At 66.9% G+C, this 653,479-nt stretch carries 574 protein-coding genes, 5 tRNA genes, 2 rRNA genes, 2 pseudogenes and 2 riboswitches (2 of these 585 only partly in view); of the genes and pseudogenes, 239 read left to right on the forward strand and 344 right to left on the reverse strand.

Going from position 1 to position 653,479, the window contains the following annotated elements:
• Positions 1-1,438, reverse strand: partial view of a M1 family metallopeptidase gene (locus tag SriyCCGPB3_RS18365; protein ID WP_350259605.1) — the 5' portion only. 491 nt of this gene lie to the left of the window's left edge; only the first 1,438 of its 1,929 coding nucleotides appear in the window; its start codon is at positions 1,436-1,438; its stop codon lies off the left edge, out of view.
• A 255-nt stretch (positions 1,439-1,693) separates the two neighbouring features.
• A complete protein-coding gene (gene ubiE, locus SriyCCGPB3_RS18370) occupies positions 1,694-2,455 on the reverse strand; it encodes a bifunctional demethylmenaquinone methyltransferase/2-methoxy-6-polyprenyl-1,4-benzoquinol methylase UbiE (protein ID WP_005411082.1) in 762 nt (253 codons plus the stop codon).
• A gap of 81 nt (positions 2,456-2,536) precedes the next feature.
• Between ubiE and SriyCCGPB3_RS18375 the strand changes: the two genes are divergently transcribed.
• The 4 genes from SriyCCGPB3_RS18375 (at position 2,537) to SriyCCGPB3_RS18390 (ending at position 4,334) form a co-directional block, all read left to right on the forward strand.
• On the forward strand, positions 2,537-2,989 hold the full coding sequence (locus tag SriyCCGPB3_RS18375; protein ID WP_049399252.1) for a nucleoside deaminase: 453 nt from the start codon (positions 2,537-2,539) through the stop codon (positions 2,987-2,989).
• A gap of 199 nt (positions 2,990-3,188) precedes the next feature.
• Entirely contained in the window at positions 3,189-3,449 is a 261-nt protein-coding gene (locus SriyCCGPB3_RS18380) for a hypothetical protein (RefSeq protein ID WP_049399251.1), read from the forward strand.
• A 74-nt stretch (positions 3,450-3,523) separates the two neighbouring features.
• On the forward strand, positions 3,524-3,850 hold the full coding sequence (locus SriyCCGPB3_RS18385; RefSeq protein ID WP_110713742.1) for a hypothetical protein: 327 nt from the start codon (positions 3,524-3,526) through the stop codon (positions 3,848-3,850).
• Positions 3,851-3,911: 61 nt separating this feature from the next.
• Positions 3,912-4,334: a low affinity iron permease family protein gene (locus SriyCCGPB3_RS18390; protein ID WP_164161506.1), complete on the forward strand. Its 423-nt coding sequence runs from the start codon at positions 3,912-3,914 to the stop codon at positions 4,332-4,334.
• A gap of 83 nt (positions 4,335-4,417) precedes the next feature.
• Here the strand turns inward: SriyCCGPB3_RS18390 and smeF are convergent, their stop codons facing one another.
• From smeF to smeD, 3 genes are read right to left on the reverse strand one after another with little or no spacing between them, the layout of a single operon-like run.
• A complete protein-coding gene (smeF, locus tag SriyCCGPB3_RS18395) occupies positions 4,418-5,818 on the reverse strand; it encodes a multidrug efflux RND transporter outer membrane subunit SmeF (protein WP_164161505.1) in 1,401 nt (466 codons plus the stop codon).
• A 57-nt stretch (positions 5,819-5,875) separates the two neighbouring features.
• Positions 5,876-8,998 carry a multidrug efflux RND transporter permease subunit SmeE gene (gene smeE, locus SriyCCGPB3_RS18400; RefSeq protein WP_153854549.1) on the reverse strand — a complete coding sequence of 1,041 codons (3,123 nt, stop codon included), beginning with the start codon at positions 8,996-8,998 and terminating at the stop codon, positions 5,876-5,878.
• Between the two features lie 12 nt (positions 8,999-9,010).
• Positions 9,011-10,195, reverse strand: a complete 1,185-nt coding sequence (gene smeD, locus SriyCCGPB3_RS18405) for a multidrug efflux RND transporter periplasmic adaptor subunit SmeD (RefSeq protein WP_032129008.1) — start codon at positions 10,193-10,195, stop codon at positions 9,011-9,013.
• Between the two features lie 226 nt (positions 10,196-10,421).
• On the opposite strand from smeD, the gene smeT reads away from it, so the two are divergent.
• Genes smeT through SriyCCGPB3_RS18420 form a run of 3 tightly spaced genes read left to right on the forward strand, consistent with a single transcriptional unit; the run spans position 10,422 to position 12,615 of the window.
• A complete protein-coding gene (gene smeT, locus SriyCCGPB3_RS18410; RefSeq protein ID WP_032129009.1) occupies positions 10,422-11,081 on the forward strand; it encodes an efflux transporter SmeDEF transcriptional repressor SmeT in 660 nt (219 codons plus the stop codon).
• Positions 11,078-11,587, forward strand: coding sequence for a MepB family protein (locus SriyCCGPB3_RS18415; protein WP_350259606.1), 510 nt, complete (start codon positions 11,078-11,080; stop codon positions 11,585-11,587). Before smeT ends, SriyCCGPB3_RS18415 begins: the two co-directional genes overlap by 4 nt.
• Positions 11,588-11,622: 35 nt before the next feature.
• Positions 11,623-12,615 (forward strand): Gfo/Idh/MocA family protein, encoded by a 993-nt coding sequence (locus SriyCCGPB3_RS18420; protein WP_110713754.1) that lies wholly within the window; start codon positions 11,623-11,625, stop codon positions 12,613-12,615.
• A 53-nt stretch (positions 12,616-12,668) separates the two neighbouring features.
• On the opposite strand, the gene hslU is transcribed toward SriyCCGPB3_RS18420, so the two are convergent.
• The 9 genes from hslU to SriyCCGPB3_RS18465 form a co-directional block, all read right to left on the reverse strand.
• Positions 12,669-14,042 carry an ATP-dependent protease ATPase subunit HslU gene (gene hslU, locus SriyCCGPB3_RS18425; RefSeq protein ID WP_014038532.1) on the reverse strand — a complete coding sequence of 458 codons (1,374 nt, stop codon included), beginning with the start codon at positions 14,040-14,042 and terminating at the stop codon, positions 12,669-12,671.
• Between the two features lie 103 nt (positions 14,043-14,145).
• Positions 14,146-14,697, reverse strand: a complete 552-nt coding sequence (gene hslV / locus SriyCCGPB3_RS18430; protein WP_005411093.1) for an ATP-dependent protease subunit HslV — start codon at positions 14,695-14,697, stop codon at positions 14,146-14,148.
• 172 nt (positions 14,698-14,869) lie between these two features.
• Complete coding sequence (locus SriyCCGPB3_RS18435) at positions 14,870-15,070, reverse strand: DUF3079 domain-containing protein (protein ID WP_049421394.1); 201 nt, start codon at positions 15,068-15,070, stop codon at positions 14,870-14,872.
• A gap of 77 nt (positions 15,071-15,147) precedes the next feature.
• A complete protein-coding gene (gene xerC, locus SriyCCGPB3_RS18440) occupies positions 15,148-16,038 on the reverse strand; it encodes a tyrosine recombinase XerC (protein WP_164161501.1) in 891 nt (296 codons plus the stop codon).
• 16 nt (positions 16,039-16,054) lie between these two features.
• A complete protein-coding gene (locus SriyCCGPB3_RS18445) occupies positions 16,055-16,729 on the reverse strand; it encodes a DUF484 family protein (protein WP_197612340.1) in 675 nt (224 codons plus the stop codon).
• Positions 16,726-17,577 carry a diaminopimelate epimerase gene (gene dapF / locus SriyCCGPB3_RS18450; protein ID WP_153854553.1) on the reverse strand — a complete coding sequence of 284 codons (852 nt, stop codon included), beginning with the start codon at positions 17,575-17,577 and terminating at the stop codon, positions 16,726-16,728. The genes SriyCCGPB3_RS18445 and dapF overlap by 4 nt, the downstream gene beginning before the upstream one ends.
• Positions 17,570-17,842 carry an LPS translocon maturation chaperone LptM gene (gene lptM, locus SriyCCGPB3_RS18455; protein ID WP_164161500.1) on the reverse strand — a complete coding sequence of 91 codons (273 nt, stop codon included), beginning with the start codon at positions 17,840-17,842 and terminating at the stop codon, positions 17,570-17,572. The genes dapF and lptM overlap by 8 nt, the downstream gene beginning before the upstream one ends.
• An 82-nt stretch (positions 17,843-17,924) precedes the next feature.
• Positions 17,925-18,350 (reverse strand): YbaN family protein, encoded by a 426-nt coding sequence (locus SriyCCGPB3_RS18460; protein WP_153854555.1) that lies wholly within the window; start codon positions 18,348-18,350, stop codon positions 17,925-17,927.
• A gap of 54 nt (positions 18,351-18,404) precedes the next feature.
• Complete coding sequence (locus SriyCCGPB3_RS18465; RefSeq protein ID WP_350259607.1) at positions 18,405-20,516, reverse strand: S9 family peptidase; 2,112 nt, start codon at positions 20,514-20,516, stop codon at positions 18,405-18,407.
• Positions 20,517-20,713: 197 nt separating this feature from the next.
• Between SriyCCGPB3_RS18465 and SriyCCGPB3_RS18470 the strand changes: the two genes are divergently transcribed.
• A complete protein-coding gene (locus SriyCCGPB3_RS18470) occupies positions 20,714-21,907 on the forward strand; it encodes a pyridoxal phosphate-dependent aminotransferase (protein WP_350259608.1) in 1,194 nt (397 codons plus the stop codon).
• 118 nt (positions 21,908-22,025) lie between these two features.
• On the opposite strand, the gene SriyCCGPB3_RS18475 is transcribed toward SriyCCGPB3_RS18470, so the two are convergent.
• Both SriyCCGPB3_RS18475 and SriyCCGPB3_RS18480 read right to left on the reverse strand, forming a co-directional pair.
• The gene (locus SriyCCGPB3_RS18475) at positions 22,026-24,122 is read right to left on the reverse strand and encodes a prolyl oligopeptidase family serine peptidase (protein WP_153854558.1); all 2,097 of its coding nucleotides are present in this window, start codon (positions 24,120-24,122) and stop codon (positions 22,026-22,028) included.
• 69 nt (positions 24,123-24,191) lie between these two features.
• A complete protein-coding gene (locus tag SriyCCGPB3_RS18480) occupies positions 24,192-24,518 on the reverse strand; it encodes a hypothetical protein (protein WP_350259609.1) in 327 nt (108 codons plus the stop codon).
• A gap of 127 nt (positions 24,519-24,645) precedes the next feature.
• Between SriyCCGPB3_RS18480 and SriyCCGPB3_RS18485 the strand changes: the two genes are divergently transcribed.
• Entirely contained in the window at positions 24,646-25,248 is a 603-nt protein-coding gene (locus SriyCCGPB3_RS18485; protein WP_350259610.1) for a lipocalin family protein, read from the forward strand.
• Between the two features lie 121 nt (positions 25,249-25,369).
• Here SriyCCGPB3_RS18485 and SriyCCGPB3_RS18490 read toward each other — a convergent pair whose 3' ends face one another.
• The 3 genes from SriyCCGPB3_RS18490 to SriyCCGPB3_RS18500 all read right to left on the reverse strand — a co-directional run bounded on the left by SriyCCGPB3_RS18490 (position 25,370) and on the right by SriyCCGPB3_RS18500 (position 28,170).
• On the reverse strand, positions 25,370-26,059 hold the full coding sequence (locus tag SriyCCGPB3_RS18490) for a methionine ABC transporter permease (RefSeq protein WP_014038544.1): 690 nt from the start codon (positions 26,057-26,059) through the stop codon (positions 25,370-25,372).
• Complete coding sequence (locus SriyCCGPB3_RS18495; RefSeq protein WP_006471119.1) at positions 26,056-27,063, reverse strand: methionine ABC transporter ATP-binding protein; 1,008 nt, start codon at positions 27,061-27,063, stop codon at positions 26,056-26,058. Before SriyCCGPB3_RS18495 ends, SriyCCGPB3_RS18490 begins: the two co-directional genes overlap by 4 nt.
• A gap of 210 nt (positions 27,064-27,273) precedes the next feature.
• On the reverse strand, positions 27,274-28,170 hold the full coding sequence (locus tag SriyCCGPB3_RS18500; protein WP_248858305.1) for a DMT family transporter: 897 nt from the start codon (positions 28,168-28,170) through the stop codon (positions 27,274-27,276).
• A 185-nt stretch (positions 28,171-28,355) separates the two neighbouring features.
• Between SriyCCGPB3_RS18500 and SriyCCGPB3_RS18505 the strand changes: the two genes are divergently transcribed.
• Positions 28,356-28,838, forward strand: a complete 483-nt coding sequence (locus SriyCCGPB3_RS18505) for a YajQ family cyclic di-GMP-binding protein (protein WP_006471121.1) — start codon at positions 28,356-28,358, stop codon at positions 28,836-28,838.
• Between the two features lie 35 nt (positions 28,839-28,873).
• Here SriyCCGPB3_RS18505 and SriyCCGPB3_RS18510 read toward each other — a convergent pair whose 3' ends face one another.
• The 3 genes from SriyCCGPB3_RS18510 to SriyCCGPB3_RS18520 form a co-directional block, all read right to left on the reverse strand.
• Positions 28,874-29,968 (reverse strand): helix-turn-helix domain-containing protein, encoded by a 1,095-nt coding sequence (locus tag SriyCCGPB3_RS18510; RefSeq protein WP_350259611.1) that lies wholly within the window; start codon positions 29,966-29,968, stop codon positions 28,874-28,876.
• A gap of 161 nt (positions 29,969-30,129) precedes the next feature.
• On the reverse strand, positions 30,130-31,257 hold the full coding sequence (locus SriyCCGPB3_RS18515) for an NAD(P)-dependent alcohol dehydrogenase (RefSeq protein ID WP_153854561.1): 1,128 nt from the start codon (positions 31,255-31,257) through the stop codon (positions 30,130-30,132).
• A 17-nt stretch (positions 31,258-31,274) separates the two neighbouring features.
• Positions 31,275-32,741 carry a benzaldehyde dehydrogenase gene (locus tag SriyCCGPB3_RS18520; protein ID WP_350259612.1) on the reverse strand — a complete coding sequence of 489 codons (1,467 nt, stop codon included), beginning with the start codon at positions 32,739-32,741 and terminating at the stop codon, positions 31,275-31,277.
• Between the two features lie 193 nt (positions 32,742-32,934).
• On the opposite strand from SriyCCGPB3_RS18520, the gene SriyCCGPB3_RS18525 reads away from it, so the two are divergent.
• The gene (locus SriyCCGPB3_RS18525) at positions 32,935-33,501 is read left to right on the forward strand and encodes a DUF1415 domain-containing protein (RefSeq protein WP_180847819.1); all 567 of its coding nucleotides are present in this window, start codon (positions 32,935-32,937) and stop codon (positions 33,499-33,501) included.
• Positions 33,498-34,301 carry an SDR family oxidoreductase gene (locus SriyCCGPB3_RS18530; protein WP_180847820.1) on the forward strand — a complete coding sequence of 268 codons (804 nt, stop codon included), beginning with the start codon at positions 33,498-33,500 and terminating at the stop codon, positions 34,299-34,301. The genes SriyCCGPB3_RS18525 and SriyCCGPB3_RS18530 overlap by 4 nt, the downstream gene beginning before the upstream one ends.
• A gap of 169 nt (positions 34,302-34,470) precedes the next feature.
• Here SriyCCGPB3_RS18530 and SriyCCGPB3_RS18535 read toward each other — a convergent pair whose 3' ends face one another.
• Positions 34,471-36,501, reverse strand: coding sequence for a M3 family metallopeptidase (locus SriyCCGPB3_RS18535; RefSeq protein WP_350259613.1), 2,031 nt, complete (start codon positions 36,499-36,501; stop codon positions 34,471-34,473).
• 165 nt (positions 36,502-36,666) lie between these two features.
• On the opposite strand from SriyCCGPB3_RS18535, the gene SriyCCGPB3_RS18540 reads away from it, so the two are divergent.
• On the forward strand, positions 36,667-37,071 hold the full coding sequence (locus tag SriyCCGPB3_RS18540) for a hypothetical protein (protein ID WP_110713776.1): 405 nt from the start codon (positions 36,667-36,669) through the stop codon (positions 37,069-37,071).
• 71 nt (positions 37,072-37,142) lie between these two features.
• Here SriyCCGPB3_RS18540 and SriyCCGPB3_RS18545 read toward each other — a convergent pair whose 3' ends face one another.
• Positions 37,143-38,255 (reverse strand): PLP-dependent cysteine synthase family protein, encoded by a 1,113-nt coding sequence (locus SriyCCGPB3_RS18545; protein WP_350259614.1) that lies wholly within the window; start codon positions 38,253-38,255, stop codon positions 37,143-37,145.
• Between the two features lie 122 nt (positions 38,256-38,377).
• Here SriyCCGPB3_RS18545 and gloA point away from each other — a divergent pair, with 122 nt between their 5' ends.
• Together gloA and SriyCCGPB3_RS18555 are read left to right on the forward strand one after the other, a co-directional pair.
• The gene (gloA, locus tag SriyCCGPB3_RS18550) at positions 38,378-38,896 is read left to right on the forward strand and encodes a lactoylglutathione lyase (protein WP_350259615.1); all 519 of its coding nucleotides are present in this window, start codon (positions 38,378-38,380) and stop codon (positions 38,894-38,896) included.
• A gap of 92 nt (positions 38,897-38,988) precedes the next feature.
• Positions 38,989-39,417, forward strand: coding sequence for a VOC family protein (locus SriyCCGPB3_RS18555; RefSeq protein WP_110713782.1), 429 nt, complete (start codon positions 38,989-38,991; stop codon positions 39,415-39,417).
• 67 nt (positions 39,418-39,484) lie between these two features.
• Here SriyCCGPB3_RS18555 and SriyCCGPB3_RS18560 read toward each other — a convergent pair whose 3' ends face one another.
• Positions 39,485-39,916, reverse strand: coding sequence for a CBS domain-containing protein (locus tag SriyCCGPB3_RS18560; RefSeq protein WP_099551136.1), 432 nt, complete (start codon positions 39,914-39,916; stop codon positions 39,485-39,487).
• A 446-nt stretch (positions 39,917-40,362) separates the two neighbouring features.
• On the reverse strand, positions 40,363-42,201 hold the full coding sequence (gene glmS, locus SriyCCGPB3_RS18565) for a glutamine--fructose-6-phosphate transaminase (isomerizing) (RefSeq protein WP_350259616.1): 1,839 nt from the start codon (positions 42,199-42,201) through the stop codon (positions 40,363-40,365).
• A 203-nt stretch (positions 42,202-42,404) separates the two neighbouring features.
• Here glmS and SriyCCGPB3_RS18570 point away from each other — a divergent pair, with 203 nt between their 5' ends.
• The 7 genes from SriyCCGPB3_RS18570 to SriyCCGPB3_RS18600 all read left to right on the forward strand — a co-directional run bounded on the left by SriyCCGPB3_RS18570 (position 42,405) and on the right by SriyCCGPB3_RS18600 (position 50,199).
• On the forward strand, positions 42,405-43,682 hold the full coding sequence (locus SriyCCGPB3_RS18570) for an efflux RND transporter periplasmic adaptor subunit (protein WP_110713786.1): 1,278 nt from the start codon (positions 42,405-42,407) through the stop codon (positions 43,680-43,682).
• A 35-nt stretch (positions 43,683-43,717) separates the two neighbouring features.
• Positions 43,718-44,443 (forward strand): ABC transporter ATP-binding protein, encoded by a 726-nt coding sequence (locus SriyCCGPB3_RS18575; RefSeq protein ID WP_014038558.1) that lies wholly within the window; start codon positions 43,718-43,720, stop codon positions 44,441-44,443.
• 10 nt (positions 44,444-44,453) lie between these two features.
• Complete coding sequence (locus SriyCCGPB3_RS18580) at positions 44,454-45,755, forward strand: ABC transporter permease (RefSeq protein WP_153854567.1); 1,302 nt, start codon at positions 44,454-44,456, stop codon at positions 45,753-45,755.
• A 20-nt stretch (positions 45,756-45,775) separates the two neighbouring features.
• A complete protein-coding gene (locus tag SriyCCGPB3_RS18585) occupies positions 45,776-46,993 on the forward strand; it encodes an ABC transporter permease (RefSeq protein WP_110713789.1) in 1,218 nt (405 codons plus the stop codon).
• A gap of 16 nt (positions 46,994-47,009) precedes the next feature.
• Positions 47,010-47,381, forward strand: a complete 372-nt coding sequence (locus SriyCCGPB3_RS18590; protein ID WP_425604094.1) for a PDZ domain-containing protein — start codon at positions 47,010-47,012, stop codon at positions 47,379-47,381.
• 122 nt (positions 47,382-47,503) lie between these two features.
• A complete protein-coding gene (locus SriyCCGPB3_RS18595; protein WP_110714381.1) occupies positions 47,504-48,850 on the forward strand; it encodes a sigma-54-dependent transcriptional regulator in 1,347 nt (448 codons plus the stop codon).
• Positions 48,847-50,199 carry a sensor histidine kinase gene (locus tag SriyCCGPB3_RS18600; RefSeq protein ID WP_153854570.1) on the forward strand — a complete coding sequence of 451 codons (1,353 nt, stop codon included), beginning with the start codon at positions 48,847-48,849 and terminating at the stop codon, positions 50,197-50,199. Before SriyCCGPB3_RS18595 ends, SriyCCGPB3_RS18600 begins: the two co-directional genes overlap by 4 nt.
• A gap of 56 nt (positions 50,200-50,255) precedes the next feature.
• Here the strand turns inward: SriyCCGPB3_RS18600 and SriyCCGPB3_RS18605 are convergent, their stop codons facing one another.
• Together SriyCCGPB3_RS18605 and glmU are read right to left on the reverse strand one after the other, a co-directional pair.
• On the reverse strand, positions 50,256-50,789 hold the full coding sequence (locus tag SriyCCGPB3_RS18605) for a GNAT family N-acetyltransferase (RefSeq protein ID WP_153854571.1): 534 nt from the start codon (positions 50,787-50,789) through the stop codon (positions 50,256-50,258).
• On the reverse strand, positions 50,758-52,125 hold the full coding sequence (gene glmU / locus SriyCCGPB3_RS18610) for a bifunctional UDP-N-acetylglucosamine diphosphorylase/glucosamine-1-phosphate N-acetyltransferase GlmU (RefSeq protein ID WP_110713797.1): 1,368 nt from the start codon (positions 52,123-52,125) through the stop codon (positions 50,758-50,760). Before glmU ends, SriyCCGPB3_RS18605 begins: the two co-directional genes overlap by 32 nt.
• Positions 52,126-52,208: 83 nt before the next feature.
• Here glmU and SriyCCGPB3_RS18615 point away from each other — a divergent pair, with 83 nt between their 5' ends.
• Positions 52,209-52,592 (forward strand): GtrA family protein, encoded by a 384-nt coding sequence (locus SriyCCGPB3_RS18615; protein ID WP_110713798.1) that lies wholly within the window; start codon positions 52,209-52,211, stop codon positions 52,590-52,592.
• Positions 52,593-52,597: 5 nt separating this feature from the next.
• Here SriyCCGPB3_RS18615 and SriyCCGPB3_RS18620 read toward each other — a convergent pair whose 3' ends face one another.
• From SriyCCGPB3_RS18620 to SriyCCGPB3_RS18665, 10 genes are all read right to left on the reverse strand, one after another.
• Positions 52,598-54,826 (reverse strand): hypothetical protein, encoded by a 2,229-nt coding sequence (locus tag SriyCCGPB3_RS18620; RefSeq protein WP_228756288.1) that lies wholly within the window; start codon positions 54,824-54,826, stop codon positions 52,598-52,600.
• A gap of 90 nt (positions 54,827-54,916) precedes the next feature.
• Complete coding sequence (locus SriyCCGPB3_RS18625; protein ID WP_005411127.1) at positions 54,917-55,339, reverse strand: F0F1 ATP synthase subunit epsilon; 423 nt, start codon at positions 55,337-55,339, stop codon at positions 54,917-54,919.
• Positions 55,340-55,452: 113 nt separating this feature from the next.
• Complete coding sequence (gene atpD, locus SriyCCGPB3_RS18630; RefSeq protein WP_010481327.1) at positions 55,453-56,859, reverse strand: F0F1 ATP synthase subunit beta; 1,407 nt, start codon at positions 56,857-56,859, stop codon at positions 55,453-55,455.
• Between the two features lie 38 nt (positions 56,860-56,897).
• On the reverse strand, positions 56,898-57,761 hold the full coding sequence (gene atpG, locus SriyCCGPB3_RS18635; RefSeq protein WP_006471334.1) for a F0F1 ATP synthase subunit gamma: 864 nt from the start codon (positions 57,759-57,761) through the stop codon (positions 56,898-56,900).
• 97 nt (positions 57,762-57,858) lie between these two features.
• On the reverse strand, positions 57,859-59,406 hold the full coding sequence (gene atpA / locus SriyCCGPB3_RS18640) for a F0F1 ATP synthase subunit alpha (RefSeq protein WP_008266965.1): 1,548 nt from the start codon (positions 59,404-59,406) through the stop codon (positions 57,859-57,861).
• Positions 59,407-59,450: 44 nt separating this feature from the next.
• Entirely contained in the window at positions 59,451-59,978 is a 528-nt protein-coding gene (locus tag SriyCCGPB3_RS18645) for a F0F1 ATP synthase subunit delta (RefSeq protein WP_110713802.1), read from the reverse strand.
• A 2-nt stretch (positions 59,979-59,980) separates the two neighbouring features.
• On the reverse strand, positions 59,981-60,451 hold the full coding sequence (locus SriyCCGPB3_RS18650; protein WP_005419512.1) for a F0F1 ATP synthase subunit B: 471 nt from the start codon (positions 60,449-60,451) through the stop codon (positions 59,981-59,983).
• A 106-nt stretch (positions 60,452-60,557) separates the two neighbouring features.
• Positions 60,558-60,863, reverse strand: a complete 306-nt coding sequence (atpE, locus tag SriyCCGPB3_RS18655; protein ID WP_005411133.1) for a F0F1 ATP synthase subunit C — start codon at positions 60,861-60,863, stop codon at positions 60,558-60,560.
• A 73-nt stretch (positions 60,864-60,936) separates the two neighbouring features.
• Complete coding sequence (gene atpB, locus SriyCCGPB3_RS18660) at positions 60,937-61,737, reverse strand: F0F1 ATP synthase subunit A (protein WP_049466592.1); 801 nt, start codon at positions 61,735-61,737, stop codon at positions 60,937-60,939.
• 31 nt (positions 61,738-61,768) lie between these two features.
• On the reverse strand, positions 61,769-62,134 hold the full coding sequence (locus SriyCCGPB3_RS18665; protein ID WP_006394654.1) for a hypothetical protein: 366 nt from the start codon (positions 62,132-62,134) through the stop codon (positions 61,769-61,771).
• A 459-nt stretch (positions 62,135-62,593) separates the two neighbouring features.
• On the opposite strand from SriyCCGPB3_RS18665, the gene SriyCCGPB3_RS18670 reads away from it, so the two are divergent.
• Positions 62,594-63,412: a hypothetical protein gene (locus tag SriyCCGPB3_RS18670; RefSeq protein WP_110713804.1), complete on the forward strand. Its 819-nt coding sequence runs from the start codon at positions 62,594-62,596 to the stop codon at positions 63,410-63,412.
• Between the two features lie 448 nt (positions 63,413-63,860).
• On the opposite strand, the gene lpdA is transcribed toward SriyCCGPB3_RS18670, so the two are convergent.
• The 3 genes from lpdA to SriyCCGPB3_RS18685 form a co-directional block, all read right to left on the reverse strand.
• Positions 63,861-65,663, reverse strand: a complete 1,803-nt coding sequence (lpdA, locus tag SriyCCGPB3_RS18675; protein WP_153854574.1) for a dihydrolipoyl dehydrogenase — start codon at positions 65,661-65,663, stop codon at positions 63,861-63,863.
• A 107-nt stretch (positions 65,664-65,770) separates the two neighbouring features.
• Positions 65,771-67,474: a dihydrolipoyllysine-residue acetyltransferase gene (gene aceF / locus SriyCCGPB3_RS18680; RefSeq protein WP_350259617.1), complete on the reverse strand. Its 1,704-nt coding sequence runs from the start codon at positions 67,472-67,474 to the stop codon at positions 65,771-65,773.
• A gap of 113 nt (positions 67,475-67,587) precedes the next feature.
• On the reverse strand, positions 67,588-68,157 hold the full coding sequence (locus tag SriyCCGPB3_RS18685; protein WP_110714382.1) for a DNA-deoxyinosine glycosylase: 570 nt from the start codon (positions 68,155-68,157) through the stop codon (positions 67,588-67,590).
• A 186-nt stretch (positions 68,158-68,343) separates the two neighbouring features.
• On the opposite strand from SriyCCGPB3_RS18685, the gene SriyCCGPB3_RS18690 reads away from it, so the two are divergent.
• From SriyCCGPB3_RS18690 to glpK, 3 genes are all read left to right on the forward strand, one after another.
• Complete coding sequence (locus SriyCCGPB3_RS18690; protein WP_153854577.1) at positions 68,344-68,979, forward strand: OmpW/AlkL family protein; 636 nt, start codon at positions 68,344-68,346, stop codon at positions 68,977-68,979.
• Positions 68,980-69,167: 188 nt separating this feature from the next.
• On the forward strand, positions 69,168-70,670 hold the full coding sequence (glpD, locus tag SriyCCGPB3_RS18695; protein ID WP_350259618.1) for a glycerol-3-phosphate dehydrogenase: 1,503 nt from the start codon (positions 69,168-69,170) through the stop codon (positions 70,668-70,670).
• 105 nt (positions 70,671-70,775) lie between these two features.
• Positions 70,776-72,275, forward strand: a complete 1,500-nt coding sequence (gene glpK, locus SriyCCGPB3_RS18700; RefSeq protein ID WP_110713814.1) for a glycerol kinase GlpK — start codon at positions 70,776-70,778, stop codon at positions 72,273-72,275.
• A 95-nt stretch (positions 72,276-72,370) separates the two neighbouring features.
• Here the strand turns inward: glpK and SriyCCGPB3_RS18705 are convergent, their stop codons facing one another.
• Together SriyCCGPB3_RS18705 and SriyCCGPB3_RS18710 are read right to left on the reverse strand one after the other, a co-directional pair.
• Positions 72,371-73,165, reverse strand: a complete 795-nt coding sequence (locus SriyCCGPB3_RS18705; RefSeq protein WP_032129055.1) for a MetQ/NlpA family ABC transporter substrate-binding protein — start codon at positions 73,163-73,165, stop codon at positions 72,371-72,373.
• A 26-nt stretch (positions 73,166-73,191) separates the two neighbouring features.
• Positions 73,192-74,163: a helix-turn-helix transcriptional regulator gene (locus SriyCCGPB3_RS18710; RefSeq protein WP_110713816.1), complete on the reverse strand. Its 972-nt coding sequence runs from the start codon at positions 74,161-74,163 to the stop codon at positions 73,192-73,194.
• An 81-nt stretch (positions 74,164-74,244) separates the two neighbouring features.
• On the opposite strand from SriyCCGPB3_RS18710, the gene SriyCCGPB3_RS18715 reads away from it, so the two are divergent.
• Both SriyCCGPB3_RS18715 and SriyCCGPB3_RS18720 read left to right on the forward strand, forming a co-directional pair.
• A complete protein-coding gene (locus SriyCCGPB3_RS18715; protein ID WP_110713818.1) occupies positions 74,245-74,847 on the forward strand; it encodes a hypothetical protein in 603 nt (200 codons plus the stop codon).
• Between the two features lie 106 nt (positions 74,848-74,953).
• Positions 74,954-75,730 (forward strand): DUF481 domain-containing protein, encoded by a 777-nt coding sequence (locus SriyCCGPB3_RS18720; protein ID WP_049448000.1) that lies wholly within the window; start codon positions 74,954-74,956, stop codon positions 75,728-75,730.
• Positions 75,731-75,845: 115 nt separating this feature from the next.
• On the opposite strand, the gene hemC is transcribed toward SriyCCGPB3_RS18720, so the two are convergent.
• The 5 genes from hemC to mdoH all read right to left on the reverse strand — a co-directional run bounded on the left by hemC (position 75,846) and on the right by mdoH (position 81,745).
• On the reverse strand, positions 75,846-76,757 hold the full coding sequence (hemC, locus tag SriyCCGPB3_RS18725) for a hydroxymethylbilane synthase (RefSeq protein ID WP_153854580.1): 912 nt from the start codon (positions 76,755-76,757) through the stop codon (positions 75,846-75,848).
• 563 nt (positions 76,758-77,320) lie between these two features.
• On the reverse strand, positions 77,321-78,052 hold the full coding sequence (locus tag SriyCCGPB3_RS18730) for a LytR/AlgR family response regulator transcription factor (protein WP_005419545.1): 732 nt from the start codon (positions 78,050-78,052) through the stop codon (positions 77,321-77,323).
• Positions 78,053-78,062: 10 nt separating this feature from the next.
• The gene (locus SriyCCGPB3_RS18735) at positions 78,063-79,106 is read right to left on the reverse strand and encodes a sensor histidine kinase (RefSeq protein WP_194936598.1); all 1,044 of its coding nucleotides are present in this window, start codon (positions 79,104-79,106) and stop codon (positions 78,063-78,065) included.
• A gap of 3 nt (positions 79,107-79,109) precedes the next feature.
• Positions 79,110-79,769: an alpha/beta hydrolase gene (locus SriyCCGPB3_RS18740; RefSeq protein WP_153854582.1), complete on the reverse strand. Its 660-nt coding sequence runs from the start codon at positions 79,767-79,769 to the stop codon at positions 79,110-79,112.
• Positions 79,770-79,819: 50 nt separating this feature from the next.
• Positions 79,820-81,745 (reverse strand): glucans biosynthesis glucosyltransferase MdoH, encoded by a 1,926-nt coding sequence (mdoH, locus tag SriyCCGPB3_RS18745; RefSeq protein ID WP_110713822.1) that lies wholly within the window; start codon positions 81,743-81,745, stop codon positions 79,820-79,822.
• Positions 81,746-82,237: 492 nt separating this feature from the next.
• On the opposite strand from mdoH, the gene SriyCCGPB3_RS18750 reads away from it, so the two are divergent.
• Positions 82,238-84,283, forward strand: a complete 2,046-nt coding sequence (locus SriyCCGPB3_RS18750; protein WP_164162153.1) for a TonB-dependent receptor domain-containing protein — start codon at positions 82,238-82,240, stop codon at positions 84,281-84,283.
• 60 nt (positions 84,284-84,343) lie between these two features.
• Here SriyCCGPB3_RS18750 and SriyCCGPB3_RS18755 read toward each other — a convergent pair whose 3' ends face one another.
• Complete coding sequence (locus tag SriyCCGPB3_RS18755; RefSeq protein WP_180847132.1) at positions 84,344-84,514, reverse strand: hypothetical protein; 171 nt, start codon at positions 84,512-84,514, stop codon at positions 84,344-84,346.
• 215 nt (positions 84,515-84,729) lie between these two features.
• On the opposite strand from SriyCCGPB3_RS18755, the gene SriyCCGPB3_RS18760 reads away from it, so the two are divergent.
• Entirely contained in the window at positions 84,730-85,116 is a 387-nt protein-coding gene (locus SriyCCGPB3_RS18760) for a DUF2628 domain-containing protein (RefSeq protein WP_110713826.1), read from the forward strand.
• Positions 85,117-85,212: 96 nt separating this feature from the next.
• On the opposite strand, the gene SriyCCGPB3_RS18765 is transcribed toward SriyCCGPB3_RS18760, so the two are convergent.
• From SriyCCGPB3_RS18765 to SriyCCGPB3_RS18775, 3 genes are all read right to left on the reverse strand, one after another.
• On the reverse strand, positions 85,213-87,744 hold the full coding sequence (locus tag SriyCCGPB3_RS18765) for a methyl-accepting chemotaxis protein (protein WP_110713827.1): 2,532 nt from the start codon (positions 87,742-87,744) through the stop codon (positions 85,213-85,215).
• A 210-nt stretch (positions 87,745-87,954) separates the two neighbouring features.
• On the reverse strand, positions 87,955-88,848 hold the full coding sequence (locus SriyCCGPB3_RS18770; RefSeq protein ID WP_110713829.1) for an NAD-dependent epimerase/dehydratase family protein: 894 nt from the start codon (positions 88,846-88,848) through the stop codon (positions 87,955-87,957).
• Between the two features lie 98 nt (positions 88,849-88,946).
• Complete coding sequence (locus SriyCCGPB3_RS18775; RefSeq protein WP_153854583.1) at positions 88,947-89,858, reverse strand: S41 family peptidase; 912 nt, start codon at positions 89,856-89,858, stop codon at positions 88,947-88,949.
• 50 nt (positions 89,859-89,908) lie between these two features.
• Between SriyCCGPB3_RS18775 and SriyCCGPB3_RS18780 the strand changes: the two genes are divergently transcribed.
• A complete protein-coding gene (locus tag SriyCCGPB3_RS18780; protein ID WP_153854584.1) occupies positions 89,909-90,373 on the forward strand; it encodes a MarR family winged helix-turn-helix transcriptional regulator in 465 nt (154 codons plus the stop codon).
• A gap of 5 nt (positions 90,374-90,378) precedes the next feature.
• Here SriyCCGPB3_RS18780 and SriyCCGPB3_RS18785 read toward each other — a convergent pair whose 3' ends face one another.
• Positions 90,379-91,863 (reverse strand): DUF4434 domain-containing protein, encoded by a 1,485-nt coding sequence (locus SriyCCGPB3_RS18785; protein WP_153854585.1) that lies wholly within the window; start codon positions 91,861-91,863, stop codon positions 90,379-90,381.
• 323 nt (positions 91,864-92,186) lie between these two features.
• Here SriyCCGPB3_RS18785 and SriyCCGPB3_RS18790 point away from each other — a divergent pair, with 323 nt between their 5' ends.
• Entirely contained in the window at positions 92,187-92,492 is a 306-nt protein-coding gene (locus tag SriyCCGPB3_RS18790; RefSeq protein WP_110713835.1) for a KGG domain-containing protein, read from the forward strand.
• A gap of 10 nt (positions 92,493-92,502) precedes the next feature.
• On the opposite strand, the gene SriyCCGPB3_RS18795 is transcribed toward SriyCCGPB3_RS18790, so the two are convergent.
• Entirely contained in the window at positions 92,503-93,975 is a 1,473-nt protein-coding gene (locus SriyCCGPB3_RS18795) for an MFS transporter (RefSeq protein ID WP_153854586.1), read from the reverse strand.
• Positions 93,976-94,102: 127 nt separating this feature from the next.
• On the opposite strand from SriyCCGPB3_RS18795, the gene SriyCCGPB3_RS18800 reads away from it, so the two are divergent.
• Positions 94,103-94,732 carry a TetR/AcrR family transcriptional regulator gene (locus SriyCCGPB3_RS18800; RefSeq protein ID WP_153854587.1) on the forward strand — a complete coding sequence of 210 codons (630 nt, stop codon included), beginning with the start codon at positions 94,103-94,105 and terminating at the stop codon, positions 94,730-94,732.
• Positions 94,733-94,747: 15 nt separating this feature from the next.
• Here SriyCCGPB3_RS18800 and SriyCCGPB3_RS18805 read toward each other — a convergent pair whose 3' ends face one another.
• The gene (locus SriyCCGPB3_RS18805; protein WP_094001326.1) at positions 94,748-95,098 is read right to left on the reverse strand and encodes a VOC family protein; all 351 of its coding nucleotides are present in this window, start codon (positions 95,096-95,098) and stop codon (positions 94,748-94,750) included.
• A gap of 122 nt (positions 95,099-95,220) precedes the next feature.
• The gene (locus SriyCCGPB3_RS18810) at positions 95,221-95,421 is read right to left on the reverse strand and encodes a hypothetical protein (RefSeq protein ID WP_049449083.1); all 201 of its coding nucleotides are present in this window, start codon (positions 95,419-95,421) and stop codon (positions 95,221-95,223) included.
• Positions 95,422-95,609: 188 nt separating this feature from the next.
• Between SriyCCGPB3_RS18810 and SriyCCGPB3_RS18815 the strand changes: the two genes are divergently transcribed.
• On the forward strand, positions 95,610-98,960 hold the full coding sequence (locus SriyCCGPB3_RS18815; protein ID WP_350259619.1) for an autotransporter domain-containing protein: 3,351 nt from the start codon (positions 95,610-95,612) through the stop codon (positions 98,958-98,960).
• Positions 98,961-99,032: 72 nt separating this feature from the next.
• Here SriyCCGPB3_RS18815 and cml read toward each other — a convergent pair whose 3' ends face one another.
• Both cml and SriyCCGPB3_RS18825 read right to left on the reverse strand, forming a co-directional pair.
• A complete protein-coding gene (cml, locus tag SriyCCGPB3_RS18820; protein ID WP_350259620.1) occupies positions 99,033-100,220 on the reverse strand; it encodes a CmlA/FloR family chloramphenicol efflux MFS transporter in 1,188 nt (395 codons plus the stop codon).
• Positions 100,221-100,418: 198 nt separating this feature from the next.
• Positions 100,419-101,324: a LysR family transcriptional regulator gene (locus tag SriyCCGPB3_RS18825; RefSeq protein ID WP_164162158.1), complete on the reverse strand. Its 906-nt coding sequence runs from the start codon at positions 101,322-101,324 to the stop codon at positions 100,419-100,421.
• Positions 101,325-101,431: 107 nt separating this feature from the next.
• Between SriyCCGPB3_RS18825 and SriyCCGPB3_RS18830 the strand changes: the two genes are divergently transcribed.
• The 3 genes from SriyCCGPB3_RS18830 to SriyCCGPB3_RS18840 are packed head-to-tail and all read left to right on the forward strand — an operon-like array spanning position 101,432 to position 105,107.
• Positions 101,432-102,967 carry an MFS transporter gene (locus SriyCCGPB3_RS18830; RefSeq protein WP_350259621.1) on the forward strand — a complete coding sequence of 512 codons (1,536 nt, stop codon included), beginning with the start codon at positions 101,432-101,434 and terminating at the stop codon, positions 102,965-102,967.
• Positions 102,958-103,386, forward strand: coding sequence for a hypothetical protein (locus tag SriyCCGPB3_RS18835; protein ID WP_350259622.1), 429 nt, complete (start codon positions 102,958-102,960; stop codon positions 103,384-103,386). The genes SriyCCGPB3_RS18830 and SriyCCGPB3_RS18835 overlap by 10 nt, the downstream gene beginning before the upstream one ends.
• A 23-nt stretch (positions 103,387-103,409) precedes the next feature.
• Positions 103,410-105,107: a peptidoglycan D,D-transpeptidase FtsI family protein gene (locus SriyCCGPB3_RS18840; protein ID WP_350259623.1), complete on the forward strand. Its 1,698-nt coding sequence runs from the start codon at positions 103,410-103,412 to the stop codon at positions 105,105-105,107.
• Positions 105,108-105,191: 84 nt separating this feature from the next.
• Here the strand turns inward: SriyCCGPB3_RS18840 and SriyCCGPB3_RS18845 are convergent, their stop codons facing one another.
• Positions 105,192-105,644, reverse strand: coding sequence for a PA2169 family four-helix-bundle protein (locus tag SriyCCGPB3_RS18845; RefSeq protein WP_350259624.1), 453 nt, complete (start codon positions 105,642-105,644; stop codon positions 105,192-105,194).
• A gap of 554 nt (positions 105,645-106,198) precedes the next feature.
• Here SriyCCGPB3_RS18845 and SriyCCGPB3_RS18850 point away from each other — a divergent pair.
• Both SriyCCGPB3_RS18850 and SriyCCGPB3_RS18855 read left to right on the forward strand, forming a co-directional pair.
• Positions 106,199-109,033: a TonB-dependent receptor gene (locus SriyCCGPB3_RS18850; RefSeq protein WP_110713847.1), complete on the forward strand. Its 2,835-nt coding sequence runs from the start codon at positions 106,199-106,201 to the stop codon at positions 109,031-109,033.
• A 257-nt stretch (positions 109,034-109,290) separates the two neighbouring features.
• Entirely contained in the window at positions 109,291-110,319 is a 1,029-nt protein-coding gene (locus SriyCCGPB3_RS18855) for a hypothetical protein (RefSeq protein ID WP_110713849.1), read from the forward strand.
• 8 nt (positions 110,320-110,327) lie between these two features.
• Here the strand turns inward: SriyCCGPB3_RS18855 and SriyCCGPB3_RS18860 are convergent, their stop codons facing one another.
• Positions 110,328-111,221, reverse strand: coding sequence for a DMT family transporter (locus SriyCCGPB3_RS18860; RefSeq protein ID WP_110713850.1), 894 nt, complete (start codon positions 111,219-111,221; stop codon positions 110,328-110,330).
• A 65-nt stretch (positions 111,222-111,286) separates the two neighbouring features.
• On the opposite strand from SriyCCGPB3_RS18860, the gene SriyCCGPB3_RS18865 reads away from it, so the two are divergent.
• Positions 111,287-112,090 carry an AraC family transcriptional regulator gene (locus SriyCCGPB3_RS18865; RefSeq protein ID WP_153854593.1) on the forward strand — a complete coding sequence of 268 codons (804 nt, stop codon included), beginning with the start codon at positions 111,287-111,289 and terminating at the stop codon, positions 112,088-112,090.
• Positions 112,091-112,097: 7 nt separating this feature from the next.
• Here the strand turns inward: SriyCCGPB3_RS18865 and SriyCCGPB3_RS18870 are convergent, their stop codons facing one another.
• Positions 112,098-112,514: a hypothetical protein gene (locus tag SriyCCGPB3_RS18870; protein WP_049461991.1), complete on the reverse strand. Its 417-nt coding sequence runs from the start codon at positions 112,512-112,514 to the stop codon at positions 112,098-112,100.
• 127 nt (positions 112,515-112,641) lie between these two features.
• Here SriyCCGPB3_RS18870 and SriyCCGPB3_RS18875 point away from each other — a divergent pair, with 127 nt between their 5' ends.
• The gene (locus SriyCCGPB3_RS18875; RefSeq protein WP_110713852.1) at positions 112,642-113,283 is read left to right on the forward strand and encodes a glutathione S-transferase family protein; all 642 of its coding nucleotides are present in this window, start codon (positions 112,642-112,644) and stop codon (positions 113,281-113,283) included.
• Positions 113,284-113,304: 21 nt separating this feature from the next.
• Here the strand turns inward: SriyCCGPB3_RS18875 and SriyCCGPB3_RS18880 are convergent, their stop codons facing one another.
• Both SriyCCGPB3_RS18880 and SriyCCGPB3_RS18885 read right to left on the reverse strand, forming a co-directional pair.
• Positions 113,305-113,712 carry a hypothetical protein gene (locus tag SriyCCGPB3_RS18880; protein ID WP_110713854.1) on the reverse strand — a complete coding sequence of 136 codons (408 nt, stop codon included), beginning with the start codon at positions 113,710-113,712 and terminating at the stop codon, positions 113,305-113,307.
• Positions 113,713-113,761: 49 nt separating this feature from the next.
• Positions 113,762-114,181, reverse strand: a complete 420-nt coding sequence (locus SriyCCGPB3_RS18885) for an H-NS family nucleoid-associated regulatory protein (RefSeq protein WP_111113055.1) — start codon at positions 114,179-114,181, stop codon at positions 113,762-113,764.
• Positions 114,182-114,299: 118 nt separating this feature from the next.
• On the opposite strand from SriyCCGPB3_RS18885, the gene SriyCCGPB3_RS18890 reads away from it, so the two are divergent.
• Positions 114,300-114,692, forward strand: a complete 393-nt coding sequence (locus tag SriyCCGPB3_RS18890; RefSeq protein WP_032128569.1) for a DoxX family protein — start codon at positions 114,300-114,302, stop codon at positions 114,690-114,692.
• A gap of 3 nt (positions 114,693-114,695) precedes the next feature.
• On the opposite strand, the gene SriyCCGPB3_RS18895 is transcribed toward SriyCCGPB3_RS18890, so the two are convergent.
• Positions 114,696-115,694, reverse strand: coding sequence for a GlxA family transcriptional regulator (locus SriyCCGPB3_RS18895; protein WP_350259625.1), 999 nt, complete (start codon positions 115,692-115,694; stop codon positions 114,696-114,698).
• 200 nt (positions 115,695-115,894) lie between these two features.
• Here SriyCCGPB3_RS18895 and SriyCCGPB3_RS18900 point away from each other — a divergent pair, with 200 nt between their 5' ends.
• Positions 115,895-116,725, forward strand: a complete 831-nt coding sequence (locus SriyCCGPB3_RS18900; protein WP_153854595.1) for an alpha/beta fold hydrolase — start codon at positions 115,895-115,897, stop codon at positions 116,723-116,725.
• A gap of 23 nt (positions 116,726-116,748) precedes the next feature.
• On the opposite strand, the gene SriyCCGPB3_RS18905 is transcribed toward SriyCCGPB3_RS18900, so the two are convergent.
• Positions 116,749-117,396 (reverse strand): hypothetical protein, encoded by a 648-nt coding sequence (locus SriyCCGPB3_RS18905; protein ID WP_153854849.1) that lies wholly within the window; start codon positions 117,394-117,396, stop codon positions 116,749-116,751.
• Positions 117,397-117,584: 188 nt separating this feature from the next.
• Here SriyCCGPB3_RS18905 and SriyCCGPB3_RS18910 point away from each other — a divergent pair, with 188 nt between their 5' ends.
• Positions 117,585-118,406: a hypothetical protein gene (locus SriyCCGPB3_RS18910; RefSeq protein ID WP_153854596.1), complete on the forward strand. Its 822-nt coding sequence runs from the start codon at positions 117,585-117,587 to the stop codon at positions 118,404-118,406.
• A complete protein-coding gene (locus SriyCCGPB3_RS18915; protein ID WP_153854597.1) occupies positions 118,403-118,918 on the forward strand; it encodes a hypothetical protein in 516 nt (171 codons plus the stop codon). The genes SriyCCGPB3_RS18910 and SriyCCGPB3_RS18915 overlap by 4 nt, the downstream gene beginning before the upstream one ends.
• A gap of 296 nt (positions 118,919-119,214) precedes the next feature.
• On the opposite strand, the gene SriyCCGPB3_RS18920 is transcribed toward SriyCCGPB3_RS18915, so the two are convergent.
• Positions 119,215-119,982 (reverse strand): PIG-L family deacetylase, encoded by a 768-nt coding sequence (locus tag SriyCCGPB3_RS18920; protein WP_162622098.1) that lies wholly within the window; start codon positions 119,980-119,982, stop codon positions 119,215-119,217.
• 507 nt (positions 119,983-120,489) lie between these two features.
• Here SriyCCGPB3_RS18920 and SriyCCGPB3_RS18925 point away from each other — a divergent pair.
• From SriyCCGPB3_RS18925 to SriyCCGPB3_RS18940, 4 genes are all read left to right on the forward strand, one after another.
• The gene (locus SriyCCGPB3_RS18925) at positions 120,490-120,984 is read left to right on the forward strand and encodes an excisionase family DNA-binding protein (protein ID WP_204353083.1); all 495 of its coding nucleotides are present in this window, start codon (positions 120,490-120,492) and stop codon (positions 120,982-120,984) included.
• A gap of 210 nt (positions 120,985-121,194) precedes the next feature.
• Positions 121,195-121,416 (forward strand): hypothetical protein, encoded by a 222-nt coding sequence (locus SriyCCGPB3_RS18930; RefSeq protein WP_153854598.1) that lies wholly within the window; start codon positions 121,195-121,197, stop codon positions 121,414-121,416.
• Positions 121,417-121,481: 65 nt separating this feature from the next.
• Entirely contained in the window at positions 121,482-121,727 is a 246-nt protein-coding gene (locus SriyCCGPB3_RS18935) for a hypothetical protein (RefSeq protein ID WP_153854599.1), read from the forward strand.
• A 70-nt stretch (positions 121,728-121,797) separates the two neighbouring features.
• Positions 121,798-122,997, forward strand: coding sequence for a S1 family peptidase (locus tag SriyCCGPB3_RS18940; protein ID WP_110713864.1), 1,200 nt, complete (start codon positions 121,798-121,800; stop codon positions 122,995-122,997).
• 379 nt (positions 122,998-123,376) lie between these two features.
• On the opposite strand, the gene SriyCCGPB3_RS18945 is transcribed toward SriyCCGPB3_RS18940, so the two are convergent.
• The 4 genes from SriyCCGPB3_RS18945 to dtd form a co-directional block, all read right to left on the reverse strand.
• Positions 123,377-123,452 (reverse strand) — tRNA-Ile (locus SriyCCGPB3_RS18945).
• Between the two features lie 40 nt (positions 123,453-123,492).
• The gene (locus tag SriyCCGPB3_RS18950) at positions 123,493-123,822 is read right to left on the reverse strand and encodes a hypothetical protein (protein ID WP_110713865.1); all 330 of its coding nucleotides are present in this window, start codon (positions 123,820-123,822) and stop codon (positions 123,493-123,495) included.
• 592 nt (positions 123,823-124,414) lie between these two features.
• Positions 124,415-126,268 (reverse strand): RNA polymerase sigma factor RpoD, encoded by a 1,854-nt coding sequence (gene rpoD / locus SriyCCGPB3_RS18955; protein ID WP_014038623.1) that lies wholly within the window; start codon positions 126,266-126,268, stop codon positions 124,415-124,417.
• A 90-nt stretch (positions 126,269-126,358) separates the two neighbouring features.
• Positions 126,359-126,799 (reverse strand): D-aminoacyl-tRNA deacylase, encoded by a 441-nt coding sequence (dtd, locus tag SriyCCGPB3_RS18960; protein WP_110713866.1) that lies wholly within the window; start codon positions 126,797-126,799, stop codon positions 126,359-126,361.
• Positions 126,800-126,860: 61 nt separating this feature from the next.
• On the opposite strand from dtd, the gene SriyCCGPB3_RS18965 reads away from it, so the two are divergent.
• The 4 genes from SriyCCGPB3_RS18965 (at position 126,861) to SriyCCGPB3_RS18980 (ending at position 131,116) form a co-directional block, all read left to right on the forward strand.
• On the forward strand, positions 126,861-127,781 hold the full coding sequence (locus tag SriyCCGPB3_RS18965) for a lauroyl acyltransferase (RefSeq protein WP_153854614.1): 921 nt from the start codon (positions 126,861-126,863) through the stop codon (positions 127,779-127,781).
• 87 nt (positions 127,782-127,868) lie between these two features.
• Positions 127,869-129,005 (forward strand): GTP cyclohydrolase II RibA, encoded by a 1,137-nt coding sequence (ribA, locus tag SriyCCGPB3_RS18970; protein ID WP_153854615.1) that lies wholly within the window; start codon positions 127,869-127,871, stop codon positions 129,003-129,005.
• Between the two features lie 75 nt (positions 129,006-129,080).
• Positions 129,081-129,581 (forward strand): PH domain-containing protein, encoded by a 501-nt coding sequence (locus SriyCCGPB3_RS18975; RefSeq protein WP_248858349.1) that lies wholly within the window; start codon positions 129,081-129,083, stop codon positions 129,579-129,581.
• Positions 129,578-131,116, forward strand: a complete 1,539-nt coding sequence (locus SriyCCGPB3_RS18980; protein ID WP_324187243.1) for a PH domain-containing protein — start codon at positions 129,578-129,580, stop codon at positions 131,114-131,116. The genes SriyCCGPB3_RS18975 and SriyCCGPB3_RS18980 overlap by 4 nt, the downstream gene beginning before the upstream one ends.
• A 119-nt stretch (positions 131,117-131,235) precedes the next feature.
• Here SriyCCGPB3_RS18980 and SriyCCGPB3_RS18985 read toward each other — a convergent pair whose 3' ends face one another.
• Positions 131,236-132,294 (reverse strand): CDP-glycerol glycerophosphotransferase family protein, encoded by a 1,059-nt coding sequence (locus SriyCCGPB3_RS18985; RefSeq protein ID WP_153854616.1) that lies wholly within the window; start codon positions 132,292-132,294, stop codon positions 131,236-131,238.
• Here SriyCCGPB3_RS18985 and SriyCCGPB3_RS18990 point away from each other — a divergent pair.
• The gene (locus SriyCCGPB3_RS18990) at positions 132,293-133,111 is read left to right on the forward strand and encodes a glycosyltransferase family 2 protein (RefSeq protein ID WP_153854617.1); all 819 of its coding nucleotides are present in this window, start codon (positions 132,293-132,295) and stop codon (positions 133,109-133,111) included. The genes SriyCCGPB3_RS18985 and SriyCCGPB3_RS18990 overlap by 2 nt on opposite strands.
• A gap of 43 nt (positions 133,112-133,154) precedes the next feature.
• Positions 133,155-134,276 carry a glycosyltransferase family 4 protein gene (locus SriyCCGPB3_RS18995; protein ID WP_153854618.1) on the forward strand — a complete coding sequence of 374 codons (1,122 nt, stop codon included), beginning with the start codon at positions 133,155-133,157 and terminating at the stop codon, positions 134,274-134,276.
• Between the two features lie 18 nt (positions 134,277-134,294).
• On the opposite strand, the gene SriyCCGPB3_RS19000 is transcribed toward SriyCCGPB3_RS18995, so the two are convergent.
• The 4 genes from SriyCCGPB3_RS19000 to def form a co-directional block, all read right to left on the reverse strand.
• Entirely contained in the window at positions 134,295-136,016 is a 1,722-nt protein-coding gene (locus SriyCCGPB3_RS19000) for an ArnT family glycosyltransferase (RefSeq protein WP_110713873.1), read from the reverse strand.
• A gap of 23 nt (positions 136,017-136,039) precedes the next feature.
• Positions 136,040-137,371 carry a 16S rRNA (cytosine(967)-C(5))-methyltransferase RsmB gene (rsmB, locus tag SriyCCGPB3_RS19005; protein WP_164160820.1) on the reverse strand — a complete coding sequence of 444 codons (1,332 nt, stop codon included), beginning with the start codon at positions 137,369-137,371 and terminating at the stop codon, positions 136,040-136,042.
• Between the two features lie 3 nt (positions 137,372-137,374).
• Positions 137,375-138,298, reverse strand: a complete 924-nt coding sequence (gene fmt, locus SriyCCGPB3_RS19010) for a methionyl-tRNA formyltransferase (protein WP_350259626.1) — start codon at positions 138,296-138,298, stop codon at positions 137,375-137,377.
• A gap of 120 nt (positions 138,299-138,418) precedes the next feature.
• A complete protein-coding gene (gene def / locus SriyCCGPB3_RS19015; protein WP_110713876.1) occupies positions 138,419-138,931 on the reverse strand; it encodes a peptide deformylase in 513 nt (170 codons plus the stop codon).
• Between the two features lie 126 nt (positions 138,932-139,057).
• Between def and SriyCCGPB3_RS19020 the strand changes: the two genes are divergently transcribed.
• From SriyCCGPB3_RS19020 to SriyCCGPB3_RS19060, 9 genes are all read left to right on the forward strand, one after another.
• Positions 139,058-140,191, forward strand: a complete 1,134-nt coding sequence (locus SriyCCGPB3_RS19020; protein ID WP_110713877.1) for a LysM peptidoglycan-binding domain-containing protein — start codon at positions 139,058-139,060, stop codon at positions 140,189-140,191.
• A 130-nt stretch (positions 140,192-140,321) separates the two neighbouring features.
• Positions 140,322-141,449, forward strand: coding sequence for a DNA-processing protein DprA (gene dprA / locus SriyCCGPB3_RS19025; RefSeq protein ID WP_153854621.1), 1,128 nt, complete (start codon positions 140,322-140,324; stop codon positions 141,447-141,449).
• A gap of 43 nt (positions 141,450-141,492) precedes the next feature.
• Complete coding sequence (locus SriyCCGPB3_RS19030; protein WP_005411195.1) at positions 141,493-141,966, forward strand: DUF494 family protein; 474 nt, start codon at positions 141,493-141,495, stop codon at positions 141,964-141,966.
• A gap of 39 nt (positions 141,967-142,005) precedes the next feature.
• Positions 142,006-142,770 carry a pilin gene (locus SriyCCGPB3_RS19035; protein WP_324187244.1) on the forward strand — a complete coding sequence of 255 codons (765 nt, stop codon included), beginning with the start codon at positions 142,006-142,008 and terminating at the stop codon, positions 142,768-142,770.
• A gap of 49 nt (positions 142,771-142,819) precedes the next feature.
• On the forward strand, positions 142,820-143,752 hold the full coding sequence (locus tag SriyCCGPB3_RS19040) for an RDD family protein (protein ID WP_110713881.1): 933 nt from the start codon (positions 142,820-142,822) through the stop codon (positions 143,750-143,752).
• A 193-nt stretch (positions 143,753-143,945) separates the two neighbouring features.
• A complete protein-coding gene (locus tag SriyCCGPB3_RS19045) occupies positions 143,946-146,384 on the forward strand; it encodes a DNA topoisomerase I (RefSeq protein ID WP_350259627.1) in 2,439 nt (812 codons plus the stop codon).
• Positions 146,385-146,515: 131 nt separating this feature from the next.
• Positions 146,516-147,106 (forward strand): Sua5/YciO/YrdC/YwlC family protein, encoded by a 591-nt coding sequence (locus SriyCCGPB3_RS19050; protein WP_019338925.1) that lies wholly within the window; start codon positions 146,516-146,518, stop codon positions 147,104-147,106.
• 43 nt (positions 147,107-147,149) lie between these two features.
• Positions 147,150-147,845, forward strand: coding sequence for a DUF4124 domain-containing protein (locus SriyCCGPB3_RS19055; protein ID WP_153854622.1), 696 nt, complete (start codon positions 147,150-147,152; stop codon positions 147,843-147,845).
• 35 nt (positions 147,846-147,880) lie between these two features.
• Positions 147,881-148,618, forward strand: a complete 738-nt coding sequence (locus tag SriyCCGPB3_RS19060) for a hypothetical protein (RefSeq protein ID WP_153854623.1) — start codon at positions 147,881-147,883, stop codon at positions 148,616-148,618.
• A gap of 94 nt (positions 148,619-148,712) precedes the next feature.
• Here SriyCCGPB3_RS19060 and SriyCCGPB3_RS19065 read toward each other — a convergent pair whose 3' ends face one another.
• Complete coding sequence (locus SriyCCGPB3_RS19065) at positions 148,713-149,489, reverse strand: SDR family oxidoreductase (protein ID WP_350259628.1); 777 nt, start codon at positions 149,487-149,489, stop codon at positions 148,713-148,715.
• A gap of 111 nt (positions 149,490-149,600) precedes the next feature.
• On the opposite strand from SriyCCGPB3_RS19065, the gene SriyCCGPB3_RS19070 reads away from it, so the two are divergent.
• Positions 149,601-149,813: a hypothetical protein gene (locus tag SriyCCGPB3_RS19070; protein WP_153854624.1), complete on the forward strand. Its 213-nt coding sequence runs from the start codon at positions 149,601-149,603 to the stop codon at positions 149,811-149,813.
• Positions 149,814-149,911: 98 nt separating this feature from the next.
• Here SriyCCGPB3_RS19070 and sppA read toward each other — a convergent pair whose 3' ends face one another.
• The 4 genes from sppA to SriyCCGPB3_RS19090 all read right to left on the reverse strand — a co-directional run bounded on the left by sppA (position 149,912) and on the right by SriyCCGPB3_RS19090 (position 155,137).
• Positions 149,912-151,834: a signal peptide peptidase SppA gene (gene sppA / locus SriyCCGPB3_RS19075; RefSeq protein ID WP_153854625.1), complete on the reverse strand. Its 1,923-nt coding sequence runs from the start codon at positions 151,832-151,834 to the stop codon at positions 149,912-149,914.
• 114 nt (positions 151,835-151,948) lie between these two features.
• Positions 151,949-153,313 carry an MATE family efflux transporter gene (locus SriyCCGPB3_RS19080; RefSeq protein ID WP_110713888.1) on the reverse strand — a complete coding sequence of 455 codons (1,365 nt, stop codon included), beginning with the start codon at positions 153,311-153,313 and terminating at the stop codon, positions 151,949-151,951.
• 236 nt (positions 153,314-153,549) lie between these two features.
• Positions 153,550-154,140, reverse strand: a complete 591-nt coding sequence (locus SriyCCGPB3_RS19085) for a DUF3106 domain-containing protein (protein WP_153854626.1) — start codon at positions 154,138-154,140, stop codon at positions 153,550-153,552.
• Positions 154,133-155,137: a hypothetical protein gene (locus tag SriyCCGPB3_RS19090; protein WP_153854627.1), complete on the reverse strand. Its 1,005-nt coding sequence runs from the start codon at positions 155,135-155,137 to the stop codon at positions 154,133-154,135. The genes SriyCCGPB3_RS19085 and SriyCCGPB3_RS19090 overlap by 8 nt, the downstream gene beginning before the upstream one ends.
• Positions 155,138-155,549: 412 nt before the next feature.
• Here SriyCCGPB3_RS19090 and SriyCCGPB3_RS19095 point away from each other — a divergent pair, with 412 nt between their 5' ends.
• Positions 155,550-157,727: a primosomal protein N' gene (locus SriyCCGPB3_RS19095; protein WP_153854855.1), complete on the forward strand. Its 2,178-nt coding sequence runs from the start codon at positions 155,550-155,552 to the stop codon at positions 157,725-157,727.
• 51 nt (positions 157,728-157,778) lie between these two features.
• On the opposite strand, the gene SriyCCGPB3_RS19100 is transcribed toward SriyCCGPB3_RS19095, so the two are convergent.
• Entirely contained in the window at positions 157,779-158,399 is a 621-nt protein-coding gene (locus SriyCCGPB3_RS19100) for a glutathione S-transferase family protein (RefSeq protein WP_032129683.1), read from the reverse strand.
• 143 nt (positions 158,400-158,542) lie between these two features.
• Complete coding sequence (locus SriyCCGPB3_RS19105; protein WP_005411210.1) at positions 158,543-159,322, reverse strand: NYN domain-containing protein; 780 nt, start codon at positions 159,320-159,322, stop codon at positions 158,543-158,545.
• A gap of 123 nt (positions 159,323-159,445) precedes the next feature.
• Between SriyCCGPB3_RS19105 and SriyCCGPB3_RS19110 the strand changes: the two genes are divergently transcribed.
• Entirely contained in the window at positions 159,446-160,726 is a 1,281-nt protein-coding gene (locus SriyCCGPB3_RS19110) for an NAD(P)/FAD-dependent oxidoreductase (protein ID WP_164160837.1), read from the forward strand.
• Between the two features lie 217 nt (positions 160,727-160,943).
• Here SriyCCGPB3_RS19110 and SriyCCGPB3_RS19115 read toward each other — a convergent pair whose 3' ends face one another.
• Together SriyCCGPB3_RS19115 and SriyCCGPB3_RS19120 are read right to left on the reverse strand one after the other, a co-directional pair.
• Positions 160,944-161,375, reverse strand: a complete 432-nt coding sequence (locus SriyCCGPB3_RS19115) for a nuclear transport factor 2 family protein (RefSeq protein WP_180854000.1) — start codon at positions 161,373-161,375, stop codon at positions 160,944-160,946.
• Positions 161,376-161,446: 71 nt separating this feature from the next.
• Positions 161,447-161,713, reverse strand: a complete 267-nt coding sequence (locus SriyCCGPB3_RS19120; RefSeq protein ID WP_049452937.1) for a GIY-YIG nuclease family protein — start codon at positions 161,711-161,713, stop codon at positions 161,447-161,449.
• A gap of 40 nt (positions 161,714-161,753) precedes the next feature.
• Positions 161,754-161,843, forward strand: a riboswitch (glycine riboswitch).
• Between the two features lie 13 nt (positions 161,844-161,856).
• A riboswitch (glycine riboswitch) is annotated at positions 161,857-161,960 on the forward strand.
• Positions 161,961-162,044: 84 nt separating this feature from the next.
• Here SriyCCGPB3_RS19120 and SriyCCGPB3_RS19125 point away from each other — a divergent pair.
• The 4 genes from SriyCCGPB3_RS19125 to SriyCCGPB3_RS19140 all read left to right on the forward strand — a co-directional run bounded on the left by SriyCCGPB3_RS19125 (position 162,045) and on the right by SriyCCGPB3_RS19140 (position 170,244).
• The gene (locus SriyCCGPB3_RS19125; RefSeq protein WP_005411215.1) at positions 162,045-162,662 is read left to right on the forward strand and encodes a trimeric intracellular cation channel family protein; all 618 of its coding nucleotides are present in this window, start codon (positions 162,045-162,047) and stop codon (positions 162,660-162,662) included.
• 285 nt (positions 162,663-162,947) lie between these two features.
• Positions 162,948-164,114 (forward strand): MdtA/MuxA family multidrug efflux RND transporter periplasmic adaptor subunit, encoded by a 1,167-nt coding sequence (locus SriyCCGPB3_RS19130; RefSeq protein ID WP_012512239.1) that lies wholly within the window; start codon positions 162,948-162,950, stop codon positions 164,112-164,114.
• Complete coding sequence (locus tag SriyCCGPB3_RS19135) at positions 164,111-167,188, forward strand: multidrug efflux RND transporter permease subunit (RefSeq protein WP_153854632.1); 3,078 nt, start codon at positions 164,111-164,113, stop codon at positions 167,186-167,188. Before SriyCCGPB3_RS19130 ends, SriyCCGPB3_RS19135 begins: the two co-directional genes overlap by 4 nt.
• A complete protein-coding gene (locus SriyCCGPB3_RS19140) occupies positions 167,185-170,244 on the forward strand; it encodes an efflux RND transporter permease subunit (protein ID WP_324187245.1) in 3,060 nt (1,019 codons plus the stop codon). The genes SriyCCGPB3_RS19135 and SriyCCGPB3_RS19140 overlap by 4 nt, the downstream gene beginning before the upstream one ends.
• Positions 170,245-170,287: 43 nt before the next feature.
• Here SriyCCGPB3_RS19140 and SriyCCGPB3_RS19145 read toward each other — a convergent pair whose 3' ends face one another.
• The 8 genes from SriyCCGPB3_RS19145 to SriyCCGPB3_RS19180 form a co-directional block, all read right to left on the reverse strand.
• Positions 170,288-170,599, reverse strand: a complete 312-nt coding sequence (locus SriyCCGPB3_RS19145; protein WP_080356512.1) for a DUF5076 domain-containing protein — start codon at positions 170,597-170,599, stop codon at positions 170,288-170,290.
• A gap of 452 nt (positions 170,600-171,051) precedes the next feature.
• Positions 171,052-172,125 (reverse strand): 3-deoxy-7-phosphoheptulonate synthase, encoded by a 1,074-nt coding sequence (locus SriyCCGPB3_RS19150; protein ID WP_153854633.1) that lies wholly within the window; start codon positions 172,123-172,125, stop codon positions 171,052-171,054.
• Between the two features lie 295 nt (positions 172,126-172,420).
• Positions 172,421-172,678, reverse strand: coding sequence for a hypothetical protein (locus SriyCCGPB3_RS19155; RefSeq protein WP_005414620.1), 258 nt, complete (start codon positions 172,676-172,678; stop codon positions 172,421-172,423).
• 112 nt (positions 172,679-172,790) lie between these two features.
• Entirely contained in the window at positions 172,791-173,129 is a 339-nt protein-coding gene (locus SriyCCGPB3_RS19160; RefSeq protein ID WP_153854634.1) for a DUF6616 family protein, read from the reverse strand.
• A 54-nt stretch (positions 173,130-173,183) separates the two neighbouring features.
• Positions 173,184-173,924, reverse strand: a complete 741-nt coding sequence (locus tag SriyCCGPB3_RS19165; RefSeq protein ID WP_153854635.1) for a DNA alkylation repair protein — start codon at positions 173,922-173,924, stop codon at positions 173,184-173,186.
• Positions 173,921-174,421 carry a MarR family winged helix-turn-helix transcriptional regulator gene (locus tag SriyCCGPB3_RS19170; protein WP_153854636.1) on the reverse strand — a complete coding sequence of 167 codons (501 nt, stop codon included), beginning with the start codon at positions 174,419-174,421 and terminating at the stop codon, positions 173,921-173,923. The genes SriyCCGPB3_RS19165 and SriyCCGPB3_RS19170 overlap by 4 nt, the downstream gene beginning before the upstream one ends.
• Before the next feature lie 72 nt (positions 174,422-174,493).
• Positions 174,494-175,792, reverse strand: a complete 1,299-nt coding sequence (locus tag SriyCCGPB3_RS19175) for a sensor histidine kinase (RefSeq protein ID WP_180854027.1) — start codon at positions 175,790-175,792, stop codon at positions 174,494-174,496.
• A gap of 32 nt (positions 175,793-175,824) precedes the next feature.
• On the reverse strand, positions 175,825-176,532 hold the full coding sequence (locus SriyCCGPB3_RS19180; RefSeq protein ID WP_097048632.1) for a response regulator transcription factor: 708 nt from the start codon (positions 176,530-176,532) through the stop codon (positions 175,825-175,827).
• Positions 176,533-176,638: 106 nt separating this feature from the next.
• On the opposite strand from SriyCCGPB3_RS19180, the gene SriyCCGPB3_RS19185 reads away from it, so the two are divergent.
• Positions 176,639-177,565: an aspartyl protease family protein gene (locus tag SriyCCGPB3_RS19185; RefSeq protein ID WP_153854637.1), complete on the forward strand. Its 927-nt coding sequence runs from the start codon at positions 176,639-176,641 to the stop codon at positions 177,563-177,565.
• Positions 177,566-177,590: 25 nt separating this feature from the next.
• Here SriyCCGPB3_RS19185 and SriyCCGPB3_RS19190 read toward each other — a convergent pair whose 3' ends face one another.
• Both SriyCCGPB3_RS19190 and SriyCCGPB3_RS19195 read right to left on the reverse strand, forming a co-directional pair.
• On the reverse strand, positions 177,591-178,619 hold the full coding sequence (locus SriyCCGPB3_RS19190; RefSeq protein ID WP_153854638.1) for an LLM class oxidoreductase: 1,029 nt from the start codon (positions 178,617-178,619) through the stop codon (positions 177,591-177,593).
• 13 nt (positions 178,620-178,632) lie between these two features.
• Positions 178,633-179,268 (reverse strand): glutathione S-transferase family protein, encoded by a 636-nt coding sequence (locus tag SriyCCGPB3_RS19195; RefSeq protein WP_350259629.1) that lies wholly within the window; start codon positions 179,266-179,268, stop codon positions 178,633-178,635.
• A 246-nt stretch (positions 179,269-179,514) separates the two neighbouring features.
• Here SriyCCGPB3_RS19195 and SriyCCGPB3_RS19200 point away from each other — a divergent pair, with 246 nt between their 5' ends.
• A complete protein-coding gene (locus SriyCCGPB3_RS19200; protein WP_153854640.1) occupies positions 179,515-180,438 on the forward strand; it encodes a LysR substrate-binding domain-containing protein in 924 nt (307 codons plus the stop codon).
• An 88-nt stretch (positions 180,439-180,526) separates the two neighbouring features.
• Here SriyCCGPB3_RS19200 and groL read toward each other — a convergent pair whose 3' ends face one another.
• A complete protein-coding gene (groL, locus tag SriyCCGPB3_RS19205) occupies positions 180,527-182,176 on the reverse strand; it encodes a chaperonin GroEL (protein WP_110713905.1) in 1,650 nt (549 codons plus the stop codon).
• An 81-nt stretch (positions 182,177-182,257) separates the two neighbouring features.
• Positions 182,258-182,545: a co-chaperone GroES gene (locus SriyCCGPB3_RS19210; RefSeq protein WP_006396661.1), complete on the reverse strand. Its 288-nt coding sequence runs from the start codon at positions 182,543-182,545 to the stop codon at positions 182,258-182,260.
• A 357-nt stretch (positions 182,546-182,902) separates the two neighbouring features.
• Here SriyCCGPB3_RS19210 and SriyCCGPB3_RS19215 point away from each other — a divergent pair, with 357 nt between their 5' ends.
• The 5 genes from SriyCCGPB3_RS19215 (at position 182,903) to SriyCCGPB3_RS19235 (ending at position 191,195) form a co-directional block, all read left to right on the forward strand.
• A complete protein-coding gene (locus SriyCCGPB3_RS19215; protein ID WP_153854642.1) occupies positions 182,903-184,693 on the forward strand; it encodes an endonuclease in 1,791 nt (596 codons plus the stop codon).
• Between the two features lie 68 nt (positions 184,694-184,761).
• A complete protein-coding gene (gene cutA, locus SriyCCGPB3_RS19220; protein ID WP_010481118.1) occupies positions 184,762-185,100 on the forward strand; it encodes a divalent-cation tolerance protein CutA in 339 nt (112 codons plus the stop codon).
• The gene (locus SriyCCGPB3_RS19225; protein WP_350259630.1) at positions 185,097-187,481 is read left to right on the forward strand and encodes a protein-disulfide reductase DsbD domain-containing protein; all 2,385 of its coding nucleotides are present in this window, start codon (positions 185,097-185,099) and stop codon (positions 187,479-187,481) included. The genes cutA and SriyCCGPB3_RS19225 overlap by 4 nt, the downstream gene beginning before the upstream one ends.
• Positions 187,478-188,041 (forward strand): TlpA family protein disulfide reductase, encoded by a 564-nt coding sequence (locus SriyCCGPB3_RS19230; protein ID WP_180854012.1) that lies wholly within the window; start codon positions 187,478-187,480, stop codon positions 188,039-188,041. Before SriyCCGPB3_RS19225 ends, SriyCCGPB3_RS19230 begins: the two co-directional genes overlap by 4 nt.
• Positions 188,042-188,672: 631 nt before the next feature.
• Positions 188,673-191,195, forward strand: coding sequence for a sulfite reductase flavoprotein subunit alpha (locus SriyCCGPB3_RS19235; RefSeq protein ID WP_350259631.1), 2,523 nt, complete (start codon positions 188,673-188,675; stop codon positions 191,193-191,195).
• Positions 191,196-191,273: 78 nt separating this feature from the next.
• Here SriyCCGPB3_RS19235 and SriyCCGPB3_RS19240 read toward each other — a convergent pair whose 3' ends face one another.
• Positions 191,274-193,811, reverse strand: coding sequence for a methyl-accepting chemotaxis protein (locus tag SriyCCGPB3_RS19240; protein WP_350259632.1), 2,538 nt, complete (start codon positions 193,809-193,811; stop codon positions 191,274-191,276).
• Positions 193,812-194,015: 204 nt separating this feature from the next.
• Between SriyCCGPB3_RS19240 and SriyCCGPB3_RS19245 the strand changes: the two genes are divergently transcribed.
• Entirely contained in the window at positions 194,016-194,855 is an 840-nt protein-coding gene (locus tag SriyCCGPB3_RS19245) for an arylamine N-acetyltransferase family protein (RefSeq protein WP_110713912.1), read from the forward strand.
• A gap of 65 nt (positions 194,856-194,920) precedes the next feature.
• Here the strand turns inward: SriyCCGPB3_RS19245 and SriyCCGPB3_RS19250 are convergent, their stop codons facing one another.
• Genes SriyCCGPB3_RS19250 through SriyCCGPB3_RS19260 form a run of 3 tightly spaced genes read right to left on the reverse strand, consistent with a single transcriptional unit; the run spans position 194,921 to position 197,050 of the window.
• On the reverse strand, positions 194,921-195,292 hold the full coding sequence (locus tag SriyCCGPB3_RS19250; RefSeq protein ID WP_324187246.1) for a VOC family protein: 372 nt from the start codon (positions 195,290-195,292) through the stop codon (positions 194,921-194,923).
• 22 nt (positions 195,293-195,314) lie between these two features.
• Complete coding sequence (locus SriyCCGPB3_RS19255) at positions 195,315-195,953, reverse strand: response regulator transcription factor (protein ID WP_032129575.1); 639 nt, start codon at positions 195,951-195,953, stop codon at positions 195,315-195,317.
• A complete protein-coding gene (locus SriyCCGPB3_RS19260) occupies positions 195,950-197,050 on the reverse strand; it encodes a sensor histidine kinase (RefSeq protein ID WP_110713915.1) in 1,101 nt (366 codons plus the stop codon). The genes SriyCCGPB3_RS19255 and SriyCCGPB3_RS19260 overlap by 4 nt, the downstream gene beginning before the upstream one ends.
• 156 nt (positions 197,051-197,206) lie before the next feature.
• On the opposite strand from SriyCCGPB3_RS19260, the gene SriyCCGPB3_RS19265 reads away from it, so the two are divergent.
• From SriyCCGPB3_RS19265 to SriyCCGPB3_RS19275, 3 genes are all read left to right on the forward strand, one after another.
• On the forward strand, positions 197,207-197,629 hold the full coding sequence (locus SriyCCGPB3_RS19265) for a DUF2141 domain-containing protein (RefSeq protein ID WP_110713916.1): 423 nt from the start codon (positions 197,207-197,209) through the stop codon (positions 197,627-197,629).
• Positions 197,630-197,655: 26 nt separating this feature from the next.
• Positions 197,656-199,179, forward strand: coding sequence for a carotenoid oxygenase family protein (locus tag SriyCCGPB3_RS19270; RefSeq protein WP_350259633.1), 1,524 nt, complete (start codon positions 197,656-197,658; stop codon positions 199,177-199,179).
• Positions 199,180-199,241: 62 nt separating this feature from the next.
• Complete coding sequence (locus tag SriyCCGPB3_RS19275; RefSeq protein ID WP_153854649.1) at positions 199,242-199,958, forward strand: ABC transporter substrate-binding protein; 717 nt, start codon at positions 199,242-199,244, stop codon at positions 199,956-199,958.
• A 77-nt stretch (positions 199,959-200,035) separates the two neighbouring features.
• On the opposite strand, the gene SriyCCGPB3_RS19280 is transcribed toward SriyCCGPB3_RS19275, so the two are convergent.
• Positions 200,036-200,935: a LysR substrate-binding domain-containing protein gene (locus SriyCCGPB3_RS19280; RefSeq protein ID WP_153854650.1), complete on the reverse strand. Its 900-nt coding sequence runs from the start codon at positions 200,933-200,935 to the stop codon at positions 200,036-200,038.
• Positions 200,936-201,033: 98 nt separating this feature from the next.
• Between SriyCCGPB3_RS19280 and SriyCCGPB3_RS19285 the strand changes: the two genes are divergently transcribed.
• Positions 201,034-201,213, forward strand: a complete 180-nt coding sequence (locus SriyCCGPB3_RS19285; protein WP_110713920.1) for a hypothetical protein — start codon at positions 201,034-201,036, stop codon at positions 201,211-201,213.
• On the opposite strand, the gene SriyCCGPB3_RS19290 is transcribed toward SriyCCGPB3_RS19285, so the two are convergent.
• The gene (locus SriyCCGPB3_RS19290; RefSeq protein ID WP_350259634.1) at positions 201,210-202,757 is read right to left on the reverse strand and encodes an alkaline phosphatase; all 1,548 of its coding nucleotides are present in this window, start codon (positions 202,755-202,757) and stop codon (positions 201,210-201,212) included. The two genes, SriyCCGPB3_RS19285 and SriyCCGPB3_RS19290, sit on opposite strands and share 4 nt — an antisense overlap.
• 118 nt (positions 202,758-202,875) lie before the next feature.
• On the opposite strand from SriyCCGPB3_RS19290, the gene SriyCCGPB3_RS19295 reads away from it, so the two are divergent.
• Complete coding sequence (locus tag SriyCCGPB3_RS19295; RefSeq protein ID WP_110713922.1) at positions 202,876-203,670, forward strand: D-alanyl-D-alanine carboxypeptidase family protein; 795 nt, start codon at positions 202,876-202,878, stop codon at positions 203,668-203,670.
• Positions 203,671-203,675: 5 nt separating this feature from the next.
• Here the strand turns inward: SriyCCGPB3_RS19295 and SriyCCGPB3_RS19300 are convergent, their stop codons facing one another.
• Together SriyCCGPB3_RS19300 and SriyCCGPB3_RS19305 are read right to left on the reverse strand one after the other, a co-directional pair.
• Positions 203,676-204,269 carry a TetR/AcrR family transcriptional regulator gene (locus SriyCCGPB3_RS19300; protein WP_110713923.1) on the reverse strand — a complete coding sequence of 198 codons (594 nt, stop codon included), beginning with the start codon at positions 204,267-204,269 and terminating at the stop codon, positions 203,676-203,678.
• A 16-nt stretch (positions 204,270-204,285) separates the two neighbouring features.
• The gene (locus SriyCCGPB3_RS19305) at positions 204,286-204,882 is read right to left on the reverse strand and encodes an NAD(P)H-dependent oxidoreductase (protein WP_350259635.1); all 597 of its coding nucleotides are present in this window, start codon (positions 204,880-204,882) and stop codon (positions 204,286-204,288) included.
• A 126-nt stretch (positions 204,883-205,008) separates the two neighbouring features.
• On the opposite strand from SriyCCGPB3_RS19305, the gene SriyCCGPB3_RS19310 reads away from it, so the two are divergent.
• Positions 205,009-205,542 carry a hypothetical protein gene (locus tag SriyCCGPB3_RS19310; protein ID WP_110713925.1) on the forward strand — a complete coding sequence of 178 codons (534 nt, stop codon included), beginning with the start codon at positions 205,009-205,011 and terminating at the stop codon, positions 205,540-205,542.
• Positions 205,543-205,615: 73 nt separating this feature from the next.
• Here SriyCCGPB3_RS19310 and SriyCCGPB3_RS19315 read toward each other — a convergent pair whose 3' ends face one another.
• Positions 205,616-206,443, reverse strand: a complete 828-nt coding sequence (locus SriyCCGPB3_RS19315) for an isocitrate lyase/PEP mutase family protein (RefSeq protein ID WP_180847461.1) — start codon at positions 206,441-206,443, stop codon at positions 205,616-205,618.
• Between the two features lie 166 nt (positions 206,444-206,609).
• Here SriyCCGPB3_RS19315 and SriyCCGPB3_RS19320 point away from each other — a divergent pair, with 166 nt between their 5' ends.
• From SriyCCGPB3_RS19320 to accC, 4 genes are all read left to right on the forward strand, one after another.
• Positions 206,610-207,338, forward strand: coding sequence for a DOPA 4,5-dioxygenase family protein (locus SriyCCGPB3_RS19320; RefSeq protein ID WP_180860324.1), 729 nt, complete (start codon positions 206,610-206,612; stop codon positions 207,336-207,338).
• A gap of 319 nt (positions 207,339-207,657) precedes the next feature.
• On the forward strand, positions 207,658-208,101 hold the full coding sequence (aroQ, locus tag SriyCCGPB3_RS19325; RefSeq protein WP_110713928.1) for a type II 3-dehydroquinate dehydratase: 444 nt from the start codon (positions 207,658-207,660) through the stop codon (positions 208,099-208,101).
• A 59-nt stretch (positions 208,102-208,160) separates the two neighbouring features.
• Positions 208,161-208,640, forward strand: coding sequence for an acetyl-CoA carboxylase biotin carboxyl carrier protein (accB, locus tag SriyCCGPB3_RS19330; protein WP_049443248.1), 480 nt, complete (start codon positions 208,161-208,163; stop codon positions 208,638-208,640).
• Between the two features lie 10 nt (positions 208,641-208,650).
• Positions 208,651-210,018 carry an acetyl-CoA carboxylase biotin carboxylase subunit gene (gene accC / locus SriyCCGPB3_RS19335; RefSeq protein WP_049446715.1) on the forward strand — a complete coding sequence of 456 codons (1,368 nt, stop codon included), beginning with the start codon at positions 208,651-208,653 and terminating at the stop codon, positions 210,016-210,018.
• A 96-nt stretch (positions 210,019-210,114) separates the two neighbouring features.
• Here accC and SriyCCGPB3_RS19340 read toward each other — a convergent pair whose 3' ends face one another.
• Both SriyCCGPB3_RS19340 and SriyCCGPB3_RS19345 read right to left on the reverse strand, forming a co-directional pair.
• Positions 210,115-210,489: a hypothetical protein gene (locus SriyCCGPB3_RS19340; protein ID WP_010481078.1), complete on the reverse strand. Its 375-nt coding sequence runs from the start codon at positions 210,487-210,489 to the stop codon at positions 210,115-210,117.
• Positions 210,486-211,451 carry a hypothetical protein gene (locus SriyCCGPB3_RS19345; RefSeq protein ID WP_110714389.1) on the reverse strand — a complete coding sequence of 322 codons (966 nt, stop codon included), beginning with the start codon at positions 211,449-211,451 and terminating at the stop codon, positions 210,486-210,488. The genes SriyCCGPB3_RS19340 and SriyCCGPB3_RS19345 overlap by 4 nt, the downstream gene beginning before the upstream one ends.
• Positions 211,452-211,615: 164 nt before the next feature.
• Here SriyCCGPB3_RS19345 and prmA point away from each other — a divergent pair, with 164 nt between their 5' ends.
• From prmA to fis, 3 genes are all read left to right on the forward strand, one after another.
• Positions 211,616-212,536, forward strand: a complete 921-nt coding sequence (prmA, locus tag SriyCCGPB3_RS19350) for a 50S ribosomal protein L11 methyltransferase (RefSeq protein ID WP_110713929.1) — start codon at positions 211,616-211,618, stop codon at positions 212,534-212,536.
• Positions 212,537-212,578: 42 nt separating this feature from the next.
• Positions 212,579-213,349 carry a DUF3426 domain-containing protein gene (locus SriyCCGPB3_RS19355; RefSeq protein ID WP_350259636.1) on the forward strand — a complete coding sequence of 257 codons (771 nt, stop codon included), beginning with the start codon at positions 212,579-212,581 and terminating at the stop codon, positions 213,347-213,349.
• Positions 213,350-213,463: 114 nt separating this feature from the next.
• Complete coding sequence (gene fis, locus SriyCCGPB3_RS19360) at positions 213,464-213,739, forward strand: DNA-binding transcriptional regulator Fis (RefSeq protein ID WP_005419706.1); 276 nt, start codon at positions 213,464-213,466, stop codon at positions 213,737-213,739.
• A 128-nt stretch (positions 213,740-213,867) separates the two neighbouring features.
• Here the strand turns inward: fis and SriyCCGPB3_RS19365 are convergent, their stop codons facing one another.
• From SriyCCGPB3_RS19365 to SriyCCGPB3_RS19395, 7 genes are read right to left on the reverse strand one after another with little or no spacing between them, the layout of a single operon-like run.
• Positions 213,868-214,863, reverse strand: coding sequence for a phosphatidate cytidylyltransferase (locus tag SriyCCGPB3_RS19365; protein ID WP_110713931.1), 996 nt, complete (start codon positions 214,861-214,863; stop codon positions 213,868-213,870).
• Positions 214,860-215,489 (reverse strand): lysophospholipid acyltransferase family protein, encoded by a 630-nt coding sequence (locus SriyCCGPB3_RS19370; RefSeq protein ID WP_014038692.1) that lies wholly within the window; start codon positions 215,487-215,489, stop codon positions 214,860-214,862. Before SriyCCGPB3_RS19370 ends, SriyCCGPB3_RS19365 begins: the two co-directional genes overlap by 4 nt.
• A 13-nt stretch (positions 215,490-215,502) precedes the next feature.
• Positions 215,503-215,940, reverse strand: coding sequence for a hypothetical protein (locus SriyCCGPB3_RS19375; protein WP_110713932.1), 438 nt, complete (start codon positions 215,938-215,940; stop codon positions 215,503-215,505).
• On the reverse strand, positions 215,937-217,241 hold the full coding sequence (locus SriyCCGPB3_RS19380; protein WP_180854028.1) for a phosphatase PAP2/dual specificity phosphatase family protein: 1,305 nt from the start codon (positions 217,239-217,241) through the stop codon (positions 215,937-215,939). Before SriyCCGPB3_RS19380 ends, SriyCCGPB3_RS19375 begins: the two co-directional genes overlap by 4 nt.
• A 23-nt stretch (positions 217,242-217,264) precedes the next feature.
• A complete protein-coding gene (locus SriyCCGPB3_RS19385) occupies positions 217,265-219,016 on the reverse strand; it encodes a bifunctional alpha/beta hydrolase/class I SAM-dependent methyltransferase (protein ID WP_248858372.1) in 1,752 nt (583 codons plus the stop codon).
• A gap of 34 nt (positions 219,017-219,050) precedes the next feature.
• Entirely contained in the window at positions 219,051-219,668 is a 618-nt protein-coding gene (locus SriyCCGPB3_RS19390; RefSeq protein ID WP_350259637.1) for a CDP-alcohol phosphatidyltransferase family protein, read from the reverse strand.
• A 46-nt stretch (positions 219,669-219,714) separates the two neighbouring features.
• Positions 219,715-220,338: a hypothetical protein gene (locus SriyCCGPB3_RS19395; RefSeq protein ID WP_110713935.1), complete on the reverse strand. Its 624-nt coding sequence runs from the start codon at positions 220,336-220,338 to the stop codon at positions 219,715-219,717.
• Positions 220,339-220,523: 185 nt separating this feature from the next.
• On the opposite strand from SriyCCGPB3_RS19395, the gene purH reads away from it, so the two are divergent.
• Genes purH through purD form a run of 3 tightly spaced genes read left to right on the forward strand, consistent with a single transcriptional unit; the run spans position 220,524 to position 224,335 of the window.
• Positions 220,524-222,107 carry a bifunctional phosphoribosylaminoimidazolecarboxamide formyltransferase/IMP cyclohydrolase gene (gene purH, locus SriyCCGPB3_RS19400; protein ID WP_032129548.1) on the forward strand — a complete coding sequence of 528 codons (1,584 nt, stop codon included), beginning with the start codon at positions 220,524-220,526 and terminating at the stop codon, positions 222,105-222,107.
• Between the two features lie 16 nt (positions 222,108-222,123).
• Positions 222,124-222,993, forward strand: a complete 870-nt coding sequence (locus tag SriyCCGPB3_RS19405) for a hypothetical protein (protein WP_153854664.1) — start codon at positions 222,124-222,126, stop codon at positions 222,991-222,993.
• 58 nt (positions 222,994-223,051) lie between these two features.
• Positions 223,052-224,335 carry a phosphoribosylamine--glycine ligase gene (purD, locus tag SriyCCGPB3_RS19410; protein WP_153854665.1) on the forward strand — a complete coding sequence of 428 codons (1,284 nt, stop codon included), beginning with the start codon at positions 223,052-223,054 and terminating at the stop codon, positions 224,333-224,335.
• A gap of 123 nt (positions 224,336-224,458) precedes the next feature.
• Here purD and SriyCCGPB3_RS19415 read toward each other — a convergent pair whose 3' ends face one another.
• The 3 genes from SriyCCGPB3_RS19415 to rpoH form a co-directional block, all read right to left on the reverse strand.
• The gene (locus SriyCCGPB3_RS19415; RefSeq protein WP_014038700.1) at positions 224,459-224,791 is read right to left on the reverse strand and encodes a helix-turn-helix domain-containing protein; all 333 of its coding nucleotides are present in this window, start codon (positions 224,789-224,791) and stop codon (positions 224,459-224,461) included.
• Positions 224,775-225,119 carry a type II toxin-antitoxin system RelE/ParE family toxin gene (locus SriyCCGPB3_RS19420; RefSeq protein WP_239496504.1) on the reverse strand — a complete coding sequence of 115 codons (345 nt, stop codon included), beginning with the start codon at positions 225,117-225,119 and terminating at the stop codon, positions 224,775-224,777. Before SriyCCGPB3_RS19420 ends, SriyCCGPB3_RS19415 begins: the two co-directional genes overlap by 17 nt.
• Before the next feature lie 215 nt (positions 225,120-225,334).
• The gene (gene rpoH, locus SriyCCGPB3_RS19425; RefSeq protein ID WP_006473441.1) at positions 225,335-226,210 is read right to left on the reverse strand and encodes an RNA polymerase sigma factor RpoH; all 876 of its coding nucleotides are present in this window, start codon (positions 226,208-226,210) and stop codon (positions 225,335-225,337) included.
• 357 nt (positions 226,211-226,567) lie between these two features.
• On the opposite strand from rpoH, the gene SriyCCGPB3_RS19430 reads away from it, so the two are divergent.
• The 3 genes from SriyCCGPB3_RS19430 to SriyCCGPB3_RS19440 all read left to right on the forward strand — a co-directional run bounded on the left by SriyCCGPB3_RS19430 (position 226,568) and on the right by SriyCCGPB3_RS19440 (position 230,149).
• Positions 226,568-226,960 carry a BlaI/MecI/CopY family transcriptional regulator gene (locus tag SriyCCGPB3_RS19430; protein WP_032129544.1) on the forward strand — a complete coding sequence of 131 codons (393 nt, stop codon included), beginning with the start codon at positions 226,568-226,570 and terminating at the stop codon, positions 226,958-226,960.
• Complete coding sequence (locus SriyCCGPB3_RS19435) at positions 226,957-228,483, forward strand: M56 family metallopeptidase (protein WP_164160921.1); 1,527 nt, start codon at positions 226,957-226,959, stop codon at positions 228,481-228,483. Before SriyCCGPB3_RS19430 ends, SriyCCGPB3_RS19435 begins: the two co-directional genes overlap by 4 nt.
• A gap of 130 nt (positions 228,484-228,613) precedes the next feature.
• The gene (locus SriyCCGPB3_RS19440; protein WP_350259638.1) at positions 228,614-230,149 is read left to right on the forward strand and encodes a serine hydrolase domain-containing protein; all 1,536 of its coding nucleotides are present in this window, start codon (positions 228,614-228,616) and stop codon (positions 230,147-230,149) included.
• Between the two features lie 37 nt (positions 230,150-230,186).
• Here the strand turns inward: SriyCCGPB3_RS19440 and ung are convergent, their stop codons facing one another.
• The 6 genes from ung to rhlB form a co-directional block, all read right to left on the reverse strand.
• Positions 230,187-230,900, reverse strand: coding sequence for a uracil-DNA glycosylase (ung, locus tag SriyCCGPB3_RS19445; RefSeq protein WP_350259639.1), 714 nt, complete (start codon positions 230,898-230,900; stop codon positions 230,187-230,189).
• Between the two features lie 9 nt (positions 230,901-230,909).
• A complete protein-coding gene (locus SriyCCGPB3_RS19450; RefSeq protein ID WP_005411271.1) occupies positions 230,910-231,752 on the reverse strand; it encodes a response regulator in 843 nt (280 codons plus the stop codon).
• Positions 231,753-231,759: 7 nt separating this feature from the next.
• A complete protein-coding gene (gene ftsX, locus SriyCCGPB3_RS19455) occupies positions 231,760-232,707 on the reverse strand; it encodes a permease-like cell division protein FtsX (RefSeq protein ID WP_110713941.1) in 948 nt (315 codons plus the stop codon).
• 3 nt (positions 232,708-232,710) lie between these two features.
• A complete protein-coding gene (gene ftsE, locus SriyCCGPB3_RS19460) occupies positions 232,711-233,397 on the reverse strand; it encodes a cell division ATP-binding protein FtsE (RefSeq protein WP_049424090.1) in 687 nt (228 codons plus the stop codon).
• A 99-nt stretch (positions 233,398-233,496) separates the two neighbouring features.
• Entirely contained in the window at positions 233,497-234,240 is a 744-nt protein-coding gene (locus tag SriyCCGPB3_RS19465; RefSeq protein ID WP_110713942.1) for a class I SAM-dependent methyltransferase, read from the reverse strand.
• A gap of 208 nt (positions 234,241-234,448) precedes the next feature.
• Positions 234,449-236,170 (reverse strand): ATP-dependent RNA helicase RhlB, encoded by a 1,722-nt coding sequence (rhlB, locus tag SriyCCGPB3_RS19470; protein WP_110713943.1) that lies wholly within the window; start codon positions 236,168-236,170, stop codon positions 234,449-234,451.
• Between the two features lie 511 nt (positions 236,171-236,681).
• Here rhlB and trxA point away from each other — a divergent pair.
• The 3 genes from trxA (at position 236,682) to SriyCCGPB3_RS19485 (ending at position 240,777) form a co-directional block, all read left to right on the forward strand.
• Complete coding sequence (trxA, locus tag SriyCCGPB3_RS19475) at positions 236,682-237,011, forward strand: thioredoxin TrxA (protein WP_088027548.1); 330 nt, start codon at positions 236,682-236,684, stop codon at positions 237,009-237,011.
• 229 nt (positions 237,012-237,240) lie between these two features.
• Positions 237,241-238,992 (forward strand): transcription termination factor Rho, encoded by a 1,752-nt coding sequence (rho, locus tag SriyCCGPB3_RS19480; protein WP_094001169.1) that lies wholly within the window; start codon positions 237,241-237,243, stop codon positions 238,990-238,992.
• A 210-nt stretch (positions 238,993-239,202) separates the two neighbouring features.
• Positions 239,203-240,777, forward strand: a complete 1,575-nt coding sequence (locus tag SriyCCGPB3_RS19485) for a sensor domain-containing diguanylate cyclase (RefSeq protein WP_350259640.1) — start codon at positions 239,203-239,205, stop codon at positions 240,775-240,777.
• 34 nt (positions 240,778-240,811) lie between these two features.
• Here the strand turns inward: SriyCCGPB3_RS19485 and SriyCCGPB3_RS19490 are convergent, their stop codons facing one another.
• The 12 genes from SriyCCGPB3_RS19490 to SriyCCGPB3_RS19545 all read right to left on the reverse strand — a co-directional run bounded on the left by SriyCCGPB3_RS19490 (position 240,812) and on the right by SriyCCGPB3_RS19545 (position 253,297).
• The gene (locus SriyCCGPB3_RS19490; RefSeq protein ID WP_153854670.1) at positions 240,812-241,702 is read right to left on the reverse strand and encodes an energy transducer TonB; all 891 of its coding nucleotides are present in this window, start codon (positions 241,700-241,702) and stop codon (positions 240,812-240,814) included.
• A gap of 61 nt (positions 241,703-241,763) precedes the next feature.
• Positions 241,764-243,494, reverse strand: a complete 1,731-nt coding sequence (gene aceK, locus SriyCCGPB3_RS19495; RefSeq protein WP_350259641.1) for a bifunctional isocitrate dehydrogenase kinase/phosphatase — start codon at positions 243,492-243,494, stop codon at positions 241,764-241,766.
• A 146-nt stretch (positions 243,495-243,640) separates the two neighbouring features.
• Entirely contained in the window at positions 243,641-244,000 is a 360-nt protein-coding gene (locus SriyCCGPB3_RS19500) for a hypothetical protein (RefSeq protein WP_110713947.1), read from the reverse strand.
• A 53-nt stretch (positions 244,001-244,053) separates the two neighbouring features.
• Positions 244,054-244,470, reverse strand: a complete 417-nt coding sequence (locus SriyCCGPB3_RS19505) for a roadblock/LC7 domain-containing protein (RefSeq protein WP_164160929.1) — start codon at positions 244,468-244,470, stop codon at positions 244,054-244,056.
• Positions 244,463-245,011: a GTP-binding protein gene (locus tag SriyCCGPB3_RS19510; protein ID WP_110713949.1), complete on the reverse strand. Its 549-nt coding sequence runs from the start codon at positions 245,009-245,011 to the stop codon at positions 244,463-244,465. Before SriyCCGPB3_RS19510 ends, SriyCCGPB3_RS19505 begins: the two co-directional genes overlap by 8 nt.
• On the reverse strand, positions 245,004-245,975 hold the full coding sequence (locus SriyCCGPB3_RS19515) for a hypothetical protein (protein WP_153854673.1): 972 nt from the start codon (positions 245,973-245,975) through the stop codon (positions 245,004-245,006). The genes SriyCCGPB3_RS19510 and SriyCCGPB3_RS19515 overlap by 8 nt, the downstream gene beginning before the upstream one ends.
• Positions 245,976-246,283: 308 nt before the next feature.
• Positions 246,284-248,506: an NADP-dependent isocitrate dehydrogenase gene (locus tag SriyCCGPB3_RS19520; RefSeq protein WP_153854674.1), complete on the reverse strand. Its 2,223-nt coding sequence runs from the start codon at positions 248,504-248,506 to the stop codon at positions 246,284-246,286.
• Positions 248,507-249,312: 806 nt separating this feature from the next.
• Positions 249,313-249,543 carry a hypothetical protein gene (locus SriyCCGPB3_RS19525; RefSeq protein ID WP_134951482.1) on the reverse strand — a complete coding sequence of 77 codons (231 nt, stop codon included), beginning with the start codon at positions 249,541-249,543 and terminating at the stop codon, positions 249,313-249,315.
• Positions 249,544-249,705: 162 nt separating this feature from the next.
• Positions 249,706-250,218 carry a hypothetical protein gene (locus tag SriyCCGPB3_RS19530; protein WP_032130280.1) on the reverse strand — a complete coding sequence of 171 codons (513 nt, stop codon included), beginning with the start codon at positions 250,216-250,218 and terminating at the stop codon, positions 249,706-249,708.
• Positions 250,219-250,263: 45 nt separating this feature from the next.
• Complete coding sequence (locus SriyCCGPB3_RS19535) at positions 250,264-250,557, reverse strand: LysM peptidoglycan-binding domain-containing protein (RefSeq protein WP_005419771.1); 294 nt, start codon at positions 250,555-250,557, stop codon at positions 250,264-250,266.
• A gap of 219 nt (positions 250,558-250,776) precedes the next feature.
• On the reverse strand, positions 250,777-251,595 hold the full coding sequence (gene queF, locus SriyCCGPB3_RS19540; protein WP_153854675.1) for an NADPH-dependent 7-cyano-7-deazaguanine reductase QueF: 819 nt from the start codon (positions 251,593-251,595) through the stop codon (positions 250,777-250,779).
• A gap of 382 nt (positions 251,596-251,977) precedes the next feature.
• On the reverse strand, positions 251,978-253,297 hold the full coding sequence (locus tag SriyCCGPB3_RS19545) for a M20 family metallopeptidase (RefSeq protein WP_071229371.1): 1,320 nt from the start codon (positions 253,295-253,297) through the stop codon (positions 251,978-251,980).
• A gap of 186 nt (positions 253,298-253,483) precedes the next feature.
• Here SriyCCGPB3_RS19545 and SriyCCGPB3_RS19550 point away from each other — a divergent pair, with 186 nt between their 5' ends.
• From SriyCCGPB3_RS19550 to SriyCCGPB3_RS19595, 10 genes are all read left to right on the forward strand, one after another.
• Positions 253,484-254,728, forward strand: coding sequence for an efflux RND transporter periplasmic adaptor subunit (locus SriyCCGPB3_RS19550; RefSeq protein WP_350259642.1), 1,245 nt, complete (start codon positions 253,484-253,486; stop codon positions 254,726-254,728).
• Positions 254,729-254,802: 74 nt separating this feature from the next.
• The gene (locus SriyCCGPB3_RS19555) at positions 254,803-258,036 is read left to right on the forward strand and encodes an efflux RND transporter permease subunit (protein ID WP_350259643.1); all 3,234 of its coding nucleotides are present in this window, start codon (positions 254,803-254,805) and stop codon (positions 258,034-258,036) included.
• A gap of 31 nt (positions 258,037-258,067) precedes the next feature.
• Positions 258,068-261,190, forward strand: a complete 3,123-nt coding sequence (locus SriyCCGPB3_RS19560) for an efflux RND transporter permease subunit (protein WP_350259644.1) — start codon at positions 258,068-258,070, stop codon at positions 261,188-261,190.
• A 428-nt stretch (positions 261,191-261,618) separates the two neighbouring features.
• Complete coding sequence (locus SriyCCGPB3_RS19565) at positions 261,619-263,676, forward strand: TonB-dependent siderophore receptor (protein WP_350259645.1); 2,058 nt, start codon at positions 261,619-261,621, stop codon at positions 263,674-263,676.
• A 162-nt stretch (positions 263,677-263,838) separates the two neighbouring features.
• Entirely contained in the window at positions 263,839-266,016 is a 2,178-nt protein-coding gene (yccS, locus tag SriyCCGPB3_RS19570; protein ID WP_350259646.1) for a YccS family putative transporter, read from the forward strand.
• 121 nt (positions 266,017-266,137) lie between these two features.
• Positions 266,138-266,932 (forward strand): SDR family NAD(P)-dependent oxidoreductase, encoded by a 795-nt coding sequence (locus SriyCCGPB3_RS19575; RefSeq protein ID WP_350259647.1) that lies wholly within the window; start codon positions 266,138-266,140, stop codon positions 266,930-266,932.
• Positions 266,933-267,015: 83 nt separating this feature from the next.
• Positions 267,016-268,905 carry an MFS transporter gene (locus tag SriyCCGPB3_RS19580; RefSeq protein ID WP_350259648.1) on the forward strand — a complete coding sequence of 630 codons (1,890 nt, stop codon included), beginning with the start codon at positions 267,016-267,018 and terminating at the stop codon, positions 268,903-268,905.
• A gap of 182 nt (positions 268,906-269,087) precedes the next feature.
• A complete protein-coding gene (locus SriyCCGPB3_RS19585) occupies positions 269,088-269,375 on the forward strand; it encodes a CD225/dispanin family protein (RefSeq protein ID WP_110713959.1) in 288 nt (95 codons plus the stop codon).
• A gap of 34 nt (positions 269,376-269,409) precedes the next feature.
• A complete protein-coding gene (locus tag SriyCCGPB3_RS19590; protein ID WP_110713960.1) occupies positions 269,410-269,688 on the forward strand; it encodes a CD225/dispanin family protein in 279 nt (92 codons plus the stop codon).
• Positions 269,689-269,732: 44 nt separating this feature from the next.
• Positions 269,733-270,158, forward strand: coding sequence for a DUF2752 domain-containing protein (locus SriyCCGPB3_RS19595; RefSeq protein ID WP_088027581.1), 426 nt, complete (start codon positions 269,733-269,735; stop codon positions 270,156-270,158).
• Between the two features lie 656 nt (positions 270,159-270,814).
• Here the strand turns inward: SriyCCGPB3_RS19595 and ampE are convergent.
• The 5 genes from ampE to SriyCCGPB3_RS19620 form a co-directional block, all read right to left on the reverse strand.
• The gene (ampE, locus tag SriyCCGPB3_RS19600; protein ID WP_110713961.1) at positions 270,815-271,702 is read right to left on the reverse strand and encodes a regulatory signaling modulator protein AmpE; all 888 of its coding nucleotides are present in this window, start codon (positions 271,700-271,702) and stop codon (positions 270,815-270,817) included.
• Positions 271,703-271,836: 134 nt separating this feature from the next.
• On the reverse strand, positions 271,837-272,742 hold the full coding sequence (gene nudC, locus SriyCCGPB3_RS19605) for an NAD(+) diphosphatase (RefSeq protein WP_180854040.1): 906 nt from the start codon (positions 272,740-272,742) through the stop codon (positions 271,837-271,839).
• A 148-nt stretch (positions 272,743-272,890) separates the two neighbouring features.
• Entirely contained in the window at positions 272,891-273,283 is a 393-nt protein-coding gene (gene erpA / locus SriyCCGPB3_RS19610) for an iron-sulfur cluster insertion protein ErpA (RefSeq protein WP_005419789.1), read from the reverse strand.
• A gap of 31 nt (positions 273,284-273,314) precedes the next feature.
• On the reverse strand, positions 273,315-273,779 hold the full coding sequence (locus SriyCCGPB3_RS19615; protein ID WP_099554096.1) for a bactofilin family protein: 465 nt from the start codon (positions 273,777-273,779) through the stop codon (positions 273,315-273,317).
• A gap of 4 nt (positions 273,780-273,783) precedes the next feature.
• On the reverse strand, positions 273,784-274,527 hold the full coding sequence (locus tag SriyCCGPB3_RS19620) for a DUF6776 family protein (protein WP_350259649.1): 744 nt from the start codon (positions 274,525-274,527) through the stop codon (positions 273,784-273,786).
• A 179-nt stretch (positions 274,528-274,706) separates the two neighbouring features.
• Between SriyCCGPB3_RS19620 and SriyCCGPB3_RS19625 the strand changes: the two genes are divergently transcribed.
• The 3 genes from SriyCCGPB3_RS19625 to SriyCCGPB3_RS19635 are packed head-to-tail and all read left to right on the forward strand — an operon-like array spanning position 274,707 to position 279,488.
• Complete coding sequence (locus SriyCCGPB3_RS19625; protein WP_110713963.1) at positions 274,707-275,324, forward strand: DUF4126 domain-containing protein; 618 nt, start codon at positions 274,707-274,709, stop codon at positions 275,322-275,324.
• A 44-nt stretch (positions 275,325-275,368) separates the two neighbouring features.
• Positions 275,369-277,255 carry an EAL domain-containing protein gene (locus SriyCCGPB3_RS19630; RefSeq protein ID WP_110713964.1) on the forward strand — a complete coding sequence of 629 codons (1,887 nt, stop codon included), beginning with the start codon at positions 275,369-275,371 and terminating at the stop codon, positions 277,253-277,255.
• Position 277,256: 1 nt separating this feature from the next.
• Complete coding sequence (locus tag SriyCCGPB3_RS19635; protein ID WP_350259650.1) at positions 277,257-279,488, forward strand: hybrid sensor histidine kinase/response regulator; 2,232 nt, start codon at positions 277,257-277,259, stop codon at positions 279,486-279,488.
• A gap of 1 nt (position 279,489) precedes the next feature.
• On the opposite strand, the gene bfr is transcribed toward SriyCCGPB3_RS19635, so the two are convergent.
• The 3 genes from bfr to SriyCCGPB3_RS19650 form a co-directional block, all read right to left on the reverse strand.
• A complete protein-coding gene (bfr, locus tag SriyCCGPB3_RS19640) occupies positions 279,490-279,960 on the reverse strand; it encodes a bacterioferritin (RefSeq protein WP_005419804.1) in 471 nt (156 codons plus the stop codon).
• 143 nt (positions 279,961-280,103) lie between these two features.
• A complete protein-coding gene (locus SriyCCGPB3_RS19645) occupies positions 280,104-280,313 on the reverse strand; it encodes a (2Fe-2S)-binding protein (RefSeq protein ID WP_005411309.1) in 210 nt (69 codons plus the stop codon).
• Positions 280,314-280,421: 108 nt separating this feature from the next.
• Entirely contained in the window at positions 280,422-281,042 is a 621-nt protein-coding gene (locus SriyCCGPB3_RS19650; protein WP_032127170.1) for an RNA pyrophosphohydrolase, read from the reverse strand.
• 120 nt (positions 281,043-281,162) lie between these two features.
• On the opposite strand from SriyCCGPB3_RS19650, the gene SriyCCGPB3_RS19655 reads away from it, so the two are divergent.
• Positions 281,163-281,239, forward strand: a tRNA-Met gene (locus SriyCCGPB3_RS19655).
• A gap of 55 nt (positions 281,240-281,294) precedes the next feature.
• Positions 281,295-281,369: transfer RNA gene (locus tag SriyCCGPB3_RS19660), tRNA-Gln, on the forward strand.
• A 298-nt stretch (positions 281,370-281,667) separates the two neighbouring features.
• Here SriyCCGPB3_RS19660 and rpsI read toward each other — a convergent pair.
• Positions 281,668-282,060 carry a 30S ribosomal protein S9 gene (gene rpsI, locus SriyCCGPB3_RS19665; RefSeq protein ID WP_005411311.1) on the reverse strand — a complete coding sequence of 131 codons (393 nt, stop codon included), beginning with the start codon at positions 282,058-282,060 and terminating at the stop codon, positions 281,668-281,670.
• 2 nt (positions 282,061-282,062) lie between these two features.
• Positions 282,063-282,491: a 50S ribosomal protein L13 gene (gene rplM, locus SriyCCGPB3_RS19670; RefSeq protein WP_005414692.1), complete on the reverse strand. Its 429-nt coding sequence runs from the start codon at positions 282,489-282,491 to the stop codon at positions 282,063-282,065.
• Between the two features lie 197 nt (positions 282,492-282,688).
• Here rplM and coq7 point away from each other — a divergent pair, with 197 nt between their 5' ends.
• Positions 282,689-283,333: a 2-polyprenyl-3-methyl-6-methoxy-1,4-benzoquinone monooxygenase gene (gene coq7 / locus SriyCCGPB3_RS19675; RefSeq protein ID WP_154264641.1), complete on the forward strand. Its 645-nt coding sequence runs from the start codon at positions 282,689-282,691 to the stop codon at positions 283,331-283,333.
• Positions 283,334-283,420: 87 nt separating this feature from the next.
• On the opposite strand, the gene SriyCCGPB3_RS19680 is transcribed toward coq7, so the two are convergent.
• Both SriyCCGPB3_RS19680 and speD read right to left on the reverse strand, forming a co-directional pair.
• On the reverse strand, positions 283,421-283,741 hold the full coding sequence (locus SriyCCGPB3_RS19680; RefSeq protein WP_005419816.1) for a DMT family transporter: 321 nt from the start codon (positions 283,739-283,741) through the stop codon (positions 283,421-283,423).
• Between the two features lie 168 nt (positions 283,742-283,909).
• The gene (speD, locus tag SriyCCGPB3_RS19685) at positions 283,910-284,704 is read right to left on the reverse strand and encodes an adenosylmethionine decarboxylase (RefSeq protein ID WP_006473908.1); all 795 of its coding nucleotides are present in this window, start codon (positions 284,702-284,704) and stop codon (positions 283,910-283,912) included.
• A gap of 149 nt (positions 284,705-284,853) precedes the next feature.
• Between speD and crp the strand changes: the two genes are divergently transcribed.
• Both crp and SriyCCGPB3_RS19695 read left to right on the forward strand, forming a co-directional pair.
• Entirely contained in the window at positions 284,854-285,543 is a 690-nt protein-coding gene (gene crp / locus SriyCCGPB3_RS19690) for a cAMP-activated global transcriptional regulator CRP (protein ID WP_010482649.1), read from the forward strand.
• A 65-nt stretch (positions 285,544-285,608) separates the two neighbouring features.
• Positions 285,609-286,370: a sulfite exporter TauE/SafE family protein gene (locus SriyCCGPB3_RS19695; protein WP_014038735.1), complete on the forward strand. Its 762-nt coding sequence runs from the start codon at positions 285,609-285,611 to the stop codon at positions 286,368-286,370.
• A gap of 88 nt (positions 286,371-286,458) precedes the next feature.
• Here SriyCCGPB3_RS19695 and SriyCCGPB3_RS19700 read toward each other — a convergent pair whose 3' ends face one another.
• The 10 genes from SriyCCGPB3_RS19700 to SriyCCGPB3_RS19745 form a co-directional block, all read right to left on the reverse strand.
• Entirely contained in the window at positions 286,459-287,175 is a 717-nt protein-coding gene (locus SriyCCGPB3_RS19700; RefSeq protein WP_153854687.1) for a haloacid dehalogenase-like hydrolase, read from the reverse strand.
• Complete coding sequence (gene trpC, locus SriyCCGPB3_RS19705; protein ID WP_106550927.1) at positions 287,172-287,966, reverse strand: indole-3-glycerol phosphate synthase TrpC; 795 nt, start codon at positions 287,964-287,966, stop codon at positions 287,172-287,174. Before trpC ends, SriyCCGPB3_RS19700 begins: the two co-directional genes overlap by 4 nt.
• Positions 287,967-288,040: 74 nt before the next feature.
• Positions 288,041-289,072: an anthranilate phosphoribosyltransferase gene (gene trpD / locus SriyCCGPB3_RS19710; RefSeq protein WP_110713969.1), complete on the reverse strand. Its 1,032-nt coding sequence runs from the start codon at positions 289,070-289,072 to the stop codon at positions 288,041-288,043.
• A gap of 16 nt (positions 289,073-289,088) precedes the next feature.
• The gene (locus SriyCCGPB3_RS19715; RefSeq protein WP_014648668.1) at positions 289,089-289,676 is read right to left on the reverse strand and encodes an anthranilate synthase component II; all 588 of its coding nucleotides are present in this window, start codon (positions 289,674-289,676) and stop codon (positions 289,089-289,091) included.
• A 2-nt stretch (positions 289,677-289,678) separates the two neighbouring features.
• Positions 289,679-290,467: an SIMPL domain-containing protein gene (locus SriyCCGPB3_RS19720; RefSeq protein ID WP_110713970.1), complete on the reverse strand. Its 789-nt coding sequence runs from the start codon at positions 290,465-290,467 to the stop codon at positions 289,679-289,681.
• A gap of 67 nt (positions 290,468-290,534) precedes the next feature.
• Positions 290,535-292,010 (reverse strand): anthranilate synthase component I, encoded by a 1,476-nt coding sequence (gene trpE / locus SriyCCGPB3_RS19725; protein WP_110713971.1) that lies wholly within the window; start codon positions 292,008-292,010, stop codon positions 290,535-290,537.
• A 198-nt stretch (positions 292,011-292,208) separates the two neighbouring features.
• Positions 292,209-293,162, reverse strand: coding sequence for a lipid kinase YegS (gene yegS, locus SriyCCGPB3_RS19730; protein ID WP_350259651.1), 954 nt, complete (start codon positions 293,160-293,162; stop codon positions 292,209-292,211).
• Between the two features lie 283 nt (positions 293,163-293,445).
• Entirely contained in the window at positions 293,446-293,928 is a 483-nt protein-coding gene (locus SriyCCGPB3_RS19735) for a GNAT family N-acetyltransferase (protein ID WP_350259652.1), read from the reverse strand.
• Positions 293,929-293,987: 59 nt separating this feature from the next.
• Positions 293,988-294,662 (reverse strand): ribulose-phosphate 3-epimerase, encoded by a 675-nt coding sequence (gene rpe / locus SriyCCGPB3_RS19740; protein ID WP_032127160.1) that lies wholly within the window; start codon positions 294,660-294,662, stop codon positions 293,988-293,990.
• 30 nt (positions 294,663-294,692) lie between these two features.
• Positions 294,693-295,022 carry a J domain-containing protein gene (locus SriyCCGPB3_RS19745; RefSeq protein ID WP_014038745.1) on the reverse strand — a complete coding sequence of 110 codons (330 nt, stop codon included), beginning with the start codon at positions 295,020-295,022 and terminating at the stop codon, positions 294,693-294,695.
• 144 nt (positions 295,023-295,166) lie between these two features.
• Between SriyCCGPB3_RS19745 and SriyCCGPB3_RS19750 the strand changes: the two genes are divergently transcribed.
• The 8 genes from SriyCCGPB3_RS19750 (at position 295,167) to SriyCCGPB3_RS19785 (ending at position 303,057) form a co-directional block, all read left to right on the forward strand.
• The gene (locus tag SriyCCGPB3_RS19750) at positions 295,167-296,093 is read left to right on the forward strand and encodes a phosphoribosylaminoimidazolesuccinocarboxamide synthase (protein ID WP_162622101.1); all 927 of its coding nucleotides are present in this window, start codon (positions 295,167-295,169) and stop codon (positions 296,091-296,093) included.
• A gap of 219 nt (positions 296,094-296,312) precedes the next feature.
• Positions 296,313-296,798, forward strand: coding sequence for a DUF962 domain-containing protein (locus SriyCCGPB3_RS19755; protein WP_153854691.1), 486 nt, complete (start codon positions 296,313-296,315; stop codon positions 296,796-296,798).
• Positions 296,799-297,131: 333 nt separating this feature from the next.
• Positions 297,132-299,963, forward strand: coding sequence for a monovalent cation/H+ antiporter subunit A (locus tag SriyCCGPB3_RS19760; protein ID WP_164161314.1), 2,832 nt, complete (start codon positions 297,132-297,134; stop codon positions 299,961-299,963).
• A complete protein-coding gene (locus SriyCCGPB3_RS19765) occupies positions 299,963-300,355 on the forward strand; it encodes a Na+/H+ antiporter subunit C (RefSeq protein WP_248858392.1) in 393 nt (130 codons plus the stop codon). Before SriyCCGPB3_RS19760 ends, SriyCCGPB3_RS19765 begins: the two co-directional genes overlap by 1 nt.
• Positions 300,352-301,887, forward strand: coding sequence for a monovalent cation/H+ antiporter subunit D (locus SriyCCGPB3_RS19770; protein ID WP_350259653.1), 1,536 nt, complete (start codon positions 300,352-300,354; stop codon positions 301,885-301,887). The genes SriyCCGPB3_RS19765 and SriyCCGPB3_RS19770 overlap by 4 nt, the downstream gene beginning before the upstream one ends.
• A complete protein-coding gene (locus tag SriyCCGPB3_RS19775; protein ID WP_110713978.1) occupies positions 301,884-302,390 on the forward strand; it encodes a Na+/H+ antiporter subunit E in 507 nt (168 codons plus the stop codon). The genes SriyCCGPB3_RS19770 and SriyCCGPB3_RS19775 overlap by 4 nt, the downstream gene beginning before the upstream one ends.
• On the forward strand, positions 302,387-302,671 hold the full coding sequence (locus SriyCCGPB3_RS19780; RefSeq protein WP_006399171.1) for a K+/H+ antiporter subunit F: 285 nt from the start codon (positions 302,387-302,389) through the stop codon (positions 302,669-302,671). Before SriyCCGPB3_RS19775 ends, SriyCCGPB3_RS19780 begins: the two co-directional genes overlap by 4 nt.
• On the forward strand, positions 302,668-303,057 hold the full coding sequence (locus tag SriyCCGPB3_RS19785) for a Na+/H+ antiporter subunit G (RefSeq protein ID WP_049401677.1): 390 nt from the start codon (positions 302,668-302,670) through the stop codon (positions 303,055-303,057). Before SriyCCGPB3_RS19780 ends, SriyCCGPB3_RS19785 begins: the two co-directional genes overlap by 4 nt.
• Before the next feature lie 134 nt (positions 303,058-303,191).
• On the opposite strand, the gene SriyCCGPB3_RS19790 is transcribed toward SriyCCGPB3_RS19785, so the two are convergent.
• Together SriyCCGPB3_RS19790 and SriyCCGPB3_RS19795 are read right to left on the reverse strand one after the other, a co-directional pair.
• Entirely contained in the window at positions 303,192-304,157 is a 966-nt protein-coding gene (locus SriyCCGPB3_RS19790; protein WP_350259654.1) for a sodium:calcium antiporter, read from the reverse strand.
• Positions 304,158-304,230: 73 nt separating this feature from the next.
• Positions 304,231-304,923, reverse strand: coding sequence for a hypothetical protein (locus tag SriyCCGPB3_RS19795; protein ID WP_433963278.1), 693 nt, complete (start codon positions 304,921-304,923; stop codon positions 304,231-304,233).
• A 56-nt stretch (positions 304,924-304,979) separates the two neighbouring features.
• Between SriyCCGPB3_RS19795 and SriyCCGPB3_RS19800 the strand changes: the two genes are divergently transcribed.
• On the forward strand, positions 304,980-305,525 hold the full coding sequence (locus SriyCCGPB3_RS19800; protein ID WP_248858395.1) for a hypothetical protein: 546 nt from the start codon (positions 304,980-304,982) through the stop codon (positions 305,523-305,525).
• 84 nt (positions 305,526-305,609) lie between these two features.
• Here the strand turns inward: SriyCCGPB3_RS19800 and hmgA are convergent, their stop codons facing one another.
• Positions 305,610-306,908 carry a homogentisate 1,2-dioxygenase gene (gene hmgA / locus SriyCCGPB3_RS19805; RefSeq protein ID WP_049401681.1) on the reverse strand — a complete coding sequence of 433 codons (1,299 nt, stop codon included), beginning with the start codon at positions 306,906-306,908 and terminating at the stop codon, positions 305,610-305,612.
• An 85-nt stretch (positions 306,909-306,993) separates the two neighbouring features.
• On the reverse strand, positions 306,994-308,106 hold the full coding sequence (gene hppD, locus SriyCCGPB3_RS19810; RefSeq protein WP_176433087.1) for a 4-hydroxyphenylpyruvate dioxygenase: 1,113 nt from the start codon (positions 308,104-308,106) through the stop codon (positions 306,994-306,996).
• Positions 308,107-308,235: 129 nt separating this feature from the next.
• Between hppD and SriyCCGPB3_RS19815 the strand changes: the two genes are divergently transcribed.
• Together SriyCCGPB3_RS19815 and SriyCCGPB3_RS19820 are read left to right on the forward strand one after the other, a co-directional pair.
• Positions 308,236-308,727 (forward strand): MarR family winged helix-turn-helix transcriptional regulator, encoded by a 492-nt coding sequence (locus tag SriyCCGPB3_RS19815; RefSeq protein WP_057501376.1) that lies wholly within the window; start codon positions 308,236-308,238, stop codon positions 308,725-308,727.
• Positions 308,728-309,106: 379 nt separating this feature from the next.
• Positions 309,107-310,162, forward strand: a complete 1,056-nt coding sequence (locus tag SriyCCGPB3_RS19820) for a PDDEXK nuclease domain-containing protein (RefSeq protein WP_110713982.1) — start codon at positions 309,107-309,109, stop codon at positions 310,160-310,162.
• Positions 310,163-310,193: 31 nt separating this feature from the next.
• On the opposite strand, the gene SriyCCGPB3_RS19825 is transcribed toward SriyCCGPB3_RS19820, so the two are convergent.
• From SriyCCGPB3_RS19825 to SriyCCGPB3_RS19840, 4 genes are all read right to left on the reverse strand, one after another.
• Positions 310,194-311,333: a hypothetical protein gene (locus SriyCCGPB3_RS19825; protein ID WP_164161318.1), complete on the reverse strand. Its 1,140-nt coding sequence runs from the start codon at positions 311,331-311,333 to the stop codon at positions 310,194-310,196.
• A 208-nt stretch (positions 311,334-311,541) separates the two neighbouring features.
• Positions 311,542-312,141 carry a thioredoxin family protein gene (locus SriyCCGPB3_RS19830; protein WP_110713984.1) on the reverse strand — a complete coding sequence of 200 codons (600 nt, stop codon included), beginning with the start codon at positions 312,139-312,141 and terminating at the stop codon, positions 311,542-311,544.
• 19 nt (positions 312,142-312,160) lie between these two features.
• Positions 312,161-313,660 carry a peptide MFS transporter gene (locus SriyCCGPB3_RS19835; protein WP_014038761.1) on the reverse strand — a complete coding sequence of 500 codons (1,500 nt, stop codon included), beginning with the start codon at positions 313,658-313,660 and terminating at the stop codon, positions 312,161-312,163.
• A 181-nt stretch (positions 313,661-313,841) separates the two neighbouring features.
• Entirely contained in the window at positions 313,842-314,717 is an 876-nt protein-coding gene (locus SriyCCGPB3_RS19840) for a tryptophan 2,3-dioxygenase (RefSeq protein WP_121504224.1), read from the reverse strand.
• Positions 314,718-315,052: 335 nt separating this feature from the next.
• On the opposite strand from SriyCCGPB3_RS19840, the gene pdhA reads away from it, so the two are divergent.
• From pdhA to SriyCCGPB3_RS19860, 4 genes are read left to right on the forward strand one after another with little or no spacing between them, the layout of a single operon-like run.
• Positions 315,053-316,135 (forward strand): pyruvate dehydrogenase (acetyl-transferring) E1 component subunit alpha, encoded by a 1,083-nt coding sequence (gene pdhA, locus SriyCCGPB3_RS19845; protein WP_149908968.1) that lies wholly within the window; start codon positions 315,053-315,055, stop codon positions 316,133-316,135.
• A complete protein-coding gene (locus SriyCCGPB3_RS19850) occupies positions 316,128-317,195 on the forward strand; it encodes an alpha-ketoacid dehydrogenase subunit beta (protein WP_019338598.1) in 1,068 nt (355 codons plus the stop codon). Before pdhA ends, SriyCCGPB3_RS19850 begins: the two co-directional genes overlap by 8 nt.
• 1 nt (position 317,196) lies before the next feature.
• Entirely contained in the window at positions 317,197-317,550 is a 354-nt protein-coding gene (locus tag SriyCCGPB3_RS19855) for an SH3 domain-containing protein (protein WP_005411349.1), read from the forward strand.
• Positions 317,547-318,932: a dihydrolipoamide acetyltransferase family protein gene (locus SriyCCGPB3_RS19860; RefSeq protein WP_180846925.1), complete on the forward strand. Its 1,386-nt coding sequence runs from the start codon at positions 317,547-317,549 to the stop codon at positions 318,930-318,932. Before SriyCCGPB3_RS19855 ends, SriyCCGPB3_RS19860 begins: the two co-directional genes overlap by 4 nt.
• A gap of 124 nt (positions 318,933-319,056) precedes the next feature.
• On the opposite strand, the gene SriyCCGPB3_RS19865 is transcribed toward SriyCCGPB3_RS19860, so the two are convergent.
• From SriyCCGPB3_RS19865 to SriyCCGPB3_RS19875, 3 genes are all read right to left on the reverse strand, one after another.
• Positions 319,057-319,443 (reverse strand): VOC family protein, encoded by a 387-nt coding sequence (locus SriyCCGPB3_RS19865; protein WP_153854704.1) that lies wholly within the window; start codon positions 319,441-319,443, stop codon positions 319,057-319,059.
• Positions 319,444-319,685: 242 nt separating this feature from the next.
• Positions 319,686-320,393, reverse strand: a complete 708-nt coding sequence (locus SriyCCGPB3_RS19870; protein ID WP_058978908.1) for a helix-turn-helix transcriptional regulator — start codon at positions 320,391-320,393, stop codon at positions 319,686-319,688.
• Positions 320,393-321,028 (reverse strand): NAD-dependent dehydratase, encoded by a 636-nt coding sequence (locus SriyCCGPB3_RS19875; protein WP_350259656.1) that lies wholly within the window; start codon positions 321,026-321,028, stop codon positions 320,393-320,395. Before SriyCCGPB3_RS19875 ends, SriyCCGPB3_RS19870 begins: the two co-directional genes overlap by 1 nt.
• 105 nt (positions 321,029-321,133) lie before the next feature.
• Here SriyCCGPB3_RS19875 and SriyCCGPB3_RS19880 point away from each other — a divergent pair, with 105 nt between their 5' ends.
• Complete coding sequence (locus SriyCCGPB3_RS19880) at positions 321,134-322,672, forward strand: GGDEF domain-containing protein (RefSeq protein ID WP_248858401.1); 1,539 nt, start codon at positions 321,134-321,136, stop codon at positions 322,670-322,672.
• A gap of 521 nt (positions 322,673-323,193) precedes the next feature.
• Here the strand turns inward: SriyCCGPB3_RS19880 and SriyCCGPB3_RS19885 are convergent.
• The gene (locus SriyCCGPB3_RS19885) at positions 323,194-324,120 is read right to left on the reverse strand and encodes a DUF808 domain-containing protein (protein WP_153854708.1); all 927 of its coding nucleotides are present in this window, start codon (positions 324,118-324,120) and stop codon (positions 323,194-323,196) included.
• Between the two features lie 208 nt (positions 324,121-324,328).
• On the opposite strand from SriyCCGPB3_RS19885, the pseudogene SriyCCGPB3_RS19890 reads away from it, so the two are divergent.
• Positions 324,329-325,975 (forward strand): annotated as a pseudogene (locus SriyCCGPB3_RS19890) (ABC1 kinase family protein); the annotation flags it as partial.
• A gap of 244 nt (positions 325,976-326,219) precedes the next feature.
• Positions 326,220-328,325 (forward strand): phosphoglycerol transferase I, encoded by a 2,106-nt coding sequence (locus SriyCCGPB3_RS19895; protein ID WP_350259657.1) that lies wholly within the window; start codon positions 326,220-326,222, stop codon positions 328,323-328,325.
• Positions 328,326-328,924: 599 nt separating this feature from the next.
• Here the strand turns inward: SriyCCGPB3_RS19895 and SriyCCGPB3_RS19900 are convergent.
• Entirely contained in the window at positions 328,925-331,345 is a 2,421-nt protein-coding gene (locus tag SriyCCGPB3_RS19900) for a DUF3772 domain-containing protein (protein ID WP_350259658.1), read from the reverse strand.
• 95 nt (positions 331,346-331,440) lie between these two features.
• Complete coding sequence (locus SriyCCGPB3_RS19905) at positions 331,441-331,689, reverse strand: hypothetical protein (RefSeq protein WP_049422925.1); 249 nt, start codon at positions 331,687-331,689, stop codon at positions 331,441-331,443.
• Between the two features lie 182 nt (positions 331,690-331,871).
• On the opposite strand from SriyCCGPB3_RS19905, the gene SriyCCGPB3_RS19910 reads away from it, so the two are divergent.
• The 3 genes from SriyCCGPB3_RS19910 (at position 331,872) to SriyCCGPB3_RS19920 (ending at position 334,196) form a co-directional block, all read left to right on the forward strand.
• Positions 331,872-332,366: a lipocalin family protein gene (locus SriyCCGPB3_RS19910; RefSeq protein WP_350259659.1), complete on the forward strand. Its 495-nt coding sequence runs from the start codon at positions 331,872-331,874 to the stop codon at positions 332,364-332,366.
• A gap of 12 nt (positions 332,367-332,378) precedes the next feature.
• The gene (locus SriyCCGPB3_RS19915; RefSeq protein ID WP_350259660.1) at positions 332,379-333,587 is read left to right on the forward strand and encodes an NAD(P)/FAD-dependent oxidoreductase; all 1,209 of its coding nucleotides are present in this window, start codon (positions 332,379-332,381) and stop codon (positions 333,585-333,587) included.
• Positions 333,588-333,713: 126 nt separating this feature from the next.
• Complete coding sequence (locus SriyCCGPB3_RS19920) at positions 333,714-334,196, forward strand: hypothetical protein (RefSeq protein ID WP_153854712.1); 483 nt, start codon at positions 333,714-333,716, stop codon at positions 334,194-334,196.
• A gap of 151 nt (positions 334,197-334,347) precedes the next feature.
• Here SriyCCGPB3_RS19920 and SriyCCGPB3_RS19925 read toward each other — a convergent pair whose 3' ends face one another.
• A complete protein-coding gene (locus SriyCCGPB3_RS19925) occupies positions 334,348-334,782 on the reverse strand; it encodes a PepSY domain-containing protein (protein WP_197612476.1) in 435 nt (144 codons plus the stop codon).
• Between the two features lie 142 nt (positions 334,783-334,924).
• On the opposite strand from SriyCCGPB3_RS19925, the gene SriyCCGPB3_RS19930 reads away from it, so the two are divergent.
• From SriyCCGPB3_RS19930 to SriyCCGPB3_RS19940, 3 genes are read left to right on the forward strand one after another with little or no spacing between them, the layout of a single operon-like run.
• Positions 334,925-335,212 carry a PepSY domain-containing protein gene (locus SriyCCGPB3_RS19930; RefSeq protein WP_153854714.1) on the forward strand — a complete coding sequence of 96 codons (288 nt, stop codon included), beginning with the start codon at positions 334,925-334,927 and terminating at the stop codon, positions 335,210-335,212.
• Positions 335,212-335,871 (forward strand): response regulator transcription factor, encoded by a 660-nt coding sequence (locus SriyCCGPB3_RS19935; RefSeq protein WP_153854715.1) that lies wholly within the window; start codon positions 335,212-335,214, stop codon positions 335,869-335,871. The genes SriyCCGPB3_RS19930 and SriyCCGPB3_RS19935 overlap by 1 nt, the downstream gene beginning before the upstream one ends.
• Entirely contained in the window at positions 335,868-337,196 is a 1,329-nt protein-coding gene (locus tag SriyCCGPB3_RS19940) for an ATP-binding protein (protein WP_350259661.1), read from the forward strand. The genes SriyCCGPB3_RS19935 and SriyCCGPB3_RS19940 overlap by 4 nt, the downstream gene beginning before the upstream one ends.
• A 110-nt stretch (positions 337,197-337,306) precedes the next feature.
• Here the strand turns inward: SriyCCGPB3_RS19940 and SriyCCGPB3_RS19945 are convergent, their stop codons facing one another.
• Both SriyCCGPB3_RS19945 and speA read right to left on the reverse strand, forming a co-directional pair.
• Positions 337,307-337,627: a DUF6122 family protein gene (locus SriyCCGPB3_RS19945; RefSeq protein ID WP_005411369.1), complete on the reverse strand. Its 321-nt coding sequence runs from the start codon at positions 337,625-337,627 to the stop codon at positions 337,307-337,309.
• Between the two features lie 43 nt (positions 337,628-337,670).
• Positions 337,671-339,560: an arginine decarboxylase gene (gene speA, locus SriyCCGPB3_RS19950; protein ID WP_012512349.1), complete on the reverse strand. Its 1,890-nt coding sequence runs from the start codon at positions 339,558-339,560 to the stop codon at positions 337,671-337,673.
• Positions 339,561-339,751: 191 nt separating this feature from the next.
• Between speA and speE the strand changes: the two genes are divergently transcribed.
• Complete coding sequence (speE, locus tag SriyCCGPB3_RS19955; RefSeq protein ID WP_008268330.1) at positions 339,752-340,606, forward strand: polyamine aminopropyltransferase; 855 nt, start codon at positions 339,752-339,754, stop codon at positions 340,604-340,606.
• 160 nt (positions 340,607-340,766) lie between these two features.
• Here speE and SriyCCGPB3_RS19960 read toward each other — a convergent pair whose 3' ends face one another.
• On the reverse strand, positions 340,767-341,672 hold the full coding sequence (locus SriyCCGPB3_RS19960; RefSeq protein ID WP_024957655.1) for an aspartyl/asparaginyl beta-hydroxylase domain-containing protein: 906 nt from the start codon (positions 341,670-341,672) through the stop codon (positions 340,767-340,769).
• Between the two features lie 435 nt (positions 341,673-342,107).
• On the opposite strand from SriyCCGPB3_RS19960, the gene SriyCCGPB3_RS19965 reads away from it, so the two are divergent.
• The gene (locus SriyCCGPB3_RS19965; protein ID WP_197612474.1) at positions 342,108-342,767 is read left to right on the forward strand and encodes an RIO1 family regulatory kinase/ATPase domain-containing protein; all 660 of its coding nucleotides are present in this window, start codon (positions 342,108-342,110) and stop codon (positions 342,765-342,767) included.
• Positions 342,768-342,909: 142 nt separating this feature from the next.
• Here the strand turns inward: SriyCCGPB3_RS19965 and SriyCCGPB3_RS19970 are convergent, their stop codons facing one another.
• Entirely contained in the window at positions 342,910-343,248 is a 339-nt protein-coding gene (locus SriyCCGPB3_RS19970; RefSeq protein WP_005411374.1) for a P-II family nitrogen regulator, read from the reverse strand.
• Between the two features lie 155 nt (positions 343,249-343,403).
• Here SriyCCGPB3_RS19970 and ubiK point away from each other — a divergent pair, with 155 nt between their 5' ends.
• Positions 343,404-343,655, forward strand: coding sequence for a ubiquinone biosynthesis accessory factor UbiK (ubiK, locus tag SriyCCGPB3_RS19975; RefSeq protein ID WP_005411375.1), 252 nt, complete (start codon positions 343,404-343,406; stop codon positions 343,653-343,655).
• 125 nt (positions 343,656-343,780) lie between these two features.
• The gene (gene arr, locus SriyCCGPB3_RS19980; protein ID WP_350259662.1) at positions 343,781-344,215 is read left to right on the forward strand and encodes an NAD(+)--rifampin ADP-ribosyltransferase; all 435 of its coding nucleotides are present in this window, start codon (positions 343,781-343,783) and stop codon (positions 344,213-344,215) included.
• Here arr and SriyCCGPB3_RS19985 read toward each other — a convergent pair.
• The 5 genes from SriyCCGPB3_RS19985 to SriyCCGPB3_RS20005 form a co-directional block, all read right to left on the reverse strand.
• Positions 344,208-344,654: a DUF4279 domain-containing protein gene (locus SriyCCGPB3_RS19985; protein WP_350259663.1), complete on the reverse strand. Its 447-nt coding sequence runs from the start codon at positions 344,652-344,654 to the stop codon at positions 344,208-344,210. The genes arr and SriyCCGPB3_RS19985 overlap by 8 nt on opposite strands.
• Before the next feature lie 53 nt (positions 344,655-344,707).
• Positions 344,708-345,052 carry a hypothetical protein gene (locus SriyCCGPB3_RS19990; RefSeq protein WP_350259664.1) on the reverse strand — a complete coding sequence of 115 codons (345 nt, stop codon included), beginning with the start codon at positions 345,050-345,052 and terminating at the stop codon, positions 344,708-344,710.
• A gap of 57 nt (positions 345,053-345,109) precedes the next feature.
• Complete coding sequence (locus SriyCCGPB3_RS19995) at positions 345,110-345,793, reverse strand: hypothetical protein (protein ID WP_350259665.1); 684 nt, start codon at positions 345,791-345,793, stop codon at positions 345,110-345,112.
• A 239-nt stretch (positions 345,794-346,032) separates the two neighbouring features.
• Positions 346,033-346,398 (reverse strand): hypothetical protein, encoded by a 366-nt coding sequence (locus SriyCCGPB3_RS20000; protein WP_350259666.1) that lies wholly within the window; start codon positions 346,396-346,398, stop codon positions 346,033-346,035.
• A gap of 55 nt (positions 346,399-346,453) precedes the next feature.
• On the reverse strand, positions 346,454-347,056 hold the full coding sequence (locus SriyCCGPB3_RS20005; protein ID WP_350259667.1) for a DUF998 domain-containing protein: 603 nt from the start codon (positions 347,054-347,056) through the stop codon (positions 346,454-346,456).
• 666 nt (positions 347,057-347,722) lie between these two features.
• On the opposite strand from SriyCCGPB3_RS20005, the gene SriyCCGPB3_RS20010 reads away from it, so the two are divergent.
• Both SriyCCGPB3_RS20010 and SriyCCGPB3_RS20015 read left to right on the forward strand, forming a co-directional pair.
• Positions 347,723-348,079 carry a hypothetical protein gene (locus SriyCCGPB3_RS20010; protein WP_350259668.1) on the forward strand — a complete coding sequence of 119 codons (357 nt, stop codon included), beginning with the start codon at positions 347,723-347,725 and terminating at the stop codon, positions 348,077-348,079.
• Positions 348,080-348,127: 48 nt separating this feature from the next.
• Positions 348,128-348,673: a cold-shock protein gene (locus SriyCCGPB3_RS20015; RefSeq protein WP_350259669.1), complete on the forward strand. Its 546-nt coding sequence runs from the start codon at positions 348,128-348,130 to the stop codon at positions 348,671-348,673.
• Positions 348,674-349,054: 381 nt separating this feature from the next.
• Here SriyCCGPB3_RS20015 and SriyCCGPB3_RS20020 read toward each other — a convergent pair whose 3' ends face one another.
• Complete coding sequence (locus tag SriyCCGPB3_RS20020; protein ID WP_164162564.1) at positions 349,055-349,828, reverse strand: carbon-nitrogen hydrolase family protein; 774 nt, start codon at positions 349,826-349,828, stop codon at positions 349,055-349,057.
• A 262-nt stretch (positions 349,829-350,090) separates the two neighbouring features.
• On the opposite strand from SriyCCGPB3_RS20020, the pseudogene SriyCCGPB3_RS20025 reads away from it, so the two are divergent.
• Positions 350,091-350,665: pseudogene (locus SriyCCGPB3_RS20025) on the forward strand (magnesium chelatase domain-containing protein); the annotation flags it as partial.
• A gap of 201 nt (positions 350,666-350,866) precedes the next feature.
• On the opposite strand, the gene SriyCCGPB3_RS20030 reads toward SriyCCGPB3_RS20025, so the two are convergent.
• From SriyCCGPB3_RS20030 to SriyCCGPB3_RS20050, 5 genes are all read right to left on the reverse strand, one after another.
• Complete coding sequence (locus SriyCCGPB3_RS20030; protein ID WP_164162563.1) at positions 350,867-351,913, reverse strand: radical SAM protein; 1,047 nt, start codon at positions 351,911-351,913, stop codon at positions 350,867-350,869.
• A complete protein-coding gene (locus SriyCCGPB3_RS20035) occupies positions 351,914-354,004 on the reverse strand; it encodes a peptidase domain-containing ABC transporter (RefSeq protein ID WP_350259670.1) in 2,091 nt (696 codons plus the stop codon).
• A 24-nt stretch (positions 354,005-354,028) separates the two neighbouring features.
• Entirely contained in the window at positions 354,029-355,264 is a 1,236-nt protein-coding gene (locus SriyCCGPB3_RS20040; RefSeq protein ID WP_164162561.1) for an ABC transporter permease, read from the reverse strand.
• Positions 355,261-356,553, reverse strand: coding sequence for an ABC transporter permease (locus SriyCCGPB3_RS20045; RefSeq protein WP_164162560.1), 1,293 nt, complete (start codon positions 356,551-356,553; stop codon positions 355,261-355,263). The genes SriyCCGPB3_RS20040 and SriyCCGPB3_RS20045 overlap by 4 nt, the downstream gene beginning before the upstream one ends.
• 66 nt (positions 356,554-356,619) lie before the next feature.
• The gene (locus SriyCCGPB3_RS20050; protein ID WP_164162559.1) at positions 356,620-356,805 is read right to left on the reverse strand and encodes a hypothetical protein; all 186 of its coding nucleotides are present in this window, start codon (positions 356,803-356,805) and stop codon (positions 356,620-356,622) included.
• Positions 356,806-357,363: 558 nt separating this feature from the next.
• On the opposite strand from SriyCCGPB3_RS20050, the gene SriyCCGPB3_RS20055 reads away from it, so the two are divergent.
• The gene (locus SriyCCGPB3_RS20055; RefSeq protein WP_350259671.1) at positions 357,364-358,869 is read left to right on the forward strand and encodes a YifB family Mg chelatase-like AAA ATPase; all 1,506 of its coding nucleotides are present in this window, start codon (positions 357,364-357,366) and stop codon (positions 358,867-358,869) included.
• A gap of 7 nt (positions 358,870-358,876) precedes the next feature.
• Here SriyCCGPB3_RS20055 and SriyCCGPB3_RS20060 read toward each other — a convergent pair whose 3' ends face one another.
• From SriyCCGPB3_RS20060 to yidA, 4 genes are all read right to left on the reverse strand, one after another.
• Positions 358,877-359,173, reverse strand: a complete 297-nt coding sequence (locus SriyCCGPB3_RS20060; RefSeq protein WP_164161961.1) for a hypothetical protein — start codon at positions 359,171-359,173, stop codon at positions 358,877-358,879.
• 24 nt (positions 359,174-359,197) lie between these two features.
• On the reverse strand, positions 359,198-359,587 hold the full coding sequence (locus tag SriyCCGPB3_RS20065; RefSeq protein ID WP_350259672.1) for a hypothetical protein: 390 nt from the start codon (positions 359,585-359,587) through the stop codon (positions 359,198-359,200).
• A 175-nt stretch (positions 359,588-359,762) separates the two neighbouring features.
• Positions 359,763-362,081: a TonB-dependent receptor gene (locus tag SriyCCGPB3_RS20070; protein ID WP_153854728.1), complete on the reverse strand. Its 2,319-nt coding sequence runs from the start codon at positions 362,079-362,081 to the stop codon at positions 359,763-359,765.
• A 491-nt stretch (positions 362,082-362,572) separates the two neighbouring features.
• Complete coding sequence (yidA, locus tag SriyCCGPB3_RS20075) at positions 362,573-363,406, reverse strand: sugar-phosphatase (RefSeq protein ID WP_049421122.1); 834 nt, start codon at positions 363,404-363,406, stop codon at positions 362,573-362,575.
• A 149-nt stretch (positions 363,407-363,555) separates the two neighbouring features.
• On the opposite strand from yidA, the gene SriyCCGPB3_RS20080 reads away from it, so the two are divergent.
• Positions 363,556-364,218: an exopolysaccharide biosynthesis protein gene (locus tag SriyCCGPB3_RS20080; protein ID WP_153854729.1), complete on the forward strand. Its 663-nt coding sequence runs from the start codon at positions 363,556-363,558 to the stop codon at positions 364,216-364,218.
• 140 nt (positions 364,219-364,358) lie between these two features.
• Here SriyCCGPB3_RS20080 and SriyCCGPB3_RS20085 read toward each other — a convergent pair whose 3' ends face one another.
• Positions 364,359-365,669, reverse strand: coding sequence for a PQQ-dependent sugar dehydrogenase (locus SriyCCGPB3_RS20085; RefSeq protein WP_153854730.1), 1,311 nt, complete (start codon positions 365,667-365,669; stop codon positions 364,359-364,361).
• Complete coding sequence (locus SriyCCGPB3_RS20090; RefSeq protein WP_153854868.1) at positions 365,662-366,102, reverse strand: DUF2231 domain-containing protein; 441 nt, start codon at positions 366,100-366,102, stop codon at positions 365,662-365,664. The genes SriyCCGPB3_RS20085 and SriyCCGPB3_RS20090 overlap by 8 nt, the downstream gene beginning before the upstream one ends.
• Positions 366,103-366,411: 309 nt before the next feature.
• Here SriyCCGPB3_RS20090 and SriyCCGPB3_RS20095 point away from each other — a divergent pair, with 309 nt between their 5' ends.
• Positions 366,412-368,178 carry a S8 family serine peptidase gene (locus SriyCCGPB3_RS20095; RefSeq protein WP_110714014.1) on the forward strand — a complete coding sequence of 589 codons (1,767 nt, stop codon included), beginning with the start codon at positions 366,412-366,414 and terminating at the stop codon, positions 368,176-368,178.
• A complete protein-coding gene (locus SriyCCGPB3_RS20100; RefSeq protein WP_153854732.1) occupies positions 368,178-368,771 on the forward strand; it encodes a DNA breaking-rejoining protein in 594 nt (197 codons plus the stop codon). Before SriyCCGPB3_RS20095 ends, SriyCCGPB3_RS20100 begins: the two co-directional genes overlap by 1 nt.
• A 181-nt stretch (positions 368,772-368,952) precedes the next feature.
• On the opposite strand, the gene SriyCCGPB3_RS20105 is transcribed toward SriyCCGPB3_RS20100, so the two are convergent.
• The 5 genes from SriyCCGPB3_RS20105 to cyoA all read right to left on the reverse strand — a co-directional run bounded on the left by SriyCCGPB3_RS20105 (position 368,953) and on the right by cyoA (position 373,622).
• The gene (locus tag SriyCCGPB3_RS20105; RefSeq protein ID WP_110714015.1) at positions 368,953-369,624 is read right to left on the reverse strand and encodes an SCO family protein; all 672 of its coding nucleotides are present in this window, start codon (positions 369,622-369,624) and stop codon (positions 368,953-368,955) included.
• Positions 369,625-369,768: 144 nt separating this feature from the next.
• On the reverse strand, positions 369,769-370,101 hold the full coding sequence (cyoD, locus tag SriyCCGPB3_RS20110; protein WP_006399830.1) for a cytochrome o ubiquinol oxidase subunit IV: 333 nt from the start codon (positions 370,099-370,101) through the stop codon (positions 369,769-369,771).
• A 1-nt stretch (position 370,102) separates the two neighbouring features.
• Positions 370,103-370,738: a cytochrome o ubiquinol oxidase subunit III gene (gene cyoC / locus SriyCCGPB3_RS20115; protein WP_153854733.1), complete on the reverse strand. Its 636-nt coding sequence runs from the start codon at positions 370,736-370,738 to the stop codon at positions 370,103-370,105.
• A complete protein-coding gene (gene cyoB / locus SriyCCGPB3_RS20120; RefSeq protein ID WP_006474876.1) occupies positions 370,735-372,711 on the reverse strand; it encodes a cytochrome o ubiquinol oxidase subunit I in 1,977 nt (658 codons plus the stop codon). The genes cyoC and cyoB overlap by 4 nt, the downstream gene beginning before the upstream one ends.
• A 5-nt stretch (positions 372,712-372,716) precedes the next feature.
• Entirely contained in the window at positions 372,717-373,622 is a 906-nt protein-coding gene (gene cyoA / locus SriyCCGPB3_RS20125) for a ubiquinol oxidase subunit II (RefSeq protein ID WP_153854734.1), read from the reverse strand.
• A gap of 182 nt (positions 373,623-373,804) precedes the next feature.
• Between cyoA and SriyCCGPB3_RS20130 the strand changes: the two genes are divergently transcribed.
• Genes SriyCCGPB3_RS20130 through SriyCCGPB3_RS20145 form a run of 4 tightly spaced genes read left to right on the forward strand, consistent with a single transcriptional unit; the run spans position 373,805 to position 377,677 of the window.
• Positions 373,805-375,220, forward strand: a complete 1,416-nt coding sequence (locus tag SriyCCGPB3_RS20130) for a PLP-dependent aminotransferase family protein (protein WP_153854735.1) — start codon at positions 373,805-373,807, stop codon at positions 375,218-375,220.
• 55 nt (positions 375,221-375,275) lie between these two features.
• Complete coding sequence (locus tag SriyCCGPB3_RS20135; protein ID WP_005414763.1) at positions 375,276-375,554, forward strand: hypothetical protein; 279 nt, start codon at positions 375,276-375,278, stop codon at positions 375,552-375,554.
• On the forward strand, positions 375,554-376,153 hold the full coding sequence (locus tag SriyCCGPB3_RS20140; RefSeq protein WP_153854736.1) for a DUF6436 domain-containing protein: 600 nt from the start codon (positions 375,554-375,556) through the stop codon (positions 376,151-376,153). The genes SriyCCGPB3_RS20135 and SriyCCGPB3_RS20140 overlap by 1 nt, the downstream gene beginning before the upstream one ends.
• A gap of 9 nt (positions 376,154-376,162) precedes the next feature.
• Positions 376,163-377,677, forward strand: a complete 1,515-nt coding sequence (locus tag SriyCCGPB3_RS20145; RefSeq protein ID WP_153854737.1) for a PLP-dependent aminotransferase family protein — start codon at positions 376,163-376,165, stop codon at positions 377,675-377,677.
• 70 nt (positions 377,678-377,747) lie between these two features.
• Here SriyCCGPB3_RS20145 and SriyCCGPB3_RS20150 read toward each other — a convergent pair whose 3' ends face one another.
• Positions 377,748-379,049, reverse strand: coding sequence for an aminotransferase class V-fold PLP-dependent enzyme (locus SriyCCGPB3_RS20150; protein ID WP_153854738.1), 1,302 nt, complete (start codon positions 379,047-379,049; stop codon positions 377,748-377,750).
• Complete coding sequence (locus tag SriyCCGPB3_RS20155) at positions 379,049-381,451, reverse strand: TonB-dependent receptor domain-containing protein (protein WP_180854525.1); 2,403 nt, start codon at positions 381,449-381,451, stop codon at positions 379,049-379,051. The genes SriyCCGPB3_RS20150 and SriyCCGPB3_RS20155 overlap by 1 nt, the downstream gene beginning before the upstream one ends.
• Before the next feature lie 200 nt (positions 381,452-381,651).
• Between SriyCCGPB3_RS20155 and SriyCCGPB3_RS20160 the strand changes: the two genes are divergently transcribed.
• Genes SriyCCGPB3_RS20160 through SriyCCGPB3_RS20170 form a run of 3 tightly spaced genes read left to right on the forward strand, consistent with a single transcriptional unit; the run spans position 381,652 to position 384,302 of the window.
• Positions 381,652-382,506: an AraC family transcriptional regulator gene (locus tag SriyCCGPB3_RS20160; RefSeq protein WP_153854740.1), complete on the forward strand. Its 855-nt coding sequence runs from the start codon at positions 381,652-381,654 to the stop codon at positions 382,504-382,506.
• Positions 382,497-383,576 (forward strand): alpha/beta hydrolase family protein, encoded by a 1,080-nt coding sequence (locus SriyCCGPB3_RS20165; protein ID WP_153854741.1) that lies wholly within the window; start codon positions 382,497-382,499, stop codon positions 383,574-383,576. The genes SriyCCGPB3_RS20160 and SriyCCGPB3_RS20165 overlap by 10 nt, the downstream gene beginning before the upstream one ends.
• A 54-nt stretch (positions 383,577-383,630) precedes the next feature.
• Positions 383,631-384,302: a VOC family protein gene (locus SriyCCGPB3_RS20170; protein WP_153854742.1), complete on the forward strand. Its 672-nt coding sequence runs from the start codon at positions 383,631-383,633 to the stop codon at positions 384,300-384,302.
• A gap of 3 nt (positions 384,303-384,305) precedes the next feature.
• Here SriyCCGPB3_RS20170 and SriyCCGPB3_RS20175 read toward each other — a convergent pair whose 3' ends face one another.
• From SriyCCGPB3_RS20175 to SriyCCGPB3_RS20185, 3 genes are all read right to left on the reverse strand, one after another.
• The gene (locus SriyCCGPB3_RS20175; protein WP_153854743.1) at positions 384,306-385,700 is read right to left on the reverse strand and encodes a TPM domain-containing protein; all 1,395 of its coding nucleotides are present in this window, start codon (positions 385,698-385,700) and stop codon (positions 384,306-384,308) included.
• A gap of 14 nt (positions 385,701-385,714) precedes the next feature.
• On the reverse strand, positions 385,715-387,553 hold the full coding sequence (locus SriyCCGPB3_RS20180; protein WP_153854744.1) for a M3 family metallopeptidase: 1,839 nt from the start codon (positions 387,551-387,553) through the stop codon (positions 385,715-385,717).
• A 73-nt stretch (positions 387,554-387,626) separates the two neighbouring features.
• On the reverse strand, positions 387,627-388,139 hold the full coding sequence (locus tag SriyCCGPB3_RS20185) for a hypothetical protein (RefSeq protein ID WP_350259673.1): 513 nt from the start codon (positions 388,137-388,139) through the stop codon (positions 387,627-387,629).
• Between the two features lie 82 nt (positions 388,140-388,221).
• On the opposite strand from SriyCCGPB3_RS20185, the gene SriyCCGPB3_RS20190 reads away from it, so the two are divergent.
• A complete protein-coding gene (locus tag SriyCCGPB3_RS20190) occupies positions 388,222-388,848 on the forward strand; it encodes a YiiX/YebB-like N1pC/P60 family cysteine hydrolase (protein WP_110714029.1) in 627 nt (208 codons plus the stop codon).
• Between the two features lie 54 nt (positions 388,849-388,902).
• Here SriyCCGPB3_RS20190 and SriyCCGPB3_RS20195 read toward each other — a convergent pair whose 3' ends face one another.
• The 3 genes from SriyCCGPB3_RS20195 to ubiA all read right to left on the reverse strand — a co-directional run bounded on the left by SriyCCGPB3_RS20195 (position 388,903) and on the right by ubiA (position 391,854).
• A complete protein-coding gene (locus SriyCCGPB3_RS20195; RefSeq protein ID WP_194936600.1) occupies positions 388,903-389,076 on the reverse strand; it encodes a hypothetical protein in 174 nt (57 codons plus the stop codon).
• Between the two features lie 273 nt (positions 389,077-389,349).
• Entirely contained in the window at positions 389,350-390,774 is a 1,425-nt protein-coding gene (locus SriyCCGPB3_RS20200) for a short-chain fatty acid transporter (protein ID WP_180854520.1), read from the reverse strand.
• 186 nt (positions 390,775-390,960) lie between these two features.
• Positions 390,961-391,854 carry a 4-hydroxybenzoate octaprenyltransferase gene (gene ubiA / locus SriyCCGPB3_RS20205; RefSeq protein WP_005411493.1) on the reverse strand — a complete coding sequence of 298 codons (894 nt, stop codon included), beginning with the start codon at positions 391,852-391,854 and terminating at the stop codon, positions 390,961-390,963.
• 149 nt (positions 391,855-392,003) lie between these two features.
• Here ubiA and SriyCCGPB3_RS20210 point away from each other — a divergent pair.
• The 3 genes from SriyCCGPB3_RS20210 to SriyCCGPB3_RS20220 all read left to right on the forward strand — a co-directional run bounded on the left by SriyCCGPB3_RS20210 (position 392,004) and on the right by SriyCCGPB3_RS20220 (position 395,243).
• A tRNA-Arg gene (locus tag SriyCCGPB3_RS20210) sits at positions 392,004-392,080 on the forward strand.
• Between the two features lie 72 nt (positions 392,081-392,152).
• Complete coding sequence (locus SriyCCGPB3_RS20215; protein WP_153854745.1) at positions 392,153-393,283, forward strand: helix-turn-helix transcriptional regulator; 1,131 nt, start codon at positions 392,153-392,155, stop codon at positions 393,281-393,283.
• Positions 393,284-393,365: 82 nt separating this feature from the next.
• Positions 393,366-395,243 carry an aspartyl protease family protein gene (locus SriyCCGPB3_RS20220; RefSeq protein WP_153854746.1) on the forward strand — a complete coding sequence of 626 codons (1,878 nt, stop codon included), beginning with the start codon at positions 393,366-393,368 and terminating at the stop codon, positions 395,241-395,243.
• A gap of 43 nt (positions 395,244-395,286) precedes the next feature.
• Here SriyCCGPB3_RS20220 and SriyCCGPB3_RS20225 read toward each other — a convergent pair whose 3' ends face one another.
• From SriyCCGPB3_RS20225 to SriyCCGPB3_RS20240, 4 genes are all read right to left on the reverse strand, one after another.
• Entirely contained in the window at positions 395,287-395,694 is a 408-nt protein-coding gene (locus SriyCCGPB3_RS20225) for a hypothetical protein (protein ID WP_153854747.1), read from the reverse strand.
• Between the two features lie 156 nt (positions 395,695-395,850).
• Positions 395,851-397,206, reverse strand: coding sequence for a Gfo/Idh/MocA family protein (locus SriyCCGPB3_RS20230; protein WP_153854748.1), 1,356 nt, complete (start codon positions 397,204-397,206; stop codon positions 395,851-395,853).
• 65 nt (positions 397,207-397,271) lie between these two features.
• Entirely contained in the window at positions 397,272-400,247 is a 2,976-nt protein-coding gene (locus tag SriyCCGPB3_RS20235; RefSeq protein WP_153854749.1) for a TonB-dependent receptor, read from the reverse strand.
• A 133-nt stretch (positions 400,248-400,380) separates the two neighbouring features.
• On the reverse strand, positions 400,381-403,740 hold the full coding sequence (locus SriyCCGPB3_RS20240) for a TIM-barrel domain-containing protein (protein WP_324187250.1): 3,360 nt from the start codon (positions 403,738-403,740) through the stop codon (positions 400,381-400,383).
• A gap of 322 nt (positions 403,741-404,062) precedes the next feature.
• Here SriyCCGPB3_RS20240 and SriyCCGPB3_RS20245 point away from each other — a divergent pair, with 322 nt between their 5' ends.
• The 6 genes from SriyCCGPB3_RS20245 to SriyCCGPB3_RS20270 all read left to right on the forward strand — a co-directional run bounded on the left by SriyCCGPB3_RS20245 (position 404,063) and on the right by SriyCCGPB3_RS20270 (position 411,380).
• Complete coding sequence (locus SriyCCGPB3_RS20245; RefSeq protein ID WP_110714035.1) at positions 404,063-405,217, forward strand: SIS domain-containing protein; 1,155 nt, start codon at positions 404,063-404,065, stop codon at positions 405,215-405,217.
• Positions 405,210-406,148, forward strand: coding sequence for an ROK family protein (locus SriyCCGPB3_RS20250; RefSeq protein ID WP_153854750.1), 939 nt, complete (start codon positions 405,210-405,212; stop codon positions 406,146-406,148). Before SriyCCGPB3_RS20245 ends, SriyCCGPB3_RS20250 begins: the two co-directional genes overlap by 8 nt.
• A 16-nt stretch (positions 406,149-406,164) precedes the next feature.
• Entirely contained in the window at positions 406,165-407,499 is a 1,335-nt protein-coding gene (locus SriyCCGPB3_RS20255) for a D-tagatose-bisphosphate aldolase, class II, non-catalytic subunit (protein WP_153854751.1), read from the forward strand.
• Between the two features lie 33 nt (positions 407,500-407,532).
• A complete protein-coding gene (locus SriyCCGPB3_RS20260) occupies positions 407,533-408,309 on the forward strand; it encodes a DeoR family transcriptional regulator (RefSeq protein WP_014038836.1) in 777 nt (258 codons plus the stop codon).
• Complete coding sequence (gene nagA, locus SriyCCGPB3_RS20265) at positions 408,306-409,433, forward strand: N-acetylglucosamine-6-phosphate deacetylase (RefSeq protein WP_153854752.1); 1,128 nt, start codon at positions 408,306-408,308, stop codon at positions 409,431-409,433. Before SriyCCGPB3_RS20260 ends, nagA begins: the two co-directional genes overlap by 4 nt.
• Positions 409,434-409,601: 168 nt before the next feature.
• On the forward strand, positions 409,602-411,380 hold the full coding sequence (locus SriyCCGPB3_RS20270; protein WP_153854753.1) for an MFS transporter: 1,779 nt from the start codon (positions 409,602-409,604) through the stop codon (positions 411,378-411,380).
• 51 nt (positions 411,381-411,431) lie between these two features.
• On the opposite strand, the gene SriyCCGPB3_RS20275 is transcribed toward SriyCCGPB3_RS20270, so the two are convergent.
• The 6 genes from SriyCCGPB3_RS20275 to SriyCCGPB3_RS20300 all read right to left on the reverse strand — a co-directional run bounded on the left by SriyCCGPB3_RS20275 (position 411,432) and on the right by SriyCCGPB3_RS20300 (position 415,887).
• Positions 411,432-411,902, reverse strand: a complete 471-nt coding sequence (locus SriyCCGPB3_RS20275) for a SecDF P1 head subdomain-containing protein (RefSeq protein ID WP_164161935.1) — start codon at positions 411,900-411,902, stop codon at positions 411,432-411,434.
• The gene (locus tag SriyCCGPB3_RS20280; protein WP_006399985.1) at positions 411,899-412,450 is read right to left on the reverse strand and encodes an HdeD family acid-resistance protein; all 552 of its coding nucleotides are present in this window, start codon (positions 412,448-412,450) and stop codon (positions 411,899-411,901) included. Before SriyCCGPB3_RS20280 ends, SriyCCGPB3_RS20275 begins: the two co-directional genes overlap by 4 nt.
• A 58-nt stretch (positions 412,451-412,508) precedes the next feature.
• Positions 412,509-413,204 carry a ComF family protein gene (locus SriyCCGPB3_RS20285; protein ID WP_153854755.1) on the reverse strand — a complete coding sequence of 232 codons (696 nt, stop codon included), beginning with the start codon at positions 413,202-413,204 and terminating at the stop codon, positions 412,509-412,511.
• A gap of 84 nt (positions 413,205-413,288) precedes the next feature.
• Entirely contained in the window at positions 413,289-414,629 is a 1,341-nt protein-coding gene (locus SriyCCGPB3_RS20290; protein WP_153854756.1) for a chloride channel protein, read from the reverse strand.
• 119 nt (positions 414,630-414,748) lie between these two features.
• Positions 414,749-415,312 carry an NIF family HAD-type phosphatase gene (locus tag SriyCCGPB3_RS20295; protein ID WP_228756300.1) on the reverse strand — a complete coding sequence of 188 codons (564 nt, stop codon included), beginning with the start codon at positions 415,310-415,312 and terminating at the stop codon, positions 414,749-414,751.
• Between the two features lie 2 nt (positions 415,313-415,314).
• Positions 415,315-415,887: a hypothetical protein gene (locus SriyCCGPB3_RS20300; RefSeq protein ID WP_110714043.1), complete on the reverse strand. Its 573-nt coding sequence runs from the start codon at positions 415,885-415,887 to the stop codon at positions 415,315-415,317.
• A gap of 131 nt (positions 415,888-416,018) precedes the next feature.
• Between SriyCCGPB3_RS20300 and bioB the strand changes: the two genes are divergently transcribed.
• The 5 genes from bioB to bioC all read left to right on the forward strand — a co-directional run bounded on the left by bioB (position 416,019) and on the right by bioC (position 420,856).
• On the forward strand, positions 416,019-417,062 hold the full coding sequence (gene bioB, locus SriyCCGPB3_RS20305; protein ID WP_032127076.1) for a biotin synthase BioB: 1,044 nt from the start codon (positions 416,019-416,021) through the stop codon (positions 417,060-417,062).
• Positions 417,063-417,129: 67 nt separating this feature from the next.
• Positions 417,130-418,353, forward strand: a complete 1,224-nt coding sequence (gene bioF, locus SriyCCGPB3_RS20310) for an 8-amino-7-oxononanoate synthase (RefSeq protein ID WP_153854757.1) — start codon at positions 417,130-417,132, stop codon at positions 418,351-418,353.
• 17 nt (positions 418,354-418,370) lie between these two features.
• Positions 418,371-419,150 (forward strand): pimeloyl-ACP methyl ester esterase BioH, encoded by a 780-nt coding sequence (gene bioH, locus SriyCCGPB3_RS20315; protein ID WP_110714045.1) that lies wholly within the window; start codon positions 418,371-418,373, stop codon positions 419,148-419,150.
• Between the two features lie 29 nt (positions 419,151-419,179).
• Positions 419,180-419,959 carry an SDR family oxidoreductase gene (locus SriyCCGPB3_RS20320; RefSeq protein WP_153854758.1) on the forward strand — a complete coding sequence of 260 codons (780 nt, stop codon included), beginning with the start codon at positions 419,180-419,182 and terminating at the stop codon, positions 419,957-419,959.
• A gap of 12 nt (positions 419,960-419,971) precedes the next feature.
• Positions 419,972-420,856 carry a malonyl-ACP O-methyltransferase BioC gene (gene bioC / locus SriyCCGPB3_RS20325; protein ID WP_153854759.1) on the forward strand — a complete coding sequence of 295 codons (885 nt, stop codon included), beginning with the start codon at positions 419,972-419,974 and terminating at the stop codon, positions 420,854-420,856.
• A 235-nt stretch (positions 420,857-421,091) separates the two neighbouring features.
• Here the strand turns inward: bioC and SriyCCGPB3_RS20330 are convergent, their stop codons facing one another.
• Together SriyCCGPB3_RS20330 and SriyCCGPB3_RS20335 are read right to left on the reverse strand one after the other, a co-directional pair.
• The gene (locus tag SriyCCGPB3_RS20330) at positions 421,092-421,736 is read right to left on the reverse strand and encodes a YdcF family protein (protein WP_180848222.1); all 645 of its coding nucleotides are present in this window, start codon (positions 421,734-421,736) and stop codon (positions 421,092-421,094) included.
• Entirely contained in the window at positions 421,721-422,683 is a 963-nt protein-coding gene (locus SriyCCGPB3_RS20335) for a pyridoxal-phosphate dependent enzyme (protein ID WP_153854760.1), read from the reverse strand. Before SriyCCGPB3_RS20335 ends, SriyCCGPB3_RS20330 begins: the two co-directional genes overlap by 16 nt.
• Before the next feature lie 159 nt (positions 422,684-422,842).
• Between SriyCCGPB3_RS20335 and SriyCCGPB3_RS20340 the strand changes: the two genes are divergently transcribed.
• Complete coding sequence (locus tag SriyCCGPB3_RS20340) at positions 422,843-423,325, forward strand: hypothetical protein (protein ID WP_153854761.1); 483 nt, start codon at positions 422,843-422,845, stop codon at positions 423,323-423,325.
• Between the two features lie 551 nt (positions 423,326-423,876).
• Positions 423,877-425,766 (forward strand): tRNA uridine-5-carboxymethylaminomethyl(34) synthesis enzyme MnmG, encoded by a 1,890-nt coding sequence (gene mnmG, locus SriyCCGPB3_RS20345; RefSeq protein ID WP_075675914.1) that lies wholly within the window; start codon positions 423,877-423,879, stop codon positions 425,764-425,766.
• A 125-nt stretch (positions 425,767-425,891) separates the two neighbouring features.
• Here mnmG and smeC read toward each other — a convergent pair whose 3' ends face one another.
• The 3 genes from smeC to smeA are packed head-to-tail and all read right to left on the reverse strand — an operon-like array spanning position 425,892 to position 431,662.
• Positions 425,892-427,307, reverse strand: coding sequence for a multidrug efflux transporter outer membrane subunit SmeC (gene smeC, locus SriyCCGPB3_RS20350; protein ID WP_153854762.1), 1,416 nt, complete (start codon positions 427,305-427,307; stop codon positions 425,892-425,894).
• On the reverse strand, positions 427,304-430,453 hold the full coding sequence (gene smeB / locus SriyCCGPB3_RS20355; protein WP_153854763.1) for a multidrug efflux RND transporter permease subunit SmeB: 3,150 nt from the start codon (positions 430,451-430,453) through the stop codon (positions 427,304-427,306). Before smeB ends, smeC begins: the two co-directional genes overlap by 4 nt.
• A 12-nt stretch (positions 430,454-430,465) precedes the next feature.
• Entirely contained in the window at positions 430,466-431,662 is a 1,197-nt protein-coding gene (gene smeA, locus SriyCCGPB3_RS20360) for a multidrug efflux RND transporter periplasmic adaptor subunit SmeA (RefSeq protein ID WP_110714053.1), read from the reverse strand.
• A 117-nt stretch (positions 431,663-431,779) separates the two neighbouring features.
• Between smeA and baeS the strand changes: the two genes are divergently transcribed.
• The 10 genes from baeS to SriyCCGPB3_RS20410 all read left to right on the forward strand — a co-directional run bounded on the left by baeS (position 431,780) and on the right by SriyCCGPB3_RS20410 (position 442,395).
• Positions 431,780-433,183, forward strand: a complete 1,404-nt coding sequence (gene baeS, locus SriyCCGPB3_RS20365; RefSeq protein WP_153854764.1) for a sensor histidine kinase efflux regulator BaeS — start codon at positions 431,780-431,782, stop codon at positions 433,181-433,183.
• Positions 433,180-433,869, forward strand: coding sequence for a response regulator (locus SriyCCGPB3_RS20370; RefSeq protein WP_110714055.1), 690 nt, complete (start codon positions 433,180-433,182; stop codon positions 433,867-433,869). Before baeS ends, SriyCCGPB3_RS20370 begins: the two co-directional genes overlap by 4 nt.
• Positions 433,870-434,001: 132 nt before the next feature.
• Positions 434,002-434,823, forward strand: coding sequence for a nucleotidyltransferase domain-containing protein (locus SriyCCGPB3_RS20375; RefSeq protein ID WP_110714056.1), 822 nt, complete (start codon positions 434,002-434,004; stop codon positions 434,821-434,823).
• Positions 434,824-434,991: 168 nt separating this feature from the next.
• Entirely contained in the window at positions 434,992-435,522 is a 531-nt protein-coding gene (locus SriyCCGPB3_RS20380) for a gamma carbonic anhydrase family protein (protein WP_153854765.1), read from the forward strand.
• A gap of 123 nt (positions 435,523-435,645) precedes the next feature.
• Positions 435,646-436,335, forward strand: a complete 690-nt coding sequence (locus tag SriyCCGPB3_RS20385; protein WP_110714058.1) for an RDD family protein — start codon at positions 435,646-435,648, stop codon at positions 436,333-436,335.
• Positions 436,332-437,324: a stage II sporulation protein M gene (locus SriyCCGPB3_RS20390; protein WP_153854766.1), complete on the forward strand. Its 993-nt coding sequence runs from the start codon at positions 436,332-436,334 to the stop codon at positions 437,322-437,324. The genes SriyCCGPB3_RS20385 and SriyCCGPB3_RS20390 overlap by 4 nt, the downstream gene beginning before the upstream one ends.
• On the forward strand, positions 437,314-438,936 hold the full coding sequence (locus tag SriyCCGPB3_RS20395; RefSeq protein ID WP_153854767.1) for a DUF4129 domain-containing protein: 1,623 nt from the start codon (positions 437,314-437,316) through the stop codon (positions 438,934-438,936). The genes SriyCCGPB3_RS20390 and SriyCCGPB3_RS20395 overlap by 11 nt, the downstream gene beginning before the upstream one ends.
• Positions 438,933-440,117, forward strand: coding sequence for a DUF4350 domain-containing protein (locus SriyCCGPB3_RS20400; RefSeq protein WP_153854768.1), 1,185 nt, complete (start codon positions 438,933-438,935; stop codon positions 440,115-440,117). The genes SriyCCGPB3_RS20395 and SriyCCGPB3_RS20400 overlap by 4 nt, the downstream gene beginning before the upstream one ends.
• A complete protein-coding gene (locus tag SriyCCGPB3_RS20405; RefSeq protein WP_005411535.1) occupies positions 440,114-441,100 on the forward strand; it encodes an AAA family ATPase in 987 nt (328 codons plus the stop codon). Before SriyCCGPB3_RS20400 ends, SriyCCGPB3_RS20405 begins: the two co-directional genes overlap by 4 nt.
• Complete coding sequence (locus tag SriyCCGPB3_RS20410; RefSeq protein WP_153854769.1) at positions 441,097-442,395, forward strand: DUF58 domain-containing protein; 1,299 nt, start codon at positions 441,097-441,099, stop codon at positions 442,393-442,395. The genes SriyCCGPB3_RS20405 and SriyCCGPB3_RS20410 overlap by 4 nt, the downstream gene beginning before the upstream one ends.
• 493 nt (positions 442,396-442,888) lie before the next feature.
• On the opposite strand, the gene SriyCCGPB3_RS20415 is transcribed toward SriyCCGPB3_RS20410, so the two are convergent.
• The gene (locus SriyCCGPB3_RS20415; protein ID WP_153854770.1) at positions 442,889-444,067 is read right to left on the reverse strand and encodes a glutathionylspermidine synthase family protein; all 1,179 of its coding nucleotides are present in this window, start codon (positions 444,065-444,067) and stop codon (positions 442,889-442,891) included.
• Positions 444,068-444,074: 7 nt separating this feature from the next.
• The gene (locus SriyCCGPB3_RS20420) at positions 444,075-444,647 is read right to left on the reverse strand and encodes a DUF1190 domain-containing protein (RefSeq protein ID WP_071228542.1); all 573 of its coding nucleotides are present in this window, start codon (positions 444,645-444,647) and stop codon (positions 444,075-444,077) included.
• A gap of 410 nt (positions 444,648-445,057) precedes the next feature.
• Here SriyCCGPB3_RS20420 and ilvD point away from each other — a divergent pair, with 410 nt between their 5' ends.
• Both ilvD and SriyCCGPB3_RS20430 read left to right on the forward strand, forming a co-directional pair.
• Positions 445,058-446,896: a dihydroxy-acid dehydratase gene (gene ilvD / locus SriyCCGPB3_RS20425; protein ID WP_153854771.1), complete on the forward strand. Its 1,839-nt coding sequence runs from the start codon at positions 445,058-445,060 to the stop codon at positions 446,894-446,896.
• A gap of 226 nt (positions 446,897-447,122) precedes the next feature.
• Positions 447,123-448,295, forward strand: a complete 1,173-nt coding sequence (locus SriyCCGPB3_RS20430) for a DUF418 domain-containing protein (RefSeq protein ID WP_350259674.1) — start codon at positions 447,123-447,125, stop codon at positions 448,293-448,295.
• A gap of 92 nt (positions 448,296-448,387) precedes the next feature.
• Here SriyCCGPB3_RS20430 and dinG read toward each other — a convergent pair whose 3' ends face one another.
• From dinG to aroE, 3 genes are all read right to left on the reverse strand, one after another.
• The gene (dinG, locus tag SriyCCGPB3_RS20435; protein WP_094001302.1) at positions 448,388-450,490 is read right to left on the reverse strand and encodes an ATP-dependent DNA helicase DinG; all 2,103 of its coding nucleotides are present in this window, start codon (positions 450,488-450,490) and stop codon (positions 448,388-448,390) included.
• Between the two features lie 155 nt (positions 450,491-450,645).
• Positions 450,646-450,999 (reverse strand): hypothetical protein, encoded by a 354-nt coding sequence (locus tag SriyCCGPB3_RS20440; protein WP_110714067.1) that lies wholly within the window; start codon positions 450,997-450,999, stop codon positions 450,646-450,648.
• Between the two features lie 3 nt (positions 451,000-451,002).
• Positions 451,003-451,848 (reverse strand): shikimate dehydrogenase, encoded by an 846-nt coding sequence (gene aroE / locus SriyCCGPB3_RS20445; RefSeq protein WP_110714068.1) that lies wholly within the window; start codon positions 451,846-451,848, stop codon positions 451,003-451,005.
• A 48-nt stretch (positions 451,849-451,896) separates the two neighbouring features.
• Here aroE and SriyCCGPB3_RS20450 point away from each other — a divergent pair, with 48 nt between their 5' ends.
• Positions 451,897-452,769 carry a TolB family protein gene (locus SriyCCGPB3_RS20450; protein ID WP_153854774.1) on the forward strand — a complete coding sequence of 291 codons (873 nt, stop codon included), beginning with the start codon at positions 451,897-451,899 and terminating at the stop codon, positions 452,767-452,769.
• A 123-nt stretch (positions 452,770-452,892) separates the two neighbouring features.
• Here SriyCCGPB3_RS20450 and SriyCCGPB3_RS20455 read toward each other — a convergent pair whose 3' ends face one another.
• The 4 genes from SriyCCGPB3_RS20455 to SriyCCGPB3_RS20470 form a co-directional block, all read right to left on the reverse strand.
• Complete coding sequence (locus SriyCCGPB3_RS20455; protein WP_049424121.1) at positions 452,893-453,162, reverse strand: SHOCT domain-containing protein; 270 nt, start codon at positions 453,160-453,162, stop codon at positions 452,893-452,895.
• A 32-nt stretch (positions 453,163-453,194) separates the two neighbouring features.
• Positions 453,195-454,184: a porphobilinogen synthase gene (hemB, locus tag SriyCCGPB3_RS20460; protein WP_153854775.1), complete on the reverse strand. Its 990-nt coding sequence runs from the start codon at positions 454,182-454,184 to the stop codon at positions 453,195-453,197.
• A gap of 19 nt (positions 454,185-454,203) precedes the next feature.
• The gene (locus SriyCCGPB3_RS20465; protein WP_153854776.1) at positions 454,204-455,121 is read right to left on the reverse strand and encodes a bestrophin family protein; all 918 of its coding nucleotides are present in this window, start codon (positions 455,119-455,121) and stop codon (positions 454,204-454,206) included.
• 122 nt (positions 455,122-455,243) lie between these two features.
• Positions 455,244-455,492 carry a hypothetical protein gene (locus tag SriyCCGPB3_RS20470; RefSeq protein ID WP_006475755.1) on the reverse strand — a complete coding sequence of 83 codons (249 nt, stop codon included), beginning with the start codon at positions 455,490-455,492 and terminating at the stop codon, positions 455,244-455,246.
• A gap of 184 nt (positions 455,493-455,676) precedes the next feature.
• On the opposite strand from SriyCCGPB3_RS20470, the gene SriyCCGPB3_RS20475 reads away from it, so the two are divergent.
• Complete coding sequence (locus SriyCCGPB3_RS20475) at positions 455,677-456,141, forward strand: hypothetical protein (protein WP_014038879.1); 465 nt, start codon at positions 455,677-455,679, stop codon at positions 456,139-456,141.
• Positions 456,142-456,233: 92 nt separating this feature from the next.
• Here SriyCCGPB3_RS20475 and SriyCCGPB3_RS20480 read toward each other — a convergent pair whose 3' ends face one another.
• The 4 genes from SriyCCGPB3_RS20480 to SriyCCGPB3_RS20495 form a co-directional block, all read right to left on the reverse strand.
• Complete coding sequence (locus SriyCCGPB3_RS20480; RefSeq protein ID WP_153854777.1) at positions 456,234-458,033, reverse strand: DUF885 domain-containing protein; 1,800 nt, start codon at positions 458,031-458,033, stop codon at positions 456,234-456,236.
• 67 nt (positions 458,034-458,100) lie between these two features.
• Positions 458,101-458,616 (reverse strand): cytochrome c oxidase assembly factor Coa1 family protein, encoded by a 516-nt coding sequence (locus SriyCCGPB3_RS20485; RefSeq protein ID WP_153854778.1) that lies wholly within the window; start codon positions 458,614-458,616, stop codon positions 458,101-458,103.
• 25 nt (positions 458,617-458,641) lie between these two features.
• Positions 458,642-460,867, reverse strand: coding sequence for a S9 family peptidase (locus SriyCCGPB3_RS20490; RefSeq protein WP_153854779.1), 2,226 nt, complete (start codon positions 460,865-460,867; stop codon positions 458,642-458,644).
• A 163-nt stretch (positions 460,868-461,030) separates the two neighbouring features.
• Entirely contained in the window at positions 461,031-461,720 is a 690-nt protein-coding gene (locus SriyCCGPB3_RS20495; RefSeq protein ID WP_153854780.1) for a glutathione binding-like protein, read from the reverse strand.
• A 112-nt stretch (positions 461,721-461,832) separates the two neighbouring features.
• Here SriyCCGPB3_RS20495 and SriyCCGPB3_RS20500 point away from each other — a divergent pair, with 112 nt between their 5' ends.
• Together SriyCCGPB3_RS20500 and SriyCCGPB3_RS20505 are read left to right on the forward strand one after the other, a co-directional pair.
• The gene (locus SriyCCGPB3_RS20500; RefSeq protein ID WP_110714074.1) at positions 461,833-462,453 is read left to right on the forward strand and encodes a TIGR00645 family protein; all 621 of its coding nucleotides are present in this window, start codon (positions 461,833-461,835) and stop codon (positions 462,451-462,453) included.
• A 201-nt stretch (positions 462,454-462,654) separates the two neighbouring features.
• Positions 462,655-463,656 carry an energy transducer TonB gene (locus SriyCCGPB3_RS20505; RefSeq protein WP_153854781.1) on the forward strand — a complete coding sequence of 334 codons (1,002 nt, stop codon included), beginning with the start codon at positions 462,655-462,657 and terminating at the stop codon, positions 463,654-463,656.
• An 83-nt stretch (positions 463,657-463,739) separates the two neighbouring features.
• Here the strand turns inward: SriyCCGPB3_RS20505 and SriyCCGPB3_RS20510 are convergent, their stop codons facing one another.
• On the reverse strand, positions 463,740-463,994 hold the full coding sequence (locus tag SriyCCGPB3_RS20510; RefSeq protein WP_153854782.1) for a hypothetical protein: 255 nt from the start codon (positions 463,992-463,994) through the stop codon (positions 463,740-463,742).
• A gap of 77 nt (positions 463,995-464,071) precedes the next feature.
• Here SriyCCGPB3_RS20510 and SriyCCGPB3_RS20515 point away from each other — a divergent pair, with 77 nt between their 5' ends.
• Positions 464,072-464,857, forward strand: a complete 786-nt coding sequence (locus tag SriyCCGPB3_RS20515) for an AraC family transcriptional regulator (RefSeq protein ID WP_153854783.1) — start codon at positions 464,072-464,074, stop codon at positions 464,855-464,857.
• 67 nt (positions 464,858-464,924) lie between these two features.
• Positions 464,925-465,353: a hypothetical protein gene (locus tag SriyCCGPB3_RS20520; protein WP_032129133.1), complete on the forward strand. Its 429-nt coding sequence runs from the start codon at positions 464,925-464,927 to the stop codon at positions 465,351-465,353.
• Between the two features lie 72 nt (positions 465,354-465,425).
• On the opposite strand, the gene SriyCCGPB3_RS20525 is transcribed toward SriyCCGPB3_RS20520, so the two are convergent.
• The 4 genes from SriyCCGPB3_RS20525 to SriyCCGPB3_RS20540 form a co-directional block, all read right to left on the reverse strand.
• Entirely contained in the window at positions 465,426-466,610 is a 1,185-nt protein-coding gene (locus SriyCCGPB3_RS20525; RefSeq protein WP_153854784.1) for an ABC transporter permease, read from the reverse strand.
• A complete protein-coding gene (locus SriyCCGPB3_RS20530; RefSeq protein WP_153854785.1) occupies positions 466,607-467,353 on the reverse strand; it encodes an ABC transporter ATP-binding protein in 747 nt (248 codons plus the stop codon). The genes SriyCCGPB3_RS20525 and SriyCCGPB3_RS20530 overlap by 4 nt, the downstream gene beginning before the upstream one ends.
• Positions 467,350-468,876: an alpha/beta fold hydrolase gene (locus tag SriyCCGPB3_RS20535; protein ID WP_153854786.1), complete on the reverse strand. Its 1,527-nt coding sequence runs from the start codon at positions 468,874-468,876 to the stop codon at positions 467,350-467,352. Before SriyCCGPB3_RS20535 ends, SriyCCGPB3_RS20530 begins: the two co-directional genes overlap by 4 nt.
• A 68-nt stretch (positions 468,877-468,944) precedes the next feature.
• Positions 468,945-470,147, reverse strand: coding sequence for a GGDEF domain-containing protein (locus SriyCCGPB3_RS20540; protein WP_153854787.1), 1,203 nt, complete (start codon positions 470,145-470,147; stop codon positions 468,945-468,947).
• Positions 470,148-470,300: 153 nt separating this feature from the next.
• Here SriyCCGPB3_RS20540 and SriyCCGPB3_RS20545 point away from each other — a divergent pair, with 153 nt between their 5' ends.
• From SriyCCGPB3_RS20545 to SriyCCGPB3_RS20555, 3 genes are all read left to right on the forward strand, one after another.
• A complete protein-coding gene (locus tag SriyCCGPB3_RS20545; protein ID WP_153854788.1) occupies positions 470,301-470,786 on the forward strand; it encodes a DUF1203 domain-containing protein in 486 nt (161 codons plus the stop codon).
• A gap of 233 nt (positions 470,787-471,019) precedes the next feature.
• A complete protein-coding gene (locus SriyCCGPB3_RS20550; RefSeq protein ID WP_153854789.1) occupies positions 471,020-472,192 on the forward strand; it encodes a lytic polysaccharide monooxygenase in 1,173 nt (390 codons plus the stop codon).
• Between the two features lie 178 nt (positions 472,193-472,370).
• Positions 472,371-473,546: a lytic polysaccharide monooxygenase gene (locus SriyCCGPB3_RS20555; RefSeq protein WP_153854790.1), complete on the forward strand. Its 1,176-nt coding sequence runs from the start codon at positions 472,371-472,373 to the stop codon at positions 473,544-473,546.
• A gap of 113 nt (positions 473,547-473,659) precedes the next feature.
• On the opposite strand, the gene SriyCCGPB3_RS20560 is transcribed toward SriyCCGPB3_RS20555, so the two are convergent.
• Positions 473,660-474,409 carry a ferredoxin--NADP reductase gene (locus tag SriyCCGPB3_RS20560; RefSeq protein WP_029379813.1) on the reverse strand — a complete coding sequence of 250 codons (750 nt, stop codon included), beginning with the start codon at positions 474,407-474,409 and terminating at the stop codon, positions 473,660-473,662.
• 84 nt (positions 474,410-474,493) lie between these two features.
• Here SriyCCGPB3_RS20560 and SriyCCGPB3_RS20565 point away from each other — a divergent pair, with 84 nt between their 5' ends.
• From SriyCCGPB3_RS20565 to SriyCCGPB3_RS20580, 4 genes are all read left to right on the forward strand, one after another.
• Positions 474,494-475,462, forward strand: a complete 969-nt coding sequence (locus tag SriyCCGPB3_RS20565; RefSeq protein WP_049400895.1) for an ABC transporter ATP-binding protein — start codon at positions 474,494-474,496, stop codon at positions 475,460-475,462.
• Complete coding sequence (locus tag SriyCCGPB3_RS20570; protein WP_088027914.1) at positions 475,459-476,250, forward strand: ABC transporter permease; 792 nt, start codon at positions 475,459-475,461, stop codon at positions 476,248-476,250. The genes SriyCCGPB3_RS20565 and SriyCCGPB3_RS20570 overlap by 4 nt, the downstream gene beginning before the upstream one ends.
• Positions 476,251-476,630: 380 nt before the next feature.
• Positions 476,631-477,569 carry a 2-dehydropantoate 2-reductase gene (gene panE, locus SriyCCGPB3_RS20575; protein ID WP_153854791.1) on the forward strand — a complete coding sequence of 313 codons (939 nt, stop codon included), beginning with the start codon at positions 476,631-476,633 and terminating at the stop codon, positions 477,567-477,569.
• Between the two features lie 50 nt (positions 477,570-477,619).
• Positions 477,620-478,450 (forward strand): epimerase, encoded by an 831-nt coding sequence (locus tag SriyCCGPB3_RS20580; RefSeq protein ID WP_153854872.1) that lies wholly within the window; start codon positions 477,620-477,622, stop codon positions 478,448-478,450.
• A 76-nt stretch (positions 478,451-478,526) separates the two neighbouring features.
• Here SriyCCGPB3_RS20580 and SriyCCGPB3_RS20585 read toward each other — a convergent pair whose 3' ends face one another.
• Positions 478,527-479,324, reverse strand: coding sequence for a TatD family hydrolase (locus tag SriyCCGPB3_RS20585; RefSeq protein WP_153854792.1), 798 nt, complete (start codon positions 479,322-479,324; stop codon positions 478,527-478,529).
• A 67-nt stretch (positions 479,325-479,391) separates the two neighbouring features.
• Here SriyCCGPB3_RS20585 and hrpB point away from each other — a divergent pair, with 67 nt between their 5' ends.
• Both hrpB and SriyCCGPB3_RS20595 read left to right on the forward strand, forming a co-directional pair.
• On the forward strand, positions 479,392-481,896 hold the full coding sequence (hrpB, locus tag SriyCCGPB3_RS20590) for an ATP-dependent helicase HrpB (protein WP_164162317.1): 2,505 nt from the start codon (positions 479,392-479,394) through the stop codon (positions 481,894-481,896).
• 213 nt (positions 481,897-482,109) lie between these two features.
• Positions 482,110-482,484 carry a hypothetical protein gene (locus SriyCCGPB3_RS20595; protein ID WP_153854794.1) on the forward strand — a complete coding sequence of 125 codons (375 nt, stop codon included), beginning with the start codon at positions 482,110-482,112 and terminating at the stop codon, positions 482,482-482,484.
• Between the two features lie 136 nt (positions 482,485-482,620).
• Here the strand turns inward: SriyCCGPB3_RS20595 and SriyCCGPB3_RS20600 are convergent, their stop codons facing one another.
• Complete coding sequence (locus SriyCCGPB3_RS20600) at positions 482,621-483,160, reverse strand: pseudouridine synthase (protein WP_153854795.1); 540 nt, start codon at positions 483,158-483,160, stop codon at positions 482,621-482,623.
• A 173-nt stretch (positions 483,161-483,333) separates the two neighbouring features.
• Positions 483,334-484,191 (reverse strand): class I SAM-dependent methyltransferase, encoded by an 858-nt coding sequence (locus SriyCCGPB3_RS20605; protein ID WP_153854796.1) that lies wholly within the window; start codon positions 484,189-484,191, stop codon positions 483,334-483,336.
• Between the two features lie 169 nt (positions 484,192-484,360).
• On the opposite strand from SriyCCGPB3_RS20605, the gene SriyCCGPB3_RS20610 reads away from it, so the two are divergent.
• From SriyCCGPB3_RS20610 to SriyCCGPB3_RS20625, 4 genes are all read left to right on the forward strand, one after another.
• On the forward strand, positions 484,361-485,317 hold the full coding sequence (locus SriyCCGPB3_RS20610) for an aldo/keto reductase (protein WP_049447040.1): 957 nt from the start codon (positions 484,361-484,363) through the stop codon (positions 485,315-485,317).
• Between the two features lie 645 nt (positions 485,318-485,962).
• Positions 485,963-486,034 (forward strand) — tRNA-Gln (locus SriyCCGPB3_RS20615).
• Positions 486,035-486,391: 357 nt separating this feature from the next.
• Positions 486,392-487,516 carry a slipin family protein gene (locus tag SriyCCGPB3_RS20620; protein ID WP_110714094.1) on the forward strand — a complete coding sequence of 375 codons (1,125 nt, stop codon included), beginning with the start codon at positions 486,392-486,394 and terminating at the stop codon, positions 487,514-487,516.
• Between the two features lie 56 nt (positions 487,517-487,572).
• On the forward strand, positions 487,573-488,793 hold the full coding sequence (locus SriyCCGPB3_RS20625; RefSeq protein ID WP_110714095.1) for an RtcB family protein: 1,221 nt from the start codon (positions 487,573-487,575) through the stop codon (positions 488,791-488,793).
• A gap of 95 nt (positions 488,794-488,888) precedes the next feature.
• On the opposite strand, the gene SriyCCGPB3_RS20630 is transcribed toward SriyCCGPB3_RS20625, so the two are convergent.
• Together SriyCCGPB3_RS20630 and SriyCCGPB3_RS20635 are read right to left on the reverse strand one after the other, a co-directional pair.
• The gene (locus SriyCCGPB3_RS20630) at positions 488,889-489,794 is read right to left on the reverse strand and encodes an NAD(P)/FAD-dependent oxidoreductase (protein ID WP_153854797.1); all 906 of its coding nucleotides are present in this window, start codon (positions 489,792-489,794) and stop codon (positions 488,889-488,891) included.
• Complete coding sequence (locus tag SriyCCGPB3_RS20635; protein WP_153854798.1) at positions 489,784-490,239, reverse strand: Rrf2 family transcriptional regulator; 456 nt, start codon at positions 490,237-490,239, stop codon at positions 489,784-489,786. The genes SriyCCGPB3_RS20630 and SriyCCGPB3_RS20635 overlap by 11 nt, the downstream gene beginning before the upstream one ends.
• 183 nt (positions 490,240-490,422) lie before the next feature.
• On the opposite strand from SriyCCGPB3_RS20635, the gene SriyCCGPB3_RS20640 reads away from it, so the two are divergent.
• A complete protein-coding gene (locus SriyCCGPB3_RS20640; RefSeq protein ID WP_153854799.1) occupies positions 490,423-492,543 on the forward strand; it encodes a methyl-accepting chemotaxis protein in 2,121 nt (706 codons plus the stop codon).
• Positions 492,544-492,616: 73 nt separating this feature from the next.
• Here the strand turns inward: SriyCCGPB3_RS20640 and SriyCCGPB3_RS20645 are convergent, their stop codons facing one another.
• Complete coding sequence (locus SriyCCGPB3_RS20645; protein ID WP_153854800.1) at positions 492,617-493,519, reverse strand: LysR family transcriptional regulator; 903 nt, start codon at positions 493,517-493,519, stop codon at positions 492,617-492,619.
• 107 nt (positions 493,520-493,626) lie between these two features.
• On the opposite strand from SriyCCGPB3_RS20645, the gene SriyCCGPB3_RS20650 reads away from it, so the two are divergent.
• Positions 493,627-494,841, forward strand: a complete 1,215-nt coding sequence (locus SriyCCGPB3_RS20650; protein ID WP_153854801.1) for an MFS transporter — start codon at positions 493,627-493,629, stop codon at positions 494,839-494,841.
• Positions 494,842-494,928: 87 nt separating this feature from the next.
• Positions 494,929-495,738 (forward strand): 2,5-didehydrogluconate reductase DkgB, encoded by an 810-nt coding sequence (gene dkgB, locus SriyCCGPB3_RS20655; RefSeq protein WP_153854802.1) that lies wholly within the window; start codon positions 494,929-494,931, stop codon positions 495,736-495,738.
• 157 nt (positions 495,739-495,895) lie between these two features.
• Here the strand turns inward: dkgB and SriyCCGPB3_RS20660 are convergent, their stop codons facing one another.
• Entirely contained in the window at positions 495,896-496,603 is a 708-nt protein-coding gene (locus tag SriyCCGPB3_RS20660) for an alpha/beta fold hydrolase (protein WP_153854803.1), read from the reverse strand.
• Between the two features lie 139 nt (positions 496,604-496,742).
• Here SriyCCGPB3_RS20660 and SriyCCGPB3_RS20665 point away from each other — a divergent pair, with 139 nt between their 5' ends.
• Entirely contained in the window at positions 496,743-497,123 is a 381-nt protein-coding gene (locus tag SriyCCGPB3_RS20665) for a YbjQ family protein (protein WP_153854804.1), read from the forward strand.
• A gap of 38 nt (positions 497,124-497,161) precedes the next feature.
• Here SriyCCGPB3_RS20665 and SriyCCGPB3_RS20670 read toward each other — a convergent pair whose 3' ends face one another.
• Both SriyCCGPB3_RS20670 and mgtE read right to left on the reverse strand, forming a co-directional pair.
• Entirely contained in the window at positions 497,162-499,888 is a 2,727-nt protein-coding gene (locus SriyCCGPB3_RS20670) for a bifunctional acetate--CoA ligase family protein/GNAT family N-acetyltransferase (protein ID WP_110714104.1), read from the reverse strand.
• Positions 499,889-500,035: 147 nt separating this feature from the next.
• A complete protein-coding gene (mgtE, locus tag SriyCCGPB3_RS20675) occupies positions 500,036-501,406 on the reverse strand; it encodes a magnesium transporter (RefSeq protein WP_350259675.1) in 1,371 nt (456 codons plus the stop codon).
• 341 nt (positions 501,407-501,747) lie between these two features.
• Between mgtE and SriyCCGPB3_RS20680 the strand changes: the two genes are divergently transcribed.
• The gene (locus SriyCCGPB3_RS20680) at positions 501,748-503,535 is read left to right on the forward strand and encodes a monovalent cation:proton antiporter-2 (CPA2) family protein (protein ID WP_153854806.1); all 1,788 of its coding nucleotides are present in this window, start codon (positions 501,748-501,750) and stop codon (positions 503,533-503,535) included.
• A gap of 112 nt (positions 503,536-503,647) precedes the next feature.
• Here SriyCCGPB3_RS20680 and SriyCCGPB3_RS20685 read toward each other — a convergent pair whose 3' ends face one another.
• The 30 genes from SriyCCGPB3_RS20685 to SriyCCGPB3_RS20830 all read right to left on the reverse strand — a co-directional run bounded on the left by SriyCCGPB3_RS20685 (position 503,648) and on the right by SriyCCGPB3_RS20830 (position 534,953).
• A complete protein-coding gene (locus SriyCCGPB3_RS20685; RefSeq protein WP_153854807.1) occupies positions 503,648-506,986 on the reverse strand; it encodes an ankyrin repeat domain-containing protein in 3,339 nt (1,112 codons plus the stop codon).
• Positions 506,979-507,239, reverse strand: a complete 261-nt coding sequence (locus SriyCCGPB3_RS20690) for a YcgL domain-containing protein (RefSeq protein WP_049431711.1) — start codon at positions 507,237-507,239, stop codon at positions 506,979-506,981. The genes SriyCCGPB3_RS20685 and SriyCCGPB3_RS20690 overlap by 8 nt, the downstream gene beginning before the upstream one ends.
• Positions 507,240-507,399: 160 nt before the next feature.
• On the reverse strand, positions 507,400-507,840 hold the full coding sequence (locus SriyCCGPB3_RS20695) for a hypothetical protein (RefSeq protein ID WP_014038922.1): 441 nt from the start codon (positions 507,838-507,840) through the stop codon (positions 507,400-507,402).
• A gap of 61 nt (positions 507,841-507,901) precedes the next feature.
• The gene (locus tag SriyCCGPB3_RS20700) at positions 507,902-509,140 is read right to left on the reverse strand and encodes a beta-ketoacyl-ACP synthase (protein WP_110714107.1); all 1,239 of its coding nucleotides are present in this window, start codon (positions 509,138-509,140) and stop codon (positions 507,902-507,904) included.
• Positions 509,140-509,871, reverse strand: a complete 732-nt coding sequence (locus SriyCCGPB3_RS20705; protein WP_153854808.1) for a 3-ketoacyl-ACP reductase FabG2 — start codon at positions 509,869-509,871, stop codon at positions 509,140-509,142. The genes SriyCCGPB3_RS20700 and SriyCCGPB3_RS20705 overlap by 1 nt, the downstream gene beginning before the upstream one ends.
• On the reverse strand, positions 509,868-510,323 hold the full coding sequence (locus tag SriyCCGPB3_RS20710) for an ApeP family dehydratase (RefSeq protein WP_110714109.1): 456 nt from the start codon (positions 510,321-510,323) through the stop codon (positions 509,868-509,870). The genes SriyCCGPB3_RS20705 and SriyCCGPB3_RS20710 overlap by 4 nt, the downstream gene beginning before the upstream one ends.
• Positions 510,320-511,504, reverse strand: coding sequence for a beta-ketoacyl-ACP synthase (locus SriyCCGPB3_RS20715; protein WP_153854809.1), 1,185 nt, complete (start codon positions 511,502-511,504; stop codon positions 510,320-510,322). The genes SriyCCGPB3_RS20710 and SriyCCGPB3_RS20715 overlap by 4 nt, the downstream gene beginning before the upstream one ends.
• Positions 511,501-512,058 carry a DUF3261 domain-containing protein gene (locus SriyCCGPB3_RS20720; RefSeq protein WP_110714111.1) on the reverse strand — a complete coding sequence of 186 codons (558 nt, stop codon included), beginning with the start codon at positions 512,056-512,058 and terminating at the stop codon, positions 511,501-511,503. The genes SriyCCGPB3_RS20715 and SriyCCGPB3_RS20720 overlap by 4 nt, the downstream gene beginning before the upstream one ends.
• Positions 512,046-513,296 carry an NAD(P)/FAD-dependent oxidoreductase gene (locus tag SriyCCGPB3_RS20725; RefSeq protein ID WP_153854810.1) on the reverse strand — a complete coding sequence of 417 codons (1,251 nt, stop codon included), beginning with the start codon at positions 513,294-513,296 and terminating at the stop codon, positions 512,046-512,048. The genes SriyCCGPB3_RS20720 and SriyCCGPB3_RS20725 overlap by 13 nt, the downstream gene beginning before the upstream one ends.
• A gap of 53 nt (positions 513,297-513,349) precedes the next feature.
• Positions 513,350-515,725: an MMPL family transporter gene (locus tag SriyCCGPB3_RS20730; protein WP_153854811.1), complete on the reverse strand. Its 2,376-nt coding sequence runs from the start codon at positions 515,723-515,725 to the stop codon at positions 513,350-513,352.
• A complete protein-coding gene (locus SriyCCGPB3_RS20735) occupies positions 515,697-516,326 on the reverse strand; it encodes an outer membrane lipoprotein carrier protein LolA (protein ID WP_153854812.1) in 630 nt (209 codons plus the stop codon). Before SriyCCGPB3_RS20735 ends, SriyCCGPB3_RS20730 begins: the two co-directional genes overlap by 29 nt.
• Positions 516,323-516,754 (reverse strand): acyl-CoA thioesterase, encoded by a 432-nt coding sequence (locus SriyCCGPB3_RS20740; RefSeq protein WP_153854813.1) that lies wholly within the window; start codon positions 516,752-516,754, stop codon positions 516,323-516,325. The genes SriyCCGPB3_RS20735 and SriyCCGPB3_RS20740 overlap by 4 nt, the downstream gene beginning before the upstream one ends.
• A complete protein-coding gene (locus tag SriyCCGPB3_RS20745; protein WP_153854814.1) occupies positions 516,741-518,291 on the reverse strand; it encodes an HAL/PAL/TAL family ammonia-lyase in 1,551 nt (516 codons plus the stop codon). Before SriyCCGPB3_RS20745 ends, SriyCCGPB3_RS20740 begins: the two co-directional genes overlap by 14 nt.
• A complete protein-coding gene (locus SriyCCGPB3_RS20750; RefSeq protein WP_110714117.1) occupies positions 518,281-519,222 on the reverse strand; it encodes an acyltransferase in 942 nt (313 codons plus the stop codon). Before SriyCCGPB3_RS20750 ends, SriyCCGPB3_RS20745 begins: the two co-directional genes overlap by 11 nt.
• A 1-nt stretch (position 519,223) precedes the next feature.
• Positions 519,224-519,994, reverse strand: coding sequence for a glycosyltransferase family 2 protein (locus SriyCCGPB3_RS20755; RefSeq protein ID WP_350259676.1), 771 nt, complete (start codon positions 519,992-519,994; stop codon positions 519,224-519,226).
• Positions 519,984-521,669, reverse strand: a complete 1,686-nt coding sequence (locus tag SriyCCGPB3_RS20760; RefSeq protein WP_153854816.1) for an AMP-binding protein — start codon at positions 521,667-521,669, stop codon at positions 519,984-519,986. Before SriyCCGPB3_RS20760 ends, SriyCCGPB3_RS20755 begins: the two co-directional genes overlap by 11 nt.
• On the reverse strand, positions 521,662-522,213 hold the full coding sequence (locus tag SriyCCGPB3_RS20765; protein WP_132811025.1) for a hypothetical protein: 552 nt from the start codon (positions 522,211-522,213) through the stop codon (positions 521,662-521,664). The genes SriyCCGPB3_RS20760 and SriyCCGPB3_RS20765 overlap by 8 nt, the downstream gene beginning before the upstream one ends.
• Before the next feature lie 22 nt (positions 522,214-522,235).
• On the reverse strand, positions 522,236-522,493 hold the full coding sequence (locus SriyCCGPB3_RS20770) for an acyl carrier protein (RefSeq protein ID WP_005411609.1): 258 nt from the start codon (positions 522,491-522,493) through the stop codon (positions 522,236-522,238).
• Positions 522,494-522,510: 17 nt separating this feature from the next.
• Positions 522,511-522,768, reverse strand: coding sequence for a phosphopantetheine-binding protein (locus tag SriyCCGPB3_RS20775; protein WP_005411610.1), 258 nt, complete (start codon positions 522,766-522,768; stop codon positions 522,511-522,513).
• Positions 522,755-523,552, reverse strand: a complete 798-nt coding sequence (locus SriyCCGPB3_RS20780; protein WP_110714395.1) for a lysophospholipid acyltransferase family protein — start codon at positions 523,550-523,552, stop codon at positions 522,755-522,757. The genes SriyCCGPB3_RS20775 and SriyCCGPB3_RS20780 overlap by 14 nt, the downstream gene beginning before the upstream one ends.
• On the reverse strand, positions 523,545-524,288 hold the full coding sequence (locus tag SriyCCGPB3_RS20785) for a beta-ketoacyl synthase chain length factor (protein WP_164162180.1): 744 nt from the start codon (positions 524,286-524,288) through the stop codon (positions 523,545-523,547). The genes SriyCCGPB3_RS20780 and SriyCCGPB3_RS20785 overlap by 8 nt, the downstream gene beginning before the upstream one ends.
• A 217-nt stretch (positions 524,289-524,505) precedes the next feature.
• A complete protein-coding gene (cydB, locus tag SriyCCGPB3_RS20790) occupies positions 524,506-525,519 on the reverse strand; it encodes a cytochrome d ubiquinol oxidase subunit II (RefSeq protein WP_005414876.1) in 1,014 nt (337 codons plus the stop codon).
• Between the two features lies 1 nt (position 525,520).
• On the reverse strand, positions 525,521-526,918 hold the full coding sequence (locus SriyCCGPB3_RS20795) for a cytochrome ubiquinol oxidase subunit I (protein ID WP_350259677.1): 1,398 nt from the start codon (positions 526,916-526,918) through the stop codon (positions 525,521-525,523).
• Positions 526,919-527,084: 166 nt separating this feature from the next.
• Positions 527,085-527,480, reverse strand: coding sequence for a hypothetical protein (locus SriyCCGPB3_RS20800; protein WP_164162183.1), 396 nt, complete (start codon positions 527,478-527,480; stop codon positions 527,085-527,087).
• A 7-nt stretch (positions 527,481-527,487) separates the two neighbouring features.
• Positions 527,488-529,734 carry an RHS repeat-associated core domain-containing protein gene (locus tag SriyCCGPB3_RS20805; RefSeq protein WP_158229702.1) on the reverse strand — a complete coding sequence of 749 codons (2,247 nt, stop codon included), beginning with the start codon at positions 529,732-529,734 and terminating at the stop codon, positions 527,488-527,490.
• Positions 529,734-533,090, reverse strand: a complete 3,357-nt coding sequence (locus SriyCCGPB3_RS20810) for a DUF6531 domain-containing protein (protein ID WP_350259678.1) — start codon at positions 533,088-533,090, stop codon at positions 529,734-529,736. Before SriyCCGPB3_RS20810 ends, SriyCCGPB3_RS20805 begins: the two co-directional genes overlap by 1 nt.
• A 117-nt stretch (positions 533,091-533,207) precedes the next feature.
• On the reverse strand, positions 533,208-533,423 hold the full coding sequence (locus SriyCCGPB3_RS20815) for a hypothetical protein (RefSeq protein ID WP_099485149.1): 216 nt from the start codon (positions 533,421-533,423) through the stop codon (positions 533,208-533,210).
• Positions 533,420-534,064: an RNA polymerase sigma factor gene (locus SriyCCGPB3_RS20820; RefSeq protein ID WP_099485150.1), complete on the reverse strand. Its 645-nt coding sequence runs from the start codon at positions 534,062-534,064 to the stop codon at positions 533,420-533,422. Before SriyCCGPB3_RS20820 ends, SriyCCGPB3_RS20815 begins: the two co-directional genes overlap by 4 nt.
• Positions 534,065-534,100: 36 nt before the next feature.
• Positions 534,101-534,430 carry a hypothetical protein gene (locus tag SriyCCGPB3_RS20825; protein WP_350259679.1) on the reverse strand — a complete coding sequence of 110 codons (330 nt, stop codon included), beginning with the start codon at positions 534,428-534,430 and terminating at the stop codon, positions 534,101-534,103.
• 70 nt (positions 534,431-534,500) lie between these two features.
• Entirely contained in the window at positions 534,501-534,953 is a 453-nt protein-coding gene (locus SriyCCGPB3_RS20830; protein WP_350259680.1) for a hypothetical protein, read from the reverse strand.
• 161 nt (positions 534,954-535,114) lie between these two features.
• Here SriyCCGPB3_RS20830 and SriyCCGPB3_RS20835 point away from each other — a divergent pair, with 161 nt between their 5' ends.
• From SriyCCGPB3_RS20835 to SriyCCGPB3_RS20865, 7 genes are all read left to right on the forward strand, one after another.
• The gene (locus tag SriyCCGPB3_RS20835) at positions 535,115-537,484 is read left to right on the forward strand and encodes a S9 family peptidase (RefSeq protein WP_350259681.1); all 2,370 of its coding nucleotides are present in this window, start codon (positions 535,115-535,117) and stop codon (positions 537,482-537,484) included.
• Positions 537,481-537,900, forward strand: a complete 420-nt coding sequence (locus tag SriyCCGPB3_RS20840) for an NUDIX hydrolase (RefSeq protein WP_032129187.1) — start codon at positions 537,481-537,483, stop codon at positions 537,898-537,900. The genes SriyCCGPB3_RS20835 and SriyCCGPB3_RS20840 overlap by 4 nt, the downstream gene beginning before the upstream one ends.
• A 30-nt stretch (positions 537,901-537,930) precedes the next feature.
• Entirely contained in the window at positions 537,931-538,488 is a 558-nt protein-coding gene (locus SriyCCGPB3_RS20845) for a hypothetical protein (RefSeq protein WP_110714133.1), read from the forward strand.
• A 35-nt stretch (positions 538,489-538,523) separates the two neighbouring features.
• A complete protein-coding gene (locus SriyCCGPB3_RS20850) occupies positions 538,524-539,645 on the forward strand; it encodes a hypothetical protein (protein ID WP_350259682.1) in 1,122 nt (373 codons plus the stop codon).
• A 37-nt stretch (positions 539,646-539,682) separates the two neighbouring features.
• Entirely contained in the window at positions 539,683-541,299 is a 1,617-nt protein-coding gene (locus tag SriyCCGPB3_RS20855; protein WP_350259683.1) for a hypothetical protein, read from the forward strand.
• Between the two features lie 54 nt (positions 541,300-541,353).
• A complete protein-coding gene (gene hemF, locus SriyCCGPB3_RS20860; protein ID WP_248858458.1) occupies positions 541,354-542,250 on the forward strand; it encodes an oxygen-dependent coproporphyrinogen oxidase in 897 nt (298 codons plus the stop codon).
• 93 nt (positions 542,251-542,343) lie between these two features.
• A complete protein-coding gene (locus tag SriyCCGPB3_RS20865) occupies positions 542,344-543,507 on the forward strand; it encodes a hypothetical protein (protein WP_350259684.1) in 1,164 nt (387 codons plus the stop codon).
• Between the two features lie 72 nt (positions 543,508-543,579).
• Here the strand turns inward: SriyCCGPB3_RS20865 and SriyCCGPB3_RS20870 are convergent, their stop codons facing one another.
• Both SriyCCGPB3_RS20870 and polA read right to left on the reverse strand, forming a co-directional pair.
• Entirely contained in the window at positions 543,580-544,059 is a 480-nt protein-coding gene (locus SriyCCGPB3_RS20870; protein ID WP_164162192.1) for a DUF421 domain-containing protein, read from the reverse strand.
• A 368-nt stretch (positions 544,060-544,427) separates the two neighbouring features.
• Positions 544,428-547,202: a DNA polymerase I gene (gene polA, locus SriyCCGPB3_RS20875; protein WP_180859396.1), complete on the reverse strand. Its 2,775-nt coding sequence runs from the start codon at positions 547,200-547,202 to the stop codon at positions 544,428-544,430.
• 99 nt (positions 547,203-547,301) lie between these two features.
• Between polA and SriyCCGPB3_RS20880 the strand changes: the two genes are divergently transcribed.
• The gene (locus SriyCCGPB3_RS20880; protein WP_110714140.1) at positions 547,302-547,586 is read left to right on the forward strand and encodes a DUF2782 domain-containing protein; all 285 of its coding nucleotides are present in this window, start codon (positions 547,302-547,304) and stop codon (positions 547,584-547,586) included.
• A 77-nt stretch (positions 547,587-547,663) separates the two neighbouring features.
• Here SriyCCGPB3_RS20880 and tssA read toward each other — a convergent pair whose 3' ends face one another.
• The 27 genes from tssA to tssB all read right to left on the reverse strand — a co-directional run bounded on the left by tssA (position 547,664) and on the right by tssB (position 589,008).
• The gene (gene tssA, locus SriyCCGPB3_RS20885) at positions 547,664-548,698 is read right to left on the reverse strand and encodes a type VI secretion system protein TssA (RefSeq protein ID WP_180854157.1); all 1,035 of its coding nucleotides are present in this window, start codon (positions 548,696-548,698) and stop codon (positions 547,664-547,666) included.
• Positions 548,699-548,735: 37 nt separating this feature from the next.
• Entirely contained in the window at positions 548,736-556,274 is a 7,539-nt protein-coding gene (locus SriyCCGPB3_RS20890; RefSeq protein ID WP_350259685.1) for a filamentous hemagglutinin N-terminal domain-containing protein, read from the reverse strand.
• 9 nt (positions 556,275-556,283) lie between these two features.
• Positions 556,284-557,948: a ShlB/FhaC/HecB family hemolysin secretion/activation protein gene (locus SriyCCGPB3_RS20895; protein ID WP_433963279.1), complete on the reverse strand. Its 1,665-nt coding sequence runs from the start codon at positions 557,946-557,948 to the stop codon at positions 556,284-556,286.
• A gap of 122 nt (positions 557,949-558,070) precedes the next feature.
• On the reverse strand, positions 558,071-558,355 hold the full coding sequence (locus SriyCCGPB3_RS20900) for a hypothetical protein (protein ID WP_153856961.1): 285 nt from the start codon (positions 558,353-558,355) through the stop codon (positions 558,071-558,073).
• Positions 558,352-561,852, reverse strand: coding sequence for a protein kinase domain-containing protein (locus SriyCCGPB3_RS20905; protein ID WP_433963298.1), 3,501 nt, complete (start codon positions 561,850-561,852; stop codon positions 558,352-558,354). Before SriyCCGPB3_RS20905 ends, SriyCCGPB3_RS20900 begins: the two co-directional genes overlap by 4 nt.
• Before the next feature lie 62 nt (positions 561,853-561,914).
• The gene (locus SriyCCGPB3_RS20910; protein ID WP_110714143.1) at positions 561,915-562,628 is read right to left on the reverse strand and encodes a PP2C family protein-serine/threonine phosphatase; all 714 of its coding nucleotides are present in this window, start codon (positions 562,626-562,628) and stop codon (positions 561,915-561,917) included.
• A 5-nt stretch (positions 562,629-562,633) separates the two neighbouring features.
• Positions 562,634-563,233, reverse strand: coding sequence for a type VI secretion system-associated protein TagF (gene tagF, locus SriyCCGPB3_RS20915; protein WP_350259687.1), 600 nt, complete (start codon positions 563,231-563,233; stop codon positions 562,634-562,636).
• On the reverse strand, positions 563,223-566,708 hold the full coding sequence (tssM, locus tag SriyCCGPB3_RS20920; protein ID WP_350259688.1) for a type VI secretion system membrane subunit TssM: 3,486 nt from the start codon (positions 566,706-566,708) through the stop codon (positions 563,223-563,225). The genes tagF and tssM overlap by 11 nt, the downstream gene beginning before the upstream one ends.
• Positions 566,709-566,711: 3 nt before the next feature.
• Complete coding sequence (gene icmH, locus SriyCCGPB3_RS20925; protein WP_433963280.1) at positions 566,712-567,950, reverse strand: type IVB secretion system protein IcmH/DotU; 1,239 nt, start codon at positions 567,948-567,950, stop codon at positions 566,712-566,714.
• 18 nt (positions 567,951-567,968) lie between these two features.
• A complete protein-coding gene (gene tssK, locus SriyCCGPB3_RS20930; protein ID WP_350259689.1) occupies positions 567,969-569,306 on the reverse strand; it encodes a type VI secretion system baseplate subunit TssK in 1,338 nt (445 codons plus the stop codon).
• Between the two features lie 127 nt (positions 569,307-569,433).
• On the reverse strand, positions 569,434-570,723 hold the full coding sequence (gene tagH / locus SriyCCGPB3_RS20935; RefSeq protein WP_433963281.1) for a type VI secretion system-associated FHA domain protein TagH: 1,290 nt from the start codon (positions 570,721-570,723) through the stop codon (positions 569,434-569,436).
• A gap of 55 nt (positions 570,724-570,778) precedes the next feature.
• A complete protein-coding gene (locus SriyCCGPB3_RS20940) occupies positions 570,779-571,321 on the reverse strand; it encodes a DUF6931 family protein (protein WP_350259690.1) in 543 nt (180 codons plus the stop codon).
• Entirely contained in the window at positions 571,318-573,342 is a 2,025-nt protein-coding gene (locus tag SriyCCGPB3_RS20945; RefSeq protein ID WP_350259691.1) for a type VI secretion system Vgr family protein, read from the reverse strand. Before SriyCCGPB3_RS20945 ends, SriyCCGPB3_RS20940 begins: the two co-directional genes overlap by 4 nt.
• A gap of 102 nt (positions 573,343-573,444) precedes the next feature.
• Complete coding sequence (locus SriyCCGPB3_RS20950) at positions 573,445-576,324, reverse strand: protein kinase domain-containing protein (RefSeq protein ID WP_153856966.1); 2,880 nt, start codon at positions 576,322-576,324, stop codon at positions 573,445-573,447.
• The gene (locus SriyCCGPB3_RS20955; RefSeq protein ID WP_110714151.1) at positions 576,318-576,881 is read right to left on the reverse strand and encodes an ECF-type sigma factor; all 564 of its coding nucleotides are present in this window, start codon (positions 576,879-576,881) and stop codon (positions 576,318-576,320) included. Before SriyCCGPB3_RS20955 ends, SriyCCGPB3_RS20950 begins: the two co-directional genes overlap by 7 nt.
• 445 nt (positions 576,882-577,326) lie before the next feature.
• The gene (locus SriyCCGPB3_RS20960) at positions 577,327-577,614 is read right to left on the reverse strand and encodes a PAAR domain-containing protein (RefSeq protein ID WP_197591620.1); all 288 of its coding nucleotides are present in this window, start codon (positions 577,612-577,614) and stop codon (positions 577,327-577,329) included.
• 66 nt (positions 577,615-577,680) lie between these two features.
• On the reverse strand, positions 577,681-578,388 hold the full coding sequence (locus SriyCCGPB3_RS20965; RefSeq protein WP_110714153.1) for a hypothetical protein: 708 nt from the start codon (positions 578,386-578,388) through the stop codon (positions 577,681-577,683).
• A 3-nt stretch (positions 578,389-578,391) separates the two neighbouring features.
• Positions 578,392-578,934, reverse strand: a complete 543-nt coding sequence (locus tag SriyCCGPB3_RS20970; protein WP_110714154.1) for a hypothetical protein — start codon at positions 578,932-578,934, stop codon at positions 578,392-578,394.
• Between the two features lie 36 nt (positions 578,935-578,970).
• Positions 578,971-579,408 carry a hypothetical protein gene (locus SriyCCGPB3_RS20975; RefSeq protein WP_110714155.1) on the reverse strand — a complete coding sequence of 146 codons (438 nt, stop codon included), beginning with the start codon at positions 579,406-579,408 and terminating at the stop codon, positions 578,971-578,973.
• 51 nt (positions 579,409-579,459) lie between these two features.
• Positions 579,460-582,198, reverse strand: coding sequence for a type VI secretion system ATPase TssH (tssH, locus tag SriyCCGPB3_RS20980; RefSeq protein ID WP_350259692.1), 2,739 nt, complete (start codon positions 582,196-582,198; stop codon positions 579,460-579,462).
• Positions 582,195-583,262: a type VI secretion system baseplate subunit TssG gene (gene tssG / locus SriyCCGPB3_RS20985; RefSeq protein WP_110714157.1), complete on the reverse strand. Its 1,068-nt coding sequence runs from the start codon at positions 583,260-583,262 to the stop codon at positions 582,195-582,197. The genes tssH and tssG overlap by 4 nt, the downstream gene beginning before the upstream one ends.
• A complete protein-coding gene (gene tssF, locus SriyCCGPB3_RS20990) occupies positions 583,226-585,097 on the reverse strand; it encodes a type VI secretion system baseplate subunit TssF (protein ID WP_180854147.1) in 1,872 nt (623 codons plus the stop codon). Before tssF ends, tssG begins: the two co-directional genes overlap by 37 nt.
• A complete protein-coding gene (tssE, locus tag SriyCCGPB3_RS20995) occupies positions 585,097-585,600 on the reverse strand; it encodes a type VI secretion system baseplate subunit TssE (RefSeq protein ID WP_110714159.1) in 504 nt (167 codons plus the stop codon). The genes tssF and tssE overlap by 1 nt, the downstream gene beginning before the upstream one ends.
• A 9-nt stretch (positions 585,601-585,609) precedes the next feature.
• A complete protein-coding gene (locus SriyCCGPB3_RS21000) occupies positions 585,610-586,419 on the reverse strand; it encodes a type VI secretion system accessory protein TagJ (RefSeq protein WP_350259693.1) in 810 nt (269 codons plus the stop codon).
• Positions 586,420-586,422: 3 nt separating this feature from the next.
• A complete protein-coding gene (locus tag SriyCCGPB3_RS21005; RefSeq protein WP_110714161.1) occupies positions 586,423-586,923 on the reverse strand; it encodes an Hcp family type VI secretion system effector in 501 nt (166 codons plus the stop codon).
• Between the two features lie 77 nt (positions 586,924-587,000).
• Positions 587,001-588,497 carry a type VI secretion system contractile sheath large subunit gene (gene tssC, locus SriyCCGPB3_RS21010; RefSeq protein ID WP_110714162.1) on the reverse strand — a complete coding sequence of 499 codons (1,497 nt, stop codon included), beginning with the start codon at positions 588,495-588,497 and terminating at the stop codon, positions 587,001-587,003.
• Between the two features lie 4 nt (positions 588,498-588,501).
• On the reverse strand, positions 588,502-589,008 hold the full coding sequence (gene tssB / locus SriyCCGPB3_RS21015) for a type VI secretion system contractile sheath small subunit (protein ID WP_110714163.1): 507 nt from the start codon (positions 589,006-589,008) through the stop codon (positions 588,502-588,504).
• A 208-nt stretch (positions 589,009-589,216) separates the two neighbouring features.
• On the opposite strand from tssB, the gene SriyCCGPB3_RS21020 reads away from it, so the two are divergent.
• Positions 589,217-589,657, forward strand: coding sequence for a helix-turn-helix domain-containing protein (locus SriyCCGPB3_RS21020; protein ID WP_425604104.1), 441 nt, complete (start codon positions 589,217-589,219; stop codon positions 589,655-589,657).
• A 128-nt stretch (positions 589,658-589,785) separates the two neighbouring features.
• On the opposite strand, the gene SriyCCGPB3_RS21025 is transcribed toward SriyCCGPB3_RS21020, so the two are convergent.
• From SriyCCGPB3_RS21025 to SriyCCGPB3_RS21070, 10 genes are all read right to left on the reverse strand, one after another.
• Complete coding sequence (locus SriyCCGPB3_RS21025; RefSeq protein WP_005411629.1) at positions 589,786-590,232, reverse strand: universal stress protein; 447 nt, start codon at positions 590,230-590,232, stop codon at positions 589,786-589,788.
• Positions 590,233-590,453: 221 nt separating this feature from the next.
• On the reverse strand, positions 590,454-591,008 hold the full coding sequence (locus SriyCCGPB3_RS21030) for a hypothetical protein (RefSeq protein WP_153856973.1): 555 nt from the start codon (positions 591,006-591,008) through the stop codon (positions 590,454-590,456).
• A gap of 178 nt (positions 591,009-591,186) precedes the next feature.
• A complete protein-coding gene (locus tag SriyCCGPB3_RS21035; protein WP_110714166.1) occupies positions 591,187-591,513 on the reverse strand; it encodes a low molecular weight protein tyrosine phosphatase family protein in 327 nt (108 codons plus the stop codon).
• Between the two features lie 123 nt (positions 591,514-591,636).
• Positions 591,637-593,829: a DNA helicase II gene (gene uvrD / locus SriyCCGPB3_RS21040; RefSeq protein ID WP_049398649.1), complete on the reverse strand. Its 2,193-nt coding sequence runs from the start codon at positions 593,827-593,829 to the stop codon at positions 591,637-591,639.
• Positions 593,830-593,838: 9 nt separating this feature from the next.
• Complete coding sequence (locus SriyCCGPB3_RS21045) at positions 593,839-595,260, reverse strand: FAD/NAD(P)-binding protein (RefSeq protein WP_153856974.1); 1,422 nt, start codon at positions 595,258-595,260, stop codon at positions 593,839-593,841.
• A 45-nt stretch (positions 595,261-595,305) separates the two neighbouring features.
• Positions 595,306-596,724 carry a cardiolipin synthase gene (gene cls, locus SriyCCGPB3_RS21050; RefSeq protein ID WP_153856988.1) on the reverse strand — a complete coding sequence of 473 codons (1,419 nt, stop codon included), beginning with the start codon at positions 596,722-596,724 and terminating at the stop codon, positions 595,306-595,308.
• A gap of 261 nt (positions 596,725-596,985) precedes the next feature.
• On the reverse strand, positions 596,986-597,153 hold the full coding sequence (gene rpmG / locus SriyCCGPB3_RS21055) for a 50S ribosomal protein L33 (protein WP_169411268.1): 168 nt from the start codon (positions 597,151-597,153) through the stop codon (positions 596,986-596,988).
• A gap of 10 nt (positions 597,154-597,163) precedes the next feature.
• Entirely contained in the window at positions 597,164-597,400 is a 237-nt protein-coding gene (rpmB, locus tag SriyCCGPB3_RS21060; protein ID WP_005411638.1) for a 50S ribosomal protein L28, read from the reverse strand.
• A gap of 283 nt (positions 597,401-597,683) precedes the next feature.
• The gene (gene dnaQ, locus SriyCCGPB3_RS21065; RefSeq protein WP_006402525.1) at positions 597,684-598,193 is read right to left on the reverse strand and encodes a DNA polymerase III subunit epsilon; all 510 of its coding nucleotides are present in this window, start codon (positions 598,191-598,193) and stop codon (positions 597,684-597,686) included.
• Between the two features lie 55 nt (positions 598,194-598,248).
• Complete coding sequence (locus SriyCCGPB3_RS21070; RefSeq protein WP_350259694.1) at positions 598,249-599,142, reverse strand: LysR family transcriptional regulator; 894 nt, start codon at positions 599,140-599,142, stop codon at positions 598,249-598,251.
• A gap of 108 nt (positions 599,143-599,250) precedes the next feature.
• Between SriyCCGPB3_RS21070 and SriyCCGPB3_RS21075 the strand changes: the two genes are divergently transcribed.
• Positions 599,251-599,649, forward strand: coding sequence for a RidA family protein (locus SriyCCGPB3_RS21075; protein ID WP_350259695.1), 399 nt, complete (start codon positions 599,251-599,253; stop codon positions 599,647-599,649).
• 103 nt (positions 599,650-599,752) lie between these two features.
• Here the strand turns inward: SriyCCGPB3_RS21075 and SriyCCGPB3_RS21080 are convergent, their stop codons facing one another.
• Entirely contained in the window at positions 599,753-600,439 is a 687-nt protein-coding gene (locus tag SriyCCGPB3_RS21080) for a hypothetical protein (protein WP_228756494.1), read from the reverse strand.
• 177 nt (positions 600,440-600,616) lie between these two features.
• Here SriyCCGPB3_RS21080 and SriyCCGPB3_RS21085 point away from each other — a divergent pair, with 177 nt between their 5' ends.
• The 4 genes from SriyCCGPB3_RS21085 to SriyCCGPB3_RS21100 are packed head-to-tail and all read left to right on the forward strand — an operon-like array spanning position 600,617 to position 606,687.
• On the forward strand, positions 600,617-600,955 hold the full coding sequence (locus SriyCCGPB3_RS21085) for a hypothetical protein (protein ID WP_164161675.1): 339 nt from the start codon (positions 600,617-600,619) through the stop codon (positions 600,953-600,955).
• 56 nt (positions 600,956-601,011) lie between these two features.
• The gene (locus SriyCCGPB3_RS21090) at positions 601,012-602,265 is read left to right on the forward strand and encodes a TolC family protein (protein ID WP_180847338.1); all 1,254 of its coding nucleotides are present in this window, start codon (positions 601,012-601,014) and stop codon (positions 602,263-602,265) included.
• Positions 602,262-603,467, forward strand: coding sequence for an efflux RND transporter periplasmic adaptor subunit (locus SriyCCGPB3_RS21095; protein ID WP_350259696.1), 1,206 nt, complete (start codon positions 602,262-602,264; stop codon positions 603,465-603,467). Before SriyCCGPB3_RS21090 ends, SriyCCGPB3_RS21095 begins: the two co-directional genes overlap by 4 nt.
• 10 nt (positions 603,468-603,477) lie before the next feature.
• Positions 603,478-606,687 (forward strand): efflux RND transporter permease subunit, encoded by a 3,210-nt coding sequence (locus SriyCCGPB3_RS21100; RefSeq protein WP_350259697.1) that lies wholly within the window; start codon positions 603,478-603,480, stop codon positions 606,685-606,687.
• Positions 606,688-606,779: 92 nt separating this feature from the next.
• Here SriyCCGPB3_RS21100 and SriyCCGPB3_RS21105 read toward each other — a convergent pair whose 3' ends face one another.
• The 9 genes from SriyCCGPB3_RS21105 to SriyCCGPB3_RS21145 form a co-directional block, all read right to left on the reverse strand.
• Positions 606,780-608,552, reverse strand: coding sequence for a DUF885 domain-containing protein (locus tag SriyCCGPB3_RS21105; RefSeq protein ID WP_350259698.1), 1,773 nt, complete (start codon positions 608,550-608,552; stop codon positions 606,780-606,782).
• Between the two features lie 257 nt (positions 608,553-608,809).
• Positions 608,810-609,157, reverse strand: a complete 348-nt coding sequence (locus SriyCCGPB3_RS21110) for a lipid-A-disaccharide synthase N-terminal domain-containing protein (RefSeq protein WP_043399630.1) — start codon at positions 609,155-609,157, stop codon at positions 608,810-608,812.
• Positions 609,157-609,879 (reverse strand): glycosyltransferase family 2 protein, encoded by a 723-nt coding sequence (locus SriyCCGPB3_RS21115; protein ID WP_110714176.1) that lies wholly within the window; start codon positions 609,877-609,879, stop codon positions 609,157-609,159. The genes SriyCCGPB3_RS21110 and SriyCCGPB3_RS21115 overlap by 1 nt, the downstream gene beginning before the upstream one ends.
• Before the next feature lie 89 nt (positions 609,880-609,968).
• Positions 609,969-610,934: an NAD-dependent epimerase/dehydratase family protein gene (locus SriyCCGPB3_RS21120; RefSeq protein ID WP_180847336.1), complete on the reverse strand. Its 966-nt coding sequence runs from the start codon at positions 610,932-610,934 to the stop codon at positions 609,969-609,971.
• A gap of 51 nt (positions 610,935-610,985) precedes the next feature.
• Positions 610,986-611,717: a suppressor of fused domain protein gene (locus SriyCCGPB3_RS21125; RefSeq protein ID WP_180854140.1), complete on the reverse strand. Its 732-nt coding sequence runs from the start codon at positions 611,715-611,717 to the stop codon at positions 610,986-610,988.
• Positions 611,718-611,843: 126 nt separating this feature from the next.
• Positions 611,844-612,767, reverse strand: coding sequence for a ParB/RepB/Spo0J family partition protein (locus SriyCCGPB3_RS21130; protein WP_008267278.1), 924 nt, complete (start codon positions 612,765-612,767; stop codon positions 611,844-611,846).
• Positions 612,767-613,564: a ParA family protein gene (locus tag SriyCCGPB3_RS21135; protein WP_005411653.1), complete on the reverse strand. Its 798-nt coding sequence runs from the start codon at positions 613,562-613,564 to the stop codon at positions 612,767-612,769. The genes SriyCCGPB3_RS21130 and SriyCCGPB3_RS21135 overlap by 1 nt, the downstream gene beginning before the upstream one ends.
• Positions 613,565-613,676: 112 nt before the next feature.
• Entirely contained in the window at positions 613,677-614,315 is a 639-nt protein-coding gene (gene rsmG / locus SriyCCGPB3_RS21140; protein ID WP_350259699.1) for a 16S rRNA (guanine(527)-N(7))-methyltransferase RsmG, read from the reverse strand.
• Positions 614,316-614,354: 39 nt separating this feature from the next.
• Positions 614,355-614,954: a 4'-phosphopantetheinyl transferase family protein gene (locus SriyCCGPB3_RS21145; protein WP_350260386.1), complete on the reverse strand. Its 600-nt coding sequence runs from the start codon at positions 614,952-614,954 to the stop codon at positions 614,355-614,357.
• An 84-nt stretch (positions 614,955-615,038) separates the two neighbouring features.
• Between SriyCCGPB3_RS21145 and SriyCCGPB3_RS21150 the strand changes: the two genes are divergently transcribed.
• Positions 615,039-615,290 carry a GlsB/YeaQ/YmgE family stress response membrane protein gene (locus tag SriyCCGPB3_RS21150; protein ID WP_005411656.1) on the forward strand — a complete coding sequence of 84 codons (252 nt, stop codon included), beginning with the start codon at positions 615,039-615,041 and terminating at the stop codon, positions 615,288-615,290.
• 72 nt (positions 615,291-615,362) lie between these two features.
• On the opposite strand, the gene xth is transcribed toward SriyCCGPB3_RS21150, so the two are convergent.
• From xth to SriyCCGPB3_RS21170, 4 genes are all read right to left on the reverse strand, one after another.
• Positions 615,363-616,130: an exodeoxyribonuclease III gene (gene xth, locus SriyCCGPB3_RS21155; RefSeq protein WP_350259700.1), complete on the reverse strand. Its 768-nt coding sequence runs from the start codon at positions 616,128-616,130 to the stop codon at positions 615,363-615,365.
• 193 nt (positions 616,131-616,323) lie between these two features.
• On the reverse strand, positions 616,324-617,733 hold the full coding sequence (locus SriyCCGPB3_RS21160) for a coniferyl aldehyde dehydrogenase (protein WP_350259701.1): 1,410 nt from the start codon (positions 617,731-617,733) through the stop codon (positions 616,324-616,326).
• Positions 617,734-617,918: 185 nt separating this feature from the next.
• Positions 617,919-619,583, reverse strand: coding sequence for an MFS transporter (locus tag SriyCCGPB3_RS21165; RefSeq protein ID WP_350259702.1), 1,665 nt, complete (start codon positions 619,581-619,583; stop codon positions 617,919-617,921).
• Between the two features lie 111 nt (positions 619,584-619,694).
• On the reverse strand, positions 619,695-621,122 hold the full coding sequence (locus SriyCCGPB3_RS21170) for a DcaP family trimeric outer membrane transporter (protein ID WP_153856984.1): 1,428 nt from the start codon (positions 621,120-621,122) through the stop codon (positions 619,695-619,697).
• A gap of 245 nt (positions 621,123-621,367) precedes the next feature.
• Here SriyCCGPB3_RS21170 and acs point away from each other — a divergent pair, with 245 nt between their 5' ends.
• The 3 genes from acs (at position 621,368) to SriyCCGPB3_RS21185 (ending at position 625,044) form a co-directional block, all read left to right on the forward strand.
• Positions 621,368-623,311, forward strand: coding sequence for an acetate--CoA ligase (acs, locus tag SriyCCGPB3_RS21175; protein ID WP_110714184.1), 1,944 nt, complete (start codon positions 621,368-621,370; stop codon positions 623,309-623,311).
• An 80-nt stretch (positions 623,312-623,391) separates the two neighbouring features.
• Positions 623,392-624,057, forward strand: coding sequence for a response regulator transcription factor (locus SriyCCGPB3_RS21180; RefSeq protein ID WP_005411662.1), 666 nt, complete (start codon positions 623,392-623,394; stop codon positions 624,055-624,057).
• A gap of 411 nt (positions 624,058-624,468) precedes the next feature.
• Positions 624,469-625,044 carry a manganese efflux pump MntP gene (locus tag SriyCCGPB3_RS21185; protein WP_010482394.1) on the forward strand — a complete coding sequence of 192 codons (576 nt, stop codon included), beginning with the start codon at positions 624,469-624,471 and terminating at the stop codon, positions 625,042-625,044.
• A 39-nt stretch (positions 625,045-625,083) separates the two neighbouring features.
• Here the strand turns inward: SriyCCGPB3_RS21185 and SriyCCGPB3_RS21190 are convergent, their stop codons facing one another.
• The 6 genes from SriyCCGPB3_RS21190 to glyQ all read right to left on the reverse strand — a co-directional run bounded on the left by SriyCCGPB3_RS21190 (position 625,084) and on the right by glyQ (position 639,954).
• Positions 625,084-628,530 carry a hybrid sensor histidine kinase/response regulator gene (locus tag SriyCCGPB3_RS21190; protein ID WP_121504100.1) on the reverse strand — a complete coding sequence of 1,149 codons (3,447 nt, stop codon included), beginning with the start codon at positions 628,528-628,530 and terminating at the stop codon, positions 625,084-625,086.
• Between the two features lie 134 nt (positions 628,531-628,664).
• Complete coding sequence (locus SriyCCGPB3_RS21195) at positions 628,665-630,812, reverse strand: S46 family peptidase (RefSeq protein WP_180848193.1); 2,148 nt, start codon at positions 630,810-630,812, stop codon at positions 628,665-628,667.
• 170 nt (positions 630,813-630,982) lie between these two features.
• Positions 630,983-634,846: a translocation/assembly module TamB domain-containing protein gene (locus tag SriyCCGPB3_RS21200; protein ID WP_180854136.1), complete on the reverse strand. Its 3,864-nt coding sequence runs from the start codon at positions 634,844-634,846 to the stop codon at positions 630,983-630,985.
• Positions 634,843-636,639 (reverse strand): autotransporter assembly complex protein TamA, encoded by a 1,797-nt coding sequence (locus SriyCCGPB3_RS21205; protein WP_110714188.1) that lies wholly within the window; start codon positions 636,637-636,639, stop codon positions 634,843-634,845. The genes SriyCCGPB3_RS21200 and SriyCCGPB3_RS21205 overlap by 4 nt, the downstream gene beginning before the upstream one ends.
• Positions 636,640-636,895: 256 nt before the next feature.
• A complete protein-coding gene (gene glyS, locus SriyCCGPB3_RS21210; RefSeq protein ID WP_350259703.1) occupies positions 636,896-638,971 on the reverse strand; it encodes a glycine--tRNA ligase subunit beta in 2,076 nt (691 codons plus the stop codon).
• A gap of 71 nt (positions 638,972-639,042) precedes the next feature.
• Complete coding sequence (gene glyQ / locus SriyCCGPB3_RS21215) at positions 639,043-639,954, reverse strand: glycine--tRNA ligase subunit alpha (RefSeq protein ID WP_006403404.1); 912 nt, start codon at positions 639,952-639,954, stop codon at positions 639,043-639,045.
• Positions 639,955-640,038: 84 nt separating this feature from the next.
• Between glyQ and SriyCCGPB3_RS21220 the strand changes: the two genes are divergently transcribed.
• The 3 genes from SriyCCGPB3_RS21220 to SriyCCGPB3_RS21230 are packed head-to-tail and all read left to right on the forward strand — an operon-like array spanning position 640,039 to position 643,554.
• Positions 640,039-641,874, forward strand: coding sequence for a GspE/PulE family protein (locus SriyCCGPB3_RS21220; RefSeq protein ID WP_350259704.1), 1,836 nt, complete (start codon positions 640,039-640,041; stop codon positions 641,872-641,874).
• Positions 641,846-642,592, forward strand: a complete 747-nt coding sequence (locus SriyCCGPB3_RS21225) for a glutamine amidotransferase (RefSeq protein ID WP_094002232.1) — start codon at positions 641,846-641,848, stop codon at positions 642,590-642,592. The genes SriyCCGPB3_RS21220 and SriyCCGPB3_RS21225 overlap by 29 nt, the downstream gene beginning before the upstream one ends.
• A 50-nt stretch (positions 642,593-642,642) precedes the next feature.
• Positions 642,643-643,554: a BPSS1780 family membrane protein gene (locus SriyCCGPB3_RS21230; RefSeq protein WP_110714191.1), complete on the forward strand. Its 912-nt coding sequence runs from the start codon at positions 642,643-642,645 to the stop codon at positions 643,552-643,554.
• Between the two features lie 85 nt (positions 643,555-643,639).
• Here the strand turns inward: SriyCCGPB3_RS21230 and tatC are convergent, their stop codons facing one another.
• From tatC to SriyCCGPB3_RS21250, 4 genes are all read right to left on the reverse strand, one after another.
• The gene (gene tatC / locus SriyCCGPB3_RS21235) at positions 643,640-644,389 is read right to left on the reverse strand and encodes a twin-arginine translocase subunit TatC (RefSeq protein WP_110714192.1); all 750 of its coding nucleotides are present in this window, start codon (positions 644,387-644,389) and stop codon (positions 643,640-643,642) included.
• Complete coding sequence (gene tatB, locus SriyCCGPB3_RS21240) at positions 644,386-644,844, reverse strand: Sec-independent protein translocase protein TatB (RefSeq protein WP_350259705.1); 459 nt, start codon at positions 644,842-644,844, stop codon at positions 644,386-644,388. The genes tatC and tatB overlap by 4 nt, the downstream gene beginning before the upstream one ends.
• A 15-nt stretch (positions 644,845-644,859) precedes the next feature.
• A complete protein-coding gene (tatA, locus tag SriyCCGPB3_RS21245) occupies positions 644,860-645,087 on the reverse strand; it encodes a Sec-independent protein translocase subunit TatA (RefSeq protein WP_164162418.1) in 228 nt (75 codons plus the stop codon).
• A gap of 75 nt (positions 645,088-645,162) precedes the next feature.
• Entirely contained in the window at positions 645,163-646,056 is an 894-nt protein-coding gene (locus tag SriyCCGPB3_RS21250; RefSeq protein ID WP_110714194.1) for a lipid-binding SYLF domain-containing protein, read from the reverse strand.
• Positions 646,057-646,221: 165 nt separating this feature from the next.
• Here SriyCCGPB3_RS21250 and hemH point away from each other — a divergent pair, with 165 nt between their 5' ends.
• The 3 genes from hemH (at position 646,222) to SriyCCGPB3_RS21265 (ending at position 650,431) form a co-directional block, all read left to right on the forward strand.
• On the forward strand, positions 646,222-647,184 hold the full coding sequence (gene hemH, locus SriyCCGPB3_RS21255) for a ferrochelatase (RefSeq protein WP_110714195.1): 963 nt from the start codon (positions 646,222-646,224) through the stop codon (positions 647,182-647,184).
• Entirely contained in the window at positions 647,181-648,035 is an 855-nt protein-coding gene (locus tag SriyCCGPB3_RS21260; RefSeq protein WP_153857053.1) for an alpha/beta fold hydrolase, read from the forward strand. Before hemH ends, SriyCCGPB3_RS21260 begins: the two co-directional genes overlap by 4 nt.
• Before the next feature lie 290 nt (positions 648,036-648,325).
• Positions 648,326-650,431: a methyl-accepting chemotaxis protein gene (locus SriyCCGPB3_RS21265; protein WP_164162421.1), complete on the forward strand. Its 2,106-nt coding sequence runs from the start codon at positions 648,326-648,328 to the stop codon at positions 650,429-650,431.
• Between the two features lie 470 nt (positions 650,432-650,901).
• Here SriyCCGPB3_RS21265 and rrf read toward each other — a convergent pair.
• Together rrf and SriyCCGPB3_RS21275 are read right to left on the reverse strand one after the other, a co-directional pair.
• Positions 650,902-651,016: ribosomal RNA gene (gene rrf, locus SriyCCGPB3_RS21270) — 5S ribosomal RNA — on the reverse strand.
• Between the two features lie 125 nt (positions 651,017-651,141).
• A 23S ribosomal RNA gene (locus tag SriyCCGPB3_RS21275) occupies positions 651,142-653,479 on the reverse strand; it runs 542 nt beyond the window's last position.

Consider the following 653,479-nt stretch of genomic DNA (forward strand, 5'->3'; position numbering starts at 1 on the left):
TCAGTTCGGCTTCCGTCACTGCCGACGGGTTCTTCGGCAGCAGCTTTTCCTTCATGTAGGCAACGAACTGATCGGTGTTCGCGCTCTGGAAGGCGTGGTCATCGAACCAGCCACGCAGGAACGGATCGAAGGTTTCGCGGCCGAAGCGCTGTTCCAGGAATTCCAGGAACCACGCACCCTTGACGTAGGCCACCTGGCTGAGGGCTTCATCGGGATCGCGCTCGTTCAGCGGCGGCAGCGCCAGCGCCTGGTCGGCCGGGCTCATGTCCTTCACTTCGGCCAGCAGGTCGGTCTGGTCGATCTGCTTCTCCATCTCGGCCATCTCCTTGCCGTACAGGGCTTCGGTGATGCGGCCCTGGACGTAGGTGGTGAAGCCTTCATTGAGCCAGATGTCCTTCCAGCTGGCGTTGGTCACCAGGTTGCCCGACCAGCTGTGCGCCAGTTCGTGGGCCACCAGCGAGACCAGCGACTTGTCGCCGACGATCACGGTCGGGGTAGCGAAGGTCAGGCGCGGATTCTCCATGCCGCCGAACGGGAACGACGGCGGCAGCACCAGCATGTCGTAGCGGCCCCAGCGGTATTCGCCGTACAGCTTCTCGGCGGCACCGATCATCTTCTCGGTGTCTTCGAATTCCTTGGCGGCCTTGTTGACCATGGTCGGCTCGGCCCAGACGCCGGAGCGGCCGGAGATCGGCTCGAACACCAGGTCGCCGGCGGCGATGGCCAGCAGGTACGACGGAATCGGCTGCGGCATCTTGAAGGTGTAGTCACCGTCACGCGCCGCCTTCGGATCGTTGTCGGCGCTCATCAGCACCATCACGTCCGGGCGCGAGACCACGTGCGCGCTGTAGGTGAAGCGCACGCTCGGGGTGTCCTGCAGCGGCACCCAGGAACGGGCGTGGATGGCCTGCGACTGGCTGAACATGAAAGGCAGCTTCTTGCCTTCGGTCATCGACGGCGCCAGCCACTGCAGCCCCGAAGCGGTCGGTGCGGTGTGGTAGGTCACTTCCACCTTGGCCGGCTGTTCCGGGGTCTCGATGGTCAGCTTGCTGCCGAACACTTTGTCGGCCGGGGCCAGCGCGAACTGCAGCGGGCTGCGCGCGCCATCGGCGGCAACGGCCTCGACCTTGGACACGGTCAGCTCGCGGGTGTCGAGCACCAGCTGCCTGGCGTCCTTCTGCTTCCATTCCAGGGAGTAGGTGGCGGTGCCGCCGATCTGCTTCTGGTCGAAGTCCAGCTTCAGATCCAGCGCGATGTCCTTGATGACGACCTTGTCCGGCTCGGCGTACGAGCTTTCGTCGTGGCTGCGGTTCTCGGCGTTCACGGGGGCGGCGGGGGCCTTGGCGGCAGTCGGGGCGGCGGCGGGCGCGGCCGCCTCCTGGGAGCAGCCGGCGGCCAGGGCCACGGCCAGCGGAAGGAGCATCAGCGGATTACGCATGAATCGGGACCGTTACGGGGATCAGACCCCCAATGGTACCTCCCTCCGGCCCCGCAGGCGTTGCGCGGTGCGGGGTAATGGCGGGCGGGGCCGATCCTGCGCCTGCGGCGCATGCCAACCAAGGTTGGCATCCACAGGTAGGTGCCAACCTTGGTTGGCACGGATGTGTCAGCGCCCGGTGCAAGCGTGTGCCAACCAAGGTTGGCACCTACCAGAACAGGTAGCGCCGGGCCATGCCCGGCGGCCCCACACGCTTTACAGCTTGTAACCGGAGTGGATCGAAACGATGCCGCCGGTCAGGTTCTTGTAGTGGCAGCGCTCGAAGCCGGCCTGCCCCATCATCGCCTTCAGCTCATCCTGCGGCGGGTGCTTGCGGATGCTCTCGGCCAGGTACTGGTAGCTGTCCGAATCGTTGGCGAACAGCTTGCCCAGCTTGGGCAGGATCTTGAACGAATGGAAGTCGTAGATCGGCTTGAACCAGTCGGCGGTGACTTCGGAGAATTCCAGCACGCGGGCCTGGCCGCCGACCTTCAGCACGCGGTACATCTCGCGCAGGCCGGCGTCCTTGTCGGTCACGTTGCGCAGGCCGAAGGCGATGGTGACCAGATCGAAGCTGTTGTCCGGGAACGGCAGGGCTTCGGCGTTGCACTGCACGTAGTCCAGGCCGAGCACCAGGCCGCGATTGGTCAGGCGGTCACGGCCGACCGACAGCATGCCGGCGTTGATGTCGCCCAGCACCACCGAGCCCTCGGCGCCGACGCGCTCCTTCAGCAGGGCGGCGATATCGCCGGTGCCGCCGGCCAGGTCGAGCACGCGGTCGCCCGGCTTCACCTGCGCGGTGGCCACGTAGTAGCGCTTCCACGCCCGGTGCACACCCAGGCTCATCAGGTCGTTCATCAGGTCGTAGTTGCGCGCGACCGAGGTGAACACCTGGCCGACCAGCTTCTGCTTGTCCTTGGCGGCGACGTCGCGGAACCCGAAATGGGTGGTACCGGCTTTGTAGGGGGATTCGCTCATGGCCCCGATTATCGCACCGCCGGCGGCCAGCGGCACCCCCTGCCCGTATCATGGCGGGCCACGACTTACCGGAGCCCCCGCATGATCACCACGCCCGACTACCAGGCCCTGCTGCAGACCGCCATCGCCGAAGCCCGCCAGGGCCTGGCCGAGGGCGGCGTGCCGATCGGCGCGGCGCTGTACCACAACGATGGCCGCCTGCTCGGCTGCGGCCACAACCGCCGGGTGCAGGAAGGCGACCCCTCCGTGCACGGCGAAACCGACGCCTTCCGCAAGGCCGGCCGCCAGCGCCGCTACCAGGACACCATCATGGTCACCACGCTGGCGCCTTGCTGGTACTGCTCGGGCCTGGTGCGCCAGTTCAACATCGGCACCGTGGTGGTGGGCGAATCGCGCACATTCCAGGGCGGCATCGACTGGTTGCGCGAAAACGGCGTCAACGTGATCGACCTCGACAACCAGGAATGCGTCGATCTGCTCGGCGGCTTCATTGCGCAGCATCCCGAGATCTGGAACGAAGACATCGGTGAATGAGCACCACGCAGTGTGCTGTTGAACCCGCTTAATGAACGCTTCAGTGCCGGCACGCCCTAGTGCCGGCAGCGTTTGCGGCGCCAGCCGTGAACCCGTGCACAGTCAGCCGTGCCCCGTGCACACGCTGCGGTAACACCCCGCCCCAGCGTCGCGCCTAGGGTGGGGCTACCGGGACCTTCCTTCCCCGGCGGAGCCAGCCATGTGCGCGCACGCCGTACGCCCCACGCCCGACCCGATCCTTGACGCCATCCGCAAGCGCCTGCAGCAGCAGTTCGCGCTGCATCAGCGTGGCGCCCGGTTCTGGACCGCTTACCAGGGCCTGCAGCTGGAACTGGTGCGCGGCCATCCGCTCGAACACGAACGCCTCTGCAATGCCATGGCCGACATGGCCGAAGAGATGGGCGCGGTCGAGCATGCGCAACTGATAGGCAATCGCAACGCCGGCTGCACATCTCCCTGACGCGGTATCCACCGGGGTCCGGGCCACACTGCGATGAACCCCCACTCCCATCCACTTCAACCGATTGGATCGACATGCACGCCGAAGTCCCCACCATTCCCCCGGTCATCAATGTTGACGCTGAGCTTGACCACTGGCGCCGCCAGCATGCCGACGGTGCATTGGCGCACAACTCGTTCGGCTCGTACGTACCGTGGATCAAGTTCGCCTGCGATTCGCTGATCACCCAGCCGCGCGCCAGCAATGCGCAGCGCGACGAGATGTTCCAGACTCAGTACGCGCTGCAGATCATGCCGCGCCTGAGCGAAGCCCAGGCCCGCGAATTCGTCGACCGCTGCTGGCAGCACGTCTACCAGACCAGTCCGATACGGCTGCAGGACGCCCCGCGCCTGCGCGCCTGAGCTGCACGGCGCCTGCACGAGCGCTGCCGATCATCCTCGTCACCTGAGTGGGACGACGACGATGAAAGCACGCAACCTGTTCAATACGATCGCCAAGAAGGCCGCGGCCGCCACCGGATCGCCGTGGACCTTCCTGGCCGCAGTGGCGATCGTGGTGATCTGGGGCATCAGCGGCCCGGTGTTCGGCTTCAACGATACCTGGCAGCTGGTGATCAATACCGGCACCACGATCATCACCTTCCTGATGGTGTTCCTGATCCAGCACACGCAGAACGCGGATACCGCCGCGATGCAGATCAAGCTGGACGAGCTGATCCGCGCGACGGCCGAAGCCAACAACGAACTGTTGGATCTGGAAGAACTGGACGAGGAGCGGCTGGAGGAGATCCGCCGCGAGTACGAGCAGATGGCGCGCGAAGCCGGCGACGCGCTGGCGCGGGTACGCGCCTGCCACGTCCCGCACCGTGACGACGAAGCGGTGTAGCAGGCCCCGGAATGACAATGCCGGCCCGCGGCCGGCATTACCATCGATCATCAAGGTAGAGCCGGCCGCTGGCCGGCTGTCCTTCAGCTGCGCTCGTGCCAGCCGCCGCCCAGCACCTTGTAAAGGGTGATGCGGTTGGCCTGCTGGGCCAGCTGCGCCTGCAGCTGGGTCTGCTGCGCGTTGTAGGCGGTACGGCGCGCATCAAGCAGGGTGACGAAGCTGTCCAGGCCTGCGTCGTAGCGTGCCTGCGACAGGCGGTTGGCCTGTTCGGCCGCTTCCACCAACCGCTGCTGTGAACTCACCTGCTCATCCAGGCTGACATTCAACGCCAGCGCATCGGCGGTTTCGCGGAAGCCCACCTGGATCGACTTCTCGTACTGTGCCAGCGCGATGTCACGGTCCGCGTTGGCGATGGCCAGGTTGGCGCGCAGCTTGCCGCCCTGGAAGATCGGCAGCGTGATCTTCGGCAGGAAGCTCCACACGCGGGTGCCGCTGTCGAACAGGTTGGACAGTTCGCTCGAACCACTACCGATGCTGCCGGTCAGCGAGATGCTCGGGAAGAACGCCGCGCGTGCCGCACCGATGTTGGCGTTGGCCGCCAGCAGCTGGTGTTCGGCGGCCATGATGTCCGGGCGCTGCAGCAGCACGTCGCTGGGCAGGCCCGCCGGCGGCGGTGCCAGCGCCAGCAACTGCGGTTCGATGCTGTCCGGCAGCAGCGCCGGATCCAGCTGGCCGCCGGCCAGCAGGGCCAGAGCGTTGCGGTCCTGGGCCAACTGCCCACGCAGGCGCGCGGCATCGGTGCGCGCGGTCTCGACCAGGGTACGGGTCTGGGTCAGCTCCAGCGCCGAACTGCCACCACGCTCGTGGCGGGCCTCGGCCAGGCGCAGCGAATCCTCGTAGGTCTTCAGCGTGGCATCGGCGATCTTCAGCCGCTGCGCATCAGCCCCATAGGTCAACCACGCGGTGGCGGTCTCGGCCACCAGGCTCAGCTGCGCGTTGCGGCGGTTGGCGGCCACGGCGAAGTACTGCTGCAGCGCCGCTTCACTGAGATTGCGCACGCGGCCGAACAGGTCCAGCTCGAACTCGGCTACGCCGACACCGGCGGTGAACTGCTCGGTGACACCGGCGTCGGTACCACGGCGGTCCATCTGGCCGGTGACGGCCACGCCGGGCACACGGTCGGCGCGCTGTACGCGGTACTGGCCGCGCGCGCGTTCAACGTTGAGTACGGCCACGCGCAGGTCGCGGTTGTTCTGCAGCGACTGGTCAATCACCTGCTGCAGGCGCGCATCGGTGAAGAAGTCGCGCCAGCCGACGGCAGCAACATCGGCCACCTGGCCCTGCGTGGCCTCGGCCGGCCACTGCGCCGGAATGGCCGGAGCAACGGCGGTGTTCTTCGGCACCAGGGTGGAGCAGCCGGCCAGCGCGAGCGCGGCGGCAATGGAAAGGAACAGGGATGCACTTTTCATGGGAATGACTTCCATCGGTACTGCCAGATGGCAGGAGGCAATGCCGGCCAACGGCCGGCATTACCGTTTCGCTTACGTGGAGGATTTGCGCTTGAACACGCGCTGCACCACCACGAAGAACAGCGGCACGAAGAACACGCCGAGCACGGTGCCGACGATCATGCCGCCGAGCACGCCGGTGCCGATCGCCTGCTTGGCACCGGAGCCGGCACCGGTGGAGATCGCCAGCGGCACCACGCCCATGCCGAAGGCCAGCGAAGTCATCACGATCGGGCGCAAACGGTCGCGCACGGCGTGCATGATCGATTCGATCAGGCTGGCCCCCTTCTCCAGGTTTTCCTTGGCGAACTCGACGATCAGGATCGCGTTCTTGCTGGTCAGGCCCACCGTGGTCAGCATCGCCACCTGGAAGTAGATGTCGCGTTCCAGGCCCTTGAAGGTATTGGCCAGCACCGCGCCGAGGATACCCAGCGGGGCCGCCAGCAGCACCGCGGTCGGCACGCTCCAGCTTTCATACATCGCGGCCAGGCACAGGAACACGATCATCAGCGACAGCGTGTACAGCAGCGGCGTCTGCGAGCCGGCCTGGCGTTCCTGGTAGGACATCGCCGTCCACTCGATGCCGAAGCCCGCCGGCAGCTGCTTGGCCAGCTGTTCGATCTCGGCCATGGCGTCACCGGACGCGACACCCGGTGCCGGTTCGCCCTGGATTTCCATCGCCGACACACCGTTGTAGCGTTCCAGGCGCGGCGAACCGTAATCCCAGTGCTTGGTGGCGAAGGCACTGAACGGCACCATCTCACCCTTGTCGTTCTTCACGGACCAGAGATCGAAGTCCTCCGGCACCATGCGGAACGGCTGGTCGGCCTGCACGAACACGCGCTTGACGCGGCCACGATCGACGAAGTCGTCGATGTACGAGCTACCCCATGCGGCGGCCAAGGTACCGTTGATCTGGTCGATCGACAGCCCCAGCGAGGTCGCCTTGGCCGCATCGATGTCGATGCGGAACTGCGGCGTGTCTTCCTGGCCGTTCGGGCGCACGTTGGCCAGCTTCTTGCTGCCGGCGGCGAGGCCCAGCAGCTGGTTGCGCGCGGCCACCAGTGCCTCGTGGCCCTGGCCGCTGTTGTCCTTCAGGAAGAAGGTGTAGCCCGAGGCGGTACCCAGTTCCGGAATGGCCGGCGGCGGGAAGGCGAAGATGAAGGCATCCTTGATCTGGCCCAGCGCTGCCATGGCGCGACCGGTGATCGGCATCACGCCATTGTTGGCGTCACGCTCGCTCCAGTCCTTCAGCTTGACGAATGCCATGCCCGCGTTCTGGCCCATGCCGGCGAAGCTGAAGCCCTGCACCGAGAACACCGAGTCCACCGCATCCTTCTCGTTCTGCAGGAAGTGGTTTTCCAGTGCCGCGATCGATTCCAGCGTACGTTCCTGGGTGGCACCGACCGGCGCCTGCACCAGCGCCATCAGCACGCCCTGGTCTTCGTTGGGCAGGAACGAGCTGGGCAGGCGCACGAACAGCACGCCCATCAGCACGAACAGTGCCGCCACGATGCCCATGAAGCGCCACGGACGGTGGATGATGCCGCGCACGCCGCGCTGGTAGCTTTCGCTGGTGCGGTCGAAGCCGCGGTTGAAACCGTTGAAGAAGCGACCGGACCAGCCCTTGTGTGCGACGTGGTGCTCACCCTTCTTCAGCGGCTTGAGCATGGTCGCGCACAGCGCCGGGGTCAGCACGATCGCGACCAGCACCGACAGCGCCATCGCCGAAACGATCGTGGCCGAGAACTGGCGGTAGATCACGCCGGTGGAACCGCTCATGAAGGCCATCGGCACGAACACGGCCGACAGCACCAGGCCGATACCCACCAGCGCGCCGGTGATCTGGCCCATCGACTTGCGGGTGGCCTCGAGCGGCGACAGTCCTTCCTCGGACATGATGCGCTCGACGTTCTCCACCACCACGATGGCATCGTCCACCAGCAGGCCGATCGCCAGCACCATCGCGAACATGGTCAGCATGTTCACCGAGAAGCCCAGCATCGCCAGCACGCCGAAGGTACCCAGCAGCACCACCGGCACGGCGATGGTCGGGATCAGGGTGGCGCGGAAGTTCTGCAGGAACAGGTACATCACCACGAACACCAGCACGATCGCTTCGATCAGGGTCTGCACCACGCCCTTGATCGACACGCGCACGAACGGGGTGGTGTCGTACGGGATCTCGGCCTTCAGGCCGGCCGGGAAGAAGCTCTTCATGTCCTGCAGCGCGGCATCCACGCCGGCCGCAGTATCCAGCGCGTTGGCGCCGGTGGCCAGGGTGACCGCCAGGCCGCTGGCCGGCTGGCCGTTGTAGCGGGTGACGAAGTCGTAGGACTCTGCACCCAGTTCGACACGGGCGACATCGCCCAGGCGCAGCTCGGCACCGTCCTGCGCACCGCGCACGATGATGTTGCGGAACTGTTCCGGGGTCTGCAGGCGCGACTGCGCATTGATGGTGGCGTTGAGCTGCTGGCCCTTGATCGACGGCGCGCCGCCGAGCTGGCCGATGGCCACCTGGGCGTTCTGTGCCTTGATCGCTGCGGTCACTTCCGCAACGGACAGGCCGTAGGTGTGCAGCTTGTTCGGGTCCAGCCAGATACGCATGGCGTACTTGCCACCGAACACCTGGATGTTGCCCACGCCCGGCACGCGGCTCAGACGGTCGACGACATTGGAACCGACGTAGTCGGCGATGTCGTTGGCGTCCATGCTGCCGTTCTCGGACACGAACGCGATGACGTTCAGGAAGCCCGAGCTGGACTTGGCCACGTTGATGCCCTGCCGCTGTACTTCCTGCGGCAGCAGCGGCATGGCCAGCTGCAGCTTGTTCTGCACCTGCACCTGGGCGATGTCCGGGTTGGTGCCGCTCTCGAAGGTCAGGGTGATGGTGGCCTGGCCATTGGACGAGCTGTTGGAGGAGAAATAGATCAGGCCATCAAGGCCCTTCATGTTCTGCTCGATGATCTGCGTCACCGAGTCCTCGACCACCTTGGCCGATGCACCCGGGTAGGTGGCGCTGATTTCCACCGCCGGCGGTGCGACGTTGGGGTACATCGAGACCGGCAGCTTGAACAGGGCCAGGCCGCCGGCGAGCATGATGATGATGGCGATCACCCACGCGAAGATGGGTCGATCGATGAAAAAGCGTGCCATGGGGTTCTCCGCTTACTTCGCGTCGCCGGCCGGAGCGGCAGGCTGGGCGGCCGCTGCCGGCTTGGCCGGAGCAGCGCCCTTCTCGGTGGCCTTGACCGGCATGCCGGGGCCGATCTTCTGCAGGCCTTCGACGATGACCTTGTCGCCGGCCTTCAGACCGTCCTCGACCAGCCACTTGTCGCCGACCGTGCGGCTGACCTTGACCGGGCGCACTTCGACCTTGTTGTCCTTGTCGACCACCATCGCCGAGGTGTCACCCTTCGGATCGCGGGCGATGCCGGCCATCGGCACCAGCACCGCATCGCTGCGCACGCCGCCGCCGATCACCGCGCGCACGTACGTGCCCGGCATCAGCAGGCCGTCCGGATTGTCCACCTTCACGCGCAGGCCGAAGCTGCCAGTGGCCGGGTCGACGCTGACTTCGGAGAATTCCAGCGTACCCTTGTGCTCGAAGGTGCTGCCGTCTTCCATCAGGATGCTGACCGGCAGCGTCTGGTTGTCCTGCAGGCGGCCAGCGGCCAGTTCGCGGCGCAGCTGCAGCAGCTCGGCCGAGGACTGGGTCAGGTCGACATAGATCGGGTCCAGCTGCTGCACGGTGGCCAGTGCATTGGCCTGGCCGGCGCTGACCAGCGCACCCTGGGTGACGCTGGACTTGCCGATGCGGCCGCTGATCGGGGCGGTGATGCGGGCGTAGCCCAGAGTGACGTTGGCCGCATCCAGCGAGGCCTTGGCGGCGCCGACGTCAGCCTCGGCCTGCTTCTGCGCGGCCACCGCGTTTTCCAGGTCCTGCTGGCTGACCGCATCAACCTTGGCCAGCTCGGTGATGCGCTTGGCGCTCAGGCGCGCGGCGTTGGCGGTGGCCTCGGCACGCGCCAGCTGGGCACGGGCACTGTTGGCCTGCGCGCGGTAGCTCGCGTCCTCGATCTGGTACAGCGGCTCGCCGGCCTTGACCATGCCGCCCTCGGTGAACAGGCGCTTGGCGACGATGCCGTTGACCTGCGGACGCACTTCGGCGACCAGGAAGGCGTTGGTACGGCCCGGCAGCTCGCGGGTCAGGCCCACGGTCTCGGACTTCAGCGTGACCACGGTGACGTCACCCGGGCCCTGTTCGGGGGCCTGGGGTTGGCCGCCGCAGGCAGCCACGGTCGCGGCGATTGCCAGCGACAGTGCAAAGGGTCGGATTCGGCTCAGCAACATGACGGAAAGGCTCTTGGAGGAAAGGGTCTCAGCCAGCGCTGATACGGCGGACCCTCCACCAGCAAAGGTGAAGACCGTGCGAACAGCGCCCACCCGGGTGGAGTGGGAGCCGGACGGGCCTGCCACGCACACGACGGGAATGATGGGTGCGAAATATACATACATGCTTGTTTGTTTGTAAACCGGTACAATTCAGCCACGTTTCACCCGCACTCGTACCCTACCCATGGCCCGCAAGACCAAAGAGGACACCCAGGCAACCCGGGAAGGCATCCTTGACGCCGCCGAAGCCTGCTTCCATGAACACGGCGTGGCCCGTACCACGCTGGAGATGATCGGCGCCCGCGCCGGCTATACCCGTGGCGCGGTGTACTGGCACTTCAAGAACAAGAGCGAGGTGCTCGCCGCGATCGTCGAGCGCGTGCACCTGCCCTTCATGCAGGAACTGGAGCGTACCTCCACCGACCAGCGCGACACCCCGGTGCACGACCTGCGCGCGGTGATGATCCACTCGTTCATCGAGCTGTCCGAGGACGAGCGCCTGCGCAAGACCATGGAGATCATGCTGCGCAGCGACGCCTCGGCCGATACCAAGGTGCTGACCGAAATGCAGCAGGCCGGCTTCCGCGATGCGCTGGACCGGATGGAGCGCGCCCTGCGCCGTGCCCAGGACCTGGGCCAGCTGCGCGAAGGCGCCGACCCCAAGATCGCCGCGCGCATGCTGCACGCCACTGTGCTGGGCGTGCTGCACGGCGCGATGGTCGAACCGGAACTGATGGACCTCAAGCGCGATGGCATGCTCGCGCTGGACATGACCCTGGCCGCCTACGTGAAAGAAGGCGTGTTCGTGCCCGGAACGGTGCCCGAGCCGCTGCCGGAAGCATGAGCGGCATTGCTGCCGCCACTGCGGCACTGCACGATCTCTACCTGCCCGCAGGGCTGCAGTTGACCGGACCGATCGTGGCGGAAGCGGAAAGCGCAGAGTACGGTGCCTGCCGCTTTGCCCTTGAGGGTCACAGCATCGTGTTCCGCGTCGCGAAGATCACCCCCACCAAGACCGGCCAGTTCGTAACCCTGTGGAAGCGCCCCGCCCCCGGTTCTGATATCGCTCCATTGGATGCAGCCGATGCTGTGCACTTCGTGGTGATCGCGGTCTTCGACGGAACACAGCGCGGGCAGTTCATCTTCAGTCGTGACCTGCTGATCGAGCGCGGCGTGATGTCGCGCGATGGCGAGGGCGGAAAGCGCGCCCTCCGTGTCTATCCGCCGTGGAGCACGCCGACCGCAAAGGACGCGATCCGGACCCGGCAGTGGCAGCTTCGTTGCTTCCTGCCCACCGGTCCCGATGTCTCCGCCTCCGCCGGTGATCGATTACGCTCACTGTTGGGTTGAACCCGGCGGACCTTCCCTTTTCTGGACGCATCGTGATGATCCTGGACAACGTGGTGTGGGGCTTCATCGGCTGTGGCAGCGTCACCGAGAAGAAGAGCGGGCCGGCCCTGGCCAACACGCCGGGCTCACGGGTGGCCGCGGTCATGCGCCGCAATGCGGCGTTGGCCGAGGATTATGCGCGGCGCCATGCGATTCCCCGCTGGTACGCGGACGCCGATGCACTCATCGCCGACCCGGAAGTGAACGCGATCTACGTTGCGACGCCGCCCTCCACGCACATGCACTACGCATTGCAGGCGATTGCCGCGGGCAAGCCGGTCTACATCGAAAAACCGATGGCCATGGACCACGGCGAGTGCCAGCGCATCATTGAAGCCAGCGCCCGCAGCGGCGTGCCGGTGTTCGTGGCCTACTACCGCCGCGCCCTGCCCCGCTTCGCGCAGGTGAAGCAGCTGCTGGACAGCGGCGCGATCGGCACACCGCGCAGCGTGCGCGCCACCCTGCACCGGCCGCATTCGGCGAACGCTGCATCGCCGGACTTCTGGCGGACCAACCCGGCGATCGCTGGCGGCGGGCTGTTCGTCGATCTGGGCTCGCACACCCTGGACCTGCTGGATCATCTGCTGGGGCCGCTGAGCGATGTGCGTGGCCTGGCCAGCTCGTTGACCGGCGCCTACGCCGCCGAGGACAGCGTCTCGATGTGCTTCCGCACCGGGACGGGGGTGCACGGCATCGCGCAATGGAGCTTCTGCGCGTTCCGCCGCCAGGATGAGATCGAGATCACCGGCGATCGCGGACAACTGCGCTTTGCCACCTTCGAGGATGTTCCAGTGGTACTGGAAACCGAAGCCGGTATGCAGACGTTCGATATCCCGAACCCGCCGTCGATCCAGCAGCCGTTGATCGCTACCATGGTCGATGAGTTGCGTGGCTGGGGTCACTCGCCGTCGAACGGCATCAGCGCCGCCCGCACCAGTGCGGTGATCGACCAGGTGCTGCAGGCCTACCGCGTCAGACATCCGCACTGACCACCAACAAAAAGGCCGCCTTTCGGCGGCCTCATGCTTTGCAGCGTCAGGCATTACAGGATGTAGCGGCTCAGGTCCGGATCCTGCACCAGCTCACCCAGATGCGCATCGACATAAGCACTGTCGATGGCCAGGGTCTCGCCGTCGCGGTCCGGTGCCTCGTAGCTGAGCGAATCCAACAGGCGCTCCAGTACGGTGTGCAGGCGACGGGCACCGATGTTCTCCTGGCGCTCGTTCACCTGGAAGGCGATCTCGGCCAGGCGGTCGATGGCGTCGGCAGTGAAGCTGACCTTGACGCCCTCGGTGGCCAGCAGTGCTTCGTACTGCTTGGTCAGCGCGGCCTTCGGCTCGGTCAGGATGCGAACGAAATCACCCTTGCTCAGCGCACCCAGTTCAACGCGGATCGGGAAGCGGCCCTGCAGCTCCGGAATCAGATCGCTCGGCTTGGCCAGGTGGAACGCACCCGAAGCAATGAACAGGATGTGGTCGGTCTTGATCGTGCCGTACTTGGTCGACACGTTGGAGCCCTCCACCAGCGGCAGCAGGTCGCGCTGCACGCCTTCGCGCGAGACGTCGCCACCACCCACGTTGTCACCACGCTTGGCAACCTTGTCGATCTCGTCGATGAAGACGATGCCGTGCTGCTCGCAGGCCTCGATCGCCGCGGTGCGGATGTCGTCCTCGTTGACCAGCTTGCCTGCCTCTTCCTCGATCAGCAGCGGACGCGCGGCCTTGATGGTCAGCGTGCGCTTGTGCGCCTTGGCGCCACCGCCGAGGTTGGCGAACATCGACTTCAGCTGCTGGCCCATTTCCTCCATGCCCGGCGGGGTCATGATGTCCATGCTGACGTTGGCAGCCAGGTCGAGCTCGATCTCGCGCTCGTCCAGCTCACCGTTGCGCAGCATCTTGCGGAACTTGATGCGGGTCTCGTTGTCCTGCGCCGACGGTTCGTTGCGGGCGACTTCCGGATCGAAGCCGATACCACCGCTGCGGCGCGGCAGCAGCGCATCGAGGATGCGGTCTTCGGCGCGTTCTTCGGCCTGGGTACGCACGCGCACCTTGGCCTGCTCGCGATAGAGCTTCACAGCGGTATCGGCCAGGTCGCGGATGATCTGCTCGACGTCCTTGCCGACGTAGCCGACTTCGGTGAAGCGGGTGGCTTCAACCTTCACGAACGGTGCGTTGGCCAGGGTGGCCAGGCGACGCGCGATCTCGGTCTTGCCGACGCCGGTCGGGCCGATCATCAGGATGTTCTTCGGCATCACTTCATTGCGCAGCTCGGGCACCAGCTGCATGCGGCGCCAGCGGTTGCGCAGGGCAATGGCCACGGCGCGCTTGGCGTCGTGCTGGCCCACGATATGCCGGTCCAGTTCCTGCACGATCTCGCGCGGGGTCATGGTGGCGGAGGAAACTTCGATCTTCGACATGGATGTGCTCACGGATTCAGTGTCGGTAGTGCCGGCCGCTGGCCTGCAACCAGGCACGCGTGGGGGGGATCATGAGGTTGCCGGCCAGCGGCCGGCACGACCCTCACAGCTCCTCGACCACCACGTTGCGGTTGGTGTAGATGCAGATGTCGCCGGCAATGCCGATCGCTTCGCTGGCAATGGTGCGCGCATCCAGTTCGGTGTGCGCCATCAGTGCGCGCGCGGCCGACAGTGCATAGGAACCACCGGAACCGATGGCGATGATGCCGTCCTCCGGCTCGATCACATCGCCGGTGCCGCTGATGATCAGCGAGGTTTCCTTGTCGGCCACCGCCAGCAGGGCTTCGAGCTTGCCGAGGCGGCGCTCGGTGCGCCAATCCTTGGCCAGCTCGACCGCAGCGCGCTGCAGCTGGCCGTGCTTTTCCAGCTTGGCCTCGAACAGCTCGAACAGGGTGAAGGCATCGGCGGCGGCACCGGCGAAGCCGGCCAGCACCTGGCCGTCACGACCGAGGCGGCGCACCTTGCGCGCATTGCCCTTCATCACGGTGTGGCCCAGCGTGACCTGGCCGTCGCCGGCAATGGCCACGTGCTCGCCGCGACGGACGCAGACGATGGTGGTGGCGTGGAAAACGTTGGGATTCTGACTGGGGTCCATGCGGCCTCCGATAGCTGTTCCCGGGACATGGGGACAGCGCCGGGTACGATCAAGCCTGTGCGGATGGCTGCCGTTCAGCGCTTGGTGGCGCCCCATGGGAAGAGGGCGCCCTTTTAACGAGCGCATCGCAATGCGCGCGGACCCCGCCGCCCGAACGTGGAACGCCTGCCGTTCAGCGCTTGGCCTGCGAAGGCCGATCCGGATTCGGCTCGATGCCCCAGGCGAGGTACCAGTCTTCGCCCTGCGTCTCGATCGGGTGCTGGGTGCGGCCGGAACCATTGCCGCAGGCCAGCGCGTCGGCCGCGCAATAGCGGTCGCAGCCCCAGCAGATGCGCTCGGGATGCCTGGGGTGCAGCGGAATGGGCTTCGCCATGGTGGCAGTGTCCTCGTGGCCTGCGGCCACGATGCGCCGGTAGCGCCCGCCCTGCCCTGATCCAGATCAAGGGCGGGCTATTCAGCCTTGTCGTCCCTGCTGCGGCGCTTCGCACGTGGATGCGCGGCGTCGTAGACCTTGGCCAGATGCTGGAAATCAAGGTGGGTGTAGATCTGGGTGGTTGCGATGTCGGCATGGCCAAGCAGTTCCTGCACACCGCGCAGGTCGCCGGACGATTCCAGGATATGGCTGGCAAAACTGTGCCGCAGCATGTGCGGGTGCACGTGCTTGAACAGGCCCTGGCGCTGCGCCAGCTGGCGGATGCGGATCTGCACCGCACGCTGGCTGATCGGCCCGTTGCGGCCGGGAAACACCGGCGAGGCCGGGCCGCCGCCACTTTCCGCACGCCACGCCTGCAGCGCTTCGCGCGCCGGCCGGCCGAACGGCACGCGGCGCTGGCGGTTGCCCTTGCCCAGCACGTTGACCAGGCCGCTGTCGAAATCCAGGTCGCGCCAGGTCAGCGCGCAGACTTCACTCAGGCGCAGGCCGGAGGAATAGAACAGTTCCAGCAGCGCGCGATCACGGCGGCCGAGTTCACCTTCCGGCTCCAGCTCGACCAGCTGCACGGCTTCGTCGGCATCGAGCACCTGCGGCAACCGGCGCGGTGCGCGTGGCGCCTTCAGCGTCGCCGCCGGGCTGACCTCGATGCGTCCATGCTTCAACAGCCAGGCGTAGAAGCTGCGGCACGCCGACAAGCGGCGCTGCAGGCTCTTGGCCGACAGGCCACGCCGGTGCTCATCGGCGACGAACTGACGCAGCGCCTCGGCATCGAGTGCCTCCACCGCAACACCGCGTGGCTCGGCCCAGGCCGACAGCGCGTCCAGGTCGCGGCGGTAGGCGTCGAGCGTATGCGCCGACATCCGCCGCTCCACCTGCAGGTGCTGCAGGAAGGCCTGTACCGCGCTCATCGTCGTCGTGCCCTGCTCAGTCCTGGAATCGCTTCAAGCCGGTAACCAGGGCGTCACCCATCATGCGCAGGAACAGCGTCCCCATGCCCGGATAGAAGCGGTTCGGGTCGTGGCTGCCCACGGCAATCAGGCCCACGCCCGGCAGCGGCAGCAGTGCGGTGGTCTGCACTTCCTCGCTGCGCACGCCATACAGCACGGCATTCTTTTCCGGCTGCAGGCGGCCGCAGATCGGCTCGCCGTCGTTCAGGCAATCGCGGAACGGGCCCAGCTGCGGATCGTCCGCGGCGATCACCTGCAGCCAGTCGGCCTGTTCCAGCCCGGCCACCGGTGTGTGCACCACCAATCGCACCAGGTCGCCAGCGAAATCCTCCTGCAGCGATGCCGCCATTGCACGCAGGGTATCGGCAGCGTTGCCCTGCTTCATCAGCGCCAGGGTCAGCTGGTGCGTGCGCACCGCCAGGCGCTCGTTGACCTGGGCGGTGGCGCCCAGATCGGCCAACCGTCGCGCCAGCTCGCGGTTCTTCTCGCGCAGCACTTCCAGCTGGTAGCTGGCCAGCGATGCGGTCGGGCCGTCATCGCGCGGCACCACCAGGGTCAGGGCCAGGTCCGGGAACTGCTTGAGGAAGCCGGGATGGCGCCGCAACCAAGCAGCGACTTCATGGGCCCCGAGCTTGTCGACGGTTTCGGTCATGCGATCCACTCCCCTTCGAAGACGAATGCAGTCGGGCCGGCCATCACCACCGGCTGGCCATCGCCCGGCCACTGGATGCGCAGGTCGCCACCGGGCAGGCTGATGCGCGCATCGCGCTGCAGGCGGCCACGCTGCATCAGGGTCACCGCGGCGGCACAGGCACCGCTGCCGCAGGCCAGGGTTTCACCGACGCCGCGCTCGAACACCCGCAGGCGTGCATGCGCGGGGCTCATCACCTGGGCGAAGCCCACGTTCACCGAGCGCGGGAACGACGCATGCTGCTGCAGCAGCGAACCGACGCGCTCGACCGGGGCCGCATCGATCAGGCCCACTTCGATCACCGCATGCGGGTTGCCCATCGACACCGCAGCGAAACGTACGCTCTCGCCCTGCAACGGCAGCAGGTATTCCTCGCGTGCGTGGGCAAAGCCCATCAGCGGCACGTTGGTCGGCTCGAACGCGGGCACGCCCATGGTTACCGCGAACTGCCCCTCGCCCAGCACCTTCACTTCGTGGCTGGCCAACGGGCTGTCGATGACGAATGCATCGCCCTGCGCACTGCCTTCGCGCACCAGCCAGGCCGCGATGCAGCGCGCGCCATTGCCGCACTGTTCGGAGTTGGAACCGTCGGCATTCCAGATGCGGTACGAAGCCACCGAGCCTTCCGCACGCGGCGCTTCGATGGTCAGGATCTGGTCGCAGCCGACGCCGGTGTGGCGGTCGGCCAGGCGCGCGGCCAGTTCAGGCGTGGGCGGCGACGTACCGTCACGCAGGTCGATCACTACGAAATCATTGCCCGCGCCGTGCATCTTGCTGAAGCGCAGGGCCTTGGAACCGGCCTTACTCATTCCCGCCGCCCACCTTCTTTGCCGGCGCAGGCGCCGGCTGGGTGGTCGGTGCGGCCGGCTCCACGGTCGTGGCCGGGGTGCCGCTGCCCTGGGTCTCCGCCGGGGTCGCCTCGGTGGCGGGCTCGGCAGCGGGCTCGACGGTTTCTTCCACCGGCACCGGCTTCTGCGGCAGTACCAGCGGGCCCTTGTTGCCGCAGGCGGCGAGGAGCAGCAGCGAGGCCGCTGCCAGCGGAATCAGGATGGCGTTTCGATGGGGGATCTTCATGCCCCGAGTATAGCCATTGGCGGCTGAGCGGTTGGTGCAGGGGCTCGGGTTGCCGGCCAGCGGCCGGCACTACCGCAGGCGCTCAATCCGCGGGCGGTGGCAGCGGCCGCGTCCACAGCCAGATCGCCACCACGGTCATGCTGCCGATCGAGAACCACTTCACCCAGGCGATCGGCACGCACCACAGCATGATGCCGGCGCACACCGCCATGGTGATCGTCGCCATCCACTTGCCGTAGCGGCTGACCGCACCGTGCGCCTGCCAGTTGGCGATGGCCGGGCCGAAGCGCGGATGCTGCAGCAGCCAGGTATGCAGACGCTCGGAACCCCGCGACGCAGCCCACGCGGAGATCAGGATGAATACGGTGGTCGGCAGGCCCGGAACGAAGATGCCAACGATGCCGGTACCGAGGCTGACATACGCCAGCAGCCACCACGCCCAGCGGAAACGCACCACGCGCGGTGGCGTGGCAGCATCGCGGGGTGCGGGGGGTTCAGGCGGGTTCATGGCCGCAAGGATACCGGTTCGGGGTGCCAGGCAACGCCCGGCACCCCTGTGCCCTTACGGTTGGGCGATGCCCAGCTGCTGCAGCACGAACGCATACGACTCGGACAGCTCGCGGTAGCGCTGGAAGCGACCCGACTTGCCACCGTGGCCGGCTTCCATGTTGGTGCGGAACAGGATCGGGTAGTGGCCGGTGTTGTCGTCACGCAGCTTGGCCACCCACTTGGCCGGCTCCCAGTACTGCACCTGCGAATCCCACAGGCCAGTACCCACGAACAGCGCCGGATAGGCCTGCTTCCTGACGTTGTCGTAGGGCGAGTAGGACAGCATGTAGTCGTAGTACGGCTTCTGCTCCGGGTTGCCCCACTCGTCGTACTCGTTGGTGGTCAGCGGAATGGTCGGGTCGAGCATGGTGGTGACCACGTCGACGAACGGTACCTGCGCCACCATCACCCGGTAATCCTGCGGCGCCTGGTTGGCCACCGCGCCCATCAGCAGGCCACCGGCGCTGCCACCCGAGGCGGCAACGCGATCCTTCGCCGCCCAGCCCTGCGCCACCAGGCTACGGGTGACGTCGATGAAGTCGTTGAAAGTGTTCTGCTTGTGCAGCAGCTTGCCGTTCTCGTACCAGTCGCGGCCCATCTCCTGGCCGCCGCGGATGTGGGCGATGGCATAGACCACGCCACGGTCGAGCAGGCTCACTGCGGTCTGGTTGAAGTACGGATCCATCGACATGCCGTAGCTGCCGTAGGCGTACTGGAACAACGCACCCTTGCCATCCTTCTGGTAGCCCTTGCGGTAGACCAGCGACACCGGCACCTTCACGCCATCGCGTGCGGTGATCCAGACGCGGTCGGTCTCGTACTTCGACGCGTCATAGCCGATCACCGGCTGCACCTTCAGCTGGCGGCGCTCACCGGTGGCGGTGTTCAGCTCGAACACGGTGGTGGGGGTGGTCATCGAGGTGTAGACGTAGCGCAGCCACGGCGTATCGGCCTCGGTGTTGTCGCCCAGGCCCATCGAATACGCCGGCTCATCGGCCTTCACGTAGTCGCTGCGGCCATCCTTGAACAGCAGGCGGATGCGCTCCAGGCCCTCGGAACGTTCGGCGATGGCGGTGTACGCATCGAACAGCTCGAAGCCTTCGATGAACACCGCATCGTCGTGCGCGATCCAGTCCTTCCACTGTGCGCGCGAGGTCGCATCGGTCGGTGCGGTGACCAGCTTGAAGTTCTTCGCACCGTCGTTGGTGCGGATCACCCAGCGACCATCGTAGTGGTCAGCGTCGTACTCCACATCGCGCTGGCGCGGCGCCAGTACGGTGAACGTGGTCGGGTCGCTGGCCGGCGCGTAGCGCTCTTCCGAGGACACGGTGCTGTGCACGCCGATGGTGATGAAGCGATCATCGCGGGTACGGCCGATACCCATGTAGAAGCTGTCGTCCTTCTCTTCGTAGACGACGGTGTCGGCGCTGGCCGGGGTGCCCAGCACGTGCTTCTTCACGCGCACGGTCAACAGCGTTTCCGGATCGTTCTCGACGTACAGCACGGTGCGGTTGTCGTCGGCCCAGACCAGGTCACCGGAGCTGCCGGTGATCACATCGGGCAGCACCTTGCCGGTGGCCAGGTCCTTGAAGCGGATGGTGTACTGGCGCCGGCCGACATCATCATCGGCCCAGGCCAGCAGCTGGTTGTCCTGGCTGACTTCCATCGAGCCAACGCTGAAGTAGCCCTTGCCGGCGGCCATCGTGTTGACGTCCAGCAGGATTTCCTCGGCGGCATCCATGCCGCCCTTGCGGCGTGCGTGGATCGGGTAGTCCTGGCCGGTCTCGAAGCGGCTGTAGTACCAGTAGCCGCGCTCGCGCGCCGGCACACTGGAATCGTCCTGCTTGATGCGGCCGACGATTTCCTTGTACAGGGTGTCTTCCAGCGGCTTCAGCGGCGCCAGCAGCTGGTCGGCGTAGGCATTCTCGGCCTGCAGGTAGGCCAGCATGTCCTTGTTCTCGCGCTTGTCGTCGCGCAGCCAGTAATAGTCGTCGTTGCGGGTCGCGCCGAACGGCGCCTTGACCACATGCGGATGCTTGGCGGCATCCGGCGGAACGGGCGGCGTGGCGGCGGTGGCAGTGGTGGTCATCAGGCTGGCAAGCAACAGGCAGAGGGTGGATTTCATGAGATAAGGCTCCTTGAGCGGCAATGCAATGGCGTCCTTGTGCCCGAGTCTGGGTCGCGGAAGGACTGCCGGCAACCCTGCCGGTAGTGCCGGCCGCTGGCCGGCAACCTCATGAGCTCCGGAATGGGTCGGAATGCCGGCCAGCGGCCGGCACTACCCGAACGCATGCTCCCCGCGCGCGGCGTACCATGGGCTCCATGAGTACCCTGCCCCACACGCCGGGCTACAGCCGGCGCAGCCATGAAATCGCTCCGTTCCACGTGATGTCCCTGCTGGCCCGCGCGCAGGCGCTGGAACAGGCGGGCCACGATGTGATCCACCTGGAAATCGGCGAACCGGACTTCACCACGGCCGAACCGGTCGTGCGGGCCGGCCAGGCCGCATTGGCCGCCGGCCATACCCGCTACACCGCCGCACGTGGCCTGCCGGCCCTGCGCCAGGCGATCAGCGGCTTCTATCGCAGCCACTACGGGCTGGACATCGACCCCGAACGCATCCTGATCACTCCCGGCGGCTCCGGTGCGCTGCTGCTGGCCAGCAGCCTGCTGGTCGATCCGGGCCGCCACTGGCTGCTGGCCGACCCCGGCTACCCCTGCAACCGCCATTTCCTGCGTCTCGTTGAAGGTGGCGCGCAACTGGTGCCGGTCGGCCCGGACACCGCCTACCAGCTCACACCGTCGCTGGTGGAACAGCACTGGAATGCCGACAGCGTCGGCGCACTGGTCGCCTCCCCCGCCAATCCGACCGGCACCGTGCTGTCCGCCGACGAACTGGCTGCACTGTCGCAGGCCCTGCACGCGCGCGGCGGCCACCTGGTGGTGGACGAGATCTACCACGGCCTGACCTACGGCCTGGATGCACCCAGCGTGCTGCAGGTGGATGACAGCGCGTTCGTGCTGAACAGCTTCTCCAAGTATTTCGGCATGACCGGCTGGCGGCTGGGCTGGCTGGTGGCCCCACCGGCCGCGGTACCGGACCTGGAGAAGCTGGCGCAGAACCTGTACATCAGCGCCTCAAGCATCGCCCAGCACGCCGCACTGGCCTGCTTCAGCGAGGAATCGATGGCGATCTTCGAACAGCGCCGTGATGCGTTCCGCCAGCGCCGTGATTTCCTGCTGCCGGCACTGCGTGAACTGGGCTTCCGTATCGAAGTCGAGCCGCAGGGTGCGTTCTACCTGTACGCCGACGTCAGCGCGTTCACCGACGACGCACAGGCCTTCTGTGCCCATTTCCTGGAAACCGAGCACGTGGCGTTCACCCCGGGGCTGGATTTCGGCTTCCATCGCGCCAACCAGCATGTGCGCCTGGCCTACACCCAGGAAGTGCCGCGATTGCAGGAGGCGGTGGCGCGGATCGCGCGCGGGTTGAAGCGTTGGCAAGGATCACGTTGACGGTCGTGCCGGCCGCTGGCCGGCAACCCGGGAATGCGTGAATGATGCAGTTGCCGGCCAGCGGCCGGCACTACCGGTAATGAAAAACGCCGCCCTGGGGCGGCGTTTTCCGTTCTGCTTACTTACCGCCCAACCGCTCCCACAGGAAGCTGTAGGCCAGCGCCGACATGTGCGCGGCCTGCGCATTGTTGGCTGCGCCGCCGTGGCCACCTTCGATGTTCTCGTAGTAGGTCACGTCCTTGCCGGCGTCGATCATCTTCGCCGCCATCTTGCGGGCATGGCCCGGGTGCACGCGGTCATCGCGGGTGGAGGTGGTGAACAGCACCGGCGGGTACTTCTTCTTCGCGTCGAACAGGTGGTACGGCGAGAAGGTCTTGATGAACTCCCAGTCGCTGGTGTCCGGGTTGCCGTATTCGGCCATCCACGACGCGCCGGCCAGCAGGTGGCTGTAGCGCTTCATGTCCAGCAGAGGCACCTGCACGACCACTGCACCGAACAGTTCCGGGTACTGGGTCAACATGTTGCCGGTCAGCAGGCCACCGTTGCTGCCGCCCTGCACGCCCAGGTGCTTGGCGGTGGTGATCTTGCGCTTGACCAGATCCCGCGCCACGGCGGCCATGTCTTCGTAGGCCTTGTGGCGGTTCTGCTTCAGCGCTGCCTGGTGCCAACGCGGGCCGTACTCGCCGCCGCCACGGATGTTGGCAACCACGTACACGCCGCCCTTCTCCAGCCAGGCGCGGCCCATGCCACCGGAATAGCTCGGGGTCAGCGAGATCTCGAAGCCACCATAGCCGTACAGCAGGGTCGGGTTGGAGCCGTCCAGCTTCATCGCCTTGTCATGCACCACGAAGTACGGCACGCGGGTGCCGTCCTTGCTGGTGGCGAAGTGCTGCTCGATCACCTTGCCCTTGGCATCGAAGAAGGCCGGCATGGTCTTCAGCGTTTCCGGCGCCTGCCCGATCTCGGCCAGGGCCAGGGTGGTCGGGGTGAGGTAGTCGGTGGCGGTCAGCCACACCGCGTCGCTGTCGTTGCTGTCGACCGCGGCCACGCCCAGCGTGCCGAAGGCCGGCGCGCCGACGAAGCGGCTGGTCTGCCAGCCATTGGCGCCCGGGGTCAGCACCGACAGGCGGTTCTTGACGTCATCCAGCACGTTCAGCACCAGGTGGCTCTTGGTCCAGGTGGCGCTGGCCAGCGAGGTGGTCGCGGTCGGGGTGAACAGCACCTCGAAGTCGCGCTTGCCGGCCAGGAAGTCGTCCAGCTTCGTCGCCAGCAGCGAACCGGACGCGTAGGTCTTGCCGCCCACGGTCCACGGATCGCGCAGTTCCAGGGTCAGCCACTGCTTGTGCAGGCCCTTCTCGGCCGAGTTCGGCGCGTCGATCTTGGTCAGCGTGCCGTCGTCGCCACGCAGGTAGATCTCGTTGTTGTAGAACGCCAGCGTGCGGCTGACCAGGTTGCGCTCGAAGCCCGGGGTGTCATCGTGCATCGCCGCGATGTACATGTCTTCCGGCTTGCCTTCATACACCACGGTGGCCGAGGCCATCGGCGTGCCGCGCTTCCACAGTTTGGCCACACGCGGATAGCCCGACGTGGTCATCGTGCCGGCACCGAAGTCGGTGTAGACGAACACCGTGTCGCGGTCGACCCAGTTGAGGCCGCCCTTGGACTCGGGGCGGAAGAAGCCGTCCTTGATCCAGGTCTTGTTGGCCAGGTCGAATTCGCGGGTGACGTCGGCGTCGGCGCCGCCGCGCGACAGCGCGATCAGGCAGCGGCTGTAGTCCGGGCGCAGGCAGTCGGCACCGTGCCAGACCCAGTTCTCACCCTCGGCCTTGTTCAGCGCATCCAGGTCGAGCACGGTCTCCCACTGCGGCGAGGCCTTGCGGTATTCGGCCAAGGTGGTGCGCCGCCACAGGCCGCGCTCGTGCTGCTGGTCCTTCCAGAAGTTGTAGTAGTAGTCGCCGATCTTCTGCACGCCGGGGATCTTGGCATCGGAGTCGAGCACCTCGCGGATGCTGGTCTCCATCTGCTTGAAGGCCGGGGTCTGCGCCAGGCGCGCCTCGGACTTGGCGTTCTGTTCCTTGACCCAGGTCAGCGGCTTGTCGCCGGTGACGTCTTCGAGCCAGGCGTAGCGATCGGTGTCTTCAGCGGCCACGGCGGTCCCCACCGAGGCAGCGGTCATCATGCCGGCCAGCAGGCAGGCGGAAGCAAGTCGAGACATTGCAGCTCCAGGCAGTCATAAGCCGTGGAACGCTAGCATGGATCGCCGCGGCCGCCCCCGTGTCGAAGGTCAGGCCGCGGCGGTCGAGCCGCGACGGCCTCGCACCGCCCCGCCGCTACGGCGACGCGCCTGTCCACCGGTACGACGCGCCAGCCGCAGCCACGACAGGCGCGGCAACGGGAAGCGCAGCAACGCCCACCAGGCCACCAGCGGCATGCCCACCAGCCACATCGGCAGCCAACCCAGCCAGGCACTGCTGCCGCGCGCGGCCGGCCAGACCAGTACCAGTGCCACGCCGGCCAGGGCCAGCTGCTGCACGCTGCGCAGCAGGCGGGGGTCGGCACGCTCGAGAATGACGCGTTCAGCTGCAGGGCGGCGGACGGAACGTGCGTTCATGGGGCTTCTCCGATGGACAATGCAACACAGCATGGGCAAGGCCCTTCTCACAGGTTGCGACACCATTGACGGATCGCGTGCACACAGTCGACCATGCGCGTGCAAGCCCACTGGAGCCCGCTCCCGCATGACTTCGATCCGCCCGCTCTGCGCCGTGCTGCTGGCCCTGTCCCTGGCGGGCCCCGCCGTGGCCGCCAGTGAGCCGCCGTCGCCCCGCGCCAGCGCCCCCGACGCGGCCGACCCGGGGGCGCCGATCGACCTGAAGCGCTTCATGGGCACCTGGTATGTGATCGGCCGCGTGCCGAACTTCATCGAACGCGGGCATGTCGCCAGCGTCAACGAGTATGAGCTCCGCGACGCGCACAAGGTCGGCATCACCTACCGCTACCGCGATGGCTTCGGCGAACCGCTGCAGGAAGTCCGCGCGCGTGCCAGCGTCGACCCGGACAGCGGCAACCACGGCTGGCGCACCTGGTTCTACCGCGTGGTGCCCACCCATTCGCGGGTACTGGAAGTGGCCCCGGACTATTCGTGGGCGCTGATCGGCTATCCCGGCCGTGAAATGGCCTGGATCTTCTCTCGTACGCCGGACATGGACAAAGCCCTGTACAAGGAGCTCGCAGAGCGACTGCGCGACGAGTACGGCGTGAACACCGACAAGCTCAAGCGCGTGCCGCAGCACCCGGAGCAGGTCGGCAAGCTGGGCTACGAAGTACCGAACGTGCGTTGATTGCAGGTGGGATTGCCGGCCAGCGGCCGGCACTACCATTTCCAGGCAATGGGGTAGAGCCGGCCGCTGGCCGGCTGCCGCGATGCACCGGGCGACGCCGGGGCAGCGCCCCGGCGCCTCGTCATTTGCGGCTGTAATGCGCGACCAGGCGGTCGCCGAGCATCTGCAGCAGCTGCACCAGGACCAACAGCAGGACCACGGTAACCAGGGCCACGTCGGTGTGCGAACGCTGGTAGCCATCGCGGAACGCCAGGTCACCAAGGCCGCCGGAACCAATCGCGCCGCCCATCGCGGTGAAGCCGATCAGGGCCACGGTGGTGACCGTCGCACCGGCGATCAGGCCAGGACGCGCTTCCGGCAGCAGCACGCGGGTGACCAGCTGCCAGGTGGTGGCGCCCATCGCCTGGGTGGCCTCGATCACGCCACGGTCCACTTCGCGCAGCGCGGTCTCGACCAGGCGCGCGTAGAACGGCGCTGCGCCGATCACCAGTGGCACGATCGCACCACGCACGCCCAGCGACGTCCCCATCAGGAACAGGGTGACCGGAATCAGCACGATCATCAGGATGATGAAAGGCACCGAGCGCAGCAGGTTCACCACCAGCGCCAGCACGCCATAGGCGAACGGACGGCGCTTCATCTGCGGTGCGCCGAACAGGTACAGCAGCACGCCCAGCGGCAGGCCGATGGCCAGGGTCAGCGGCAGCGAACCGAGCAGCATCAGCAGGGTGTCGATGGTGGCCTGGCCGATGTCGGCCCACTTGCCCGCATCCAGGTGGCGGAAGAAACCGCCGGCAGTGGCGATGATCATCGACGCAGTTCCTCAACGTGCACGCCGGCGGCCACGAACGCGGCCTGCGCGGCGGACTGGTCACCGCCCACCAGGGCGACAACCAGCTGGCCATACGGGGTGTCCTTGATCCGGTCGATACGGCCGGACAGGATGTTGTAATCGACACCGGTCTCCCGCGCGACGCTGCCGAGCAGGGGTTCGTAGGTGTCTCCGCCGAGGAAGGTCAGGCGCACGATGCGGCCACCGACGGCATCGAAATCACGGTGCAGCGCGCCTTCATCCACGTGCTCCGATTCGCTGACGAAACGGCGCGTGGTCGGGTGCTGCGGGTGCAGGAACACCCGGGTGACCGGCCCGGTCTCGACCATCTGGCCGGCATCGAGGACGGCGACGCGGTCGCAGACGCGGCGGATCACGTCCATCTCGTGGGTGATCAGCACGATCGTCAGGCCGAGCTCGCGATTGATCTTCGACAGCAGCGACAACACCGAGGCGGTGGTCTGCGGGTCCAGCGCACTGGTGGCCTCGTCGCACAGCAGGATCTGCGGGCGTGTCGCCAGCGCACGGGCGATGCCGACGCGCTGCTTCTGGCCACCGGAAAGCTGTGCGGGGTACTTCTGCGCATGCGCCTCCAGGCCCACGGTCTGCAGCAATTCGGCCACGCGCGCGTCGATCTCCGCCTTCGGCGTGCCGGCCAGCTCCAGCGGGAAGGCGACATTGCCGGCCACCGTGCGCGACGACAGCAGGTTGAAGTGCTGGAAGATCATGCCGATTCGCCGGCGCAACGCGCGCAGGCCATCCGCGTCCAGTGCGGTGACATCCTCGCCACCGATCAGCAGCCGGCCACCGCTGGGTTCTTCCAGACGGTTGATCATGCGGATCAGGGTCGACTTGCCGGCGCCGGAGTGGCCGATGATGCCGAATACCTCACCGGCCTCGATGGTCAGGTCCAGCGGCTGCAGCGCGCTGACTTCGCGGCCGGCAACGGCATAGGATTTGTGCAGGCGCTGGAACTCGATCACGGGCGTGGCTCACCGGCTGGGTGACGGAAGGGGGCGTGCAGCCTACCAGCGCAGGCGGTCGCGCGCCCGCGCCATGGGCCAGAATGTTATTCCTTTTGGTTCTAAGGCGCCCGCACCGACGCGTTGGCTGGGGTCAGAGCCCCTGCGGGGATCCGACCCCGGGGTCGGATCCCCGCAGGGGCTCTGACCCCATTCCCCGGCCAAACCGACTCAGGGATGGTCCAGCGGCTTCGGCGGCTCCTGCCGGTTCACCCGCTCACGGTGCAGCAGGTACAGCCCCGAGGCGACGATGATCGCCGCACCCACCCAGGTATAGCTGTCTGGCAGCTGGCCCCAGAAGGCCAGATCCCAGCCGATCACCCAGACCAGGCCGCTGTACTCCAGCGGCGCGATCATCGAGGCCTCGCCCAGCTGGAACGCCTTGGTCAGGGCGATCTGGCCGAGCGCGCCGGCCAGGCCCATGCCGGCGATCAGCGGCGCATGCGCCAGCTGCAGCGGCACCCAGCCGGGAAGGGCCAGCAGGCCGGCGCCGATGGCCATGATCACAAGGAACCAGACCACCATCGACTGCGAGGTATCGGTGCGGGTGAGCAGGCTGACCGTGATCGCCGCCACGGCATAGGCGGTGGCGGCGGCCAGCACCATCAGGCCGGGCACCGAGATGAAACCGTCCACACCCGGCCGCAGCACCACCAGCACGCCGACCAGGCCGATGCCGATGGCCACCCAGCGCCGTGGCCCGACCCGCTCGCCCAGCAGCGGCACCGACAATGCGGCGATCAGCAGCGGGGCGACGAAATAGATGGTGTAGGCGGTGGACAGCGGCAGGTCGCGCAGGGCGAACACGAAGCAGCCGATCATCGCCATGCCCAGCGCGCCACGCAGCAGGTGCAGCCCCCAGCGACGCGGCACCAGCGAGCGCGGGCCGGCGCTGGCCAGCACCCAGACCAGCACGAACGGCAACGAGGCCGCGCCGCGCAGGAAGGTCACTTCCAGGGTCGGATAGCTGGCCGACAGCTGCTTCATGCCAGCGTCCATCAGCGAGAAACAGGCGACCGCAGCGACCATCCAGGCCACCGCACGCGAAGGGGAGCGTTGCACGTTCATGGCCCATTATCGCCGACCGCACCGGATTGTAGAGTCGAGCTTGCTCGACTGCCGCCCTTCTGTAGAGTCGAGCCATGCTCGACTGCCTTGTGAAGAGCAGTCGAGCATGGCTCGACTCTACAGAAAGCGGGCATGCGGGCCCTCGCGATAGAATGGCCACCACTGAATCCTGCGGAGCATCGCCCATGCCTTCCTTCGACGTCGTGTCCGAAGTCGACACCCACGAGCTGACCAACGCCATCGACCAGGCCAACCGCGAACTGGCCACCCGCTTCGACTTCAAGGGCGTGGACGCCAAGTTCGAGCGCGATGGCGATGTGATCAACCAGACGGCGCCGACCGAGTTCCAGCTCAAGCAGATGAACGACATCCTGCGCGCCCGCCTGGCCGCACGCGGCATCGACGTGCTCAGCCTGGAGTTCGGCGACATCGAGACCAACCTGGCCCAGGCCCGGCAGAAGATCACCGTCAAGCAGGGCATCGAGCAGAAGATCGCCAAGAAGATCGCGGCGGCACTGAAGGACGCCAAGCTGAAGGTGGAAAGCCAGATCAACGGCGACAAGCTGCGCGTGCAGGGCAAGAAGCGCGATGACCTGCAGGACGCCATCGCCGTGCTCAAGGCTGGCAAGTTCGAACTGCCGCTGCAGTTCAACAACTTCCGCGACTGATGCCCCCGCCGGGCCCTGCCCGGTGGACTACACGGTCAATCGCGCAGCAGCTTGTACAGCGTGGTGCGCGAGATTCCCAACTGGCGTGCGGCCAGGCTGAGGTTGCCGTCAGCGGCCTGGGCCGCGCGGCGCGCGGCCTCACGCTGCTGGTCACGCAGCAGCGGCGCGCCTGGATCTGCTGGGGTGCTCCGCACAGTAGACCGGTGCGCCGCGCCTCGCGGCCCCTGCAGACGCTGCAGGTAGACCGCACTGCCCTCGCCCAGCCGGACCCGATGCGCTGCGCCCGGCTGCAGCAGCCGACGCCGTTGCGCCGCACTGGCACCGGCAAACAGCGCTTCCAGACTCAGCAGCGGCAACGGCCCGCGCCGTGGCAGGCCCAGCAGGCGCCGTGCAACGCGGTTGGCTGCACGCAGCTGGCCATCCTCCTGCACCGCCAGCAGCCCCTGCAGCGGTGACGCCAGCCAGCGCGGATCATGTTGCACGGCCAGCAGGTGCACGTCGGTAAGGCTGTGGAACAAGCGATTTTCGCTGGCCAGCGCAGCCTGCCGGAAATAGCCCTGCAGCAGGGCGGGATCGCGCTCGCCAAGACCGGTGATGTCGATCACTCCGCAGACCCGACCGTCGAGATCGTGCAGTGGCTCGCTCAGGCAGAACACCGGCGCGAACCGCTGCAGGTAGTGTTCGTTGCCGCGCACCAGTGCCGGCACATCGTCGGCCAGGCTGACCGCTGGCGCGGTGGTGCCGATCTCGGTCTCGCCCAGCTGTCGCCCGACCTGGATCGGCCGCAGCAAGGGAGCATCTTCCAGCCCGTGGGCCTGCTGCGCGATCACCATGCCATCGCGGTTTGCGCAGAACATCGTCCAGCCACGCCCACCGAAGGCCGCCCAGAGCTGTTCCAGCTCCGGCTGCACGCAACGCGCCAGGCGCCGGTCATCGGGATGGGACAGATGGCGGCCATCGCCCAGCAGCGGCCGATAGTCCGGCTCCTGCCCCGGCTGCAGGCCCGCCGCGCGCGAACGCAGCCATGACTGCTGCAGCGGCAGCGGCAACACGCCCAATGAGCGCGCATCGCCGTCGGCGAAAGCGGCACGTGCCGCCACCAGTTGTTGCTGCCCGACTGTCGTGGCCATCATGGACGCAGCGTACACCCGCCAGCGGCAACGCCATGTTACGTCTCGGCAACGGAGCGTTTCCGTTTCAAGACGCGTTCAAACAAAGGGGCAGAGCCGTTATCTTCTGGAAACGGATCTGCCCCATGCCGGCCAGCGGCCGGCACTACCAACAGGGGAAACTACGCCGCGATGCGCAGCACCGGCTTCAGGGTAATGCCACGGGTACTGTCTTCTGCGGCCTGGTTGATCTGTTCCAGCGGATAGAACTTCACCAGCTTGTCGAACGGGAAGCGTCCCTGCTGGAACAGGGTCACCAACTGCGGAATGAACACCTGCGGCACACTGTCGCCCTCGACGATGCCGCGGATGCTGCGACCGCCGAGCAGCAGGTTGTTCACATCGAAGCTGGCCGTCGTGCCCAGTTTCGGCGCGCCCACCACGCCCATCATGCCCAGCCCACCCAGCGCCTCGACGCCAGCGGACAGCACGTCCGGACGACCGGTCGATTCCAGCGCGAAGTCAGCACCCCCACCCGTGATCGCACGCACCGCCTCGACCACATCGGTCTCCCGGCTGTTGACCACGTGGGTGGCCCCCAGCTCCAGAGCAAGCTCCAGGCGCGAAGGCACCACGTCGATGGCAATGATGGTGGTGGCCCCGGCCACCTTGGCCGCCATCACCGCGCTCAGGCCCACCGCACCGGCACCATAGCTTGCAAAGCTGCTGCCCGACCGCACCTGCAGCGAGTTGAGCACCGCACCGGCACCGGTCTGGATGCCGCACCCCAGCGGGCCCAGCAGTTCCAGTGGTGCGTCATCAGGCACCTTGATCGCATTGATCTCGCGGGCCAGCGCGTAGGTGGCAAACGAGGACTGGGCGAAGAAATGATCGTGCAGCGGCTGGCCCTGCGCATCGGTGATCGCGGTACGTCCGTGGCCATCATCGCCACCGAAGTTCAGGGCGAAGAAATCCCTGCAGTAGGCACCGTGTCCACCCCGGCAGGGATTGCAGTGACCACAGGCGCCGTAGGTCAGCACCACGTGATCCCCCGCCTTGAGGTCGCGCACGTTCGGGCCAACCGATTCGACGATGCCCGCCCCCTCATGGCCCAGCACCGCCGGCAGCGGCACCGGATAGTACTGATCGCGCACGATCAGGTCGGTATGGCACAGGCCGGTGGCCACCACCTTCACCAGCACCTCGTCGTCCTGCGGACCGCGCAGCGTCGCCTGCTCGATGACGAAGGGCTGCTCCTTGCCGCGTACCACGGCGGCGGTGATCTCACGTGTTGCGTTGTTGTCGTTCATCGTGATGGCTCCTTCGATCAGATCGGGTATGCGGGCGCTTCGCCCTTGACGGTCAACCACTGCCACTGGGTGAACTCCTCGCCATTGGCCGGGCCACCGATGCTGGTGCCGTTGCCGGACGCGCCGACGCCGCCGAAGGGGTTGATCACCTCGTCATTCACGGTCTGGTCGTTGATGTGCAGCAGACCGGTACGCAGGCGCTCGCCGATCTTCAGCGCGCGGCCGACGTTGCTGGACACGATCGCCATCGACAGCCCGTACTCGCTGTCGTTGGCCAGGCGCACGGCTTCGTCGTCATCGTCGAACGGCACCACCACCGCCACCGGCGCGAAGATCTCCTCGCTGAAGGCCGGATTGTCGGCCGCAACGTTGCCGAGCACGGTGGGTGCGAAGAACAGCTCCCGGTGCGTGCCGCCCGCTTCCAGCGTGGCACCGGCCTGCACCGCCTGCTCGACCACGCGTGCGGCATGGTCGCGCTGGCCGGCATTGATCAGCGGGCCGATCGCCACGTCCTCACGTGCCGGGTCGCCTACCTTCAGCGCGTTGGCCTTGGCCACCAGTTTCTGCAGGAACGTGTCGTGGATCTTCCGGTGCACCAGCACGCGCCCGGTCGCCATGCAGATCTGGCCCTGGTGCAGGTAGACGCCCCACGCGGTGTTGGCCACCGCCAGGTCCAGGTCCGCATCGTCCAGGATGATCAACGAATTCTTGCCACCCAGCTCCAGCGAAACCTTTTTCAGGTGCTTGCCCGCCGCTTCGCCGACCTTGCGCCCGGCGGCGGTGGAACCGGTGAACTGGATCATCGCCACGTGCGGGTCACTGGTCAGTGTAGCCCCGGCCGCGCCATCGCCGGGCAGCATGTGCAGCACGCCTGCCGGAAGGCCCGCCTGCTCGAACAGGCGTGCGATCACCGCGCCACCACACACTGCCGTACGCGGGTCCGGCTTGAGGACCACAGCGTTGCCCAGCGCGATCGCCGGGGCCACCGCGCGCATCGCCAGGTAGAGCGGGAAGTTGAACGGCGAGATGACCCCGACCACGCCCAGCGGCCTGCGCCGTGCCAGGTTCAGCCGGCCCGGTTCGGAGGGCAGGATCTCGCCCACGCTGCGCGACGGCAGTGCGGCGGCTTCATGCAGCGCCTTGATCGTCACCTTGGCCTCGAAGCCGGCCTTGAGGCGGGTCGAGCCGCTTTCGCGCACCAGCCACTCGACCAGGGTGTCGATGTTCTCTTCGGCCAGACGCGCGGCCTTGCGCAGCACGTCGGCACGCTGTTCGTAGGGCGCCGCCGCCCACGCCTGCTGCGCCTGTGCCGCGGCAGCCGCCGAACGCGCGATCTGCGCCGGATCGGCCAGGCCGATCTCGCCCAGCTCCCGGCCAGTGGCCGGTTCAATCACCAGGTGCCGTTGCGGGGCAGCCTGCCAGTGGCCATCAAAGAAGGCGCCGGCCCAGAGGGCGTCCGGCAGCCACGGGGAAGATGCAGTCATGGGTGTCCTCCTGTGTCGTGCATCCATTCCACGCCCGTCGCCCCGGGCTGGCAATCGGCCATCCATCGGTAGCGCGCAACAGTTTGAATCTTCGGGGATTTCCAGCTTCGCCTCTGTCCAGTTCCTGCACAGTGGACAGCGCAGCACCGGCACACTGCCTACAATGGCGGCACCGCCAGCCGACGTGCCCGCCATGACCGATTCCCACCTGCCCACCGATGACCCGATCGCCGCCACCCGCCTGTGGCTGGAGCGCATCGTCATCGGCCTGAACCTGTGCCCGTTCGCCAAAGCGGTGTACGTGAAGGACCAGGTCCGCATCGTGCTCAGCGATGCGACCACGCCGGAAGCCCTGGTTGAACAGCTGGCCGAGGAACTGGTGCTGCTGCGTGACACACCCGCCGAGCAGGTCGACACCACCCTGATCGTGCACCCACAGGTGCTGACCGACTTCCTCGACTACAACGATTTCCTCGATAACGCCGACGCCGCGATCGAAGCGCTGGACCTGCAGGGCATCCTGCAGGTGGCCAGCTTCCACCCGGACTATCAGTTCGACGGCGTGGCCGCGGACGACGCCAGCAACTACACCAACCGCGCGCCCTTCCCCACCCTGCACCTGCTGCGCGAAGACAGCGTGGCGCGCGCGGTGGATGTCTATCCGGACCCGGACGTGATCGTCGAGCGCAACATCCAGACGCTGGACCGCATCGGTGTGGACGGCTGGCATCGCCGCCTGCGTGGCGAAGACCTGACGTGAGCACGGTGCCGCCGATTGCCACATGGCCGGCCGCGCCGCTGTCGGGCAAGGCGGTGCTGGTCACCGGCGGCGCCAACGGCATCGGTCGCGGCATCGCCCAGGCCGTGCTCGGTGCCGGCGGACGCGTGCTGATCGGCGACCTGGATGAGGAGGCCGGCGAGGCGTGTCTGGCGGAATGGCAGCGTGGCGAGGATGCCGCGTTCCAGCGCCTGGACATCACCGACGAAGCCAGCGTGCGCGACTTCATCGCCGTGGCCCAGCAGCGTTTCGGCCGCATCGACGGGCTGGTCAACAACGCGGGGATCGCCGGCCCGCACGGCACGCTGCTGCAGGACATGGACTGGGACGAGTGGCAGCGCCGGCTGTCTTCGCTGCACGGCGCCTTCCTGTGCAGCAAGCACGCGTTGCCCGCGCTGACTACCAGCGCCTCCGGTGCGATCATCAACATCGCCTCCACCCGCGCCTGGCAATCCGAAGCACACAGTGAAGCCTATGCCGCGGCCAAGGGTGGGCTGGTGGCCTTCACCCATGCACTGGCGATCAGCGCCGGCCCGGCGGTGCGGGTGAACAGCATCAGTCCCGGCTGGATCGGCACCACTGCGTGGCAGGCACCCTCACGGCGCCTTGAGCCGGAGTACTCGGCCATCGACCAGGCGCAACACCCGGTCGGCCGGGTCGGTCACCCCGAAGACATCGGTGCACTGGCGGTGTACCTGCTATCGTCACTGTCCGGTTTCACCACCGGCCAGGACTTCATCGTCGACGGCGGCATGACCCGGAAGATGATCTACGCTGAATGACCCCAAGGCGCGACGCCTGGTAGAGGCCAACCTTGGTTGGCCTGGGCTTTTCACCAACCAAGGTTGGCGCCTACCAAGGCGTTACGCCATGTCCGAACATTCCGGTAGATCCACGCCATGCGTGGATAGCGGTAACGTGCCAACCAAGGTTGGCACCCACCACAACGGCTTACGCCATGCCCGAGTGGCGCAGCAGCGCGTCAATCTGCGGCGCGCGGCCGCGGAAGGCCTTGAAGTTCTCCGCCGCCGGGCGGCTGCCACCACGCGACAGGATCTCATCGCGGAAGCGTGCACCGGTTTCAGCCAGTGCCTGCGGCGCTTCCTCGAATGCGGCGTAGGCATCGGCGCTGAGCACCTCGGCCCACTTGTAGCTGTAGTAACCCGCGGCGTAACCGCCGGCGAAGATATGGCTGAACTGGTGCGGGAAGCGGTTCCAGACCGGCGGGTGGTTCACTGCCACTTCCGCACGCACGCGGTCGAGCAGTGCCAGCACGCTGTCCTGCGCCGGTTCGAACTGGCTGTGCAGCAGCATGTCGAACAGGCCGAACTCCAGCTGGCGCACCGTGGCCATGCCGCTGTGGAAATTGCGCGCGGCCAGCATGCGCTCGTACAGCGCGCGCGGCAGTGGCTCACCCGTTTCAACATGCGCGGTCATGCCCTGCAGGTGGTCCCATTCCCAGCAGAAGTTCTCCATGAACTGGCTGGGCAGCTCCACCGCGTCCCATTCCACGCCGTTGATGCCGGCCACACCCAGTTCGCCGATGCGGGTCAGCAGCTGGTGCAGGCCGTGGCCCATCTCATGGAACAACGTGGTTACTTCGTTGTGGCTGAAGGTCGCCGGCTTGCCGTTGGCACCACGGCCGAAGTTGCACACCAGGTAGACCAGCGGCGTCTGCACGCTGCCATCCCCACGCACGCGACGGTTGCGGCAATCGTCCATCCACGCGCCACCGCGCTTGCCTTCGCGCGCGTACAAGTCCAGGTAGAACTGGCCAACCAGCGCGCCCTGCGCATCGACCAGGCGGAAGAAGCGCACATCTTCGTGCCACACCGGCGCGCTGTCCTCCTGCACGCGCAGGCCGTACAGCTGCTCGATCACCGAGAACAGGCCGCCCAGCACCTTCGGTTCGGTGAAGTACTGCTTCACCTCCTGCTCGGAGTAGCTGTAGCGCGCCTGCTTCAGACGGTCGGCGGCGAACGCCAGGTCCCAGGCCTGCAGGCTGTCGATGCCGAGCTGTTCGCGTGCAAACTGCTCCAGCTCAGCGCGGTCCTTGGCCGCAAACGGCTTGGCGCGCGTGGCCAGGTCGCGCAGGAAACCGAGCACCTCGGCCGGGTCCTGCGCCATCTTGGTGGCCACCGAATAGTCACCATACGAACCGAAGCCGAGCAGTGCGGCCAGCTCCGCGCGCAAGGCAAGGATGCGGTCGATGTTGCCGCTGTTGTCCAGCGCGTCGTCGCCGAATTCGGACGCACGCTGCGCGCTGGCACGGTACAGGATCTCGCGCAGGTCGCGATCTTCGGCCCAGGTCTGCACCGGCAGGTAGCACGGCATCTGCAGGGTCAGTTTCCAGCCGGTCTTGCCGTCCTTTTCCGCCGCAGCGTGCGCAGCGGCCTTCACGTCCTTCGGCAGCCCCTTCAGTCGCGCTTCGTCCTCGATGATCAGCGACCACGCATCGGTAGCATCGAGCACGTTCTGCGAGAACTTCGCCGACAGCGCCGACAGTTCCTCCTTGATCGCCGCGAAGCGCTGCTGTGCCTCGGGCGCCAGCTCGGCACCGCCAAGGCGGAAGTCACGCAGCGTGTTGTCCAGCACCTTGCGCTGGGCCTCGTCGAAGCCCGCGGCCTCCGCGCTGGCGGCCAGTGCCTGGTACTGGCGGTACAGCGCCAGGTTCTGGCCCAGCGCACTGGCGAAGCGGGTCACCCGCGGCAGGTTGCTGTTGTAGGCCTCACGCAGTTCCGGGGTGTTGACCACGCCCTGCAGGTGGCCGACCAGGCCCCAGGCGCGCCACAGGCGCTCGGTGGCGTCATCCAGCGGGGCCACGAAGGTCTCCCAGCGCACCGGCTGCACCTGCTCGGCCGCGCTGACGGCGGCTTCGGCCTCGGCCAGCAGCACGTCCAACGCCGGTGCCACGTGCTCGGGGCGGATGGCCTCGAAGCGCGGCAGGCCGGAAAAATCGAGCAAGGGGTTGGCAACGGTCACGGCAGATCTCCAGGGAACGGGCCCGGCGGGCGGGCAGCTTGGTAGATATGGCGCTGGCAGGCGTGGCTGACAAGGGGGCGCGGCATTCACATCGGCCTTACGGTCACGCATCGAAGCTCTGGCTGCGGGGGAGTCCGCAGCGGTAGGTACTGAACGAGGCCCCACATGGAAGGTCTGGCTGCAGTTGCATCCGCCCCACCGGCGCGGTCGTTGGCGTTGTCCGCCAGCCCGGCCGAACTGACCTGGATCGCCGCGCTGTGCGATGCCGGCGATGACGCCCCGCGCCATCTGCAGCAACTGCAGGCGGTGCTACAGCAGGGCGGCACCTTCAACGACGCCCAGGAGTGGTACCCGTTCGAGGTGATCGAGCGCGGCGCCAGCCAACTGCGGCTGGGCCATGAGCGCGAGTTCGTGATCTGCGTGCTGCTGTGGCTGCAGGCGCTGGCCCAGGGCCGTGCCAGCAGCCTGGACCCGAGCCTGCATCTGGATGACCGCGCGATGGACATCGAGGCATTGCCCGATGCACTGCGCGATGCGGTGCTGGATGCGTTCACTGCGGCGGGGTATTGAATCTGTAGCGTCGAGCCATGCTCGACGGCTCTTTCCCGGAGTGTCGAGCACGGCTCGGCTCTACGAGGACGCTACAGCGCTTCCAGGCTGCACCACGGCAGTTCGGGCAACCCCTGCCCGGCCACCGCCGCTGCCAGCTGCGCATCGGCACCGTCGACATCGATGCCCTGGCGCACGTACCACGCCGGGTCGTAATAACTCTGCGCATAACGCTCGCCGCTGTCGCACAGGATGCTGACAATGCTGCCCTGGTGGCCCGCGTCTCGCATCCACTGCGCCGCCTGCAGCACTCCGATGAAGTTGGTGCCGGTGGAGCCACCGACACGGCGGCCAAGCTGGCGGCTGACATGGCGCATCGCGGCCAGGCTCAGTGCATCGGGCACCTTCACCATTGCATCCACACTGGTCGGGATGAAGCTCGGCTCCACCCGCGGCCGGCCGATGCCTTCCACGCGCGAACCACCGCTGCAGGTCAGGCCCCGCCAGTCCTGCTCGCCGGCCACGGCAGCCTGGTAGCCATCGAAGAACACCGACACTTCCGGGTCCGCGCACAGGATGCGGGTGTCATGCCGGCGGTAGCTGACATAGCGGCCCAGCGTCGCTGCGGTACCGCCGGTACCGGGGCTGCACACGATCCACTCAGGAACCGGGCTGGGCTCCTCGGCCATCTGCTTGAAGATGGATTCGGCAATGTTGTTGTTGGCGCGCCAGTCGGTAGCGCGCTCGGCATAGGTGAACTGGTCCATGAAGTGGCCGCCGGTTTCGCGGGCCAGCTTCTCCGATTCACCGTTGAGGTCACAGGCACGTTCGACCAGGTGGCAGCGGCCCCCGTGGAACTCGATCGCCGCGATCTTTTCCGGCGAGGTGGTTGCCGGGATCACCGCAATGAACGGCAGGCCCAGCAGGCGCGCGAAATAGGCTTCGGAGACGGCGGTCGAGCCGCTGGAGGCCTCGATCACCGGCCGGCCTTCGCGCAACCAGCCGTTGGTCAACGCATACAGGAACAGCGAGCGCGCCAGCCGGTGCTTGAGACTGCCGGTGGGATGGCTCGACTCGTCCTTCAGGTACACATCGATGCCCTCGAACCCGGGCAGCGCCAGCGGGATCAGGTGGGTATCGGCGGAACGGTTGAAATCGGCTTCGATCTTGCGGATGGCGGCGGCCACCCATTCACGCTGCGACATGGCGGGCAATGCTCAGAACGGAACGGTGCGATCCGGCCATTGTACGTCGCGGTGCCGTCAGGTGACGGCCGGTAGAATGGGCCCATCCGGCCGGCAACGGCCCTGTCTGAAGGACCTCCCCCATGACCATTCCCGCCCTGCGCGATGTCCCCGGCGTCGCCACCCAGGCCCCGGCCGAAACCAGCGGCTTCGTGTTCAACCACACAATGCTGCGGGTGAAGGACATCACCGCCTCGCTGGACTTCTACACCCGCGTGCTCGGCTACCAGCTGATCGACAAGCGCGACTTCCCGGAAGCCCAGTTCAGCCTGTACTTCCTGGCCTACGTGCAGGCCGGCGCGGTGGTGCCGGAAGACGACAGCCAGCGCCGCGTGTGGATGGCCGGCCTGCCGGGCGTGCTGGAACTGACCCACAACCACGGCACCGAGACCCAGGACGGCGCGGTCTACCACGATGGCAACAGCGACCCGCGCGGCTTCGGCCACATCTGCGTGTCGGTGCCGGACATCGAGACCGCCTGCCAGCGATTTGAAGACCTGGGCGTGACCTTCCAGAAGCGCCTGACCGACGGCCGCATGAAGAACCTGGCCTTCATCAAGGACCCGGACGGCTACTGGGTCGAGATCATCTCCAACGTCTGACCCAAAAAGGGGACGGAGGGGATTAAGTCGTTTCTGGCACTATTGGCTGGAAGCGACTTAATCCCCTCCGTCCCCTTTTTTGCGAGGTTCGTATGGAAACGATGGAACTCCACCGCGGCCGCTTGATCGACCATCTGCAGTTGGTGGTGCGTGACCTGGCCGCCAGCCGCCGCTTCTACCAGGCGGTGTTCGACACCATCGGCGTGCCGCTGGGCGGCGAAGGGCCGGACTTCTTCTGGGCCGATGAGCTGTTCATTTCCAGCGCCAGCAGCGAGGCCGCCGCCGGCCAGCTGACCGGGCGCCACCATTTGGCCTTCCAGGCCCGCGACAGCGCCACCGTCGATGCCTTCCATACCGCCGCGATCGCCGCCGGCGGCACCGATAACGGCGCGCCGGGCGAACGCCCTTACCACCCGGGCTACTACGGCGCCTTCGTGCTCGACCCGGACGGCAACAACATCGAAGTGGTCTACCACGGCCCGGCGAACTACAGCGCCGATTCGGTGAAGGTCACTTTCTGATTTCATCGGTGCCGTGAACGAAGAAGCCGGGCAATGCCCGGCTTCTCTGCTTCCAGCGCTGCAGCCCTCAGTGGGCGGCCATGTAGATGTCCTGCAACACGGCCTTTTCCAGCTCCAGCTCGCCCAGCAGGTTCTTCACGATGTCGCCCAGGCTGAGGATGCCGACCAGGCGGGTGCCGTCGGTGACCATCAGATGACGGCGCCGCGAATACGTCATCAACGACATGGCCTGCTTCAGGGTGGCTTCCGGCGCGATGCCTTCCAGACCGGTGGACGGCAGGCTGGAGATCACCCGGCGGCCAGCCTGCGGGCCGTCGTCGGCCAGGGTACGCACGATGTCCTTCTCGGAAATGATGCCGACCGGGGCATCGTCCTTCATCACCACCAGCGCAGCGATCTTGTTCGCGCTCATCTTGTGGGCGGCGGCACCGATGGTGTCTTCGGCGTCGATGGTGATGACAGCTTCTTTCTTGGATTGCAGGAGTTCGCGGACGTTCATTCTTGTTTCCTGGTGCAGGTCACTGAAGTCAAAAAAGTGTGCTCTTCCGATACGCCCCCTCCCCGGGAACAGACCTTTCAGCGCACGTCTGGCGCACCCGGCTGCCGGTGGAAATGGATCGGCAGACGTCGTGCTGCAACGCGAACGAGGTGGGCTCAACCGCTCAACCCGGACCTCGGTCAAATCGATTCTACGACTGCGACCATCAGTCACTACCGGCATCGATAGGACAGTTCGTCGTGGGAACCAACTGACGATCCAGAGAATGGCACCGCGGCTGAAACCGCCGCTGAATACAGGCCATGCCGCGCATTAAAGATTGGTTGCCTGCTGCCGACGGCGGACAGAACACCCGGCGGCCGTCCCACTTGGCATTGCCAGCGACGCAAACGAAAGGGGCCCTCGTGGGGCCCCTTCGCATGCAGCATCCAATGGATCCGGCGGGGTTACTCCACCGTCACGCTCTTGGCCAGGTTGCGCGGCTTGTCCACGTCGGTGCCACGCGCCAGTGCGGTGTGATACGCCAGCAACTGCACCGGGATGGTGTGCACGATCGGGCTGAGCACGCCGGCATGGCGCGGCGTGCGGATCACGTGCACGCCTTCGGACTCGTTGAAGTTGCTGTCCTGGTCAGCGAACACGAACAGCTCGCCGCCACGCGCGCGCACTTCCTGCATGTTCGACTTCACCTTCTCCAGCAGGCTGTCGTTGGGCGCGATCACCACCACCGGCATGTCCTCGTCCACCAGCGCCAACGGGCCGTGCTTCAGTTCGCCCGCCGGATAGGCCTCAGCGTGGATGTAGGAGATTTCCTTGAGCTTGAGCGAGCCTTCCAGCGCGATCGGGTAATGCAGGCCACGGCCGAGGAACAGTGCGCTGCTCTTGCGCGCGAAACGTTCCGCCCAGGCGGCGATCTGCGGCTCCATGTTCAGTGCATGCTGCACGCTGCCCGGCAGGAAGCGCAGCTGCTCCAGGTAGTCCGCTTCCTGCGCCGCGTCGATGCGGCCATGCAGCTTGCCCAGCACCACGGTCAGCTGGAACAGTGCGGCCAGCTGGGTGGTGAAGGCCTTGGTCGAGGCCACGCCGATCTCGGCACCGGCGCGGGTGTAGCAGACCAGTTCGCTGGCGCGCGGAATCGCACTTTCCGGCACGTTGCAGATTGACAGCGTGTGCGTGTGGCCGAGCGACTTGGCGTACTTCAGCGCTTCCATCGTATCCAGCGTTTCGCCGGACTGGGAGATGGTGACGATCAGGTGCTTCGGGTTCGCATAGGCGGCGCGGTAGCGGTACTCGCTGGCGATCTCCACGCTGCACGGCAGGCCGGCGATGGCTTCGATCCAGTAGCGTGCGGTCAGGCCGGAGTAATAGCTGGTACCACAGGCGATGATCTGCACGCCTTCGATGCCCGACAGCACCGCTTCGGCGTTCTTGCCGAACAGCTCGGCCGGGAAGCCACCGGCGTCGATCGCCGCCTCGATGGTATCGCCCAGCGCGCGCGGCTGTTCGTGGATTTCCTTCTGCATGAAGTGGCGGTACGGGCCCAGCTCCAGCGATGCCAGCGATACATCGGACAGGTGCACGTCGCGCTCGATCGGCTGGTCGTGCTCATCGAAGATGCGCACGCCATCGCGGCGGATCTCGGCGGTGTCGCCCTCTTCCAGGAAGATCACCTTGCGGGTGGCCGAGATCACCGCCGAGACGTCGGAGGCGACGAAGTTTTCGCCCTCGCCCAGGCCGATCAGCAGCGGGCAGCCCATGCGCGCGCAAACGAAGCGCTCCGGCTCGGCGCGGCTGACCACGGCCAGCGCATAGGCACCGGTCAGCTCCTTCACCGTGTGCTGCAACGCCACCAGCAGGTCGTCGCCGCCCTTCAGGTGATGGTGGATCAGGTGCGCGATGACTTCGGTATCGGTCTGCGACTCGAACGTGTAACCCATCGCGCGCAGCTTCTCGCGCTGCTCTTCGTGGTTCTCGATGATGCCGTTGTGCACCAGCGCCACGCCCTGGCTGATGTGCGGATGCGCGTTGGCCTCGGTGACACCCCCATGGGTGGCCCAGCGGGTGTGGCCGATGCCCAGCACTGCATTGAAGCCTTCGGCTTCGGCTGCCGTGGCCATTTCCGACACGCGGCCGGTACGACGGACGCGACGTACTTCGGGGCGCTCGGCATGGTCGATCACCGCAATACCCGAGGAGTCGTAACCACGGTACTCAAGCCGCTTCAGGCCCTCGATCAGCACCGGCACTACGTCGCGATCGGCGATTGCACCCACGATTCCACACATGTCACGCGTTTCCTTGAAGACGATCGGCGCATTCTAGCCCGCATGTCCGGCTTCCCCCTCCTGTCCGCTTAATGAAAGTGTCCGGAAAGGTGTCCGCGGACACCCGGACACTTCAGGGCGCCTCCCAACCCATTGACCCACAATGAAATAAAGTTGGCACGCTACGTGCTTGGTATTGGCTACCACCGTCAGGCACACACCCGATGATCCGCGACACTTCCGCACAGGACCAGATCGTTTCCTCCGCCCCGGCCAGCACCACCCGCGCCAGCTGGCAGCGCTACCGCTGGCCGGCGTTGGGCGCCATCGCGCTGCTCGCCGGCATCGGCTGGGCCGTGCACGCCTGGTCCAATGCCAGTCGCTCCTACGACAGCAGCCGCGTGCGAATTGCCGAAGTGAAGCGCGGCGACCTGGTCCGTGACATCGCCGCCGACGGCCGGGTGATCGCCGCCAACAGCCCGATCCTGTACGCCATCTCGGCCGGTACCGTGGACCTGAAGGTGGTTGCCGGTGACGTGGTCAAGAAGGGCCAGGAACTGGCGGTCATCGACAGCCCGGAACTGCGCAGCAAGCTGGCCCAGGAGCAGGCCACCCTGGCCGGCCTGGAAGCCGAGGCCAGCCGCGCCGCGCTGGACGCCACCCTGGCCCGCGCCAAGTCGCGCAAGGAAACCGACCAGGCCACCATCGAGCGGCAGGCGGCCGACCGCGACCTGCAGCGCTACCAGCGTGGCTACGACGGCGGCGCAGTCCCGCAGATCGATCTTGCCAAGGCCAAGGACTCGCTGAAGAAGGCCGACATCACCCTGGCCAACGCCACCACCGATGCCCGCCTGCAGAGCCAGGGCGCGGACCTGGACGCCCGCAACAAGCGCCTGCTGGCCGACCGCCAGAAGGCCGTGGTGGCCGAGGTGCAGCGCCAGGTCGATGCACTGACCCTGCGTGCACCGTTCGACGGCCAGGTCGGCCAGGTGCAGGCCATCCAGTCCACCAACCTGGCGGCCAACGCACCGGTACTGGGCGTGGTCGACCTGTCCAAGTTCGAGGTCGAGATCAAGGTGCCGGAAAGCTTCGCCCGCGACCTGGCGATCGGCATGCCGGCACAGTTGACCGGCGGCAACGGCAAACCGTTCCCGGGCGAGATCAGCGCGGTGTCGCCGGAAGTGGTCAACGGCGAAGTCAACGCCCGCGTGCGCTTTGCCAGCGCGCAACCGGAAGGTCTGCGCCAGAGCCAGCGGATGTCGGTGCGCGTGCTGCTCGATACCCGCAAAGACGTACTCAAGGTCGAGCGCGGCCCGTTCGTCGAACAGGGCAACGGCATCGCCTACGTAATGGACGGCCGCACCGCGGTGCGGCGTCCGGTGGAACTGGGCGTCAGCAGCCTGGGCGAAGTGGAAATCAAGTCGGGTGTGCAGCCAGGCGACCGCATCGTGGTCTCCGGCAGCGACCTGTTCAAGGACGCCGAACGCGTCTCCGTCAACTGATACCTGATACCTGAATCTTGGAGAGAGGACACCCCATGTACATGCTCGAAATGCGTTCGGTCGCCAAGGTCTTCCGCACCGAACAGGTGGAAACCCACGCACTGCGCTCGCTGGAACTGCAGGTCAAGGAAGGCGAGTTCGTCGCCGTCACCGGCCCGTCCGGCTCCGGCAAGACCACCTTCCTCAACATCGCCGGCCTGCTGGAAACCTTCACCAGCGGCACCTACATGCTTGACGGCCAGGACGTGAGCACGCTGGGCGATGACGCCCGCAGCCGCCTGCGCAACCAGAAGATCGGTTTCATCTTCCAGGGCTTCAATCTGATTCCCGACCTGAACCTGTTCGACAACGTCGACGTGCCGCTGCGCTACCGGAAGATGAGCGCCAACGAGCGCCGCGAACGCATCGAAAAGGCGCTGACCCAGGTCGGCCTGGGCTCGCGCATGAAGCACTATCCAAATGAACTTTCCGGTGGCCAGCAGCAGCGTGCGGCGATCGCGCGTGCCCTGGCCGGCAGCCCGCGCCTGCTGCTGGCCGACGAACCGACCGGCAACCTGGACACGCAGATGGCCCGCGGCGTGATGGAACTGCTGGAGGAGATCAATGCCGCCGGCACCACCATCGTGATGGTTACCCACGATCCGGAGCTGGCCGCGCGCGCACAGCGCAACGTGCACATCGTCGATGGCCAGGTGACCGACCTGGTCCGCGAGCCGGTGCTGGCCACCCCGCCGCGCCACATCGTCGCCGTCAACGAGTGAGGGCCCGACCATGTTCGCCTACTACGCCCGATTGGCGGCGCGCAGCTTCCGCCGCAACAAGGTACTGACCGCGCTGATGGTGGTCGCCATCGCACTCGGCATCGGTGCCTCGATGACCACGCTGACCGTGTTCCACGTGCTCTCCGGCGATCCGATTCCCGGCAAGAGCGACCGTCTGTTCTACGTCCAGCTCGACCCCGGCGGACGCGGTGGCTATGTGCCGGGCGAAGAGCCGGAGACCCAGCTGACGCGGTTCGACGGTGAAGCGCTGCTGCGCGAAGCCAAGGGCGAGCGCCAGGCGCTGATGAGCGGCGGCGGCGGCACCATCGAACCGACCAGCGCCACGCTCAAGCCGTTCACCATCGATACCCGATGGACCTCGGCTGACTTCTTCCCGATGTTCGAAGTGCCGATGCAGTACGGGCGTCCGTGGACGCGTGAGGACGACACCGCCCGCGCCCGGGTCGTGGTCATCTCCAAGGCGCTCAACGACAAGCTGTTCCAGGGCGCCAACAGCGTGGGCCGTGACATCCGCATGGAAGGCCAGTCCTACCGCATCGTCGGTGTGATGAAGGAGTGGAGCCCGGAACCGCACTTCTACGACCTGACCACTGGCAGCTACGGCAAGGATGAAGACCTGCTGCTGCCGATCACCACTTCGTTCGACCTGAAGCTCGGCAACAACGGCAACATGAACTGCTTCGGCGAGAACCCGGACGACAACAGCCATTCACTCAATGCGCCGTGCGCGTGGCTGCAGTACTGGGTAGAGATGGATCCGGCCAAGGCCGGCGACTATCGCCGCTACCTGGAGAATTACTCCAACCAGCAGCGCGAAGCCGGTCGCTTCCAGCGTCCGCCGAACGTGCGCCTGCGCAACGTGATGGAGTGGCTCGACTTCAACGGCGCAGTACCCAGCGATGTGCGCCTGCAGCTGTGGCTGGCACTGGGCTTCCTCGGCGTCTGCCTGGTCAACACGGTCGGCCTGCTGCTGGCCAAGTTCCTGCGCCGCAGCGGCGAAATCGGCGTGCGCCGCGCACTGGGTGCCAGCCGTGGGCAGATCTTCCTGCAATGCCTGGTGGAAGCCGGTGCGGTCGGCGTGGTCGGTGGCGTGCTCGGTATCGGCCTGGCCCTGCTTGGCCTGTATGCGGTGCGCCAGCAACCTGTCGACTACGCGAAGCTGGCCCACCTGGACGGCAGCATGCTGCTGCTCGCACTGGGCCTGACCCTGCTCGCCAGTCTTGCCGCGGGTTTCCTGCCCGCCTGGCGCGCCATGCAGGTAACTCCGGCCATCCAGCTCAAGTCGCAGTAAGCACGAGAACGAGGACTCCCATGGACATCCGCCCCATCCTCAGCACCCTGCGCCGGCACAAGACCGCCGCCGCCCTGATCGTGCTGGAAGTCGCACTGACCTGTGCCATCGTCTGCAACGCGTTGTTCCTGGTCAGCCAGCGCATCGAGAAGATCAGCATGCCCAGCGGCATCGCCGAGAACGAACTGGTGATGCTGCGTGTCAGCGGCATCGGCGAGCAGACCAACGCCATGGCCCGTACCCGCGAAGACCTGGCCTCGCTGCGCGCCATTCCCGGCGTCACCAGCGCCACCATCATCAACCAGGTTCCATTCCGCAATGGCTCCTCCAGCAGCAGCATCTCGCGCGTGCTCGACCAGGAGCGCCCGACCACGAATGCCTCGATGTACACCCTGTCCGAGGGTGGCTTGGGCACCATGGGCATCAACCTGATCGCCGGCCGTGATTTCCTGCCCAGCGAATACAAGGACATCAAGGAAGCCACCAAGGGCGGCGCCAAGGAACAGGCGATCCCGGTGATCCTCACCCAGAGTACCGCTGCCAAGATGGAACCCAACGGCAGCGCCTTGAACAAGACCTACTACATGGGCAAGCAGCCCCTGAACGTGGTCGGCATCGTCGACACGCTCAGCACGCCCAACGGCTGGAGTGACAACTGGACCAACTCGATGCTGCTGCCGTTGCGGCGCACCTTCGATGACGGTGGCACCTACGTGCTGCGCACCGATCCGGCGCGCCGCGAGGAAGTGCTCAATGCCGCCGCTGCCGCCTTGGAGCGCAACGATCCCAACCGGCTGATGCGCGACAAACTGAGCTACGAAGACCAGCGCAAGGATTTCTTCAAGAACGACCGCGCAATGGTCGGCCTGCTGATCACGGTCAGCGTCTCGTTGCTGGTGGTCACCGCCCTGGGCATCATCGGCCTGGCCAGCTTCTGGGTGCAGCAGCGCAGCAAGCAGATCGGCATCCGCCGCGCGCTCGGCGCGACGCGTGGGCAGATCCTGCGCTACTTCCAGACCGAGAACTTCCTGCTGGCAACGCTGGGCATCGTGCTCGGCATGCTCGCGGCCTATGCAATCAACCTCGCACTGATGAACATGTACGAGCTGCCGCGCATGCCCTTGTTCTACCTGCCACTGGGTGCGCTGCTGCTGTGGGTGCTGGGCCAGATCGCGGTGTTCGGGCCGGCCCGGCGCGCTGCAGCGGTACCGCCCGCGGTCGCCACGCGGGGCGCATGAGATGCGTGCGCGCTGGTTGCTGTTGATGATGCTCCTGCCACTGCCGGCTTTGGCCGGCGGTGGCAGCTCGCAGACACTGGAATGGCGCCAGAACGATGCACGGCTGGCGCTGCGCTCGACCGAGGGCCAGGTGCGCGTGGACGCGGCCAGTCCGGAAGCCCGCTTCGGCGTGCGCAGCGGCGATCGCATCCTGCGGGTGGACGACACCGCCGTACGGCGGATCGAGCACTTGGCCGACGCCCTGCGTCACTCCAACGCTTCGACTGCGTATCTTCTGCTGCGCCGCGACAGACGCGAGTTCACGGTCTCGGTGGATGCTGCCGCCTGGCGACTGGCGCTGGTCGCTCCACCGCCACCGACACCACCGCCTCTCCCACCGCGGCGCTGAGACCGGCCCGCCCCCTGCGGCCACAGGTTTGGCTATGCTTGATGGGTGGCGCCGGGCTCTCCCGGTGCGTGGACACGAACGGCTCCATCGGCGCCGCCCATCCCTTTCCGCAGAACTGCTTGATGCCTTCGATCCTGATCATCGACGACAACGCCAGTGTGGGCACCGCACTGGACGTGCTGTTCTCCCTGCACGACATCGATACCCTGCAGGCGCAGAGCCCGGCCGAAGGGCTGGCCCTGCTCGAATCGCAGCCGGTCGACCTGGTGATCCAGGACATGAATTTCAGCGAGGACACGACTTCCGGCGAAGAAGGCGAAGACCTGTTCGCACAGATCCGCGCACGCCACCCGGACCTGCCGGTGATCCTGCTCACCGCATGGACCCACCTGAGCAGCGCGGTGGACCTGGTCAAGGCCGGTGCCGCCGACTACCTGGCCAAGCCCTGGGACGACCGCAAACTGATGACCACGGTCAACAACCTGCTGGAACTGTCCGAGGCGCGCCGCGAACTGGATCGGCGCCGCAGCCGTGAATTGCGTCAGCGCAACGCGCTGGAAGAGAAGTACGACCTGTGCGGCGCGGTCTTCGCCGATCCGGCCAGCGAGCGCGTCATCGCCCTGGCCTGCCAGGTCGCGCGCTCGGAACTGCCGGTACTGATCACCGGCCCCAATGGTGCCGGCAAGGAAAAGATCGCGCAGATCATCCAGGCCAATTCGCTGGTGGCCAAGGGCCCGTTCATCACGGTCAACTGCGGTGCACTGCCGTCGGAGCTGATCGAGGCCGAACTGTTCGGTGCCGAGGCCGGCGCCTACACCGGTGCCAACAAGGCACGCGAAGGCAAGTTCGAAGCCGCCGACGGAGGCACCCTGTTCCTGGATGAGATCGGCAACCTGTCGCTGGGCGGGCAGATGAAGCTGCTGCGTGTGCTGGAAACCGGCCGCTTCGAGCGCCTGGGCTCCAACCGGGAGCGCCAGGTCAAGGTGCGCGTGGTCAGCGCCACCAACGCCGACCTGCCGGCCATGATCCGCGACGGCACCTTCCGCGAAGACCTCTATTACCGCCTCAATACGGTGGAACTGGTGCTGCCCCCGTTGGCCGAGCGCGCGGGCGACATCGTGCCACTGGCCGAGCGCTTCCTGGCGGCCGGCAAGCCATTGTCCAGTGCTGCCAGCGCCGCCCTGCAACGGCACCCGTGGCCGGGCAACGTCCGCGAACTGCGCAACGTGATCCAGCGTGCCGAACTGCTGGCGACCGGCAACCGCATCGAAGTGGCCGATCTCAATCTGCCACGCGCCGCCCCGGCGCCGCGCCCGGCACCGAGTGCCGGCCATGATCCCGACCGCGCGCGCATCGAGGACGTACTGGCACGCAACCACGGTGTCATCGCCCAGGCCGCCGCCGAACTCGGCCTGAGCCGCCAGGCGCTGTACCGGCGCATGGACAGGCACGGCATCCCACGCGAATGAAACGGCGTTCGTTCACCTTCCGCCTGTTCCTGCGCCTGCTGCCCGTGCTGGCGCTGGCCGCGGCATTGCCGTGGCTGCTGGCGTACTGGATGAACCATGGCTGGGTGGTGACCACGGTGTCGACCATGATCCTGCTGGCGCTGATGTGGTGGACCCTGCGCCGTGCCACCGCACCCGTGCGCTCGCTGATGCGTGCACTGTCCGGCACCACCAGCAGCTACCGCGACGGCGAGTACAACTTCGGTGTGTACTGGCCAGGCAACGACGAACTGGGCGATCTGGTGCAGGCGCACCGCGAGTTGGGGGACGTGCTGCGCGAGCAGCGGCAGGGCCTGGTGCAGCGCGAACTGCTGCTGGACACCATGGTGCAGAACACACCGGTGGCGATGCTGCTGATTGCCTCCGGCGGCGACGGCATCGCGCGCGTGGTGTTCTCCAACCTGGCCGCGCGCAAGCTGCTGCATGGTGGCTGGAAGCTGGAGGGCCAGCGCCTGGAAGAGGTGCTGGAACAGGTGCCCGTGGAGCTGCGCGATGCCATCGCCCGTGGCGGCGACAGCCTGTTCGCCGTGCATGCGGAAGGCGAAGACGGTGATGAGGATGACGAGCAGGTCTACCACCTGTCGCGCCGCGCGTTCCAGCTCAACGGCCGTCCGCACGATCTGCTGCTGGTGCGCCTGCTGACCGCCGAGCTGCGCCGCCAGGAAGTACAGACCTGGAAGAAAGTAATCCGGGTGATCAGTCACGAGCTGAACAACTCGTTGGCACCGATTGCCTCGCTGGCCCATTCCGGCGGTGTGCTGGTGCAGCGCGAGCGCTTCGATCGGCTGCCCGAGATCTTCACCACCATCGAGGACCGCGCACGCCATCTGGAAGGCTTCATCCGTGGCTATGCTCGCTTCGCCAAGCTGCCGCAGCCACAGTTGCAGACCGTGCACTGGGCGCCGTTCCTGTCCAGCCTGCGCCAGCAGATCCCGTTCACCATGGAACGCGAGCCGGACGAGGAACTGAACAGCCGCATCGACATCGCGCAGTTCGGGCAGGCACTGTTGAATCTTCTGAAGAACGCGCATGAAGCCTGCGCCGAAGCTGATCCGCCCAACGATGATGTACAGGTGCAACTCACGCGGCTGCCGCAGTGGCTGCGCCTGGACGTACTGGACCGCGGCAAGGGCATGAACGAGCAGGTGCTGCAGAACGCACTGATGCCCTTCTATTCGACCAAGCGCAATGGCACCGGGCTGGGGCTGGCGCTGACCCGCGAGATCGTGGAAGCGCACGGTGGACGGGTGTCGCTGCAGAACCGCGGTGATGGAGGGTTGTGCGTGTCGATCCTGTTGCCGGTGGGTTGAGTGGGCCGATCAGGTAGATCCATGCCATGCATGGATGTGCCGACCAAGATCCGCACCTACCAGACCCGCCGCATCGCCACCCGCAGGTGCATCGGGAATCCGAGCGCAGCCTCTTCGGCCATGACTGCGCGCAGGCCGTCGTTCCACTCAGCCTCAGGCACCACGTCGAAGCCTTCGCTGGCATAGAAGGCTGCATTCCACGGCACATCGCTCAACGTGGTCAGCACCGCTGCAGCGAAGCCGGCGGCCCTGGCCTGCGCCAAGGCATGCCGCAGCAACGCTCGGCCATGGCCGCGACGCGCATGTGCCGGGTCCACGTCCATCTGCAGGACATGGAACTCACCGCACAGCTCGCCCGCCAGCAGGTAACCCGCAATACCGCCCTCGGCGGCATCGACTACCCACAGCTGCTCACGCAGGAGGCCGTCCTGCAATGCCGGCAGGTCCAGGCCGTGCCCGGCAAACACCGGATACGCCTCGTGGCCCTTCAACAGCTCGCCGGCACGCTGCTCGATCGCCGGCAGCACGCCGAGTTCGTCGGCGTGCGGGATGCGGGGCTCAGGACTTCTTGACCGGGCGCTTCCAGCCATCGATGGTTTCCTGTCGTGCACGTGCCAGTGTCAGCTTGCCGTCCGGGGCGGTGCGGGTGATGACCGAGCCGGCGGCGATGGTCGCGCCCTCGCCGATCGTCAGCGGCGCCACCAGCGAACTATTGGAACCGATGAACGCGTTGTCGCCGATGGTGGTGGTCGACTTGTTCACGCCGTCGTAATTGCAGGTGATGGTGCCGGCACCGATGTTCACCCTGCTGCCGATCACCGCATCACCCAGGTAGGTGAGGTGGTTGGCCTTGCTGCCAACGCCGAGGGTCACCTTCTTGGTCTCGACGAAGTTGCCCACGTGCACGCCATCGGCCAGCACGGTACCCGGCCGCAGGCGCGCGAACGGACCGACCAGTGCTGCGCCTTCGGTGACCACGCCTTCCAGATCACAGTGCGCACGTACTTCGGTGCCCGGACCGAGAGCAACGTCCTTCAGGCGGTTGAATGGACCGATGGTCACGCCATCGCCCAGCACGATATTGCCTTCGAGAACGACATCGACATCGATCAGCACGTCACTGCCCACGGTGACAGTGCCACGGATATCGAGACGTGCCGGATCGCGTACGCGCGCGCCCTGCGCGCACAGCGCTCGCACCGCGCGGCGCTGCCAGGCACGCTCCAGCTGCGAAAGCTGCCAGGGATCGTTTGCCCCCTCCGCTTCCTGCGCGTCGGCCACCAGCGCCATCTCGGCCGGGGTGTACTCGTGCGCGGCAAAGGCGAACACGTCGGTCAGGTAGTACTCGCCCTGTGCATTGCTGTTGGACAGCTGCGACAACCAGCGCCGCAACGCGGTCGACTCGGCGGCAATGATGCCGGTGTTGATCGTGCGCACGCGCAGCTGATCGTCATTGGCATCCTTCTGCTCGACGATCGAACCCACCTTGCCTTCGGCATCGCGCAGCACGCGGCCGTAACCGGTCGGATCGTCAACATCGGCGACCAGAACGGCCAGCCGCCCCGGCTGCGCCAGCAGGTCGCGCAGGGTCTGCGCGCGGATCAGCGGCACGTCGCCGTACAGCACCAGCACCTGCGCGGCATCCGGCACCTGCGGCATCGCCTGCGCCACTGCGTGGCCAGTACCCAGCTGCTGCGCCTGTTCGGCCCATTGCAGATCGGGCTGGTCGGCGAAGTACTGCCGCACCGCTTCACCACCATGGCCATGGACCACGTGGATGGCCGCCGGCTGCAGCTCGCGGGCCGCGTCGATCACGTGCGCCAGCATCGGTTGACCGGCGATCGGCTGCAGCACCTTCGGCAGCACCGACTTCATGCGCTTGCCCGCGCCGGCGGCGAGGATGATGACGTGCAGGGCTTGGGTCATGGGAACGGCAGTCCGTGGTTCGTTGCCGGTGATTCTAGAGCGTGGGCCGTTAACATGGGCACCCTTCCTCCTTCACCATGCCGATGGGCCTCGTCCGCCAGGGAAGCACCTATCTCATCATCGGACTCGTGCAGCTGCTGCTCGACTGGCTGGTGTTCGTCGCCGCCACCGCGCTGGGCATGCCGGTGGCGCCGGCCAACGTCGCCGGACGCCTGGCCGGGATGCTGCTGGGCTTCTGGCTCAACGGCCGATACACCTTCGCCCATGCGGATGGTGCACGCCTCGGCTGGCGTCGATTCACACGTTTCTTCGGGGTGTGGGCTGCACTTACCGCTGCCAGCACGGTGCTGGTGGCTTTGACCAGCCGCCATCTTGGATTGGATTGGGCCTGGCTGGCCAAGCCGCTGATCGAAGGTGGGATCGCCCTGATCTCCTTCCTGCTGCTGCGACATGTGGTATTCCGCTGAGCCGCTCAGTGGACCGCATCCGCCGCGAAGCGCTGCCACAGGCCGTCCCGCCACAGCTGCAGCGGGCTGTACCCGAGCTCCACGCTGTGCCGCCCCGCAGGTACACACACCGCATGGAACAGCCCATTGGCTCGCAGCAGCGGCAGAGACACGCCGCCATTCAGCCGGGCCTGCCAGCCGCGAGCGGTCACCTCATTGATCACCAGCCATGCCGGCTGCTCAGCCTCCACCTCAAGCACGATACTGCCCGGCTTGTAGGCCTGCGACAGCAACCGCAGTCGGCCTGCTTCGTGCTCTGGGCACTCCGCGTGCTGCCCGCCAGGCAGCCAGACCACCTGGCTGAAGTCGGTCTGGTTGAACTCAGCGGCCGGTGGCAGGCGTTCACTGTGCCGCCGCACCCGTTGCGGGTTGAGCGTACGCGGCAGCACACTTCCGCGTAGCGCCAGCTGCACGTCGCTGCCTTGGTCATCGGACCCTGCAAACGGCTCCGGTGACAGCAACCAGCGGACCCCCAGCAGGTCGTACACGGGTGCGTCCATGTCCGCAGCCCAAGGGGTCGTCGCCTTCTGCTGGAAGGCAGCCACGGGCTCCGTCGGCATGCCCACCATCTGCTGGTAGTCACTGGACAACAGTGGGTTGTATCCATTGGCTAGCGGAATCGCATGCACCGCTGCGCCATTGGTCAGTACGCCGATGCCGAAGATGATGGCGCGTTCCGGGAGGCCAGCCCCCCGCTCGGCGGCAAGCAGGGCATACGCGCGCTGCGTGGCGCCATTGCGGTCCGCGGTCATTACCGGCGGACGGGCGCCGGACGTGTTGAAGCGCGCTCCCACGTTGAACAGCAGCATGTCGAACATGACCAGTGCGATCAGCCAGCGCACCGGAGCCGGATGCCGGCGCAGCAGCTGCACCGCGGCGATACCGATGCCGCCGCTGGCCACCAGCCACGCAAAGGCTTCCAGGTGCCCGTGGCTCATGGCCAACCATGAGGCAACGAACATCAGGACGACGGCCAGCCCCAAGGACACCCGATGCGGGCACAGGGTGCGATCCTGCAGCGCGGACTGCAGCGACTGCGCGCCCAGCCAGGCAGCTGCCGGCACGCCAAGGAACAGTGCATCGGAGGGCCGTCTGAACAGGTCAAGGCCCGGCAACCAGCTGAAGAGCCAGGCGAACAGGGGGGTAGCTCCTCCCAGTGCGACCAGCGTGGTGAAAAGCAGTACTGCCAGCGCCAGCCGGGTTGCGCCCGGTTGCCTGCGCATCACGCCCCCCCCCCACGCCAGCCACAGCGCCAGTGGCACCGAGCCGAAGTAGAGGTAATCGGTGCTGATATCGCCGAAGGACCAGCTGACCCCACGTCCCTGCGAGAACAGGTTTCCAGAGAGCAGTGTCGCCAGCCCCTGCCAGTGCATCGCGCCGCGCAGTGCCGTCTCCAGGGTCATGCCGTCGCGATTGGTGTCCCCCAGCCATGCCAGCGTGGAAAGCCATTGGGGGGCACACGCCACGGCGGCGATCAATGCCACCGCTGCCAGCTGTGATGCAAGGCGGAGGCGGTTGCCGGGCGCCAACAGTACGGCGCCCATTGCGTACAACGCAGAGGCCAGGATGATGAAGTAGGTCACCTGGGTCAGCTGCAGCGCACACAGGCCACCTGCCGTTCCCGCCAGCAGCACGTCGCGCGCGCGGCCTTGGCGCCGGACCCTCGACAAGCCCAGCCACAGCCAGGGAAGCAGGCTGTAGCTGACAATCATCGGGGTGTGCTGCAGGCGGGAGGCGGCCACTCCACCGAACATCAGCACCATTGCGAAGAGCCATTGTGCAGGAGCTGAAAGACCGAACGAACGCGCCAGGCGCAACGCGCCGAGGCCGCCGATCAGCACATGCAGCAACACCACCACGGTGAACAGATGCAGCGAGGCAGGTGCCAGCATCATTGGCAGGACCATGGTCGGCTGCAGGGTCATCATCTGCGGGTCGGCGACCTGCGGATAGCCGCCGAACAGATAAGGGTTCCACCAGGGCGCCTGCAGGTGCCGAAGCTGCTCGGCACTGAAACTGACCGCCGGGAAGAACTGCTGCACGGCGTCGTAGGGGATGACCTTGGTACCGATCAGCCACGGCAGGCACAGCAACAACCAGCTTGCCAGCCACAGGGTCTCAGGCCGAGTCCAGGGCGAACGGGTTGAATCCACCGCGTGGATGCTCGTCGTCGATGCGTACTGCATTCCGTGCATGCCTCCCTTCTCCTGAACGAAAATCGCCGGCACTGAGCCGGCGATCTTCCATCACTACCGGCATTGCTGCCGATGGCCTCCGAGCACGTTTCAGTGCTTGAGGGTCTTGCGCAGGCGCTCCAGCGCCTGCAGCTGGACGACGGCTTCAGCCAGCTTCTGCTGGGCTTCGGCCACTTCCATCGCTTCGCCGCGGTTGGCCAGGATGCGCTCGGCTTCTTCCTTGGCCTTGCGGACCGAGGCTTCGTCGATGTCCTGCGCGCGGATCGCGGTGTCGGCCAGCACGGTCACCACCTGCGGCTGCACTTCCAGGATGCCGCCGGAAATGGCGAAATCCAGCTGCTCGCCGTTCGGCGTGGTCACCACCACCTTGCCCGGCTTCAGGCGGGTGATCAGCGGCGCGTGCTTGGGCGCGATGCCCAGTTCGCCCAGCTCACCGGTGGCCACGACCAGGGTCGCTTCGCCACGGAAGATTTCCTGCTCGGCGCTGACGATGTCGCAACGGATCGTGCTCATGCAAATCTCTTCGCTGTTCGCGGCGGCGCAATGCCACCGTGGGAGTCCACCGGCGCGGGCGGTTGCCCGGCGCCGGCGTCAGGTCGGGCAGGATCGCTCCCGCCCGTCCCGGATCAGGCCTTCTCGGCCATCTTCTTGGCCTTCTCGACCGCTTCTTCGATGCCGCCGACCATGTAGAACGCCTGCTCCGGCAGGTGGTCGTACTCGCCATCGACGATGGCCTTGAAGCCACGGATGGTGTCCTTCAGCGGCACGTACTTGCCCGGCGAACCGGTGAACACTTCGGCCACGTGGAACGGCTGGCTGAAGAAGCGCTCGATCTTACGGGCGCGCGACACGGCCTGCTTGTCCTCTTCGGACAGCTCGTCCATGCCCAGGATCGCGATGATGTCCTTCAGTTCCTTGTACTTCTGCAGGGTCTGCTGGACGCGCTGGGCGGTGTCGTAGTGCTCGTGGCCGATGACCAGCGGATCCATCTGGCGGCTGGTGGAGTCCAGCGGATCGACGGCCGGGTAGATACCCAGCGAGGCGATCGAACGCGACAGGGTAACGGTCGAGTCCAGGTGGGCGAAGGTGGTCGCCGGCGACGGGTCGGTCAGGTCGTCCGCGGGAACGTAGACGGCCTGGATCGAGGTGATCGAACCGTTCTTGGTCGAGGTGATGCGTTCCTGCAGGACGCCCATTTCCTCGGCCAGGGTCGGCTGGTAACCCACGGCGGACGGCATACGGCCCAGCAGTGCCGACACTTCGGTACCGGCCAGGGTGTAGCGGTAGATGTTGTCAACGAACAGCAGGACGTCCTTGCCCTTGCCGTTTTCGTCCTTCTCGTCGCGGAAGTACTCGGCCATGGTCAGGCCGGTCAGGGCGACGCGCAGACGGTTGCCCGGCGGCTCGTTCATCTGGCCGTACACCATCGCCACCTTGTCGAGGACGTTGGAGTCCTTCATTTCGTGGTAGAAGTCGTTGCCCTCACGGGTACGCTCACCCACGCCGGCGAACACGGACAGACCGCTGTGCGCCTTGGCGATGTTGTTGATCAGTTCCATCATGTTGACGGTCTTGCCGACGCCGGCGCCGCCGAACAGGCCGACCTTGCCGCCCTTGGCGAACGGGCACATCAGGTCGATGACCTTGATGCCGGTTTCCAGCAGCTCGGTGGCCGGGGACTGGTCTTCGTACGACGGGGCCGCACGGTGGATTTCCCAGCTGTCGCTGGCGGCCACCGGGCCGGCTTCGTCGATCGGACGGCCGAGCACGTCCATGATGCGGCCCAGGGTGCCAGCACCGACCGGCACGGAGATGCCGCGGTTGGTGTTGGTGGCGACCAGGTTGCGCTTCAGGCCGTCGGTGGAACCGAGGGCGATGGTACGCACCACGCCGTCGCCCAGCTGCTGCTGGACTTCGAGGGTGATTTCGGTGTTGTCGACCTTCAGTGCGTCGTACACCTTCGGCACCGACTCACGCGGGAATTCGACGTCGACGACCGCGCCGATGATCTGAACGATCTTGCCCTGACTCATTGCTGCATCCTCTAAATGTGTGCTTTGAACGAACGCGGTCAGACTGCTGCCGCGCCGCCGACGATTTCGGAGATTTCCTGGGTGATCGCTGCCTGGCGCGCCTTGTTGTAGACGAGCTGCAGGGTGCCGATCAGCTTGTTGGCGTTGTCGCTCGCCGCCTTCATCGCAACCATGCGTGCCGCATGCTCGGAGGCGACGTTTTCCAGCAGGGCCTGGTACACCAGCGACTCGATATAACGCGTCATCACGTGCTCGAGCACGGTCGCGGCATCGGGTTCGTACAGGTAGTCCCAGTCGTGGTGAGCGACCTGCTTCTCAGCCGGCGGCAGCGGCAGCAGCTGATCGAAGCTGGCCTTCTGCGTCATGGTGTTCACGAAGCGGTTGTAGACCAGGTACACGCGGTCGACCTTGCCTTCGGTGAAGGCGTCGAGCATGACCTTGATCACACCGATCAGCGACTCCAGCTTCGGCACGTCGCCGATGTGGGTCACGCTGCCGACCATGTTGACCTTCACGCGGCGGAAGAAGGTCGATGCCTTCTGGCCGATGGTCACCAGGTCCACTTCCGCACCCTTGTCCTGCCATGCCTTGGCTTCGCCCAGCATCTTGCGGAACAGGTTGTTGTTCAGGCCGCCGGCCAGGCCGCGATCAGAGGAGATCACGATGAAGCCGACCCGCTTGACCTGCTCGCGCTCGACCAGGAACGGATGCTGGTAGTCGGTGCTGGCCTGGGCCAGATGACCGATCACCTGCTTCATCGCCTGCGCGTACGGACGCGAGGTCTTCATCCGATCCTGCGCCTTGCGGATCTTGGAGGCCGAGACCATCTCCAGGGCGCGCGTCACCTTGCGGGTGTTCTGCACGCTCTTGATCTTGGTTTTGATTTCGCGTCCGCTTGCCATCTCTTGTTTCCCGTGGCGCGGGGCTGTTGCCCCGCGTTGTTCAACCGTTTGTCATCTGGTCCAGCGGAGCCAGCGGCTCCGCTCTACAGGACCGCGATTACCAGCTGCCGGTGGTCTTGAACTCGGCGATGCCCTTCTTGAAGGCACCTTCGATGTCGTTGTCCCAACCGCCGGTGGCGTTGACCTTGCTGACCAGTTCGCCCTGGGTGTTGGCGAAGTGGGCGTGCAGGCCTTCTTCGAACGCCAGCAGCTTGTTGACCGGCACGTCGTCGAGGTAACCCTCGTTGACGGCGTAGATCGACAGCGCCTGGTTGGCGATCGACATCGGCGCGTACTGCTTCTGCTTCATCAGCTCGGTGACGCGCTGGCCGCGCTCCAGCTGCTTGCGGGTCGCTTCGTCCAGGTCCGAGGCGAACTGCGCGAACGCAGCCAGCTCACGGTACTGGGCCAGCGAGATACGGATGCCGCCCGACAGCTTCTTGATGATCTTGGTCTGGGCCGAGCCACCGACGCGCGACACCGAGATACCGGCGTTCACGGCCGGGCGGATGCCGGCGTTGAACAGGTCGGTTTCCAGGAAGATCTGGCCGTCGGTGATCGAGATCACGTTGGTCGGAACGAAGGCGGACACGTCGCCGGCCTGGGTTTCGATGATCGGCAGCGCGGTCAGCGAACCGGTCTTGCCGGTGACCTTGCCTTCGGTGAACTTCTCGACGTATTCCTCGGACACGCGGGCAGCGCGTTCCAGCAGGCGCGAGTGCAGGTAGAACACGTCACCCGGGTAGGCTTCACGGCCCGGCGGGCGCTTCAGCAGCAGCGAGATCTGGCGGTAGGCAACGGCCTGCTTGGACAGATCGTCGTACACGATCAGCGCGTCTTCGCCGCGGTCCATGAAGTACTCACCCATGGTGCAGCCCGAGTAGGCGCTGATGTACTGCATGGCAGCCGATTCGGAAGCGGTCGCGGCCACCACGATGGTGTGGGCCAGCGCGCCGTTCTCTTCCAGCTTGCGCACGATGTTGGCGATGGTCGAAGCCTTCTGGCCGATCGCAACGTACACGCACTTGATGCCGGTGCCCTTCTGGTTGATCACCGCGTCGATCGCCATCGCGGTCTTGCCGGTCTGGCGGTCACCGATGATCAGCTCGCGCTGGCCACGGCCGATCGGGATCATGGCGTCGACCGACTTGTAACCGGTCTGCACCGGCTGGTCGACCGACTTGCGCCAGATCACGCCCGGAGCAACGCGCTCCACCGGAGCGGTCAGGTCGGTGCCCAGCGGGCCCTTGCCGTCGATCGGCTCGCCCAGCGCGTTCACGACGCGGCCCAGCAGTTCCGGACCGACCGGCACTTCCAGGATGCGGCCGGTGGTCTTGGCGACGTCGCCTTCGCGCAGGTGCTCGTAGTCACCCAGGACCACGGCGCCGACCGAGTCGCGCTCCAGGTTCAGGGCCAGGGCGAAGGTGTTGTTCGGCAGTTCGATCATTTCGCCCTGCATCACGTCGGCCAGACCGAAGATGCGCACGATGCCGTCGGACACGCTGGTCACGGTGCCTTCGTTGCGCGATTCCGCGGCCAGCTTGACCTTCTCGATGCGGTTCTTGATCAGTTCGCTGATTTCGGAGGGGTTGAGCGTGGTTGCCATCGTCAAGTCCTAGTGCCGGCAGCGGGGCCGGACGTTAAATGAATTCAGTTAGCGAGCGCGGTCTGCAGACGGGCCAGCTTGCCCTTCAGCGAACCATCGATGACCACGTCGCCGGCGTCGATCACGGCGCCGCCGATCAGCGAGGCATCCACCGCGGTGGTCACGTCGACCTCGCGGTTGAAGCGCTTGCGCAGCGCGACCTTGATCGCATCCAGCTCGCCGGCCGACAGTTCGGCCGCCGAGGTCACCGTGGCCTTGACCACGTGCTCGGCTTCGGCGCGCAGGGCGTCGAACATGCCGGAGATTTCCGGCAGCAGCGGCAGACGATGCGAGTCGGCCAGGATGGCCAGGAAGCGCGAGTAGGTCTCGCCGTGGGACACCGGCGCCAGCAGGGCGACGGCGTCGTCACGACCCAGCTCCGGGTTGGCGAGCAGGGCCGCCACGCGCGGGTCGGCGGCGACGTGGGCGGAGAACGCCAGGGCGTCCGACCACGGCGCGAACGCGCCTTCGTCGCGCGCGGTCGCGAACGCGGCGCGGGCGTACGGGCGGGCAAGCGTGAGGGCCTGGCTCATCCTTAGATCTCCGAGGCCAGCTCGTCGAGCAGCGCCTTGTGGGCGTTGGCGTCGATTTCGCGCTTGAGCAGCTTTTCGGCACCGGTCACGGCCAGCGCGGACACCTGCTTGCGCAGATCTTCACGGGCACGGTTGGCGGCGGCGTCGATTTCAGCCTGGGCCAGTTCCTTCTGACGGGTGGCTTCGGTGATCGCTTCGTTACGGGCAGCATCAACGATCTGGTTGGCACGCGCGTGGGCCTGATCGATGATCTCGTTGGCCTTGGTGCGGGCTTCCTTCAGCGCTTCGTTGACCTTCTCCTGCGCCTGGGCCAGATCTTTCTGGCTGCGGTCGGCAGCAGCGAGGCCTTCAGCAATCTTCTGCTGGCGCTCTTCGATCGCGTTCATCAGCGGCGGCCAGATCTTGGTCGCGATGATCCAGATCAGACCAGCGAAGGCCAGCGCCTGCGCAAGAAGGGTGAAATTGATATTCATGGTTAGCTCGATCGCTGGTTTCGGGGTGGACGCGCCGCCGTAGCGGCGCATCCGGCCTTCATCCGAAACCGGGTGCATCAGCACCCGGTCGTCTCAAACCGCTGTATCAGCCGGCCAGAGCCTTGGTGACGGCGCCAGCAAAGGCAGCCGACAGCGGGTTGGCGAAGGCCAGCAGCAGGCCAACGGCGACCGAGATGATGAACGCGGCGTCGATCAGGCCGGCGGTGATGAACATGCGGACCTGCAGGACCGGGATCAGTTCCGGCTGGCGGGCGGCCGACTCCAGGAACTTACCAGCCATGATGGCCAGACCCAGACCGGCGCCCAGCGCGGCCAGGCCGATCATGATGCCGACGGCAAGGGCGGTGGAGCTCTGAATCTGCGCGAAGTTGGTCAGGACGGCGAAGTACATGGTTATCTCCAGGAACTTAAGTTGCTAAGGGTGATGAAACGGATGAAGGTTGAAACGCGTTGAAGCTTGAAACTCAGTGAGCGTCTTCCGACAGGCTCAGGTACACGATCGACAGCATCATGAAGATGAAGGCCTGCAGCGGGATCACCAGCAGGTGGAACAGCATCCAGCCGAGGCCGAACGCACCACCGGCAATGGCACCGAAGAAACCGGCACCACCCAGCACCCAGATCAGCAGGAACACGATTTCGCCGCCGAACATGTTGCCGAACAGTCGCATCGCCAGCGAGATCGGCTTGCTCAGCCACTCGACGATGTTGAGGATCAGGTTGAACGGCATCATCCACTTGCCGAACGGCGCCGTCAGGAATTCCTTGATGAAGCCAAGCAGGCCCTTGGACTTCAGCGCGAAGAACAGCATCAGGAAGAACACGCTGATGGCCATGCCCAGGGTGGCGTTGACGTCGGCGGTCGGCACCGGCTTCCAGTAGTGGATGCCCGCCCATTCCAGCGGCTTGGCGATGAAATCGGCCGGGATCATCTTGATCAGGTTCATCATCAGGATCCAGAAGAAGATCGTGATGGCGATCGGCGTGACCAGCTTGCTCTTGCCGTGGTAGGTATCCTTGGCCTGGCGGTCGACGAACTCCAGGCAGATCTCGACGAAGGCCTGCCACTTGCCCGGCACGCCGGCGGTGGCCTTGCGGGTCCCCAGCCAGAACGCGACCACGATCACCAGGCCCATCAGGACCGCGGTGAGGAAGGTATCGACGTGGATATGCCAGAACATACCCTCACCCTTGCCGACCGGCGCGGTCAGGTTGTGCAGGTGATGCTGGATGTAGCTGGTAGGGGTTAGAGCCTCGCCCGCCATGTGTCCGGAACCTTCAGTTAATTGAATTCTGTCAACGCCTGGCCATGGCCAGGACCTGGAACATCAAGCCGACGGCGATACCGGCCAACAGCGCCAATGCAGGCAGCTTGAAGACCAGGAACCCCACCAGCAGGACGCCGAAAACCACCACCCACTTGGCCACGATCGCAATGATCAGGCGAGCCATCGCCGATCCTGCGGCCAGTGCCCCACCGCCCAGTGCCATCCGTGCCGCCACCCAGCCACCGGCCGAAATGGCCACACCGGACGCCAGCGCGCCGAGGGCATATTTCGGACCTACCAGCAGGAAGGCCAGGGCCAGGACAGCCACTGCGGCCAGCGGGTAGACCGCGGCGCGCAGCATCAGTCGCCGACCCGCATCAACGGAGTTCAGCACAGGACGTCCCGCGTGGTTGCAAGTGGAGGGCTGAGGCGGCTAAAGCAGGGGGGCCTCATCGAGCCGCCAAATTATAGCAATGGGACAATTTGCGAGACAACCGCTCCCTGTTCATCCCGGGAGGCCGCAAGTTGCGGTAACGGTTACATTTTTGCGTGCCACCCTGGGGACAATGACGTCCGTATGATGTTGCAGCGCAGCATTGAACTTTGGTCGCAGGCTGCGGAACTTTCGCCGAATGCGCCGGTCCGATCTTTCGACCTGCCTGCAGCAACCTCGTCGACGCTCCGCCCCGCAGGTCCCACGATGGCCCCGAAGCCCGGCTCCGGGGCCATCTTTTTGCATCGTCGCGACAGCGCTGAACCGTGCACACCTCGTGGACCATACGTTCACGGATGGTGGACGGGCCTGTCCGGCACAGTGGTTTTCATTCTGATGAACCACTGCAAGGACTCTTCGATGCGCTCCGTACCCACCCTGCTCGCCCTCTCCCTGCTCGCCGCCGGTGCTTCGTTCGCCACTGCCGCCCATGCCGCCGAAGGCGATGACCGCTTCGCCATCCGCCTGGGTGCGATGAACATCGACTCGGACAACACGATCCGCGGCAAGACCAACGTGGCTGGCCAGGATGTCTCCCTGAACCAGGACTTCAAGCTGGGGGGCAAGGAATGGGAACCGCGCATCGATGGCATGTTCCGCATCAGCAATCGCCAGCGCCTGCTGTTCAACTACTTCAAGTACGACAAGGACCGCCGCGAGACCCTCGACCAGGGCATTTCCTTCGGCGGTGAGAACGTGCCGGCCGGTAGCTTCGTGAAGGGTGAACTGAAGTACCAGGTGGCCAGCCTGGTCTACGACTACTCGGTCGTCGATACCGACACCTTCGACCTCGGCCTGCAGATCGGTGGCGAGTACGCCAAGGTCAGCACCAAGGGCTACGCCGACCTGGGCACCGTGTACGACGGCCAGTTCCTCAACGAGAAGGCTGACGGCATCGCGCCGGTGGTGGGTGCGCGCATGACCTTCACGCCGTCCGAGCGCTGGATGATCACGCTGCAGGGCCAGTATCTCAACACGCGCTGGGGCAGCTTCGATGACTACAAGGGCGACCTGAGCCGCGCCAACGCCATCGTCGATTACCGCTTCACGAAGAACTTCGGTGTGTTCGCCGGCTACGACTGGTTCAAGCTGGACGTGGACAAGAAGGGCAGCGACGGCACTGTCGGCCTGAAGCAGGAATTCAAGGGTCCGGTGGCCGGCGTCAGCTTCGTGTTCTGATCCCCCGCCCCTTCCACGGCACTCGCTCTCCTGGCGCGGCCTCCGGAACATCGGGGCCGCGCTTTTTTGTGGGTTCCTGTCAGAAAAGCAGAAGCGGATTGGTCGAGCGCTTGAGGGAGCGGGGGCTGGGTGCGAATGTCCCCCGGCGCCGGCCTGCGGCCGTCACCTCCTCCTTTACTTCGCACCCAGCCCCCGCTCCCTCCGCGTGTCAGGCGTCCAGACGGCCTGGGCAGTGGCCCTCGACTGTCCGCAAGCCGAGCCGCTGCGCGGGTGGCAGGCGTTTGGACAAAGTAAAGGAGGAGGCGACCGCCGCAGGCGGGCGACGGGGGACATTTGTCCAAACGCCTGCCACCCGCGCAGTGGCCCCACCGCTCGCAAAAATCCGGAGCGGAGAAACAAAAAACCCCGGCAGAGGCCGGGGCTTTTCGTTCGGAACGGCGCGGACGCCTTACTTCTTCTTCGGCATGTACAGATCGGTGATCGTGCCGTCGTAGATTTCCGAGGCCATCGCCACCGACTCGCTCAGCGTCGGGTGGGCATGGATGGTGTGGCCGATGTCTTCCGCCTCCGCACCCATCTCGATGGCCAGGCCGATCTCGGCCAGCAGGTCACCGGCGTGCACGCCGACGATCGCACCACCGATGATGCGGTGGGTCTCTTCGTCGAAGATCAGCTTGGTGAAGCCCTCGGTGCGGCCGATGCCGATCGCACGGCCACTGGCGGCCCACGGGAACTTGGCCACGCCGACCTTCAGGCCCTTGGCCTTGGCTTCGGTCTCGGTCACACCGACCCAGGCGATTTCCGGGTTGGTATAGGCCACCGACGGAATCACGCGGGCCACCCACTCCTTCTTGTGGCCAGCAGCCACTTCGGCGGCAAGCTTGCCCTCATGCGTGGCCTTGTGGGCCAGCATCGGGTTACCGACGATGTCGCCGATGGCAAAGATGTGCGGCACGTTGGTGCGCATCTGGCGATCGACCGGGATGAAGCCACGGTCGGTGACCTGCACGCCGGCCTTCTCGGCATCGATCTTCTTGCCGTTCGGCGAACGACCCACGGCCACCAGCACGCGGTCGAAGGTGCCCTGCGCCAGCGCAGGCGCCTGGCCTTCCTCGGCGGCGTCGAAGGTCACGGTGATGCCCTTGGCATCGGCGGTGACGCCCGAAGCCTTGGTCTTCAGGTGGACTTCGATGCCCTGCTTCTTCAGGCGGTCGGCCAGCGGCTTGACCAGGTCCTTGTCGGCGCCCGGCATCAGCTGGTCCATGAACTCGACAACGGTGACCTTGCTGCCCAGCGCGCTGTACACGGTGGCCATTTCCAGGCCGATGATGCCGCCGCCGACGACCAGCAGCGAGCCCGGCACTTCGGCCAGCTCCAGCGCGTCGGTGGAGTCCATCACGCGCTTGTCGTCCCACGGGAAGTTCGGCAGCTTCACCGCCTGCGAACCGGCGGCGATGATGCACTTCTGGAAGCGCAGCAGCTGGGTGCTGCCATCAGCGGCGGTGATTTCCAGCTCGTTGGCCGAAACGAATTTGCCGACGCCCTGCACGCTGCGGACCTTGCGCTGCTTGGCCATGCCGGCCAGGCCCTTGGTCAGCTGGTTGACGACCTTTTCCTTGTACTCGCGCAGCTTGTCCAGGGTGATGGTCGGCTTGCCGAACTCGACGCCGAAATCACCGGCATGGGCCACTTCGTCGATCACCGCTGCGGCGTGCAGCAGCGCCTTGGACGGAATGCAGCCCACGTTGAGGCAGACGCCACCGAGGCTGGCGTAACGCTCGACCAGCACCGTATCCAGGCCGACGTCGGCGGCGCGGAAGGCGGCGGTATAGCCGCCCGGGCCCGAGCCCAGCACGACCATTTCGCATTCGATGTCGGCCGGCTTGCCGCTGGACAGCGCCGGCTTCGGCGCAGCCGGTTCGGCCGGGGCGCGGTGCGACGGGGTCACCGGCGGCTTGCTGGCCGGGGCGGCCGGAGCCGGCGCGGCGGCCTTGGCCGGGGCTTCGGCGGCGCCTTCGGCGTCCAGCACCACGACCACAGCGCCTTCGGACAGGGTGTCGCCCAGCTTGACCTTGATTTCCTTGACCACACCGGCGGCCGAGGACGGCACTTCCAGGGTGGCCTTGTCCGACTCCAGGGTCACCAGACCCTGATCCTTCTTCACCGTGTCGCCGACGGCGACCAACACTTCGATCACCGGCACATCGCTGTAATCGCCGATGTCGGGAACCTTGACTTCAATCGTGGCCATGGTGGGTTTTCCTCGTGCCCGCGCGGCGGTGCCGGCGGGCTGTCACTGCATCTGTTCACGCGGCCGCGCCAGGGGCGGCGGCCGCACGGTGGGGGCGAAGCGGTGCCTTACAGCAGCACGCGGCGCATGTCGGCCAGTACCTGCGACAGGTACGTGGTGAAGCGTGCGGCCAGGGCGCCATCGATGACACGGTGGTCGTAGCTCAGCGACAGCGGCAGCATCAGCTTCGGTGCGAACTCCTTGCCGTTCCAGACCGGCTGGATGGACGACTTGGAGACGCCGAGGATGGCCACTTCCGGTGCATTGACGATCGGGGTGAACGCGGTGCCGCCGATGCCGCCCAGCGAGCTGATCGAGAAGCAGCCGCCACTCATGTCGGCCGGGCCCAGCTTGCCGTCGCGCGCCTTCTTGGCCAGTTCGCCGGTTTCCTGCGCGATCTGCACCACGCCCTTCTTGTCCACGTCGCGGATGACCGGCACGACCAGGCCGTTCGGCGTGTCGGCGGCAAAGCCAATGTGGAAGTACTTCTTCAGGGTCAGGTTTTCACCGCTGGCATCGAGCGAGGCGTTGAATTCCGGGAACTTCTTCAGCGCCGCGGCGCTGGCCTTGATCAGGAAGGCGAGCATGGTCAGCTTGATGCCGGCCTTCTCGTTTTCCTTGTTCAGCGCCACGCGCAGGCCTTCCAGGTCGGTGATGTCGGCCTGTTCGAACTGGGTGACGTGCGGGATCATGGCCCAGTTGCGGGCCAGGTTCGCACCCGAGATCTTCTTGATGCGCGACAGCGGCTGGACTTCAGTCTCGCCGAACTTGCTGAAATCGACCTTCGGCCACGGCAGCAGGTTCAGGCCACCACCGCCAGCCACGGCGCCGCCGGCAGCCGCCGGCACGCCGCCGCTGAGTGCGGCCTTGACGAACTTCTGCACGTCACCCTTGGTGATGCGGCCGCCCTTCTCGGTGCCGCTGATCTGCAGCAGGTCCACGCCCAGCTCGCGGGCGAACACGCGCACCGCCGGGGTGGCGTACGGCACCTTGGCCGGCAGCACGCCATCGGCATTGAACTGCACCGGCGGGCTGGAGGGAGCGCCGGCCGACGGTGCGGCGGCTGCCGGAGCAGGTGCCGCAACCGGTGCGGCAACCTGAGGAGCCGACGGCGCAGCCGCCGGAGCCGGAGCAGCGGCCTTGGCTGGTGCCGGTGCAGCAGCGCCCTCGGCCTCGATGATGGCGACCACGTTGCCCTGCGACAGAGTGTCGCCGACCTTGACCTTGATCTCCTTGACCACACCGGCCACTGAAGACGGCACTTCCATGGTGGCCTTGTCGCTTTCCAGCGTGACCAGGCCCTGGTCCTTCTTGACCGTGTCGCCGACGGCGACCAGCACTTCGATGACCGGAATGCCGGAATAGTCGCCGATATCCGGCACCAGCGCTTCAACCGCACCACCGCTGGCAGCCGGAGCGGCCGGCGCAGCTGCGGCCGGGGCCGGCGCGCTCTGGGTGGCGGCAGCCGGGGCAGCGGCCTTGGCCGGTGCCGGGGCGGCAGCCGCCGGCTTGGCGGCTTCGGCTTCACCTTCGGCCACTTCGATCAGGGCCACGACCTTGCCTTCGGACAGGCTGTCGCCAACCTTGACCTTCAGTTCCTTGACCACGCCCGCCACCGAGGACGGCACTTCCATGGTCGCCTTGTCGCTTTCCAGCGTCACCAGGCCCTGGTCCTTCTTGACCGTGTCGCCGACGGCGACAAGCACCTCGATTACCGGGATATCGCTGTAGTCACCGATATCGGGGACAAGTGCTTCCTTGATTTCGGCCATGGGGATAACTCCGGCAATCTGGTGTAGGGAAACGTCTATTGTGCGGCCAGCGGGGTCCAGCGCCAACCGTTACAGGTGTTTTCAGTACGCACGCAGCCGGGACACGCTGTTGCTCATGGGTTGCGGCCGTGACCAGTCGGTAGCGTATTGTCCGGACGATGTCCGCTTGATGTCGCCAGTGCGTCGGCCACCGGCTGCCAGGCCTGGCGCAGGCGCGGCAGCGACCACGCCGCATTGGCCGGGCTGGTGGACGGCAGTGCCAGCAGCCTGGGCGGGGCCTCCAGCCGTGGCAGCACCCAGCGCTGGAACGCCTGCAGTGACGCAGCACCATTGCAGCCGATCAGCTCCAGCTCAGGGAGGGTGGCGATCAGTTCGGGCAGCGCATTGGTCACTTCCGTGCCACGCACGATGTCCGCATCCAGGCTGCCACGCCGCTCGCACTGACCGATCACATCCCACAGACCGATACCTGCGGCGTTCAACGCCTGCAGCCGCTGTGCATAGGCCAGATCCGCATCGAAACCGCAGATATCCGCCATCAGCGGCCAGAAGCGGTTGCGCGGATGGGCGTAGTAGCGCTGCTCCTGCAGCGACGCCACGCCCGGCATCGAGCCCAGCAGCAGCACCCTGCAATCCACGTTCACCTGCGCTTGCAGGCCGATGCACATCGTCGCCGCGCTCACATCTTCTCCAACTGAATGAATGCCACTGATGGCCGAAAACCCCATGAATACAGGCTTTTCGAGCTGATCGCTGAACAAGGAAAACTATTTTTTAACGTGCGTCGGATTCGATTCATGTTGGGGCGACTACGGTGTGCTCGCCCCGCAACCGGGGGCCCAAAACAAGAAACATTAGGAGATACCCCCATGCGCTCCATCCGTATCCTGAGTCTCGCCCTGCTGACCTCCGCCGCCTTCGCACCGGCCGCTTTCGCCCAGGACAGCAGCAGCACCGACACCGCTTCGGGCAAGCATTTTGCCGTTGTTGGCGGCATCTCGCTGCTGCAGCCGAAGAACGACCCGATCACCGGCGTGAAGAAGACCGATGGCGGCCCGGCGCCGACCGTCAGCTTCAGCTACTACATCAACGACAACTGGGCCGTTGAACTGTGGGGCGCCGCCGACAAGTTCGACAACAAGTTCAAGGGCCCGAACAACGCCCGCCTGGGCTCGGTCGAGCAGCAGCCGGTCGCGCTGAGCGGCCAGTACCACTTCGGCCAGGCTGACAACGTGTTCCGTCCGTTCGTGGGCGTGGGCTACTACCAGTCGAGCTTCAGCAACGAGAAGCTGGGCAACGGCGCTGACACCGACATCCGCTTCAAGGATGCCAAGGGCGTGATCGGCACCGTCGGCGTCGACATGAACATCAACTCCACCTGGTTCGCCCGTGCTGACGCCCGCTACATGCGCGCCCGCCCGGACATCAAGGTTGGCGGCGAGAAGATCGGCGAAGCCAAGATGGACCCGTGGACCGTCGGCTTCGGCATCGGCGCCCGCTTCTGATCCAGGCTGCACCTGCTTCACTGATGCAACGCGACGGGCCCTTCGGGGCCCGTCGTCGTTTCCGTCACCTGCTGTCTGTAGAGTCGACTGTCAGTCGACTGCTCTTGTAGAGCCGAGCCCATGCTCGGCTATCGAAAAAGCAGTCGACTGACAGTCGACTCTACACACACACAGGAGGCGGAGGCACGATGGACGACGTCGACCTGCTGGTGATCGGTGGCGGCATCAATGGCACCGGCATCGCCCGTGACGCCAGCGGCCGCGGCCTGCGCGTGCTGCTGTGCGAACAGCACGACCTGGCCGCGCACACCTCCAGTGCCAGCAGCAAACTGATCCATGGCGGCCTGCGCTACCTGGAACAGGGCGAGTTCGGCCTGGTACGCAAGGCCTTGGGCGAACGCGAGGTGGTACGCCGGCAGGCGCCCTATCTGGTCCGCCCGCTGCGTTTCGTGCTGCCGTGGGAACCCCACCTGCGCCCACGCTGGATGCTGCGCGTGGGACTGTGGTTGTACGACCACCTCGGCCGGCGCAGCCCTGCTTTTCCAGCATCTCGCGCGCTGGATCTGCAGCGGGATCCGCTTGGCCTCTGGCTCTCCCCGGATCTGCGGCAGGCCTTCAGCTACGCCGATGCGCAGATCGATGATGCGCGCCTGGTAGTGCTCAACGCATTGGACGCCACGCAGCGCGGCGCGCAGGTCCACGTGCGCAGCCGCTGCATCGAACTGCGCCCTGTGCAGGGCCGTTGGCAGGCCGTGCTGGAATCCTCCGATGGCCAGCGGCATGTGACCGCGCGCGCCATCGCCAATGCGGCGGGCCCATGGGCCGGCGGTCTGCTGGAGCAGATGGAGGCACGCAGCGGCGGCCCCACGCTGCGGCTGGTGCAGGGCAGCCACATCGTGCTGCGCCGTTCCTGGCCCGATGACAGTGCCTGCCTGCTGCAGCAGCCCGATGGCCGCGTGGTGTTCCTGCTCCCGTTCGCCCACGATCACCTGCTGGTCGGCACCACCGACACCGACTACCGCGGTGACCCGGCACGCTGCAGCGTACTGCCTTCCGAGGTGAGCTACCTGTGCGCATCCGCCAACCGCTATCTGCGCGAACCGATCACTCCGCAGGACGTGGTCTGGCAGTTCGCCGGTGTACGTCCCCTACTGGCCGACCCGGACCCACGTGCGGCGAAGCTGAGCCGCGACTACCGCCTGCAGCTGCAGTCCGATCCGGCGCCGGCGCTGCATGTGCTGGGCGGCAAGCTGACCACCTACCGCGTGCTGGCCGAGGAAGCGCTGGACCTGCTGCGCCCTGCCCTGCCACAGATGGGGCCGGCCTGGACCGCAGGCGGAGACCCGCTGCCGGGCAGCGACTGGGGCAACGCCGCGCAGGCGCGCTCCCGTCTGCAGGCACTGGCACCGTGGTTGCCCGTGGAGATCGCACGGCGTTGGGCCGAAGCCTACGGCAGCCGCAGCGCCGCCCTTCTGCAGGGTGTGCGGGGCATGGACGATCTTGGAGAGGACTTCGGCGGCGGCCTGCATGCGCGTGAAGTGGCTTTCCTGCGCGACCACGAATGGGCCTGGGACGCCGAGGACGTGATGTGGCGGCGGAGCAAGCTGGGGTTGCGGCTGGATGCTGCGCAGGTGGCGCGGCTGCAGGCGTGGATGCGGGGGCGGATCCCTTTCCCGCGGAAAGGGCTCTGACCCCGGTGTTTCCACGTGTGCCAACCAAGGTTGGCAGCTACCAGGGCGGCCGCGCGCGACGCGACCGATGCATTAGGATTTCCCCATCGCTACCGGAGACGCTGCATGACGCCCCGCTACGTGCTGGCCATCGACCAGGGCACCACCAGTTCGCGCGCGATCCTGTTTGACCGTGCCGGCGACATCGTCGGCAGCGCGCAGCGCGAATTCGCGCAGATCTTCCCGCACCCCGGCTGGGTCGAGCATGACCCGCGCGAAATTCTCACCAGCGTCTATGCCACGCTGACCGAACTGCTCAGCCGCGGGCAGATCGACCCGCGCCATATTGCGGCACTGGGCATCACCAACCAGCGTGAAACCACCGTGGTCTGGGACCGTGCCACCGGCCAGCCGATCCACAACGCCATCGTCTGGCAGTCGCGGCAGAGCCACGCCATCTGCGAGCGGCTGAAGTCCGAAGGGCATGAGGCGCTGATCCGCGAGCGCACCGGCCTGCTGATCGACGCCTATTTCTCCGCCACCAAGGTGCGCTGGATCCTCGACCACGTGGAGGGCGCGCAGCAGCGCGCCGAACGTGGCGAGCTGCTGTTCGGCACCATCGACAGCTGGCTGGTCTGGAACCTCAGCGGCGGCCAGGCGCACGTGACCGACTACAGCAACGCGGCGCGCACGCTGCTGTTCAACATCCACACGCTGGACTGGGATGACGACCTGCTGGCGCTGCTGGACATCCCGCGCGCGATGCTGCCGCAGGTGCGCGATTCCAGCGCGGTGTACGCGCATACCCGGCCGCAGTTCTTCTTCGATCACCCGATTCCGATCGCCGGCATCGCCGGTGACCAGCAGGCGGCGCTGTTCGGCCAGGCCTGCTTCCAGCCGGGCATGGTCAAGAACACCTATGGCACCGGCTGTTTCATGCTGATGCACACCGGTGCGCAGGCGGTGCGTTCGCGCAATGGCCTGCTGACCACCATCGCCTGGGGCCTGGACGGGCGCGTGGAATATGCGCTGGAAGGCTCGATCTTCATCGCCGGCTCGGTGGTGCAGTGGCTGCGCGACGGTCTGCGCATGATCGAACGCGCCAGCGACAGCCAGGCGCTGGCCGCGCAGGTGCCCGACAGTGGCGGTGCTTACCTGGTACCAGCATTTGTCGGCCTCGGTGCGCCCTATTGGCGCAGTGATGTGCGCGGCGCGATGTTCGGCCTGACCCGTGGCACCCGCAAGGCGCACTTCGTGCGTGCCGCGCTGGAGGCGATGGCCTACCAGACCCGCGACGTGCTTGATGCGATGCAGTCCGATGCGGGTATCGCGCTGACCGAGCTGCGCGCCGATGGCGGTGCGATCGGCAACGACTTCCTGGCCGGTTTCCAGGCCGACATCCTCGGCGTGCCGCTGCTGCGGCCGCGACTGACCGAGACCACCGCACTGGGTGCGGCCTACCTGGCCGGCCTGGCGGTGGGGTTCTGGACCAGCCGCGAACAGATCGCCGCGCAATGGGGCCTGGACCGGCGCTTCGAGCCACAGATGGAGGTGGCGCGGCGCGAGAAGCTGTATGCGGGATGGCAACAGGCCGTGGCGGCCACCCTCGCCTTCCACGTCGACTGACGGTAGTGCCGGCCGCTGGCCGGCAACCCTATGATGTTTGGGGGCGCCTGGAGATTGCCGGCCAGCGGCCGGCACTACCACATGGCCAGCGGCCGTCAGAACGCCGGCAGCACCGCGCCCTTGTACTTGGTCTCGATGAAGGCCTTCACCTGCGGGCTGGTCAGGGCCTTGGCCAGCTTCTGCACGCGGGCGTCGTCCTTGTTGTCCGGGCGCGCGACCAGGAAGTTCACGTACGGCGAATCCTTGCTTTCGATCGCCAGTGCGTCCTTGGTCGGGTTGAGGCCAGCGTCCAGCGCATAGTTGGTGTTGATCAGGGCCAGGTCGACCTGGTCCAGCACGCGCGGCAGCATCGCCGAGTCCAGCTCGCGGAACTTCAGGTTCTTCGGGTTGGCAGTGATGTCGCGCTGGGTCGACAGCGCGTTGGTCGGATCCTTCAGCTCGATCACACCGGCCTTGTGCAGCAGGATCAGCGCGCGGCTGTTGTTGCTCGGGTCGTTCGGGATCACCACGTCGGCGCCTTCGCGCAGTTCGGCCAGCGACTTGATCTTGCGCGAGTACGCACCGAACGGCTCGATGTGCACGCCGATCACCTTCACCAGGTCGGTCTTGCGGTCGCGGTTGTAGGCATCCAGGTACGGCTCGGTCTGGAAGTAGTTGGCGTCCACCTGCTTCTGCACCAGCTGGTCGTTGGGCTGCACATAGTCGTTGAACACGCGCACGTCCAGGTCCACGCCTTCCTGCTTGAGGATCGGCTTGACCACCTCGAGGATCTCGGCATGCGGCACGGCCGTGGCGGCCACCACCAGCTTCTGCGAGGGCTCGCCGGACTTGCCGCAGGCGGTCAGGGCCAGCGCAGCGGCGAGCAGGGGCAGCAACAGGGTCTTTTTCATGGGCGGAAGGGTTCTCGGGGGGAGTGTCAGGAGTTGTCGTAGTTGCTCAGGGCGAGCTCGAGCAGCGCCTTGGCCTGCTCACGCAGCATCACCGGCTCGATGATCTCGGCATCCGAGCCGTAGTGCAGCACGTCCATCAGCAGCTCGCGCGAGACGCTGTACGGCACCTTCAGTTCATAGCGGCCATCGGCCAGGAAGCGGCCCTGCTGCTTGGAATGCCAGTGCTCGTCGGCCACCCAGCGCGCGGCCTTGGCGCTGAACAGGATGGTCGCCCAGCCCTTCGGCGCACCGGAGAAGATGCCGTAGCTGGCGCCCAGCTGCTCGTCCAGCTCGCTGTCGGCCACGTCACGGGCGGTACTGTCGATCACCCGCGCCTTGTGGATGCGATCCACGGCAAAGCTGCGCAGGGCCTCGCGGTCATGGTCCCAGGCATCCAGGTACCAGTTGTCGCGGTAGTGGGTCAGGCGCTGCGGCGAGACCGTGCGCCGGGTCGGCTCATCGGTGGAACGCGCACGGTACTCGAACGCCAGCTGGCGGCGCTCAAGCACGGCGGAGGCGACGCTGCGGAAGCTGCCTTCGTCGAACTTGCGGCCACGGTGCGGAATCACCCGCACGCGGTCGACCGGCCAGCTGGAGACGCCGGCCTGGGCCGCCAGCAGGCTCTCGATGCGCTGCTGCAGCGGTGCCAGCACCGACGACAGCACGCCGCCGCCGGTCCGCGCCAGCAGGTGCTGCGAGGCCAGCAGGGCATGCAGTTCCTCCGAACTCAGCCACAGGCCGGGCAGCTCGAAGCGGTCGCTCTCGTCAGCCTGGTAGCGGAAGCCCGCCTCGCCGTCGCCCTCGATCGGTGCCATCAGCGCATCGCGCAGGAAGGCCAGGTCGCGGTAGACGGTGGCGCGGGAACAACCGAGCTTGTCCTGCAGGGTCGCCACCGTCACCGGATAGCGCGCGGACTTGAGCAGACGATGCAGGGCGGTGATGCGTTCGTATCGGTCCATACCCCCGATTATGTCCGAGTCGCGGGTCTTGTGTGGGACGTTTGGGCTATCGTGTTCGCCCCCACCCCTCTGGAACACCCGATGCGCCGGTTGCCTGCCCTGTCCCTGCTGGCCTGCCTGCTGCTGGCCGCCTGCGATCGCACACCGGCACCGGCCAGTACCGAAGCCCCGGTACCGGCCGCGGACCCGGCGCAGGCGGTCCTGGGCGCCAGCCAGCGCTTCGCAGCCCTGCGCAGCTTCCACGCCGAGCTGGAGGTGCTGGGCGCGCCACAGCCGGTGCGCAGCGCCATGGACTTCGTCGCCCCCGATCGTTTCCGGGTGCAGACACCGGCCGGGCCGCAGACCATCATCGGTGACACCATGTTCCTGCAGGCCGACGGTGCGGTCCGCCAGGTGCCAACCCCGCCGGGCCTGCTCGAGCAGTGGCGCAACCCGTTGCCGGCCGACGCCCTGCCCGCCGACCTGCAGGCCGAGGATCTGGGCAGCCAGTCGCTGGATGGAGTCGAAACCCGTCACTATCGGCTGCGCGGCGCCCAGCCCGGCGAACGCCTGGAATACTGGGTGGATGCGCAGGGCCTGCCGCGCCAGATCGTGCGCAGCGGCAGCAGCAATGGCCGCAGTTTCCAGCTGCGCCTGCGCTATTCGCGCTTCAACGACCCGGCATTGCGCGTCGATCTGCCCTGAATAGGCAATCGTGGCAACGTTCGCTGAAGCGCGCATTGGATCGATTCGGACCGCCATCACGCTTCCAGTATCATCACCGGCTGTCAATCGCTTCGGAGAAGCCCCGATGTCCCTGCGCGTGTCCCTGCTGATCCCCCTGCTGCTGTGCGCGCCTCTCGCGTATGCGCAGGATGCCTCCGAGCTGGCGGCGATGTCCTCGCCGTGGAGCGGCAGTGGCGGCGAGCTCGGTTTCGCCTCGGCACGTGGCAACAGCAGCACCGAGAGCTTCAACGGCCGCCTCCGCCTGCGTTACACCGACGGCGACTGGGTGCACAGCATGGACCTGTTCGGCCTGCGCTCCAGCTCCAAGGTGACCGAGACCAACGACGACGGCACCACCACCCGCCGCAACAACACCACCGCCAACCGCTACACCGGCAGTGCCGGCAGCGCGCTGCAGCTGGGCGAGCACCGCCAGCTGACCGCGACGGTACGTACCGAACGCGATGACTTCGCCACCTACGACCGCCAGAGTTCGTTCGGTCTGGGTTACGGCACCCGCCTGTGGAACACCGAGCGCTTCTCGTTCGACGCGCAGATCGGCCCCGGTGTGCGTCGTACCCACAGCACCGAGGACGACCGCACCCGTACCGGCATGATCGGCCGCGGCCTGTTCGACATGAAGTACTCGCTGACCGACAACACCGACCTGGTCAACACGCTGCTGGTCGAATCCGGTTCGTACAACACCTTCGGCCAGAACGACTTCGGCGTTTCGGTGAGCATGAACGAACACCTGGCGCTGAAGGCCGGCTGGCAGGCGCGCTACAACAGTGACGTGGCCGAGGACAAGCGCAAGACCGATACGCTGACCACGATGAACGTGGTCTACAAGTTCAAGTAAGAAACGGGCGCCAAAGGCGCCCGTTCTTCTTTCGGTAGTGCCGGCCGCTGGCCGGCAACTGCATTCAACCGGGGGCGCGAGGTTGCCGGCCAGCGGCCGGCACTACCTGCAATGCTCAGACGTTCAGCAGTTCGCCGGCACCGGCATCCAGCAGCATCGTCGCCACGCGCTGGCCCAGTGCTTCCGGGTCGCTGGCCGGCCCTACGGCCTCGGCACGCACCGCACGACCATCACTGGCACTACCGACCAGGCCCTGCAGGTGCAGGTCGGTGCCCTGCCACTGCGCGATCGCCGCCACCGGCACGTGGCAGCTGCCATGCAACGCACGGTTCATCGCCCGCTCGGCTTCCACGCAGGCACGGGTTTCCGCGTCATCCAGGCCGGCGAACAGCGCCATCAAGCGCGCGTTGCCACCATCGCACTCCACCGCCACCGCGCCCTGCGCCGGAGCCGGCAGCCACTGCGGTGGTTGCAGGCGCGCGACGATGCGCTCGCCCAGGCCCAGACGCTCCAGGCCGGCCACGGCCAGCACGATGGCGTCGTAGCCACCGTTGTCGAGTTTGGCCAAGCGGGTGTTGACGTTGCCGCGCAGGTCCAGCAGTTCCAGGTCCGGGCGCAGCGCGCGCAGCTGGGCCTGGCGGCGCAGCGACGAGGTACCGACCCGCGCACCGATCGGCAGCGCGTCCAGCGAGGCGTACAGGTTGGAGACGAAACCATCGGCCGGATCGTGGCGGGTCAGCATTGCCGGCAACGCGAACGGTGCGTCCAGCTCCATCGGCACATCCTTCAGCGAGTGCACGGCGCAGTCGGCCTCGCCACGCAGCATGGCCAACTCCAGCTCCTTCAGGAACAGGCCCTTGCCACCGATGGCGGCCAGCGAGCGGTCCAGCACCTCGTCGCCGCGGGTGCTCATCGGCACCAGTTCCACATGCAGGCCGGGATGGGCCTGGCGCAGGCGGTCGGCGACGTGTTCGCTCTGCCAGAGGGCGAGCGGGCTCTTGCGGGTGGCGATGCGGACGGTTTCCATCCGGTCATTATCGCGCCTTCGGCGCGGATACGGCCAACGGCGGAGCCCCTCGTGGCTGCTGCATCGGCTGAATCTATGGCGCTTGGCCGGGGCGGTGGGGTCATGCGGGGGCGCCGTAAACCCGTCCTTGGGGGCTTGGCCGCGGCATCCATGCCGCGGACACCCCGCCTGCCCCCACCGCCCCGGCCTCTGACAGTTTCCGTGCGCGTCAGCCACGGAAGATCAAAAGAAAAAAAAAGCAGAAGCAAAAGCAACAGCCGACGGCTTCCGGGGTCAGATCCCTTTTCCGCAGGAAAAGGGATCTGACCCCTCTTTCCCAGCCGATAACACCAATGCTCTTGCCGTCCGTCACCGGGAAGTTCGTGAGGGTGAGGCGGGATGGGCGGGCGGGACCGTTGGCGCCATGGATGGCGCCATCGAGCCCCCATGGATGGGTTTACGGCGTGTCCCGCCCGCCCATCCCGCCTCACCCAACACGCAACAACACAGAGCCGACAATTTGCTGTTGCTGTTGCTTCGGACGTTGCTCGTAAGCAGTCGCGGCCGCAGGCCGCGCGGAACACTCACAGATGCCGCAGTTCCTGCTTCAGCGTCGCCACGCAGCGGCGGCTGACTTCCAGCGGCTGCTTGCCATGCCGCAGCACCGCCTGCACCTGCCCGCCCGAGCCGCGGCGCAGTTCCACCAGCTCGTGACGCGCCACCAGGCAGTTGCGATGGATGCGGATGAAACGGCTGGCGAACTCTTCCTCCAGCGACTTCAATGATTCCTCGATCAGGTCCTCGCCGCGTGCGTGGTGCACCACCACGTACTTTTCCTCGGCCTGCAGGTAGTGGATATCGTCCAGCGGAATCAACCGCAGGCTGCCGCGCAGGCGTGCGCACAGCACGCTGCGTGCCTGCTGCCCGCTGTGTTCCTGCGGCTGGCCGTCGCGGCCGGCCAGGAACGTGCGCGCGCGTGCGATCGCCGCCGCCAGCCGCTCTGCGCGTACCGGCTTCATCAGGTAATCGATCGCTGCGGCCTCGAACGCCGACAGCGCATGCGCATCGTAGGCGGTGCAGAACACCACGGCCGGCCGCGGCTCGAAGCTGGCCAGATGGCGGGCGGCTTCCAGGCCGTCCAGCCCGGGCATCGCGATATCCAACAGGACCAGGTCCGGTTGCAGCTCCGCGCACGCGTGCAGGGCCTGCTCGCCGTTGCCGGCCTCGGCCACCACATCCACGCCGTCCTGCGCGGCCAGCAGGCTGCGCAGGCGCTCACGTGCCAGCGGTTCGTCATCAGCGATGACTACCCTCACGATCATCCCCTCACTGGATCGGCACTGTCACCTGGCAGGCATAGTAGCCCTCGCTCCAGCCAGCCGTCATCCGCGCGGCGCTGCCGAAGCGCCAGGCCAGCCGATGGCCGATGCTGTGCTGGGCATGGCCGGCACCACGTGCCAGCGCCAATCCCGGGGCCTGTGGATCGGGCGCGGGATTGCGCACGCGGATCTGCAGCTCGTTGCCCGCACGCAGCACCTGCAGCTCGATGGTGCCGCCTTCGGGCAAGCGCGAGATGCCGTGCAGCACCGCGTTTTCCACCAGTGGCTGCAGTACCAGCCTCGGCAATGGCAGGTCCCACGGCAGCGGTTCATCGCGTTGCCAGCGCACCTGCAGGCGTTCTCCAAGGCGCAGGGATTCGATCGACAGATAGCGCTCGGCCAGCTCGCATTCGTCACGCAGGGTGGAATCACCCTCGCCTGCCCCAAGGGCTGCACGGAACAGATCGGACAGATCGAGCACCGCACGTTCGGCCACCGCCGGGTCGCGATGCAGCAGGCTGGCGATCAGGTTCATGCTGTTGAACAGGAAATGCGGGCGGATCCGCGCCTGCAGGGCGTCTGCCTGCGCCCGGGCATTGGCCTGCACCTGTGCGGCCCAGCGGTCACTCACGTAGAAATAGCGCAGGGCCAGCGCGGTGATCAGCGCAGTGGTGGCCGCGCTGCCCAGGGTAAAGCGCCAGAAGCTGATTCCCCGGGCAAAGTTGTCCCCCAGCACCGCGTACAGCGCATGCACGATGCCGGCGCAGATCACCGCGATCAGGGTCGCCAGCGTGATCGCCGCGACGGCCCCCAGCAGCTGCGGCAGCCTCGACAGCACCTGCCGCAGCAGGCACAGGCTGGCGGTCACCGCCAGCGCCAGCCACAACGCGAAGCCACTGGCCGACAGCAGTTCGCCGAAGGTCCAGTGACGGCTACCGTCGGGCGCAAGCGCCAGCACCACCACCACCAGCTCGGCCAGGCCGAGCATCGCCGCCAGCCGCGGCAGGCGGCACAGTTCCGGCATCCACGGCGGTGTGCTGGCCGGGGCCATGGCTCAGGCAGCGCCCAGCCGTTCCTGCAACCAGTCACCCAGCGCCTGGATCTCTTCGGCGCAAACCTGGTGGGCCATCGGGTAGCTGTGCCATTCCACTTCCAGGCCCAGCGCCTGCAGAGCCTGTGCGCTGTGTACGGCCACCGCCTGCGGAATCACCGGATCGCTGCTGCCATGGGCCATGAACACCGGCACCTGCACGGCCCCCTCAATGCGCTTGGCGCTTTCAGCTTCGGGCAGGTAGGTGGACAGCGCGATCAGGCCGGCCAGCGGCGCGGTGCGCGACAGCGCGGCGGTAAGAATGATCGCGCCCCCCTGCGAAAAGCCTGCCAGGAAGATCTTCCCGGGCGCGATGCCGCGCTCGATCTCGCGCGCGATCAGCGCGTCCAGCTGCACCACCGATTCCTGCACGCCCACCATGTCGGCGCGCGAACGGAAATCCATGCCGACGATGTCGTACCAGCCGCGCATCGGCACACCGTTGTTGATCGTGATCGGCCGCACCGGCGCATGCGGGAACACGAAGCGCAGGGCCGGCCAGTGCGGGCGCACCAGTTCCGGCACGATCGGCGCGAAGTCATGGCCATCGGCCCCGAGGCCGTGCAGCCAGATCACCGACCATTGCGGCGAGGCGCCGGTTTCCTGTTCCACCGTTTGCAGCATGATGCGGCTCCTTCAAGTTCGAGCCGCATTATGCCGCTGGCGCAGGGGGATCAGTACAGCGGCGGCTGCTCGGCCGCTTCCCGGCGCAGTTGTGCCGCACGCACAAGCACCGGTGGCGGAATGTTCTCTTCGGGAATATCGAGCAGGCCAAGGCGATGCAGGAAGGCACCCGGGCCGCGTGAAGAGGTCAGCGCCACCACCGGCACCGCCAGCACCATGCCGATCACCACCGGTGCCATCCACGCGGCCAGCGACGGCGAAACCGCCCAGGCCAGCACGCCCATGAAGGCACCGAAGACACCCAGGCCGCCATAGCCGCGGATCAGCGCCAGCCACGAGATGCCGCCATCGTCACGCTGCTGCGCGTCCCAGCCCGAGTCGCGCCCGGACAGCACCTCGGCGACGCCGCGCGACTGCACGTACATCACCACCGGCGCCATCAGTGCGGCCAGCACCGTTTCCACCAGCATCGACACGAAGGCGCGGATCGCACCGCCACAGCCACGGCGGTCGACCGGGTCCAGCAGCATCGCCAGGTAGCCCAGCACCTTGGGCAACAGCAGCACCGCCATGGTGGCCGCGAACAGGCGCACCACCTGCTCTTCGTCCTGGGCGCGCCAGTACACGCTGGGCGACAGGTGCAGCAGGGCGTTGAAATCGATGCCCTCCTGGAACAGCGGGATGGCGATGCCGATCAGCATCAGCATCGCCCACATCGGCGCGGTGAAATAGTGGCCGATGCCGATCAGCATGTGCGTGCGGCTGATCCAGTGCAGCCCGCGGCTGCCGACCACCTTGCCGTGCTGCAGGTTGCCCTGGCACCAGCGGCGGTCGCGCACCAGCAGGTCGGTAAGGGTCGGCGGGCCTTCCTCGTAGCTGCCGCCCAGGTACGGCACCATGTGCGCAGCCCAGCCACCACGGCGCATCAGCGCTGCCTCAACGAAATCATGGCTGAGCACGTGGCCGCCGAAGGGCTTGCGTCCCGGCAGCGCCGGCAGGCCGGCGTGGTCGGCGAAAGCGCGGGTGCGGATGATCGCGTTGTGGCCCCAGTAATTGCTCTCGGCACCATGCCACCAGGCCACGCCGCGCGCGATCACCGGGCCGTACACGCGGCCACCGAACTGCTGCATGCGGGCGAACAGGGTGCGGCCGCCGATCACCGACGGCAGGGTCTGGATCAGACCGACATCGGCGTTGTGCTCCATGCCAGCCACCAGGCGTACGATGCTGTCGCCGGTCATCAGGCTGTCGGCATCGAGGATCAGCATCTGCGGGTAGGCACCGCCGAAGCGGCGGACCCAGTCGGCGATGTTGCCTGCCTTGCGTCCGCTGTTGTCGCCGCGGCGACGGTAGAACAGGCGCGTTCGGCCATCCGGCACACGCTCGCGCAGCTCGGCGAACACCTGTTCCTCGGCGCGTGCGATGTCCTCGCGGCGGGTGTCGCTGAGCACGAAGAAGTCGAAGCGCTCCAGCTGGCCGGTGGCGGCCACTGATTCGTAGATGGCCTGCAGGCCCGCCAGCAGGCGCCGCGGGTCTTCGTTGTAGGTCGGCATCAGCAGCGCGGTGCGGCTGTGCACGGTCGGCAGCGGTTTGTCCGGATCGATGCCGAGGCGGTAGCCACGATCGAACACGGCGGTCAGGAAGCCGGCCAGGGCACTGGCGAAGGACAGTGCGATCCAGGCGAACAGGCCGACGAACAGCACCAGCAGGCACGCTTCGAGCACGCTGATGCCATTGGCCGACAGCACTCGCCACATCATGCGGGTGGCGATGGCGGTCATGCCCAGGGTGCCACCGAAGATATACAGCCGGCGCAGGCCGATCAGGCGCGGCGAGGTGCGGTGGCGGCGGACCTTGAGCTCGCCTTCGCGCAGGGTCTGCTCGGGCATCTGCAGCGGCGACTCGGCCGGCAGCAGCGCCCAGCCGGCGTCGAGCCGGGGTGCATCCGCTTCCGCGTGGATGGTTTGACCCCCCATCACCGCTTACTCCCCACGGTCGGCATGGCCGGCCGTCCCGGCCGGGCTGCATGCACGAAGGTTCCCGGCGCGCCTTCCCGGCGCCCGCACTTGTCCTGGCTGTGCCGGCGCTTGGCCGCACAGTCGATGTCTGTCACTACCGGAACCCACACGATCTCCAACGGGGCGGAATCGAAAATGCGGCTCAGTCTAGGGCGCCGGATGTAAGCCGCGTGCGAAGGTCTACGCCCGCATTTATCCCCATTCAGCAAACAGCAGGCGTGCCGTGACGGTGCGGCAGGTTGTCGCTTTGTCACCGGGGGTACTGGATCGCAACAAACGCGAACGGTTATCATTTCATTAACCAGGCAGGTTGCCGTCTTCCGCACGGCTGAGACCCACCCAGCTGCGCCGGTCCACACCGCGCGCCGACGACCCATGGAAGGGGCTGCCTGCGGTCCGCCTGCGCCTGCCGTTTCCACCGGGTCCCTACTCTCTCCGATGGAAGCCGTCATGTCCCTGCCGTCCCGTTCCCGTTCCCCGCGCCTGCCGCGCACCCACCTGGCCACCGCCCTGGCCACCGCCTGCCTGCTGGCCCTGCCCGGCCTGGCCGCCGCCGAAGCCAGCGCAGATGCCTCCACCAAGGACCTGGATACCGTGGTGGTCACCGCCTCGGGCAACCAGCAATGGATCAAGGATGCCCCGGCCAGCATCAGCGTGATCAGCCGCGAGGACATCGAGCGCCAGCCGGTGCACGACCTGGCCACCCTGCTCAGCCGCGTGCCGGGCGTAACCGGCGGCCTCAGCGCGGCGGGCGAGCAGTCCAAGATCAAGCTGCGCGGCATGCCCTCCAACTACACGCTGGTGCTGGTGGACGGCAAGCGCATGGGCAGCTCGGCCTCGACCAATTACCGCCCCGACCTCGGCCGCCAGGATCTGAACTGGATCTCGCCCGACCAGATCGAACGCATCGAGGTGGTACGCGGACCGATGTCGTCGCTGTACGGCTCCGACGCCATGGGCGGCGTGATCAACATCATCACCAAGCGCATCGGCGATGACTGGAATGGCAGCGCCACCCACAGCTATACCCGCCCGGGCGATGGCAAGCGCGGCGATACCCAGCAGATCGGCGCGACGTTCTCCGGCCCGCTTGGTGAACGCTTCGGCCTGCGTATCGGCGCCAACAGCATGCGCCGCGACTCGGACCGGTCCAACGGCGGCGTCTATGGCAATGCCTACGCCGGCGAGAAGGACCGCAATGTTGACGCCCTGCTGCAATGGAAGCTCAGCGACGCCCAGGATCTGTCGCTGGAAGCTGGTCATGGCGTGCAGCAGGCCTTCATCGATGCCTCGTTGGAAAAACAGGACGAAGGCGCCTGGGGCGCCAGTGAACTCAAGCGCAGCTCGCTGGCCCTCAATCACGATGGCAAGTGGAGCTTCGGCAACTCGAAGCTCAGCGCCTACTGGACCGAGTACAAGAACGACATCGGTGCCACCGGCCGCTCCGAGGCCACCGATACGATCATCGAAGGCAGCCTGACCACGCCGTTCACCCTGGGGGTTGAACACCAGTTTGCCGTGGGCGGCCAGTGGAAGCGCCAGGAACTGACCAACACCGATACCATCGGCCGTGCGCCGATCGACTATGCCGGCAATGCCGTCAGCGGCTCCAACCTGGAAGTGGACACCTGGGCGCTGTTCGTCGAGGACGAACTGAAGCTGCACCGCACCCTGGCGCTGACCCTGGGCGCACGCCTGGACCACCATGAGAAGTTCGGCAGCCACGTCAGCCCGCGTGCCTACCTGGTCTGGCATCCGGCCGAGCAGTGGACGATCCGAGGCGGCGTTTCCAAAGGCTTCCGCGCGCCCAGCCTGACCGAGAATTCGGCCACCGCCGCCACCCAGTCCGGTGGTCGTGGCTGCACCTCGCTGATTCCGCTGGGCTATACCCGTGGCGGCTGCTACATGGCCGGCAACCCGGACCTGGATCCGGAAACCAGCACCAACCGTGAGATCGGCATCAGCTTCGACAACGATCTGGTGGATGCCGGCCTGACCTACTTCCATACCGACTTCAGGAACAAGATCGAGTACGCCCCACTGGGCCAGTTCAACGGCATCTGGTGGACGCGCATGAGCAACGTGCAGCGGGCGCGCACCAGCGGCATGGAAGGCAACCTCAACTTCCGCTTCGGTGAGCACTGGCGCTGGCGTACCTCGGCCACCTGGATGAAGGAGGCCAAGAACCTGACCACCGGCAGGAACCTGATCGATACACCGGAATTCTCCGGCTACTCGTCGCTGGACTGGACGCCCGGTACGGTGTTCTCCAGCAGCCTGTCGGCGCAGTACACCGGCAAGCAGACCGGCACGGCGACGACCTTCCTCAAGGCCTACACCCTGTATGACCTGACCGCAGCGTGGAACGTCAACGAGGTGCTGACCCTGCGCGGCGGCGTCAGCAACCTGGCCGACAAGAAGCTGTATGCCGAAGGCTCCACCGACTACTTCGTGGCCGGACGCAGCTATTTCCTGAGCATGACCGCGCGGTTCTGACCGGCGGCGCGCGCCGCGATCGCGCTGGCGACAGGCCAGCGCGATCGGCGGTGTTGCGGATCACTCGCTTTCCAGGGCGGCCTGGGCCGCATCCTGCGTGGCAGCCGTGCGCGCACGGTCCATTGCCACCGCCAGTTGCTGGCGTGCGAGCAGTTGTTGTGCCTGCACCACTTCAGGTGTCGGCAGGAGCACCGGTCCCGGTGCGTTTTCCGGTGTAGCAGGTGTGGTCATGCAACCTCCATGGACATCCCGCCGCCGCACGGATTCAGCTGGGGCGGCAGCGGAACTGCGCACCCTATCCTAAAAACAAGGCGGATGGGTGACGGTGCGGCGCACAGCCGCAGCTTCACACGGCAAAGAACGTCACATTTTTGACGCCGGAGGGTAGTTTCCTGAATTCGCGACATCTATCATGGAACCGTTTTCCTACAAGGACGTATACGTCAATGAACACAGTCGACCTCTCCCGCTTCAGCCCGAAGTGGCAGTTCCGCTTCAACTTCTTCCAGCAGCACGGCGCGCCCAAGGAGCCGGGTTTCAAGCAGGCCTGGAAGGCGTTGTCCTTCGGCGACCGGCTGAAGGTCAACATCAATTTCTTCGCCTTCTTCTTCGGCTTCATCTACCTGCTCATCCTGGGCATGTGGCGCAAGGCGCTGGTCGTGCTCGGCATCAACATCGTGCTGACCCTCGTCGCCCTGTTCCTGCCGGACATCGTCGCCCGTGCGCTGTTCATCGCCATGAACTTCCTGGTCGCCTCCAGCACCAACTACAGCTACTACCTGGAACAGGTGAAGGGCAGGGCCAGCTGGAACCCCTTCGAAGGGATGTTCTGAGCCATTGCAGCTGCCGGACCTGATTCCGGCACACCGGCGAGCAGAAACGACGACGCCCGGCTTTGGCCGGGCGTCTTCTTTTGCGCATGCCGGGACTCAGGCCGCGTGGCGTGCCACGGCGACCGGCTCGGCCTGCAGGCGGAAACGCGAGACCGCCACCGCCAGCTGCTCGGCCTGTTCTTCCATCGCCCGCGCGGCGGCGCTGGCTTCTTCCACCAGCGCGGCGTTCTGCTGGGTGGTCTCGTCCATCTGCACCACGGTCTGGTTGACCTGCTCGATGCCCGCCGACTGCTCGCGCGAGGCCGCCGAGATCTCGGCCATGATCTCGTTGACCCGGCCGACCTGGCCGACGATTTCCTGCATGGTACGGCCCGCGCCGTGCACCAGCTGCGCACCGGCACCGACCTGCGCCACCGAGGCGTCGATCAGCTCCTTGATCTCCTTGGCCGCACCCGCCGATCGCTGTGCCAGCGCACGCACTTCGCTGGCGACCACGGCGAAGCCACGGCCCTGCTCGCCGGCACGCGCCGCTTCCACCGCCGCATTCAGCGCCAGGATGTTGGTCTGGAAGGCGATCCCATCGATCACCGAAATGATCTCGGCAATGCGCTGCGAGGAGGCTTCGATCTGCTCCATCGTCTGCACCACCTGGCTGACCACCTGCCCGCCTTCGCTGGCAACGCCGGCCGCGGAACCGGCCAGGGTATTGGCCTGCAGCGCGTGGTCGGCGTTCTGGCGCACGGTGGAGGTCAATTCCTCCATCGAGGCCGCCGTTTCTTCCAGGTTGGCGGCCTGCTGCTCGGTACGCCGCGACAGGTCGCTGTTGCCCGCGGCAATTTCACCCGCGGCCAGGCGGATGCTGGCCGCCGACTGCTGGATCTGGCCGACGATCCGGGTCAGCTGCTGCACGGTGCTGTTGGCATCGTCGCGCATCACCGCGAACACGCCGTGGAAGTCGCCCTGCATGCGCGCGCTGAGGTCGCCTGCGGCGATCGCGCGCAGCAGTGTCGACAGCTCGGCCAGGTTGTGGTCGCTCACCTGCATCATGGTATTGAGGGTTTCCACCATGCGGCGGAAGTCGTGGTCGAAGCACAGGGCATCGCCACGCACCGCGAAGTCACCGGCAGCGGCCGCAGCAGCCAGCTGCTGGATCTGTTCATTGATCGCGGCCAGGTTCCGCTTGGTGGTGGCCATCGCGGCGGTGAACACCGCCTTCTCGCCCGGCAGCGCTTCCATGTCCTGACTGAGGTCGCCAACGGCGTAGCGCTGCATCACTTCAACCAGGCGCTGGGTGACCGCGTTGCTGGAGGCCACCAGCTGGTTGCTATCGGCCACCATGCGGCCGTACTCGCCCGGGAACGCCGCGGCGTCCATGCGGTAACTGAGCTCGCCGGCATCGTGGCGGCGCGCCATTTCCGCCTGCGCCGCCATCACCGCCTGCAGCTGGCCGCGCATGCCCTGCATCGCGTCCAGCAGGCGCCCCACTTCGTCATTGCTGCGTGCCGGCAGGGTGCTGTCCAGCTTGCCAGCGGCGACATCACCGGCCACGCGCACAGCTTCGGCCAACGGACGGATTGCCAACCGGCGCAGCAGAACATAGACACCCGCACTGAGGGTCAATGCTGCCACCACACCGACCAGCAGGGTCAGCCACAGCAACTGACGTGCCTCTGCGACGATCACCGAATGCGGCATCACCACGCCCAGCGCGAAGCGCTGCGGGGCGTCGCCCACGCGCAGCGGCACGTACACGCGCACGTTGCCGGCCGCATCGGGGCTGAAAGCCTCGAACGGACGGTCGGCAGCGATGTCGGCCAGCATGCTGCGGGTCAGCGCGTCGCTGCGTGGCTTGCCGATCTCAGCGGCATTGGCCGAGGCCAGCACCACGCCCTTCGGCGACAGCAGTTCGACGCTGCCAGCCCCCATCGGCTTCAACGTCGCCAGGTGCTTCTGCAGCGCCGCCAGCGAGAAATCGACGGTGAACACGCCGAGGAACCTGCCATTCTCGACAATGGGCGTGCTCAGCGTGCTCATCAGCACCTGCTGGCCGGCGATGTCATAGGCATAGGGCTCGCTGACCTTGGGCAGCTGGTCGCGGCTGGGCACCATGTACCAGTCACCGGAACCGCTGGCGGTCTCGGTGTAGTCGGTCATCTGCGACTGCTGCGGCTTGCCGTCGTGCCAGGCCCAGTAGCTCATGTAGCGACCGGTGGCGTCGTGCGCTTCAGTGTTGACGAACTCGGCATCCTTGCCGTCGAAGGCATCGGCCTCCCACATGGTGCTCTTGCCCAGCCACTCCGGGTGGGTACGCAGCTGTTCGCCGAGTACTGCCGCCAGGCTGGCGCGATCGGGCACGTCACCGCGCGCACGCTGGGCGAGCACGGTTTCGACCATGGCATCGTTGCTGGCGAAAGCGGTGCCCAGGTCAGCCGAGACCTGGCGCGCTTCGGCGGTGGCTTCGCTGGACAGGGTCTGGCGCGAGGCGTTGATCAGGCTGGCGCTGGCCTGGCGGTAGATCAGGAACGCGGTCAGGCCGAAGCACAGCAGTGCGATCACAGCGGTGCCCAGCATCAGCTTGTGGGCAATGCTGCCCGGGCGGCGGGCAGCGGCGGAGCGGGAAGGAGGCATGGAAAGGTCCGCAAGGCAGTTCAGGACGACCGGCGCCGCGAGGGCACCGCGCAGGCGCGCGATCCATCGCGCAGGCCACCGGCCGCCGGGGCATGCCCGGCACTGGAAGCGCACCGGGTTAGCGGCCGCCTGCCAACGAGGTTGAGGCGGCCGGCCTGCACATTCCTGAACCTGCTCAGGGTCGGGTCAGGAACCCGCCCCGCGGCCGCCCTATTCGGCCACGCGGTCCTTGATCCATTCCGCCCGCGGCAGCACTTCGATGCTGCCAGCGGCGTACTGCTGGAGCACATCGTCCGGACCGAAGCGCGGCTGCCAGCCGAGTTCGCTGCGCATGAGCGCACTGTCGTAGACGCGGTCGATGCTCAGCGGCAGCGGCCAGCCACGGCGCTCGAACTCGGCCAGCAACTGCGGGGCGCGGCGGGCCAGCACCCCGCGTGGTTGGGTCGCCAGTTCCAGGCAATCCTCGCGCCGGAACGGCGTCGGTGCGCAGGCAATGTAGCGGGCGAAGGCAGCGCCCTCATCGTGCAGCAGCGCGGCATGTGCGCTGGCCACGTCGCGCGCGTCGATGCCACGGTGCAGGCGGAACATCGCCATGCGCTCGGGCGGTTCCGGGAAGCAGCGGCCCATGCGCAGCACGCGCACACTGAAACCGGGCGCGGTTGCGGCTTCGGCCAGAGCCTCGGCCTGCAGCTTGGTGCGATGGTAGATGGTGCGCGGCAGAGGCTCGGTGTCCTCGTCGATCCAGCGGCAGCCGCCGGCCACCACCGCGTGACCGTAGAGGGCGGTGGTGCTGGTCAGCACGAAGCGCCGTGCACCGGCCTCGCGTGCCGCCTGCAGCAGGTGCGCGGTGGCGTCCACATTGATCTGCTGGAACACCGCATCCGGCACCAGCCCGACGTGCGGGGCATGCAACGCTGCGGTATGGATGACCGCGTCGACACCCTGCACCGCCCGCGTGACCGCCTGACGATCAGTGACATCGGCAATGATTCGCGTCGTGGCGAACGGGCTGCGATCCAGCCCCACCACTTCATGGGCCGCCGCCAACGCGCCGAAGATCGCCCGCCCGATCCGCCCGGAACTGCCGGTCAACAGAATCTTCATTGAGTCCATTCACTCGAAGCGCCCGGGAACTACCGGGATGCTTCGATTCTAGGCATGCAGCCGCGCATCCGCGATAGGACGGCGTTGCAGATATGCGTTCATCCTGACGACTTCATCGGGGCCAGCAGCTGCCGTGCGATGAACAACGGATCATCACCTCCTGGCGTATCAGGCATGACGCCGCGCTTCTCCCAGTTGCCGCCGGTGCGCAGATTGATCGGCTGCCGGTCCGGAATGCTGATCTGATAGCCATCCGGCAGCAGCACAGGATCATCGAACATATGCGCGGCGCCGCCGCTGCGACTGCCGACGATCTGCGCTCGTCCCAGCGCCTGCAGCGAGTACGCCACGAACTCGGCGGCCGAACCGGTACGGCGGTCGATCAGCACCACTAGCGGCTTCAGGTACAAAGGCAGGCTCGCTGGCGGCAGCAGTACGGGGGTACGCCTGCCACGCTGCTCAAGCGCCTGCACTGCGGTGACGCCTGGCTCCAGCAGCGTGCGCACCAGCAGGTCCGCGCTGCCATCATCACCGCCCCCGTTCTGGCGCAGGTCCAGCACCAGGCCATCGGTGTCGGCCAGCAGGCTGAACGCCGCCGCCAGCTTGGGCCGGGCCAGATCCAGCGGGTAGAAGCTGCTCAGGCGCAGGTAACCGATGTTGCCCTCCAGCACCCGCACTTCGCGCACGCCCGCAGCATTGCCACGCGCATCCGCGCGCCAGGCCATCAGCCAATCGTCCTGCCCGGCGCGGGCATCCACCCGTTCCACATGGAAGTGGCCGTCGAACACGTCCAGGTCCTGGTTCAGGCGCGCACTGAAGACCTTCGGGTCCGCGCAGCTGTCCACATAGCGCTGCTGGCTGGACCAGCCGCGCACGGCCCCGGCAATGCGCGCGCCCTCGGCCACGTCCAGGTAGTGCGCCTGTATCGCCGTGGCCGCCGCCTGCAGCACCGCGTCCTGGGCCGGGCAGGACGCCGCCAGCACCGCGCCCAGCATCCACGAAACCGCCATGACCGCACCCCACGTTGATGATATGTAAGTGCTTATATATCATCGCGCCCATGGATCTCCAACACGCCACCCTGGGCACCCTGCTGCGCGCCCTGCTTGATCAGCTCGATCCGGCGGTCGAACAGGCCTATCGCGACCTGCAGCTGGACTACCGGCCGCGCTACACCCCGGTGCTGCGCACGTTGATGGCGCAGGGCCCCTGCCGCATCAAGGACCTGGCACTGGCCTGCGGGCTCAGCCATTCGGCGCTCAGCCAGACGGTTTCAGCGATGGTGCACGACGGCTGGCTGCATACCGCCATCGGCGAGGACAGCCGCGAGCGCATCCTGCAGCTCAGCCCGCAGGCGCTGCAGGTCCTGCCGGCGCTGCAGGCACAGTGGCAGGCTACGGCGCGCGCGGCGCGCAGCCTGGATACCGATCTCGGGCAGTCACTGGAGCAGGTGCTGCGCGACGCACTGCAGGCGCTTGAACAGCAGCCGTTCGCACAGCGGCTGCACGACGCACGCCAACGCTGACATCGCTACTGCTCGGCCGCGATCTCGATCTCGCTGAGGAAGGTCCAGTTGCCATTGGCCAGCCGCAGCTCCAGTGTACGGCACTGCGCAGCCAGGGGCGCCGCGTTGCCCAGCACGTATTCCTCCTCGGTCGATCCACTGAGTCCGGCCTGGGTGAACGGCGCCGACAACATGCCGATGCTGGTTGCTGCAGTACCCGGCTCAGTGCACATCACCTCCACCGACGTCGGCGTGACGATGCCCCATCCGGGGCGAGTCATCGTGTGCAGGCCGATCCAGTCCACCCGCCGACGCTGGCCGAGGTCGATGGTGATGCTGACGTTGCCGTGCACGCCCACCCAGCCGGCATCCATCGGATTGCGCGGGTCCCCCACCCGACGATCGAACAGCTCGTGGCCACTGCTGTCCGGATAGTTCGCATCCGGTGCCACGCTGTAGCTGTACGCGGTCTGCACCGGATCGACGAGGTAGGACGCGCCGAGCCCATACAGCCCGCGATAGGTGTTCATCATCCGCGGCGATTCGGCATAGCCCTGGCCGGGACCGACCACCTCGGACATGTGGTACTGGTTGAGCCAGGCAACGCGCTTGCCGGCCGAACGCGCACTCCACAACTGCTGGTTGATGCGCTGCACCGAAGCGGAGCGGTAGGCGCCGGACAACCCGTTGCCGGCCTCCAGGAACAACGGACTGCCATGGTTGAACAGTTCGATATCGGCCCACAGGCCGCTGGCACCCAACGCCGCCGACAGCGCCTCGTAATACGCCTCGGTGGAATGACCCGGGCGATCCCACTGGAACAAGCGCGCATGCGAGGCGGCGCCGATGCCGTCCTGCCAGATCTGCACATCCACCCCGGTAGCCGTGCGGAACTGCGCCGCCGCACGCGCGACACTTGCCGGATCCACGCTGGATGACGCCAGGTAGGGGGCGACCATCACCGGCCTGGACGGGGTACTGCCCTTCAGCGCGGTCACGATCGCACGATAGAAGGGCGCACGGTCAGCCGGTACCTGTGCCGGCTCGTCGGTGATGTACCAGCCGGCGAAGGCCGGATGCGATCCGTACTGCTGGCCAAGCTGGGCCAGCGACTGCGCGGCGTCCTGCGCCACAGCCGTTGCGTTCTGGCCTTGCCAGAAGGTGCCGCACTGTCCCGAACTGTAGGTGGTACCGACCACGACCTTCATGCCGCGCGCGGCCGCCGCATCGAGGACGGTGCCCAGCTTGCCGGGGAAACCGGCGATCCATTCGAAATCCTGCACACCGCTGGCGCACCCCACACCCGCACGCGTGGCACGCACCTGACCGAGGATGAGGGTGTCGTTGCCCAGGTCCTGCAGTTCATCCAGGAACAGCGGCAACTGCGTGGCCGGTAGTTGTTCGTCGGTAGCCGAATAGCCGACGTGGACAAAGCTGCCGGACAACAGGGGACTGGCCGCATGGACGGGGGCGGTACAGGCCAGCAATGCGATCAATCCAATCCTGTTCATGTTCTACGTCCCTGTCGTGGCCAGGCGAGTGGCGTTGTTGCGCATCCTATCAACAGGGGCGGTGGCCCCATCATGATCATCGGTGGATGCGCGTGTGCTTCTACGCAACACTCCATCCTCACTGTGTTCCTGCGGCCCTGCTGTCGCAGTTGAGCGAGATCGCGGCAGCGAAGGCGGCGCCCGCCTGAATGGCTGCGTCTTCAGCCCCGTGCGCAGGGCGCGTGAAAGCCATGGCGAAGATGGCGACCTGGACTTAGCGTGCGATGGCCAAGCATGGGTGCCGTCGTCTACGAAGGCGGCGCCCACACCGCAGGAGATTTCACATGACTGAGCAGAACCCGCGCAGCTCCAACCGGGGTTTCGCATCAATGGACCAGGAAAAGCAGCGCGCCATCGCTGCCAAGGGCGGGCGTGCCGCACATGCCTCTGGCAACGCGCATGAATTCAGTCCAGCCGAAGCACGTGTCGCTGGCCGCAAGGGCGGCGAGGCGATCAGCCGCAACCGCCAGCACATGGCCGCGATCGGTCGTGAAGGTGGACACGCTCGCCACGCCAATGCGCGCCAGCAGCAACAACAGCCTCAGGAGATCGAACGCACCGCAGAGGGCCGGCAACGCCAGCAGGGCTGAATGCTGCGCGTCAGGCCGGTGCGCGCTGCCGATGCAGGCCGAAGGCTGCAAGCAGGGTCAGCGCGCCGGCCACGGCCATGGCCCAGCCGAAGCCGCTGGCCATCGCACTGCGATACCACGCCAGCAGTGGTGGTGCCGCCTGCAGCGGGGTAGGCTGCAGGATCAGTTCGCGCGCGTGTGCGGCCAACCCCGGCTGCCCTGCGGCCTGCGCGGATGCAGCGAAATGCCACACGGCACGCAGGCTCATCAGGCTGCCCAGCAGCGCGATGCCCAGGCTCATGCCGGCCTGGCGCAATGCGTTCATGGTGGCTGAAGCGATACCTGCGCGCTCGGCCGGCACGCTGGCCATGACCGCCATGCCGGTCGCGGGAACCGCCAGCCCCATTCCAATGCCGAGCAGCATCAGCAAGCCGCTGGCATATCCGCGCGAGGTCAGCGGCTCGAACGCGGCCATCGCACAGAGCGCCACGCCGGCCAACGCATAGCCCGAGACCAGCGCAGCCTGCAGCCCCACGCGCACGACCAAGCGCCCGAACAGCAACGAGACCACACCCATCAACAGGAACTGCGGTGCCAACTGTGCGCCTGCCAGTGCTGCGCTGTGCCCCTGCGCCTGCTGGAAGAACAGTGACAGGAAGAACAGGCTCGCGTAGGCGGTGAAGCCCAGCACGAACGATGCCAGATTGAGCATGCCGAAACGGCGATCGGCAAACAGGTCCAACGGCAGCAGTGGGCGTGCCACCCGGCGTTCGACGATGCCGAACAGGATCAGGCCAGCGCCCGCGATGCTCATGGCCGACAGGGTCAGTGGCGCCAGCAGGCCGTGCTCGCCGATCGCGATCAGGCCGTAACTCAGCGCACCCAGCGCGACCATGCTGAGCAGCTGCCCGGCAGGATCCAGCGCGGCATGCTCTGGATGCCGCCGCTCGGGAATCCCCCAGGCACCGAGCATGAGCGCCAGCAGGCCCAGTGGCAGGTTGATCAGGAAGATGCTCGGCCACCCAGCGCGCTGTACCAGCACCCCGCCCAGCAACGGCCCAAGCACCAGGGCCAACGCACTGAACGCCGACCAGCCACCGATCGCCCGCGCGCGCTGGCGCGGATCAGGGAATGCATGACTGAGAATCGGCATCGCGCTGGGAATCAGCAGCGCGCCCGCGATGCCCTGCACCGCGCGTCCAGCCACCAGCGTCGCAAGATTGCCGGCACAGGCACAGAGCAACGAGCCAAGAGTGAAGGTGGCGACGCTGAGCAACCACATCCGCCGATGGCCGTAACGGTCCCCGAGCGGCCCCGCCGACAGCATCAGCGCCGACAACGCGATCGCATACGCATTGATCACCCACTGCAGGCCGGCCATGTCGGTATTCAACGCCTGCTGCAGGGTCGGCAGTGCGACGTTGACGATGCTGATGTCCAGCGAGGCGAGGAACGTGCCGAGGTAGGCGGCCAGCACCAGGGCCGGACGTTGGAAGCGCTGCATGTGCGGATCCCGGGGGGAGGATGTGCGCGCATCGTAGCCATTGACTGACCGTCGGTCAATGACTGGCGGTCAGTCAATGCCGAAGGGCAGCTAGAATGGCGGCCGTCGCACCCGGACCTTGCCCACCATGCAGACCCCAGCTGTTGCCAGGCCTCGCACCAAGCCCGCGGAAACCCGCCAGGAAGAACTGATGGATGCCGCGCAGGCGCTGTTCCTGTCGCAGGGCGTGGACGCCACCACCATCAGCGACATCGTTGCTGCGGCCGACGTGGCCAAGGGCACCTTCTATACCTATTTCGCCTCACGCACCGAGATCCTGCAGGCACTGGCGCAGCGCTATACCCAGCGTTTCATGCAAGACGTCGACCGCGCCGTGCAGCAGTACCCTGCCAGCGATGGCGTGGCGCGCCTGCGTGCCTGGATCCGCGCCAACATCGAGCTCTACGTGCGCACCCATGCGCTGCACGATGTGGTGTACGCCAACCATCACCACCACCAGCGTGGCAACGCCGAACGCAACGCAATCCAGCAGCAACTGTTGGCCATCCTCGACGCCGGCATCACCGATGGCCTCTGGCAGCTGCCCGCGCCGCAGGTCACCGCCTCACTGATCTATGCCGGCGTGCACGGCGCCACCGACGACCTGATCGCCGCACCAGCGCAGGATGCCGATGCCTTCATCGGCGCGGTGGTGGACGATTGCCTGCGCATGGTCGGCGTGTCGCCAGCCCCGAAGCGAGGCGGCACGCGCCGCTGAAGTCCTCGCCGCTGCTCAGGAATGGGCGAGGATGTTCAACAACCGGCCGAACGGATCGCGGACGAAGAAGCGGCGCACGCCCCAGGGTTCGTCGACCGGGCCGTACTCCAGCGCAACGCCTGCCGCGCGCAGGCGGTCCAGCACCTCCTGCAGATTGTCCACTTCGATCGACAGGTCCGGCACTGCGGTGCCCGAACCCCCTTCGCTGGCGAAGCTGACCTGCGCCAGCGCGCTGCCCTGCCCGCCATGAGTGACGATCCAGCCGTGGTCCATCACCACCGGCATGCCGAGCAGCTCGCCGTAGAAGGCAGCAGCCCGTTGCGGCTCCGCCGTGGCAATGTTGGCGACAACACGTTTGACGGCCATGGCACTCCTCTGCCCATGAAGACATGCCGAGACTACCGTATCGCTGACGGCATCCTCGATTGAAACAGAAGAGCCCCGTCGATGACGGGGCTCCACGGAACGCAACGCTCAAACGGCGCGACTCACACGCCCATGCACAGATCGACCACGCAGGTGTTGTACGCCTGCTGGCATTCACCGGCATCGGCACCACTGGCCAGGCACATCTGGTAAGCCCGCCAGCACGGCTTGTCGCAGGGCTCGACCGGCCCTGCCACCGCCACCGAACCGGTACATGCCAGCGCGAACACAGCGCCTGCGATCACTTTCCTGAAAACGCGCATTGCATCACTCCCTGATACGCCTGGTGAGCCCAGGCTGGGTCACGGTAGCGGGACCGCCGGGAGACGAAGTGAATGCCCATGTCACGAAACCTTAACTCGTTCATTAAATTTTCTTCACACCACTGGGGGTGATCGGCGCGCTGCGGGGTTAACGGCCTTTGATGTCCGTCAATCAAGGAAGTTGTCCGATGAATCACCCGCTGTACGGCCGTTCGTCCCGCTCCCTGTCGCACCGCCCGCTGGCGCTTGCCGTCGCCAGCTCGCTGTTGCTGGTCACCGCACTCCCGACCATGGCCAGCGAATCACTCGATGCCTGGCAGCAGCAGCGCCAGCTACAGGCTGCGTGGGCGCAGCCCGCTTCCAGCACGGCGCCTGCAGCCACGGCCACTGCACCTGCCGCCAGTAGCACCGCCGTTCTCGGCAACCCAGGCGATCCGGCCAGCTGGCGCAGCGATGAATTCAACGCCGATTGGGGCCTGGGTGCGATGGGCGCCGACTACGCCTATGCACGCGGTCTGACCGGCAAGGGTGTACGCCTTGCGCTGTTCGACTCGGGCTCCGCGCTGGCGCATCCGGAGTTTGCAGGACGCAATACCTCCAGCATCACCATCGGTGCCGACTGCGCGACGCCGGGTGTCGTCGCAGGTACCGGTGCCTGCGGGCAGACCCGCGGCGAACAGCCCGGCTACAACTACTACGGACTCGGCGCCGGCGTTCCGGCCTCACTGGCGGCACGCCTGATCGCCGCCGGCCAGCCCTATGGCTTCAGCTATGCCGATCACGGAACACATGTGCTTGGCACCATCGGCGCCAACCGCAATGGCACCGGCATGCATGGCGTGGCCTTTGGTGCGGATCTCACCGCCGCCCGCGTGTTCGGTGACACCTACTACGAGTGGCGCCTGGACCCCGACAATTTCTATCGGCCGCGCGCGGTGTACCGCACCGATCCGGATGATGCCGCCACGCTGGACATGTATGCGCAGATCCAGGCGCAGGGTGTCCGCGCCATCAACCACAGCTGGGGCATTTCCACCCGCAACATGACCGCCGCCGCGCTGGACCAGCAGTACGCCAGCATCGGTGCCGACTACGGCGTGTACGGCAGCATCTACGCCAGCAACGGCGATACACCCAGCTCCACCCTCATCCAGGTGTGGTCGGCCGGCAACGGCAGCGGCGCGGTTGCCGGCATCACCGCCTCGATGCCGCGCTGGAAGCCCGAACTGGAACCGTACTGGCTGGCGGTCGCCAATGTCCGCCGGCCCAACGCCGCCGCAGGTGAAACCGACTACGTGATCGATGGCAGTTCCAGCATCTGCGGCGTTGCCGCCAACTGGTGCATCTCGGCCCCCGGCACCGACATCCTCAGCACCATCGTCTCCGGTGATATCCAGGGCCGCATCGAGAACACCTCCGCCTACGTGCGGCTGATCATCGATAGCGAGAACACCAATTACGTCTATGGCACCAAGACCGGCACGTCGATGGCCGCGCCGCACATCACGGGCGCTCTTGGCCTGCTGATGGAGCGCTTCCCGTATCTGGACAACGCACAGGTCCGCGACGTGCTGCTGACCACCGCCCGCGACCTGGGCGATCCGGGCATTGATGAGATCTACGGCTGGGGCATGGTCGACCTGCGCAAGGCCATCGAAGGCTACGGTTCGCTGCGTGTGGACACCAACGTGGTGATGAACCAGAAGGCCGGTGGCCTGAAGGTGTGGGAAGGCGACGCCTGGGATGACTGGACCAACGACATCGGCGGCCCCGGCAAGCTGACCAAGTCCGGCATCGGCTGGCTGCGCCTGAGCGGCAACAACACCTTCAACGGCGCAGTGCTGCAGGACGGCACGCTGGAATTGAACGGTGCCAACACGCTCACGTCCGCGATCGACGTCCAGGGTGGCCAGTTCCTGCTCAACGGCAGTCTGGTCTCCACCGCGCTGAACACCACCGGTGGCGTAAGCACGGTCAACGCCAGCGGCCTGCTGAAGGACAGCAACCTGACCGTCAACGGTGGCGTGGTGTCCTTCAACGGCACACAGACCGGCGGCAGCACCACGGTCGGCGCCAACGGCCTGTTGAAGGGCATCGGCACGCTGGGCAACACCCGTGTGGACGGCATCATCGCGCCCGGAAACTCGATCGGCACGCTGACCATCAACGGCGACTACGTGCAGGGCGCAACCGGTATCTATGCGGCCGAACTCGCGCCGGGCGGGCGCAGTGATCAGCTGCACGTAACCGGCACCGCCACCCTCGGCGGCACCCTGGTCGCACTGCCGGAGCCGGGCACCTACTACCTCGGTGAACAGTTCAACTTCATCCGCGCCGATGGCGGCGTCAGCGGCCAGTTTGCCAAGACCGACTTCAGTGCGTTCTCGCCCTTCCTGCAGTTCAGCCTGGCCTATGGGGCCAATGGCACCCGCATCGACGTCGCCCGTGGCGCCTCGCTGGCCAGTGCCGCCACCACACCGAATCAACGCGCGGTGGCCGGCGCCGCTGACGTGCTGGCGATCAACCAGGGCCTGCCCAAGCCGCTGACGCAACTGTTCCCGCAGCAGGTGGGCGGCGTGCTCGACGGCCTCAGCGGCGAGCTGCATCCGGCCACGGCATTGGCCCTGGTCGAGGGCAGCCGCTACGTGCGCGATGCTGCACTGTCACGTCGTGCCGGTGCAGTCGCCCCGGGTGCCGATGCGGGCGACGCCACCGGTGCATGGGTGCAGGCCCTTGGTGGCAACAGCAAGCTGGATGGCAACAGCAATACCGCCCGCACCGAAGCCAACAGCAATGGCCTGTTGGTCGGCATCGACCGCGAGTTCTCCGGCTGGCAGGTCGGCGTGCTGGCCGGCACCGGCCGTACCGACGTGAAGCAGCAGGAGCGTCGAGCCAAGTCGAAGATCGACAACACCCATTTCGGTGCCTATGCGGGCCACAACTGGGGTGGTTTCGGCCTGCGCGGTGGCGTGGCCTGGAGCAAGCACAAGGTGAAGAGCACGCGTGATGTCGACTTCGCTGGCTTCAGCGACAGCCTGAGCGCTCGCTACAACGCGCATACCCGCCAGGCCTTCATCGAAGCCGGCTATCGCTTTGGTGGTCCAGAGGCCGGACTGGAGCCGTACCTGCAGGTCGCACGCGTGGAGGTCGACCTGAAGCAGATCAACGAACGCGGCGGTGCGGCTGCCCTGCACGGCAAGGTGGACGACACCGGCACCACGATCGCCACGGCGGGCGTGCGCTTCGACAAGGGCCTGAAGGCATCGTTCCAGCAGGACAGCTGGCTGCACCTGCGTGGCGGAGTCGGCTATCGCCGTGCCTCCGGCGACCGCAGCCAGGTCGGCAACCTCGCCTTCGCCAACAGCAGCACCACCTTCGTGGTCGAGGGCGCTCCGATTGCAGACAACGCCATAGTGGCCGAGCTGGGCCTGGCGGCGTGGCTGACGCCGCGCCAGCAGCTGGAGCTGGGCTACAGCGGCCAGTACGGCAGCGAGAGCCGCGATCACAGTGCGAACGTGCGCTGGTCGGTGCGCTTCTAGTTCCAGGCACGTGTTCTCTTGACGGGTTGGGGCGGCCTCAGGGCCGCCCCCTTTTTCATCCACCGCCCAAGGCTATGCGCGGCACGGCCACGCCGCGACAGCGATCAGGCTGGCCAGTGGCAGCAGCAGGCCATAGGCCACCAACGGCCACACCGTATCCCCCGGCAGCAGCACGGTAGCCAATGTCCCGAAGCCGGCTACGATCACGCTCTGTACGGCGTAATACAGCGCCACCGCCATGCCGGACACATCGGCGAAGTCTCGCAGCGCGCCGTTGGCGGCCACCGAGACCACCATCACCAGCCCTACGGCAATGCCCCACATGGGCAGCACGACAGTGGCGAATGAGAACGGCAACGCCGTACCGAGTGCCATCAGCAGCACCCCTGCCACCATCACGCACAGGCCACGCACGAAGGTTCCGCGCGTATTCCAGCGTGCGATGAAGACGTTCGCCATTCGCGAGGTGATGATCATCATCAGCGCCACCGTTGCGAATGCCAGGCTGAACGCGATCGACGAGTACTGCATGCGCCCGACCAGCACGCGCGGTGCGATCGAGAAGAACACAAAGAACGTCCCCATCGCGGCACTGAACCCCAGCGTGTATGTCCAGAAGGCGCCACTGCCAAGCATCCTCCGCAGTGCCGGACGCGCCTCTCTGCTGCCTGCTGGCCGGGTTTCCTGCCACTGGCGCTGCGCGCGCAGCCAGGCGATCAGGCCAAGCACACCCAGCAACACGAAGATCGCACGCCAGCCCGCTGCCGTGGCCACCAGCGCACCCAGCATCGGCCCCAGCGCCGGCACGAAGGCCAGCATCGAGGCGAACAGCCCATACAGCGACGCGCCTTCGGGTGTATCGGCATACACATCACGCACCGTGGCAAAGGTCGCCACCAATGCCGCCGACGCTCCCACCGCCTGCACGGTTCGCCAGGCCAGGAATGCTGCGCCGCTGCTGGACATGGCCAACGCAAGCGACGCAAGCGCGAACAGCAACGCCCCCAGCAACAGGACCGGCCGCCGCCCGATGCGGTCGGACAACGGACCGAACAGCAACTGGCCCAGGCCGAGCACCAGCAGGTAGATGCTCAGCGTGAGCTGCACCACCGCTGGTGATGTCTGCAATGCCTGCGGCATCACCGGTACCACGGGAAGATAGATATCCATGGCCAGCGAGGCCAGGAGGTCGAACGGCGCCATCAGCGCAATGGCCGATGGCAGGGTATGGGCCCAACGCGGGGTCTGACGATTGAACATGGGGAATCTCCGCCCAGAGTGAATCCGGCGGTGATCCATCCACCTCGCGTGCATCGCAGGGGTGATCACCGCAACAACGTATGCATCGTTGTTGCGGCTCAGCGAACTGTCTGCGGACCGTTCCCGTTGTTCATGGTGTCCATCGAATGCGAATGCAGGTGGCGCAAGTGTAGCAATCGTCCAGCTGCCGGGCGGAGCTCAGGCCAGGGGCAACATGTCGATGCGCCTGCACGGCGTTTCCTTCACCTGCTCGATCAGCCGTCGCACCACGGGCGAGGTCTCCCCACGCCGGTACTGCACAGCGATGGTCGAGACGATGGTGGGACCGGCCAGTGGCAGGTAGATCATCCCGGGCAGCACCAGCGTGCGTTGCAGCACCGATGGCACGATCGCCACCGAACCGACGCCGACCGATACCTCGGCCAACACCGCCGCCAGATGCCCGGGTTGGGAACGGATACGAGGAATGAAACCGCCGCGACGCCCGACTTCCATTGCACCCACCGGCTGCTCCGGCATGACGAAGCCCTCCCGGGCCAAAGATGCCGGCTGTACCGGCGCCCTGGCCCGCGCCAGCGGATGGGTTTCCGGCAGCGCCACGCAGAACTGGTCTTCGACCAGGGTGTGTTCGCCGAAACTGTCGGGTACATCCATCGGAGGCCGGCAGAACACCACATCCACCCGTCCTTCCTGCAGCAGCTGCGGGAGCTCGCCCATCGGCCATTCGCTCACCTGCAGTTCCACGCCCGGGTAGCGGCTGCGGAACCGGCTGAGCTGATCCTGCAACGCGCCGGCATACAGCGCCGAGCCGACGTAGCCAATCTCGATCTTGCCGATCTCCCCCCGCCCGGCGCGCCGGCCCAGGGTTTCGGCCTGTTCGAACCGGCGCAGCACATCACGGGCTTCCACCAGGAACACCTCGCCTGCGGAGGTCAGCAGCACCTCCCGCCGGCCGCGGTCGAACAGGCGCGTGCCGAGCCGACGCTCGATGTCCTGGATCTGCACGCTCAGCGTGGGAGTGGCAATTCCCAGGCGCAGGGCCGCACGACCGAAGTGCAGCTCCTCGGCCAGGGTGACGAAGTACTCCAGGTGACGGCGTTCCATGGGCGGTTTTTCGTTAGGTTCAATCTAACGTAACCAGAAAACACCGAGAATGAAACAAACACCGATCATTGATGGAATGGCCGTCCTCCCCTTCCTGCGAGTGACCGGTGCCGCCCTCTCCTCCCCCTTCGCCTGCACGGCACACGCTGCCTGACGCCGTCCTGCTGGTGGCCTCGCTGGGCTGTACGATGACCGTGCTGGAGACCAATGCCGTCGCGGTCGCATTGCCCAGCATCGCGCGTGACCTGCACGCCGGATTCGCCGATATCGAGTGGGTGATCAGTGCCTACATCCTGTCCTTCACCTCACTGCTGCTGCCCGCCGGCGCTGTCGCCGACCGCTACGGCCGCCGCCGGGTGCTGCTGATCGGCATCAGCCTGTTCGCCCTCACCTCTCTGCTCTGTGCACTGGCGCCCGGTGCCACCCTGCTCTACCTGGCGCGGGCACTGCAGGGCATTGGTGCTGCCTTTCTGCTGGCACCCTCGCTGTCGATCATCGGCCACACGTACCACGAGGGGGCTGCCAAAGACACCGCATGGGCGTTCTGGGGCACCGCCATGGGCGTGATGATGGTGCTCTCACCGCTGATCGGCGGCCTGTTGTCCGCGCTCTGGGGCTGGCGCGCGGTGTTCATCGCGATCCTGCCGTTCCTGGCCCTGCTCGGCTACGGCACGCTGCGCTGGATACCCGAGTCGTCCGACAGCGTGGTCCGCCCGCTCGATCCGCCCGGCATCATCACGTTCAGCGTTGCCATCTTCTGCATCGTGTTCTTCCTGGTGGAAGGACTGGCAGAAGGATGGACATCAGCCCCAGCGCTGATCGGGCTGGGCCTGGCCATCATCATGGCTGTTGCCTTCGTCATCGTTGAACGGGCACGGTCACATCCCATGGTCGATCTCGGGCTGCTGGCCAGTCCGCGTTTCGTCGGCGCACTCATTGCCATGGTCGGCTATTCGGTCAGCGCACAGGTGATGGCCTCGATGCTGCCGCAGTACCTGCAGAACGGCATCGGCCTGAGCGTACTGGCTGCCGGTGCTGGCATGCTTCCGTTCGCTGCGGCGATGCTGCTGTTTCCCAGCGTGGGCCGGCGGCTCGGTCGTCATCTGACCAGTTCGGCCGTGCTGGCGATCGGGCTGTCGGTCACCGCCGCAGGCAATGCCGTGGCCGGACTGGCCGCGTGGCAGCACCGGCCGTGGCTGGCACTCGTGGCAATGGTGGTGATCGGTGCCGGCGGCGGCATCCTCAATGGCGAGACATCCAAGGCCATCATCGGCGCGGCACCGCGCGAGCGGGCCGGCATGGCCTCCGGCATCAGCGCGACCACGCGCTTTGTCGGCATCCTGCTCGGTTTCACCGTACTGTCCAGTGCCTTGAGCCTGGGCATCCGCAGCGCACTGGCCGCGGCGGTTCCTGCGCGCGATGTACTGCAGATGGCCGATGCGATCGCTACCGGTACCTTCGCCGATGCGCGCACCGCCGCCTTCGCACAGGCGATCTACAGCCATGGATTCGCCAGTGCACTGTGGACGTCGGCCATCGCCGCGCTGCTGGCCTGCCTTGCGGTGTTGCTGCTGGGCCGTGGCCGGTCTGCGGCAGAAGCACCATCCCTCCTGCAACGCACGGAACCGCGCGCATGCGACTGAACCTCCCGCTGATCCTGTTTCTGTTCGCCATGCCGGTAGCCACCACAGGAGCGGCATCGTCCAGTTCTCCCATCGAACCACCTCGTGCAGCGCTGCTCAGCCAGATCGACCAGGGCATGGCGAACGCCGTGGCATGGGAGTACGCGTTCAACGCCATCGCCTCCTGTGATGTCGCACGGATCGACTACACCCTGCGCAACCAGCACGACAGCCATCCCGTGCAGGTCCAGCCGCTGCTGGATGCCGGCTACACCGCAACCTATCGCACGGCCGAACCCTATCCGGTCCTGCAGGACCGGCTGGCCACGCTGCGCGATGCGGAGATCGCCTGCATGGCTGTTGCCGATGGCCGCAGCCACGCCAATGTCATCGACCGTGCTTCCGCACTGCTGGCCTACATCGCCGGGCAACCGCTGTAACCATTGTCTCGATGCCCCATCGCATGCGCACCCCCACCATGGCACCACGCCGCGCGCGTGCCCATGACTTCCGACGCCGCTACCGCCTGACCTGTGCCGCACTGGCCGTGCTGGCGGGCCTGCTGCTGGCGCGGGCCGCTGACGTCCAGATCGTCCATCACCACTTCTACCGGCACCAGGCCGAAGCACGGATGCTCCGCCACCATCCGCTGCGCGCGCATCGCGGTACGCTGTACGACCGCCACGGCATCGTCATTGCCGGATCGGCTCCCGTGGCATCGCTGTGGATCGATCCGCGCACCTTCTTCGACGCATCAGGTTCAGTCGAGCAGCTGGCCTCGGTACTGGATGCCGATGCGGCGGTGCTGACCAGACTGCTGGCCCGCAACCGGCAACGACGCTTTGTCTATCTGCCTGGCTTCCGTCGCGGCGATCCAGCCCGCCTTGAAGCACTGCAGGCCAGGGCACCCATAGGCGTCCACCTGCAGCAGGAGTTCAAACGCTTCTATCCACAGTCGGAGCTGTTCGCGCAGACCGTCGGCGTCACCGATATCGAAGGCCGTGGCCTTGAAGGCCTTGAGCGCCTGTTCGACGCGCGCCTGAGCGGACAGGCCGGCTACCGTGACGTCATCATCGATCGCAAGGGCCGCCCGGTCGAACTGCGCGACCGTGGCCGTCCGGCGCGTCCCGGCGAGGACATCGTGCTGTCGCTGGACAGCCGTATGCAGCACATCCTGCAGGCAGGACTCGGACCGGCAGTACAGCGCCACGGCGCGGCTGCCGCCAGCATCGTGGTGCTGGAAGTCGGCACCGGCCAGATCCTGGCGATGGCCAACTGGCCCACCTACAACAGCAACGCGCCCGGCACCGGCGCCGCCGATGCACGCCGCAACCGTGCGGTGACCGATGTGTTCGAGCCCGGCAGCACGGTGAAACCCTTCACCGTGGCTGCAGCGCTCGAGGCCGGCGTGATCACGTCTGCCAGCACGTTCGACACCCACCCAGGCTGGATCCGCAATGGGCGCTTCACCACCCGTGACTATCGGGATCTGGGCGTACTGGATACCAGCGACGTCCTGAAAAAAAGCTCAAACGTGGGCATATCGTTGATTTCGCACCGCCTGAGCCGCGAGCAGCTGCACGCGATGTTTGCCGCACTGGGCGCAGGGCATGTCTCGGGCAGCGGATTTCCCGGCGAGCGCAACGGTGTACTGGCCGCTCCTGCTGCATGGAGCGGCACCAGCAAGCAGACCCTGGCTTATGGGTACGGGCTGTCGATGACCACGCTGCAGCTGGCCAATGCCTACGCAACACTGGCCAACCATGGCCTGCGCGTGCAACCGACCTTCGAGCATGGTCGCGCAACAGCGGTGAGCCGTGCCATGCCCGCAAACGTGGCCGACCAGGTGATGGACATGATTGCCACCACCACCGAGCCCGGCGGCACCGCGACGCGGGCCCGCATCAGCGGCTACGCCATCGCCGGAAAGACCGGAACCGCGCGCAAAGCGGCTGCCGGTGGATACGCGCGCCACTACATGTCCCTGTTTGCGGGGGTCATACCAGCGCGACATCCACGCTATGCGGTCGCCGTGGTAGTGGACGATCCCGATGCACGCCGCGGAGGCTACGGTGGTGGAGCAGTCGCCGCCCCCATCTTCAGCGAGTTGATGGGGCGTGTTCTGCACCTGCAGGACATCGCGCCCGATGCGCCCCGCTGAGTCCTGCACGCCACCTCCAGGTTGGCCGGGGCAGCCACGCTGCCCCGACCGTGGCGGCCCCGGGGAGAAGGCCGCCGATGATCGTCAGGCCGCCTTCATGGCGTGCTTGCGCGCACGCATCACGTTGTGGCACTCCTGCACTTCAGGCAGCAACTGGGTGACTTCCTGGCGCACGGCCGGCGGCAGTTCGTTGTCCTTCAGCACGTCCTTGAACGCGCCAAGCAGCCGGTCTTCGGACTCTTCCAGCTCGGCCACGTAACCATAGTTGGTGTCGCCGAATGCGGCGCGGACCTTGCCATAGAACTGCTGCATCGAACCGACCACGGTGCCGTGCTCGGCCGGCTTGCCACCGCTGGCAGCAACCGAGCCGCTCAGTGCGGAGACGATGCGGCCCTTGACGCCGGCAATGCGGGTGAACAGGGCCGACAGCTCGGCGTCCTTTACCTTGGTCGCCGCTTCTTCATAGAACGACTTGCCATCACGGGCAATCTCGATCAGGTCGTTGAGGCGGTGTTCGATGGTGGACTGGGTGCTCATGGAATCGCTCCTGTGTGCTCGATGGTCTATGGAGAATGACAGCGCGAGTGCGTTGCCTTCGGGACCACTGTGGAGGTTTGAATGTGCCGATTGGGTGAGTACGAATTGATGCATGCATCACCACCCTCAACGCGCCCTGACTCCTTCATCCCGTCGCATTTCCGCGTTCACGGCACCTGAGCAGAACGCCGACGATTCACCATGGCGCGATGACGATGATCAGCGTCACCAGCAGTGCGATGGCAAGCACCAGCAACAGCACATGCCACTGCTTCCACGTGGGTTCTGGTTTGCCGGGGATATTCATCGGATGTCTCCTGGAGTCTGTCATCAGCATGCAGCCAGACTGAAGCAGAGCGCCCTTGGTGCGCGTCGCGGTTTCGTGCATGGCCTGTGCATGAACGTTGTATCCGGCGCGCGACGATAACGCGTCCATAACGTAATCGAGTTGTAAACGGAGTGTTAGGTTCCTTCCGATTCCGCACAGCGGGATTTCAGATCGGTTTCCACGCAGCGATGCGGAAACCCATTCAACTGGATTTGGAGAGAGCCAAATGCACCACAAGTACACCCTGCTTTCCCTGGCGGTGGGCACAGCCCTGGCCGCCGCCTGGTCGCCGGCTGCGCATGCGCAGAATGACGGCGACAAGACACCGAAGAACCTGGATCGGATCCAGGTGACCGGCTCGGCCATCCGCAGCGTGGATATCGAAACGCAGCAGCCGATCGTCGCCATCACCCGCGCGATGATCGAACAGCAGGGCTTCACCACCATCGCCGACCTGCTGCAGAACCTGACCTCCACCGGCGCGCCGACCATCTCGCGTGCGCGCGCGTTGGCGTCCGGCGAGAACGTTGGCGGCTACTACGTCAACATCCGCAATCTGGGTGCCACGCGCACCCTGGTGCTGGTCAACGGCAAGCGGCTCGGCGCCACCACCAGCGGCCTGCAGGATCTCAGCCAGATTCCGATGAGCGCGGTGGAACGCATCGACGTGCTGAAGGACGGCGCCTCCTCGCTGTACGGCTCGGATGCAATCGCTGGCGTGGTCAACATCATCACCCGCAAGAACTACGAAGGCCTGGAAGTGTCCATGCAGCACGGACAGTTCAGCCAGGGCGATGGCAAGGACAGCACGTTCTCGCTGGTCACCGGCGCCCGTGGGGAGCGTGGCGGATACACCCTCGCACTGGAATACCAGAAGTCAGACCCGGTGTTTGCCCGCGACCGCGAGTTCTCCCGGTACGGCGGCGCCGGCCCCAACTATCCGGGCGCGGACTGGAGCAACATCAGCCAGAACGGTTCGTGGTGCGACCCGGCGCTCTACAAGTGCAATACCGGTGATGCGGTGTTCAAGACCCTCAATCGTGGTGGCGATCCAAAGAACCCGAACGACTACCACCCGATAACGCCGGCCGAGTTCGCCAACGGCAACGAGCAGATGCACCTGCAGACCGGCATCGAGCGCCGCTCGCTGTTCCTCAGCACCGACTACGCGCTGACCGACCAGATCAAGTTCACTGCCGACATCGGTTACAACGAGCGCACCACCGACCAGCAGATCGCGGGCTACCCGTACCAGTCGACCAAGTTCGGCACGCCGCTGGATGCGGCCAGCGTGTTCAACCCGGTCGACCACAGCATTGCGTTCAATCGCCGCCTGTGGGAGGTGCCACGCACCACCGAGAGCAAGCTGAAGTCGCTGCGGGTTGCACCCAGTCTGTCCGGCTACTTCGAGCTGGGCACCAAGACATACGACTGGGAAGTCGGCGCGTTGTTCAACCGCAATGAAGTTACAAAAACAGGCCGTGGCGACATGAGCCTGATCGCTTCCCGGCAGGCATTGGGGCCCTCCTACCTCGATGCCAACGGTGTGGCCCGGTGTGGCACGGCGGCATCGCCGGTCTCGGGTTGCCTGGCCTGGAATCCTTTGCTGCCGTTCGGAGTCGCGGGGGCTGGCTCTCTCTCCGATCCCGAACTGCAGCGCTTCTTGTTCCCGACGTTCAACGATACCGGCATCACCAAGACCCGCAGTTACTTCGCCAACATCTCCGGCCCGGTGATCGAACTGCCCGCCGGTGACCTGTCCGTCGCGCTAGGCTACCAGTACCGCAAGGAAGAAGGCCGCTTCGTGCCTGATGCCTTCGCCCAGTCGCGCCAGAGCACTGCACTGGGCGCCTCCACCACCGCCGGTGACTACAGCCTCAACGAGTTCTTCGCTGAAGTGAACGTGCCGATCCTGCGCGACCTGCCGTTCGCCAAGGAACTGACCGTGAACCTGGCTACGCGCTACTCCGACTACAGCAACTTCGGCAGCACCACCAATTCCAAGGCGAGCTTCGCCTGGCGTCCGATCGAAGAGCTCATGATCCGCGGCACCTTCGCCGAAGGCTTCCGCGCACCGAGCATCTCCGATCTGTATGGCGGCCTGGGCACCAGCTTCGAAACCTATGTCGACCCGTGCGGCATCGGCGCCACCAACAGCGTCAACGGCAACGCTGCCTGCAACGCTGCCGGCGTCCCGCTGGGCTACCAGCAGCTGAACCAGAGCCTGAAGCCCTGCGCCAGCTATCCGTGCGCCACGCCTGACGAGTTCACCACCGGCTCCGATCCGAAGCTGCGCCCGGAAGAGTCCAAGAGCAAGACCGTGGGCGTGGTCTGGAGCCCGCGCTGGGTCGACGGGCTGGACATCAACCTCGACTGGTACAGCTACAAGATCACCAACATGATCATCCAGGACAGCGTCGACCGTATCCTGCGTGACTGCTACGTGCTCGGCAACGCGTCGCGCTGCGGCAGCGTCAAGCGCGCTGGCGATGGCCACATCACCAGCATGTTCTACGGCCTGGCCAATCTGGGCTCGATGGAAACCGAAGGCTGGGACCTGGGCATCCGCTACCGCCTGCCCGAGTTCTCGTTCGGCCGCTTCACCATTGACCTGCAGAACAGCTATGTCTCCAAGTACGACGAGCAGAACCAGAATTCGGCCGGCGATACGATCATGATGGGCCGGATCGGCCAGCCGGGTATTTCCCGCCTGCGCTCGAACCTGGGCGTGAACTGGCAGCTCGGCAACTTCAGCACGCAGTACACCGTGCGCTACTACTCCGGCATGGTGGAAAACTGCGTACCGAACCGTCCTTGCACCCTGCCCGACCGCTACGCCTACGGTGAACCGGATGCCCTGCGCAAGGTCGGTTCGAATGCCTTCCACGACATCCAGGTCAGCTACAAGCTGCCGTGGGATGGCACCGTGGCGCTGGGTTCGAACAACGTGTTCAACCACCAGGGCCCGATCATGTTCTCCAAGCCGTCCAGCTCCTTCCCCTACTACGGTGGCTTCGATATCGGCCGCACCGTGTACGTGAAGTACTCGCAGCGCTTCTGACGGGCATGTCCGTGCTCGTGGCCGGCGGAAGGGGAGTCCGCCGGCCACGATGCACACCGCCTCCACCCAATCTCCATTGTTCTTCGACGGAATCTCCAAGGTTCCCGGCAACACTGATGTCATGACGGCTGAGGAGCAGGACCGCATGGATTGCCACGCGCCCCGACACTGCACGTCCGTCTCCAGGTTCACCACTGAATGTGACGGTGTGGCCGGGTTCCGATCTTCCGGACATGCCGCCGCAAGGGAAGTACGAGATGACGACGGCAGTTCGCACCGGCCTGACCGACCTGGTCGCTGACGCGCAGCGGTACCTGCGCAGGATTCTCCCGGGGCTTGCCTCGGCGGTGCATCCACTTGCTTCATCGCATGCCATTCCACACGCCATGGCATCGCGTTACCACCTCGCCGGGCTGATGCTGTACGGGGAAACCCCCGCCATGCTCGCCGTGGCCCGCGAACCAGGCGAATCCAGCACCCGCGTGATCCAGGATGTGCGCTGCCTGCGCTCTGCAGCGAATGCACTGGTGCTGTACGTCTCGCCCTATCTCACGCCGACCCAGCGCCGCTTCCTGGTCGAGAACCACATCGACTTCGTGGTCCCGCACACTCAGTTGTTCGCGCCCAGCCTGGCCATTGAGTTCCGCGACGACCCCGATCATGAGAAGAAGGCCATCTCGCTGCTGCCTTCGGCGCAGGCCGTGCTGATCCATGTGCTGCTGAGCGGCCAGTCGCGCTGGTGGTCACCGCGCGAGATCAGTGCCGTCGCCGGCTACACCTCGATGACGGCGTCGCGCCTGTCTGCCGAACTGGTCGGTCGCGGCCTGGTCGAGCGCTCCACCGGTGGCCGCGAGCGCTTCCTGAAGCTGGCCGGCAACCGCGACGAGGTCTGGGCCAGGGCACAGCCGTTCCTGCGTTCCCCCATCCTGAAGGAAGTGGATGTCTGCTGGGGCCCGACCGCCGAGGCACTCCGCGATGCGGGGCATCCGGCGCCGACGGCAGGCCTCGACGCGCTTGCTGAAACGTCACCGCCCCCGATCGGTGGCACCCGCGCACTGCACATCGATGCGTGGCGCCTGCTGGGCGCACTTCCCCTGCCCGGTCCGGACTGCCTCCAGAGCGCACGGCTGCAGATCTGGGCCTATCCGCCGGCATTCACCAGTATTGGCGATGTGGTGGACCCTCTTTCGCTGTATCTCAGCCTGCAGGGCAAACGCGGCCATGATGCAGACGCGCTGCAACAGCGGGTGGAACAGGCGCTGAGCGGAGACACGTATCCCGCATGACCGAAGCCCTATGCGGGCTGCTCGCTCGGCACTGCAGCAGCGCGCCTGGCGCTGTACTCGGCGAACACCACGCCGGACACCGCCAGCAGGCCACCGCCCAGTACCCAGCCACTGAGCGATTCTCCCAGCAGCAGTACAGCCAGTGCGGCGGTCACGATCGGCACCAGGTTGAAGAAGCCAGAGACGCGCGCAGCGCCCAGGCGTGACAGTCCGGTCATCCAGGTCAGCGGCGCCAGGATCGAAGCGCACACGGCGGCGAAGCCGATGCAGCCGACCGCCGTGAGGTTGTTCACCCCGGTGCCGACCAGCAGCTGTACCGGCAACAGGATCAGCGATGCAGCGGTGGCCTGCAGGAACAGCGACTCCAGCACCGACAGCGGAATCTTCCAGCGCTGCATCAGCACGTTGTAGGCGGCGAACGCCAATGCACCGATCAGCATGATCGCGTCGCCGCGGTTCAGGCCCTGCGCTGCCAACCGCGCCAGGTCGCCCTGCGAGACCACCGCCACCACACCGGCAGTGGAGATCACCGCGCCAAGAATGGAAGTGCCTCGCACCGGATGGCCCATGAACACGCGCGACAGCGCCAGCGCGATCAACGGAATCAGCGCCTGGATCACCCCCATGTTGGTGGCCGAGGTGAAGTGCGCCGCATAGTAGGCCAGGCACTGGTACATCACCCCACCCAGGCAGCCCAGCACCAGGAAGCGCCCGAGATTGGCGCGCACGGTCGGCAGGTTTTCGCGCAGACGTGGCAGCGCGAACGGCAGCAGGACCACCGCCGCGACCAGCCAGCGGAAGAAGCCGATGTCGATGGGGCCGACCGAGCCCGAGGCGAGCTTGGTGACGATGGTGTTCGCGCCCCACAGCAGGCAGGCGAGGATCGGGAAAAGATAGTTCACGGAACGCGGGTGTACGTGGGGGATTGCCCAGCGTACGCTTGGCGCATATCGAGGACATCCCGAAAATGCGCCACACCGACCCCGGCTTGCGGCAACCGATGGAGCCAATCCCCACCTTCCGCCAGCTGCCCGGTCCGATCTACTTCCGGCAGGGTGCGATGGAGCCCACGGACTGGGGGACGCACAGCCATCCGTGGGGCCAGTTCAACTTCGTCGCGCAGGGTGTGATGGAGATGAAGATCGACGGCGAATGGATGGTGTCCCCGCCGCACTACGCGATCTGGATTCCACCGGGAATGGCCCACTACTCGCGCAACCGCTCGCAGCTGGCCTACCGCTCGGCCTATCTGTCGCCGGCCTTGTCACGCCGCTTGCCTGATCGCTGCCGTGCACTGGAAGTCAGCCCGCTGCTGCGCGAGCTGCTGCACGAACTGGCACGGCAGGGCGTGACCGATCCGCGGACCCCGGCCCAGCGGCGCATGGCCGCCGTGGTGATCGACCAGATCGTCAATGCGGCCGTACTGCCCAGCTTCCTGCCGATCGCCAGCAGCGATGCACTGAAGCAGGTGATGGCGTACATGGAGAAACACCTGTCGATGGCCGAATCGGTTGCCGAAATCGCGCAGCGCCACCACATGAGCGTGCGCAAGCTGGAGCGCATGGCACGTAGCGAGCTGGGCATGTCGCTCGGCGACTGGCGTGGACGGGTGAAGTTCGTGCGCGCCACCGAGGCGCTGTGCACCCGCCGGCCGATCAGCCGGATCGCCGAGGAGCTGGGCTATTCCGGCGTCAGCGCCTTCGCCGAGATGTTCAAGCGGCACGCGCAGTGCACGCCGGATCAGTACCGGAAGCTGCATCGGGCGGGGTGAGGGCGGCCTAGAGAGCGATCAGCAGGTCCGCAAGCAGCCTCGGCAGGAACAAGGCGGCCAGAACGCAGGCGAACAGGATGAGAATGACCTTTGCCGTCAATGGGCGACGGCGGGGATTGCTGAAATAGAGGTGCAGATCGCGCAGTTCATCTTCCAGTCCCCTCCGCACGCCTGCGTTCTGTGTACCGGGTTCGAGCAGCTGGCGCTCAAGCGCCTTCAGGCGCTTCATCAGTTCACGCGGTGGTGTAGCCCGCAGGATCAGCTGATTGAGCTCCTGAAGCCGGCGCGACTGCGGCATCAGCGCTGCCACGAGATCATCCGGCGGAAGCTGTGAGACCCATCGCTGGGCGTCCGCATCCATCTCAGCCTGCAGCACATCGCGTTGCTGCTGCAGTTCGGCCAGGGAAGTGCGGCGCTGCCACATGAGGAGGCACAGGAGTGGTGGGTGGGGGGCAGTGTATCGCCCGCCGTCCCGGGAAGGGTGTCGATTTCCCGCCCCGTCGTTCGTCGGAACAGGAAAGGCAGGCCCTTCGACCTGCAGGAGTGCCACGATGTGCCCGATCCTCACCGCCTTCGCTACTTCCCCGGACCGCGGCCAGGGCCTGGCCCGTGACATGCGCGTGCGCTGGGCGCTGGAGGAGCTGGGCGTGCCCTACAACGTGCAGCTGCTCGGCTTTGCCGAGCTGAAGCAGCCCGCGCACCTGGCCCGCAACCCCTTCGGGCAGATCCCCACCTGGCAGGACGGCGGCCAGGTCCTGTTCGAATCCGGCGCGATCGTGCTGTACCTGGCCGAGCAGCATGCCGGCCTGCTTCCTGCTGATCCAGATGCACGCATGCGCGCGATCATGTGGGTGTTCGCTGCATTGAATACGGTGGAGCCGCCCATCGTCGAGCGCTCGATGGCCTGGGTGCTGGAGCGCGAACAGCCCTGGTATGCGCAGCGCCTGCCGATGCTCGATGAGCGTGTGCGTATGCGGCTGGCGCAGCTGTCCGCCTGGTTGGGATCGGCGTTGTGGCTGGAGGGCGAGTTCAGCGCCGGCGACCTGATGATGGTTTCGGTGCTGCTGCGCCTGAAGAGCAGCGGCCTCCTCGATGAGTACCCGCAGGTGGTGGCCTATGTGGGCCGTGCAACGCAGCGCCCCGCCTACCAGCGTGCGTTTGCTGCGCAGCTGGCGGTGTTCCAGAACGCCTGACGCTACGCCCGTGGGCAGGCCTCAGTGCAGACTGCGCCGACATGCGGCCTGCACCAGCATCAGCTGCGCCACCAGGATCAGCATCGCGCAACCTGACAGCAGCCACGGGTCGATGTACCACTGCGCGTTGAAGCTGAAATCTCCGGCGGAAATGCGCTTCCAGCCGTTGAAGTGCTGCATCGCCGCGACCATGAACGCGAAGCCACCCGCGGTGTACGACAACCACGGCACGATGAGGCCGCCCGGTCGCGCGAACAGCGTCAGCACACCCAGCACGCCGATGACCGTGCGCTGCACGCGGCAGTATGGGCAGACATAGGCCATCCCGCTCCATTCCACCGCCCAGGCCAGCAGGCTGACCAGCACGGCCGCGCCTGCGGCTGTGTACAGGACTTTCGGCGTGATCGTCATGCCACCCTCGTGTGCCATCCCGTGCTCCTTGGTTGAAAGACCCGGGCAGCGTAGCAGTGCCGCAGCCTCATCCCTTCTTGATGACGGTCCGCTTGCCGATGGTGCTGGTCTTGCCGGCGGTCGGCTTGGCCAGGCCAGGAATCAGGAAATCGGTGGCCTTGTGACCCATCGACACCTTGGACGCCAACCAGCGCGGCATGCGTCCGCGACCGGTCCAGGTCAGGCGCTTGTATTCCGGGTCGCGATACTTGGGCGCGACTTTGCCGGATTTCCGGCGGGCGGGCTTGCGGGCGGGCGCAGGTGTTTCCGAGGCTTCGCCACCGAAGAGTTCTTCGAGGGTGTAACCGGCCTCCGCCGCGGCGGCCTTCAACATCCGCCGCACCGCGCTGGCCGGGCGGCGGCTGGAAATGAGCTGTTTCCGCTGTTCAGCGGCAACCACCAAGGCGCCCAGCTCCCGAAGGCTGAGCGATTCAATATCAATCGTCATGGGAGAAAGGTCTCCTGCGGACGGCCAGCTGTCAAGGCGTCTTGCCCTTGGCGTAGACACGGGCTTCACTGCCGGTGGGCTCCGATCGCCTTCGCCGGCCACCTCCGAGGACACCGACGTGAGCCACTCATCCCATTCGCTCGCTTACCTGCTTGCACGCATCCTGCTGATGGCGCTGTTCCTCATCTCCGGCCTGGGCAAGCTCGGTGATCTCAGCGGCACCCAGGGCTACATGGAAGCGATGGGCGTGCCCGGCATCCTGCTCTGGCCGACCATCGCCTTCGAGATCGGCAGCGGACTGTGCATCCTGTTCGGCTTCCAGACCCGGCTGGTGTCGATCGTGCTGGTGGGTTTCAGCCTGGTCACCGCTTTCATCTTCCATCACAACTTCGCCGACCAGACCCAGCAGATCATGTTCCTGAAGAACCTGGGGCTGGCCGGTGGCTTCCTGCTGCTGGCCTGCACTGGGGCTGGGCGGTACAGCATTGATGGCAGGGGGCGGCGCGGGTGAAATTCATCGCTGTGCGCGCCGCCTGATCCGGAAATGATTCCGGTAGGCCGAAGGGGACATGCCAACGATGCTCTGGAATGCCTTGCGAAATGCGCTCACATCGTCGTATCCCAATGTCGAGGCCAGTTGCGCAACAGGGATATCGCCGAGCTGCAGCGCATCCCTGGCCTTGGCCATCCTGACCTGCCGGATGTAGTCAGCCGGATTGAGTCCCGTGGCCTTCTGGAATCGCCGGATGAATGTTCTTTCGGTCAGGTGGGCACGCTCAGCCAGGGTACTGACCGTGTGGCGCAATCCGGGTTCGGCAAGGATGGATCGCTGGACAGCCAGCAGCGCTGCGTCATCGTGATCCAGCTTTGGCAGGAATCCCTGCAGTGGCCGCTGGTCCTGCCGGATTCCGTCACTGAGCATGAAGCGTGCCGTTGCCAACATCACGCTGGAGCCCATCGTGCGATCGACGATCAACAGGCCCAGATCATTCCACGCAAGGATCGCGCCTGACGTAATGACGTCGCCATCATCGATGACGACGTTCTCGGTGGTCACCTGGACGTCGGTGTAGGTGCCGGCAAGCAGGCCCGCGAACGCCCAGTGCGTCGTGACCCGTCGCCGTGCAAGCAGGCCGGTCTGGGCAAGCACGAAAGCACCCGCGCAGACGGAGCACATGATCGTGCCGCCTGAATGGAGCGTTTTTAGCCACTGCGCCTCGTTTGGCATCGCGGACATGCGCTCAGGCATCGCCACGCTCGGCGGCGAGATCAAGAAGCCAGGGGCGTTCACATCGCCGGGATCGCTGTCCCAGCAACATTCCATGCGGCCCGATTGCGGGTTCCATTGCCAATGCGTCACCCGGATGAAGCACCGCCGGTCATCCTCGTGAGGATACGCAGCCCATTCATTCGCGATCCGAAACAGATCGGTCAGGCCATGGATGGCCGCCATCTGGCAATCCGGGTAGATCAGCAGAGCGACTTCGATCCGCTTGTCAGTTTCGATACGCATGAATGTCACCTCCGCCAATTTCAATTGATAGAGCGCTACCTAGAATGGATTCGGGCGGAGTGATGGCTGCCTCAGCATAGAAGGAATCGCATGCCTGGGGCCACTCCCGCGAGATTCACCGTCAGCGTCCCTGCTCCTGCACCGATGCAGGCCGCCGCGACGCAGGACGTTCTCCAAACCCAACAGCGAGGAACCCCGAAATGGCTACGGTTACCACCAAAGACGGCGTCGAGATCTTCTACAAGGACTGGGGTCCGCGCGACGCCAAGGTCATCCATTTCCATCATGGCTGGCCGCTCACCGCCGACGATTGGGACGCGCAGATGCTGTTCTTCGTCAACAAGGGCTATCGCGTGGTCGCGCACGATCGCCGCGGACACGGCCGCTCCAGCCAGGTATGGGACGGGCATGACATGGACCACTATGCCGACGATGTTGCTGCAGTGGTCGAAAAGCTGGGCACCCAGGGTGCCATGCATGTGGGCCATTCCACCGGCGGCGGCCAGGTGGTGCGCTACATCGCGCGCCATGGCGAGAAGAACGTGTCCAAGGCGGTATTGATCAGCTCGGTGCCGCCGTTGATGGTCAAGACCGCAGCCAACCCACAGGGCACGCCCAAGGAGGTCTTCGACGATTTCCAGGCACAGCTGGCCGCCAATCGTGCGCAGTTCTACCATGACGTACCGGCCGGACCGTTCTACGGCTACAACCGCCCCGGCGCGAAGCCGTCGGACGCGGTGATCTGGAACTGGTGGCGGCAGGGCATGCAAGGCTCGGCCAAGGCGCACTACGACGGCATCGTTGCCTTCTCGCAGACCGATTTCACCGAAGATCTGAAGGGCATTTCCATTCCGGTGCTGGTGATCCACGGCGATGACGACCAGGTGGTGCCGTATTCCGACTCCGGCGTCCTTTCCGCGAAGCTGGTAAAGAACGGCACGCTGATCACCTACGAGGGTGCACCGCACGGCATTCCGACCACGCACGCCGACCGGATCAACGCCGACCTGCTGGCGTTCCTGGAGAGCTGATCGTGAAGGATCCGGGAAGTGCTTCAGGCACTTCCCGGACCATCCGGCAGGCGGATTCCATTCGCGGCAACGAAAGCGCGCGACGCATGCCAATAGGCCTGTGGTGGCGTGTGCAGCTCCGGCTGCGACCAGTAGTCATCGAGGTGCAGCGCACCCATCACGCCGCCCCATGCAGCACGCGCATCGTGGACGCGCATCCGCCAACGATGATGCGGCGGAAAGTAGGCGTAGTGTTCGAGCGCCTGCTGCTGCGCCTGCTCTTCGGCAATGCCTGCCTGATGGATCAGCGTCCACGCATGCATATGGCGGGCATGGGCAAGCGCACCGAGATACTCGTCCTCATCCAGCAAGGGAACCGACTCACCGCGAGCCAGGCACAACGCATCCGACTCGGTGTCGTACGCCAGCGACGGCTGCGCCAGTTCCGGGTTCTGGTGCCAGTACCCTTCACCCAACACGTGCAGCATCGCCCAGTGCCAGGGCTCGTCGTGGAAGATCAGTGCGTGCTCGTACTCGCAGCCAGGGGCCTGGTCGGGATAGCGTTGGCGTGCGTGTTCGATTGCCAGCGCTTCGGGAATCTGGCCGTAGCGCACCAGGCACCAGGCGAACAGATGCCGGCTGTCTTCGATTTCAGTGGTGAAGTCTTCCACGGACGTATCGGTGTTGGGCATGGTCGATCCCTGCATGCGAGCCACCCACCATCGGGCCCGACAAGTGTGCCGGAATGCACCAGCGAGCAGATCATCTTCGAAGTCAGCTGACGGACCAGACCACAGCAACGTAAACGAAAACTGAATCCGGACCACGGGTGACTGGGGGAGGGTGCACCACTTCTCCGTTGTATGCAGGCGATCCAGATATGCGCAATACGAATTCAACGCAAGGAACCTGTCCCGGCATCATGGAAAACCGAAGTTCATCGCAGAAATTCGCTGCAGCACTCATCATTGCCGTACTCGCCACGGGAGCAGTAGCGGCCTTTCTCCTCCTTCGCCCCACGCCACAGCCCTCGCAAACAGCACCGAGTGTTGAACAGGCGGGCGGGCAGCGCAGCGATCCAGCCACCTCACCATCCCTAGTGGCATCGACCGCGTCACGGCCTGCAAGCAGCACGAGCATGCTGTTTCCTGGTGTTCCGCAGAATCGCGATGCCATGGAGCCCAAGGACGATGATCCATTTGATGGGCGTAGCCGCGAAGAGCAACGCTGGCTGGACGAACACGGCTATCCGAATACCGCACAGTGGGCTTCCTATTCCAGCGCGCCCGATGCGTTGCTGGAACAGGCCGCCAGTAACGGCGACAAGCTTGCCCGCACGATGCTGGACTCGCGAAGGCTCCCCGATCGAGCGGCCCTGGACCAGATGATGTCGTCCGCAGTGGACGGCAACTACTTTGCGCTGCAGTTGCTTGCGACACATTTCGCATCCACCGGTCGAGCGGGAAACATCAACGCATACGCGGTTTCGCGTGTCCTGGAGATGCGCGCAGACCCTTCCGCCGCGCTTGGCAGGGAAATCATGTTCTCTGCGCCACTCACTATCGAGGAGCGGATGCAGGGGGAGGCCGAAGCACTTCGTCTGAACGCTACTTTCAACCAGCTTTACCAGGGAAGAACCGGCAACGCGTTCGTTCCCGATTACCGCCCGTTCCCCGTTGACAACTCGCAAGGATGGCAATGAAACCTGTAAGTAAATTCGTCCTGGCCACCGCAGCTTTCACCGTTACCGGTGTTGCTCTGGCCTGCACCGTTCTTCCAATGCTCCCGTTCTCGATATCGGTCGACCTGAAAGATATCGCGGCAGCCAAGCAAGCCGGCGCCTCCTCTGCAGAGGCACCCAACAAGGCATTCCTCAAGAAACTGGATGAGACCGCTGAAAGGACCTTCGGTGCGGATGCATGGCGCAACACGTCTTTCGTCGGCAACGTCATGTACAAGACAAAAATCATGATGATGACCGGCTCAAGCATGATCACCGTCAGCAAGCCGTGCGGGAAGTCGGCAGAAGAGTCAGGCGGCACTGAAGACAGCTTCGCCTCGACACCCCCGTCTGGCGGCGGCGGAGGTGGTGGCAGCACTGGCGGTGGTGGCGGGATCGGCGGCTGGTTCCCCGGTGGTGGTGGGTGCTTCGGCAACTGTCAGCCGCCCCCGCCCGGTCGCGTGGGTCCGATCGAGAATCTTCCGCGATCCTGAGGGCACTTCAATGGAAGGGCATCGCCGCAAGGTGCTGCCCTTGGTGCCCCCCCTGATGCATCAGCCAGAAGCCATCGGGGCGTCGTCACTGGACTTCGTCGGACGTTGATGTGGTGTCCACCAGCACCCACAAAATCCTCGAAAATGATTGATTTTATTAAAAATCAGTCTAATTCAATCTACTTTTGAATCACTAATCGACTCACACATCGCTCTACTGCTCGCGGCATCCGTTCTGCCGTGAACAGACCTGGGGACGTATAGGACCCCAGATCCATTCAGCCGAATAGCCATCCTCAGCCACCAGAATCAGAGCGGGAGTAGCTTCGCTTTATCCAAGCCTCGTAGATGCTGCCGGCCTCTGCCCAATCGTCATAGGGTGAACCCGCGTCGGTTGTCTCCTTGAGAATTCGGCCTGTGTACGCTTGCTGCAGCTCCCTTTTTCGCCCGGCCGCCAGCGAGTCGATATTCTCTGGCCGTTCTCCAATGTCATAGCCCACCCACCAAGCACGGTTGTATCCGTTCGGCGTGGCAGCCAGTACCGCGAAGCCGGTGGCGGTGTGATCCGTGTTGGGTTCGGGATTCAATGCAACGTCATAGTCCGGAGCGTTCACGTACGGCCTCGCATTCGTTGATGCCGCCTTATGCTCGTCCAAGATAGCTTTGAGTGTTTGGCAGACATCCTCCCAGCCAAGGTAGCTGGTCGAGCCATCAATAGCGCTGATTGGTGCGCTGTTGATTCTCAGCCCATCCAGCGAGCCATCTGGTAGCCGCAAGAAGTAGCTTGTCGTATTCCCACAGTCGCATCCGGTAATGGGGCGGCCATTGAACCAGTTCACCCCCCAAATCAGCGGATTTGGTCCAGTAGCCAAGCGACAAGACTCCAATGCTCCCTGCTCTCGTGCACTCCACCATCCAGGAACCGGTCCGCCCCCTGCATCGCCAGCCGTGAGGTAAATAAAGACCACTCTGGCGCCCGATTGAATATCGAGATATGCCTGCTCCCCACGGAACAGCTGCCAGTCATCCTGATGCGGCCCAACGTAGAAGGTCACATTCGTCATCTGAGACTCCCAAGCTTCACCCCTAATGGGCTCTGCCAGCTTAGGTCGCGCGACGCTCATAGACTGAGACGCGGCGCTCCCAACTTCCAACATCTACTAGGCATGCTCATGGCTGACATTGATATCAGCTGGGTCCAACCAGCTCTCCAGAATCTGTCCACAGAAATTGAGGGTCTGAGATCTCAGCTATCGATCATGCGCGTCGATCTCTCAGGCAAGGACTGGCGTACTGCAGACGAGGCCGCCCACTACCCCGGCGTGTCGTCCCGTCAGTTTCGAAGGAACGCCCCTGATCTGGGCCTTGTGCCCAGAAGCTTCATGGGCAAGCAGCTCTATGCGAAGAACGAGCTGTACAGAGCAACCGAAAACTCCCGCAACTGGAAATCTCGAGGGAACACCTGGCGCCTCCCTGGTTCCTACCTCGCCCCAGATGGAGGAAGCGCTGGCTCGGCTGCGGCACCATGACGAGCGCAAGGGGAAACCCTAGTGGCTCCTTCCGACAAGCTAATGACCGTTGCAGAAGCGGCAGAACAAAGCACGTGCTCTGCCAAGACGATACGCAGAGCTATTGATAGCGGGCGACTGACCGCTGTAAGACTCAGGCAGAGAGCCAAGTCGGATCGTATCCATCGAGAAGACTTGGAGGCTTGGTGGAGGCAGTGCCGCCTGCGACCCGCAGCAGTCCCAATAGACCCATACGTGACATCACCCCATCGCTCGATACGGCGAAGGCAAGGGGTCGAGAGAAGGCCAGGAATCAGTGCCAAGGGCAACACGCGCTGCCAGCGCTCTTGCCTTGGACAAGGCTGGCCGCCCATTCGTCCTTGGTCTGCCACATCTTCTGGACACCGATGTGCACACGCCCCCCGCGTTCCTTGGCTGGGGAAACTTGGGCGATCTGCCGACCGCTCCACCTCAGCACCCAGTTGTCACTCAGCTGGCCCCAGCCAGAGGGGACGGGAGCGGTGCGGAAACCCTGGTAGCCGTGCATGGGAAGCATGACCAGAAGGATATTGCCGAGCGTCTCAGCCGCTGCGATTCGCTCAACCGCAAGTTTTAACCGCTCAGGAAGCCCTGCCCCCCCCCTACCACTGCTGCCTCGTAGGCGTTTCCCTATATGTCGGCGAGTGATTTTCCTATTGCGAATATCCAAGTCCGTTGAGACCTTCCAGCTGCCCATCGGGCATTCATCAACTTGACAGTGGAGTGATCATGAAGATCCAAAATGTCTTGCTTGGTTTGATCGTTGCTGCCGCTGCAGCGGCCGGGACCGTAGGCGTTGTGCCCACCGCCAATGCCGCTTCCTTCCACACTTCGTGCGTCCCCGCCGGCGGCGGCATGGCTCGCTGCACCCAAACCTTCTGTCATGAAGGAGCGTGCGTAGTCACTGATACCTGGACGCAACCGATGCGCGAGGTCATCGAGTTCCAGTGACACCCAGGCGCAGCGGTATATGCCGCTGCGCTATTCAACGGAGTGCGGCATCCAGTATGCGGCCCATGTCAGAGAGCCCCAAGATCTTTCACCACCGACTGCCCCTGCTGAAGGAACCCGATCAGCAGACGGCCGCCGGCGACTTGCCGACCCATCTGCTCATTGAGGTAATTGGCCTGGAGCCGTCCCGCCGTCATCAGGTCGGCGTGCACATGCTGGGCATCACGGCCTTGAGTGGATCACCTGGTGACGCGAACTGGCCGCCGATGGGCAGCACTGACGTAGCCTGCCGGCTGTCGATCTTGGCGTAAACCGTGGCCATCGTCCTGCCGCCTCTGATGGTACTAATTTGAAAATCGCTACATCCAAAAGGAAATTGAAATGAAGCGTCTTCGTATTGCCGGAATTGCTGCAGCTGCGCTGTTTTCGTTCTACTCCAGCCATGCGCTGTGTTCTTCAGAGTTTGAGACCGAGGACAACAGCACCCCAATAGCTACATACTCAAGGATGTTCGGGGTATCCAAGATTGAAGCTCAGGCGCGATTCCTCGTCATGGCGGAATCGACCAAAGTACAAGAGATCCTTCGAACCAAGTATCCAACGACATTCGGCGGACTGTATGTGGAGCACCAGCCCCAATTCCGTGTTGTTGTACGTTTCACAGAGTCCCCGGTAGAAAGTCTGCGTTCAGTGACCGCGGACCCCGCCTTCGTTGCTCTGCCAGCATCCCATTCGTTGGTTGAACTTGGTGCGGCTCAACAAGCCGTTGGTGAGGAGCTCCATCGAAATGGGATCAATTTCCTCTCACGCCTGGACTTGGAGCATTCAACCGTTGAATTTTCTGTTGAAGATCCGCAGCTGGTGGAACAGCCCATGCGTTCCCTACGCTCGGAAATTCCGTTCATTCGATTTAAGAGAACCACTGGCTTCTTGCAGCCCACGCTACTGGAAATATCGCTGAGCTCTGCCCAGAAGCTCAAGGAGCCACCGGGATCCTACTGCACCAGCGGGTTTGGCGTTAAGAGCGGCACGACTCGCGGCATCACTACAGCGGGGCACTGCGATAACACGTTGACGCATAGTGGAAATCCCTTGACCTTTCAGGCCGAAAAAAAATCCGGCTCAGAGGACATTCAATGGCATACCTATCCAGACACGAGCCGGTATCACTACGTTCCCTCCCACCGCGTCGAGGCAGGATCTCAGAGCCGTCTTATGGTCGCCGTAAGGCCGCGCTCAGAGATGAAGGTGGGGGACATTGTCTGTAAGTACGGAAAATCAACGTATGAGACGTGCGGCCTCATCACCGATCTTAAATTTCAAGCAACCTTTGAAAACGCTATCGGCGAATTCGTTCGGGTGGTTAGCCCGGAAGGCCGCACCATGACGGATTTTGGCGATAGCGGTGGCCCTGTCTATGGGACGCAGAAGCCTGATGGGCGCTTCTACGACACCGCGTATGGCATGGTTCATGGGCGGGGCAATTCAGGGACAGAGTTCTATAAAGATCTCTTCTTCATGCCTACCGACTATTTCGCCAGCTTGGGCCTGCAGATCCTTACCACTGCGGATGATCCGTAACTCACAGAGGAACCCCCGGCTCGCCGGGGGTTCATTTCCCGCACTCCGCCGATGCAGTCGTCTATTGGCCAAGAGCACCTAGGTCCACGTCACCGTCCCGCTAAAACGGCATTTTCCAATTAGCCGGTCGCCACGATTGTCGGTCAAATCCACCTAGAACCAAGTCAATCCATCGCCTGTTGCTGAAAATGTCCAGCTGGAGATCACCAGAGGTCGTCCTCTGGATCACATCGTCATTGACAACCGGCGGGTTACGACTCGAGCCCAAGTCTAAGGGGAAAGATTTTCAGGCAATTGATGAATGCACATCAGCATGAGTTGGCCATCCCGGCCAACTTATGCCTACGCCCACAACTCTGGACTTCGCTGGACGTTGATGTGGTGGGCCCATCAGGATTCGAACCTGAAACCAAGGGATTATGAGTCCCCTGCTCTAACCGTTGAGCTATAGGCCCTGCGCAGCGTCACAGTGTAGTGGAGGCCGCGCACGATCGGCTACCCGGCAGCAGCAAGAACCTCAGCAACGTGCCCCAACCGCTTCTCCGCCGCTTCCGCGAACCACGCCTGCCGCCGCAGGTGGGCGTGGAACAGCGCCACCGTCCTCCTGGCCTCTTCCAGCCCAATCTGGTTGCCGCCGCCGAAGCCAGCAAGCAATCCGGCACCCGACTGTGTCAGCAATGCCAACGTCGCTCGTCGGGCGAACCCCAGTGGATCCTCGCGCTCATCACGCAGCACATCGTCCCAGTCCAACAACGGGGGGAAGTCGCAGCCACGCGTATCCGAGCCACCCCAGCCGCACCCACCGTCAATCTCCGTCAGCCCCATATTCACTCTCCTACGATTCGTCGAACCTCTTCCGCCTCCTGTTGAGAGAGGCGACCGGGTGCTTCAACACGGTCGTAGGGCCGCCCGCAGCTTTCCCCTTGCAGGGTCTTGTATGGCTGCGCGCCACCCGGCCAGAAACCCTTGGGCTCACCGGAATGGCGAGAGTTGCGGTTTGGCCTTGGATTGCCTGCTGTTGCGGCAGACAGTCCGCCTACGACGGTGTGTTGAGCACCTGCGGAGGACTGTGTGGAAGGAAGGCTAGAGGCTTCAATTGGTGAATGCGACATTGCGTGCGCTTGTCACTCCCATCCGACTACACATTTCATTGAGGCACTTGGGGTTTCGGCTGAATGACCACTTCCCCCGGCAGCGAATCGCGGCGAAGGCCTCAACAATTCTCAAGCCAGTTGCGTCACAAGGCTCAGCAATGAGGCCTGTGTGCGTTCACGTGCGTAGCCGGATACGTCACCGCGAACAGCAGCCGAGCATGGCTCGGCTCTACAGGAGAGAGCAGGCAAAGCACACGCCATCCCAAAAAGAAAAACCCCGCACCAGGCGGGGTTTTTCTCAACGCTTCAACAGCCGCCGGATATCAATCGATATCCAGGAAGCTGCGCAGCTGTTCCGAACGGCTCGGGTGACGCAGCTTGCGCAAGGCCTTCGCTTCGATCTGGCGGATGCGCTCGCGGGTCACGTCGAACTGCTTGCCGACCTCTTCCAGCGTGTGGTCGGTGTTCATGTCGATGCCGAAGCGCATGCGCAGCACCTTGGCTTCCCTCGGGGTGAGGCCGGCCAGCACGTCGCGCACGGTTTCAGACAGGTTGATGTTGGTGGTGTTCTCGATCGGGGACTCCACGTTGGTGTCCTCGATGAAGTCGCCCAGATGGGAATCCTCGTCGTCGCCGATCGGGGTTTCCATCGAGATCGGCTCCTTGGCGATCTTCATCACCTTGCGGATCTTGTCTTCCGGCATGTCCATTTCCTTGGCCAGCTCCTCCGGCGTAGCCTCGCGGCCGTACTGCTGGAGCATCTGGCGGGAAATGCGGTTCAACTTGTTGATCGTCTCGATCATGTGCACCGGAATACGGATGGTGCGCGCCTGGTCGGCGATCGAGCGGGTGATCGCCTGGCGGATCCACCAGGTGGCGTAGGTCGAGAACTTGTAACCGCGGCGGTACTCGAACTTGTCCACGGCCTTCATCAGGCCGATGTTGCCTTCCTGGATCAGGTCGAGGAACTGCAGGCCGCGGTTGGTGTACTTCTTGGCGATCGAGATCACCAGGCGCAGGTTGGCCTCGACCATTTCCTTCTTGGCCTTGCGCGCCTTGGCTTCACCGTAGGCCATGGCACGGCTGATTTCCTTCAGCTCTTCCAGGTCCAGCTGGGTCAGCTTCTCGATGTCGATCGTCGCCTGCTGTTCGGCGATGATCTGGTCCTTCACTTCACGCAGGGCCGAAGACCACTTCTGCTTGCGCTTCAGTGCGTCTTCCACCCACTCCAGGTTGGTCTGGTTGCCTTCCCAGGAGCGGATGAAGTCCTTGCGCGGCATGCGGGCGGTGACAGTGGCCAGGTTCAGCACGCGGCGCTCGTGGGCCTTGATCGACGCCATGGTGTCGCGCAGCTGCTTGGTCAGCACGTCGGTCAGCGGCAGCGGCAGCTTCAGGGTGACGAACACCGCCGACATCTCTTCGCGCAGGCGCGGCAGGTTCTTCTTGTCGCCCTTGGTCGCCGCCTTCTTGAAGGCGTTGAAGGCATCGCTCAGCGCCTGCATGCGCGCAGCGACTTCCTCCGGATCCGGACCGGTCGGTGCGGCTTCTTCCTCGCCACCCTCGACATCATCGTCCTCGTCCTCGTCGCCTTCGGCGTCGGCATCGCTGCTGTCATCGGCAGCAGCCGCCGGCGGCGCCGGCTCTTCGTCGGCCAGGTCGTTGAAGCCAACGATCACTTCGGCCAGGCGCTTCTTGCCTTCCTTGTGGGCTTCGTAGTCGGTCAGCAGCGACTCGACCGAGACCGGGAACTGGCCCAGGGCGGCCTGGACCTGCGAAAGGCCTTCCTCGATGCGCTTGGCGATGGCGATTTCGCCTTCGCGGGTCAGCAGCTCGACCGTGCCCATTTCGCGCATGTACATGCGCACCGGGTCGGTGGTACGGCCACCTTCGGTGTCGAGCGCGCTCAGCGCGGCGGCGGCTTCTTCGGCCGCGGTGTCATCGACTTCGCGGTTACCGGTGTTGCCATCGTTGAGAAGCAGGGTTTCCACATCCGGCGCAACTTCATGGACATCAATGCCCATGCCGTTGATCATGCCGATGATGTCTTCGATCTGTTCCGGGTCGACCATGTCGTCCGGCAGATGGTCATTGACTTCGGCGTAGGTCAGGTAGCCCTGTTCCAGGCCCTTGCTGATCAGTTGCTTGATTTCGGATTGGGCAGGACGTTCGTTGGCCATGTAGTGCTCGCGCCACCGGCTAGGGAGAAATAGGGAACGTAGCATTATACCAGCCCGGGGCCCCACCTGCCGGGCGGTGGTCCCGCAGGCTCAGGGCCTGAGAAGGAAGGTCACGGGACCGTCATTGACCAGGCTGACGACCATATGGGCACCAAATCGGCCCGTTTCCACCCCTGGCGCGTGATTTTCACGACAGATCTCGACAAATCGATTGAACCCGCGTTCAGCCTCGTCCGGCGCTGCAGCGCTGGTGAAGCTGGGCCGCATGCCCGAACGGGTATCGGCCGCCAGGGTGAACTGGCTGACCAGCAGCAGGCCGCCGCCGGTGTCGCGCAGCGACCGGTTCATCTTCCCGGCCTCGTCGGCGAACACCCGGTAGCCCAGCAGGCGCTCGGCCATGCGCCGCAGCTGGGCCTCGGTATCGCCCGGCTCCATGCCGACCAGGGCCAGCAGGCCCGGGCCAATCTGCCCCACCGCTTCGTCATCGACATGGACGGCGGCCTGGCTGACACGTTGGATCAGGACGAGCATCGTGGGCTTCCAATGAACGGGGCCGGCCACGATAGCAGCGGCCTTGGCTAAACTGGCACCGATGAATCCGCAACGCAAAGCCCGGCTGGTCTACCGCGCCACCACCCTGTTCGCCCGCCTGCCCTGGCCAGTACTGCGGGGATTCGCGCGCGCGCTGGCGTGGGCCTGGATCAATCTCAACGCCCGTGAGAGCCGTGTCACCCGGCGCAACCTGGAACTGGCCTACCCGGAGCTGGACGGCGCCGCACGCGATCGCCTGCACCGCGATCTGCTGCGCTCCACCGCGCTGCAGGCCATCGAGACCCTGCGCCTGTGGAGCCAGGCGCCGGCCGACAACCTGCGCCTGCACCTGAAGCAGCGCCACGGCGAGGCCCTGTACGACGTGGCCCTGGCCAGCGGCAAGGGCGTGATCGTGGCCGCACCTCACTTCGGCAACTGGGAGCTGCTGAACCAGTGGCTGGCCTCGCGCGGGCAGATCGCCATTGTCTACAAGCCGCCGGAGGACGAAGCCAGCGATGCCTTCCTGCAGCTGGTGCGGGGCGGCCAGAACGTACAGCAGGTGCGCGCCGAAGGCCCGGCCGTGCGCCAGCTGTTCAAGGTGCTCAAGGACGGCGGTGCCACCGGCATCCTGCCCGACCAGCAGCCCAAGGCCGGCGACGGCGTGTTCGTGCCGTTCTTCGGCGTGCAGGCGCTGACCATGACCCTGGTCAACCGGCTGGCCGAGCGCACCGGCGCCACCGTGCTGTACGGCTGGTGCGAGCGCATCGGGCCGGACATGGAATTCGCCCTGCACATCGAGCCGACCGACCCGGCCGTGGCCGACCCGGACCCGCAGGTGGCCGCCACCGCGCTCAATGCCGGCATCGAGCGCATTGCGCGCCGCGATCCGGCGCAGTACCAGTGGACCTACAAGCGCTATACGCTGCGGCCACCAGGCAGCGGCGAGGAAGACCCGTACGCGACCGAAGAGCATCCGCACTGACGGCTGCCGCACTCAGGCCCACATGGCACCTGCGACCGGCGGCCGCACCACGTTGAATACGACGCCGGCGCCCCCATAGAGACTGCGATGTCCGCCTCCCCCGGTCCTGCCATGCCTGCTGCCCCTTCCCTGTTCGGCGATCCCGCCGCGATCCGCTGCGAACGCGCGGTGGCCGAACTGCGCGCCGGTCGCCCGGTGCTACTCCACGATGGTCAGGGCCAGCGCCTGGCGGTGATCGCACTGGACAGCGCCACCGCCAGCAGCTTCGCCACGTTCGCCAGCGCCGCGTGCGAGCGCCACTACCTGTTCCTGACCGCCACCCGCGCCCGCGTGCTCGGCGTGGAGGCCCCGGAAGGAGCACGCCTGCCGCTGGCGGGTGTTGCCTTCGATGCGCTGCCCTCGCTGGGCTACCTGCGCGAGCCGGGCCCGATGCCGGACGGCTGGAGCGCGGGTGACGCCTTCGATGCCGGCGCGGTGGAACTGGCCCGCCTCGGCCTGCTGCTGCCGGCAATGGTGGCGGTGCGCCTGGACGCCGAAGACCGCACCTTTGACGGTGCTGCCGAAGTGGCCCTGTGCGACCTGGCCGAAGGCGCTGCCCATGCGGCCCACGATTACGAACTGGTGGCACGTTCGCCGGTACCGCTGCGCGACGTCGGCATGACCACCTTCGCGGTGTTCCGCGGCGGCGTGGCCCAGCGCGACCAGGTCGCGATCATCGTCGGCGAACCGGACCTGTCGGCAGTGGTGCCTGTGCGCGTGCACTCCTCGTGCCTGACCGGCGACCTGTTCGGTTCGCTGAAGTGCGACTGCGGCGACCAGCTGCGGCGTGGCCTGCGCAAGCTGAAGGAACTGGGCGGCGGTGTGCTGCTGTACCTGGACCAGGAAGGACGCGGCACCGGCATTGCCGCCAAGATGCGCGCCTACGGCTACCAGCACGACGGCCTGGACACCATCGATGCCGATGCACAGCTGGGCTTCGGTGCCGACGAGCGCCGCTACGGCAGTGCGGTGGCGATGCTGCGTGGCCTGGGCATTTCGCGCGTGGCCCTGCTCAGCAACAACCCGACCAAGGCACAGCGCCTGCGCAACGCTGGCATCGAGGTGCTGGACTGCATTCCGGTCACCGGCGAGATCACCGCCGAGAACGAGCATTACCTGCGCACCAAGGCTGATCGCGCAGGCCACATGCTGGATGTGGACGCGCTGATCCAGGCTGCCCAGTAACGCAGCCGACCTGCTACCGTCTGCGCGGTGCGGCCACGGCCGCCACCGCCCGCCCTGCCACCTGACGGAGCCCGCGTGACCGACGTTCCCCCGCCCTCCTCGCCCACCGATGCCTGGCAGTCGCTGCCGCAACGCGCTGCCCGCCTCGCTGCACTGGAAGGCGCCTTCGGCGGCCTGTTCGTGCCGGGCCTGCCGCTGGCCGCAGCCGCGTGGTTCTTCGACCTGCCCGGCGGCCTGTGGACGGCCGCCCTTGGGCTGCTGATCGGCATCGTCTTCGGCGCCTGGCTCGGCCGCCGGCGCTTGACCCGCACCCGCTGGCGGCTGGATGCCCAAGGGCTGGGCCTGCGCCGCGACCTGATGTGGCAGCTGGAAACGCGCGTCCCCATTTCGCGCGTACAGCACCTGGACCTGCGCCGGGGCCCGCTGGAACGCCGTGCCAGGCTGGCCACGCTGATCGTGCACACCGCCGGTACCCGCATGAGCGCGGTGACCGTCAGCGGCCTGGACGAGGCCGATGCCGAGCGCCTGCGTGACACCCTGTCGCACCAGCTCGACCAGGACGCCGACGCCCTGTGAGCCTGCCGCCGCCCCTGCCCGCATCGCTGCCTGCCGGTGGCGAGGACCATCGCCTGCATCCGTGGTCGTGGCTGTTCGTGCTGCTGATGCAGCTGCGCCACTACTTCCTGCCGCTGGTGGCGTTGCTGGTATTCGGCCAGCGCGGCGACCGCGATCCAATGTGGGCGCAGCTGATTCCACTGGCAGCGATCGTCGCGCTGGTGCTGGTGTCGGTGCTGCAGTACCTCAGCTACCGCTACCGCATCGGCAGCGATGCGATCACCGTGCGCAGCGGCCTGCTGGCGCGCAACCGCCGCGAGATCCCGTTCGCGCGCATCCACAACGTGGAAGTACGGCAGAACCCGCTGCATCGCCTGTTCGGCGTGGCCGAACTGCGCCTGGAGTCGGCCGGTGGCGTGCGTCCGGAAGCCGAGATGCGGGTGCTGAAGCTGGACCAGGCGCTGGCGCTGGAGCGATTGGTACGCCAGCGTGGACAGGCGCCACAGGCCGTTGACGCCGTTGATGCGCCGCCCATTGCCGAGGTCGACAGCGAGCACGTGCTGCTGCGCCTGTCGAGCTGGGACGTGGTGCGCATGGGCCTGCTCTCCAACCGTGGCTGGGCACTGGCGCTGGCCGCGTTCGGCGTGCTGTTCCAGACCGTGCCGCGGCCAGTGATGGACGATGCCATCCAGCGTGGTGGCCGCGAGGCCTTCGGCTATGCCAGCCACCTGCATCCCGGCGTAACCGGCGCGTTCCTGCTCTTGGCCGCCGCGCTGCTGGTGGGCTGGCTGGGGCTGCGCCTGCTGTCGGTGGTGCTGACCCTGCTGCGCTACCACGGCTTTACGCTCAGCGAGCAGGATCGCCGCTTGACCGTTTCGGCCGGCCTGCTCAGCCGCACCCGCAGCAGCGTGGCGCGTCGTCGCATCCAGGCCTGGACGCTGCGCGAAGGCACTCTGCCGCGCTGGTTCGGGCTGCGCCAGCTGCGTATCGACAGCGCCGCCGGTGGCCCCTCGCGCGAAGAGGACCGCGCCCTGCGCGAACTCGCGCCACTGGCGTCGAGCGAGCGCTGCACGGAGCTGGTGCAGCATCTGCTGCCACAGCTGCAATGGCCACCGGCGCAGTGGCAGTCCGTTCCGCAGCGCGGCTGGTGGCGGCTGTGCCTGGGTGCGCTGGTGCTGGTGCCGCTGCTGGCGGCGGCCGCGTACTGGCGCTGGGGCCCATGGGGCCTGCTGGTGCTGGCGTGGCTGCCGGTGGCGCTGCTGGTCGCGCACCGGCAGATGGCACGCATGGGCTGGTATCTGGATGACCACTACGTGGCGGTGCGGGGCGGCTGGTGGAAGCGCTGGTGGCGCTGGGCCGAACTGGACAAGGTGCAGGGACTGCGCCTGCAACGCTCGCCGCTGGACAAGCTGCTCGGCACCAGCAGCCTGCAGCTGGATACCGCCGGCGCGCACGGCGATGTGGCGCTGACCCTGCACCATCTGCCGCAGGCACAGGCCCAGCAGGTGATGGAGCAGCTGGCCGCGGCACTGGCTCGGCGCAAGCTGCGCTGGTGATGGGGCACCGCGCACCCCGGCCTTGAAACAGGTAGTGCCGGCCGCTGGCCGGCATCCGCCGACATTACCGAGATTGCCGGCCAGCGGCCGGCACTACCGCGAGCGGGGTCAGCGAGGCTTCAGCGCTGCGACGGGCCCCAATACCCCAGGTCCTTGCGGATCTGCAGATCGCGCACCCAGCTGCCGAACGGCTTGCGCCGCAACGCACCCATTTCACCGGACAGGAAATCCTCGGTGGCCGCGATCACCCGTTCGCTGGAGCGGCCATCGCGGTAAGGGTGGATGGCGTCGGCGTAGCGCACGATCTCCGCCTGCAGCACGGCGTCCGGGTGCAGCGCGCGCTGCAGCATCGCCGGCAGCTGCGCAGGATCATCGAAGTCGATCATGTGCGGCTTGGGCACGCGGTTGCGGAAGGTCACCACCGGCTTGTGCTGGACGATGAACTCCGAAACGATCGACGAGGTATCCGAGACCAGCACGTCGGCGGCACGCTGCGCGGCCATCACCTGTTCCGGCTCGATGAAGCGGGCATTGGCACCGGCCAGCGCGCGGTAGCGTTCGAACAGTTCCGGCGGGCACTTCGGGTGCAGGGTCAGCAGCCAGTAGTGGTCGCCGGCGGCGATATCAGCGGCGATCTGCGCATGCAGGTGTGGGGCCGCACTCAACCGTTCAGTGAAGGTCGAGCCGAACAGGATCACCGGGCGGTCTCCGGCCGGTGCGCGCAGCGCGGAACTCTCGCCACCGTCATCGCGGAACAGCGGGTCCAGCTTCGGCCAGCCGGTCTCGGCCACCGCGAAGTGGCCCTGCAGGCTGGCCATCTCCCGGAACGGCGCGGTGGTGGCCGGGCCCTGCGTGCAGTACAGGTCGAACATGCCGCGCACCCGGAAGTGGCCGCGCGCGCTGTCCCGCTTCTCCACGTTGAAGCCATGGAACAGCTGCACCTTGGCCCCGGACAGGAATGTCGGCACCCAGTTGGCCGCGCTGAACACCGCCCGCGGACGCATCGCCAGGGCCTGCTTGAGGCCGATGTTGGGCACCCCCGGCAGGCTGCTGCCAGCCGCGCCGCCTTCGAACCAGGCCGCCACCTCCTGCCCGGAGGCGTGCAAGGCCTGCGCCAACGGGGCGAGAATAGGCAGCGCATAACGCTCCGTCGCAAACAACAGGTACCCGGCCATCATGTCCTCCACGACCGCTCCCATCGAACGGCCTCGCATCTCGGCGTGCATTATCGCGTTCAACGAAGCCGGGCGCATCGGCGACTGCCTGGCCTCGCTGGCCTTCTGCGATGAGATCGTGGTGGTGGACTCGTATTCCACCGATGCCACCGTAGCCATCGCCGAGGCCGCCGGTGCCCGCGTGCTGCAGCGCCCGTTCGACGGCTTCCGCAGCCAGAAGGCGTTCTGCGTCGAGCAGGCCCGCCACGACTGGGTGCTGTGCCTGGATGCCGACGAACGGATCAGCCCGGCGCTGCGCACGGCCATCGAACAGGTCCGTGACGGCGGCTTCGCCGGCCATGCCGGCTATCGCTTCGCACGCCTGTCGGAGTACTTCGGCAAGTTCCTGCGCCATGGCAATGCCTATCCGGACCGGGTGATGCGCCTGTTCGACCGCCGCCGCGGGGGCTGGCGCGGCAAGCGCGAGATCCACGAGGCCGCCAGCGTCGACGGCAGCGTGGGCACCCTGCCCGGCGACCTGATCCACTACCCGTACCGGTCTTTGCAGCAGCAGTTGGCCAAGACCGAGAAGTACGCGCGGATGATGGCCGAGCACGAGTTCGCGCGCGGCAAGCGGGCCACACTGGGCAAGCTGGTGCTGGCCCCGGCCTGGCGGTTCTGGCGCGGATTCCTGTTCCGCGGCGGCTTCCGCGATGGCTGGCACGGTCTGGTCTACGCCTATGTACGGGCCAACTACGTGCGGCAGAAGACCATCATGTTGTGGATGCTGGGCAATGGACAGGCGGTGGCCGACCCGGCGCCTTCCGCGGACCGGCCTTGACCACGCTGTGTCACACTGCGCGGGCGTTGCCTGAAGACCCCCCATGAAAATCCTGTACACCAACTTCCACTACGGCGACGGTGGCGGTCACACCACGTACATCGTCTCGCTGGCGCGGGCCCTGCATGGCCAGCACACGCTCCATGTCGCCGCACCGGCCGACAGCCGCCTGCTGCGGACCATGGCCGATGAAGGCATCGCCCGCACACTGCCGATTGCGTTCGGCAGCGGCCTGCCAACGCTGCCCCGGCAGCTGGCCGAACAGCGCGCGCTGCGCAGGCTGGTGCGCGAAGAAGGCATCGACCTGATCCACGTCAACGGTGCACGTGACCACCGCTTCGTGATGCAGGGCCTGCTCGGCATGCGCCGCCCGCCGATCATCCTCACCAAGCACAACAGCAAGCCGACCAACACCCTGGGCAACGCCTTCCGTGCCCGCCTGGCCACCGACCGCGTGATCGCAGTATCGGCCGACACCAAGCGCCTGCTGGAACAGGGCCCGTACCGTCGCTGCCCGATCGACGTCGTCCGCAACGGCGTGGACCTCGAGCGTTACTCGCCACAGCCGGCCGGCACCGGTTGCGCGTTGCGCCAGCAATGGACGCAGGATCCACAGGCGCTGGTGCTGGTCAGCAACGCCGGCACCGACGATTACAAAGGCTGGATCGACCTGGCCAAGGCCATCGCGCGGCTACCCGATGCGGTGCGTCCGCACGTGCACATGGCCGTGGCCGGCCACCTGCCCAGCGCGCAGCAGCGCGAACAGGTGCAGGCGCTGGGCGAGGTCGCCGCACAGGTGCACTTCACAGGCCTGCTGGCCGATACCCGCGTGCTGATCGCTGCCGGCGACGCTGGCTTCGTACTGTCCCATGACGTCGAGACGATCTCCTTCGCCTGCCGCGAAATGATGGCCAGCGGCAAGCCGATGCTGGTCAGCGACTATGCGGGCCTGCCGGAGAACATCGAACCAGGTGTCGATGGCTGGGTGGTTGCCACCCGCGACATCGACGCCATCGCCGCACAGGTTCAGACGCTGTACGCACAGCGCGATGCGCTGCCGGAACACGGACGTGCAGCACGCCGCCATGCACAGCGGGAGTTCGGCCTGCAGACATTCGCCGACGCCACGCTGGCCAGCTACCACGCCGCCCTGGCCAGCACCTGAGCCGCGTTGCCCGAACGCTCAATCGGCGATCCCGGGTCCCTGCAGGCGGCGCTCGTGCTCGAGTTCCGCCGCCGACGGCCGGCAGGTGCCTGCAACCGCGTCGGCAGGCACCAGCCACCAGCGGCGACGATTGGAAATGCCCGCCATCTCGGCCCGCGCACGATCAATGCAGGCCTGCATCGCATCCTCGTTCACCAGCAGCCAGCGCTGCTGCGGAACCAGCCGCTGCCAGCGCACGGCCGCCTGCAGCTGTTCATGCCAACGCGCTTCGAATCCAAAGGTGGCCGCCGGGCGATCGGCCATCAGCAGGTTCTGCTCTTTCCATGCCACCAGTCCCAGCTCGGCCTGCGGGCCGATGCGTGCGCTGACTTCACGCATCAGGCCACGGGCCGAGCTGGAATCGTTCAACACCGGATAACCGACCAGGCTGTACAGCACCCAGACCCCGGCCAGGCTGGAAACCAGGGCCACGTGCCGACGCCGGCGCCCGCACACCCCTAGGCTCAGGGCCGCCCAGATCGCCATCGCCAGCGCCGCCCAGGCCAGCGCATCGGTGGCGCCGGGAAGCAGCCCGCGGCCATGGGTGAGGCGCACTTCGAAACCGGGATCACCCAGCAGCGCCAGCGCACCGACCAGGCCCAGCGCCAATGCCAGCACCATGGTGAAAGCGCCCAGCACGCGCTGCACGTCGCGCCGCCTCAGCAGCCCGGGCAGCAACGGCGCCAACGCCAGGCAGAACATCGGCAATGCCGGCAGGATGTAGACGTCGCGCTTGCCGTGCGGAATGGAGAAGAACAGCACGACCAGCAGCCACCAGGCCAACGGCAGCAGGTAGCGCGCATCGCGCCGACGCAGCCGCCGGAACCAGGCCGGAACTGCCCACGGCAGCAGCAGGAACGCGGGAATCCACATCGACGGCATGATCGCCAGGAAATACCACCACGGCTGGTGATGGTCCCAGGACTGCGTATAGCGCCGCGCAGTCTGCCGGAACAGGATGTCGTCCATGTAGGCGCGGTACGGCTCCGAGCCGGTGGCCAGGCCGGCCAGCAGCATCGGCGCCAGCCACAACGACACCGCCAGCAGGAAGACGAGCGGTGCCAGCCAGAAACGCAGGTCGCGCACATGCAGGCGCACCCGCGGCCAATGCAGCATGGATGCGATTGCGGCCGGCGCGATCATCATCAGCGCCAGCACGCCTACGCCCTTGGTGATCACCCCGATGCCGGCGAAGAACCAGCCGAGCCACCACCAGCGCCAGGCCGGACCCAGCAGCAGATGGCGCAGCAGGCCGTAGTTGGCCAGGGTGATGAACAGCACCACCAGCGGATCGATCTGCGCCTTCTTCGCCTGGAAGGTGAAGTGCAGCGCGAACAGCAGTGCCCAGCCCGCGTACAGCCCCACCTGCCGCGTCCACAGGCGGCGGCCGAGGTCGACCACGCACCACAGCGTGCCCAGCGCAGCCAGCAAGGAGGGCAGCAGGAACGCCACCCGCCAGTGGCCGACCAGGCTGTACAGCGTGGCCTGCCACCACATCAGCATCGGCGGCTTGTCCGAATACAGTTCGGGGCCGCGATGCGGGAACAACCAGTAACCGCTGTCGACCATCTGCTTGGCCACCAGCGCGAAACGTGGCTCATCCGAGGGCCACGGATCACGGAGGCCCAGACCGGCCCCCAGCACCAGCAGGGCCATCAGCACGAACAACCACGTCTGGCGCGACGCGTGGGTTTTCAGCATGGGACTCGAAACGGCAGCGGGGGTCAGGCTGCTTTTATCAGACGCGCGTAGAAGAAACCGTCAGCATCGTTGTCACCCGGCAGTCGCTGGCGTGCCACGCCTTCGCAATCCACGCCGAACTCGTCACCCAACGGCTGCGCCACGGCGTCCGGATGCCACTTCAGGAACGCGCGCACCTGATCGATGTTCTCGGCACGCAGGATCGAACAGGTGGCATACAGCAGCACGCCACCCGGCCGCAGCATCGACCAGCAGGCTTCCAGCAGGCGCGCCTGCACGCCGACCAGCGCGTCGATGTCTTCCGCACGGCGATGGAACATCACGTCCGGCTGGCGACGGATCACACCGGTGGCTGAACACGGTGCATCCAGCAGGATCGCGTCGAACGGCACGCCGTCCCACCACGAACCGGGATCACTGGCATCGGCAACCAGCGTCTGTGCATGCTCGCCCACCCCGGTGCGGGTGTAGGTGTCGCGTGCACGGGCCAGCCGGCGCGCGTCGATATCCAGCGCCAGCAGGCGCAGGCTGGGGTCACGCTCCAGCAGGTGCGCCGACTTGCCGCCCGGTGCCGCACAGGCATCCAGCACGCGCGCACCGGCCACCGGCGCCAGCGCATCGGCCGCGCATTGCGCCGACAGGTCCTGCACCGACAGCGCACCGTCTGCGAAGCCAGGCAACTGGTTCACGGCAACGGGGGCCGCCAGGCGCAATGCGTCGGTGCAGAGCGCACTGGCTTCGGCGCCGATGCCGGCGTCGGACAGCGTGGCCAGCACCTTGTCGCGACCACCATGCTGGCGGTTGGCGCGCAGCCACAGCGGTGCCGGCTGCAGGCTGGCGTTGAAGATCGCCTCGGCCTGCGCCGGCCAATCGCGCTCGATCGCATCGGCCAGCCAGTCCGGGAAGGCGTCGCGTGCAGGCTGCTCCGGGAAACCCTCGCGCTGCGCGCGGCGCAGGATCGCATTGACCAGGCCCGCCTGGCGCTCGCGACCCAGCGCGCGTGCCGCATCGACGGTGGCCGACAGCGCCGCGTGTGCCGGCAGCTCCAGCACGTCCAGCTGGGCGAAGCCGACCATCAGCAGCGTGCGCAGATCGGCGTCACGCGCCGACAGCGGCTTCTGCATCCATGCCTGCAAGGCAGCGTCATAGGTACTGCGGCGACGCAGGACAGCGAAACACAGTGCTTCCAGCAGCGCGCGGTCGCGGCTGTCGGCCAGCTTCGGCAATGCCCAGGCCAGCTCTGCCTTCAACGAACGGCCACGGGTGAACACCTGGGCCAGCACGCGTGCGGCCAGCATGCGCGTCGCCGCGCCCGGCGCCGCCTTGGCGATGGAAAAATCGTTCTGCTTCGACACCGCTTACGCTCCCACGCGCAGGTCGCGGCGAGCGTTGAGGTAGTCGGCGGCGGTGATCGCCTTGCCGCCTTCACGCTGCAGCACGCGCAGGCGCAGAGCGCCCTGGCCACAGGCGATGTCGATGCCATCGCGGCCGGCGGCCAGCACCGTACCCGGTGCCTGGCCGTGGTCCGCCTCCAGCGCCACCGCGCCATGGATGCGCACGCGTTCGCCGGCCAGCGTCGCCTCGGCGATCGGCCACGGATTGAACGCGCGCACGGTGCGCGCCAGCGCGCCTGCATCCTGCGCCCAGTCCAGCTTCGCTTCGGCCTTGTCCAGCTTGTGTGCGTAGGTCACGCCCTGTTCCGGCTGCGGTCGCGCGATCGGCTTGATGCCGGCGCGCAGCAGGCCCAGGCCGTCGGAGAGCACCTGTGCGCCCAGCTCGGCCAGCTTGTCGTGCAGCTGGCCACCGGTATCGGTGGCGGCGATCGGCAGCTCCTGGTGCAGCAGCACCGGGCCGGTATCCAGGCCGGCCTCCATCTGCATCAGGCACACACCGGTCTTTGCGTCACCGGCCTGGATCGCACGCTGGATCGGCGCGGCACCGCGCCAGCGCGGCAGCAGTGAGGCATGCACGTTCCAGCAGCCATGGGTCGGAATGGCCAACACCGCCTTGGGCAGGATCAGGCCGTAGGCCACCACCACCATCAGGTCCGGCTGCAGGTCGCGCAGTTGCTGCTGGGCGGCTTCACCCTTCAGCAACTCCGGCTGGTAGACCGGAATGCCGCGGGCCACGGCTTCGAGCTTGACCGGCGACGGCGCCAGGCCACGGCCGCGCCCGGCCGGGCGATCAGGCTGGGTGTAGACGGCCACGACCTCGTGATGGCGCGCAGCCGCGCGCAGCGATGACACCGCGAATTCCGGCGTACCGGCAAAGACAATCCTCATGGCTACCCCACTTGCAGGATGGATTCGTGCAGGAAAGAAAACGGCGCCGTCGGCCGGCGCCGTACAGCCCGCGCGCGTCGCGCAGGCACGGGCCACCCGAAGGGCGGCCCGGATTGGCGATCACGCCACGTGCTTGCGCTGCTTGGCCAGCTTCTTGCGCACCATCTCGCGCTTGAGCGGCGACAGATAGTCGATGAACAGCTTGCCGTCCAGGTGATCCATCTCGTGCTGGATGCAGGTGGCCAGCACTTCGCCGGCTTCCAGCTCCTGCTGCTGGCCATTGCGGTCCAGGTACTTCACGGTGATGGTGTCGGCGCGGGTCACGTCGGCGAAGATGCCCGGGACCGACAGGCAGCCCTCTTGGTACACCCGGCCTCCGTCCTTGGCGACGATTTCCGGGTTGATGAACACATGCGGTTCATTCTTTTCTTCGCTGACATCGATGACCATGAAGCGCTTGTGCACGTCCACCTGGGTGGCGGCCAGGCCAATGCCCGGGGCGTCGTACATGGTCTGGAACATGTTGTCGATCAGTTCCTGGAAGGCCGGCGTGGTGACTTCGGCGGCTTCGATCAACGCGGCCTTGGTGCGCAGGCGCGGATCGGGGAACTCGAGAATGGGGAGAAGGGCCATGGCTGTTTCCGGATAGGGGGCCGGCACGCCGGCATACGTCGCAGATTCTAGCTCCAACGCTTGCCTTGCGCCCCGGTTTCTGGACTATAGTGCGCGGACCTGTTGGGGAATCAGGGCTTCACACCTATGTTGCTTCGTTTTCGTACGGTCGTCGCCGCGGCGATGCTGACCGTGGCTGCCTATGCTACCGCCGTGGAAGTGAATGGCGGGCACCCGGACACCTATGTGGTCCGAAAAGGGGACACGTTGTGGGATATCGCCGCACGTTTCCTGCAGAAGCCGTGGCTGTGGCCGGAGATCTGGCAGGCCAATCCGCAGATCGCCAATCCGCACCTGATCTATCCCGGTGACGTACTCAGCCTGGCCTATCTGGACCGGGTGACCGTGGCGGCCCGGCCCGGCCCGCGCCAGGAGGCCCCGATCGACGCCATTCCGCTGGCCCAGGTCGAGCCGTTCCTGAAGCAGCTGAGCGTGGTCGACAGCGTCAAGCAGCTGCCCTACGTGGTCGGCCTGGAGGACAGCCGCCTGCGCGTGTCCGGTGGCGACACCGTCTACGTGCGCCTGGCCGATGCCCAGGTGGGCCAGCGCTGGGCCGTGGTACGCCCGACCGTGCGCTACGCCCAGCCCAAGCCGACCGAGGACCTGACCGCCAATGGCGACGTCACCCCCGGCAGCGGCAACCTGTGGAAGGCCTACAACGCCCCCAACGCACGGCGTGGCGTGCTCGGCTACGAGCTGGCCCAGGTCGCCACCGGCACCATCACCCAGATCGCCGGCGGCAAGGTCGAGGCCTCCACGCTGGTGCTGGACAAGAACGTCGGTGGCCGCGAAGTGCGCGCCGGCGACCGCCTGGTGCCGGTCGAAGCCAAGCCGTACGACCTGCAGTTCGTGCCCCACGTGCCCGCCGCGGGTGTCGAGGGCGTGGACGTGCGCGTACTGGCGGTGACCGACATGTTCACCGCCGGTGGCCCGCGCGACGTGATCGCGATTTCCGCAGGTCGCGCCCAGGGTGTGGACAACGGCACCGTGTTCTCGCTGTGGCGCCCCGGCCGCCACGTGGCGCACCGCATGAAGTACCCGACCTCGTCGCGCATGGACGACTCGCTCAGCACCGGCGCGGGCCGGGTCTCGCTGCCGGACGAATATGCCGCGCACGCGATGGTGTTCCGCACCTTCGACAATGTCAGCTACGCGCTGGTGATGCAGGGCGTGAAGCCGGTGCGGGTGGGCTACAACGCGCTGCACCCGGACGCGAAGTAGCGGTTGCCGGGCTGCCCCGGCCACCGCAGGGAGTGCCAGCCACCGGCCGGCAGGCACCTCCGGCAAAACCTGACAGTCACATGCGAAGGCGCCCTAGGGCGCCTTTGTTGTGTGCGGCCGATAGTGGGGGATGACCACGCATGCATATGAGGCGCTGCTGCGCCTGCTGATGGCGGGAGGCGCACTGGCGCCCCGACGGGCCCTGCTGCAGGCCGCAGGCGGTGCGGAAGCCGCCATCGCGCAAGGCACTGCGACCTGGCGCGCACACGGTTGCACGCCGGAGCAGTGCGCCGCGCTGGAACACCCCGATATCCGGGCATGGACAGCCGCACGGCGCTGGCTGGATGACGACAACCACCACCTGTTGGCCTTCACCGATCCGGGATTCCCTCCCCCCCTGCTGGATGTGCCCAACCCGCCTCTGGCGCTGTTCATCGCCGGCGACCCCAGCCTTGCCTGGCGCCCCTCGGTGGCGCTGGTCGGCAGCCGCTCGCCGACGCCAGGCGGACGCGCGCTGGCCGCCCGGTTTGCTGGCTGCTTCGTCGAAGCGGGCCTGGCGGTGACCAGCGGACTGGCGGCAGGCATCGACGCGGCCGCTCACCAGGCCACGCTGGACGCCGGTGGCTGCACCGTGGCGGTGATCGGCACCGGCCCGGACCGGACCTATCCGGACAACCATGCCCGGCTGCAGGCCCGCATCGCCGCCGAAGGCGCGGTGCTCAGCGAGTACCTGCCGGGCACACCGGCACGCCCCGGTCACTTTCCAGCCCGCAACCGCCTGGTGGCCGGGCTGGCGCTGGCGACGGTGGTGGTCGAGGCCGCCCAGCGCTCCGGCGCATTGATCACCGCGCGCCTGGCCGCCGAGGCCGGCCGCGAGGTCTGCGCCCTGCCCGGTTCGGTACTCAACCCACGCGCGGCGGGCTGCCACCGGTTGATCCGCGAGGGTGCGGCACTGGTCGAGCGCCCGGAGGAGGTCCTTGAACTGCTGGCCCCCGCCCTTCGCCAGCAGTTGCCGGGCTTGCAATCACGGCTCGCCACCCCCACTGAACAGGCACCGCCGGCGCTCCTGCCGGCGCGCTGGGCCGACGACCCTGACTACCAGTGCTTGTGGCGGGCCCTGGACCACAACCCAAGCGGTATGGATTCACTGATCACGCGCTGTGGATTGACGGCGCCCCAGGTGTCCTCCATGCTGCTGGCCATGGAACTGGCGGGAATCGTGGTGTGCGTACACGGCCGCTACTGTCGAACTCCCTAGTTTCTTCACCTCCACAGCGTCGCGCGACGCAGGCCGAGGGGCAATGAAAGAGAGCATCCTGGACGTACTGCTGTACCTGTTTGAACACTATTTCAGCGAAGATGCGGACCTGATCCGTGACCGCGATTCGCTTCAGAACGGCCTGATCCAGGCCGGTTTCAGCCCAACCGAGATCAACAAGGCGTTCGACTGGCTCGATGCCCTGGCCGCGCAGCGGCCGAGCGTGGCCCAGGCGCGGGTCGATGGCCCCGTGCGCGTCTACCACGGCCCCGAGCTGGACAAGCTGGACGTGGAATGCCGTGGTTTCCTGTTGTACCTGGAACAGCACGGCATCCTCGACGCCGACCAGCGCGAGCTGGTGCTGGACCGGGCCATGGCCCTGGACCAGGACGAACTGGACCTGGACGACCTGAAGTGGGTCGTGCTGATGGTGCTGTTCAACCAGCCCGGCTCCGAAGCGGCGTACGCCTGGATGGAGACGCAGATGTTCATGGACGAGCCAGAACCCCTGCACTGACCGTACACTTGGGGGCATAGCGCATTCAGGAGCGTCCCCGTGAGCGAGTGGTTCCATGCAGAAGGCAACCGGCAGCAGGGTCCGCTGCCGGCGGAACAGTTGGTCGAGTTGTTCCGCAACAACCAGATCTCCCTGGACACCCTGGTCTGGCGCGACGGCCTGCCGCAATGGCAGCCGTTGCGCACCGTGGTGGACGAACTCGGCCTGATCGTGCCGGCACTCGACGCTTCCGCACCAACCATCGAGCCGGAACCGGAACCGGAACAGGCACCGGCGGCACCGCCTCCGCCGCAGCCGCCGGTGCTGCCGCCGTCCACGCCGTATGCCGCCACCCCGCCGGCCGGCGTGTTGCCGCCACCGAAGAAGAAGCTGTCCGGCTGCGCCCTCACTGCGATCATCGGCGGCGGCCTGCTGCTGGTGCTGGTACCAATCCTGGCCATCCTGGCCGCCATCGCCCTGCCCGCCTACAAGGACTACACCGTGCGCGCCAAGGTTGCCGGCGCAGTGGCCGCGCTGCAGCCGTTGAAGGACCAGGTGCAGCATTTCGCCGATGACGAAGGCCGTTGCCCCGGTGCCAACGACGCTGGCTTCCCGGCCCCTGGCGACTTCACCCAGGTCGGTCTCTCGGCGGTGAACATCGGCCGCTTCAACAACGGCCACTGCGGCATCGAAGCCACCCTGGCGCTGCCCGGCAAGAGCCTCGATGGCGATCTGCTGTGGCTGGAATACGATCGCGACAGTGGCCGCTGGGAATGCAGCGGCGAAAGCGACGACAAGTACCTGCCGCCGTCGTGCCGCGGCTGAACCGCGCACACACCGGCACCTCCAAGGACGATCCAACAGGGAACATGCAATGACTGAGTGGTATTACGCAGAAGGACAGCAACGCCAGGGGCCCTTGCCGGTCGAGGAGATCCGCCAGCGCTTCCAGCGCGGCCAACTGAACCTGGACACCCTGGTCTGGCGCGAAGGCATGGCGCAGTGGGCTGCGCTGCGCCAGGTGGTCGACGAACTCGGACTGCAGACACTGGCTGACGCCAGCACGGCCACCGCCAGCGGCGGCTTCGACCTGCGTGGCGACTATGCCGCCATCGACAACGGTACGGCGCCACTGCCGGGCACCGGCGCCCTCAGCAGTTCGCCCTACAGCGCCCCTGCGGCGCTCGGCGGCGGCGGCCATGCCCAGCCGGTGATGGGGGGCGAGGTGGTCTATGCCGGCTTCTGGAAGCGCGTAGCGGCCTACATGATCGACTACTTCGTGCTGGTCATCCCGGGCAGCATCATCGGCGCCATCCTCGGCGTGGTGCTCGGCGCCAGCATGGGCGCGGTGGGCAGCGGCGAATCGGCCATCGAAGTGGTCGCCCAGCTGTCCAGCGCACTGATCAACTTCGCCATCGGCATGGCGTACTACACCTGGTTCCATGCCTCGAAGGGTGGCGCCACGCTGGGCAAGATGGCGGTCGGCATCAAGGTCGTGCGCAGCAATGGCGAACGCCTGACCAAGGGCCGCGCATTTGGTCGCTACTGGGCCATGCTGCTGAGCAGCTTCACCCTCGGCATCGGCTTCCTGATGGCGGCGTTCACCGAGCGCAAGCAGGGCCTGCACGACATGATCTGCGACACCCTGGTGGTCGACCGCTGGGCCTACACCGACCAGCCGCAGCTGCAGCGCCGGGAGCTGGGAACGGTCACCGTGCTGGTACTGGTGCTGACCGGCCTGCTGTCGCTGGTGGGCCTGGCCCTGCTGGTATTCGCGGTCGGCTTCATCGCCAAGATGGCCTCCTGAACGGCCATCCTCACGACTGGCTGCTTGACAGGGGCTGGCCGGGCGTGATTCCTCTAACAAGGTGAAACCTGAACGCCCGGCACATTACCGGGCGTTCAGTTTATGGATTTGCCCGTGGCCGCTTCACTAATGCGGCCGTTTGCTCCACCCTAGCGGCCCCTTCCCCACGGTTCGCCCCACAGACCCTGCTGCCATGCCCAAGCACCTGCTCATCGTCGAATCGCCGGCCAAGGCCAAGACGATCAACAAATACCTCGGCAAGGACTACACGGTCCTGGCCTCGTATGGGCATGTGCGTGACCTGATTCCGAAGGAAGGCGCAGTCGACCCGGACAACGGGTTCGCCATGCACTACGACGTCATCGACAAGAACGAGAAGCACGTCGATGCAATCGCCAAAGCCGCCAAGGGCGCCGACGACATCCTGCTGGCGACCGACCCGGATCGCGAGGGTGAAGCGATCAGCTGGCACATCGCCGAGATCCTGAAGGAACGCGGGCTGGTCAAGGACAAGCCGATGCAGCGCGTGGTGTTCACCGAGATCACCCCGCGCGCCATCAAGGAAGCCATCAGCCAGCCACGCGCGATCGCCAGCGACCTGGTCGACGCCCAGCAGGCGCGCCGCGCGCTGGACTACCTGGTCGGTTTCAACCTGTCGCCGGTGCTGTGGCGCAAGGTCCAGCGCGGCCTGTCCGCCGGCCGCGTGCAGAGCCCGGCGCTGCGCATGATCGTCGAGCGCGAGGAAGAGATCGAAGCCTTCATCGCCCGCGAGTACTGGTCGATCGCCGCCGAGTGCGCGCACCCGTCGCAGCACTTCAACGCCAAGCTGATCAAGCTGGACGGGCAGAAGTTCGAACAGTTCACCATCACCGACGGCGACACCGCCGAGGCCGCCCGCCTGCGCATCCAGCAGGCCGCGCAGGGCTCGCTGCATGTCACCGACGTGGCCAGCAAGGAGCGCAAGCGCCGCCCGGCACCGCCGTTCACCACCTCCACCCTGCAGCAGGAAGCCTCGCGCAAGCTCGGCTTCACCACCCGCAAGACCATGCAGGTGGCGCAGAAGCTGTATGAAGGCGTGGCCATCGGCGACGAGGGCACCGTCGGCCTGATCTCGTACATGCGTACCGACTCGGTGAACCTGTCGCAGGACGCACTGGCCGAGATCCGCGACGTGATCGCCCGCGACTACGGCATCGCCTCGCTGCCGGACCAGCCGAACACCTACCAGACCAAGTCGAAGAACGCCCAGGAAGCGCACGAAGCGGTGCGCCCGACCTCGGCCCTGCGTACCCCGGCCCAGGTGGCACGCTTCCTCACCGACGACGAGCGCCGCCTGTATGAGCTGATCTGGAAGCGTGCAGTGGCCTGCCAGATGATTCCGGCCACCCTCAACACCGTCAGCGTCGATCTGTCCGCCGGCAGCGAACACGTGTTCCGCGCCAGCGGCACGACCGTGGTGGTGCCCGGCTTCCTGGCCGTGTACGAGGAAGGCAAGGACAGCAAGAGCGCCGAGGACGAGGACGAAGGCCGCAAGCTGCCGGCGATGAAGCCCGGTGACCGCATCCCGCTGGAACGCATCCAGGCCGAACAGCATTTCACCCAGCCGCCGCCGCGCTACACCGAAGCGGCGCTGGTGAAGGCGCTGGAAGAGTACGGCATCGGCCGTCCCTCGACCTACGCCTCGATCATCCAGACCCTGCTGTTCCGCAAGTACGTGGAAATGGAAGGCCGCAGCTTCCGCCCGTCCGACGTCGGCCGTGCGGTGTCCAAGTTCCTGTCCAGCCATTTCACCCGGTACGTGGACTACGACTTCACCGCCAAACTCGAAGACGAGCTCGACGCCGTCTCGCGTGGCGAAGAAGAGTGGATCCCGCTGATGGCCCGCTTCTGGGAGCCGTTCAAGGAACTGGTCGAGGACAAGAAGGAATCGGTTGATCGCGCTGAAGCCAGTGGCGCGCGCGAGCTCGGCACCGACCCGAAGACCGGCAAGCCGGTCAGCGTACGCCTCGGCCGCTTCGGGCCCTACGCAGCCATCGGCAGCACCGCCGAGGACGCCGAGGAGAAGCCGAAGTTCGCCTCGCTGCGCCCCGGCCAGTCGATGCACACCATCTCGCTGGAAGACGCGCTGGAACTGTTCCTGATGCCGCGCGCGCTGGGTGAGGACAAGGGCGAGCCGGTCAGCGTCGGCATCGGCCGCTTCGGTCCGTTCGCCAAGCGTGGCAGCACCTATGCCTCGCTGAAGAAGGAAGACGACCCGTACACCATCGACCTGGCCCGCGCCGTGTTCCTGATCGAAGAGAAGGAAGAGATCGCGCGCAACCGGATCATCAAGGAGTTCGAGGGCAGCGACATCCAGGTGCTGAACGGCCGTTTCGGCCCGTACATCAGCGACGGCAAGATGAACGGCAAGATCCCCAAGGATCGCGAGCCGGCATCGCTGACCCTGGCCGAAGTGCAGCAGCTGATGGAAGAAACCGGCAAGCCGGTGCGCAAGGGCTTCGGCGCCAAGAAGGCCGCCGCGAAGAAGGCCCCGGCAAAGAAGGCGGCGGTGAAGAAGGAAGCGGCGCCGAAAAAGGCCGCTGCCAAGAAGGCCCCGGCCAAGAAGGCCGTCAAGAAGGCCGCCAAGAAGTAGGTCCACGCCATGCGTGGATGAGGGGGTAGTGCCGGCCGCTGGCCGGCACCCTCCATAAGCATCAGATGCCGGCCAGCGACCGGCACTACCGGGTGCCAGGGTCCACCCCATCTGCACGCAGCGGGGGGATAATGAAGGCCCACGCCGGGCCGGTCGCCGCCATGAAAGAACTCACCCTCGACTCTGCTGTCGCCACGCTCCGCGCGGGCGGCGTGATCGCCTACCCCACCGAAGCGGTCTGGGGCCTGGGCTGCGATCCTTCGCACGAAGCCGCCGTGCACATGGTGCTGCGGCTGAAGCAACGCCCGATCGAGAAGGGCATGATCCTAGTCGCCGCCGAGTTGGCGCAGCTGGAAGGCTGGGTGCGCCTGCAGGCGCTGCCCGACGCCCGCCAGCGCGCGGTGCTGGCCAGCTGGCCCGGTGCCAACACCTGGATCCTGCCTGCCGGCCCGCGCGCGCAACCCTGGGTCACCGGCGAACACAGCGGTATCGCGGTGCGCATCAGCGCGCACCCGCTGGTGGCCGAACTCTGCCGCGCCTGGGGCGGCCCGCTGGTCTCCACCAGCGCCAACCTGGCCGGCGAGCCACCAGCCCGCAGCCGCGAAGAGCTGGATCCGCGCCTGCTGCGCCTGCTCGATGGCATCCTCGATGGACAGACCGGCGGCCTGGCCCAGCCCACCCCGATCCGCGACGCGCTCAGCGGCAACGTGCTGCGCTCCTGAGCCGGCGATTGCGCTGCCGCGGACAATCACGCACCCTGCCGCCATGACCCTGCTGCGCGCCACCCTCAGCCTGTGCCTGCTGCTGCCGTGGACGGCACCCGCCGCCGAGGCCGAGGACGTGCGTGTCTACCGCTGCGTTGCCAGCAACGGTGCCGTCGCCCTGCAGGACAGGCCGTGCAACAGTGGCCACCAGGAAGTACGCGACCTGCAGCGCCCGCGCGCTCCCGCCCCGCGCGTGGTGCGCAGTGATGCCACGCCCCCGCCGCCCAGCGAAACGCCGGTCATCCGCGAGCGCGAAGTCCGCCACGTCTACATCCAGCCGCCGCAGCCGATGTACGAATGCGTGAGCGAGGACGGCCGGCGCTATACCAGCGACAACAACGAAGGCAATCCACGCTGGGTACCGCTGTGGACCAGTGTCTGGCTGCCACACGGCCATCGTGGTCCAGCCTACCCCGGACCACGCCCGGCCATCGGCACGCCGGCCGGTACCCCCATCGGCGAAGGTGCGGGCTATCGCCCGCCGTCGGTGGGCGTGGGTGTGCAGGTTCCAGCCGGCAGCGTGCTGGTCCGCGACAGCTGCCATGCATTGCCGCCGCAGGAAGTCTGTGCACGCCTGCGCGACCGCCGCTGGGAACTGGACCGGCGCTACAACAGCGCACTGCAGAGCGAACGCACGGCCATCAGCAACGAACAGCGCGGCATCGACGCACGCCTGTCGCGCGACTGCGAGCGCTGAGCGCAGTACTCCGTCGCAGGCTGTACGCTGTGCGCATGAACAGAGTGATCTGGCTGCTCCTGGTGCTGCTGCCCGGAAGCGCATTGGCCGAAGAGGGTGTGATCTACCGCTGTACCTCCAGCAGTAGTGACGTCCCTACCCTGCAGCGCACGCCGTGCCCGTCCGGCAGCAAGCAACAGGTGCTGCGCGTGCCCGCCCCGTCCAGTCCGCAACCTGCCGCGGTCGAGCCCTCATCAGCGCCGGCTCCTGTTTCCCCTCGGGTTCCGGCAGTGACCGAACCCGCGCCCGGCACGGCGGCCACATCGGCGCCACGGCGCGCGGACCAAGGGCGCACGATCATGGAAGCAGGCATGGTTGAACGCGAGGGCGAGAATCAGATCCTCGACAGCGCGACGCTGCGGCGCGATGCCGACGCCCGCGCCGCCGCCGGCGACGGACCACCGAAGCCGCCACTGCCGCCGATCTTCCAGTGCACCGACAGCCAGGGCAGTGGCTACCTGCACGAATACGAGCCTGCACCCGGCCGCTGCGAACTGATGACGGTGCAGGGTCTGGGCGGCGTCACGCCGGTGAATGCGGCCAGCTGCGAGGTGGTACGCGACCGCTGCGAGGAACTGCCCGAAACGCAGCGCTGCGGCAGCTGGCAGCAGCGCTTCCGCGATGCACGCGGCCGTGAGCGCTTCGCCGCCCCGGAGAACCGCGATGCCGCACGCAGTGAACGCGAGCGGCTGCAGGGCGTGCTGGAGGCCAGCAACTGCCCGGTGCCGGGGTGACGGCCACCCGGTAGTGCCGGCCGCTGGCCGGCAACCACAGGATCTTCAGATGAGTGCAGTTGCCGGCCAGCGGCCGGCACTACCTGCTGAAAGATCAGAACCCGTAGCGCAGGAAACCACCATCCACCGCGATGCACTCGCCGGTCACATAGCCGGCCGCCGGCAGGCACAGGAAGCCCACGGCTGCGGCCACTTCCTCCGGCTCGCCGATGCGGCGCATCGGCGTGCGGTTGATCACTTCCTCGTAGTAATCCGGGTCCGACAGCGGACCGGACGTGCGCCGCGTCCGGATGTACCAGGGCGCCACCGCGTTGACCCGGATGCCATCCTCGGCCCACTCGACGGCCAGGTTGCGGGTCATCTGGTGCATCGCGGCCTTGGTCATGCCGTAGACCACGCCGCTGCGCACATGGGTCAGACCGGACACGCTGCCGACATTGACGATCGACGACGAGGCGTGCCGGGCCAGCAGCGGATGCGCGTAGCGCGACAGCTCGAAGGCCGAGAACAGGTTGGTCTCGAAGATCCTGCGCCATTCATCCTCGGAGTATTCCGTCGCCGCCTTGGTGACATTGCCACCCGCGTTGTTGACCAGGATGTGCAGGGCATCACTATGATCCTCCACCCAGTCCAGGATCTGGCGGCGGTCCTCGTCGTCTGAGACATCGGCGGCCAGCGCATGCACCTGCATCTGCGGATACACGTCCAGCAGTTCGTCGCGCGCGGTCTCCAGCATGTCGATATCACGGCCGACGATCATCAGATCGGCGCCGAAGCCAGCCAGTTCATGCGCGATGGCCAGGCCAATGCCGGCGCTGGCGCCGGTGATCAGGGCGGTCTGGCCGTCCAGGCGCCACCGTTGCTGGGTCATGTGTTCTCCCGGGCCGCGCCCGCTGTGTTTCGATGCGGCAAGGATACGCGCTCACGGCCGCCCCCTGCCGAGGATGCGACACTGCCGGTACGCCCACTGCGGAGAGCCGCCATGCGCATCCTGATCCTGTCCATGCCCCTGCTGGCCAGCGTGCTGCTGGCGGCCTGCCAGCGGCCGCCGACACCGAACCCGGAGAAGCCGCCAGCACCGCAGGCGATGGCGCGCGCGATGCATGAGCCGCTGGACCGCGCCAAGGACGTGCAGAAAACCGTGGACGATGCTGCCGCGCGTGAGCGCAAGGCAGAGGCCGACGCAACGCAGTGACCTGTGGGGTCAGAGCCCTTTGCGGGGCAGAGGGATCCGACCCCACCAACGAAAACGCCCGGCCAGGGCCGGGCGTTTTCATTCGTCACCGTTGCCGATCAGAACCCGCAGAAGCAGTACGCCAGCGCCTTCACCGGCGTGCCGTTGCCCTTCTCGCGGGCCGCGTTCTCGACGAAACGCAGCTGCGTATCCACTTCCGGCATCGTGCGTGCCAGCATCATCCGCGCCATGCCCGAGTCGGACAGCATCCAGGCACCGGCGCGGCTGCCGGCGAAACCGCTGACGAACTGCGCGAACGGCGTCGCCGCCTTCTCGATGTAACGCACACGGTAGGCATCGGCCTTGCCCAGCTTGGCGCGGCTGGCGGCGTCGGCCACGGCATCCTTCAGGCCACCGAAGGCGTCGACCAGGCCGCGTTCCTTGGCCTGTGCACCGCTCCACACGCGGCCGCGGGCCACCTCGTCCACCGCCTCGATCGGCTTCTTGCGGGCGTCGGCGACGCGACCGGTGAAGTCGGCGTAACCCTTGTTGATCACCGTCTGGATGACCTGGCCCACGGCCGGATCCATCGGGCGGGTGACATCGAAGGCACCGGCGAAGCGGGTGGTACCGACACCGTCGGTATGCACACCGATCTTGTCCAGCGCGCGGCTGAAGTTCGGGACCATGCCGAAGATGCCGATCGAACCGGTGATGGTCGACGGATCGGCGTAGATGCGATCGGCGTTCATGCTGATCCAGTAGCCACCGGAAGCGGCCAGATCGCCCATCGACACCACCACCGGCTTGCCGGCGGCCTGCAGGGCCACCACTTCGCGGCGGATCTGCTCGGAGGCGAACACTTCACCACCCGGCGAATCCACGCGCAGCACCACCGCCTTCACGTTCTCGTCGTCACGCGCGGCACGCAGCAGTGCCGAGGTCGACTCGCCACCGATGCGGCCGGCCGGCAGGTCGCCGCCGCTGATCTCGCCTTCCGCCACCACCACGGCCACCTGCGGACGCGAGTCCACCGGGTTGCGGCGCGCATCGAGCTGGCCCAGGTAGGTGCCGAAGTCGACGTTGCGGAAACCACCGTCGGCATCGTCGTCGGCCACGCCGCGCTCGATCATCAGATCCTCGAATTCCTCGCGGGTCTTCAGCGCGGTCACCAGCTTCTGCTGCAGCGCAAACTTGGCCAGGTCGCCACCGGCGGCAGCAATGCCTTCCGGCAGCGTGTCGATGCCGGCGGCCAGCTGTGCCGGGTCCAGGCGACGCGCCTTGGCGATGTCCGCCAGGTAGCGCTGCCACACGTCGTTCATCCAGAACAGGTCGGCTTCCTTGGAGGCCGGCGAGGCGGCGTCGAGCACGTACGGCTCGGCCGCGGACTTGTACTCGCCCACCTTGAACAGGTGCACGTCCACGCCCAGCTTGTCCTGCAGGCCGGTGCGGAAGTACTGGCGGTAGCGGCCCAGGCCCTCGAGCACCACCGACCCCATCGGGTCCAGGTAGACCTCGTCGGCCTGTGCGGCCAGCAGGTACTGCGACTGGCCCATGCTCTCGCTGTAGGCCACCAGCTGCTTGCCGGAGGCACGCAGGTCCTGCAGCGCGGTGGCCACTTCACGCAGCGAAGCGAAGCCCGACGGCTGCAGCTTGTCCAGCTCCAGCACCACGCGCTCGATCTTCTTGTCTTCCTTGGCCGACTCGATCACCCGCAGCAGGTCGCGCAGCTGGATCTCCTCGGCGCCGTTGTCGCCCACCGCCTTGGCCAGCGCGCGGCTGACCGGATCGGCGCTGAACTGCTCGACCAGGCGGCCCTCCGGCGCGATCACCAGGGTGGTGCGGTCCTGCAGCGACTTGCTGGCACCGGCGCCCATGCCGGCGGCGATGACGAACATCACCAGCAGCAGGAACAGCAGGCCGAAGAACACCAGGTTGAGGATCAACCGGCGGGTGAAGTTCATGACGTCCCACAGCCCGATGAAGAAACTGGCGACGGGGTTGCGACGCGCCGGGGGCAGCGGGGGCACGGGTTGATTCATGGAACGCTCCGGATGGCTTCTTGCCGTGGTGCCAGCATAGCCGGTGCCGCGTGATGCGGCATCGGACACAAGTCAGGGGATCGCCCGCCACGGATCATCGTGGCGGGCGGGAGGTCAGGACAGCGCGGACTGGCCGATGCGCAGGCTGCTGCGGCGCAGGCGCCAGCCCATCAGGATGGCGGCGGCGGTCAGGCCGACGATCAGGCCGATCCACATGCCCTGCGGCCCCATGCCCAACCCCAGGCCGAGCCCGGCGCCGAGCGGCATGCCCAGGCCCCAGTACGCGAACATGGCGATGAACATCGGCACGCGGGTGTCCTTCAGGCCGCGCAGCGCGCCGGCCGACAGTACCTGGATGCCATCCGGGAACTGGAAGGTGGCCGCGTACAGCAGCAGGGTCGAGGCCAGGCCGGCCACCGCCAGGTCGTTGGTGTAGACGCCGACGATGGCATCGTGGCCGAACAGCAGCACTGCCGCCGACAGCGTCTGCGTACCCATGATGATCGCGTAGCCGGCCCAGGCCGCACGCCGTACGCCGAAGCCATCGCCACGGCCAACCGCATGGCCGACGCGCACGGTGGTGGCCTCGGCCACGCCCATCGGGATCATGAAGCACAGCTGGGCGACGTTGATCGCGATCTGGTGCGCGGCCGCTTCATTGGCACCGAGGCGGCCGATCAGCAGCGCGGTGACGATGAACAGGCCGCCTTCCATCAGCACGGTGATGCCGATCGGCAGGCCGGTGCGCAGCAGGTCCCAGATCGCCTTCCAGCGCGGTCCTTCGAAGTGCGAGAACAGCTGCAGGTGGGCGAAGCGCTTGGTGAACCACAGGTAGGTGGCGAACGCGATCGCCTGCAGCCACATCATCACCGCCGAAGCGATGCCCAGGCCTTCGGCGCCCATTTCCGGGAAGCCGAGCTTGCCGTTGGCCAGCACATAGCCCATCGGTGCCAGCACCAGCAGGCCGCCGAAGCCGAGCAGCATGGTCGGCAGCGTCCAGTGCATGCCCTCGCTGAGATAGCGCATGCAGAAATACAGGGTCAGCGCCGGGCCGCCCCAGCGCACCGCGTGCAGGAATGCGGTGGCCCCCGGCACGATGTCCGGCGCGATGCCGAAGGCCGGCAGCAGCGGCGGCACCACGGTGAGGAAGGTGAACATGATCAGGCCCAGGCCCAGCGCCAGCCACAGTGCCTGGCGGAACAGCGGACCGATCTCGCGCTCGCGGCCGGCGCCATGCAGCTGCGACACCGAGGCGGTGAGCGAGATCAGGGTGCCGATCGGGATCAGCATCGGCAGCCACAGCAGGGCGGTGCCGATGGTCACCGCGGCCAGGGTCGCCGTGGCGTGGTGGCCGGCAATCACGTTGTCGACGAAGGAGATCAGACCGGTGGACACATGCCCGAGCACAAGCGGCAGGGCGAGCAGACCGGTAGCGCCGACTTCCTTGCTGAAGCGCGGCGTGGAGGTTGCAGTAGACATAAGGTGCTTGACGCGAACTACGGTTGCGCGCGAAGGGCACAGGCACCGGGTTGCGGGCCGCCATCTTACGCGTGCGGCGTGCGCATTCCCATGACATGGCGTGAATGCTGGGTTTCAGCAGGCCCCGGCATCACGCGTTGCGATCACGTTACGAACAGAAAAAGGGGACGGAGGGGATTAAGTCGTTTCAAGCCCGACTGTGCCGAGTACGACTTAATCCCCTCCGTCCCCTTTGTTTACTGACCCGCCTGGCGCTTGAGCCAGGTGTCGCGCTCGGCGGGTGGCACCGCGAGGAACGCGCCGCGTACTTTGTCGCGCTCCTGCGGCGGGGTGCGCTGCGCGACCAGGGTGAGCTGGGCCAGCTGCGCCGGGCTGAGCTGGCGCAGCACGGCCAGCGCGGCCTCGCGCTGTTCCGGCGGCACGAACCCGAACAGGCCGTGCAGCTTGGGGAATTCCAGGCCCAGCTGCGGGCCCAGCCGCCAGCCTTCGCGGAACGCCTGGTCCTGCGCCTCGAACTGCTGGCGCATACGTTGCTGTTGATCAGCCGGCAGCGCATTGAAGCGCGCCGCGGCCTGGCGGATGCGCTCACGCTCGCCTTCCGGCAATGCCTGCCATGCGGCGTAGTCGGCGCGGCGCTGGCGCTGCTGCTGGGCATCGAACTGGCTAAACGCAGCGGGCGTCGTACTTGTGATGGCCGGGGCCGGGGCCGGGGCCGCCGATGAACTGCCCGGCACTGGCGGCGGCAGCGGTACGTTCAAGGTCTGCGGCGCGGCGGACAGCGACAACGGCAAGGCCAGCAACAGGCTGGGGAATACGGTCTTATTCATCGGCAGCAGCGGTCTCCAGCGTGGCGCTGGCCGGCTCCGGCCGGCTCGGCTTGGATTGCGACTCGTCCACCGGCAGCGGGCCGCCCGCGGCGGTCCACGCATACAGATCGGCATCGGCCACCAGCGGGTAGTCGCGGTCGGCCAGCATCACAGCGTCGTCCGTGGCCTGGGCCGGGGCCGCATCCGGCGCAGCGCTGACCGTGCTCGGCGGCAGTGCTTCCACCGTGACCGGACCCGCTTCACCGACCACGCCTTCCGGCAGCGGAGCATTGCTGCCGAACGAATGCCCCTGCCAATAGCGCCAGCCCAGCGCCGCGGCCAACAGCACCGCCACCGTCACCAGCAGGATCAGCGGACCGCGCCAGCGTGGCTTGGCATTCGTACGGCGGCGCTTGCCGCTGGCAGCCGCACGCTCGTCCCGCTGCGGTGCACGCCAGCTGGAGGTCGGGGGTTCATTGTTGGCAGCCGGGGCAGCCGGTTGCTGCAGCTGCTGCAGGCGCTTGGCCGGCAGATCGCGGATGCGCAGCTGCACCTGCTCGGCAAGCTGGCGCCAGGCCGATGCATCGGGCTGGCCGTGCGCATCGCGCGGGCAGGCATCGGCCAACAAGCGCTGGTAGCTGGCCTCGTCCTGGTCGAGCACGCGCATGGCGATGCCTTCGTCCAGGCTGCCGCCCACCCGCAGCAACAGCGCCAGGCGCGGCATCGATCCCATCTCGCCCAGCGCAGCCAACGGCGGCGCCCATTGGCCGCCCACCGGTTCGCGCAGTACCTGGCGCTGGCCCAGCAGGGTCCAGAAGCGGGTCGGCCACTGCGCCATCGGCAGGTCGCTGGCAACCGCCGCAAACGCGCGCATCACCGCCACCAGGGTCTGTTCGGCACGGGCAGCATCGCCGCACTGCAGTTCAGCCACCACCAGGGCACGGCGCTCGACGCCACGCAGGAACGCCGACAGCGCGCCGGCCGCGGTCGAGGAAACAGGGGCGGGCACAGCCGTCATCGGTCACTCCAAAGGTCTGCCGGCATGATAGCGGCAGGCCATCGGCGCCCGTAGGACTTGCGCCCGCAGGCACTTCGTGCTGCAGGTTGTGCACAGCACCAAGGCCCCGCTGCGGAAAACTGGGGCATCCAGCTGAATTCACTCTGTTTCAGCATTGTTTCACACTTAAGTTGTTGATTTTGAATGTTTTTACTATGTGGCGATTTTTTGACCAACCCGAGTGTGAGGCCGTCGCCATCGGCCTTCTGCGTTTCCGCTGCCGGTTAACGCACAACGTTATCCACAGAACATGTGGATAAGACTGAATCTCCAATGGACACCGATATTTAGGTGACATTTATGATTCAACGGGCGTCGCCCGGCTACACCCGCGCCCGCCATTCGCGCCCGCATGGGCCGTTACACTGGCCCGATGCTTTCACCGATTCCGACCCTGCAGGTCGCCCTGCCCGTCCCCCTGCCCCGCCTGTTCGACTACCTGTCGCCGGAGGGCGAGGCCCCCACGGTTGTGGTCGGCTGCCGTGTGAAGGTGCCGTTCGGCAACCGCGAGCTGGTCGGCGTGGTGGTCGGCCTCGGCCAGACCGACGACGGCCAGGGACTGCGCCAGGCCCTAGCCTGGTGCGACCCGCAACCGCTGCTGCAGGGTGAACTGTGGCAGAGCCTGCAGTGGCTGGCGCGCTATACCCACGCCCCCCTGGGCGAAGTACTGAGTACCGCCCTGCCCGGTCCACTGCGCCATGGCGACGCCCTGCCCGACACCCATCACTGGGGCTGGCAGCTGACTGCGGAGGGCCATGCCCAGCGCGGGACGCTGCGCGCCGGCAGCCGCCCGCGGCAGTTGGCCGAACTGCTGGCCGACGCCGTGGTGGATGAGGATGTACTGGGCGAACGCATGGAGGACTGGCGCACCGCCGCGCGCAGCCTGGCCAAGCGCGCGCTGGCCGAGCGCGTGGCGATGACGGTGGCACCGCAGCATGCGCAGCCGCTGCCCGGCCCCGCGCTCAACCCGGACCAGGCCGAGGCGGTGGCCGCGATCAACGCCGCCGACGGCTTCCAGCCCTTCCTGCTGGATGGCGTGACCGGCAGCGGCAAGACCGAGGTCTACCTGCAGGCGATCATCCATTGCCTGGCGCAGGGCAGGCAGGCGTTGGTGCTGGTGCCGGAAATCGGCCTGACCCCGCAGACCCTGGCACGCTTCCGCGGCCGCCTCGGCATCGCCGTGCACGCGCTGCACTCCGGGTTGAACGACAACGAGCGCGCGCGCGTCTGGGCGGCGGCTTCGCGTGGCGAGGCACGGGTCATCGTCGGCACCCGCTCGGCGGTGTTCACGCCCCTTCCCCAGGCCGGCCTGCTGATCGTCGACGAGGAACACGATGGCAGCTACAAGCAGCAGGACGGCATCCGTTACCACGCGCGCGATTTCGCCCTGGTCCGGGCCAAGGCGCTCGGCATTCCGGTGCTGCTCGGCAGTGCCACGCCCTCGCTGGAAACCCTGCACAACGCCTACGCCGGGCGCTACACCCACCTGCGCCTGAAGCAGCGTGCCGGCGATGCACGGCCACCGCGCGTGCGCATCCTCGATGTGCGCAAGCGGCCATTGCACGATGGCCTCTCGGCCGATGTGCTGGCCGGCATCGGCGAGCACCTGCAGCGGGGCCAGCAGGTGCTGGTGTTCAAGAACCGCCGTGGCTACGCACCAGTGCTGCTGTGCCACGACTGCGGCTGGACCGCGCCGTGCCAGCGCTGCGATGCGCCGATGACCGTGCATGGCGGCGGCCGTCGCCTGCAGTGCCATCACTGCGGCGCGCGGCAACCGGCGCCGCTGGCGTGCCCCGCGTGCGGGAGCCTGGCGCTGCAACCGCAGGGCATCGGCACCGAACGCCTGGAAGAGCACCTCACCGCCGCCTTCGCCGACTTTCCGGTGGTGCGCATCGATCGCGGCACCACCTCGCGCCGCGATGCACTGGAACAACAGCTCGCCAAGCTGGGTGACCAGCCCGGCATCCTGGTGGGCACACAGATCCTGGCCAAGGGCCACGACCTGCCCAAGCTGACCCTGGTGGTGGTGGTGGGCATCGACGAAGGTCTGTTCTCCGCCGACTTCCGCGCCAGCGAGAAACTGGCGCAGCAGCTGATCCAGGTCGCAGGACGCGCGGGACGTGCGCGTGATCCTGGCGAGGTCTGGCTGCAGACCCATCACCCCGGGCACCCGCTGCTGGAAACCCTGGTAAGCGGTGGCTACCACCCATTCGCCCAGGCCGAATTGAACCAGCGCCAGGCCGCCGGATTCCCGCCGTTCGCGCATCTGGCGCTGATGCGTGCCGAAGCGCAGCAGGTGGAGCATGCCAATGCATTCCTGCTGGCCGCGCGGCAACTGCTGGGGGAACAGAATGTGGTCGAGGCCTACGGGCCGATGCCGGCGCCGATGCCTCGGCGTGCCGGCTACCAGCGCACGCAGCTGCTGCTGTCTGCCCTGCAGCGGCCGCCGTTGCATGGGGTGCTTTCGCAATTGGTGCCGCAGCTGTACGCGCTGCCGGAAGCCCGCAAGGTGCGCTGGTCGCTGGATGTGGATCCGACGGATCTGTACTGAGGGGTCGGATCCCTTTTCGCAGAAAAGGGCTCTGACCCCGACCGCCACCGCTTACGTCAGCGGCGACATCACGCCGCGCTGGTAGGCCGGCCGCTCGCGCAGGCGCGCATACCAATCGGCCAGGTGCGGCAGTTCCGGGCGCTGGATCGGCAGTTCGAACCAGGCGTAGATCAGCGAGCCCAGCGGAATGTCACCCATCGCGAACGTCTCGCCCGACAGCCACGGCTGTCTGGCCAACGTGGCATCGGCCATCGCCAGGTAGTCACCGGCACGCACGATGGCGGCATTGATGCGCGCTTCGTCACGGTCGGCCGGGGCGGTGCGCATGATGCCCCAGATCAGGTCGGTGTACAGCGGCGCCATGCGCGAGGTGCTCCAGTCCATCCACTTCTCGGCCTGGGCGCGTTCCATCGGGTCTTCGGCGTACAGCGTGCCCAGCGCGTAGCGCGCACTCAGATAGCGCACGATGGCATTCGATTCCCACAGCGGCAGGCCATGGTCTTCGATCACCGGCACCAGGCTGTTGGGATTCATCGCCAGGTACTCCGGCGTCTGCGTGCCGCCGTGGCTGCCACCGACTTCGATGGATTCATACGGCAGGCCGATCTCCTCGGCGCACCACAGCACCTTGCGAACGTTGCTGGAATTGCGGCGGCCCCAGATCTTCAACATGCGGGTTTTCCTTGCTGGCAATGCGAGCGGCAACGATACGCCTGATCGGAGTGGAGATGTGCGTGCCGGATGCGGGATCTGGCATCTGGGGCTTGCCGGCCAGCGGCCGGCACTACCGGTTCTTTCTTGGCCAGCGGCCGGAACTACCTGTTCTTTTTTGGCAGCGCGCGGACGTAGGACGACTTGCCGTCCTTCTTCAGCTCGAACAGCCCGATCGCCGCCAGCAGGTCACTGAGCTTGCCGTAGCCGTAGTTGCGCGGGTCGAACGACGCCTGGTTGCCGATCTGGCTGCCGACCGGGCCGAGGTGCGACCAGCCATCCTCGCCCTCGGCCGCGGACACCGCGCGGCGCAGCATCTTCACCAGCCGCGTGTCGCTGCGCATTTCCGCACCACTCTTGCGCGGCCGCGCATCATCATTGGCGACAGGTTCGTTCGATGCCTGTTCGCTGGACGCCTGTTCGGTATCCGGCACGCTGGCATGGGTCTGGCCCAGCGCTTCCAGATAGGTGAACTTCGAGCAGGCGTTGACGAACGGCTCCGGGGTTTTCTTCTCGCCGAAGCCATACACCTTCACGCCATCGGTCAGCAGGCGCATCACCATCGGGGTGAAATCGGCATCGCTGGACACGATGGCGAAGCCATCGAGATTGCGCGCGTACAGCAGGTCCATGGCATCGATCACCATCGCCATGTCCGAGGCATTCTTGCCCTTGCTGTAGGCGAACTGCTGGATCGGGCGGATCGCATATTCGTGCAGCACGGCCTCCCAACCCTTCAACCGCGGGCTCTTCCAGTTGCCATAGGCGCGGCGCACGTTGGCCACGCCGTAGCGGGCGACTTCAGCCAGGACCTCGTCGATCTTCGAGGCCGGCGCATTGTCGGCGTCGATCAACAGGGCGATGCGCTTTTCCGGTTCGCTCATGGGCTCCTCACGGGCGGTTGCCTGAACCCGAGTATCGCCGATCCATGCGGGCGCTGACGTGACAGGGCGCCATCGTGCGAAGATGCCAGGCGCTTCCCCCAATGCCCCCACTGGAGTGAGTCGATGAGTCGCGAGCGCGTTCCCCACCTGGTTGTTGTCGGCGGCGGTTTTGCCGGCCTCTGGGCCACCCGTGCCCTGGCCCGCGAGCGCATACGCATCACCCTGGTCGACCGCCGCAACCACCATCTGTTCCAGCCGCTGCTGTACCAGGTGGCCACCGCCGGCCTGTCCGCGCCGGACATCGCCGCGCCGCTGCGCCACATCCTCGGCCACCAGCGCAATGTGGAAGTCCGCCTCGGCGAAGTGGTGACCATCGACAAGCAGGCCCGGCAGATCCGCATGGCCGATGGCAGCACGCTGGACTACGACAGCCTGCTGCTGGCTACCGGCGCCACCCACGCCTACTTCGGCAACGACCAATGGGCCGATGATGCGCCCGGGCTGAAGACGCTGGACGATGCCATCGCACTGCGCCGCAAGCTGCTGCTGGCGTTCGAACGCGCCGAGGCCGAGCCGGACCCGGCGAAGAAAGCGGCGTGGTTGAGCTTTGCCGTGGTCGGCGGCGGCCCCACCGGTGTTGAACTGGCCGGTACCTTGGCCGAAATCGCGCGGCATACGCTGCGCAACGAGTTCCGCCATATCGATCCGGCCAGCGCCAAGGTGCGGCTGGTCGAAGCCGGCCCGCGCGTGTTGTCTTCGTTCCCGGAAGTGCTTTCGCTGAAGGCACGGCGGCAACTGGAAAAACTGGGCGTGGAAGTATTGACCGGTACCCCGGTGAGCGACATCGACAGCCAGGGCTTCAAGCTCGGCGATCAGTTCGTGCCGGCCCGCACCGTGGTCTGGGCCGCCGGTGTGGCCGCTTCACCGCTGGCGCGCACCCTGGATGTGCCGCTGGACCGCGCCGGCCGCGTGCAGGTGCAGCCGGACCTCACCCTGCCTGGGCACCCCGAGCTGTTCGTGGCCGGTGACCTGGCCGCACTGAATCAAGCCAACGGCAAGCCGGTACCCGGCGTCGCGCCCGCCGCCAAGCAGATGGGCAAGTACGTGGCCGAGGTGATCCGCGCGCGCCTGGACGACAAGCCGGCACCAGGTCCCTTCAAGTACGCCGACTTCGGCAACCTGGCCACCATCGGCCGCATGGCCGCGATCGTGCACCTGGGCAGGCTGCAACTCTCGGGCGTCCTCGCCTGGTGGTTCTGGCTGGCCGCACACGTGTTCTTCCTGATCGGTTTCCGCAACCGCGTCGTGGTGCTGCTGAACTGGGCGGTGGCGTACTGGAGCTATCAGCGCAGCGCGCGCATCATCTTCGGTGATGACCAGGAAGACCGGCGACCGAGGCGCTAGGGCCGAAGACGGACACGGGTTCTCTGCCTGGGAGTAGATCCACGCCATGCGTGGATGAATGTCTGTGCAGGCCGCATGGAGCTCAGCCACGCATGGCGTGGCTCTACTGCCTCATCAGGCCGCCGGGCACTCGCCGTTTCGACCAAACCCGGCAGAGGTCTTCCTTTCTCGCAGTACCGGCAATTGAAAGCCAAGCTCTACCTGCGGCGCCCATCGCTCACTGCGCCTTTGGTTTCGGGTACCACAGCGCGTTGACGATGACCCAGCGCTGGTCGAAGCGCCCCATGTGGAAGTAGTCGACGAACCACGGCGTTTCCAGCCGTACCGAGGCCGCGTTGCCGGTCACGTCCAGCACCGTGCAGCGGCGGTCCCATTGATCCTTCGGGGTCTTCAGCGCGCCCTGCTTCGTCAACGAGACCAGCTCTTCCTTCGACATACGTCGCAGGCCCAAGCGTTCGTCGGGTGTATCGCCGAGGACCGCGCGCTTGGCCAGGTCCGGGTGCAGGGAGCGGGCGACGCGCTGCGGGTCGGCCGCCAGCTGGCCGTCGACGTAATCGTGGCAGGTGGCTTCGATGGCCGCGATCGTGGCCGGGTCGGCAGCGGGGCTCGTTGCTGCGGAGAGAGCGAACAGCAGGGCAATCGTGGACATCCGGGTCTCCAGCTCTGGGCGCGGGGCGATCATGGCATGGGCCAAGTGGCCCATCCACGCATGGCGTGGATCTACAGGACCGGCGCCTGCAACCAGGCCAGCTTGCGTTCGCGCGGCTGCTGCTTGAGCTGCCACTCGGCCCGCGAGGCGGCGGCCCGGTCCGGGTACTCGCGCACGGCCAGCACGCGCAGTGGCGGCCGTGCCCGGGTGTAGCGCGCGCCCTTGCCGGCCTGGTGGGCGGCGAAACGCGCCTCCACATCGGTGCTGATGCCGGCGTAGTAGCTGCCATCGCGGCATTCGAGCAGGTACAGGAACCACGGGCGGAGGGACGGGGCCATGCCCGGATTATGCCGTGCTGCACTGCAGCGGATATACTGGCGCCCGAATGCAGGAGAGAGGCGCCGCGCTGGCGCCCGCCGAAGGCGCAGGCTCCCATGATCGCTCAGGCCGGTGGGCTGGAATCCCACCAACCATGCATTCGACTCGCCGAGCTGGAGAGAGGTCACCGGGCACGCCCGGGACGATCCGCCGAAGGGGCACGCGGCCAACGCCGCTGAACTCTCAGGCAAAAGGACAGCGGGAGCGGCACCGGTCATCGTCATCCCGTCATTGCGCAGGCAGTGGCGGTAGTCGCGCATGGCCGGCCCCACCGCGCCCGGAGCCTGTCCCATGCTGCTGTCCATCATCTACCTGATCGCCATTTCCGCCGAAGCCATGACCGGCGCGCTGTCCGCCGGCCGTCGCCGCATGGACCTGTTCGGCGTGGTCATGATCGCCTGCGTCACCGCCCTCGGGGGCGGTTCGCTGCGCGACATCCTGCTCGGCCACTACCCGCTGGGCTGGGTGAAGCATCCCGAGTACCTGGGCTTCACCGTGTGCGCGGCGCTGATCGCCACCTGGGTGGCGCGCTGGATGCACCACTTCCGCCGCACCTTCCTGGTGCTCGATGGCCTGGGCCTGATCGCCTTCACCCTGATCGGCTGCTCGATCGCGCGCGAGGCCGGCCATGCCATGCCGATCGTGCTGATCGCCGGCATGCTGACCGGCGCCTTCGGCGGCGTGCTGCGCGACATTCTCTGCAACGAGGTGCCGCTGATCTTCCAGAAGGAGCTGTACGCGATCATCGCGCTGCTGACCGGCGCGGCCTACCTGTTGCTGCTGCACTGGGGCGTGGCCGACGCCACCGCGATCCTGTGCTGCCTCGGCGGCGGCTTCGCGCTGCGCCTGCTGGCGATCCACTACCGCTGGGAAATGCCGAAGTTCGTCTATCACGACGAAGTGCATTGATTGTTTGACGGTAGTGCCGGCCGCTGGCCGGCAACACGGCACACGCCCGCAGATTCCGGCAGGTTGCCGGCCAGCGGCCGGCACTACCGAATGCGTTGCATGACCATGGTCATGCGGCATTGGCCGGGGTGATTGGCTACCATTGTCACCCCGTCGCTGCCGCGACGGCATCCAGCCACGCCGCGCCCGCGGCCCCGCCAGACAACTCCCTCCCCGCTGCCCGTGGTGCCGTGAACGCGCCGACGGGCCCGCATGTCCCTGCGCGCGCAGGGCGCAGGATGCCCCATGTCTGTCGCCGAAAATTCCCGCTTCCGTCGTGCCCGCCTGTTATGGGCGGTGCTGGCCATCGCCCTCGTCGCCGTTCTGGCGTGGTGGCTGTGGCCCCGGAATGGTGCCGGCAGCAGCGACGATGCGCCGGGCAAGACGGTGCCGGTACGCGTGGCACGCGCCAGCGCCGAGCCGCTGGTGCTGCGCCTGAAGGCGGTCGGTACGGTCACCCCGCTGCACAGCGTGGTGGTACGCAGCCGCGTGGATGGCGAACTGCTGCGGCTGCATTTCCAGGAAGGCCAGCAGGTGAAGGCCGGCGATCTGCTGGCGCAGATCGACCCGCGCCCGTATGAGGTGAAGCTGGCACAGGCGCAGGGTACCCAGCAGCAGAATCTGGCCGAGCTGGAAAACGCCGAGCGCCAGCTGCAGCGCTACCGCGAACTGCAGAAGCAGAACTACGTGTCCGGGCAGGAACTGAGCGACCAGCAGAGCAAGGTGCGCCAGCTGCAGGGCCGCCGCCTCAGCGATCAGGCGTCTGTTGATGAAGCGCGCCTGCAGCTGCAGTACACCCGCATCACCGCGCCGGTCAGTGGCCGCGTCGGGCTGCGCCGTTTGGACGTGGGCAACCTGGTGCGCGCCAGCGATGCCGAAGGCCTGGTGACGCTGGCGCAGACCGCGCCGATCAGCGTGCTGTTCACGGTGCCCGAACCCGAGCTGCCTGCGCTGCTCGATGCCGTGCAGGCGCAACCGGCACTGGCGGTGGAAACCTGGGACCGCGAAGAACGCCGGCAGCTGGCCCGCGGCTCGCTGTCCAGCGTCGACAACCGCATCGATACCACCACCGGCACGTTGAAACTGCGTGCGCACTTCGACAACCACGATCTGGCGCTGTTCCCCAACCAGTTCGTCAACGTCCGCCTGCAGCTGGGCGAGCAGCCCGCGCTGCTGATTCCCGATGCCGCCGTGCAGTTCGGCAGCCAGGGCAACTACGTGCATATCGTCGACAAGGACAGCAAGGCACAGCGCCGCACCGTGGTGCTCGGTCCAGCCGATGATGGACGCGTGGCCGTGCGCTCCGGGCTGGCCGCAGGGGACAAGGTGGTGATCGAAGGCATCGACGGGCTGGAAGACGGCACGGCGGTGGAGATCATCACCGAGGAGGCCGCGACCAAGGCCGGCGCATGAACCTCTCGCGCCCGTTCATCCTGCGCCCGGTCGCAACGACTCTCCTGATGGTGGCGCTGCTGCTGTCCGGCGTGCTGGCCTATCGCCTGCTGCCGGTGGCGGCGCTGCCGCAGGTCGATTACCCGATCATCCAGATCACCACGCTGTATCCGGGGGCCAGCCCCGAACTGACCACACGCACCATCACCGCACCGCTGGAGCGCCAGCTCGGCCAGATTCCCGGCCTGAAACAACTGTCGTCGACCAGTTCCGGTGGCGCCTCGGTCATTACCCTGCAGTTCGGGCTGGAGGTGTCGCTGGGTGTGGCCGAGCAGGACGTGCAGGCCGCCATCAACGCGGCGGGCAGCTTCTTGCCCGGGGACCTGCCGGTGCCGCCGGTGTACCGCAAGGTCAACCCGGCCGACACCCCCATCCTGACCTTGGCGGTGACCTCGCAAGGCCTGTCGCTGCCGCAGGTGCACGATCTGGTGGATACGCGCATCGCCCAGCGCCTGGCGCAGTTGCCCGGCGTCGGCCTGGTCAGCCTGGCCGGGGGCCAGCGCCCGGCGGTGCGCATCCAGGTCAATCCAGCGGCGCTGGCCGCCAACAACCTGGGCATGGACCACATCCGCACCGCCATCGCCGCCGCCAACGTCAACCTGCCCAAGGGCAGTTTCGATGGCCCGATCCGCGCGGTGATGCTCGATGCCAACGATCAGATGCGCAGCGTGGATGAGTACCGTGCCCTGGTACTGGCCTGGCGCGACGGCGCGCCGCTGCGGCTGGGCGATGTAGCCACCATTGCCGATGGCGCCGAGAACCGCCAGTTGGCTGCGTGGAGCGGTACCACGCCGGCAGTGCTGGTGAACATCCAGCGCCAGCCCGGCGCCAACGTGATCGCCGTGGTCGAGCAGGTGCGTACGCTGCTGCCGCAGCTGCAGGCCACGCTGCCCGCCGGCGTGCAGATGAATGTACTGAGCGACCGCACCGAATCGATCCGCGCGTCGGTGCGCGGCGTGCAGAAAGAACTGGTACTGGCCATCGGCCTGGTGGTGCTGGTCACCTGGGTGTTCCTGCGCAATCTGCCGGCCACGCTCATTCCCAGCGTCGCGGTGCCGCTGTCGCTCATCGGCACCTTCGCGGTGATGCTGCTGGCCGGCTATTCGCTCAACAACCTCACGCTGATGGCGCTGACCATCGCCACCGGCTTCGTGGTGGACGATGCCATCGTGATGCTGGAGAACATCGCCCGCCATCTGGAGGAAGGCGAAAGCCCCCGCGATGCAGCGCTGAAAGGCGCAGCCGAGATCGGCTTCACCCTGGTGTCGCTGACTGTTTCGCTGATCGCGGTGCTGATCCCGCTGCTGTTCATGGCCGACCTGGTGGGTGCACTGTTCCATGAGTTCGCAGTGACACTGGCTGTAGCCATCGGCATTTCGCTGGTGGTCTCGCTGACGCTGACGCCGATGCTGTGCGCGCGGTTCCTGAAGCCGCACGCGAAGACTGCACATGCGCCCGATGTCTTCGACCGCGTCATCGGCCTCTACGACCGCCAGCTGCGCTGGGTGCTGCAGCGCCAGCCGCTGATGCTGCTGGCCACCGTTGCCACCCTCGCACTGACCGTGGCGCTGTACTTCGCCGTGCCCAAGGGTTTCTTCCCGGTGCAGGATGCCGGCCTGGTGCAGGGCATCAGCGAAGCGCCGCAGGCGATCTCATTCCAGGCGATGCGCGAGCGCCAGCAGGCGCTGGCGGCGGCCATCGAAGCCGACGAGGCGGTGGCCAGCGTCTCGTCCTACATCGGCGTGGACGGCAACAATGCCACGCTCAATACCGGCCGCCTGCTGATCGAGCTGAAACCGCACGGCGACCGCGATGGCGCCGCCGTGGTGATGGCGCGCCTGCAACAGCGCGTGTCGAAGATCCCCGGCATCACCCTGTACCTGCAGCCGGTACAGGAGCTGGGCATCGAAGACCGCATCAGCCGCACCCAGTACCAGTTCACCCTGACCACGCCGGATCTTGAAACACTGGAACGCTGGACCCCGAAGCTGCTGCAGGCGCTACGCCAGCAACCTGCACTGCGCGATGTCGCCAGCGATCTGCAGATGCAGGGCCGGCAGGCGCGCGTGGCGATCGACCGCGATGCGGCGGCGCGCCTGGGCGTGAGCGTGGAAGCAGTAGCCGATGCGCTGTACGACGCCTATGGGCAGCGCCAGATTTCGACCATCTTCACCCAGGCCAGCCAGTACCGGGTGGTGCTGGAGGCCGATCCTTCACGACAGCCCGGGCCGGAGGCGATCACGGGCCTGCGTGTGCGCAGCAGCAGTGGGCAGACCGTGCCGCTGGGTGCGGTGGCACGCGTGGATCTGGGCCCGACCGCTCTGCTGCGCAACCATGTCGGCCAGTTCCCGGCGGCCACGCTGTCGTTCAACCTTGCCCCGGGCGCATCACTGGGCGAAGCGGTGGAGGCTGTGCACGCCGCGCGCGCACAGGTGAACCTGCCGCAGAGCATCGAACTTCGCCTGCAGGGTGCCGCAGCGGCCTTCAGCAGCTCGCTGTCGTCCACACTGTGGCTGATCCTGGCCGCGGTGGTGGTGATGTACATCGTGCTGGGCGTGCTCTACGAGAGCTTCATCCACCCCATCACCATCCTCTCCACCCTGCCCTCGGCCACCGTCGGTGCGTTGGCGGCACTGTGGGTAAGCGGACGCAGCCTGGACCTGATCGCGGTGATCGGCATCGTGCTGCTGATCGGCCTGGTGAAGAAGAACGCGATCATGATGATCGACTTCGCGCTGGACGCGCAGCGCACACGCGGCATGTCACCGCGCGAGGCGATCCATCAGGCCGCGCTGCTGCGCTTCCGGCCGATCCTGATGACCACGCTGGCCGCGCTGTTCGGCGCAATCCCGCTGATGCTGGCCAGTGGTTCCGGCGCAGAGCTGCGGCAGCCACTCGGCTGGGTGATGGTGGGGGGGCTGCTGGTCAGCCAGGTACTGACCCTGTTCACCACGCCGGTGATCTACCTGGCCTTTGATCGCCTGCAGCGTGGCCGTGCGACGTCCCCGGTGGCCGTTGACGAGGCGCGCGCGTGACCCCCAGCGCGCGCCTGGCGCAGGCCTGCGTGCAGCGCCCGGTAGCGACGATCCTGCTGGCGGTGGCGCTGGTGCTGGCCGGCCTGCTGGCATTGCGCCTGTTGCCGGTGGCGCCGCTGCCACAGGTCGATTACCCGGCCATTGAAGTCAGTGCCAGCCTGCCCGGCGCCTCGCCCGAGTCGATGGCAGCCACCGTCGCCACGCCGCTGGAGCGCGCACTGGGCAGCCTGCCCGGCATCTCACGCATCGACTCGGCCAGCACCCAGGGCCAGACCCAGATCGAACTGAAGTTCGTACTCGGCCGCGACATCGATGAGGCAGCGCGTGAAGTGCAGGCCGCCATCAATCTTGCACGCGGGCAGTTGCCCAGTGGCATGCCCGGCATGCCGCAGTACCGCAAGGTCAATCCCTCACAGGCACCGATCCTGGCGCTGGCACTGACCTCGGACACGCGTTCGCCAGGCCAGCTGTATGATCTGGCCTCCACCGTGCTGGCGCAGAAGCTGTCGCAGGTACCGGGCGTGGGCGAAGTGCAGGTGGGCGGCAGCGCCTTGCCCGCCGTGCGTGTATCGCTGGACCCGAATGCACTGAACCATGCAGGCCTGGCGCTGGAGGACGTGGCCCAGGCCATCGGCCGCGCCAACGCCATGCGCCCGCTGGGTGCCGTGGGCGATGACCGCCAGCAGTGGCAGCTGGAAGCGCCGCTGCAGCTGCGCCAGGCCGCGCAGTACCGCGAACTGGCATTGAAGGTCAGCGACGACCGCACGCTGCGGCTGGGCGATGTCGCCGCCGTTGCCGATGGCGTGGAAGACCGTTACGCCAGCGGCTTCCACAACGAACGCCCCGCCGTGCTGCTGATCGTCAGCCGCCAACCCGGCGCCAACATCATCGCCACCGTTGATGCCATCCAGGCGCAGCTACCGCAACTGCATGCGCTGTTGCCCTCCAGCGTGGACATGCGGCTGGTGATGGACCGCTCGCCGGTGATCCGCGCCACCCTGCATGAGGCAGAGCTCACCCTGGTGCTGGCGATCGTACTGGTGGTGCTGGTGGTGCTCGGCTTCCTCGGCCACTGGCGTGCAGCGCTGGTCCCCAGCGTGGCGATTCCGGTGGTGCTGTTCGGCACGCTGGCGCTGATCGCGCTGATGGGCTTCTCGCTCAATACGCTTTCATTGATGGCGCTGATCGTCGCCGCCGTGCTGGTGGTGGACGATGCCATCGTGGTGCTGGAGAACATCGCCCGCCATCGCGAACTGGGCGCCGACCGCTGGCAGGCGGCAGTACGGGGTGCATCGGAAGTCGGTGCCACGCTGCTGTCGATGAACGTTGCACTGGCCGTGGTGTTCGTCTCCATCCTGTTCCTGGACGACTTCGTCGAACGCCTGTTCCGCGAATTCTCGTTGACCCTGGTGGCGGCCATGACGGTCTCTGTGCTGGTCGCGCTGAGCCTGGTGCCGATGCTGTGTGCACGATTGTTCGTGGATGCCGCACAGCAACCCTCGCGTTGGCAGCGCGGCAGCAACGCACTGTTCGAGCGCCTGCGCGGCGCCTACCTGCGCACCCTGCAGGCGAGCATGCGCCGGTTGCGCTGGCCGTTGCTGGCGTTCGTGGCCGTGATCGCCCTCAACGCCTGGTTGTTCCAACAGGTGCCCAAGGGCATCGTGCCCAAGCAGGACACCGCGCAGCTGCGTGGCTTCGCGCGCGGTGATGACGGCCTGTCCTTCCAGGCCATGCAACCGAAGATCGATGCGTACAGGAAGCTGTTGCTGTCCGATCCGGCCATCGAGGACATCATCGGCTACATCGGTGGTAGCAACGGGGTCAACAACGCCTTCATCATGATCAAGATGAAGCCGCTGGCCGAGCGCAAGGTGTCCAGCCAACAGGTGATCGACCGCCTGCGCGCGCGGCTGCCCAAGCTGCCCGGCGGCAATCTCTATCTGTGGGTCGACCAGGACATCCGCCTGGAGGGCGCAGGCAGCAGTGGCAAGTACGAGTTCCAGCTGCTGTCGGCCGATACCGCGCCGCTGCGCGAATGGGCGCCGAAGGTGGCGGCCGCCCTGCGTGGCCTGCCCGAACTGGTTGACGTGGAAGCACAGGGTGAAGCGGGCATGCGCCAGGTGGTGCTGGATATCGACCGCGAAGCAGCCGCGCGCCACGGCGTGGACCTGCGCACCGTCGCCAACATGCTCAACAACTCCTTCAGCCAGCGTCAGGTCGCCACGCTGTACGACAGCCTCAACCAGTACCGCGTGGTGATGGAGCTGGACCCGAAGCACACCCAGGACCCGGGCACGCTGTCACGCCTGCAGGTGATCGATGGCAACGGCCAGCGCATTCCGCTGTCGAGCATCGCCAGCTGGCGCTATGGCATGGCACCGGACCGGGTGTACCACAGCGAGCAGTTCGCCTCGATCTGGATCGAGTTCGCGCTGGCACCGGGGATGGGCCTGGAACAGGCCACGCAGGCGATCGATGGTGCGATGTCGAAACTGATGCTGCCGCGTTCGGTCCAGGGAAAACTGTCCGGTGAAGCCGGCGGGCTGGATCAGCTGCGCGCGCGCCAGCTATGGCTGGTGCTGGGCGCCACGCTGGCGGTCTACCTGGTGCTGGGCATCCTCTACGAGAGCTTCCTGCAGCCGCTGGTGATCCTGTCCACCCTGCCCTCGGCCGGTGTCGGTGCGCTGCTGGCGCTGTGGCTGTTCGGCAACGAGCTGAACCTGATCGCCCTGCTCGGCCTGTTCCTGCTGGTGGGCGTGGTGATGAAGAACACCATCCTGCTGGTGGATTTCGCGCTGGCCGGCGAGCGGCGCGGGCTGAGCGCGCAGGATTCAGTGATGGAAGCCGCGCGGTTGCGCCTGCGGCCGATCCTGATGACCTCGCTGGCGGCGCTGCTGGGCACGCTGCCGCTGATGCTGGCCAACGGCGAAGGCTGGGAGCTGCGGCAACCGCTGGGCATTGCGATTGTCGGCGGCTTGCTGGTCAGCCAGTGGCTGACGCTGTACACGACCCCGGCGATGTATCTGGCGTTGGCGAGGATTCGGGCGAAGCAGTGAATGTGGGGCGGGGAATTCATCCACGCGTGGCGTGGATCTACCGTCAATGCCGCACGACGAACCCGCCGGACCGGCCGCTGGATGGCGCCTGCAGCTCCTCGTTGAAGGCTGCCTTGATGGCCTCGACCACCACGTCACGGTCCATGCCCTCACTGGTCACCAGCGCGTCGGCAACGTGCTGGGCAACGTCGGCAAGAATTCGCCCCCAGGCACGTTCTTCGCGGATGTCGGGGCGATCCTCGTACAGCCCCACTTTCAATGATGCATGCAGCCCGCGCTCAGCGATCCACACGCGAATCATCTCGACCGAAGATTCGTCGCGTTGGGCAGCTTCAGGGATGATCAGTTCTTTCATGGCGGCAGCCGCAAGGAGAAGTGATCGCATTGTGGCCCACATCCATGCATGGCGTGGATCTACTGCGGACCTTGAGTAGAGTCGAGCTTGCTCGACTGCCGTTGGTGCACGTTTTTCCGCAGTCGAGCAAGCTCGACTCTACGTGTCCAAGGCGGATCATCGCACTGTGCGGACTGGACCACTTGGCGTGCCGGGTGCGACCCGACGGGCCCGCGACAAATGTGGCCTCCAGCGGGTCGTAGCCGTCATTGCCGGGGACGGCGAATCGTCCACGCATGGCGTGGATCTACTGCCACCCCGGCGATGTACCTGGCGCTGTCGCTCATGCGCAGCGCCAGGCGCATCGCCGGTGCAGATGGGCCGGTCTCCAACTCCGACCGGCCCTGATCGCGGCCGCACCCCCGCAGGCGCTGGCCGCCATCCACACACGCGCCGCACTCAGGCGGCTTCCATCAAGCTGCTTCGGACACCTTCACGTTGCGACGGGCGCGCACGGCCGCAGCCAGTCGCTCCAGCACCGTCACGGTGGTGTCCCAGTCGATGCAGCCATCGGTGATGCTCTGCCCATAGACCAGCGGCTGGCCTTCCACCAGTTCCTGGCGGCCACCGACCAGATGGCTCTCGATCATCACGCCAACGATGCGCTGTTCGCCGTCTTCCAGCTGAACGGCGATGTCGTCGATCACCTTCGGCTGGTTCTCCGGGTTCTTCAGGCTGTTGGCATGGCTGGCGTCGATCATCAGACGCGTCGGCAGCTTGGCCTTGGCCAGCACCTGGCAGGCCTCGGCAACACTGCCTGCGTCGTAGTTCGGCTGCTTGCCGCCGCGCAGGATCACATGGCAATCCGGGTTGCCGGTGGTCGACACGATGGCGGTACCGCCCTGCTTGGTGACCGACAGGAAGTGATGAGGATTGGACGCCGCACCCACCGCGTCAGCGGCGATCTTCACGTTGCCATCGGTGCCGTTCTTGAAGCCGACCGGGCACGACAGCCCCGACGCCAGCTCGCGATGCACCTGGCTTTCGGTGGTGCGTGCGCCGATCGCGCCCCATGCCACCAGGTCGGCGATGTACTGCGGCGAGATCACGTCGAGGAACTCGACACCGGCCGGCAGGCCGAGCTTGTTGATGTCGCGCAGCAGGCCGCGGGCGATGCGCAGGCCCTTGTCGATCTTGAAGCTGCCGTCCAGGTCCGGGTCGTTGATCAGGCCCTTCCAGCCCACCGTGGTGCGCGGCTTCTCGAAGTACACGCGCATGACGATCTCCAGCTCACCGGCCAGCGCGTCACGCAGCGGCTTCAGGCGCTGGGCGTACTCGATGGCGGCCTTCGGGTCGTGGATCGAGCATGGGCCAACCACCACCGCCAGGCGGTCGTCACGGCCATGCAGGATCTGGTGCAGGGCCGCGCGCGAGGCGCTGACGGTGTCGGAGGCTTCATCGTCACAGGGCAGCATCGCCAGCAGCTGGGCAGGCGGTGTCAGCGGTTCGATGGTGCGGATACGCAGGTCGTCGGTGTGCGGGGGCATTGCGGGAGATCTCCGGAACGTTGGGGGTCCCCAGCGTGGCGGCATGAAAAAAGCCGCCAGGTTCGCTGGCGGCTTTCGGGAATGCGTCTGAAGCTTTCTTCAGGGTGAGCGCAGTCCTTCCTCCGCCAGTGGCTTCGGAAAGTAATACCAGTAAAAGCGGGTGGCGGCTGCGTTCATGGGATCTATTGATAGCACAGCTTTTGCGCAGTGCAAAATGTTTCATCCGCAACTGGGGACGCGGTTCAGCGAGGTGCGCGCCAGCCCTGCCTACGCGGCGGCAGCCACGCGAAGTTGCTCATTTACCATGCACTTCCACGTCCAGCAGCAGGCCCTCATGGATGTCGGCCCAGCGCTCCAGCACGCGGTCCAGCTCCTGCCTGGCTTCGTCCAGCTGCTCGGGGTTGAGCAGGGAACGCGCGGTGTAGAGGTCGGAAACCAACCGCCGCAGGGCCGATTCCGGGATGGCCACCGACGGCCCTTCCAGCCCCGGCAACTGCAACGCCGGACTGTCGCCAAGAGGGCCGAACAGCGTGACCTGGAGCGTGCTCTGCATGATCGACTTCCCTGCGGATGGACATGGGCAATGTCCTGTTTACCGTGTCTGGGTGACAGGCGCATGTGCCACTCATGCCGAGGACCGGGATCTGTCGGCGTCTGCCACGCCGCTACAACCCCGCCAGGTCGGCCAGGTGCTGGGCCATGCTGTCCGTCGCGCCTATCGCATGGGTAGTGGTGAAGTACGCATGCCAGCCGGTCGCGGCAATGCCGGCGACCAGCGCATCGACCTCCTCGCGGCTGGCGCAGCGCCAGACCGCATAGAACTGCTCATCGCTGCCGTGCGGTACGTCCGTGGCAATGCGGCCCATCGCCAGCGGCGTGATGCGGGCTGGATCGAACTGCTGCATGCCGGCTCCGATACGGGCGAAGAAGGCATTCCGCTGCTCGGGTGGGAGTGTGGTCCAGGCAGGTGTGGCGGTGTAGAGCTCGATGAAGGTATGGGACATGAGGTTCTTCCTTGAGGTTTACGAGGTTGCGGGGTTGCCGGCCAGCGGCCGGCACTACCGGAACGAGCGCAGTGCGCGTTTGCGGATGTAGGTGTTGGCGTCGCTGTGGCGCTCGTGCTGCCAACGCGTGCACAGCTCGCGCAGCCACTGCGGCCGAGTCTTGCCGGCGTCATTGAGCCAGTTGCCGACTGAGTCCTGCACGTAGCGTTCCGGGTCGTCAGCCAGTGCTTCCAGCAGCGCGGAAGCATGCTCCGGGTGCTGCTTGAACAGCGCGATATGCGTGGCCCAGACACCGCGCGGACGCAGTGCTTCACAGGCGAAGCGACGCAAGTACGGCGACGCTTCCAGCGTCCACGGTTGCAGGTACTCAAGCGCCTGCATCGGCGCGGCAACGATGTCCGTGCGTAGCGCCAGCCACGCCCATTCGCGCACACCGAAGTGTGGGTCATCGGCCAGCGTGCGCATCTGCTGCAGCTTCTCTGCCAACGTTGCGCGGGCATCACTGCCGATCAGGTAGCAGGCCCAGCCGCGCACGGTATCGGAGCGGTGATGCTGCCAGAGCAGAGGCGCGCCCTGCCCCGCCTCACGCAGCAGTTGCGCGGCCAAGGCCATGCGCAGCGTGATGCCCTTGCCTGAGGCATCCCGCATGCGCTGCAGCGCTTCCGGCGCAAGCGCAGGCGCCACCACCTGCAGCAGTGCGGCGAAATCCACTGCCAGGCATTCGCCCAGATGGGTGGCGGGGACGTTGCCGGTGTTGAGTTCATGCAGCCGTTCCGCCGCAATCGCCGGGCTCATGCTGCGGGCTCTCGTCCAGCAGCGGTGTGCTGCCAGACCTTGTGCAGCAACCGCGACAGCTGCTGCTGTTCATCGGTGTCCAGACCATTGAACAGGCCACCGATCCACTGCGTGTGCTGATCGAACAGCGTCTCGGCCAAGCGTTTTCCCTGTGCGGTCAACACGATCTGGAGACGACGGCCATCTTCGGGGTCGCTGCGCCGCTGCAGCTGGCCTTCGCGCTGCAGGCCATCGAGGAGGCCGCTGATGGTGGCGCGGGTGACGCCAGCGCGCTCGGCAAGCTCATGGGGCGGCAGCGTGCCACCGGCGCCGTGCAGCAGGAACAGCACGATGAAGCGCCCTTCGCTGAGCCCATGTGGCGCCAGCCGGGTGGCGCAATCGTGGTCGATGGACGACGACAACGACAGCAGCTGGAAGCACAGGCGCAGCTGCGCGACATTGGCATGGCCGCGTCGCAGCGCCTCTTCCAGCAGGGCATTGTGCTTGGCTTCGATCATCATCCATACCGATATGATTAGGCGCCTAATCATAAATCGAAAGGGCGGGGCCGCGTCAATCCGTACGTGCTGTCAGGGAGCCGTCCCCAGCAGCAGGCGGGCGATCAATCCACCGCCATCACGTTGCAGCAGCTGCAGTTCGCCTGCATGCCGCCGTGCCACGTTGGCCGCCACTGCCAGCCCAAGTCCCGCTCCGCCGGTGGCGCGACTGCGCGAACTCTCGCTGCGCTGGAACGGTTGCAGCAGGCGTACACGGTCGCCCTCGGCGATGCCCGGTCCGCGGTCCATCACATCCAGCTGCGCCCTGCGCCCCACCACCGCGACCCGCAGTTCCACTGCGCCGGCATAGCGAGCGGCGTTGTCGATGAGGTTGTCGATCGCCCGCCGCAGCAGGAGCGCATCGCCCTGCCAAGGCAGCACGTCCGGTCCCTCGGCGGAGATTTCGATGCCGCGCAGGAGAGCACTCTGCACGCACTCTTCCAGCAACGCCGCCAGGTCAAGCCGCCGCAACTCCAGCGGTTGCAGTTCGCCGCGTGCGTAGTCGAGCACCTGCTCGATCATCGTATCCATGCGTTCGATGTCGGCCACCATCCGTGCGGCCTGTGCCGGTGGTGCGAACTCCGCACGCAGGCGCAGGCCGGTCAGCGGCGTGCGCAGGTCGTGCGCTACAGCAGCCAGCATGCGGGTCATGTCCTGTGCCTGTTCGCGCAGCCGCCCACGACCCGCGCTGATCGCCGCAGCCAGCACCTGCACTTCGCGCGGGCCGTCATCCGGCAAGGGTGTGTCGGCCTGCAGATCCACACGTGCACTGGCTTCGGCCAAGCGTCGCAACGGGCGCCCCAAGCGGATTGACGCCCATGCTGCCAACGGCGCCAGCAGTACGGCACCGCCCAGCAGGGCAAGCACCACCTGGCGGCGCCAGGCCGCCAGATCGCTGTGATCGCTGCCCACCACCCGCCAACGGCCATCGGCCTGGCGCACGCCCAGTTCGAACGGCGGCCATTGCATGGCGGTCAGCACTGCTGACTGCGCCTTCAGTACGCCGGCCCGCGCCGTGGCATCCAGCACCGCGCCACCTTCGATGATCTGCACATCGGGCGCCTTGCCTTGTCCACTCCATACCAGCCGAACATCCTCCACCGGCGAGCCCAGCTGCAGCGCCGCCAGCTGCGTAAGCCAGTCGCTGGCGCTGCCTTGCGGCGGCGCTGCCTGCGTCGCCAGATGCAGGCCCAGCGACGCCGGCGCCTGTTCCCCCCGCAGCACCTGCGTGGCCTGGTCCAACCGCATCGGCGGCGGCGCGGGGCGTGGCATCCAGCCCACCACCGCGACGCTGACCAGGGTGGCCAGCAACAGGCTGGCCAGGGCCAGCACCGCGATCCAGCGCGCAGTGGACCAGCGCGTATTCACAGCACCTGGACCTCGGTACCGAAGCGATAGCCTTCCCCGCGCAGTGTCTGCACCAGGGTTTCAGCGCCGGGCACAGCGTGTCCCAGCTTGCGGCGCAACCGGCTGATCGCCAGATCGATGGCACGATCGACGCTGTCGCTGGGTTCGCCGTGCATCAGCTGCAGCAACTGCTCGCGGCCGAGCACCCGCCCGGGGCGCTCGGCCAGCACCAGCAGCAGGGAGAATTCACCACGGCTCAAGGCCAGCTCAGCGCCATCCGGCGTGATCAGGCGGCGCTGCCCAGGAAGCAACCGCCATCCAGAAAAGCGCAGCTCGTTGGCCACCTGCTCACGCAGCTTGTGCTGGCGGCGCAACAGCGCCCGCACCCGTGCCAGCAGCTCACGCGGATCAAACGGTTTGGCCAGGTAGTCGTCTGCCCCCATCTCCAGACCGATCACCCGGTCCGGCGCGCTGCCCATCGCCGACAGCATCAGGATCGGGATCGCCCGCGCCTGCAGCCGGCGGCAGACCGACAGGCCATCCTCGCCGGGCATCATCCAGTCGAGGATGATCACGTCCGGGCGCTCGGCCTGCAGCAGCACATCCAACGCTGCCGCACCGCCCGCCACCCGCACATCGTAGCCATGCAGCTGCAGGCAGTCGGCGATGGCATCACGGATGCTGGCGTCGTCATCGACAACGATGACCCGGGCGGGAGCGTTCATGGGGTCAGTATCGGGCCGTTGTGTATCAGGACGGTATCAGCGCCGATATTCCCGCGATACGCCAGCGCGCGCCAATGGTCGTCATCGATCACAACGGAGATGCCCCTTGCGCCTCACCCTGCTTCCCCTGCTTGCCCTCCCGCTGCCTGCGCTGGCAGGCGATGCCCCCGAACACGTGCTGCCGATGTGGATGCAGGGCGGGCATCCGGCCGTGGCCGTCTCGCTGGACGGGCGTGCGGAGCCGTTGCGCTTCGTGGTCGACAGTGCAGCCGGTGCGACCCTGGTGGATGACCGCGTGACCCGGCGCTATGGTCTGGAGGACGCCGATGCAGCGGTGTCGCATGCGCAGGGTGCCAGTGCGAAGACGGCCCAGCTGCGACGGATGCGTACCACGTCCTGGCGGCTGGGCAGCTGGCAGCTGCAGGCCAGTGGCGTTCAGGCCGATCTGTCCTCGTTGGCGAAGGATGATGAGGCGGTCATTGATGGCCTGGTTGGCAATGACCTGACCGGACGCTGGGATACCCGCTGGGACTTCGGCCGCCAAGAGCTCGCGCTGTGGACCCCGGGCCGGCTCGCGCTGGATGGAAACGGGTGCCAGGCCAACGCGCTGCCGGATCGCAAGGCTGGATTGCGCCACTTCGGTTTCATCACGGTGGCACTGGGTGATGCCGGTGTGGAAGCCATCGCCGTAATCGATACCGGCGCGGCGCAGACCGTGCTCAATGCCGAAGCCGCACGCGCATTGGGCGTGCATACCGACGGCAGCGACCAGCGCGTGCGTGTTCGCGGGAAAGGCACTGAAGGCCTGGGTGGCGGAAGCCAGGCCACCTGGCTGTACACCCTGCCCAGCATGGCCAGCGCTGGCTGGCGACATCCCCCGATGGAAGTACGGATCAGCGAGCTGCCGGTATTCAAGGCCATTGGCCTGGAGGCACGGCCGGCGCTGATCCTCGGTGCCGACGCAATGCGCGGCGGCCAGGTGGACATCGGTGCCGCCGCCGCAAGGATCTGCCTGCGTCGGCCGGCCAACTGAGCAGCGGCCGGCGCCTGCGAACGTGCTACCAGTCCATCACCTGCGGCGCCGGCCCCGGGTGCGACGGGAACAAGGGCAGCACTTCTTCAGCCATCTCCTGCAGCACCTCGCCGGCAGGCCGCTCGGCGAACTGGATGCCCAGCGCGGCATGGTTGACGCCGGCCCGCTGCCAGGCCTGCAGCAGATCGATCAGGCCCTTGCGGCCGGTGCGCAGGGTGAAGCCCCCCCGCAGCGGCATGCGTGGATGATCCGGATCGTCCACCAGGTCGATCCATTCGTTGGTCATGTGCGGACGGAAGCCGCCATCCGGAATCAGCGCGCGCCAGGCGCCGATCTTCGCGGCCAGCCGCTGCGGACCGGCGTTGTCATGGGTGGCCTCTGGATAGGTCAGCCACCCATCGGCATGCTGGCCGATCCACTCCAGTGGCTGACGTGCGCCACCGGTGACAACCAGCGGAACGCGGCCACTGACCGTGGGCGGCAGCAACTGCACGCCCTGCTCGGCACCGGCATGTGTCATCCGCCCATCCGTGCCCGGCTGCAGCCAACGGCGCATCTCGTTCATTGCGGTGGCGAAACGCTCTCCGCGCGCCGCGTGCTCCAGTCCATAGGCCGGGAACTCCAGCGGTCGATCACCGGACGCCACACCCATCACCAGCCGCCCACCGGACAGCTGATCGAGCGACGCCGCGGCCTTGGCCAGATCGATCGGATGGCGCAGTGGCAGCACCACGCTGCCGGTGGCCAGGGCCACGCGCTGCGTGCGCGCTGCCAGCCACGCAAGGTAGGTGAATGGATCGAACAGCTGGCCTGCATCACCGAACAGCGGATCGAACAGCGGCACGTCGCGCACCCATACCGCGGCAAAGTCGTGGCGGTCGATCTCCTCCACCAGCCGCGCCTGGCCCTGCAGCACGGCCATGTCGCCCTGGTAGAAGCGCAGCGGCAGGTAGATGCCCAGGGTCAGCGCGTCGGCGCGGAACATGCGCTGGTAGCCCGGGTGCGCGGCAAAGACCGGCGCCGACGCGCCCGGCATCGCAATGGAATCATTCATCAGCATCGCCTCCTTACGGACCGGTGGCCGGCTCGGGCAGCTGCACGCCGCGCTGTACCGCAGGGCGTGCTGCAACCCGCGCGTACCACGCATCCAGATGGCGATGCCGCGAGAAATCGATGTCGATGATGCGGGCGATGTGCAGCCAGCCGAAGTGGGCGATATCGGCAATCGAGTAGTGATCGCCAGCCAACCACTCGCGTCCCTGCAGACGCTGGTCGAGTACCGCGAACAGGTCGTCGCTCAGGCGGCGGTAGCGTTCGATTGCCGCGGAATCGGGCTGTTGTGCAAAATGCTCGAAGTGCACGCGCTGGCCGAGGATCGGGCCGACGCTGGCGGCATGGAACATCAGCCAGGTCAGCGTCTCCCAGCGCGCAGCCGGTTCGGAAGGCAGCAACGCATTGCCCTGTTCGGCCAGGTACATCAGGATCGCCGCCGATTCGAAGACAACGAGGCCGCGCGCGCGATCTTCCAGCACCGGAATGCGCCCATGCGGATTGAGCCGCAGGAAGTCGGGATGGCGATGTTCGCCATCGGCGATGTGGACGTGGTGAAGGCGATACGGCAGGCCAAGCTCTTCCAGTGCGATGGTGGCCTTGAAGCCATTGGGAGAACTGTCGGAGTACAGGTGCAGCGAAGGTTCGTTCATGGGAATCCTGGACGGCAGGGAGCGACGGCATGCATCGGCCGTTGAAGGTGGCCGGGCGATGCGGGAACGGGCGCTGCAGCAGCCGTGCAGGCAGTCTAGGAAAGGCCTGCGTCGCGGGGAAACGATGTCTCCTGCACGAGGAGTTGAGCGGGGCTCAACGTGCGCGACGCGCGCGCGACAGCCTGCAGTGCGGTCGATATGCTGTCGCAGCGCGGCGCGTGCCGACGCGGTTACAGGAGAGTTGAGATGGGTGCGGTGCTGCCGCTGCTGGGCCTGCGGGCCTTCGTTGAAACCGGCCGACATGGCAGCCTGACCACCGCCGCCGATGCGATGGGGGTGACACCTGGTGCAATCAGCCAGCAGCTTCGACAGCTGCAGGAGCGGCTGGGCGTGAGCCTGTTCGACCGCACCCGGCATGGCGTGGTGCTCAGTGCAGCCGGCGCGCGTGTGTATCCGGAGCTGCTGCAGGCCTTCGATCAGATCGCACAGAGCCTGCAGACACTCGAACGCTGGGAAACACGGTGCACGCTACGCATCAGCGCGGCACCGAGCTTCGCCGCACAGTGGTTGGCGCCGCGACTGGGCGGGTTCAGTGCGTTGCATCCGCAGGTGGACGTGCAGCTGGACTCGAGCGCGGCGTTGGTCGACCTGCGCCGCGAGGGGGTGGACATCGCGATCCGTCATGGACTGGGCCGCTACCCTGGCCTGCATGCCGAGCACCTGATGGCACCGGTACTGCTGCCGGTGGCCAGCCCTGCGCTGCTGGCCAGCGCGCCTGCCGTGGGTACAGTGCAGGATTGCCTGCAGCTGCCGCTGCTGCAGGACGCCGACCGCAGCGACTGGCGGCTGTGGTTCCAGGCACTGGATCTGCCCGTCGATGAACGACTGGAGCGCGGCCCTGCGTTCGATGACGACCTGTTGCTGATCCGCGCGGCGGTGGCCGGGCAAGGCATCGCCCTGGTGCGCGACATCCATGCGGCCGAAGAACTCGCCAATGGCCGGCTGCAGGTGGTGATTGACCAGCCCTGGCCACAGGCCTTTGCCTACTACGCGGTGACGCGTGCGGACGGCGAGGCCAACGCTGCGATACCTGCTTTCATGACCTGGTTGCATGCAGCACTGATGACGCCGCAGGCAGCAGGCACACACACCCTGCAGGACGCAGGATGAGCCGCTCGGAAAGCGATGCCATTGCAGCCGGCCACAAAAAAACCCCGCCTTGCGGCGGGGTTTTTCATTGCGGGGCGAACGTGGGGACTTAGAAGTCCATGCCGCCCATGCCACCCATGCCGCCCATGCCACCGGCGCCACCCATGGCCGGCTCGTCCTTCTTCGGAGCTTCGGCAACCATGGCTTCGGTGGTGATCATCAGGCCAGCGATCGAGGCCGCGTTCTGCAGCGCCGAACGGGTCACCTTGGTCGGGTCCAGGATGCCGAACTGCAGCATGTCGCCGAACTCGCCGGTGGCGGCGTTGTAGCCGAAGCTGCCGGTGCCTTCCTTGACCTTGTTGATGATGACCGACGGCTCTTCACCGGCGTTGGCCACGATTTCGCGCAGCGGGGCTTCCATCGCGCGCAGGGCGATCTGGATGCCGTGGTTCTGGTCTTCGTTGGCACCCTTCAGGCCGGCCAGTGCGGTGACCGCACGGACCAGGGCCACGCCGCCGCCCGGGACCACGCCTTCTTCAACGGCTGCACGGGTAGCGTGCAGGGCGTCGTCGACGCGATCCTTCTTTTCCTTCATTTCGATTTCGGTCGAAGCACCGACCTTGATCACGGCAACGCCGCCGGCCAGCTTGGCCACGCGTTCCTGCAGCTTCTCGCGGTCGTAATCCGAGGAGGTGTCCTGGATCTGGGTCTTGATCTGGCCGACGCGTGCGTCGACGGCAGCCTTGTCACCCACGCCATCGATGATGGTGGTGTTCTCCTTGGAGACCTGCACCTTCTTGGCGCGGCCCAGGTCCTTGATGGTGGCCTTTTCCAGCGACAGGCCAACTTCTTCGGAGATCACGGTGCCGCCGGTCAGCACGGCCATGTCTTCCAGCATCGCCTTGCGACGGTCGCCGAAGCCCGGAGCCTTGACGGCCACGACCTTGACGATGCCACGGATGGTGTTGACGACCAGGGTGGCCAGCGCTTCGCCTTCGACTTCTTCGGCAACGATCAGCAGCGGCTTGCCGGCCTTGGCGACGCCTTCCAGCACCGGCAGCAGGTCACGGACGTTGGAGATCTTCTTGTCGTGCAGCAGGATGAACGGGTCATCCAGGTCAGCGGTCTGCGACTGCTGGTTGTTGATGAAGTACGGGGACAGGTAGCCGCGGTCGAACTGCATGCCCTTGACCACGTCCAGCTCGTTGTCCAGGCCCGAGCCTTCTTCAACGGTGATCACGCCTTCCTTGCCGACTTCCTTCATCGCGTCAGCGATGATCTGGCCGATCGACTCGTCCGAGTTGGCCGAGATGGTACCGACCTGGGCGATCGCCTTGTCGTCGGCGGTCGGCTTGGAGATGTTCTTCAGCTCGGAGACGGCGGCCACGACGGCCTTGTCGATACCGCGCTTCAGGTCCATCGGGTTCATGCCGGCGGCCACGGCCTTGGCACCTTCGCGGATCAGGGCCTGGGCCAGCACGGTGGCGGTGGTGGTGCCGTCGCCAGCGTCGTCGTTGGTGCGGGAAGCGACTTCCTTCACCATCTGCGCGCCCATGTTCTCGAACTTGTCAGCCAGTTCGATTTCCTTGGCGACGGAAACGCCGTCCTTGGTGATGGTCGGAGCACCGAAGCTCTTTTCCAGCACGACGTTGCGGCCCTTCGGGCCCAGGGTGGCCTTGACGGCATTGGCAAGAACGTTGACGCCGCGCACCATGCGCGAACGGGCGTCTTCACCGAAACGAATATCCTTGGCAGCCATTGCAATTACCTCATTGGTAGCGCCGGACCGGGCCCGGCGGCTGGGATTTGGGGATCAGGTTGAAGCAGGTCGCGCCGGGGCTCAGCCGATGACGGCGAGCACGTCGTCTTCGCGCAGGACCTTGTACTCGACGCCTTCGCTCTTGTACGAGCTGCCGGCGTACTGGCCGTAGATGACCTTGTCGCCGACCTTCAGCGACGGAGCGCGCACGCTGCCGTTGTCCAGCGGCTTGCCCGGGCCGACGGCCACGACTTCACCCTTGGTGGACTTTTCCTTGGCCGAATCCGGAATGACGATGCCACCGGCGGAGATTTCGTCGGCTTCGATCGGCTTGACCACAACGCGGTCGTGCAGCGGCTTGATGCTCATGAGAGACCTCTTAAGTTATTGATTGGTCTGAAAAAGTCTGGCGATGTTAGCACTCACCCCAGGTGACTGCCAGCATTGCTCGCGAAAAAGCCCGATGAATCGGGAGCAGGACAGAGATGGAGCTGGCCCCGGACCTTTCAAGGCCGCTCGCGGAAAAAATTTCACTGCCCCGGGCCCGCTCGATCCGCGCCGGTGTGAAGGCCTGGAGGCCGGTGCAACGCGGCAACCCTGTCGCTGGAACCCTCGACTTTTGGTGACTGGCGTCGCACTGTCAGATATCTGACGTTCATTTACGACAAAGTGTCACTGGATCGGCCTTAGGCTCGGCCGCGCATTCCCAATCACAAGGAGTAGTCGATGCGATTGCTGTCCCCGCTTGCCGCCGCCTGCCTGCTGGCGCTGGCCGCCGCGCCGGCCCAGGCCGAGGTCTTCATCAACGAACTGCACTACGACGACAGCACCGCCGCCGGTGACGTCGGCGAAGCGATCGAGGTCGTGGCCACTGCCGGTGAGGACCTGTCCGGCTACCGCCTGTATCTGTACAACGGCGCCAACGCCTCGGCCGCGGTGGTCTACGCCAACAACCCGGTCCCGGCAGGCACCGCCGCCGGCTGCGGCAGCGCGACCATCGCCGTGGTCAGTTACCCGACCAACGGCATCCAGAACGGCCCCAACGACGGCATCGCCCTGGTCGATGCCAGCGGCAAGGTGGTGCAGTTCCTCAGCTACGAGGGCGCCATCACCGCCTCCGGTGGCCCCGCCGCCGGCATGACCAGCCAGAACATTCCGGTAGCCGAGACCAACAGCACGGCGCCGGGCACCTCGCTGCAGCTGACCGGCAGCGGCAGCCAGTACGCCCACTTCACCTGGGCCGAGTCGGCCAAACAGACATTCGGCAGCTGCAACAACGGCCAGACCTTCAGCGGTGGCGGCACCCCGGGCCCGAACACGCCGCCGTCAGTGTCCACCACCACCCCGGCGCAGGGCAGCAGCACCTTCCCGGCCGCGGCCGATCTGGAAGTGGTGTTCAGCGAAACGGTGAACCTGGCCAGTGGTGCGTTCGCCCTGAGCTGCGGCACCTCCGGCAGCGTACCGCTGACCTACCCGGCCAGCGGCCGCAGCGTGAAACTGTCCACCAACACCGCGCTGGTGGCCGGTGAAGCCTGCCGCTTCGACATCCGCGCCGCGCGCATCACCGACCTGCAGGGCGCACACCCCGCCGCCGACAGCCGCATCGCCTTCACCGTGGCCAGCACCGGCGGCAATCCGGACCCCGGCAACCCGGGCGTGCCGGCCGGGTACTACTCCAAGGTCAATACCAGCAGCCCCAGCCAGCTGCGCTGCTCGCTGCACGCGACCATCAAGGGCCACACCGCCTACCCGTACAGCGGCTCGGGCACCAGCACCTGGACCATCCTGGAAATCGCCGACGAGGATCCGAACAACAGCGGCAGGATCCTGGATGCGTACCGCAACCGCAGCTACGCCAAGGTGACCGATCGCGCCGGCAGTGGCAGTGGCCTGAAGTACAACCGCGAGCACACCTGGCCGAACTCGCTGGGCTTTGCCAGCACCACCGGCGACAAGGGCCTGCCGTACGCGCCGTACACCGACACCCACATGCTGTACCTGACCGACGCGCAGTGGAACGCCGACCGTGGCAACAAGCCGTTCGGCAAGTGCGATGCGAGCTGCGGCGAACGCGCCACCGAGGCCAACAACGGCCAGGGCGGCGGCAGCGGCGGCTACCCGGGCAACTCCAACTGGGTGCGCACGCCGGACGGCAACACCGGTACCTTCGAGGTGTGGGGCAAGCGCAAGGGCGACATGGCGCGTGCGGTGATGTACATGGCGATCCGCTACGAGGGCGGCAAGGATGCGGCCACCGGCCAGTCCGAGCCGGACCTGGAGCTGACCGACGACCGCAGCAGGATCGTCAAGACCAGCAGTTCGCCGGCCTACATGGGCCTGCTGTCAACGCTGATCGACTGGCACCTGTCCGATCCGCCGGATGATGCCGAGCGTGCGCGCAATGACGTGGTCTACAGCTTCCAGGGCAACCGCAACCCGTTCATCGACCACCCCGAGTGGGCGACCCCGGCCCTGTTCACCTCGGCCAAGCCGGCCACCTGCCAGCTGGCCAACTGACCGCGCAACGCAGCGGTCCACTGCCGCCGCCGGGCCCTGACCCGGCGGCGGCCCTATACTCGACGGTCATGTCGACCGTCGATCCCGTCCTGCTGCTGTTGACCACCTGCCCGGACCGGGCCAGTGCCGAGCGCATCGCGCACGCGCTGGTCGGCGAGCGCCTGGCCGCGTGCGTGACCCGCCTCGATGGCGCGCAGTCGACCTACCGCTGGCAGGGCGAGGTGACCACCGACGCCGAGCTGCAGCTGCTGGTGAAAACCACCGCGAGTCGCGTCGATGACGCGATTGCCCGGATCGTCGAACTGCATCCGTATGAACTCCCGGAGTGCATTGCGGTCGAAACCCGGGCCGGCCTGCCGGCGTATCTGGACTGGATCCGGGCACAGACCCGGGAGGACACTGATTGAAGACTCTGTTTGCGCGTGGCGCCGCCCTGTGCGCCCTGTTGTGGCTCTCGCTGCCGGCGTTCGCCCTGGATGAGAAAGACCTGCTGCCGGTGGACCAGGCGTTCGCACTGACCGCGACCGCCGCCGAGCGTGGCCAGGTGCAACTGCAGTTCAAGATCGCACCGGGCTATTACCTGTATCGCCACCGCACCAGCGTCAAGGCGGATCCGGCCTTCAATGCCGGCGCGCTGCAGATGCCCAAGGGCGACAAGCACCACGACGATTTCTTCGGCGAAGTCGAAACCTATCGCGAACGCCTGCAGGCCACCCTGCCCGGCACGCCGACCGACGCCGCCGGCACCATCAGCCTGGAAGTGCGTTACCAGGGCTGCGCCGATGCCGGTGTCTGCTACCCGCCGCAGAAGCGCGTGGTGCAGGTCACCCTGCCCGGTGCCGGTGCACAGGCCAACGCCCCGGCTGCACGCACCGGTGCGGCCAGCCCGTTCAACAACCCGCTGGCCGGTGCCGGCAACAGCGGCGGCCTGCGCCTGCCGGGTGCGGCCAGCAACAGCCAGGCGCTGCCGCTGCCGTCGGAGCAGGCGTTCGGCTTCGACGCCATCGCCAGCGACGGCAATACCCTGCTGCTGCGCTTCAGCCCGGCACCGGGCTACTACCTGTATCGCGACCGCACCTCGCTGAAGCTGGAAGGCAGCACCGGTGTGCTGGCCGACAAGCCGCGCTGGCCGGCCGCGCAGTCGCATCGCGACGAGCACTTCGGCGATGTCTCGGTCTACTTCAACCAGGTGGAAGTGCCGCTGCCGCTGCGCCGCTCCGTCGCCGCTGCGGTCGACAGCACCCTGGTGGTGACCTTCCAGGGCTGCCAGACCGATGGCATCTGCTACCCGCCGATGACCCGCCGGGTGAAGCTGTCGATCCCTGCCGGCAAGATCAGCGCCAGTGCCGATCAGGCGCCACCGCGCAACGAGGTGATCAGCCCGCTACCCGCTGCCAGTGGCGCACCGCGCGAAGCCGCCAACGGCGCCCCGTTGCGCCTGCTGCCGACCGTGCCCAACGATGGTGCAGCGGCCCCGGCAACCGTCGGCAGTGAAGGCGCAGGCAATGAATTCGCCCCCGACGCGCGCGGTGACAACGCGCTGCGCACGCGACCGCCGGTGACCACGCCGAATCCGGACCGCTCGTTCGTCTGGGTGCTGCTGCTGGCGCTGGCCGGTGGCCTGGTGTTGAACCTGATGCCCTGCGTGCTGCCGATCCTCTCGCTGAAGGTCCTGAGCCTGGCGCAGAGTGGCGAAAGCCCGCAGCGCGCGCGCAGCCACGCCCTCTGGTACACGCTGGGCGTGCTGGTCGCGTTCGCGGTGATCGGTGCGTTGATGGTTGGCCTGCGCGCGATCGGCAACGCCGTCGGCATCGGCTTCCAGCTGCAGCACCCGGGCGTGGTGGCGGCGCTGGCCTACATCATGTTCGCGGTGGGCCTGAGTCTGTCCGGCGTGTTCACCCTCGGCGGCGGCATCGGCAACCTCGGCCAGTCGCTGGCCAGCCGCAGTGGCCCGGCCGGTGATTTCTTCACCGGTGCGTTGGCCTGCGTGGTCGGCAGTGCCTGCGTCGGCCCGTTCATGGGCGGCGCGATTGCCTACGCGTTCATTGCCCCGCCGCTGAAGGCGATGACCGTGTTCCTGTTCCTCGGCCTGGGCCTGGCGCTGCCGTTCCTGCTGATCGGCTTCGTGCCGGCGCTGGCACGCCGCCTGCCCAAGCCGGGCCCGTGGATGGAAACGCTCAAGCACGTGCTGGCCTTCCCGATGTATGCCACCGTGCTGTGGCTGCTGTGGGTGCTGGGCAAGCAGCGCGGCGTGGACGGCATGGCGCTGGTACTGGGTGGCCTGCTGCTGCTGGCCTTCGGCCTGTGGCTGTTTGAACGCAACCGCTGGACCGGCTCGCGCGCCGTCACCCTGCTCGGCGTACTGCTGGCGATCGGTGCACTGGTCCCCGCCTGGGGCGTGACCCAGCTGGCAGCGCCGGCGCGTGCCGCACAGGCCGCCAGCGACAACGTGGTGGAGTATTCGCCGCAGTTGCTGGACCGCCTGCGTGCCGACAACCGCGTGGTGTTCGTGAACATGACCGCCGACTGGTGCGTGAGCTGCAAGGCCAACGAGCGCGCCGTGCTGTCGCGGCCGGAGTTCAAGGAACTGCTGAAGCGCACCAACGCGGTGTACATGCGCGGTGACTACACCAATGTGGACCCGCAGATCACCACGTTCCTGGAAGAGCACAAGGCCGTGGGCGTGCCGCTGTACGTGGTGTACGGCCCCGGCGCACCGCCGACCGTGCTGCCGACCCTGCTGACCCAGGCGGTGGTCGAGGAAGCGCTGCTGCGCACCGCACGATGAAGTGGCAACGGCCAGCGCTGCTGTGGACAGCGGTGCTGGCCGCCGGCCTTGGCCTGTGGGCCGGGCATCGGCTGGCACCAGCACCAGCGGCATCCGACACACCGCCTGCCGCGTCCCCTGCTGCCGCCGCGACGCCTGCACTGCAGGTGGGCGACCTGCTGCCGGCGCTGACGCTGCCGGATCTCGATGACCGACCGCTGGACCTGCGCCAGCGCTTCGCCGGCCGCCCCCTGCTGATCAACGTCTGGGCCAGCTGGTGCGCGCCCTGCGTGGAAGAAATGCCCGAGCTGGCCCGCTTCGCCCGCGGCCAGGGCGACAATGGTGTGCAGGTTCTTGGCCTGGCGCTGGATACCCCGGAGGACGTGCGTGGCTTCCTGCAACGGGTGCCGGTGGGCTACCCGATCGTGATCGAGACACCCGGGCCGCGCGATGCCAGCGTGCAGCTGGGCAATACCCAGGGCCTGCTGCCCTACAGCGTGCTGTTCGATGCACAGGGGCGGCTGGTGAAGGCGAAGCTGGGACCGTTCGCCCACGGCGAGATCGACCGCTGGGTGAAGTGAGGGTGTTTTTTGCAGGGCTTGCAGCCCTGCACCCTGCTCAATGCAACGGCAACGGCAACGGCAACAACCAAAGCCAAAGCGGGCATTCCGTGGGATGGCGGGGCACTGTGGGTGGTCAGGACACGCCGTAAACCCGTCCATGGGGGCTCGATGGCGCCATCCATGGCGCCAACGGTCCTGACCACCCACACCGCCCCACCTCTGACAGATCTTCGCGGCTGTTGGTAGGTGTCGACCTTGGTCGACACATCTGTCAGATATCGATATTCAGAACGGAATCAGACCCCGTGCCGACCAACGGTCGGCACCCACCAAAGCAGAACGCCGTTCCGACAGATCGCAGGAAACTGTCGAAGGCGGGGTGGGTCCGGTTGAGGGGGCGTGAGCGCCATGGATGGCGCGACCGAGGCTACATGGACGTATTCACGCCGCCCCCCGCAACCGGACCCACCCCGCCATCCCACGGATAGCCCGCTTTTGACGTTGACGTTGCCTCGGCGGGTGCCGGGCGCCGCCCGGCCGGTACCCCCCTGCTTGACCGCAGCCGGAGCGCCACGGAGAATTCCGCGACTAATTCTCATTTGCTGTTGCGCAGGATGCGGGCGGCAGCCTTCCAGGCCCTCCTCCTTCGATGTTCAAGAACGTCCTGTTCCAACTGCACTGGCTGCTGGGCATCACCGCCGGTGCCGTCCTGGCCGTGATGGGCCTCAGCGGCGCCGTGCTGTCCTTCGAGGACGAACTGCTGCGCGCAGCCAACCGCGGCTTCGCCGAGATCGCCGAACACCATGCCGACGGCCAGCTTCCACTTGCGCTCAGCGAGCTGGTGCCGCTGCTGCAGGCTGGCAGCGAACGCCCGCTGCAGCGCCTGCGCGTGGATGCCACCGGACAGCGGCCGTCGGTGGCGCGCTTTGCCGGCGGCAAGGAACACTGGGTGTACTTCGACCCGTACAGCGGTGAGCGCTTCAGCGCCTTGCGCGGGCAGGCGTTCTTCGACTTCGTCGAAGACCTGCACCGCCACCTGGCCGCGGGCGAGCGCGGCAAGTGGATCACCGGCAGCTGTGCGATCGCGCTGCTGTTCTTCACACTGTCCGGCCTCTACCTGCGCTGGCCTCGCCGCTGGTGGCACTGGCGCAGCTGGCTGGCGGTGGAATGGACGCGCAGCGGCCGTGGTTTCCTGTGGAGCCTGCACTCGGTGATCGGCACCTGGGTGCTGCTGATCTATCTGATGAGTGCGCTGACCGGCCTGTGGTGGTCCTTCGACTGGTATCGCAGCGCGGCCAACACCCTGTTGGGCGTCGCACCGGCCGCCAAGCACAAGGTCGCCACCGACGCCGCCCTGAACCTGGAACGCATCGAAGCCACGCTGTATGCACTGCCCGGCGTGCGCACCGGCTTCATCGACCTGCGCCTGCCAGAGAAATCGGGGCAGGCACTGAATGTCCGGGTGATGGCCGGTGATCCGTCGCAACGTGGCGGCCACCACGATCGTGCGCATGATCTGCTGCAGCTCGATCCGTCCAGCGGTGCGGTTCTCGAGGCCCGTCCGTACGTGCGCCAGGGCGCTGGCGGACAGCTGGCCACCAGCGTGTTCGCGCTGCATTCGGGCAGCTACTTCGGTGTGCCCGGGCGCGTGGTGGTGATGCTCAGCAGCCTGGGCATGAGCCTGTTCTTCATCACCGGCTGGATGCTGTACCTGGACCGCCGACGCAGCCAGCGTGCGGCGCGAGGGCTGCGCCGGTCGCTGCCCACGACGTCTGCCGAGGGTGCCGGCGCACCGTGGCTGGTGGTGCACGCCAGCCAGAGCGGCCTGGCCGAACAGCTGGCGTGGCGTGCGGCCGCACAGCTGCAGGCCGCCGGTCATGCGGTGCAGGTGCTGCCGCTGGCCCGCGCCGATGCCGCGAAGCTGCAGGCCACCTCCCAGGCATTGTTCGTGCTGAGCACCTTCGGCGACGGCGAGCCACCGGATGCAGCGCGGCGCGCTGCACGGCTGCTGCTCGCGCAACGCCTGGACCTGTCGCGCCTGCAGTTCGGCCTGCTCGCACTGGGTGACCGCCAGTACCCGCGGTACTGCGGCTTCGGCCGCCAGTTCGATGGCTGGTTGATCGGCAACGGCGCGCGGCCGCTGTTCGAGCGCATCGATGTCGATGCCGCCTCGGTGCCGACCCTGCGCCAGTGGCAGCAACAGTTGGGTGCACTGACCGGTATCACCACCGATGACAGCGTGCTGCCAGCCGCCACGCAGATGCATGACTGGCGCCTGCTCGGCCGTGACCGTCTCAACCCGGGCAGCATCGGTGGCGCGATCTGGCGTATCCGCCTTGCCACGCCGGCCGATGTGCAGTGGCAGGCAGGTGACATCCTGCACATCGCGCCGCGCCACAACGCGCGGCATGCCAGCGCGGTGTTGAAGGCGCATGGATTGGATCCGCTGCAGCCGCTGCTGGTCGACGGCCATCCGCGCACACTGCTGGCGCTGGCCAGTGAACGCGAGCTGCCCGATGCCGATGCCGCGCTGGCGGTGCAGGACGCCTGCCTGTGGCTGGCAGCGCTGCCGCTGCTGCCTGGCCGCGAGTACTCGATCGCCTCCTGTACGGATGATGGCGTGGTGGAGCTGGTGGTGCGGCTGGTGCAGGACGCCTCAGGGCGGGCAGGGCTGGGTTCGGGCTGGCTGTCGCTGCATGCGCCGATCGGTGCTAGCATCGTCGCCCGTGTGCACCACAATCCTGGATTCCATCGTGTCGGCACTGCCCCGATGGTGCTGATCGGCAACGGCACCGGCATTGCCGGCCTGCGCAGCCTGTTGCGCGAAGCTGCCCACGCAGGCGAGCACGGGCACTGGCTGCTGTTCGGTGAGCGCCAGCGCGCACACGACTTCCTGTTCGCCGACGAGATCGAGGCCTGGCAGGCCGACGGCCATCTTGCACGGGTGGACCTGGCGTTCTCGCGCGATGGTGAGGGTGGCTACGTACAGGATCGCCTGGGTGCGGCCGTCGATGCGCTGCGCGAGTGGATGCAGCGCGGTGCGGTGATCCATGTCTGCGGCTCGCTGCAGGGCATGGCCGAAGGCGTGGACCAGGTGCTGCGCGCCGCGCTGGGTGATGACGCAGTGGAAACGCTGCTGGAGACCGGGCGCTACCGCCGCGACGTGTATTGAGCCACAAGGGTAGTGCCGGCCGCTGGCCGGCATGATCATGGACGGTGCCGGCCAGCGGCCGGCACTACCGGAACAGAATCAGGCCGCAGCGCGCGCCCGTGGCATTGGCTGCAAACGGAACGCGCCCACGGCTTCTGCCAGGGCATGCACCTGCGCCTGCATCTGCGCAGTCGAGGCCCCCGCCTCTTCCACCAGACTGGCGTTGCGCTGGGTACTGGCCTCCATCTGCACGATGGTCTGGTTCACCTGTGCGATGCCGGCATGCTGGTCCTGCGACGCGCTGCGGATCCCGGCCAGCAGATCCGCCAGCTGCTGCACGCTGCCGACAATTTCGCCCATCGTGGTGCCAGCCTGTTCGGCCTGCTGGTTGCCCTGGCCCACACGCGTCACCGAATCCTCGATCAATCCCTTGATCTGCTTGGCCGCCTCGGCACTGCGCTGTGCCAGCAGGCGCACTTCGGCAGCCACGACGGCGAAGCTGCGGCCCTGCTCTCCGGCACGTGCCGCTTCCACCGCCGCGTTGAGCGCGAGGATGTTGGTCTGGAAGGCGATGCCATCAATCAGCTGGGTGATGTCACCGATCCGCCGTGAGGCTTCGCTGATGCCATGCATGGTTGCCACCACCTGGCCGACCGCCTCACCGCCGCGCTGGGCCACTGCCGCCGCGCCCTTGACCAGCGCATCCGCACGGCCAGCGGCGTCAGCATTGCGGCCCACGGTATCGGTCAGCTCATGCATCGACGCTGCGGTCTCTTCCAGGTTGGCGGCCTGCTGCTCGGTGCGCTGTGACAGGTCGTGGTGACCGGCGACGATCTCGCCAACGCCGGTATCGAGGCTGGACGTGGCCTGCTGGATCCGGGTGACGATGCGGCCCAGTTGCGCGACGGTGGCGTTGGCATCATCGCGCATGCGCGCGAACACGCCCTGCAGTTCACCCTCCATGCGTACGCTGAGATCACCACGGGCGAGCGCAGCCAACAGCGCCTGCAGATCGCCGAGGTTGGCCTCGAAGGTGGCCAGCAAGCGGTTGATGCTGGTGGACAATGTACGTACGAAGCCCTGCTTGCCCTCCAGCGCGATGCGCCCGTGCAGGTCACCGTGCGCGGCCGCGTCGACCAGGGCCGCCACTTCGGTTTCCAGCAGGGTTTCCAGCGCACGGCTGCGCCACTCCACCGCCACGCCGAGGAAATGCCCCTCGTCGACAATGGGATTGGCAACCAGCTGATAGCGCACACCGGAATGGCCGATCTCGCGTTCTTCGCGTTGTCGCACGCCAGCCAGGCTGGCCAGCGCCGGATGCAGGCCTACTGCATCGCTGCCCACCAGCTCATCGCCCTGGCGTTCCAGCTGCAGCAGCAGCGCCGGGTTGGCATAGGCCACCTGGCCTTCGGCATCGACCACCATCAGCCCGGTCTGCGCACTGTCCAGCGCCTGGCGCACGCGGGTGTTGCCGCGCGCCACAGCACGTTCGGTCTCGATGCGCGCGCGCAGGCGCTGCTGCATGTCGACCAGGCGCTGGGCAAGCTGACCGATCTCATCGTTGGCGTTGTACACACGCAACGTCGTGTCCAAGCGGTCGTCGGCGATATCGCTGGCGAAGCGCAGGGTGTCCTGGATCGGCTGGCGCACCGCGCGCAGCACCAGCACCAGGCTGGTGATCAGCACGCCAGCGACCAGCAGCAGGGTCAGTACGAACAGCACGCTCATGGTGCGTGCGCCGGCCTGCTGGCGCGCCTGCGCCCTGGCCAGCGCCGCCACCTGGGCCTGCTGGAAGGCGGCCAGCGCCGGTGCCACGCCGGCAGCGGTATCCAGCAGCGACTGCGCCTCCACATCCAGGCCGACGCGGGCCGCGGTGTAACCCAGCAGGGCAACCTGGTAGCCCTCCATTCCGCTGCGCAGGGCATCCTGCACGTCGGTGGACAGGCCCGCCAGCGCGAGATCGAACGGCAGCTTCTCCTCGCTGGCGCGGTCGGCATGGACGGAGTCACCATCCAGCAGCAGCAACGCCTCCTGGCGGCGCATCTTCTGCAGGGACAGCGCCAGCGCGGGCCGCTGCTGCGCATCCACCTGCGCCTGCAGCGTGTCTGCAGCCTGTTGCAGTTGCGCAGCGAGGCCGGCCTCACCGCGGCCCATCTCGTCGACCCGTTCGAACAGGGCCGCCACGCCCTGCGAGAAGGCGTCGGCGGCTTCGGTCAGCGCCTGCAGCGCCTTGCGCCGGCCGGCATCCATCGGCATCGCGCGCAGCGCCTGCAGGTCGGCCTGCAGCGCCTTCTGCATGGCCAGCAGCTGGCTGCGGTCAGCATCATCGAAACTGCGTGCATACTGGGTCTGCAGGCGACGCGCTTCCGCCACGCGGGTGGCCAGGCTGGCGGCCAGGTCACTACCGCGCTGGTAGCTGGCCTGGGTGCGTGCGGCCTGCGCACTGCCATGTCCAGTCCAGGCGTGGACGGCGGCGATCGCCACCAGCCCCAGGCCACAGACCCACAGGGTCGCCTTGAGCTTGTTGGCTACGCTGAGCCGGTGTGGTTGCAGCCACAGCAGCAGGCCGGGGGACACCGAACGCAACGTGGCAAGACGCGTGCGCAGGGACCGGAGGTGGGGAACAACGGCCGACATGACAGACTCCAGGCGGAAGGACGCACCTGTATCGGCTGGATATGGAGCAACTTTAGGGGTTTTTTTGGTTCAGTCGCACCGACTGCTGGCGGACGCCGCCTTTGTACCCGGCACACGCGACGGGGCGATGACACCAGCACGGTGCTTGACCTCAACCCCGGTTGGGGGAGCACAGTGGACCTCCCTTCCCCGCCCGGTGCCCCCATGACGACGCTCGATGTTCCCCGCTACCTGCAGCGCCTGCAGCTGGATGCGCCGCCGCCGCTGACGCTGGCCGGCCTGACCCTGCTGCAGCAGCGCCACAACGCGCTGCTGCCGTTCGAGACCCTCAGCTGCCTGCTGCGCGATGCGGTACCGATCGACCTGGACAGCGTGCAGCGCAAGCTGCTTGACGACCGCCGTGGCGGTTACTGCTTCGAGCTCAACGGCGGCCTGCTGGCGCTGCTGCAGGCGCTGGGCTTCGATGCGCAACCGTTGAGCGCGCGCGTGCTGCTGGCCGCCCAGGACGGCCAGCTGACGGCGCGTACCCACCTGCTGCTGCGCGTGCACGTGGACGGTGATGACTGGCTGGTGGACGCCGGTTTCGGCAGCCTGACCCCGACCGTACCGCTGCGCCTGCATGACCCGCAGCCGCAGGCCACGCCGCACGAACGCTACCTGTTGCAGCGGTTGGAAGACGGTGGTGATTTCGTGCTGTCGGCCGAATCCAGCGAGGGCTGGCGGGCGATGTACCGCTTCGATCTGCAGGCGCCGGCGCCGATCGACAACGTGGTGGGCAACTGGTACGTGTGCACCCATCCCGACTCCAGTTTCCCCGGCCAGCTGCGCGCATCGCTGACCGGCCCGGACTGGCGCCGCACCATCGGCAGCGGCAACTACACCGAGTATCGCCTCGGGCAGGCGCCGGACAAGCGCCCGCTGCATGACGTCGGAGACGTGCGCGACGTGCTGGAGCAGCGCTTCGGCATCCAGCTTCCGGACGACCCGCGGCTGGATCCCGCGATCAACGACTGGCTGCAGCGCTCACGCGCCGCGACGGTGTAGAGCCGAGCCGATGCTCGGCTGAGCGTTGGCAGCTGGGTCAACAGCAGCCGAGCATCGGCTCGGCTCTACAGAACCGCGCGCGCCTGCAATGCAATCCGGTTGCCTTCGCTGTCGCGGATCTCGGCCACGCGCCAGTCGCCGGCATCGGCCGGGCCGAAGCGCAGCTCGGCCCCGGCCTGCAGCGCACGCTCGAGGCTGGCATCCAGGTCATCGACACCGATATAGATGCGCGTGCCCTGCTCGGAGGGCAGATAGTCCGCGCCGTGCACCAGAGCAATGCTGGCACCGGCGGCCTCATCGGAAAACGGTAGATAGGCCATCCGGCAGTCGTGCAGCACGATGGGTTCGTCCACCGCAACCTGCAGCCATCGCTGGTAGAACGTGATGGCCCGGTCCAGGTCACTGGCCGGGATTTCCACATGCAGGATCGGGTTCACTGACATTCCTTGCCACGTCCACTCAGATGATGCGCAGGGTAATCGCCTTCAGCACTGCACGGGTGCGATCGCGGGTGCCCAGCTTGTCGAGTATGGCGGACACGTAGTTCTTCACCGTGCCCTCGGCCAGGAACAGGCTGCGCGCGATCTCCTTGTTGCTGTAGCCCCCGGCCAGCAGGCGCAGGATTGCCACTTCACGTTCGCCGAAGGTATCGGTGGGCGGCGCTTCATCGTGGAAGCGGTAACGCGCGCGCACCGGATCGGTACTGACCGGCAGCAGCAGGGTCTCGCCAGCGGCAACGCGTTCGATGGCCTCGCGCAGGTCGGCCGGCGCGGCATCCTTGAGCAGGAAGCCCTGCGCACCGGCCTCGCTGGCGCGCAGCAGCAGATCACTTTCATCGAAGGTGGTCAGCAGCAGCCACGGCGTGGCATCGCCGCGCGCGCGCAGCTGGCGCAGTGCCTCGATCCCATCCAGCCCGGGCATGCGGATGTCACTGAGCACCACGTCCACGCGCTGCGTATCCAGCGCATCCAGCAGGGCCTGGCCATCCTCGGCCTCCAGCACCACGTCCACCCCCAGGCCCTGCAGCAGCGCACGCAGGCCTGCACGCACCAATGCCTGGTCGTCGGCCAGCGCTACGCGGATTGCCGCCGGGCTCATGCCGGCAACCGCGCGGTCAGATGCATGCCGCCCTGCGCGGTTCGGGCCAACTCCAGCCGCCCCTGCACAGCCGCCAGGCGCTCGCGCATGCCGGCGATGCCATTGCCCTCGCGGATGCGTTCGGCGCGCTGGCCATCATCGCGAATATCGATACGCAACTGGGATTCCTCTTCATTGATCGTCAACCACACGGTGTCTGCATTGCCGTGCCGGGCGGCATTGGTCAGGGCTTCCTGTACCAGCCGCAGCACGGTCTCGGCCATCAATGGGTCAGCCACGCGCACCCCGTCGCCGATCTGCAGCTGCAGCTTCGGTCGTGGGAAGGGTGCGGCCAGCGCATGCAGCGCGGTGGCCAGATCGAGGCCGCGATCATCGCGCATCGATTGCACTACCTGGCGGATGTCGGCCAGCAACTCGCCGGACAACTGTTCGGCCAGCACCAGCCCTTCGCGACCGGCCAGCGCAGGGTCAGCGGCCAGGGCGCGCAGGTTGAGCCGCATCGCGGTGAGCTTGTGCCCGGCCACATCATGCAGTTCGCGGGCCAGGCGCAGGCGCTCGGCATCGCGTGCACTGTCAGCCAGCAGCGCGCGGGTGGCCAGCAGGTCGGCGTTGACCCGGGCCAGGTCATCGCGGGCCAGCGCCGTGCTGCGGGCATAGTGCGCGGTCAGCGCGGCAAAGGCCTGGAAACCACCATACAGCAGCACCACCAGCAGGGGCTGGCTGAAGCCGCTGTGGCGCAGCACGGCATACACCGCCAGGTTGGCCAGCAGCGCAACACCCAGCACAAAGCGCGGCGGCCAGTGCTCGGCCAGCTGTGCAACCAGCACCACCAGCAGCACCGGGGCGGTGCCGGTACGCGGCTGCAGCGCAACCAGCACAACCGCCAACAGCGCCTGCAACACCGCAGCGACGGCGCGCACGCGGGATGGCATCGACGCCCAGCCGTGCACCACGAACAGCAGCAGGAACACAGCAAGCAGCAGCAGGCTCAGCCCGGCGCCGCTGCGCTGCACTGCGAACGACAGGCCGACCACCAGCACGGTGACCAGGCCGGCGAGGCTGAGCGGACGCAACAGATGGCGGAACAGGCTGGGCATGGCCAGATGCTGACGGCCGCGCACGCCGGCGGCAATGGGTCCGGCGCAGAAAGTGACTTCTGGCACGTCGAATCGATGACCACTGGCCCTGAACCCGGTGCACCGCCCCACGCAGACTGGCTCCACACCGCCTCACCCACTTCCGGAGCCACCGCCATGATCCGCACCGCCCTGCTCAGCACCGCCCTGACTGCCCTGGCCCTGGCCGGCAGTGCCCACGCCGCCGACCTGGCCGTGACCGTGCACGACGTCCGCGTGCAGACCGGCACCCTGCGTGCTGCCCTGGTTGACAGCGCGGCCGCCTGGGACGGCAAGGCCAGGCCCGTGCAGGCCCAGCAGGCGGCGCCCAGCGGTGACAGCGCCCGCTTCGTGTTCAAGAACCTGCCGGCCGGCACCTATGCCGTACTGCTCACCCACGACGAGAACGACAACGGCAAGCTCGACACCAACCTGGTCGGCATGCCGGTGGAAGGCTACGGCTTCAGCAACAACCCGCAGGTGATGCGCAAGCCGACCTTCGACGAGGCGCGCGTCGACGTGCCGGCGGCTGGCACCGCCATCGACATCACCCTGCGCTGATTCCCGCATCCAGACCCGAGGCCACCATGGACCGTCGCCGCTTCCTTCGTACCCTGCTCAGCAGCAGTGCCTGCCTGGCCCTGGGCGCCACCGCGCTGCGCAGCGCTCCCGCCTACGCCGGCGACCCGGCGCGGTTCGCGCAGGGCATGCAGGAACACCCGTGGCTGCTCGGCTGGCGCAGCGTCGGCAGCGAAAGCCTCGGCCCGGCCACCGTGCAACTGCAGGGAAAGCTGCCAGCGGGCCTGGCCGGCACGCTGTACCGCAACGGCCCGGCCTGGACCGAGCGCGATGGCTTCCGCTACGACCACTGGTTCGACGGTGACGGCATGGTGCATGGCTGGCGCTTCAATGGTGACGGCAGCCTGACCCATCACGGGCGCATGGTCGCCACGCCGAAATTCACCCGTGAACAGAAGGCCGGCCGCTTCCAGTATCCAGCTGCCGGCACCAGCGTTCCCGGTGCGCTGGCAGTTCGAAACAACGACGATGCCAACGTGGCCAATACCTCGGTAACCATGATCAATGGCCGCCTGTTCGCGCTGTGCGAGTCCGGCTCGGCATTCGAAGTAGACCCCGATTCCCTGCAGACGCTGGGTCCGGTGACCTGGCGTCCGGACCTCGCCGCACTGCCGTTCTCGGCGCACCCGCTGCGCGACCGCGACGGCAGCGTCTGGAACTTCGGCTCGATCAGCCTGATGGGTGGCCATGGCCTGCTGGTCTGGCACATCGGTGCGAACGGCCAGCTGCGCAGCGCCAATGTGATCGAAACACCCGAGCATGGCTACCTGCATGCCTTCGCGATGACCGACCAGCACCTGGTGTTCGTGATGATGCCGTTCGATTTCACCGGCGCAGGCAGCAGCTTCTTCGAGCGCATGCAGTTCGCGCCTCAGCGTCCTGTGCGCATCGCGGTGGTCGCCAAGGATGCGCCGGACAAGGCGCAATGGTTCGAGGCCCCGTTCGCGGCGATCTACCACTTCGGCGACGCGTTCACCCGCGATGGCGGCATCGTGCTGCGTGCAGTGCGCCACGACGACATCAATGAGGCGCGCTCGCCGATGAAGGAAGCGATGGCCGGTGATGGCGCACACGCTGCCAACAGTGGCGCCAGCCTGGTCGAGCTGCATCTGGACCTGCGTCGTGGCCAGGCCGGCTGGCAAATGTTGGGCATCAGCGCAGTGGAGTTCCCGTTGTTCGACCCGCGCTCGGCGAACACACGTGGCGCACGGCTGTATGCGCCGACCATCGACGGCACGGCCAATGCGCCGTACTTCAACGCCGTGGCCGCGTTCGACATCGAGCACGGGCGCCGCCAGCTGTGGAACTATGGACCGGACATCATGGCCGAAGAGCATGTGTTCGTGCCGCGCCAGGGCAGCCGCAACGCCGATGATGGCTGGCTGATCGGCACCCTGCTTGACCCGGTGAACAAGCGCAGCGGCCTGGCGGTGCTCGATGCCCGCCACCTGGACGACGGTCCGCTGGCACAGGCCTGGCTGCCGTATGCGGTGCCATTGGGCTTCCACGGCACCTTCGCCGCGCGCGGCTGATTCCACGCCACGCGGACACCGTTATTGGCATGCTGGGTCTCCCCTGCCCCGTGGAGTCCCGCATGTCCCTGGCCGACCACCGACGTACGCTGGCACCGCACGGTTTTCTGCGCGTGGCGATCAACCTGGGCAACCCGGTGCTGGCACAGGGCGATGCGCGCTCACCGCGCGGCCCCTCACTGGAACTGGCTACCGCATTGGCGCAACGGATGGGGGTGCAGGCTCGCTTCACCTGCCACGATGCCGCAGCCTCGGTGGTCGAGGCAGCAGGCGAAGACGGCTGGGATCTGGCCTTCCTGGCCATCGATCCGGCACGCGCCGACCGCATTGCCTTCAGTGCTCCGTATGTGGAGATCGAAGGTACCTATCTGGTGCGCGCGGACAGCCCTGCGCAGCAGGTAGCCGACCTGGATCGCGAGGGGCTGCGCATCGCGGTGGGGCGTGGCGCGGCCTATGACCTGTTCCTCAGTCGCGAACTGCGCCATGCCACGATCGAGCGGGCGGAGACCTCGGCGGCGGCCATCACCCTGTTCGATCAGCAGCGCCTGGATGCCGACGCCGGTGTACGCCAGCCGCTGGAAGCATGGGCGCAGGCGCATCCCGGCCACCGTGTGCTGGCCGACCGCTTCACCGCGATCCAGCAGGCAGTGGCGGCGCCGGCCTCACGCCCGGCCGATGCATTGCGGGCGTTGTTCGAGGAAGTGGAGGCGATCAAGGCCGGCCCGTTGCTTGAGGAAGCGTTCGCGCGTGCCGGGCAGGCGGTCACGCTGGTGCGATGACTGTAGAGTCGAGCACCAGCAGTCGAGCATGGCTCGACGCTACAGATCCAGATGCAATGGTCGAGCATGGCTCGACGCTATAGATGTGCGTCTGCCATGTGCCGCACGTGCTCGGCGGCCTGCGCATGCAGCCAGTCGCGGAACGCGAGGAAGCCACGATGGCTGGCCGAGCGCTGCGGGTACACCAGCCAATGTGGCCAGGCGGTTTTCAGGCGCAGGCTGGACAGCGCGACCAGCTGACCGGATTCCAGCAGCAAGCGTGCCCGCGTCACCCGCCCGAGCGCTACGCCTACCCCGTCCAGCGCCGCACGGTGGTGTGCCTCCGAATCATCCAGCACCGCCACGAAGCGCGGTGGCGGACTCTGCCCACTCAAGGCGAACCAGGCGCCCCACGCGCCGTCGGGATCACCGAGCAGCGGCCACTGGGTCAGCGGTACACGGTCGATGCCCCCCATGCGTTCGATCAGTGCCGGGCTGGCCATCGGCAGCAGCCACTCGTCGAACAGCGGTTCCACCACCAGCCCGGGCCACTGCCCGGTGCCCAACCGCAGCGCGGCGTCGAACTGGCGCTGCCGCTCGAAATCGACCAGGCGTTCACTCGACTGCAGGTTGATCTCGATCTGCGGGTGCGCGGCCACGAAGTGGCCCAGGCGTGGCACCAGCCAGGCCGAGGCCATCGACGGCACCGCACTGATCGTCAGCACGTGCTCGGCGCGTGCCGCATAGGGTTGGAAGGCTTCGTTGATCGCATCCAGATGCGGTCCGACCTGGTCGAGCAGGCGCTGCCCTTCCAGGGTGAGGGTGACACCACGCGGCTGGCGGATCAGCAACGGTTGGCCAAGGCGCTCTTCCAGCTGCCGCATCTGGTGGCTGAGCGCACTGACGGTCACATTCATCGACGCGGCGGCACGCGACAGGTTGCCGAGCCGGGCGGCAGCCACGAAGCCCTGCAGGGCATGGAGTGGAGGGCGGGACATCAGGCTTGAATTCCTCTCAAGGCCACCTTGCGGAAATGTCGCTTTTTACCCGTCCATGCTGCCCGTATCGTGCAATCCACTCAAGTGGAGGCACGCTCATGAACATCTTCAGCGGCTTGTTGTTCCTGCACGGCCACGTGGCCAGCACCGAGCTGGCACGCCAGCTGGCCAGCCCGTCGCCGCCGCCCAGCACCATCCCCGGTAGTGCCGGCCGCTGGCCGGCAACCTCGTCGACCGGGAAACCTGCAGCTGCCAGCCAGCGCCCCGCGCACCCCTAACGCTGCAGTGCCTCCTGCACCGCCGCAGCCACATCGGTGTTGTCGATGTAGCTGCCGTCGTTCCAGCGCACATGCTGGCGGTAACCGGCATCGACGCCCCGCACGCGCTGGCCCAGCAGCTCCGCGCCCGCGCCCTTGGCCCACAACGGCACCAGCGCATTGGAATGGTTGCCGGTCGGGCGGAAGCTCATCCCCGGCATGCGTCCACGGCCGTTGTTGCGTACCGGCTCGAAGGCAACGTTCTGTGCATCCGGGCCCATCGGCATGCTGTTGTCGTGGTCGGTGGTGACGATCAACAGGTTGCGTTCCCAGCCACCGTTGCGCTCGATCCAGTCGACCACCGCCGCCACCGCGTCGTTGAACTCCACGGTTTCCTCGATCAGCCGGCCGTACTGCGGCTGGTCGCTGCACTGGCCGTAGTGCCATTCGGTGCCGCAGGCACTGGTATGCGCCGCCCAGTCGGTGGCGCCGCCTTCCACCATCAGGAACAGGCCCTTGGCCGAACGCTGCTGCAGGAACTGCAGCGCGCCACGCGTCATGGTCGCAAGATCCGGCACGCTGTCGATCTTCCTCACACCGGAAGGCGTGGCCGCATCCTTGCCCAGCACCTGCAGCTGGCGCGCCTGCTGCAGCGTGTTGGCCACGCGCGGCACGCCGATCAGCGGCCGGTCGGCCGGCAGCCGTCCCTGCGCCAGCGCGGCGAACGCCTCCTTGCTGCGGATCAGGCGCCACGGCCCCGACGGATTGCCGGCAATGGTGCTGCCCGCTTCCAGCTGCTGCCAATCCTGCTGCGACACCCATTCCCACGGGTTCGCGCAGCCCTCGGCCTTGGCCGCGCCGGCACTCTCGTCACAGGCGCGACCATCAACGCTGTAGCCGGGACCGCCGGTGCCCATCACCAGGTCCATGTGGCCCTGCGCCAGCATCTGGTGCGCGATCGCGTGATAGTTGTTGCGCGATTCGTTCTGCGCCGCGAACGCGGCCGGCGTGGCATGCGCGAACGGTACCGAAGTCACCACACCGGTCGCCATGCCCAGCCGCTTGGCGCGCAGCGTGTTGAACTCGACCGGATTGCCATCGTTGTTGTAATTGATGGCGTTGTTGTAGGTCTTGATGCCCGAGGACAACGCCGTACCGGCCGCAGCACTGTCGGTGGCGACTGCGGCCAGGTACTGGTAGCCGACGAATGGCAGGTCCTGCGCCGGTACCGGTTCGCCGTCCCAGGCCTTTCCCGCGTCGTAGCCCAGGGTCTGCGCGTTGTCGCGGGTCGGCTGGCTGCTGGCGTTCAACGGGAAGGTGGTTACCGCCAGGCGCTGCGGAAAATCCGCATACGGCGCCCCTTCGCGGCTGCCGTATTGCCAGTAGGCGGCGGCGTCCCAGGTACCCCAACCGGCACCGTCGTTGATCATCACGATCACGTTGTGCGGGCGCGCTGGGCCGGAAGCAACAGCCTCGGCGCGCAGGTTGGGCTGGCAGCCACCCAGCGTAGCCAACGCAAGCAGCAGCGAGGAATGGAGCCAACGGCGTGGCATGCGTGCAGTCATCGGATGTCCCGTCGGGCCAACGGCGGCCCACAATGACGGTACGTTATATCGTTTCAATATTGCAGCTTCATGCAGCCGCCGCGGGCTATCCTGCAAGCCCTCCTCCATCGGCCCATCCATGCCGTCTCCTGCTACTGAGCGCGCGCCGTTGTCCTCGATCACCCTCGATGCGGCGACTTTCGCGGTGGTCCATCAGCACAACGCGGACATCGCGCGGCAACCGGCCTCGCTGACCAAGCTGATGACCGCCTATGCGGCATACGAATGCGTCGAAGAGAACGGAGGCGCGTGGGACGAAGCGGTCACCATCGCCGCCGAGGATGTGCACGCGGTGGCCGATGATGAAACGCGCATGGGCCTGGTGCCCGGTGAAACAGTCACCCTCGCGCGCCTGCTGGAAGGACTGATGATCGTCTCCGGCAATGACGCGGCGCTGGCCATCGCGCGCCATCTGGACGGATCACAGCCTGCGTTCCTGGACCGCATGAACCGGCACGCGCGCCAGCTTGGCCTGCGCAGCAGTTGGTTCGCCAGCGTATCCGGCATCACCACCCCGCACCATGCTTCCAGCGCGCGCGACATGGCAGTACTCGCCGCCTGCCTGCTGAATGACCATCCGCAGATACTGGCAATCACCGCGCAGCGCACGTTCGCGCATGGCAGCTTCGGCCGCAACAACCAGAACGCGCTGCTTGGCGATGACGGCGTGGATGGCTTGAAGACCGGCTACACCCAGGCCGCAGGCTTCTGCCTGGCCGCCACCGCATGCCGGGCAGTGCCCGGGCGGGATCAGCCGGTACGCCTGATCACCGTGGTGCTGGGTTCTGAAAGCCGCGACGCACGCGATGCCCTTGTGCGCGAACGGCTGGCCGCCGGGTTTGCGGCGCTGGCCGACAGCACCGCCGACGCCTGAAGGGCTCAGCGTCGCTTGACCGTTGCCACGATCAAGCGCTGCAGCTCGGCTTCGGCTGCGGCCTTGTCCAGCGCGCCTGCTGCTACGGCTTCGGACAGGGCTTCGGCCGCACCGAGAATCGCCCAGCGCCCGGCCAGTGGCACCGTGCCGTCGGCAGCAAACGGGCCCAGCCAGGTGCCGCAGTTGTCGATGAAATCCTGCTGGTAGCGCCGCCGCACCTCGTGCAGTTCAGGTGCACCGACCAGCGCGGCAAGGATGCCCTGCACTTCACTGCCCTGGCTGAGGATGCAGTCGATGTAGCCGGAGGCGATGGCCGCCGCACGATCGGCCAACTGCGCCCGGGCGCGGCCGATGCGCTCGTTGAAGACCCGCGTCTGGCGGCCGTCGTAGTCATCGTAGAGCGCGGCCAGCAGCCCATTGCGGGTCACGAAGTGATCGTAGGCCACCGGCTTGGTCACGCCCGCAGCCTCGGCCAGCCGCCCCAGCGTCAGCGCGTCGGTGCCTTCGTCGCCGACCAGCGCCCAGGCCACATCCAGCAACTGGCGGCCGCGTTGCTCACGGGTCAATCGGCGGCGCGTGGGAGCGGCATTGGCAGGCATCGGCAGGGCACGGCGGTCAGCGCATCGGAGTACCGATTTTACGTCCGATCGACTCTGCCGACTGCAGATGCGCTTCGGCCGCACCGGAATCCGCATCCAGCAGCAGTTCGGACGACCGCACGCGCGCGCCGCAGTAGTCGAAGATGCCCATGTCGATCTGGGTCTTCATCGCCGCGCCGTAGCCGCGCCGTTCGATCATGTCCGCGCCGGCCCCACCGATGCCGACCAGATGCACGCGCAACCGCTGCAGCTTCTTCTGCACCTTGCCGTCGGCACCGTCCTGGTAGGCCCAGCCCTGGGTGAACACGCGATCGATCCAGCCCTTCAGCAGTGCGGGGAATGACCACCAGTACAGCGGGTAGACCAGTACCAGCGTGTCGGCAGCATCCAGCCGCGCCTGCTCGGCGGCAACGTCGGCTGGTGTTGCGCCGGTGCCACGGAACAGCGCCTGGTCGTGCGTGTTGAAGCGCGGATCGAAGCCTTCGGCCATCAGATCGGCGAGGGTCACGGTGTTGGCGGCATCCGTTGCGGTGATGGCTTCGCCGATGCGCCTGGCGATGGCATGGGTCAACGCGGCGGATTCAGGATGGGCGGCAACGATGAGGGTGTGCATGGGGGATGTCCGGAATTCACTAACTACTAATAGTAAGTAATGACGCCCGGGGCACCAGCGCCATGCGTGGGACGCTGTTTCCGCATCCACCGTATAGTGCGCCGGTTCCCGCTGAGATACCCGACGATGCACCGATACCTGCTTGCCCTTCTGCTGGCCCTGCCGATGGCAATGGCCGTTGCGCCAGCGTTGGCCGGTGAACTCAGCCCGGAAGACTCAGCCACATTGCGCAAGGAGGTGCAGGCGATGATGGACGCCTTCGCCCGTGGCGATACCGAGCTGATCATCGCGCGCACCCATCCCAGCCTGAAGCAGCTGGCCGGCGGCGACGAGGCCTATGCACGGATGACCCGCGACACGGTAAAGGAACTGCGCAAGGCCGGCGTCACCATCATCAGCGACGAAGCGGGCGTGCCGGGCCGCACCTATGCGGCCGGTGACGAGGAAGTCTGCTTCGTACCGCGCCAGTCACTGCTGCGCGTGCGCGAAGCGCCGATGCGCAGCACGTCATTCATGGTCGCTGTGCGGCGCGTCGGTACCACGCAATGGCGCTATCTGGATGGCGCCGCGCTGCCGGACAACCCCGGGCTGTTGCAGCAGCTGCTGCCCGACCTGGAACCAGGCGTGGTCCTGCCGGAGAGTGAGACGGAAGCGCTGTAGGCGTAGGCGCATCCATCCACGCATGGCGTGGATCTACTGTCCCTGCTGGTCAGAGTCCGCACCGAGGTTTCCGTCAATGGAACAGCGCGTTCAGCGCCGCACCCGAGGCCGCCTGCTGCAGGCCATCGAAGCGTCCGTCCTGCACGATCGGCTGGGTCGCCTGCATCAGCCCACCCCACGCCGCACGCGCCAGCGCACCGCCCAGGCTGACCCGGCGCACGCCGAGTGCGGCGATGTCCTGCAGGCTCAGCGGTGTCGGTCCACCGACCAATAGGTTCACCGGCTTCGATCCCGCAGCGGCGACCACCGCGCTGATCTGCTCGCGTGTGTTGATGCCCGGTGCATACAGCACATCGGCACCGGCCTCGGCATAGGCGCGCAGGCGCTGCAGGGTGTCCTGCAGATCCGGCACGCCGACGAAGAAGTTCTCGGCACGGCCGACCAGCAGCACGTCGCCACCCGCGCGGTCGATGGCTGCACGGGCAGCGCGCAGGCGCTCGACCGCCTGATCGATCGAACGCAGCGGTGCATCGGCGACGCCGCTGGCATCCTCGATCGACAATGCCGCGATGCCGGTGTCGATCGCCGCCGCCACCGCCTCCTGCACCGCTTGCGGCGTATCACCGAAGCCATCGCCGAAATCGGCGTTCAACGGCAGCGGCGTCGCTGCCGCCATCAGGCGCAGATGGTCCAGCGTGGCCTGCAGCGAAACCGCTCCGTCCGGCCGCCCTTCACTCCAGGCGCAGCCGGCACTGGTCGTGGCCAGCGCCTGGAAGCCCTGCCGCTGCAGGTAGCGGGCACTGCCCACGTCCCACGGATTGGGCAGTACGAAGCACCCTGCTGCATGCAGCTGGCGGAAGGTCGCGCGCTTGCGTTGGGTATCGGCATCGGGCGAGGTCATGGCAGGCTCCGGGGCGACAGACCTGCACCCTAGCCCGCCCCGCAGCCGCGCTCAATGACGACCAGGTCGAACCTGCATGAGGTGATGCCGCCTGCTTATTGGACGCTGTGGATGCAGGTGCCCGAGCGTGCTTGCCTGCCCACACGATGCCGCCACGGAGCCCTCCATGCACCCGGACCCGCAGACCCTCGTCGACGCCGGCGACGATGACGCCCACTGGGCCGACCTGCTCTCACCCACGCGCCGACGCCTGATCGCCTCGGCCGGACTGGCCGCCGGTGGGCTGGCCAGCGCGTCGACCGCCACCGCAGCCCCGCGCGGCGACAGTACGGTGAACACCACCGAACCCGGGCGCGCTGGCTTCCGCGCCATCGTCCCGCCGCCGGTGAAGGGCAGCAGCCCCTGGGGCCAGGCCACGGCCAGCGAACCGACCCCGCGCCCGGCCAGTGTGCGTCCCGGCGAAGCCACGCTACCCAGCGCCCCGCGCGCGTACACCGACATCAAGAGCTACCACGCGCATATCTACTTCGACGAGGGCAGCTTCGAGAAGGCGGCCCTGCTGCGACGCTGGGCCGCCGAGCGCTTCCCGGTCGAGCTGGGCAACTGGAACCTGGAGCCCCGTGGACCGCACGTCACGCCCTCGTTCTATTTCGGCTTCACCAACGACCTGCTGCCGGTGCTGGTGCCCTGGCTGCAGCTCAACAGCCTGGGCCTGACCATCCTGATCCACCCCAATACCGGTGATGGCCGCGCCGACCATCTGTATTACGCGTTGTGGGTGAACCGGGCGCAGCCGGTCAATGCCTACAATTGGCCGGCGCCGAAGCCCGGGGAACGGGAGCCGCTGGAGGAGGTGTTCCCGAACGTGGTGCCGACGGTGCCGCTGGAGACCTGAGCCGCCCGGTACCAGGGGGCTTCGTGGTGGGTGCGTCGCTCGCTGCGCACCGAACTCCGCCATCCACGCATGGCCTGGATCTACGGCATCACGGCCCATGGCGGCAGCCGCCATCGCCCGGCCTGCCGCCATCGTCGGCCTACGTGCATGCATCCCCGGCCTGCAAGGCGTTCAGCGCGCCGTGATCCAGCGCCCGCCATACGGCCACAAGCGCTCCGGCAGATTTCAAACGTTCGATTGAAACGCTGCAAACTTCGCCGAACTGGACAGCATCCACCGGTTCCGCCAGACTGCCGCCCTTTCCCGTCTTCCGGATCCCATGGCGAAGCTGCTGGTCCTGCACGGCCCCAACCTCAACCTGCTCGGCACCCGCGAGCCGGAGGTCTACGGCCACACCACGCTGGCCGACATCGACCAGGCCCTGGCCAGCCAGGCATCGGCCGCCGGGCACGCGGTGGAGAGCCTGCAGTCCAATGCCGAGCATGTGCTGGTGGACCGCGTGCAGGCCGCACGCAACGACGGAACCGCTTTCATCCTGATCAACCCCGCCGCCTTCACCCACACCTCGGTTGCCCTGCGCGATGCGCTGGCAGCGGTGGCGGTGCCGTTCATCGAGATCCACCTGTCCAACCCGCATACCCGCGAACCGTTCCGCCAGCACAGCTACTTCAGTGACAAGGCGGTGGGCGTGGTGTGCGGCTTCGGTGCCGACAGCTACCGCTACGCGATGGACGCGGCGCTGCTGCGGGTATCCGCCACCTGATTGTCGACCCGGGCGCCCACGGCGCTCTCCTCACCTAGATAGAAACCAAAGAGGCCCTCATGGATCTGCGCAAAATCAAGAAGCTGATCGACCTGCTGGAAGAGTCGAACCTGGCTGAAATCGAAATCAAGGAAGGCGAAGAGTCGGTGCGCCTGTCGCGTGCCCCGGTGGCCGGCTATGCCGCCCCGATTGCGGCCCCGGTGTACGCCGCTCCGGCCGCCCCGGCGCCGCAGGCGATGCCGATGCAGTCGCCGACCGAGGCCTCCACCGGCGGCACCGCCAAGCCGGGCCCGGCACTGCCGGAAGGCCACGTGCTGCGCTCGCCGATGGTCGGCACCTTCTACGCGTCGTCCGCTCCGGACAAGCCCGCCTTCGTCACCGTTGGCCAGCAGGTCAAGGAAGGCGAGACCCTGGCCATCATCGAAGCGATGAAGATGTTCAACCCGATCGAAGCCGACAAGTCCGGCACCATCGTCGCCATCCTCGGTGAGAACGGCCAGCCGGTGGAGTTCGACCAGCCGCTGTTCGTGATCGGCTGAGGGGCACGCCATGCTCGACAAAGTCGTCATTGCCAACCGAGGGGAGATCGCGCTGCGCATCCTGCGCGCGTGCCACACCCTCGGCATCCGCACGGTGGCCGTGCACTCCACGGTCGACCGCAACCTCAAGCACGTGGCCATGGCCGACGAGTCGGTCTGCATCGGCCCGGCACCGTCGCCGCAGAGCTACCTCAACATTCCGGCACTGATCGCCGCCGCTGAAGTCACTGACGCCCAGGCCATCCACCCGGGCTACGGCTTCCTGTCGGAGAACGCCGACTTCGCCGAACGCGTGGAGGAATCCGGCTTCATCTTCATCGGCCCCAAGGCCGACACCATCCGCATGATGGGCGACAAGGTCGAAGCCATCCGCGCGATGAAGTCCGCCGGCGTGCCGTGCGTACCCGGTTCGGGCGGCCCGCTGGGCGAAGACATCGTCGCCAACACCAAGATCGCCCGTGAGATCGGCTACCCGGTCATCATCAAGGCGGCCGGTGGTGGCGGTGGCCGTGGCATGCGCGTGGTGCACGCCGAAGCCTCGCTGAAGACCTCGATCGAAACCACCAAGAGCGAGGCCAAGGCCGCGTTCGGCAATGGCGAGGTCTACATGGAGAAGTTCCTGGAAAATCCGCGCCACGTGGAGATCCAGGTGCTGGCCGACGGCCAGGGCAACGCCATCCATCTGGGTGAGCGCGACTGCTCGATGCAGCGCCGCCACCAGAAGGTGGTGGAAGAAGCACCGGCACCGGGCATCACCGCCGAACAGCGCGAGCAGATCGGCAAGGTGTGCGTGGAAGCCTGCATCCGCATCGGCTACCGCGGCGCCGGCACGTTCGAGTTCCTCTACGAGGACGGCCGCTTCTACTTCATCGAAATGAACACCCGCATCCAGGTGGAGCACCCGGTCACCGAAATGGTCACCGGCATCGACCTGGTGGCCGAGCAGCTGAAGATCGCCGCCGGCCAGAAGCTGTCGATCAAGCAGAGCGACGTGGTGCTGAACGGTCATGCGATCGAGTGCCGCATCAACGCCGAGGACGCTGAAACCTTCGTGCCGAGCCCGGGCACCATCACCGGCTTCCATCCGCCGGGTGGCCCCGGCGTGCGCGTGGATACCCACATCTACAGTGGCTACCGCGTGCCGTCGAACTACGACTCGATGATCGGCAAGCTGATCGTGCACGGCCCGGACCGCGAAACCGCCATCGCCCGCATGCAGGTGGCGCTGAGCGAAATGGTGGTTGATGGCATCAAGACCAACGTCGCACTGCAGCAGCGGATCATGCGCGACAAGGGCTTCCAGGCCGGTGGCCAGAACATCCACTACCTGGAAAAGCGCCTTGCCGAGCGCAAGAACAAGCCGATCGCGTTGACCTGATCGGCAGCAGGTGCTGGACATGAAAAGGGCGGGGAAATCCCCGCCCTTTTCTGTTGCTGTAGCGCCGAGCGTGGGCTCGGCTCTATGGCAGGCGCTTCAGCGCTTGTCGGCAGCTTCGGCCGGAATCTGCGAGTTCGCCAACGGACGCACGCCATTGGGCGAGGTCGGATCGACGATCACCATGGTCTCGGTCGAACCATCGGGCCACACCACCTGGAAAGTGCTGCCGGCGGGCAACGAGGCGAACGGCATGCCACTCTGCGCGCGATAGACCGCGGCGACCTGGCTGGCACCCGCGCGGCGCACGTCTTCCTGCGCCTTCACCGTGGTCAGTTCCACTTTCGACAGATGCCGGTAACGATCTTCGTAGGTATCGATCATCAACAGCCCGACCGCACCGGCCGAGTAAGCCACGAACAGCGCCACCCAGAACCAGAACTTGGCCCCATGCAGGAATCGACGGTAATTCATTGCCCGTCCCTCTTTCCAACCAATCGCTTGATCCACTGCTTCATCTTCCCCGCACCTTGCCGCGAAACCGCAGCGTCATACACAAAATCCCGGAAATCCTGCGTCCCATCCTGCGAACAGATCCCTCCATTCGCACAAAAACTGTTGACCAGCACACTGTCGGCCCCACACGGTAGACCGAGTTCGCAGGCCGCAAGCCGCCATGCCAGTTCACTGAGCTGCTCGCCGGCCACCAGCCCATCGAGTGCGCGGTCCCCCGCCGCGCGCGCGCCCATGCCCGGCGCGATCGCCATGAAGGCTTCCGGATCACGCGAAGTGCGCACCCGCTCGACCAGGTCACGGCGGTACTCGGGGCTGTCCTGCAGCGGCTCGCCTTCGGCGAACAAGGATGCTTCCGCGGCCAGGTTGCCCTGCGCGGCCGCCGTGCGACGTTCAGCCAGCACCAGGGCCGACCCCAGCTTGTCGCCCGGCACGAAACCACCGCAGCGCTGTGCCACGCGCTCACGCGCCTGCACCATCGCCGGTGCGGCGGTCAGGCCCAACCCGGCCAGCACGTTGTTGTCCAAGCGGTAGCCACCGGGATCGATGGCGTACTGCGCGCAGTAGTCATAGACCCGGCTCAGCATCCAGCGCGCCTCGTGGTTGCCGTCGTCGGCCTGCACGCGCAGGCGCTGCGCATAGGCGTAGAGATCGGTGGCATCCTCGATGTCGGCGCGCAGGTCCAGCGGCAGGCCCGAAGGCAGCGCATTGCCGCGCTCGAACGCCGCCAGGCGACGCGCCAGCGCTTCCGGTATCACCGGCAACGGCGGGTTGCTGTCACCGGCAGCCAGTGCCGTCGACAGTTCCGGCGAAGGCACAGTGACCGCCCCGGCATGCCCGCTGGCCCGATACCCGGCCACGCCCAGCACGGCCACCGCCGGCAGCACGAGCAACCAGGTTTTCAGGGTCGGAGCCAAGGCCATCGGCAACAGTGAGCGTTCACGGCGCACAGGAAAGCACGGAGTTTAGCAAGGCCCGGCAGACCTGTCTGAACTGGCCCCGTTCATCCCCGGGCAGCATCTCAGGCAATACGGAGACGCCCCGATGGTCTAGCATGGCCCCCTTTCCCGTGATTGCCCCCACCGCCATGCCGTTCCTGGAACTGACCCTGCGTTGCACCGAAGCCACCCAGCCCCGCTATGAAAATGCGCTGGAGGACGTCGGCGCACTGGCCGTCACCCTGCTCGATGCCGAAGCCGATACCAGCAACGAACAGGCCATCCTCGAGCCGGGTGTGGGCGAGACCCCGCTGTGGGACACCCTGGTGCTGAGCGCGCTGTTCCCCGCCGACAGCAACGCCCTGTTGCTGCTTGCCGCGCTGGAAGCCTTCGATCCGGAACTGGACTGGAGCAACGGCAGCTTCCGCGCCGTAGAGGACGAAGACTGGGAGCGCGCGTGGCTGGACCAGTTCCAGCCGATGGATTTCGGCAGCCGCACCTGGATCGTGCCGTGGAACCATGAACTGCCGGAAGCTGCACAGGCCGCCGATGCTGCCGTGGTGCGGCTGGACCCGGGCCTGGCCTTCGGTTCGGGCACCCACCCGACCACGGCCCTGTGCCTGCGCTGGCTCGACCAGTTGGCCGTCGACGGCGTGCTGCAGGGCCAGCGCGTGCTCGACTTCGGTTGCGGTTCGGGCATCCTCGCGCTGGCCGCGCTGAAGCTGGGTGCCGCTGAAGCCATCGGCGTGGACAACGATCCGCAGGCTCTGGTCGCCACCGCCGACAACGCCGAGCGCAACGGCGAGCAGGCGCGCATGCATGTGTACCTGCCGCAGGACGAACCCGTCGCGACCTACCCGATCGTGGTCGCCAACATCCTCGCCTCGGCGCTGGATGCGCTGGCCGAACTGCTGGCCGCGCGCGTCGCTGCCGGTGGCCGCATCGCTCTGTCGGGCATCCTGCATGGCCAGGAAGGCGAGCTGCTGCAGCGCTACGCCGCGTGGTTCGACGACCTGCAGGCCACCCAGGATGGCGACTGGATGCGCATCACCGGCGTGCGCCGCGCCTGATCGTGGTTGAATGACCGCTGGATCCGAGCCCGCACCCTGAGCATGTCCGAGCCGAACCCACCGCGCCGTCCCCTGGCCACCTTCCTGCGCACGACGCCGGAGGGTGAGGCTGCGCCTGCGACCGATGCGCGCACGCAGCACGACGTTGAGCAAACAGCGCCTGCAATGCAGGCGCCGACCGAGCCCGTTGATCTGGCACATGCGCCGACGGCGGAGATGCGACACGACGATGACATGGTCATCGTTGATGACTCCTCGGCCATCGAACCGGCACCGGTCGTACTACCGGCAACGACGGTTGCCACCGATGCACCCAGTTTCCTCGGCAACCCGCGCCCACGTGCCCTGCCAACGCCGCGCTGGCACTGGGTGCTGGTCGCCGCGCTGGCGCTGCTGCTGGTCCTGCAGAGCGTGCTGGCCGACCGCACGCGGCTGGCCGCCGACGCCGGCAACCGCGCATGGCTGGGCACGCTGTGCGGCGTCCTGCGCTGCAGCCTGCCCGCTTGGCACGAGCCCACTGCATTCACCATGACCAGCCGCGAGATCCGCCCCCTGCCGGGCCAGGCCGGCGTGCTGCAGGTGCAGGCCAGCATCCGCAACGATGCGCGCTGGGCACAGGCATGGCCAGACCTGCGGTTGTCATTGTCCGATGCCGATGGCCGGGTGATCGGCAGTGGCGTGTTCACGCCCGCGCAGTACCTGGGGGAGAACCCCGGGGCGGCCCTGCTGGAACCGGGACAGAGCGCCCGCGTCGCCTTCCGCGTACAGGAGCCCGCCGCATCCACCGTCGCATTCACCTTCGACTTCCTATGACCGCAAGTGGCCGCCCGGTCATGGCAGGCCGGGCACGCTCGCGCTAGACTGACCGCCACCACCTCATCCGGCCGCGCGCTTCGCGCGCACGGGCCAACCGAATCGGGAACCCCCTTGAACGCTGTCCTTTCTCGTCCTGACAACAGTCGTGGCGCTCCCCGGCCACCGCTGCGTGAACATGTCGCCCAGTCCGTGCGCCGTTACCTGCGTGACCTTGATGGCTGCGACGCGGACGATGTCTACGAGATCGTGCTGCGCGAGATGGAAATCCCGTTGTTCGTGGAAGTGCTCAACCATTGCGAAGGCAACCAGAGCCGTGCCGCCGCGATGCTGGGCATCCACCGCGCCACCCTGCGCAAGAAGCTGAAGGAATACGGCATCAGCGCCTGAGCGCGCGCGTGGGTAGTGCCGGCCGCCGGCCGGCAACCCCATGAACGATGGCAGGATGTTGCAGTTGCCGGCCAGCGGCCGGCACAACCCGTAGTTCCACGCCATGCGTGGATGAAGCCCCCGCGGAATCAGCCGCCGCCGCCCGCCTTCCAGTAGTACCGCACCACGTGGAAGAACACCGGCGCAGCAAAGCACACCGAGTCCAGCCGGTCGAGCATGCCGCCATGGCCCTCGATCATGTGGCCCCAGTCCTTGATGCCGCGATCGCGCTTGATTGCCGACATCACCAGGCCGCCCCAGAACCCCATCAGGTTGATCAGCAGCGACAGGCCGAACGCCTGCAACGGCGTGAACGGGGTGATCCACCACAGCGCCGCACCCAGCGCACTGGCGCTCAACACACCGCCCACGAAGCCCTCCACCGTCTTCGACGGCGACAGCTTGGGCGCGATCAGATGCCTGCCCAGCAACTTGCCCCAGATGTACTGCAGCACGTCCGAGGACTGCACCACGATCACCAGGAAAGCGAACAGCAGCACGTTGCGCGACGGATCATGCCCGGGCACATGCAGGTTCAACAGCAGCGGCACGTGCGAGATGCAGAACACGCAGATCATCAATCCCCACTGCACCTTCGCGGTCCGCTCCAGGTAGTGGGTGGTGTCACCGCCGATGGTCGACAGGATCGGCAGGAACAGGAACGCATAGACCGGGATCAGCAGCGTGTACATGCCGTACCAGTCGATCCACACCAGGTAGTACTGCCAAGGCAGCACGATGTAGAACGCGGCCAGCAGCGCGTAGTAGTCGCCTGAACGGGTCGGCGCCAGGGTGATGAACTCGCGCAGCGCGAACAGCGAGATGATCGCGAACAGCACGATCACCCCGGCACGGCCGAAGAACAGCGCCAGCCCGACCACGATCGCCATCACCCACCACGCGCGGATGCGCGAGACCAGGTTGGCGATGACCGCGCTGGGCTGCCCGCGCTGACGCCAGCGCAGGGTCTCGGCCACCAGCGTGGCCAGTACCAGCACCGCACCCACGCCAGCGAACAGCAGGCCGGTCTGCTGGCCCACGCTGCGCGCGGCCAGGTCACCGGACACCTCCATCAGATAACTCATGCGCGCCCTCCATTCGGCGCCAGGTCCAGCAGCGCCTGCCGGCTGCGGGCCAGGAACGCGGCCTTGTCTTCATCGGCCTGCAGCCGCAGCGGCGTGCCGAAGGTGGCCGTGCACAGCAGCGGCAGCGGCAGGAACCGGCCCTTCGGCATCACCCGCTTCAGGTTGTCGATCCACACCGGCACGAACTCCAGCTCCGGCCGTTGCCGCGCCAGATGGTAGATACCACTCTTGAACGGCAGCAGCGGCTCATCGCCGACATTGCGGGTGCCTTCTGGGAACAGGATCAGCGAGCAGTCTTCGTCCACCGCATCGCGCAGTACCTGCAGTGGATCCTGCTGGCGATGGCCGGCCTCGCGCTCGACCAGCACACCGTTGAACACCGCATCGATCAGGTAGCGGCGCAGGCCGTCGCGCTGCCAGTACTCGGCTGCGGCAACCGGGCGCACCTGGCGCCGCAGTGCCGGTGGCATCGACGACCAGATCAGCACGAAGTCACCATGGCTGGCATGGTTGCCGTAGTACACGCGACGCTCGCTGGACGGCGCGCAGCCGATCCACAGCGCGCGCGCACCGGTCACTACGTGGATCGCGCCACTGCAGGCGCGGGCAATCAGTTCGGCGAACATCGGTTCCTCCCGTTCACGTCTGCGGCCACACCACGGCCAGCACCAGCAGCACTACCTGTACACCTGTCAGCAGGTACTGCCGCAGCAGCAGGCGGCGCATGCCGGCCCAGCGCAGGTCCCAACCGCGCAGCGGCGCATCGGGCGGTGCGCGGCGCAGACCGCTGTCGTGCAGCAGCTGGTCGGTGCGGCGCGCGGCAGCCTCCCCTTCCAGGCCTTCATCACGCAGCAGCTGCAGCAGGCTCGCGTCCAGTCCAACCCGCCACGCGTGATACGCCTGCACCAGCCCTGCCCCAGCGCTGGCCAGCAGCAGGCCGGCGGCAATCATCGCCAGGCCCGGCTCGGTGCCGAGCAGCAGCAGCGCCACCAGCAGCAGGCCCAGCGACAGGCCGGCCGGCCAACGGCCCTGCCGCAGCAGCAGCTGCATGGTCGCCAGGTCGGGAACCGTACTCATGCGCGCGCGCCTGCTGCAGCAGTGATGGCATGCAGATGCGCGACGCCCAGCACGACGCCGGGACGCGCAGCACGCACGATCGCCACCGCACCATCGGCGTCGGCGGCGCGACCACTGCGCAGCAGCCAGGTCGCTACGCTGGCGGCGCTGCGCGAATAGCCCAGCGCGCAGCACACCAGCAGCGGTCCGTGCGCGCGCAGCCGCTCGATGACCTCTGCAGCCTCGAGCAATTGCTCCGGCGCAGGCGCCACCAGGTCCAGCATCGGCACGCTGGCGTACGCCGCGGCCGGTGCACCACAGGACAGCTCGGCACAGGCATCGACCACGCCCACCAAGGGTGCCGGCAATGCAGCGCAGGGAATACGCCCCAGCCACACACCGTCCATCACCGGCACCGGCTGCGGTGCGCGGCGCGTCCACAACCGTGAATTGATCCAGGCCGCACCCAGGTACGGCGCCAGCAGCCAGCGTGACGCCATGGTCAGGCGTCCGTCGGCGCGCTTCTGGAACACCGCCGTACCCAGCCCGGCATAGGCCAGCGCCACCAGCAGCAGCGATACCACCGGCCACAGCAGCCACAACGCCACACCCCGCAGCAGGATCACTGGCACCAGCAGCAGCGCCGCCCCGAGCAGGTACAGCCCCGCCAGGCGCCAGCGCTTGGCATCCCGCGTCGTGCGCCACGCACGCAACGGTGGTGTGCCCTGCTCGGGCCACAGCCAGACGCACAGCCAGCCGGCCAGCAGGCCGGTCGGGATGTCGATGAAATGATGCTGGAACGTGGTCAGCACCGAAACGCCGATCAGCAGCGCCCACACATGCAGCACCCAGCGCCACACCCCGTGCAGGTACTGCGCGAACTTCACCCACAGCACGATGAGCAGCACGATGTGCAGCGATGGCGCCTGGTTGAACGGCTTGTCGAAGCCCAGCAACACATCGAACAGCCAACCGAACACGCCGCCGATCTCCGGCCGCTCGAAGCTGAAGCGCAACGGCCACAGCAGGAAGCAGGTCACTGCGATCAGCTGTGCACTGAACAGGCGCAGCGCGTGCCGGTCCAGTTCCAGCCGACGCCGGCACAGGAAGAACGAGATCGCGTAGAACAGATCGATCGACCAGTACGGCACGATCGTCCACGGCACGAACGGAATCTGCGTTTCCCATCCGAAGGCCATCACCGGCAGTTCGGCATGGCGGCCCGCCATCCAGTTGGCGAAGCCATAGCTGGCGAAGAAGAACGGGCCCAGCAGGGCCAGCCACAGCAGGGCGCGCCGCCAGGGGCGCCCCTCCGCGGCCAGAGGGGTGGCGGCGAGCGTCGCCATCACGCGGTCCGGCGTGCCAGCGACACGGTGAAAATGCCGAAGTCGTCGATACGCTGCGCCACCTTCTCGAACCCGGCCAGGCGCACCAGCTCGTCCATTTCCTGCTGGGTACGGCGGCGCATCACCCACGCTGCGCCACCACGATGGCTGGTCAGTGCGCGTGCGATGAACTCCAGCTGCGGGTGCCAGGGCTGGCCGGTATAGGCCAGGTAGCCGCCCACCGGCACCGTCGCGGCAATACCCTGCAGCGAGCGCAGCACTGCATCGTTGTCGGGGAACAGTTCGTACAGGCCCGATACCACGGCCAGCGTCGGTGCGGGTTCCACCTTGGCCAGCTGCGCCGGATCGAACGCGTCGCCCTGTTCGAAGCGGGCAATAGCGGCCGCCCCCAGGCGCTCAATCAACGCTTGGCCCTGGGCCACGTTCAGATCGCTGAAATCACGCAGCACGATGCGATCGGCGCGCTGTTCGCCCTGCCCCAGCGCTTCCAGCACGTAGCGACCATGGCCAGCAGCTACGTCCAGCACGTGCACCGGCGTGCCCTGCCCACGCAGGCGCTGGGCAGCGTCGCGCAGCAGTTCCTGCAGGTGCTGGCCACGCACGCGGATGCCACGCCAGCCGATCGCATCCAGATAGTTGCGGTCGACCATGCGACCCAGCGGGCCCTTGCCACGCGCTTCGTCGCGATAGATGTAGTCCAGCGTGCTGCCGGAATCGAAACCGGTCTGCAGGCCCAGCGCGATGCCTTCGGACAACGTTCCGCCAAAACGCAGGCCGCCACGTACCACGCGCCAGCGCAGGTCGGCCAGGCTGTTGCGCTCCGGTGGCCAGGCCAGGATCTCCGATTCCTCGAAGGTCGGCCCGTGGCGGTGCGCGTCGCGCCGTGACAGCTCGCGCAGCGGCTCGGCAAAACGCGCCTGGATGAAGCTGCGGATGCGCGCCAGTGCTGGTGCACGATCGCGCTCGCCCAGCGTGTCGTGGAAGAAGCCCGGCAGATGCACGCGCTCCTTGATCGGGCTGGACAGGCGCTCGTAGAAGCGGTCCTGCGGGCCACGGTGCACGACGAAATCCGAGCCGGACACCAGCAGCTGCACCGGTACGCTGATCGCCTGCGCATCGGCCACGATGCGGTCGGCCGCCTCGTACAGGCCCAGCAGCACGCGCACCGAGATCGGCCGGGTGATCAGCGGGTCGGTGCGGTAGCTCTCCACCCGCGCCGGGTCATGGGTCAGCCACTGCGGCTTGACGTAGCTGTTGACGAAGAAATTGCCACGCAGCTTCTGCATCAAGGCCAGGCCCGGCCGCGCGAACGGCACGTACAGCTTCACCTTGAACGCCGGCGAAGCCATCACCAGCGCGCGCAGGCGTGGTGCGTAGTCGTGCACCCAGGTCGCGGCGACCACCGCCCCCACGCTCTGTGCGATCACCACGATGTCCTGCACCGCGATGCCGTGCTCGGCGCCGATATGGGCGATGAAGCTGTCCAGATCGCGCACCAGCGCCGGGAAGCCTGGTGCATCGCCACGCGCACCCGGCGAACGGCCATTGCCGCGCGCATCCCAGGCGAAGAAGGCGGTGTCGGGCAGGTCCAGCTCATCGACCAGGTGGGTGACACGCCCGGAGTGCTCGTGGCCGCGGTGCAGCAGCACGATGGCCTTGGTGGCCGGCGTTGCGGTGGTGCCCGCCCAGTACCGGTAGAACAGCGGTACCTGGTCGAAGCTGTGGAATTCCCGTTCCTGCGCCTGACGCATGCAATCTCCTGATTGTCTTTTTGTATCTGCTTGATTAATTCGGCGAAACCGCCGCTTCCCGCAGTCCGCGACGGACGCGGTTGATCATGGTCAGCATGCACAGCGCCGCCATGGCCGCGGCCACGCCAGTGACCGTCATTGCGCCACCCCACTCAAGCGCCAGCAGCAGGCCCAGCGCACCGATCACGAACGCGCGGTCGCTCTTGCCCATCGGGCCGTCGTAGCGGCGGCTGGCACCGACCATCAGCCCCAGCACCCCGGCGTACTCGCTCAGCGCCGCCGTCCAGGCCAGCAGCCACAGCGTTTCCGGGCGTACCCCAGGCACGCTGAGCAGGCTCAGGTACAGCGCCGCATCGGCAATCACATCGCACAACTCGTTCAGATAGGCGCCCAGCCGCGACTGCTGGCCGAACTCGCGGGCCAGCATGCCATCCACCGCGTTGAGCGCCATGCGCAGCAGCATCCACAGCGGCAGCAGCAGGTACAGCAGGGGCTGGGCCGGCGCGCAGCACCACACGGCAACGGCCACCAGCAGCGAAACCACGGCGGCGGCCACGGTCACCGCGTTGGCGGTGATCCCCATACGGTGCAGGCCGCGTACGGCCGGACGCAACAGGTCCTGGAAACGTCCTTTCAGTGCATAGATCGACACGATCTGTATCCGCTGGTCCTTGGCAGTGCGGCCACAGCCTACCCCATCAAATACGGGTACCGGCAAGTTCCGCCGGGCCCAGCCAGTCCTGCCATGGCAGCTGCGGATCGATATGGCGGCGCAACCAGACCGCGTCATGGCTGCGCTGCATGGCATTGCGCACCGCCTGCACGGCCCGCTCCCGCGCCCCAGCATCGGCGAACCCCGCCTGCAGCGCCAGCAGCCGGTACACACCGCCGGGCGAGCGCTGGAAGTGGATGATGCCGCCGGCGGGCAGCACGATGGCGCCCTCATCCAGGCCATCGGCGTACAGATACAGCTCGAACGGGTCCAGCCAGTACTGCGCATGCATCACCTGCAGCAGTTCGGCCACGCTCGGTGCGCGCCGGTAGGGCGCGATGGCATCGCCATACCAGCACTTGTCGTCGTCCAGGTAGACCTTGAACTCCAGCCGCCGCCAGCGCCGGCGTTCACGGCGCTGCACGTCCCAGGACAGGATCTCGGCCTGCTCACCCCAGCGCTCGGCGGCTTCAGCCTGCAGCGTCGGTACATCGGCCGAGGCGCACCAGGCCGCGGCCTGGCCACAACGCGCGTGGCGCACATAGCGGGCCAGGAACAGCAGCGCCCCTTCGGCATCGAGGGCGGCCTGCAGGCGCTTGGCGACGGTCATGGGGCGGCATCCTGCACACGGGGGACAGGCGGCACCGTGCCGTGCCCGGCGATGGCTGACAAGCCCGCCAATCGTGCCCATCACGGTCAAGCCGGCCTTGAACGCGGCGAATCTGCTCCTGCGGCACCCGCCACCGGCCCCCACCGCCTACAATATCGGCCCCGCTCCGCTGCCGATTCTGTCCCATGACTGCCGATCTGTTGCCCGTCCGCCGGGCCCTCCTCTCCGTTTCCGACAAGACCGGCCTGGTCGAGCTGGCCACTGCGCTGGCCGCACGTGGCGTGGAACTGCTGTCCACCGGCGGCACCGCAAAAGCCATTCGCGACATGGGCCTGGCCGTGAAGGACGTCGCCGACGTCACCGGTTTCCCGGAGATGATGGACGGCCGGGTCAAGACCCTGCACCCGATGGTGCACGGCGGCCTGCTGGGCCGTTCCGGCCTGGATGATGCGGTGATGGCCGAGCACGGCATCGGCGCCATCGACCTGCTGGTGCTGAACCTGTACCCGTTCGAATCGGTCACCGCCAAGGCCGACTGCACCCTCGCCGACGCGGTCGAGAACATCGACATTGGCGGCCCGGCGATGCTGCGTTCGGCAGCCAAGAACTTCGCCCGCGTGGCGGTGGCCACCGACCCGTCGCAGTACGCCGAGCTGCTGGCCTCGCTGGACGCCAACGACGGCCAGCTGTCGGCCGCCACCCGCTTCGCGTTCTCGGTGGCCGCGTTCAACCGCGTCGCCCAGTACGATGCCGCGATCAGCAACTACCTGTCGGCGGTCACCGCCACCGACGCCGCCGTACCGGCACGTGCCGAGTACCCGGCGCAGATGAACTCCACCTTCGTGAAGGTGATGGACCTGCGCTACGGCGAGAACCCGCACCAGAGCGGCGCGTTCTACCGCGACCTGTATCCGGTGCCGGGCACGCTGGCCACCTTCCAGCAGCTGCAGGGCAAGGAACTGAGCTACAACAACCTGGCCGATGCCGACGCGGCGTGGGAATGCGTGCGCCAGTTCGATGCGCCGGCCTGCGTCATCGTCAAGCACGCCAACCCGTGCGGCGTGGCGGTCGGTGCCGGCAATGGCGATGCCTACGAGCTGGCCTACGCCACCGACCCGACCAGCGCCTTCGGCGGCATCATTGCCTTCAACAAACCGCTGGACGCCGCCACCGCCAAGGTGATCCTGGACCGCCAGTTCGTCGAAGTGCTGATTGCCCCGGACTACGAGCCGGCCGCGCTGGAATACGCACAGAAGAAGGCCAACGTGCGCGTGCTGCGCATCCCGCACGGCGATGGCCTGAACAACTTCGACAGCAAGCGCGTCGGCTCGGGCCTGCTGCTGCAGTCCTCGGACAACCGCGGCATGACCCGCGACGAACTGAAGGTGGTCAGCAAGCTGGCGCCGACCGACAAGCAGTTCACCGACCTGCTGTTCGCCTGGAAGGTGGCCAAGTTCGTGAAGTCCAACGCGATCGTCTATGCCAAGGACAACCGCACCATTGGTGTCGGCGCCGGCCAGATGAGCCGCGTGTACTCGGCCCGCATCGCCGGCATCAAGGCCGCCGATGCGAACCTGGTGGTCGAGGGCTCGGTGATGGCCTCCGATGCGTTCTTCCCGTTCCGCGACGGCATCGATGCCGCTGCCGCCGCCGGCATCAAGGCGGTCATCCAGCCGGGCGGTTCGATGCGCGATGCCGAAGTGATCGCCGCCGCCGATGAACATGGCCTGGCCATGGTGTTCACCGGCGTGCGCCACTTCCGCCATTGATCCTGGAGCGACACGGATGTCCACAGTTTCAATGAAATCGCTGGCCGCCCTCGCCCTCGCGGGTGCGGCCATACTGGCGGGCTGCAAGCCTGCCGGCGAGCCCAGCGTGGCGCCGAAGGTGGATGCGCCTGCAGTGGCCCCCGCCTCACCGGCGCAGCATGTCAGCCGCACCGCACGACTGCAGGCGTTCCTGGTCCAGCGCTACGGCAGCAACGCCACGCTCTCCGCTGAATGGCGCGGCAGCTGGACCGACGATGGCGATACCCATGCGGTGGACTGGCAGGTCTGCGCGGAACAACCGGTGGTGAGCGGGGACAGCTGGCAGCAGTTGTTGGCCGTGTGCGGTGCGCTGGTCGATGGCGCGCACATCGACCCGGGAACCATCGAGTTCTTTGTGCTGCGCCCCAAGGGCGATGGCTTCGAGGTGACCAGCGAACTGACCGGCGAGCGCTTCGGTAGCGGCGGCCAGCCCGGCACCGCCAGCATCATCCGCGCCGGCAGTGACTTCTATGGTTTCCGCGTCGAGGACGGCTGGTTCGGGCAGGGCTTCTCGCTGCTCTCGCAGTCGCTGATCCTGCCGGGCCCGAACGGCCTGGTGGCCAGTGGCAGCGTGCGCAGCCATATCGACAATGACGCCCAGTACGAGTGCGACGCCAGCACCGACCCCGACACGGCCAACGACTGCCGCACCCGCCGTTTCAGCATCGATTTCGCACTGCGTTTCGACGACAGCGACCGCAGCGCGCGGGTCTGGCCGCTGCTGATCGAAGAAACCGGAACCACCTGTGGCGGCAAGCAGGTCCGGCAGCAGCACCGCTTCACCCTGGACCCGAAGACCTGGGCCTATTCCTTCCCCGAATCGCTGCGACGCGAAGGCTGCGAGTGAAGCACGCGCGCCGCCGGGGATATCGATCTTCCCTTCCCACGCAATCTGGAATCTCGTGATGAACGTACTTGTCATCGGCTCTGGCGGCCGCGAACACGCCCTGGCATGGAAGCTGGCCCAGTCCTCCCGTGTCACCGAAGTGATCGTGGCGCCCGGCAACGCCGGCACCGCCAGCGAAGACAAGTGCCGCAACGTGGCGGTCAAGGTTGCCGATATCGACGGCCTGCTGGCGCTGGCACAGGCCGAAGGCGTGGCGCTGACCGTGGTCGGCCCGGAAGTACCGCTGGTGGCCGGCGTGGTCGACCGCTTCCGCGCCGCCGGCCTGCGCATCTTCGGGCCGACCGCCGCTGCCGCGCAGCTGGAAGGCAGCAAGGCCTACGCCAAGGACTTCCTGGCCCGCCACAACATCCCCACCGCGTTCTACGCCGTGCACACCGACGTGGACGCCGCCCTGGCCTACATCCGCGAGAAGGGCGCACCGATCGTGGTCAAGGCCGATGGCCTGGCCGCCGGCAAGGGCGTGATCGTCGCAATGACCCTGGCCGAAGCCGAAGACGCGGTGCGTGACATGCTCTCCGGCAACGCGTTCGGCGATGCCGGTGCACGTGTGGTGATCGAGGAATTCCTCGACGGCGAGGAAGCCAGCTTCATTTCGATGGTGGACGGCGTGCATGCGCTGCCGATGGCCACCTCGCAGGACCACAAGCGCGTCGGCGACGGCGATACCGGCCCGAACACCGGCGGCATGGGCGCCTATTCGCCGGCCCCGGTGGTGACGCCGGAGGTGCATGCCCGCGTGATGCGCGAGGTGGTGAACCCGACCGTGCAGGGCATGATCGCCGACGGCATCCCGTTCACCGGCTTCCTCTACGCCGGCCTGATGATCGATGCCAGCGGCGCGCCGAAGGTGATCGAATTCAACGTGCGCTTCGGCGATCCGGAAACCCAGCCGGTGATGCTGCGCCTGCAGTCGGACCTGGTGGAGCTGGTGGAAGCCGCCATCGACGGCCGCCTGGACCAGGTGGAAGCGCACTGGGATGCACGCCCGTCGCTGGGCGTGGTGCTGGCCGCCAGGCCGTACCCGGAATCGCCGATCACCGGCGACGTGATTTCCGGCCTGGACGACGTGCCGGCCAGTGCCAAGGTGTTCCATGCCGGCACCACGCTGGACGCACAGGGCCAGGTGGTCAGTGCCGGCGGCCGCGTGCTGTGCGTGGCGGCGCTGGGCGACAGCGTGCGCGACGCGCAGGCCAATGCCTATGCCGGCGTGGCCAAGGTCAGCTGGGCCAACGAATTCCACCGCAACGACATCGGCTGGCGCGCGATCGCACGCGAAGGCTGAGGCCCACGCGATAGCAGAGCAGCCACGCATGGCGTGGCTCTACTGGAATCAGCAGTAGATCCACGCCGTGCGTGGATTGAACACCTCGGAAAAGCAAAGGCCCGGCAGAACCGGGCCTTTGCTTTACAGGACTGCTTCGAGTCCCTTCCGATCAATCAGGTTCAGCAACTTCAGTGATGGTCCGCTGGGCTTCTTCTCGCCCTGTTCCCAGCTGCGTACGGTGGAAACGCTGGTATTGAGAACTCCAGCAAAGACCGGCTGACTGAGCTGTAATGACGCACGCAGGGCACGGATCTGGGCACTGCTGTATTCAGGGACCGGCTCAAGGCAAAGCGCTTCGTAGCTGCTCAACCGACGCTTATCGATGAAGCCATGTGCGTGCAGACTCACAGCCGCATCATGCACCGCCTCAAGAAGCGCACTTTTCGCGCGCCGTCGCTCAGGGGTCTTCGTCATGGCTGATCTCCTGTAGATCCCCGTACTGCACGGCACGATTCAGCTGCGCCGTACTCATTTTCAAGAACTCCGATGCGTACAGCTGCAGCGCATCGCGTTCCGCATTCGTGATTGCAGCACGTTCATTCTTCTCGTAGCCGAAAAGGAAGAACCAATGCCCGCCTCGCTGTGTGGCGACGATGGTTCGGACGCTCCCACGCTTTCCTCGCCCCGGCAAGGCAACGCGCTTCTTGAAGATTCCGCCGCCAAGATCAGCATCCACCAGACCCCCTTCCATTTCACGTACCGACCGGTACAGCGCAGCGTCGGACAGGGTGGTCCTGCGCATGCTGCGATTGAAACTTCGTGTGCGGAAGACGCGTGGCATGATCATACCGTGCCACTGCGTGGTACGGCGTGAACATCAGCATCCAGCACATGATCCGGTCGGCGCAATCACCGCTTTGGCGTCAGACTAGAGCCACGCCATGCGTGGATGAGAACGCCACCAAAAAGAAAAAGCCCGGCATTGCCGGGCCTTTCTTCAATCCAGCGCCACCCCGCTTACGCGGTGAACAGCGCCTTCATCTTCTTCAGCGCATTCGCTTCAACCTGGCGGATGCGCTCGGCCGACACGCCGTATTCGTCAGCCAGTTCCTGCAGCGTCACCTTGCTGTCCGCATCCAGCCAGCGACGGCGGATGATGTCGCGCGAGCGGGCGTCCAGCTCGGCCAGGCCTTCGCGCAGCAGCTGCATCTGGTTGTCTTCGCTGTCAGCACGTTCGTAGGCCATCGACGGGTCTTCGTCGTTGGCGACCAGGAACGCGGCCGGCGACGGCGGCGCGTGCTCGTTGTCCTCATCGGTCGGCGCATCGAAACCGATATCGCGACCTGACAGGCGCGACTCCATTTCCATGACCTCGCGCTCGGACACGTTCAGGTCCTTGGCCACCGCGCTCACTTCAGCCGCGTTCATCCAGCCCAGGCGCGTCTTCGACTTGCGCAGGTTGAAGAACAGCTTGCGCTGCGCCTTGGTGGTGGCGACCTTCACGATGCGCCAGTTCTTCAGGATGAACTCGTGCATCTCGGCACGGATCCAGTGCACGGCGAAGGAGACCAGGCGCACGCCCATGTCCGGGTCGAAGCGCTTGACCGCCTTCATCAGGCCGATGTTGCCTTCCTGGATCAGGTCACCCAGGGCAAGGCCGTAGCCGTTGTAACCGCGGGCCACGTGCACCACGAAGCGCAGGTGCGAATGCACCAGCTCGCGGGCGGCGTCCAGATCGTTGCCGTCGCGGAAGCGACGGGCCAGGTCCTGTTCGTCATCGACCGACAGCACCGGAATCTGGTGCACGGCACCGATGTAGGCGTCCAGCGAACCGAGCGCACTGGGAATCGGGAGATTGTTTGCCACAAGGGCAGTAGAGGTGTTCTGGCTCATAGGCACCCATCTTAGCAGTCCGGCATTTGGACTGCTAAAGGAGGAAAAAGTTCCAGCATCCCATTGATGCAACACTGGTCCCAAACAGAGCCCTACCGTAGCGCGATTTGATGACAGTGGCGAGCATGCTTTTCGGGATTCACAATCCCTTGGAATTCAAGCAATTACCTGCCGGAAACCGGCCGATTCCGGTCAAGCGGAGCTGAACGGGCCGTTCTTGAGGCCCATTCAGGCCAGAAGACGTTGCCGGGTGTTCAGGCCCGAAGGCTGAGGGCCGCACCTTTACTACTAAGAAACCCGTTGACAGCCATCCGGCGACATGCTCCGATGCATCAACTAATTCATACGTAGAAGCGCATGGCCCGCCCTGTCTCGCAGAATCCCACCCCCGCCGAGCAGGCCATCCTCGACATCCTCTGGGACAAGGGCGAAGCGTCCGTCCGCGATGTGGCGGATGTGCTCGGCGAACACAAGCCGGTCGCGTACACCACGGTGCTGACCATGTTCAACGTGCTGGCGAAGAAGGGCTTTGTCAGTCATCGCCAGGAAGGTCGCGCCTACATCTATCACGCCACGCTCAGCCGCGAGCAGGCCCGCCGGCAAGCGCTCGACCATCTGCTGCATCAGTTCTTCGACGGCTCACCGAACGTGTTGGCACAGCACCTGGTGGACGAACGCGAAATCGACCGCAACGAACTGCAGGCACTGCAGCAGCGCATAAGCGATGCCAGGGCCGGGAGGAAGGAATGAACCTCATCGACATGGCGATGGCACTGGGCCTTCGGCAGTTGCTGTTGTCTGCCGTTGTGCTGCTGCCCGCGCTGTGGCTGGCACGGCGGCGGGCCCTCAGTGCCGAACAACGCTCCTGGCTGCTGACCGCCGCGATGGCAGCGGCCCTGCTGTTGCCGCTCAGCGCCTTCCTGCCGGGCTGGTCAACCACCCTGCCCGCACCGGCGCCACCCGCCGCCGCGTTCCACCCCCTCCCCGGCGAAGGCGCAACGGCGGGAGAGGCCATCTTCGAAGCTGGACGGCAGCCCGACATCTATTACGTCGAACTACCGAAGACCCTGCCGACAGTGCTTGCAGTGGTGTGGCTGCTTGGCACCCTGTGGCTGGGCATGCGCCTGCTGGACGCGATGCTGCACGCGCGCCGGCTGCGGCGGCTGGCACAACCGGCGTCCGCCGGACTGCGCGCGGCCCTGGCCGACATCGTGCCCGCCCACGTGACGATCGCCACCTGCGCCGTCGACGGGCCGATGGTGGTCGGCCTGTGGCGCCCGCAGATCCTGCTGCCCCGCCCCTTGCTGGCACGGCTGGACAACAACGTGCTGCGCGACATCGTCCGCCACGAGGTTGCACACCTGGATCGACGCGATCTGTGGACAAGCACGCTGCTGCGGGCGGGAACAGCACTGTTCTGGTGGAATCCACTCCTGCACCTTGCCCAGGCACGCCTGGCGCTACTGCGCGAAATGGCCTGTGATGCACGCGCTGCGATGCAGGCACGCGAACCGCTGGACTATGCAGGCTCGCTGCTGGCCGGTATCGAACAGCTTCAGGCCCTGCGCGAAGAGGCGCCGACGCTTGCACTGGGCATGTTCAGTGCACGCAGCCAGCTGGCGCAGCGCATCGACCAACTGCTGGACGCCCCGTCGTACGCCCCTCGGCGCCGCAGTCTGTTGATGCTGGGCCTGCTGCTTCTGCTGGCCTGCGTCGGCACCGCGGTGGCTGTCTCACCACGACTGGCCTCACCAGCGGCCAGCACCTCCGATACGCGCGTCAACACTCTGCTCCAGGCCGCCAGCACGCATGACGTCGCGCAGGTCCACGCGTTGGCGGTGGCGGGCGTCGATCTCGATGCGCGCGTGCTCGGCGATGGCACGGCGCTGATCCAGGCCATCCGCGCACGCGATCCGGTGATGGTCGACGCCCTGCTGCAGCTGGGAGCCGACCCTGATCGCGCTGCGCTGGGCGAAGGCAATCCGTTGATCGTCGCCTCCGCGCTGGGCCTGCAACCCATCGTCGAGCAGCTGGTGCAGGCCGGTGCAGACGTCAACCGGGTCGTGACCTATGACGAGACGCCGCTGATCAATGCCTCGCGCGAAGGGCATCTGGTCACCGTGCAGTACCTGCTCGCGCACGGCGCCGATATCAACCTGGGGGTGGAAGCCGACGGCTGGCTGGGCCGCTGGCGGACACCGTTGAACCAGGCCGGCACCGCGGCCGTACGCGATTACCTGCTGACGCAGGGCGCCCGCCGCGAACGACGCTGACTCCGCCGCCGCATCGCCTTCTGCGCTGCGGCGGCAACCTGTTCCACCCGCAACGATCGGACGCGGCAGGCGTGCGTGGCAACGCCTGCGCCGATCCCAACCCTCTTCCACTCCCGCAAGGATGTCGATGATGAACCGCCTGTTGCTGTGTTCGCTGCTGGTCTGCCTGACCCCGTTCCACGTGATGGCCACTGACGCCAGCGCTGAAGACGCTGCGCGCTTTGCCCAGGCAATGGCCCATGGCCTGCGCCCCAGCACCGCGCAGCTGGGCGCGGCGCTGCCGCAGTGGTCGATCGAGGAACGCCTTGCCCATTACAAGGTGCCGGGTGCCGCCGTTGCGGTGATCCGCGATGGCAAGGTGGTGTACGCCGCCGGATACGGCCTGCGCCAGGCGGGCACGCACGACGCGGTGGATGCCGATACCGTGTTCTCGGTGGGCTCGGTCAGCAAGATGGGCGCTGCGGCGACCACCCTGAAGCTGGTTGCTGCCGGCAAGGTCTCGCTGAAGGAGAACATCGATCCACGCCTGCGCCGCTGGCATGTGCCTGCCGATGCGCAGGGACTGCACCCGCCGATCAACCTGCGCATGCTGCTCTCGCACACCGCCGGCTTCAATGTGCATGGCTTCCAGGACTACCAGCCCGCCGAACGCTTGCCGACCTTGCTGCAGACACTGGATGGACTGGCGCCCGCAAAGAATGAACCGATACGCCTGATCCACGCGCCCGGCCAGCAGGTCGACTATTCCGGTGGCGGCTACACGGTGGTGCAGCTGGCGATCGAAGACCTGACGGGCAGAGCATTCGCCGACGTCGCACGTCGCGAGGTGTTCGCGCCACTGGGCATGTCCCGCAGCACGTACCAGAGCCCCTTGCCTGCCGGCTACGGCAACGTTGCCCATGCGCACGACAACAAAGGCCTGCCGGAGGCCCTGCCACGCGGCTGGCAGAGCTTTCCGGAACAGGCGGCGTCCGGGCTGTGGACCAGCGCCAACGACATGGGCCTGTTCGTCGCGGCCCTGCTGCGCAGCATCCGCACCAAGGATGGATGGCTGCCGCAGTCATTGGCCCTGCAGATGGTCAGCGAAGTGGCGCCGGCCGGTCGTGGCCTGGGACCGGAGCTCGCCGGCAACGGCGCCAGTCGCCGCTTCTTCCACAATGGCAGCAATGACAGCTATCACGCCGGCATCGAAGGCTACCCGGAGAGCGGCGATGGATTCGTCATCCTGACCAATGGCGACAACGGCCCCGCACTGCGCGGGGAAATCCGCAATGCCCTTTCCGACGCACTCGGCCACAATGCCAAACCAGTCATCCGCACGCTTGACCCGGCGCTTCTGCGCGACAGCTACCCAGGTTTCAGCGGCCACTTCGTACTCGATGGCGCGCTGCCGATGGACGTCCGCGGCGGTCTCGCTGACTGGTTCGAAGCCACGACGTTGGACGTACAGGCAGGCCAAGCGGGACTGGAATTGCGCCTTCCAGGACGGGGCAAGGCCGTCATGCTCCAGGCACTGACCCCTGTTCGCTTCCTCGCCGGCAGCGTAGGTGCGGAGCTGCTGTTCCACCGTGGTGGCGACGGCACGGTCCAAGCCCTCAGCGTGATCGCCGAAGGCGCGCGTGCCTACTATCGGCGCGCGGATATCGCGCCAGCAGCGGGCCATTGATCCATCGCTGGCGGCGCCGGGCTAATGCCCGGCCCGCTCAGAGCGCCGAGCGTGGCGGCAGCGACCAGTCGATCGGGGCCTGGCTGCGGCGCTGCAGGTACTCGTTGGCCATCGAGAAATGCCGGCAGCCGAGGAAGCCACGATGGGCCGACAGCGGCGACGGATGCGGCGACTTCAGCACGCGATGGCGGCGGGTATCGATGACCTTGCCCTTCTGCTGCGCATACGCGCCCCAGAGCATGAACACCAGGCCTTCGCGTTCGCGGTTGAGCACATCCACCACGTGGTCGGTGAAGCCTTCCCAGCCCCGGCCCTGGTGCGCACCGGCCTTGCCCTCCTCCACCGTCAGCACCGCATTGAGCAGCAGCACGCCACGCTGCGCCCACGGGATCAGGCAGCCGTGGTCCGGGCGCGGGATACCGAGATCGCTCTCGATCTCCTTGTAGATGTTCAGCAGCGACGGCGGCACCGGCACGCCCGGCGCCACCGAGAAGCTCAGGCCATGCGCCTGCCCGCGGCCGTGGTACGGGTCCTGGCCGAGGATCACCACCTTCACCTGCTCGAACGGCGTGGCGTCGAACGCGGCGAAGATCTGCGGGCCGGGCGGGAACACCGCCGCGCCACTGGCCTTGCGCTGGCGCAGGAAGCTGGACAGCTCGCGCATCTGCGGCTGCAACAGGTAATCGCCGACATGCTGCTTCCAGCTCGGTTCCAGCTGGATCGTCGGGGTGTCGGCTGCTTCATCAATCATCACGCCACTTCATCGAATCAGGGGGCCATCGTTCAACCGGGCCAGCCGCAGCTGGAACAGCACCTTGGTGACCAGCAGCCGTTCTTCGATCGGCTTCAGCACCAGGTCGTTGGCACCGGACTGCAGCAGCCCGGTCTGGTTGTGCGGATTGCCGTCGCCGGTCATCACCAGCACCGGCAGGCGGCGCTTGCCGTAACCGAAGTCCACGCGCACCCGCTGCACCACGTCGCGGCCGCTCAGTTCGCCCTTCAGGGTAACGTCGGTCAGCACCAGGTCGATGCGATGGCGGCTGCGGCCCAGCGACTCGGCGGTGAGCAGGGTGAACGCTTCTTCGGCGCTGACCACGTGCAGCACGTTCAACTGCTGGCGTTCCAGCATGCGCTTGGTGGCCTCGGCGACCACGCGACTGTCCTCGATATAGAGGATGGTGGCGCCGGGAATGGTCTGCGGCTGCACATAGCCGCGGATGAAGGTCGCCAGTGCCTCGTGGCCCAGCGCCTTGTCGAAATAGTCGGTGACGTACTCGGTGAAGCGGCGCTGCTCCAGGTGCTGCTGGGCATCGCCGGAGACCACGATCACCGGCACATAGGCCTGGCCTGCGGCTTCGCGGACCATCCGCGCCAGCGCCAGGCCGTCGCCATCACGCAGGGTCAGCGAGGTGGTCACCAGATCCACCGGCCCCTGTGCCAGCGCCTGCTGTGCGTCCTCGATGCTGTCGCAGCCGATCACCTCCACGCCCGGCAGGTCACGCTGCAGGACGTCGGCGATCAGCTTGCGCACCAGCTTCGAGCCATCGACCACCATCACCCGCGTCGCGGGCCCCTCAAGGTGCTTCAGCGCTTGCGGTTGCATGCCGGTCTCAGGTGTCGGTCGGGCGGGTCTGGCGGAGGAAGTGGCCGGTCACCAGCCATGCCCCCAGCCAGCCCAGCAGCAGCGTGCCGAGCAGGACCAGGCCGCCATGCAGCAGGTCCAGGCCATGCAGCACGAACGGGCTGCCGTAGCTGCGGGAGAGTTCGGCCAGCGGCACGCGCAGCGCGGCACCGGCGCCGCCGATCAGGGCCAGTGCCACCGCGCCGGCACCCAGGCCGTACCACGCGCCCAGGTACAGGAACGGGCGGCGGATGAAGCCATCGCTGGCCCCCAGCAGCTGCAGCACGCCGATTTCCTCGCGACGGGCCTGGATGTCCAGACGCACGGTGTTGCCGACCACCAGCGCGGCGCCCACGCCGAGCAGCACCGACAGCACCTGCACCAGCCGCGCACCGAACGCCAGCCAGGCATCCAGACGCTGGCGCCACAGTGCATCGTGTTGCACCAGGTCGGCCTCGGGCAGGCTTTCCAGCGCGCGCGCCAGGCGCGCGTCGTCCTTGCCCTGGCCGGGGGTGATCACCAGCAGCGAGGGCAGTGGATTGTCGTTGAGTGCGTCGATCGCCTCACCGAGGCCGGCATCGCGCAGTTCCTGCAGGCCCTGCTCGGGCGTGCGCACGTTCACTTCGGCCACGTCGTCGCGGTCGCGCAGCTGGCCCGCCAGGCGCAGCGCGCCGGGACCATCGACGTTGCCCTTCAGGAACACGTTGATGTCGCGCGACTGCTGCACGCTGCCGGCGAACTGCTTGAGGTTGTCCAGCGCGATCGACAGGCCCAGCGGCAGGGCCAGTGCCAGCGCCATGACCATCACCGTCAGCAGGGTCGCCCATGGCTTGCGGCAGGCGCGGCCCAGGCTGAACACCACGCTGTGCACGTGGTGCTGGAACCAGACGCCCACGCGCGACGGGGCGGCGGCTTCGCTGTTTTCGTTCTTCGCCATCGGTTACTCCGCCAGATCCTGCGGCGAGATGTCATCCACCAGCCGGCCGTGGTCGAGGATCAGCACGCGCTTGCGCATGCGGCGCAGCAGCGGCAGGTCGTGGCTGACCACCAGCACGCTGGTGCCGCGCGAGGGCAGCTCGGCGAACAGGGCCATGATCTCCGCCGCCAGGGTCGGGTCGAGGTTGCCGGTTGGTTCATCGGCCACCAGCAGCTTGGGCTCGCCGACGATCGCGCGGGCGATGCCGACGCGCTGCTGCTCGCCGGCCGACAGCTGCGAGGGCAGCGCCTTCTCGCGGTGGCCCAGGCCCATCCGTTCCAGCACCGAGCGCACGCGCTTGCTGATGTCGCCACGGCGGGTGCCGCGCAGGATCAGCGGCAGCGCCACGTTCTCGGCGATCGAGCGGTCCATCAGCAGGCGATGGTCCTGGTAGACCGCCCCCACTGCGCGCCGATGGCGCGGCACATCGCCGCCACGCACCTTCAGCAGGTTGCGCTCGTCGAACACCACCGCGCCGCGGCTGGGCCGCTCGTCCAGGTGGATCAACTTGAGCAGGGTGCTCTTGCCCGCACCGGAATGGCCGGTGACGAACAGCATCTCGCCCGGCGCGACCTCGAAGCTGACATCGGTCAGTGCCTCGTGGCCACCGGCGTACTGTTTGCTGACATTATCGAAGCGCAGGACACTCATGCCCCGATTATGCAGGAGCGGCGCCACCGATCGGTAGCGCCTGGCGTTGCCCGGCGGAATCTTCGATCTGCCACTGCGCCCGCCGGACCTCCCCGGGCGCTACCCTTCCCTGCGGGCGTGCAGGACCACCAACGCGTTGTTGTCGCGGTATTCATCCCAGAAGCCGGGAGGCCGGTCCTTGCATTCCGCCGCTGTCGGCACCGGCGCCTGCCACTGCAGCCCGGGCAGCCCCGCGCGGGCGGCCGCCTGCTCGTGCTGGTCCGCGCGCCATTGATGGTCGGTGACGCGGGCCACGGCCGCATCGGCGAACGCGACCTCGACCAGGTGATGATCATCCAGCGCCTGCTGCCGGACGATACGCGCGCCGTAACGCGAAAAGTCGCCCTTGGCCAACCGGAAGGCAGGATGGGTGACGATGCCCAGCAGCCGTCCGCCCGGTTTGAGGACGCTGGCTGCTGCCCGGTACATGCGCTCCAGTTCCTGCAGCGTATCGGCGTGGTTGAACAGCCAGACCGCCACGGCAACATCGAAGCGGGCCGGCATGTCCAGGCGGGTCGCGTCGCCGTGCAGGAACTGCATGGCGTCACCGCCCTGCGCGGAAAGCCGGCGCGCCTGTTCGATCATCGCGGCGGACAGATCGACGCCGAGGGCGCTACGGGCCCCGTGCAGCAGGAGGTGGCGGCCGAAATCACCGGAACCGCAGGCCAGATCGATGACATCCCGCCCCTGCAGTGGGCCGGCCAGCTCCAGCAGTGTCCGGCGTTCCAGCGGACGGGATGCAGAGGCCGCCACATGCTGCGCGTAATGCAGATCGAATGCGTCGTAACAGGGTACGGATGCCATCGCGTGACGCCTCCGGATGCGGGAGGCGTCAGCTTGGATGGAAGCCGGCGGGCGCGGCCAGAGTCAGATGCGACAAGGTTGCGTGGCCGGCGCCTGCGCGGCATGCCGGTCCCGGCCAGCGGCCGGCACTACCATGCCTCGTGAGGCTGTAGAGCCGAGCATGGGCTCGGCTCGGTGCGGACCAAGGTCCGCACCCACCCGCGGTGGCTTAGTTGCCCGACAGCATCCGGCGGATCTTGCGGCCGATGCGGGTCAGGAACGAATCACCGGTATCGGCCGCGGTGCGCACCGGCTTGGCCACCACCTGCACCGGGGTGACCGGGCTGGCGCCATTGCCGGCCGTGGCCTGCACGCCTTCGGCACCTTCGACCGGACGGCCGTGGCGACGACGACGACGCTTGCGCGGCTTGCGCTCGCCATCCACCGCACCTTCCGGCGCACCTTCGGCACGCGGCGGACGCGGCGGGCGCGGAGCCTGGGCGACAGCGGCTTCAGCACCTTCCACCGGAGCGGCCGCAGCCTGCTCGCCTTCCACGCGCGGCTTGCGCGGGCCACGCGAACGGCGCTCGCCGCTGCGCTCACCGTCGCGACGCTCACCGCGGCCACCGCTGGAGCGGCCACCACTGCGGCCACCGCCACGACGCTCTTCCTCGGCGGCGCGGGCTTCGCGCGCTTCCCGGAAGATCTGGCCAACGCTCTCGTTCTCTTCGCCGTCCTCGCCTGCGGCCGGGGCCGGGCGTTCCGGGCGCGGCAGCGCGGTCAGCAGCTCCTTGGTGACCGGCTCGGACGGAATCTTCTGCTCGATGTAGGCCTCGATGTCCGGCAGGCTCATCGCATAGCGTTCGCAGGCGAAGCTGATCGCATCGCCTTCCTCGCCCAGGCGGGCGGTACGGCCGATGCGGTGCACGTAGTCTTCGGCGTCGAACGGCAGGTCGTAGTTGTAGACGTACTTGATGCCGTCGATGTGCAGGCCGCGCGCGGCCACGTCGGTGGCCACCAGGATTTCCAGCTGGCCCTTCTGGAAGCGGTTGAGCAGGCTCTCACGCTTCTTCTGCGGCACGTCGCCGGACAGCACGCCGACGCGGTAGCCGGCCTTTTCCAGCGAACGGGCGACGCGCTCGACGAACACCTTGGTGTTGACGAACACCATGGTGCGGGCGCCTTCGCTGCGCGACAGCAGGCCCAGCAGCAGCGGGATCTTCTCTTCGTCGGCCGGGAAGTACAGCTTCTGGCGCACGCGTGCGGCAGTGACCGTCTCGGCTTCGACCACCAGCTTCTGCGGCTCGTTCATGTGCTCGTAGGCCAGCTCCAGCACGCGGTGGCTGAGGGTGGCGCTGAACAGCAGGGTCTGGCGGGTGGTGCGCTCCGGCATGCGGCGCAGCAGGAAGCGGATGTCCTTGATGAAGCCGAGGTCGAACATGCGGTCGGCTTCGTCCAGCACGCAGATCTCGCAGGCATGCAGCGAAACCACCTTGTGCTGCTTCACGTAATCGATCAGGCGGCCCGGGGTGGCGATGATCACGTCCACGCCCTGCTGCAGGATCTCGCGCTGCTTGTCGTAGTCGACACCGCCATAGACCAGCGCGAAGCGCAGGCCCAGGTCGGAACCGAACTTCACCGCGTCCTTGTGGATCTGGATGGCCAGTTCGCGGGTCGGGGCGAGGATCAGCGCGCGCGGGTCTTCCGGCTTGCGGTCGGCCAGCGCCGGCTTGCTCAGCAGGCGGTTCACGACCGCGACCAGGAAGGCCAGGGTCTTGCCGGTGCCGGTCTGGGCCTGGCCGGCAACATCACCGCCGGCCAGCGCGACCGGCAGGGTCAGCGCCTGGATCGGGGTGCAGCGGGTGAATCCGGCTCCTTCAAGGCCGGCCTGCAGGGCCGGATGCAGCTCGAAGGAGGAGAAGGTCAAATCGGTCAGCGGTTTGTCGCTCATGAGTCCGTCTTGGTATGGCCGCCGGCCCGTAAGGCGGCTGGCACTTCATCGTCTAGGGGCACCGTCGCAAACTGCGGCCCCTGCGGCGGGTTGGCAGGCTGGGACCACCGGGTCCGCGCGCCGCACAATGCCCCAGTTTAACGCACTCGGGCGGGCAAACCGGAATGAGCCGTCTCAAAGATACGAGAGACGCTCGACCTTCACCCAGCAACACCGGACTTGAACGGTCCTTCCAGAGGCGCTGGTGTCGCCCACTGCCAGCCCCATGTACAGGAAGACAGTGAAATCCGACACATACCGGCCATCGAAGCGATCACGATACGCTGGGTTCCAGCCGGCGCCTGTCCCTGCCCTGCGATAGGGGTACACTGCCGGCCGTGAGCGTCCAGGCATCCCGCCGAACGCACCGCGGCAGTGCGCCGCGAGGCAACGACGAGGGTCGCGCCACCGGGCATGGCCCAGTTCACCCACCTCCGGCATGACCGGGTGCAATCCAAGACGAGAAACCAAGATGAGCGACAAGGTTGTACATGTCGGCGACGCCGACTTTGATAGCGCAGTGCTGAATTCCAAGGAACCGGTGCTGGTCGATTTCTGGGCCGAGTGGTGTGGCCCGTGCAAGATGATCGCCCCGGCGCTGGACGAGCTGGCCGATGCCTACCAGGGCCGCGCCAAGATCGCCAAGGTCAACGTCGACCACAACCGTGCGCTGGCCGCCAAGTACCACGTGCGTTCGATTCCGTACCTGGTCGTGTTCAAGGATGGCGAGAAGGTCGCCGAGCAGATCGGTGCGGTGGGCAAGGCCCAGCTGGCCGGCCTGCTGGACAAGGCCCTGGCCTGATCCCGCTGTTCCCCGGCAGCCGTCGACCACGGCTGCCGGTGGGGCGCCCCGCGCCCATGATGAATGCTGTTCCCGGTGACCCTTGCATGGCGCCGCGGGCCGATGATAGTGTCGGCATATCCGGCCGCGTTCGCGTGCCGCACCCTCTGGACGCAGTTTCTTCCAGACCCATTCCCAACGTTCGCCGCCCCAGCCGGGCGCTCGCACCTTCAAGCGAGGAATAACGCTCTTGTCCGATAACACTTCCGAAACCGGCAGCGCCGATGCGCCCGCCGAAAAGCGCGTGCGCAAGCCCCGCGTGAGCAAGGCCGCCGCTCCGGCAGCCGCCGAAACCAGCGCCGCTCCGGCGCAGCCGACCCTGCCGCTGGCCGCCGCGCCCGAAGCGCCGGCACCGGCCGCCGCCGCCCCCGCACCGAGCGCGCCCGCCGCCGAGGCCCCTGCCAGCAGTGGCGGCGGCGAAGGTGGTGAGGGTCGCGAATCCGGCCAGCCGCGCCAGCAGAACCACCAGGGGGGCGGCCAGAACCAGGGCCAGAACCCGTACAACCAGAACGGCCAGCAGGGCCAGGGGCAAGGTCAGGGCAATCGCCGCGACCGCTTCCGCAACCGCCGCGACCGTGACCGCAACAACCGCTTCCGCGACGATGGCCTGCCCAACGACGGCGGCGAGCAGCAGCCGTTCGTGCCGCGCCCGCACGCCAACGTGCCCGAGGGCTTCCCGGTCTACTCGCTGAGCGACCTCAAGCGGATGCCGGCGCAGAAGCTGCTGGAAATCGCCGAGCAGCTGCAGATCTCCGAAGGCGTGGCACGCGCCCGCAAGCAGGATGTGATCTTCGCCCTGCTGAAGGTACTGACCCGCCACGGTGACGGCGTCGCCGCCGACGGCGTGCTGGAAATCCTGCCGGACGGCTTCGGCTTCCTGCGCGCGGCCGAAGCCAGCTACCTGGCCGGCCCGGACGATACCTACATCTCGCCCAGCCAGATCCGCCGCTTCAACCTGCGCACCGGCGACCATATCTCCGGCCGCATCCGCTTCCCGAAGGACGGCGAGCGCTACTTCGCGCTGAACATCGTCGACACCATCAACGGCGAGCCGATCGAAGCGTCGAAGAACAAGGTGCTGTTCGAGAACCTGACCGCCCTGTTCCCGCGCCGCCGCTTCACCCTGGAGCGCGGCAACGGTTCGTCGGAAGACATCACCGGCCGCATCCTCGACCTGATGGCGCCGCAGGGCAAGGGCCAGCGCTCGCTCATCGTGTCGCAGCCGAAGGCCGGCAAGACGATGATGATGCAGCAGGTCGCCACCGCCATCACCACCAACCACCCGGACGTGCACCTGATCGTGCTGCTGATCGACGAGCGCCCGGAAGAAGTGACCGAAATGCAGCGCACCGTGCGCGGCGAGGTCATCAGCTCGACCTTCGACGAGCCGGCCGCGCGCCACGTGCAGGTGGCCGAAATGGTCATCGAGCGCGCCAAGCGCCTGGTCGAGCACAAGAAGGACGTGGTCATCCTGCTCGACTCGATCACCCGCCTGGCCCGTGCCTACAACAACGTGGTGCCGAGCTCGGGCAAGGTGCTGACCGGTGGTGTGGACGCCAACGCCCTGCACCGCCCGAAGCGCTTCTTCGGTGCCGCGCGCAACGTGGAAGAAGGCGGCAGCCTGACCATCATCGCCACCGCGCTGGTCGACACCGGCTCGAAGATGGACGAGGTGATCTACGAAGAGTTCAAGGGCACCGGCAACAGCGAAGTGCACCTGAGCCGCCGCATCGCTGAAAAGCGTGTGTTCCCGGCCATCGACATCAACCGTTCCGGCACCCGCCGCGAAGACCTGCTGATCGAACCGGAACTGCTGCAGAAGATCTGGATCCTGCGCAAGCTGCTGCATCCGATGGATGAAATGGCCGCGATGGAATTCCTGCTCGACAAGATGAAGAACACCAAGTCCAACGACGAGTTCTTCGGTTCGATGAAGCGCTGAGCCCCGGCGCTGCATCGGAAGAAACCTGCCGCTCGCTGCGGCAGGTTTTTTTTTGCCTGCAGGGCGACGCACTTCACTTCGCTGGCGCCCGCTTTTGGCGATAATCCGCGCGATACCCTGCCCGGCCCCCGTGGGCCCGGCCACCGATTCCCGCTGTCGCCCCTTCCGGAGAACCGGTCGGGTCCAGCCTCCTGCCGGATCCGTCGACGCATGCGAACGCTGTCCCCCCGCCTCAACCTGGGCAAGCTGATCCTCGCCCTGGCCCTGCTCAGCGCCATCATCGCGCTGGCCAATACCCTGCTGGCGAGCTACCGGGTGCAGCGCGACCAGCTGGTCGGCAATACCCTGGAAGCCAACCGCGTCTACGCCACCAAGCTGGCCGAGACCACCCAGAACTTCCTGCTGGCCGCGCAGCAGCAGCTGGCCTATGCAGCCACCCGGCTCGGCCAGGGCGACCTTGATCCGAAGCAGGCCCAGGACGAAGCCAGCCGCCTGCAGTTGCAGTCCAGCAGCTTCAACTCCTCGCTGGTAGTGGATGCCGATGGCCTGGTGATCGCCACCTCGCCGCAGACCCTGCAGCTGCAGGGTGAGGTGCTGCACAGTGTCGGCAACAATGCGGCACTGGCCGCGCGCCAGCCGATGATCAGCGATCCGTACCAATCGGCCACCGGCAAGCTGCTGGTCTCGCTGTCGCACCCGATCTTCGACCGCCAGGGCCGCTATCGCGGCTATGTCAGCGGCACTCTGTACCTGCGCCAGCGCAGCGCCCTGCATACGCTGCTGGGCAAGCACTACTACCGCGACGGCTCCTACCTGTACGTGGTCGACCGCCATGGCCGCCTGCTGTACCACGCCGACGGCAAGCGGGTTGGCGACTACGTGGTTGGCAACCCCGCGGTGAAGGCCGTTGTGCGGGGCGAGCGCGGCGCGCAGCAGGTGCGCAACAACCGCGGCGTGTCGATGCTGGCTGGCTACGCACCGGTCGCAGCCACCGGCTGGGGCATCATCGCCCAGCGCCCGACCGAGGCCACGCTACAGCCGCTGTCGCGGCTGATGACGGCGGTGATCTGGAACGCGATTCCGCTCGGCCTGCTGTCGCTGCTGGTCACCTGGTGGTTCGCGCGCCGCATCTCGATGCCACTGTGGCAGCTGGCACGCAATGTTCAGGGCGGCGAGGACACCGGCAACGCCATCAACCATGTCAGCGGCATCCGCGCCTGGTACTTCGAGGTCGCCCAGCTCAAGCAGGCGGTGCTGCACAGCTTCAATGCCCTGCAGGATCGCATCGGCACGCTCAACCGCGCCAGCCGTACCGACCCGCTGACCGGTCTGTTCAACCGCCGCGGACTGCAGCAGGCGCTGGACGCGCTGCAGGTGCAGAGCATCCCGTTCGCGATCCTGGCGCTGGACATCGATCGCTTCAAGTCGATCAACGACAGCCATGGGCATGACGTCGGCGACAACGCCATCGTCCATATCGCCGACCAGATGCGCCGCTACTCGCGCGACAGCGACATCCTCTGCCGCGCCGGTGGCGAGGAATTCCTGCTGCTGCTGCCGGGCATCAGTACTGAATCGGCGCGCCAGGCCGGCGAACGCCTGCGCCAGCACATCGCCGACCATCCGTTCGAACCGGTCGGCACCATCACCGTATCGCTGGGCGTGGCCCACTTCCCCAGCTTCCATGTCGACGCAGAACAGGCGCTGCGGCTGGCCGACAAGGCGCTGTACATGGCCAAGGAACAGGGCCGCAACCGGGTGGTGGTCTACCCGTATGCGGACTGACGCGGAGCCGGATTGCCCGGCTCCGCTCCCACAATCAGCCCTGTTCCAGCGGGGTCAACAGGCGCACGCCGCGCTTGGCGCCATCGACCATGTACACCCCACCCTCCGGCAGCAGGTCGCTGCCGGCCTGCTCGATCGACCGGCGTTCGCGCCACGGCGCAGCCTGGCGGGGCCCGGGGATGAAGGCGCGCCAGCGGCCATAGCGTTCCTGCCCTGCGTTGCGGTCATTGCCCAGGGCGAAGCTCACCGGGATGCGTACCGTCCAGCTGTCGTGTGTGCTGCTTTCGCCGGTGGTCGGTGGGTTGAAGGTCCAGCTGCGGGCGCTGCTGATACTGGCCTTGGCCAGGATGTCGCGCATCTTGGCCATGGCCCGTTCCGGGCCGACCACGGCCATGTTCACCTGCTCGGCGATGACATCGGCCACCGTGCCGTCACGCGCCACCTTGACCATCAGCAGCACTTCACCCTGCGCACCATTCCGATAGGCGTCTTCCGGATAGCGCGGCGGAGCCATCTGCTTCCGGGTCACCGAATCGGTAGCCTTCGGATCATATTCACTGAAATCGACACTGGTCATGCTGACCTGGTAGCCACCATCGGCCATCTGCGTCCCCCTCAGCCGCACCCGCATCGGGGCGCGTGCAGCCACTGCCTTGCCATCGCGCAGCGTGGGTTCGAAGCGCCAGCCGCCGATCGTGCCTTCCACGAAGGAGGCGATGCTCGGAGTCAAGGCCGATTTCTGGTCCAGTACCAGCGAGCTGACCTCACCCTCAGGCGTGATCTCGATATGGCCGGACAGCACCATGCTCATTTCCGCGGTGGCACGCACCGCACGCGCGGTCTGTGCACTGGCCTCGCCAGCAAGCAACGGGGTGCCGGCACCTACGGCCAGCGCGAGAGCGAGAAACAAAGGGGAACGCATCATTGCCGGATCCTTGGTGATGAACGGCGAGCGTACCCCAGTCCCAGCCGCCATGACAGCCGCCTCAGGCCAACCGGTGCACACCCGCATAAGGGGGCGTATCCGGATAGTCACCGCGGGCGAAGCGTTCCTGCAGGCCCTGCCACCAACCCGGGTCGAACAGGTGCCGGTAGTGCTCGCGCACTGCGGCCAGTTCACCTGCCGGCAGGCCCATGAACGGGCCGAAGCGCTCCGGGAACACATCACGCGGGCCGACATGGAACCAGGGCTCGTCGGCCATCGCTTCCTCAGGCGTGCGTGGCTGCGGCCACGCGCGGAACACGCAGTCGCTGACCAGGCACAGCTCGTCATAGTCGTAGAACACGGCCCGGCCATGCCGCGATACGCCGAAGTTCTTCGGCAGCATGTCGCCAGGGAAGATGTTGTTGCGCGCCATGTCGGTGATGGCCTGCGCGTAGTCGAGCACCGCCGCGCGCACGGCCTCGCCTCCCTGCTCGCGCAGGTACAGGTTCAAGGGGCGGAAGCGGCGCTGCACATAGCACAGTGCGACTTCAACCTCATCGCCATCGATGCGTACGCTCTGCGCGCATTGCTGCAGCAGCTCTTCCAGCAAGGCCGGTGCGAAGCGGTCGCCTGGAAAGCGCAGATGACGATAGGGCTGTGCATCGAGCAGGCGGCCGACACGGTCCAGGTTGAACACCAGCGCGTATTTCTCTTCCACCTGCTGGCGCGACATCGACTTCGGCCACGCGAAGCGGTCGCGGATCAGCTTGAACACCAGCGGGTAACTGGGCAGGGTGAACACCGCCATGACCATGCCCGGTGTGCCCTCTGCATGCACCAGCCGCTCCTGCGGGTGCTCGTTGAAATGACGGAAGAAGGTGCGGTAGCGCTCGGTCTTGCCCTGCTTGGCACGGCCCAGCACCGTGTAGATCTCGTCGATGGGCTTGCCCGGCAGCAGGCTGCGCAGGAACACCACGGCGTCGCCCACCGTGCCCAGGTCAGCCTGGAAGTAGCTGCGGGACACGCCGAACAGATGAGCAACATCACGGCGCCGGGTCAGCACTGCATCGGCACGCAGGCCGCGCTCGTCGTTGACCAGGGCGATCACGCACGGCGAGAAGCGGTGCTCGCCGAACACGCGTCCGACCAGGTAGGCGCGACGCTCGCGGTAGAACACGGTGTCGAGCAGCTCGATGCTGCGTACCGGCGTGTCCCCCCAATGGGCGAGGTCGTCCTGCAGGCGCACGGCAATGGCCGCCGCGCAGCGCAGCTGGTGCGCATAGGGGATGTCGAAGCGATAGTCGGCCAGCACCCGCTGCAACGCCTCCACCGGCCGCGTCGGCGAGACGGCATAGGTATGCCGTGCCACGGGATGGGTGATTGCATCGGAAGGTTCGACATCGAAGGCGATGAACTCCAGCGCCGGGTCCACGCCCCGGGTGGCGAACAGGCGCCGCGACAGCGTGTTGTAGAAGGTCTTGTACAGCTCGGCGTCGATCAGCCCCTGCAGCAGCGCGCTGTAGCGGGCATGCACCTGCAGCCACAGCGCGCGCTCGCCGATCGCGTCACCGGCGAGGCGACGCAACGCATCCATCTGCTCGGCGATGCACAGGTCGTACAGGGCGATGCGCTCGACCGCATCCTGGCGTGCCGCTGCCCAGTCGCGCTGCTCGAAACGCAGCCGCGCACGGGCGGTGATTGCCGCAAAGCGGGCGTGGTACTGCTCGAAACCATCGCGGATGGCGCCGGCGATACGCGGCGCCAGTTCGGCAGCGATGTCAGGCTCGGACATGCACGGCTCACCGGGGAGGACCGGCTTTACCATACGCTGGCGTGTGTGATGCCGTCGAGCGCAGAGGTAGTGCCGGCCGCTGGCCGGCAGCCCCTGGACCGCCGGTGGATCCATGCAGATGCCGGCCAGCGGCCGGCACTACCGGCTCAGATCGCCAGTTCGGCCTCTACGTCCTGCACCTTGCGCCGGGCCAGCGCCAGGTTGGACTTGGTACGGTCCAGCACGAGGTAGAAGAACAGGCCCTTCTTCTTCGCCACCGGGCGCATGATGTGGTACGCCTTGCCCAGCGAGATCAGGATGTCCTCGATGCTGTCGTTGAGGTTCAGCGACGCGGCGGTCTTCATCTTGGCGCGGATCACTTCGGTGTTGCCGGCGGCGGCCACTTCCATGTCCATGCCGGTACCGGCTTCACCCAGCAGCATGCCGCTTTCGTAGTCGACCAGCGCCACTGCCTGCGCGCCGTCGATGCCCATCAGTGCGTTCAACGATTCATTCAATCCAGCCACGTCGCACCCCTTGTCGAAGTTGGTTCGAGCCCCTCGTTCCCCTGCGGCCGGGCTCACGATCCGCCGAGTTCGGCCAGGATCGCCTGGCCACATTCCCTGCTCTGCCACAGCACCTGGCCGATCACGCTGCGCTGGTCGCAGGCCGCCATCAGCAGCAGCGGTGCGCGCCCTTCAGCCAGGATCGCCAGCATCAGCACCTTGCCGCCCACAGCCTCCAGCATCAGCGTCTGCAGATCGCCCAGCACCAGTTCGCGGCCCACCGCCGCGGCCAGTGCCAGCATCGCGCTGGTCATCGCTGCCAGTCGTTCGCCACGCCCATCGGCGCCGGCACTGACCAGGGCAAAGCCATCGACGCTGGCCAGCACTACCGTACGCACGCCTTCGACGCGCTGCTGCAGGTCCTGCAGCAAGGGCTGCAGGCGCTCACGCTGGCCGGCATCGGGCAGGACTGCCGCCTGCCCGTCAGCCATGTGCCGCCACCAGCGCGTGCGCTTCCATTTCGCTCATCAACACATCCATCAGCAGCAGCCCCTGTTCGCGGTCGCGGGCGTCCACCGCCAGCAGCGGTAGTGGTTGGTCGTCGAGGCAGGCGCGCGTGGCCCAGTCATCCAGCGCGGCGCGTGGCGCCTGGTCGAGATGGGTCACCGCCACCACCAGCGCCAATGACGATGCGAACGGCTGCAGCACCTGCAGGTAGTCCTCCAGCTCGCTGGCCAGCCCGGCACGACGCGCATCCAGCAGCAGCACCGCACCACGTGCCCCCTGCAGCAGGATCGGCCACAGGAAATCGAAGCGCTGCTGGCCAGGTGTGCCGTAGAGACGCAGGCGTTCGCCGTTGGGCAGGTCGATGTCTGCGTAGTCCAGCGCCACGGTGGTGGACGCCTTGTCGGCGCCGAGGCGGTCACTGTTGGCCACATCGGTGTCGATCACCGCGCCCGCTGCGATGCTGCGCACCAGGGTCGACTTGCCGCTGCCCATGCCACCCAGCACCACCACCTTGTGCTCACGCATTGCGTTCGCTCCCGCGCAGGTGCCGCCACAGGCGGGCAAGCAGGCCGTTGTCGGTGCCCGTGCCGCTGCCACGTCCTGCCGCCATCGGGGCCACCGGGGCGCTCTGCAACTGCGCGTAACCGCACAGGTAGGCGGCATGGATGAAATCGCGCACCGCCGCAGCCGGCAACTCAAGCAGCATCGCGCACTCGTCAACCGTGCACGCGCGCTTGAGCAGCAGCGAACACAGGCGGAAGCCATCATGGTCGTGGCCCAGTACGCGGAAGTCCGGCCAGCGCAGCAGCTTCACTGAGGCGCCACGCAGGCGTTCGTCCAATGCCTGCCAATGGCGGCTGCGCTGTGCCCACTGCCACAGCAGCGGTCGCAGTGGTTGGCGTGGCCGCTCGCCGGCCAGCGCCTGCAGGCGTGCCGGCGTCAGCGCATCCAGTTGCAGGCGTTCGAAGGCATCGGCCAAACGCTCCACCAGCGCCGCAGCCGGTTCCTGCAGCAGCACGGCCTGGTCGTGCTCCAGATCCATCAGCAGCAGAGGCTCGCCCGCATCACTCAACAGTGCCTGGCCCTGTCGCAGCGGCAGCCGCTCGCGCAGCAGACGGGTGATGGCATGCGCACCATCAGCCAGACGGATCGGTGCGGCTGCGTGCATGGCCATGGGCTCCACTGCCAACTGCATGCCGCGCAATGCACGGCCGATGGCACTGTCATCAAGTACATCCTGGTGCCCATCACCGTCGCGCAGCTGGCCTCCCAGGTCCTCGATCCAGCACTGCAGTCGCGGACGCTGCTGGCGCATGCGCAGGGCCGCGTTGCGCAGCGCCGGCGTATCGCGGATGACCAGCAGATCGCAATCATCCAGGTCCTGGCTGCGGCGGATCTGGCCGTCCGGCAGGGCCGATGCCACGCGCAGCCGCTGCAGCAGGGCCTGCTCGCCCTGGATGTCGGTTCCCACTACCAGCACGCGTGCCATCCGTGTTCCCCGTGCGGCCACCTCCCCGGTGGCCTCGCGTCGCCAAGGCTAGGGCATCGCCAGCGGCAGCCGTCGTGATCGACTGCTCAGATCGAGGGCGGCTGCAGATCCGCTCATATCGGTTCTGCGACGGCCATCGCGGGCAAGTTTCATGCCCCTTTGACGGCATTCCGACAGCCGACGGAAGTCGCGGTTTCATCGCCTGGGGTCAGATCCCTTTTGCATGGCGAAGGGGATCTGACCCCAGAGCCAAAAAAGAAACCCGCGCCGAAGCGCGGGTTCCGGTGTCACGACAGAATGGCGATGGATCAGCCGCGCAGCTGCTCCAGCGCGGCGTTGAAGGTCGCGCTCGGGCGCATCGCCTTGCTGGCCTTGGCCACGTCCGGGCGGTAGTAGCCGCCGATGTCCACGGCCTTGCCCTGCACCGCGATCAGTTCTTCAACGATCTTCTGCTCGTTGTCGGTCAGCGCCTTGGCCAGCGGCGCGAAGCGTGCCTTCAGTGCAGCATCTTCATTCTGCGCGGCCAGGGCCTGGGCCCAGTACAGCGCGATGTAGAAGTGGCTGCCGCGGTTGTCGATGCCACCCAGCTTGCGCGACGGCGACTTGTCGTTGTCCAGGAACTGGCCGTTGGCTTCGTCCAGCGCCTTGGCCAGCACGCGGGCTGCGGCGTTGTCGTAGCGGTTGCCCAAGTGTTCCAGCGACGCTGCCAGGGCCAAGAACTCACCCAGCGAATCCCAACGCAGGTAGTCCTCTTCAACGAACTGCTGCACGTGCTTCGGAGCCGAACCACCAGCACCGGTCTCGAACAGGCCGCCACCGGCCATCAGCGGCACGATCGACAGCATCTTGGCGCTGGTGCCCAGCTCCATGATCGGGAACAGGTCGGTCAGGTAGTCGCGCAGCACGTTGCCGGTCACCGAGATGGTGTCCTCGCCCTTGCGGATGCGGTCCAGCGAGAACGCGGTGGCTTCCACCGGCGGCAGGATGCGGATGTCCAGGCCGTTGGTGTCGTGGTCCTTCAGGTACTGCTCGACCTTGGCGATGACCTGCGCGTCGTGGGCGCGGGCGGCATCCAGCCAGAACACGGCCGGGGTGCTGCTCAGGCGGGCGCGTTCGACGGCCAGCTTCACCCAGTCCTGGATCGGCGCGTCCTTGGTCTGGCACATGCGCCAGATGTCACCGGCCTCCACGGCGTGCTCGAACACCACGGTGCCGGCGTCGTCGGTGACCTTGACCACGCCATCGGCAGCGATCTGGAAAGTCTTGTCGTGCGAGCCGTACTCTTCGGCCTTCTGCGCCATCAGGCCGACGTTCGGCACCGAACCCATGGTGGCCGGATCGAAGGCGCCGTGCGCCTTGCAGTCGTCGATGACGGCCTGGTACACGCCGGCGTAGCAGCGGTCCGGAATGACCGCCTTGGTGTCCTGCAGCTTGCCTTCGGCGTTCCACATCTTGCCGGAGTCGCGGATCATCGCCGGCATCGAGGCGTCGACGATCACGTCGCTCGGCACGTGCAGGTTGGTGATGCCCTTGTCCGAGTTGACCATGGCCACGCCCGGGCGCTGCGCGTACTCGGCAGCCAGGTCGGCTTCGATCGCCGCACGGGTGGCTTCAGGCAGCGACGGCAGGCGCGCAGCCAGGTCACCGATGCCGTTGTTGGCATCGAAACCCGCCTGCTTGAGCACGTCGGCATGCTTGGCCAGCACGTCCTTGTAGAACTCGTTGACCGCCACGCCGAACATGATCGGATCGGAGACCTTCATCATGGTCGCCTTCAGGTGCAGCGAGAACAGCACGCCCTGGGCCTTGGCATCGGCGATCTGCTCGCCGATGAAGGCGGCCAGTGCCTTGCGGCTCATGACGGCGGCGTCGACGATCTCACCCGCCTTCACTGCGGTCTTTTCCTTCAGCACGACGGTGCTGCCGTCCTTGCCGTGGAAGGTGATCTTCAGTGAACCGGCGTTGGCCAGGGTGGCCGACTTTTCGCTGCCGTAGAAATCACCGGCGGCCATGTGCGCGACGTGCGACTTCGAATCCGACGCCCAGGCGCCCATGCGGTGCGGATGCTTGCGCGCATAGTTCTTCACCGACAGCGGTGCGCGGCGGTCGGAGTTGCCTTCGCGCAGCACCGGGTTCACCGCGCTGCCCTTGACCTTGTCATAGCGCGCCTTGTAGTCGCGCTGCTGGTCGTCAGCCGGGGTTTCCGGGTAATCCGGCAGCGGATAGCCCTGGTCCTGCAGTTCCTTGATGGCCGCCTTCAGCTGCGGCACCGAGGCGGAGATGTTCGGCAGCTTGATGATGTTGGCGTCCGGGGTGGTCGCCAGCTGGCCCAGCTCGGCCAGGTCGTCGCTGACCTTCTGCGCGTCGCTGAGCAGTTCCGGGAACAGCGACAGGATGCGGCCGGACAGCGAGATGTCACGGGTTTCCACCACGATGCCGGCAGTGGCGGTGTAGGCACCAACGATCGGCAGCAGCGACTGGGTGGCCAGGAACGGTGCTTCGTCGGTCAGCGTGTAGAGGATCTTGGACATGGGGGACTTGGACTCTGTAGCAATGCTCAGGGGAAGGCCGGCACCAGCGCCGGGCCACGTGCAACCGTGTCGCGCGCGGGGCCGGGCCCCACGCTTTCCCCCGTCGCCGTCAGGGTGGGCGCGCGGCGGGGAAACCCCTGCATTGTCGCGTTTTCAGCCGCGCGGGGCAAAGCCACGCCATACGCGGCGGTACTGCACCACTGTGTTGCGCCGCTGGCTCGCTTCCGGTCTGGAAGCTGAGGCTTGATGGCTAATTCGACTTCCCGCTCGTTGAGGCACGCATGACCCACTCCGACAATCGCGGCCCCCACTCGGCATGCCTTGGACAGGTCAATGTCTGTGAGCGCTTGCTTTGCTGGAAGTTGCAGATGCGGAATCCCCCAACAACGGCGGCCAGGCTGGCGAGTTCATCAGCCGTCGCTGCAGAGCCTCGGATGTGCAGCGAACCGGCGCCAGACGATCCGGGCCGAACGTAGACGTCGTACCGGGTGGAACCTCCTTCCGCCCTTGCATACCCCGACACGACATATCCGCCGTCCGTGAAGCGCAGATCCGGCGTGCTTCCTGACGCAGGCTTTTCGGGGGCATCGCCCTCGTAGATCAAGGCGACTTCCCGATCATCGCTTCTGACGCGGTGCACGCCGAAGTCAACAGGTGCCTCGTAGGTCACGGACATGCCTGTTGGCACGCGCAGACAAGCGCCATATAGGAAGTGGTCGCAACTGTAGCTCCACAGGCTAGATTCCTGGGCCCACGAAGTGAGCAGGCACAAGAAAGCGAAGAAAACCAAAATGCGTGAAAGCATCTCAACGCTCCCGTTTTTGAACCGCCGAATCGCCTTCTACAATTCCACCGATGGTATGGCTGTCAACCACACCGGGAACCCTATTCATGATTCCGTCGCCACGTGCAGGATTGGGCAGCCCCGTCGTCTTGTCATAAAGATCATCCACACCGCCAAGATGTGACACTTCATGAGGAACAACACCCTTGTCAAATCTATCCAGGACATTGATCTCGCCCTTCTTTCCGCCCAACTCCGCGAAACTCCGTCCGCTGCGGTGGGAGGTTTCCCCGTTGACAAGCTTTATCTCATTACGGGCGGCCCGCGGAGTACTTCCGAGTATCGCCCAATAAAAAAGGACGCAGCCTCGCGGCTGCGTCCATCGTGAGCCCTGCCGGGAGAGAGTCGGCAGGACTTACTTGACCTCGAACTCCTGCGGCGTTCCGGCCGCCTTGCCATCGACGGTGACTTCGGCGCGGTACTTGCCGGCCGGCCAGCCCTTTGCATTCTTGAACGTGACGTTGGTGGTTTCCGCGCCACTGGTGTTCAGGGTGGCGTTCTGTTCGCCGGCCACCTGGCCGTCCTGGTAGGTCAGCTTCGCGCCAACAGTGACGTTGTTGGCAGCGCCGTCGGTCTTGACCGAGACGATGACGTCATCCTTCGGTGCGAACAATGCCGTCGTCGCAACCGACTTGTCGGCGGCTGCGGTCTTGCCGACGGTCACTGCCGAGACGCTGACTGCAGCGGCTTCGGCCATCGGCGGCGGTGCGCCGGTCATCGGTGCAGGTGCTGCCGGTTCGGCCGGCGCGGTCGCTGCCGGAGCGGCGTTGCTGTCGGTCGACTCTTCTTTCTTCTTGCAACCTACCAAGGCAACGCTGCCCAGCAGGGCGGCGATCAGGGCGGTCTGGAGCGGGGTGGTCTTGATCATTCGGGGTTCCTCCCAGGGATTGTCGGACGGCGTTCGATGGCCGGCTTACTTCGGCGGCAGCTTCAGGGTCTGGCCCGGGAAAATCTTGTCCGGGTCATCAAGCACATCGCGATTGGCTTCGAAGATCTTCTTCCAGGCGTTGGCATCGCCCAGATGCTGCTTGGCGATCTTCGACAGCGAGTCACCCTTCTGCACGGTATAGGTGCCGCCGCTGACAACGTCTGCGGTGCTGTCCACCGAGGCGCTGACGCCGGAGAAGTCCGCCTTCGGCACCTGCTCGGCGGTACTGTCGACACTGCCACTGACACCGGAGAAATCGGCTTTCTTCTCGGTACTCATCCACAACTCCCGTCTGCATGACTACGTGGTTCGCACGGTGCCATGGAGGTTGTTAAATGGGGATGGTGCAGATGTGAAGCCGCCCCCGGGGGCGGCTGAACAATCGGGAGAGCCGGTGCCCGGTAGTGCCGGCCGCTGGCCGGCTTGCGCTGGTCCTGGATGCGGGTTCCCTGCGGTTGCCGGCCAGCGGCCGGCACTACCCGTAACCGCCTGCGGCGGTTACTGCCGCAGTTCGCGGTAGGTCGCGGCCGGGGCAGCGATGCCGGGGCTGGCACGCCAGGGATTGATATCCAGGCCACCACGGCGGGTGTAGCGGGCCTCCACTTCCAGCCACTGCGGCTGGCAGCGGGCGGACACCTCGCTGAAGATCCGTTCAACGCACTGCTCGTGGAACTCGGCGTGCTCGCGGTAGCTGACCAGGTAGCGCAGCAGGCCCGCGCGGTCGATCTTCGGCCCACGGTAACGCAGGCTGACCGTGGCCCAGTCCGGCTGGCCGGTGACCGGGCAGTTGGACTTCAGCAGCGCCGAGACCAGGGTCTCCTCCACCACCTCGCCCGCATCGGCCGCGAGGAAGTCCGCCTGTGGCGGGCCGTAGCAGTCGATCTCCACGTCCAGCCCGTCGATGGATTCACCGAGCGGCGTCTCGCGCAGGCCCGGCAGGCCGAACTCGACCTGGACCGGCGCACCGGCGCAGGCCGACAGGTCCGCGATGATGCGCGCGCGCAGCGCTTCGGCAGTGTCGATGCGGGTACTGTTGAGGGAATTCAGGTACAGCTTGAACGACTTCGATTCGATCAGCCGCGGCGAGGTGCACGGCACCTGCACGGTGGCGACGGCGACCTGCGGCTTGCCACGCGGGTCGAGCCAGCTCAGCTCGAAGGCATGCCAGCGGTCATGGCCGACGAATGGCAGCGCGGCGTCATCGAGGCCGATCTCGGCGCGGGCACCGCTGCGGGGGATGGGAAACAGCAGGCCGGGATCGTACTGCGACGGGTAACTGACCTCGCGACCGAGGCTGGAATCCTGTGGGGTGTTCATGGGGGTCATTGTATCGCGCGGAAGGCGGGCCTTCGGCCCGGCCGGCCAACGGCGGAGCCCCTCCGTGGTGGTTCTGTTGGTTGGTCGTGGAAGGCGGTCTATCGGCTTGGCCGGGTGGGTAGGCGGGTCGGGGGACGCCGTAAACCCGTCCTTGGGGGCTTGGCCGCGGCATCCATGCCGCGGACACCCCCGCCCCGCCTACCCACCCGGCCCCTGACAGTTCCCTGCACGCGGCCACCACCACGGGAAAGATCAGAAAAATCAAAATCAAAAGCCAATCCTTCAGACATTCCGGATGTCTGCCCGTGTCGACCAAGGTCGACACCTACCAACAGCCGCGTGAACCTGTCGGGGGCAGGGCTGCAAGCCCTGCCGGAAACCCTCACCCCGCAGGAGTGCCGGCACCGTTCAAGTAATCCAGGCTCACCTGCAGCAGCGCGCGCAGTCCCACATCCAGCGCCTTCTCATCCAGCAGGAACTTCGGTGAATGATTCGCCGGTGCCGTCGCCGGGTCGATGCCCACGCTGGTCGAACCGACGAAGAAGAACATCCCCGGCACTTCCTTCGCGTACAGCGAGAAATCCTCCGCACCCATCTGCAGCGGTGGCTCGTACACGTTGTCCTTGCCCACCACTGCCTGCAGGCTCGGCAGCATCTTCGCGGTCAGCGCCGGGTCGTTCACCGTGGCCGGATTGCCCTCCGACTCGTAGATGTCCGTCACCGCCTTGGCACCGTGCGCGGCGGCGGTGTGCTCGGCCACATTGCGCAGGTCGGCGAAGATCTGCTGCCGCATGCCTTCGTCGAAGGTACGGATGGTGCCGACCATTTCCACTTCATCCGGAATGATGTTGTAGCGGATGCCCCCGTTGATCGCGCCGAAGGTCAGCACCGCCGGCTGCTTGGACAGGTTCGCGCGGCGGCTGACGATGGTCTGCGCGGTGCCGACCAGGTCAGCGGTGGCCACGATCGGATCAACACCGTTCCACGGCGCCGAGCCATGCGTCTGGCGACCGATCACCTTGATCCCGAAACGATCCGAGGCGGCCATCAGCGGGCCACCGCGCACCGCGATCTGCCCAGCCTGCACGCTGGAAAACACATGCAGGCCAAACACGGCTTCCGGCTTGAAGTCGGCGAACAGGCCTTCCTTCAGCATCAGGGCAGCACCACCCTCTTCCGGCGGCGGTGCACCCTCTTCGGCCGGCTGGAAGATCAGCATCACCTGGCCCGGCAGATCCTTCTTCATCGACACCAGTGCCTCGGCCACGCCGAGCAGGGTGGCGGTGTGCGCGTCATGGCCGCAGGCATGCATCACGCCCACGGTCTGCCCGCGGTACTGGTCGGTGGCTTTCGAGGCGAACGGCAGGCCGGTCTGTTCGGTCACCGGCAGCGCGTCCATGTCCGCGCGCAGGGCGATCTTCGGCCCGGGCTTGCCGCCTTCGATGATCGCCACCACGCCGTGGTGGGCGATGCCGGTCTTCGGCTTCAGGCCCATCGCACGCAGCCGCTTGGCGACCTCGGCCGAGGTGCGCACCTCACGGTTGGACAGTTCCGGGTGCTGGTGGAAATCGCGCCGCCATTCCACCACCTTGGCCTGCAGCCGCTGGGCGGCAGCGGTCACCTCCGGGCGCTGCCCGTCCTGGGCGTGGGCAAGAGCCGGCAAGGCCAGCAGCAGGGCGGACAGCAGCAGCGAACGGCGCATCACGATCTCCACGGCAGGGGGTTCCAGCTGAATGTAGGGCAACACCGCCGCTACGGGAACCTCCGCGGCCGGATCCGGTCTTAGCGCCCGTCCCATCCGTCATGCAGGAAACGTGATGTGGCGCAGGTATGCTTTGCGCATTGCCAACCGGGGCCGTGCCCCGTCCAGCCCTCTTGGAGTCCTTGAATGTCACGTGTTTGGAAGATCGTGCTGCTGGTCGTGGCGGTACTGGTGCTGGCCGTGGTCGGCCTGCGCGTACTCGGCGGGGGCAAGGACAAGGCCGGTAGCCCAGCGGCAGCTGCGCGCCAGGGCGGTGAAGACCCGGATGCCGGCCCGGTGCCGGTGACCGTGGTGGATGCGGCACGCCAGGACGTGCCGGTCTATGCCAGCGCGCTGGGTACGGTGACCGCAATGAACACCGTCACCGTCAGCCCGCAGGTTGGCGGCCAGCTGATGAGCCTGAATTTCCGCGAAGGCCAGGAAGTGAAGAAGGGCGATGTGCTGGCGGTGATCGACCCGCGCACCGCCCAGGCCAGCTATGACCAGGCCGTGGCCTCCAAGCGCCAGAACGAGGCGCTGCTGGCCACCGCGCGTTCCAACTACCAGCGCTCGAACGCGCCGGAGTATCGCCAGTACGTCGCCAAGACCGATCTGGATACACAGCGAAACCAAGTGGCACAGTACGAAAGCGCAGTCGCAGCGAACGAGGCCAGCATGCGCTCGGCGCAGGTGCAGCTGCAGTACACCAAGGTCACCGCACCGATCACCGGCATCGCCGGCATCCGCGCGGTCGATGCTGGCAACGTGGTCAATGCCGGCACCGCGCTGGTCACGCTGACCCAGATCCACCCGATCCACGTACTGTTCAACCTGCCCGAGCGCCAGCTTGGCGACGTGCGCCAGGCGCAGGCCGCCGGCGCGGTACCGGTGGCGGCGCTGGACCGCGCCGACTCGCACGTGCTGTCCGGTGACGGCAAGCTGGATGTGGTCGACAACCTGATCAGTGCCGACAGCGGCACGTTCAAGGCGCGCGCCCTGTTCGACAACACCGACAACGGTCTGTGGCCGGGTCAGTTCGTCAACGTGCGCATGCAGCTGCGCACGATTGCCGGCGGCGTGGTCATCCCCACCCAGGCGGTGCTGCGTGGCCCGGACGGCGAGTACGTCTACATCGTGCAGGGCGACAACACGGTAAAGATGCAGACCGTGCGCAGCGGCGTGGAAGTGGGCGACAGCCAGGTGCAGATCGCCGAAGGCCTGAAGGGCGGCGAGCGGGTGGTCAGTGAAGGCCAGTTCCGCCTGAAGCCGGGCAGCAAGGTCAACGCGCTGAAGCCGGGCGAGACCCCGGCCGCACCGACCGAGGCCGAGCTGAAGGCGGCCGAGCAGAAGAACGGTGGCGGCAGTGGCCGTCGCGGTGGTGGCCCGCGCTGAGCGCAGGCCACAGTTCTCCCTCGCGCCGGCACACCTGCCGGCGCCGACATTGAAGTGCCAGCAAGGATCAGTCCGTGGGCTTTTCGACGATCTTCATCCGCCGCCCGATCGCCACCTCGCTGCTGATGGCGGGCCTGTTGCTGCTCGGCATCCTCGGTTACCGCAAGCTGCCGGTCTCGGCGCTGCCGGAAATCGATGCCCCCAGCCTGGTGGTCACCACCCAGTATCCGGGTGCCAACGCCACCACCATGGCCTCGCTGGTCACCACGCCGCTGGAGCGCCAGTTCGGGCAGATCTCCGGGCTGGAACTGATGACCTCCGACTCGTCGGCGGGCCTGTCGACGATCATCCTGCAATTCTCGATGGACCGCGACATCGACATCGCCGCGCAGGACGTGCAGGCGGCGATCCGCCAGGCCACCCTGCCCTCGTCGCTGCCCTACCAGCCGGTCTACAACCGGGTGAATCCGGCCGACGCGGCCATCGTTACCCTGAAACTGACCTCTGACACGCGCCCGCTGCGCGACGTCAACAACTACGCCGACTCGATCCTGGCCCAGCGACTGTCGCAGGTGCAGGGCGTGGGCCTGGTCTCGATCGCCGGCAACGTGCGCCCGGCCGTGCGCATCCAGGTCAATCCGGCGCAGCTGTCGAACATGGGCCTGACCCTGGAACAGCTGCGCAGCGCACTGACCCAGGCCAACGTCAATGCGCCGAAGGGTTCGTTGAACGGCAAGACGCAGTCCTACAGCATCGGTACCAACGACCAGCTGGCCAGTGCCGCCGAGTACCGCGACACCATCATCAGCTACAAGAACGGACGTCCCATGCGTTTGTCCGACGTGGCCGAAGTGGTTGATGGCGTGGAGAACGACCAGCTGGCCGCCTGGGCCGATGGCAAGCCGGCGGTGCTGCTGGAAGTGCGCCGCCAGCCCGGCGCCAACATCGTGCAGACCGTCGAGCGCATCCGCGCGATCCTGCCGCAGCTGCAGGGCGTGCTGCCAGCCGACGTGCACCTGGAGATCTTCAACGACCGTACGGAGACCATCCGCGCCTCGGTGCATGAGGTGCAGTTCACCCTGATCCTGACCATCGGCCTGGTGGTGGCGGTGATCTTCGTGTTCCTGCGCCGCCTGTGGGCCACGATCATTCCCTCGGTGGCGGTGCCGTTGTCGCTGGCCGGCACCTTCGCGGTGATGGCCTTTGCCGGCATGTCGCTGGACAACCTCTCGCTGATGGCGCTGGTGGTGGCCACCGGCTTCGTGGTCGACGATGCGATCGTGATGATCGAGAACATCGTGCGTTACATCGAGCAGGGCAAGAGTGGCAAGGAAGCGGCCGAAATCGGTGCGCGCCAGATCGGCTTCACCGTGCTGTCGCTGACCGTTTCGCTGGTGGCGGTGTTCCTGCCGCTGCTGCTGATGCCCGGCGTCACCGGCCGCCTGTTCCACGAGTTCGCGTGGGTGCTGAGCATCGCCGTCGTGCTGTCGATGCTGATCTCGCTGACGCTGACCCCGATGATGTGCGCCTACCTGCTCAAGCCCGACGCCTTGCCCGAAGGCGAGGACGCACATGAGCGTGCGGCGGCGGCCGGCAAGCAGAACCTGTGGACGCGCACCGTCGGCCTGTACGAGCGCAGCCTGGACTGGGTGCTGGACCACCAGCGCCTGACCCTGGCCGTGGCCGGCGGCGCACTGGTGCTGACCGTGCTGCTGTACGTGCTGATTCCCAAGGGCCTGCTGCCCGAACAGGACACCGGCCTGATCACCGGCGTGGTCCAGGCTGACCAGAACATCGCCTTCCCGCAGATGGAGCAGCGCACCAAGCAGGTGGCCGAAGCGCTGCGCCAGGACCCGGACGTGACCGGCGTGTCAGCCTTCATCGGCGCGGGCAGCATGAACCCCACGCTCAACCAGGGCCAGCTGTCGATCGTGCTGAAGGAACGCGGCGAGCGCGACGGCCTGGACAAGATCCTGCCGCGCCTGCAGAAGGCCGTCGCCGGTATTCCGGGCGTGGCCCTGTACCTGAAGCCGGTCCAGGACGTGACGCTGGATACCCGCGTGGCCGCCACCGAGTACCAGTACTCGCTGTCGGACGTCGATCCGGCGACCGTGGCCACCCAGGCCACGCGCCTGACCGAAGCACTGCGCAAGCGCCCGGAACTGGCCGACGTCGACAACAACCTGTCCAACCAGGGCCGCGCGCTTGAACTGAACATCGACCGCGACAAGGCCAGCGTGCTGGGCGTGCCGATGCAGACCATCGACGACACCCTCTACGATGCGTTCGGGCAGCGCCAGATCTCGACCATCTTCACCGAGCTCAACCAGTACCGCGTGGTACTGGAAGTGGCGCCGGAGTTCCGCACCAGCACCGCGCTGATGGAACAGCTGGCCGTCGCCTCCAACGGCGCCGGTGCACTGACCGGTACCAACGCCACCAGCTTCGGCCAGGTCACCTCGTCGAACTCGTCGACCGCCACCGGCATCGGCGCGCAGAACACCGGCATCACCGTCGGCGCCGGCAACATCATCCCGCTGTCGGCCCTGGCCGAAGGCAAGGTCAGCAGCGCGCCGCTGCTGGTCAGCCACCAGCAGCAGCTGCCAGCAGTGACGGTGTCGTTCAACGTGGCGCCGGGCTATTCGCTGTCCGAAGCCGTGCGTGCGATCCAGGAGACCAAGGACAGCCTGGACATGCCCACCCACCTGCATGCCGAGTTCATCGGCAAGGCCGCCGAGTTCACCGGTAGCCAGACCGACGTGGTGTGGCTGCTGCTGGCGTCGCTGGTGGTGATCTACATCGTGCTGGGCGTGCTGTACGAGAGCTACATCCACCCGATCACGATCATCTCCACGCTGCCGCCGGCCGGTGTCGGCGCACTGCTGGCGCTGATGCTGTGCGGGCTGAGCCTGTCGGTGGACGGCATCGTCGGCATCGTGCTGCTGATCGGCATCGTCAAGAAGAACGGCATCATGATGGTCGACTTCGCGATCGAGGCGCGCCGCGCTGGTGCCAACGCGCACGAAGCGATCCGTCGTGCCTGCCTGCTGCGCTTCCGCCCGATCATGATGACCACCGCCGCGGCCATGCTCGGTGCACTGCCGCTGGCGCTGGGCACTGGCATCGGCTCGGAACTGCGCCGCCCGCTGGGCATCGCCATCGTCGGTGGCCTGCTGCTGTCGCAGCTGGTCACCCTGTACACCACGCCGGTGATCTACCTGTACATGGAGCGCTTCTCCGAGTGGCTGGCGCGCCGCCGCGAGCAGCGCGCCCTGCGTGACGGCACGCTGCAGGAGCCGCAGGCATGATCCACGCCCCGCTGCTGCGGGGGGCCGCACGATGAACCTGTCCGGCCCCTTCATCCGCCGCCCGATCGGCACCGCGCTGCTGGCCATCGGCCTGTTCATGGTCGGCCTGATCTGCTACCTGCGCCTGGGCGTGTCGGCACTGCCGAACATCGAGATCCCGGTGATCTTCGTGCACGCCAGCCAGTCCGGTGCCGATGCGGCAACCATGGCCTCCACGGTCACCGCGCCGCTGGAACGTCATCTCGGCCAGCTGCCGGGCATCGACCGCATGCGCTCGTCGAGCTCGGAAGGCAGCTCGCTGGTGTTCATGATCTTCCAGAGCGGCCACAACATCGATTCGGCCGCGCTGGACGTACAGACCGCGATCAATTCGGCGCAGGCCGACCTGCCCTCGGGCATGGGCTCGCCGATGTATCAGAAGGCGAACCCGAACGACGACCCGGTGATCGCCATCGCGCTGACTTCGCAGACGCAGTCGGCCGACGAGCTGTACAACGTCGCCGATTCGCTGCTGGCGCAGCGCATCCGCCAGATCAGCGGTGTTGCTTCGGTCGACATCGCCGGTGCCTCGACGCCGGCGGTGCGTGTGGACGTCAACCTGCGCCTGATGAACGCACTCGGCCTGACCGCCGATGACCTGCGCAACGCGGTGCGTGCGGCCAACGTGACCTCACCCACCGGCTTCCTCAGCGATGGCAACACCACCACCGCGATCATCGCCAACGATTCGGTGGCACGCGCCGCCGACTTCGCCGACCTGGTGGTCAAGACCCAGGGCGATGGCCGGGTGATCCGGCTGAAGGACATCGCCAACGTCTACGACGGCCAGCAGGATGCCTACCAGGCGGCGTGGTTCGACCACAAGCCGGCGGTGGTGATGTACGTGTTCACCCGCGCCGGCGCCAACATCGTGGAGACCGTGGACCGGGTCAAGGCACAGATCCCCGCGCTGCGCGACTACCTGCAGCCGGGCACCACGATGACACCGTACTTCGACCGTACGCCGACCATCCGCTCGTCGCTGCATGAAGTGCAGATCACTCTGCTGATCAGCCTGGCGATGGTGGTGCTGACCATGGCGCTGTTCCTGCGCCGGCTGGCACCCACGCTGATCGCCGCAGTGACCGTGCCGCTGTCGCTGGCCGGTGCCGCGCTGGTGATGTACGTGATGGGTTTCACCCTGAACAACCTGAGCCTGCTGGCGCTGGTGATCGCGATCGGCTTCGTGGTCGACGATGCGATCGTGGTGATCGAGAACATCATGCGCCACCTCGACGAAGGCATGCCGCGGATGCAGGCAGCGCTGACCGGCGCGCGCGAGATCGGCTTCACCATCGTCTCGATCACCGCCTCGCTGGTGGCGGTGTTCATCCCGCTGCTGTTCGCCAGCGGCATGATGGGCGCGTTCTTCCGCGAGTTCACCGTCACCCTGGTGGCGGCCATCGTGGTCTCGATGATCGTCTCGCTGACCCTGACCCCGGCGCTGTGCAGCCGCTTCCTCAGCGCCCACGACCACACGGCGCCGCCGTCGCGCTTCGGCCGTTGGCTGGATGCCGGCCACGAGCGCATGCTGCGCATCTACACCGTGTTCCTGGATTTCTCTCTGCGCCATGCGCTGCTGCTGTCGCTGACGCCGCTGCTGCTGATCGGTGTCACCGTGTTCCTGTTCGGTGCGGTGAAGAAGGGCGCGTTCCCGCCGCAGGACACCGGCCTGATCTGGGGCCGCGCCAACTCCAGCGCCACCGTCTCCTTCGAGGACATGGTCGCCCGCCAGCGCCGCATCACCGACATGCTGATGGCCGACCCGGCGGTGAAGACCGTGGGTGTGCGCCTGGGCAGCGGTCGCCAGGGCTCCAGCGCACAGTTCAACGTCGAGCTGAAATCACGCAAGGAAGGCCGCCGCGAAACCACCGCACATGCCCTGGCGCGACTGAGCGCCAAGGCCGACCGCTACCCCGACCTGCAGCTGCGCCTGCGCGCGATCCAGGACCTGCCCAGCAACGATGGCGGTGGCTCCAGCCAGGGCGCGCAGTACCGCATCTCGCTGCAGGGCAATGACCTGGCGTCACTGCAGGAATGGCTGCCCAAGCTGCAGGCGGAGCTGAAGAAGAACCCGAAGCTGCGCGACGTCGGCACCGATGTGGACAATGCCGGGCTGCGCCAGAACATCGAGATCGACCGTGCCAAGGCCGCCCGCCTGGGTGTTTCGGTCGGCGCCATCGACGGCGCCCTGTACGGTGCGTTCGGCCAGCGCCAGATCTCGACCATCTATTCGGACATCAACCAGTACAGCGTGGTGGTCAACGCCCTGCCCTCGCAGACCGCTACGCCGGCAGCGCTGGACGAGGTGCATGTGCGTGCGCGCAACGGCGACATGGTGCCGCTCACGGCGGTGGCCAAGCAGGTGCCGGGGCTGGCGCCTTCGCAGATCACCCATGAGAACCAGTACACGACGATGGACCTCAGCTACAACCTGGCGCCGAACGTGAGCATGGGCGAGGCCAAGGCGATCATCGACGCGACCGTGGCCGGCATGCGCATGCCCGGCGACATCCGCCTGGCTGATGACGCCGGCTTCGGCTTCAACTCCGACCCCAGCGACATGCTGATCCTGGTGTTTGCCGCGATCCTGACCGTGTACCTGGTGCTGGGCATGCTGTACGAGAGCCTGATCCACCCGGTCACCATCCTGTCCACGCTGCCGGCGGCGGGCGTGGGTGCGCTGCTGGCGTTGTTCGGCACCAATACCGAACTGTCGGTGATCTCGATGATCGCGCTGGTGCTGCTGATCGGCATCGTCAAGAAGAACGCGATCATGATGATCGACTTCGCGCTGGTGGCGCAGCGCGAGCACGGGCTGGCTCCGCGCGAAGCGGCACGCGAGGCCAGCATCGTGCGCTTCCGCCCGATCATGATGACCACGATGGTGGCGATCCTGGCTGCTGTGCCGCTGGCGATCGGCCTGGGCGAAGGGTCCGAGCTGCGGCGTCCGCTGGGTATCGCGATGATCGGCGGCCTGCTGTTCTCGCAGAGCCTGACCCTGCTCAGCACGCCGGCGCTGTACGTGATCTTCTCCTGCCTGGCCGAGCGCTGGCGCGCACGTCGCGCACGCAGGCGCGAAGCGAAGCTGCTCAAGCGCGCGCAACGGGCGTAGAAGAGCCCATCCACGCAGGGCGTGGATCTACTGGTAGCGCCGGCCGCTGGCCGGCGTTCTCCGTACAGCCAATCTGCCGGCCAGCGGCCGGCATTACCGTGGGTACGGACCGTGGGTACGGACCGTGGGTACGGACCGTGGGTACGGACCGTGGGTGCGGACCGTGGGTGCGGACCGTGGGTGCGGACCGTGGGTGCGGACCGTGGGTGCGGACCGTGGGCACGGATGGTGGGTGCGGACCGTTGGTCCGCATGCCTCCGGGTTTGACGCACGGTAACGAAAAGAGAACAATTCTCATCCAGCCATGGTCCTGCGCCCCTTCGCGGCGCCCCGCTGCCATCTCCGGCCAGCCTGCGTGATCCCAGCCACTGCCCCTTCCCCCACCCGTGGGCGGATGGCCTGTGGCCGTCCGTCGAGGACCACCATCGATGCTGCCTTCCCGTTCTCCCCGCCTGGCCCTGCTGGCCATCGCCCTGTCAGCCGCCTGCGCTGCCCATGCCGAAGCGCCGGCCGTCAGCCGTAACGCCACCGATCTGGATGCGGTGAAGGTCACCGCCGAACGCACCCATACCGACGCCGGCGCACTGGGCGACCGCGCCCTGCGCGACACTCCGTTCGCGATCACCGCTGTTGGCCGCGAGCAGATCGAGCAGCGCCAGGTGGTCTCGCTGGGCGAAGCCTTCCTGCTCGACCCTTCGGTCAGCACCCAGGTCAGCGCCTATGCCAGTGGCTGGAGCTCGCCCATCCGCAACCGCGGTCTGGAGCTGAACTACGACAGCTACCGGGTCAATGGCCTGCAGGTCTCTTCCTGGGGCACCGAATGGCCGCTGGAAGTGATGGAACAGGTCGATCTGCTGAAAGGCCCGGGCGGATTCCTGTATGGCTTCGGCACCCCCGGCGGCATCGTCAATTACATCACCAAGAAGCCGACGGACACGCCCACCTTCTCCGCCCAGCTGGGCTGGCGCGAACAAGGCATCGTCAGCGGCGGCGTCGACGTTGGCGGCCGCTTCGGCAACGAGCAGATGTTCGGCTACCGCTTCAACGCCTTCCAGGAAAAAGGCGAGACCTTCAATGGCGGACACGTCGATCGCAAGGTTGGCGCACTGTCGCTGGACGCGCGCCTGAGCGATGCGCTCACCTGGACCTTCGACGGTGTGTTCCAGTCGCGCGACCTGCGCGAGGAATCACCGCAGTACTACTTCCGTGGCCTGACCTCGTTGCCGCGGCCGATCGCCGGAGATACCGACAACAGCGTGCCCGGCACCTACTACGACACACGCTCCAGCCTGCTGTCGACCGGCTTGAACTGGCAGATCAACAGCGACTGGAAAGCCAGCCTGAGTTACGGCGTCACCACCTCGTGGAATGACGTCAACAAGATCTTCGCCTACATCGACGATCTCAACGGCGACTACGACGTCAACGTCTACGAACTGGGTGGCAAGAGCGAGTGGAAGCTGGCCCAGGCGATGCTGCAGGGCAGCTTCCGCACCGGCCCCCTTCAGCATCAGGTGGTGGCGGGCATCAGCCACCAGACCGGACTGGGCTGGGACCGCCCCTACGAGTGGAACCTGATTGGCCGCGCCAACCTGTACCAGCGCCATGCCATCCGCCACGACGCCGTTGGTTCGCGGGTGATGACCCGCGGCGACGAGACGGTGCAGCAGGCGGTGTTCGCAAGCGATACGGTGAACCTCGGCAGCGGCTGGTCGGTGCTGGCGGGCTGGCGCTACAACGACTTCGAAACCAAGGGGCGGTACCACACCTACCCGGTCACCCCGACCTACGCCGTGATGTTCAAGCCCAGCGAGGCGGTCACCCTCTACGCCAGCTACATCGAGTCGCTCGAAGCGGGCAGCCGCGTAGGCAACAGCTACATCAACGCCGGTGACGTGCTCGATCCCACCATCAGCAAGCAGTACGAGATCGGGGCCAAGGTCGAAGCGGCGCGTTGGAATGCGAACGTGGCCGCGTTCCGGCTGGAACGTGGTGCCAACATCGATGAGCTCACGCCGGCCGGCAAGCGCCTGGTGCAGGACGGCATCACGCTGTACGAAGGCATTGAAGCCAGTGCCGACCTGCACCTCAACGATGCACTGACCGTCGGCGGCGGCGTGACCTGGCTGGATCCGACCTACGACAAGCTGTCCCCGGGCAGTGCCGCACAGGAAGGCAACCGCACCGCCGGTGCTGCGCGCTGGAGCGGCGTACTGCACGCCACCTACCAGCTGCCGTGGGTAGACGGCTTGGAAACCTATGCCGCCGTGCGCTATTACGGCGGTGTCTGGTACGACGCCGACAACACCCTGAAGCTGCCTGACTACACGCTGGTGAATGCAGGCATCGGCTATCGCCTGCTGGCGTCCGGCCATCCGGTGACCCTGCGTGCCAGCGTCGAGAACCTGGCCAACCGGAAGTACTGGTCCAACGCCGGCGCCGGCCTGCCACGCACGTTCGCGGTGAGCGTGCGGTTCGACATGTAATGCCCGGCAAACCGGTAGTGCCGGCCGCCGGCCGGCTCCTCGCACCTCCGTCCGGGCGCATGAGAGCCGGCCAGCGGCCGGCACTACCGGGTATTCCCTCGCGGGCTGTCCCCTTCACCCCGTACCCGCAATAATGGTGGGAGACCCTTCCACCGAGCCTGCATGCCCGCCCGCGAATCCCGCCTCAGCCGCCTGTGGGCCCACGAAAAGGCCAGTTATGGCCTTCGGGTGTTCATCGCCCTGACCGCAGCGCTTGCCGTGTGCTGGCAGCTGGACGCGCTCACTGCCCTGCCCGGCGTGTTCCTCGGCATCATCGCCAGCGCCATCGCCGAGACCGATGACAACTGGTGGGGCCGTACCAAGGCGGTACTGCTGTCGCTGCTGTGCTTCTGCCTCGCCGCCGCCTCGGTGATCTGGCTGTTCCCCTGGCCGTGGATCTTCATCGGCGCGCTGGCGCTGTCCACCTTCGGGTTGACCCTGCTGGGTGCGCTCGGCGAGCGCTATGCGTCCATCGCCCAGGCCACGGTAACGCTGGCGATCTACACCATGATCGGGCTGGAGCAGCATGGCGCCAGCGACCTGCACAGCGCGCTGGACGCGGTCAGCCACCTGCTGGCCGGTGCGGTCTGGTACGGCCTGCTGTCGATCCTTTGGACCGCACTGTTCGCCAACCGTCCGGTACGCGAACGCGTGGCACGACTGTACGTTGAACTGGGCCGCTACCTGCAGTTGAAGGCAACACTGTTCGAGCCGGTGCGCGAGGCCGACCTGCAGCGTCGCCAGCTCGACCTGGCCGAACAGAACCGGCGCGTGGTTGGTGCATTGAATGAAGCCAAGACCGCGATCCTGGCCCGCTTCGGCCGTTCCGGGCGGCCCGGCGTGAACTCCGGCCTGTACCTGCGCCTCTATTACATGGCACAGGATTTCCACGAGCGCGCCAGCTCCTCGCACTACCCCTACGGTGCGCTGGTCGATGCCTTCTTCCACAGCGATGTGCTGTACCGCTGCCAGCGCCTGCTCGACCTGCAGGGGCAGGCCTGCGCACGGCTGGGCGAGGCGATCCGCCTGCGCCGTCCGTTCGTGTATGGCGAAAGCAACCAGCAGGCCGGGCGCGACCTGGCCGATGCGCTGGCCTACCTGCGCGACCAGCAGCGTCCGCAATGGCAGCGTCTGCTCGGATCGCTGGATCTGCTGGTGCACAACCTGCGCAGCATCGAGCGCCGCCTGCTGGATGCGGAGCGCTCCGAGGCCAGCCTGGACAACGTCGATACCCGCCTGCGCGACAGCAACCCGCACACCCTGCGCGAGATGGGCGTGCGCGTGCGCCAGCAGCTCACGCCCGGCTCGGTCCTGTTCCGCCACGGCCTGCGCATGGCATTGGCCCTGATCGCCGGCTTCGCGGCAATCCGCTTGTTCAATGCACAGAACGGCTCGTGGGTGCTGCTGACCATCGTGTTCGTGTGCCGCCCCAACTTCGGCGCGACCCGCCAGCGCCTTGCACAACGCATCGTCGGCACCGTGGCCGGCCTGGTGCTGACCTGGGCACTGCTGCAGCTGTTCCCACAGCTGCACGTACAGCTGCTGATCGCGCTGCTGTCGGCGCTGCTGTTCTTCTTCACCCGCACCGACCGCTACCTGGTGGCGTCGGCGGCAATCACGGTGATGGCCCTGACCTGCTTCAACCTGATCGGCGACGGCTTCGTGCTGATCGTGCCGCGCATGGTCGATACGCTGCTGGGTTGTGCAATCGCCGCCGCGGCCGCCTTCCTGATCCTGCCCGACTGGCAGGGCCGCCAGCTGCACCTTGTGCTGGCGCGCGTGCTGGACACCGCCGCGCGCTACCTGGATTCGGTACTGGGCCAGTACCGCAGCGGCATGCGTGACGATCTGGCCTACCGCATCGCCCGCCGCGACATGCACAACGCCGACGCCGCGCTGTCCACCGCGTTGTCGAACATGCTGCGTGAGCCCGGCCATGTGCGCCGCAATCTGGATGCCGGCTTCCACTTCCTGGCGCTGTCCAACACACTGCTCGGGCACCTGTCGGCCCTGGGTGCGCACCGCGACCAGGTGGACAGCTACGCCGGCGATCCGCTGGCGCTGGCTGCCGGTGAGCGCGTGCGCAAGGCGCTGCAGCAACTGGCGACGGCCCTGAGCGCTCGGCAGCCGGTCAGCGAGGACGACAACGACGCTGATCGCGCGGTGGCGGCCGAACTGGAACAGATCGACGAGGCGATGCCGCCGAAGCTGCAGCTGATCCGCACCCAGATGGCGCTGGTGCTGCGGATGCTGCCGAAGGTGCGGGCGGCGGCCAATGAGGCGGTACGCACGCTCACCTGACAGCCTGCCGCCGGGCATGGCCCGGCGCTACCGCCAACGCAACATCGCGTTGCATCCAGCGCTGCATCCCGATCACGCAGCCACGCGGATACTGGGTGATCCCCTGCCCCCCGGATTCCCCATGAAGATTGAACTCTCCGGCCGCACCGCGCTGGTCACCGCCTCCACCGCCGGCATCGGCCTGGCCATCGCCCAGGGCTTGGCCACCGCGGGTGCGCGGATCATTCTCAACGGCCGCAGCACCGACAGCGTCGAACGCGCCCGCCAGCGCCTGCTCGACGCTGTTCCGGGTGCCGACGTGGCCGGCGTCGCCGCCGATCTGTCCGATGCGGCCGGTGTCGATATGCTGCTGGCCGGCTTGCCAAAGGTCGACATCCTGGTCAACAACGCCGGCATTTTCGGCCCCGAGGACTTCTTCGAGACCGAAGACGCAACCTGGGAACGCTACTGGCAGACCAACGTGATGTCCGGCGTGCGCCTGTCGCGGGCACTGCTGCCGGCGATGGTCGATGCCGGCTGGGGTCGCGTGCTGTTCATCTCCTCCGAATCGGCACGCAACATTCCGGCCGACATGATCCACTACGGTGTCAGCAAGACCGCGCAGCTGTCGCTGTCGCGCGGCCTGGCCAAGCGAGTGGCCGGCAGCGGCGTCACCGTCAACGCAGTGCTGCCCGGCCCGACCCTGTCCGACGGCTTCGCGGCGATGTTCGAAGATGAACGCCAGCGCAGCGGCAAGCCCCTGGAGCAGATCGGCCGCGAGTTCGTGATGGCACACCGGCCGTCTTCGGTGATCCAGCGCACCGCCACGGTCGAGGAAGTGGCCAACATGGTGGTGTACCTGGCCTCGCCGCAGGCCTCGGCCACCTCGGGTGCGGCACTGCGCGTGGATGGCGGCGTGGTCGACGATATCGTCTGAGACCTTTCAAAGTGTGCGGACCAACGGTCCGCACCCACAGCGGATAGGCAGGAATGCTAGGCTGCGCCGGTCAAGGAGGCTCCATGTCCGGTCACAACCAGTTCGCCCTGCTGCGCCAGCGCCGTTTCCTGCCGTTCTTCGTGGTCCAGGCGCTCGGTGCGTTCAACGACAACGTGTACCGGCAGGCGATCATCAGCATGTTGCTGTTCATGGCCGTGCCGGAAGAAGAACTGGGGCTGTATGCCACGCTGGCGCCGGCCATCTTCATCCTGCCGTATTTCCTGTTCTCAGCGCTGGCCGGGCAGATCGCCGACAAACTGGAAAAATCGCGGCTGATCGTGATCACCACCACCATGGAGATCGTGATCATGTCGCTTGCGGCCACCGGCTTCCTCACCCAGAGCCTGCCGGTGCTGCTGGTCGCCCTGTTCTGCACCGGCATGCAGTCGACCCTGTTCGGCCCGGTGAAGTACTCGGTGCTGCCGTCGGTGCTCAAACCCGAAGAGCTGACCGGTGGCAACGGTCTGGTTGAAATGGGCACCTCGATGTCGATCCTGTCCGGCATGATCGTCGGCGGCCTGGTGTTCACCGTGGCCGGCAGCCACGGTACGGTGGTGGCAGCCTGCGCGATCATCGGCCTGGCGATCTGCGGCAACATCGCCGCCCGCCTGATTCCCAAGGTCGATGCCGGCGATCCCACCCTGAAGATCAACTGGAATCCGTTGCCCGAATCGCTGGCGGTGCTGCGCATGGCACGCCAGCAGAAGGCCGTGCGCAACTCGATCCTGGGCGTGTCCTGGTTCTGGTTCGTCGGCACCGTGCTGACCTCGCAGCTGCCGGCCTATGCGGTGACCAACCTCGGCGGTGAGCCGACCCTGTACATCTTTGCGCTGGCCCTGTTCTCGGTCGGCACCGGCATCGGCTCGCTGCTGTGCGAGAAGCTGTCGGCGCGCACAGTGGAAATCGGCCTGGTGCCGCTGGGTGCATTCGGCATGACCGCGTTCCTGCTCGACCTGTACTTCGCCCGCAGCGGCGAGGCGACGGTGCACGGGCTGACCATCGGCACCTTCCTGCAGCAGCCCGGCAGCATCCGCATCGTCATCGACCTGATCGGTATCGGCCTGTTCACCGGCATCTTCGTGGTGCCACTGTTCGCGCTGATCCAGAGCCGCACGCCGAAGGCGCAGATGTCGCGCGTGTTCGCGGCGCTGAACATCCAGAACTCCGGCTTCATCGTCGGCGCAGCCCTGTTGTCACTGGCCGCGCACAAGCTGCTGCACTGGAGCATCCCGCAGCAGTTCCTGGCGCTGGCCATCGCCAACGCGCTGGTGGCGATCTACATCTTCACCATCGTCCCCGAATTCCTGATGCGCTTCCTCAGCTGGCTGATGGTGCGCACCCTGTACCGGCTGCGCCCACACGGCATCGAGGCCAATGTGCCCGACGAGGGCGCCGCGCTGCTGGTCTGCAACCATGTCAGCTACATGGACGCACTGATCCTGTCGGCGACGATTCCGCGCCCGGTGCGCTTCGTCATGTACTACCGGATCTTCAACATCCCGGTGATGCGCTGGATCTTCCGCACCGCCAAGGCGATCCCGATCGCCGGCGCGCGTGAAGACCCGGCACTGATGCAGCGCGCGTTCGACGAGATCGACGCCGCGCTGGCCGAAGGCGAGCTGGTCTGCATCTTCCCGGAAGGCGCGCTGACCAAGGATGGCGCGATGGCACCGTTCAAGTCCGGCGTCGAGAAGATCCTCGAACGGCGGCCGGTACCGGTGGTGCCGATGGCGCTGCGCGGCATGTGGTCGAGCATGTGGAGCCGGCGCGACAGCCGCCTGGGTCGCATGCGTGTGCCGCGCCGTTTCCGTGCCACCGTCGAGGTTGTAGCGGCAGCGGCCGTGGATGGCCACAGCACCAGCGCCCCGGTACTGGAGGCCCAGGTGCGGGCCCTGCGCGGTGATCACGCCTGACGGAATCGGCCCGCCAGGCGGGTCCGGCAATCTCCCCCGCATACGTCACCGTTCACTGGCGTACGCGACATGTCGTGACTGTAAACGCATACATGCAACGCAGGTTGCGGTAGATTACGCACCCACAGGGGGGAGGTCCGGCCGATTCATCATGGCCGGCCACCAAGGAATGGAGTCTCGCTTTGAATCAACCACCACCGCTCAGCCGTCCGGTCTACATCCCCAACCATCTGGTCTGGGCGATCCTGACGACGCTGTTCTGCTGCCTGCCGTTGGGCGTGGTGTCGATCGTCTATGCCTCCCAGGTCGATGGCCGCCGCGCGGCCGGCGATCTTCCGGGGGCCTACAGTGCGTCGCGCAAGGCGGGCTGGTGGGCGGCGGCTTCGGCCGTGGCCCTGCCGGTCCTGTTGCTGTTGTGGTTCGGGCTGTTCGGCGGCTTGGCCGTACTGGGCGCTCTTTCCGACCAATGATCCACCACCACCACCCATCAAGGAGCTTGAACCCATGAATACTGCTACTCCGCAGGTCCCGAACAACCTGGTCTGGGCGATCCTGACCACCCTGTTCTGCTGCCTGCCGGCCGGCATCGTGTCGATCGTCTACGCCGCCCAGGTCAACGGCAAGCTGGCCGCTGGCGACATCGCCGGCGCCCAGGACTCCGCCGCCAAGGCCAAGAAGTGGGCCATGTGGTCGGCCATCGCCTGGGTTGTGCTGGTCGTGCTGTACGTGCTGTTCTTCGTTGTGCTCGGCGGCATGGGCGCGATGAGCAACGGCAGCTACTGATACGCCTGGACGGATCCGGCGCCAGCGCCGGATCCGTTGTTGCAATGTCCGCGCTTCCCGCTCGCTCCCGACTCGCCCGCTGGGCGCCGCTGCTGGTTTCCGCCGGCCTGGCCGTGGGTGCCACGGTGGTGCTGCGCAACGTCAATCCGTATGTCGCCGGCAATCCCCTGCCGAGCTGCCCGCTGTACGCGCTGACCGGCCTGTACTGCCCGGGCTGTGGCAGCACGCGCTGCCTGTACTCCCTGGTCCATTTCGACCTTCCCGGTGCGATGGCGATGAACCCGCTGCTGGTCATCAGCCTGCCGTTCCTGCTGCTGATGCTGCTGAACATCGCCGGCATCCGCCCGCGTGCGCTCGACCCGCTGATGCGGGTGCTGGCCAATCCCGTGTTCTGGCTCTGGGTGCTGCCCGGATATGCGCTGCTGCGCAACCTGCCGTGGGCACCGTTCACCGCACTGGCACCGATCTAGGTTTCCAGCCAACGGCGCAGCCCCTCGTGGTGGGCGGCGTTTGAAGGTAGAAGCCTTGTGGTTGGCCGGGTGGGTGGGCTGCGCAGGGGGCGCTGCAAGTACGTCCACGTAAGCTCGGTCGCCGCTTGCTCGTGCGCGCAGTCCTGCACGCACGGCAAGGCCAGGGTTGGGCGTCCTGCCCAACCCGCCCGAGGCATGCCTCGGGCCCATGCGGCTCACGCCCCTGCGCAGCCCACCCACCCGGCCACGGACAGTTTCCGTGTGCGTCCACCACGGAAAAGAAAGAGAAGATCAAAAGCGGAAGCGGATCGCTTCGCTCTGCATCCACGCATGGCGTGGATCTACCGTGTCGACCAAGGTCGACACCTACCAACAGCCGCGGGAATCTGTCGGGGGTGGGGCGGTGTGGGGCTGCAGGACCGTTGGCGCCATGGGCCCGAGGCATGCCTCGGGCGGGTTGGGCAGGAGGCCCAACCCCGGTCTTGCCGTGTGCGCAGGACAGCGCACACGAGCAAGGCGCCATCGAGCCCCCAGGGACGGGTTTACGGCGTGTCCTGCAGCCCCACACCTCCCCGCCCAACCCTCAGCAACCCAGAGCCGCTTTGGCTTTGGCTTTGGCCTCTGCAGGTGCAGGGCTGCAAGCCCTGCCAGAACACCTACGTCACCCAGCCTGCAATCACCAGCAGGGCGAGGATCGCCAGCCACAGCAGCAGCATCCGCCACACCAGGCTCATCGCATCACGCAGGTCCGGCAACCGCTGCCACACCGGCAACAGCCCCGCCTCGGTGTAATCGTGCGCATCCTCGCGCAGCTCGGCGTTGACGCTGGCCCGCGCCACTGCGCCGAGGAAACCGATGTCCCCCGTCAGGCGCTCGCCATGGGCCTGCCGCCAGGCCTTCCACGCCGTATCGAAGTTGCCCACCAACGCCATCGAGAATGCCATCAGCTGCGCCACCGGCCACTCGACCCAGCCCAGCAGGCGCTGCGCCAGTGCCAGCGGCTCCACCGGCACGCGGGCGCGCATCGGGCTTTCCGCCATCAACGCCAGCAGCCGGTAACCCAGCGCACCGGCCGGGCCCAGCAGCAGGAACCAGAACAGCACCGCGAACCAGCGCCGCAGCGCGTTGAGCACGGTTGCCTCGACCAGTGACGGCACATCCTCGCGCAGGCTGCCACCGGCCGCCTGCAGGTTGCGTACCGCGGCCTGGCGCGTCGCCGCGTCATCGGCATCGATGATGGCCTCGATATCGCGGTCCAGATCGCGCGGGCCCCAGCACCACGCCAGCACCGCCACGCCCAGCAGCAGCGACGGCAGGCCGAACAGCACCCCACGCAGCAGCCACGCCAGCAGCGCCATCAGCAGCAGCGGCGGCAGCAGCGCCAGCGCCACGCCTGCCGGCCCTTGCCAGGCCTTGCCACCGCGCGCGTCCAACCAGCCCAGCCAGCGCCGGAAGCCGTCGAAACGGCGCAGCGCCGCGGCAGCGGCCGGGGCAACATGGCCCAGGGCCAGTGCCACCAGCACGGCGGCCAGAGTGGTGAACATGGCAGGTCTCCCTACGAAACAGAACGCTCGGCGTCGCTACCTTACCTGTCGCAGCGACGCCCTCAGCGGTGACCCGCACTGTAACCCGGGCCGTGTTCAGGTGGCGGCAATACAGGCGCCACCATCAGCCCCGCTCAGCCCTTCTGCTGCCGGTACCAGTGTTCGATCAGGCCGCGCGAAATCGAGATCGGCGGCGACAGGCGGATGCCCTGGCCATCGTCCTCGACATCGCGGGCCAGCGCCGCGCCGACCTCGTCGGCACTGAACCAGCGCGCGTCTTCCAGCTCGCCGTCCACGGTCGGCAGATCGTCCTGCGCCTGCGCACGGAAGCCGACCATCAGTGCGCCCGGGAACGGCCACGGCTGCGAGCCCAGATACTGGCAGGCGGTCACCCGCACCTTGCTCTCCTCGTGCACTTCGCGCACCACGGTCTGCTCGAAGGTCTCACCCGGTTCAACGAAGCCGGCCAGTACCGAGTAACGACGCGGTGCCCAGTTCGACTGGCGGCCGAGCAGCAGCCGGCCCTGGTTCTCCACCGCCACGATCACGGCAGGATCGACCCGCGGATAGTGCTCGGTGGAACACTGCGCGCAACGGCCGACGAAGCCGCCACGGGCAAACGCCACAGCACCACCGCACACGCCGCAGAAGCGGGTGCGCGAATGCCAGTAGGACATGCCGCGGGCATAGCTGAAGGCGGTCGCATCGGCCATCGACCACAGCAGTGCGGCCTGGCGCAGGTCGAGGCGGCGCGGCGCGGTGACGGTAACGTTGGCGGCTTCGACCGAGAACCAGGCCTGCTCGCCACGCAGGCCGAGGAAGATCGCGGCACCGGGGCCACCGCCGATGTCGGCGCCGCTCAGCGCCAGTGGCTGATCGTCATCGCCAGTGAAGGCGCTGCCGTCCTGATCGAGCACGAGAATGCGCGCGCCCGGCCACAGGCGCGCCAGTGCATCGGCATCTTCGCGCAGGGCATCGGCGCGCTCCAGCGGTTCGCCAACGAAGGCGAAACCGGAAAGCGGCGAAGGAGTATTGGGCATCCGGCAAGCGTGCCGCCAATCGATGCGGGAGGCAAGGTCGGCGCTGTGCGCAATCTGCTGATGTGGGCGTGGAGGCACGGAACATCCACGCATGGCGTGGATCTACCGAGGTGCCAACCCTCGTTGGCACATGCCGGCCACAGGGTTCTTACATGCTGAAGCTGCTGCCGCAGCCGCAGGTGGTCTTCGCGTTCGGGTTGCGGATCACGAACTGGGCACCGGTCAGGCTCTCGGTGTAGTCCACCTCGGCGCCCATCAGGTACTGCAGGCTCAACGGGTCGACCAGCAGGGTCACCCCGCTGGTCTGCACCGCCAGGTCATCCTCGGCACGGTTCTCGTCGAACTCGAACCCGTACTGGAAGCCCGAACAGCCACCGCCTTCGATGTACACGCGCAGGGCCAGGTCGGGGTTGCCCTCTTCCTGGATCAGGGATTTGACCTTGGCGGCCGCCGACTCGGTGAAGTTCAGCGGGCGCTCCAGCGACTGGTAATCGGGCGCGGCAACCGGGGTGGCGCCGGGCAGGGAGACTAGCGTGCTCATGCCGTCAGCATGGGGGTGCCGGTGATGGCTTTCAAGCCATCGCCTCGGCCAGCTTGCGGCGTGCGGCGGTGTCGCCCTTGCCACCATTGGCGTCGTCGCCTTCCGGGGCCGGCAGGGCCGCCATCGGGGCGCTGGCATGGATCAGGCGGCCGTTCAGCTGGGCGCCCGCATTCATCTCCACCACCTGGTAGTGGACGTTGCCATTGACCCGTGCGCTCGGGGTCAGCTCGACCTTCTCGGTGGCGTGCACGTCGCCATCCAGACGGCCACTGATGACCACCACCTGGGCGCGGATCTCGCCCTCGATCACGCCATGCTCGGCGACCGTCAGGGTCGCGCCACTGGCGCCTTCGGCGGCGATCACCTTGCCATGGATGCGACCTTCCACATACAGGCCCCCACTGAATTCCACATCACCACGGATCACCACCTGGTTGCCGATCAGGGCATCCACCACCAGCTGGCCTTCACGGTTGGATTTGCTGCTTCCGAACATCTGCCTACTCCCCTTTGCTGGCCGGCGCACCGGCCTGTTTCCAGTCGAATACCTGGGTGGTACCCCCCGTACCACTCCCCAATGTCACCCGCACGCGTTGCGGGGTGAAGTCAGCCGGCAGCATCACGCTGCCGGTGATCTGCTGGAAGTACCGGAACGAGTAATCCTGTCCCGGCACCTTGCTGCGCTGGTGCAGATCATCCCAGCTGATCGTGGCCAGCTTGCCGTTCTTCACGCCTTCCACCGTGAAACGCATCTGCCCCTGGCTGATGGCGCCGCGGTTGAGGTTCTGGGTCAGCACGGCGGTGTACTGCCAGGTGCCGGCCGCTTCCGGGCTGAACTCGATCGAATGGGTGTTCAGGCCCTTGCGCTGGCTGGTCGAACCCACCAGGCGCTCATAGAAGGCAACGTCGGCACGCAGGCCGGCGATTTCCTCATCGCGCTCGGCCAGCGAGGACTGCACCTCGGTGTTGGCGGCGCGGCTGATGCGGTCGGAGGCTTCCAGCGTGGCCTGCTTCTGGCGCAGTTCGGTCAGCTGCGCCTGCAACGTCTCGGCACGCTTCTCGGCGGCCTGCAGGCGCTGGCCCTGGACATCGCGCGGCGTGGCCATCCAGCAGCCACCCAGCACCGCCAGCACCAGGCTGAGCAGCCAGATGCCGCCGATCACCAGCAGGCGGCGACGGTCGGCCGGCGGTTGCGGCGCGCCGGGCAGGCGGACCTGCACGCGCATGGGAGGACGGTTGGTCATGGGTGGTTTCCGGGGCATCGCGAGGGCGACACCGGTACGGCCCCTGTGGCAAACGACGGGCTAGTGTATGACAGGACGAGTGGGTTTCCTGCGCAGTGGCCGGCCGCGGTCTGTGGCGTTCAGGCACGCCATCGTCGATAGTGTGGCCCCCTGCACAGTTCCGTCGCCGGAGCACCGCCATGACCGAAGCCCACCTGTTCGTGATCGGCATCCTGCTGGCCTGGCTGGCCGGCATCCGCGTCTACCTCACCGTGTTCGGCGTCGGCCTGGCCGGCCTGCTCGGCTGGGTCGACCTGCCGCCGGCCCTGCAGGCCACCGAATCGTGGTGGGTGCTGGGCACGTCCGCAGCGCTGGCAGTGACCGAATTCTTCGCCGACAAGATCCCCGGTGTGGATTCGGTCTGGGACCTGGTGCAGACACTCGCGCGCGTGCCTGCCGGCGCCTTCCTTGCCGCTGCCACGCTGTCGCCGGACGGCCAGCTGGGCACCGGCGCACTTGCCGCCGGCGCCGGTGTGGCGCTGGCCAGCCATGGCCTGAAGGCCGGCACCCGCGCCCTGCTCAATACCTCGCCGGAGCCGGCCAGCAACTGGGTCGCATCCGCCGCCGAAGACACCGTGGTGATCGGCGGCCTCGCCCTGGCCCTGGCACATCCCTGGATCGCGCTGATCGTGGTGCTGGCCTGCAGCCTGGCCGGTGCACTGCTGGTGTGGCTGGTGTGGCGCGCCCTGTGGAAGGGCGTGCGCTGGCTGGCACGCAGCGCATCACCGGACAGTGCGCGGCAACCCGGCACCGGTTGATCGCCGGGCTTGTCGCATAATGGACGCGAACACCAGGAGCACCGATGGCCGCAAACGAATCCCCCGCGGGCGCCCGCCCGGGACGCGCTGAAACCCCTCCGGCCGATCATTGGCAACGCTGGACCGTCGAGACGGTCACCAGCGCTCCGGCAACACCTGTGGCGGTCATGCCGCAGAGCGCCGTTGCCGATGCTCCGTCGATCCACAGCGCACCACCGCCGCTTCCCGGCCCGGCCGTGCTGGCCGAGGCTGGCAACAACGACCAGGCACCGCCGCCGTCCGATTCGCCGTACCGCGTGCTGATCGTCGAGGACGATCGCGCCCAGGCGCTGTTCGCCCAGAGCGTGCTGCACGGTGCCGGCATGCAGGCGATCGTGCACAGCGATGCCGATGGCGCGCTGCAGGCGATCAGGGAACATCGCCCCGACCTGATCCTGATGGACCTGCACCTGCCTGGCCTCGATGGCATGCGCCTGACCGCGCTGATCCGCCAGCAACCCGGCCTGCAGCTGCTGCCGATCGTGTTCCTCAGCGGCGATCCGGACCCGGAGCGCCAGTTCGAAGTGCTCGACAGTGGCGCCGATGACTACCTGAGCAAGCCGATCCGCCCGCGCCACCTGATCGCTGCCGTGGCCAACCGCATCCGTCGCGCACGTGCGCAGGCCGCGACCCTGCCCGGTGCGAGCGGCGCACCGGCCACCAGCAATCCGGAAACGGGGTTGCCGACGCGTCATCACGTGCTGCAGCAGCTTAACGCTGCGCTCGCCCACCGCGACCCGGGCGGCGTGCTGTTCGTCGAAGTGTCCAGTGCGCTGGGGCTGCGCGAGCGCTATGGCTATGCGGCCTTCGAGCGTCTGATGGTGCAGGCCGGGCAGCGCCTGGCGGAAGCCGGTCACCCGCATCTGTTGGCACGCCTGAATGACAACAGCTTCCTGCTGCTCGTACGCAATACCGATGAGGACAGCCTGGAAGGTATCGCTGCGACGCTGCGCGAGCAGTTGTCGGCGCGCGCCTTCGTGATCCGCGACGATGAATCCGTGCACCTGCGCGGCGTGGTCGGCTACGCGCCGCTGTCGTCCGGCTTCGAGGATGCCAACAGTGCGCTGGAGGCCGTCGAACGCACCACCCTGCAGGCGCGCCTGCTCAGCGCCGGCGTGGCTGGCCACGTGCATCGCGACGTGATCAGCGAACAGGAGCACCTGGCGCTGCTGGAAGGCCAACTTGAGCTGGCCTATCAGCCGATCGTGGCTGTCGCCGGTGGCAACACCGCGCAGTACCAGCTGCTGCTGCGCCTGCGCCAGGCCGATGGCACGGTGCTGGCAGCCGGCCAGGTGATCCCGGCCGCGGAAGCCGCCGGGCGCATCGCCGACCTCGACCAGCAGGTGATGGATCACGCGCTGGGCCTGCTGGACCTGTACCGGCACGCAACGCAACCGCTGAACCTGTTCGTCTCGCAGTCGCTGCGCACCCTGCAGCGCGATGCGTTCGCCGACTGGCTGCTGGAATCGCTGCAGCAACGCGACCTGCCCGGCAGCGCACTGGTGATCGACGTGCGCCTGCCCGACGCGCTGATCCACACCGTGCCGCTGCAGCAGTTCTGCCAGCGCATGGCCGGGGCCGGCGTGCGCTTCTGCCTGAGCCAGTTCGAGCCCAGCGGCGAGGCCGATGCACTGCTGACCCAGCTGCCGCTGTCGTTCGTGCGCATGGCCGCGCGCTTCTCCAGCAGCCACTCCAATCCGGCCACGCGCGAAGAACTGCGCAAGGCGATTGAACGCGCACACGCCACCGGTCAGCAGATCATCGGCCAGCAGATCGAGGACCCGCAGGCTGCGGCCGCGATGTGGGTCGGCGGAGTCGATTACATCCAGGGCAACATGGTGCAGTCGGCCGGCAGCGACCTGAACTTCGACTTCCACAACGCGGTGCTCTGACGTGCCGCTGTGGGGCGTGCTGCTGGTTGCCCTTGCTGCGGCCGTCGCACTGCTGCTGTTGGGCCTGCGCCTGCGCGCGCGCAACCGGGCACTGGCCCAGCTGCAGCGCGAGCGCAGCCTGCTGGCCGCCGAGCGCGACCAGCTGCGCCACACCACTGAACGCCAGGGCCAGCTGGAGCAGCAGCTGCTGCAGGCCAAGCAGGCCGCCGAAGCGGCGGTGCTGGCCAAGGGCGAATTCCTGGCCACGATGAGCCACGAGATCCGCACGCCGCTCAACGGCATCCTGCCGATGCTGGAACTGATCGCGCGCGGGCCGCTGGGCGAGGACCAGCGGCAGATGCTGGCCACTGCTTCGGCCAGCTCGCAGCAGCTGCTGCGCATCGTCGACGACATTCTCGACTACTCACGGCTGGAAGCGCAGGCACTTGAGCTGGAGATCACCAGCTTCAACCTGCGTGATCTGCTCGATGGTGTCGTGCAGCTGATGCAGCGCGCGGCCGACTCCAAGGGCCTGTCGCTGGGCCTGCAGCTGGATCCCTCCGTGCGCCTGCCGGTGCGCGGCGACCCGGTGCGCCTGCGCCAGGTGCTGAGCAACCTGCTGGCCAACGCAATCAAGTTCACCGCGCGCGGCCAGGTACAGCTGCGCGTGCAGCGGCTGGGCGAAGGTCCTGCACAGCACCAGCTGCGCTTCGAGATCATCGATACCGGCATCGGCATCGATGCGGCCCTGCAGGCTCGCCTGTTCCAGTCCTTCAGCCAGGCCGACGCCTCCACCACGCGCATCTACGGTGGCACCGGCCTGGGCCTGGCCATCTGCAAGCGCATCATCGACCTGATGCACGGGCACATCGGCGTGCAGTCCACGCCGGGCCAGGGGGCGACGTTCTGGTTCGAGATCCCGCTGCTGAAAGTACCCGGCGACCTGCCTGCGATGGCGCGCGCCCCCGCAGCGCTACTGTTGTTCAGCGCCGATGCAACGCTGCAGGCGCGCATCGAGCGCATCGCCGCCCACCATGGGCTGCAGGTGCAGGTGCTGGCACAGCTGGATGCCGTGGTCGAGCGCCTGCGCGCTCCCGCGCGGCCCGGACAACCAGCACCGGCATGGCTGATTGTCGATTCCCGCACCCGCCGTAACGGCGAGGTCACGCTGCAGCAAGCGCTGGCCGAGCGCGGCGACGATGATGCACTGCAGGTGCTGTGGCTGCAGGAAGACACGCCTGCACAACGCCCGCGCCAACGCCAGCTGCTCCCGCATTTCGATGATGCAGCCCTGCATGCACTACTAGCGGCGCCTGCCACGCCTGCCCGCCCTGCCGCCCTGCTGGCCAATGCCGAAGACGGCTTGCCAACACCGACGCTGCCGCCACTGCACCTGCGCGTGCTGCTGGTGGAAGACAACACGGTCAACCGGATGGTGGCCGAGCATCTGCTGCGCGTGTTCCAGTGCGAGGTGCGCAACGCCGCCGACGGCGAGCAGGCACTGGCCGCCCTGCGCGAGGGCGGCGTGGACGTGGTGCTGATGGATTGCCAGATGCCGGTGCTGGACGGCTACGCCGCCACGCGCCGCTGGCGTGCGGAAGAAACGGAAACAGGGCGCTCGCGGTTGCCGATCATCGCGATGACGGCCAACGCCATGGCCGGTGACCGCGAACGCTGCCTGCAGGCCGGCATGGACGATTACCTGTCCAAGCCGATCGCACGCGCCACCTTGCATGCGCTGTTGAGGCGCTGGGGGGGCGGTAGAGCTGCATCACCTGCACGGCCTTCTGTAGAGCCGAGCCATGCTCGGCTGACGGCCAATAGCAGTCGCGCTCCATCAGCCGAGCATGGCTCGGCTCTACAAGACGATGACAGCCGAGTCGGCTCCAAGCCACAGCCGGTGCTGGACCGTGATGTGCTGGACGAACTGCACGCGGTGATCGGCGATACCGCCCTCCAGATCGTCTCGGTGTTCCTGGAGGATGCGCCGGCGATGGTGCAGCAGCTGCAGCAGGCCGCGCAGAGCAGCGACGAGCCGCGACTGCAGGCAATCGCCCACAGCCTTAAATCATCGAGTGCGAACGTGGGGGCGTTGTCGCTGTCGGCAATCGCGCAGCGGATCGAGCACGAAGCCCGTAGTGGCAGCCTGCAGCGCCCCGCGGTGGCGGTGGCGCTGCTGGTTGCCGAATTCGCCCGGGCGCGCGTGGCACTGACGGGCTACCTGGCACAGCATCGCGCCGGCCAGGCCGGCTGACTTACTCTTCCAGCTTGCTCAGCAGGTACTTCGGCTCGCCGATGCGCTCGATCAGGTCGAGCTGGGTCTCCAGCCAGTCGATGTGTTCTTCTTCCGAATCCAGGATCTTCACGAACAGCTGGCGGCTGACGTAGTCACCAACCGAGTCGGAATAGGCCACGGCCTCGCGCAGGGTCACTACGCCGTCGCGCTCCAGCGACAGGTCGCACTGCAGGATCTCGGTCGGGTTCTCGCCGATGCGCAGCTTGCCCAGCGCCTGGAAATTCGGCAGGCCTTCGAGGAACAGGATGCGGTCGGCAAGCATGTCGGCATGCTTCATCTCGTCGATCGATTCCTTGTACTCGTGTTCGGCCAGCTCCTTGATGCCCCAGTTCTTCAGCATCTTGGCATGCAGGAAGTACTGGTTGATCGCGGTCAGCTCGTTGTAGAGGACCTTGTTGAGGAATTCGATGACCTTGGTGTCGCCCTTCATGGGGGTGCTCCTGCACGCTGAAAACGCAGGCACTTTAACGCCTTGCGCGCGGCCGTGAAGGAACGCGAATCGTGCGCATTGGCCTGTGCGGCCGCACGTGAAGGATGCGAAAGCGCGGCGTCAACGCGCCGCGAAAGAGACGATCAGGCGACCTGGGCCAGACCGAGGACGGGCAGCGGCAGATCGTGGGTGGCACGCGCCTTGGCCAGCAGATCGCCGGCCATGTCCAGGCAGGAACCGCAGGTGGCACCACAACCGGTACGCATGGTCAGTTCGGCCACCGTGCTGACGCCATGGCTGGCGGCTTCGCGGATCTGGTGGTCGGTGACTCCGTTGCAGATGCAGACGTACACAGGCGTGAACCGGGCTGACAGGCCAAGAGTGGCCTGTTGGCTATTCCAATGGAAACGAGAATGGTTGTCAATCAGAGACCTGAACCATTCTCGATACGGTTCAGCCGGTCACGTGGCCGGACCATCGCCGGTGGCCTTCTTCGGCCAGTAGCCGCGGGTCCGTGGGCGCTTGCGTGGGCGGTCATGCCCGGCGGTATGGCCCGGCATCCAGGCCTCCGCAGCGCTCTTGGGCATGGCGGTCACGCCCTGCCCGGCCACCCCGCGCGCCAACGGCGCCAGATGTCGCAAGGCGCGCGCATAGACGCCACGCTTGAACATCACCACGTGCTCCACCGGGTACCAGAAGTCCACCCAGCGCCAGTGGTCGAACTCGGGTGAGTCGGTGTGGTCCAGCTTCACGTGGGACTCGTCGCCGGTCAGGCGCAGCAGGAACCAGACCTGCTTCTGGCCGATGCAGACCTGCCGCTCGTTGCGGCGGATGGCCCGCGCCGGCAGCTTGTAACGCAGCCAGCCGGGCGTTGCCCCGAGCACTTCCACGTGCTCAGGCAGCAGGCCGGTCTCTTCCTGCAGTTCACGATACATGGCCTCGACAGGCGTCTCGTCGGTATTCATGCCACCCTGCGGGAACTGCCAGCCGTCCCGGCGCACACGTCGTGCCCAGAACACCTGGCCGTCCTGCCGCATCAGCACAATGCCGACGTTCGGTCGATAGCCGTCCGGATCGATCACGATGCGGACTCCTAAAAAATCTACTGGTCGGGACTATCCCATGCCGCCTGTCGGCCCACAAGCACGATACAAAAGTGTTGACAGGGGCGATACACATCCGCAGAATAGCGGGCTCACCAAGGCTATGTAGCTCAGCCGGTTAGAGCACAGCACTCATAATGCTGGGGTCGGTGGTTCGAGTCCACCCATAGCCACCACACTGAAAATCAAGTTGTTTTTCAGCGTGAAAAGTGAGAAAATAGTTGCACGTTTTGCCCCGTCGCCAAGCGGTAAGGCACCTGACTCTGACTCAGGCATTCGGTGGTTCGAATCCATCCGGGGCAGCCAAATTAAAAGCAAAAGGCCAGATCGAAAGATCTGGCCTTTTGCTTTTAATTTGGTCGCGCATTCCACCTTATCCCCGCGCCTGTCGGCGCGCGCCCTTGAACATCAAGGGGACTCTTCTCCAGAGAGGTCCGGGGTCGGATCCTTTTCCAAAGGAAAAGGCTCTGACCCCACCCCATCGCCAGCCACTGGCCGGCAACCTGGAAATGCATGACCCCGAAACGACAAAAGCCCGGCCGAAGCCGGGCTTTTGCTTGTCCAACCAGCGGGCTCCCGGAGGAGCCCAACCAGGCGCGGTAGATCAGCGCTTGGAGAACTGGGTGGCGCGGCGGGCCTTGTGCAGACCGACCTTCTTACGCTCGACTTCACGGGCGTCACGGGTCATGAAGCCAGCCTTGCGCAGCTCGGACTTCAGGGTTTCGTCGTACTCGACCAGAGCACGGGCGATGCCCAGACGGATCGCACCGGCCTGGCCGGTGGTGCCGCCGCCAGCGGCGGTGACCAGGATGTCGAAGCTTTCGGTGTTCTTGGTCAGCTCGAGCGGCTGGCGCACGATCATGCGCGCGGTCTCACGACCGAAGAACTCGTCCAGCGGACGGCCATTGACGGTGATGTTGCCCGAACCCTTGCGCAGGAACACGCGAGCGGTGGAGGACTTGCGGCGGCCAGTGCCGTAGTTTTGAGTGATAGCCATGATTAGATATCCAGAACCTGCGGCTGCTGTGCGGCGTGCGGATGCTCAGTGCCGGCGTAGACCTTGAGCTTGCGGTACATCTGGCGACCCAGCGGGCCCTTCGGCAGCATGCCCTTCACGGCGATCTCGATCACGCGCTCCGGGTGGCGCTCCAGCGCCTGTGCCAGGGATTCGGTCTTCAGGTTGCCGATGTAACCGGTGAAACGGTGATACATCTTGTCCTGCAGCTTCTTGCCGGTGACGGCAATCTTTTCTGCATTGATGACGACCAGGTAGTCGCCGGTATCAACGTGCGGGGTGTAGACCGGCTTGTGCTTGCCACGCAGACGGCGGGCCAGCTCGGTGGCGAGACGGCCCAGGGTCTTGCCCTCGGCGTCGACGAGGTACCAGTCGCGCTGGACGGTCTCGTTCTTGGCAGTGAAAGTGCTCATGAAGAACTCTAGGTTAGGTCGGGCTCATTGCGGCGAAAGGCTCGCCGGAACTCTGCCACGCGTTGTGAAAAGGTGAAGCGTAAGGGGCGGGATTGTACGCAGGTCAGCCCAGGGTTGCAAGCAGGCCCCTGACCGGGTTGGCAGGGGCACGGGGCCGGGCGAGAATCGCGGGGTCTTCCGCCCCACCGTGTACCGCCATGACCGTGCTCCGCCAGATCACCCCGCTGGACCACCTGCTGACCGAGGCGCAGCGCGCCCTGGACACGGTGTTCGGCAACCCGCCGGCGGCCCGCCCCTACCCGGCCACGGAGACCGACGAGCCCGGCATGGACCGCGCCGAGCGCCGCCATGCCGCCGGGCTGATGCGGATCAACCACGTCGGCGAGGTCTGCGCACAGGGCCTGTACTTCGGCCAGGCGGCCGTGGCCCGCGACCCGGCCACGCGTGAACACCTGCTGGAAGCGGCCCAGGAAGAGACCGACCACCTGGCCTGGTGCGCCACCCGCCTGGGCGAACTGGACAGTCGTCCGAGCCTGTTCAACCCGCTCTGGTACGCCGGCAGCTACACCATCGGCACCCTGGCCGGGCTGCGTGGCGACGGCTGGAACCTGGGCTTCGTGGTCGAGACCGAGCGCCAGGTGGAGGCGCACCTGGACGAGCACCTGGTCGACCTGCCGGCCGGCGACCTGCGCAGCCGCGCGGTCATCGCCGTGATGAAGGAAGACGAGGCCCGCCATGCGGACCACGCCGAGCAGGCCGGCGCACGCCGCCTGCCGTTCCCGATCCCGGGCGCGATGGCGCTGGCTTCCAAGGTCATGAAGACCATCGCCTACCGGCTGTGACCGCCAGGTAGTGCCGGCCGCTGGCCGGCAACCACGCAGGCACCGCAGAAGATCAGGAGGTTGCCGGCCAGCGGCCGGCACTACCGATTAATTGGGCGAGACCAGCTTCAGGCCGATCACACCGGCCACGATCAGGCCCACGCAGGCCAGGCGGGCCGGCGATGCGCTGTCATTGAACAGGTAGATGCCCAGCACCGCCACGCCCATGGCGCCGATGCCGGTCCAGATCGCGTAGGCCGTACCAACCGGAATGCTCTTCATCGCCTGGCTCATCAGGTACAGGCTGATCAGGGCGGACACCACCGTGGCAACGGTGGGCAGGGGTTTGCTGAAGCCTTCGGAGTACTTCATTCCAAGGGCAAAACCGATCTCGAACAGGCCGGCCAGCAGCAGGTAGATCCAGGGCATGGGTGGGGGCTCCTTACCTTTTTTGAGAAAAACGAAACGGCCCGGTGTTTTCACACCGGGCCGTGGGTCGGTACATCACCGTGGAACTATAACGCGTGCGGGGCACTGGTTCCACGGGGCGGGTCGTCCCGCCTGAGCGGCGATGCCTGCGGGCATCGCACATGGGGTTTACTCGGACAGGTTCCGGCCGTGGAACAGCTCTTCGATCTCGCGCTTGAGCAGCGCTTCGATCTTCATGCGTTCCTTGAACGACAGGTTCTTGGCCTTTTCCTCGAACAGGTACTGGTCCAGGTCGAAGTCCTTCAGGTGCATCTTCGTGTGGAAGATGTTTTCCTGGTAGACGTTGACGTCGAACATCTCGTAACGCGACTTGATGTTCTTGGCCAGGAAGTTCTGGATCGAGTTGATCTTGTGATCGATGTAGTGCTTCTTGCCCTTCACATCGCGGGTGAAGCCACGGACGCGGTAGTCCATGATCACGATGTCCGACTCGAGGCTTTCGATCAGGTAGTTCAACGCCTTCAACGGCGAAATGACGCCACAGGTGGCCACGTCGATGTCGGCGCGGAAGGTGGCGATACCTTCCTGCGGGTGCGTTTCCGGATAGGTGTGCACGGTGATGTGCGACTTGTCCATGTGCGCGACCACGGCATCGGAGATCAGCTCCTTGCCGGCCTGCTTCTTGTCGATCACCGGTTCTTCGGAGATCAGGATGGTCACCGAGGCACCCTGCGGGTCGTAGTCCTGGCGGGCCACGTTCAGGATGTTGGCGCCGATGATCTCGGCGACATCGGTCAAGATTTGAGTCAGCCTGTCGGCGTTGTACTCTTCATCGATGTATTCAATGTAACGCTGACGCTCCTCTTCGGTGCGCGCGTAACACACGTCATAGATGTTGAAGCTCAGCGCCTTGGTGAGGTTGTTGAAACCCTGCAGCCTCAGGCGAGGCAACGGCTTGACCACGGCGGTCGATTCCTGTGTAAGAAGGGAAAGGGGGAATTATGGGGCAAACTGTCCCCGGGGGGAACGTGAAGAGCGCTCACATCTGGCACACTGTTTGCCCTTAACAATTGCGCTGGTTAAGCTCCGCTATCGACCCCGTGAATCCGTTCATGCGCAGAGGGAGCGCTCCTATCGTGTCAACCGTGCGCCTAGCTAGCAGTCCACTGGCCCTGGATATCGCCACAATCGATCGTTTCCTGGCGCACAGCCACAGGCGGCGATACCCCACCCGTACCGACGTCTTCCGACCCGGTGACCCGGCGGGAACCCTGTATTACGTCATCAGTGGCTCGGTTTCGATCATGGCCGAGGAAGATGACGATCGCGAGCTGGTGCTGGGCTACTTCGGTGCCGGCGAGTTCGTCGGCGAGATGGGCCTGTTCGTTGAATCGGACCGCCGCGAGGTGATCCTGAGGACCCGTACCGCCTGCGAGCTGGCCGAAATCAGCTACGAGCGCCTGCATCAGCTGTTCCTCGGCCCGCTGTCGGCCGATGCCCCGCGCCTGCTGTACGCGCTGGGCCAGCAGATCTCCAAGCGCCTGCTCGACACCAGCCGCAAGGCCAGCCGCCTGGCATTCCTGGACGTTACCGACCGGATCGTGCGCACCCTGCACGACCTGGCGCAGGAGCCGGAGGCGATGAGCCATCCGCAAGGCAGCCAGCTGCGCGTCTCGCGCCAGGAACTGGCCCGCCTGGTCGGCTGCTCGCGCGAAATGGCCGGCCGTGTGCTGAAGAAGCTGCAGACCGACGGCCTGCTGCATGCCCGCGGCAAGACCGTGGTGCTGTACGGCACCCGTTGACCGTTGAGCACCCGGTGGGTGGTGCGGACCTTGGTCCGCACTCCTTGGCGCGCTAGGCTCGGTACATGGAACTGAGCAGCGCATTCTGGTGGTTCATCCTCATCGGCCTGGGCGCCCAGCTGGTGGACGGCGCGCTGGGCATGGCGTTCGGCCTGGTGTCGTCGTCGGTGATGCTGGCCATGGGTATTCCGCCCGCGCAGGCCAGCGCCGCCATCCACACCGCCGAGGTGTTCACCACCGGCGCCTCCGGCGTGTCGCATCTGGTCGCCGGCAATGTCGATAAGCGCTTGTTCCTGCGCCTGGCGCTGCCCGGCGCTGTCGGCGGCGCCGTGGGTGCCTACGGCCTGACCCAGCTGCCCGGCGAGGTGATCCGCCCGCTCATCTATCTCTACCTGCTGGTGCTGGCCATCATCATCCTGGCGCGTGCCGCCGGCCGACTGATGCCCAAGGGCGAGGTCAAGCGGGTGCCCGTGCTGGGCTTCGTGGCCGGCTTCCTGGATGCCAGCGGCGGGGGCGGCTGGGGACCGGTGGCCACCTCCACCCTGCTCGCCCGCGGCGGCCAGGCGCGCACCACCATCGGCACGGTGAACGCGGCCGAATTCGTGGTCACCCTGACGGTTTCAGCTACGTTCCTGCTGTCGATGGGCCTGCATCACCTGCAGATCGTGGCCGGCCTGCTGATCGGCGGCATGATGGCCGCACCGGTGGCGGCACTGCTGGTGAAGCGCCTGAAGGAGCGCTGGGTACTGGTGGCTGTCGGCGTGCTGGTACTGGGCATCAGCCTGTTCCAGATCGGGCATGCGCTGACCGGGTATCTGGCGCGCTGAACGTTTGCCGGCCAGCGGCCGGCACTACCAGGACGGAAAAGGGGTAGTGCCGGCCGCTGGCCGGCAGATCCATCACCGTGCGGCGGGATCAGGCCTTGTCGCCGCCGCGGTCCACGCAGCCCCAGTTGAGGATGCGGGTGCCGGCCGGCAGCACGCGGCGGAAGAAGTCCACGCGGCTCGGCTTCGGGTTCACCACCACCGGCGCCTTGGCGGCCAGCAGCAGCGGCAGGTCGGCAGTACTGTCGGAGTACGCGACGTCGATGTCGCCATAGCCGCGCTCGCGCAGCATGCGCATCTTCTCTTCGTTGTGGCAGTGGCGGGTCGGGCCGACGCCGCCCAGCCGCGGGCCGACCTCGGTGCCGATCACCGGCACGTCCTGGTGGGCCACGAAGGCCAGGATCGCGCGCGCCAGTTCCGGCGGCGCGCCGGTAGCGACCACCACGCGGTCGCCCTTGGCGCGGTGCGCAGCAAAGACCTCCAGCGCCTGCGGCAGCAGCTTGGCGCGCATCTGCGCCTCGTTGCGCAGCACGTAGGCGTCGATCACCTTGTTGAAATCACGCGCACGGTGCAGGCCGAAGCTGCCGATCCACACATAGACCGAAATGCCGGTGCGACGCGTCGGCAGCATCGCCACCAGCGGCCCGGCGATCGGCGTGACCAGCAGCGCTGCCAGCATCCGCAGTGGGTTGCGCTTGATCAGCGAAGCGAACAGGTGAGTACCCGAATCGCCGTCGTAGAGGGTGTGGTCGAAGTCGAAGACCACCAGCGGCGCATCCTCGCGCGGCGTTGGATAGTGCGTTGTCATGCCGCGAAGAATAGCTGACGCAGGCCCTCGCCCGGCTCTTCCACGCGCATGAAGGCCTCGCCGACCAGGAACGCATGGATGCCGGCATCACGCATCAGCGCCACGTCCTGCGGACCGAGGATGCCGCTCTCGGTGACCAGCAGGCGATCGCGCGGCACCGCTTTCTGCATGTCCAGCGTGGTCTGCAGCGACACCTCAAAGGTGCGCAGGTTGCGGTTGTTGATGCCGATCATCGGCGCCGGCACCTGCAGCGCACGCTCCAGCTCGTCGATGTCGTGCACTTCCACCAGCACGTCCATGCCCAGCGACAACGCCAGTTCGGACAGCGTGGCCAGCTGGGTGTCGTCCAGCGCGGCGACGATCAGCAGGATGCAGTCGGCGCCCAGCACGCGCGCCTCGTACACCTGGTAGGCGTCGATCACGAAGTCCTTGCGCAGCACCGGCAGCGTGCAGGCTTCGCGGGCCTGCTGCAGGTAGGCGTCGGCGCCCTGGAAGAAGTCCACGTCGGTCAACACCGACAGGCAGCTGGCGCCACCGAACTCGTAGCTGACCGCGATGTCGGCCGGGCGGAAGTCCGGGCGGATCACACCCTTGGAGGGGCTGGCCTTCTTCACCTCGGCAATCACCGCCGGGTCGCCGTTGGCCACCGCCGCCTGCAGCGCGCGCACGAAGCCACGTACCGGCGGGGCGCTGGCCACGGCGGCCTGCAGCTCCTCGAGCGGGCGCTGGGCGCGGCGCTGGGCCACTTCTTCGGCCTTGCGGGCCAGGATCGTCTGCAGGATGTCGCTCATCGTCTTCGGTTCGGTGCGGGGGCGGTGAGGACGGCCATTATCGGCCATCAAGAGGGTCAGGCTGAACCGCGCGCTCAGGCAACCAGCGCGCGGGTGGTCTCCACATACTGCTGCAGGCGCTGGCGGGCGCTGCCGTTGGCGATGGCGGCACGGGCGCGGGCCAGGCCGTCGCCGATGTCGCTGGCCACGCCGGCCACGTACAGCGCGGCGCCGGCATTCAGGGCCACGATGTCCAGCGCCGGGCCGGGCTGGTTGTCCAGCACCGCGCGCAGCATGGCGATGGACTGCTCCGGGCTGTCCACGCGCAGGTTGCGGCTGGCCGACATGGCGATGCCGAAGTCCTCCGGGTGGATCTCGTACTCGCGCACCTTGCCATCGCGCAGCTCGCCCACCAGGGTGCCGGCGCCCAGCGAAATCTCGTCCATGTTGTCGCGGCCCCAGACCACCATGGCGCGTTCGGTACCCAGCTCGCGCAGCACCCGTGCCTGGATACCCACCAGATCGGGGTGGAACACGCCCATCAGTACCGACGGTGCGCTGGCCGGGTTGGTCAGCGGGCCAAGGATGTTGAAGATGGTGCGCACGCCCATCTCGCGGCGGACCGGCGCGACGACCTTCATCGACGGGTGATGGATCGGCGCGAACATGAAACCGATACCGGTCTGCTCGATCGCCGCGGCCACCTGGGCCGGCTGCAGCTCGATGGCCGCACCCAGTGCTTCCACCGCATCGGCGCTGCCGGACTTGGACGACACGCTGCGGTTGCCATGCTTGGCCACGCGCGCACCGGCCGCAGCGGCGACGAACATCGCGCAGGTAGAGATGTTGAAGGTGTGCGAGCCATCGCCACCGGTGCCGACGATGTCGACCAGGTGGGTGCTGTCGGCCACCGGCACCGCCAGCGCGAATTCACGCATGACCGTGGCCGCCGCGGCGATCTCGTCGATGGTTTCCTTCTTCACGCGCAGGCCGGTGAGGATCGCGGCGGTCATCATCGGCGAGACGTCGCCGCGCATGATCTGCCGCATCAGGTCGACCATTTCGTCGAAGAAGATTTCGCGGTGCTCGATGGTGCGTTGCAGGGCTTCCTGGGGGGAGAAGCTCATGGGAATGCTCCTTGGATCAGGCCGCCGGACGCTGCAGGAAATTGCGCAGCAGGGCGTGGCCGTGTTCGGTGAGGATGGATTCGGGATGGAACTGCACGCCTTCCACCGGGAACTGGCGGTGGCGCAGGCCCATGATCTCTTCGATCGAGCCGTCGTCGTTCTCGGTCCAGGCGGTCACTTCCAGGCAGTCCGGCAGGCTGTTCTTGTCCACCACCAGCGAGTGGTAGCGGGTGGCCTGGTAGCGGTCCGGCAGGCCAGCGAACACGCCCTTGCCTTCATGGCGGATCGGCGAGGTCTTGCCGTGCATGATGTTGCCGGCACGGATGACCGTGCCGCCGTAGACCTGGCCGATGCCCTGGTGGCCCAGGCAGACGCCGAGGATGGGCGTGGTCGGGCCCAGGCGCTGGATCAGCTCCAGCGACACGCCCGCTTCGTTGGGCGTGCACGGGCCGGGCGAGATGACGATGCGCTCGGGCTTCTGCGCGGCGATCTCGTCCACGCTCATCGCATCGTTGCGCACCACCTTCACCTCGGCGCCCAGCGTCTGCAGGTACTGCACGAGGTTGTAGGTGAAGCTGTCGTAGTTGTCGATCATCCACAACATGGTCAGGTTCCGTCGCTTATCAGGAAAATGGCGTACACGTTTTCGGTGTAGGTGATGGGACCGGCCTCGATCGACTCCGGTGCCATGGGTGCGGGCGCTGCAGCGCTGCCGGTCAGGGTGATATCGGTAAGGCGTGGCTCAGGCACGCCGCTCACCTCACCCTCGACCGGCTGTGGCCATCGGCCGGCCTGGATGCCATAGGCGAAGTCCGGGGCCACGTCGGAGATGCTGTACAGGCCTCGCAGCTGGGTGCCGTAGGCCTTGGCCAGGCCCTGTGCGGACTCGCGGGTCCTGGCCGCGGCCTCGCCCTTGAGTTCGCGGCGCAGCGCCACTTCGCCCGAGTAGGTCGGGGCCACGCTGCTGACCTGCAGGTTCTCGTTGGCCTTCAGTGCAGCCAGCGTTGCCTGCATGGCCTGCACACTGGCGAAGCTCGCACGCAGCTGGCGCGCCACGCGGGTACCGATGAAGACCTGCTTGCCATTGTCGTAGCGATGGGCTGGACCAATCCGCAGATTGTCCGCACGCACGCTGCCTTCCACCGCCTTGTTCTGCTTGAACAGCGCCAGCACGCGCGCGACGTTGTCCTGCACGCGGCGGCGCGCGGCGTCGGCATCCATGTCGGTCTCTTCGATGTTCAACTGCAGGCCGAACCGGTCCGGCATCACCACGCGGCGCGCCTCGCCCTTCACCAGCAGGTGCGGCTGCGAGGGAATGGTATTGGCCTGCGCCCACGCAGACGGGGCCATCGTGGCCAGCAGTGACGACCACAGCAATGCGCTCAGCAGCTTCATGCAGTACTCCTTGTCTTGAACGGGAACGGCGGAACGACCACGGCGCAGCGGCCGTGGCGAGGCAGGCTTACAGGCCCTTGGCGGCCTGGGCGACGGCGCGGAACAGCGCGCGGCCCTTGTTCATCGTCTCGTCCCATTCCTTGTCCGGGTCCGAGTCGTAGACGATGCCGGCGCCGGCCTGCACGTACAGGCGGCCATCCTTGATCACCGCGGTGCGGATCGCGATCGCGGTATCGGCATCGCCGTGCCAACCGATGTAGCCGATGCTGCCGGCGTAGACATTGCGCTTGATCGGTTCCAGCTCGCGGATCACTTCCAGCGCACGGATCTTCGGCGCACCGCTGACGGTGCCGGCCGGGAAGGTGGCGCGCAGCACGTCGGCGTAGCTCAGGCCCGGCTGCAGCTGCCCGGTCACTTCGCTGACGATATGCATGACGTGGCTGTAGCGCTCGATCACGAACTGCTCGCCCACTTCCACGGTGCCGGCCTTCGATACGCGACCAGCATCGTTGCGGCCGAGGTCGATCAGCATCAGGTGCTCGGCACGTTCCTTCGGATCGGCCAGCAGCTCGGCTTCCAGCGCCAGGTCCTGCTCGACGGTCGCACCGCGCGGACGCGTGCCGGCGATTGGACGCACGGTGACTTCGCCATCCTGCAGGCGCACCAGGATTTCCGGCGAGGAACCGACCACCTGCAGGTCGCCGACATCGAGGAAATACATGTACGGCGAGGGATTCAATGCGCGCAGCGCGCGGTACACATCCACCGGGCGCGCCTTGAACGGCACGCTCAGGCGCTGGCTCAGCACCACCTGGAAGATGTCGCCGGCACGGATGTATTCCTTGCTGCGCTGGACCGCATCGACGAAGCCTTCGCGGGTGAAGCCGGAGACGAAATCGGACTCGTCCAGCACGTCGCTGTTGAGCGGCGCGGGATAGCCGGCCCCCGGTGCGCGCAGCTTGGCGGTCAATGCATCCAGGCGTGCCTGGGCCTGCTCGAAGGCACCGTCGACACGCGGATCGGCATGCACGATCAGGTACAGCCGGCCCTTGAGGTTGTCGAACACCGCCAGCTCGTTGGAGTCCAGCAGCAGGATGTCCGGCGTGCCCAGCTCATCGCGGCCGGCCGGCGGCGCCAGGCGCGGTTCGATGTAGCCGATGCACTCGAAACCGAACCAGCCGACCAGGCCGCCGGTGAAGCCCGGCAGGCCTTCCAGCTTGGGTACCGAGTGGGCGCTGCGCAGCGCCTCGACTTCGGCGAACGGGTCGGCCACCTCGCGGGTTTCCACCACCTGGCCGTCTTCGCGCACGGTCAGCGTGTGGCCGTGGAAGGCGTACACGCGACGCGCCGGCAGGCCGATGATCGAGTAACGACCAAAACGCTCGCCGCCTTCGACGGATTCAAACAGGTAGGTATTGGGGCCGTCGGCGAGCTTCAGATAGACCGAAAGCGGCGTGTCCAGGTCGGACAGCACTTCACGGACGACGGGAATATGGGTGTGGCCTTCAGCGGCCTGCAGCTGAAACTGAGCGTGCGAGTTCAAGACGACTTTCCTTCCGGGACACAGCGTTATGGGGGCGGACGACGGCAACGGGCCACCATCGCCACCAACGGCGTGCGGAAGAAAGGGTATGCGGGGTCGTCAGGCTGGACACCCCTTGACTGTATCGCAGCTTGGACGGGAGGGGAACCCTGTGAAACTGAACCACGGGCCGCCCCGGGGCGGCCAGGGAGACCGGCGCTACGCCGGGGCATTCTCAGCAGAGGCCCCAGCAAGCAACGGGCATCCGGTCGGCAGATGCATCCGCACCCTGCCCGGCACGCACGCGATGCGGAACTGGCGGGCCTGTACCGGTTCGCCGTCCAGGTTGAGCGTCAACGGGCGCTCGGATTCCACCTGCAGCCACGGCAGGCGCGCGCGCGTGGCCAGCTGTTCCAGTGCGGCCTGGGTGCCCGACTTCAGCATCTGGCCGAGCGTGGCGGTGACTTCACCCTCCAGCTCCGGAAGCACCGTCACGTCCAGCTGCCCATCATCGATCAGTGCCTGCGGGCACAACTGCTGGCCACCACCGGCCTGGCGGCCATTGCCGATGCCGAGCGCGATGAAGTCGCCCTCCCATGCGAAATCCGGACCTGACAGGCGCGCATGGATCGGCTCGATCCGCCCCAGCTTGGCGATGCCGGTGATCACATACGCCAGCCCGCCCAGCATCTTCTTCAAGCCGGCATCGGTCTCCACCGTCACCTGCGTGCCGAAGCCCCCGCTGGCGAGATTGGCGCACCACCAGGGCGTGCCATCGGCGTCCACGCGCAGCAGATCGATGGCGTGCGGCACCGCCTGCGCGATCAAGGCCAAGGCCGCCTTCGGCTCGGTCGGGATGCCGGCCGCAGTCGCGAAGTCGTTGGCGGTCCCCATCGGAATCAGTGCAAGCGAGGGCAACGCATCTGCCGCTTCCTCACGGTGCGCCAGCGTCTCGGCCACGGCACTGAGCGTGCCATCACCACCGGCAGCGACGATCACGTCCACGCCATGATCGATGGCCTCGGCCACGTAGCGCTCGGCGTCACCGTCCTCCCAGGTCACCCGCACGTCCAGCTGCACGCCTTGCCCACGCCAATGACCGACCGCGTCGCGCAGCGCGTCATTGCCTGCGGATTTTCCGTTGAGGATCAGGCGCCAGCGCGGGGTGGTCATGCGGTGCTTCCAGGACGGGGGTGGCACAGGCTAGCAATGCGCCGTTTGTCCGCAGTGAATGTCACGCAGGTGTCATTCAGCTGCTGGAGAATGGAAGGCCATAGCAGGGACGACGGATGGAGGCAGGATCAGCCTCCCACGCATGCAGCGAGGCCACGCCAGTGATTGGCGTGGCTTTTTTTTCGGAGCTCGGAGGGCGTGCGAACCAAGGTTCGCACCCACCGGGTTGCGGTTCGCACACACCAGGTGGGTAGATCCACGCCATGCGTGGATGCACCTCGCCTCAGCCGTTGGCGAACTTGTGCAACGCCTGGCCCTGCAGCCGGTACACCGTCCACTCGTCCTGCGGCGTGGCACCAGCGGCGGTGTAGAACTCGATGGCCGGGGTGTTCCAGTCCAGCACCGACCATTCGAAACGGCCGCAGCCTTCGGCCACGGCCTGGCGTGCGATGTACTTCAGCAGCGCCTTGCCGGCACCGCCGCCGCGCTTTTCCTGGCTGACATACAGGTCTTCCAGGTAGATGCCCTTGCGGCCCAGCCAAGTCGAGTAGTTGTAGAAATACACGGCGTAACCAATGGGCTCGCCGTCGGCTTCGCAGATCAGCGCGCGCGCCGTGGCATCGGCACCGAACAGGCTCTCGGCGATGCCGATCTCATCGGTCTGCACCGAATGCTCGGCCTTCTCGTAGATGGCCAGTTCGCGGATGAAATGCAGGATCAGGCCGGCATCGGCCACAGTGGCCGGACGGATGTTCAACAGAGCCATGGGCGGAAAAGGGAGACGGAGGGAATCAGGCGAGCTTAATCCCCTCCGTCCCCTTTTTGTCAGCGTGCCGCAGCGACATTCGCGCGCATCTGCGCGATCACGTCCTGGTAGCTGGTCTTGGCATTGAAGATGGCCGAGCCGGCAACGAAGGTATCGGCGCCGGCGGCGGCGATCTCGCCGATGTTGTCGGCCTTCACGCCGCCGTCGATCTCCAGGCGGATGTCCTTGCCGCTGGCGTCGATCATCTTGCGCACCACGCGCAGCTTGTCCAGCGCCGAGGGAATGAAGGCCTGGCCACCGAAGCCCGGGTTGACCGACATCAGCAGCACCAGGTCCAGGTCATCCAGCACCCAGTCGAGGATGTCCACCGGCGTGGCCGGATTGAGCACGATGCCCGGCTTGCAGCCCAGCGAGCGGATCAGCTGGATGGTGCGGTGCACGTGGCGGCTCGCTTCCGGGTGGAAGCTGATGTAGGTGGCACCGGCTTCGGCGAAGTCCGGGATGATGCGGTCCACCGGCTCGACCATCAGGTGCACGTCGATCGGCGCGGTCACGCCGTGCTTGCGCAGGGCCTGGCAGACCATCGGGCCGATGGTCAGGTTCGGCACGTAGTGGTTGTCCATCACATCGAAGTGGACCCAGTCCGCGCCGGCGGCGAGGACGTTGTCGACTTCCTCGCCGAGGCGGGCGAAGTTGGCGGACAGGATGGAGGGGGCGATGAGGCAGTTGGACATGGCCGGGCCTTGCAATGAGGGGAAAGTGGGTCAGCGCTTGCGCAGGGTCTTGATGCGGTCGTAGGCGGCATTGATCCGCCGCGACTTCTGCTCGGCCTGCTGCTGCAGCTCGGGGGCGGCGCCGCCGAGCTTGTCGGGGTGGTACTGCGAGATCAGCCTGCGGTAGGCGCGCTCGACCTCGGCATCGGTGGCCTCGGAGGTCAGCCCCAGCTCCCGGTACGGGTTCTCCTTGTTCAGGCGGAACCAGTCCGAGTCGAAGGCGTGGCCGATCAACAGGCCGACCACCGCGCCGAACAGCGGATTGGGCCGGAACAGCAGGGCGCCGGCGATGAATCCGAGCAGTTTTCCGTACCAGCGCATGGCGCTCCGGGGTCGACCGACGAAATGGACGCTCATTTTACGTCACAGCGGGCCCGGACCGCTTTACACTAGGCCGCCCGCTGGTCAGCGGGCCCGCCGGGTCCGTTGGGCAGCAGCCGTATCGACAACGCCCCAGGAGTGCCCGTGCCAACCACGCTGTTGCAATCCGATCTCCCCGGCCTGCCCTTGCGCCATCGCGGCAAGGTGCGTGATGTGTTCGATATCCCGCGCGAGCGGCTGCCAGCCGGAACCCCGCCGGGCGAATACCTGCTGATGGTGGCCACCGATCGCCTGTCGGCGTTCGACGTGGTCCTGCCCGACCCGATCCCGGGCAAGGGCGAGATGCTCTGCCAGGTCTCCAACTTCTGGTTCGCCAAGACCGCGCACCTGATGCCCAACCACCTGACCGGCATCGACGTGGCCAGCGTGCTGCCCGAAGGCGTGGACCCGGCCCTGTACGCCAAGCGCGCGGTAGTCACCCGCAAGCTGAAGCCGGTGCCGGTGGAAGCGATCGCCCGCGGTTACCTGATCGGCAGCGGCTGGAAGGACTACCAGCGCACCGGCAAGGTCAGCGGCATCGACCTGCCGGACGGCCTGCGCCAGGCCGAGCAGCTGCCCGAGCCGATCTTCACCCCCTCGACCAAGGCCGCCGTGGGCGACCATGACGAGAACATCGATTTCGATGCGATGGTGAAGCAGGTCGGTGCCGAGATGGCCGAGCGCGTGCGCGACGCCACCCTGCGCATCTACAAGTTCGCCGCCGATTACGCCCGCGAGCGCGGCATCATCCTGGCCGATACCAAGTTCGAGTTCGGTACCGATGCCGATGGCCGCCTGTACATCATGGACGAGATGCTGACGCCGGATTCCTCGCGTTACTGGCCGGCCGATGAGTACGAGGTGGGCACCAGCCCGCCGAGCTACGACAAGCAGTTCGTGCGCGATTACCTGGAGACGCTGGACTGGGGCAAGACCGCCCCGGGCCCGACCATCCCGGCCGAGATCATCGAGCGCACCCGCGCCAAGTACGCCGAGGCGCTGCAGCGCCTGGCCGGGATCAGCGTCGACTGATCCCCTGCGCCCCCGGCCGGTCTGGCTGGGGGCGTTCTGAATGCGGTACCGCCGGCCGCTGGCCGGCAACCTCGCGAACCTGCAGCCAGGCATGGCCTGGCTCTACTGCCGGTTGCCTGGGGTAGTGCCGGCCGCTGGCCGGCAACCTCGCGAACTCGGCTATGCTCTGGCTTGCCGGCCAGCGGCCGGCACTACCGTTGTCCGAGGAAGCAACGCAGCATGCAGACATCCACCGAGCTTGCGCGGCCGATCGACCGCTATTTCGCCAGTTATTCCGACGACCACCGCAATGTGATCAACCAGCGCATCCACGTGGTGGCGGTACCGGCAATCCTGTGGTCGGTGGTGGCCCTGCTGTGGTGCCTGCCGCCACTGATCACCTGGCTCCAGTACGGCATCTGGTCGGCGTTCGCGATGTTCAGCGCCTGGTGCTTCTACAACAAGCTGTCGCGCCCGCTGGGCATCGGCATGCTCATCCAGTTCTTCGTGTTCGGCTGCCTGTGCCGCCTGCTGGAGGCCGAGATCGGCCTGCACAATCTGTTCTGGCTGGCGGTGGGCGTGTTCGTTGTGGCCTGGATCGCGCAGTTCATCGGTCACAAGTTCGAGGGCCGCAAGCCCAGCTTCCTGACCGACCTGACCTACCTGCTGATCGGCCCGGCCTGGGTGATGGCCAAGTTCTACCGCAAGCTCGACTGGCGCTACTGACCTGCCCGTGGCCGACCGCGCCCCTCGTTTCCTGAACGGGCAGATTCCGTCACCCGCACTCCACGACGGCCCTGCCAGCCTGCACCGGTGATCCGTTCCCCATCGCCCGCCCGTCGACGGCAGCCCCTGTGCGACAGGGCCTGCGGTCTCCCTGCGTGGGCGTAGGGTGTCCCCCGAGGGCAACCGGGGAGGGACCGCAGCAACGTGATGCTGCGCTGCAGAAAAAATGAATCAGCGGACGTTACATGCAATTGATCGCTGTTCGATGGGTTTCGGCGACATTTCGCAGCCTGTTATCCTCCCTGACCTGCTCGTGAATCATGGATTCCCTGCATGCTCCCCAGCCTGCCCCTGCTGCTGGCCCTGCCGTTCCTGATGGCAGCGGCTGTTGCGGCCTTCCCCCGTAGTTCGCGCTCGACTGCTGCCTGGCTGGCGGCGCTGGCGCCGTTGGGCGGGCTGGCCATCCTCGGCTGGCTGACCCCGTCGGTGCTCGACGGCCAGGTGGTGCGGACGATGGTCCCTTGGCTGCCGCAGATCGGCCTGGACTTCACCCTGCGCCTGGACGGGCTGGCCTGGATGTTCGCCGGGCTGGTGCTCGGCATCGGCGCGCTGGTGGTGCTGTATGCGCGCTACTACCTGAGCCAGCAGGACAACGCCCACCGCTTCTACTGCTACCTGCTGCTGTTCATGGGCGCCATGCTGGGCATGGTGCTGTCGGGCAACCTGCTGTTGCTGATGATCTTCTGGGAAATGACCAGCATCAGCTCGTTCCTGCTGATCGGCTTCTGGTCGCACCGCCAGGACGCCCGCGAGGGCGCACGCATGGCGCTGGTGATCACCGGCGGCGGTGGCCTGGCCCTGCTCGGTGGCGTGCTGCTGATCGGCCGCATCGTCGGCAGCTTCGACCTGGACGTGGTGCTGGCCGCCGGCGAGCAGATCCGCGCCAGCGCGCTGTACCCCTACGCCCTGTTCCTGGTGCTGGCCGGCATCTTCACCAAGAGCGCGCAGTTCCCGTTCCACTTCTGGCTGCCGCACGCGATGGCGGCGCCCACGCCGGTCTCGGCCTACCTGCATTCGGCCACCATGGTGAAGGCCGGCGTGTTCCTGCTGGCACGCCTGCACCCGGCGCTGGCCGGCAGCGACCTGTTCTTCTACACGGTCAGTGGCATCGGCGCGCTGACCCTGCTGATCGGTGCCTGGAATGCGATCTTCCAGCACGACCTGAAAGGCCTGCTGGCGTACTCGACCATTTCCCACCTTGGCCTGATCACCCTGCTGTTCGGCCTGTCCACGCCGATGGCGGTGGTGGCCGGCGTGTTCCACATCCTCAACCACGCCACCTTCAAGGCCTCGCTGTTCATGGCCGCCGGCATCATCGACCACGAAACCGGCACCCGTGACATGCGCAAGCTGGGCGGCCTGCGCAGGCTGATGCCGTTCACCAGCGCGCTGGCGATCATCGCCTCGCTGGCGATGGCCGGCATCCCGCTGCTCAACGGCTTCCTGTCCAAGGAAATGCTGTTCGCCGAAGCGCTGACCGCCGGCGGCGGCCCGGGCGCCATGCGCACGGCGGTGTCGATCGCGGCGCTGCTGGCCGGTGTGTTCGGCGTGGCCTACAGCCTGCGCTTCGTGCACGACACCTTCTTCGGCCCCGGCCCGCACGACCTCGACCGCGTGCCGCATGAGCCGCCGCGCTGGATGAAGGTGCCGGTGGAACTGCTGGTGGTGATCTGCGTGGCGGTGGGCATCGCCCCGGCACTGACCGTGGCGCCGGTGCTGCATGCCGCCGCGGCCTCGATCCTCGGCAATGCCATGCCCGAGTACAGCCTGGCGGTATGGCACGGTTTCAACCTGCCGCTGGCAATGAGTGCGATCGGCGTGGTCGGTGGCGTGGCGCTGTACTTCGGCCTGCGCAGGCTGATCAATCTGCACGGCGTGGAAACCCGCACCACCGGCCGCAACGTGTTCCATGCGCAGCTGGATGCGCTTTCCGCGCTGGCCATGCGCCTGACCAACGGCATCGCCAACGGCAGCCTGCAGCGCATGCTGCTGGGCCTGGTGCTGGTGGCGATCGTGGTCGCCGCCGCACCATTCGTGGCCAATCCGGCCTCGCCGAACTGGACCGCGCCGCAGCCGATCCCGCTGCTGGGCTGGGCGCTGTGGCTGGTGATGATGGCCTGTGCGGTCGCCACCCTGCGCGTCTACAAGCAGCGCCTGCTGGCGGTGCTGCTGGTCGGCGGCGTCGGCCTGATGGTGGCGCTGACCTTCGTGTTCCTGTCCGCGCCCGACCTCGCCCTGACCCAGCTGCTGGTGGAGATGGTGACCCTGGTGCTGATGCTGCTGGGCATGAACTACCTGCCCGCGCAGTCCGGGCCGGAGCGGCCGCGCTGGCGCAAGCGCCGTGATGCGGTGATCGCGATCATCGCCGGTGCCGGCCTTGGCGCGCTGGCGTACTCCGCGATGACCCTGCCGCCGAACACCATGGCCGGCGAGCTGCTGGGCCGGGCACTGCCCGAGGCGTACGGCCAGAACGTGGTCAACGTGATCCTGGTCGACTTCCGCGGCTTCGATACCTTCGGCGAGATCACCGTGTTCGGCATCGCCGCGCTGGTGGTGCACGCGCTGCTGCGGCGCACCCGCATGGCGCCGGAGCAGATCATGCCCGGCCCGCCGATCAAGCTGCCGGTGCCGGCCGACCTGGCGCAGATCATGTTCCCGCTGACCCTGACCGTATCGATCTTCCTGTTCCTGCGCGGCCACAACGCGCCGGGCGGTGGCTTCATCGCCGGCCTGGTGCTGGCGGTGCCGCTGCTGATCCAGTACGTGATCCAGGGCACCGCGTCGGTGGAATCGCGCTTCGGCTTCGACTACATCCGCTGCATCGGCACGGGCCTGTTGATCGCCCTGCTCAGCGGCAGCGCGTCGATGCTGTTCGGCGTGCCGTTCCTGACCAGCGGCCACCTCGACCTGCACCTGCCGCTGATCGGTGACGTGCCACTGGCCAGCGCCATCGGCTTCGACATCGGCGTGTACCTGGTGGTGTTCGGTGGCGCCATGCTGATGCTGTCGATGATGGGCACGATCAAGCCGTCGCGTACCCGTACCGCCCGCAAGGGTGAGATCGACCTGCAACGCCGTTCGGCACGCACCGGGGAGATGCACTGATGGAACTGGCCCTGGCTACCGCGATCGGCGTGCTGACCGCGATCGGCATCTACCTGCTGCTGCGTGCGCGCAGCTTCGACGTGATCCTCGGCATGACCTTCCTGTCCTATGCGACCAACCTGCTGATCTTCGCCGGTGGCCGCGTGGTGCTGGGCAAGGCGCCGGTGCTGCAGGAAGGCGTGGACAGCCACCTCGGCAACTACACCGACCCGCTGCCGCAGGCCCTGGTGCTGACCGCGATCGTGATCGCCTTCGCGATGACCGCCGTCAGCATCGTGCTGGCCATGCGCAGCCGCAGCGACAACCACAGCGACCATGTGGACGCCCACGAACCTGACGAAACCGGACCAGGCGACGACGCGCCGCCGCGCCAGGGCGAGGATCGCGCATGAACCATCTGGTGATCCTGCCGATCCTGATTCCGCTGCTCGGTGCCGCACTGTCGCTGTTCGTCGAGCACCGCCGCTATGGCCCCAGGGTGCAGCGCACGGTGGCCTGGACCTCGCTGTCGGCGCTGGCGCTGGCGGTGGGCCTGCTGTTCGCATCGACCGTGGGCGGTGACATCAACGTCTACCTGCTGGGCGACTGGCCGTCGCGGCTGGGCATCGCGCTGGTGGCCGACCGGCTGTCGGCGTGGATGCTGCTGACCACCCTGCTGCTGGCCATTCCCTGCCTGCTGCATGCCTGCTCGGGCTGGGACCGTCGCGCACCGCACTTCCATGCACTGTTCCAGTTCCAGCTGGTCGGCCTCAATGGCGCGTTCCTGACCGGCGACATCTTCAACCTGTTCGTGTTCTTCGAGGTGATGCTGATCGCCTCCTACGGCCTGCTGCTCAGTGGCGGCCGCGGCCTGCGCATGCGCATCGGCCTGCACTACGTGGTGTTCAACGTCACCGCCTCGACGTTGTTCCTGATCGCACTGGGCCTGCTGTACGCCTCGCTGGGCTCGCTGAACATGGCCGAGCTGTCGCAGCGCATCGCCGAGGTGCCGCCGGCGCAGTTGACCCTGGTGAAAGCGACGATGGGCCTGTTGCTGCTGGTGTTCTGCGCCAAGGCCGCATTGATGCCGCTGTACCTGTGGCTGCCGGAAGCCTATTCGCGCGCACCGGCTGCAGTCGCCGCCCTGTTCGCGATCATGACCAAGGTCGGCCTGTACTCGGTGCTGCGCATCCAGATGCTGTGGTTCGGCGACGATGCCGGTGTGATGGCCGGCTACGGCCGCGACTGGCTGCTGTGGGCCGGCGTGGCAACGCTGGTGCTTGGCGGCCTCGGTGCGCTGGCCGCGACCCGCCTGCGCGTGCTGATCTCGTACCTGGTGATCGTCTCGGCAGCCACGCTGTTCATCGCCTTCTCGGTAGGCACGCCGCAGGTGCTGTCCGCCGGCCTGTACTACCTGCCGCACAGCAGCTTCGTCGCCGCCGCACTGTTCCTGATTGCCGACCTGATCCGCCGCCGTCGCGGTGGCGCCAGCGACCGCAAGGAAGTGGTCGCGCCGATGCCGGGCAAGGAAACCCCGGCGGTGCTGTTCCTGATCGGCGCGGTGTCGGTGGCCGGCCTGCCGCCGCTGTCCGGTTTCCTGGCCAAGGCCGCGCTGCTGGCCGGCATGCCGGCGCAGTACACCGGGCCCGTGTGGACCGCGGTGCTGGTCAGCAGCCTGCTGGTGATCATGGGCCTGACCCGCGGCGGCATCCGCCTGTTCTGGCGCGTGCCGCCGGTCGAGGCCGATGCACCGAAGCCGCGCAAGGCACGCCTGCGCCGGGTCGAGCTGTACGCGGCCTGCATCCTGCTGGCCTATGGCATCGGCATGACCCTGGCCGCTGCACCGCTGATGCGCTACACCGACGCCACCGCTGCACAGCTGCTGCACCCCAGCGAGTATGTGCAGCAGGTGCGTGCGACCCCGCCGGAGATCCGCCAGCCATGACCGCCCAGCGTTCCCTGTTCCGCCGCATCATTCCCTCGCCGATGCTCAGCATCATGGTGGTGGCGTTCTGGCTGCTGATGTCCGACAGCTTCACCCTCGGCCAGTTCGTGCTGGGGCTGGTGCTGGGCGTGGTGGTGCCGCTGTTCGCCGCGCGCCTGGACCGCGAGTTCGCCCGCATCGGCACCCTGCGCCCGCTGCCCAAGCTGCTGTGTGTGACCCTGTGGGACATCCTGATGTCCAACATCCGCGTGGCGATCCAGGTACTGGGCCCGGAGAAGAACATCCACCCGGGTTTCATCTGGCTGCCGCTGGACATCGCCAACATCCACGGCATCGCCGCGCTGACCAGCATGATCACCCTGACCCCGGGCACGGTATCGGCCGCGCTCAGCGACGACCGCAGGTTCCTGCTGGTGCACGTGCTGCACCTGGAGGACCCGCAGGACCTGATCGACACGATCAAGCGACGTTACGAAGCCCCGTTGATGGAGATCTTCCCATGACTGGATTCCAGATCATCCAGACCACGCTGGTGGTGTGCATGCACGTGGTCGGGCTGGCGATGCTGCTGGCCACCTGGCGCCTGCTGCGCGGCCCGACCGTGCCCGACCGCATCCTCGCGCTGGACACCCTGTCGGTGACTGCCATTGCAGAGCTGATGCTGTTCGGCATGTACCTCAACTCAGCGATCTATTTCGAAGCCGCACTGGTCATCGCCATGCTCGGCTTCGGCAGCACCGTGGTGCTGAGCAAGTTCGTGCTGCGCCGGGACATCGTCGAATGATCACTGCGATCCAGATCGGCCTGTCGATCCTGCTGCTGTTCGGCTGCTTCTTCATCCTGGTCGGCGCACTGGGCCTGGTGAAGCTGTCCACCTTCTTCAAGCGGCTGCACGCACCGACCAAGGCCAGCACGCTGGGCGTGGGCTGCGTACTGGTGTGTTCGGTGTGCTACCACATCTTCCTCGGCCAGGACCCGCAGCCGCGCGAGCTGCTGATCACCGTGTTCCTGTTCATCACTGCACCGATCAGCGCACACATGATGGCCAAGGCCGCGCTGTCGCTGCTGATGGAAACCCGCCCCAGCCTGCCCGGCAACGAGCCGGCTGCCGAAGAGCAGCTGCCGCCGCCGGAACCGGTGCGGGAAGAAGAGACCACGCAGAACCGGTAAATCCGGTAGAGGCCGACCTTGGTCGGCGCCTTGTTTCCCCGAGTGCCAACCAAGGTTGGCAGCTACCGGGTAATCGGTGGTGGATGCCGACCTTGGTCGGCACGGAACCAACCGCATCCACGCATGGCGTGGATCTACAACGCCGGTGCGCCCACCAGCAGCAGTTCCAGCACGAACCAGCCCGTGAACGCGACCAGCAGGATCCCGCCTTCGCCGCGGCTGATCTTCAGATCGCCGCGCAGCATGGGGTACAGCACCAGTGCGAAGGCCAGCAGCGCCGGCAGTTCCAGGCGTACGAACGAGGCCGGCAGCGCCAGCGGCTGCAGCATCGCCATCGCGCCGATCACCAGCAGCAGGTTGACCACGCTGGAGCCCAGCACGTGCCCCAGCACCATGTCGCCGTGACCGCGACGCGCGGCGGCGATGGCGGTGGCCACCTCCGGCAATGCGGTGCCGATTGCCACTGGCAGCAGGCCGACCAGCAGTGGCGTCCAGCCCAGCGCCGCACCGAAGTCCGCTGCGGCACCCACCACCAGGCGCGCGCCCCAGTACAGGGTCAACGCCGCGATCAGCACGCGCAGCACGTTCAATGGCAGGCTGGTGCGGCTCAAGGCGGACTCGGCGATGGTCGCCTGCACGTCCGCGCTCTCGCTGCGGCCACGGCGCAGCAGCAGCACCTGCACGACGATGAAGCCGGCCACCAGCACGCCACCCTCCCAGCGCACCAGGCGCCCATCCAGCCCGAACAGGATCAGCAGCACGCCCGCTGCCAGCAGCGACCACCACAGCACCGTCTGCAGGCGCGCGCGCAGCAGCAGCGGGGCGGCGATCGCCGCCATGGCCAGGGTCAGGCCCACGTTGACGATGCTGCTGCCTACTGCATTGCCCAGCGCCAGCTCGGGTTGGCCGACCGCCAGCGCGCGCGCGTTGACCGCCAGTTCCGGCAACGAGGTGGCCACCCCGAGCAACAGCAGGCCCGCAGTGAACGGGCTGGCCCCGAAGCGCTGGGCCAGGCCGGACACGGCCTTGACGATGGAGTCCCCGCCCAGCGCCAGCAACAGCAGGCCGAGCAGGAACCAGGCAATGGCAATAGCGATCATCGAGCACTCCCCCAGCGGTCGTGGCGCGATTCTACGCTGGCCCCGCGCGCATGGCTGGGCCGTGGATCAAGGATCAGCCACAGCCTTCCACATAATCGACCTGCGGGGTCTGCCCGACCCGCCATGCACTCACCCGGCCATCAGCGCCAAGCGCAAAGTCGATCACCGCAGCGCCGTCCTGCGCCGGGCGCACGCGCAGGTGTTGGGCCTTCTCGTCGTATTTGTCAGGGCCGACGTCGGCGCGCTCGGGGTACAGCACCTGCAGCTCGCCGAGGGTCATGCCGACCTTGCCGCCACCCGGTGCGGTGATCGCGGGGCTGCGCACGTCATAGCGCACCAGCTTGCGACCTTCGATCATCAGGCGCGGGTCTTCGGCGTCCTGCGGATGCAGGAAATAGCAGCCGTCGTTGCTGTCGTCGGCCGGCAGCGGCGTGCCGCTGGCGTCGGCACCCAGCCCCTGCAGTGGCGCGCCGAAGCCGCTGCGGACCTCGGCGATGCCGGTGCCCAGCATCGCGCCGGCGAAGCCATCCAGGCGTGCCGGGCCCGGTTCCGCGGCTGCAATGGGTGTGGCTGCCGGGCTGGCGGAGGCGCCTGCGCTGGATGGCGTGGTGGCGTCGGCCGCGGCGGGTGCTTCGGCATTGCGGCTGCAGGCGGCGAGCGACAGCAGCAACAGACCAGCAATCGGGAGGTGCTTCATCGGTGCGGTTCCCTGGCACGAAGGTGGCTGCACGCTAGCGCAAGGTGCGTGCAGGCGCTGCATTGTCATCGCGGTTTCATCGCCTTCGTTCAGGCTCGGCGTGCACCGACTTGGCTGTCCCTCCCATGCAACCGCGCAAGACCGATCTCGCCCGAACCGCGCTGCAGGCCCACCGCGCGCCGCTGGACATGCGCCAGCGCCGGCTGCTGATCCTGTGCGACGGCCAGCGCAGCATCGCCGAACTGACCGGCCTGCTCGGTGCGGAGGCGCCGGCGATGGTCATCCAGCTGGTGCAGGCGGGCTACCTGAGCACAGGGCAGGCCACTGCGACGCCCACGCCCTCCCCCAGCACTGTCATCGCACCCGAACCGGTTGCTGCAGCACCGGCTCCGGCTGCAGCGACTGCCACACCGGTCGAACGCCGCCGCTCGCTGGTGGCCGCGCGCATCTACGTGCTGGGCATCCTGGAAATGCAGCGCCACCCGCAGGCGGCGGCGCTGTTCCGCGACCTGCAGCAGGCGCGTGCGGAAGACGAGGTGCTGCAGCGGCTGCAGTCGGCGATGCAGATGCTGCCCGCGCTGACCTCGGACGGCTACTGCCAGCGCGTGCGGCAACGCCTGCTGGAGGCGCTGCCGCTGGAGCATTGCGACGCATTCGCCGAGGCCGCTTGAAGAAAAAGGGGACGGAGGGGATTAAGTCGTTTCAAGCACACGTGCGCTGTTTGCGACTTAATCCCCTCCGTCCCCTTTTCCGGGTCAGCGGAAGTTGTTGCGCAGCCCGTTCCAGCACTGCTGGTAATCGCCCTGGCGATGGCCGGCCGCCAAGGCCTGCGCGGTCGGGCGGATCACCGCGCGTGTCTCGAACATGAAGGCCATCGTGTCCTTGATCACGTCCGCCTTGGACAGATCGGCATTGGAGGCCTTGTCGAAGGTCGGCGCATCCGGACCGTGGCCACTCATGCAGTTGTGCAGCGACGCGCCGCCCGGCACGAAGCCTTCGGCCTTGGCGTCGTAGGCGCCATGCACCAGACCCATGAACTCGCTGGCGATGTTGCGGTGGAACCACGGCGGGCGGAACGTGTTCTGCGCCACCAGCCAGCGCGGCGGGAAGATCGCGAAATCCATGTTGCTGGTGCCCGGCGTGTCGCTGGGCGAATGCAGCACCAGGAAGATCGACGGATCCGGGTGGTCGTAGCTGATCGAACCGATGGTGTTGAAGCGGCGCAGGTCGTAGCGGTACGGCGCGTAATTGCCATGCCAGGCCACCACGTCCAGCGGCGAATGGTCGATCGGCGCACGCCACAGGCGGCCCTCGAACTTGGCGATCAGCTCGAAATCACCATCGACATCCTCGAACGCCGCGTGCGGGGTTTCGAAGTCGCGCGGGTTGGCCAGGCCGTTGGAACCGATCGGACCGAGGTCCGGCAGTTTCAGCAGCGCACCGTAGTTTTCGCAGATGTAGCCGCGGCTCGGGCCATCGGGCAGTTCGACGCGGAAGCGCACGCCGCGCGGGATCACCGCGATCTGCTGCGGCTCGATCTCGATCACGCCCAGCTCGGTCAGCAGGCGCAGGCCGCCCAGCTGCGGCACGATCAGCAGCTCGCCATCGGCATCGTAGAAGTAGCGGCCGACCATGTCGCGGTTGGCGGCGTAGAGGTGGATGCCCACGCCGGCATGCGCATCGGGCGAGCCGTTGCCGCCCATCGTGTACAGGCCCTCGACGAAGTCGGTCGGCAGTTCCGGCAGCGGCAGCGGGCTCCAGCGCAGCTGGTTCGGCGAAGCCGGTTGAGCGCCGAAATCGCACTGCAGCTGCGACTGCGCGAACGGCGTGAATTCGCCATGGGTCACCGCCGGGCGGATCCGGTACAGCCAGCTGCGGCGGTTGCTGCCGCGCGGCGCGGTGAAGGCGGTGCCGGTCAGCTGTTCGGCGTACAGGCCGTGGGCCACCTTCTGCGGCGAGTTCTGCCCGACCGGCAGCGCGCCGGCGACGGCCTCGGTGGCGAATTCGTTGCCGAAACCGGACTGGTAGCCGCGGGCGGTGATGGCGGTGGACATGGAAACTCCAGAGATTGCCGGCCAGCGGCCGGCACTACCATTCGGACAGGCAATGTCGGCGGGAGGCCGACATTGCCTGCAGACCTTACAGCACGCCGCGGCGGATCTGGTCGCGCTCGATGCTTTCGAACAGCGCGGTGAAGTTGCCTTCGCCGAAACCTTCGTTGCCCTTGCGCTGGATGATCTCGAAGAAGATCGGGCCGATGCAGTTCTGGGTGAAGATCTGCAGCAGCTTGCGCTGGTGGGTTTCCGGATCGGCATCGATCAGGATCTTGTTCTTGGCCAGGCGCGCCACGTCTTCACCGTGGTTCGGCACGCGCTGGTCGATCACGTCGAAGTAGGTCTCCGGCGTATCGAGGAAATCCACGCCCTGCGCGCGCATCGCTTCGACGGTCTCGTAGATGTTCTCGGTGAAGCAGGCGATGTGCTGGATGCCCTCGCCCTTGTACGCGTCCAGATACTCGTTGATCTGGCTCTTCGGGTCGGACGATTCGTTCAGCGGGATGCGCACGATGCCGTCCGGCGCGGTCATCGCCTTGGACACCAGGCCGGTCTTCAGGCCCTTGATGTCGAAGTAGCGGATCTCGCGGAAGTTGAACAGGCGTTCGTAGTAGTCCGACCACTGCTGCATGTTGCCGAAGTACAGGTTGTGGGTCAGGTGGTCGATGAAGGTCAGGCCGAAGCCCACCGGGTGCAGGTCGGCACCTGCGATCGGCTCGTAATCGCCGTCGAAGATGCTGCCGGCGCTGCCGTAGCGGTCGACCAGGTACAGCATGCAGTCGCCGATGCCCTTGATGACCGGCGCGCTGACCGCCTTGCTGTCCGGCTTGAAGGCGATGGCTTCGGCGCCGTTGCCCAGCGCGGTCTGGTAGACCTCCTGGCCCGGCTTCTTGAAGCGGATGGCGAAGCCGCAGGCGCACGGGCCGTGCTTTTCGGCGAAGTCCGAGGCGAACGAATCGGGGTCTTCATTGACCAGGAAGTTGACGTCGCCCTGGCGATAGACGGTAATCGGACGCTGCTTGTGCTTGAGCACCGCGCTGAAGCCCATCTTCCGGAAGTACTCGTGCAGCTCCTGGCCACGGCCGGCCGGGGCGGCGAATTCGACGAACTCGAAGCCGTCGATGCCCATCGGGTTCTCGAAGGTGGTGACCTGCATGCCGGGGTTGGGGTGCGAGGCGGTCGGGACTGCGGTATTCATGGCGTGGCTCCGAATCGGTACCGCATCGGTACAAACCAGGTGCGGGCAGGTAGGGACCCGGCGAGAATGCAGGGTCTGGACCCAACCCTTATAGTTACACTTGAAACCACCAGCAAGGTGCACCGCAACATGAGCCCCGATCCCGCCTCGACCCGCCTGCGTGCCTCGCACGTCCTGCTCGACCTGGAACAGTTCCTGCCGTACCGGCTGAGCGTGCTGTCCAACCGGGTCAGCGGCAACATCGCCAAGCTATACGGCGATCGTTACGGTCTGGCGATTCCCGAGTGGCGGGTGATCACCATCCTGGCGCTGTACCCGGGCTCCTCGGCCAGCGAGGTCTCCGACCGCACGGCGATGGACAAGGTGGCGGTCAGCCGTGCCGTGGCCCGCCTGCTGGAGCGCGGCTTCATCAAGCGCGAGACCCACGGCGACGACCGCCGCCGCTCGGTGCTTGCCCTGTCTGCAGCCGGTTTCGAGGTGTACGAGACCATCGCGCCGATGGTGATCGAGATCACCCGCAAACTGATGTCGGTGCTGAGCGACGAGGAAGAGCAGGTGCTGGAAAAGCTGATCCTGCGCTTGGCCGGCGAAGGCCTGGAGCGGATGGGCGAAGGGGTCTGAAAGAAAAAGGGGACGGAGGGGATTAAGTCGTTTTGGACCCCAGGTTGCGGGTTCCGACCCCGAGCGGTAGCGGAACAGTGGCCGGGCGATTGTCGTCCGCCCCCTTTGATCTGACGGGACCCGCTCTTTGGCGGACTGCGGACCGACCGCAAGCGATGCCATCGGACGCATTCACCTCCCGCAGATCCCGCCCTGAAGTGTCGCCCTCGCCCAGCGACATTTCCGCATTGGCCCGTTACGGCCCGTTTCCGCCAGGCTGGTGTATCGAAACGGGCTGATTCAGTGAATTCTCCTATTGGACTGCTCACGTGTGCGGCCTGACGGTAAACGTTCAACGGGTATCAGCCCGGCCATGGATCCACATCGGACGGGCCCCCTCATGGATGACTCGCGTTCAACGCTGCCGCATGGCCAGGAATTGCTGGCCGATCTCAGGGAGCTGATCTGCGCGGCGCGCAACAGGATGCACAGGACCATCAACACCGAACTGACTCTGTTGTACTGGCGGATCGGGCGTCGCATCCACGTTGATCAGTTGAGGGGCCGACGGGCCCGCTACGGAGAGCTTGTCTTCACCCGGATAGCCAAGGCGCTGACGACCGAGTTCGGTACCTCCTTCGGTGAGAAGAGCCTGCGCCGGATGGTGCAGTTCTCCACCGCATTTGCAGACGAGCAGATTGTCGTATCGCTGATACGACAATTGAGCTGGACCCACTTCATCGCACTGATCCCGCTGGCGGATCCGCTAAAGCGTGACTTCTATGCGCAGATGGCCGCCACCGAAGGCTGGAGTGTGCGCACGCTGCGCCAGCGCATCGATTCGATGCTGTACGAGCGCACGGCGCTTTCCAGTCAACCCGAGCAGACCATCGCCGATGAGTTGGCGGCACTGCGCGACAACCAGCAGCTGTCTCCAGGGCTGGTACTGCGTGATCCCTACGTACTGGATTTTCTTGGCCTCAAGGACAGCTGGGACGAGCAGGACCTTGAAAGCGCGATCCTACGCGAGATGCAGGGTTTCCTGCTCGAACTTGGCACCGGCTTCAGTTTCGTCGCCCGCCAGAAGCGCATCCAGATCGACGGCGATGACTTCCACCTGGACCTGCTGTTCTACAACCGGCGTCTGCGCAGGCTGATCGCCATCGAGCTGAAGATCGGCGAATTCAAGCCCGCCTATAAAGGGCAGATGGAACTCTATCTGCGCTGGCTGGACCGCTACGAACGTGAGGACGGCGAGCAGGCGCCGTTGGGCATCATCCTCTGCACGGGGAAGAAGGCGGGTCAGATCGAATTGCTGGAGCTGGATCGCTCAGGCATCCATGTTGCGGAGTACCTGACCACGCTGCCCTCTCGTGAGGTCCTCAAACAAAGACTGCAGACCGCCATGGAGCGGGCCCGGCAACAGCTGCAGACCGCGGCACCCGGCCCCCTGTAGATCCACGCCGCGCGTGGATGGCGCTCATGCTTCAGCTCAGATGCTTGCGCCGCGCATGGATCCACGGCACCGCCAGCGCAGCGATGGCCCCCCCGGCGAAGCCGAGCGAGGCGGCAACCGTGGCCGCTTCGACCGCGCCCGGCAGCGCCAGCGCGGCAGCCACCAGCAGCAGCGACGGCAGGCCGACGAAGGTGCCCAGGAAGAAGTGCCAGCGCGGTGACCAGGTGTTGAGCTGCAGCAGGCTGACCGGCTGCCAGGCGTCAGACGCGGCGTCCTCGGCGATCTTCGCCACGACCTTGCCCAGGTCCACTTCCGGCAGCGCGCGCCCCTGCCGCGCGGTCGCCAGCAGTTCGGCCACCGCCTCCACCGGCGGGAAACTGGACGGCCACGCGACCGGCGCCGGCACGCCATAGGCGGTCAGCAGCGGCACGCTCAGCCACGGCGCCACCAGCGGGCGCATGCGGCGGCGGCCATGCACGCACCAGATCTGTGGCTGGCCGTGGGCGGTGACGCTGTACAGCGCCAGCTCCCCGGCTGGTGGGTAGCCGAGCATGGTCACCCGCGCCGCCAGGCTGTCCTGGCCCATCGCGCGCAGGAATCCAGGACGGCTGCGCCCTTCCTGCATCCACGCCAGGCCGAGTGCACCCACCAGATAGGCCTCGGCCACATCCTTGCTGCCGGCGGTAGCGCGTTCGTCGCTGGCCAGGTACCAGGCCAGCGACTTCGGTTCGGAGACATCGTCCAGGCCCCAGCGGCTGTCGTCCCCCAGCACATGGCGCACCGGCAGGCGTGCGGGCGCGGTTTCGCCGCGTTCGCCCGGCTGCAGGAACGGCAGTACGCCCTGGATGAACGTGGACAGTTCGATGGCCCGCACGCCATGGCCCTGCCATTCCGGCGGCAGCAGCCCGGCCAGCTGGCCTTCGGCGGCCAATGCATCGAGCCGTGATTTCTGCTCGACCAGCTTCTGCACCGCGCCCTTCAGCACCACGTTGTCGGGCAGCGCGATCTGTGGCAGGCGGTGACGCGGCGGTGCCAGTTCAACGGTGTCCTCGCCGGTACCCGCGTCATCCAGCAGTGCCTCCTGCGGCGGCAGGGTCACGCCATCGCCTGCTTCGCCGTCGGCCAGAGTGCTGGCAGGTTCGGGCAGTCGTTCGGCGTGGTCGCTGTGCATGGGCATTCCGGTAGGGTGCATCGACGGGATGTCGACTGAGGTCCTTGCCGGTAACGGCGTACGTGCGGTGAAGTTGAGACGCCGATTCGGAGAGTGTGACGGCGCGCGCAATCGACCCACTTCATGCGTGGATGTGCCTCAGTGCCGACCAACGGTCGGCACCCACCGGGGGTCGGCATCCACCGAAGCTGCCGGTCAGCGGCCGGCACTACCGGTCAGGTGCCCATTGCTTGAGGAAGGCGGTCACCCGTGCCGGCTGGAACGCTTCGCCCTTGCGCAGTTCGCCGGTCGCCTGCGACACCAGCAGGCTGCCATCGGCATTGAGCACCAGCAGGTGCGGGTAGTCGCGCTCCATCTCCGGGAACTGGGCGAAGAAGGCGGTGTTGGGCTGTTCGTCGCTGGCGTTGACCTTCACCCACACGTAGTGGGCATCGCGGAAGCGGCGCAGATCGCCGTTGCCTTCCACCAGCTCGTCCAGCGCCTGGCAGCGATCGCAGGCGGCGTTGCCGACCTCCAGCAGGATGCGCTTCTTGCCGCGCTGGGCTTCCACCTTGGCGGTGGCCAGATCGTCGGCGGGATCGCGGGCCGGGTCGAACTGCGCGCCGAGCCCGGCGATGGCGGCGATGTCCGCCGCCACCGGGGTGTTGCCCGAGGCCACCGGTTCGCTGGGGTCAGCGACCGGTGGCTCGGTGGGTCGGGTATCCAGAGGCTGCGTGGGCTCGGCGGCGGCAGGCGGTTGCGGTTGGGAACAGGCGCCGATCAGCGCCGCACAGACCACCACCATTGCACCACCGAGCTTGCTGCGCATGCCATCTACCCTCTCATCATCATTTGACGCCGTGCATCAGCTTGTTGATCAGCGGGGCGACCAGGAACAGCACCACGCCGGAGCCGATCAGGGCCCAGAACCCGAAGGTATACCCCTTCAGGGCCGACTCGACCGTCATGCCGCCTTCACCACTGACCACGCCAGCGAAGATGCCCGACAGGTTGTTGCCGATGCCGGTGGACAGGAACCAGCCACCCATGCCGAAGCCGACCAGGCGCACCGGGGCCAGCTTGGTCACCATCGACAGGCCGATCGGCGACAGGCACAGCTCACCCACGGACTGGATGACGTAGACCATGAACAGGGTCCAGAACGGGATCTTGCCGTCCACGACCATCTGCGACAGGGCGAACATCAGCAGCGCGAAGGCGGCGCCGTTGAACAGCAGGCCCAGGCCGAACTTGCGCGGGATGGACGGATTGGCGCGGCCCATGGCCACCCAGATCCAGGCGATGATCGGCGCCAGGGTGATGATGGCCACCGAGTTGACCGACTGGAACCACGCGGTCGGGAACGTCCAGTCACCGAACTGGCGGTTGACGATGTTCTCGGCCAGGAAGGTGAACGAGCTGCCGGCCTGTTCGAAGAACATCCAGAACATCACATTGAAGGCGAAGATGATCAGCATCGCGATCACGCGGTCGCGCTGCACCTTGCCTTCGCGGATGCCCTCGACCAGCAGCAGGATGGCCAGCGCGGTGAACATCGCGCCCAGGATCCAGGCCAGTGCGGTGGCGCCGGTGGCCAGCAGGAAGTAGGCGACCGGGATGGCGACCACGGCACCGGCCAGCACCATGATGATGCGGCCGAAGCCTTCAGCGCCGGCCGGCGGTGCACCGATGCCCTTCAGGCCGGCGCGACCGATGTAGAACCACACCAGCGAGATCAGCATGCCCACGCCCGAGGCGATGAACACGACCTTGTAGGACGGCATCGCGTCGGTACCGAAGACCTTGCGGGCCAGGTACTCGGTCAGCACCGGGGCGATCATCGCGCCGATGTTGATGCCCATGTAGAAGATGGTGAAGCCCGAATCGCGGCGCTCATCCTTCAGGCCGTACAGCTTGCCGACCATGGTCGAGATGTTGGGCTTGAACAGGCCGTTGCCGACGATGATCGTGGCCAGGCCGAGCTTGAAGATGTGCTCCTGCGGCAGCGAGATCATGAACAGGCCGGCGGCCATGATGATCGCGCCGGTCAGGATCGATCGCTGGTAACCCAGTACCCGGTCGGCCACGTAGCCACCGAAGATCGCTGCGGCATACACCAGGGCCAGGTAGGCGCCGTAGATGCGGCTGGCGTCGCCTTCACCGGCAGCGCTGCCGTTGTAGAACTGGGCGACGATGTACAGCACCAAGGCCCAGCGGATGCCGTAGAACGCAAAGCGCTCCCAGAACTCGGTCATGAACAGCATCCACAACGGGCGCGGGTGGCCCAGCGTGGTCTTGAAGTCCGGCAGCGCCGGCTCTGGGGTGTTCGCAGTGGCGTTTACGCTCATGCGGATTTCCTGGTTCGGTGGATGACGAGCACGTCCGATGTGCAGTTGGAGCAACGCGCGAGGATCACCGACTTCTGGCGTTCACGTCAAATACACGCCGTTTGAGGCAGGTGCCAGCCTGCTCCCTGAACTTGCATCTGAAACGATCCAGCCGCCGGCCGGGATCCAAGCTGAATACGGATCAGCCCTGTTCTGCCGGGGGCCCGGCCTGCAGGCTGGTCCGCACCTGGAACAGTTCAGGGAAGAAGGTCAGTTCCAGCGCCTTGGCCAGGAAGCCCACGCCGGACGAGCCGCCCGTGCCGCGCTTGAAGCCGATCACCCGCATCACGGTGCGCATGTGTCGGAATCGCCACAGCTGAAAGGCGGTCTCCAGGTCCACCAGGTCCTCGCACAGCGAGTACTCGCGCCAGTAGCGGTCGGTGTCCTGGTAGATGCGTTCGAAGACCGGCTGCAGTGCGTCATCGGCCACATGCGGCTGGGTCCAGTCGTGGGCCTCGTACACCGCCGGGACGGCATGGCCGAAGCGGGCCAGGTATTTCAGGAATTCCTCGTACAGGCTGGGCGCCTCCAGCACGGTGCGCAGCTGCGCCTGCCCGGCCGCATCGTGCTCGAACACCTGCAGCATCTGTGCGTTCTTGTTGCCCAGCAGGAACTCGATGTAGCGGTACTGCAGCGACTGGAAGCCCGACGACGGGCCCAGCACGTCGCGGAAGCCCATGTACTCGGACGGGGTCAGCGTTTCCAGCACCGACCACTGCTCGGTGAGCTGGCGCAGCACCTGCTTGCTGCGCGCCAGCACCTTGCGGCATTGCCAGACTTCATCGCGCTGCAGGAAGCCGATCGCGGCACGCAGTTCGTGGCCCAGCAGCTTCAGCCACAGCTCCGAGGTCTGGTGCTGGATGATGAAAAGCATCTCATCGTGGTGCGGCGGGTTGGACAGCGGCTGCTGCGCGCTGAGCAGCTGGTCCAGCCGCAGGTAGCCGCCATAGGTCAGGCGCCCCTGCAGATCGGTGTGGATGCCGGCTTCGAGATCGCGTTGGTTGTTGTCGACGGACATGGGTGCGGCCAGATCGGGGGCGGCAAGGGTAGCGCGTTGCCGCCGTGCTGGCAGCCGCCACCTCCATACCCGGGCGTGCGGAAGGCCGTGGAGCATCGCCCGATGCCGGGCCTGCGCGTGGAACCGATCAGGCCGTTGCGCGGGCAGTCAGCCAGAGGCATATTCTGATGCTTTGCAGCAACGACTGAATACGTTGTTGTTATTGGCCCCCCACCCGCCGGCAGGGGTAAAACGGGGAATCGCCGTGTTGCGGCGCAGGAAGGCTATTCCGTACGCGTTCCTTAACATGGCGATTCATATCATTTGTAACTTCTCTGTCGAAGGTGCAGTACGCAATGACGGTTGCCGCTGAATTCAAGATCGAATACCTGCAGTACCTGGATACGGACGGCACGCTCGTCCGCGATGACCTGCCCGCGTCGCTGCGCGACCCCAAGGTCCTGGTACCGCTGTTCAAGCAGATGCTGTTCGTACGTACGTTCGACAGCAAATCCATCGCGCTGCAGCGCACCGGCAAGCTCGGCACCTACGCCGCCTGCCTGGGCCATGAAGCCGCGCACGTGGGCATCGGTGCCGCGATGCAGAAGGACGACGTGTTCGCACCTTCGTACCGCGAGTATGGCGCGATGTTCATGCGTGGCGTGCGCCCGCACGACGTGCTGATGTACTGGGGCGGCGACGAACGCGGCAACGATTACGGCGGCAACGCGGCCAAGGACTTCCCGTTCTGCGTGCCGATTTCCACCCAGTGCCTGCATGCCGCAGGCGCCGCGCTGAAGTTCAAGCTCAACAAGGAACCGCAGATCGCGGTGGCCGTGTGTGGCGACGGCGGCAGCTCCAAGACCGACTTCTACGCGGCACTGAATTCGGCGGGCGCCTACAAGCTGCCCCTGATCCTGTGCATCGTCAACAACGGCTGGGCCATCTCGGTTCCGCGTTCGGCCCAGACCGGTGCCGAGACGCTGGCGCAGAAGGGCCTGGCCGGCGGCCTGCACTGCCTGCAGGTGGACGGCAACGACCTGATCGCAGTGCTGGCGGCAATGGAGCAGGCACGCGAACGTGCGCTGGCCGGCAACGGTGGCACCGTGCTGGAACTGATGACCTACCGCCTGTCCGACCACACCACCGCCGATGACGCGCGCCGCTACCGCGACGACGCCGAAGTGAAGGATGCCTGGCAGCGCGAGCCGATGCTGCGCCTGCGCAAGTACCTGATCAACGCCGGTGTGTGGAGCGAAGAAGAGGAAACTGCTTGGGTCGCCGAATGCGGCACGCGCGTGGACGAGGAAGTGAACCTGTACCTCAACACGCCGGTGCAGCCGGTCGAGGCGATGTTCGACTTCCTGTATGCCGATCCGCCGCCGGACCTGCTGGCCCAGCGTGCCCAGGCGATCGCCCTGGAGAAGCGCCATGGATGAGATCAAGAACGGCGCGCCCGGCGCGCACACCAACGCCGCCGACAGCGCCGCCGTCGCGCGCGGAGAAGAGAGCATGACCACCACCCCCATCACCCTGATCGAAGCCATCACCCAGGCACTGGCCTGGGAGCTGGAGCACGACCCGTCGGTGCTGGTGCTGGGCGAGGACGTGGGCGTCAACGGCGGCGTGTTCCGCGCCACCGCCGGCCTGCAGCAGCGCTTCGGCTCCGAACGCATCCTCGACACCCCGCTGGATGAAACCACCATTGCCGGCCTGACCATCGGTCTGGCCGCGCAGGGCATGAAGCCCGTGGCCGAGGCCCAGTTCGACGGTTTCATGTACCCGATGGTCGACCATATCGTCTGCCACGCCGCACGCCTGCGTTACCGCACGCGTGGCCGCCTGCACTGCCCGATGGTGCTGCGCGTGCCGTGGGGCGGTGGCATCCGCGCGCCGGAACACCACAGCGAAGCCAACGAGGCGATCTTCACCAACGTGCCGGGCCTGCGCGTGGTGCTGCCGTCGTCGCCGCAGCGCGCCTACGGCCTGCTGCTGGCCGCGATCCGCGAGCCGGATCCGGTGATCTACATGGAGCCCAAGCGCATCTACCGCCAGTACAAGGAAGTGGTCGTCAACGACGGCGAAGCCTTGCCGCTGGACGTCTGCTTCGTGCTGCGCGATGGCACCGACGTGACCCTGGTGACCTGGGGCGCGCAGGTGAAGGAAGCGCTGGAAGCGGCCGACAAGCTGGCCGGTGAAGGCATCAGCGCCGAAGTCATCGACGTGGCCACGCTGCGTCCGCTGGACTTCGCCACCATCGCCGAATCGGTGGCCAAGACCGGCCGCTGCGTGATCGTGCAGGAGGCCCCGAAGACCGCGGGCTTCGGCGCCGAAATCGCTGCGCGCCTGGCCGAGGAATCGATCTACGACCTGCTGGCCCCGGTCGAGCGCGTTACTGGCTACGACACCCACATTCCGCTGTTCCGCCTGGAAATGAAGTACCTGCCGAGCGTTGAGCGGATCGTGGCTGCGGCCAAGCGCGCGGTGGCGGCCGGCTGACATGCGGGCCCGCCTTCTGGGGGCTTACCGCAGCCAGTATCCCAACCCGCTCCGGTTCCACACCGGCCAGATCGTCGAAGTAGGTGTCCGTGACGAGGAATGGCCGGCGTTTGCCTGGGTACGCACCAACGATGGGCGCGCTGGATGGGCGCCCATCGCCTGGTTGCAGCTGCTGGACGAGGGTCGCGCCGAAGCCCTGTGCGACTACGACGCCCGCGAGCTGGATGTGGAAAGCGGCGAGATGGTGAAGCTTCATCACGAACACGGCGGGTGGTGGTGGTCCGAGCGCGCCAATGGCGCGACGGGTTGGCTGCCGGCCCGCGAACTGGAACTGCTGGAAGAGAACTGCAAATGAGCCAGACCAAGAACTTCAACCTGCCCGACCTGGGCGAAGGCCTGCCGGACGCGACCATCGTCGAGTGGTTCGTCAAGGAAGGCGATGTGATCAAGCTGGACGAGCCGCTGGTCTCGATGGAGACCGCCAAGGCCGTCGTCGAAGTGCCGTCGCCGTTCTCCGGCAAGGTGCTGAAGCTGTCCGGCGCAGCCGGCGACATCATCCCGACCGGCTCGGTGCTGGCCAGCTTCGAACTGGACCCCAACCTGCCGCAGCGCGCGGATGGCCAGGACACCGGCCACAGCCACGGCCATGCTGCACCTGCCGCAGCACCGACCCCGCCGCCGCTGCCGGCCGCTGCCGCACCGGTGGCCGCCGAAGCGGCCAAGCCCGCCGCCGCCGAGCGTGATGACGCCGGTACCGTGGTCGGCGCCATGCAGAGTTCCAACGCCGTGCACGCCGAGCAGGCGCTGGCCGTCGGTGGCGTCAAGGCCGTGCCGGCCGTGCGTGCCACCGCGCGCAAGCTGGGCGTGGACCTGTCCCGCGTGCGCGCCACCGGCGCCGATGGCGCGGTGACCATGGCCGACGTCAAGCAGGCGGCTGCGGATGGCAGCGCCAAGATCGGTGCCGCTCCGGCTCCAGCCGCTGCTGCCTATGCCGCGCCGGCCCCGGCGCAGGTGTCTGCCCCGGTGCAGAGCGAAGCCCGCACCCCGCTGTCTGCCGCCGGCAAGCCGATGCGTACCCAGCCGCCGGGCGTGATCGCCAAGGGTCAGCCGGAACCGCTGAAGGGCGTGCGCCGCAACATGGCGCGCGTGATGGCCGATGCGCATAGCAAGGTCGTGCCGACCACGCTGAACGACGATGCCGACATCCACGCCTGGCTGCCGGGCAACGACGTCACCGCGCGCCTGGTGCGTTCGATCGTGGTCGCCGCGCAGAAGGTGCCGGCGATGAACGCCTGGTTCGACGGCGAAGCGCTGACCCGCACCCTGCACGCGCAGGTGGACATCGGCATCGCCGTGGACACCGACGACGGCCTGTTCGTGCCGGCCCTGCGCAACGCCGACATGCTCGATGCACGCGGCATCCGCGAAGGCGTCAACCGCCTGCGCGAGCAGGTCGAATCGCGTTCGATCGCCGCCTCGGAACTGAGCGGCTACACCATCTCGCTGTCCAACTTCGGCATGTTCGCCGGCCGCTACGCGACCCCGGTCGTGGTGCCGCCGTGCGTGGCCATCGTCGGTGCCGGCCGTGCCCGCCACCAGATGACCCCGGTGATGGGCGGCGTGGAAGCGCACAAGGTGATCCCGCTGTCGGTCACCTTCGACCACCGCGCGGCCACCGGTGGTGAAGCGGCCCGCTTCCTGCGCGCGATGATGGACGATCTGGCGCTGGCCAGCTGATCGGCCACCTTATCGGTGGGTGCCGACCTTGGTTTGGCACATGAACTGGAAAAACGCCGGGCACTGCCCGGCGTTTTTTTGTGCCTGCATCCACGCATGGCGTGGATCTACACAATGCGGGCGATCAATCGCGCGCGACCATGCCTTCCGCGCGGCTGTAGACACGCAGGCGGTGGCCATCCGGATCGGCGCCGACGAAGGTATGGCCGAATTCCAGGGTCACCGGTGCCTGCAGAATCTGCACACCGAGTGCGCGCCACGCATCGTGCATCTGCTGCACGGCCTCCGGGTTGCCGACCACCATCGCCAGTTCGGCGGCACCGGCCTGTGCGGACACCGGCGGCTGCACGTCGTCGCGTTGCCACAGGCCCAGTGCGGCGCCATCGCCGAGCAGGAACAGGGCGAAACCGGGCGACTGCTCGACCGGTGGCTTGCCGAGAATCCCACTGTAGAAGGTGGCGCTGGTGGCGACGTCGCGCACGTACTGCAGCAGGGTGCTGGGCGTGAACATGGGGAAGCTCCGTTGTTGGGAGCGATCATGGTGGTACGGCCCTGCTGACAGATTCTGTCAGTAGCGTCGAGCGTGCTCGACTGCTGTTGCCCCGGCCCTGGTAGATGTCGAGCTTGCTCGACTGCTGTTCGCGAAGATCAAAGGCGGTCGAGCAAGCTCGACCCCTACCAGAAGCAAAGAGCGAAGGCCCCCTCCCCCAGAAGCAGGAAGCGAAGCACAGAAGCGGTCGAGCAAGCTCGACCCTACGAACGGTCCAACCAGTCCGGCGCGATGCCCTGCGCCTTCTGCCAGCGCCGCAGCAGGGTGGCGCGCGGCACGAGGTAGCGATCCTCCAGCACGCGCACCTGGCGGATGCGGTCCAGGCGGAAATGGCGGAAGTCCTCGCGGCCTTCGCACCACGCCGCCAGCATCGGCACTTCATCGAAGTAGCCCAGCGCGAACGGCCACACAATGCGCTCGGTACGTTGGCCCTGCGCATCCTGGTAGCCGAACTGCAGTCGTTGTTGCGCGCTCACCGCTTCGCGCACAGCCTGCAGGCGCGCAGCGGGTACCTTGGCCGCAGCGCGCGAAGGGCCAACGCGCAGGCCGCTATCACGCAAGGCTTCCCGGCGTGCTGCTGGCAATACATGCGCGATACGCGCCAGAGCATCGCGTGCGGCCTCAGCCAACGCCGGCTCGGTGCGCGCCGCAACCCAGCGCAGGCCCAGCACCAGCGCGTCGATCTCGGCCGGTGGCAGGGTCATGGGAGGCAAGGTATCGCTCGGTGCCAGCTGGTAGCCGACGCCGGCCTCACCACGCAGGTCGGCGCCTTGCTCGCGCAGGGTCTCGATATCGCGGTACAGCGTTCGCAAGCTGATGCCCAGCGCTTCGGCCAGCACCTGCCCGGCCACCGGCCGTCGATGGCGGCGCAGCAGCTGTTGAAGCTGGGTCAGGCGCAGCGCACGCGACATCAGCCGACCAGCGCGCTCGATGCCACCACATGCTCACCCGGTTGCGGGGCCAGCGCGGCCTCGACCAGTGCCTTGGCGATTTCGCTGGCCGGGTTGATCCGCCACGCCCGTGGCAGCAGCGGCCCCAATGCCCCCAACACCGTCAGCGCCAGGCGCTCGCCACGTCGCACCTCGGTGCGCTCGCCGCCGATCAGCCCGGGGCGGACCAGGGTCAACGAGTTGAAGCCCAGCGCGCGCAGGTCATGCTCCAACTCACCCTTCACCCGGCTGTAGAAGATCGACGACTGCAGGTTGGCGCCGGCTGCGGAGTTCAGCGCATAGGTCTGCGCACCCTGCGCCTGCGCCAGGCGGGCGAACGCCAGCGGGTAGTCATGGTCGATGCGATGGAAGGCCTCGCGGCTGCCGGCCTGGGCGATGGTGCTGCCGAGCGCGCAGATGACTGCGTCCACATCCGCCCACTCGGGCGAGGCAGGCAGCGCATCGAAGGCCAGCACCGGGTTCTCCAGCTTGGCGTGGGCCACAGCCAACGGGCGGCGGGTCGGCGCGATCACGGCGCTGCAGCGCGGGTCGTCCAGCAGCCTGGACAGGGTCAGCCCACCGACCAGCCCGGTCGCCCCCAGCAACATCACGCGCATCACCACCTCCACTGCGGCATCCTGTCGCCCATCCTAGCCGTTCAAGCCGTCGGCGGCCGCGCCGATATGCTGGAACCAGTCCCTGCCAGCCCCAGGATTTGCTCGATGACGGACCAGCCCGACCACCGCCCTGCCCCCGGTACCGCCCTTGGGCCGCCGGCACGCGTGCGCGCGGTGGTGGACGATGGCCTGGGTGACCGGGTGGTGCTGCAGGGCGGCGGTGGCGTGGCGCTGCAGCAGCTGTTTGCCGGTGCCGACGCGCCGGAGCCGCTACTGGCCGCGTTCGCCAACGGCATGGCCACCCTGCCCGGCGAACTGGGTGACATGGGTGATCGCCTGCAGTCGGCGCAGGCCAGTGCCGATTGGCCGCGCTACGGGCGCGCGATGCGGCAGCTGATCGACAAGTACATCCGCACCATCGAGCAGCATTCACCGGACGGGCAGCCGGAAAGCCTGCGCCTGTCCGAGCAGCTGCGCCTGCTGCTGGGCGGCGCCGTGGTGGCCCTGCTGCAGCACGACCCGGATCTGCGCGAGCAGGCCCAAGCGCTGGCCACGCGCCTGCGCCAGTGGCAGCCGGGTACCGCACTGGAGCCGATCGAACAGGGTGTGCGCGAACTCGGCCACCAGGTCGGCGTGCGTGCCGAGAGCTGGCAGGAGCAGCAGGCGCTGCTGCTGGAGCTGTTCGCGCTGCTGCTGGAGAACGTGAGCGAGCTGCTGGATGACCGCAGCTGGCTGCAGGGCCAGATCGCGGCGGTGCGCCAGTTGCTGGACGGGCCGTTGGAAGCTGAGGCGGTCGAGCGCACCCGCGCCGAACTGCGCGAAGTGATCTACAAGCAGGGGCTGCTGCGCCAGGGCATCGACGATTCGAAGGCGGCGATGCGCGGGTTGATGGGCGAGTTCATCGAGCGCATGGACGGCATGGCCACCAGCACCGGTGAGTACCACGACCGCATCGGCAGCTACGCGCTGCAGTTGCGCGAGGCACGCAGCATCGCCGACCTCAACCAGCTGCTGCAGGACGTGATGCGCGACACCGGCAAGGTGCAGCAGCAGGCCGCGCAGGCGCGCGATCACCTGGCCAACGCGCGGCAGGAAGTGGAACGTGCAGAGCAACGCATTGCCGAGCTGGAGCAGGAACTGCGCGCCGCCGGTGACCTGGCGCGCATCGATCCACTGACCCAGGCGCTGAACCGCCGTGGCCTGGACGAACTGCTGCAGCGCGAGCTGGCGCGCGCCGCGCGCAACAACTCACCACTGGGCGTGGCGGTGATCGACCTGGATGATTTCCACCAGACCAACGATGCACACGGCCATGCCGGTGGTGATGCACTGCTGCAGCACCTGGTGGCCGTCTGCAAGCTGCTGCTGCGCGCCACCGACGGCATCGCGCGGCTGGGTGGCGACGAGTTCGTGCTGGTGCTGCCGGAGACCCAGGGCGCCGACAGCATGGCCACCGTGCAGCGCCTGCAGCGTTCACTGGCACACCGCGTGCTGACCGTGCAGGACCAGCGCGTGCCGGTGCATTTCAGTGCCGGGCTGGCGCAATGGCAGCCCGGCGACGATACCGAGACCCTGCTGCGCCGCGCCGATGACGCGCTGTATGCAGCCAAGCGGCAAGGCAAGAACCGGGTACAGGCGGGGTAGTTCTCCGGTACACCGGAAACCGCTTTGGTAGGTGCCAACCTTGGTTGGCACGCGCCGGAACAAAGCGCCGACCAAGGTCGGCCTCTACCAACGCCAAGGACAGCGCTTCGGTAGGTGCCAACCTTGGTTGGCACGCGCGGAAACAAAGCGCCGACCAAGGTCGGCCTCTACCAACGCCAAGGACAGCGCTTCGGTAGGTGCCAACCTTGGTTGGCACGCGCCGGAGCAAAGCGCCGACCAAGGTCGGCCTCTACCAATGCAAAGGACAACGCTTCGGTAGGTGCCAACCTTGGTTGGCACGCGCGGAAACAAAGCGCCGACCAAGGTCGGCCTCTACCAACGCAAAGGACAGCGCTCCGGTAGGTGCCAACCTTGGTTGGCACGCGCGGAAACACAGCGCCGACCAAGGTCGGCCTCTACCAATACAAAGGACAACGCTTTGGTAGGTGCCAACCTTGGTTGGCACGCGCGGAAACACAGCGCCGACCAAGGTCGGCCTCTACCAGGCAATGGGCCGGCGCCTACTTCCCGCGCAGCTTCTGGAACCCGGTCACCGCGGCCAGCACGATGGCGCCGGCGATGATGCCGACCACCATGTTGCCCACCGCACTGATCAGCCAGCCCCACTGCCCTTCCCCGCCCAGCGCCTGCACCGCGTGGTGCAGCGCCGGCACGTTGTGCACCAGGATGCCACCGCCCACGAGGAACATGGCGATGGTCCCGGCTACCGACAGGAACTTCATCAGCCACGGCGCGGAGGCGACCAGGCCACGACCGAAGGCAGCGATGGCCCCTCCCTTGCGCGACAGGTACAGGCCGACGTCATCGAGCTTGACGATGCCCGCCACCAGTCCGTAAACGAAGATCGTCATCGCCAGCGCCACCACCGCCAGGGTGATCACCTGGTTGGTGAACGGCGCAGTGGCGACCACGCCCAGGGTCAGTACGATGATCTCGGCCGAGAGGATGAAATCGGTGCGGATCGCGCCCTTCACCTTGTCCTTCTCCCACGCGACCATGTCCACCTGCCCATCGGCCAGCGCCTTGCGACGCTCGGCCAGGCGCTCGGCATCGTCGTCAGCCGAATGCAGGAAGCGGTGCGCCAGCTTCTCCACGCCCTCGAAACACAGGAAGGCACCACCGATCATCATCAGCGGCACGATCAGCGGCACGTTCCAGCCACGGCTGTGCAGCCAGGCTTCCAGCGCACTGATCGCCAGGGCCGCCGGCACCAGGATCACCTTGTTCACCAGCGAGCCCTTGGCCACCGCCCACACCACCGGCAGTTCGCGGTTGGCGTTGACCCCGGTCACCTGCTGCGCGTTCAGCGCCAGATCGTCGCCCAGCACGCCCGCGGTCTTCTTCGCCGCGACCTTGGTCAGCACCGAGACATCGTCCAGCAGGGAGGCGATATCGTCGAGCAGGGCAAACAGGCTGGCACCGGCCATGGGGCGTCCAAGAGAGGGAATGAGCGGATTCTGACCGATACCGGGGCAGCTGCGGAAGCGGTCGGATTCACCGCGTGCCTACCGGCCCCCGGCGACACTGCGGAATCCGGACATTGCCGGCCAGCGGCCGGCACTACCTGTATTCGTCGCATGGGAGTGTCGCTTGAGCAATCCGCCCACCGCCAATGGCAACCCTCCGCTGGTCAAAGGCATGAACCGGCGCAGCCAGATCCTGCGCCTGCTGATGCGCTACCGCCATTCGGGTGTGTTCTCGGGCATGAACCTGGACGCCGCCAGCAACCAGGCCGACGTGCCCGCCGATGGCAACCCGGAACAGTTCGTCAGCGACCTGGAAGCGCTGGGACCGACCTTCGTCAAGCTGGGCCAGATGCTGTCCACCCGCCCGGACATGGTGCCGGTGGAGTTCGCCACCGCGCTGGAGCGCATGCAGGAAAAGGTGGCCGAGATTCCGGTCGAGCGCATCCATGCCATCGTCGAGCAGGAGCTGGGCGCGCCGGTGAACAAGCTGTTCGCTGCGTTCGATCCCGAGCCACTGGGATGCGCGTCGATCGCGCAGGTGCATCGCGCGGTGCTGCACGATGGCCGCCAGGTGGCGGTGAAGGTGCAGAAGCCCGAGGTCGCCGCGCAGCTGCGTTCGGACCTGGAGGCGTTGCGCAGCTTCGCGCTGGCGGCCGACCACCTGACCCAGGTCGGCCGCCGCGTACGCCTGCGCGACTGGCTCAACGAGTTCGCCAAGACCCTGATGCAGGAGCTGGACTACCACGCCGAGGCCGAAAACCTGGCCCGTTTCGGCCGCCATCTCAAGCCGTTCCGGCGGCTGTGGATTCCGCAGCCGCTGTGGGATTACAGCAGCCAGCGCGTGCTGACCATGGAACTGGCCACCGGCGTGCGCGTGGATGCGATTCCCGATGTGCGCCGCACCGAGCAGTCGATGGACCCGCTGGCGGCGGCGCTGATCCGCGGCTACCTGGACCAGATCTTCGTGCACGGCGAGATCCATGCGGATCCACACCCGGGCAATCTGCGGGTGATGCCCGATGGCAGGCTGGCGATCTTCGACCTGGGCATGGTCGCGCACATGCCGCCGCGCCTGCGCGAGCGGCTGCTGAAGATCCTGTTCGCTGCCGTCGATGGCCGCGGCGAAGAAGTGGCCGACGACCTGATCAGCATCAGCACGCGGCTGGAGGCGTTCGACGAAGAACGCTACCTGCGCGAGACCGGCCAGCTGATCGCACGCTATGCGGCCAGTGGCAGCTTCTCCGAAGGCCGCGTGGTGCTGGACATGGTGCGCATCGCCACCGCCTGCGGCCTGCGCACGCCGCCGGAACTGAGCCTGCTGGGCAAGGCCCTGCTCAACCTGGAAACCGTGTGCCGGCTGCTGGCACCCGAGCTGGAAACCCGCCGCATCGTCGAGCGTCAGCTGCAGCACGTGATGCGTGCGCGCCTGAAGAAATCGCTGTCGGCCGCCAACATCGCCAGCGAGGCGATGGAGCTGCAGCAGCTGCTGCGCGATGGGCCGCGCAAGCTGTCGGACATCATGGCGCTGCTGGCCGAGAACCGCCTGCAGATGAAGGTAACCGGGCTGGAAGAATCGCGATTGATGGAGAACCTGCAGAAGATCGCCAACCGCGTGGCGGCCGGCATCATCAGCGCCGCATTGATCATGGCTGCGGCAATGATGATGAAGATCGACACCGGCTGGCACCTGTTCGGCTACCCGCTCATCGCCCTGATCCTGTTGTTCATCGGCGTGGTACTCGGCCTGGGCATCGTGACCAGTGCATTGCTGTTCGACCGTCGTGCGCGGGCACGCGAAGAGCGCGGGCACCGCTAGCGCGTCGACGAAAACACCCGTATTCATGCGGTTTTTAATGCAATCCAACGAAGCCTTTCACGCTCGTTTTACCTTCTGAGCGCGATTGCACACGCGTCATTTCAACAAACATTTCAGTCAGGTTCGTGCATGCACTATCGGGTCATCGGCCTGTCATGTGGATGTGCTTGTGGCAGCGCCGGTCGGATGGACACGCGTCGGTACGACGTCCATCACCACCACCCCGTCACTGCCGAAGCTGCCTATGCTCTGGATACTGCTGCTGTCGTTGTTGCTGTTGTGCTGGTTGTTCCTCGCGTCCGAAAAGTGGGTGTGGTGGAAGGCCGCTGCGTTCTCGCTGCTGCTGCTGACGCTCAGCGCATGGTGGCTGATCGACAAGCTGTCGGGTGATGGGCTCAACGCTGCAACGCTGTACCACCTGGGCGCCGACATGGAAGGCGCCGGTGTCTCCGACTTCAAGGGCTATATCGCCGGCTTCATCGTGCTGGCGCTGGTCTCGCTGCTGCCGCTGTTCGCCACACGGGTCAAGCGCTGGCGCCGGCCCGGCCACGGTGGCGCATTGTTTGCCGGTTTCGCGGCCGTATGGGTGGCCACGATCATGATCAGCCCGCTGGCCCGCGACGGCCAGCGCCTCTACCAGCAGCTGCGGCCGGTCGACTTCGCCCGCATCGCGCCCGAATACCAGGTGCCGACGCAGCCGCTGCAGCGCCCGCGCAACATCGTCTGGATCTATGGCGAAAGCCTGGAACGCACCTACCTGGACGAGAACGTGTTCCCGGGCCTGATGCCCAATCTCAACCGTCTGGCCACGAAGTCGCTGGACGTGCGCGGCCTGGCCTCGGCCGAAGGCAGCGGCTGGACCATCGCCGGTCTGGTCTCGTCGATGTGCGGTGTGCCGCTGACCACCTCCCAAGGCGACGAGAACAGCATGGACCGCATGGGCAGCTTCCTGCCCAAGGCCGTGTGCCTGGGCGACTACCTGAAGCAGCAGGGCTACACCAACCACTATCTGGGTGGCGCCAACGGCCAGTTCGCCGGCAAGGGCCAGTTCCTGGCCAGCCACGGTTTCGATGAAGTACACGACCTGGCGTGGTTCAAGCAGCAGAAGAAGATCGGCCGCATCCACTACTCGGCCTGGGGCGTGCACGACGACGTGCTGCTGGACACCGCCTACCAACGCTTTGAACAGCTCTCGCGCGCCGGCTCACCGTTCATGCTCACCACGCTGACCATGGACACCCACCATCCGGCGGGCCACCTGCCGGTGTCGTGCAAGGGCGAGCGCTACCAGAGCCAGTACGGCAACATCAACATGCTCAACGCGCTCAAGTGCAGCGACCGCCTGATCTCGCAGCTGGTGCAGCGCATCCAGGCCAGCCCGTACGGCAAGGACACGCTGATCGTGATCGCCTCCGATCACCTGGCGATGCCCAACGATCTGACCCATATCCTGACCCGGCAGAAGCGCGAGAACCTGCTGCTGTTCCTGGGCGATGGCGTTGCCCCGCAGCAGCTCAGCGCCGACGCCGGTACCACCCTGGATTCGGGTGCGACCCTGCTCAGCCTGCTGGACCCGAACCTGAAGACGATGGGCTTCGGCCGTTCGCTGATCGACAGCCAGCGCGCGCCCAGCGCCAGCGTGGCCACCCAGCGCGATGGTGGCCGTGACTATCCGCAGTACCTGGCCTTCGCGCGTTCACTGTGGCTGGGCGAACCGACCCGCGAACTGAAGATCGATGGCGATGACCAGGTGGTGGTCGGCCTGCAGCACGTGCAGCCGCCGGTGCTGCTGGAGTACGACAAGGACTGGGGGTTGAAGTCGGTGTACCTGGAGAACACCTCGCGCCAGTTCGACGATGCCAACCCGGACAACACCCTGGCCTATGTCGATCGCTGCACCGCGTTCGAGGATGGCTCAGCCGATGGTGACTGGTGCGCCCTGCTGGTCAACCGTGACAACGGCATCAAGCTGTACCGCGACAATGACCTGCGCGGTGGCATTGCCGTGGATGCACCGCTGGATGCGTTCCAGGGCCCGCGCCCGAGCGTGCGCCAGGCGCACATGATCACCCAGAAGGGCCGCCGTACCCGTGCCGGCCAGTACATGCTGCAGCTGGTGGCAAGCACGCGCCCGGATCGTGGTTTCTGGATCGAGGCGGTGTCCTCGCAACGCAAGGTGGTGCTGGCCCAGCAGTGGGTGCAGCCCGATGCCAACGGCAAGATCAACGTGTCGTTCGGGCTGGACCACGAAGTGGATGATCTGGAGATCCGCGCGTGGTTGAACCACGCCGAGAAGCTGGCGGTGGATACGTTCGCACTGGTGCCCTCGCGCAGCCGACCACGAGGATAGGGGTTTCTTTGCAGGGCTGCGCCCTGCACCTGCTACAGGCCGGAGCAAAGGCAACATCAACGGCAACAGCGTGCATTCCGTGGTTTGGCGGGGCGGTGTCGGAGTGCGGGGACGCCGTGAACCCATCCCTGGGGGCTTGGCAGCCGCTTGCTCGTGTGCGCAGTCCTGCGCACACGGCAAGACCGGGGTTGGGCGTCCTGCCCAACCCGCCCGAGGCATGCCTCGGGCCCATGCGGCTGACACCCCGCACTCCGACACCGCCCCACCTCTGACAGATTCCTGCGGCTGTTGGTAGGTGTCGACCTTGGTCGACACTTCTGTCAGATATCGAAATCAATCTGGGGTCAGATCCGTTTTCCTCCGGAAAACGGATCTGACCCCAAGAGCATGTCCAGCAGATCACGGAAATCTGTCGAAGGCGGGGTGGGTCCGGTTGCGGGGGCGTGAGCCGCATGGATGCGGCGACCGAGCTTACATGGACGTACTTGCAGCGTCCCCCGCAACCGGACCCACCCCGCCAAACCACGGAATGCACGCTGTTGCTGTTGCCTTTGCTCCGGCCTGTAGCGGGTGCAGGGCGCAGCCCTGCAGAACACCCCCTACTCCTGCGGATCGCGGGTGATGTGGATGTCGGTCGGGGTCGACAGCGGGATGTTCCGCTCGGCCAGGATGTGCAGCAGGCTGAAGTACAGATCGCTGCGGGTGGCATACACCTGCCGCGGGCTGGCCACGTACGCAAAACTGTTGATGGTGATCTGGCCACCGGCAATGCTGTCGATGTAGACCGTCGGCGCCGGCTGCTTCAGCACGTTGGTGTGCGCGGTATAAGCATCCAGCAGCGCCTGCCGCAGGTTGCCGACATCGGTGCTGGGTGGCACCGCGAACTGGATCTGGATGCGGCCCTGGTTGTTGCCCATCGTCATGTTGCGCACGGTCTTGGTGACCAGCTCGGAGTTGGGCACGATCAACGTCGACTTGTCTCCCACCTGGATCTCGGTCGAGCGCAGGCTGATGCGGCGGATGTCGCCCTCCTGGTCGCCCAGCTTCACCCAGTCGCCGATCTTCACCGGGCGCTCGGCCAGCAGGATCAGGCCGGAGACGAAGTTCTGGGTGATCACCTGCAGGCCAAAACCAATACCCACCGACAGCGCGCTGACCAGCAATGCCAGCTTGCTCAGCTGCAGGCCCATGGCCGACAGCGCCCAGATCACCGCGATGATGATGCCCACGTAGCGGGCGACGGTACTGACCGAGTTGCGTGCGCCCAGGTCCAGCTCGGTCTTGGGCAGGTAGGTGTCGGTCAGCCAGCGCTGCACCAGCTGGGTGATCGCCAGACCGGCCAGCAGCACCAGCACCGCCAGCACGATCCGCACCGGTTCCAGCTTCGTTCCACCGACATCGAATCCCGAGGTGAACAGCGAAGAGAAGCGCTCGACCACCGCGCCGATGTTGCCGAACGGCGCCACCAGCGCCAGCAGGGCAAGCAGCACGACAATCGTGCGCAGCGCCGCCGACAGCAGCACGCCGGCCTGCTCCAGCCGCGACACACTCAGGCCGGTACTGAGCAGGATGGTCTGGCCGACCTTGCTGTCGGCGTTGAGCATCCAGGTGCTCAGGTCATCGACGAACTTGAACAGCAACGTCGCGGCCAGCACCACGATGCTGCCGCCGATCAGCTGCTGGTTCACGAACTTGGCGAAGTTCAGGTAGCCCAGCAACGTGGCAATGATGGCCGCCACCACCGCGATGTTGCCCGCTACCCGGGCCAGTACCAGCCAGCTGCTGCGGCGCACTGGCGTACTCACGCCAAGGCCATCGGCCTGCGCTTCCAGCTTGGCCTCGGCCTCGGCGGTCTGCCGCCGATGCAGGCGCGCCAGCGTCACCAGCATGGCCATGATCAGGCCCAGGTAGGTCAGGGCAATCAGGCCATCCAGCGCCACCGTGGTGACGTCGCTGGTGCGCGTGGCCTGGTCGAGGGCGACCAGCACCGTGCTCAGCCAGGCCAGCGCCGCCGCGCCCCACGCGTACTTGCGCAGCTTGAGCGCGGCGGTGTCGTCCAGGTTCAGCAGCCGCCACGACGGGCGCTTGGGCACCAGCAGGCAGGCGCTGAGTGCGGCGATGAACGCGGCGCGGAACGTTGCGGTCTCCAGCCCGTCGGCCACCACCTGCAGGCGCGGCGCGATCGCATCGATGGCATCCAGCGCCGTCATCAGCACCACCACCGCATAGCCAGGCAGCAGTGTGCCCACCAGCAGCAGCCACATGGCCAGGCCGGACCGGCGCAGGCGACCATCGGGCGCGCGTTCGGACGCGGCAAAGCGCCGCCCCAGCCTGCGCAGCCACAGCCGCAGCGGGAACATCATCACCAGCGCGGCCAACAGGCCCAGCAACGGCGTGCCCCAGCCATTGGCGCGGATGCCGGCGATCAGCGTGTCACGCCCCTGTTCAGCCAGCGGCGCAACGCGTGCGATATCGATCGGCAGACGCTCGGCGACCTTGCTCCACAGCGCAGGCGACAACGGCGAGGCCACCTTCTGCCCCAGCTCTTCGGTCCGTTGCGCGGCACGCTGCTGGTCGATGTCGGTCGCCAGCTGCTGGGCACGCACGGCACTGGTCTTGGCCTGCGCTACGGACGCGGCCAGGCCGTCGCGCTGCTTGTTGATGGTGCGCCGTTGCGCTGCCAGTTCCGGCGGCTCGGTCGTGCCTTCCGCTGGCGTGCCCAGCTGCGCCAGCTGCTCGTCGAGGCGGTCCAGCTGCGGCTGCAGCGCCTTCTCCAGCGCCTCGGCGTCACGCCGTGCCTTCGAGGCGTCCTCGGACAGCATGGCCAGTGTTTCGATGGCCGAGGCATCACCACGCTTGCGGTCGACCTCCTTCAGCCTCGCATCGATATCCGCCAGCTGCTGCTTCGGCGTGGGGTCCTCATCCTGTGCCAGCACCGGCGCGGACAGCAGGAAGGCAGTGCACAGCAGCAGGACCCACCAGGGCCCCCGTGCACGGATCGATCGCAGGAAAGAAGACACGCAGCCACACCGGTTCGCGCGGACCACCGCGCCTGCGCGCGACTATACGGCAGAGCCGGTCAAGGCCGGATGGGCCCCCCCGCCAGCGTCGCGCATCAGTACTTCAGGCGCAGCTCTTCCACGGCCGGCTGCTGCAGCGCGTACCAGTCCTGGAACTCTTCCTCGGTGATCTCATCGGGCGCATACACCGCCACCGGGTGCCAGTCGTGGTCGGTCGGCAGCGGCTGGCGCGGGCCGGCACGCAGGCTGTAGGCCACGCCTTCATAGTCGACCAGGTCATCGACCTGCGGCCACTGTTCGCGTGCGAACGCGGATTCACTCTTCAACAGGATCACCTGGTACATCGGCACCTCCACCTCGGTTGGATCAGGAAAACACGGCGCTGGCAGCAGGATACCGCCACGCCGGTGACAACGGGCGCTCCGCCGGGGCGACGGAACGTTCTGGACACGGCCATCGCCCCGGCTTCACCCGCCCATGGCAAGGCCATCGGCATCGTGGAGGCCCACCCCTGCCACGACCACCGATGACCGAGCACCCGCCGCTGAAGACCGTTGCCGACCTCAAGCTGCCCCGCTACCTGGGCACCTGGTACGAGATCGCGCGCCTGCCGATGCGCCATGAACCGGAAGGCTGTACCGACGTGTCGGCGCACTACACCCTGCTCGACAACGGCAACGTCGGCGTCACCAACCGCTGCCGCATGGACGGCGAGGTCGAGGAAGCCACCGGCGAGGCCTGCGCCGTCGACAACGACAGCGCGCGCCTGGAAGTGAGCTTCCTGCCCAAGGGCCTGCGCTGGTTGCCGTTCGCCAAGGGCGATTACTGGGTGATCCAGGTCGCTCCGGACTACAGCGTGTCGCTGGTCGGCAGCCCCGATCGCAAGTACCTGTGGCTGCTGGCCCGCGAACCGCAGCTGGACGCCACCGTGCAGGACCATTATCTGGCGGCGGCCCGCCTGCAGGGCTTCGATCTGTCCGAACTGATCCAGACGCCGCATACCGGCCAGCCCACTGCCTGAGCGGCGCCACGCATGGACCTGAAGAGTGGCTACCCGTGGTGGGCGGTACGCAACGGCCTGATCCACGCCTTTCCTCCGCTGCAGCAGGACCTGCGCTGCGACGTACTGGTGGTCGGCGGCGGCATCACCGGCGCGCTGATCGCAGACGAGCTGTCCCATCACGGCCACGACGTTGCAGTGATCGAACAGCGCGACATCGGCTGGGGCAGCACCGCCGCCAGCACCGCCCTGCTGCAGTACGAGATCGATACCCACCTGCTGGAGCTTACCGAGCGCTACGGGCAGGACGCCGCTGCACTGGCGTACCGGGCCTGCGCGGAGGCAATCCCGGCACTGGGCGAAGTGGCGCGCGGGGTGAAGGACGTGGATTTCCAGCGCATGGACAGCCTGTACCTGGCCAGCCGCCATCGCGACGTGCCGCGCCTGATGGCCGAGGGGGAGGCGCGGCGCAGCATCGGCCTGGATGCCCGCTGGCTGGGCCCGGAGGCACTACGGGAACGCTTCGATGTGGACGCTGATGGTGCCCTGCTGACCCGGCAGGCCGCGCGGGTCGATCCCTACCGCCTGACCTATGCGCTGCTGCAACGCGTGCGCCGGCGCGGCGGCAATGTGCATGACCGCACGGTGCTGCACACGCTGACACCCACCGCGCGCGGCGTGAGCGCGGTCACCGAGGGCGGCGCCACCATCCACGCCCGCCACGTGGTGCTGGCAATGGGCTATGCCAACCAGACATGGCTGCAGCAGCGGGTCGCACGCAACCGCAGCAGCTATGCCTTCATCACCGATCCCATCGATGCGGACGTGCTCGGCCGGCTGCGCAACACGATGGTGTGGGAGAGCGCACGCCCGTACCTGTACCTGCGTGCCACCGGCGACCGCCGCCTGCTGGTGGGCGGGCTGGATGACGCCATCGACATCCCCGCGCGCCGGGACCGCCGGGTGCAGGCCAAGGCCGGCAAGCTGATGAAGCAGCTGCGGCACTGGTTCCCACGGCTGGACCCGATACCCGCCTTCTCCTGGGCCGGCACCTTCGCCGAAACCGCCGACGGCCTGCCGTTCTTCGGCCCGCACGAACAGTGGGGCCCGCGGGTGCACTTCGCCATGGCCTACGGCGGCAACGGCATCACCTACTCGATGATCGGCGCGCAGCTGCTGCGGGCCCGGATCGAACGGCGCAAGCATCCGCTGGCGGGGCTGTTCGGGTTCGGGCGGTTGTGACCTGCAGCCAGGCATGGCCTGGCTCTACCCCAATCCGGCGCCGACAGGCATCATTCAAGCAGTCCCTGCTAGCGTCGGCCTGTACCGCCGCGTGTTGCGTGGCCACCTGTCCGCTGGAGCGCCGTCATGATCCGCCCCCTGACCCTGCTGCTGTGCCTGGCCCTGCCGGGAACCGTGCTGGCCCAGTCTGCTGCAGGCGCCACCGCGCCGCAGGCGGCCGGCCTGGATCTGTCGCTGCCGCAGGCGCCGATGCGCTATCTGAACGACCCGGCCCTGCAGCAGGACCCGCCGGGCACGTACTACGGCGACAAGAGCGGCCCGCGCGTACACAACGACGCCAAGATCGCCGACGTGACCGACGACAAGGTCAAGGTGTCCGGCAGCTTCACCACCGGCATCGGCTACTCCAAGAACGGCGGCAACAGCCACTACAACGCCGCCACGCTCAACCTCAGCAAGAACTACACCACCGATGAGGGCAAGACCCACGGGGTCAACGTCAACATCCACGTGAGCGAAGGCAAGGGCCCGGGCTTCTTCGGCCCGTACGGCGGCTACTACGGCCGCGGCCCGGGCTATTGGGATTACCCGCCGCCGTTTGGCTGGTAAGCCCCGCGTCGGGCCTGGGCCGACCAAGAGCGGCCGCTACCGCTGCATGTGCCGGTGGGTGTCGACCTTGCATGTGCCGGTGGGTGTCGACCTTGGTCGACACGCTCTGCGCTCTGTGCCGGCCAGCGGTCGGCACCTACCGGCACGCGAATCAATCCAGCCAGCCATCGCGCTCGCTGTGCAGGATGCGACCGTCGTAACCGCTCAGGCGCACGTCCACCTTCTGGTTGCGGGCATTGCGCGCTTCCAGCGACCACGTCGCGCCATCACGTTCCAGTGAATGGATCTCGCGCAGGCCATGCGCCTGTGCCCGTGCCAGCACCTGATCGGCCCCCAGCAGCGCGCGGCCGTTGTGCTCGTCGAAGATCTCGCCGGTCTTCGGGTCTACGTAGACCTCGCTGAAACGGCCGTCGGCGCGGCTCACGTCGGCCTCCCACAGGCCGTCATCGCGTTCGATCTCGTGGATCTGGGTGTAGCCGGCCTTGCGCAGGGTCTGTTCAACCTGGGCCATGCCCAGCGGTGCGGCCTGTACGGCCGGCACAAGGGCCAGGGTGGCAACGGTGGCGAGGGTGAGCGACTTCAACATGGGGGTTCTCCTGTTCGTGGCCGGACCATCCCGGCAACGCCACGATGCCTGCCCCAGTTAACAGCGCCTTAGCCGTGGCTGTTAGCCCACTGTTAGTCGCCACGGCCAGACTCGCGCCTGTTCCCCCCTTTGCCCACCCCGCATGCTCTCGACCCTGCCCCTGCTGCTGGCCCTGGCCAACACCCCGACCGCCGCGCCCGTGCAGGATCCGGCGCAGCAGGTCGCACGCCGTGCCGTGCAGCAAGGCCGCTATGTGCCGCTGGAAGGCGTGGTGCGCGATGCGCTCCGTCGTTACCCCGGCCAGCTGTTGGAAGTGGAGCTGGACGATGGCGTCTACGAAGTGGAGATCCTGCGCGGCGACGGCGTGGTGGTGGAGCTGGACTATGATGCGCGGAGTGGAAAGCTGCTGAAGACGGAACTGGACGACTGATGCGCATCCTGTTGGCTGAAGACGATGCCGCGCTGGCACAGCGCCTGCTGCCGTTGCTGGAGCAGGCAGGCTACGTGGTCGAGGTGGTCGCCGACGGCCGCCAGGCCGAGGAGATCGGCCAGATCGAGGATCTGCAGGCGGCCATCGTCGACCTGGGCCTGCCCGGGCTGGATGGATTGAGCGTGATCGAGCGCTGGCGCGGCAATGGCCGCAGCTTCCCGGTGCTGATACTGACCGCGCGCGGGCGCTGGCACGACAAGCTGGCCGGCTTTGACGCCGGTGCCGACGATTACCTCACCAAACCCTTCCAGCCCGACGAACTGGTGCTGCGCCTGCGTGCACTGATCCGCCGCAGCCACGGCCACGCCAGCCCGCGCCTGCACTGCGGTCCGCTGCAGCTGGACGTCAACGCCGGCCGCTTTGAACTGGATGGGCAGGTGTTGCCGCTGAGCCCGCAGGAGTTCCGCGTGTTGAGTTACTTCATCCACCACACCGGCAGCGTGATCAGCCGCGACCGCCTCGGCGAGCAGGTCTTCGAAGGCGGCTACGATCCGGATTCGAACGCGCTGGACGTGCTGCTCGGGCGGTTGCGCCGCAAGCTGGGCATTGAGCTGATCCATACCGTGCGCGGCCAGGGTTGGCGGCTGGCAGAGGCATGAGCGCGCGGCAACCTTCGCTGCGCCGGCGGCTGCTGCTGGTGGCCGGCATCGGCCTGGTGCTGGTCTCGGCACTGGCCAGCGTCCTGCTGGGCGAACTGTTCAAGCGCAGCGCGCATGACCGCCTCGACCACGAACTGCAGCAGGACATGCTGACCCTGCTCGCGCAGGCGGAAGTGGATCCGGAAGGGCAGCTGCGCCTGCGCCAGGAACCGAACGACGCGCGCTTCCAGCGGGTGTTTTCCGGTGCGTACTGGCAGATCGCCGACAGCCAGGGCAAGGTGCTGCTGCAGTCACGCTCGTTGTGGGACCAGACCCTGGCCGCCAGCGCCGATGGCCCGGTCGAACGCAACCTGGGCGGGCCGATGCAGCAATCGCTGCGCGCGCGCGTGCAGCAGGTGCGCCTGCCCCGCGCCACGCAGACCTATGTGGCCGTGGTGGCCAACGACCGCAGTGCGCTGGATGCCGACATCGCCGCATTCCGCCAGCGCAGTGCGTTGGCACTGGGCATCCTGGTTGCGGCCTGGCTGGCGGTGCTGGCCAGCCAGGTGCACTTCGGCCTGCGCCCGCTGCGTGGGCTGGGCCAGCAGCTGGAACGCATCCGCCGTGGCGAGGCCGAACGCATCGACCGCAGCCAGCTGGACCGGGAAATCGCGCCGCTGGCCGATGAGCTCGATGCGTTGCTGGACCACCACCAGCGCATGGTCGCGCGCGCGCGCAGCAGCGCCGAAGACCTGGCACATGCACTGAAAACGCCGCTGAGCGTTCTGGCCGCTGAAGCGCAGGGCGAAGGCCGCGATTGGCGCCGCACCCTGCACGAACAGGGCGCACGCATGCGCGCCAGCATCGACCGCTATCTGGCCGCCGGTCTGGCCGTGGACCATCGCCAGCGCAGCGAGGTGGCCCCGGCTGCCGAAGCACTGTGCCGGCTGATGACCCGTGTGCATGCCGGCCGTCGCATCCGCTTCCAGATGGACGTTGCGCCGGGCCTGACCTTTGCCGGTGCCAGCACCGACCTGGAGGAAATGCTCGGCAACCTGATGGACAACGCCGGCAAGTGGGCGCGCAGCGAAGTCCGCCTGCGTGCCCTGGCCCAGAACGATCGGCTGCACATCGAAGTGCGCGATGACGGCCCCGGGCTGGACAAGACCAAGCTGGAAAGTGTCCTGCAGCGCGGCGTGCGCCTGGACGAACGGGTGGAAGGCAGTGGATTGGGCCTGGCGATCGCTGCGGAGATCGCGGCCAGCCACGATGGGTCACTGCGCCTGTCGAATGAGAACCCGGGATTGCGCGCGCGGCTGGAACTGCCGCTGGCGCCGACTGACTGAGTGGAGCCGAGGCGTACCCAGGCGCAGCCGAGCGTGGGTTCGCTCTACAACGGACGATGAGGCAACGGGCTGCTGTGGGGCCGAGCCCATGCTCGGCTCGGCGCGTCCCATCAACGGTGATGCATCCACCAGCAGTCAATCGCGTCCAGCACGATGTGGATGATCAAACCGATGCCGAACAACCGCGTTTTCTTCGGCACGCACAGCCCTGCATAGACCGCAATCGCCGGTGCAGTGTGCAGCGGATGGAACCCGATGCTGCAGCGGTTCGGCGCATAGATCGGATCGGCCAGCAGATGATCCAGATCGATGATCCAACCCAGCAGCATCAGCAACCACGCCGAGGCGAAGCGCTTGCGCCAGAACAGCCATGCCAGCAGGGCTGGCACGGCGGCATGCAGGAACAGGTGGAAGATCGCGCGCGCGCTCATCGGGACCGGTAGCGCCGGGCCGTGCCCGGCGTTCCCGTTGACCTCACACCAGCGGTTCGTCGGACAGGTAGGTGTAACCGGTCAGGCCGGCTTCCAGCGCCTCCGAAAGCTCCTGCGCACGTTCCGGCGACAGCTGCGCCTCGGCCACGCGCTGCGCATAGGTGGCGCGCAGTTCGTCCAGGCGGTAACCCACGTAATCCAGCATCACGTCGGTGGTGTCGCCACGGCGCTGCTGGGTGATGGCATAGCCATCGGCATCGGCCAGCACTTCCACCGCGTCGGTATCGCCGAACAGGTTGTGGATGTCGCCCAGGATTTCCTGGTAGGCGCCGACCATGAAGAAGCCGATGCGGTAGCTCTCGCCCGGCTTCATCTTGTGCAGCGGCAGCGAGCTGTCCAGGCTCTCGTTCTCGACATAGGTTTCCACCATGCCGTCCGAGTCGCAGGTCATGTCGGCGATGATGCCGCGACGGTCCGGGGTTTCGTCCAGGCGCTCGATCGGCACGATCGGGAACACCTGGTCGATCGCCCACACGTCCGGGATCGATTCGAACACGCTGAAGTTGACGAAGTACTTGTCGACCAGGCGCTCGTTCAGTTCGTCCAGCACCGGGCGATGGCTCTTCTCGTCGTAGCTCAGGCGCGCACGCACGCCATGGGCGATGGCGTAGAACAGATCGTCGATGCGCGCACGCTGCGGCAGGTCGATCTGGCCCAGCGCATAGCTGGCCAGGCCTTCGGCGTGGAAGTGCTGTGCTTCCTGGAACAGTTCCACCGCCGGACGCACGTCCAGCTCGTCGTGGATCTCGCGCAGGTGGCGGATCGCCGCCGGCTCGTCGTCGTGCTGGTCCGGCACGCGGCCTTCCTGCGCCTCCTCCACTTCCGACACGTTGGCGATCAGCACCGCGTGGTGCGCGGTCATCGCGCGGCCGCACTCGGTGACGATGCGCGGCGGGGTCAGGCCGAACTCTTCGCAGGCATTGGCCAGCGGCTGCACGATGTTGCTGGCATAGGAATGCAGGCCGTAGTTGATCGAGCAGAAGCTGCGCGAACGGGTGCCTTCGTAATCCACGCCCAGGCCACCGCCCACATCGACGTGGGTGATCTTCGCGCCCAGGCGCGACAACTCCACGAAGTAGCGGGTGGCTTCGCGCATGCCGTTGGCGATGTCGCGCACGTTGGAGATCTGCGAACCCATGTGGAAGTGCAGCAGGTTCAGGCAGTCGGCGTACTCGGTGTCACGCAGCGACTTCCACAGGTCCAGCAGCTGGCGCGGCGACAGGCCGAACTTGGCCTTGTCGCCACCGCTGTTCTGCCACTTGCCGGCGCCCAGCGAGGCCAGGCGCATGCGCACGCCCAGGCCCGGCTTCACGTCCAGCGCCTTGGACTCTTCCAGCACCAGCTTCAGTTCGGAAGGCTTCTCGATGACGATGAAGGTCTGCAGGCCCAGCTTGCGGCCGATCAGGGCCAGGCGGATGTACTCGCGGTCCTTGTAGCCATTGCAGACGATCAGGCCACCCGGGCGCGACAGCGCCAGCACGGCCATCAGCTCGGGCTTGCTGCCTGCTTCCAGGCCAAAGCCTTCGCCGTGGTGGCTGGCCAGGGTGCCGGCCACGCCGCGGGTCTGGTTGACCTTGATCGGGTACACGGCGGTGTAGCCGCCGCTGTATTCCCAGTCCTGCTGGGCCTGGCCGAAGGCCGCCTGCAGCTTGCCCAGGCGCTGGCCGAGGATGTCCGGGAAGCGCACCAGCAACGGCAGCTTGGCGCCGGCCGCACGGGCCGCGTCGACCACCTTGGGCAGCGACACCACCGGGCCGTCCGCCCCGGTCGGTCTCACCACCATGTGCCCGGCCTGATCCACGTCGAAGTAACCGTCCGCCCAATGCGGGATCGAGTAGGTCTTGCGGGCTTGGTCGAGGGACCAATCGGTCATTTCAGTCGGCCTTGTTGGCAATAAAAGGGGGGGCATGATAACGCCTATATGCCCACAGGTTCGTTATCATGCGCGCCCGCGCCCGTGACAGGTTTCAACCTGAACGGGCCGATCCGTCCGGATGTGGCATCTGTGCCACGCGGCCCCGCCCGCCAGCCCGGCTTCACCCCTCCGAACAGGACTGTTTTCAAATGACTGACAGCAACAACTGGTACATCGAGCACTTCGAGCGCACCGGCTCGGCCATCGGCTACCGCATCACCGGCAAGCTGGACGAGGTGCAGTCGCCGTTCCAGAAGATCGAGATCTTCCAGACCACCGACTGGGGCAACCTGATGACCATCGACGGGGCCATCATGCTGACCAGCAAGGACAACTTCTTCTACCACGAGATGATCAGCCACCCGGTGCTGTTCACCCACGCCGCGCCCAAGCGCGTGGTGATCATCGGCGGCGGCGACTGCGGCACCCTGCGCGAAGTGCTCAAGCACAAGGGCGTGGAGAGCGTGACCCAGTGTGATATCGACGAGCAGGTCACGGTGATGGCGCGCAAGCACTTCCCGGAACTGTGCGACTCCAACGACGACGCCCGCGCCGAGCTGCTGTTCGACGACGGCGTGGCCTACATGGCCAACTGCCCGGCCGGCAGCGTGGACGTGGTGATCGTCGATTCGACCGACCCGGTCGGCCCCGGCGAAGGCCTGTTCAACAAGGCCTTCTACGAGAGCTGCTTCAAGGCCCTGAAGGACGACGGCATCCTGGTGCAGCAGTCCGAGTCGCCGCTGATGCAGCTGGACCTGATCAACGAAATGCGCACCGAGATGGGCAAGGCCGGCTTCGGCTCGTTCAAGACCCTGCCGTTCCCGCAGCCGTGCTACCCCACCGGCTGGTGGAGCGTGACCATGGCGCGCAAGGGCGACAGCAGCTTCGACTTCCGCCAGGCCGACTCGGCCGCCAAGACCTTCAACACCCTGTACTACACCGCCGCGCTGCACACCGGCGTGCTGGTGACCCCGCCGTTCGTACAGGCGGCACTGAAGGGCTGATCGGAAAGCGTGCCAACCAAGGTTGGCACCTACCGGGGTTGAGGCGTGCCGGCCAACGGTCGGCACCCACCCATGCAAAAGAAAAACCCGCGCTGGCGACAGCGCGGGTTTTTTCATGTTGCGGTAGTGCCGGCCGCTGGCCGGCAACCTCATGTAACGATCAAAGCGCCCAGATACCCGCGATCACCGCCACCACCAGGCCCCACTTGATCAGCTGGTAGGCCACCACGCTGCGCTCGCGCAGTGCCTTGGCCTTCAGGCGCACCTTGTAGACGCTGCCGAACGCCTTGTTGACGCCACCGGTCGGGTCACCCGGCAGGTTCGGCGAGGCACCACCGGCCAGCAGCGTGGCCGCCACCGCGCGGTTGAACAGCCCCGGCAGGCCGAAGCGCAGCGGGCGGGCGATGTCACAGAACAGGATCACGCGGTCATCCGGCGTCTCGTTGTGCGCGTGGTGGATGTAGGTCTCGTCGAACATCATCCACTCGCCGTCGCGCCAGCTCTTCTTGATGCCGTCCACTTCGATGTAGCAGCCGTCGTTGTTCGGCGTGGCCAGGCCCAGGTGCAGGCGCAGCGAACCGGCGAACGGGTCGCGGTGCGGGCGCAGTTCGCTGCCCGACGGCAGCTGCGCGAACATCGCCGCGCGCACATCCGGCAGCGACTCCAGCAGCGCGGTGGTCTTGGGACACATCGCCTTCGCCGACGGGTGCGACGGGCCGTACCACTTCAGGTAGAAGCGCTTCCAGCCACGGCGGAAGAACGAGTTGAAGCCGGCGTCGTTGAACGTGCTGGACGCAGCGATCTTCTGTGCATCGCGCAGCGCCAGCGCCTCGTCGCGGATCATCTGCCAGTTCTGGCGCAGCGGCTCCAGCTGCGGGAATTCCTTGGCCGGGTCCAGGAACGGCGTGGTCGGCACCTTCGAGAACATGTACATGACCACGTTGATCGGGGCCATGAAACTGGAGTGGTCCAGCAGCTGGCGCGACCAGCGCGCGCGGACCTTGCCACGGAAGTGGATGTACAGCACGCAGGCGACGAACAGCGCTGCAATGACGATTTTGATGATCAAAACACTTTCCTCCAGCCGCAGCCGGAACGGGAATCAGGGCGATGCACGGCCGGACGGCCAGCACCGGTGGGGACCGCGGCAGGGGACGGGGACGTGCCGGAGGGGGCGGCCGCCGATGTCGCGGGTTAACAGCTTATGGTCGGCAGGGCGTGCGCCGGGGTCAAGCCGGACGTACGTCGCGTTCAGCGGAACGCGAATGAATGGGCGGGATGAAGCCACAACTGCTTGATTCGCAAGCCCCCTCCCCACAAGTGAGACATAATTGTCCGATTCAGCGTGACGAACTGTTCCAGCCACGGCCCCGACATTTCTCCGACAAATCGTGGAATAGCGAACTGGCGAGTACTAAAATTAACGAAAGCTTAGTAACTCCCTGTAATACCGGTTCGCTTGACGCTTTGCGCCACCCACCGGGTCGTCCGAGACCCCGACATGTATCTCCCTGCACCTCCCCCCTCCTCCTGCGGCGATGACGCCGCCGCCCCGCTGCTGCTCAAGCGCGGCGAACGCTTCCTGGCCCCCGACGTCTACCGCACCTGCCTGGACGGGCGCGAGGCGGTCATCAAGGACTATTCCCGCTACCGCGGCACTCCCGTTTCGCTGATCGCGCGGCTGATGGTTCGCCGTGAAGCACGCATGCTGCAACGCCTCGGCGGCTGGAAGCATGCCCCCGCGCTGCTCGGCACCCTCGGCGGCCTCGCACTTGGCATGGAATTCATTCCTGGCCAGACCCTGAGCACCGCGCAGGCGGTCGGCAACGACGTGTTCGAGCAGCTGCAGCACGCGCTCAGCCGCCTGCATGCCGCCGGCATCACCCACAACGACCTGCATGGCACCAACGTGGTGGTCAGTGGCGGCGTGCCGGTGCTGCTGGACTTCACCTCCGCCTGGCGCGTACCCCGCTGGCTGCGCCGCGGCCCGCTGAGCCGGCAGATGCGCCGCAGCGACATGAAGAACCTGTTGAAGATCCGCCAGCGCGTGACCGGCCAGGCGCCGAGTGCCGCGCAGGCTGCGCTGGTGGCCGACCCGGGTTGGGTCGCCGCCGTGCGACAGGGCTGGAAGCGGTTCTACAAGTGGGCCAAGCGCCGGTAGGGCTTTGCTTTGGTAGGGGTCGAGCTTGCTCGACCGCTTTACCGCTCTTTGGTAGAGCCGAGCCCACGCTCGGCTGCTGTTCCTGCATCGCGCGAAATGCAGCCGAGCATCGGCTCGGCTCTACAACATCCCGCCGAACGGGTTACAACGCGTCCGCGTCCAGTTCCCCGGTACGAATACGCACCACGCTGCCCAGGTCGTACACAAACACCTTGCCGTCACCAATCTTCCCGGTGCCGGCGGCCTTCACGATGGCCTCAACCACCGCCTCAACCTGGTCATCGGTCACTGCCACTTCCAGCTTCACCTTCGGCAGGAAATCGACCACATACTCCGCGCCACGGTACAGCTCGGTATGGCCCTTCTGGCGACCAAAGCCCTTCACTTCCGTCACCGTGATCCCGGTGACCCCACGCTCGGCCAGCGCTTCGCGCACGTCGTCGAGCTTGAACGGCTTGATCACCGCCATGACCATCTTCATCGTCTATCTCCTGTCTTCCGGCGTGGAGGATAGCGCCTGAACGCGGCCCGTGCGAAGCCGCTGCCGCCTGTCCGGGCGATGGGTGCCGGCAGTATCCTTGTGCCCGATCGGCCTGCCCGCGCCGGATGCACGGGCCCACCCCCACGGAGCACCCCATGATCGACCTGAACCAAATCGATGACCTCGCCCGTCGCCTCAGCGACCTGGTGCCGCCGGGCCTGCGCGAATCGCGCGAGGAACTGCAGGCCACCTTCAAGAGCGCGCTGCAGGCCGGCCTGGCCAAGCTCGACCTGGTCACCCGCGAGGAGTTCGAAGTGCAGCGCGCCGTGCTGCTGAAGACCCGCGAGAAGCTGGATGCGCTGGAAACCGCCGTGCGCGAACTGGAAGGGCGCGGCGCCGCAGAATGAAAAAAGGAGGCGCACCGCGCCTCCCACTACAGAGTATTTCCCGGATGGGGCCTTGCAGCAAGGCCCACCGGGCGCCCTAGACTCGCCGGCCTGTCGATCCGGCAGGACACCCAGGGGCAGTGCCGATGGCGCAGGACACCGAATGGACACCCGTTTCGCATGACACCTGTGACCAGGTCGCCGGGCCGTTCTATCACGGCACCCGCGCCGACCTCGCGGTGGGCGAACTGCTGAGCGCGGGCTTTCGCTCCAACTATCGCGACAGCGTGGTGATGAACCACATCTACTTCACCACCATTGCCAAGGGCGCCGGGCTGGCTGCGGAGATGGCCCGGGGTGAGGGGCGACCGCGCGTGTATGTGGTGGAGCCGACCGGGCCGTTCGAGGACGATCCGAACGTGACCAACAAGAAATTTCCCGGGAACCCGACGCGCTCGTATCGGAGTGCGCAGCCGTTGCGGGTGGTTGGGGAGATTAGGGAGTGGGAAGCCTACGACGCGGAGTTCGTTCGGCAGTTGAGGGCGTTTGTTGCTTCGGGAAGTGGGGAGATCATCAATTGATGGCCTCTGGGCACGGAGCATTGCACGCTTCCTCATCGGCATCGTAGATGTCCAGTCCGAACTCGATGCCGCGCCGTCCCAAGGCAAGCAGCGCGCGGGGCGAAAGCGAGACACCATCGTTGCTGCTGCCCATGAAGAGACCACAGAACAGATCAGGCCGGAAGCGCGCCAATGACTGCCATACGGCGAGATCGCCGGTGAGTTGATCGAGGATTTCGAAGATCTGAGCGTCCAGGTCTTCGGGCTCACGACGCTCCGCATCAAGTTGCCAGCTGCCGGTCCTGGCGACACGCACGTTGCCTGGTCGGCTGCCTCTGAGTTCCTGGCCCTTTTGATGCGAGGCGGTCGGAGTCGCTCCGAGCAAGGCACTGATCTCGTCGGGCAGGAGGTCGTCACCGAAGAATCGGAGGATCACCAGAGAGTGATCGAATGCGGTCATTGGAACTCAGTTGCGCCTTGGTAGTCCCTGTCATTCTGCATGCCTCTTCGATATCACCGAGCGGCCGGAAGCGGTCGTTCGCCGCAGACAATCAGGCCAAGCAGCGGAGCGGCTTCGGCTTGAATGAAGTGTTGTTCCTTTCTGAGAACTTCATGCCGAAATCGCCGCACATACCTTGGTTCCAGCCGCTCTACCGCATGAAGTACTTGGGCCACATCGAAGGTTTTCCCCTCAAGCGCCAGGAGCGCTTGAGGGTGAAGAGAGTAGGCAAGCCATGCGGCATCACTTGCTAGGCTTTGCTCCTCGGGGCCGAGGTGCCCCGCAAGAAGAACCCTCAGATTAAACAAGGCAGCAGCCAGAAGTTGCTTCTCTAGATCAACCTGCTGGTCGTCTGACATGAGCCCTAACGCCTGAACTAGGCCGAGCCGCGAAGCGGCTTCGGCTTGAATGAACCGCTAGCCTGCTACGTCAGAGTCATCGCTCTCGGCTGGCAGTTGGTGAAAAAGGTATCTGTAGTACAGTTCGATCTCGCCTTCCTTCAGCGAGAATCCCAGATTGCCGGCGCCCAAAAGTTGGCGAGCAACTTTAACGGCGTCTATCGCGAGATCAGTGAACGCTCGTTGGTTAATGCGAGTGCGATGGGCGCATGTCAAGTTCTTCAGATCTCCGTCCCACGGGATCGACGGTAGATCTACGATCTTTTGGCTGTCTGATCCCAGGATAAAGTGATGGTACGGACCGCTCCATTTGCCTGAGTTATAGCGACCACGGTACAGAATACTTCCGTCGTGCATCAGCGAGTTGCGCAACCCATAGAGCGCCTTCATTTCCTCTGAGTCATACGGCATGTTGCAGAAGTAGTAGAGAGCCTTCTTGATGCCGGAGGCGTCCGCGTTAGGGCAGGGTGGAATGGACTTGTTCACGTAGCAGGATCCGATTTGATCCAGCAGTGCGAAACTCCCATAGAGCGGGCTAAAGATGCGTGTATACATGAGCCCCCGCGACTGCTGAATCTCGGTTATGAGGCCCCCAATGCAAGATCGAACGTATCCGACAGCAAGAGATTTTGGCGTATCGTAGATATCAAGATGGATCGAGGCGAGCTCTTCGAGTGAGAGTTGCTCAAGGGTCTTTTGCATCATAATCTCGTGAACGTTGGTGAGCAGGCTAACTAATAGACGGATCCCTTGGTCCGGCTAACAAGCCAGCGTAAACCGGACCCAGCGGCGGGCTCGGCCACCGCGCCAATGTCCGCCATGGATCGAATGCTGCCATGTCGAGCCCACGACTGCTAGCGGCCAGGAGCGGAAGCTCGCAGTGCCTCGGCCAGGCCCAACCACAAAACGGCTTGGCCTCGGAAGGGATATTGAGCCAACCCCTACTTGAACATATCCAACAGATCCTTGTCTTCATGCCGCTGCTCCCACGTGGATAGAAGGGAGAAGCTCACACCACTTTGCATGGCGGCCTTCTGAAATCCTGCCAGTTCTTCCTTCGTGACCGGATACTCAACCGGATCAAAGTGCAGAAGCCCCCACGGCTTGACGAAAGAGAACCCAGGCATGAGTTCCGAGAAGATCGCCTTGAGCAGGGGCCGGATAGTCGAAAAGTCCGTGATCGGACCCGCGCGATTGCCAAGGGCGTGACACTGGCGACGAATGGTCCTGTCTCCACCAACCACGCGGGCAATGAAGTGGTCCTGGTGCACTTGAACGTAGATCAGCTGACAGCGAAAAATCTTCATCCCCTTCTCAACCCCACATGCTCAATGGTCGTCCATGTGCCTGCATGCCTTTCCATCAAAGCGTCGGCCGCGCCTTCAGCGCGTGTGAACCCCTTCGCAGGAGGTACAGCGCCACCAGGAACGGCCACAGCGAGTTGATCGATGAGAACAGCCGCTGTGTCAGCCCCCTGAACCCTTCCGGATCCATCCCCACCACGTTCAACCAGAGATAGACGACGCCCGCGATGCTCACCAAAGCGGTCACGGCGTACGCCCTTCGGTTGGCAGACCACGCGCTCATCTCGATGTGCGACATCGCAGGTGCAATGATGTTTGCGATACCGATGGTGTAGAAGCCGTGCATCGGATGGCCCATGGGCCAGAGCCCGTTGGTCAGCATGGAGACGCCAAAGATCATCCAGCAAATCGCGCCTACGGCGATCCGGCGACCGGACTCCCGCCATACCCCGATGGCAAACGCCACGAAGCCCACGCCGCAGCCGATGGGGGCAATCCTGGCGCAGATGCTTGCAAGCGTTGGTGCCTGCAGCAGCTCGCTGGCGTGCTGTGCAAGCGGGTTGTAGCCCGGCGCGAACACGGCGGCAACGCTGGTCCAGAACAGGAACCACGGAAGCGGGATCAGACCCGCAAACAGTAGAAGTCGATTGCGGCGTAACACGTACCGTGATCCTTGTATTGGCCTGTGCCAGTGGGTTGAATCCGTTCAAACGCCGCAGAACCTTCCTACTGCGGGCAGGACAGTTCCGGTTGACTACAGCGGTAGTCAGATTCTGCGTGACGCCCTGCGGGGTCAATAGGCAGAAAGTCACTCACGCATGGAGGCGAAGTACGCGGCACCCTTCAACGGCCGCCGCACCGATTCCTTCGCACGAGCGATCACACATTGCCTTCGGCTCCATGCTGTCGCATTTGCCGCGCCCTGCATCTCTGGCGGAAGGTTCTGACGACTCCGTTCCAGAAGTGCCGCACCGCCTAGCACGCCAAGGCTCTCGCCGCTTCCGGCGCTATGCGACAATGCCAAAAGCGTCTCGGGTTTTGGCGGCATTGACCCCAACCCGTTGGCATTCCGAACAACAGCAGGTAATCGTTACTGCGCCACCGTGCATCGGTGGTCGGGACTCGAAAGCCCGTTTTGTTGGGAAGTAGTTTGCGCTTGCCAGCCGGCATCACCTTGCGTGGTGCCGGCTGGCAATCCGTCTGCCGGCTATGGCGGGCGGGGCGTGGGGGTCTTGTACCCGCCGGTTCCCAACATCCGGTTTTCGAGCCACGCTCTGCCCGCCACCTTTATCGGTGGCGGCTTCTGCTTGCATGCACGGAGCCCGCCATGACTACACCGCACTCCCCTCCCCCGCGCCCGATCCAGGAAGTGCCGTCACCCGCGCCTGCGCTGGACCCCAACAGCCTCATCGCCATCCTGCACGCCATCGGTGCCGGTGCTGCGGCCGACGGCCAGCCCTGGCCCGAGCGCCACCTGTTGCGCAGCCGACAGATGGCGATGTCCGACGCCGACTGCGCGGCAACCGGCCAGCGCATCGTGCAGGAAATCCTGCTGGCAGCCGAACGCACCCGCCAGAACGGTGGGCCCGAGCAGTACGTGGGTGACCGGGTGATGGAGGGGCTGGTGATGGCCGATATGGCACTCACAGCCTTCATCCACGAGCGGATGCGTCCCAAGGACTGAGCGCCCGCGTGCGGTGCCTACCGTTCTGCCTGGGTGTGGGGGTGACGAATGAAGAAGCACGGTCTTGCTGCAGCGGCGGTATGCGCCGCGATCACGGTGGCGGTGTGGATGGGGTGGCCCGAGCCCGCGGGCGACCAGGTGTGGGCCTACCAGAAGCTGCGGCCGGCCGACTATCGGATGCTGCACAGCGAGGCGCTCGGTTTCGTGGCCGCGAAGACTGATGAGGGCTTTGAACTGCACGCGCGCCATGTCGGGGCGACGTCCTTCGAGATCCGGTGCAAGGGCGTTCTGGTGATGGACGTGGAGAACGCGCCCTCGCGCGTGCTGATCCGCATGCCTGCCGATGCCGTGTGGCGTGCGCCGGATATCGAACGGCTGCGTATCAGCTTCGAGCGTTGGCTGGATCTGCACCAGAGCCAAGGAAATTTGCTGGCGGAAAGTGCAGGGCCTTCTTGGGTTGAGGCGCGTTTTGGGCGCTTCACTGGGTTGGTGCCTGATGAGCAGCGGTGTGTATTCAAGGACCCAGGCCCCCCTTGGCCGAAATCTCCCTCGTCGCTTCGTCCATCCAGCAGCCCATTGCAGGCAGTCGAATGAATCGCAGCACCTTCTTCTGCGTTGCTCCGAACTTTCCCAGAATGCACGCGATTCGAGTGGCCAGGCAGCGTCTCGGCGCAACCCGAGCGTCCCCACCTGGTTCACGCACCCGAGAAGGGCGGCGTCCTACGCGATCTGGAAGAGCTCGCTGGCATATGAATTGTGTTGGAGCTGTTGAAGCAGCTGTTTGAGCAGATGGACACCGAGGCCTTTGCTTCTCCAGCGTACGGTTGCGCGATGTAGCCGACATCCAAGGCCGGCTCGTTCAAACGGATTCTTGAACGAAGTCGCGCGCGTGGCCGGCACACCAGTTTCTCAGGGACACCATCTGATCGAACAGACTCTGTTCGAACAAGGCCAGCTGCTGAAGTCGCTTGCCAGTCAAGTTTCCCGGGCGTTGGCCCATGCTCCCGCGATGCTTACTGCCGGAACTGCCACGGTACTACCGCTCTGTTCTGCCAAGTCATACACCACCAACGCCTGGTCTCCAGTTCCGGCGCTGCATCTCAGCACACCATTGTTGTTCCAGGCGGCAGACCCTCCCGTCATCTCGAATCCATCGGCATGGCCCACGCCATTGGATACCAAGACGGTCATCCCAAGCTCCCGCGCCACTGTTGCGTAGTGGCGGTGAGCGCGCTCCATACCGATCATGTTCTTTGCAACACTGGCAACGTAGACCGTTGCTCCCGCATCCTTGGCCCGCAATGCGCTATCCATCTGTAGCGACTCGAAGCAGATGGCGGGGACCAGAACTTCCTCTCCAAGGGTTACTGACAGGGGCGTAGTTCCTGCCCTGAAGTAAGGCAGTTCGTCGCCATGGAGCATCTGCTTGGTGTAGACAGCAGGTGTCTGGCCGCTCCGGAACACGAACATGCCGATCTCCGGCCCGTCTTTGCCACGATAAGGCCCACCGACTGCGACCAGAATCTGGTGCCGATCGCTCAGAGATTGGAATACCTCCAGACGTGCATCATCTGCGGTCATTGCCAGCTGTTCGGCCAACCGCGGCTCATAGCCGGTCAGCGACATCTCCGGAAAGAAGACCGCTGCACCCTCACACGAAGCGGCCAGTTCAATGAAGTGCACGTGCCGTTCGATATTGCCATCGATGTCGCCAGGAGCTGATCGCATCTGTGCTGCAACAATCTTCATTCCATCCTCTCCACTCAGATGCAGGCCGAAGTAAGAACCGCCTCGTACGCTGATTATGCAGCCGCCGGTTAAGTGCATCCATCGAGGATCGAGGCGCGATCTTGGCGCTTCAGTGAGGGAGCTCCTGATGCTCAGCGATGTCTGTTCAGGGAAAACGATCGCCCTTGACCAGAATCCCCCTAGCCGTTTCACCCGCAATGCCCGATGGTGCCCTGCGGAACGCCTGTCGCACCATCGAGCATCCCTCTGCAGGAAACCACACATGAGCCTGGCGCTGGTCCACAGCCGTGCCCGCGCCGGAGTCGACGCCCCGCTGGTGCGGGTGGAAGTGCATCTCTCTGGCGGCCTTCCTGTCACTCAGATCGTGGGACTGGCCGAGACCAGCGTGCGTGAGTCCCGCGAGCGCGTGCGTGCCGCCTTGTTGTGCGCGCGCTTCGATTTTCCGCAGCGGCGCATCACCTTGAACCTCGCGCCTGCCGACCTACCCAAGGAAGGTGGGCGTTACGACCTGGCGATCGCGCTGGGCATTCTGGCGGCCAGCGGCCAGGTCGATCCGCAGTCGCTGCTGCAGTACGAGTTCCTGGGCAGCTTGGCCTGACCGGTGAACTGCGCCCAGTGGCCGGCGCGCTGCCGGCGGCGATGGCGGCGATGGCGGCGATGGCCGAGCATGCGGATATGCGCGTGGCGCGTACCCTGCTGGAGTGCTGCGCCGGGTTGGGCAATCCGCGCCTGCTGCCGCCCGCGGGGCACGTGGACACACCACTCCTGCCACGGCCCTACTTGGCCGGCTCGCATGGGCAAGCGCCTGCTACGCATGCTATGCAGGCTTGCCTGGCAACGCCTGCTATTGCCACACACGAGCGGTTCAAAGTACAGCGTGCCGTGCCGTTGAAAACCCGCAAGAAGCTGAAGCGCCGAATATGGCCATGCGCAAACTCGAAGGGCGCAGAGTAGGCAAAGATTGCTCCTTCATCCTGCCTGCGGAAGCCGACGCACGACCTTCCGTCAGAACGGAGATCGCGCGCCAGGAGTCCTTCATCAACTACGGGTCATGAGTGGGCAGCCAAGCTCCGTCGCGTCGCCGGAAAGAAATCCGCGTGTCCAGAACTTCATCCTCGCTGGGTCCAAGGCCACCGTCCCGTCTTCCGCCAACGCGCCCACCACGTTCCCTTCGCTTGCTAACGCGACGGTACACTTCCCTATGCGACCATCGGCTCTGATCAGCATATGGTTGGGCTTGGCCGCATAACAGACATGACTGACCCGCAGTCCCGACACGCTCATGGCCTGGAGTTCCGCATTTGAATCCGAGAGCCCCGAGATTGATACTTGGCTTTCGAACTCCGTCTCGACCCCGTTCTCGACCCTGAACCCTTCGCTCTCAAAGTCGGCTTGAAGTTCCCTCGAAATCCTCACCGCCTCGGCATGGCTGATCAACTCGAGCGATTGCCCTTGCCCGCCCAGGTTCGAGATGTCGCGCAGATAGATCGTGAATCTTTCATCACCGCCGAAATCACTGCAAAGCCGACTCGACAGGTCCCGAAGGCTCTCTTCATTTCCCGGCATGATGTGTACACGCAACATCACCGTGAAAATCAGCGGAGACTCCCTCATTGCGAGCAGGTTCTCATAGATTCGTTGAAAAGTTCCTGCTCCCGATGCGTATCGGCGAGTCATGTCGTGGGCAGGGGCGTCTCCATCAAGCGAAATCTGGAAGAAGTTCACACCCAGGCCTACAAGCTCATTGAAGAGTTCAGGTATCAGTTCATACCCGTTCGTCGTCATGCTGCAATCGAGCAGATCCAGAGCCCCCGACGAGTGATGGGCGTGAAATGCCCTTGAAAGATCCAGAACCACCATCTTTGCAAGAAGCGGCTCGCCCCCAAACCACTCGACACGGAGCTCCTTCAATCCGTGCTTCTCCACCCGCCGTCGAACAAGCGCCTTGATCCCCTTGATCGTTGGATCCCTCATGCGGCCGATCTCGAAATCCTCATAACAGTACACACACCGGAAGTTGCATTTCTCGGTTGGCATGATCGTAAGCTCCAACCGCCTGTTCAGTCGTTCCTGAAACGTTTCCATTCAATCCTCCTCCATTGATCCACCCAGCCTTATCACACGTACATCCTCAGGCAGGGCATATACCCGGTGCGTGACAATGACACGGGTCATTTTCAGCGCCAGGAGCGTTGTCAGAATCTGCTGCTCCGCTTCATAATCAAGCTGGCTCAGCGTTTCATCCAGAACAAGAATTTTGGGGACGCGATAGAGCGCGCGTGCGAGCAAGAGCCGCTTCTGCTGGCCACCGGACAACAGGCGCCCCTCATCCCCCACCTGGGTACCGAGCGACATTGGCTGCTCCGCGACAAAGCCGTCCAGGCCTGCGGCGCACAGGCAGCTCCACGCTTCATCCACATTCGCAACTTCACCCAGCGTTACATTGTCCAGAATCGTTCCGGAAAGCAGTGTGTCCTGCTGGAGCACTGTGCCGATGTGGCTACGCAGATTGGCAATCTGGCCGCGCCCCACACCGCGACCATCAATTTCCATCACGCCCTCGGTTGGCGGGATCAATCCGGTAAGAATTCTCAACAGCGTTGATTTCCCAACGCCCGACGGACCAACAATTGCCACCATCTCCCCGGCCTCAATACTCACATTCAAGCCTCTGATCACCCAGGGGTCATCAATCGAGTAGCGGAAGCCGATATCCCGACAGCCAATCGAAAGCGAATCCCGATGAATTCCCGCCACCTCCCATGGCGTGCATTCCTCCTCAGCCTCTGAAAGAACTTCCGAAATTCTCTGCAAGTGCACTCGGGCCATCCGTATGTCCATGACCTTCGGTACGATTGAACTCGCACGCTGGCCCAGCATCTCCACATAGATCGTCACCGCTACCAGAGCACCGATCGACATCGAACCTTCGTGGACAGCAAGAGCGCCCATGTAGACGACTACGACCCTCATCAAGCCAAGAATCAGATCACTCGCGCAGCTGGAGGCAATAGATATCCGTTGAAGCGTGGTGCTCGCATTGATCAATCCAACATTGCTTTCACGGAATCGGATCTCCCTCACGCGCTCCGCACCATTGGCCTTGACTGTCTGAGCGGCGCGTACGGTCTCTATAACTTCTCGATCCTGCGAAGAAAGCCGGCTTGAAAGAACGTTGCAGGCAACGCCCGCATCGTCCGACATGAACACGCGCACCAGGACGCAGGCAATCACTCCCGCTGCGGCCAGCGCCGCAAGCAGCGAGCTATGCAACCAGCACGCCACCAGAAGAATGAGCAGCGCAATTGAGTCAACCGAGCACTCAACGATTTTGGAGGACGCGATCTCTTGCACCTCGTGCACCGAACTCAGTCGGGAAATGACATCAGCGGGATGCCTACGTAGGAAGTACGCTGGAGGAAGACTCAGGATCTTCCCGAAGACTCTCGTCGAAAGCGCGCCGACGATGTTCGCTCCGAGCTTCACGGTCAGCATGGAACGGGACGCCACCGCCAAGCCCCTGGCAGCGGCAATGGCGACGAAGATCACCAGTAGGCGCTCTGGATTGAAGGCCGCATCAGCAATCTGCAGGCCATCGATGATGGACTGGAGATAGAGGGGTGATACGACCAGGAGGATCTCTGCCGCAATGGCCAGCAGCACTATTGGAAGATACCTGCGCTTCTGATGACGCACTTCTGACGCCAATGTCTGCCAAGGACTGATCTCGACAGCGAACTCCTCGCACTGTCTTCTCCCGCCGGTGAACATCAGCAGCGCCCCTGAGAATCGCCTCTCCAGTTCGGCAAAGGACACTGCAATCTCACCAGCCGCAGGGTCGAGCAACGTGAAACGCTCCGGGCTCACTCTTTGCATGACGACGAAGTGCCCACCATCGACCAGCAGGATGCACTCCGACTCGATGCATCGAAGCGCTGTTGCTTGACCCGCGAGCACGCGGTGCCGCAGACCAAGTTCGCACGCAATCTGCGAGATTCGCCCCACTGTCGTACCACGGAGGGAAACCATGTATCGGCGCCTCAGCCACCGAAGGGTTACGCGCTTGTCATATCTGGATGCAACCATTGCCAGACAGGCTAGGCCACACTCAGTCGACTCCGACTGGAGAACCACGTCGATCCTTCTTCGTTTCCATCGCTTCCAGAACGCCAACATTCTCTGTCCCTGCCGATGCTGATTTCAGCGCAACCGGAAGGCCAACGCCGGTTCCACCTTGGCCGCGCTGAACGCCGGGATGATTGCGGCCACCGAGCAGCCAAAGAACGTCACGCCCGCACCTGCCACCATGGCCAACCCACTTACCGGAACAAGTTCTACTTGGCGCCCCAGGAGTAGATTCATAAGTATCGCCAGTCCCATCCCGGCCAGCACGCCGATACTCGATATCAGTGCACTCTCGGTTGCGAAGAGGACAACTACATCACGCCGCGACGCCCCAAGCGCGCGACGGATCGCCGTGGACCAGCGCCTGCGGGAGACCCAGAAATGAGTCAAACCAAATACACCCAGCGCCGACGATACTGTCACGATTGCCGCGACGAGCAGGAGCACCTGTGATCTCGCCACATCCTTCCTGAAATTCCTCACTCTCAGTTCGGCCACTGTGCGAACTGGTTCCTGCACAAACCCCGGCATCGAAAGGGAGAGCGCGGTGAGCAGCCCTTGCTTCCCTCGATGATCAAAGGAGGCACTTCGCCGGGCAACATACAGGCCGCCGATGCTCTCACTTTCAATCTTCACTTCCGCAATCACGGCATCGCTGTCGCTTGGCGAGCGCGTGGATGCACTTCTGAAGTCGGCGACAACTCCTACAATTCTCAGAGCTATCGGGTAGCTACCCCATACCTCGGCATGAATGATCCGCCCGAGGGGATTGCCTGCAGGAAATAGACGTTTGGATAGGCTGCTGGTTACCACAGCGGGAACGTGCAGCGATCCGCCGGCCTGCAGTGCGTCTTCCACCGCAGGCGCTCGGAGCGTTCTGAGACCAACTCCTTGAAGAACTGAGACACCCAATGTGTCGGAAAGACTCTCACTTCCAAAGTAGATATAGGGCCTGGCCGCCGATAGCTCCTTGGAGGGCTCCAGGTAGACGTCCCCCCGCTCCACTGCAAATGGCGCTGGACCGATCGCCGCCATGGTTATCCCTGGCACTGCGCGCATCGCGCGCAAACCGGCAGCCGAGCTGGTCGCAGCCTCCTCCAGACCGATGATTCCGATGTTCTGGACAACAGCGATATGGCTCTCGCTGAGACCCGAATGCGTCCTGCTTCGCTGTGACGCATCCAGAACTACAGTGAACAGATTGCAAAGTACCGCCATGGCGATGGCGACCTGGACGATCAGCAATGCAGCTATAGCGGCGTGCTTTCGTAGCGATCTCATTGTCATTGCTGCCGAACTGACGAACATCATCGCGCTTCTCCAGTGAGAAGGGATGCTGGCAGGCGACTGGTCCTCCAAACAGGCACTGCGGCCGACAACATCGCAGAAAGCAACGCTATGACCGGGCAAAGCAGAAGAAGCCATACGGGAAGTGAAAGATGCGCCGTGTGCTCTGGCGCAAGCCCTTTGACAATGTGGAATCCGACCAGTACCAATGGAACGGACAGGGCGCCGCCCAGGGTTCCCAGCATGGTCGATTGCAGGGCGAACTGCATGACCACGTCCCGCCGTGTTGCTCCCAATGATCTTCGAATTCCAGTTTCCCTGGCGTTGTCAACGAATCCAGCAAGGAACAACCCGGAAGCATTCACCAGGCAGATGATCAGTATGCCTATCGCAAACCATAGTTGCGTATGGACATCCTCGGGAACGACGTCATTGATCTCCAGCCACTCCAACAACGACATCACATTGGGGTAGGCGTGAGTCGACCTGCCGCCTTCAATCTGTTCTTCCGCATAGTTCTTCAGCGCGCCCCGGAATGCATCAAGTGTGGAGGCACTTTCCAATCGGACCCAGAACTGAAGCCATGCGCAGGAGGGGTGGTTCGGGTCGTCAAGAACACCTTGCCGACAAGTCATCCCTCCCATTCCATAGTCAGTCGGAAGCGCAATCCACGATGACAACGGAATGTACAGCCGCTCGTTATCCGTGTATGCGCCTCCACGAAGGTCATGGAATCGCGGTGCAGGATTCCAGTCCTCGACGATCCCTATGATCACGAATGACCTTGTGGCGAGTTCCAGTTCCTTGCCGAGCGCTGATTCCGTTCCGAAGAGCTCCCTGGAAAGGGAACGGGAAATAACGGCCACCCGACTGCCGGCGTCATCATCCTCCCTTCGCCAGAAGCTCCCCGAGATCAGGTTAAGATCAAATACTGACTGCGCGCCATAGGTGAATCCCCGTACTGGTAGCATTCCCGTTCGACGCTCCGAACCGTAGGATCTGTAGGGCAACCAGGATGATGAGGTCGCTGCGCTCGGCACTCCAGTACGATCCGAGAGCGCTTTCACGTCGTATAGCGCCATTGTGGGAAGTCGTCTGTTGTCAGACTCCCGGGATGAGCCATCCCTAAGATCAAGCTCTACGTGATAAAGCGTTCGGCTGACGGCTGGTGCAGGATCAGCACTCAATCCAATCCTGATCATCAGCATGGTCGCAAACGCGCTGATGCCGATTGCCAGCGAAGCGACAATCAACAGACTGAGCAGCCATGACCTTCCGATTCCCAACAGCGCGAGCTGAAGCGCGTAGCGCATCAATGCATCTCCCCGATTACATGCGGCACGTGCGCCGCCGGATCGGCGGCGCACTCCCATCAGCGATCAGGATGCTTTACACGCGCAACCGGAAACACAGTTTCCGCTGTTGACTTTGCAGACTGCTCCGGACGCTTGGACGCCGCCGGCTCCGAGCAATTCAATGGCACGTGGATCACGCACTTCGCAAAGGCCGTTCTCGTCATAGACGAATGGATAGCAATCTTTGCCACGCTGTTTCAGCTCGTTCATGTCATCTCCCTGGTGCTGTCATTGCCCACATCGGACTCTCTAGTCCGAGGGGATCTGCCGGAGTTCGGCAAATTCGATGCTTCCGTTCGCGAGTGATCTGGCTTCGTTTCTTTCACTGTCTGGGGCAGGCATCCAATAGGTTTTCTCTATCTGGGAGGGACCTGGCAACGCTTCCTTGGCTAATCCTTTGAAATGGTTGGGATTAAGTTCGACGGCGGCGCGTATGACTTGATGTCGTGGCCGTCAGAGGCAGAAGAGAAGTGTGGCCGAACACGTCATATGGCGGATGTAATCACTCAGTACGGCCCTGCCGCGTTCGAAATTAATGCCGGAACTTTTCGCCAATCACCGCTTCTCCAGCGCTGGTAGCTATCACGGATCCTGTCGCGTCGCTTACCAGCAGTTCTAAGAGGAAAGCGGAATTGGGTGACCACTCATGGCCAGTCGAACGGGGCCGGAGTTGGTCGGAATGTTCTTAGCCACCTCAACACCAAATCCCGATAGTCCGCTGCAGTTCGCGTAACGCACCATCAAGCGCCTCTCTGCAGGAAACCACACATGAGCCTAGCGCTGGTCCACAGCCGTGCCCGCGCCGGGGTCGATGCCCCGCTGGTGCGGGTGGAAGTGCACCTCTCTGGCGGCCTGCCTGCCACCCAGATTGTCGGACTGGCAGAGACCAGCGTGCGCGAATCGCGCGAGCGCGTGCGCGCCGCCCTGCTCTGCGCGCGCTTCGACTTTCCACAGCGGCGCATCACCTTGAACCTCGCGCCTGCCGACCTGCCCAAGGAAGGTGGGCGTTACGACCTGGCGATCGCGCTGGGCATTCTGGCGGCCAGCGGCCAGGTCGATCCGCAGTCGCTGCTGCAGTACGAGTTCCTGGGCGAGCTTGGCCTGACCGGTGAACTGCGCCCAGTGGCCGGCGCGCTGCCGGCGGCGATTGCGGCGGCCGAAGCCGGACGCATCCTGGTGGTGCCGCCGGGCAATGCCGCAGAGGCAGCTTTGGCCGAGAACGCTGATGTGCGGGTGGCCCGTACGCTACTGGAGTGCTGCGCCGGGTTGGGCAACCCGCGCCTGCTGCCGCCCGTGGAGCGCGTGGACACGACGCCATTGCCGCTGCCGGATCTGGCCGACGTGCGCGGGCAGGCGCACGCACGGCGCGCGTTGGAAGTGGCCGCAGCGGGTGGGCACCATCTGTTGTTGATCGGCAGTCCTGGCTGCGGCAAGACACTGCTGGCCTCGCGCCTGCCCAGCCTGTTGCCGGATACCGAAGAGACTGAGGCGCTGCAGCTGGCCGCGATTGCATCGGTGAGTGGCGAAGGACTGGACCCACGACGGTGGCGGCAGCGGCCCTTTCGGGCACCGCATCACAGTGCCAGTGCGGCGGCGCTGGTAGGTGGGGGCAACCCGCCCTGCCCCGGTGAGATATCACTGGCCCACCATGGAGTCCTCTTCCTTGATGAACTTCCAGAGTGGAACCGCAGCGCGCTGGAGACCCTGCGCGAGCCACTGGAGTCCGGCCACATCCGCATCGCCCGCGCGGCACGCAGCGTGCAGTACCCCGCGCGGTTCCAACTGGTGGCCGCGATGAATCCCTGCCCGTGCGGCTGGGCCGGCGACCGCAGCAACCGCTGCCTGTGCAGCGATGAACGGATCAACCGCTACCGCGCGCGCGTCTCCGGCCCGCTGCTGGACCGCATCGACCTGCATATCAGTGTGGCGCGCATGGATGCTGTGGAGCTACGGGAAAGCACGCCGCTGGGCGAGCCCAGTGCCGCGGTACGTGCACGGGTGGAAGCCGCGCATGCGCGGCAGCAGGTGCGTGGCGGGCTCAATGCGCATCTGCCGCCAGCGGAGCTGCGGGCGTGCACGAAGCTGAGCGAGGCCGATCAGGACTTACTGGAGCAAGCAATTGAACGCCTGCAACTTTCCGCGCGGGCCATGCACCGGATTCTGCGCGTGGCGCGCACGATTGCGGATCTGGCGGGTTGCGAGGGTATCCAGACCGCGCATCTGGCTGAGGCGATCGGGTATCGGCAGTTGGATCGGGGAAAGCCGGGGGTATGATGAAAGATCACATCAGGATGAAGGAGGCGCGCCGCGTCTCGTCAAACTGCAGGCTATTCACTGAAAGGACGCCAATGTCGGGCAGTAACCCAAGAGTGTGACGCTCCCATACCTCCGAAGGCCCCGCGATATCAGCATCCACGGCATGAACGCGATATACCGGCGCGTAGCCATCCCGTTCGTCCTCGAACGGACAGTCAAGCACCCAGCGCTTTGATGCGCTATCGGTTACCAGCATCATTCGCGGCAGGTCATGGAATCCGCGATACGCCAGGATGCGGTACTGCCCCGGAAGAAGAACCATCGGAACTCTCGGCAGATTCGCGGTTCAGCGGCCGCGTCCGAACAGTACACCCCGCTTCGCCAGCAACGCCACCCGACGGCTGACCAGCGCGTGCAGCTCCGCCAGCTCCGACGCCCGGTCAGCCGTCATGTTCCCGCCAAACAGCACCCGCGACAACGCCGCCTCGTCGTTGTCGTCCGGGTGCTGCCACCGGTCCCGGTACACCTTCTGGCACACCAGCCAGGCCAGCCGCAGCCCCCCACCGGGCAACGGACGGACCACACGCTCGTAGACGTGCCAGAACTGGTACTCGGCCTGCAGGTCGATCACAGGCGCCACGGACAGCGCCTGCCGGGGCCGTCCATGACTCCGTATGCCGAACAACGGTGATCGGGGGTTGTCCTGAGCCATGCCGACAGCATGACCCAGCAACATTGTGGGAACCTTGCGTCGCTGCCAGAAAACCCCTGTTGATTGCGCAAGGCGGGTTTCTGGAGGGGCTTGGGGTCAGAGCCCTTTGCGGTGCAAAGGGATCTGACCCCGGTCATGGGTGGCTTCGGGGTCGGATCCCTTTGCACCGCAAAGGGCTCTGACCCCGTTCCTCGTCGCCTCAGAACGCCATCGACGTACTGAACATCAGCTGCCGGGGCGCGCTGCGCTGCAGGGTCTGGTAATCCCCCGAGAACGACGAGCCGGCGATGGTGGCGGTGCCGATGTTGTGGCGGTTGAACAGGTTGCTCACGTCCAGCCGCAGCTCCAGGCCCGGTACGGCGCTGTCCACGCCAAAGCGGTAGGCGGCATAGGTGTTGACCTGCCAGAAGGTCGGCACGCGGATGTCGTTCTCGTAGGTGAAGGGCTGGCGCAGGTAGGAGGTGCTGGTGGCACCGAAGCGCCAGTCACCGAAATGCGCCGACAGGTCGCTGACCAGCGAGATCTGCGGATAGCCCGGTTGGGCGTTGCCCTTGATCGGGTACACCGTGTCGCCCACCACGAAATCGCTGTCGTAGTACGAACGGGCCACGGCCACGCCCTGGTAGAACTGCAGGTGGTCGGTCAGGTCGGCGGTGATGCCGAGGTCAGCACCGATCACGTGCATCTTCGGCATCAATCGCACGGTGTTGATCTGCGCGAACTGGGTACCGATGGCGGCCGACAGCAGACGGTTGCGGATGTCGTTGTAGAACACGTCGCCGGTGATCGTCAGCCGGTCGAAGCGATGCGATGCGCCGACGGTCAGGTTCCAGTTCTTCTCCGGGCGCAGCGTGCCGGCCACGCGGTCGAACTCCTCCTGGTCGGTGATGGTCCACGCCGAGGCGGTGTAGCCGATGTTGCCGCGCTGGGCCACGCGGTAGCCGTTCATGGTGTTGGCCAGGTCGATGAAGGCATCGGTGGATTCGGTCGGGCTCCAGAACAGCGAGACGTGCGGCAGGAAGTTGCTTTTCGCGCGCAGCGTTCCGTTCACCGGCCGGTCCTTGGCGTCACCGAGGCCGCCGCCGCTGGTGCGGAAGTCCACGGCCTTGAAGCCGACACCCAGCTTCAGCGTGTCGTTCAGCACGATGTCGTCCTGCAGGTAGAACTGGCGCGAGCGGGTCACCCAGCTCGAGGCGTTGTCGGTCTTGAACGCGGGGCCATACACATCGAACGGACCGGTGGCCTTCAGCGGCGGGCCCTCGCCCAGCAGCGGCTGCTGGTACCACTCGGTCTTGGCCGCGGCCTTGCTCTTCTCCTGCCAGAAGCCGGCGGTGAAGGTGTGCGCGCCGGCCTCGAACTGCAGGTTGAACATGCCACCCAGCCGATTCACGCGCGGCGTCTGCACCTGTTCGGAGAATGGCGCGCCGTTGGGCGACGGCACGGTCGGGTCGGTGAGCGTGGCCTGGGTGTGGCTGTTGGCGTTGTACAGCTGCACGTTGCCGCTCAGCGCCGGGGTGATCTGGAAACGGTGGTTGATCGACGACACGCGATCGCGGGTGATCTGGCCGGTGTCGTACGGGATCAGTTCGGACAGCTCACCGCAGGTGTAGGCGCCGCAGGATTTGTCCGCATTCTCCGGCGAGGCCACGTACCAGGCCCACGCATAATCGGGATAGAAGATGTCGGCCTTCCAGCCCAGCTTGCGGATCATGTCGAAGGAGATGTTGTTGTAGCCCCAGACCTTGGCCTTGCTGTCGGACAGGAACACGGTGAAGTCACCCCAGGCGACATCCTGCTGCAGCTTCAGGTCGCCGCGCAGGAAGTTCTGGGTGCCCTCGCCCTGGTACTTGTCGGCAGACACACGCTGCAGGTCGACCAGCACCTTCGGGCCGTGCTCACCGAGCTGGCCGCTCTGCCCGGATACGGTGGTGACCAGCGTGTTGTTGCTGCCCACGCCCTGTTTCACGCGCAGGCTGGGTGTGTCCTGCAGCTCGCGCAGGCGGTATTCCAGGCTGCCGCCGTTGACGCTGCTGGAGAACACGCTGACCGGTGCGCCACCGGGGCTGACCGTGATCGCGCCGATGCCATCGGGCACGCCCACGTTCACCACGCTGGTGCCGGTGAGCGAGAGGAAGCCGTTGTCGTTCAGCGGCACGCCCTCGAAGGTGATGCCCATTTCGTTCATGCGGAAGCCGCGCACGAACAGGCTCGTGGCCGAGATATCCAGGCCCAGCCCGTCGGTGGCGGTGTAGCTGGCGCCCGGTACCTGCTTCAGCATGGCCAGACCATTGTTGCCGGTGACCATCGCGTCGAGGTCTTCAGCCTTGATGATGTAGCGGTTGGGGCCGACCACCTGGGTAGGCGCAACGGCCGCGCCGCGCGGCGTGGCGATGACCTGCAGGGCGTTCAAGGTGGTGGGGGTGTCATGCGTGGCATCGTGCGTTTCTGCAGCATATGCAGGTGCAGCGATGGCCGCGATGATGGCCAGGGCGAGGCGCGTCGTGGGTGGGGTGTTCATGGGCAGATCCAGGTGCAGGGAGAGAGCGGCGCAGGCGCACGCCCAGCGCGTTGCAGCACCGGTGTCGGCGCCTTGGCTGGCGATGCGATTGCGTTGAGGGAGTGACGGCGCGGTGCGCGCCGGTCAGCAGACGAAGGCGATCATCTGCCGTGGGATTTGGTGGGGTGATTTCGACGTGCGAAATTCTTGCATCGCACTGCCGCATTCGCCATTGCACCGTGGTACAGCGCGAATGGCGATGGGGATGGGTGGGCTATACGTGGGTATAGCCTGGCGCTTGCCGTCTGCGTGCGCCAACCAAGGTTGGCGCCTACCGGGGTCTGCGAGGCATGGTAGAGGCCGACCTTGGTCGGCGCTTACGGTCTGCGTGTGCCAACCAAGGTTGGCACCTACCGGGGACCGCGAGACATGGTAGAGGCCGACCTTGGTCGGCGCTTGCCGTCTGCGTGTGCCAACCGAGGTTGCACCTACCAGGGCATAGGGACGCGCGGTTACTGCAGGACGAAACGCTCAATGGCGCGCGCCACGCCTTCGTCTGCATTGCTGGTGGTCTCGAATCGCGCCACCGCCTTCGCCGCGTCGATGGCATTGCCCATCGCCACGCTGGTACCGGCGTACTGCAGCATGGTCAGGTCGTTCTCCTGGTCACCGATGGCCATCACGTTGGCGCGGTCGATGCCCAGGTGCTCGGCCAGCTTCTGCAGGCTCGGCCCCTTGCCGGCGCGGTGGTCGAATACTTCCAGGAAGAACGGCGCGCTCTTCAGCACCGCGAAGCGCTCGGTCAGTTCGCTGGGCAGGCGCGCGATGGCGGCATCCAGCACGTCGGGTTCGTCGATCATCATCAGCTTGATGAACGACATGGACGGGTCCATGTCGGCCACGCGGCGATAGGACAGCGGCATCCGCGAGAGATGCGAGTCGGCCACGGTGTAGTAGCTGATGTCCTGGTTGGGCGTATACATGCGCCGACTGTCCAGCGCCTGGAAGTGCACGCCCAGGTCGCGGGCCACCTGCTCGCAGAACAGGAAGTCGTCGAAGCTGAGCGGATACTCGACCACGGTTTCGCGTGTGCCGATGCGCTGCACCAGGCCGCCATTGCAGGCGATGCAGTAGTCGTCGTCGCCGGTGATGCCCAGCTCGTGCAGGAACGGTGCCAGGCCGGGAACCGGGCGGCCACTGGTCAGCACGATGTGCACGCCCAGCGCGCGCGCCTGCGCGATCGCCTGCTTGGCCCGCGCGGTGAGCGTGTGGGTGGGATCCAGCAGGGTGCCATCCATGTCGATGGCGACCAGTTCGATGGTCGATTGCCTGCGGCCCATGTCCATTGCGTTCAACTCGTGCGGGGCACGCCAGTTTAACCCCTCATGCCCGGTTCACCTCTTTGCCCACGTTGGCCGGGATACTGCGGGAGCCTGTGCGTCCCCCACCGCAGGACGGCCCATTGACCGCCCTTCCCTGGAGAACCTTGCGACGCATGACCTACCGTGCCCCCGAAACCAATGACAGCGCGCCCCTGGCCCAGCAGATCGAGCAGATGATCGACGAGCTGCCCGGCGACCAGGTGAGCGTCGGCACCCTGCTCAGCGCGCTGGGCGATGAAGGCCTGCTGCTGATCGTGATCCTGCTCTCGGCCATCTTCATCATTCCGGTGTCGATTCCCGGGCTGAGTACGGTGTTTGGTGCCTCGATCCTGCTGATCGGCCTGAGCCGCGTACGCAACCGCCCGCTGTGGGTGCCGCAGAAGCTGGCGCGCCGCGAGATCGCCACCGACAAGTTGAAGGCCAACCTGGGCCGTGCGCTGAAGTGGGTGCACCGCATGGAGCGGCTGTCGCGGCCGATGCGGCTGGCGGTGATGGTGCGCTCGAAGAAGATGATGCGCCTGAACAACCTGATGCTGGTGTTCGCGACCCTGCTGCTGATGGCGCCCGCCGGGCCGATTCCGTTCAGCAATACCTTGCCGGCGCTGGCGCTGATGTCGTTTGCGATTGGCTTCATCCAGCGCGATGGTGCGGCGGTGGCGGCGGGTTACAGCTTCGTGGTGGCCACGGTGGTGTATTTCGGCGTGCTGCTGGGGGGCGTGGGGTTCGCTGCCGAATCGGTGTTCAGCGGGCTGCGCGCGGCGCCGTCGGAAGTGTAGAGCCGGGCCCAGGCTCGGCTGCTTATGGTCTTCTGTAGAGTCGAGCCATGCTCGACTGCTGCTGGCAAAAGCAGTCGAGCATGGCTCGACTCTACAAGGGCCAGATCCACAGCAGTCGAGCGTGGCTCGACGCTACAGAGTTACTTGGCAGACACCCGCCACACCACATCACCCACGTCGTCGGCGACCAGCAGTGCGCCTTCGGCGTCCATCGCCATGCCTACCGGTGCGCCCATCAAGGTCTTCTCGTCCTTCGAGGCGAAACCGCTGACCACGGTCTGCGGCCGCCCGGTCGGCTTGCCGTCCTTGAACGGTACGTAGACCACTTCGTAGCCGCTCAGCGGTGAACGATCCCAGCTGCCGTGCTCGCCGATGAAGGCGCCGCCGTGGTACTGCGCCGGCAGTGCCTGGCCGGTGTAGAACAACAGGCCCAGCGGTGCCACGTGCGAGCCGATGGCGTAGTCCGGCACGATCGCCTTGGCCACCAGGTCCGGCCGCTGCGGCTGCACGCGCTCGTCCACGTGCTGGCCGTAGTAGCTGTAGGGCCAACCGTAGAAGCCATCCTCCTTCACCGAGGTGAGGTAGTCCGGCACGAGGTCGGCACCGATCTCATCGCGTTCGTTCGCGACTGCCCACAGCTGGCCGGTGCTCGGCTCCCAGTCCAGTCCGGTCGGGTTGCGGATGCCCGACGCAAAGATACGGCTGCCACGGGTGGCGACGTCCACTTCCAGCACCACCGCGCGGCGGTACTCGACGGCCAGGCCGTTCTCGGTGATGTTGCTGTTGGAGCCCACGCCCACGTACAGCTTGCGGCCATCGCGGCTGGCCAGCAGTTCCTTGGTCCAGTGGTGGTTGATGGTGCTGGGCAGGTCGGTGAACTCACGGCCCTTGTCGGACATGCGGGTTTCACCAGGCACGTAGTGGTACTGCACGATGTTGCCGGTGTTGGCCACGTACAGCGTGTCGCCGATCAGCTGGATGCCGAACGGCGAATGCAGGCCTTCGATGTAAACGTGTTGGGCCCAGGTGTTCGTTCCCGGCGTGCGGCGCAGCAGGGTGACCCGGTTGCCGCCCTTGCCGGCCTTGCCCGAGCGCGCCTTGACCTTGCCGGCGATCCACTGCTTGGGCGAGGTGACCGGTTCTTCGCCGGGGCCATTGCCCTCCACCACCAGCACATCGCCGTTGGGCAGGGTCAACAATCGCCGCGGATGCAGCAGGTTGGCGGCGATGCGTTCGATCTTCAGGCCCTCGGCCACCGTGGGTGACTGGCCCTCGGCCCAGCCCACGCCGCGCGGCACCTGCATCGGCGGCATCAGGAAGTTCTTCGGTGCCGGCAGCGGCGGCTGCGCACCGGACTGGTCGGCGGGATGGTATTCGGCCTTGCCGGCACAGGCCGACAGCATCACGGCCAGCGCCAGGGCGCCGACGGTGGGCAGGATGTGCTTAGCCATGACGGCCTCCCTGCAGCAACGGCGGCTGCAACGACAGCAGGATCAGGCCCAGTGCGATCAGCGCCACGGTCAGCGCCGACAGGATCGTGCCGGGCACCGCAACGGCATAGGCATCGCGGCTGTGCACGAAGGCGTTCCAGATGGCCAGCACCACCGCGACCAGGTTGAGGAAGAAGTCGATGCGGTCGATGCGCGTGGCGGTGCCGTTGCGGCGCCAGACCGTGAACAGGTTGATCAGCCGAGGAATGATGGCGATCAGCAGGCCGAAGGTGATCAGCCAGGCCGCAGCCTTGCCCCACATCACCTCGGCACTGTTGAGATAGATGGCGTCGAAGATCAGCGCGCCGACGAAGAAGCCGAAGGGTATCGGGTTCAGCAGGCTGAACAGCGTGGTGCCAAGGCCGCGATGCGCCTGGGCCAGGGGGTTGACCATCATCGTGCTCCGTGCGGAAGGGTGCACGGGCTGTAGTAGCACAGCGTGATGTGAGGGCGCGCGATGATGCTGGGTAGATCCGCGCCATGCGTGGATACGCGTGCCAACCAAGGTTGGCACCTACCAGATGCGGGCCGCTGCAGTCGTCATTACCCCACGGCATAAGTGTTTGTGACGCAATTGGCACATCTGCAGATTGCTTGTGTGAAGAGGTAGGGGGTTGTTCGTTGTGTCGCGTTTGGCTCGTTGCGATGGGGCAGTTCCGCCCCGCCGTCCTGCCATGCCGATTCACAACAGAAGGATTCGTGTATGAAGCGACACACGCAACGCTCCGCGCCACCGCGCTCCGCGCGCCTGGCCTTGGCCACTGCCCTGGTACTGGGCAGCCTGGCCGTCACCGCACAGGCCCAGCAGGCCGATCCGCTGGCCGGGCGTCAGTGGCATCTGCTCAACACCGGACAGGCCGTACTGGGCGATACCCTGCCGGTGGCCGGCAACGATCTGAACGTGGATGGCCTGTACCGCAACGGCATCCGCGGCCAGGGCGTCACCATCGCCATCGTCGATGACGGCCTGCAGATCGCCCACCCGGACCTGGCCGCCAACGTCGCGGCGGTCGCCGGCAAGAACTTCGCCAACCAGAGCAACAACCCTTCACCGTCCAATCCCGACCGCGACAATCACGGCACCATGGTCGGCGGCATCGCCGGTGCGGTGGGCGCCAACAACCTGGGCGTGCGCGGCGTCGCCTCGGCCGCCACACTCAAGGGCTTCAACTTCCTGGCGTCCAATGCCCAGGGCAATTCGAATTCCAACATCGAGTACTCGTGGTGGGATGGCGCCGAAGTGGCCGACGTGGGGGTCTTCAACAACAGCTGGGGCTCCAGCCCGGGCAACCCCAACCTGCCGCTGGCCTACAGCCAGAACGACATCGCCGCCTATGAGCAGGCCATGTCCGGCACCCGTGGCGGGCGCGGTGGCATCTACGTGAAGGCCGCTGGCAACAATCACAACAACGGTGCACGCTCGGATGGCACCGACATCTGCTCGGCAGACACCAAGAACCGCAACACGGGTTGCATTCCGGCCGGCCGCGACCCGCGTAACAACCTGTTCAACGTGATCACCGTTGCCGCCGTGCGCGCCGATGGCGTGCGCTCGTCCTACTCGTCCACCGGCTCGGCGCTGTGGGTGTCCGGCTTCGGCGGCGAGAACGGCTGGCAGCGCCAGGTCGTGCCGGGGCAGCTGGCGATCCGCTACGATCCGGCCATCCTCACCACCGATGTCACCGGCTGCGCGCAGGGCAGCAACAAGAACACGAGCCTGCGCAACACCTTGGACGGCGACCAGTCTGCCATCGACAGCACCTGCAACTACACAGGAAAAATGAACGGCACCTCGGCAGCAACACCGATGGTGTCGGGTGTCGCGGCGCTGTTGCTGGAGACCAACCCGAACCTGTCCTACCGCGATGTGAAGTACATCCTGGCCACCACCGCCACCCGCACCGATCCGAACCGGGCAGCGGTGACCCACTCCGACGGCCGCGTGCTGGTGCCGGGCTGGACGGTGAATGCCGCCGGCCGTGCCTACAGCAACTGGTACGGTTTCGGTGTGGTCAATGCAGCACGCGCAGTACAGGTCGCAGAGGACTTCCAGCCGCTGGGTGCACTGGTGGATAGTGGCTGGCGCAACACGACGCGTACCGTGGCCATCGGCAATACCTCGGCGGCCGCGGCGCGCCTGACCTTCCAGCTCGCCAACGGTGCGCGCAACATCGAGAGCGTGCAGCTCGGCTTCCGCGTCAACCACAGCAACACCCGCCAGCTGCAGTTCGTGCTGATCTCGCCCAGTGGCACCCGCAGCGTGGTGCAGCCGGCATTCACCGCGATCGGCTCTGGCCTCAATGGTGTCCAGCGCAACTTCACCAACTGGGACCTGCTGTCCAGCAATGCCTTCCTGGATGAGAACGCCACGGGCACCTGGACGCTGGAAGTCACCGACCTGGGGCAGGCCGCGAACGCTGCATCGCGTGGCAACCTCGAATTCTTCAAGATCCGCGTTCTGGGGCACTGATGATGAAGACGACCATTCTGTTGAGCACCCTCGCCCTTGCGGCGATGACCACCACCGCCTGGGCACAGAGTTCGGGCCAGACACCTCCGGCGAAGACCTTGTCGACCGTAGACACGCAGCAGTTGAAGGCGGAGGCCACTGGCCGTTCGTTCAATGTGGGCGGCTCGCGCTTCCAGCTGGCGCCGTCGGCAACCGTGCAGCAGGCCAGCGGCGGCCAGTTCCGGATCACCACCGGGGCTGATGCCAGCGCTGCGGCCGTCGGCACCCGCAGCAAGCGGTCCACGGATGCGTCTACCGGTGTGGCCGCACGTGCGGATGCCGGTACCAGCAAGTTTGCGGCCGCTGTCTCCAACGATGGCGCACCGGTCGTGGCGACCTCGCGGGTCAAGGTGTTCTTCACCGATGCGGCTTCGGCGCAGCGTGCGGCCACCGCCACCGGCGGCACCGTGGTGAAGGTATCCAAGGCCTCCGGCCGCGCGATCGTGGAGTACTCCTCGGTGAACGCGGCGCTGGATGCGACCACCAAGCTGCTGTCGACCGCTGGCATCAAGGCAGCCGAGCCGGACGTGGTGCAGTGGGAAGAAACCAAGTAAGGCGTTGAGTGGTGCCCCCGGCCGGTTGGCTCTCCTGGCCGGCCGGGGGATTGGTGTGGCGGGATGTGCCGACCAACGATCGGCACCCACCCGATTCATTCATCGCGTGTCGACCAAGGTCGACACCTACCGGGGCAGCGGGCGCGACGAACAGTTGGTATCAATCGCGCATGGCCCGGCACTACCGGGCGGCGAGCGTGTCGCTTCGCTTGAGGTGGCAGCTGGCCAACGGGCCGTTGCCGGCGGCCGGGTGGCCGGGCTCCAGCAGCAGGCGCTGCACGTCGGAGAACAGCTTGTCCACCGGCATGCCATAGGGCGCGAACAGGCGCAGGCGGCCCTGGCGGTCGAACACGTAGCCACCGGCGATGTGGCTCATGGTGTAGGTCTCCGGTATCTGACCGGGTTCCTTTTCGTAGAACGCCTTGAAGTCGCTGGCCATCGCGGCCAGTTGTGCTTCGTTGCCGACCAGCGCGATCGCCTTGGGGTCGAAGGCTTCCACATAGGTGCGGGCGACTTCCGGCGTGTCGCGTGCGGGATCGACGCTGACGAAAACCACCTGCAGCTGGTCGGCATCCTTGCCCATCAGGTGCTTGACCTGGCTGAGCTCGACCATGGTGGTCGGGCACACGTCCGGGCAGCTGGTGAAGCCGAAGAACAGATAGGTCACCTGCCCCTGCAGATCCTTGGGCCCGCGCACGGCGCCGTGGCTGTCAGGCATCGACCAGTGCTGGCCGAGCTCTTCGCAGGCAATGTCCTTGGAGTAGAAATCCATGCGCGACTGCGCGCTGCAGCCAGCCAGCAGGCCGATGGCCAGGCCTGCCAGCAGCGGCAGGCGGAATCGGGGAGAGAACAACGAACGGACAACAGCAGCAGGACGCTTCACGGGTACCACCAACGCAGACGCGGGCGGGGTCTCGGTCAGGCCTGCCCTTGGGGGGGAAAGAGGACGGAGGTGCCGGGGTGATCGCGCGGTCCATGCCGATCACCCCGGCCACGGTCAGTTGATCATCATGTGGTAGTGCATGCTCCAGATGATCCAGACCGACAGTGCGACGACGATGAACAGGATCACCAGGGTGAACACGAAGCTGGCCAGGTTCCAGCCGCCTTCGGACTTGCGGTCCATGTGCAGGAAATAGACCAGCTGCACCAGGATCTGCGCCACCGCGAAGCCGACCAGCAGGAACAGCGTGAGCGGCCGCGACAGCACCGGGTTCATCACCAGCGCGAACGGCACCACGGTCAGCAGCGCGCACAGCACGAAGCCGATCAGGTAGGACTTGGTGGAGCCGTGCGCATTGCCGGCGCGCGAGGTTTCGACGTGGGCCATGTCAGAAGGCTCCGATCAGGTAGACGAAGGTGAAGACGCAGATCCACACCAGGTCCAGGAAGTGCCAGAACAGGCTCAGGCACGACACGCGGGTGATGTTGGTCGGGGTCAGGCCGCGGCTGTAGACCTGGTGCATGACCACCGCCATCCAGATCAGGCCGCTGGCGACGTGCAGGCCGTGGGTGGCGACCAGGGCGAAGAACGCCGACAGGTAGGCACTGGTGCTCGGGCCCGCGCCTTCGTGGATCAGGTGCGAGAACTCGTAGATCTCCATGCCGATGAACGAGGCACCGAGCACGAAGGTCACGCCCAGCCAGCGCAGCACCGCCGAGGTGTCGTGGCGATGCATCGCCAGCACGGCCTGGCCGTAGGTGATGCTGGAGACCAGCAGCAGGAAGGTCTCGGCCATCACGAACGGCAGCGAGAACAGCTCCTTGCCGGTGGGGCCGCCGGCATAGGCGGTGCTGAGCACCGCGTATGAGGCGAACAGCGAACCGAACAGCACCAGGTCGGACATGAGGTAGACCCACATGCCGAACACCTTCATGCCGCCCTGTTCGTGGCCATGGTCGTGTTCGTGGTGGTCCTCGTGCGCCTGCGTGTCGCTGGCCAGCTCGGGGCGGGTCAACAGGTTCATGCGCGTACCTCCTTCAGCTTGGCAAGGTTGGCTGCTTCGGTGCGTGCCACCTCTTCGGAACTGACGTAGTAGTCCACGTCCTCGTCATAGGACCGCACGATCAGGGTGACGATCATCGCGATGAAGCTGGCTGCGGCCATCCACCAGATGTGCCAGACCAGGGCGAAGCACAGCACCAGGATCCAGATGTTGAGGATCAGCGGCACGCCGGTGTTCTTCGGCATGTGGATCGGTGCGTACTTCTTCGGCGGCGGCGGCAGGCCACGCTTCTTCGCTTCGTGGAAGGCATCCAGCTCATCGGCCTTGGGCACCACGGCGAAGTTGTAGAACGGCGGCGGCGACGGCGTGGCCCATTCCAGCGTGCGTGCATTCCACGGGTCGCCGGTCAGGTCCAGGTTGCGCTTGCGGTCGCGCACGCTCACGTAGATCTGCACCAACATCAGGATGATGCCCGCGAACACGAACAGTGCACCGATGAAGGCGGCGATCAGGTACGGCGTCCACGCCGGGTTGTCGTACTGGTTCATGCGGCGGGTCATGCCCATGAAGCCGAGCATGTACAGCGGCATGAAGGCCAGGTAGAAACCGATCACCCAGCAGGCGAACGACCACTTGCCCAGGCGCTCGTTGAGGGTGAAGCCGAACACCTTCGGGAACCAGTAGGCGAAGCCGGCCAGGTAGCCGAACAGCGCGCCGCCGATGATGGTGTTGTGGAAGTGCGCGACCAGGAACAGGCTGTTATGCAGCAGGAAGTCCGCGCCCGGAATGGCCAGCAGCACGCCGGTCATGCCACCGATGGTGAAGGTGACCAGGAAGGCGATGGTCCACAGCATCGGCACGCTGAACTCAACGCGACCGCCGTACATGGTGAACAGCCAGGTGAAGATCTTCACGCCGGTGGGGATGGCGATGATCATCGTCATGATGCCGAAGAAGGCATTGACGCTGGCACCGGAACCCATGGTGAAGAAGTGGTGCAGCCAGACGATGAACGACAGGATGCCGATCGCCAGGGTGGCGCCCACCATCGACTTGTAGCCGAACAGCTTCTTGCGCGCGAACGTGGCGGTCACTTCAGAGAAGATGCCGAACGCCGGCAACACCAGGATGTACACCTCCGGGTGGCCCCAGGCCCACACCAGGTTCACGTACATCATCGGGTTGCCACCCAACGTGTTGGTGTAGAAGTTGAAGTCCAGGTAGCGGTCCAGGGTGAGCGCACCCAATGCCACGGTCAGGATCGGGAAGGCGGCGATGATGATCACGCTGGTGACCAGCACGGTCCAGGTGAACACCGGCATCTTCATCAGGGTCATGCCCGGCGCACGCATGCGCAGGATGGTGATGAACAGGTTGACGCCGGTCAGCAATGTGCCGATGCCCGAAGCCTGCAACGCCCAGATGTAGTAATCGACACCCACGCCTGGACTGAACTCGATGCCCGACAGCGGCGGATACGCCACCCAGCCGGTCATGGCGAATTCGCCGACACCCAGCGAGATCATCATCAGCGCGGCGCCGACCACGAAGATCCAGAAGCTGAAGGCGTTGAGGAACGGGAACGCCATGTCGCGCGCACCGATCTGCAGCGGCACGATGATGTTCATCAGGCCGACCACGAACGGGGTGGCCACGAAGAAGATCATGATCACGCCATGCGCGGTGAAGATCTGGTCGTAGTGCTCCGGCGGCAGGAAGCCGTCACTGCCCGGGCCAGCCGCGGCCAGCTGCGCGCGCATCATCAGCGCATCGGCAAAGCCACGCACCAGCATGACCAGCGCCACCACCACGTACATGATGCCGATCTTCTTGTGGTCCACGGTGGTGAACCAGTCACGCCACAGCGGGCCCCACAGCTTGAAGTACGTCACCGCGCCGAGCAGCGCGAGGCCACCCAGCACCATGGCCGCCAATGTGACCACGACGATCGGCTCGTGCAGCGGCACGGCCTCCCACGTCAATTTACCCAACATGTTCGTTACTCCTGGGAAACCTGGACACCACCGGCAGCGCCCGCCGGGGTAGCAGCAGCGGTGTTCTCGCCAACGCCGATGAACTGGTCGATGACCTTCTTGAACAGCAGTGGTTCAACACTGGAGAAGTGCTGCACCGGTGCGTTCTTCGACGGCGCGGCCAGCGCCTTGAACTGCGTGAAACTGAGTGCGTCGGGCGCGCTGCGCACCTCGGCCACCCAGCGCTCGAAGTCTTCATTGCTGCTGGCGGTGGCGATGAACTTCATGTTCGAGAAGCCATGTCCGCTGTAGTTGCCGGACATGCCTCGGAACTGGCCGGGCTCGTTGGCGATCAGGTGCAGCTGCGTGCGCATGCCGGCCATCGCGTAGATCTGCCCACCCAGCTGCGGGATGAAGAAGGTATTCATCGTCGAGTTGGAGGTGATGTTGAACGCCAGCGGGCGGTTGGCCGGGAAGTTGAGCTGGTTGACCGTGGCGATGCCCAGATCCGGGTACACGAACACCCATTTCCAGTCGGTCGCGATCACGTCCACGTGCAGCGGTTCACCGGCCACGTCCAGCGGCTTGTACGGGTCCAGCTCGTGGGTCGACTTCCACACGATCACGGCCAGGCCGGCAATGATCAGCAGCGGCACGCCCCAGACCACGATCTCCACCTTGGTGGAGTGCGACCAGTCCGGCGTGTATTTCGCTTTGGTGTTGCCGGCACGGAAGCGCCAGGCGAACACGAAGGTCAGCACGATGGCCGGTATCACCACGATCAGCATCAGGCCGATGCAGATCAGGATCAGGTCGCGCTGGGCGAGCCCGACCATGCCCTTCGAATCCAGCAGCACCCAGTCACAGCCCGACAGGCCGACGCAGGCCAGGGCGACCAGCGCCAGGCGGATGCGGTTCCAGCAGATATTCATTGGAGGTCAACCCTGTTGAAGAAGCGCGCTTGACCGGCTCGCCTGCGCGCAGCGCCCGGGCGTGGAGCGGCTACACTGTGGGTACGAGGTCGCCTACAAGCAGGCGAACCACTCCAATCAAGCCCATACAAGATACATCATTGTATGGACTTGTGCATCTGTACGTATGGAAAAACTGACCGATGACGCCACCTGCCGCCGGCCGCCGCCTGAAACACCCCAATCGCACCTGGGTTCGCCCCTTCCGCGAGGGCGCCGGCCCGCTGTACCTGCAGATTGCCCAGCAGGTGCGCGAGGCGGTGGATGACGGGGTGCTGCGCCCGGGCGACCGCCTACCGCCCCAGCGCGACCTCGCCCAGCAGGTGGGGGTGGACCTGACCACGGTCACCCGTGCCTTCGCCGAGCTGCGCCAGGCCGGCCTGCTCGACGCCCAGGGCGCCGGCGGTACCTTCATCGCGCTGTCGGCCGGCAACCGCAGCACCTCGGTCGACCTGAGCATGAACATCCCGCCGCTGCTGGGCAGCGCGCCGTTCGCACAGGGCATGGAGGCCGGCTTCCAGCACGTGGGCCAGCAGCTGGGCCAGGGCGAACTGATGAGCTACCACGTCGGCGCCGGCACTCGCGAGGACCGCGCCGCTGCGGTGCAGTGGCTGGCGCCGATGCTGGGCACGGTCGGCGCCGACCAGGTGGTGATCTGCCCCGGCGCGCAGACCGCGCTGTGCGCGCTGATCCTGGCCCGCACCCAGCCGGGCGAACTGATCGCCGCCGAGCAGCTGACCTACCCGGGCCTGCTGGCCGCCGCGCGCGTGCTGCAGCGGGGCGTGGTGCCGGTGGCGATGGACGCCGAAGGCATGCTGCCTGAAGCGCTGGAAGAGGCCTGCCAGCTGCGTCGCCCACGCCTGCTGTACCTGGTGCCGACCATCCAGAATCCGACCACGGCAACGATGTCGGCACAGCGCCGGCAGGCGCTGCTGGCGGTCGCCAAGCGGCACGACATGACCGTGATCGAAGACGATCCGTACTGGTTGCTGGCCGGAGACGCCCCACCGCCGCTGGCCGCACACCGCGATGCCGGCTGCCCGGTCTATTACATCTCCACTCTGTCCAAGTGTCTGGCCCCGGGCCTGCGCACCGCCTACCTGGTGGTGCCGGCCGGCGAGCCGATGGAACCGGTGCTGGATGCGCTGCGCGCAATCGCGCTGATGCCGACCCAGTCGATGGTGGCGGTGGCCTCGCAGTGGATCCGCAGCGGCCAGGCCCAGGACATGGTGCAGCGCTTCCAGCAGGAACTGCGCGAGCGCCAGGCCATTGCCGCCCGTTACCTGCCAGCCCGTGCCCAGGCGCATCCGGCCGGCCTGCATGTGTGGCTGCCGCTGCCGCCGCGGCTCGACCAGTACCGGTTGATCCAGGCCGCACAGGAGCAGGGGCTGGGCATTGCCAGCTCCGATGCCTTCAGCGTGGAAGAACCGCCACCGGGCAATGCGATCCGCCTGTCGTTGGGCGGCGCGGTCGACCAGGGCGCGCTGGCCGGGGCACTCGCCAAGCTGAACGAGATCCTGTCCGAGGCCCCCGAGGCACGCCACAACGCCATCGTCTGAACGGGGCGCATGGCGCTTTATCCATACAAGATGATATTTTGTATGCAATGTATGGATGAAGGGACGTGCATCGATGCGCGCCGAGAAACTGAAGTTCCACCTGGTGATGGCCGGGTGCGGTGGCTTTGTGGTGCTAATGCTGGCCGCACTGGCCTGGGTCTGCCTGCAGCCACAGACCGTGGACGTACAGGCCGCCGAACGCCACGCCATCGAGCAATGCGTGCAGCGCAGCGAGGATCCGTCGCGTAGCGAGATCCAGCGCCGCGCGCAGGCCGATTCCTGCCGTGAGATGCGCAAGCAGTACGTGCACAAGTTCGGCCGGGAAGATTCCTGATGGGCGCAGCCGCGCCGCGTCGCCGCTGGCTGCTGCCGACGATGATCGCCCTCGCCTGCCTGTTCATGGCCGGCGTCGCGGCTGCGCTGTGGCAGTACTTCGGCTACAGCGCGCAGTCCACCTTCACCGAACAGGCCATCGTCTTCGACGATTCGCAGCTGCGCCTGCCGGCCGATCTGGCCGGTGATACCGGCCGCATCCGCGTGGTGCATTTCTGGGACCCGGCCTGCGGCGTGTGCAACCGCGAGACCGGTGCGCACCTGAGCTACCTGATCAGCATGTACCGCCGCGCCGGCATCGACTTCTATGCCATCCGCCGCCCGGGTACGCAGGGCGAGCTGCCCGAGCCACTGCGCAACAAGGTGATCAACCTGCCGACCATCGACGGCATCGAACACATTCCGGCCAGCCCCGCCGTAGCCATCTGGGATCGCCAGGGCCACCTCGCCTACGCAGGACCGTACAGCATCGGCATGGTCTGCAACTCGGCCAACAGCTTCGTCGAACCGCTGCTGGACAGACTGGTGCGCGGCGAGGCCGTGCGCCCGAAAGGACTGCTTGCCGTGGGCTGCTACTGCCCCTGGCAGGCCAAGCGCTGAGGACGCGCAATGACATCACTGACGCTGGCCGGCGTGGCCGCCGCAAACAACAACGGCGGTCACCTGTCCGAACCGACCGATGGTTATGGACAGGCTCCCGCCGTTGGAAGCAACGATACGCCCCGACATGCTCCGTACATGCCGCGACCGGATGTCGCAGCCCGCGAATGGGTGCAGGACGTACTCGCGCACAGCGGGCCGATCTACCTGCGCATCGTCAACTCGCTGGAACGCACGGTGCGCCGCGGTGGTCTCGCACCGGGACAGCGCCTGCCTTCGCAGCGCGCGTTGGCGCAGCAGCTCGGCATCGACCTGACCACGGTGACACGGGCATTCGATGAAGCACGCAAGCGCGGCCTGATCGAAGCGCGTGGACCACAGGGCAGCTTCATCGCACCGCCCAAGGCCGGCTTCGACCAGGTGGTGGACCTGAGCATGAACGTGCCGCCGGTGCCCGACGCCGATGCGCTGGCCGAGACGCTGCGCCGTGGCGCCGCCGCCGTGCTTGCACGCAGCAACGCACCGAACCTGATGACCTATCACCTGGGCGGCGGCAACCTGACCGATCGCCACGCGGCGGCGCGCTGGCTGCAGCCGATGCTGGGAAAGGTGGACGATGCCTGCCTGCTGCTGACCGAAGGTGCACAGGTGGCGCTGGCCGCGATCCTGGTCAGCCAGGGCCGCGACAACGACGCGATCCTCTGCGATGCGCTGGTCTATCCGGGCCTGCTGCAGGCCGCCGCCGCACTGGGCCGGCGCCTGCTGCCGGTGGACAGCGACGAACACGGCATGTGCCCCGATGCACTGGCCCGGCTGGCGCGCGAAAGCGGCGCGCGGTTGGTCTATCTCAATCCCACCTGCCAGAACCCGACCGCGCTGACCCTGCCGCTGCAACGGCGCGAAGCGCTGGCACGCGTGCTGGAGCGCGAAGGCCTGCTGGCGATCGAAGACGATCCGTACTGGCACCTCGCCGAGGATGCACCGACACCGCTGGCGGCGCTGGCACCGCGCCATGTGTTCTACGTGGCGACGCTGTCGAAGGTGATCAGCCCCGGCCTGCGCACCGCTTTCGTGCGCAGCCCGAGCGCGGCGCATGCCGAGGCGATGACGGCTGCACTGCGGGCAACGCGGTTGATGGGCCATCCGCTGGTCTCGGCGCTGGCCAGCCAGCTGCTGCTGGATGGTTCGGCGCAGTCACTGCTGGCGCAGGTGCGCACCGAGGCGCGCGAGCGCATGCGCATGGCCCGCTACCTGCTGGCGCCATCGCTGCTGCAGCGGGCTGAAGGCCTGCATGCCTGGTGCCGGATACCGGCACCGTGGACCGATGCCACGCTGGTGCGCACCGCGCAACTGCAGGGGCTGGCGATTGCACCGTCATCGGCGTTCTGCCCGCCGGGGGTACAGCATCAGAACGGGGTGCGGCTGTCGTTGGGGCTGGCGGCGGACCGTCGGCAGCTGGAAAGTGCGCTGCGGCGGATTGATCGGTTGTTGTTGTCGGATGCGTTGCCGGCGATCGAGCGGTAGGCCTGGTAGTGCCGGCCGCTGGCCGGCAACGGCGTGCACGGATCAGGAGGTTGCCGGCCAGCGGCCGGCACTACCCCAATGCCACCAGCGCCTTCACCAGCGCATCGATCTGCTCCGGCCGGGTGAACACTGACGGCGTCACCCGCACGCAGGCGCCGGAGTCCAAACCATCGCGATGGGTGGTGAACACGCGATGCTCATCCAGCAGGCGTTTCTGCAGCGCGAGGTTGTCAGCCACGCTGGTGTGCCCGCGCAGGCGGAAGCTGGCCAGCGCACTGGCCAGCGCCGGGTCCGCCGAGGACAGCACTTCGATATGCGCCATCTGCCGCGCCGGCACGGTCCAGCGCTCACGCAGGTAGCGCAGCCGCGCCTGCTTGTTGGCCACGCCGATGCGCTGATGCAGGGCAATGGCGTCCGGCAGTGCCAGGTAGGCGGCGAAGTTGACCGTACCGGTATGCACGCGACTGCCCACGCGGCCATCGTCGGTTTCACCCATGTAGGGATCCAGGTCGGCCACGCGCCCCTTGCGCACGTACATCGCGCCGACGCCCACCGGCGCACCGATCCACTTGTGCAGGTTGATGCCGACGAAATCGGCCTTCAGCTGCGGCACCGCGTAGTCGATCTGGCCAAACCCATGCGCGGCATCGACGATCACATCGATACCGCGTGCTCGCGCGCGTTCGGCAATCTCCGCCACCGGCAGCACCAGCCCATGGCGATGGCTGACCTGGGTCAGCAGCACCAGTTTCAGGCGTGGCAGCCGCGCGAATGCGTCCTCATACGCCTGCAGGATCTGCGCGTGGTCCGGCACCGCCGGCAGCGCGATACGCTCGACCTGCACGCCGCGACGCTGCTGCAGCCAGCGCATCGCGCCGATCATGCTGTCGTAGTCGATGTCGGCGTAGAGCACCTGGTCGCCGGGCTGCAGGCGGTTGTAGCCGCCGATCAGCGCCAGCATCGCCTCGGTGGCGCCGCGGGTCAGTGCAATCTCGTCGGCGGCCACGCCCAGCAGCTCGGCCACCTGCCGCTGCACCGCCATGTACTGCGCCGGAAACTCGCGACGGCCATACCACGCGTTGCCACGGTTCACCTCGGCGGTGTGGCGCTGGTAGCTGGCCAGCGTCTCGCGGCCCATCGCGCCCCAGTAGCCGTTCTCCAGATGGTTCACTTCGTCGGTGATGTCGAAGTGGCTGGCCACGGCGGCCCAGTAGCCTTCATCGCGGGCCAGCACGTCCGGCGCCACGGTCGTTGCGGGAATCTGCATGGGCGCAGCGTAACGCGCGGCGGCCATGGCGGGCAGTGACGACAATGCGGCTGCGGCGGGCAGCAAGGTGCCGGCACGCAGCAGGGAGCGGCGGGTACGGTCCATCAGAAGCTCAGCCGGTACTGCGCGTACAGGTTGGCGCCATCGGTGTCGTACGGTGCGTTGCGCGAGTAAACCAGGCCGCGGCTGGCCTGGAAGACCGCCTCATCCGGATAGCGGTCGAGCACGTTGTCGGCACCCACGCGCAGGCTGTGGTGCTCGTTGATGCGGTACCCCACGGCGAGGTCGAGGAAGCTCATCGCGCCGAAGCGCTGGTAGATGTCGCCCACCGCATTGCCGCTGGCGTCGGTCCAGGCACCGTAGTAGCGCATGCGCGCCATCAACGACCAGGCACCGATGTCCCAGCTGCCGGTCAGGCTGCCCTTGTGCTCGGGCAGGCGGTCTTCGAACAGCACGCGCTGGGTTTCGTTGGTGGCCACCGAGGTGCTGCCGTTGTCCACCCGCGTACGGTTGTAGTTGTAGGCCAGGGTCAGCGTCATGCGACCCGTGCCGAGGTCGCGCAGGTAGTTGCCGACCACGTCCACGCCGGTGGTGGTGGTATCGAAGTCGTTGGTGAAGTAGTTCACCGAGGTATAGCCCAGCGGATTCGGCGTGCCGGCCGGAATGGCGAAGCTGGCCGACTGGCTGAAGCGGTCGGTGAGCTTGATCTGGTAGACATCCACCGAGCCGGACAGCCCCAGGTCGGTGCGCCAGGTCAGGCCCAGCGACGCGGTACGCGATTCCTCCGGCTTCAGCGGCCTGGCACCGAGCAGCTGGGCCAGCGGATCGTTCGGCGACAGGCGGCCACTGGTGAAGATCTGCAGCGTGCGCGTATCCAGGCCCTGGGTGGTGCTGGTGGTATTGAGCTGCGCCGGTGTCGGTGCGCGGAAGCCTGTGGACACCGTGCCGCGCAGGGCCACGTCCGGGGTGATCGCGAAGCGTGCCGACAGTTTGCCGTCCAGCGTGCTGCCAAAGCTGGAGAAGTCCTCGTAGCGGCTGGCCGCACCGATGCTCCAGCGCTCGCCCAGCGGCACTTCCATATCCACGTAGGCGGCCTTGCTGCGCTGGCTCCACTGCCCGGCCTGGCTGGCCGAGAAGCCCGGCGCACCGTTGGAGTTGGCTTCCAGGCCAGCGGCAGCGCCCGGGCCCACTGCGTACGAAGCCGGATCACCGGCACGCACCTGGTAGGTCTCCTGGCGGAACTCGCCACCGAAGGCGACGTTGATCGGCTTGGACAGCGCAGCCACATCCCACTCGTAGTTGAAGTCGGCGTTGGCGTTCTTCTCGGTCTGGGTCAGGCGGCCGAGATCGAATGCGGTCGGGCTGACCGGGCCGAGCGAGGCGTTGATCGAATTCTTCAGGCTGTAGTCGATGGCGTTGCGGCCATACGACGCGCTGACATCCCAGCGCAGCTTCGGGGTGATCTCGCCACGCAGGCCACCGACCAGTTGCAGGTCGTTCTGGACGTTGCCGTACTGCGGGCTGAACCCCACTGGATAGATCGAACGCAGGTTCCAGCCGGGGAAGATCGCCGTGGTGCGGTAGGCACCGGTGGTGGTGTCCGGATTGCGCCAGTTGAAATCGCTGACGCCATCGCTGTGGCTGTACAGGCCGAACGCATACAACTCCAGCGTGTCGCTGGCATTGGCCTTCACGTTGAAGCCGACACGGCGGCTTTCCAGTTCCGGCTGGCCCCAGCGCTGTACCGGGTTGGGCACGTCCAGATCCGGATGCGCGGCCTGGAAGGCGATCGCATCCGGGCGCTGGCGGGTGCGGGAGGTGGCGTCGGAGTTGGACGATTCGGCGAACAGCACCAGGCTGCCATAGTCACCCAGCGACCAGCCGGTGCGTGCGCTGAAATCGCGCGAGGCGCCATCGCCCTGCGCATACTGCGAATAGCCGGCGGTGATCTCGGTACCGGGGCCATCCTCCAGAATGATGTTGATGACGCCGGCGATGGCATCCGAGCCGTACTGCGCCGACGCACCATCGCGCAGCACTTCGATGCGCTTGATCGCACTGGTCGGAATCTGTGCCAGGTCGGCCGCCTGCGCGCCACGGTTGCCGAGCAGCGCGCTGCGGTGGAAGCGACGACCGTTGACCAGCACCAACGTCTGATCCGGCGACAGGCCACGCAGCGTGGCCGGGCGCACGAACACCTGACCGTCCGCCATCGGCAGGCGCTGCACCACGAACGACGGCACCAGCTGCGCCAGCACGTCCTTCAGGTCGGTGGATTCAACGGACTTGATGTCTTCCTTGGTGAACACGTCCACCGGCGCCAACGTTTCGAACTGGGTGCGGTTGGAGGCGCGGGTGCCGGTGACCAGCATCGCGTCGAGCTGGGTGGGCGCCGCACGGCTGCCCGCCGGGGCATCGACCGCATCGGCCTGCGCTGCGATCGCGCCTCCTGCGCTGGCCATGGAAAGGGCGAGGAGGATGGAACGCGAAAGCTTCGAACGATGCACGGCAGGGCTCCGGGAGGACGCGACAGGGCCAGCACCTGCAGGGATATCGCAGGCCTGGACAAGGCGCGCAGTCTCGGCGCGATCTGTGAAGGAGCCATGACGTCAGTGCGACAGCTTGATGCCGCTGCAGCGCAAGAACTGCTAAACGCGGCGCCTGCCGATCCGCTACTGTGCCGGCATTGGATTCGGGGAACGGCAGGATGAGCGCGGCAGGCAAGGCGTTGTGGTACATCGAAACCCATGCGGACCGGCCATTGGCACTGGCCGATATTGCCGCCGCAGCGGGGCTGTCGCCGTTCCATCTGTCACGCCTGTTCCAGGCCCGTACCGGCACCTCGGTGGTGCGTTATCTGCGGGGACGGCGCCTGACCGCTGCCGCGCAGCGGCTGGCCAACGGGGCGGGCGACATCCTGCAGGTGGCACTGGGCGCGGGCTACACCACCCATGCCGCGTTCACCCGCGCCTTCAGCGAACAGTTCGGACAGACCCCGGAGCGGGTACGCGAACAAGGTACCGATGGACTGGCACTGGTGCAGGCGATCCGCGTGGACGATGCGCCGGCTGCCTGCGGTGAAGCGCCGCGCCTGCTCGATACCCCTGCCTTCCAGGTCGCGGGTATCGGCATGCGGCATACCCGCGACAGCGGCGGTGCGATTCCCGGGCAGTGGGCACAGCTCAACCGGGATTGGCCGGCGCCGGCGCCGATCAGCTTCGGCGTGTGCTGCAACAGCGATGACGACGGCGGCTTCGACTACGTCGCCGCGCTGCCGCTCAGCGCGCTGTCCACCGTGCCCGCGCATTGGCAGCGGATCGACGTACCGGCACGTCGCTACCTGGTGGCATGGCACGGTGGGCATATCTCGACCATCCGCTCGACCTGGTTCTGGCTGCTGGACCACTACCTTCCCGGCTCCGGGCTCAGCCTGGCCGATGCACCGGACCTGGAACGCTACGACTCCCGCTTCGATGAGCATACCGGCAACGGTGGCGTGGAGATCTGGCTGCCGGTGGACGGACGAGCGCCCACGCTGACAAGGAATCGACGATGCGCATGACAGCCACTGTGCTGGGACTGATGCTGATGGCCTCCGCGGGGGCCGCCAACGCCGCCGGGACCAGGGTGGCAGGCGAACGCCACGGCACCACCACAGTGGCCAGCGCCGCGGTGCGCGATGCGCAGCATCGCGACGCCCTGCGCTACACGGTCTGGTATCCCGCGCCCGCTGGCAGCACGGAAACCGCCCTGACCATCGGTCCGCCCGATGCGCCGCTGTTCGACGTCGGCCGCTCAGCCATGGATGCCCCGATCGCGGGCAAGCGCCTGCCGACCCTGCTGCTCTCCCACGGCAACGGCGGCAGCGCGCGCATGATGGGCTGGTTGGGCACGGCATTGGCGCGCGCCGGGTATCTGGTAATCGCGGTCGATCATCCCGGCAACAACGGCGTGGACGAGATGACCCTGCCCGGCAGCGTACTGAGCTGGTTGCGTGCGGATGACCTGCGCTCGGCACTCGCTGCAGTACAGGCCGATCCGCTGCTGGGTGCGCACGTCGACCCTGAGCGACTGGGTGTGGCCGGGTTCTCGGCCGGAGGCTACACCGCGCTGCTGGCCGCCGGTGCACGCCCCGACCTGCAGCGGCTGTTGGCCTTCTGCCGCGCGCATCCGGATGACGGCGTCTGCCGGCCACAACAGGAAACCGCCACGCACACGATGGAGGCGCGTGTTGCCGCTGCGGGCTCACCCGCGCTGTCCCCCTGGATCTCCCACGCCGACGACTCGCGCGCGATCCCTGGCGTGCGCGCGGCATTCCTGCTGGCGCCCGCGATCGTGCAGGCGTTCGCGCCCGAGCAGCTGTCCTCGCTGAGGCAGCCAGTGTCGATCATGCTCGGCGAGGCTGACACGGTTGCGCCACCGCAGAGTAATGGCGAGGCTGCACAGGCACTGATTCCGGGCGCTGCGCTGCAGCGTCTGCCGGATGTCGGTCACTACGACTTCCTGGCGGGCTGTACAGCGGTCGGTGTGCAGAGGCTGCCCGAGCTCTGCAGCAGTTCAGTTCCGAAGGCGGGCACCCACGCGCAGGCAGTGGATGCCGCGGTGCGATTCTTCGCCGAAGCACTGCGGTAGTGGCCGCCGGGCGTGGCCCGGCGCTACAGTGGGCGCATCCAAGGAGGATCGGCCATGCGCCTGCTTCACCTCACCCTGCCGGTGTCCGACGTCACCACCGTCGCCGCGTATTTCCACGATGTGCTGCAGCAGCGCGTGGTCGGCAATCATGTGCACATCGGCTGGAGCACGATCGAACTGCAGCCGGCGGGTGATCATCCGGTCGGTGGCGTGCACCTGGCCTTCAACGTACCGGACAACCGCTTCAGCGAGGCGATGACCTGGTTGCGTGAGCGCACGCCGCTGCAACGCAATCCGGCGGGACTGGACTACTTCGCGCTGGAGAGCAGCTGGCAGTCGCAGTCGGTGTACTTCACTGGCCCTGACGGCCTGATCCTGGAACTGATCGGCCGCCGCCGTTTGCCGGCCAGCACGCGCGAAGGCGCGTTCCACGGCAGCGAACTGACCTGCCTGAGCGAAGTCGGCCTGCCCAGCCACGATGTCGATGCCGTGCGCGCGCAGTCCAACCAGCACTTTGGCCTGCAGCCGATCAGTACGGCCTCGCCGAAGTTCGCACCGATGGGCAACGACGAGGGCCTGCTGATCGTGGTTGCGGCGGATCGTCGCTGGTTCCCCGAGCAGAAGGACCTGCCGAATGCGCGCGGCCTGCAGCTGCAGGTCGCCGATGTGGCCGGCCCGGGCGTTGTGGAGGACGCCGCGCTCGGCTGGCGGGTGCAGGCGGCCTGAGAACTACCAGCTGCCCGATGCGCCGCCGCCACCGCTGCGGCCGCCGCCTCCAGACCAGCTGCTGGAACTGCTCGACGACGAACTCGACGAGGACGGCGAACGGGACGACGTGCGTTCGCGGGATGAAGAAGCCCGGCCACGTGCGCGCTCGCCCGGCAGCATGGTGAACAACCACACGAAGTACAACAGTACGCCGCACACCCCGGACACGATCATCGCCAGCAATCGTGGATCGTCACCTTCGGCACGATGGATGACCAGCAACGCGCCCACACCGTAGCCCAGGGTGAGCAGGACCAGCGCCGCCATGCGCACGGCGAAGCTGCTGCGGTTCTTCTTCCAGCGCGTGCGGCAAGCCTGCACCAGCAGGAACACCATCAGGGTGAGAACGCCCGCGGCGGCCTGCAGCAGCAGGTGCCGGGCCAGGCTCGGTGGCAGCTGGCCACGAAGCAGCGCCTGCGCAAGGAAGACCACGCTGAGCACCAGCATGCCGCACAGCACGATGCGCACACCTTGGCTGCGGCGCCAGCACCAGCCCAGCAGGGCCGCCACCGGCACGCCCAGCGCCAGCACGAAGCACAGGCCCGGCAGCACATGGCGTGGCAGCAGCAGCGCCACGCAGAGCACGCCCGCACCCACAACAGCAGTCACCAGCATCGGGCGGCCCCAGGCCGGCAAGGTCGGCCAAGTTGGTTTTGGTGCCGATGCATTGGCGGCCAGCGCCTTGCGTCGGCGCTCGCGACGGCTGCCGCTGAAATCGGCCTCGGTCTTCGCCGGTGGGAAGGGCGGCGGCGAGCGCCACAGCCCGGCCAGGAAACCGGCCAGCAGGGTCAATGCCACCACCGAATCGGCGCGGCGCCAGTCTGCGGGCAGCACGTTGCTGGCCGTCGGTTCTTCCCATGCCGGCAGGTCCTCGCCATCGATCAGCGCCACCATGATCTTCGTGCCATCGAGCACGCCCTGGTCGACATCGCCCTCACGGAAGCGCGGCACGATCGCGTTATCGATGATGCGAGCGGCGTACGCGTCGGGCAGCGCTCCTTCCAGGCCATAGCCGGTCTGGATGCGCACGCGGCGGTCCTGCACCGCCACCAACAGCAGCACACCGTCATCGACACCGATCCGGCCCAGCTGCCACTGATCGAACACCCGCTGTGCGTAGGCCTCGATGCCCTCGCTGCCAACACTGGGCACCATCAGCACCTGCAGCTGCGCTCCTTTCCGCGCCTGCAGCTGCAGCGCCTGCGTGCGCAACGTGGCGCGGGTGTCGGCGGACAGCGCGTTGGCGGCATCCACCACCGGATCGTCCAGCGCAGGTATCGGGGTGACCGCCATCGCTGCCATCGGCAGCAGGCACAGCAGCAACAGCAGCCACACGGTGGCGATCGCCTGCTGCATGGGGCGCGCCGGGTTCACGTACCCTGCCCTGCCTCGATCCGCGCATGCAGTGCCTGCAGCTGTGCCGCCGTCTGGTTGAACACCTGCAGATCGGCATCCACCAGGGCCGCCCAGTCAGGCGCGTGCCCCAGCAGTTGCGCCACCTGCTCGCTCGGCGCGCGGTCGAAGCCCTCGCCAAGCACGGCAAGATAGCGCTCACGGAACCCTTCGGGGTCGCGCTGGTCCTGCACGTACAGCTGCACGGCCAACAGCCCCGCATACAGGTAGTTCACCAGATAGTTCGGGTCTTCATACATCAGGCGCTTGGCGATCCAGCTGTTGCGCAGCTGCGGATAGCGCTCCGGCTGCTGGCCGAAGCGCGCCAGCACCTGGCCGGTCAGCGCATCCAGATCATCGGCGGTGCCCAAGGTGCCCGCGGCCACGCCCCGATAGATCGACTGCTCCAGCTGCGCTTCCTCGGAAGAGGTGAACAGCTGCAGCACCATGTCGTCCAGCAACGATTTCAGGTAATAGGCTTTGGCGCGCGGATCCTCTGCCTGCTGGTACAGCTGGTCGCGGAAGCGCAGCTCGTTGTAGATCGCGAACGCCTCGGTCAGCCACTGGCTGCCATTGCGCTGCAGCGGCGACGCATGACCGCGCTGCATCCACTCGCCGTGCACGGCATGACCGGCTTCATGGGCGATCTCGACGTCGCTTTCCAGATCACCACGGCGCACGCCAACGAACAGCATTGCCGGCACGCCGGGAGCGCTCACCGGGAACGCGTCCTGGCTGCGGTCACCACGTTCGGTGGCCAGATCCATGCGCCGGTTGGCCGGATCGAGCAGCGCGCGCAGTTCGGCGACGTACGCCGGCCCCAGGTGCTGCATGGCATCGGCGGCGTTGTCGCGCAGCTGCGCCAGCGTCAGCACCGGTGGCGTGTATCCCGCATCGGGCAGCGTGGTATCCCAGAGCTGCGGCGCGTCGATGCCGGATCGCGCAGCGTGGCGCAGCAGCATGTCCTGATAGGCGCGGCGATCCCCGGCGTGCTGTTCGATCGCCACCAGCGTTGCATCCACTGCGGCAGTATCCAGGCCCATGCGCTGGTAGCCATATGCCGGCGCCGAGCCGTCACCCTGCAGGCGTGCGGCGGCGTCATTCACCTGCACCAGCCCCAGAAGCACCGAGGCCATCGGCTCACGGCGCGAGTGCAGCCCCTGCCAGTAGCCCTTCCAGCCGGCCTCGCGCAGGGCGCGGTCGGGCTGCTGGGCCAGCACCTGCTTGTCGCGCCCCGTGTCCCAGTGCCGACCGCCGTGCTCGATCTGCGGGTACTCGGCGCTGCGCAGGATCTGCCCGCGCAGGCGCGCGAAGCTGTCCAGCGCCGGATCGGCCAGTGCCTCCACGGCCTCATCCAACGCGGCGTTGGCCGGGGTGGCAGCCTCCTTCAGCGCCCGTGCGCGCAGGAAGCCATACGGTGCTGCCCACGCCGCATCTGCGGGCGCCTCGCGCAGTGCGGCGCGACCACTGCGAGCGATGCGGCTGCACAGCCCCGCTGCCTGCTCCATCGCCTGTGCCGGGCGAAGATCGCGCGCGTTGCGGGCGGACTGCAGATGCAGATAGGCGAGATGCCGCAGGCACTGCGCCTCCAGTGCCTCGGCCTGCTGGAAGCGTTCCGCCGGTGCGAGGGTGGACGCCTGTTGCAGGGCCTCGACGCGCTTGCCCAGCGCGTCGCGCGAGGTCTGTTCGGACGCGGCGCTGGCGAAGTAGGTGCGGTCATCGGCATGCACCGACTGTGCTTGCGCGCCGCTGAAGGGGGCTATCGCCAATACGGCGGCAATGGCGGCGGTGGTGGTGCGCTTCCTGAAAGCCTGCATCGGCGTCTCCCTGCCTGGACCAGGGATCGAGCCTAGCAGCCGCTGGCCCGCCGCGCCTGTGCCGGATCAGCCATCAGATCGACTCATCCTCACGCTTGACCAGCGTCCAGCAGGGCGCCTGCGCGAAGGTGTAGGTCTGCTGGTCGCTGCTGTCCGGCGTACGGATCTGCACCTGCCGCTGTCCATCGGCCAGGGGGCTGACCTGCATTTCGCGGCCCTGCCCGGCCAGTGCGGCGGGATCAGGCATCACCGGCCACTCGACATCGGCCAGCGCCAGCCGGCTTTCCACCTTGCGCGGTTCCGGCTCGGCCTCGGCATCGATGTAGCTGTCCAGCAGCGGATCGGCGGTGGCCTTTTCCTGCAACGCGATCTCGTTGCCGAAATGCTTCAGGAACGCATCGAAGTCCGGGTAGGGGCACTCACTGCGTGCAGCCACAGCCGTGGGCTCGGTAGCGGCGGTCGCCGGTACAGCTGCGGCAGGCACGGTTTCAGCCGCGGTCTGCGGTGGCTGCGGCGCTGGCGTGCAGGCAACCAGCACCACGCCGCAGGCAAGCGTCAGCAGTGCGGCAGAACGGTATCGACGCATGGGCTCATCCTGAATCCGGTCCGGTCGCTCCATGCTACCGCGCACCCTACAATTCCGGCATTCCGCCTGTCCGAGAGTCCTCATGCATCGCCTCCTGCTCCTGATCGGCCTGCTGCTGCCCGCCCTGTGGCCGGCGGTGGCGAGGGCCGTCGATGTCCACGAGGGCGACCTGCTGTTCGTCACCGCCGGCCGCAGCGGTCTCAGTGCGGCCATCGACGATGCCACCGGCAAGCAGGGCGCACCCAGCTTCGATCACGTCGCGCTGGTCGCTTCCGCGCCGAAGGGCTGGGAGGTATTGCATGCAGACGAGAAAGGATCGCGCCGGCAATCGCTGGTCGAATTCCGCCAGGAGGCGCGCGCCAAGCAGCGGCAGATCGTGGTCTATCGCCTGCGCGCGCCGCAGCAGGCGGCGATCAGGGATGCGGTCGCCACCGCGCGCACGATGCTGGGCAAGCCGTACAACACGTCGTATGTGTTGAACGAGGACAGCTACTACTGTTCCGACTTCATCGAACGTGCGTTTCGTGCGCACCATGTATTCGCGTTGCAGCCGATGAACTTCCGCAATCCGCAGACCGGGCAGATCGCCCAGCACTGGATTGATCTGTACCGCGGCATGGGCATGGAGGTGCCGCAGGATCAGCCTGGCACCAATCCGAACGACATGTCGGCGGCGCCGGTGCTGCAGCGCATCGGGGTGCTGGAATAAGCGAAGCCCCGCGCAAGGCGGGGCTTCACCGGTCACTCCGCATGCGCGGCGCGGTCATTCTTCTTCGTCGTGGCCGCCCTGCTGCTGGTTGCGCTCTTTGCGCTGCTGATCCTGCTGTTGTTGCTGCTGTTGCTGTTGGTCACGACGCCCCTGCTGCTGATCCTGCTGATCCTGCTGGTTCTGCTGGCCTTGCTGCTTCTGGTTCGGGTTCTGGTTCTGCTGTGCCATGTCCGTTCTCCGAAAGCCACGCGCGGAATGCGGTGGACGGGGCCATCGTCTGCAGCGAAGAGTTAATCGCGCGTTGGCGGACGGCTACACCTGTGTGTACGCCTGTGAATGAACGCGCAGAGCCCCTTGCAGCACAAGCGGCTGAAGGATTCATGCAGGTTCGGCATGTGCTCATGCAGGCGGCGCGGGTCCGCGCATTCATGGCGTGCTCCGCTGGAAACACGCGCTGAACGAGGCTGGCGTCCTGTTCGGGCACGGACGCCAGCCGTGCATTCAGGGCATCACCGGTGGCACATACGCCAGGGTCATGCCCAGCAGCCACAGCAGGCCCAGCACCAGCGGAATGTGCACCAGCAACTGGATGAAGGTGAAGCCGACGATGTCGCGTGCCTTCAGGCCCAGCACGCCCAGCAGCGGCAGCATCCAGAACGGGTTGATCAGGTTCGGCAGCGCTTCGGCCGCGTTGTAGACCTGCACCGCCCAGCCCAGGTGCGCTTTCAGTTCATTGGCGGCCTGCATCACGTACGGCGCCTCGATGATCCACTTGCCACCACCGGACGGTACGAAGAAGCCCAGCACCGCCGAGTAGACGCCCATCACCAGCGCGAACGAATCGGTGCTGGCCACGTGCACGAACAGGCTCGACAGCCGGTGCGCCAATGTCTGCCCATCGCCGCCGGCCGCGTGGGTGAGGATCATCGCGATGCCACCGTACAGCGGGAACTGGATCAGTACGCCGGTGGTGCTCGGTACCGCCTTGGCCACCGCATTGAGGAAACTGCGCGGACGCCAGTGCAACAGCAGGCCCAGCGAAATGAACAGGAAGTTGTAGGTATTGAGGTTGGCGATGGCGGTGATCACCGGCTTGTTGGCGAACTCGTTGAACAGCCAGCCGAACGCCAGCAGCGAGAGCAGTACGGTCAGCAGCGGGCTGTACTCCAGCCATTCGCCCGGGCGCGTGCGTCGCTGCAGCGGCTCCGGCTCGGCCTGCGCAGCGCCGGGGAACTCCTCGGCGGTGCGGGCGCTGGCGGCGGCGGGTGCGGTCAACCAGGCAATCAGCAGCGAGACCAGGATCAGCACCGAGGTCAGCGCGATCGACTGCCACAGGAAGATGGTTTCGGTGAACGGCAATACGCCGGTGATCTCGACCAGCCCCGGCGGCATGCTGGCCGGGTTGGCCTGCAGCTGTGCGGCCGAGGAACTCAGCCCCATCGCCCACACCGCACCGAGGCCGAGATACGCCGAAGCACCGGCCGCGCGGTAGTCCATGCGCAGTTCGGTACGGCGCGCCAGCGCGCGCACCAGCAGTCCGCCGAACACCAGCGAGAAACCCCAGCTGAGCAGCGAGGCCAGCATGCTGACCAGGCCCACGTACACCACCGCGCCACGGCCAGTGCGCGGCACGCGGGCGAGGAAGTCGATGAAGCGTGCGACCACCGGCGCGGTGGCCACGGCGTAGCCGCCGATGACCACGAAGGCCATCTGCATGGTGAAGGGAATCAGGCTCCAGAAGCCGTCACCGAAGGCGCTGGCGGTGGCCTGCGGGGTCGAGCCGAAGCCCATCGCGGCCAGCGCGACGATGACCACGCCCAGCACCGCGAATACATACGCATCGGGGAACCACTTTTCCGCCCAGGCGGCCGAGCGCAGCGCAGCGCGCGCCATCCAGCCGTCCTGTACTGCTGCCGTCGAGGCCATCGCCTACCCTCCCAGGTTCGATGGACCGATTCTGGGCGGTGGGGTGCGGGCTGTCTGCCACCTATTGGTCGTAGGTGGCGGGGTCGGATCCCTCTCCACAGGAGAGGGCTCTGACCCCGAGCCGGGTATCGGCGCGGCAGAAGGGTCAGAGCCCTTTCCCACAGGAAAAGGGATCCGACCCTGGGCTCAACGCAGCGCCAGGTCCACGGCGATACCGGCAAACAGCGCGGCGCCCACCCAGTTGTTGTGCAGGAACGCCTTGAAGCACGGGCCGCGTTCGCGGTTGCGGCAGATCCAGAATTCGTACACCACCAGCGCAGTGGCCACGGCCACGCCGGCCAGGTAGTACCCACCCAGCCCGCCGCGTACGCCTACCAGCGCCATGGTGGCCAGGAACAGTGCATACAACACGCCCTGGATGACCAGATCAAGGTCGCCGAACAGGATCGCGGTGGAGTGCGAGCCCATCTTCAGGTCGTCCTCGCGGTCGACCATGGCGTACCAGGTGTCGTAGGCGGTGGACCACAGGATGTTGCCGGCATACAGCAGCCAGCCCAGCATCGGCACCTCGCCCTGCACGGCGGCGAACGCCATCGGGATGCCCCAGCCGAACGACATGCCCAGGTAGACCTGCGGCAGATGGGTGTAGCGCTTCAGGTACGGGTAGCTGGCAGCCAGGAACACGCCGATGAAGCTGAGGCCGATGGTCAGCCCGTTCAGGGTCAGCACCAGGCCGAATGCCACCAGCATCAATACCGCAAACAACGCCAGCGCAGCGCGGCCACTGATCGCACCGGTGGCCAGCGGACGCGCCTTGGTACGCTCCACATGCGGGTCGAGCCAGCGGTCGGCGTAGTCGTTGATGACGCAACCGGCCGAACGGGTCAGCCACACGCCGGCGGTGAACACGAACAGCGTCCACAGCGGCGGCAGGCCGCCCGCGGCCAGCCACAACGCCCACCAGGTGGGCCACAGCAGCAGCAACGTGCCGATCGGGCGATCAGCGCGCATCAGACTCCAGTAATGCCGCCAACGCGGCGTCGCCGGCGACTGCGGCGAAGTGAGGGGGGTATCAGCCATGGCGATAGGATACTCCTGCCCCTCTGGCAGGGCTTTGCCCGTGGGGGGAGATTTGTTCGGCGAAACTGGATAGAATGCCGGTCCCGCACCGCTTCATGGCGCTGCGATGCCCGCCCCGGCACCGGCCGACGGCGCGGCGGTTCTACAACGCGCCCGTAGCTCAGCCGGATAGAGTAGTGGCTTCCGAAGCCATTGGTCGGGGGTTCGAATCCCTCCGGGCGCGCCATCTCCCCCGCTTGTTGCCTGCACGCTGCTATCCGCGCTGGACGTTGCCGCGCGCATCATCAACACTGCGCGCATGACGCCACCGGATCTGCTGCAGCTGGCGGCAGGCGCTGCGATTCTGGGCCTGGCCGCCTTGTCCACCGGAGTGAGCTTCGGCCGCGCTCGGCGTGGCAGTCATCTGCTCACCACCTTCTTCGCCTGTTTCGCCGCCGCCAATCTGTTCGGGCTGGTGCTGTTGGGTGGCCAGGCGTGGCTGTCGGCCGACGCGGTGCGCTGGCTGCGGGTCATCGAGGTGCCGCTGGTCTATCTGCTGGGCCCGTTGCTGTACGGCCATGCACGTGCACTGCTGGCGCCCGCGCGGGAGCATGCGTCGCCGTTGCCGGTCGCGCATCTGCTGCCGGCCGTTCTCGCGTTCGTCATTTCCCTGTTGAACGCAGTCGCGCCTTTCGAGACCTCGCCACTGGGCAATGCGCTGTTCCAGCTCAGCTTCCATGGCTGGCTGCTGCAGGGTGCACCCTACCTGCTGGCCACGCTGTGGCTCTCGCTGCGTACGCCTTCGGCCCCGCGCGGAACCGCCATCCAGCACAGCGGGCTGCGCGGGCTGGCGATCGTGATGGCGGGGTGCTGGCTTGCCAGCACGATGAACCGGTGGCCGCCGGATACCGCTCCGCTGCTGGCCAGCATCGGGCTCAGTCTGCTGACCACCGCCGGCATGTATCTGCTGGCCTGCCGCGTGGTGCGGCAGCAGCTGCGCGCGTCTGTGAGCGCCGCTGCACCGGGCATGGGGAACCTTGTCCCCGCGCCCACCGAGGACGTCGCCGTCGCACGCTACCAGCGCTCGGGCATCGACGCGGCGCAATGCGCGGCCATCGCCAGCGCGCTGACCGCATTGATGCAGGACCAACGCCTGCATGAAGCCCCCGGACTCGATCTCCAGGGCTTGAGCCAGCATAGCGGCTGGTCACCCAACCAGGTCTCGCAGGCGCTCAACCAGGGCCTGGGCCAGAGCTTCTCCGAGTTCGTGACCGGTTTCCGCATCACGGCGGCGAAATCCTGCCTCTCCGACCCGGCTGACCCACGCAGCGTGCTGGACATCGGCCTTGCCGCCGGCTTCGGCAGCAAGTCCACGTTCAACAGCGCGTTCAAGCGCGCCACCGGGCAGACCCCCAGCGAATACCGCCGCAGCCGCACCACGTCCGGCTGAACGTCCAATCCTTCACGCCCGGTCGAACGGCGCCCGCCGCTGCGTTGCCATCAGCGCTCGACCCGACGAAGAAGGTGATGCGATGCGATGGCAACGGATGATGTTCGGCCTGCTGTGGATGCTGGCGGTTCCCGTGCAGGCTGCGGTGGGGGATGCGGCGGGTGTGCTGGCCCGGGCCCGTGCAGCCAGTGGCGGCGAGCCGTGGCTGTCGGTACAGCGCCTGCAGGCTGAAGGCGAGCAGTCGGTCGGTGGCTTGCAGGGCCGCTGGCAGCTCAACCAGGACCTGCGCGCCGGTCGCTATGCCGAACAGGCGCAGCTGGGGGCCTTCACTGTTGCCCAGGGTTTCGACGGCCAGCGGTCCTGGCGGCGTGACTACGGCGGTGAGGTCGGCCTGCTGGACGGCACCGTGCCACGCCGCACCGCGCGCACGCAGGCGTGGCTGGCCACCCGCGCCTATTGGTCCAGCGCCTATCCCGCCTCCCGCTTCGCGGGCCCACGCACCGAGGTCCACGACGGGCAGCGCTATGACGTGCTGTCGACGACGCCGGAGGGCGCGGACCCGATCGAGCTCTGGTTCGACACCCGCAGCGGCCAGCTCGGCCGGGTGATCATCGCCTCCGCGCGCACACCCACCGCCACCACGCTGGAAGACTACCGGGCGGTCGATGGCCTGCTGCTGCCCCATCGCATCGTCACCGATACGCTCGATGCCCTGGGCCGTGCCGACCCGCGCCTGCGCAGCGACGTGCAGGTGCAGCGCTACCAGGTGGATGGGCCGGTAGCGGACACCGTGTATGCGCCGCCGGTGATGGCCCACGACAGCTACATCGAAGATGCCAGCGGCACCACCCGCATTCCGTTCGACCTGGTCAACAACCATGTCTACATCGAAGCCGAAGTGGACGGCCAGCCGGCGCGATTCCTGGTGGATACCGGCGCCATCAACCTGCTGACGCCCACCGGCGCCAAGCGCCTGGGGCTGACCACCACAGGCCGCCTGAGCGTGCATGGTGCCGGTGACAACGCCAGCGACCTGGGCCTGGCACAGGCCCGCCACCTGCGCATCGGTGGCGCGCACCTTGCAAACCCGGTGTTCCACATCATCGACCTCGGCCAGCAGATCAACTCGATGGGCGTGCCGCATGATGGCTTCATTGGCTACGAGACCTTCCTGCGCTTCGTCACCACCTTCGACTATGGCGCGCGCGTGCTCAGCTTCACCCGGCCAGGCCACTACCAGCCGCCCGCCAACGCGGTGGTGCTGCCGTTCGAACAGGACGACCGCGCGCCGGTACTGAATGGCGAGTTGGACGGCATTCCACTGCGCTTGTGGCTGGACACCGGCTCACGCAACTCGCTGAGCCTGAGCAGCCCGTTCGTGCGCACCCATCGTTTGTTGGAGAAGTACCACGCCAGTGAGGAGGCCGTGCTTGGATGGGGCCTCGGAGGCCCCGGCCGCGCGCGCCCCGCCCGGCTCGGTGTGCTGCGCATGGGCGACATCAAGGTCACCGGCCTGGTGGGTGATCTGTCCAGCACCGACAAGGGCGCGCTGGCCCTGGCCGACTATGGCGCGATCCTGGGCGGCGGCGTGCTGCGGCGCTTCTCCATGGGCATCGACTACGACGCCAAGCGCCTTTATCTGGTGCCCAACGCTGAAAGCACGCAGCCCGATGCCTTCGACCGCAGCGGACTGTGGCTGCAGGCCGAGGACGGTGCACTGCGCGTAGCCGATGTAGCGCCGACCAGCGCCGGTGCACGCGCCGGCCTGCGCAGGGATGACTGCATCGTCATGATTGCGGGAGAGCCGATTGCCGCACGGATACTGGGGGACTGGCGTGCGCAGCTGCGCGAGCGTCCGGTGGGAACGCGCGTTGGCGTCCGCTATCTACGCGATGGCCGGCAGATGGATACCGAACTGGTGCTGGCGGACCGGGTGGCAGCGGGTTGGCCTGCCGATTGAGCTGGGACCGACGCGAACACCGTAGGACATCCATCGATAGCCATCATGGAATGCGGCTGCACGGCGCCGGTTCTGCGGTGCCGCCGGTGGATGGTGCGCAAGGCCTGCGCGCGTAGCTGTAATCGGGATCCCGGCAGGCGCGCACGATCGGACTTCGTGCGTGCCTGATCACGCCTGGGAACCAGGACAACACCAACACCATGGCCCAGATCGCAGCCAACCAGAACCATCGGCCGGAAGCATAGGCCCAGATCATGGGCAATGCAGCGAGCAGCACGACGATCTGCGTATACAGCAGGTAGAGCGTATGCAGGCCCAAGCGGGGATCCGAGCGCAGCACCACGCCACATCCCCTGCATGCCGTCTTCGCCTGCCGTCTCGATGCGGAAAGCAGCGGGAATCGCTGCCCGGCAGCGCCGCAAAGTGGACAGGTGAAGGTCAGCACGCGCATCCGGAAGCTCCTCTCCACCGATTGGCGTCATCTGCCAGGTACGTATCCGAGCCTAGCATGGGCGTGGCAGAGGGGGGCCCACATACAGCAACGCCGGGCAGTGCCCGGCGTTGTGTTCAAAACAGTCGAGCATGGCCCGACGCTACAAAGAGCGGATCAGTACTTGCCGTCGAACGCGAAGATCGGCTTGCGCTGCTTCCACGCGCCAGCGGTGAAGTCCGGGAACTCCAGCGTCTGGAAGCTGTTGGCGATCGACTGCTCGCTCAGCGGGGTGATCGCGCTCCAGGTCACCGCGTCATAGATGTCGATCGGCATCGGCGCCTTGGCCTTCAATGCTTCCACGAAGGCGTGGATGACGAACCAGTCCATGCCGCCGTGGCCGGCGCTGGCGGCGGTGTCGGCATTCTGCTTCCACAGCGGGTGCTCGTACTCATCCTGGTACTTCTTGAACTCTTCCCACTGGTGCGGCGGGCTGCGGCCTTCGATGTGGATCGAATGGTTCACGTCCATCCACAGGCCCTTGGTGCCCTGCACGCGGAAGCCCATCGAATACGGACGCGGCAGCGAGGTGTCATGCTGCAGCAGGATGGTCTCGCCGTTCTCGCAGGCCAGCGTGGTGGTCACGATGTCGCCCAGCTTGAACTTCACCTTGGTGCTGGGATGCGTGGTGCCACCACTCTTGGCCACGGTGTACTCGTGCAGGCCACGCGCCTTGGTCGCGAAGGCATTGATGTGGGTGAAGCGGTTGCCACGGTTGATGCCGGTATACATCGCGCACGGGCCGATGCCGTGGCTGGGGTAGAGCTCACCATTTCGCTCCACCGAATGCTCGGTGCGCCAGCGTGCTTCGCTCCATCCCTTGGGGCCGAACTCCACGCCACTGTCGTAGGGCTGGTTCGGGTCGCCGGAATTGAACTTCACGCCGCGCAGGTCGTGCTGGTAGCCGGCCTGCAGGTGCACCAGCTCGCCGAACAGGCCCTGGCGCACCATCTGCAGCGCAGCCATCACGTCGCGGCGGTAGCAGACGTTCTCCAGCAGCATGTAGGGCGTGCCGGTGCTCAGCTGGGTCTTCAACACGTCCCAGTGGTCCTGCAGGGTGATGCCGGCCACCACTTCGCAGCCCACCGCCACGCCGGCCTGCATCGCGGCAATCGCCATCGGCGCGTGGTACTCCCACGGCGTGGCGATGATCACGCCATCGATGCCCTTCTGTTCCAGCAGGCGCTTCCAGGCATTGGTGTCGCGGTCCTGACCATAGGTCTTCGGCGCCGGCTTGCCCGCCTTGGCCACCATCTCGGTGGCGCGGCCGAGCATGATCGGCTCGATGTCGCACAGGGCGACCACTTCGACGTCGTCGCGGCGCACCAGTTCCTTCAGCAGCACCAGGCCGCGCATGCCGGTACCGATCATGGCCAGGCGCACCTTGCGCCCGCGTGCCCAGGCCGGGGTCTGCGGCAGCAGGCTGCTGGCGGCGACAGCGGCGCTGGCCGCGATGAATTCCCTACGCTTCATGGCAAACATCTCTCCTCTTGGCAGCGTGCCGGCCGCAGCCGGCACGCCAGGTCACGCAAACGGAATTACTTGAACCGGTAGCCGATGGTCACACTGTAACCACGACCGAAGATCGTTGCGTAGTCACTGGAGTCACCCAGGAAGCTGTTCGGATCGTAGAACGGCAGGCGGTTGAACAGGTTCTTGACCGTGAAGCTCAGGTTCCACGCATCATCCGGGCGCCAGGTGACGCTCATGTTGGCGGTCCACCACGATGGTGCACCGTCGCACTTGCTCTTCTGCAGGGCCAGGTAGCCGCCGGTGCAGGTTTCCTTGTTGTTGCTCTTTTCGTCGACCTGGTCGGTAGCCCACTTGGTACCACCCACGTAGTTGACGAACATGCTGGTGGTGACCTGCTTGTAGGTCCAGTCGGCATTGAGCGTGGCACGCAGGCGCGGGTTGTTGTAATAGCCCACCACGTCGCCGTAGTACCAGCCGTTCTCCGCGTCCATGTAGAAGCGGTTGCGGTTGGCGATGGTGGCGGCCAGGCCGATGTTCAGGTTGCCCCAGTCACCCAGCGAGAAGCGGCTGCGCGCATCGATGTCGAAGCCGTCGATCAGGGTCTTGCCACGGTTCTTGTACTGGCCCACCACGCTGGCCACGTTGCCGGCGGAGTAGCCCGGCAGTACCGACGGGCAGCTCACGCCACTGGCCGGGTCGGCACACATCGCCGCCAGCTGCGCCAGGTTGGCGCGGTCACTGTCGGTGATCGGCGAGCGCGACGAGGAGATGATGTCTTCCATGCGGCGGTAGTCCGGCGCGACGATTTCATTGTCGCGATAGATGAACCAGTAGTCGGCCGACACCGACAGCCACGTTGCCGGCTCGTAGACGAAGCCGAGGGTGGCGATCTTCGCCTTCTCCGGCTTCAGGTCCTTGTTCGGCTGGGTCATGCGGGCCACGGTGCGACTGCAATCGACGTTCAGCATCGTCTTGCCCAGATCGACATCACCCGGCCGCTGCGACTTCAGCAGCAGGTTGGCGATGGCGTTGGTCTCGTTGCAGCGCAGCTCGTCACGGTAGCCGCCCAGCTGCGCGAACACGCCGCCGTTGCCGGATTCGGCCAGGCTCGGTGCACGGAAACCGGTCGAGTAGGTGCCGCGCAGCATCAGCTGGTCGAACGCCTGGTACTTGAAGCCGATCTTCGGCGCGACGTTGGCGCTGAAGTTCGGGTACTTGTCCACGCGCACCGCCGCATCCAGTTCCAGCTTGTCGGTGATCGGTGCCACGGTCTCGGCGAACAGCGCGTAGGTGTTGCGCTTGCCGTCGAACCAGGAGCCACCCTGCTGGGAGATCAGGCCATTGGCCGCATCGGCATTGCCCGGGGTGTAGAAGGTTTCGCGGCTGGCGTTGAAGCCGAACGCGGCGCGCATTTCACCAGCCGGCAGCTGGAACAGCGGGCCTTCGATCTTGCCGTCGAGGGTATGCAGGCGGGTCCACGACTGGATGTCGAAGGTCGGGAACGCCTCACGGATCAGCGCAGCATTGGCTTCGCTGATCTCGCCGAATTTATACGCCGGGTGGTCGGAGATGATCACCCGACCGGTGCCCGGATCGATCGAGTACGGGCCGAAGGCCTTCTCGAAGCCCTTGATGTTGACGTTGATGGTCTGGTACGTGGTGGAATGGGTGCCGGCACTGGCGAAGGCGGTCTCCCAGTTCCAGTCACCCCGGTTGCCACGCGCACCGGCCAGCACGCGGTAGCTCTTGTCGGTGTTGCGCTGGCCGAAGTAGTTCGGGCCGGCATCCTGCAGCAGGTAATTCAAGCCGACCACGCCGCCCATCATCGCCTTCATCTGCGGGCTGGCGTGGTTGTACTCGTTGTTCGGGCCCAGGAACGGGTACAGGAACTGGTTGACGGTGTTGCCGGTGTTGCGCGAGAACCAGCTGGTCGGGTTGCCGGTGGTGGTGCCGTAGGTGCGCGGTGTGCCGCCGTTGGCGCGCAGGTCGATGTCGGTGTAGGTCGCCTCGGCGAAGATCTCGGTGCTGTCACCCACCAGGAAGGTGCCGTTGAGGTAGGCGGTGTTGCGCTCGGACTTGGCGCCGGCATCGATCTCGTTGTTCATCCAGGTTTCCCAGACGCAACGCGGACCGGCCGCTTCACTGGTCAGCACGTTCTTGCAGCCCGGCGCAGCTTCCTGCACGCGGCGGCCGGTGACCGGATCGAAGGCGAAGTAGGTGCCCGGGTTGAACTCGCCCGGCTTGCTGCCCACGCCCAGGCGCAGGTCGTTGAGGTAGTTCGGCTTGTTGACGTAGTACTGGTCGGGCCGCTTGTCGTAGAAATCGCTCAGCGGGATCGCGTCGCGGCGGTACATGTTCACCGCGCCGTAGATGTTGAAACGGTTCTCGGCCAGGTCGCCGAAGCCGGCGGTGATGCTGGCCTGGCGCTCGCCGTAGGAGTCGATGCGCGAGGAGGTGTCGTTGGTGAAGCTGATCTCGGCGCCCTGGAAGTTGCGCTTGGTGATCACGTTGATCACGCCGGCCACCGCGTCGGTGCCATACACCGCCGAAGCGCCATCGGTCAGCACTTCCATGCGCTCGATGGCCGCGGCCGGGATCGCATCGATGTTGACGAACTGGGTCTGGAAGCCGGCCGGTGCACCGTAGTACGACAGGCGACGACCGTTCAGCAGCACCAGCGTGCCCTGGGCACCGAGGCCACGCAGGTTGGCCTGCGAGGCACCATCGGAGCCGGTGAACAGCGAACGCGCGTCCTGCTGTGCCGGGCGTGCGGCCGGCAGGTTGTCGAGCACCTGCAGCAGCGTGCGCGCACCCATGTTCTGGATGTCCTGCTTGCTGATCACCTGCACCGGCGACGCGGTTTCAACGTCGGTGCGGCGGATGTTGGAGCCGGTGACCTCGATGCGGGCCAGGTCGGTGGCCTTGTCCTTGCTCTCCTGGGCGAAGGCAGGAACGGCGACCGACAGCAGCACGCCGGCGATGGCCAGCGACAGCGGAGCGATCGAACGACAGGGGGGGCGGTGGTGGCGTGCGGGCAACATCGGGGTTCTCTCCTGGCAGGGGTGCGGCGCAAAAAGTGAGCGCGTGGGCGTTCGGCGGGCAAAACGCTCCCGGGCCACGACCATGAGGGCCGTAGTCGGAATGGGCGGGGGGAGGAGCGGTGTTACGAGGGAGTCATGGGGCGACGATGCTGGCGGAGTCGCCCTCCTGGCCGATCAGCACGGCGTTGGCCCAGTTGGCACAGACCTGGGCGGGTTGGCTGCCCTGCGCACCCAGCGTGCGCAGGCTCAGGGTGGAAAGGCCTCGGATGTCCAGCTCCGGCTTGACCACGCCGGGCGCCTTCACCAGGCCGCTGTCGTACAGCAGGCGGTTGTCACCCCAGACCTGGAACTGCAGGCCACCGGCGCTGCGGCAGGCGTCATCGATGCCGAGGTCGGCACGCAGCAGGTGCCAGCCGCCCTGCAGGCGCAGGTCGATGCGGCTGTTGGCGCCGACACCCAGGCCACGGCGGAACTGCAGGCCGTTCATGCGCATGCCGGCGTCGCCATGGAAGGACTGGTCGGTGCGCAGCTGGCTGGCCAGCGCGGCCGGCACCGGCAGCTCGGAGAGATAGCGCTGCCGGGCCGGTCGCTCCGGTTCCTGGTGTTCGAGAATGTGGAAGGTGGACAGTGCGATCGGGCCGACATCGCGCGGCTGCAATGCATCGAACGCGCGGGCGCTGCCCTGTGCGGCAGTGACCATCGGGTCGGCGCTGCTGGCGCCGTCGCCTTCGGGGTTCTGCACGCTCAGCACGCGGAAACGCAGCAGGCGGCCGGCGTGGGCCGGGAAGTCGATGCGCTGCACGCCTTCCTTCAGCTGCAGGCGACCGCGGACGATCGGCTCGCCCCACTCGCCATTGCTGTCACCCAGGTACACCTCGTAGTCGCGGACCTGGCCGTGCTTCCAGTTCTTGTCGTTGCGCGGCGCGATGTCGATGCCGTCGATCATCCTGCGCTCGCCGAAGCCGATCACCCACTCGTGCGCACCGGTGCGCACGGCCTGGTTGCGCACGCTGCGGAACCAGGTGCCCGGATCATCATCGAAGGCATTTTCCAGCGCATGGCCGGGTTCTTCGGCCGGGCGGTTGACCACCAGCAGGCTGTCGGCCGGCAGTTCGCGGCCCAGCACCGGCGCGGCCGGATAGGCATCGTCGGCCACGGCAGCAGCGACTGCGAAGTCCAGCTGCAGCTGCAGCGGCTGGCGGATGTTCTGTGTGGCGGTGCGCACATGCAGCGTGCCGCGGCGCTCCTGGGCATCGAAGTACCAACCTTCGTTGGCGCTGTTGAAGGCGGCGGCATCGGCCAGCGCCGGCAGCGCGCGACCACCGGCCTGCACCGCGCGCGGCGCCTGGCGGCTGAGCACGCGCAGGCCATAGCGACGCTGCGCCAGCTGGCCGTTGTATTGGCCCTGCACGGCATCAATCTGCACCTGCACCGGGCCACTGCCCTGCGCCGGCGCCTGCACGCGGATCTGCTGCGTGCTCGATTCGCCCTGCTGGTAGCGGCGGGTGTTGCCGTCGTCTTCGTACAGCGTGTACTGCGAATCGCCCTGCGGGTACAGGTCGAACGTCACTTCATCGAGAGGCTTCTCGCCGTCGAACAGCATCGACGGGTACATCGGCAGGATCGCGCCGGCACGCACGAACACCGGCAGCGTGGCCAGGTCCACCTGGCGGTCGAGCTGGCGCCCATCGGCGGCGGCCTGCACGCGGCGGCCATCCCAGTAGTCGATCCAGCCGCCGGCCGGCAGATGGATGTCGCGGCGCCAGCCACGGCTGGCCGCCTGGCTGCGGTACACCGGCGCCACCAGCAGGTCGCGGCCGAGCAGGAACTGGTACTTGTAGGTTTCATCCTGCGCATGCGGATCGCGCGGGTTGTCCCACATCAGGCCCCGCACCGGCGGTGCACCGGTCTGCGCAGCCTCGTGCACCAGCCCGTACATGTACGGGGTCAGGCGCATCTTCAACTTCAGGTAATCGCGGTTGATGCTGCGGTAGGGCTCGTCGTACCACCACGGGTGCTTGCGCGCGTTCGACGACCAGCCGCTCATGCCCATCAGCACCGGGGTGAACGCCTTCCACTGCAGGTCGCGGGTGAATGTCTCGGCGCTGCCGCCGAAGATCGCATCGACGTCGCCGCTGGCGTAGGCCATGCCGGACAGGCCCGAACCGACCAGGGTCGGTACGTGCCAGCGGATGTAATCCCAGCTGCTGCTCTGGTCGCCGGTCCATGCCACCGCATAGCGCTGGATGCCGGCCCAGCCCATCACCGTCCACAGGAACGGGCGCGAATCGGAATTGTCGAGGATGCCGTTGAAGGCCTGGCGGTTGGCGTCCATCGCGAACTGGTAGCCCTTGCCGGTCCAGGCCACGTCCAGCTTCTGCACGCGGCTGCCGGCCTTGCCCACTTCCCAGGCGATCTTGTCGACGCCGTTCTCGGTCCACAGGCCGGTGCGGAAGCCGTACTTGGCCAGGCCCTTCACCGTTTCCGGCAACTGCTTGTAGCCGCAGCCGTAACCGTCATTGGGCAGGATCCAGCCTCCGGGCATGTCGTTGGCGCGGTACTGCCTGGCCACGCTGTCGATCACATCCGGGGTGGTGCCGGTCGGGCCGTCGCTCCAGCCTTCGGGTACGGTGCCGGGCTTCTTGCTGTTGTCGCCGTCGTTGTAGCAATCGGCATCGCCGTAGGACAGCGCCCAGCGCGCGACCATGTTGGGGCGGCCGGTCAGCTGGGTGTAGCGCTCGATCAGTTTCGGCAGGTCGGCGCCGACGAAGTAGTACGCATCGAAGCGGTCTTCGCGGTGCAGCAGCGTGACCTGGTCGGCCTCGCGCAGATCGTAGCTGCCGTCGCTCCAGGTATTGCGCAGCATGCCCCAACCGCGGCTGCTCAGCAGCATCGGCGCCGGGCTTGGGCGGTCGCCTTCTTCCCAGCCGCCGGAGTAGGACACTTCCAGCTCGCGGCCCTTGAACTGGTAACGGCCGTTCTGCTGGCCGCCACCGAAGTAGCCTTCATCGGCCTGCGAGGACAGCACCTGGACGCTCTGCGTGGCATCCAGGTCCAGCGGCTGCAGTTCCTGCCACAGCGCGGTGGGCTGGCCGTTGTCCAGCCGTTCCAGGCGCATGCGCAGCGGCTGCCGCTGTACATGCAGCACCAGTGACTCGGTGCGCACGCGGATTTCCTGTGCGTCTTCTTCCAGCTGCGCCTGCACGTTCGCCTTGGGCTGCGGCAGCACGATCGGCGCGGCCTTGTCGCCTGCACCGGTGAGCGTGCCGTTGCGACCGGCCTGCACGCGGATGATGTCGGTGGCCGGCAGTTCGATGCGGATGCGCGCGCCCTTGTCGGTCTGCAGGTCCCAGCCCTGCACGCCATCGCGGCTGGCGCTGGCGCTGACCGAACGCAGGTTGCCGACGGGCTCGGCCCGGGCCGGCATGGACGCCAGCATCAATGCCGGCAACAGGGCCAGCATCAGCGGCGAGCGACGAACGCAGTTTTCCACGCGGACTCCCAACCCGTTCACCGGGCGTTTCGAAAGCGATTGGGCCGACTCTAGGGCAGCGATTCGAAAGATGTCAACAAATTGAAAGGAAAAAGGAAGATATATTCTATTGAAACGAAAGTTGTTGCGCCGCAATACTTTGTGTAAGCGCTTGCAGGCGCCTGTTAAGCATTGTGCGATACGGCATCCGGCCCGTTCTTTCGTTTTCCCGAGCACACCCAGGCGGGAAAAGTCACCATGCCATTTTCTTTCTTTTTACTTTCGCTATTTGACATTTCGAAAGAAAACACAGATGGTGCGCTGGCCCAACTGGAACCTCCGAATGGACGTCACCCTGCTTTCCGATGTGTCCGCCTGGCAGCGCCTTGGCGGAGCCGATACCGCTACCGAAATCGCCCAGCAGCCTGCGCTGTGGGACGCCCTCGCACAGGACCTGTCGCGTGCCCGCGACCGCCTGCAGGCCTTCCTCGGCGACAGCCTCAACGATCCCAACCAGCGCGTGCTGTTCACCGGCGCCGGCAGCTCCGGCTTCATCGCCGAAATGGTGGCCGATGCAATCAACGCGCAATGGCCGGCCGATGTGCGCGTGGTGCACACCACCAGCCTGCTGACCCACCCGGCGCTGTACCTGCAGCGCGACCGTCCGACCCTGCTGGTCTCGTTCGGCCGCAGCGGCTCCAGCCCGGAAAGCGTGGCGGCGGTGGACCGCGTGCGCAGCGACGTGGATGACGCGCGCTTCCTCGACATCACCTGCAATGCCGATGGCGAACTGGCCCGTCGTGGCGCCGGCCGTGCCGACACCTGCACCCTGCTGATGCCGTCGGCCAGCTGCGACCGTGCCTTCGCCATGACCAGCAGCCTGACCTGCATGCTGCTGGCCGCACTGACCGTGTTCGATCGTTCGCCGTGGGATGCGCGTGTGGCGCGCCTGAAGCAGATCGCCACGCTGGCCCGCGAAGGCCAGGCGCAATGGGATGCACCGGTGGCGGCGCTGGCACAGCGCCCGTTCAACCGCATCATCTACCTCGGCAGCGGCCCGCTGGAAGCGCTGGCACGCGAGTGCGCGCTGAAGGTGCTGGAACTGACCGCCGGCCGCGTGCTGGCGCTGGCCAACACCCCGCTGGGCTTCCGCCATGGCCCGAAATCGACGCTGGACGGCAACACCCTGGTGGTGGTGCTGCGCAGCGTGCAGCCACTGGCGCGCCGCTACGAACAGGACCTGCTGGAAGAACTGCGCCGCGATGGCGTGGCCGGCCAGGTGCTGGCGATCGGCCCGCATTCGGACATCGGTGCGGACGACGAGTACACCCTCACCGTACCGGCACTGGATGATCCGTGGCTGGCACCGGTGTGGCTGGGCTTCGCGCAGCTGTTCGCGCTGCAGCGCTCGGCTGCGCTGGGCCTGACTCCGGACAATCCGTTCCCGGATGGCACCGTCAACCGCGTGGTCAAGGGCGTCACCATCCACCATGGCTGAGCTGATCGCCCACGCCTGCTACGGCATCGACATCGGCGGCACCAAGATCGAGCTGGTGGCGTGCGATGCGGCGATGCAGGTCACCTGGCGTCGCCGGGTGGCCACGCCGCAGGGCGACTACGACGGTTTCCTGCAGGCGGTGGTGACCCTGGTCGCCGAGGCCGATGCCGCGCTGGGCCGCAGTGATGCGGCGATCGGCATCGCCCTGCCCGGCGTGCGCGACCGCCGCAGCGGCCGCCAGCTGAGCGCGAACGTGCCTGCGTTGACCGGCCACAGCGTGGCGGCCGACCTGCAGGCGCGCCTGCAGCGGCCGCTGCATTTCGGCAACGACCTGCAGTGTTTTGCCCTGTCGGAAGCACACGGCGGTGCCGCCGACGGCTATCCGAGCATGTTCGGCGCCATCCTCGGCACCGGCGCGGGCGGTGGTTTCTGCCTGCACGGCCGCCTGCTGTCCGGTTTCAACGGGCTGGCCGGCGAATGGGGCCACTGGAGCGTGCCCGGTCATCTGCTGCAGCGCCACGGCCTGCCGCTGATCGACTGCGCCTGCGGCCTGCAGGGCTGCGTGGAGCGTTATGTCTCCGGTAGTGGCGTGGCGATGATCGAGCGTCACCTCGGTGGCAGCGCCGCCGACGCCAGCGCGGTGATCGCCCTGGCCGACGCCGGTGATGCGCGCGCGCGCAAGGCGCTGGACATCCATCGCGACCTGCTCGGCCACAGCCTGGCGGCGTTGGTGCTGGCGCTGGACCCGCACGTGATCGTGCTCGGCGGCGGCCTTTCGCAGTACGCGCCGCTGTACGCGCACCTGCCCGCCGCCATCGCCGCCCATCTGTTCAAGGGTGTGCAGGTGCCACCGATCGTGCCACCACGCTTCGGCGATGCCGGTGGCGCACGTGGTGCTGCCCTGCTCGCCTGCCAACCCTCGTTTTCCTGATGTCCGGAGCCTGACCATGTCCCCGTTGCAGACCCTGCTTGCCTCCCACCGCGCCGGTGCCAACGTCGGCCTGTACAGCGTCTGCTGCAGCAACGAGCAGGTGCTGCGCGCGGCCATGCACGTGGCGCTGGCACACGGCACCGTGCTGCTGATCGAGGCCACCTCCAACCAGGTCGACCAGTTCGGCGGCTACACCGGCATGACCCCGCCGCAGTACCGCGATTACGTGGGCACGCTGGCCGATGAGGAAGGCTTCCCGCGCGAACGGCTGATCCTGGGCGGTGACCACCTCGGCCCGAATGCCTGGCAGAAGCGCCCGGCTGCCGAAGCGATGACCCACGCGCGCGTGCTGATCGAGGCCTACGTCGCTGCCGGCTTCCACAAGATCCACCTGGACTGCAGCATGTCCTGTGCCGATGACCCGGTGCCGCTGCCCGATGCCATCGTCGCCGCGCGTTCGGCCGAGCTGGCCGAGATCGCCGAACGCACCGCCGCCGAACACAGCCTGCCGCCGCCGGTCTACGTAATCGGTACCGAAGTGCCGATTCCCGGTGGCGAAGCCTCGCTTGCCGAGGGCCTGCAGGTGACCACGCCCGCCGCCGCCGCGCAGACCCTGGCCATCCACCAGCAGGCGTTCGATACCCCGCAGCTTCGCGACGCGTGGCAGCGCGTGATCGCGATGGTGGTGCAGCCGGGCGTGGACTTCGACCACAGCAGCGTGCACGAGTACGACGCGACCGCCGCCAGCACGCTGGCCGGCTTCCTCGAACAGCAGCCGCGCATCGTGTTCGAAGCGCATTCCACTGACTACCAGCGCGAAAGCGGCCTGCATGCACTGGTGCGCGACCACTTTGCCATCCTGAAGGTCGGCCCGGCCGCCACCTTCGCCTATCGCGAGGCGCTGTTCGCGCTGGCCGCGATCGAGGCCGAACTGCTGCCGGCCGCGCAGTGCTCGCGCCTGCCGCAGGTGCTGGACGAGGTGATGGTGGCGCAGCCGAAGTACTGGCAGTCCTACTACCAGGGCGATGAGGCGGCACTGCGCCTGCTGCGCAGTTACTCCTTCAGCGACCGCTGCCGCTACTACTGGGGCGAGCCGGCGCTGGTGCAGGCGGTGCAGACCCTGTTCGCCAACCTGGAACAGCACGCGCCGCCGCAGGTACTGCTCAGCCAGTACCTGCCGGAGCAGTACCGTGCGGTGCGCGAAGGCCGCCTGGCCAACACCCCCACCGCACTGGTGCAGCACCGTATCGGCCTGTGCCTGGGCGAATACGCCCGCGCCTGCAGCGCCAACCAGGCCGGCCCCCGCACGCAGAACGCGGGCTCGGCTGCCGGCGTTGCTGCGAACGGCTAATCTCTACCTTTTCCCGCGAAACCGAGAATGGCCATGCGCAACACCCGCTCCCGCCGGCAACAGATCCTGCAGCTGCTGATCGAGCACGGCTCGGTGCAGGTGGCCGATCTGGTCGAGCGCTTCGGCGTGTCGGCGGTGACCATCCGTGCCGACCTGACCCACTTCGAGTCGCAGGGCCTGGCCAACCGTACCCACGGCGGCGCCACGCTCGTTCGTACGCCGCCGCAGGAACAGGACATCCACGAGAAAGACGCGCTGAACCTGCCGCTGAAGGAATCGATCGGTGCGCGCGCTGCGCGCCTGGTGCAGCCCGGCGACAACATCATCATCGACTCCGGCTCGACCACGATGACCCTGGCCCGCCACCTGCGCGCGCATCGCGACGTGACGGTGATGACCAACGGCCTGAACATCGCCTGGGAACTGGCCAATGCCGCAGGCATCACCGTACTGCTGACCGGTGGGCTGCTGCGCCAGCAGTCGCTGTCGCTGCAGGGCAGCCAGGCTGAAGCCAGCCTCAACTCGTACAGCTTCGACACCCTGTTCCTGGGCGTGGACGGCCTGGACCTGCAGTTCGGCCTGACTACCCACGATGAAGCCGAAGCCCGCCTCAACCATCGCATGGTCGAGCGTGCGCGCCGCATCGTGGTGCTGACCGACGCCTCCAAGTTCGGCCGCGTCAGCCTGCATCGCATCGCCCTGCTGGATCAGATCCACGCCATCATCACCGACGCCGGCATTGACGACGCAACCCGTGAGGGGCTGCAGCGGCTGGGCATCGAAGTGATCATCGCCGAGCCCACCGCATGACCGACACCCGCACCCTGCATGGCCGCATCCTCACCCCGCTGGGTTGGCGGCGTGGCCACGTCCACTTCGATTCGCACGTGCGCCAGCTGCAGGTGGATGACCACAGCGGCGCTGACGACCTGCAGCTGCCGGTGATCCTGCCCGGCTTCATCGACCTGCATGTGCATGGCGCGGCCGGCGTGGACCTGATGCAGGGCGGCGACGTGGCGCGAACCATCGCCCGCACCCATCTTCGCTTCGGCACCACCACGCTGCTGGCGACCACCATGACCGCCGGGCTCGACGAGATCGAGCACGCGCTGCAGGGCGTGGCCGCCACCATGGCGGCACCCGATGCCGACGCCGCCAGCATCGTCGGTGTGCATCTGGAAGGACCGTTCATCAGCCCGCAGCGTCTGGGTGCGCAGCCCAACCGCACGATCGAGGCGACGCTGGCACTGGTGCAGCAGCTGCATGCGCTGGCACCGATCCGGGTGATGACGCTGGCCCCGGAAATCGGTGAGCACACCGCGCTGATTCCCGCGCTCTCGGCGATGGGCATCCGCGTACAGCTCGGCCACAGCGCCGGTACCTATGAGGAAGGCGTGGCGGCACTGCAGGCCGGCGCCTCCGGCTTCACCCACCTGTTCAACGGCATGACCGGCGTCGATCACTATCGCCCGGGCATTGCAGCGGCGGCGTTGGCACATGCGCAGTACGCCGAGATCATTCCCGACCTGCAGCACATCCACCCCGGCGTGATCCGGCTGGCCGCGCGCGCGATCCCGCGCCTGTACGCGGTGACCGACGCCACTGCCGCCACCGGCATGCCCGACGGCGAGTACGCGCTGGGCGAGCAGCGCGTGCACAAGTGCGGCGGCTGCGTGCGCCTGGCGACCGGTTCGCTGGCCGGCAGCGCGCTGACCATGGACCAGGCACTGCGCAATCTGGTGCGTGTGGGCCTGGACTTGGCCGACGCCTCGCAGCGTGTTTCCACGTTCCCGGCCGATTACCTGGGCCTGGACGATCGCGGCCGCATCGCGCCCGACGCCCGTGCCGACCTGGTGGTGCTGGACGCCGAACTGCGCCTGCAGCAGGTGGTGGTTGGTGGGCGCGTAGTTGATTTGAACGCCGCAAACGCCTGATATCTGCGTTTTTGTAGAGTCGAGCCATGCTCGACTCACCGCGCAACGCGCGGTGCAGGGAACCTCGATATCGGAACGAAGAGCAGTCGAGCATGGCTCGACTCTACAGAAAGCAATCTGCGACGAACCGTCGCCGGGCATAGCCCGGCGCTACCACAGGAACTGCCGATGACTGCAAGCACCGCTCCGCGCTGGCCCGTACGCTACCTGCTCTTCATCGGCGGCCTCGGTGGCCTGCTGTACGGCATCGACATCGGCATCATCGCCGGCGCCCTGCCCTATCTTGAAGCGACTGCCAGCCACGCCTGGCAGCTCAGCAGCCAGCAGCTCGGCTTCGTCGTCGCGGCAGTGCTGCTGGGCAGCGTGCTGTCCTCGCTGTTCGCCGGCATGGTCGCCGACCTGATCGGCCGCCGCGGTGCGATGCTGCTGGCCGGCCTGCTGTTCACTGCCTCGATCCCGATCATGGCACTGGCATCCGGCTACACGCCCCTGCTGCTCGGCCGGCTGCTGCAGGGCATCAGTGGCGGCCTGATCGGCGTAGTGATTCCGCTGTACCTGGCCGAAGTGCTCAGCCCAGAGCGACGCGGGCGCGGCGCGGCCATGTTCCAGCTGCTGCTGACCGTTGGCCTGGTGCTGGCTGCCCTGATCGGCCTGTACCACGCCCACGCCGTGGATGCCGCCGCCGAAGCCGTGCGCTCACTGCCGGTCGCGCAGCAGGCGCAGGAGCTGTTTGCGGTGAAGGACCACGCCTGGCGCACCATCTTCTGGACCTGCCTGGCGCCGGGCCTGCTGTTCTGCGCCGGCATCTTCTGGCTGTCCGAATCGCCGCGCTGGCTGGTGCGCCGCGGTCGCATCGATGATGCGCGCCGCAGCCTGCAGCGCGTACTGCCGGCTTCGGAGGTGGAGCCCACGCTTGCACAGATCCAGGCACCGGAATCGAGCGGCAGCAGCGGCAAGCGCGACCCGCTGCTCAGTCGCCGCTACGTGGTGCCGTTCCTGCTCGCCTGCGTGGTGCTGGCCTGCACCCAGGCCACCGGCATCAACTCGGTGCTGGCCTACGCGGTGAACATCCTCAACCAGGCCGGCCTGTCCGGCTCGGTGGCCAACGGCGCCGACGTGGCGATCAAGCTGCTCAATGCGGTGATGACCGTGGTCGCGCTGCTGCTGGTCGACCGCAAGGGCCGCAAGTTCCTGCTGATGCTCGGCAGTGGCGGCATCTGCGTGGCCCTGCTGGCCGCCGCCACCCTCTTCTTCCAGGCCGAACGCGGCCGCACCGACGTGCAGCCGCAGCTGCAGGCGGCGGTCAGCGGCGATGGGCTGCAACTGGTACTGGATGATGCGCAGTGGCAGCGCCTTGGCGCTGGCATCGACAGCGAAGGCCGGCCGCTGCAGCTGACCGTGTCGTATGCCTATGGCGACTTCACCAATGTGCGCGCCCTGCGCAGCGACAACCTGACCGACCGCGAGCTGCGCATCGAGCGTGCGGGCACCGTGCAGCCGGACAGCGTGATCGGCGCGTTCTTCCGCAAACTGCACCTGAACCCGTTCGCCGATCCGGCCAAGGCCGCGCAAGCACCGCTGCGCATCGAGCAGGCCCGCATCGGCCCGGTGCCGCCACCGGCACACGGCTGGGCAGTGGCCGCCTGCATCCTGGTGTTCGTCGCATTCTTCGCGGTCGGCCCCGGCGTCTGCGTATGGCTGGCACTGTCGGAGCTGATGCCGAACCGCATCCGCTCCAACGGCATGAGCATCGCGCTGCTGATCAACCAGTTCGTGTCCACCACCATCGCCGCCATCTTCCTGCCCACGGTGGGCCACTACGGCTACGCCAGCATGTTCGTGTTCTGGGCGGCGTGCACCTTCGTGTTCTTCCTGGTGGCCGCGTTCTGGCTGCCGGAGACCAAGGGCAAATCCCTGGAAGAGATCGAGGCCCGCTTCGCCCGGTAGCGGTCGACCTTGGTCGACCTCCGCGCGCAGCGCGGGTTCATGGCGCGCCCGTCATTCGCCAGTGATGTGCTTCGCCAGCTCCCGCGCCTCGGCAACGCTGGACAACCCGCTCAGCATCATCGATTCGCCGAACGGCCCCTGCACCGTCGCCACCATCAGCACGCGACCATCCACGCTGATCGCCGCACGCTGGCCCACCAGTGCCGCGGTGCCATCGTGGATGCGCTGATGCGCCTCCGGCCGATAGCGGATCTGCAGGCCCGGCTGCTTGCCTTCATCCAGCACATAGCGCACATCGGCAATATCCGCGCTGCCGGCAATCGGTGGCTCGCGCAGCGCCAGGGTCTCGCCCTGCCACTGCGCCGGCGTGCCCTTGCCGGCTGCATCGACCGCGCTCAGGCGCACATCCACGCCGGGGCGCGGCGCATGATCCTTGCCTGCCAACGCACCGGGCGTGGCGCCCTGCATGCATCCGGCCAAGCTCAATACCATGCCCAGCAATAGGGGAAGCGCAGCCCTCACTTCAGCTTCCGCAGCTTGAACGCCACCAGCACCTGCAACAGCCCGTACAGCAGGCTGCCGATGCCGATCCACAACGTGGTCACCGCCACGCCCGCATACGGATTGGCCGCAAACAGCAGGCCCAGCACCACCGCCAGCACGCCACTGAGGATCAGCAGCCACTCGCCCTGGATCTGCTTGCGCACGCGGATCGCGAACACGATGCGATAGATGCCGGCCACCAGCAGCCACGCTGCCAGGAACAGCACCAGGACGCTGGCGGTGGCCAGCGGATTGATCACCGCCAGGATGCCGAAACCCAACGAGGCGATGGCATACAGCGCCAGCCAGCCACGCGAGGCACCGCTGCCGCCGCTGACCAGTGCGAACAGGCTGATGACACCTTCAACGATGGCCATCACACCCAGCGTCCATGCCAATGCCATGGCTGCAGACAGCGGCCAGCCGATGGCGACGATGCCAAAGCCAAGCGCAACCAGCCCATACAGCAGCAGGATCCACCAACTGCGCCCAACCGCCGACAACAGGGGAGACAAGGGGGAATTCATGGCCACTCCTTCGATCCGGAACCGGGCTCATCCTAGCCCCTGGTGATGAAGAGGACGATCACGGCGCCCGCGCGCAGACCCATACCCGCACCTCGTCCGCTCCCACCCACCGCAGCGTCTCCGCAACCTCCATCACCGTGCTGCCGGTGGTCATCACATCGTCCACCACGGTCAGTCGCGGCGGCACCGGACCACGTACATCGAACGCATCGAACAGGTTCTCCCTGCGCTGTTCGGCCGTACGCTCGGACTGCGGCGCGGTATGCCGCCGCCGATACAGCCCCTGCCAGACCGGTATCGACAGCAGGCGGCACAGTTCTGCGGCCTGGTTGTAGCCGCGCTGGCGCAGGCGACGGGTGTGCAGCGGCACCGGCACCAGTAGAGGGCACCACCAGGGCGGCGGTGCGCGCTGCATCAACTGCGCGAGCAGGCGACCCGCTGCGAGATCCTGATGGAACTTGTAGCGCACCAGCAGCTGGTCGACCGGCGGCAGGTACAACAAGCTGGCATGGGTAGCGGCCTGCGGTGGCGCTTCCTCACGGCAGCTGCCGCAGACGATCAGCGCGTTGTCCGGCAACGGCAGTGCGCAGCGCAGGCAGGCGCGGCCCGACCACGGAAGTTCCGCATAGCACGCGGCGCACAGATCCAGCCCATCGTGGCCGGGGTCGTTGCAGACCAGGCAACGCAGTGGCAGCAGGACGCGAAGCAGCGCGTGAGGGACAGTGCTTGCCGCGTGCAGGAAGTTGATGCGCATGCGCCAGCCTTCCATCGCTGCGTCAGCTTCACCATCAGCGGACCGCGTGCTGCAGTGTCAGCGCTATCTGTTACCGCGCGCCCTTCAGGGCGTGCGTTCGCGATCCCCGGCATCCGACGGCGGCACGGCGGGCATCATCAACACCTCCGCCAGACCACGATAGATCGGCACCCGGCACACGAGCCCGGACACGCCACGCGCGATCAGCACCGTGGCCAGGATCGGCAGCAGCAGATCACCACTGTCGGTCAGCTCCAGCGAGATCACCGCCGAAGTCAGCGGTGCCTGGGTGACGCCGGTCAGATAGGCGCACATGCCCAACAGCACGAACGCGCGCGGGTCCACGCCCGGCATCAGGACCGCCAGGTTGTGGCCCAGTCCGGCACCGACCGCCAGCGCCGGCGAGAACAGGCCACCGGGAATGCCCGCCACATAGGACGCCAGGTTCGCGAGCAGCTTCATCAACCCGAACTCGTGGCCGACCATCGCCTGTCCCTGCACCAGGCTGCGCGCCTGCTCGTAGCCGGTGCCGAACGCGCCTTCACCGAAGACCAGGGCGAGCAGTACCACCACCAGGCCGCAGCCTGCGGCCAACAGAACCGGATGCCGCTGGCGCAGTTGCCCGAGCCAGCGCGGGCGGCCCGCCGCACTGGCCAGCACCGCACGCGCGAACAGGCCTCCCAGCAAGCCCGCCACCACGCCGCACAGCAGGATTGCCAGCCAGCCCTGGCCCAGCGGCAGGCGTGCGCTCACATGACCGAAGTAGGTGTAGTTGCCCAGCAGGCCCAGCGACACCACGCCACCGACGATCACCGCGGTCAGCAGGGTGCCGGAGAAGCGATGCTCGAAACGGCCGCTGAGCTCCTCGATGGCAAAGACGATACCGGCCAACGGCGTGTTGAACGCCGCCGCGATACCCGCTGCACCACCGGCCAGCAGGAAGTGCGAGAGTTCGCGCGGGTCCTTGAAGCCGAACCAGCGGCCGAACAGGTACATCAGGCTGGCACCCACATGCACCGTCGGGCCCTCGCGCCCGACCGACGCGCCGCCCAGCAGCGACAACGAGGTCAGCAGCAGCTTGCCGGCCGAGACTGCGGGCGAAAGATTGGTCCTGCGGAACGACTCATCGGGCTTGTCCAGTGCGGCAATGACCTGCGGAATGCCGCTGCCACGCGTGGGTTTCAGCACGCCCGCGGTCAACCAGGCCAACAGCGCGAAGATGCCCGGTGTGAGCAGCAGCGCCCACCACGGCGAGTGCGACGTGATGCGCTGGAACAGATGGAAGGCCGCGTCACTGGCCTTGGCGAACAGGATGGCCACCAGCGCCACGGCCACGGCGCCGCCCCAGAGCGCGGCACGGCGACGCCAGGCCTCGCTGAGAACCAGCGCGGTGATGCGGCCGCGGAGGCGGTGAAGATCGGTCATGCGGGGCAGTCTGGACGCTGCGGGGGAAGGCGGACAGCGGCTACTGTGGCTGAAGGCCTTGCAGGATGCGGTGAAATGCCCGGCCATGGATCCTCCCGACAGCCTGCCGCGTGCGTGCACTACTGGGCGGGCAATCGCTCCCGCCACCGGCGCTTTTCCACGCTGCGCACGTTGGGCTGCTGCCGCAGCCATTCCAGATAGAGCGGCAGATGTGCCAACTCATCATCGCTCGCATCACCGGTGAACTCGCGCACCTCGACCAGGTTTCCGTAGTTTCTGGCGTACTTGCCGGGCGTGTCGTCGATACCGATCATCTGCTCCAACCGGAAGCCGTGTCGCTTCAGCTTGCCCAACCGTTTCTGCGACGCATAGCCGCCAGTGTCCCAGTCACGCGCCGTGCTGCATCGCTGCGCGGACCACAGGAATGCGAGCGGGCGGCCCGGCATCAGGCGGGCCACCAGCGGCTCCGCATACAACTGCCCGGAAGACGTCCACACCCCCACCGTGAAATGGGCGAAGGCATAGTCGAGGAACGCCTGCAGGTGAGGCCGCAGGTAGACGTGGTAGCCGACAAGGCGGAAGTCCGCCGGCCGCTCCAGTTCGCGCTCGCTTGCGTGCACCAACGTCTCGTCCAGGTCGAGTACCAGCAGTTTTCCACCTGGCGGCATTGCATCCGGTTTCATACTCATTCCTCTTCCAAAGCCTCCGGCACCGCTACCTTCCGGATCAGCTTCAACGCATGCCCTTCCAGCACATAGAAGTAGGCGTAGTGACCGGTCCTGTCGTAGTTGCTGTCGTACTCGGTGCCTTCGGCCACCACCAGCGCGCTGTGCGGATCGATCCGGACGATGTTCGGGCCGAGCTCCCCACCCAGGCTCTGCGGCAGCGGCTTGCCGGTGCGCAGGCTGATGAAGGTCTGCGAGAAGCACCCCGTGCCGCAGCCCCAGCCGGCCACGGTGTACTCGCCGGCGAACTCGACCTTGCCGTCCTTCAATGCGGCGGACATCCGCGTCTTGAACATGCGCGCCTCATGCGTACTCATGTCCAGCGCAGCGGCAGGTCCGCCGTAGACCTTCGCCACAGGGTAATCAGTGAGCTGCGGGCCGCCCTGCTCGCCACGGAAGATCGCCTCACGGACGCGGGAGTTTTCGTCAATCTCCGCAGCAGTCGGCTCGGCCGCGCAGGCAGCCGCTGCTGCCAGTCCCAGGGCAAGGGCCACTACAGCAACCGCAGCGCGCGTGATCGATGCAGCGTTCATGGCCGTCCTTTGCGTGGGGGCTCCATTCTAGGCACGAACCCCGTAAACCAATCTAAATCAACAATGGTTGACAGTCCGGACACACCCACCCACACTGCCGCCCTCGCTCCACTCGTACCCAAGGTCCCGCCATGGCTGCTGCCATCCGCCACGACTGGCAACACGACGAACTGCAGGCACTGTTCGATCTGCCGTTCCCCGAGCTGCTGTTCCGCGCCGCAGCGGTCCACCGCGAGCACTTCGACCCCTCGCAGGTGCAGGTCTCCACGTTGCTGTCGGTGAAGACCGGCGGCTGCCCGGAAGACTGCGCGTACTGCCCGCAGGCGCAGCGCTACAACACCGGGGTGAACGCGCAGAAACTGATGGAGACCGACGCAGTGCTGGCCAAGGCACGCCAGGCCAAGGCCGCCGGTGCCTCGCGCTTCTGCATGGGTGCCGCGTGGCGTTCGCCGAAGGACCGCGACATTCCGAAGGTGGCGGCAATGATCGCCGGGGTGAAGGCGCTGGGCCTGGAGACCTGTGCCACGCTGGGCATGCTCAGTGGCGAACAGGCACGTGCGCTCAAGGACGCCGGCCTGGACTACTACAACCACAACCTCGACACCGCGCCGGACTACTACGATTCGATCATCCACACGCGCCAGTACCAGGACCGCCTGGATACGCTGGAGCACGTGCGCGATGCCGGCCTGAAGACCTGTTGCGGTGGCATCGTCGGCATGGGCGAGACGCGCGCGCAGCGCGTCGGCCTGCTGCTGGCGCTGGCCACGCTGCCGGCACATCCCGATTCGGTGCCGATCAACAAGCTGGTGCAGGTGGCGGGCACGCCGCTGCATGGCAGTGCCGAGCTGGACCCGTTCGAGTTCGTGCGCATGATCGCGGTAGCGCGCATCGCCATGCCGCGCTCGATGGTGCGGCTGTCGGCCGGGCGCGAAGCGATGAGCGACGAACTGCAGGCGCTGTGTTTCCTGGCCGGTGCCAATTCGATCTTCTACGGCGACAAGCTGCTGACCACCGGCAACCCGGAGAGCGAGCGCGACCTGGCCTTGTTCGCACGCCTGGGCCTGCAACCGATGGCGGTGCAGGTGGATGCCGAGGGCCACGACCACGGCGGCACCGTGCACGCCGATATCAGTGCCGATACGCCCGGCTGTGGCTGCGCTCACGCGGCCTGAGACGGGCCGCAAGCAGGCGCCGCGGCAACGCGCTACCCTAGCCGCCCCGTCGACGCATTCAGCCACCATGGCCCGCCCCGACCTGACCGCCCGCCTCCACGCCCAGCGCGCCCTGCGCGATGCCCAAGGCCGTCGCCGCCCGCGACGCACGGTCAGCCGTCGTGATGGCGTGCGCCTGGAAGTGGACGGCCAGTGGCTGACCGGCTTCTGCAGCAATGATTACCTGGGCCTGGCCCAGCAGTTCAGCGTGGTCAACGCGCTGCAGGACGCCGCCGCACGCGAAGGCGCTGGCGCCGGTGCCTCGCACCTGGTCTGTGGTCACCACGCCATGCACGAAGCGCTTGAACGCGAAGTGGCCGAGTGGCTGGGCTATCCGCGTGCGCTGCTGTTCGGCAGTGGCTTCGCCGCCAACCTGGCGGTGCAGCAGGCATTGCTGAGCGAAGAGAACGATGTCTGCGTACAGGACAAGCTCAACCACGCCAGCCTGCTGGATGCGACGCGGTTGGCCGGTGCACGCCTGCGCCGCTATCCGCATCTGGATGCGGAAGGCGCGATGCGTCAGCTCAAGCACGCGCCCGATGGCGCGGCGATGCTGGCCACCGATGGTGTCTTCAGCATGGATGGCGACATCGCACCGCTGCGTGCATTGTCGCTTGTGGCACGCCTGCAGCAGGCACTGTTCTACGTCGATGACGCGCACGGCGTGGGCGTGGTCGCTGATGGCCGTGGTGCCGTGGCCGCCGCCGGGCTGGGCGTGGACGACGTGCCGCTGCAACTGGTCACGCTGGGCAAGGCATTGGGCGGTTCCGGCGCACTGGTGCTGGGCCGCGACGACCTGATCGAGCACCTGGCCGAAACGGCGCGCCCGTACATCTACACAACCGCCGTGCCACCGGCGATGGCCGCTGCGGCGCTTGAAGCAGTGCGCCTGGCGCGCCGCGACCACTGGCGCCGCACCAAACTGACCGACCTGATCGCGCTGTTCCGCAGTGAAGCGCGTCGCCACGGCCTGGACCTGATGGCTTCGGAAACGCCGATCCAGCCGCTGCTATGTGGTGATGACCATACCGCCGTGGCGATGTCCACGGCGCTGGAACAGGCCGGCTGGCTGGTCGGCGCGATTCGCCCACCGACGGTGCCGGAAGGCAAGGCACGCTTGCGCGTCACCCTGTCCGCACTGCATACGCCGGAACAGGTGCGTGGCCTGGTGGAGGCCATCGCCAACGCGCGCGATCGCGTGACCCTGACCGTGCGTGAAGCCGCGCCACCGCCGCTGCCCGCCTTTGCCTGAGTTCCGTGTAGTTCCCCATGCATATTGAAGTGACCGGCCGTGGGCCGGACCTGGTACTGATCCACGGCTGGGCCCTGCAGGGCGGCGTGTTCGCGCCGCTGGTGCAGCGCCTGGCGGACCAGTTCACCCTGCATCGGGTAGACCTTCCCGGCCATGGCCACAGCCGCGACGACAGCACGCCGCTGCGCCTGCCGTTCGTGGTCAATGCCATTGCCGCGGCCACGCCGCCGGCGGTGTGGTGCGGCTGGTCGCTGGGCGGCCTGTTCGCGCTGCATGCGGCGGCCACCCTGCCGAAGGTGCGCGGGCTGGCGATGATCGCGGCCACGCCGCGCTTCGTGCGTGGTGAAGACTGGCCGCATGCGGTGGAACCGGCAGTGTTCGAACAGTTCGGGCGCGAGCTGGCCAGCGACTTCGGTGGCACGCTGGAGCGCTTCCTGGCGCTGGACGTGATGGGCTCGGCGCACGCCCGCGAAGAGCTGCGCACCCTGCGCCAGCGCCTGGTCGAGCGCGGTGCGCCCACCGAACGCGCGCTGCTGGAAGGCCTGCGCCTGCTGGAAAGCACCGACCTGCGCGGCGCCCTGCCGATGCTGGGCAAGCCCAGCCTGTGGATCGCCGGCCAACGCGACCGGCTGGTCTCACCGACGGCGATGCAGGCCGCCGCGGCAATGGCCCCGGACGCGCAGATGCTGACCATCGCCCACGGCGGCCATGCGCCCTTCCTCGGCCATGCCGACGAGGTCGCCGCCGCCCTGCAACACTTCGTTGCCGGCCTGTCACCGGCCGATGGCGGACAATGAGCGCCTTCCGAATTCCGCAGGATTGACGCATGGATCTGGGTATCAATGGCCGCTGGGCACTGGTCTGCGGCGCAAGCAAGGGGCTGGGCCTGGGCTGCGCGCGTGCGCTGGTGCGTGAAGGCGTCAACGTGGTGATCGTGGCCCGCGGCGAAGCCGCCCTGCAGGCCGCCGCTGAAGAGCTGCGCGCGCTGGCCGGTGCCGCCGAGGTGCGCGCGGTCGCCGCCGACGTCACCACCGAAGCCGGCCGCGTTGCCGCGCTGGCCGCGTGCCCGCAGGTGGACATCCTGGTCAACAACGCCGGTGGCCCGCCGCCCGGTGATTTCCGCAATTTCGAGCGCGATGACTGGATTGCCGCGCTGGACGCCAACATGCTGGCGCCGATCGCGCTGATCCGCGCCACCGTCGACGCGATGATCGCGCGCGGCTTCGGCCGTATCGTCAACATCACCTCGTCGGCGGTGAAAGCCCCGATCGATATCCTGGCGCTGTCCAACGGCGCGCGCAGTGGCCTGACCGGTTTCGTCGCCGGCCTGTCGCGCCGCACCGTGGCCCACAACGTCACCATCAACAACCTGCTGCCCGGCCAGTTCGACACCGACCGCCTGCGCGCCAACTTCGCCCACAGTGCGGGCAAGGACGGCAACGCCGGCGAAGTGGCCGAACGCCGCCGCCAGCAGATCCCCGCCGGCCGCTTCGGCACACCCGACGAATTCGGCGCCGCCTGCGCCTTCCTGTGCAGTGCACAGGCCGGTTACCTCACCGGGCAGAACCTGCTGATCGACGGCGGCGCCTACCCCGGTACGTTCTAAGAGACTTTCGCAATGCCGTCCCACTTCGATGCCCGCCATGTCCGCCGCGCGTTCGCCCGTGCCGCCAACAGCTACGACGCCGCCGCCGCCCTGCAGCGCGAAGTGCAGTCGCGGCTGATCGAATCGCTGGACTACCTGGAGGCGCGCAAGCCCGAGGTGGTGCTGGACATCGGTGCCGGCACCGGCCATGCCAGCGCGTTGATGAAGAAGCGCTGGCCGAAGGCGCAGGTGATCGCGCTGGATGTGGCGCTGCCGATGCTGGACCAGGCCAAGCGCCAGGCCGGCTGGTGGAAGCCGTTCCAGCGCCTGTGCGGCGACGCCGCCGCGCTGCCGCTGGCCGACAACAGCGTGGACGTGATCTTCAGCAACCTGTGCCTGCAGTGGGTGGACGACCTGCCGGCGGTGTTTGCCGGGTTCCGCCGTGTGCTCAAGCCCGGTGGCCTGCTGCTGTGCTCGACCTTCGGCCCGGAAACGCTGGTTGAACTCAATGAAGCGTTCGCGGCCGCCGATGACCGCCCGCACGTGAGCCGCTTCGCGCAGATCGCCCAGTTCGGCGATGCGCTGATGATGGCCGGCTTCCGCGACCCGGTGCTGGACCGCGATCTGTTCACCCTGACCTACGACGACCTGCCCTCGCTGATGCGCGAGCTGCGCGCGATGGGCGCGACCAATGCACGGGTGGACCGCCGCCATACGCTGACCGGGCGCGGCCGTTTCGCCGCTGCGGCGGCGGCGTATGAACCGATGCGCCGTGCCGACGGCAAGCTGCCCAGCAGCTGGGAAGTGATCTATGCCCACGCCTGGGCACCGGACCCGGGCGCACCGATCCGCGAAGGCGGGCATGACGTGGCCGCGGTGCCGGTGTCGGCGATTCCGATCCGGCGCAAGCAGACCTGATCGTCCGGTAGTGCCGGCCGCTGGCCGGCAACCTCACGATTCCATGGTGGGCATCTGCCGGCCAGCGGCCGGCACTACCGCATTCCACACCACACGCGAATCGCTCTGGTAGGTGCCAACCTTGGTTGGCACAACCCATCAGATCGCGGTGCCGCCAGCAGTGTGCCGACCAAGGTCGGCACCTACCAAAGGCAGGTATGGGCCGGCATTGTGCCAACCAAGGCAGGCTTCCGCCTCAGGTATTGGCCGGCGAACTCAGCGGCGGGCGCACCAGGTCGCGGTGGAAGAAATAGATCTCCTGCACCAGGAAGCGCCAACTCGTATGGAAGCTGCGGAAGCGCGTGCTGGGCGTGGACGAAGCCAGCGCATCGATGCCCAGCGCCCTGCTCAGGCGCAGCGCGCGCGCCATGTGCAGCGGGTCGCTGACGATGATCACCCGGTGCAGGTTGCGCTGGTCCATCAGCCGCTTGGCTTCGACCAGGTTCTGCACGGTGTTGCGCGAAGCGGTTTCGATCAGGATCGCATCGTCCGGCACGCCATGCTTGAGCGCATAACGCCGCGCCACCTGCGATTCGGAGAAGCGCGCGCCGGTGCCGCCATAGCCACCGGTGAAGATCAGCAGTGGCGCGTACTGGGCCTCGTAAAGGTCCAGGCCATGGCGGATGCGCTCTTCGAACACCGGTGACGGTTTGGCGTCATAGGCCGCCGCCCCGAGCACGATGATGGCGTCGGCCTTGGCGGCCTGGTCACGTTCACCGACCCAGACGATCCACGCAGTCACGCCCAGCAGCCAGATCACCAGCACCACGAAAAGCCGCCACAGCCAGCCCAGCAGGCCGGTGCGATGCCGGTTGCGCTCGCGGCTCAAGGCGCCCCCCAGCGAAGCGCTGGCAGGTCGACATTGCCACCGGACAGGACCAGGCCCACGCGCAGGCCGGCAAAACGCTGCGGCTGCGCCAGCACCGCAGCCAGCACGGTGGCCGAGGACGGCTCGACCACCTGCTTGAGGACCTCCCACAGCAGGCGCATCGCGGCCATCGTCGCCGCGTCATCGACCACGATCACCTCGGCACCGGCCGCACGCAGCAGTTCGTAATTGGGCGCGCCGATCAGGGTACGCAGTCCATCGCAGATCGTGTCCGGAGTGAACGCCCCCTGGCGCTCGCCTGCGGCCAGCGAGCGTGCGGTGTCATCGGCGCCGGCCGGTTCGGCCAGCACCAGCCGGGTCTGCGGGCTGGCGTGCTGCAGGGCCAGTGCGGTACCGCTGGCCAGGCCACCGCCGCCCACCGGCACCACCATCACGTCAAACGGGCCGTCGCTGTGCAGCAGTTCCAGGGCCGCGGTGCCCTGCCCGGCCATTACCACCGGGTCCGCATAGGGATGGACCAGGGTTGCGCCGGTATCGGCCTGCACCTTGGCGCAGGTGGCCTCACGGTCGGCAATGGTCGGCGGGCAGCGCCAGAGCGTCGCACCATGGCGGGCAATGTTGGCCAGCTTCGCCGCGACCGCGCCTTCGGGCACCACCACGTGGCAGGGAATGCCACGGGTCCGTGCGGCCAGGGCCAGGGCGGCACCGTGGTTGCCGGACGAATGGGTCACCACACCGGCACGGGCGCGATCGGCGTCCAGTGACCACACCGCATTGCAGGCGCCGCGGAACTTGAATGCACCACCACGCTGCAGGTGCTCGGCCTTGAAGGCCAGCTGTGCCCCGGCCATCGCATCCAGCGTGTGCGAGCGCAGCACCGGGGTCACGCTGGCATGCGGGGCGATCCTCGCGGCAGCAAGCAGGACGTCATCGGCGCGGGGCAACAGTGAATCGCTCATGACGCAAGATTAACGTAAGGCTCCCCGCTGGCGACCGGGGCACAGGTCATGCCAGCATGCGGGCCTTCACCTCCATTCATCCTGGCCGGTGGAATTAAGGGCCGATTCAATGCCGGCGCACGAAGCTGACTGCACACCCGTCCTCTGGGGGGACCCACCATGAAAACGCGCCTGATGCTTGCCGGTGGCCTGTTGCTGGCCCTGACCGGCTGCACCACCTACGACTATGTCGGCGGCGGCCGCAGTGGCAGCTACTACCACGGTGCGCCGTCGGTGGAGTACCGCTACCCGGCCGGCTATCCCTACAACTACGGCCCCTACTACGGTGGCTATGGCGGCTACTACGGCGGCTACGGCAACCCGTATTACTCGCGTCCGATCTACCGTCCGCCGCACAACCACCGCCCGCCACCGCGCCCGGGCAATGGCGGCGAGAACCGTCCGCCGCCGTCGCGGCCGTCGTACAACGGCGGTTCGCCATGGCGGAACATGGACTCGATGCGGCGCCCGCCGCAGTCGAACATCCAGCCGTCGGCACCACCGCCACAGGCCCGTCCGGCCCCCGTGCCGAGTGCGCCGAGGATGAACGGTTCCCCCTGGCGCAACATGGATCGTGGGACGCAGCGCACAGTTGAGCGCTGAACCGTCTTGCATTTCACACGGTCCAAGCCGCACTCTACGGGACCAGTGACGGCCCGCGTCACAATGTGACAAAAACGACACGGGCCGCCGCAAAAAGCTCTACGTCGATATCCGACAGGAACATCTGGATCCCCCCTGTTCCGGCCCTGTCGGATGTCGGCACCTCTGAAGGCAGACGGCCCCGCAATGCGGGGCCGTTTGTTTTGCCGGGCCGCGAACCGGCGAGAGCCCCAGCGTCAGTGAGATCCACGCCATGCGTGGATGGGGCCTTTCCCGCCGCCCCAAAAAACAGGGCCGGACAGTCCCCCGACTGCCGGCCCTCTGCTCCCCCACCGTGCGCCTGTACCGGCCCCTGTTCCAATTCCGGTCACGGGCGCCTACGGCGCCAGCCACGATGGGTGCTATTGGGTTATCTGCAAAAATCCTGCCAACTTTAGGGCTGATTTCGACGCCGGCCGGCCGGCACCGACGTCCCGCCCCCGAATGGCGCTAAAATCGCCACCCCGGCGCCGCCCCCCGGTCCGCGCCCGCCCCCAGCTGAACAGCCCCCCATGAACCCGTCCTTCCATCGTTACGACGTCATCGTCATCGGCGGTGGCCACGCCGGCACCGAAGCCGCGCTGGCCGCGGCCCGCACCGGCGTGCGCACCCTGCTGCTGACCCACAACATCGAAACGGTGGGCGCGATGAGCTGCAACCCGGCCATCGGCGGCATCGGCAAGGGCCACCTGGTCAAGGAAATCGACGCTCTCGGCGGTGCGATGGCGCATGCCGCCGACCGCGCCGGCATCCAGTGGCGCACGCTCAACGCCTCCAAGGGCCCGGCCGTGCGCGCCACCCGCTGCCAGGCCGACCGCAACCTGTATCGCATGGCGATCCGCGCCATCGTCGAAGGCCAGGCCAACCTGACCGTGTTCCAGGCCGCCGTCGATGACCTGGTCATCGAAGGCGACGCCGTGCGCGGGGTGATCACCCAGACCGGCCTGCGCTTTGACGCCGAGGCCGTGGTGCTGACCGCCGGCACCTTCCTGGCCGGCAAGATCCATGTTGGCCCAACCCAATACGCCGCCGGCCGCATGGGCGACCCGCCGGCCACCACGTTGGCCGCGCGCCTGCGCGAACGCCCGTTCCAGGTGGACCGCCTGAAGACCGGCACGCCGCCGCGCATCGACGGCCGCTCGCTGGACTACAGCGTGATGGACGAGCAGCCCGGCGATTCGCCGCGCCCGGTGATGTCCTTCCTCGGCTCGGTGGACGAGCATCCGCAGCAGGTCAGCTGCTGGATCACCCACACCACCGAACAGACCCACCAGATCATCCGCGACGCACTGCATCGCTCGCCGCTGTACAGCGGCCAGATCGAAGGCATCGGCCCGCGCTACTGCCCGTCCATCGAGGACAAGGTGGTGCGCTTCGCCGAAAAGGCCAGCCACCAGATCTTTGTCGAACCCGAAGGCCTGGGCATCGTCGAGATCTACCCCAACGGCATCTCCACCTCGCTGCCGTTCGACGTGCAGCTGGAGATGGTGCGCAGCATCCGCGGCTTCGAGAACGCGCACATCACCCGCCCCGGCTACGCGATCGAGTACGACTTCTTCGACCCACGCGGGCTGAAGGCCTCGCTGGAAACCAAGCTGGTCAACGGCCTGTTCTTCGCCGGCCAGATCAACGGCACCACCGGCTATGAAGAAGCCGCCGCGCAGGGCCTGCTGGCCGGCCTCAACGCCGCACGCCAGGTGCGTGGGCTGGACGGCTGGTGCCCGCGTCGCGACGAAGCCTACCTGGGCGTGCTGGTGGATGACCTGATCACCCACGGCACCAACGAGCCCTACCGCATGTTCACCAGCCGCGCCGAGTACCGCCTGCAGCTGCGCGAGGACAATGCCGACCAGCGCCTGACCCCGGCCGGCCGCGAAATGGGCCTGGTGGATGACCGCCGCTGGAACGCATTCGAGACCAAGCAGGCGGCCGTCGCCGCCGAACGCGCGCGCCTGGGTGCGCTGTGGGCAACCCCGGCCAATGCGCTGGGCCGCGAGGTGCAGGACACGCTGGGCGTAGCGGTCAGCCGCGAAACCAACGTGCTGGACCTGATCAAGCGCCCCGAGCTGGATTACGCGCAGCTGATGCAGGTGCCGTCGCTGGGCCCGGCCGTGGCCGACGGCAAGGTGGCCGAGCAGGTCGAGATCGGCGTGAAGTACGCCGGCTACCTGGACCGCCAGCGCGAGGAGATCGAGCGCCAGCAGCGGCATGAAGCCACGCCGATCGCCGAGGCCTTCGACTACGCGACGGTGCGCGGGCTGTCGGCCGAAGCGCTGCAGAAGCTGGAGCGCGTGCGGCCGCAGACCATCGGCCAGGCGCAACGCATCCCGGGCATGACCCCGGCCGCGATCTCGCTGCTGCTGGTGCACCTGGAGCGCGCACGCCGCGGCCGCGTGGCGTAACGCGGTCGAACCTGCTTCTGGTGGGTGCCGACCTTGGTCGGCACGAATCATCTGATCGCATGCTTCCGTGCCGACCAAGGTCGGCACCCACCGGAGCGGAAGACGCACACACCCGCGCAAGCGCGTTACCGTGCGTCCGCGCCGCCGCCCAGCACCTTGAACAACGTCACCCGGTTGCCCGCCTCCTGCTGCTGCAACGCGATCAGGTCCTGCTGCGCGGCATACAGGCTGCGCTGCGCGTCCAGCGCCTGCAGATAGCCGTCCAGCCCGGTGCGGTAACGCGCATCGGCCAGCGTGTAGCTGCGCTGGCTGGCGGCGACCAGCGCACGCTGGGCCTCCATCTGCGCGGTCAGGTGATCGCGCGTGGCCAACGCATCGGCCACTTCGCTGAAGGCCTGCTGGATTGCCTTCTCATACTGGGCGATGCCGATGTCCTTGCCGATCTTCGAGGCATCCAGCGAGGCCTTCAACGCACCGGCGTGGAAAATCGGCGCGGTGATGCTGGGCGCGAACGACCAGCCGCGGGTGCCGGCCGAGAACAGCGTCGACAACGCGGTGGAGCTGTGGCCGTAGTTGGCAGTCAGCGTCAGCGTCGGGAAGAACGCGGCGCGCGCGGCACCGATATCGGCATTGGCCGCCTGCAGCGCGTGTTCGGCAGACAGCACGTCCGGGCGGTGCAGCAGCACGCTTGAGGGCAGGTTGGAAGGCAACGGCGCCAGCGCCACGGTGCCGTCCAGTGCCTGTGCGCTGGGCAGCATCGCCGCCTCCAGCGGCGCGCCCACCAGCAACTGCAGCGCATCGCGATCCTGCGCCTGCTGGGTCTGCAGCTTGGCCAGCGCACCGCGCGCGGCGTCCACGCTGGTCTGCACCTGCGACAGGTCCAGGCCCGAGGCCAGGCCTTGTGCATGGCGGGCCTCGGTGCGCTGCAGGGTCTGCTGCTGGCTGTCCAGCGTCTGCCGGGTGAACGCCAGCGACTGCTCGTCGGCCGCCAGCGCCAGCCACACCGTCGCCACTTCGGCCACCAGGCTGGTGCGCGCGGCGCGCTGGTTCTCGACGCTGGCCAGCCAGTTCTGCAGGGCCTCGTTCTTCAGGCTGCGGACGCGCCCGAACAGGTCCAGTTCCCAGCTGCTGATGCCCACCTGCACCGCATCGGATTCGGTCACCTGGCTGACGCCGATCTCGCTGTTGGCATCACTCACCCGCGAGCGGGTGACACTGCCACTGGCATCCACCGACGGCAGCAGCGCCGCGCGCTGGATGCGGTACTGCGCGCGTTCCTTCTCCACCTGCAGCACCGCCACGCGCAGGTCGCGGTTGTTCTGCAGCGCCAGCGCGATCACCTGCTGCAGGCGCGGTTCCAGGAACACCTCACGCCAGGCCGGCATCGCCAGTGCCGGCCCGGTCTCGCCGGTGGCGGCATTGCCGAACTGTGCCGGCACCGGCGCCTCGGGGCGCTGGTAGTGCGGTGCCATGCTCACGCAGCCGCCCAGTACGGTGGTCATCGTTGCGGCCGCCAGGGCGCGCAGCAGCATCGGCTTCATGGGCTTGCCTCCGGGGCAGTGGCTTCGGCCGGCGCGCGGCCCGGGAACATGCGGCGCACCAGCAGGTAGAACAACGGCACGAAGAACATGCCCAGCACCATCGAGGCGACCGTACCACCGGCCACGCCGGTACCCAGCGAACGGCGCGCGGCCGAACCGGCGCCGGTGGCGAACACCAGCGGCAACACGCCCATCAGGAACGCCAGCGAGGTCATCACGATCGGACGCAGCCGCAGATAGACCGCCTGCAGGATCGCTTCGCGGGTGCGCTTGCCCTGCTGTTCGAGGATACGCGCGAATTCGACGATCAGGATGCCGTTCTTTGCTGCCAGACCAATCGTGGTCAGCAGACCGACCTGGAAGTACACGTCGTTGTTGAGGCCACGCAGGTTCATCATCAGCACCGCACCGAACACGCCCACCGGCACCGCCAGCATCACCGCGAACGGCACCGCCCAGCTTTCATACAACGCCGCCAGGCACAGGAACACGAACAGCAGCGAGATGGCATACAGCATCGGCGCCTGGTTGCCCGAGAGCTGCTCCTGGTAGGCCATGTCCGACCAGGCATGGCTGAAGCCTTCCGGCAGTGTGTCGGCCAGCCGCGCGATCTCGGCCATCGCCTCGCCGGAGCTGACGCCCGGTGCTGGCTGGCCGGTGATCTCCATCGCTGATACGCCGTTGTAGCGCTGCAATGCAGCCGGCGCACTGGTCCAATGCGTGCTGATCAGCGACGACAGCGGCACCATCTGGCCGGCCTGGTTGCGTACGCTCCAGCGCTCGATGTCCTGCGGCTGCATGCGTGCTTCGGCGGTGCCCTGGATGAACACCTTCTTGATGCGGCCCTTGTAGATGAAGTTGTTGACGAAGTCGCCGCCCAACGCCGCGTTCAAGGTGTCATTGACGTCCTGCGGGTTCACGCCCATGGCCTGCGCCTTGGCGTCGTCCACCTTCACCGCGTATACCGGCGCGTCTTCCAGGCTGGCGTAGCGCACGTTGACCAGCTTCGGGTCCTTGGCGGCTTCCTTCAGCAGCGTGTTGCGCGCGGCCACGGCGGCGGCATGGCCGGCACCGCCTTCGTCCTGCAGTTCCAGGGTGAAACCGCCCGCATCGCCCAGGCCGAGGATGGCCGGTGGCGAGGTGATGAATACCTGCGCATCGGGCACGCTGGCCATCGCCGCGGTCAAGCGCGCGGCGATGGTATCGGCATCGTCCTTGCGGTCATCCCAGTCCTTCAGGCGGATGAAGGCCTGGCCGACGTTCTGGCCGCTGCCGGTGACACTGAAACCAGCGGTGGCCTGGATCGAGAGCACGCTGTCGTCCTTCACCGCAGCGGCACTGAGGCGATCCATCACTGCACGGGTCTGCTCCAGGGTGGAGCCGGCTGGCAGCTTCACCAGCGCGTTGAGCATGCCCTGGTCCTCATCGGGCAGGAATGCGCCGGGCAGGTGCCACAGCAACAGGCCGGTGGCCACGCTCAGCACCAGGTAGAACAGTACGCCCAGCGTACGCCGGCCGAGGAAACCATCCACGCGATGGCGCAGGCCGTTGGAGGTGCGCTCGAAGCGGTGGTTGAACCAGATGAAGAACTTGCCCAGCAGGCTCGGCTCGCCGCCGTGGTCGCCATGCGGGTGGCCGCCCTTGGGAATCTGGTGCAGGATGCTGCCGCACAGCGCTGGGGTGATGGTCATCGCCACCAGCACCGACAGGATCATCGCGGCGGCGATCGTCACCGAGAACTGGCGATAGATCACGCCGGTGACACCACTGAAGAACGCCATCGGCAGGAACACCGCGGTCAGCACCAGCACGATGCCGACCAGCGCGCCGGTGATCTGGCCCATCGCCTTCAGCGTGGCCGGCTTCGGGGCCAGCCCTTCGAAGGTCATCACCCGCTCCACGTTCTCCACCACCACGATGGCATCGTCCACCAGCAGGCCGATGGCCAGCACCAGCGCGAACATGGTCAGCGTGTTGATCGAGTACCCGAAGGCCGCCAGCACGCCGAACGTGCCCAGCAGCACCACCGGCACCGCGATGGTCGGGATCAGCGTGGCCCGCCAGTTCTGCAGGAACAGGTACATCACCAGCACGACCAGCGCGATCGCCTCGATCAGGGTGATCACCACTTCCTTCAGCGAGATGGTCACGAACGGCGTGGTGGTGAATGCCACGTGGGCGGTGTAGCCATGCGGCCAGTACTTCTGCAGCTGCTGAAGCCGCGCATCGATGGCCTTGGACACGGCGATGGCGTTTGCACCGGCGTTGAGCTCGATGCCCAGCGAGGCCGACGGCTTGCCGTTGAAGGTGCTGATGCTGTCGTAGCTCTCCGGCCCCAGGCCGATCGTCGCCACGTCGCCCAGGTGCACCACGCTGCCATTGGCATCGGCCTTGAGCACCACCTGCGCGAACTGCTCGGGGGTGTGCAGGCGGCTGCGCGCGGTCACGGTCGCGTCCAGCTGCTGGCCCTTCAGCGCCGGCTGGCCACCGAGTTCACCCGCCGACACATCGGTGTTCTGCGCCTGCAGTGCGCTCTCGATGTCCGACGGCATCAGCGCGTACTGGCGCATCTTTTCCGGGTCCAGCCAGATGCGCATGGCGTATTCCTGGCCGATCGGCTGGATGTTGCCGACGCCGCTGACACGGCTGATCTGGTCGTCGATGCGCGCTTCCATGAAGTTGGCGACATCGAAGTTGTCCATGCTGCCGTCTTCGCTGGTGAACGACAGCACCTCGAAGATCGAACCACTGGACTTGGTGATGGTCAGGCCGTTCTGCTGCACCGCCTGCGGCAGCGTCGCCATGGCCGCCTGCAGCTGGTTCTGCACCTGCACCTGTGCGGTGTCCGGATTGGTACCGGTAGCGAACACCAGGTTGACCTGCGCCGAGCCGTCGGAGGCACTGGTCGAGGTCATGTACATCAGGTGGTCCAGGCTCTGCTGGGACTGCTCGATGACCTGGGTGACCGCGTTCTCCACGGTCTGCGACGAGGCGCCGGTGTAGGTGGCGCGGATGGTGATGGTGGGCGGGGCGATCTGCGGGTAGCGGTCCACCGGCAGGATCAGGATCGCGAGCAGGCCGAGCAGGCTGACCGCGATGGCGATCACCCAGGCGAAGATCGGCCGGTCGATGAAGAAACGAACCATGCGCGGCGGGCCTCAGTGCGACTTTTCGTCGGTGTTGCCGTTCGGGTCGACCGCCGGCATCGCCGCCAGCTGCGCCCTGCTGGCCGCCACCGCCTTCACCTGCTGGCCGAGCGATACCGCACTGCCATTGCTGACGATCACCCGCTCGCCGGCCTTCAGGCCCTGCGTGATCTGCCACTGGTTGCCCACCACCTGGCCGGTGCTGACCCGGCGTTCCACCACATGGTCCTTGGCATCGAGCAGGCGCAGCAGCGGCTCGCCACGCTCGTTGCGCAGCACCGCCTTCTGCGGCACCAGCAGGGCGCGCGCGTCGGTGGCCATCGGCAGCACCGCCTTCAGGTACATGCCCGGCAGCAGCAGGCCGTCCGGGTTCGGGATGACCGCGCGCAGCACCACGTTGCCGGTGCCCGGGTCGACCGCACTGCCAACGAACTCCAGCGTGCCTTCATGGGCATAGGTGCTGCCGTCCTCCAGCAGCACCTTCACCTGCGCCTTGCCATCGATGGCCTTCACCAGGCCGGCATCGAGCTGCTTGCGCAGCGCCAGCATCTGCGTGCTGGACTGGGTCACGTCCAGATAGACCGGGTCCAACCGCTGGATGGTGGCCAGCGCCGCGTCCTGGCCGGCTGCGACCAGCGCACCGGCGGTGACGCTGGAGGTGCCGATGCGGCCGTCGATCGGTGCGGTCACCCGGGTGTAGTCGAGGTTGATGCGCGCGGCCTGCAGCGCGGCGCGCGCGGCGATCACATTGGCCTGCGCCTGCTTCAGCGCCGAGGTGGCATCGTCGGCATCCTGCTTGCTGGCCGCATCCATGCCCAGCAGCGCGCGCGTGCGCTCGGCCTTGGGCTGCGCCGACAGCACGGTGGCCTCGGCCTGGGCCAGCTGGCCACGGGCGGTATCGAAGGCCGCCTGGTACGGTGCCGGATCGACCTGGTACAGCAGCTGGCCGGCCTTGACCTGCTGGCCTTCAGTAAACAGCCGCTGGCGGATCAGCCCACCGATCTGTGGCCGCACCTCGGACACCTCGAACGGCACCGCGCGGCCGGGCAGGGTCTGCTGCAGCGCCAGTGGCTGTGCGCTGGCGGTGATGATGCCCACTTCGGGCGTGGCCGGGACGTCGGTCCTGCCCGCCGAGCAGGCGGCCAGGGCCAGCAGCAGGGGCAACAGCAGCGGACGGGGGGAACGGGACAGCGGGCGCGGGAGTGACATGGGGGGCGTGGAGGCCTTGCGTTGACCCGTGCACGCTGCCGTGGAACTGTGCAGAGAATATGGAGATTGTGCGACCGGCTCAGCTGACGCTTGCTTTCAGCGCCGCATGCGCCGCTAATGGCCCCCGCGATGGCGAAGATTCGACTCAAATTCGGCCTGACCGCGAAGACCTTCCTCGCGATCTTCACCGCCTGCCTGCTGGTGCTGGCAGTGAACGGCATTGCCAGCCGCGTGGCGTTCCAGACCGGCTTCCTGGACTACCTCAACGACCAGGGCGACCTGCGCATGCAGCGCCTGATGCCCCACCTGCAGCGCGAGTACAGCGCCCACGGCGGCTGGGAGCATCTGCGCGGCGACAGTGACCGCTGGGCGCGGCTGCTGCGCCCGGACCTGGCCCATGGGCACGAAGGCCCGGTGCCGCCGCTGTCCGACCAGACCGGCGTTCCCTCACGGCTGGGCCTGTTCGATGAGCAGCATCGGTTCGTGGCCGGCAACCCCGATGCCACCAGTGATGACGATCCGCATCCGGTGCAGCTGGATGGGCACACCGTGGGCTGGCTGGGCATGGTGCCGTTCCAGACCGTCATCGCCACCAACGATCTGAATTTCTACAACACCCAGATGCGCGCATGGTGGGTGATCGGCATCTCGCTGCTGCTGGTGACGGTACTGCTGGCCTGGCTGGTGTCACGCGCGCTGCGCCAGCGCCTGGCCAAGCTGGCCGCCGCCACCCACCGGCTCGCCGCCGGCGACTACGCCACCCGCATCCAGCGCACCAGCGATGACGAGCTGGACGCACTGGTCAACGACTTCAACCGGATGGCACAAGCGCTGGATGATACCGAGCGCAACCGCCGCGCCTTCATCGCCGACATCTCGCACGAACTGCGTACGCCACTGGCGGTGGTACGCGCCGAACTGGAGGCGATCGAAGACGGCATCCGCCCGCTGGACCGCGCCAACCTCGGTGCCCTGCAGGGCGAGATCCGCCAGCTGGGCAAACTGATCGACGACCTGCACGACCTGTCGATGACCCAGTCCGGGGGCCTGGCCTACCGCTTCGCGCCGCTGGACCTGGTGGCACTGCTGCGCAGCGAGCTCAATGGCATGCGCGTGCGCTTCGCCAATGCGGGCCTGGCGCTGGAAGAAGACCTGCCGGCCGGCCCGCTGCCGGTCTCCGGCGATGAGCGGCGCCTGCAGCAGGTCCTCGCCAACCTGCTGGAAAACGCGCTGCGCTATACCCATACCGGCGGCCGCGTACGTGTGCAGGCCGCGCGCGTGCCCGCCGGCGTGCAGCTGGTCGTGGAAGACACCGCTCCGGGCGTACCGGCCGACAAATGCGCGCTGCTGTTCGAGCGCTTCTACCGGGTGGAGAGTTCGCGCAACCGTGCCAGCGGCGGCAGCGGGCTGGGCCTGGCCATCAGCCACAACATCATCCTCGCCCACCACGGCCACATCCACGCCGAGCCTTCGGTGCTGGGTGGCCTGCGCGTGGTCATCACCCTGCCGGAGCCTGCATGAGCACGTCCCCCGCTGCGTCCGCGAAGATCCTGATCGTCGAGGATGAGCCACGCCTGGCCTCGGTCCTGCGCGACTACCTGGCCGCCGCCGGCATGGCCAGCGAATGGGTGGACGATGGCGGCCAGGTGATCGACGCCTTCGCGCGCTACCAGCCTGATCTGGTGCTGCTGGACCTGATGCTGCCACAGCGCGACGGCGTCGACCTGTGCCGCGAACTGCGTGCCAGCAGTGACGTGCCGGTGATCATGGTCACCGCGCGGGTGGAAGAGATCGATCGCCTGCTGGGCCTGGAGATCGGCGCCGACGACTACATCTGCAAGCCGTTCAGTCCGCGCGAAGTGGTCGCGCGGGTGATGGCAGTGCTGCGCCGCTACCGCCCGGACCCCGCTGCACGCGCCAACAGCGGCCTGCACATCGATGAGCCGGCGGCACGCGCCACCTGGAACGGCAAAGGCCTGGACCTGACGCCGGTGGAGTACCGCCTGCTGCGCACCCTGCTGGCCACGCCCGGCCGGATCTGGGCCCGCGATGAGTTGCTCGACCGCCTCTATCTGGACCATCGCGTGGTGGTCGACCGTACCGTCGACAGCCACGTGCGCAACCTGCGCCGCAAGCTGGCCGACGCCGGCATGGAAGGCGAGCCGATCCGCTCGGTATACGGGATGGGTTACAGCTACGAACCCTAGCCGGTAGTGCCGGCCGCTGGCCGACAACCGCAGAATTCCAGGTGCGCCCATGAGGTTGCCGGCCAGCGGCCGGCACTACCCGTGCGCACCTGCGTTACAGTCGAGCACGCTCGACACTGCGAACACGACTGCATGGACGATATCCACCCGATCGCGCCGGACAAGCGCGCCGCCATCCTTTCCACCCTCGCCGCGATCGAACAGCGCCACGATGTGCGTGTGCTGCTGGCCTGCGAATCGGGCAGCCGCGGCTGGGGCTTCTCCTCGCCGGACAGTGACTACGACGCGCGCTTCATCTACGTGCATCGCCAGCCGTGGTACCTCAGCGTCAACGAGAGCACCGGTCCCGGCGAAGCGCAGCGTGATGTGATCGAGCTGCCGATCGATGAGGAGCTCGACGTCAGTGGCTGGGACCTGCGCAAGGCACTGCGGCTGGTCTCCAAGTCCAATCCAACGCTGATCGAGTGGCTGCGTTCGCCGATCGTGTACCAGCAGGATGACGCTGCGGTGGCGCAGCTGTGGGAGGCAGCGAAGGGGTTCTATTCGCCGCTGGGCAGCTGGTGGCACTACATGAGCATGGCGAAGACCACGTACAGCCGCCATCTGGGCGAGCCCACCGTCAGTACCAAGAAGTACCTGTATGTGCTGCGTGCCCTGCTTGCCTGCCAGTGGATCGAAAGCGAATCCACGCCGCCGCCGATGGCCTTCGAGGACCTGCTGGACCGGCTGCTGCCTGACGGTCCCGTGCGCAACGCCATCGACGCCCTGCTGGTGGTCAAGCGAGCCAGCGCCGAAGTCACCGCCCGTCCGCGCGTCGTCATCATCAGCGACTACATCGACCATGCAATGGCCGTGCGCACCGCGCAGGTCCCGCAGCTGGCGGCCGGACAGGGTGACAACGGCTGGCTGGACGCACTGTTCCGGAAGATGCTGGCCGAACTCGCGCCTGCATAGGCGACCGCGCCGGCTTCTGGTAGTGCCGGCCGCTGGCCGGCAACCACGGAAATCCAGATGCGCCCATGAGGTTGCCGGCCAGCGGCCGGCACTACCCCGCGGCAGGCACGCGGCGTGCGGACCACGCGGGTATCATCGCAGTGAACGCCCTGATTTCCGGAGACACCGATGAACCCGCTGCGCCCCTTCCGCGACAAGATGCCCGTCCTCGGCGAGCGCGTGTACATCGATCCGGCCTGCACCCTCATCGGCGACGTGGAAGTGGCCGATGACGTGTCGGTGTGGCCGGGCACGATCATCCGCGGTGACGTCAACTACGTGCGCATCGGTGCGCGCACCAATGTGCAGGACGGCACGATCATCCACGTCAGCCACCACAGCCCGTACAACAAGGCCGGCTACCCGACCCTGATCGGCGAAGGCGTGACGGTCGGCCATGGCTGCATCATCCACGCCTGCACCATTGGTGATTACAGCCTGATCGGCATGGGCGCCTGCATCCTCGATGGCGCCCGCGTGGAGCGCCATGGCTTCGTCGGTGCCGGTGCGGTGGTCGGCCCGGGCAAGGTGGTGGGCGAAGGCGAGCTCTGGGTCGGCAACCCGGCCCGCCCGGCCCGCACGCTGAGCGACAGGGAAATCGAGTCGCTGCACTACTCGGCCGACCACTACGTGCGGCTGAAGGATGAATACCTGGGCTGAGCAGCCAACGCCGCCATGCGGCTCTGCTAAAGTCTGGGCCCGACCAGGACCTGTCGAGACCCCCATGCCTGTGGACGCCTGCCGGAGAGGACTCCGGCGCCCACAACGAAGGCCATCGCACTGATGGCCGCACCGATGCTCGATACCTACCGCGAGGTGGTGACGCCGGAGGGTGTGCTGCTGCAGTTGCCGGCAGCCGGTCCGCTGCCGCGGGCGATGGCCTGGCTGATCGACCTGGGCGTACGCATCGCGGTGCTGGTACTGATGTCGATTCCGCTGGCGCTGCTGGACAAGTTCGGCTCCGGCCTCTACCTGGTGCTGATGTTCCTCGTCTACTGGGCCTACCCGATCGTCTGCGAGGCACTGTGGGGCCGTACCCTCGGCAAGCGCGCACTGGGCCTGCGGGTGCTGTCGCGCGATGGCGCACCGGTGGGCTGGATGGCGTCGATCACCCGCAATCTGCTGCGTACCGTGGACATGCTGCCGTTCGGCTATGCATTGGGCCTGATCAGCAGCCTGTTCGACCCGCATGGCCGGCGCCTGGGTGACCTGGTGGCCGGCACCGTGGTGGTGCACGCGCCTGCGCTGTATCTGCCGCCGCCACCCACCATCGACAGCGTACTGGCCCCGCCACAGCCGCTGCGCCCGGAAGAGCAGGCCGCGCTGATGGCCTTTGCCGAGCGCGCGCCACGGCTGTCGGCGGCACGCCAGCAGGAGCTGGCCGGCATTGCCGAGCCCCTGACCGGTACCCACGGCCAGGTCGCCGTGCTGCGCCTGTACGCCATGGCCAACTGGCTGCTGGGGCGGCGATGAAGCAGGAACAGTTCGTCGCCCGCTATCAACAGGAGTGGCAGGACCTGGAGCAGTGGCTGCTGCTGCGCGCCGGTGCCTCGCGCCGCACGCGCCGCAAGGCCAGCGGCCTGGCACTGGACGACACTGCCTTCCCGCAGCGCTACCGGCGCCTGTGCCAGCAGCTGGCGCTGGCCCGCGAGCGCGGCTACAGCCCACAGCTGGTGCAGCGCCTGCAGCAGCTGATGCAGCAGGGCCACAGCGTGCTGTACCGCACGCGGCCGACGCGCTGGCGCGCGGCACTGGAGTTCCTGGTGGCCGACTTTCCGCTGCTGGTCCGCAGCCAGGCACGCAGCATGTGGGTGGCACTGGCGATGTTCGCGTTGCCGGCGGTGGCCTGTTTCGTGCTGGCGCAGGCCTATCCGGACCTGATCCACATGCTGATGGACAACCGCCAGATTGCCGAGATGGAGCGCATGTACGACCCCGCGGCCGAACGCCTGGGCCGCGACAGCGGCACCGACTGGATGATGTTCGGCCACTACGTCATGAACAACATCAGCATCGCCCTGCGCACCTTCGCCAGCGGCCTGCTGGCCGGGCTGGGCACGCTGCTGGTACTGCTGTTCAACGGCGTGACCATCGGTGCGGTGGCCGGCCACCTGCAGCACATCGGCCACGGCGGCCCGTTCTGGCGCTTCGTGGTCGGCCATGGTGCCTTCGAGCTGACCGCGATCGTGATCGCCGGCGGCGCCGGGCTGCAGTTGGGCATGAAGCTGCTGGCACCGGGCCGGCGCAGCCGCCTGGATGCACTGGTCAACGGCGGCCGCATCGGCGCACGGCTGTGCCTCGGCGTCGCCTTCATGCTGCTGGTCGCGGCCTTCATCGAGGCCTTCTGGTCATCGATCGCCGAAGTACCCGCATGGGGCAAGTTCAGCGTGGCCGGCGTGCTGTGGGCCGGCGTGCTGTTGTGGCTGTGGCGCGGCGGACGTGGAGGCGGCGATGCGCATTGACCGCCTGGACGTGGTGCTGCGCGCGCGCAGCGGCTGGGAAGCCATGGAGCTGGGCAGCGCCCTCGCCCGCCGCCACGCACGTGCGGTCTGGGGCAGCTGGCTGCTGGCCAGCGCCCCGCTGTTCGTGATCTTCAACGCACTGGGCTGGTGGCTGGATGCGTTCGGCTGGGCCTGGCTGGCGATGTGGTGGTGCAAACCACTGTTCGAACGAGCGCCGTTGTACGTGCTGTCGCGCGGCATCTTCGGCGAGCCGGTCGGCACGCTGGCGGCGCTGCGCGCACAGGGTGCGTGGGGCAACAGCGGCTTCTGGGGCTACCTGGGCTGGCGCCGCTTCAGCGTGCTGCGCAGCCTGTGCCTGCCGGTGAACCTGCTGGAAGGCAACACGCCGGGCCAACGCGGTCCACGCCGTCGGGCGGTGGCAGCTGGCGCAGCGGGCGCGGCACTGGTGCTCACCGTGACCTGCATGGCGTTCGAAGCGGTGCTCGTGTCCGGCGCGATCGGCGCGGTGTTCATGTTCATGCCGCTGGAGCTGATGTCCGAATCGTGGCGCACCGCATGGGACATGATTGGCCAGGACACGCCCGCATGGGCGCGGCTGGGCTTCAACCTGGCATGCTGGCTGGCGTCGGTGCTGATCGGGCCCTTCTACGTTGGTGCCGGCTTCGGCCTGTATCTGAACCGGCGTACGCAGATGGAAGCCTGGGACGTGGAAATCGCCCTGCGGCGCCTGCGCGACCGCCTGCTGCCGGCGGCATCGACGCTGGCGCTGCTGCTGTGCCTGGCACTGCCGCTGCTCTCCACACCGGTGCATGCGCAGGACGCGGACACCGGGCCCGAACGTGCCATGGGCAAGCCCAACGACCGTGGCATCGACGCCGAGGAAGGCGACGAAGGACCGACCATCGACCCGGCCAACACGCCGGCAATGATCTTCGGCGGTACGCCGGTGGACACCGCCGGTTTCCGTCAGGCGGTGAACCGCGCCTATGAGGACCCGCTGCAGCGCCCGACCCGCGAGGTCACCCGCTGGAAGCCGATCGAGCAGGCCGAGGAAAAAAAGAAGGAAGACAAGCAGCTGCAGCGTGACGCCAACAGCAAAGGTGAACGCAAAGCGCGCAAGGACGGCATCGCCTGGCTGGCACGGCTGGCCGAATGGGGCCTGTGGGGCCTGCTCGGCATCCTGCTGCTGGTGCTGCTGCTGACCGCGCGGCTGTGGCTGCCGTGGCTGCGTGGCAGTGGCCGCCGCAAGGCCGACGCTGCACCGAAGGTGCTGGAGGAGCAGGTGGAGTTGCCGGTGGTGCTGCCGCCAGACGTGGCCACCCAGGCTGGCCTGCTGTGGGACCAGGGCCGGCCGCGGCAGGCGCTGGCCCTGCTGTACCGCGCCAGTGTGCGCACGGTGGGCGAGCGCAGCGGTATCGCGCTTCCACCCGGTGCCACCGAAGCGCAATGCCTGCGCGCATCGCGGCGCATGCCCCAGGCCAGCGACCGTGACCTGTTCGCGCGCATCGTGCGCATGTGGCAGTACGCCGCCTACGGTGGCCGCCTGCCCAGCCGCGCCGATTTCGATGCATTGGCCGGCACCCTGCGCCAGCAGTACGGGTGGCAGGCATGAGTCCGCGCCTGTTCTGGTCGTTGCTGCTGGGGGTGCTGGTGCTGCTCGGTGTGCCGCTGACCATCCTCTACCTGCGCACGCACGAGCGGGTGACCGAGACGATCCGGCTGCCGCCACAGGGCGAGGCCGCCTACAACCCGCTGTACGTACTCGGCCAGGCCCTGCGCGCCGATGGCATCGACGTGCATTCGCGACCGCGGCTGGAGTTGCAGCAGATGACGCTGGGGCGCCACGACACGGTGGTGCTGCTGCAGGACAGCAGCGAACTGCCGGCGCCGGCGGTGAAACAGCTGCTGGACTGGGTCGACCAGGGCGGCCACTTGCTGGTGCGTACACCGCCACCGGCCGAGGACGATGCCAGCAGCACGCAGGGTCCCCTGCTGGACCAGTTGAGCGTGGACAGCCTGTTCCAGCGCAGCGACTGCCAGGCCTTCCATGTCGACGACGATCCGGGCCACGTCGAATTCTGTGGTGGCCGCCGCTTCACCCTGGGGTTTGCGGCCAGTGCGCAGGCCGAACGCCGCTGGGGCACTGATCGCGACCTGGTGTTCGCGCGCCTGCGCCACGGCCAGGGCAGAGTGAGCGTGCTGGCCGACATGGAGTTCATGCGCAGCGAAGTGGACTCACCGGCAGCGCGCCTGGCCTCTGCCGCAGGCAAGGCCAGCGACGGCCTGCACGATCCTGCCCATCGCGACCTGACCCGCTACCTGCTCGATCCGAACTACGGCAAGGGTGCGGTCTGGCTGGTCTATGCCAGCCGCCCGCCGTCGTTGTGGTCGCGCATGTTCTATCAGGGCTGGCCGCTGTGGGCACCGTTGCTGCTGGCCCTGCTGGGTTGGCTGTGGGGCCGCTCGCAGCGCTTCGGCAGCCTGCTGCCGTCACCGGTGCTGGAACGCCGTTCGCTGCTGGAGCACGTGCGCGCCAGTGGCGAACTGCTGCTGCGCTTCGGTCACGGCATACGCCTGTACGAGGCCGTGCTCGCCCTGTTCCTGCACCGCCTGCGCCTGCGCGCACCGATTGCCGCCGCACTGGATGGTGCGCCGCGCGATCAGGCCATCGCCGAGCTGCTGAAGTGGCCGCAGGGCCGCGTCGCCAGCGCGCTCACGCCCCCACCGCCGCACGATTCCTCCGCCCTGCGCGAGCGCATCCGCTTGCTGCTCCAGATGAGATCCCTGCTATGACTGAAGTCCCCGAGCTGCCGGCGGCCGCCAACGCCCGCCTGATCGAACGCGTCGATGCCATCCGCGATGCCGTCGGCCACGCCTTCATCGGCCAGGCCGATGTGCTGGACCAGATCCTGGTGGCCCTGCTCGCCGGTGGTCACGTGCTGATCGAAGGCGTGCCCGGGCTGGGCAAGACCCTGCTGGTGCGCGCACTGGCACAGGCCCTGGAACTGGATTACGGCCGCGTACAGTTCACCCCCGACCTGATGCCCAGCGACGTCAGTGGCCACGCGGTGTACGACCCGAAGAGCGAGAGCTTCAAGATCCGTCGCGGCCCGGTGTTCACCAACCTGCTGCTGGCCGACGAGATCAACCGCGCACCGGCCAAGACCCAGTCGGCGCTGCTGGAAGTGATGCAGGAAGGCCAGGTGACCATCGAAGGCAAGGCCTTCACCCTGGCGCCGCCGTTCATGGCGCTGGCCACGCAGAACCCGCTGGAGCAGGAAGGCACCTACCCGCTGCCGGAAGCACAGCTGGACCGCTTCCTGCTGAAGGTGCTGATCGACTACCCGCAGCTGGAGGACGAGAAGCGCATGGTGACCGCAATCACCAGCGGCCGCGCCGCCAGCGATTTCGACCTCAGCCAGGTGCCGCGTGTGCTCGGCGCCGGCGAGCTGCTGGAACTGCAGCGCGCCACTGCGGCGATCACGGTCGATGACGAAGTCATCGATTACGCGGTACGCATCGTCGCGGCGACCCGGCAGTGGCCGGGTATCGCGGTCGGCGCTGGCCCGCGTGGCAGCATCGCGCTGGTGCGTGCCTCGCGTGCACAGGCGGTGCTGGCCGGTCGTGATTTCGTCACCCCGGATGATGTGCGCGACATCGCACGCCCGGCGCTGCGCCACCGCATCGCGCTGGCACCGGAACTGCAGATTGAAGGCCAGGACGCCGACGACGTGCTGGGCGCGCTGCTGGCCAAGGTGGAAGCGCCGCGCCGATGAGGCCGGCCCCGCTGCTGCTGGCGCTGCTGCTGGCCTGGGCTGTCCTGGGCGGCCTGGTGCTGGGCGGGTTGCTGCCGCGCTGGAGCTGGGCGCTGGCGGCGCTGGCGATTGCCGTGCCGGCGCTGGTGGATCTATGGCGCCAGTGGCGGCGTCCGTCGCCGCAGGTGCAGCGCGAACTGCCCGAAGCGCTGGCACTGGGCGTGCGCCGCGAGGCTGCACTGCGGCTGCAGGCGGACGCACCGATGACGGTGCAGGTGTTCGATCTGGTCCCCGGCGGCTGGCCGCTGGAGTCACTGCCGCAGCGCGTGCACCTGCAGGCCGGCAGTGCCTCCACCCTGCACTATCATCTGCAGCCGCTGCAGCGTGGGCATTTCCGCTTCGAAGGCGTGCACCTGCGCATGCGTTCACCGTGGCGCCTGTGGTGGCAGCAACGCACGCTGCCGCCAGCACTGGACGTGCGGGTCTATCCGAACTTCGTACCGCTCACCCGCTTCGCCCTGTTCAGTGCCGACCAGGCCTCGCGGCTGGTCGGCGCACATGTGAAGCGTCGCCGTGGTGAAGGCACCGACTTCCATCAGATGCGCGAGTACCGCATCGGCGACAGCCTGCGCCAGCTCGACTGGAAGGCCACCGCGCGTGCGCGCAAGCTGATCTCGCGCGAGTACCAGGACGAGAAGAACCAGCAGCTGCTGCTGATGCTCGACAGTGGCCGCCGCATGCTGGCCAGCGAAGGCGGGCTCTCGCACTTCGATCATGCATTGAACGCCTCGCTGGTGGTGGCCTACCTAGCGCTGCGCCAGGGCGATGCCGCCGGCCTGTTCGCCACCGGTGGCGAGCGCCGCTGGGTGGCACCGCAGCGCGGGATGGGCACCGTCGAGCACCTGCTGCGCGCCAGCTACGATCTGCAGCCTCGCGCGGTGGCCACCGACTATCTGGCCGCCGCTACCGAAGTGTCGCTGCGCCAGCGCCGGCGCGCGCTGGTGATGCTGGTCAGCAACGTGCGCGACGAAGACATCGAAGACCTGCTGGCGGCGGTGCGCCTGCTGCAGCAGCGCCATCTGGTATGCGTGGCCAGCCTGCGCGAGCGTGAGCTGGACGGCGTGCTGGACAGCGAAGTGCAGACACTGGAAGACGCCACCCAGGCCGGTGCAGCGGCGCTGTATCTGCAGCAGCGCGCGAAGGCGCATGAGGCGCTGCGCAGCGAGAAGGTGATGGTGCTGGACGTGACCGCCGATGCCCTGCCCGGTGCGCTGGTGGAACGCTACCTGGCGGTGAAGCGCGAAGGGCTGCTCTGATACCAGCGATCGCTCTGGTAGGTGCCAACCTTGGTTGGCACGAAACCCACAGCGCCGACCAAGGTCGGCATCTACCAACGGCGGTTGCCGGCCAGCGGCCGGCACTACCCCTGCCACAACCGACGCACCGCTCTGGTAGTTGCCAACCTTGGTTGGCACGAAACCCACAGCGCCGACCAGGGTCGGCATCTACCAACGGCGGTTGCCGGCCAGCGGCCGGCACTACCCCTGCAACGACCGACGCACCGCTCTGGTAGGTGCCAACCTTGGTTGGCACGGAATCCACAGTGCCGACCAAGGTCGGCATCTACCAACGGCGGTTGCCGGCCAGTGGCCGGCACTACCCCTGCCACAACCGCCGCACCGCCCTGGCAGGTGCCAACCTTGGTTGGCACGGAATCAACAGCACCGACCAAGGTCGGCCTCTACCTACAGGGGTTGTTCTACGACCGGCGTCGGTTGCCCACGCCGGCCCGGTTGCGCCGTACCGTCATCAGACGTAGATCCGCGTCGGCGCCTCATCAACGATCGCGTGCGGCACGAAGCGCGCACTGTCGCGGGTGATCGCGCTGTCGTCTTCGCGGATGCCGATGCCGCAGGCGTGGTCACCCACCACCCAGCTGCCGATCAGCGGGTAGCCGCCTTCGAAGCGGGTCAGCGGATGCGCACGCTGGATGATCGCCGGGCCATCGTAAGGCCCGTCGCTGCGCTGGGTGCTGCCATCGGCCAGGTGCATCTCGATGTTGGCGCCTTCGCGCGAGAACAGCGGCTTGCGCACCCAGCCCGACGCCAGCGTGCTGCCGTCATCGAAATGCGCCTCCAGCAGGTTCGGATGGCCCACGTTGCGCTGCCACAGCAGCGGCAGGATGCCCTTGTTGCTCAGCACCGCCTTCCACGCTGGCTCCAGCAGCTGCACGCCCGAGCCGGGCAGCGCGCGGCCGAACTCCTCGGCCATCAGGTCTTCCAGCGGGTACAGCTTGAACAGCGTGCCGATCACCGAATCGTCCAGCGCGGTGAAGCGACCGTCCTCGGACAGGCCGATATCCTCGATGGCGATGGCCTGGCCATGCAGGCCGGCCTGCGACGCACAGTCGCGCAGGTAGTCGACGGTGCCGCGGTCTTCTTCCGAACTGCCCACGGCGCTGAAATACAGCGGCGGCGGCAACTGCGTGGCCAGTTCGCCGAAGCGTTCGACCAGCGCTTCGTGGATCGCGTTGAACTGGTCAGCATGCTGCGGCAGGCGACCCGCATTGCGCTGGTCTTCCAACCACTGCCACTGGAAGAAGCTGGCCTCGAACAGCGAGGTCGGCGTGTCGTAGTTCAACTCGTACAGCTTGGCCGGGCCGGTACCGTCGTAGGCCAGGTCCAGGCGACCGTACAGATGCGGCTGGCGCTGGCGCCAGCTGTCGGCGATCCAGTCGCGGTAATGCGACGGAATCGCCAGCTGGTCCATCAGGCGCTCGCTGCCGATGACATCACCGACCAGGTCCAGCGCCATCTGGTGCAGCTCGGCGCTGGGGTCTTCGATGTCCTGTTCGATCTGGCGCAGGGTGAAGGCGTAGTACGCGCTTTCATCCCAATACGGCTGGCCGTCGATGGTGTGGAAGCGGAAACCCGCTTCATCCGCGCGTGCCCGCCACTGGGCACGCGCGGCAATCCGGATGCGCTGCATGGGTCGATCAGCCGCCGTAGCTGCCGCTGGTGCTGCGGCGTGCGCTGGTGTTGCCGAAGCCACCACGGCTGGCGGTGACCGCACGGTTCGGCTCGCTGGTGACCGGCGCCAGGCCAGCCTTGCCGGCGCCGATGCCGCTGGCGGTGTTCAGGCCACCGGTACCGCCCGGTGCCGGACGCGCCCAACCAGCGCTCTTGTCCTGGTAGGCCGGCGACGCCGCCGGCGCCTGCGGGGCGAGGCCGCCGCGGTTGCTCAGCATCTGCGACATGAAGAAGCCCATCATCATCGGGCCGATGAACGAGGTACCGGCCGAGGTGTGCTGCTGCACGCACTGTTCCGGCTTGTAGTCCTTCTCGCAGGCTTCCTTGCTGGCGTACTTCGGCGCCGCATCGGCGGCCTGCTTCTGCGCTTCGGCGAAGGCATTGCGGCACGACGACGGATCGCCGGTGGCCTCGGTGCAGGCCTCGACCGAGGTGTACAGGCCTTCCTGCACCTTCACCTCCGGCTCCTTCTGGCAGGCGGTGAACAGCAGCGGCGCAGCGCTCATCAGCAGCAGCGCGGTGGTGCGGGAACGTTTCATGGCCTCATGCCCTGTCGACGGATCAATGCCCCAATGATGCCAAATCCGGACCAGCAACCGGAATCGGCAAAGTCCGAAAGATGAACGGACTTTCATTTTCGTCGGGCATTGGGGTCAGAGCCCATCGCGCCGCGATGGGATCCGACCCCGGGCGGCGCACCGCTCTGGCAGGTGCCAACCTTGGTTGGCACACCCCCCGCGGCGCCCCGCTAGGCCCGGCGCGCGCAGCCAAGTCTCCGGCAAGAAGCCCCCTTAGTTGTTCAAGGGGGCGCGCCGAAGGCGCGGGGATAAGGGGAAATGCGCGGACCACCAAGCCGCTGCAAGCGGTGAAGGTGGTTGCAGCAGCAACCGAAAAAATTGGCCATGATCGGCTGACCCCCACGTCGTACGGCCCGCCCGTTCCGCCAGCCATGCCCGAATACCGTTCCCGCACCTCCACTGCCGGCCGCAACATGGCCGGCGCCCGCGCCCTGTGGCGTGCCACCGGCATGAAGGACGGCGACTTCCACAAGCCGATCATCGCCATCGCCAACTCCTTCACCCAGTTCGTGCCCGGCCACGTGCACCTGAAAGACCTCGGCCAGCTGGTCGCGCGCGAGATCGAACAGGTCGGCGGCGTCGCCAAGGAATTCAACACCATCGCCGTGGACGACGGCATCGCGATGGGCCACGACGGCATGCTGTATTCGCTGCCCAGCCGCGAGATCATCGCCGATGCCGTGGAGTACATGGTCAACGCGCACTGCGCCGACGCGCTGGTGTGCATCAGCAACTGCGACAAGATCACCCCCGGCATGCTGATGGCCGCCCTGCGCCTCAACATCCCGGTGGTGTTCGTCTCCGGTGGGCCGATGGAAGCGGGCAAGACCAAGCTGTCCGAGCACAAGCTGGACCTGGTCGATGCGATGGTGGTGGCCGCCGATGACAGCGCCTCCGACGAGAAAGTGGCGGCGTTCGAGCGCAGCGCCTGCCCCACCTGCGGCTCCTGCTCGGGCATGTTCACCGCCAACTCGATGAACTGCCTGACCGAAGCACTGGGCCTGTCGCTGCCGGGCAATGGCACCACGCTGGCCACCCATGCCGACCGCGAGGCGCTGTTCCGCCGTGCCGGCCGCCTGATCGTCGAACTCTGCCACCGCTGGTATGGCGGCGAAGACCCGAGCGCGCTGCCGCGCGGCATCGCCACCCAGGCCGCGTTCGCCAACGCGATGACCCTGGACATCGCCATGGGCGGATCGACCAACACCATCCTGCATCTGCTGGCTGCCGCGCAGGAAGCGGAGGTCGACTTCGACCTGACCCACATCGACGCGCTGTCGCGGCGCGTCCCGCAGCTGTGCAAGGTGGCGCCGAACACGCCGAAGTACCACATCGAGGACGTGCATCGCGCCGGCGGCGTGTTCGGCATCCTCGGTGAACTGGACCGCGCCGGCCTGCTCGAAACCACGGTGCCGACCGTACACAGCGCCAGCCTAGCCGAAGCACTGGAACGCTGGGACGTGGTGCGCAGTGACAACGACACCCTGCATACCTTCTTCAAGGCTGGCCCGGCCGGCATCCCCACCCAGGAAGCCTTCAGCCAGGCCACGCGCTGGCCGACGCTGGACGTGGACCGCGCCGAGGGCTGCATCCGCTCGCTGCAGCACGCGTATTCGCTGGAAGGCGGGCTGGCCGTGCTGCGCGGCAACCTGGCCGTGGATGGCTGCGTGGTGAAGACCGCCGGCGTGGACGAGTCGATCCACGTGTTCGAAGGCCCCGCGCGCGTCTACGAAAGCCAGGACGCCGCCGTTGCCGGCATCCTCGCCGACGAAGTGCAGCCGGGCGAGGTGGTGGTGATCCGCTACGAAGGCCCGAAGGGCGGCCCCGGCATGCAGGAGATGCTGTACCCGACCAGCTATCTGAAATCGAAGGGGCTGGGCAAGCAATGTGCGCTGCTCACCGATGGCCGCTTTTCCGGCGGCACCTCGGGCCTGTCGATCGGCCACGTCTCGCCGGAAGCCGCCAGCGGCGGTGTCATCGGCCTGGTGGAAAACGGCGACCGCATCCGCATCGACATCCCGGCCCGCCGCCTCGACCTGCTGCTGGACGAGGCCACGCTGGCCCAGCGCCACGCCGACGCCGATGCCCGCGGCTGGAAGCCGCGCGCACCGCGCCCGCGCAAGGTCACCAGTGCGCTGAAGGCTTACGCGCTGCTGGCCACCAGCGCTGACAAGGGTGCCGTACGCAACACCGCGCTGCTCGGCGATTGACCCCCGTGCGGTAGTGCCGGCCGCTGGCCGGCAGCCTCATCGATGTGGGCCATCGCGGTGCAGGTGCCGGCCAGCGGCCGGCACTACCCCTGCAACAACCGCCGCATCGTTCTGGTGGGTGCCAACCTTGGTTGGCACGGAACCCACAGCGCCAACCAAGGTCGGCATCTACCAACAACGGTTGCCGGCCAGCGGCCGGCGCTACCGATCCGGTACGCTGCGCGGCATGACCCACCGCCCGCCGCGCCAGCCCCTCATCGACGCCCTGCGTGGGTTCGCGCTGCTCGGCGTGTTCCTGGTCAACCTGCGCTTCTTCTCGCTCGATGCGTTGATGACCGAGGCCGCGCAGCAGGCACTGCCCAGCGCGGCCCTCGACCATGCCATCCGCACCGGCATGGCGTGGTTGGTGGACATGAAGGCGATCACCCTGTTCTCGCTGCTGTTCGGCATGGGCGTAGCAATGCAGATGGACGGCAACGCCCCCAGTAGCATGGCCGCGCACCTGCGGCGGATGGCAGTACTGCTGGTGATCGGCCTGCTGCATTCGGTGCTGGTCTGGTGGGGCGACATCCTGCTGGTCTATGCGCTGGTGGGCCTGCTGCTGCCATTGTTCCGTCACCTTGGTGATCGCGCACTGCTGTTCAGTGGGATGTTCATCGCCCTGTTGCTGCCACCGCTGCTGTCGCCGTGGATCCGCGAATGGGTCGCCCTGCTCACACCGCGCGCGCAGATGAACGCCATGGCGCTCGATGCCCTTGCGCACGGCACGCTGGCGCAGGCGTGGTGGCACAACCTGCAGCTGGCCGCATGGCTGAAGCTGAGCAACTGGGCGCTGTTGTTCTTCGTGCTCGGCCGCTTCCTGCTGGGCTACTGGGCCGGCCGCCGCGGACTGCTGCAGCAGCCGCAGGCGCATCTGCCGCTGCTGCGCTCGATCGCCATCGGCAGCCTGCTGCTGACGGCGGTGTTCCTGTGGATCGATGCCCAGGCCGATGCGCTCAAACAGGCATGGCCGGCGCTGCGCGCGGGCGTGCCCGGCTACCTGCTGCGCGTGTCCTATCGCGTTGCGCCGCTGGCACTCGGCATTGCTGCGGCGGCGATCTTCACCCTGCTCTATCTGCGCCCGTGGGCCGAGCGCATGCTGCGCGTGTTCGTGCCGGCCGGGCGCATGGCACTGAGCAACTACCTGCTGCAAAGCGCGATCTGCGTGCCGCTGTTTGCCGGCTTCGGGCTGGGCATCGGCCCGCAGTACGGGCTGTGGCCGGTGCTGCTGGTGGCAGCGGTGGTGTTCCCGCTGCAACTGTGGGCGAGCGCGTGGTGGCTGCGTGGCCATCGCTTCGGGCCAGCCGAATGGCTGTGGCGCAGCGCCAGCGAAGGGCAATGGCTGCCGTTACGGCGCTAGCGACCGGAGGCGGAGGGGATGAGGTCGTTTGTGCCACTTACGACTTAATTCCCTCCGTCCCCTTTTTGCCGGCCAGCGGCCGACACTACCGGTCAGCCGATCACGCGCTTGAACGGCGGCAGCGCGTCGATGATGCGCTTGCCGTAGCGGCGGGTCAGCAGCCGCGAATCCAGAATGACCACGCGGCCGGTGTCGGTGGAGGTGCGGATCAGGCGGCCGGCGAACTGGGTCAGCGTGCGCAACGCATGCGGAATGGCGATCAGGTTGAAGGCGTTGAGCCCGCGCCCCTCGAACCACTCACTGAGCGTAGCGGTCTGCGGATCGGTCGGCACCGCGAACGGCACCTGGGTGATCACCACCGTGGTGCAGGCCTCACCGGGCAGGTCGAGGCCTTCGCCGAACGAATTCAGCCCGAACAGCACTGAGCCCTCGCCCGCGGCCACGCGTCGCAGGTGCTCGTCGATCAGCCGGGTCTTGGACATCTCGCCCTGCACCAGCACCTGCTTGCGGCGCGCGGCCGACATCAGCCCGGCCACCTTCTCCATCTTCCAGCGCGAGGTGAACAGCACCATCGAGCCCTTGGCCCAGTCCAGTTCGGTGTCCAGGTAGCGCGCCACTTCGCGCGGGTGCCCTTCGCGGTCATCCGGGGTGACCGGGAACTTCGGCACGATCAGCTCGGCCTGGTTGGGCAGGTCGAACGGCGACGACAGCGAGACCATCTCGGCCTCTTCCGGAATGCCGTTGTCGATCGCCAGCGACTGGAAATCGCCGCCGCCGGTCAGCGTCGCCGAGGTCATCACCACCGAGTCCACTTCATCCCACAGCAGCTTGCGCAGCACGTGCGCGGCCGACACCGGCGAGCCATGCAGCACCAGGTCGCCGTCGCGGGTGGCGGTAACCCAGCGCGCCATCGGCGGCGCGCCGTCCTTGTCCTCGCGGCGCCACGCCTGCCACAGGTTGTACTGCTGCTCGATCATTTCCAGCGCCATGCCCAGGTTGCGCTGCAGGCGCTCGCGCGCGGCATCGTCCGGCTTGCCCTTGGCGACCTGCGCGGTGGCGGCATGCGCCCAGTTGTAGAGGCTGCGGGTGTCGTCGGCCAGCGCTTCGATCGGCTCGCGCCAGGCGTCGGGCAGGCGCCCATTGGCCGCGCGCCACATCGGCTCTTCGTCGGCCGGCGCCGGCATCCACACCCGTTCGATGTGGTCACGGAACGCACGCAGCTGCTTGGCGACGTTGCTGGCCACCTCGATCGCTTCGTTGGGCAGCAGGTTGCCGAGGCGGTCCTTGTCGACCGCACGGTAGGCACCGGCGATCAGGATCTGCAGGCGGCCGGTACGCTTGGCCATCTCATCCAGCGCGAGGCTGGCCGCACCCTGGTCGATCGCCACGTTGCCGATGTGATGGCCTTCGTCCAGCACCAGCAGCATGTCCGACGGCGGCGCGATCAATGGCTGGCCGTTGTCGCTGTCACCGATCGACAGTGCCGACAACAGCAGCGCGTGGTTGGTGACCACGATCTGTGCATCGCGCACCGTGTTGCGCGAACGCAGCACCGCGCACTGCGCCGAATAGGCACAGCGGCGCCCGGCGCAGCCCGAGGCCGGCGTGGTGATGCGGCTGCGCAGGCCGGGGCTGATGGTCTCCGGTGCGTTGTCGATGTCGCCATCCCAGCTGCCGCCGGTGAAGGCGTCGGTCAGGCGCTTGGCGATGTCCATCTCGATCGGCGCCAGCGGCCGGTCGAACAGCGGCGCGTCATCCTCGAACATGCCGCCCTGCGAGCCCTCGCCCTGCGCTTCGGCAGCATTGCGCGTGCACAGGTAGCGGGTACGGCCCTTGGCCAGCGCCACGGTCGCTTCCAGGCCGGTGGCCTTGAGGAAATTCGGGATATCGCGCTCGACCAGCTGTGACTGCAACGCCACGGTGCCGGTGCTGATCACCAGCTTCTTCTTGCTGGCCAGCGCGATCGGCACGCCTGCGGTGAGGTAGCCCAGGCTCTTGCCGACGCCGGTGGGCGCCTCGACCACGCCGACGCCACCGCTTTTCGACAGCGCGCGCGACACCACACCGATCATCTGGCTCTGCGAGCGACGGGTGGAGAAGCCGGGGGTATTGGCCTGCAGCGTCGTGTACGCCTTGCGGATCGCGTCCTTCAAGGTGTCATCGAGCGTGCGCGGAGCGGCGACGGTTTCGGTCACGCCGGGAACTACCGTGGCTGGATCAGGCCGGTCATTGTCGCATGGCCGGCCACCTCCGCCGCCGCTGGCTGCCTGAACGGGGCAGCGGCGACGCCCGGTGGCTGGATGAACACACCAGGCAGGACAGGTGACGGCCCGAGGCCGTCACCGGCGTGTCATTGCGCTGCGTTGCCGCGCAATCGCAGCAGGCGCACGAGGGCCCAGACCAGCAGGACCACACCGATGGCCTCGATCATCGCCAGCGCGAAATGCAGCACGCCGAGGATGGCGCTCAGGCTCGACACGGCACTGAAATCACCACTGCGGACCATCCACATCGGCAGGATGCCCGCCGCCATTCCACCGAGGCTGGTCAGCAGCAACAGCAGCAGGCCGACCAGGGCGCCGGTACGGGTGGCGTCGCGCGGTGCCCCGACCACCCAGACCAGGCCCACGCACAGCGCGATCAGCACCGGCAGGCGTACGCCGACCATGCTCAGCACGGTTACCAGCAGGGTTGTGCTGTCCATCGGTCAGTCCTCGCCGGCCAGTACCGCCGAGCCCTGGCGCAGCGACTGGTAGACCTCGTCGGTCTGCGGGCGCACACCGTGCCACTGCAGGAAGCTCTCGGCCGCCTGCTCGACCAGCATGCCCAGGCCGTCCACGGTATTGCGGCACTGCGCCGCACGGGCCCAGGCCAGGAAGGCGATGGCGGCCTCGCCGTAGTTCAGGTCGACGGCGGTGGTCATCGAGTTGACCAGCGACAGCGGCAGCTTGAACTCAACGGCGCGGTCGCGCCCGGCCGAGGTGGCATTGACGATCAGTTCGAAGTCGCCGAGGTCGCGCAGGTCTTCCCAGTAGCGGCTGATCGCGCGGCCCGGTTCGCCCATCGCGTCGATCAGCTCATCGGCTCGTTCCGGCGTGCGGTTGACCACCACCAGCTCGGTGATGCCGGCATCAAGCAGCGCCGGGGCGACGCTGCGCGCCGAACCGCCGGCGCCGATCAGCAGCATGCGGCGGCCGCGCAGGTCCAGGCCGTGGCGATCGGTCAGGTCGCGCACCAGGCCGATGCCATCGGTGGTGTCACCATGCCAGCGGTCGCCCTTGCGCAGCAGCGTGTTGACCGAGCCGGCGCGACGCGCCCGTGCGGTCAGCGTGGTGCACACCGAGAACGCGGATTCCTTGTGCGGCAGGGTGACGTTGGCACCGACACCGCCCTCGGCGGCGAAGGCCTCCAGGCCGGCCAGGAACGCATCCGGGGCCAGGTCGATCGCGCGGTAATCCACTGCGATGCCTTCCTGGCGACCGAACGTCGCGTGGATCTGCGGCGACTTCGAGTGGGCAACGGGGTGTCCGAAGACGGCGTAACGGTCGGTCATGGAATCCTCAAGCTGGCTAGACTGATGCTCTTTCGTGCACGGATCCGGATGATGCGCATCACCCCGCCCCTGCTGGTGCTTGCCGCCAGTCTACTCTCTGCCCCCGTGGCGATGGCGTTGAACGAGTACGGCATCGAAGGCATGGGCGTGGTCTCGACCCGCGCCGACGAGGGCCGCGCCACGATCAGCGCCGATGGCCAGCGCATCGTTTTCGCCCGCCGTGGCGAGGCCGGTTGGGGCCTGTGGGAGGCGCGCTTGGTGGACGGCCGCTGGCAGCAGGCGCAGGCCTTGCCGGTAGGCGTGGCCGGTGAGGCCCGTGATCCCTACTTCAGCCGCGATGGCCGCTGGCTGCTGTTCGCGGCCGGCCCCGACGGCAAGCTGGCGCTGTACCGCGCCGCGTTGGCCGCCGACGGCCAGCTGGGCCCGGCGCAGCCGCTGGCCGGCGACGCGGGCCGCCGGGAAGAGCGCGGGCCGGCCCTGAGCGCGGATGGCAGGCAGCTGTTGTTTGCCCGCCAGCAGGGCCGTGGCGCCGGCTGGGACCTGTTCGTGTCGACACTGGATGCCCAGGGCCTGCGTGGTCCGGCCACCGCACTGAGCGCGTTGAACAGCGCCGACGACGAGACCGATGGCGACTGGCTGGGCCATGACGGCGCCGTGGTGTTCAGCCGCGGCAGCGGCACGACCGCGCAGGTATGGAGCAGCGGCTGTGCGTGGACCGGCGCGGCGCTGCAGCCGTTGGGGTTGTCGTTCAACCAGACCGGCGGCTGGACCGGCGCGCCGGTGATCGACAACGCCAAGCCGGGCGAGATGATGGTTGCCAGCAGTGCGGCGAAGGCGCCGCGTGCCGGTGGCGTGGACGTGTACCGGTTGGCGGTGCCGAAGGTGGCGGCGGTTGCGGGGTGCCTGCCTGCCGCTCGGTAACGGCAAACGCCAACCGGGGTTGGCGGCCACCCGTAGATCCACGCCATGCGTGGATGATCGTTTGGTAGATGCCAACCTTGGTTGGCATGCGGGAAAGTGCCAACCAAGGTTGGCACCCACCCGTCAGCGCGACAACACCTTGGCGCGCAACTGCTCGTACTCCACCTCGCTCAGCTGGCCATTGTCCTTGCGCTGGTTCAGCGCGGCCAGTTCGGCCTGCACGCTGTCCGGCAGGGCCTGCTCACGGGCGACATGGCGGGCGGCGGAGAGCTGCTCCGGCGGGCGCTTGCCGGCCCGCCAGGCCGCGATGAAGACACCGACGATGATGGCGCCGAACACCAGCGTACCGATGCCCCAGATCAGCCATTGCATCCATCCCAGTTCGGGGCCCATCGCGTATTCCTCCGTCTATCCTGGCGCTATTGTCAGCGCTCGCGCAGCCATCGCGCCACCTGCGGCGCGAAATAGGTCAGCACGCCGTCGGCGCCGGCCCGCTTGAAGCCCAGCAGCGACTCCAGCACGCAGGCGCGCTCGTCCAGCCAGCCGTTGGCGAAAGCAGCCTTCATCATCGCGTACTCGCCACTCACCTGATAGGCGAAGGTCGGCACGCCGAATGTCTCCTTCACCCGGCGCACCAGGTCCAGGTACGGCATGCCCGGCTTGACCATCACCATGTCGGCGCCCTCTTCCAGGTCCAGCGCGATCTCGCGCAGGGCCTCGTCGCCGTTGGCAGGGTCCATCTGGTAGGTCTTCTTGTCGGCCTTGCCGAGGCTGGCGGCGCTGCCCACCGCATCACGGAACGGACCGTAGAACGCCGAGGCGTACTTGGCCGAGTAGGCCATGATGCGCACGTTGATGTGGTTGTCGGCATCCAGCGCACGGCGGATCGCGCCGATGCGGCCGTCCATCATGTCCGACGGCGAGACGATGTCCACGCCCGCTTCGGCATGCGAGACAGACTGCTTGACCAGCGCTTCGACGGTGACGTCGTTGAGCACATAGCCCTTGTCGTCGATGATGCCGTCCTGGCCGTGGGTGGTGTACGGGTCCAGCGCCACGTCGGTCATCACCCCCAGTTCCGGGAATCGCGACTTCAGCGCGCGGATCGCACGCTGCGCCAGCCCGTCTTCGGCCCATGCCGCCGATGCATCCAGCGACTTCAGCGAGGGGTCGATCACCGGGAACAGGTCGATCACCGGAATGCCCAGCTCCAGCGCCTCTTCGGCCACCTTCAGCAGTTCTTCGATCGACAGCCGCTCCACGCCCGGCATCGAGGGTACCGCGGTGCGGCCGGCAAGCTCGTGCACGAACACCGGGTAGATCAGGTCGTCGGTGGTCAGCGTGTTCTCGCGCATCAGGCGGCGCGAGAACTCGTCATGGCGCATGCGGCGCGGACGGTAAAGCGGGTGGGACATGGCAGGCTCCGAGGAGTGGCTATTGCAACAGGTAGCCCTGCGGCAGCAGGGGTTCGGGCAAGGGGCGTTCGCCGAGCGCGTCGAGCTGGTCGATCTCGATGGTGCGCACCAGCGCGTCCAGCGGCAGGTCGTTCGGCTCCAGGCCGAACGGGTCTTCCATTTCTTCGCCCAGCTGGTCCAGGCCGAAGAAGGCATAGGCCAGCACCGCCGACAGCACCGGCGTACCCCAGCCCAGCGAACTGGCCAGGCCGAATGGCAGCAGCACGCAGAACATCCACGCGCAGCGGTGCAGCAGCAGGGTGTAGGCGAACGGCAGCGGCGTGGTGAGGATGCGCTCGCAGCCCGCCTGGATCGACGACATCGCGTGCAGACGGTCCTCCAGCTGGGCGTAGAGGATCGGGTCGAGGTCACCGGCACGCAGGGCCTGGGCCAGCTCGGCGGCGACCATCGACAACAGCGCGTCCGGCACGTTCTCGCGCTGGCCGAGTTGTTCGCGCTGGCGCTTGTCCAGCCACGGCAGGGCCATCAGCGCGACGATGCGCCCGCGCAGGCGACCGGCCAGGGCATGGGCGAAGGCGGTGGTGAGGTAGGCGATGCGGCGACGGCGGCCCGCGTCATCGGCCAGCAGCAGGTTGACCTGGCGGGCCAGCGAGCGCGATTCGTAGACCAGCTGACCCCACAGCTTGCGGCCTTCCCACCAGCGGTCATAGCAAGCGCTGTTGCGGAAGCTGAGGAAGATCGACAGCACCAGGCCAAGCAGGGTGAACGGCGTGACCGAGACACGCTCGATGCCGGTCGGTGGCGCCAGTTCCACCACGGCGGCCACCGCAATGGACAGGATCAGGATGGCCAGCACCTTGGGCGCGATCGCTTTGACGATCGAGCCGCGCAGGATGTAGAGCAGTTGCCAGCCGTGGGGACGGGGTCGGATGATCATGGGGCTGCCGCGCCGGGCGCGGATTCACAGGCACGCGGGGGGCTCGCGCAGCCATTCATTGTACGCCCCTGCCCGGCCATGGACCGTGCGCCTGCGACGCCCTGTCGCACCCGGGTGCGGGCTCAGATCACGCCGCCACCCAGGCCAAGGCGCAGGATGCCGACCACCACCACGATGCCGTTCAGCACCAGCCCGGCCCAGGCCCGGCCACGCTTGCTCGGATGGGTGAACAGGATGCCCAGCGCGGCGATCACCGCGCCCACCGCAGCGAACGGGATCAGGAACCAGTTGCCCCAGCCGAGCAGTGGAATCAGCGCCAGGATCATCCACAACAGCGCCAGTACGCCCCACAACAGACTGATCACACCCATGCCGCTCTCCCGCAGTTGGTTCCTGCCCCAACCATAGACGTTCCCGCTGCCGCCGCCTACTGCCATTGGCGGGGCTGTCACCCGCCCCGTGCTAGCGTGCTGTCGTGCGTGCCCTGGCCCGGGTGTTGGCGCCGATTCAGAGTGGCCCGCCGATGATCGCAACCAGTCCTACAGGGGTCGTGCCATGAATATCCGTTGGGCCGCGTTGGCGGCCATCCTGCTGGTCGCCGCTGGCTGTGCCAGTACCTCCAAGGTGATGCTGGGCCGCGCCCGCGCACCGATCGATCCGGCGCTGGTGCAGATCTATTCGACGCCGCCGGCCGGTTCCCAGGAAATCGCGCAGCTGGAATCGGCTTCGGCCGTGGGCTTCGGCACCCAGGGCCAGACCGACGCCGCCGTGGCACGCCTGAAGCGTGAGGCCGCCGCGCTCGGCGCCAATGGCGTGGTACTGATGGGCGTGGGCAGCAGTGGTTCGCCGGTGGGCATGTCGGTCGGCGCCGGCACGTTTGGCTCGCATGTGGGCGGTGGCGTCGGCATCGGCATTCCGACCACGCAGAAGCGCGCCGCCGGCGTCGCAATCTGGGTGCCGAATCCGGCACCGCCGGCGCGGTTGCCGACACAGGTGATCACACCGCAGCCGCAGCGGTGACGCGGCAGCGTCACCGCGGGTAGTGCCGGCCGCTGGCCGGCAACTCTGCCCAAGGGGAATGCCGGCCAGCGGCCGGCACTACCCGCTGATGCTCAGCGCTTGTACTTCGGCACGAACACCTTGTTCACCGCATCGGCCAGCTGGTCCGGCGGCAGCAGGCCCTGGTCGAGCAAGAAGTTGTTGAACGCCAGGCGGTCGAACTTCGCGCCCAGTGCCAGCTCGGTCTGCATGCGCAGTTCGAGGATGCGGGTGTAGCCGTAGAAATAGCTGCCGGCCTGGCCCGGCATGCGCACCATGTAGCGGTCCAGTTCCTGGGTGGCCATCGCCTTGGACAGGCCGACCTGCTCCATCAGCACGCGCTCGCCGTTGGCACGGTCGGTCAGGCCAAGGTTGAGCATCGGGTCCAGCATCGCGCGTGCGGCGCGCAGCAGGCGGAACTGCAGGGCGATCATCTGCCCGTCCAGCGGCTCGTACGGCACCATCTCGGCTTCGGCATACAGCGCCCAGCCCTCCACGTTCACCGAATTGAACGCGAACATGGTGCGTGCCAGCGACACGCCGCGCTCGACCATGGCGGTGAACTGCAGCTCGTGACCCGGGCGGCCCTCATGCGCGCTCAGCGTCCACGCCGCCGCACCGAAGTTGAAGTCGTCGTACTGCGCACCCGGGCCCGCGGCCGGGTTGCCCAGCGGCAGCACGAACGTGCCCTGCTGCCCGGTGTTGTTGACCAGCGGCGCCGGCAGGAAATGCGGCGCCGGGCTCGCAGCACTCTCGGCGGCCGAGCCCAGGCGCATCTGCATCGCGCGCTTGGGCACGTCGACGATGGCGTGCTCGCGGATCAACGGGTCGATCGCATCGATCACCTTGCGGTAGTGGCCTTCCAGATGATCGTCGGCGATCTTGTCGGCCTTCAGCGCGCGGATCACCGCCACCGGGTCGCTCGGGTCGGCCACCTTCAGGCCCTTGTCCTTCACCACCAGCGGCGCCAGCTGCTGCATCGCCGAGCGGGTTTCCATGAATTCCAGCTGCGCGCGCTGCATCAACAGCTTCGGGTCGATGTCGATGCCTACCTGCTTGAGCTGGTAGGCGTACAGCGGCGCCGGCAGACGTGCGTCGGCACGTGCCTTCGGCAGCACGGTCGTGCGCGTCCAGGCGGCGTAGTCCTTCATCTGCCCGGCCAGTGTCTTCATCGCCTCATCGGCACCGGCGATCTGGTACTTCTTCAGCAGCGACTCGATGCCGGTGATGTAGGTCTCGACGTTGTCCAGCGACTGCTGCACTTCGATCTTGGTCGGCTGCAGCAGACTGCTGTCCTTCAATCGCTCTTCGTAGCGCTGGCGGGCCAGCGTGGTGAACGCGGTGCCGCCCGGCTGCAGGCCGGCATAGGCCTTGAGGCGTTCGATCGCCTTGGCCCGGCGCTCGGCTGGCACTTGGTCGGACAGCAGCAGGTTGAGGCCGCTGAACACGGTCTGCGGCGCGTCACTCCATGGCAGCAGGTACTTCTCGTTGAGCTCGCTGCCTTCGATGTTCTGGTTGGCGGCGTGGATCATGATCTCCAGGTCCTGGCGGACATTGGGATCCTGTTCGGTGGCCAGCTTCGCCTTCAGCTCGTCGCGGGCCTTGGCCATCGCGGCACGGTAGCGCTTGCCGTTGTCGGGGCCGAGATCGGCGACCTTTTCGTCATAGCCAGGCACGCCGAAGAAGCCGGTTTCCTCCGGCTGGAACGGGCCCTGCGCATCCAGCAGGATCTGCGCCAGCGCATTACTGCGGGCGACCCAGGCCGGGCTGGCGGGAGTCGCGGCCTTGGCAGCGGGTGCCGCCAGCGCCGGCGGCGCAGACAGCAGCGGGGCGGCAGTCAGGGCCAGGGCAACGGCCAACGCGATCGGCTTCATGGGACACTCCAGCAAAGGGTTGCCCGCACCCTACGCGCTCAGCGCGGTGGCGACAATCGGCCGGAGGTCACAACGCCGCGGTCATCGGGCATTCGCCGCGATCACGGCAGGCCTGCAGTTCGCATTCCTGTGCCGCCTCGTCGTCATCCAATGCGGTCAGGTCGAAGGTCTGCTTGTCCTCGGCCAGCACGTACATCACCGGGTAATCCCACACGTCATCGCTGCGGGTGCCCTTCACGAACAGCCGGCCGTGCGCGTGGGGTCCTTCCAGGGCCACGGTCAGGCCAACATCACGCTGGCCGTTGATCGCGGTCTGCATGCTGCCCAGCGGCATCGATTCGGTGCGCAGCGGCTCGCCGAAGGCTTCCACCAGTTCGATGCTGCATCCCGCGCGACGCATCGCTTCGCGCATCGGCGGGCTCTCGCGTGCCGCCTCGCTCCAGCGCAGCACGCTCCAGGTCACCACGCCCCCCACCGCGCCCAGCACCAGCACCACGGTCAACGGCATTGCCCAGCGCCAGTGTCGGCACCACCAGCTGGCAGGCCTCTGGCCATGGGCAGGAATCGGCGGTGGCAGGGTCATCGGCGGGCTCCTTCCCGGCTGTGGATCAAGGTTTCAGGCAGCGTCCCAGGAAGGCTTCGGCCACGCGGTAGCGATGCAGGGCATCGGCGCCGGACAGGCCATGCTTGGCACCCGGGTAGGTCATCAGCTCGAACGGCTGTGCACGCTTCTGCAACGCGCTCATCAGGCTGGTCGAATTGGTGAACAAGACGTTGTCGTCGGCCATGCCGTGGATCAGCAGCAGCGGCGAACGCAGGCCGTCGATATGGGTCAGCACGCGCGCTTCGCGGTAACCCGCTTCGTTGCGCGCCGGCAGATCCATGTAGCGCTCGGTGTAATGACTGTCGTACAGGCCCCAATCGGTCACCGGCGCACCGGCCACGCCGCAGGCGTACTGGTTCGAGGCCTTGGCCAGCAGCATCAGGGTCATGTAGCCGCCGTTGGACCAGCCCTGCACGCCGATGCGCGCCGGGTCCACCCACGGTTGCTGCTTCAGCCAGGTCACGCCACGCAGCTGGTCGGTCACTTCCACCGTGCCCTGCTTGCCATACAACGCGCCACCGAAGTCACGGCCACGTCGCGGGGTGCCACGGTTGTCCAGCGAGAACACCACGTAGCCCTGCTGGGCCAGGTACTGGTTGAACAGGTGGTCGCCACGGCCGGGCCAGCTGTCGGTAACGGTCTGGCTGGCCGGGCCACCGTAGACGTACACCGCCACCGGGTAGCGCTTGGACGGATCGAAGCCGGCCGGCTTGATCAGGCTGTAGTTGAGCGGGGTCTTGCCGTCGGCGGCGGTCAGCGTACCGAACTCGATCGGGCGCTGCGCATCGCGGTAACGCGCATACGGATGCTTGGGATCGGCCAGGTCGTTCTCGAGCAGGGTGGCGATCTTCTCGCCATTGGCGCGGAACAGTTCGATCTGCGGCGGCGTGGTGCTGTTGGACCAGCTGTCCACATAGACGCTGGCATTGCGGGCGAAGCTGGCGCTGTGCATGCCCGGAGCCTTGGACAGCCGCTGCGGCTCACCGCCCTGCAGCGACACCGCGTAGATCTGGCTTTCGCGCGAGGTCTCGATGCCGGCACGGAAGTAGGCCTTGCCGGCCTTTTCATCGACCGCCAGCAGCTCGTCCACCGGCCAGTTGCCGTGGGTCAACGCGGTGGCCTTGCCCTTGCTGTCGATGCGGTACAGGTGCTGGAAACCGGTGCGCTCGGACGACCACAGCACGCTGCCGTCGTCGAGGAAACGCAGGCTGTTGTGCAGCGGCACCCAGGTCGGGCTGGTTTCGTGCGCGAGCACGCGCTGGCGGTTGGAGTCGAGTGCCACTTCCACCAGGTCCAGCTGCTTCTGGTCACGCGACTGGCGCTGGAAGCTCAGGTGCTGGGCATCGCGCCAGTCGACGCGGGCCAGATAGATGTCCTGTTCCTTGCCGAGGTCGACCCAGCGCGGCTGCGCATCGGCGGCCGGTGCGATCACGCCCAGCTGCACGCGCACGTTGGCGTCGCCGGCGGCCGGGTAACGCTGCTCGATCACGTCGGTGCGGTCGGCGTAGACCTCGTAGCGCTTCTGCACCGGCACCGGTGCTTCATCGATGCGCGCGAAAGCGATGGCCGAATCATCCGGCGCCCACCAGTAACCGGTGTGGCGGTCCATTTCCTCGTCGGCGACGAACTCGGCCACGCCGTTGCCGATGGTGGTGCTGCCGTCGCGGGTGAGCTGCAACTGCTTGCCGCTGGCCAGGTCGATCACCCACAGGTTGCGGCCACGGATGAAGCTGACGAAACCGCCCTTGGGCGACAGCTTGGCGTCGGTAGCGAAGCCCTCGCCGTGGGTCAGCTGGCGCACTGCGGCCTGGCCCTGCTGCTTGAGGTCGTACAGGTACAGCTCGCCGCCCAACGGGAACAGCAGGCGCTGCGCGTCCGGCGACCACTGGTAATCGACGATGCCGGTCATCGCAGCGATGCGCTGGCGTTCGCGGCGGGCCTTTTCCTCATCGCTGAGGGTCTCGGTGCCGGGCAGCACCACCTTCGAATCCACCAGCAGACGGGTCTGGCCGCTGCCGATGTCGTAGGTCCACAGGTCCAGCTGGTTGCGGTCGCTGTCCTTGCCGCGCAGGAAGCTGACCTGCGAACCATCGGGGGCGACCTTCGGTTTCATCAGGGTCGGGCCGGACAGCGGCAGCGGGCCGGTGATGGCTTCCAGGGTCAGCTTTTCAGCGTGGGCGGCGGTACTGGTGGCGAGCATGAGGGCGAGCGAAGCGAACAGGTGGCGCATGGAGGATCCCGGCAAACGGCAGGTCCGCCCCCGCGATGGACGCGGAGCGGTCGTCCCCCATCCTAACCAAGCCCGTGCGGGAAGGCAGCATGACCTTCTGCCCATGCCGCGGTGCTGGGGTCAGAGCCCTTTGCGCTGCAAAGGGATCCGACCCCGCGGCGGGTCAACGCTGGCCGAACAGGTGCTTGCGCTCTTCGTCGCTGAGCGGCTTGCCGGCGTTGGGGTTCACCTGCTGGCGCAGGGCATAGGCGCGCTGGGTGGCCGGGCGTGCGGCGATCGCTTCATGCCAGCGCTTGAGGTTCGGGAAGGCGGCGAAATCCACCGGCAGCTTGTCGTAGGCGCCGATCCACGGGTAGCTGGCCATGTCGGCGATGGTGTACTCGTCCCCGGCCAGGAAGGCGTGCTGGGCCAGGCGCTTGTCCATCACCCCGTGCAGGCGGCGCACTTCGTTGTCATAGCGCTCGATCGCATACGGGATCTTCTCCGGCGCATACACATTGAAGTGGCCCATCTGGCCGCTCATCGGACCCAGGCCGGCCATCTGCCAGAACAGCCACTCCAGGGTGGTGACGCGGCCGCGCGGGTCGCGGGGCAGGAACTGGCCGGTCTTCTCGGCCAGGTACAGCAGGATCGCACCGGACTCGAACACGCTCTGCGGAGCACCGCCATCGGCCGGGGCCTGGTCGACGATGGCCGGCATCTTGTTGTTGGGCGAGATCGCAAGGAATTCCGGCTTGAACTGGTCGCCCGAACCGATGTTGACCGGGTGGATGCGGTACTCCAGGCCGGCTTCTTCCAGCAGCAGGGTCACTTTGTGACCGTTCGGGGTGGGCCAGTAATACAGGTCGATCATGGCGGCGGCTCGGGGTGCGGAAAGGAACCTGAAGTCTAGTGCGAGAGTTGGGTTGGCACCGTCATGGCGGGCCAGTAACCTCGCCACTCCCCCGCAACGCAGCATCCCCCGCATGAGTGCAAACCGACCGCCGCTCTCCCCCCTGTCCACCCTGATCTTCGCCTCGCGCTGGCTGCAGCTGCCGCTGTACCTGGGTTTGATCGTTGCCCAGTGCGTCTACGTGTTCCTGTTCGGCAAGGAACTGTGGCACCTGATCTCGCATTCGGCCACTATGGGCGAACAGCAGATCATGCTGATCGTGCTCGGCCTGATCGACGTGGTGATGATCTCCAACCTGCTGGTGATGGTGATCGTCGGCGGCTACGAAACCTTCGTCTCGCGCCTGCGCCTGGAAGGCCACCCGGACCAGCCGGAATGGCTGAGCCACGTCAACGCCAGCGTTCTGAAAGTGAAGCTGGCGATGGCGATCATCGGCATCTCCTCGATCCACCTGCTGAAGACCTTCATCGCCAGCGGTGCACTGAACGGCATCCCGCTGTGCCCGCCTGAACGAATGGCATCGGCCGCAGCCAACATCGGCGAGCAGACCTGCTCGACCTTCACTCCGGATGGCGTGCTGTGGCAGACCATCATCCACTGCGTGTTCATCCTGTCGGCGATCGGCATCGCCTGGACCGACAAGCTGATGTCCAACAGCCACAGCAAGTCGCACGACAAGGCGCACGAACACTGATCTCGTCGCCGGCGGCGGCATGACCACCGCTGCGCGTCCCGGCCACCGCCCCTTGCGCGCGGCGGTGGCCGGGATGCTAGATTGCACCCTCGCCGTTGCCGGCGATGGCGTCGGGAAACGTCATCGTTCCGTGCCCGGACCGCTGGTCCCGGCCATGCATATCAATGATTTACGTCACGTCGTCTTCTAGAGGGGAGCAGGATGTCGCACGTCTCAACGATCACCGCCGCGCGCCGGTGGCTGCCGGTTGCCCTGGCACTGGCACTGGCCGCCTGCTCGGGCAAGGAAGAAACCCCGGCACCCGCACCTGCCAGTGCACCCGCCGCCGCACCGGCCGCACCGGTGGTCGCCGCCAAGGTGCAGTCGATGGGCACCGAGCAGCTGCGTGAATCGGCCAGCCAGGCGCTGCGCGAGAACCGCATGTACGCGCCGGCCGGCGACAACGCCATCGAGTACTACCTCGCCCTGCGCGACAAGACCCCGGACGACGCCTCGGTGAAGAGCGCGCTGACCGACCTGCTGCCCTACACCCTGATCGCCGCCGAACAGCACCTGGGCCGCGAGGACTACACCGAAGCGCAGCGCCTGGTGGCGCTGATCGAGAAGGTGGATGCGTCCGCGCCGGCCCTGCCGCGCCTGAAGGAAGGCCTGGCCAAGGGCGTGCAGAACGCCGCCAAGCGCACCGAAGCAGAGGCAGAGAAGGCGAAGAAGGACGCCGAGGACCGCAGCAAGCAGCAGACCGAGCAGCAGCGCCTGGCCGAACAGCGTGCCAAGGAGGCCGATGCGGCCAAGCAGATTGCCGCGCAACAGGACGCCGCGCGCCGCGACAACGAGCGTCAGGAAGCCGAGCGCCAGGCCGCTGCCCGCCGCGAGGCCGAGCAGAAGCAGCAGCAGGCCGCCGCGCAGCAGGCCAGCGCCGCGCGCCAGGCTGCCGCCACCGCCGCGCCGACCCTGCGACCGGTCAGCACGCCGGCGCCGCGTTATCCGGCCGAAGCGCTGCGTGCCGGCACCTCCGGCGAAGTGCTGGTGGAAATCACCGTCGGCACTGACGGCTCGGTAGTCAACGCCCGCGTGCTGCGCGCGACACCGTCACGCATCTTCGATCGCGAAGCGATGAACGCGGTCAAGCGCTGGCGCTTCGAGCCGATCAGCGCACCGGTCACCACCCGCCGCACGCTGGTGTTCGCTCCCGGCGGCGGCTGACCGCAAAAAGGGGACGGAGGGGATTAAGTCGTTTCCGCCCACGCCATGACGCCAAGGCCCGGTCCGTCCGGGCCTTGTCCGTTTCAGGCTGCACCCTCGATCAGATCCTGCAGCGCAGGATCACGCGCGGCCAGCACCCGAAACAGGCCCAGTGCGTGCAGGCCCGGCAGCAGCGCACGCAGGTCGGCTTCGGCGGTGGCGCGGGTGGCATCATCGCTGGCGGGATCCTGCCAGTCACGGACGCTGGCCAGGAAGGCACCGACGCTGCCCTTGCGCACGGTGAGGCCATTTACCTGCACCTCGTTCTGATGGTCCGGAAGAATGTCCTGTGGCTGCATGGGGGCTGCTCGATTGAATGAGGGCTCCAGTGTGGATGCCCCGCAATGGCGGTTCTGCCGTATAACTGCCAACCTGTATGGCAGATCAGACATCCATCGTATTGATCGACCCGGCACTGGCCAATGCCAGCGACGGACCGGCGCTGCTGGCAGCCCAGCTACGCCTGCGCCGTCCGCGACGGACAGCCCGTCATCAGCACGCCCGTGGCCAGCTGCTGGGTGCACACCAGGGCCTGCTGCGGATCGAAGTGGGCGATCTGCACTGGCTGCTGCCGGCGGGGCATGTCGCCTGGATTCCACCCTTGCTGCCCCATGCACTGGCCAGCACCAGTGCGTTCGATGGCTGGAGCCTGTACTTCAGTGCGCCCGCCTGTGCCGATCTGCCAGCGACCCCTCGCATCTTCCAGGCCGATGCGTTGCTGCAGGCGAGCGTCATGCGCGCACTGCAATGGCCACACGCTGCACTGGATGCCGCACAGACGCGGCTGGCAGGAGTGATCGCCGATGAGATCGGCGCCAGCACGCCGTTGCCACTTGCCCTGCCACAACCGCGCGACCGACGCCTGCGGCGGATCGCGGCCGCGCTGGCGCGCGCACCGCACGACAACCGCAGCATCGAGGACTGGGCCACCCGCACCGGTTTGTCCAGCCGCAGTCTCGCCCGCCACTGGCTGGCCGAGACCCAGATGACGCTGAGTCAGTGGCGGCAACGCCTGCGGGTGTTGCTGGCGCTGCCACGCCTGCTGTCCGGCGAGCCGGTGATCAGCGTCGCGCTGTCGATGGGCTACGACACACCCAGTGCCTTCATCGCCGTGTTCAAGCGCGAGATGAGGGTGACGCCTGCGCGGTATGCCGGCGGATGACGCATTCAACGCTCCCGCTGTCTACCCTCGCGACCTAAGCTACTTTCCAAACTCAGGAGGAGAACCGATGAAGTACGACGACGCCAGCTGGCATTCCGGGGGTGACTTCCCTTCGGATCTTCCGGCTGAGGCCGGTGCCACTCACATCGGCATGTACCTGGCATGGCTGCTGTTACAGGGCATGGCAAGCGAAGAGCTCGCCGAGGACGCAGAAGAAGACCTGCAGGCGCTGCGGGAACGTAGTACGACGCCAGGCCTGCTCCTGCTTCAATGCAGCGACGGCAAATTCGTCGATGACCTGATCAGTGATGAAGCCAACGCGTTCACTGCTGCGTACTACGACCTCGAAAATGGCCAGTATCTCGAAGACTATGAGGAACAGCTGGGGGCCGAGGTCCCGTCGCTGTACCACGTCGCCGATACCTGGGAAAACTTTGATCGATTGGCACCGGTGATCGCCCAACGCTTCGCCGCTTGGCAGGCAACGCAATCCTGAAAACAACGAGGCCCGGAATGACCGGGCCTCGTTTCAAATCCGCCGGGCATGGCCCGGCGCTACCAGTGGCGGTCAGCCGGAGATCGCCAGACGCTCGTTGTGGTAACGGCGCACGGCGGCGAACCACAGCAGTGCGGCCAGGCCGAGGCTGGCACCGAGATAGATGGCCCAGACCGACGGCGTGATGGTCTCGTGGCGGATCACCTTCAACAGCATCTGGTTCTGCGACAGGAACGGCACGGCGTACTGCCACAGCTCGCTCTTCAGCGGATAGGCCACCAGCGCGTAGCCGGGCATCATCGGCAGCAGCATCAGCCAGGTCATGTGGCTCTGCGCTTCCTTCATGCTCTTGGCCGCCGCCGACAGGAAGGTCAGCAGCGAGGTGCCGATCATCAGCATCGGCAGCATCACCAGCAGCATCTGCAGCATCGAGGCGACGTTCATGTTGAACTGGCGGCCGATGTTGCCGGGCGCGATCTGTGCGCTCACCTTGAACGCCACCAGGGTCAGCAGCAGCGATACGAACCCGACCACGCAGGCAGCCGCGATCTTGCCGCTGACGATCGCGCTGCGCGAGCCGGGCGTGGCCAGCAGCGGTTCCAGTGACTGCCGCTCGCGCTCGCCGGCGGTGGCATCCATCACCAGATAGGCGCCGCCGATGAACGAGGTCAGCGTGAGCAGCACCGGCAGCAGCATCGACAGGATCATGCCGCGCTTGGCTTCGGCACTGGCCAGGTCCTGGCGTGCCACGTCCAGCGGCCGCGCCACCTGCGCGTCGATGCCACGCGCCATCAATCGCAGCGCGCCCACTTGGCCGTTGTAGGTCGCCAGCGCCGCCTCCAGACGCGCACTGGGCACTTCAGCGGCACGGCGGGTACTGTCCTTGATCACCTCCACCAGCGCCGGCTTGCCATCGGCCCAGTCCTTGCCGAAGTCCTCGCTGATGCGCAGCGCCACGTCGATCTCCTGGCTGCGGATGGCGTCGGGCAGGTCCTTCGGTGCCGGCGCGGTATTCAGCCCCTGTGCGGCGAGGAAGCGCACCAGGTTGGGGGCGTTCTCCGCACCGATGGTCGGAATCTGCAGCGGCTGTTCGATCTGGGTGCGTACCCGGCTCTCGGCCAGTTTGCCCATGCCCAGCAGCAGCACCGGGTACAACAGCGGACCGAACAGCAGGGTCAGCAGCAGCGTACGTCGATCACGGGAAAGATCGCGCAGCTCCTTGCGCATCACCGTCATCAGGGTCGACATCATGCTCATGCGTGCAGGCCCTCTTCGCTGCCGATCAGTTTCACGAACGCGTCTTCCAGGTTGGATTCGCCGGCTTGCGCACGCAGTTCATCGGCGCTGCCGGCGGCCATCACCGTGCCCTTGGCGATGATCACGATGTGGTCGCACAGCGCGGCCACCTCCTGCATGATGTGGCTGGACAGGATCACGCAGCGGCCCTCTTCGCGCAGGCCCAGCAGGAAGCGGCGCAGTGCGCGCGTGGTCATCACGTCCAGGCCGTTGGTCGGTTCGTCGAGAATCACGTTGCGCGGGTCGTGCACCAGCGCGCGGGCGATGGCGGTCTTGGTGCGCTGGCCCTGCGAGAAACCATCGGTCTGGCGGTCGAGGATGTCGCCCATGTCCAGCGCGTGCGACAGCACCTCGATGCGTTCGCGGATGCGCTCGGCTGTCAGGCCATGCAGTTCGCCGAAGTAGGTGATGTTCTCGCGTGCGGTCAGGCGCTTGTAGACACCGCGCGCGTCGGGCAGCACGCCCAGGTGGCGGCGTACTTCTACAGGGTTGCGTGCGGCATCGACCCCGTCGACGCTGATGCTGCCCTGGTCAGGGGTCATCAGCGTGTACAGCATGCGCATGGTGGTGGTCTTGCCGGCACCATTGGGGCCCAGCAGGCCGGTGATGCGGCCGTCCTCGGCGCGGAAGCCGACGTTGGACACCGCCTGGATACGGCCGGTACGGGTGTCGAAGGCCTTGTGCAGGTTGTCGGCGACGATCATGGTTCCCATCCATTGAACGAGGTGAACGCCGGCACGTAGCTCAGCGTGTCCAGGCAGCCGGCATCCAGCGCCTTGGCATCGATCTTGTCGATGAACTGGCCGAGCAGGCGCGGCATGCAGCCGGCGGTCAGCGTGCCGTGGCCCTGGCCACGGGCGACCAGTGCCCGGCCATTCGGCAGGCCCTTGAGGACCTGCTCGGCGTAGCGCGGCGGTGTCACTGGGTCCAGTTCACCGGACAGCAGCAGCGCCGGCACGTCACTGCGCAACGGCACTGCAGCGGCCGCCGCTGCCGCTCGATGCGGCCACACCGGGCAGGCGGCGAAGAAGGCGCTGGCGACTTCGTTGCCGAACAGGCGCTCGGGATCCTCGGCCGGCGCGTGGTAGCGCGGTGCATCCTCGCTGCAGATCACCGACCACTGCATGCCGCGGTTGATCTGGAAATCCATGCTGCGGTTCGCGCCGCGTGCCAGCGATGCCAACGGTGCATAGCGGCCCTGTGCGGCCTCATCGAGGACCAGCGGCAGCAGCGAGGAATACTGCGGCACGTAGGAAAACGCGAACGCCAGGCCGACCACGCTGTCCGGGGTCAGTACGTCTTTCCGGATATCGTAGGTGCCGGGGTCGCGGTACTCGACCGAGACCGGCGCACGGCGCAGGGTCTCCACCACGCTGCGCACCTGCGCGCGGGTATCGGTCGGGAAACGCTTGCTGCATCTGGCATCCTTGCGGCACTGCGCCGACTGCAGGGCGATCGCATCCTCGAACGTCGTGGCGAAGTCACCACCGACCACCAGTTCGTTCGGCACCACGCCGTCGATGACGATGCTGCGGGTGTGCTGCGGATAGGCGCCGGCGTAGCGCTGGGCCACGCGGGTACCGTAGGACCCGCCGACCAGGTTGATCCGGTCCACGCCCAAGGCCTGGCGTACCGCATCCAGGTCGGCGATGGCTTCGGTGGTCGTGTAGAAGCGTGCATCGGCACGCCCCTGCAGCGAGGCCGCGCAGCGCTGCGCGTAGTCGCGCAGCGACGCCTCGGTGGGAGCGGCGTCCTCGTCCATCTGCAGGTCCTTGCCGTCCGCGCCGAGGCAGCTGAGCGGGTTGGAGCCGCCGGTGCCGCGCTGGTCGATCAGGAACACGTCACGCTGCTTGCGTACCTGGCGCAGCGCGGTATCGACGATGACCGCCACCTCGCTGGCGGCCTGGCCCGGGCCACCGGCCAGGAAGAACACCGGGTCGGGCTGGCTGGAACCGCTGTTGCCCGACTCCAGCCAGGCGATGCGCAGGTCGATCCTGCGGCCATCTGGCTGGGCCCGGTCCTCCGGCACCTGCAGGGTGGCGCACTGCGCTTCCACGTTGGCGCTGGCGCCTTCGGTGGACAGCGTGCAGGGCTGGAAGTCGATCGTGCCGAAACGGCGGCTGGGCGCATCGTTGGCGCTTTCGGCGCCGGGTGGCGGTGACTGGCTGCACCCGGCAAGCATCAGGCTGGCCAGCATCCCGGCCAGCGCGAGGTGGTGTCTTTGCATCGTGCTCGTTTCCCCTGGAGGACGTTCCTGTCGACCACGACGGGCTGCCGCGGAAGATGTGACCCAACTTACACGGGCACGGCGCCGGCGGCGATGGGCAAAGGCGAAATCGTCGCCGGCACGGCACAGGCCAAGCGGTCACGGCCCTCGGCCTTGGCCCGGTAGAGTGCTGCATCGGCAGCCGCCAGCAGCGTCGACAGGTCACCCTGGCCCTCGTCCATGGCCAGGCCAACACTGGCCGTGACGAGCACAGGCCCCGTGTCCAGAAGGGCGGGATGTCGCTGCAGGCGGGTGCGGATCAGCGCTGCCAGCGCCACCGCGTCGCTCGACGTACTGCCGGCCAGGACCAGCACGAACTCCTCGCCCCCATAGCGGCCCAGCAGATGGGTCCGTCCCTGGGTGCTTTGCTGCAGCACCGAAGCGAAGTGACGCAGCACCTGGTCACCGGCCAGGTGGCCCCAGCGATCATTGATCCGCTTGAAGTGGTCGACATCGACCAGCAGCAGGGCCAGCGGACGGCCCTGCCGGCGCGACCGCTGCAACTGCACCTGGCCATCGGCCAGCACCGCGCTGCGGTTGAGCAGGCCGGTCAGGCCATCGGTGCGCGCGGCATGCCGCAGATCGACCAGCATGCGCTCGACCAGCAGCAGCACCATCGCGAAACATCGCGCCAGTTCCAGCATTACCCCGGCGATGTAGGTGGCGAACATCGGCGATCCGGTGCGCATGATGTCCTCGCCTGCATCCGGTGCCACCGGCAGCAACAGGCGCACGGCATACAGCGCGGCTTCGGCCAGGAACACCGACGCCGCCAACCGGCAGCTGGTGCGCTGCTGCACCGGCGCATGGCGCAGCAGCAACCAGGCGATCCAGCCATCGACGATCAGCGCGAACACACTGAATACCTGCAGGCGCAGGTGCAGGTTCGGCCAGAGCACCAGGAACGCGAAGATGCAGGCCATGAACGCCGCCGCGATCAGCAGCGGCCGCCACAGCGGCAGCGGCTGCTCCAGGTGCAGTGCCACCCCGCGCAGCATCATCAGGCCACAACCGGCCATCGCCGCGTTGCCGGCCAGCACGGCCGGGGCCAGCGGCAGATAGGGCCGCAGTGCCAGCAGGGTCACGCCCAGGGTCAGCAGCCACAGGCTGATGGTCCACTGGCGCAGCACCGGTTGCCCGCGCAGCACGACCAGCAGCAGCGAGAACCCCACGGCGATGCCGATGCAGAGCAGGAAGCCAAGCACGGTGATGGTGGGGAAATCCAGGGACATGCGGCGCTCGTCGGCCGGGGCGGCGCGCGCATCTTAGCGCCTTGTGGTGCAGTCGCCATGGCGCTGTCCGGCCCGGCGTGATGCGAGGTCGGAAAACGGCGAGCATCGCCGCCGATGCCCACGCAGACTCCGCGGAAACCAAAGGAGACGCTCATGCATGCGTGGTACCTCGGTGGCCTGGACCATCGCCCCTTCCAGCACCTGTTCGAGAAAAGCGAGCGCGAACTCGCCGCGCTGGGCATCCAGCGTCGCTGGGCCGGCGAAAATGGCGGCCATCCCTGCCGGATCAGCCTGAGCGACCCACCCAGCGGCAGCGAGCTGCTGCTGTTGTCCCATGTGCACCTGCCCCTGCACTCGCCCTATCACGCCTCGGGTCCGATCTTCGTGCAGCGTGGCGTAACGCGCTGCGTGCTGCCGCCGGGTGAGGTACCCGCCTATGTACAGCGCCGTACGATCTCGTTGCGCGCCTATGACCAGGCTGCATTGATGCTGGCCGCAGAGATCAGCGCGGGCACTGATGTTGCTGCCCGGCTGGACACGCTGTTTGCCGACCCTGCCGTGGCCTTCGTGCAGCTGCACAACGCGGCCCACGGCTGCTTCTCGTGCCAGGCAGATCGAGTGGGTATGGCGCCGACGTAGCATGATCTCCACGACGTGATCGATGCCACGCCGATCCCGTGACCGCCAACGCATCCGTTCAGCCCCACGTGAAGCCTGCGGGAAGGGCTTCACACCCCCAGTCACGGATCGGCGCTTCGGTGGTTCCGCCCCTTGCATCGCGACTCGATACTCGCCGTGGTGCCGCCGAAAGTCCGCCGTGCAGCGCAGCTCCTGCGGTCACCGTTCCCTTTCGACGACCACAAGGATGCGCCATGTCATTCCGATCCACACCGCTGTTGCTGGCCACCTCGTTCGCTGCTGCGGGCTTGTGCCTGGCCGGCAACGCGTTCGCCCACGGCACCATGACCACGCCGGTCAGCCGCGTCTATGCCTGTTTCCAGGGCAATCCGGAGAACCCGACCAACCCGGCCTGCGCCGCCGCGAAAGCGGTGGGCGGTTCGCAGGCGTTCTACGACTGGAATGGCATCAACCAGGCCAATGCCAACGGCAACCACCAGGCCGTGGTGCCCGACGGCAAGCTGTGCAGCGGCAACAACCCGACCTTCCGCGGGCTGGATGTAAACCGCAGCGACTGGCAGACCACACCGATCCAGCCAGACGCCAACGGCAAGTTCACCTTCGTGTTCAAGGCGACCGCACCGCACGCCACGCGCGACTGGCGCTTCTTCGTCACCCGCGACGGCTGGCAACCGGGCAGCCCGCTGCGCTGGGCCGACCTGCAGGAGTTCTGCACGCTGGGCAACACGCCGCTGTCGGCCGATGGCACCTACAAGCTGCAATGCACGCTGCCACAGCGCAGCGGCCAGCATGTGATCTACAACACCTGGCAGCGCTCGGATTCGACCGAGGCGTTCTACACCTGCATGGACGTGCGCTTTGAAGGAGGCGGTGGCAGCACCCCGCCCGCAGCGCAGTGGCAGGATGCCGGCCCGGTCACCGCGCGCGGCGAGCTACCGGTCGGCACCACCCTGGCGTTGCGCGTGTTCAACGCCAACGGCAATGATGTCGAACGCGTGGAAGAGACCCTCGCCAGTGGCCAGACCGCGGCCGCACAGTGGCCGTTGGCGCTGGCCCGCAAGGTCAATGCCAGCGCCCAGCACGCACGCGTGGGCGTGCTCAACAACGGCGTGATCACACCGACGGCCTCGGCCACCGCCAACCGCGTGTACCTGAAGGATGGCAACCGCTTCCAGCTCGATACCCAGGTGCCCGACCCCGGCACGCCATCACCGGGCGGTGATTTCGACCACGTGTATCCCGCCGGTATCGGCAGCTACGTGCCGGGCCAGACCGTGGTGAAGGGCGGCGACGGCAAGCTGTATGCCTGCCGCCCGTTCCCGGAAGGTGCATGGTGCAACGTCAACGCCGAAGCCTATCGGCCGGGTGCCGGCGCGGCTTGGCGTGATGCGTGGATCGCGTACTGAGGCAGTGATGCGGGAGGCGGTGCACTGTGCACCGCCTTTCGCCCGGATGGCGGCACAGTGAGCACCGTGTTGCAGATCGATCACGGCCTTCATCGATTTCAAACTTGTCCGATGTTGCCGACGGCCCTGCATGTGAAGACTGCGCGAGGTTTCCCACACTTCGCAAAGGAGTTCCTGCATGCACCTGTCCCACCGGGCAGTCCTCGCTCTGTCCGTCGTTGCCTGCCTGGCCCTGTCCGGCAGCGCCCTCGCCCACGGCACCATGTCCAAGCCGCTCAGCCGCGTGAAGCAGTGCCACGAAGGCAATCCGGAAAACCCGACCAACCCGGCCTGTGCCGCGGCCAAGGCCATCGGCGGCGCGCAGCCGTTCTATGACTGGAGTGCAATCGCCCACGGCAACGCCAATGGCAACCACCGCGACCTGGTGCGTGATGGCGAACTGTGCAGCGCCAGCATCCCCAAGTACCGCGGCCTCGATCTGAATCGCAGCGACTGGCCGACCACGCCGGTGCGCGCCGATTCGCGTGGCCGCTACACCTTCGAGTTCAAGGCACCGGCACCGCACGCCACCCGCGAGTGGAAGTTCTATGTCACCCGTGACGGCTGGCAACCGGGCAGCCCGCTGCGCTGGGCCGACCTGCAGGAATTCTGCACCCTGGGCAACGTGCCGCTGTCCGAAGGCGGTGTCTACAAGCTGGACTGCCCGCTGCCCAAGCGCAGTGGCCAGCACATCATCTACAACACCTGGCAGCGCTCGGATTCGCAGGAGGCGTTCTACACCTGCATGGACGTGCGCTTCGAAGGTGGCGGTGGCGTGGTTCCGCCGCCGCAGTGGCAGGATGCCGGCGCGGTGACCGCCAACGGCGCACTGGACGTGGACAGCACCGTGACCCTGCGCGTGTTCAATGCCAACGGCAACGACCTGGAGCGTGTGGAAACCCAGCTGGCCGCTGGCCAGACCAGTCCGACGCAGTGGCCGCTGGCCCTGGCCCGCAAGGTCAATGCCAGTGCACAGCATGCGCGCGTGGGTGTGATGAAGAACGGCGTGATCACGCCGGTCGCCTCGGCCACCGACAACCGCGTGTACCTGAAGCCGGGCAACCGCTTCCAGCTGGAAACCCAGGTACCGGGTCCGGGCCCGATCGATCCGGTCGATCCGCCGGGCGGCGACTTCGACTTCGTCTACCCGGCCGGCCTCGGCAGCTACACGCCGGGCGAGACCGTGGTGAAGGGCACCGACGGCAAGCTGTATGCCTGCCGCCCGTTCCCGGAAGGCGCCTGGTGCAACATCAATGCCGATGCCTATCGTCCGGGCACCGGTTTCGCCTGGCGCGACGCCTGGATCGCGTACTGAGACAGGACACCGGGGGCGGCGTGATGCCGCCTCCGGTTCATGGGGTTGCCGGCGAGCGGCCGGCACTACCAGGGTCCATGCGGTTGCCGGCCAGCGGCCGGCACTACCCTGGTTTACTTGCTGCTGACGTACTTCTCGCGGCGGATCTGCGGATTGCCCAGACCGGCGGCCTTCAGCAGTTCGGCACAGGCATCGACCATGTCCGGGTTGCCGCACAGGTAGGCGATGTCGGTGGCCGGGTCCGGGGTGAATCCGGCCAGCGCCTGCTGCACGTAACCGTGCTGCACGTCCGGGTGTGGTTCGGCCGGCAGTTCGCGCGACAGGCACGGAACATAGCGGAAGTTCGGGTGCTTTTCGGCGAAGCTGTAGAAGTCTTCGCTGTACAGCAGCTCACCCGGGCTGCGCGCGCCCTGCAGCAGCACGATCTGCACGCCGCGTTCGGCCATGGCCTTTTCCAGCAGCGGCAGCATCGAGCGGTACGGGGTAACGCCGGTACCGGTGGCGATCAGCAGGTAACGGGCGTTGTGATCGCCGGGGTTCAGGCAGAACCGGCCGTAGGGGCCGGACGCACTGATCTGGCCGCCCTGCTCCAGCGCCTCGAACAGCGCCGTAGCGGCGCCACCGGGCACGAAACTGACCGCGATATCCACCGCTTCGCCCGGGCCCAACGCGTGGTCGTGGATGGTCGCCAGCGAGTAGCTGCGCTTGGTTTCGGTGCCGTCGGCGTAGCTGAAATGGACCTGGATGAACTGACCGGGCTGGAAATCCAGCGGCTGCCCATCGTCACGCACGAACTGGTAGTGGCCGACGGTCGGGGCCAGCATGCGGCAACCGACCAGCTTGAGGGGGAATTGAACAGGCACGACTTTTCGGGACAGTGTGTAGCCGGGGCAAGCCCTCGGGGTCTTCTATAATAGCCCCTCCCCGCCCCTCTCCAGCGCCAGCCCATGGGCGCGAAGGCTTCGAGCTTGGCATCCCAGAACGATACGGCGCCCGCCCTGCGCGTGCGCGACCTGCGCAAGACCTATGACAACGGCACCCAAGCCCTGAAGGGGGTTTCCCTGGAAGTGGCCCCGGGCGACTTCTTCGCCCTGCTCGGCCCCAACGGTGCCGGCAAGTCCACCCTGATCGGCATCATCAGCTCCCTGGTCAACCTCAGCGAGGGCCAGGTGGAAGTGTTCGGCAGCGACCTGGTGCGCAACCGCAGCGCCACCATGCGCCTGATCGGGCTGGTGCCGCAGGAGATCAACTTCAACCTGTTCGAAAAGCCCTTCGACATCCTGGTGAACTACGCCGGTTTCTATGGCGTGCCGCGCGAGGAAGCCGAGCAGCGTGCCGAAGAGGAACTGAAGCGGGCGCACCTGTGGGAAAAGGCACAGGTGATGAGCCGTACGCTGTCCGGCGGCATGAAGCGCCGGCTGATGATCGCCCGTGCGATGATGACCCGCCCGCGCCTGCTGATCCTGGACGAGCCGACCGCCGGCGTGGACATCGAGATCCGCCGCGACATGTGGCGCGTGCTGAAGGAGATCAACGCCGCCGGCACCACGATCATCCTCACCACGCACTACCTGGAAGAAGCCGAGTACCTGTGCCGCCACCTGGCGATCATCAACCATGGCCAGATCGTCGAGCAGGGGCCGATGCGCACCCTGCTGGCCAAGCTGGACGTGGAAGGCTTCCTGCTGGACATCGACGGTGACCTGCCGGCGCAGCTGCCGGTGATCGAGGGCGCGACGCTGACCGCACCGGACCCGCACACGCTGGACATCGACATGCCGCGCGCAATGGACCTCAACCGCGTGTTTGCCACGCTCAACGAGTCCGGTATCCGCGTGCGATCGATGCGTACCAAGAGCAACCGCCTGGAGGAGCTGTTCGTGCGCCTCACCGGCAACCTGGAGAAGCCTGCATGAGCACCACCGAGCTGACCGACGGCCAGCGCAACCGCATCGCACTGATGACCATCGTGCGCCGCGAAGTCGCCCGCATCATGCGCATCTGGGGCCAGACCCTGGTGCCGCCGGCGATCACCATGACCCTGTACTTCCTGATCTTCGGCAACCTGATCGGGTCGCGCGTGGGGGACATGGGCGGCTACACCTACATGCAGTTCATCGTGCCGGGCCTGGTGATGATGAGCGTGATCCAGAACAGTTACGGCAACATCAGCTCCTCGTTCTTCGGTGCCAAATTCGGCCGCCACGTGGAAGAGCTGCTGGTCAGCCCGATGCCGAACTGGGTGATCCTGTGGGGCTACGTGGCCGGTGCGGTGCTGCGCGGGCTGATGGTGGGCGTGATCGTGCTGATCATCGCGATGTTCTTCACCCCGGTGCGCATTCCGCACCCGCTGGTGATGCTGACCACGGTGATCCTGGGTGCGACGATCTTCTCGCTGGCCGGTTTCATCAACGCGGTGTATGCGAAGAAGTTCGATGACGTGGCGATCGTGCCGACCTTCATCCTGACCCCGCTGACCTACCTGGGTGGCGTGTTCTATTCGGTGAAGCTGCTGCCGGGCTGGGCGGAAGCGGCCACGCACGCGAACCCGATCTTCTACATGGTCAATGCATTCCGCTATGGCCTGCTGGGCAGCAGTGACGTGCCGCTGCCGGTGGCCTACGGGTTGATGCTCGGCTTCGTGGTGGCGCTGACGGCGCTGGCGCTGTGGCTGCTGCGCCGTGGCGTGGGCATGCGCAGCTGAGGGGTGCCTGCAGGGCCTGCGGCCCTGCACCCGCCGAATCAACGTCAACTTCAACGGCAAAAGCTGACTATCCTTGGGATGGCGGGGTGGGTCCGGTTGCGGGAGACGCCGTAAACCCATCCCTGGGGGCTTGGCCGCGGCATCCATGCCGCGGACACTCCCGCAATCGGATCCACCCCGCCTTCGACAAATTCCTGCAACCTGCCGGGACGGCGTTCTCCGCTGCTGTTGGTGGGTGTCGACCTTGGTCGACACGGTAGATCCGCGCCCTGCGCGGACAAGGCATTACCTGTAGAGCCGAGCCCATGCTCGGCTCTTTTTTTGCCTGCAATCTCCGGCACAATCGCAGGTCTGATTCCCCAGAAAACGGTGAACGTGCAATGCGCATCCTGATCCTCGGCGCCGGCGGTACCGGCGGTTACTTCGGTGGTCGCCTGGCCCAGGCCGGCGTAGACGTGACCTTCCTCGTGCGCCCCGCACGCGCCGCCCAGCTGGACCGCGATGGTCTGGTCATCCGCAGCCCACTCGGCGATGCCAGCTTCCCGGTGCAGCACGTCACCGCCGATGCGCTACCCGCATTGGCCGCGCAGACGCCGTTCGACCTGGTCATCCTCAGCTGCAAGGCCTACGACCTCGACAGCTCGATCGACGCCATCGCTCCGGCCGTGGGCGCGAACACCACCGTGCTGCCGGTCCTCAACGGCCTGCATCACTACAACGCGCTGGACCTGCGCTTCGGCCGCGACGCTGTGCTCGGCGGCCTGTGCTTCATCAGTGCCACCAAGGCCCCCGACGGCGCCGTGCTGCACTTGGGCAAGCCGGCCAAGCTCACCTTCGGCGAGCGCGACGGCGGTGCCATCTCCGAACGCATGCGTGCCTTCGCCGCCGCCTGCGCGCAGGCCAACCTCGATCACCTGGCCAGCGAGCACATCGGCCAGGAACAGTGGATCAAGTACACCTTCCTGACCGCGCTGGCCGCCGCGACCTGCCTGCTGCGCGCGGATATCGGCAGCATCGTCGCCACCGATGATGGCGAGGCGCTCGTGCGTGGCCTGTACGACGAGTGCCTGGCCGTGGCCGAGGCTGCCGGTGAACCGATTCCTGATGCCGCGCAGGACACCGCACGCGGCACCCTGACCCAGGCCGGCTCGGCACTGAAGGCGTCGATGCTGCGCGATCTGGAAGCCGGCCAGCAGGTGGAGGCAGAACAGATCGTCGGCGACATGCTGGCGCGCGCGCGCAAGGCCGACCAGGAAGCTCTGCTGCTGCAGGTCGCCTACAGCAGCCTGCAGGCCTACCAGGCACTGCGCGGCGCGTGAGCGATACGACGAAGGCCAACGCCCTGCCCGCGCGGGTGTTGATCCTCGGCATGGGCTGGAGCGGGTGCGTGCTGGCCACGCATCTGCGGGCGTTGGGCGTACACGTGGCCGGCACGGTGCGCGACCTGGCATCAGCACCGCACGATGGCCTGCTGCGCCATCAGCTACGTGCCGACGCCACGCCATCGCCCGCTCTGCTCGGTGAGATCGCGCAGGCCGAGGCCGTGCTGTGCAGCGTGCCGCCCGATGCCGAGGGTGACCCGGCACTGCGTCTGCTGCTGCCGGCACTGCAGGAAAGTCCAGCACTTCACTGGGTGGGCTATCTGTCATCCACGTCGGTCTATGCCGATCGGGCCGGCGGCTGGGTCGACGAGCGCAGCGCAGCCGATGCCACAGAAGCAGCCGGCGTGCAGCGCCTGCGGGCCGAAGCGCAGTGGCGTGCGCTTGCGGAAGAACGTGGCGTCGCGTCGGCGGTGTTCCGTCTGCCCGGCCTGTACGGTCCCGGACGCAATGCCCTGCTGCAGCTGGCGCAGGGACGTGCGCGCCACGTGGTACGTCCTGGGCTGGTATTCAACCGACTGCACGTGGATGACCTGGCAACGGTCGTTATCGCATCGATGCAGCGGCCGTGCGTGGATGGGCTGTATCTGCCGGCCGACGACGAGCCGGCACCGCCGCAGCAGGTACTGGCCTTCGCCGCGCAGCTGGGCGGGTTTGCGATGCCGCCTGCCGTGGCCTGGGACGACCCGGTGCTGAGCCCAACGCTGCGGCGCTTCTACGAGAGCAGCAAGCGCATCGACAGTCGTGGCACGCGTGAAGCGCTTGGGTGGCAGCCGCGCTTCCCAAGCTACCGTGAGGGCCTGCGCGACCTGCTCCGGTAGTGCCGGCCGCTGGCCGGCAATCGCGCGATTTTTGCGGCGTTCATGCTGCTGCCGGCCAGCGGCCGGCACTACCTGATCAACCCGCGTCGGGCAGGCGGAAGAACGTACGCGTCGCGGCAGTTGCATTCGCGGCGGTCACCGCCACGTCCTCGCCACGGTCACGCGCCAGTTCTTCCACGATGTGCGAGAGGAACATCGGTTCGTTGCGGCGGTCCTTCGGCATCGGTCTCAGCGTGCGCGGCAGCAGGTACGGCGCGTCGGTCTCGATCATCAGGCGGTTGGCCGGGATGTTCTTCACCAGCTCGCGCAGGTGCGCGCCACGGCGTTCGTCGCACAGCCAGCCGGTGATGCCGATGTACCAGTCCTGGTCCAGGTAATCAAACAGCTCGTCACGCTCGCCGGTGAAGCAATGCACCACCGCCGGGCCGATACGGCCTTCGAAGTTCTTCATCTGTGCCATGAAATCGGCATGCGCGTCGCGCTGGTGCAGGAACAGCGGCTTGCCGTTGTCTGCGGCCAGCTGCAGCTGGCGCTCGAACGCGCGGTGCTGGGCCGGGCGCGGCGAGAAGTCACGGAAGTAGTCCAGCCCGCACTCACCCACCGCCACCACTTCCGGGTGGGCATGCAGCACGCGCATCTCGGCGTCGCATTCCTCGGTGTACTCCACCGCGTGATGCGGGTGCACGCCAGCGGTGGCGTACAGGAAGCCCGGGTGCTGCTGCGCCAGCTGCACAGCCAGTGGCGAGTGCTCTCGGCTGGCACCGGTGATGACCATCTGCACCACGCCGGCCTGCCGTGCGCGTTCAAGCACGGCATCGCGGTCACGGTCGAAGGAGTCGTGGGTCAGGTTGGCGCCGATATCGATCAGGTGCATGGTCATCGCGGGGGAAAAGTGCCCGCGCATTGTACCTGCGGCCGCCGTGGCCCCTTATCCTTTGCACATGAACGCCCCGCTCTTCCCGATTTCCCCGCTGCTGCCACAGATCCAGCAGCATCTGGCCGCGCAGCCGCGGCTGGTGCTGGAGGCGCCGCCCGGCGCCGGCAAGACCACCCAGGTCCCGCTGGCGCTGCTCGATGCACCGTGGCTGCAGGGGCTGAAGATCATCCTACTGGAACCGCGCCGGGTCGCCGCACGCAGCGCCGCGCTGTTCATGGCGCGGCAGCTGGGCGAAGAGGTGGGCGGCACGGTCGGCTACCGCATCCGCTTCGAGAACAAGGTTTCGGCACGCACCCGCATTGAAGTCGTCACCGAAGGCATCCTGACCCGCATGCTGCAGGACGACCCGATGCTGGAAGCGGTCGGCGCGATCCTGTTCGACGAGTTCCACGAGCGCCACCTCAGTGGCGATCTGGGCCTGGCGCTGGCGTTGGACGTGCAGGCACAGCTGCGCGATGACCTGCGCCTGGTGGTGATGTCGGCGACGCTGGATGGTGAGCGCCTGGCCCGTTTCCTGGATGCGCCGCGGCTGAGCAGCGAAGGCCGCAGCTACCCGGTGGCGATCAGCCATTTCCCGGCGCGCCGCGATGAGGCGCTGGAGCTGCAGGTGCGCCGCGCGGTGCAGCAGGCCCTGGCCGAACACCCCGGTGACCTGCTGGTGTTCCTGCCCGGCCAGCGCGAGATCGCGCGGGTGCAGGCTGGCCTGCAGGAATCACTGGATGCCGGCGTCGAAGTGCTGGCGCTGCACGGTGAACTGCCGGTGGAACAACAGGCGCGGGTGCTGCAGGCGGCCAGCGATGGTCGTCGGCGCGTGGTGCTGGCCACCAACGTGGCCGAGTCCTCGGTGACGCTGCCCGGCGTGCGCGTGGTGATCGACAGCGGCCAGGCGCGCGAACCGCGCTACGACCCCAACAGCGGCTTCACCCGGTTGGACGTGGTGGCCATCGCGCAGGCGTCGGCCGACCAGCGCGCGGGCCGTGCCGGTCGCGTCGCCGAAGGCGTGGCCTGGCGGCTGTGGCCGCAGTCGCAGCGACTGGAGCCGCAGCGCCGCGCCGAAATCGATCAGGTCGAGCTGGCCGGACTGGCGCTGGAACTGGCGGCCTGGGGCAGCAGCGACCTGCGCTTCCTCGATCCGCCACCGGCCGGCCCGATGGGCGCGGCACGCGAACTGCTGCAGCGGCTCGGCGCGCTGTCCAGCAGCGGTGCGATCACCGCACTTGGCCGCCGTGTGCTGGCGCTGGGCACGCATCCGCGGATGGCGGCGATGCTGCTGGCCGCGCCCGATGGACGGGGGCAGGCGCTGGCTGCCGACCTGGCCGCCCTGCTGGACGCGCGTGATCCGTTGCGCCAGGGCGGTGATGCGCTGGCCGCGCGTTGGCGTGCGCTGGCGGCATTCCGCAGTGGCCGCGCACCGGGCGACGCCAACCGCAGCGGCCTGGCCGCGATCGATGCCGCCGCCAAACAATGGCGACGTCGCCTGCGCTGCGAGGCCACGCCGCCGGCCAGCATCGAGGCGCACGAATTGGGGGATCTGCTCGCACATGCGTTCCCCGACCGCATCGGTGTCCAGCACCCCAGCGATCCGCTGCGCTACCTGCTGGCCAATGGTCGCAGCGCACGGCTGCACGAGCTGAGCGACCTGCGTGGCGAACCGTGGCTGGTAGCCAGTGAACTGCGCTTCGAGGCGCGCGACGCGCTGCTGCTGCGTGCCGCACCGGTGGACGAGGGCCAACTGCGCAAGGCGTGGCCGGAGCGGTTCGTCACCGAGGACGTGGTGCGCTGGGACAGCGAGCGTCGCGCCCTGGTGGCACTGCGCGAGACCCGTTTCGACCGCATCGTGCTGGACAGCCGCTCGGCCGGCCGGGTCGATCCGCAGCACGCCGCACAGGCCCTGACCGACGCGGTGGCCGAGCTCGGCCTGCAGGCGCTGCCGTGGACCGAAGGCCTGCGCCAGTGGCAGGCACGGGTGGAATCGCTGCGGCGCTGGATGCCGGAGCTGGACCTGCCCGACTGCAGCGACGACGCCCTGCTGGCCACGCGTGCGCAATGGCTGCAGCCCGCGTTCGCCGGCAAGAGCCGCCTGGATGCGCTGGACGAGGCCAGTTTCGGCGAAGCGCTGAAGTCGCCCCTGGAGTGGTCACAGCGTCAGCTGGTCGAGCGTCATGCACCGACCCGCATCACCGTGCCCTCCGGGCTGGAGCGGCCGATCACCTACGCGCTGGACAGCGAGAGCGGCGAACCGCTGCCCCCGGTGCTGGCGGTGAAACTGCAGGAACTGTTCGGCCTGGCCGACACGCCGCGCATCGCCGACGGCCGCGTGCCGCTCACCCTGCACCTGCTCTCGCCCGGTGGCCGCCCGCTGCAGGTCACCCAGGACCTGCGCAACTTCTGGGAAAACACCTACGCGGAAGTGAAAAAGGAAATGAAGGGCCGTTACCCGCGGCATCCGTGGCCGGATGATCCGTGGACAGCGACGGCCACGCATCGGGCCAAGCCGCGTGGCACCTGAGGGCGGGGGGCGGATCCCTTTGCAACGCAAAGGGCCCTGACCCCGGGCGTGGCGGTTGGGGTCAGAGCCCTTTCCCAAGGGAAAGGGATCCGACGCCACCCTGCCTGATCCTGAATGGCTGCGGTAAAGTCACACCACGTGCCACCCCGGCTGACATACCGTTTACGGGCAACACGCGACACTGGACTTCGACCCGAGGCAAAGGACCCCCGCATGAGCAAGCTGACCGTAATCACCGACCGCGCTCTGGAGCGCGCCCTGGAGCTGGCCCACACCGCCGGCGATGGCCTGAAGAGCGCCGGTGGCAGCCTGCGCAATGCGGACTGGATCAAGACCGGCGCCGCCATCGGCGCAGTGAAGACCGGCGGCAAGGCCGCCACCAAGTTCGTGCGCCGCAATCCGGCGGTGGCCGTGGCCGCTGCCGCGGTGGGTGTCGGCCTGCTCGGCTATGCGCTGTACCGCAAGCAGCAGAAGAAGAAGGCCACCAATGGCCACGTGGTGAACGGGCAGGCGCAGCGCATCAGCGCACGCGACCGCCGCAACGACACCGTGGTGGACGAGCACAGCGATATCGGCAGCGATGCGTGAGTCTGCCCGGGTCAGAGCCCTTTCTGCGGAAGGGGTCTGACCCCGATCCAGGGTCGGATCCCTTCCACAGGAAGGGCTCTGACCCCAAGGCACGGCATGAGGGTCGGACGCCGCAAGGCGTCCGGCCCTTTCCGTATCAACCGATCTGCCGCCACTGCCCAGGCTGCAGGTCATCCAGCCGGTACGGCCCCATCGACACCCGCACCAGCCGCAGCGTCGGCAGGTTCACCGCCGCGGTCATCCGCCGCACCTGGCGGTTGCGGCCCTCGCGGATCGTGATCGCCAGCCAGGCATCGGGCACGGTCTTGCGGAAGCGCACCGGCGGATCGCGTGTCCACAGCGACGGCGCCGGATCGAGGCGCTCGATCTTCGCCGGCAGGGTCGGCCCATCATTGAGCACCACGCCTTCGCGCAGCTGCTGCAGCTGTTCGTCGCTGGGCATGCCTTCCACCTGCACCCAGTAGGTCTTGTCGGCCTTGTGCTTCGGGTCGGTCAGCTTGTGCGCCAGCGTGCCGTTATCCGTCAGCAGCAGCAGGCCCTCGCTGTCATGGTCCAGGCGACCGGCGGCATACACGCGCGGCGGCAGGCCGAACCCGGCCAGGGTCGGCCGCGGCGGCACGCTGCGGTCGGTGAACTGGCAGAGCACGTTGAAGGGCTTGTTGAAGGCGATCAGCATTGCGGGCACGACGGGCGGCGGGTGGGATAGTGTCCCACGCCGCGCCACGCGCCACTCGGCTGTAGAGCCGAGCCCATGCTCGGCTCATCGCGCACAGCGCGGCGGAACGCAACAGCAGCCGAGCATGGGCTCGGCTCTACAGCGTCAACATGCACCAGCCCGGCGCTACCGCCTTACGGCTTGATGAAGCGCAGGGTCATGCGGTCGCTTTCGCCGATCCCCTGGTACTTCGCATCATCGGCCTTGTCGTGCTGGTTGGTCGGCGGCAGCGTCCACACGCCGTTCGGGTGGTCCTTGGTGTCGCGCGGGTTGGCGTTGACCTCGCTGCGCGCGTCCAGCTTGAAGCCGGCGGCCTCGGCCATCGCAATCACCTGCTGCTGGCCGACATAGCCGGTGTCATCGTCGTCGGCCACGTCGGCCTTGGCGCGGTGCTCGACCACGCCCAGCACGCCGCCCGGCTTGAGCACGTTGAAGAAGCCCTGGAACATGCCCTGTGCCTGGCCGGCCTTGCGCCAGTTGTGCACGTTGCGGAAGGTCAGCACCACGTCGGCTGAACTGGCCGGGCCGAACACCGGCTTGGCCGGATCGTAGGCCACCACGGCGGTCTTGCCGAACTGTGCCGGCGCACCGGCGTACTTCTTTTCCAGGCTGTCGCGGCTGCGCTGCTGGTAGTCACGGCCGCGCCCTTCGGCAACCGCCATTGGATCGACCACGGCAGCAATGTAATGGCCCTTGTCATGCAGCAGCGGCGCCAGGATTTCCGAGTACCAGCCGTTGCCGGGGGTGATCTCGATGACGGTCTTTTCCGGCGTCACCTTGAAGAACGACAGCGTCTGCGCCGGATGACGGAAGCCATCGCGCTTGACGTTGTTGGCATCACGGGTCGACGCCTTCACCGCCGCATCGATGGCCGGTGAGACCTGGATCTTCGCCGGTGCCACCGTGGCCGGTGCGGCGAACGCGGGAACAGCGGCAAGCAGGGCCGAAGCAAGCAGCAGGCGGCAACCACGCAGGGACGAAGCAGGCATCATCGGAGCGACTCCAGCGGAAGATGCGGCGAGACTAGCAGCCGCGGCGTCCCAGGTGTTCACAAAACGTTAGCTGCGTGCGTATCGCGGAACACTGTTTTGTGGTCACCGCCGCAGCACGGTCACACAACGCGTTTTATTCTGGAGCACTTCCCTCAAGGAGTCCGTGCCCATGACGGCAACCCGCGAACTGGGCCGTTCCGGCCTGCATGTACGTCCGCTCGCCTTCGGTGGCAACGTGTTCGGCTGGAGCGCCGATGAGAAGGCCAGCTTCGCCCTGCTCGATGCCTTCGTCGACGCCGGCTTCAACCTGGTCGACACCGCCGATGTGTATTCGGCCTGGGTGCCGGGCAATGCCGGTGGCGAATCGGAAACGCTGATCGGCAAGTGGTTCGCCCGCAGCGGCAAGCGCGACAAGGTGGTGCTGGCAACCAAGGTGGCCAAGTGGGCCGAGCGCCCCGGCCTGACCCCGGACAACATCAATGCCGCGGTGGAAGATTCGCTGCGCCGCCTGCAGACCGATGTCATCGATCTGTACCAGGCCCATGAAGACGATGAATCCACGCCGCTGGAAGCGACGCTGGCCGCGTTCGGGCGCCTGATCGAAGCCGGCAAGGTGCGTGCGATCGGTGCGTCCAACTACAGCGCCACGCGCCTGGCCGATGCGCTGAAGGTATCCACCGACTACAAGCTGCCGCGTTACGAAACCCTGCAGCCCGAGTACAACCTGTACGACCGCGCCGGCTACGAGAAGGAGCTGGAACCGCTGGTGCAGCGCGAACAGATCGGCGTGATCGGCTACTACGCCCTGGCCAGCGGCTTCCTCAGCGGCAAGTACCGCACGCCGGCCGATGCGGCCAAGAGCCCGGCACGTGGCGAGAACGTGGTGAAGCGCTATCTGAATCCGCGTGGCCTGCGCATCCTGCAGGCGCTGGATGACGTGGCCAGCAAGCACAGCGCCAGTGCCGCGCAGATCGCACTGGCGTGGCAGATCGCACGGCCGTCGATCACCGCGCCGATCGTCAGCGCCACCAGCGTCGAGCAGCTGCACGATCTGCTCGCGGCGGCGAACGTGTCGCTGAGCGTGCAGGATGTCGCGCAACTCGATGCCGCCAGCAAAGAAGGCTGAGGTGTAGTGCCGGCCGCTGGCCGGCATCGCACAATGCCGAAGAAAATAATTGAAAAAAATGGTTGCGCACGAGTAAATCGTGGTTTATCGTGCGCACCTCGTTTCAACAACCACTGGAAACTTCCCTTGAACGCGCATTCCGTCGCCATCGCCAAACTGCTGCCATGCCTGCGCATGGACGTGCTGGCGCGCGCGTTCGGCAAGGAAGTCCAGCTGACAACGGCCTGATACCCGCCCTGCGGAGATCGGCCACCCCGATCTCCGAGGCTTGACGACGCCCTCGGAACGCAAGTCCCGGGGGCGTTTTCGTTTGCGTCGGCACAAGGACCCGCGATGCCAGAACTGCACACCGCGCGGCAACCCGCCGCTCACTGACCCAGGTTTTTCCCGCCCCGCCGAAGGATTTACTTCGCGCGATTGGCGACACCTGGACATTATCTGCATCGCACCCAAACATTATCGCTCGCGATAATGTCGGTGGCCTGCACCCTCGATTCTCCAACGGTCCCGTTTCCACCACGGGCTGGTGCGCGCGGCGTTGCCGTGGCGTATGCCGGAGGTCGCGGACATGCCATCGCCTGGATCGCCTGCTGGAAGCAGGCGCCGGTTCGCCGGTACGCGGTTCGATTCCGCGCGATCCCCAACTGGATAGCTCAGCTTGGTCAGAGCAACGGATCCTGATTCCGTCTGTCGTGGGTTCGACTCCCACTCCAACCACATGACCTCTCACGTCATGACTTGAAGCAACACCCGGGGCGCAAGCCCCAGCGGCCATCGTCGCCGTCCACGGACATCGCCTTCGGGCAGGAACGTGGAAGGCAACGGACCGCACGCCGGGCCCCGGCCCGCCGCTACTGCCAGCCACGTTCCGCACCGGTGCCGCCTGCCGGGAACGACGACGGCAGCAGAGCCGGTGCACCGAAGGCTCCGCGCGCGGACCGTCCGCCGATGGCCGCCCTCTTCCGCCGCCTGCACGTGGTGTGCAGCTGGCTGTGCCACGACCTGATCGACCCGGGTCATGGCGATTCATTCCCATCGGGTCGAACCACCAGAGCCATACAAGGAGAGACTCCCATGTTCTGGACCATCAAGGTCGTGATCGGCGACGGCGAGCGCGGCCTGGTGTATCGCAACCGTCGCTTCCAGCAGATCCTGCTGCCGGGCGTGCACCGCCTGTCGCTGTTCGGCGGCCGACCGCACGTGGACATCCACACCGCATCCAAGGGCGCGGCCTACACCGGCAGCGACCAGGACAGCCTGATCGAGGCACTGGGCGCGACGCTGGACACGCACTTCGTGCTGGCCAACGTCGGTGCCATCGAGGTCGGCCTGTTGCTGCGCAACGGCCGCATCGATGAAGTCCTGCCGCCGGGCAGCCGCCGTCTGTACTGGCGGGGTTCGGTCGACACCCAGGTGCGCGTGATGGCGCTGGGTGACGAGCCGCGCGTTCCGGCGGACGTGCAGCAGCGCCTGGGCCAGTTGGGCGTGCTGCCGCGTGTGGCAGTGATCAGCACCGTGCCGAGCGAGTCGGTCGGCCTGCTGTTCATCGATGGCACGCTGCGGCAGACGCTGGACGCCGGCCTGCACGCGTTCTGGAACTTCAACGGCAACGTATCGGTGGAGCGTGTGGAGCTGCGTGCCCGTTCGCTGGACGTGTCCGGCCAGGAACTGCTCAGCCGCGACAAGGTGACCCTGCGGGTGAACCTGGCTGCGACCGTGCAGGTGGTCGACCCGGTGCGTGCACACCGCACGCTCAGCAATGCCGACGAGTTCGTCTACCGGCAGCTGCAGTTCGGCCTGCGCCAGGCGATTGCCGCGCGCAGCCTGGACGAGCTGCTGGGCGACAAGGCCGCACTGGACGGCGAGATCGCCGCCCATGTGCAGGCGGCGATCGAGGGCCACGGCGTGCGGCTGCTCGGCGTGGGCATCAAGGACGTGATCCTGCCGGGTGAGATGAAGGAGATCCTCAACGGTGTGGTGCTGGCCGAGAAGCAGGCCCAGGCCAGCGTGATCCGCCGTCGCGAGGAGGCCAACGCCACGCGTTCGCAGCTCAACACCGCAAAGCTGATCGAGGACAACCCGGTGCTGATGCGCTTGAAGGAGCTGGAGGCGCTGGAGAAGGTCACCGAGAAGATCGACAAGCTCACCGTGTTCGGCGGCCTGGAGGGCGTGCTGAAGCAGTTGGTGACGATCAGGTAGGGGGTCGCGGCGGCGCAGGGACGCGCCGCCGGCCCATCAAGGACAAACACAAAGACATGGACACTCAACAGAACTATCAATGGCTGCACGCCGAGGGCACCACGCCGATCAAGGGCTGGGTCAACGGTGTGCCGCTGGAAGCGCAGGCGCATGAGCAGCTGCGCAACATCGCCGCGATCCCGTTCGTCGGGCCGTGGGTGGCCGTGATGCCGGACGTGCACCTGGGCAAGGGCGCGACCGTGGGCTCGGTGATCCCGACCCGCGGTGCGATCATCCCGGCCGCGGTCGGTGTCGATATCGGCTGCGGCATGGCCGCCGTGCGCACCACGCTGCGTGCCAACGACCTGCCCGATGACCTGCGGCAGCTGCGCAACAGCATCGAGCGCGGCATCCCGGTCGGCAACGGGCGCGGCGGCGAGCACCACCGCATGCCCGACAGCATCCACACGCGGCTGGTGCAGTCCGGGCTGGCCGCCGGTCTGGAGAAGATCAAGGACAAGCACCGCAGGATCCGCACCGACAAGCTCGACCGCCAGCTGGGTACGCTGGGCGGCGGCAACCACTTCATCGAACTGTGCCTGGACGAGACGGACACGGTGTGGGTGATGCTGCACAGCGGATCACGCGGCACCGGCAACCTGATCGGCACCTACTTCATCGAGAAGGCGCGCGAGGAACTGGCCCGGCGCGTGCTCGGCTTCCATCTGCCAGACAAGGACCTGGCGTTCTTCATGGAGGGCGAGCCGCTGTTCGATGACTACGTCGAGGCGGTGTCGTGGGCGCAGGACTATGCCCGGCAGAACCGCGAGGCAATGATGTCGCGGGTGCTGGCCGAGATGCGCCACCGGCTGCCGAAGTTCCAGCTGGCAGCGATGGCGGTGAACTGCCACCACAACTACGTGCAGAAGGAGACGCACCACGGCCAGGAACTGCTGGTGACGCGCAAGGGCGCGGTCAGCGCGCGCGAGGGCGAGCTGGGCATCATTCCCGGCAGCATGGGCACGCGCAGCTACATCGTGCGTGGCAAGGGCAACGCGGACAGCTTCCACAGCTGCAGCCACGGTGCCGGCCGGGTGATGAGCCGTGGCACTGCGCGCCAGCAGATCACGCTGGCCCAGCATCGCGAAGCAACCGCGCACGTGGAATGCCGCAAGGACAGCGGCGTGCTGGACGAGTCACCGGCCGCGTACAAGTCGATCGACGACGTGATGGCGGCGCAGCTCGACCTGGTGGACGTGGTGCACACCCTGCGCCAGGTGCTGTGCGTGAAGGGATGATGGAACGGTGCCGGCCACGGCCGGCCTCTACCAGAGCAACACGTCGCGTCGGGGGTCAGATCCCTTTCTGCGAAAGGGATCTGACCCCGGCACATTCAGCGCGGCACGCTGTCTTCGGCCACCAGCGCATGATGCACGCCGATCCCCGCGCGCACGCCCTCGGCGGTGGCCAGGGTGATGTTGCCGACCGTGGTCGCATCGCCTGCGGCATACACGCTCGGCACCGAGGTCTGCTTCATCATGTCGACCTCGATCAGCACCCCCAGCGGGCTCTCGACCAATGTGCACCCCAGCTGCTGCACCAGCGGCGTGGCCATCGCCTGGGTGGCCGGTACGAACAGCGCACGCTGGGCGATGCGGCGGCCATCGGCCAGCTCCACTTCCAGCCAGGTCGGCTGGTCGCCCTGCACACCCAGCACGGGTGACGTCTCGATGTGCACGCCACGCTGCTGCATGGCGGCGCGTTCCTCATCGGTGATCTCCAGACCCATGCTGAAGAACGTGACATTGCCCCAGTCGGCGAACAGCGGCGCTTTGCTGGCCGACATCGGATGGCCACCGAGCAGGCCGATGGCGCCACCACCGACTTCATAGCCGTGGCAGTAGGGGCAGTGCAGCACGGTGCTGCCCCAACGCTCGGCCAGTCCGGGCAGCGCCGGCAGCTGGTCGACGATACCGCTGGCCAGCAACAGCTTGCGCGCGGCCAGCACCTGGCCATCGGCGGTATGCACTTCCACGCCTTCGGCGGTGGTACGGGCGTGCTCTGCTTCGGCGTGCACCCAGCGTACCGTGGGATAGCCCAGCAACTGCTGGCGTGCGGTCTTCAGCAGCTCGGCACCGCTGATGCCGTCCAGTCCCAGCACACCGTGCGAATGGCTGGCGAAACGGTTGCGCGGCAAACCTGCGTCGATGACGGTGACCGGGCGGCGGGCACGGGCCAGGATCAGGCCGGCGGCGATGCCGGCATAGCTGCCGCCGACGATGAGCACATCAGGATTCATGGTGACCTTCCAGGGAACGGTGATGGGCGAGATGGCGGGCGAAGTCGGCGCCGAGCTGGTCCAGCGTGGTTGCCTGCAGCCGCGCCTCGAGCAGCCGCTGTGCTTCACGTGCGCCCTCCAGCAGGGCGCTGTTGACCAGTTGCTGGATCGGGCAGCCACCGCCGGAATCGCGGGCACCGACCTGCACCAGCGGCGGTGCGCCCACCGCCAGGTAGATGTCATGCAGGGTGATCGCTGCGGCATCGCGGGCCAGCAGGCTGCCGCCGCCGTGACCACGGGTGCTGCGCACCAGGCCGGCCTTGTGCAGTTGCGCCAGCAGGCGGCGGATCACCACCGGATGGGTCGGCAGGCATGACGCCAGCTGTTCGGAGGTGCGCGGCTGGGCATGCCCGACCAGATGCGCCATCACGTGCAGGGCGTCGGAAAGCGGGTTCGCGGATTTCATGTAACAACAATAGTTACATTTAATTCGCCTGTCGAGGGTCTGCTTTCGTTCCATATGGACACATCTGTCCTATGAAATAGTTTCTTCACATCGCTAAACGAAACACGAATGTGATGCGCGTCGCACTTCAGCGCGTGCGCAGCGGGTCGATACCGCAGTGCCCCTTCCCGAGAGTTCTTCCCCATGAATGCGTCTGTCCGTGCTCCGCGCCTGCAGTCCAAGCTGCTCGGCGCGGTTTCTGTTGGTCTGGCCGTGGTCCTGCTGTGCGCTCTGGCCGGCCTGGCCTCCGCCTGGTTGAAGTTGTCCACCGAGGTTCCACCCGAAGTCGCGCACAGCCGCGATGCCGAACGCCTGCAGCGCGAGTTCCGCGGCCAGGTGCAGGAATGGAAGAACGTGCTGCTGCGCGGCCACGACGACGCGTTGCGCCAACGCCACCTGGACGCGTTCGACAGCGAGGGCCGTCTGGTCGAACAGCTGGCCAAGGGCCTGGTGACGAGCCCGGACGCGCACACGCGTGAACTGGCGCAGGCGTTCATCGGCCTGCACGCGCAGTTGCAGCAGGACTACCACGCAGCGCTGCAGGCCTTCGCCGAGGCCGGCTACGATCCCGCCGCTGGCGACAATCTCGTGCGCGGCAAGGATCGCCCGGTGGCGGCGGCACTGGATGCACTGAGCACGCATGCCACGCAGGTGGCCGAGGCGGCGCTGGCGGCCCGTTCGCACCAGGCGCGGCAGACCCTGCTGCTGTGCGCGGCGTTGACCGTGCTGGCTGCCGTGCTGCTGTTGATCGGGCTGGCCTGGTGGCTGCGGCGTGCCGTGGTGCAGCCGGTGCTGGCGGTGGAAGCCGCTGCGCGTGCAGTGGCTGCCGGTGATCTGCAGCACGTTGTGCAGGTGCGCAGCCGCGACGAGATCGGTCGCCTCGCGCAGGCCATGCAGGCGGTGCAGTCGACGCTGCGTGGCGTGCTGGAGGCGCAGGCGGCGATGGCACAGGCGCATGACGCCGGCACCATCAGCCACCGCATGGATGCCCGTGCCTTCCCGGGCGCGTTCGGCGAAATGGTGGCCGACAGCAACGCACTGGTCGACGCGCATATCCAGGTCAAGATGCGCGCGATCGCGATCATGGGGCGCTACGCCATCGGCGACCTCAGCCAGGACATGGAGCGGCTGCCGGGCGAGAAGGCGGTGATCACCGAAGCACTGGATACCGCCAAGGCCAATCTGGGCACCATCAATGGCGAGATCCGCCGCCTGGCCGAAGCGGCCGCCGCCGGTGACTTCAGCCAGCGCGGCGACAGCGCACGTTTCGAGCATGATTTCCGCGCGATGGTCGATGGCCTGAACCGCCTGATGCAGGCCACTGAACTGAACCTGGGCGAGGTCTCCAGCATGCTGCGTGCGATCGCCGATGGCCGCCTTGGCGCGCGCATGCACGGTGATTTCCAGGGTGTGTTCGCACGCATCGCCGGCGATGCCAACACCACTGCCGCGCAGCTGGCCACCATCGTCACCGACATCAAGCACGCCTCCGGCAACATCCACACGGCTGCGGCGGAGATCGCCGCCGGCAACAATGATCTGTCGCGCCGCACCGAACAGCAGGCCGCCAACCTGGAAGAAACCGCTGCATCGATGGAGGAACTGACCTCCACCGTGCGCCAGAATGCCGAGCACGCCCGCCAGGCCAACCAGCTGGCGATCGGCGCGCACAACGTCGCCTCGCACGGCGGCAACGTGGTCGGCCAGGTGGTGGCAACGATGGGCGCGATCGAAACCTCGTCGCGGCAGATCGCCGAGATCATCAGCGTGATCGATGGCATCGCGTTCCAGACCAACATCCTGGCGCTGAATGCCGCGGTGGAAGCGGCGCGCGCCGGTGAACAGGGCCGCGGCTTCGCGGTGGTCGCCAGCGAAGTGCGCACACTGGCACAGCGTTCGGCCGCTGCGGCGAAGGAGATCAAGTCGCTGATCGAGACCTCGGTGGAACAGGTCGGCCACGGCGCACAGCGGGTGCGCGAGGCCGGTGACACCATGGCCGAGATCGTGGCGTCGGTGCAGCGGGTGACCGACATCATGGCCGAGATTTCGGCGGCCTCGCAGGAGCAGAGCGCAGGTATCGAGCAGGTCAGCCAGACCGTGATCCAGATGGATGGCACCACCCAGCAGAACGCCGCGCTGGTGGAGGAGGCCAGTGCCGCCGCACGCAGCCTGGAACAACAGGCGAACCGGTTGATCGACGCGGTGGATGTGTTCGATCTGTCGACCACGGCGGCAGCGAAGGGTGGACTGGCACGCGCGGCCTGATTGATCCGGTTGCCGGCCAGCGGCCGGCACTACCCGTGCGATGAGCGGTAGTGCCGGCCGCTGGCCGGCGACCTCAGCGCACGTAATCGCTCTGTGCCATCGCGTCGGCCAGGTAGTCGACGAATGAGCTGATCCGCGCCGACACCGCGGTGTTGCGGTAATACACCGCGTGGATCGGCTGGTATACATCCAGCGTCTGCGCCGCCAGCACTGGCACCAACGTGCCGGCAGCGCGGTCGCGATCGGTGACGAAGTCGGACAGGCAGGTGATGCCGACGCCTTCCACCGCCAGGCGGCGCAGCGTCTCGCCACTGGACACGGCGATGTCCGGGCGCACCAGCAGCAACCCCTCCGACTCACCGGGCAGCGGCCAGCGGTTCAGCGATTCCGGCTCGTTGAAGCTGAGCAGCGTGTGCTGGCCCAGCGCGGCGACGCTGGCCGGTTCACCGTGCCTGGCCAGGTAGGCCGGGCTCGCCACCAACCGCAGTTGGCAACGACCCAGCGGCCGCGCGTGCAGGGTGGAGTCGGCCAGCGGCCCGATCCGGATCGCCAGATCGGTGCGTCGCTCCAGCAGGTCGATGTAGCGGTCGGAACTGTTCAACTCCAGCTGCACGTCCGGGTAGCGCGCGCGATAACCGGCCACCAGCGGCGCGATCACGTGCAGCACGAACGGCATCGCCGCATCCACCCGCAGGCGCCCGGCCGGGCGCCCGCGGCGCGCCGCCATCTGTTCCTCGGCCGATTCCACCGCATCGACGATCGCGCGCGCATGGCGCAGGAACGCCTCGCCCTCGGCAGTCAGGTGCAGGCGGCGGGTGGTGCGGGTCAGCAGGGTGATCCCCAGCTTGTCCTCCAGCCGCCCCAGCGCACGGCTCACACCCGAGGGCGTCTGCCCCAGCTGCTCGGCGGCAGCACTGATCGAACCGCTGTCGATCACCGCCAGGAAGGCCTGCATTTCATCAAGCGTCGTCTTCATGCCCCTATTATTGACTGCACAGCAAGAGTGATTGGCGTGAAGACCGGTTTTTCCGCAAAGGTCGGCAGCGCAGACTGCGCAGCCTCTTCCTCCTGCTGGACCCTGTCATGATCCGTGGCATTCCCCTCGCCCTGCTGGCGTTGACCCTCGGTGCCTTCGCCATCGGCACCACCGAATTCGTCATCGTCGGCCTGATCCCGACCATTGCCGGCGACCTGCAGGTCAGCCTGCCTTCGGCCGGCCTGCTGGTCTCGCTGTACGCACTGGGCGTGGCCATCGGCGCACCGGTGCTGACCGCGCTCACCGGCCGCGTGCCGCGCAAGTCGCTGCTGGTTGCGCTGATGGTGCTGTTCACGCTCGGCAACGTCATCGCCTTCCTGGCACCGGGCTACACCTCGCTGATCCTTGCCCGCATCCTCACCGGCCTGGCCCACGGCGTGTTCTTCTCGATCGGCGCGATCATCGCCACCGCCGTAGTGCCGAAGGAGAAGGCCGCCAGCGCGATTGCCATCATGTTCACCGGCCTGACCGTGGCGCTGGTGACCGGCGTGCCGCTGGGCACCATCATCGGCCAGCACCTGGGCTGGCGCGCGACCTTCCTGGCGGTGGCCGGCCTCGGCGTGATCGCCCTGCTCGGCGCGCTGCTGTTCGTACCACGCAACCTGCCGCAGAGCGCACCGGCCAGCCTCCATCAGCAGCTGGCCGTACTGGGCCAGCCACGCCTGCTGCTGGTCTATGCGATGACCGCGCTGGGCTACGGCGGTACCTTCCTGGCCTTCACCTACCTGGCGCCGATCCTGCAGGACGTCACTGGCTTCTCCGCCAATGCGGTCAGCCTGGTGCTGCTGGTGTACGGCGTGTCGGTGGCGATCGGCAACCTGTGGGGCGGGCGCATGGCCGACCGCATGGGTCCGGTGCCCGCGCTGAAGCGCATCTTCGCATTGCTGGCCCTGGTGCTGTTCGTACTCACGTTCACGGCCTACAACACCTGGTTGATGCTGCTGACGGTGCTGGCGCTGGGCGCGGTGGCGTTCGGCAACGTGCCCGGCCTGCAGGTCTACGTGGTCAAGCAGGCGCAGCGCTACGCGCCGCAGGCGGCCGACGTGGCCTCGGGCCTGAACATCGCCGCGTTCAACGTTGGCATCGCCATGGGCGCCTCGCTGGGTGGCCTGGTGGTGGAGCACATCGGCCTGATGCATACGCCCTGGCTGGGCGCGCTGGTGGTCGCACTGGCCTACGTGCTGACCGCGCTCAGCGGCCGCCTCGACCGCCGTGATGGCATCGACCACCGCGCCGACGGCATTGCCGCCACCGCGCATTGATTCATGCAATGCACCGTTGCCGGCATGCATGCGGTGCCTGTCCTACCCTCTTCCTTCTGCTACTCCCTTCCCCCGTTGGAGCTTTCCATGACTGTCCCCGCTTTCGGTCTCGGCACCTTCCGCCTCAAAGACCAGACCGTGATCGACTCGGTGCGCAACGCACTGGAGGTCGGCTACCGCGCCATCGATACCGCGCAGATCTACGGCAATGAAGCCGAAGTCGGCCAGGCCATCGCCGAGTCGGGCGTGCCGCGCGATGATCTGTACCTGACCACCAAAGTGTGGATCACCGAGTTCAAGCGCGATGCGCTGCTGGCCAGCCTGCGTACCAGTCTGGAGAAGCTGCGCACCGATCGCGTCGACCTGGCGCTGATCCACTGGCCGTCACCGAATGACAAGGTCGATGTGCCGATGGAGGAATACCTGCCAGCACTGGCCGAGGCCAAGGCGCAGGGGCTGACCAAGGCGATCGGCATCTCCAACTTCACCATCGCGCAGACCCGCAAGGCGATCGAGATCCTCGGTGCCGATGCCATCGCCACCAACCAGATCGAGATCCACCCGTACCTGCAGAACCGCCTGCTGGTGAAGTTCCTGCAGGACAACGGCATCCACATCACCGCCTACATGAGTCTGGCCTATGGCGAAGTGCTGAAGGACCCGGTGATCCAGGCCATTGCCGGCCGTCACCAGGCCACGCCGGCGCAGGTTGCACTGGCCTGGGCGCTGCAGCAGGGCTTCTCGGTCATTCCGTCGTCGACCAAGCGCGAAAACCTGGCGGCCAACCTGGAAGCAGCGGCCGTACGCCTGACCGACGAAGACATGGCGCAGATCGCCAAGCTGGATCGCGGCCATCGTTTGGCGAATCCGGAAGGGATTGCCCCGGCCTGGGATTGAGGCATTGTTGTAGAGCCGAGCCCACGCTCGGCTCCTGGCCGCCTGCAGCCGAGCATGGCTCGGCTCTACAGGTAGATGCCGACCTTGGTCGGCGCTGGCCTCTGGTCAGTCGATGACACATCGTGCCGACCAAGGTCGGCACCTACCAAAGGCAGCGCTATCCCTCGCCTTGCAGCAACCACCCACGCATGGCCGCACTGACCTCGTCCGGCTTTTCCATCGGTGCCAGGTGCCCGCAATCAGGCACCACCACCAGCTGCGAATGCGGCGCCAGGGCGTGCATCTCCTCGCTCACCGCCAGCGGCGTGATGCGGTCGTTCGCACCGCAGACGATCAGCAGCGGATCACGGTAGCCGGCCAGCACGTCATGGCCGTCGCGGCGCTCCAGCGCGCTCTGGCGCAGGAACACTTCGGCGCCCAATCGCGCGGTCATGTCGCGCACACGCTGCACCAGCACGTAGTCGTCCAGCCGAGAAGCATCGATGTAGCTGCGCATCAGCACGTCACCGAAGCCGTGGAATTTTCCCGGCAGGCGCACGCTGGCACGTTGGCTGCGGCGCTGCTCGGCACGTTCCGGCGAATCGGCATGGATCGAGGTATCGATCAGCGCCAGCTGCAGCACACGTTCCGGCGCGATGCGCAGGATCTGCTGGGCGACGAAACCGCCCAGCGAGAAACCGGCCAGCGCAAAGCGTTCCGGCGCCTGCGCCAGCACGTCCTCGGCCACGCCCTGCAGGGTTTCGCCGCGGGTCTGGTCGCCCACCTTGCAATCAGCGATGTCGGCCAGGTCAGCCAGCTGTGCGCGCCAGAGATCGGCATCGTTGAGCAGGCCGGGCAGCAGCAACAGGGGGATACGGTCGGTCATGGGGGTATTGTCGCGCCGGTGCGGTGGCGGCGCCATGCCGCAACGGGCGGTTGCGTTGTAGAGTCGAGCCCTGCTCGACTGCTCCACAGCCAGTCGAGCAGGGCTCGACTCTACAGAAGGCAACGACACGGACGCGACCATGGCAGACCCCTACAACAGCGGTATCCCCTCCCCGCCCGCGCTGCGCTTCGACGATTCGCTGGTCACCACCGCCTTCGAGCTGCCCGGCCATCGCGTCGTGCGCAATCTGGGGGTAGTGCGCGGCATCACCGTGCGCTCGCGTTCGATCGTCGGCAACTTCCTGGGCGGCATCCAGACCCTCTTCGGCGGCAACATCACCATCTACACCGAGCTGTGCGAACAGGCCCGCGAGGAAACCTACCGCGACATGGTCAAGCACGCGCGGCAGCTGGGCGCCAACGCGATCATTGGCATGCGCTACGACGCCACCGACGTGATGACCGGGCTGACCGAGGTGCTGTGCTATGGCACGGCGGTGGTGGTGGAACCATTGCGTTGAAGCTGTAGAGCCGAGCCCATGCCCGGCTCAGGCGGCAATCAAGCCACCGGCGGAACGTCAGGCACCTCGACCTGCTGCACCGGCAGGGTCACCATCATCACCGTCGGGTCATCCGGATCCAGCTTCGTCTTGAAGCCCAGGCTCTGGCACATCGCCAGCATGGTGCTGTTCTCGCGCAGCACCTGGCCTTCGACCACGTCCAGGCCCAGCCACTTGGCGTACTCGATCATGATCGCCATCAACCGCCAGCCGATGCCGTGGCCCTTCAGGTCCGAACGGATCAGGATGCCGTACTCGCCACGGTGGTAATCGGCATCGGCGTGCAGGCGTACCGCGCCCAGCATTTCGCCGCTGCGCGGTTCGATCGCCACCAGCGCGATCGAGCGTGCGTAGTCGAGCTGGGTCAGGCGCGCGATGAACTCGTGGCTGAAGTGCTTCACCGACTGGAAGAAGCGCAGGCGCAGGTCCTCATCGCTGACACGAGCGAAGAACGCGCGGAACAGTGCGTCGTCCTCCGGCCGCACCGGGCGCACGAAGGCACGGCCGCCATCGGACAGCTCGATGGTGCGCTCCCACTCCTTCGGGTATGGGAACACCGAGAAACGCGGGTGGCCGCGGCCCTTGTGCAGGATGCGCGACGGCGCCACCGCCACGCGGGCGTCAAGGGCGAGGATGCCCTTGCCGTCGACCAGCAGCGGGTTGATGTCCAGCGTGCGCACTTCGGGAATGTCGGCGGCCAGTTGTGCCAGCTTCACCAGCGCCAGCGCCAGTGCGCGCTCGTCAGCCGCCGGCACGTCACCGTAAGCCTTGAGGATGCGCGAAGCGCGGGTCTGGCCGATCAGCTCGTGGGCCAGGCGCAGGTCCAGCGGCGGCAGCGCCAGCGCCTTGTCGTTGATCACTTCGACGGCAGTGCCGCCGCGACCGACCACAATCACCGGACCGAACGTCGCGTCATCGGCGATGCCGACAATCAACTCGCGCGCCTTCGGGCGGACGATGGTCGGCTGTACCAGCAGGCCATCGATGCGTGCATCCGGCCGCAGCTGGCGTGCGCGCGACAGGATCGCGTTGGCCGCGCTCTGCACCGCCGGCAGCGTGGACAGGTTCAGGCGCACGCCATCCACTTCCGACTTGTGCGGAATATCCGGCGAGAGAATCTTCAGTGCGACCGTGGCACCGCGCTCCAGCAGCGGCTGCGCCAGATCCATCGCCTCGTGCGCATCGCGCGCATGCATCACCGGCGCGGAGGGAATGCCATAGGCCTTTAGCAGTTCATGGGTGGCCAGCGGGTCCAGCCACTGCTGGCCGTTGGCCAGTGCGGCATCAACCAGCGTGCGCGCGGCGGCCGTGTCGACGCTGAAGTCCTGCGGCAGGCTGGGCGGCGTTTCCATCAACGCGTTCTGCGCTTCGCGGTAGCGCACCAGGTGCTGGAAGCCACGTACGGCTTCGGCCTCGGTCGGATAGGTCGGCACCCGTGCCGCGTTGAGCGTGGCGGTAGCCTGGTCGTCGTTGCCCAGCCACACCGCGAACACCGGCTTGTCGCGATGATGGCGCGGGCGCAGGCCGAGCGTGCGGGTGAGCGCTTGCGCGGCGTCCGCCGATGAGGTGAACGCGGTCGGCACGTTCACCACCATCACCGCGTCATTCTCGTTGTCGGCCAGCAGCGCTTCGATGGCCGCGGCATAGCGATCACCATCGGCGTCGACCACGATGTCGACCGGATTGCTGCGCGACCAGCCCTGCGGCAGCACCGCGTCGAGTTTCTCGACGGTGCTGTCGGACAGGTTGGCCAGCGTGCCGCGCAGCGCGATCAACTGGTCCACCGCAAGGCGACCCACGCCACCACCGTTGCTGAGGATGGCCAGGCGGCGACCGGGGAACGTCCCCAACCGACCCAGCGACTCGGCGGCGGTGAACAGTTCGTCCAGCGCCCCCACGCGCAGCAGGCCGGCGCGGTTGAAGGCCGCGCCGTACACATCATCGGCGCGGGCCAGGGCCTGCACATGGGTATCGCGGCTGCCCGGCTGCACACGCTCGGCGCGGCCGGACTTCACCACCACCACCGGCTTGGCGCGGGCCGCAGCACGCGCGGCCGACATGAACTTGCGCGCGTCCTTGATCTGCTCGACGTAGAGCAGGATGGCTCGAGTGCGGTAGTCGGTGGCGAAGTAGTCGAGCAGATCGCCGAAGTCGACGTCCATCGTGTCGCCCAGCGACACCACGGCAGAAAAGCCGACCGAGCGCGCCACGCCCCATTCCACCAGCGCGGCGGCAATGGCCGAGGATTCGGAGATCAGCGCGAGGTCGCCGGCCTGCGGGAAGTGCGCGGCGATGCTGGCATTGAGCCGCGCATGCGGTGCGATCACACCCAGGCAGTGCGGGCCCAGGATGCGCAGGCCATGCTTGCGCGCTACCGTTTCCACCTGTTCCGACAACGACCCCGGGCCTTCGCCCAGGTGCGCGGTGAGGATGATCGCCGCCTGCACGCCACGTTCGGCGGCGGTGCGCACCACCTGCGGCACGATCGCCGCCGGTGCGGTGATCACCACCAGGTCGGGCACCCAGTCCAGGTCCTTCAAGCGCTTGACCGTGCGGATGCCATCGATCTCGGCATGCCGCGGATTGATCCACGCCACCTTGCCGGGGAAGCCGGTGCCGCGCAGGTTGCGCATCACCGCGCGCCCGGCCGAGCGCTCGCGCGGGCTGCCGCCGATCACCGCGACCGACTGCGGACGGAACACGGACTGCAGGTGGTAGGTACTCATGCGCCTACGGTACACGCACCAGCGCATCGGGCGCATGATCCAGCGCAAGCCTCCGGTCTCCGGGGTCGGATCCCTTCGCACAGCGATGGGCTCTGACCCCTGCGTGCCGACCAAGGTCGGCACCTACCGGAGCACAGTGGTTCCGGCTTACAGCAGCGTGCCGTGCAGGATCATCGCGGCGATGCTGAAGTAGATCACCAGGCCGGTCACGTCCACCAGGGTGGCCACGAACGGCGCCGAAGCGCTGGCCGGGTCGAAGCCGAGCCGCTTCAGGATGAAGGGCAGCATCGAGCCGGACAGCGAACCGAAGGTGACGATGCCGACCAGCGCGGCGCCGATGGTGATCGCCAGCAGGATCCAGTGCTCGCCGTAGTCATGCAGGCCACCCAGCTGCCAGATCACGATGCGCACGATGGCCAGGCAGCCGAGGATGGCGCCCAGCACCATGCCGGTCGGGATTTCGCGCAGGGCCACCTTCCACCAGTCGCGCAGGCGCAGTTCGCGCAGCGCCAGGCTGCGGATCAGCAGCGAGGTGGCCTGCGAGCCGGAGTTGCCACCCGAGCTCATGATCAGCGGGATGAACAGGGTCAGCACCACCGCGCGTGCCAGTTCGTCTTCGTAGTGCTGCATCGCGCTGGCGGTCAGCATCTCACCCAGGAACAGCACGCTCAACCAACCGGCGCGCTTGCGCAGCATCTCGAAGAAGCCGATCTGCATATAGGGCTTGTCCAGCGCTTCCATGCCGCCGAACTTGTGCGCGTCCTCGGTGGATTCCTCGATCAGCGCATCAAGCACGTCGTCCACGGTGACGATGCCGAGCATCTGCTGCTGCGCGTCGACCACCGGGATCGCCAGCAGGTCGTGGCGGCGGATCAGCCGTGCCACTTCTTCCTGGTCCATCAGCGCATCCACGGTCACCGGCGGATTGACCTGGGCCACGTCCAGGATCGATTCCTCGGGCAGGCCGGTGATCAGCCGGCGCATGGTCACCACCTGCTGCAGCTGCTGGCTGGCCGGCTCCAGCACGTAGATCGCGTACACCGTCTCGCGGGTGCGCTCGACCTGGCGGATGTGCTGCAGGGTCTGCGCCACGGTCCAGCTGGCAGGCACCGCCACGTACTCGGTGGTCATCAGCGCGCCAGCGGTGTTCGGCGGGTAGCTGAGCAGCTTCTGGATGGCCTGGCGGGCGTCGGTGCCCAGCAGTGGGATCAGCCGCGCGCGCTCTTCTTCGTCCAGCTCGTGGACGATGTCGGTGGCCCGGTCGTCGGCCATCAGGCCCAGCAGCGCCGCAGCCCGCGCCGGTGGCAGCGCGGCCACCAGCTCACCGCTGCGATGCAGCTCCGGCGCTTCGAGCATCTTCACTGCACGCGGCAACTGCAGCGCAGCCAGCGTTTCCGCGGCGCGGGTCAGTTCCAGCGTGTTGAGGAATTCCACCGCGTCGGCGGTGTTGTAGTTCGCCAGCGGTGCGGCCAGTGCGGCGGCATCGGCCACCTGGCGCAGCAATTGCTTCTGGTTCATCGGTTTTGCCTTGTGGGGGTGCGACCTCGCGCAACGCCAACGCAGGCAAACCGTCCCGATGTCAGGCGGTGGCCATCGCTGGCGTCGAACGAGGTCGACTTCTACTGTCGCTGGACATGGGTTGGGGACTCCGGGATGCGTATGCCGACGGACGCGCCGCCAGCGGCGGGCAGTCTGGACCCGCGGGCCATGCAGGTCAACCCGGCAGCCCCGCACCGACGCCCGGCCGGTTGTTCTCGTGCGTACACAGACCGGCGCGCATAATGTCGCGGTGGTGCTCACCACGCCCTCCCCCACCCGAACGGACGCACAGCGGGCTCCCCCGATGACCAGGTATTCCCATGCATAGCGGTGGTCTGGAACTGGCCCTGGTGCTGCTGCTGGCGGCGGTCATCGCCGTGCCGGTGTTCAAGAAATTCGGCTTCGGCGCGGTGCTGGGCTACCTGGCGGCCGGCGTGGTGCTGGGCCCGGACGGGCTGGGCTTCGTGCAGGACGCCGACCGCATCCTCGGCGCCGCTGAGATCGGCGTGGTGATGCTGCTGTTCGTGATCGGTCTGGAACTGTCGCCGGCACGCCTGAAGGTGATGCGGCGCTCGGTGTTCGGCGCCGGTGCGGCACAGGTGGCGCTGTCCGGGCTGGTGCTGGGGGGATTGCTGCTGCTCGATCACTTCCAGTGGAAGAGCGCGCTGGTGGTGGGCGTGGCGCTGGCGCTGTCATCCACCGCGGTGGGCCTGCAGCTGCTGTCCGAGCACAAGGCGATCAACAGCGACCATGGCCGGCTGGGTTTTGCCATCCTGCTGTTCCAGGACCTGATCGCGATCCCGCTGCTGGCGGCCATCCCGCTGCTGGGCGGGGTGAAGAACGAGACCCTGCGCATCGAGGATGCGATGGTGGCGCTGGGTGCGCTGGCGGTGGTGATCCTGTGCGGGCGACCGGTGCTGCGCAAGGTGTTCAGCATCATCGCGCGCACCCGCAGCCCGGAAGTGTTCACCGCCACCGCCCTGCTGGTGGTGCTGGGTACCGCCTGGTTCATGCAGGAAGCCGGCCTCAGCCCCAGCCTGGGCGCCTTCCTGGCCGGGGTGCTGCTGTCCGATTCGGAGTTCCGGCACGAGCTGGAAGCACAGATCGAGCCGTTCAAGGGCCTGCTGCTGGGCCTGTTCTTCATCGCGGTGGGCATGGGCATCGACCTCGACCGCATCGCCGCCGAGCCCTGGCTGATCGCGGCGGGCGTGGCGATCCTGCTGGTGGTCAAGTTCGGCCTGCTGTACGTGATCGGGCGCATCGCCAGGCTCAGTTCACGGCAGTCGTTGCTGCTGGGCAGCGTGCTGTGGCTGGGTGGCGAGTTCGCCTTCGTGGTGTTCAACGAAGCGCAGCGCGCGCACCTGCTGGGCAACGCCAACCATGACCGGCTGGTGGCGATCGTCGGCCTGTCGATGGCGATCACGCCGCTGCTGATGATCGCGCTGCTCAAGCTGCTCGGCCAGGAAAAGGCCCCACCGCGCCAGGCGGCCGAGGCTGACAAGGTAGCGCCGGACAACCGGCCCAAGGTGCTGATCGCCGGCATGGGCCGCTTCGGCCAGGTGATCGCGCGCCTGTTGACCGCGCAGAAGGTGCCGTTCGTGGCGCTGGAGGCGAACCCGGACACCGTGGCCGACCTGCGCCGCTTCGGCAACCAGCTGTACTACGGCGACCCGACCCGGCCGGAGATGCTGCGCGCGGCCGGCGGCGAGCACATCGATGTGTTCGTGATCACCGTGGACGACCCGGAAACCAACCTGCGCGCGGTGCGCATGGTGCGCCGGCTGTACCCGGACGCGACAGTGCTGGCGCGTGCACGCAACCGCCAGCATGCCTGGCGCCTGATGGACATGTCGGCCGAGCCGTTCCGCGAAGTATTCGGCACCAGTCTGGAAATGAGCGGGCGCGTGCTGACCGCGCTCGGCGTTGCACCGAACGTGGCCGAACGGCATGTGCAGCGTTTCCGCGAACACGACGAACAGCTGCTGCGCGATCAGTACCTGGTCTACGACGACGAGGCCGCGGTGATCCAGACCTCGCGCGATGCACGCAACGACCTGATGCACCTGTTCGAGGCCGACGCGGAAAGCGACGGCGACAAGGAGCGCTGACGGCACCCACCCGATCAATGGTGGACCCGGTAGCGCCGGCCGCAGCAGATTCCGGCAGCGCGGTGTCGGGGTCAGAGCCCTTTCCCTTGGAAAGGGATCCGACCCCGGCCTGTCAGCCGTTGTCGCGCAGGAACCGCGCCATCGACGAAACGCCCGGCACGCGCGGTTCGAACTCGCCAGCAACGTCGATGAAGCCGCGCATCACCGCGATCTCGCGCGGGCTGCGGTTGAGGCTGTCGCGCACTTCCGGATCGGCACCGGCGCGCAGCAGGCGCTGCACCAGCAGTGGCAGGCCGTGCAGCGCGGCCAGATGCAGCGGGCCGAAGCCGCGCGGATCACGCACGTCCAGGCTGACGTCCTCGTCCAGCAGGCGCTCCACCGCCGCCATCACCACCTGCTCGTCGCACGCGGTACCCGGCTCGGCGCGTGCGCCCAGCAGCAGCAGCAGCGGCGTGACCGAACCGGCAGCGGCCTGGTCCGGTTCGGCACCGGCCAGCAGCAGGGTGTCGAGCAGGGCCAGCAGGCGCGAGCGATCGCGCGCACTGAAGCCGTACAGGGCAGCGCAATGCAGCGGCCCCAGCTGCTGCGCGTCACCGGCATGCACGTCGGCACCGGCGGTGAGCAGGCGCGCGACGATGTCCGGCAGGCCCAGCGCCGAGGCCAGCATCAGCACGGTCACGCCGCCCGGCAGGCGGTGTTCCAGCTTGGCGCCGGCATCGAGCAGGGCCGACACGATATCCACCTGGCGCATGCTGACCGCCGCCGACAGCGGCGTCGCACCACTGGCCGCAGCGTGCTGCGGATCGGCGCCACGCGCCAGCAGCAGGTCGGTCACCGCCAGATGGCCACCACCGGCCGCACGCAGCAGCGCGGTGCAGCCCTGTGCATCGACCGCATCAACGGCGAAGCCCAGATCGATCAGGCGACGCACCGCATCCACGTCACCGGCCATCGCGGCGGCCGGCAGATCGGCCTCGCGCAGGGTACGGCGCGGCAACGGCCACACCCGCCAGTCCAGCCAGTCGGCCAGGTCACGGCGACCGATCGACAGCGCCACACCCAGCGGCGTCTGGCCGTCGGCGGCACGTGCTTCCGGCGAGGCGCCGTGCTGCACCAGCAGCTTCAGCGCGCCTTCGCGGGCCAATGCGGTGGCCAGGTGCAGTGCGGTCATGCCGTGGCTGTCGCGTGCTTCGCGATCGACACCGGCCTTGAGCAGGGCCTGCTGCAGGCGCAGCCAGCCCAGACGCACCGCCAGCGACAGCGGCGGATCACCCGCCGGCGAGGCCGCGAACGGATCGGCGCCACGTTCCAGCAGCTCCAGTGCCAGCTGTTCCAGGCCACGGGCGGCCTGGTCGTGCTGCGCACAGGCGGCCAGGAAGCGCGCCAGGCCACCGCGTCCGGCCGGGGACAGGCCCCGCTGCAGCATCACCTGCAGCGCAGGCACCGCGTCGATGCCGCGCGACAGCAGCGCGAACATCGGCGTGTCGGCGCAGGCGTCACGCACATAGGGATCGGCGCCGTGGCCGAGCAGCCAGTCGACCGCACGCGGCTCCAGTGCCAGTTCCGGATCGAGCAGCAGGCCACCCAGTTCTTCCGGCTGGCACAGCTTGGCCAGCGCCGCCATGCCATCGGTGTTGCCGAAGCCCAGTGCCTCGCGCAGCAGGGTCAACGGCGGGCGGTCCGGCAGCAGGCCGCTGGCGCTGGCCGCTTCGCCGCGCTCGGCCAGGCCATCGCTGACCGCAGCCGGCAACGGATAGGACGGGTCCAGCAGGGCCACGATCGCCCAACGACCGGCTTCGGCGGCGTAGTCCACCGCACGGCGGCCGACCGGATCGGTGGCATCGGCGGCGATGCCCAGTTCAACCAGGCGCTTGATCAGCAGCGGCGAGACATCTTCGGCCATCGCTGCCAGCTGCACCGCGTTGCGGCCTTCGCCATCCACCGCGACCAGGTCTGGCTTGTGCGGCAGCAGATGCTCGATCACGGCAGCGCGACCGGCACGGGCCGCTTCCAGCCACGGCGTACGGCCCAGCGCATCGCGCGCTTCCAGATTGGCGCCGGCACCCAGCAGCACGCCGATGATCTCGACGTGGCCAGCCAGTGCGGCCTCATGCAGCGCGCTGCGGCGCTGGCGATCACGCGCGTCGGCCCGCGCCTTGTGCTTGAGCAGCAGCTGCACGCCGGCCGGATCGTCGTCTTCGGTGGCGGCGGCAGCCAGCAGCACCGGGGTGCCTTCGGCCGGCTCGCTGCGTGCACCGCGTTCGAGCAGGAACCGCGCCAGGCGCCAGTTGCCGACCTGGCAGGCCACCGCCAACGGCGACCAGCCATCGTGGTTCAGTGCGTCGACTTCGGCTGCGGCATCACGCAGCAGCGCGGCCACACCCGGGTCGGAGCTGCGCGCAGCATGGTGCAGCGGGGTGTTGCCATCGCTGTCGGTGGCACGCGAATCGGCGCCGTTGGCGAGCAGGGTCATCACCGCTTCGGGGCGGCCATGCCAGCTGTCACGGGTGGCGGCCAGCAGCGGGGTCATGCCCCGGTGCGGCGCATTCACGTCGACGCCGCGGGCAATCAGCTCGCGCAGCAGGCGCAGGTCCGGCAGCACTGCGGCCAGTACGGCCAGGCTGCGCTGGTCGCGCCAGTTGGGGTCGGGCAGCGCATAGGGATCGGCACCGGCCTGCAGCAGCTGCAGGCCACGGTCGATGCGGCCCTGGCGGGCGGCTTCATACAGGGCCGGGGTCAGCTCCTGCGGCGCCATCGCCTCCAGCGGCGCGGTTTCGGTGGCGGCAGCGAACATCGGTTCGCGCTCGCTGCTGGCCGCGGTCAACGGACTCGAGCGCAGCGACACCAGCGGCGCTGGCGCCACCCGCTGCAGCAGCAGGTGCAGCAGTGGCGACAGCACCACCACCGCCAGCGCGGCAGGCCAGCGCGCGCTTTCCGGCAGCAGGCCCGGCCAGGCCGGCAGCACCACCAGTGCGGACAGCGCAATCACCAGCGCGGCCACGCCCAGGCCACGCCACGCGGTCAGGTCGCGCCCGGCCAGCGCCTGCCAATGCTGGGCCAGGCTGCCGTCCAGGCGTTCAACATCGTTCCACAACGGCCAGGTACGCCATGCCGCCAGCAGGCCGGCACTGACCAGCACGCTCAGGCCCAGCACCGCGGCCAGGCTGCCGCTGTCGCGCAGCGCCGCCAGCGGCCAGGCCAGCAGCAGCGCCAGCAGCAGCGGTGCGGCCGCCCACAACGCCAGCAGCGCCGGCAGGTCCTGGCGCGCGACGACCTTCAGCGGCAGCAGCGCGCGGCTGCGACGCCACCACGACACACCCAGCGCGAACGCGGGCTGCGCCAGGGCGGCGAGGATCGCACCTGGAACGCCACCCACGGCAGCGCCCAACGCCAGTACGGCGCCAACGGCGAAGGCGATCGACAGGACGCGCGGACGGGAGGCGTCAGTCATAGTGCCGCGGCATCAGACTGGCCACCGACGGCGGCACCTGCAGGTAGAACCCGCGTTCGCTCATTTCGCTGCGGACCTTGTCCGGATCGGCCTGGGCCAGGCGGCGCTGGGCATCCAGGGCCACGTCCAGGACGAAGGTGAGCGCACCCAGCGAGGTGAGCAGCGGCGCGGGCAGCGCGCTGAAATCATCGCGTCGGGGAACGTAGACGTAGGTGTCGGGCTTGAGTTGGCTTTTATAGACGTAGGCGTGCATGTCCGCGGGACAATAACCCGGGAAGAGCCATGATTGTGTCGGAAAGCCGACACCGGGGAAAGCCGTCAGCCGACGATGGCGGCGTGATCGACGGCGTTTCCCCAGCGGGGTTCAGCAATGTGGCGGCGGCGTTCAGGCAGCGCCGCCGCCGCACGGTCGCTTACTTGACCTTGGCGTAGGTGCCCTTCAGCGCCACACCGGCGACGAAGGTGCCGGCCCAGCACTCGTAGTTGGTCGTGCTCTTGAACTCGTTCTTCTTGTAATAGCTGACGATGTCGACCACCGCGTTGGCGCCGCGCGACCTGGCGCCGTCCTGCAGCGCGCGCAGCGCCGACAGCGCAACCCAGCGGCAGGCCTCCGCGTCGCTCTTGTTGGCGGCGTTGGTCTTCTTGTTGGTCACGTCTTCGCCCAGGCGCTGCTGCACGCTCACCGGCTGTCCCGCCAGGTAGAAGCGCACGCTGCCGTCGATGCCGGCGTCCTTGGCAGCCTGCGAGCTGACCAGCTCCTGCAGGGACTGCTCGACGCGGGTATCGCGGGCGGAGGCGGTGGAGGTCAGGGCCAGCAGCGCGGTGGCCGTGGCGATCATCAGGGTGCGGCGCATCGGAACATCTCCTTGTCGAGGGTGCGGGTGGGTAGCGGAAACAGTGCAGTGAAGCGGTGGATCACTCGCGCCAGCGGCGGAACACCAGCGAGGTGTTGATGCCGCCGAAGGCGAAGTTGTTGCTCATCACGTATTCGGCCTGCAGTTCGCGGCCCTGCCCGGTGATGAAGTCGAGCTGGCCACAGCGCGGATCGACCTCGGCCAGGTTCAGGGTGGGCGCGAACCAGCCGGCGCGCATCATCTCGATGCTCAGCCAGGCCTCGAACGCGCCGCAGGCACCCAGCATGTGGCCGACATAGCTCTTCAGCGAGCTGATCGGGATGCGGCTGCCGAACACCTGCGCGGTCGCCTGGGTCTCGGCGATGTCACCGTGGTCGGTGGCGGTGCCGTGGGCGTTGACGTAGTCGATCTGCGCCGCGTCCAGCCCGGCATCCTCCAGCGCCAGGCGCATGGCCTGGGCCATGGTGTCGGCACTGGGCTGGGTGACGTGCTGGCCATCGCTGTTGGTGCCGTAGCCGACCACCTCGGCAAGGATGGTGGCGCCACGCGCCTGCGCGTGCTCCAGGTCTTCCAGGATCAGCGTGCAGGCGCCCTCGCCCAGCACCAGGCCATCACGGCCGGCATCGAACGGGCGCGGGGTGGTCTGTGGTGCATCGTTGCGCACGCTGGTGGCGAACAGGGTGTCGAACACCGCCGCGGCGGTGGCATCGAGCTGCTCGGCACCGCCGGCCACCATCACCGTCTGCTTGCCGCTGCGGATGGCCTCATAGGCCGCGCCCACGCCCTGGCTGCCCGAGGTGCAGGCACTGGAGGTGGTGTAGACGCGTCCGGACAAACCAAAGAACACACCGATGTTGACCGGCGCGGTGTGGCTCATCATCTTCAGGTAGGTGGTGGCACTGATGCCTTCGGTGGTGAATTCGTTGAGCATGCGCCCGAATTCGCCGGTGGCCTCGTGGCTGCCCGAGGACGAGCCGTAGGCCACGCCGGTACGGCCACTGCGCAGCACCGGGTGCTCGTGCAGGCCAGCCTCGCGCAGTGCCACCTCGGTGGCGCGCACCGACATGATCGCGACCTTGCCCATCGAGCGGGTGGTCTTGCGGTTGTAGTTCGGCGGCAGCTCGAAGTCCTGCGCCGGCGCGGCCAGCTTGGTGTTCAGGCCAGCGTAGACATCCCATTCGGGCATCGTGCGCACGGCATTGCGGCAGCTGCGCAGGTGCGCTTCGATGGTGGGCCAGTCGTGGCCGAGCGGACTGATGGCAGCGGCACCGGTGACCACCACGCGACGATCGGCAGCCATCAGAGCATGCCTCCGTTCACCGAGATCACCTGGCGGGTGATGTAGCCGGCCGGCTCGGACAGCAGGAACGCCACCGTGGCCGCCACTTCGTCGGGACGACCGACGCGGCCGGCGGGAATCAGCTTGAGCGCGTGTTCGATCACTTCATCGTTGAGCATTTCGGTCTCGATCAGGCCCGGGGCCACGCAGTTGACGGTGATCTGGCGGCTGGCCAGTTCCAGTGCCAGCGCCTTGGTGGCACCGATGATGCCGGCCTTGGCGGCGCTGTAGTTGACCTGCCCGCGGTTGCCGGCCAGGCCGGACACCGACGACAGGGTGACGATGCGACCGGGCTTGCGCCGCCGCACCATCGGCATGATCAACGGATGCAGTACGTTGTAGAAGCCATCCAGATTGGTGTGGATCACCTGGTCCCAATCGTCCGCCGACAGCGCCGGGAAGGCGCCATCACGGGCGATGCCGGCGTTGCAGACCACGCCGTAGTACGCGCCGTGCGCTTCGACATCGGCCTCCAGCGCCGCGCGTGCGGCCTCGCGGTCGGCTACGTCGAACGCCAGCACGCGGGCCTGCTGGCCCAAGGCCTGGATCTCGGCCACCACGGCCTGTGCTTCTTCCAGGCGGCTGCGGCAATGCACCACCACGTCGAAGCCATCGCGCGCGATGCGCAGCGCAATGGCCCGGCCGATGCCCCGGCTGGCGCCGGTCACCAGCACACTTCGATTCCCTGTCATGCCTGTCCACTCTCCAGATAGGCCATCGCGTCGGCCGGCTCGAACACCGACACGTTGGCTGTCGCCCATTCGTCCTCGCCCGCCAGGATGCGGCAGGCGAACATCCCCAATCCATTGTCGCCCAACAGCTCGCAGCGCGCCTGTACGCGCAGCCGGGTGCCACTGGGAAAGCCGCTGCAGCGGCTGCTGTAGCGCCGGCTGCCAAGCAGGAAGCCGAGCTGCGGCGGATTGCCGGCCGCACGTGCACGGCAACCGGCCCAGGCCGCGATGGCCTGCGCCATGTATTCGATGCCGACCCACGCCGGCACTTCGCCGTTCTCCACGAACAGCCCGGCTTCGGGCACCACCAGTTCGGCCTCGATGGCCTCCTGGTCCCACTGCGTGATGCGCTCCAGCAGGCACATGTCCTGACGGTGCGGCACCACGTCCTCGATCGCGTACAGGGTGTTCATCGGCGCTCCAGCGCCAGCACGGCATTGCTGCCGCCGAAGGCGAACGAATTGCTCAGCACCCGCCGCGGCGCCTGCGCCAGGCGGGAGCCCGGCGCGACCAGCGGCAGCACCGGCAGTGCGGGGTCGGCCACGCCGTCCCACCAGTGCGGTGGCAGCTGCTGCTGCGGGTTCTCGGCCAGCAGGATCCAGCACAGCGCTGCCTCGATCGCACCCGAAGCGCCCAGCGTATGGCCGGTCAACGGCTTGGTGGAGCTGGCCGGTACGCCATTGCCCAGCACCTGCGAGACCGCCAGGCTTTCCATCGCATCGTTGTGCCCGGTGGCGGTGCCATGCAGGTTCACGTAGTCCACTTCGTCGGCGCCCCAGCCCGCACGCAGCAGTGCCTGCTGCAGCGCGTCGATGGCGCCCAGCCCCTGCGGATCCGGCGCCGACATGTGATGGGCATCAGCCGATTCGCCCCACCCGGCCAGGCACACCGGACCCGGCTCGCGGGTAAGCAGGAACAGCGCGGCGCCCTCGCCGATGTTGATGCCGGCGCGGTGCTGCGAGAACGGATTGCAGCGCAGGGCCGACACCGATTCCAACGCGCTGAAGCCGGCCACGGTGAAGCGGCACAGCGAATCGGCACCGCCGGCAATCACCGCATCGACGATGCCGGCGCGCAGCATGCGCGCGGCCGACATCAGCGCCTTGGCGCTGGACGAACAGGCGGTGGACAGGGTCCATGCCGGCCCCTGCGCGCCGCTGCGCTGGCGCACGAACTGCGCGGCGGTGCCCATTTCCTGCTGGGCATAGTCGAACCCGGTCGGCCACTGGCCCTGCTCGGCGTGGCTGCGCAGGGCCTGCTCGGATTCACCGATGCCCGAGGTGCTGGTGCCCAGCACCACCGCCACGCGCTCGGCGCCATGGCGGGCGATCGCGGCGGCCACTGCCGGTGCGATCTGCGCCAGTGCCACGTCCAGTAGCGCGTTGTTGCGCCCGCGCAGGGGCACCGGCAGGTCCTCCAGCGCCGGCAGCGGCGTGCGCACTTCGCCCAGTGCCAGGGTGCGCCCCGGCAGCAGGCTGTCGTTGTCGCTGAGGCCGCCCGGCACATCGGCGAACATGGCCGAGGCCACCGCGGCGCGGCCATCGCCGAGCGCACAGACCACGCCCAGGTCGTTCAGGTAGATCGGTGCACTCATCGGTCCGGCCCGGCCATGTCGATCGATTCGATGCGCAGCGCGTAGCCTTCGGCGCGGTTGTCCAACTGCACACTGCCATCGTCCAGGCGCTGCAGCTGCAGCCACACCGTGCCGTCGCGCGACAGGCTGCGCTGATGGCCGTCATCGCTGACCTGCCAACCTGCCGGCAACGCGGCGGCGATGGCCGCGGTCGGCCACAGCGCGAACTGCAGGTCATCCAGTACGCGCTCGGCACGCACCTGCGGCGGCAGCCACGGCGCGCGCTGCTGGGTCAGCTGCTGGCCGTCCCACTGCAGGCGCACGCCGGTCTGGCCCATCGCCTGCACCGCCAGCTGCACCTGCTGCGCATCGGCTTCCAGCAGAGCATCCAGGTCGCGCTCATGCGTGCCGAAGCGGAAATGCAGCTGCTGCTGCAGCGCCAGCGGCGCCGGCAGGCTGGCCGGTGACAGGCGCAGCGGCGGCAGCTCCACCAATGGCTTGGGCATGCGGCCGGCACACGCGGCCAGCAGCAGGCACAGCAACAGCGCTGCAGTACGGGCGATCAGGCGCTGCACAGCTGCTCCAGCACGCGCATGCGGCGGCCGCTTTCGTCGGCCACGTACGGGTTGTTGGTGTCCCAGGCGTAGCCGGCCAGGATGGAGCTGATCATGTCGCGCACTTCAGGCTGCTGCTGCGGGTGGTAGATGATCTTCTGGAAACCGCCTTCGTACCAGCTTTCGACGAAGCGGCGGAAGGTCTTCACACCGGCGCGCAGCGGGATCGAGAAGTCGGCTTCCCAGTCGACGGTTTCGCCGGCATAGCGGCGCGCCAGGCACTCGCTGGCCAGCTGCGCGGACTTGAAGGCGATGGTGACGCCGGAGGAGAACACCGGGTCGAGGAACTCGCCGGCATTGCCCAGCAGGGCGTAGCCCCGGCCCCACAGCGAACTGACATTGGCCGAGTAACCGGTGATCCGCCGCACCGGCAGCACCGCCCATTCGGCGTTGGCCAGCAGCCGGGTCAGGTTGGGGTCCTCGCCGACGATGGCCTGCAGCTTCTGCAGGTCGTCGCCTTCGTAGCGCTCGAAGAACGACGGCTCGGCGACCACGCCCAGCGAGCAGCAGCCGTTGGAGAACGGGATCGTCCAGTACCAGACGTCGATGTGCTCGGGATGGGTGGTGATCAGGATCTTGTTGCGATCGAAGTCCGCTTCGGCCGGAATGTTGTCGCGCACGTGGCAGAAGATCGCCCCGCGCACCGGGAAGTTGGACGGCGATTCCAGCTGCAGCAGGCGCGGCAGCAGGCGCGCGAAGCCGGAGGCGTCGAGGATGAAATCGGCCTCGATGCGGTACTCGCTGCCATCCGGACGACGCACGGTCACCGCCGGATGCTCGCCCGGCTCGACCGCAAGCACTTCATCGCCGAAGCGCAGCGTAGTGCCCATGCGCTCGGCACCGCGCGCCAGCACGTTGTCGAAGTCGGCGCGCTGCACCTGGTAGGTGGTACCCCAACCCGGCGAGAACTTCTTCCTGAAGTCGAACGCGGTACGCGCCTCGCCATGCACGAAAGCGGCGCCGTTCTTGTGCTGGAACCCGGCCTCGACCACGTCCTGCAGCAGGCCTGCCGCTTCGATGTACTCCATGCTTTGCGGCAGCAGGCTTTCACCGATCGAGAAGCGCGGGAACTGCTGACGCTCCAGCATCAGCACCTGGCGACCCTGCTGGCGCAGCATCGCGGCGGCCACCGAGCCGGCCGGGCCCGCACCGATGATCAGGATTTCAGTACGTTCGACAGCATCCACAGCAGTATTCATCGGTGCGTCCTTGTTGCTCGATCAAGTGGAAAGAAGGAAGTCGGGAAACAGGCTCAGGCCGACGGCAGGTCGTGCGGCGGCGGCCTGAACAGCGGCGAGATCAGCCAGACCAGGCCGATGCCGAACAGCAGGGTCAGGCCGAACGCGCGCAGCGCCGGGGTCTGCGACAGGCCCAGCAGGCCGAACGACAACCAGGTGCTGGCCGCGCCCACGCACACCGCCAGCCAGGCGCTGGCATCGCCACGGTGCTCGATCAGGAAGATGCCGTAGTCGATGCCCATGCCCAGCAGCAGCATCAGTGCCAGTACGTTGAACAGCTGCAGCGGCTGGCCGAACAGGCCCAGCAGGCCCAGGGTCAGCGCACCGGCAATCAGGGTCGGCGCAAACACGCGCCAGGCCTGGCGGCGGTAGCGCAGCCACAGCGCGCCGAACACCAGCACGATGCCGACCAGCAGCAGCCCGCCCATCAGCTTGCGGTAGTGGCCCAGCAGCATGGAGAAGTCGGCGGTGCGATCCACCCAGCGCACGCCCGGCAGGCCTTCGGCCGCGCCCTGCAGGGTGGCCAGCGCATCGGCGCGCGACAGGTCATCGACCATCACCACGCTGATCATCTGCCCACCGACCTCACCCACCCACAGATGACGGAACGGCTGCGACGCCGGCGAGGCCAGGAACGCCTCTGCGGTCAGTGCCTTCGCGGCGAAGTCCGGGCGCGGCAGCGGTTCGCCGACCGCCTCGGACACCGCATCCAGCACGCCCGGTTCCACCTTCGCGGTCAGCGCGGCATCGGCCTGCTGGCGTGCCGGCGACGGCAGCCAGTCGCTGATCGCGCGGTAGCCACCAATGCGCTTGTCGTTGGCCAGCACACGCAGGCGTTCGGTCAGCGCTTCCTCACGCTGCAGCAGCTGCGCGGCGTCCGCACCCTGCACCAGGTAGAACTGCGCCGGGCTGGGCATGCCCAGCAGCTGGCTCAGGCGGATCTGCTGCGCCATCAGCGCCGGCGGCGAAGACTGCAGGCTGCGCAGGTCGTCGTTGCTGTGCAGGCGGGCGATGCCGATGGCAGACAGCGCCAGCGTGATCACCACGAACACCGTCACCGGGCGACGGCCATGCAACCGCGGGAAGCGCTCCAGCGTGTTGCCCAGCCACTGCGAGAAACGGGTCTGGCGGATCTCACCGCCATCCAGCCACGGGAACCAGAAGATCACCGTAAGGAAGGCGGCAGCCAGGCCGACCACTGAGAACAGCGCCATCTGGCGCAGGCCCGGGAACGGGGCCAGGCCCAATGCCAGGTAGGCCAGCGCACTGGTCAGCAGCGCCAGCCAGAGGCCAGGCAGCAGGTGCCGCAGCAGTTTCCAGCGACGATCAGCCGGCTCGGCCTGGCGCGAAGCGAACCAGTGGATGCCGTAATCCTCGGCCACGCCCACCAGCGATGCACCGAACACCAGGGTCAGCACGTGCACCTTGCCGAATACCAGCACGGTCACCGCCAGCGCCACGCCACAGCCGATCAGCAATGACGCGGCCACCAGCAGGATCGGCCGCAGCGAACGGAACGCCAGCCACACCAGCAGCAGTACCGCCGCCAGTGAGCCCCAACCGATCGTGTTGATCTCCTGGTTGGCCTGCACCGCGGCCGCTTCGGCATGCAGCGGCACGCCGGCATGCAGGATCTCCAGATCCGGAGCGGCCGCTTTTGCTGCCTGCCCGGCACGTTCCAGCAGGCCGTCAAGATGGCGTTCGCCGTCGAGCTGGAACGCCGAACCCGGCGTGTCGAACTGCAGCGCGGCCCAATGCCTGTCCTCGGCTTCGAGCAGGCCGTCATCACCCAGCCGCAGTCCCGAACCCTGCGCCTGCTGCTGCCACCACTGCGGCCACAGCGACAACGGGTCCTGCCGCCAGTCGGTCAGGCGCGGCGCGCCCATCGGGCCGTACAGCGCGGCCAACGCCTGTTCGGCCAACGCGCCCGGCTCGCTGCCCTGCAGCTGCTCGCGCTGGGCCGGGGTCAGCAGGCGGTCACGGTACGGCGCGTAGAACGCGCGCGCCTCATCGAACCAGCCTTCGATCGAGCCGCTGGGCACCAGCAAGGCGTGATCGGCGTCCTTGGCCATGGCCGCGGCAAAAGCCGCCTGCGCACGCTTGGCGGCAGCGCCGTCCTTGCTGCCCAGCAGCACCACCACCTGCCGCGAACTGCCATCGGCGATGCGCCGGGTGACATCGCTCAACAGGCGGTCGTGTGCATCCTGCGGCAGCAGGGCGAGGATGTCGGTGTCGATCCGCGATTGCTGGCTCCACAGGCGCCACTGCTGCGCGCCCATCACCAGCAGCACCAGCAGCCAGGCAATGCCCAGCAAGTGCCACCAGCGCCGCAACCGCTCCGGTGCGTTCGATGCGGCACCCTCACTCAAAGCGGCGCGCCTCGTCGGCATTGAGCGTGGCCGGCGTCTCGCTCAATGCGCTGAACTGGATCTGCGTGCGGTCCTTGTTGGCCTCCACGATCTCGACCTGGCGCACGTAGCGGTCACCCTGCAGGGTCAGCGATTCGAAAGCCTTGGCCAGCATCGCCGACTTCGGCGTCAGGCGCAGCCGCCAGCCCTGTCCTTCACGGCTGGCCGCCACGTTGAACTGGCTGGACAGCGCCTGCACGTCGCCACTCATCAGCGCGAACATGATCGCGTTCACCGAACGCATCGCCGGCTGCTGCCGTGCATCGAGCTCGACACGGGTGCTGCCATCGCGCTGGCGACTGAGGATGCGGTCGGCGGTGACCACTACTTCGGAAGGGAACGGCTTGAGCGTGGTCCAGATCACGCCGTGCTGGCGCGCGACCACGAACCGGCCCTGCGAGCGCAGCGGGTTCTTGAAGCCGCTGACCTGCTTTTCCTGGCTGAACTGGCCGCGCAGCACGTCCGGCCGCGCCACCGCCTGGGTAATCGCATCGATGGCGGGGTCGGCGGCCTGCACCAGCGGTGCGGCCAGCAGCAGCAACGCGCACAGCAGTGCGCGCGCAAAACGGTTGGCTCGGTTCATGGCGCAGGCACTCCCAGGCGTTCCCACAGTACCGGCGGGCACTGGTACAGCATTTCCTTGCTGGTCGCGTCCACCGCAACCTGGATGGTCATCGCACGGGTCAGCACCTGGCCGCTCTGCGCATCGAGAATTTCGTACTCGATCTTCAGCCGGTTCTCCCATTCCACGATGCGCGCGATCACGCGCAGGGCCTGGTTGAACAGCAACGGACGCACGTACTTCACCCGCGCATCGACCAGCGGCCACAGGTAGCCCGATTCAAGCATCTGCGGGTAGTCGTAGTCGTAGCGGCCGAGCAGCGCGCAGCGCGCGATCTCGAAGTACTTGAAGTAGTTGCCATGCCAGACCACATTCATCGGATCGCAGTCATGGAAGGCGGGGGTCAACGCAATCTCGCCAACCCGTTCGATGGCCTCATTCACCGGCATACAGCTCCCAACGTTGCGCGCGGATCTCCACCAGCAGTTCCCGCAGTTCGCGATCCAGCGCGCGGTCTTCTTCAACCAGGGCGATGCGCTGCCCCAGGTCGGCGTACATGTCGGCCAGACTGCCATGCAGCTGCGCGTTCAGGCCAACCCGTTCGCGCAGCGCCAGGCCCTGGCGGGCAGCGATCAGCATCGCGGCCACCACCTGTTCAGTCAGCTCGATCACGCGCAGGCAATCGCGCGCGGCAATGGTGCCCATGCTGACCTTGTCCTGGTTGTGGCACTCGGTGGAACGCGAGAACACACTGGCCGGCATGGTCTGCTTCAGCGCTTCGGCAGTCCAGGCCGACACGCTGATCTGCAGCGCCTTCAGGCCATGGTTGATGGCCGCGCGCGGGCCAGTGGCCGCCGACAGGTTGGCCGGCAGGCCATGGTTGTAACGGGCATCGACCACCAGCGCCAGCTGCCGGTCGAGCAGATCGGCAACGTTGGCCACGGTGTTCTTCAGGGTGTCCATCGCCAGCGCGATGTGGCCGCCGTAGAAGTGGCCGCCATGCAGGATGCGCTCGCCGTCGGCATCGATCAGCGGGTTGTCGTTGGCGCTGTTCAGTTCGGTTTCGATCAGCTGGCGCAGGAACGGCAGGCTGTCCTCCAGCACGCCGATCACATGCGGCGCGCAGCGCAGCGAGTAGCGGTCCTGCAGGCGCTGTTCATTGCGCGGCGGACGCTCACTGTGCAGGTCGCTGCGCAGGCGCGCGGCGATGCGGCCCTGGCCAGGATGCGGCTTGGCTGCGAACAGGGTTTCGTCGAAGTGGTGCGCATTGCCGTCGCTGGACAGCACGTTGAACGCGGTCAGGCGCGTGGCCATGCGCGCCAGGTAGTCGGCGCGCTGCCAGGCCAGGCAGGCCAGGCCGGTCATCACCGCGGTACCGTTCATGATCGCCAGGCCTTCCTTCGGCCGCAGCTTCAGCGGGGTCATGCCGATCTTCGCCAGCACCTCGGCCGCCGGCTGCACGCGACCGTCGTGCAGCACCTCGCGCTCGCCGCACAGCACCGCCGCCACGTACGACAGCGGCGTCAGGTCACCGCTGGCACCCACCGAGCCTTCGGCCGGAATCAGCGGCAGCACGTCGTGCTGCAGCAGCGTGGCCAGGCCTTCCAGCAGCGGCACGCTGACACCGGACATGCCGCGCACCAGCGAGGCCAGGCGCGCGGCCAGCACCGCACGGGTCTCTACCGGGTCCAGGTAACGGCCCAGGCCACAGCCATGGTAGGTGTACAGGTGGTGTGGCAGCTCAGCCACCAGCGCCGGCGGGATGTTCACCGTGCACGAATCGCCATAGCCGGTGGTCACACCGTAGATCACACCGTCCTCGCGCAGCAGGCGATCAAGGAAGTCGGCACCGCGCTGGATGTGCGCGCGGAACGCCGGCGCGTCGCTCAGCGCGGCCTCGCACTGGCGCTGGGCCAGGGCAACCACATCTTCGATGGTCAACGGTGCATCGCCAAAGCGGCACACGGGTACGGCGTCAGTCGTCATGCGGAGCCTGATCCCAGAAGGGGAAGAAATTGAACCAGTCCAACGGGGACTGGATGACCTGGAGTTCCAGCCAGCGCGCGAAGCGCTGCGCCTGTTCGGCCAGTGCGGCGTCGCGCGAGCCACGCGGCAGCACGATGCGTTCGGCGAACTGTTCGAATGCCACGCGATAGCCCTCGCCCTGGTGCAGGCAGGCCATGGTGTAGACCGGGCAACCCAGCGCGGCGGCGAGCACATAGGCGCCGATCGGGAACGGCGCGCGGTGGCCAAGGAAATCGGCGGTGACGCTGCGGCCGCCCTGCACCGGCGTGCGGTCGCCGACGATGGCGACGAAGCCACCCGCCGCCACGCGCTCGGCCAGCATCACCGCCGTGGCCGGGCCCATTTCGGTTACCTGCACCAGTTCCACCGCTGCCAGTGGGTCCAGCCGCTGCAGCAGGCGGTTGAAGCGCTGCGCGTGCGCGGTATGCACCAGCACGGTGATGCGGAAGCCCGGCACCTGTTCGGCCAGCACCTGGCACAGTTCCAGGCAGCCGATGTGCGCAGTGAGGATCAGCCCGCCTTCGCGGCGCGCGATCTTCTCCAGCACCAGGTCGCGATGCAGGTGGATGCGTTCGGCCGGATAGCGCCCGCCCAGGCCCAGGATCTTGTCCAGCATCGTGTCGGCAAACGCGAAGAAGTGGCGCAGGCTGTCACCCCGGGTCGGCGCGCGACCCAGCGCACCACTGTGCGCCTGCAGGCGCTGCAGGTACTGCATCGAGGCCTGGCGGCCGACGCGGTTGCCCAGCCAATGGCAGGCCACCACCGGCCACACGCACAGGCGGAACGGCCAGCGCCCGAACCAGCGGTGCACCCAGCACAGGAACAGCACGCCGGCCACCGACGTCGATTCGCCGATGTCGGCCCAGTGCGGGGCACCCTGCGCGGCAGCCATCTCAGCGCCGCCCCCACAGGCGGCGCCACAACAGGCGCGGTGCGCGCCAGAGCATGCCGAAGAACAGGCGGGTATGCATACGGCTGATGCGCACGTTGTCGCGCCACACATCGAAGTGCGACACGCCATCGGAGGGATAGGTCACGCGGGTGGCCAGATGCTCGACCGGCACCTGCCGCCAGTACAGGCGCACCATCACTTCGGTATCGAAATCCATGCGCCGGCCGATGGTTTCTTCACCGATCAGGCGCAGTACCGGCGGCAGCGGATACACGCGGAAGCCGCACATGGTGTCGCGCAGGTGCAGCGACAGCGTGTTGATCCAGACCCAGATGTGGGTGGCGTAGCGGCCGTACAGACGCGCCTTCGGCACGCTGGCGTCGTAGGCGGGGATACCGCAGATCACCGCATCCGGATGCACGCGCGCGGCCTCGATGAAGCGCGGTAGATCGCGGGTGTCGTGCTGGCCGTCGGCATCGATCTGCAGCACGTGGCTGTAGCCACGCGCGGCCGCCTCGGCGAAACCGGCCAGCATCGCCCCGCCCTTGCCCTGGTTGATGTCCAGGCGCAGCAGGTCGACCCCCTGGCGCTGTGCCAGCGAACGCAGTGCTGCCGCGCACGCCTCATGCGAGCCATCGTCGACCAGCAGGCACGGCAGGCCGGCGGCCTGCACGCCGTCGACCACCGCCGCGATGGCGTGCTCGTGGTCGTAGACGGGAATCACCACCAGTGGCGCGAACGCGGCACCGGCACCGGCCGGGTCAGTCCGCATCGGCGAAAACCACCTTGCCGCTGGCATGCACACCATGGCTGGAGGTGTAGCGGAAGGCCAGCACGTTGCGTGCGGCATCCCAGTCCAGCTGCAGGGTCAGCTCATCGCCCGGGCGGGCCACGTGCTGGAACTTCACCGCATCCATGCGCAGGAACACTGCCGGCATCGCGAACACCTGGCGGCCAAAACGTACCGCCCAGTCCAGCTGTGCCACGCCGGGCAGGATCGCCGCCTGCGGGAAGTGGCCCAGGAACGGCCGCAACGCGGGATCGAGGGTCATGCGCAATGTAGCGCTGGCCGCATCGCGGTGATCCCAGACCGGCACCGGCATCAGCGGTTGGAACAGCGCTGCCAGTGCCGCCTGGGTGACCTTGCCCTGTGCGTTGATCGGCAGCGCCTGCACCAGTCGCCAGCGGCGCGGCCGGGTGACGGCGTCATGGCCCTGTGCCAGGCGTGCCCCCAGACGTTGCGCGAGCGCGCGACGCGCGGCATCGCCACCGGCCAGCAATGCCGGGTCAGCCGGCACCACCACGGCGGCCAGCTGCTCGCGCTGCCCGGGCAGCACCAGCACGCGCACGTCATCCACTTCGGTGTCTTCGCGCAACGCACGTTCCAGTGCATCCAGCGAAACGCGGCGCTCTTCAATCTTGACGATGCGGTCGGCGCGGCCCAGCAGGCGGAAGCGGCCATCGGCCAACGCTTCAACGCGGTCCTGGGTACGCCACCAATCCGGGGTTTCCAGATGTGCAGAGGCCACCGCCAGGCAGCCCTCCTCGATGCGCCACTGCACGCCGGGCAGCGGCTGCCACGGCGGCAGGTCGGTGTCCCAGCGGCGCCAGGCGATGCCGCCGGTCTCGCTGCTGCCATAGACCTCGGTCGGGGCCACGCCCAGCCACTGCCGCACCTGGCGTGCGGCTTCTTCCGGCAGCGGGCCACCGGAGGAGAAGACCGCGCGCAGGCGGCCCTGCAGGCTGGCCCAGTCAAGCTGCTCAGGCAGGCGTTTGAGATGGGCCGGGGTCGCCACCAGCACCGTGTCGGTACCGGACAGCGCCGCCACCAGGTCTTCGTGGAAGAACCGGCGCGGGTGGATCAGGCGGCCGGCAGCCAGCGGCCACAGCACGCGGAACAACAGGCCATAGATGTGCTGGTGCGACACTGTGCCATGCACCTGCACGCCCTCCAGCTGCGTGCCGAACGCAGCCTGCAGCGCCTCCACCTCGCGCGCCAGCTGGTCCAGGCGCTTGCCGATCGCGCTCGGCTGGCCGGTGCTGCCGGAGGTGAACACGCACAGTTCGCAGGCACGCTCGTCCAGCGCCTGCAGTTCGTCATCCAGGGCGGCGTCCCGCGCCATCAACGGGCGGTAATCGGCGGACACGTCGCCTGCGAAGCCGCTTACCTGCGACTGCAGCGCCTGCAGCGTGGCCGGCAGGTTGTCGGCGGCCAGGAACACCCGCTTGCCGGCATGCCAGGCACCAAACAGCGCCGCGGCGAAGGCCACCGCGTCATCGAAGTACAGAGCCCAGTCACGGCCTTCGGCTGCCGCAAAGGCGCCGCGCCAGGCCAGCACCCGCTGGCGGAAGCCGGCGTGGTCGACCACCTCGCCGTCGCAGAGGCCGACGCCGCGCTGCGGCCGTGCCTCCAGCAGCAGCCGGTCCAGGGCGATCCACTCAGCCATGTGCGTGCGCCGCCTTCACCCGCCGCCGCACCAGCCACTCACCTGCGAACAACACGCCCATCATCACGTACGCCAACAATCCGTTGTAGAGCATCCAGACCCTGTCCGACGCGTACAGCGCGGTCAGCAGGGCCAGGCTGCCGTTGAAAACGAAGAAACCGCACCACACCTGGGTGACGCGGCGGGTATAGGCCACCGCGAACGGGGGCAGGTCCGGCTCCTGCAGCCGCGCCAGGCGCTCCACCAGCGGAGGCCCGAAACGCAGGCTGGTGCCAAACACCGCCAGCATCACCGCATTGACCAGCGCCGGGTACAGCTTCAACGGCAGGGCCTGGTTGAGCACGGTGGCCAGCACCGCCAGCAGGCCGGTGCCGGCGGCGGCCGCCCACCACAGTGGCTGTCGCGTGCTCAGCGCACGCAGCAGGGCCAGGGTGAACAGCAGCAGCGACAGCCAGCGCGGCTCGAAACGGCCCATCGCCAGGTACACCAGCAGTGGATAGGCAAGCGAAATCGCTGCCACCACGACGGTACGTGCGCGAGCCATGGCGAAGCCGCCGGCGCTGCGGTCAGGCGGCTGCCTGGTCCGGCAGCAGTCCATGCACGACATCGACGATGTCCTGCACGGTGCGCACGGCCTTGAACGCTTCCGGCTGCAGGTTGCGGCCGAGCAGCGGCTTCAGCTGAACGATCAGGTCGACCGCATCGATGCTGTCGATGTCCAGGTCGTCGTACAGGCGGGCCTCGGGGGTGATCCGGGCGGTTTCGATCTCGAAGCTGTCGGTCAGGATGCTGACGATGCGTTCGAACAGTTCATTCTTGGTCATGGCAATTCCTGGCGCCGTTACGACTGGCGGGCGGCGACGAACTCGCCGAGCGCGCGCACGCTGGAGAAATGGCGACGGGTTTCTTCCGAATCGGCCGAGAGGCTGACACCGTACTTCTTCTGCAGCGCCAGGCCCAGCTCCAGCGCGTCGATCGAATCCAGGCCGAGGCCCTCCACGAACAGCGGCGCGGTCGGATCGATGTCCTCCGGCGTGATGTCCTCCAGCGAAAGCGAGGAAATGATCAATTCCTTGATCTCGTGCTCAAGTGCTTGCACGGTTCGGATCTCCAGACAGGTCGAAGTAACGAGAAAGGTGCTCGGTGACGCGGCGTGCTGCCAAGGCATCCCCCCTTGGCGAGTCGTCATCGGCCAGGAAGGGCGCGATCGGGATATCTTCGCCGATCTGCAGCCGAACGTGAAAGCGACGTGAGGGGACACGATACCACTTCTGTCCCTTGGTCAACGTGGGTGGGGTACAGGTGATCCGCACCGGGGTGATGTCCAGCCGGCCCCGTACGGCGATGTTGGCGGCCCCGCGCTGCAGCCGCGGAGGCTGTCCGGGCACGCTGCGGGTGCCCTCCGGGAAGATCACCAGGGTGCCGCCGGCATGCACCGCCGCCACGCAGTCATCAACCAGGCCGGCGCCGTCATCGTTGGCGATGTAGCCGGCCGCCCGCACCGGGCCGCGCATGAACGGGTTGCAGGCCACGGCCCGCTTCACCACGCAGTCGGCGTTGGGCAGCAGCGAGATCAGGCAGACCACGTCGATCAGGGTCGGGTGATTGGCCAGCACCAGCAGACCGTCGCGCTGCAGGCGTTCACCGCCCTCGATCTGGTAGGTCATCACCCCCAGCGCGCGCATCAGGCGCAGGTGGCTGGCAAAGGCGACCTGGACCACGCGGCGGGCCCGGCGGCGGCGGACCACCGGGTCGCGCATCAGCAGCAGCACCGGCATCACCAGCACGCCCAGCAGCAGGCCGCCCACGCCGAATGCGACAAAGCTCAGGCCGGTGCCAAACACCCGCCAGGCATGATCGAGGCGGCGCAGCGCCTCAGCCACGGCGCCCCCAGCACCAGCGCTGGCCATGAGCGACATGCTCCAGCGCCGGCGCACCGGACAACAGGAACCGGTGCAGGTCCAGCGCATGCGGCAACAGACCTGGCGCGGTGGTGGCCTGGCCTTCCGCCGGATGCCACTGCAGCGACAGCGTCGGCCAGCCCTCTGCCGGGGCAGTCAGGCGCCAGCACCATGCAAAGAACGGGTCAGGTTCGTCGGCGAACGTCGCGTAAATCTGTGGAAGTGGCGATTCATAGACCACCACCCGCACCTCGCGGGCACCCTCGGCCAGCAGGCCAGCGGCTTCCAGGCAGGCCGCCTCCACCGTCGCCTGCCCGGCGGCCAGCGCCAGGTAATTGCCGCGGTGGCCGCGGGCGATGGAGTACAGCGCGGCGATCGCGTTGTGCACGGACAGGCCGAATCCGGTCGGCGACAGCGGCTGCTCGCCAACCAGCGCGCCCAGCAGGTCCATCGAACGGGCCACGTCGCCGTGGCGGCTGGCGAACACCAGCGGCACGTCACTGTCCGCGCCCTGTCCATCCTCGCACCAGCACGCGGCCTGGATCGCCATCCGGCCCAGCCGCTCGATGCGGCGGCGCTGCATCGCTGGCACTTCGGCCAGCGCCGGCGTGTCCCCGCCGTGCGGCAGGTACGGCGCATCGGCCCAGCCCAGCCACTGGCTACGCTCACTCAGGCCGGGCGCCCAGGCGGCCCAGTCGACGATGGAGAATTCGATCATTTAGCGATGGTGCTTCAACGGGAGAACGATAGGCACGAGCCACTACGGCGACGCGCGGCGGCCCCCCGTTCCTGCAGCCGTGCGTCCGTCCAGGACGTCGCCGGCTGCCCCCCTGGCCGCCGGAAAGGAGCGCACGCTAGCACGTCCCGCCCAGAGTGTGCAGGTTTCACATTCCCCAACACGGGGCCCGGCAACGGCAGGCCCCGTGTTCAATCGATCAGTGGTAACCGGTGTCGGCGTGCACCTTGCCGCGGAATACCCGGTAGGACCACGCCGTATAGCCGAGGATGACCGGCAGCAATATGACCAGCCCGACCAGCGTGAAGCCCAGCGACGACGCCGGCGCGGCGGCCTGCCACAGGGTCATCGACGGTGGCAGCAGATAAGGCCACATGCCCAGCACCAGGCCGAGGAAGCCGAGCACGAACAGGGCCAGGCTGAGCAGGAACGGCGGCAGGTCACGGCGCGGGTGGGTGGCACTGCGCCACAGCGCGGCGGCCACCGCCAGGGTCAGCAACGGCACCGGCGAGAGCCACCAGAAGTTGCCGTCGCTGAACCAGCGCGCCATCAGGCGCGAATCGAGGAACGGCAGCCAGCTGCTGACCAGGCCCATCGCCGCGATCACCGCCACCACCAGCGGCCGGGTCATCTGCCGCGCCAGCGCCTGCACGCGCCCTTCGGTCTTCAGGATCAGCCAGGTGCTGCCCAGCAGCGCATAGCCGGCCACCAGCGCGGCGCCGGTCAGCATCGCAAACGGGCTGAACCAGGCGAACGGCCCGCCCTGATAGACGCCGTCCACCAGCGGGATGCCCTGCACCAGGGTGCCGAGGATCACGCCCTGGGCGAACGTGGCCAGCAGCGAACCGAGGCCGAACGCCACGCTCCACAACCGGCGCGATCGATGCGCCTTGAAGCGGAACTCGAAGGCCACGCCGCGGAATACCAGTGCCACCACCAGCAGCAGCACCGGCAGGTACAGCGCCGACAGTAGAACTGCGTACGCCTTGGGGAACGCCGCCAGCAGGCCGGCGCCACCCAGTACCAGCCAGGTCTCGTTGCCGTCCCAGATCGGCGCGGCGGTGTTCATCATCAGGTCCAGCTGTTCCTCGTCCTCGGCGAACGGGGCAAGGATGCCGATGCCGAGCACGAAGCCGTCCAGCACCACGTACATCAGCACGCCGAAGCCGATCACCGCGAACCACGCCACCGGCAGCCAGGTCATCAGGTCCATGTCAGCGCTCCTCCAGCGGTTCGTCGGCGGCCGACAACGGACGTGCCGGGGTATGGCTGCCATGGTCCAGCGACGGCCCCTCGGCATACGGCTGCGGCCCATGCCGCAGGATCTTCACCAGGTACCAGATGCCCCAACCGAACACGAAGGCGTAGCCAACCACATAGACGCCCAGCGACAGCGCGGTCATCCACGCGCTCTGTGGCCCCACCGCATCGGCGGTGCGCAGCACGCCATACACCACCCACGGCTGGCGCCCCATCTCGGTGACGAACCAACCGGACAGCAGTGCGATGAAACCGCTGGGCAGCATCCAGTTCCAGCCGCGCAGCAGCCACGGCGAATCCAGCAGCTTCCTGCGCCACAGCTGGAACGCTGACACCCAGGCCAGCAGCAGCATCAACGTGCCCAGCCCGACCATGATGCGGAAGGCGAAGAACACCGGCGTCACCGGCGGACGTTCGCTGGCCGGCACCGAGGTGAGCGGATCGAAGGTGCCGTCCAGGCTGTGGGTGAGGATGACGCTGCCCAGCTTCGGGATGGCCACTTCGAAGTCGTTGCGCTCTTCCTTCTCGTTCGGCAGCGCGAACACCACCAGCGGCACGCCCTCGCCTTCCTTGGTTTCATGCCAATGCGCCTCCATCGCCGCGATCTTCATCGGCTGATGCTTGAGCGTGTTCAGGCCATGCATGTCGCCGACGAAGATCTGTACCGGCAAGGTCAGTGCGGCGAACGCCACCGCCGCGATCAGCATGCGCCGCCCCGCTTCCACGTGCGTGCCCTTGCGCAGGTACCACGCGCCCACGCCACCAATCACGAAACAGGTGGTGATGAACGAACCCAGCGCCATGTGCGCCAGGCGATAGGGGAACGAGGGGTTGAACACCACCTGCCACCAGTCCACCGGATGCACGATGCCGTTGACCATCTCGTAGCCGGCCGGCGTATGCAGCCAGCTGTTGGACGACAGGATCCAGAACGTGGAGAACAGCGTGCCCAGCGCCACCATGCAGGTGGACAGGAAATGCAGGCGTGGCGAGACCCGGCCCCAGCCGAACATCATCACGCCGAGGAAGCTGGCTTCCAGGAAGAACGCGGTCAGCACTTCATAGGTCAGCAACGGACCGATGACCGTGCCGGCCACTTCGCTCAATCGTGGCCAGTTGGTTCCGAACTGGAAGGCCATGACGATGCCGCTGACCACGCCCATGCCGAACGACACGGCGAAGATCTTCTGCCAGAAGAAATACAGCTCGCGCCACACGGGCAACTTCGTGCGCAGCCACCGCCATTCGATGAAGGCCAGCCAGCTGGCCGTACCAATGGTGAAGGCGGGGAACAGCACGTGGAAACTGATGACGAATCCGAACTGGATCCGGGACAACAACAACGCGTCCAAGGGACGCCTCCTGCCTGTGACCGGTGGGATACCGGACCACTTTAGGAGGATTTCGTTAAGCCGGGATGCGACCGGGTGACGCGCTGCTTCACTTTGTCGCAGGGACCGGCCGGGGAAGTGATGAACCGTCCTCAGCGCTGGGGGCCATTGGCCCCCAGTCGATTCATCATTGACGATTCTCCAGCAGGTATCCCCTGATCGCGGGGTCCAATCGGACCCTCAACGCAATCTCCTCGATCTGCGCCTCACTTAAACGATAGTTCGAGTCAGCAGGCATCTTCTTGACGAGGGGGACACTTTTCGGATTGGCGATGAACCATACATAGCCTCTCGCAACCCCAGCACGTGGCAGCCCGATCACATCGGAATCGGTCCCATCGGCCATACGCTCTGCTATGAGGCTCTTCGTATGCTCGGAGTTTTCATAGCGTGCGTTCATTGCCTGCAGCAGGGAGTTCTCATACTTCGCTCCCAATTCATCGCTCTGCATGAATCGGAAGTAGCCGTAGACGAAGCCAAGCACGACCGCAGACAGGAGAACCGCCGTTGAGACTTTCCGCATATGCGCCTCAATGATCCGGGTTGAACGACTCAAAGGCAGAGGGCGCAGTTGAGCCCTGCCAAAGCATGGAAATGCTTGCCGCGTTCATCGCTGCAATACCGCCCACCGATACTGGGAATGGGCTGCGGAACGGCATGAGCATCGAGCGAATTCCGCCGGCCGTCAGAGCGTCCTGGGTGCGCGTCGCGCAGGTGTCTCCCCAGGCTTTTACCGGTTCAGACTTGGGATTGGGCAGGCGAATTCCCCTCTTGGTCTCAAGCTGCGCGATCATTCGCGCCTCCTGCTCCGGACTGGTCTTGATCGTAATCAACGTACTGGTTCGGTACTCGGACTGCTTGTTTAGATAGTCTGTAAGTGAGCTACCGTAGTCCGTCAGGGTTCCATCGCTGTAAACACCCTTTCCCGTGAACGCGATGGCCACGTGTCCAGCGGCGTTGCCTGATGTCTCACCCCCGAGGATTACCAAGGTGTCCAGACCGAGAGGGTCCACACGGCTGATTGGATTGGCCCCGGTGTAGCTGTAGGTATTACTGCCCGCGGCCAGCCCGACCGGATCGCTTTGCACATACCGGCCTATGGCCGCGTCGTAGTCCCGGAATCCGTTGTACCAAAGCCCCGTTTCCTGATCGAAGTACTGACCGGGGAAACCGATGTTCAAACCACCGATGGAGTCCGTTCGCACAGAACGTCCATATGCATAGTTGTAGGCTTGCCAGACCACTGCCCGATCTGCGTTGCTGGCGGCCTCAGGACGGCCGAGGTGATCGCCGTGGATCTGGGAAATCGTCCCTTGCCGCGACAGTCCAACCAGCTCACCATCGAACCAAAGGTAATTGCTCCATATGCCACTGCCTCGTTCCGACATCAACCTGTTCTGCCCGGCGTACGTGTAATAGCTGGTACCGGCCGGGTTGATCTTCGCCAAGCGCTGGCCAAGCGGATTGAGAAGATACTGAGTGCCATATCCGTTGACCTGTGAGGATGTCATCCGGTTGAACGCTGAATAGCCGTAGGTGCGCTCGTCGCCAGCCGCATGCTCTGCGGTCCGGTTCCCCATCGCATCGTAGCTGTAGCTGCGTGATTCATCGCCAGGCTTGTTGGACGAGTACCCAAGCAGACGATTGCTGCCTGCATCGATGCTGAAGGTGCGGGTGTGGTTACCTTCGCCGAAAATCGTCCAGTTGCTGTTTTCATCGTAGCGCATCGTGTGGCCTTTCCCACCTCGCTGCTGCTCGGAAATACGGCCAAGACTGTCATAGCCGATCTGCTGGGAAGCACCGGGTTCAACTGCATCGTCGATTCGGGTAATTTCGTTGCCACTGCTGTAAGCGTAGGTTTTCGAAAGCACCGTTGAATTCGCGCCTGCGATAACCCTCGATTTCAAGCGCCCGTCGACGTCGAATTCCTGACGCTCCTGCAGCCCGTTGGCGAACTGCATGGATCGACGGGCACCGCCCGCCTGGTACTCTGCCTTGTCAACGAGGCGCACCGCCTGACCGTTCTGGATGACGGTCATCGCGTAGGGCGACCCATCCGAGTACTCGTATTGAACCTGCATACCATCGGGATAGGTGATGGTTCTCGGTCTGCGCATCTCGTCGTAGCTGTAGCGCATCGTCAGCAGCTGGCTGACGGTTCCCAGGCGCACGTCGTCACCGCGCTCGGCAACTTGTCCGTCCTGTGTGTAACTGAATGAGGTGATCGCTCCACCCTCTGTGACAGAGCACAACCTGCCTTTGCCGTTCATACAGTTGTCATAGCGGTAGGTCTGCACCTGCCCAGCGGCACTGGCCTGCAGCAGGCGTCCCTGGCCGTCGTACTGGTACGAGGTGTTTATGCCATCGCCGCGCGTGCTCGCCAACAACAGGCCCGCCGGACTGTACGCCAGCGTAGTCGTTCCCGAATCGGGGCTGTCCTGCGCAAGCAGGTTGCCCAGCCCGTCAAATTCATAGAGGGTAACCTTGCCACGAGGGTCTCTGATCTGGACCACGCGATCCGCCGTGTCATAGGTATATGAGGTCACCCCGCCATCGGGATGCGTCACCTTTGACATCCGCCCCAACGCGTCGTAAGTCATGACCAGCCTGCGTCCCAGAGAATCTACCGTCGCGGTGCGGCGGCCTTCTGCATCGTACTCATGGCGGGTCAGCTGACCGTTGTTTCCACGCTCAACGGTCATGCGGCCCAGTTCATCGTACTCAATCGACTTGCTGAGAATCACCGCCGACGCCAGTATCAACAATCCAGAACTCATCATTCTTCCTCGTAGCAGTTGACGCCGCTGCAGTTGGGGCCGCTGCCCTTCCCGCCAACGGTGATGCGATACTCGTGGTTCGGTCCGAAGCGGATACCCGCGTCCATCATCTGAAAGTAGCGGACGTGTGTTCTGGTCAGCGCTTCTGCAGTGGCCTCATAGCTCCAGTTGAACTGCGCTAGCTCGCCGGGGAGCACCCTGTGACCCAATGCGATCTGCTCCCCGGTGTTGAGCACCATCGCAGTACTTCCCGGATTCCAGACGGTGTTACCCGTGTTTCGTACCGTGAATGTAACGCTCCACGTCTGCTCATCACTGAGTGAAGTGCCGCGCTCGGGATTGATCAGATCAGCGCCACGCAGCATTGCGGGAACCGTAAATCCGCCCTGCGGTCCAACGAGCGAGTTCGGCCCTCCTGCCGGCGAAATGCCATGGATGAAAATACCTTTGCCGCCATGGGCACGACGCATCCCTGCGTCAAGCGGGAGAGTGAATCGATAAGCCCCTCCGCCAATCTGGCATGCCGCTGCCACTCCAGGCTCGCTTGCCTGATTCGCCGAACCCGAGACTGCGAACGTTCCTGCTCCTGCGGCCCCGCCTGCATAGAGGTGAACGTCGATGGAGCGAGCGACTCCGGTCGCGCATGCCCATCCGCGAACGTAGTAGTTCCAGTTAGAATCGTGACTGACTTCATCGATGTTCCCGACGACCATAGGCGCTGGCACGACCGAAGCTCCGCTTCCACCCAACGATCGATTCTGCCCGCCATCAACGGCGATACCGTAGACCGTTATCGTCTTCCCGCCATGCTGCAGGCGCAGATCGGCGGGCAGGCCAATGTGATACCGGTAGTTGCTTCCACCCGCCTTGCAGGACGTAGCAACCTGCGGCTCGCTCACGAGGTTGGCAGTGTTGCCACCAAGGAAGGAAGACCCGCCTGCAGCATCATTGGCGTAAACGTGGACGTCGATGGATCCGTCCATGCCCATGGAACACGCCCAGCCTTCAACGTACCAGTTCCAGTTGGTGTCGTAGGTCACGCGGTCAATCGCACCCGTCACCTGGGTGGTGACAGGGTATGCAGTTTCCATTACCTGCTCGAAGGTCACCTGCGATGCATTGTTGTAGCCGAATGCCCTTCGCGAGTACCCACCACGCTTGTTGGGAGACCACGTCTCCAAAAGACGCAGCGCGGAATCATAGTAGTTGTGGACCTGGCTGCCGTCGGGGTGGACAACCGTATCCACGAGGCCGGCGGGTGTATAGCTGTAGGTCGTGGTGAACGGCTTCCCGTCGACCGTGCTTGTTTCCTTGATCGTGCGGCCACGTGCATCGTACACATAGTCATTGATGGCGCCGTTGGCAGTCGTTATCCGACCCGGCTTTCCAAGGCCATTGTGATTCTCGAAGCGGATGCTGTGTCCCGATCCATTGGTATAGGCGATCAAGTCCCCCGCCACCGAGTACTGAAGGGTGGAGCGGTCTCCTGTACCCGGCAGTGGGCCATCGATCGTCATTTCGGCGACGAGGCCATTGCCGTGCAGGCGATAACCATAGGTAACCTGCTGCTCACGACCCGCACCAGCCGCAGTCAGGTCCTTGTTCGTGATGCTAAGGATGCGCCCCCTGGCGTCGTAGCTGTACCGTGTCGTGGCCTGGCCTGCCAGCGTCTGCGACAGCAGGCGATTGTTCGCCATGTCCCATTCGTAGGTCCAGGTCCGCGCCACGGGCGTACCTGCGGCTTCCACGCGCCGAAGGATGTGGCCCTGGCCGTCGTAGCTGTACTCGGTCACGACGCCCGCGAAGTCGGTGGTGCGTCGCTCGTAGCCGTTTTCGTCGTAGGCCTTCTCTTTGAAACTTGCAGGGCAGCTTCCGGCGGCACCGGACACCGAGACCAAGCGATCGTCTTGGTACGCATAGGTGGTCTTACGGCCCAGGGGCGTTGTCTCGGTAACATCTATGCGTACCGGAATCGCCTTTGCCGGGTCAGACGCTTGCGCGACCGGGGCCGAAGCAGCCATCGCAAACTGCTGCATGGGCTCATCCACCAGGCGTGGCCCGTGGCAGTTCTGCACACCATTGGGTCCGTACTCGCACATCCGCCGCTCTTCGTTGAATACGTAGCCGCCGGGCGGTAGCGGCGCAGGTGGCGGAATGACCGGCTTGCTGCTCTTCACATCGTAGGCGAACTGAAAGCGTTCAACGCCACCACTGTGCTGGGTCGAGGTTGCTCGCCCTTCAGCGTCGTAGGTGAAGGTCGAGTAGCGCGTGTCGTTGAATGCCTTACCGGTCAGTGCCCCGGGCAAGCGATTATCTTCGTAGAAGTACGTGATCGTGCTGCCCGGCAACAGAGCATTGGTCAGACGACCGGACCCTGCCCCACTTCCGAAGATGTTGTGGTCGTAATAGTAGCGATAGACATTCCCCGCCGGATCCGTGACCTTTGCCGCCATGCCGTTGGCCCATTCGAAGGCCACGAAGCGTCCCGACGTATGGGTCACCCGGTCGAGATAGTCCCCGCGATAGGTGAAAGTCCAACCTATTCCTTGTTCGTTCACGCGGGTGGTGATTCGCCCTGCTGCCGAGTATGTCTCATGCCCATTGACGTCGTTGAACAGGGTCAGCGAACCGTCCTGATTCCGCACGATGTAGGCGATCGGCAATGCCTTCTGTTCAACGAAGTTGCCGCTGGCGGCATCACGCTGGAAGCGGATCCGACGGCCATCGGGCCTCTGTGCCCAGATCGTCTTCCCGTCGGCGGCGACAGTAATCGAGTAGTCGAAGTTGCTCAGCCAGAATCGGCCAAAAAGACCACGGCCACTCCAGAAGGAGTTGTAGGTACGCGACAGTCGAAGCGGCATTGCACCTTCGCTGCTGAAATCGACTTCAGGTTCGACCTTATTGCCTGTCGAAAGCACAACGGGGTTGCCGCTCACTTCGCCAGCACAACGTGCCTTTTCCAGCTTGTCGGCGGTGCGCTGCTCTTCGACGCTTGGCGTGGTGATCGACCCGCCCGAACCAGCGCCGGGCCCACGATCCCAATCACCGTTGTTGCTGTTGCCACCGCCACCACCCCAGCCACCCCAGCCCATATCCACGATGCCATCGTCCCAGCATTCGACCTGGGACGCTGAGACCGGTTGGCTTTCCTGGTTGAACGTCATCCCCGTCACGGTCGTCACACAGTGGCGTGCTGCCTGCGCGTGTGGGGAGAAAGAGGAGGCTCCGAAGCCGACGATCGCCAACGCCAGAAGGCTGGGCCGACCAAGGTGGTACGAGTTTTCGAGTTGCACTTGCTGATTCCTGTCAGGCGCATTGCTCGCCATCGGGGAACGCGAAATGCTTCCGCCATCCATGGCGACACAACCAAGGCGGCGATCTTCACATTTGTATTCACAAAACACAATGTGTTCATGCTTCGTCCGGGACGTCGCTACGGCGGGGCCGGCGGGCCGGCCCAACGAGGTTGCGATTCAGCCCCGGAAGTACCAGACGCCTGCCGCCACCAACGCCCCAACCAGCACCACCTGCACCACCACGTACCACACACCACTGTCGCGCGATTCAGAAGTAATGCGCTTCTGCAGCGCCTCGCTCACATCCGGCGCGTCTTCCTGCTGCGCCTGCTCACGCAACGCCTGGGCCAGCGCGCGCTCTTCCGCATCGCGGGGGTCGGTTGGTAGGTTCACAGCAGTTCTCCAGCGGAGGCGTGCCGCGTCAGTTCCTGCTTCAGGACCTGGCGCGCGCGGTGCAGGTGGCTCTTGATGGTACCGCGCGCCAGCCCGGTCACCTGCTCGATCTCGGCCAGATCGAAATCCTCCAGGTAGTGCAACCCGACGATCAGCCGCTGTGGCGCACTCAGCCGTTCCAGTGCCGCGCCCAGCTGGCGCCCGGCCTGCAGCATCTCGCTCAGTTCGGCCGGGCCCGGGCCTTCATCACCGATGCCAAGTTCTTCCGGCACCTCCACCGCAACCATCCATTGCGCTTCCAGGCGTCGCCGTCGCAGGTGCTGCAGCGCGGTGGTGTAGGCCACCCGCGAAACCCAGGTACGCAACGAAGATTCAAATCGGAACCGGTGCAACTGGCGGAACACCGCCAGGAAGGTTTCCTGCAGCAGATCGGCCACCTGGTCGCGGTCGCCAACCATGCGACCGATCACGTGCGCGCAGGTGCGCTGATGCGCCTGCACCAGCTGCGCGAACGCCGGCTGCGAACCATCGATGATGGCGCGGACCAGAGCGCGGTCGTCATCTGCGTCGGGTATGGGCTCGGCGGGGACGTCGCGGCGACGCCCCCGCAATGCAGCCAATGCTCCACCCAGCAGGCTCATGCGCGGGGCGCCCCCTGTGCCCGTGGCATGCCTGCCTCAGCCCTTGCGGACGGCGGGACGGGTGAAGTGCCAGGCCAGCAGCTGGCCGAGGCCGGCGCTGCCGACCATCGCGGCGGCGGCGCCGAAGGTCAGTTCGCGTGCACCGATGGCTTCCAGCAGGGCCATGGCCAGGGCCAGGCAGACCAGGCTGATGCCCCAGCGCAGCGCGCCCTGGCGGCGGCGCTCTTCTTCCAGCACCGCCAGCGAGCGGATCACTTCCTCCGGCACGTGCGGGGCCACCAGCTTGCTGCGCGCGCGGGCATCGGCAATGGCGTGGATCGCGTAGGCGATGCAGATGAAGAGGGTGATCGGGATCAGTTCCTGCATGGTCGGGCTCCTGTTCGGTGGATGATGCGGGTTCAGGAGAATGGATGCGCGACCACGGCAACCGGTTGCACTAGGTATCTGCCACCTCGTCGCTGGTGCCGGGCGTATCCACCGGGTCCGGGAAATAGGTCTCCACCTGAAACTCCAGACGCAGGTCCGCCATGAGTCGCAGCAGCTGCTGATCCAGCACAAAACCCGCCCATGCGGTCTTTCCAAAGATGCCGACACGCAGGCCGATCGCGGCCCCCTCCTGCAGCAGCTCCCTGATCACGTCGGCGCGTGCCCGTAGGAGATCGATCAAGGCCGGCCAGGCATCCATCAGCCAGCCGTCCTTGCCCCTCTCCAGTACGAACACCACGCGGGTCTCCGCATGCACCCTGATCAGGCTGCCGTCGCGATCCCTATATCCGGTCCCGACATCTCGGGAGAACGCGGGTTCCAGATCCAGCCGGGCGGCAATCCCGGCGCCGGCCTCTGTGGGGTGCTGCACGCCCAGAGAGATCCTGTAGTCGTAGCAGTACATATCGGTTCCATCCGAACGGAATGGCCATCATGCCGCACACGCCGCCGCAGCGACCCGGGCGGTGCTATTTTGCCGATTCCGCTGCCATGACCTGTGGCCCCTGCCCCGGGCCCTTGCGGCTGCTACGCTTGCCCGGTTTCCTCTTCTGGTGCCGTCCGCCCATGTCCCGAGTGCTGCCCCTGTCCCTCCTGCTGTCGGCCGTGCTGGCCGCACCGGCTGCGCATGCCGCGCCGACGCCGATCACCATCGAACAGGCCATGGCCGACCCGGACTGGATTGGTCCGCCGGTCGAGAAGGCCTGGTGGTCGTGGAACAGCCAGCAGGTGGAATACCAGCTCAAGCGCAACGGCAGCCCGGTGCGCGATACCTTCCGCCAGCCGGTGGCCGGTGGCGTGGCCGCACAGGTGGCCGATGACCAGCGTGGCACCCTGGACGTGGCCGAGCCGGTCTACGACCGCAGCCGCAGCCGCAGCGCCTTCGTCCGCAATGGCGACGTGTTCGTACGCGACCTGCGCAGTGGCGCGCTGACCCAGCTGACCCGCAGCAACGAGCGCGCGGGCAACGTGAACTTCGCTGCCGACAATGGCGTGATCTGGCGCGTCGGCCAGAACTGGTTCCACTGGACCGCCGCCAGCGGTGTGCAGCAGGTGGCCAGCCTGAAGGCCGAGAAGGATCCGCGTACGCCGCCGAAGGCCGACGTGCTGCGCGACCAGCAGCTGCGCACGCTGGAAACCCTGCGCCGCGACCGCGACCAGCGCGAAGCACTGAAGGACCAGGACCAGCGCTGGCGCCAGGCCGACCCGACCCGCGCACCGGGTCCGGTGTACCTGGGCACCGACGTGGAGATCGCCGACAGCGTGCTGTCGCCGGACCTGACCCACCTGATCGTGGTGACCAAGCCGAAGGACTTCGATGACGGCCGCGGCGGCAAGATGCCGCTGTACGTGACCGAGTCGGGCTACGAGGAAACCGAAGACACCCGCACCCGCGTCGGCCGTAACGGCTTCGAGCCGCACACCCTGTGGTACGTGGACGTGCGCACCGGCAAGGCCGAGAAGGTTTCGCCGGCCGGCCTGCCTGGCATCAGCACCGATCCGCTGGCCGAGCTGCGCCGCAAGGCCGGCAAGGACGCGCTGAAGGGCGAGCGCAGCCTGCAGGTGATGAGCGACTTCATGGGCGGTGGCATCCGCTGGAGCCCCGATGGCCAGCAGGCCGCGGTGATGCTGCGTGCCAACGACAACAAGGACCGCTGGATCATCAGCGTCAACGCTGCCGATGGCCGCGTGCAGAACCGCCATCGCTTGACCGACAACGGCTGGATCAACTGGGGCTTCAATGATTTCGGCTGGATGGCCGATGGCCGCACGCTGTGGCTGCTGTCGGAGGAATCGGGCTTCTCGCACCTGTACACCCAGGCCGGCACCGCCAAGCCGCAGGCACTGACCAGCGGCAAGTGGGAAACCTCGGCGCCGGTGCCGTCGGCCGATGGCAAGGGCTTCTACTTCCTGTGCAACCAGCAGGCCCCGCATGACTACGAAGTCTGCGCGGTCGATACCGGCAGCCGCCAGGTGCGCGAGCTGACCAGCCTCAACGGCGTGGAAGACTTTTCGCTGTCGCCGGACGGCCAGCAGCTGCTGGTGCGCTACTCCGGCGCCTACCTGCCGCCGCAGCTGGCCGTGCTGCCGAGCACCGGCGGCCAGGCCCGCGTGCTGACCGACACCCGCACCGCCGACTACAAGGCGCGCCAGTGGATCCAGCCGAAGCTGGTGGCAGTGCCGTCCAAGCATGGCGCCGGCGTGGTCTGGGCCAAGTACTACGAGCCCGAGCACAAGGAACCGGGCCGGAAGTACCCGATCGTGATGTTCGTGCACGGCGCCGGCTACCTGCAGAACGTGCACCAGCGCTACCCGGCCTACTTCCGCGAGCAGATGTTCCACAACCTGCTGGTGCAGAAGGGCTACATCGTGCTGGACATGGATTACCGCGGCAGCGAGGGCTACGGCCGCGACTGGCGTACGGCGATCTACCGCAACATGGGCCACCCGGAACTGGAAGACTACAAGGACGGCCTGGACTGGCTGGTCGATACCCAGCAGGGTGACCGCGATCATGCCGGCATCTACGGCGGTTCCTACGGCGGCTTCATGACCTTCATGGCGCTGTTCCGCTCGCCGGGTACGTTCAAGGCCGGCGCCGCGCTGCGCCCGGTGGTCGACTGGCACCAGTACAACCATGGCTACACCAGCAACATCCTCAACACCCCGGACATCGATCCGGAGGCGTACCGCGTGTCCTCGCCGATCGAGTACGCGCAGAACCTGCAGGACAACCTGCTGATCGCCCACGGCATGATGGATGACAACGTGTTCTTCCAGGACTCGGTGAACCTGACCCAGCGCCTGATAGAACTGCACAAGGACAACTGGTCGATCGCTCCGTACCCGCTGGAGCGCCACGGCTACGTCCGCGCCGATTCCTGGCTGGACCAGTACAAGCGCATCCTCAAGCTGTTCGAGCAGAACCTGAAGTGAGCAACGCCGCGGCCACGATCCACATCGTGGCCGCGGTCATCCTGGATGACCGCGGCCGGGCGCTGGTGGTGCGCAAGCACGGCGCTGACCATTTCATCCAGCCGGGCGGCAAACCCGAACCCGGCGAAACGCCACTGCAGGCGCTGGCCCGTGAGCTGGACGAGGAACTCGGCGTGCAGCTGTGCACCGATGCCTCCATCGCGCTGGGCACGTTCCAGGACTGGGCGGTGAACGAGCCTGGCCACCGCGTGCAGGCCCAGGCCTGGTGGGTGCAGGTGGACGGCATGCCACAGGCACGCGCGGAGATCGCTGAACTGGCCTGGGTGCCGCTGCAGCCACCGCACGGCCTGCCCTTGGCACCGCTGAGCGAACACCATATCCTGCCGGCCGTCGCCACCCGGGTGACGGCCCGCTGATCGCGCGGGCACCGATTGCAAGGACACCGGATGTCAGTGCCGCTCCCGCCGCCCTCGTTGCAGCCTTCGCCCTACCACGCGTGGATTCGGCCACTGGTCCAGGCCTCCTTCTGGCTGTCCGCGCTGCTGACCGGCTATTTCGCGCTGCAGGGTCTGCTGGTGTGGCCGCTGCACGACGCTCCACTCTGGCAGCTGCTGGCGGGTGAAGCACAGCATCGGCAGATGCACAGCCTGACCTGGCTGCTGGCGCACCCGGTGGGTGCCTCGATGATCACCGCACTGCTCTGCCTGGTCTCGGCCGTGGCCAGCTGGGGGCTGCTGCGCGAGCGCCGCTGGGGCCTGTGGTGCTTCGTGGTGATGCTGCTGGTGAGCGCACTGGCCAATTTCGCGATCACCTGGTGGTTGGACGTGTTCATGCGCGACATGATCGTGCTGCTCGCCGACGAGCCGGAGATGCAGCAATCGCTGCAGCCGCGTCGCTGGATGATGACCTTCACCCTGCTGGGCACTTCGGTGCTGTTCCTGGGCCTGCAGGGCTGGCTGGCCTGGCGCCTGTTGCGGCCCGACATCCGCTCGCGCTTCCACTGAGCCCCGTCCCCTTCTCGCACGACAAGGACCGTCGCATGCGCTTGCTGACTCTTTTCCCTGCCCTGTTGCTGTTCGCCGCGCTGCCTGCCAGTGCCGATGCGCTGCGCTGCGGCGAGTACCGCAGCGTCGATGACGGCATGGCACTGGTGTTCACCACCCCCAGCAGCGGCTACCGCGACAACGGCATCGGTGAGCCGGAGCCGCTGTGGGTCGATCGCAGTGCGGCACAGACGCGTCTGGTCATGCTCGACGATGGCGTGGCGGAGCCGATCCGGATCAGCGCCGATGGGCGGCGCATCGAGGACGACGTGCTCGTGGTCTATACCCTGCGCCAGCCCAGGGCCTGCGCTGTCGAGCCCAGCGCTGTGGCCGGCAGCTGCCGCGCTGCTGGCAGTTACTGCATGGTGCAGCTGCCAACGGCCTCGCCCGGCCAGGCCCGGCGCGCCTGCGACGAGGGTGTGGGCGCCGGTTGCTCGGCGCTGCTGCAGCAGAGACTCGAAAGCAACACCGCGGCAGCGACCGATGGCGCCGGCAGTGCGCACTTCGAGCGCCCGCCAGCCTGCCGCGAGCACGCCCCCACCCACGATCCTCAGGTCTGCGAAGCGCTGACCGACGATGATCTGGCTGCCGCCATGCGACGGGTTGATCAGCGCCTGGAACAGGCCGAGAAGGCACCGAAGGGACCGCCGTTGCCCCTGGCGGCGCTGCAACAGCTGCAGCAGCTGTGCCTGCAACACCGTGGTGGCCGCTTCTGCGTCGAAGTAGCCGCGCAACAGTTGGACGCGCTGCAACCTGCGTTGGCGGTGCAGGCCCTGCAGGTGGTCTGCGATGCTGGACGCGTCAGTGCCTGCGAACGTACCGCACCGCTGCGTGAACTCGGCGCCGACCTGCACCTGGTGGCGCTCCAACATGTGCCGTGTGGCCGCTACCAGGCCGACGGTGGCCAGTTCGACAGTTTCGACTTCGGCGACGGCACGCAGGCCCGCCTGCACGAAGGCGCCGTCCAGCTACAACAGAACGGCGAAACGTTCGTGCTGCGCCAGCTCGGCAACGGCGACCTGCTCGGCATGGACAACCAGACGGCCTACCAGCGTTACCAGCCCGTGCCAGGCACGGCACAATGCATGCCCCCGCGCCAGGGCCGTGGTTCGCCGTAGCGCCTGGAGTTTCCCGTTCGATCGTCAAGGAGACGACATGCATTCACCCGCACCGCGCCGCCGCTGGCTGGCCTGGGCGCTGCTGCTGGCCGCGCCGATGGCCTCCGCACAGTCACTGCAATGCGGCCTGTTCAAGGCCGATGAAGGCAGCAGCACGCTGCGCATCAGCTCACCCAACCGTGGCGAGCAGAAGCACTTCGGCAGTGCGCCGTCTCCGGTCGTGTTCCAGCAGATCGACGGGAAGCTGCAACTGGTGAATCTGGAGTACGGCCTGCCCAGTGCGCTGCAGGTTCGCGATCGTGGCCGCACGGTCGAGGTGGATGGCACGGTCTACCTCCTGCAGACCCCCGCACAGTGCGCCGCAGCGGCCATACCGGCTGAAGGCAGCTGCCTGGCCGATGCGACGGCGTGCCTGGACAACCGTCGCGAAGCGACCCCGGCCGCCCTGGAAGCGGGGTGTCGCGAGGGCGTGCCCGGCATGTGCCTGCAACTGGCTGATCGTTGGCACGAGGAGGCTAAACCCACGGTCGAGGCCGATCCCGCCCTGGCAAAGGCAGCGCTCGACGCGGCCCTGTCGGGCATCAAACTCCCCGCCGCCTGTGACGATGGCGGCTTCGAACAGGGAACCCCGGCGTGTGCGGCCGCACTCGAGGCCGACCCCGCAGTGCAGGAGCAGCTGGTCAAGGCCGCGATGACGGCCGCCATGACCGAAGCCATGGTGACGATGGCTGGCCCGGACTCACCGGTGATCATGCCTGTACAGCGACGCCAGCAACTGCTGCAACTGTGCCGGGAGACAGCGCAGGCCGGCTTCTGCGAGCGCGTGGCCGAACTGTCCTGGGAGTCGGGAGATCACCTGCAGGCGGTGCAGGCCCTGGCGGCGGCCTGCACCGCCGGCAACGAGCGCTCCGTCTGTGAGCGTCTGCCCGCACTGCAGGCGGTGGTCGCATCGCTGCGACCGCAGCCCGCGACTGCATTGCCCTGCGGCAATTACCGGTCCGACGGCGGCCTGATGGACACGCTGGACTTCGGCGATGCCGGCCTGGTCGGTGTGGGCTGGAGCAGCCATCTTCGCGCACGCGTCGAAGCGGGCGACATCCGCATCCGCCACGACCGGGGCGGCGACTTCGTGCTGCGCCCGCTGCCTGGCGGCCAACTGCTGGGCCTGGATACCTGGACCCGTTTCCAGGTGTTCGTCCCCACCGGCGAGGGCCCGACCCGGTGCAGTGCACCAAAGCAGTTCAAGGTGCTGCCACTGCCGCAGGATTGCCCGCTGGCGCTGGCCAACGAGGGCGGTGCCGAAGCCTGCTGCTCGCAGGGCAAGCTGCAGGGCTGCAACATTCTCGGCAACCGCCTTGCGCTGTCCGGGAACTGGCTGCAGGCCGCCGAGCACTACACCACGGTCTGCCGCGCCGGCGTACGCGAAGGGTGCGAGAACCTGGTGACCGCGCAGGGCAACGGCGCGGAACTGGACGCACGGGCAACCCTGGAGCAGCTGTGCAAGGCCGACCGTAGTGGCCTGCATGTGGCCTGCGACGTGCTCGGCACCCAGAACTGGGAGCTGATCACGCTGGGCGGTGCTCTGCAGAAGGCGGTTGACGAGGCAGCCGAGGACGACGCTCCGGCGCCGCGCAACTCCAACCGCAAGCGCTGAGCCCGCCAGGGCCTGCCCGCAGCTTTGGGCAGGCCCTGCGGTAAAGTACGCGCCATGAACGAATTCGAGCGCGTGCGCGCCTACCTCACCGACCTGCAGGACCGCATCTGTGCGGCGATCGAGGCCGTCGATGGCCGGGCCCGCTTCCAGGAAGACCTGTGGCAGCGTGCCGAGGGCGGTGGCGGACGTACCCGCGTACTGCGTGATGGCGCGGTGTTCGAGCAGGCCGGCATCGGCTTCTCCGACGTGGCCGGCAGCCGCCTGCCGCCGTCGGCCTCGGCCAACCGTCCGGAACTGGCCGGCGCCTCCTGGCGTGCCACCGGGGTGTCGCTGGTGTTCCACCCGCTCAACCCCTGCGTGCCGACCACCCATGCCAACGTGCGCTTCTTCCAGGCGCAGCGCGATGGCGAAGTGGTGGCCAGCTGGTTCGGCGGCGGCTTCGACCTGACCCCGTTCTATCCGTTCGACGAGGACGTGCAGCACTGGCACCGGGTCGCGCGCGACCTGTGCGCCCCGTTCGGCGATGAGCGCTATGCCGCGCACAAGCGCTGGTGCGACGAGTACTTCTTCCTGCGCCACCGCAATGAAACGCGCGGCGTCGGCGGCCTGTTCTTCGACGACCTGCACGGCGACTTCGAGCGCGATTTCGACTACCTGCGCGCGGTCGGCGATGGTTTCCTGGATGCCTACCTGCCGATCGTGCAGCAGCGCAAGGACACCCCCTACGGCGAGCGCGAGCGCGAGTTCCAGCTCTACCGTCGCGGCCGCTATGTGGAGTTCAACCTGGTCTATGACCGCGGCACGCTGTTCGGTCTGCAGAGCGGTGGCCGCAGCGAAAGCATCCTGATGAGCCTGCCGCCGCGGGTGCGTTGGGAGTACGGCTTCAGTCCGGAAGCGGGCAGCGCCGAGGCACGCCTGGCCGATTACCTGGTGCCGCGCGACTGGCTCTGATCTTCCAGCGCTACGCCTGAGGCGTGGTGCTTTCCCCTACCTGGTCCGTCCTGTATCGGACCGGTCGTGTTTTTCTTCTTCAAGGATGACGTCATGCCTGCTGCTGTTCCCCTCCGTCCCCGCGCTGCGGGCTGGCGCTTCCTGCTGTCGCTCGCACTGGCCTCGGCCAGCCTTCCGGCGGCCGCGCAGTCGATGGCCTGCGGCACCTACAAGGACAGCGGCGGCACTATCACGCTGACCATCGAGAGCGAAGGCCACGCCTTCCTGTCCGGCCCCTACCAGGCCACCGAGGAACTGCGCATCGCCCGCCAGGAAGACGTGCTCGGCACCGGCAACCTGTCCACGGGACGCCTGGAAAACTGGTTCTTCTCGGACAACGACCGCACGATCAACACGCCCTACCGCGAGTTCACCCGTGATCACGCCGCCGCCTGCAAGACGATGCCCGAGCCCATCGAAGATGGTTGCGTGATGAACACCTCCGAGTGCCTGGAGGCGCTGCCGGAGGCCGCACCGGTGAAGCTGCACGCGTGGTGTGCCGAGGGCGTGGGCGCGGCCTGCACGCAGCTGCTGGAGACCTACCAGCAGCAGGCCAAGGACGCAGCGCCGGAAACGTCCGAACCGCCGATGCCCGAGATCTGCAAGGAGGAGTCACCGTCGTTCGACGCCGAGGGCTGCACCGCAGTGGCCAGGAAGATCGCTTCGGAAATGATGGGCAAGGCCCTGCTCGGCCTGCAGCATTCGGTGGATGCGCCGCTGCCGCCCGCACAGCTGGATGAGCTGACCGAGCTGTGCCGCGTGCAACAGGGCGAAACATTCTGCGCCGACGTCGCCGAAGCCTTGTGGAGCGGTGGCCGCCTGCAGCAGGCCCGCGATGCGCTGCAGCGTTCCTGTGCTCAGCGCGCGGATGCCCCGGCCTGCGGGCCTGCCAAGGACCTTGCCGTTCTTGCCAGCGCCTCCGCGTCCGCGCTCACGTCAGTGCCAGCCACCGCGATGCCCTGTGGCAGCTTTGAAGCCGAGCGCAGCGTGCTGTCGCAGCTGCGCTTCCTCGAGGATGGCGTGGTCGAGGCCGGAGGCCGCGAACAGCCACTGCGTGCGAGCCTGCGCGAAGGCCGCATCCTCATCCATCGCGATATCGGCAGCGACTTCGTGCTGCAACTGCTGCAGAACGGCAACCTGGTCGGCATCGACAGCGGCAACCGTTTCGCCTATTACGAGCGCAAGCCTGCTGCGGGCAACGCCCGCTGCACGCCATGAACGATGCCGCGTAGCGCCGAGCCCATGTTCGGCTGAAACCCAGTGCAGCCGAGCATGGCTCGGCTCTACAAGTCAGGTGCTCTTCCTGGGGATGATGGTGATGTGCCCGTTGATCTCCAGCAGGGCCAGCTCGACATCTTCCACGCCAAGGCAGCCCTGCTGGCGCATGGCGGCCTCGAAATCCGAGCGGGTGACCTGTTCCCGCCGCAGAACGGCGTCGAACAGGCGGCCATCGCGTGCGATCACCACCGGTTCTCCTTCTACCAGGCGTTCAACCCGCCGGCTGCGGGTACTCACCCAACCCACTCCGTAGTTGAGCAGGATCAGGGTCGCCGCCAGCAGCAGGCCGCCGCCCAGCGAGGTATCGGTGCCCAGCAGCGCGTTCTGCACCGCGTTGCCCAGCAGCACCACCAGCAGCACGTCGAACGGGGTGATCTGCCCCAGCGGGCGCTTGCCACTGAGCCGGACCATGCCCAGCACCACGACATACACCGCCACCGCGCGCAGGATGAACTCCCACCACGGCATCGCCAGTGCGAACAGGTCGGGCATTGTCTTCCCCTGCGGATCGGTGGTCCAGCCTAGCATCCGGGGTCAGATCCCTTTGCCCGATCGGCAAAGGGATCTGACCCCATCCGAGGTTGTGACAGCACAAATAAAAAGCCCCGCTGACCAGGGGGAGGTCAACGGGGCCGGGGAACGGGCACTTGGGGAGGAGTCCCCGTTCCGAGATCTGCTCCAGGGGATGGGAGAGATCCACAACAGGCGTTGCGCCTGTCGAGAGTTATAGAAGCACTCCGAACACTAACGGTTCGTGAAGGGGCCCAATTTAATGAACTTCCATCAGGGCAACATTCATGATCGAGTCAGAAAGCTCCGACGGATGAACGAATTCACGTCGTTTTCGGCCTGAAATGCACTCAGTGGGCTTCGTCCCAGTTGTTACCGACACCGGTATCGACCACCAACGGCACCCGCAGTTTGGCCGCTTGCGACATGCGCTCGACCACCTGCAAACGCAAGTCTTCAACGAAACTGCTTTCGGTTTCGAACACCAGTTCATCGTGCACCTGCAGGATCATCCGTGCCGGTGCGCCGCTGTCACGCAACCACTGGTCCACATCCACCATCGCGCGCTTGATGATGTCGGCGGCGGTGCCCTGCATCGGTGCGTTGATCGCAGCGCGCTCGGCACCGGCGCGCAAGCCCTGGTTGCGGGCATGAATGTCGTTCAGGTACAGGCGGCGGCCGAACAGGGTTTCCACGTAGCCCTGGTCGCGGGCCTGCTGGCGCATCCGCTCCATGAAGTCGCGAACGCCCGGGTAGCGACTGAAGTACAGCGCCACATAGTCCTGCGCCTGGCCACGGTCGATGCCCAGGTTGCGGGCCAGGCCGAAGGCGCTCATGCCGTACATCAGGCCGAAGTTGATCGCCTTGGCCGCGCGGCGTTCGTTCGGGGTCACTTCCTCCAGCGTGCGGCCGAACACCTCGGCGGCGGTGGCGCGGTGCACGTCGGCGCCCTGTTCGAAGGCACGCACCAGGCCCGGGTCCTCGGACAGATGCGCCATGATCCGCAGCTCGATCTGCGAATAGTCGGCCGCCAGCAGCTGGAAGCCCTCCGGGGCGATGAACGCGCGGCGGATGCGGCGGCCATCCTCGGTGCGGATCGGGATGTTCTGCAGGTTCGGGTCCGAGGAGGACAGGCGGCCGGTGGCGGCACCGGACTGGTGGTAGCTGGTATGCACCCGGCCGGTGTCCGGGTTGACCATCTCCGGCAGCTTGTCGGTGTAGGTGCTGCGCAGCTTGGCCAGGCCCCGGTAGTCCAGGATCACCCGCGGCAGCTCGTGCTGGTCGGCAATCGCCTCCAGCGCCTCTTCATTGGTGCTGGGCTGGCCCTTCGGGGTCTTCACCACCGCCGGCAGCTTCAGCTCGTCGAACAGCACCGCCTGCAGCTGCTTGGGCGAATCCAGGTTGAAGCTGCGGCCGGCCAGCTCGGTGGCCTTCTGCTGCGCGGCCAGCATGCGCGAGGACAGGTCCTGGCTCTGCCGGCGCAGTTCGTCGGTGTCGATCCGCACGCCATTGGCTTCGATCGTGGTCAGCACCGGCACCAGCGGCATCTCGATGTCGCGGTACACGCTGTCCAGCGCCGGCTCGGCCAGCAGCTGCGGCTGCAGCGCGCGGTGCAGGCGCAGGGTGACGTCGGCGTCCTCGGCCGCATAGCGGCTGGCTTCGTCGATGCCCACCTGCGAGAACGGAATCTGCTTGGCGCCCTTGCCGGCCACGTCCTCGAACTTGATGGTGCTGTAGCCCAGGTAACGCAGGGCCAGCGAATCCATGTCGTGGCGGGTGGCGGTGGAGTTGAGCACGAAGCTCTCGAGCATGGTGTCGTCGTGGTAGCCCTGCACGTCCACGCCGTGGCGGCGCAGCACATGCAGGTCGTACTTGCCATGCTGGCCCAGCTTTTTCTTTGCCGGGTCCTGCAGCACCGGGCGCAGCGCATCCAGCACCTGCTGCATCGGCAGCTGCGCCGGCGCGCCCGGGTAATCGTGGCCGACCGGAATATAGGCGGCCTTGCCCGGCTCGACCGCCAGGCTGACGCCGACCAGGCGCGCGCGCATCGCGTCCAGCGCATCGGTTTCGGTATCGAAGCTGATCAGATCGGCCTGCTGCAGGCGCTCGACCCAGGCCTGCAGCTGCTCGCTGGTCAGCACGGTCTCGTATTCACCTGGCGCGGCCAGCGCCGGATCCAGCGTGCCAGCAGCGGGGGCCTCGGCGCTGCCACGGGCGAAGCCGGCGGCGGTACCGCGCAGGCTCGGGGTAGCTTCGCTGGCCACCGCGGGCGCCGGCAGTGGCGCACCCAGCTCCTTCAGCGCCTGGGTGAAGCCATAGCGCGTGTACAGCTCGGTCAGCACCGGTACGTCCTGCTCACGCAGGGCAAGCGTGGTCGGGCTGGCGTCCAGCTCCACGTCGGTGCGGATGGTCACCAGCTCGCGGTTCAGCGGCAGCCGCTCCAGCGCGGCGCGCAGGTTCTCGCCGATCTTGCCCTTCATGGTCGGCGCGGCTGCCATCACGCCGTCCAGGTGCTGGTACTCGGCCAGCCACTTGGCGGCGGTCTTCGGCCCGCATTTCTCCACGCCCGGCACGTTGTCGACGGTGTCGCCCATCAGCGCCAGCAGGTCGATGATCTGGTCGGCGCGCACGCCGAACTTGTCCATCACCGCCGCATCCGAATCCATGCGGCTGCCGGTCATGGTGTTGACCAGTTCGATGCCCGGGCGCACCAGCTGGGCGAAATCCTTGTCGCCGGTGGAGATGGTCACCTTCAGGTCCTGCGCCAGGCCCTGCAGCGCCAGCGTGCCGATCACATCGTCGGCCTCCACGCCGGGAATGCGCAGGATGCTGATGCCCAGCGCCTCGACGATGCGGCACATCGGTTCGACCTGGCTGCGCAGCTCATCGGGCATCGGCGGGCGGTTGGCCTTGTACTGCTCGTACAGGTCGTCGCGGAAGGTCTTGCCGGGCGCATCGACCACGAACGCCACGTAGGCCGGGCGCTCCTTCAGCGTCGAGCGCAGCATGTTGACCACGCCGAACAGCGCGCCGGTGGGTTCACCCTGTGCATTGGACAGGGGCGGCAGCGCGTGGAACGCGCGGTACAGGTAACTGGACCCGTCGATCAGGACTAATCTGCTCATGGGTCGATTCTACGCGCCCGTGCCTGCACCGCGGCGACACGGCACGTACGCGGCGATGGGGCATAATCGAGGCTCTTTCCAGGCAAAGGAACCCCACCCATGAAGACTCTGATGCTGGCCTCCCTGCTCCTGTTGGCCGGCTGCGCCAGCATGGGTGGCGCGGGCGCTCCCCCGGTCGACGTCAAGGGCGCGGATGTGTCCAAGCGCACCATGGACAACGGCGATGTCATCGAGGAATACCGCGTGTCCGGCCAGCTGCGCATGGTCAAGGTGACCCCGTCGCGCGGTGCGCCGTTCTACATGTACGACAAGAACGGCGATGGCCGCATGGACAACGACAAGGACGGCGTTTCGCCGGTGTACTGGAAGCTCTACAGCTGGTGATCTGACAGGGTCGGATCCCTTTCCGCAGGAAAGGGCTCTGCCCCATCGGGCGACGCCCCTCCACGCAGGGCGTGGGTCTATTCGGTGCGGCCCACCACCCGTCCCACTTCGTCCATGCCACCCGGCGCCAGGTCACGCAGCAGGGCGAGGAAGTCGCCACCGACCAGGCGACGCGCCCGCTGCAGCAGCAGGGGTACCGGGCTGGACGGTTCGCAGCGCGCGTAGTACTCGCAGATCTCGTCCAGCCGCCGGCGCACATCGTCGGCGCTTTCGATGCGTTGGCTGCGGCTTGAGACCGGACCTGCGCTGTCGCTGTCCTGTGACGCGTCATGTTCCTCGTCGCCCGCACCGGCCTGGCTGCCGCTGCGTGCCTGCCAGCGCGGTTGCAGGTAGCGATCCAGCGTGGCCAGATCGTCCAGAAGCGGTTTCAGGTCCGGAGCCGCCGGTCCCAGCTGTTCACCCAGCAACTGATCGATCGCACGTGCCGCCTGCAGCGACTGCCGCGCAGCCTCGGTGCTGGCCGCCAGCATCTCCAGCGGGCAATCCAGGCAGCAGGCGTCGATCTCCTCCAGGCCCGGCGAAGGCGGGGACTCTGCCGCCCCCTTCAACGTGCCTTCGGCCAGACGCAGCTCACGCAGGGCGAAGCGCCCCAGCCGCGGCGACTGCACGAAGGGCAGCACGCGCAGGCGACCAAGTGCCCCCAGCGGATCGGCCAGCGCCAGCACCGCGTTGACCCGGGCAGTCGGGTCGTCATCGTCTTCCGCATCCAGCTGCGGATGCACCCCGGCCCAATGCTGCTGCAGCAGGCCCTGCACCAGGCGCAGGCCATCGGCCCAACCCGCCCAGCCCTGCTGCCGGCTCCATGCCGTGGCCAGATGCACCGCCACCCGCAGGTCGCGGGTGCGCTGCAGCAGTGCCAGCGCCTGCTCGCCGACCCGGTCCCAGTCGGGTTCTTCAGCGGCCAGCACACTGTCGCCGACGACCCGCTCGGCGCGCGCCGCCGCCGCCTGGTCCAGGGCCAGGAAGGCCGGATCGTATTCGAGGTTGTCACCACAGGCGCTGCCCTCGGGCAGTGCCGCACACAGGCGGTCGAGCAGGTCGTTGCGGTCCATCAGAGCCTCCACGGCCAGTGGCCAGGCAGGGTGGGATTCACTGCGCGCACTCCGCGTCCGGGTCACCGCTGTCACAGGCCACGGTCTGGTCGGCCGGCAGGCGGATGCCGGGCTGGACGATGCCGAACGCGCGGTACTGGGCACTCAATGCGCCCATGTCGACATAGGCAACCCGCGGCAGCACGCTGCCCTGGGTCCGCGCGCCAACGATCGCCGTGGGCAGGTTGAGGCCGCCGCCCACCACCAGCGGCAGTCCATCCGTACCGATGCCATAGAAGTACGCCGGTGGGCGGCCGATGAAGTCCACCACGTGGCTGCTGCCGGCGCTGGTCAGATAGATCGGCAAGGGCTGGGTGCCGATGCTGCCGCTGGACCACCAGTGGCTGGCACCGGCCAGCACCGGCGTGGTGCCCAGCTGGCGGATGTCACCGCCCTGCACCTTCAGGTAGAACCCACTATTGCCCGCATCGACACTGAATGCGCTGCCGTTGAGCGAGGCAAGGGCCAGGGTACCGGCGTTGGTCAGGCTGAAGCCTGCGGGCGACTGGAAATCGCCGAGGGTACCGATGGCATTGGCCACGAACTGCGAGGCGTCGCCCAGCATCGTCGGCCCGGCGGCGCGTCCGCTGAGCTGATCAGCCAGCAGGCGTCCACCAGCACCGGCACGGATCGCGCCGGACGACTGCAGGCGCAGCTGGCCCGCCTGCACACTGCCATTGAGCTGCAGATCACCACCATGCACGTCGAGCAGGCCCTGCGCGCCAGCCTGCACATTGCCGGTCACCTGCAGCCCTTGCGTGGTCCGCAGCTCCAGGCCTTGGCTGCTGAAGTCACCGAGCGTGGCGATACGGTTGTCGCCGCGCAGGCTGGCCTTGCCGCCGGCGCTGCCCTGCAGGCGCTGTGCGGCCAGCACACCACCGCTCTGGGTCAGCGCGCCACCGCTGCCGAGCTGCAGTTCCCCCGCAGCCAGCACGTCCTGGCCGAGCTGCAGGTCCTGGCCGCTGCGCAGGGTGATGTTGTTTCCACGCAACGCCGCCGGCAACTGCAATGCGCCGCCGGCCAGCAGCTGCAGGTCACCGCCGCCGGTATCGATCACGCCGGTGGGCAGGTTCAGCGAGCCTCCTGCCTGCAGGCGAACTGCGGCGCTGCGGTTGTCGAGCGAACCGATGCGCAGGTCGCCCGCACTGGCCAGATCGATACCCACGCCAGCCAGCGACACCACGCCACGCAGCTCGTTGCCAGCCGATCCCAGTGCAATCGACGCATCACTGCGCAGGTCGGTGCTGCCATCCACGCGCAGCGTGCCGTCCTGATCGATGCCGTTGCTACCCGTGGCCTGCAGGTTGCCACCCACATGTGTCGTGCCGAAGTGCAGCTGCTGGCCCTGCAGCGTCACATTGCCGGCAACGTCGGCCGCGGACAGGGTCAGGCGTTCTGCACTGCGCGCGACCAGGCTGCCTGCCGTCACACCCTGCAGCTGCAGGGCGCCATCGCTGGCCAATGCCACCTGCTGGCCCTGCACGGCCACGGCATCACCGAAACGGTTGCCCGCCGCCTGCAGGTCGATGTCACCGCCGGCACTCAGGCGGGTCGTGCCCGCCACTTGCACGGCACCCTGCTGGCGGATGTCGCCGGCGCTGGCCAGCGACAACGTGCCGCCCGCGTTGACGCTGCCCAGCAGCAGCGTGTCGGCGGCCACGTTGATATCACCACCGGACAGGTTGAGCGCGCCACCGAAGCGGTTGCCGGCGTTGCCGAGGGCGATGCGCCCGTTGCCTGCGTTGACCTGCACCACACCCGCAGCCTGCACGCTGCCGCCCACGCCGTTGGGCGCAGCGATCTGCACGATGTCCGCATTGCTGCTGGACAGGGTCAGTGAACCACCGCTGCGCAGGTCACCACCCAGCCGCACGCCATCGCGGCCTGTCAGCGTGACGTTGTTGCCGGCCAGCAACGCATTGGCCTGCAACACCCCGCCATCGGCGAGCAGGGCCAGGTTGCCGGTACCGGCATCGATGGCAGAGGTGGGCAGTTGCAGTCCTCCGCCCGCATGCAGGCGTATATCGGATTGCCCGGCGTTGTTCAGACGATCAATCTGCAGATCGCCCGCGGCGCGCAGATCGACACCCTTTCCGTCGAGTCCGACCGCACCTGTGAACCGGTTGTCAGCACGATCCAGCACGATGGCGCCCTGCGTGCGGATATCGCTGCGGCCGCCGACCTGGACTGCCGCCTGCTGGGAAACACCGGCGCTGCCAGCGCGTGCATCCAGATTGCCGCTGGCGGACACCCTGTCCAGCAGCAGACCGCCGCTGGTGGTGACAGCCACGTTGCCACCGTCCAGTCCCACGCTGCCGTCGAAACGATTGCCGGCCTGGTCCAGGGTGATGTCCGAACCCGCCTGGAAGCGGCTGTTGCCTGCCACCTGCAGCGCAGCAGACTGGGTGATCGCTCCGGTGCTGTTCACCTGCAGTGTTCCCTGCACGGAGGTGGTCCCGAGCCGCACGCCGTTACCCGCCAGCACGGCATCGCGCGCCGCCTGCAGCTGCTGGATATCCAGTGCCGTGCTGCTGGACAGGGTGATGTCACGGCCCTGTACCTGCAGTGCGCTGCCCAGTTGATTACCGGTTCCGTCCAGCACGATATCGGTGCTGGCTGTCAGCTGGCTGTTGTTGCCGATCGCCAGGCTCCCACTTCCCTGGCGGATCGCACCCGCGTGTGCGGTCGCCAACAGCGTGCCGCCGATGGTGGCTCCATCCAGCAGCAGGGAGGCCCCTTCGATCGTGGCATTGCCCGCGATGCCGGCGGCGCCCAGGCTCAAGTGGCCACCGCTGCGCGCGATCAGGCTGTCCGCCGTCACCCCCTGAAGCTGCAGGGGGTCGGTGCTGGCCAACGTCACCTGCCGGCCCTGCACGGCCACGGCATCACCGAAACGGTTGCCCGCCGCCTGCAGGTCGATGTCACCACCGGCACTCAGGCGGGTCGTGCCCGCCACCTGCACGGCACCCTGCTGGCGGATGTCGCCGTCGCTGACCAGCGACAACGTGCCGCCCGCGTTGACGCTGCCCAGCAGCAGCGTATCGGCGGCCACGTTGATATCACCACCGGACAGGTTGAGCACGCCACCGAAACGGTTGCCGGCGTTGCCCAGGGCGATGCGTCCGTTGCCTGCGTTGACCTGCACCGCACCCGCAGCCTGCACGCTGCCGCCCACGCCGTTGGGCGCAGCGATCTGCACGATGTCCGCATTGCTGCTGGACAGGGTCAGTGAACCACCGCTGCGCAGGTCACCACCCAGCCGCACGCCATCGCGGCCTGTCAGCGTGACGTTGTTGCCGGCCAGCAACGCATTGGCCTGCAACACCCCGCCATCGGCGAGCAGGGCCAGGTTGCCGGTACCGGCATCGATGGCAGAGGTGGGCAGTTGCAGTCCTCCGCCCGCATGCAGGCGTATATCGGATTGCCCGGCGTTGTTCAGACGATCAATCTGCAGATCGCCCGCGGCGCGCAGATCGACACCCTTTCCGTCGAGTCCGACCGCACCTGTGAACCGGTTGTCAGCACGATCCAGCACGATGGCGCCCTGCGTGCGGATATCGCTGCGGCCGCCGACCTGGACTGCCGCCTGCTGGGAAACACCGGCGCTGCCAGCGCGTGCATCCAGATTACCGCTGGCGGACACCCTGTCCAGCAGCAGACCGCCGCTGGTGGTGACAGCCACGTTGCCACCGTCCAGTCCCACGCTGCCGTCGAAACGATTGCCGGCCTGGTCCAGGGTGATGTCCGAACCCGCCTGGAAGCGGCTGTTGCCTGCCACCTGCAGCGCAGCAGACTGGGTGATCGCACCGGTGCTGTTCACCTGCAGTGTTCCCTGCACGGAGGTGGTCCCGAGCCGCACGTCGTTACCCGCCAGCACGGCATCGCGCGCAGCCTGCAGCTGCTGGATATCCAGTGCCGTGCTGCTGGACAGGGTGATGTCACGGCCCTGTACCTGCAGTGCGCTGCCCAGTTGATTACCGGTTCCGTCCAGCACGATATCGGTGCTGGCTGTCAGCTGGCTGTTGTTGCCGATCGCCAGGCTCCCACTTCCCTGGCGGATGTCGCCCGCGCTCGCGGTAGCCAGCAGGGCTCCGCCAATGCTCACCTGGTCGAACAGCAGGGACGTACCGTCAAGGACCGCAGCGCCGGCAACATTGGCATTGGCCAACGACAGCGCCCCCGCACTGCCCGCATCCAGTGCCGCAGCCGTCACCCCATCCAGTGCCAGGCCCGGCTGCGCGCGGATCCGCACCTGGTTGCCGCTCAACGCGACCTTGCCGGCAAAGGTGTTGGCCGTTGTATCCAGCATCAGGTTGCCACTGCTGCCGGCACTGAAGCTGGCATCGCCGCCGACAGTGAGCGTACCGCCCTGGGTGAACCCGGTGGTGCTGCTGACGTCAAGCCGGCCACTGGTGCGGATCGCCTGCGCGATCACGCTTGCCCCCTTGAGTTCGAGATTGGCCAGCCCCGCGCCGGGCGTGGTACCCGCACCGGACTGCAGTTCAAGCGCGCCGTGCGCGTTGAGCGCCAGGCTGCTGCGGCCATCGCTGCTGCCGTCGATACGACCCGCCAGCAGGTTGCCGTTGTTGCTGCGAACGCTGAACAACCGGGGGGTGTTCGAAACCAGGTTGACGTTGCCCAGCCGGATCGCGCCGTCGGCCGTGATGTTGCCGCCGAGCTGGAGCGGACCCGCACCACTGATGTCGAGACTGGCGAGCGCCTGATTGCCGCCCACGTCATCGGCAAACACCACGTTGAGCCCGCGCGCGAGCGTCAGTGCGTACCCACCATCGATGCGCCCCCGGAAGTTGATCTGGCCAAGCTGGCTGTCCAGCACGCTGTCGCGGGTCAGTACCACATTGCCCAGGAAGTACTGCAGGCCGATGCTCCTGCCGCTGGCGGGAAGCTGCACGACATCCGCCGTCGCCAACAGGCTGTCCACATCGAAATCGGAGAAGGCCAGCGTGCCCGCAGCGGAGATGTAGCTGCCGCGACCCTTCAGTGACACCTCACCGCCAAACCGGTTGACCGGCTGGCCCAAGCCGTTCGCCCTGTCGAGGTTGATGGGACCGCCGGCGTCGATGCGGGTGGTACCCCCGATGTTCAGCGCGCTGCCGCTGGCCTGCTGCAGTCCGCCAGTGAGATGCAGCCCGAGGCTGCCCTGCAGCGAAGTACTACCCAGCAGCAGGTCGCCTGCGCGAAGTTCGGCGTTCCCGCCCTGCAGCGCGACTTCACCGCTGAAGCGGTTGCCTGCATCAGTCAGTGTGATGTCTCCCTGGCTGCTGAACCGGGACAGGCCATCGACCTGGTAACTGCCGGTCTGGAGCAGATTGAGCCGGGAGTCGATGCCGAGGTTGCCCTTGCTGACGATGCCGCGGCCGCTGAAGATCAGTCCGCTGATGTCGACATCGGCGGCACTGATGTTGCCGTTGACCTGGATCCGGTTGCCGGTGCTGATCGTCAGGTTGTAGCCACTGCCGATGTTGCTGGAAATGCCATCGGTGGTGATGACGCCATCATTGGTGCTGACCAGCTGCGTGTTGCCGTCCAGCCGGATGTCGCCCTGCAGCAGCATCTCGCGTCTGCTGGCAATGCGACTGCCCAGGGTGATGGTATCGGCACTGGCGTACAGGCGATCCACCGGTCCGGTGGCGCCCACTGCGCCGGCGAGCGTGAGCTGGCGCGCGCTCAGGCTCAAATCGCCACCGTCACCGTCGACCGCCCCGCCCAGCGTCATGTTTCCACCCAGCGAAGTCAGGCGGCGCGATCCGTATACCTGCAACGGACCGGTGAACGCGAGCATGCCAAGGGTGGTGACGTCGCCGGACAAGCGCGCACCGCTGCCGGTGGCGACATTCAATCCCTGCAATGCAGTGCTGCCACCAATGGCGCCCAGGAAGGTGGTCACTCCGCTGGCGGCGACACCCAGGTAGTAGCTGCCATCAACCGTGCCGTCGAACCGGATCGTTCCGCCCTGCAGCGTCGAGTTGCCCTGGAGTGTCACTGCGGACCGATAGGCCTGGTCACCGGACGTGGTGATCGTGCCGCTCAGGCCAAGGCTGCCGCCCTGCACATCCAGGCTGCGCGCATCGATATCGCCCAGGTTCAGTGCACCGATGCCGACCAGACTGACATCGGCTCCTTTCGCGCTGACCCGGTTGCCGAAACTGTTGCCGGCATGGGTCAGGGTGATGTTGCCCGTAGCTGCGTCGAGCGTGGTATTGCCACCTACCGACAGCGCCCCGCTGTTCGCCAGGCTGGTCGAGGTGGCCAGGGTCAGGTCGGTACCGACATGGCCGCCAACGCGGCTGATGGCATTGCTCGCCTGTCCCAGGGTCACTCGGCCCTGCGTGTCCAGTTGCAGCGCGCCCTCCAGCGAACCCGCGGTCTGGGTGATGTTGTTCGCGTCGATTCCGATCGAGTCTGCCTTGATCGAGCCTGACAGCACCACGTCGCCGTTGATGCCGCCATTCAAGTTCACGGTCGTGGCGTCGATGCTGCCGCCGGTCATCTGGATGGCGACCGGCCCCCCCATGACAGCCGATCCCACCGTGGACATCGCGTTGGCCGTGATGATGGCATCGTTGATCGCCACCGGTGCGGAACTGCGGATGGTGAGGCTGCCGTCAGCGCCATCAATCGCATTGGCGATGATCGTGCCACCCGCGTTGATACCGGTGGAGGAAAGACCAGGTCCCATCAGCGCCGTCATGCTGATGTTGCGTGCACTGAGGGTACCGACGTTGCTGATACCGGTTCCTGCCATGCCACTCGCTGCGGTGGTGACGAACGCCAGGCTTGGCATGCCAGCCGATGACACGCCGGTCACCGCGGTGACCGCACTGGCCGCCGCCAGATCGATATTGCCGAGCGGTGCCGCGATGTAGCCGTTGTTGAACACCGAACCGCCGACCAGGCTGATGCCTCCGGCCGTCGCCGTCAGCGTGCCTCCCAGGTTGCTGACCGCGGCATTGGTCCCTGTGCCGCCCAATTCGAAACTGGGCGGCAACACACCACCATCCAGCGGAATCCCCTGTGCGCCGGGCATCAGGGTGCTGGCCAGCAACCCGCCCACGTTGACGCTGGCAGTGCCGGTGAACGTAATGCCCGCCGGATTGAGCAGGAATACCTGCCCGTTGGACAGCAGCTGGCCGCTGATGATGCTGGCGGACGGGCCGGTAACCAGATTGATCGCCGTCGACCTCGAGCCCGCCTGATCGAATCTGACCGTGTTGCCGGAGCCGATGCTGAAGCTGCTCCACTGGAACAACGCAGCCTGGCTCTGCTGGGTGACCGTCATGGTGTTGCCATTGACGTTGATGATTCCCGAGCCCGACGTAATGGTGCCGTTCTGTGGCAGGGTCTGCGCCGTGGCCTGCAGGCTGCCGGTCAGCAGCAGCGCCGCGGTCAGGGGTGCCAGCCACAAGGCGGCGCGCGATCGCCCCGGGACACAGCGACGCGGCCCGCGTGCGAACTCCGCAGCAACCTGCACCTGGCCCAGCGAAGGATTGAAGACGAGTCGGTAGATACGGTTCATGGTCGCTCCTCAGAAGGTCAGGCCAAGCCGCGCATACACGCGGACATCGCGGCCGTCACCCGGTCGCAGGGCGCTGGTCGGCTTGGCCGCCGCCACGCGCAGTTCGAGGTTCTTCCACTGGCGCAGGCGGAAGGTCGCGCCCATTCCCACCGATGCCAGATCGGCCGGCGCCTCCAGCCCATCGACATCGAACACGCGCGCCTGGTCGGCGAACACGTCCAGCTCCAGTACTTCGCGCCACGGCACCCCGCGGAACGGCGAGGCGACGTCGCCGAAACCCGGCGCATCGACGTGGTACTCCAGCGCTCCGTACCAGCCACGATCGCCCAGCGTCTCGCCCTGCGCATACCCCCGCACGCTGTCATTGCCACCCACCTGGAACTGCTCCAGCGCCGGCAGCGAGTTGTTGCTGTACTGGCCATTGAACTTGAACAACAGGCGTTGGCTGCGGCTGAGGTACTGCAGCCGCAGCAGGCCCAGGCGCACCACGTTGAACCGGCTGTCGCGGGTCGGGTTGATCGCATCGAAGTCGGCCGAGCGATCGCGCAGCGACTGGCGCACGCTCAACTGTGCCAGGTTGATGCCATGCCAGCGCGCATCGTTATGGCGCAGGCTGGCGCCCACCTCGGCCACGTCGTACTTCTGCTTGGACAGCACCAGGCCCAGCGCTTCAAAGCGCGAGCTCTCGCGGATATAGCGCGCCGAGCTGGTCACCTGCAGGTCGGGGCGGTTGATGAACTTCCAGTCGGCGCCGGCATAGGCCTGGGAGGCCGGGCCCTTGAGCTTGAAACCGCGCAGGATGCCGTCGTCCACTTCCAGCTCGCTGCGGTTGGCGCCGGCCAGCACCGACAGTCCCTGCACCGCCTGCAATGGCACGCTGTAGGACAGCGCGCCGGCGCGGCTGGCCTGCGGATCGAACGCATAGGTTCCACTGGCCGCGAATACATCGCCCAGGCCCAGCGGGCTGTTCCAGGTAACGCCCAGCTGGGCGCGCCCGCGCCCGGTCAACTCGGTACCGTGATTGTCCACGCTGGTACTGACCTCGTACGGCCGGCCGCTTTCACGCGCGACCAGTACCAGATCGGTTTCACCAACGTTCTCACCGGGCTGCAGTACCGAAGATACCGATACCCCGGGCAGGTCACGTGCATACAGCAAAGCGCTGTCGATGTCGGCCTGGCGCAGCGGCTGCCCGCGCAGGCGCTCGGCCACGTTGCTGAGCGTATGGGTGCGGTAACGCTGGTTGCCCTGCACCACTACCTTGCCGATGCGCCCTTCCAGCACGCGTACTTCAATGCGGCCTTCAGCATCGGGTTTCTGCGGTGGCAGGTAGGCGACGCTGACCAGGAAGCCCGCCTTGCGATAGGCCGCAGTGACCGCATCGGCCGCCCCCTGGAGCTGCGCAAAGTCCATCGCGACCGCATCTGCGCCATGCGCCAGGCGGGCAAAGTAGGCATCCAGCACGGCCTGCACCTGCGCAGGCGTGATGCCACGCTGCGGATGCTCACCAACGTCGCTGGCACGGAAGCCGCGCACCTGCAGGGTCTGGTTGCCGGTGCGCGCGGCCATGTCGGGCAGCGCGGTGGCCGGCCCCCCTTCGGCCTGCTGGGCCATCGCCGCGACTGGCAGGGCTGCCGACAGCAGCAACGCAAACGACGAACGCTTCAATGGCATGGCTCTGTCCTCCGATGACAATGGATGCCGGGGCGTCGCGTCCTCCGTACGGCCCCTCCCCGGGCGGCACAGACAAAGAAAGATCCGGGCACGGCGACGCGCCCCTGGCGTCCAGGTGGCCATCAGCCAACTGCCAAGACATAGATGCACAGCAACAACCCCATCGTCAGCATGACATACAAAATGAGAACCAGCGCACTTCGTGAGCGACCGTTCGTCGGACCCGGCGAGACCCCGGCAACAGGGTCCGCAGGCCGGTGCCTCTGGGTCTGCAGGCAGCGTTCACGCACGCCCTGCAGCACCCGACGGCGCCGAGCGCGGTATTCCTGCAGGTCGATCTGGCCGCGCTGGTGGGCATCGGCCAACGACTGCAGGCTGCGGTTGGCGTGCTCTTCCCAGCCGCTCACTTCAGCTCCCTCAATACCCGGAAGCCGACATCCGGCTGCGCCGCACCCGCCAGCGCGCGGTGTGCCTGCACCGTGCAGTCCGACCAGAAGCTGGCGTAGCTGCCACCACGTACGCTGCCATTGCTGGTCCATTCCCAGACGTTGCCGGTCAGGTTGACCAGGCCCCACGGATTCGGCTCGCGGCCACGTACGCCCACCGGCACACCGCTGCCAGCGCTGGCACTGGGCGGAATGCAGTTGCTGTCCGGCGCCTGCCGCCATTGTTGCTGCGCCTGCGCGGCGTGCAGCCACTCGGCATCGCTCGGCAGGCGGTAGCGCCAGCCACCGCTGGCGCGGGTCAGCCAACGCGCGTAGCCCTGCGCCTGGGCGAGGCTGAGATTGCGTGCGGGCCATCGCCCCTGCTCGCCGGATGCCGGCTGCACACTGCAACGACCACTGGCCCGGCAGTACCGGTTGAAGTCATCCACCGCGATCTCCCCGCGCGAAAGCGCATACGCAGGCCCGCCCGACACCCCGGGCACCACCACCAGCATCGGCCCACGGGCTTCGGCCAGCGCGTCGTAGCAGGGCTGTGCACGCCCGGCCAGACCTGCACAGGGATCGGGGCCGTCGGGCACCGGTGGCAACGGCACATCATCCGCATCGGCCGCCGCGGCGACGGCAGCGCTGACCGGCGTTGCCGCAGGCGGACGCGGTGCATTGCGCGCTGCATGCGTGCCGCCAGTGGCCGTTGCCGCTGAGGCCGGTGGCGGTTGTGCGGCCACGATTGCGCCCTTCTCTCCCTGCAGCAGCGATTGCAGCGAATCGCCCTTGAGACGCCCGTGCGTTCGCAGCGCTTTTTCCAACCGCTCCATCGCCTGCGGATCACGGCGGTACTGTGCATCGAGTTGCTGGCGCAGCCGCTCGCGCTCGCTGTCCTTCGTCGATGCCTGCGTGCTGGCGGCCAGTACCGCCGCCACCACGTCCAGGCGTGCACGTGCCGCCTGTAGTACGGGACGCGCGCCCATCACCTGCAGCGCGCGCGCCAGCAGTGCGTCAGCGGCTGCCGGATCACCCTGGGCGAGCCGCAGCACCGCCTGGTCCTGGGTAGCCTGGTCCAGCAGTGCGGGCGCCTGCTCACGCACGAACGGGGCATCGGGCTGCACCACATGCAGCTGCTGCCAGGTGCGTTGTGCCTTGTCCAGGTCTCCAGCGGCGATCGCGCGCCGCAGCGATTCACTCTGCGCAGCCAATGCAGCATCACTGCGGCTATCGGCCAGCGACTGCTGCAGTGCCTGCTGGCGCTGCTGCAGCTGACTGGCAGCCGCCGCCAACGCGGCCGTGTCCGGTGCCTGGCGACGCGCGAAGTCGAGCAGCACAAGGTCATCCGGTAGTTGTGTCGGTTCCCGGTGTCCTCCCAGGATGGCAGCCACGGCGGTGGCCAGCGCGTTCTGCGCCGCAGGCAGTTCGGCGCCGGCATCGCGCCGGATCACCTGCAGTGCGGCCGCGACATCGGTCTGCCAGGCGGCATCGGCACTCGGGTTGGCCAGGCGTTGCTGCAGGCGCTCCCGCGCCTGCGCGACTGTGGCGGGCAGCGCGGTCACCTGCAGATCCGGCTGCGATGCCACCCGCAGCTGGGCCGCCTGCAGACGCAACCCCAGCGCATCAGGGAAGCTGCGCTGCGCCTGCTGCAGCCGTGATTCCGCCTGCGCGGTGTCACCCTGTCCCAACGCACTGGCGATGGCCTGTTCATAGGCCTGTTCCAGCGCAGGATCACGCAGCAGCGGATTGCGCGGATCGATCGCGGCGATGGCTGCCAATGCTCCCGACAGGCTGCCGCTGCCATGGCCGAACAGATCCCCCTCGGCAATGTGCCGCTGGCGCTGGGTGTCGAGCGTGTTGAGCGCCTGGTCTCGCTCGGCCTGCAGGCGCTCGCGCCGCGCATCGAGCGTGGGTGAGTACAGTCGCAGGCGATCGCGCAGCGCGAACACTTCCTGCGTCCCCGGGTAGTCGTAGCGGCCGGCGGAGGGCGCCCACAGCGCATCCAGGCGCCGCAGCAGGAAGCCTTCGATCAGTCCCGGGTGGTCCAGCAGCAGTTTGGCACGCTGTTCGTGATCGAGACTGGAAAGACCTTCCCAGGCCTGCGCGGCGTCTTCATAGCGCTGCGGATCATCGGCTCCCAACCGCGCACTCACTTCGGCCAGGCGCTGCTCGTGCACATGGCGGTTGACCAGTACACCGGCGCCGGCCAGCACCACCACCGCCGCAGAGGCATAGCCCACCCGCGGCAGTACGCGTTCACGCCAGCTGCGCGGACGCAGGCCTTCAAGCAGCGCATCGACGTTGGCCAGCCGCTTGTCCGCGGGCAGGGCCACCGCCGCACAGAGGGCACGGTACGGGCGCCGCCCAAGGCCGCGCAGCGCAGGCGGGCGCCGACCCTCGCGCAGTGCTACTTCGGCGCTGGCCTTGTCGTAGGGATGGCGGCCACCGAGCAGTTCGAAGCAGACGCAACCGAGCGCATAGACATCGTCGGCCGGTGTCGGCGGCTGGCCACGCAGCATCTCCAGGCTGGCGTACGCCGGTGTCAGCGCCCCCAGCGAGGCGGCGTCGAACACGGTCTGTTCGCCCGCCACATCCACCGCATGCTTGCCGGCGCGGGCAATGCCGAAGTCGAATACCTTCGGTACACCTTGCGCGGTGACCATCACGTTGCCGGGCTTGAAGTCGGAATGGACGATGCCCGAGGCGTGCGCGCGGCGCAGTGCGCCGGCCATGCCCTCGATCAGCGGCCAGGCACGGGCCATCGGCATGCCATCAAAGGCCTGCTCGCGGATCAGCGTGCGCAGGTCCTGGCCATCGACGTACTCCATCGTCATGAACACGATGGCGCCATCCTTGTCGAAGTCATACACGCGCACGATGTTGTCGTGCCCCAGCTGCTGCGAGCGTCGCGCTTCGCGCTGCAGTGCCACCAGCGCATCGGGGTGGCGACGGAACTCATCGCTGAGCACCTTCACCGCCAGCCAGGGGTCGCGATCGCGTGCCTCTACCTTGCGCGCATCGCGGGCCAGGTACACCACCCCCATGCCGCCGCGGCCCAGTTCGCGTTCCAGCTGGAAGCGTCCCTTCAACAGGCTGCCAACCGTCACTGTCTGGCCCGCGGCTGCCGCAACCTGCTGCCATGCCGAGAGGCTCGAGCTCTGCGACGCGGTACCGCTGGTGCGACCCTCGGCAGCCGCATCCGTGCGCGCGACATCCTCGCCGGGCTGCACACGTGTCATCTCGTCCGGCACGGCGCTGCGTGCGGGCTTGACCACGGTGGCATCGTCATCGCGCGACAGCGTGCTGCCACTGGCATCGCGCAGATCCTGCAGACGCTGCAGCAGGGTATTCATCGACACCTCATCGATCGCCTGCTGCTGGCGCATGCGCCACAGCGTGTCCACGCCGTTGCGGTAGTCGGCATCGGCCACGTGGTCATGCCGGGCCAGCGCCCGCAGCAGTGCGGGCAGGTCCAGCGCTCCCCTGCTGAAGGCGGTTACCAGTTCAACCACGGAGGTCGTGTCCTCTTGCACGTCGTTCACTCCTGCCTGCACACGATGACCGCCGACACGTTGTCGCGGGCGGCGCGTCCCAGGGCCAGTTCGAACAGCCGCGCCAGCAGCACGCGTGGCTCGCGCTGGCGACGGCACTCCATATCAAGCTCGGCATCGGGGATTTCCTTGTTGACCCCGTCGCTGCACAGCAGGAACGGTGTGCCCGCGGCATGGCTGGCAACGATCCAATCGATCAGCAGGCCCTCCTGCGCGCCGACAGCCCGGGTCAGCGTGCCAGGCGCGGCCACGGCGGCAGAGCCGGCGAACTGGGTGGCGTCGTCCTTGATGCCGTGCACATGGTCACGGGTAAGCTGGCGCAGGCAGCCGTCTTCCATGCCATAGGCGCGGCTGTCCCCCACCCAGCCGCACAGCATGAAATCGCGGTCCTGCACCAGCACCACCACGGTCGAGCCGATCAGGTCCACACGCAGGTCATGCGCGCGTCGCAGCAGTTCCTGGTTGACCTGCTGCAGCGTGTCCTCGATGGCCTCGATGAAATCGACCACGTCCTCCTGCCGTGGCAGGCGCGACAACCGCTCGACGATCAGGCCACTGGCGAAATCACCAGCGGCGTGGCCACCCAGGCCATCGGCAACCACCCAAAGACCAACGTCGTCACGCAGCAGGATCGCGTCCTCGTTGAGCCGCCGTACCTTTCCGGTGTCGGTGTGGCCGGCCGATGCATAGCGGGTACCCATGGCATTCATGGCGCACGCTCTTCGAGGATGCACGGGGCATCGATCGCGGGCGGCAGTACACCGTCAACAGGCAGGCCCGGCAGCGCGCTGGGGGCATGCGCGTCGCGCCACCACAGGCTGCCGCGCTGCGCCCAGCACGTCTGCCACGCGACAGGGCCGGCCTGTCCCGGCCATGCCGGTGGCAGTTCGTGACAGGCGCTGTCCAACGCATCCGGCAGCTGCAGCACGCCCTGCCTCACCTGCGCCTGCAGCGCGTGCAGCGCGTCGAACCAGCACGCACAGGGAAGCTGCGGAGCCTGCATCGGGTCCTCAGTGGTCAGCGGCAACGCCAGCAGCAAGGGGAAGGCCCGGCCCACCCGATCACGCGATGGCGCCACCACGCCCGCCCAGCCCTGCACGTCGCAGAGCCCGGCGGCCAGAGCGAACGACCAGCCGTTGCCAGCCGTCCCGGCCAGCTGGGGATGACGGGACAACTGCAGGCTGGCATGCGCGTCCCAGGCCTGCACGAGCGCATCGGACAGGCGGCGCCGCGCGAAATCGCCGATACCAGGCAACTTGCCGTGGAAGCCAACCACCGGCGCCAGCGACGATGCATCAGCTGCCACAGCGGAACCGTGCCAGGTCGGCGTCATTGAACGGATGGCGCAGGTTGCGGGCCTGCAGCGGCAGCGCCGTGGGGTGGCCACCGATATCCAGATGCAGCACGTAGCGCAGATCCGAGCGCGCCTCCAGCATGCCCGCCTGCAACGCGCGGAACAGTGCCCAGTCGCCCTGGAACTGCAGCGCGCCCAGTGGCGTGCCGGCTGCGTCGAACGCCGCTACCGAAACATGGCCGGGAGTCGGGCCCGGCCATCGCACCGGCAGGCTGGCTACGGCGCCGGCGGTATAGTCCAGCGTCTGTCCCTCGATATCGATCTGCAGCCGTGCCACGCCTTCACCCAGCTGCGGTGCCAGCAGGGTGAACTCGACCAGCGGCTGTTCGCCGCCACGGAAGTATTTCTGGCGGATCGCATCGGCCAGCTGCATGCGCGCCGGCAGCGCCGGGTCACTGCCGGGGGGGGCATCCTCTTTCCACCGCCATGTGGGCGTACGCGTATCGAGCAGCGGCGCCAGGGTCTGCCGGAACAGGCCATCAAAACGCCCGCCGTTGCCGAACAGTTCGGCGAAATTCTGCAGCGGCGTGTCCTCGCTGGCACTGCGATCGAATGGATAGCGGTGACCGGTGAATTCACCACAGACCTGGCCCACGCTGGTGGCGACACGCTCGTCGAGCACGGCCTGGTCCTGCGCGCCGATGGCTGCGGCGCTCTGGCCGGTCAGCGCCAGCAACCAGGTCGAAACGGGTGGAGGCAGCTGCGCGGCCTGCTGGCTGGCCTGCTGCAGTCGGGTATCAACCGAGCCCGCCGCAGGGGGCGCCAGCAACCGCTCGCCCAGTTGCGCGAAGCTGGCCAGGGCCTGGTCAAGCGGCGTCGCGCCGGGAGCGCCCGCACACAGTTGGGCCAGTGCGGCGAAGTGATCACTGATCGCTGCTCCGGCAGGGCGTGCGGCCGCCTCCCCCACGGCCGGTGCCAGTGCAGCCTGCAGCGCCGCGCCGCCGGCCCCTGCCCTGGCCAGCGCCGCCGCACCTACCTTGGCCTTCGCGGCATCGGCCGTTGCACGGGCCGCATTGCCGGCGGGCACACGCAGCAGATCCTGGGTCTGATCGCGCAGCAGCACCAGCAGCAGGCGCAACGGCGAGGTCGGGCCTGCAATGCGTGCCAGCTGGGCGGAAGCCTCCGTATCATCAGCACCGGGTCGCAACTGCAGGTCGGCCATCAGTTCATCCCAGGCCCGGATGTAGTCACGCTCATAGTGACGCAGGACCTGCTGTACCAGCCGCGCCCGCCCCAAGGCGTCGATCCGTTGCGGGCCAAGCACCCAGTCATCGGCAACGAAGCGCGCAACGGCGTCGTCCACGCCTTGGCGGGCAAGCTGGGCAAACACGGGTTGCGTGTAAAGCGCCGGCCACGGCGACGACAACGGCACGCCACTACGCCGCTCGAACGCGTCGGCCTGCAGGCCCAGCGCCTTGTCCAGGCGCAGCGTGGCAGGCTGCGCACGGGCCTGCAGGCTCAGGTCGCTGTAGACCAGCGTCGCCAGCTCCGCTGCACGCAGGCTGGCGCGCGCCTGTTCCACGCGCACCGGATCAGGACGGATCGCGCGCAGCTGCCCCTTCGCAGCCAGCAATGCCGACAGCTGCGTGTCATAGGCGTCGGCCAGCACCGTGTCGCCGCCGAAACGGTGCCGTGCGTCGAGCCCGGCCAGCAGGCCGAGCTGCGTCGGCTGCAGGCGCGCAGGCTCGCCCAGCATCAGGTAGCCCTTCAGGTAGTAGTAAAGGCGCTGCGGATCGGACGCGCTGTCGCCAAGACCCTCGCGCAGCTGCGCGGCCACACCAGGCAACAGCGTCGCGTTGAGTTCGCGCAGGTAGGCCTCACGCAACGTCCGCTGCACGGCATCCCCCTGGTACAGGCCCCAGCGCATACGCCACGGCACCGGCTGCGTGGGGGCAGCAGCCGCCACCGCAGCGGCACTTGCCTGGCCTCGCTGCACCGCCCGCTCCAGATAGCCGCGCAGGTCGGTCGCTGCGCCCGGATCCGGCGTCTGCGGGCGCTGCTGCATCGCCTGCCGCGCCTGCAGCAGGTAGTCACGGTTGCCCTGGTAGCTGGCTGCCATCGCCGCCAGCCCTCCTGCAGACACCACCAGCACGGCAGCCTGGGCGGCCCAGTGCCAGCGCCGACGACGGCGCTGGGCCTGCGGCTGGAAGCCGGCCAGTCCGTGCTCGGGCAGCACCACTTCGCGCAGCAGCCGCTCGACGAAGAAGGTCCGTGGTGCAGCCGAAGGCGCAGGCGCGCGTGCTGCATCCAGGCCGAAGCTGCGTGCCACCGCACCGAGCATGCGGTCGATCGGCGTGCCTTCCTGCGTACCTGAAGTGAAGTACACCCCCCGCAGCAAGGGTGCGGGTGCGTAGGCATGCCCTGCGAAGGCGGACTCGATGAACTGTCGCGCGCTCTCGCCCAGAGCGGCGAACTGCGGCGGGAACGCGAGCAGCGCCGCACGACGGCCACGTTCGCGCTCATCGTGCAGGCGTTGCAGTACCCGCGCATTGAGCCGGTCCAGCAGTCGCGCATAGGCATCGGCGAAACTGCGCGCCGCGCTGCCATCGAGCGTCTTCTGCAACGGGAAGGTGGTGCCCCAGACCTGGCTGCGCTGGTCTGCACCCAGGTCGTCGAAGAACTCGCCGAACCCCGCCAGCAGATCGCACTTGGTCAGCACCAGGTAGACCGGCACCTGCAGCTGCAGGTGCTCGGCCAACTCATCCAGGCGCTGCCGGATCGCACGTGCATGCTGCTCACGCTCGCCTGCATCAAGCTGCAGCAGATCGGACAGGCTCATGCTGACCACGACGCCATTCAATGGGCGCGCGCGACGGTGGCGACGCAGCAGCTGCAGGAAGTCCCGCCACCCCGCCGCGTCCACCGTACGGTCCGAATCCTGGGTGGTATATCGGCCAGCGGTATCGAGGAACACGGCCTGATCGGTGAACCACCAGTCGCACTGGCGGGTGCCGCCCACCCCGCGCACTGCATCGTTGCCAAGTCGTGCGGCCAGCGGGAACTGCAGGCCGGAATTCTGCAGCAGTGTGGTCTTGCCCGATCCAGGTGGGCCGATCAGCAGGTACCACGGCAGCTGGCCGATGCCCCCCCCACGGCGCCGGCGCAGCAGGGCCAACGCCTCCTCGAAGCGGCGCTCAAGCTGGCTGCGCTCGCTGGCGAGGCGTTGCGCCGGGTCATCCCCCTGGCGCAGCGCTTCGCCCATGCGCTGCTCGCGGCGGCGCCGGCGCCAGCGGCGCACCAGCACGATTCCCGTCACCGTCAGCACCAGTACCAGCAGCACCAGCAGCCGCGCCATCACGCCCGCCAGCGGTACGCGTCCGGCAATCGCGACCCAGGGGCCGCCGAACCACACCAGCAGTGCCAGCAGCAACACGCCGGCGGCAACCACCCAGTTCACCCGGCGCAGCGCGCCCATGATTGCCTGCATGGTTCAGTCCCCCGGCTGGAACAGGATGTCGACACGGCGATTGCGTGCACGGTTGGCCGGCAACTGCGGCGGCGTCGCCAGTGGTTGCGAATCGCCCGCGCCGACGGTCTCGATCCGGGCGTGGTCGCGCAAGCCGGCGCCCAGCACATCGGCCACCGCCCGCGCGCGTGCAGCCGACAGGGCGTAGTTGTCCTTCCACAGCGCCGACCGCACGGGTTGGTCATCGGTATGGCCCACTACCACCACCCGACCCCGCAGTGGATCGATCGCACGCGCGATGGCGGCCAACAGCGGCCGCTGCGCGGCCTCCAGCTCGATCCCCCCCGAACCGAACATGGCCGCAGCGTTCAGTCGTATGCGGGCACTGCCGTCAGCGGCTTCGTCCACGCTGAGAAGGCCGGCACGCTCCTCCGCAGCCAATCGCTGCTTCAGGCCCAGCGCCGGTACCTGCACGGCTGCGTTCGGTACATGGCTGACCTGCAGGCCCATCCGCGCCGCTTCGGCGTTGATGGGTGCCGCCAATGCACTCAAGCGCGCGTTCGCCCACAGGAACGCCACCAGCAGCACGCTGGCTGCAACCGCCACGCTGACCCACAGCGGCAGATGCCAACGGCCACGCCAGGTCCGCTCGGCCACGCCCTGCCAGCGTGGCGAAAGCTCTTCCGGCGGCGCGCCACGCTGACTGCGGATGCGGCGATACAGATCGTCCTGGATCGCCGACAGGCGCAGGCTGCCATCAGCCTCGATCTGGTAGCGGCCAGCGAATCCCATTGCCAGGCACAGGTACAGCAGCTCCAGCAGTTCCAGATGCCGGCCCGGATCCTGCAGCAGCCGTTCAAGGATCACGAAGAACTTGGCGCCACCATAGGATTCACCGTGGAAGGCGGTCAGCAGGGTGCGCTGGGCCCATCCGCTGCGTTCGCCCCACGGCGCGTTGAGCACGGCTTCGTCGACCACCGCGCACAGCACGTAGCGTGCGGTCATCACCACATCGGCCGGATAGCGCGCTTCGCGCAGCCGTGTCTCCAGACGCCGGACCTGCAGCTCGGCCTGTTCCCGCAGGCGCGCAAGGTCAGGAACCTGCGCACTGTGGCGCAGCTGTACCGCCAGCAGCAGCAGCGGCGTTGCCGCCTGCACCAGCGGGTTGAGGCTGTCCCCCAGGAACTCGCTGATCTCCGCGCGCGAATCCGGTGAATCGGCAGGCGGGTTGCCGGGCCGATCCTGCATCAGCGGATTGCGCATGTCCCGTGCGTTCATCGGCTACCCCCGGATGGCCCACAGCTGCACACCCAGACCGGGAAACTCGTTGCCCAGATGCAGGGCCAGGCCACCGGCGCCACGCAGCGCTCGCCACAAAGGCGACTGCGTTTCGAACTCGAAGTAGACGTGGCCGGCGTGGTAGGGAATCTGCCGCGGTGCCACCGCCATCGGTGCCAGCCCGATGCCCGGCAACTGCAGATTGACCAGATCACGGATCTGCTCGACGGGACCAATCTTGGCGGTCGACGGCAGGCGCCGCCGCAGTTCCTCGCTGGGCAGGTCCGCGCGCACCGCGAGCACGAACTGGGCATTGTCCAGCAGGCCGGGATCAGGGATCACCGCCACCCATACCCCGAACTTGCGTTCCTGTACCGGGATCGCCAGTGCAGTCTGTTCCAGCACCGCGCTGAGGCTGCCACGCAGGGCCGCAATGATCGGTTCGAAGCTCTCGCGCAGCGCTTCGTGACGGTAAGGGGCGAACACCGGCGGGCGTTTCCCGGCTGCGGTGAACGTGCTCAGCTCGCCGGCCAGCGCCAGCAGCGCGCGATACAGTGCTTCCGGATGCAGCTGTGGCTGTGCCGCCCAGTGCGACAGCACCGGTTGCCAGCGATTGACCACCTGCAGCAGCAGGAAGTCGGCGATCTCCGCAGCGCCACCGCGATCAGTGACCGCTACCCGCGCCGCCAGCGCCTCACCGCGCTGATGCAACAGGCCCAGCAGTTCGACCAGGAAGGTTGCCAGTCGCGGCGACGACGCACTGGACGCCACGCTGGGAATGAAGGTCTCGTCGAGCACCACGCGGCGATCCGCCCGGGTTTCCACCACGTGCGCCACCGCGATCCGGGCCAATCCTTCCTGCGGTTGCGACTCGGGCAGCAGGCGCGCGTTGAGGCTGCCCACCTCCATCAGCACGCGCTCCTCCACGCTTCCGGATGCATCCAGCGCTTCACTTTCGCGCACCCGGTAGCGGTACAGCTGATCACCGGGTGATTCAGGACGGCCCACATCCACCTGCGATGCCAGGCGCAACGGCAGGGTCAGGTAGATCGTCTGGTCGCGACCGTTGGGATCGAGGTCGAGTGCGGCCGGCAGTGGGTCATCGGCTGGCATCGCGAACGGCGTGCCATCGGGGAACACCCCGCGCGCACGACGCAGGCCGAGCTTGCCGACCGCCAGCAGGTCACTCTCCAGTTCCAGTTCGGTGAAACCCCAGGCGCGTGACGGCGGCTGCGCGACGCGCAGGTCGACGTAGCGCTCCAGGTAGCGCTCCTGTTGCTGCAGGTGCTGTGGCCGCAGGAACAGCCCCTCGCTCCATACGACCTTGTTGTTCTGGGTCATCCGTGCGGCTCACAGGTGGCGGCGGGACACGGCGCATGCGTGGGCGATGCGCGAACACGCCACGACCCCATGCGCCAGCTGCCCGCGATTGTCGGCAGCAACACCGGTGTCGGCCCGACAATTCGTCTCAGCCCGGGCGTGGACCACCGCTGCTGCGACTGCTGCGATAGCGAGCCAGCTGCGTTTCATAGGCTCGCGCGAACTCATCGCCGAACAAGCGGCGGAAGCAGTCATCCGGATCCTTGACCATGCGCTGGAAGTTCTCGCGATAGCGGTCCCAGTAGCGTCCCTTGCCGGCGAACGCCAGACGGCGACCGTTGCCATCGGCCTCCTGCTCGATCCGGTCGGGACTGAAGTGGAACAGCATTGCCTCGTAAGCGGCGCGCATGCCAGCCAGCATGGCCATCTGGTGGCAGCGGATGTCATCGAAGGCATCATCGAACGCCGCAGCGCCGCTGAGGAACGCACCGCCGGCGGGCGCCGACAGCTTCTGCATCGCCTCCTGCGTGGTGGCGGCGAACTTCAGTGGATTGTTCTCCGAACGCTGGATCACGGTGACCGGAAGGCGGAAGGTGTTCTTGATTTCCGCACGGGCGCGCAGCACGTCCATCACCCCTTCCACCACGATCGCAAACACCCGGTCCAGATCTTCCGGCATCGCTGCCCCCGGCGTGCGGGCGGGGGCAGCGGCCGGCGCCGATGGCGCTGCCGCTCTGAAGTCTCCCTGGGTCAGATCCCAGTCGTCGGGCAACCGCTGCGTCGCCTGTACCGGTGCGGGCGGACGGAAATGATCGTGGCTGGCGGCGGCGTGGTGCCAGCCATCGGCGTCACTGCGCGGCGGTGCGGGCGCTGCTGCACTGGCGGGCAGCAGACGCAACGGATCCAGTTCGTCCTGCGGCGCCAGTGCCAAGTCCGCCACCATGGCATCCGGCGCTGCGGAGGCCCCTCCCGTCGCGCGTCCCCACAGCACGTCAAACGGATCCTCCAACACAGGCACGGCTGCACCCTCGTGCCGTGGCAGCGCGGCCACCACCACCTGGGTCAGGTCGGGATTGCCGGCGTCTGCGCCCGGTAGCGGCATCGACGATGGCCCCACGCTCTGCAGGCGGACATCGATCTCGAAACTGTCCAGCTGCAAGCGGTCACCGTCGCCAAGTGCAGCCGGCTCGCCACGCACCAGCGCCTGGCCGTTGAGCAGCAGCCCGTTGGTGCTGCAGTCTTCGATGAAGTACATGCCGTTGAGGAAGCGCACCACCGCGTGGGTGCGCGACACACCCGAGGCAGGCAGCACCCAGTCACACTCGTCGGAACGGCCCAGGCTGCCCCCACCCTGCATGAAGACCTTCTGTGCTGCGGGCCCGAACTGCGCGGCCTGGCGGCCACTGACGGTCAGGATCAGATTGTGGATGGCATTCACAGCGGCGGTGCTCCGTCAGCAACGTCAACGTAGGCGTCATGGGTGGAACAGCGGTTCATCGCGCCGCGTCCAGCAGCGCCAGAGCCTGCTCGGCATAGCCACGCCTGCGTTGCTGGAAGGCCTGCGGCTGCTCGGCGGCAAGCAGGCCCAGCGCTGCGACGGCGGCGCACGCCACCAGGTGGTCCGGCGGCACCACCACCACCGGTTGCCCTGCCGGTGCCAGACTGCCCTCGGCCCAGCCGGCACTGGCTGCCAGCCAGGCACCCACGCTGCGGTAGCCACCGGCATTGGCGAACTCGAAGGCAGCACGGCGGTTACCTTCACTGGGCTCGCGCAACCAGCGCTCGGCCAGCATGGCCCCCGCACGTGCTTCCGGCGCCAGCGTTTCACCACGTGCGCACTGGCACAGCCAGGCCACCACGTAGCGCTTGGGCAACAGGCGCGCGGCCAGCTGCAACGCGGCCTGCACGTAGCCGGCCTGCAGCAGCACCCGTACTGCCTGGGCCGGCGGCAGCCCGGGCGCCAGCACCGCGCAGGCCTGCGCCTCGACCTGCATCTCCGCACAGGCCTGCGCGACCGTATCCATGTGCATGCTCATCCGATCGTCACCAGCGCGGCGGCCAGCTTGGCCAATGCGTCGCCGGACAGGGTCAGCATCGGCGCCTTGACCTCGGCCATCGCCCCACCCTGCACCTGCAGGGTGGCGTCGGAGTGCATCTTCAGGCTCGCCCCCGCACCGATATCCATGCTGGCGCCCGCCTTGATGCGGACTTCCACGCCTCCTTCGATCTCTACCGTGCTGTTGCCACCGATGCGCACGTTAACGCCCTCGACCGCGATGTCACCGGCGCTGTTCATCACGATGCGCGAGGCGCCGGTGACCAGCTCGATCTCCTGCCCAGCCTCCAGCCGGAAGCGCTGGCCGACGTGGATCCGCGCATGGGTGCCCACGTCCAGCGAGTCTTCATTGTCGACCTTGATGCTGCGGTCGTGGCGGATCGTGGCACGCTGGTCATGCTCGACGGTGAGGGTCTGGTCGTTGCCGATGGTGGCCTGCTGGTCATGGCCGACCTTCAGGGTGCGGTCATGCTCGGCCTCCACATGCAGGTCGCGTTGCGCGTGCAGGCGCAACTCCTCGGCGCCCTTGCGGTCCTCGAAGCAGATCTCGTTGTAGTCATCCGCGCCCCCATCGGGATGGCTGCGGCTGCGGATGCCCGAGCGCGTCCGCTGTTCCGGCAACGCATAGGGTGGCACGTGGTCCGCATTGAAGACGCTGCCGACAATGAGCGGCCGGTCCGGGTCGCCCTCGAGGAACGCGACCAGTACTTCCTGGCCGACCCGCGGCAGGCTCTGCGCCCCCCACCCCTTGCCCGCCCAGGACGTCGCCACGCGTACCGGGCACGAAACGCGACCATGGCTGCGGGCCGCGCGGCTCCAGTGGAAATGCACGTTCACCCGTCCCTGCGCATCCACGGCAATGTCCTCGTCGTTGTCGCCGGCCACGATGGCGCTCTGCAGGCCGGCAATGCGCGGCCACCGCGTGTCGGCCAGCGAACGGTACGGCACGCGACTGTCGAGTACCTGCAACCGGCACTGCAGTGATGGACCCGCACTGGCCGTTACCGAACCGGGAGCCGCCTCGACGACGTCAAGCTCGCTGGCCACCACCAGGTACTGCCGGTTGCAGCCGGCCTGCGGACAGCCTTCGAGTTCGAACAGATGGCCGGCACCCAGGTTCCAGGCGCGGGTGCGGCCATGCCACTGCGCACGTGCGGCCTGCTCGGCTTCAACGCGCACCTGTGCCCGCTGCCGGCCCTGTTCCGCGCTCTGCTGCCGGCCATGGCCGCGGTAGATGGAACGCGTACCGGCACCGTCATCGCGATCGGCCTGCGCCTCTGCCAGCAGCACCGCGCGCGGCTTCGCCGGATCGAACTCATCCAGCTGCCAGTGCGTCGGGCGCAGCTGGTGCTGCTGCTGCCAGTCGGCCATGCCCGGTGCTCCCAGCGCCGGCGGCTCACGCTCGGCCTGCCAGGGCAGGCGCTCGAACGGTGCCACCGTGGCATGGGCGCCCAGGCCATCGGCAAGCACCAGCGTGTGGCGATCTGCAGCGTGCTCGAAGTAGTAGTAGAGGCCTTCCTGCTGCAACAGCCGATGGATGAAGTCCAGGCTCGGCTCATCGTACTGGACACAGTAATCGCGCACGACAGGATGGCCCCCCAACTGCAGCCGCACATCGGTGCAACCGATCTCCGACAGCAGCGTGCGCACGATGTCCGCCACCGATTGCCCGGAAAATATGCGGCTGTCGTGCTGCTGGCCAAGCAGCCACAGACGCGGCACCAGGGTGACTTCGATCGCGGTGAAGCGTTCATCGCCCACCTCGCGCTGCCCCAGCAGGGCGACGGCCGCGACGATGCCATGCAGATGGCGGCTGCCATTGTCATGCACCAGGCTGATGCCGAACGGAGTGCCAAGCAGGCGGGAGGGATCCGGCGGATCTCCACTGCACAGTGCCGACAGCACATAGCGGTAGGGTTGGCCGAGCGACTCACGGCCCTGAAGCTGCTGGAAGCGCAGTCGTCCGCCCAGGTCCGACTGCAGGGAGATCGTGCGCGCCATGCCCGTCCACTGTGGAGAAGATTCGTCCGGCCCGCGCGGGTGCTGGCCGGATCCGCGACCGGATGCTCCCACGCGTTGCCGGCGCGCAACCGGCATTTCGTCTCACCGGCCGAGGCTGCCCGGCTCCCCCGGTTCCTTCAGCGCCCTCAGTGCTTCGTCGCGCACGCTGCGCTGCGATGTATTGAGCGTTGCCGGGTCCCGTGCGATCACCGGATCGAGATAGTGCCGTTCGATGTCGGCCATCGCCTCGGTGGCATGCATGCGCTTGAGCACGGCGTAGAGCCGCGACGCGCTCTCCGTCGTATGCGCGTCGAGCACGCCGCGGCTGGAGGCGCGCAGTTCCAATGCCTTGGCATGGGCATCGCGCGCGGCCGGCAAGCGGCCGGCACGGTTCTCGACCCGCCCCACCACGTCCCAGGTCGCCGAGATCAGGCGATAGTCGTCCGGCATCAGCCGTTGGTTGCCTTCCAGCGCGGCATACGCCGCCTCGCGCGCCTCATCGTAGTGATCGGTCCTGGCCAGCATGCTGGCCAGCCCGCCCAGGGTGAACAGCGTGTCCGGATGCATCCGCCCAAGCGTGCGCGTGCGCTGCTGCAGCAGTTCACGCTGCAGCTGCACGGCACGCTCGAAGCGCTGCGGATCATCCTGCTTGGCCAGCACCCGGATCAGCTCCGCCTTGGTCTGCAGGGCATCCGGGTGGTCGGGCCCCAGCACGCGCTGCTGCTCGCCCAGCAGGTGCTCCATGAAGGCCTGGGTCTGGGTGAACGCCGGCTCGGCCTGTGCCAGGCGCACCATGTTGAAGCCCTGCAGGGCCGCCGCCGCAAGCGTGTCGGGATGCTCGGAGCCGAGGCTGCGCTCGCGCCGCTGGCGCACTTCGCTGGCCAGCGCCAACGAGTTTTCGTATTCGTTGAACGTGTTCTGCAGGCGCGCCAGCATCAGCATCGCCGCCAGCGTGCGCGGTGCGTTGTCACCAAAACGCGCGCGGAACCGGGGCAGCAGGGGCTCCAGCCGCGCCAGGGCCTCTTCGCGGCGGGTCAGCTCGCTGAGCGTGGTCACCATGCCCAGCTCCAGTTCCAACAGCGCGGGGGCGTCCTTCTCCAGCCGCGGCGTCCACGCCGTGACCAGGGCCTGCTGCCGCTGCAGCGCCTTCCCCAGTTCTCCCTGCCCCGCCATCACCTGCGCCTGCTGCGCGCCCACCCGCAGCCACAGCGGATTGTCCGGCGCCAGCTCCGGCCGCTGGAGTGACAGGGCTTCGTCCAGCAGGCCGCGCGCCTCGACCAGGTTGCCGCGGCGATACAGCGCATCGGCCAGATCAGCCAGCGCCGATACCAGGCGCAGGCCGCCTGCATGCTGCTCGCGCTGCACCGACAGCACCGACTGCAGCTCGCGCACCGCTGCCGGGTAACGGCCGATCGAAATCAGCACGCGGGCCAGCGACTGGCGCAGGTCCGCAGACAGGGATGGATCATCGGCAAAGTCCTGCTGCAGGCGATCCAGTGCATGGGCCACCACGTAGCGCTCCAGCAGGTCACGGGCGATGTCCGAGGCCGGAACCTTGGCCCGCAGTGCTTCCAGATCCAGCGGCGCGTCAGCTGAATCCTGCAAGGCCCGCTGCATCGCCTCGCCGTTGGCCGCGGCCATCGCATGCCCCATCGCATCGACGTCCACGCTCTGCAGCATCTCCTGCTGGAATTCGACCATGCGCTCCAGTTGCTGCTGGCGGTGACTGGCCACGGCCTGTTGGCTGCGCGCCTGCTGCAGCGCCCACAGCGATGCCGCCAGGCCAACCACCACGCAGCCCAGGGTCAAGGCCGCCAGCACCACCGGCAACCGATGCCGCTGCAGGAACTTGCGGGCCACCAGCAACCGCTGCTGGCGTGACACCAACGGCGGAATGTTGCGACACCAGCGGTCGAGGTCGGCCAGCAGTGCCGATACACCGTCATAGCGCCCCGAGCGCTGCGGGTCGGTGGCACGACGCACGATGGCATCCAGGCCTTCCTCCAGAGCCCGCCGCAGTTCACGCCGGCTGCACTGGCAGGACGCAGCCATCCCGGCCTGCGCCTCGACCGTCAGAGCGAGGAACACTGCCAACGGCGACAGCGGCTCCGGCATCCGTGCCGGTGGCCGTTGCCCGCACAGCAGCTCATGCAGCATCGCGCCCAGCGAGTACACGTCACTGCGCGCGTCGATATCGATCTCCAGGCCTGTCTGCTCCGGGCTCATGTAGCCCGGCGTGCCGCCGGACCAGCGATCGGTATCGTCATGGCTGCCGGCAATGGCGATGCCGAAGTCGATGATCTTCGGCTGCGGTGCGCCATCCACGGCACCCACCAGCACATTGCTCGGCTTCAGGTCGCGATGGATCACACCCTTCTGGTGTGCATGCTGCACGCCCTGGCAGACCTGCATCATCAGCCGCACCCGCAGGTCCAGCGGTGCGCGACGCTGGGCGCACCAGCGGTCGATGCCCTCGCCGTCGATGTACTCCATCACCAGGTAGGGACGTTCGTCCTCATGCATCCCCGCGTCATAGATCTGCGCGATGGCCGGGTGATGCATCTGTGCCTGCATCTGGCATTCGAACTCGAAGAACGCTCGGCTTTTCTCATCCAGCCCCGGGTTGGCCATCATCTTGATGGCCACCTGCTGCCGATAGGCGCCGTCGGCACGATGGCCAAGGTAGACCCGGCCCATGCCACCCGTGCCGATCATCGCGTCTACCGCCCACGGGCCGCAGCGGGTACCCGGTGGCAGGATCGGGGGCGGTTCGCGGCCGATCTCGGAGACCGCCTGGCGCAGCGGCACCCGCAGGCGCACCGTAGCTTCGGCCTCCACCGCCAGCATCGCCTCCAGTTCGCGACGCAATGGCGGGTCATGTCCGACCTCCGCCTGTACGAACGCCGCACGTGCCGCGCCGCTCAGTGCGCTGGCCCGGTGGAAGAGACTTTCCAACTGGCGCCAGCGCTCCAGGCTCAGCATGACGACAACCGTGCGGCCAACCAGACGCGTACGAAACGCAGATCGCGCTCAGCGGTGGGAATGGAAATGTCCAGCAGATTCGCGGTTTCAGCCACGGTCAGCCCGACCAGTTCGGTCATCGCGAACGCACGCGCCTTGCGGGCATCCAGCCTGGCCAGCTCATCGAACGCCTCGGCGATGCTGAGCAGGTCCACCGGCTGCACGCCGGGATCGACCAGCTTCACCGTCAGCGTGACCTGCTGCCCGCGTCGCTTGCCACGATCGCGCATGCGCGCAAGGTCCACCAGAAGGTGGCGCATCTGCAACGATGCCACTGCATAGAAATGCCCGCGCGATGCGAAGCCATGCTCGCGTGCCGACAGCCGCATCCAGGCCTCGTTGACCAGCTCGGTGGGCTGGAAACCATCGGCCACGCCACGTGCCAGGCTGCGCACCGCGATCTGGTGCAGTTCGTCGTAGACCAGTCGCGCCAGCGTATCGCTGGCCGGTGCTTCGCCGTCCTGCCAGCGCGCAAGCAGGTGGGTGATGCCCTCGGCGGGCGGCAGCGTGTCATTCATGGCAATCCCTCGCTCGACGCCGGACGCGCCGCCATGCAGGGATGCATGGCGAAACGCTGCCCGCCCGCAACGAAGAGACGTCGCGCTGGCCGCTGGGGCGACAGTATCGGGAGGGCGGTCATCCGGGACGTAGCCGCGGATCCCCAGGCGCGGCGCGGTCGATCCTACGCGAGCAAAGCGTGTAGAAATAGTCAGGACGTGACGCATATGGGCTGAATTCTCCGACCGTGTGAAGGAGTATCAGGCGGCGATTCGTCTCACTTAAACGCGATGACGGAGATTTGGATCGACCTAAAGTGGTCACGCATCACAGAAGCCAGCTGTACGGGCGATCTCCATATGTCCCGGCGATCGTTGCATCGTCTGACCGGGATTGACCCGAAGCCTTTGGGAAATGTCCGCAGATGTCCTGATGGTGGCCTTCGTGCACCAGGTACTGGCGTGCTCAGCCCACCAGTACCGTGAAGCACCCGATTACGATCACACCGCCATGCGCGGTGCTGTCACCCAGGCGCGCCGCCGGTTGGCCCTTGATGAACACCTTCACCGAGCCTTTGATGATGCTGTCGGGCGGACCGACACAGATGCACAGATCACCCACCCGTGCGGCAGGCAGGCCACCTATCAGCACGGTTGGCGCACCGGGTGCCGTGATCGGGCCACCGACGTGGGGAACCACCCCGGTGACCATCGGGCAGGTGTGGAGATCGGTGAGGCGGGCGGCGGGTTGCATTGGCCTCTCGTCAATGTGAAGGGTCACATGCCATTGGTCTGTGGAGCTCGAAGAATGCGTCGCCGATCACGAGGAATCCACGTCAAGGTGGCCCGTTGATCGGTTCTGCATCTGTTCGACTGATCGTATGTGCTGGGTGTCGCCGTCGATCTCGCGATACTGGACCCAGAAGGTCCACCGGCGATCGTTGCGGGTACCCACAATTGTCGCAAGAACAGCCGTCGGGGATGTTTCGAGCATCGACCGTTTTCCAACCTGTCGCATCTGCTCTTTGCTCAGAAGAAACACACCCTTTCCGTGCTCCAGTGTAGCGGCAGCCATCATTCCCGGCCTATCGAGCGTTCTCGATCCGTCCTTCAGGTTGTAGTGACTGAACAACGTACTGCCGTCCGGCCCTTTGCTGAAAGCCGCGGCACAGCCCGAGAATTCAGGGGTCAACATCATATCGGGGCCACCGGAAGGAGGCAGCAGGATCGAGCATCCGGAGGAGGCCCGAAAGCCACTCCAGTACACAGAGAACAGATCGCTCCCTGCCCTTGGAGGATTGAATCTGGATCCTTCCCAACGGAGTTCGAAGCGCTTCGCGTCGACCTTCACCTTCAGTGGTCCCGCCTTCCATTCGGCACGCGCATTGCCACTCGTTTCGCTGTCAAGCAGCGCCACCCTGATGATCCTGCTGTCCTCCGGAGCATCGCCGCTCCAGCGAACCACGTGCGAGCGCATCACATGCTCGGGTCGGCTTTTGAACTGTCTGATCAGCGCCTGCGACGGCATGACTCATCCCTTCGAATGACGGAAATAGAAATCAGCGATCATGTTGTTGATCTCACCAGCTTGCTCCGCGTTGAGTCGACCCAGGCCAGCATGGCCGTTCACCACCCTGATGATCTGCATGGCAACAGCATTGCTGAGGTTTCCGTTGACGTAGTGCGCGTTGAGCTGATCTATGACGGCAAGCCTCAACGCAGCCGGAAAATCGGAGCGTGCCAGCGTTCCAAGGTGACTTGACCACGCGCTGGCGACGCTGCTGCTACCTGTTGAGGTAACACCGCCCCCTGCTCCTCCCTGCCCCGCCCGATGAACCACGTAGGGGATACTGAGCGTCGGCTCGCTCTGATAATTGAAGCCGATTCCAGATAGCTTCAGGGCTGCGTGCGGAAACAGATGCTCGCTTTCGAACTGTCCAAGAGATGAGCTCTTCTTGGTGCTGCTGTGCGGTCCAGCGGCCAAGGGAGAGAACACGTCTGAAGAGGCAGCGAACAGCCCGCGGTGGCAGACCGAGCCGTTGTCGCATTCCACATCGATGCAGTGCGGACACATGATGACTCCTTGGTTGAGTGGCCGTATGGCGCTGAATCAGCGTGAGGCGGGCAGATACTCAACGAAGATGTGCCCATTGATGCGGGGGACCGCATCGAACCCGTTCTTCCAGCAGGAGTAGCCGACGTGTGTCCGGTCGGGACCATTGCCTGCCTGCCCTGGCGCGACGATGTCCATGTCCACGATGAGTGTCCAGACAGCCTGGTGATTCCCATGCCCGACGGTAGTTGTGTATCGCCATTCCACCGGCGTTTCGCGACTGAGGTCGCCAGCAGCCGTTCTGGTGACGACAAAGTCTTCGAGTGAAACCTTCAGCTTCGTAAGCTTGACAAGCTCGATGATGGCCCGGGCCTTGGCAACGAACTCCTTTGGTTTCGTTCGCGCGGAGAATCCGGTCAATGGTGGATCATCCTGAAGATCCACGTCGTACGCAGATAGCTGGTACCCGTTTGTCGATCCACGCAGCGCTGCCATACTTTCGCTCCTTGTTCAGTTTCCGTGACTGTCTTCAGGCCTGACAGCTTCTCAACGGAATTCGTAGATGAACTGCTTTGAGTCAGCTCCAACGCTCGCTCTTTCGGGAGTGGCGTCATGCTGGGAGCGAAGCAGGAACTCCCGACTGATCTCCGGCAACATCGAATTGGTCAATATCGCGTCGATCATCCGCCCACCCGATTCGCCTTCGGTGCAACGGCTCACCACCAGCTCCACCACCGAGTCGTCGTACTCGAACGGAATGCGATAGCGCGCCTCCACCCGCTTCTTGATGCGGTTCAACTGCAGCCGCACGATGCGGCCCAGCATGTCCGCGCTCAGCGGGTAGTACGGAATCGCCACCAGCCGCCCCAACAGCGCCGGCGGAAACACCTTCAGCAGTGGCGCGCGCAATGCCTTGGCCATGCTTTCCGGGTCGGGAACCAGTTCCGGATCGGCGCACAGGCTGGCGATCAGTTCGGTGCCGGCGTTGCTGGTCAGCAGGATCAGCGTGTTGCGGAAGTCGATGCGGCGGCCTTCGCCGTCTTCCATCCAGCCCTTGTCGAACACCTGGAAGAACAGTTCGTGCACGTCCGGGTGCGCCTTCTCCACCTCGTCCAGCAGCACCACCGAGTACGGCTTGCGGCGCACTGCTTCGGTCAGCACACCACCCTCGCCATAACCCACATAGCCCGGCGGCGCCCCCTTCAGTGACGACACCGTATGTGCTTCCTGGTACTCGCTCATGTTGATGGTGATCAGGTTCTGCTCGCCGCCGTACAGCGCCTCGGCCAGCGCCAGCGCGGTTTCGGTCTTGCCCACGCCAGAGGTGCCCGCCAGCAGGAACACGCCGATCGGCTTGTCCGGGTTGTCCAGGCCTGCGCGGCTGGTCTGGATGCGCTTGGCGATCATCTCCATCGCATGGTCCTGGCCGATCACGCGTTGGCCAAGCAACTCCGGCAGTCGCAGAACGGTGTCGATCTCGTTGCGTGCCATGCGCCCGACCGGAATGCCGGTCCAGTCGGCCACCACCGCCGCCACCGCCTGGTGATCGACCGTCGGCAGGATCAGCGGTGCCTCGCCCTGCAGTGCCGCCAGTTCGGCCTGTACCAGCTGCAGTCGTGCCAGCAGCACATCTCGGTCGCGTGCCTGCACCGGTACCGAGGCCACCACGGCATCGCCATCGGCCTGTGCCGCCGCCGCTTCCAGTGCGCTGCCGGTGCCTTCCACGGGCACGTTGCCGCTGCGCAGCTGTGCACGCAGGTCCAGCAGTTCATCGACCAGCGCTTTCTCGGCCTGCCAGCGCTGCTCCAGCCCGGACAGGCGCTGCTCCTCGTCGGCCAGTGCCTGCGCGCAGGTCGCGCCGCGCTCGGCCACCACGATGCCGATCGCGGATTCGCGGTCGATGATCGCCTGCTCGGTCTGCAGCGATTCAATTCGCCTGCGGCTGTCGTCCACCTCCGCTGGCACTGCGTGCAGGCTGACCGCCACGCGTGCACACGCGGTATCGAGCAGGCTGACCGACTTGTCCGGTAGCTGCCGCGCCGGGATGTAGCGATGGCTCAGCCTGACTGCAGCTTCCAGCGCGTCATCCAGGATCTGCACCTGGTGGTGCTTCTCCATCATGCTGGCCACGCCGCGCATCATCCGCACCGCACGCGCCTCGTCCGGCTCCTCCACCTGCACCGCCTGGAAACGCCGGGTCAGCGCAGGGTCTTTCTCGATGTACTTCTTGTACTCGGCCCAGGTGGTGGCGCCCACCGTGCGCAGCGTGCCGCGCGCCAATGCCGGCTTCAGCAGGTTGGCCGCATCGCCGGTGCCGGCCGCGCCCCCGGCACCCACCAGCGTGTGGGTCTCGTCCACGAACAGGATGATCGGCGCCGGGCTGGCCTGCACTTCGTCGATCACCGCACGCAGGCGCTGCTCGAACTCACCCTTCATGCTGGCGCCAGCCTGCAGCAGGCCAACGTCCAGCGCGCGCAGCTGCACATCCTTCAGTGCGGGGGGCACGTCGCCGCGCGCGATACGCTGGGCGAGGCCCTCGACCACGGCGGTCTTGCCGACCCCGGCTTCTCCGACCAGGATCGGGTTGTTCTGCCGCCGCCGCATCAGGATGTCGACCACCTGGCGGATCTCATCATCGCGACCGATGATCGGATCGAGCTTGCCATCGCGGGCCTGCGCGGTCAGGTCGGTGGTGAACCGCGCCAGCGCTTCCTGCTTGCCCATCGCAGCGGGTGCGATGGCACCGCTGGCGTCACCCGGTGCGGCGGCATTGCCCAGCGCGAAGCCATCGGTCGGTCGCTGCCCCTCTTCCGGCGAGCCCGCGATGATGCCGGCCAGGCCCTCGCTCAGCGCTTCCGGCCTGAGCTTGTCGAACTCGCGCGAGATCGCCGACAGCCCGCTACGCAGGCTGCGGCTGGAGAGCATGCCCAGCAACAGGTACGCACTGCGCACCTGCGCTTCGCCGAAACCCAGCGACGCCTGGATCCAGGCGCGTTCGACCGCCTCCTCCACCGCGCTGGACAGATCGGTGACACCCCCCGCTCCGCGCGGCAGGCGCTCCAGCGCATCGGTGACGTCACGCGCCAGCCGCGCCGGGTCCAGCTGCGCATGGCGCACGATGCGGTGCAGGTCCGAATCCTGCAGCTGCAACAGCTGGTGCAGCCAATGCACCAGCTCCACGTTGGGGTTGCCGCGCAGCTTGCAGAACACGGTGGCACTTTCGATGGCACGGTAGGCAAGCGGGTTGAGCTTGCCGAACAGCGCACTGCGGCGGATCTCGGTCATGGCAGGGGTCCAGGTCGGTCGGTGAAGGCCATCGCGGCGCGCGGATGCACGACCACGTCGTCGGCGTCGGCCACGCTCCAGGCGCGTCGACCCAGCCAGGTGTCCAGGCCAAGGCGCCCACTGCGGGCCAGGCGCAGCGTCGGCACCTGGTCGGCGCGCAGCAGCAGCTGCACGTCCCAGGCCTGGGTGTCGCCGCTGTGGCTGCGTATCAGGGCCGCCAGGCGTGGCAGCTGCGTGCCACCCGGCAACCAGTGGCGGAAGCTGGCCAGGTCAAGCGGGCCGATGCGCAGGCGGAAACGATGCTGGCACCCGCGCACCTGCGCGCCCAGCACCGCACTGTGGCCCAGCCGGTTGCTGCGCACCCCCAGGTGCAGCTGCGCGTCCTCGGGCAGGCGCATCCATTCGGCGATGAAGCCGATCACCTGCGCGGGCACCTGCAGCGCCGCTTCTGTCAACGCACGCAGGCCCCCGGCATTGCGCGCCATCGGCAGCAGGTGCCCGGCGTGATGGCGGCGGAAGTCATCGTCCAGCGCATCACGGCGCTGCAGTGCGGGGGATGCGATGCCGACCAACGCCCCCAGGTACAGGCGGAAGCGGTCGTCCTCTGGCCGGTCGGCCTGTACCACGGGTTGCGCATCGGCCCAGGCGCGGTAGAACACGCTCATGAGCCGGTGATGGAACAGGTCGGCGAACGCCACCAGGCTGTCATCGCGTGCGCTGCGCTGCCGCTGCAGTGCGTACTCGGTCAGGTGCAGTGGCAGGGGACCATTCGGTCCGAACAGGCCGAAGCCGAACATGCGCAACTGCGGTGGGCACGTGCGGGTTGCCGGAACCACCGCATCGACATCCCGGGGAGCGAAGGCCAGGCTCGGTGCCTGCCGCAGCCGCAGCGGATCCTCCTCCGGGCGTGTCGAGCACCCCCAGCGCGGCAGGTGCGGGTGCGTCCGTTCCAGCAGGCGCAGCGCGGTGAACGCCTCGAACGCGTGCGGTGCCGCGGCCAGCGCCTGCAGCAGCGCAGCGCGCGCGTCTACAGCGCCAGCAGCGCGCCCGGTCTGGCCGTCCATCGGGCCACCTCATTGCGTTCAACGGTGCGCAGCACGGTTTCGGTGAAGGCATTGATCGAAACGTAGCGTGCGAAGAACTGGCGCATCACTGCCGCCAGCAGATAGGCTCCGGTTCCTTCGAAAGCAGCATCCTCGCAGGTCAGGGTGATCTCCAGCCCGCGGCCGAAGGTGATCGGGCCGGGCACCGGGATGCGGCGTACGATCGAACGCGCTGAGACGCCCCGCAGTCCCTCCAGCTGGCGCTGCGCGCCGGCGTCGTGTGGATCGCAGTACAGCGCCAGCATTTCGCGCAACGCATCGGTACCGCGTGCGTCGCCGTCCTCGAACAGCGACAGGTAGTTCAGCTGCAGGTGGCTGAGCAGTTTCCAGGCACTTTCGCCGCCGTCGCCGGCCGGCCGTGGACGGGTCGGTCCGGCCACGCAGCGGATCGCGGTGACCGGTGCACCATCGTCCAGGCTGAAGTCGGTGCGTCCCTTGCCCACCGGCATCTGCAACGGCAGGTCACGGTTGCTGCACAGCAGCTGCAGCCCCAGCTGGCGCAGCCGGCTGGGGAAGGGTCGATCGGCAGCATCGACCAGGCTGATGAATACCTCGCTGCCCACGTAGCTGGAGCGTGCGCCCTGCCGCCGCTGGCGAGCCGACAGCTGGCGCGGCTCGCGACGCAGCGTGTAGTACGCGCCTTGCGGATCGTGCCAGGTACGTGCCTGGCTGCCATAGAACGGTGCAAAGCGCTGCTCGGGCGACTGGCCGTCACCGTAGCCGTCCACGGCGGTGACGCTGTGCACTTCCAGGTCCAGCGGCCGGGTACGGTCGGGCAGCACATGGTATTCGTGGCGTCCGGGCGACAGATGCACGCGGTCGGCCGCCTGCGGAAACAGGTTGATGGCCGGCGTGCAGTACAGGCGGACGTTGTCCACGCCCAGCGCATTGTGCAGGCCGGGCTCACTGCGATCGAACAGGATCACGACCTCCAGCTGGTTGCCGGTGGCGCGCTGCAACACCGGCTTCAGCCCGGTCAGTTCGACGAACAGGAACCGCTCCGGGCAGGCGAAATACTCCTGCAGCAGCCGGTAGCCACTGAACGAACGCCCGTCATACGGCAGCAATGCCTGCGTGTCGTCGAAACCGACCGGCTGCAGGGCTTCAGCGGGCTGCCAGTGGGCCGGACCTCCCGCACGCAGCCAGCAGCCACACGCGTTGCCCATCAGCTGCTCATACAGCCGCCGTGGCAGGCCATCGGTGCCGGCCAGGAACAACGGCAGGCGATCCAGCGACAACGTCGCCAGCGGTACGCCCGCCTGTGCCTGCAGGCGCAGGCGCAGCCCCGCACGCGCCGCGCTGTCGGTAGGAATTGCGACCTCCGCCGCCGCCAATGCCGCCGGATTCTCGAAATAGCGCGCTTCCACCAGCTGCAATGGCCACAGCGTCACCTCATGCGCGGTACGGTATTCACAGGCCGTGCGCTCGCCGGCCACTGGCGTGGCAACGAGGCGGCTGTGGCGGGGCACACGGTGGCCCGCGGCCAGCTTGGCGTCCTTCAGGTCCGGCTGCAGCTGCACGACCGCCATGGAAGGGACCGGCGCCAGGAAGTGCGGATACACCATCTCCAGCAGGTGCTGGGTGAACACCGGGAACTGCGCGTCCAGCTTCACCTGCACGCGAGCGGCAAGGAAGGCGAAGCCTTCCAGCAGGCGCTCGACATAGGGATCGGCACACTCCATGCCATCCATGCCCAGGCGCCCGGCGATCTTCGGAAACTCGCGGGCGAACTCCGCGCCCATGCCACGGATGTGCTGCAGCTCGCGGTTGTAGTGGCGGAGCAGGCGCGGATCCATCAGGCATTGCCCTCGACCAGGTCCATGCGGCCGGTCTCCAGGTCCACTTCGGTCTTCAGGTAGAGATTCAGCGGGATCGGCTGCGCCCACATTTCCGATCGGATGTCGAACACCAGCGAGCGCCGGTCCATCCGTTGCGCGTTGGCCTGGACGGTCACCTGCAGCGTGTGTGCGATCAGGCGCGGCTCGAAGGCGAGGATGGCCTCGCGCAGCCGCCGCTGCAGCGTCGCGACATCCAGTCCGGCCAGCTCCAGCCCGGTCAGGTCCGGAATGCCGTAGTTGAGCACCGAACCGGCGACGTCGGTCATGTCCTCCAGGCGCGTGTTGGCCGCCAGGTGCACGCTGTTGAGCAGCCACGACAGGTCGCGCATCACGCACTCGCGCAGTCGGCTGGCAGAGATCACCCGCTGTTCGCGGCTTTCGTCGCGCTGCAGCGGTGCATCGTCGGTCAACCGGTCCAGCAGGGACGGCTGCAGGCGCTCGGTGGTGGTCAGCTCGGCCATCGGCGCATCTCAGTCCGCACGCTGCAGCCGCAGCTGCCGTATCTGCAGCAGGGGATGGTCACCGCTGTCGGTGGCCAGCATGCGTTGGCCACTGCCGATGCCGTGCTCGTCCCATTCACTGCGCCGGGCCAGCTGCAGGCCGCTGTCATCGCCGGCTTCGCTGCCCGGATAACGTACCGGCACGAACGCACGCAGCGCAGTGCCCTGGCGCAGGTGCAGTTCGGCCGGTGCCCAGACCAGGTCACGCAGGTCTTCGGGAGGATCGATGCGCAGTTCAGCCAGGCCATCCAGCGGCAGCCACGCATAGCCGCTGGGGGTGATCACTTCCAGGCACGGACCGAAACGCGGGTCGGCATCGGCGATCCACTCGAACGGCTCGCCATCACAGTCACCCGCGACTGCCGGCGCCTGCGAGAACGCCTGTTCGCGCAGTTCAATGGCTGCGTCGATGTGGCCCTGCTGCTGCAGCTGCACGGCCTGCAGCAGCGGCGCCAGCCAGGGCTGCGGCGTGCCCAGTACGGGCGGCAGGCGCGTGCCGGCGAATACCTCGGCGCGCACCTGCTCGGCACACAGCAGGGCGTGGCCGGCACTGCCCAGCAGCGACAGGCTGGCATCGAGCTGCACGGCCGCCTGCAGCTGGGCCTCGGCCCGTTGCCACTGGCCGAGCACGGCCAGCAGCTGGAACAGGAAGACACGTTCAGCGGCGGCGGTCGGTGCGGCACGCACACGTTCGCGCTGCGCCTGCAGCGCGCCGCCCAGGTCACCGGCCCGCAGCAGGTCCACGGCCGGTGCGGTATCGGTGGTGGGCGGCACGTTCATGCATCAGCCCTTGGCCACGGCCTGCATGTCGTAAGTGAAGGTCTTGGCCGCGCCGTCGGCGGTGCCGTCGGGCTTCTGCGGCTGGAACCCGTACTGGAACTTGCCGAAGTGCAGGGTGACGTTCTCGGTCAGGCGGTCCTCGCCACCGGAGCCGCCGGTGGATACCGAAGTGATCAGCACGCCGTTGGACAGGTGCAGGGTCACATAGTCGGTCTGCTCGCCGGTGGCGTTGGTCACGTACAACCACGCCTCCTCGAGGCGTGCACCGGTGCTGGCAGCCTGCAGCAGCGCGTTGGAGCTTTTGTCCACGTACTTGGTGATGGAGATGTCCTGGACGTGTGCCTTGCCACCGGAGCTGACCCCGCCGCTGTGCAGGTCGCCGCTGTTGCTGACGCCCCACGACCAGGCCAGTACCGGAATCTCGTTCTTGTGCTTGGCGTGGGTCGAGCCACCTTCGATGGTGACGCTGCCACCCTGGAACTTCAGATGCATGTCGAATGCCATGGAACTGCTCCTTCAATCGGCTGTCGAATCGGTTCGCCGGCCAGGGCCTGGCCGGCGCGGGAAGGGGAATGGGAAGATCAGGCCTTGGCCTGTGACGGCAGGCGCGAAACCAGCCGCAGCGAAACGGTCAGTCCTTCCAGCTGGTAGTGCGGTTTCAGGAAGAACTTGGAGGTGTAGTAGCCGGGCGCACCTTCCACCTCCTCCACCACCACCTCGGCGGCGGCGAGCGGATGGCTGGCCTTGTACTCCTCGCTGGAGTTGGCCGGATCACCGTCGACGTAGTTGAGAATCCAGTTGCCCAGCCATTTCTGCATCTGCTCGCGGCTGGAGAACGAACCGATCTTGTCGCGCACGATGCACTTGAGGTAATGCGCGAAGCGGTTGCAGGCGAACATGTACGGCAGCCGGGCCGCCAGCGCCGCGTTGGCGGTGGCGTCGGGGTTGTCGTACTCGGCAGGCTTGTTCAACGACTGCGCGCTGATGAAGGCTGCCATGTCGGAATTCTTGCGATGCACCAGGGGCATCAGCCCCAGCTTGTCCAGCTCGGCGGAGCGGCGGTCGGTGATGGCCACCTCGGTCGGGCACTTCATGTCCACGCCGCCATCGTCGGTCGGGAAGGTATGGGTGGGCAGGCCTTCCACCGCGCCACCGGACTCGATGCCGCGGATCCTGGAGCACCAGCCGTACTGCTTGAACGAGCGGTTGATGTTGACCGCCATGGCATAGGCCGCGTTCTGCCAGGTGTAACGGCTCGAATCGGCACCGGAAGTGTCTTCCTCGAAATCGAACTCGTCCACCGGATCGGTGGCGGCGCCGTAGGGCAGGCGCGCCAGCGTGCGCGGCATCGCCAGCCCGATGTACTTGGAATCTTCCGAGTCGCGCAGCGAACGCCAGGCCGCGTAGTCGGGGGTGGTGAAGATCTTGGCCAGATCGCGCGGGTTGGCCAGTTCATCCCAGCCATCCATGCCCAGCAGGCGCGGTGCCGCCGCCGACAGGAACGGTGCATGCGCGGCCGACGCCACCTGGGCCATGCCGGCCAGCAGCTCGACATCCTGCGGACTCTGGTCGAAGTAGTAATCGCCCACCAGGCAGCCATAGGGCTCGCCGCCCAGCTGGCCGTACTCGTGTTCATAGACCTTCTTGAAGATCGGGCTCTGGTCCCAGGCGGTGCCCTTGTAGCGCTTCAGGGTCTTGCCCAGTTCCTTCTTCGATACATTGAAGACCCGGATCTTCAGCTGGGTATCGGTCTCGGTGTTGTTGACCAGGTAGTGCAGGCCGCGCCAGGCGCCTTCCAGCTGCTGGAAGTCCGGATGGTGCAGGATCTGGTTGAGCTGTGCAGTCAGCGTGCGGTCGATCTCGGCGATGTAGGCCTTGATCGTCTGCGAGACATCGTCGCTGACGATGTCCGCGCGGCTGAGCACCTGTTCGGCCAGCGTGCGCACCGCCGATTCCACTTCCTGCTGTGCGCGGTCGCTCTTCGGCCGGAACTGCTTGTTCAGCAGTTCGGCGAAGCCGCCCGATTCCAGTGCGGTGCCGGTATCGCTGCCGGCTTCGATCAGCTGTTCGGTCGACATGGCGTTACTCCCCGTCCTTGCCATCGCTGTTCGGCGCGGCGACCAGTGCCTGCAGCAGCGCCGGGTCACGGATCGCCTGCGCGATCAATGCCTCCGCACCGGCCTTGCCGTCCATGTAGGTATCCAGGTTCGCCAGCTGTGCACGCGCCTGCAGCAGCTTGGCCAACGGCTCGACACGGCGCGCCACGGCGGCCGGCGAGAAGTCGTCCATGCTCTCGAAGGTGATGTCCACGCTCAGGCTGCCTTCGCCGGTCAGCGTGTTCGGCACGCTGAACGCCACCCGCGGCTTCATCGACTGCAGCCGGCTGTCGAAGTTGTCGACATCGATCTCCAGCGCCTTGCGCTCTTCCAGTGACGGCAGTTCGCCGGCATTGGCGCCGGACAGGTCGGACATCACGCCCATCACGAAGGGCAGCTGTACTTTCTTCTGCGCCCCGTAGACCTCAACGTCGTACTCGATCTGCACCCGCGGTGCCCGATTGCGGGCAATGAACTTCTGGCTGTTCGCCATGGCCTGGCCTCCGATGGAAACGGGTCGTGCCGGGCGCCCGCGGGCGTCGGCCTCGATGCCGGGCAAGTCTGGGAGACCGCCGCGCAGGCCTCCCGACAATTCGTCTCAGCGTGGTCGTCGGGGTTCGCGGCAGGCCGATGATGGGTTTTCAGCGCAACTGTCGGTATCGACAGGACAGGCCCAGGGGATGGGCCGTGAAGACGCTGCCATGACACTCCAGCACTGCCCCTCGCTGGTCGGCGCACTTGCCGCCGACCTTGGTACCGCTGCCCTTGCTTCACTGCCGTCGGCGTCGACGGCCCCGCCGTCCGACCCGCGACTGCGGCGGATCCTCGATTTCATCGATGCGCACCTGGGTGAGTGTGAACTGGACGAGCGCATGATCCGCGATGCCTTCGCGCTCTCGCGGCCCACGCTGTACCGGTTGTTCCAGGCCTTGGGCGGGGTCGCCCGCTACATCCGCGAACGGCGCCTGTGGCTGGCCCACCGCCACCTCGACCGTGATCCCTGCTGCAGCGTCACCTGGCTGCTGTATGAGGTGGGCTTCGCCTCGGAACGCCAGTTCCAGCGGGCCTTCCAGGCCCGCTATGGGATGTCGCCGGCGCAGTGGCGCCGCGCCTGCCGCGGCCAGCCAACGCGGCTTTCATGAGAACGCTGGCCGCATCCACGCCCTGCATGGATGGCCGCTTGTGCAGCCCCAAAAAGATGACGCCGGCGCGCATCCTGCGGCCGGCGTCGGGTCCCCTCCCCGGGAACGCTTGAATCAGCGGGTATGGATCAGCGGATGACCAGCACCGGCAGGGTGCTGCGCGCCAGCACTTCCGCGGTCTGGCTGCCCAGCAGCACACGGGTCACGCCACGGCGGCCGTGCGACGTCATCACGATCAGGTCACTGTTGCGCTCGCCCGCCGTCTCGATGATGCCGTCGGCCGCATAGCGGTCCAGCACATGCACCGGATTGGCGGTGATGCCCTGCTCGGCGGCCTTGGCCAGCGCCGGCTGCAGCACTTTCTGCGCGCCTTCCTCTCGGTCGGCCTTGTACTCAGGGCTGTTCATGTAGCCCACGCTCCAGCCCATGGCGTCGTACATGCCGACGGCCCATGGCTCGGAAACAGTCACGATATCGACCTCGGCATTGAGGTCCTTGGCCAGCTCCAGGCCCTTGGCCAGGCCCTTGTCGGCCAGCTCGGATCCGTCGGTGGCAATCAGGATGCGCTTGTACATGGTGGGGCTCCGTAGCGATCTGCCAGATGGGAACGACACCATTGCACACCGGATGTGCAGGCCGTGCCTTGAGCAGGATCAATCCGGCGCCGTGCAGCGGCGTGTGCGCATCGTCACGTGGTCCGGGGGACGGGCCCGGCCCGCCCTCTTCTGTAGAGCCGAGCCATGCTCGGCTGCGGGTGCATGAGCCGAGCATGGGCTCGGCTCTACAACAACGTCGCTCAGGCGATCTGCACCACGCGCGCGTTCTGGCACAGCGGGTAGCTGGCCACGAATTCAGCGATCGCATCACGCATCGCCTCGAACGATTCGCCGTACATGTACAGCGCGGTCTCGGTCGGGCCCTGCCACCAGCTGCAGATTTCGCCCAGGCCGTCGATGCTCTCCGACAGCTGTTCGAACACGTGGTTGGAATCGCACTGTTCGTAGACGTCGTCCGGCAGGTTCAGGCCATCCAGGTAGATGCCCAGGCCTTCGGTCACGCCGAAGCTGCGGTCGGCTTCACCCGCACCCTGCAGCTGCGAACCCTTTGGTGCACCCAGCTGCTCCAGCAGATCGATCAGCTTCGGCACGCCATCGGCATCGACCAGCGCCACTTCGATATCGCCGTACTCGACCTCGCCCAGGTCGGAGATCGCGGTGCCGCCGCCGGTCAGCTCGCCCACCTGCGCCGCCTGCAGCAGCGCATCGAGCGGATCCTCGAACAGTTCGTGGCGATGCTCCGGCTGCAGCCGGGCGTTCAACTTCACGGTGACGTGCAGCGTGGGTTCGGTCATGGGGGCGTTCCTGGAAGATGTGCCGCTCATTGTAGAGCCGATGGTAGCGGCAGGAGCCGCTGCCAACGTCGCTTGCGACGGCCCGAAGGGTGCCGGTCAGGACGACCGGCATAGCCATGCTCGGCTGCTCTTTCCCGACAGAAGCAGCCGAGCATGGGCTCGGCTCTACAACAGCCCGTCAACGCAGGAACGGCGCCACCTTGCGCTTCAGCAGCTCCACCAGCACCGGGTCCATGTAGTCGTAGTCGTCCGGGATATCCAGGCAGATCACCCGCTTGCCCTTCAGCCATGCCTTGTAGCGGCTGGACAACCGGTTGCGATGCGCCTTCTCCATCACAAACACCAGGTCGGCCCACTGCAGCAGCTCGGGGCTGAGCACTTCCTCGGCATCGGCCAACAACCCGGCTGAGGCGGTCTCGATGCCCGGCCAATCGGCGAATACCTGCTCGGCCGTCGGGCTACGCAGGCGGTTCTGGCTGCAGAGGAAGAGCACGTTGCGGGTCATGCCCGCAGCCTAATCGGGGTCGGATCCCTTTTCCAACGGGAAAGGGCTCTGACCCCAACCACGTGCATTCCGCAATGGGGTCAGAGCCCTCCCTGCGGGAGGGATCCGACCCCTCGACGGTGATCAGATCACCGTCAGGTTGGCGTAGGCCATCACCAGCCACTTGCTGCCGGCGTCGGCGAACTCGACCTGCACGCGGGCGTGTGCGCCGTTGCCTTCGTAGTCGGTCACCATGCCTTCGCCGAACTTGGGATGGGTGACCAGTGCGCCGAGCTTGATCGGCGGTGCCTCGATCGAGGCATGGCCCATCACCCGGCTCGCGCCCATCGAGGCCGGCCGCGAGACCTGCACCTTCGGCCGGACTTCGTGCAGCAGCTCACGGGGGATCTCGCGCAGGAAGCGCGACGGCAGGCTGTAGTTGTCCTGGCCGTGGATGCGGCGCGATTCGGCGTAGCTCAGCACCAGTTTCTGGCGCGCGCGGGTGATGCCCACGTAGGCCAGGCGGCGCTCTTCTTCCAGCCGCCCGCTTTCCTCCAGCGAACGTGCGCTGGGGAACAGGCCTTCTTCCAGACCGGCCAGGAACACCAGCGGGAACTCCAGGCCCTTGGCCGAGTGCAGGGTCATCAGCTGCACGCCGTCCTCGCCCGCCTGCGCCTGGCCCTCACCGGCCTCCAGCGCGGCATAGGCCAGGAATGCGACCAGCTCGTCCATGTCCTCGCCCACTTCCTCGATGTCGTCGGCGCGGCGCACGAAGCGCGAGGCCACCGAGACCAGTTCGTCGAGGTTGTCGGTACGCGATTCCGAGTCCAGCGCGTTGCGGCTTTCCTTGCTCCAGTGCTCGCGCAGCTGCGAGCGGGCCAGCACGTGGTCCACGCGCTCGGCCAGGGTCATGTGCAGGGTCTGCGCCTGCAGCTCGTTGACCAGCACCAGGAAACCGGCCAGCGCATTCCGCGCGCGCGCGGCCAGCGCGCTGCCCTGGGTGACCAGCATGGTCGCTTCCCACAGCGAAATGCCCTGCGCGCGCGCCTCGCGGCGCACTTCGTCCAGCGTGCGGTCGCCGATGCCACGCGTCGGCGTGTTGACCGCGCGCTCGAACGCCGCGTCGTCGTTGCGGTTGGACAGCAGGCGCAGGTAGGCCAGCGCGTCCTTGATTTCGGCACGCTCGAAGAAGCGCATGCCGCCATACACGCGGTACGGCACCTGTTCGCTCAGCAGCGCTTCTTCCAGTGCGCGCGACTGCGCGTTGCTGCGGTATAGCACGGCCACTTCGGTATAGCTGCCACCGTCACGCACCCACTGGCGCGCGCGCTCGACGATGTAGCGTGCCTCGTCCATCTCGTTGTAGGCGGCGTACAGGTCGATCGGCTCGCCGTCGCCGCTGTCGGTCCACAGCTGCTTGCCGATGCGGTCCGGGTTGTGCGCGATCACCGCATTGGCGGCGCCGAGGATGTTGGCGGTGGAGCGGTAGTTCTGTTCCAGGCGGATGGTCTGCGCGCCCGGGAAGTCGCGCAGGAAGCCCTGCACGTTCTCGACCTTGGCACCGCGCCAGCCGTAGATGGCCTGGTCATCGTCGCCGACCACGAACACGTGGCCGGAATCGCCGGCCAGCACGCGCACGAAGGCGTACTGGATGGCGTTGGTGTCCTGGAACTCGTCCACCAGGATTTCGCGGAAACGGGCGCGGTAGTGCGCCAACAGGGCCGGGTTGTCGCGCAGCAGTTCGTGCGCGCGCAGCAGCAGCTCGGCGAAGTCGACCAGGCCGGCGCGGTCGCAGCGTGCCTGGTACTCGATGTAGGCCTGGCGCATGGTTTCCAGCCACGCGTCGTGCGGCTCGGGCTGGATGTGCTGCGGGCGGCGGCCCTCGTCCTTCTGCGCGTTGATCCACCACGCGATCTGCTTGGCCGGGTACTTGCCGTCGTCCAGTTCCAGCGCCTGCACCACGCGCTTGACCAGCCGCAGCTGGTCGTCCGAATCCATCACCTGGAAGCCTTCCGGCAGCTTCGCGTCCTGCCAGTGCAGGCGCAGCAGGCGGTTGGCCAGGCCGTGGAAGGTGCCGATCCACATGCCGCGGCTGCCATTGGGCAGCTGTGCGTCGATGCGGTGGCGCATTTCGCCGGCCGCCTTGTTGGTGAAGGTCACCGCGAAAATGCCGTGGGTCGGCACGCCATCGACTTCATGCAGCCAGGCGATGCGGTGGGTGAGTACGCGGGTCTTGCCGGAACCGGCACCGGCCAGCACCAGGTGGTGGCCGGGGGGAGCGGAGACGGCTTCGCGCTGGGCCGGGTTCAGGCCATCAAGCAGGTGGGAGACATCCATGCCCCCATTTTACGGCATCGCCGTCGCGGCTCCTGCGACCACCTGGGTTGCCAGTGCGTGGGCCTGCTGACGCAGTTCAGGCACCGCCAGGCTTTCCCACAGGCTGCCGATGCGCAGGCTGCCGAGCACGCCCAGCCGTGCCTGCGGCTGGCCACCGGCGGCACACAGGCGATCGCCCGGCACCGTGCTGTCCAGGCCCAGCCCGTGCGGGCCGGGGCGCGCCAATCCATCAGCCTGCAGCTGCTGCAGCAACGGATTGCGCAGCGCGCTGGCACGGGTTTCCACGCCGGTGGCGTTGATCACCCCGCTGATCGTCCACTGCTGTTCATTGCCGGTGGCATCGCGGCCGGACAACCGCAGGGCATCGCCTTCGCGCCAGACGCGCTGCAGGCGGGACCGATGGATACACAGTTGGGCGCTGTCCTGCAGCGTCTGCAGCTGCGCATCCACCTCTTCGGCGATGCGGTGGCGATGCACGTCCCAATAGCGCACCACATGGCGCAGGAAGCGGCGCTGGTCGGCCTCATCGAGGCTGCACCACAGCGCCTGCCCGTGCGGGCGGATGCGGTCCATCACGCCCTGCCACGGCAGGCCATCGGCCTGCGCCTGGCGTGCGAACCCGCGCAATGCGTGCAGGCGCTGGCGCAGGTTCATCGGCAGCAACGTGGCCGGGTCGAAGCTGGGCAGGCCACCACGCGCGTGCGGCAACGGCAGCAGGCCATGGCGCGAGATCACATGCAGCGGGCCGGTGTGGCCGGCAGCGACCAGCGCCAGCACGGTGTCGGCCATGCTCAGGCCGGAACCGACAATGGCCACGGCCTGCTCACCGGCCAGGGTGCGTACGCCGTCGTAGTCCCAGGCCTCGATCACGTCATCCGCAGGCAGCGCATCAGCACCGGCCACCGGCAGCGGGCGCATGCTGTTGCCGGTAGCCAGCACCGCCTGTGCGGCGTGCAGCGTCTGGCCATCGCCCAGCTGCAGCCGGTAACCGTGGTCATCCGGCTGCAGGCCCAGCACCGGCTGCGCGATCACCTGCAGCTGCGCCGGGCTGGCTGTGGCGGCGTCCTGCAGGCGCTGTTGCAGGTAGGCCGCGAAGTAGTGGCGGCACACGTAACGCTCGCCCAGCACCTCGCGCGCCTCGCCCGGGTAGGCGTTGGCGGCCATCAGGTAGTCGAGGAAATCGCCGGGCTGGTCGGCAAACGCACTCATCTTCGCCGCCGGCACGTTCAGCAGATGCTCCGGCCACGGCGTGGCATAGGCGATGCCCTGCGCCAGCTGCGAAGCCGGCTCGAAGATGGCCAGCGCCAGCGGCGCATGGGCCTGGCGCAGTACCTGGATCGCCACCAGCACGCCGGCCGCACCACCACCGATGATTGCCAGGTCCAGTTCGCCATTACGCGGTGAATCAGTCATGCGCCGATTGTAGGCCATCGGCGATGACAGGCCGGATTGCCGAAATGGGCGGCCGGCCTTGCCTCACATCAACGCATCGGCCAGGCGTGCGATGCCTTCGCGGCTGCGCCGCCACGTGGGGCGGCTGCGCCACTGCTGCAGGTCCAGCTGCCGCGACTCACGCAGGTAGCCGTCCTCGATCGCGCACAACTGCTGCACCAGCGCGCGGTCGTAGCAGATCAGGCCGATCTCGGCATTCAGCGCGAACGAGCGGATATCCATGTTGATCGAGCCCAGCACGGCGATGTCCTCGTCCACGCTCATGTGCTTGGCGTGCAGGAACTGCGGTTCGTACAGGGCGATGCGCACGCCACAGCGCAGCAGCTCGTCGTAGTACGCCTCCTGCGCCCACGAGGTCAGCCGCTGGTTGTTGCTGGCCGACAGGATCAGCTGCACGTCCACGCCGGACAACGCCGCGATGCGCAGCGCGCTCAGCGTGGCTTCGTCGGGCACGAAGTACGGGGTGACCATCACCAGCCGGCGCCGCGCCAGGTGGATCAGTGCCGCCACCGCATCGCGTGCGTTGCTGTACGGATAGGCAGGGCCGCTGGGCAACAGCTGGGTGGCGATGTCATCGCTGCACTCGGGCACATCGGCGATCACGTCCAGGCGCTGGCCGGTTTCCATGTACCAGTCGCTGGCGAACACCGCTTCCAGGTGCGCCACCGCCGGGCCACGCACGCGCGCCACCAGTTCGCGGTTCGGGTGGCCGGGCACGAACCCGGGGCCGGCCAGGTTCTGTGAACCGACATACGCCACTTCGTTGTCGATCACCGCGATCTTGCGGTGGTTGCGCAGGTCCATGCGCCCGCTGCGCCGCCAGCGCAGGCCACCGGGCAGCATCGCGCGCACTTCGATGTCGCGCGCTTCCAGGCGCTTGCGATAGGCGCGCAGGCCGCGCTTGGCACCCACCGCGTCGAGCAGCACGCGGCACTGCACGCCACGCGCGGCGGCACGCTGCAGCGCCTCGACCACCGCCTCGCCCACCGCGTCATCGAACATCAGGTAGTACAGCAGGTGCACGCGGTCTTCGGCCTGGTCGATGTCGGCGATCAGCGTGTGCAGCGATTCGTCGTAGTCGGTCAGCAGGTCCACCGCGTTGCCGTGCACCGGCATGAAGTCGCCCTGGCGCTGCACCAGCGGCACGATCTCGGCGCTGGCGGTGTCCGGCTGCGGGGCCCAGCGCAGGCGATGCTGCAGCGCCTGTTCCTCGCGGATCACCTGCGAGGCCTCGGCCTGGCGGCGGATGCGCTCACGCGACAGCCACGGGTGGCCGAACAGCAGGTACAGCGGCAGGCCCAGCAGCGGCACGAAGCCGACCAGCAGCAGCCAGCTGCGCGCCGCCCCCGGCGTGGTGCGGGTGGGAATCCAGCACAGCGCGACCAGCCGGATCAGCCAGTCGATCAGCAGCAGGTAGGAACCCAGCAACCACTCGAACAGCATCGCGTCGCCCGTCGGGAGGTGATGGGCCATTCTGCCCACCGGCCCTTGTAGAGTCGAGCCGCGCTCGACGGCCTTGAACCAGCGTGTCGACCAAGGTCGACACCTACCGGGGGCGGGATAAGTGTGCCAACCAAGGTTGGCACCTACCGGGGGTCGAAGGAGTGGGCCGGCCAACGGTCGGCCCCCACCATCTGGATGCCAGACATGAAAAAACCCGCCACAAGGGCGGGTTTCTTCGCGGGGACCAGCAATCCTTGCGGATTACTTGATCTTGCCTTCCTTGTACAGGACGTGCTTGCGCACGACCGGATCGTACTTCAGGAATTCCATCTTCCCCGGGGTGTTCTTCTTGTTCTTGTCGGTCGTGTAGAAGTGGCCGGTACCGGCCGAGGAAATCATACGGACCTTATCGCGCTTGCCTGCCATGATGCTTTACTCCTCAGACCTTTTCGCCGCGCGCACGCAGCTCAGCCAGAACGGAATCAATGCCGTTCTTGTCGATGGTGCGCAGTGCATGCGCGGAAACACGAAGCTTGACCCAGCGGTTCTCGCTGGCCACCCAGAAACGGCGCTCGTGCAGATTCGGCAGGAAACGACGACGGGTCTTGTTGTTGGCGTGCGAGACGTTGTTACCCGTCTGCACTCGCTTGCCGGAAACCTGGCATACGCGGGACATTGCGCACCTCGATAGTAGTAGTTGTCAGCCCGTAGCCCGGGAGACGGCGGCCTCGATGGTTGCCCACCACACGTCAAGAGAATCAAAGGGTTACGCTGGCGTTGGGCGGCCGGGGACGTGTTCCCGGGGGCGCCGCCCGGTAGAAAACCGGACACAGCGAGCCGCGCATTATGCACGGGTTCAAGCACTTGCGCAAGTTACCCACAGGCTGGGGCTGAACGCGACGGCCGCCTTCCTGTGGAGCCGAGCGTGGGCTCGGCTCTACACAAGCGGCCGGGCCGGCTCAACGCAGATGCGGAATCACCTGGGCCAGCAGATGGGCATCCTTCAACGCGCCGTGCAGGCCGCGGTTGCCGGGAATGCGCAGGCGCTGCAGCACATCATCCAGCTTGTTGCCCTGGCCCGGCCAGCGCCCGCGCGCCAGCTTCAGGCTGCAGGTGATGCGGCAATGCTGGGCCAGCGTGCCCGGGATGCCCGCCAGGCGCAGCTCGTTGTCCAGGAAACCCACGTCGAAGGTGGCGTTGTGCGCGACCATTTCGCTGCCGCGCAGGAAGTCCAGCAGTTCGGCGGCCTTGCTGGAGAACAGTGGCTTGCCCACCAGCATCGCATCGCTGATGCCATGCACGCGCTGTGCGCCCCAATCGACCTTGCGCTGCGGCTGCAGGTAGGTGTGGAACTGGCGGCCGGTCAGCTGGCCATCGATCAGTTCGACGGCACCGATTTCGATCACCCGGTGCCCCAGGCGGTGGGAGATGCCGGTGGTTTCGGTATCCAGTGCGACGATGCGGCTCATCAGGGTGTGCGTTCTCCAGTACGTGCAGCCGGATTTTCGCACGCGACCGATGCACTCACCCCAACGCTTCCACCACCCAATCAATGAATACCCGCATCCGCTGGCTCATGTGCCGGTTCGGCGGGAACATCACATGCATCGGCATGGGCGGCAGCTGCCAGTCCTGCAGCACCGGCAGCAGCTCGCCACGCGCCACGTGCGGTTCGGCCATGTAGCTGGGCAACGCGACCACGCCCAGACCCGCCAACACCGCGGCCAGATAGGCGTTGCCGTCGTCGAAGCCGACCGTGTAGCGGCCCTGCACCTCGATGCGCTCATCGCCGCGCTGCGCGCTGAACACCCGCGCCCGGCCACTGCGCGGGCTGAGGAAACCGACCACGTGGTGATCGGGCCCTTCCAGCGCGCGCGGGTCGGTCGGCAGGCCGAAGCGCTGCACATAGCCCGGGCTGGCATGGAAGCCGATCGGCAGCGCGCCGAGCGGCCGCGCCACCAGTGCCGGGTCGGCCGGGGTGCCGCCACGGATCACGCAGTCGACGTTGTCGGCGATGACATCCACTTCGCGATCACTCACGCCGATATCCAGCTGGATCTCCGGGTAGCGCGCCTGGAAATCCGGCAACGCCGGCACCAGCCGCAGCCGTGCGTACGGCCCGGGCACGTCCACGCGCAGGCGCCCGCGCGGCTGGGTGGCCGCGTCGCCCAGCCCGCCCTCCACCTCTTCCAGCTCGGCCAGCAGGCGGGCGATGCGCGGGTAGTAGGCCGCGCCATCGGCGGTGACGCTGACCCGGCGCGTGGTGCGGTTGAGCAGACGCAGCCGCAGGTGTGCCTCCAGCTGCTGCACCAGCTGGGTGGCCGTGGTGCGGCTGATCTGCAGGGTCTGCGCGGCGCGGGTGAAGCTGCCGGTTTCCACTACCCGGGCAAACGCCCGCATCGCCTCGAAACGGTCCATGGCTGGCCATGATTGTTTGGGATTGGCAATCAATCTAGGCCGATCATCGCGGTTTATCCAGACAGCGCTGACGGGGAGGATGACGTTCTCTCCCACGGGATCTTCCCCATGTCACAGCGTGATGTCGTTTTCCCCGCCGGCCGCCAGGCCCTGTACGAGCGCAACCGCTACTCGCCGGCAATCCGATCCAATGGCTTCCTGTTCGTCTCCGGCCAGGTCGGCAGCCGCGAGGACGGCTCGCCCGAGCCGGATTTCGAAACCCAGGTGCGCCGCGCCTTCGGGAATCTCAACGCGGTGCTGGCTGCCGCCGGCTGCACCTTCGACGACGTGATCGACGTGACCATGTTCCTGGTCGATCCGGAAACCAACTTCGAGAAGGCGTGGGCGATCGTGCCCGAGTACTGGGGCGAAGCGCCACACCCGACCCTGACCGGTATCGGCGTGACCTGGCTGTACGGGTTCCAGTTCGAGATCAAGGTGATCGCGAAGCTGCCTGCAGACCGGTAGTGCCGGCCGCTGGCCGGCGATGGCAGGCGATTGCCTGCGCTCGTGAGGTTGCCGGCCAGCGGCCGGCACTACCCAGACGAAGGGCACTGCCCCCGCGCGGCCATCATTCCGCAGCAAATTCCAGTGTCCGACGCCAACGCAATGGCTTGGTCGCACGCGCCGGGTCAGGGCCGAACTGGCTCAACCAGCCAGCGGCCATTGCACGGGCACGCAAGCGTTCGCCAACGCCTTCGGCGACTTCCACTTCAACGCGCGTTACCTTGCCTTCGGCATCCACGTCCAGCACCCAGACCAGCTTGCCCACCCATTCGGCCGCCGGGACGGACGGGTCGTAGTTCGGGCGGCCAGCAACGTAGGGGCCGTCGTGCCCTAGATACAGCGGAGACTCCTCCAAGCGGTGATCGACACGAACGGCGGCTTTGCCGGTCCGGCCGTCGCCAAGAACGGCATCCACCGTCCACGTGCCGGCCGTCCCCGCAGTGCCAAGGTCCGCTGGGAAACAGGTCTTGCGGCCACGGAAACCGTCATGCCGGACCTGCGAGATGCGAACGCCATTGGCGTCGCGAATGGTGAGTTCCAATCCGCCCACATCGGCGTCTTCTCCACCGGCGGCAACGCAGATGCGGTGGTCGTGCAGTCCGTCGGCAACGAACTGGTAGGCCACTGATCGCGCGATGGCGTCCGCGGGTGTCGGCGACCACAGTAACTCGACGTAGACGTCATCCGAAGCCTGGACAGCGGGGCTGACCAACACCATCAGCAGCCCAACAGCAGCGACGCGTGCGTTCATCGTTCCCTCCCTGGTGACGAATCCCGATCGTCACCGAAGGCGTTGCAAGGTGCAATGGACCGCCCGTGCAAGGGCAATCCGCAGTGCAGGACGCCACCTGAACGGGAGATTCCGACGAATTCCCGAAGCGTCCATTGATATTGTATCCGGCGAAAACCGCTTGCTAGCCTCCCCTCCATGCGCCGGATCTCCCGCCACCTTCGCTCGTACCTGCTGATGCTGCTGATGGCGGCATTCGTGGTCGTGCCGGTGGCCGACGCGCTGGCCTGCACGGTGGAACCGCACGCCAGCACGGTGCATGTGGAGTCCGCTCCGGATGCCGATGGCGATGGCGATGCCGACGGCAAGCACGTCGGTGCCTGTGGCCACAACCACTGCCACCACTCCAACCTGAGCCTGCCGGCCAGTACCCTCGCCGCCTTCGGTGCGCCACTGCCGTCGCGCTGGATGAATGCCGGCGACGCGGCGACCTATGCGGTCGCCCAGGATGAATTGACGCGTCCCCCCCGGGCGTGAGTTGAGCGCGTCCCGCGATTGCGGGCTCCCGTTTCACTCACAACCGGAATCCCCCTATGTCGATCCTGACACCTCGGTCGCCGCGCGCGGCCGGGCTGGTCGTCGCCGTGTTGCTGGGCCTGGCCCCGGCGACATCGGTGATGGCGCAAGCCGCCCCTTCCTACGACACCCTGCTTGAACGCCTGGACCAGCTGCCCGGTACCCGCGTCGGTACGGCGCTGGCCGAGGCCGCCGACGCGCGCGCCGACCAGGCCCGTGCGCTGCCCAATCCTTCCCTCTCCTACTCCGCCGAGAACGCCTGGGGCACCGGCTCCTATGGCGGCATGGGCAAGGCCGATACCGTGCTCACCCTGTCCCAGCCGCTGGAGGTCTGGGGCCAGCGTGGCGCGCGTGTCCGTGCCGCCCGTGCCGAGGCACAGGCCGCCAACCTGCGTGGTGCCCAGAGCCGCAGCGACGTGGCCAGCCAGCTGGCGGTGGTCTACGCACAGGCGGAAAGTGCACTGCGCCGCTACTCCCTGGCCGAGGAGGCGCTGACCCTCACCCGCGATGACGCCAACGCGGTCAACGCGATGGTCAAGCAGGGCCGCGAGCCACAGCTGCGCGCGGTGCAGGCGCAGAGCGAAGTGGCCAATGCCAGCGCTGCGCTGGATGAAGCGCAGGCGTTCCGCGACGCCGCGCTGGCCCGCCTGGCCGGTGCCGCACTGCTGGATGCGCCGGTGCAGTCGATCGACAACAGCCTGCTCGACCGTGCCCCGCCGCTGCCGCGTGGCGCCACCGACGTGGCGCTGGCGGTGCGCATCGCCGAAGCCGAAGCCGATGCGGCCGGCAAGCTGGTCGATGTGGAGCGCAAGCGCGCCCTGCCCGATCTGAGCGTCACCGCCGCACAGACCCGCTTCCGCGAAGGCGGCGAGCGTGCCTACAACCTCGGGGTCAGCCTCAGCATCCCGCTGTTCGACCGCAACCGCGGGGGCATCCGCGCCGCCAATGCCGACCAGCGCGCGGCCGAGGCACGCCTGGACCAGCAGCGCCGCGACAGCGAGGCCGAGCGCCTGTCTGCCGTGGCTGGGCTGAAGGCGGCCGGCAGCCGTACCCGCGCCGCCGATGAAAGCGTGGTCGCCGCCGAAGAGGCGTATCGCCTCGCACGCGTCGGCTTCGACGCCGGACGCATCTCCCAGCTGGAACTGCGCAGCACGCGCAGCGCCCTCATCGCCGCCCGCGGCACCGCCGTGGATGCGCGCCTGTCGCGCGTCGGCGCGGAAATCGATCTTGCCCGCCTTGAGGGGCGCGCACCTTTTGTGGAGGCCAAATGACTCTCTCCCGTACTTTCCCGCTGATCGGCGGCGTGCTGCTGACCATGCTGCTGGCCGGCTGCGCCGGCAATGCGCAGACGCCTGCCAATGAAGACCCCACTGCGGCCAAGGCCGGTACCGACGATGGCCACGGCCATGCCGCCGACAGCAAGGAGGCCAAGGCGGAAACCGCCAAGGCCCCCGCCGACGCCGATGAAGGCGTGGTGCAGCTGACCCCGGAACAGATCAAGGCGTCCGGTATCGAGGTGGTCGCCATCGGCCGCGGTGGCGGTGGCTCGACCCGGCTGTCCGGCAGGGTCGAGCCCACCGTGGGCGCCCGCGCTTCGGTTGCCTCCACGGTGACCGGCCGCGTCGAGCGCGTGCTGGTCGCGCCGGGCACCGCAGTGAAGCAGAACCAGGCGCTGGCGATCGTGGTCAGCGGTGAGGCCGCGGTGTTCCGCGCCAATGCGCTGGCTGCATCGGCCGAAGCCGAGGCCGCGCGCCTGGCCTATGGCCGCGACAAGGCGCTGGTTGACCAGGGTGTGGTCGCCCGCCAGGAACTGGAGGCCTCGCGCGCCCGCTCGCTGGCGGCACAGGCCCAGGCCGCTGCCGCGCAGGCCCAGGCCGCTGCCAACGGTGCGCCCGATGCCAGCGGCCGCGTGCGCATCACCAGCCCGGTGGCCGGCATCGTCGGCAACGTGCAGGTCACCCCGGGCGGCGTGGTCGCTGCCGGCAGCGCGGTGGCTGATGTCGCCAATCCGGCGATGAACGAACTGGTGTTCACCGCGCCGCCCGCGCTGGCCGCACAGGTCACGCCCGGCATGAAGCTGGAAGTGAGCGTGCCGGGTGGCAGCTTCACCGCCACCGTCACCGGTTCGGCCGCTGATGTGCGCCAGCAGGGCGGCGTCGCGGTGATCCGCGCCACGCCGGTGGACGCTTCGCTGCCGCCGGCCGGTTCGCCGGTATCGGCGGTGGTGGTCACCGAAGGCCAGGACGGTTCGCTCAGCGTGCCCGCCGATGCGGTGCAGAACGTCGATGGCGGCAGCGCGGTGTTCGTCGCCGTCGACGGCGGCTTCAAGGCGCAGCCGGTGCTGGCCGGGCGCCGTGCCGGCGACCGCATCGAGATCCTCGGTGGGCTGACCGGCAACGAGCGCATCGTCGGTGCCAACGCCTTCCTGCTCAAGGCCGAACTGGCCAAGGGCGAAGCCGAGCACGGCCACTGAGGAGGCGACCATGTTCAAGCTGATCATTGAAACAGCGGTGCGCCACCGCTGGCTGGTGGTGTTCATGGCGGCGCTGATCGCTGCCGTGGGCCTGTTCCAGCTGGGCAAGCTGCCGATCGACGCGGTGCCGGACATCACCAACCGCCAGGTGCAGATCAACACGGTGGCACCGGCACTGACCCCGGAGCAGATCGAGCGGCAGGTGACCTATCCGCTGGAAACCGCGCTGGCCGGCATTCCCGGCCTAACCACCACGCGTTCGCTGTCGCGCAATGGCTTCTCGCAGGTCACCGCGATCTTCACCGATGCGACCGACATCTACTTCGCCCGCCAGCAGGTGGCCGAACGCATGCGCGAGGCATCCGAAGACCTGCCCGATGGCGCGTCGCCGATGCTGTCGCCGGTCACCACCGGCCTCGGCGAAGTGCTGATGTGGACCGTGGACTTCACCGCGTTCGATCCGGCCAGGCTGGCCAAGCCCGGTGAAGCCGGCTGGCAGGCCGGCGAGGTCTACCGCACGCCGGAAGGCAATCTGCTGCGCACGCCGGAAGAACGTGCCACCTACCTGCGCACCGTGCAGGACTGGATCATTGCGCCGCAGATGCGTTCCAGCCCGGGGCTGGCCGGCGTCGATACGGTCGGCGGCTACGTCAAGGAATACGGCGTGCATCCGGACAGCGCCCGACTGGCCGCGCACGGCCTCGGCCTGGCCGATCTGGTCACTGCCCTGCAGCGTTCCAACGTGCAGGCCGGTGCCGGTTTCGTGCAGCGTGCCGGCGAAGGCCTGGTGGTACGTGCTGACGGCCTGGCGCTGACCACCGACGATCTGGCACAGGCCCCGGTAGCCACCCGCAATGGCGTGGTGGTACGCGTGGCCGATGTGGCCGACGTCGAGCTGAGCCGCGCACCGCGCCTGGGTGCGGCCAGCCGCAACGGCCACGAAGCCGTGCTGGGCACCGCGCTGATGATCGCCGGTGGCAACAGCCGCACCGTGGCCCAGGCCGCGGCCGCGCGCCTGGAACAGGTGAACAAATCGCTGCCGGCCGACATCGTGGCGGCACCGGTGCTGGACCGCAGCGTGCTGGTCAATTCCACCATCAAGACCGTGGCCAAGAACCTCACCGAGGGCGCACTGCTGGTGGTGGTGGTGCTGTTCCTGCTGCTGGGCAACCTGCGTGCGGCAACGATCACCGCGCTGGTCATTCCGCTGTCGTTCCTCTTCGCGGTGATCGGCATGAACCGCTTCGGCATCAGCGGCAACCTGATGAGCCTGGGTGCGCTGGACTTCGGCATCCTGGTGGACGGTGCGGTGATCGTGGTCGAGTCGACGCTGCTGATGCTGGGCCAGCGCCGCGCCGAACTGGGCCGTGCATTGACCGCGATGGAACGCCTGCGCGTGGCCGCTGATTCGGCGATGAAGATGGCGCGCCCTGCGGCCTTCGGCCAGTTGATCATCCTGCTGGTGTTCGCGCCGATCCTTACCCTGGAAGGCGTGGAGGGCAAGACCTTCCACCCGATGGCGGCCACGTTCATGCTGGCCCTGGTCGGTGCCTTCATCTTCTCCTTCACCTTCGTGCCGGCGATGGCCGCACTGCTGGTGCGCGAGCCCAAGTTGAAGGACGGCGATACACATGCTGACGATGGCGAGCACGAGACGAAGCTGATCCGCGTGCTGCGTGCGCGCATCGAGCCGGTGGTGCGCAAGGCCGTGGCGCATCCGCGCACGGTGCTGGCCGGTGCGGTGATGATGGTGGTGGTGGGCATCGGTTCGTTCTCGCTGCTGGGCCGCGAGTTCATGCCGACGCTGGACGAAGGCAACGTGGCGATGCAGGCCCTGCGCGTGCCGTCGACCTCGCTGGAGCAGTCGCTGGCGATGCAGCTGGCACTGGAAAAGGCAATTGCCAATCAGCCGGAAGTAGAAACCGTGTTCTCGCGCACCGGTACCGCCGAGGCGGCGATCGACCCGATGCCGACCAACATCTCCGACAGCGTGATCGTGCTCAAGCCACGCAAGGACTGGCCGGATCCGAAGCTGGGCAAGGACGCGCTGGTGGCACGCTTCGAAACGCTGGCCGGGCAGCAGCTGGGCAACAGCTTCGAGTTCAGCCAGCCGATCGAGCTGCGCTTCAACGAACTGATTTCCGGCGTGCGTACCGACCTGGCGGTGATGATCTTCGGCGATGACTTCAGCCAGCTGCAGAAGGTGGCCGATCAGGTAGCGCTGAAGCTGCGTGCGGTGGAGGGCGCGGCCGACGTGCGGGTGGAACAGATCTCCGGCCTGCCCACGCTCAATGTGGCCATCGACCACGTGGCGGCGGCGCAGTACGGTCTGACTGCCGCGGACGTGAGTGATGCGCTGTCCACCGGCATTGGTGGCACGGCGGCCGGCAAGATCTTCGAAGGTGACCGCCGCTTCAACGTGGTGGTGCGCCTGGACGATGCCTCGCGCAACGATCCGGACCAGCTGGCTTCGCTGCCGATTGCCACGCCTGCGGGCCTGGTGATTCCGCTGTCGTCGGTCGCGCGCATCACGGTCAGCGAAGGACCGAACCAGATCAGCCGCAACAACGGCAGCCGCCGCGTGGTGGTACAGGCCAACGTGCGTGGTCGTGACCTGGGCGGCTTCGTGGGTGAAGCGCAGGCGGCGGTGGCCGACGTGGCACTGCCGCCGGGCGCCTACCTGACCTGGGGTGGCCAGTTCGAGAACCTGCAGCGCGCCGAGAAGCGGTTGGCGACGGTGGTGCCGGTGGTGTTCCTGCTGATCGGCAGCCTGCTGTTCATGGCCCTGCGCAGCGGCAAGGAAGCCATTCTGGTGTTCAGCTGCGTGCCGTTGGCGCTGGTCGGCGGCATCCTCGCGCTGCTGCTGCGTGGCATGCCGTTCTCGGTGTCGGCGGCGGTCGGCTTCATCGCCGTCTCCGGCGTGGCCACCTTGAACGGTCTGGTACTGATGCAGGCGATCCGCGAGCGCCTGGATGCCGGTGACCTGCCGCTGCAGGCGGCGATCAACGGTGCGTCGAGCCGCATCCGCGCGGTGCTGACCACGGCGCTGGTGGCGATCGTCGGCTTCATTCCGATGGCGATCGCCAGCGGTTCCGGTGCCGAGGTGCAGAAGCCGCTGGCGACGGTGGTGATCGGTGGCCTGATCACCGCCACCGTGCTGACCCTGCTGGTGCTGCCGACTTTCGCTGCGCGGGTGGCCAAGCCGCGGGCGGTCGGCTGAGGTTGGGGGTCGGAGCCCTTTCCACAGGAAAGGGATCCGACCCCGTGACCGGGTCGGATTGCCGGCCAGCGGCCGGCACTACCTTGGAACGGTCAGGCCTTCTTGCGTTCGGCGATGTAGGCCTGGATCTGCTGTTCCAGCACCGGCAGCGGCACCGAGCCCTGCTTGAGCAGGGTGTCGTGGAAGCCCTTGATGTCGAACTTGTCGCCCAGCTCCTTCTCGGCCTGCGCGCGCAGGCGCACGATGGCGATTTCGCCCAGCTTGTAGCTCAGCGCCTGGCCCGGCCAGGAAATGTAGCGGTCCACTTCGGTGGTCACTTCATGCTCGCTCAGCGCGGTGTGGTCACGCAGGTAGGCCAGCGCCTGCTCGCGGCTCCAGCCCTTGCTGTGCACGCCGGTATCGATCACCAGGCGTGCAGCGCGCCACATTTCGTAGGTCAGGCGGCCGAAATCCTCGTACGGGGTTTCGTAGATGCCCATCTCCACGCCCAGCTTCTCGCAGTACAGCGCCCAGCCTTCGCCGTAGGCGGAGATGTAGGCGTTGCGGCGGAACTCGGGCAGGTTCTTCTGCTCGGCGGCAATGGCACCCTGCAGCGCGTGGCCCGGATCGGATTCATGCAGGGTCAGCGCCGGCAGGTTGTACAGCGGGCGCGACGGCAGGTTGTAGGTGTTGAGCCAGTAGGTGCCCATGCCACCACGGCCGGCGGTCCAGAACGGCGCGATGTCCGGCGGCACCGGCACAATGGTGAAGCGCGCGCGCGGCAGCGTCATGTACTTGCCGAGCTGGCCATCGGCCCGCTTGGAGATCCACGCCGCGCGCGACAGCAGCTCTTCCGGGGTCTTGGCGTAGAACTGCGGATCGGTGCGCAGGAAGGTCAGGAACTCGGCGAAGCTGCCCTTGAACCTCACCTGCTTGATGATGTCGTTCATTTCCTTCTGGATGCGCGCGACTTCACCCAGGCCGATGCGGTGGATCTCGTCCGGCGACAGGTCCAGCGTGGTGTATTCGTGGATCTGCTGCTTGTAGTACGCCTTGCCGCCCGGCATCGCTTCGGCGGCCAGGGTGGTGCGCGCCTGCGGCACGTACTCGCTGACGAAGAAGGTGCGCAGCTGCTGGAACGCAGGCACCACCTTGCCACTGATTGCTTCGCGTGCCTGCGCCTGCAGCCTGGCCTGCTCGGCGGCCGGGATGCTGTTGGGCAGCTTCTTGAACGGTGCGTACAGCGGCGACTCGGTGGGATCCATCAGCTCGGCGACGGTGGCGATGGACACCTCGCGGCCATCGAGCACGGCACGCGGCACGCTGAAGCCACGCTTCAGGCCGGCGCGCATGTTCTCGGTCTGCTGCCCGAAGTAGCGCGGCACATCGTTCAGGCGGGCGATGTAGTTCTGGTAGTCCTGCGCGGTCTTCATCTCGCGCCGGGCCATGAAGGACAGGTTGGACCAGAACGAGGAGTCGGCGTTGAACGGCATCTCGTAGCCGCGCAGGCGCACGTCTTCGGCCAGGTTGAACACCTGGTCGCGGTAAATCGCGTAGTTGACCTGGTTGTCGGCCGACAGGGTCTTCGGGTCGATCTTCTTCAGCGCGGCCAGGGTCTCGTCCCACACCTTCAGGCGTGCCTGCTGCGCCGCCGGGCCGACGTCGGGCATGCGGGTGGCATTGGCCGGAGCGTCCTCGTCCTCGCTGGCCTCGCCGCCGCCATCCTGGCGCCACTTCCATTCCTTCTCGTACAGCGCACGGAAGGCGGCGTCGGCAGGCGATTCGGTGGCCACGCTGGCCGGTGCGGCGGTGGCGGGCGGCGCGGCCAAGGCCACGGCGGGGGCGGACAGGGCGATCAGCAGGGCAACGGCAAGACGGGTTTTCACGAGCACAGGTTCCCGGGAAGGCAGACCCCGATCATGGCACCGCCCACGGCCCATGGCATGGGACGAAGGTCCTGCCTGCAACGCAGACCGGAGCCCCGGTAGCGGCCAACCTTGGTTGGCCCCCCAAACCCAGCGCCGACCAAGGTCGGCATCTACCGTAGCGTGGCAGACCGGGGCTCCGGTAGCGGCCAACCTTGGTTGGCCCCCAAACCCACCGCCGACCAAGGTCGGCACCTACCGGATGGGGCCCCGACGACCTAGTGGCTGGCCTTGTCCCGCTTCCAGCCCCGGTGCTTGATGTCCAGCTGCAGGCTGTACAGCGCGGTGAACGCCGGGAACAGGTTCTGCAGCACGCCCACCGAGTCCTGCTTGGCCGAGAACAGGAAGTAGCTCAGCGTCATCAGGCTGCCGACCACGCTCATGTACCAGAACAGGCGCGGGATCACCGGCTTGCCGGCGCGCTTGGAGGCGATGAACTGGACCAGCCAGCGGCCACCAAACATCAGCGCGCCGGTATAGCCGATCAGCTTCCAGCCGGTCACATGCAGGCCGGTCCAGTACAGCCATGTCAGCGGCTGGTCGAGCCAGTGCAGCTCCAGGCCCATCACCGCTCTTCCACCGCGGTGCGCTTGCTGCGGGTGATCAGCCAGGCCACGCCGCGCAGGTCACGGATGCCGACCAGCGCGCGGCCGAGGTTGTTGTACTTGGAGACGCCGGCGGTACGGTGGCGGTGGTTGACCGGCACGCTGGTGGTCTTCCAGCCGGCACGCTGCATCAGCGCCGGCAGGTAGCGATGCATGTGGTCGAAGTACGGCAGGTCGAGGAACGCACTGCGCTCGAACAGCTTGATGCCGCAGCCGGTGTCGGGCGTATCGTCGCGCAGCATGCGTGCACGGATGGCGTTGGCCCAGCGGCTGGCCCAGCGCTTGCTGCCGCTGTCCTGGCGGTTGACGCGCCAACCGGCGAACAGCTTCACCTGTGCTTCGGCGGCATCGCGCGCAACCAGCAGCTTGGGAATATCCGCCGGATCGTTCTGGCCATCACCATCCAGGGTGGCGATCCACGGTGCACGCGCGTGCTTGACCCCGGTGCGCACCGCCGTGCTCTGCCCGCTCTGGTTCACGTGGTGCAAGACCCGCAGTTCCGGCGTGGTCGCCTTCAGGCCCTGCAGCACCGCCAGGGTGTCATCGCGCGAGTGATCATCGATGTAGACGATCTCGAACGGCAGCCGGCCGCGCAGCGCAGCGGTGATTTCGGCGACCAGCGGGGCGACATTGTCGCGCTCGTTGAACACGGGGACGACAACGGAAAGCTCGGGTTGGCTCATAAGGCACTCGGCCAAGGGGGGACAAAGACCGCGCATTCTCCGAAACCGAGGTTATCCGAAGATGAACCCGGCCGCGTGAGGATTGCGGCTCAGGCGCGGTCGCCAAAATACTCGCGGCACCACTGCACGACAGGCGGCAGCCCTTCTTCGATCGGGGTCACCGCGTCGAAGCCGAAGGCGTCATGGGCGCGCCGGGTATCGGCCATCGTGCGCACCATGTCGCCGGGCTGCATGGGCTTGTAGACCTTCTGCGCGGGGCGGCCGGCGGCCTGCTCGATCACGCTGATGAAGCGCTCCAGCTCGACCGGCGTATGGTTGCCGAGGTTGAACACCCGGTGCGGCACCGGACCGTCGGCCGGATGCGCGAGGGCGCCGAGGATACCCGACACGATGTCGGAAACATGTGTGAAGTCGCGCTGCATGCGGCCTTCGTTGAACACGTCGATCGGCCGCCCGGCCAGCACCGCGCGCGAGAACAGCAGCGGTGCCATGTCCGGCCGGCCCCACGGGCCATACACGGTGAAGAAGCGCAGGCCGGTGGCGTGCAGGCCGTACAGCTGCGCGTAGGTGTAGGCCATCAGCTCGTTGGCCGCCTTGGTAGCCGCGTACAGCGAGCGCGGCTGGTCCACGCGCTGGTCCTCGGAGAACGGCGGTGTGGCCGAATCACCGTAGACCGAGCTGCTCGACGCATACACCAGGTGCTGCACGCCACGGTGGCGGCACAGCTCGAGGATGTTGACGAAGCCGACCAGGTTGCTGTCGACATAGGCATGCGGGTTTTCCAGCGAGTAGCGCACGCCGGCCTGTGCGGCCAGGTGGATCACCGCAGTCGGCTGCACTTCGTCGAACAGCGCGGCCAGGCCTTCGCGATCGGTCAGGTCCAGCGTGCGCAGGTCCAGCGCCGGGCACAGCGCGGCCACGCGGTCGCGCTTGATCTGCGGGTCGTAGTAGTCGTTGAAGTTGTCCAGGCCAACCACCGGCTGGCCCGCCTCCAGTAGCGCGCGGGCGGTGTAGGCACCGATGAAGCCGGCAGCGCCGGTGAGCAGGATGGTCATTGCAGTTGCCTGGAAATCAATGAGTACAGGTGCAGAGGATACGCTGCGGGCTCAGAACAGCCCGAAACGCTTCCTGGCCACATTGGTGCGGCCGGGCTCGATCACGTCCTGGATGTTCTTCGCATCGAAGCGGTCGAGCAGCGCCTCGGCGCCCTTCTTCAGCTTCAGGTCCATCTCCTCCGGGTACAGCGGCATCAGGGTCATGAAGGCGATGGTCCTGCCATCTTCCAGCACCAGCTCGGCGAATTCTTCCGGGGTGGTTACCGGCGGCAGCACGATGGCGCCGTCGAAGCCCACGCCGGGCGCATAGGGCTCGCTGGGATGGCCGTTGGGAATGGTGTGGCCGAAGCCCAGCCAGGTGTCGTACTCGTGCGGCAGCCGCGCCATGCCCTTCAGCAGGCGCACCGGCCAGTAGTTGCGCTCGTCCTCGAAGGCGTCCTGCGAGATCGGCCAGTCGGCCGGCAGGGTCACCATCAGCTCCATGTAGCGCGGCACGTCCGCCTCCACTTCGGCGGGCACGGTCATCGGCAGGTCGCTCATGCCGGAGGTCACCAGCCGCAGATACGGGAACTGGTCGGTGGCCGGCACCACGTGCACGTCGATGTGCACCAGGTCGGAGATGATCTCGTGGAAGACACCGGACACCGGGCCCAGATGGCGCTCGATGTGCGCGCCGATCGCCTCGATGTGTTCTTCGCCCTGCGCCGGCGTGAAATCCTTCTGGCGGCTGTGCACCAGGATCGGGCTGCCGCCCGGGCTGACGTCGTCGAATGCGTTGCTCATGTCCTGCTCCCTGGATGAGGCCACGGACCGGAGAGCAGTGCATCCCCCGGCACGCGCGGCGGTGCGTTCCCTGTCATCGGCAGGACGCGGCGGGAACGGGCCGCGCCCCCTGTCACCGCGCCGGGCTCAGCCCTGGCGCGTGCGCAGCTTTTCCAGCACGCCGTCCAGGGTGTCCAGGTCGGTGTAGTGGATGATCAGCTTGCCCTTGCCGCCGCGACCATGGTTGATCGCCACCTTGGCCCCCAGGGCTTCGGACAGCTCGGTTTCCAGCGAGGCGATGTCGGCCTGCTGCACCTTCGGCGTGGCCACCGGGCGGTTGCTCGGCACCTTGCCGGCGGCGAAGGCCTGCGCACGGCGCTCGACCTCGCGCACCGACCAGCCTTCATCGGCTGCTTCCTGCGCCAGCTTGCCGGCCAGCTCGGGAGCCAGGGTCAGCAGCGCGCGGGCGTGGCCCATTTCCAGGCGGCGGGTTTCCAGCAGCAGGCGGATCGCCACCGGCAGCTCCAGCAGGCGCAGCAGGTTGGACACCGCCGCGCGCGAGCGGCCGACGGCCTCGGCGGCCTCGGCATGGGTCAGGGTGAATTCGCTGATCAGGCGCTGCAGCGCCTCGGCCTCTTCCAGCGGGTTGAGGTCTTCGCGCTGGATGTTCTCGATCAGCGCCATCGCGATGACGGTGCGGTCTTCCAGCTCGCGCACCACCACCGGCACTTCGTCCAGGCCGGCCAGCTGTGAGGCGCGCCAGCGGCGTTCGCCGGCGACGATTTCGTAGTTGCCCGCCGGCAGCTGGCGCACCAGGATCGGCTGGATCACGCCCTGCGACTTGATCGAGTCGGCCAGCTCGGAGAGCTTGCCCTCGTCCATCTCGCGGCGCGGCTGGTACTTGCCCGGCTGCAGCTGGCCCACGGCCAGCTTGCGCAGCACTTCACCCGGCAGCGGCTCGATCACCGCAGTGGTGGCCTGCACCTGGCTGACCGCACCCTTGGGACCCAGCAGGGCATCCAGGCCACGGCCGAGGCCTCGCTTCTTGGCTGCCGGCTTGCTGCTGGTCATCAGACGGTCTCCACGGCCTTGGCGGCCTTGTTGCGTTCGTTGTTGCGGCGGATGATCTCGCCGGCCAGGCCCAGGTAGGCCACGCCACCGCGCGAGGCGCGGTCGTAGCCGACGATGCTCTGGCCATGGCTGGGCGCCTCGGCCAGGCGCACGTTGCGCGGCACGATGGTGCGGAACACGCGGTCGCCGAAGTGCTCGGTGAGCTCGGCCGAGACCGCGTTGGCCAGGTTGTTGCGCACATCGAACATGGTGCGCAGCACGCCTTCGATCTCCAGCGCCGGGTTCAGGCTGGTGCGCAGCGCCTCGATGGTCTCCACCAGCGCGCTCAGGCCTTCCAGCGCGTAGTACTCGCACTGCATCGGCACGATCACCGAGTCGGCGGCGGCCAGCGCGTTGAGCGTCAGCAGCGACAGCGCCGGCGGGCAGTCGATCAGGATGTAGTCGTACTCGTCGCGGATCGGCGCCAGCGCGCGCTTCAGGCGCTGCTCGCGCTCGCTCTGGCCCATCAACTGGATCTCGGCGGCGGTCAGGTCGATGTTGCCGGGCAGCAGGTCGTAGCCCTCGGCAGTCTGCACGCGCACATCGGCGGCGCTGTTCTCGCCGAGCAGCAGGTCACAGGTGGAGGCGGCCAGCTCTCGTTTGTCCACGCCACTGCCCATGGTCGCGTTGCCCTGCGAATCCAGGTCGACCAACAGCACGCGCTTGGGTGCGTTGGCCAGGGAAGCGGCCAGGTTGACGGCGGTCGTGGTCTTGCCGACGCCACCCTTCTGGTTGGCGATGGCGATGATGCGGGCCATGCGGGTGTGCCTCGTCGACGTATGCTGGGACCGGTCATTATGCGTACAACCGGCCCCTTGCGGAAATCGTGAATCGCCAACCCGTTGTTCCACAAGGGGCTGGCGGCGGGAATCAGGGGCCTGTAACAGTGACCAGGTGGCGTTCGCCGGCCAGGCCGGGCACGCTCAGCGGGGTCACCTCGCGCACCTGCCAGCCGTCCGGCAGCTCCGCGATCTCTTCATGCGGGTAGACGCCCTTCATGGCCAGCAGCACGCCGCCGGGGCGCAGCAGGTGGCCACCGACGCGGACGATCCCGGCCAGGGTGTCCATCGCACGCGCGGTCAGCTGGTCGTAGCGGCCGGCCTCGTCCAGCGCCTCGGCGCGCGATTCGGCCACGCGGGCGTTGCCCAGGCCGAGCTGGCGCACGGCCTCGCGCATGAAGCGCGCCTTCTTGCCGTTGCTTTCCACCAGGGTGACCTGCAGGCCCGGGCAGGCGATCGCCAGCGGGATGCCGGGCAACCCGGGGCCGGTGCCGAGGTCGGCCAGGCTGCCATCGGCCACGAACGGCTGCATCGCCAGCGAATCGAGCAGGTGGCGGGTGACCATCTCCTGCGGATCGCGGATGGCGGTGAGGTTGTAGGTGCCGTTCCAGCGGTGCAGCAGGGCCAGGTAGCGCAGCAGCGGCGGCGCCAGCGCGGCGTCCAGGCCCATGCTGGCCAGGCCCTGTTCCAGCGTGGCAGCCACGCTGGCGGGAAGTGGGTGTTCGCTCATGCCGACATTATCGCCGGTTTTGCGAGCTGATTCCCCGCTTCAGTGTGGATACCAGGCCAATGCCGCACGGAACTGGCCGGTGGCCTGCCATTCGTGCAGGTGCCAGCGCGCGGCCTCGCCCAGTTCCGGGGCGCACCAGCGCAGGTGCAGGGCGCCATCGGCCCCCGGCGCCAGCTGCAGGCGGTGCAGGCCGAACGAGATGCCCTGCCCGTGCGCCTTCAGCATCGCTTCCTTGGCACACCACACGCGGAAGAACCAGTGCTCGCGCCCGGCCTCGTCCAGGCTTTCCAGCCAGGCCACTTCCTGGGGGTGGAAGAAACGCTGCACGATCTCCAGCAGGCGGGCCCGCGGCCGCAGCAGCTCCAGATCCACGCCCAGCCGCACGCCTTCGCCCAGCGCCACCAGCAGCACCTCGCCGCTGTGGCTCCAGCCGGTGCCGTAGTGGGCCAGCGCACCGCTCAGCTCCGGCCGGCCCTTGTCATCACGTACCAGTGGCAGCGTGTCCGGGTCGGCGCCCAGCGCCTGCGCCAGCACCTGCCGCGCCTGCGGTTCGCCGCGCTGGCCCGGCACATGTGGGCGCCGCCAGACCGTCACCGGGCCGAAGCGCCACGGGCCGTCGAGGGTGGCTGGCAGGCTCATCCGCACGCGCCCATCACGCAATTCCACGACGGGTTCACGGCCGTGCGCGTCAACTGGTCACAGTTCCCCACCGGAGGTTCGATCATGGGCATCATCATCTGGCTGATCGTCGGCGGCATCGTAGGCTGGCTGGCCAGCATCATCATGAAGCGCGATGCCCAGCAGGGCATCATCCTCAACATCGTGGTCGGCATCGTCGGCGCGCTGATTTCCGGCTGGCTGTTCGGCGGCGGCATCAACGAAGCGATCACCATCCGCACCTTCCTGTTCTCGCTGATCGGTGCGGTGATCCTGCTGGCGATCGTCAACCTGTTCACCCGCAAGAGCATACGGTGATCTGAGGATAGTGCCGGCCGCTGGCCGGCAGATGTTTCAGAACGGGCCCGGCAATCGCCGGGCCCCGTTCGTTCAACCCAACTGCACCCATGCCGGCGCGTGGTCACTCGGGCGTTCCCAGGTACGCGGCTCGCGGTCGATGCCCGAGGCCACCGCGCTGCCCTTCAGCGCGTCGGAGACCAGGGTCAGATCGATGCGCAGGCCCAGGTTGCGGCGGAAGCCAGCGGCACGGTAATCCCACCAGCTGAAGGTGCCCGCCTCGTCATTGTGCAGGCGGAAGCCATCGTGCAGGCCCAGCTGCAGCAGCTTGTTGAGCGCGCCGCGCTCGGCGGTGGAGGTGAGGATGTGGTTGTCGTTCCACACCTCCGGGTCGTGCACATCGCGCGCGTCCGGGGCGATGTTGAAGTCGCCCATCACGATCAGCTTCGGGTGGCGCTGCAGCTCCTGCGCGATCCAGGCATGCACCGCTTCCAGCCAGCGCAGCTTGTAGTCGTACTTGTCGGTGCCGATGTCCTGGCCGTTGACCACGTACAGGTTGATCACCCGCAGGTCGCCGAAGGTGCCCGCGATGACGCGCTTCTGCTCGTCCTCGAAGCCGGGAATGCCGATCTGCACGTCCTGCGCCGGCTCACGCGACAGCAGCGCCACGCCGTTGTAGGTTTTCTGGCCGGCGAACACGCTGCGGTAGCCCGCGGCGATCAGCGCCGAATCGGGGAACTTGTGGTCCTCCAGCTTGGTTTCCTGGATACCGACGATGTCCGGGCCGAAGTCCTTGAGCCACTGCTCCAGGTGCGGCAGGCGGACATTGAGCGAATTGACGTTCCACGAGGCGATCTTCATGGGGGCCATTCTACCCGGCCCAGGTTTGGTAGACGCCAACCTTGGTTGGCACATGGGGTTCACGCGTGCCAACCAAGGTTGGCACCCACCGGAAGGGGCCGCGCTGGTTGGCACCTACCGGTAGTGCCGGCCGCTGGCCGGCAACCCCATGAACCGTCGGCAAGACCCTGCAGTTGCCGGCCAGCGGCCGGCACTACCGCAAGAGGAACTTCAACAACCCCGCAATCTTCGAATACGGCGGCCGCAGCCGGTCACTGGCCACCCAGCGCGACTGCCACAGCACCGGGAGCCGCTTGCTCATGGCATCGAACCCGGCCCGGCCGTGGTAGGCGCCCATGCCACTCGCCCCCACCCCGCCAAACGGCAGGCCGTCGGCGGCGAAGTGCAGCAGCGTGTCGTTCACCGTCACCCCACCGGCCACCACCTGGCCGAGGATGCGCTCCACCGTCGCCGTGTCATGGCTGAAGGGATACAGCGCCAGCGGGCGGTCTCGGGACAGCACGTCGGCCAGCGCCGTCTCCAGGTCCGGGTAGGCGCGCACCGGCAGGATAGGCCCGAAGATCTCCTCGCGCATCAGGTCCAGGTCGTCCGGCGGGTCCAGCACCACGGTCGGCACCAGCAGACGCTCGCGGTCGGCGCGCGCCTCATCCACCTGCGCCAACGGAATCACCGGCACGCCGCGTTCGCGCGCCTGCGCCAGATAGCCCTGCAGGCGCCTGTACTGGCCTTCGTTGATGATGCGCGTGTAGTCGTCGGCGCTGCTGAAATCGCCGTAGCGCTCGCGTACCTGCTGCTGCAACGCCTGCACGAACTCGCGCTGGCGCGCGGTGTCGATCAGCACGTAATCCGGCGCGATGCAGGTCTGCCCTGCGTTGAACCACTTGCCGGTGGCCAGCCGCGCAGCGGCCTTTTCCAGCGGAAAATCGCGGCAGACGATGGCCGGCGACTTGCCGCCCAGCTCCAGCGTGACCGGCACCAGATGCTCGGCCGCGGCCGCCATCACCTTGCGGCCAACCGCCGTCGAGCCGGTGAACAGCAGATGGTCCAGCGGCAGCGAGGACACCGCCGCGGCCACATCCGCCCCACCCTGCACCACCGCCACGCGATCGGGCGGGAACACACTGGCCAGCAGATCGGCCAGGAATGCACTGGTGCGTGGCGTGTGTTCCGAAGGCTTCAACAACACATGGTTGCCGGCGGCAATCGCGGTGGCCAGCGGCACCAGCGCCAGCGTAACCGGGTAATTCCAGGGCGAGATCACCCCGACCACGCCCAGCGGCGTCGGCCGCAGTTGCGCGCGCGCCGGCCACAGCCGCCAACCGGCGCCCACCCGCTGCGGCTTCGACCAGCGGCGCAGGTGGCGGCGCAGGTGGTCGATGGCCGACAGCACGCTCATGCCATCGGCCAGCTTCGATTCGACGTGGGCGCGATGGCCGAAGTCCTCGGCGATGGCCTGGGCCATTTCGTCCAGCCGCAGCTTCAACGCCTCGCGCAGGCGGCGCAGGTCGGCTTCGCGCTGGTCCAGCGAAGGGCGCTGCGACTGCCATGCGCTGCGCAGGGTGTGCAGGATGGCGGGGAGGTCTGCCGGCGTGGTGGTGGTCATGGGCCGACTATACGGGGTGCTGCGCAATGCAATGGTAGTGCCGGCCGCTGGCCGGCAGCCCCATGGATCTCCGGCAGGCATCGTGCATTTGCCGGCCAGCGGCCGGCACTACCAAACAAAAAGGCCGTGGTCTTCACCACGGCCCCTGAAACCCGGTGGGTGCCGACCGTTGGTCGGCACGCCGGTTATTTGGTGATATCCACGTCCTTGGTCTCACGCAGGAACAGACCACCGATCACCACCGACATCAACGCGATGATGATGGGGTACCACAGGCCGTAGTACAGGTTGCCGGTACCGGCCACCAGCGCGAACGAGATCGCCGGCAGGAAGCCACCGAACCAGCCGTTGCCGATGTGGTACGGCAGCGACATCGAGGTGTAGCGGATGCGGGTCGGGAACAGTTCGACCAGGTAGGCGGCAATCGGGCCGTAGACCATGGTCACGTACAGCACCAGCAGCCACAGCATGAAGATGGTGCCGGCGATGTTGATGCGGGCACCATCCGCCTTGGCCGGATAGCCGGCGGTGGTCAGGGCGGTCTTCAGTTCCGAACCGAACGCATCGGCCTTGGCCTTGCCGTCTTCCTTGGTCAGGCCAGCAGCCTCATACGAGGTGACGCTGGCGCTGCCCACGTTCACCATCGCCAGCGAACCGGCGGCGGCGGGCTGCACGTCGTACGGCACACCGGCCTTGGTCAGCGCGGCGGTGGCCACGTCGCAGGAGCTGGTGAACTTGCGCAGGCCGACCGGATCGAACTGGAACGAGCAGGTGGCCGGATCGGCCACGACCAGGGCCGGCGAGCTGCTGCGGGCTTCTTCGATGGCCGGGTTGGCGAAGTGGGTCAGGCCCTTGAAGATCGGGATGTAGGTGACGGCGGCCAGCAGGCAGCCGGCGAGGATGATCTTCTTGCGGCCGATACGGTCGGACAGCCAGCCGAAGAAGATGAAGAACGGCACGCCCAGCGCCAGCGCGGCCGCGATCAGCAGGTAGGAAGTGGTGGCATCGACCTTCAGCATGCTGCTGAGGAAGAACAGCGCGTAGAACTGGCCGCCGTACCAGACCACGGCCTGGCCGGCTGCAGCGCCGAGCAGGACCAGCAGCATCAGCTTCAGGTTGCCGCCCTTCAGGCTGTCACGGAACGGCGTCTTGGAACCCTTGCCCTCGGACTTCATCTGCTGGAACAGCGGCGACTCGCTCAGCTGCAGGCGGATCCACACGGACACACCCAGCAGCAGGATCGAGACCAGGAACGGAATACGCCAGCCCCAGGCTTCGAAGGCTTCGTTGCCGAGGAAGTAGCGGCAGGCCAGGATGATCAGCAGCGACATGAACAGGCCGAGCGTGGCGGTGCACTGGATGAAGCTGGTGTACAGGCCGCGCTTGTCGTCCGGCGCATGCTCGGCCACGTAGGTGGCGGCACCGCCGTACTCGCCGCCCATCGCCAGGCCCTGGGCCAGGCGCAGGATGATCAGGATCACCGGTGCGGCGAAACCGATCGAGGCGTAGTTGGGCAACACACCGACCAGGAAGGTCGAGATGCCCATGATCAGGATGGTGACCAGGAAGGTGTACTTGCGGCCGATGCGGTCGCCGAGGCTGCCGAAGAAGGCCGCACCGAACGGACGCACGAAGAAGCCGGCGGCGAACGCCAGCAGGGCGAAGATCATGCCCGTGGTTTCATTGACGCCACTGAAGAACTGCTTGGCGATGATGGCGGCGAGCGAGCCATACAGGAAGAAGTCATACCACTCGAAGACCGTACCGAGGCTCGAGGCGAAGATGACTTTCTTGTGGCCCTTGGTCAGGGTGCCCGCTGGATTGTGCGGGCTTGATGCAGTGCTGGACATGGGACGTTTTCCCTCTGTAGATGCTGGCCTTGGCCGGCATTCAATCTCGGTGGGTGCCGACCTTGGTCGGCACTCAATCTCGGTAGGTGCCGGCCGCTGGCCGGCACGCTCTTAGAAGCTGTACTTCGTGGTGAACTGCAACCGGGTGATGTCACCCTTGTTGCCGTTCTCCACTTCGCGACGGCCGTACATCAGCTCGGCGCCGATATCGACCTTGGGCAGCGGCGAATAGAAGATGTTGCCGCGGATGCTCTGCACGCTCTTGGTCACCAGCGGGCCGAGGATGCTGTCGTTGTCGTAGTCGCTGCGCGCGTAGATCAGGTTGGTGCGCAGCTTCGGCGAGAACGCATGCCGCCAGCCCACGTAGCCGGCAAGCACGCCGGTCGGGTTGAGCTCGTCGCGGGCCACGTCGTAGGCACTGTCGGCGGTGATGCCCAGGCCGATGTAGCGGGCGATGCCTTCGCCGCCGGTCAGCTGGTAGTGCAGCGAATCGCTGTCGCCCATCACCCACTTGCCGCCCAGGGTCAGGCCGCCGGCCACCTTGTCGGCCTTGGCGCCGGTGGCCTGGTTGTCGACCTTCAGCTGACGGACGATGCCGCCGACACCGAAGGTGCCCCAGTCGCCCTTCCAGCCATAGCGCATGGTCAGATCAGGCAGGCTGCCACGGTCGGAGTTGGCGCTGGTGTTGGTCCAGGCGCCGGTGACCGGGTTGCGGGTACCGGTGAGCGTGGTGGTTTCCGGGTTTTCCAGCGCGACGCTGAAGCCGCCCTGGGTGTAGCGCACCTGGGCCTGGCGCACAAAGATCACGCCATCGGTGGGACCGACGAAGTCGACCGCTTCCGGCAGTGCGGCCGCGTCCATGAAGTTGGACCAGGTCTGGCCGGCCATCCAGTTGTTCCAGTACATGTAGGCGTGGCGCAGGGTCACACCGTAGGTATTGGTGGCGGTCTGGTTGCCCAGCGAGTTGCCGAAGAAGTCCATCTCGAAGAACGCACCGGCCTTGTTGCCCGATTCGCTCACGTTGTCGATGCCCAGGTTGAAGCGCGAGAACTTGGCGTGGGCATTGAAGTCGGTGCCCGAACGCTTGCCGCTGCCGCCGGCGCCTTCCACCGGGGTCTGGCCCGGCAGGTACAGCGAGCGGCCGGTGGCGTCGTCGGCCAGCTGGCCATCGCTGGTCTGGGTGGCGAGGAAATCGGCCTTGATGAAGCCGCCGATCTTGACCGTGGTGCCCGGCGCGGCGCCCGGGGTGATGGTGGTGACCTGGATCGGCTGCTTGCCCGCCGGCACCGAAGCGACCGGCTTCTGCTCGGCCTGCACCGTGCGGACTTCGGTCACCGCCTGCTGGGCCTGGCTGATCTGGGTCTGTTGTTGTTGCTGCGAAGACAGCAGCAGCTGGACCTGGCGTTCCAGTTCGGCAACGCGTGCTTCCAGCGCTTTCTCTTTGGCGGTCTCAGCGAACGCCATGCCCGGTGCGACCAGGGCGACCAACAGGCAGGCCGCCAAAGGTTTGCGCACGGCTTTCAACGTACGGTGGCTCATGTTGCCCTCTCTCCCAAGTGGCAAGGTGATGCCGCGCGTGGGGCACGGTCGAGCCGAGACTGCGGGGCGATTATGTATAGCGGCTATTCGCCATTGGTCGAACCCGGCCCTGCTGGGCGCTCACTTTCGACCATGGTCTAACCAGAGTGATGACGCGGCCGGGGGTGGATGGGGCAAACTGAAGGGGATCGGTCGCTGCGATGCTGCGACCGCACATACAAAGTCAACGTGCAAGTGAGGGTGCCATGGCTGATATCTACCCCGTCGATCCGCAGTTCGCCGCCAAGGCACGCATCGACAAGACGTCGTACGAACAGCAGTACCAGGCTTCGGTGACCGACCCGGATGGTTTCTGGGGCAAGGCCGCCGAGCGCCTGCAATGGATGCGCAAGCCGACGAAGATCAAGAACGTCAGCTACGACCTGTCCGACTTCCACATCAAGTGGTTCGAAGATGGCGAGCTCAATGCCAGCGTGAACTGCCTGGACCGCCAGCTCGAGACGCGCGGCGACAAGACCGCCCTGCTGTTCGAGCCGGATGGCCCGGATGCACCCGCCCAGCACGTGACCTATCGCGAGCTGTACGAGCGCACCTGCCGCCTCGGCAATGCGCTGCGCAACCTCGGCGTCAAGAAGGGCGACCGGGTCACCATCTACCTGCCGATGATCGTCGACGCCGCCGTGGCCATGCTGGCCTGCGCGCGCATCGGTGCGATCCACTCGGTGGTGTTCGGTGGCTTCGCACCGAACTCGATCGCCGACCGCGTCAGCGACTGCCAGAGCAAGCTGATCATCACCGCAGACGAGGGTCTGCGCGGTGGCCGCAGGATTCCGTTGAAGGCCAACGTCGATGCAGCGCTGAAGCTGCCCGGCACCAACACCGTGGAAACCGTGCTGGTGGTGCGCCATACCGGCGGCGCGGTCGACATGCAGGCCCCGCGCGACCGCTGGTTCCACGATGTGGTGGACAGCCAGCCGGCCACCTGCGAGCCGGAACGCATGAACGCGGAGGACCCGCTGTTCATCCTCTACACCTCCGGTTCCACCGGCAAGCCGAAGGGCGTGCTGCACACCACCGGCGGCTACCTGCTGTACGCGGCCTACACCCATGAAGCGGTGTTCGACCTGCGCGAGGACGACATCTACTGGTGCACCGCCGACGTCGGCTGGGTCACCGGCCACAGCTACATCGTGTACGGCCCGCTGGCCAACGGCGCGACCTCGCTGATGTTCGAAGGCGTGCCGAACTACCCGGACACCTCGCGTTTCTGGAACGTCATCGACAAGCACAAGGTGACCATCTTCTACACCGCCCCGACCGCCATCCGTGCACTGATGCGCGAAGGCGAGGAGCCGGTGAAGAAGACCTCGCGCGCGTCGCTGCGCCTGCTCGGCAGCGTCGGCGAGCCGATCAACCCGGAAGCCTGGCGCTGGTACTACGAAGTGGTCGGCGACAGCCGCTGCCCGATCGTCGATACCTGGTGGCAGACCGAGACCGGCGGCATCCTGATCTCGCCGCTGGCCGGCGCGATGGACCTCAAGCCGGGCTCGGCCACCCTGCCCTTCTTCGGCGTGCAGCCGGCGCTGGTCAATGCCGATGGCGAGATCCAGGACGGCCCGACCGAGGGCAACCTGATCATCCGCGATTCCTGGCCGGGCCAGATGCGCACGGTGTACGGCGACCACCAGCGCTTCATCGATACGTATTTCCGCACCTACCCGGGCAGCTACTTCACCGGCGACGGTTGCCGCCGCGACGAAGACGGCTACTATTGGATCACCGGCCGCGTCGACGACGTGATCAACGTGTCCGGCCACCGCATCGGCACCGCCGAAGTGGAAAGCGCGCTGGTCTCGCACCCGAAGGTGGCCGAAGCGGCGGTGGTCGGCTTCCCGCACGACGTGAAGGGCCAGGGCATCTACGCCTACGTCACCCTGGTGGCCGAAGAAGCACCGAGCGACGAACTGCAGAAGGAACTGGTCGCCTGGGTGCGCAAGGAGATCGGCCCGATCGCCACGCCGGACCACCTGCAGTGGGCGCCGGGCCTGCCCAAGACCCGTTCGGGCAAGATCATGCGCCGCATCCTGCGCAAGATCGCCGAGAACGCGCCGGACCAGCTCGGCGACACCTCGACCCTGGCCGACCCGTCGGTGGTGGCGTCGCTGGTGGACGAGCGCAAGGTACGCTGACGTACGACCCGGGGTCAGATCCCTTTCCGCCAGGAAAGGGCTCTGGCCCCATAGAGTTTCCCCCACGGTTCCCCCCGACCATGACCACCCTCCTGATTGCCGATGACCACCCGCTGTTCCGCGAAGCCCTGCGTGGGGCGGTGCAGCGGGTCATCCCCGGCGTGCAGCTGTTCGAGGCCGACAGCGTGGAAGCGCTGTACGCGCTGGCCGACCAGCACAACGACGCCGACCTGGTCCTGATGGATCTCAACATGCCCGGTGCGCAGGGTTTCAACGCACTGGTGCACATGCGCTCACTGCATCCGCACCTGCCGGTGGTGGTGGTGTCCGCGCGCGAAGAGGCGACGGTGATGCGCCGCGCGCTCGACCATGGCGCGCTGGGCTTCATTCCGAAGTCTGCGGATTCGGACACCATCGGCCACGCACTGGGCACCATCCTTGATGGTGAGACCTGGGCGCCGCCGGAAGCGCACAACGTGCCGCCGACCGAGCGCGAGGAACGCGAAGTCGGCCAGCGCCTGCGCGAACTGACCCCGCAGCAGTTCCGCGTGCTGCAGATGCTGGGCGCCGGCCGCTTGAACAAACAGATCGCCTACGACCTCAACGTCTCCGAAGCGACGATCAAGGCCCACGTCACCGCCATCCTGCGCAAGCTGGGCGTGACCAACCGCACCCAGGCGGTGCTGATGGCCGGCAAGTTGGCGATCGACGACGACGCCATCGTGCTGCCGCCGGAAGAAGACTGAAGGTAGTGCCGGCCGCTGGCCGGCAATCCCCTGAAACGCGCGACATCATCTGAAACCGCACTGGTAGGTGCCAAGCTTGCTTGGCACGCTCTCGGCGTTGCGCATGCCGGCCAGCGGCCGGCACTACCAGGCACCGCTGCGCTCTCGATATAGCCATCGCTATACAAACCAGCCCTGCCTGCGCGTTTCGCTGGAAATGCGCCACGCGCGGATCGCGGTGCTAAGCTTCGCGTCCCCTTGGGGAGTAGCCGGATTCCTTCGCAGGAATCGTTCACGTCAACATACTCGGCCAGTGCGCCGTGGCGTGGACAACCATGATGGTTGGCGAGACCAGCGGCCCGCGCGCGCAACGTCAGGTTGGGCGCGAGCGCAGGCCGTGCGTCCGTCCTAGCCCGACCTCAGCCACCGCCCATGTCCCCCATTTCGATCCTCCTGATCGGCTTTGCCATGTCCACCGATGCCTTCGCCGCTGCCATCGGCAAAGGTGCGGCCATGCGCAAGCCGGTCTTCCGCGACGCACTGCGTGCCGGCATCATCTTCGGCGTCATCGAGGCGATCACGCCCATCATCGGCTGGCTGCTCGGTCGGGCCGCCCTCCAGTACGTCGAAGCCTTCGACCACTGGATCGCGTTCGGCCTGCTCGGCGCGCTGGGCATCCACATGATCTACAACGGCCTGCGCCCGGACAGTGCCGAGGAAGACGAAGACCCCTCGCAGCACCATGGCTTCTGGAAGCTGGCGCTGACCGGTTTCGCCACCAGCATCGACGCGATGGCGGTGGGCATCGGCCTGGCCTTCATGGACGTGCATATCGGCGTGATGGCTGCGGTGATCGGCCTGTGCACGCTGACCATGGTCACCGTCGGCATCATGCTCGGCCGCGTACTGGGCAGCATGGTCGGCAAGCGTGCGGAGATCATCGGTGGCGTGATCCTGGTGATCATCGGTGCGACGATCCTGTACGAACACCTGCACGGCGTGGGGTAACGCACCCGCGATTACATGGTTGCCGGCCAGCGGCCGGCACTACTGCGCATCGCGCAGCGCGCCCAGGAAGGCGCGCAGCGAAGCGGGCTTGATCGGCTTGGTCAGCACGCGGTAGCCGCGTTCGCGCGCCATCCGTTTCAGCTCGTCGCGGCCATCGGCGGTCAACAGTGCGCCGGGCAGCGGGTAACCGGCTGCCTCGCGCAACGCCACCAGCGCATCCAGGCCGTCCATGCGGTCGTGGAGGTGGTAATCCACCAGCATCACCTGCGGGCGCTCGGCGATCTTTTCCAGCGCCTGGTCAACGGTGGCGGCGGTGATCACCTGCACCTGCCAACGGCCGAGCAGTGCGCGCATGCCGTCGAGGATCTCCTCGTCGTTGTCCACGCACAGCACGCGCAGGCCAGCCAGCGAATCGCTGCGTACCGGTGCGGCCACCGCCTGTACCGGCGTGGCCAGCTCGGTATAACCCGGCAATGGCGCCACCCGCGGCAGGATGATCGAGAACATCGAGCCCTTGCCGACCCGGCTGCGTGCGTTCAACCGATGGTCAAGCAGGCGCGAGATGCGCTGGCAGATCGACAGCCCCAGTCCCAGCCCCTGCTCACCCCAGTCGAACGGCTGCTGGTAGCGGTGGAACTCGTCGAAGATCTGCCGCATGTGGTGCTCGGGAATGCCGGGCCCGGTATCCCAGACCTGCAGCTCCACTTCGTCGCCGCGCTGGCGCACGGCCAGCACGATGCGGCCCTGGCGGGTGTAGCGCAGCGCGTTGGCCAGGAAGTTCTGCAACACGCGGCGCAGCAGGCGGCGGTCACTGCGCACCCACGCCGGGCGCGCGAACAGGTCCAGGCGTAGGCCACGACCAGCGGCGACCGGGGTGTACTGCGCGGCCAGTTCGCGCATCAACGCGCTCACGTCGAACTCGCCGATCACCGGGTGCAGGCCACCGGCATCCAGACGCGATACATCCAGCAGGCCATCGAGCAGTTCTTCGGCCGCGCGCAGCGACGCGTCCACGCGCTCGGCCAGATGCTTCTGCTCGTCACTCACGTGATCACTGTCGCGCAGTGCCGAAGCGAACAGGCGCGCTGCGTTCAGCGGCTGCAGCACGTCGTGGCTGATCGCTGCCAGGAAACGGGTCTTCGACTGCTGCGCGACCTCGGCCTCATGCGAGCGTTCGGCCACACGCTGTTCCAGCGTCTCGTTGGCTTCCAGCAGCGCTTTTTCCGCGTGCTTGTAGTCGGTGATGTCGTTGTAGCTGGTCACGTAGCCGCCACCGGGCAGCGCCTGGCCGCGCATCTCGATCACCTTGCCATCGCTTCGGGTGCGCTCGAACACGTGCGGTGAGCCAGCGCGCATGTAGCCGATGCGGCGATTGATCTGCACCTCGATATCGCCCTCGCCCAGCTCGCCGCGCTCGGCGTTGTAGCGGATCAGGTCGGCCACCGGGCGGCCCACGTAGAGCATGCCGTCGGGGTAGCCGAACATGTCCTGGTAACGTCGGTTCCACGCGGTCAGGCGCATGTCCGGGTCGACCACGCTGACCCCGGCGCTGATGTTCTCCAGCGTGGTCGACAGGATCTCGCGGTTGAAACGCAGCTCCTGCCCCGCTTCGTCCAGCACCGCCACCACTTCACCCAGATCCATGCCCGAGCCACGCAACAGGCTGGTCAGCAACAGGCGTGCCGACGCCGCACCGATCGACGCGGCCAGCAGGCGCTCGGTGAACTGCACCCACGGCCGGTCCGCAGGCGCCGAGGATTGCAGCTCGCGGCCCAGCGACTGCGCCTGCTCGAAGAACGAACGCCGCGCATGGCGCTCGCCAACCACGCGCGAGGCCAGTGCCAGCAGGTCACCCACGTGCACGTGACCAGGCCAGCCACCGGCCACCGACGGGCGCTCGGCATACGGGTCGAGGAAGGGTGCGGCGCGCAGCCGCTCGTCGACGCCGGGCCGCCAGCGCGCGGACACCAGCATCATCGTCGCTGCATTGACCAGCAGCGACCAGAACGTGCCGTGGGTCAGCGGGTCCCAGCCGGTCATGCCGAACAGCTGCTGCGGCCGCAGCCACTCGATGCCGAACGGGCCGTGCTGCACCCAGGCGGCATCGACCCAGCCGGCCATGGTCATCGCCGGCAGCAGCAGGGTGTACAGCCAGGTGGCGAAACCGAGCAGCATGCCCGTCTCGACGCCACGACGGCTGGCGCCTCGCCAGTACAGGCCGCCGATCAGACCGGGCGCGAACTGCGCCACCGCTGCGAACGCCATCAGGCCATACGAGGCCAGCGTGCTGTCGTTGCTGCTGGTGCGGTAGTAGCTGTAGGCCATCAGCGCCAGCAGCAGGATCGCCAGGCGGCGGATCCACAGCACGCGCGAGGCGACGTCGGCGGCCTCCTGGTGGTCACCGCTCCGGCGCAGCAGCACCGGCATCACCAGGTCGTTGCTGACCATGGTGGCCAGCGCGATCGACGACACGATCACCATGCCGGTGGCCGCCGAGAAGCCGCCCACATAGGCGATCAGCGCCAGCGCGTTGCGGCCCTCGGCCAGCGGCAGGGCCAGCACCATCGAGTCGTCGGCGACGCTGCCACCGGTGCCGAACAGGGTCACGCCGGCGGTGGCGATCGGCAGCACCATGCCCGAGATCAGCACCAGGTAGCCGCCGAACATCCAGCGCGCGCGGCGCACATCGCGCACGTCACCGCACTCGACCACGGCCACGTGGAACTGGCGCGGCAGGCAGATGATGGCGAGGAAGCTGAGCAGGGTCTGCGAGATGAAGCCCACCGGCGGCAGGCCGGTGAACAGCGTATGCACCGACTCGACCACCGCGTCGGTGCGGTTGCTCAGCCACAGGTAGGCGAACACGCCCACGGCCAGCATCGCCAACAGTTTGATCACCGATTCGAAGGCGATCGCCAGCATCATGCCGTGATGGTGTTCGGTGGCATCGACCTGGCGGGTACCGAACAGGGTGGCGAACAACGCCATCAGCAGCGCCACGTACAGCGCGGGATCGGTGAAGAAGCCAGTGGGGCCGGTGTTGCCGGTCAGTACCTGCAGGCTCATCGCCACTGCTTTGTACTGCAGGGCCAGGTACGGAATGATGCCGATCAGCGCGATGATCGCCACCAGCGCCGCCAGCCGCCGCGAGCGGCCGAAGCGCGATGAGATGAAGTCGGCGATGGACACCACGTTCTGGCTGCGTGCGATCAGCGCCAGGCGCTCGATGATGCGCCAGCCGAACAACAGCAGCAGCAACGGACCGATATAGATGGGCAGGTAGCCCACGCCGTTGCGCACGGCGGTGCCGACCGCGCCGTAGAAGGTCCACGACGAGCAGTACACGGCCAGTGCCAGGCTGTAGACCACCGGCCGCAGCCACGGCCGGTCGGGGTACATCGGCCGACGGTCACCCCACCACGCCACGCCGAACAGCAGCGCGGCATAGGCAACCGAGACCAGCAGCAGGATCCAGCTGGAGACCACGCGCGCGTTTCCGTCGGAGGAACCCGCAGTGTAGGCCAGGCATGGCCGGGTGTACGGGCTCGTTGGGGCAACCACCCCCACCAGGGTGGGGGCTTCCGCGGTGCGGGCCACGACCGTTGGTCGTGGCCGGCTTCTTACTGGGCCGGCACGCCCATTTCCTTCAGCAGTTCCGGCGCCGGGTAGACCTTGGCCAGCAGCCAGCGCAGGTAGCGCATGTCCACGTGCACGGCGCGCTTGTAGCGCGGGTCGAACCACCAGCTGGCGCTGACCGATTCCCAGTTGCTGTCGAAGTTCAGGCCGATCAGTTCGCCCTTGGCGTTGAGCACCGGCGAGCCGGAGTTGCCGCCGGTGGTATCCAGGTTGGTCAGGAAGTTGACCGTCTGGGTCTTCAGCGCCGGGTCGGCGGTGCTGCCGAAGTCACCCTTGGCGATCGCGGCCAGCAGCGGCTTGGGCGCATCGAACGGATAGGCGTTGGTGTTCTTCTCGACGATGCCGGCCACGGTGGTCACCGGCGAGTAGGTCACGCCGTCGCGCGGATGCAGCGCCTCGACCTTGCCGTAGCTGATGCGCAGGGTGCGGTTGGCATCCGGGTACACCGCGCGGCCCTGCTTGGCACGCCAGGCGAACAAAGCCTGCATGTAGGCCGGGCGCAGGCGCAGCTGCTCGCCTTCGCGGGTCTTGCTTTCGTTCTCGATGCGCAGCTGCGCGGCCACCAGCGGGCCGGCCACGGTGATCAGCGGATCGGCGGCCAGCGCCTTGCCTTCGCGCGCAGCAGCGAAACGGGACAGGCGCTGTGCCTCCTCACCCAGCTGGGTGCCGGCGTACAGGATATCCAGCGCCGCTGACAGCTGCTCCGGGGTACGGCCGAAGGCCGCGTCGAACTCGGCCACGCGCTGCGCGTCCGGCAGCTGCTGGTAGCGGGTCAGCAGGGTGGTCAGCAGCGCCTTCTCGACCTCCGGCGCGTAGCGGCGCTGGACCTGCTTGAGCACGCCTTCGATCATCGCCTGGTCGCGCTGCTGGAAACCGCTCTCGCGCTGCGCGTCCGGCTTGGCCGATTCGATGCGCAGGCGTTCCAGCAGCAGCGCCGAGCGCAGCAGCTGGCTCTGTGCGGCCATCTGGTCCAGCAGCAGGTCGCGTTCGCCCACCGCCGCGCCCTGCGACAGGTTGGTCAGCAGCGCCTTGATATCGCCCTGGTACTTGCGGTCGGTGGCAGCCAGCATCGCCGTCTCGTCGGCGGCACGCTGGGCCTTGGCGTCGCTGCGCAGCAGGCCTTCCAGCTCACCGGCGGCGCGCTTGCGGTTGTTCTTCAGCGACTGCAGCTGCGAGGCGTAGCGGGTACGCGCCTGCGCGTCCTTGGCGCTGGCGGCCTCGATGGTGTCGATCATCTGCTGGAACACCGATACGCGGCGCGGCAGCACAGTATCGATCTGGCCAGCGAATTCGGCCGCGGTACGGTGGCGATAGGTGATCCCCGGGTAACCGGCCAGCATCGCGTAGTCACCTTCCTTCGGGCCTTCCACCGACATCTGCAGGTGCGCCGGCGCCTGGTAGGGCACGTTGTCCTTGCTGTACGCGGCCGGCTTGCCGTCCTTGCCGACATAGGCGCGCAGCAGGGTGAAGTCGCCGGTGTGGCGCGGCCACATGAAGTTGTCGATTTCATCGCCATAGTTGCCGATCGCACGCGGCGGCGCGTACACCAGGCGCACGTCGCTCAGTTCCAGCTGGGCGATGCGGTAGAAATCGGTGCCGTAGTACATGTTGGCCACCGAGCAGCGCACGCTGCCGTCCTTCTCGCACTCGGCCACGATCTGCTTGCTGGCCGCATCCACGGCATTGAAGTAGGCACGGCCGGTCTTGCCACGCGCCTGCGCCAGCACCTGGTCGGTCACCTTGTCGAAGCCGACGGTGACCAGTACGCGGAAGTCCGGGTTGGCCGGGCGCTCGTCGGCGCGGTCCCTGGCGATGAAGCCACCGTTGATCAGGTCGTGCTCGGGCGAGCTGTTGTACTGGATCACGCCCATCGCCACGTGGTGGTTGGTCAGCAGCAGGCCGTCGCTGGACACGAACGAGCCGGTGCCACCACCGGCACGCACCACCGCGCTCAGCGGCGGCGCAGTGACGTTGGCCAGGTCGGCCGGATTGCCCTTGAAGCCTGCGGCCTGCAGCGGCTTGGCCAGTTCCGGCAGCTGGGTCGGCATCCACATGCCTTCATCGGCGTGGGCACCGGCGGCGAGGGTCAGGCCCAGGGCCAGGGCGGTGGGAAGGGCTTTGCGTGGTGACATGGGCAATCCGGTACGACAGAACAGCCCGGGACCATAGCCGTTGGGGCCGGATGGGGCAACGGCCGATGGTTGGGGGCGTCGTGCACGGTAGTGCCGGCCGCTGGCCGGCAACCCACGCAACTCGGGAGATACGGTGCAGTTGCCGGCCAGCGGCCGGCACTACCGCATCGTTACTTCTCCCGTCGCCAGTTGATCGAACCGCGGTTTTCCACCGTGCTCGATTCCACTTCCACGTCGAAGCCGCGACGCAGCAGGTACTTCAGCGTGATCACCGAACCGGCACCGACCAGCGACACGCCGTAACCGACGTACAGCTTGGGCGAGATGTACTTGCCGACACCGATCACCGAGCCACCCAGCGCGCGCGACTGGCTTACGCCGGCATCGTCCAGGCCCAGCTTGGCGCCCAGCTGCGAGGCCAGCAGGCCACTGCCTGCAGAGAGTGCCGCCGAGGCCGCGTTGACCTGCTGGGTCTGGTCGCTGCTGGCACCGGTCAGGCTGCGTCCCAGCACCAGGTAGGCCAGCGCTTCGGACTGCGACATCGCCGGATCGGACCACACATCGGCACGCGGCTGCTGCGCACGTCCGGTGACGTCGATGCCGGCGGTGACATCACCGACCCGGCGCTCGGCACGGATGTTGACGCGCGGGTCGGACACCGCGTTGTAGTTCCAGGTGAGGTTGCCACGGGTGATGGTCAGGTCCTGCCCATACGCCTTGTAGCGGCCGCTCACTTCCAGCCCACCATTGGCGGTCATCTCGCGGCCGGGCTTGGCCCAGACCTGCATCTTGCCGGTCAGCGCGCCCTTCAGCCCGAAGCCGGTCATCTTCACCTTGTCGCCGAGGCTGACCACCAGATCCATGTCCAGCGGCGAGGTGCGTGACTCTTCCGGGTCGGCCGGATCGAGCACCACCACGTCTTCAGACACCGAGGTGCCGCGGTCCAGCCGCTCGATGTCGATGTCCGCTTCGGGCACGTGCACGGTACCGCGCAGCTCCATCGCCGCCTTGGCCAGGGTGAAGTCGAGGTTGGGATTGGCGACGATGCGCAGTTCACTGGTGTTGGACAGCAGCACGTTCTCGCCGTGGATCTTCAGCTGCAGCGGCTGTGCATCACCGAACCACGACAGGCCACCGTCGACATACAGCGTGCCCTGGCCCGAGTTGGCCTGCGCGGTGATCTTGGCCGAACCGTCGGGCTGGGCGACGAAGCTGCCCTTGCCCTGATCGAAAGTGAGGCCGAGCGCGGGGAATTCGCCCTTGAAGTTGCTCAGCTGCGCATCACCGCCCAGCGACGGCTGGCCACGCGTGCCACGCAGGCTGACGTGGCCTTCGATCAGGCCGGTGGGGCGCACGATGTCCGGCGAGAACAGCTCCAGCCAGTACAGCCGCGACATGTTGAGGTAGAGCTCGCCGTTCAACGGCGCGCTGGCTTCCCAGCCGGTCTGCATCTTCGCATCAACGAAGCCGTTGCCCTGGAAGCCCATGCCCAGGTAGCCCTTGATGCTGGCCGGGGTCATGTCGAGCTTCAGCGAGAACTGGTCATAGCGCACCAGTTCGCCACGGGTGGTATCGCCCACGGTGTTGCGGCTCTCGCCCAGGCGCACGCCGCCTTCCTTCGAGCGCACTTCCACGTGGCCTTCCCAGGCGTTGCCGCGCGGGCGGATCTGCGCGTCCAGGCTGACATCGCCGCGCAGGTAGATGCGACGACCGGACTGCGGCGGCAACCATGGCTGCACCAGCGCCAGCGGCAGCGCATCACTGCGTACCACCAGGCCCTCGCGTGGCCAGTTGGCCTGTGCACACAGTGCACCGCTGCTGGCGGCGGCCAGGCAGGCTTCGCCCAGCGTGTAGCTGCTGCCATTGATCGCGAACGCCGCCGGCGCACGCAGCGACCAGGCATCGCCCTTCACCGGTGCGATGCGCAGCGCGGCCAGCTCGCCACGCCATTGCGCGCCTTGTTGGCGGATACTGCCCTGCAGCTCGACCGCCCCCATCTCGTTGCGGGCCTGCGCCGCCAGGCGCAGGTTGGACACACTGCCCTGTGCATCCACGTTCAAGCGTTCCAGCAGCATGCCGGCATTGACCTGCTGGCCCTGCACCGCCAGCGTGCCGCTGTCGCCGCGCCACGGCAGGTGGCCCTTGATGCTCACGCTCTCGGCGCCGTAGCCGTCCCAGTTGAGATTGTTGCCGACCAGGTCGGCGGTGATGTCCGGCGCATCGCGCGGGCCCTTCACCTGCACCTGGCCACGCAGGCCACCATCGGCGCCCGGCAACAGGTCGCTCAACTGCAGCGGCTCGAAGCGCGCATCGATGTCGAGGCGGTCACCGACCTTGCCTGAAGCGGTCACCCGGCTGCTGCCCAGCGACAGTTTCAGGTCACCCTGGCCCTGCTCGCCCTGCAGCGCGAACTTGCCCTGTGCGTCGAGGTTGCGCTGGCGCAGCACGCCTTTCAGCGACGGCAGGTCAACCGTGGCTTCCAGCGTACCAGCGGTGCCAGGCGCGGCATTGGCCGGCGGCGGCAGCTGGCGTCCCTTGGAGGCCAGGTTGCCGGACAGGCGACCGTTCCAGCCTGGCACGAAATAGCCGGGGTCGAAGTCCTTCAGCGTGGCCTTGGCGTCCCAGTCCAGCTGCGGCGCCCAGGCCACCTGGCCTTCCACCTGCAGCTGGCCACCCGGGGTCTGCGCCTGCAGCTGGTGGATCGACGCGGCCTGGTCGTTGCCGCGCACGTCGAAGCGCAGCTGCGCCTTCTGCGCGTCACGCTCGACCTCGGCGCGGCCGATCGCGGCCCAGGCCTTCAGGGTACCGGCGAGGCCGAAGCGCGCTTCCTTCAGGGTCACCGGCACCGGTGCGCTGCCGGCGGTGTTCGGATCGGGCGCTGGCACGTAGGTCAGATCATGGGCGACCACCGAGAAGTTGAGCTTCTGCTGGTCTTCCTGGCTGAAATCGGCCGTGCCCTCCAGGCGGGCTTCGCCACCGAGGCCCTTCACCAGCAGCGGCGAGACCTTCAGGACCTGGTCCTGCAACGACACCACCGACGGTGCCAGTTCCAGTTCGTGATCGCCCTGCTTCACCTTGCCACGCAGGTTGGCGTTGCCGCCCTTGCCGGCGGCGGTGAAGTCCAGCGCCAGCGGTGCGATCGCCGAGCTGGCCAACGCCGGTGACAGCAGCGCCAGGTCCAGTTCGTCGCTGCGCACCGTGGCGCTCCAGGTCGGGTCGGTGCGGCCATCGAACACCAGCATCGCGTGCAGCGGCTTCGGCGCACGCCCGGCCACCGCCACTTCCATGTGCGACAGGTCACCGCGTGCCACCAGCCCCACCGTCGCTGCGGTACGGCCACGCGGGGCCGGCAACACTGCGGTGACGGTCACGTCGGTGTCGTAGTCCTTGGCCGGGATGTAGCGGCCCTGGGCGGTGAAATTGCCCATGTCGCTGTCCACGACCAGTTTGTGCGCCTGGAACTCGCCGTTGGCGATCTCGATGCCACCACGCACACGGCTGATGTCGATCACCGGCTCGTTGGCCTGGCTGATGCGGAAGCCGTCGATGGCAATGGCATCGGCCTGGATCGCCAGCGGCATTTCGATCTGCGGCAGCGAATCGGGCCACGACGGCAGCTTGAACGGCTCGTCACTCTTGGCCAGGTTCAACGTCGCGTTGGTCAGCTCCAGCTTGTCCAGCAGCAGCTTGCGGCCCAGCAGCGGGCGCAGGTCCGGCTCCAGATGGGCACGCTCGGCGTGGAAATGGATGTCGTCGTAGCGGAAGTCGACGTTGTACAGGGTCAGCGGACCGGCCACCGGGCCGTCCACCTTGTCCCAGGTGAAGCTGGCGCCCACGGGCAGCCGCGCCACCACCTGTGCCAGCAGCACGTCGCGGCCGGCCACGGTCTGCAGCAGCCAGTACACCGCCAGCAGGGCCAGCAGCACCAGGCCGATCACGCCGGCGCCGGACCATGCCCAGAAGCGGCGGCGACGATAGAAGCGCACGCGCGGCGGCGGCGTATTCGGGGTCGGAGTCGGTGCGGGCGTGCTCACAGGTCCGCTCCGATGTTCAGGTACAGCTGGAACTGCGAATCCGGGTTGTTCAGGCCGTGCGCCACGTCGATGCGCACCGGGCCCACCGGCGATTTCCAGCGCACGCCGAAGCCAACGCCGGTATGCAGGTCGATGGTGTTGTCGAAGGCACTGCCGGTATCGACGAACACCGCCGCGCCCCAGGGGCCGCCATTGAAATAGTGCTCGTACTCGGCCGAGCCGATCACCAGGTTCTTGGCCCCGAGCGCGTACTTGTCCGGTGCCGGGGTCCGCGGACCGACTTCGCGGTAGGCATAGCCACGGATGCTGCGGTCACCGCCGGCGAAGTAGCGCAGGCTGGGCGGCATTGCCACCAGATCGCTGGTCCAGGTGGTGCCGCCTTCGCCACGCAGGATCAGGCGGTTGCTTTCGCCCACCGGGATGTACCAGCGCAGCACGGCATTGGCCTGCACGAAACTGGTGTCCGAGCCGGCACCTTCGACGCCGGCACGCATCGTCGCGGTACCGCTGATGCCCTTGCGCGGGAACATCTCGTCATCGACGTTGACGTAGTCGGCAACCATCTGCGGGTAGACCAGCGTCGACGTGTTGTACACCGCACTGGTGAACTCGGTGCCTGAGGCATAGCGCCAGCGCTCGCGCAGCGCATTGATGGAGGCGATCGCGGTCCAGTGCTCGTTGATCTCGCCGCTGCGGCTGGCAATCAGCTTGAAGTTGCGCAGGTCGATGTAGTCGGTCTGCTCGTCGTACGCGCTGGCGGCGAAGGTGTACCAGCCATCGAGCCAGTTGAACGCCGGGATACGGTAGCTGGTGACCAGGCTCTTGCGCTTCTGCGCATAGTCCAGCTGCGTGTTCATCTTGTGGCCGCGGTTGTTCAGGAACCGCCGCTCGATGCCCCCGCGCACGCCCGGGCCGCTTTCGCTGCCGTAGCTCAGACCGGCGGTATAGATCGTGCGCTTGGCGCGGGTCAGCTTCACGTCCACCGGCACGTCGCCGTTCTCGTCGGCCTCGTCCGGGCGCGGCTGGATGTCGATCACGCTGAAATAGTCCAGCTTGGTCAACGACTGCCGCAGGCGGTCCAGCTTGCCCTCGTGGTAGTAGCTGCCCTGGTCCCAGTACACCAGCGGATCGAACAGCTTGTCGACGAAGTAATCCTGTTCGAAGCGCACCGGGCCCATGTTGTAGCGGCGGCCGCTGTCCCAGGTCAGGTCGATATCGGCGGCATTGTCGGCGCGGGTGATCTGCACCTGGCGCTGGGTGTAGTCGGCGTCGAAGTAGCCGCGCTCGGCCAGGCGGCGTGTAATGGTGATCTTGCTGGCTTCGTACTGGGTATGCACGAAGCGCTGGCCCTTGCGCGGTTTGAACGCGGCCAGGTCGTCCTGCAGGTACTGGTCGTACATCGCCGGGCCGGTGATGTCGATGTGCTCGCGGCGCACGGTGACCGGGGTGCCCTTGTCGACGTGGATCAGCACGCGGACATGCTCGTCCTCGCGCGGCGCCTCGACCTTGATCACCGGGTTGTAGTACCCGAACGGTTCCAGTGCCTGGCGGGTCTGCCGCTCGGCCTGGGACAGCAGGTACTCCAGGCGCGATTCGCCCTGTTCCTTGCCGATCGTGTCGTACAGCGACAGCGATTCCTGGATGTTCTCGATGATTGCGGCGTCGTCGCCCTTGTCCAATCCCTTGATGTCCACCTTGTCGATGGTGCCGCGCGCGTGGACCACGGAGGTGGCGGCCAGCGACAGGACCATCAGCGGCAGGGCGTATTTCTTTGGCTGCATGCGGCACAGCATACCGACCGAAGGTGACGATGCGAAATGCATCACGTCATTCGGGATCGGTTGTTAAGTGGCGGTCAAAATACGCGCCTTTGTGGCGATCATCGCAATCGAAGGCGAGGTTGCCGGCATCGTGCGCGATGCCGGCAATGACCCCGATGGACATCCGCCAGCGGTGATCCGGTAGTGCCGGCCGCTGGCCGGCAACCCACAGATCGATCCGATGCGCGGTGGCAATGCCGGCCAGCGGCCGGCACTACCGGTACGGGCATCAGCTCGACAGATGCTCGATCGCCGCGACCTTGCCCAGGCGCTCGCCCAGCATGGTCAGCAGCGCCAGGCGGTTGCCGCGCAGCGCCGGATCTTCCGCATTGACCATCACGCCGTCGAAGAACGCGTCGACCTGCGGGCGCAGGCGGGCCAGGCGTGCCAGCACAGCCACGTAGTCCTTGTGCTGCAGGCTGGCGCCGGTGTCGTCGATGGCCGCGGTGACGGCTTCAGCCAGCGCGCGCTCGGCGTCTTCCTGCAGCAGCGCCGGATCGATCTGGGCCGGAATGTCGCCTTCGGCCTTGCGGAGGATGTTGCGGATGCGCTTGTTGGCCGCAGCCAGAGCCTCGGCTTCCGGCAGCGCGGCGAAGGTGCCGATCGCATCCAGGCGGCGGTCGAAGTCGTACAGCGAAGCCGGCTTCAGCTCGGCCACCGCGTTGAAGTGCGTGGCCGGCACGCCCTTGTCGCTGTAGTAGCCCTTCAGGCGGTCGAGGATGAAGTCGTACAGCTCACCGATGTCGGCCTGCACGTTGCGCGCGGCCAGGCCGGCGTTGGCGCTGGTCAGCAGCGCGCGCAGGTCCAGCTCATAGCCGCTTTCGATGATCGTGCGGGCCAGGCCCAGCGCATTGCGGCGCAGGGCGAACGGGTCCTTGTTGCCGGTCGGCTTCAGGCCTGCGGCGAAACCGCCGGCCAGCGTGTCCACGCGTTCAGCAATGGCCAGCACCTTGCCCAGCGGTGACAGCGCGATGTCGTCACCGCCGAAGCGCGGCTGGTAGGCCTCGTCGATGGCCAGCGCCACTTCTTCCGGTTCGCCACCGGCCACGGCGTAGTGGCGGCCGGCGATGCCCTGCAGCTCCGGGAACTCGTTGACCATGCGCGACTGCAGGTCGTTCTTGGCCAGTTCGGCGGCACGCCTGGCCTGCCCGGCGTCGGCACCCACCTGCGGTGCGATCACTTCGGCCAGGGCGGCCACGCGCGCCACCTTGTCGGCCACGCTGCCCAGCTTGGCCTGGTAGGTCACCGTCTTCAGGCCGTCGCCCATCGACACCAGGCCCTGCTTCAGGTCCTCGTCGAAGAAGAACTTGGCATCGGCGAAGCGCGGGCGGATCACGCGCTCGTAGCCCTTGGCCACTTCGGCCACGTCCTTCGATTCGATGTTGGCGATGCCGATGAACTTCTCGGTCAGGGTGCCAGCGGCATCCAGCACCGGGAAGAACTTCTGGTTGATCTCCATCGTCTCGATCAGCGCTTCCTGCGGCACCGCCAGGAACGCACGTTCGAAGCTGCACAGCACTGCAGACGGCCACTCGACCAGGTTCACCACCTGTTCCAGGTTGTCGTCGGTGATGCGGGCGCTGCCACCGGCCCTGGCCGCAGCGGCCTCCACCTCGGCGACGATGCGCGCGCGACGCTCGCTCGGGTCGACCAGCACGAACGCGGCGCGCAGGGCTTCAACATAGTCCTGCGGCTGTGCCAGCGACACGGCCTGGTCGTGGTGGAAACGATGGCCACGGCTGACGCGGCCGGCCTGCAGCCCGAACAGTTCGGCCTCGACCACGTTGGCACCGTGCAGCAGCACCAGCCAATGCGCCGGGCGCGCGAAGCCCCAGGCATGGTCGCCCCAGCGCATCGGCTTGGGAATCGGCATCGCCGCGATCGCCTCGCGCAGGATCTCCGGCAGCAGGCTGGCGGTGCTCGCGCCCGGGGTCACCGCGCGGTGCACGAAGCGCTCACCCTTGTTGTCGGTGGTCTTCTCCAGCGCGGTCCAGTCGATCCCGGCCTTGGCGGCGAAGCCCTGCAGGGCCTTGGTCGGCTGGCCTTCGGCGTCCAGCGCGATGTTCAGGTACGGGCCCAGCACTTCGCTGTGCTGTTCCGGCTGTTCCAGGCCGACACCCGGCAGCAGCACGGCCAGGCGGCGCGGGGTCGACAGTGGACGCGCATCGCCCAGCTCCAGTGCGACGCCGCGCTTGCGCAGGCCGTCGACAACGCCATCGAAGAACGCCTGGGCGAGGCCCGGCAACGCCTTGACCGGCAGCTCCTCGGTGCCCAGTTCGATCAGCAGGGGGGACAGTTGGCTCATCGTTTCAATCCTGTGGTGGGGGCGCAGCGCGCGACGCGTCCGGCGCCCCGGAGTAAGGGGGAGAGCGGCCGTCAGGCCTTCTTCGCGCCCGGGAAGCCCAGCTTCTCGCGCTGCTCGTAGTACGCCTTGGCCACCGCCTGGGCCAGCGCGCGCACGCGCAGGATGTAGCGCTGGCGCTCGGTCACGCTGATCGCGCGGCGTGCATCGAGCAGGTTGAAGGTGTGGCTGGCCTTCATCACCTGCTCGTAGGCCGGCAGCGGCAGGTTCACTTCCACCAGCTTCTGCGCTTCGCGTTCGCAGGCGTCGAAACGGTGGAACATCTCTTCCACGTCGGCGTATTCGAAGTTGTAGGTGCTCTGCTCCACCTCGTTCTGGTGGTAGACGTCGCCGTAGGTCACCGGCTGGCCGTCCGGGCCGTAGGTCCAGACCAGGTCGTAGACGTTGTCGCAGTTCTGCAGGTACATGCACAGGCGCTCGAGACCGTAGGTGATCTCGCCCAGCACCGGGCGGCACTCCAGGCCACCGGCCTGCTGGAAGTAGGTGAACTGGGTCACTTCCATGCCGTTGAGCCAGACTTCCCAGCCCAGGCCCCAGGCGCCCAGCGTCGGCGATTCCCAGTTGTCCTCGACGAAACGCAGGTCGTGCACCAGCGGATCGATGCCCAGTGCCTTCAGCGAATCCAGGTACAGCTGCTGGATGTTGTCCGGCGCCGGCTTCATCGCCACCTGGTACTGGTAGTAGCGCTGCAGGCGGTTCGGGTTCTCGCCGTAGCGGCCGTCGGTCGGGCGGCGCGAGGGCTGCACGTAGGCCGCGTTCCAGCTTTCCGGACCGATCGCACGCAGGAAGGTGGCCGGGTGGAAGGTACCGGCGCCCACCTCCAGGTCGAGCGGCTGGATGAGCACGCAGCCCTGCTGGGCCCAGAACTGGTTCAGGGTCTGGATCAGGCCCTGGAAGGTGATCGGAACGGTCGGGGTCGCGGACATGCGGACGATTCTTGGCCGGCAAAGGGGGTGCGCTAGTATAACGGCCGACCTGCGGGGCATTCCGTACCCGGGAGGAGCAGGCAGATGGAACATCGGCTGCCGGTCGGCACGCCCGGCGAAGCGGGCGGCGTCGCGCTGCCCTGGGGACGGCTGCATTTCGAGCAGATTGCCGCAGCCCTGATTGCCGATGGCCTGGTGGCCGAGCAGGACCGCGAGCGCATGCGCTTTTCCGCGCAGGGCGCGCGCAACGCCAGTGAAGTGCACCCGCTGGTGTTGCTGTCCAACCTCAAGCTGGCCGCCAGCGGCGGTGGCGAACTGACCCTGGAGCACCTCACCGAATGGCTGGCGCAGCGCACCGGCAGCCGCTACCTGCGCATCGACCCGACCCGGGTCGACGTCGCCGCGGTCACCGCGCTGGTCTCCCATGCCTACGCGCGCCGGCATCGCTTCCTGCCGCTGGCAGTGGATGCCGAGCGCGTGCTGGTGGCCACCAGCGAGCCGCTGGTACAGGAATGGCGCCGCGACCTGCAGCACCTGACCCGGCGGCGCATCGAACTGGCGGTGGTCAATCCGCTCGACCTGCACCGCTACACCATGGAGTTCTACGGGGTGACCCGCTCGGTGCGCGGCGCCCGGGGTGACGTGCGCGGCGAAGCCAACACCACCCTGCCCAGCTTCGAGCAGCTGGTGGAGCTGGGCCGCACCGGCGACGTCAATGCCGACGACCAGCACATCGTGCATATCGTCGACTGGCTGCTGCAGTACGCCTATGAACAGCGCGCTTCGGACATCCACCTGGAGCCGCGCCGCGAGATGGGACGCATGCGCTTCCGCATCGACGGCGTGCTGCACAAGGTGTTCGAGGTGCCGCCAGCGGTGATGACCGCCGTGGTCAGCCGCATCAAGGTGCTCGGCCGCATGGACCTGGCCGAGCGCCGGCGCCCGCAGGATGGCCGCATCAAGACCCGTTCGCCGGGCGGCCGCGAGGTCGAGATGCGCCTGTCGACCATGCCTACCGCCTTCGGCGAGAAGTGCGTGATGCGCATCTTCGACCCGGATGCCGCCTTCAAGAGCATCGACCAGCTCGGTTTCAGCCCGCAGGAGGCGGCGGGCTGGAATGCACTGGTCGAGCGCCCGCACGGCATCGTGCTGGTCACCGGCCCGACCGGCTCGGGCAAGACCACCACCCTGTACTCCACGCTGAAGCGGCTGGCCACGCCGGACGTGAACGTGTGCACGGTGGAGGACCCGATCGAGATGATCGCGCCCGAGTTCAACCAGATGCAGGTGCAGACCAACATCGACCTGGACTTCGCCAGCGGCGTGCGCACCCTGCTGCGGCAGGACCCGGATATCATCATGATCGGCGAGATCCGCGACCTGGAAACCGCGCAGATGGCGGTGCAGGCCTCGCTGACCGGCCATCTGGTGCTGTCCACCCTGCATACCAACGATGCGCCCTCGGCGGTCACCCGCCTGCTCGACCTCGGCGTGCCGCACTACCTGCTGGCCAGCACCCTCAACGGCATCCTCGCCCAGCGCCTGGTGCGCACGCTGTGCCCGCACTGCAAGCAGCCACACCGCCTCGGCGCCGCCGATTGGGCGGTGCTGGCTGATAGCCATGCCGCATATCCAGATGCCGCCACGCCCTGTCGGCCGGTCGGTTGCCTGGAGTGCCGGCGCACCGGATTCCTCGGCCGCATCGGCCTGTATGAGTTGCTGCCATTGGGCTCGCGGCTGCGCGGGCAGATCCGCGCCGACATGGATCTGGCCGGTTTCACCCGTGCCGCGCGGGCTGAAGGGCTGCGAACCCTGCGTCAGGCCGGGCTTGAAAAGGTGGCGCAGGGGCTGACTACAATCGAGGAAGTCCTGTCAGTCCTGCCGCCCCCGGATGAACCCAGCCCCGTTCCTGATCCTTGAAACCGGCCGACCGGTGCCGTCGCTGCGCCGCTACGGGCGCTTTCCGCACTGGATCCGCGTCGCCGCCGGGCTGGAAGAGCACGAGACGGTGGTGGTCGATGTCGAACACGGGGATGCCCTGCCCGACCCGCATGGCTTCGCTGGCGTGCTGGTGACCGGCTCGGCCGCCTTCGTCACCGACCACGCCGAATGGAGTGAGCGCAGCGCCGCATGGCTGCGCCAGACCGCGCACGACGACCTGCCCGTGTTCGGCATCTGCTACGGCCACCAGCTGCTGGCGCACGCGCTGGGTGGCGAGGTGGCCTACAACCCGGCTGGCCGCGAGTCCGGCACGATCGAGCTGGAACTGCAGCCGCAGGCCGCGCAGGACCCGCTGTTCCAGGGCCTGCCGCAGCATTTCGCCGCCCATGCCACCCACCTGCAGACCGTGCTGCGCGCGCCGGAAGGTGCCGAAGTGCTGGCACGCTCGCCGCTGGACGGCTGCCACGCCTTCCGCTGGGGCCGCCAGGCGTGGGGCGTGCAGTTCCATCCGGAATTCGCCACCCACCACATGCGCGGCTACGTGCGCGCCCGCGCCGACTGCATCGGCCGCCACGGCGGCTGCGCCCGCAGCATCGAGCGCGCGGTCAGCGCCGCACCGCTGGCCCGCCAGCTGTTGCGCCGCTTCGTCCGCCAGGCGCGGCTGTCTTCAGCCCAGCCGGTGGCAAAACAGGGATAATCGGCGGCACGGGCAGCCGCCCGGCCCCCTCCTGTCCTTCCCGGATGTCCATGAAAGAGATTCGCAAGCTGCCGGCCTCGGCGGGCGCCCAGTGGTTGCTGGATACGTTCTCCCTGTACCGGCGTGCGCCGCTGCAGCTGGCCCGGATCGGCCTGACCTGGCTGCTGGTGAGCTGGGTGGTGACCCTGCTGTCGACCTTGATTCCCGGCGCCGCCGGCATGGCCGTGCAGCTGATGACCCTGGCCATTTCGCCGATCATGTTCGGCGGCATGCTGTACGCCGTGGGCGAGATCGACGAAGGCCGCCCGGGCCTGGCCTCGCACCTGCTGCAGCCGATCCGCGACCACCGCGTCAGCCACCTGCTGGTGCCGCTGGCGATACAGGTGCTGGCGGTCCTGCTGCTGGGCGCGCTGTTGTTCATGATGATCGGCCGCGAGGGCTTCACCGCCTTCAGCGAGGTCATGACCAAGATGGAAGAGATCAGCCGCAGTGGCCAGCAGATCAAGCCGGATGATGCGGCCGCACTGGTCGCCAACCTGCCGGCCAAGCGCATCGCGCTGTGGATGCTGCTGGTGTTCCTGAGCGCGGTGGCGCTGTCGCTGGCGATGTTCACCCAGCCGGCGCTGGTGGTGTTCGACAAGCAGAGCGGCATGCATGCGCTGCGCCTGAGCCTGCAGGGCTGCATCGAGAACATCGGCGCGATGTTCGTGTTCGCCGTACTCGGCCTGATCGCCGCGTTCTGCATGTACATCCTGTTCGTGATCGTGATCCAGATCGCGATGCTGATCGGTGGCCCGCTGGCCGCCGCCTTCATCGCCCAGCTGGTGCTGACCACGGTGCTGATGCCGCTGTATGTCGGCGCGGTCTACGCCGCATGGAAGCAGATGTTCGTGCACCGCGGCAGCCGCGCCGCACCGCCGATCCCGACCACGCCGACCTCGAGCGACGTGTTCCACGCCTGACGGAAAAGGGGACGGAGGGGATTAAGTCGTTAGCTGCACACACTGGGCATGAACGACTTAATCCCCTCCGTCCCCTTTTTTTCTTTCAGGCGGCGGGTTTTTTCACTACCGACGACGGCACCAGCCAGCGTGCGGCGTGGATGCCCAGCTCGTAGAGCAGGCACATCGGAATCGCCAGCATCAGCTGCGAGACCACGTCCGGCGGGGTCAGCACTGCGGCCACCACGAAGATGCCGACGATTGCGTAACCGCGGCCTTCCTTGAACTGCTGCGGCGTCACCCAGCCCAGCAGCACCAGGATCACCATTGCCACCGGCAGTTCGAAGCTGCCGCCGAAGGCAAAGAAGATCGCCAGCACGAAATCCAGGTAGGCATTCGCATCCGGGGTGATCGCGATCACGTCCGGGCTGAAGGTGGTGAGGAAGTGGAACACCGCCGGCAGCACCAGGAAGTAGGCAAAGGCACAGCCGGTGTAGAACAGCAGCACCGAGGACACCAGCAACGGCACCGCCAGGCGCTTCTCGCGCGCATACAGGCCGGGCGCGACGAAGGCCCACAGCTGGTACAGCAGCCACGGCACCGCCACGAACAGGGCCACGAAGAAAGTCAGCTTCAGCGGTGCGAAGAAGGCACCGGCCGGATTGGTGGCGATCATCGTCTGCCCGTTCGGCAGCTGCGAGACCAGCGGTTCGGCCAGTGCGTTGTAGAGCTTCTGGGTAAACGGCAGCAGGCCCAGCAACACCACGCCCAGTCCCAGCAATGCGCGTACCAGGCGGCCACGCAGTTCCACCAGATGCTCAACCAGCGAGCTTTCGCCGAAATCCTGTTCACTCATGGCTGGCGCTCCGTGCTCTGCGGCGGCGTCGCACCGGCTTCAGGGGGTGTTGCCGGCGCCGGCTCGGGAGCAGCGCTCTCCTGTACGGGCACATCGACGTCGGGCGCGGTGCTCATGTGTGGCGGAAGATCCGCGGGCGCCGGCGCGCGTACTTCCTGCACCAGGTCATCACCCTGCTGCTGCGCCTGCTGGGCTTCGCGACGGATCGCTTCGCCGCTGGCACGCAGCTGGTTCTCGGTGTCCTGCATGCCCTGGCGCACGTCCTGCATCTGCCGTTTGATCTCTTCGGCCTGCAGTTCGCGTTCCAGTTCCTGTTTCACCGAATCCCACTGATTGCGGGCGCGTCGCACCCACAGGCCAGCGAAGCGGGCCGCCTTGGGCAGGCGCTCGGGACCAAGCACCACCAGGGCGACCACCGCGATCACCAGCAGTTCGCTGAAGCCGATATCAAACACCGCGACCGCTCCGGATCAGCGAGGGGTGCGGTCGTGCTCGTCCTGCGCGGCACGCGAGGCGTCCTGGCTGCGCGACTCGTCGCCCAGTTGCGCGTTCGGCTTGTCCTCGTCGCGCATGCCCTTCTTGAATTCCTTGACCGCCGAACCGAGATCCTTGGCACCACTGGTCAGGCGCTTGGTGCCGAACACCAGCAGGACGATGGCCAGCACGACCAACCAATGCCAGATGCTGAAACTGCCCATAAAGACGCTCGTTACGTTAGTGATCAGGCTGTCGAGCATAGCGCACCGGGTGTTAGCCGGCGCGCGTGACGAAAGTCAGTTTCCGCCCAGCGTTTCCGTGCGGATCTCGCCGTCGTTGACCGGCTGGAAGCCCTGCTGCTGCTGCGGCGGGTTCTGCGGCACGTTCTGCAGCGGCGCCGTGGTAGCTTCAGCGGGGGCGGCCGGCGCTGCCTGAACAGGCGCCGGAGCTGCCGCCGGGGCCGCTGCCGGGCGCGGCGCGTTGCCACCGTTCCCGTTGCGGTTGTTGCGGGCGGCGTAGGTGGCCTCTTCCAGGCGGTCGCGGAACGCGACCACATCCATCGACGGCGAACCGGCGGCACGGCCTTCAAAGATCATGCGCGGCGTAGTGTTGCTGCCGTAGGCGTCAAGGTTGGCGGCATCATCGATCTGCAGCACCGCACCATCGAGGGCGACGCCCGCAAACAGGCCGCGCGCGCGCGACCAGGACCAGATCTCGGCCTTCAGCTGGCCGTCGGTGGCCGCGGCGGCGTTGCGGCCGACCGGACCGGCGGCAACGCCTGCGTCGGCGCCCAGCGTGAACTTGCCGTTGACCAGGTTGTCCAGGCTGCGGTCGTTGCGGAACACCAGCACTACGTCGGAAGACTGCACGCCGGCCTGGAAGCCGATGCTGCCACCGGTCAGCTTGACGAATACCGGGCTGGACCACGCGCCATTGGGCATGCGCACCGACATCAGGCCGTGGCCCCGACGGCCACCAATGACCAGACCGGCCTTGATCGTGTCGGGAATGACGATGACCGCGCGGCCTTCGTCGAGCAACTTGTCCGGAATGCCCTGTTCAGGGATTTCCTGGATTTCAGCCAGCACGCGCACGGCATTGCGCGCACGCTGGTCTTCCTGCGGTCCGGCCATGGCCTGGCTGGACAGCAGGCTGGCGGCGATCAGCAGGGCTTGGATCGGGCGACGCATGGCAGGCTCCAGAAGTCAGTCCATAGGAAGATATAGCAAGTGACTGAAATTAGTAGTGTTGTCATGAATCCCCAATGAGCGTTCCCTGCTCACATTGATGCGCGCTATGCCAGCAATCCGAACCCTGCATCCCGGCGCGGCACCGGATCGGCGACAATACCGCTTATGCTCGACGCACCCGATACCGCCGTGCTGGCGGTCAACCTAGGCACGCCCGAGACGCCGACGGCTCCCGCCGTACGCCGTTACCTGGCTGAATTCCTGTCCGACCCCCGCGTGGTCTCGATCCCGGCACTGCTGTGGCAGCCGTTGCTGCGCGGGCTGATCCTGCCGCTGCGCAGCAGCCGTTCAGCGGCCAAGTACGCCCAGGTCTGGCTGCCGGAGGGCTCACCGCTGATGGTGCATACGCGTCAGCTGGCGCAGGCCATGCAGGCCCTGCTGCCGACCCTGAAAGTGCGCCACGCGATGCGCTACGGCAAACCGGCCCTGGCCAGCGAGCTCGACCGCCTGGCCGCCGAAGGCGCGCGCCGCATCGTGGTGCTGCCGTTGTATCCGCAGTACTCCACCACCACCACCGCCTCGGTCGAAGACCGTGTTGATGCCTGGCAGCGCCGCAATCCTGGCGTCACCGTCAGCCTGGTGCGCGACTATTCGGTCGACCCGGGCTGGGTCGAGGCCGCGGCCGGTTCCATCCAGCGTTACTGGGAACAGCACGGCCGTGGCCAGAAACTGATGTTCTCCTTTCATGGCATTCCGCAGCGCCTGGCTGATGGGGGCGATCCGTATCCGCAGCGCTGCGAAGCCAGCGCACAGGCCATCGCCAACGCGCTGGGCCTGGGCAGGGACGAGTGGCAGATGGGCTACCAGTCGCGCTTCGGCCGCGAGCGCTGGCTGCAGCCGTATGCCGAGCCGAGCCTGTGGGCGCTGGCCGAATCCGGCGTGAAGCAGATCGACGTGGTCTGCCCCGGCTTCGCCACCGACTGTCTGGAAACGCTGGAAGAAGTGGCACTGGGCTTCACCGAAACACTGGCCGAGCGCGGCGCGACGATGCGTTACATCCCCTGCCTCAACGCCGAACCGGAGCACGCACGTGCGCTTGCGCGGCTGGCCGTGGCCTCGCTGGCATGAGTCTGCAACCGTTTGAGCTGGAGGTCGCTGGCGCGCGCGTCGCCGGTCTGCGCAACCACGCCGACGGCCCGCGCGTGCTGGCCCTGCATGGCTGGCTCGACAACGCGGCCAGCTTCGTGCCGCTTGCGCCGCACCTGTCGTCGTTGCAGCTGGTGGCCATCGATCTGCCCGGCCACGGTCACAGCGCACATCTGCCGGCCGGTGCCAGCTACACCACGGCCGCCGCCATCTGCCACGTGCTCGATGTGGCCGATGCACTGGGCTGGGACCGTTTCAGCCTGCTCGGCCATTCAATGGGCGCCGGCATCGCCAGCCTCACCGCCTCGGTCAGTGATCGCGTCGAGCGCCTGGTGGCGATCGAAGCACTCGGCGGCCTGCGTGGTCCCGAGGAAGAAACCGCCAACCGCCTGCGCGAGCATGTGAATGCCACGCGCGCACTGGCACGCAAGCAGCTGCGCGTGTTTCCCGATCTGGCCGCACCCATCCGTGCGCGGATGATGACCAACCAGCTCAGCGAAGGCTGCGCACGCCTGCTGGTCGAGCGTGGCGTGGAACCGGTTGAAGGCGGCTACCGCTGGTGCAGCGATCCACGCCTGATGCTGCCCACCGCGATCCGCCTCAGTGAAGGCCAGATCGACAACCTGCTGCAGGCCATCGCCTGCCCGACACAGGTGATCTATGCCACGCCGGCGCAGTCCTATTATCCCGAGCCGATGCGCAGCGATCGCCTGCAGCACCTGCGTGATGGACGGCTGGCGGTGTTTCCCGGCAATCATCACCTGCACATGGAAGACCCGCAACAGATCGCGGGCGTGATCCTGCACTTCTTCAGCAACGGCAACGCGGGCTGAGCAAAGGTATCCGCGCGCTTCACTCCGCGCGTTTGCGGCCGATACATCAGTTGCGGGCCCCTGCGTCCGCAGCACGCAGGTCCGGTCGGACCTGCGGCGTGTGTCTGGTCCTGCAAGGAAGTCCGCATGCCTGCTCCATCGCACCGTCACCCACAGGATGTGGTCACGGTGCCCCGTCTCCGCGACGTTGATTGCGTCGCATTCCCCGAATTCCCGGTCCCTGCCCTGGCCACGCGCTCATGCGTGCGTCACCGCGTGGCCGCTGTCGTCTGCTGATCCAGGAGTCGCCGATGTCCGCTGCATCCTCCCGTCCCCCCGATACCGTTCGCCTGCCGCATCTGCAGCAGCTCGCTCACCGCGCTGACCGTCGACTGCTGATCGGCAGTGCGGCGTTGGCTATGGCTGGCCTGGTGCTGGCCCTGCGTGGGCCCCACGTACCGGGCGCCGCGTTGGCGGCGGCCGCCGTGCTGCCCGCCCTCTGGCTCGCCGGTCCACAGGCGGGCCGCAGCATCGCCCGCAACGGCCTGGCGTTGCTGCTGTCGCTGCAGTTGGCATTGCTGTGCGCGATCGTCGGCCTGTCGCCAGCGTTGCCGATCGCGTTGCTGCTGGGCGTGCTGCTCAGCCACCGCGATCGCCTGCCGGTATGGCTGGCCGGTGGTGTTGGCACCCTCGCCCTGCTGGTACCGCTGCTGCACGGCGCAGCCGTGGGACCGACGTTGCTGCAGGCCGGCCTGTTCGCCAGCCTGACCGTGTTCCTCGGCCAGGTCGCGCTGCGCCTGCGCCAGCAGACCGAGGCGCTTGGCCACGGCCCGCGCCGCCTGGCGGCACTGGCGCGCGATATCGCTACGGGCACCGATCTGAGCGCACATGCAGATACCGCGGCCTATGCACCCGGTTCGCTGGCCCATGCGCTGGCCGATACCGCCCGCCACGTACAGGCGCAGCGTGGGCGCGAGGCTGAAGCGCATGCCGAGAATGCGCAGATCCGCCAGGCGCTCGATGCCTCGCGCACCGCGATGATGATTGCCGACAACGACCACGTGATCCGTTACGTGAACCGCTCGGTGGTGGCCCTGCTGCGCAACCAGCAGGCAACACTGCGCCAGGCCTTCCCCGACTTCGATGCCGAGCGCCTGGTGGGCAGCAGCATCCACCGCTTCCACGCCAACCCGGACCGCATCCGCGCGATCCTCAACGGCCTGCAGGTCACCCACAACGGCAAGGTGCAGATCGGCCCGGTGCACTTCGCACAGGTGGTCACGCCGGTGTTCGATGCGCAGGGCCTGCGCCTCGGTTTCGCCGTGGAATGGCATGACCGGACGCATGAACTGTCGCTTGAGAACGCAGTGGCCGGCATTGTTGCCGCCGCTGCCGCCGGCGATCTCGACCAGCGTCTGCAGGCGAGCGAAGGTGCGAGCTTCCTGGATGGACTGACCGGTGGCATCAACCAGCTGCTGGATACGCTGGGCGGCACTGTCGACGAGGTGCGGCAGATGCTTTCCGCCTTGGCCAATGGCGATCTGGACCGGCGCATGCACGGCGAGTATCACGGCGCCTTCGCCGCGATCCAGCGCGATGCGAATGCCACGGCCGGCCAGCTGGCGCGCATGGTCGGGCGCATCCAGCAATGTGCGGCCTCGATCAGTACCGCGGCCAGCGAGATCGCCGCCGGCAATGGCGCACTGTCCGAACGCAGTGAACGCCAGGCCGCGCATCTGCAGGAGACTGCTGCATCGATGGAGGAGCTGACCTCCACCGTGCGCCAGAACGCCGCTCATGCCCGCCAGGCCAGTGAGCTGGCGGCGTCTACGCAGAGCGCGGCGAGTGACGGCAACACCGCCATGCAGCGCGTGGTCGATACCATGCAGGCAATTGAAGGTGCATCGAAGCGCATCGGCGATATCACCGGCGTGATCGACGGCATCGCCTTCCAGACCAATATCCTGGCGTTGAACGCAGCGGTGGAAGCCGCCCGCGCCGGCGAGCAGGGCCGTGGCTTCGCCGTGGTGGCCAGCGAAGTGCGCGTTCTGGCGCAGCGGTCAGCCGCCGCCGCGCAGGAGATCAAGAAGCTGATCGACGAAGCCGGACGCCAGGTCGGTGAAGGCGCACAGCTGGTGGCCGACGCTGGTCTGCGCATGCAGGGCATTGCCGGTGGTGTGGAGAACGTCAGTCACCTGATGCGCGAGATCTCGGCGGCCTCGCAGGAGCAGTCGATCGGCATCGAGCAGATCAACCAGACCGTGGTGCAGATGGACCAGGCCACGCAGCAGAACGCGGCATTGGTGGAAGAAGCAACCGCAGCAGCACGCGAGCTGCAGAGCCAGGCCGGGACATTGACCGAAGCGGTCTCGGTCTTCCGCCAGCAGGCACCGCACGAGGTCTCGCGGGCCGCCTGATCCGGGCCTTCAATTCGATCCTGATCAGAACGGCGCCCGCAGGGCGCCGTTTTTTTGCCTGCTTTTGCGTGATGGGTCAGAAAAAGACCGCTTCCAGGCCTTCCGTGGGTCGCGGCCAACCTTGGCTGGCACCGCATCCACGCACGGCATGGATCTGCGGGTAGTGCCGGCCTCTGGCCGGCAACCGCAGCCGCGTGCACTGTCTGGGCCCGCTGCCGGGGTTGGCACCGCTCTTCGCAGGGACAGCCCATCCACGCACAGCGTGGATCTACTGTGGGTCCGCATGCCCTCGGTAGACGCCAACCTTGGTTGGCGCTCTGGCTGCCCGCGGAGAATATCCACACACGACGTGAATCTACCGGGTTGTTGGTGTACAGCCACGGGGGTGCCGGCCGCCGGCCGGCACGACCCGCATTTTCTGCGCACAAAGAAAAACCCCGCTGCGTAAGCAGCGGGGTTTTGGGTGTAAACCCTGGCGATGACCTACTCTCGCATGGCTTGAGCCACACTACCATCGGCGCAGCTGCGTTTCACTTCCGAGTTCGGGATGGGATCGGGTGGTTCCACAGCGCTAATTTCACCAGGGAGGCTTTTGGAGAGTCGCACTCGTCCCGGGGGACAAGGCGCCAGCCTCGCATAGTTCTTGTGACGTAGCGTGCACTTGGATGCTCTTACGACGTTGTCGTAAAGCCAAGGCAACTTGAGGTTATATGGTCAAGCCTCTCGGATCATTAGTATCAGTTAGCTCAATACATTGCTGTACTTACACACCTGACCTATCAACCACGTAGTCTACATGGTTCCTTCAGGGGGCTTGTGCCCCGGGAGATCTCATCTTGAGGCGCGCTTCCCGCTTAGATGCTTTCAGCGGTTATCGCTTCCGAACATAGCTACCCGGCAATGCCACTGGCGTGACAACCGGAACACCAGAGGTTCGTCCACTCCGGTCCTCTCGTACTAGGAGCAGCCCCTCTCAAATCTCCAACGCCCATGGCAGATAGGGACCGAACTGTCTCACGACGTTCTGAACCCAGCTCGCGTACCACTTTAAATGGCGAACAGCCATACCCTTGGGACCGACTACAGCCCCAGGATGTGATGAGCCGACATCGAGGTGCCAAACACCGCCGTCGATATGAACTCTTGGGCGGTATCAGCCTGTTATCCCCGGAGTACCTTTTATCCGTTGAGCGATGGCCCTTCCATACAGAACCACCGGATCACTAAGTCCTAGTTTCCTACCTGCTTGATCCGTCGATCTTGCAGTCAAGCACGCTTATGCCTTTGCACACAGTGCGCGATGTCCGACCGCGCTGAGCGTACCTTCGAGCTCCTCCGTTACTCTTTAGGAGGAGACCGCCCCAGTCAAACTACCCACCATACACGGTCCCCGACCCAGATAATGGGCCCAGGTTAGAACGTCAAGCACGACAGGGTGGTATTTCAAGGATGGCTCCACTGCAGCTAGCGCCACAGTTTCATAGCCTCCCACCTATCCTACACAGACGAACTCAACGTTCAGTGTAAAGCTATAGTAAAGGTTCACGGGGTCTTTCCGTCTTGCCACGGGAACGCTGCATCTTCACAGCGATTTCAATTTCACTGAGTCTCGGGTGGAGACAGCGCCGCTGTCGTTACGCCATTCGTGCAGGTCGGAACTTACCCGACAAGGAATTTCGCTACCTTAGGACCGTTATAGTTACGGCCGCCGTTTACTGGGGCTTCGATCAAGAGCTTCGCCTTGCGGCTGACCCCATCAATTAACCTTCCAGCACCGGGCAGGCGTCACACCCTATACGTCCACTTTCGTGTTTGCAGAGTGCTGTGTTTTTGATAAACAGTCGCAGCGGCCTGGTTACTGCGACCCTCTTCAGCTATAGCTCGCACGAGCCACCAAAAAGGGTGCACCTTCTCCCGAAGTTACGGTGCCATGTTGCCTAGTTCCTTCACCCGAGTTCTCTCAAGCGCCTGAGAATTCTCATCCTACCCACCTGTGTCGGTTTACGGTACGGTCTGCGTAAGCTGAAGCTTAGGAGCTTTTCCTGGAAGCGTGGTATCAGTGACTTCGCCATAAAGGCTCGTCTCGGTGCTCGGTCTTAAAGGATCCCGGATTTGCCAAAGATCCAAACCTACCGCCTTTCCCCAGGACAACCAACGCCTGGTACACCTAACCTTCTCCGTCCCTCCATCGCACTTACGCGAGGTGCAGGAATATTAACCTGCTTCCCATCGACTACGACTTTCGTCCTCGCCTTAGGGGCCGACTCACCCTGCGCCGATTAACGTTGCGCAAGGAAACCTTGGGCTTTCGGCGTGCGGGTTTTTCACCCGCATTATCGTTACTCATGTCAGCATTCGCACTTCCGATACCTCCAGCAGACTTCTCAATCCACCTTCAACGGCTTACGGAACGCTCCTCTACCGCGCATAACAAAGTTATGCACCCCAAGCTTCGGTTCACTGCTTAGCCCCGTTAAATCTTCCCCGCAGACCGACTCGACCAGTGAGCTATTACGCTTTCTTTAAAGGGTGGCTGCTTCTAAGCCAACCTCCTGGCTGTCTGTGCCTTTCCACATGGTTTTCCACTTAGCAGTGAATTTGGGACCTTAGCTGTGGGTCTGGGTTGTTTCCCTTTTCACGACGGACGTTAGCACCCGCCGTGTGTCTCCCATACAGTCCGTCTCGGTATTCGGAGTTTGCAATGGTTTGGTAAGTCGCGATGACCCCCTAGCCATAACAGTGCTCTACCCCCGAGAGGATACATATGAGGCGCTACCTAAATAGCTTTCGAGGAGAACCAGCTATCTCCGGGTTCGATTAGCTTTTCACTCCTAATCACACCTCATCCCCTACCTTTGCAACGGGAGTGGGTTCGGGCCTCCAGTGCGTGTTACCGCACCTTCACCCTGGGCATGACTAGATCACCCGGTTTCGGGTCTACTGCCCGCGACTATGCGCCCTTATCAGACTCGGTTTCCCTTCGCCTCCCCTATACGGTTAAGCTTGCCACGAACAGTAAGTCGCTGACCCATTATACAAAAGGTACGC

Source organism: Stenotrophomonas riyadhensis, assembly GCF_040256885.1.
GTDB classification, from domain to species: domain Bacteria; phylum Pseudomonadota; class Gammaproteobacteria; order Xanthomonadales; family Xanthomonadaceae; genus Stenotrophomonas; species Stenotrophomonas riyadhensis.

Bases quoted from the DNA above. Each gene is read 5' to 3' on its own strand.
- ubiE (WP_005411082.1), bottom strand. From the start codon at position 2,455: ATGAGCGAATCCCCCTACAAAGCCGGTACCACCCATTTCGGGTTCCGC.
- SriyCCGPB3_RS18375 (WP_049399252.1), top strand. From the start codon at position 2,537: ATGATCACCACGCCCGACTACCAGGCCCTGCTGCAGACCGCCATCGCC.
- SriyCCGPB3_RS18380 (WP_049399251.1), top strand. From the start codon at position 3,189: ATGTGCGCGCACGCCGTACGCCCCACGCCCGACCCGATCCTTGACGCC.
- SriyCCGPB3_RS18385 (WP_110713742.1), top strand. From the start codon at position 3,524: ATGCACGCCGAAGTCCCCACCATTCCCCCGGTCATCAATGTTGACGCT.
- SriyCCGPB3_RS18390 (WP_164161506.1), top strand. From the start codon at position 3,912: ATGAAAGCACGCAACCTGTTCAATACGATCGCCAAGAAGGCCGCGGCC.
- smeF (WP_164161505.1), bottom strand. From the start codon at position 5,818: ATGGAAGTCATTCCCATGAAAAGTGCATCCCTGTTCCTTTCCATTGCC.
- smeE (WP_153854549.1), bottom strand. From the start codon at position 8,998: ATGGCACGCTTTTTCATCGATCGACCCATCTTCGCGTGGGTGATCGCC.
- smeD (WP_032129008.1), bottom strand. From the start codon at position 10,195: ATGTTGCTGAGCCGAATCCGACCCTTTGCACTGTCGCTGGCAATCGCC.
- smeT (WP_032129009.1), top strand. From the start codon at position 10,422: ATGGCCCGCAAGACCAAAGAGGACACCCAGGCAACCCGGGAAGGCATC.
- SriyCCGPB3_RS18415 (WP_350259606.1), top strand. From the start codon at position 11,078: ATGAGCGGCATTGCTGCCGCCACTGCGGCACTGCACGATCTCTACCTG.
- SriyCCGPB3_RS18420 (WP_110713754.1), top strand. From the start codon at position 11,623: ATGATCCTGGACAACGTGGTGTGGGGCTTCATCGGCTGTGGCAGCGTC.
- hslU (WP_014038532.1), bottom strand. From the start codon at position 14,042: ATGTCGAAGATCGAAGTTTCCTCCGCCACCATGACCCCGCGCGAGATC.
- hslV (WP_005411093.1), bottom strand. From the start codon at position 14,697: ATGGACCCCAGTCAGAATCCCAACGTTTTCCACGCCACCACCATCGTC.
- SriyCCGPB3_RS18435 (WP_049421394.1), bottom strand. From the start codon at position 15,070: ATGGCGAAGCCCATTCCGCTGCACCCCAGGCATCCCGAGCGCATCTGC.
- xerC (WP_164161501.1), bottom strand. From the start codon at position 16,038: ATGAGCGCGGTACAGGCCTTCCTGCAGCACCTGCAGGTGGAGCGGCGG.
- SriyCCGPB3_RS18445 (WP_197612340.1), bottom strand. From the start codon at position 16,729: ATGACCGAAACCGTCGACAAGCTCGGGGCCCATGAAGTCGCTGCTTGG.
- dapF (WP_153854553.1), bottom strand. From the start codon at position 17,577: ATGAGTAAGGCCGGTTCCAAGGCCCTGCGCTTCAGCAAGATGCACGGC.
- lptM (WP_164161500.1), bottom strand. From the start codon at position 17,842: ATGAAGATCCCCCATCGAAACGCCATCCTGATTCCGCTGGCAGCGGCC.
- SriyCCGPB3_RS18460 (WP_153854555.1), bottom strand. From the start codon at position 18,350: ATGAACCCGCCTGAACCCCCCGCACCCCGCGATGCTGCCACGCCACCG.
- SriyCCGPB3_RS18465 (WP_350259607.1), bottom strand. From the start codon at position 20,516: ATGAAATCCACCCTCTGCCTGTTGCTTGCCAGCCTGATGACCACCACT.
- SriyCCGPB3_RS18470 (WP_350259608.1), top strand. From the start codon at position 20,714: ATGAGTACCCTGCCCCACACGCCGGGCTACAGCCGGCGCAGCCATGAA.
- SriyCCGPB3_RS18475 (WP_153854558.1), bottom strand. From the start codon at position 24,122: ATGTCTCGACTTGCTTCCGCCTGCCTGCTGGCCGGCATGATGACCGCT.
- SriyCCGPB3_RS18480 (WP_350259609.1), bottom strand. From the start codon at position 24,518: ATGAACGCACGTTCCGTCCGCCGCCCTGCAGCTGAACGCGTCATTCTC.
- SriyCCGPB3_RS18485 (WP_350259610.1), top strand. From the start codon at position 24,646: ATGACTTCGATCCGCCCGCTCTGCGCCGTGCTGCTGGCCCTGTCCCTG.
- SriyCCGPB3_RS18490 (WP_014038544.1), bottom strand. From the start codon at position 26,059: ATGATCATCGCCACTGCCGGCGGTTTCTTCCGCCACCTGGATGCGGGC.
- SriyCCGPB3_RS18500 (WP_248858305.1), bottom strand. From the start codon at position 28,170: ATGAACGTGCAACGCTCCCCTTCGCGTGCGGTGGCCTGGATGGTCGCT.
- SriyCCGPB3_RS18505 (WP_006471121.1), top strand. From the start codon at position 28,356: ATGCCTTCCTTCGACGTCGTGTCCGAAGTCGACACCCACGAGCTGACC.
- SriyCCGPB3_RS18510 (WP_350259611.1), bottom strand. From the start codon at position 29,968: ATGGCCACGACAGTCGGGCAGCAACAACTGGTGGCGGCACGTGCCGCT.
- SriyCCGPB3_RS18515 (WP_153854561.1), bottom strand. From the start codon at position 31,257: ATGAACGACAACAACGCAACACGTGAGATCACCGCCGCCGTGGTACGC.
- SriyCCGPB3_RS18520 (WP_350259612.1), bottom strand. From the start codon at position 32,741: ATGACTGCATCTTCCCCGTGGCTGCCGGACGCCCTCTGGGCCGGCGCC.
- SriyCCGPB3_RS18525 (WP_180847819.1), top strand. From the start codon at position 32,935: ATGACCGATTCCCACCTGCCCACCGATGACCCGATCGCCGCCACCCGC.
- SriyCCGPB3_RS18540 (WP_110713776.1), top strand. From the start codon at position 36,667: ATGGAAGGTCTGGCTGCAGTTGCATCCGCCCCACCGGCGCGGTCGTTG.
- SriyCCGPB3_RS18545 (WP_350259614.1), bottom strand. From the start codon at position 38,255: ATGTCGCAGCGTGAATGGGTGGCCGCCGCCATCCGCAAGATCGAAGCC.
- gloA (WP_350259615.1), top strand. From the start codon at position 38,378: ATGACCATTCCCGCCCTGCGCGATGTCCCCGGCGTCGCCACCCAGGCC.
- SriyCCGPB3_RS18555 (WP_110713782.1), top strand. From the start codon at position 38,989: ATGGAAACGATGGAACTCCACCGCGGCCGCTTGATCGACCATCTGCAG.
- SriyCCGPB3_RS18560 (WP_099551136.1), bottom strand. From the start codon at position 39,916: ATGAACGTCCGCGAACTCCTGCAATCCAAGAAAGAAGCTGTCATCACC.
- glmS (WP_350259616.1), bottom strand. From the start codon at position 42,201: ATGTGTGGAATCGTGGGTGCAATCGCCGATCGCGACGTAGTGCCGGTG.
- SriyCCGPB3_RS18570 (WP_110713786.1), top strand. From the start codon at position 42,405: ATGATCCGCGACACTTCCGCACAGGACCAGATCGTTTCCTCCGCCCCG.
- SriyCCGPB3_RS18575 (WP_014038558.1), top strand. From the start codon at position 43,718: ATGTACATGCTCGAAATGCGTTCGGTCGCCAAGGTCTTCCGCACCGAA.
- SriyCCGPB3_RS18580 (WP_153854567.1), top strand. From the start codon at position 44,454: ATGTTCGCCTACTACGCCCGATTGGCGGCGCGCAGCTTCCGCCGCAAC.
- SriyCCGPB3_RS18585 (WP_110713789.1), top strand. From the start codon at position 45,776: ATGGACATCCGCCCCATCCTCAGCACCCTGCGCCGGCACAAGACCGCC.
- SriyCCGPB3_RS18595 (WP_110714381.1), top strand. From the start codon at position 47,504: ATGCCTTCGATCCTGATCATCGACGACAACGCCAGTGTGGGCACCGCA.
- SriyCCGPB3_RS18600 (WP_153854570.1), top strand. From the start codon at position 48,847: ATGAAACGGCGTTCGTTCACCTTCCGCCTGTTCCTGCGCCTGCTGCCC.
- SriyCCGPB3_RS18605 (WP_153854571.1), bottom strand. From the start codon at position 50,789: ATGGCTGGAAGCGCCCGGTCAAGAAGTCCTGAGCCCCGCATCCCGCAC.
- glmU (WP_110713797.1), bottom strand. From the start codon at position 52,125: ATGACCCAAGCCCTGCACGTCATCATCCTCGCCGCCGGCGCGGGCAAG.
- SriyCCGPB3_RS18615 (WP_110713798.1), top strand. From the start codon at position 52,209: ATGGGCCTCGTCCGCCAGGGAAGCACCTATCTCATCATCGGACTCGTG.
- SriyCCGPB3_RS18620 (WP_228756288.1), bottom strand. From the start codon at position 54,826: ATGCACGGAATGCAGTACGCATCGACGACGAGCATCCACGCGGTGGAT.
- SriyCCGPB3_RS18625 (WP_005411127.1), bottom strand. From the start codon at position 55,339: ATGAGCACGATCCGTTGCGACATCGTCAGCGCCGAGCAGGAAATCTTC.
- atpD (WP_010481327.1), bottom strand. From the start codon at position 56,859: ATGAGTCAGGGCAAGATCGTTCAGATCATCGGCGCGGTCGTCGACGTC.
- atpG (WP_006471334.1), bottom strand. From the start codon at position 57,761: ATGGCAAGCGGACGCGAAATCAAAACCAAGATCAAGAGCGTGCAGAAC.
- atpA (WP_008266965.1), bottom strand. From the start codon at position 59,406: ATGGCAACCACGCTCAACCCCTCCGAAATCAGCGAACTGATCAAGAAC.
- SriyCCGPB3_RS18645 (WP_110713802.1), bottom strand. From the start codon at position 59,978: ATGAGCCAGGCCCTCACGCTTGCCCGCCCGTACGCCCGCGCCGCGTTC.
- SriyCCGPB3_RS18650 (WP_005419512.1), bottom strand. From the start codon at position 60,451: ATGAATATCAATTTCACCCTTCTTGCGCAGGCGCTGGCCTTCGCTGGT.
- atpE (WP_005411133.1), bottom strand. From the start codon at position 60,863: ATGTACTTCGCCGTCCTGACCAACTTCGCGCAGATTCAGAGCTCCACC.
- atpB (WP_049466592.1), bottom strand. From the start codon at position 61,737: ATGGCGGGCGAGGCTCTAACCCCTACCAGCTACATCCAGCATCACCTG.
- SriyCCGPB3_RS18670 (WP_110713804.1), top strand. From the start codon at position 62,594: ATGCGCTCCGTACCCACCCTGCTCGCCCTCTCCCTGCTCGCCGCCGGT.
- lpdA (WP_153854574.1), bottom strand. From the start codon at position 65,663: ATGGCCACGATTGAAGTCAAGGTTCCCGACATCGGCGATTACAGCGAT.
- aceF (WP_350259617.1), bottom strand. From the start codon at position 67,474: ATGGCCGAAATCAAGGAAGCACTTGTCCCCGATATCGGTGACTACAGC.
- SriyCCGPB3_RS18690 (WP_153854577.1), top strand. From the start codon at position 68,344: ATGCGCTCCATCCGTATCCTGAGTCTCGCCCTGCTGACCTCCGCCGCC.
- glpD (WP_350259618.1), top strand. From the start codon at position 69,168: ATGGACGACGTCGACCTGCTGGTGATCGGTGGCGGCATCAATGGCACC.
- glpK (WP_110713814.1), top strand. From the start codon at position 70,776: ATGACGCCCCGCTACGTGCTGGCCATCGACCAGGGCACCACCAGTTCG.
- SriyCCGPB3_RS18705 (WP_032129055.1), bottom strand. From the start codon at position 73,165: ATGAAAAAGACCCTGTTGCTGCCCCTGCTCGCCGCTGCGCTGGCCCTG.
- SriyCCGPB3_RS18710 (WP_110713816.1), bottom strand. From the start codon at position 74,163: ATGGACCGATACGAACGCATCACCGCCCTGCATCGTCTGCTCAAGTCC.
- SriyCCGPB3_RS18715 (WP_110713818.1), top strand. From the start codon at position 74,245: ATGCGCCGGTTGCCTGCCCTGTCCCTGCTGGCCTGCCTGCTGCTGGCC.
- SriyCCGPB3_RS18720 (WP_049448000.1), top strand. From the start codon at position 74,954: ATGTCCCTGCGCGTGTCCCTGCTGATCCCCCTGCTGCTGTGCGCGCCT.
- hemC (WP_153854580.1), bottom strand. From the start codon at position 76,757: ATGGAAACCGTCCGCATCGCCACCCGCAAGAGCCCGCTCGCCCTCTGG.
- SriyCCGPB3_RS18735 (WP_194936598.1), bottom strand. From the start codon at position 79,106: ATGGCCCCGGCCAGCACACCGCCGTGGATGCCGGAACTGTGCCGCCTG.
- SriyCCGPB3_RS18740 (WP_153854582.1), bottom strand. From the start codon at position 79,769: ATGCTGCAAACGGTGGAACAGGAAACCGGCGCCTCGCCGCAATGGTCG.
- mdoH (WP_110713822.1), bottom strand. From the start codon at position 81,745: ATGGGGGGTCAAACCATCCACGCGGAAGCGGATGCACCCCGGCTCGAC.
- SriyCCGPB3_RS18750 (WP_164162153.1), top strand. From the start codon at position 82,238: ATGTCCCTGCCGTCCCGTTCCCGTTCCCCGCGCCTGCCGCGCACCCAC.
- SriyCCGPB3_RS18755 (WP_180847132.1), bottom strand. From the start codon at position 84,514: ATGACCACACCTGCTACACCGGAAAACGCACCGGGACCGGTGCTCCTG.
- SriyCCGPB3_RS18760 (WP_110713826.1), top strand. From the start codon at position 84,730: ATGAACACAGTCGACCTCTCCCGCTTCAGCCCGAAGTGGCAGTTCCGC.
- SriyCCGPB3_RS18765 (WP_110713827.1), bottom strand. From the start codon at position 87,744: ATGCCTCCTTCCCGCTCCGCCGCTGCCCGCCGCCCGGGCAGCATTGCC.
- SriyCCGPB3_RS18770 (WP_110713829.1), bottom strand. From the start codon at position 88,848: ATGAAGATTCTGTTGACCGGCAGTTCCGGGCGGATCGGGCGGGCGATC.
- SriyCCGPB3_RS18775 (WP_153854583.1), bottom strand. From the start codon at position 89,858: ATGGCGGTTTCGTGGATGCTGGGCGCGGTGCTGGCGGCGTCCTGCCCG.
- SriyCCGPB3_RS18780 (WP_153854584.1), top strand. From the start codon at position 89,909: ATGGATCTCCAACACGCCACCCTGGGCACCCTGCTGCGCGCCCTGCTT.
- SriyCCGPB3_RS18785 (WP_153854585.1), bottom strand. From the start codon at position 91,863: ATGAACAGGATTGGATTGATCGCATTGCTGGCCTGTACCGCCCCCGTC.
- SriyCCGPB3_RS18790 (WP_110713835.1), top strand. From the start codon at position 92,187: ATGACTGAGCAGAACCCGCGCAGCTCCAACCGGGGTTTCGCATCAATG.
- SriyCCGPB3_RS18795 (WP_153854586.1), bottom strand. From the start codon at position 93,975: ATGCAGCGCTTCCAACGTCCGGCCCTGGTGCTGGCCGCCTACCTCGGC.
- SriyCCGPB3_RS18800 (WP_153854587.1), top strand. From the start codon at position 94,103: ATGCAGACCCCAGCTGTTGCCAGGCCTCGCACCAAGCCCGCGGAAACC.
- SriyCCGPB3_RS18805 (WP_094001326.1), bottom strand. From the start codon at position 95,098: ATGGCCGTCAAACGTGTTGTCGCCAACATTGCCACGGCGGAGCCGCAA.
- SriyCCGPB3_RS18810 (WP_049449083.1), bottom strand. From the start codon at position 95,421: ATGCGCGTTTTCAGGAAAGTGATCGCAGGCGCTGTGTTCGCGCTGGCA.
- SriyCCGPB3_RS18815 (WP_350259619.1), top strand. From the start codon at position 95,610: ATGAATCACCCGCTGTACGGCCGTTCGTCCCGCTCCCTGTCGCACCGC.
- cml (WP_350259620.1), bottom strand. From the start codon at position 100,220: ATGTTCAATCGTCAGACCCCGCGTTGGGCCCATACCCTGCCATCGGCC.
- SriyCCGPB3_RS18825 (WP_164162158.1), bottom strand. From the start codon at position 101,324: ATGGAACGCCGTCACCTGGAGTACTTCGTCACCCTGGCCGAGGAGCTG.
- SriyCCGPB3_RS18835 (WP_350259622.1), top strand. From the start codon at position 102,958: ATGCGACTGAACCTCCCGCTGATCCTGTTTCTGTTCGCCATGCCGGTA.
- SriyCCGPB3_RS18840 (WP_350259623.1), top strand. From the start codon at position 103,410: ATGCGCACCCCCACCATGGCACCACGCCGCGCGCGTGCCCATGACTTC.
- SriyCCGPB3_RS18845 (WP_350259624.1), bottom strand. From the start codon at position 105,644: ATGAGCACCCAGTCCACCATCGAACACCGCCTCAACGACCTGATCGAG.
- SriyCCGPB3_RS18850 (WP_110713847.1), top strand. From the start codon at position 106,199: ATGCACCACAAGTACACCCTGCTTTCCCTGGCGGTGGGCACAGCCCTG.
- SriyCCGPB3_RS18855 (WP_110713849.1), top strand. From the start codon at position 109,291: ATGACGACGGCAGTTCGCACCGGCCTGACCGACCTGGTCGCTGACGCG.
- SriyCCGPB3_RS18865 (WP_153854593.1), top strand. From the start codon at position 111,287: ATGCGCCACACCGACCCCGGCTTGCGGCAACCGATGGAGCCAATCCCC.
- SriyCCGPB3_RS18870 (WP_049461991.1), bottom strand. From the start codon at position 112,514: ATGTGGCAGCGCCGCACTTCCCTGGCCGAACTGCAGCAGCAACGCGAT.
- SriyCCGPB3_RS18875 (WP_110713852.1), top strand. From the start codon at position 112,642: ATGTGCCCGATCCTCACCGCCTTCGCTACTTCCCCGGACCGCGGCCAG.
- SriyCCGPB3_RS18880 (WP_110713854.1), bottom strand. From the start codon at position 113,712: ATGGCACACGAGGGTGGCATGACGATCACGCCGAAAGTCCTGTACACA.
- SriyCCGPB3_RS18885 (WP_111113055.1), bottom strand. From the start codon at position 114,181: ATGACGATTGATATTGAATCGCTCAGCCTTCGGGAGCTGGGCGCCTTG.
- SriyCCGPB3_RS18895 (WP_350259625.1), bottom strand. From the start codon at position 115,694: ATGCGTATCGAAACTGACAAGCGGATCGAAGTCGCTCTGCTGATCTAC.
- SriyCCGPB3_RS18900 (WP_153854595.1), top strand. From the start codon at position 115,895: ATGGCTACGGTTACCACCAAAGACGGCGTCGAGATCTTCTACAAGGAC.
- SriyCCGPB3_RS18905 (WP_153854849.1), bottom strand. From the start codon at position 117,396: ATGCCCAACACCGATACGTCCGTGGAAGACTTCACCACTGAAATCGAA.
- SriyCCGPB3_RS18910 (WP_153854596.1), top strand. From the start codon at position 117,585: ATGCGCAATACGAATTCAACGCAAGGAACCTGTCCCGGCATCATGGAA.
- SriyCCGPB3_RS18915 (WP_153854597.1), top strand. From the start codon at position 118,403: ATGAAACCTGTAAGTAAATTCGTCCTGGCCACCGCAGCTTTCACCGTT.
- SriyCCGPB3_RS18920 (WP_162622098.1), bottom strand. From the start codon at position 119,982: ATGACGAATGTGACCTTCTACGTTGGGCCGCATCAGGATGACTGGCAG.
- SriyCCGPB3_RS18925 (WP_204353083.1), top strand. From the start codon at position 120,490: ATGACCGTTGCAGAAGCGGCAGAACAAAGCACGTGCTCTGCCAAGACG.
- SriyCCGPB3_RS18930 (WP_153854598.1), top strand. From the start codon at position 121,195: ATGAAGATCCAAAATGTCTTGCTTGGTTTGATCGTTGCTGCCGCTGCA.
- SriyCCGPB3_RS18935 (WP_153854599.1), top strand. From the start codon at position 121,482: ATGTCAGAGAGCCCCAAGATCTTTCACCACCGACTGCCCCTGCTGAAG.
- SriyCCGPB3_RS18940 (WP_110713864.1), top strand. From the start codon at position 121,798: ATGAAGCGTCTTCGTATTGCCGGAATTGCTGCAGCTGCGCTGTTTTCG.
- SriyCCGPB3_RS18950 (WP_110713865.1), bottom strand. From the start codon at position 123,822: ATGGGGCTGACGGAGATTGACGGTGGGTGCGGCTGGGGTGGCTCGGAT.
- rpoD (WP_014038623.1), bottom strand. From the start codon at position 126,268: ATGGCCAACGAACGTCCTGCCCAATCCGAAATCAAGCAACTGATCAGC.
- dtd (WP_110713866.1), bottom strand. From the start codon at position 126,799: ATGCTCGTCCTGATCCAACGTGTCAGCCAGGCCGCCGTCCATGTCGAT.
- SriyCCGPB3_RS18965 (WP_153854614.1), top strand. From the start codon at position 126,861: ATGAATCCGCAACGCAAAGCCCGGCTGGTCTACCGCGCCACCACCCTG.
- ribA (WP_153854615.1), top strand. From the start codon at position 127,869: ATGTCCGCCTCCCCCGGTCCTGCCATGCCTGCTGCCCCTTCCCTGTTC.
- SriyCCGPB3_RS18990 (WP_153854617.1), top strand. From the start codon at position 132,293: ATGTCCTCCACGACCGCTCCCATCGAACGGCCTCGCATCTCGGCGTGC.
- SriyCCGPB3_RS18985 (WP_153854616.1), bottom strand. From the start codon at position 132,294: ATGATGGCCGGGTACCTGTTGTTTGCGACGGAGCGTTATGCGCTGCCT.
- SriyCCGPB3_RS18995 (WP_153854618.1), top strand. From the start codon at position 133,155: ATGAAAATCCTGTACACCAACTTCCACTACGGCGACGGTGGCGGTCAC.
- SriyCCGPB3_RS19000 (WP_110713873.1), bottom strand. From the start codon at position 136,016: ATGCTGAAAACCCACGCGTCGCGCCAGACGTGGTTGTTCGTGCTGATG.
- fmt (WP_350259626.1), bottom strand. From the start codon at position 138,298: ATGAGGATTGTCTTTGCCGGTACGCCGGAATTCGCGGTGTCATCGCTG.
- def (WP_110713876.1), bottom strand. From the start codon at position 138,931: ATGGCCCTTCTCCCCATTCTCGAGTTCCCCGATCCGCGCCTGCGCACC.
- SriyCCGPB3_RS19020 (WP_110713877.1), top strand. From the start codon at position 139,058: ATGTTGCTTCGTTTTCGTACGGTCGTCGCCGCGGCGATGCTGACCGTG.
- dprA (WP_153854621.1), top strand. From the start codon at position 140,322: ATGACCACGCATGCATATGAGGCGCTGCTGCGCCTGCTGATGGCGGGA.
- SriyCCGPB3_RS19030 (WP_005411195.1), top strand. From the start codon at position 141,493: ATGAAAGAGAGCATCCTGGACGTACTGCTGTACCTGTTTGAACACTAT.
- SriyCCGPB3_RS19040 (WP_110713881.1), top strand. From the start codon at position 142,820: ATGACTGAGTGGTATTACGCAGAAGGACAGCAACGCCAGGGGCCCTTG.
- SriyCCGPB3_RS19045 (WP_350259627.1), top strand. From the start codon at position 143,946: ATGCCCAAGCACCTGCTCATCGTCGAATCGCCGGCCAAGGCCAAGACG.
- SriyCCGPB3_RS19050 (WP_019338925.1), top strand. From the start codon at position 146,516: ATGAAGGCCCACGCCGGGCCGGTCGCCGCCATGAAAGAACTCACCCTC.
- SriyCCGPB3_RS19055 (WP_153854622.1), top strand. From the start codon at position 147,150: ATGACCCTGCTGCGCGCCACCCTCAGCCTGTGCCTGCTGCTGCCGTGG.
- SriyCCGPB3_RS19060 (WP_153854623.1), top strand. From the start codon at position 147,881: ATGAACAGAGTGATCTGGCTGCTCCTGGTGCTGCTGCCCGGAAGCGCA.
- SriyCCGPB3_RS19065 (WP_350259628.1), bottom strand. From the start codon at position 149,489: ATGACCCAGCAACGGTGGCGCCTGGACGGCCAGACCGCCCTGATCACC.
- SriyCCGPB3_RS19070 (WP_153854624.1), top strand. From the start codon at position 149,601: ATGCGCATCCTGATCCTGTCCATGCCCCTGCTGGCCAGCGTGCTGCTG.
- sppA (WP_153854625.1), bottom strand. From the start codon at position 151,834: ATGAATCAACCCGTGCCCCCGCTGCCCCCGGCGCGTCGCAACCCCGTC.
- SriyCCGPB3_RS19080 (WP_110713888.1), bottom strand. From the start codon at position 153,313: ATGTCTACTGCAACCTCCACGCCGCGCTTCAGCAAGGAAGTCGGCGCT.
- SriyCCGPB3_RS19085 (WP_153854626.1), bottom strand. From the start codon at position 154,140: ATGAATAAGACCGTATTCCCCAGCCTGTTGCTGGCCTTGCCGTTGTCG.
- SriyCCGPB3_RS19090 (WP_153854627.1), bottom strand. From the start codon at position 155,137: ATGACGGCTGTGCCCGCCCCTGTTTCCTCGACCGCGGCCGGCGCGCTG.
- SriyCCGPB3_RS19095 (WP_153854855.1), top strand. From the start codon at position 155,550: ATGCTTTCACCGATTCCGACCCTGCAGGTCGCCCTGCCCGTCCCCCTG.
- SriyCCGPB3_RS19100 (WP_032129683.1), bottom strand. From the start codon at position 158,399: ATGTTGAAGATCTGGGGCCGCCGCAATTCCAGCAACGTTCGCAAGGTG.
- SriyCCGPB3_RS19105 (WP_005411210.1), bottom strand. From the start codon at position 159,322: ATGAGCGAACCGGAAAAGCGCATCGCCCTGTTGATCGACGCCGACAAT.
- SriyCCGPB3_RS19110 (WP_164160837.1), top strand. From the start codon at position 159,446: ATGAGTCGCGAGCGCGTTCCCCACCTGGTTGTTGTCGGCGGCGGTTTT.
- SriyCCGPB3_RS19115 (WP_180854000.1), bottom strand. From the start codon at position 161,375: ATGTCCACGATTGCCCTGCTGTTCGCTCTCTCCGCAGCAACGAGCCCC.
- SriyCCGPB3_RS19120 (WP_049452937.1), bottom strand. From the start codon at position 161,713: ATGGCCCCGTCCCTCCGCCCGTGGTTCCTGTACCTGCTCGAATGCCGC.
- SriyCCGPB3_RS19125 (WP_005411215.1), top strand. From the start codon at position 162,045: ATGCTGCTGTCCATCATCTACCTGATCGCCATTTCCGCCGAAGCCATG.
- SriyCCGPB3_RS19130 (WP_012512239.1), top strand. From the start codon at position 162,948: ATGTCTGTCGCCGAAAATTCCCGCTTCCGTCGTGCCCGCCTGTTATGG.
- SriyCCGPB3_RS19135 (WP_153854632.1), top strand. From the start codon at position 164,111: ATGAACCTCTCGCGCCCGTTCATCCTGCGCCCGGTCGCAACGACTCTC.
- SriyCCGPB3_RS19145 (WP_080356512.1), bottom strand. From the start codon at position 170,599: ATGAAAGAACTGATCATCCCTGAAGCTGCCCAACGCGACGAATCTTCG.
- SriyCCGPB3_RS19150 (WP_153854633.1), bottom strand. From the start codon at position 172,125: ATGCCCCCGCACACCGACGACCTGCGTATCCGCACCATCGAACCGCTG.
- SriyCCGPB3_RS19155 (WP_005414620.1), bottom strand. From the start codon at position 172,678: ATGCAGAGCACGCTCCAGGTCACGCTGTTCGGCCCTCTTGGCGACAGT.
- SriyCCGPB3_RS19160 (WP_153854634.1), bottom strand. From the start codon at position 173,129: ATGTCCCATACCTTCATCGAGCTCTACACCGCCACACCTGCCTGGACC.
- SriyCCGPB3_RS19165 (WP_153854635.1), bottom strand. From the start codon at position 173,924: ATGAGCCCGGCGATTGCGGCGGAACGGCTGCATGAACTCAACACCGGC.
- SriyCCGPB3_RS19170 (WP_153854636.1), bottom strand. From the start codon at position 174,421: ATGATCGAAGCCAAGCACAATGCCCTGCTGGAAGAGGCGCTGCGACGC.
- SriyCCGPB3_RS19180 (WP_097048632.1), bottom strand. From the start codon at position 176,532: ATGAACGCTCCCGCCCGGGTCATCGTTGTCGATGACGACGCCAGCATC.
- SriyCCGPB3_RS19190 (WP_153854638.1), bottom strand. From the start codon at position 178,619: ATGAATGATTCCATTGCGATGCCGGGCGCGTCGGCGCCGGTCTTTGCC.
- SriyCCGPB3_RS19195 (WP_350259629.1), bottom strand. From the start codon at position 179,268: ATGAACGAACCTTCGCTGCACCTGTACTCCGACAGTTCTCCCAATGGC.
- SriyCCGPB3_RS19200 (WP_153854640.1), top strand. From the start codon at position 179,515: ATGGGTGCGGTGCTGCCGCTGCTGGGCCTGCGGGCCTTCGTTGAAACC.
- groL (WP_110713905.1), bottom strand. From the start codon at position 182,176: ATGGCTGCCAAGGATATTCGTTTCGGTGAAGACGCCCGTTCGCGCATG.
- SriyCCGPB3_RS19210 (WP_006396661.1), bottom strand. From the start codon at position 182,545: ATGAGCATCAAGCCGCTGCACGACCGCGTTGTGGTCAAGCCGATCGAA.
- SriyCCGPB3_RS19215 (WP_153854642.1), top strand. From the start codon at position 182,903: ATGCGATTGCTGTCCCCGCTTGCCGCCGCCTGCCTGCTGGCGCTGGCC.
- cutA (WP_010481118.1), top strand. From the start codon at position 184,762: ATGTCGACCGTCGATCCCGTCCTGCTGCTGTTGACCACCTGCCCGGAC.
- SriyCCGPB3_RS19230 (WP_180854012.1), top strand. From the start codon at position 187,478: ATGAAGTGGCAACGGCCAGCGCTGCTGTGGACAGCGGTGCTGGCCGCC.
- SriyCCGPB3_RS19235 (WP_350259631.1), top strand. From the start codon at position 188,673: ATGTTCAAGAACGTCCTGTTCCAACTGCACTGGCTGCTGGGCATCACC.
- SriyCCGPB3_RS19240 (WP_350259632.1), bottom strand. From the start codon at position 193,811: ATGTCGGCCGTTGTTCCCCACCTCCGGTCCCTGCGCACGCGTCTTGCC.
- SriyCCGPB3_RS19245 (WP_110713912.1), top strand. From the start codon at position 194,016: ATGACGACGCTCGATGTTCCCCGCTACCTGCAGCGCCTGCAGCTGGAT.
- SriyCCGPB3_RS19255 (WP_032129575.1), bottom strand. From the start codon at position 195,953: ATGAGCCCGGCGGCAATCCGCGTAGCGCTGGCCGACGACCAGGCATTG.
- SriyCCGPB3_RS19260 (WP_110713915.1), bottom strand. From the start codon at position 197,050: ATGCCCAGCCTGTTCCGCCATCTGTTGCGTCCGCTCAGCCTCGCCGGC.
- SriyCCGPB3_RS19265 (WP_110713916.1), top strand. From the start codon at position 197,207: ATGATCCGCACCGCCCTGCTCAGCACCGCCCTGACTGCCCTGGCCCTG.
- SriyCCGPB3_RS19270 (WP_350259633.1), top strand. From the start codon at position 197,656: ATGGACCGTCGCCGCTTCCTTCGTACCCTGCTCAGCAGCAGTGCCTGC.
- SriyCCGPB3_RS19275 (WP_153854649.1), top strand. From the start codon at position 199,242: ATGTCCCTGGCCGACCACCGACGTACGCTGGCACCGCACGGTTTTCTG.
- SriyCCGPB3_RS19280 (WP_153854650.1), bottom strand. From the start codon at position 200,935: ATGTCCCGCCCTCCACTCCATGCCCTGCAGGGCTTCGTGGCTGCCGCC.
- SriyCCGPB3_RS19285 (WP_110713920.1), top strand. From the start codon at position 201,034: ATGAACATCTTCAGCGGCTTGTTGTTCCTGCACGGCCACGTGGCCAGC.
- SriyCCGPB3_RS19290 (WP_350259634.1), bottom strand. From the start codon at position 202,757: ATGACTGCACGCATGCCACGCCGTTGGCTCCATTCCTCGCTGCTGCTT.
- SriyCCGPB3_RS19295 (WP_110713922.1), top strand. From the start codon at position 202,876: ATGCCGTCTCCTGCTACTGAGCGCGCGCCGTTGTCCTCGATCACCCTC.
- SriyCCGPB3_RS19300 (WP_110713923.1), bottom strand. From the start codon at position 204,269: ATGCCTGCCAATGCCGCTCCCACGCGCCGCCGATTGACCCGTGAGCAA.
- SriyCCGPB3_RS19305 (WP_350259635.1), bottom strand. From the start codon at position 204,882: ATGCACACCCTCATCGTTGCCGCCCATCCTGAATCCGCCGCGTTGACC.
- SriyCCGPB3_RS19310 (WP_110713925.1), top strand. From the start codon at position 205,009: ATGCACCGATACCTGCTTGCCCTTCTGCTGGCCCTGCCGATGGCAATG.
- SriyCCGPB3_RS19315 (WP_180847461.1), bottom strand. From the start codon at position 206,443: ATGACCTCGCCCGATGCCGATACCCAACGCAAGCGCGCGACCTTCCGC.
- SriyCCGPB3_RS19320 (WP_180860324.1), top strand. From the start codon at position 206,610: ATGCACCCGGACCCGCAGACCCTCGTCGACGCCGGCGACGATGACGCC.
- aroQ (WP_110713928.1), top strand. From the start codon at position 207,658: ATGGCGAAGCTGCTGGTCCTGCACGGCCCCAACCTCAACCTGCTCGGC.
- accB (WP_049443248.1), top strand. From the start codon at position 208,161: ATGGATCTGCGCAAAATCAAGAAGCTGATCGACCTGCTGGAAGAGTCG.
- accC (WP_049446715.1), top strand. From the start codon at position 208,651: ATGCTCGACAAAGTCGTCATTGCCAACCGAGGGGAGATCGCGCTGCGC.
- SriyCCGPB3_RS19340 (WP_010481078.1), bottom strand. From the start codon at position 210,489: ATGAATTACCGTCGATTCCTGCATGGGGCCAAGTTCTGGTTCTGGGTG.
- SriyCCGPB3_RS19345 (WP_110714389.1), bottom strand. From the start codon at position 211,451: ATGGCCTTGGCTCCGACCCTGAAAACCTGGTTGCTCGTGCTGCCGGCG.
- prmA (WP_110713929.1), top strand. From the start codon at position 211,616: ATGCCGTTCCTGGAACTGACCCTGCGTTGCACCGAAGCCACCCAGCCC.
- SriyCCGPB3_RS19355 (WP_350259636.1), top strand. From the start codon at position 212,579: ATGTCCGAGCCGAACCCACCGCGCCGTCCCCTGGCCACCTTCCTGCGC.
- SriyCCGPB3_RS19365 (WP_110713931.1), bottom strand. From the start codon at position 214,863: ATGAGTTATCTGATGGAGGTGTCCGGTGACCTGGCCGCGCGCAGCGTG.
- SriyCCGPB3_RS19370 (WP_014038692.1), bottom strand. From the start codon at position 215,489: ATGTTCGCCGAACTGATTGCCCGCGCCTGCAGTGGCGCGATCCACGTA.
- SriyCCGPB3_RS19375 (WP_110713932.1), bottom strand. From the start codon at position 215,940: ATGAGTACGGTTCCCGACCTGGCGACCATGCAGCTGCTGCTGCGGCAG.
- SriyCCGPB3_RS19385 (WP_248858372.1), bottom strand. From the start codon at position 219,016: ATGCGTCAGGCGCAGGAACGGGAATTCCACAGCTTCGACCAGGTACCG.
- SriyCCGPB3_RS19395 (WP_110713935.1), bottom strand. From the start codon at position 220,338: ATGACCGTCGCCAAGCGCCTGCAGGCCGCCCTCGATGCCGAAGGGGCG.
- purH (WP_032129548.1), top strand. From the start codon at position 220,524: ATGACTGCCGATCTGTTGCCCGTCCGCCGGGCCCTCCTCTCCGTTTCC.
- SriyCCGPB3_RS19405 (WP_153854664.1), top strand. From the start codon at position 222,124: ATGTCCACAGTTTCAATGAAATCGCTGGCCGCCCTCGCCCTCGCGGGT.
- purD (WP_153854665.1), top strand. From the start codon at position 223,052: ATGAACGTACTTGTCATCGGCTCTGGCGGCCGCGAACACGCCCTGGCA.
- SriyCCGPB3_RS19415 (WP_014038700.1), bottom strand. From the start codon at position 224,791: ATGACGAAGACCCCTGAGCGACGGCGCGCGAAAAGTGCGCTTCTTGAG.
- SriyCCGPB3_RS19420 (WP_239496504.1), bottom strand. From the start codon at position 225,119: ATGCGCAGGACCACCCTGTCCGACGCTGCGCTGTACCGGTCGGTACGT.
- rpoH (WP_006473441.1), bottom strand. From the start codon at position 226,210: ATGAGCCAGAACACCTCTACTGCCCTTGTGGCAAACAATCTCCCGATT.
- SriyCCGPB3_RS19430 (WP_032129544.1), top strand. From the start codon at position 226,568: ATGGCCCGCCCTGTCTCGCAGAATCCCACCCCCGCCGAGCAGGCCATC.
- SriyCCGPB3_RS19435 (WP_164160921.1), top strand. From the start codon at position 226,957: ATGAACCTCATCGACATGGCGATGGCACTGGGCCTTCGGCAGTTGCTG.
- SriyCCGPB3_RS19440 (WP_350259638.1), top strand. From the start codon at position 228,614: ATGAACCGCCTGTTGCTGTGTTCGCTGCTGGTCTGCCTGACCCCGTTC.
- ung (WP_350259639.1), bottom strand. From the start codon at position 230,900: ATGATTGATGAAGCAGCCGACACCCCGACGATCCAGCTGGAACCGAGC.
- SriyCCGPB3_RS19450 (WP_005411271.1), bottom strand. From the start codon at position 231,752: ATGCAACCGCAAGCGCTGAAGCACCTTGAGGGGCCCGCGACGCGGGTG.
- ftsX (WP_110713941.1), bottom strand. From the start codon at position 232,707: ATGGCGAAGAACGAAAACAGCGAAGCCGCCGCCCCGTCGCGCGTGGGC.
- ftsE (WP_049424090.1), bottom strand. From the start codon at position 233,397: ATGAGTGTCCTGCGCTTCGATAATGTCAGCAAACAGTACGCCGGTGGC.
- SriyCCGPB3_RS19465 (WP_110713942.1), bottom strand. From the start codon at position 234,240: ATGGCATCCGTACCCTGTTACGACGCATTCGATCTGCATTACGCGCAG.
- rhlB (WP_110713943.1), bottom strand. From the start codon at position 236,170: ATGAGCGACAAACCGCTGACCGATTTGACCTTCTCCTCCTTCGAGCTG.
- trxA (WP_088027548.1), top strand. From the start codon at position 236,682: ATGAGCGACAAGGTTGTACATGTCGGCGACGCCGACTTTGATAGCGCA.
- SriyCCGPB3_RS19485 (WP_350259640.1), top strand. From the start codon at position 239,203: ATGCGAACGCTGTCCCCCCGCCTCAACCTGGGCAAGCTGATCCTCGCC.
- SriyCCGPB3_RS19490 (WP_153854670.1), bottom strand. From the start codon at position 241,702: ATGATGCGTTCCCCTTTGTTTCTCGCTCTCGCGCTGGCCGTAGGTGCC.
- aceK (WP_350259641.1), bottom strand. From the start codon at position 243,494: ATGTCCGAGCCTGACATCGCTGCCGAACTGGCGCCGCGTATCGCCGGC.
- SriyCCGPB3_RS19505 (WP_164160929.1), bottom strand. From the start codon at position 244,470: ATGGCTGACGGGCAGGCGGCAGTCCTGCCCGATGCCGGCCAGCGTGAG.
- SriyCCGPB3_RS19510 (WP_110713949.1), bottom strand. From the start codon at position 245,011: ATGCGTGAGCACAAGGTGGTGGTGCTGGGTGGCATGGGCAGCGGCAAG.
- SriyCCGPB3_RS19515 (WP_153854673.1), bottom strand. From the start codon at position 245,975: ATGGCACGCGTGCTGGTAGTGGGAACCGACATCCAGGGCGAGCAGGCC.
- SriyCCGPB3_RS19520 (WP_153854674.1), bottom strand. From the start codon at position 248,506: ATGTCCAAGATCCTCTACACGCTGACCGACGAAGCACCGTTCCTGGCC.
- SriyCCGPB3_RS19530 (WP_032130280.1), bottom strand. From the start codon at position 250,218: ATGATCAAGACCACCCCGCTCCAGACCGCCCTGATCGCCGCCCTGCTG.
- SriyCCGPB3_RS19535 (WP_005419771.1), bottom strand. From the start codon at position 250,557: ATGAGTACCGAGAAGAAAGCCGATTTCTCCGGTGTCAGTGGCAGTGTC.
- queF (WP_153854675.1), bottom strand. From the start codon at position 251,595: ATGAACACCCCACAGGATTCCAGCCTCGGTCGCGAGGTCAGTTACCCG.
- SriyCCGPB3_RS19545 (WP_071229371.1), bottom strand. From the start codon at position 253,297: ATGCGCCGTTCGCTGCTGCTGTCCGCCCTGCTGCTGGCCTTGCCGGCT.
- SriyCCGPB3_RS19550 (WP_350259642.1), top strand. From the start codon at position 253,484: ATGTCACGTGTTTGGAAGATCGTGCTGCTGGTCGTGGCGGTACTGGTG.
- SriyCCGPB3_RS19560 (WP_350259644.1), top strand. From the start codon at position 258,068: ATGAACCTGTCCGGCCCCTTCATCCGCCGCCCGATCGGCACCGCGCTG.
- SriyCCGPB3_RS19565 (WP_350259645.1), top strand. From the start codon at position 261,619: ATGCTGCCTTCCCGTTCTCCCCGCCTGGCCCTGCTGGCCATCGCCCTG.
- yccS (WP_350259646.1), top strand. From the start codon at position 263,839: ATGCCCGCCCGCGAATCCCGCCTCAGCCGCCTGTGGGCCCACGAAAAG.
- SriyCCGPB3_RS19575 (WP_350259647.1), top strand. From the start codon at position 266,138: ATGAAGATTGAACTCTCCGGCCGCACCGCGCTGGTCACCGCCTCCACC.
- SriyCCGPB3_RS19580 (WP_350259648.1), top strand. From the start codon at position 267,016: ATGTCCGGTCACAACCAGTTCGCCCTGCTGCGCCAGCGCCGTTTCCTG.
- SriyCCGPB3_RS19590 (WP_110713960.1), top strand. From the start codon at position 269,410: ATGAATACTGCTACTCCGCAGGTCCCGAACAACCTGGTCTGGGCGATC.
- SriyCCGPB3_RS19595 (WP_088027581.1), top strand. From the start codon at position 269,733: ATGTCCGCGCTTCCCGCTCGCTCCCGACTCGCCCGCTGGGCGCCGCTG.
- ampE (WP_110713961.1), bottom strand. From the start codon at position 271,702: ATGTTCACCACTCTGGCCGCCGTGCTGGTGGCACTGGCCCTGGGCCAT.
- nudC (WP_180854040.1), bottom strand. From the start codon at position 272,742: ATGCCCAATACTCCTTCGCCGCTTTCCGGTTTCGCCTTCGTTGGCGAA.
- erpA (WP_005419789.1), bottom strand. From the start codon at position 273,283: ATGAGCACGCTAGTCTCCCTGCCCGGCGCCACCCCGGTTGCCGCGCCC.
- SriyCCGPB3_RS19615 (WP_099554096.1), bottom strand. From the start codon at position 273,779: ATGTTCGGAAGCAGCAAATCCAACCGTGAAGGCCAGCTGGTGGTGGAT.
- SriyCCGPB3_RS19620 (WP_350259649.1), bottom strand. From the start codon at position 274,527: ATGACCAACCGTCCTCCCATGCGCGTGCAGGTCCGCCTGCCCGGCGCG.
- SriyCCGPB3_RS19625 (WP_110713963.1), top strand. From the start codon at position 274,707: ATGACCGAAGCCCACCTGTTCGTGATCGGCATCCTGCTGGCCTGGCTG.
- SriyCCGPB3_RS19630 (WP_110713964.1), top strand. From the start codon at position 275,369: ATGGCCGCAAACGAATCCCCCGCGGGCGCCCGCCCGGGACGCGCTGAA.
- bfr (WP_005419804.1), bottom strand. From the start codon at position 279,960: ATGAAGGGCGACACCAAGGTCATCGAATTCCTCAACAAGGTCCTCTAC.
- rpsI (WP_005411311.1), bottom strand. From the start codon at position 282,060: ATGGCTATCACTCAAAACTACGGCACTGGCCGCCGCAAGTCCTCCACC.
- rplM (WP_005414692.1), bottom strand. From the start codon at position 282,491: ATGAGCACTTTCACTGCCAAGAACGAGACCGTCCAGCGCGACTGGTAC.
- coq7 (WP_154264641.1), top strand. From the start codon at position 282,689: ATGACCGTGCTCCGCCAGATCACCCCGCTGGACCACCTGCTGACCGAG.
- SriyCCGPB3_RS19680 (WP_005419816.1), bottom strand. From the start codon at position 283,741: ATGCCCTGGATCTACCTGCTGCTGGCCGGCCTGTTCGAGATCGGTTTT.
- crp (WP_010482649.1), top strand. From the start codon at position 284,854: ATGCGCAGAGGGAGCGCTCCTATCGTGTCAACCGTGCGCCTAGCTAGC.
- SriyCCGPB3_RS19695 (WP_014038735.1), top strand. From the start codon at position 285,609: ATGGAACTGAGCAGCGCATTCTGGTGGTTCATCCTCATCGGCCTGGGC.
- SriyCCGPB3_RS19700 (WP_153854687.1), bottom strand. From the start codon at position 287,175: ATGACAACGCACTATCCAACGCCGCGCGAGGATGCGCCGCTGGTGGTC.
- trpC (WP_106550927.1), bottom strand. From the start codon at position 287,966: ATGAGCGACATCCTGCAGACGATCCTGGCCCGCAAGGCCGAAGAAGTG.
- trpD (WP_110713969.1), bottom strand. From the start codon at position 289,072: ATGAGCTTCTCCCCCCAGGAAGCCCTGCAACGCACCATCGAGCACCGC.
- SriyCCGPB3_RS19715 (WP_014648668.1), bottom strand. From the start codon at position 289,676: ATGTTGTGGATGATCGACAACTACGACAGCTTCACCTACAACCTCGTG.
- SriyCCGPB3_RS19720 (WP_110713970.1), bottom strand. From the start codon at position 290,467: ATGAAGCTGCTGAGCGCATTGCTGTGGTCGTCACTGCTGGCCACGATG.
- yegS (WP_350259651.1), bottom strand. From the start codon at position 293,162: ATGACCACCCCGCGCTGGCGCCTGATCCTCAACGGAAAATCCGCAGGC.
- SriyCCGPB3_RS19735 (WP_350259652.1), bottom strand. From the start codon at position 293,928: ATGGCTCTGTTGAACATCCGTCCGGCCACTGTGGCCGATGCCGGCCTG.
- rpe (WP_032127160.1), bottom strand. From the start codon at position 294,662: ATGTCCAACTGCCTCATCGCCCCCTCCATCCTGTCCGCCAACTTCGCC.
- SriyCCGPB3_RS19745 (WP_014038745.1), bottom strand. From the start codon at position 295,022: ATGCGCTGGTACGGAAAACTGCTCGGATTCATCGCCGGCGCCCTGCTG.
- SriyCCGPB3_RS19755 (WP_153854691.1), top strand. From the start codon at position 296,313: ATGCAGACATCCACCGAGCTTGCGCGGCCGATCGACCGCTATTTCGCC.
- SriyCCGPB3_RS19760 (WP_164161314.1), top strand. From the start codon at position 297,132: ATGCTCCCCAGCCTGCCCCTGCTGCTGGCCCTGCCGTTCCTGATGGCA.
- SriyCCGPB3_RS19765 (WP_248858392.1), top strand. From the start codon at position 299,963: ATGGAACTGGCCCTGGCTACCGCGATCGGCGTGCTGACCGCGATCGGC.
- SriyCCGPB3_RS19770 (WP_350259653.1), top strand. From the start codon at position 300,352: ATGAACCATCTGGTGATCCTGCCGATCCTGATTCCGCTGCTCGGTGCC.
- SriyCCGPB3_RS19775 (WP_110713978.1), top strand. From the start codon at position 301,884: ATGACCGCCCAGCGTTCCCTGTTCCGCCGCATCATTCCCTCGCCGATG.
- SriyCCGPB3_RS19780 (WP_006399171.1), top strand. From the start codon at position 302,387: ATGACTGGATTCCAGATCATCCAGACCACGCTGGTGGTGTGCATGCAC.
- SriyCCGPB3_RS19785 (WP_049401677.1), top strand. From the start codon at position 302,668: ATGATCACTGCGATCCAGATCGGCCTGTCGATCCTGCTGCTGTTCGGC.
- SriyCCGPB3_RS19790 (WP_350259654.1), bottom strand. From the start codon at position 304,157: ATGATCGCTATTGCCATTGCCTGGTTCCTGCTCGGCCTGCTGTTGCTG.
- SriyCCGPB3_RS19795 (WP_433963278.1), bottom strand. From the start codon at position 304,923: ATGACAATGCAGCGCCTGCACGCACCTTGCGCTAGCGTGCAGCCACCT.
- SriyCCGPB3_RS19800 (WP_248858395.1), top strand. From the start codon at position 304,980: ATGCAACCGCGCAAGACCGATCTCGCCCGAACCGCGCTGCAGGCCCAC.
- hmgA (WP_049401681.1), bottom strand. From the start codon at position 306,908: ATGTCCACCGCCATCACCGCCCGCGGCTACCAGTCCGGTTTCGGCAAC.
- hppD (WP_176433087.1), bottom strand. From the start codon at position 308,106: ATGAATACCGCAGTCCCGACCGCCTCGCACCCCAACCCCGGCATGCAG.
- SriyCCGPB3_RS19815 (WP_057501376.1), top strand. From the start codon at position 308,236: ATGAGCCCCGATCCCGCCTCGACCCGCCTGCGTGCCTCGCACGTCCTG.
- SriyCCGPB3_RS19820 (WP_110713982.1), top strand. From the start codon at position 309,107: ATGGATGACTCGCGTTCAACGCTGCCGCATGGCCAGGAATTGCTGGCC.
- SriyCCGPB3_RS19825 (WP_164161318.1), bottom strand. From the start codon at position 311,333: ATGCACAGCGACCACGCCGAACGACTGCCCGAACCTGCCAGCACTCTG.
- SriyCCGPB3_RS19830 (WP_110713984.1), bottom strand. From the start codon at position 312,141: ATGCGCAGCAAGCTCGGTGGTGCAATGGTGGTGGTCTGTGCGGCGCTG.
- SriyCCGPB3_RS19835 (WP_014038761.1), bottom strand. From the start codon at position 313,660: ATGAGCGTAAACGCCACTGCGAACACCCCAGAGCCGGCGCTGCCGGAC.
- SriyCCGPB3_RS19840 (WP_121504224.1), bottom strand. From the start codon at position 314,717: ATGTCCGTCGACAACAACCAACGCGATCTCGAAGCCGGCATCCACACC.
- pdhA (WP_149908968.1), top strand. From the start codon at position 315,053: ATGACGGTTGCCGCTGAATTCAAGATCGAATACCTGCAGTACCTGGAT.
- SriyCCGPB3_RS19850 (WP_019338598.1), top strand. From the start codon at position 316,128: ATGGATGAGATCAAGAACGGCGCGCCCGGCGCGCACACCAACGCCGCC.
- SriyCCGPB3_RS19855 (WP_005411349.1), top strand. From the start codon at position 317,197: ATGCGGGCCCGCCTTCTGGGGGCTTACCGCAGCCAGTATCCCAACCCG.
- SriyCCGPB3_RS19860 (WP_180846925.1), top strand. From the start codon at position 317,547: ATGAGCCAGACCAAGAACTTCAACCTGCCCGACCTGGGCGAAGGCCTG.
- SriyCCGPB3_RS19865 (WP_153854704.1), bottom strand. From the start codon at position 319,443: ATGTTCACGCCCAGCACCCTGCTGCAGTACGTGCGCGACGTCGCCACC.
- SriyCCGPB3_RS19870 (WP_058978908.1), bottom strand. From the start codon at position 320,393: ATGTCGCGTGCGCTGCGCCTGACCCAGCTTCAACAGCTGCTGCGCCGC.
- SriyCCGPB3_RS19875 (WP_350259656.1), bottom strand. From the start codon at position 321,028: ATGCGCGTGATGTTGCTGGGGGCGACCGGGCTGGTCGGTGGGCTGACC.
- SriyCCGPB3_RS19880 (WP_248858401.1), top strand. From the start codon at position 321,134: ATGACGGACCAGCCCGACCACCGCCCTGCCCCCGGTACCGCCCTTGGG.
- SriyCCGPB3_RS19885 (WP_153854708.1), bottom strand. From the start codon at position 324,120: ATGGCCGGTGCCAGCCTGTTTGCCCTGCTCGACGATATCGCCTCCCTG.
- SriyCCGPB3_RS19895 (WP_350259657.1), top strand. From the start codon at position 326,220: ATGCTCTGGATACTGCTGCTGTCGTTGTTGCTGTTGTGCTGGTTGTTC.
- SriyCCGPB3_RS19905 (WP_049422925.1), bottom strand. From the start codon at position 331,689: ATGTACCAGGTGATCCTGTTGAAGAGTGAATCCGCGTTCGCACGCGAA.
- SriyCCGPB3_RS19910 (WP_350259659.1), top strand. From the start codon at position 331,872: ATGACCGAGCACCCGCCGCTGAAGACCGTTGCCGACCTCAAGCTGCCC.
- SriyCCGPB3_RS19915 (WP_350259660.1), top strand. From the start codon at position 332,379: ATGGACCTGAAGAGTGGCTACCCGTGGTGGGCGGTACGCAACGGCCTG.
- SriyCCGPB3_RS19920 (WP_153854712.1), top strand. From the start codon at position 333,714: ATGATCCGCCCCCTGACCCTGCTGCTGTGCCTGGCCCTGCCGGGAACC.
- SriyCCGPB3_RS19925 (WP_197612476.1), bottom strand. From the start codon at position 334,782: ATGTTGAAGTCGCTCACCCTCGCCACCGTTGCCACCCTGGCCCTTGTG.
- SriyCCGPB3_RS19930 (WP_153854714.1), top strand. From the start codon at position 334,925: ATGCTCTCGACCCTGCCCCTGCTGCTGGCCCTGGCCAACACCCCGACC.
- SriyCCGPB3_RS19935 (WP_153854715.1), top strand. From the start codon at position 335,212: ATGCGCATCCTGTTGGCTGAAGACGATGCCGCGCTGGCACAGCGCCTG.
- SriyCCGPB3_RS19940 (WP_350259661.1), top strand. From the start codon at position 335,868: ATGAGCGCGCGGCAACCTTCGCTGCGCCGGCGGCTGCTGCTGGTGGCC.
- SriyCCGPB3_RS19945 (WP_005411369.1), bottom strand. From the start codon at position 337,627: ATGAGCGCGCGCGCGATCTTCCACCTGTTCCTGCATGCCGCCGTGCCA.
- speA (WP_012512349.1), bottom strand. From the start codon at position 339,560: ATGACCGATTGGTCCCTCGACCAAGCCCGCAAGACCTACTCGATCCCG.
- speE (WP_008268330.1), top strand. From the start codon at position 339,752: ATGACTGACAGCAACAACTGGTACATCGAGCACTTCGAGCGCACCGGC.
- SriyCCGPB3_RS19965 (WP_197612474.1), top strand. From the start codon at position 342,108: ATGTATCTCCCTGCACCTCCCCCCTCCTCCTGCGGCGATGACGCCGCC.
- SriyCCGPB3_RS19970 (WP_005411374.1), bottom strand. From the start codon at position 343,248: ATGAAGATGGTCATGGCGGTGATCAAGCCGTTCAAGCTCGACGACGTG.
- ubiK (WP_005411375.1), top strand. From the start codon at position 343,404: ATGATCGACCTGAACCAAATCGATGACCTCGCCCGTCGCCTCAGCGAC.
- arr (WP_350259662.1), top strand. From the start codon at position 343,781: ATGGCGCAGGACACCGAATGGACACCCGTTTCGCATGACACCTGTGAC.
- SriyCCGPB3_RS19985 (WP_350259663.1), bottom strand. From the start codon at position 344,654: ATGACCGCATTCGATCACTCTCTGGTGATCCTCCGATTCTTCGGTGAC.
- SriyCCGPB3_RS19990 (WP_350259664.1), bottom strand. From the start codon at position 345,052: ATGTCAGACGACCAGCAGGTTGATCTAGAGAAGCAACTTCTGGCTGCT.
- SriyCCGPB3_RS19995 (WP_350259665.1), bottom strand. From the start codon at position 345,793: ATGCAAAAGACCCTTGAGCAACTCTCACTCGAAGAGCTCGCCTCGATC.
- SriyCCGPB3_RS20000 (WP_350259666.1), bottom strand. From the start codon at position 346,398: ATGAAGATTTTTCGCTGTCAGCTGATCTACGTTCAAGTGCACCAGGAC.
- SriyCCGPB3_RS20010 (WP_350259668.1), top strand. From the start codon at position 347,723: ATGACTACACCGCACTCCCCTCCCCCGCGCCCGATCCAGGAAGTGCCG.
- SriyCCGPB3_RS20015 (WP_350259669.1), top strand. From the start codon at position 348,128: ATGAAGAAGCACGGTCTTGCTGCAGCGGCGGTATGCGCCGCGATCACG.
- SriyCCGPB3_RS20020 (WP_164162564.1), bottom strand. From the start codon at position 349,828: ATGAAGATTGTTGCAGCACAGATGCGATCAGCTCCTGGCGACATCGAT.
- SriyCCGPB3_RS20030 (WP_164162563.1), bottom strand. From the start codon at position 351,913: ATGGAAACGTTTCAGGAACGACTGAACAGGCGGTTGGAGCTTACGATC.
- SriyCCGPB3_RS20035 (WP_350259670.1), bottom strand. From the start codon at position 354,004: ATGTTGGCGTTCTGGAAGCGATGGAAACGAAGAAGGATCGACGTGGTT.
- SriyCCGPB3_RS20040 (WP_164162561.1), bottom strand. From the start codon at position 355,264: ATGATGTTCGTCAGTTCGGCAGCAATGACAATGAGATCGCTACGAAAG.
- SriyCCGPB3_RS20045 (WP_164162560.1), bottom strand. From the start codon at position 356,553: ATGCGCTACGCGCTTCAGCTCGCGCTGTTGGGAATCGGAAGGTCATGG.
- SriyCCGPB3_RS20050 (WP_164162559.1), bottom strand. From the start codon at position 356,805: ATGAACGAGCTGAAACAGCGTGGCAAAGATTGCTATCCATTCGTCTAT.
- SriyCCGPB3_RS20055 (WP_350259671.1), top strand. From the start codon at position 357,364: ATGAGCCTAGCGCTGGTCCACAGCCGTGCCCGCGCCGGGGTCGATGCC.
- SriyCCGPB3_RS20060 (WP_164161961.1), bottom strand. From the start codon at position 359,173: ATGGTTCTTCTTCCGGGGCAGTACCGCATCCTGGCGTATCGCGGATTC.
- SriyCCGPB3_RS20065 (WP_350259672.1), bottom strand. From the start codon at position 359,587: ATGTTGCTGGGTCATGCTGTCGGCATGGCTCAGGACAACCCCCGATCA.
- SriyCCGPB3_RS20070 (WP_153854728.1), bottom strand. From the start codon at position 362,081: ATGAACACCCCACCCACGACGCGCCTCGCCCTGGCCATCATCGCGGCC.
- yidA (WP_049421122.1), bottom strand. From the start codon at position 363,406: ATGGACATGGGCCGCAGGCAATCGACCATCGAACTGGTCGCCATCGAC.
- SriyCCGPB3_RS20080 (WP_153854729.1), top strand. From the start codon at position 363,556: ATGACCTACCGTGCCCCCGAAACCAATGACAGCGCGCCCCTGGCCCAG.
- SriyCCGPB3_RS20085 (WP_153854730.1), bottom strand. From the start codon at position 365,669: ATGGCTAAGCACATCCTGCCCACCGTCGGCGCCCTGGCGCTGGCCGTG.
- SriyCCGPB3_RS20090 (WP_153854868.1), bottom strand. From the start codon at position 366,102: ATGGTCAACCCCCTGGCCCAGGCGCATCGCGGCCTTGGCACCACGCTG.
- SriyCCGPB3_RS20095 (WP_110714014.1), top strand. From the start codon at position 366,412: ATGAAGCGACACACGCAACGCTCCGCGCCACCGCGCTCCGCGCGCCTG.
- SriyCCGPB3_RS20100 (WP_153854732.1), top strand. From the start codon at position 368,178: ATGATGAAGACGACCATTCTGTTGAGCACCCTCGCCCTTGCGGCGATG.
- cyoD (WP_006399830.1), bottom strand. From the start codon at position 370,101: ATGGCCCACGTCGAAACCTCGCGCGCCGGCAATGCGCACGGCTCCACC.
- cyoC (WP_153854733.1), bottom strand. From the start codon at position 370,738: ATGAACCTGTTGACCCGCCCCGAGCTGGCCAGCGACACGCAGGCGCAC.
- cyoB (WP_006474876.1), bottom strand. From the start codon at position 372,711: ATGTTGGGTAAATTGACGTGGGAGGCCGTGCCGCTGCACGAGCCGATC.
- cyoA (WP_153854734.1), bottom strand. From the start codon at position 373,622: ATGAATATCTGCTGGAACCGCATCCGCCTGGCGCTGGTCGCCCTGGCC.
- SriyCCGPB3_RS20130 (WP_153854735.1), top strand. From the start codon at position 373,805: ATGACGCCACCTGCCGCCGGCCGCCGCCTGAAACACCCCAATCGCACC.
- SriyCCGPB3_RS20135 (WP_005414763.1), top strand. From the start codon at position 375,276: ATGAAGGGACGTGCATCGATGCGCGCCGAGAAACTGAAGTTCCACCTG.
- SriyCCGPB3_RS20140 (WP_153854736.1), top strand. From the start codon at position 375,554: ATGGGCGCAGCCGCGCCGCGTCGCCGCTGGCTGCTGCCGACGATGATC.
- SriyCCGPB3_RS20145 (WP_153854737.1), top strand. From the start codon at position 376,163: ATGACATCACTGACGCTGGCCGGCGTGGCCGCCGCAAACAACAACGGC.
- SriyCCGPB3_RS20150 (WP_153854738.1), bottom strand. From the start codon at position 379,049: ATGGACCGTACCCGCCGCTCCCTGCTGCGTGCCGGCACCTTGCTGCCC.
- SriyCCGPB3_RS20160 (WP_153854740.1), top strand. From the start codon at position 381,652: ATGAGCGCGGCAGGCAAGGCGTTGTGGTACATCGAAACCCATGCGGAC.
- SriyCCGPB3_RS20165 (WP_153854741.1), top strand. From the start codon at position 382,497: ATGCGCATGACAGCCACTGTGCTGGGACTGATGCTGATGGCCTCCGCG.
- SriyCCGPB3_RS20170 (WP_153854742.1), top strand. From the start codon at position 383,631: ATGCGCCTGCTTCACCTCACCCTGCCGGTGTCCGACGTCACCACCGTC.
- SriyCCGPB3_RS20175 (WP_153854743.1), bottom strand. From the start codon at position 385,700: ATGCAGCAGGCGATCGCCACCGTGTGGCTGCTGTTGCTGCTGTGCCTG.
- SriyCCGPB3_RS20180 (WP_153854744.1), bottom strand. From the start codon at position 387,553: ATGCAGGCTTTCAGGAAGCGCACCACCACCGCCGCCATTGCCGCCGTA.
- SriyCCGPB3_RS20185 (WP_350259673.1), bottom strand. From the start codon at position 388,139: ATGCGTCGATACCGTTCTGCCGCACTGCTGACGCTTGCCTGCGGCGTG.
- SriyCCGPB3_RS20190 (WP_110714029.1), top strand. From the start codon at position 388,222: ATGCATCGCCTCCTGCTCCTGATCGGCCTGCTGCTGCCCGCCCTGTGG.
- SriyCCGPB3_RS20195 (WP_194936600.1), bottom strand. From the start codon at position 389,076: ATGGCACAGCAGAACCAGAACCCGAACCAGAAGCAGCAAGGCCAGCAG.
- SriyCCGPB3_RS20200 (WP_180854520.1), bottom strand. From the start codon at position 390,774: ATGGCCTCGACGGCAGCAGTACAGGACGGCTGGATGGCGCGCGCTGCG.
- ubiA (WP_005411493.1), bottom strand. From the start codon at position 391,854: ATGGCTGATACCCCCCTCACTTCGCCGCAGTCGCCGGCGACGCCGCGT.
- SriyCCGPB3_RS20215 (WP_153854745.1), top strand. From the start codon at position 392,153: ATGACGCCACCGGATCTGCTGCAGCTGGCGGCAGGCGCTGCGATTCTG.
- SriyCCGPB3_RS20220 (WP_153854746.1), top strand. From the start codon at position 393,366: ATGCGATGGCAACGGATGATGTTCGGCCTGCTGTGGATGCTGGCGGTT.
- SriyCCGPB3_RS20225 (WP_153854747.1), bottom strand. From the start codon at position 395,694: ATGCGCGTGCTGACCTTCACCTGTCCACTTTGCGGCGCTGCCGGGCAG.
- SriyCCGPB3_RS20230 (WP_153854748.1), bottom strand. From the start codon at position 397,206: ATGAAGCGTAGGGAATTCATCGCGGCCAGCGCCGCTGTCGCCGCCAGC.
- SriyCCGPB3_RS20235 (WP_153854749.1), bottom strand. From the start codon at position 400,247: ATGTTGCCCGCACGCCACCACCGCCCCCCCTGTCGTTCGATCGCTCCG.
- SriyCCGPB3_RS20245 (WP_110714035.1), top strand. From the start codon at position 404,063: ATGGACGTCACCCTGCTTTCCGATGTGTCCGCCTGGCAGCGCCTTGGC.
- SriyCCGPB3_RS20250 (WP_153854750.1), top strand. From the start codon at position 405,210: ATGGCTGAGCTGATCGCCCACGCCTGCTACGGCATCGACATCGGCGGC.
- SriyCCGPB3_RS20255 (WP_153854751.1), top strand. From the start codon at position 406,165: ATGTCCCCGTTGCAGACCCTGCTTGCCTCCCACCGCGCCGGTGCCAAC.
- SriyCCGPB3_RS20260 (WP_014038836.1), top strand. From the start codon at position 407,533: ATGCGCAACACCCGCTCCCGCCGGCAACAGATCCTGCAGCTGCTGATC.
- nagA (WP_153854752.1), top strand. From the start codon at position 408,306: ATGACCGACACCCGCACCCTGCATGGCCGCATCCTCACCCCGCTGGGT.
- SriyCCGPB3_RS20270 (WP_153854753.1), top strand. From the start codon at position 409,602: ATGACTGCAAGCACCGCTCCGCGCTGGCCCGTACGCTACCTGCTCTTC.
- SriyCCGPB3_RS20280 (WP_006399985.1), bottom strand. From the start codon at position 412,450: ATGAATTCCCCCTTGTCTCCCCTGTTGTCGGCGGTTGGGCGCAGTTGG.
- SriyCCGPB3_RS20285 (WP_153854755.1), bottom strand. From the start codon at position 413,204: ATGCGCATCAACTTCCTGCACGCGGCAAGCACTGTCCCTCACGCGCTG.
- SriyCCGPB3_RS20290 (WP_153854756.1), bottom strand. From the start codon at position 414,629: ATGACCGATCTTCACCGCCTCCGCGGCCGCATCACCGCGCTGGTTCTC.
- SriyCCGPB3_RS20295 (WP_228756300.1), bottom strand. From the start codon at position 415,312: ATGAAACCGGATGCAATGCCGCCAGGTGGAAAACTGCTGGTACTCGAC.
- SriyCCGPB3_RS20300 (WP_110714043.1), bottom strand. From the start codon at position 415,887: ATGAACGCTGCATCGATCACGCGCGCTGCGGTTGCTGTAGTGGCCCTT.
- bioB (WP_032127076.1), top strand. From the start codon at position 416,019: ATGGCTGCTGCCATCCGCCACGACTGGCAACACGACGAACTGCAGGCA.
- bioF (WP_153854757.1), top strand. From the start codon at position 417,130: ATGGCCCGCCCCGACCTGACCGCCCGCCTCCACGCCCAGCGCGCCCTG.
- bioH (WP_110714045.1), top strand. From the start codon at position 418,371: ATGCATATTGAAGTGACCGGCCGTGGGCCGGACCTGGTACTGATCCAC.
- SriyCCGPB3_RS20320 (WP_153854758.1), top strand. From the start codon at position 419,180: ATGGATCTGGGTATCAATGGCCGCTGGGCACTGGTCTGCGGCGCAAGC.
- bioC (WP_153854759.1), top strand. From the start codon at position 419,972: ATGCCGTCCCACTTCGATGCCCGCCATGTCCGCCGCGCGTTCGCCCGT.
- SriyCCGPB3_RS20335 (WP_153854760.1), bottom strand. From the start codon at position 422,683: ATGAGCGATTCACTGTTGCCCCGCGCCGATGACGTCCTGCTTGCTGCC.
- SriyCCGPB3_RS20340 (WP_153854761.1), top strand. From the start codon at position 422,843: ATGAAAACGCGCCTGATGCTTGCCGGTGGCCTGTTGCTGGCCCTGACC.
- mnmG (WP_075675914.1), top strand. From the start codon at position 423,877: ATGAACCCGTCCTTCCATCGTTACGACGTCATCGTCATCGGCGGTGGC.
- smeC (WP_153854762.1), bottom strand. From the start codon at position 427,307: ATGAAGCCGATGCTGCTGCGCGCCCTGGCGGCCGCAACGATGACCACC.
- smeB (WP_153854763.1), bottom strand. From the start codon at position 430,453: ATGGTTCGTTTCTTCATCGACCGGCCGATCTTCGCCTGGGTGATCGCC.
- smeA (WP_110714053.1), bottom strand. From the start codon at position 431,662: ATGTCACTCCCGCGCCCGCTGTCCCGTTCCCCCCGTCCGCTGCTGTTG.
- baeS (WP_153854764.1), top strand. From the start codon at position 431,780: ATGGCCCCCGCGATGGCGAAGATTCGACTCAAATTCGGCCTGACCGCG.
- SriyCCGPB3_RS20370 (WP_110714055.1), top strand. From the start codon at position 433,180: ATGAGCACGTCCCCCGCTGCGTCCGCGAAGATCCTGATCGTCGAGGAT.
- SriyCCGPB3_RS20375 (WP_110714056.1), top strand. From the start codon at position 434,002: ATGGACGATATCCACCCGATCGCGCCGGACAAGCGCGCCGCCATCCTT.
- SriyCCGPB3_RS20380 (WP_153854765.1), top strand. From the start codon at position 434,992: ATGAACCCGCTGCGCCCCTTCCGCGACAAGATGCCCGTCCTCGGCGAG.
- SriyCCGPB3_RS20385 (WP_110714058.1), top strand. From the start codon at position 435,646: ATGGCCGCACCGATGCTCGATACCTACCGCGAGGTGGTGACGCCGGAG.
- SriyCCGPB3_RS20390 (WP_153854766.1), top strand. From the start codon at position 436,332: ATGAAGCAGGAACAGTTCGTCGCCCGCTATCAACAGGAGTGGCAGGAC.
- SriyCCGPB3_RS20395 (WP_153854767.1), top strand. From the start codon at position 437,314: ATGCGCATTGACCGCCTGGACGTGGTGCTGCGCGCGCGCAGCGGCTGG.
- SriyCCGPB3_RS20400 (WP_153854768.1), top strand. From the start codon at position 438,933: ATGAGTCCGCGCCTGTTCTGGTCGTTGCTGCTGGGGGTGCTGGTGCTG.
- SriyCCGPB3_RS20405 (WP_005411535.1), top strand. From the start codon at position 440,114: ATGACTGAAGTCCCCGAGCTGCCGGCGGCCGCCAACGCCCGCCTGATC.
- SriyCCGPB3_RS20410 (WP_153854769.1), top strand. From the start codon at position 441,097: ATGAGGCCGGCCCCGCTGCTGCTGGCGCTGCTGCTGGCCTGGGCTGTC.
- SriyCCGPB3_RS20415 (WP_153854770.1), bottom strand. From the start codon at position 444,067: ATGCAGCGCATCCGGATTGCCGCGCGTGCCCAGTGGCGGGCACGCGCG.
- SriyCCGPB3_RS20420 (WP_071228542.1), bottom strand. From the start codon at position 444,647: ATGAAACGTTCCCGCACCACCGCGCTGCTGCTGATGAGCGCTGCGCCG.
- ilvD (WP_153854771.1), top strand. From the start codon at position 445,058: ATGCCCGAATACCGTTCCCGCACCTCCACTGCCGGCCGCAACATGGCC.
- SriyCCGPB3_RS20430 (WP_350259674.1), top strand. From the start codon at position 447,123: ATGACCCACCGCCCGCCGCGCCAGCCCCTCATCGACGCCCTGCGTGGG.
- SriyCCGPB3_RS20440 (WP_110714067.1), bottom strand. From the start codon at position 450,999: ATGGACAGCACAACCCTGCTGGTAACCGTGCTGAGCATGGTCGGCGTA.
- aroE (WP_110714068.1), bottom strand. From the start codon at position 451,848: ATGACCGACCGTTACGCCGTCTTCGGACACCCCGTTGCCCACTCGAAG.
- SriyCCGPB3_RS20450 (WP_153854774.1), top strand. From the start codon at position 451,897: ATGATGCGCATCACCCCGCCCCTGCTGGTGCTTGCCGCCAGTCTACTC.
- SriyCCGPB3_RS20455 (WP_049424121.1), bottom strand. From the start codon at position 453,162: ATGGGCCCCGAACTGGGATGGATGCAATGGCTGATCTGGGGCATCGGT.
- hemB (WP_153854775.1), bottom strand. From the start codon at position 454,184: ATGTCCCACCCGCTTTACCGTCCGCGCCGCATGCGCCATGACGAGTTC.
- SriyCCGPB3_RS20465 (WP_153854776.1), bottom strand. From the start codon at position 455,121: ATGATCATCCGACCCCGTCCCCACGGCTGGCAACTGCTCTACATCCTG.
- SriyCCGPB3_RS20470 (WP_006475755.1), bottom strand. From the start codon at position 455,492: ATGGGTGTGATCAGTCTGTTGTGGGGCGTACTGGCGCTGTTGTGGATG.
- SriyCCGPB3_RS20475 (WP_014038879.1), top strand. From the start codon at position 455,677: ATGAATATCCGTTGGGCCGCGTTGGCGGCCATCCTGCTGGTCGCCGCT.
- SriyCCGPB3_RS20480 (WP_153854777.1), bottom strand. From the start codon at position 458,033: ATGAAGCCGATCGCGTTGGCCGTTGCCCTGGCCCTGACTGCCGCCCCG.
- SriyCCGPB3_RS20485 (WP_153854778.1), bottom strand. From the start codon at position 458,616: ATGACCCTGCCACCGCCGATTCCTGCCCATGGCCAGAGGCCTGCCAGC.
- SriyCCGPB3_RS20490 (WP_153854779.1), bottom strand. From the start codon at position 460,867: ATGCGCCACCTGTTCGCTTCGCTCGCCCTCATGCTCGCCACCAGTACC.
- SriyCCGPB3_RS20495 (WP_153854780.1), bottom strand. From the start codon at position 461,720: ATGATCGACCTGTATTACTGGCCCACCCCGAACGGTCACAAAGTGACC.
- SriyCCGPB3_RS20500 (WP_110714074.1), top strand. From the start codon at position 461,833: ATGAGTGCAAACCGACCGCCGCTCTCCCCCCTGTCCACCCTGATCTTC.
- SriyCCGPB3_RS20505 (WP_153854781.1), top strand. From the start codon at position 462,655: ATGTCGCACGTCTCAACGATCACCGCCGCGCGCCGGTGGCTGCCGGTT.
- SriyCCGPB3_RS20510 (WP_153854782.1), bottom strand. From the start codon at position 463,994: ATGCAGCCACAGGACATTCTTCCGGACCATCAGAACGAGGTGCAGGTA.
- SriyCCGPB3_RS20515 (WP_153854783.1), top strand. From the start codon at position 464,072: ATGGCAGATCAGACATCCATCGTATTGATCGACCCGGCACTGGCCAAT.
- SriyCCGPB3_RS20520 (WP_032129133.1), top strand. From the start codon at position 464,925: ATGAAGTACGACGACGCCAGCTGGCATTCCGGGGGTGACTTCCCTTCG.
- SriyCCGPB3_RS20525 (WP_153854784.1), bottom strand. From the start codon at position 466,610: ATGAGCATGATGTCGACCCTGATGACGGTGATGCGCAAGGAGCTGCGC.
- SriyCCGPB3_RS20530 (WP_153854785.1), bottom strand. From the start codon at position 467,353: ATGATCGTCGCCGACAACCTGCACAAGGCCTTCGACACCCGTACCGGC.
- SriyCCGPB3_RS20535 (WP_153854786.1), bottom strand. From the start codon at position 468,876: ATGCAAAGACACCACCTCGCGCTGGCCGGGATGCTGGCCAGCCTGATG.
- SriyCCGPB3_RS20540 (WP_153854787.1), bottom strand. From the start codon at position 470,147: ATGTCCCTGGATTTCCCCACCATCACCGTGCTTGGCTTCCTGCTCTGC.
- SriyCCGPB3_RS20545 (WP_153854788.1), top strand. From the start codon at position 470,301: ATGCATGCGTGGTACCTCGGTGGCCTGGACCATCGCCCCTTCCAGCAC.
- SriyCCGPB3_RS20550 (WP_153854789.1), top strand. From the start codon at position 471,020: ATGTCATTCCGATCCACACCGCTGTTGCTGGCCACCTCGTTCGCTGCT.
- SriyCCGPB3_RS20555 (WP_153854790.1), top strand. From the start codon at position 472,371: ATGCACCTGTCCCACCGGGCAGTCCTCGCTCTGTCCGTCGTTGCCTGC.
- SriyCCGPB3_RS20565 (WP_049400895.1), top strand. From the start codon at position 474,494: ATGGGCGCGAAGGCTTCGAGCTTGGCATCCCAGAACGATACGGCGCCC.
- SriyCCGPB3_RS20570 (WP_088027914.1), top strand. From the start codon at position 475,459: ATGAGCACCACCGAGCTGACCGACGGCCAGCGCAACCGCATCGCACTG.
- panE (WP_153854791.1), top strand. From the start codon at position 476,631: ATGCGCATCCTGATCCTCGGCGCCGGCGGTACCGGCGGTTACTTCGGT.
- SriyCCGPB3_RS20580 (WP_153854872.1), top strand. From the start codon at position 477,620: ATGGGCTGGAGCGGGTGCGTGCTGGCCACGCATCTGCGGGCGTTGGGC.
- SriyCCGPB3_RS20585 (WP_153854792.1), bottom strand. From the start codon at position 479,324: ATGCACCTGATCGATATCGGCGCCAACCTGACCCACGACTCCTTCGAC.
- hrpB (WP_164162317.1), top strand. From the start codon at position 479,392: ATGAACGCCCCGCTCTTCCCGATTTCCCCGCTGCTGCCACAGATCCAG.
- SriyCCGPB3_RS20595 (WP_153854794.1), top strand. From the start codon at position 482,110: ATGAGCAAGCTGACCGTAATCACCGACCGCGCTCTGGAGCGCGCCCTG.
- SriyCCGPB3_RS20600 (WP_153854795.1), bottom strand. From the start codon at position 483,160: ATGCTGATCGCCTTCAACAAGCCCTTCAACGTGCTCTGCCAGTTCACC.
- SriyCCGPB3_RS20605 (WP_153854796.1), bottom strand. From the start codon at position 484,191: ATGATGCCTGCTTCGTCCCTGCGTGGTTGCCGCCTGCTGCTTGCTTCG.
- SriyCCGPB3_RS20610 (WP_049447040.1), top strand. From the start codon at position 484,361: ATGACGGCAACCCGCGAACTGGGCCGTTCCGGCCTGCATGTACGTCCG.
- SriyCCGPB3_RS20620 (WP_110714094.1), top strand. From the start codon at position 486,392: ATGTTCTGGACCATCAAGGTCGTGATCGGCGACGGCGAGCGCGGCCTG.
- SriyCCGPB3_RS20625 (WP_110714095.1), top strand. From the start codon at position 487,573: ATGGACACTCAACAGAACTATCAATGGCTGCACGCCGAGGGCACCACG.
- SriyCCGPB3_RS20630 (WP_153854797.1), bottom strand. From the start codon at position 489,794: ATGAATCCTGATGTGCTCATCGTCGGCGGCAGCTATGCCGGCATCGCC.
- SriyCCGPB3_RS20635 (WP_153854798.1), bottom strand. From the start codon at position 490,239: ATGAAATCCGCGAACCCGCTTTCCGACGCCCTGCACGTGATGGCGCAT.
- SriyCCGPB3_RS20640 (WP_153854799.1), top strand. From the start codon at position 490,423: ATGAATGCGTCTGTCCGTGCTCCGCGCCTGCAGTCCAAGCTGCTCGGC.
- SriyCCGPB3_RS20645 (WP_153854800.1), bottom strand. From the start codon at position 493,519: ATGAAGACGACGCTTGATGAAATGCAGGCCTTCCTGGCGGTGATCGAC.
- SriyCCGPB3_RS20650 (WP_153854801.1), top strand. From the start codon at position 493,627: ATGATCCGTGGCATTCCCCTCGCCCTGCTGGCGTTGACCCTCGGTGCC.
- dkgB (WP_153854802.1), top strand. From the start codon at position 494,929: ATGACTGTCCCCGCTTTCGGTCTCGGCACCTTCCGCCTCAAAGACCAG.
- SriyCCGPB3_RS20660 (WP_153854803.1), bottom strand. From the start codon at position 496,603: ATGACCGACCGTATCCCCCTGTTGCTGCTGCCCGGCCTGCTCAACGAT.
- SriyCCGPB3_RS20665 (WP_153854804.1), top strand. From the start codon at position 496,743: ATGGCAGACCCCTACAACAGCGGTATCCCCTCCCCGCCCGCGCTGCGC.
- SriyCCGPB3_RS20670 (WP_110714104.1), bottom strand. From the start codon at position 499,888: ATGAGTACCTACCACCTGCAGTCCGTGTTCCGTCCGCAGTCGGTCGCG.
- mgtE (WP_350259675.1), bottom strand. From the start codon at position 501,406: ATGAACCAGAAGCAATTGCTGCGCCAGGTGGCCGATGCCGCCGCACTG.
- SriyCCGPB3_RS20680 (WP_153854806.1), top strand. From the start codon at position 501,748: ATGCATAGCGGTGGTCTGGAACTGGCCCTGGTGCTGCTGCTGGCGGCG.
- SriyCCGPB3_RS20685 (WP_153854807.1), bottom strand. From the start codon at position 506,986: ATGACTGACGCCTCCCGTCCGCGCGTCCTGTCGATCGCCTTCGCCGTT.
- SriyCCGPB3_RS20690 (WP_049431711.1), bottom strand. From the start codon at position 507,239: ATGCACGCCTACGTCTATAAAAGCCAACTCAAGCCCGACACCTACGTC.
- SriyCCGPB3_RS20695 (WP_014038922.1), bottom strand. From the start codon at position 507,840: ATGCGCCGCACCCTGATGATCGCCACGGCCACCGCGCTGCTGGCCCTG.
- SriyCCGPB3_RS20700 (WP_110714107.1), bottom strand. From the start codon at position 509,140: ATGGCTGCCGATCGTCGCGTGGTGGTCACCGGTGCCGCTGCCATCAGT.
- SriyCCGPB3_RS20705 (WP_153854808.1), bottom strand. From the start codon at position 509,871: ATGACAGGGAATCGAAGTGTGCTGGTGACCGGCGCCAGCCGGGGCATC.
- SriyCCGPB3_RS20710 (WP_110714109.1), bottom strand. From the start codon at position 510,323: ATGAACACCCTGTACGCGATCGAGGACGTGGTGCCGCACCGTCAGGAC.
- SriyCCGPB3_RS20715 (WP_153854809.1), bottom strand. From the start codon at position 511,504: ATGAGTGCACCGATCTACCTGAACGACCTGGGCGTGGTCTGTGCGCTC.
- SriyCCGPB3_RS20725 (WP_153854810.1), bottom strand. From the start codon at position 513,296: ATGAATACTGCTGTGGATGCTGTCGAACGTACTGAAATCCTGATCATC.
- SriyCCGPB3_RS20730 (WP_153854811.1), bottom strand. From the start codon at position 515,725: ATGCCGACGAGGCGCGCCGCTTTGAGTGAGGGTGCCGCATCGAACGCA.
- SriyCCGPB3_RS20735 (WP_153854812.1), bottom strand. From the start codon at position 516,326: ATGAACCGAGCCAACCGTTTTGCGCGCGCACTGCTGTGCGCGTTGCTG.
- SriyCCGPB3_RS20740 (WP_153854813.1), bottom strand. From the start codon at position 516,754: ATGCCGGTGAATGAGGCCATCGAACGGGTTGGCGAGATTGCGTTGACC.
- SriyCCGPB3_RS20745 (WP_153854814.1), bottom strand. From the start codon at position 518,291: ATGACGACTGACGCCGTACCCGTGTGCCGCTTTGGCGATGCACCGTTG.
- SriyCCGPB3_RS20750 (WP_110714117.1), bottom strand. From the start codon at position 519,222: ATGGCTGCCGCGCAGGGTGCCCCGCACTGGGCCGACATCGGCGAATCG.
- SriyCCGPB3_RS20755 (WP_350259676.1), bottom strand. From the start codon at position 519,994: ATGCGGACTGACCCGGCCGGTGCCGGTGCCGCGTTCGCGCCACTGGTG.
- SriyCCGPB3_RS20760 (WP_153854816.1), bottom strand. From the start codon at position 521,669: ATGGCTGAGTGGATCGCCCTGGACCGGCTGCTGCTGGAGGCACGGCCG.
- SriyCCGPB3_RS20765 (WP_132811025.1), bottom strand. From the start codon at position 522,213: ATGGCTCGCGCACGTACCGTCGTGGTGGCAGCGATTTCGCTTGCCTAT.
- SriyCCGPB3_RS20770 (WP_005411609.1), bottom strand. From the start codon at position 522,493: ATGACCAAGAATGAACTGTTCGAACGCATCGTCAGCATCCTGACCGAC.
- SriyCCGPB3_RS20785 (WP_164162180.1), bottom strand. From the start codon at position 524,288: ATGATCGAATTCTCCATCGTCGACTGGGCCGCCTGGGCGCCCGGCCTG.
- cydB (WP_005414876.1), bottom strand. From the start codon at position 525,519: ATGGACCTGATGACCTGGCTGCCGGTGGCGTGGTTCGCGGTGATCGGC.
- SriyCCGPB3_RS20800 (WP_164162183.1), bottom strand. From the start codon at position 527,480: ATGCGGAAAGTCTCAACGGCGGTTCTCCTGTCTGCGGTCGTGCTTGGC.
- SriyCCGPB3_RS20805 (WP_158229702.1), bottom strand. From the start codon at position 529,734: ATGAGTTCTGGATTGTTGATACTGGCGTCGGCGGTGATTCTCAGCAAG.
- SriyCCGPB3_RS20810 (WP_350259678.1), bottom strand. From the start codon at position 533,090: ATGGATGGCGGAAGCATTTCGCGTTCCCCGATGGCGAGCAATGCGCCT.
- SriyCCGPB3_RS20820 (WP_099485150.1), bottom strand. From the start codon at position 534,064: ATGAGCCTGCTGGGTGGAGCATTGGCTGCATTGCGGGGGCGTCGCCGC.
- SriyCCGPB3_RS20825 (WP_350259679.1), bottom strand. From the start codon at position 534,430: ATGCAGGAACTGATCCCGATCACCCTCTTCATCTGCATCGCCTACGCG.
- SriyCCGPB3_RS20830 (WP_350259680.1), bottom strand. From the start codon at position 534,953: ATGTACTGCTACGACTACAGGATCTCTCTGGGCGTGCAGCACCCCACA.
- SriyCCGPB3_RS20835 (WP_350259681.1), top strand. From the start codon at position 535,115: ATGTCCCGAGTGCTGCCCCTGTCCCTCCTGCTGTCGGCCGTGCTGGCC.
- SriyCCGPB3_RS20845 (WP_110714133.1), top strand. From the start codon at position 537,931: ATGTCAGTGCCGCTCCCGCCGCCCTCGTTGCAGCCTTCGCCCTACCAC.
- SriyCCGPB3_RS20850 (WP_350259682.1), top strand. From the start codon at position 538,524: ATGCGCTTGCTGACTCTTTTCCCTGCCCTGTTGCTGTTCGCCGCGCTG.
- SriyCCGPB3_RS20855 (WP_350259683.1), top strand. From the start codon at position 539,683: ATGCATTCACCCGCACCGCGCCGCCGCTGGCTGGCCTGGGCGCTGCTG.
- hemF (WP_248858458.1), top strand. From the start codon at position 541,354: ATGAACGAATTCGAGCGCGTGCGCGCCTACCTCACCGACCTGCAGGAC.
- SriyCCGPB3_RS20865 (WP_350259684.1), top strand. From the start codon at position 542,344: ATGCCTGCTGCTGTTCCCCTCCGTCCCCGCGCTGCGGGCTGGCGCTTC.
- SriyCCGPB3_RS20870 (WP_164162192.1), bottom strand. From the start codon at position 544,059: ATGCCCGACCTGTTCGCACTGGCGATGCCGTGGTGGGAGTTCATCCTG.
- polA (WP_180859396.1), bottom strand. From the start codon at position 547,202: ATGAGCAGATTAGTCCTGATCGACGGGTCCAGTTACCTGTACCGCGCG.
- SriyCCGPB3_RS20880 (WP_110714140.1), top strand. From the start codon at position 547,302: ATGAAGACTCTGATGCTGGCCTCCCTGCTCCTGTTGGCCGGCTGCGCC.
- tssA (WP_180854157.1), bottom strand. From the start codon at position 548,698: ATGGACCGCAACGACCTGCTCGACCGCCTGTGTGCGGCACTGCCCGAG.
- SriyCCGPB3_RS20890 (WP_350259685.1), bottom strand. From the start codon at position 556,274: ATGAACCGTATCTACCGACTCGTCTTCAATCCTTCGCTGGGCCAGGTG.
- SriyCCGPB3_RS20895 (WP_433963279.1), bottom strand. From the start codon at position 557,948: ATGCCATTGAAGCGTTCGTCGTTTGCGTTGCTGCTGTCGGCAGCCCTG.
- SriyCCGPB3_RS20910 (WP_110714143.1), bottom strand. From the start codon at position 562,628: ATGGGTACCCGCTATGCATCGGCCGGCCACACCGACACCGGAAAGGTA.
- tssM (WP_350259688.1), bottom strand. From the start codon at position 566,708: ATGCAGGCAATCATGGGCGCGCTGCGCCGGGTGAACTGGGTGGTTGCC.
- icmH (WP_433963280.1), bottom strand. From the start codon at position 567,950: ATGCGCAATCCGCTGATGCAGGATCGGCCCGGCAACCCGCCTGCCGAT.
- tssK (WP_350259689.1), bottom strand. From the start codon at position 569,306: ATGACCCAGAACAACAAGGTCGTATGGAGCGAGGGGCTGTTCCTGCGG.
- SriyCCGPB3_RS20940 (WP_350259690.1), bottom strand. From the start codon at position 571,321: ATGAGCATGCACATGGATACGGTCGCGCAGGCCTGTGCGGAGATGCAG.
- SriyCCGPB3_RS20945 (WP_350259691.1), bottom strand. From the start codon at position 573,342: ATGGCGCGCACGATCTCCCTGCAGTCGGACCTGGGCGGACGACTGCGC.
- SriyCCGPB3_RS20950 (WP_153856966.1), bottom strand. From the start codon at position 576,324: ATGCTGAGCCTGGAGCGCTGGCGCCAGTTGGAAAGTCTCTTCCACCGG.
- SriyCCGPB3_RS20955 (WP_110714151.1), bottom strand. From the start codon at position 576,881: ATGAATGACACGCTGCCGCCCGCCGAGGGCATCACCCACCTGCTTGCG.
- SriyCCGPB3_RS20960 (WP_197591620.1), bottom strand. From the start codon at position 577,614: ATGCAACCCGCCGCCCGCCTCACCGATCTCCACACCTGCCCGATGGTC.
- SriyCCGPB3_RS20965 (WP_110714153.1), bottom strand. From the start codon at position 578,388: ATGCCGTCGCAGGCGCTGATCAGACAGTTCAAAAGCCGACCCGAGCAT.
- SriyCCGPB3_RS20970 (WP_110714154.1), bottom strand. From the start codon at position 578,934: ATGTGTCCGCACTGCATCGATGTGGAATGCGACAACGGCTCGGTCTGC.
- SriyCCGPB3_RS20975 (WP_110714155.1), bottom strand. From the start codon at position 579,408: ATGGCAGCGCTGCGTGGATCGACAAACGGGTACCAGCTATCTGCGTAC.
- tssH (WP_350259692.1), bottom strand. From the start codon at position 582,198: ATGACCGAGATCCGCCGCAGTGCGCTGTTCGGCAAGCTCAACCCGCTT.
- tssG (WP_110714157.1), bottom strand. From the start codon at position 583,262: ATGGACGGCCAGACCGGGCGCGCTGCTGGCGCTGTAGACGCGCGCGCT.
- tssF (WP_180854147.1), bottom strand. From the start codon at position 585,097: ATGGATCCGCGCCTGCTCCGCCACTACAACCGCGAGCTGCAGCACATC.
- tssE (WP_110714159.1), bottom strand. From the start codon at position 585,600: ATGGCCGAGCTGACCACCACCGAGCGCCTGCAGCCGTCCCTGCTGGAC.
- SriyCCGPB3_RS21000 (WP_350259693.1), bottom strand. From the start codon at position 586,419: ATGAACGTGCCGCCCACCACCGATACCGCACCGGCCGTGGACCTGCTG.
- SriyCCGPB3_RS21005 (WP_110714161.1), bottom strand. From the start codon at position 586,923: ATGGCATTCGACATGCATCTGAAGTTCCAGGGTGGCAGCGTCACCATC.
- tssC (WP_110714162.1), bottom strand. From the start codon at position 588,497: ATGTCGACCGAACAGCTGATCGAAGCCGGCAGCGATACCGGCACCGCA.
- tssB (WP_110714163.1), bottom strand. From the start codon at position 589,008: ATGGCGAACAGCCAGAAGTTCATTGCCCGCAATCGGGCACCGCGGGTG.
- SriyCCGPB3_RS21020 (WP_425604104.1), top strand. From the start codon at position 589,217: ATGACACTCCAGCACTGCCCCTCGCTGGTCGGCGCACTTGCCGCCGAC.
- SriyCCGPB3_RS21025 (WP_005411629.1), bottom strand. From the start codon at position 590,232: ATGTACAAGCGCATCCTGATTGCCACCGACGGATCCGAGCTGGCCGAC.
- SriyCCGPB3_RS21030 (WP_153856973.1), bottom strand. From the start codon at position 591,008: ATGACCGAACCCACGCTGCACGTCACCGTGAAGTTGAACGCCCGGCTG.
- SriyCCGPB3_RS21035 (WP_110714166.1), bottom strand. From the start codon at position 591,513: ATGACCCGCAACGTGCTCTTCCTCTGCAGCCAGAACCGCCTGCGTAGC.
- uvrD (WP_049398649.1), bottom strand. From the start codon at position 593,829: ATGGATGTCTCCCACCTGCTTGATGGCCTGAACCCGGCCCAGCGCGAA.
- SriyCCGPB3_RS21045 (WP_153856974.1), bottom strand. From the start codon at position 595,260: ATGGCCTACAATCGGCGCATGACTGATTCACCGCGTAATGGCGAACTG.
- cls (WP_153856988.1), bottom strand. From the start codon at position 596,724: ATGCTGTTCGAGTGGTTGCTGGGTTCCTACCTGCTGCTGATCGACTGG.
- rpmB (WP_005411638.1), bottom strand. From the start codon at position 597,400: ATGTCCCGCGTATGCCAGGTTTCCGGCAAGCGAGTGCAGACGGGTAAC.
- dnaQ (WP_006402525.1), bottom strand. From the start codon at position 598,193: ATGAGCCGCATCGTCGCACTGGATACCGAAACCACCGGCATCTCCCAC.
- SriyCCGPB3_RS21070 (WP_350259694.1), bottom strand. From the start codon at position 599,142: ATGGACCGTTTCGAGGCGATGCGGGCGTTTGCCCGGGTAGTGGAAACC.
- SriyCCGPB3_RS21075 (WP_350259695.1), top strand. From the start codon at position 599,251: ATGTCACAGCGTGATGTCGTTTTCCCCGCCGGCCGCCAGGCCCTGTAC.
- SriyCCGPB3_RS21080 (WP_228756494.1), bottom strand. From the start codon at position 600,439: ATGAACGCACGCGTCGCTGCTGTTGGGCTGCTGATGGTGTTGGTCAGC.
- SriyCCGPB3_RS21085 (WP_164161675.1), top strand. From the start codon at position 600,617: ATGCGCCGGATCTCCCGCCACCTTCGCTCGTACCTGCTGATGCTGCTG.
- SriyCCGPB3_RS21090 (WP_180847338.1), top strand. From the start codon at position 601,012: ATGTCGATCCTGACACCTCGGTCGCCGCGCGCGGCCGGGCTGGTCGTC.
- SriyCCGPB3_RS21095 (WP_350259696.1), top strand. From the start codon at position 602,262: ATGACTCTCTCCCGTACTTTCCCGCTGATCGGCGGCGTGCTGCTGACC.
- SriyCCGPB3_RS21100 (WP_350259697.1), top strand. From the start codon at position 603,478: ATGTTCAAGCTGATCATTGAAACAGCGGTGCGCCACCGCTGGCTGGTG.
- SriyCCGPB3_RS21110 (WP_043399630.1), bottom strand. From the start codon at position 609,157: ATGGGCCTGGAGCTGCACTGGCTCGACCAGCCGCTGACATGGCTGTAC.
- SriyCCGPB3_RS21115 (WP_110714176.1), bottom strand. From the start codon at position 609,879: ATGAGCCAACCCGAGCTTTCCGTTGTCGTCCCCGTGTTCAACGAGCGC.
- SriyCCGPB3_RS21120 (WP_180847336.1), bottom strand. From the start codon at position 610,934: ATGACCATCCTGCTCACCGGCGCTGCCGGCTTCATCGGTGCCTACACC.
- SriyCCGPB3_RS21125 (WP_180854140.1), bottom strand. From the start codon at position 611,717: ATGAGCAACGCATTCGACGACGTCAGCCCGGGCGGCAGCCCGATCCTG.
- SriyCCGPB3_RS21130 (WP_008267278.1), bottom strand. From the start codon at position 612,767: ATGACCAGCAGCAAGCCGGCAGCCAAGAAGCGAGGCCTCGGCCGTGGC.
- SriyCCGPB3_RS21135 (WP_005411653.1), bottom strand. From the start codon at position 613,564: ATGGCCCGCATCATCGCCATCGCCAACCAGAAGGGTGGCGTCGGCAAG.
- rsmG (WP_350259699.1), bottom strand. From the start codon at position 614,315: ATGAGCGAACACCCACTTCCCGCCAGCGTGGCTGCCACGCTGGAACAG.
- SriyCCGPB3_RS21145 (WP_350260386.1), bottom strand. From the start codon at position 614,954: ATGAGCCTGCCAGCCACCCTCGACGGCCCGTGGCGCTTCGGCCCGGTG.
- SriyCCGPB3_RS21150 (WP_005411656.1), top strand. From the start codon at position 615,039: ATGGGCATCATCATCTGGCTGATCGTCGGCGGCATCGTAGGCTGGCTG.
- xth (WP_350259700.1), bottom strand. From the start codon at position 616,130: ATGAAGATCGCCTCGTGGAACGTCAATTCGCTCAATGTCCGCCTGCCG.
- SriyCCGPB3_RS21160 (WP_350259701.1), bottom strand. From the start codon at position 617,733: ATGACCACCACCACGCCGGCAGACCTCCCCGCCATCCTGCACACCCTG.
- SriyCCGPB3_RS21165 (WP_350259702.1), bottom strand. From the start codon at position 619,583: ATGTCCAGCACTGCATCAAGCCCGCACAATCCAGCGGGCACCCTGACC.
- SriyCCGPB3_RS21170 (WP_153856984.1), bottom strand. From the start codon at position 621,122: ATGAGCCACCGTACGTTGAAAGCCGTGCGCAAACCTTTGGCGGCCTGC.
- acs (WP_110714184.1), top strand. From the start codon at position 621,368: ATGGCTGATATCTACCCCGTCGATCCGCAGTTCGCCGCCAAGGCACGC.
- SriyCCGPB3_RS21180 (WP_005411662.1), top strand. From the start codon at position 623,392: ATGACCACCCTCCTGATTGCCGATGACCACCCGCTGTTCCGCGAAGCC.
- SriyCCGPB3_RS21185 (WP_010482394.1), top strand. From the start codon at position 624,469: ATGTCCCCCATTTCGATCCTCCTGATCGGCTTTGCCATGTCCACCGAT.
- SriyCCGPB3_RS21195 (WP_180848193.1), bottom strand. From the start codon at position 630,812: ATGTCACCACGCAAAGCCCTTCCCACCGCCCTGGCCCTGGGCCTGACC.
- SriyCCGPB3_RS21205 (WP_110714188.1), bottom strand. From the start codon at position 636,639: ATGCTGTGCCGCATGCAGCCAAAGAAATACGCCCTGCCGCTGATGGTC.
- glyS (WP_350259703.1), bottom strand. From the start codon at position 638,971: ATGAGCCAACTGTCCCCCCTGCTGATCGAACTGGGCACCGAGGAGCTG.
- glyQ (WP_006403404.1), bottom strand. From the start codon at position 639,954: ATGTCCGCGACCCCGACCGTTCCGATCACCTTCCAGGGCCTGATCCAG.
- SriyCCGPB3_RS21220 (WP_350259704.1), top strand. From the start codon at position 640,039: ATGGAACATCGGCTGCCGGTCGGCACGCCCGGCGAAGCGGGCGGCGTC.
- SriyCCGPB3_RS21225 (WP_094002232.1), top strand. From the start codon at position 641,846: ATGAACCCAGCCCCGTTCCTGATCCTTGAAACCGGCCGACCGGTGCCG.
- SriyCCGPB3_RS21230 (WP_110714191.1), top strand. From the start codon at position 642,643: ATGAAAGAGATTCGCAAGCTGCCGGCCTCGGCGGGCGCCCAGTGGTTG.
- tatC (WP_110714192.1), bottom strand. From the start codon at position 644,389: ATGAGTGAACAGGATTTCGGCGAAAGCTCGCTGGTTGAGCATCTGGTG.
- tatA (WP_164162418.1), bottom strand. From the start codon at position 645,087: ATGGGCAGTTTCAGCATCTGGCATTGGTTGGTCGTGCTGGCCATCGTC.
- SriyCCGPB3_RS21250 (WP_110714194.1), bottom strand. From the start codon at position 646,056: ATGCGTCGCCCGATCCAAGCCCTGCTGATCGCCGCCAGCCTGCTGTCC.
- hemH (WP_110714195.1), top strand. From the start codon at position 646,222: ATGCTCGACGCACCCGATACCGCCGTGCTGGCGGTCAACCTAGGCACG.
- SriyCCGPB3_RS21260 (WP_153857053.1), top strand. From the start codon at position 647,181: ATGAGTCTGCAACCGTTTGAGCTGGAGGTCGCTGGCGCGCGCGTCGCC.
- SriyCCGPB3_RS21265 (WP_164162421.1), top strand. From the start codon at position 648,326: ATGTCCGCTGCATCCTCCCGTCCCCCCGATACCGTTCGCCTGCCGCAT.